This is a genomic window from Rhodoglobus sp. (genome assembly GCF_053580035.1).
The window spans coordinates 796,379-1,705,063 of record NZ_JBMDVL010000001.1 but is presented as its reverse complement, the minus strand read 5'-3'; the positions used below and the strand labels follow the sequence as shown (position 1 = coordinate 1,705,063).

At 59.8% G+C, this 908,685-nt stretch carries 873 protein-coding genes, 12 tRNA genes and 3 pseudogenes (2 of these 888 only partly in view); 542 read left to right on the top strand and 346 right to left on the bottom strand.

What is annotated here, in order from left to right; all coding sequences use genetic code 11:
- Together ACOH1Z_RS08360 and ACOH1Z_RS08355 are read right to left on the bottom strand one after the other, a co-directional pair.
- Nucleotides 1-961, bottom strand: the 5' portion of a protein-coding gene (locus tag ACOH1Z_RS08360) for an ATP-NAD kinase family protein (protein ID WP_449647981.1). 167 nt of this gene lie to the left of the window's left edge; the window shows 961 of its 1,128 coding nt (coding positions 1-961); its start codon is at nt 959-961; the stop codon falls past the left edge of the window.
- Nucleotides 954-2,345 (bottom strand): aminotransferase, encoded by a 1,392-nt coding sequence (locus ACOH1Z_RS08355; RefSeq protein WP_449647980.1) that lies wholly within the window; start codon nt 2,343-2,345, stop codon nt 954-956. Before ACOH1Z_RS08355 ends, ACOH1Z_RS08360 begins: the two co-directional genes overlap by 8 nt.
- Nucleotides 2,346-2,479: 134 nt before the next feature.
- On the opposite strand from ACOH1Z_RS08355, the gene ACOH1Z_RS08350 reads away from it, so the two are divergent.
- Nucleotides 2,480-3,238, top strand: a complete 759-nt coding sequence (locus tag ACOH1Z_RS08350) for an SDR family NAD(P)-dependent oxidoreductase (RefSeq protein WP_449647979.1) — start codon at nt 2,480-2,482, stop codon at nt 3,236-3,238.
- Nucleotides 3,235-4,305, top strand: coding sequence for an NADH:flavin oxidoreductase/NADH oxidase (locus tag ACOH1Z_RS08345; RefSeq protein ID WP_449647978.1), 1,071 nt, complete (start codon nt 3,235-3,237; stop codon nt 4,303-4,305). Before ACOH1Z_RS08350 ends, ACOH1Z_RS08345 begins: the two co-directional genes overlap by 4 nt.
- Nucleotides 4,306-4,391: 86 nt before the next feature.
- On the opposite strand, the gene ACOH1Z_RS08340 is transcribed toward ACOH1Z_RS08345, so the two are convergent.
- A complete protein-coding gene (locus ACOH1Z_RS08340) occupies nt 4,392-5,333 on the bottom strand; it encodes a transporter substrate-binding domain-containing protein (RefSeq protein ID WP_449647977.1) in 942 nt (313 codons plus the stop codon).
- A gap of 180 nt (nt 5,334-5,513) precedes the next feature.
- Between ACOH1Z_RS08340 and ACOH1Z_RS08335 the strand changes: the two genes are divergently transcribed.
- The gene (locus ACOH1Z_RS08335; protein ID WP_449647976.1) at nt 5,514-6,557 is read left to right on the top strand and encodes an amino acid ABC transporter permease; all 1,044 of its coding nucleotides are present in this window, start codon (nt 5,514-5,516) and stop codon (nt 6,555-6,557) included.
- Nucleotides 6,557-7,348 carry an amino acid ABC transporter ATP-binding protein gene (locus ACOH1Z_RS08330; protein WP_449647975.1) on the top strand — a complete coding sequence of 264 codons (792 nt, stop codon included), beginning with the start codon at nt 6,557-6,559 and terminating at the stop codon, nt 7,346-7,348. Before ACOH1Z_RS08335 ends, ACOH1Z_RS08330 begins: the two co-directional genes overlap by 1 nt.
- 44 nt (nt 7,349-7,392) lie before the next feature.
- Here the strand turns inward: ACOH1Z_RS08330 and ACOH1Z_RS08325 are convergent, their stop codons facing one another.
- Both ACOH1Z_RS08325 and ACOH1Z_RS08320 read right to left on the bottom strand, forming a co-directional pair.
- Nucleotides 7,393-8,376 carry a 3-hydroxyacyl-CoA dehydrogenase gene (locus ACOH1Z_RS08325; protein ID WP_449647974.1) on the bottom strand — a complete coding sequence of 328 codons (984 nt, stop codon included), beginning with the start codon at nt 8,374-8,376 and terminating at the stop codon, nt 7,393-7,395.
- Nucleotides 8,377-8,383: 7 nt separating this feature from the next.
- Nucleotides 8,384-9,334, bottom strand: coding sequence for a dihydrodipicolinate synthase family protein (locus tag ACOH1Z_RS08320; protein ID WP_449647973.1), 951 nt, complete (start codon nt 9,332-9,334; stop codon nt 8,384-8,386).
- A 171-nt stretch (nt 9,335-9,505) separates the two neighbouring features.
- Here ACOH1Z_RS08320 and ACOH1Z_RS08315 point away from each other — a divergent pair, with 171 nt between their 5' ends.
- Nucleotides 9,506-10,288: an IclR family transcriptional regulator domain-containing protein gene (locus tag ACOH1Z_RS08315; RefSeq protein WP_449647972.1), complete on the top strand. Its 783-nt coding sequence runs from the start codon at nt 9,506-9,508 to the stop codon at nt 10,286-10,288.
- A 74-nt stretch (nt 10,289-10,362) separates the two neighbouring features.
- Here ACOH1Z_RS08315 and ACOH1Z_RS08310 read toward each other — a convergent pair whose 3' ends face one another.
- Nucleotides 10,363-11,856, bottom strand: coding sequence for an NAD-dependent succinate-semialdehyde dehydrogenase (locus ACOH1Z_RS08310; protein WP_449647971.1), 1,494 nt, complete (start codon nt 11,854-11,856; stop codon nt 10,363-10,365).
- Between the two features lie 129 nt (nt 11,857-11,985).
- Between ACOH1Z_RS08310 and ACOH1Z_RS08305 the strand changes: the two genes are divergently transcribed.
- The 22 genes from ACOH1Z_RS08305 (at nt 11,986) to ACOH1Z_RS08200 (ending at nt 38,864) form a co-directional block, all read left to right on the top strand.
- Nucleotides 11,986-12,381, top strand: a complete 396-nt coding sequence (locus ACOH1Z_RS08305) for a nuclear transport factor 2 family protein (protein WP_449647970.1) — start codon at nt 11,986-11,988, stop codon at nt 12,379-12,381.
- A gap of 97 nt (nt 12,382-12,478) precedes the next feature.
- Complete coding sequence (locus ACOH1Z_RS08300; RefSeq protein ID WP_449647969.1) at nt 12,479-13,624, top strand: NAD(P)/FAD-dependent oxidoreductase; 1,146 nt, start codon at nt 12,479-12,481, stop codon at nt 13,622-13,624.
- A 331-nt stretch (nt 13,625-13,955) separates the two neighbouring features.
- Nucleotides 13,956-14,360 carry a DUF4440 domain-containing protein gene (locus ACOH1Z_RS08295; RefSeq protein WP_449647968.1) on the top strand — a complete coding sequence of 135 codons (405 nt, stop codon included), beginning with the start codon at nt 13,956-13,958 and terminating at the stop codon, nt 14,358-14,360.
- A gap of 61 nt (nt 14,361-14,421) precedes the next feature.
- Nucleotides 14,422-16,008 (top strand): ABC transporter substrate-binding protein, encoded by a 1,587-nt coding sequence (locus ACOH1Z_RS08290; protein ID WP_449647967.1) that lies wholly within the window; start codon nt 14,422-14,424, stop codon nt 16,006-16,008.
- A 93-nt stretch (nt 16,009-16,101) separates the two neighbouring features.
- Complete coding sequence (locus tag ACOH1Z_RS08285; RefSeq protein WP_449647966.1) at nt 16,102-17,118, top strand: ABC transporter permease; 1,017 nt, start codon at nt 16,102-16,104, stop codon at nt 17,116-17,118.
- Nucleotides 17,115-18,032: an ABC transporter permease gene (locus ACOH1Z_RS08280; RefSeq protein WP_449647965.1), complete on the top strand. Its 918-nt coding sequence runs from the start codon at nt 17,115-17,117 to the stop codon at nt 18,030-18,032. The genes ACOH1Z_RS08285 and ACOH1Z_RS08280 overlap by 4 nt, the downstream gene beginning before the upstream one ends.
- A gap of 10 nt (nt 18,033-18,042) precedes the next feature.
- Nucleotides 18,043-19,065: an ABC transporter ATP-binding protein gene (locus ACOH1Z_RS08275; protein ID WP_449647964.1), complete on the top strand. Its 1,023-nt coding sequence runs from the start codon at nt 18,043-18,045 to the stop codon at nt 19,063-19,065.
- Entirely contained in the window at nt 19,052-20,044 is a 993-nt protein-coding gene (locus ACOH1Z_RS08270; RefSeq protein ID WP_449647963.1) for an ABC transporter ATP-binding protein, read from the top strand. The genes ACOH1Z_RS08275 and ACOH1Z_RS08270 overlap by 14 nt, the downstream gene beginning before the upstream one ends.
- Before the next feature lie 103 nt (nt 20,045-20,147).
- The gene (locus tag ACOH1Z_RS08265) at nt 20,148-20,519 is read left to right on the top strand and encodes a PPOX class F420-dependent oxidoreductase (RefSeq protein WP_449647962.1); all 372 of its coding nucleotides are present in this window, start codon (nt 20,148-20,150) and stop codon (nt 20,517-20,519) included.
- 80 nt (nt 20,520-20,599) lie between these two features.
- The gene (locus ACOH1Z_RS08260) at nt 20,600-22,228 is read left to right on the top strand and encodes a DUF885 family protein (RefSeq protein WP_449647961.1); all 1,629 of its coding nucleotides are present in this window, start codon (nt 20,600-20,602) and stop codon (nt 22,226-22,228) included.
- A gap of 85 nt (nt 22,229-22,313) precedes the next feature.
- Nucleotides 22,314-22,556 (top strand): hypothetical protein, encoded by a 243-nt coding sequence (locus ACOH1Z_RS08255; protein WP_449647960.1) that lies wholly within the window; start codon nt 22,314-22,316, stop codon nt 22,554-22,556.
- A gap of 707 nt (nt 22,557-23,263) precedes the next feature.
- Nucleotides 23,264-24,478: a M24 family metallopeptidase gene (locus ACOH1Z_RS08250; RefSeq protein ID WP_449647959.1), complete on the top strand. Its 1,215-nt coding sequence runs from the start codon at nt 23,264-23,266 to the stop codon at nt 24,476-24,478.
- A gap of 70 nt (nt 24,479-24,548) precedes the next feature.
- Nucleotides 24,549-26,327 carry an ABC transporter substrate-binding protein gene (locus ACOH1Z_RS08245; protein ID WP_449647958.1) on the top strand — a complete coding sequence of 593 codons (1,779 nt, stop codon included), beginning with the start codon at nt 24,549-24,551 and terminating at the stop codon, nt 26,325-26,327.
- Nucleotides 26,328-26,388: 61 nt separating this feature from the next.
- Complete coding sequence (locus ACOH1Z_RS08240) at nt 26,389-28,245, top strand: dipeptide ABC transporter ATP-binding protein (RefSeq protein ID WP_449647957.1); 1,857 nt, start codon at nt 26,389-26,391, stop codon at nt 28,243-28,245.
- Nucleotides 28,245-29,258 (top strand): ABC transporter permease, encoded by a 1,014-nt coding sequence (locus ACOH1Z_RS08235; protein ID WP_449647956.1) that lies wholly within the window; start codon nt 28,245-28,247, stop codon nt 29,256-29,258. The genes ACOH1Z_RS08240 and ACOH1Z_RS08235 overlap by 1 nt, the downstream gene beginning before the upstream one ends.
- Entirely contained in the window at nt 29,255-30,214 is a 960-nt protein-coding gene (locus ACOH1Z_RS08230) for an ABC transporter permease (RefSeq protein ID WP_449647955.1), read from the top strand. The genes ACOH1Z_RS08235 and ACOH1Z_RS08230 overlap by 4 nt, the downstream gene beginning before the upstream one ends.
- A 12-nt stretch (nt 30,215-30,226) precedes the next feature.
- Nucleotides 30,227-30,598: a TIGR03618 family F420-dependent PPOX class oxidoreductase gene (locus tag ACOH1Z_RS08225; protein ID WP_449647954.1), complete on the top strand. Its 372-nt coding sequence runs from the start codon at nt 30,227-30,229 to the stop codon at nt 30,596-30,598.
- An 89-nt stretch (nt 30,599-30,687) separates the two neighbouring features.
- Nucleotides 30,688-33,885 carry a WD40/YVTN/BNR-like repeat-containing protein gene (locus ACOH1Z_RS08220; protein WP_449647953.1) on the top strand — a complete coding sequence of 1,066 codons (3,198 nt, stop codon included), beginning with the start codon at nt 30,688-30,690 and terminating at the stop codon, nt 33,883-33,885.
- Nucleotides 33,886-33,908: 23 nt separating this feature from the next.
- Nucleotides 33,909-34,925, top strand: a complete 1,017-nt coding sequence (locus ACOH1Z_RS08215) for an extracellular solute-binding protein (protein WP_449647952.1) — start codon at nt 33,909-33,911, stop codon at nt 34,923-34,925.
- Nucleotides 34,926-34,927: 2 nt separating this feature from the next.
- A complete protein-coding gene (locus ACOH1Z_RS08210) occupies nt 34,928-36,535 on the top strand; it encodes an ABC transporter permease (protein WP_449647951.1) in 1,608 nt (535 codons plus the stop codon).
- The gene (locus ACOH1Z_RS08205) at nt 36,532-37,578 is read left to right on the top strand and encodes an ABC transporter ATP-binding protein (RefSeq protein ID WP_449647950.1); all 1,047 of its coding nucleotides are present in this window, start codon (nt 36,532-36,534) and stop codon (nt 37,576-37,578) included. Before ACOH1Z_RS08210 ends, ACOH1Z_RS08205 begins: the two co-directional genes overlap by 4 nt.
- Before the next feature lie 32 nt (nt 37,579-37,610).
- Complete coding sequence (locus tag ACOH1Z_RS08200; protein WP_449647949.1) at nt 37,611-38,864, top strand: MFS transporter; 1,254 nt, start codon at nt 37,611-37,613, stop codon at nt 38,862-38,864.
- A 19-nt stretch (nt 38,865-38,883) separates the two neighbouring features.
- Here the strand turns inward: ACOH1Z_RS08200 and ACOH1Z_RS08195 are convergent, their stop codons facing one another.
- From ACOH1Z_RS08195 to ACOH1Z_RS08180, 4 genes are all read right to left on the bottom strand, one after another.
- The gene (locus ACOH1Z_RS08195) at nt 38,884-39,690 is read right to left on the bottom strand and encodes an IclR family transcriptional regulator domain-containing protein (protein ID WP_449647948.1); all 807 of its coding nucleotides are present in this window, start codon (nt 39,688-39,690) and stop codon (nt 38,884-38,886) included.
- Nucleotides 39,691-39,758: 68 nt separating this feature from the next.
- Nucleotides 39,759-40,925: a thiolase family protein gene (locus ACOH1Z_RS08190; RefSeq protein WP_449647947.1), complete on the bottom strand. Its 1,167-nt coding sequence runs from the start codon at nt 40,923-40,925 to the stop codon at nt 39,759-39,761.
- 17 nt (nt 40,926-40,942) lie between these two features.
- Nucleotides 40,943-41,605: a 3-oxoacid CoA-transferase subunit B gene (locus ACOH1Z_RS08185; RefSeq protein WP_449647946.1), complete on the bottom strand. Its 663-nt coding sequence runs from the start codon at nt 41,603-41,605 to the stop codon at nt 40,943-40,945.
- Nucleotides 41,602-42,363: a 3-oxoacid CoA-transferase subunit A gene (locus ACOH1Z_RS08180; protein ID WP_449647945.1), complete on the bottom strand. Its 762-nt coding sequence runs from the start codon at nt 42,361-42,363 to the stop codon at nt 41,602-41,604. The genes ACOH1Z_RS08185 and ACOH1Z_RS08180 overlap by 4 nt, the downstream gene beginning before the upstream one ends.
- 369 nt (nt 42,364-42,732) lie before the next feature.
- Between ACOH1Z_RS08180 and ACOH1Z_RS08175 the strand changes: the two genes are divergently transcribed.
- Nucleotides 42,733-42,957 (top strand): tautomerase family protein, encoded by a 225-nt coding sequence (locus tag ACOH1Z_RS08175; protein WP_449647944.1) that lies wholly within the window; start codon nt 42,733-42,735, stop codon nt 42,955-42,957.
- Between the two features lie 84 nt (nt 42,958-43,041).
- On the top strand, nt 43,042-44,670 hold the full coding sequence (locus ACOH1Z_RS08170; protein ID WP_449647943.1) for a LuxR C-terminal-related transcriptional regulator: 1,629 nt from the start codon (nt 43,042-43,044) through the stop codon (nt 44,668-44,670).
- A gap of 13 nt (nt 44,671-44,683) precedes the next feature.
- Here the strand turns inward: ACOH1Z_RS08170 and ACOH1Z_RS08165 are convergent, their stop codons facing one another.
- On the bottom strand, nt 44,684-45,790 hold the full coding sequence (locus tag ACOH1Z_RS08165) for a hypothetical protein (RefSeq protein WP_449647942.1): 1,107 nt from the start codon (nt 45,788-45,790) through the stop codon (nt 44,684-44,686).
- 147 nt (nt 45,791-45,937) lie between these two features.
- On the opposite strand from ACOH1Z_RS08165, the gene ACOH1Z_RS08160 reads away from it, so the two are divergent.
- The 4 genes from ACOH1Z_RS08160 (at nt 45,938) to ACOH1Z_RS08145 (ending at nt 48,631) form a co-directional block, all read left to right on the top strand.
- Entirely contained in the window at nt 45,938-46,849 is a 912-nt protein-coding gene (locus ACOH1Z_RS08160; protein ID WP_449647941.1) for an ATP-binding cassette domain-containing protein, read from the top strand.
- Entirely contained in the window at nt 46,846-47,730 is an 885-nt protein-coding gene (locus tag ACOH1Z_RS08155) for an ABC transporter permease (RefSeq protein WP_449647940.1), read from the top strand. The genes ACOH1Z_RS08160 and ACOH1Z_RS08155 overlap by 4 nt, the downstream gene beginning before the upstream one ends.
- A gap of 128 nt (nt 47,731-47,858) precedes the next feature.
- Nucleotides 47,859-48,170, top strand: a complete 312-nt coding sequence (locus ACOH1Z_RS08150) for a hypothetical protein (RefSeq protein ID WP_449647939.1) — start codon at nt 47,859-47,861, stop codon at nt 48,168-48,170.
- A gap of 65 nt (nt 48,171-48,235) precedes the next feature.
- A complete protein-coding gene (locus ACOH1Z_RS08145; protein WP_449647938.1) occupies nt 48,236-48,631 on the top strand; it encodes a GntR family transcriptional regulator in 396 nt (131 codons plus the stop codon).
- 41 nt (nt 48,632-48,672) lie between these two features.
- On the opposite strand, the gene ACOH1Z_RS08140 is transcribed toward ACOH1Z_RS08145, so the two are convergent.
- Both ACOH1Z_RS08140 and ACOH1Z_RS08135 read right to left on the bottom strand, forming a co-directional pair.
- Nucleotides 48,673-49,293 carry a response regulator transcription factor gene (locus ACOH1Z_RS08140; protein WP_449647937.1) on the bottom strand — a complete coding sequence of 207 codons (621 nt, stop codon included), beginning with the start codon at nt 49,291-49,293 and terminating at the stop codon, nt 48,673-48,675.
- Entirely contained in the window at nt 49,290-50,579 is a 1,290-nt protein-coding gene (locus ACOH1Z_RS08135; RefSeq protein ID WP_449647936.1) for a sensor histidine kinase, read from the bottom strand. The genes ACOH1Z_RS08140 and ACOH1Z_RS08135 overlap by 4 nt, the downstream gene beginning before the upstream one ends.
- A 162-nt stretch (nt 50,580-50,741) precedes the next feature.
- Between ACOH1Z_RS08135 and ACOH1Z_RS08130 the strand changes: the two genes are divergently transcribed.
- Nucleotides 50,742-51,815, top strand: coding sequence for an ABC transporter permease (locus ACOH1Z_RS08130; RefSeq protein WP_449647935.1), 1,074 nt, complete (start codon nt 50,742-50,744; stop codon nt 51,813-51,815).
- Nucleotides 51,812-52,519 (top strand): ABC transporter ATP-binding protein, encoded by a 708-nt coding sequence (locus ACOH1Z_RS08125; protein WP_449647934.1) that lies wholly within the window; start codon nt 51,812-51,814, stop codon nt 52,517-52,519. Before ACOH1Z_RS08130 ends, ACOH1Z_RS08125 begins: the two co-directional genes overlap by 4 nt.
- Here the strand turns inward: ACOH1Z_RS08125 and ACOH1Z_RS08120 are convergent.
- Nucleotides 52,516-53,328, bottom strand: coding sequence for an aldo/keto reductase (locus tag ACOH1Z_RS08120; protein WP_449647933.1), 813 nt, complete (start codon nt 53,326-53,328; stop codon nt 52,516-52,518). The genes ACOH1Z_RS08125 and ACOH1Z_RS08120 overlap by 4 nt on opposite strands.
- Nucleotides 53,329-53,381: 53 nt before the next feature.
- Complete coding sequence (locus ACOH1Z_RS08115; RefSeq protein WP_449647932.1) at nt 53,382-56,852, bottom strand: bifunctional proline dehydrogenase/L-glutamate gamma-semialdehyde dehydrogenase; 3,471 nt, start codon at nt 56,850-56,852, stop codon at nt 53,382-53,384.
- A gap of 127 nt (nt 56,853-56,979) precedes the next feature.
- On the opposite strand from ACOH1Z_RS08115, the gene ACOH1Z_RS08110 reads away from it, so the two are divergent.
- Nucleotides 56,980-57,873 carry a LysR family transcriptional regulator gene (locus ACOH1Z_RS08110; protein ID WP_449647931.1) on the top strand — a complete coding sequence of 298 codons (894 nt, stop codon included), beginning with the start codon at nt 56,980-56,982 and terminating at the stop codon, nt 57,871-57,873.
- A 72-nt stretch (nt 57,874-57,945) separates the two neighbouring features.
- Here ACOH1Z_RS08110 and ACOH1Z_RS08105 read toward each other — a convergent pair whose 3' ends face one another.
- The 5 genes from ACOH1Z_RS08105 to ACOH1Z_RS08085 all read right to left on the bottom strand — a co-directional run bounded on the left by ACOH1Z_RS08105 (nt 57,946) and on the right by ACOH1Z_RS08085 (nt 61,686).
- Entirely contained in the window at nt 57,946-58,287 is a 342-nt protein-coding gene (locus ACOH1Z_RS08105) for a hypothetical protein (RefSeq protein ID WP_449647930.1), read from the bottom strand.
- Nucleotides 58,288-58,388: 101 nt separating this feature from the next.
- Nucleotides 58,389-59,357, bottom strand: a complete 969-nt coding sequence (locus ACOH1Z_RS08100; RefSeq protein ID WP_449647929.1) for a sensor histidine kinase — start codon at nt 59,355-59,357, stop codon at nt 58,389-58,391.
- The gene (locus ACOH1Z_RS08095; RefSeq protein ID WP_449647928.1) at nt 59,354-60,079 is read right to left on the bottom strand and encodes a response regulator transcription factor; all 726 of its coding nucleotides are present in this window, start codon (nt 60,077-60,079) and stop codon (nt 59,354-59,356) included. The genes ACOH1Z_RS08100 and ACOH1Z_RS08095 overlap by 4 nt, the downstream gene beginning before the upstream one ends.
- An 81-nt stretch (nt 60,080-60,160) precedes the next feature.
- Nucleotides 60,161-60,709 carry an acyl-CoA thioesterase gene (locus ACOH1Z_RS08090; RefSeq protein WP_449647927.1) on the bottom strand — a complete coding sequence of 183 codons (549 nt, stop codon included), beginning with the start codon at nt 60,707-60,709 and terminating at the stop codon, nt 60,161-60,163.
- Nucleotides 60,710-60,777: 68 nt separating this feature from the next.
- Nucleotides 60,778-61,686: an endonuclease/exonuclease/phosphatase family protein gene (locus ACOH1Z_RS08085; protein WP_449647926.1), complete on the bottom strand. Its 909-nt coding sequence runs from the start codon at nt 61,684-61,686 to the stop codon at nt 60,778-60,780.
- Nucleotides 61,687-61,846: 160 nt separating this feature from the next.
- On the opposite strand from ACOH1Z_RS08085, the gene ACOH1Z_RS08080 reads away from it, so the two are divergent.
- Together ACOH1Z_RS08080 and ACOH1Z_RS08075 are read left to right on the top strand one after the other, a co-directional pair.
- On the top strand, nt 61,847-62,446 hold the full coding sequence (locus ACOH1Z_RS08080; RefSeq protein WP_449647925.1) for a helix-turn-helix domain-containing protein: 600 nt from the start codon (nt 61,847-61,849) through the stop codon (nt 62,444-62,446).
- A complete protein-coding gene (locus ACOH1Z_RS08075) occupies nt 62,443-62,595 on the top strand; it encodes a hypothetical protein (RefSeq protein WP_449647924.1) in 153 nt (50 codons plus the stop codon). Before ACOH1Z_RS08080 ends, ACOH1Z_RS08075 begins: the two co-directional genes overlap by 4 nt.
- Nucleotides 62,596-62,629: 34 nt before the next feature.
- Here the strand turns inward: ACOH1Z_RS08075 and ACOH1Z_RS08070 are convergent, their stop codons facing one another.
- The 6 genes from ACOH1Z_RS08070 to ACOH1Z_RS08045 all read right to left on the bottom strand — a co-directional run bounded on the left by ACOH1Z_RS08070 (nt 62,630) and on the right by ACOH1Z_RS08045 (nt 69,389).
- Nucleotides 62,630-63,565 (bottom strand): DNA-3-methyladenine glycosylase family protein, encoded by a 936-nt coding sequence (locus ACOH1Z_RS08070; protein WP_449647923.1) that lies wholly within the window; start codon nt 63,563-63,565, stop codon nt 62,630-62,632.
- Nucleotides 63,566-63,628: 63 nt separating this feature from the next.
- Nucleotides 63,629-64,657, bottom strand: a complete 1,029-nt coding sequence (locus ACOH1Z_RS08065) for a LacI family DNA-binding transcriptional regulator (protein WP_449647922.1) — start codon at nt 64,655-64,657, stop codon at nt 63,629-63,631.
- A 55-nt stretch (nt 64,658-64,712) separates the two neighbouring features.
- Entirely contained in the window at nt 64,713-66,128 is a 1,416-nt protein-coding gene (locus ACOH1Z_RS08060; protein ID WP_449647921.1) for a GH1 family beta-glucosidase, read from the bottom strand.
- Between the two features lie 38 nt (nt 66,129-66,166).
- Nucleotides 66,167-67,012, bottom strand: a complete 846-nt coding sequence (locus ACOH1Z_RS08055; protein ID WP_341953371.1) for a carbohydrate ABC transporter permease — start codon at nt 67,010-67,012, stop codon at nt 66,167-66,169.
- Complete coding sequence (locus ACOH1Z_RS08050) at nt 67,009-67,983, bottom strand: carbohydrate ABC transporter permease (protein WP_449647920.1); 975 nt, start codon at nt 67,981-67,983, stop codon at nt 67,009-67,011. The genes ACOH1Z_RS08055 and ACOH1Z_RS08050 overlap by 4 nt, the downstream gene beginning before the upstream one ends.
- A gap of 152 nt (nt 67,984-68,135) precedes the next feature.
- Nucleotides 68,136-69,389: an ABC transporter substrate-binding protein gene (locus tag ACOH1Z_RS08045; protein ID WP_449648214.1), complete on the bottom strand. Its 1,254-nt coding sequence runs from the start codon at nt 69,387-69,389 to the stop codon at nt 68,136-68,138.
- A 262-nt stretch (nt 69,390-69,651) separates the two neighbouring features.
- Here ACOH1Z_RS08045 and ACOH1Z_RS08040 point away from each other — a divergent pair, with 262 nt between their 5' ends.
- Genes ACOH1Z_RS08040 through ACOH1Z_RS08020 form a run of 5 tightly spaced genes read left to right on the top strand, consistent with a single transcriptional unit; the run spans nt 69,652 to nt 73,484 of the window.
- Nucleotides 69,652-70,023 (top strand): hypothetical protein, encoded by a 372-nt coding sequence (locus ACOH1Z_RS08040; RefSeq protein WP_449647919.1) that lies wholly within the window; start codon nt 69,652-69,654, stop codon nt 70,021-70,023.
- Nucleotides 70,024-70,032: 9 nt separating this feature from the next.
- Nucleotides 70,033-70,920, top strand: coding sequence for an oxygen-dependent tRNA uridine(34) hydroxylase TrhO (gene trhO / locus ACOH1Z_RS08035; protein WP_449647918.1), 888 nt, complete (start codon nt 70,033-70,035; stop codon nt 70,918-70,920).
- A 53-nt stretch (nt 70,921-70,973) separates the two neighbouring features.
- On the top strand, nt 70,974-71,999 hold the full coding sequence (locus tag ACOH1Z_RS08030; protein WP_449647917.1) for a 6-phosphofructokinase: 1,026 nt from the start codon (nt 70,974-70,976) through the stop codon (nt 71,997-71,999).
- A gap of 44 nt (nt 72,000-72,043) precedes the next feature.
- The gene (locus tag ACOH1Z_RS08025; protein WP_449647916.1) at nt 72,044-73,033 is read left to right on the top strand and encodes an MDR family oxidoreductase; all 990 of its coding nucleotides are present in this window, start codon (nt 72,044-72,046) and stop codon (nt 73,031-73,033) included.
- Nucleotides 73,034-73,076: 43 nt separating this feature from the next.
- Nucleotides 73,077-73,484, top strand: a complete 408-nt coding sequence (locus tag ACOH1Z_RS08020) for a DUF1304 domain-containing protein (RefSeq protein ID WP_449647915.1) — start codon at nt 73,077-73,079, stop codon at nt 73,482-73,484.
- Nucleotides 73,485-73,522: 38 nt separating this feature from the next.
- Here the strand turns inward: ACOH1Z_RS08020 and ACOH1Z_RS08015 are convergent, their stop codons facing one another.
- From ACOH1Z_RS08015 to hemE, 11 genes are all read right to left on the bottom strand, one after another.
- Nucleotides 73,523-74,275 carry a uroporphyrinogen-III synthase gene (locus tag ACOH1Z_RS08015; protein WP_449647914.1) on the bottom strand — a complete coding sequence of 251 codons (753 nt, stop codon included), beginning with the start codon at nt 74,273-74,275 and terminating at the stop codon, nt 73,523-73,525.
- A gap of 43 nt (nt 74,276-74,318) precedes the next feature.
- Entirely contained in the window at nt 74,319-74,546 is a 228-nt protein-coding gene (locus ACOH1Z_RS08010; RefSeq protein ID WP_449647913.1) for a DUF3618 domain-containing protein, read from the bottom strand.
- Nucleotides 74,546-74,974: a phage holin family protein gene (locus ACOH1Z_RS08005; RefSeq protein WP_449647912.1), complete on the bottom strand. Its 429-nt coding sequence runs from the start codon at nt 74,972-74,974 to the stop codon at nt 74,546-74,548. Before ACOH1Z_RS08005 ends, ACOH1Z_RS08010 begins: the two co-directional genes overlap by 1 nt.
- Before the next feature lie 7 nt (nt 74,975-74,981).
- Nucleotides 74,982-75,350 (bottom strand): YtxH domain-containing protein, encoded by a 369-nt coding sequence (locus tag ACOH1Z_RS08000; RefSeq protein WP_449647911.1) that lies wholly within the window; start codon nt 75,348-75,350, stop codon nt 74,982-74,984.
- Nucleotides 75,351-75,567: 217 nt separating this feature from the next.
- The gene (hemL, locus tag ACOH1Z_RS07995) at nt 75,568-76,977 is read right to left on the bottom strand and encodes a glutamate-1-semialdehyde 2,1-aminomutase (RefSeq protein WP_449647910.1); all 1,410 of its coding nucleotides are present in this window, start codon (nt 76,975-76,977) and stop codon (nt 75,568-75,570) included.
- Nucleotides 76,974-77,969: a porphobilinogen synthase gene (gene hemB / locus ACOH1Z_RS07990; protein WP_449647909.1), complete on the bottom strand. Its 996-nt coding sequence runs from the start codon at nt 77,967-77,969 to the stop codon at nt 76,974-76,976. Before hemB ends, hemL begins: the two co-directional genes overlap by 4 nt.
- On the bottom strand, nt 77,966-78,880 hold the full coding sequence (gene hemC / locus ACOH1Z_RS07985; RefSeq protein ID WP_449647908.1) for a hydroxymethylbilane synthase: 915 nt from the start codon (nt 78,878-78,880) through the stop codon (nt 77,966-77,968). Before hemC ends, hemB begins: the two co-directional genes overlap by 4 nt.
- Complete coding sequence (locus tag ACOH1Z_RS07980; RefSeq protein ID WP_449647907.1) at nt 78,877-80,046, bottom strand: ferrochelatase; 1,170 nt, start codon at nt 80,044-80,046, stop codon at nt 78,877-78,879. The genes hemC and ACOH1Z_RS07980 overlap by 4 nt, the downstream gene beginning before the upstream one ends.
- The gene (hemQ, locus tag ACOH1Z_RS07975; protein WP_449647906.1) at nt 80,043-80,723 is read right to left on the bottom strand and encodes a hydrogen peroxide-dependent heme synthase; all 681 of its coding nucleotides are present in this window, start codon (nt 80,721-80,723) and stop codon (nt 80,043-80,045) included. Before hemQ ends, ACOH1Z_RS07980 begins: the two co-directional genes overlap by 4 nt.
- Before the next feature lie 57 nt (nt 80,724-80,780).
- The gene (locus ACOH1Z_RS07970) at nt 80,781-82,058 is read right to left on the bottom strand and encodes a protoporphyrinogen/coproporphyrinogen oxidase (protein ID WP_449647905.1); all 1,278 of its coding nucleotides are present in this window, start codon (nt 82,056-82,058) and stop codon (nt 80,781-80,783) included.
- A gap of 4 nt (nt 82,059-82,062) precedes the next feature.
- Nucleotides 82,063-83,115, bottom strand: coding sequence for a uroporphyrinogen decarboxylase (gene hemE / locus ACOH1Z_RS07965; RefSeq protein ID WP_449647904.1), 1,053 nt, complete (start codon nt 83,113-83,115; stop codon nt 82,063-82,065).
- Between the two features lie 23 nt (nt 83,116-83,138).
- On the opposite strand from hemE, the gene ACOH1Z_RS07960 reads away from it, so the two are divergent.
- Both ACOH1Z_RS07960 and ACOH1Z_RS07955 read left to right on the top strand, forming a co-directional pair.
- On the top strand, nt 83,139-84,371 hold the full coding sequence (locus tag ACOH1Z_RS07960; RefSeq protein ID WP_449647903.1) for a glutamyl-tRNA reductase: 1,233 nt from the start codon (nt 83,139-83,141) through the stop codon (nt 84,369-84,371).
- Nucleotides 84,372-84,407: 36 nt separating this feature from the next.
- Complete coding sequence (locus tag ACOH1Z_RS07955) at nt 84,408-85,079, top strand: GNAT family N-acetyltransferase (RefSeq protein WP_449647902.1); 672 nt, start codon at nt 84,408-84,410, stop codon at nt 85,077-85,079.
- On the opposite strand, the gene ACOH1Z_RS07950 is transcribed toward ACOH1Z_RS07955, so the two are convergent.
- On the bottom strand, nt 85,076-85,990 hold the full coding sequence (locus ACOH1Z_RS07950) for a serine hydrolase (protein ID WP_449648213.1): 915 nt from the start codon (nt 85,988-85,990) through the stop codon (nt 85,076-85,078). The genes ACOH1Z_RS07955 and ACOH1Z_RS07950 overlap by 4 nt on opposite strands.
- Complete coding sequence (locus ACOH1Z_RS07945) at nt 85,984-87,951, bottom strand: M13 family metallopeptidase (RefSeq protein WP_449647901.1); 1,968 nt, start codon at nt 87,949-87,951, stop codon at nt 85,984-85,986. Before ACOH1Z_RS07945 ends, ACOH1Z_RS07950 begins: the two co-directional genes overlap by 7 nt.
- 75 nt (nt 87,952-88,026) lie before the next feature.
- Here ACOH1Z_RS07945 and ACOH1Z_RS07940 point away from each other — a divergent pair, with 75 nt between their 5' ends.
- Genes ACOH1Z_RS07940 through ACOH1Z_RS07930 form a run of 3 tightly spaced genes read left to right on the top strand, consistent with a single transcriptional unit; the run spans nt 88,027 to nt 90,844 of the window.
- Nucleotides 88,027-89,445, top strand: coding sequence for an MFS transporter (locus ACOH1Z_RS07940; RefSeq protein ID WP_449647900.1), 1,419 nt, complete (start codon nt 88,027-88,029; stop codon nt 89,443-89,445).
- A gap of 9 nt (nt 89,446-89,454) precedes the next feature.
- Nucleotides 89,455-90,150 (top strand): endonuclease NucS, encoded by a 696-nt coding sequence (gene nucS, locus ACOH1Z_RS07935; RefSeq protein WP_449647899.1) that lies wholly within the window; start codon nt 89,455-89,457, stop codon nt 90,148-90,150.
- Nucleotides 90,151-90,181: 31 nt separating this feature from the next.
- Nucleotides 90,182-90,844, top strand: coding sequence for an HAD hydrolase-like protein (locus ACOH1Z_RS07930; RefSeq protein ID WP_449647898.1), 663 nt, complete (start codon nt 90,182-90,184; stop codon nt 90,842-90,844).
- Here ACOH1Z_RS07930 and ACOH1Z_RS07925 read toward each other — a convergent pair.
- The 6 genes from ACOH1Z_RS07925 to ACOH1Z_RS07900 all read right to left on the bottom strand — a co-directional run bounded on the left by ACOH1Z_RS07925 (nt 90,841) and on the right by ACOH1Z_RS07900 (nt 95,889).
- Nucleotides 90,841-91,938 (bottom strand): NAD(P)/FAD-dependent oxidoreductase, encoded by a 1,098-nt coding sequence (locus tag ACOH1Z_RS07925; protein WP_449647897.1) that lies wholly within the window; start codon nt 91,936-91,938, stop codon nt 90,841-90,843. The two genes, ACOH1Z_RS07930 and ACOH1Z_RS07925, sit on opposite strands and share 4 nt — an antisense overlap.
- Nucleotides 91,935-92,465, bottom strand: a complete 531-nt coding sequence (locus ACOH1Z_RS07920) for an isoprenylcysteine carboxyl methyltransferase family protein (RefSeq protein WP_449647896.1) — start codon at nt 92,463-92,465, stop codon at nt 91,935-91,937. The genes ACOH1Z_RS07925 and ACOH1Z_RS07920 overlap by 4 nt, the downstream gene beginning before the upstream one ends.
- A 67-nt stretch (nt 92,466-92,532) precedes the next feature.
- Nucleotides 92,533-93,591: a type III polyketide synthase gene (locus tag ACOH1Z_RS07915; protein WP_449647895.1), complete on the bottom strand. Its 1,059-nt coding sequence runs from the start codon at nt 93,589-93,591 to the stop codon at nt 92,533-92,535.
- A 29-nt stretch (nt 93,592-93,620) separates the two neighbouring features.
- Complete coding sequence (locus tag ACOH1Z_RS07910) at nt 93,621-94,991, bottom strand: type II toxin-antitoxin system HipA family toxin (RefSeq protein ID WP_449647894.1); 1,371 nt, start codon at nt 94,989-94,991, stop codon at nt 93,621-93,623.
- Nucleotides 94,991-95,314 (bottom strand): helix-turn-helix domain-containing protein, encoded by a 324-nt coding sequence (locus tag ACOH1Z_RS07905; RefSeq protein WP_449647893.1) that lies wholly within the window; start codon nt 95,312-95,314, stop codon nt 94,991-94,993. The genes ACOH1Z_RS07910 and ACOH1Z_RS07905 overlap by 1 nt, the downstream gene beginning before the upstream one ends.
- Before the next feature lie 77 nt (nt 95,315-95,391).
- Nucleotides 95,392-95,889: a DoxX family protein gene (locus ACOH1Z_RS07900; RefSeq protein ID WP_449647892.1), complete on the bottom strand. Its 498-nt coding sequence runs from the start codon at nt 95,887-95,889 to the stop codon at nt 95,392-95,394.
- A 96-nt stretch (nt 95,890-95,985) separates the two neighbouring features.
- Between ACOH1Z_RS07900 and ACOH1Z_RS07895 the strand changes: the two genes are divergently transcribed.
- Nucleotides 95,986-96,420: a DUF2834 domain-containing protein gene (locus ACOH1Z_RS07895; protein ID WP_449647891.1), complete on the top strand. Its 435-nt coding sequence runs from the start codon at nt 95,986-95,988 to the stop codon at nt 96,418-96,420.
- 59 nt (nt 96,421-96,479) lie between these two features.
- Entirely contained in the window at nt 96,480-97,331 is an 852-nt protein-coding gene (pdxY, locus tag ACOH1Z_RS07890; RefSeq protein WP_449647890.1) for a pyridoxal kinase PdxY, read from the top strand.
- A gap of 72 nt (nt 97,332-97,403) precedes the next feature.
- On the opposite strand, the gene ACOH1Z_RS07885 is transcribed toward pdxY, so the two are convergent.
- The gene (locus ACOH1Z_RS07885) at nt 97,404-98,234 is read right to left on the bottom strand and encodes a hypothetical protein (protein WP_449647889.1); all 831 of its coding nucleotides are present in this window, start codon (nt 98,232-98,234) and stop codon (nt 97,404-97,406) included.
- Between the two features lie 226 nt (nt 98,235-98,460).
- Nucleotides 98,461-98,544 (bottom strand) — tRNA-Leu (locus ACOH1Z_RS07880).
- 208 nt (nt 98,545-98,752) lie between these two features.
- Here ACOH1Z_RS07880 and ACOH1Z_RS07875 point away from each other — a divergent pair.
- The 8 genes from ACOH1Z_RS07875 to pknB all read left to right on the top strand — a co-directional run bounded on the left by ACOH1Z_RS07875 (nt 98,753) and on the right by pknB (nt 108,382).
- Nucleotides 98,753-99,469 (top strand): M23 family metallopeptidase, encoded by a 717-nt coding sequence (locus tag ACOH1Z_RS07875; RefSeq protein WP_449647888.1) that lies wholly within the window; start codon nt 98,753-98,755, stop codon nt 99,467-99,469.
- A gap of 79 nt (nt 99,470-99,548) precedes the next feature.
- Nucleotides 99,549-100,265 (top strand): FHA domain-containing protein, encoded by a 717-nt coding sequence (locus ACOH1Z_RS07870; RefSeq protein WP_449647887.1) that lies wholly within the window; start codon nt 99,549-99,551, stop codon nt 100,263-100,265.
- Nucleotides 100,262-100,792, top strand: a complete 531-nt coding sequence (locus tag ACOH1Z_RS07865; RefSeq protein WP_449647886.1) for an FHA domain-containing protein FhaB/FipA — start codon at nt 100,262-100,264, stop codon at nt 100,790-100,792. Before ACOH1Z_RS07870 ends, ACOH1Z_RS07865 begins: the two co-directional genes overlap by 4 nt.
- A gap of 4 nt (nt 100,793-100,796) precedes the next feature.
- Entirely contained in the window at nt 100,797-102,041 is a 1,245-nt protein-coding gene (locus ACOH1Z_RS07860; protein WP_449647885.1) for a Stp1/IreP family PP2C-type Ser/Thr phosphatase, read from the top strand.
- Nucleotides 102,025-103,470, top strand: coding sequence for an FtsW/RodA/SpoVE family cell cycle protein (locus ACOH1Z_RS07855; protein WP_449647884.1), 1,446 nt, complete (start codon nt 102,025-102,027; stop codon nt 103,468-103,470). The genes ACOH1Z_RS07860 and ACOH1Z_RS07855 overlap by 17 nt, the downstream gene beginning before the upstream one ends.
- Nucleotides 103,467-104,921, top strand: a complete 1,455-nt coding sequence (locus tag ACOH1Z_RS07850) for a peptidoglycan D,D-transpeptidase FtsI family protein (RefSeq protein WP_449647883.1) — start codon at nt 103,467-103,469, stop codon at nt 104,919-104,921. Before ACOH1Z_RS07855 ends, ACOH1Z_RS07850 begins: the two co-directional genes overlap by 4 nt.
- Nucleotides 104,918-106,588 carry a protein kinase domain-containing protein gene (locus ACOH1Z_RS07845; RefSeq protein WP_449647882.1) on the top strand — a complete coding sequence of 557 codons (1,671 nt, stop codon included), beginning with the start codon at nt 104,918-104,920 and terminating at the stop codon, nt 106,586-106,588. Before ACOH1Z_RS07850 ends, ACOH1Z_RS07845 begins: the two co-directional genes overlap by 4 nt.
- Nucleotides 106,589-106,657: 69 nt before the next feature.
- The gene (gene pknB / locus ACOH1Z_RS07840; RefSeq protein ID WP_449647881.1) at nt 106,658-108,382 is read left to right on the top strand and encodes a Stk1 family PASTA domain-containing Ser/Thr kinase; all 1,725 of its coding nucleotides are present in this window, start codon (nt 106,658-106,660) and stop codon (nt 108,380-108,382) included.
- Between the two features lie 40 nt (nt 108,383-108,422).
- Here pknB and ACOH1Z_RS07835 read toward each other — a convergent pair whose 3' ends face one another.
- Genes ACOH1Z_RS07835 through ACOH1Z_RS07825 form a run of 3 tightly spaced genes read right to left on the bottom strand, consistent with a single transcriptional unit; the run spans nt 108,423 to nt 109,986 of the window.
- Nucleotides 108,423-109,058: an anthranilate synthase component II gene (locus ACOH1Z_RS07835; protein WP_449647880.1), complete on the bottom strand. Its 636-nt coding sequence runs from the start codon at nt 109,056-109,058 to the stop codon at nt 108,423-108,425.
- On the bottom strand, nt 109,055-109,213 hold the full coding sequence (locus ACOH1Z_RS07830) for a hypothetical protein (protein WP_449647879.1): 159 nt from the start codon (nt 109,211-109,213) through the stop codon (nt 109,055-109,057). The genes ACOH1Z_RS07835 and ACOH1Z_RS07830 overlap by 4 nt, the downstream gene beginning before the upstream one ends.
- A complete protein-coding gene (locus ACOH1Z_RS07825) occupies nt 109,213-109,986 on the bottom strand; it encodes a class E sortase (protein WP_449647878.1) in 774 nt (257 codons plus the stop codon). Before ACOH1Z_RS07825 ends, ACOH1Z_RS07830 begins: the two co-directional genes overlap by 1 nt.
- A gap of 81 nt (nt 109,987-110,067) precedes the next feature.
- Here ACOH1Z_RS07825 and ACOH1Z_RS07820 point away from each other — a divergent pair, with 81 nt between their 5' ends.
- On the top strand, nt 110,068-110,298 hold the full coding sequence (locus tag ACOH1Z_RS07820; RefSeq protein WP_449625563.1) for a cell division protein CrgA: 231 nt from the start codon (nt 110,068-110,070) through the stop codon (nt 110,296-110,298).
- Nucleotides 110,299-110,357: 59 nt separating this feature from the next.
- Here ACOH1Z_RS07820 and ACOH1Z_RS07815 read toward each other — a convergent pair whose 3' ends face one another.
- Both ACOH1Z_RS07815 and ACOH1Z_RS07810 read right to left on the bottom strand, forming a co-directional pair.
- The gene (locus ACOH1Z_RS07815) at nt 110,358-111,071 is read right to left on the bottom strand and encodes a rhomboid family intramembrane serine protease (RefSeq protein WP_449647877.1); all 714 of its coding nucleotides are present in this window, start codon (nt 111,069-111,071) and stop codon (nt 110,358-110,360) included.
- Nucleotides 111,072-111,196: 125 nt separating this feature from the next.
- Nucleotides 111,197-111,736 (bottom strand): peptidylprolyl isomerase, encoded by a 540-nt coding sequence (locus ACOH1Z_RS07810; protein WP_449647876.1) that lies wholly within the window; start codon nt 111,734-111,736, stop codon nt 111,197-111,199.
- Between the two features lie 133 nt (nt 111,737-111,869).
- Here ACOH1Z_RS07810 and ACOH1Z_RS07805 point away from each other — a divergent pair, with 133 nt between their 5' ends.
- Complete coding sequence (locus tag ACOH1Z_RS07805) at nt 111,870-112,415, top strand: hypothetical protein (protein ID WP_449647875.1); 546 nt, start codon at nt 111,870-111,872, stop codon at nt 112,413-112,415.
- A gap of 246 nt (nt 112,416-112,661) precedes the next feature.
- On the opposite strand, the gene ACOH1Z_RS07800 is transcribed toward ACOH1Z_RS07805, so the two are convergent.
- The 10 genes from ACOH1Z_RS07800 to dnaA all read right to left on the bottom strand — a co-directional run bounded on the left by ACOH1Z_RS07800 (nt 112,662) and on the right by dnaA (nt 123,541).
- A tRNA-Ala gene (locus ACOH1Z_RS07800) sits at nt 112,662-112,734 on the bottom strand.
- A gap of 29 nt (nt 112,735-112,763) precedes the next feature.
- A tRNA-Ile gene (locus ACOH1Z_RS07795) sits at nt 112,764-112,837 on the bottom strand.
- Nucleotides 112,838-112,885: 48 nt separating this feature from the next.
- Nucleotides 112,886-113,293 carry a DUF3566 domain-containing protein gene (locus ACOH1Z_RS07790; protein ID WP_449647874.1) on the bottom strand — a complete coding sequence of 136 codons (408 nt, stop codon included), beginning with the start codon at nt 113,291-113,293 and terminating at the stop codon, nt 112,886-112,888.
- Complete coding sequence (gene gyrA, locus ACOH1Z_RS07785; RefSeq protein ID WP_449647873.1) at nt 113,286-115,862, bottom strand: DNA gyrase subunit A; 2,577 nt, start codon at nt 115,860-115,862, stop codon at nt 113,286-113,288. Before gyrA ends, ACOH1Z_RS07790 begins: the two co-directional genes overlap by 8 nt.
- A gap of 59 nt (nt 115,863-115,921) precedes the next feature.
- Nucleotides 115,922-117,919: a DNA topoisomerase (ATP-hydrolyzing) subunit B gene (gyrB, locus tag ACOH1Z_RS07780; RefSeq protein ID WP_449647872.1), complete on the bottom strand. Its 1,998-nt coding sequence runs from the start codon at nt 117,917-117,919 to the stop codon at nt 115,922-115,924.
- Nucleotides 117,920-118,084: 165 nt separating this feature from the next.
- Nucleotides 118,085-118,585 carry a DciA family protein gene (locus ACOH1Z_RS07775; RefSeq protein WP_449647871.1) on the bottom strand — a complete coding sequence of 167 codons (501 nt, stop codon included), beginning with the start codon at nt 118,583-118,585 and terminating at the stop codon, nt 118,085-118,087.
- The gene (gene recF / locus ACOH1Z_RS07770) at nt 118,578-119,741 is read right to left on the bottom strand and encodes a DNA replication/repair protein RecF (protein WP_449647870.1); all 1,164 of its coding nucleotides are present in this window, start codon (nt 119,739-119,741) and stop codon (nt 118,578-118,580) included. Before recF ends, ACOH1Z_RS07775 begins: the two co-directional genes overlap by 8 nt.
- A 12-nt stretch (nt 119,742-119,753) precedes the next feature.
- Nucleotides 119,754-120,650 carry a phosphogluconate dehydrogenase (NAD(+)-dependent, decarboxylating) gene (gnd, locus tag ACOH1Z_RS07765; RefSeq protein ID WP_449647869.1) on the bottom strand — a complete coding sequence of 299 codons (897 nt, stop codon included), beginning with the start codon at nt 120,648-120,650 and terminating at the stop codon, nt 119,754-119,756.
- 3 nt (nt 120,651-120,653) lie between these two features.
- Nucleotides 120,654-121,799 (bottom strand): DNA polymerase III subunit beta, encoded by a 1,146-nt coding sequence (gene dnaN / locus ACOH1Z_RS07760; protein WP_449647868.1) that lies wholly within the window; start codon nt 121,797-121,799, stop codon nt 120,654-120,656.
- Between the two features lie 326 nt (nt 121,800-122,125).
- Nucleotides 122,126-123,541 carry a chromosomal replication initiator protein DnaA gene (gene dnaA, locus ACOH1Z_RS07755; RefSeq protein WP_449647867.1) on the bottom strand — a complete coding sequence of 472 codons (1,416 nt, stop codon included), beginning with the start codon at nt 123,539-123,541 and terminating at the stop codon, nt 122,126-122,128.
- A gap of 287 nt (nt 123,542-123,828) precedes the next feature.
- Here dnaA and rpmH point away from each other — a divergent pair, with 287 nt between their 5' ends.
- The 8 genes from rpmH to ACOH1Z_RS07715 all read left to right on the top strand — a co-directional run bounded on the left by rpmH (nt 123,829) and on the right by ACOH1Z_RS07715 (nt 128,726).
- Entirely contained in the window at nt 123,829-123,966 is a 138-nt protein-coding gene (gene rpmH / locus ACOH1Z_RS07750) for a 50S ribosomal protein L34 (RefSeq protein ID WP_010204566.1), read from the top strand.
- 9 nt (nt 123,967-123,975) lie between these two features.
- Entirely contained in the window at nt 123,976-124,317 is a 342-nt protein-coding gene (rnpA, locus tag ACOH1Z_RS07745) for a ribonuclease P protein component (RefSeq protein WP_449647866.1), read from the top strand.
- The gene (gene yidD / locus ACOH1Z_RS07740; protein WP_449647865.1) at nt 124,314-124,625 is read left to right on the top strand and encodes a membrane protein insertion efficiency factor YidD; all 312 of its coding nucleotides are present in this window, start codon (nt 124,314-124,316) and stop codon (nt 124,623-124,625) included. The genes rnpA and yidD overlap by 4 nt, the downstream gene beginning before the upstream one ends.
- A gap of 7 nt (nt 124,626-124,632) precedes the next feature.
- Complete coding sequence (gene yidC / locus ACOH1Z_RS07735) at nt 124,633-125,616, top strand: membrane protein insertase YidC (protein WP_449647864.1); 984 nt, start codon at nt 124,633-124,635, stop codon at nt 125,614-125,616.
- Nucleotides 125,613-126,143: a Jag family protein gene (locus ACOH1Z_RS07730; protein WP_449647863.1), complete on the top strand. Its 531-nt coding sequence runs from the start codon at nt 125,613-125,615 to the stop codon at nt 126,141-126,143. The genes yidC and ACOH1Z_RS07730 overlap by 4 nt, the downstream gene beginning before the upstream one ends.
- A gap of 14 nt (nt 126,144-126,157) precedes the next feature.
- Nucleotides 126,158-126,793 carry a 16S rRNA (guanine(527)-N(7))-methyltransferase RsmG gene (rsmG, locus tag ACOH1Z_RS07725; RefSeq protein ID WP_449647862.1) on the top strand — a complete coding sequence of 212 codons (636 nt, stop codon included), beginning with the start codon at nt 126,158-126,160 and terminating at the stop codon, nt 126,791-126,793.
- A gap of 65 nt (nt 126,794-126,858) precedes the next feature.
- Nucleotides 126,859-127,776: a ParA family protein gene (locus tag ACOH1Z_RS07720; protein WP_449647861.1), complete on the top strand. Its 918-nt coding sequence runs from the start codon at nt 126,859-126,861 to the stop codon at nt 127,774-127,776.
- A complete protein-coding gene (locus ACOH1Z_RS07715) occupies nt 127,776-128,726 on the top strand; it encodes a ParB/RepB/Spo0J family partition protein (protein WP_449647860.1) in 951 nt (316 codons plus the stop codon). The genes ACOH1Z_RS07720 and ACOH1Z_RS07715 overlap by 1 nt, the downstream gene beginning before the upstream one ends.
- Before the next feature lie 1,271 nt (nt 128,727-129,997).
- On the opposite strand, the gene ACOH1Z_RS07710 is transcribed toward ACOH1Z_RS07715, so the two are convergent.
- On the bottom strand, nt 129,998-130,951 hold the full coding sequence (locus tag ACOH1Z_RS07710; protein WP_449647859.1) for a D-alanine--D-alanine ligase family protein: 954 nt from the start codon (nt 130,949-130,951) through the stop codon (nt 129,998-130,000).
- Between the two features lie 6 nt (nt 130,952-130,957).
- Nucleotides 130,958-132,262: an aminotransferase-like domain-containing protein gene (locus ACOH1Z_RS07705; protein ID WP_449647858.1), complete on the bottom strand. Its 1,305-nt coding sequence runs from the start codon at nt 132,260-132,262 to the stop codon at nt 130,958-130,960.
- A 236-nt stretch (nt 132,263-132,498) separates the two neighbouring features.
- On the opposite strand from ACOH1Z_RS07705, the gene ACOH1Z_RS07700 reads away from it, so the two are divergent.
- Nucleotides 132,499-133,443: an oxidoreductase gene (locus ACOH1Z_RS07700; RefSeq protein ID WP_449647857.1), complete on the top strand. Its 945-nt coding sequence runs from the start codon at nt 132,499-132,501 to the stop codon at nt 133,441-133,443.
- 33 nt (nt 133,444-133,476) lie between these two features.
- Here ACOH1Z_RS07700 and trxA (ACOH1Z_RS07695) read toward each other — a convergent pair whose 3' ends face one another.
- The 4 genes from trxA (ACOH1Z_RS07695) to ACOH1Z_RS07680 all read right to left on the bottom strand — a co-directional run bounded on the left by trxA (ACOH1Z_RS07695) (nt 133,477) and on the right by ACOH1Z_RS07680 (nt 138,355).
- The gene (trxA, locus tag ACOH1Z_RS07695; protein WP_449647856.1) at nt 133,477-133,803 is read right to left on the bottom strand and encodes a thioredoxin; all 327 of its coding nucleotides are present in this window, start codon (nt 133,801-133,803) and stop codon (nt 133,477-133,479) included.
- Nucleotides 133,804-133,843: 40 nt separating this feature from the next.
- A complete protein-coding gene (gene trxB, locus ACOH1Z_RS07690) occupies nt 133,844-134,842 on the bottom strand; it encodes a thioredoxin-disulfide reductase (RefSeq protein ID WP_449647855.1) in 999 nt (332 codons plus the stop codon).
- A 158-nt stretch (nt 134,843-135,000) separates the two neighbouring features.
- Entirely contained in the window at nt 135,001-136,686 is a 1,686-nt protein-coding gene (murJ, locus tag ACOH1Z_RS07685; protein ID WP_449647854.1) for a murein biosynthesis integral membrane protein MurJ, read from the bottom strand.
- A complete protein-coding gene (locus tag ACOH1Z_RS07680; RefSeq protein ID WP_449647853.1) occupies nt 136,679-138,355 on the bottom strand; it encodes a DUF6049 family protein in 1,677 nt (558 codons plus the stop codon). Before ACOH1Z_RS07680 ends, murJ begins: the two co-directional genes overlap by 8 nt.
- A gap of 125 nt (nt 138,356-138,480) precedes the next feature.
- Between ACOH1Z_RS07680 and ACOH1Z_RS07675 the strand changes: the two genes are divergently transcribed.
- From ACOH1Z_RS07675 to ACOH1Z_RS07640, 8 genes and pseudogenes are all read left to right on the top strand, one after another.
- Complete coding sequence (locus ACOH1Z_RS07675; RefSeq protein ID WP_449647852.1) at nt 138,481-139,908, top strand: CCA tRNA nucleotidyltransferase; 1,428 nt, start codon at nt 138,481-138,483, stop codon at nt 139,906-139,908.
- 169 nt (nt 139,909-140,077) lie between these two features.
- Nucleotides 140,078-140,419 (top strand): annotated as a pseudogene (rpsF, locus tag ACOH1Z_RS07670) (30S ribosomal protein S6); the annotation flags it as partial.
- 128 nt (nt 140,420-140,547) lie between these two features.
- Nucleotides 140,548-141,066: a single-stranded DNA-binding protein gene (locus ACOH1Z_RS07665; RefSeq protein ID WP_449647851.1), complete on the top strand. Its 519-nt coding sequence runs from the start codon at nt 140,548-140,550 to the stop codon at nt 141,064-141,066.
- A gap of 42 nt (nt 141,067-141,108) precedes the next feature.
- Nucleotides 141,109-141,372, top strand: coding sequence for a 30S ribosomal protein S18 (gene rpsR / locus ACOH1Z_RS07660; RefSeq protein ID WP_009773575.1), 264 nt, complete (start codon nt 141,109-141,111; stop codon nt 141,370-141,372).
- A 12-nt stretch (nt 141,373-141,384) separates the two neighbouring features.
- On the top strand, nt 141,385-141,837 hold the full coding sequence (gene rplI / locus ACOH1Z_RS07655) for a 50S ribosomal protein L9 (protein ID WP_449647850.1): 453 nt from the start codon (nt 141,385-141,387) through the stop codon (nt 141,835-141,837).
- A 397-nt stretch (nt 141,838-142,234) separates the two neighbouring features.
- The gene (dnaB, locus tag ACOH1Z_RS07650) at nt 142,235-143,620 is read left to right on the top strand and encodes a replicative DNA helicase (protein ID WP_449647849.1); all 1,386 of its coding nucleotides are present in this window, start codon (nt 142,235-142,237) and stop codon (nt 143,618-143,620) included.
- Between the two features lie 111 nt (nt 143,621-143,731).
- Entirely contained in the window at nt 143,732-144,376 is a 645-nt protein-coding gene (locus ACOH1Z_RS07645; protein ID WP_449647848.1) for a hypothetical protein, read from the top strand.
- On the top strand, nt 144,377-144,622 hold the full coding sequence (locus ACOH1Z_RS07640; RefSeq protein ID WP_449647847.1) for a hypothetical protein: 246 nt from the start codon (nt 144,377-144,379) through the stop codon (nt 144,620-144,622).
- Nucleotides 144,623-145,025: 403 nt separating this feature from the next.
- On the opposite strand, the gene purB is transcribed toward ACOH1Z_RS07640, so the two are convergent.
- Together purB and ACOH1Z_RS07630 are read right to left on the bottom strand one after the other, a co-directional pair.
- Nucleotides 145,026-146,417: an adenylosuccinate lyase gene (gene purB / locus ACOH1Z_RS07635; RefSeq protein WP_449647846.1), complete on the bottom strand. Its 1,392-nt coding sequence runs from the start codon at nt 146,415-146,417 to the stop codon at nt 145,026-145,028.
- 8 nt (nt 146,418-146,425) lie between these two features.
- Nucleotides 146,426-146,956, bottom strand: a complete 531-nt coding sequence (locus ACOH1Z_RS07630) for a low molecular weight protein-tyrosine-phosphatase (protein WP_449647845.1) — start codon at nt 146,954-146,956, stop codon at nt 146,426-146,428.
- A gap of 125 nt (nt 146,957-147,081) precedes the next feature.
- Between ACOH1Z_RS07630 and ACOH1Z_RS07625 the strand changes: the two genes are divergently transcribed.
- Both ACOH1Z_RS07625 and ACOH1Z_RS07620 read left to right on the top strand, forming a co-directional pair.
- The gene (locus tag ACOH1Z_RS07625; protein ID WP_449647844.1) at nt 147,082-147,342 is read left to right on the top strand and encodes a hypothetical protein; all 261 of its coding nucleotides are present in this window, start codon (nt 147,082-147,084) and stop codon (nt 147,340-147,342) included.
- Entirely contained in the window at nt 147,332-148,759 is a 1,428-nt protein-coding gene (locus ACOH1Z_RS07620; protein WP_449647843.1) for a hypothetical protein, read from the top strand. Before ACOH1Z_RS07625 ends, ACOH1Z_RS07620 begins: the two co-directional genes overlap by 11 nt.
- A 51-nt stretch (nt 148,760-148,810) precedes the next feature.
- Here the strand turns inward: ACOH1Z_RS07620 and ACOH1Z_RS07615 are convergent, their stop codons facing one another.
- A complete protein-coding gene (locus ACOH1Z_RS07615; protein WP_449647842.1) occupies nt 148,811-149,206 on the bottom strand; it encodes a phage holin family protein in 396 nt (131 codons plus the stop codon).
- A gap of 127 nt (nt 149,207-149,333) precedes the next feature.
- Between ACOH1Z_RS07615 and ACOH1Z_RS07610 the strand changes: the two genes are divergently transcribed.
- The 14 genes from ACOH1Z_RS07610 to ACOH1Z_RS07545 all read left to right on the top strand — a co-directional run bounded on the left by ACOH1Z_RS07610 (nt 149,334) and on the right by ACOH1Z_RS07545 (nt 161,698).
- Nucleotides 149,334-150,425 carry a histidinol-phosphate transaminase gene (locus tag ACOH1Z_RS07610; RefSeq protein ID WP_449647841.1) on the top strand — a complete coding sequence of 364 codons (1,092 nt, stop codon included), beginning with the start codon at nt 149,334-149,336 and terminating at the stop codon, nt 150,423-150,425.
- A gap of 4 nt (nt 150,426-150,429) precedes the next feature.
- Nucleotides 150,430-151,545 (top strand): thiamine pyrophosphate-dependent dehydrogenase E1 component subunit alpha, encoded by a 1,116-nt coding sequence (locus tag ACOH1Z_RS07605; RefSeq protein WP_449647840.1) that lies wholly within the window; start codon nt 150,430-150,432, stop codon nt 151,543-151,545.
- A complete protein-coding gene (locus ACOH1Z_RS07600) occupies nt 151,545-152,519 on the top strand; it encodes an alpha-ketoacid dehydrogenase subunit beta (RefSeq protein WP_449647839.1) in 975 nt (324 codons plus the stop codon). The genes ACOH1Z_RS07605 and ACOH1Z_RS07600 overlap by 1 nt, the downstream gene beginning before the upstream one ends.
- Nucleotides 152,520-152,533: 14 nt before the next feature.
- Nucleotides 152,534-153,925, top strand: coding sequence for a dihydrolipoamide acetyltransferase family protein (locus tag ACOH1Z_RS07595; RefSeq protein ID WP_449647838.1), 1,392 nt, complete (start codon nt 152,534-152,536; stop codon nt 153,923-153,925).
- Between the two features lie 60 nt (nt 153,926-153,985).
- The gene (locus tag ACOH1Z_RS07590) at nt 153,986-155,134 is read left to right on the top strand and encodes an AI-2E family transporter (protein WP_449647837.1); all 1,149 of its coding nucleotides are present in this window, start codon (nt 153,986-153,988) and stop codon (nt 155,132-155,134) included.
- Nucleotides 155,135-155,267: 133 nt separating this feature from the next.
- Entirely contained in the window at nt 155,268-156,239 is a 972-nt protein-coding gene (locus tag ACOH1Z_RS07585) for a metal ABC transporter solute-binding protein, Zn/Mn family (protein ID WP_449647836.1), read from the top strand.
- Between the two features lie 31 nt (nt 156,240-156,270).
- Nucleotides 156,271-157,071, top strand: a complete 801-nt coding sequence (locus ACOH1Z_RS07580; protein ID WP_449647835.1) for a metal ABC transporter ATP-binding protein — start codon at nt 156,271-156,273, stop codon at nt 157,069-157,071.
- Nucleotides 157,068-157,973: a metal ABC transporter permease gene (locus ACOH1Z_RS07575; protein ID WP_449647834.1), complete on the top strand. Its 906-nt coding sequence runs from the start codon at nt 157,068-157,070 to the stop codon at nt 157,971-157,973. Before ACOH1Z_RS07580 ends, ACOH1Z_RS07575 begins: the two co-directional genes overlap by 4 nt.
- 10 nt (nt 157,974-157,983) lie before the next feature.
- Nucleotides 157,984-158,367, top strand: a complete 384-nt coding sequence (locus ACOH1Z_RS07570; protein ID WP_449647833.1) for a Fur family transcriptional regulator — start codon at nt 157,984-157,986, stop codon at nt 158,365-158,367.
- A gap of 169 nt (nt 158,368-158,536) precedes the next feature.
- Complete coding sequence (gene rpmB / locus ACOH1Z_RS07565) at nt 158,537-158,773, top strand: 50S ribosomal protein L28 (protein WP_010204490.1); 237 nt, start codon at nt 158,537-158,539, stop codon at nt 158,771-158,773.
- Entirely contained in the window at nt 158,773-158,940 is a 168-nt protein-coding gene (gene rpmG / locus ACOH1Z_RS07560; RefSeq protein WP_009773536.1) for a 50S ribosomal protein L33, read from the top strand. Before rpmB ends, rpmG begins: the two co-directional genes overlap by 1 nt.
- Nucleotides 158,941-158,942: 2 nt before the next feature.
- A complete protein-coding gene (gene rpsN / locus ACOH1Z_RS07555) occupies nt 158,943-159,248 on the top strand; it encodes a 30S ribosomal protein S14 (RefSeq protein WP_449647832.1) in 306 nt (101 codons plus the stop codon).
- Nucleotides 159,249-159,319: 71 nt separating this feature from the next.
- Nucleotides 159,320-159,610 (top strand): HU family DNA-binding protein, encoded by a 291-nt coding sequence (locus ACOH1Z_RS07550; protein WP_449647831.1) that lies wholly within the window; start codon nt 159,320-159,322, stop codon nt 159,608-159,610.
- A gap of 156 nt (nt 159,611-159,766) precedes the next feature.
- On the top strand, nt 159,767-161,698 hold the full coding sequence (locus tag ACOH1Z_RS07545; protein ID WP_449648212.1) for a bifunctional copper resistance protein CopD/cytochrome c oxidase assembly protein: 1,932 nt from the start codon (nt 159,767-159,769) through the stop codon (nt 161,696-161,698).
- Here the strand turns inward: ACOH1Z_RS07545 and ACOH1Z_RS07540 are convergent.
- On the bottom strand, nt 161,695-162,741 hold the full coding sequence (locus ACOH1Z_RS07540) for a hypothetical protein (protein ID WP_449647830.1): 1,047 nt from the start codon (nt 162,739-162,741) through the stop codon (nt 161,695-161,697). The genes ACOH1Z_RS07545 and ACOH1Z_RS07540 overlap by 4 nt on opposite strands.
- Nucleotides 162,742-162,836: 95 nt before the next feature.
- Here ACOH1Z_RS07540 and ACOH1Z_RS07535 point away from each other — a divergent pair, with 95 nt between their 5' ends.
- Nucleotides 162,837-164,135 (top strand): ATP-dependent DNA helicase, encoded by a 1,299-nt coding sequence (locus ACOH1Z_RS07535; RefSeq protein ID WP_449647829.1) that lies wholly within the window; start codon nt 162,837-162,839, stop codon nt 164,133-164,135.
- Between the two features lie 39 nt (nt 164,136-164,174).
- Here ACOH1Z_RS07535 and ACOH1Z_RS07530 read toward each other — a convergent pair whose 3' ends face one another.
- From ACOH1Z_RS07530 to ACOH1Z_RS07500, 7 genes are all read right to left on the bottom strand, one after another.
- On the bottom strand, nt 164,175-165,071 hold the full coding sequence (locus ACOH1Z_RS07530; protein ID WP_449647828.1) for a carbohydrate ABC transporter permease: 897 nt from the start codon (nt 165,069-165,071) through the stop codon (nt 164,175-164,177).
- The gene (locus ACOH1Z_RS07525; RefSeq protein WP_449647827.1) at nt 165,068-165,949 is read right to left on the bottom strand and encodes a carbohydrate ABC transporter permease; all 882 of its coding nucleotides are present in this window, start codon (nt 165,947-165,949) and stop codon (nt 165,068-165,070) included. The genes ACOH1Z_RS07530 and ACOH1Z_RS07525 overlap by 4 nt, the downstream gene beginning before the upstream one ends.
- A gap of 86 nt (nt 165,950-166,035) precedes the next feature.
- A complete protein-coding gene (locus ACOH1Z_RS07520) occupies nt 166,036-167,304 on the bottom strand; it encodes an ABC transporter substrate-binding protein (protein ID WP_449647826.1) in 1,269 nt (422 codons plus the stop codon).
- Between the two features lie 2 nt (nt 167,305-167,306).
- Nucleotides 167,307-168,710 carry a protein O-GlcNAcase gene (locus ACOH1Z_RS07515; protein WP_449647825.1) on the bottom strand — a complete coding sequence of 468 codons (1,404 nt, stop codon included), beginning with the start codon at nt 168,708-168,710 and terminating at the stop codon, nt 167,307-167,309.
- On the bottom strand, nt 168,707-169,456 hold the full coding sequence (locus ACOH1Z_RS07510) for an SIS domain-containing protein (protein WP_449647824.1): 750 nt from the start codon (nt 169,454-169,456) through the stop codon (nt 168,707-168,709). The genes ACOH1Z_RS07515 and ACOH1Z_RS07510 overlap by 4 nt, the downstream gene beginning before the upstream one ends.
- A complete protein-coding gene (locus ACOH1Z_RS07505) occupies nt 169,453-170,376 on the bottom strand; it encodes an N-acetylglucosamine kinase (RefSeq protein WP_449647823.1) in 924 nt (307 codons plus the stop codon). Before ACOH1Z_RS07505 ends, ACOH1Z_RS07510 begins: the two co-directional genes overlap by 4 nt.
- Nucleotides 170,376-171,134: a GntR family transcriptional regulator gene (locus tag ACOH1Z_RS07500; protein ID WP_449647822.1), complete on the bottom strand. Its 759-nt coding sequence runs from the start codon at nt 171,132-171,134 to the stop codon at nt 170,376-170,378. The genes ACOH1Z_RS07505 and ACOH1Z_RS07500 overlap by 1 nt, the downstream gene beginning before the upstream one ends.
- Before the next feature lie 191 nt (nt 171,135-171,325).
- Here ACOH1Z_RS07500 and ACOH1Z_RS07495 point away from each other — a divergent pair, with 191 nt between their 5' ends.
- Nucleotides 171,326-171,919, top strand: a complete 594-nt coding sequence (locus ACOH1Z_RS07495) for a GNAT family N-acetyltransferase (protein ID WP_449647821.1) — start codon at nt 171,326-171,328, stop codon at nt 171,917-171,919.
- Nucleotides 171,916-172,929 carry a Gfo/Idh/MocA family protein gene (locus tag ACOH1Z_RS07490; protein WP_449647820.1) on the top strand — a complete coding sequence of 338 codons (1,014 nt, stop codon included), beginning with the start codon at nt 171,916-171,918 and terminating at the stop codon, nt 172,927-172,929. Before ACOH1Z_RS07495 ends, ACOH1Z_RS07490 begins: the two co-directional genes overlap by 4 nt.
- Here the strand turns inward: ACOH1Z_RS07490 and ACOH1Z_RS07485 are convergent, their stop codons facing one another.
- The 4 genes from ACOH1Z_RS07485 to ACOH1Z_RS07470 all read right to left on the bottom strand — a co-directional run bounded on the left by ACOH1Z_RS07485 (nt 172,930) and on the right by ACOH1Z_RS07470 (nt 175,142).
- Nucleotides 172,930-173,577, bottom strand: coding sequence for a biliverdin-producing heme oxygenase (locus ACOH1Z_RS07485; protein ID WP_449647819.1), 648 nt, complete (start codon nt 173,575-173,577; stop codon nt 172,930-172,932).
- 99 nt (nt 173,578-173,676) lie between these two features.
- A complete protein-coding gene (locus ACOH1Z_RS07480; protein WP_449647818.1) occupies nt 173,677-174,264 on the bottom strand; it encodes a hypothetical protein in 588 nt (195 codons plus the stop codon).
- A 47-nt stretch (nt 174,265-174,311) separates the two neighbouring features.
- Nucleotides 174,312-174,719, bottom strand: a complete 408-nt coding sequence (locus ACOH1Z_RS07475) for a DUF4383 domain-containing protein (RefSeq protein ID WP_449647817.1) — start codon at nt 174,717-174,719, stop codon at nt 174,312-174,314.
- 120 nt (nt 174,720-174,839) lie between these two features.
- Nucleotides 174,840-175,142, bottom strand: a complete 303-nt coding sequence (locus ACOH1Z_RS07470) for a DUF2470 domain-containing protein (protein ID WP_449647816.1) — start codon at nt 175,140-175,142, stop codon at nt 174,840-174,842.
- Between the two features lie 80 nt (nt 175,143-175,222).
- On the opposite strand from ACOH1Z_RS07470, the gene ACOH1Z_RS07465 reads away from it, so the two are divergent.
- Nucleotides 175,223-177,310, top strand: coding sequence for a heavy metal translocating P-type ATPase (locus ACOH1Z_RS07465; RefSeq protein ID WP_449648211.1), 2,088 nt, complete (start codon nt 175,223-175,225; stop codon nt 177,308-177,310).
- 49 nt (nt 177,311-177,359) lie between these two features.
- On the opposite strand, the gene ACOH1Z_RS07460 is transcribed toward ACOH1Z_RS07465, so the two are convergent.
- A complete protein-coding gene (locus ACOH1Z_RS07460) occupies nt 177,360-177,869 on the bottom strand; it encodes a MarR family winged helix-turn-helix transcriptional regulator (RefSeq protein WP_449647815.1) in 510 nt (169 codons plus the stop codon).
- 91 nt (nt 177,870-177,960) lie between these two features.
- Between ACOH1Z_RS07460 and ACOH1Z_RS07455 the strand changes: the two genes are divergently transcribed.
- Both ACOH1Z_RS07455 and ACOH1Z_RS07450 read left to right on the top strand, forming a co-directional pair.
- On the top strand, nt 177,961-178,752 hold the full coding sequence (locus ACOH1Z_RS07455) for an SDR family NAD(P)-dependent oxidoreductase (protein WP_449647814.1): 792 nt from the start codon (nt 177,961-177,963) through the stop codon (nt 178,750-178,752).
- Between the two features lie 381 nt (nt 178,753-179,133).
- Nucleotides 179,134-179,352 (top strand): hypothetical protein, encoded by a 219-nt coding sequence (locus tag ACOH1Z_RS07450; RefSeq protein WP_449624961.1) that lies wholly within the window; start codon nt 179,134-179,136, stop codon nt 179,350-179,352.
- Between the two features lie 67 nt (nt 179,353-179,419).
- Here the strand turns inward: ACOH1Z_RS07450 and ACOH1Z_RS07445 are convergent, their stop codons facing one another.
- Nucleotides 179,420-180,271: a hypothetical protein gene (locus tag ACOH1Z_RS07445; RefSeq protein WP_449647813.1), complete on the bottom strand. Its 852-nt coding sequence runs from the start codon at nt 180,269-180,271 to the stop codon at nt 179,420-179,422.
- 1,017 nt (nt 180,272-181,288) lie between these two features.
- Between ACOH1Z_RS07445 and ACOH1Z_RS07440 the strand changes: the two genes are divergently transcribed.
- Nucleotides 181,289-182,377 (top strand): hypothetical protein, encoded by a 1,089-nt coding sequence (locus ACOH1Z_RS07440; protein WP_449647812.1) that lies wholly within the window; start codon nt 181,289-181,291, stop codon nt 182,375-182,377.
- A gap of 153 nt (nt 182,378-182,530) precedes the next feature.
- Nucleotides 182,531-182,887, top strand: a complete 357-nt coding sequence (locus ACOH1Z_RS07435) for a PASTA domain-containing protein (protein ID WP_449647811.1) — start codon at nt 182,531-182,533, stop codon at nt 182,885-182,887.
- A 92-nt stretch (nt 182,888-182,979) separates the two neighbouring features.
- Here ACOH1Z_RS07435 and ACOH1Z_RS07430 read toward each other — a convergent pair whose 3' ends face one another.
- Nucleotides 182,980-183,132: a hypothetical protein gene (locus ACOH1Z_RS07430; RefSeq protein WP_449647810.1), complete on the bottom strand. Its 153-nt coding sequence runs from the start codon at nt 183,130-183,132 to the stop codon at nt 182,980-182,982.
- Between the two features lie 358 nt (nt 183,133-183,490).
- Here ACOH1Z_RS07430 and ACOH1Z_RS07425 point away from each other — a divergent pair, with 358 nt between their 5' ends.
- The 3 genes from ACOH1Z_RS07425 to ACOH1Z_RS07415 all read left to right on the top strand — a co-directional run bounded on the left by ACOH1Z_RS07425 (nt 183,491) and on the right by ACOH1Z_RS07415 (nt 186,074).
- Nucleotides 183,491-184,093 carry a hypothetical protein gene (locus tag ACOH1Z_RS07425; RefSeq protein ID WP_449647809.1) on the top strand — a complete coding sequence of 201 codons (603 nt, stop codon included), beginning with the start codon at nt 183,491-183,493 and terminating at the stop codon, nt 184,091-184,093.
- The gene (locus ACOH1Z_RS07420; RefSeq protein WP_449647808.1) at nt 184,090-184,722 is read left to right on the top strand and encodes an RNA polymerase sigma factor; all 633 of its coding nucleotides are present in this window, start codon (nt 184,090-184,092) and stop codon (nt 184,720-184,722) included. Before ACOH1Z_RS07425 ends, ACOH1Z_RS07420 begins: the two co-directional genes overlap by 4 nt.
- Before the next feature lie 617 nt (nt 184,723-185,339).
- Nucleotides 185,340-186,074 carry a hypothetical protein gene (locus ACOH1Z_RS07415; protein WP_449647807.1) on the top strand — a complete coding sequence of 245 codons (735 nt, stop codon included), beginning with the start codon at nt 185,340-185,342 and terminating at the stop codon, nt 186,072-186,074.
- 261 nt (nt 186,075-186,335) lie between these two features.
- Here ACOH1Z_RS07415 and ACOH1Z_RS07410 read toward each other — a convergent pair whose 3' ends face one another.
- A complete protein-coding gene (locus tag ACOH1Z_RS07410; protein WP_449647806.1) occupies nt 186,336-187,094 on the bottom strand; it encodes an SDR family oxidoreductase in 759 nt (252 codons plus the stop codon).
- A 23-nt stretch (nt 187,095-187,117) separates the two neighbouring features.
- Nucleotides 187,118-188,140, bottom strand: a complete 1,023-nt coding sequence (locus tag ACOH1Z_RS07405) for a zinc-dependent alcohol dehydrogenase (protein WP_449647805.1) — start codon at nt 188,138-188,140, stop codon at nt 187,118-187,120.
- A 160-nt stretch (nt 188,141-188,300) separates the two neighbouring features.
- Between ACOH1Z_RS07405 and ACOH1Z_RS07400 the strand changes: the two genes are divergently transcribed.
- The 13 genes from ACOH1Z_RS07400 (at nt 188,301) to ACOH1Z_RS07340 (ending at nt 201,266) form a co-directional block, all read left to right on the top strand.
- On the top strand, nt 188,301-189,527 hold the full coding sequence (locus ACOH1Z_RS07400) for a CaiB/BaiF CoA transferase family protein (RefSeq protein ID WP_449647804.1): 1,227 nt from the start codon (nt 188,301-188,303) through the stop codon (nt 189,525-189,527).
- Complete coding sequence (locus ACOH1Z_RS07395; protein ID WP_449647803.1) at nt 189,524-190,657, top strand: type 2 periplasmic-binding domain-containing protein; 1,134 nt, start codon at nt 189,524-189,526, stop codon at nt 190,655-190,657. The genes ACOH1Z_RS07400 and ACOH1Z_RS07395 overlap by 4 nt, the downstream gene beginning before the upstream one ends.
- Nucleotides 190,642-191,112, top strand: a complete 471-nt coding sequence (locus ACOH1Z_RS07390) for a MaoC family dehydratase (protein WP_449647802.1) — start codon at nt 190,642-190,644, stop codon at nt 191,110-191,112. Before ACOH1Z_RS07395 ends, ACOH1Z_RS07390 begins: the two co-directional genes overlap by 16 nt.
- Nucleotides 191,113-191,134: 22 nt before the next feature.
- Entirely contained in the window at nt 191,135-192,148 is a 1,014-nt protein-coding gene (locus ACOH1Z_RS07385) for a LacI family DNA-binding transcriptional regulator (protein ID WP_449647801.1), read from the top strand.
- A gap of 21 nt (nt 192,149-192,169) precedes the next feature.
- A complete protein-coding gene (locus tag ACOH1Z_RS07380; protein WP_449647800.1) occupies nt 192,170-193,141 on the top strand; it encodes an aldo/keto reductase in 972 nt (323 codons plus the stop codon).
- A gap of 150 nt (nt 193,142-193,291) precedes the next feature.
- The gene (locus tag ACOH1Z_RS07375) at nt 193,292-194,461 is read left to right on the top strand and encodes a mandelate racemase/muconate lactonizing enzyme family protein (RefSeq protein ID WP_449647799.1); all 1,170 of its coding nucleotides are present in this window, start codon (nt 193,292-193,294) and stop codon (nt 194,459-194,461) included.
- Nucleotides 194,448-195,173: an RraA family protein gene (locus ACOH1Z_RS07370; protein ID WP_449647798.1), complete on the top strand. Its 726-nt coding sequence runs from the start codon at nt 194,448-194,450 to the stop codon at nt 195,171-195,173. Before ACOH1Z_RS07375 ends, ACOH1Z_RS07370 begins: the two co-directional genes overlap by 14 nt.
- Before the next feature lie 27 nt (nt 195,174-195,200).
- Nucleotides 195,201-196,067: an amidohydrolase family protein gene (locus ACOH1Z_RS07365; protein WP_449647797.1), complete on the top strand. Its 867-nt coding sequence runs from the start codon at nt 195,201-195,203 to the stop codon at nt 196,065-196,067.
- 162 nt (nt 196,068-196,229) lie between these two features.
- A complete protein-coding gene (locus ACOH1Z_RS07360) occupies nt 196,230-197,555 on the top strand; it encodes an ABC transporter substrate-binding protein (RefSeq protein WP_449647796.1) in 1,326 nt (441 codons plus the stop codon).
- 92 nt (nt 197,556-197,647) lie between these two features.
- Entirely contained in the window at nt 197,648-198,628 is a 981-nt protein-coding gene (locus tag ACOH1Z_RS07355; RefSeq protein WP_449647795.1) for a carbohydrate ABC transporter permease, read from the top strand.
- Nucleotides 198,625-199,554, top strand: coding sequence for a carbohydrate ABC transporter permease (locus ACOH1Z_RS07350; RefSeq protein ID WP_449647794.1), 930 nt, complete (start codon nt 198,625-198,627; stop codon nt 199,552-199,554). The genes ACOH1Z_RS07355 and ACOH1Z_RS07350 overlap by 4 nt, the downstream gene beginning before the upstream one ends.
- 2 nt (nt 199,555-199,556) lie before the next feature.
- Nucleotides 199,557-199,880 (top strand): L-rhamnose mutarotase, encoded by a 324-nt coding sequence (locus ACOH1Z_RS07345; RefSeq protein WP_449647793.1) that lies wholly within the window; start codon nt 199,557-199,559, stop codon nt 199,878-199,880.
- Between the two features lie 75 nt (nt 199,881-199,955).
- A complete protein-coding gene (locus ACOH1Z_RS07340; protein ID WP_449647792.1) occupies nt 199,956-201,266 on the top strand; it encodes an L-fuconate dehydratase in 1,311 nt (436 codons plus the stop codon).
- On the opposite strand, the gene ACOH1Z_RS07335 is transcribed toward ACOH1Z_RS07340, so the two are convergent.
- The 5 genes from ACOH1Z_RS07335 to ACOH1Z_RS07315 all read right to left on the bottom strand — a co-directional run bounded on the left by ACOH1Z_RS07335 (nt 201,236) and on the right by ACOH1Z_RS07315 (nt 203,738).
- Nucleotides 201,236-201,607 (bottom strand): hypothetical protein, encoded by a 372-nt coding sequence (locus ACOH1Z_RS07335; RefSeq protein WP_449647791.1) that lies wholly within the window; start codon nt 201,605-201,607, stop codon nt 201,236-201,238. The genes ACOH1Z_RS07340 and ACOH1Z_RS07335 overlap by 31 nt on opposite strands.
- On the bottom strand, nt 201,607-202,044 hold the full coding sequence (locus tag ACOH1Z_RS07330) for a hypothetical protein (protein ID WP_449647790.1): 438 nt from the start codon (nt 202,042-202,044) through the stop codon (nt 201,607-201,609). Before ACOH1Z_RS07330 ends, ACOH1Z_RS07335 begins: the two co-directional genes overlap by 1 nt.
- Nucleotides 202,041-202,550: a hypothetical protein gene (locus tag ACOH1Z_RS07325; protein WP_449647789.1), complete on the bottom strand. Its 510-nt coding sequence runs from the start codon at nt 202,548-202,550 to the stop codon at nt 202,041-202,043. The genes ACOH1Z_RS07330 and ACOH1Z_RS07325 overlap by 4 nt, the downstream gene beginning before the upstream one ends.
- The gene (locus tag ACOH1Z_RS07320; protein ID WP_449647788.1) at nt 202,550-203,119 is read right to left on the bottom strand and encodes a hypothetical protein; all 570 of its coding nucleotides are present in this window, start codon (nt 203,117-203,119) and stop codon (nt 202,550-202,552) included. The genes ACOH1Z_RS07325 and ACOH1Z_RS07320 overlap by 1 nt, the downstream gene beginning before the upstream one ends.
- 109 nt (nt 203,120-203,228) lie before the next feature.
- A complete protein-coding gene (locus tag ACOH1Z_RS07315) occupies nt 203,229-203,738 on the bottom strand; it encodes a hypothetical protein (protein ID WP_449647787.1) in 510 nt (169 codons plus the stop codon).
- Between the two features lie 824 nt (nt 203,739-204,562).
- On the opposite strand from ACOH1Z_RS07315, the gene ACOH1Z_RS07310 reads away from it, so the two are divergent.
- A complete protein-coding gene (locus ACOH1Z_RS07310; protein ID WP_449647786.1) occupies nt 204,563-206,101 on the top strand; it encodes a sugar transferase in 1,539 nt (512 codons plus the stop codon).
- A gap of 324 nt (nt 206,102-206,425) precedes the next feature.
- Here the strand turns inward: ACOH1Z_RS07310 and ACOH1Z_RS07305 are convergent, their stop codons facing one another.
- The gene (locus ACOH1Z_RS07305) at nt 206,426-207,493 is read right to left on the bottom strand and encodes a glycosyltransferase family 4 protein (RefSeq protein WP_449647785.1); all 1,068 of its coding nucleotides are present in this window, start codon (nt 207,491-207,493) and stop codon (nt 206,426-206,428) included.
- Between the two features lie 82 nt (nt 207,494-207,575).
- Between ACOH1Z_RS07305 and ACOH1Z_RS07300 the strand changes: the two genes are divergently transcribed.
- Nucleotides 207,576-208,340: a CDP-alcohol phosphatidyltransferase family protein gene (locus tag ACOH1Z_RS07300; protein WP_449647784.1), complete on the top strand. Its 765-nt coding sequence runs from the start codon at nt 207,576-207,578 to the stop codon at nt 208,338-208,340.
- Here ACOH1Z_RS07300 and ACOH1Z_RS07295 read toward each other — a convergent pair.
- Genes ACOH1Z_RS07295 through ACOH1Z_RS07285 form a run of 3 tightly spaced genes read right to left on the bottom strand, consistent with a single transcriptional unit; the run spans nt 208,337 to nt 211,532 of the window.
- Nucleotides 208,337-209,257, bottom strand: coding sequence for a hypothetical protein (locus ACOH1Z_RS07295; RefSeq protein WP_449647783.1), 921 nt, complete (start codon nt 209,255-209,257; stop codon nt 208,337-208,339). The genes ACOH1Z_RS07300 and ACOH1Z_RS07295 overlap by 4 nt on opposite strands.
- Nucleotides 209,254-210,357 (bottom strand): Gfo/Idh/MocA family protein, encoded by a 1,104-nt coding sequence (locus ACOH1Z_RS07290; RefSeq protein WP_449647782.1) that lies wholly within the window; start codon nt 210,355-210,357, stop codon nt 209,254-209,256. Before ACOH1Z_RS07290 ends, ACOH1Z_RS07295 begins: the two co-directional genes overlap by 4 nt.
- On the bottom strand, nt 210,354-211,532 hold the full coding sequence (locus ACOH1Z_RS07285; RefSeq protein WP_449647781.1) for a DUF1972 domain-containing protein: 1,179 nt from the start codon (nt 211,530-211,532) through the stop codon (nt 210,354-210,356). The genes ACOH1Z_RS07290 and ACOH1Z_RS07285 overlap by 4 nt, the downstream gene beginning before the upstream one ends.
- 172 nt (nt 211,533-211,704) lie before the next feature.
- Between ACOH1Z_RS07285 and ACOH1Z_RS07280 the strand changes: the two genes are divergently transcribed.
- The 3 genes from ACOH1Z_RS07280 to ACOH1Z_RS07270 all read left to right on the top strand — a co-directional run bounded on the left by ACOH1Z_RS07280 (nt 211,705) and on the right by ACOH1Z_RS07270 (nt 220,100).
- The gene (locus ACOH1Z_RS07280; protein ID WP_449647780.1) at nt 211,705-212,382 is read left to right on the top strand and encodes a hypothetical protein; all 678 of its coding nucleotides are present in this window, start codon (nt 211,705-211,707) and stop codon (nt 212,380-212,382) included.
- Between the two features lie 221 nt (nt 212,383-212,603).
- Nucleotides 212,604-218,888, top strand: coding sequence for a PKD domain-containing protein (locus ACOH1Z_RS07275; protein WP_449647779.1), 6,285 nt, complete (start codon nt 212,604-212,606; stop codon nt 218,886-218,888).
- 9 nt (nt 218,889-218,897) lie between these two features.
- Entirely contained in the window at nt 218,898-220,100 is a 1,203-nt protein-coding gene (locus ACOH1Z_RS07270; RefSeq protein ID WP_449647778.1) for an MATE family efflux transporter, read from the top strand.
- Here the strand turns inward: ACOH1Z_RS07270 and ACOH1Z_RS07265 are convergent.
- A complete protein-coding gene (locus ACOH1Z_RS07265) occupies nt 220,097-221,926 on the bottom strand; it encodes a right-handed parallel beta-helix repeat-containing protein (protein WP_449647777.1) in 1,830 nt (609 codons plus the stop codon). The genes ACOH1Z_RS07270 and ACOH1Z_RS07265 overlap by 4 nt on opposite strands.
- A 182-nt stretch (nt 221,927-222,108) precedes the next feature.
- Between ACOH1Z_RS07265 and ACOH1Z_RS07260 the strand changes: the two genes are divergently transcribed.
- The 6 genes from ACOH1Z_RS07260 (at nt 222,109) to ACOH1Z_RS07235 (ending at nt 227,167) form a co-directional block, all read left to right on the top strand.
- Nucleotides 222,109-223,548 carry a Wzz/FepE/Etk N-terminal domain-containing protein gene (locus ACOH1Z_RS07260; RefSeq protein WP_449647776.1) on the top strand — a complete coding sequence of 480 codons (1,440 nt, stop codon included), beginning with the start codon at nt 222,109-222,111 and terminating at the stop codon, nt 223,546-223,548.
- On the top strand, nt 223,548-224,879 hold the full coding sequence (locus tag ACOH1Z_RS07255) for an O-antigen ligase family protein (RefSeq protein WP_449647775.1): 1,332 nt from the start codon (nt 223,548-223,550) through the stop codon (nt 224,877-224,879). The genes ACOH1Z_RS07260 and ACOH1Z_RS07255 overlap by 1 nt, the downstream gene beginning before the upstream one ends.
- Nucleotides 224,880-224,885: 6 nt before the next feature.
- Nucleotides 224,886-225,362 carry an FAD synthase family protein gene (locus ACOH1Z_RS07250; RefSeq protein WP_449647774.1) on the top strand — a complete coding sequence of 159 codons (477 nt, stop codon included), beginning with the start codon at nt 224,886-224,888 and terminating at the stop codon, nt 225,360-225,362.
- Between the two features lie 111 nt (nt 225,363-225,473).
- Nucleotides 225,474-226,118 (top strand): peroxiredoxin-like family protein, encoded by a 645-nt coding sequence (locus tag ACOH1Z_RS07245; RefSeq protein ID WP_449647773.1) that lies wholly within the window; start codon nt 225,474-225,476, stop codon nt 226,116-226,118.
- A gap of 89 nt (nt 226,119-226,207) precedes the next feature.
- Nucleotides 226,208-226,396 carry a hypothetical protein gene (locus tag ACOH1Z_RS07240; RefSeq protein ID WP_449647772.1) on the top strand — a complete coding sequence of 63 codons (189 nt, stop codon included), beginning with the start codon at nt 226,208-226,210 and terminating at the stop codon, nt 226,394-226,396.
- Between the two features lie 6 nt (nt 226,397-226,402).
- Nucleotides 226,403-227,167, top strand: a complete 765-nt coding sequence (locus ACOH1Z_RS07235; protein WP_449647771.1) for an SGNH/GDSL hydrolase family protein — start codon at nt 226,403-226,405, stop codon at nt 227,165-227,167.
- A gap of 16 nt (nt 227,168-227,183) precedes the next feature.
- Here the strand turns inward: ACOH1Z_RS07235 and ACOH1Z_RS07230 are convergent, their stop codons facing one another.
- Together ACOH1Z_RS07230 and ACOH1Z_RS07225 are read right to left on the bottom strand one after the other, a co-directional pair.
- A complete protein-coding gene (locus ACOH1Z_RS07230; RefSeq protein WP_449647770.1) occupies nt 227,184-227,801 on the bottom strand; it encodes a bifunctional 4-hydroxy-2-oxoglutarate aldolase/2-dehydro-3-deoxy-phosphogluconate aldolase in 618 nt (205 codons plus the stop codon).
- Nucleotides 227,802-227,837: 36 nt separating this feature from the next.
- Nucleotides 227,838-228,728 (bottom strand): sugar kinase, encoded by an 891-nt coding sequence (locus ACOH1Z_RS07225; protein ID WP_449647769.1) that lies wholly within the window; start codon nt 228,726-228,728, stop codon nt 227,838-227,840.
- Nucleotides 228,729-228,835: 107 nt separating this feature from the next.
- Here ACOH1Z_RS07225 and ACOH1Z_RS07220 point away from each other — a divergent pair, with 107 nt between their 5' ends.
- Entirely contained in the window at nt 228,836-229,603 is a 768-nt protein-coding gene (locus ACOH1Z_RS07220) for an IclR family transcriptional regulator (protein WP_449647768.1), read from the top strand.
- Nucleotides 229,604-229,641: 38 nt separating this feature from the next.
- Nucleotides 229,642-229,848, top strand: coding sequence for a hypothetical protein (locus ACOH1Z_RS07215; RefSeq protein WP_449647767.1), 207 nt, complete (start codon nt 229,642-229,644; stop codon nt 229,846-229,848).
- Here ACOH1Z_RS07215 and mgrA read toward each other — a convergent pair.
- Nucleotides 229,845-230,873, bottom strand: a complete 1,029-nt coding sequence (mgrA, locus tag ACOH1Z_RS07210) for an L-glyceraldehyde 3-phosphate reductase (protein WP_449647766.1) — start codon at nt 230,871-230,873, stop codon at nt 229,845-229,847. The genes ACOH1Z_RS07215 and mgrA overlap by 4 nt on opposite strands.
- A gap of 63 nt (nt 230,874-230,936) precedes the next feature.
- On the opposite strand from mgrA, the gene ACOH1Z_RS07205 reads away from it, so the two are divergent.
- From ACOH1Z_RS07205 to ACOH1Z_RS07180, 6 genes are all read left to right on the top strand, one after another.
- On the top strand, nt 230,937-231,644 hold the full coding sequence (locus ACOH1Z_RS07205) for a TVP38/TMEM64 family protein (protein WP_449647765.1): 708 nt from the start codon (nt 230,937-230,939) through the stop codon (nt 231,642-231,644).
- A gap of 74 nt (nt 231,645-231,718) precedes the next feature.
- A complete protein-coding gene (locus ACOH1Z_RS07200; RefSeq protein ID WP_449647764.1) occupies nt 231,719-232,375 on the top strand; it encodes a hypothetical protein in 657 nt (218 codons plus the stop codon).
- Nucleotides 232,376-232,550: 175 nt separating this feature from the next.
- Complete coding sequence (locus ACOH1Z_RS07195; protein ID WP_449647763.1) at nt 232,551-233,654, top strand: ABC transporter substrate-binding protein; 1,104 nt, start codon at nt 232,551-232,553, stop codon at nt 233,652-233,654.
- A 73-nt stretch (nt 233,655-233,727) separates the two neighbouring features.
- Entirely contained in the window at nt 233,728-234,528 is an 801-nt protein-coding gene (locus tag ACOH1Z_RS07190) for an ABC transporter ATP-binding protein (protein WP_449647762.1), read from the top strand.
- Nucleotides 234,529-234,550: 22 nt separating this feature from the next.
- Nucleotides 234,551-235,408 carry an ABC transporter permease gene (locus ACOH1Z_RS07185; protein ID WP_449647761.1) on the top strand — a complete coding sequence of 286 codons (858 nt, stop codon included), beginning with the start codon at nt 234,551-234,553 and terminating at the stop codon, nt 235,406-235,408.
- Between the two features lie 86 nt (nt 235,409-235,494).
- Nucleotides 235,495-236,862, top strand: a complete 1,368-nt coding sequence (locus tag ACOH1Z_RS07180; RefSeq protein ID WP_449647760.1) for an NtaA/DmoA family FMN-dependent monooxygenase — start codon at nt 235,495-235,497, stop codon at nt 236,860-236,862.
- On the opposite strand, the gene ACOH1Z_RS07175 is transcribed toward ACOH1Z_RS07180, so the two are convergent.
- Nucleotides 236,859-237,458 carry a PadR family transcriptional regulator gene (locus ACOH1Z_RS07175; RefSeq protein ID WP_449647759.1) on the bottom strand — a complete coding sequence of 200 codons (600 nt, stop codon included), beginning with the start codon at nt 237,456-237,458 and terminating at the stop codon, nt 236,859-236,861. The two genes, ACOH1Z_RS07180 and ACOH1Z_RS07175, sit on opposite strands and share 4 nt — an antisense overlap.
- 143 nt (nt 237,459-237,601) lie before the next feature.
- Here ACOH1Z_RS07175 and ACOH1Z_RS07170 point away from each other — a divergent pair, with 143 nt between their 5' ends.
- The 3 genes from ACOH1Z_RS07170 to dcd all read left to right on the top strand — a co-directional run bounded on the left by ACOH1Z_RS07170 (nt 237,602) and on the right by dcd (nt 239,268).
- Complete coding sequence (locus tag ACOH1Z_RS07170; protein ID WP_449647758.1) at nt 237,602-238,096, top strand: flavin reductase family protein; 495 nt, start codon at nt 237,602-237,604, stop codon at nt 238,094-238,096.
- Nucleotides 238,097-238,157: 61 nt separating this feature from the next.
- A complete protein-coding gene (locus tag ACOH1Z_RS07165) occupies nt 238,158-238,565 on the top strand; it encodes a riboflavin kinase (RefSeq protein WP_449647757.1) in 408 nt (135 codons plus the stop codon).
- 97 nt (nt 238,566-238,662) lie between these two features.
- Nucleotides 238,663-239,268, top strand: coding sequence for a dCTP deaminase (gene dcd, locus ACOH1Z_RS07160; RefSeq protein ID WP_449647756.1), 606 nt, complete (start codon nt 238,663-238,665; stop codon nt 239,266-239,268).
- On the opposite strand, the gene idi is transcribed toward dcd, so the two are convergent.
- Nucleotides 239,265-239,789, bottom strand: coding sequence for an isopentenyl-diphosphate Delta-isomerase (idi, locus tag ACOH1Z_RS07155; protein WP_449647755.1), 525 nt, complete (start codon nt 239,787-239,789; stop codon nt 239,265-239,267). The genes dcd and idi overlap by 4 nt on opposite strands.
- 106 nt (nt 239,790-239,895) lie before the next feature.
- Between idi and ACOH1Z_RS07150 the strand changes: the two genes are divergently transcribed.
- Genes ACOH1Z_RS07150 through ACOH1Z_RS07130 form a run of 5 tightly spaced genes read left to right on the top strand, consistent with a single transcriptional unit; the run spans nt 239,896 to nt 243,853 of the window.
- Entirely contained in the window at nt 239,896-240,762 is an 867-nt protein-coding gene (locus ACOH1Z_RS07150) for a phytoene/squalene synthase family protein (protein ID WP_449647754.1), read from the top strand.
- A complete protein-coding gene (gene crtI, locus ACOH1Z_RS07145) occupies nt 240,759-242,318 on the top strand; it encodes a phytoene desaturase family protein (RefSeq protein ID WP_449647753.1) in 1,560 nt (519 codons plus the stop codon). Before ACOH1Z_RS07150 ends, crtI begins: the two co-directional genes overlap by 4 nt.
- A 2-nt stretch (nt 242,319-242,320) precedes the next feature.
- Nucleotides 242,321-242,638, top strand: coding sequence for a lycopene cyclase domain-containing protein (locus tag ACOH1Z_RS07140; RefSeq protein WP_449647752.1), 318 nt, complete (start codon nt 242,321-242,323; stop codon nt 242,636-242,638).
- On the top strand, nt 242,635-243,003 hold the full coding sequence (locus tag ACOH1Z_RS07135) for a lycopene cyclase domain-containing protein (protein WP_449647751.1): 369 nt from the start codon (nt 242,635-242,637) through the stop codon (nt 243,001-243,003). The genes ACOH1Z_RS07140 and ACOH1Z_RS07135 overlap by 4 nt, the downstream gene beginning before the upstream one ends.
- Nucleotides 242,996-243,853, top strand: coding sequence for a prenyltransferase (locus ACOH1Z_RS07130; protein WP_449647750.1), 858 nt, complete (start codon nt 242,996-242,998; stop codon nt 243,851-243,853). The genes ACOH1Z_RS07135 and ACOH1Z_RS07130 overlap by 8 nt, the downstream gene beginning before the upstream one ends.
- Nucleotides 243,854-243,888: 35 nt before the next feature.
- Here ACOH1Z_RS07130 and ACOH1Z_RS07125 read toward each other — a convergent pair whose 3' ends face one another.
- From ACOH1Z_RS07125 to ACOH1Z_RS07115, 3 genes are all read right to left on the bottom strand, one after another.
- A complete protein-coding gene (locus ACOH1Z_RS07125) occupies nt 243,889-244,359 on the bottom strand; it encodes a MarR family winged helix-turn-helix transcriptional regulator (RefSeq protein ID WP_449647749.1) in 471 nt (156 codons plus the stop codon).
- 95 nt (nt 244,360-244,454) lie between these two features.
- Nucleotides 244,455-245,255 (bottom strand): isocitrate lyase/PEP mutase family protein, encoded by an 801-nt coding sequence (locus tag ACOH1Z_RS07120; protein ID WP_449647748.1) that lies wholly within the window; start codon nt 245,253-245,255, stop codon nt 244,455-244,457.
- A gap of 85 nt (nt 245,256-245,340) precedes the next feature.
- Nucleotides 245,341-246,798 carry an MFS transporter gene (locus ACOH1Z_RS07115; RefSeq protein ID WP_449647747.1) on the bottom strand — a complete coding sequence of 486 codons (1,458 nt, stop codon included), beginning with the start codon at nt 246,796-246,798 and terminating at the stop codon, nt 245,341-245,343.
- A gap of 269 nt (nt 246,799-247,067) precedes the next feature.
- Between ACOH1Z_RS07115 and ACOH1Z_RS07110 the strand changes: the two genes are divergently transcribed.
- From ACOH1Z_RS07110 to ACOH1Z_RS07020, 19 genes are all read left to right on the top strand, one after another.
- Nucleotides 247,068-254,357: an SdrD B-like domain-containing protein gene (locus ACOH1Z_RS07110; protein ID WP_449647746.1), complete on the top strand. Its 7,290-nt coding sequence runs from the start codon at nt 247,068-247,070 to the stop codon at nt 254,355-254,357.
- Nucleotides 254,358-254,611: 254 nt separating this feature from the next.
- A complete protein-coding gene (gene dnaK / locus ACOH1Z_RS07105) occupies nt 254,612-256,477 on the top strand; it encodes a molecular chaperone DnaK (RefSeq protein WP_449647745.1) in 1,866 nt (621 codons plus the stop codon).
- Nucleotides 256,478-257,179 carry a nucleotide exchange factor GrpE gene (locus tag ACOH1Z_RS07100; RefSeq protein ID WP_449647744.1) on the top strand — a complete coding sequence of 234 codons (702 nt, stop codon included), beginning with the start codon at nt 256,478-256,480 and terminating at the stop codon, nt 257,177-257,179. It begins immediately after the preceding gene.
- Nucleotides 257,180-257,196: 17 nt separating this feature from the next.
- A complete protein-coding gene (locus tag ACOH1Z_RS07095; protein WP_449647743.1) occupies nt 257,197-258,177 on the top strand; it encodes a DnaJ C-terminal domain-containing protein in 981 nt (326 codons plus the stop codon).
- Nucleotides 258,178-258,182: 5 nt separating this feature from the next.
- Nucleotides 258,183-258,617, top strand: a complete 435-nt coding sequence (locus ACOH1Z_RS07090; RefSeq protein ID WP_449647742.1) for a heat shock protein transcriptional repressor HspR — start codon at nt 258,183-258,185, stop codon at nt 258,615-258,617.
- A gap of 24 nt (nt 258,618-258,641) precedes the next feature.
- Nucleotides 258,642-259,427 carry a YqjF family protein gene (locus tag ACOH1Z_RS07085; RefSeq protein WP_449647741.1) on the top strand — a complete coding sequence of 262 codons (786 nt, stop codon included), beginning with the start codon at nt 258,642-258,644 and terminating at the stop codon, nt 259,425-259,427.
- A gap of 241 nt (nt 259,428-259,668) precedes the next feature.
- Nucleotides 259,669-260,517, top strand: a complete 849-nt coding sequence (locus ACOH1Z_RS07080; RefSeq protein ID WP_449647740.1) for a nitrilase-related carbon-nitrogen hydrolase — start codon at nt 259,669-259,671, stop codon at nt 260,515-260,517.
- Between the two features lie 66 nt (nt 260,518-260,583).
- Nucleotides 260,584-262,047, top strand: coding sequence for a dihydropyrimidinase (gene hydA / locus ACOH1Z_RS07075; protein WP_449647739.1), 1,464 nt, complete (start codon nt 260,584-260,586; stop codon nt 262,045-262,047).
- Between the two features lie 52 nt (nt 262,048-262,099).
- The gene (locus tag ACOH1Z_RS07070; protein WP_449647738.1) at nt 262,100-263,116 is read left to right on the top strand and encodes a TIGR03842 family LLM class F420-dependent oxidoreductase; all 1,017 of its coding nucleotides are present in this window, start codon (nt 262,100-262,102) and stop codon (nt 263,114-263,116) included.
- Nucleotides 263,117-263,120: 4 nt separating this feature from the next.
- Complete coding sequence (locus ACOH1Z_RS07065) at nt 263,121-264,002, top strand: ABC transporter permease (protein WP_449647737.1); 882 nt, start codon at nt 263,121-263,123, stop codon at nt 264,000-264,002.
- Entirely contained in the window at nt 263,999-264,895 is an 897-nt protein-coding gene (locus ACOH1Z_RS07060) for an ABC transporter ATP-binding protein (RefSeq protein ID WP_449647736.1), read from the top strand. The genes ACOH1Z_RS07065 and ACOH1Z_RS07060 overlap by 4 nt, the downstream gene beginning before the upstream one ends.
- A gap of 98 nt (nt 264,896-264,993) precedes the next feature.
- Entirely contained in the window at nt 264,994-265,740 is a 747-nt protein-coding gene (locus tag ACOH1Z_RS07055) for an ABC transporter permease (protein WP_449647735.1), read from the top strand.
- A gap of 83 nt (nt 265,741-265,823) precedes the next feature.
- Nucleotides 265,824-266,966 (top strand): ABC transporter substrate-binding protein, encoded by a 1,143-nt coding sequence (locus ACOH1Z_RS07050; RefSeq protein WP_449647734.1) that lies wholly within the window; start codon nt 265,824-265,826, stop codon nt 266,964-266,966.
- A 459-nt stretch (nt 266,967-267,425) separates the two neighbouring features.
- Nucleotides 267,426-268,370: a hypothetical protein gene (locus ACOH1Z_RS07045; protein ID WP_449647733.1), complete on the top strand. Its 945-nt coding sequence runs from the start codon at nt 267,426-267,428 to the stop codon at nt 268,368-268,370.
- A gap of 98 nt (nt 268,371-268,468) precedes the next feature.
- Nucleotides 268,469-268,954 carry a DUF6153 family protein gene (locus tag ACOH1Z_RS07040; RefSeq protein ID WP_449647732.1) on the top strand — a complete coding sequence of 162 codons (486 nt, stop codon included), beginning with the start codon at nt 268,469-268,471 and terminating at the stop codon, nt 268,952-268,954.
- An 89-nt stretch (nt 268,955-269,043) separates the two neighbouring features.
- Nucleotides 269,044-269,634: a DUF305 domain-containing protein gene (locus tag ACOH1Z_RS07035; RefSeq protein WP_449647731.1), complete on the top strand. Its 591-nt coding sequence runs from the start codon at nt 269,044-269,046 to the stop codon at nt 269,632-269,634.
- 83 nt (nt 269,635-269,717) lie between these two features.
- Nucleotides 269,718-271,001, top strand: a complete 1,284-nt coding sequence (locus ACOH1Z_RS07030) for an APC family permease (RefSeq protein WP_449647730.1) — start codon at nt 269,718-269,720, stop codon at nt 270,999-271,001.
- A gap of 31 nt (nt 271,002-271,032) precedes the next feature.
- Nucleotides 271,033-271,377, top strand: coding sequence for an ArsR/SmtB family transcription factor (locus ACOH1Z_RS07025; RefSeq protein WP_449647729.1), 345 nt, complete (start codon nt 271,033-271,035; stop codon nt 271,375-271,377).
- Nucleotides 271,374-272,624: an MFS transporter gene (locus ACOH1Z_RS07020; protein WP_449647728.1), complete on the top strand. Its 1,251-nt coding sequence runs from the start codon at nt 271,374-271,376 to the stop codon at nt 272,622-272,624. Before ACOH1Z_RS07025 ends, ACOH1Z_RS07020 begins: the two co-directional genes overlap by 4 nt.
- On the opposite strand, the gene ACOH1Z_RS07015 is transcribed toward ACOH1Z_RS07020, so the two are convergent.
- The 5 genes from ACOH1Z_RS07015 to ACOH1Z_RS06995 form a co-directional block, all read right to left on the bottom strand.
- Entirely contained in the window at nt 272,601-273,164 is a 564-nt protein-coding gene (locus tag ACOH1Z_RS07015) for a GNAT family N-acetyltransferase (RefSeq protein WP_449647727.1), read from the bottom strand. The two genes, ACOH1Z_RS07020 and ACOH1Z_RS07015, sit on opposite strands and share 24 nt — an antisense overlap.
- A 75-nt stretch (nt 273,165-273,239) precedes the next feature.
- Nucleotides 273,240-273,563, bottom strand: a complete 324-nt coding sequence (locus ACOH1Z_RS07010; RefSeq protein WP_449647726.1) for a hypothetical protein — start codon at nt 273,561-273,563, stop codon at nt 273,240-273,242.
- The gene (locus ACOH1Z_RS07005) at nt 273,560-274,252 is read right to left on the bottom strand and encodes a hypothetical protein (protein WP_449647725.1); all 693 of its coding nucleotides are present in this window, start codon (nt 274,250-274,252) and stop codon (nt 273,560-273,562) included. The genes ACOH1Z_RS07010 and ACOH1Z_RS07005 overlap by 4 nt, the downstream gene beginning before the upstream one ends.
- Nucleotides 274,253-274,316: 64 nt before the next feature.
- On the bottom strand, nt 274,317-275,417 hold the full coding sequence (locus ACOH1Z_RS07000; RefSeq protein WP_449647724.1) for a CU044_5270 family protein: 1,101 nt from the start codon (nt 275,415-275,417) through the stop codon (nt 274,317-274,319).
- Nucleotides 275,383-275,964 (bottom strand): RNA polymerase sigma factor, encoded by a 582-nt coding sequence (locus tag ACOH1Z_RS06995; RefSeq protein ID WP_449647723.1) that lies wholly within the window; start codon nt 275,962-275,964, stop codon nt 275,383-275,385. Before ACOH1Z_RS06995 ends, ACOH1Z_RS07000 begins: the two co-directional genes overlap by 35 nt.
- Before the next feature lie 134 nt (nt 275,965-276,098).
- Here ACOH1Z_RS06995 and ACOH1Z_RS06990 point away from each other — a divergent pair, with 134 nt between their 5' ends.
- The 4 genes from ACOH1Z_RS06990 (at nt 276,099) to ACOH1Z_RS06975 (ending at nt 278,821) form a co-directional block, all read left to right on the top strand.
- The gene (locus ACOH1Z_RS06990) at nt 276,099-276,404 is read left to right on the top strand and encodes a helix-turn-helix domain-containing protein (protein ID WP_449647722.1); all 306 of its coding nucleotides are present in this window, start codon (nt 276,099-276,101) and stop codon (nt 276,402-276,404) included.
- Complete coding sequence (locus tag ACOH1Z_RS06985; RefSeq protein ID WP_449647721.1) at nt 276,401-277,750, top strand: type II toxin-antitoxin system HipA family toxin; 1,350 nt, start codon at nt 276,401-276,403, stop codon at nt 277,748-277,750. The genes ACOH1Z_RS06990 and ACOH1Z_RS06985 overlap by 4 nt, the downstream gene beginning before the upstream one ends.
- A gap of 133 nt (nt 277,751-277,883) precedes the next feature.
- Complete coding sequence (locus ACOH1Z_RS06980; RefSeq protein WP_449647720.1) at nt 277,884-278,177, top strand: hypothetical protein; 294 nt, start codon at nt 277,884-277,886, stop codon at nt 278,175-278,177.
- Between the two features lie 38 nt (nt 278,178-278,215).
- Entirely contained in the window at nt 278,216-278,821 is a 606-nt protein-coding gene (locus tag ACOH1Z_RS06975) for a dihydrofolate reductase family protein (protein ID WP_449647719.1), read from the top strand.
- Nucleotides 278,822-278,865: 44 nt separating this feature from the next.
- Here ACOH1Z_RS06975 and ACOH1Z_RS06970 read toward each other — a convergent pair whose 3' ends face one another.
- Complete coding sequence (locus ACOH1Z_RS06970) at nt 278,866-279,408, bottom strand: dihydrofolate reductase family protein (RefSeq protein WP_449647718.1); 543 nt, start codon at nt 279,406-279,408, stop codon at nt 278,866-278,868.
- A gap of 37 nt (nt 279,409-279,445) precedes the next feature.
- A complete protein-coding gene (locus tag ACOH1Z_RS06965) occupies nt 279,446-280,192 on the bottom strand; it encodes a dienelactone hydrolase family protein (RefSeq protein ID WP_449647717.1) in 747 nt (248 codons plus the stop codon).
- A gap of 338 nt (nt 280,193-280,530) precedes the next feature.
- On the opposite strand from ACOH1Z_RS06965, the gene ACOH1Z_RS06960 reads away from it, so the two are divergent.
- Genes ACOH1Z_RS06960 through ACOH1Z_RS06950 form a run of 3 tightly spaced genes read left to right on the top strand, consistent with a single transcriptional unit; the run spans nt 280,531 to nt 282,819 of the window.
- The gene (locus tag ACOH1Z_RS06960) at nt 280,531-280,860 is read left to right on the top strand and encodes a PadR family transcriptional regulator (RefSeq protein ID WP_449647716.1); all 330 of its coding nucleotides are present in this window, start codon (nt 280,531-280,533) and stop codon (nt 280,858-280,860) included.
- Nucleotides 280,857-281,999: a hypothetical protein gene (locus ACOH1Z_RS06955; RefSeq protein WP_449647715.1), complete on the top strand. Its 1,143-nt coding sequence runs from the start codon at nt 280,857-280,859 to the stop codon at nt 281,997-281,999. The genes ACOH1Z_RS06960 and ACOH1Z_RS06955 overlap by 4 nt, the downstream gene beginning before the upstream one ends.
- 7 nt (nt 282,000-282,006) lie before the next feature.
- Nucleotides 282,007-282,819, top strand: a complete 813-nt coding sequence (locus tag ACOH1Z_RS06950; protein WP_449647714.1) for a shikimate 5-dehydrogenase — start codon at nt 282,007-282,009, stop codon at nt 282,817-282,819.
- A 46-nt stretch (nt 282,820-282,865) separates the two neighbouring features.
- On the opposite strand, the gene ACOH1Z_RS06945 is transcribed toward ACOH1Z_RS06950, so the two are convergent.
- The gene (locus tag ACOH1Z_RS06945) at nt 282,866-283,432 is read right to left on the bottom strand and encodes a GrpB family protein (protein WP_449647713.1); all 567 of its coding nucleotides are present in this window, start codon (nt 283,430-283,432) and stop codon (nt 282,866-282,868) included.
- Between the two features lie 109 nt (nt 283,433-283,541).
- Between ACOH1Z_RS06945 and ACOH1Z_RS06940 the strand changes: the two genes are divergently transcribed.
- Together ACOH1Z_RS06940 and ACOH1Z_RS06935 are read left to right on the top strand one after the other, a co-directional pair.
- Nucleotides 283,542-283,901, top strand: a complete 360-nt coding sequence (locus ACOH1Z_RS06940) for an ArsR/SmtB family transcription factor (protein WP_449647712.1) — start codon at nt 283,542-283,544, stop codon at nt 283,899-283,901.
- Nucleotides 283,898-284,326 carry an SRPBCC family protein gene (locus ACOH1Z_RS06935; protein ID WP_449647711.1) on the top strand — a complete coding sequence of 143 codons (429 nt, stop codon included), beginning with the start codon at nt 283,898-283,900 and terminating at the stop codon, nt 284,324-284,326. The genes ACOH1Z_RS06940 and ACOH1Z_RS06935 overlap by 4 nt, the downstream gene beginning before the upstream one ends.
- A gap of 35 nt (nt 284,327-284,361) precedes the next feature.
- Here the strand turns inward: ACOH1Z_RS06935 and ACOH1Z_RS06930 are convergent, their stop codons facing one another.
- The 4 genes from ACOH1Z_RS06930 to gabT form a co-directional block, all read right to left on the bottom strand.
- Nucleotides 284,362-285,498 carry a class I SAM-dependent methyltransferase gene (locus ACOH1Z_RS06930; RefSeq protein ID WP_449647710.1) on the bottom strand — a complete coding sequence of 379 codons (1,137 nt, stop codon included), beginning with the start codon at nt 285,496-285,498 and terminating at the stop codon, nt 284,362-284,364.
- Nucleotides 285,491-285,670 carry a hypothetical protein gene (locus tag ACOH1Z_RS06925; protein WP_449647709.1) on the bottom strand — a complete coding sequence of 60 codons (180 nt, stop codon included), beginning with the start codon at nt 285,668-285,670 and terminating at the stop codon, nt 285,491-285,493. Before ACOH1Z_RS06925 ends, ACOH1Z_RS06930 begins: the two co-directional genes overlap by 8 nt.
- 97 nt (nt 285,671-285,767) lie before the next feature.
- On the bottom strand, nt 285,768-287,234 hold the full coding sequence (locus tag ACOH1Z_RS06920; protein WP_449647708.1) for an NAD-dependent succinate-semialdehyde dehydrogenase: 1,467 nt from the start codon (nt 287,232-287,234) through the stop codon (nt 285,768-285,770).
- Between the two features lie 33 nt (nt 287,235-287,267).
- Nucleotides 287,268-288,644 (bottom strand): 4-aminobutyrate--2-oxoglutarate transaminase, encoded by a 1,377-nt coding sequence (gene gabT / locus ACOH1Z_RS06915; protein WP_449647707.1) that lies wholly within the window; start codon nt 288,642-288,644, stop codon nt 287,268-287,270.
- A 160-nt stretch (nt 288,645-288,804) separates the two neighbouring features.
- Here gabT and ACOH1Z_RS06910 point away from each other — a divergent pair, with 160 nt between their 5' ends.
- From ACOH1Z_RS06910 to ACOH1Z_RS06900, 3 genes are all read left to right on the top strand, one after another.
- Nucleotides 288,805-290,364, top strand: coding sequence for a PucR family transcriptional regulator (locus ACOH1Z_RS06910; protein ID WP_449647706.1), 1,560 nt, complete (start codon nt 288,805-288,807; stop codon nt 290,362-290,364).
- A gap of 117 nt (nt 290,365-290,481) precedes the next feature.
- Nucleotides 290,482-291,846, top strand: coding sequence for an NAD-dependent succinate-semialdehyde dehydrogenase (locus tag ACOH1Z_RS06905; RefSeq protein WP_449647705.1), 1,365 nt, complete (start codon nt 290,482-290,484; stop codon nt 291,844-291,846).
- A gap of 145 nt (nt 291,847-291,991) precedes the next feature.
- On the top strand, nt 291,992-294,160 hold the full coding sequence (locus tag ACOH1Z_RS06900; RefSeq protein WP_449647704.1) for an ATP-dependent Clp protease ATP-binding subunit: 2,169 nt from the start codon (nt 291,992-291,994) through the stop codon (nt 294,158-294,160).
- A gap of 40 nt (nt 294,161-294,200) precedes the next feature.
- Here ACOH1Z_RS06900 and ACOH1Z_RS06895 read toward each other — a convergent pair whose 3' ends face one another.
- Entirely contained in the window at nt 294,201-295,037 is an 837-nt protein-coding gene (locus ACOH1Z_RS06895; protein ID WP_449647703.1) for an exodeoxyribonuclease III, read from the bottom strand.
- Nucleotides 295,038-295,157: 120 nt separating this feature from the next.
- Here ACOH1Z_RS06895 and pyrE point away from each other — a divergent pair, with 120 nt between their 5' ends.
- On the top strand, nt 295,158-295,709 hold the full coding sequence (gene pyrE, locus ACOH1Z_RS06890; RefSeq protein WP_449647702.1) for an orotate phosphoribosyltransferase: 552 nt from the start codon (nt 295,158-295,160) through the stop codon (nt 295,707-295,709).
- A complete protein-coding gene (locus tag ACOH1Z_RS06885) occupies nt 295,706-297,049 on the top strand; it encodes a septum formation family protein (protein ID WP_449647701.1) in 1,344 nt (447 codons plus the stop codon). The genes pyrE and ACOH1Z_RS06885 overlap by 4 nt, the downstream gene beginning before the upstream one ends.
- A gap of 51 nt (nt 297,050-297,100) precedes the next feature.
- Here ACOH1Z_RS06885 and ACOH1Z_RS06880 read toward each other — a convergent pair whose 3' ends face one another.
- Both ACOH1Z_RS06880 and ACOH1Z_RS06875 read right to left on the bottom strand, forming a co-directional pair.
- The gene (locus ACOH1Z_RS06880; RefSeq protein ID WP_449647700.1) at nt 297,101-297,877 is read right to left on the bottom strand and encodes an HAD-IIA family hydrolase; all 777 of its coding nucleotides are present in this window, start codon (nt 297,875-297,877) and stop codon (nt 297,101-297,103) included.
- Nucleotides 297,874-298,734, bottom strand: a complete 861-nt coding sequence (locus ACOH1Z_RS06875) for a DNA-methyltransferase (protein ID WP_449647699.1) — start codon at nt 298,732-298,734, stop codon at nt 297,874-297,876. The genes ACOH1Z_RS06880 and ACOH1Z_RS06875 overlap by 4 nt, the downstream gene beginning before the upstream one ends.
- A gap of 230 nt (nt 298,735-298,964) precedes the next feature.
- Here ACOH1Z_RS06875 and ACOH1Z_RS06870 point away from each other — a divergent pair, with 230 nt between their 5' ends.
- The 4 genes from ACOH1Z_RS06870 (at nt 298,965) to ACOH1Z_RS06855 (ending at nt 319,668) form a co-directional block, all read left to right on the top strand.
- Nucleotides 298,965-317,201: a CLIPPER-2 domain-containing protein gene (locus tag ACOH1Z_RS06870; protein ID WP_449647698.1), complete on the top strand. Its 18,237-nt coding sequence runs from the start codon at nt 298,965-298,967 to the stop codon at nt 317,199-317,201.
- The gene (locus ACOH1Z_RS06865) at nt 317,198-317,650 is read left to right on the top strand and encodes a hypothetical protein (RefSeq protein ID WP_449647697.1); all 453 of its coding nucleotides are present in this window, start codon (nt 317,198-317,200) and stop codon (nt 317,648-317,650) included. Before ACOH1Z_RS06870 ends, ACOH1Z_RS06865 begins: the two co-directional genes overlap by 4 nt.
- Nucleotides 317,651-317,707: 57 nt before the next feature.
- Nucleotides 317,708-318,343: a TrmH family RNA methyltransferase gene (locus ACOH1Z_RS06860; protein ID WP_449647696.1), complete on the top strand. Its 636-nt coding sequence runs from the start codon at nt 317,708-317,710 to the stop codon at nt 318,341-318,343.
- Between the two features lie 77 nt (nt 318,344-318,420).
- The gene (locus ACOH1Z_RS06855; RefSeq protein ID WP_449647695.1) at nt 318,421-319,668 is read left to right on the top strand and encodes an NAD(P)/FAD-dependent oxidoreductase; all 1,248 of its coding nucleotides are present in this window, start codon (nt 318,421-318,423) and stop codon (nt 319,666-319,668) included.
- A 19-nt stretch (nt 319,669-319,687) separates the two neighbouring features.
- Here the strand turns inward: ACOH1Z_RS06855 and ACOH1Z_RS06850 are convergent, their stop codons facing one another.
- The 3 genes from ACOH1Z_RS06850 to ACOH1Z_RS06840 all read right to left on the bottom strand — a co-directional run bounded on the left by ACOH1Z_RS06850 (nt 319,688) and on the right by ACOH1Z_RS06840 (nt 322,164).
- Nucleotides 319,688-320,050 (bottom strand): protealysin inhibitor emfourin, encoded by a 363-nt coding sequence (locus ACOH1Z_RS06850; RefSeq protein ID WP_449647694.1) that lies wholly within the window; start codon nt 320,048-320,050, stop codon nt 319,688-319,690.
- A gap of 40 nt (nt 320,051-320,090) precedes the next feature.
- On the bottom strand, nt 320,091-321,200 hold the full coding sequence (locus ACOH1Z_RS06845) for a M4 family metallopeptidase (RefSeq protein ID WP_449648210.1): 1,110 nt from the start codon (nt 321,198-321,200) through the stop codon (nt 320,091-320,093).
- A gap of 142 nt (nt 321,201-321,342) precedes the next feature.
- The gene (locus ACOH1Z_RS06840; protein WP_449647693.1) at nt 321,343-322,164 is read right to left on the bottom strand and encodes a bacteriorhodopsin; all 822 of its coding nucleotides are present in this window, start codon (nt 322,162-322,164) and stop codon (nt 321,343-321,345) included.
- Between the two features lie 116 nt (nt 322,165-322,280).
- On the opposite strand from ACOH1Z_RS06840, the gene ACOH1Z_RS06835 reads away from it, so the two are divergent.
- Nucleotides 322,281-322,733 carry a MarR family winged helix-turn-helix transcriptional regulator gene (locus tag ACOH1Z_RS06835; protein WP_449647692.1) on the top strand — a complete coding sequence of 151 codons (453 nt, stop codon included), beginning with the start codon at nt 322,281-322,283 and terminating at the stop codon, nt 322,731-322,733.
- A 462-nt stretch (nt 322,734-323,195) separates the two neighbouring features.
- Here ACOH1Z_RS06835 and ACOH1Z_RS06830 read toward each other — a convergent pair whose 3' ends face one another.
- Nucleotides 323,196-323,366: a hypothetical protein gene (locus tag ACOH1Z_RS06830; RefSeq protein ID WP_449647691.1), complete on the bottom strand. Its 171-nt coding sequence runs from the start codon at nt 323,364-323,366 to the stop codon at nt 323,196-323,198.
- A 179-nt stretch (nt 323,367-323,545) separates the two neighbouring features.
- Here ACOH1Z_RS06830 and ACOH1Z_RS06825 point away from each other — a divergent pair, with 179 nt between their 5' ends.
- The 5 genes from ACOH1Z_RS06825 to ACOH1Z_RS06805 all read left to right on the top strand — a co-directional run bounded on the left by ACOH1Z_RS06825 (nt 323,546) and on the right by ACOH1Z_RS06805 (nt 328,567).
- Nucleotides 323,546-324,202: a hypothetical protein gene (locus ACOH1Z_RS06825; RefSeq protein ID WP_449647690.1), complete on the top strand. Its 657-nt coding sequence runs from the start codon at nt 323,546-323,548 to the stop codon at nt 324,200-324,202.
- Between the two features lie 328 nt (nt 324,203-324,530).
- Nucleotides 324,531-325,817, top strand: a complete 1,287-nt coding sequence (locus ACOH1Z_RS06820; protein WP_449647689.1) for an adenylosuccinate synthase — start codon at nt 324,531-324,533, stop codon at nt 325,815-325,817.
- Nucleotides 325,818-325,990: 173 nt separating this feature from the next.
- Nucleotides 325,991-326,629 carry a GNAT family N-acetyltransferase gene (locus tag ACOH1Z_RS06815; protein ID WP_449647688.1) on the top strand — a complete coding sequence of 213 codons (639 nt, stop codon included), beginning with the start codon at nt 325,991-325,993 and terminating at the stop codon, nt 326,627-326,629.
- Nucleotides 326,626-327,591, top strand: coding sequence for a DMT family transporter (locus ACOH1Z_RS06810; protein ID WP_449647687.1), 966 nt, complete (start codon nt 326,626-326,628; stop codon nt 327,589-327,591). The genes ACOH1Z_RS06815 and ACOH1Z_RS06810 overlap by 4 nt, the downstream gene beginning before the upstream one ends.
- 73 nt (nt 327,592-327,664) lie before the next feature.
- A complete protein-coding gene (locus ACOH1Z_RS06805) occupies nt 327,665-328,567 on the top strand; it encodes an amidase domain-containing protein (RefSeq protein WP_449647686.1) in 903 nt (300 codons plus the stop codon).
- Nucleotides 328,568-328,579: 12 nt separating this feature from the next.
- Here the strand turns inward: ACOH1Z_RS06805 and pgm are convergent, their stop codons facing one another.
- Nucleotides 328,580-330,214, bottom strand: coding sequence for a phosphoglucomutase (alpha-D-glucose-1,6-bisphosphate-dependent) (pgm, locus tag ACOH1Z_RS06800; RefSeq protein ID WP_449647685.1), 1,635 nt, complete (start codon nt 330,212-330,214; stop codon nt 328,580-328,582).
- 82 nt (nt 330,215-330,296) lie between these two features.
- Between pgm and ACOH1Z_RS06795 the strand changes: the two genes are divergently transcribed.
- A complete protein-coding gene (locus tag ACOH1Z_RS06795) occupies nt 330,297-330,674 on the top strand; it encodes a chorismate mutase (RefSeq protein WP_449647684.1) in 378 nt (125 codons plus the stop codon).
- An 8-nt stretch (nt 330,675-330,682) separates the two neighbouring features.
- Here the strand turns inward: ACOH1Z_RS06795 and ACOH1Z_RS06790 are convergent, their stop codons facing one another.
- The 3 genes from ACOH1Z_RS06790 to ACOH1Z_RS06780 are packed head-to-tail and all read right to left on the bottom strand — an operon-like array spanning nt 330,683 to nt 333,476.
- Entirely contained in the window at nt 330,683-331,468 is a 786-nt protein-coding gene (locus ACOH1Z_RS06790) for a glucosamine-6-phosphate deaminase (RefSeq protein ID WP_449647683.1), read from the bottom strand.
- A gap of 53 nt (nt 331,469-331,521) precedes the next feature.
- Complete coding sequence (locus tag ACOH1Z_RS06785) at nt 331,522-332,292, bottom strand: SDR family NAD(P)-dependent oxidoreductase (protein ID WP_449647682.1); 771 nt, start codon at nt 332,290-332,292, stop codon at nt 331,522-331,524.
- Nucleotides 332,289-333,476, bottom strand: a complete 1,188-nt coding sequence (locus ACOH1Z_RS06780; RefSeq protein WP_449647681.1) for an ROK family transcriptional regulator — start codon at nt 333,474-333,476, stop codon at nt 332,289-332,291. The genes ACOH1Z_RS06785 and ACOH1Z_RS06780 overlap by 4 nt, the downstream gene beginning before the upstream one ends.
- A 177-nt stretch (nt 333,477-333,653) precedes the next feature.
- Here ACOH1Z_RS06780 and ACOH1Z_RS06775 point away from each other — a divergent pair, with 177 nt between their 5' ends.
- The 8 genes from ACOH1Z_RS06775 to ACOH1Z_RS06740 all read left to right on the top strand — a co-directional run bounded on the left by ACOH1Z_RS06775 (nt 333,654) and on the right by ACOH1Z_RS06740 (nt 340,776).
- A complete protein-coding gene (locus ACOH1Z_RS06775; RefSeq protein ID WP_449647680.1) occupies nt 333,654-334,427 on the top strand; it encodes an amino acid ABC transporter ATP-binding protein in 774 nt (257 codons plus the stop codon).
- Between the two features lie 72 nt (nt 334,428-334,499).
- On the top strand, nt 334,500-335,453 hold the full coding sequence (locus tag ACOH1Z_RS06770) for a glutamate ABC transporter substrate-binding protein (protein WP_449647679.1): 954 nt from the start codon (nt 334,500-334,502) through the stop codon (nt 335,451-335,453).
- Between the two features lie 30 nt (nt 335,454-335,483).
- The gene (locus ACOH1Z_RS06765; RefSeq protein ID WP_449647678.1) at nt 335,484-336,128 is read left to right on the top strand and encodes an amino acid ABC transporter permease; all 645 of its coding nucleotides are present in this window, start codon (nt 335,484-335,486) and stop codon (nt 336,126-336,128) included.
- Complete coding sequence (locus ACOH1Z_RS06760; protein WP_449647677.1) at nt 336,125-337,021, top strand: amino acid ABC transporter permease; 897 nt, start codon at nt 336,125-336,127, stop codon at nt 337,019-337,021. Before ACOH1Z_RS06765 ends, ACOH1Z_RS06760 begins: the two co-directional genes overlap by 4 nt.
- Nucleotides 337,014-338,006, top strand: a complete 993-nt coding sequence (locus tag ACOH1Z_RS06755; RefSeq protein WP_449647676.1) for an asparaginase — start codon at nt 337,014-337,016, stop codon at nt 338,004-338,006. Before ACOH1Z_RS06760 ends, ACOH1Z_RS06755 begins: the two co-directional genes overlap by 8 nt.
- Nucleotide 338,007: 1 nt before the next feature.
- The gene (locus tag ACOH1Z_RS06750; RefSeq protein ID WP_449647675.1) at nt 338,008-338,751 is read left to right on the top strand and encodes a copper homeostasis protein CutC; all 744 of its coding nucleotides are present in this window, start codon (nt 338,008-338,010) and stop codon (nt 338,749-338,751) included.
- Complete coding sequence (locus tag ACOH1Z_RS06745; protein WP_449647674.1) at nt 338,748-339,719, top strand: ROK family protein; 972 nt, start codon at nt 338,748-338,750, stop codon at nt 339,717-339,719. Before ACOH1Z_RS06750 ends, ACOH1Z_RS06745 begins: the two co-directional genes overlap by 4 nt.
- 61 nt (nt 339,720-339,780) lie before the next feature.
- Nucleotides 339,781-340,776 (top strand): Gfo/Idh/MocA family protein, encoded by a 996-nt coding sequence (locus tag ACOH1Z_RS06740; protein ID WP_449647673.1) that lies wholly within the window; start codon nt 339,781-339,783, stop codon nt 340,774-340,776.
- Here ACOH1Z_RS06740 and ACOH1Z_RS06735 read toward each other — a convergent pair.
- The 3 genes from ACOH1Z_RS06735 to ACOH1Z_RS06725 all read right to left on the bottom strand — a co-directional run bounded on the left by ACOH1Z_RS06735 (nt 340,773) and on the right by ACOH1Z_RS06725 (nt 344,399).
- A complete protein-coding gene (locus ACOH1Z_RS06735) occupies nt 340,773-341,603 on the bottom strand; it encodes a peroxiredoxin family protein (protein WP_449647672.1) in 831 nt (276 codons plus the stop codon). The genes ACOH1Z_RS06740 and ACOH1Z_RS06735 overlap by 4 nt on opposite strands.
- Before the next feature lies 1 nt (nt 341,604).
- Nucleotides 341,605-343,914 carry a phosphoribosylformylglycinamidine synthase subunit PurL gene (purL, locus tag ACOH1Z_RS06730; protein ID WP_449647671.1) on the bottom strand — a complete coding sequence of 770 codons (2,310 nt, stop codon included), beginning with the start codon at nt 343,912-343,914 and terminating at the stop codon, nt 341,605-341,607.
- An 89-nt stretch (nt 343,915-344,003) separates the two neighbouring features.
- On the bottom strand, nt 344,004-344,399 hold the full coding sequence (locus tag ACOH1Z_RS06725) for a hypothetical protein (protein WP_449647670.1): 396 nt from the start codon (nt 344,397-344,399) through the stop codon (nt 344,004-344,006).
- 148 nt (nt 344,400-344,547) lie between these two features.
- On the opposite strand from ACOH1Z_RS06725, the gene ACOH1Z_RS06720 reads away from it, so the two are divergent.
- Nucleotides 344,548-345,390 carry a phosphotransferase family protein gene (locus ACOH1Z_RS06720; protein ID WP_449647669.1) on the top strand — a complete coding sequence of 281 codons (843 nt, stop codon included), beginning with the start codon at nt 344,548-344,550 and terminating at the stop codon, nt 345,388-345,390.
- A 58-nt stretch (nt 345,391-345,448) separates the two neighbouring features.
- On the opposite strand, the gene ACOH1Z_RS06715 is transcribed toward ACOH1Z_RS06720, so the two are convergent.
- Nucleotides 345,449-346,723: a type II toxin-antitoxin system HipA family toxin gene (locus ACOH1Z_RS06715; RefSeq protein ID WP_449647668.1), complete on the bottom strand. Its 1,275-nt coding sequence runs from the start codon at nt 346,721-346,723 to the stop codon at nt 345,449-345,451.
- Complete coding sequence (locus ACOH1Z_RS06710) at nt 346,713-346,994, bottom strand: helix-turn-helix domain-containing protein (RefSeq protein ID WP_449647667.1); 282 nt, start codon at nt 346,992-346,994, stop codon at nt 346,713-346,715. The genes ACOH1Z_RS06715 and ACOH1Z_RS06710 overlap by 11 nt, the downstream gene beginning before the upstream one ends.
- 329 nt (nt 346,995-347,323) lie before the next feature.
- Here ACOH1Z_RS06710 and ACOH1Z_RS06705 point away from each other — a divergent pair, with 329 nt between their 5' ends.
- Nucleotides 347,324-347,785: a Fur family transcriptional regulator gene (locus tag ACOH1Z_RS06705; protein ID WP_449647666.1), complete on the top strand. Its 462-nt coding sequence runs from the start codon at nt 347,324-347,326 to the stop codon at nt 347,783-347,785.
- Nucleotides 347,782-349,281: a catalase gene (locus ACOH1Z_RS06700; protein WP_449647665.1), complete on the top strand. Its 1,500-nt coding sequence runs from the start codon at nt 347,782-347,784 to the stop codon at nt 349,279-349,281. Before ACOH1Z_RS06705 ends, ACOH1Z_RS06700 begins: the two co-directional genes overlap by 4 nt.
- A gap of 154 nt (nt 349,282-349,435) precedes the next feature.
- Here ACOH1Z_RS06700 and ACOH1Z_RS06695 read toward each other — a convergent pair whose 3' ends face one another.
- Together ACOH1Z_RS06695 and ACOH1Z_RS06690 are read right to left on the bottom strand one after the other, a co-directional pair.
- Nucleotides 349,436-350,176: a TSUP family transporter gene (locus tag ACOH1Z_RS06695; RefSeq protein WP_449647664.1), complete on the bottom strand. Its 741-nt coding sequence runs from the start codon at nt 350,174-350,176 to the stop codon at nt 349,436-349,438.
- A 61-nt stretch (nt 350,177-350,237) separates the two neighbouring features.
- Nucleotides 350,238-350,702, bottom strand: a complete 465-nt coding sequence (locus ACOH1Z_RS06690) for a GNAT family N-acetyltransferase (RefSeq protein ID WP_449647663.1) — start codon at nt 350,700-350,702, stop codon at nt 350,238-350,240.
- A 79-nt stretch (nt 350,703-350,781) separates the two neighbouring features.
- Between ACOH1Z_RS06690 and ACOH1Z_RS06685 the strand changes: the two genes are divergently transcribed.
- The gene (locus tag ACOH1Z_RS06685) at nt 350,782-353,010 is read left to right on the top strand and encodes a beta-glucosidase family protein (protein WP_449647662.1); all 2,229 of its coding nucleotides are present in this window, start codon (nt 350,782-350,784) and stop codon (nt 353,008-353,010) included.
- Between the two features lie 36 nt (nt 353,011-353,046).
- Here ACOH1Z_RS06685 and ACOH1Z_RS06680 read toward each other — a convergent pair whose 3' ends face one another.
- Together ACOH1Z_RS06680 and ACOH1Z_RS06675 are read right to left on the bottom strand one after the other, a co-directional pair.
- Nucleotides 353,047-354,507, bottom strand: coding sequence for an MGDG synthase family glycosyltransferase (locus tag ACOH1Z_RS06680; RefSeq protein WP_449647661.1), 1,461 nt, complete (start codon nt 354,505-354,507; stop codon nt 353,047-353,049).
- Nucleotides 354,508-354,555: 48 nt separating this feature from the next.
- Nucleotides 354,556-355,938 carry a DUF2254 domain-containing protein gene (locus tag ACOH1Z_RS06675; protein WP_449647660.1) on the bottom strand — a complete coding sequence of 461 codons (1,383 nt, stop codon included), beginning with the start codon at nt 355,936-355,938 and terminating at the stop codon, nt 354,556-354,558.
- 96 nt (nt 355,939-356,034) lie between these two features.
- Here ACOH1Z_RS06675 and ACOH1Z_RS06670 point away from each other — a divergent pair, with 96 nt between their 5' ends.
- Both ACOH1Z_RS06670 and ACOH1Z_RS06665 read left to right on the top strand, forming a co-directional pair.
- Nucleotides 356,035-357,270, top strand: coding sequence for a mechanosensitive ion channel family protein (locus tag ACOH1Z_RS06670; protein ID WP_449647659.1), 1,236 nt, complete (start codon nt 356,035-356,037; stop codon nt 357,268-357,270).
- A 12-nt stretch (nt 357,271-357,282) separates the two neighbouring features.
- Nucleotides 357,283-358,125 carry a CPBP family glutamic-type intramembrane protease gene (locus ACOH1Z_RS06665; protein ID WP_449647658.1) on the top strand — a complete coding sequence of 281 codons (843 nt, stop codon included), beginning with the start codon at nt 357,283-357,285 and terminating at the stop codon, nt 358,123-358,125.
- Between the two features lie 43 nt (nt 358,126-358,168).
- Here ACOH1Z_RS06665 and ACOH1Z_RS06660 read toward each other — a convergent pair whose 3' ends face one another.
- Genes ACOH1Z_RS06660 through purS form a run of 3 tightly spaced genes read right to left on the bottom strand, consistent with a single transcriptional unit; the run spans nt 358,169 to nt 359,623 of the window.
- Complete coding sequence (locus ACOH1Z_RS06660; RefSeq protein ID WP_449647657.1) at nt 358,169-358,633, bottom strand: DUF3817 domain-containing protein; 465 nt, start codon at nt 358,631-358,633, stop codon at nt 358,169-358,171.
- Between the two features lie 19 nt (nt 358,634-358,652).
- Nucleotides 358,653-359,351, bottom strand: coding sequence for a phosphoribosylformylglycinamidine synthase subunit PurQ (gene purQ, locus ACOH1Z_RS06655; RefSeq protein WP_449647656.1), 699 nt, complete (start codon nt 359,349-359,351; stop codon nt 358,653-358,655).
- A complete protein-coding gene (gene purS / locus ACOH1Z_RS06650) occupies nt 359,351-359,623 on the bottom strand; it encodes a phosphoribosylformylglycinamidine synthase subunit PurS (protein WP_449647655.1) in 273 nt (90 codons plus the stop codon). The genes purQ and purS overlap by 1 nt, the downstream gene beginning before the upstream one ends.
- A gap of 75 nt (nt 359,624-359,698) precedes the next feature.
- Between purS and ACOH1Z_RS06645 the strand changes: the two genes are divergently transcribed.
- Nucleotides 359,699-360,949, top strand: a complete 1,251-nt coding sequence (locus ACOH1Z_RS06645) for an MFS transporter (protein ID WP_449647654.1) — start codon at nt 359,699-359,701, stop codon at nt 360,947-360,949.
- Nucleotides 360,950-361,007: 58 nt separating this feature from the next.
- Here ACOH1Z_RS06645 and ACOH1Z_RS06640 read toward each other — a convergent pair whose 3' ends face one another.
- Nucleotides 361,008-361,565 carry a YceI family protein gene (locus tag ACOH1Z_RS06640; RefSeq protein ID WP_449647653.1) on the bottom strand — a complete coding sequence of 186 codons (558 nt, stop codon included), beginning with the start codon at nt 361,563-361,565 and terminating at the stop codon, nt 361,008-361,010.
- Between the two features lie 71 nt (nt 361,566-361,636).
- On the opposite strand from ACOH1Z_RS06640, the gene ACOH1Z_RS06635 reads away from it, so the two are divergent.
- The gene (locus ACOH1Z_RS06635; protein WP_449647652.1) at nt 361,637-362,647 is read left to right on the top strand and encodes a serine hydrolase domain-containing protein; all 1,011 of its coding nucleotides are present in this window, start codon (nt 361,637-361,639) and stop codon (nt 362,645-362,647) included.
- Between the two features lie 91 nt (nt 362,648-362,738).
- On the opposite strand, the gene ACOH1Z_RS06630 is transcribed toward ACOH1Z_RS06635, so the two are convergent.
- Together ACOH1Z_RS06630 and ACOH1Z_RS06625 are read right to left on the bottom strand one after the other, a co-directional pair.
- Complete coding sequence (locus ACOH1Z_RS06630) at nt 362,739-363,095, bottom strand: cupin domain-containing protein (RefSeq protein ID WP_449647651.1); 357 nt, start codon at nt 363,093-363,095, stop codon at nt 362,739-362,741.
- 63 nt (nt 363,096-363,158) lie between these two features.
- Nucleotides 363,159-364,022, bottom strand: coding sequence for a VOC family protein (locus tag ACOH1Z_RS06625; protein WP_449647650.1), 864 nt, complete (start codon nt 364,020-364,022; stop codon nt 363,159-363,161).
- 89 nt (nt 364,023-364,111) lie between these two features.
- Here ACOH1Z_RS06625 and ACOH1Z_RS06620 point away from each other — a divergent pair, with 89 nt between their 5' ends.
- Entirely contained in the window at nt 364,112-364,711 is a 600-nt protein-coding gene (locus ACOH1Z_RS06620) for a hypothetical protein (protein ID WP_449647649.1), read from the top strand.
- Between the two features lie 39 nt (nt 364,712-364,750).
- Here ACOH1Z_RS06620 and ACOH1Z_RS06615 read toward each other — a convergent pair whose 3' ends face one another.
- Genes ACOH1Z_RS06615 through ACOH1Z_RS06600 form a run of 4 tightly spaced genes read right to left on the bottom strand, consistent with a single transcriptional unit; the run spans nt 364,751 to nt 369,020 of the window.
- The gene (locus tag ACOH1Z_RS06615) at nt 364,751-365,953 is read right to left on the bottom strand and encodes a pyridoxal phosphate-dependent aminotransferase (RefSeq protein WP_449647648.1); all 1,203 of its coding nucleotides are present in this window, start codon (nt 365,951-365,953) and stop codon (nt 364,751-364,753) included.
- A 23-nt stretch (nt 365,954-365,976) separates the two neighbouring features.
- Nucleotides 365,977-366,516, bottom strand: coding sequence for an Lrp/AsnC family transcriptional regulator (locus ACOH1Z_RS06610; protein WP_449647647.1), 540 nt, complete (start codon nt 366,514-366,516; stop codon nt 365,977-365,979).
- Nucleotides 366,509-367,858: a M20/M25/M40 family metallo-hydrolase gene (locus tag ACOH1Z_RS06605; RefSeq protein WP_449647646.1), complete on the bottom strand. Its 1,350-nt coding sequence runs from the start codon at nt 367,856-367,858 to the stop codon at nt 366,509-366,511. The genes ACOH1Z_RS06610 and ACOH1Z_RS06605 overlap by 8 nt, the downstream gene beginning before the upstream one ends.
- A gap of 1 nt (nt 367,859) precedes the next feature.
- Complete coding sequence (locus ACOH1Z_RS06600) at nt 367,860-369,020, bottom strand: M24 family metallopeptidase (protein WP_449647645.1); 1,161 nt, start codon at nt 369,018-369,020, stop codon at nt 367,860-367,862.
- Nucleotides 369,021-369,274: 254 nt separating this feature from the next.
- Here ACOH1Z_RS06600 and ACOH1Z_RS06595 point away from each other — a divergent pair, with 254 nt between their 5' ends.
- Both ACOH1Z_RS06595 and ACOH1Z_RS06590 read left to right on the top strand, forming a co-directional pair.
- Nucleotides 369,275-370,885, top strand: coding sequence for a peptide ABC transporter substrate-binding protein (locus ACOH1Z_RS06595; RefSeq protein WP_449647644.1), 1,611 nt, complete (start codon nt 369,275-369,277; stop codon nt 370,883-370,885).
- 162 nt (nt 370,886-371,047) lie between these two features.
- Complete coding sequence (locus ACOH1Z_RS06590; RefSeq protein ID WP_449647643.1) at nt 371,048-372,031, top strand: oxidoreductase; 984 nt, start codon at nt 371,048-371,050, stop codon at nt 372,029-372,031.
- Between the two features lie 31 nt (nt 372,032-372,062).
- On the opposite strand, the gene ACOH1Z_RS06585 is transcribed toward ACOH1Z_RS06590, so the two are convergent.
- The 5 genes from ACOH1Z_RS06585 to ACOH1Z_RS06565 form a co-directional block, all read right to left on the bottom strand.
- Nucleotides 372,063-372,524: a Clp protease N-terminal domain-containing protein gene (locus ACOH1Z_RS06585; RefSeq protein ID WP_449647642.1), complete on the bottom strand. Its 462-nt coding sequence runs from the start codon at nt 372,522-372,524 to the stop codon at nt 372,063-372,065.
- Entirely contained in the window at nt 372,517-372,735 is a 219-nt protein-coding gene (locus tag ACOH1Z_RS06580) for a helix-turn-helix domain-containing protein (RefSeq protein ID WP_449648209.1), read from the bottom strand. The genes ACOH1Z_RS06585 and ACOH1Z_RS06580 overlap by 8 nt, the downstream gene beginning before the upstream one ends.
- 92 nt (nt 372,736-372,827) lie before the next feature.
- The gene (locus tag ACOH1Z_RS06575) at nt 372,828-373,193 is read right to left on the bottom strand and encodes a GntR family transcriptional regulator (RefSeq protein ID WP_449647641.1); all 366 of its coding nucleotides are present in this window, start codon (nt 373,191-373,193) and stop codon (nt 372,828-372,830) included.
- Nucleotides 373,190-374,116: a hypothetical protein gene (locus ACOH1Z_RS06570; RefSeq protein WP_449647640.1), complete on the bottom strand. Its 927-nt coding sequence runs from the start codon at nt 374,114-374,116 to the stop codon at nt 373,190-373,192. The genes ACOH1Z_RS06575 and ACOH1Z_RS06570 overlap by 4 nt, the downstream gene beginning before the upstream one ends.
- A gap of 147 nt (nt 374,117-374,263) precedes the next feature.
- Nucleotides 374,264-375,340: an alkene reductase gene (locus ACOH1Z_RS06565; RefSeq protein ID WP_449647639.1), complete on the bottom strand. Its 1,077-nt coding sequence runs from the start codon at nt 375,338-375,340 to the stop codon at nt 374,264-374,266.
- A gap of 365 nt (nt 375,341-375,705) precedes the next feature.
- Between ACOH1Z_RS06565 and ACOH1Z_RS06560 the strand changes: the two genes are divergently transcribed.
- Nucleotides 375,706-376,677 (top strand): GlxA family transcriptional regulator, encoded by a 972-nt coding sequence (locus ACOH1Z_RS06560; protein ID WP_449647638.1) that lies wholly within the window; start codon nt 375,706-375,708, stop codon nt 376,675-376,677.
- Nucleotides 376,678-376,761: 84 nt separating this feature from the next.
- Nucleotides 376,762-377,793: a hypothetical protein gene (locus ACOH1Z_RS06555; protein ID WP_449647637.1), complete on the top strand. Its 1,032-nt coding sequence runs from the start codon at nt 376,762-376,764 to the stop codon at nt 377,791-377,793.
- 24 nt (nt 377,794-377,817) lie between these two features.
- Here ACOH1Z_RS06555 and ACOH1Z_RS06550 read toward each other — a convergent pair whose 3' ends face one another.
- Nucleotides 377,818-378,261 (bottom strand): hypothetical protein, encoded by a 444-nt coding sequence (locus ACOH1Z_RS06550; protein ID WP_449647636.1) that lies wholly within the window; start codon nt 378,259-378,261, stop codon nt 377,818-377,820.
- 154 nt (nt 378,262-378,415) lie between these two features.
- On the opposite strand from ACOH1Z_RS06550, the gene ACOH1Z_RS06545 reads away from it, so the two are divergent.
- Nucleotides 378,416-379,030: a DUF4166 domain-containing protein gene (locus tag ACOH1Z_RS06545; protein WP_449647635.1), complete on the top strand. Its 615-nt coding sequence runs from the start codon at nt 378,416-378,418 to the stop codon at nt 379,028-379,030.
- A gap of 89 nt (nt 379,031-379,119) precedes the next feature.
- Here ACOH1Z_RS06545 and ACOH1Z_RS06540 read toward each other — a convergent pair whose 3' ends face one another.
- The 4 genes from ACOH1Z_RS06540 to purD all read right to left on the bottom strand — a co-directional run bounded on the left by ACOH1Z_RS06540 (nt 379,120) and on the right by purD (nt 382,592).
- Nucleotides 379,120-379,254 carry a hypothetical protein gene (locus ACOH1Z_RS06540; RefSeq protein WP_449647634.1) on the bottom strand — a complete coding sequence of 45 codons (135 nt, stop codon included), beginning with the start codon at nt 379,252-379,254 and terminating at the stop codon, nt 379,120-379,122.
- 16 nt (nt 379,255-379,270) lie between these two features.
- Complete coding sequence (locus ACOH1Z_RS06535; RefSeq protein WP_449647633.1) at nt 379,271-380,290, bottom strand: Abi family protein; 1,020 nt, start codon at nt 380,288-380,290, stop codon at nt 379,271-379,273.
- A 161-nt stretch (nt 380,291-380,451) separates the two neighbouring features.
- Nucleotides 380,452-381,345, bottom strand: coding sequence for a phosphoribosylaminoimidazolesuccinocarboxamide synthase (locus ACOH1Z_RS06530; protein ID WP_449647632.1), 894 nt, complete (start codon nt 381,343-381,345; stop codon nt 380,452-380,454).
- On the bottom strand, nt 381,342-382,592 hold the full coding sequence (purD, locus tag ACOH1Z_RS06525; protein WP_449647631.1) for a phosphoribosylamine--glycine ligase: 1,251 nt from the start codon (nt 382,590-382,592) through the stop codon (nt 381,342-381,344). Before purD ends, ACOH1Z_RS06530 begins: the two co-directional genes overlap by 4 nt.
- 47 nt (nt 382,593-382,639) lie before the next feature.
- Here purD and ACOH1Z_RS06520 point away from each other — a divergent pair, with 47 nt between their 5' ends.
- From ACOH1Z_RS06520 to ACOH1Z_RS06505, 4 genes are all read left to right on the top strand, one after another.
- Complete coding sequence (locus ACOH1Z_RS06520; protein WP_449647630.1) at nt 382,640-383,011, top strand: sterol carrier family protein; 372 nt, start codon at nt 382,640-382,642, stop codon at nt 383,009-383,011.
- On the top strand, nt 383,008-383,370 hold the full coding sequence (locus ACOH1Z_RS06515; RefSeq protein ID WP_449647629.1) for a hypothetical protein: 363 nt from the start codon (nt 383,008-383,010) through the stop codon (nt 383,368-383,370). Before ACOH1Z_RS06520 ends, ACOH1Z_RS06515 begins: the two co-directional genes overlap by 4 nt.
- Nucleotides 383,371-383,453: 83 nt before the next feature.
- Nucleotides 383,454-383,924, top strand: a complete 471-nt coding sequence (locus ACOH1Z_RS06510) for a hypothetical protein (RefSeq protein ID WP_449647628.1) — start codon at nt 383,454-383,456, stop codon at nt 383,922-383,924.
- 203 nt (nt 383,925-384,127) lie between these two features.
- On the top strand, nt 384,128-384,616 hold the full coding sequence (locus tag ACOH1Z_RS06505; RefSeq protein ID WP_449647627.1) for a hypothetical protein: 489 nt from the start codon (nt 384,128-384,130) through the stop codon (nt 384,614-384,616).
- A gap of 59 nt (nt 384,617-384,675) precedes the next feature.
- Here the strand turns inward: ACOH1Z_RS06505 and purF are convergent, their stop codons facing one another.
- Entirely contained in the window at nt 384,676-386,133 is a 1,458-nt protein-coding gene (gene purF / locus ACOH1Z_RS06500; RefSeq protein ID WP_449647626.1) for an amidophosphoribosyltransferase, read from the bottom strand.
- Between the two features lie 133 nt (nt 386,134-386,266).
- Between purF and purM the strand changes: the two genes are divergently transcribed.
- Nucleotides 386,267-387,373: a phosphoribosylformylglycinamidine cyclo-ligase gene (purM, locus tag ACOH1Z_RS06495; protein ID WP_449647625.1), complete on the top strand. Its 1,107-nt coding sequence runs from the start codon at nt 386,267-386,269 to the stop codon at nt 387,371-387,373.
- A gap of 7 nt (nt 387,374-387,380) precedes the next feature.
- Here purM and ACOH1Z_RS06490 read toward each other — a convergent pair whose 3' ends face one another.
- Nucleotides 387,381-388,289, bottom strand: a complete 909-nt coding sequence (locus tag ACOH1Z_RS06490; protein ID WP_449647624.1) for a LysR family transcriptional regulator — start codon at nt 388,287-388,289, stop codon at nt 387,381-387,383.
- A gap of 83 nt (nt 388,290-388,372) precedes the next feature.
- Between ACOH1Z_RS06490 and ACOH1Z_RS06485 the strand changes: the two genes are divergently transcribed.
- Nucleotides 388,373-389,275 (top strand): EamA family transporter, encoded by a 903-nt coding sequence (locus tag ACOH1Z_RS06485; RefSeq protein WP_449647623.1) that lies wholly within the window; start codon nt 388,373-388,375, stop codon nt 389,273-389,275.
- Nucleotides 389,276-389,306: 31 nt separating this feature from the next.
- A complete protein-coding gene (locus ACOH1Z_RS06480; protein WP_449647622.1) occupies nt 389,307-390,638 on the top strand; it encodes an aminotransferase class V-fold PLP-dependent enzyme in 1,332 nt (443 codons plus the stop codon).
- Between the two features lie 2 nt (nt 390,639-390,640).
- Here the strand turns inward: ACOH1Z_RS06480 and ACOH1Z_RS06475 are convergent, their stop codons facing one another.
- From ACOH1Z_RS06475 to ACOH1Z_RS06465, 3 genes are all read right to left on the bottom strand, one after another.
- Nucleotides 390,641-391,783 carry an enolase C-terminal domain-like protein gene (locus ACOH1Z_RS06475; protein ID WP_449647621.1) on the bottom strand — a complete coding sequence of 381 codons (1,143 nt, stop codon included), beginning with the start codon at nt 391,781-391,783 and terminating at the stop codon, nt 390,641-390,643.
- Entirely contained in the window at nt 391,780-392,829 is a 1,050-nt protein-coding gene (locus ACOH1Z_RS06470; protein WP_449647620.1) for a Gfo/Idh/MocA family protein, read from the bottom strand. The genes ACOH1Z_RS06475 and ACOH1Z_RS06470 overlap by 4 nt, the downstream gene beginning before the upstream one ends.
- A gap of 65 nt (nt 392,830-392,894) precedes the next feature.
- Nucleotides 392,895-395,357, bottom strand: coding sequence for a glucosidase family protein (locus tag ACOH1Z_RS06465; RefSeq protein WP_449647619.1), 2,463 nt, complete (start codon nt 395,355-395,357; stop codon nt 392,895-392,897).
- 98 nt (nt 395,358-395,455) lie between these two features.
- Here ACOH1Z_RS06465 and ACOH1Z_RS06460 point away from each other — a divergent pair, with 98 nt between their 5' ends.
- The 7 genes from ACOH1Z_RS06460 (at nt 395,456) to ACOH1Z_RS06430 (ending at nt 402,856) form a co-directional block, all read left to right on the top strand.
- A complete protein-coding gene (locus ACOH1Z_RS06460) occupies nt 395,456-396,349 on the top strand; it encodes a carbohydrate ABC transporter permease (RefSeq protein WP_009773313.1) in 894 nt (297 codons plus the stop codon).
- Between the two features lie 2 nt (nt 396,350-396,351).
- Nucleotides 396,352-397,170 (top strand): carbohydrate ABC transporter permease, encoded by an 819-nt coding sequence (locus tag ACOH1Z_RS06455; RefSeq protein WP_449647618.1) that lies wholly within the window; start codon nt 396,352-396,354, stop codon nt 397,168-397,170.
- A gap of 90 nt (nt 397,171-397,260) precedes the next feature.
- The gene (locus tag ACOH1Z_RS06450; RefSeq protein ID WP_449647617.1) at nt 397,261-398,565 is read left to right on the top strand and encodes an ABC transporter substrate-binding protein; all 1,305 of its coding nucleotides are present in this window, start codon (nt 397,261-397,263) and stop codon (nt 398,563-398,565) included.
- 73 nt (nt 398,566-398,638) lie between these two features.
- Complete coding sequence (locus tag ACOH1Z_RS06445; RefSeq protein WP_009773310.1) at nt 398,639-399,805, top strand: mandelate racemase/muconate lactonizing enzyme family protein; 1,167 nt, start codon at nt 398,639-398,641, stop codon at nt 399,803-399,805.
- A gap of 12 nt (nt 399,806-399,817) precedes the next feature.
- The gene (locus ACOH1Z_RS06440; RefSeq protein ID WP_449647616.1) at nt 399,818-400,879 is read left to right on the top strand and encodes a LacI family DNA-binding transcriptional regulator; all 1,062 of its coding nucleotides are present in this window, start codon (nt 399,818-399,820) and stop codon (nt 400,877-400,879) included.
- Between the two features lie 13 nt (nt 400,880-400,892).
- Nucleotides 400,893-401,876 carry a thiamine pyrophosphate-dependent dehydrogenase E1 component subunit alpha gene (locus ACOH1Z_RS06435; protein ID WP_449647615.1) on the top strand — a complete coding sequence of 328 codons (984 nt, stop codon included), beginning with the start codon at nt 400,893-400,895 and terminating at the stop codon, nt 401,874-401,876.
- On the top strand, nt 401,873-402,856 hold the full coding sequence (locus tag ACOH1Z_RS06430; protein WP_449647614.1) for an alpha-ketoacid dehydrogenase subunit beta: 984 nt from the start codon (nt 401,873-401,875) through the stop codon (nt 402,854-402,856). Before ACOH1Z_RS06435 ends, ACOH1Z_RS06430 begins: the two co-directional genes overlap by 4 nt.
- 112 nt (nt 402,857-402,968) lie before the next feature.
- On the opposite strand, the gene ACOH1Z_RS06425 is transcribed toward ACOH1Z_RS06430, so the two are convergent.
- A complete protein-coding gene (locus tag ACOH1Z_RS06425) occupies nt 402,969-403,199 on the bottom strand; it encodes a DUF3073 domain-containing protein (RefSeq protein ID WP_449647613.1) in 231 nt (76 codons plus the stop codon).
- A gap of 155 nt (nt 403,200-403,354) precedes the next feature.
- On the opposite strand from ACOH1Z_RS06425, the gene ACOH1Z_RS06420 reads away from it, so the two are divergent.
- The 4 genes from ACOH1Z_RS06420 to ACOH1Z_RS06405 all read left to right on the top strand — a co-directional run bounded on the left by ACOH1Z_RS06420 (nt 403,355) and on the right by ACOH1Z_RS06405 (nt 406,975).
- Nucleotides 403,355-404,476 (top strand): NAD(P)-binding domain-containing protein, encoded by a 1,122-nt coding sequence (locus ACOH1Z_RS06420; RefSeq protein ID WP_449647612.1) that lies wholly within the window; start codon nt 403,355-403,357, stop codon nt 404,474-404,476.
- 85 nt (nt 404,477-404,561) lie between these two features.
- On the top strand, nt 404,562-405,473 hold the full coding sequence (locus ACOH1Z_RS06415) for a pseudouridine-5'-phosphate glycosidase (protein ID WP_449647611.1): 912 nt from the start codon (nt 404,562-404,564) through the stop codon (nt 405,471-405,473).
- Between the two features lie 15 nt (nt 405,474-405,488).
- A complete protein-coding gene (locus ACOH1Z_RS06410) occupies nt 405,489-406,361 on the top strand; it encodes a carbohydrate kinase family protein (RefSeq protein WP_449647610.1) in 873 nt (290 codons plus the stop codon).
- Nucleotides 406,358-406,975 (top strand): phosphoribosylanthranilate isomerase, encoded by a 618-nt coding sequence (locus ACOH1Z_RS06405; protein ID WP_449647609.1) that lies wholly within the window; start codon nt 406,358-406,360, stop codon nt 406,973-406,975. The genes ACOH1Z_RS06410 and ACOH1Z_RS06405 overlap by 4 nt, the downstream gene beginning before the upstream one ends.
- A 28-nt stretch (nt 406,976-407,003) precedes the next feature.
- Here the strand turns inward: ACOH1Z_RS06405 and ACOH1Z_RS06400 are convergent, their stop codons facing one another.
- Entirely contained in the window at nt 407,004-407,387 is a 384-nt protein-coding gene (locus tag ACOH1Z_RS06400) for a fluoride efflux transporter FluC (protein ID WP_449647608.1), read from the bottom strand.
- Nucleotides 407,384-407,824: a fluoride efflux transporter FluC gene (locus ACOH1Z_RS06395; RefSeq protein ID WP_449647607.1), complete on the bottom strand. Its 441-nt coding sequence runs from the start codon at nt 407,822-407,824 to the stop codon at nt 407,384-407,386. Before ACOH1Z_RS06395 ends, ACOH1Z_RS06400 begins: the two co-directional genes overlap by 4 nt.
- A 98-nt stretch (nt 407,825-407,922) precedes the next feature.
- On the opposite strand from ACOH1Z_RS06395, the gene ACOH1Z_RS06390 reads away from it, so the two are divergent.
- Nucleotides 407,923-408,564: a hypothetical protein gene (locus ACOH1Z_RS06390; protein WP_449647606.1), complete on the top strand. Its 642-nt coding sequence runs from the start codon at nt 407,923-407,925 to the stop codon at nt 408,562-408,564.
- On the opposite strand, the gene yczE is transcribed toward ACOH1Z_RS06390, so the two are convergent.
- On the bottom strand, nt 408,554-409,192 hold the full coding sequence (yczE, locus tag ACOH1Z_RS06385) for a membrane protein YczE (protein WP_449647605.1): 639 nt from the start codon (nt 409,190-409,192) through the stop codon (nt 408,554-408,556). The genes ACOH1Z_RS06390 and yczE overlap by 11 nt on opposite strands.
- 61 nt (nt 409,193-409,253) lie before the next feature.
- Between yczE and yczR the strand changes: the two genes are divergently transcribed.
- From yczR to ACOH1Z_RS06355, 6 genes are all read left to right on the top strand, one after another.
- Complete coding sequence (gene yczR, locus ACOH1Z_RS06380; protein ID WP_449647604.1) at nt 409,254-410,675, top strand: MocR-like transcription factor YczR; 1,422 nt, start codon at nt 409,254-409,256, stop codon at nt 410,673-410,675.
- Between the two features lie 140 nt (nt 410,676-410,815).
- Nucleotides 410,816-413,971, top strand: coding sequence for an efflux RND transporter permease subunit (locus tag ACOH1Z_RS06375; protein ID WP_449647603.1), 3,156 nt, complete (start codon nt 410,816-410,818; stop codon nt 413,969-413,971).
- Between the two features lie 65 nt (nt 413,972-414,036).
- Nucleotides 414,037-415,185, top strand: a complete 1,149-nt coding sequence (locus ACOH1Z_RS06370; protein WP_449647602.1) for a baseplate J/gp47 family protein — start codon at nt 414,037-414,039, stop codon at nt 415,183-415,185.
- Between the two features lie 323 nt (nt 415,186-415,508).
- Nucleotides 415,509-417,770, top strand: coding sequence for a DEAD/DEAH box helicase (locus tag ACOH1Z_RS06365; RefSeq protein WP_449647601.1), 2,262 nt, complete (start codon nt 415,509-415,511; stop codon nt 417,768-417,770).
- Between the two features lie 381 nt (nt 417,771-418,151).
- Nucleotides 418,152-418,484 carry a type II toxin-antitoxin system HicB family antitoxin gene (locus tag ACOH1Z_RS06360; protein WP_449647600.1) on the top strand — a complete coding sequence of 111 codons (333 nt, stop codon included), beginning with the start codon at nt 418,152-418,154 and terminating at the stop codon, nt 418,482-418,484.
- 27 nt (nt 418,485-418,511) lie between these two features.
- Nucleotides 418,512-418,931 carry a PGPGW domain-containing protein gene (locus ACOH1Z_RS06355; protein WP_449647599.1) on the top strand — a complete coding sequence of 140 codons (420 nt, stop codon included), beginning with the start codon at nt 418,512-418,514 and terminating at the stop codon, nt 418,929-418,931.
- Here ACOH1Z_RS06355 and ACOH1Z_RS06350 read toward each other — a convergent pair.
- The gene (locus ACOH1Z_RS06350; RefSeq protein WP_449647598.1) at nt 418,903-419,358 is read right to left on the bottom strand and encodes a M24 family metallopeptidase; all 456 of its coding nucleotides are present in this window, start codon (nt 419,356-419,358) and stop codon (nt 418,903-418,905) included. The genes ACOH1Z_RS06355 and ACOH1Z_RS06350 overlap by 29 nt on opposite strands.
- 41 nt (nt 419,359-419,399) lie before the next feature.
- A complete protein-coding gene (locus ACOH1Z_RS06345) occupies nt 419,400-419,984 on the bottom strand; it encodes an NUDIX hydrolase (RefSeq protein ID WP_449647597.1) in 585 nt (194 codons plus the stop codon).
- A gap of 140 nt (nt 419,985-420,124) precedes the next feature.
- Here ACOH1Z_RS06345 and kynA point away from each other — a divergent pair, with 140 nt between their 5' ends.
- From kynA to ACOH1Z_RS06300, 9 genes are all read left to right on the top strand, one after another.
- Nucleotides 420,125-420,982, top strand: coding sequence for a tryptophan 2,3-dioxygenase (gene kynA / locus ACOH1Z_RS06340; RefSeq protein WP_449647596.1), 858 nt, complete (start codon nt 420,125-420,127; stop codon nt 420,980-420,982).
- On the top strand, nt 420,979-422,160 hold the full coding sequence (locus tag ACOH1Z_RS06335; RefSeq protein ID WP_449647595.1) for an amidohydrolase family protein: 1,182 nt from the start codon (nt 420,979-420,981) through the stop codon (nt 422,158-422,160). Before kynA ends, ACOH1Z_RS06335 begins: the two co-directional genes overlap by 4 nt.
- On the top strand, nt 422,157-423,374 hold the full coding sequence (locus ACOH1Z_RS06330) for a kynureninase (RefSeq protein WP_449647594.1): 1,218 nt from the start codon (nt 422,157-422,159) through the stop codon (nt 423,372-423,374). The genes ACOH1Z_RS06335 and ACOH1Z_RS06330 overlap by 4 nt, the downstream gene beginning before the upstream one ends.
- 6 nt (nt 423,375-423,380) lie before the next feature.
- The gene (locus ACOH1Z_RS06325; protein WP_449647593.1) at nt 423,381-424,199 is read left to right on the top strand and encodes a PaaX family transcriptional regulator; all 819 of its coding nucleotides are present in this window, start codon (nt 423,381-423,383) and stop codon (nt 424,197-424,199) included.
- A 236-nt stretch (nt 424,200-424,435) separates the two neighbouring features.
- Nucleotides 424,436-428,704 (top strand): ExeM/NucH family extracellular endonuclease, encoded by a 4,269-nt coding sequence (locus ACOH1Z_RS06320; protein ID WP_449647592.1) that lies wholly within the window; start codon nt 424,436-424,438, stop codon nt 428,702-428,704.
- A 165-nt stretch (nt 428,705-428,869) separates the two neighbouring features.
- Entirely contained in the window at nt 428,870-429,808 is a 939-nt protein-coding gene (gene cysK, locus ACOH1Z_RS06315; protein WP_449647591.1) for a cysteine synthase A, read from the top strand.
- Between the two features lie 53 nt (nt 429,809-429,861).
- Entirely contained in the window at nt 429,862-430,431 is a 570-nt protein-coding gene (gene cysE, locus ACOH1Z_RS06310) for a serine O-acetyltransferase (protein WP_449647590.1), read from the top strand.
- Nucleotides 430,432-430,490: 59 nt separating this feature from the next.
- Nucleotides 430,491-431,477 carry an ABC transporter ATP-binding protein gene (locus ACOH1Z_RS06305; RefSeq protein WP_449647589.1) on the top strand — a complete coding sequence of 329 codons (987 nt, stop codon included), beginning with the start codon at nt 430,491-430,493 and terminating at the stop codon, nt 431,475-431,477.
- On the top strand, nt 431,474-432,535 hold the full coding sequence (locus tag ACOH1Z_RS06300) for an ABC transporter permease (protein ID WP_449647588.1): 1,062 nt from the start codon (nt 431,474-431,476) through the stop codon (nt 432,533-432,535). The genes ACOH1Z_RS06305 and ACOH1Z_RS06300 overlap by 4 nt, the downstream gene beginning before the upstream one ends.
- A 16-nt stretch (nt 432,536-432,551) precedes the next feature.
- Here ACOH1Z_RS06300 and ACOH1Z_RS06295 read toward each other — a convergent pair whose 3' ends face one another.
- On the bottom strand, nt 432,552-433,265 hold the full coding sequence (locus ACOH1Z_RS06295; RefSeq protein WP_449647587.1) for a DUF981 domain-containing protein: 714 nt from the start codon (nt 433,263-433,265) through the stop codon (nt 432,552-432,554).
- 270 nt (nt 433,266-433,535) lie between these two features.
- Between ACOH1Z_RS06295 and ACOH1Z_RS06290 the strand changes: the two genes are divergently transcribed.
- From ACOH1Z_RS06290 to ACOH1Z_RS06280, 3 genes are all read left to right on the top strand, one after another.
- Nucleotides 433,536-434,867 (top strand): ABC transporter substrate-binding protein, encoded by a 1,332-nt coding sequence (locus ACOH1Z_RS06290; protein ID WP_449647586.1) that lies wholly within the window; start codon nt 433,536-433,538, stop codon nt 434,865-434,867.
- 147 nt (nt 434,868-435,014) lie between these two features.
- Nucleotides 435,015-436,148 (top strand): carbohydrate ABC transporter permease, encoded by a 1,134-nt coding sequence (locus ACOH1Z_RS06285; RefSeq protein ID WP_449647585.1) that lies wholly within the window; start codon nt 435,015-435,017, stop codon nt 436,146-436,148.
- Nucleotides 436,145-437,113 carry a carbohydrate ABC transporter permease gene (locus ACOH1Z_RS06280; RefSeq protein ID WP_449647584.1) on the top strand — a complete coding sequence of 323 codons (969 nt, stop codon included), beginning with the start codon at nt 436,145-436,147 and terminating at the stop codon, nt 437,111-437,113. The genes ACOH1Z_RS06285 and ACOH1Z_RS06280 overlap by 4 nt, the downstream gene beginning before the upstream one ends.
- A gap of 4 nt (nt 437,114-437,117) precedes the next feature.
- Here the strand turns inward: ACOH1Z_RS06280 and ACOH1Z_RS06275 are convergent, their stop codons facing one another.
- The gene (locus ACOH1Z_RS06275) at nt 437,118-437,996 is read right to left on the bottom strand and encodes an EamA family transporter (RefSeq protein WP_449647583.1); all 879 of its coding nucleotides are present in this window, start codon (nt 437,994-437,996) and stop codon (nt 437,118-437,120) included.
- A 62-nt stretch (nt 437,997-438,058) separates the two neighbouring features.
- On the opposite strand from ACOH1Z_RS06275, the gene recQ reads away from it, so the two are divergent.
- The 6 genes from recQ (at nt 438,059) to ACOH1Z_RS06245 (ending at nt 445,216) form a co-directional block, all read left to right on the top strand.
- A complete protein-coding gene (gene recQ / locus ACOH1Z_RS06270; protein WP_449647582.1) occupies nt 438,059-440,119 on the top strand; it encodes a DNA helicase RecQ in 2,061 nt (686 codons plus the stop codon).
- Between the two features lie 37 nt (nt 440,120-440,156).
- Nucleotides 440,157-441,110, top strand: a complete 954-nt coding sequence (locus ACOH1Z_RS06265; RefSeq protein ID WP_449647581.1) for a siderophore-interacting protein — start codon at nt 440,157-440,159, stop codon at nt 441,108-441,110.
- Nucleotides 441,111-441,136: 26 nt separating this feature from the next.
- Nucleotides 441,137-442,174: a FecCD family ABC transporter permease gene (locus ACOH1Z_RS06260; RefSeq protein WP_449647580.1), complete on the top strand. Its 1,038-nt coding sequence runs from the start codon at nt 441,137-441,139 to the stop codon at nt 442,172-442,174.
- Entirely contained in the window at nt 442,171-443,211 is a 1,041-nt protein-coding gene (locus ACOH1Z_RS06255; RefSeq protein ID WP_449647579.1) for a FecCD family ABC transporter permease, read from the top strand. The genes ACOH1Z_RS06260 and ACOH1Z_RS06255 overlap by 4 nt, the downstream gene beginning before the upstream one ends.
- 86 nt (nt 443,212-443,297) lie before the next feature.
- Nucleotides 443,298-444,056 (top strand): ABC transporter ATP-binding protein, encoded by a 759-nt coding sequence (locus tag ACOH1Z_RS06250; protein WP_449648208.1) that lies wholly within the window; start codon nt 443,298-443,300, stop codon nt 444,054-444,056.
- Nucleotides 444,057-444,205: 149 nt separating this feature from the next.
- Nucleotides 444,206-445,216, top strand: a complete 1,011-nt coding sequence (locus ACOH1Z_RS06245; protein WP_449647578.1) for an iron-siderophore ABC transporter substrate-binding protein — start codon at nt 444,206-444,208, stop codon at nt 445,214-445,216.
- Between the two features lie 104 nt (nt 445,217-445,320).
- Here ACOH1Z_RS06245 and trxA (ACOH1Z_RS06240) read toward each other — a convergent pair whose 3' ends face one another.
- Complete coding sequence (trxA, locus tag ACOH1Z_RS06240) at nt 445,321-445,722, bottom strand: thioredoxin (RefSeq protein ID WP_449647577.1); 402 nt, start codon at nt 445,720-445,722, stop codon at nt 445,321-445,323.
- 196 nt (nt 445,723-445,918) lie between these two features.
- Here trxA (ACOH1Z_RS06240) and ACOH1Z_RS06235 point away from each other — a divergent pair, with 196 nt between their 5' ends.
- Nucleotides 445,919-448,030: an acyl-CoA dehydrogenase family protein gene (locus ACOH1Z_RS06235; protein WP_449647576.1), complete on the top strand. Its 2,112-nt coding sequence runs from the start codon at nt 445,919-445,921 to the stop codon at nt 448,028-448,030.
- Nucleotides 448,031-448,117: 87 nt separating this feature from the next.
- On the opposite strand, the gene ACOH1Z_RS06230 is transcribed toward ACOH1Z_RS06235, so the two are convergent.
- The 6 genes from ACOH1Z_RS06230 to ACOH1Z_RS06205 all read right to left on the bottom strand — a co-directional run bounded on the left by ACOH1Z_RS06230 (nt 448,118) and on the right by ACOH1Z_RS06205 (nt 453,160).
- Entirely contained in the window at nt 448,118-449,761 is a 1,644-nt protein-coding gene (locus tag ACOH1Z_RS06230; RefSeq protein WP_449647575.1) for a DHA2 family efflux MFS transporter permease subunit, read from the bottom strand.
- Nucleotides 449,761-450,555, bottom strand: coding sequence for a TspO-related membrane protein (locus tag ACOH1Z_RS06225; RefSeq protein WP_449647574.1), 795 nt, complete (start codon nt 450,553-450,555; stop codon nt 449,761-449,763). Before ACOH1Z_RS06225 ends, ACOH1Z_RS06230 begins: the two co-directional genes overlap by 1 nt.
- Before the next feature lie 110 nt (nt 450,556-450,665).
- Nucleotides 450,666-450,800: a hypothetical protein gene (locus ACOH1Z_RS06220; RefSeq protein ID WP_449647573.1), complete on the bottom strand. Its 135-nt coding sequence runs from the start codon at nt 450,798-450,800 to the stop codon at nt 450,666-450,668.
- A 117-nt stretch (nt 450,801-450,917) separates the two neighbouring features.
- The gene (locus ACOH1Z_RS06215; RefSeq protein ID WP_449647572.1) at nt 450,918-451,421 is read right to left on the bottom strand and encodes a hypothetical protein; all 504 of its coding nucleotides are present in this window, start codon (nt 451,419-451,421) and stop codon (nt 450,918-450,920) included.
- A gap of 244 nt (nt 451,422-451,665) precedes the next feature.
- Nucleotides 451,666-452,265, bottom strand: coding sequence for an RNA polymerase sigma factor (locus tag ACOH1Z_RS06210; protein WP_449647571.1), 600 nt, complete (start codon nt 452,263-452,265; stop codon nt 451,666-451,668).
- The gene (locus ACOH1Z_RS06205; RefSeq protein ID WP_449647570.1) at nt 452,249-453,160 is read right to left on the bottom strand and encodes a DMT family transporter; all 912 of its coding nucleotides are present in this window, start codon (nt 453,158-453,160) and stop codon (nt 452,249-452,251) included. Before ACOH1Z_RS06205 ends, ACOH1Z_RS06210 begins: the two co-directional genes overlap by 17 nt.
- Before the next feature lie 61 nt (nt 453,161-453,221).
- On the opposite strand from ACOH1Z_RS06205, the gene ypfJ reads away from it, so the two are divergent.
- Nucleotides 453,222-454,088 carry a KPN_02809 family neutral zinc metallopeptidase gene (gene ypfJ, locus ACOH1Z_RS06200; RefSeq protein WP_449647569.1) on the top strand — a complete coding sequence of 289 codons (867 nt, stop codon included), beginning with the start codon at nt 453,222-453,224 and terminating at the stop codon, nt 454,086-454,088.
- Nucleotides 454,089-454,120: 32 nt separating this feature from the next.
- Here the strand turns inward: ypfJ and ACOH1Z_RS06195 are convergent, their stop codons facing one another.
- Nucleotides 454,121-454,507: a hypothetical protein gene (locus ACOH1Z_RS06195; protein ID WP_449647568.1), complete on the bottom strand. Its 387-nt coding sequence runs from the start codon at nt 454,505-454,507 to the stop codon at nt 454,121-454,123.
- Between the two features lie 41 nt (nt 454,508-454,548).
- A complete protein-coding gene (locus tag ACOH1Z_RS06190) occupies nt 454,549-454,980 on the bottom strand; it encodes a hypothetical protein (protein ID WP_449647567.1) in 432 nt (143 codons plus the stop codon).
- Between the two features lie 336 nt (nt 454,981-455,316).
- Here ACOH1Z_RS06190 and ACOH1Z_RS06185 point away from each other — a divergent pair, with 336 nt between their 5' ends.
- The 7 genes from ACOH1Z_RS06185 (at nt 455,317) to ACOH1Z_RS06155 (ending at nt 463,085) form a co-directional block, all read left to right on the top strand.
- On the top strand, nt 455,317-455,550 hold the full coding sequence (locus tag ACOH1Z_RS06185) for a hypothetical protein (RefSeq protein ID WP_449647566.1): 234 nt from the start codon (nt 455,317-455,319) through the stop codon (nt 455,548-455,550).
- 239 nt (nt 455,551-455,789) lie between these two features.
- On the top strand, nt 455,790-457,196 hold the full coding sequence (locus ACOH1Z_RS06180) for a GH1 family beta-glucosidase (protein ID WP_449647565.1): 1,407 nt from the start codon (nt 455,790-455,792) through the stop codon (nt 457,194-457,196).
- 77 nt (nt 457,197-457,273) lie between these two features.
- Complete coding sequence (locus ACOH1Z_RS06175; protein WP_449647564.1) at nt 457,274-458,515, top strand: extracellular solute-binding protein; 1,242 nt, start codon at nt 457,274-457,276, stop codon at nt 458,513-458,515.
- 64 nt (nt 458,516-458,579) lie between these two features.
- Nucleotides 458,580-459,458 (top strand): carbohydrate ABC transporter permease, encoded by an 879-nt coding sequence (locus ACOH1Z_RS06170; RefSeq protein ID WP_449647563.1) that lies wholly within the window; start codon nt 458,580-458,582, stop codon nt 459,456-459,458.
- On the top strand, nt 459,448-460,287 hold the full coding sequence (locus ACOH1Z_RS06165) for a carbohydrate ABC transporter permease (protein WP_009773249.1): 840 nt from the start codon (nt 459,448-459,450) through the stop codon (nt 460,285-460,287). Before ACOH1Z_RS06170 ends, ACOH1Z_RS06165 begins: the two co-directional genes overlap by 11 nt.
- 12 nt (nt 460,288-460,299) lie before the next feature.
- Nucleotides 460,300-461,856: a glycoside hydrolase family 5 protein gene (locus tag ACOH1Z_RS06160; RefSeq protein ID WP_449647562.1), complete on the top strand. Its 1,557-nt coding sequence runs from the start codon at nt 460,300-460,302 to the stop codon at nt 461,854-461,856.
- A gap of 11 nt (nt 461,857-461,867) precedes the next feature.
- Nucleotides 461,868-463,085, top strand: coding sequence for an ROK family transcriptional regulator (locus ACOH1Z_RS06155; protein WP_449647561.1), 1,218 nt, complete (start codon nt 461,868-461,870; stop codon nt 463,083-463,085).
- 173 nt (nt 463,086-463,258) lie between these two features.
- On the opposite strand, the gene ACOH1Z_RS06150 is transcribed toward ACOH1Z_RS06155, so the two are convergent.
- From ACOH1Z_RS06150 to ACOH1Z_RS06135, 4 genes are all read right to left on the bottom strand, one after another.
- Entirely contained in the window at nt 463,259-463,483 is a 225-nt protein-coding gene (locus tag ACOH1Z_RS06150; RefSeq protein WP_449647560.1) for a hypothetical protein, read from the bottom strand.
- Nucleotides 463,484-463,886: 403 nt separating this feature from the next.
- Nucleotides 463,887-463,959: transfer RNA gene (locus ACOH1Z_RS06145), tRNA-Phe, on the bottom strand.
- 79 nt (nt 463,960-464,038) lie between these two features.
- A tRNA-Asp gene (locus ACOH1Z_RS06140) sits at nt 464,039-464,112 on the bottom strand.
- A 25-nt stretch (nt 464,113-464,137) separates the two neighbouring features.
- A tRNA-Glu gene (locus ACOH1Z_RS06135) sits at nt 464,138-464,213 on the bottom strand.
- Nucleotides 464,214-464,471: 258 nt separating this feature from the next.
- Between ACOH1Z_RS06135 and ACOH1Z_RS06130 the strand changes: the two genes are divergently transcribed.
- Nucleotides 464,472-465,758 (top strand): M23 family metallopeptidase, encoded by a 1,287-nt coding sequence (locus tag ACOH1Z_RS06130; RefSeq protein WP_449647559.1) that lies wholly within the window; start codon nt 464,472-464,474, stop codon nt 465,756-465,758.
- Nucleotides 465,759-465,909: 151 nt separating this feature from the next.
- On the opposite strand, the gene ACOH1Z_RS06125 is transcribed toward ACOH1Z_RS06130, so the two are convergent.
- Nucleotides 465,910-466,401, bottom strand: a complete 492-nt coding sequence (locus ACOH1Z_RS06125) for an inorganic diphosphatase (protein ID WP_449647558.1) — start codon at nt 466,399-466,401, stop codon at nt 465,910-465,912.
- 48 nt (nt 466,402-466,449) lie between these two features.
- Between ACOH1Z_RS06125 and tilS the strand changes: the two genes are divergently transcribed.
- The 16 genes from tilS to ACOH1Z_RS06045 all read left to right on the top strand — a co-directional run bounded on the left by tilS (nt 466,450) and on the right by ACOH1Z_RS06045 (nt 480,269).
- Nucleotides 466,450-467,520, top strand: coding sequence for a tRNA lysidine(34) synthetase TilS (tilS, locus tag ACOH1Z_RS06120; RefSeq protein ID WP_449647557.1), 1,071 nt, complete (start codon nt 466,450-466,452; stop codon nt 467,518-467,520).
- A complete protein-coding gene (hpt, locus tag ACOH1Z_RS06115; RefSeq protein WP_449647556.1) occupies nt 467,510-468,061 on the top strand; it encodes a hypoxanthine phosphoribosyltransferase in 552 nt (183 codons plus the stop codon). Before tilS ends, hpt begins: the two co-directional genes overlap by 11 nt.
- A 10-nt stretch (nt 468,062-468,071) precedes the next feature.
- Complete coding sequence (locus ACOH1Z_RS06110; protein WP_449647555.1) at nt 468,072-469,505, top strand: serine hydrolase domain-containing protein; 1,434 nt, start codon at nt 468,072-468,074, stop codon at nt 469,503-469,505.
- Nucleotides 469,506-469,676: 171 nt separating this feature from the next.
- Complete coding sequence (gene ftsH / locus ACOH1Z_RS06105; protein ID WP_449647554.1) at nt 469,677-471,677, top strand: ATP-dependent zinc metalloprotease FtsH; 2,001 nt, start codon at nt 469,677-469,679, stop codon at nt 471,675-471,677.
- A gap of 7 nt (nt 471,678-471,684) precedes the next feature.
- Nucleotides 471,685-472,269 (top strand): GTP cyclohydrolase I FolE, encoded by a 585-nt coding sequence (gene folE, locus ACOH1Z_RS06100; RefSeq protein WP_449647553.1) that lies wholly within the window; start codon nt 471,685-471,687, stop codon nt 472,267-472,269.
- Between the two features lie 10 nt (nt 472,270-472,279).
- Nucleotides 472,280-473,086: a dihydropteroate synthase gene (gene folP / locus ACOH1Z_RS06095; RefSeq protein ID WP_449647552.1), complete on the top strand. Its 807-nt coding sequence runs from the start codon at nt 472,280-472,282 to the stop codon at nt 473,084-473,086.
- Complete coding sequence (gene folB, locus ACOH1Z_RS06090) at nt 473,086-473,505, top strand: dihydroneopterin aldolase (RefSeq protein WP_449647551.1); 420 nt, start codon at nt 473,086-473,088, stop codon at nt 473,503-473,505. The genes folP and folB overlap by 1 nt, the downstream gene beginning before the upstream one ends.
- The gene (gene folK, locus ACOH1Z_RS06085) at nt 473,502-474,032 is read left to right on the top strand and encodes a 2-amino-4-hydroxy-6-hydroxymethyldihydropteridine diphosphokinase (RefSeq protein ID WP_449647550.1); all 531 of its coding nucleotides are present in this window, start codon (nt 473,502-473,504) and stop codon (nt 474,030-474,032) included. Before folB ends, folK begins: the two co-directional genes overlap by 4 nt.
- Entirely contained in the window at nt 474,026-474,514 is a 489-nt protein-coding gene (locus ACOH1Z_RS06080; RefSeq protein ID WP_449647549.1) for a DUF3180 domain-containing protein, read from the top strand. The genes folK and ACOH1Z_RS06080 overlap by 7 nt, the downstream gene beginning before the upstream one ends.
- Nucleotides 474,511-474,996, top strand: a complete 486-nt coding sequence (locus ACOH1Z_RS06075; protein WP_449647548.1) for a PH domain-containing protein — start codon at nt 474,511-474,513, stop codon at nt 474,994-474,996. Before ACOH1Z_RS06080 ends, ACOH1Z_RS06075 begins: the two co-directional genes overlap by 4 nt.
- Nucleotides 474,993-476,669: a PH domain-containing protein gene (locus ACOH1Z_RS06070; protein WP_449647547.1), complete on the top strand. Its 1,677-nt coding sequence runs from the start codon at nt 474,993-474,995 to the stop codon at nt 476,667-476,669. The genes ACOH1Z_RS06075 and ACOH1Z_RS06070 overlap by 4 nt, the downstream gene beginning before the upstream one ends.
- Complete coding sequence (locus tag ACOH1Z_RS06065) at nt 476,669-477,418, top strand: DUF2520 domain-containing protein (RefSeq protein WP_449647546.1); 750 nt, start codon at nt 476,669-476,671, stop codon at nt 477,416-477,418. Before ACOH1Z_RS06070 ends, ACOH1Z_RS06065 begins: the two co-directional genes overlap by 1 nt.
- Nucleotides 477,415-478,278 (top strand): pantoate--beta-alanine ligase, encoded by an 864-nt coding sequence (gene panC, locus ACOH1Z_RS06060; RefSeq protein ID WP_449647545.1) that lies wholly within the window; start codon nt 477,415-477,417, stop codon nt 478,276-478,278. Before ACOH1Z_RS06065 ends, panC begins: the two co-directional genes overlap by 4 nt.
- 58 nt (nt 478,279-478,336) lie before the next feature.
- Nucleotides 478,337-479,836 (top strand): lysine--tRNA ligase, encoded by a 1,500-nt coding sequence (lysS, locus tag ACOH1Z_RS06055; protein ID WP_449647544.1) that lies wholly within the window; start codon nt 478,337-478,339, stop codon nt 479,834-479,836.
- Nucleotides 479,837-479,841: 5 nt separating this feature from the next.
- Complete coding sequence (locus ACOH1Z_RS06050) at nt 479,842-479,982, top strand: hypothetical protein (protein ID WP_449647543.1); 141 nt, start codon at nt 479,842-479,844, stop codon at nt 479,980-479,982.
- A gap of 98 nt (nt 479,983-480,080) precedes the next feature.
- A complete protein-coding gene (locus ACOH1Z_RS06045; RefSeq protein WP_449647542.1) occupies nt 480,081-480,269 on the top strand; it encodes a hypothetical protein in 189 nt (62 codons plus the stop codon).
- A gap of 53 nt (nt 480,270-480,322) precedes the next feature.
- Here the strand turns inward: ACOH1Z_RS06045 and ACOH1Z_RS06040 are convergent, their stop codons facing one another.
- On the bottom strand, nt 480,323-481,345 hold the full coding sequence (locus ACOH1Z_RS06040; RefSeq protein WP_449647541.1) for a LacI family DNA-binding transcriptional regulator: 1,023 nt from the start codon (nt 481,343-481,345) through the stop codon (nt 480,323-480,325).
- Between the two features lie 234 nt (nt 481,346-481,579).
- On the opposite strand from ACOH1Z_RS06040, the gene ACOH1Z_RS06035 reads away from it, so the two are divergent.
- From ACOH1Z_RS06035 to ACOH1Z_RS06015, 5 genes are all read left to right on the top strand, one after another.
- Nucleotides 481,580-483,619: a beta-galactosidase gene (locus tag ACOH1Z_RS06035; protein WP_449647540.1), complete on the top strand. Its 2,040-nt coding sequence runs from the start codon at nt 481,580-481,582 to the stop codon at nt 483,617-483,619.
- Nucleotides 483,616-484,548 carry a carbohydrate ABC transporter permease gene (locus tag ACOH1Z_RS06030; RefSeq protein ID WP_449647539.1) on the top strand — a complete coding sequence of 311 codons (933 nt, stop codon included), beginning with the start codon at nt 483,616-483,618 and terminating at the stop codon, nt 484,546-484,548. Before ACOH1Z_RS06035 ends, ACOH1Z_RS06030 begins: the two co-directional genes overlap by 4 nt.
- Complete coding sequence (locus ACOH1Z_RS06025) at nt 484,548-485,426, top strand: carbohydrate ABC transporter permease (protein WP_449647538.1); 879 nt, start codon at nt 484,548-484,550, stop codon at nt 485,424-485,426. Before ACOH1Z_RS06030 ends, ACOH1Z_RS06025 begins: the two co-directional genes overlap by 1 nt.
- 74 nt (nt 485,427-485,500) lie before the next feature.
- On the top strand, nt 485,501-486,832 hold the full coding sequence (locus tag ACOH1Z_RS06020; RefSeq protein WP_449647537.1) for an ABC transporter substrate-binding protein: 1,332 nt from the start codon (nt 485,501-485,503) through the stop codon (nt 486,830-486,832).
- Nucleotides 486,816-488,993: an alpha-galactosidase gene (locus ACOH1Z_RS06015; RefSeq protein ID WP_449647536.1), complete on the top strand. Its 2,178-nt coding sequence runs from the start codon at nt 486,816-486,818 to the stop codon at nt 488,991-488,993. The genes ACOH1Z_RS06020 and ACOH1Z_RS06015 overlap by 17 nt, the downstream gene beginning before the upstream one ends.
- A gap of 24 nt (nt 488,994-489,017) precedes the next feature.
- Here ACOH1Z_RS06015 and ACOH1Z_RS06010 read toward each other — a convergent pair whose 3' ends face one another.
- The 6 genes from ACOH1Z_RS06010 to ACOH1Z_RS05985 are packed head-to-tail and all read right to left on the bottom strand — an operon-like array spanning nt 489,018 to nt 497,351.
- Nucleotides 489,018-489,974 carry a pirin family protein gene (locus ACOH1Z_RS06010; RefSeq protein ID WP_449647535.1) on the bottom strand — a complete coding sequence of 319 codons (957 nt, stop codon included), beginning with the start codon at nt 489,972-489,974 and terminating at the stop codon, nt 489,018-489,020.
- Nucleotides 489,975-490,009: 35 nt separating this feature from the next.
- A complete protein-coding gene (locus ACOH1Z_RS06005) occupies nt 490,010-491,161 on the bottom strand; it encodes a peptidase C39 family protein (RefSeq protein ID WP_449647534.1) in 1,152 nt (383 codons plus the stop codon).
- Between the two features lie 42 nt (nt 491,162-491,203).
- A complete protein-coding gene (locus ACOH1Z_RS06000) occupies nt 491,204-492,835 on the bottom strand; it encodes a dipeptide ABC transporter ATP-binding protein (RefSeq protein ID WP_449647533.1) in 1,632 nt (543 codons plus the stop codon).
- Complete coding sequence (locus ACOH1Z_RS05995; protein WP_449647532.1) at nt 492,832-493,689, bottom strand: ABC transporter permease; 858 nt, start codon at nt 493,687-493,689, stop codon at nt 492,832-492,834. The genes ACOH1Z_RS06000 and ACOH1Z_RS05995 overlap by 4 nt, the downstream gene beginning before the upstream one ends.
- Nucleotides 493,686-494,675, bottom strand: a complete 990-nt coding sequence (locus ACOH1Z_RS05990; RefSeq protein WP_449647531.1) for an ABC transporter permease — start codon at nt 494,673-494,675, stop codon at nt 493,686-493,688. The genes ACOH1Z_RS05995 and ACOH1Z_RS05990 overlap by 4 nt, the downstream gene beginning before the upstream one ends.
- 3 nt (nt 494,676-494,678) lie before the next feature.
- Complete coding sequence (locus tag ACOH1Z_RS05985) at nt 494,679-497,351, bottom strand: ABC transporter substrate-binding protein (protein WP_449647530.1); 2,673 nt, start codon at nt 497,349-497,351, stop codon at nt 494,679-494,681.
- Nucleotides 497,352-497,529: 178 nt separating this feature from the next.
- Between ACOH1Z_RS05985 and ACOH1Z_RS05980 the strand changes: the two genes are divergently transcribed.
- The 6 genes from ACOH1Z_RS05980 (at nt 497,530) to ACOH1Z_RS05955 (ending at nt 504,257) form a co-directional block, all read left to right on the top strand.
- Nucleotides 497,530-498,642 (top strand): hypothetical protein, encoded by a 1,113-nt coding sequence (locus tag ACOH1Z_RS05980; RefSeq protein WP_449647529.1) that lies wholly within the window; start codon nt 497,530-497,532, stop codon nt 498,640-498,642.
- Between the two features lie 168 nt (nt 498,643-498,810).
- Complete coding sequence (locus ACOH1Z_RS05975; protein ID WP_449647528.1) at nt 498,811-501,288, top strand: ATP-dependent Clp protease ATP-binding subunit; 2,478 nt, start codon at nt 498,811-498,813, stop codon at nt 501,286-501,288.
- Between the two features lie 105 nt (nt 501,289-501,393).
- Nucleotides 501,394-501,897 carry an amino-acid N-acetyltransferase gene (locus ACOH1Z_RS05970; RefSeq protein ID WP_449647527.1) on the top strand — a complete coding sequence of 168 codons (504 nt, stop codon included), beginning with the start codon at nt 501,394-501,396 and terminating at the stop codon, nt 501,895-501,897.
- Nucleotides 501,898-501,923: 26 nt separating this feature from the next.
- Nucleotides 501,924-502,535, top strand: coding sequence for a hypothetical protein (locus tag ACOH1Z_RS05965; RefSeq protein ID WP_449647526.1), 612 nt, complete (start codon nt 501,924-501,926; stop codon nt 502,533-502,535).
- A 12-nt stretch (nt 502,536-502,547) separates the two neighbouring features.
- Nucleotides 502,548-502,952, top strand: a complete 405-nt coding sequence (locus ACOH1Z_RS05960; RefSeq protein WP_449647525.1) for an SseB family protein — start codon at nt 502,548-502,550, stop codon at nt 502,950-502,952.
- Between the two features lie 186 nt (nt 502,953-503,138).
- On the top strand, nt 503,139-504,257 hold the full coding sequence (locus tag ACOH1Z_RS05955) for a DUF2510 domain-containing protein (RefSeq protein ID WP_449647524.1): 1,119 nt from the start codon (nt 503,139-503,141) through the stop codon (nt 504,255-504,257).
- Between the two features lie 91 nt (nt 504,258-504,348).
- Here the strand turns inward: ACOH1Z_RS05955 and radA are convergent, their stop codons facing one another.
- The 4 genes from radA to ACOH1Z_RS05935 form a co-directional block, all read right to left on the bottom strand.
- Nucleotides 504,349-505,704: a DNA repair protein RadA gene (gene radA, locus ACOH1Z_RS05950; protein WP_449647523.1), complete on the bottom strand. Its 1,356-nt coding sequence runs from the start codon at nt 505,702-505,704 to the stop codon at nt 504,349-504,351.
- 79 nt (nt 505,705-505,783) lie between these two features.
- Complete coding sequence (locus ACOH1Z_RS05945; protein WP_449647522.1) at nt 505,784-506,098, bottom strand: metal-sensitive transcriptional regulator; 315 nt, start codon at nt 506,096-506,098, stop codon at nt 505,784-505,786.
- Between the two features lie 2 nt (nt 506,099-506,100).
- Complete coding sequence (locus tag ACOH1Z_RS05940; RefSeq protein WP_449647521.1) at nt 506,101-506,403, bottom strand: rhodanese-like domain-containing protein; 303 nt, start codon at nt 506,401-506,403, stop codon at nt 506,101-506,103.
- Nucleotides 506,404-506,444: 41 nt separating this feature from the next.
- A complete protein-coding gene (locus ACOH1Z_RS05935; RefSeq protein WP_449647520.1) occupies nt 506,445-508,100 on the bottom strand; it encodes an FAD-dependent oxidoreductase in 1,656 nt (551 codons plus the stop codon).
- Nucleotides 508,101-508,279: 179 nt separating this feature from the next.
- On the opposite strand from ACOH1Z_RS05935, the gene ACOH1Z_RS05930 reads away from it, so the two are divergent.
- From ACOH1Z_RS05930 to ACOH1Z_RS05920, 3 genes are all read left to right on the top strand, one after another.
- Nucleotides 508,280-508,891 carry a hypothetical protein gene (locus ACOH1Z_RS05930; protein ID WP_449647519.1) on the top strand — a complete coding sequence of 204 codons (612 nt, stop codon included), beginning with the start codon at nt 508,280-508,282 and terminating at the stop codon, nt 508,889-508,891.
- Nucleotides 508,892-508,927: 36 nt separating this feature from the next.
- Nucleotides 508,928-509,017 (top strand) — tRNA-Ser (locus ACOH1Z_RS05925).
- A 186-nt stretch (nt 509,018-509,203) separates the two neighbouring features.
- Entirely contained in the window at nt 509,204-509,659 is a 456-nt protein-coding gene (locus tag ACOH1Z_RS05920; protein WP_449647518.1) for a nuclear transport factor 2 family protein, read from the top strand.
- A gap of 71 nt (nt 509,660-509,730) precedes the next feature.
- Here ACOH1Z_RS05920 and ACOH1Z_RS05915 read toward each other — a convergent pair whose 3' ends face one another.
- Both ACOH1Z_RS05915 and ACOH1Z_RS05910 read right to left on the bottom strand, forming a co-directional pair.
- Nucleotides 509,731-510,753 carry a TerC family protein gene (locus ACOH1Z_RS05915; RefSeq protein ID WP_449647517.1) on the bottom strand — a complete coding sequence of 341 codons (1,023 nt, stop codon included), beginning with the start codon at nt 510,751-510,753 and terminating at the stop codon, nt 509,731-509,733.
- A gap of 209 nt (nt 510,754-510,962) precedes the next feature.
- Complete coding sequence (locus ACOH1Z_RS05910; RefSeq protein WP_449647516.1) at nt 510,963-511,565, bottom strand: TetR/AcrR family transcriptional regulator; 603 nt, start codon at nt 511,563-511,565, stop codon at nt 510,963-510,965.
- A 56-nt stretch (nt 511,566-511,621) separates the two neighbouring features.
- On the opposite strand from ACOH1Z_RS05910, the gene ACOH1Z_RS05905 reads away from it, so the two are divergent.
- The 3 genes from ACOH1Z_RS05905 to ACOH1Z_RS05895 are packed head-to-tail and all read left to right on the top strand — an operon-like array spanning nt 511,622 to nt 515,783.
- A complete protein-coding gene (locus ACOH1Z_RS05905) occupies nt 511,622-512,983 on the top strand; it encodes a flavin monoamine oxidase family protein (RefSeq protein WP_449647515.1) in 1,362 nt (453 codons plus the stop codon).
- A gap of 2 nt (nt 512,984-512,985) precedes the next feature.
- Nucleotides 512,986-514,074, top strand: a complete 1,089-nt coding sequence (locus tag ACOH1Z_RS05900; protein ID WP_449647514.1) for an agmatine deiminase family protein — start codon at nt 512,986-512,988, stop codon at nt 514,072-514,074.
- Nucleotides 514,071-515,783 (top strand): amidase, encoded by a 1,713-nt coding sequence (locus ACOH1Z_RS05895; protein ID WP_449647513.1) that lies wholly within the window; start codon nt 514,071-514,073, stop codon nt 515,781-515,783. The genes ACOH1Z_RS05900 and ACOH1Z_RS05895 overlap by 4 nt, the downstream gene beginning before the upstream one ends.
- A 29-nt stretch (nt 515,784-515,812) precedes the next feature.
- Here the strand turns inward: ACOH1Z_RS05895 and ACOH1Z_RS05890 are convergent, their stop codons facing one another.
- Nucleotides 515,813-516,322 carry a GNAT family N-acetyltransferase gene (locus ACOH1Z_RS05890; protein ID WP_449647512.1) on the bottom strand — a complete coding sequence of 170 codons (510 nt, stop codon included), beginning with the start codon at nt 516,320-516,322 and terminating at the stop codon, nt 515,813-515,815.
- Nucleotides 516,323-516,375: 53 nt separating this feature from the next.
- Nucleotides 516,376-517,266 carry a VOC family protein gene (locus tag ACOH1Z_RS05885; protein WP_449647511.1) on the bottom strand — a complete coding sequence of 297 codons (891 nt, stop codon included), beginning with the start codon at nt 517,264-517,266 and terminating at the stop codon, nt 516,376-516,378.
- Nucleotides 517,267-517,368: 102 nt separating this feature from the next.
- On the opposite strand from ACOH1Z_RS05885, the gene ACOH1Z_RS05880 reads away from it, so the two are divergent.
- The 4 genes from ACOH1Z_RS05880 to ACOH1Z_RS05865 all read left to right on the top strand — a co-directional run bounded on the left by ACOH1Z_RS05880 (nt 517,369) and on the right by ACOH1Z_RS05865 (nt 520,648).
- Nucleotides 517,369-518,415 (top strand): YihY/virulence factor BrkB family protein, encoded by a 1,047-nt coding sequence (locus ACOH1Z_RS05880; RefSeq protein WP_449647510.1) that lies wholly within the window; start codon nt 517,369-517,371, stop codon nt 518,413-518,415.
- Nucleotides 518,416-518,474: 59 nt separating this feature from the next.
- On the top strand, nt 518,475-518,903 hold the full coding sequence (locus ACOH1Z_RS05875; RefSeq protein ID WP_449647509.1) for a nuclear transport factor 2 family protein: 429 nt from the start codon (nt 518,475-518,477) through the stop codon (nt 518,901-518,903).
- Nucleotides 518,904-519,020: 117 nt separating this feature from the next.
- Entirely contained in the window at nt 519,021-519,725 is a 705-nt protein-coding gene (locus ACOH1Z_RS05870; RefSeq protein WP_449647508.1) for an SDR family NAD(P)-dependent oxidoreductase, read from the top strand.
- 53 nt (nt 519,726-519,778) lie between these two features.
- A complete protein-coding gene (locus ACOH1Z_RS05865; RefSeq protein ID WP_449647507.1) occupies nt 519,779-520,648 on the top strand; it encodes an amidohydrolase family protein in 870 nt (289 codons plus the stop codon).
- Between the two features lie 14 nt (nt 520,649-520,662).
- On the opposite strand, the gene ACOH1Z_RS05860 is transcribed toward ACOH1Z_RS05865, so the two are convergent.
- From ACOH1Z_RS05860 to ACOH1Z_RS05825, 8 genes are all read right to left on the bottom strand, one after another.
- The gene (locus ACOH1Z_RS05860; RefSeq protein WP_449648207.1) at nt 520,663-522,864 is read right to left on the bottom strand and encodes a heavy metal translocating P-type ATPase; all 2,202 of its coding nucleotides are present in this window, start codon (nt 522,862-522,864) and stop codon (nt 520,663-520,665) included.
- A 101-nt stretch (nt 522,865-522,965) separates the two neighbouring features.
- Complete coding sequence (locus tag ACOH1Z_RS05855; protein ID WP_449647506.1) at nt 522,966-523,190, bottom strand: heavy-metal-associated domain-containing protein; 225 nt, start codon at nt 523,188-523,190, stop codon at nt 522,966-522,968.
- A gap of 48 nt (nt 523,191-523,238) precedes the next feature.
- Nucleotides 523,239-523,520, bottom strand: a complete 282-nt coding sequence (locus ACOH1Z_RS05850) for a metal-sensitive transcriptional regulator (RefSeq protein ID WP_449647505.1) — start codon at nt 523,518-523,520, stop codon at nt 523,239-523,241.
- Nucleotides 523,521-523,584: 64 nt separating this feature from the next.
- Nucleotides 523,585-523,956, bottom strand: coding sequence for a hypothetical protein (locus ACOH1Z_RS05845; RefSeq protein WP_449647504.1), 372 nt, complete (start codon nt 523,954-523,956; stop codon nt 523,585-523,587).
- Nucleotides 523,957-524,064: 108 nt separating this feature from the next.
- The gene (locus ACOH1Z_RS05840; protein WP_449648206.1) at nt 524,065-524,640 is read right to left on the bottom strand and encodes a hypothetical protein; all 576 of its coding nucleotides are present in this window, start codon (nt 524,638-524,640) and stop codon (nt 524,065-524,067) included.
- A gap of 172 nt (nt 524,641-524,812) precedes the next feature.
- Nucleotides 524,813-525,520: a hypothetical protein gene (locus ACOH1Z_RS05835; protein ID WP_449647503.1), complete on the bottom strand. Its 708-nt coding sequence runs from the start codon at nt 525,518-525,520 to the stop codon at nt 524,813-524,815.
- A 514-nt stretch (nt 525,521-526,034) separates the two neighbouring features.
- Nucleotides 526,035-526,214 carry a hypothetical protein gene (locus ACOH1Z_RS05830; protein WP_449647502.1) on the bottom strand — a complete coding sequence of 60 codons (180 nt, stop codon included), beginning with the start codon at nt 526,212-526,214 and terminating at the stop codon, nt 526,035-526,037.
- A gap of 233 nt (nt 526,215-526,447) precedes the next feature.
- A complete protein-coding gene (locus ACOH1Z_RS05825; protein WP_449647501.1) occupies nt 526,448-526,657 on the bottom strand; it encodes a hypothetical protein in 210 nt (69 codons plus the stop codon).
- A 185-nt stretch (nt 526,658-526,842) separates the two neighbouring features.
- Between ACOH1Z_RS05825 and ACOH1Z_RS05820 the strand changes: the two genes are divergently transcribed.
- Nucleotides 526,843-527,100 (top strand): helix-turn-helix domain-containing protein, encoded by a 258-nt coding sequence (locus ACOH1Z_RS05820; RefSeq protein WP_449647500.1) that lies wholly within the window; start codon nt 526,843-526,845, stop codon nt 527,098-527,100.
- Nucleotides 527,081-528,367, top strand: coding sequence for a HipA domain-containing protein (locus ACOH1Z_RS05815; protein ID WP_449647499.1), 1,287 nt, complete (start codon nt 527,081-527,083; stop codon nt 528,365-528,367). The genes ACOH1Z_RS05820 and ACOH1Z_RS05815 overlap by 20 nt, the downstream gene beginning before the upstream one ends.
- A gap of 78 nt (nt 528,368-528,445) precedes the next feature.
- Here the strand turns inward: ACOH1Z_RS05815 and ACOH1Z_RS05810 are convergent, their stop codons facing one another.
- Both ACOH1Z_RS05810 and ACOH1Z_RS05805 read right to left on the bottom strand, forming a co-directional pair.
- Nucleotides 528,446-530,656 carry a RecQ family ATP-dependent DNA helicase gene (locus ACOH1Z_RS05810; RefSeq protein WP_449647498.1) on the bottom strand — a complete coding sequence of 737 codons (2,211 nt, stop codon included), beginning with the start codon at nt 530,654-530,656 and terminating at the stop codon, nt 528,446-528,448.
- Nucleotides 530,657-530,846: 190 nt separating this feature from the next.
- Nucleotides 530,847-531,938 (bottom strand): DNA cytosine methyltransferase, encoded by a 1,092-nt coding sequence (locus tag ACOH1Z_RS05805; protein WP_449647497.1) that lies wholly within the window; start codon nt 531,936-531,938, stop codon nt 530,847-530,849.
- Between the two features lie 107 nt (nt 531,939-532,045).
- On the opposite strand from ACOH1Z_RS05805, the gene ACOH1Z_RS05800 reads away from it, so the two are divergent.
- On the top strand, nt 532,046-532,915 hold the full coding sequence (locus tag ACOH1Z_RS05800) for an NgoMIV family type II restriction endonuclease (protein WP_449647496.1): 870 nt from the start codon (nt 532,046-532,048) through the stop codon (nt 532,913-532,915).
- An 80-nt stretch (nt 532,916-532,995) separates the two neighbouring features.
- The gene (locus ACOH1Z_RS05795; RefSeq protein ID WP_449647495.1) at nt 532,996-534,669 is read left to right on the top strand and encodes a TIGR02391 family protein; all 1,674 of its coding nucleotides are present in this window, start codon (nt 532,996-532,998) and stop codon (nt 534,667-534,669) included.
- Between the two features lie 9 nt (nt 534,670-534,678).
- Here the strand turns inward: ACOH1Z_RS05795 and ACOH1Z_RS05790 are convergent, their stop codons facing one another.
- From ACOH1Z_RS05790 to ACOH1Z_RS05770, 5 genes are all read right to left on the bottom strand, one after another.
- The gene (locus ACOH1Z_RS05790) at nt 534,679-535,137 is read right to left on the bottom strand and encodes a (deoxy)nucleoside triphosphate pyrophosphohydrolase (RefSeq protein ID WP_449647494.1); all 459 of its coding nucleotides are present in this window, start codon (nt 535,135-535,137) and stop codon (nt 534,679-534,681) included.
- Between the two features lie 206 nt (nt 535,138-535,343).
- A complete protein-coding gene (locus ACOH1Z_RS05785) occupies nt 535,344-537,089 on the bottom strand; it encodes a DUF262 domain-containing protein (protein WP_449647493.1) in 1,746 nt (581 codons plus the stop codon).
- 70 nt (nt 537,090-537,159) lie between these two features.
- Nucleotides 537,160-537,951 (bottom strand): DNA-formamidopyrimidine glycosylase family protein, encoded by a 792-nt coding sequence (locus ACOH1Z_RS05780; RefSeq protein WP_449647492.1) that lies wholly within the window; start codon nt 537,949-537,951, stop codon nt 537,160-537,162.
- Nucleotides 537,944-542,716 (bottom strand): ATP-dependent helicase, encoded by a 4,773-nt coding sequence (locus ACOH1Z_RS05775; protein ID WP_449647491.1) that lies wholly within the window; start codon nt 542,714-542,716, stop codon nt 537,944-537,946. Before ACOH1Z_RS05775 ends, ACOH1Z_RS05780 begins: the two co-directional genes overlap by 8 nt.
- Before the next feature lie 100 nt (nt 542,717-542,816).
- Nucleotides 542,817-543,440 (bottom strand): alpha/beta hydrolase, encoded by a 624-nt coding sequence (locus tag ACOH1Z_RS05770; RefSeq protein WP_449647490.1) that lies wholly within the window; start codon nt 543,438-543,440, stop codon nt 542,817-542,819.
- An 83-nt stretch (nt 543,441-543,523) separates the two neighbouring features.
- On the opposite strand from ACOH1Z_RS05770, the gene ACOH1Z_RS05765 reads away from it, so the two are divergent.
- On the top strand, nt 543,524-544,330 hold the full coding sequence (locus ACOH1Z_RS05765; protein WP_449647489.1) for an SDR family NAD(P)-dependent oxidoreductase: 807 nt from the start codon (nt 543,524-543,526) through the stop codon (nt 544,328-544,330).
- 83 nt (nt 544,331-544,413) lie between these two features.
- On the top strand, nt 544,414-544,953 hold the full coding sequence (locus ACOH1Z_RS05760; protein WP_449647488.1) for an NUDIX hydrolase family protein: 540 nt from the start codon (nt 544,414-544,416) through the stop codon (nt 544,951-544,953).
- Nucleotides 544,954-545,546: 593 nt separating this feature from the next.
- Here ACOH1Z_RS05760 and ACOH1Z_RS05755 read toward each other — a convergent pair.
- The 4 genes from ACOH1Z_RS05755 to ACOH1Z_RS05740 all read right to left on the bottom strand — a co-directional run bounded on the left by ACOH1Z_RS05755 (nt 545,547) and on the right by ACOH1Z_RS05740 (nt 549,763).
- Complete coding sequence (locus ACOH1Z_RS05755) at nt 545,547-547,199, bottom strand: DEAD/DEAH box helicase (RefSeq protein ID WP_449647487.1); 1,653 nt, start codon at nt 547,197-547,199, stop codon at nt 545,547-545,549.
- Between the two features lie 312 nt (nt 547,200-547,511).
- Nucleotides 547,512-548,114: a DUF1684 domain-containing protein gene (locus ACOH1Z_RS05750; RefSeq protein ID WP_449647486.1), complete on the bottom strand. Its 603-nt coding sequence runs from the start codon at nt 548,112-548,114 to the stop codon at nt 547,512-547,514.
- Nucleotides 548,115-548,199: 85 nt separating this feature from the next.
- On the bottom strand, nt 548,200-549,198 hold the full coding sequence (locus ACOH1Z_RS05745; RefSeq protein ID WP_449647485.1) for a DNA topoisomerase IB: 999 nt from the start codon (nt 549,196-549,198) through the stop codon (nt 548,200-548,202).
- Nucleotides 549,199-549,262: 64 nt separating this feature from the next.
- On the bottom strand, nt 549,263-549,763 hold the full coding sequence (locus ACOH1Z_RS05740) for a hypothetical protein (RefSeq protein ID WP_449647484.1): 501 nt from the start codon (nt 549,761-549,763) through the stop codon (nt 549,263-549,265).
- A 177-nt stretch (nt 549,764-549,940) separates the two neighbouring features.
- Between ACOH1Z_RS05740 and ACOH1Z_RS05735 the strand changes: the two genes are divergently transcribed.
- The 3 genes from ACOH1Z_RS05735 (at nt 549,941) to ACOH1Z_RS05725 (ending at nt 552,043) form a co-directional block, all read left to right on the top strand.
- A complete protein-coding gene (locus tag ACOH1Z_RS05735) occupies nt 549,941-551,059 on the top strand; it encodes an NAD(P)-dependent alcohol dehydrogenase (RefSeq protein ID WP_449647483.1) in 1,119 nt (372 codons plus the stop codon).
- Nucleotides 551,060-551,130: 71 nt separating this feature from the next.
- A complete protein-coding gene (locus ACOH1Z_RS05730; RefSeq protein WP_449647482.1) occupies nt 551,131-551,673 on the top strand; it encodes a 2-phosphosulfolactate phosphatase in 543 nt (180 codons plus the stop codon).
- A 67-nt stretch (nt 551,674-551,740) separates the two neighbouring features.
- Nucleotides 551,741-552,043: a DUF427 domain-containing protein gene (locus ACOH1Z_RS05725; RefSeq protein ID WP_449647481.1), complete on the top strand. Its 303-nt coding sequence runs from the start codon at nt 551,741-551,743 to the stop codon at nt 552,041-552,043.
- A gap of 87 nt (nt 552,044-552,130) precedes the next feature.
- On the opposite strand, the gene ACOH1Z_RS05720 is transcribed toward ACOH1Z_RS05725, so the two are convergent.
- From ACOH1Z_RS05720 to ACOH1Z_RS05685, 8 genes are all read right to left on the bottom strand, one after another.
- Nucleotides 552,131-552,778: a CGNR zinc finger domain-containing protein gene (locus ACOH1Z_RS05720; RefSeq protein WP_449647480.1), complete on the bottom strand. Its 648-nt coding sequence runs from the start codon at nt 552,776-552,778 to the stop codon at nt 552,131-552,133.
- A 7-nt stretch (nt 552,779-552,785) separates the two neighbouring features.
- Nucleotides 552,786-553,253, bottom strand: coding sequence for a SprT-like domain-containing protein (locus ACOH1Z_RS05715; RefSeq protein ID WP_449647479.1), 468 nt, complete (start codon nt 553,251-553,253; stop codon nt 552,786-552,788).
- Nucleotides 553,254-553,276: 23 nt separating this feature from the next.
- A complete protein-coding gene (locus tag ACOH1Z_RS05710) occupies nt 553,277-553,969 on the bottom strand; it encodes a signal peptidase I (RefSeq protein ID WP_449647478.1) in 693 nt (230 codons plus the stop codon).
- Complete coding sequence (locus tag ACOH1Z_RS05705) at nt 553,962-554,711, bottom strand: hypothetical protein (protein ID WP_449647477.1); 750 nt, start codon at nt 554,709-554,711, stop codon at nt 553,962-553,964. The genes ACOH1Z_RS05710 and ACOH1Z_RS05705 overlap by 8 nt, the downstream gene beginning before the upstream one ends.
- Before the next feature lie 89 nt (nt 554,712-554,800).
- Nucleotides 554,801-555,754, bottom strand: a complete 954-nt coding sequence (locus ACOH1Z_RS05700; protein ID WP_449647476.1) for a hypothetical protein — start codon at nt 555,752-555,754, stop codon at nt 554,801-554,803.
- Nucleotides 555,751-556,332, bottom strand: coding sequence for a TasA family protein (locus tag ACOH1Z_RS05695; protein WP_449647475.1), 582 nt, complete (start codon nt 556,330-556,332; stop codon nt 555,751-555,753). The genes ACOH1Z_RS05700 and ACOH1Z_RS05695 overlap by 4 nt, the downstream gene beginning before the upstream one ends.
- A 94-nt stretch (nt 556,333-556,426) precedes the next feature.
- On the bottom strand, nt 556,427-556,981 hold the full coding sequence (locus tag ACOH1Z_RS05690; RefSeq protein WP_449647474.1) for an alternate-type signal peptide domain-containing protein: 555 nt from the start codon (nt 556,979-556,981) through the stop codon (nt 556,427-556,429).
- Between the two features lie 338 nt (nt 556,982-557,319).
- A complete protein-coding gene (locus ACOH1Z_RS05685) occupies nt 557,320-558,186 on the bottom strand; it encodes a spermidine synthase (protein WP_449647473.1) in 867 nt (288 codons plus the stop codon).
- A gap of 78 nt (nt 558,187-558,264) precedes the next feature.
- Here ACOH1Z_RS05685 and speB point away from each other — a divergent pair, with 78 nt between their 5' ends.
- The 3 genes from speB (at nt 558,265) to ACOH1Z_RS05670 (ending at nt 566,940) form a co-directional block, all read left to right on the top strand.
- Nucleotides 558,265-559,278 (top strand): agmatinase, encoded by a 1,014-nt coding sequence (speB, locus tag ACOH1Z_RS05680; protein WP_449647472.1) that lies wholly within the window; start codon nt 558,265-558,267, stop codon nt 559,276-559,278.
- 211 nt (nt 559,279-559,489) lie between these two features.
- Nucleotides 559,490-563,014, top strand: a complete 3,525-nt coding sequence (rpoB, locus tag ACOH1Z_RS05675; protein ID WP_449647471.1) for a DNA-directed RNA polymerase subunit beta — start codon at nt 559,490-559,492, stop codon at nt 563,012-563,014.
- 44 nt (nt 563,015-563,058) lie between these two features.
- On the top strand, nt 563,059-566,940 hold the full coding sequence (locus tag ACOH1Z_RS05670; RefSeq protein ID WP_449647470.1) for a DNA-directed RNA polymerase subunit beta': 3,882 nt from the start codon (nt 563,059-563,061) through the stop codon (nt 566,938-566,940).
- A gap of 136 nt (nt 566,941-567,076) precedes the next feature.
- On the opposite strand, the gene ACOH1Z_RS05665 is transcribed toward ACOH1Z_RS05670, so the two are convergent.
- From ACOH1Z_RS05665 to ACOH1Z_RS05655, 3 genes are all read right to left on the bottom strand, one after another.
- Nucleotides 567,077-568,117, bottom strand: a complete 1,041-nt coding sequence (locus ACOH1Z_RS05665; RefSeq protein WP_449647469.1) for a DUF8320 family protein — start codon at nt 568,115-568,117, stop codon at nt 567,077-567,079.
- The gene (locus tag ACOH1Z_RS05660; protein ID WP_449647468.1) at nt 568,114-569,250 is read right to left on the bottom strand and encodes a sensor histidine kinase; all 1,137 of its coding nucleotides are present in this window, start codon (nt 569,248-569,250) and stop codon (nt 568,114-568,116) included. The genes ACOH1Z_RS05665 and ACOH1Z_RS05660 overlap by 4 nt, the downstream gene beginning before the upstream one ends.
- 73 nt (nt 569,251-569,323) lie before the next feature.
- A complete protein-coding gene (locus tag ACOH1Z_RS05655; protein ID WP_449647467.1) occupies nt 569,324-569,941 on the bottom strand; it encodes a LuxR C-terminal-related transcriptional regulator in 618 nt (205 codons plus the stop codon).
- A gap of 227 nt (nt 569,942-570,168) precedes the next feature.
- Here ACOH1Z_RS05655 and ACOH1Z_RS05650 point away from each other — a divergent pair, with 227 nt between their 5' ends.
- Nucleotides 570,169-570,615 carry a hypothetical protein gene (locus tag ACOH1Z_RS05650; RefSeq protein ID WP_449647466.1) on the top strand — a complete coding sequence of 149 codons (447 nt, stop codon included), beginning with the start codon at nt 570,169-570,171 and terminating at the stop codon, nt 570,613-570,615.
- Between the two features lie 92 nt (nt 570,616-570,707).
- Nucleotides 570,708-572,378 (top strand): GspE/PulE family protein, encoded by a 1,671-nt coding sequence (locus tag ACOH1Z_RS05645; protein WP_449647465.1) that lies wholly within the window; start codon nt 570,708-570,710, stop codon nt 572,376-572,378.
- Between the two features lie 35 nt (nt 572,379-572,413).
- Here the strand turns inward: ACOH1Z_RS05645 and ACOH1Z_RS05640 are convergent, their stop codons facing one another.
- Nucleotides 572,414-572,830, bottom strand: a complete 417-nt coding sequence (locus ACOH1Z_RS05640; protein ID WP_449647464.1) for a hypothetical protein — start codon at nt 572,828-572,830, stop codon at nt 572,414-572,416.
- Here ACOH1Z_RS05640 and ACOH1Z_RS05635 point away from each other — a divergent pair.
- The 15 genes from ACOH1Z_RS05635 to tuf all read left to right on the top strand — a co-directional run bounded on the left by ACOH1Z_RS05635 (nt 572,829) and on the right by tuf (nt 589,338).
- Nucleotides 572,829-574,412, top strand: a complete 1,584-nt coding sequence (locus ACOH1Z_RS05635; protein WP_449647463.1) for a type IV pilus twitching motility protein PilT — start codon at nt 572,829-572,831, stop codon at nt 574,410-574,412. The two genes, ACOH1Z_RS05640 and ACOH1Z_RS05635, sit on opposite strands and share 2 nt — an antisense overlap.
- On the top strand, nt 574,412-575,653 hold the full coding sequence (locus ACOH1Z_RS05630; protein WP_449647462.1) for a type II secretion system F family protein: 1,242 nt from the start codon (nt 574,412-574,414) through the stop codon (nt 575,651-575,653). Before ACOH1Z_RS05635 ends, ACOH1Z_RS05630 begins: the two co-directional genes overlap by 1 nt.
- Nucleotides 575,654-575,943: 290 nt before the next feature.
- Nucleotides 575,944-576,369, top strand: coding sequence for a prepilin-type N-terminal cleavage/methylation domain-containing protein (locus ACOH1Z_RS05625; protein WP_449647461.1), 426 nt, complete (start codon nt 575,944-575,946; stop codon nt 576,367-576,369).
- Between the two features lie 137 nt (nt 576,370-576,506).
- The gene (locus ACOH1Z_RS05620; RefSeq protein WP_449647460.1) at nt 576,507-577,886 is read left to right on the top strand and encodes a type IV pilus modification PilV family protein; all 1,380 of its coding nucleotides are present in this window, start codon (nt 576,507-576,509) and stop codon (nt 577,884-577,886) included.
- Nucleotides 577,886-578,590, top strand: a complete 705-nt coding sequence (locus ACOH1Z_RS05615) for a prepilin-type N-terminal cleavage/methylation domain-containing protein (RefSeq protein ID WP_449647459.1) — start codon at nt 577,886-577,888, stop codon at nt 578,588-578,590. The genes ACOH1Z_RS05620 and ACOH1Z_RS05615 overlap by 1 nt, the downstream gene beginning before the upstream one ends.
- A complete protein-coding gene (locus tag ACOH1Z_RS05610) occupies nt 578,587-580,320 on the top strand; it encodes a hypothetical protein (RefSeq protein WP_449647458.1) in 1,734 nt (577 codons plus the stop codon). Before ACOH1Z_RS05615 ends, ACOH1Z_RS05610 begins: the two co-directional genes overlap by 4 nt.
- Complete coding sequence (locus ACOH1Z_RS05605) at nt 580,320-581,123, top strand: prepilin peptidase (protein WP_449647457.1); 804 nt, start codon at nt 580,320-580,322, stop codon at nt 581,121-581,123. Before ACOH1Z_RS05610 ends, ACOH1Z_RS05605 begins: the two co-directional genes overlap by 1 nt.
- Before the next feature lie 18 nt (nt 581,124-581,141).
- A complete protein-coding gene (gene pilM, locus ACOH1Z_RS05600; protein WP_449647456.1) occupies nt 581,142-582,182 on the top strand; it encodes a type IV pilus assembly protein PilM in 1,041 nt (346 codons plus the stop codon).
- The gene (locus ACOH1Z_RS05595; protein ID WP_449647455.1) at nt 582,179-582,985 is read left to right on the top strand and encodes a PilN family protein; all 807 of its coding nucleotides are present in this window, start codon (nt 582,179-582,181) and stop codon (nt 582,983-582,985) included. The genes pilM and ACOH1Z_RS05595 overlap by 4 nt, the downstream gene beginning before the upstream one ends.
- A complete protein-coding gene (locus ACOH1Z_RS05590; protein ID WP_449647454.1) occupies nt 582,982-583,689 on the top strand; it encodes a hypothetical protein in 708 nt (235 codons plus the stop codon). The genes ACOH1Z_RS05595 and ACOH1Z_RS05590 overlap by 4 nt, the downstream gene beginning before the upstream one ends.
- 115 nt (nt 583,690-583,804) lie before the next feature.
- A complete protein-coding gene (locus tag ACOH1Z_RS05585) occupies nt 583,805-584,653 on the top strand; it encodes a hypothetical protein (RefSeq protein WP_449647453.1) in 849 nt (282 codons plus the stop codon).
- A 333-nt stretch (nt 584,654-584,986) separates the two neighbouring features.
- Complete coding sequence (gene rpsL, locus ACOH1Z_RS05580; RefSeq protein ID WP_097060154.1) at nt 584,987-585,361, top strand: 30S ribosomal protein S12; 375 nt, start codon at nt 584,987-584,989, stop codon at nt 585,359-585,361.
- On the top strand, nt 585,361-585,831 hold the full coding sequence (gene rpsG / locus ACOH1Z_RS05575) for a 30S ribosomal protein S7 (protein WP_010203848.1): 471 nt from the start codon (nt 585,361-585,363) through the stop codon (nt 585,829-585,831). The genes rpsL and rpsG overlap by 1 nt, the downstream gene beginning before the upstream one ends.
- Nucleotides 585,832-585,920: 89 nt before the next feature.
- Nucleotides 585,921-588,035, top strand: coding sequence for an elongation factor G (gene fusA, locus ACOH1Z_RS05570; RefSeq protein WP_449647452.1), 2,115 nt, complete (start codon nt 585,921-585,923; stop codon nt 588,033-588,035).
- A 109-nt stretch (nt 588,036-588,144) separates the two neighbouring features.
- The gene (gene tuf, locus ACOH1Z_RS05565) at nt 588,145-589,338 is read left to right on the top strand and encodes an elongation factor Tu (protein WP_449647451.1); all 1,194 of its coding nucleotides are present in this window, start codon (nt 588,145-588,147) and stop codon (nt 589,336-589,338) included.
- Nucleotides 589,339-589,416: 78 nt separating this feature from the next.
- On the opposite strand, the gene ACOH1Z_RS05560 is transcribed toward tuf, so the two are convergent.
- Nucleotides 589,417-590,184: an IclR family transcriptional regulator gene (locus tag ACOH1Z_RS05560; RefSeq protein WP_449647450.1), complete on the bottom strand. Its 768-nt coding sequence runs from the start codon at nt 590,182-590,184 to the stop codon at nt 589,417-589,419.
- 79 nt (nt 590,185-590,263) lie between these two features.
- Here ACOH1Z_RS05560 and hutH point away from each other — a divergent pair, with 79 nt between their 5' ends.
- From hutH to ACOH1Z_RS05430, 26 genes and pseudogenes are all read left to right on the top strand, one after another.
- Nucleotides 590,264-591,808, top strand: coding sequence for a histidine ammonia-lyase (gene hutH / locus ACOH1Z_RS05555; protein WP_449647449.1), 1,545 nt, complete (start codon nt 590,264-590,266; stop codon nt 591,806-591,808).
- Between the two features lie 24 nt (nt 591,809-591,832).
- Nucleotides 591,833-593,482, top strand: coding sequence for a urocanate hydratase (gene hutU, locus ACOH1Z_RS05550; RefSeq protein ID WP_449647448.1), 1,650 nt, complete (start codon nt 591,833-591,835; stop codon nt 593,480-593,482).
- The gene (locus ACOH1Z_RS05545) at nt 593,469-594,326 is read left to right on the top strand and encodes an arginase family protein (protein WP_449647447.1); all 858 of its coding nucleotides are present in this window, start codon (nt 593,469-593,471) and stop codon (nt 594,324-594,326) included. The genes hutU and ACOH1Z_RS05545 overlap by 14 nt, the downstream gene beginning before the upstream one ends.
- Nucleotides 594,323-595,531, top strand: a complete 1,209-nt coding sequence (gene hutI / locus ACOH1Z_RS05540) for an imidazolonepropionase (protein ID WP_449647446.1) — start codon at nt 594,323-594,325, stop codon at nt 595,529-595,531. The genes ACOH1Z_RS05545 and hutI overlap by 4 nt, the downstream gene beginning before the upstream one ends.
- Before the next feature lie 449 nt (nt 595,532-595,980).
- Nucleotides 595,981-596,289, top strand: coding sequence for a 30S ribosomal protein S10 (gene rpsJ / locus ACOH1Z_RS05535; protein WP_009773132.1), 309 nt, complete (start codon nt 595,981-595,983; stop codon nt 596,287-596,289).
- A gap of 40 nt (nt 596,290-596,329) precedes the next feature.
- Nucleotides 596,330-596,980 (top strand): 50S ribosomal protein L3, encoded by a 651-nt coding sequence (rplC, locus tag ACOH1Z_RS05530; RefSeq protein ID WP_343922599.1) that lies wholly within the window; start codon nt 596,330-596,332, stop codon nt 596,978-596,980.
- Nucleotides 596,981-596,985: 5 nt separating this feature from the next.
- Nucleotides 596,986-597,645 carry a 50S ribosomal protein L4 gene (rplD, locus tag ACOH1Z_RS05525; protein WP_449647445.1) on the top strand — a complete coding sequence of 220 codons (660 nt, stop codon included), beginning with the start codon at nt 596,986-596,988 and terminating at the stop codon, nt 597,643-597,645.
- Complete coding sequence (gene rplW, locus ACOH1Z_RS05520) at nt 597,642-597,941, top strand: 50S ribosomal protein L23 (protein WP_010203832.1); 300 nt, start codon at nt 597,642-597,644, stop codon at nt 597,939-597,941. The genes rplD and rplW overlap by 4 nt, the downstream gene beginning before the upstream one ends.
- 17 nt (nt 597,942-597,958) lie before the next feature.
- Entirely contained in the window at nt 597,959-598,798 is an 840-nt protein-coding gene (rplB, locus tag ACOH1Z_RS05515; RefSeq protein WP_449647444.1) for a 50S ribosomal protein L2, read from the top strand.
- Between the two features lie 15 nt (nt 598,799-598,813).
- Nucleotides 598,814-599,095: a 30S ribosomal protein S19 gene (gene rpsS / locus ACOH1Z_RS05510; protein WP_009773127.1), complete on the top strand. Its 282-nt coding sequence runs from the start codon at nt 598,814-598,816 to the stop codon at nt 599,093-599,095.
- Between the two features lie 24 nt (nt 599,096-599,119).
- Nucleotides 599,120-599,512: a 50S ribosomal protein L22 gene (rplV, locus tag ACOH1Z_RS05505; RefSeq protein ID WP_449647443.1), complete on the top strand. Its 393-nt coding sequence runs from the start codon at nt 599,120-599,122 to the stop codon at nt 599,510-599,512.
- The gene (rpsC, locus tag ACOH1Z_RS05500) at nt 599,512-600,327 is read left to right on the top strand and encodes a 30S ribosomal protein S3 (RefSeq protein ID WP_197106458.1); all 816 of its coding nucleotides are present in this window, start codon (nt 599,512-599,514) and stop codon (nt 600,325-600,327) included. The genes rplV and rpsC overlap by 1 nt, the downstream gene beginning before the upstream one ends.
- 2 nt (nt 600,328-600,329) lie before the next feature.
- Nucleotides 600,330-600,749, top strand: coding sequence for a 50S ribosomal protein L16 (gene rplP, locus ACOH1Z_RS05495; RefSeq protein ID WP_009773124.1), 420 nt, complete (start codon nt 600,330-600,332; stop codon nt 600,747-600,749).
- Nucleotides 600,749-601,081, top strand: coding sequence for a 50S ribosomal protein L29 (rpmC, locus tag ACOH1Z_RS05490; protein WP_449647442.1), 333 nt, complete (start codon nt 600,749-600,751; stop codon nt 601,079-601,081). The genes rplP and rpmC overlap by 1 nt, the downstream gene beginning before the upstream one ends.
- Nucleotides 601,082-601,083: 2 nt before the next feature.
- On the top strand, nt 601,084-601,380 hold the full coding sequence (rpsQ, locus tag ACOH1Z_RS05485) for a 30S ribosomal protein S17 (protein WP_449647441.1): 297 nt from the start codon (nt 601,084-601,086) through the stop codon (nt 601,378-601,380).
- Complete coding sequence (gene rplN, locus ACOH1Z_RS05480) at nt 601,380-601,751, top strand: 50S ribosomal protein L14 (protein ID WP_449647440.1); 372 nt, start codon at nt 601,380-601,382, stop codon at nt 601,749-601,751. The genes rpsQ and rplN overlap by 1 nt, the downstream gene beginning before the upstream one ends.
- Nucleotides 601,752-601,753: 2 nt before the next feature.
- A pseudogene (rplX, locus tag ACOH1Z_RS05475) lies at nt 601,754-602,089 on the top strand (50S ribosomal protein L24); the annotation flags it as partial.
- A 95-nt stretch (nt 602,090-602,184) separates the two neighbouring features.
- The gene (rplE, locus tag ACOH1Z_RS05470; protein WP_449647439.1) at nt 602,185-602,775 is read left to right on the top strand and encodes a 50S ribosomal protein L5; all 591 of its coding nucleotides are present in this window, start codon (nt 602,185-602,187) and stop codon (nt 602,773-602,775) included.
- Between the two features lie 74 nt (nt 602,776-602,849).
- On the top strand, nt 602,850-603,248 hold the full coding sequence (gene rpsH / locus ACOH1Z_RS05465) for a 30S ribosomal protein S8 (RefSeq protein ID WP_449624131.1): 399 nt from the start codon (nt 602,850-602,852) through the stop codon (nt 603,246-603,248).
- A gap of 6 nt (nt 603,249-603,254) precedes the next feature.
- Nucleotides 603,255-603,791 carry a 50S ribosomal protein L6 gene (gene rplF / locus ACOH1Z_RS05460; RefSeq protein ID WP_449647438.1) on the top strand — a complete coding sequence of 179 codons (537 nt, stop codon included), beginning with the start codon at nt 603,255-603,257 and terminating at the stop codon, nt 603,789-603,791.
- A 2-nt stretch (nt 603,792-603,793) separates the two neighbouring features.
- Nucleotides 603,794-604,165, top strand: a complete 372-nt coding sequence (gene rplR / locus ACOH1Z_RS05455; protein WP_449647437.1) for a 50S ribosomal protein L18 — start codon at nt 603,794-603,796, stop codon at nt 604,163-604,165.
- Nucleotides 604,162-604,887, top strand: a complete 726-nt coding sequence (gene rpsE, locus ACOH1Z_RS05450) for a 30S ribosomal protein S5 (protein WP_010203812.1) — start codon at nt 604,162-604,164, stop codon at nt 604,885-604,887. The genes rplR and rpsE overlap by 4 nt, the downstream gene beginning before the upstream one ends.
- The gene (rpmD, locus tag ACOH1Z_RS05445; protein WP_009773114.1) at nt 604,887-605,072 is read left to right on the top strand and encodes a 50S ribosomal protein L30; all 186 of its coding nucleotides are present in this window, start codon (nt 604,887-604,889) and stop codon (nt 605,070-605,072) included. The genes rpsE and rpmD overlap by 1 nt, the downstream gene beginning before the upstream one ends.
- Nucleotides 605,072-605,719: a 50S ribosomal protein L15 gene (gene rplO / locus ACOH1Z_RS05440; RefSeq protein ID WP_449647436.1), complete on the top strand. Its 648-nt coding sequence runs from the start codon at nt 605,072-605,074 to the stop codon at nt 605,717-605,719. The genes rpmD and rplO overlap by 1 nt, the downstream gene beginning before the upstream one ends.
- A 124-nt stretch (nt 605,720-605,843) precedes the next feature.
- Nucleotides 605,844-607,166 carry a preprotein translocase subunit SecY gene (gene secY / locus ACOH1Z_RS05435; RefSeq protein WP_449647435.1) on the top strand — a complete coding sequence of 441 codons (1,323 nt, stop codon included), beginning with the start codon at nt 605,844-605,846 and terminating at the stop codon, nt 607,164-607,166.
- The gene (locus ACOH1Z_RS05430) at nt 607,163-607,762 is read left to right on the top strand and encodes an adenylate kinase (RefSeq protein ID WP_449647434.1); all 600 of its coding nucleotides are present in this window, start codon (nt 607,163-607,165) and stop codon (nt 607,760-607,762) included. The genes secY and ACOH1Z_RS05430 overlap by 4 nt, the downstream gene beginning before the upstream one ends.
- A 30-nt stretch (nt 607,763-607,792) precedes the next feature.
- Here ACOH1Z_RS05430 and ACOH1Z_RS05425 read toward each other — a convergent pair whose 3' ends face one another.
- Nucleotides 607,793-609,679: a BglG family transcription antiterminator gene (locus ACOH1Z_RS05425; RefSeq protein ID WP_449647433.1), complete on the bottom strand. Its 1,887-nt coding sequence runs from the start codon at nt 609,677-609,679 to the stop codon at nt 607,793-607,795.
- Nucleotides 609,680-609,807: 128 nt separating this feature from the next.
- Here ACOH1Z_RS05425 and ACOH1Z_RS05420 point away from each other — a divergent pair, with 128 nt between their 5' ends.
- The 15 genes from ACOH1Z_RS05420 to glmM all read left to right on the top strand — a co-directional run bounded on the left by ACOH1Z_RS05420 (nt 609,808) and on the right by glmM (nt 620,380).
- Nucleotides 609,808-610,140 carry a PTS sugar transporter subunit IIB gene (locus ACOH1Z_RS05420; protein ID WP_449647432.1) on the top strand — a complete coding sequence of 111 codons (333 nt, stop codon included), beginning with the start codon at nt 609,808-609,810 and terminating at the stop codon, nt 610,138-610,140.
- Nucleotides 610,133-610,399, top strand: coding sequence for an HPr family phosphocarrier protein (locus ACOH1Z_RS05415; RefSeq protein WP_449647431.1), 267 nt, complete (start codon nt 610,133-610,135; stop codon nt 610,397-610,399). The genes ACOH1Z_RS05420 and ACOH1Z_RS05415 overlap by 8 nt, the downstream gene beginning before the upstream one ends.
- A 56-nt stretch (nt 610,400-610,455) precedes the next feature.
- Nucleotides 610,456-611,982: a PTS mannitol transporter subunit IIBC gene (locus ACOH1Z_RS05410; RefSeq protein ID WP_449647430.1), complete on the top strand. Its 1,527-nt coding sequence runs from the start codon at nt 610,456-610,458 to the stop codon at nt 611,980-611,982.
- Between the two features lie 11 nt (nt 611,983-611,993).
- Nucleotides 611,994-612,431: a PTS mannitol transporter subunit IIA gene (locus ACOH1Z_RS05405; RefSeq protein WP_449647429.1), complete on the top strand. Its 438-nt coding sequence runs from the start codon at nt 611,994-611,996 to the stop codon at nt 612,429-612,431.
- Nucleotides 612,428-613,561, top strand: coding sequence for a mannitol-1-phosphate 5-dehydrogenase (locus tag ACOH1Z_RS05400; RefSeq protein ID WP_449647428.1), 1,134 nt, complete (start codon nt 612,428-612,430; stop codon nt 613,559-613,561). Before ACOH1Z_RS05405 ends, ACOH1Z_RS05400 begins: the two co-directional genes overlap by 4 nt.
- A 144-nt stretch (nt 613,562-613,705) precedes the next feature.
- Entirely contained in the window at nt 613,706-613,927 is a 222-nt protein-coding gene (gene infA, locus ACOH1Z_RS05395) for a translation initiation factor IF-1 (protein ID WP_009773103.1), read from the top strand.
- Between the two features lie 76 nt (nt 613,928-614,003).
- Nucleotides 614,004-614,120: a 50S ribosomal protein L36 gene (gene rpmJ, locus ACOH1Z_RS05390; RefSeq protein ID WP_449647427.1), complete on the top strand. Its 117-nt coding sequence runs from the start codon at nt 614,004-614,006 to the stop codon at nt 614,118-614,120.
- Between the two features lie 179 nt (nt 614,121-614,299).
- On the top strand, nt 614,300-614,674 hold the full coding sequence (gene rpsM / locus ACOH1Z_RS05385) for a 30S ribosomal protein S13 (RefSeq protein ID WP_009773101.1): 375 nt from the start codon (nt 614,300-614,302) through the stop codon (nt 614,672-614,674).
- 51 nt (nt 614,675-614,725) lie between these two features.
- A complete protein-coding gene (gene rpsK / locus ACOH1Z_RS05380; RefSeq protein WP_009773100.1) occupies nt 614,726-615,124 on the top strand; it encodes a 30S ribosomal protein S11 in 399 nt (132 codons plus the stop codon).
- Nucleotides 615,125-615,288: 164 nt separating this feature from the next.
- On the top strand, nt 615,289-616,284 hold the full coding sequence (locus tag ACOH1Z_RS05375) for a DNA-directed RNA polymerase subunit alpha (RefSeq protein WP_219950252.1): 996 nt from the start codon (nt 615,289-615,291) through the stop codon (nt 616,282-616,284).
- Between the two features lie 38 nt (nt 616,285-616,322).
- Nucleotides 616,323-616,847: a 50S ribosomal protein L17 gene (rplQ, locus tag ACOH1Z_RS05370; protein ID WP_449647426.1), complete on the top strand. Its 525-nt coding sequence runs from the start codon at nt 616,323-616,325 to the stop codon at nt 616,845-616,847.
- Nucleotides 616,848-616,920: 73 nt separating this feature from the next.
- Nucleotides 616,921-617,841: a tRNA pseudouridine synthase A gene (locus ACOH1Z_RS05365; RefSeq protein ID WP_449647425.1), complete on the top strand. Its 921-nt coding sequence runs from the start codon at nt 616,921-616,923 to the stop codon at nt 617,839-617,841.
- A 174-nt stretch (nt 617,842-618,015) separates the two neighbouring features.
- On the top strand, nt 618,016-618,462 hold the full coding sequence (gene rplM / locus ACOH1Z_RS05360; protein WP_343922643.1) for a 50S ribosomal protein L13: 447 nt from the start codon (nt 618,016-618,018) through the stop codon (nt 618,460-618,462).
- A 41-nt stretch (nt 618,463-618,503) separates the two neighbouring features.
- Nucleotides 618,504-618,992: a 30S ribosomal protein S9 gene (gene rpsI, locus ACOH1Z_RS05355; protein ID WP_449647424.1), complete on the top strand. Its 489-nt coding sequence runs from the start codon at nt 618,504-618,506 to the stop codon at nt 618,990-618,992.
- 26 nt (nt 618,993-619,018) lie between these two features.
- On the top strand, nt 619,019-620,380 hold the full coding sequence (gene glmM, locus ACOH1Z_RS05350) for a phosphoglucosamine mutase (RefSeq protein ID WP_449647423.1): 1,362 nt from the start codon (nt 619,019-619,021) through the stop codon (nt 620,378-620,380).
- 73 nt (nt 620,381-620,453) lie between these two features.
- On the opposite strand, the gene coaA is transcribed toward glmM, so the two are convergent.
- Nucleotides 620,454-621,410, bottom strand: coding sequence for a type I pantothenate kinase (gene coaA, locus ACOH1Z_RS05345; RefSeq protein WP_449648205.1), 957 nt, complete (start codon nt 621,408-621,410; stop codon nt 620,454-620,456).
- Between the two features lie 46 nt (nt 621,411-621,456).
- On the opposite strand from coaA, the gene glmS reads away from it, so the two are divergent.
- From glmS to ACOH1Z_RS05300, 9 genes are all read left to right on the top strand, one after another.
- Entirely contained in the window at nt 621,457-623,307 is a 1,851-nt protein-coding gene (gene glmS / locus ACOH1Z_RS05340; RefSeq protein ID WP_449647422.1) for a glutamine--fructose-6-phosphate transaminase (isomerizing), read from the top strand.
- A gap of 8 nt (nt 623,308-623,315) precedes the next feature.
- A complete protein-coding gene (locus ACOH1Z_RS05335) occupies nt 623,316-623,690 on the top strand; it encodes a holo-ACP synthase (RefSeq protein ID WP_449647421.1) in 375 nt (124 codons plus the stop codon).
- Nucleotides 623,683-624,804, top strand: a complete 1,122-nt coding sequence (alr, locus tag ACOH1Z_RS05330) for an alanine racemase (protein WP_449647420.1) — start codon at nt 623,683-623,685, stop codon at nt 624,802-624,804. The genes ACOH1Z_RS05335 and alr overlap by 8 nt, the downstream gene beginning before the upstream one ends.
- Entirely contained in the window at nt 624,801-625,382 is a 582-nt protein-coding gene (tsaE, locus tag ACOH1Z_RS05325; protein ID WP_449647419.1) for a tRNA (adenosine(37)-N6)-threonylcarbamoyltransferase complex ATPase subunit type 1 TsaE, read from the top strand. The genes alr and tsaE overlap by 4 nt, the downstream gene beginning before the upstream one ends.
- Nucleotides 625,366-625,986, top strand: coding sequence for a tRNA (adenosine(37)-N6)-threonylcarbamoyltransferase complex dimerization subunit type 1 TsaB (gene tsaB, locus ACOH1Z_RS05320; RefSeq protein WP_449647418.1), 621 nt, complete (start codon nt 625,366-625,368; stop codon nt 625,984-625,986). The genes tsaE and tsaB overlap by 17 nt, the downstream gene beginning before the upstream one ends.
- Nucleotides 625,983-626,474, top strand: coding sequence for a ribosomal protein S18-alanine N-acetyltransferase (rimI, locus tag ACOH1Z_RS05315; protein ID WP_449647417.1), 492 nt, complete (start codon nt 625,983-625,985; stop codon nt 626,472-626,474). Before tsaB ends, rimI begins: the two co-directional genes overlap by 4 nt.
- A 68-nt stretch (nt 626,475-626,542) precedes the next feature.
- Nucleotides 626,543-627,598, top strand: a complete 1,056-nt coding sequence (tsaD, locus tag ACOH1Z_RS05310) for a tRNA (adenosine(37)-N6)-threonylcarbamoyltransferase complex transferase subunit TsaD (protein WP_449648204.1) — start codon at nt 626,543-626,545, stop codon at nt 627,596-627,598.
- 100 nt (nt 627,599-627,698) lie between these two features.
- The gene (locus ACOH1Z_RS05305) at nt 627,699-627,983 is read left to right on the top strand and encodes a DUF4190 domain-containing protein (protein ID WP_449647416.1); all 285 of its coding nucleotides are present in this window, start codon (nt 627,699-627,701) and stop codon (nt 627,981-627,983) included.
- Nucleotides 627,984-628,084: 101 nt separating this feature from the next.
- Nucleotides 628,085-629,011, top strand: coding sequence for a DUF4190 domain-containing protein (locus tag ACOH1Z_RS05300; RefSeq protein ID WP_449647415.1), 927 nt, complete (start codon nt 628,085-628,087; stop codon nt 629,009-629,011).
- A 14-nt stretch (nt 629,012-629,025) separates the two neighbouring features.
- On the opposite strand, the gene ACOH1Z_RS05295 is transcribed toward ACOH1Z_RS05300, so the two are convergent.
- Complete coding sequence (locus ACOH1Z_RS05295; protein WP_449647414.1) at nt 629,026-630,213, bottom strand: THUMP-like domain-containing protein; 1,188 nt, start codon at nt 630,211-630,213, stop codon at nt 629,026-629,028.
- A gap of 123 nt (nt 630,214-630,336) precedes the next feature.
- Between ACOH1Z_RS05295 and groES the strand changes: the two genes are divergently transcribed.
- The 5 genes from groES (at nt 630,337) to ACOH1Z_RS05270 (ending at nt 635,880) form a co-directional block, all read left to right on the top strand.
- Entirely contained in the window at nt 630,337-630,633 is a 297-nt protein-coding gene (gene groES, locus ACOH1Z_RS05290; protein WP_021809375.1) for a co-chaperone GroES, read from the top strand.
- A 123-nt stretch (nt 630,634-630,756) separates the two neighbouring features.
- Nucleotides 630,757-631,701: an EamA family transporter RarD gene (gene rarD / locus ACOH1Z_RS05285; protein WP_449647413.1), complete on the top strand. Its 945-nt coding sequence runs from the start codon at nt 630,757-630,759 to the stop codon at nt 631,699-631,701.
- Between the two features lie 57 nt (nt 631,702-631,758).
- Nucleotides 631,759-633,045: an ABC transporter substrate-binding protein gene (locus tag ACOH1Z_RS05280; protein ID WP_449647412.1), complete on the top strand. Its 1,287-nt coding sequence runs from the start codon at nt 631,759-631,761 to the stop codon at nt 633,043-633,045.
- Between the two features lie 129 nt (nt 633,046-633,174).
- On the top strand, nt 633,175-634,431 hold the full coding sequence (locus tag ACOH1Z_RS05275; RefSeq protein WP_449648203.1) for an ABC transporter substrate-binding protein: 1,257 nt from the start codon (nt 633,175-633,177) through the stop codon (nt 634,429-634,431).
- A 171-nt stretch (nt 634,432-634,602) separates the two neighbouring features.
- On the top strand, nt 634,603-635,880 hold the full coding sequence (locus ACOH1Z_RS05270; RefSeq protein WP_449647411.1) for an ABC transporter substrate-binding protein: 1,278 nt from the start codon (nt 634,603-634,605) through the stop codon (nt 635,878-635,880).
- A 381-nt stretch (nt 635,881-636,261) separates the two neighbouring features.
- Here the strand turns inward: ACOH1Z_RS05270 and ACOH1Z_RS05265 are convergent, their stop codons facing one another.
- From ACOH1Z_RS05265 to ACOH1Z_RS05250, 4 genes are read right to left on the bottom strand one after another with little or no spacing between them, the layout of a single operon-like run.
- Nucleotides 636,262-636,999, bottom strand: a complete 738-nt coding sequence (locus tag ACOH1Z_RS05265) for an ABC transporter ATP-binding protein (RefSeq protein ID WP_449647410.1) — start codon at nt 636,997-636,999, stop codon at nt 636,262-636,264.
- Entirely contained in the window at nt 636,996-637,970 is a 975-nt protein-coding gene (locus tag ACOH1Z_RS05260) for an ABC transporter ATP-binding protein (RefSeq protein ID WP_449647409.1), read from the bottom strand. Before ACOH1Z_RS05260 ends, ACOH1Z_RS05265 begins: the two co-directional genes overlap by 4 nt.
- Nucleotides 637,960-638,940, bottom strand: coding sequence for a branched-chain amino acid ABC transporter permease (locus tag ACOH1Z_RS05255; RefSeq protein WP_449647408.1), 981 nt, complete (start codon nt 638,938-638,940; stop codon nt 637,960-637,962). The genes ACOH1Z_RS05260 and ACOH1Z_RS05255 overlap by 11 nt, the downstream gene beginning before the upstream one ends.
- A 9-nt stretch (nt 638,941-638,949) precedes the next feature.
- A complete protein-coding gene (locus tag ACOH1Z_RS05250; protein ID WP_449648202.1) occupies nt 638,950-640,230 on the bottom strand; it encodes a branched-chain amino acid ABC transporter permease in 1,281 nt (426 codons plus the stop codon).
- 279 nt (nt 640,231-640,509) lie between these two features.
- Here ACOH1Z_RS05250 and guaB point away from each other — a divergent pair, with 279 nt between their 5' ends.
- Complete coding sequence (gene guaB / locus ACOH1Z_RS05245; RefSeq protein WP_449647407.1) at nt 640,510-642,012, top strand: IMP dehydrogenase; 1,503 nt, start codon at nt 640,510-640,512, stop codon at nt 642,010-642,012.
- Between the two features lie 17 nt (nt 642,013-642,029).
- Here the strand turns inward: guaB and ACOH1Z_RS05240 are convergent, their stop codons facing one another.
- The 3 genes from ACOH1Z_RS05240 to ACOH1Z_RS05230 are packed head-to-tail and all read right to left on the bottom strand — an operon-like array spanning nt 642,030 to nt 644,518.
- Nucleotides 642,030-642,848 carry an ABC transporter permease subunit gene (locus ACOH1Z_RS05240; protein ID WP_449647406.1) on the bottom strand — a complete coding sequence of 273 codons (819 nt, stop codon included), beginning with the start codon at nt 642,846-642,848 and terminating at the stop codon, nt 642,030-642,032.
- A complete protein-coding gene (locus tag ACOH1Z_RS05235; RefSeq protein ID WP_449647405.1) occupies nt 642,845-643,759 on the bottom strand; it encodes an ABC transporter ATP-binding protein in 915 nt (304 codons plus the stop codon). Before ACOH1Z_RS05235 ends, ACOH1Z_RS05240 begins: the two co-directional genes overlap by 4 nt.
- Before the next feature lie 24 nt (nt 643,760-643,783).
- Nucleotides 643,784-644,518, bottom strand: coding sequence for a TetR/AcrR family transcriptional regulator (locus tag ACOH1Z_RS05230; RefSeq protein WP_449647404.1), 735 nt, complete (start codon nt 644,516-644,518; stop codon nt 643,784-643,786).
- Between the two features lie 60 nt (nt 644,519-644,578).
- On the opposite strand from ACOH1Z_RS05230, the gene ACOH1Z_RS05225 reads away from it, so the two are divergent.
- The 5 genes from ACOH1Z_RS05225 to guaA all read left to right on the top strand — a co-directional run bounded on the left by ACOH1Z_RS05225 (nt 644,579) and on the right by guaA (nt 650,379).
- Entirely contained in the window at nt 644,579-645,700 is a 1,122-nt protein-coding gene (locus tag ACOH1Z_RS05225; protein WP_449647403.1) for a GuaB3 family IMP dehydrogenase-related protein, read from the top strand.
- Nucleotides 645,701-645,772: 72 nt separating this feature from the next.
- Nucleotides 645,773-647,500, top strand: a complete 1,728-nt coding sequence (locus ACOH1Z_RS05220) for a glycerol-3-phosphate dehydrogenase/oxidase (RefSeq protein ID WP_449647402.1) — start codon at nt 645,773-645,775, stop codon at nt 647,498-647,500.
- Entirely contained in the window at nt 647,497-648,324 is an 828-nt protein-coding gene (locus ACOH1Z_RS05215; RefSeq protein WP_449647401.1) for an SURF1 family protein, read from the top strand. Before ACOH1Z_RS05220 ends, ACOH1Z_RS05215 begins: the two co-directional genes overlap by 4 nt.
- A 4-nt stretch (nt 648,325-648,328) precedes the next feature.
- Complete coding sequence (locus tag ACOH1Z_RS05210; protein ID WP_449647400.1) at nt 648,329-648,787, top strand: DUF3817 domain-containing protein; 459 nt, start codon at nt 648,329-648,331, stop codon at nt 648,785-648,787.
- Nucleotides 648,784-650,379 (top strand): glutamine-hydrolyzing GMP synthase, encoded by a 1,596-nt coding sequence (guaA, locus tag ACOH1Z_RS05205; RefSeq protein WP_449647399.1) that lies wholly within the window; start codon nt 648,784-648,786, stop codon nt 650,377-650,379. Before ACOH1Z_RS05210 ends, guaA begins: the two co-directional genes overlap by 4 nt.
- A gap of 76 nt (nt 650,380-650,455) precedes the next feature.
- On the opposite strand, the gene ACOH1Z_RS05200 is transcribed toward guaA, so the two are convergent.
- The 3 genes from ACOH1Z_RS05200 to ACOH1Z_RS05190 all read right to left on the bottom strand — a co-directional run bounded on the left by ACOH1Z_RS05200 (nt 650,456) and on the right by ACOH1Z_RS05190 (nt 652,151).
- Nucleotides 650,456-651,253, bottom strand: coding sequence for a Bax inhibitor-1/YccA family protein (locus ACOH1Z_RS05200; protein ID WP_449647398.1), 798 nt, complete (start codon nt 651,251-651,253; stop codon nt 650,456-650,458).
- Nucleotides 651,254-651,331: 78 nt separating this feature from the next.
- The gene (locus ACOH1Z_RS05195; RefSeq protein ID WP_449647397.1) at nt 651,332-651,841 is read right to left on the bottom strand and encodes a hypothetical protein; all 510 of its coding nucleotides are present in this window, start codon (nt 651,839-651,841) and stop codon (nt 651,332-651,334) included.
- Nucleotides 651,831-652,151 (bottom strand): DUF4190 domain-containing protein, encoded by a 321-nt coding sequence (locus ACOH1Z_RS05190; RefSeq protein ID WP_449647396.1) that lies wholly within the window; start codon nt 652,149-652,151, stop codon nt 651,831-651,833. Before ACOH1Z_RS05190 ends, ACOH1Z_RS05195 begins: the two co-directional genes overlap by 11 nt.
- A gap of 45 nt (nt 652,152-652,196) precedes the next feature.
- Here ACOH1Z_RS05190 and ACOH1Z_RS05185 point away from each other — a divergent pair, with 45 nt between their 5' ends.
- Genes ACOH1Z_RS05185 through ACOH1Z_RS05175 form a run of 3 tightly spaced genes read left to right on the top strand, consistent with a single transcriptional unit; the run spans nt 652,197 to nt 657,087 of the window.
- On the top strand, nt 652,197-653,198 hold the full coding sequence (locus ACOH1Z_RS05185; protein ID WP_449647395.1) for a glycerophosphodiester phosphodiesterase family protein: 1,002 nt from the start codon (nt 652,197-652,199) through the stop codon (nt 653,196-653,198).
- Nucleotides 653,199-653,210: 12 nt separating this feature from the next.
- Nucleotides 653,211-655,622 carry an ATP-dependent helicase gene (locus ACOH1Z_RS05180; RefSeq protein WP_449647394.1) on the top strand — a complete coding sequence of 804 codons (2,412 nt, stop codon included), beginning with the start codon at nt 653,211-653,213 and terminating at the stop codon, nt 655,620-655,622.
- A gap of 28 nt (nt 655,623-655,650) precedes the next feature.
- Nucleotides 655,651-657,087, top strand: a complete 1,437-nt coding sequence (locus ACOH1Z_RS05175; RefSeq protein ID WP_449647393.1) for an RNB domain-containing ribonuclease — start codon at nt 655,651-655,653, stop codon at nt 657,085-657,087.
- On the opposite strand, the gene ACOH1Z_RS05170 is transcribed toward ACOH1Z_RS05175, so the two are convergent.
- The gene (locus tag ACOH1Z_RS05170) at nt 657,084-657,866 is read right to left on the bottom strand and encodes an oxygenase MpaB family protein (RefSeq protein ID WP_449647392.1); all 783 of its coding nucleotides are present in this window, start codon (nt 657,864-657,866) and stop codon (nt 657,084-657,086) included. The two genes, ACOH1Z_RS05175 and ACOH1Z_RS05170, sit on opposite strands and share 4 nt — an antisense overlap.
- A 189-nt stretch (nt 657,867-658,055) precedes the next feature.
- On the opposite strand from ACOH1Z_RS05170, the gene sucC reads away from it, so the two are divergent.
- Both sucC and sucD read left to right on the top strand, forming a co-directional pair.
- Nucleotides 658,056-659,225 carry an ADP-forming succinate--CoA ligase subunit beta gene (gene sucC, locus ACOH1Z_RS05165; protein WP_449648201.1) on the top strand — a complete coding sequence of 390 codons (1,170 nt, stop codon included), beginning with the start codon at nt 658,056-658,058 and terminating at the stop codon, nt 659,223-659,225.
- Between the two features lie 10 nt (nt 659,226-659,235).
- A complete protein-coding gene (gene sucD, locus ACOH1Z_RS05160; RefSeq protein WP_449647391.1) occupies nt 659,236-660,123 on the top strand; it encodes a succinate--CoA ligase subunit alpha in 888 nt (295 codons plus the stop codon).
- Between the two features lie 99 nt (nt 660,124-660,222).
- On the opposite strand, the gene ACOH1Z_RS05155 is transcribed toward sucD, so the two are convergent.
- Both ACOH1Z_RS05155 and ACOH1Z_RS05150 read right to left on the bottom strand, forming a co-directional pair.
- Nucleotides 660,223-660,888, bottom strand: a complete 666-nt coding sequence (locus ACOH1Z_RS05155) for a DUF4166 domain-containing protein (RefSeq protein ID WP_449648200.1) — start codon at nt 660,886-660,888, stop codon at nt 660,223-660,225.
- Between the two features lie 5 nt (nt 660,889-660,893).
- On the bottom strand, nt 660,894-661,487 hold the full coding sequence (locus tag ACOH1Z_RS05150; RefSeq protein ID WP_449647390.1) for an SRPBCC family protein: 594 nt from the start codon (nt 661,485-661,487) through the stop codon (nt 660,894-660,896).
- A gap of 253 nt (nt 661,488-661,740) precedes the next feature.
- Here ACOH1Z_RS05150 and ACOH1Z_RS05145 point away from each other — a divergent pair, with 253 nt between their 5' ends.
- From ACOH1Z_RS05145 to ACOH1Z_RS05115, 7 genes are all read left to right on the top strand, one after another.
- Nucleotides 661,741-665,340: a S8 family serine peptidase gene (locus ACOH1Z_RS05145; RefSeq protein ID WP_449647389.1), complete on the top strand. Its 3,600-nt coding sequence runs from the start codon at nt 661,741-661,743 to the stop codon at nt 665,338-665,340.
- A 216-nt stretch (nt 665,341-665,556) separates the two neighbouring features.
- Nucleotides 665,557-666,771: a cell division protein PerM gene (locus ACOH1Z_RS05140; RefSeq protein ID WP_449647388.1), complete on the top strand. Its 1,215-nt coding sequence runs from the start codon at nt 665,557-665,559 to the stop codon at nt 666,769-666,771.
- 9 nt (nt 666,772-666,780) lie between these two features.
- Nucleotides 666,781-667,365, top strand: a complete 585-nt coding sequence (gene purN / locus ACOH1Z_RS05135) for a phosphoribosylglycinamide formyltransferase (RefSeq protein ID WP_449647387.1) — start codon at nt 666,781-666,783, stop codon at nt 667,363-667,365.
- Between the two features lie 5 nt (nt 667,366-667,370).
- Nucleotides 667,371-668,972 carry a bifunctional phosphoribosylaminoimidazolecarboxamide formyltransferase/IMP cyclohydrolase gene (purH, locus tag ACOH1Z_RS05130; protein WP_449647386.1) on the top strand — a complete coding sequence of 534 codons (1,602 nt, stop codon included), beginning with the start codon at nt 667,371-667,373 and terminating at the stop codon, nt 668,970-668,972.
- A 57-nt stretch (nt 668,973-669,029) separates the two neighbouring features.
- The gene (gene ddaH / locus ACOH1Z_RS05125) at nt 669,030-670,229 is read left to right on the top strand and encodes a dimethylargininase (RefSeq protein ID WP_449647385.1); all 1,200 of its coding nucleotides are present in this window, start codon (nt 669,030-669,032) and stop codon (nt 670,227-670,229) included.
- A 272-nt stretch (nt 670,230-670,501) separates the two neighbouring features.
- A complete protein-coding gene (locus tag ACOH1Z_RS05120) occupies nt 670,502-672,208 on the top strand; it encodes an ABC transporter ATP-binding protein (RefSeq protein ID WP_449648199.1) in 1,707 nt (568 codons plus the stop codon).
- Nucleotides 672,205-674,010, top strand: a complete 1,806-nt coding sequence (locus ACOH1Z_RS05115; RefSeq protein ID WP_449647384.1) for an ABC transporter ATP-binding protein — start codon at nt 672,205-672,207, stop codon at nt 674,008-674,010. The genes ACOH1Z_RS05120 and ACOH1Z_RS05115 overlap by 4 nt, the downstream gene beginning before the upstream one ends.
- A 52-nt stretch (nt 674,011-674,062) precedes the next feature.
- Here the strand turns inward: ACOH1Z_RS05115 and ACOH1Z_RS05110 are convergent, their stop codons facing one another.
- The gene (locus tag ACOH1Z_RS05110; RefSeq protein WP_449647383.1) at nt 674,063-674,374 is read right to left on the bottom strand and encodes an MGMT family protein; all 312 of its coding nucleotides are present in this window, start codon (nt 674,372-674,374) and stop codon (nt 674,063-674,065) included.
- Between the two features lie 80 nt (nt 674,375-674,454).
- Complete coding sequence (locus ACOH1Z_RS05105) at nt 674,455-674,907, bottom strand: GNAT family N-acetyltransferase (RefSeq protein ID WP_449647382.1); 453 nt, start codon at nt 674,905-674,907, stop codon at nt 674,455-674,457.
- Between the two features lie 105 nt (nt 674,908-675,012).
- Between ACOH1Z_RS05105 and ACOH1Z_RS05100 the strand changes: the two genes are divergently transcribed.
- Nucleotides 675,013-676,227, top strand: coding sequence for an NADP-dependent isocitrate dehydrogenase (locus ACOH1Z_RS05100; RefSeq protein ID WP_197106378.1), 1,215 nt, complete (start codon nt 675,013-675,015; stop codon nt 676,225-676,227).
- Nucleotides 676,228-676,275: 48 nt separating this feature from the next.
- Here the strand turns inward: ACOH1Z_RS05100 and ACOH1Z_RS05095 are convergent, their stop codons facing one another.
- Nucleotides 676,276-677,031 carry a potassium channel family protein gene (locus tag ACOH1Z_RS05095; protein WP_449647381.1) on the bottom strand — a complete coding sequence of 252 codons (756 nt, stop codon included), beginning with the start codon at nt 677,029-677,031 and terminating at the stop codon, nt 676,276-676,278.
- A gap of 105 nt (nt 677,032-677,136) precedes the next feature.
- On the opposite strand from ACOH1Z_RS05095, the gene ACOH1Z_RS05090 reads away from it, so the two are divergent.
- From ACOH1Z_RS05090 to ACOH1Z_RS05080, 3 genes are all read left to right on the top strand, one after another.
- Nucleotides 677,137-678,438: a serine/threonine-protein kinase gene (locus ACOH1Z_RS05090; RefSeq protein WP_449647380.1), complete on the top strand. Its 1,302-nt coding sequence runs from the start codon at nt 677,137-677,139 to the stop codon at nt 678,436-678,438.
- The gene (locus tag ACOH1Z_RS05085; protein WP_449647379.1) at nt 678,435-678,854 is read left to right on the top strand and encodes a hypothetical protein; all 420 of its coding nucleotides are present in this window, start codon (nt 678,435-678,437) and stop codon (nt 678,852-678,854) included. The genes ACOH1Z_RS05090 and ACOH1Z_RS05085 overlap by 4 nt, the downstream gene beginning before the upstream one ends.
- A gap of 120 nt (nt 678,855-678,974) precedes the next feature.
- Nucleotides 678,975-680,813: a heavy metal translocating P-type ATPase gene (locus tag ACOH1Z_RS05080; RefSeq protein WP_449647378.1), complete on the top strand. Its 1,839-nt coding sequence runs from the start codon at nt 678,975-678,977 to the stop codon at nt 680,811-680,813.
- A 24-nt stretch (nt 680,814-680,837) separates the two neighbouring features.
- On the opposite strand, the gene ACOH1Z_RS05075 is transcribed toward ACOH1Z_RS05080, so the two are convergent.
- The 3 genes from ACOH1Z_RS05075 to ACOH1Z_RS05065 are packed head-to-tail and all read right to left on the bottom strand — an operon-like array spanning nt 680,838 to nt 683,786.
- A complete protein-coding gene (locus ACOH1Z_RS05075) occupies nt 680,838-682,346 on the bottom strand; it encodes an FAD-dependent oxidoreductase (protein WP_449647377.1) in 1,509 nt (502 codons plus the stop codon).
- Nucleotides 682,343-683,227 carry an FAD:protein FMN transferase gene (locus ACOH1Z_RS05070; RefSeq protein WP_449647376.1) on the bottom strand — a complete coding sequence of 295 codons (885 nt, stop codon included), beginning with the start codon at nt 683,225-683,227 and terminating at the stop codon, nt 682,343-682,345. Before ACOH1Z_RS05070 ends, ACOH1Z_RS05075 begins: the two co-directional genes overlap by 4 nt.
- Nucleotides 683,187-683,786, bottom strand: coding sequence for an FMN-binding protein (locus ACOH1Z_RS05065; RefSeq protein ID WP_449647375.1), 600 nt, complete (start codon nt 683,784-683,786; stop codon nt 683,187-683,189). Before ACOH1Z_RS05065 ends, ACOH1Z_RS05070 begins: the two co-directional genes overlap by 41 nt.
- A 4-nt stretch (nt 683,787-683,790) precedes the next feature.
- On the opposite strand from ACOH1Z_RS05065, the gene ACOH1Z_RS05060 reads away from it, so the two are divergent.
- From ACOH1Z_RS05060 to ACOH1Z_RS05030, 7 genes are all read left to right on the top strand, one after another.
- A complete protein-coding gene (locus ACOH1Z_RS05060; protein WP_449648198.1) occupies nt 683,791-684,924 on the top strand; it encodes an ROK family transcriptional regulator in 1,134 nt (377 codons plus the stop codon).
- 67 nt (nt 684,925-684,991) lie between these two features.
- Complete coding sequence (locus ACOH1Z_RS05055; RefSeq protein ID WP_449647374.1) at nt 684,992-686,257, top strand: extracellular solute-binding protein; 1,266 nt, start codon at nt 684,992-684,994, stop codon at nt 686,255-686,257.
- 139 nt (nt 686,258-686,396) lie between these two features.
- A complete protein-coding gene (locus ACOH1Z_RS05050) occupies nt 686,397-687,383 on the top strand; it encodes a carbohydrate ABC transporter permease (RefSeq protein ID WP_449647373.1) in 987 nt (328 codons plus the stop codon).
- Nucleotides 687,380-688,294 carry a carbohydrate ABC transporter permease gene (locus ACOH1Z_RS05045; RefSeq protein ID WP_449647372.1) on the top strand — a complete coding sequence of 305 codons (915 nt, stop codon included), beginning with the start codon at nt 687,380-687,382 and terminating at the stop codon, nt 688,292-688,294. The genes ACOH1Z_RS05050 and ACOH1Z_RS05045 overlap by 4 nt, the downstream gene beginning before the upstream one ends.
- The gene (locus ACOH1Z_RS05040) at nt 688,291-689,217 is read left to right on the top strand and encodes an ROK family protein (RefSeq protein WP_449647371.1); all 927 of its coding nucleotides are present in this window, start codon (nt 688,291-688,293) and stop codon (nt 689,215-689,217) included. The genes ACOH1Z_RS05045 and ACOH1Z_RS05040 overlap by 4 nt, the downstream gene beginning before the upstream one ends.
- Entirely contained in the window at nt 689,205-689,978 is a 774-nt protein-coding gene (locus ACOH1Z_RS05035) for a glucosamine-6-phosphate deaminase (RefSeq protein WP_449647370.1), read from the top strand. The genes ACOH1Z_RS05040 and ACOH1Z_RS05035 overlap by 13 nt, the downstream gene beginning before the upstream one ends.
- Before the next feature lie 61 nt (nt 689,979-690,039).
- Nucleotides 690,040-690,585 carry a DUF1697 domain-containing protein gene (locus ACOH1Z_RS05030; RefSeq protein ID WP_449647369.1) on the top strand — a complete coding sequence of 182 codons (546 nt, stop codon included), beginning with the start codon at nt 690,040-690,042 and terminating at the stop codon, nt 690,583-690,585.
- On the opposite strand, the gene purU is transcribed toward ACOH1Z_RS05030, so the two are convergent.
- Entirely contained in the window at nt 690,582-691,436 is an 855-nt protein-coding gene (gene purU, locus ACOH1Z_RS05025) for a formyltetrahydrofolate deformylase (protein ID WP_449647368.1), read from the bottom strand. The genes ACOH1Z_RS05030 and purU overlap by 4 nt on opposite strands.
- A 40-nt stretch (nt 691,437-691,476) precedes the next feature.
- On the opposite strand from purU, the gene ACOH1Z_RS05020 reads away from it, so the two are divergent.
- Nucleotides 691,477-692,733 (top strand): MFS transporter, encoded by a 1,257-nt coding sequence (locus tag ACOH1Z_RS05020; RefSeq protein ID WP_449647367.1) that lies wholly within the window; start codon nt 691,477-691,479, stop codon nt 692,731-692,733.
- Here the strand turns inward: ACOH1Z_RS05020 and nagA are convergent.
- Together nagA and ACOH1Z_RS05010 are read right to left on the bottom strand one after the other, a co-directional pair.
- Nucleotides 692,669-693,841 (bottom strand): N-acetylglucosamine-6-phosphate deacetylase, encoded by a 1,173-nt coding sequence (gene nagA, locus ACOH1Z_RS05015; protein ID WP_449647366.1) that lies wholly within the window; start codon nt 693,839-693,841, stop codon nt 692,669-692,671. The two genes, ACOH1Z_RS05020 and nagA, sit on opposite strands and share 65 nt — an antisense overlap.
- A 25-nt stretch (nt 693,842-693,866) precedes the next feature.
- A complete protein-coding gene (locus ACOH1Z_RS05010; protein WP_449647365.1) occupies nt 693,867-695,372 on the bottom strand; it encodes a beta-N-acetylhexosaminidase in 1,506 nt (501 codons plus the stop codon).
- A 128-nt stretch (nt 695,373-695,500) separates the two neighbouring features.
- Between ACOH1Z_RS05010 and glyA the strand changes: the two genes are divergently transcribed.
- Both glyA and ACOH1Z_RS05000 read left to right on the top strand, forming a co-directional pair.
- Nucleotides 695,501-696,784, top strand: coding sequence for a serine hydroxymethyltransferase (glyA, locus tag ACOH1Z_RS05005; RefSeq protein WP_449647364.1), 1,284 nt, complete (start codon nt 695,501-695,503; stop codon nt 696,782-696,784).
- A gap of 161 nt (nt 696,785-696,945) precedes the next feature.
- Nucleotides 696,946-697,821: a bifunctional methylenetetrahydrofolate dehydrogenase/methenyltetrahydrofolate cyclohydrolase gene (locus ACOH1Z_RS05000; RefSeq protein WP_449647363.1), complete on the top strand. Its 876-nt coding sequence runs from the start codon at nt 696,946-696,948 to the stop codon at nt 697,819-697,821.
- A gap of 148 nt (nt 697,822-697,969) precedes the next feature.
- Here the strand turns inward: ACOH1Z_RS05000 and ACOH1Z_RS04995 are convergent, their stop codons facing one another.
- Nucleotides 697,970-698,986 carry a galactokinase gene (locus ACOH1Z_RS04995; protein ID WP_449647362.1) on the bottom strand — a complete coding sequence of 339 codons (1,017 nt, stop codon included), beginning with the start codon at nt 698,984-698,986 and terminating at the stop codon, nt 697,970-697,972.
- Between the two features lie 43 nt (nt 698,987-699,029).
- Here ACOH1Z_RS04995 and ACOH1Z_RS04990 point away from each other — a divergent pair, with 43 nt between their 5' ends.
- Genes ACOH1Z_RS04990 through ACOH1Z_RS04980 form a run of 3 tightly spaced genes read left to right on the top strand, consistent with a single transcriptional unit; the run spans nt 699,030 to nt 701,605 of the window.
- The gene (locus ACOH1Z_RS04990) at nt 699,030-699,950 is read left to right on the top strand and encodes an aldose 1-epimerase family protein (protein WP_449647361.1); all 921 of its coding nucleotides are present in this window, start codon (nt 699,030-699,032) and stop codon (nt 699,948-699,950) included.
- Nucleotides 699,947-701,005 carry a VIT1/CCC1 transporter family protein gene (locus ACOH1Z_RS04985; protein WP_449647360.1) on the top strand — a complete coding sequence of 353 codons (1,059 nt, stop codon included), beginning with the start codon at nt 699,947-699,949 and terminating at the stop codon, nt 701,003-701,005. Before ACOH1Z_RS04990 ends, ACOH1Z_RS04985 begins: the two co-directional genes overlap by 4 nt.
- Nucleotides 701,006-701,038: 33 nt before the next feature.
- Nucleotides 701,039-701,605, top strand: coding sequence for a cysteine hydrolase family protein (locus ACOH1Z_RS04980; RefSeq protein ID WP_449647359.1), 567 nt, complete (start codon nt 701,039-701,041; stop codon nt 701,603-701,605).
- A gap of 19 nt (nt 701,606-701,624) precedes the next feature.
- On the opposite strand, the gene ACOH1Z_RS04975 is transcribed toward ACOH1Z_RS04980, so the two are convergent.
- On the bottom strand, nt 701,625-701,831 hold the full coding sequence (locus ACOH1Z_RS04975; RefSeq protein WP_449647358.1) for a PLDc N-terminal domain-containing protein: 207 nt from the start codon (nt 701,829-701,831) through the stop codon (nt 701,625-701,627).
- Between the two features lie 198 nt (nt 701,832-702,029).
- Between ACOH1Z_RS04975 and ACOH1Z_RS04970 the strand changes: the two genes are divergently transcribed.
- Entirely contained in the window at nt 702,030-703,592 is a 1,563-nt protein-coding gene (locus ACOH1Z_RS04970; RefSeq protein WP_449647357.1) for a stealth family protein, read from the top strand.
- Nucleotides 703,593-703,702: 110 nt separating this feature from the next.
- On the opposite strand, the gene ACOH1Z_RS04965 is transcribed toward ACOH1Z_RS04970, so the two are convergent.
- Nucleotides 703,703-704,632 carry a phosphodiesterase gene (locus ACOH1Z_RS04965; protein ID WP_449647356.1) on the bottom strand — a complete coding sequence of 310 codons (930 nt, stop codon included), beginning with the start codon at nt 704,630-704,632 and terminating at the stop codon, nt 703,703-703,705.
- Nucleotides 704,633-704,665: 33 nt separating this feature from the next.
- Between ACOH1Z_RS04965 and ACOH1Z_RS04960 the strand changes: the two genes are divergently transcribed.
- Nucleotides 704,666-704,857: a hypothetical protein gene (locus tag ACOH1Z_RS04960; protein WP_449647355.1), complete on the top strand. Its 192-nt coding sequence runs from the start codon at nt 704,666-704,668 to the stop codon at nt 704,855-704,857.
- Between the two features lie 29 nt (nt 704,858-704,886).
- Nucleotides 704,887-705,717: a nuclease-related domain-containing protein gene (locus tag ACOH1Z_RS04955; RefSeq protein WP_449647354.1), complete on the top strand. Its 831-nt coding sequence runs from the start codon at nt 704,887-704,889 to the stop codon at nt 705,715-705,717.
- 57 nt (nt 705,718-705,774) lie between these two features.
- Here the strand turns inward: ACOH1Z_RS04955 and ACOH1Z_RS04950 are convergent, their stop codons facing one another.
- Nucleotides 705,775-706,629: an NAD-dependent epimerase/dehydratase family protein gene (locus ACOH1Z_RS04950; protein WP_449647353.1), complete on the bottom strand. Its 855-nt coding sequence runs from the start codon at nt 706,627-706,629 to the stop codon at nt 705,775-705,777.
- Between the two features lie 137 nt (nt 706,630-706,766).
- Here ACOH1Z_RS04950 and ACOH1Z_RS04945 point away from each other — a divergent pair, with 137 nt between their 5' ends.
- Nucleotides 706,767-707,108, top strand: coding sequence for a YciI family protein (locus ACOH1Z_RS04945; RefSeq protein ID WP_449647352.1), 342 nt, complete (start codon nt 706,767-706,769; stop codon nt 707,106-707,108).
- A 40-nt stretch (nt 707,109-707,148) separates the two neighbouring features.
- On the opposite strand, the gene ACOH1Z_RS04940 is transcribed toward ACOH1Z_RS04945, so the two are convergent.
- Entirely contained in the window at nt 707,149-707,625 is a 477-nt protein-coding gene (locus ACOH1Z_RS04940; protein ID WP_449647351.1) for a WapI family immunity protein, read from the bottom strand.
- A gap of 78 nt (nt 707,626-707,703) precedes the next feature.
- Nucleotides 707,704-707,776 (bottom strand) — tRNA-Lys (locus ACOH1Z_RS04935).
- A gap of 25 nt (nt 707,777-707,801) precedes the next feature.
- On the opposite strand from ACOH1Z_RS04935, the gene ACOH1Z_RS04930 reads away from it, so the two are divergent.
- Nucleotides 707,802-708,431 carry a DNA-directed RNA polymerase subunit beta gene (locus tag ACOH1Z_RS04930; RefSeq protein WP_449647350.1) on the top strand — a complete coding sequence of 210 codons (630 nt, stop codon included), beginning with the start codon at nt 707,802-707,804 and terminating at the stop codon, nt 708,429-708,431.
- A 10-nt stretch (nt 708,432-708,441) separates the two neighbouring features.
- Here the strand turns inward: ACOH1Z_RS04930 and ACOH1Z_RS04925 are convergent, their stop codons facing one another.
- Genes ACOH1Z_RS04925 through ACOH1Z_RS04910 form a run of 4 tightly spaced genes read right to left on the bottom strand, consistent with a single transcriptional unit; the run spans nt 708,442 to nt 712,557 of the window.
- The gene (locus tag ACOH1Z_RS04925) at nt 708,442-709,248 is read right to left on the bottom strand and encodes an ABC transporter permease (protein ID WP_449647349.1); all 807 of its coding nucleotides are present in this window, start codon (nt 709,246-709,248) and stop codon (nt 708,442-708,444) included.
- A complete protein-coding gene (locus ACOH1Z_RS04920; protein WP_449647348.1) occupies nt 709,245-710,162 on the bottom strand; it encodes an ABC transporter permease in 918 nt (305 codons plus the stop codon). Before ACOH1Z_RS04920 ends, ACOH1Z_RS04925 begins: the two co-directional genes overlap by 4 nt.
- Nucleotides 710,163-710,164: 2 nt before the next feature.
- Complete coding sequence (locus tag ACOH1Z_RS04915; protein WP_449648197.1) at nt 710,165-711,346, bottom strand: ABC transporter ATP-binding protein; 1,182 nt, start codon at nt 711,344-711,346, stop codon at nt 710,165-710,167.
- Complete coding sequence (locus ACOH1Z_RS04910; protein WP_449647347.1) at nt 711,346-712,557, bottom strand: ABC transporter substrate-binding protein; 1,212 nt, start codon at nt 712,555-712,557, stop codon at nt 711,346-711,348. The genes ACOH1Z_RS04915 and ACOH1Z_RS04910 overlap by 1 nt, the downstream gene beginning before the upstream one ends.
- A gap of 603 nt (nt 712,558-713,160) precedes the next feature.
- On the opposite strand from ACOH1Z_RS04910, the gene ACOH1Z_RS04905 reads away from it, so the two are divergent.
- Nucleotides 713,161-713,769 (top strand): sigma-70 family RNA polymerase sigma factor, encoded by a 609-nt coding sequence (locus ACOH1Z_RS04905; protein ID WP_449647346.1) that lies wholly within the window; start codon nt 713,161-713,163, stop codon nt 713,767-713,769.
- On the top strand, nt 713,766-714,638 hold the full coding sequence (locus tag ACOH1Z_RS04900) for an anti-sigma factor (protein ID WP_449647345.1): 873 nt from the start codon (nt 713,766-713,768) through the stop codon (nt 714,636-714,638). The genes ACOH1Z_RS04905 and ACOH1Z_RS04900 overlap by 4 nt, the downstream gene beginning before the upstream one ends.
- A 90-nt stretch (nt 714,639-714,728) precedes the next feature.
- Here the strand turns inward: ACOH1Z_RS04900 and pstB are convergent, their stop codons facing one another.
- The 8 genes from pstB to ACOH1Z_RS04860 form a co-directional block, all read right to left on the bottom strand.
- Complete coding sequence (pstB, locus tag ACOH1Z_RS04895; protein ID WP_449647344.1) at nt 714,729-715,508, bottom strand: phosphate ABC transporter ATP-binding protein PstB; 780 nt, start codon at nt 715,506-715,508, stop codon at nt 714,729-714,731.
- A gap of 19 nt (nt 715,509-715,527) precedes the next feature.
- Nucleotides 715,528-716,610: a phosphate ABC transporter permease PstA gene (pstA, locus tag ACOH1Z_RS04890; RefSeq protein ID WP_449647343.1), complete on the bottom strand. Its 1,083-nt coding sequence runs from the start codon at nt 716,608-716,610 to the stop codon at nt 715,528-715,530.
- Nucleotides 716,610-717,554 carry a phosphate ABC transporter permease subunit PstC gene (gene pstC, locus ACOH1Z_RS04885; protein WP_449647342.1) on the bottom strand — a complete coding sequence of 315 codons (945 nt, stop codon included), beginning with the start codon at nt 717,552-717,554 and terminating at the stop codon, nt 716,610-716,612. The genes pstA and pstC overlap by 1 nt, the downstream gene beginning before the upstream one ends.
- 155 nt (nt 717,555-717,709) lie before the next feature.
- Nucleotides 717,710-718,804: a phosphate ABC transporter substrate-binding protein PstS gene (locus ACOH1Z_RS04880; protein WP_449647341.1), complete on the bottom strand. Its 1,095-nt coding sequence runs from the start codon at nt 718,802-718,804 to the stop codon at nt 717,710-717,712.
- Between the two features lie 144 nt (nt 718,805-718,948).
- Nucleotides 718,949-720,028: a phosphate ABC transporter substrate-binding protein PstS gene (locus ACOH1Z_RS04875; protein ID WP_449647340.1), complete on the bottom strand. Its 1,080-nt coding sequence runs from the start codon at nt 720,026-720,028 to the stop codon at nt 718,949-718,951.
- Between the two features lie 111 nt (nt 720,029-720,139).
- Nucleotides 720,140-721,078: an NUDIX hydrolase gene (locus ACOH1Z_RS04870; protein WP_449647339.1), complete on the bottom strand. Its 939-nt coding sequence runs from the start codon at nt 721,076-721,078 to the stop codon at nt 720,140-720,142.
- A complete protein-coding gene (locus ACOH1Z_RS04865) occupies nt 721,075-723,255 on the bottom strand; it encodes an RNA degradosome polyphosphate kinase (RefSeq protein ID WP_449647338.1) in 2,181 nt (726 codons plus the stop codon). Before ACOH1Z_RS04865 ends, ACOH1Z_RS04870 begins: the two co-directional genes overlap by 4 nt.
- 79 nt (nt 723,256-723,334) lie before the next feature.
- Nucleotides 723,335-724,096 carry a winged helix-turn-helix domain-containing protein gene (locus ACOH1Z_RS04860; RefSeq protein ID WP_449647337.1) on the bottom strand — a complete coding sequence of 254 codons (762 nt, stop codon included), beginning with the start codon at nt 724,094-724,096 and terminating at the stop codon, nt 723,335-723,337.
- A 94-nt stretch (nt 724,097-724,190) separates the two neighbouring features.
- Here ACOH1Z_RS04860 and ACOH1Z_RS04855 point away from each other — a divergent pair, with 94 nt between their 5' ends.
- The 4 genes from ACOH1Z_RS04855 (at nt 724,191) to ACOH1Z_RS04840 (ending at nt 727,034) form a co-directional block, all read left to right on the top strand.
- The gene (locus tag ACOH1Z_RS04855; protein ID WP_449647336.1) at nt 724,191-724,445 is read left to right on the top strand and encodes a hypothetical protein; all 255 of its coding nucleotides are present in this window, start codon (nt 724,191-724,193) and stop codon (nt 724,443-724,445) included.
- Between the two features lie 156 nt (nt 724,446-724,601).
- Nucleotides 724,602-725,198 (top strand): heme-binding beta-barrel domain-containing protein, encoded by a 597-nt coding sequence (locus ACOH1Z_RS04850; RefSeq protein WP_449647335.1) that lies wholly within the window; start codon nt 724,602-724,604, stop codon nt 725,196-725,198.
- On the top strand, nt 725,188-726,255 hold the full coding sequence (gene ygfZ, locus ACOH1Z_RS04845) for a CAF17-like 4Fe-4S cluster assembly/insertion protein YgfZ (RefSeq protein WP_449647334.1): 1,068 nt from the start codon (nt 725,188-725,190) through the stop codon (nt 726,253-726,255). The genes ACOH1Z_RS04850 and ygfZ overlap by 11 nt, the downstream gene beginning before the upstream one ends.
- Nucleotides 726,256-726,290: 35 nt before the next feature.
- Nucleotides 726,291-727,034, top strand: a complete 744-nt coding sequence (locus ACOH1Z_RS04840; RefSeq protein WP_449647333.1) for a phosphoglyceromutase — start codon at nt 726,291-726,293, stop codon at nt 727,032-727,034.
- A gap of 86 nt (nt 727,035-727,120) precedes the next feature.
- Here the strand turns inward: ACOH1Z_RS04840 and phoU are convergent, their stop codons facing one another.
- Nucleotides 727,121-727,774 (bottom strand): phosphate signaling complex protein PhoU, encoded by a 654-nt coding sequence (gene phoU, locus ACOH1Z_RS04835; protein WP_449647332.1) that lies wholly within the window; start codon nt 727,772-727,774, stop codon nt 727,121-727,123.
- Nucleotides 727,775-727,941: 167 nt separating this feature from the next.
- Between phoU and ACOH1Z_RS04830 the strand changes: the two genes are divergently transcribed.
- Together ACOH1Z_RS04830 and ACOH1Z_RS04825 are read left to right on the top strand one after the other, a co-directional pair.
- A complete protein-coding gene (locus ACOH1Z_RS04830) occupies nt 727,942-729,096 on the top strand; it encodes a sensor histidine kinase (RefSeq protein ID WP_449647331.1) in 1,155 nt (384 codons plus the stop codon).
- A complete protein-coding gene (locus ACOH1Z_RS04825; RefSeq protein WP_449647330.1) occupies nt 729,093-729,773 on the top strand; it encodes a response regulator in 681 nt (226 codons plus the stop codon). The genes ACOH1Z_RS04830 and ACOH1Z_RS04825 overlap by 4 nt, the downstream gene beginning before the upstream one ends.
- A 19-nt stretch (nt 729,774-729,792) precedes the next feature.
- On the opposite strand, the gene ACOH1Z_RS04820 is transcribed toward ACOH1Z_RS04825, so the two are convergent.
- A complete protein-coding gene (locus ACOH1Z_RS04820; RefSeq protein ID WP_449647329.1) occupies nt 729,793-730,302 on the bottom strand; it encodes a hypothetical protein in 510 nt (169 codons plus the stop codon).
- Between the two features lie 101 nt (nt 730,303-730,403).
- Between ACOH1Z_RS04820 and ACOH1Z_RS04815 the strand changes: the two genes are divergently transcribed.
- The 6 genes from ACOH1Z_RS04815 (at nt 730,404) to rlmB (ending at nt 736,023) form a co-directional block, all read left to right on the top strand.
- Nucleotides 730,404-730,886 carry a CarD family transcriptional regulator gene (locus ACOH1Z_RS04815; RefSeq protein WP_449625291.1) on the top strand — a complete coding sequence of 161 codons (483 nt, stop codon included), beginning with the start codon at nt 730,404-730,406 and terminating at the stop codon, nt 730,884-730,886.
- Between the two features lie 27 nt (nt 730,887-730,913).
- Nucleotides 730,914-732,092, top strand: a complete 1,179-nt coding sequence (gene ispD / locus ACOH1Z_RS04810) for a 2-C-methyl-D-erythritol 4-phosphate cytidylyltransferase (protein ID WP_449647328.1) — start codon at nt 730,914-730,916, stop codon at nt 732,090-732,092.
- Nucleotides 732,093-732,117: 25 nt separating this feature from the next.
- Nucleotides 732,118-732,375 (top strand): HPr family phosphocarrier protein, encoded by a 258-nt coding sequence (locus ACOH1Z_RS04805; RefSeq protein ID WP_449647327.1) that lies wholly within the window; start codon nt 732,118-732,120, stop codon nt 732,373-732,375.
- A gap of 207 nt (nt 732,376-732,582) precedes the next feature.
- Complete coding sequence (locus ACOH1Z_RS04800; protein WP_449647326.1) at nt 732,583-733,443, top strand: 3-hydroxyacyl-CoA dehydrogenase; 861 nt, start codon at nt 732,583-732,585, stop codon at nt 733,441-733,443.
- A gap of 80 nt (nt 733,444-733,523) precedes the next feature.
- Nucleotides 733,524-734,954, top strand: a complete 1,431-nt coding sequence (gene cysS, locus ACOH1Z_RS04795; protein WP_449647325.1) for a cysteine--tRNA ligase — start codon at nt 733,524-733,526, stop codon at nt 734,952-734,954.
- A 31-nt stretch (nt 734,955-734,985) separates the two neighbouring features.
- Nucleotides 734,986-736,023 carry a 23S rRNA (guanosine(2251)-2'-O)-methyltransferase RlmB gene (rlmB, locus tag ACOH1Z_RS04790; protein WP_449647324.1) on the top strand — a complete coding sequence of 346 codons (1,038 nt, stop codon included), beginning with the start codon at nt 734,986-734,988 and terminating at the stop codon, nt 736,021-736,023.
- Between the two features lie 77 nt (nt 736,024-736,100).
- Here the strand turns inward: rlmB and ACOH1Z_RS04785 are convergent, their stop codons facing one another.
- The gene (locus ACOH1Z_RS04785) at nt 736,101-737,285 is read right to left on the bottom strand and encodes a trans-sulfuration enzyme family protein (RefSeq protein WP_449647323.1); all 1,185 of its coding nucleotides are present in this window, start codon (nt 737,283-737,285) and stop codon (nt 736,101-736,103) included.
- 100 nt (nt 737,286-737,385) lie between these two features.
- Between ACOH1Z_RS04785 and ACOH1Z_RS04780 the strand changes: the two genes are divergently transcribed.
- Nucleotides 737,386-737,868 (top strand): Lrp/AsnC family transcriptional regulator, encoded by a 483-nt coding sequence (locus ACOH1Z_RS04780; RefSeq protein WP_449647322.1) that lies wholly within the window; start codon nt 737,386-737,388, stop codon nt 737,866-737,868.
- A gap of 16 nt (nt 737,869-737,884) precedes the next feature.
- Here ACOH1Z_RS04780 and ACOH1Z_RS04775 read toward each other — a convergent pair whose 3' ends face one another.
- Both ACOH1Z_RS04775 and ACOH1Z_RS04770 read right to left on the bottom strand, forming a co-directional pair.
- Complete coding sequence (locus ACOH1Z_RS04775; RefSeq protein WP_449647321.1) at nt 737,885-739,204, bottom strand: DUF4032 domain-containing protein; 1,320 nt, start codon at nt 739,202-739,204, stop codon at nt 737,885-737,887.
- Between the two features lie 81 nt (nt 739,205-739,285).
- On the bottom strand, nt 739,286-740,386 hold the full coding sequence (locus tag ACOH1Z_RS04770; RefSeq protein ID WP_449647320.1) for an ABC transporter ATP-binding protein: 1,101 nt from the start codon (nt 740,384-740,386) through the stop codon (nt 739,286-739,288).
- Nucleotides 740,387-740,632: 246 nt separating this feature from the next.
- Between ACOH1Z_RS04770 and ACOH1Z_RS04765 the strand changes: the two genes are divergently transcribed.
- From ACOH1Z_RS04765 to ACOH1Z_RS04735, 7 genes are all read left to right on the top strand, one after another.
- Entirely contained in the window at nt 740,633-741,553 is a 921-nt protein-coding gene (locus tag ACOH1Z_RS04765) for a DsbA family protein (RefSeq protein WP_449647319.1), read from the top strand.
- Between the two features lie 422 nt (nt 741,554-741,975).
- Complete coding sequence (locus tag ACOH1Z_RS04760) at nt 741,976-742,395, top strand: DUF1761 domain-containing protein (protein ID WP_449647318.1); 420 nt, start codon at nt 741,976-741,978, stop codon at nt 742,393-742,395.
- Nucleotides 742,396-742,405: 10 nt separating this feature from the next.
- Nucleotides 742,406-742,753, top strand: a complete 348-nt coding sequence (locus tag ACOH1Z_RS04755; protein ID WP_449647317.1) for a YciI family protein — start codon at nt 742,406-742,408, stop codon at nt 742,751-742,753.
- 1 nt (nt 742,754) lies between these two features.
- The gene (locus ACOH1Z_RS04750; protein ID WP_449647316.1) at nt 742,755-744,008 is read left to right on the top strand and encodes an RNA polymerase sigma factor; all 1,254 of its coding nucleotides are present in this window, start codon (nt 742,755-742,757) and stop codon (nt 744,006-744,008) included.
- Between the two features lie 92 nt (nt 744,009-744,100).
- Entirely contained in the window at nt 744,101-744,916 is an 816-nt protein-coding gene (locus ACOH1Z_RS04745; RefSeq protein ID WP_449647315.1) for a COG4705 family protein, read from the top strand.
- 34 nt (nt 744,917-744,950) lie between these two features.
- The gene (locus tag ACOH1Z_RS04740; RefSeq protein WP_449647314.1) at nt 744,951-745,631 is read left to right on the top strand and encodes a response regulator transcription factor; all 681 of its coding nucleotides are present in this window, start codon (nt 744,951-744,953) and stop codon (nt 745,629-745,631) included.
- Nucleotides 745,628-746,986: a sensor histidine kinase gene (locus tag ACOH1Z_RS04735; RefSeq protein WP_449647313.1), complete on the top strand. Its 1,359-nt coding sequence runs from the start codon at nt 745,628-745,630 to the stop codon at nt 746,984-746,986. The genes ACOH1Z_RS04740 and ACOH1Z_RS04735 overlap by 4 nt, the downstream gene beginning before the upstream one ends.
- Here the strand turns inward: ACOH1Z_RS04735 and ACOH1Z_RS04730 are convergent.
- From ACOH1Z_RS04730 to ACOH1Z_RS04720, 3 genes are all read right to left on the bottom strand, one after another.
- Nucleotides 746,983-747,609 carry a YdeI/OmpD-associated family protein gene (locus ACOH1Z_RS04730; protein ID WP_449647312.1) on the bottom strand — a complete coding sequence of 209 codons (627 nt, stop codon included), beginning with the start codon at nt 747,607-747,609 and terminating at the stop codon, nt 746,983-746,985. The genes ACOH1Z_RS04735 and ACOH1Z_RS04730 overlap by 4 nt on opposite strands.
- Nucleotides 747,610-747,646: 37 nt before the next feature.
- Nucleotides 747,647-748,495 carry a DUF4097 family beta strand repeat-containing protein gene (locus ACOH1Z_RS04725; protein WP_449647311.1) on the bottom strand — a complete coding sequence of 283 codons (849 nt, stop codon included), beginning with the start codon at nt 748,493-748,495 and terminating at the stop codon, nt 747,647-747,649.
- A 76-nt stretch (nt 748,496-748,571) separates the two neighbouring features.
- Entirely contained in the window at nt 748,572-749,096 is a 525-nt protein-coding gene (locus ACOH1Z_RS04720; protein WP_449647310.1) for a type II toxin-antitoxin system HicB family antitoxin, read from the bottom strand.
- 125 nt (nt 749,097-749,221) lie between these two features.
- On the opposite strand from ACOH1Z_RS04720, the gene ACOH1Z_RS04715 reads away from it, so the two are divergent.
- The 4 genes from ACOH1Z_RS04715 to lipA all read left to right on the top strand — a co-directional run bounded on the left by ACOH1Z_RS04715 (nt 749,222) and on the right by lipA (nt 752,237).
- Nucleotides 749,222-750,262 carry a zinc-binding dehydrogenase gene (locus ACOH1Z_RS04715; RefSeq protein ID WP_449647309.1) on the top strand — a complete coding sequence of 347 codons (1,041 nt, stop codon included), beginning with the start codon at nt 749,222-749,224 and terminating at the stop codon, nt 750,260-750,262.
- A 101-nt stretch (nt 750,263-750,363) separates the two neighbouring features.
- Entirely contained in the window at nt 750,364-750,501 is a 138-nt protein-coding gene (locus ACOH1Z_RS04710; RefSeq protein WP_449647308.1) for a VOC family protein, read from the top strand.
- A 111-nt stretch (nt 750,502-750,612) separates the two neighbouring features.
- On the top strand, nt 750,613-751,251 hold the full coding sequence (gene lipB / locus ACOH1Z_RS04705; RefSeq protein WP_449647307.1) for a lipoyl(octanoyl) transferase LipB: 639 nt from the start codon (nt 750,613-750,615) through the stop codon (nt 751,249-751,251).
- On the top strand, nt 751,248-752,237 hold the full coding sequence (gene lipA, locus ACOH1Z_RS04700; protein WP_449647306.1) for a lipoyl synthase: 990 nt from the start codon (nt 751,248-751,250) through the stop codon (nt 752,235-752,237). Before lipB ends, lipA begins: the two co-directional genes overlap by 4 nt.
- Before the next feature lie 193 nt (nt 752,238-752,430).
- On the opposite strand, the gene ACOH1Z_RS04695 is transcribed toward lipA, so the two are convergent.
- Nucleotides 752,431-752,504, bottom strand: a tRNA-Thr gene (locus ACOH1Z_RS04695).
- Between the two features lie 24 nt (nt 752,505-752,528).
- Between ACOH1Z_RS04695 and ACOH1Z_RS04690 the strand changes: the two genes are divergently transcribed.
- Complete coding sequence (locus tag ACOH1Z_RS04690; RefSeq protein WP_449647305.1) at nt 752,529-753,512, top strand: DMT family transporter; 984 nt, start codon at nt 752,529-752,531, stop codon at nt 753,510-753,512.
- Here the strand turns inward: ACOH1Z_RS04690 and msrB are convergent.
- The gene (msrB, locus tag ACOH1Z_RS04685) at nt 753,509-753,907 is read right to left on the bottom strand and encodes a peptide-methionine (R)-S-oxide reductase MsrB (protein WP_449647304.1); all 399 of its coding nucleotides are present in this window, start codon (nt 753,905-753,907) and stop codon (nt 753,509-753,511) included. The two genes, ACOH1Z_RS04690 and msrB, sit on opposite strands and share 4 nt — an antisense overlap.
- 54 nt (nt 753,908-753,961) lie before the next feature.
- Here msrB and ACOH1Z_RS04680 point away from each other — a divergent pair, with 54 nt between their 5' ends.
- A complete protein-coding gene (locus ACOH1Z_RS04680) occupies nt 753,962-754,420 on the top strand; it encodes a GNAT family N-acetyltransferase (protein ID WP_449647303.1) in 459 nt (152 codons plus the stop codon).
- The gene (locus tag ACOH1Z_RS04675) at nt 754,420-755,238 is read left to right on the top strand and encodes an HtaA domain-containing protein (protein WP_449647302.1); all 819 of its coding nucleotides are present in this window, start codon (nt 754,420-754,422) and stop codon (nt 755,236-755,238) included. Before ACOH1Z_RS04680 ends, ACOH1Z_RS04675 begins: the two co-directional genes overlap by 1 nt.
- Here ACOH1Z_RS04675 and ACOH1Z_RS04670 read toward each other — a convergent pair whose 3' ends face one another.
- A complete protein-coding gene (locus tag ACOH1Z_RS04670; RefSeq protein ID WP_449647301.1) occupies nt 755,239-756,345 on the bottom strand; it encodes a heme/hemin ABC transporter substrate-binding protein in 1,107 nt (368 codons plus the stop codon).
- Between the two features lie 132 nt (nt 756,346-756,477).
- Between ACOH1Z_RS04670 and ACOH1Z_RS04665 the strand changes: the two genes are divergently transcribed.
- The 3 genes from ACOH1Z_RS04665 (at nt 756,478) to groL (ending at nt 759,158) form a co-directional block, all read left to right on the top strand.
- A complete protein-coding gene (locus ACOH1Z_RS04665; protein ID WP_449647300.1) occupies nt 756,478-756,777 on the top strand; it encodes a DUF3263 domain-containing protein in 300 nt (99 codons plus the stop codon).
- A gap of 3 nt (nt 756,778-756,780) precedes the next feature.
- Nucleotides 756,781-757,353: a LytR C-terminal domain-containing protein gene (locus tag ACOH1Z_RS04660; RefSeq protein WP_449647299.1), complete on the top strand. Its 573-nt coding sequence runs from the start codon at nt 756,781-756,783 to the stop codon at nt 757,351-757,353.
- Nucleotides 757,354-757,529: 176 nt separating this feature from the next.
- Complete coding sequence (gene groL, locus ACOH1Z_RS04655) at nt 757,530-759,158, top strand: chaperonin GroEL (protein WP_449647298.1); 1,629 nt, start codon at nt 757,530-757,532, stop codon at nt 759,156-759,158.
- Nucleotides 759,159-759,332: 174 nt separating this feature from the next.
- On the opposite strand, the gene ACOH1Z_RS04650 is transcribed toward groL, so the two are convergent.
- The 3 genes from ACOH1Z_RS04650 to ACOH1Z_RS04640 all read right to left on the bottom strand — a co-directional run bounded on the left by ACOH1Z_RS04650 (nt 759,333) and on the right by ACOH1Z_RS04640 (nt 762,177).
- Nucleotides 759,333-759,623, bottom strand: a complete 291-nt coding sequence (locus ACOH1Z_RS04650) for a WXG100 family type VII secretion target (RefSeq protein ID WP_343924626.1) — start codon at nt 759,621-759,623, stop codon at nt 759,333-759,335.
- A 38-nt stretch (nt 759,624-759,661) separates the two neighbouring features.
- Entirely contained in the window at nt 759,662-761,392 is a 1,731-nt protein-coding gene (locus ACOH1Z_RS04645; RefSeq protein WP_449647297.1) for a sensor histidine kinase, read from the bottom strand.
- A 92-nt stretch (nt 761,393-761,484) separates the two neighbouring features.
- Nucleotides 761,485-762,177 carry a response regulator transcription factor gene (locus ACOH1Z_RS04640; RefSeq protein ID WP_449647296.1) on the bottom strand — a complete coding sequence of 231 codons (693 nt, stop codon included), beginning with the start codon at nt 762,175-762,177 and terminating at the stop codon, nt 761,485-761,487.
- 140 nt (nt 762,178-762,317) lie between these two features.
- On the opposite strand from ACOH1Z_RS04640, the gene ACOH1Z_RS04635 reads away from it, so the two are divergent.
- Nucleotides 762,318-762,578, top strand: coding sequence for a hypothetical protein (locus ACOH1Z_RS04635; protein ID WP_449647295.1), 261 nt, complete (start codon nt 762,318-762,320; stop codon nt 762,576-762,578).
- Nucleotides 762,579-762,586: 8 nt separating this feature from the next.
- On the opposite strand, the gene ACOH1Z_RS04630 is transcribed toward ACOH1Z_RS04635, so the two are convergent.
- Genes ACOH1Z_RS04630 through ACOH1Z_RS04620 form a run of 3 tightly spaced genes read right to left on the bottom strand, consistent with a single transcriptional unit; the run spans nt 762,587 to nt 766,367 of the window.
- Entirely contained in the window at nt 762,587-764,233 is a 1,647-nt protein-coding gene (locus tag ACOH1Z_RS04630; RefSeq protein ID WP_449647294.1) for a DNA repair helicase XPB, read from the bottom strand.
- 24 nt (nt 764,234-764,257) lie between these two features.
- A complete protein-coding gene (locus tag ACOH1Z_RS04625; RefSeq protein ID WP_449647293.1) occupies nt 764,258-766,114 on the bottom strand; it encodes a helicase-associated domain-containing protein in 1,857 nt (618 codons plus the stop codon).
- Nucleotides 766,101-766,367 (bottom strand): hypothetical protein, encoded by a 267-nt coding sequence (locus tag ACOH1Z_RS04620; RefSeq protein ID WP_449625716.1) that lies wholly within the window; start codon nt 766,365-766,367, stop codon nt 766,101-766,103. Before ACOH1Z_RS04620 ends, ACOH1Z_RS04625 begins: the two co-directional genes overlap by 14 nt.
- Nucleotides 766,368-766,430: 63 nt before the next feature.
- Here ACOH1Z_RS04620 and ACOH1Z_RS04615 point away from each other — a divergent pair, with 63 nt between their 5' ends.
- Both ACOH1Z_RS04615 and ACOH1Z_RS04610 read left to right on the top strand, forming a co-directional pair.
- Complete coding sequence (locus tag ACOH1Z_RS04615; protein ID WP_219950420.1) at nt 766,431-766,814, top strand: cold-shock protein; 384 nt, start codon at nt 766,431-766,433, stop codon at nt 766,812-766,814.
- Nucleotides 766,807-767,457, top strand: a complete 651-nt coding sequence (locus ACOH1Z_RS04610) for a DUF3027 domain-containing protein (RefSeq protein WP_449647292.1) — start codon at nt 766,807-766,809, stop codon at nt 767,455-767,457. The genes ACOH1Z_RS04615 and ACOH1Z_RS04610 overlap by 8 nt, the downstream gene beginning before the upstream one ends.
- Nucleotides 767,458-767,467: 10 nt before the next feature.
- Here ACOH1Z_RS04610 and ACOH1Z_RS04605 read toward each other — a convergent pair whose 3' ends face one another.
- Both ACOH1Z_RS04605 and serC read right to left on the bottom strand, forming a co-directional pair.
- The gene (locus ACOH1Z_RS04605; protein WP_449647291.1) at nt 767,468-767,713 is read right to left on the bottom strand and encodes a DUF2530 domain-containing protein; all 246 of its coding nucleotides are present in this window, start codon (nt 767,711-767,713) and stop codon (nt 767,468-767,470) included.
- A gap of 9 nt (nt 767,714-767,722) precedes the next feature.
- Nucleotides 767,723-768,835, bottom strand: coding sequence for a phosphoserine transaminase (gene serC / locus ACOH1Z_RS04600; RefSeq protein ID WP_449647290.1), 1,113 nt, complete (start codon nt 768,833-768,835; stop codon nt 767,723-767,725).
- A 40-nt stretch (nt 768,836-768,875) separates the two neighbouring features.
- Here serC and ACOH1Z_RS04595 point away from each other — a divergent pair, with 40 nt between their 5' ends.
- From ACOH1Z_RS04595 to ACOH1Z_RS04525, 15 genes are all read left to right on the top strand, one after another.
- On the top strand, nt 768,876-769,577 hold the full coding sequence (locus tag ACOH1Z_RS04595; protein WP_449647289.1) for an iron-dependent transcriptional repressor DtxR: 702 nt from the start codon (nt 768,876-768,878) through the stop codon (nt 769,575-769,577).
- A gap of 335 nt (nt 769,578-769,912) precedes the next feature.
- Nucleotides 769,913-770,410 (top strand): HNH endonuclease, encoded by a 498-nt coding sequence (locus tag ACOH1Z_RS04590; RefSeq protein ID WP_449647288.1) that lies wholly within the window; start codon nt 769,913-769,915, stop codon nt 770,408-770,410.
- 82 nt (nt 770,411-770,492) lie between these two features.
- Complete coding sequence (locus ACOH1Z_RS04585) at nt 770,493-771,533, top strand: CHAP domain-containing protein (protein ID WP_449647287.1); 1,041 nt, start codon at nt 770,493-770,495, stop codon at nt 771,531-771,533.
- Between the two features lie 33 nt (nt 771,534-771,566).
- Nucleotides 771,567-771,965 (top strand): hypothetical protein, encoded by a 399-nt coding sequence (locus ACOH1Z_RS04580; RefSeq protein ID WP_449647286.1) that lies wholly within the window; start codon nt 771,567-771,569, stop codon nt 771,963-771,965.
- Between the two features lie 58 nt (nt 771,966-772,023).
- Nucleotides 772,024-772,095, top strand: a tRNA-Arg gene (locus ACOH1Z_RS04575).
- Nucleotides 772,096-772,596: 501 nt separating this feature from the next.
- Nucleotides 772,597-773,262, top strand: coding sequence for a GntR family transcriptional regulator (locus ACOH1Z_RS04570; protein WP_449647285.1), 666 nt, complete (start codon nt 772,597-772,599; stop codon nt 773,260-773,262).
- 72 nt (nt 773,263-773,334) lie between these two features.
- Nucleotides 773,335-774,114, top strand: a complete 780-nt coding sequence (locus ACOH1Z_RS04565) for an MBL fold metallo-hydrolase (protein WP_449647284.1) — start codon at nt 773,335-773,337, stop codon at nt 774,112-774,114.
- Nucleotides 774,115-774,124: 10 nt separating this feature from the next.
- The gene (locus ACOH1Z_RS04560; RefSeq protein ID WP_449647283.1) at nt 774,125-774,910 is read left to right on the top strand and encodes an NAD-dependent epimerase/dehydratase family protein; all 786 of its coding nucleotides are present in this window, start codon (nt 774,125-774,127) and stop codon (nt 774,908-774,910) included.
- Nucleotides 774,907-775,899, top strand: a complete 993-nt coding sequence (locus ACOH1Z_RS04555; protein WP_449647282.1) for a phosphoglycerate dehydrogenase — start codon at nt 774,907-774,909, stop codon at nt 775,897-775,899. Before ACOH1Z_RS04560 ends, ACOH1Z_RS04555 begins: the two co-directional genes overlap by 4 nt.
- Entirely contained in the window at nt 775,896-776,702 is an 807-nt protein-coding gene (locus ACOH1Z_RS04550; protein ID WP_449647281.1) for a hydroxypyruvate isomerase family protein, read from the top strand. Before ACOH1Z_RS04555 ends, ACOH1Z_RS04550 begins: the two co-directional genes overlap by 4 nt.
- On the top strand, nt 776,699-777,367 hold the full coding sequence (locus ACOH1Z_RS04545; protein ID WP_449647280.1) for a hypothetical protein: 669 nt from the start codon (nt 776,699-776,701) through the stop codon (nt 777,365-777,367). Before ACOH1Z_RS04550 ends, ACOH1Z_RS04545 begins: the two co-directional genes overlap by 4 nt.
- Nucleotides 777,364-778,587, top strand: coding sequence for a 3-oxo-tetronate kinase (gene otnK / locus ACOH1Z_RS04540; RefSeq protein WP_449647279.1), 1,224 nt, complete (start codon nt 777,364-777,366; stop codon nt 778,585-778,587). The genes ACOH1Z_RS04545 and otnK overlap by 4 nt, the downstream gene beginning before the upstream one ends.
- Nucleotides 778,580-779,218 (top strand): class II aldolase/adducin family protein, encoded by a 639-nt coding sequence (locus ACOH1Z_RS04535; protein ID WP_449647278.1) that lies wholly within the window; start codon nt 778,580-778,582, stop codon nt 779,216-779,218. The genes otnK and ACOH1Z_RS04535 overlap by 8 nt, the downstream gene beginning before the upstream one ends.
- The gene (locus ACOH1Z_RS04530) at nt 779,215-779,889 is read left to right on the top strand and encodes a substrate-binding domain-containing protein (protein WP_449647277.1); all 675 of its coding nucleotides are present in this window, start codon (nt 779,215-779,217) and stop codon (nt 779,887-779,889) included. Before ACOH1Z_RS04535 ends, ACOH1Z_RS04530 begins: the two co-directional genes overlap by 4 nt.
- Nucleotides 779,890-779,939: 50 nt before the next feature.
- Nucleotides 779,940-780,932, top strand: coding sequence for a nucleoside hydrolase (locus tag ACOH1Z_RS04525; RefSeq protein ID WP_449647276.1), 993 nt, complete (start codon nt 779,940-779,942; stop codon nt 780,930-780,932).
- A 60-nt stretch (nt 780,933-780,992) separates the two neighbouring features.
- Here the strand turns inward: ACOH1Z_RS04525 and ACOH1Z_RS04520 are convergent, their stop codons facing one another.
- From ACOH1Z_RS04520 to ACOH1Z_RS04510, 3 genes are all read right to left on the bottom strand, one after another.
- Nucleotides 780,993-781,412, bottom strand: a complete 420-nt coding sequence (locus ACOH1Z_RS04520; protein WP_449647275.1) for a cytidine/deoxycytidylate deaminase family protein — start codon at nt 781,410-781,412, stop codon at nt 780,993-780,995.
- Nucleotides 781,413-781,526: 114 nt separating this feature from the next.
- Nucleotides 781,527-782,483, bottom strand: coding sequence for a nucleoside hydrolase (locus ACOH1Z_RS04515; protein ID WP_449647274.1), 957 nt, complete (start codon nt 782,481-782,483; stop codon nt 781,527-781,529).
- A gap of 89 nt (nt 782,484-782,572) precedes the next feature.
- The gene (locus ACOH1Z_RS04510) at nt 782,573-783,889 is read right to left on the bottom strand and encodes an MFS transporter (protein WP_449647273.1); all 1,317 of its coding nucleotides are present in this window, start codon (nt 783,887-783,889) and stop codon (nt 782,573-782,575) included.
- A 569-nt stretch (nt 783,890-784,458) separates the two neighbouring features.
- Between ACOH1Z_RS04510 and ACOH1Z_RS04505 the strand changes: the two genes are divergently transcribed.
- From ACOH1Z_RS04505 to ACOH1Z_RS04495, 3 genes are all read left to right on the top strand, one after another.
- On the top strand, nt 784,459-784,926 hold the full coding sequence (locus ACOH1Z_RS04505; RefSeq protein ID WP_449624221.1) for a cupredoxin domain-containing protein: 468 nt from the start codon (nt 784,459-784,461) through the stop codon (nt 784,924-784,926).
- A 43-nt stretch (nt 784,927-784,969) separates the two neighbouring features.
- Entirely contained in the window at nt 784,970-785,641 is a 672-nt protein-coding gene (locus ACOH1Z_RS04500) for a hypothetical protein (RefSeq protein WP_449647272.1), read from the top strand.
- A 92-nt stretch (nt 785,642-785,733) separates the two neighbouring features.
- Nucleotides 785,734-786,150 (top strand): hypothetical protein, encoded by a 417-nt coding sequence (locus ACOH1Z_RS04495; RefSeq protein ID WP_449647271.1) that lies wholly within the window; start codon nt 785,734-785,736, stop codon nt 786,148-786,150.
- A gap of 78 nt (nt 786,151-786,228) precedes the next feature.
- Here ACOH1Z_RS04495 and ACOH1Z_RS04490 read toward each other — a convergent pair whose 3' ends face one another.
- Nucleotides 786,229-787,620, bottom strand: coding sequence for an APC family permease (locus tag ACOH1Z_RS04490; protein ID WP_449647270.1), 1,392 nt, complete (start codon nt 787,618-787,620; stop codon nt 786,229-786,231).
- Nucleotides 787,621-787,822: 202 nt separating this feature from the next.
- Between ACOH1Z_RS04490 and ACOH1Z_RS04485 the strand changes: the two genes are divergently transcribed.
- Nucleotides 787,823-788,203: a hypothetical protein gene (locus ACOH1Z_RS04485; RefSeq protein WP_449647269.1), complete on the top strand. Its 381-nt coding sequence runs from the start codon at nt 787,823-787,825 to the stop codon at nt 788,201-788,203.
- A 63-nt stretch (nt 788,204-788,266) separates the two neighbouring features.
- Here the strand turns inward: ACOH1Z_RS04485 and ACOH1Z_RS04480 are convergent, their stop codons facing one another.
- Entirely contained in the window at nt 788,267-788,977 is a 711-nt protein-coding gene (locus ACOH1Z_RS04480) for an SDR family NAD(P)-dependent oxidoreductase (protein WP_449647268.1), read from the bottom strand.
- A gap of 24 nt (nt 788,978-789,001) precedes the next feature.
- On the opposite strand from ACOH1Z_RS04480, the gene ACOH1Z_RS04475 reads away from it, so the two are divergent.
- Nucleotides 789,002-789,385: a P-type ATPase actuator domain-containing protein gene (locus ACOH1Z_RS04475; protein ID WP_449647267.1), complete on the top strand. Its 384-nt coding sequence runs from the start codon at nt 789,002-789,004 to the stop codon at nt 789,383-789,385.
- Here ACOH1Z_RS04475 and ACOH1Z_RS04470 read toward each other — a convergent pair.
- Nucleotides 789,380-789,676 carry a hypothetical protein gene (locus ACOH1Z_RS04470; RefSeq protein WP_449647266.1) on the bottom strand — a complete coding sequence of 99 codons (297 nt, stop codon included), beginning with the start codon at nt 789,674-789,676 and terminating at the stop codon, nt 789,380-789,382. The two genes, ACOH1Z_RS04475 and ACOH1Z_RS04470, sit on opposite strands and share 6 nt — an antisense overlap.
- 307 nt (nt 789,677-789,983) lie before the next feature.
- Between ACOH1Z_RS04470 and ACOH1Z_RS04465 the strand changes: the two genes are divergently transcribed.
- Nucleotides 789,984-791,201, top strand: coding sequence for an ammonium transporter (locus ACOH1Z_RS04465; RefSeq protein ID WP_449647265.1), 1,218 nt, complete (start codon nt 789,984-789,986; stop codon nt 791,199-791,201).
- 155 nt (nt 791,202-791,356) lie between these two features.
- Here the strand turns inward: ACOH1Z_RS04465 and pdxH are convergent, their stop codons facing one another.
- Together pdxH and nhaA are read right to left on the bottom strand one after the other, a co-directional pair.
- A complete protein-coding gene (pdxH, locus tag ACOH1Z_RS04460; RefSeq protein WP_449647264.1) occupies nt 791,357-791,998 on the bottom strand; it encodes a pyridoxamine 5'-phosphate oxidase in 642 nt (213 codons plus the stop codon).
- 36 nt (nt 791,999-792,034) lie between these two features.
- Nucleotides 792,035-793,369 carry a Na+/H+ antiporter NhaA gene (nhaA, locus tag ACOH1Z_RS04455; RefSeq protein ID WP_449647263.1) on the bottom strand — a complete coding sequence of 445 codons (1,335 nt, stop codon included), beginning with the start codon at nt 793,367-793,369 and terminating at the stop codon, nt 792,035-792,037.
- Nucleotides 793,370-793,558: 189 nt separating this feature from the next.
- Here nhaA and ACOH1Z_RS04450 point away from each other — a divergent pair, with 189 nt between their 5' ends.
- Entirely contained in the window at nt 793,559-793,840 is a 282-nt protein-coding gene (locus ACOH1Z_RS04450; RefSeq protein WP_449647262.1) for an iron-sulfur cluster assembly accessory protein, read from the top strand.
- 83 nt (nt 793,841-793,923) lie between these two features.
- On the opposite strand, the gene ACOH1Z_RS04445 is transcribed toward ACOH1Z_RS04450, so the two are convergent.
- A complete protein-coding gene (locus ACOH1Z_RS04445) occupies nt 793,924-795,222 on the bottom strand; it encodes a coiled-coil domain-containing protein (protein ID WP_449647261.1) in 1,299 nt (432 codons plus the stop codon).
- Between the two features lie 115 nt (nt 795,223-795,337).
- Between ACOH1Z_RS04445 and ACOH1Z_RS04440 the strand changes: the two genes are divergently transcribed.
- Together ACOH1Z_RS04440 and ACOH1Z_RS04435 are read left to right on the top strand one after the other, a co-directional pair.
- Nucleotides 795,338-799,135, top strand: coding sequence for a DEAD/DEAH box helicase (locus tag ACOH1Z_RS04440; RefSeq protein WP_449647260.1), 3,798 nt, complete (start codon nt 795,338-795,340; stop codon nt 799,133-799,135).
- A 3-nt stretch (nt 799,136-799,138) separates the two neighbouring features.
- Nucleotides 799,139-799,378 carry a hypothetical protein gene (locus tag ACOH1Z_RS04435; protein WP_449647259.1) on the top strand — a complete coding sequence of 80 codons (240 nt, stop codon included), beginning with the start codon at nt 799,139-799,141 and terminating at the stop codon, nt 799,376-799,378.
- Between the two features lie 45 nt (nt 799,379-799,423).
- On the opposite strand, the gene mscL is transcribed toward ACOH1Z_RS04435, so the two are convergent.
- Nucleotides 799,424-799,837 carry a large conductance mechanosensitive channel protein MscL gene (gene mscL / locus ACOH1Z_RS04430; protein ID WP_449647258.1) on the bottom strand — a complete coding sequence of 138 codons (414 nt, stop codon included), beginning with the start codon at nt 799,835-799,837 and terminating at the stop codon, nt 799,424-799,426.
- A gap of 108 nt (nt 799,838-799,945) precedes the next feature.
- Here mscL and ACOH1Z_RS04425 point away from each other — a divergent pair, with 108 nt between their 5' ends.
- The gene (locus ACOH1Z_RS04425) at nt 799,946-800,113 is read left to right on the top strand and encodes a hypothetical protein (protein WP_449648222.1); all 168 of its coding nucleotides are present in this window, start codon (nt 799,946-799,948) and stop codon (nt 800,111-800,113) included.
- A gap of 14 nt (nt 800,114-800,127) precedes the next feature.
- Here the strand turns inward: ACOH1Z_RS04425 and ACOH1Z_RS04420 are convergent.
- Nucleotides 800,128-800,268, bottom strand: a pseudogene (locus ACOH1Z_RS04420) (FmdB family zinc ribbon protein); the annotation flags it as partial.
- Nucleotides 800,269-800,275: 7 nt separating this feature from the next.
- Nucleotides 800,276-800,866, bottom strand: coding sequence for a 5-formyltetrahydrofolate cyclo-ligase (locus ACOH1Z_RS04415; RefSeq protein ID WP_449647257.1), 591 nt, complete (start codon nt 800,864-800,866; stop codon nt 800,276-800,278).
- Between the two features lie 38 nt (nt 800,867-800,904).
- Here ACOH1Z_RS04415 and galU point away from each other — a divergent pair, with 38 nt between their 5' ends.
- The 4 genes from galU to ACOH1Z_RS04395 all read left to right on the top strand — a co-directional run bounded on the left by galU (nt 800,905) and on the right by ACOH1Z_RS04395 (nt 803,668).
- Nucleotides 800,905-801,795, top strand: a complete 891-nt coding sequence (gene galU, locus ACOH1Z_RS04410) for a UTP--glucose-1-phosphate uridylyltransferase GalU (protein ID WP_449647256.1) — start codon at nt 800,905-800,907, stop codon at nt 801,793-801,795.
- Nucleotides 801,796-801,798: 3 nt separating this feature from the next.
- The gene (locus ACOH1Z_RS04405) at nt 801,799-802,458 is read left to right on the top strand and encodes a GNAT family N-acetyltransferase (RefSeq protein ID WP_449647255.1); all 660 of its coding nucleotides are present in this window, start codon (nt 801,799-801,801) and stop codon (nt 802,456-802,458) included.
- 136 nt (nt 802,459-802,594) lie between these two features.
- Nucleotides 802,595-803,533 carry a hypothetical protein gene (locus ACOH1Z_RS04400; protein ID WP_449647254.1) on the top strand — a complete coding sequence of 313 codons (939 nt, stop codon included), beginning with the start codon at nt 802,595-802,597 and terminating at the stop codon, nt 803,531-803,533.
- Between the two features lie 59 nt (nt 803,534-803,592).
- A tRNA-Ala gene (locus tag ACOH1Z_RS04395) sits at nt 803,593-803,668 on the top strand.
- A gap of 10 nt (nt 803,669-803,678) precedes the next feature.
- Here ACOH1Z_RS04395 and ACOH1Z_RS04390 read toward each other — a convergent pair.
- Together ACOH1Z_RS04390 and ACOH1Z_RS04385 are read right to left on the bottom strand one after the other, a co-directional pair.
- A complete protein-coding gene (locus ACOH1Z_RS04390; RefSeq protein ID WP_449647253.1) occupies nt 803,679-805,433 on the bottom strand; it encodes an acetyl/propionyl/methylcrotonyl-CoA carboxylase subunit alpha in 1,755 nt (584 codons plus the stop codon).
- 78 nt (nt 805,434-805,511) lie between these two features.
- Nucleotides 805,512-806,156: a Maf family protein gene (locus ACOH1Z_RS04385; RefSeq protein WP_449647252.1), complete on the bottom strand. Its 645-nt coding sequence runs from the start codon at nt 806,154-806,156 to the stop codon at nt 805,512-805,514.
- A 20-nt stretch (nt 806,157-806,176) separates the two neighbouring features.
- Here ACOH1Z_RS04385 and ACOH1Z_RS04380 point away from each other — a divergent pair, with 20 nt between their 5' ends.
- From ACOH1Z_RS04380 to ACOH1Z_RS04365, 4 genes are all read left to right on the top strand, one after another.
- Nucleotides 806,177-807,409, top strand: a complete 1,233-nt coding sequence (locus ACOH1Z_RS04380) for a class I SAM-dependent RNA methyltransferase (protein ID WP_449647251.1) — start codon at nt 806,177-806,179, stop codon at nt 807,407-807,409.
- Between the two features lie 78 nt (nt 807,410-807,487).
- Complete coding sequence (locus ACOH1Z_RS04375) at nt 807,488-808,198, top strand: response regulator transcription factor (RefSeq protein WP_449647250.1); 711 nt, start codon at nt 807,488-807,490, stop codon at nt 808,196-808,198.
- Nucleotides 808,188-809,462 (top strand): sensor histidine kinase, encoded by a 1,275-nt coding sequence (locus tag ACOH1Z_RS04370; protein WP_449647249.1) that lies wholly within the window; start codon nt 808,188-808,190, stop codon nt 809,460-809,462. The genes ACOH1Z_RS04375 and ACOH1Z_RS04370 overlap by 11 nt, the downstream gene beginning before the upstream one ends.
- Nucleotides 809,459-810,535 (top strand): DUF8320 family protein, encoded by a 1,077-nt coding sequence (locus ACOH1Z_RS04365; protein ID WP_449647248.1) that lies wholly within the window; start codon nt 809,459-809,461, stop codon nt 810,533-810,535. Before ACOH1Z_RS04370 ends, ACOH1Z_RS04365 begins: the two co-directional genes overlap by 4 nt.
- Before the next feature lie 360 nt (nt 810,536-810,895).
- Here ACOH1Z_RS04365 and ACOH1Z_RS04360 read toward each other — a convergent pair whose 3' ends face one another.
- Together ACOH1Z_RS04360 and ACOH1Z_RS04355 are read right to left on the bottom strand one after the other, a co-directional pair.
- Nucleotides 810,896-811,129 carry an acyl-CoA carboxylase epsilon subunit gene (locus ACOH1Z_RS04360; protein WP_449648196.1) on the bottom strand — a complete coding sequence of 78 codons (234 nt, stop codon included), beginning with the start codon at nt 811,127-811,129 and terminating at the stop codon, nt 810,896-810,898.
- Entirely contained in the window at nt 811,129-812,700 is a 1,572-nt protein-coding gene (locus ACOH1Z_RS04355; RefSeq protein ID WP_449648195.1) for an acyl-CoA carboxylase subunit beta, read from the bottom strand. Before ACOH1Z_RS04355 ends, ACOH1Z_RS04360 begins: the two co-directional genes overlap by 1 nt.
- Nucleotides 812,701-812,840: 140 nt before the next feature.
- Here ACOH1Z_RS04355 and ACOH1Z_RS04350 point away from each other — a divergent pair, with 140 nt between their 5' ends.
- From ACOH1Z_RS04350 to ACOH1Z_RS04340, 3 genes are all read left to right on the top strand, one after another.
- The gene (locus ACOH1Z_RS04350; RefSeq protein ID WP_449647247.1) at nt 812,841-813,617 is read left to right on the top strand and encodes a biotin--[acetyl-CoA-carboxylase] ligase; all 777 of its coding nucleotides are present in this window, start codon (nt 812,841-812,843) and stop codon (nt 813,615-813,617) included.
- A gap of 3 nt (nt 813,618-813,620) precedes the next feature.
- A complete protein-coding gene (locus ACOH1Z_RS04345; RefSeq protein WP_449647246.1) occupies nt 813,621-814,163 on the top strand; it encodes a PH domain-containing protein in 543 nt (180 codons plus the stop codon).
- An 88-nt stretch (nt 814,164-814,251) separates the two neighbouring features.
- Nucleotides 814,252-815,553, top strand: a complete 1,302-nt coding sequence (locus tag ACOH1Z_RS04340) for a UDP-glucose dehydrogenase family protein (protein ID WP_449647245.1) — start codon at nt 814,252-814,254, stop codon at nt 815,551-815,553.
- Here the strand turns inward: ACOH1Z_RS04340 and ACOH1Z_RS04335 are convergent.
- Entirely contained in the window at nt 815,452-816,060 is a 609-nt protein-coding gene (locus tag ACOH1Z_RS04335) for a GtrA family protein (protein WP_449647244.1), read from the bottom strand. The two genes, ACOH1Z_RS04340 and ACOH1Z_RS04335, sit on opposite strands and share 102 nt — an antisense overlap.
- A gap of 103 nt (nt 816,061-816,163) precedes the next feature.
- Here ACOH1Z_RS04335 and ACOH1Z_RS04330 point away from each other — a divergent pair, with 103 nt between their 5' ends.
- From ACOH1Z_RS04330 to ACOH1Z_RS04320, 3 genes are read left to right on the top strand one after another with little or no spacing between them, the layout of a single operon-like run.
- A complete protein-coding gene (locus tag ACOH1Z_RS04330) occupies nt 816,164-817,282 on the top strand; it encodes a 5-(carboxyamino)imidazole ribonucleotide synthase (protein WP_449647243.1) in 1,119 nt (372 codons plus the stop codon).
- An 8-nt stretch (nt 817,283-817,290) separates the two neighbouring features.
- A complete protein-coding gene (gene purE, locus ACOH1Z_RS04325; RefSeq protein WP_449647242.1) occupies nt 817,291-817,794 on the top strand; it encodes a 5-(carboxyamino)imidazole ribonucleotide mutase in 504 nt (167 codons plus the stop codon).
- Entirely contained in the window at nt 817,791-819,149 is a 1,359-nt protein-coding gene (locus ACOH1Z_RS04320; RefSeq protein ID WP_449647241.1) for an LCP family protein, read from the top strand. The genes purE and ACOH1Z_RS04320 overlap by 4 nt, the downstream gene beginning before the upstream one ends.
- 75 nt (nt 819,150-819,224) lie before the next feature.
- Here the strand turns inward: ACOH1Z_RS04320 and ACOH1Z_RS04315 are convergent, their stop codons facing one another.
- From ACOH1Z_RS04315 to ACOH1Z_RS04295, 5 genes are read right to left on the bottom strand one after another with little or no spacing between them, the layout of a single operon-like run.
- Nucleotides 819,225-820,355, bottom strand: a complete 1,131-nt coding sequence (locus ACOH1Z_RS04315) for a glycosyltransferase family 4 protein (protein ID WP_449647240.1) — start codon at nt 820,353-820,355, stop codon at nt 819,225-819,227.
- Nucleotides 820,352-821,206: a dTDP-4-dehydrorhamnose reductase gene (gene rfbD, locus ACOH1Z_RS04310; protein ID WP_449647239.1), complete on the bottom strand. Its 855-nt coding sequence runs from the start codon at nt 821,204-821,206 to the stop codon at nt 820,352-820,354. The genes ACOH1Z_RS04315 and rfbD overlap by 4 nt, the downstream gene beginning before the upstream one ends.
- A complete protein-coding gene (gene rfbB / locus ACOH1Z_RS04305; RefSeq protein ID WP_449647238.1) occupies nt 821,203-822,186 on the bottom strand; it encodes a dTDP-glucose 4,6-dehydratase in 984 nt (327 codons plus the stop codon). The genes rfbD and rfbB overlap by 4 nt, the downstream gene beginning before the upstream one ends.
- Entirely contained in the window at nt 822,183-823,196 is a 1,014-nt protein-coding gene (locus tag ACOH1Z_RS04300; RefSeq protein ID WP_449647237.1) for an NAD-dependent epimerase/dehydratase family protein, read from the bottom strand. Before ACOH1Z_RS04300 ends, rfbB begins: the two co-directional genes overlap by 4 nt.
- Nucleotides 823,197-823,231: 35 nt before the next feature.
- A complete protein-coding gene (locus ACOH1Z_RS04295) occupies nt 823,232-824,170 on the bottom strand; it encodes a glycosyltransferase family 2 protein (protein ID WP_449647236.1) in 939 nt (312 codons plus the stop codon).
- A gap of 66 nt (nt 824,171-824,236) precedes the next feature.
- On the opposite strand from ACOH1Z_RS04295, the gene ACOH1Z_RS04290 reads away from it, so the two are divergent.
- From ACOH1Z_RS04290 to ACOH1Z_RS04265, 6 genes are all read left to right on the top strand, one after another.
- Complete coding sequence (locus tag ACOH1Z_RS04290) at nt 824,237-825,229, top strand: glycosyltransferase family 2 protein (protein WP_449647235.1); 993 nt, start codon at nt 824,237-824,239, stop codon at nt 825,227-825,229.
- Nucleotides 825,230-825,344: 115 nt separating this feature from the next.
- Entirely contained in the window at nt 825,345-825,956 is a 612-nt protein-coding gene (locus ACOH1Z_RS04285; protein WP_449647234.1) for a dTDP-4-dehydrorhamnose 3,5-epimerase family protein, read from the top strand.
- Complete coding sequence (gene rfbA, locus ACOH1Z_RS04280; protein ID WP_449647233.1) at nt 825,956-826,825, top strand: glucose-1-phosphate thymidylyltransferase RfbA; 870 nt, start codon at nt 825,956-825,958, stop codon at nt 826,823-826,825. The genes ACOH1Z_RS04285 and rfbA overlap by 1 nt, the downstream gene beginning before the upstream one ends.
- Nucleotides 826,822-828,177 carry a glycosyltransferase gene (locus ACOH1Z_RS04275; protein WP_449647232.1) on the top strand — a complete coding sequence of 452 codons (1,356 nt, stop codon included), beginning with the start codon at nt 826,822-826,824 and terminating at the stop codon, nt 828,175-828,177. Before rfbA ends, ACOH1Z_RS04275 begins: the two co-directional genes overlap by 4 nt.
- A 47-nt stretch (nt 828,178-828,224) precedes the next feature.
- Nucleotides 828,225-829,763 (top strand): DUF2142 domain-containing protein, encoded by a 1,539-nt coding sequence (locus ACOH1Z_RS04270; protein ID WP_449647231.1) that lies wholly within the window; start codon nt 828,225-828,227, stop codon nt 829,761-829,763.
- Between the two features lie 9 nt (nt 829,764-829,772).
- A complete protein-coding gene (locus tag ACOH1Z_RS04265) occupies nt 829,773-831,350 on the top strand; it encodes a DUF2142 domain-containing protein (protein WP_449647230.1) in 1,578 nt (525 codons plus the stop codon).
- Here ACOH1Z_RS04265 and ACOH1Z_RS04260 read toward each other — a convergent pair.
- Nucleotides 831,328-832,623, bottom strand: coding sequence for a nucleotide sugar dehydrogenase (locus tag ACOH1Z_RS04260; RefSeq protein WP_449647229.1), 1,296 nt, complete (start codon nt 832,621-832,623; stop codon nt 831,328-831,330). The genes ACOH1Z_RS04265 and ACOH1Z_RS04260 overlap by 23 nt on opposite strands.
- A 127-nt stretch (nt 832,624-832,750) precedes the next feature.
- On the opposite strand from ACOH1Z_RS04260, the gene ACOH1Z_RS04255 reads away from it, so the two are divergent.
- Entirely contained in the window at nt 832,751-833,950 is a 1,200-nt protein-coding gene (locus ACOH1Z_RS04255; RefSeq protein ID WP_449647228.1) for a glycosyltransferase, read from the top strand.
- On the opposite strand, the gene ACOH1Z_RS04250 is transcribed toward ACOH1Z_RS04255, so the two are convergent.
- On the bottom strand, nt 833,947-834,456 hold the full coding sequence (locus ACOH1Z_RS04250) for a hypothetical protein (protein WP_449647227.1): 510 nt from the start codon (nt 834,454-834,456) through the stop codon (nt 833,947-833,949). The two genes, ACOH1Z_RS04255 and ACOH1Z_RS04250, sit on opposite strands and share 4 nt — an antisense overlap.
- Entirely contained in the window at nt 834,453-835,802 is a 1,350-nt protein-coding gene (locus ACOH1Z_RS04245) for a glycosyltransferase (RefSeq protein ID WP_449647226.1), read from the bottom strand. The genes ACOH1Z_RS04250 and ACOH1Z_RS04245 overlap by 4 nt, the downstream gene beginning before the upstream one ends.
- A gap of 80 nt (nt 835,803-835,882) precedes the next feature.
- Between ACOH1Z_RS04245 and wecB the strand changes: the two genes are divergently transcribed.
- The gene (gene wecB / locus ACOH1Z_RS04240) at nt 835,883-836,947 is read left to right on the top strand and encodes a non-hydrolyzing UDP-N-acetylglucosamine 2-epimerase (protein ID WP_449647225.1); all 1,065 of its coding nucleotides are present in this window, start codon (nt 835,883-835,885) and stop codon (nt 836,945-836,947) included.
- Here wecB and ACOH1Z_RS04235 read toward each other — a convergent pair.
- Both ACOH1Z_RS04235 and ACOH1Z_RS04230 read right to left on the bottom strand, forming a co-directional pair.
- Nucleotides 836,944-838,731: an ABC transporter ATP-binding protein gene (locus tag ACOH1Z_RS04235; RefSeq protein WP_449647224.1), complete on the bottom strand. Its 1,788-nt coding sequence runs from the start codon at nt 838,729-838,731 to the stop codon at nt 836,944-836,946. The genes wecB and ACOH1Z_RS04235 overlap by 4 nt on opposite strands.
- A 39-nt stretch (nt 838,732-838,770) precedes the next feature.
- Nucleotides 838,771-839,937: a glycosyltransferase family 4 protein gene (locus ACOH1Z_RS04230; protein WP_449647223.1), complete on the bottom strand. Its 1,167-nt coding sequence runs from the start codon at nt 839,935-839,937 to the stop codon at nt 838,771-838,773.
- Between the two features lie 199 nt (nt 839,938-840,136).
- On the opposite strand from ACOH1Z_RS04230, the gene ACOH1Z_RS04225 reads away from it, so the two are divergent.
- Complete coding sequence (locus ACOH1Z_RS04225) at nt 840,137-840,802, top strand: glycosyltransferase family 2 protein (protein WP_449647222.1); 666 nt, start codon at nt 840,137-840,139, stop codon at nt 840,800-840,802.
- 4 nt (nt 840,803-840,806) lie between these two features.
- Entirely contained in the window at nt 840,807-841,154 is a 348-nt protein-coding gene (locus ACOH1Z_RS04220; RefSeq protein WP_449647221.1) for a DUF2304 domain-containing protein, read from the top strand.
- A gap of 85 nt (nt 841,155-841,239) precedes the next feature.
- On the opposite strand, the gene ACOH1Z_RS04215 is transcribed toward ACOH1Z_RS04220, so the two are convergent.
- Genes ACOH1Z_RS04215 through ACOH1Z_RS04205 form a run of 3 tightly spaced genes read right to left on the bottom strand, consistent with a single transcriptional unit; the run spans nt 841,240 to nt 843,902 of the window.
- Nucleotides 841,240-842,217 (bottom strand): Gfo/Idh/MocA family protein, encoded by a 978-nt coding sequence (locus tag ACOH1Z_RS04215; RefSeq protein WP_449647220.1) that lies wholly within the window; start codon nt 842,215-842,217, stop codon nt 841,240-841,242.
- Entirely contained in the window at nt 842,218-843,294 is a 1,077-nt protein-coding gene (locus tag ACOH1Z_RS04210; RefSeq protein ID WP_449647219.1) for a DegT/DnrJ/EryC1/StrS family aminotransferase, read from the bottom strand.
- On the bottom strand, nt 843,291-843,902 hold the full coding sequence (locus ACOH1Z_RS04205) for an acyltransferase (RefSeq protein WP_449647218.1): 612 nt from the start codon (nt 843,900-843,902) through the stop codon (nt 843,291-843,293). The genes ACOH1Z_RS04210 and ACOH1Z_RS04205 overlap by 4 nt, the downstream gene beginning before the upstream one ends.
- A 680-nt stretch (nt 843,903-844,582) precedes the next feature.
- Here ACOH1Z_RS04205 and ACOH1Z_RS04200 point away from each other — a divergent pair.
- Both ACOH1Z_RS04200 and galE read left to right on the top strand, forming a co-directional pair.
- Entirely contained in the window at nt 844,583-845,230 is a 648-nt protein-coding gene (locus ACOH1Z_RS04200) for a glycosyltransferase family protein (protein ID WP_449648194.1), read from the top strand.
- Between the two features lie 83 nt (nt 845,231-845,313).
- Nucleotides 845,314-846,291, top strand: a complete 978-nt coding sequence (gene galE, locus ACOH1Z_RS04195; protein ID WP_449647217.1) for a UDP-glucose 4-epimerase GalE — start codon at nt 845,314-845,316, stop codon at nt 846,289-846,291.
- Here galE and ACOH1Z_RS04190 read toward each other — a convergent pair whose 3' ends face one another.
- Genes ACOH1Z_RS04190 through ACOH1Z_RS04180 form a run of 3 tightly spaced genes read right to left on the bottom strand, consistent with a single transcriptional unit; the run spans nt 846,292 to nt 850,115 of the window.
- Complete coding sequence (locus ACOH1Z_RS04190) at nt 846,292-847,596, bottom strand: O-antigen ligase family protein (protein ID WP_449647216.1); 1,305 nt, start codon at nt 847,594-847,596, stop codon at nt 846,292-846,294.
- Nucleotides 847,593-848,921 (bottom strand): O-antigen ligase family protein, encoded by a 1,329-nt coding sequence (locus ACOH1Z_RS04185; protein ID WP_449647215.1) that lies wholly within the window; start codon nt 848,919-848,921, stop codon nt 847,593-847,595. Before ACOH1Z_RS04185 ends, ACOH1Z_RS04190 begins: the two co-directional genes overlap by 4 nt.
- Before the next feature lie 9 nt (nt 848,922-848,930).
- The gene (locus ACOH1Z_RS04180) at nt 848,931-850,115 is read right to left on the bottom strand and encodes an acyl-CoA dehydrogenase family protein (RefSeq protein WP_449647214.1); all 1,185 of its coding nucleotides are present in this window, start codon (nt 850,113-850,115) and stop codon (nt 848,931-848,933) included.
- A gap of 108 nt (nt 850,116-850,223) precedes the next feature.
- Between ACOH1Z_RS04180 and manA the strand changes: the two genes are divergently transcribed.
- The 8 genes from manA to ACOH1Z_RS04140 all read left to right on the top strand — a co-directional run bounded on the left by manA (nt 850,224) and on the right by ACOH1Z_RS04140 (nt 862,156).
- Nucleotides 850,224-851,402 (top strand): mannose-6-phosphate isomerase, class I, encoded by a 1,179-nt coding sequence (gene manA / locus ACOH1Z_RS04175; protein ID WP_449647213.1) that lies wholly within the window; start codon nt 850,224-850,226, stop codon nt 851,400-851,402.
- Between the two features lie 125 nt (nt 851,403-851,527).
- Nucleotides 851,528-853,873, top strand: a complete 2,346-nt coding sequence (locus ACOH1Z_RS04170) for an FG-GAP-like repeat-containing protein (RefSeq protein WP_449648193.1) — start codon at nt 851,528-851,530, stop codon at nt 853,871-853,873.
- A 21-nt stretch (nt 853,874-853,894) separates the two neighbouring features.
- Nucleotides 853,895-855,148, top strand: a complete 1,254-nt coding sequence (locus tag ACOH1Z_RS04165) for an MATE family efflux transporter (protein ID WP_449647212.1) — start codon at nt 853,895-853,897, stop codon at nt 855,146-855,148.
- 124 nt (nt 855,149-855,272) lie between these two features.
- The gene (locus ACOH1Z_RS04160; RefSeq protein WP_449647211.1) at nt 855,273-856,262 is read left to right on the top strand and encodes a GDP-mannose 4,6-dehydratase; all 990 of its coding nucleotides are present in this window, start codon (nt 855,273-855,275) and stop codon (nt 856,260-856,262) included.
- Entirely contained in the window at nt 856,259-857,206 is a 948-nt protein-coding gene (locus tag ACOH1Z_RS04155) for a GDP-mannose 4,6-dehydratase (protein WP_449647210.1), read from the top strand. The genes ACOH1Z_RS04160 and ACOH1Z_RS04155 overlap by 4 nt, the downstream gene beginning before the upstream one ends.
- 140 nt (nt 857,207-857,346) lie before the next feature.
- Nucleotides 857,347-857,673 (top strand): WhiB family transcriptional regulator, encoded by a 327-nt coding sequence (locus ACOH1Z_RS04150; protein WP_449648192.1) that lies wholly within the window; start codon nt 857,347-857,349, stop codon nt 857,671-857,673.
- 92 nt (nt 857,674-857,765) lie between these two features.
- Entirely contained in the window at nt 857,766-860,579 is a 2,814-nt protein-coding gene (locus ACOH1Z_RS04145) for a glycosyltransferase (protein ID WP_449647209.1), read from the top strand.
- Nucleotides 860,576-862,156 carry a DUF5719 family protein gene (locus ACOH1Z_RS04140; protein WP_449647208.1) on the top strand — a complete coding sequence of 527 codons (1,581 nt, stop codon included), beginning with the start codon at nt 860,576-860,578 and terminating at the stop codon, nt 862,154-862,156. Before ACOH1Z_RS04145 ends, ACOH1Z_RS04140 begins: the two co-directional genes overlap by 4 nt.
- A gap of 21 nt (nt 862,157-862,177) precedes the next feature.
- Here the strand turns inward: ACOH1Z_RS04140 and ACOH1Z_RS04135 are convergent, their stop codons facing one another.
- Nucleotides 862,178-862,621 carry a metallopeptidase family protein gene (locus tag ACOH1Z_RS04135; protein WP_449647207.1) on the bottom strand — a complete coding sequence of 148 codons (444 nt, stop codon included), beginning with the start codon at nt 862,619-862,621 and terminating at the stop codon, nt 862,178-862,180.
- A 63-nt stretch (nt 862,622-862,684) separates the two neighbouring features.
- Between ACOH1Z_RS04135 and ACOH1Z_RS04130 the strand changes: the two genes are divergently transcribed.
- The gene (locus tag ACOH1Z_RS04130) at nt 862,685-862,894 is read left to right on the top strand and encodes a DUF3499 family protein (RefSeq protein ID WP_449647206.1); all 210 of its coding nucleotides are present in this window, start codon (nt 862,685-862,687) and stop codon (nt 862,892-862,894) included.
- Nucleotides 862,887-864,311, top strand: a complete 1,425-nt coding sequence (locus ACOH1Z_RS04125; RefSeq protein ID WP_449647205.1) for a phosphomannomutase/phosphoglucomutase — start codon at nt 862,887-862,889, stop codon at nt 864,309-864,311. The genes ACOH1Z_RS04130 and ACOH1Z_RS04125 overlap by 8 nt, the downstream gene beginning before the upstream one ends.
- Here ACOH1Z_RS04125 and ACOH1Z_RS04120 read toward each other — a convergent pair.
- Nucleotides 864,308-865,168 carry an RDD family protein gene (locus ACOH1Z_RS04120; RefSeq protein WP_449647204.1) on the bottom strand — a complete coding sequence of 287 codons (861 nt, stop codon included), beginning with the start codon at nt 865,166-865,168 and terminating at the stop codon, nt 864,308-864,310. The two genes, ACOH1Z_RS04125 and ACOH1Z_RS04120, sit on opposite strands and share 4 nt — an antisense overlap.
- Nucleotides 865,169-865,184: 16 nt before the next feature.
- Between ACOH1Z_RS04120 and ACOH1Z_RS04115 the strand changes: the two genes are divergently transcribed.
- The gene (locus ACOH1Z_RS04115; protein ID WP_449648191.1) at nt 865,185-866,180 is read left to right on the top strand and encodes a stage II sporulation protein M; all 996 of its coding nucleotides are present in this window, start codon (nt 865,185-865,187) and stop codon (nt 866,178-866,180) included.
- Here the strand turns inward: ACOH1Z_RS04115 and ACOH1Z_RS04110 are convergent.
- The 5 genes from ACOH1Z_RS04110 to ACOH1Z_RS04090 are packed head-to-tail and all read right to left on the bottom strand — an operon-like array spanning nt 866,177 to nt 871,538.
- A complete protein-coding gene (locus ACOH1Z_RS04110) occupies nt 866,177-867,469 on the bottom strand; it encodes a DUF58 domain-containing protein (protein ID WP_449647203.1) in 1,293 nt (430 codons plus the stop codon). The two genes, ACOH1Z_RS04115 and ACOH1Z_RS04110, sit on opposite strands and share 4 nt — an antisense overlap.
- Nucleotides 867,470-867,471: 2 nt before the next feature.
- The gene (locus ACOH1Z_RS04105; RefSeq protein ID WP_449647202.1) at nt 867,472-868,428 is read right to left on the bottom strand and encodes an AAA family ATPase; all 957 of its coding nucleotides are present in this window, start codon (nt 868,426-868,428) and stop codon (nt 867,472-867,474) included.
- A gap of 58 nt (nt 868,429-868,486) precedes the next feature.
- Nucleotides 868,487-869,665 carry a DUF4350 domain-containing protein gene (locus ACOH1Z_RS04100; RefSeq protein ID WP_449647201.1) on the bottom strand — a complete coding sequence of 393 codons (1,179 nt, stop codon included), beginning with the start codon at nt 869,663-869,665 and terminating at the stop codon, nt 868,487-868,489.
- The gene (locus ACOH1Z_RS04095; RefSeq protein WP_449647200.1) at nt 869,662-870,360 is read right to left on the bottom strand and encodes a DUF4129 domain-containing protein; all 699 of its coding nucleotides are present in this window, start codon (nt 870,358-870,360) and stop codon (nt 869,662-869,664) included. The genes ACOH1Z_RS04100 and ACOH1Z_RS04095 overlap by 4 nt, the downstream gene beginning before the upstream one ends.
- Nucleotides 870,357-871,538 carry a glycerophosphodiester phosphodiesterase family protein gene (locus ACOH1Z_RS04090; protein WP_449647199.1) on the bottom strand — a complete coding sequence of 394 codons (1,182 nt, stop codon included), beginning with the start codon at nt 871,536-871,538 and terminating at the stop codon, nt 870,357-870,359. Before ACOH1Z_RS04090 ends, ACOH1Z_RS04095 begins: the two co-directional genes overlap by 4 nt.
- Before the next feature lie 120 nt (nt 871,539-871,658).
- Here ACOH1Z_RS04090 and mtrA point away from each other — a divergent pair, with 120 nt between their 5' ends.
- From mtrA to secA, 6 genes are all read left to right on the top strand, one after another.
- Nucleotides 871,659-872,339, top strand: a complete 681-nt coding sequence (gene mtrA / locus ACOH1Z_RS04085; RefSeq protein WP_449647198.1) for an MtrAB system response regulator MtrA — start codon at nt 871,659-871,661, stop codon at nt 872,337-872,339.
- 5 nt (nt 872,340-872,344) lie between these two features.
- Entirely contained in the window at nt 872,345-873,958 is a 1,614-nt protein-coding gene (mtrB, locus tag ACOH1Z_RS04080) for an MtrAB system histidine kinase MtrB (RefSeq protein ID WP_449647197.1), read from the top strand.
- Nucleotides 873,951-875,630, top strand: a complete 1,680-nt coding sequence (locus tag ACOH1Z_RS04075; RefSeq protein ID WP_449647196.1) for an LpqB family beta-propeller domain-containing protein — start codon at nt 873,951-873,953, stop codon at nt 875,628-875,630. The genes mtrB and ACOH1Z_RS04075 overlap by 8 nt, the downstream gene beginning before the upstream one ends.
- Before the next feature lie 63 nt (nt 875,631-875,693).
- A complete protein-coding gene (locus ACOH1Z_RS04070; protein WP_449647195.1) occupies nt 875,694-876,452 on the top strand; it encodes a ComF family protein in 759 nt (252 codons plus the stop codon).
- A 45-nt stretch (nt 876,453-876,497) separates the two neighbouring features.
- Nucleotides 876,498-877,196 (top strand): ribosome hibernation-promoting factor, HPF/YfiA family, encoded by a 699-nt coding sequence (hpf, locus tag ACOH1Z_RS04065; protein ID WP_449647194.1) that lies wholly within the window; start codon nt 876,498-876,500, stop codon nt 877,194-877,196.
- Nucleotides 877,197-877,358: 162 nt separating this feature from the next.
- Nucleotides 877,359-880,175, top strand: coding sequence for a preprotein translocase subunit SecA (gene secA, locus ACOH1Z_RS04060; RefSeq protein WP_449647193.1), 2,817 nt, complete (start codon nt 877,359-877,361; stop codon nt 880,173-880,175).
- Nucleotides 880,176-880,335: 160 nt separating this feature from the next.
- Here secA and ACOH1Z_RS04055 read toward each other — a convergent pair whose 3' ends face one another.
- On the bottom strand, nt 880,336-880,824 hold the full coding sequence (locus ACOH1Z_RS04055) for an Rv3235 family protein (protein WP_449647192.1): 489 nt from the start codon (nt 880,822-880,824) through the stop codon (nt 880,336-880,338).
- 150 nt (nt 880,825-880,974) lie between these two features.
- On the opposite strand from ACOH1Z_RS04055, the gene ACOH1Z_RS04050 reads away from it, so the two are divergent.
- Entirely contained in the window at nt 880,975-881,574 is a 600-nt protein-coding gene (locus ACOH1Z_RS04050; RefSeq protein ID WP_449647191.1) for a hypothetical protein, read from the top strand.
- Nucleotides 881,575-881,605: 31 nt separating this feature from the next.
- On the opposite strand, the gene ACOH1Z_RS04045 is transcribed toward ACOH1Z_RS04050, so the two are convergent.
- Entirely contained in the window at nt 881,606-881,887 is a 282-nt protein-coding gene (locus ACOH1Z_RS04045; RefSeq protein WP_009772813.1) for a helix-turn-helix domain-containing protein, read from the bottom strand.
- Between the two features lie 119 nt (nt 881,888-882,006).
- On the opposite strand from ACOH1Z_RS04045, the gene ACOH1Z_RS04040 reads away from it, so the two are divergent.
- The 3 genes from ACOH1Z_RS04040 to ACOH1Z_RS04030 are packed head-to-tail and all read left to right on the top strand — an operon-like array spanning nt 882,007 to nt 885,397.
- Nucleotides 882,007-882,654: a CpaB family protein gene (locus ACOH1Z_RS04040; RefSeq protein WP_449647190.1), complete on the top strand. Its 648-nt coding sequence runs from the start codon at nt 882,007-882,009 to the stop codon at nt 882,652-882,654.
- A gap of 1 nt (nt 882,655) precedes the next feature.
- On the top strand, nt 882,656-883,888 hold the full coding sequence (locus tag ACOH1Z_RS04035) for a CpaE/TadZ family protein (protein ID WP_449647189.1): 1,233 nt from the start codon (nt 882,656-882,658) through the stop codon (nt 883,886-883,888).
- 9 nt (nt 883,889-883,897) lie between these two features.
- Nucleotides 883,898-885,397, top strand: a complete 1,500-nt coding sequence (locus ACOH1Z_RS04030) for a sensor histidine kinase (RefSeq protein WP_449647188.1) — start codon at nt 883,898-883,900, stop codon at nt 885,395-885,397.
- Nucleotides 885,398-885,551: 154 nt separating this feature from the next.
- Here the strand turns inward: ACOH1Z_RS04030 and ACOH1Z_RS04025 are convergent, their stop codons facing one another.
- Nucleotides 885,552-885,800: a WhiB family transcriptional regulator gene (locus ACOH1Z_RS04025; RefSeq protein ID WP_009772809.1), complete on the bottom strand. Its 249-nt coding sequence runs from the start codon at nt 885,798-885,800 to the stop codon at nt 885,552-885,554.
- 234 nt (nt 885,801-886,034) lie between these two features.
- Here ACOH1Z_RS04025 and ACOH1Z_RS04020 point away from each other — a divergent pair, with 234 nt between their 5' ends.
- Complete coding sequence (locus tag ACOH1Z_RS04020) at nt 886,035-886,403, top strand: hypothetical protein (protein WP_449647187.1); 369 nt, start codon at nt 886,035-886,037, stop codon at nt 886,401-886,403.
- Here the strand turns inward: ACOH1Z_RS04020 and bcp are convergent.
- Nucleotides 886,400-886,879, bottom strand: a complete 480-nt coding sequence (gene bcp, locus ACOH1Z_RS04015; protein ID WP_449647186.1) for a thioredoxin-dependent thiol peroxidase — start codon at nt 886,877-886,879, stop codon at nt 886,400-886,402. The two genes, ACOH1Z_RS04020 and bcp, sit on opposite strands and share 4 nt — an antisense overlap.
- A 71-nt stretch (nt 886,880-886,950) precedes the next feature.
- Here bcp and ACOH1Z_RS04010 point away from each other — a divergent pair.
- Nucleotides 886,951-887,023, top strand: a tRNA-Lys gene (locus ACOH1Z_RS04010).
- A gap of 177 nt (nt 887,024-887,200) precedes the next feature.
- Here ACOH1Z_RS04010 and ACOH1Z_RS04005 read toward each other — a convergent pair.
- The 4 genes from ACOH1Z_RS04005 to ACOH1Z_RS03990 all read right to left on the bottom strand — a co-directional run bounded on the left by ACOH1Z_RS04005 (nt 887,201) and on the right by ACOH1Z_RS03990 (nt 890,363).
- Entirely contained in the window at nt 887,201-887,545 is a 345-nt protein-coding gene (locus ACOH1Z_RS04005) for a site-specific integrase (protein WP_449648190.1), read from the bottom strand.
- A complete protein-coding gene (locus ACOH1Z_RS04000; RefSeq protein WP_449647185.1) occupies nt 887,521-888,090 on the bottom strand; it encodes a site-specific integrase in 570 nt (189 codons plus the stop codon). Before ACOH1Z_RS04000 ends, ACOH1Z_RS04005 begins: the two co-directional genes overlap by 25 nt.
- A gap of 111 nt (nt 888,091-888,201) precedes the next feature.
- Complete coding sequence (locus ACOH1Z_RS03995) at nt 888,202-889,509, bottom strand: AlbA family DNA-binding domain-containing protein (RefSeq protein WP_449647184.1); 1,308 nt, start codon at nt 889,507-889,509, stop codon at nt 888,202-888,204.
- Complete coding sequence (locus tag ACOH1Z_RS03990) at nt 889,506-890,363, bottom strand: hypothetical protein (RefSeq protein ID WP_449647183.1); 858 nt, start codon at nt 890,361-890,363, stop codon at nt 889,506-889,508. The genes ACOH1Z_RS03995 and ACOH1Z_RS03990 overlap by 4 nt, the downstream gene beginning before the upstream one ends.
- Before the next feature lie 379 nt (nt 890,364-890,742).
- On the opposite strand from ACOH1Z_RS03990, the gene ACOH1Z_RS03985 reads away from it, so the two are divergent.
- A complete protein-coding gene (locus tag ACOH1Z_RS03985) occupies nt 890,743-891,102 on the top strand; it encodes a hypothetical protein (RefSeq protein WP_449647182.1) in 360 nt (119 codons plus the stop codon).
- Between the two features lie 405 nt (nt 891,103-891,507).
- The gene (locus ACOH1Z_RS03980) at nt 891,508-892,236 is read left to right on the top strand and encodes a hypothetical protein (RefSeq protein ID WP_449647181.1); all 729 of its coding nucleotides are present in this window, start codon (nt 891,508-891,510) and stop codon (nt 892,234-892,236) included.
- Between the two features lie 937 nt (nt 892,237-893,173).
- Here ACOH1Z_RS03980 and ACOH1Z_RS03975 read toward each other — a convergent pair.
- A complete protein-coding gene (locus ACOH1Z_RS03975; protein WP_449647180.1) occupies nt 893,174-894,421 on the bottom strand; it encodes a site-specific integrase in 1,248 nt (415 codons plus the stop codon).
- Entirely contained in the window at nt 894,422-894,682 is a 261-nt protein-coding gene (locus ACOH1Z_RS03970) for a helix-turn-helix domain-containing protein (protein WP_449647179.1), read from the bottom strand.
- A gap of 320 nt (nt 894,683-895,002) precedes the next feature.
- Here ACOH1Z_RS03970 and ACOH1Z_RS03965 point away from each other — a divergent pair, with 320 nt between their 5' ends.
- The 5 genes from ACOH1Z_RS03965 (at nt 895,003) to ACOH1Z_RS03945 (ending at nt 903,374) form a co-directional block, all read left to right on the top strand.
- Nucleotides 895,003-895,455 carry a hypothetical protein gene (locus ACOH1Z_RS03965; protein ID WP_449647178.1) on the top strand — a complete coding sequence of 151 codons (453 nt, stop codon included), beginning with the start codon at nt 895,003-895,005 and terminating at the stop codon, nt 895,453-895,455.
- Nucleotides 895,456-895,878: 423 nt separating this feature from the next.
- Nucleotides 895,879-898,314 carry a type I restriction-modification system subunit M gene (locus tag ACOH1Z_RS03960; RefSeq protein WP_449647177.1) on the top strand — a complete coding sequence of 812 codons (2,436 nt, stop codon included), beginning with the start codon at nt 895,879-895,881 and terminating at the stop codon, nt 898,312-898,314.
- On the top strand, nt 898,311-899,585 hold the full coding sequence (locus tag ACOH1Z_RS03955; RefSeq protein ID WP_449647176.1) for a restriction endonuclease subunit S: 1,275 nt from the start codon (nt 898,311-898,313) through the stop codon (nt 899,583-899,585). Before ACOH1Z_RS03960 ends, ACOH1Z_RS03955 begins: the two co-directional genes overlap by 4 nt.
- Entirely contained in the window at nt 899,582-902,665 is a 3,084-nt protein-coding gene (locus ACOH1Z_RS03950; RefSeq protein WP_449647175.1) for a type I restriction endonuclease subunit R, read from the top strand. Before ACOH1Z_RS03955 ends, ACOH1Z_RS03950 begins: the two co-directional genes overlap by 4 nt.
- Nucleotides 902,652-903,374 carry a M48 family metallopeptidase gene (locus tag ACOH1Z_RS03945; protein WP_449647174.1) on the top strand — a complete coding sequence of 241 codons (723 nt, stop codon included), beginning with the start codon at nt 902,652-902,654 and terminating at the stop codon, nt 903,372-903,374. The genes ACOH1Z_RS03950 and ACOH1Z_RS03945 overlap by 14 nt, the downstream gene beginning before the upstream one ends.
- A gap of 1,175 nt (nt 903,375-904,549) precedes the next feature.
- On the opposite strand, the gene ACOH1Z_RS03940 is transcribed toward ACOH1Z_RS03945, so the two are convergent.
- Nucleotides 904,550-904,975 (bottom strand): hypothetical protein, encoded by a 426-nt coding sequence (locus ACOH1Z_RS03940; RefSeq protein ID WP_449647173.1) that lies wholly within the window; start codon nt 904,973-904,975, stop codon nt 904,550-904,552.
- A gap of 341 nt (nt 904,976-905,316) precedes the next feature.
- Between ACOH1Z_RS03940 and ACOH1Z_RS03935 the strand changes: the two genes are divergently transcribed.
- A complete protein-coding gene (locus tag ACOH1Z_RS03935) occupies nt 905,317-907,089 on the top strand; it encodes a hypothetical protein (RefSeq protein WP_449647172.1) in 1,773 nt (590 codons plus the stop codon).
- A gap of 29 nt (nt 907,090-907,118) precedes the next feature.
- Here the strand turns inward: ACOH1Z_RS03935 and ACOH1Z_RS03930 are convergent, their stop codons facing one another.
- Entirely contained in the window at nt 907,119-907,766 is a 648-nt protein-coding gene (locus ACOH1Z_RS03930) for a M23 family metallopeptidase (RefSeq protein WP_449647171.1), read from the bottom strand.
- 277 nt (nt 907,767-908,043) lie between these two features.
- Between ACOH1Z_RS03930 and ACOH1Z_RS03925 the strand changes: the two genes are divergently transcribed.
- Nucleotides 908,044-908,685 carry the 5' portion of a gamma-glutamyl-gamma-aminobutyrate hydrolase family protein gene (locus tag ACOH1Z_RS03925; protein ID WP_449647170.1) on the top strand. 114 nt of this gene lie beyond the right edge of the window, so 642 of the gene's 756 nt are visible here — the first part of the coding sequence; its start codon is at nt 908,044-908,046; its stop codon lies beyond the right edge, outside the window.

Genomic DNA, 908,685 nt, shown 5'->3' with positions numbered 1-908,685 from the left:
CAATAAGAGCCAGAACTCGGGGACTGATTTGCTGATTGCCACGGCCAAGCAAGAACCCTTGACCACCGACAACCCCAAGAATCAATACGCTGCCAGGATGCGTGGAAACATGCTCCCACAGCGCGTTCTCCGAAGCATCGGCAACAACAACTGCTCCATCAGCGACGATGTCAAAACCGTTGCGAGTGCCCTCGAGTCCCAGCGCAACAAGGATGCTGCCGACGGTCGTTCCCGGGCCGAGAATGTAGCTCGTGCCTGCCGTCATACTGGCCGCGATTTGAGCACCGAGAGCCGGGATATCAGCATTCGTGCTGTCAGCGCGGGCCACCTTGGGGCCCTGCACTCCGGCGGTCGCGTGCGGCACTCGCGCCACCGCGATGTCGCTGACGTCCTGATCACCGGGGATGACATCCAGAACTTCGGTCTCGTGAGAGAGCCGACGCTCGCCCGCCGAAAGGTATTCGGCGGCAATTTCGCCCGCGCGCTCGGGCGTGTGAGCGAAGACTCCCGAGTGCATCTTTACTCCGCTGGGGGTGCCGAGCACGGTGATCGCGGTTCCAAGCTCAGCGACGATGTCGGCCGCTGTTCCATCTCCGCCAGCGAAGAGAAGCAGATCGACGTTGGCGTCTCGCATCGCGATTGCCGCAGCGTGAGTATCAGCAGCCGACGTTCTTTCGCTCGCGACTCCCACCGTGCGTGCCACTGTCAGTCCGCTGGCGCGCACACTGTTCTCGCCCATTGCACCGGCCGCCGCCACGATGTCGATTGCTGCCGGATGCTCGCGACGCAGCACAGCGAGTGCACGTTGCATCCGCTCCTCGGCTCCGGGCAAAGCTCCGAGAGCGCGTGCCTGTTCAGAAGCATCGCCATCGGTTCCGTGAATTGCGACCGCTCCACCCATACCGGCGATCGGGTTGACGATAACGCCAACCCGAACAACCGTGGAAAGGGCTTTAGCCAATCAGTCCTTCTTCTTTCACTACGTCGTCGAGAGCCCGTCGCGTTCCTGCCACCATGGCGTCGATTTCTTCTTCTGTGGTGGTGAACGGCGGGGAGAACGAAATGGTGTCTGCGGCCGGAAGGGCACGAGTCACAACGCCGTGCGCGAGGCTGCGCTTGGTTACCTTCGCGGCGAATCCCATCGCGGGGTCAAAGGCCTTCATGGGTGCCGTGCTCTGAACGAACTCGACAGCGCCCACGAGACCCTGACCGCGGATTTCGCCGACGTTCGGATGCCCGGCGAATTCTTCTTGCAATCGACGGTGCATGTGCGCGCCGACGGTAGCGGCGCGTTCCGTGAGGTTGTCGTTCTCGATGATGTCGAGGTTCGTCAGTGCTGCAGCTGCGGCAAGCGGATGCGCCGAGTAGGTGTAGCCGTGGCCGAATCCTCCGTAGAGGTCCTGCCCGGCCATCACGACATCCCACACCTTCGGGGTCACGAGGCACGCCGAGAGGGGAACGTAGGCCGAGGTGATGCCCTTGGCCACGGTGATGAGGTCAGGCTTCATGCCGAAGGCGGTCGTTCCGAAGTCGACGCCGAGTCGCCCGAAGCCACAGACAACCTCATCAGCGATCAGAAGGACGTCGTACTTGTTCAGCACTGCCTGGATCGCTTCGAAGTATCCAGCGGGAGGGATGATGACTCCGCCGGCAGCCTGCATGGGCTCGGCGATGAAGGCGGCGACAGTATCGGGGCCCTCGGCGAGAATGAGCTCTTCGAGTTCACGGGCAAGAACGGCGACGAAATCGGCATCAGTCATGCCGGGTTCTGCTTCCCACAGACGGTGCGGCGGGCGCACGTGGCGAATCATCGGCAGTGGCAGGTCGAAGCCATCGTGCAGGTTCGTGAGCCCGGTCAATCCCGCGCTCAGTACAGTCACGCCGTGGTAGCCGCGGGTGCGGGAGATGATCTTCTTCTTTTGCGGCAGCCCGCGCACGTTGTTGTAGTACCAGACCAGCTTGGCTTGAGTGTCGTTGGCGTCAGAACCACTGTTGCCAAAGAAGACGCGAGACACCGGAACCGGTGCCATATCGGTGAGACGCTTCGCAAGGCGGGCGGGAAGATCAGTGCCCATGCCGGAGAACGCGTGATAGTACGGCAGCGTATTCGCTTGGTGCGCGAGGGCTTCCGCCATCTCGGGGCGAGAGTAGCCGATATTGACGCACCACAACCCCGCCATTGCATCGAGGTAGGTTCCGCCGTTGGAGTCCGTCAGCGTTGATCCTGAACCGCTCACGATGGTCAACGAAGGGCCTGTCTCATTAAATGTCTTCAGCGCCGTGAACGGGTGAAACAGGTTGTGACGATCCATCTCCTGGAGGGAAGCCGAGGACTGGTGCGACATGGGGTGACTCCCTAGGGTTTGCTATGCTCGAAAGCAATAAAGTGCGTTCTAAGAACTTAAGTTCGTAATATGAACCTACCAAATCAACGACGGAATCGCGATAGTTGACGATTAAAGCTTCCGCGGAGGAAACCATGGATTATCTCTCAGGCAAGAATATTCTCGTGACGGGCGCCTCGCGCGGCATCGGGGCCAGCATTGCTCGCGAACTGAGCGAGCGCGGTGCGCACGTCATCGCCCAGTACAACACCTCTGCTGCCGGTGCAGAAGAGGCAACAGCAGCCGCTTCCGAAAGGCTTCTGGTGTCTGCAGACTTCTCTGACCCCGCAGCAGCAGCCCAACTCTGGAAGACCGCTGTCGACTGGCACGGCCGAGTAGACGCTGTCGTGTGCAACGCCGCCGTCATGCCCGAAGTTGACTTCGACGCCCCGGAAGCAGAGTGGAACGCCGCGTGGGACCTCGCTCTTCAGGTCAACACTCGCGCACCATCCGACCTCACTCGTCTTGCGACGCAACACCACCTAGAGAATGGCGGCGGCGTCATCGTCGGCATCTCCAGCTGGGCCGCCCAGCGCGGAGCATCCAGTTCGCGCCTCGTCGGCTACTCGGCATCGAAAGCGGCCTACGCGGCCATGCTCAAGACTGTCGCTCGCGCCTACGCCGCAGACAACGTGCTCGCGTACCTCATTGCTCCGGGCGTTGTTCAGACCGAGATGAGCCAGACCGCGGCATTGAGCTCCGGCGGGGTCGACCGCATCACCGAGAGCCTCGCCATGAAGGAATGGGTTCCCCCCACAGACATCGCGACGCTGGTGGGCATGCTGTGTGAGGGACGCTTGCGTCACCTCACTGGAGCCACCCTCGACGTCAACGGCGCGAGCTACGTTCGATGAGCGCGTCGCACCTTTTCAGCCCCCTCACCATCGGCGATGTCACCTTCGCCAACCGCGCGTGGGTCTCGCCCATGTGCCAGTACTCCGCAGGCTCGGATGGAGTGCCACTCAACTGGCACCTTGTGCATCTCGGCCAATTTGCGATGGGCGGAACCGGCCTCATCCTGACCGAGGCGACTTCAGTCAGCCCCGAAGGCCGACTCTCCCCCCAAGACACCGGTCTCTGGAACGATGAGCAAGCCGCCGGCTGGAAACCCATCGTCAATTTCGTTCACGAACAGGGAACCCACATCGGAGTGCAGCTCGTGCACTCCGGCCGCAAGGCATCCACCTCAACGCCATGGTCGGGCACGGGCTACATCGATCCCGCTGATGGCGGATGGTCGACCGTCGCTCCCTCACCCATCCCGTTCGCCGAGCTTCCTGAACCCCAAGAGCTCACGGTCACAGAGATCGAGCGCATCATCAGCGACTTCGTTGCAGCAGCTCGGCGCGCTATCCAGTGCGGATTCGACGTCATCGAACTCCATGCGGCCCACGGCTACCTGCTCAACCAGTTTCTCTCGCCGCTCTCAAACCAGCGCACAGATGGCTACGGAGGCGATTTCGACGGTCGCACGCGAATGCTCCGCGAAGTGGTGACTGCGGTCCGCGAAGTGTGGACAGCTGGTCGACCCCTGTTCGTGCGGGTCTCGGCGACCGATTGGGCTGAGGGTGGCTGGTCTATCGAGGACACCGTACGGCTCTCCGTCGTACTGAAGGACCTTGGCGTTGACCTCATCGACTGCTCGACTGGCGGCATCGTGCGCACGTCGATCCCCATCGGTTCCGGCTACCAAGTGCCTTTCGCGGCCCAAGTTAGAGCGGAGTCCGGCCTGGCCACCTCCGCGGTCGGACTAATCACCGACGCGGCCCAGGCTGAGACAATTATCCGCTCCGGTCAGGCAGACGCAGTCATGTTGGGCCGCGCAGTGTTGCGAGAGCCGCACTGGGTAAACATCGCTGCGGAAAAGTTGCGAGCCGAGCCTCGCTGGCCAAATCAGTACGGGGCGGCAGCGCGAGGCTAGTCGCTCGCTTTCCGGCAGGCTCAACGACAAAGGCCCCCGCGCTACGACAACTGTCGCGGCACGGGGGCCTCACGTAGTGGTAGTGCTTATGGCGCAGGGTTTGCTACAGCCTCATCAACAAGGCCAAAGTCGATATCCCAGTAGCCGAGAATTTTTTCGTATGAGCCGTCTTCAATCAGCTTGTTGACAGCGGCAGTGATTGCTTCGGTCATGCCTGACTTCTTGCTTACCGCAACACCTTCAAGGTTGGGCTGGTAATCGAGCGCTTGAATCTCGAATCCTTCAGCGCTTCCACCATCCCGGAGCAACCAAGAAAGCTGGCCTTTCGCCGTCATGAATGCGTCGATTCGATCCGAGGACACCGCGAGCAAGGCCGCACCCTGCTGCGGGAACGAGTCCACGGACGGCGCATCGGCGCCAGCGCTTTCACACGTCGCGATGATCTCATCGAGCTGGATGAGGAACGCGGAGCCCGCGAGTGCGCCAACGCGGAGGCCACAAAGGTCATCCGGGGCGCCAATGCTGAGGCCAGAGCCTTCTCGCGTAATGACGCCAGTCGTGCTCTCGTGCACGGCAACGATGTCGACGACCGCGAGACGTTCCTCGGTCACGATAATTGATGCCCAGGAGGTGTCATAGCGACCGTTCTCAATGCCTGGAATGAATGTGTCGAACGCGCCCGAGACCTCAGCGTCGTACTCAAGGCCGAGCACCGCAGCAGTGGCACGAGCAAGGTCGGGGCCCCAGCCGGCGAGTTCGTCGTTCTCGTCGAGGAAGGTGTCTGCGGGAGCGTTGTCGTATTGGATAGCCGTCAACTTGCCGGATTCCGCTACGGCATCAGGGAGAAGAGCGGCGAGTTCCGCGTCCTTCTTAATCATCACGCCGGCGACTTCGGTTCCGTCGGCACTGTTTCCGGCATCCGCATCAGATCCAGAATCGCTCGAGCAGGCGACGAGGGAAACCGCGAGCGCGGCGGATGCGGCGACAGCCACAATGCGGCGGTGCGCGTGGGGGGTGAGCTTCTTCATAACTGTGGGGCTCCTTCGCTCTAACAAATATTGTTCGCTTAGCGTGCAAGTGTTCACCACGCGCGCGGAGCTGTCAATAACTATCGACGCGCGTCAGGCCACGATTGTGTAAAGATTTCGAACACTTGGTCACTGAGCGCACAACGCCTATGATGGATAAATTGCCGGTCACTACGTCACGTGCGACCGAGAATCGATAAGACGGGACGCCCCATGGGAACGAAAGAGACCGTAGAGAAGGAACCCGAGCGGGGACCCCTCACCACTCAGCTCCAACTGGGCATCCTCCCGTCTGGCAAGAAAGTCAAGGCCGCTCGCAACGGGCGTTCCACGCTCTCCACCATCGGCGGCTGGGCACTGCGCATCTTCGTCGTGCTCGTGATTCTCGAGATCATTTCGAAATTCCTCACGGCCGATGCCATGCGGTGGGATGTCGTCTGGTCCTATCTCTTTAGCGAGAAAGTTCTCAGCGGAGTTGGCCTCACCCTCTTCCTCACATTCGTTGCGATGGTGCTCGGTTGCATCATCGGCCTGCTGCTCGCGCTCATGAAGATCTCCAACAGCCTGCTGCTGAACGTGACGGCCGACGGCTATATCTGGCTCTTCCGCGGCACACCACTGCTCGTGCAGTTGCTGTTCTGGTACAACCTCGCGAGCTTCCTCCCCCAGCTGACCTTCGGCATCCCCTTCGGCCCCCAGTTCCTCGAATTCGATACCAACTCCGTCGTCACGGCGATGGTTGCCGCGATGCTCGGCCTCGGGCTCAACGAAGGCGCATACATGTCGGAGATTTTCCGTGCGGGAATTCAGTCGGTAGATCATGGTCAGAGCGAAGCAGCCGCGGCGCTGGGCATGTCCCGCCGACGCGCCATGAACCGAATCGTGCTACCCCAAGCAATGCGCGTGATTGTGCCACCGACAGGCAACCAAGTCATCTCGATGCTCAAAGGAACCAGCCTCGTCAGCATCGTCGCCATCAGCGAGCTGCTCTATACCGTGCAGGTCATCTACGCCCGAACCTTCGAAACCATCCCACTGCTCGTTGTGGCCTGCATTTGGTACCTGTTCCTCACGACCGTTCTTTCGATCGGCCAGCATTACATCGAGAAGCACTACGCCAAGGGCGCCAACCGCAACGTGCCCGACACCTACCTCACCAAATTCAAGAAGCTGTTTGGCCCCTCTGCCCGTCAAGAATTTGCTACCCAGGAGACCGTGCGCTGATGAACACTGACACCGAACCCATCATTGAAATTCAGCGTCTTTCCAAGCACTACGGCAAGCTTCAGGTGCTGCGTGAAGTTGACCTCGACGTTTTTCCCGGCGAAGTCGTCTGCATCATCGGCCCCTCGGGCTCAGGCAAGAGCACACTGCTGCGCTGCGTGAACCACCTCGAGACGCCTGACGGTGGGGTCGTGCGTCTCGAGGGCGACCCCGTCGGTGTTCGCGAATCGCGTGGCCACCTCGTCGAGCTCTCCCCCGCTGAGCTTGCGAGCCAACGCGTCGACATCGGCATGGTGTTTCAGAGCTTCAACCTCTTTGGTCACATGACCGTGCTGGAGAACATCATCGAGGCACCCATGCAGGTACTCGGCACGAGCAGGGTCGAAGCCGAAAAACACGCCATGCAATTACTGGAATGGGTGCGGCTCGAAGGCAAAGAAAACACGTACCCCAGACAACTTTCCGGTGGCCAACAACAGCGCGCGGCGATTGCTCGCGCCTTGGCCATGCGCCCGAAGGTGATGCTTTTCGATGAGCCGACCTCTGCGCTCGACCCTGAGACCGTCGGAGAGGTTCTTTCGATCATGCGGCGGCTTGCGACCGAAGGCCTCACGATGATGGTCGTAACTCACGAGATCGACTTTGCCCACGATGTGGCAGACCGAGTCGTCTTCATGGACGGTGGGACGATTATCGAGATGGGTGTGCCAGCGGACGTTCTCAGCCATCCCAAGGAGGAACGCACCCAGCAGTTCCTCTCTCGCATCCTCAAGACGAACCCCGCTTCGTAGCGCCAACGCAGCGCCCTTGGCCTCGCCGTCACGGCGATGAGCGGCTACTTTTCGAGAATCACGTTCGGCACATCGCCCTGGTGGCGCAGGCCTTCGAGCTTGATCATGGCTAGCTCGCGACGCAGTACATTCTCTTCCCAATCATCGCCGGGAAGCAGCTCATTCATTTCGTCCATCACGTACGCAATTGTCTGTGGAATCCACGGGTCGCCGGCTCCGCGGGCGCTTCCGATACGGGCGTACACGGCACCGATCACTTCGGCATGCTGCGCCGTGCCTCCGCGAGTGTTGAGCTCTGAGGTCGCAAACGGCCCAGTAATCGACCAACGCCGACCGAGCCCTTCACGCACAAGCGTGTCGACATCGCGGGGAGTGACGACTCCTTCGCCCACAAGAAAGTAAGCCTCCCGCAACAACGCCCCCTGAAGGCGGTTGAAGACAAAACCTTCGATCTCGTTCTTCACGACGACCGGCGACATCCGCACTGAACTCAAGAGGGCACACGTCGTCGCAACGGTCGCATCGCTCGTATACACGGAGGGAACAACCTCGGCCACGCGTAAGAGATAGGGAGGATTTGCCGGATGCACGACGAGACAACGATCGCGCCCGGCAAGTTCCGCTGTGAACTGTGACGACGGAATCGTCGACGTCGAGCTTGCCAGCGTGACCCCGGGATCAGTCGCATCATCGAGCCAGGCAAAGAGATCCCTCTTGACCTCGACAGATTCTGTGACGCTCTCCTGGACGTGCACGGCACCTACGATGACATCCTCACGGGATGTAGCAATGACGATGCGTTCGAGAACCGTTGCGGGAGATTCGCTGATGAGTCCCGCCTCAGCAAGCTTGTTGAGGCGGAACTCCACAGCAGGGATAACGCGATCAAGCATCGCGATCTCATAGTCATACACGCGAACACGGCAGCCACTCGTTGCGAACACTACGGCCCAACCGATGCCGATTGTGCCGACACCGATGAGCGCTATGGTCGGCGCTTCGCTGTCGTGTTCGAGGCTGGTATTCACGCTCGAATCACAGGCCCAGACGAGTGGACTGCTGCGAGATCCGTTCCATGATGGGGAGGATGCGGCTCACGCGCTCTTCGCCCTCGTCGCCCAGTTGCGCGAAGGTAGTGAGGGGCGGGCGAACAGTGCCGACGGGGTAGCCTGCGCGAGCCGCCAACTCCTTCGAGTAGCACTGGTGACCGTAAGTGGGGTGACCCTCGGCGATAATCTCGTCGAGTTCATCGATGAGTCGCTGAATCGTGCGAGCCTCTTCGAAGCGACCGTCGGCGGCAAGCTGAACGAAGCCAGCGGATGCCCGGGGGATGTAGTTTCCGTAGGGGTTGACGTAGCCGACCGCGCCCAAAAGATAGGAGTCGACAACGCGCTCTCCCGCAAAGACGTTGATGAGGCCGTCGCTGGCTTCGAGCACATCGCGCACGCGACCGAGCTCTTGGCTCGATTCCTTGATGTAGCGCACGTTCTCAAAAGCGCGAGCGAGTCGAGCGACCAGTTTGGCACTCATGTCGACGTTTGATGTGACCGGGTTGTTGTACAACATGATCGGGATCTGCACGGCTTCACTGATCGCCTTGTAGTGGCGGAAGATCTCGTCATCCGTTGGCGTGTAGTAGAAGGGGGGAAGAATCATGAGTCCGTCTGCGCCCAACTCTTCTGCTTGTGCGCTACGTCGGACCGCTTCCTTGGTGCTCGCGGCCATCGAGCCGACAACAACAGGAATACGTCCGTTGATGTGCTTGACGGTCTCTTCGACAACCTGCTGACGCTCGTCATCGGTGATCGCGACGAACTCGCCGGTCGTACCGAGCATGATGATGCCGGGGACTTTCTCGTCGAGCTGCCAGTCAAGGAATCGCTTGAGCGCTGGTACGTCGATTGACGAGCCGTCGGCGGTGAATGGGGTTACGGCGACGGTATAACTACCTCGGAATTCGGCGACCACAATTTCCTCTCTGCGCACGAGTGTGCGTGTAATGAACATTTACAGCATACGGGAGTTGGACTCTGCTCGTCGAGAATTGGCACGAAGTATTTCACTATGCGGTCGATCTGTCCGTATAGCGAACACAAATGAGGTCTGCGCGCTATATGCTAGTTTTCTTGACGATCAAGATTCAGGTAGGGAAAATTAGTGAGCGATCCAGAACTCCCAGCGAATGGCGCGGCCGATTTCGTCCAGTCTCTCGATCGCGGACTCCGCGTTATTCGAGCGTTCAGCGATCGACATGATCGTCTATCCATGGCCGACGTCGCGCGTGCGACCAATCAGAGCCGTGCAGCGACCCGCCGCTTCCTCCTCACTTTGGAGTCACTGGGCTACCTGGGCGTCGATGACAAGCGATATTACCTTCGGCCCCGGGTTCTCGAACTCGGCTACGCCTACCTCTCCTCCTCCACCGCGATCGAAGTGACACAGCACTACCTTGAGGAACTCAGCAAGGAACTCAATGAATCTTGTTCGGCGTGCGCTTACGATCGTGGCGAAATTGTCTATGTCGCGCGGTCCGCTGCCGACCGGATCATGACAGTCAACATCGGTGTTGGCCGCCGACTCCCTGCTTTCGCCACGTCGACCGGACGGCTCATGCTGTCGTCCCTCTCCCCAGCGGAGCTCGATGACTTCTTCGCGACCTATCCCCGCCCTGCGCTGACAAACAAGACCATCACCGACGAAGGCGAACTCCGAGCCCTCATCGCAACAGCGGGCGAGCAGGGTTGGACCATCAACGACGAGGAATTCGAGCACGGGGTTCGCGCCGTCGCGGCCCCGGTTTATGACGCCGCCGGAAAGATGTGGGCGGCAGTCAACATCTCCGTGCCCGCCTCCCGCGCCTCGATGAAAGAACTCGAGTCAAAGTTCTTGCCCCGCTTGCTCGAAGTGACTCAACAGATTTCACGAGACATTAAGCGCTAACAACAAGATCCGCTATGAGTCAAGGGCCGAGAGATTATCTCGGCCCTTGACTGTTGCATCGCGAAGCGTACTTGTTACTCGAAGCTCGACTCGTCGACCGTAAGAGCGATGTACTTCGTCTCCAAGAAGTCCTCGAGACCCTCATGCCCGCCCTCACGGCCGAGTCCCGACGACTTCACTCCACCGAACGGGGCTGCAGGCTCCGCCATGATTCCGCGGTTGACGCCGACCATTCCGAAGTCGAGGCGCTCCGACAACGCAACTGCTCGCGAAATGTCACGGGTGAAGAGGTACGCCGCCAGCCCATAGTGGGTATCGTTGGCGAATTCCAGCGCCTCAGAAACAGAGTCGACGGTGTAGAGCGCAGCGACGGGCGCGAAGATTTCGTCGTTGCAGAAGTCGTGCTTCTTGTCGGGGAAACTCATCACGGTTGGCTCGAAGAAGAAGCCGTCGCGATCGATCGCCTTCCCGCCGAGCAGCAGCGTTGCTCCCGCGGCTTTTTGGAAGTCTTCGACGAGACGCCCGGTACGGTCGCGCTGACGAGCGTTGATGAGGGGCCCGACAACAACGTTCGAGTCAAAGCCATCGCCCACTTCAAGTTCGCCGGCCGCAGCCACGAACTTCTCCGTGAACTCCTGCGCGATGTCGCGGTGCAAAATGATTCGATTGGCGGCAACGCACGCCTGACCGGCGTTACGGAACTTGCAGTTGACCGCTTCACGCACAGCAAGATCAACGTCCGCGTCATCCAGCACCACAAACGGCCCGTCGCCACCCAGCTCCATCGACGTGTTGACGATATTGCGCGCAGCCTGTTCGAGCAACGTGCTTCCCACGGCTGTAGACCCGGTGAAGCTCACCTTGCGCAGCCGCGGGTCAGCAAGCAGCGGTGCCGAGATGGATGCCGAATTGCTGGTGTGGATGAGGTTAACGACGCCAGCGGGGAAACCTGCCTCCTCCAACGTCGCCACAAACAGTGCCGCCGTCAGCGGGGTCTCGCTTGCCGACTTGAACACCACGGTGCAGCCCGCGGCGAGCGCAGCCCCACCCTTGCGCGCGTTCATGAGCATAGGGAAGTTCCATGGGGTGATGAGCAAAGCAGGCCCGACGGGCTGCTTGGTGGTCATTACGCGAAATCCACCGTTGGATGACGAAGAATAGGTGCCGTGGATGTGCGCAATCTGCTCGGCGTACCACTGGAAGAATCCCATCGATAGAGCGAATTCGCCCACGGACTCCGCCCGGGGCTTTCCGCTCTCGAGCGTCATGACGTCGGCAAACGCATCTGCGCGGGATTCGAGCAGACGGTGGGCGGCGTGGAAGAGGTTGGCACGCGCACGAGGCGCCATCGTGCGCCAGCTATCTTGCGCGGCAACCGCCGCGTCGAGCGCGCGCACGGCGTCTGAAGCGTCACCGTCGCTTACGCTGGCAATGACGCTGCCGGTTGACGGGTTAACGACCGAGAACTCGCGGCCGGTTTCTTCCCAGGTGCCCCCGATGAAGATTCCCAGCGGAACCTTGTGGTCGCTGAGCAGTGTATGTGTTTGCGGGGTAAGTGGTTCGACCATGGCGGCGCCTTCCTGGAGCGTGGGTGGTGTTCACATCAATTCTGCCATCTATCCGCTTTGCGCACGAGAGGGCGAATAGCGGTTATTCTCATTCATGATTGCACACCATCTAAATGAGAGGCACAACAAATGTCGAACGAAACCGATGCCGCAGAGATTTGGGCGAACCAGCAAGACATGTACGTCGGATTTGAAACCGGCAACCGCGCTCGCACCGACCAGTACATTCATGCCGACTGCACGATCTGGGATTCAGGCAACTGGTCTATGGTGATCGGCCTCGACGGACTCAACGCCGTTCGCGCAGCACGCCCAGCCGACGACGACCAGCCCAAGGTCCTCTCGCTCACTGCACACGACCCCGTCACCGACGTCTGGGGCGACATCGCCGTGCTACGCCACTACGCCACCGTCGTATTCGAGGGAGACACCCCCGACGAGCTGCTGCGCAACACCGGCGTCTGGCAGCGCGAGCCCGAGGGATGGCGCCTCATTCACAACCAAGAACAACGCTCGTGGGAATAACTTCCCCTTCGCCTTCGTGGTGCTGCGTTCCCGTGAGCGCAGCACCAAGGCTGCATAGTAGATACAGAACTCACGGGTTAATCGGGGACAAGACACAGTGAAACAGAATGCGGAAGTCGCCGTAATCGGCGGCGGAATTACGGGCGCTGCAACCGCCTACGAACTGGCCAAGCGCGGCGTCGATGTCGTACTGGTCGACGGCAAGGATCTCAACACCGAGGCCTCCGGTCGCAACGCTGGCAGCCTTCACGGGATGATCCAGCATCCGTCCTTCATGGAACGCGGCGAGGACTGGGCGCGCAGCTTCCTTCCTGCCCTGCGCTTTCTCACTGATTCCCTTGAGCTGTGGGATGCGCTCTCTGCCGAGCTTGGCGTCGACCTCGAGGTCACTCGCAACGGCGGCATCCTCATCGGCGCCACCCAGGGACAGCTCGACGACATCGCGCGCAAGGTCGCGATTGAACAGGAGGCGGGCTACAGCTCCCGCATGCTCAGCCAGACGGAGCTGCGAGAACTCGCCCCGTGGGTATCGCCCGACATGCCCGGAGGGTCCTATATGCCGACCGAGGGCAAGGCCAATCCCCTCCTCGCCGCACCCGCCTTTGCCCGGGCCGCTGAAAAACACGGTGCTCGCTTTGCATTGGGCGCACCGGTGACGCGCATCACCCGCACGCTCAACGGCTACGACCTTGAAGTAGGGGCAACCATCATCAACACGCGTTCCATCGTGCTTGCCGCTGGTGATGGGCTGAATTCAATCGGTCGGATGCTTGACCTCGACATCCCCGTCACGAGCGAGCCGGTGCAGGTCAGCGCCACCGAACCTGTCAAGCCGCTCGTGAAGCACCTTGTTTACTACGCCGGCGACAAGCTCACCCTGAAGCAGGCACACACGGGCGCATTGTTGATCGGTGGCGGGTGGCCCGCGCGACGCAACTCTGAGGGTGAGTGGGTGGTCAACCCAGACTCATTGCGCGACAATCTCCGCGTCGCGATGAAGGTCGCGCCGGCGATCGCTAATGCTCACGTTGTTCGCACTTGGGCGGGGATCGGGAATGCGACGCCAGACCTGCTTCCCATCATCGGAGAATATGCTGCGGCTCCTGGCGTCTTTGTCGGGATTTATCCACACATGGGATTCACCGCTGGCCCGCTGATGGGACGCATTCTGGCGGACCTCGCCACAGGCACTCCCGTTGAGCGGGACCTTTCGTCTTTCGCGCCGGAGCGTTTCACTCCTTAGCTGGCTCAGGCACCGCAGGCAGCATGCGCCGATGTCGCGCCCGCAGGGCCGTCAGGGTCGTTTCGGGCAAATGTCCTTGCGATTTCCACAGTGTTATTCAAGCAAAAATCGAGATTTGTTCGCAACACGAACACTTGTTCAATTATGCAACATGCGTGTAGGCTCTCGATCCAAGAGGTCGACACCCGAGTCTTACCCTAGATCTGAACCGACATTCGCACGACGAAAGTCACGTTCGATCAAGCACCTCAGGCTTACCGACGCCTCTTGTTTTGCATCAAACGGCACTAACCACACCGCGGCAGACGCACATCTGGCGAAGGGGAACCGCATGACAATCGAAACCGACAAAGCCGAAATTTGGCATGGGCAGAGCGAGATGTATCGCGGATTCGAAACACAGGACCGTGCCCGCATCGACCGCCACATCCATCCCGACTGCACCATTTGGGATTCGGAGCATGAAGCACTTGTATTCGGCCTTGAGGGTTTAAACGCCGTGCGAGCCGCTAGACCAACCGGCAACGATCAACCACACGTGGCTTCGCTCGAAGCATTCGGCCACGTCATCGATGTCTGGGGCGATGTCGCTGTACTTCGCCACATGCTCGTCGTTCGCTTCGACGGTGAGACGCCCGACGAGCGCATCCGCAACACGGGTGTCTGGCGTCGCACACCAGAGGGCTGGCGCGTAGCCCACAACCACGAAGATGTGCTTGTGGCCGCCTCGGCGTAACAAAGAAACACAGACTGCACCACACACTGCAACACCAACGGAAATGAAAGGAATGACCCTGATGAGAATCTCACGTGGCGGCGCTTTTGTCGCCGCTGTCATCGCAGGCGCTCTCGTGCTTACCGGTTGTACTCCGGCAGACACAGCGGGCCCCGACACAGTAAAAGACACCTTGGTCGTCGGCAAGTCTTTTGACCTTGCCACTGCTGACCCCGCTCGCAGCTTCGAAACCACCGGCGGAATTTTCGGCCGCGCGGTTTACGACACCCTGCTGACTTTTGGTAAAGGCGATGCAACGACGCCCATCCCGATGATCGCGGAAAGCTACGAAGTAAACGACGGTGCCACCGAGTACACCTTCATGCTTCGCGACGACGTCGTTTTCTCCGACGGAACGCCGCTCACCTCGGCTGACGTGGTCTTCTCCTTCGACCGCGTTAAGAACATTCAGGGTAACGGCTCGTTCCTGATGGAGGGCCTGTCAGTGACGGCTCCCGATGAGACCACCGTGGTCATCACGTCCGAGAAGCCAAACACGGCCATCCCGGCAATCATCACCGCCCAGACGCTAGGTATCGTGAACTCTGAGGTCGTCAAGGCCAACGGTGGTACGGATGCCGCTGATGCAAGCACAACCGACACTGCAGAGGAATTCCTCAACACGACGTCAGCCGGTAGCGGTCCGTACATCATCGAGACGTTCAACACGGAGACAGAGACTGTCATCGTCGCAAACCCCAACTACTGGGGAGAGCCTGCAGCGTACGAAAAGATCGTCCTCAAGAACGCCACAGCTGAGAACCAGTTGATGGATGTTCAGAGCGGAACGATCGACATCGCTCTCGACCTCGGAGCAGACCAGCTTCCCGCAATCGAGTCCAACCCTGATCTCATGATCGAAAGTGGGATCTCCCCCACGATCTTCTTCTTGTTCTCTAACGCAAACCCGGAGATATCAAAGGTCACCTCGACTCAGGCTTTCCGTGACGCAGTCAAGTACGGTCTCGACTACGACGGTCTGCTCGAGATTGCAGGCGAAGGTTCCGAGCAGGTTGCCGGAGTCGTCCCCAGCGTCTTCTTCGGTGCACTCAAGCCAGCAGATGTCACCGTGCGCGACATTGACAAGGCAAAGGCTGCTGTCAAGGAACTCGGTGACATCGACCCGATTTCGCTTGAGTACCCGAGCGACTTCTCCGTTGCAGGAATCAGCTTCGGTGCTGTTGCCGAACGGATCCAGGCAAACCTGAAGGAAGTAGGACTCGAGATCACGCTCGCTCCCGCGCCTATCTCTACGGCACTCGACTCGTACCGTGCAGGCACCGAAGAAATGGGTCTGTGGCTCTGGAACCCGGATTACCCGGACCCGGCCGACTACCTCGTCTTTGCACCTGACAACATCGTTGGTCTCCGCGCCGGTTGGACCGGCGGCTCGCACCCTGAGCTCGTCGAGCTTTCTGAGCAGGCAGCTGTTGCAACTGAAGAAGCAGAGCGTGGAGACATTTTCCGCGAATACCAGCTGGCTATGAATGAGGTGGGGGTCTTCGCACCGCTGTTCCAGCCCGCAGCTTCTGTAGTCGCAGGCAAGGACATTGAGGGAGCAGTATTCTCGGCAGTGTTCGGAATTGACCTGACCTACATCGGCAAGTAATCGGGATCGTGCTGGTTGACGGTTCTTCACGAACCGTCAACCAGCATTCCATTAACCGCACGACGCATTCTGCGACGCGAGAGGGAGGCCCTCATGTTGTTTCGCTTCATCCTTAGCCGACTGGGTTCGGCCGCAATTCTCTCCGTCGGAATCATTTTCGTTTCCTTTATTCTTACCGCGCTTCTCCCCGGCGACGCCGCGACCTCGAGACTCGGCGAGCGCGCAGCCGCCGACCCTGAGATTGTTGCTGCAGTGCGCAGCCGCTACGGGCTCGACCAGCCGCTGTACATGCAGTTCTTCATCTACCTAGGCAATCTCTTTCGCGGCGATTTGGGTACGTCGATTCGCACGCAGAACCCGGTTCTGTCTGATCTAGCCCAGTTCGGCCCCGCATCCGCTGAGCTAGCGATTGCAGCTACCCTCATCGCAGTAGTGCTGGGCGTGGGCTTCGGAATCATCGCCTCGCTCCGCGCGAACGGCATAGTCGACCAAGTGCTTCGCGTCGTCAGCCTCGGCGGCGTCTCGATACCCATCTTCTGGCTCGCGCTCATCGCGGTCTACTTGTTCTCGACCGTCAACCGCATCTTCCCTTCTTCTGGTCGACTAAATCCGGGCGAGACTCCACCACCTCAGGTCACGGGCATGTATACCTTTGACGCCCTCGCGGCCGGCAACTGGCCACTATTCGTGAGCGCCTTCACTCACCTGATTCTGCCGGCCCTTGTACTTTCGGCCCCGATGATCGGGCTGCTGCTGCGCTTCACTCGATCGTCGATGCTCGAAGTTCTCGGCAACGAATATGTTCGTGCCGCCGAGGCTAAGGGCCTGCCCCGGCACACTGTCGTGCTTCGTCACGTGTTGCGCGGCGCCCTCGTGCCTGTAATCACCGTGCTGGGAACTGCATTCGCATCTCTCCTCGCCGGAACCGTGCTTGTCGAGCAGATTTTTGGCTGGCCGGGGATCGGCGCCTACGCCTTTAGAAGTGCCAGCAACCTCGATCTTCCCGCAATCGTCGGCGTCACTCTTTTCGTCGCCCTCGTGTACATCACCGTCAACCTGATCGTCGACTTCTTATATGGCGTCATCGACCCGAGGATCCGCAGAGCATGACAACGTCAACTACAGACCCCGCCCTCGCGCCCGACGGTATTCCGATCAAGCGCAGTCGCTGGCTACCCGCACGCAAGCGGCTTCCCGCCGCATGGCGCAGACCCCTCGCGGTTGTCGGCATCGTCGTCATTCTCTCGTGGACCGTCATCGCGATATTCGCGCCGTGGGTTGCACCCCACGACCCGCTTGCTCAAGACTTCGACCGCTACCTTCCGCCGTCGGGTGATCACCCGTTTGGCACCGATGTCGTAGGCCGAGACATCCTCTCGCGCGTCATCTACGGAGCTCGCGTCAGCTTGCCACTCGCCGTGCTACTGGTCACCCTCTCGGTGATCGTTGGCGCAACGGTGGGAGCGATCGCTGGCTACGTTGGTGGTGTCGTAGATGCGGCGCTCATGCGCGTCGTTGACCTCTTCTTCGCCTTCCCCGCGATCATTCTCGCGATGGCTGTTGCTGCTTCGCTCGGCCCATCACTCACGAATGCAGTGCTCGCAATCGTTGTCGTCTCGTGGCCGGCCTACGCCCGTGTGACTCGATCACTCGTGCTGAGCCTTCGCGAAACGAATTACTTGGCCGCGAGCCGACTGCTGGGTGATTCGAGCGCCAAAGCACTCGTCAAAGAAGTGATGCCCAACGTTGCGGGCCCCGTGCTCGTGCTTGCATCTCTCGAACTGGGTAACGCAGTCCTCCTCCTTTCGGGGCTTTCATTCTTGGGCCTCGGCGCTGTGCCGCCGTCGCCTGAGTGGGGCTCGATGGTCTCCTCCGGCGCTGCGGTCTTCTACAACTACTGGGTAGCACTGTTCCCCGGGCTTGCGATCTTTACCGTCGTTCTGGGATTCAACTTCCTCGGCGACGCCATGCGAGATGCCCTCGACCCCCGCTCGGCGCGTTCTGTCGCCACGAGTGAACTGTGAGGAATGACCGATGAGCCTTCTAGAAGTCGACAACCTTTCCATCCTGATCCGCGGTGGTCGCAACCTTGTTGACGGCGTGAGCATCACGGTAAATTCCGGTGAAATCGTCGGCATCGCCGGTGAAAGCGGTAGCGGCAAGACCGTGACCGCGATGACCGCGCTCGGCTTTCTTCCCGCTGGCGCGACGAGCGCCGGCGAAGTGCGCGTCAACGGCGTCGATGTGCTTTCCATGACCCCCAAGCAATTGCAGTCCGTGCGCGGTACTGAAATGGCCATGGTGTTCCAAGACCCCATGACCTCGCTGCACCCCATGCTCAATATCGGAACCCAGCTCACCGAGCACTTGCGAGTGCACAAGGGTCTTGGTCGCAAAGCAGCCTGGGCTCGCGCCGCCGAATTGCTCGAGATGGTGCGCATCCCTGACCCTAAGTCAGCGCTGACGGCATTCCCCCACCGGTTCTCAGGTGGAATGAGACAACGCATCGCTATCGCAATGGCGTTAGCGTGCGACCCGAAGCTGCTGATCGCCGACGAAATCACCACGGCGCTCGATGTCACCGTGCAAGCCGGCATCCTCGATCTGCTCGACCGGCTGCGCCGAGAGACAGGCATGGCCGTGGTATTCATTACCCACGACCTCGCCGTGATGAACGTCATCGCCGACCGCCTCTACGTCATGTACGGCGGTCGCGTGGCGGAGAGCGGCGCCATTGGCGAAGTGCTCAATGCCACTAGGCACCCGTACACCCGCGCTCTCATCGAGGCCCTCCCCGAGGGCGCCGCGCTCGGAAAAGCGCTCGTTCCCATTCCCGGAGAGCCATCAACGCCTGATCGTCGACCGGACGGCTGCGCGTTCAACCCGCGGTGTACGTTCGCCGTCGAGTCTTGCCGCACCGATGTGCCGGCACTTCGCGAGCTGGAGAAGGGACACTTCGCGGCGTGCGCAGTAGATCCGTTCGGCTCGCTGCCCGAGGGCGCTATCCCTCTTGATATCTCGCTCGCTCCCCGGAAGGATCAGCATGTCGCTTCTTGAAGTACGAGACGTCATCGTCGATTACAAGACCCCCGGCCGTCGCCCCGTTCGTGCAGTTGCCGGAGCCTCTCTCGAAGTGGGGCCCGGGGAAATTGTGGGACTCGTTGGAGAGTCAGGGTGCGGAAAGTCAACGCTGGGTCGCGGCATCGTTGGTCTGCAAAAACTGACCTCCGGTTCAGTAACGCTCAACGACGTTCCGGTAAGCCCTGTGGGGCGAGGCGCTCGCCCGAAGGCAGATCGCGGACTGCAAATGGTCTTCCAAGATCCCTACTCTTCGCTGAACCCTCGACGCCGCATCTGGCGTCAAATCGCCGATGGACTCACTGAGGTCTCGACCGAGTCATCGGCACGAGCCGCTGCTGTGGAGTTGCTCGAAGCAGTAGGGCTCTCTGCCGCGATCGCCGACCGCTTCCCTCACGAGTTCTCCGGTGGTCAACGCCAACGAATCGCCATTGCTCGAGCACTCGCACCCCAGCCATCGGTGATCGTCGCGGATGAGGCCGTGTCTGCCCTAGACGCCTCAACTCAAGCTCAGATCGCGAACCTCCTCGTGGGGCTCGTCAAAGAACGCGGGATGGGCTTGCTCTTCATCTCACACGACCTTTCGGTGGTACGCCACATCGCCGACAAGGTCGCAGTGATGTATCTCGGCCGGATCGTAGAGACTGCGCCAACTGATGAGCTGTGGGAGTCTCGGCTGCACCCGTATACGGACGCGCTGGTGCGAGCGATTCCCAGCCTCGAAGAGGATGCTACCGCTCCTATCGCACCGAAAGGTGAAGTTCCCGACCCCGCTGCACCGCCGACAGGCTGCCGGTTCCACCCGCGCTGCCCCGTCGCCATGGACCGCTGCTCGACCGAAGATCCGTCGCTCGTCATGATTGACGATTCACGTGCGGCCGCTTGCTGGCATCAGCCTGCCGGCGGCCCAGCTGTGCGGCTGGAGCTTCTCGCGACGAGAGTTGCCGAGCCGATCTAACCCTGTTGGGGCTGTGTCCCTCCTGGCAGGGCCCCAACAGTTCTACTCCGACCCTTCGTCGCCCGCGAAGCGAGGGTCACGCTTTAACGAAGGAAAGGCATAAATGCTTAGCGAGAAGACGCGCGAACTGGCTCAGGGCGGGCATTTTGCTTCCCTCACGACCCTCAAGGCCGATGGCCAACCGTGCGCTCAGGTCATGTGGGTGGATTGCGATGACGACCACATCCTCATCAACACAGAAGTTCATAGAGCGAAGTACAAGAATGTTCAGCGCGACCCCCAGGTCGCAGTGCTCATCATCCACAAAGACAACCCCTACGAGTACGCAGAAGTGCGCGGCACCGTCGTCGAAGAGATCCGCGGAGCCGAAGCTCGTGCTCACATCGATACCTTGGCGTGGCGCTACTTCAACCGTGCCTACATCCCCGAGCAGATTCAGTCTGAGCGGGTCATCCTCAAGATTAAGCCGCTGTAGGCGCTGCGCACTTCTTCACTTAAACACCATCACACACGCTCACAACGCTTCCCGCGGGTGAGCTCGTCAAAGGAGATCACATGGGACACGACGCCGTACAACAACTAGGCGCCGAAGTATGGAAGTGGCGCAACGCGACAGCATTCCACACGGGCGACGACATTCCGCGCGTCGACCGCGGCGCCGACTGGGTGCCGCAGTTCAGCATTGCCGCTATCGACGACATCCGCAGCCGGTACACGGATTTCCACGCGCGCTGGGCATCTCTCGACGTGAGCGCAGAGCCCATTCCTGTTCAGGTCGACTACCGTCTGGTCGGCTCGTCACTGGCTCGTGTGACATGGGATATTGACACCCTGCGCAACTGGGAAAAGGACGCCGTCTTCCTGACGAGCCAGATTCTCGGCCCTTTCTTTGATCGCTTGCTTCAGGTGCCGCCGTTTTCTGCCGAACGCCAGCAGGCATTGCTGACCGTTGCCAAGGCAATCCCCTCGCAGGTCGCCACCGCTCAAGAGAATCTCGCTCGCGCCGGTGTGAGCACCCTCGCCAAGGTTGCCGCAGAAATGCTTGCAGACGCCGGGGCTCAGTTTGCCGACACGGTAGAGAAGCTTGAGGGCTTTGTGGATGCCGCGGTGCTCGAGGAACTCCGCAGCGTAACCCCGGCCGCCGCCGAAGCACTCGGCGCCTTCCGGGAATGGCTTGAGGCCAACGCTGATTCCATGGCACCGGATCAGGCAGTGGGGCGCGACAAGTTCGTTTGGTTCTTGCGCAATGTCGCGCTCGTCGCCGCCGAGCCAGAAGACTTGGTTCGCGCTGCGCGCCAGGACTACCAGCGAGCTGTGGTTTCCGAAACGATCGTCACGAACCGCTACCGCAATCTGGCCGCCGACAAGCTGTCGGAGGACGTAGGCGCACAGGTCGCTCGCGAGGCAGAGCAAGAGCAGCAGGTTCGCGACTTCTACGAGTCCGAGAACCTCCTGAGCCAGCCGGATAGCTTGCGGCACTACCTCGTCGGCGCCCTGCCGGAGTACGTAAAGCCCTTGCGCTGGTTGGGCGTGACCGACGACCTCACGAGCGAGCAGCGGGTCGACATGGACGGCATTTCTTACTCGCCCGACCCGACTCCGGGACTGCCCTACTTCTACGCCGCGAACGCACGCGACCCTCGACTCGGCATTGTGCACGAGGGCGCGCACTACCAGCAGCTCGCGCTAGCATCGCGCCACGAGAACCCACTCCGTCGCCGGTACTACGACTCTGCGGCGAACGAGGGAATCGCGTTCTACAACGAAGAGATGATGATGTTGGCGGGGCTCTTCACCGATTCGCCGCACTCCGAAGAGGTCATTCACAACTTCAACCGTCTGCGCAGCCTGCGGGTCATCGCTGACGTGAGCCTGGCAACGGGTGAGTTTAGCGTTCACGACTCGACACAGTTCTTCGTTGATCTGGTTCCCATGGACCGCGAAACAGCACTCGACGAATCGTCGATGTACATCGCGACACCGGGACTTGCCATGTCGTACCACGTGGGCAAGATGCTCCTCATTCGAATGATGACGGATGCCATCAACCAGCAGAAAGACTCCTTCTCAACCCGCGAGTTTCACGACTACGTGTGGCTCAACGGAAACGTGCCGTTTTCGCTTCAGCGGTGGGAGTTGCTCGGCGACCGTTCGGACGTCGACATCCTTGACGCTTCTGCCTAACGGCGGCCAAGGAACGTGCCGAGGTTGGTACAGTCGGCGGTCTCGCACATGGTGTGTGTCATCGATGAGAAGAAAGTAGGAAATTATGATTAGGGCTCGCATAGAGGTCGTTGCTGCTCTTGTACTTGGCGCCCTCACCGTCGCTACGCTGGTCCAACCGACGTGGATCGAGATGCTCATCGGGCTGGAACCCGACGGCGGTAATGGTGAATCCGAGTGGCTCGTCGTTGCCGTCCTAGCTATCGCGACGGTCGCAGTCGCTGCTCTCGCAAACCGTGATTGGCGCTCGGCGCGTCGTCGCCAGCACGAGGCAAGCACGGCGTCCTAAACGTGCCAATTCAGCTGGCCCACATCCGCTGAATTACCACCCACCACGCACCAATCGGGGCGCGAGCCCAGTGTCGCGCCCCGATTGCCCGTAGATCACATCTCAGTGCTGTGCGCTCAACGCCGACTTCGCCTCTTCTCCGCAGTCCCGAGCTCACGATGTAGTCATCGTCGCGCCGTTACGCTTCCGCCCCGACCGGCGCGTGCTCTCTTCGCGCGCCGTGAAGCGCCAGAAGACCCCCGTAGTTACGCTGTTGCGTAGTTCAATTTGTTCGCTTTGCGAACTAGTGTTCAAATGGCGAATTTTCCGGTACAGTGAAAAATATGAACGAGTGATCGCTCAGTTTGGTGCCGAAATCCACGCCACCGAGAGCGCTGCGGCATCCGTCGGCGCGCCCTGACTGAGCATTGTCGCGCGCTCTCAACGCAGCACCTCGTGACCCAGCACGCACGCAGACCCCCCACAGCATTTCCAATGAAGGAGCAGCTCATGACGCTTGGCATACCCACCGCCAATCGTCGGGTCGCCGTGAGCGCCGCCGCCAGCGAGGCACGCCCACTTTTACCGCAGGCGTTAGCACTCCCCTCGCTGCCACGTCGCTGCCACCAAGCCCCGGTGAGAAGCCTGTCAACGACACTCAGGCTTCACCCTTCCTCCAGCACCCCAACCGCTGTGTCGTCAACCGAAAAGAAACGAGCGTTACGTCCATGATGGAAAAGATCGAATTCGACTACTCCCAACGCCTTTCCAAGCTCTGGACCAAGCTCGACGAGTCCAACATCGATGTCGTCTTCCTGCCTGCATCGCAGTCCGACCTTGAGTACTTCACTGGGCTTGGTCGCCGTCTTCCTTCGTTCGGAAACATTGGCTACACCAACCACTGGATCTCGGGAGCTTTCATCTCCCCCGGCAATGACCCGCTCTTCGTTCTCACTCGCCACTTCCAGGAGTTCGACCTCCCCGACGGCATTGCCGGCGAGGTCATGACCGCCAATGAAGAAGACGACGGAGGCGAGATCTTCCGCAAGGCGTTCGACAGCTACACGCGCAAAGCCAACACGGTAGCGATGGGCGCTCGCCCCGGGCAAGAGAGCTGCGGCCACGAAGAAGGCGCTGTCAACCGCATCGCCCTCAGTGGTCGAAGCTGGGCCGAAACCACCATCGAGCTGCGCAACCACAAGCCCGATGCCGATTTCGTTATCGCCGACACAATCATCAACCAGATCCGTCGCATCAAGGACGAGCAAGAGATCGCCCTCATGCGTCAGTCAGCCAAGATTGTTGATGACGTGTTCGCCGACGTCGAGAAGATGGTCGTCTCAGGCATCACCGAGCTCGAGCTCTCCTCCGAGATTGACCTTCGAATGCGTCAGCACGGCTCGATCGGAGCCTCGTTCGACACCGGCGTGTGGGCCATGGGTCCCGAACTGAGCCGCGATGCCAGCGTGCGCGTCTCCAACGATTCCCTCAAGTCGGGAGCAGGCGTGAGTTTCGACTTCGGTGCGATCACGCAGGGCTACTGCTCTGACTTCGGCCGCACCATCCACATCGGAACTCCCAACGAAGAATACGAGCGCGTGTACGACCTCGTTATTGCCGCGCAGGAAGCCGGCCGCCAAGCTGCGGTTCCCGGCGCAACAGGTGGCGACGTGCACCGCGCGACTCGTGCCGTGATCGAAGAGGGGGGCTACGGGGACTGGTTCCGCCACCGTACAGGGCACTGCATCGGCCTCGACGTGCACGAACTGCCGTACATCTCAGAGGAAGACAACACCCCCCTCGAACCAGGAATGCTCTTCACGATTGAGCCCTCAGTGTTTTGGCCAGGCCGCGTCGGTGTGCGCGTCGAAGACGTGTTCCTCATGACAGAAACCGGCACTACGAGTATCAACACCCACGCCAACGACCTCGTTGCCAACTAGGCACGCCTCCAGTCCAGCACCACAATCTCAACACTCGAGAACGCCTCATACAGGCAAGAGAGGAATCACAATGAAACAACACTTCAGCACAAAGGCGGTGGCGGTCCTCGCCATGGCTGTTCCGCTTGCGATGCTCGCGGGCTGCACTGCAGCCACGCCAGGATCGGGAAACGCGGACGCAACCGCCGGCGGCACGCTGCTCGTTGCAGGGAACGCCGATGTTCTCTACATGGACCCAGCATCGTCGTACAGCGCACAGGACTCGCAACTGCACCGCCTCATCACGCGTTCGCTTTTCGCGGACCTACCCGACGGAGACGCTGGTGCATCAAAGATCGTTCCTGACCTCGCTCTAGAAATTCCGACCATGGAGAATGGCGGAATCTCAGAAGACGGAATGACCTACACGATCAAGATTCAGGAAGGCGTCAACTTCGACGCACCCGACGGGGCTCGCGAGATTGTCGCGGACGACGTAGTCCGCGCCGTCAAGCGCATCTGCAACCCGGTATCGCCGTCCGTCGCGCTGTCGTACTACACCGCAACGATCGAAGGACTCGAAGCGTACTGCTCCGGATTCGCTGATGTTGCTGCTGACGTTGACGCTATCCGTGACTATGTCGAAGGCAACGACATCGCGGGCGTTCAAGCAACGGACGACAACACCGTGACCTTCATGCTGACGCAGCCGGCGACGGACTTCATCAGCATTCTCGCCCTCAGCGTTTTCATGGCACCGCAGCCAGTTGAGTACCTCGACTACCTGCCGGACTCCCCTGAGCTGCGCCAAAACATGATCTCCAGCGGCCCGTACCGGATCACGGAGTACACGCCGAACGAGAAGCTCGTGCTTGAGCGCAACCCAAACTGGGATGCCGAGCTCGACACCGTGCGCGAAGCATACGTCGATGCCGTGGAGATCTCGATGGGTCAGGAAGCTGCCGCCGTTCAGCAGCAGCTTGAAGCTGGCACCGTAGACATGCAGTGGGCTGACACCGTCACGCCGACCGCAGCAGTTCCTGCGTTGCTTGCCGCAAACGACGAGCGTCTTGTCATTGGTGGCAGCGGCGGAATTCGCCCCTACATCGTAATCAACACGCTTAGCCCGAACGCGGATGGCGCATTCGCCAACGTTGACGTTCGTCAGGCACTCAACTTCGCCGTGAACCGTGCTGCAATCCAGCAGACTCTCGGTGGACCGGGTCTTGCTGAGATCGCCACGCAGATCCTACCTCCCGAGGTTTTCGGTGACGCGCAGACGAACGCTTTGGATGTTCCCGAGGAGGGCGACCAGGCCAAGTCCAAGGAAATTCTTGAAGCAGCCGGCTACAGCACCGACGTTCCGGTTCGCGTTCTCTACCGCGAGACGGAACCCTACGCATCCATCGCAGCGATCCTCCAGCAGGATCTTCAGGCCGGTGGTTTCGAAGTTGACCTCCGCGTCACCACGCAGAACGCTTTCTACGGTGAGTTCCTCTTGAACGAAGACGTCACCCGTGCGGGCGAGTGGGACATCGCAATCGCCGCGTGGGGTGCTGACTACCTCGACGGTCGCGCCTACTTGGTCCCGATGCTCGACGGCCGCAACTACGAGGGTGGCTCAGCCAACTTCGGTGGCTGGAACAACGATGAATTCAACGTAGCCATCGACGATGCTCTCGCCGCGACCGATCCTGCTGAAGCCAGCAAGAGCTGGAAAGAAGCAGACGAGATTGCAACGACTGACGCAGCGTGGGTACCTGTTGCCTTCACGCGCACTCCGGTGTTCGCTTCGGAACGGGTTGGTGGTTTCGGCTTCTTGGCCTCGACCAAGAACGGCGACATGGCCAACGTGTGGCTCAAGCAGTAACTAGCTCCACCTCACCACATCAGTAGCAAATAAACACGAACAGTTTGGAGGGCGATGCCGCGTGCTGCTCACAGTAGAGAATCTCGATGTCACTTTTAACACCGGTGATGGTCCACTGCATGCGGTACGCGGCATCTCCTTCGAACTTGATCACGGCCAGACCCTCGGAGTAGTAGGAGAGTCTGGTTCTGGCAAGTCCGTTAGCACCCAAGCGATGGTCGGACTCGCCGCCGGCGCGCACGTTACGGGGCGCGCGTTGCTCAATGGTCGCGATCTTCTCTCGATGAATCCCACGGAGTTGTCCGCAATCCGCGGGCCGCAGATCGGCATGGTTTTCCAGGACCCCCTGTCGTCTTTGCACCCGCAGTTCCGAATTGGGTGGCAGATCGCAGAAGCTATTCAGCGCCACGAACGCAGTAGCGCCAAGAACGTGCGCGCCCGCGTGATCAAGCTGCTCGACGAAGTCGGCATTCCCGAGCCCGACAAGCGCATCGATGACTACCCCCACCAATTTTCAGGCGGTATGCGCCAACGAGTCATGATCGCTCTCGCGCTAGCGCTCAGACCAGCTCTCCTCGTAGCCGATGAGCCAACGACAGCACTCGACGTTACGGTGCAGGCTCAACTACTCGACCTCATGAAAGATCTTCAGCGTGAGCACGGCACTGCCATCCTGATGATCACCCACGACCTTGGGGTCGTCGCCGGGGTCGCAGACAACGTCATCACCATGTATGGCGGACGAATCGTTGAACGTGGAACCCGCACCGAAGTGCTCGGACACCCGCATCATCCGTACAGCAAGGGTCTGCTCGGATCGGTGCCGCGTGGGGGAAGTCAGCGCACGGAGCTGCAATCTATTCCTGGCCAGCCGATGAGCCTTTTGATAGATCAGCCCGGCTGTCCCTTCGCCGAACGCTGCGCTTTCGTTCAGGATGCGTGCTTAGAGAAATTCCCCGAAGCCCGCGTTATCTCCCCCAGTCAAAAATCCAACTGCATCCTCCCGACAGAATTTGCCGGCCCCGTGGTGCTGCCTGCTATGCCCGCCGCCGAGATCGAGTCCGCAAAGTCAGGCGCACTACTGGCCCGGATCTCTGACGTGCGCATCGAATTCGATGGTGCTCGAAAAGGTTTGCTCGGGCTCACTCGCAACAAGATCACCGCGGTAGATGGTGTGAGTCTCGACATCCGCGCCGGTGAAACACTGGGCATCGTTGGCGAATCGGGCAGCGGAAAGTCCACTTTGGCCCGCGCCCTCACAGGGCTGATCCCGCTCTCCAGCGGAACCATCGAGTTTGAGGGCAAAGACATTTCGACCTTTACCGCCGCGCAACGCCACACCCTGCGCCGCGATGTGCAAATGGTGTTCCAAGACCCGTTTGGGTCCCTCAACCAGCAACGTCGAGTCGGCTCGATCATCGCTGACCCGCTCGTCATCCACAAAATCGCGGATGGCAAAGCGCTGCGCGCGCGAGTGCAAGAACTCATGGAAATCGTCGGGCTTAACCCTGAGCACTTCAACCGGTTCCCTGCCGAGTTCTCCGGCGGTCAGCGACAGCGCATCGGAATCGCCCGCGCTCTCGCTTTGAATCCGAAGCTGATCGTGTGCGATGAACCAGTATCCGCTCTCGACGTCTCCATTCAGGCGCAGATTCTTAACCTGCTCAGCTCGCTCCAGCGCGAGCTGGGGCTCACCTATGTCTTCATCGCTCATGACCTCGCGGTCGTCGAACACATCGCCGCCCGTGTCGCAGTGATGTATCACGGCAAGATCGTTGAGACCGGGCCGGTTGAACAGATCTATGGCTCTCCCAGCCACGAATACACCCGCTCGCTCTTGGCAGCGGCACCCCACCTCGACGATGTCGCCGCAGAGGCTGCCGCATTGTCGACAATGCAGATTGACGAGGCCCACTGATGTCTGAGCCAACCGTGGATCCCCCAGGCGAGGAGACTCTCGCCGATCCCGCCGCAGCGAAAGCGGCAAGAAGCGGCAACGAAGTTGCTGCCCGCAGTCCGTTCCAGCTTGTGTGGACGAGGCTGCGCCGCGATCCCACCGCAATGGTGTCTGCCGCGGTCATCGTGCTCGTCATTATTTCCGCAATAGCGGCGCCGCTCATTGCTTCGTGGGTAGGTCACGGTCCTGACGAGCAATTCCGCAAAGAAGGCTTGACGCCGTCCGGGCTGCCCACCGCACCGAACGCAGATTTCTTGCTAGGCGCCGACAACCTCGGCCGTGACCTCTTCGTGCGGCTTATCTATGGCGCGCAACTCAGCCTCATCGTGGCGTTCGTTGCAACCGTAGGTGCGCTCGGCATAGGAACCCTTGTCGGCATGACCGCGGGCTTCATGCGCGGCAAGGTCGACACTGTTCTGACCTGGCTCATGGACACCACGCTCAGCCTGCCTCAGTTGCTCTTCGCGATCTCGCTCGTCTCCCTTGTAGGTCCGTCGTTCGGCACAACGGTGATCGTGATCATCCTCTTCTCGTGGGCCCCCATTGCGCGTGTCGTGCGCGGTCAGACGCTGTCGATTCGTGAGCGCGAATTTGTGGAAGCTGCGCGGTCTCTCGGCGCGTCCAACTGGCGAATCATGCGAGTGGATGTCCTTCCCAACCTTGTCGTGCCGATTCTCGTCTACGGCACTCTCCTTATCCCACAAGCGATCGTTTTTGAGGCGACACTCTCTTTCTTGGGACTTGGAGTACTGCCCCCTACTGCAACGTGGGGAAACATGCTTGCCGCGGCATCAACCGGCAGCATGTACACGATCGCCTGGTGGATGCTCGTGTTCCCGTCAGCCGCTCTACTCTCCGTGACCTTGGCTTTCAACCTGCTTGGCGACTCCGTGCGTGACGCACTTGACCCCCGCCAAACTCTCTTTGCGAAAAAGCGTCGCATAAAGAAGCTGAAGAAGGAGATCGCTAAGTGATCCGGTTCCTCTCTCGCCGAGTTCTCTCGGGAGTCCTCACGCTTTTCGCCATCAGTGGCGTTATGTTCCTATTGTTCTACGTTGCCCCGAATGACCCAGCGGCGACGATTGCCGGGCCTCAAGCAACCAACGAGCAAATCGATCAAGTGCGTGCGCGTTTGGGTCTCGACATGCCTATCTTTGAGCGTTACTGGCTATTCATTTCGGGTCTCTTCCAAGGCGACCTCGGCTACTCGTACTTCAACAAAGAGCCCGTTCTTGACTCACTCGTGCGGCGACTCCCTGCAACCGCGTCTCTCGCACTCGGTGGACTCGTTGTGGCGCTCGGTCTCGGTGTCACCATCGGCATCGGCGCAGCCCGCAAGCCAGGTTCGTGGCGCGACAAACTAGGAACGACTTTCGTTCTCACCGGCCTGAGTGTGCCGACGTTCGTCGCTGGTCTGCTCCTGCTGTACGTCTTCTTCTACTTACTGACGGTGATGGGAATTACGTTTTTCCCCGCCGCGGGCTACGTTCCCTTCACTGAGAATCCGCTCGAGTGGGCAAGGCACCTCATCCTGCCCTGGATCACGGTTGGCTTTGTCGCCGCTGCAACCTACGCGCGACTTGTTCGAAGTCAGCTTGTGAGCGTCATGGGCGAGGACTACATCCGCACGGCACGCAGCAAGGGAATCCGCGAAGGCCGCGTTGTCTACCGCCACGGAATGCGCAACGTGCTCACCCCCGTCGTCACGCAGATCAGCCTCGACTTCGCGGTGCTAATGGGCGGCCTCGTCGTGACCGAGCGTATTTTCGGCATCAACGGCATCGGCCGTCTCGCGATTGACTCCGTCAACCGAGGCGATCAGCCGGTAATCATCGGCGCAATGCTGCTCGCATCACTCTTTGTCGTCATTGCAAGCATCTTGGTTGACCTCGCTTACGCGATGCTCGACTCCCGAGTCCGAGTGAAGTAAGAAAGGGCTGAAATGCTTAGCGAGAAAACTCGTGGACTAGCCACTGGCGCAAACTTTGCCTCGTTCACCACGCTCAAGGCAGATGGCCAGCCGTGCGCCCAAGTCATGTGGGTCGACTGTGATGACGAGCACATCATCATCAACACTGAGGTTCATCGAGCGAAGTACGCAAACGTGAAGCGCGACCCCCGAGTCGTTGTGCTCATCATCAACAAGGACAACCCTTATGAGTACGCCGAAGTCCGCGGCACCGTAGTGGAGTTCGTGTACGGCGATGAGCCGCGAGCGCATGCCGACACCCTCGCGTGGCGCTATTTCAACCGGCCATACGTGCCCGAACAGATCAAATCAGAACGCGTAATCTTAAAGATCAAACCGCTGTAGAACGGCAACCGAGCACGTCGATGTTCCCGTTCACGCGTGCCAGATTTTCGCGTTCATCAGGCACCGACATCACGATATGAGGAGAAATGATGAGCCCATCCACGCAGGAACTTTCTAACACTCTCGGTGAGGTTCCCCAGCGCTGGCGCAACGTAGGCCCGGCCCGCGGTGGCCGGGTCGTTGCCGTATCTGGCGACCTTACCGACTACCGCCGTTTTTGGATGGGTGCGTGCTCCGGTGGAGTGTGGCGAACGGATGACGCTGGCCAAAACTGGCGCCCGATGACCGACGGCCAATTGGCCACCGCCTCTATCGGGGCGATCGCCGTTGCCGAATCCAACTCCAACGTTGTCTGGGTTGGCACGGGGGAGTCTTATGCTCGCAACAACGTGGTGCCCGGCGACGGTGTGTACCGCACTGTCGACGGCGGTCGCACCTGGGATCACCTTGGCCTCGAAGCAACCAAGCACATTGCCAAAGTACGAGTCAACCCCACCGACCCCGATGTTGCCTTCGTCGCGGCGACCGGCGATATCTTTGGCCCTAGCGCCGAGCGTGGCGTTTACCGCACCACCGATGGTGGGCGGTCGTGGGAGCACGTGCTGCACGTTTCTGACAAGGCAGGCGCCGCTGACCTCATCATCGACGCCCATAATCCGCGCATCATCTTCGCGTCAATTTGGGAAGCCGTTCGGCACCCGTGGGACATCGTCTCTGGTGGAGAAGACTCCGGGCTCTGGCGCTCGATCGACGGAGGTGACACATGGCAGGAGGTTTCCGCTAACTCCGGATTCGCCACTGGCTTGCTAGGCCGCATGGGTGTTGTCACTAGCCCGGCTAAAGAGGGTCGCGTCTGGGCACTCGTTGAAGCGCGAGACGACCAGGGTGGAATCTACCGCTCCGACGACTACGGCCTGAGCTGGGAACACATCTCCACTGAGCGCTCCGTTCAAGGCCGCCCTTGGTACTACAGCCACCTCATCGCCCACCCCACTGAAGCTGACACGCTCTGGAGTATGAACACGTGGGCTTGGCGGTCGCGTGACGGCGGTCGAACTTTCCAGCAGGTACAGACCCCACACGGCGACAACCATGATCTGTGGATCGACCCGAACGATGTGAACCGCATGATCAACGGCAACGACGGCGGGGCATGTGTCTCGTTCAATGCCGGGATGACGTGGTCCACCGTGTACAACCAGGCCACGGCCCAGCTCTACCGCTTCGACGTTGATCACCGATTCCCCTTCGACCTGTATGCGACGCAACAGGACAACTCGGGCATCCGCGTTCCCTCTCGTTCGTGGAAGGGCGCCATCCGCTGGGCGGACTCTCTCGAACTCGGCGAGGCGGAAGCCGGCGACGTCGCGCTCGACCGGTCGAACCCGCGCTACGTCATGCTCGGCGGTGCAGGATTCGGTCATCCAGGTCCTTTGTTGCGTTTCGATCAGGTGACAGAGCAAGCGCGCGATGTGGCAGTCTGGCCCGAATACTTCATGGGAGTCGGGGCTGCGGAGGCTAAGCATCGATTCGGGTGGACGTATCCCATCGAATTTTCGCCCCACAATCCCGGTGTTCTTTACGTCGCGGGCGAACGTGTGTTCCGGTCGCCCAACGGCGGGATCGATTGGGAACAGATCAGCCCCGACCTCACGCGCAACGATCCGAGCAAGCAGGTTCCCACCGGCGGTCCCATCTCGGGAGATAGCACCGGCGCCGAGGTGTATTGCACAATCTATTCCTTCGCCGAATCGCCCCTCACTCCCGGCGAACTGTGGGTCGGCACTGACGACGGACTGGTTCAGCTCTCCCGCGACGGCGGGACTTCGTGGAACGAAATCACGCCAGCGGGCCTTCCCGAGTGGGCAACGATTGCACGCATCGAGGTTTCTCAGCACACCGCGGGTACCGCTTATGTGGCTGTTCACGCATACCGCGTTCAAGACTCGCGCCCGTTCCTCTTCCGCACGCGCGACTTCGGCCAGACGTGGGAACCGATCACAACGGGGTTACCCGAGGGCGAGTGGGTTCGCACGGTACGTGAAGACCCGAAGGTCGCATCCTTGCTCTTCATGGGCACCGAACGCCGTGTGTGGTTCTCGACGGATAGCGGAGACTCGTGGGCAGAACTACGCGGCAACATGCCGTCGGTCCCCATCTACGACCTCAAGATCCGCGATCACGAACTCATTGCGTGCACCCACGGTCGTGGCTTCTGGATTCTGGATGACGTTGCCCCGTTCCGTGAGGCTGCGCGCATCAATGACACCGATTCCCTCGTGCTGTGCGAGCCACCGCTAACCCACCGCTACCCGACTCCAGACGGCTTCGATATGCCCGGAGAAGGTAGTTGGATGGGTGGCTTCCCCGGGGTCCCCTTGGGAGGAGCTACCTTCACGCGCGAGCGTCAGCCTGACGGACGCGTCGTCTCGGTCTGGCTCGATGGAGGAAAGAATCCTCCTAACGGCACCCAACTGCAGTACTTCGTGCCTGCGACTCTTGCCGATGCCTCGTCACCTCAACTCACCTTGACGATCCGCTCTGACACGGGCGAGACGCTCCGCACCTTTAGCTCGAAAAAGGATGATGCTCGAGAGATTCCGATCGAGGATGTACTCACCGTCTCGTCTGGAATCAATTCATTCGTCTGGGATCTGCGCACAGAGCCAGCCCTGGGCCTCCCCAATGAGCACGGTGTTCGCGGTCTCTACTCTCCAGGCCCCCGCGTAGCTCCAGGCCGCTACACGGCAGAACTCAGCGACGGAGAACACTCCGCGTCGCAGACGATCACCGTTGTTCGCGACCCACGCGGAGATGCCACGGATGCCGACCTCGGTCTGCAGTACGACATCCTGATTCGCATTCGTGACGTTTTGCAACGCATCACTACCGGTGTTGCCGTGTCGCGGTCGGTTCGGGAGCAGCTGACTATGGTGCGTTCGCGCATTGAAGAGTCGGCCGAGCTCACCAGCTCGATCGACTCTCTCGTCGCCGACCTCGATCGCATCGAGCGAGTGCTCACGAATCCCGATCTCAAGAACCACAACGATGCACTCAAAATGGCAGCTGGTCTCGACGAGAAAATCAAGCTGCTTCCAGAAATCGTCATCGAGCTCTCGGACACCGCGCCGACGCCGGGCACTTTTGATGTTCTGGGGCGGCTGTCAGACCAGGCCACCGTTGTTCTTGGCGAGCTTGATGAGATTGTCGACAGCCGCATCCCGAGCCTTGAAAAGACCTTAAGGGCGAGTGATTCTGTGCCATTCATCGTCGTGCCACTTCTGTGACGAGCTTCACGCAATCTCGGCAGGTGAAGCGCACAGCACTCGCTCTTGCAGCGGTGCTCGCGCTCACCGGCTGCGGTGTGGCCGCTGCCCAGAGCGATTCCTCCGACAGCGAGTCGACGCTTGTTGTCTATGTGGGACGCAATGAGGATCACGTGCGCCCGCTCGTGGAAGCATTTGAAGCCGAGACGGGGGTCAGTGTCGAGGCGCGCTATGGCAGCACGGGTGAGCTGGCGACGACAATCCTGCAGGAGGGCGACGCCTCTCCGGCAGATGTCTTCTTCGCTCAAGACCCGGTCTATATTGGCGCGCTCGTCGATGGAGGAATGCTCGCGAGCCTTCCCGCCGACATCCTTGACCGGGTTCCCGAAGGGATCTCGGGGGCCAATGACGAGTGGGTCGGGGTCACTGCCCGACGCCGTGTGATGGCCTACAACCCGACCTTTCTCAGCGAGAGTGAACTCCCCCGTTCCATCAACGAACTGACCGGCCCCGATTGGTCTGGTCGAGTCGGGCTTGCTCCGACACACAGTTCCTTCGTTTCCTTCGTCGCTTCGATGATTGCGACGGAAGGCGAAGAGACTACGCGGACGTGGTTGGAGGGCGTCGCCGCCAACGATCCCGTGCTGTTTAGCGGCAACCATGAGATTGTCGAAGCGATCGCGGCTGGCGACCTCGATCTCGGGCTCGTCAATCACTACTACGCGCTCCAAATGGCCGCTGAGCGCGGCTCAATCGACGCCGCGAACAGTTCCTTTGAAGCCGGGGACCCCGGCGACGTCCTCATGCCGACCACGATCGGGATGCTGGAATCCAGCACTCATCGCGAGGCCGCGCTCGACTTCATCCGCTTTCTCTTGCGCGATACTTCGCAACAGCATTTTCTCGACAACGTGAAGGAGTACCCACTCGTCGCGGGAGTCGGAACCCTCGATGGAGAGAACCCGCTCGACGCCGAATTGATTCGCGGTATGCACCTTGATGAAGTGGGAAACAACCTGACTGTGGCGACGACGCTCATCGCCCAAGCTGGTCTTATTTGAGCATGGCGGTGAAACGGAAGGGCATTGTTCACGGTGCGGGGCAGTTGCCTCGACACATCCCTTGGGTAGCCATCCTTGCCGTGACGATCGCCGCAGTCCTGTGCGTTCCGCCGTTGGTAGTTCTCCTAGTTGAAGCCCTGACGGCGGGCTCGGCAAGTGGAATTCCCGCAGCCCGATTGCTGGAGTTGCTCTCTGGAACAGGGCTGTTGATCGCGATTGTGACGGCGTGCACCGTTGTGCTTGGCACGGTCACCGCGGTCATAGTGACGCGCACGAACTTGCCGGGGCGACGTGTCTTCTCGTTTCTTGTCATGCTGCCACTCGCCCTGCCTGCCTACCTTCTCGCGCTGGCGTTCGTGGGCTTGGGCGGTGGTGGTGGGCTTGCCTCGCAGCTTTCAGCACTCATCGGTTGGGGTGCGGCACCCGTGGCGCAGGGGCTCTCGGCCGCGGCACTGTGCCTCACCATTTCGAGCTTGCCCATTGTGCATGCGCTCGTGGTCACAGCGCTCAATAGGCTCGATCCCGCTCTCGAGGAGAGCGCACGGCTCGTCGGCGACTCGCCTGCGCGCGTCTTCGTTCGGGTGATCCTTCCGCAGCTTCGCACACCACTGGCGACCGCCGCCTGCATCGTTTCTCTCTATACGCTGTCAGACTTCGGGGCGGTATCGGTGCTGCGCTACGACACCTTCACCCGCGCGGTCTATTCGCAATTCCGCGGCGGCGTCGACCTTGCCCCTGCCTTCGCGCTCTCGGGAGTGCTCATCTCGATGGCCGCGGTGTTCATCGTGTTGCAAGCGATCCTCAGCGGAGTTCCGATGCCGGTCGCCTCTCGCGGTCGCCCCCCTCTCACTCTCCGCCTGTCTGGGGTCACGAAAGCAGCGTCTTTCACTGTTCTCGGCAGCGTGGTGCTCCTCAGCTTGGTGGCCCCCTTGGGCACCCTGGGGTTCTGGGCAGTGCGGGGAATCATGGCGGGGGTCCGACCCGGGCCGATTCTCTCCGAAGCGTCGAACACTCTGCTGCTGGCGCTCACGGCGGCGGCAGTGACGACGGTGCTCGCGATTCCAATCGCGCTGAGTTCCTACCGCGGAGCGTCCCGGCTCGGGCGTATTGCCGAGACTCTTCCATGGTTCACCCACTCGCTCCCCCATCTCGCGATCGGGCTCGGGTTTCTTGTCGTGAGCTTGGCGCTGCCGCCGATCCTGTACCAATCAACGATGATGCTCATCCTCGTTTACGTCGCCATCTTCTTACCGATTGCCGTCGGGGCACAGCAAGTTGCCCTGCGTCAGATTGATCCGCGGCTTTTTGAAGTGTCTCGCACACTCGGTTACGGAAGGTGGTCAACAGGTTTGCGGGTAGGAGTTCCTCTCGTCTGGCGTGCGGCAATGACCGGAGCTCTGCTGGTGGCAGTGTTGGTGTCACAAGAGTTGCCTGCCACCCTGCTGCTGCGCCCCACCGGAACCGAAACCCTCGCGATCCGCGTCTGGGGTGCCGTGACAGAGGGCCAACTCACCACGGGAAGCATCGCCGCAATCCTGCTCGTCGTGCTCTCCGTTCCGTTGGTTGCCGCGCACCACCGGGCGACATTGCGGGTAAGGCAGCAGATATGACACAGCAGCAAGAACCACCAGCCCTCGTCGCGACGGGGCTTGTTCGCCGCTTCGGCGACAGACTCGCCATTGACGACGTGGACATCACGGTGCGCCCGGGAACGCTCACCGCAATTCTCGGCCCATCCGGCTGCGGCAAAACAACGGTGCTGCGCATCGTTGCCGGACTCGATCAACCGGATGCTGGAGTCGTCGCCCTGTCAGGCACTGTCGTGCAGGCACCCGGCCATCATGTGCCTCCCGAGCGCCGCGGCGTGGGGCTCGTTTTTCAAGACAACGTTCTATTTCCCCATCTCACGATCGCCGAGAACGTCGGATACGGCGTCGCCCGCAGCGAACGCGCAGCGACGACGGCCCGCCTTCTCGAACTGGTTGGCCTCAGCGATATCGGCCTCCATATGCCCCACGAAGTTTCCGGCGGTCAGCAGCAGCGCGCGTCGCTTGCTCGGACCCTTGCCACCAACCCCCGCATCATCCTGCTCGATGAACCTTTCTCCCAACTCGATGCGCATTTGAGGGAACGGGTGCGCAACGACATGGTCCGGGCCATCAAACGCACGAACACCACAGCGCTGCTCGTCACTCACGATCAGGAAGAAGCTTTCGCTCTCGCTGACGAAGTCATCGTCATGTCAGAGGGCCGCATCCACCAAGTCGGAAGTCCGCAACAGATTTACCAGAACCCTGCTGATCGCTTTGTTGCAGAGTTTGTCGGTGACGCGACTCTCGTGCCAGTGATTCACGCCTCACCGGGTCTCGTTAACACGCGGATCGGTCAGGTTGCCGTGTCGGAGCAGTCGCAAAGGGCGGGGTCTTTCGCTGTTGTGCGACCAGAAGCTGTCGTGATCGGCTCACCGGATGACGTAGCTCTCGACGCTCGTCCCGCTCGCATTGTGGGATTGCGCTTTCACGGCGTTAACCACGTTCTCAATCTCGAACTCGACGACGGGATGCACCTGCTTGCCCACGTTGCGGGGCACGTTCCCGTGGCCGTCGGCGACACCGTGTCATTCCGCGTGCAGGGTCCGGTCGCCACCGTATGACAGCGCGATCACCCCACACACCCTCCACCACCATGACCGAAGGTAACGCTATGCCGCACTCCCATCCCCTCCCGCTCTGGGCGGGGCGCACCATCGCACTTGGCGGCATCCTTCTTGTCGCTCTCAACCTGCGAACGGCCGTCTCGGCAATTTCTCCTATTACGCGAGAGATCGCCGTCGATATCCCGCTCGACAACGTGGCGCTTGGTCTGTTGGGGATGATCCCGCCGATGGCCTTTGCAATATCCGCAATTTTCAGCGCCCCGATCGCGCGCCGCCTTGGGCTGGAACGATTCTTGATCCTGGCGATTGGCTTCATGATTGTTGGCCACTTGCTCCGCGGCGCTGCCGGAGGCTATGCCATGCTGCTCGTCGGCAGCGCTCTCGCACTCATCGGAATGGGAATCGGCAACGTGTTGCTGCCGCCCCTCGTGAAGCGTTACTTCCCTGACCGCATCGGCATGGTGACGGCGCTCTACGCGACGTTGGCATCGGCGAGCGCTGCGGTGCCTGCCCTCGTTGCCGTGCCCGTGGCTCACGCTACCGACTGGCGTGTGTCTTTGGGTATTTGGTCGATCCTTGCGTTCGCAAGTCTGATTCCCTGGATGACGCTTCTTGTGCAGCGCTCCCGAGAGAAGCGAGACACGTCGGCAAACGACACCGCTGAACTCCCCCAAGCACTTCCCCTGCGCGGGCGCCCGATCTGGCAATCTCCCGTGGCCTGGACCATTGCAATCGTTTTCGCCGTCTCGTCGTTCAACGTCTACGGTGTGCTCACCTGGTTGCCCGACATCCTCGCTCAAACAACAGACACGACGGCGGCCGAGTCGGGAGCGTTGCTCGCGCTCTACGCCGCGATGGGATTGCCAGCGGCGCTTTTTATCCCGGTGTTGGCCGCCCGGCTCACAAACGTCGGCCCTCTTGTTCAGATGGGTGTCGTGTTCTTCATCGTCGGCGATCTGGGCCTCCTCCTCGCGCCGGGCTTCGCCACCGCCCTCTGGGTGTTGCTCATTGGCTTGGGAGCGTTACTATTCCCGGTGTGCTTGGTCCTTATCAATCTCCGGTCACGGACGATGCGGGGCTCGGTTGCGCTGAGCGGATTTGTGCAGGGCGTTGGTTACACCATTGCGTCGCTCGGCCCGCTTTTGGTCGGCGTGCTACGCGAAGTGACAGGTGGCTGGGTTGCTGTTTTCATCATGCTGATCGCTTCTGCGGTTCTTGCATCGGTCGGCGGTTTCTTGCTGCGCAAACCTGTATTTGTCGAAGACCAGCTTGAGCGTCGCTGAGCGCGCAGGCTATATCGGCTCAGAGTGAGAGACGGAGCAGATCGCGCTGGATGTCATCCGCGGTCGCGAGCACAAGCGGCAGGTGGTGCGAACGCAGGTACTCTACCGAGTCTCTGGTAGCGCTCGTCGAAATGTTGAGCGCGGCGGTGACGGTTCCGACGCCATCGCGGATGGGGACGGCAACCGAGAGCAACCCGGCCTCAAGCTCGCCATCGACGATCGACCATCCTTGAGCGTTGACTCGCTCGATTTCGGCCTCAAGCAGCCGGGCATCGGTGATAGTGGTTGGCGTGAGGGCAGGCATTGTTGCTCTGGCAAGCAGTTGCTTTCGCTCGATCGCAGGCAGCCCGGATAGGAGTACGCGCCCCATGCTTGTGGCGAAGGCCGGAAAGCGAGTGCCGATGGTGATGCGGACGTTCATGATGTGGCGTGTGGGAACACGAGCAACGTACACGATCTCTTCGTCGAGAAGCACCGCAACGGAAGCAGATTCTTTGGTGGCACGCGAGAGGGATTCGAGGTGGGGCTGCACTACATCGTGAAGCGACAGCGATGAAAGGTAGCCGAACCCGATTTCAAGAACCTTAGGAGTGAGCGCGAATTGACGTCCCGAACTACGCACATAGCCGAGAGATTCGAGGGTGCGAAGAAACCGACGCGCCGCGGCGGCAGGAATGCCAGCATTACGGGCGACTTCACTCAGAGTCTGCTGCGCATTGTCTGCGTCGAACACACGAAGCACGGCGATTCCGCGCGCGAGAGACTGGACGAAGTCTTCTGCAGGTGCATCCGCGTCTGACGTCGTGCTTATTTCGGTGTCCTTCATCGCGCCTCCTCCAGAACTCTACCGAGGAACCTCGCGCCGGTCGGAACCTCGAGGTTCATCGCGACCCGTTAGCGTTCGAGAACGACTGCCAATCCTTGTCCGACACCGATGCAGATAGCAACGACAGCCACTCCACCGCCGCGTCGCTTGAGTTCGTGTGCCGCGTGGCCGATGATGCGACCACCGGATGCACCGAGCGGGTGCCCCATAGCGATGGCACCGCCGTGGATATTGACTCGTTCGGGATCGAGCTCGGGCCAGAGCGCAATACAGGCCAACGATTGGGAGGCGAAGGCCTCGTTCAGTTCGACGATATCGACATCAGCCCAAGTGCGTCCTGCGCGCGCGAGTGCTCGGTTCGCGGCCTCGACAGGGGCGATTCCGAACACGTCTGGGTCATTGCCCGCGACGCCGCGCCCGGCTATTCGGGCAAGTGGTTCGATATCGAGTGCACCTTCTGCACCCAGAAGCACCGCGGATGCGCCATCATTCAGTGAGGATGAGTTGCCTGCTGTCACTGTGCCATCCTGAGCGAATGCCGGACGAAGAGTGGCGAGGGTTTCCACCGTCGTGTCGTCGCGGATCCCCTCATCGCGCATCAGTTCGTGGCCGGGTACGTGAACGATTTCTGCATCGTAGTGTCCGGCAGCCCACGCTTTGGCCGCCAGGCGGTGGCTGCGGGTGGCGAACTCATCCTGCTGCGTACGACTGAGATTGTGCATCCGAGCCAACTTTTCAGCGCTTTGCCCATTCGAAATTGTCCACTCGTCGGGTAATTCCGGATTGACCATGCGCCACCCAATCGACGAGTTCCAGACCGTCTGGTTGGCCACGGGGAAGGCGCGGGACGACTTTTCTACGATGAACGGTGCGCGGCTCATTGACTCAACCCCACCAGCGAGCACGATGTTGGCGTCACCGGCTTCGATCGCTCGGCTCCCCTGAATCACCGATTCCACGGCGGAGCCGCACAGCCGGTTGACGGTCACTCCGGGAACCGAGCTGGGGAATCCTGCAAGGAGCGCACCAAACCGCGCAACATTGCGGTTGTCTTCCCCGGCCTGGTTGGCATCCCCAAAAATGACGTCATCGACGCGCGCAGGGTCAATGTCAGTGCGGTGAACCGCAGCCTTCATGACGACAGCGGCAAGATCATCCGGCCGCACGTCGGCAAAGGCTTTACCGTGACGCGCGAACGGGGTGCGGACCGCGTCGTAAATGTAGCTACCAGTCATGATGAGTGTCTCTTTGCTTAGTCGGTGGCAGGGGTCGTTGTCGCGTCAATGAGCTCTAGCCCAGTGAGATTGGCGAGAAGTTCCATGGTGCTGTCACCATACAATTCCCGCACCGCAAACCCCTCAGGGGTGATGTCGAATACCGCGTAGTCGGTGTACACCCGCGACACACAACCAACACCGGTCAGCGGGTAGCTGCACGCAGCGACGAGCTTCGACTCATCGTGCTTGGTGAGCAGGTCGGTCATTACGTAAACCTCTTTGGCACCGATCGCGAGATCCATCGCTCCGCCAACAGCGGGGATGGCACCCGGCGCACCGGTTGACCAGTTTGCAAGATCACCTCTCTCCGACACTTGAAATGCTCCAAGCACGCAGACGTCGAGATGCCCGCCGCGCATCATGGCAAAGGAGTCGGCCTGATGAAAATAGGCCGCTCCGTCCAGAGCGGTAACAGCCTGTTTTCCCGCGTTTATGAGGTCGGGATCGACTCGCCCTTCCTCGGGCGCCGGACCCATTCCGAGCATTCCGTTCTCAGTGTGAAGAATGATTTCGAGCTCGACAGGCAGATAGTTCGCGACGAGAGTGGGCGCGCCGATTCCGAGGTTCACGATCGAGCCCTCAGGGATTGCTTTGGCGATCTTTTCTGCAAGCTCTGTGCGGCTTAGCGTGATGCTCATTTCTCTCCTCCCATCGCGAATCCGGCGATACCGTCGAGAGGACGCCCTTCTAGGTCGACGCCACCAACGAAGTCGTTGTAGTGCAGCCAGCGACGCTCACCGACCACCACAACCCGCTTGACGTAAATGCTCGGAGTCACAATGCTCTCTGGAGCGAGCGCGCCGAGCGGAACGACCTCATCTACTTGCACAATGCTCGTTGTCGCTGCCGTAGCCATGATTGGCCCAAAATTGCGGGCCGTCTGCCGGTACACCACGTTGCCCCAGCGGTCTGCTTTGAGCGCACTAATCAACGCGAAATCTGCACGGATAGGGTAATCAAGTAAATAGGTTCGTCCGTCTATTTCGCGGGTTTCTTTACCTTCGGCAAGTTGAGTACCAACGCCGGACGGGGTGAAGAATGCACCAATTCCTGCGCCTGCCGCGCGGATGCGTTCGGCAAGATTTCCTTGCGGCACCAGCTCGAGTTCAATCTTTCCCTCACGGTAGAGTCCGTCGAAAATCCATGAGTCCGACTGGCGAGGAAAGGAACACACGATTTTTCGCACTCGACCGGCCGCGAGCAAGGCCGCGAGTCCGCCGTCCCCGTTTCCCGCATTGTTGCTCACCACTGTGAGATCGGTCGCACCACGAGCGATGAGCGCGTCAATCAACTCCTGAGGCTGACCAGCATTGCCAAAGCCCCCAATCATCACTGTTGCCCCGTCTTCTATGCCTGAAACAGCATCCGACAGGTTCGGAACAACCTTGTTGATCATGGAATCTCCCTGCACGCGACTGACGGTGTCGCCCGCTTTTCTTATATTTCGTAGAACGAAGGAAGTTTCTCTACGCGAACATAGTATGGCACGTCACCAGTTGAAGACGCAAAGCATTTACGCTCCCGAGACTCCACGCAGTTGCTTCGTACTCTTCTCCCGCACTCACCTCGACACGTCGGTCATCACTTGGCTTCGCCCGAGTGGGTGTCAGAGACGCAGCACGATGCCCGCGAAGCCATGACCCGATCGGGCCACAAGCCCGACGACCACAAATGGCCTGTCTTGCCGACGCGCAGCAACCCTCAGAAGACGACAGTTGATGGAGAAGTCCCACACAGCGTGGGGCCGAGATACGAGGAGATTGAGATGCCATTCATCCAAGTCAAAGTCATTGAGAACGTCTTCAGCGACGAGCAGAAACAAGAAATGATTCGGACGCTTACCGACGCCATGGTGGGAATCGAGGGCGAGAACATGCGCCCCGTTACGTGGTGCGTTGTCGAAGAGGTGCGCAGCGGCAGCTGGGGCATTGCCGGCAACCCGCTTTCTACGGCAGATGTGAAAGCGCTAGCCGCTGGCGTGAACGCCTGAGTCACCCAAACTCGCCGGGCCAGATCGGGCACGGACACGGGCCCGGGCCCGACTGGCCGGCGAGCGAAGGACCATAATGAGGAGATGACGTCCCTTACGTCGGCACGCGAAGCATTAGCTGCCGGTTCGTGGCAAGTCGCACGAACCGAATTTCTCGCTGTCACAAAGGAAACTCGCGACCCTCTTGCCTATGAGGGATTGGCGCAAGCCGCCTGGTGGCTCGACGATGGTGAAACCTGTGTCGGATCACGCGAATCTGCCTACCGACGCCACCGCGAGCTCGGCGATTCACTCGGGGCAGCACGCACCGCCACCAGTCTGGCATGGGACTCGTTGCTGTTCGGGCACGGCGATGCGGTAGCGCTCGGATGGTGGACGCGGGCCGAGTCACTCCTTGAGGGGCTCGACGAGTCCCCAGAACATGGTTGGCATGCGGTGCGTGAAGCAGAACTGGCGATGGAAGTCGGCCATGACCCCGACCGCGCATTGGCTTCAGCAGTGCGAGCATCCGACATCGCACGGCGACTCGACGTTGGCGACCTTGACGTGGTCGGCATGGCCCTCCAGGGCGTAGCGATGACCAGCGCCGGAGATCTCGAGGGCGGAATGGCCAAATTGGATGCCGCGGTGGCCGCAGCGACATCGGGCGACGTGGTCGACCCCATGTGGATGGGGAAAGTGTGCTGTTGGTTGATCGCCGCCTGCAACCAAAATAAGGATGTGACGCGTGCCGCTGACTGGTGTCGCCGCGTGGAAGCGATCTGTGTTGAACGCGATCTCGCTCCCCTCTTCACTGTGTGCCGCATCCAATACGCTTCCGTTCAGGTAGCCCGCGGATCGTGGCGCGAAGCCGAAGACGAACTCGTCGGCGTCATGGAACGGCTCTCATCGTCTCAACGCACTTCACGACTTGAGGCTGTTGTGCAGTTGGGAGAACTCCGCCGCCGCCAAGGTCGTTTCGATGAAGCCGAAGCCCTCTTTGCGCAAGCCGAATTTCATCCCCTCGCGATCACCGGCATCGCCCAGCTACGTTTAGCCAGCGGCGATACCGCGAGCGCTTGGACTGCTATCCGGGGGCTTCTGGATTGGCTGCCGCACAACAGTCGCATTGTTCGCGCCGACGTTCTTTATCTCGCCGTCATCATTGCTCACGCTGCCGCCAAGACCGAGCAGGCGCAACTCTTCGCGAACGAACTTCGCCATACTGCTGAACTGACAGGAACCGACTCCCTCATGGCATCCGCAGCTGCTGCCGCTGCCGCTCTTGCCCCACCGGTCGCCGCAGTCCCGCTACTGATCGAGGCGGTGCGACGATTCAATGCTGCCGGACTTCGCTTCGACGAAGCCCATACTCGCCTCGCGCTCGCGAAGGTGCTCCTCACGACAGGCGACCCGGCCGCGGCCCAACGTCACCTCGCCATCGCTACAGAAGTACTTTCCGAACTATCGGCGTTCGACGATCTCACCCAAGCGCGACAACTCGCCGCTGTCGCTGGTGAAGCGTCCGGTGAACCAACCGATAAACTGCTCTCTGCCAGAGAACTCGAAGTACTCCGGTTGGTTTCGCGAGGACTGAGCAACCCCGAAATCGCTACGGAACTCGTGCTCAGTGAGCACACCGTGCACCGGCACGTTGCCAACATCCTCACCAAGCTCGACCAGACCTCGCGCACCGGTGCGGCCTCCTACGCTATTCACTCCGGGATGCTCTAGTCGGCCCCAGTTGTCACACTCCCGAATTAGTCGCGTGCCGTCGCCACCGCCGCGTTTGGACCTCTCGCATCCAAGTGGCATCAGAGACCGGATGCGTCACAACATCGGTAAACCAGTACGTTTCGTCGGGGTTCCACCCGGCGATGACACTCGCGAAGCCGTCGTCGAGCGGGATAGCGACGCCAGCGGCAGAAAGGTAGGCAGCGAGGGAAAGGTGCACCGCATCGAAATCGTGGGCCACTCGCGACCAATCAGGCATCATCCATTTACCGTTTCGGCCGGTGGCGCGGTACCAGTCGTGGCGCCGGGTAGCGGTGACCTCGCGCGGGTATCGCCGGCAAAGCTCGGCCCAAGACTCTGCCGAAACAATTTCACACACGCGCGGAGTGCCTTCGACGGGCACGGGATGGCTATTCACCAGTCCATCGTCAGAGCGATCTTCGATCAACCAGAGACCGACCGGGCCCAGCTCTGGTAGCGCCCGCGTCGTCGCGCTGAGTCCGAACGGTGGCCTCGACCACCAGTCGCCTGAAAAATTGGCGGCGGGATCTGTCGGGCGTTCCCGAACCGCCGTCTGCTCGTTTTCATCCATTGCGGCAGACCACAAGCGAAGAGTCTCCGCTGCAGGCGGCGCCCCAGGCATCTGAAAGCGGGGGTCCTGAAATTTGACCGCCCACTGCTCGGCGGCCATGGGCCCGCTCCACCATTCGATTGACGGCAACGCGACAACATGATCCGCGATGCGTTCGAGAGCGTGATCGAGGCGGAAATCCAGCAACAGTTCATCGGTACCATCGGGCTCTTGCCAGTAGCGCGCACTGTCTACACAAACAGCGATAGCGTCGAGAAGATCCGCGACGCCAAGCAACGACAACGGAATGTTTTCGAGCGCTACTGCGACTTCCTCCGCAGAGGGTTCGGGAAGGGGGTCAGGAATGTTCCAACCGAAAATCGTTCCGCCCTGACCCCGTGCAGTTTCCAGATGATGCGCAGCATAGACCAGCACACTCCACAGCTCCGCGACTTCCGGAATCGCCAGAAGCCGCTCGGGCATGGCAGCGGCAAGACACAAGCGACGGCCGCGTGGTCCCGAAAGTAGAGTGCGAGCATCCAGAGGCATGGGATCAGGCTAAGTTGCGGATGCCCCAAAGTGAAGAGAAGTCGCAGAACCGCACGCATGCCAGTAGTCCCCCAGGACTACCCCCAGCGCACAACCTCATCCGCTCGGGGGACGCCGCCAAGCGACGGGGCTTCTACACTGGAAGACATGATTGAAATTCAAGGTTTGACCAAAAGGTACGGTGCCAAAACCGCCGTCGACAACATCACCGCGACCATCCGTCCCGGTCTCGTTACCGGTTTCCTCGGCCCCAATGGCGCAGGCAAGTCCACCACTATGCGCACGATCATCGGGCTTGACCGCCCTGATTCTGGCACCGTTACCGTGAATGGAAAACGGTACGCCGAACACCACAACCCGATGCACGAAGTCGGAGCCCTCCTCGACGCGAAGGCAATCCACACCGGCCGCACCGCCTACAACCACCTCCTTGCCATGGCTGCCACCCACGGAATCGGTAAAGCGCGAGTGCATGAAGTCATCGCGATGACCGGCCTCGAATCCGTTGCCAAGAAACGTGTCGGAGGGTTCTCGCTCGGCATGGGCCAGCGCCTCGGAATTGCCGCCGCGCTCCTCGGCGACCCCCAAACACTCATCCTCGATGAACCTGTCAATGGTCTCGACCCCGAAGGTGTGATGTGGGTGCGCAAACTCACGAGGCACCTCGCCTCAGAGGGTCGCACAATCTTCCTCTCCTCGCACCTGATGAGCGAGATGTCCCTCACCGCAGACCACCTCATCGTGCTCGGGCGCGGCCGCATCATTGCGGATGCTCCCGTTGGCGAGATTTTGGCGCTCGCAACTGGAACCGCGGTGCGGGTTCGCACACCACAGGCCACGGAACTCGCCAATCGACTCGCGGGCAGTGACGTTACCGTCACCAGCGTCGAAGGTGACCTTCTGACTATCGCCGGTCTGGCATCCGCTCAGATCGGTGAGGCTGCAGCACAGGCAGGCATCGTGCTTCATGAACTCACACCGCTCTCTGCATCGCTTGAAGACGCCTACCTAGAGCTCACACAAGATGACGTCGAATACCACTCGGAGGTTTCCCGATGACCAGCACCGCCCTCGAGACCGCACCGGCTCCCACAGCCAACCGCGCGACGAAACTGACTTTCCCCCGCGTTGTGCGCTCCGAATGGATCAAGCTGCGCACGCTTCGCTCGACCCAGTGGTCGTTTGTGATCTTCGTACTGCTCACGGTCGGCTTTGGCCTGCTCATGACAGCCACTCTCGACACCTCAGCAGGCCGAGCCCTTGACGCCGAAACGCAGAAATCGTTCACGGTGATGGTGGCAACGCTTGGCGTGAACTTCACGCAGCTTGTCGCCGCCGTACTCGGTGTGCTCATTATTAGCGGCGAGTACACGACAGGGATGATTCGTTCCACCTTTGCGGCGGTACCCAAAAGATTGCCAGCCCTCTTTGCGAAAGCGTTAGTGCTTGCGGTAGCCACTTTCGTGGTCGGCCTCGTATCAATCGTCCTCACGGCACTCGTGACCGCGCCGATACTCGCGAGCAAGGGCGTTGAAGGACAGCTTCTGGATGGCGAAGTGATGCGAGCACTCGTCGGCGGCGCCGGCTACCTGACTCTCATCGCCCTGTTGGCGTTTGCGTTCGGTGCCATTCTGCGCAACAGCGCCGGTGGTATTGCTACCGCGCTCGGGCTGATTCTTGTGGTTCCGACCGTGCTCGCGATTCTCTCGAGCGTCGCTCAAGCCACGTGGATCTACAACCTCTCGGCTCTCCTGCCGTCTTCCGCTGGCAGCCAAATGTATGCCATCGGTAGCGACTCCGCTGCTGGAGGTCCGCCGCTCGGAGGCATCGCCGACGACGTACTCACCCTCGACCCCACCCAGGGCTTCCTCGTGCTGCTCACGTGGGTTGTCGTGCTGAACATTGCGGCCGCCACACTCACCAAGAGCCGCGACGCCTAGCCTCCCGAGCGCCAACAGCGCACAGAAGCCGCGGGTTCACTCATAACCACAACACGGCAGAGTGGCGACAGCACAGCTGTCGCCACTCCCCCCTTACGGTGGCTGACGCGCGTGGCTAATCTGAAGTCATGAACGAATACGAGCACACGAAAGGCAAGGATGAGACGTCTGGCCGTCGAGGCTACGTCGGATTCATCGATTGGCTCAACCTCAAACTGTTGCCGATTCTCGGCACTCCCGGTCTGGGGCCATACGACAACGTCATTCAGCAAGTTAGTGACGCGCTGTGTCCTGTGTGTGGACAGCCGATGTCGGAACACTTCATTGATCATTCAACGCCGAACACAATTCTCAACTGCCCTGTTGAGCACCCGCCTGTTCCCGTCGACAATTCGCCAGTGAACGAACTCGGAATGAATATCGCCCCCACCGAGAACTGAGACGGTCGATTAGAGCGATCTGACTGGCGCGAGCCCGCCCAAAACAGCGTGTGAGAGAATCAACCATGGCTGAATCGTGGCGTCGCACACCGACCGAAAGTCCCGTCACCTTCGAGATTGATACCTCGGCATCCGTTCCGCCCTTTGAGCAGATCAAAGCACAGGCCATCGCTCAGATCGCCAGCGGCGAACTCCTTGCCGGCACCAAACTTGCCACTGTTCGTCAACTGGCCAGCGACCTCGGCATTGCACCCAACACTGTTGCTCGCGCCTATCGCGAACTTGAAGCAGACGGCTTCCTGCTCTCCCGTGGCCGAAACGGCACCGTCGTGAAGGCACGCCCCGGTGATGCTGCAGCGCTGCTCCAACTCGATGCGAAAGCATACGCCGACCGCGCCGCCGAACTCGGTATCAGCGCAGAAGAAGCCCAACGCTTCGTTTCCACCGCACTCTCCCTCTAGCCGCTGGCTGCAGTGCCTAACCTCGGCGGCTGCGCTCTTCTTTAGCGCAAAATCCCCAACTCGCGTGCCTGCGAAACCGCAGCGGTGCGCGACGAGACAGTCAGTTTCGAAAAGATGTGAGCCAAGTGCGACTTCACCGTCGTGTTCGACACAAACAATTCCGAAGCAATCAGCGCATTCGACTTACCTTCGGCAACCATCCCTAACACCTCGATTTCTCGCCTACTGAGACTGATCTGGGGTGCTCGCATCCGATCAAGAAGTCGACCAGCAATCACCGGCGCCAACGCGCTTTCCCCCGCGGCGGCGGCGCGCACGGCTGCAACGAGCTCGGCAGGTGGGGCATCCTTCAGCAAGTAGCCACTGGCACCCGCCTCCACCGCGCTCAAAATGTCACCATCGGTGTCGTAGTTGGTGAGCACCAGTACATAGGGCGCAGCTTCCAACGCTCGGATGCGACGCGTGACATCCGCACCCGTCTCGGCCGTGCCGAACTGCAAATCCATCAAGACAACATTGGGCACCTCAGATTGCACCAACGCGAAGGCTTCAGCGGGCGTCGCCGCTTCAGCAACCACCATGAGATCCTCCTCATGGTCGAGCAACGCTCTCAGCCCCGCCCGCACCACGGGGTGGTCATCCGCGATGACCAGACGAATCACGAGGTTGCCTCTGCAGCATCGACGACACTCTCGGCAGCGCTCGCACTCGCGCTAGAAGCACTCGGATCGACACTCCCGACAGCGTTCGCAACATCCTCCAGCGCTAGTTCTACCGTCATTGTCGTTCCTTTTCCCGGCGCAGAATCGATAGTCAGCGTGCCGTCGAGCTGCTCAACGCGCTCGCGCGTGGCGGTCAACCCGAAGGAATCAGAGAAACCTGCCGCGGTCTCTCCAGCGACTGCGGTGGAGTCAAAACCACGCCCGTTGTCTGCCACGACTAAAGTCACGCCGTCGGCATCCCGAGCAATCGAGATCGTCGCCTGGGTTGCCCCAGAATGTTGAACCACGTTAGCCATCGCCCCCTGTGCGATACGCAACAGCGCTGTCTGCATAGGCATCGGAAGATCAAGCGCATCAGCTACCCGAACTCGCACCTCACGATCCGAACTCTGCCACTGAGTGGCGGCAAGGCGGCGCAATGCTGCCCCCAGGCCCTGCTCAATGAGCGCACTCGGAGCCAACTCACGAATGAACCGACGGGTGTCGGTGAGATTCGTAGCCGCCGTCTCGCGGGCAAGCCGCACATGCTCACGACCTGCAGCATCCGGGTCAGCGCGTTCTGCCGCATGCAGCAACATCTGGATGCTCGACAGTCCTTGCGCCACGGTGTCATGAATTTCGCGCGCGAGTCGTGCTCGTTCCGCAAGCACTCCCGCTTCGTGCTCGGTCTGCGCCAACTGGTCGCGCGTCTCGAGGAGTTGCTTCATCAGTAGCTCTCGTTCCGCCGCTTCGGTTGCCAATGACTTGTAGCCAAGGCCAATCACTATCGCGACGCCGGCACCAACAAGGGGTCCGACAACTCCGCCGATTGTCCACCCCGAATGCAGTCCGAGCGCCACGATCGCGAGCCCGGTAGAGGTCAACACGGCCAGGGTTCGCCAACCACGCGGGAGAAGGTGGAGGTAAAGGAAGAAGAGAGGAAACACCAGATAGGCGGCATCTGGAATCAACCAGACCAGAACGAGCCATTCGCCGGAGAAGACAAGCAACCAAAGGTAGCCGCTCAGCGAGCGAGTCGTTGATGGCGTCGTCATGGTGCGTTTGGCCAGCACACCGCCGAAGACATAGGTCACGATCATGAGAGCGGCTAGCGCTATGACGATGCCGCTGTTGGGGTTGTTGCTAACCAGGGCACGCACGATCACGACCGCGGTCAGCGCCGCAAAAAGGATGTGCAAACTGGTGCGCAACCCGATAAAAACCGGGGTCAACGCGGTGTGGCTCATTGTTCGACCCTACTCTCGGCAACGGTCACTCCCATCCATCAAAAGGGTGATTTTTTGTGCCGTCCTTTGCTGGTGAAACTGCGTTCTTGCGGCCGATGCCCCCACGGCGAGGAACGAGGAATCTGGTAACTGTCGAATTCGCTCGACGCCGAAAGGATTCCCATGTTTGTTGCCTGGCGCGATCTGCGCTTTGCTCGCGGACGATTCGTGCTCATCGGCACTGTCGTCGCCCTCATCACTTTGCTAGTCGGCTTCCTCAGCGGGCTGACGGGCGGTCTGGCTGCCCAAAACGTGTCAGCGGTGTTATCAATTCCGGCCGACCAGCTCGTGTTCTCGCCACCGAGCAGCAAGGGTGAGTCCGAAGCGAGTTTTTCTGATTCTGCGATCACGGAGCAGCAAGTGCGCACGTGGGCTTCCGCGCCAGGCGTTGAGTCTGCGAACCCGATCGGTGTCACTCAGACGAAAGCCGAGTCAGCCAACTCCAGTGCGTCCATCGCCCTCTTTGGTGTGGTCGCGGGCTTTGATGACACCGCTCCCACTAGGGACGGCACCATCGGGCTGTCCGAGGATGCCGCGACAACGCTTGCTGTCACGAGCGGCGACACCGTCACCATCGCAGGCATCGACTACACGGTCGAGACGGTCAGCGGCAACTGGTGGTACAGCCACACTCCTGTCGCACAAGTGACCCTGAGTGACTGGCAGGCCTACTCCGCTGCCACGGGAAACCCCGACGCCTACGCCACAACCATCGCCGTCACGGGCGATACCGATTGGGATGCCGTGAATGCTGAAGCAGACACCATCAGCAACAGTGCGCTACTTTCACTGACCGCGGTCGGTTCATTTCGCTCAGAAATCGGATCTCTCCTCCTCATGGTCGCGATGCTGTTTGGTATCTCCGCCCTCGTAATTGGTGCGTTTTTCACCGTCTGGACGATGCAGCGCCAAGCCGATATTGCCGTACTCAAAGCGCTCGGCGCCTCTACGCCGTCCCTCGTCCGAGATGCCCTGGGCCAAGCGCTCGTCGTACTGCTCATCGGTGTCGGCATCGGCATCGGTGTGACAGCACTGCTCGGGGCTCTCCTGGGTAACGCTCTGCCGTTCATCCTGAACCCCTTCACTACCGTGCTGCCGGGGATTGTCATGATCACCCTCGGCCTTGCGGGTGCCGCTTTTGCTCTACGTTCCGTCACCACCGCCGACCCCCTCACTGCCCTAGGGAGCACCCGATGATCCACCTTGATGACGTCACACTGAGCTTTCCCGATGGAGACGGTCGCATCACCGCGGTCAACCATGTCAATCTCACCGCACGCCCCGGCACCGTCACCGGCATCACCGGGCCGAGCGGTTCGGGCAAGTCGAGCCTGCTCGCCGTGGCCGCTACCCTCATCAGGCCCGATTCCGGTCGCGTGCTCATTGATGACGTGGATGCCGCGCAATTGTCCCCCACTGAAGCAACAGTGCTGCGTCGCGACGCTATCGGTATCGTTTTTCAGCAGCCGAACCTGCTGCCATCGTTGACGGCGCGCGAACAGCTCGCGGTCATGAACGAGTTAGGTGCTCCCCGTAGCCGCCGACAGCGCGCTGCTGTGAAAGAGCATGCCGCTGAGCTATTGGATGCTGTTGGCCTCGCCGATCAGGCGCACAAGCGTCCCCACCAACTTTCGGGCGGTCAGCGCCAGCGCATCAACATCGCGCGAGCGCTCATGAATGACCCCAAGGTTCTCCTCGTAGATGAACCAACGAGTGCTCTCGATCAGGAGCGTGGCGCAAGCATCATCGAACTGATTCTGCGCCTCACCGATGAACGCAACACGTCAACGCTGCTCGTCACCCACGATCTGGTTCACCTGCCGCGGATGCACGCCGTCGTGAATATGGTGGATGGCGCTCTCAGCACGGTGCGCGCCGAAACCTTGGTTGCCGCCGGCTAGTGCCCGACCTCATCGGAATCGACGCCTGACCCGGGAACATCGATCGCCGCAATGGCTTCGAGATCGCGAGAGTCGAGTTCGAAGTCGAAGATCGCAATGTTGTCGGCCAGCCTTTCGGGGTTGGCCGACTTGGGGATCGCTACAAGACCGTTCTGCAGGTGCCAGCGCAGCGAGATCTGCGCCACTGAGCGCTCATGCTTCTGGGCAATTTCGAGCAATACCGGCTGGTCGAGCACTCCCTTGATGGGGCTCCACGCTTCCGTGACGATTCCGCGAGAGTCGTGATAGGCGCGCTCGGCTAGGCGAGCGTTGGTCGGCGACAGGTCAACCTGGTTGACAGCAGGAACGGTGGTTCCGGCATCCGCCAGCACATCAAGGTGCGCTGGTTTGAAGTTCGAGACACCGATGGAGCGCACAAAGCCGTCGGCTTGCAGCTGCTCGAATGTGCGCCAGGTGGAAAGAAACTTATCGAGTTCTGGTCGTGGCCAGTGGATCAGCAGCAGGTCAACATACTCCAGATCGAGGCGTTCGAGGCTGCCACGCAGCCCATCGATCGCGAGGTCATCGCCCTGAAAATCGCCATCGAGCTTGGTCGTAATAAAGAGTTCATCGCGGTCAACACCACTGCGACGGATGCCCTCACCAACGCCCACTTCGTTGCCGTAGCGCACCGCGGTGTCGATATGGCGGTAGCCGAGTTCGATCGCTGTCGGTACGACAATAGCTACCTCAGCATCGCTGAGTGGCCAGGTACCAAGGCCGAGCTGGGGAATGCTGTGGCCGTCGTTGAGCGCTATCGAGGGAATCATCCTCTTAGGCTAAACGACGGCCGTCACATTTCGGCGGTACTCGCTAGAGCGAGTTAGACCTCGAGTGCTGCCATGGCCGGGTCGGGGTTTCCGAAGCGGTGGGCGGTGATTGACAGCGACTGCTCCTGCAGGAAGATCAACAGTTCGACGCGACCGGATGTGGTGACCGGTCCCGACCACACCGCCATGTCGGGGTTTCCGTCAACGGCTTCAGCAAGATCGACAGCTGAACCGCCGATGAGGCGCACCCGGTTGGTGTTGAGCTCGCCATTCGCTGCGCGTTCGTTCCAGCGGGCATCCGACTCGACAACGACATCGGCGACCAGCACTGTAGCGTTTGCCGACTCGAACGATTCGGCGAGCAGGGACGGCAACGGAACAGCCGAGCTGATGTGAATGGTTGAGCCAACACGAGCAGCACCGGCAATCATCCGCACGAGGTGTCCCATGGGCTCACCCTCAGACAGGCGAACGGTGACGGGCACCGGACGGTAACGGAACACGTTGCGCTCCACGCCGAGGTCCGAGACGTCACGGCTAATACCGAACTCTGTTTCCCAGGCTCGCTGGTCGCTCTCGGCGGCACGGCGAACACGGTCGAACTCGGCGAAGTCCATTCCCGACTGGGCCTTCTTGATTACCGAAGACACCTGGTCGCTGAGCCCACGAACCTGAATATCGCGAGCGGCAGGCTGTTCGACGGCCTTCCACTGCCCGAGTGTCATCAGGTAGTTGGGTCCGCCAGCCTTGGCGTGGCAGCCAACGGCAGAACGCTTCCACCCACCGAAGGGCTGGCGACGAACAATGGCGCCGGTGATTCCACGGTTGACGTAGGCGTTTCCGGCCTGAACTTCATCGAGCCAGCGAGCAACCTCTGTGGGGTCGAGCGAGTGGATGCCCGCAGTCAGACCGTAGTCCACGGCGTTCTGCATCGCGATTGCTTCGGTGAGGTTCTTGGCGCGCATGACGCCGAGAACGGGTCCGAAGTATTCGGTCATGTGAAACTCGCTGCCAGAGACAACGCCGGTGCGAACTCCGGGAGTCCACTGCTTGCCTTCGTCATCAAGCTGACGTGGCTTCACGAGCCAGCTCTCGCCGGGAGCAAGAGTGGTGAGGGCGTTAAGCAACTTGCCCTGAGCAGGCTCAACGATCGGACCCATCATGGTGAGGGGATCCTGAGGGAGGCCAACACGCAGAGTGCGCACCGAGTCGACCAGCTGACGCTCGAAACGTTCGCTCCGGCCGACTGAGCCAACCAAGATGACGAGGGATGCGGCCGAGCACTTTTGTCCGGCGTGTCCAAAGGCACTCTTGGTCACGTCGGCGACGGCGAGGTCGAGGTCTGCGCTCGGCGTCACGATGATCGCGTTCTTGCCGCTCGTCTCTGCGAGGATCGGCAAGTCGTTGCGCCAGGAACGGAACATTGCGGCAGTTTCCCACGCCCCCGTCAGGATGACGCGGTCGACCGCGGGGTCGGCAATCATGATGCGACCGAGTTCACGATCCTTCAGATCGACGAAGGCGAGCACTTCACGCGGCACGCCCGCTTCCCACAGCGCTTCGACCATTACTGCGGCGCTGCGCTGCGAAAGCTTCGCTGGCTTGATGATGACGCCACTGCCCGAGGCGAGTGCTGAAAGCACGCTGCCGGCGGGAATGGCAACCGGGAAGTTCCACGGCGGAGTAACGACGATGAGTTTCGACGGCACGAACGTGGCGTCGTCGATCGCTTCAAGGTCGAGAGAGCGCTCGGCGTAGTAGTGCGCGAAGTCAATCGCTTCGCTGACCTCTACGTCACCTTCTGCAATGGTCTTGCCTGCTTCGTTGGCCATGACCTCGATGAGGCGGGCACGCGAGGCTTCGATCGCGTCGCCGGCGCGGTGCAGGATCGCGGCGCGCTCAGCGGCGGGCATGCCGCCCCAGTTCGCTCCGGCAGCGGTGACGGAATCGAGGATGCTCTTCATCTGCTCGGGAGTGCTGACAGCGCCGGCCGTGACGGTGTCAACGCCGAGCTGGGAGTCGCCGCTGCGCGCCAAGATCGCGCGACCCCACGTGCGGTTTTCGCCAATGGCGGGGTCAGTATCTGCGACGTTGTTGAAGGGACGGTCGCCGATGATCGCAGCAGGCGTGGAGCGGTTCTGCACGCGATTGGTGGTCTGGGCTGGCGTGTTGAGGTTAGCGAGCGAAGCCAAGAAACGGTCTTGCTCGCGCACGAAGATGTGTTCGTTGCTGGAAAGCTCGAACAGTCCAGACATGAAGTTCTCGGTGCTGGCGTTCTCTTCGAGGCGGCGCACGAGGTAGCTGATGGCCGAGTCGAACTCGCTCGGCTGAACAACGGGCGTGTACAGCAGCAGGCTGCCGACATCCTTCCTGACTGCTTCGGCCTGACCGGTAGCCATTCCGAGGAGCATCTCGAACTCAATGCCCTCGGTGACGCCGCGCTCTTGAGCGAGGTGCCAGGCGAACGCGATGTCGAAGAGGTTGTGGCCGGCAACTCCGATACGAACAGCGTCGATGTGCTCGGGGGTGAATGCCCAATCAAGCACGCGCTTGTAGTGGGTGTCACTGTCTTGCTTGGTGCCCCAGGTAGCCATCGGCCAGTGGTGAGTTACCGCGTCGACGTGCTCCATGGCGAGGTTGGCGCCCTTAACGACGCGCACCTTGATGTTGGCGCCGCCGCGAGCGCGACGAGCCGTTGACCAGGCGGTGAGTTCCTTGATCGCGTCAAGCGCGTCTGGTAGGTAAGCCTGAAGAACGATACCGGCTTCGAGTTCGAGCAGTTCCGGCTGGTCGAGAAGCTTCTCGAAGACCGCGATGGTGAGGTCGAGGTCTTTGAACTCTTCCATGTCGAGGTTGATGAACTTCTTCTGCGGCGAGCGCAGCGCGAGCAGGTAGAGCGGGGTGAGGCGGTCAACAACACGGTCGACAGTCTCATCGAAGGCCCACATGGAAAGCTGCGACACAACCGACGACACCTTGATGGAGACGTAGTCAACGTCATCCCGGTTCAAGAGGGCACGGGTGCCGGCGAGACGGTTGTCTGCTTCGTCATCACCGAGCACGGCTTCACCGAGCAGGTTGAGGTTCAGGTTCACACCCTCGCGGCGAAGGTGAACGAGGGCTTTGTCGAGCTTGGCTGGGGTTGCATCGATGATGAGGTGACCGACCATGCCGCGGAGGACGCGACGCGCAATCGGAACGATGATCCACGGCAGAAGTGGCGCGAAGCCACCACCGACGAGGATGGCGAAGCGGAGGTACCACGGCAAGAAGGCCGGAATGATGTGGGTGAGGCGCTCAAGGTTGCGGCCAGCGACTCGCAAATCTTCGGGACGCACAACGGTGTCAATGAAGCCAAGAGTGAACTCGAGTCCGTTCGGGTCTTTCAGTACACCGGCGAGGCGCGTGGCACTCGCATCGGTGGGAAACTCTTCACTTTCAGCCAGCCAGCGACGAACGGTGGCTACCGTTTGGTCGGCGATCTGCTGGTGTGAAGCATCAAGGTTGTCGGTATGAGTTGACATGCTCACGAGAATAGGCCTCCGAACGGGGTTGTGGCTGGAACTCTCAGTGTGTGCCCCATGGTGCCTTTAGCAAAAGCGACGGAATTCGCACGATATCCCTTAGAATTAGTTAACTATTGGAGGAGAAATGCTCGACGTTCGACGACTACGACTTTTGCGCGAACTCAAACTGCGCGGAACCATCGCCGCCGTCGCAAGCGCGCTGAGTTATACGCCCTCCGCGGTGTCCCAACAACTGGCCCTTTTGGAGGAAGAAGCTCGCGTTCCTCTGCTGGTTAAAGCGGGTCGTCGCGTGCAATTAACTCCGGAAGCAGAACTCCTCGTCGAGCACACTGTTGCCCTCCTCGAGCGCCTCGAACTGATGGAAGCGGAGATCCACTCCTCTCTCACTGAAGTGCGCGGAACCGTGCGCCTCGCCGTGTTCCAGTCCGCAGCCCTCGGCATCATTCCGCAAGCTCTCAGCGTGATCGCCCGAGAATACCCCCAGCTCCGCATCGAGATGACTCAGCGCGAACCCGAAAGTGCGCTCTTCGAGACCTGGACGCGCGAGTTCGACCTCGTGATCGCTGAACAGTACCCCGGCCATGCTGCTCCCCGGCATCCTGACCTCGACATGATCCCCCTCTACGCCGACGAACTCTCCCTCGCTGTGCCCATCGCCAGCGGAATCACGACCCTCGCTGAAGCCGCCGGCAGTTCTTGGGTAATGGAGCCACGCGGCACCGCATCCCGCCACTGGGCAGAACAGCAGTGCCGGCGAGCGGGAATCGAACCCGACGTACGCTTCGAAACTGCCGACCTTCAGGCCCACATCCGTCTCGTCGAATCCGGTCATGCGACAGCAATCCTGCCTGGCCTCGTGTGGGGCAGCCGCACTCCGAGCGTTGAGTTGCACCCCATGCCGGGCCTCCCCCGCCGCACGGTCTTCACCTCGGTACGCGACTCGAGCGTCAGCCGGCCATCGATCATCGCGTGCCGCGAAGTGCTCGAAGAGGTCGTTCAGGCGCTAGCTCCGGAATAGCTCTCGCGTCACCGCACAACACAACGGGCCGCACCCGAAGGCGCGACCCGTCCGCGTGGGTGATCTAGCTGGCTAGTCGGCGGTGCCGTCTTCAACTTCGACGCCATTCACGTCATCAGTCGTGTCTTCGTGCTGAGCACCGGGACCGTCGTCGGCCGTCTCGCCGTCGTTAGTGCCATCCTCGACACCATCGTCAGCAATCTCGCCATCATTGATTCCGTCTTCAACCTCGACAGCATCGGTGTCATCCGCGGTCTCGCCGTCGTTGGTGCCATCCTCGATGCCGGTGTCTGCCTGTTGGACTTGGCTGCTGGGCTCGGGGGCTTGTGCCGCCGCGGTGAGCGTTGCTCCTCCGGCAAGCGCCAACACGATTGCGAGCCCCGCGCCACCAAGAGCCTTGGTCTTCTTCTCCATGAGTAGATCCTTTCGTCGGTGTGGGCAGCAGTGTCGCGGCCACATAACTACGGTACGAATCGGCCCGTGAGATCAGGATGAGAGTGGATAAGCCTGTGAAGTCACCGAAGAGGAATCCGCACAATCGCGACAGTGCCGACACCCAGCTCTGAACGGATAATTAGGCTGCCGCCGTGCGCGCGGACGATTTCGTCGACGAGAGCGAGCCCAAGACCATGCCCTGCACGGTTTCGGGCAGCGTCTGCCCGCCAGAAGCGATCGCGTGCGTGCGCGAGCTCGACGGTCGACATCCCAATTCCTTCATCACGGACCTCAATTTCCGCGTGCGTTCCGAGCGACCGGATGCTCACCTGCACCTCATCGTCGGCGGCACTGAATTTGCGCGCATTGTCGATGAGGTTGCTCACTGCGCGACCCAGCAGCTCTTCGCTCCCGCGGATGCGCCCAACACCACCGCCGCCCAGGTCAATTGCTGGCGAATCGACGACGACAGGCGCGAGCGCGGGTTGCCGAGCGGATGCTTCGGCTGCGGCATCCGACACCAGAGAAATGAGGTCAATCTCGGAGAACCCCAAGGCCAGCTCGTGCGATTCGCCTCGCGAGAGGAGCAGCAGGTCGTTTGTGAGCCGCACCAAACCTGCGGTCGCGTCGGCCGCCACGCGGATGGCGCGCTCGTATTCGGTTGGAGTTCGCGAACGCGTGAGGGCGAGTTCAAGCTCACCCTGAATGACGGCAAGCGGCGTGCGCATCTCGTGAGATGCCCCATCGACAAACCGTTGCTGGAGTTCGTAGCTGCGACGCACCGGGGCTAACGCCGCGCGGGCCATCAGCCAGCTCGTGAGCGGAACGACCAGCAGCAGGCCGGCGTAGATAACTACCAGTGCGTTCTTCAGTGTCGCGAAACTCTGTTCTGCACTCGCCAAACCTCCCTCGCCCTGGACTTCGGCGGTGTCAAAGTCGAAGGTGCCGGTGACATAGAAATAAACCGCGAGCGCGAACACTCCAAACAGCACCAACTGCACCGCTGTGTAGGTAAGCGTGAGGCGTCGAATCGCACGGCGGAAAATCATCGGTCAGCCCTCACCCCTTCGACTGACTCACTCTGTTCAATCACATAGCCCGACCCACGCCGCGTCTCGATCACATCTGGCTCTCCCCCAGCGGTGAGTTTCTGCCGCAGGTAGCGAATGTACGTCTGCACGACGTTGCTGAATCCCTCGAAATTGCTATCCCACGCGTGGTCAATGAGCTCGGTGCTGCTCACGATGCGTCCGGCATTGCGCATGAGGTACTCGAGCACGGCGAACTCCTTGGCCGTGAGCGGAATGCGCCGACCATTTCGCTCGGCGGTGCGAGTCGATGCATCAAGCGCAACGCCGCGCACTGAAATCACTGGGGGTTGCGCCTGCGGGGAGCGACGCAACAACGCGCGCACTCGTGCGAGCAACTCCACAAGATGGAAGGGCTTCACAAGGTAGTCATCTGCGCCAGCATCGAGTCCGTCGACTTTGGTGCGCATCCCGTCGAGGGCGGTGAGCATAAGTATCGGAACGTTGGTGTCGAGTTCGCGGATGCGGCGGCACACCGCCATGCCTGCGGGTTCGTCGGCGGCGACATTGAGCCCGGGAAGCATCAGATCGAGCACCACAAGGTCGTAGGTAGCATCCACCTCAAATGCTTCACTACCGCCAGGCGCATCGTGCACAACGTGGGTCGCATACCCGGCCTCGCCGAGGCTGCGACGGATCACATCAGCGAGGCGCACATCATCCTCAACGATCAATACCTTCATAGCCGCCCCTCTTTCGCCGAGGCTACCGCGGATTCAATGAGATCCACGTGAGAGTGGTCGTGCCGACCTGTGTGGCGGCGGCTACTCCCAGATGCTCGGCGCTTCTGCGCGACTGACGGGCAGCGCAACATGATCAGCCCACTCCTGAACCCACTCGGGAAGCACCGGCTGTTCGCCACCCCATCCGATGGTGTCGAGAAGTTCGGCAACACTGACGGTGCCGCCGGAGCGCTTCAGGAAGCGGGCGCGGGTCATTGCTTGGGCATAGATTTCGCCACCAACTACGAAACGTTGCTCCACGTAAACCGCTTTTTCGTCGTACCCGACGACGCGCGTTTCGAGGTCAAACTTTTTCCACAGGTCGAGTGATTTGCGAAAACTGATGGTCTCGTTCGCCATCACCGGGTAGTAGCCCTTGGCGGAGAGCTTCTGCCAGCCGCCGGCACGAATCAGGAGGTCCATGCGGCCGATGTCCATGATCGAGAAGTAGACACCGTTGTTCATGTGGCGGAGCACATCAATGTCGGTCGGCAGCACCCGGAAGGACATGCTTCCGACATCCCTGATGCCCAACGCTGAACGACGCGTGCTGAGGATGCGGTGGAGGATGGTGCGGAAGATCAGATTCACTCGCCCAGATTAGGTGAATCGTGATCGAGATTGTAAATCGTTTGTAGGGATGCTCTAGTGGGGGTGACCTATTTTGCCCCGGCAAAACGCACAACGGCCTGCACCGGTGCGTGATCCGACGGCCACCCGCCGGAATACCGGGTGACGTTGATGCCTGTCTGCATTACGGTCACGTCGGGCGTTGCCAGAACCCAGTCGATTCGCTTGCGGTTGCGCTTGGGCGGGCCGTAATCGGGGAACGTTCCCCACGCTTGAGTGAGACGCTCTTCGGCCGTGTTCCAGGTATCGACCAGCAGCCCGTTACCGGTGAGCTGGTCATAAGGGTGAGTGTCAGCATCCGTATTGAAATCGCCGGTCATGATGGTGGGATGCGGTGTCGACTGCACAATGTTTCTTAACGCTTCGGCCGAGCGAAGGCGTGAGGTGCGGGAACGGTGATCGAGATGCGTGTTCACGGCCTGAAAGTGGATGCCGGTGGCGAGGTCGCGGAAGATAGCTTCAACCACAACGCGCGGGGTGCGATTGCCCCACGAGGTCGAGCCCGGAACATTCGGAGTATCGGAGAGCGCGGACTGTCGCCATTCGACCACTTGCAGACGACGGGAGTCATAAAAAATGGGGCAGCCTTCGCCACCCGTGTTCTTTTCGCGACCGTGGCCGAGCGAACGATAGTGCTCGCCCAACGCCTTGTGCACAAACCGCGCCTGAGTGAAGAGGGCTTCTTGCACGCCGAGCAGCGCCGGTTGTTCGGCAAGGAGAAGGCGCCTCATCAGCGGCTGACGGTGCCGCCACTGGTCGGGGTTACGTGGAATAAGTTTGGGCAGGCGCCGGCGGATGTTGTAGGTCATGACATGCAGACCGGGGGCCTCAACGGGGCCGATCAGCGAGCTACCGCGCGGAGGGAACGCCAGTCGGGGCTCGCGCTCTGGGGCGAGCGCAGAAAAGTGCTTCGACCGTGGGGTGGTGATTCCCGCCATGGTTCTAGCCTAGGGCGTGGTCTGGCGTTTCGTTGGGGTCGCGCAACCTCGCGTATGGGGATCACCTACGCAGCATCCGGAATTTTGAATTCTATGCGTATACGCATACGTTCGGTATTACACTGAAACTCAGTACTCGTGACTCGAGATGGGAGAACCGATGACGCTCGCGGCCGAAACGATCCGTACCGCTCGCACTCGCGCGGGGATCAGCCAGGCCGCACTCGCGCGCCGAGCCGGTATCGCGCAGTCGACCATCAGCCGGATCGAGCACGAAGAAATTGATCCGACCTGGGCGACCATGCAAAGCCTGCTCGCTGCCACTGGATGGGCGATCAACCCGCAGCCCACAGGCACAGCTCAATTGCTCTCGCCGGAGACGGTATCCCGGGCGATGGCGCGAAGTCTGCGAAAAGGCGACTCGGAGTCGGCCATTAGAGATCTAACCGAAGGCGTCGGGCGCCTGATTCGCGCCGGCGAAACCGGTGAACACATCCCCGCCTGGGCCACAGAGCAACCGTCTCGACTGATCGGGATTCCCCTCTGGGACACCTTCCTCGCTACCGCCTTTGCGTACGGTCTTGAACGTGCGGGCCAAGCCCCACCCCAATGGATGCTCGATGCACCGTCATTGCCCCATGAAACCTCACCCGGCGACGAACCCGGTCCAGAATTTCGGGACTGGCTGCGAGCGCGAACACCTCCGGTGTTCCTTAACAAGAACATCCTCTCGCGGGCTGAAGACTGGGCGATCGCATGAGCGGCGGCTACCGTCAACTCAATGCGAGCGAGATCACAGAATTACTCGGCGAAGAGTCGTTGTCACTCACCACTGGTCGGGATGATCTGGTGATACTGGCCCCAGAGGCACTGGCAGGCGTGAAACGAGAAATGGAACTGCCGCACTGAACTCGCGGTAGCGTGGCGCGTCTCCCGAGTGCCTCTAGTGCCCCCGGTGATCCTGGATCGTCATCCGCGGCCCGAAAGCTGGCTTGCGAAACCCGGATGCCGTGATGAGCCGCACAACCCGCTGACGGTGGCCGCGCCAGGGCTCGAGCAGTTCGAGCATCCGCTCATCGTCAACGGGTTCGCCAATGAGGGCCCACCCGACGACCGCGGCAAGGTGGTAATCGCCGACGCTCGGGCTGTCGGGGTCAGCGTGCGAGCGCTGCGCGGTTTCGGCGGCTGTCCACACTCCGACGCCCACGACTGATCGCAGCGCGGCTTCGATGCGCGGGCCGCCGCGCCCCCAGTCGGCGGTGCGCTCGAGGGATGCCGCCACTTGCGTCGCGCGCATCACGGTCGCCGAGCGCTGGGGCCCGACTCCCGCGCGGTGCCACTCCCAGGACGGAATCCGCGCCCAACCCTGCGGCGGCGGCACGACGCGCATCCCGGCCGGGGCGGGACCGGGTGCCGGTGAACCATGCTTGGTGACGAGGATGCGCCAGCCCCGCTTCGCTTCAATGCCCGTGACTTTCTGCTCCAGAATTGCCATCACGAGTGCCTCAAACACGAGCTTCGTGCGAGTGAGCCGAAGCCCAGGGTTCTGGCGCTGAGCCTCAGCAGCAAACGGAAGCGCCGAGATATCGAAGTCGCTCCAGTCGTCGCCCTCCCCCAGCAACTCAGGGACACTGTCAATCGCCCACTCCGCTCCGGCACCCCACGCAGTGCACTCCACGTGCGATCGTTGTTGCACGAGGAGAAGCGTGGCCGGGCCAGCAGGCGTGAGCATAGTTCGCCACGTGCCCGCGGTATCCGTCTGCATCGTCGGATCACCAGCACCACGCTTGAGCGGTTGCAGGGTTGCGCGCACGTCAACCGGACGACCTGGTGCGTAACTCGTGCGCACAGGCTCGACGGCGGAGCGCGCGAAAGTCATAAAGCTAGGCTACGCGCCGCCACCGATAACGCTTCACGCGTCGGCCAACACGAATCAGCGAAACTACGCCGAGTCGCGCACCACAAGGTACGTCGGCATGATGGTGCGGTGCGGAACGGTCGTGTCTCCACTCAGCAGTCGCAGCAGAGTGTCCGCCATCGCGAAGCCCATCTCCTCAGACGGCTGACTCACCGTCGTGAGAGGCACAGCAGCGGATGCCGCAGCCGGGCTGTCATCAAACCCCACGATGGCAACATCCCTCGGTACGACCCTCCCCTGTTCGCGCAGCACGTCAAGCACCCCTGTTGCCATGAGATCGCTCGCAACAAAGAGGGCGTCGATGTCAGGGCAACGTTCGAGCAGTTTGCGGGTGGCCGCTGCGGCACCGGCGACCGAAAAGTCGGCGTGCTCGATTGCATCCGTGGCGATACCCGCACGCGTGAGAGTGCGGAGGAAACCATTGAACCGGTCAATCCCGGCAGACATATCGACCGGTCCGGTGATCGAGCCGATACGACGACGACCGATGTCGACAAGATGTTGGGTCCCCGTCTCGGCACCCTCGGCGTTGTCGACGTCGACGAAATAGGCATCCGTGTTGTCATCATCCTCAGGGCGCCCACCGAAGACAACCGGCATTGTTGTTTCGAGTTCGGCCACGAAGTCGTCACCGGTGTGGTGCGAGATAATTAGGGCTCCGTCAGCACTGCCCGAGCGCAGATAACGCATTGTTTTGTGTTGAGGGTCGCTTGATGCGACGAGCAAATTAAGCGTGTAGTCGCTCTCATCAAGGCGGCGAGTGATCCCTTGAACAATCGCCGCAAAGTACGGGTCTCCAAAGAATCGGGTCATATCCTCGGGGACAACGAGGGCAAGTGCCTGAGTTCGGCGGTTCGCGAGCGAGCGAGCGGCCCGATTAGGCAGGTAGTGAAGAAGTTCGACAGCAGCATTTACGGCGGCGACGATCTCCGGGTTCACCTTCGTCGATCCATTCACCACCCGACTCACGGTCGCCCGCGACACCCCTGCCTCCGCAGCCACCATTTCCAAGGTGGGCTGCGTAGGGCGCGTCTGGCGCACTGAGACTGTCATAACCCCAGTCTATTTGTGCACACGAGATGCCCTCTCCATAAGTGCGGACTCCCCCTTAGGAGAGAGCCCGGTCGCGAATGATCTTGGCGTACGCCAACCCGCTGTCCTTGATCGTGCGTTCTTGCGTTACGTAGTCGACCCGCACAATACCGAAGCGCTTTTCGTATCCCCACGCCCACTCAAAGTTGTCGAGCAGCGACCAATAGAAGTAGCCATGCACGTCAACGCCTTCAGCGATGGCGTCGAGGATGGCACCCAAGTGTGTCTGCAGGAACTCGGTTCGCTCGACATCCCGCACGCCACCATCTGCGTCAATGGTGTCGTCGTAGGCAGCACCATTTTCGGTGACGTAGAGCTTCGTGCCTGACGGCCGAGCGTATTCGCTGTCGACTCGAGCCAAGAGCTCGCGCAGTCCGTCAGGCTGAACTTCCCAGTTCATCGCGGTGAGCGGGAGTCCCTGCGGGTGGTTGTAGACACCATCGGCAGCGGGGAACGGAGAGCTCGTTGCCCGGTCGGTGGGGGCTTCCCCCAGAAGCGGATGCTCGGCTGGCCGGTCGCTGACCAACTCGCCGTGATAATAATTCACGCCCAAAGCGTCGATCGGTTGCGCGATCTGGGCGAGGTCGCCGTCGTGAATGACGTCGGTGAGACCAAGCCCAGCAACGTCCTGTAGCAGATCGTCAGGGTACGCACCGCGAAAAATGGGGTCAAGGAAGAACCGGTTGAACTGTCCATCGATGCGACGGGCAGCATCAACATCACCGGGGCTAGCGGGGTCGACGGGCTTCGCAACAGTCAGGTTGAGTGTGATGCCGAGCTCGAGCTTGGGGTTGCGTTCCCGCAGCGCTTCAACCGCAAGACCGTGACCCAGCAGGAGGTGGTGGCCGGCGGCGAGCCCGGCTTGCTTGCTTTGGCGTCCGGGGGCATGAACGCCGGCGGTGTAGCTGAGGAAGGAGGAGCACCACGGCTCATTGAGCGTCGTCCACACGTCAACACGGTCGCCGAGGGCATCGTGCACGTTGAGTGCATAGTCACGGAAAAGGTATGACGTGTCGCGATTAGCCCAGCCGCCCTTTTCCTCGAGCGCCTGCGGGAGGTCCCAGTGGTGCAGCGTCAGCCACGGCTTGATGCCCGCAGAAAGCAACTCATCGACGAGACGCGAATAGAAATCAATCCCCTTCGGATTGACCGGACCGCCGTCAGGTTGCACTCGCGACCACGACGTTGAGAAGCGATAGGTCTGCAGCCCCAAGTCCTTCATCAGAGCCACATCGTCGCGATAGCGGTGGTAGTGATCGCACGCGATCTCGCCACTTTCCCCATTGATCACGGCCCCGGGAACGCGACTGAAAGTATCCCAGATCGAATCTGTTCGACCATCCTCATGGGTCGCGCCCTCAATTTGGTAGGCAGCAGTCGCCGCACCAAAGAGGAATCCTGCGGGGAAGGCGCGGGGGTCTGAAATAGTCATGTCCTCATTCTTTGTCACTGTTGAAAACTCCTGCACGGTCATCCCTTGACCGCGCCCTGCATGATTCCGGCAACCAGTTGCTTGCCAAGGAAGATGAAGACGAGGACCAGCGGGATGATCGAGAGCACGACGCCGGAAAGTACAAGCGAGTAGTCGACGTAGTAGGCAGCCTGCAACTGCTGCAGCGCGACCGGCAACGTCGGGTTGCCAGGGTCGAGAACGATGAACGGCCAAAAGAAGTTCGTCCACGTTGCAATGAAGGTGAACAGCGCCAGCATTGCAGCGGCCGGGCGTGCGGCAGGGAGGCCGACGTACCAGAAGCTACCGATCATGGATGCCCCATCCATGCGCACCGCCTCAATGAGCTCGTCGGGCAGCGCATCGCGCAAGTACTGGGTCATCCAGAACACGCCGAATGCCGTAACCATCGCAGGAGCGATGACAGCCCAGAGGCTTCCCGTCCAACCCAGGCGGGACATGACGATGAACAGGGGAACGATGCCCAGTTGCGTCGGCACGGCCATCGTCGCGATGACGAAGATCAGCAGACCCTCCCTCCCGCGAAACTTCAGCTTCGCGAAGGCATAGCCTGCGAGGGTCGAGAACACCACGACACTGAGCGCGACGCTGGAAGAGACAATGATGCTGTTCATGAGCGCTGTCCAGAACGGGACAGTGTCGATCACCTTGGCGGCGTTGGCGAGGAAGTTGCCGCCCGGAATCCAGTTGATGCCGTTCTTGTTGATAGCGGCAGCATCTTGACTGCCGATCAAGAACGACCACCAGATCGGAAAAGCGGAGCCGAAGAGCACAGCAATCAGGATTCCGTAGACCCAGAACCCGGGGCGCCGATCGTGGCCGCCTGCCTGTTGCTTCTTTTTCATCGCTTGCCCTTCGTCCGGATACGTCGTTCAGTGGAGCCGGCAATTCTGCGGGTGATCACGAAGTTCAGAATGGCGATCACAATAATCACGAGAAAGAGCAGCCAGGCTACGGCCGAAGCACGGCCGAAGTTGCGCTGGCCCCACCCGAGCTCATAAATGTAGAGAGTGAGCGTCTGCCACTGTCGGTTGGCTCCGCCTTGGCCCGCTTGGTCAAACATCCGAGGCTCGTCAAAGATCTGCAGTCCGCCGATGGTGGAGGTGATGATGACGAAGATGATCACGGGGCGCAGTAGCGGAACAGTGATCGACCAGAAAGTGCGCAGTCGATTGGCACCATCGATGATCGCGGCCTCATAGTAGTCGCGGGGAATCGCCTGCATAGCGGCAAGGAAGATGAGAGTGGTGTAGCCGGTCCAACGAAAGTTGACCATGGTGGCGATCGCAAGGTGGCTCGGGATGACATCGACATGCCACCGGATTGCGTCGATGCCAATGCCACCGAGGAGTTCGTTGATCAGTCCGAATCGATCCCCAAAAAGGTTACTGAAGATGAGGGCGACCGCGACAGGGGCGACGACGTAGGGCAGGAGCACGCCCATGCGCCACAGAGTCTTCGCACGCAAGTTGTAGTCGAGGAAGGCGGCGATGCCCATCGCGATAAGTACCTGCGGAACGCTGGAGAAGAGGAAGATGCTGAAGGTGTTGCGCAGCGAGGTCCAGAAGTACGGCTGGCTGAGTACGGTGACGTAATTGTCAATGCCGACAAAGTCGCCTTGACCGCCGATCAGGTTCCAGTCGTGCACCGAGACCCAAGCCGTGTACAGCAGGGGGAAAAGACCGACCAGCGCAAACAGAATGAAGAAGGGCGAAATGTAGAGGTACGGGGAGAAGCGCACATCCCACCGGCTGAGACGGTGATTGCGGGCAATGCGGCGGAGGCTCCGGGCATCCACGTCGATCGCGGCGGTCATCGGTTGTCCTTACGTTTCGCGGTGGTGGGGCGCAGTAGTGGCCAGGTGCCGACGGCACGGAGGTTGAGCAGTGGTGGTTTGGCACGCTGTTCGAGAAGCGGTGGTCGAGCCATCGAGACTTGCCCGAAGCCCGACCACCGAGTTGTTTCTCGTTAGCCGAGCGACTTTACGTCGGTCTCGAACTGAGCCCACGACTCATCAGCCGACATCAGGCCATCTTCAACCCGAGTGATCGCCTGTTGCATGGCGTCGTTGATGGCGAAGTACTTCGCGCCCTTGAACGGTGTTACAGAGACGGCTGCGGCCCGGTTGGCGAGGATCTCACCAGTCGGCGCGTCGTTGAAGAACTCGTTGGTCGCTCCGAGGAGTTCGTCGCTCGCAAGAGCGTCGATCTGGCTCGGGAAGGTTCCCTTCGAAGCAAACGCACTGAGCTGCTGCTCAGGGGCAGTGAGCCACGCTGCAAGCTTCTGCGCTTCTTCTTGGTTCTTCGACTGAGTCGGAACGGTCAAGTACGAGCCGCCCCAGTTGCCGCCGCCACCGGGGAAGGTGTCTGCGATGTCCCATCCAGCGACGCCGTCGGCGTTTCCGGAGATTACGCCAAGCATCCAACCCGGGCAGAGCATGGTCGCGAAGCCGTCATTCTGGAAGCTTGCGGTCCAGTCGTCGCTCCACTGTGAGAGGTGCGCGGATAGGGTGCCGCTTGCGTTGAGAACATCGTCGTAGGCTTGGCGCACTTCGGGGTTCTCGGTGGCAATGACGGTACCGTCATTTTCTTCGTAGGCGTTTTCGAGCTGGTTGACGACACCCTGCCAGGTTGCTCCGGCCGAGTCGAACCACGGGACGTTCGTACCAGCTGATGCGAACTTCTCGCCGGCAGCGTAGTAGCTGTCCCAGCTTGTGCCGAGCAAGTCGGCAACTTCAGCGCGATCGGTCGGCAGTCCAGCTGCTTCGAAGAGGTCGGAACGGTAGCAGACGGCCTCAGGTCCGATGTCGGTGCCATAGCCGATGAGGCGGCCGTCGGCATCCGTTGCAGCCTTTTCTTTCCAGTCCAGCCAGCGACCGTCGACGTCTGCCGAAGCCAAGTCGATGAACTGGTCCGAGTACTGCAAGAGTTCGGGCAGCCAGTCGACTTCGATGGCTTCGACGTCACTGAGCCCACTACCTGCTGCGAGGCGGGTTGTGAGGTTGTCGCGCGCCTCGTTCGAGGTTGCGGCTTTCTTGTGCTTGATGGTCACGTTCGGGTTGGCTTCTTCGTACTTTGCGAAGAGGTCGTCGTACCCGAATTCGTTGAACGTGGCGACGGTCAGTGTGACGTCACCGCCGGCCGACGAACCTGAGTCGGTGCCTGCCGAACAGCCTGTGGTGATGAGGGCGATGGATGCTGCGCCGGCTACGACTGCAGCCATTTTGGTGCGCGGGAAACGCTTCACGGTCACTCCTTTGTGTGTACGTGCGGGTGGTGCCTAGATGGGATGTGGTGATCCTCGTATCGCTCTGCTGAAATTCTGTGAGAGCGCTCTCACGAGTGTGAGAGTTACCCTAAGCCACCGTTGATGCTGTTGTCAAGAGAGCGCTCTCACGCACGCTCAATCCGCACTGCTCTACGACGGTGAGCGCAAAGGTCGTAAGCCCTAGACCACAAAGCGCCCCTGAAGTAGAGTCAGGCTCATGATATGGATTCTCGGGATGCTCGTCATTGGTGCCAGCCTTGGCGTTCTCACGGCGAGCGCCTACGTGCCCCGTGTGCGAGTACTGCCCATGGTCGGCGTCTTCGTCTTGCTCGCTTGCGTCGCGATCTGGCCGGGGATTCAGCTGAACCAAGAACTCACACCCTGGCTGAGCTTCGCCGCAACGCTCTCGTTCATTCTCGCCATGGCCGGCGCCGGCAGCCTGTACGCAGCGTCGCTGTGGGTCGTCATCTTTCCTGAGGCACAACTCACCTACTGGCAGTTCGTGTCACGCGACCTCACCCGACCCAACTACCTGCGCCAGCAGTACGCCGCGATGCTTGCCGAAGCCACACCCAGCGAACAGCCGTAAACTTGCCCCGTGGCTGTTACTAAGATCCTTCTCTTCTATGTGTTCACGCCGCTGGCCGATCCGGAGGCTGTGCGGCTGTGGCAGCGCGACCTCTGTGAGTCCCTCGGGCTTGGCGGTCGCATCATCCTCTCCAAAGACGGCATGAATGGCACCGTCGGCGGCGAGCTGAAAGATGTGAAGCGCTACATTCGCAAAACGCGTGACTACCCCGCGTTCAAGAACATTGACTTCAAATGGAGCGAAGGCATCGGTGGCGACTTTCCGAAGCTCAGCGTGAAAGTGCGAGACGAGATCGTCAGCTTTGGTGCTCCAGGCGAACTGCGGGTCGACGAGAACGGTGTCGTGGGCGGCGGCACGAAGCTCAGCCCAGAAGAACTCCACGAGCTCGTTGCTCGCAAAGAGGTCACCTTCTTTGACGGTCGCAATCCCATCGAGGCCGCGATTGGCAAATTCACCAATGCGATAGTTCCGGATGTTGACACCACCCGTGACTTCGTCGCCGAACTCGACAGCGGCAAATACGACCACCTCAAAGACACACCGATCGTCACCTACTGCACTGGCGGCATCCGCTGTGAAGTGCTCTCCTCCCTTATGCGCAGCCGAGGATTCGGCGAGGTCTACCAACTCGATGGCGGCATCGTTCGCTACGGCGAAAAATTCGGCGACTCCGGCCTGTGGAACGGTTCGCTCTACGTTTTTGACAAGCGCATGGCCATCGACTTCACGGCAGACACGAAAGCAATCGGCGCCTGCTACCAGTGCGGTGCCGCCACCAAGCGCATCGAGAACTGCCACAACCCGGCCTGCCGCGAACAGTTCGTCGTGTGCGACGAGCATGCCGACAGTGTGGCGTGTGCCGCGCATCCGTTCACCGTCTCAGAGACTGTCGCCTAACCACCGAACACCCCGTGGCTCGCGTTGCGGCCAAGATGCGCCATGATAGTTCCATGAAGATTGGGATCCTGACCAGCGGTGGCGACTGCCCCGGACTGAACGCGGTCATTCGCGGCGTAGTGCTCAAAGGCACTCAGGTCTACAACAAGGAGTTCGTCGGCTTTCGCGACGGTTGGCGGGGAGTCGTCGAAGGCGACGCGATGCCCCTGGCTCGCAAAGACATCCAAGGCATCTCCAAACAGGGCGGCACCATTCTTGGCACCTCCCGCACCAACCCCTTCGAAGGCACCGACGGCGCAGAAACTGTGCGCGAAAACATGGAACGCCTCGGAGTTGACTCGCTCATCGCCATCGGCGGAGAAGGCACCCTCGCTGCCGCCAAACGGTTGACGGATGCCGGCATCAAGATCGTCGGAGTCCCCAAGACGGTAGACAACGACCTTTCCGCCACCGACTACACGTTCGGCTTTGACACTGCCACGCAGATCGCCACCGACGCCATGGACCGCCTCCGCACCACCGGTGACTCGCACGGTCGCTGCATGGTCGCCGAAGTCATGGGCCGCCACGTTGGCTGGATCGCCCTGCACTCGGGAATGGCTGCCGGCGCTCACGCCATCCTCATCCCCGAACAGAAAACCAGCATGGAACAGATCGTGGAATGGGTTTCCTCCGCCCGCGACCGTGGCCGTGCACCACTCGTCGTCGTTGCCGAAGGTTTCACCCTCGACACCATGGACGATGCACACTCCGAACGTGGCCTCGATGCGTTTGGGCGCCCCCGCCTTGGCGGAATCGGCGACATGCTTGCGCCAGAGATTGAAGCTCTCACCGGACTCGAAACTCGGTCGACGACTCTCGGTCACATCCAGCGTGGGGGAACACCAAGCGCCTACGACCGCGTGCTCGCCACTCGCTACGGCATGGCGGCAGTCGACGCCGTCATTCACGGCCGCTGGGGTCGCATGGTGTCGCTGCGGGGAACCGAGATCACCAACGTTGCCTTCGAGGATGCCCTCGGCAAACTCAACACCGTTCCGCAGTCACGCTACGACGAGGCATCGATCCTCTTCGGCTAGAAAGCACCGAGGCACAATACAGCCGGCCGTTCTAGGCTGGCGTTATGTGGCGTGGAATTGAAGTAACCAAAAACGAGTCCGACCCCAAAGCTCCAGCACACGTTGAGCTTTCTGAGCAACTGGATGACAGCATCCTGATGCCCGGCGACGTCACGATCGATGTCGAGTTCTCAAGCTTGAACTACAAAGACGGCATCGCACTCACGGGCAGGCCAGGCATCGTTCGCGAGCCACACCTGATCGCCGGGATCGACCTCGTCGGCGTCGTTTCGGCATCAGATGATTCACGTTTTTATACTGGTCAGCGGGTCCTTGTCAACGGCTGCGGCTTGAGTGAAACCCACCATGGTGGTTTCGCTGAACGCGCTCGTGTTCCCGGCGACTGGGTCATCCCCGTCCCTGAAGGAATCAGCAACAAACAAGCAGCGGCAATCGGCACTGCTGGGTTCACTGCAATGCTCTCCGTGCTCGCCATCGAACGCGGCGGCGTCACGGGAGACGTTCTCGTCACCGGGGCCGCTGGTGGTGTTGGTTCGATCGCGATCGCGCTGCTCAGCCGACTCGGATTCACCGTAACGGCATCCACCGGTCGGGAGAGCGAACACGAATACCTGCGCCGCCTAGGGGCGACAACGATCATCGATCGAGCCGAGCTCAGCGCCGAACCTCGAGCGCTCATGAAGCAGCGCTGGAACGGCGCCATTGATGCCGTCGGCGGCACCACCCTCGCCTCCGCAATCGCCGCCACCCAGTACGGCGGAACGGTGACCGCATGCGGCAATGCCCAATCGAGCGACCTGCACACGAGCGTGATGCCCTTCATCCTTCGCGGCGTGAGCCTCGTCGGCATCAACTCTGTTTTCACCCCGCGCGAGCTGCGACTCGAAGCGTGGAGTCGACTCGAACGTGATCTCGACCTCGGCATTCTCGAGGGAACAACATCCGTGATCGGACTGAGTGAAACCATCGCCGCTGGAGAAGACATCATCGCCGGGCGCACTCGTGGCCGCACCGTGGTTGACGTGCACGCTTAGAACCAGCACACACGCCCACCCGCCCTGTGCCAGACTTCCGGGTATGAACAGTGCCTTCGCCATCCTCGGCTCCACGTTTGTTTTTCTCGCCGCCCTCATCCACATCATGATCTTCTTCATGGAGAGCGTGCTGTGGCACAAAACGCGCGTGCAGAAAACCTTCGGTGTTCGCACGGCTGAGGAGGCCGCGATCATCAAGCCGTGGGCCTACAACCAAGGCTTCTACAACGCTTTTCTTGCTCTCGGAGCCGGAACTGGACTCGTCATGATGGGGTCACTCAACCTGTGGCCGGCGGGTATTGCTCTCGCAATGTTCGCGACTCTCAGCATGCTGCTCGCCGCGGTGGTGCTCATCACGTCTCAACCGAAGCTGGCACGCGCGGCAGCAATTCAGGGAGTTCCGCCGCTGCTGGGCATCATCTTCCTCGTTCTCGCCCTCACGGTGGCTTAGAAAGTCACCAAGCGAGTCGCGTAGCGAGCTCTACCGAACTAGCGGTTCAGATACTCCGCAAGAGCGTCAACGAGCGATTCACTCGATCGGGTTTCGGCGATCACGTGAACGGTGAGGCCCGCAGCACGAGCGTCAAAAGCTGTGCGGGGCCCGATGCACGCCACGATAGTGGTTTCGGGCAACGGGGCTAGTTGCTCGGCCACCTGGCGGGCAACTGAGCCAGAACTGACCAGCACCGCAGAGATGCGACCGGATGCAACATCCTCACGTACATGGTCGGTAACGGGCACGCCGACCGTGCTGTAAGCGGAGACGCTGACAACCTCGATGCCGAGCGCACCAAGGCCGTCGGGCAGTGTGGTGTCGGCAAGATTGGATTGCGGAGTCAAAACGCGAAGACCCGGAGTGCGATCCGGCCACTCTTTGACGAGACCGCGACCCGAGTTATCGAGTTCGGGAACGAAATCTACGCGATGGCCCGCAAGGCTCAAGGCCCCAGCAGTCGTCTCCCCCACGGCAGCAATTTTGGTGCGCTCGGGGATCTTCACACCGCTGACACTGAGTACATCGACGGTCGTTGCGCTGGTGACCGCGATCCAATCAAACTGTCCATCGTTGAGTTCGTGGAACGCGTTTGCGAGCGCCGGAACGTTCTCAGAGGGTGCGAAATTGATGAGCGGAGCGATCACCGGAATTGCTGAGTGATCCCTCAGTAATGCTGCGACGCTGTCGCCCCAATTGCCTCCGCGTGGAACGAGCACGCGCAAACCATCGAGTGCTTTGCTTGCCATGCTCTCTATACTCCACCTGTTGGGGAGTCAGACGCTAATCGAGTCAGTCGTCGTCGCTCAAAATAGCCCACGCAACGACGGCAACAACCGACACTGCTGCGGCCGCTGCACCAACAATCCACGGGATTGGGTTGCTCTCGTAGGAGCTGCGCACACGGGTTGCTACTTCGTCGACACGCTTGCCGACGTTGAACTTATCTTCGATGGCGTCGAGGGTGCGCTCAAGTTCAGCGCGGGCCTGCTCAATGTTATCGCTTGCTTTGTCAGACATTATGACCTCCGCTTTCGGGTGCCTTTGATGGCACGAACATCGCTCTTAATACTTTCGATCGTTTCGGTGGGTGCCGGTGGGGTGCCCTTTTTGACGAGAGAAACACCAATCAGCACGAGAATTGCCACGATGACCAGCAGGACGCCGGCGACAACCAAGGCGGCCGCCCACGCAGGCATGACCTCAGCAAAGCCGAGGACGGCTGCCGCGATGAGCACCATGAGCGCGAAGAGTGCAAAGAATGCGGCTCCCGCGAACAGGACAATGCCAATTCCGGCGTTCTTGAGCTTGCCAACTATTTCGTTCTTGAGCGACTCGATCTCTCCGCGAACGAGCTCGCCAAGGAGGCGAGGTACATCGGCGATGAGGGCCGCTAGCGAACGTTTCGGTTCGCGCTGCTGGTCTGTTTTCGGTGATTCACCGTACATGGCAGCCCTACTTCGAGTTTGTGGACTTCGTCGAAGATGCCGTTGACGAAGATTTCTTGGCGGCAGGCTTCTTTGCGGCAGGCTTAGTGGCAGCACTGCTGGTGGTTGTCGACTTGGCCGACGAAGTCTTGCTGTTGCTCTTGCTGCTCGCGACCTGCTTGACGACCTTCTTGGCACCGTCTGCGAGGAACTCCGCAACATCCGGGGCCTTGTCTTTCACAAAGTCTTCAGCATTGTGGCGCTGCTCCGCAATGCGGGGATCGTTCCACAGCTTGTTCGCCGTGGCCTTGATCTTTTCGTACTTTTCGCGGCCAGCGCGGGTGCCCAGCACGTAGCCGATGCCGAGTCCTACTACTAGGAGGATCTTGCCCTTCATGGTGAACTCCATTTCGTTGCCGGTTAGTTCTTCCAACATACTCGCGATAGCTGCAGGCCGTAATCAGGATTTGCTGCTAACGCAAGTAGCCATTCTGCGGCATATTCTCAGATTGGCATAGGGATGCACCCAGAACTCACACAGACTTTCCAGTTGAGCTGCGGCAAGTTTCGCGAGCAGTCAGCGTCTGTCGGTGCGGGGTCAGTGCGGAATCGGACTACTGCGGGGCGGATGCCGCGGCGGCAGCCTTCGCGGCGGCGGGCAGTGCTTCCACGATCTTCGAGACCACGCCATCGTCGTGGGCTGCCGAAACAAACCACGCCTCAAACACACTCGGAGGCAATGACACCCCCGACTCCAACATCGAGTGGAAGAAGGGCGCGTAGCGGTAGCCCTGCTGAGCTTTCACAGCCGCGAAGTTGAGTGGAGCATCCGCAGTGAACGCGAACGAGAACAGGTTGCCCGCGTGCTGCACAACATGCTCAACACCCTCGGCGGAGAGCGCGGCAGACGTTTCGGTCGAGAGGGTGTCGGCAACCTGGTTGAGCCGCGAATACACGGCGTCGTCTGCGAGCCGAAGCGTAGCGAGGCCAGCGGCGACGGCGACGGGGTTTCCGCTCAGGGTGCCTGCTTGGTAGACGGGGCCGAGAGGAGCCAGCAACTCCATGATGCGAGCCGACCCGCCCAGAGCGGCCAACGGCATCCCTCCACCGATGACTTTGCCAAAGGTGAAGAGGTCGGGAACCCAGCGGGCATCAGGGGCGTCGGGGTTTGCTGCGGCGGCGGCGCGAGCATCCAAGCCCCAGTAGCCGGCGGGGTCAACGCGGAAGCCCGTGAGAACTTCGTCGCTGATGGCGAGAGCGCCGTGTTCGTGGGCGATGCGCACGATGGTTTCGTTGAAGCCGGGCTGCGGGGCAAGAACGCCCATATTCGCGGCGGCGGCCTCAAAGATGATGCCAGCGATGTCGTGACCGTGTTCGGCAAAGACCTGCTCGAGGGCGGCAACGTTGTTGTATTCGATGACGAGCGTTTGGGCCGCGGTCTCGGCGGTGACTCCGGCTGAGCCGGGCATCGAGAGCGTGGCGAGACCAGAACCGGCTTCAGCCAGAAGCCCGTCGGAGTGACCGTGGTAGTGCCCGGCGAACTTCACGAGCAGGCGCCGACCGGTGGCACCGCGAGCCAAACGGATGGCCGTCATGGTCGCTTCGGTGCCGGTGGAAACGAGGCGCAAGCGTTCGATCGGGCTCACTCCCCCGACGCTGATGCGGGCGCGCACGAGCTCGGCGAGCTCGGTCTCGGCGGGAGTGGATGCTCCAAAGCCGAGCCCGCGCGACGCAGCCTGCTGAACGGCGTCGATCACTTCGGGATGAGCGTGGCCGAGGATGGCAGGGCCCCAGGAGTTGACGAGGTCGATGTAGGAGTGGCCCTCAACATCCGTCACGTACGAGCCGGACGCCTTCACATAGAAGCGAGGTGTTCCGCCGACCGAGCCGAAAGCGCGCACGGGAGAGTTGACTCCGCCGGGCAGCACGCCGCGAGCGCGGTCGAACGACTCCTGGTTGGTGGTCGGAGCGCCAGGCGCGGGGGATGTGGTCGGATTGCCAGTCGTGGACGTGCTCGTGCTCATCGGCGTAGCCATTCTGCAAGTTCTGTTGCGTAGTAGGTGAGCACCGCTTCGGCGCCGGCCCTCTGGATGCTGAGTACTGATTCTTCGATCGCGCGGCGGCGGTCGATCCAGCCGTGGGCTGCGGCCGCCTCGATCATCGAGTATTCGCCGGAGACTTGGTACGCCCACACGGGCACGCTGCTGACGGCGCTGGCGTCAGCGAGCACGTCAAGGAAGCTCATAGCCGGTTTGACCATCACAATGTCGGCACCCTCGTCGATGTCGAGTTCCACTTCGCGGATGCCTTCACGGCGGTTGGCTGGATTCTGTTGGTAGGCACGACGGTCACCCTCGAGCGAGGACTGCACGGCTTCACGGAACGGCCCGTAGAACGCTGAGGCGTACTTGGCGGCGTAACCGAGCAAGGGGGTGTCGGTGTGGCCGGCGTCGTCGAGCGCGTCGCGCACGGCAGCAACCTGACCATCCATCATTCCGCTGAGCCCCAGTAGTTGCGAACCGGCTTCGGCCTGAGCAACCCCCATCTCGCGGTAGCGCTCAAGTGAGGCATCATTATCGACGATGAGCTCGGTCACGCCCGTCGCGAGGTTGGTGCGCTTGCGCAGTACTCCGCAGTGACCGTGGTCGGTGAATTCGTCCAAGCAGAGATCGGTTTGCACCACGAGGGCGTCACCGGCTTCAGCGACAGCCGCGCGCGTGGCGACGTTGAGGATTCCGTGCGGGTCGATTGCTCCTGAACCCTCGGCATCCTTCTTCTCGGGAACGCCGAACAGCATGACGCCACCGATCCCCAGTTCGGCGGCTTCGGCAATGGCGCGACGCATCGAGTCGAGCGAGTGCTGCTGCACGCCGGGCATCGAGCTAATCGGCACCGGCTCGCTCAACCCTTCGCGCACAAACATCGGCAGAATGAGTTGGCTGGGGTGCGTGCGATTTTCGGCGACCAGTCGACGCATCGCCGGGCTTGACCGCAAACGGCGGGGGCGGATGATCACGCTCGTGCTCCCGTGAGATCCCCAGCGCCCTGTGCCAGCAGTTCGTCGGCGACTCGCTGTGCAACCTCGCGCGCTGGGTCTTCGACATCGTTGACGTACAGCGCGTGCGAGCTGGTGAGGTAGCGGGAGCCATCGAGGGCGTAGACCCGCGCATCCAGAAACAGGAGGCCATCGTCGATGACGGCGTGGGCTCCGAGGGGAGCCGAGCATCCGGCGTCGAGGAAAGCGAGAACGTAGCGTTCGGCGTTGGTCTTGGTGCGGCTCGGTTTGTGGTCGAGCACGGCGGCAAGTTTCTCTTCGCCGGTGCGGGTTTCGATGGCTAGGGCGCCCTGCCCGGGTGCGGTTGGCCAGCCTGCGATGCCTAGGTATTCGGTGATGGCGGCGGCGCGGCCAGCACGATCAAGTCCAGCGGCGGCAAGGATCACGGCATCGAGGTGCCCGTCGGTGACTTTGGCTAGGCGGGAATCGATGTTGCCTCGCAGGTCGACAACGTCAAGGTCAGGGAACCGCGAACGCAGCTGTGCTTGGCGGCGCGGCGAACCGGTTCCGACCCGAGCGCCAGCAGGAAGCGTCTCCAGGGTGAGCTCGTCGCGGGCACACAGCACGTCACGTTCGTCGGCGCGTTTCGGCACCGCGGCGATCGTGAGGCCGGGAACGTCAGTCGTCGGCAAGTCTTTCAACGAGTGGACAACGACGTCACACTCGCCAGCGAGGAGTGCGTCACGAAGAGCGTTCGCGAATACCCCTTGACCGCCAATCGTCGAGAGTGACTCCGTCGAGCGGTCACCCTGAGTCGAGATCGGGATGATTTCCGTCTCGACGCCGGTCTTGCTTTCGAGCGCGCGTGCCACCGTGGTGGTTTGAGCCATCGCGAGGGTGCTCCCCCGCGTTCCAATGCGAATAACGGTCACGGTGCTACCCCCGCGGCTGCCGGTTTGAAGCCGAGCCGCACATTCTCACAGCACCCGGGACGACAGACGTCATACCAAGGGCCGAGTGTGGTCAGTGCGGGGCGATCTGCCGCCGGCACTCCATCGCGACGTTCCAACACGAGGTCAACAAGACCCGTGACGAACGCCGGATGCACGCCAGGCGTCGGAACGCGGACGGCAAACATATTGTGGCCTCCCGCAGTTTCTAGCGCCTCCGTATCGAGATCCCACTTCACTTCCATGTGGTCGGAAATGAAGCCGACCGGCACAATAACGACCGCTTCACTACCACCGGCGGCGAGCGCATCAATCGCATCGTTGATGTCTGGCTCCAGCCACGGCATCGAGGGCGGGCCACTGCGCGACTGGTACACGAGACTGTGCGCTGGCTGCGGTGTGTCTGGCGAATCGGCCGCCTGCGCCGCCATGACAACTTCGGAGACAGCGAGGTGCTGCGCGGCATACGCGCCACCCTCGCCGAAGCCACGTGACTCTGGACCGCTCTTGGCGGCATCCGTCGACGGAATCGAGTGCGTGGCAAAGAGTACGTGCGTTTTGTCGGGCGCAATGCCCTGAGCGGCGACCTTCGCGAGACCATCACGAACACCATCAATGAATGGCTGCACAAAGCCGGGGTGGTCGAAGAACTGGCGAACCTTGTCAATTTGGATCGTGCCGAGCAGGCCGGTCTGTTCGAGGGCGATTGCGTAGTCTTCGCGGTACTGACGGCAGCTCGAATACGAGCTGTAGGCGCTCGTGCCGACGGCGATGAGCTTCTTATACCCGCGCTCATTGGCTTCAGTGAGGGCATCACTGAGATAGGGATTCCAGTTGCGGTTTCCCCACAGCACCGGCAGGTCAATTCCGCGGCGAGCGAGCTCAGCCTCAAGGGCCGCCTTCAGCTCACGGTTCTGGTCGTTGATAGGGCTCACTCCGCCAAACGCGCGGTAGTGGTGAGCAACCTCTTCGAGCCGTTCCTCGGGAATACCTCGTCCGCGCGTCACATTCCGCAGGAACGGGATGACATCGTCTTGACCCTCAGGCCCGCCAAAGCTCGCGAGGAGAATAGCGTCGTAGGCAACCGCTTCTTCGACGTGTTCAGGGCCGGATGCTGCGGCATCCGTTGCAGCAAGGATGCGGGTCATGCCAACACCTCCGCAATTTGCTCAAGCGCGATGCGGCGGCCCGTGTAGAACGGCACCTCTTCACGCACGTGCATGCGGGCATCCGTTTGACGCAAGTGACGCATGAGGTCGACCAAGTCAACGAGTTCTGGAGCTTCGAGCGCGAGCATCCACTCGTAGTCGCCGAGTGCAAAGCTCGCGACGGTGTTGGCGAGAACCTGAGGCATCTCGGAACCCTTGATGCCGTGGTCGCGCAACATCTTGCTGCGTTCGGCTTCGGGCAACAGGTACCACTCGTAACTGCGCACGAACGGGTACACGGTGAGCCACGCCTCTGGCTCCTTGCCCCGCATAAATGCCGGCATGTGACTCTTCGAGAACTCAGCGTCGCGGTGCACGCCCATCGCGTTCCACGTGGGAAGCAGGGTCGAGAGCTGCTCGCTGCGGCGCAACTCACGCAGAGCCCACTGAATGTTCTCCGGGTTGTTACCGTGCAGCCAAATCATGATGTCGGCGTCAGCCCGCATGCCAGACACATCATAGAAACCGCGAACGGTGACACCGCGCGCTTCAACAGCGGCAACGGCAGCAGCAAGGCCCCCGGTAGGAGCAGCACGGTGTGGGTCGCGACGGAACACCGCCCACAGGGTGTAGCCCAAAACTTCGGTGGCATTGTCGACGTCAGTCATGTCTTCCATTCTCTCCCGTGCCTTCTGGGCAAACTGGGAAAATACCTGTGTATTAGGCGAACCTAACTAGCTTATCTCTTCGGTTGCATCGTCAATCGCGGCATCCGCATCCGCGGCCAGTAGTCGGTCAACCGTGGCGTTGGCGTGCGACACAATGCCAGCCAACCCGGTTCCGCCGACGGTCTCGCCGACGACGACCACGCCATCCGTTCGCTCAGCTGCCGCGAGCGCGGTCGGCCGAATCCACTGTTGGCGAGCGAAATCAAGTACCGACTCTGGCGGCAACGAGACGCCCAGAAGAACTTCGGCATCCCGGCGCGCAGTTTCGGCCAGATCGTTTGGTTCCTCGTTGTACGAAAGCCGCACAATGTGACGAGCCTCGGCGTATTCCTTCAGCCACTCCCACTTTGAGGTTGAGTGCGTGAGGGCGCGGGCCGAAACGCTGGTGCAGCCGGGGGCGACGAGCACTCCAGAGCCTCGCGGTTCGGCATCCAACTCTGGCGCGTCGAGCACGAGAGTGGCGAGAGTCACGGTGCGACCACGAACGGGAGCGAGGATGCCCGGAGCAGCAACAATGACGATGCCATCGAGGCCGGCGAGTTCATCAATATTCTCGATCCGACGCTCGAACTCGACGATCACGCCATAGGTGGTGAGGTCGGCGGCAAGTTCGGTGACGAGACGATTGATGCCACCACGGATGCCCTGAACCGCTGTTCCGGCTGGCATTGCGTCACGCATCGAACGCACCGCTGCCGCGAGCGAACCGTGCAGGGCGAGGCGTTCCTTGAGGGTTGCAACTCGCTCGAGCGGAAGGTCGTCGGGGTGTAGAGAGTAGACACCGTGCACGACGGGGGCGACCAGTTTTTCGACGACGGCGTTGCCCATACGGCGACGCACAAGCGCCCCAAGAGATATGGCTGTGCGTTTGCCAAACCACGGAATCAGCGAATCAAGTTGAGCTCGCAGCGCGCCACCGAGCCCGAGCACAGCAATGGTTTGTGCGTCGAGCGGAGTCGCCGGGATTCCCAAGATGCCTGTGCTCGGCAATGGCAGGGCGTTGCCAGCCACCGGCTGCAGCCACGCGCCCTCGTCGCTGGGTGAAACTATCTCGTCGCCGAGCCCGAGTTCGCGGGCGAGATCGGCAACAGTGTTGCCGCGGGTCGCGAAGCTCTCGGCGCCAGCATCCAGGTTGATGCCACCAACGCGGTGGGATGCCACGGTGCCGCCCAGATGATCGCTTGCCTCAATGAGGCGCACGGTTCGGCCAGCCATCGCGAGCCGTCGCGCCGTGACAAGCCCAGCGATGCCGCCGCCGACGACGGTAAATTCTGTCGTGCTCACGGCACTAGCCTTCCTGGTGAACGAGCTCCACAATTCTGGTGAGCACATCCGGGTCGGTGTCGGGGCCGACGCCGTGGCCGAGGTTCACGACGTGGGCTGGAGCAACGCGGCCACGGTTCATGACGTCGCGCACGTGCGCTTCGAGCACATGCCATGGTGCACCGAGCAGTGCTGGGTCGATGTTGCCCTGAAGAGGAACGCCACCACCGAGGCGACGATCAGCCTCGTCGAGTGGGATGCGCCAGTCGACACCCATGACGTCGGCACCAATGCCGTGCATGGCCTGCAGCACTTCGCCGCTGCCGACACCGAAGTGAACCTTGGGAACCTCGTAGCCGCGCAAGTGCGAGAAAACACGCTTGGAGTGGGGAGCGACCCGGCGCACATACTGCTGCTCTGAGAGCGAACCAACCCAGGAGTCGAAGAGCTGAACGGCAGATGCCCCGGCTTCAACCTGGGCGATCAAGAACTCGCCAGCGACATCCGCACACCAGTTGAGCAGATTTGCCCACGTTTGCGGGTCGGAATACATGAGAGTGCGGGCACGCTGCTGGTCTTTGCTCGGGCCACCCTCAACCATGTACGAGGCGAGAGTGAATGGTGCTCCAGCGAAACCAATGAGCGGAGTGTTTCCCAGCTGGGCAACGGTTTGTGCGACAGCTTCGCGGATCGGCGCAAACGCTGCCGGGTCGATGGGGTTCAGCTTGGCGACATCCGCCGCCGTGCGAATCGGGTTAGCGAAAACGGGGCCACGGCCGGGAACGATCTCGACCTCAACACCGGCAAGCTTGGCCGGGATAACAATGTCGCTGAAGAAAATGGCGGCGTCGACATTGTGGCGACGCACCGGCTGCATGGTGATCTCGCTGGCGAGATCAGGTGTCAGGCACGCCTCGAGCATTTCATTGCCTTCGCGCAGTTTGCGGTACTCCGGCAGTGAACGACCGGCCTGGCGCATAAACCACACGGGGGTCGTTTCGGGGCGATCACCCCGATAGGCCCGGATGATAGGCGAGTTAGCTGTACGGCCGTCGAGAAGTGGGTGGTCAGAATTCATGGTCACAGGGTTAACATTAGGTTGTGCTCCTGTGTCTTAGCTCGAATCATCGCAACGCGAGCTTAGACGTACTCGAAAGTCTGTCTGAGGTTGCCCCGGCGGCCACCACCGACCTCGTTTCGCACAACGATTTCGTTGCCGGAGCCGTCGTCGTTGCCACCTGCAACCGCTTCGAGGCGTACCTCGATGTCGAAGAACCTCTCACCGCTGGTTCGGCAATCACGGTCTGCTCCCTGCTCGACTCGCTGAGCGAACGCACCGGCCTGAGCGTCGATACCTTGCGAGCATCCATCGCCGTTCATGAGGGTGCGGATGCCGCAGCTCACCTCTTTGCTGTGACCTCAGGTCTTGAGTCTGTCGTGATCGGTGAAGCCGAGATTTCGGGGCAGGTTAGCCGCGCTCTCGATCAGGCTCGAGCGGACGGCACAACAACTCGCGACCTCGAGCGCCTCTTTCAGCGCGCCACCCACACGAGCCGCGGCATTAAGAACAACACTGCCATTGGTGGTTCGGGGAAGTCTCTCGTGCGTCTCGCCCTTGAGTTGGCCTCGAGCCGCGTGGCCGACTGGTCGACTACGCGGGTGCTCGTGGTTGGCACTGGCCGTTACGCCGTCACGACCGTGAATGCTCTGCGAGACAAGGGTGCCCTCGACCTCCGCGTTTTCTCGCCGTCTGGCCGCGATGCCGCTTTCGCCCTCAAGCACGGTCTCACTCAGAGCGAAGACTTCGACGTTGATGTCATTGTCACGTGCACCGTGAGCGCTGTGCTCGGCACCAATCGGTTCTCGGCGGCCAGCAAGTGTCTCGTGCTTGACCTCGGGCTCCCCCGCAACGTTGACCCCGCCGTTGGCCAGCTCGACGGTGTTGATCTGCTCGATCTCGAAACCATTAGCCTCCATGCACCGCTCGAAGAACTTAATGCTCACGCGGATGCCCGTGATCTGGTTCGCACGGCCGCCCACGAATTCGCTGCCGAAAGCCAGGCGGAGCCAGCGATCGTTGCTCTCCGTAAGCATCACTTCGCTCTCCTTGAGGCCGAAATTGCTCGCGCTAAAGCGCGTGGCGCCGGCGAAGAGACCATTTCGGCACTGCGTCACCTCGGTGGCGTGCTGCTGCATGGCCCTTCCGTTCGCGCCCGTGAGTTTGCGGCCGACGGACGCATCGCCGAATTCGACGCGGCGCTCACTGCTCTCTACAACGTGCCAGTCGAGCGCTCTCCTAGTGCGGCTGACATCGCCCGACCGAATACCGCCTAAGCAGCTAGCTCCTCCCACACAAGCAGAGGGTCGCCAATGAAACCGTTTGAGTTCAGCACCCCGATTCGCACTGAGCGACTCGTCCTTCGCTCGCTCACGCTCAGCGATAACGATGTGGATGACATCCACGCCCAGCAATCGAACGCCGAGCTGACGACATACATGCTTTACGAGCCTCGCGACCGTGCGGCCGTCATCGAGAAGATCACCGAGTGGACCGCGAGTGAGAATCTTGCCGAGAGCGGCGACTACCTGCAGTTAGCGATCGAGCTGGCGGATGCCGTACCTCCTACTGCGACTGCGACAACTTCCGAGCCTGGCGCCGCTGCGAGCGCGTCCGGTACTCGCTCTTCTGAGAGCGCGTCCGATACTCGGCGGTCGGTCATCATCGGCACCCTCTATTTCAAGATCGAGAGCGCTGAGGATTCGAATGCTGAGATTGGGTGGGCGCTGCACCCCAACTTTCAGGGGAAGGGTTATGCCCGTGAAGCGGCATTCGTTCTGCTTGATCTCGCGTTCGATGAACTCAAGCTTCATCGGGTGTTTGCCAACCTCGATCCCCGCAATGATGACTCAGTACGGTTGTGCCTCACGCTCGGGATGCGGCACGAAGCTCATCATGTTGAGGACATGTGGTTCAAGGGAGCGTGGGCCGATACCGGAATCTACGCAATTCTCGATCGCGAGTGGGCTGGCCGCCAGCGTTAGTGCACGTACTCCAGCAGGTCGTAACCAAAGATGCGCATGGCTTCAATTGCACGCAGGCGGGCTTGCAGGCTGCTGTCGTTGAATTGGATGGATGCCGCATAGGCGACGGCACGCTTGTTGCCTCTGAGGGCGCCGGCTTCCGCTCGCACTCCACGATCGATGCCGGTTTTGTTGACCAGCAGGGTGCTGTGATCGGCTCCCCGGTGAGCGAGGGGGTCGAGCCCGAAGGCGCTGGCGACGAGTGATAGGTCGGTGTTGAGCGAGAGCCACCCAAGCACACGTTGGCTGGCAATGGAGTTGATGATTTCGCCGCGGGCGAGTGCGCCAAAGAGCCAGCTGAGTTCGAGGGTGGAGCCGACGGAAACTTGGGGTGCATCGTCGGGTCCGCGATTGTCACGTACGAGGTCGAGGAGGGCCGTTTTAGTGAGGCCGAGGGATTCTGTGCGCGCACGCACGGCATCCAGGCCAATGAGGCGCAACAGGATGTTGGTGGCGAGGTTGTCGCTGGTTGCGCCAACAAGAGCGGCAAGGTCAGCGACGGGAAGCGAGGGTGCTTGGAGGTGTTGCCAGAGGCCGGCGGCTCCTACCGACGATCCGGGAACTTTGTCGAGGATGCCGTATGGCGCGAATTCACGCTGGTCGAATCGTGCCGAGACTTCGATAAGCAGCAGGATTTTGCCGATACTCGCGGTGGGCAGTTCAACTCTGTCGTCAATGCTGAGCACGGTCTTGCCGGTGTTAATGTCGACGGCGCTGGCCGACACTCGCACTCCGGAGTCTCCGAGCTTGAGTTTTCCGAGCGCGGCAAAGGTACTCGTGAAGTTGGGTTCTTCACGAGTTCCGGCATGCTTCGGCACGCGGGGTGCGCGAATGCGTTGACGGCGTTCTCGGGTTTGCTCAATCTCTACCAAATAGTGACGCGATCTTTCGGGGATAGCCACAGCGAATCGGATTCAGTAACACCAAATGTCTCATAGAACGCATCGATGTTGCGAACAATTTGATTGCAGCGGAATTCGTTGGGCGAGTGGGGATCAATCGCGAGCAGGCGAATCACTTCCTCATCGCGGCCCTTTTGCTGCCACGCTTGCGCCCACGACATGAAGAACCGTTGCGCACCAGTGAGGCCGTCAATGACGGGAGCTTCGGCTCCGTCGAGAGAGATCTGGTAGGCCTTCCACGCAATCGCGAGCCCTCCAAGGTCACCAATGTTTTCGCCGATAGTGAGCGAACCGTTGACGTGATGTTCGGGAACTTGCGCGGGGGCAAGCGCGTTGTACTGGTCAATGAGCGACTTGGTGCGCTCTTCGAAGGCGGCCTTATCTTCTGGGGTCCACCAGTCGATGAGGCGACCGTCGCCGTCGTACTTCGCACCCTGGTCGTCGAAGCCGTGACCAATTTCGTGCCCGATGACGGCACCGATCGCGGCATAGTTAGCGGCGTCATCCCGGCCCTCGTCAAAGAAGGGGTACTGCAGGATGGCGGCGGGGAACACGATCTCGTTGAAGCCGGGGTTGTAATAGGCGTTGATGGTTTGCGGCGTCATGAACCATTCGTCGCGGTCGAGCGGCTTACCGATCTTGCCGAGTTCACGCTGGAACTCGAACTCATTAGCTGCACGCATGTTTCCCGCAAGGTCGTCGACACTGATTTCGAGAGTCGAGTAGTCGCGCCACTTCTCGGGGAAACCGATCTTGGGGGTGAACTTGTCGAGCTTGTTGAGGGCACGCTCACGGGTGGCGACGCTCATCCATTCAAGTTCGGTGATCGACTGACGGTAGGCCTCAACGAGGTTGGCTACGAGCACATCCATTGCCGACTTTGCGGTGGGAGGAAAGTGACGCTCAACATAAATCTTGCCGACAGCCTCGCCGAGCACGCCCTCTACGAGGGAAACACCCCGCTTCCAGCGCGCACGAAGCTGGGGCGTACCCGAAAGGGTGCGGCCATAGAAGTCGAAGTTCGCTTCCACAAAGTCGCCAGAAAGGTAAGCGGAATTGGTGCGGATGACTTGCCAAGCCAACCAGTCACGCCAGGCCTGCAGGTGGTCGTCGTTCAGTACCGAATCGAGTCCTTCGACGAAGCTCGGCTGGCGCACAACAACCTCATCGAGGGCGTGTTCGGGAACATCGATGGCGTCGAGCCAGACGTTGAGGTCAACGGCGCCGGTGAGGTCGTTGGCTGCCTGCCACGTCATCGGGTTGTAGGTTTTCTCGCTGTCGCGGTTGGCGACGTTATCCCAGTGCTTCGACGCGATCTCGGTTTCGAGGGCGACGATACGGGCGGCACGCTCGGCAGGCGCGTCGAGGCCGGCGAGCGTGAGCATCCGCTCAATGAAGGTCTCGTACTTGGTGAGAATTTCGGCAAACTTCTCTTCGCGATAGTACGACTCGTCTGGCAGGCCAAGACCGCCCTGTTCGATGAAGACGAGGTAACGCTCGGGGTTGCCAGGATCGTTGTCGACGAAGAGCTGGAAGAATCCGCTCGTGCCGCCACGTTCTAGGCGACCTAGCGTGCTGAGGAGAGTGGGGATGGAGTCAACGGCTGCCGCTTCAGCAAGCTGCGGGGCAATGGGGGTTGCTCCCAATTCGTCGGCGCGGGCCTCATCAAGAAAACTCGCGTAGAGGTCGCCAACCTTGCGCGCTTCAGTGCCGGGTTCAGCCGACTGCGACTCGATAATGATGTCGCGAACGGCCTCTTCTGCTTCTTCAGCAAGCACCATAAAGGAGCCATAGCGCGCCTTGTCTGAGGGAATTTCGGTGCGGTCAATCCACGCACCGTTCACGTGCCGATAGAGGTCGTCTTGAGGACGCACCTTGTCATCGAGATCGTTGACGGCAATTCCGGAAGGTAACGACGATTCGGCACTCATGCACCCCAGCCTAAGGCTTTCTTCTCATGGATTCGCTGCGAATCTGAGACCAGTGGAGAGCCCTACTATTAAGTGATGACCGCCCCTGACGCAGCCGCGGCAACACCCCAGCACCCCCACGGCCTGACGCACCGTCAAGTGCTCTCGTGGCGCAACGCGATCGCGACTCTGTTCACGCTTGCCGGGTTCTCGTTTGCTAGCTGGGTGGGGCGCATTCCCACCGTTCGCGACCTTTTCGATGCCAGCCATTCGGAGATTGGTGTTCTGCTTTTCGGGCTCGCCATCGGATCCATTGTGGGGTTGCTGGTTGCCGGGCGACTTGTCGAACGCTTTGGGGCTGTCGCCGTTGTGCGGGTGTGCATACTCGTCTTCGTCACTGCCCTCGCGGCCACCGCCATAATGATCGGCGTTCTCGGAAGCTTCTTGGGTGCAGTAATCACTCTCGCCATCATGGGCACCTCCTTCAGCGCCTACGACGTCGCCATCAACCTCTCGGGTGCCGCAAACGAACGACTGCTTGGCCGCTCAACCATGCCGACCCTTCACGGCTTCTACAGTCTGGGCACGATGGCAGGCGCCGGAATCGGGGCAGGGGCCGAAGCGCTCCATATCCCGCTCGCGCTGCACCTCTCTGTTGTCGCCATAATTGCTATCACTGCCGCGCTCACCGCCCTGCGCTTCATCCTGCCCGAATCGTTGGCGGATGCCCCACCCAATACTCAAGAGATCAAGATCGCGTCAGGAGAGCTGGCCGCCCCCAAATTGCGCAGTGTGTGGCTCGAACCCCGCACCGTCATCATCGGCATCATCGTCTTGGGAATGGCCTTTGCGGAGGGAACAGCAATCGACTGGCTCGCCCTCGCCATGGTCGACGGCTACGAACTCGACAATGCGTTTGGCACCCTCATCTTCGGTGTCTTTGTGACCGCAATGACAGCAACGCGCTTCTTGGGGGTTCGTGCCCTCGACCGCTTCGGGCGCGTGCCGGTGCTGCGAGCATCCGCCGGGTTCGCTGCTTTCGGCCTGTTGCTCGTCATTTTCTCGCCCGTAGTCTGGCTGGCCGTCATCGGAACCGTGTTCTGGGGTGCTGGCGCGGCCCTCGGCTTCCCCGTCGGAATTTCCGCCGCCGCCGACGATCCCAAACGCGCAACCGCCCGCGTCACCGCCGTTGCCACGATCGCCTATTCGGCCGCGCTCGTAGGGCCACCAATGATCGGCTTCATCAGCGACCAGGTCGGCATCCTCAATGCCCTGCTCGTGATTGTCGTACTCAGCGCACTTTCGGGCATCCTCTCCCCCGCCGCCCGCGAATTAGCAGGCCGCCACGCTCGTTCTGTCATCGACTTTGCGTCGCCGGGTACGACATCCGCAGCAGTCAGTCTTGCCACGACAGAGTTGCAGATCGTTTCGGCCACTGACATCGCTGAAGCACAAAGCGATGAACGCCGTGGCGACCGCGATAACGACGCACCGCCGCCTGCCGCACACCGTTAGGCTCGACAGGTGCGACTTGTCATAGCCAAATGCTCCGTTGATTACGCGGGACGTCTCAGTGCCCACCTTCCCCTCGCCACCCGGCTGTTGTTGTTGAAGTCGGATGGCTCAGTGCTCGTGCACTCCGATGCGCTCTCCTACAAGCCTCTCAACTGGATGAGCCCACCCTGCGTGCTCTCCACAATCGAGCCCGAAACTGAGCAGTCGGATGCCGGAGTCACCGAAATCTGGAAAGTCGCCCACACCAAGTCGGCCGACATGCTCATCGTTTCGATTCACGAAATCCTGCACGACTCCAGCCACGAACTGGGCGTCGACCCCGGACTGCAAAAGGATGGTGTCGAGGCTCACCTGCAGAAGCTGTTGGCTGAGCACATCGACATTTTGGGTGACGGCTACCGTCTTGTGCGCCGCGAATACATGACCGCCATTGGGCCGGTCGACATTCTCGCGACCGATGAGAACGGCGCGAGCGTTGCCGTGGAGCTTAAGCGCCGCGGCGACATTGATGGCGTCGAGCAGTTGACGCGCTACCTCGAGCTGATGAACCGCGACCCGCTACTGGCTCCGGTTGCTGGCGTGTTTGCGGCCCAGGAAATCAAACCACAGGCGCGCACTCTGGCTAAAGATCGCGGCATCCGCTGTGTGCTGTTGGACTATGACGAGATGCGCGGACTCGACGACCCCAACATGCGATTGTTCTAGTATTCAGGCTTGCCGCTTAGGCTTGATACAAATGGCTAATAACTGGACCTGCATCCTCGTCGACCTCGATGGCACGATCGCCGACTCGGCGCCCGGAATCACGACCTCCCTCGCATTCATGTTTGAGGAGATGGGCTACCCCGTTCCTTCGCAAGAAGAGCTTCGGGCGTATGTTGGCCCGCCGATTCTCGATTCGTTCCGCGACCGCGCCGACTTCACCCCCACCGAATCGGCTCAGGCGCTGGCCGTGTACCGCCGCCATTACATGGAGGGCAACAACGCCCACGGCAGTGACATCTTTCCCGGCATGGCCAAGGTTCTGAAGAAGCTGCACAAGAGCGGGATCCCGCTGTCCCTGGCCACCTCGAAGCCCGAGTTTCCCGCATCCGTCATTTTGGACCACGCAAACCTCACGCAGTACTTCCGGGTGATGTCGGGCGCATCGATCGATGAGATTCGAAGCGCGAAGAAGGATGTCATCGCCGAAGCCCTCACCCGTCTAAAGATGATCGGCGCTGATGTAAGCAACCCGGTCATGATCGGTGATCGCGACTACGACATCGAGGGTGCCCACGAGCATGGCATCCCCACCATCTATGTCGAGTGGGGTTACGGCAACGCCGGCGAATCCGAAGGGTCGCTCGCTGTCGTCTCGAAGGCAGAAGAGCTGCTTCCGCTGTTGCTGCCTAGCTAGCGAGCGAGGCGCTCCACAACACGACCGTAAAGCCGCGGCAATCGCGCGGCGAGCGGCACGATGGCTCGGCGCAATGGTGACTTGGCTGCGGCAACAAGCCCGGTCGTGAGCATCCGGAAGTCGCGGGTCACTCGGCGCCACTCGAGTTCGTACCGTTCGGGTTCACCGGCAACGATGCACTCAATAGCTGCGCGTGCCTCGGCCAAGCCCAACCGGATGCCCTCCCCCGTGATCGCATCGACATAGCCAGCGGCGTCGCCAACGAGCAACACTCGGCCCGCACGCTGCCCGGTGGTGTTTTGCAAGAGCGGGCCAGCACCCCGCACTGACGATGCGGGGGGCGCCCCGCGCAGTCGTTCGGCGAGCGCCGGCACACTCGCCAACGCGTCCTCGAATGACGTTCCGCGCGCGCCCAGCACCGCAACACCCACCTCGTTGTCACCAACCGGCGTGACATAAACCTCGGCCTTCGGCGCCCAGTGAACCTCAACGAGATCAGTCCACGGAGCAACCTCAAAGTGCTGCCGGATGCCGAACCGCCGAGAATCACGTCGCCTCACGCGGCGATGGCGCGCGGCCAGGCCAACCAGCTCGCGCACCGTGGAGTGCAGGCCATCACAGCCGAGCATCCACCGCCCCTCGATGGTGCGGCCGTCAGCGAGGTACGCGGATACCGCGTTCACTTTGGCACCAGCCTGCTGACCGTCGCCAGACTGCTCGATAGCCTCAACCTTGCCGTGCACAAACTCCACACCGAGCTCGACTGCGCGTTCGACGAGTGCCCGGTGCAGTTCGGTGCGCCGAACGCCGAGCGCAGCATCTGAGGTGAAGCGGTGTTCGGCGGTGTGGGTGCCGTCGTGGTAACTGATGCCCGCGATTCTGCGCCCGTGCGGGTGCACCCCGAGGGCGTCGAGTTCGATGACCGCACCGGGCATGACTCCTTCGCCGCACGCTTTGTCGATGGTTCCGGTGCGGGGTTCGATGACGAGGGCGGTGAGGCCGTGCATCCGCGCGTTGATGGCAGCGGCAAGACCAACAGGCCCGCCACCAACGACGATCACGTCAACGATGCCACTCTTGCTGAGCCCGGTCATGGCGTCAGTTCGCGCAGCGCCCGATTTTCGGTCGGGATGCGGAACGCCAGCAGCAGCACCGCATTCAGCACGGTGAAGACAATCGCGGTGACCCAGGCGGTGTGCACGAGCGGCAACGCGATGCCCTCGATCGCCACGACGAGGTAGTTCGGATGCGGCAGCCACGTCAGGCGGTAAGGGCCACGGTTCTGCACCCGGCCAGCTCCGGGAACAACGATCACGCGGGTGTTCCACTGAGCGCCGAGCGAGCTGATGATCCAGTAGCGCGCGGCCTGGCTTAGGAGCGTGATGACGAGCATCGGGATTCCGAGCCACAACAGGAACGGGCGATCGGCCACGATCACTTCGACGACGCACGCAATCAGTAGCCCGGTGTGCAGGGCGACCATCCACGGAAAATGCTTCTGGCCGTACTCGCGACCACCACGCTCGAATGCCGCGGCGGCATTGCGCTTCGAGATGCGCAGCTCATAGAGGCGTTCCATGCCCGTGCCGATAACTAGGGCGATGTAGGCGAGGACGGTCATGCGCGCGGCTCCTTCATATCGACCGCTCCCCCGTTGCGCCAACCCCGGTGTGCGGCGGCGGCGCGCATCACGACCACTCCAGGAGAACGAATTCGGCGCTCACGCCTGGGCCGAGAGCGAAAGCGAGAGCGTGACTACCGGGGGCTGGCGCTGGGTCGGCGTGCAGAGCATCCGCCAGCACATGCAGCACGGCAGCCGATGACAGGTTGCCGACGCGTGAAAGACAATCCCAACTGCTTTGCAGGTCGCTGCGCTTAAGCCCGAGCGAACTCTCGAACGCTTCAAGAACGCGAGGGCCGCCCGGATGCGCAAGCCAGGTATCGATATCTGCAATCGTCAGACCGTTGCGGCCTAGAAAATCGCTGACCTCGGCGGGGAAGCTGTTCTGAATGACGTCGGCGACTCCGGCGGTGAGCACGATCTCGAAGCCGGTTCCGCCAACATTCCACCCGATCACGTCGTGGCTGTCAGCGATGAACGTGCTGCGAGTATCGACGATGCGCGGGCCGGGCTCGCTGCGGTTCTCCCCCACCATGACGACGGCTGCTGCTCCATCGCCGAAGAGTCCGGTGGCCACAAAGTTGCCCATGGTTTGGTCGTCGCGCTGCAGGGTGAGCGAGCACAGTTCGACGCTCAACAAAACGCCGACCTCATCCGGATGCCCGACCAAATAGTCATGCACGCGGGCCAAGCCCGCGGCTCCCGCCACACAGCCCAACCCAAACGAGGGAACCCGTTTCACGTCGGGCCGTAGCCCCAGGCGTGGAACCAGCAGCGCGTCGACCGAGGGTGCCGAAACTCCCGTGACGGAGGTGAAGAAAACGAAGTCCACATCGCGCGGGGTGAGCCCGGCATCCGCGAGCGCTGTCGTGAGTGCTCGGTCAAGAAGGTCGGTGGCGACGCGAATGAACTCGTTGTTGCTTTCACGAAAGCTTCCGAGGTCGCGGTAGCGCTCGAGCGGGAGTGCTGTGTGCCGACGCTGGATTCCGCTGGCCCCGTGCATCCGCTCAATGACGGACTGATGCGAGGGAGTAGCCGACAGGAGCGGCCCAAGCTCGGCAGTGATTTCGGCCTGCGTGTAACTGTATTCGGGCACGACCGGGGCGACCGCCGCAACTCTGCTCATGCTGCGACTCCGCTCATGAAGTGAAGCTATCACGCGTCGAGATCATTGGCGTCGGTGTCACTTTTCGTTCGAGTCCACTGCCCTGAATTGCCGGGGATGCCAAGCTCTCCCCGCCGCTTTTGTGCAGAAACCTTAGCTTTCGAAGACTTTGTTGGGGCAGGCGGGTTCGCGGTCATTTCTAAAGCCCGGTCACGGTTGGGCCCGTCTATCGCACGTCGCGAGGCCTCTGCAGCGTCGAGTGAGATTCCGTAGCCCAGGGCTATCTGTATCCAGTCGCTAGTGCGCTCCGCAACGTCCCGCACAATCGCTGATGCCTCGTCGCGACTGAGCCGAAATGCATCGTGGGCGTCACGCAATTCGCGGATATCTCGGCCATACCGTTCGCCGCCCTCAACGATGGGCGTTGCTTCGACCTGCTCGGGGCGGCGGTTCGGTTCGAGGTCGAATACTGGCGACAACTTCCAGCCCGCGTAGTCGCGGAGAAACCCGTGATTGCGAAAATGATCGTCCACGTTGCCGATGAGCAGACTGAGCGCAATCCGACGGAATAGCTCCGCTTGGTCGTCCCGTGGCGCGGGACTGTATTGAGCAAGCGTGTCAGAAATGTCACTGTAGGACAGCGTCTGATTGTCACCTTTAGTTGTCAACGAATGTGCACTGATGTAGCCAATTCGTTGACCGTTGTCGCGATCAAACCGGCGACTGAGCAGTATCGACTGCGACTCCGAGAGCCGCACAAGATCGAACTCTGGGGTGTCGATACCGGCAGCTTTGGCAAGAGCGAGTGCCGTAGCTTCCCACGCCATCGGATCGTAAAACTCGGTTTCGCGAGCGAACTTCGCCATCCACAATTCGCCGCCATTCCTGACAGTTGCTTTGGGGCGCGCGCCTCCGGCGCTGGTGCCGGCTTCGACAAGGATCTGAAGTTCGGCATCCGTTTCTTCGCCTTCTTCAAAGGCACGGGCGGCAGCAACAATCCTTTCTAGGTCGTGCACTTCGGCAACAGGATGATTGCGAGCTCCCAGGTACGCACCGCGCGCATCCCGCAATCGGAGTGCCCCCTGCCGGGTAGCGTCGTTAACGTGCGTGAGAAAGTCGAAGGTCGTGCGGGCCGACGTTCCCGCACGGATGATTCGTTTGCCCCAATCGTCTGGCATGGAGTCACCAAGTGCACCGAGAGTTTCACGGCCAGACCACGTTCGAATAGGTCCCCCCGTGCGCGGCATGTCTGGGGAGAGCTCGTACCCACGCGGATCGGTAAGGTAGCCGTCGGCGTACCGAAAAACGAGCGAGGTAGCAGCAGAGCCCATTGCTGATTCGCTGGCGACAGTGCCCGCGAGAACTTCGTCGCCGTCGGGGAGAACAACGTGAACCTCAGCTGCGGTGAGCTGGTCAGTCATTACTCCTCCTCGGTTCGCTTGGATGAGCGGGGAATCCGCACGCGTTCTACGCTTGCGCGCGCAAGGTTGCGGGAACCGAAGTCGCTGGCAATCGGGTCAGAGGCATCAACAACTGCAGCAAGGATACCGACAGCCCGCATGACTGCGAGCAAATTCTCGGATGATGTAGAGCGGCCCGTTTCGATCGCGCGGAGCGTGTCGCGGGATACACCAGCACGTTCCGCCGTGATGTGCGCCGTGAGACCCGAAATTTTGCGCCACGACCTAATATTGCGGCCGAGACGTTCCATCTCCCTCACAAGAGTCGCGCTCTGTGACGCCATATCATCTCCCAATTAGTGCCGTAATATTCAGTCACTATATCATTTTGTGACTATATTTTCCGGCACTATGGTTTTATTTACGGGCGCCCGAACGCATCCCCGGTGCGGCGGTGGGCACGCCAGGCACGCCACGCTCCTGTCGACCAGAGGGCCCAGAGAACAAGCACGGGCTGGAACGGCATCCGGATCCACCGTTTGAGATCAGTGTCAAGGCCGAGCGAGTCGACCTGGTTCACCAGCTGGGAGATGTTGCCGGGATAAATCGCGATGAAGAATGCAGCCGCAACCCAGCCCACGTGCGGCCGGTACTTCTTGGCGAAGATGAGCGCGCTACCGAGGGCGATCTCGACGACGCCGGAGGCGACGACCACGAAGTCTTGGTCGAACGGCTGCCAGTCCGGCACTTGCGCCTGAAAGTCTTGGCGCGCAAAAGTGAGGTGACTGATGCCGGCGAAGACGAGAGATGCACCGAGCGCGATGCGGCCGACCCTGCGGCCGATGCGGCTCGCGCGGGATGGCTCTTCAATCGCATTCGTGGATGTCGCGGGGTCAGTGCGCTCTGGTGTCTGCTCCATCTCCTCATTCTGGTGGTGTGTGCTGCGCATCTGCCGAGTGCGGCCTGATCGGCACGCCGCGAGTGCAGCGCGGATGCTCGGGGCCACACTGGTCGCATGACTGAAGACTCTGCGTCATCCTCCGCCTCCGCACATGCCGCGCCTTCGCCTGATCTTGGCGTGACGTCGCCGTCAACAGCCCGCGAGCGCCCGACACTTCTCCGCCACTGGAACGCTACGGCGATCACCTTCGCAGTGCTCTCCATCGTCGGCTTGATCGGCACCTGGATCTTCAACGCCTTAGCGATCGTGCAAATGCGCGATTACCTCGGCGATTGGTTCGGTAGCGGCCCCGCCGTGAACTCGCTCGGCGTCGACCTTCTTGTTGTTGCCGTCGCGGGCAGCATCCTCATCATCATCGAAGCCCGCAGGCTCGGGATGAAGCGGGCCTGGCTCTACATCGTGCTCTCAGGCATCACGGCCTTCGCGTTCACCTTCCCCCTGTTCCTCGCAATGCGCGAGCGCAAGCTAGTGGAGCTCGGGCGCCGCTGACGACCTAAGCGGCAGCACACTTGCCCAAGCGACCTACAAGAAGGTGGAAGAATCGAGGGATGAAGATCCTCTCGATTCAGTCCGCAGTCGCGTTCGGCCATGTCGGCAACTCTGCCGCGGTGTTCCCGCTGCAGCGCATCGGCGTCGAGGTGTTGCCGGTTTATACGGTCAACTTCTCTAACCACACCGGCTACGGCGCGTGGCGCGGACCGATGATCGACCCGAGCGATGTGTCTGAGGTCATCGCGGGCATCGAAGATCGCGGAGTCTTCCCCCAGATCGACGTCATCCTCTCCGGCTACCAGGGCGGTGAGGGCATCGGCGATGTCATCATCGACACCGTTGCGCAAGTCAAGGCAGCCAACCCGAACGCGATTTACGCGTGCGATCCCGTGATGGGCAATGCGAAATCCGGATGCTTCGTCGCCCCCGCCATCCCGATCCTGCTGCGCGAGCGCGTGGTTCCTGTGGCCGACATCATCACCCCGAATCAATTCGAGCTTGGCTTCCTTACTAATACGGAGCCAGACACCATCGAGTCGACTCTCGCGTCTGCAGATCTCGCCCGCGCCCTAGGCCCGAGCACGATTTTGGTCACGAGCGTGGAGCGGCCCGACGCTGAAGCCGACACTATCGAAATGATGGTCGTGACGGATGCCGGAGCCTGGATCGTGCAAACCCCACGACTGCCGATGAAGGCCAACGGTTCCGGAGATGTGACCGCCGCCCTCTTCACCGCGCACTTCACGCGCACCGGCGATGCGGCGGATGCACTGGCTCGCACGGCATCCAGCGTCTTCGACCTACTCACCAAGACGCTCGAGTCTGGCGAACGCGAACTGCAACTCGTCGAGTCGCAGGAGTTCTACGCGAACCCCCAGATGCAGTTCTCGACTCGCCAAGTTCGCTAGCTACGGATCCAAATAGCAATAGGGGCACAGTGTCCGTGAAATCCACACGAGCCGAGTCGCTTTACGCTCTCGTTAGTCGTGGCCTTCGGCGAACAAACCCTTTCGGAGTTCCAGTTCGTCAATACAGAATGAAACGCTCAGCGCTACGCTACCGAAGCTATTCGCGGACCATAGTCGATCTGATATCGCGTCGACCGAGGCATCCAAGCTGCAGACTGAACGCGCGGTAATTACGGAGGACGGGACGATTTCGAGGGCACGCGGGTCGTCGATTACAAGATACGTCCACTCACTATCGCTACTCAGCACACGGGCTACATAGGGATCGCGGTCAGAAAACGAGACCACTTCGGAATGTGCCCAAGCCTGGTCCGACGGGATAAGTAGCCGTAAAATTGAATGACTTCCTAAGAGAATCCACGATGCGCCAACGACGGCGATGAGGATAAGGCCGCTCAGACCGAGGGTCTTCAAGCGTCCGTTCCTCGCATCCTTCAAGACTTTCCGGCCCCAGCCCGATAGTCGCGGACCGAAACCTATTACCGCGAACGACAACAGCCCGACCGTCAGCATTGCGATCAGAAGCACTACAGTCCCGAATGGTGACTGAAATATCGCTGCGATGAACAACGCAAAACTGAAACCCACGAACCACAGAAGACCCCGATACAGATTCCGTCGGTTGGGACTTTGCAGTGAAGCGGAGATCACTTTGATCGTGTGAACTTCCACTGCCAGCATCCCAAAGAGCGCCAGCGCCGGGGCCATCAGTAGGCCAGTCGAGAGAAGGATTTCCCCAAAGTTCGAAACGTGAACGAGCGCGAAAGCCAAATCGAGATCGCCGCGAGAAACCGCAGCAAGGCGGAGCAGCACCATTATGCTGCCGAGCAGCGTAAGCACCACAGAGAACTCTATGATTTTAGTCCCAGTCGACTTAGATTTCGTCACGCGTGAACTATATCGGCCAAGCCGTCCAGAGCATTCGCTCGTCACCACGTTTGAATCGCTCAGTTCAGCGGTACCAGCTGGCGGGTTGACTGTCAGTGTCATTTTGACGAACTAAGGCCAATAAGAAAAGGCCCACCAACCGGTGGGCCTTTTCTTGTACTTCTTGTGTGCGATTGCACTGTGCGCGAGGGGGGACTTGAACCCCCACGTCCTTTCGAACACACGGACCTGAACCGTGCGCGTCTACCAATTCCGCCACTCACGCGTGGATTGAGTTAACACTCAACTGAGTGAGATTATCACAGGGCCTGCCCCCTCAACGACTCGGACGAACACACCAATTCACTAACGATTCACAGTTTCGTCATATAGGGTCAATAGCTGCCCGTGTGTCCGAACGCCGGGTTCAACCAGACATGATCCAAAACTGCCGAAATTGGCAGTGCACAGACCACACCCCTGGGGGTTACCGCGTGAAACGATTGCTGACACTCAGCGCAATCATGGCTGTCGTCGTGAGCGTGACTGTTCCAGCCGCAGCACACATGGAGCCGTCTTCTCGCGACATTGTTTCCACTGCTTCCGCAGCTTCGGCATCCGCAGTTCTGCAACAGGCTTCAGCCGTCGCATCAGCTGAGGCCACCACCTCAATCCCCAGCCAGTCGTTCGCCTCATCGGCAGATGCCGAGATCAGCCCAGCAACTCGCGACGCCATCAAGGTAAAGAAGCTCGTTGTTGAGCCCGTCGCTCCCGTTTACACCCCCTCGGGCCCCTCTGGTTCCTTCGCAGGCTCCTACGGTGGCGCTTTCGCCGGCTTCCTCGCCGTCTGGCCCGCAAACGCCCCCGTCAATGACGGCTTCGGCTACCGCGGCGCCGGAGAATTCCACGGCGGAATCGACATCATGACCGGCAGCGGCGCCACTATCGTTTCTGCATCCCCCGGCGTCGTCACTCAGGTCACCTACGGCGGCGGCTGGGGTCAGTACATCAAAATCGATCACGGCAGCGGGGTTTCGACCCTCTACTCCCACATGATTCAGGGCTCACAGATGGTTTCCCCCGGCCAAACAGTTGCCGCAGGAACCCCCATCGGTTTGAGCGGAAGCACCGGTTATGTCACCGTCGCCCACCTCCACTTTGAGACCTACGTCAACGGCACACGCGTTGATCCGATGGGCCTCCTGCCCTAATTGCTCGGCGTCGGTAACGGGTTAGCCTCCCTTAACAGCTAACATCGACGTACTACAACGAGCTATCACGAGGAGAGCTTTGGGTCTTCTGGACAACTTTGAGCGAGGTCTCGAGCGTGCCGTAAACGGCGCATTCGCTAAGACCTTCAAAAGTGGTCTGCAACCCGTCGAAATCACCAGCGCTCTGCGCCGCGAACTCGACACGCAGGCCGCTGTAGTCTCGCGCGACCGTATCCTCGTGCCCAACAACTTCACGGTGCGCCTCAGCCAAACGGACTACCAACGGATGTCCGGGCTCGGGTCAACACTCATCTCAGAGCTCACCGAACTAGTGCAACGCCACGCCACAGCCCAGCACTACTCCTTCTCTGGCGGAATCGGCATCACCCTCGTTCCCGACGAGGCCCTCAGCCAAGGAATGATCGAAGTCGATTCGGTCAGCGTCAAAGGCACCGTCGCGTGGACTCCCGTGCTCGAAATCAACGGCACCCGGCATCCCCTCGTTCATTCACGCACCATCATTGGTCGAGGCAGTGAAGCTGACATCACCGTCGACGACAACGGCATCTCTCGCAAACATGTCGAAATCTTGTGGGACGGTTCCAAGGCCGAAGTCAACGACCTCAACTCCACAAACGGCTCCAAATTGAACGGATCTCCCGTCTCTCGCGCACCACTCGCGCCAGAATCCGTGATTGATATCGGTCGAACCCGTATCGTGTTCCGTGTGCTTGCCCAATCCGCAGATGTCGACCAGCCCGCTGACCGCCGCAACGACCGGGGGTTCACCCTATGAGTGAACTCACCCTCCTGCTGCTGCGCGTCGCCTTCCTCGCCATCATGTGGGGCTTCATCTTTGCCATCGTCTACGCGCTGCGCTCCGATCTCTTCGGAGAAAAAGTCCGACGGATGCCCGTGCAGAACACCGCCACGCCGTCCGCACCCGCAGCACCAACCACTCCCGCCGCTTCGCCCGTTGCAGCACAACCCACGCGCCCAGTAGCGCCTGCTCCCGCTTCCGGAAACTCCCTTGATGCCACACGACTCGTCATCGTGTCTGGCTCAAAAGAGGGACTCGAGATTTCTTTGCCGGATGAACAGCTCACGATCGGTCGTTCGAGCGAATCTGGTTTGGTCATCCGTGACGATTACACGTCAACTCACCACGCTCGATTGTTGCGCTGGGCTGACAGCTGGGTTGTTCAAGACCTCGATTCCACAAACGGCACCTTCTTGGCCGGCCAGCGCGTGAGCGTTCCGACGCCGATCCCGTTGAATACGCCGATCAAGATCGGTACAACCAGCTTCGAACTGCGACGGTAACTGGATGGCCAATTCGGGCAACAGTGCTGCCGCATCCCATGTGGGTAGGGTCCGCGCAAATAACCAGGACTCGGCCTACGCCGGCAGCCACCTGTTTATTGTCGCGGACGGCATGGGCGGTCACGCTGGTGGCGATGTAGCATCAGCGATCACCATCAAACACCTCGTTGAAGCCGACCGCGTTTTCGAGACCGCAGAAGAAGCAGCAGAAATTCTGCACGAGACTCTGCTTGCTGCCAACAACATCCTGTCTGAGACCGTAATTGAGCACAACGAGCTCACCGGAATGGGCACCACCGTCAGCGGCATGGTTCGCGTTGGCAACAAAATGGCCATGGCCCACATTGGTGACTCACGCATTTACTTGCTGCGTGACGGCACGATGACTCAAATCACGCACGATCACACCTTCGTTCAACGTTTGGTCGAGAGCGGGCGCATCACTCAAGAAGAGGCGGCCGTGCATCCACGTCGCTCAGTGTTGATGCGGGTATTGGGTGACGTTGATGCGTCTCCCGAAATTGATACTGATGTTCTTGAGACGAAGCCTGGCGACCGGTGGTTGCTGTGCTCCGATGGGCTGAGCAGTTTTGTCACAGAAGACAAGATCGCCGCAACGCTACGCCGAGTCACCGATGCGGATGCCGCAACCGAACGCCTCGTACAGGCCAGCCTCGACCAAGGGGCTCCAGACAACGTGACCGTGGTGCTCGTCGATATTGGTGATGACAATTCATCTGCCCACACCCCACCGATTACGGTCGGCTCGGCTGCGTCTCCGCTGTCGTTCGAGCCCTCAAGCTCTAAGAAGCCCGTTCGCCTCCCCAATTTGCTTCTGCACCCCCTCAAAGCAACGCAGCCTGACGATAGCCACTTCGAGCCTGAATCTGATGAGTACTACCAGGCGATCATCCGTGAAGATCGTCGTCGAGTTCGCCGTCGTCGTATCTCCTGGATCGCGTTCATCACGATCACTATTGCGGTGATCACTGGTGGGCTCGTTGGTGGTTACCAGTACACCCAATTGCAGTTTTACGTGGGTGCTGACGATGGCCAGGTTGCGATCTATCAGGGCGTGCAGCAAGACATCGGCCCCATTTCGATGTCGCACGTCTACCAAATCACTGACATTCGAGTGGTCGACCTTCCCCTGTACCGCCGCGCCAGCGTTGAAAACACAATCAACGCCCACGACCTTGAAGATGCCCGCCGCATAGTGAGATTGTTGTCTGATGCCCGCATCCCCTAGCCAAGACGTTCGCGCCTCGGCATCGGCCGGCCCGCGAGCGATCACCGAAAACATCCGCCTCAGGCTGCGGGTGCCCGCTCGGCTGCGCAATCTTGAACTGCTGCTCGTAATCATTGCGGTGGCAATCAATCTTGGGTCGATCGCTCTTGTTCAGTTGGGGGCAATCGGCCATCTCGGTTTCACCGTGCTTGGGCTCTCGGGTCTGCTTGGCGTGCTGGTGTTCGCGATGCACATCACTTTGCGGGTCACTGCACGGGATGCCGATCCTCTGATTCTGCCGATCATTACTGTGCTCAATGGGCTCGGTATCGCCATGATCTACCGCCTCGATTTGGCGGATGAGCTCACGGGCTGGAGCAGCGGCGGCGTTCGCCAGATTGTCTGGACGGGCATCGCGATCATCATTGCGATGGCGGTTCTGCTCATCATCAAGAACCACCGGGTGCTGCAGCGTTACCGGTACATTGCCATGTTCAGCGGTATCGCTCTGCTGCTCTTGCCGCTCGCTCCTGTCATTGGCGACACTCGTTTCGGTGCCCGCCTCTGGGTTCAGATTGGTGCGTTCTCGTTCCAACCGGGTGAGCTCGCCAAAATTGCTTTGGCGATTTTCTTCGCCGGTTACCTGGTCTCGGCTCGTGACTCGCTTTCGATGGTCGGTCGCAAAGTGTTGGGTATGACGTTCCCGCGTGCCCGCGACCTTGGGCCCATCATCGTCGTCTTCGTGGCGTCGATGCTCGTCTTGATCTTCCAGCGCGACATGGGTACTGCCCTGCTGTATTTCGGCCTCTTCTTGGTAATGATCTATGTCGCGACCGGCCGTTCTAGCTGGATTCTGCTCGGAATGGCCATGTTCTTGGGCGGCGCGTTCGTTGCTAGCCGCTTCCTCACCTACATTTCGGGTCGCATCGATGCGTGGCTCGATCCTTTCAACCCGGATGTCTACGACGCGACCGGTGGCAGTTACCAGCTAGTGCAGGGCTTGTTTGGCCTCGCAGACGGCGGGCTCATTGGCACCGGACTTGGACGCGGCAGCCCCCAGATCACTCCCCTCGCCGAGAGTGACTACATCATCTCGGCGCTCGGCGAAGAGTTGGGCCTTATCGGCATCTTCGCAATCTTGGCGCTGTACCTTCTGTTTGTGTCTCGTGGATTCCGGATCGGCTTTGCCGGTCAAGACGATTTCGGCCGCCTCCTCGGGGTCGGTCTCGCTTTCGTGATCGCGCTGCAAGTCTTTGTTGTCATTGGCGGGGTCACGCGCGTGATTCCTTTGACAGGACTTACGACACCCTTCCTCGCTGCTGGTGGTTCATCTCTGGTTGCCAACTGGATCATTGCCGCTCTCTTGCTGCGACTTTCTGACACCGTGCGCCACCAACCACAACTGGTTATTGAGCCATCCATCGAAAACCGATTGGTGGTGGGGCAGTGAACCGCGAACTCAAGCGTGTGAGCACTGTTGTGTTGCTCATGTTCGTGAGCTTGTTTATTTCAAGTTCCGTGATTCAGGTTGTCACTGCCGACAGCCTGCAGGCGGATGGTCGCAATGTGCGCACTCTGTATGCGAGCTACTCGGCCGAACGTGGTCCGATTCTCGTTGATGGTGAGCCGATCGCACTGTCCCAACCTGTCGACGACGAGTTCAAGTTCCTGCGGGTCTATCCGAAGGGCGAGCTCTACGCTCCCATCACCGGCTACCTCACGCTCAATCAGGGCAACACCGGACTTGAGAGTTCGCTCAATGACTACTTGAGTGGGTCATCCAACGATCAGTTCTTTGATCAGGTGAATGCAATTCTGACGGGTCAGAATCCGACGGGTGCTGCCGTCGAACTCACCATCGACCCTGTTGTTCAGCAGGCCGCTTGGGATGCTCTCGGCGACTACAAGGGCGCTGTTATCGCGATCAAACCCAAAACGGGGGAGATCTTGGCGATGGTGTCGAAGCCGACCTTCGACCCTAACGAGCTTGCCGTCCACAACACCTCAGCGGTGATTGAGGCCTATGAGAGACTCCTCAACGACCCGGACGCCCCCTTCTTCAATCGCACTCTCGCTGGTCCGTTGGATCCGCCCGGCTCCACCTTCAAACTTGTTGTCGCAGCGGCAGCCCTAGAGAGTGGCGACTATACGGGCGATAGCGACTTCCCGAATCCGGCAGAACTGCAACTGCCCGAGAGCACATTCAAGATCAGCAACGCAAACAGCGGAACTTGCGGCGCTGGCGCGTCAGCAACGATCGCTACCGCGATCCGACTCTCCTGCAATATTCCCTTCGCTCAGCTGGGTGATGCCCTCGGCGCCACTGCCATTCGCGACCAAGCAAACAAGTTCGGGTTCAACGAGAGCGTTTCTGTTCCTCTGGATTCGACCGAAAGTGTTTACCCGCGAGCCCTCGACCGTCCGCAGACAATGCTTTCGGCATTCGGACAGTCAAGTGTTCGCGCATCCCCGCTGCAGATGGCTATGGTTTCGATGGCCATAGCCAACAGTGGAACGCTGATGCAACCCAATCTTGTTGAGAGCATCATGGCATCTGATCTCACAACTATTCAGTCCTTCGAGCCGACCCTTTTTGGTCAAGCGATCAGCCCGCAAACCGCTGCGGCCCTCACCCAGATGATGGTTGATGGAGTCAACAGCGGTGCCGCGAGCAGTGCCAGAATAGACGGGGTCGACGTCGCAGGTAAGACCGGTACAGCAGAAAACGGAGTCGGTGAGCCATACACGCTATGGTTCACAGGGTTCGCGCCGGCAAATGATCCAGAGGTTGTAGTGGCGGTAGTAGTTCAGGATGGTGGTGGACTGGGACAGTCCGGCACCTCAAGCGGTATTTCCGCACCAATTGGGCGTCAAGTACTAGAGGCGGTGCTAAACAGATGAGACCGACCAGTGGGCTCACTTTCGGGGGCAGATACCAGCTTTCCAGTCGCGTAGCGATCGGTGGCATGGGCGAGGTATGGCAAGCAACAGACCTCGTGATTGGCCGAACCGTAGCCATCAAGATTCTTAAAGACGAATACCTGGGTGACCCCGGGTTCTTGGAACGGTTCCGCGCTGAGGCGCGCCACGCTGCCCTCGTCAACCATGAGGGCATCGCCAACGTCTTCGACTATGGCGAGGAAGAAGGCAGCGCCTACCTCGTGATGGAACTCGTTCCCGGTGAAGCACTCAGTGCCATCATCGAACGTGAGCGCGTACTCGACCCTGACCGCGTGCTCGATATGGTCGCCCAGACGGCAGCCGCACTTCAGGCCGCCCACGCTGCTGGCCTCGTTCACCGCGACATTAAGCCGGGAAACCTTCTCATCACGCCAGAAGGCCGTGTGAAGATCACCGACTTCGGTATCGCCAGAATTGCTGACCAAGTGCCACTTACGGCAACGGGTCAAGTCATGGGAACAGTGCAATATCTGTCTCCTGAGCAGGCAAGTGGCCACCCCGCTTCGCCAACCACCGACATTTACTCCCTCGGCATCGTCGCCTACGAAGCCCTCGCAGGACGTCGCCCCTTTACGGGTGAATCCCAAGTCGCAATCGCCATGGCTCAGATCAATGAGACTCCGCCTGAGTTGCCGATGTCGGTTTCCGAACCCGTGCGCAACCTTGTGTACGCCTGCTTGGCTAAATCGCCCGGCGATCGTCCGGCATCCGCATCGCATCTTTCTCGTGCAGCACAGTCATTGCGCCGCGGAGATATTGCAGCAGCGGCAGCAGCAGTGCCCGGAATTCTGGGAGACAACTCTCACGCGGCCACCGTTGGACTGAACTACGGCAACGCCACGCAAGCAACCCGCGTACTCAATACGGCGGGAGCGACCGGAGTCACCACGACGGCGGTCGTCGACGACGAACCCAAGAAACGCAACCCGTGGACCTGGCCCATCGTCGCGCTCATCTCCTTACTGGCCGTTGTGCTAATCGGCGCAATCATTGCCCTGCTGGCAAACCCTGAGGAACAAGCCCCGATCGAGACTTCCGGAACACCAACCTCGAGCTCGCCGACACCGTCGGCGACACCGACGGCAGAGAAGGTCGAGCTCACCGAAGCCGAACTTCTTGACCGCAAACAGGATGCCGTCGAGTCGATTCTCGCCGACAAGGGCCTCGTTCTCGCTGCCGAGACAGGAAGCGCGGCGCCGTCTGCTGAGAAGGTCGGTTTCTCCTACCGTGCCGCACCAACCGGGAACGTCAACAAGGGCGAAACCATCACGGTGTACTTCTACGACAAGGTCGCGGTCACGCCGACGCCGACCCAACCGTCGGCGAACACCCTCGACCCTCTCGGTCCCTATGCAGGGTCAGCAGAAGTGACCGTCAAATGGGCTGACTATCAAGGATGCCCAGCCGGGCATCCGCGTTCAGGGTTCAGCTTCCTCGTGCAGGGCGCCACTATCAATGAAGGCACCGCGAGTCGTGGCCCGAACGAGACTCAATTCACGATCACCCTTCCCCCCAATTCGGGAGACACGGCCACTATCTCGTACACCGCATTGTGCACAGATCTTGAGTCGCCATCGTCCGAGCCGGTCACCGTAACCATTCCGTGAGCCGCCGTCACGACAGGCAGCACATAGACTAGAGCGGTACTTTCTGCAGAGTGAAAAAGGAGCGAACTAGTGAGCGAAGGCGTTGCACAGGGCGTACGCCAGCTCGCTGGGCGATACCAAATTGGCGAGCTTCTCGGCCATGGTGGAATGGCCGATGTTCACCTCGGTATGGATTCACGCCTCGGGCGCCGAGTAGCGATCAAGCTACTCAAGCCTTCACTAGCTAACGATCCTGCCTTCCGCACTCGCTTTCGTCGCGAAGCTCACGATGCAGCAAAAATGGCTCACCCCACGATCGTGCGCATTTTTGATGCCGGCGAAGAGTCGGTCATCGACTCGACCGGACACGAGACGCTCATTCCGTTCATCATCATGGAATACGTCGACGGTCGATTGTTGAAAGACATCGTTGCCGAGGGTCCGCTTGCTCCCGCTGAAGCAACGCGAATTGTGGCGCAGGTGCTTACCGCTCTGGAATACTCCCACCGCGCTGGGGTCGTCCATCGCGACATCAAGCCAGGCAACATTATGGTCACCACGGGCGGCCAGGTGAAGGTCATGGACTTCGGCATCGCGCGTGCCGTCTCTGACTCTGCCGCCACGATTGCCGAGTCCAGTGCCATCGTTGGCACAGCTCAGTATTTCTCTCCCGAGCAAGCACGTGGCGAGAGTGTGGATGCCCGCTCCGACCTTTACTCCACCGGCGTCGTTCTGTTCGAACTTCTCACCGGGCAGCCACCATTTACCGGAGAAAATCCGGTCGCGGTCGCGTACCAGCACGTCAACTCCGAGGCGACGCCGCCAAGCACCTCAACCGCCGCAGTTTCTCCGGCCCTCGACGCAGTTGTGCTCCGTTCGCTCTCGAAGGATCGTTTCGATCGCTATCAGAGCGCTGCCGAGTTCCGTACCGATGTTGAGACTGCGGCTGCCGGTGCTGTTCCTGAGCGCAAGCAGCTGGCTTCCACAGACTTCAATGCCACGCTGTTTGGGGTAAACCCGAACGCCACTGCTGGCAGCGATGCCACTTTCCGCCAGCTCGCTGTTGATCAGAACGATCGCGCACCGCGCACTCAGAACCGCCCACCAGTGGCGTGGATCTGGGGCGGTATCGCGCTCATGACTGTTGTCATCATCGCGGTTGTTGTGTGGGCGTTTAGCTTAGACCCGGCACAACTCGGCGGCACGACCGCAGTGGATATGCCCGATGTTGCCGGCATGACCTACGAGGAGGGCGAGGCTCTTCTCACCGAGCTTGAGCTTGAGCCTAAGCGCGTCAATCAGACCAGTGAAACCATCGACGAGGGTGTCATCATCCGTACCGATCCGGGTCCTGGGCAAACTGTACCCATCGGGCTGCAAGTTGAAGTTGTTGTTTCACAGGGTCGCACTACCGTGACTGTTCCTGACGTCAGCAATATGCAGGAGGCTGCAGCAATTAAGCTGCTTGAGGCTGCAGGTCTCGTCTACGGCACGAGCTCTCAGACTTACTCGCCCAACCTCAAAAAGGGCACCGTCATTAGTTCCGATCCTCGCGGGGATGCCGAACGCACTTCCGATGGATCGATCATCCGCGAGGGTGAGACTGTAAACCTCGTTGTCTCAAATGGTTTGGTGCAGATTCCTTCGGTCACAGGGAAAGATATCGGCGAAGCGAACACGACGCTCACGGCGCTTCAGTTGAGCGTAAAGCTCACCGCAGACTTCAGCTGTTCAGGTAACACGGTCAGCTACCAGTCGATCATCGGCGACCAGCCGCAGAAATCAGAGATCACGCTCCAGTACTGCGCTGGCTAACTCAGCGATTCACGCTGGCACGCTCGTTGCCAGAGGCTTGCTAGTTGTGAACGAGAGGCGTCAACGTCTTGGCCAGTGCGGGAGCATCGGCCATGCCAACCTTCGATAGCCAGTTTCCGAGCATCAGGTATCCACCCTCGGTGAGAACTGACTCAGGGTGGAACTGCACACCATAGACCGGCTGCGATTCGTGCTGCACGCCCATGATCACTCCGCCGGGAGTGCGCGCGGTGATCTGGAGTTCATCAGGCAGCGTGCCATCAACAATCGCCAACGAGTGATAGCGGGTAGCCGTGAATGGTTGCGGCATATCCCGGAAGATCAGGCTGTCGTCATGCTCGATCAGCGAAGTCTTGCCGTGCATCAACTCATCAGCATGAGTAACGGTCGCCCCCAGTGCTTCAGCGATTGCCTGGTGGCCCAAGCACACTCCAAAGAGCGGCTGACCTGAAGCCAGAGCAGCGTGAACGATCGGGATGCTCACCCCGGCATCAGCCGGAGTGCCGGGACCCGGCGAAAGCAGCACGGCGTCGTAGTCAGCTATCGCTGCCGCCGCGTCATCCGCGCTAAAAGCATCGTTGCGCAACACTTCGGTAGTGGCGCCCAACTCAAGGAGATAACCGTTGAGCGTGTAAACAAAACTGTCGTAGTTGTCGATGACAAGAATGCGGGTCACTGTTGCACCGTCGCATCCAGTGAAGTCACGAACGGTAGTGCCCACGGGAATACCCAGGCAAAGAGCACGGCTACAATCACGGCGATCAGCACAAGCAGAATGAGAACGCGGACGAGGGCGGGTCCCGGGAGAACACGCCAGAGGGAAGCGTACATTAGCCAGCTCCTTCACGGTTTTGGGCGATTGCTGCGATCTCGCTTGGTGCGCCTTCCGAGCGCGGATACCACGTGTCATAAACGGCATAGGCGATGATGCGTTCATCAGCGGTGTGAATGGGATTGCAGCTGGTCATTGTCATGAGGCGATCGCTGGCGACAGCGCCATCGAACTGCGGAACAGGGTTGAGAACCCCAACGCCGGATGCCGGAACATACTCGAGCGAGCGGAAAACATAGCGATACCAGCCGGCTTCAGTCTCAACGTAGACGCTGTCACCGAGCTGAAGCTTATTGATGTCAAAGAAGGGGTCACCAAAACCGGTGCGATGGGCGGCGACCGCGAAATTGCCGATCTCGCCAGGCATCTGGGTTCCTACATAGTGCCCGACACCTTGAGTGTTGAGCACTTGCCTCAGGTTGACGCTCTCGGCGATGGGTCGCGCGTAGTCGGCACCGAATCGGGGAACGATGAGAGTTCCGAAGGCCACAGCCTGTGCTGGTGCCTCCGCAACGACGGGTACACCGGGGTCGGCTCTTTCGTCGGGAGCGAGCTTGACCGCTTCACCCTTGTTCCACTCTTGACTGAGCTCGAGGGCATCGTCACGTTGGGCGTTACTCACAACGATGTTGTTTACCCAGGTTTGCCAGACGAGAAAAAGTAGCACGATCACGCCGGCGGTAATGAAGAGTTCGCCAAGGATTCCGATCACGGAGACAGACCGAGATGGCTTCGCGCCGCGGCGCACTCGCCGTCCGTCTTCGAGAACCATACCCACAATTCTACGTGTTGTGACCGCCTGCTTTCCTCGCGGTTGTTCGGCACCCAGGGCGTTCGCGCTAGAATTTCCCTCATGGCCCGTAACTCTGCAGAAAACTCTCCATCACGTCCCGCTGAGGACGCCCCCAACGCGGTCTGGTTCAAGCCCGTCATGTTTGGCTTTATGCTGATCGGCCTCGCGTGGATCATTGTGTTCTACGTCAGCAACCAGCAATTGCCGATTGCGTCGCTCGGCAGTTGGAACATCCTGGTTGGCTTCGGCATCCTTTTCGTTGGATTCCTGATGACCACTCGGTGGCGCTAGAAATTACACGCGTGTAGTTATACCCAGTGTTAATAAACCTGTGGATAACTTTTAGTCACTTATAGAACGAAGATCCGCACGAGGGTCAGGGCCACTAATCCGGCGCCGACGAGTGCTACGAGAGCGATCTCGGGAATCGATGATGTCTTGTTGCGCTGGCGCAAGAAGACAAGGGCGAGAATCGCTCCAGTCACGAGACCACCGACGTGGGCTTCCCACGAAATATTAAGTCCGGGGATGAAGCCGGCGACGAGGTTGATCGCGAGCACGATCAGCAATACGCGGTTGTTCACACCCATTCGACGCTGAATGACGAAGAACGCAGCAACGATTCCGAAAATTGCTCCGGATGCTCCGAGCACGACTGACGCCGGTGCGATCAGTAGCACTGCCACTGATCCTCCCAGGGCGCTGATCAGGTAGAGAGCGAGGAATCGCGCGCGCCCAAGCGGGATCTCTAACGCCCTACCGAAGATGAATAGCGTGAACATGTTGAATCCAACATGGAAGATCGAGCTCGGCGAGTGAAGGAATGCCGACGTGATCATTCGCCACGGTTCTGAGGCGGTTAGCGGTGGGTAGTAGACCAGAGCTTGAGTCACGCCGCTGCCAGGGATGAGCTGAAGCAGGAAGATCGCTACGGTGAGTGCTATCAGCGTGTAGGTAACTACCGGCTTGCCCGTAGACGCACGAGCTGCTCTGACGAGAACGGGCTTGCGTTTTGGTCCGTTGGCACGGGCCTCTGCGATGCATTCGGGGCAATGTACGCCCACAGCCGCCTGTGTTTGGCAGCTGGGGCATACCGTGCGCCCGCATCGCTGGCATAGCGTATAGCTCTGCCGATCTGGATGCCGATAGCAATAGTTGCCGCTGGCATCCGGCGATGAGGTCACGAAGTTTAGACCTCGTCGATCGTGACACTCTCGATGACAACGTCGGTGAGTGGCTTATCGCCACCGTCGGTGTCGACGGCTTCAATCGCGTCGACGACCTTGCGTGAATCGTCATCGGCCACGGCGCCGAAGATGGTGTGCTTGCCCTGCAACCACGGGGTAGCAACGGTAGTGATGAAGAACTGCGAACCGTTGGTTCCCTTTCCTCCACGCGTGCCGGCGTTTGCCATAGCAAGAATGTAGGGGGCTGAGAAGTTGAGCTCGGGGTGGATCTCGTCGTCGAAGTTGTAGCCGGGGCCGCCGATGCCCTTTCCCAGTGGGTCGCCGCCCTGGAGCATGAACTGCTTGATGATGCGGTGGAAGATCACGCCATCGTAGAGAGGCGCTGTAGTCTTCTGACCGGTGGCGGGATGCGTCCATTCGATGTCGCCCTTGGCGAGACCAACGAAGTTTGCAACGGTCTTCGGCGCGTGGTTGCCGAAAAGGTTGAGACGGATTTCTCCGAGATTTGTCTTGATAGTGGCAACTGCGGTGTGTTGAGACATAAGGTCAATTCTTACATAGCCAACCTGTGCCTATGATCCGGGTTACTCAGGGTGCTCACAGCCAAAGCAGTGCGCACACAGAACCCGGCGTGGCAGTATGGAATAACTGTTCGACCATCTTTGGAGGTTTCCCGTGGCACTAACTCGCAAACGCCGGAAAGAACTCAAGCGCTTAAAGGGTCAAGCTGAAGACCTGTGGAGTGACCAGCGAGAATTGCTGGAGCATGCTTCCGCTGTCGTACGTGAGGCGAGCCATCAGGCCGCCAACTACGCTCGCGAAGAGGTCAGCCCCAAAATTCACGACACTCTCGACTCACGGGTGAAGCCTGCGGTGTCGTCGTCGATCGCTGGTGCCCGCTCAGCGGCCGAAAGCACCAAGAGCAAGATCAAGGGCGATGTTCTGCCTGCTGTGACGTCAGCGCTCGGCACAGCGCTTGCCGCACTTGAAGTAGCCAAGAACCAGCAGGTTCGGGATGCTTTTGCTCGCGTATCGGGCTTGGCAGTAACCGCTGGTGAAAAGACTGGCATCGTCAAGCCTCAACCCAAGTCAGCAGGCTTCGGTCGCTACATCCTGATCGGCATCGGAGTTGTCGCAGCGGTTGGCGTCGCCTACGCCGCTTGGCAAACTTTGCGCGCCGATGACGACCTATGGATCGACGACGAAGCAGAGGCTATCTAGCCTCCACTCCACCCGGCGAAGATTGCCGCTGGCTCACCCACGGTTGAGCCCAAACCTCTTAACGAGTTCAGGCCCGGTTCATTTCGAACCGGGCCTGAACTCGTTTCGGGCGAAAACCTAGGCGAGGCCGTCGTGAGCGAAGGAAACTCCGCGTTCATGACTTGTCCGTTCACCCACCGCGCGAGCCTTGGCAGAAACGCAAAAACCCCGGCCAGATGACTGGCCGGGGTTTTCGTTGTCGTGCTGTGGAGCCTAGGGGAATCGAACCCCTGACCTCCTGCTTGCAAAGCAGGCGCTCTACCAATTGAGCTAAGGCCCCAATTAAGGAATCTCTTGTGAAGATTCCAGTGGGGGTACGTGGACTTGAACCACGGACCTCTTCGTTATCAGCGAAGCGCTCTAACCGCCTGAGCTATACCCCCGTTGGGCAGATACGAGAGTATCGCATTCTGGCCGTTTGACGTAATCGACTAGTTGTTAGTGAAACCCACGAGGATTCCACCGGTCAGTCGCACGCTGAAGTTATAAAGCATACTCGCAATCGCACCCAACGCTGTACCAACCAAAACGTTCAGAATTGCGACGACGAAGGAGAATCCAGCAACCTGGGCGAGCGAGAAACTGGTCGCGACGCTAAAGCTCTCATCACTGAGGATGTCGCGGAAGATCTCGTCTACTTTTCCGAAAATTCCTGTGGAGTTCAGAACGATCCACACCAACATCGATGCGACAACAAGAACAATTCCGAGTGATACTGCCACCAAGAACGAGAACTTTACAGCCGACCAGAAGTCGACGTAAACCAGCTTGAGTCGTACTTGTTTAACCGATGTTTGACGTTGCGACTTGCGCTGCAACTTCTCTGCGACACTACTCATCTACCGACTCGTCCTTCCCAGCAGGGGCATCTTCGCTCAGAACGCTACCGTCTTGAGCTTCAAGTTCTTTATTTTCTAGATTTCGTTCGCTGTTTCGTGCGATCGCAATGATCTTGTCTTCGGCTGCGAATCGAGCGAAGACAACGCCCATAGTGTCACGGCCCTTGGCCGGAACCTCAGCGACAGAAGAGCGTACCACCTTGCCACTGGCAAGAACCACAAGAACTTCGTCGTGGTCTCCGACCATCAAAGCACCAGCCAAATCGCCTCGTGCGCCGTCGAGTTTGGCGACCTTGATACCCAAGCCACCACGACCCTGAACGCGGTATTGATCCGCTGAAGTGCGCTTCGCAAAGCCGCCCTCAGTAACGACAAAGACGTAGCCACTCTCGGGAACAACACTCGCACTCAGCAAGCGGTCATCCTCACGGAAGCTCATACCCATCACACCGGACGTCGATCGACCCATTGGTCGAAGTGCCTCATCGGATGCCGTGAAGCGAATCGACATTCCCTTGCGAGAAACCAGCAGAACATCGTCGCTGCTCTCAACGAGCATGGCCGAGACGAGTTCATCTCCCTCACGCAGGTTCACGGCGATGATTCCACCACTGCGGTTGGTGTCGTACTCGGCAAGAGCAGTCTTTTTGACGAGACCGTTGTGAGTAGCCAATACGAGATAGGTGGCTGTCTGGTAGTCGCGGATGTCGAGGATCTGTGCAATTTCTTCACCAGGCTGCAGTGCCAAGAAGTTGGCAACGTGCTGGCCCTTGGCATCCCGACCGCCCTCCTGCAGTTCGTACGCCTTTGCCCGATAGACGCGACCGGTGTTGGTGAAGAACAGCAACCAGTGGTGCGTCGTGGTGACGAACAGGTGGTCGACGATGTCATCCGCCCGAAGCTGGGCACCCTTGACTCCCTTGCCACCCCGGTGCTGGCTGCGGTAGTTGTCGCTGCGGGTGCGCTTGACGTACCCGCCGCGAGTAACGGTGACCACCATCTCCTCTTCGGGGATGAGATCTTCCATGCTCATGTCGCCGTCGAAGCCCATCATGATCTCGGTGCGGCGATCGTCACCATACTTCGCGAGCAGGTCAGTAAGTTCTTCACTAACGATGTCGCGCTGGCGTTGTTCGCTCGCAATGATCGCTTTGAACTCGACAATTTCGAGCTCAAGAGCATCATGCTCGTCGGTGATCTTTTGACGCTCAAGCGCGGCGAGTCGACGCAGTTGCATGTCGAGAATCGCGCGGGCCTGAATTTCATCAATCTCAAGAAGCTTGATGAGTCCCTCGCGGGCATCCTCTACTGTCGCCGAGCGACGAATCAACGCGATGACCTCGTCGAGGGCATCGAGAGCCTTGAGATAGCCGCGCAGAATGTGAGCTCGCTCTTCGGCCTTTCGCAGGCGGAAGGCTGTGCGGCGAACAATGACTTCGATTTGGTGAGTAGCCCACGCGGTAATAAAGCCATCGATCGATAGCGTGCGCGGAATGCCATCCACGATCGCGAGCATGTTCGCGCCAAAGTTTTCCTGCAGCTGCGTGTGCTTGTAGAGGTTATTGAGAACAACCTTCGCTACAGCATCTCGCTTCAGCACGATGACGAGTCGCTGGCCGGTGCGACCTGAGGTCTCATCCCGGATGTCGGCAATGCCGGCGAGCTTGCCGTCCTTGACGAGGTCGGCAATTTTCAGTGCCAGATTGTCAGGGTTTACCTGGTACGGAAGCTCGGTGACGACGAGGCAAGTGCGACCCTGGAGCTCTTCAACATTGACAACGGCACGCATCGTGACCGAACCACGGCCAGTGCGGTACGCATCCTGAATACCTTTGATGCCCAAGATCTGCGCACCGGTCGGAAAGTCTGGCCCCTTGATGCGCTGAATGAGCGCTTCAATGAGTTCCTCTTGTGAAGCCTCGGGGTGAGCCAAGTGCCAGAGAGCACCTTCGCCGACCTCACGAAGGTTGTGTGGCGGAATGTTTGTGGCCATACCGACCGCGATTCCCACTGAACCGTTGACGAGCAGGTTCGGGAAACGGCTCGGAAGAACCGTCGGCTCCTGAGTGCGGCCGTCATAGTTGTCTTGGAAGTCGACGGTGTCTTCTTCAATGTCCCGCACCATTTCCATAGCAAGCGGGGCCATCTTGGTTTCGGTATAACGGTGGGCAGCAGCGCCGTCGTTTCCGGGTGATCCAAAGTTTCCCTGGCCAAGGGCCAGTGGGTAGCGAAGACTCCACGGCTGCACCAAACGAACGAGGGCGTCGTAGACCGACGAGTCACCGTGCGGGTGGAACTGGCCCATGACATCACCGATAACACGGGTGCACTTGGAGAAGCCCTTATCTGGGCGGTAGCCACCGTCATACATCGCGTAAATAACGCGACGGTGCACAGGCTTCAATCCATCGCGCACTTCAGGAAGCGCACGGCCCACGATGACGCTCATTGCGTAGTCGAGGTAGGAGCGTTGCATCTCCAACTGGAGATCAACCTGATTGATCTTGTCGTGACGCGTGTCTACGGGTGCGTCTTCGAAGGTCTTCTTCGGAGTTTCTTCGTCAGCCATTAAGTTTCAGTTCCAGTCTGTGTCAGTCGCGAATGCGGGCGCCGTGTGCTCTGCTCGAGCTAGATGTCGAGGAAGCGGACGTCTTTGGCGTTGCGCTGGATGAAGTTTCGGCGAGACTCAACGTCTTCGCCCATGAGAGTCGAGAAGATTTCGTCAGCTGCTGCTGCGTCATCCAAGGTGACCTGAAGCAATGTGCGAGTAGCGGGATCCATCGTGGTTTCCCACAGTTCCTTGTAGTCCATCTCACCAAGACCCTTGTACCGCTGGATGCCGTTGTCTTTGGGCATGCGCTTTCCTGCCGAAAGGCCCATCTCGGTGAGAGCATCGCGCTCAGCATCGCTGTAGACGTATTCGTGCTGGGCGTTGCTCCACTTGAGTCGGTACAACGGCGGCTGTGCGAGATAGACGTAACCCAAATCGATGAGCGGGCGCATGTAGCGGAAGAGGAGAGTCAGCAGCAACGTGGTGATGTGTTGTCCATCAACATCAGCATCGGCCATCAAAACAATTTTGTGGTAGCGAGCCTTCTCGGGATCGAAGTCTTCACCAACACCGGCACCGAATGCCGTGATCATGGCTTGGACCTCGGCATTGCCGAGCGCGCGATCGAGACGAGCCTTTTCTACGTTGAGGATTTTGCCTCGCAGCGGGAGGATCGCCTGGAATTCTGGGTTGCGACCCTGAACGGCTGAACCACCTGCCGAGTCACCCTCGACCATGAAGATTTCAGAGAGTGACGGGTCTTTGCTCGAGCAGTCGCGCAGCTTTCCGGGCATTCCGCTCGATTCAAGCAGTCCCTTACGACGAGTCTGTTCGCGCGCCTTGCGGGCGGCAAGTCGTGCTTGGGATGCCTGAATGGCCTTGCGAATAACATCGCGGGCCTGCGTGGGGTTGCGATCAAACCAGTCCCCGAGCTGCTGGCCGGCGATGCGCTGAACGAACGCCTTCGCTTCGGTGTTGCCGAGCTTAGTTTTGGTCTGGCCTTCGAACTGCGGTTCGCCGAGTTTGATGGAGATAACTGCGGTCAGACCTTCACGAACATCGTCACCGGAGAGATTTTCATCCTTTTCCTTGATGATGTTCTTTTCGCGGGCGTAACGGTTAACCAGTGTGGTTAGTGCGGCGCGGAAGCCTTCTTCGTGGGTTCCGCCTTCGTGGGTGTTGATCGTGTTTGCGTAGGTGTGAACGCTTTCGGTGTAGCCGGCAGTCCACTGCATGGCCACCTCTAGCGAGATGCGCTTCTCGGTATCTTCCGATTCAAAGGCGATGACATCCGGATGAATGAGCTCGTTCTTCTTGGCTTTATTCAGGTATTCGACGTAGTCGACCAGACCGCGCTCGTACATGTAGCTCTCGACGACTTCTTCATCGTCGGGACGCTCGTCGGTGATCGTGATGCGCAGACCCTTGTTGAGGAAGGCCATCTGCTGAAAACGTGCACGTAGAGTTTCGAAATCAAACTCGACGGTCTCGAAAGTCTCTTTGCTCGGCCAGAACGTTTGCTGCGTTCCGGTTTCTTCAGTGCTCTCGCCCTGGGTTAGCGGTCCAACGGGAACACCATTGGCGAAACTCATTCGCCAGACATGTCCTTGACGGCGAACTTCAGTGTCAATCTCAGCCGACAATGCGTTCACAACAGAAATACCCACGCCGTGGAGTCCACCGGAAACTGCATAGCCGCCTCCACCGAATTTTCCGCCGGCGTGCAGCATTGTCATGACAACTTCGACCGTGGACTTCTGTTCCTGCTGGTTCAGATCAACAGGAATTCCTCGACCGTTGTCTCGCACTCGAATGGAGCCGTCTTTTCGGATCCACACGTTGATCGTGTCGCAGTAACCGGCCAGAGCCTCATCGACAGAGTTGTCGACAACTTCATAGACGAGGTGGTGTAATCCACGCGGGCCAGTGGAACCGATATACATTCCGGGGCGTTTGCGAACCGCTTCAAGACCCTCAAGGATCTGGATTTGATCGGCACCATAGCTATCAGCGGCAACATGACCGTTGGCAATGATCTGGCTCTCGGGCACGTCGTTTTCGGGCGTCGATGTCATCTGAAGTTAGGCTCCTGCCGCTAGTTCACACTCGCCATTCAGAGCTGGTACTCCAGAAGGAGGTGCGTCTGACGGCTTCAGATATTCTAACAAATTCCGAGAGCCTACGACGGTCAAATTGCGTTCTACGGGAGTTTCTTTAGTGACGTGACCTATTTTGCCTTGTTAGCCGTAAGTATCGCGCGGGCCCCGGCCTGGAATTGATCTGGGGCCTCTTTTCCAAGAAGGGGCGTTGGGGCCCTCAAAGCGCACGGTGTCTACACCTGCTTCTGGATACTGCTGCGCGATCGTCGTAGAGATCCGTGAACGCATCAACCTCAGCTGTGTTGCCCACGCAGTCGAATCACAGCGCACAGTCAGTACACCCTCTTCAATACCAACCGGTTCAGAATGCTCCGCTGTTTCTTCACCGACGATTTGTGGCCAACCTAACAACAATTCCGAACGGGCAAGCGGAGAACTCCACCCCATACTGTTCGTCAGGCTATCCATAACATCCCCAAGTCCGTGGGGATCACGTCCTGGTGCAAACGGAACACTTGTTCCCGGCTCTTTCTTGTCACGCTTGCGTGCCATGTACGAGCGTTTCGATGGGTCACCGAAAACCTCGCGAAATCTCAAATAGACCGCAACGTGTTCGTCAACGGCGGGATCGCGATCATTCATCTGTGACAACCTCACCAGCGCGGATCCGCACAACGTTCGCGGCAAGTTGCTCGGGAACATCACCAAAAACTGCTGCCGTGATGAGTACCTGCTCAAAATTTGAGATTGAGGCCGCAAGTCGTTCCCGACGCGATTGATCAAGCTCAGCAAAGACATCATCCAAAATCAGGACCGGATCGCCGGCAGATGATTCGCGGCGCAATAGTTCGGCTGAAGCAAGTTTCAGAGCAAGGGCAAAAGACCATGACTCACCGTGACTTGCGTAACCGCGTGCCGGCAGCCCGTTTAGCCCAAAGATCAGGTCATCACGATGTGGGCCGACGAGAGTAATCGCACGGTCTCTCTCTGCTTTTCTCACCGACTCCAGGGCTGCGGTGAATGCCGTCGTCGCGTCAGCGACCGAAATTATTTCTCCAACCTCATTAGTTGCCACGGCACTGTCTTGATCATCTTGACGCGAAATGATGCTGAGAGAATTCGCCAACGAGGCACCATGATCCGCACCAACAATTCGTTCGTAGGACTGCGAAACCTCAGGACTGAGATCAGCAACAAGCGCACTTCTGGCGCTGATAATTTCTGATCCAAATTCGATAAGGCGTTCATCCCACACATCAAGCGTGCTCAGCTGTGCGTCACGGATTCCTGACGCGCGAGCAGATTTCAACAGCATGTTTCGCTGCTTCACCACTCGCTCATAGTCCGACATCACTCCACTGAACCGTGGCGAACGCAAAACAAGTAGGTCATCAATAAACCTGCGACGGCCGGAAGGTTCCCCACGCACGAGAGCGAGATCTTCAGGCGCGAAGAGAACGCTGGAAAAATATCGAGGAAGCTCTCGCGTTCGAATGGCGGAGCGATTAATCTGTGCGCGATTGGCACCACTGCGATTGATCTGCACTTCAGCCAAGAATTTTCGTTCATTGTGTTCAAGGCGAACTCGAATGATCGCGGCATCCGTATTTTGACGAACCATGGCGTGGTCGGTTGAGACCCGATGGGAACCGAGAGTGCTGAGAAATCCCAGTGCCTCAACCAAATTGGTCTTTCCTTGACCATTCGAGCCGACAATGAGGGTTGGGCCAGAGGTGAGTTCTAGGCCAAGAGACTCGTAATTACGAAAGTCTTTGAGTTCAACGTGGGTAACAAGCATCGCCGTCGAAGCTTAACTCTTGCGGACGCTATGCCCACCGAACTGATTACGGAGAGCGGCAACAGCCTTCATCGACGGTGAATCCTCTTGACGTGAAACGAATCGAGCAAAAATTGCGGCGCTAATAGTCGGCACAGCAACAGCCTGATTGAGCGCTTCGTGCACGGTCCAGCGACCCTCCCCAGAGTCTTCGACATATCCGGCTATGTCGGCGAAATCAGGATCTTCTTCGAGTGCTTTCACGAGAAGTTCAAGCAACCACGAGCGAACGACGGTTCCGCGCTGCCACGCCTTGAACGAACCTGGCACGTCTTTCACGAGATCTTTGCGGCTATCGAGAAGTTCGAAACCTTCAGCCCAGGCCTGCATTAGGGCATATTCGATACCGTTGTGAACCATCTTGACGTAGTGTCCAGCTCCGACAGGACCGGCGTGAACAAATCCTTCATCACGGGGGCCTTCAGGGCGAAGGGCATCAAATATTGGCATTGCTCGTTCGATATCGGATGCTTCACCACCGGCCATGAGCCCGTATCCGTTTTCGAGGCCCCAAATTCCGCCTGACACCCCAACATCCACAAATGCGATGTTGCGGGTTGCAAGCTGCTCGCGATGAATTTCATCATCAGTAAATCGAGTGTTTCCACCATCGATCACTAGGTCTCCGGAATCGAGAAGACTTTCCACATCTGTAATTACAGAATCTGTGACCGGGCCAGAGGGAACCATTACCCAGATGATCCGCGGCGCTGGCAGCGCGTCCACCAGATCGGAAAGTGTCGCGACGTCGCTGACTTCAGGGTTGGGATCATATCCAGTGACGGTGAGCCCTTTGGCTCGCATACGCTCACGCATATTGCCGCCCATTTTTCCCAGGCCAATAATTCCAATGTGCGTGGTGTTGCTCATGTGTTACCTCAACAACAGGTTTGGCTGCAGCAAATACTTGTAGTTGTCACTCCCCGGTTGGTCTTTCGACGACTGGCTAGTGATGAGAACGGGGCCCGGCTTATTGGGGTTTTCCGTCTTCGTGAAGGAAATGCGCACAAATTCGGAGTGAACAGAACTGAGACCATCGATCAGGAATTGAGGCTTGAGTGAAACAACGGTGTCATCGCCGGTCAAGAATGCATCAATCGTTTCGGAGGCTTGAGCCTGCTCAGATCCGATGGCCTCAAGAGTGACACCTTCAGTCGTGAAAGTGAATCGGAGAGCTGCTTCACGCTCAAGTACCAGTGATACTCGGCGCACTGCTTCGATGAGTTCCGCGGTATTCATGACCGCAAAGTTGTCCACAGTTTCAGGGAACAAGCGACGCACCGGTGGGAAGTTCCCTTTGATGAGCAACGACGTCACAGTTTTCTTATCCGCCTGGAAAGCGATGAGCTCTCGCTCATCTGTGCTCGTGATGGCTACGGAAATTTCACCGCTGTTCGCGAAAGTCTTTCCGATCTCGACCAGCGTCTTCGCAGGAACAAGAGCCGTAGCAGATTCGACTCCGGATTCCCCGGCGTTCCACTCGATGTCCCGCACCGCAACGCGATAGCGGTCGGTGGCTACGAGCGAGATGTTGTTTTCAGATACTTCAAGTTGCACTCCGGTAATCACCGGGGTGACATCATCTCGTGACGCTGCAACTGCAACTTGAGCGATCGCTGCCGAAAAGAGATCTGCCTTGAGAGTTCCCACACGGTCAGATATTTGAGGAAGAGTCGGGTACTCCTCGACCGGCATGCTCGAGAGCGTGAAATGTCCTGTGCCGCAGGCAACGGTAATTTTGTTGTCTTCGGTGCTAAAACGCACTGGTGCATTGGGTAGTCGGCTGGCAATTTCTGCGAGAAGCTTGCCAGAAACCAGCACTCGACCTGGTTCATCAACATCAGCGGTGATCTGGGTTCGAGCAGAAACTTCGTAGTCGAAGGATGACAAAGTCAGACCCTCATCGGTCGCTTCAATCAGTACACCGCTCAAAATGGGCAGCGTCGTGCGCTGCGGCAGCAGTTTGACTGCAAACGAAACCGCCTCGCTGAAGACATCACGATTGACCTGAAACTTCATGAACCACCCCTAACCGGATCAAGCTCTGGCCGTTAATACTGGCACAGCCGATCCACTTGCGAACCACAGGTTATTTGGGATTCAAATTTCATTCTTTAAAGGTCACACTCTTAACCACTGTGGATTGTGTGAATAACTCATCAGATTTCTTGTAACTACTGGAAACTACATCCGTGTGACTTGTTGAGGAGACGGGGATAAATGTTCAGTTGGCAGGGGAAACTCGAATGACAAGAATTCGCAATTCCACAGAACGAGTCTGTAGTTCAACAATCTTTCCGGCGAGTTGAAAGAGTTATCCCCAAGTTATCCCCAAGTGGAATTAGCTAACTTTTTCCAAATCGATGGTTCTGTTTGATGCGACTGGTGAGTTCAGTGACCTGGTTGTAGATCGAGCGGCGTTCTTTCATGAGCTCAGTAATCTTCTTATTCGCGTACATCACGGTTGTGTGGTCGCGATTACCGAAGAGTTGCCCAATTTTCGGCAACGAGAGGTTAGTCATCTCCCGACACAGGTACATCGCGATCTGGCGAGCTGTTGCTACTGCTTGTGAGCGGGAGGAGCCATACAGGTCATCTACTGTGAGCTTGAAGTAGTCAGCGGTGTGATTGATTATGTCGACGGGTGCAATCACATTGTCGTCGTCGAGGGTGATGAGATCTTTCAACACGGTCTGAACGAGGGCCATATCAACCTCGGTGCGGTTGAGGCTAGCGAATGCGGTGACTCTAATCAGAGTTCCTTCGAGCTCGCGAATGTTTGACGAGACCTTCGATGCCATGAATTCGAGGATGTCGTTTCCGACCTGCATCTTCTCGCTCTGAGCTTTCTTGCGAAGAATGGCGATCCGAGTCTCAAGGTCTGGCGCTTGAACATCAGTGATCAGACCCCATTCAAAGCGTGACCGCATCCGGTCTTCGAATCCGGTGAGGTGTTTAGGAGGCAGGTCGCTCGTGATGACCACTTGCTTGTTGTGATCGTGCAACGTGTTAAAAGTGTGAAAGAACGCTTCTTGAGTGGAGTCTTTCCCTTGCAAAAACTGGATGTCGTCGATCAACAAAATGTCAATCTCTCGGTAGCGAGACTGAAATACCGACGCCCGGTTATTGGCAATCGAGTTGATGAAGTCGTTGGTGAATTCCTCTGAGCTCACATAACGTACGCGGATGCCCGGGTACAGGCTCTGGGCATAATGGCCGATTGCGTGGAGAAGGTGGGTCTTACCTAACCCCGATCCTCCGTAAATGAAGAGGGGGTTATACGCCTTAGCCGGCGCTTCGGCCACAGCGACCGCTGCAGCATGAGCGAATCGGTTTGATCCACCAATTACGAAGTTGTCGAAACTGTATTTCGGGTTTAGGCGAGAGTCACTTCGTCTCGGGGCCGACTGCTCGATCGGCTTTTGTGGTGTTGGCTCGATATAGGGCTGCTCGGTGTGAGGTATTTGTTGAGAAAGAGCATCCTGTTGGATATCTGGATTAACCACGGTGGCGAAGTTGTTGATGGCGTGTTCGTCACTGAGCAAACCGATAGCGTCGAGAAGAGGCTGGCGCAGTCGTTGTTCAAGCATCCCGCGGGTGAGTTCATTGGGAACTTCGAGATACAGAGTTCCTGCCATGACACCCTTGGGCTCAACCAGGCTGACGAATCCCTGAAGTTGTGGCGTAATTCGCTCATCTCCATCGAGATGTCCGAGAACCTCGTGCCACAGCTCGTTAGTCGGGTCGGGTGTTTCCGACATTTCTTCCCCATCCCTTGGTGCTATTTACTCACAGGCTTATCCACTGCTGAGTACAGCTATTCTCGCTGATTTACTGGACTTTATACGCCGTTGTGCACTGACTCTCACCTTAGTTGTCCACAGCATGTCGTTACCAATAACGATGTATTCTGTGTGGATAATGCGCCGTTGTACAAAGTGTGGTTTGACCGCATGGGTTTAACGCCGTAGTTTTAATCAGTTGACTTCCGGCCCTTGGGCCTTCTAATTCTTCCCGGCTGCCAGAGCTGGGCCTTGGAGATATAGCTATGAGCAAGAGAACTTTCCAGCCAAACAACCGTCGTCGTGCGAAGGTTCACGGTTTCCGTTTGCGTATGCGCACCCGTGCAGGCCGCGCGATCTTGGGCGCTCGTCGTCGCAAGGGACGCACCGAACTCTCCGCCTAGCCTCGTCCGGTGTTGTCTAAGACCAACCGCGTGACGCATCCGAGTGACTTTCGCTTGGCTGTTCGTCGGGGACGTCGTTATGCAGCACCGCACTTAGTTGTCCACATTGTGGATAACAAGCGATCCAACAGTGTGCGCTTTGGCTTTATCGTTTCCAAAGCTGTAGGCAACGCGGTAGTACGAAATCGTGTTCGTCGCAGACTTCGCGCGGCGGCCGCGCAACTTCTCCCGAACATTCCTAGAAGTTCGGACATCGTGGTTCGTGCGCTGGCAGGTTCTGAGCATACGGAGTGGACTACGCTACAGGCTGAGATCGCAGAAGGGATTGACCGCATCGTGGTGAAGGCATGAAGTCTCTCGTTACGTTTGCGCTGCTCCTTCCGCGGAACGTCTGTGTCTTCATTCTGCGTATTTACCGAGCTGTCATCTCACCTCTCTATGGTGATGTTTGCCGGTATTACCCGTCGTGCTCTCATTACACTCTTCAAGCCATCCAAGAGCACGGTGTTTTCCGTGGGGTGTGGCTTGGTTCCCGTCGTATTCTCCGCTGCCACCCGTGGGCTGAGGGCGGAATCGACGACATACCGGCTCGACGGCATGACCGTTATCAGATCACCAGGTTCGGCTTTGTGATAGCCGCAAGCCACGAAAGGGGCTAACCACCACATGGATCTTTTTGCATTCTTTGGCTCATTACTATGGCCAATCAAGTGGGTGATTGAGGCGATCCTCGTCGCATTCCATACCCTTCTCACGGCAGTGGGAATGGATGCCGATGCCGGCCTCACCTGGGTGCTCTCGATTGTTGGTCTGGTGCTCGTTGTTCGAGCTGCTCTGATTCCGGTCTTCGTCCGGCAGATTAAGAGCCAACGTCGGATGATGGAGGTTGCTCCTCAGCTCAAAAAGATCCAAGACAAATACAAGGGAAAGAAGGATCAATTCTCTCGCGAGGCGATGTCTCGCGAGACGATGGAGATGTACAAGAAGGCTGGTACCAACCCCTTCAGTTCCTGCCTCCCCTTACTTCTTCAGATGCCGATCTTCTTCGGTCTCTTCTCGGTGCTTCGTGAAGCTCAGCTTGAGGATCATGCAGCCGGAGTTGGACTCCTCAGCGCTGATCTTTCTGAGTCATTTGGCACTTCCTCACTCTTTGGCATCGCACCGCTGCACTTGGCAATCAGCACCGCTGAAGGCAACGTCGCTGTAATCGTCACCGCCGTGATCATGGTCATTCTGATGACTGGCTCGCAGTTCATTACCCAGCTTCAGATAATGTCGAAGAATCAGTCGGCTGAGATGAAGGCAAGCCCCATGTACCGCCAACAGCGGATCATGTTGTATCTACTCCCCCTTGTTTTCGCTTTCTCGGGTTTCACTTTCCCGCTGGGCGTCATGTTCTACTGGCTCGTTTCCAACTTCTGGACCATGGGTCAGCAGTTCCTCGTGATTCGCAATATGCCAACGCCGGGCAGTGAAGCAGCGCTCGCTCGTGAAGCACGATTGGCGAAGCGAAACCAACGCAAGGGAATCATTGAAGAGGCACCCGATTCAGAGTCAGGTACCGCTGTCATTGAAGAACCCAAGAACCCGCAGCGGGATCAACCCGTTAGCAAGAACCGTGCCAAGAAGAAGCAGGGAAAAAAGAAATGACGAACGTTTCTGACACTGACACCGCGGCAGTTGAGACTCCTCCTGTCGACGATCGTGAAGACCGCACTTCCGCCCAGCTTGAAGAAGAGGGCGACATCGCGGCTGATTACATCGAGGAACTGCTTGATATCGCCGACCTTGATGGCGACATTGAAATTGATGCTCGTGCTGGTCGCGCTTATGTTTCGGTCACGTCAAGTGAAGAAACCAATCTCCGACTGCTGTCGCGTCCAGACACAGTTACTGCACTTCAAGAGCTGACTCGAATCGCTGTACAGAACAAGACTGGTGCCTTCTCCCGTTTGATTCTCGACATCGGCGGATCGCGTGAGGCTCGCGCGGCTGAACTTTCAAAGCTTGTCGATACAGCGGTTGAGCGCATCGAAGCCGGTTCGGCTTCTGCTGCACTCCCTCCCATGTCGTCCTATGAGCGCAAACTTGTTCACGACGTGGTGGCTGAGCGTGGTTTCGTTTCGCAGTCGAGTGGTGAAGGCCGAGATCGCCACACTGTTATTACTCGCGCCTAGTTTCACGTGAAACATTGAGCGAAGAACTGGGGCTCGAACGCGAGCCCGAAGTTGCAGCGGAGCTGTTTGGCGATCGTATCCACTTAGCACGGCAATACACCGAGAGCCTTGCACTTCGGGGAGAAGAACTCGGCCTTATCGGACCGCTTGAGGTTCCGCGTCTATGGAGCCGGCACATTGTGAACTGTGCCTTGGTCGCTCCTCTGTTGAAGCCAGGCCTTGTCGGAGACATAGGCAGTGGTGCTGGGCTGCCGGGTTTAGTTCTCGCTATCGCGCGCCCTGATGTTGAGTTTGTATTGATTGAACCCATGGAACGTCGCACGGACTGGCTGTCTGCTGAGTCTGCTCGACTCGGATTAATGAACGTCGTTGTCGAACGTTCCCGGTCACAGGATGCCGCTTATGCCGAAGGTCTTTCTCAGATAACGGCGCGCGCAGTCACTGCTCTTTCGAAGCTGATTCCTTCCACTGAGCACCTCCTTGCCCCCGGCGGCGAGATGGTTTTTATGAAAGGTGCACGCATCGACGAGGAGATTGAAGCGGCAGCAAAGGCGATCCGCAAAGCACGTTTACATGACGTGGAGTCTCTCGTTCTTGGCGAAGGAATCACTCCAGAGATCACAAGGGTCTTTCGGGCTAGAGTGGACTGATTCGGCTGCAGGTTGGGCCGCCACCACACTTCACCTTTTTTGCAGTACCAGAGAGAAAGTTTCACGTGAAACATCCCGAGAGCGAAGTCAACGAACAGAGCAAATCGTTCGATGAGACCACGCCGCTTGCGCGGGAGATTGCGGATTTGACTCGTCGTCGCCAGGCCGTGGCCGCAGCGTCTCTTCCCCTCCCCGAGAAGGCTCGCGTCTTCACGGTGGCCAACCAAAAAGGCGGCGTAGGAAAAACGACTTCGACGGTCAACCTTGCGGCAGCGTTGGCTCGCACAGGCGCACGAGTGCTGGTCATTGACCTCGATCCTCAAGGGAATGCATCGACTGCGCTTGGCGTGGAGCACCGCTCAGAGACGCCTAGTGTCTATGACGTCATGATCAACGATGTCCCGATGATCGATGTTGTACAGAAGAGTCCAGAGTTCGCGGCGCTGTACTGCGTGCCCGCAACCATTCACCTTGCTGGAGCTGAGATCGAACTCGTTTCTCTGGTAGCTCGAGAGCAGCGGTTGCGCTCAGCCCTTGATCAGTTTCTTCAAGACTCCCCGGATTCGTACCACTATGTGTTCATTGATTGCCCGCCTTCGCTTGGTCTATTGACGATCAACGCGTTCGTTGCGGCACAGGAGGTTCTCATCCCGATCCAGTGTGAGTACTACGCACTAGAGGGATTGAGCCAGCTCCTCAACAACATCAAACTCATCGAACGTCATCTCAATCCGAAACTCAGGGTTTCGACGATTCTCATGACGATGTATGACTCCCGCACAAATCTCGCCAATCAGGTTGTTGATGATGTGCGTGAACACTTCCCCAACCAAGTGCTTACAACAGTGATTCCCCGTTCAGTGAGGATCTCGGAAGCACCCAGTTACGGGCAAACTGTTATTAGCTATGACCAGAACTCCCCAGGCTCGCTCTCCTACTTGGAAGCAGCAGCGGAGATTGCACATCGAGGAGCACCCCAATAATGGCCGCACCCAAACGCACAGGCCTAGGCCGCGGAATTGGCGCCCTTATCCCCGCATCTGACGAGAACGAACAGCGTCCCGTCGACGTATTCTTTCCCGGCGGAGAGATTTCTACCGACAAGCTTCGTTCGGTTCCGGGCGCGCGTTTGGCAAGCCTCTCCCCCCTCGACATTGTTCCGAACTCTCGGCAGCCTCGTACAGAATTTCGTGAGGAAGAGCTTTCAGAGCTGATCGTATCGATCCGTGAGATTGGCGTTCTTCAACCCATCGTTGTTCGTCCGCTTGCGGGCGCTCTCGAGGGCCAGCCGCAATACGAGCTCATCATGGGTGAGCGTCGTTTGCGCGCGAGCAAGCATTTGGGGCTTGCCACTATCCCCGCAGTCATTAAGAGCACCGCAGATGAGGACATGCTCCGCGATGCTCTGCTTGAGAACTTGCACCGCGCGAATCTCAACCCTCTTGAAGAAGCCTCCGCCTATCAACAGCTTTTGGCAGACTTTGGGATTACTCAGGAGCAGCTAGCCGAGCGAATTGGCCGCTCTCGACCTCAAATTACGAACACTTTGCGCCTTTTGCGCCTTCCAGAAAGCGTTCAGCGCCGTGTAGCGGCCGGAGTTCTGACCGCCGGGCACGCTCGAGCGCTCCTGTCGCTTCCTGACGCGCAAGGAATGGAGCGTTTGGCGGACAAAATCGTCAATGAAGCGCTTTCGGTTCGAGCTGCTGAAGCCGCAGCGGGATCTCTCTCGACTAAACCTGCTCGCGTGAAGCCTTCACGGGGCAAGAAGCAAGGTCCCCTAGATGAGATTGCCGAACGACTAGCGGACCGTCTGAATACTCGGGTCAAGGTGAATCTTGGCGCTAGCAAGGGACAGGTCATCATCGACTTCGCTACGGTGGGCGATCTCAACCGTATTCTCGAGGAACTCGGCGATACAGGTTTCAACCGCTAACACTCCCCCGCTGGTCGCGCCCTTCGGCGCGATTCGAAAGTGGACGTTAAGAGTGAAGTCGATTCTCGGTGTTAAACGGACTTCGGGTCAAAGTTCAGCCCCGTGAGAGCAGTTAAGGCTGCTCGGTGCGGATAGCTTTGCTAGCTCATGTTCGCGATTAGCAGAAACCCTGACGCCACAATGCGGCGGGACGGTGTGGGGCCGGCGGAATCCTGAGAACCTTGCTGACTGAGTGTCTTCGGCATTGTTTCACGTGAAACACTCCGGATTTTGACCCCGATACTGTGACGTTGACGGGTCGCTCAATCCTTTGCTTTCGGTTGCTTTGAGGAGCGCACGAACCCGGTGCCCGAGTGAAACAGCGGGAATCGGTCGTTTCTGGAGTACTTTCACGCTGCTTTCCCGGAGCTCGCGGAGCGTTCGTGGCCCCGGTTGCCGCTGAGGTGAAGTGCCGGGCAACGTCGAGCAATCGGAACCAGGAAAAGGGACGGTTCTTGCGGTTGCGGTTGCGGTTGCGGTTGCGGTTGCGGTGACGGTGACGGTGACGACCGAGACCGAGACCGAGACCGAGATCGAGGAGACGGTCAAGGTCGTGATCGTCGTCAGGTGTCTCGGCAGTGAAAGTTGCGAGGGTCAGTGTTGGGGTTGCGCTTGCTGACACCCGATTCTGATTCTCCTGATGCCGCGACCTCAAGCGCGGTGCTCGTGAACTGAGATCCCTTCTAAGAAGTCCGCTGGTTCCTCGAGCGACCCGCCCGTTGTGCGCAACCGGTTGATGGAGATTGGAAGTTGAACCAGCCCTCGGGATGAAAATTTCGGGAACTTCCCCGTCGTCAACCTTGCGACTCCCGATGTTTCACGTGAAACGGAGCTCGGGACCCCGTCCCTGGACCTTTTTGCTCGACCTTCGCCTGCCCACGCGTTCCTACTGCCCGTCGCGCGATTCGTTGGGAATGCAGCTCCGCGGAGTGAACGAAGCAACCGAAGCAGCTTAAGTAGCCGAAGCAATCGTTTCACGTGAAACATCGCAGCGGTGTTCCGCGCCGTGCAATCCTGGGGGGAACGCGATGCTCCATCCTCGCCCGCGAGAACTGGGATTGAAGCTCCGGGCTGCGCGCCGCGACAGATCGGGTGCAGAATCTGCCTGAGTCGACTAAGGCCCGACGGCCCGATGAACGAGACTCATAGTGCGCGAATGTTGAACGAGTGGTCGATCATCCGACCCCTCCCCTGTCTTCGACCTGTTTCAGCCAGGGGATTGAGCGGTGAAGTTAGGGACCTTCTATTGCGGCTTCTGCCAGCGCTGCATATACACGCCCGAGATCGTGCCCCGCAGCGACGATTGCTTGCGGCAAAATTGACGTTTCGGTGAGCCCGGGAAGCACATTTGCCTCGAGGAACCACGGTGTCCCTGCACCATCAACAATGATGTCGACGCGCGAAAGGTGGCGCAGTCCGAGCGCCGAATGTGCCGCTAAAGCTGCCTCTGCAGCACGGGCGGCATCCTTCTCAGAGATTCGTGCCGGAGTATAAAAGTCGGTCTGACCAGCATTATAACGAGCCTCAAAAGTATAGGCGCCTTCAAGAGGAACGATTTCAACGGCGGGTAGTGCGACAGGTCCCATGCCGGTGTCGAGAACGCCGATAGCGATCTCAACCCCCGTGATGCGCTGCTCGATGAGTGCGACATCACAATAGTTGTAGGCGTTCACCATTGCCCGAGGAAGATCACTTCGATCAGAAACTATGGATACTCCCTGTGCGGATCCGCCCTGAGCGGGCTTGACAACGAGGTCGCCCGAAAGTTCGTCGGCGAGTTCATCCAAAATGCTGTGTGCACCCAGTTCGCGAAAAGAATCGCGGGACAGAGCAATCGACAGCGGGGTGCGAACGCCAACGCGGGAAACGAGTGCCTTGGCCGTTGGCTTATCCCAGGCAAGGCGGGCGGCGTCTGCCCGCGACCCCACATAGGGAATGCCGATCAGGTCGAGCAATCCACGTAGGGCCCCGTCTTCCCCGCTCGCGCCGTGAAGCGCGGGCCACACTACATCTGGCTTGTTCTCGCGAAGATAGGGAAGCAAAGATGCATCGGGATCACGCAGCTCAACATCTTTGCCTTGGGCGAGTAGACCATCGGCAACTCGGCGTCCCGAGCGCAGAGATACATCGCGCTCATGGGAGATTCCGCCGGCAAGAACGAGTACGCGAGTGGGTGAAGCGTTCATGGTGTCCTAGCTGAGGTTGGCTGGAGGGTTGATCATCGATGGCGCGGGTGGCGCAATCGTCAAGGGGGCAGTCTGGGAGAAAGTATTGAGCAGCTCTATCTCCCCGTTGATCACCGTGGAAAGCCGTCGGATTCCCTCGCGGATGAAATCGGGAGTCGGGTAGCAGAATGAGAGCCTCATATTGCTTCGCCCGTTCCCATCGGCAAAGAAAGCAGTCCCTGGCGTATACGCCACGAGTTCCTTGACCGCTCGCGGCAGCATTGACTTGGAATCGAGGTTGTCAGGAAGCGTTACCCAGATATAGAAACCACCATTGGGCACAGTCCACTGCAGGTCGGGCAGGTAATCGTCGAGGGCATCCAACATTGCATCGCGACGCTCTCGGTACACGCCGCGGAAGGTGTCAATCTGGCCCTTCCAATCGGCAACGCTCATATATTCGCTGATGATGTTTTGAGTAAACGAGCTCGGGGAAAGGACCGCGGCCTCATTCGCCAAAATGAGTTTTTCTCTGATGGCGTGCGGTGCGAGCACCCAACCCACCCGGAAACCCGGGGCGAGAGTCTTAGAGAACGTGCCCAGATAGATCACACCATCCTCTTCCACCGACCGCATTGCGTGCGGAGGTGGACCATCGAAGTACAACAACCCATAAGGGTTGTCCTCGAGAACCAGAATGCCGTTCTCCCGTGCAATCTCGAGCACCTCAATGCGGCGCTCCCAACTAAGGGTTACCCCCGCTGGATTACTGAAAGTGGGAACCGTGTACAAAAACTTGATTGTCTTTCCCGCGGCACGAACTGAAGCGATGTGTGCGCGCAGAGAGTCAGGAACTAGCCCAAAGTCATCCATTTCAACGTGAGTTATTTCCGCTTGAAATGACTTGAAGACGACCATCGCGGTGACGTAGCTTGGGCCCTCAGCAATAACTACATCGCCAGGATTGATGAAAAGTTTTGTCACCAGTTCAAGCGCATGTTGTGAGCCGGTCGTGACGACAACGTCATCAACGCTCGCCCGAATTCCCTCGAGAGCCATCACTTCGAGGATCTGCTCCCGAAGAGCAGGCAAACCCTGGCCAGAACCGTACTGCAACGCCGCAGGTCCGCGATCGCGCATCACACGATCAATCGATTCTGTGATCAGGTCTTGAGGCAGCGCGGAGACATAGGGCATGCCGCCAGCCAGTGACACCACCTCGGGGCGAGAGGCGACGGCAAACAACGCTCGCACTTCGGACGCCGCAAGCCCTGAGGCGCGGTCCGCATAGTGATGGAACCACTGATCGAGGTTGTTTGGCTGTGTTGTCATGGGTAGTCCCGTTCGGTTGACTTTAAACAATAGGCGTTTGTCGGTTGCCACCTGAAACTGAGCAAGGATTACACCGAACCGATCAGCAATCTGACAGCCGCTCCGTTCCGAATCAACTTTGTGAGCCCGTGCAGAGAAACTCATGCTCAACTAGCAAGGTGCCAGTGCACGTTGGCGACAGAACCCCCAGACGTGGCCGTTAACGTCACCGTTTCAGCACGAAATTGAGGACACCAGTGAACGCTCGCACCGAATGGACCGAATCCGACATTGCAAGCGTCACTGGCAAGGTCGCGATCGTTACCGGGGCAAACTCAGGGCTCGGCTTCGAGACGGCCCGTGCTTTGCTCAAGGCTGGCGCGCTCGTTGTCATGACGATGAGAACTACTGAAAAGGCAGCAGCGGCGAAAACTGCCATCGTCGAGCAGCTCGGCGACGTCTCCGTTGAAACAATGCTCCTCGATCTCGCGGATCTTGAATCGATTCGTCGATTCAGTGAAGAGTTTCACGGGAAACATTCACGTCTAGATTTGCTGATCAACAATGCCGGGATCATGATGACGGATGCCCAGCTCACGATTGACGGATTCGAATCCCAACTCGGCACCAACCACCTCGGGCACTTCGCCCTCACCGGGCACCTCCTCGATCTCATCACTACTACTCCTGGTGCACGAGTTGTGAGCCTGTCGAGCCTGGCCCACCGCTGGGGATTCATGGAATTCGGCAACCTCATGTTCCAGAACGGCTCCTACACACCGCGTGCTGCCTACGGCCGCTCCAAACTGGCCAATCTTCTATTCACTTATGAGCTCCAACGCCGCTTCGCGCTGGCAGGAGTGGATGCAATGGCGGTAGCCGCGCATCCGGGCACCGCCGGAACAGGGCTCGCGGATCACCTGTTTGATCGCTGGTACCTGCGCCCACTGAAAAAACTCGTATTTCTGGGCATCCAAACCCCGAAGCAGGGCGCTCGTCCTTCTCTGCGGGCCGCAACAGACCCTCAGGCGAATGGAGGTGACTACTTCGGTCCATCGGGCCGCAAGGAGTACCGTGGTGCCCCTGTGTTGGTTGAATCAAGCCCGGCCTCGCACTCCGAAGTAGATGCAACAAAATTGTGGGCCGAATCAGAGCGACTCACGGGCGTTAAGTACGAAAGCCTCCGCACACCCACCAAGTAGTGGATGTCGGAGGCCTTCGACTACGAAGTTCCTTTAGGCCAAGAACTCTGCGAGGTCAGACTCAAGCGCTGGCTTCGGCTTTGCGCCGATGACGGTCTTGACAACCTCTCCACCGCGGAAGACCTTCATGGCGGGGATAGATGTGATCTGGTACTTCATCGCCATCTGGGGGTTGTCGTCGACGTTGAGCTTGACGATCTTGATCTTGTCGGAGTGCTCGCTGGCGATCTGGTCGAGGATCGGACCAACCTGGCGACATGGGCCGCACCATTCGGCCCAGAAATCCACCATGATGGTGTCCTCTGAGTTGAGGACGAGCTCTTCAAAGTTGGCGTCGGTTACTTCTGTTGCTGAAGACATTAAAGGTTCCTTTGTTCGTTGGGATGTCTGCGGTGAGCGACTAAGCCAGCGTGGGTACGCCGGCGGCTTCGGGAGCTTCTTGCTCCTTGGGCTGGACTGCGCCGGCGACAAGTTCGCGCGGCAGTGATGCGAGGTAGTGCTCCGCATCGAGGGCTGCAACGGTGCCGGAGCCGGCGGCCGTTACTGCTTGGCGGTAAGTGGGGTCGATGACGTCGCCGGCGGCGAAAACTCCGGTGATGTTCGTGCGTGAGGAACGACCATCCACTGCCACTGTTCCGTCGGCGTTGATATCGAGCTGGCCGTGCACGAGGTGTGTGCGGGGGTCTGCGCCTATAGCAATGAACAGGCCGCTGACGTCGAGGTGTGACGTGCTGCCATCAACGGTGTCTGTGAGATCGATACCGTCAACGAGGTCGGAACCGGTAATGCCGGTTACAGCCTTGTTCCAGACGAATTCGATCTTGGGATCGCTGAATGCACGCTCCTGCATTGCCTTGGACGCACGCAGTTCGTCCTTACGGTGAATCACATAAACCTTGTCAGCAAACTTCGTGAGGAACGTTGCCTCTTCCATCGCCGAATCGCCGCCGCCGACGACAGCGATCGTCTTTTTGCGGAAGAAGAAACCATCGCAGGTCGCGCACCATGAGACGCCGTAGCCGCTCAAGCGCTCTTCGTCAGGAAGTCCAAGCTTGCGGTAAGCAGAACCCGTTGCGAAAACTACCGCGAGAGCTTCGTGCACGTCGCCGTTGCCGAGAGTGACCTTCTTGACCTGTCCATCGAGCTGCAGGTCAGTGACGTCATCGAGAACGATCTCAGCGCCGAACCGCTCAGCCTGCTTCTGCATTTCGAGCATGAGGTCTGGGCCCTGAATTCCTTCAGCAAAACCAGGATAGTTTTCGATTTCGGTGGTCTTCATAAGCTCGCCACCAGCCTCTACCGAGCTAGCAATCACCAGCGGCGCGAGATTTGCGCGGGCAGCATAGATCGCAGCGGTGTAACCGGCGGGGCCGGATCCGATGATGATGAGTTGACGCACTTTTTCGTGTCTCCTTGGGATCGTTATTACCCGGTTCAACACATCCTAGCTATGGAGTATTCCAAGCGGCTGGGGCATGCGGGGCTAGCTGCAGATTGTTAGTAGCCCCGTCGTTGTGAGTTCCCTTTCGGGTAAACCGCGAGGGTATCGAGCGAAGGCTACCGGCGGCGCAAACGCGATGCGATGGGCTTGGCGAAAGCGAAGAACTCGTCATTCTTGGTGAGCGCGAGAGTTGCCGCATAGATGACCAACATTCCGGTACCTGCCAGCGCGATGGAAGCAAAGCCACCAGCAAAACCGGAAACAACAAAGGAATCTTCGCCAAATCCGCCAAGAAGCATCAGAATTCCGAAGCCGGCGGCGGCTGCAGGCAGCATTGCCGCAAAGAACCACAACGCACGCAAGATGAGCGGAAGAATGACAAACCCGGGAACTCTCTTGCGCAGAACGATAAGGGCAATAACGGTTTGAATCGTGCCGGCAATGCTAATCATCGCCGCCAATCCCATGGCGATGCGATCAACGGGGAACGTCGAGACGACAAGCGCTCCACAGACATACAGCACCACCTGGAGACTCTGCAGGATGAACGGGGTACGAGTGTCTTCGAACGCATAGAAGACCCGCTGCAACACGTACATAACGCTAAACGGGACTAGGCCGACAAGGTAAAGGATGAGCACGAAGGCCAGCGATAGTGTCTGGTCGTAACTAGTGGCGAATAGTGCGCTGAAGGGGAACGCAATCACCATCAGGCCGATCGCCGCAAACATGAGCAGCATCAGGATCGACCGCAGAGATGAAGAAACATCGTCGCGCATTGACGCGAGATCTCCGTCACGCGCGTGGCCGCTCATCCGGGTGAAGTAGGCCATACCGATCGATACCGCAATCACCGAGTGCGGGAGCATGAAAATGAGCCACGCGGTGGTGATGAGGAAGACGGATGCCCCACCAGACGCAATCGTCGCAACGCGCGTACCGATCACACCACCTATCTGTGTGACCAGGATCATGCCGAAGGTCCACGCTGCCGCTTTTCCTGCTGCGCCGAGACCTACCCCGCGCCAGCGGAATTCTGGGCGATACCGAAGACCGGCCCGGTGCCAGAAATACGCCAAGAGAGCTGCCTGAACGGCAACCCCAAGAGTGGCGCTCCCAGCGAGGACTGCGACCATCTGATCGGTCCAGTCCGCTGGCGGCACGCCGGAAACAGTGCCGAAAAGCAACTGGAACACGATCAGACCGGAAAGCATTACGACGTTGTTCGCGACGGGAGCCCAGGTAAATGGTCCGAACTTGCCGCGGGCATTGAGCACCTCGCCCAAAAGTGAATAGAGCGCGTAGAACAGAATCTGCGGCAGGCACCAGTAGGCGAAGGCGGTAGCGAGAGCAAACTCTGGCGGGCCGAATTTGTCGCTCGACTGTGCGTACACCTGAACGAGCCATGGGGCACTGACAGTCGCAATGGCGGTGATCACCAGAAAGACGACTACGCCGAGAGTCACCAGGCGATTAATGAATTTTTGGCCACCATCTTTGTGAAGCGCCGCTCTGACAATCTGCGGCACAATGACCGCACTAAGCATTCCCCCGGCGACGATCGCATAGATGCTCTTGGGCAACTGATTGGCGATCGCGTAGGCGTCACCGGACCCGAACAAGCCAAGAGTGCGGGCAAGAACGAGAGCGCTGAGGAAGCCAAGGATGCGCGAAACAAAGGTGCCCGACGCAAGCAGAGCACTCGCACGGCCGATTGTTGACGCTTTCTGGGCGGGAAGCGCCGTTGCGGCAGTGGGCACCCCCGGACCCGGTTGAGTTTCGGGTTCTCTCGGATTAGTCATCTACGGGCTTTCTGCGGCGCACGATACTCCGAACGAATCCGACTCCGAAGACCACCACCACGAGTGCAGCGAAGGCCAAAACAATGGGCGTTTCCCACCCAGCCTGAACATTGACTTCGCTGACGGTATTGCTGCCGATGGGGAGCCCAGTGCTGCTCGTGAGGCTGATATCAACGTCGACAACACCATTGGACAGCGCCTGCACAGGAATGTTGCCCTTCGCTTGCGAATTTGCTTCGATGTGAAGCTCGACGCGACCATTTCCTACGGCGAGAAGACCAGTTCGCGGGTCGACCGTAATGAAGACGGTCACTGCCTGATTGAGGTTGTTGTTCACGGAGATGGGCAAGAAGCTGTTGTCAGCTAAGAAGAGAAAGTTGCTGGATTCCACAACGCTAACCGCGGAGAGGATGTCTCGAGAGTCGGCCAAAAAGGTACTGACCTCACTGAGCCAGTCGGCGGGATCTTCGGTCGGGACAACGCTCGTTACGTCAAGAAGTTCGAGTCGACGCTGGGCAACCAGTGCTTCAGGGTCGTCGGCGATGGAGAAGAAAGTGTTCTCCTGTTCCGCAGCAGCCAGGAGACGACCGACATCGCCGATGCGCTCAGCGCTCTGAGGCGTATCAATGACTGTTGCGGGCGATGCTGCAGCAATCGCCGTCGCTGAGGCGAGCGAGGTAAGAGGAACAAGAGTGATTGATGGGCTCGCCGTGAGGCTGGCTAGTGCGGTATCAAGTCGGGCCGAACTGAGTTCAAGAGAATGATCGATCGCGACGAGCACAGTCGCGGTCGCGGCTGACTGGGCATTGCCCGCCGTGAGTACTGCAGAAGCAAGAGCTGTTTCTGCCGCAGTGACATCTCGGTCGAGAGTGGAGCCGAGGGCATCATCCATGGCCGCAGATGCTGTTGAATCGGCGATGAGGGCTGTCATGCCGTCGATCGTGACAACCGAGCCAGCGCTAGCCTCTCGTTCAACATTCGTTGACGACAGAACGACTGTGCTGAAGCCACTGGCGGCAAACGCGTCGAGATCACTCGTCACGACACTATTTGCTCGGGGGTGCACTAAACCGGGGAGTGAATAATCCCAGGCCAGAAGTTCTTCCGTTGTGGGATAGGTCGGAATGACGTCGGCGCCGACATCCATCGCGTCTGCGTTATCGGTTGATGCGGGAGCGTCAGCGTCTGCGAAGTTGGCGGGATCGAGCGCAAAATCGAAACTCACTGGAGCGAGCGTTGTCGCCTCACCAGCCTGCGTAGCCAACGTCGGGTCGGAGTTCGCGTAGGGCAGCGGAACAATTTCGTTGGAGATGAGCGAAAGGCGCTCGAGCCAATTGCGAGCAGACTCTGGCGCGCTAGTGCCCAGCGCGCGAATGGAGACCAAGATCATCGGATCGATGGCAACGGCGATGGGCTTTCCTGCCACAGCATCCAATTGCCGAGTCAGCAGCCCCAAGGAGTCGGTGTAGTCGGCAAGAGTTTCGGCATCGATGAGCCCACCGCTGCCGGAGGGGACAGTCAATGGCGCGATCACGGTGACCTCGGTGGCAGCGGATGCCGTCGTTAACGTCGGAGCGACACTGGCGCTCGGTGTAGCACTTGCTCCGCTCGCGGCAAGAGTGAGGCCTAGGCCGAGCACGATGGCGGCGCTGAATACTCTTATAGGCAAGGGTCTACCCCGTACTCTCGCTTGGCCAGCATGGTGTGAGTTTATTCGTCCTTCTCTGAATGATGGGTGCGTTGTGCACTCATCGGGCAAATTGCTCGCAATGGTCGTGCGAAACTAGTCGCATCATGGAGAGTGTTGCCGCCGCAATTGAGAGTCTCGGAAAGCTTGCCGACTCTAAACCCGTAGCCACCCTAGCCGCGCGATTCGCTGCTGAAGGCTTCGAACTCGCGCTTGTGGGTGGACCGGTGAGGGACGCCTTCCTGGGGCGCGTTGTTAGCGACCTCGATTTTGCGACAAATGCGAACCCCGACGACATCATGCGAATCGTTAAGCCGATCTCGGATGCGCAGTGGGACATCGGTCGAGACTTTGGCACGATCGCGGCCCGCATTGACGGGGAAACGGTCGAAATTACGACGTATCGTGCCGATAGCTATGACGGTGAAACGAGAAAGCCGGTTGTCGCTTTTGGTGATTCTCTGGAGAAAGACCTCGAACGTCGGGACTTCAGCGTCAATGCGATGGCTTTGCGTTTGCCTGAGCGGGTTCTTGTTGACCCGTGGAATGGTGTTGAGGACCTGCTGACCAAAACCCTCACAACACCTGGATCGCCTGAGGTGTCGTTCGGCGATGATCCGCTGCGGATGATGCGAGCCGCGCGTTTCACGTCGCAGCTGGGTTTCACGGTCTCGCCTGACACTGTTCGGGCGATGACAGAGCTCGCCCCGCGCATCGAGATCGTCAGCGTCGAGCGGGTGAGTGATGAGCTCACAAAACTGTTGAAGACGGATGACCCGGTTCCGGGCATCCGCCTTCTGGTCGAGACGGGGATTGCTGACCACGTGCTCCCCGAGATTCCGGCATTGAAGCTTGAGGTCGATGAGCACGCCCACCACAAGGATGTCTACGAGCATTCGCTGACAGTGTTGCGTCAAGCGATTGACCTCGAAAAGAGTCGCCCGGGAATCGAGGGCCCAGACCTTGTTCTGAGGATCGCTGCGCTACTGCACGACATCGGCAAGCCTTCGACGCGCAAAATCGAACGCGGCGGTGTCGTGACCTTCCACCATCACGACGTTGTTGGGGCAAAGCTTGCGACGAAGCGTTTGAGGGCTCTGCGTTTCGACAAGGACACAATCACCTCGGTAGCGCGGCTCGTTGAGCTTCACTTGCGCTTCTTCGGTTACACCGAGGGCGCGTGGACTGATTCGGCTGTGCGCCGCTACGTTCGGGATGCCGGAACTCAGCTTGAACGCCTACACATCATTACCCGGGCGGATGTCACTACGCGCAATGTGCGGAAGGCCGACCGTTTAGCTTTTGCCTACGACGACCTCGAAGATCGGATCGCGGCAATCGCTGAGGCAGAGGGAATTGCGGCAGTACGCCCCGATCTCGACGGCGAACAGATCATGGCCATTCTGGAACTTAAGCCGAGTCGTGAGGTTGGAGAGGCGTATTCGTTCTTGCTCGAGCTGCGACTCGACGAGGGGCCACTGGGTGAGCCTGAGGCAGAAAAGCGACTGCGCGCGTGGTGGGCTGAGCGTCAATAATGCCCACTAGTCTTCTCGCCTTGAGTATTGACCCGCCAAGCAACTACACTAGGCAGGTTGTCTAACTACCAATAGGTGGAAAGACGAACGTCAACACCCTCCTGTTACAGATCGTCTGTAACCGTTTAAGTCCGAAGGAGGTGGGTTTGTGACGCATCAGTACGAACTCATGGTCATCCTCGATCCAGAGATCGACGAACGCACCGTGGCTCCCAGTCTCGACAAGTTCCTCAATGTCATCCGTAATGACGGTGGCACCATCGATAACATCGATATTTGGGGTCGCCGTCGTTTGGCCTACGAGATCAACAAGAAGACCGAAGGCATCTACGCCGTCGTCAACTTCACCGCAGAGAGCAAGTCAACAGACGAGCTCGACCGCCAACTCTCACTCAGCGAAGCTGTCATGCGCACCAAGGTGCTGCGTGCAGAAGCTGGGTTCGCTCAGGTAGCTGCTGCCAAGAAGATTGCTGAAGAGAAGGCCGCCCGCAAGGCTGCTGCTCCAGCAAAGACTCCTGCAGCCGCAACCAAGGCTCCTGCCGCTGCGACTAAGGCTCCTGCCGAAGACGCCAAGGCTCCTGCTGCTCCTACCGAGGCTCCTGTCGAAGCAGCCAAGGCTGAAGCGGAAGCAGAGTAGTCGTGGCCGGCGAGACAGTCATTACGGTCGTGGGTAACCTCACGGCAGATCCAGAACTGCGGTACACGCAGGGTGGACTTGCTGTGGCTAACTTCACCATTGCCTCAACGCCGCGCACCTTCGATCGAGCATCGAACGAGTGGAAAGACGGAGAAGCACTGTTTCTCCGCGCTTCGTGCTGGCGTGAATTCGCCGAGCACGTTGCTGGAACCCTGACTAAGGGCAGCCGCGTTATTGCGCAGGGCCGCCTTCGTCAGCGCTCCTACGAAACCAAAGAGGGCGAAAAGCGCACGAGCATGGAACTGGAGATCGACGAAGTCGGCCCCAGCCTCCGTTATGCAACGGCGCAGGTAACCCGTGCACCCCGTGATAGCTCGGCCCCTCGTGGCGCCCAGCAAAACGGTGGCGGACAGCAAGGCGCAGGCCAGTCGAAAGACGAGCCGTGGGCCGCAAGTGCTCCCGCAGCATCTGGTGACGTATGGAACACGCCAGGCAACTACTCCGACGAGACGCCTTTCTAGGCACTCGACGCTCAGCCTTAATTACAGAAAGAAGTAACACTCATGGCAGGAAAGAGCAGCGGCGACCGCCGCAAGCCCATCCGCAAGGGCAAGGACGGCAAGAACGCCGCACCAGCCAAGTCGATTCGCGTTGGCGTAATCGACTACAAGGATGTCGCTACGCTTCGTAAATTCATCTCCGAGCGTGGAAAGATCCGCGCCCGTCGTATCACCGGTGTTTCCGTTCAGGAGCAGCGTCTCATCGCCACGGCCGTCAAGAACGCCCGTGAGATGGCATTGCTGCCCTACGCCGGCGCAGGCCGTTAAGGAGCCACCGACATGTCTAAGCTCATCCTCACTCACGAAGTGACCGGTCTCGGCACTCCCGGTGACGTCGTCGACGTAAAGAACGGCTTCGCTCGTAACTACCTCATCCCCCAGGGCTTTGCCGTGGCGTGGACTCGCGGTGGCGAAAAGCAGGTCGAGTCCATCAAGGCAGCACGCGTTTCACGCGAGCACGCCACTCTCGAAGAAGCGCAGGACCTCAAGGCTCGCCTCCAGGCGACCAAGGTCAAGCTCACCGTGACCGCTGGTCAGGGTGGACGTCTGTTCGGTTCGGTTAAGCCTTCACACGTGGCAGAAGCTGTCACCGCTGCTGGTCTTGGCGACATCGACAAGCGCAAGATCGAGATCACGAGCCCCATCAAGGTTGTTGGCGACCACGAAGCTACGATTCGTCTGCGTGACGACATCGTTGCGACGATCACCCTTCAGGTTGTTGCAGGCAAGTAACTGATTTACCGCAAGGACGACGGGCCAATTGGCCCGTCGTCCTTGTGTTTTAACCCGACTTGTCAAGTCCTTTATGCACAGGATTTCGAAAAGATACGGAACCCTCAAGCCTGACTTTAGACATGTTTCTACACACTGTGTGTGGATTGTAAAAGAGCAGGTCAGCGGTGCCTTACGCGAAATACTGGGGTGAGTTTCCACAGTTGTTTCCACAGGTTCCTCACAAGAGTTGCGGCGTTTCGCCGGAGTTCTGCACAGCCCTATCCACAGCCCCAGTTGTGGGTTGTTGACCATGCTTCGTATTGTGAAGGAGCCTTGAAGCAGGCACCAGTGAGGAGCCTGCCCGAGTGTCGGGGGTTACCCGTATAACTAGGGCTGCCCCACTAGGAGGAAACGTATGTCTATTGCGCACTTGGGCCTCGCCGGTGACGAACGTCAGTCCGGCGAATCCCGCGGCTCCCGCGGCGACCGCGTTCCCCCGCACGACCTTCTCGCCGAACAGAGCGCGATCGGTGGAATGCTGCTCAGCAAAGATGCCGTAGCCGACGTCATCGAGACAGTACGTGGTGGAGACTTCTACGTTCCCAAGCACGAAACGATCTTCAACGCAGTACTGACGCTCTACTCGCACGGTGAACCGACCGACGTGATCGCCGTTACCGATGAGCTCACCAAGACCGGTGAACTCTCGCGAGCTGGTGGTGTTGAGTACCTTCACACTCTTACCGGTGTCGTACCCACCGCGGCTAACGCCGGCTTTTACGCAAACATCGTCACCGAGAAAGCTGTTCTCCGCCGCCTCGTTGAAGCAGGCACCCGCATCGTTCAGATGGGTTACGCCAGCGAAGGCGAAGTGCTCGACCTCGTCAACAACGCCCAGGCGGAGATTTACTCTGTAACCGGTGGAGTCGAAACCGAAGACTACGTGCCCCTCACAACCGCAGTCGAGAGTGCGATCGACGAAATCGAAGCCGCCCGCGGCCGCGACGGTCAGATGATCGGTGTTCCCACCGGATTCGCTGAACTCGATGAACTCACCAACGGGTTGCACCCCGGCCAGCTGATCATTTTGGCCGCGCGACCAGCTATCGGTAAGTCAACGCTTGGTTTGGACTTCGCTCGCGCAGCATCCATTCACCATGATTTGCCGTCGATTGTTTTCTCGCTCGAAATGGGGCGCAGTGAGATCGCTATGCGACTGCTGTCTGCAGAAGCCAGCGTTCCCCTGCAGCACATGCGTAAGGGATCGGTGCACGCCAACGACTGGACCACAATCGCTCAGACTCGTGGCCGCATCAACGATGCCCCGCTGTACATCGATGACAGCCCCAACATGACTCTCGTCGAGATTCGTGCCAAGTGCCGCCGACTCAAACAAAAAGTCGGCCTGCGCATGGTCATCATCGACTACCTGCAGCTCATGACGAGCGGTAAGAAAGTCGAATCGCGACAGCAAGAGGTCAGCGAGTTCTCGCGTGCGCTCAAGTTGCTCGCCAAGGAACTCGAAGTTCCCGTTATTGCGATCTCTCAGCTGAACCGTGGACCTGAACAGCGTGCAGACAAGAAGCCTGCCCTCTCCGACCTTCGTGAATCAGGATCGCTCGAGCAAGACGCCGACATGGTTATCCTGCTGCACCGCGAAAGTGCGTACGAAGCAGACAGCCCCCGTGCCGGAGAAGCTGACCTGATCATTGCCAAGCACCGCAACGGACCAACCCGCACCGTGACCGTCGGCTTCCACGGCCACTTCTCGCGTTTCGTCGACCTTCCGCCCGGGTCATAGCGGCTCGACTGCCGCTGCGCTAGCCCAAGGCGCCTGAGAGCGCGCCGACGTAGCGGTACGCCAAGCGGCTTACACTAGAAGCAACCGCTCGTTCAGAAAGAAGGCGATCGCTTGACTAGTGCTCACACCGAGCCGCTGCCGGCATCCACCGCGTGGTACGTGCCGTTAGCCCGAGCAATTCCCGCGATTGCTGTCGCTATTGCCGTCACATTTTCGGCAGACCACTCCGCACGCCTGGGACTTGTTACTCTCGCGAGTTTCACCCTCGTCGCTGGCGCCGTGATCTTGACCGCCAGCGTGCTGTCACCGCACCGCGGCATCCAGCGCACCCTCTTGATTACTCAGGGTGTCGTTACGGTGATGACCGCAATTGCCGCATTCGTTGCCACCGGAGGCGGGCAGGCGTATTTCGTCTTCCTGCTCACCGCTTTCGCTGCAATCACCGGCTTTATCGAGCTCTACCTCGGACTACGAAGCCGCGGACGCGACGCATCATCGCGCGACTGGGTGTTCGTTGGATCACTGACCGCGATCCTCGCACTCGTCGTGCTGCTGGTTCCACCGGGATTTGCTCAGCCGTACACGGGACCTGACGGCGTCGATCGAGAATTGACGGCATCCATCGTGGTCGTCGGGCTTCTTGGAGCTTATTGGGCCATCCTTGGGGTGTATTTGGTGATTGCTGCGCTCTCACTCAAGTGGAGCAGCAACGATCACATCGCGGCCACCGCAGCCGTGCAACAGAAAGAGGACTAGGTGGATTCCCCCAACAAGCGTGACCGTACGCGCCCAGCCGAGATGCTCGGCCTTTCTGGAATCTTTGCGGTTTTCACGGGACTCGTCGTATTCATGTCCACTCGCGAATGGATGCTCGGCCTCATTTTCGCCGGAATCGCCTTCATCGTCTCGCTCGTGACTATCGCGATGCTCGTGCTCGCTATCCGGCCCGACAAAGACGAACTGCTCGATCTCGACGAGCAGGATCGCGACTCAGCGCACTAGCGGGCACCGGGCCACACCTGCCGCATCTGCCGCGGTTGTTGCCGTTATTGCCGTCGCGGGCGGCGTCCCCTGCACTGTCTCTGTAATTGCCGCTGCCACGTTTTCCGTGCCCTGCCCTGTGCCCCGTTTCCCCTTTCCCCCGTTTCCCCCTGCCCTTTCCCCCTTCGGAAATTCAGGAAAATCGGGCTCGCCAACGAATCGGCTTGCGGGACTTCCGCGCGATTCCCACGATCTCGCTGCACGCCTCAGTAGCTTTTCCTGAATTTCCGAAGGGCGCGGACGGGGGTGGCGTCCAGAGACGGTCGCGGCTTTAACGCAAAAAGCCAGCCTCCGTGAAGAGGCCGGCCTTGTGCCGCGCGCGAGTTACTAGATCGTGCGTGAGTAACGAGAACGCGCGCGTGAGTTACTTGCTGTCACCGAGGTAGTCGACGAGCGAACTTGCGAGCCCAACATAGGTGGCTGGAGTCAGCGTCTGCAGGCGTGCTTTGGCATCCGCACCAATGTCGAGCCCGGCGATGAACTCGCTGAGGTCGGTCGCGTTGATGCGCTTGCCGCGCGTGAGCTCCTTGAGGATCGCGTAGGGGTCGCTGATGGTGCTGCGACCAGCAGTGACCTCTGCGCGGATGACTGTCTGGATGGCCTCGCCGAGAATCTCCCAGTTGCTGTCGAGATCCGCATCGAGAGCAACAGGGTTGAGGGCGATCTCCTTGAGGCCGCGCTCGATGTTGTCGAGAGCGAGCAGCGAGTGGCCGTAGGCGACACCCACGTTGCGCTGCGTCGTGGAGTCGGTGAGGTCGCGCTGCAGGCGAGAAGTCACCAGGGTTTGAGCGAGCGACTCGAGAAGCGCGCTCGACAGCTCGAGGTTTGCTTCGGCGTTCTCAAAGCGGATGGGGTTGATCTTGTGCGGCATCGTCGATGAACCGGTCGCGCCCGCCTGCGGGATCTGGCGGAAGTAGCCCATCGAAATGTACGACCACACGTCGGTGCAAAGGTTGTGCAGCACACGGTTGGCGTGGCTCGTGGCCTGGTACAGCTCCACTTGCCAGTCGTGCGACTCGATCTGTGTGGTCAGTGGGTTCCAGTCAAGCCCCAGGGACTCCACGAACTCCTTCGACAGCGCCGGCCAGTTCTGCTCGGGGTCTGCAGCAAGGTGGGCGGCAAAGGTGCCGGTAGCTCCGCTGAACTTGCCGAGGTAGCTGATGCCCTCAATGCGAGTCAGGATGCGCTCCAGACGGTATACAAAGACCGCGAACTCCTTGCCCATGGTGGTCGGCGTCGCCGGCTGACCGTGGGTGTGAGCGAGCATCGCGTTGTCGCGCATGAGCTCGGACTGCGCCCGAAGCGCATCGAGCACGATACGAAACTTAGGCAGCCAGACCTCGCGCACGGCATCGGAGATGGTGAGCGCGTAGGAGAGGTTGTTGACGTCTTCGCTGGTGGCGGCGAAATGGGTGAGCTCGGCGATGGCGTTGAGGCCGAGTTCGTCAAGCTTGGCGCGCACGAGGTACTCGACGGCCTTCACGTCGTGGCGGGTCGTGGCTTCGAGGCGAGCAAGCTCATCGATCTGCTCTTGGCCGAAATCAGCAGCGAACGCGCGCAAGGCGCTGGTGTGCTCAACAGAAAGAGCAGTCGAACCGAACAAGCTCTTGTCGGTGAGGAAGATGAGCCACTCAACTTCGACGTGCACGCGGGCCCGATTCAGTCCTGCTTCAGAGAGGTGCTCGCCCAACGCCGAGACGGCAGGGCGGTAGCGGCCATCAAGAGGGCTTAGTGGTTGAACGGGCAACGGGCTCATGAGGCTCCCTAGTTGTTGGCGGAGTGTGCTGTGATTCCTGGCGTGATCTGACGAAATAGTGAGCCGCAGGCCCTCTCGATCATGCCGAGGACATGGTCGAAGAGTGCGGCATCCGAATAGTAGGGGTCTGGCACGTCTATGAGATGAGCGAGTTCGCTATCAAAGCCCAACATGGGCTGCACTTTTGACCGGTCTTGGTCGCTGGGTGCCCAGGTGCGCAGAATTCGTTCTTGTCCTCGATCAAACGCAACGATGAGGTCAAGCTTGTTGAACCATTCGGGGTCAAACTGGCGGGCTCGATGCCCAGAACCATTGTAGCCGCGCGCCGCGAGGGCGTTGATGGTGCGGTCGTCGGCCGGCTCGCCAACATGCCAATCGCCGGTGCCAGCGGAGGCAACGACAATGCGGTCTTCGAGGCCAGCCTTGGCGATTAGGTCCTTGAAAACAGCCTCTGCCATCGGGGAGCGGCAGATGTTGCCGGTGCAGACAAAACAGACTTTGAATGTCGTCGAGTCGGAGAGTGTACGCTCGAAGGTCATGCTTCATTGTCGCGCAGTTTCAACTCCCCAACAGCGGTGGTTCAGGGATTGGTCTTCCTGACTTCTCGCGGACACCTTAAGCAAGGGGAAAGTTTCAGCACAGTTGAGTCATCGGAAGGCGATAGATGACAAATCCCATGGATGTGACGGCCAGCGTCGCACTCGAGTTTCAGGCTCAACAACTCCGCATGATTAGCGAACGGCTCTCTTATGTGCGCTCGCTGCTGCCGAAACACGGCATCAATTGGCGTGGGCCAGCCCAGCAGGTGTTCGATTCCGGCGTGCAGGAGTTGCATCGGGATCTTGCGAGCGCGTGCACGATGATCGAGACGGCGGAACAGCGCACCATGAATGCTCTGAGTCAGATGAGTGCTCGTGTCGGATGAGCTCAGCATCTCGGGCGGTGGCAGTCATGCGATTGCCACTGACGAGATGCTCAGCAGCGCGACGGGCCTCGTGCGCGCAGCAGAAATGACTCGCAGCGTTGTTGGTGCCATAGACATGGTGGATGCTCGGCTCACCACGCGGCAGCTTGAGAGCTTGGGCATCCCGAGCGCAGCTGCTTTCGCTGAAGCTGATCTCGACAGTGCGCGCACCACGCTCGACCTCCTTGCTCAGCGAGCAGAGCTGATGAGCGGGCTCGTGCGAATCGCGGCAGAGACCTACGGCTGGGGTGAAAACATTGCGCAGAATCTCATTCGGCGTGCTGCGGCTGATGCAGCAGCCGGCTTCGGGTTCCTTTTTCCTGCGTGGGCGGGTCTCGTCCTGTTGACGACTCCCCTGCTCCCGTTTCTTACCGGTGCAGGGATCGCCGCCTTCCTTATCAGCAAAACCAATCCGGAGTTCGCCGACAAGGAATGGATGACAGCACAACTGACGGAACTCATCAGCGATCCCGCTTTTTTGCGTGCTCTCCGACACGGAGTTATGACCGTTGATGAGTTCACTGCTGGCGCTGGAGGTGTGCCACCCGCTGTCGTGTCGGCTTTGAGTGCGGCTGGCTTGATCGGTTTGGGTACATCTGCTGGGTTTATTCAGAAGGCAGGAGGAATTGTTGGCGTGCTGAAGGAGACCCCTGTTGTGTTGAAGAGCGCGACACAGCCTGAGCCAGTCGAGGCGGTGCAGACCTTCGAGGAGCGTGTCGCGCGCATCCCACAACCCACTCCCGAGCATCCCGAGCAGATTCGGATTGAGAAATTTGAGACCCCCGGAGAACCCGATCGATTTGAGGTCTATATCGCAGGAACCGTTGAATTTGCGATTTCAGATAGCGATCAGCCACTCGACGGTACGAGCAATCTTTCGCTTGCAGCCGGACAGCAATCTGGTGCAGTCTCGGCGGTGGCCGCAGCGATGCGTGAAGCGGGAATCACCAGCGAAACCCCGGTTACTTTCAGTGGTCACTCGCAAGGCGCCGCTACCGCAGCTCGGCTCGCTGAATCTGGTGAATACAACACCGTGGGCGTCTTCACGGTTGGGGGCAACCTGGGGCAAATTGACATTCCTGACGAGGTGCGCGCGGTTGTCGTAGAGCACACCGATGACCTTGTTGTCGCTGCCGGCGGGCTACAAGACAATAGCCAGGCGCTCGTCGTAGAACGGCAAGCGTTCGGAGAACGCGCGCTTCCGGAAGGTGTGCCCGTTCCGGCCCATCAGGTCACCGAATATCGAGAGACCGCTCGGCTCATGGACCAGTCGGGCAGTGACCAAATTCGAGAATCAGCCGAAGCGCTGGGTGAGTTTACTCGCGGCGCGACAACCTCCACCGTCACTAGCTACCACTATGAGCGAGTAGAGCCTTAGGCGGCGAAAAATAGCGGAACAATAACGGGGAAACCGCGGCGGTAATGCTGGCTAGCGCTGTTTGCCCACAATGGGTCGAACCAGGATTCCGATGAACCAGCTGATCATTCCCAAGACAAGCGCACCGAGGACTCCCCACCAGAAACCGTTGACGACGAGACCGAAACCGAAGAGGCTCGAGATCCAGCTGACCAAAAGCAACAGCAACCCGTTTACTACGAGCGCAAGAAGACCAAGAGTGAGAACGTAGAGCGGAAAAGCGACGATTCGAATCAGGTTTCCCAAAACACCGTTCACGATTCCGAACACTGCAGCAACGATCAAGAAGGTCAGTACAACCTCAAGCGTTCCGCCTGGCTCGAAGGGAACCAGCTCAACACCGGCAACAAGCACCGTCGTAAGCCACAGGGCAAGAGCATTGATCAGCAGGCGCACAACGATTCTCATGGTTCAACTATGCACCCCCGATTTGTTGGGCCGCAACGCCTGCGACCGGATCCACGCTCGCGACGGCGAATAAAGAATGTCGCGGCAGCACAACAACTACACGGGCTCACGCCTCTAGGCTGGGGCAGTGACCTCACAACGCGTGCAGCTTCGGCCAGAAATTGCGGCCATCGTCCCCTACCGTCAGGGTGCCCCCGCTGAAGCTGACGCGTTCAAACTGTCGTCAAACGAAAACCCCTTCGAGCCACTGCCCTCTGTGCGTGAAGCCCTCTCCACCCACAGCATCAACCGCTACCCGGATGCCTCGGCCTACGCCTTGCGCACCCACATTGCCTCCCGCTTCGGGATAACCGCAGAAAATGTGCAGGTCGGCGCAGGTTCCGTTGCCGTACTCGCACAACTCATCACCGCGGCTTCGGCCCCCGGTGATGAAGTCATCTACGCGTGGCGAAGCTTCGAGGCCTACCCCCTGCTGGTCTCCGCAAGCGGCGCCACAAGCGTGCAGATCGCGAACGGAGCCGACCACCGACACGACCTAGCGGCAATGCGCGATGCCATCACGGCATCCACTCGAGTTGTCATCGTGTGCAGTCCCAATAACCCTACGAGCACTGTTGTCACCGATTCCGAGTTCCGTGAATTCATGGCGGCCGTTCCAGAGAACGTGCTCGTCGTTCTTGATGAGGCCTACCGCGAATTCGTCACCGATCCCGAAGCGGTGCGCGGCGAAACGCTCCTCGGCGAGTATGCGAACCTCGTTCTGCTGCGCACATTCTCCAAGGCCTATGGCCTTGCTGGCCTGCGAATCGGCTACGCCGTGGGCCCCGAATATGTGATGGATGCGGCGCGAGCGGTAGCAATTCCGCTCTCCGTAACAGAATTAGCGCAGACGGCAGCTATCGCATCCCTCGAACATGAAGATGAATTGTTGGAGCGCGTGGCCCGAATAAATGCTGTTCGCGATCGCATCGTGGCTGGGCTGCGCGACCAAGGCTGGGATGTGCCTGCCCCGAGCGGAAACTTTGTTTGGCTGCCGACGGGGGCAGTAACCAATTGGGCTGCAGAGGTTTTTCGTACCAACGGAATCGTCGTTCGTGCGCTCGGTGATGGCCTCCGAATCAGTGTCGGTGAGGAAGAATCTGTGGAGAAACTCCTAAGGGCAGCGCAAGAGGTTGTGAGTTCTCGCGAAAACGAACCCGCGCGAGCCACGTTAGATTAGTCGAATGTCTTATACCGCCGCGACGGTTCAGCTGCTGTCTCCCGAGGGCACGCTCGTTCACAGCGATGCCAGCGAACAGTACCTCCCGTATGTAGACAAGCTCAGTGATGACGCTCTTCAGGAGCTTCACCGTCATATGGTCGTGATGCGCCGCTTCGATATTGAGGCCGCGAATCTTCAGCGCCAAGGTCAGCTTGCCCTCTGGGTGCCGAGCCACGGTCAGGAAGCCGCTCAGGTGGGTTCGGCTCTTGCCGCGAAGCCACAGGATCACCTTTTCCCGTCCTACCGCGAACATGTCATTGCGTTGACGCGCGGCGTTGACCCGATCACAATTTTGTCGATGTTCCGCGGGCTCAGTCATGGTGGTTGGGATCCGAAGGATCACGACAACTTCCATCTCTACACTCTGGTCATTGGCTCGCAGACGTTGCACGCCACCGGTTATGCCATGGGCCTTAATCTTCAAGGGTTGACGGCGACTGGAAACCCAGACAAAGATGCCGCCGTCATGGTGTACTTCGGCGATGGTTCAACGAGCCAGGGCGATGTCAGCGAAGCAATGGTGTTCGCTGCGAGTTACCAAACGCCTCAAGTGTTTTTCTTGCAGAACAACCACTGGGCAATTTCCGTTCCGGTGTCACGTCAGTCGCGCACGCCGCTCTATTTGCGCGGCGAGGGGTTCGGCATCCCGAGCGTTCAGATCGATGGCAACGACGTACTCGCAAGCTTCGCTGTCGCGACCGCCAATTTGGATGCTGCACGCTCCGGTCAGGGGCCCCGCTTCATTGAGGCGCTCACCTACCGCATGGGCGCCCACACTACGAGCGACGACCCCTCGAAATATCGGGATAACAGCGAGCTCGAGTTTTGGGCTCAGCGTGACCCGATCACTCGCTTCGATGCGTATCTGCGTGCTCGGGGAGCGAGTCAGTCGTTCTTTGACGAGATCGCCACCGAGGGTGATGATTTGGCGGCAGACATCCGCAAGCGCATTCTGGAATTGCCGGTTCCGGCAACGTCAACCCTTTTCGATCACGTGTATTCCGACCCGCACCCCGTAATGGATGCGCAGCGCCAGGCGCTCGCCGACTTCGAGGCATCGTTTGAGGAAGGTCACTAATGACTGAGACGATGACAATGGCGAAGGCCCTCAATGAGGGTTTGCGTGCGGCGATGGCCGACAGCACAGTGCTGCTGATGGGTGAAGACATTGGGCCGCTTGGCGGCGTTTTTCGGGTAACCGAGGGGCTTCAGGCCGAGTTTGGCGATAACCGAGTGATTGACACCCCGCTCGCGGAGTCAGGCATTGTCGGTACCGCGATCGGACTTGCCATGAGCGGATTCCGCCCCGTGTGCGAGATTCAGTTCGATGGTTTCATTTTTCCCGGCTTCGATCAGATCACCTCCCAACTGGCAAAGCTGACGGCCCGCCACGAAGGCACCCTGTCGATGCCGGTTGTGATTCGCGTTCCTTATGGCGGACACATTGGTGCGGTCGAGCACCACCAGGAGAGCCCGGAAGCGTACTTCGCTCATTCCGCTGGCCTTCGACTGTTGAGTCCCGCTACCCCTCATGATGCCTACTGGCTCATTCAGGAAGCCATTGCCAGCAATGACCCGGTCATGTTCTTTGAGCCCAAGTCGCGCTACTGGCAGAAGGGTGAGGTCGATCGCGAGTCGAGCGGCATCGCCACTCACGCGAGTCGCGTTGTGCGTGAAGGCACCGAAGTGACCCTTGTCGGTCACGGCGCCATTGTGTCAATGCTGTTGCAGGCAGCAGAGATCGCCGCTGAGGAGGGAACGAGTGTGGAGGTCGTTGACCTTCGATCGCTCTCCCCTATCGACTACGAACCTTTAGTGGCATCCGCTCAAAAGACGGGTCGCGTTGTTGTTGTTCAAGAGGCACCAGGGAATGTCAGTGTGGGCTCCGAGGTTGCCGCTACGGTATCTGAGCGCGCATTCTATTCACTTGAGGCCCCGGTGCTTCGGGTGAGCGGCTATGACACACCGTTCCCTCCCGCCAAGCTGGAATCCGTGTATTTGCCCAGTGTTGACCGCATCTTGGATGCTGTTGACCGGGCGTTGGCCTACTGACGAAGGAGGCCCTTGTGGCTGTATCTGAATTTCCTCTCCCCGATGTGGGCGAGGGGCTTACCGAAGCCGAGATCGTCTCCTGGAAGGTTGCGCCCGGTGATGAGATCACGGTCAACCAGGTTCTTGTCGAAATCGAGACGGCGAAGTCGCTCGTAGAGCTGCCATCGCCCTTTGCGGGCACGGTGCAGAAGTTGCTCGTCGAGGAGGGTGCGACGGTCGAAGTCGGCACCCCGATCATCAGCGTTCAGTCCGTTGGTGGTTCGGTTGAGCTCACCGCCCCCGGTTCTGGCGAAGATGAGAGCCACGGGATGATGTCCGATGTCGGCTCTGAGAGCAGTTCGGTTGATGACGCTGCCGCTGCTGTCGCTGACACGGCATCCACGATTGCCAACGAAGACGACAAGCCAGGCGCTGTGCTCGTGGGTTACGGCACAGGCGGGCACGTAAGTTCACGTCGCCGCAAGGGTGCGCAGCCGTCGAAGGATGACGCGGCGGCAACCGCTGCGTCGAAGCCGCGTCCGGCATCCGTTCCCGCTTCTTTCGCGAGCCCGATCATCGCGAAGCCGCCCATTCGCAAGCTGGCGAAGGATCTGGGGGTTGAGCTCTCGGAGGTCGACGCCACAGGTCTTGCCGGTGAAACCACGCGCGAGGATGTGATTCGTCATGCTTCGCAGGCGAGTGTCTTCCGCAACATCGAGACTCCGGAGTGGGGCGGCGACCGCGATGAGCGCATTCCTGTGAAGGGTGTGCGCAAGGCGATCGCTAAGGCAATGGTGCACAGCGCATTCACGGCGCCGCACGTGAGCGTCTTCACCGACGTGGATGCCACGCGAACCATGGAGTTCGTGAAGCGTCTCAAGAACTCGCCTGACTTTGCTGGGGTACGCGTTAGCCCGCTGCTGATTATGGCGAAGGCGGTGAACTGGGCGGTGCGCCGCAACCCGACCGTGAACTCGAGTTGGACTGACAAAGAGATCATCGTTCACCACTACGTGAACTTGGGTATCGCTGCAGCCACCCCGCGCGGACTCATCGTGCCGAACGTCAAGGATGCTCAGGACCTGAGCCTCTTCGACCTTGCGAAGGCGCTCGAACAGTTGACGTTGACGGCGCGCGATGGCAAGACGCAGCCCGCCGAAATGTCGAATGGAACGATCACGATCACCAACATCGGTTCCTATGGCATGGACACGGGTACGCCAATCATCAACCCGGGTGAGGCCGCGATTGTGGCGCTCGGTTCGATCAAGCAAAAGCCGTGGGTTGTCGATGGTGAAGTGCGCGCCCGCTATGTCACCACTGTGAGTGCGAGTTTCGACCACCGCATCGTTGACGGGGATGTCGCTAGCCGCTTTGTTGCTGACCTAGCGAGTGTGCTCGAAGAGCCTGCTCTCCTGCTCGACTAGTTCGTCAAACCGCTCGTGTTGCGCGGATGCTCGTGAGGGGCGTGCGACTATTCTGGCGGCATGAGCAAGTCGAAAAGTTTGTCAGGTTCCGAGCGCAACGCTGATTCTGAGCGCACTGGTCTGCACTCCATGTGGACGGACCGTCTTGGTGCGTGGTCAACGAGGGCGCTGCAGGTGTTGCTACTGCTCACGCTGGCGTCGGTGACCATCTTTGGATTGACCCAGCTGAAGCTCGTTGTTATTCCGGTGCTGATTGCGTTGATTCTTGCTGCGGCTGCGAGTCCGCTGGTGATGTGGATGCGGCGGCGTGGGGTTGGGCGGATGCTCTCCACCTGGATCACTTTGCTTGGCGGAATTCTGGTGCTCGGCGGTCTCATCACGGCTGTTGTGTTTGCCGTGCGTGACCAATGGTCTGAGCTTGCGACCTCTGCGACGGATGGGTTCGATCAGCTCAAGGAGTTTGCACTCCACGGGCCGTTCCCCATTGATCAAAATGCTCTTGACGAGGCGTGGAACGCAATTCTTGATTTCTTCACGAGCGCATCCTTTGGTCTCGGTGCGATTCAGGGGGTGTCTGCTGCAGCTCAGGTTGTGACCGGACTGCTTCTCGGCGTTGTCATCCTGTTCTTCTTCCTCAAAGATGGCGACAACATTTGGGAGTTCTTCTTGCGGCCCACGCACGGTGTACGCCGTGAGCGCGGGCACCGCATTGGACGCACAGCCGTAACCACTCTCGGCGGCTATGTTCGCGGAACCGCCATCATCGCCGCGGTAGACGCTGTAGGAATTGGTGCGGGATTGCTGATTCTGCAGGTGCCGCTGGCTCTCCCGCTTGCCGTGATCGTGTTTCTTGGTGCTTTCATCCCTCTGGTCGGCGCAACCGTTGCCGGCATTCTGGCCGCCCTCGTCGCGTTGGTGACGAATGGGTGGGTTGTTGCCCTGATAGTTCTCGGCATCGTGGTGCTCGTCAACCAGCTGGAGGGCAACCTGCTTCAGCCCATTGTCATGGCACAGTCTTTGAGCATCCACCCCTTGGTCATTTTGGTGGCATTGACGGTAGGAACCGTTCTCGGCGGGATCGTTGGTGCGGTGCTCTCGGTGCCGATTGCGGCCGTTGGTTGGTCGATCATCAAGACGTGGAATGAATCGGGTGATGTTCCGGCGGATGCGCTCGAAGAGTCGGAGGAGCCGGCCGTCGAGTCGTCCTAATGGGATGTGAATGATCTGAGCGCCAATTCTTGTGCGGGGCTGGGTTCGATTCGCGGTGGCAGACCGTGGCGTATATGCTATTGATAACGAATCTCATTACCGCTACTAGCTTCGGCTTTAGAAGGACACTCAGATGTCTCGCTTGACCTCTCCTCGATCGCTCACCCTCACCGCAAGTGCCGTGCTGGCGGTCTCCGCTCTCACTCTCTCCGCTTGCTCATCAACCACCCCCGTCGCCGACGATGGATTGATCGCCGTTGTGGCGTCAACCAGTGTTTACGGCAACCTCGTCGCTACGCTCGGCGGCGACGCCGTGTCTGTCACAAGCTTGGTCGACGGCGTAGCGCAAGATCCGCACAGTTACGAAGCCTCAGCCCGTGACCAGCTCGCAGTGTCTCGTGCGGAACTCGTCGTACTCAACGGTGGTGGCTACGACCCATTCGCTGAAGCGCTGTACGAAGCTGCCGGGGCATCCGCAATTCTGGTCACCGCCGTTGATGCTTCTGGACTCCTCGAAGATGATCCAGAACACGACGAATCGAAAGACCACTCCACCGATGACGGCCACGACCACATCGAGGGTTTCAACGAACACGTCTGGTACAGCTTCCACGCGATGGAGCACATCGCCGAGCACATCACCGAGGAATTGACCGCGATCGACCCGGCCTCCAGCGATCAATTCGACACCAACCTCGCGGCCTTCCTCGCCGAGCTTGCCAGTCTCGAAACGCAGACAGAACAAATCGCAGCGTTGGCCGCTGACCGCAGCGTCGTCGTCACGGAACCGGTAGCGGTGTACCTGCTCGAGGCGGCCGGGCTTCACAATGACACCCCAACGGAATTCACTGAAGCGATCGAAGAAGGCACAGACGTTCCACCAACCGCGTTGCGCGATGTGCTTGCTCTCCTCGAATCAGGCGACGTCGCCCTGCTGGCCTACAACGAACAAACAGCCAGCCCCGAAACCGAACGCGTGCAATTGTCTGCCGTTGAGGCTGGACTCCCGGTGGTGTCGTTTACCGAGACGCTGCCAGAAGGCTCAAACTATGTCGAATGGATGTCGTCAAACCTCGATGCGCTCGCAGCAGCACTTGCCGAATGACTCCGCTAATCTCCGCAACCCCCGTGCCAAAATGACAGCGGCGCCCGTTCTCAGCATCCGTGGTGGTGCACTCGGCTTCGGCGACCGCACGCTGTGGTCAGGACTCAATCTGGACGTTGCGCCTGGCGAGTTTGTGGCGGTGCTTGGGTCAAACGGTTCGGGAAAGTCGAGCCTGCTAAAGGCAATTCTGGGGCAGCAAAAACTTGATGCCGGCACGATAACGGTTGCCGGGCATCCGGCTCGCCGTGGTGATCGCTGTATTGGGTACATTCCGCAGCAGAAACTTGCGGCGCCGGGTACTCCCCTTCGCGGTCGCGACCTGGTGACACTCGGTGTTAATGGTCACCGCTTTGGGGTGCCGACCCTCCCCCGCAGTGTGCGGTCTCGAGTCGATGAGCTGATCGCGTCGGTTGGTGCCACTGATTATGCGAGCCAACCGATTGGTTCGCTGTCGGGTGGAGAGCAGCAACGTTTGCGAGTCGCGCAATCCCTCGCCGATGATCCGGTGTTGTTGTTGTGTGATGAACCTCTGCTGAGTCTTGATCTGCAGCATCAGCGTGGAGTTTCTGAGCTCATCGATGCTCGTCGTCGTGATCATGACACTGCGGTGATCTTTGTCACGCACGATGTGAATCCGGTGCTGGGCATGGTTGATCGGATCCTGTACTTGGCTGGTGGCAAATTTACGGTCGGCACCCCTGATGAGGTGCTGCGCAGCGATGTTTTGACTGAGCTTTATGGCACCCCCGTGGAGGTGGTTCGCATTAGTGGTCGCGTTGTCGTTGCTGGCATTCCTCAGGGCGATCACCACCACGATGAGGAGGTTGCATGACCTTCGACGATTTCTGGAGCCAGATTGCTGGCTTCACTGACTATTCAGAACTACTCTCCCTTGTTCGGTTTTCGCTGATCGCTGCGGCCGTGCTTGGTATTGCTGGTGGGCTCATCGGTGTGTTTGTGATGCAGCGTGACATGGCGTTTGCGGTGCACGGCATCAGTGAACTCTCGTTCGCGGGTGCAGCCGCTGCCCTACTGTTTGGGATCAATGTTGTTGCCGGGTCGATTGCAGGCTCGCTGATTGCCGCGATTCTGATCGGGATGCTCGGGGCGAAGGCTCGCGACCGAAACTCCATTATTGGTGTGCTCATGCCGTTCGGGATGGGTCTTGGCATCCTGTTCTTGGCGCTCTACCCTGGACGAAGCGCCAACAAGTTTGGCCTCCTCACCGGCCAAATCATTACGGTTGACGGCCCGCAACTTGGCTTGCTCATTGGGATCAGTGTTGTTGTCTTGGCTGCACTGTTTGTGGTGTGGCGCCCGCTCACCTTCGACAGCCTCGACCCCGAAGTTGCGGCAGCGCGTGGCGTTCCTTCGCGGATGCTCTCGCTGGGGTTCATGGTGCTGCTCGGTCTGATGGTTGCTGTTGCGGTGCAAATCATCGGTGCGTTGCTTGTGATGGCTTTGCTCGTGACGCCGGCGGCAGCCGCAATGCGCGTGTCGTCGTCGCCGCGCCTGGTTCCTGTGCTCAGCATGATTTTCGGATTCGTCTCTGCAACCGGCGGTGTTTTGTTGGCGATTGGCGGCTCGCTGCCGATCAGTCCGTACATCACGACTATCTCTTTTGTGATCTACCTGGTGTGTCGCGTTATTGGGGCTCGGCGGGGTCGTGGGCGCAGCGTGAGCCGGGCATCCAGAGCGCCGATTTTCGCTTTTGGCGGGGCAGGCAAAAGTTAGAATGGCAACCATGAAACGCAATACGTGGCAGCGAGAAGCGGTGCGGGATGCTCTGACCGAGTCAGAGGGTTTTGTGAGCGCTCAGTCGCTACACGGTGCGCTCCGCGATGCCGGTAGCTCGATCGGCCTGGCCACTGTCTACCGTGCGCTCGCTGACCTTGCCGGAGCCGGTGATGCTGACTCGCTTCAGCAAGACGGCGAAAGCCTCTTTCGGGCCTGCACGCCCGACTCTCACCACCACCACCTCATTTGTCGCGAGTGCGGAACAACCGTCGAAATCAAGGCGGATGCGGTGGAACAGTGGGCTAAGAATGTGGCCGCAGAGCATGGCTTTACCCAGCCGCATCACATCGTGGACGTCTTCGGGTTGTGCCCAGCGTGCTCTAGCACGTAACATATACCGTTGATCGAGTGGTTTCTTCCACTCTCGCACACACATCCCACCCTGATTAGAGCGGTGCTTTTTTACTAAAGCGCGGCTGTGAGCAGAATGCAGTGTGTGTGCCGACAAGTGATCTTGGGTAAGGCTTAGTCCTTACGGTAACTAGAACAGGAGTATGACCATGGCAGCAACCTGCCAAGTGACCGGCGCCATTCCCGGCTTCGGACACGCTATCTCGCACTCGCACCGTCGCACGAAGCGTCGTTTCGACCCGAACATCCAGAAGAAGACGTACTACGTACCGTCGCTTCGCCGCAAAGTAACCCTTCAGTTGTCCGCCAAGGGCATCAAGGTTATTGACGCTCGTGGCATCGAATCCGTTGTCAAGGACCTCCTTGCACGTGGGGAGAAAATCTAATGGCTAAGGCACAGGACGTACGTCCGATCATCAAGCTCCGTTCAACTGCTGGAACGGGCTACACCTATGTGACGCGCAAGAACCGTCGCAACAACCCCGACCGCCTCGTACTGAAGAAGTACGACCCAGTGGTTCGCAAGCACGTTGAATTCCGCGAGGAGCGCTAAACATGGCTAAGAAGAGCAAGATTGCAAAGAACGAACAGCGCAAGGTCATCGTTGCGCGTTACGCTACCCGTCGTCTCGAGCTGAAGAAGGCTCTCGTCGACCCAGCAGGAACTGACGAGTCACGCGAGGCTGCACGCCTCGGACTTCAGAAGCTTCCTCGCGATGCTTCGCCGATCCGCGTACGCGGTCGCGATGCCATTGATGGACGTCCCCGTGGATACCTCAAGCAGTTCGGTGTTTCCCGTGTTCGCTTCCGTGAAATGGCTCACCGGGGCGAGTTGCCCGGAATTACCAAGTCAAGCTGGTAGATTCCAAGCGGTTCCAACGTTTTCTAACGTTCGGGAACAACTAACTGCACAACGTCCCGAGGAGGACCACTATGGCTGACAAGTCGCTAAACCGTACTGAATTCGTAGCGGCGGTTGCCGCACAGTCTGGCCAGAGCCAGGCTGCCGTATCCGGCGTCGTTGACGCTTTCTTCGCTGTACTGTCCGAATCGGTCGGCAACGGAGTTAAGGTTTCGATCCCAGGTTGGATGGCTGCAGAGCAGACGTTCCGCGAGGCTCGTACCGGCCGCAACCCACAAACGGGTGAAGCAATCCAGATCAAGGCCAGCCACGGCGTAAAGCTCAGTGCAGGCAGCAAGCTCAAGGCAGCAGCCAAGGGCTAAGTAGCAAACTTAACAAGGGCGGCATCCTTCGGGGTGCCGCCCTTGTTGGTTAACGCCGCAATTGTTGGATAGCGTCCCAGCATCGTGGGCTGGCTCTCATTGTGCGCCGAGTACTCTTGACTAGTGCTTAGAATCAGCCGGATTGCCGGGCCCGCCATGCTGCTGCTGGTCGCCTTCGCCGCAGTTGTTGTCGGTCTCCGGTTCGGTGGTGGAGCTGAGGCACCAATCTTGCTCGATCCCGGTGCCGTCGTTCGGTGGGGACTCCCGATCTCCAAGCTTTTCGTCAATCTTGGTCTTGCGGCCACTATTGGTGGGCTCATGCTCGCGATTTTTGCCATGTCTCCGAAGCGCGATGAGTTCACGCTCACTCTTGACGTTGCCGCAGCGGGCGCAGCTCTGTGGGCCGTGGCATCCGCTTTCACGGGATTCTTCACGTTTCTGGCGGTGCGCAACCAACCCATCGACTTCACAAGCGCCTTTGGTGACGTTCTCGCGAGCTTTCTGACCGTAACCGAGTTAGGCCAAGCCTGGCTCGCAACCGTGCTGATAGGCGCTGCGGTGACAGTGTTGTGCTTTGCGGTGCGCAACCAGACCGTGCTTGCCTTCGTGTTGGTGCTCGCAGTTGCCGGGCTTGTGCCCATGGCGCTTCAGGGCCACAGTGGCGGAACAGCCGACCACGATGCCGCCACGAGTGCAATTTTCTTGCACCTCGTGTTCGCTGCACTCTGGCTTGGCGGCCTTCTCACGATCGCCATTGCGCAATCGAAGCTCACTAAGAATCGACTGACGCTTGTCTTGCGTCGCTATTCAACGGTTGCCCTCATCAGTTTCCTCGTCGTGGCAGTCTCCGGCTATGTGAGCGCCGAGATCCGCGTCGAGAACCTCGGCGACCTATTGACGCCCTACGGCCTCCTCGTTCTTGTCAAAGTCTTCGCCCTGATCATGCTCGGCCTGTTTGGTGCCGTCTATCGCAACTATGCGATTGGTCGACTCGAATCGAGTCAGACCAAGAGTCGCGGATGGTTCTGGTGGATTGTCTCCGCCGAGCTGGCGTTCATGGGACTTGCCTCCGGTGCGGCTGCCGCTCTAGCAGCGACGCCCACCCCGGTTCCCGAGATCGAGGCGTCGGATCTTCCCGACTCCTCCCCCGCCGCCTACCTCACTGGCTCTCCGTTGCCGCCGACGGTGTCTGCAAGCAACCTCTTCAGCCTCTGGAGCTTCGACCTCATTTGGGTGCTCATTTGTGCCTTCGCGGTCTTCTTCTACCTCGCGGGCGTCTGGCGACTCCACAAACGTGGTGACCGTTGGCCGATCTACCGCACCGTGTTCTGGATCATGGGCATGTCGTTGCTGTTTTACATCACCAACGGTGGTGTGAACGTCTACGAGGGCTACCTCTTCTCGATGCACATGCTCGGTCACATGACGTTGGGCATGATGATCCCCGTGCTTCTTGTTCCCGGCGCTCCCATCACCCTCGCGATGCGTGCCATTGCTCAACGCACCGATGGCAGTCGCGGCGCGCGCGAGTGGATTCTGCTCATCGTGCACTCCCGATATCTGGCTGTTATCGGGCATCCGGTGGTGGCAGCGGCCATTTTTGTGGTCTCACTGTGGGTCTTTTACTACACGCCGCTGTTCCGCTGGGCAACGACAGACCACGTGGGTCACGAGTGGATGATCATCCACTTCTTGGGATCTGGTTACCTATTCGTGCAGTCACTTATCGGCACAGACCCATCGCCCCATCGCCCCGCCTACCCCATTCGGCTTCTCATTCTGTTGGCCACTATGGCTTTCCACGCCTTCTTCGGGCTTGGCCTGATGACAGGAACCGGGCTTCTGCTGGCTGACTGGTATGGGGCCATGGGGTGGGATACGGGCGTTAGTGCGCTCCAAGACCAACGCATCGGCGGTGGCATTGCGTGGAGCGTCGGAGAGATCCCGACAATCTCGCTGGCAATCGCGGTGGCCATCATGTGGAGACGCAGCGACGGCCGAGCGTCTGTGCGCTATGACCGCAAAGCCGCACGTGATGGGGATGCCGAACTCGACGCCTACAACGAGATGCTGGCCAACCGACGCTAGTTCGGGTACTGGGCCGTGATCAGCAACTTGTCATCCGGCAAGAACGTCACGAGATAGCTCGCACTGAAGCTCACGTCTTGGTCGAAGGTCGAAACGGAGCCATCAAAAATCGAGCGCACATCGACGCGCAAGTGGGCTGCGGCATCCGTGGGAGGCATCAACCAGCTCGACGGCTCCGATCCGGGCGTGAGAGATACGGGCGGATATTCGGCGATGCTCCACTCCGGTGTGGTCACAATGCGGTTGGACATGGGCTGCCCGAATGGGCATCCGGTCGGAAGCAAGACTACTTGAGTCGCACACTCGTCGAGATATCCATCGACTTCGCGCTGAACCTGCGCAATCATCGCCTTGTTTGCCACGACATCCAGTCGAGCCCGCACGGTGCTGCCCGGCTCCGTGGCGGAAACAACGATCGATTCTGCCGTGAGGAATTTCGAGGTGTGGGTGATGTCGAAACTGCTCGGAGTCAACACAACGTAGGGAGACGGCGCATCCGGTGATGCTGCAACGAAGTCGGTGCCGTTGGCGGTGAACTCTTGAGAATTCAGAACCGTGAGCCGAACGATTGTGAGCGGAGGGGTAACGAAGTCCCACTCGGCGAAGACACCAAAGTTAGTTCCCGCCCGGGTCACAGTGAAAGTCGACTCTGCTGCTCGGCCGTCTAACTCAAAGCTGAAAGTGACCGTCTGGGTGCCGTCGGCGTTGGCCTTACTGTCAACCATCTCGATGTTTTCGAGAGTGCTGAGCGCTGAAGGACGCAGCAAATCGTGCGAACCAGCAAGCAACAGAGAGCCAGCACCGGTCGTATCAATGGGCGTTGCCCCAGAACCATCGTCGGATGCCGCACCATGCTCTTCAGGCACGTAGATGTCAGCAATGTCGAGTGCCGCGGTCATGTCATGGCGAGCGAGAGCGCCGAGATAACTGCGGACGAAACCCTGCGAACTGTAGATCGTCGAATTCAGGACGACAACGGTGATCGCGAAGGCAGTAATGATCAGCCCGAGAACGATCGACCAGGTAACAAGCTCGCGACGCATTAACACATCCTAAACGGCTCGGGAGAAAGATATCCGACCCCACCAAAGTGTTGCTGAAGGTGGGGAGCCGTCACCAGCAGCATTAGGGTGATTGCGTGTCAAAAATCACCCTGTCGCCAGAGCAAGCAGCCGTTTTCGCTGCAATCGAAACGACGAGCGAAAACCTCTTTGTTACGGGGCGCGCTGGCACCGGGAAATCGACCCTGCTCAATCATCTCTCAGAGAACACGTCGAAGCAGATCGTGATCTGTGCGCCGACCGGAGTTGCGGCGCTCAATGTTGGTGGCCAGACGATCCATTCGCTGTTCCGCTTACCCATTGGGGTTATCGCCGATCACGAGCTCGAGCAGAATCCTCAATTGCGCAAGCTACTCAACACGATAGAAACCCTCGTGATCGATGAGGTCTCGATGGTCAACGCAGACCTGCTAGACGCAATAGACCGCAGCCTGCGTCAGGCCCGCCAACGCAAAAATGAACCATTCGGTGGCGTGCAAGTCGTGCTTTTCGGGGATCCGTATCAGCTAGCGCCGGTTCCCGGTGATCCGGATGAGCGAGCCTACTTCGAAGATCGCTACCGATCGATGTGGTTCTTCGATGCCCTCGTGTGGGAACAGACCGATCTGACGATTTATGAACTGACGAGCATCCACCGCCAGCACGAAGGTGAATTCAAGTACATGTTGAACGCCGTGCGCCATAACGGCGTGACGGCAGAGATTGCTGAACGACTAAATACGGTCGGTGCGCGGCCTGCTCCGACCGACGGAACGATCACGCTTGCGACAACAAACAGTGCGGTCACCCGGATTAATGCCACAGAACTTGCACGCCTGCCCGGCAAAGTTCTCACGGCGAAAGCAGAGATCTCTGGCGAGTTTGGTGGACGTGCCTATCCCGCCGATGACGCGCTCGACCTCAAGGTTGGTGCTCAAGTGATGTTCTTGCGCAACGACACCAACGAGGGCGGAACCCAGCGTTGGGTGAACGGAAGCGTTGGCACAGTGACCAAGATTGCGTCAACGGTCTGGGTGGAGGTTGACGGTCGCGAGTACGAAGTGAAGCCGGCGATTTGGGAAAAGTTTAAGTACTCGTACTCTGCGAGAACGAAGGCGCTGCGCAAAGATGTCGTTGCCGAGTTCACCCAGTTTCCGCTGCGACTCGCGTGGGCCGTCACGATTCACAAATCACAGGGCAAAACCTATGACAGCGCCATCGTCGACCTCGGATCGCGCTCGTTTGCTCCGGGCCAAACCTACGTGGCGCTGAGTCGAATCAGCAGTCTAGAAGGCCTCTATTTGAGTCGACCGCTGCGACCGAGTGACATCATCGTTGACGACAACGTTGTGCGCTTCATGTCACGAACCCAACCCATTCCCGCTATCGAGGCCTAACGCTGCGGATGCTCCGCTGTCGTCGGGTGGTGGCGACGGCTACTTGACGCTTCCGGCCGTGATGCCTTCGACGATCTGCTTGTTGAAGACGATATAGATCACGATCATTGGCAGCGTCACTATCGAGAGTGCGGAAAACAGCAAACCGTAGTCGGTTACATACCGGCTGGAGAATGCCAGCAACCCGGTGGGGATTGTCTTGAGCGCATCGTCCTGGATATAGAGCAGGGCGAGGAGGAACTCGTTCCAGCTGGCGAGCGCAGAAAAGATGGCAACGGTGGCGAGTCCCGGACGCAACAGCGGCAACGCGATTGATCCGAAGACGCGAAGGTCGCTGGCACCATCGATGCGGGCAGCCTCAAAGAGTTCGTCGGGCACCGCATCGAGATAGACCTTGAGCAGGTAGACCGCGAGCGGGAGCCCCATGGCGGTGTAGGGGATGATGAGAGCCCAGCGGGTGTCGGTGATGGCGAGTTGGGTGAACATCGTTGACTGCGCGATGAAGTACGACTGCAACGGTAACAGCAACCCGAGTGCGAGTAACCCCATTAGAAGGTTACGACCGCGGAAGCGATAGCGGCTAAAAGCGAAGGCCGCCGCAGCACCAAACAGCAGGATGCCGAGCACTGATACTCCCGTGACTACTGCACTGTTGAGCGCGTACTGCCCGATGTGGCCGATCTGCCAAGCCTCGACCCAGCGGCCGAAGTCAATCTCCGTCGGGAGGGCAAAAGGGGTGGAGAAAATAGCCGAGTTCGACTTGAAGCTAGAGAACACCATCCAAAGCATGGGAAAGAAGAAGACAACGGCGATAACGATGAGCGACAGGGTGAAGAGCAGGTCGGGTACGCGCCCCAGCGGCTTCGGCCAGCGGGAGTCACGGACCCGCTTGGAGTTCTCCTGCCGTGCCTCAGTCACACGGATGTCGGTGCTCACGCGCTCACCCTTTCAGGCTTCTCGCGGTTGACCCTCGTAAAGACGAGCCCTAGCGCCACGACGACCGCGGTAAGAACGACAGCCATTGCGGATCCGTAGCCAACATTCCCGAAAGTGAATACAGACTTGACTAGATAGGTCGTCGGGATCTCCGTCGCACCGTAAGGGCCACCATTCGTCATGACATAGAAAAGATCGAAGCCCTGAAAACCACCCGTGATGCACAACAGAAGCGCCACGGTGATGGCGTTGCGGATCATCGGTACCTTGATGCGACGAAAGAGTTGCCACTCGTCGGCACCATCCAAGCGTGCCGCCTCGATCACTTCGGTCGGCACTTGGTTGAAGGCGGCATAAAAGATCGTCATATAGAAACCGGCATATACCCAGCCGGAGACGACGCTCACAGCGAGGAGAGCCGTTGCCGGGTCCCCAAGCCACACGCGTTGCAGGTCATCGAGGCCGAAATTCACGAGGGCCGCATTCAGCAGACCAAAGTCGTTGTTGTATACGAAAGCCCACAACACGGCGACAACCACCATAGGGAGCATGACAGGAGTAAAAATTGCGACCCGGAACCACAGCGATCCCCGCCGCTTCACGCTCACCAGGCCAGCGAGCACAAGCCCAACGATGACCTCGAGCACGATTGTTGCCGCAATGTAAATCAGGACGTGCACGAAAGAATCTCGAAAGACAGAATCATTCGCGGCCTTGATGTAGTTATCGATACCGACGAACACCATCGTGCCGTAGCCGTTCCACTCCGTGAAACTGTAGGCGAACGTCATCACCACAGGAAAGAGCACCGCGAAACCAAAGACAGCCATGGCGGGCACCAAGAACAGGTACGGGGTGACCCTGCGGTTGGGCTTCATGGACTCGGTGCCTCTCGGGAAGGATGCTGATCGCCCACCCTCGGGTTGGCGGGCGATCAGCGAAGTTGGCTAACTAAGGGGATGCGTTAGCCAATCTTCTGATCTATGCCGGCAACGGCATCCTCAGGGGAGCTCTGACCACCAAGCACTTCGGCAAGTGCCGCATAGAGGGCGTTTGCCGTTTCGAGGTCATAGCCAGTATCTGGCGGGAGCACGATAGCGGGAGCGGACTCCAACATGTTGATGAGGCCGGCGCTGCGCGAGTCAATGTCTTCGCCCGATGACGCCGAGAGGGCCATGGGTGTCAGCTCGGCACCGATGAAGGCCTGAACATTCTCATCGTTGTTGAGCAAAGCGAGGAACTCTGCCGCTAGGTCTTGTTTGCTGCTCTTCGCATTGACGACATAGCCGGTGACAACACCAATGACGCTCTCTTGGTTGCCATCTCCCGGCATTGCTGGCAAGTTCACGTAATCGAAGTTGAGATCGGGGGCCTCATCGATTGCCCAGCTTACGAGCCACGAACCGATAGCGTGCATCGCCGCTTTGCCCTGGAAGAAGAGTTGTGCTCCCTCGTTGTCGTCAACAGCGTTCGCGCTCTCGTTGACACAGTTGTGGTCGGCAAGTTCCTTGACGTAGCCGAAGGCTTCTACCCACTCGGGAGTGTTGAAGTCGGTCTCTCCAGAAAGCGCCGAGCTGTAGACGTCTTCGCCGACAACGCGCGAGGTGAGGTGGGCTAGCCAGTTTCCGGCAGCCCACAGATCCTTATTTCCCGACGCGATGGGAATGATGCCCTCGGCATCCAGAGCGTCACAGGTAGCCAGCAATTCATCCCACGTTGTGGGAGGCGTGAGTCCGGCATCCGCAAAAATGTCTTCGTTGTACCAGAGCACGTTTGCGACGTCGGCAGCGTGCGGAACCATCACTACAGCGTCATCGACGGTCAGTGAGGTGAAAACGTCTTCATCGAAAAGCCCGGCGATCGGCCCGGTCGTTACTGCCACAGTAAGATCCGCGGCGAAGCCGTCAGCGGCACGCTGCTCAAGGCGAGCACCCGCCCACTCAAAGTAGATATCGGGAGCATTGCGTCCGTTCAACAGATTGGGGAGGCCAATCGTTTGATACAGGTCATCGTCCTGGTAATTCATCTCGACCGTAACGTCGGGGTTTGCTGCTTCAAACTGAGCCGCAACGTCATCCCACACGCGAATTTGCGCTTCGCCGGGTGACCCCATCGCAATGCGCAAGACGTTGTCATCTGAGCTGCCGCCGCCGGCCGAACAACCAGTGAGAATGAGAGCAGTCGCGCTCAGCGCTGCAACGGCGCCGGTTATCGTCTTTCGCCTAATAGTCATGATCAGTCCTTTGCTGTAGGTGATGCAGTAACGGGTGATGCATTAGCAGGTGATGCGGGTGGTGAGCCCCCGGCGGCGACAAGCTCCGCCAAAGTCATATCGATCAGATCGCCAAACACTCGACGGTGTGCACTTCGCAGCCTATCGAGGAACGGGCGAAGAACTGCGGGACCGTCAGAATCAAGTCGATCATCAGCAGCAAGCGTCGCCACTTCAACGAGGGCAAGCGAGCCCACCCGGAACGACTCAAGCCACGGGCGAACCTCGGCGATAAGTTCAGGATTACTAACCGGGCCGTCGAGCAAACGATCCGCGGCCTGCACCATTAAGTTCGCACGCTGCAGTAGCTCAGTTGCGGCTCGGGCGCGATCGCCGTAGTCCACCTCGAACGTGAAGCGCTCAAGAGCCTCTGCGAGATCCGGAGCATCGTCGAGCGAGAGACACGAGGAACGAACCGTGTCAGCAAAGAGGCTGAAATCGGCTGCGTTCTCTGGGCCAACGACATCCAGAATCGCTTGCTTCCAGCTAGCTTCGGGGTCGTATCCCTCCGGGTCGCGCAGATAATCGGCAATGGTGGCAAACGGAATCTTGGATGACTCGAAGAGTTCCATGCCGTTGGCAATGATGCCGGTGGAGAAGCGGTACAGCTGGGGGTCGCGGCCTTGGTAGGGGCCGATGTGAAGTTCGTGGCCCATCGCAACATCGTTCACGGGGTAGTTATCCCAGTAGGTCGGCGGGCGGCCGGTCGATCGCGCGAACGCGGCGGCGTCAGTGAGGTCAAGGGTCGCGGAGCAAATCGCACGCCCCGTCCAGAACAGGTCAATTCGGGGATCAATCCCGGTGCCGAGGCGGGTGATGTATTCCTCGGTTCCATAGCCCCAGTACTGAGTCGGGCAGACAGTGAGGTGAGTGTCGCTACTGAATTGCGAGAACACAGTGCCGATCAGCGACTGTTGTGCGTCAACAAGATCAGCGAATGCAGCCTTATCCTCGGGATGCTGTAGCCGGGTGGGGATGTCGTCGAGCAGCAACCCAAAACTGGTGACGCCCAATTCGCGCACGGCGCCGAACTTGGCCAAGAGCATCTCGTGATCGGTGCTGCTGGAGTATTTGATGGTGAGGCCGGGGGAGAGGCAGTACAGGAACGTCATATTTAGCGCGGCACAGTGGTCGATGAGTTCGGCAAGGCGGGTGAGCTCCGCGCCGGCATAGGGTGTGCGCCATTCGTGGCGAACGAGGGGGTCATCTTTTGGCGAGTAGACGAAGGTATTCATTCCGCGCTCGGCGAGAAAGCTGATGAGGTCGAGTCGTTGTTCGTGACTCCAGGGCGGCCCGTAGAACCCCTCAATCACGCCTCGGATCGCGAAGGGCGATCCAGGATGTGTGGTGCGATCGGCGCTTGTCATACCGCAGTCACTTTGGTGGTGAACTTGTGATTGCCAGCATCACCGGTGCTCGTGTTGCTGCTCTCATAAATGTCGGGAATGACTCCCTCGTCAACGGTTAGTTGAATGGCTTCTGCCATGACCGCGTTGAGAATCGCTGCACCAACGACGGTGGAGGTTGCCGAAACTCGCTTGTCGATTCCGGTGATGTCGACGGCGGCGTCACCAACAGAGCCGCCGTTGTCGATCACGACCGTTGCCAGTTCATGAAGCTTGGGTAATAGCGTTGGCCGCGCGGCAGGCGAGGTCGCGTGGTTGAGGCTCGTCAGTGCAATCACGGGAATGCCTTGATCGAGCGCACGCTGAGCGAGCTCGGAGGTGACCGCGTTGCTTCCCGAATTCGAGGCAACGATCAGCACATCGCCTGGCGAAAGTGGGTGGTCAAGCAGCAGAGCATCGGCAAGACCGGGCAGGCGCTCAAGCGAGGTGCTGAGCGGTGCACTCGCGTGCAACATGAGGCCCTCGAAGAGAATCGGGTGCACGTTGACGAGACCGCCAGCCCGGTAGAAGAGTTCTTCGGCGAGCATGTGGGAGTGCCCCGTGCCAAATACATGAACGATCCGTTTGGCAATCAATGCGTCGGCAATCAGTCTGGATGCCGCAACAATGTTTTCGGCTTCGTCGGTGCGCAGCCGTTCGAGGAGTTCGATCGCGTGTGTGACGTAGCGCGAAGCGGGGGACTCGACGTTGAGTGCGGTTGGCGTCATGATGCTGACTCTTCTTTCCACACGTGAATGAGTTCTCGATAGATGTTGTCGGATTCGCCGGCGCCGAGAAGAAGTGCTCCGTCGAGGGATGAGGCATCAGCGGGCTGAAAAGAGAGCCCTTCCGCTGCGAGCAGTTCCACGAGTCTGGCGAATAGCACCGTGTTGGGGCCGAGTAGTTTGCCGCCTAGCGCGAGTGGGGCGTCTTGACCGACCCAGTGGAGGCCAACGCGAGCGGTTTCGAAGAGTTCTCGCGCGGCATCGTTGACGATTACGTTTGCTACGGCATCTCCTTCGACGGCAGCAGTGAGCACGTCGCGAGCGAACTGCGAAATGCGGTTCACTGGGCGGTGCACGCTGTGAAGGCGGGCGGCAAGGTTCTTGAGGCCCGCAAACTGGCTTTCGGCTCGTTCGGTGAGCAGCGTGGTTTCGCCGCGGCCATCGAGTTGTTTGAGCACAGCGGCTACTCCGCGGCTGCCGACCCAGAATCCGCCACCCGCGTCACCGAGGAGGTAGCCGTGGCCATCGATAACTCGAGATTCGCCGCTGTTCTTCAGGGCGAGACATCCGACACCGGTGCCGGTAATTAGTGAGACTCCGGCTTCGGCCGAGAGCGCTCCGGCGTGGGAGGTGACGGTGTCGTCGGCGATCCACACTTCGCGCGCCCCGGTTGTTGCTCCAATGAGGGAGCCCAGGCGTGCTGCGGAGGCAGAGTCAGGGGGGGACGTTGTCAGGCCAAGAACAACGCGGTCAACTGGCGCGAACCGACCATGTTTCCAGGCGCTGGCAATCGCATTGTGTACTGCTCGAACAGTGTCACCCTCAAGTCGGCTAACACCATCGACCTCGACGGTTCCTGGTTGGGCCGAGCTTTTGAGACGGATGCCGGACTGGCCGCCATCAACACCGAGAACACTGAGCATTAACTATTCCTTGCTTGTTCGGGAGTGAATGCTGCGCCAGACACTTGAGCGGTGAGTTGATATTTGTCACCGCGGTAGAAACAGTTGGCGATCATGATGATCGTGCCGCGCGAATCAGAATCGACCATGCGGATGCGCAGACAGGCTTGATCTGCGGGAATGGTGAGTAACTCGCGCACGCGTTGGTCGGGGAGTACCGGCTCAATAGACACGTTCGCGGCGCCGGGGATGATGCGGTAGCGGGTGCTGAGAAGCTCGTAGAGAGATCCTCCGAGTTCGCCACCGTTGATCCCGGGAACGAAGGCTTGGGGAATCCACACAGTTTCAACACCCATCGGCTCGCCACTGCCCAGCCGCAGGCGGGTAAAACTAACGACGGGGTCACCGGGGGCGATCTGTAGTTGAGCGGCGATTGCCGTGTCTGCTTCGGCCACGCGGTAGGCCAACAGCCGCGCGCTTGGCTCAAGGCCGCGGTCGCGCATGTCCTGAGAGAACGAGGTGAGTCCGAGGAGGCGAACGAAAGGCTGGGGGGTCACGTAGGTTCCGGAGCCGTGCCGACGCTCAACGAGTCCTTCAGCGACGAGGGCATCCACTGCTCGACGAATGGTCATTCTGGCGACACCACACTGTGCGCTGAGGTCGCGTTCGCTGGGCAGGCTCTTGCCAACCTCGGTCGACGCGACCAACTCTCGCAGGCGCGCCCTGAGTGTGTTTCGGGTTGATTCCATAACTACGGTCACCCTCACATTAGAGTCCATTTGGTTATCCCCGGTAAAGGGCACATTAGACCAATTTTCGAATTCTGCCAATGAAATTTTGGGGGTATATCCTCTAATTTTCGGGGTTAGTGCCCATCAACAGCCAGTTTCTTGTGCCCCGTCTAGACCACTCCGTGGCCAACGTGTGACGCGAAACCTAGACCAGTTGACGCACGTTATATGGTGAAGCCATGAGCGACATCCGGTTAGCAGGTCTGCAGGACTTTCCCGGCACCTACCGAGTGTGCTTATTGACAGCGGATGCCGGTGCTGATGGGAGCGCTCTCTACGACAATCCCGATCTCCTTGGCCACGTTTATGTGGGGCCATATCTCGTCGGGCAACCAGAGTTTGCTTTTGTCATTGCCGATGACAAGGGGATCGCTGGCTATGTACTCGGCGCTGCGGACACCCGTGAATTTGAGGCTTGGCAGGAGAAGGAATGGTGGCCAGCGCTGCGCTCGCAGTATCCTCTGGTCACGGGATCGACCCTCGATGATGGACTGATCGCTAACCTGCACTCACCGCAGCATGCGCCAGATAGCGTGATTGCGGGTCATCCCGCACACCTTCACATCGATCTACTGCCTCGAGCACAAGGGCACGGGTTCGGGCGGATCATGCTTGAGACACTCTTCGCTGCACTTCGCGCTCGCGGCGTGCCCGGCATCCACTTGGAGGTCGGCGAAGACAATCACAACGCGATCGCTTTTTACCGGCACCTCGGCTTTGTCGAGCTCGCCCGTGGAGCCGATTCGATCTTTTTAGGAAGGGAACTGTCGTGATTCTGCCAACTCCGACGGCAACACCGCTTCGAGGTGGGCCAACGCTGCGATGGGGAGTGCTCGCTCCCGGTGGGATCGCTACCGACTGGGTGGCCGCGATGCACGCCAATACCGATCAACGGGTTGTCGCGGTTGCCTCTCGTTCAGCTGAGCGTGCGGCAGAGTTTGCGCAACAGAATGGCATTGAGCGCAGCTATGGCAGCTACGAGCAACTGGTCGCCGACCCCGAGGTAGATATCGTCTACATCGCGGCGCCGAATACTTTTCACCGCCCCCTGGCGCTGCTGGCAATTGCCGCGGGGAAGCACGCGCTCATCGAGAAGCCGCTCGGCATCGATGCTGCCGACGCTCAGGTGATTGTGGACGCGGCCCGCGCTGCTGGAGTTTTCGCGATGGAGGCAATGTGGACTCGGTTCCTGCCTCAGACGACAATCATTTCCCGGATGCTCGGCTATGGCGACCTCGGTGACGTGACACTCGTCACTGCCGACTTCGGTGCCAACTTTGGTGAACCTCAGGGGCAGCCGGTATTCGACTCCGCACTGGGCGGCGGATCGTTGCGCGACATCGGCATCTATCCAGTGTGGTTCTCGCGCTTTGCGCTCGGCGCACCCACCTCGTTGATCGCAGCGGGACGGATGCTCGCCAGCGGCGTCGATGGGCAGGCTGCAATGATCCTCAACCATGCCACCGGGGCCCAGGCCGTGCTGCACACGACCATGCTCGCCGACACCCCGACGGAGGCCCGCATTTGTGGCACCCTTGCCCGCATCGAGGTTCGCACACCGTTCTACGCCCCCAATGGGTTTGCTTGGGTAAGCGGGGATGAGCGCACCGAGTTCACGGACGGAACAGGATTGCGTGGTCGCGAAGGACTCGCCTTCCAGACGACGGCGATCGCTCAACACATTGCGGATGGGCGAACCGAGGCCCCCGAGCATCCACTCGATGTGTCGGTATCAATTCTGGAAACGCTCGACTCGTTACGGGCCCAAGTTGAAGCGGGTTAGCTAGGCGGCAGCCTTTGCCCGGGACAGGTCGACGAACAGGTCAGTGTTGAACTTGTACGCGGCAAGAACTTCGCCGATGACGCGGTCGCGTTCGGCGTCATCCCACTCAACAGCGTCGAGTTGGTCGCGATAGGTGTTCTTGAACTCTTTTGGCTTTGCGATCTGGTCAAACAGGTAGAAGCCGACACCATTGGTTTCGAAACCAAACTGGCGCTGCATCAGGGTGCGAATGACTTGGCCACCAGAAAGGTCGCCGAGGTAGCGGGTGTAGTGGTGGGCGATGAACCCGCCAGCCCAGTCTTGGGCGGCAATCTCGCGGACGCGTGTTGCATAGGCGGCAGCGGTCGGCAGGGGAGTGATTTGCTCGCGCCAGTCGGCACCGATCAAAAACTCTAGGTCGGCTTCGATCGCAGGCAAGCGAGTGAGTTGCGAGGTGATGAATGGTGCGGCCACGGGGTTCGCGGCAAAGTGGGCCGCTGCGGCCTCGATGGCTTCGTAAATGAAGTAGTGCTGAGCGACGAGAGCGATGTAGTCATCGCGGCTGCCCTTGCCCGTCATCAGATCTTTCATAAAATCTGCACCCTCGCTATCGCCGTGGCTTGACCACGTGCGCTCACGGAGAGCCTGGGAGAACGGAATAACGGCCACTGAGGTCTCCTAGCGAGGTTAGTTAGGTGACCCTCACTCTAGTGGGATACGCGACCTTGGCGCATCGTCCGAAAGGGCAGTATTTGTTGTGCGATTCCGCTAGTGACCGTCGTGGTTGGGGAGATTGAAGAGATCGTTGTCGTTCCCACCCGTGCCCTCGTCTTGCTGAGGAACGAACGTTCCGTCGTGCTCACCATGCGGTTGGGCATAGATCCCTGCCTCCGTAGCGGCCAGAGCGGGAGTAGTGAGAGCAGACACCACGAGCGCACCAACCATGAGAGCGGTGAGGTAGCGTGCCGCTCCGGGCGCAGCGCTCTCGCCGCGCTTTCCCTCACGAACACGACGCTCGTGCAGCGACAGGGTGCCGGCCACAAAAAGTTGGAAGATTGCCGCAGCGCCCCAAGGAACGACATCCATTACTGAAGCTAGGGCAGGAATTTGCAGGCTGGATGCCGCAGCAACCATCAGCCCCCACGCCACAATGGGGACTACGGCGACGACCATTGCGGCACGGGGTGCCGGAAGCTCGTCGCGAGCGAAGGTCAGAATTCCCCAACCGAACTCGACAATGCCAAGCAGGCCGAGGGGAATCGCCAGAGCGAGAGGAGAACCGATCACGAGCGCAACATGGATGAGACCGGTGCCGATTGCGGCAAAGGCTATCCAGGTTCGGGTAATTGTGGACATGATTGTTCTCCTCTCAATTCTGGTCGTAGTAGGCGCAGGCTGTCGGGCTAGGCGCTTACGCCGGTAGCCCGCTTGTCTGCTCCGAGGCCAACGGCGAGGAGAACAACAGCGCTGGCGAAGTGAAGCACGTTGTCGGCAGCGTTGAGCGCCAAAATGTTCAGCGGGCTGCCAACGAGCAGCAGGCCAGCGAAACCAAGCACAAGGTAGGCAAACCCTACGGTTGAGTTCGTGGCGCGAGCGGCTCGCTTGTTCGAGATTCCGGCGAGAAGAAGAGCCGCGCCGATCAGAATGTGCGCGACGTTGTGAAAGATGTTGACCTCGAACAGACCGAGGAGCAAACCGCCCTCGGTCGCAAAGAAGCCGACACCATTGGTGACGGAAAAGCCGAGTATTCCGACAAGAACGTAAACCGCGCCAAAAATAACGCCCAGCAGTCGGTTAGGTGATGTAGTCATTGCAGTGCCCCCTCTGCTCAAACACGATGATTGAGCTGTTGACCCTTATTCGTACCCCTCGCCCATATGGTTTGGCTAGGGGCAGTATGAGGTGATTTTTCTTTGGGTGCCGATCGCGCCTTAGCTGTGCGGTCGGGCCTCAACCCCGAGCTTTGCGCATGCTTTGTCATAGAGGCGCACAATCTCGTGGCGGATCTCTGCGCGCTCGCTGATTACGGTGCTCCAGGGCACAGTGACGTGGTGCTCGATGCCGTTGACGTCGGAGTATTGCCACGTGCCTTCGGTGTCATCGAGCGCGACCATTGCGGCGGAGATCGCAGAGGATTCCGCAAACGCACGCACGATGAGCAAATTGTCACCGTTGTGGTCGCTATTCATGTGGGCGAGTACTGCGGACACGATTTCTGCGCTGAAAGTAGTCACGGCTCTACGCTAGCGCCGACCTGAGAAATGTGGGTTGCAAATATACCCTAGGGGGGTATAACATTGCGGCCATGGATGAGATGATGGCACAGGACTCAGACGCAGTTGACTCGCACTCGACCGGGACGACGGCGCACGCCGCGCACAATAAACACGGACAAGGGCACGAGAACCACGATGGCCATGGTGGTCATGGTGACCACGTCGCTCAGTTCCGACGACTTTTCTGGATCATGCTAGTGATAGCGGTTCCCGTCGTTGGCTTCAGCATGATGTTCTCCCAAATCTTGGGCTACACGTTGCCTGACCTGGCGATTATCAACTGGATCTCGCCGGTTCTCGGCACCGTCATGTACTTCTGGGGCGGCAAGCCATTCCTCACGGGCGGTTTCTCTGAGTTGAAAGCCCGTAAGCCGGGAATGATGCTGCTGATCTCGATGGCGATCTCGGTCGCCTTCGTCGCATCGTGGGCATCCACTCTTGGGCTGATTGCGCATGAACTCGACTTTTGGTGGGAGCTCGCGCTGCTGATTGTTGTGATGCTGCTCGGCCACTGGGTCGAGATGCGTTCGCTAGCGCAAACCTCCAGTGCTCTTGACTCGCTCGCCGCATTGCTTCCGGATGAGGCGGAGAAAGTTGAGGGGGATGACTTTGTCACCGTGCATCCGTCTGACCTCGTTGTTGGCGACGTCGTCATCGTGCGCCCCGGCGGACGCGTACCCGCCGACGGCGAAGTGATTGACGGTTCAGCCGAGGTGGATGAGTCGATGATCACCGGAGAGTCGCAGCCGGTTACCCGCGGCGAGGGCGACCGCGTCGTGGCGGGAACGGTGGCTACCGACAACTCGATCCGAGTGAAGGTCACGGCGATTGGCGATGACACGGCGCTCGCGGGCATCACGAAACTTGTCGAAACGGCGCAGAATTCGTCGTCGCCCGCCCAGCGCATTGCGGACACTGCTGCTGGCTGGTTGTTCTGGTTCGCGCTCGGTGCCGCTGCGATTACCGCTACAGTCTGGACCCTTGTTGGCAGCCCCGACGATGCCATCGTGCGCACCATCACCGTGCTCGTCATCGCCTGCCCGCACGCTCTCGGTCTCGCCATCCCGCTCGTCGTCTCGATCTCGACCGAGCGCGCGGCTCGTGCCGGAGTGCTCGTGAAAGACCGCCTTGCGCTCGAAACGATGCGCAAGGTCGACACCGTTCTCTTCGACAAGACGGGAACCCTCACGAAGGGCGAGCCAGCAGTCACGCACGTCGCGGCGGTCGGGGATGCGAGTGAAGATCTGGTGCTTCGGCTCGCAGCTGCTGCTGAGAACGACAGCGAGCATCCGCTGGCTAAGGCGATTGTGGCGGCAGCGCACGACCGTGAATTCGAACGAGTCACTGCCTCAAACTTCAGCTCGTCGAGCGGTGTTGGCGTTGAAGCTTATGTTGGTGGCGCGACGATCAGCGTTGGTGGGCCAAGCATGCTGCGTCAGCACGACCAGCAGCCCATCGATGTAACTACCGAGTGGGCGGATCAGGGCGCGATCATTCTGCACGTGCTCTCTGACGGTCACGTGATCGGCGCAATCGGCCTCGCGGATGAAGTGCGCGAAGATTCGCGTCAGGCAATTGATGCCCTGCACTCGAAGGGCATCACGGTTGTGATGATCACGGGAGATGCGGACGCTGTTGCCCAATCGGTGGCGGCAGAACTCGGCATCGACAAGGTGTTCTCGGGCGTGCATCCGGAAGACAAAGCAAGCAAGGTCGCCGAATTGCAAAAGGCCGGCGGCACTGTTGCCATGGTCGGCGACGGTGTGAACGATGCCCCGGCGCTTGCCCAGGCGGATGTAGGAATTGCAATCGGCGCCGGAACAGACGTGGCGATTGCCTCGGCCGGTGTTGTGCTCGCGAGCGACGACCCGCGCTCGGTGCTTGCCGTGTTCGAACTCTCGCGTCGTAGCTACGCCAAGATGCGCCAAAACCTGTGGTGGGCTGCCGGCTACAACCTGATCTCGGTTCCCCTCGCCGCTGGAGTGCTCGCCCCCATCGGCTTCGTCTTGCCGATCTCCGTCGGAGCGCTGCTCATGTCGGCCTCGACCGTCGTTGTTGCGGCGAACGCTCAGCTGTTGCGTCGCCTCGACTTGCGGCCCGAAGCGGTAATTGCGCGTAAGGACTAGCGACCCATCCACCCGCCATCCACGTTGAGGATGAGCCCGGCTTGGTTTGTTAGTCAGTGTCGGAGGAGAGTGATTTTGGCGGCTGCCATCCCTCCTGCTTCCGGATTGCTCGCTGGATACTCAGACTGATTTCTCGCAGCTGACTCTGTTGTGCCTTTGTGAGCGGATCGAGGACAAATTCCGTGACCGACAAAGTGTGCACCGGGGTGGCCTTGTCGAGCATCTCCAGCCCGGCCTCGGTCAGGCTGGTAAGCATCGATCGCCCATCCAGGGGGTCTCGAGTGCGCTGTGCCCAACCCCGTCCCTCAATACGCGACACTGCTCGAGACAACCGCGAAAGCGAGCTGTTCGCATAATCAGCCAGAACGGTCATCCTCAGCGTGTGGTCCGGCGCGTCAGCCAATGCGAACAGGATGCCGTACTCAAAGTGCGTGAGATCGAAACCGCGGATCAGAGGGGCGTCGAGGGCGGGCGGCAGCCATTCCAGTACCGTCGCAAGCGCCGCCCACGTCGCGAGGTCATTTCCTGTGAGACGGTTCGGGGCGCTGGAATCGGTCATGGTTACACGTTACAGGTTTACTTGACTGAGCAACCAAATGAGGTTAGTTTTTACTTGACTGAGCAAGTAAAAAACGAAAGGTCCCTCGACCATGGATATGCAGCTGGAAAACAAACGTGCCTTTGTAAGCGGTTCGTCGCAAGGGATCGGGTATTCGATCGCGAAGGCGCTTCTCCGGGAGGGCGTAGCGGTGGTCATCAACGGCCGTGACGACAGCCGGCTCCAGCAAGCGCTGAAGAACCTCCAAGCTGAAGTACCTGGTGGGAACGTGACCGGTATTGCGGCGGACTTTGCGGACGCCGCTGAAGTGCAGCGCCTTCTCGATTCGCTCGGCGGCGTCGACATCCTTGTTAACAACGTCGGACTCTTCGACTTGACGCCCTTCGCCGAAATACCCGACGATGACTGGTCGCGCTATTTCGACGTGAACGTGATGAGCGGAGTCCGACTGTCCCGAGAGTTGATGCCCAGGATGATCGACGCAGGATGGGGTCGGATCATCTTCATCGGGAGCGAATCAGGCGTAAACATACCCGCTGATATGACGCACTACGGCGTGACCAAGGCGGGAATGCTCGCTTTGAGTAACGGCCTAGCTAAGCTCACCCGCGGTACCGGCGTGACGGTTAACACAATTCTTGGCGGCCCGACCTACTCAGACGGTGTAGCCGATACCATCCGCGACATCGCCGAGGCGCAACGACTCTCGACGGATGATCTGAAGGCGACCATCATTGGAGGAAACCAGACCTCTCTCCTCGAGCGCTTCATCGAGCCCGCCGAAATCGCGAACCTTGCCGTCTATCTCTCGAGCCTGCTTTCATCTGCAACGAACGGAGCCGCCGTGCGCGCTGACGGCGGAGTACTGACCGCAATGCTTTGACCGGCGCAGGGGGCAGCGCCGCGCTCCGAAGTTGTCATGAACACCCACCGGCGCGTGAACACTTAGCCGCCCGTTCAGCGTCCGGCTTGTGGGACGTCAGATTTCAGGAGCGCGAGAACTGTCGCAGTGAAGGCCGGCGTCGGTCAGAACTCGTAGATCGTGGTGAGCTCATCCGACAGCAGCACTGTGTGCGGAAGATCGCGCAATGCCTCGACGTCAACCGAGATTCCCCTCAGCTGCGGAGCGTATCCAGGAGACGAACCTTGAGCCGCAGCACCTGCACGGCAGGAGTGCTACCCGCAGAGCCAGTTTCTCGGCGGGTAGCACTCCTCGAGGAATCAGGATCGTGCGTTATGCACTTCTCTCAGACTCGACATTTTGATGATCAAGAGACTGATTGCTACCGTCAAGGTTGCTACCAGCACGGCGGCAGCGACCCATGATCCGGTCATCGTCATGGCCGGCGAAGTTCCCCCCGCTGAGGATCCGTTGAACGATGCCACCAACGGGATTGTGATTGTCGATCCGCCTGTGAATGCGGCAGCTGCGCTGAGCATCCCCGCGATGAGGAGCAACCCGGTCGAGATCATGAACGCATGAATCGTGATCAACACGACACCGGCTCTTGTCCCGACTGAACTGCCGCCCAGGTTGCTCCCGGCGGTGGTCATCGCACGCACCGTGCGGTGAAGCCATTCTTCGTGGACAGCTCAGGGTATTTCCCCATCGCGCGGCAGGTGTTCCACCAGCCCAAGACGATGTAGGTCGCAACACCGAGCACGGCGACGGCGACGGCGACCATCGCGATTGTCGTCAAGACGAGAACGATGACCGGGATAGGATCGGCGACGACCGGGTAAGCGACGTCGGTGAGTCCCTTGTGGCTCACGATCTGGATCAACGTGTTGCCTTCCACGACGTATCGGGTGGGGACCGCCTTGTCGTTGGCGTCACGGGCCCATGCCGGTTCGAAGAACACCGTGGTGTTGCCCTGCGCGTCGACGACTTCCGCGCCACCGTCGGCCGTCGCCTCAAGCGTGTTTCCCGCAGGCATTGTCAGATCGTACGAGTACGACTCCGAAGCCTTCTCGCTGTCGATGATGGAGAGAAGCTGCACGCCGCCGTCTGTGGGAACAACTACGTTTGAACTCGCCCCCGTGGACGGGTACGCGACCGCACCATTGTCAAGCGGAGCAGCCAACTCCGACTTCGAGGCGTTCGGGAGCGAGATTCGGAGCGAGAAGTCTCCCGCTGTCATCGACACTCCTTCCCTCGCATTGGTCGGAACCTCTACTATGAGCTGATCCTCGCTGCCTCTGCTCATTGTGTCTGGCTGCGTGCTGACTGACTCCTTGAGAAGGCCTTCACCTAGGTTGTCGAGAGCGCTGGAAACCTCTTCGACTGTCACCCCCTCGCCACCCGGGCCTGAAGCCTCGTCAGCGAACGCTGGTGCCGCGGTGAGCATAGACACTGCCAGCGCCCCCGTGATAACGATCCCCAACGACTGGCGTGTATTCATCTGTTTCTTCAAAGGGTCCTCCTCGACTCGATGACCGAACGTAACTATTGGTCATGATCGTAAGCGGGGGTGCACTGCGCCGTCTGTAGGCCCTTTGGGGGACAAGAGACGTCGCTTCCCCCTGATCTTGGACACGCTGACTCGAGCACGGCGCTGGGGAAGCCAGAATCCAATAGAGGGCAAGCCAGAGCTACCCGGACGAGCAGGTCCCAACGGTCGCAGTGCACGAAGGCTCGCGAGATTCCCAAGACGACGTGCCACGCACCCTGGCCGTTCAGATCTTCGAGACCGCTGAACTCACCAGTACGGGCGACGCGGCCTCGTCCTTCACTGGGATACCCACAACGCAGCAAGTAGCGCTCCTCCGCGTCCTCATCGAAGTATCCATGGCACTCATCGTGCTTGGACAAGTCCACCTGACTCACCCGCCAACGACGCCAAACGTAGGATTTCGCGCTACTTCTGTCGCGACCCCTGTCGGGCCTTGTTCGTCAAAATTCTGAACCGGAAACGATCGTTTTTGACTGCGGGGCTGCAGGTGGTCAAACATAGCCATGCTGAGGGGCAAAATTCATCTGTGCGTGACCACTGCCGAAATCCTGCGTACTTGACATTTTCGACTATCGATACTGAATGACTGTTATTGACTATCCACGCGTATCGATGGTCGATCAGAATGTCGAGGCTCGAGGTGCCGCACTTCGTGCTGCACCTCGTTTTACCTTGCGGTAACCGTCTCAGGCGGGGACGCAACAGAGAATCAGTGGTGATCGAATGCTCGAAAAGCACACTGTTGCTGGAATCCAAATTCTCGTTCTTGCGGGAATTGTCATACCAGTCGTGACATTCGACGGGCCTCAACCTAAGCGTGGAAATAATAGCGAAAAGAACCTAACGAGCCTTACTCCTAGTCGGGCTTCGCTATGCGCTCGAGATGCGGAATCGCAAGCGTGCGCACGTTCGATGAGGTGTCGCCCGACGCCGCCATAATAGTGAGGAGCCCTTGGAGGGAACCCGATGCACCTACACCTGCGCGCCGAGAGCATTCATCTGAGCGAGAGCCATGCCAGGGCCCTCGATGACGAGTTCTTCCTTTCGCATCCGGCAGCGTACTTCGCCTCGCGGATCTCATCGTTACTTACCGCGGAGCGCAGTATGGTGGCCCCGACGCCGACTGACGAGCCGGAGTTTTTCGACGCTCTCGGCCTGACCAAGACGGACCCGTTGCTGGTGTTCGATGAGCAGGATCGTCGGCTACAGGTAGCGGTCGAGGCACTCAGTCTGCGCCACCAGGCCGCCGAGGCGTTGTTCCGGTTCATGTACGCAGTGACGGCGGCGAAGCCGAAGGAAGGTGACGCACCAAGCACGTGGCTGGCGATTGCGGATAGCCCCAACGCCCTCATTGAGGTAGTCCAGAAGGCCGTCGCTGCCCTGAGTGCCGACGAAGAGTTGTTCCTGCGATGCCTCTTCACGCCTGGGACGCGCGTCGACGAGAACGTGGCCGCTGCAGCAGAGACCGCCAGGGCATGGGTGAACCACGCGAGTTCGCTGCTGACGGGCGACGAGATGTCTGTGAACGCGGCTCACAACAAAGTGAAGCACGGCCTTGCGGTGAGCGCCCGCGGAGACGTCCGCATCGAATTCATAACCACGCCGCCGGACGAACTTGGGCAGATCCCGGTGAGTGCGTTCGGAGAAGGGAAGTCGGTGCCGATCTTCGATCGCCCTATGCTGACGTATCTCAGTCGCCCGCATGTGAAGCCCAAGCAAGGGCTGGAGGCCATCTCGCTGCGGGTCGATGTGCCGGTGGTTCTCGCCGAGGCTTGGATGATCGCGAACGTCTACGCCGCGATGTTCCACGCTCGAGCGAAGCGTCACTTCGGTGATGAGATGCCGGAAGGTGTAGCCCCGTATCCCACGCTCGCCATCGGACGACTCCCCGAGCACGTGATTGGCGGACGACCCCTCGGGTACCGGGAAGCGGTAACCCTCCCGCCCGATGGCACCACCGAACCTCGCAAGTCCGGTCTGTTCTTCCACAGCAGCTTCATCCCTATGGACATCGATTACGACAGCAAGGTCGACGGAGTTGTCGTCGACGGCTGAGCCGTGAACGCTTGAGGTTGGTTGCGCGACAAGATGAGTAGCCCTGTGGTGAGGCTTATCTGTCATCTCATGTGCCGTTAGCCGATCCCTTTGCGGCCTCGATGTGAGCTTGCGGCAGGAGTGTCTTTCGGTTTGCGCGTGTATGGTGCTGACATGGAAGAGCGGAGGGCGGATCGTGTAACGGCGCCGGACGTCGTCGGGCTTCCGTTCCACGTTGGCCGAGACATCGCCGCCGAGTTCGGCGTTGCCCTCGCTAGCCCCTACCCCGACGGACCCCCGATCTCAGGGCTGGCTTGGCCTGGCCTCTTTTACATCACTTCTCAGAACCCTTCTCCTGGAACTGAGCTTTACCGTGACGACTCAGTCATTGTTGAGATTGTTGATCATGGCGGTGCAGAGAACCGTGCACTCCGGAACCCTTCTGTCATACCTCCGGTGGATGTAACCCATGCGACGACAACCGATGCCGGCGATTTGGTCGACCTGACGCGGGACCTAATGAGCGACTAGAGGTTAACTCTAGGCATGCAATTTCGGGCTCGCGATCCTCTGCGGGGTTTGAATTGCGGGTGAGCGCTATTCGCGCGGGCTGGTAAGGAAAGCTAGTTTGAGGCCGTGTCTTTTCGGGTTTGCGCCTCCAACAGCGCCAACGTTTTTTCGCTGGCGTCGCGGATGCGGTGCAGCGCTCCGATGATGCTGATGCTCGCAAACAGCACAAGCAGGACTAGGGCCAAGAGTAAGAAATTTGGATCCATAAGAGACAGTGTTTCAGATTCCCTCACTTTCGTGCTGTTGCAAGTCTGGAATGCTCGAGGATGGGGTCGAAGTTAACAACTCGGGTCACGCAACTCTGGAGTTATCGGAATCCTCGGAGTCGCGCACAGCCGCACTAGCATCGAGTTCGCGCTAGTCAGCTAGAACCCCGGGGCGCCTGAGATCACTGGCTGGCGGCAATCAATGCGTGGTGCAGCGACCGTATAACTTGCGGTTGTCGGGAACCGAAACTGAATGCTCTTTCGACAACTTAACCTCTACGGCCAGTTTGTGGGGAGGTGCAACACGTTGACTCGTGCCGGCCATTACCTAAGTGAGAGCATCCTTTGGAGGAGAACAATGGACGATTCAGAACTTGACGAGATACTAGGCCGGGCGAACAAGCCGTGGGCGCCCAATGTCTCTAATGCGGTGGATAACCTGATCATCACTACACGTGATCGGACCCTGCCTGAGCGGACTATCCGAAAGAAATGGTCACGAAGTGCAGTGCTCGGCAGTATCGCGGTCGGCACGGTCCTACTAACGGCCGGAGCAAGCATCACCGCAGCCCAGCTCGGTATCGCTCCTTTCCAAACGATCGAGGCGGGAACCCAACGCACCACAACCGCAATCCCTATCGACTACGTCGACGAAGACGGCCAGACGGTTTACTGTCTCGCATTTATGGAGTTCCGTAACCTAGATAGTGCCTCAAGCGAGAAAATCGATCGGTTCATTACAGCGAACGATTGGTCAGGTTTCGGGCAGGACCTCTTCAACGCCGCGCAAGCGAAAGCTACTCCTACCAGCACAGCTACCGAGGTAGTGATGAATGCCGTCGATGGCGCCCTCTACGAAGAGGCGAGCCAAGTGTTCCCTAGCCTTCGTCACGGACCTGCGGACACTGCCGGCGTCATCTACAACGGTTCGTCCATGTCATGCAGAACTCAGAGCGAATGAGCGCCGACGCTAACAGGGGACCGGTTTCGAAACTGTTCACCAAAACCAATGCTGCGGTGCAGGCTGACCGCGACGTTCGGCTTCGAGTGGAGGAATTGGTGCAAAACGAGGCAGGTAACCTGCTCGGATACTTTTCACGTCGTGTCTCTTCACCAGCCGATGCAGCGGACCTCCTCGGCGACACGTTGCTGGTGCTGTGGCGGCGCGCAGGATCGATACCGAACAGCGCCGAAGAAGCGCGAATGTGGATGTTCGGGGTCGCCCGTAAAGTGCTCACGACTCATCGCCGCGGCTTATCGCGGCGACTCGCGCTTGCTGATCGTTTACGTGGCGAACTTGCTGCACAATCAAGCGCGACTGGCCTTGACGGCAGCACGCTCGCTGCCTCCACAGATGAGCGGATGGAAGCAGTGATGGCCTCTATGTCCGAACTGTCGGAATCCGACCGCGAGATAATCACGCTAATTCACGGTGATGGATTCACGGCAAAAGATGCGGCTCACCTCCTGCACATCCGGGCTGCCACCGCGCGAAGCCGGTATCATCGAGCCCGAAATCGCCTCAAGGAGCGAGTAGAAGCTGCCTTGGCGATGGAGCTTAAGCTTGCACGACGGACCCTCGATTCGTGATGACACCGCGACCGAGGCCGTGAATAGGCTGACTGAAAACTACCCGCAGCCTTTGAGTGTCGACCCCGCATTTATCGTCTTGGGAGATCAAAGTAAGTTGGGTGCCGCTAGCAAAGAACGTCCGGTAGAGGATCGTCCTACGGGACGCAATTCGACGAAGAGAACGTCTTGGCGCTAGTCCCCAACGAGTCGCGCTGAGAAGGGGGCGGGGTCTAGGCCCCGCCCCCTTGAGCTACCAGGGCTCGATTGTGATGGTGATTCCAGATACAGTCGTTTTGACAGTGATGCGGAAGCCTCTGCTCATCGGGTCCTCCCTTCTCTTCGCAATCCCCCTTTTGGTCTTGGCGGACAAGGGGGGAATCTGGCTCTGAGAACAGAGTCGCCTAGAAACACCCCAGCAGCAACCGAAGAAGCCCACGGGCTAGCCGGAGGGTACCGGCATATTGGGCCGGGTCGGAGGCCGTTTTTCCTGGGGCACCACGACGGCCTCAACGGAGACAGAATGCGATTCGAGCGGTACATTAAGAGGAAGTATCTCTGGTACCCCAAGTACCCATAGGTACCCCCGGACCCCACGTCTCTCCGCTGAGGTCGTCAACTTCTTCCTCGGAGCACCCATGGACGTCCCCTCAGAAGCCCTCGCGGCACTCGCACGCGCCACCGACAGGTCTAGGCGCGTCAGCAGCGTCAACTTCCCAATCACCTACGTAAAGCGAGGCGACACCACTCCGACCGCTGCGTGGCTCGTGCAATCGAACGAGCTGCGTCTGAAGATGCACATGACGCTCGTAATGCAGGCGGCGAAGGCTCCATACACGCTTCCGGATCGCCCAACCCAATCCTTGGCGCGCTGGCTCAACCTGCCACCAGACACCGGCCCGCGGCGAGCAAACGACGCGAAGAAGTGGCTTCAGAAGAAGAAGCTCATCACTCCGACTCTCCTACCCGACGGTAAGACCGGCCTTCTCTTGCTCCACCCCGACGGCTCAGGCGACGGCTGGGAGGGCAACGGCGCTCGATGGGTCGGTGTGCCGTTCGCCCTATGGACGAACGCCTGGATACTCCGCCTCAGCGGAAGAGCCATCGCTGTGCTAATGGCCCTTCTCGAACTCAACGGCGGCTCCAAGCATCCCGATGGGGAGTGGATGGATGGCCACCGCAAGAAGCAATACGGTCTCTCAGATGACACTTGGACGAGCGCGACCCGAGAGCTAGAGCATTTCGGGCTCCTTAGGACTACAAACGGCTACTGGGGAGACGACGACTACGAGATTCGTAAACGCAAGCGGTATTTCCTCATCCGCGAAGCACTCGACCTAGCACCCGATTGGACTATGCCGGACGCCCCATGAGCCTTTGATGTGTCCGATAGGCGTTCCGCAAACGGGATCATCTCTAGCCGATATCGGGAGATCGCTACGCCCCGCTTTTTGCGCTTCGGGAATCCCGTAAAACGTGTCCGCATCAGAATCTCGAAACGGTCCCGTAAACGGCGCTGCATGGCGGTGTTAGTAATTGCTGACTCTGCTTCTGTCCAACGTCTCGGTCATACCCGGAAAAAGCTGTTGGCACCCACCGAACGACGCTGAGTGCCAACAGTGTGCGGGTGAGGGCTAGCGGCCCATCCACCCGCCATCCACGTTGAGGATGGCGCCCGAGACGTAGTCGGAGGAGCGTGACGCGAGGAACACGGTGGCACCCGCGAGGTCGCTCCCGACACCCCAACGACCGGCCGGGATGCGGCCGAGGATTGCCTTCGAACGGTCGGGGTCGTCTTGCAAGGCCTGGGTGTTGTCGGTGGCGATGTAACCGGGGGCGATTGCGTTTACGGTGATGCCCTTGCTGGCCCACTCGTTGGAGAGTGCCTTGGTGAGGCCGGCGATGCCGGACTTCGCTGCCGTGTAACCGGGAACGTTGATGCCGCCCTGAAAGCTGAGCAGTGATGCCGTGAAGATGATCTTGCCGCGGCCACGCTCGATCATCGAGCGAGCGATGGCTTGCGTGAGCGTGAACTGGCTCGACAGGTTCACCTGAATGACGCGATCCCACAGTTCAGTGGGGTGCTCGGCGGCGGGGGCGCGCTCGATGGTTCCGGCGTTGTTGACGAGGATGTCCACGTTGCGGGTCGAGAGTGTCTCGCCCAACGCGGCTACGGCATCCGAGTCGGCAAAGTCGCACGCGATGCCCTCGAAAGTGCGGCCATACGAGGTGACCGCCTTCTCGATGGCACTGCCGGAGGACTCAATGGTGGCGCTCACGCCGATGATGTTCGCCCCGGCGGCGGCGAGTGCCTCGGCCATGGCGAAGCCGATTCCACGCCGTGCCCCCGTGACAACCGCGGTGGTTCCGGTGAGGTCAAACATGCCGTTCATGGGATTGCCCTTCTCATTCGTGCTCACTTCTGGCCCGCGACATCCACGAGAATTTTCATCGCTTTACCTGCGGCCAGGTCAGCAAAAGCTTCGCTGGTTTGCGACAGCGGCACAATGCGCGTGATCAGAAGGTCGGCCGGGATGACGCCCGTATTGAGCAGTTCGATCGCCTTCTCGAAGTCGGTGCGCTGGTACACGCGCGCTCCCATAATGGTGAGTTCGCGCCAGAAGACGCGCTGCAGGTTGATCTCGCGGGGCGTGGGGTGGATCGCGACCACCACGAGAGTTCCGCGCACCTTCGCGAGGTCGGTGGCGCCAAGCACGGCAGCCGCAGCACCCGAGACTTCGAAGACCACGTCGGCACCGGCATCCGTGGTCCACTCGTTGACCCAGGCAACCTGGTCGACCTCGAGCGGGCTGATGGTCGTGAAGCCCAGCGCGTCGATCTGCGCGCGACGACCGGCGTCGATCTCGATTACGGCTACTTCAGCGCCAAATTCACGGGCGACGGATGCGATGAGCACCCCAATCGGACCACCACCGATAATCACGGCCTTGTCCCCGGGAACCAATCCCGAACGGCGAACATCGTGCACCGCAACCGCAGCAGGCTCGACGAGCGCGGCGTGATCGAGACGCAGCTCAGGCGGGAGGGCGACAAGCGTCTCGGCGGGAACATTCCACTTGCCCTGAAGCGCGCCGGGGGAGTCGATGCCGATGAAGTCGAGGTTCTGGCAAATGTGCTGGTTGCCGGCGAGGCACGCGGGGCACGTGTTGTCCCACCAGAGCGGCATGACGGTGACGTGGTCGCCAACGTTCCAGCCTTCAACGCCATTGCCGAAGGCGGAAATGGTGCCGCTCATCTCGTGACCGAAAGTGAGTGGCATCTGCACCCGAGCATCCATGTTGCCGTGCAGGATGTGCATATCGGTGCCGCACAGTCCGTTGTAGGCGACGGCGATTTGAACCTCACCGGCGGCCGGAGGCTTCGGTTCGTACTCTTTGACCTCAAGGCGTTGCTCGCCTACATAACTCACGCTCAGCACTGGTGCGCTCCTTTGCGATTAGTGGACACGAAGGGCGGATGAGGGGCAACGACGGTGCTTGGCACCGGATGTCGCGGCCTGGCTCCCTTGCGTGTATTTCTGCGTCATACTAGCATGATCAAACGATTGTTCACGAGGATCAACAGAAGGCTGAACAGCAATGACTGACGACAACGGCGCACCAACGGAGTCTGCGCCAATGGACCGCCCCCTCGAGGGCATCTTGGTGCTCGACTTCAGCCAATTCTTGGCCGGACCAGTCGCCGCAATGCGTCTCGCAGACCTCGGCGCCCGCGTGATCAAGGTCGAACGACCCGGCACGGGAGATATCGGTCGCACCCTCGCGTTCGCCGGTCGAGAGTTCGACGGCGACACCGTTTCCTTCCACGCGATGAACCGCAACAAAGAATCAATCACTGCTGACCTCAAGGTGGCCGACGACCTCGCCTACGTCAAAGAACTTGTCGAGCGTGCCGACGTGATCATCCAGAACTTTCGGCCCGGCGTGATGGAACGCATCGGGCTCGACTTCGAATCGGTGCGCGCCATCAACCCCGGCATCGTCTACGCCAGCGCGACCGGCTATGGCGAAGAGGGCCCGTGGAAGGATCGCCCTGGGCAAGACCTGCTCGCTCAGTCGATGTCGGGCATCCCGTGGCTCAACGGCTCGAAGACTGACGGCCCTGTGCCTGTCGGGCTCTCGATTGCCGACCACCTTATGAGCTGCCACATCGCTCAAGGAGTGACCGCCCTTCTCGTGCGTAAGTTCCGCACCGGCAAGGGCGGGCTCGTGCAGACGAGCCTGCTCGAAGCAATGCTCGACCTGCAGTTCGAACTGCTCAGCACCAAGCTCAACGACGACAGCATCACGGTGCAACGTCATGGCGAGCACTCGGCTCACGCCTTCTTGGCGGCGCCCTACGGCACGTATCCCACCACTGATGGTTACATCGCGATGGCGATGAATCCGCTGCCGAAACTGGGCGACCTGCTCGGCATGCCCGAACTGAGTGAGATGCACGACCCTCAACTGGCGTGGGATCGCCAAGAGTACGTCGAAGACCTGCTCGCCGCGCGCTTTGCGACCGGCACCACCCAACAGTGGCTCGACATTCTCGATGCCGGCGACGTGTGGTGTGCTCCCGTGCTCACGCTCGACGAACTGCTGGCCTCGGGTGGGTTCGAAGCGATTCGGATGACGCAGCCGGTCAGCCGCGGAGGCAACGAGTTGCTCACCACCCGCAGCCCCATTCGCGTTGATGGCCAGATTCTCACGAGCACTAAAGCGGCCCCGACTCTCGGAGAGGACAACGCTCGAGTGCGTGCCGAGTTCCCCTCCCGCGCCGCCGCAACAAGCGCCCCCGCAACCCAGGAGGCCTCCGCATGAGCCCGACGATCATCAAGGGAATGACCTGGGAACACGAGCGCGGCTACGGCAGCGTCGTGAAGGCCGCCGAAGCGTATCGCTCGGTAGCTCCCGATGTTGAGGTGCAGTGGGAGTACCGCTCACTGCAGGCTTTTGCCGACCAAGACTTGGACAGCATGGTTGAGCAGTACGACCTGCTTGTGATCGATCATCCGCACATTCCGATTGCTGCAGAAGATGCCCTCTTCACTCCGCTGAACGGTCGCGGCTTTGACTCCGAGCTGGCCACGCTGGCAACGCAGTCGGTTGGTCGCTCGCACGAGTCGTACCAGCACCTCGGCCAGCAATGGGGCCTTGCGCTCGATGCTGCCGCGCAGGTTGCCGCGTTCCGCCCCGATATTCTCGAGTCGCCGCCGCGCAACTGGGATGAGGTGATCGCGCTCGCCGAAGAGGGTCGAGTGCTGTGGCCCTTCAAGCCCGTCGACGCGTATTCGAGCCTCATCACGATCGCGTCAGGGCTCGGCGAAGATGCCATGGCTGACCCCGGCGTCTTCCTCTCAGAAGACATGCTGACCCGCGCGATGGAATTGCTCACTCGCTTGGCGCGGCTGGTGCCAGCCGACAACGCCGGCTTCAATCCGATTCAGGTCGCGGATGTGCTCGCCGAGAGTGACACCTTCGCGTACGCGCCGCTGCTGTTTGGGTACACCAACTACTCGCGTGCGGGCTACCGGTCAAACCGCGTGCAGTACATCGACATCCCGAGCTCGACTCGTGGCGTTGCCGGCTCGCTGCTTGGCGGTGCGGGTATCGCCGTGTCGTCACGGAGCCAGGTGATGGATGCCGCGATCGCGCACGCCTTCTGGCTCGCGTCGGGCCCCGTGCAAGAGGGTTCGTACTATGACGGCGGCGGCCAGCCCGGCAACGCCGTCGCGTGGGAGAGTGCGCGCACCAACGCTGACAGCCTCGACTTCTTCACCGGCACGCGCGCCACGCTCGAAGGTGCCTACCTGCGCCCGCGGTTCGCCACCTACATCGAACTACAAAATGCGGTCTCCCCGCTCGTGACCTCAGCCCTGCTCGGCGAGATCACCCTTGACGAACTACGCGAACGTCTCGATGCAGGCGTCGCAGAATGGCTGGTGCGCTGATGCTCACGAAAGACCGCTGGTATGACGACCACGAGGTGGGGGAGCGCCGCGAAACCGTTGGCCGCACCATTACTGAAGCCGACATTGTGCTGCACGCTGGCCAGACCGGCGACTTCTTTCCGCACCACATGGATGCCGAATGGATGGCGAAGCAGCCGGCTGGTCAGCGCATTGCCCACGGCACCCTCATCCTCTCCGTCGCCGTGGGGATGACGGCGGGCGACATCAACCCGCAAGCGATGAGTTATGGCTACGACCGCATCCGCTTCATCCGCCCCGTCTTCATTGGGGACACCATTCGGGTAACCGCCGAGATCAACGAGATGTCGTTGCACGCGAAGCGACCGGAGGAGGCTGGCTACCTGCACGAACTGGTCACGGTAACCAACCAACATGGTGACACCGTGATGGTGCTGACTCATCTTTATCTGGTCAATCGACGTACCAGCGACTAGTTGCCCGAATACACTGGCAACTATGGCTACTTTGAGTGATGTTGCGACCCGCGCCGGAGTTTCGGTGTCGGCGGTTTCGCGGGTGCTGAGTGAAAAACCTGGCGTGCGAGTGAGTGTGGCGACCCGTCAGCGCATTCATGATGCAGCGAAAGAGCTTAACTACCGCCCCAACTTCACGGCTCGAGCCCTCAAGTCGTCGCGCACTCACGCCGTCGGCCTTGTGGTGCCCGGTGTGACCAACGCCATCTTTGCTGAGCTCATGCGCGGAGTGGAAGAAGAGGCCAGCAGCAAGGATTACATGGTGCTGATCGCCAGTACCGAACGTTTGCCCGAAGGTGAAGAGTCGATCCCGCGCCTCATGGGTGAGGGACGAGTCGACGGTGTTCTCGTGCAGTTCGGTGACCACCTAAGTGGTGACGATCTGCGCACGGTGACCGACAGCGGCTTGCCCGTGATCTCGATCAACACAATCAACCCTGGCAGCGGTGGTTCTGTTCGCCTCGAAGATGAGGCGGGGATGCGCCTGGCAACCGAGCACCTCATCGAGCTCGGCCACACCCGCATCGGGTACGCCGGCGGTGTGCCAACCTCGGAGTCAGGTCAGCGACGTCTCGCCGGATTCCTCGAGGCGATGGCGAACGCGAAACTCACGGTCGAACCCGAACTCGTCACCGACTTCGGCTACTACCCCAAGCAGGGTGCTCAAGCCCTCGATGCGATGGCCGAGTTGTCGACCCCACCCACAGCGGTGGTCGTGGCGAACATCAACGCCGCTCACGGTGTGCTTTCGGAGGCACGACGGTTGGGCATCCGCGTACCTGAAGACATGTCGATCGTGGCGATGCACGACACCTGGACCGCCGAAATTGCGTGGCCACCGCTGACCTGCGTGCGCCTGCCGCTCTATGAACTTGGCCGTGCTGCGATGGCCAGCCTGTGGGAGAACATCAACTCGGGAACGGCCGAAGACCGTGTCATCGCCGACCCAGCACCCGAGCTGATCGTGCGCGAATCTACTGCGCCACCGGCGCGCTAACACTCCCTGGAGGGGCCAACAGTGAAAACCAGATCAACTCAGCGTGGACTTGAACTGACAGAGATCGGCCTGGGGGCCGCGCAGTTGGGAAACCTCTACCGTGAAACCACGGACGCTGAAGTTGACGAGAGTGTTGCCGCCGCGTGGGATGCCGGAGTTCGCTACTTCGATACTGCGCCGCACTACGGGCTCGGCCTCTCGGAGCGTCGCCTCGGCGAGCAGCTGCGCACTCACCCCCGCGACAACTACGTGATCTCGAGCAAGGTCGGCAAGCTCCTCGTACCGAATCCCGGTGGAGAAGACCAGATGGATGACCAGGGCTTTGCCGTGCCCGCCGTCACCAAGCGTCAATGGGATTTCAGTCGCGACGGCATCCTTCGCTCAGTCGAAGATTCTCTCGCCCGCACCGGGCTCGACCACTTCGATGTGCTCTACATGCACGACCCCGACGACCACTTTGAGCAGGCCTCGACCGAGGGAATCGGCGCACTCATTGAGCTACGCGAGCAGGGCGTGGTGAAGGCGGTTGGTGCAGGAATGAACGCGTCGGCTCCGCTCGCCGAGTTGATCCGCCGCGCGGATGTTGATCTCGTAATGTGTGCAGGACGCTTCACCCTTGTCGACGATTCGGCGCTCGCAGACCTCATGCCCCTCGCTCTCGAACGCAACGTCGGCGTTGTCGTTGCCGGCGTCTACAACTCGGGATTGCTCGGCCGCAATCGACCGAGCCCCGATGCAACCTTTGATTACGGGCCGGTTCCGCCCGAGATTCTTGAGCGGGCCAATCGGGTTGCGGATGCGTGTGAAGCCCACGGCGTCACACTTCCCGAGGCCGCTATCGCGTACGTACTGCGGCATCCGGCGGTCGTTTCCGTTGTGGTCGGAGCGCGCGGGGGCGGACAGGTGCGGTCGAACATCGAACGCTATGCGTCCACGATGCCCGAGGGGCTCTGGGGCGACCTCGAAGCTGCCGGGCTGGTTGCTGCGCTCTAGATCACCGGGCTAATAGCGCCATGCCCACCTCAACAGCGCCCGCAGTCTGAAGTGCAATTGCGCGGATGCGGTCCCACATGCTTGTGATCAAACGATTGATCAGATACCGTAACCATTATCGCTCGCTACTAGAAATGAGGCGCCCTTCCCATGGGACTCACTGATACAGCTCTCACCATTACCGCCGTGCGCGCAGTGTTGCTTTCGCACCGGTACCAGCCCGGAGAAGAACTCACGTGGGTCGGAGGCACCATTTGGTCCTGGGATGCCGCTCTCGTCGAAGTAACCCTCTCTGATGGAACCACCGGAGTCGGGGAAGCGGGAGCCGGCATCATGGCAGCCGCCGCCGTGCCCGGAATCGTGGATGCCTTCCGCCCCTACGTTCTCGACCACGAATTCGCTCACCCCCTCGAAGTCGCCGACCACCTCCGCGCCTACACCGCTTTCTGGGCGCGTGGCGGAATGCTCAACGGCGTTGCCGGAGCAATCGAAACAGCCGCGGTGGATGCCGTAGCTAAGCGCCTCAGCGTGCCAGGCTACGAAGTGCTCGGTGGCCTCAAACGCGACTGGATCGAGTCGTACGCCAGCGGCGGACTCGGCACGACCTTCGGCGAAGTCTCCGACTGGGCTGCCGCCCAGATCGAAGCCGGCTTTGGCGCCGTGAAGTTCCGCGCCATGACCGACCCAGACACCACCATCAAGCTGCTCGACCATGTGACCGCGCTGCTACCCGAGGGCGTGCAGTTCGTCATTGACGCCGTGCAGGCCTGTGCCTCTGACCCGTGGCCCGTCGAGGAAGCAATTCGCGTTGGCCATAAGGCTGCCAAACTTGGTGCTCGCTGGTACGAAGAACCCTGCCAAGCGGATGACGTGGCTGGCTACGCCGCCGTGCGGGCCGCCGTGAACGTGCCGATCTCCGGTGTCGAATCCAACGGAACCGTTCGCGACTTCGCCCAGCTGCTCGACGCGAATGCGCTCGATGTTGCCCAGCCCGACGTCACCTTCGTCGGAGGTCCACAGGCTTTTGCGCAGGTCGCCGAACTTGCTCATGCCGCCGGCGTGAAGACGGTTCCCCACGTGTGGGGCAGTGGTGTCACCTTCGCCGCGAACCTGCACACCGTGCTCGCCAACCCCTACGTTGAACTCTTCGAGTACTGCACCCTGCCCAATCCACTGCGTGACGCGATGCGAGTGGAAGAGGTCGACTTCAAGGACGGCGGAATCGTCGCTCCGAAGGCTGCCGGCCTTGGCATCCAGCTCACTCCCGAAATTGAAGCCCAGTTCCCATTCAGCCCTGGAGGTGGCCATGTCATCCGCTAACCCCACGCCCGAAGCATCCGGAGCCGCAGCCGCAGCAGCTGTGGCAGCAACCGGCAAAGCAGGTTTCACGCCGTTGCCCGGCGACGAGCGTCTCACGACCGCGATTCTGAGTGACTCGTGCGACGAATCGGGCTTGCGCAACCAAGTGCTCGACCAGCGCCTCGCGCCGATAACGCCGGGGTCGCGAGCTTTCGGTCGCGCCCGCACGGTGCGGTTCGCTCCGGCACTCGAGTCAGATCTCGACGACCCCTACAAGGAGTCAATCGACTTCATCGACGGTATTGGCGCTGGCCAGATGATTGTGATCGCCACCGACAACAGCAACGATTCTGGCTTCTGGGGAGAACTCTTCAGTGCGGCAGCGCTTGGCGCGAAAGCCTCCGGCGTGATCACCGATGGCAACCTGCGCGACACTGACAAGATCGCCGAACTCGGCTTTCCGTCGTTCTCGCGCTCGCGCCGCCCCATCGACTTCCGGGCTCGCATGCGCGTCATCGCCTCCGATGTTGTCGTCGAGTTGGGCGGAGTGCTAATTGCGCCCGGCGATCTCGTGATGGCCGATGATGACGGTGCCGTCGTAATCCCCCAGGCGCACGAAGAAGAAGTGCTCACGCGAGCTCGCACCCGAGCATCCAATGAATCGACGGTTCTGGCAGAACTGCTTGCCGGAGATTCTCTGCGCACAGTGTGGGAACGACACGGCATTCTCTAAACTGGCAACCGGCGAAGGGACAACACAGTGGTTTTTCCAATCATTGACTCTCACCAGCATGTCTGGAACCCCAACAGGGCGCACTATGACTGGCTCGACGATTCGTTGGCCCCAATAAACCAGGTGATGACGCTCGACCAACTGATTCCTGAGCTGCGGGATGCCGGTATTGACTACACCGTTCAGGTTCAGTCTGCCGACAACTTCGATGACACACGGCTCATGGTTGAGTCAGCAGCGGCGCACCACGAGGTAGCGGCAATTGTCGGCTACGCCCCGATTGATCGCCCCGAGCAAGCGGCACGAACGCTTGAATCGTGGCAGGGCGATACGCGCATGGTCGGGGTTCGCACGCTCATTCATACCCAGGAAGACCCGGAGTGGTTGCTGCGACCTAACGTCGACGAGGGGCTCACTGTGCTGGAGCGCGCTGGGCTCACCTTCGACGTGGTCGCAGTTCTTCCGGAGCACCTCGCCCTGATTCCAGAACTCTCGAGGCGGCATCCCGAACTTCGCATGGTGATCGATCATTTGGCGAAACCGCCGATCGGGCTCGACGAGCGTGAACCGTGGTGGTCGGCGATTGAGATTGCTGCCGAGAACCCGAATGTTTACGCGAAGATCAGCGGGCTCTATTCGGCGGCTGGCGATCCACAGCAGTGGACCACCGAATACGTTCGCCCCTATTTCGAACGGGCCATCGAGGTCTTCGGGCCGAAGCGACTGATGTATGGCGGCGACTGGCCGATTTCGGTGCTCGCCGGCGGGTATACGCGGGTCTGGCAGGGCCTCCAACCGCTCTTCGACAGCGTGGATGCCGCAGACCGCGAACAACTGCTTGGCCGCACTGCCGCGGAGTTCTACCGCATCGATCCCCCGCGCATTGGCTATTGAGGTGCCGCGCACAAACCCGTAGATAACAGTTGAAAAACCTTTGATCAAACGTTTGCACAACTTACTGGGTTGGTATAACGTTTGAGCACCGGAGAAACCGAGCCGTTCCAGCGCCTCGCGTCTCTCCACTACGAAGCAGTAGTAACTCACCTAGGAGTGTCAATGAAGACGAAGAGGTTTCTTTCCGCCAGTGCAGGAGTGGCCATAATTTCCGCCGCTGCACTCGTTCTATCCGGCTGTTCAGCTGACGGAGGCGCAACCGCCCCCGAACAAACTGACTCGGGTGGAAAAATCACGGTGTGGGTTGACCCGCCCCGTGTTCCCGCAGCAGAAGCTTTCCAGGAAGCACACCCTGAGATCGAAATCGACGTTGTCCAGATCGATGGCACCGTCGGTGGGCAGACCGTGAAGCAGGCATTCGCCAACTTCGACTCTGCCGGATCAGGATGGCCTGACGCCATCTTCTTCCCCTCCAATGACGACATCGCGTGGGCGACTGGTGCAGCGAGCAACTACGCCGCAGACCTCACCGATCTGCTCCCCGATGTTATCGACGGCTACGACCCCGCAGTGCTCTCGTTCTGCGACATCGATGGTCAGATTCGTTGCCTCCGCAATGACGCTGCCCCTGACGTGTTCTGGTACAACAAGGCATTCTTCGACGAGAACGGCTACACGCTTCCCACCACGTGGGAAGAGTACGGCGACCTCGCTGTGGAAATTGCAGCAGCGCACCCTGACAAGATCAGCGGATTCTTGGGCGACGCTTATGCCGTCAACCGCTACCTTCAGGCAGCAGACTGCCCCACGAACGACCGCCTTTCCGAGTCGGAAGTTCACATCAACCTCGACGACCCGAACTGTGTTCGCGCTAACGAACTGCTCACGCAGATGTACGACGGTGGCGCACTCACAACTCAGGGCATCTTCGATGGTGACGCCGCAGCAGCTGGTGTCAACCTCGTGATGAGCCCCGGTGCCGTCTGGTGGGGCAACTACCTCTTCCGCGATACCTGGAAGATCCCTGCAGGCCAGATGAGTGCAAGTGCACCGTTGACGTGGGAAGGCGAATCAAGCCCGACCGCCGGTAACGAAGGTGGCGGCCTCTGGGGCGTCTCCTCACACATCACCGGAAAGCAGCTCGAAAACACGCTGACCTTCGCAACCTTCGTCGCAACCGACCCGGCGTGGCAGGTTGAGTTGTCAACCGGTCTCCCCGGTTACGGCCCGATTCAGGATGCTTGGCTCGCCAAGCTCGAAGCTGACGGCTACTTCGCCGATGTTGCCTCCGTGCAGCAAGCATTCAAGGATGCGGCAGCAGCAGTAGCGCCGTACTCCTACATGCTCTACGACACGGGTGCAGCGTGGACCGAGACAGTTAGCCCCACGCTGATCGCTAACGGTTCGATGAGTGATGCGCTCGGTACCTTCGGAGAAGAGCTCGTGAACCGCGCCAACTCAGTCGGCTACACGGTCACCGCCGAATAGCAGCAACCAGCTAGGCACAGCATGTGTGGGGGTTTCAGATCCTTGAGGCCCCCACACTCTGTTCCACTCCACAACTCATAGGCGAGGAATACATGAGCAGCTCAACGCTAGCCACGAAAGGTACGGAGCCACCGGCTACCGGCCCCCGTGCATCCACCACCCCTCGGCGTCACCGCACACGCCATGCAGAAGCCCGCGGCGCCTGGATTTTGCTTGCCCCCTACCTCGCCCTGCTTCTCGTTGCCGCAGCAATCCCCATCGGTTACGCCTTCTGGATCGCCCTGCAAAAAGCTCCAACACTCGTCGACCCCACCAGCGGATTCGGCGGCTTTGACTCGTTCATCACGGTAATTACCGATTATCGGTTCTCCGGAACGTTCATCAACATCTTCTCCGTCATGATCGTGTGGTTGCCGCTCATGATGGTCGGAATCGTCGGCCTAGCGCTGCTGGTACATGCCAGCCCCGGACGCTTTGGCGACACAATGCGTTTCTTCTACTTCATCCCGGGAGCGTTGAGCGGAATCGCGAACTTCGTGCTCTGGGTCTACCTCCTTCACCCCACCCAGTCACCGCTCGCGCCACTCTGGCAAGAAGTCGGGTTCGGGTCGCTCAAAGAGATCGTCACCGACGGCAACATGCCGATGATTCTCACCGGAATGCTGTTCTTCCAAGGCGTCGGAACGTGGATCATTGTCGTCAATGGCGGCCTCAACGGTATTCCAGACGAAATCTTTGAGGCAGCCAAGATCGACGGCGCACGCGCGTGGGATTTGGCGTGGCATATCAAGCTTCCGCTCATCCGCCCCTGGATCGGCTATGCAGCCCTAATGAACCTCGCCTACGGTTTCCAGCTCTTCCTCGAGCCGTACCTGCTGCGACAGATTTCCTCTGGCGCGATTGCGGGCGAGTGGGCACCAACCCAGCTGGGTTACGCCTTCGCGTTCACGAACCGAAACTTCCCCGCCGCAGCAGCGCTCTCCATCATTCTGCTCGTAATTACCCTCAGCATTGGAGTCGTCATCGTGATGAAGAGTGGACTCTTCGGCGACGAAAAGGAGAAGAAGCGATGAGCAACAGCGCTCCCGGCGTCGTCGGCGCCAAACACTGGACGGTTGGCCGGATTGCCCGCATCACCGTCATGGTGATCGTTGCTGCCGCCTTCATCCTGCCCATCATCGGCTTCATCGCGATGGCCTTCCGCAGCCAAGAAGGTGTGCTCGCGGGAACCGATGGTTTCCTTGGCCTCGGCGGAATCTCGTGGGACAACGTCGTGTTCAGTTGGAGCCAGATCAATGGCTTCGGCCCCGGTGATGGTGGCCTCTTCACCCGCTGGGTAGGAAACTCGCTCGTGATCGCCATCGTTGGCGGAGTGCTCGCCCTCGTTGCAGCGCTGCCAGCAGGGTATGCACTATCTCGACTGCGGTTCCGCGGCCGCAAGGTGCTGCTCTTCGCTACCCTGCTCGCCATGGTGATGCCCAACACTGTTCTCGTCATCCCGCTGTTCCTCGAAGTGAATGCCATCGGCGCCGTCGGCCAATTGTGGCCAGTGGCAGTAATCATGGGCTTCTTCCCCTTCGGCACGTACCTCGTCTATATCCACTTCATGACGACAATGCCGCAAGAGCTAGTAGAAGCAGCCCGGATCGATGGCCTCAGCGAGATCTCGACCTTCTTCTACGTGGCACTGCCCATTTCGAAGCAAGTCATCGCGCTCGTCGCGTTCTTCTCCTTCGTTGCCAACTGGACCAACTTCTTCCTCCCCTTGGCACTGTTGACCTCTAACCAGGAGAACAAGACCATCTCGATCGGCATCCAAGAGCTCATCGGTGCCAGCCCACTGTTCAACGCAACAGTGGCAGCAGGCCTCGACGTGAAGCTCTACATGCCCCAGCTCGCGCTCGCCACGTTCATCTCCATGATCCCCCTGCTGATCGTGTTCCTCACGGCCCAGCGCTTCTTGATGCGAGGACAAACGGTTGGTGCGGTGAAGGGATAACCATGAAACGAGTAGCCCAGGTCATCGGCCTCCCACCCGAGAACCGCGAAGAGTACGAGCGATACCATGCCGCCGTGTGGCCAACGATTCTCGAACGGTTAGCGGCCAGCAACATCCACAACTATTCGATCTATCGTCACGGCGACCTGCTGTTCTCGTACTTCGAGTACACGGGTGACGACTACGAAGCTGATCAGGCCGCTATCGCCGCAGATCCCGAAACCAAGCGGTGGTGGGCACTTCAAGAACCACTGCAACGACCACTGGATGATCGTGCCGACGGTGAGTGGTGGAAAGAGCTGCCCGAGGTCTTCCACAGTGACTAGTTAGACGAGCAAAGCCCGCGCACTACCAGCGCCCCATTTCTGTATTTCTGTTCTGAGCAAGGAGAACTCTTCAGCATGACTACTATCACCAGCGTTGACGTCTACGACGTGCGTTTTCCGACGTCGCTCACCGCCGCCGGCTCTGACGCGATGAACAAGGATGGCGACTACTCGGCCGCCTATGTTGTACTCCGCACTGACGAAAAGGGCGTCGCGGGCTACGGCTTCACCTTCACCATTGGCCGAGGCAATGACATCTGTGCGCTCACTGCTGAACAGCGAGCTGCACCGCTCGTTGGTCGGGATGTTGACGAGATCGTCGGCGACCTTGGTGGCATCTACCGCGAACTGAAGTCTGATTCGCAATTGCGTTGGCTTGGGCCAGAGAAGGGTGTCGAGCACTTGGCGATGGCCGCCGTGATGAATGCCGTGTGGGATCTTGCTGCTCGCCGCGCGGGTAAGCCCTTGTGGCGGTTGCTCGCCGACATGACTCCTAAGCAGCTTGTCGACACCGCAGACTTCCAGTACCTCACCGACGCTCTCACCAAAGACGAAGCGATCGCGATGCTGAGCGAACTTGCTCCCACCAAGGAGCAGCGCATTGCCGAACTCACCGAGTCGGGCTACCCCTGCTACACCACGAGTGCTGGCTGGTTGGGCTACTCCGACGAGAAGCTTCGCCGACTCTGCCAGGAGGCTGTGGATGCCGGCTACCGCCACATCAAGCTGAAGGTCGGTGCGAATCTTGACGATGACATCCGGCGCTGCGGTATTGCCCGCGAAGTCATCGGTGCCGACGCGAAGCTCATGATCGATGCGAACCAAGTCTGGGACGTCAATGAGGCTATTGATTGGGTAAAGGCGCTCGCGCAGTTCGACCCGTTGTGGGTTGAGGAGCCGACGAGTCCGGATGACGTGCTCGGTCACGCTGCTATCCGCAAGGCCGTTGCGCCCATTGGTGTTGCGACGGGAGAGCACGGTATGAACCGTGTGCTCTTCAAGCAGATGTTCCAGGCCGAAGCCATCGACTTCTGCCAGCTCGACTCGGCCCGCCTCGCCGGCCCGAACGAGATCATTGCCGTGTACCTGATGGCCAAGAAGTTTGGCGTTCCGGTCTGCCCGCACGCTGGTGGCGTTGGCCTCTGCGAGCTCGTGCAGCACCTCTCGATATTCGACTACGTCGCTGTGTCGGGCACTCTCGAGAACCGGGTAACCGAGTTCGTCGACCACCTGCACGAACACTTCGTTGACCCCTGCATCGTCGAGAACGGCGCCTACCGGGTGCCGATGGCACCGGGCTACTCGGCGCAGATGCACGAGTCGTCGGTCGCCGAGTTCTCGTTCCCCGATGGCAGCTACTGGGCGGGTGTGGCTGTCGCGTCGTAGTTGCGGGGAAGCCGCAGGATCACGCCGGTGACATCGTGCACGAGTGGGAGTTCGTACCGTCGGCTGCTGATCGTGTTGTAGCCCGCAGCAGCTTCACGCTGCTCGCGAGTCTCGACTCGGTTGTAGCCGAAGAACCGAATCCACCCGAGGGCGAGCCCGCTCGCTAGCGAGAGCGTGACCCCGGCCGGATACGCGACGGGAATGCCTTGCGTGCCGACGATAACCAGAGTGATCCCCACGATCTCGAGTATGACGCACAGGCCAATGAATTGACCGGCGAGGTGATGCAGGCGCCGTGCGCTTGATCCCGGCACGAGCGTCATTCTTTGTTCGAGAGGCATCACACCCACGCTTTCCACGTGCGGATCACACGGGAGGTGCGGCGCGCCATCCACTTGTCGAGCTCGGGGTCGGCGCCGGGCGCTCCAAGCAGCGTGGGGGAGAGGAAACCGAGAAAGGGGCGCGTCTGGAGTTTCACCACTCCGCACTGCCCGAAGGCTTCAATCTGCTCCGCAATCTCGGCTACCTGGGCGTCGATGTCGCCGGGTTCGGTGTTGCTCTCGAAGACGAGATCGGGGCCGGCCTCAAGAACGTAGCCGCCGTCAGAAACCACGGTCACAGAGATGTCGACAGCCCCGGGCGTGGGTGGAGTGAAGTCAACTGTCGCCGTAAATGTGTTGAGGAATTGCGGATGCACGACGACCTGAATCGCCGGAAAGTGGGCTGCGATCCGCTCGGCCACCTTCTCGGCAACGAGTGCGGCAATGTTCGCGGTCACTTCAGCTCCTCCGGTCCACGGACCAACTCGATTCGACCGCGACCCCGATGGCGGTTCCATGGAATCCACGTCGCTGAAATGCGAAAAACGTTCAGCCCACGATGAATCTCCCACCCGACGCGAGTCCGCAACCCGCGCAGGTTCAGTGTGCCGTAGCCCGCCGGACCGCCGACGCCATACTGGTACCTCATTAGGGCGTGCACGAGTTCTGGCAGTGTTGCATCGGCCGAAATTTCTATCCCGCTTTGCCTCACCCCGTCGTTGGTTAAGTAGTTGCGCAGTCGTTGTGCAAACTCGGCGGGTTCCGGCTCACCGTTGACGTTCACATCGATAGAGACGCGTTCTCCGTGAACCGAGATGATCAGCCTGCGGCCGAGTGCATCGAACCCCTCGTACTCTTCGTTAACAACGTCGACCGCTTCAACGGCAAGACAGGCAGCTTCGATGGTGAGGAACATCGAAAGATCACCGTTCTCATCCAGAACGATCGGGAGCGTTGCACCCATTACGACGTCTCCTTCTGTGGCTGCAGCAACTCAGACTTCTCAAAGTCCAGCGCGCGACCGAGGCTCGCCAGCGCGCGGCGCTGTGTGCGATCGAAATGGACGAGGTCGCTGAGTCGGGGTTCTGGGCTGCAATACTCCCCAAACTCCGCAGTACCGTCTTGCCAGGTAATTAAGAAGGACTGAAGTGACTCCTGTGGGTCATCCAGCTCATCCCACGCCGCGCGATAGAGACTCACGGTGAGGAAGCGACAGACTCGTGCTGCCTCGGGGAAGGCGCGCAAACTCACGCTAAGTAGCTCCACTCCGATCTCGCGTTCTTCCTCACGGAAGCTGAACGCGATGCGCTCCTCCCGCGGTGTCAGTGTCATTCCGTCTTCGAACCGTTGGAGCGTTATCCGCACCGCATCAGAAACCGAAAGCAATCCGACTCGGTAGCCAACGCTCAACACCTCTTCTGTGAGCAGGCTTACTGGCAGTAGTGATTCTGGAAGCGGGGTGCTTGAGCAAACCAACTCCACTGAGAGTCGCTGGTCTTTGAACCACTGCTCACGCGGCTGCAGATCCTTCACGTACCCTTCAGCCCCCTCGCGATTCCTGCGCAGCACAGGATAAATCGACGCTATCGGTTGGGGGAGGCAACCTGCTAGAGAAAATGAGTTTTAGTGGGCGCTTGTACCTCTATCTGGGTGGAGAGCGTCGGTCGCGGAGGGTGAGTGACGGCTGCACAAGACCCGAGGGCGCAGGCTTGGGCTCGAGCGGCAGGGCGAGCAGTCGCACTGATGAGTTGAAGAAGTAGCCAGTCACGAGAAGCGTTTGAAGTAGGGAAATGATGCTCGCTGCTAGCGCGAACGGTCCGTGAGGGGTCTCGACGACGAGAAGCCATACTTCGTTCAGGGCGAGGATTGTCGTCAGCATGCCGAGAATGAACCCGGCTGGAGGGCGGGCGGTCGCTCGCCACCAGGGGCGAGGCGCCGCAAGTGGCTCGGCTGCGCCGCGAAAAGTTCGCACCCCCACGACAAATGCCAACGAGCTGAATGCCACCCCACACACGAGGGAAGCAGCAGGTGGTGCCCCCGCGGAATCGAGAACGAAGAACAGAAGTCTCCCGCTAATGAGATAGGTGCAGTAGAACGCCAACTTTGCCCACCACGCAACAATCCGGAACGGTCGGATGTTGACATCACTCATAGTGGACCGGAAACCTTTCGTGGGGTGATAGCTGAGTTCTCTTCGAAAACTACACCACGACCGTGACCACGACCGTCCCGGTGCCCGTGTGGACGGAAGGGCGCCGTCGTGCGGTTACGTTACCGCTGGTGAATTCGTAGACCACTTGGACGAGGTCCAGTCGGATTCGTGATCCGTGAAGCATGGGGGCGAACTCATCCTGGGGTTGCTGCTGGCTCGGCTGGCCCGCGCTAAGGAGCACGCGCCGAGTGTCGGGTATCCGGTGCTAGCTGCGGCGCGGCCGTAGTGGGCGTCATGATCGTGTAGTTGACCGCGAAGCACTCAACATCCGCGGACTTGCAGGAAAAATGGAAGCTAAGGACCTCCATCGTGGCCCCAATACTCGGTCCAGAACTGTGAAGAATTCGCAGCTACACACCCGCTCATTTCTGAGGTCGGGCCTGCCCGTCGCGGCAGATGATGTTCGCATTTTTATACCCACATATGTCATTGTCATCTATTCGACACGCCGCGTGTCCCCCTAAAGGGGGGTATGCCCCATCGGGGCAACGGGAGTAGCTTCACTCACTACCCCCTTATTGGGGGTCAGTACCCGCAAGAGCAAGCACCACCTACCCGCCCCGCAGCGCGTGCCAACCAGCGCGCCTCCCCCAACGCCCGTCCCCCGACGGGCGCAAGTTCTAGTGCGCAAAAAACCGACACCCGAAATGTCGTGATCCCGATGCAAGAGCCGTTTTACCCATCCCCAAAATCACCCGCCCCCAACAAGAACCCGAGCCTTACCCGCTGCCTGAGTTCACTCATTTCTCCCCGAGAGCTGAGAAATGAGTGAACTCAGAAAATTACCTGCCCAGCCCGCTCCCGAGCGAGAGCGCGGCCACCTCCGGTTGGTAGATGCCACCGAATTCCATCCGCTATCAACAACCACGCGGCATCCAGAGTCAGGCTTGGCCTGGGCTCGCACGTACGAGACGAAACTACTGATTACGGATGCCGTAATCATTTGTTTCGCGATGATCGCGGCGCTCTCGACCAGAGCAGAATCGACCAGCATCCCCGTCTTTCTCGTCAGCGTGAACCCCCTCATGTGGCTTGGCCTAGCTGGTGTCGCGATGATTTGGCTCGCGTTGCTCCAGATTTTCCACACTCGAGATCGGCGAGTAATCGGTGCCGGCGCCAACGAGTACAAGAGCCTCATCACCGCCAGCATGACCATGTTTGGGCTGTTATCCATCACGCTTCTGATTGTCGAAGCCGGCTTCCCCGGCAAAGGCGCAGTGCTGGCGATGGCGATCGGAGTCATCGTTCTTCTCGCCAGTCGGTGGTCCTGGCGACGCTGGCTCACTAGGCAACGGCGCCTCGGCCGCGCACTTTCACGGGCCGTCGTTGTCGGTACGAGCAGCGAAGTCGACTACGTCGTATCGCGAATCAAAGGCAACCTGAGTGCGGCATTCGCCGTTGTTGGAGTCTTGACGGAACCGGATTCTCAAGACTCGCCGAAATCTGAATCCTCCACGAGGTATGAATTCGGTCCAGAACGGGTCGCTGCGACCGCCGCCGAGCTTGGCGCTGACGCTGTGATCGTTGCTGGTGATCATGGCTGCGGAAATGACTTCATCCGCAACCTTGCGTGGCAACTCGAGGGTACGGCCGCCGAGCTGATACTGGCTTCACGCCTAGCGAATGTGGCAGGGCCGCGCATCCACTTTCGGCCCGTTGAAGGCCTTCCTCTTATCCACGTTGAAATTCCCCAGTTCGAAGGGGGAAAGCACGTCGTCAAGCGTGGCCTCGACATCGTTGTCTCTGCCCTCGCACTTGCCATTCTTTCGCCGCTCTTTCTCCTCTTAACTGTGCTGATCCGTTTGGACAGTCCAGGGGGCGCTCTCTTCAGCCAAGTGCGGGTGGGGCGCAACCTTGAAATGTTCCGTATGTTCAAGTTTCGTTCGATGGTCACGGATGCCTCCGAGAAGTTGGCTGAGCTCACTCAGAAGAACGAGGGTTCGGGGGTGCTCTTCAAAATGAAGAACGATCCGCGAGTTACCAAAATCGGTCGATTCATCCGAAAGTATTCGCTTGATGAACTGCCACAAATCTGGAACGTGCTGAAAGGCGACATGAGCCTCGTCGGCCCACGTCCGCCGCTGCCCAACGAAGTGCGTGCGTATAAAGGGAAGGTCAACCGGCGCATGTACATCAAGCCTGGGCTTACCGGGATGTGGCAAATCAATGGACGGTCGGACCTGAATTGGGAAGACAGCATGCGCCTTGACCTCTACTACGTCGAGAACTGGTCGGTCGTCGGTGACCTCGTCATAATGTGGCGCACGTTCAAGGTACTCATCCATCCTGTCGGTGCGTACTAATGATGCGCGCACCAGGGGACGTTCGCGCGACCGCGATGAACGGCCCAGACAATTACCACCAGTGCACCCCCTCTCCGCCCCAAGCGCCCTCACAGTTGCCGTCGGGAGGTATGTGAGGGTAAACACCCGTCGCTGATGTGTGCCACGAGAGGTGGGACTTTCGTGCACGCGAACGCTGCCACGTTGAGCAGAAGGGTCGTAATGGAACCGGCGGCCATCTCGGGAGGCCGCGGTGCCCTGCGATCCTGCTCGCTGGTATCGGGCGCCAAGTTCGCCAGCATTGCGAAGCGAGCTGCGCCATCAGCGGCGGGCTAACCTCCGGAGTCAGTTACCGGTGGTGCCGGCCAGAATTGTTGCGCGCAGTGAGTGAACGGAGGCCTCCCACGAGTAACCGAGATCGCCTGGCGCCGTGACTGCAGCTCGAGCGGGGGCAGAGCGGATCGCCTCAGCAAAAGCGGGAACATTATCCGGATCCACATAGCTAGCATTCGCTCCCAAAATCTCGCGGAACACAGGGATATCGCTCACCACTACCGGTGCGCCAAAGTGGCGCGCTTCGAGGGCGGGAAGGCCGAACCCTTCGTCTCGGGTCACAAACAGGAGCAGCGCCGTGTTGCCATACAGCCACGCGAGTTCGTCATCGTCGATGAAACCAAGAAATCGAACCGCCCCACGTTCGACGGCCTCAGTAATATCGCCAGGAAGCTCAGCAGTGCGCCCTTGAGGCTCGCCAACGATCACGAGAGGCGAATCTGGAGTTGCCCGCCCTGACGAAAGCGCCGCTTGGATGGTGTTGGCGAGATTCTTGCGAGCGTTGAGTCTGCCTACGCAGAGCAAAAAATCTCCGGTGAATCCGTCGAGGCCTTGAGGCTTGCGGGGAACAGCATCCGCTAAGCCTCGCCCCACAGCAAGACCCACCGGAACGACAGTGCGGCCACGGCTCAGTCGACCAATGCGCTCGGCTTCGTTTCGTGATGACGTGAAGAGCCACGTGGCCCGGTGCGCCGTCAGCGGCATCAGGCTGAAGTAGAGGCGCTCGGTGAGAGTGAACCACTCCGGCGAGGTCAGAAACATGTAGTCGTGGATGAACACCGCTGTAGGCCCAAACGCTGGCGTGAAGTTGTGCGTGATGGTCACATCGGCGTGCAGCCGTTTCGCGACAAATGGCAATTCAAGAATCGCGCTCACGCCCTGTGGTTTCACTCGCGTGCCGACTACGGCGACCCGACTAGGCAGCTCTGAGGTGGCGACCTGAATGGATGCCCGGCGAACGGCGACGGTGATCTCGTCTTCAGGAAATTCGCGTTCCCAGGCCCAGATGAATTCGCGCAGAACCTGGCGATTCGAGGCAGGGCCTCGCGCCCACCAGAAGCCGTCGAAGAGAACGCGCATGCCCCCATGCTAGCCCCGCGGGTGTCATGCCCACCGGGGCATAACTCTCGACCAGTCGAGGGGCGTCGCGCTATGGTGAAACATGACCGCTACAGGGGAAAGCCCAGCAGCACCACTGGGATACCGTGCCATTGTCCGGCAGCTTGCGTCCGCCCAAAAATCAGGGCGGGGAGCGCCGCCGTACTCGCGCTGGATAAATCGCCGCCTTGGCCGTTTGCTCGCTGCCGGAGCATTCCTGATGGGCAGAACCCCCAATCAGGTCACCATGGCGAGTGCGACGTCGACGCTTGTGGCGCTGGTTCTTGTTTCCACCGTTCAGCCGGCGTGGTGGCTCGGTATTCTCGTTGCCGTCCTTCTGCTGCTCGGGTACGCCCTCGACTCGGCCGATGGACAGCTTGCCAGGCTGCGTGGGGGCGGAACCAAATCTGGTGAATGGCTTGATCACGTTGTTGATGCGTTCAAGATTGTAATTTTTCACGGCGTCATCCTCATTTCGTTTTATCGCTTCGGTGACGAGCTGCCGGATGCCGTGCTGCTGATCCCCCTCGGTTTCATTGTGGTGTCGTCGGTGTTCTTTTTCGCGATGATTCTCACTGACCAATTACGCCGGATTGCGTCGTCCGAGCGCGGGGAGGCGTATGCGAAGCCGAGTGGCGGCGGAGGCTGGTTGCAGACCATCGTTGCGATTCCGACGGACTATGCGGTGCTCTGCCTGTCGTTTGTGGTGTTCGGGTGGCTGAGCGGTTTTGTTGTCGTGTACGGGCTGCTGTTCGCCGCCAACGCTGTGATTCTCATCGCGGTACTCGCGCGCTGGTGGCGCGAACTGCGCACAATTGACGCTTCCTAGCTGGGGCGTTGCTCGAACTCGTGAACGAGCGCCATAGTGCTCTCGATGTGTCCGCGGCTGGAGGCTCCAAAAACGATCGATTCAATCCCGGGCTGGGCAAAAACCCACTCGAGGGCTTCGCGGGGGGCAATCGCGCCAGACGCAAATACTGACATCGCGACCGCTCTGAATGGGCGCTTGGCCAACGCATCCTGATAGGCCTCGGTTCCGCCAGACATGCGGAAGCCGATCTTGTTGATGTTCGAGCACACCAACGGGTTGTCGATCCCGGCGCTATCGAGGTGGTCGAGGAGCATGGGCAGGTTCATCGTGATGAACCCGGGTTCGGCTCCGTAGCGTGAGCGCACATGGTTGGCGAAGATCGCAAAAGCATCGGTGAAGCCAAGGCCGAGGAGTAGATCGACGACCACATTCTGCAGCCAGATCACGGGAGTATTGGCACCAGCGAAGCCGGCCATCTCAGCATCGACCAACAGTGTGATGATGCCCTCAATGTCTTTCTTCGCGAGCGAGCGCCCGCCGCGCATCATGGCATTCAGCAATCCTTCGTCTGGCAAGAATTTGCCGAGGGCTCCGAGGATGCCGTTCTCGGTGACGGCGTCGGCGTACTTGTGGGCGTAGGGCATGCAGGGGAAGAACGAAAAGCCGTCATATTTTTCGGGCTGCGATCGAACGCGGTCGACAACTTCGGAGATGCGGTCGTGAGTGGTGCACATGAGGGTGCGGATGCCGCTGTCGTAGGCATTGTCGACAACATCCATGATTGCGTCAATGCTGTGGAACCGCATCGCCTGCTCACGTGCTTTTTCTTCTGACCGATGGTTGATGCCAAAGAACTGATTGTCACCAAAAAGCACGCGGTCGAGTTTCGCCGGTGGCGATGCGAATGCCGAGGCCCGGTCTGTTGTTGTGGTCATGATCGTCTCCCCAGGAAGCTGCGACGTCGGGTCGGGACCGACGCCACAGACGGTGACGCACTCGGCACGGAGGTTGCAGCTGGACCGGCTGCGGCATCCTGAGTGAGTAGTTCGATGATTCGGTCAGTGACCGCAGCACTCGTGAAATCGTTCGTTGAGGGGAGGTCGGGGTCGTGAGTTCGCTGCACAAAGTGATCGAGTTGGGCGCTGTATTCTTCGCCGCGCAAGTAGAACCACACTTCGTCGGTGAGTTCGGTCGTGGACTTGATGTTCCAGCCCTGTTGGTAGCCCGCTGTTTCGGGGGCGGTGCTGCGCAAGTACACCTGAATCTCTTGGCGGTCGGCAATGATCTTGCCCTGGGTGCCGGAGATGCTCATGCGGGTTGTCATCTTGCGGTACGACTCGTCGGACCAGTTGACGGACAGTTGGCCGCTCACGCCGTCCGCAAAGTAAATCGTGCTGTATACCTCGTCTTCAGTATTCTCCGAGAAGATGCTGCCCAAAATTGTGCCGCCCACTCCGGTTGCGTCGCCGACAAACCACGTGGCGAGGTCGAGTGGATGCGCGGCGTAGTCATACAAGCACCCACCTCCCTCTGTGCGCTTGCTCCGCCACGTTGATCCCTTCGCCTTCAATACGACAGGGCCATACGATTCGGCTTGAACATGGGTAATGCGGCCGATGGCTCTAGCGTCGATCAGGCGCTTCGCCTCACGAAAGGTTGCGACGAATCGATTGTGATATCCCACCTGAGTGACGAGACCACGGGATGCCGCCAGCTCGGCCAACTCTGAAGACTCGGCCGAAGTGAGGGTGAGTGGCTTCTCGCAAAAGACGTGAAGTCCGTGTTCGAGCGCGGTGCGAACCATCGCGGCGTGAAAACGGGTGGGAGTCGCTATGAGCACCGCATCCAACTGAACGCTGTCGAGCATTTTGTCGAAGTCAGTGAACGTATTCAGTCCCGTGTACTTCGAGAGCACGCCAAGAATGTAGCCAGCCGAATCGACAACGGCATCAACAGAGACTTCGGGATGGGCTCGAATCATTGAGAGATGGGAGAGCCCCATTTTTCCTAAACCGACCACGCCAACACGAATCATGCGGACTCCTCCTGAGCTTGCTGGGGTTCGTGCATGTCGACATAGAGTGCCAACAAATCTTCGTACTGCCCGGCGACGTGCTCCCAGGTGAACTCCGTCAGATGTCGGCTGCGGCTTGCCGCCGCGAGAGCGCGACGCTGGTCGGGCGAACCGAGCAAAGTCGACATGTGATCGGCAGCGTCATCCACCCCGGTGAAGTAGAACGCTCCATCACCCGCCACCCAGCGGTTGTAGGGATTGTCGTGGGCAATGACCGCATTACCTGCCGCCATTGCTTCGACGAGGGAAGGATTGGTGCCGCCAACGGTATGCCCATGCAGGTATCCGAGGGAGTGGAATCGTAGAGCCGCTACCTCATCCGGTTCGTAGATGGGGCCGACGAACAGCACCTCGTCACTCGCTGCCTCTCGAACGGCGCGGGTGTAGGGGTCACTGTCGTCGTAGGTTCCAAAGACCGCGAGTTGATGACCCCGCTTTTCGCGGGAGAATGCGGTCACCAGTTCGAGAATCGAATTCTCTGGAATCGGGCGACAGATGAGCGTGAGATAGTTCCCCGGAGTGAGGCCGCGAGTCGTCACGGGGAGCGTATCTGCCTGCTCAACCGCATGAGCGCCATACGTGATCGTGACCAACTTGGAGCGGCGCGCACGGGTAGCGAGATAGGTTTCGATCACCGGATGATCGGCAATGAGTCGATTGCCCACCCAGCAGGCGATCCGCTCGTTGATCCACAGAATGGCTTGGCGGCCTTTGCCCCAGCGGGCCCTCGACCACTCGATGCCATCCATGTTGATGACGTTGGGGATGCGTTTGATGCGTTGGATGATGTTGAAGACGGCGGTGTTGTAGCCGAACGTCAGGCAGACATCCCGAAACCGTGATGCATGGCGGATGGAGGCGAGGTCGAAACTGGCGGTTCCCAGCCAACCTTCTCGATGCTGGGGGATCATCACCCGCTCGATGCCATTCCATGTGTCGTACGTTGTTGGACCGGTGCCTGGCACTTGGCAGTAGACGATAGCGCGCCACCCGCGGTCACGAAGAAAGAGGGCAACGTTCTCTGCGGCAGTTTCGAAACCACCGTAGGCGGCGGGGATTCCGTGGGTTCCCAAGATACGCACAGTAGGCTGGCGGGCGTTCGGAAGGCGGGCGTTGGCGGAAATGTGGTTTTTCAACTGTCCATCCTCCTGGCAGTGCCTCAAGAATTTCGAACAGACCCCCCACTGTCTGGACTCGAAAGTGTACGCCGCACGTCAATGAGCATTACTCCCCAGAACTGGGGGTTATGTCAATGGTGCTGCGGGTGTATGTTCCAACCCCGTACATTCCCGAAGTCACGGAGCTGCCATGACACAGTCGAAGCATCCCCGTGGCGAGGTCGAGCCCTACGAAGCTGGGGCCGCTCCGGCGTGGCTTGGCACACGTTCTGCGCGAATTCTTGCGGCGTCGATAGTGGTCGCCATTGTGGTGGCGCTTGGCGTGGTGTTGTTTCTTCAGTTCGCACCGAAGTCTGTAGTGGGAACGCTGCCCACTTCGTCGCCAACCTCTGGGGCCGGGGTTGAATCGCCGACCGCTTCGTCGTCGCCGGCGCCCACTGACGGCCCGGTAGTGCCTGACGTTGCTCCGATCGCTATCGACAAACCCGGTGTGATCACGACTGGTCTTACCGCTCAGATCAGCAAGGTCGAAGAGGTCGACGGAACAGCGCGGGGTCCCGGCGAAGTTGCGGGGCCATCGCTGCGGGTGACTGTCACGATCACGAATACATCGTCGGATGCCGCGACACTGCGCACCGCGGTTGTGAGCTGTTATTTCGGCGCCGACCGCACCCCCGCGCAGGAGCTTCGCGAACCAGGAGGTGTACCACTTCCGGAATCGGTCTCCGCAAATTCTGCGGTGGATGGCGTCTATGTGTTCACTGTCCCACCCGAAGAGCGCGACAACATCACAATCTTGGTTGACTACTCCGTTGATGTGTCTCCGCTGGTATTTCAAGGCGATGCCGCGGAATTGATCGAACGGTAGCTTGCTCGCAAGCTCCGCCGTTAGCGACGGAGCTTCTGCGCGCCCGTCGGCAGGTCTGAAAACGTGACCCCCTTTTGGGGGGCACCCGAAGAGGGGTAAAGGGAGTATGGTGTGCCTCCAAGTGGAACCCGAAATACCCACAAACCCCGAAAAGGCACCCCATGCGCGCAACTCGCCATATGCCACCGAACCCACTGAGACTGATTTCAGCCGCAGCAACGATGACATTAATCGCAGCCCTGCTTACCGTGATGCAGCCCATTGTGGCTGTAGCCGACACCGCAGCGAGTCCACCTTTGCCATCGACGGTTTCGTCGGATCCACTGCCAACGCCCCAGATCAATGGTGTGGTCTGGGATCAGGTCATCGTCGGCAATACCGTCTACGTCGCCGGTAACTTCACAAAAGCGCGCCCGTTCGGTTCTGCGGCGGGAGTCAACGAGGTCAACCGCCCGTACATGCTCTCGTACAACCTCACCACGGGAGCGCTGCTCCCGTGGGCGCCAACGTTTGACGCCCAGGTTCGAGCAATCTCCGCATCGCCGGACGGCACCCGCCTGTACGCCGTCGGTGACTTCACGACGGTCAACGGTACATCCAAGGCCCGCATCGTGGCGTTCAACACCGCAACGGGCGCGATCAACACTGCCTTCGATGCCCGAGCGAACTATCGTGTGTACGCGGTCGTCGCAACGAATACTGCCGTCTACTTCTCGGGACCATTCACTTCGGTTAGCGGAAGCACCCGCCTCGGTGGTGCAGCAGCCTTAGCCTCGAACGGTGCTGTGACGCCGTGGGCTCCTGAACTCGCTGGCGGCCGGGCATTCGGCATCGTAATTTCGCCCGACGAAACGAAAGTCGTGATTGGTGGAGACTTCACCACTGTCAACGGTTCCGGCAATCCCGGCTACGGGCTTGCGATGGTTGATGCCAGCGTTGGAGCGCTCATCACCCCGTTCGCCGCGAACAATTCTGTCCGCAATGCAGGGCTCGACGCTGCGATCTTCTCGCTCGCTTCCGACTCTGACAGCTTCTATGGTTCGGGCTATGTCTATGGTTCTGGCGGAAACCTTGAGGGCATGTTCCGTGCCAACTGGTCCGACGGAGCAATCGTGTGGATTAACGACTGCCACGGTGACACCTATTCCGTTTCGCCGGCGCCCAACGGCGCCATCTATGCGGCAGGCCATTCGCACTACTGCGGCAACGTTGAAGGCTTCCCGCAGACCGATCCCTGGTCATTCAGCCGCGGTATCGCGTTCAGCAAAGATGCTACCGGATCAATCTCTAACGACCCCTACGGCTACCCCAACTGGGCGGGCAACTCCAGTCCTTCACTTCTGAACTTCTTCCCCGACATCAACCTAGGAACCTTCACTGGTCAGTACCAGGGCCCGTGGGATGTCAGCTCAAACGCCGAATACACGGTCTACGGCGGCGAGTTCACGAGAGTGAACGGCCAATCTCAGCAAGGACTTCTCCGCTTCGCGGTGCCGTCGATTGCCCCCAACCTTGATGGCCCACGCCTGACCGGCAACGACCTCGTGCCGAAGATGACATCACCAGCGCCAGGAACAATCGCGCTGAGCTGGACCGCTGACTGGGATCGTGACAACGAGAACCTGACGTACCACCTCATCCGTGATGGCAAGAGTGCTTCGCCGATCTACGTGACAACTCAGGATGCTCGGTTCTACGACCGGCCAACCATGACGTACATCGACACCGGTCTCACCCCCGGCCAGACCTACACGTATCGACTGCGCGCCATCGACCCCTACGGCAACAATGGCTGGGGAACAACGGTCTCGTATACCGCGGGAACCACGGGTCAACTCAGCGACTATGCGAGCGCTGTCATGAACGACCAACCCACGAGCTACTGGCGTCTCGGCGAATCGGGAGGCAACACTGCGGTAGACAGCCTTGGCCGCGACAACTCGACAGCCAACAGCGGCGTCGGCTTCGGGGCATCCGGAGCAATCATTGGCGATAGCAACACGGCGGCCAACTTCACGGGTAGCTCGAACAGTTACACGGGATCGCAGGCGCTCGTCTGGCGCGACAATACCTTCTCGGTTGAAGCCTGGTTCAAGACCACGACGAACTCTGGCGGCAAGATTGTCGGATTCGGCAATCGTCAGTCCGGAAATTCCACCAACTACGACCGCCATATCTACATGGATTCATCCGGAAAAGTGAACTTCGGTGTTTACACCGGCAGCACTCGGATTGTGCAGAGTGCTAAGTCATACAACGACGGCCAGTGGCATCAGGTAGTCGGCAGTATGAGCGCCAGCGGAACGGAATTCTTCGTTGACGGCGTGCGCATCGGAGTGGAACCCAGCGTCATCTGGGGCCAAAACTACTGGGGCTACTGGCGTATCGGTGGCGACCGCAGCTGGAGTGGCTCTGACTACTTCAACGGTGCCATCGACGAAGTAGCCGTGTACCCGAAGCCCCTCACGGCAACACAGGTGCAAAACCACTTCCTGCTCTCGGGCCGCTCACTCTCCGGGCCTCCGGCACCAACCGACAGCTACGGTGCGGCAGTCTACGAGGCAAGTCCGCAACTGTACTGGCGTCTGGCTGAAGCCTCCGGGTCAGCGGTAAATGACGCTGGATTGCAGGGCATCAACGGAAACCTGAGCGGAACCTATACCCGCAATGTTCCTGGAGCTCTCGGCGGCACCACGAACAGTGCGACTCAATTCACCCAGGGTCTCGCCGCGACGGCGATTTCATTGCCCAACCCGTCAACGTTCTCGAGTGAAGTCTGGTTCAGAACCAGCAGCACGAGCGGTGGCAAGCTCGTCGAGTTCGGGTCATCCGCTACAGGTACCGCCAGCAGCTATGGCGATCACCTGATGATGCGCAACGACGGAACTCTCGTCTTTGGCACCGGAAGTAGCACCGTTTCGACTGTCGGCTCGTATAACGACGGCCAGTGGCATCAGGCGGTGTCGACGCAGGGATCAGCAGGATTGCGACTCTATGTCGACGGCGCGCTTGCGGGCACGAGTGCTGCGACACCGAGTCAGACGTTCTCGGGATACTGGAGGCTCGGACGAGGAAACACCGTTGGTGTTGCATCGTCGAACTACTTCAGCGGCGACCTCGATGAGTTTGCGGTTTACCAGACCGTATTGACCGCGAGCGAAGTAAGCCAGCACTACCTTCTTGGCACCGCCAATCAAGCACCAGTGGCACAGTTCACTCACTCCGAAGCCGATCTTGTCGCTAGTTTCGACGCCACAGGTTCGTCAGATCCAGACGGCACAATCGCATCGTACGAGTGGAACTTCGGCGACGGCGGTACAGGCAGTGGGGCGCTTATCGACCACACCTACGCCACGGCCGGAACCTACACCGTCACGGTGACCGTTACTGACAACAAGGGTGCCTCGGCAACCAGATCCGAATCAGTGACGGTTCTGGCGGCCAATGTTGCCCCCACCGCGGCATTCACCTTCGGTGTCACCGACAACGTTGTGAGTTTCGATGGGGCCGGCTCGTCAGATCCTGACGGCACCATCGGCTCCTACAGTTGGGACTTCGGCGACGGAGCGACCGCGAACGGTGTCAGCACGAGCCACGTGTATGCGGGCGCTGGCAACTACACGGTGGTGCTCACGGTCACCGACAATCAGGGCGCGACCGGCACGCTGTCGCAGCAAGTGACGGCGCTCGCACCGCCAGCAGTGACCGTGCTTGCTCGGGATGAGTTCTCGCGCACGCAAGCCTCTGGTTGGGGCACCGCGGCTGTAGGCGGGGACTGGTCGACCAACACCGACAGTAGCTTCTCCGTCGCATCCGATGTCGGCGTCGTGAACCACAGTTCCTCAGGAACAACCAGGCACGCGTGGCTTCCCTCGGTCTCGACCGACGATGTCACGGTGAGCACCAGCATCTCGATCGACAAGGCAATCACCGGTGGTGGAGCATATACCGGAGTGATCGTTCGCGAGGTCGGAAACAGCTTCTATCAAGCACGCGTGCGGTACTTTTCGAATGGCACCCTCGCGTTCCAGCTCCTGAACGGTGGATCGACAAGCATTGCCTACACGGATGTCCCCGGTCTGACCTTCACCGCGGGCGATGTGCTCCTGGTGAAGGCGCAAGCATTCGGAACTTCGCCGACCACCATCCGTGGCAAGGTCTGGAAGCAAGGCACCGCAGAGCCAACGGACTGGACGCTCGAAGCCACATCGTCAGTCGCAGCTCTGCAGAACCCGGGCGCGGTCGGACAGTACAGCTACGTTTCCGGCTCCGCGACCAATGCACCGGTGCATGTCAGCTACGACAGCTTCCTCGCTATTGCTGGACACGCTGATGGCGGTGGTGGCACTCCGGCCAACCAGGCTCCGACCGCATCCTTTACCAGTTCGGTAAGCACTCTGACTGCAAGCTTCGACTCGACTGCCTCTACTGACCCGGATGGCACTATCGCCTCGCGGTCATGGAACTTCGGCGATGGGCAGAGCAGCACTGCAACCAGTCCGGTCCATACCTACGCGACAGCGGGCACGTATCAAGTGGTCCTCACCGTCACGGACAATCAGGGAACGACGGGAACGGTGACGAAGCCGGTAACGGTCACTACCAACCCTGCGAACCAGCCACCAGTGGCAGCGTTCACGCTCGATCTGGCTGGACTTGCTGCATCCTTCAACGCAAGCGGCTCCAGCGATCCCGACGGCACCATTGCCAGTTATGCCTGGAACTTCGGTGACGGCCAGACCGGTACCGGAGCAACAGCGTCGCACAGCTACGCGACTGCAGGCTCGTACACGGCGACACTCACTGTCACGGACAATCAGGGCGCGACCACAGCTGTCACCCATCAAGTCGCCCCCAACATTGTGGCGGGCATCCCGGCGACCGCAAAAACCGTCGTGGTGATTATGGAAAACAAGTCCGACACCCAGGTCATTGGTAGTGCAGCGGCGCCGTATATCAACGCACTCGCGGCTGAAGGCGCGTTGATGACCGAGTCGTTCGCCGTGATCCGCCCGAGTCAGCCGAACTACCTTGCACTGTTTAGTGGCTCACTCAACGGAGTCACCACCAACGACTGCCCAAACACGTTCACGACAGCGAACCTGTACAACCAGTTGACGGCCAACGGCAAGAGTTTCGTAGGGTACTCGGAGAGCCTTCCGAGTGTCGGATTCACCGGCTGTGAGAGTGGAGCCTACGCGCGCAAACATAACCCTTGGGTGAACTGGCCGTCGATTCCCGCCGCCGTGAACCAACCATTTACGGCGTTCCCCACCGACTATTCGACTCTGCCCGATGTGTCATACGTGGTACCAAACCTTCAGCACGACATGCACGATGGCACGATCGCTGAAGCAGATATGTGGCTGCAGTCCGCCATCGGTGGCTACGTCAACTGGGCCAAAGCAAACAACAGTGTGCTGATCCTCACCTGGGATGAAGACGAAGGTGGCGGACCGAACAAGATCCCGACGATCTTTGTCGGCGAAAAGATCAAGACCGGTCAGTTCTCGCAAACCATCGATCACTACGACGTACTCCGCACAATCCAAGATACGTACTCGATACCATCTAACGATCTCAGCGCGGCAGCAGCGCCCATCACCAACATTTGGCTTGGAGCGAATCAGACACCCAACGCTGCGTTCACCTCTGCGGCCAGCGATCTCACCGCAACCTTCAACGGATCGACATCGAGCGACCCCGACGGAACGATCAGTTCGTACGCGTGGAACTTCGGCGACGGGCAAACCGGCACTGGGGTCACCGCAGCGCACAGCTACGCGACCGCCGGCAACTACACCGTCAGACTCACGGTCACCGACAATCAGGGTGCAACCGGAACGACGACTCAACAAATCACAGTCACTGCCCCCGGAGGCCCGATCGCACAGGATGACTTTGGGCGCACAGTAGCTGCCGGCTGGGGAACCGCCAACACCGGTGGTGCCTGGTCGACGAACGTGAACTCCAGCTTCAGCGTGTCGAGTGGGGCGGGCTTCGCTCGACACACCACCCCGGGATCGACACGTCGCGCCATGCTTTCCGATGTGAGTCAAACCGCCACCGAAGCTCAGGTCGAACTCTCGGCAGACAAGGTCGCCGAATCCGGACACATCGTGGTGGGAATCATTGGACGCCAGGTTGGCTCGGCCTTCTACCAGGCGCGGGCCCGGCTGCAACCCGGCGGAGTCGTTGGGCTCCAGATAATGTCTGGATCCTCATCTGTCCTTGCCAACATGACGGTACCCGGCCTCACCTACGTTGCCGGCGACACTCTAGTTCTTAAGACGAGCGTGAGCGGAACTAGCCCCACAACGATTACTGCGAAGCTATGGAAAGTCGGCGAAACGGAACCGGCAGGCTGGCAACTGAGTACAACCGATTCGACTGCCGCGCTGCAGGCGGCAGGCTCGATCGGATTTGAAAGCTACCTGTCGAGTTCAGCCCCCAACGCACCCGTCACTATCCGCTACGACAACTTCCTCGTTCGACTCCCTCAGTAGTCTGGCAGTGTGACTGGCAAACGCACCGCCCTGGGGGCAATCGGATCGCAGGGCATGCAAGCCCTGTCAAGTTTCACGATCCAGGTCATCGTTGCGCGTACTCTCGGCTTCGATGGTCTCGGGGCGTTTGCGATTGCCTACGGCGTGATGGTGCTCGTGGCCGGAGTCGCGAGTGGAATGGTCGGTGACTCTCTGGTGGTTGTGGAGCGTCGCGAACGCAGCATCCGCTCCGCTCTCGAACAGTATGCGGTCGGCATTGCGATACTGGCGGCTCTGGCTTCGTCAGCAGTCGCGTGGGCCTCTGGACTTCTGGATGCTCGAACCGCACTGGTATTTGGAGCGGCCGTCGCGCTCTTCGCTCTCGAAGAAATCATGCGCCGACTTCTCATGGCCGGCTTCGGCTTCTGGCGGGTGATGCTGATCGACTTCGCATCGTTCGCGGTCGCTCTCGCCGTGATTGGCGTCGCCGCCCTGACGGGGCCACTCAGCCTGTTCATCTTTCTCGGAGCTATTGCGATCGGCCAGTTCGCCGCCATCGCCTGTGGTGTCATCCTTCTGCCGACCGAGGAACGCTTCGTCGTTGGCTTCACTCGTGGGGGCATCGCCGCCGTATTCCGCTACGGCATCTGGCGCTCGGGGCAACAGTTTTTGCGCCCGGCCATGCTCACTGCTGTGCGCACGCTCATCACCCTGCTCGCCAGTCTGGCAGCGACAGGACTTCTCGAGGCCGGCCGCGTCTACGTAGCACCAGCGACTCTCGCCGTGAGCGGGCTCAGCTCGTACCTCTTCATCTCATTCGCGAACGATAAAAAGAAACCGCTCGGAGAAAAACTACGCCGGGCCGATCGCTCTGTTCTTGCTCTCGTCGGATTCACGGTGTTGGTCGGAGCAGTCTTGGTTGCCGCGCTGCCCTGGATAGGTGCAGTGCTCTTCGGGACAGCACCCGATCTATTGGCCGTGGTTGGTTGGATTGCCTACACGGCATCTATTGCTGCGGTAACTCCCTACGGCGCTCTTGCCGCCGTCGGTGGGCGGCAAGCCGCAGTGTTCGCGGTGCGCGCGATCGACACGATCGTTGCGATTGGATTCGTGTGGATTGTTCTCGCCGCTGGCGTCGGAGTGCAGTGGGTTCCCGCGGCGCTCGCTGTGGCATCCATTCTGGGCGGGCTTGCCATCAGGTGGTTGATCTTGGTGCCGTTGGTTCGCCGCTAATCCAACGCAGCGGCTACAGCAGGGAACGCCGCAAAGGTTGTGGCGACCCAGGAGGGGATCTCTGGTCGCGATGTCGGCGTACCGTCGTCACGGTCGACTTCTTCGGTTCCGCGAAACTCGACACCGCTGTTCTCTTGGCCCGTGCTGCGCGTGACATCGTCGAGTGAACTGAGCAGAGTCACATCGCCGGGTGCCATTGGCCACGCAATGATCGTTTGAGGATCCCCATCATTGTTGCGGGCAAACAGATTATTTTCGACCGTGATGCCGAAGTCGTCGGCGCTTCGAGTGCGTGAATAGTCTTCGATCCAGATCAGGGCGCGATCCCCGCCCCCAAGCAGAGTGTTCCCGACGATTGTCACGTCAGTTCCCAGCCACGTCATCTCGGGATCATCCATATAGCGTTCATCGTGACCGGGAACGCTCTCGTCACTCTTCACGCGGTGGTCTTGAAGCACCGCGATTGCATTCGTATTACCGACGACCAGATTGTTTCTGATCTCAACACTGCTCGTGTCGTTGATCTTCAGGCCGAGAATGCCATTGTCGGCGATGTAGTTGTCGGCGATCACAGCTCTCGCTGACAGCTCAAGGAACACACCGTGACCGCGGTTGCCGACGAGTTTGCTCCCCGTGACTGCAATGTCACGGCAGGATTGATCGAACCAGAGACCGGTCGCGTTATTGTTCGAGAATTCAGAATTGCTGACAACCACCGTGCGTGTGCGAGTGAGCTTCATCCCTCCCGCTACTGGCGCCCGGTTGAACCACTCGGTGTTGTTGTCGGATGCGTTGAGGCCATTCACGACAAGGCCATCGGCGTAGTTGGCTGCTACCCCGAGCATCCCATTTCTGGTTGACGTCACAGCGTTCAATGTCACCTGTGCCGCGGTGATAAAGATCCCAGTGGTTGCGGACTCCGAGACCACAACATTCTCGAGCGTCACGTTGGGGCGTTCGATCGTCACGGCTCCGTAGTCGGGGACCGAAGGAGAATAGCGACGGATGCCGATGCCTCGGATTACGGTTCCCTCAGCGCGAATGCTGACGGCGCGCTGCAGTTGGCTCGCAAGCACTACGTGACCAGTGGGATCAGCGCCAACGAAAAGCATCCCGCCATCCTCGTCATGAAAAAAGGAGGTCGACGATAGCTCGTCGAGGGTGCCGACCTGCGTAAGCGGTTTGTCATCCCACCACATTTGGTCAGGATGGGCGGCGAGTGGGTGCTTCTCGGTAACAAAGTTCCAGTGCTGTTCAGTATTGTCTTCGGCCCCGCGGGTATAGGTGGGGCTTGAGTCGAAGACGACATTCCACGGGGTCGACCAGTGTGCGCCATCCAGCATCCAGCCTTCGGTCACTTGGCTCCCGTCTAACCAGACGGCTTCTTCGGGGTAGGACTGCACGGTGAGTGGTGTGCCATCCGGGATAGTGACGGTCTCGGTGTACTGGCCTTCACGCAAAACAATTGTCGAGCCAGCGGCGGCTCGCGAGATCGCCGCCTTAATTGTGCGTAGCGGAGATTCTAGGCTGCCGTCACCGTCGTTGTCGCCGGTGGGAGACACATAGAGTGCATCGGCCGGAGGGCTATACGAAGTGGTGCCGATGGCGGCAGCTCCAGCGTCTGTTGCGTTCGACCCAGCATCTGGGTGCGCGCCAACTCCTGCAACGAACGGGATCGGCGGCAGGGGACTCTCGCCCTGCGGAGCAAACTGTGTTGCCGCAAGCGAACCCGCGATGATCGCGGTGGTGACCCCAACGATGATGGTCGCAGTAATGACGCGACGGCGCTGCGAAGACCGCGTGGTGGTCTCTTTCGCAGTGGGCACGGGCACTCCTCACAGTCCGCCGGGCATTGCGGCGCTTTGGCGCTCGCCGTGCTGCGGAACCTAAATCTATCCTCCCAGAATCGCTCGATACCTACTAGGGTAAGGAAAACCCTGATGTGCTTGGTCGGTTCTCTACCCTGACGCCGACTAGTTGTTTCCCCTCCCGACTGGTGGTTCAACTCATGGAAGATTTGAGTTATCTCGAAATTTTCCGGCAGCGATGGCTGGCTATATTTATTGCTGTCGCGGTTGGAGTGGTTTCCGCTGCGCTCATAGCGTTCAGTATCCCGCCGACCTACACCTCTACAGCAACGCTCTTTCTTGTTGTCAACGACGAGAATGCGACTCTCGCAGAGCGTTCCCAGTTCTCCCTGGCACGCGTCAATTCCTATACGGATCTTGTGCGCAGTTCAGACGTATTGCGCCCGGTCATCAACGACCTCGAACTCGATCTCAGCGTGCAAGAACTCTCGCGGATGGTGACAGCGACCAACCCGAACAGCACCGTCAACATCAACATCACGGCGCGCGCGAGTTCAGCGGAGGATGCTGCGACTATCGCCAACGCTGTCGCCGATAGCCTTTCACGGCTCGTCGCGAAGGTCGAAAATTTTGGTACGTTCTCGGTCTCACTTGATCGACTGATTCCTGCTCTCGCTCCGCTCTCGCCAAGCGCACCACAGAAGACGGTGATCCTGGGGCTCGGGCTCCTTTCGGGGCTGGCCGGTGGTGCGATCATTGCGTTGCTCCTCGCACGCTTCGATCGTCGCATTCGCTCTGTCGGCGATGTGCGCCGCACGACAGGGCTCGCAGTGCTCGGCGCGATTCCACGCAATCGGCGAAAGACCGATGTGGGCCATGAACAAACGCGCCTCGCGGAAGCTGCGGCTGAAACGATCGCCAGAATTACTCAGGCGAATGGTGGGGGAGCTCCGCGCATGCTGCTTCTCGTTCCTTCCGGGAAAAAAGCAGACGCTCCCCACGTGCGATTGGCGCTCACTGGCGCCCTAGCAGCGACAGGGCGTCAAACCCTTCTTGTGGAATCCGAGCCGACGACAGACGAATCAAGCCCGCTCGTCGAGTTCGCGGGCGAGCCAGGGCTCGCTGAATTGCTGAGCGAAACGGCAACCGTTACCGACGTCATCCGCATCATCGAATCGGCGGGAAGTTTTGTTGTTCCCGCCGGCAACACTTTGCCGACAGAAGTTCACGCCGGAGCAACGATTCGTGCGGTAGCGACCCAACTTCTTGCGGATGCGGATGTTGTCATTGCCCAGATTGCGCCAGCCGCAAGTCCGGTGAGTATATCGCTCGTGGCGCCCTACGCCGATGTTGCCGTCATCATCGCTCGCTATGACCACACAACCGAAGGCGAATTGACCCAGGCGGTGAGCCAATTGCGCATCACCGGGGTGCGTCCCATCGGTGTGGTGCTCGTCGATGTGCCGCACACTCACCGTCTTGATCTGATGGCGACATGGACCCCAGAAGATTTTGCGGCAAAACCAGCGAAGGCACTCATCACGCCGCGGCGCCGAACGTCGAAGGCTGCGGCCACGAAAGCTGAACCGCCGAAGACTGCACCGACCGCACCCACAACGACAGAGCCGCCGGCGGACTGATGTCTTCCCGGGAGGCTCAGGGCAACAGCGTCATCTCACGCTCCATCATCGGAACGTGGTTTCTCGTTGTCTTGAGTGTGGTCTCCTGGCGTCCGGATGCACTCTTCGATGGAGGGCTCGACGTCGTCGTTGTCGCGAAAGCACTCCTTGCTCTCACCGCCCTCGGCTGCGCCGCCCTGATCTACCGGCGTTCGCCAAACCGAGCACGCGTGGGAGTACGATCAACAATTCTGCTGGTGATTGTTGTGGGACTCTCCTGTCTGGGGGCGCTCGCAAGCGGCGATGTCATGCCGTCGCTCGTGCTGGCCGTGCGCATCCTGCTACTCGGGGCTACAGTCTTCGCGCTGGCCAGTTGTGGGGCGCCGATGGACGTGCTCACGGCACTGCTTATTGCCATGGGCATCCTGACTCTGATTGGGGCAGTAACAGGTATTCCGGGTTTTCTTGCTGAGGGCAGACTCGCTACAGGCATCCCCGCAATGAGGCCAAACGAGCTTGCGGGTCTTGCTGCCCCTCCACTGTTGGGCCTTGCCGTCACGATTGCCCGATCAGGGTTGACCACACGCCGGGCAACACTGCTCGTCACCTTTTCTTCGATTCTGTTGGCGACGGGCTCCCGAACCACTCTTATCGTCGTGGTGATTGCGATGGTTGTCGGAATTCTTTTGGCATGGCCCGTGCCCCATTCCACCGGGATCGCACTCATCTTGCTTGCACCCGTTTCTTATGCCGTTGTCGCGTTCACCAATATCGTCTCCGAGGTTGCGATCCGCGGTCAAGATGTCGAACAGTTGGCAACCCTGAGTTCTCGAACGATTGCTTGGGATGCGGTTTTCAGCATCCCAGTCGACACCTGGCATAAATGGATTGGCGCCGGGTTGGCGGTGAAAACTGTGGAAGTGGACCAACGCTGGTGGGACGTTCAGGTTCTCGATAGCAGTTGGATTTCGATCCTGTCTCAGGCAGGCATTGTTGGCCTGATCGCCGTGAGCGTGTGGGTGCTTCTCACTGTCAGAGACAGCCTGTTGTCTCATGATTTGCGAGTGCTCACCTTCCCATTGCTGGTGCTTTTGCTGTTGCGCAGCGCCCTCGAAAACGGGTTGATCGAATCCAGCGTGATCTTCACTCTTTTCTTTCTCACTTCGCTCGTGCTGGAACGCGGATACCGGTTTCCGTTTGAGCACGCGAGGCCACCGCGCAATGCGCTTGTTCGAGCGCCGCTTTCGCACTCATCTTCCACGGCGGCGCACGCTGCGCCTTCGCCTCCCACCGAGGCACCCTTCGCTGGCGACGGCGAAATCGCACCACCCACCCTGACCCCGACACGGTGAAAACTCATGACACAACGAATTGGATATGCCGCAGGCGCCTACGATCTCTTCCACGTTGGGCACCTCAACATTCTCAGACGAGCCAAAGAACAGTGCGACTACCTCATCGCCGGAGTTGTCTCTGACGAGATGCTCGAATTGACCAAGAACCTTCGCCCCACGATTCCGCTTGCCGAGCGATTGGAAATCGTTCAGAGCATCCGCTTTGTGGATGAAGCGGTGGCCGAGACTGTTCCTGACAAGTTGGAAACGTGGCGCAAAGTCGGCTTCACCACGTTCTTCAAGGGTGATGATTGGCGCGGCACTGAGAAGGGGGAACGCCTCGAACGCGAATTCGCTGCTGTCGGTGTAGAAGTTGTCTACTTTCCGTACACGACCAACACCTCGAGCACGGTGCTGCGGCATGCGCTTGAGATTATCTCGGGGATGTCGGCAAGCGCGGGGGTGTCGGCGAACGCGAGCGGGCACACCCCAAACGCTTAGCAGCCCGGAATAGTGTGGCTCGGTCAGTGGTTCGCCCCAGTGACGACGCGGCAGAGAAACTCCCTGCACGGCATGATGTTTGCCCGCGTCCCGCGACGATTCAGGAGTGACATGACTCTTACCCAGCAGCTCAAAGAACGTGCCGATAGCAGCGCAGCAACAAAGTCTGCCGAAGACAGCGCGACCCTCACCAATTCGGTGACCGAAGTCGAGAAGGCTGGCATCGTCAACAACGCGCTCAAGGTCGGCGACACCGCCCCTGACTTCGAACTGCCGGATGCCGAAGGCACTACGGTGCGCCTCAGCAAACTGCTCGAAAAGGGCCCGGTTACGATCGCGTTCTACCGCGGATCTTGGTGCCCCTACTGCAACCTCGAGCTGAAGGCGTTGCAGGAAATGTTGCCCGAGTTCCGCGCTGCCGGGGCAACCCTGGTCGCGATCTCGCCGCAAACCCCCGACGAATCACTCTCCACCGAAGAGAAGCACAACCTCGAATTTCCAGTGCTGTCCGACGGCGAGCTTGAAGCGATCAACGGCTTCGGACTCCTTCACCCCGTGGATGACCGCACCAAGGTTTACTACGAAAAGGCCGGCTTCGACCTCGTGAAGTCCAACGGTGCGACCGGATGGCAGCTGCCGCTTCCCGCCACCTACGTGATCAAGCAGGATGGCACCATCACGTTCGCGTTTGTGAACGCTGACTACAAGTTGCGCGCCGAGCCCGCGGATGTTGTTGAGGCGCTGAAGGCTCTTTAAGCTCCCGGCCACGCGCTGATTCTTGGCGCGTGGCTGGAGCGATGCTGCCACGTGCCTGCCGCCCTCCGGCTCAGGCGTAGGCTGGCGGGATGATTGAAACTCAAACACTTCTGGACGGCAGTTGGGCTTGGTTTTCTCTCGCCATTGTCACGGCCGGTCTCGCTGAAATGAAGCACCGTCGGCGCTGGGTCTGGTTTGTTCTCGCCCTCATTCTCGGGCCAATCGCGACCGCGCTTGTCGTGATCTGGCGCCGCCCCGATTCCCCCTTCGGAAGGTAACTCTCCATGACTCACCAGTTCTCCAGTTACGTCGCCATCGGAGACAGCTTCACTGAGGGCGTCGGAGATGAACTGCCGGATGGTCGAATTCGAGGTTGGGCAGATCAGGTTGCCCTTGGGCTTGCGCTCGCATCGCCTGAGCCGGTTACCTATGCGAACCTCGCCATCCGTGGACGCCTCCTCGCGCCCATCGCGGGAGGCCAGTTGCAGGCTGCGGTTGCCCTCCGACCTCAGCTGATGAGCCTCAATGGTGGCGGAAACGACATCATGCGCCCCAAGGTTTCGCTGGAATCGATCACCGACCAGCTGCTTGCCGCAGTGGACACGGCGACGGCCAGCGGCATCCATGTTCTGCTGCTGAGTGGTGGCAACCCGAGTAAACATTTGCCATTTGGCGCGGTCATGGCAACGCGTGGTGAGCGTTTGGCGCAGCAAGTCATGGCGCGGGCCTCGAAAGACAACGTGACGTTTGTGAACAATTGGGCCGACGAAGAACTCACCAAGCTGCAGTACTGGTCGGTCGACAAATTGCACCTCAACGCGCGCGGGCACGCTCGGGTTGCAAGCAACGTGTTGTCGGCGCTCGAGATTGCGGTGCCCGACTTTGGCGCTGATGAGGGGCCGGCGGATGACGCTCGCCCCCGCACCGCGGCCTACTGGCGTGAATACGTGCTCCCGTGGGTCGGCCGCCGTCTCACAGGTCGTTCCTCGGGCGACAACCGCGAGCCTAAGAGCGCGACCCTGCAGCCCGTGGAGATCGCGGGGCGCTAGGCAGTTTCGCAAGTCGTTAACTGCGCGCGGCGAGCAGCTCTGCGAGGCGCAGCAACTGGGTCTCGTCGGCGAGGGCCGAACCGACCGCAACAACCTTCGCACCCGCGGTGAGGTATTCGCCGGCGTTGCCGGCATCCATTCCGCCGGTCGCGACGAAACGCATCGCGGGGAACGGTCCGCGCATGGCGCCAAACCAGCTCGTGCCGAGAAGCGACGCGGGGAAGGCTTTCACCCAGGTGAGGCCAGCGGTTTGCGCTGTCTGAACTTCAGTGGCGGTCGCTACGCCCGGCAGCGGCGGCATGCCCGCTTCGAACGAGGCACGAACGACGTCGAGGTCAAAGCCGGGGCTCACGGTGAAGGCCGCTCCGGCATCCGCGGCTTGGCGAACGTGCTCGAGGGTGACGACGGTTCCGGCGCCGACTGACTTGCCGAGCTCCTTGCCGGCAGCAACAACGGCGCGCAGTGCTTCAACATCTTCGTCGCTCTGGATGGGCACTTCTACGGAGTCGATGCCGAGCTCCCACGCGGTGCGCGCGAGGGCAACACTGCGGTCGACGCCGAAGCCGCGAAGGATCGCCATGAGGGGCTGACCGTCAAAGAGTTGGTCGAGGGATTCGTTCGAGATCTGAGCCATGAGCGTGAGCCTTTCAGCGGTGTGGGGGGAGAAAAGTTAGAGCGTGGGGAGGTCGGTTGTGGACTGCAGAACGAGGGCAGCGCGGTCGTGACCAAGGCCCAAGCGCTGTTCCGGAGTGAGTCCGGTGAGGTAACCGCTGAGGTAGCCAGCAGCGAATGCGTCGCCGGCCCCGACTGCCTCGACGACGTCAACTTTGTGGGCGGGCACGAAGACGGTGCCTCCGGCGCTGAACTCTGTCGCGCCGACGTCGCCATCCTTGATGACGAGGATTCCGGGAGCGTCGAGCAGTGCTCGCACTTCTTCCGGCGTTGTCGTGCCCCACAGCACTTCGGCCTCATCGAGACCCACAAGTACGATGTTTGCGCGGCGAGCGAGAGCGAGAAGGGTGGGTGCAGCTTCCTCGACGGGCCAGAGGGCGGCACGGTAGTTGACGTCGAAGCTGACGACGGTGTCGCTCGGCTGCGCACGGTCGAGAACGGAGTCGATCAGCGCCGAGCAGCTTGTCGAGAGTGAAGGGGTGATTCCCGAAATGTGGGTGATGGCGGCCTGCTCGAAGGGAACATCCGAGAGATCGTCGGGCGTCATGGTCGAAGCGGCCGAACCGGCGCGGTGGTAGATGACACCGTTTCCGGGGTCTTTGAAATAGAAACCGGTTGGAGCATCCGTGCTGAATTTCACGAGGCTCGTGTCGACACCGCGCTCGCGGAGTTGGCGCTCTACTCGGCGGCCAAAAGGATCGGAACCGAGATGGCTTGCCCACGCAGCATGATGGCCGAGTGCGGAGAGGTGCACGGCCACATTTGATTCGGCGCCGCCGGTTTCGAGCCGAAACAGCTCGGCGGTTTCGAGGGGCTCGGCGACGGTGGGCGTGATGAGAACCATCGTCTCGCCGATCGCGATGACGTCAGGCTGTTTGTTGGGCTCCACGCCTCCACTATCGACCATATGCGCATTGTGTGCAACACTGTTGCAAATAGTGCAACACGCGCAATTGGTGATTCGGCCGACCTGCGCGGCAATCAGAGGGGCCCCGGATGTCGCAAAGCGTTCGCCGTGCAGCACGCATCATCGATTCGGTTGCCCTTCGCCCGGCAAGCGTCAGTGAGCTCGCCGAAGAGTTCGGGGTGCATCGCTCCACGATGTTCCGTGAGGTGCAATCCCTCGAAGAGGTCGGCTACCTGCGCAAGCGAAAGAGTGGCGAGTATGTGCTCGGCTTGCACCTTATTGCGCTCGCGCACCAGGCATCCGACAGTCTCGATCTTGCTGAAATTGCCCACGATCGACTGGTGAAGCTGCACCGTACTGTCGGCAACACTATCCATTTGGCTGCCGTGGTTGACCACAGCATTGTGTATGTCGACAAGGTCGAAGACACCAGCGGAGTGCGGATGTATTCGCGCATCGGTAGCCCGGTTCGCCCCTACTGCAGCGGTATCGGCAAAGTGATCCTGGCCGACATGCCTGCAGCCGAGCGGGATGCTGTCCTCGCTGGTGTGGTGTGGCAAAAGTTCACCGAAAAGACGCTGACCTCTCGCTCGGAGCTGGATGCCGAACTCTCCACCGTCGCGGCGCAAGGCTGGGCGGTCGACGACGGTGAATTCGAAGACTTCGTGAACTGCATCGCTGTGCCGATCCACGGCCCGGCCGGCGTCGTGGGTGCGCTATCGATCACGGCAATCCGCATGGCGGCTGACCTGAAGGCTCTCAAGGTTCAACTTCCGCTGCTGAACGCTGTCGCCCGCGAAATCTCGGGTGAACTCGGAGCGGCACTTGTTGTGCGGCAAAAGGGCCCCTCGAGTTGAGTGGATTTTTTCTCAGCTAGAGCCCGTAGGGTGAGGCCATGGCAAAGTTCACCCTGTACCTCCATCGTATTGGTGCGTTTGCGGCGAATGTCGCGCAGACATTCCTGCAAACCTATGGCGGAGGCAACGGCGATCCCCAGGCTTTCGACGAGACTGCGGCGCGCAAGCGCGGCTCAGAGTCTGCTGCCGCCCCGGAGTCCGGGGACGGCACAGATGCCGGCTCGGGAGTGCACCGAAAAATCTAGGAAACCGCGCTCGATGCTGCCCACAGGTTGATTCCGGCATCCTTGGCGTGCTCGTCGATCGCGGCCAACTCAGCAGGCTCGAACTCGAGGTTCTGCACGGCGGCCAAGTTCTGCTCGAGCTGAGCGACGCTTGAGGCGCCGATGAGTGCCGAGGTAACGCGGTCGTTGCGCAGCGCCCACGAGATGGCGAGCTGGGCGAGCGACTGTCCGCGTCCGGCAGCGATGTCGTTGAGCGCTTTTACGCGGCCGAGCGTTTCGTCGTTGATCATTCCTGACTTCAACGAGCCACCTTTGGCTGCGCGAGAGTCTGCAGGAATTTCACCGAGGTAGCGATCCGTGAGCAGCCCTTGGGCCAGAGGAGAGAAGGCGATAACGCCCAAGCCGAGCTCGTCCACGGTGTCGAGCAGCCCGTCTTCGATCCAACGGTTGAACATCGAGTAGGAAGGCTGGTGGATGACCAGAGGCGTTCCGAGGTCGTTCATGATTCGCACGGCTTTGCGCGTGAGCTCCGGCGAATAGCTGGAGATGCCCGCATACAGTGCCCGCCCCGAGGTCACCGCCGTGTGCAGGGCGCCCATGGTTTCTTCGAGCGGAGTCTCGGGGTCGGCGCGGTGCGAGTAGAAGATGTCGACGTAGTCGAGGCCAAGCCGATTGAGCGATTGGTCGAGGCTCGCGAGCAAGTACTTGCGCGACCCCATTACGCCGTACGGGCCTGGCCACATGTCGTAACCGGCTTTGCTGGAGATAATCATCTCGTCGCGGTACGGCTGGAAGTCTTCCCGCAGAATCTGGCCGAAGTTTGACTCCGCTGAGCCGGCAGGCGGGCCGTAGTTATTGGCGAGGTCGAAGTGCGTAACCCCAAGATCGAAAGCCCGGCGGATGATGGCGCGCTGAGTCGCGATCGGCTTGTCATCCCCAAAGTTCTGCCACAACCCCAGCGAAACAGCGGGCAGTTTCAGGCCACTGCGCCCAACTCGGCGGTAGGGCATTGGTTCGTAGCGGGATTCATCAGCGACATAGACCATGTGGTTATGTTGCCATAGCTTTCCTGATTACTGAGTTGTGTCGCACGCCTTAGCATTGGTCTAATGACAAAGACCCGCACGTCAACGCTGTGGCGCGGTGGCGTGCTGATTTTTCTTCTCGTGACAGCCGTCACGGTCGCGTTGACGGTGCAACTCCCATCGGTGGATGAAATCCACGAGTGGACCGGTGAAGCAGGAATCTTCGGAATAGCCCTCTTCGTTTCGGGCTATGCGCTTCTCACCCTGACTCCGGTGCCAAAAGGCATCCTCAGCATCGCGGGCGGGGTCGCTTGGGGGCTCTGGATCGGCGCACTTATTGTCTTGATCGGCGCCCTGTTGGGTGCGGCTCTCTCTTTCTGGTTGGGGCGCATCCTGGGTCGAGATGCGATCGAACAATATACGGGCGGTCGGGTGCACGCCCTCGATGAAATGTTGCAGCGCCGTGGCTTGGTGTCGGTAATCGTGCTTCGCCTCATCCCTATCCTGCCGTTCACGCTTATCAACTACGCTGCTGGGCTCACCGCGGTGCGGGTGCGGGACTACGCTCTGGGTACGGTCATCGGGATCATCCCGGGAACAGTCGCCTACGTCGCTGTCGGCGCCTACGGTGCCCAGTTTGACGACGGATTCTTTATTGCGGTTGGTGCCCTCGTTGTACTCACCATCGGCGGGATTGTTGCCGCGTATCGAATGCGCACCGGCAAGCCAACTCCCGAGCGCGAGACCGCTGGGGCCCCAACCGCTACGCAGGTCACGCCAGAAAACATCTGAACGTGATGGTAAACATTCATCACAATTCGAGCGCAGGTCTGTGCAAGAGATATCGGTGGGTCTAACCTGCTGGCATGAAGACACGCAAGAGCGTCGGCGCGGCAGTGACTCGTTCACGCACGCAAGCGGCCACCGCTGCGGCATCCGCAATTCTGCTCACACTCGCGCTAGCGGCCTGTGCGCCTTCTGCGCCGACCGCCACCTCACCAAGCCCGACCCCAGCAACGAGTGCACCTAGCTCGACCCCGCTGCCCACGCCGGAACCCCTCATCATCCCTGGCTGTGAAACTTTGTTGCCTCTGAGTACAGCCAAGAGCATCTTCTCCGATTCCACCGAAGTGCTGAACGACGATGACTCGGTGCCGATCTACGGCTACGAATTGCCTGAGGTCGCTGCGGCCTCGTCGAATGCGTCCATTGCCAAGCACTGCGTGTGGGGCGTTCCTAACTCTGATGGTGGTTTCGGGTTGACCGTCACAGACATCACTGAAGTTGATGCCGAGAACCTCACGACCGCCCTCCTCGCTGCTGGCTTCCTTGGCAGCACCGTCGACGGTGTCACTAAACTCGAACTCTCCGGCGAAAACCTCGTGGGCACCAACGTAGATACTCACTACTTCGTTGGCGACCTGTGGATTCACTCCTCAGGATCAAGCAGTGAACTCACGACGAGCATCGCAGATGGTGCACTCAACGAAGTGCGCGCAGCGAACCCCACTCGCACGTACTAGTTGCGACCGTCGCCGCGCGAACTGTCTACCCCTCCGCATCACGCGTGTTGAAACTCGCCTGCATTCCGCGGCCTCGAAAATTGGCTAGATAAAATTTGCACAGTCAATCTTGATCATGTACGTTTTGTCTAGCCATCCAATGACGGATACGGCCTAGGAAGGAACCTGGATCCAAGTGACTACACCTCTTGATTCCAAGAAATTGCGAGGCTTCGGCATCGCAGGACTCTTGGTAACAGCACTCACGCTCTCCGCCTGCACAGCCCCTGCAGAAGAATCCACGCCCGACGCCGGCGATCTCCTGATATCTCAGGAAGCCTGCGACCGCAATGCCGCGGTGGGCACCATCACCTACATCTCCGGATACGGATACTCGGCCAGCGCTGGTCAGCTCGATGTATTCCTCGCCGAAGAGCTCGGCTACTTCAAGGACCTGTGCCTCGACGTAGAAATCAACGCCTCCGGCGCGAACGGACAACAGCTCGTCTCCTCGGGACAAGCCGAATTCACCGCTCTCGGTTCGGCATCCGATGTCATGCTCGCCGCAGCAAACAGCAAGAACCTCACCGCGGTTGCGACCTACGGCAATACCCCGCCGTTTTCGATCTTCGCCAACGAAAAAATCACGAGCCTCAAGGACCTCGAAGGTGGTTCGCTCGGGTACTTCATCAACCTCACTCCGATCGCATCCGCCATGTTGGATGCCGCTGACGTCGATGTCAGCAAGGTCGAACTGATCAAGATGACCAACTACGACCCCACCGTGGTCACTCGCGGACAGGTCGATGCGATCGTCGGCTACGCCTCGAACCAGCCCGAGAACCTTCGCGCTCAAGGCCTGCCGTTCACTGAGTTCTTCCCGTCGGACGTGGGTGTTGAAGGCACCTACAACGTTATGGAAGTCAATTCTGAGTTCCTCGCAGAGAACCGCGAAGTCGCCGCCGACTTCATGCGCGCATCGCTGCACGCCCTGCAGTTCTGCCTCGACAGCTCCGACGAGTGCATCGACATGATCGCCCAGCTCGCCGAAGACAACGGTCAAGGTTCGGCCTTCCCCCGCGATCAACTCGAACGCACCTGGAATGTGGAATCTCAGTGGGTCAAGGACAGCAACAGCGGTCTCCCTGGATCCCAGACTGCTAATGACTGGGAAGCCGAATACGAACTCGTCAAGAAGTTCGGCAACGTCGACAATCTTCCCGCTATCACCGACATGATGGATGAAACGCTCGTCGCTGATCTCTATGCAGACGGCGAACTGATCTGGCCGGGCAACTAACCCGACCACCCCGCTCGGATGCCGCACCAACCCACCCGGTGCGGCATCCGGCTTCACAACTCAGGGAGTAACTGTGGAAACCGCACAGCCACACGCCGGCGTTCATATTGAGAACGTCTCTAAGAGCTTCGGGCCCGATGGGGCTCGAACGCTCGTGCTCAATAACGTGAGCCTCTCGATAAAGATGGGCGAATTCGTTTCCGTCATCGGCCCGAGTGGCTGTGGCAAGTCCACACTGCTGAAAGCTGTCGCGGGTCTTTTGCCCGTTGACGGCGGCACAGTGATGGTAGACGGGATGACAGTCGCTGCGGCCACGAAGAACAAAATGATTGGTCTTGTTCCTCAGTCGCCGGCGCTGCTCCCCTGGCGGACTGTGCTCGACAATGTGCGACTGCCGATGACGGTGAATCCGAAAGCGAATGCGAACCGCAACCTTCGCGACCCTCGCGAAATTCTGGAGTCGTTCGGGTTGGGTGCCGCGCTCGACAAGTACCCCGGCCAGCTCTCAGGGGGAATGCAGCAGCGCGTCGCCATTGCCCGTGCTTTCGTGTTCGACCCGAGCGTGCTGCTCATGGACGAACCTTTCTCGGCACTCGATGAGATGAACCGTGACGCTCAGCGGCTGGGGCTGCTCGATTTCTGGCAGTCCAACCGCAAGGCCGTCATGTTCGTCACCCACTCGGTGCCTGAGGCGATCATGCTCTCCGACCGCATCGTGGTGATGGGAGCGCATCCAGGCCACATTGCCGAAATCATCGATGTTCCCCTGGCGCGTCCCCGCACGATCGACGTGTACGCGACCGACGAGTTCCGCGACCTTGAAGGTCACGTGCGTCAAACACTCCGCGAAGTGATGGGGCAAAAGAGTGCCTAAGTCACGCAAAAACGAGGACACCATGTCAACGACAGAGACGTCAGCTCTCGCAGTTCAAGCGGCGACCAGTGCAAGCGGACGCCGCTTCTCGCCGCTCGCCACGGCAAAGCTCAAGCAAAATCTGAGCTGGGCCAACTGGGCCCCTGCTCTGATCACTTTTGTTATTGCTGCAGCGCTCTGGCAGGTCACTGCGATCGCCAATCCTTACGTGATTCCGACGATTGACCAAGTCTGGGTCAGCCTGATTAAAGACGCCGACACCTACTGGGCCAACATGCTCGTGACGGGCCTTGAGGTTCTGGTGGGTGCAAGCTCAGGCATCCTCGCCGGGTTCATCTTGGCGATCATCATGGCGGAGTTTCAGATCATGGAGCGCGCAATCATGCCGCTAGTGGTTGTTGTCATGGTGACCCCGATCGTGGCGATCGCTCCCGCTCTTGTCGTGGCGTTCGGCTTCGGTATGACCCCTAAATTCATCGTTACGGCGCTCGTTGTGTTCTTCCCCATGCTCGTTAATTCGCTTGCCGGGCTGCGAGATGTGGATGACCGCGCTCTCGACGTGATGAAGACACTGCATGCCAGCCGCTGGGAGATCTTCCGCGACCTGCGTTTCACCGGTTCAATGCCCTACGTGTTCGCGGGACTGCGCATTGCGCTTCCGCTCGCGATCGTTGGTGCAGCCGTTGCAGAGTTCGTCGCCGCCGGTCAACAGGCGGGGCTCGGATCCCTCGTCACGATCGCTGCTGCGCAAGCCAACCTGCCGGTCACCTGGGCCAGCATCGCGCTGCTCTGCCTCATGGGAGTCATCCTGATTTCTCTCCTCGCGCTCGTTCGCAAGCGAGTGCTCTGGTGGAGCGACGGAGCCGCCGTCGGCCGCTAGCTTTCGGCTCCACCCACCTTTTCCCGCTACCACTCTGACCTTTTTCACCACAATCAGACTTTTTCACCACCACGAAAGGTTTCACCATGAAGAAGCTTCGCTTCGGTCTATTCGAAAACCCCCAGGCCAACGACTCGGGAACGTCCACCTGGCGTCACCCCGACAACAAACGCGACATGTTCGACCGCCTTGACTACTGGCGTGAAATCACGACCATCTGCGAAGAGGCTGGCTTCGACTTCATGTTCTTGGCGGATGCTTGGGGTTGGGCCGATGTCAACGGTGAGCGTCCAGACGTGTGTACGGTCGAGGGCCTCGACCTGCCACGACTCGACCCCGCGATTCTGGCTGCTGCCCTGATCTCGACGACCACGAACCTCGGACTCGTGCTCACGGGATCCACTCTTCTTGAACAGCCCTACGCCTTTGCTCGCCGCATCGCGAGCCTCGACCACCTTTCGGGTGGCCGCATCGGGTGGAACGTCGTGACGACGGGAACCGCCGAGACGGCGTCGCAGGCGTTTGGTGTTCCGATGGTGGCGCACGACGAGCGTTACGACATGGCCGATGACTTCATGGAAGTCGTCTACAAGCTGTGGGAGGGAGCCTGGGAGCGCGATGCGCTCGAGCGCGACAAGAACGGTCGCTTCGCCGACCCCGCCAAGGTGCACCGCATCGAGCACGATGGCCCGTACTTCACGTCACACGGCTACGGAAACTCTTCGTACTCGCCGCAGGGCACCCCGGTGCTCTTTCAGGCGGGCACGTCGCCACGTGGCCGCGAGTTCGGCGGCAAGCACGGCGAAGCGGTGTTCCTCGGAGGCGGGTCGGTCGAGAAGATAGCTGAGCAGGTCGCCTCCATTCGTGAAGAAGCAGTGAAGAACGGTCGCGCTGCGGATTCGGTCAAGGTCATGTCGGCGTTCACCTGCGTAATCGGTGAGACTGCCGATGAAGCGCGCGCAAAGTACGACGCCGTGCGGGATACCGAAAGCCCGGACGTTGCCGTGGCCTCCTATGCCTGGTTTACGGGCCTAGACCTTTCGTCGTTCGACCCGGCGACGCCAATGAAAGAACTCCACACTGAGCTTTCGCAGACGCAAGTTACTCGCTTCGGAGACCAGACCGTTGGCGATGTTCTCGCGCAATGGCACGGCAACGGAGTGCGCAGCAAACCCTTCATTGGTACTGCGGAGCAGATTGCGGACGAAATGATCGCTCTCGCTGACGGCGCCGACCTCGATGGGTTCTTGTTGACTCCGATGATTCAGCCGACATCGACGATCGATTTCATTGAGCAGGTGCTACCGATTTTGCGGGAGCGTGGAGTCGCCGGCGAAGGATATGACGCGCCGACTCTGCGGGAACGGCTCTTGGGCACCGACGATTCGGTGCTTCGCGATGACCACCCGGGCGCCGCCTATCGCGCGACGGCCGTGGCCGAAGTAACGAGCTAGTCGGTAGTGGTTCGAGTGGGACGGTCGCCATCTTCGCCGGCGAAAATGTAGTCGCCGGAACGGATGCGACCGATCACGTCTCGAGCCCACTGCTGTTCGCCGCGCAATCGCGCGGTCGCGAGTTCAAAGATTTCGCGCACGTAGGCGGGAGTCGACGTCGAGGTCGCAACATCACCAATGTGGTACGCGTTGCTGGCAATGCGGGCGTCGATTTCGGTCACGCGGTGTTCGAGCCCATCAAGCACTTCGTCGCGCTGGAGGGCGTACATGAAGGAAGTGAGCACCATGACGGGTTTGGTGTCGAAGACTTCTACCGTCCACAGAGTGTCGCGCAGCATCCGCAACAGTTCGACTTCACCTTCTTCGGTCACCCGGTAGGTGGTTCGTTCGGGGCGATTGCCGGCGGTTTCGGTGCCGTTCTCGGCAAGGTAGCCGTCAGTTGTGAGCGATCGCAGTGCGTTGTAGATAGAGCCGGGTTGGATGTTGGCCCATTCGTCGATGTGCCAGGTCATGAGTTCACGGCGCAGAAAGTATCCGTGAACGGGCTGAAACTGGTGCACAGCGCCGAGCACGACCAAGCGAGTTGTCGTCGACATGACGCCAATCGTAAGCCACGGATTGCGGCCGTCGGGAAGGAACTCGCTTGTTTATATGATCAAAAATGAATAACATGTAGTCCTATGTTCAAACTTGACTAACTAGCCGGTTGGGTGAACATCTCAAGCAAAGGAGTCCGCTCATGTCCACAAAGACCGCCGCGGAAGAAGTCACGCCCCAAGTTGCGCTCCGCCGCGCACTCTCCCTCTTCCCGACAGGGGTCATCGCCCTCGCCGCTGTCGTGGATGGCCAACCCGTCGGCATCGCCGTCAACTCCTTCACCTCAGTTTCGCTCGAACCGCCGCTCGTCGCCGTCTGCCCCGCCCGCACCTCCGCCACCTGGCCGGTGCTGGCGCGAGCCACCAGAGTTGGGCTCAGCGTGCTTGGTGCCGATCAAGAACAGACCGCTCGAAACCTCGCTTCTCGTACCGGTGACCGTTTTACGGGCACGGACTGGAAAGCAACAGAGAGCGGAGCAATCCACATGAACGGCGCTGCACTGTGGCTCGAGTGTGAGATTCGCAACAGTTTCGATGGCGGAGACCACGAGATCGTTACGCTCGAAGTCATCCACTCCGAAGCATTCCCCGAAGTCGCTCCTTTGGTCTTTCACCTCAGCCAGTTCCGCGCACTCTGAGGGCCCCTTGTCTTCCGCGTCAGCGCTGCTTGCGCGATCAACCACCGATTGTGGGTTCCCCATGGAAGATTCCCCGCCGCTAACCTTTCGCGGCACAGTCGTCCATGGTGACAAACGGGGGCGCGAACTGGGGTTTCCCACCGCCAATGTGCAGGTCAACAGTCCGGGAACTCTTCCTGAGGATGGTGTCTACTCCTGCTGGGTCAGTTTTCCGCCGGCAACTACGCGCCATGGTGCGACCATCAGCATTGGAGCCAACCCCACTTTCGACGATGTCACTGATCGCCGAGTCGAAGCCTTCATCCACGATTTTGATGCCGACCTTTATGGATCCGAAATTGAGCTAACTGTGCACGCCTGGCTTCGCGCCATGGTTCGCTGCGACACTTTCCAAGAACTGATTGACAAGACGGCGGCGGATGTCGCGGCATCGCGCATCGCGCTCACTCGACCTGCACGACTCGAGTGACCTTCGCGGCGCCAGCTTGCGAGCGATCCCGAGTTTTCGGCCGTAAACATTTGCTCGTTTGAGCAATTATCGGGCCGGGTTTCGTTAGTCTTAGGCCATGCTTCTCAGTGATCGCGATATCCGGGCCGAACTTGCCTCTGGCCGTATTGGCCTCGACCCGCTCGATCTTGACATGGTTCAACCATCGAGTGTCGATGTGCGGCTCGATCGCTTCTTCCGCCTCTTCGATAACCATAAGTACCCCTTCATCGATCCGGCGGTCGACCAGCCAGACCTCACCCACTTGATGGAAGTGGATGCCGACCAGCCGTTCATTCTTCACCCCGGCGAGTTTGTGCTTGGTTCCACTTTCGAGCTCGTGACTCTGCCCGATGACGTCGCCGCTCGCCTTGAGGGCAAAAGCTCGCTTGGGCGACTCGGTTTGCTCACCCACTCCACGGCGGGTTTCGTTGATCCCGGATTCTCGGGTCACGTCACCCTCGAGCTCAGCAATGTGGCAACGCTGCCGATCAAGTTGTGGCCGGGCATGAAAATCGGGCAGTTGTGCTTCATCAAGACGAGCTCTCCCGTTGAATCGCCTTACGGTTCTGGCCAGTACGGTTCGCGCTACCAGGGCCAGCGTGGCCCGACGGCGAGCCGCAGTTTTCAGAACTTCCACCGCACCGATGTGCGGGCGAATGATGCGGGTTCTGTCGGGGGCTAGTTAGCGTCGAGCTGCTCCAACTGCCAGCCAAGCCAAGGGCTGAACGCGAAGGGTGTCGCTGCCACAGCAGTGTGCAGCGACTGGGGGTCAACCCAATCGAATTCGGCGACCTCTTCGGGGTTCGGGGCTGCGGCATCCGTGGTCACTGCACGGTAGACGGGGCAGATCTCGTTCTCGACGATGCCGGATGAGTCAACGGCGCGGTAACGAAAATCGGGCAGCACGAGCTGTACATCACTGACGGTGATTCCGAGTTCGTGCTGGGCGCGTCGGATGATCGCGTCAGTTATGTCTTCGCCGGGAGCGGGGTGTCCGCAAAAGGAATTGGTCCAGACTCCGGGCCAGGTGAGCTTTGACAGCGCGCGACGCGTCACAAGAACCTGACCAGTCGCGTTGTAGACGTGGCACGAAAACGCGAGGTGCAACGCGGTATCTGTCGTGTGCACGAGAGCTTTATCTGCCACACCGATGTGCTCACCTGTGTTTGAGAGAAGTACGACCTGCTCAGGGAATTGGCTCATGATCGCGATAGTCTGCCTAGGTGGATAGATTCGGAATGCCGCACGCACTGTGCCGCAGTGAATACAGCCTAACTGTCGTGTGCAGGGCGCTGGAAAGTCGGCGCGCGTGAGCACCAGACTCAAACTGTATGACCGCGTCGCTGAAGATGCTGCGAGCATCGTCATCCGCAGCTATTCCACGTCATTTTCTGCGGCTTCGCGGCTCTTGGGCGTTGATGTTCGCCAACATGTCGAGAACATTTATGCCTTGGTGCGCATTGCCGATGAGATCGTTGACGGCGGGGCAGAAGAAGCTGGCCTTGACCTGATTTCTACTTCGCGTCAGCTCACTGAACTTGAGCGCGAAACTGAACTGGCGATGGAGCAGGGGTTCAGTTCAAACCTCATCGTGCATGCTTTTGCTCTCACCGCACGCGAAGTGTCGTTTGGTGCAGAGCTCACCGCTCCATTCTTTGAGTCGATGCGCATGGATCTGAGTCAGAAAGTGCACGACCAGGCAAGTTTCGAGCGTTACGTCTACGGCTCAGCTGAGGTCGTTGGGCTCATGTGCTTGTGTGCGTTCTTGCACGGTCACGATGTCACCGATGACAAGCGGGCCAAGCTTGAACACGGTGCACGCGCTTTGGGCGCTGCCTTCCAGAAGGTCAACTTCTTGCGTGACCTTGCCGACGATTTCGAGACCCTCGGCAGAAGCTACTTTCCTGGCATCGATGTTGCGACTTTCACTGAAGAAGAAAAAGTTCGGCTTCTCGATGACCTCGATAACGATTTGCGGGATGCGGCGATCGGTTCTGAACTGCCGCCGAGCAGCAGGAAGGCTGTTGCGCTCGCGCATTCCCTTTTCGCTCAGCTATCGAAACGCATCCGGGCGACTCCGGCCAGCGAGTTAGTGCGCACCCGTGTGCGCGTTCCTGATGTTGTGAAACTGCGGTTGGCTGCGGCTGCCGCGATGGGGGTGAGTCCTCGAGTATGAGTGACGTTGTTGTAATCGGTGGCGGTATTGCGGGGCTCTCGAGCGCTGCGCTTCTCGCCAAGGAGGGGCACTCGGTCACGATTCTGGAGGGCTTGCCTGCTGTTGGCGGTCGTGCGGGGTCGTGGGAACACGATGGTTTCCGGTTCGACACCGGCCCTTCGTGGTACTTGATGCCTGAGGTGTTTGACCACTTCTACAAACTCATGGGAACCAGTGCAGAAGAGCAACTGTCACTTGTAACCCTCGACCCCGGTTACCGGGTGTATTTCGAGGGTGAAGCAGACCCCATCGACATCTCAACGGACCTCGACGAGAACCTTGCGCTGTTTGAGAGCATTGAGCCTGGCTCGCGCGTGCGCATGCAGAAGTACTTGAAGTCCGCAGAAGAAACGTATGAGTTAGCTAAGCAATATTTCTTATATACGTCATTTGCTGACCTGCGCACGAGCGCAACGAAAGAGGTATTGGCAAAGGCGGCCCGCTTCATCCGTCTGCTCATCGAACCGCTTTCGCGACTGGTCGCGCGCACGGTGAAGGATGATCGTCTGCGCAAAGTCTTGGGCTACCCAGCAGTGTTTTTGGGATCGTCGCCGTATCTGACGCCCAGCATGTATCACCTCATGAGTCACCTCGATCTGGCTGACGGAGTTCTCTACCCGATGGGTGGATTCACGCGCGTCATCGAGAGCATCGCCGACATTGCGCGCGCCGCCGGAGTCGATATTCGTACCAATGCGAAGGTCACCCGCATTACGACGGTTGACGGAGTCGCGACCGGTGTCGAATACGTCGATGCTGCAGGAACGTCACGCACCCTAACCGCCGATATTGTCGTCTCGGCCGCCGATCTCCACCACACCGAAACCACTCTGCTGGAGTCGAGCGAGCAGACCTATCCGGCCGAGTACTGGCAATCGAAGACGCCCGGGCCAAGTGCCCTGCTGTTGTACTTGGGAGTGAAGGGCGAACTGCCTGAGCTTGAACACCACACGCTGTTGTTCATGAAGGACTGGCAAGAGGGGTTTGAGGCGATTTTCGGTACTGAGCCGAAGGTGCCGGAACCGGCCTCGCTTTACATTTGCAAGCCGAGCGGTGTTGACCCCAACGTTGCCCCCGATGGCTTCGAGAATGTCTTTGTTCTTGTGCCTATTCCCGCCGATCCGTCGATCGGTCGGGGCGAGATTGGTGGCGATGGCGACCCTCGCATTGAGAAGCTTGCCGACACAGTGATTTCACAAATCGGCGATTGGACTGGCATCCCTGATTTCGCCGATCGCATCACTGTTCGCCGAACTGTAGGTCCTGGCGACTTTGCTGCCGACCTCAATGCGTGGCGAGGTACGGCACTCGGTCCCGCCCACACTCTCAAGCAGAGCGCATTCTTCCGCGCTGGCAACGTGAGCAAAAAGGTCACGGGCCTGTACTACGTTGGCGGCTCCACCATCCCCGGCATCGGACTGCCTATGTGTCTCATCAGTGCCGAGGTGCTTATCAAGCGACTGCGGGGAGACACCTCACCCGGTCCACTTCCTGAGCCCCTCTCCGCACAGGATTAGCCGTGATTGTTCTCTACCTTGTTGCGCTGCTGATTTCGCTGACCGGCATGGTGGTGCTTGATCGCCGTTTCACGCTGTTCTTTTGGCGGGATGCACGTCGGGCAACAGTGGTGTTGGTGGTGGGCGTGATCTTCTTCTTTGTGTGGGACCTGCTGGGGGTTAGCCTCGGCATCTTTTTCCGTGGTGAAACCGACTTCATGACGGGACTGCTGGTGGCTCCGGAGGTTCCTCTCGAGGAGATCTTCTTCCTCACGCTGCTCTGCTATCTCACTATGAACGTCTATGGCGCTCTCACCCGCACGAGAGTGGGTGCGGCGTGACTTATTGGCTGCTCAATGCAGTATTTCTTGCGATCGTCACGGCGCTCGCCGTCGTCACAGTCGCCACTCGACGTGCGCCGGGGTGGCGCGCGATCGCGGTCACAGCGGGCATCCTGCTCATCATGACCGCCATCTTCGACAACGTCATGATCTCCGTGGGCCTTGTCGGCTATAGCCCTGACGCCATCAGCGGTGCATTCATCGGTGTTGCTCCGCTCGAAGATTTCGCCTACACAATCGCGGCCGTCGTGGGGTTGCCGTGTCTGTGGATGCTGTTGGGGTCGCGCCGTGGTTCCGGTGCAACAACTACAGCGCCCGCGAAAACCGTAGACTCTCCCGCGAATCCGGAGGCCCACAATGGTTAAGGATCTGTTCCTCTCATCACGTCCCCTCAGCTGGGTCAACACGGCGTTCCCGTTCGCGGCTGCCTACTACCTCACGACCGGGGCGATCGACCTCACCTTCGTGCTGGGCACCATCTTCTTTCTCGTGCCTTACAACCTGGCGATGTATGGCATCAACGATGTGTTCGACTACGAATCTGACTTGCGTAATCCGCGAAAGGGAGGCGTAGAGGGTGCATTGCTTGACCCTCGGATGCACCGGCCAACGCTCATCGCTGCCGCCGTCTCGACGCTCCCGTTTATCGCCTATCTCGTCATTGTCGGCAACCCGCTGTCGTGGTTGGTGTTGCTTATCAGCATGTTCGCGGTTGTCGCGTATTCGGCGAAGGGGCTGCGGTTCAAGGAGAGGCCCTTCTTGGATTCGCTCACGTCGAGCACTCATTTTGTGTCGCCAGCGATTTACGCCCTCGTGCTTACCGGTGCCGCCGTCACTCCCCAACTGTGGGCAGTGCTGGGGGCGTTCTTCCTCTGGGGAATCGCCTCACACGCTTTCGGTGCTGTGCAGGATGTGCTCGCTGATCGCGCTGCCGAAATTTCGTCGATCGCGACGGTGATTGGGGCGCGCGCTACGACCCGGTTTGCGGTTGTCGCCTATCTTGCTGGTGGCATCCTGTTGCTCTTCGCTGCGTGGCCCGGCCCGCTCGGGGCAATCCTCGTGCTTCCCTATGCGGCAATGTGCGCGCCATTCTGGAACATCACGGATGCCACAGCCGAGTCAGCAAACCGTGGCTGGAAAAACTTCTTGGCCCTCAATTTCGTCACAGGGTTCTTCGTGACGATGCTGCTGATCTGGTGGGCCCTGATCCGCTAGCCCGCTCTGTAGGACCTCTCTGTTGACTGCTTTCGTTAGCTGGCTGGCGGGGCAGCGCCGTCGCGTTGAGTGCTCAGGTTTTTTGCCATCGTCTCGAGCACCGTAATGGCTGTTTCGTACTGCTCTGGTGTGACCCCCGCGGTCGCTTTGGTGCGCTCTTTGGCAATTACGGCGGCGAGCCGTTCGACAACTCCGCGGCCTCGTTCTGTGAGTTCGTAGAGGGAGCCGTCTGTGGTGAGCCATTCGCTTTCCACAAGTTCTTGCAGCGACTCAAGTGAGCTCGTGTGTGCATCTTGGGTCGGCGGAACCGCCGCTCGAGGAGAGTTGAGAAAAGGAGCGATCTCGATGTCGAGAAGGGCAACTCCGGCGGGCCCCTTGGATAACACCACGAGCAGTTGCCACTGCCGACGAGTGATGCCGTGCTCTTCGAGGGTGAGGGCAAATAGCTCGTCGATGATCCGGTCGACGTGCTTCACCCAGTAGCTGATGGGTTGTTGCGTGTCCATGAACTGACATTACTCCTGAGGACGCCGAGGCGGGCGAGGCAAAACACGAGTAGCGTGCTTCGCCCCACCAACTGGGGTCGTCCGTGTGCGATTTGTTAGTACGAGAAGCCGAGTTCGTCAGGATAGTCACCGAGAGCCGTCAATTGAGTTGCTGCCGCCTGCAGGTGCGACAGGGTGAGGCCGAGGGTGCGCGGACCGAAGCTGACGCGGGCGATTCCCAATTCGGCGAGGCGCTTCAACGAAACGTAGCCTGGTCCTCCGATTGCGGAAATCGGGCCAGAGATCTCGGCCAGTGCACGTTCAAGTTTTTCTTCATCGCTGAGCCCGAGCACGAAGATGCAGTCAGCTCCGGCGGCCAGGTAGGCGTTTGCTCGGGTGACCATGTCATCCCATTCACCGCCTCCAGCCAAGACGTCTACGCGGGCGTTGATTGCGATCGGTACGCCCGTTGCGTTTCCGGCGGCTCGGGCGGCAGCAACTCGAGCTGTCGCATGGGGGAGGTCGAAGAGTGGAGCCTTGGCTGGGCCCGAGCTGTCTTCGATGTTGATCCCGGATGCTCCGGCTGCGATCAATCGTTCGACGTTTGCTTGAACGCCGGCGGCATCCGCGGCGTAGCCTTTCTCAAAATCGACGGAGACGGGAATCTCAACGGCGTTGCAGATGACGGATGCCGCATTCAACGCTTGTTCGATGGTGAGTCCTTCGCCGTCTGGCACACCGTGCGCGAAACTCACCGCATGACTTGCGGTCGCGAGGGCGCGCACTCCTGGGGCTTCGGCGACGATGCGGGCGGTAATGGCGTCCCACACGTTGGAGACGATGAGGGGAGTCCCTGGCACGTGAAGGGAGCGCAACAGTTCTGCGCGGGCGGCGGGGGTGGTGGCATTTTCGGTCATGAGCCAAGCATCCCCCGACGCGATGTCGTGCGCCAGCGATTTTCGGACCCGACCGGCAAACTTTGTCGTAACGCTCAGCCCCGAGTTAGTCGATGACCGATTGCTTCGCTTTCACGGGGAGCATGAGCCCGAGCCCGGCGAGGAGAACGATCACGATTCCGATGATTCCGAAGCGTGTGTCGCCGGTCATGGTGACAAAGAGGGTGAAGAGGCCGGGTGCCAAGAAGCTGACGGCGCGACCGGTTGTGGCATAGAGGCCGAAGATTTCACCTTCGCGCCCCACCGGGGTGATGCGAGCGAGGAAGCTGCGGCTCGCTGCCTGCACCGGCCCGACGAAGAGAGTAAGAAAGAGGCCGGCGATCCAGAACCCGGTCCTGGCGTCTCCAACAAACAGCACGGCAAGGCCGGCGATCACGAGTCCAGCAAGTGAGCCAATGATCACGTTCTTGGCACCGAGTTTGTCATCGAGCCATCCGCCAATGAAGGTTCCAATTCCGGCGACAAGGTTGGCAGCGACAGCGAAGTAAATGACTTCGCTTGGGCTGAACCCGAAGACTTGCGCTGCGATGATGGCGCCAAAGGTGAAGACGGCGGCAAGGCCATCACGGAAGACTGCGCTGGCGAGAAGGAACATGAGCACTTGGGGGCTCTTCTTGGCGAGAGTCGTGATAGTGCCAAAGAGCTTGGCGTAGCTCGCGAAGAAACTCACTCGGTTTTCGCGTGCACCCGCAGGGATCTCGGGCACGGCGATCAGTACGGGGATCGCGAAGATGGCAAACCACGCGGCTGAGGCGAGCACGGCGTAGCGCACATCGAGGGCTCCACCATCCGCACCAAAAGGCACATTGAGCAGTCCGTTGCCGGTCTCGCTTCCAAAGTTTTGAATGAACAACACGAGCAGGATGATCAGCAGCACGATCCCGCCGATGTAGCCCATGCCCCAACCAAAGCCCGAGACGCGGCCAACTGTTTGTGGTGTCGAGACCTGCACGAGCATTGCGTTGTAGTTGACGCTCGCAAACTCGAAGAAGATGTTCCCAGCGGCGAGTAGTGCGGCACCGAGGTAAATGTAGGAGGGCACGGGGGCGACGAAGAACATCGCTCCCATTGCGAGCACGACGAGGCCGGTGTTGATGGCTAGCCATAGTTTGCGGCGACCAGAGCCATCCGAGCGCTGTCCGAGTATGGGAGCGAGAATCGCGACGAGCACACCGGCGATAGTGAGCGCACCCGAGATGACGGTCGTGTTGTTTGCCTTCGCGAGCACGAGGGCTGGGTTCTTGGTGTCATCTCCGGCTGCGGCGAGAACCTCCGGGTCGATGAACAATCCACTTGCGAGGTAGGTGCTGAAGACGAAGGTTGTGACGACAGCGTTGAACGCTGCGGAGCCCCAATCCCACAGTGCCCAGGCGCGAACCCGGCTCTTGGGGATTGGCGAGTCGTCGATGAGACCTTGCCCTACTGTGCCGATCGCCCGGGTATTTGCGACGCGAGGAACTGCAGGAACACTGGGGACCTCGTTGTCGGGAGTCTTGTCCGTCATGCGAACAGGCTAGTGGTGCGGGGTAAACAATTGCGTTAACTGGGCAATTTTTGGCCACATTCGTCCCGGTCCCGCTTAGTGAGGACAGCTCGGGGGACGGTAGACAAGTCTGTGTACCCCACTAGGTGGGCTTTTCGGGGGACGTTTGCCGTCTTATCGTTGCTAAAGATCTCTATATCTGGCCCCCGACATTGGCCAGTGTGCACCGATCAACCCGACACAGTGTGGATTCTCTCTGTTTCCACCGCGGAAAAATTAAGGCCTTACCCGTGAAGTTTTTGCTGCGCTCCCTACTTATTGCTGCCCTCCTAGCTGCGGGCATCACCGTCCCGGCGCAGGCTGCTACCGCCGCGCCCGCGGACATCACTGTCGACCTCAACCGGCAGGTGAGTGCGACTACGTTGTACGGCAGTGACGTGTCAGTGACGCTCACGGCACAGCAAACATCGGGTTCCAACGCCTACAACCTGACCTTCACCGACATTCTGCCCGCTGGGGCAACGCTGGAAACAAACTCTGCCTACGGCGAACCGCAAAAGATTGCGCTCGCGGGAGGCTCCACCAAGCTCATCTGGAACAACGTTGCCGACCTGTCGTCTGGCGCCGTCGTCTCATTGACCTACTCCTTCTCGTACGACATGCCCCGTTACGACGTCGGCGACACATTCACGGGTGTTGCTGAAGCGTTCGCTAACACCAATGAGCGCACTCTGGTGAAGTTCGACGCGCTCACTGGCGCGGTCATCGAGAGCTCGCGTGACGTGGGCGGAAGCGCGGAATCGAGCACCACGCTCGTTCCCTTCGTTCTTGACAAGGCAGAGACATCGAGCCCCGAGTCTGAGCTGCTTCGCGGTGTCCACGATCACCAGACGGTCTATGAGCTCACCGTCACCAACAACGGCGTCAACTCAAGCTCTGACTTCACCGTTACCGACTACCTCCCCGCTGGCCTTGAATTCCTCGGATGCGCGGCAGCAGACAACAGCGCAGTCGACACCGAAGAATATGACGGTTCCGGTCGCATCCTTCCGGCAAGTTTCCCGAGCGGCGTGGACTGTGCTGGCCTCGTTCCGACCACAAGCACCGTCGTCGTTGACCCAGACGGAGCTGGCCCTCTAGTTGAGGCCGTCTACACGAAGGTTGTGTGGACTATTCCTGGCGTGCTCGCCACCGATGGCGTCATCACGATTCGGTATGCGGCCGCAATACCGCTACGTGAGAACGTCGCGTTCGATGGCGAAGCTACGGCAAACCTCGACAACAACACGGGTGCCTTGACCTATGACGAGCAGCAACTCACTAATTACGCCGTAACGAGTGGTACCTATTCCGGCGACGCTGTGGTCTACACCGATGAAGCCACCGCCACTGTTTCCGCTGAAGACGTGTCAATTCAGAAAACTGTTGACGAGACTGGCATCACGCAGGGTTCAAACAGCGTCTGGACGCTCAAGTACCAGTCGTCTGAATATGCTCTTTCCACCGGCTCGATCGTGATCACTGACACGATTCCTGACGGGCTCAACTTCGAGGGCAGCATTCCTGATCCAACCTCTGGCCCTGCCGAGAATGCCGATGGAACCCTCACCGTGTCGTGGGATGCCGCAGCGTTTGACGGGGCGTCGAGCAGTGGAGAAATAACGGTCTTCACGTCGACGCGCGCCGCCTACCGCCTCGTAGGAGCCGGAGGCGTTGAGCGCCCGGTCAGCTCAAACGACTCGTGGACGAACACCGTCGACCTCGCGACATCCGCCACTGTCATCACCGACAACGACACCACGACCACAGAACTTGCCATCGTCGACACGTCAAGTGCCAGCCAGAAGGCTGAAGGCATCACGCTAACGAAGCGAGTTTCTGAGCCGAAGCCGATGGCAGACACCTGTGAGAACGTCAGCGGTCTTGAATTCAAGGATGACCTCGCCACGAACGCATTCCACCCGGGCGACTGGGTTTGCTACGAACTGACCGTCACGTTCCCGAGCCGCCTCGACACGCTCGACAACGTTGTGAATGACTTCTTGCCAGCAGGCTTCACTTTTATTGACTACGCTACGACCCCGCTAAACACAGTTGGCTCAACCTTCGTTGCCCAAGACCCCAACGACAAGTCGCGTTTGCTTACTTGGAATGTCGGAGATGTGGATGCCGGAACGGTCTTCCAGGTGCTGGTGACGGCCGAGATCACTGATCCTGCCGCGGTCACCGATGGCGACATCGTGTCGAACCTCATGAAAATGACGTACAAGAACACTGCTGGTGATGTTTTCCAGCTGCGGGACAGTGCAGACACGCTCGTCGAGAAGCCGGTGGTGACGCTCTCGAAGGGCATCATCGAACTCAACGAGACGCCGGTACCGAGTGCACCCGTCAACAGTCTCGCGGTGCAAGCAACCGATCGAGTGACCTATGCCGTTGTGGTGACCAATACGGGAGGCCAGACCGCCACCAACGTTTCGGTGCGAGACAACCTTCCGTCATTGCTCGAATGCACCGATGTGGAAAACATCACCGACGCCGGTGTCTGTGGAGCCGCGGCATCGCTTCCGCGCACGATTGAGTGGACCATCCCCACGATCGCTGCCGGTGGTTCCTACACCGTGACTTACGACGTCATCACTCCGGCCGATTCTGCTGCGGGAGACACTTTCGTCAACACCGCTGGCGTGCGCACCTACGATGCGGTCACCAACATGGGAGGTACGCAAGAATATTTCCCCGTCAACAACATCGACCCTGACCTCGAAGTCAAGGCCAACAGCGTCGAGGCTAAAGACACCGCGTCGGCAAACCTTCGCCTTCCCACCCTTGTGAAAGCTGCGACTACATCAATCAATGAAGCAAGCAATAATCGTGCAGGCCAGGCCACTATCGGAGAGACCATCACGTATACCGTGACGACGACGATCCCTGAGGGCTCCTCGGCGTACGTCAATCCGACGGTCACTGACGTGATTAGCAACCGCTTTACGATCGTCGGTACGCCCACCTTCACGGTGAACGGCGGCCCGAGCCAAAATGCGGTGGTCAGCGGACAAACGGTGAGGGCGCTCGTCGGGGCCAACTACGTGAACTCTCCAAACAGTGGCGATGACCCCGTCGTTCTCACGATCACCGTGCGTGTTCTCGATGCTGCCGGCCCCGTTCGCGGCAACCTGATTAACAACACCGCAAGCTTTAGCTGGCAGCCTGTCAGCGGATCCACCAAGACCGCAACGAGCAACAATGCGAGCATTCGCATTGTTGAGCCCAGCGTGTCGGTCTCGAAGACCAGCAACGCGGTATCGGGTCGAATCGTGGCTGGTCAGATCGTGCAGTACACGCTTGCGGTGCGCAATAGCAGCGCGGCGAATGTATCGATCGCTCACGACACCACTGTGATCGACCACGTGCCAACCACGATCCAGCCAGTCGATGTCGCAAACAATCCTGTGACGACAAGTCAAACGTTGCCCGGTGGCGGCGCGTGGGACCAAGCAGCACGCACGATCACATTCACGATTGCGAGCATGGCTCCCGGTTCCGGGCCCAACTTGACGTACAGCGCTCGCGTAGTAGACCCGCTCTTGAGCGGCGCGACCATCGTCAACTCGGTGGATGTCACGACGACCTCGATTGCCGGCAGTGACGCCAACGAACGCACTTCGACTTCAACGACGGGTTCGGCAAGCTATAAGGACAACGACGAACTCACACTGCGCGCCCCCGAAGTCGGCGTCAGCAAGAGTGCAACGCCATCGTCGCGCACCATCGGTGAAGTCATTACCTACTCTGTTGATGTCACGATCCCGAAGTCGGTAATCGCCTACGACGTGACCGCACTCGACACCATGCCGACCAACGTTCGGTTCGGCCAGTTCCTTGACTCCGCCTGCACTGTCGCTGGCGTCGATTGTGGCTCCGGTGATCAAGTGGATGCCGAACTTATCGGCACTCCGTCGACTACGGACCGCACGATTGGTTTTGCCCTCGGTGACATTGACCCCGCTTCGGCAAACGAACGTGTCGTCACGATTCGTTACACCGGCATCGTGACTACCGCTGCAGCATCCGGCAACACCCTGACAAACACGGTTCGTCCCTACTGGAACGACACCAATAAGCAGCTGGGAACGCCGTCAACCGTTCCAGGGCCGACCGATTTCGACCGCGTAGGGACGCCATCGACCGCGAATGTCGCCGTTCTCGAACCGCGCCTAACCATTGATAAGGATGTCGCCGGCCAGGTCGGTGACACCGACACTCGTCGTGCCAAGCCAGGCGAGTCTCTTGAGTACACGATTGTCGTTACCAACGCCGGCAACTCGCCCGCCTATGACGTGACGGTTACGGACACCCCGGATGCTCGAGTCACCGGCTTTACCTCCGCAGGGGTAGTTGGCGTCACGCCCACCGATATCACTCCGTCAGACGGAACGCTCGGTTGGAAAATCGCAGGCCCCATCGCTGCAGGCGCCAGCGTAACCATCAAGTACACGGTGACGATGCCGGTCGTTGACGAGACGAGCGAGATTGTTGCTTCGGCAGAAATCATCAATACTGCCGACGTGCCGCACTACTTCGGTGTTGCACCGAGTGATCAGGTTTCGACGATCGACTACAAGGACTACGACGACGTGACTCCGGATGTCGTGAGCGTTGAACTCGACCTTGCGTCCATCGGGGACTACCTCTGGTTCGACGTCAACAATGACGGCGTTCAGGGTGCAGGCGAGCCCGCCCTTGAGGGTGTAAAGGTGACCGTTGTTTACGCCGGGGCCGACGGAATATTTGGCAACACTGACGACGAGACATTCCCTCGCACGACAGACGAAAACGGTCTGTACCTTGTGAACCAACTGCCAGGTGGTCTCTACCGAGTGACCGTGGATGCTTCCACTCTTCCCGCGGGAATGACCCCCAGCTACGACCTCGATGGCACCACCGTGACGCCTAACGGCATCTGGCAGGGCACCCTCGCCGAGAACGACAGGAAGCGAGACGTCGACTTCGGCTACACGGGAACCGGTTCGATCGGTGACTTCGTCTGGTTCGATCAAAACAAGGATGGCGTTCACGACGCGAACGAGCCCGGCTTGCCTGGCGCGACCGTCACGGCTGTCTTCGGCGGACTCGATGGGGATCTCTCCACGACGGCCGACAACATCACCTACACGACATCCACGGATGACGATGGCAAGTACACGGTCGGCCTGCTTCCTGCCGGTCCCTACACTGTCACTGTCAGCGACCTGCCCACCGGATATGTCGTTGTCTCCGATCCCAATGGTGGAACCAGCGCGAGCTCAACGACGTCGCTGACCGCCGGCCAAAATCGCGTCAACCAGGACTTCGGCTACGCGGGAACCGCGGCCATCGGTGACTACGTCTGGATCGACCGCAACGGTGACGGTATTCAAGAGGGAACCGAGCCGGGAATCTACGGCGCTGACGTTGAACTCACCTGGTTCGGCGAAGACGGTGTGCTCGGCGGCGGTGACGACGGAGTATTCACAACCACGACCGACGGTAACGGTGCCTACAGTTTCCCGAACTTGCTGCCCGGAAACTTCTCGGTAGCCGTCACTGGCGGACTGCCAGCAGGCGCGACGAACAGCTTCGATCGTGATGGCGACAAGGACTCTCAAGCTCCCGTATCGCTAACGATCGGTCAAACCGTCACCGACGTTGACTTCGGCTACGACGTTACTTCCGTCATCGGAGACCGCGTGTGGTGGGATCGCAACCAGGATGGCGTGCAAGACAGCAACGAACCGGGACTGTCCGGAGTGGGCATCCGCATCACGTACCTGGGTACCGACGGTGTTCTTGGCGGAACCGGCGCTGCTGGTGATATCGAGTTCACAACAACGACGGACAGCAACGGCAACTGGACTGTGACAGATATTCCCGACGGCAACTACATTGTCGAGGTCGTCAGTGGAGTACCGGCTGGCTTCGGCCCGACCTTCGACAACGACAGTGGAACGACCGCGCCAGACGAAGAATCACGCGTGACACTGGTCGATTCTGATCTCCGTCAGGACTTCGGTTATGCCGGCGACTCGAGCATTGCTGACACGGTCTGGCTCGACCTCAATAAGGATGGCGTTCAGGATGTCGGCGAGCCCGGCCTTCCGGGAATTGATGTCACTCTTGTCTGGTTCGGTCCGGATGGCGTTGCTGGCGGAACCGACGATGTCACTTTCGTGGAGACAACTGACGCCAACGGCCACTACCTATTCGATGGACTGCCAGAGGGCAGCTACACCGTGACGGTAGACACCGACACTCTGCCGAGCGGCGTTGCGCCGACATTCGACGCGGATGCTGGCACCAACCAGCCGACGGCGGCGACAACACCGTCCGGCGTTGGCCCGAACTCGACCACAGCAGTTGTGCTTCCAGCGGCAACCGATCTTGACAACATCGACTTCGGTTACGTCGGAACCGGCAAGATCGGTGACACCGTCTGGCTCGACCAGAATGGCGACGGGATTGTCGACGCCAGCGAGTCAGGAATTGCTGAAGTTCTTGTGACGCTCACTTGGGCGGGGCTCGATGGCATCCTGGGCAACGCCGACGATGTGGTGTCGACCCAGCGCACCGACAGTGACGGCAACTACCTCTTCGAAGACCTCCCCTCTGGACTCTTCCGGATCGACTTGAGCGGACTGCCACGAGGCCTTACGGCAACGGCTGACCCGGATGCTGGCTTCGATGACACCTCTGAGGTCACCTTGCGGGGTGGCGAAGAAAACTTCGATCAGGACTTTGGCTACCGCGGTGACGCGGGCGTCGGCGACCTGCTCTGGCTCGACGTGAACAACGATGGGGTTCAGGGAACAAACGAACCTGGTCTTCCCGGAATCGTGATGACCGTGACGAGTCCCGGCGCTGACGGGCTGTTCGATACCGCTGACGATCTGATCGTGACCACCACGACGGACGTGAACGGAAACTACCTCGTAGAGGGACTTCCCGCCGGTGATGTTCGAGTGTCATACGACCCTGCGACGTTGACGGAGGGATTCGTTCCCAACGCTGACCTTGACGGTGATGTTCTCTTCGAAACGACAGCCGAATTGACTGCGGGTGAGACTCGACTCGATGTGGACTTCATTGTGGTCGGTAGTGCAACGCTCAACGGCATTGTGTTCGATGACCCGAATGGCAACGGTGTGCGTGACCGCGGTGATCGCGGCATCCCGAACGCGAAGGTCAACGTTGTTTGGGCCGGACCCAACGGCCCCGTAACGGTTGTGGTGACGACCGACGCTGATGGAGCGTGGGAACTGACTACACTTCCAGCGGGAACGTACACGGCAACGATCGACCTCAGTTCGGTCAGTGCGGACTACCGCCCATCAACAGGTACATCGTCAACGGTTGAGCTGCCGGCCTTCGGTACACGCTCGGTCATTCAAGGTCTCACAACGCTGATGCTCGCCTTCACGGGTTCGAACATTGCGTTGGGAGCATCGCTCGCCGGTCTGCTATTGCTTGGCGGATTGTTGCTTCTCCTGCCAGGACGTCGGGTCCGCGGTGGAAGGCAGTCCGCTCTAACTTCGGGTAAGTAGCAGGCACGACCAGCGAGTTGGCGCGGTGACTGCGCTAAGAGCCGAAAGCTCTTAGCGCAGTCACCGCGCTTTATCCGTTAACGGGCGGGATGGTGTGCAGCGCAACGCCCCGATCTCTCAAGACTGACCTCCACACTTGAGTCATACACACTCAACTTTCAGCTAGCCCGCTTGACTCTCGCTCCGCGGAGGTAGAAACTTGATACCAAGCGACTCAAGTTCGCACACTCAAACGCTTAAAGGAGTAAGAGCACATGGCTCGAGCAGTAGGTATTGACCTCGGAACCACAAACTCAGTGGTTGCCGTACTCGAAGGTGGAGAACCCACCGTCATCGCAAACGCCGAAGGAATGCGCACTACGCCATCCGTCGTCGCATTCACTAAGGATGGCGAAGTCCTCGTTGGTGAAACCGCCAAGCGCCAAGCCGTCACTAACGTTGACCGCACCATCGCATCCGTCAAGCGCCACATCGGCACTGACTGGAAGGTGGAGATCGACGACAAGAAGTACACCCCGCAGGAAATCTCCGCGCGAACGCTTGCCAAGCTCAAGCGCGACGCCGAGCAGTACCTGGGTGAAGACGTCACCGACGCCGTAATTACCGTTCCCGCCTACTTCAACGACGCTGAGCGTCAGGCAACGAAGGAAGCCGGTGAGATCGCTGGCCTCAATGTTCTGCGCATCATCAACGAGCCAACCGCTGCCGCACTCGCGTACGGCCTCGACAAGGGTAAAGAAGACGAACTCATTCTCGTCTTCGACCTTGGTGGCGGAACGTTCGACGTCTCGCTTCTCGAAGTGGGCAAGGACGACGACTTCTCGACCATTCAGGTTAAGTCCACTTCTGGCGACAACCGCCTTGGTGGAGACGACTGGGATGCCCGCGTCGTTGACTACCTGATCCAGCGCTTCAAGGACTCGACCGGTGTCGATGTTTCTGGCGACAAGATCGCGAAGCAGCGCCTCAAGGAAGCTGCCGAGCAGGCCAAGAAGGAACTCTCCTCGCAGATGTCGGCAAGCATTCAGCTTCCGTACCTCTCGCTCACTGAGAACGGCCCAGCCAACCTCGACGAGACCCTCTCTCGCGCCAAGTTCGAAGAACTGACCGCAGACCTCCTCGAGCGCGTGCAGAAGCCATTCAACGACGTCATCAAAGAAGCGGGCGTCAAGCTCGCTGACGTAGCGCACGTAGTGCTCGTTGGTGGATCGACTCGCATGCCCGCCGTTGTTGAGCTCGTCAAGAAGCTCACCGGTGGCAAGGAGCCAAACAAGGGTGTCAACCCTGACGAGGTCGTAGCCGTCGGTGCTGCACTCCAGGCTGGCGTTCTGAAGGGCGAGCGCAAGGACGTTCTGCTCATCGACGTCACTCCGCTGAGCCTCGGTATCGAAACCAAGGGCGGAATGATGACCAAGCTCATCGACCGCAACACTGCCATCCCGACCAAACGAAGCGAAACCTTCACCACGGCGGATGACAACCAGCCTTCCGTATCGATTCAGGTCTTCCAGGGTGAGCGCGAGTTCACTCGCGACAACAAGAACCTCGGAACGTTCGAGCTCACCGGCATTGCACCGGCGCCTCGTGGCATCCCCCAGGTTGAGGTCACGTTCGACATCGACGCTAACGGCATCGTGCACGTGTCCGCCAAGGACAAGGGCACTGGCAAGGAGCAGTCGATGACGATCACGGGTGGCTCAAGCCTCTCGAAGGAAGACATCGAGCGCATGGTTCGCGAGGGCGAAGAGCACGCTGCAGAAGACAAGGCTCGCCGTGAGGCAGCTGAAGTTCGCAACAACGCTGAGCAGCTCGCGTACTCCACCGGAAAGCTCATCACCGACAACGCTGAGAAGCTGCCAGAAGACGTCAAGACTGAGGTTCAGGCCGACGTCGATGCGCTCAACTCGGCACTGGCAAGCGATGACGAAGCGGCCGTAAAGACCGCCTTCGACAAGCTGACCGAAAGCCAGCAGAAGCTTGGCGAAGCAATCTACAAGCACCAGGAAGAAAACCCTGAGGCTGCAGAAGGCGAAGAGGCTCCCGCTGACGAGAACTCTGACGAGGACATCGTTGACGCTGAAGTGGTTGACGACGACGAAGCTGACGCGGACAAGAAGTAGATGTCTGACAAGAACAAAGACCACGACGAGAACCAGGAGCCGGTGATTCGCGATAAACGTCGCGTTGATCCGGAAACCGGTGACATTCGTGCGGCTGACTCGGCTGCTGCAGATTCTTCTGCAGCGGCCGGGGGGCAGTCCGCTGATGAAGCGGATGCTGCTGACGAGCCCGTCGAGACCGTTGACGCGTCGATTGACGCTGAAGCAGACGACGAGCCGGCAGCAGGTGCCGAGTCGCAATTGAGTGCTGAAGATCAGCGCCTGCTCGATGACGCTAGCCGCGATCTGGTTTCTGACATGCGCGATCAGATGTTGCGCGCACAGGCTGAGCTGGTGAACTTCCGCACGCGCGTTGAGCGCGACCGGGCAGCGAACCGCGAATCGGTTATCGCTGACGTCATCCGTTCAATGCTTCCTGCCCTGGACGATCTCGATCGTGCAGATAAGCACGGAGACATTATCGATGGCAGCCCGTTGGCGTTGGTTTCGCAGAAGCTTCACTCCAGTTTCGAGCGGTTCGGTCTTCGCAAGATTGGCGAGAAGGGTGAACTTTTTGACCCCGCTTTCCATGAGGCTGTAGTTCACTTGAACGACCCGGAGGCAACCGAAAACACGATTGCTGACGTGGTTGAGCCGGGCTACATTCTTGGTGAGCGCGTTGTTCGTGCCGCGAGGGTTGCTGTCTCCGGTCCTACTGAATAGGTCGGGGGTGGCGTGTAGTGGCTAGCCAAGATTGGTTCGACAAGGACTTCTACAAGGTGCTCGGGGTATCGAAAGATGTCTCAGCGGCCGACCTCAAAAAAACCTATCGCAAACTCGCGCGCCAGTTTCATCCGGATTCAAATCCGGGAGATCCGAAAGCGGAGTCTCGCTTCAAGGAGATCAGCGAAGCACATTCGGTGCTCTCCGATCCTGAACAGCGCCAAGAATATGATCAGGTTCGCGCTATGGGCTCTGGCGCTCGCTTTCAAGCGGGTGGCCAGTCCGGCGGCTTCGAGGATGTCTTTGGTGGCATGTTCGGTGCGGGTGGCGCGGGCGGTCAACGCTACGGCGGTGGCCAGTCTGGTGCCAGCTTCGAAGATCTTTTGGGTGGCATGTTTGGTGCTCAAGGCGGCCCTGGTGGCGGTGCGGGATTCCGTGGCGGCCCAGCAAAGGGTCGCGACCTAGCGGCAAACACAACGCTCGATTTCGTTACGGCCATTAATGGCGAAACGATTAAATTGCAGCCTGCTGGCGGTCGTCCGATGAACGTCAAGATTCCTGCGGGGGTCAGTGACGGGCAGAAGATCCGCCTCAAAGGCAAAGGCGAGCAGAGCATCAATGGTGGGGAGTCAGGCGATCTGGTTCTCACTGTGACGGTTCGCAAGCATCCGGTATTCGAACGTGAAGGCAACAATCTTCGGGTCGTTGTTCCTGTGACGTTCGCGGAAGCGGTGCTCGGCGCCACCATCGAGGTTCCCACTTTGAGCGGTACACCGGTCAAGTTGAAGGTTGCGGCGGGAACCCCGAGCGGACGAGTATTGCGAGTAAAAGGTCGCGGTGTCACGACGACAAAAGCGACCGGAGATTTGCTTGCCGAAGTGCAAGTGGCGGTTCCGAGCCACATCTCGGAAGCGGCACATGCGCACCTCGAAGCATTTACCCAAGCAATGCCCGCAGAAAACCCGCGGGATGACCTGATGGCTAAAGCCAGGAGGTAATGACAATGGATGAGTCCACGCCAGCTTTTGCGATCGCTGTTGCGGCAGAACTGGCTGGCATGCATCCGCAAACGCTGCGACAGTACGACCGTCTGGGGCTCGTCTCACCAACGAGAACCAGCGGTCGTTCGCGGCGTTATTCCCTGCGCGACGTGATGCAGTTGCGTGAGATCGGCGCCCTCAGTGCCGAAGGACTCAACCTTGAGGGAATCAAACGCATCCTCGATCTCGAAAACCGCGTAAGTGAGCTCACCTCCCGAGTGCACGAACTTGAAGCCGCACTCGCAGATGAACTCCTGGCGAAACCCGGGCGGCGAGTGTTCGCTGCCGGTGCTGCCGGAGAAGTGATCTCCCTCAAGGCAGGAACCAGAGGCGAACGCACTGACCAAGTCGTGCTGTGGCGGCCATTCACGCGACGCGACAATCAACTTCCGCGCTGATGTCATCCCGATGACCGTGTAGCGATGATCTCCTCAGAAGCCCCTCCGCTCGGCAGCGCTGCGATTCTGCGTCAACGCTGGAGTGAAGTCACATTTTTACACTGGCGGGTTGATCCCAGCACCGTCGAGCGCTTCATGCCGGCCGGATGCCGTCCAGACACCATGAACGGCAGCACGTGGGTGGGACTCATCGCGTTTCAGATGTCTCGCAGTTCGTTCTTTGGCGGGCCCCGCATTCCGTGGCTCGGTGACTTTCCCGAAGTCAACGTTCGGCTCTATTCGATTGACGAACAGGGCCGCCGCGGAGTGGTCTTCCTTTCGCTCGAAGCATCCCATCTCATCCCGGTGCTCACAGCGCAGGCCGCTTTTGGATTGCCCTACCGGTGGGCATCGATGCAGATCGGGCAGCGCGACGGAAAAGTTGCCTACACAACGAAACGCTACGGCCAACCGGATGCCGCATCCCACATCATCGTGCGCCCGATTGACGATCCGGCGGCGAGTGTTGCGCTCGCCGCTGACCCGGTTGCGACGTTCTTGACAGCGCGCTGGGGTTTTCACGAAACCCACCGCGGAGCAACCATCTACTGTCGCAATCACCACGAACGGTGGCCGTTACAGCCGGCAGAGCTCGTGCATCTCGACGATGGTTTGCTTGCGGTTGCTGGCTTCGAGGGGCTTGCGGATCGTGCGCCAGACTCGGTGATGTTTGCCACTGAAGTGTCGACTGTGTTTGCGTCTCCGCAGCAACCAATTCGTGTCCGCAAGCCTCGAGCGCGCACTGTATGGGCCACGGCGCGTTCATCATAGTCGTTCTGGTTTTCTGAATCCGGAATGCGTGGTACGGGCGTTCAACGTGGTCTCATCAGCACAAATGAGCATTGCCTCTTTGCGCCGACAGGGACATGATGAGTAACCACAACGTCATATATGCAACACACGATTGAAACGATGAAGCTGCAGAATGAGAGTGCGGGTGCAGTAGCCCGTGCGTAAATCATTTCTCGGCAAATAGCTCAAGGCAACGATGCCGAACAACGCAGGAGGCACCATGACGACGGTCCGCGCAGCAATCACTCAGACAACCTGGACAGGCGACAAGGAGTCGATGATTCAGAAGCATGAGCAGTTCGCTCGTGATGCAAAAGAGCAGGGCGCTCAAGTAATTTGCTTCCAAGAGTTGTTTTACGGCCCGTATTTCGGAATAACTGAAGACAAGAAGTATTACGCCTACGCTGAGCCTGCTGATGGCCCCATAGTGCAGCGTTTTCAGGCCTTGGCTAAAGAGCTAGATATGGTCATGATCCTGCCGATCTATGAAGAGGCGATGACCGGCGTGTATTACAACACCGCTGTCGTTGTTGATTCCGATGGCACCAACCTCGGTTCGTATCGTAAGCACCACATTCCTCACCTCGACCGGTTCTGGGAGAAGTTCTACTTCCGTCCAGGCAACATGGGGTACCCCGTTTTCAACACTGCCGTAGGCCCAATCGGGCTGTACATCTGTTACGACCGCCACTTCCCTGAGGGATGGCGCGAGCTCGGCCTCAACGGTGCCGAAATTGTGTTCAACCCAAACGCCACCAAGCCTGGTCTCTCCAACCGCCTGTGGGAGGTCGAAGGCCCCGCGGCTGCTGTAGCGAACGGCTACTTCGTGCTGCAGCCGAACCGTGTTGGTCGCGAAGACAACGAATACGGTGACCTCGCGGTCGACTTCTATGGAACCAGCCAAGTTATCGACCCGCGCGGCAACTTCGTGGGTGAACGCGGTTCGGGCACTGACGAGGAGATCATGATTCGCGATCTCGACATGGACCTTGTTCGCCAGATGCGTGACGACTGGCAGTTCTACCGTGACCGTCGTCCGGAGTCGTACACCTCGATCCCGAAGCCATAACGTCAGCCCCCGGGCTGTCTTAGCGCCCGGGGAACAGTAGGCACAAGACAAGCAGAGGAGCGAATCATGGCCACCACTCTCATTTCTGGCGGAACAGTCGTCAGCTCAACGGGCCGAGCCCCAGCAGACGTCCTTATCGACGGCGAAGTAATCAAGGCCGTGCTGTCACCGGGCAGCACGCTTTTTGGAACCGACATTGCGGCATCCGTCGATCACGTTATTGATGCCACGGGAAAGTACGTCATTCCTGGCGGCATCGATGCCCACACTCATATGGAGCTGCCGTTCGGCGGCACTGCGGCGATCGACACGTTTGAGACGGGCACTCGCGCTGCAGCGTGGGGTGGCACTACTTCGATCATCGACTTTGCGGTGCAGACCTATGGAACTCACATTCAGGATGCTCTCGCCGAGTGGCACCAGAAGGCGGCGGGCAATTGCGCCATCGACTATGGCTTTCACCAGATCGTCGGAGACGTGACGCCGGAGTCACTCAAAGCGATGGCAAAGCTGCCAGATGAGGGCATCACAAGCTTCAAAATGTTCATGGCCTATCCGGGAGTTTTCTACTCGGATGACGCGCAAATTCTGAAGGCGATGCAAGTGTCACGCGACACCGGCATGATGACGATGATGCACGCCGAGAATGGTCCCGTCATCGATGTTCTCGCCGAGCAGCTCGTGGCGCAGGGCAAGACTGACCCGTACTATCACGGTGTTGCTCGCGCCTGGGAGATGGAAGAGGAAGCTACTCACCGGGCAATCATGCTCGCGAAGCTCACCGGTGCCCCGCTCTATATTGTGCACGTGAGTGCGAAGCAAGCGGTCGAGCAGATCGCCGGCGCTCGTGACCGCGGCCAGAACGTGTTCGCGGAAACCTGCCCCCAGTACCTCTACTTGAGTCTCGAAGAACAACTCGGTGCTCAGAGCGAGCAGTACGGTCACTTCGAGGGCGCCAAGTGGGTGTGCTCAACTCCGCTTCGCTCGCGCGAAGAGGGACATCAGGATGCCATGTGGCAGTCGCTGCGTACGAACGATGTGCAAATGGTCTCTACCGATCACTGCCCGTTCTGCATGAAAGATCAGAAAGAGTTGGGCCTTGCGGATTTCCGCAAGATCCCGAACGGAATCGGCACTGTCGAACACCGCATGGACCTCATGTATCAGGGGGTTGTCACGGGAGAAATCACCCTCGAACGCTGGGTCGAACTGACGAGCACCACCCCCGCTCGCATGTTTGGTGTTTACGGACGCAAGGGCGTCATCCAGCCAGGAGCTGACGCCGACATCGTCGTCTATGACCCTCGTGGCCACACCTCGATCGGCATGCCGGTCGATGAAAACGGTAACCCCACGGGCAAGAAGCACCACATGAACATGGACCACGCGGCCTGGGAAGGCTTCGAGGTCGATGGTCACGTGGACACCGTCATCTCTCGCGGCAAGGTCATCGTCGATGGCGATCAGTACCTAGGAACGAAGGGTGATGGGCGTTTCATGAAGCGTGGTCTCACTCAGTACCTGACCTAGAGCGTTCTTCGCGGCATCCGACCTATCTTTCCCACCACGAATGAGGAGCCCCATGGACTTCGGAGCAGTACTACAGACCAACCCGCCAGCATCGCGAACGGTGCAACTTGCCAAGCTGGCTGAAGCACACGGCTTCAGTCACGTCTGGACGTTCGACTCGCACATTCTGTGGCAAGAGCCCTACGTGATCTATAGCCAGATTTTGGCCGAAACTCGCAAGATCAAGATCGGGCCGATGGTGACGAACCCGGCGACTCGCGACTGGACTGTTACGGCATCCACTTACGCGACCCTCAACGAGATGTACGGCAACCGCACGATCTGTGGGATCGGCCGCGGCGACTCGGCGGTGCGCGTGACCAACGGGAAGCCGACAACGCTGAAGGATCTGCGGGAATCGATTCATGTCATCCGCGAACTCGCGAACTCGCGCTCCGTTGAATATGGCGGGGCCCAGCTGCAGTTTCCGTGGAGCAAAGGCTCCGAACTTGAAGTATGGGTTGCCGCCTATGGCCCGCTCGCGCTCAAACTCACCGGTGAAGTCGGGGACGGGTTCATCCTGCAACTAGCCGACGTCGATATTGCCGAATGGATGATCAAGAAGGTGCGCGACGCTGCTGAGGCTGTCGGGCGTGACCCCATGTCGATCAAGTTCTGTGTCGCCGCCCCCATGTACATCGGCGATGACTGGGAACACATGCGCGACCAGTGTCGCTGGTTCGGTGGCATGGTCGGCAACCACGTTGCCGACATCGTCAAGAAGTACGGTGCGGATGGTGACGTGCCCAAGGCCCTCACCGACTACATCAAGGAACGCGAAGGCTACGACTATAACGAGCACGGGCGGGCGGGCAACACCCATGCCGCCTTCGTGCCCGATGAGATCGTTGACCGCTTCTGCGTGATGGGCACCGCCGAACAGCACATCGAGAAGCTCGAGAAACTGCGAGCACTCGGTGTCGATCAATTCGCTGGGTATCTGCAACACGACAACAAGGAAGAGACACTGCGGGTCTACGGCGAGACGGTGATTCCCGCCTTCGCTGATCACGTCGCTGCGAAGGCCTGAGCTGATGACAGCGCGCCCTCGCCTTGTCGGCGGTTTTATGTGGGGTTTGGCTGGAGCGCTGCTGATCGCTCTCGTGTGGGAGGGATACAAGTTCTTCGGGCCAGCCGATGGTCTATCAATCGGCGAGCTTCGTGTTCTCCCGCGAACCACCGACCTCGCGATGCCGCACCTGTGGGACATGATGGTGCGACTTGCCGAGCCCGTGACGCGAGCCGACGGTGCATTGCCGCTGTGGGCAGTGGTTGCGCTTGCCGCGCTCACGACGCTCGGCATTGCCGCGGCAGGGTGGGCAGTCGGGGTCGTCGTTGGCGTCGGTTTTGCTCTACTCATGCAGCGCTGGCGGCTGGCCGAATTCGGGCTGTTGCCGTGGATCGTGATCAGCCAAACCGTTCCCCTCATCGCGTTCGCTCCGGTCGTCAAAAGTTGGGGTTCGCGCGTGGAGATTGGCAGCTTCGAGTGGCAAGACTGGATGTCGGTCGCCCTGATTGCGAGCTACCTTGCGTTCTTTCCGATCACGGTCGGCGCGCTTAAGGGGTTGCAGTCTCCTGACCGCATCCATCTAGAACTTTTCGAAACCTATGCCTCGGGGTATTGGTCAACGCTCAAGCAGTTGCGTTTTCCGGCAGCAGTGCCCTTTCTCTTGCCTGCACTCCGACTCGGGGCTGCGAACGCGGTCATCGGCGCGGTGGTCGCCGAAGTATCAACGGGGCTTCAGGGTGGTATCGGCCGGCTGCTCATCCAATTCGCCGGGCAAGCCTCCGGCGACCCGGCGAAAGCGTGGGGACCAATATTCGGCGCAATCGTGCTTGGTCTTGTTGCGGCCGGCTCGGTCGCTCTGCTCAGCGTGATTCTCAAGGACTACCGACGAACAGAGGAGGCCGCGTGAGCGACCAGATCCTAAACAGCGCAGCGACTACTGATGCGCTACCTGCTGCAGGCGAGACGGATGCCGTGGCAGTTTCGGTACGCGGCGTCAACAAGCAGTTCCAGACAGCAACCGGGGTGGTTCACGCTCTCGAAGCAATCGATCTCACTGTTTCGGCTGGCGAGTTCGTCTCGCTGATCGGCCCTTCGGGTTGTGGCAAGTCAACGCTCATGAGACTCATTGCTGATCTTGACGATCCGACCTCGGGTGAGCTGATGGTGTTCGGTAAGACAACAACGCAGGCGCGCCTTGACCAGGACTACGGCATCGCGTTCCAACAGGCGGGGCTGCTGCCGTGGCGAACGGTGGCGGCGAACGTTGCGCTTCCGCTCGAACTGCACGGCGTGGCATCCGCTGATCGTCGCACTCGGGTTGCCGACCTTCTCGACATGGTCGGGCTCACCGAGTTCGCTGATCGTTTTCCTGACCAGCTCTCAGGCGGCATGCAGCAGCGGGTGGCGATAGCGCGCTCGTTGGCTGAGCAGCCACGACTGCTGCTGATGGATGAGCCGTTCGGTGCCCTCGATGAGATGACGCGCGAAAAGATGCAAACCGATCTCGTGCGCATTGCCGCCGATACCGGGGCAGCTGTTGTCTTCGTGACGCACTCGATTCCGGAGGCGGTGTTCCTTTCTGACCGCGTTGTCGTGATGTCGCCGCGGCCCGGACGTATTAGCCAGATCGTGCCCATGCAACTGAATGCTATTGATGGTCGACAAGAGCGCTCGGATGATCTTCGTGAAGAGTCATCGTTCTTCGAAATGGTGACAGAGGTGCGCGAAGCACTGCACGGTGGCGCCTCGGATTCTCCCGGGGACGAACCGCGCCAGGCGCGGGGAGTGGACACCCGATGACAGCCACATCAGCAAATGCAATCGTCAATGGCCGTTCCGGAACCGGGGCGCGCCGAAGCAAGGGGTGGAGCCCCAGAACAGAATCCACGCTGCGTATAGTGGCGCCGATCTCGTTCGGGCTGATCGTTCTCGGTATTTGGCAATTGCTCGTTACCGTGGGTGGGGTCGACGACTACCTGCTGCCGAGCCCCACGTCTATCGTGGCCGAGCTTGTCGAATTCTGGCCCTCCGTCGTTTCTGCAACGGCGCTCACAGGCAGCAATAGTTTGATCGGATTGCTGGTCGGTTCGCTGTTTGGCATCGTGTTTGCGGCAATCTCTGCGCGCTGGCGCATTGCCGACCAGATGAGTGCACCGATTGTCGCGGCGCTCGCTGTAGTTCCCATCGTTGCTCTCGCTCCTGTGCTCAACTCGATGTTCGGGGCGGACAGCCAGTTTGGTCGTCAGGCGATCGCGGCGATCGCGTCGTTTGTTCCGATCTTCATCAATACGTTGCGCGGGTTCCGGCAAACTAAGCCAGTGCACCGTGACCTGATGAAGGCGTATGCCGCGAATTCTGGCCAAATGCTGAAGTCGCTCACCCTGCCAACCGCACGACCGTTCATTCTGACGGGCATCCGCATCGCCTCATCGCTTGCCGTGATTTCGGCGCTCGTCGCCGAGTACTTCGGTGGGCCGCGCGGTGGGCTCGGCAGTCTGATTGCTACCTCGGCTGCCTCGAGCGCCTACTCCCGCGCGTGGGCCTATGTTGGGGCATCCATTGCTTTGGGTTTGCTTTTCTATCTTGCGACGCTCGCGCTTGAAAGACTTGTGTTGCGTCGTGTACCGACCGGGGGCTCCCGCTAACAGCAGAGAACGAGAAAGGAGAAGTTCGCACCACCAGCTCTACCAGCAGTATCCACTTGCACCGTGAATCTGGAAGGTCTGACATGAAGTTCACCAAACGCCGCGCACTCGCGGCCGGAGCGTTTGCCGTTACGGCAGCGTTCCTTCTCACAGCATGCTCACCGAGCGATGGGGGAGACAGCGGTTCCGCTGACGGCCTCACCGAAGTGAAGCTCCAACTTCAGTGGCTCCCGCAGGGCCAGTTCGCCGGCTACTTCGCGGCAGCCGATCAGGGCTTCTTCGAAGAAGAGGGCCTCGATGTCGAAATCATCCCCTCTGGCGGTGACATTGTGCCGCAGGATGCTCTCGCCAATGGCGACGTTGACTACGCCATCGCGTGGGTTCCTAAGGTGCTTGGCTCGATCGAGCAGGGTGCCAACCTCACTAACATCGCCCAAATTTTCCAGAAGTCAGGCACCCTCCAGGTGTCGTGGGCTGACTCGGGTATCGACTCGGTCGCCGACTTCGAGGGCAAGAAGATCGGTTCGTGGGGCTTCGGAAACGAGTGGGAAATCTTCGCGGCCATGGCTGCTGAGGGCCTCGACTCCTCGACCGTGCAGATCATCACGCAGGACTTCAACATGAACGCGTTCCTGCAGGGTGACATCGATGCAGCTCAGGCGATGACGTACAACGAGTACGCGCAGCTGCTTGAGTCAACCGACCCTGACACGGGAGAGCTGTACCAGCCCTCTGACTTCAACGTCATCAGCTACGAAGACACCGTTGGTGCGATGCTCCAGGATGCAATCTGGGCTGACACCGAACGTCTCGACAGTGACGAGGACTACCAAGACACGACAGTCAAGTTCTTGAAGGCTGTTGTTAAGGGCTGGATCTACGCCGCGGAGAACCCTGAAGCTGCTGCAGAAGGCACTGTTGCTGCCGGTTCCGGTTGGGGGCCAAGCCACGAACTGTGGATGGTCAACGAAACCAACAAGCTGATCTGGCCGGCCGCCAATGGAATCGGTGTCATCGATGAAGCCTCGTGGGACCGCACCGTTGAGGGCGCAATCAGTGCCGTCAACGAGACGGGCGCAAGCCCCATCACTACAGCGCCACCGGAATCCGCTTGGACAAACGACTGGATCCTCAAGGCGCTCGAAGAACTCGAGGCCGACGGTGTCGATACCACCGGCGGAGACTTCGCCCCGATCGACGTCACCCTTCTTGAGGGTGGCAACTAGTCGAACTGAATAGCCGCTAGTCGGATGCCGCCCTTACGCTTGTGAGGGCGGCATTCGTTTATCAGAAGCACTGTTTCATCGCTCAGGAAGGCCCGCGCCATGACCGACCACTACGACGATCTCGACGCGTATGCGCTCGAGCTTGACGAAGCGATGGTGATTGGCGGCGCGGGGCTGACGCTCGAAGTGGGGTGAGGCGAGGGCGATAAAGTGCGGCTCGCCTGCTCAGTCGATTCGTATACTTGGGTGAAACTCAATTCTTAAATTCGGTGAGGGGATGCACGTGGTCAGCATCAACGGTTGGCTGCAAGCGCGATGAGTTTCACGCCTAGAGACCTGAGCAGAGAACAAGCAGAGTTATATCTCGCGCACACGGAAGCCACCCGAGAACTCAGGCTCACTGAACTGGCTCATTGGATGGCGGCAAGCCGGGGGCCTATCGGTGAAATGGATGGGTCCGTGGCGAGTGTGCATACGCTGTGGGAATGGTCGATTAGGTTCATTGATTCACGCGCAGTGAAGATGATTCCTCGAGACCAGCTCACAGACCAAGACATCATGTTTGGCGAGTCTCCTGAAGTCGCCAACCGGCGAAGGTTCTCTGTTGCGCAGGCCGCGCCGATTTACATGCTCGAGGTCCTCCGCCGTTTAGATCCCACTACTCATCTCGGTATTCAGATGGAGGGGGACGCGACTCACGAGAACTTTCAGAAGCTCATCTATCGGTCGAAATTTCCGTTTGAGGCCACACCGCAGCTCTCTGACGTCGATTTGTGGTTCTCGCTGGGGAAGGTCTTCCGCGGGATACTTCCACCGGAGAAGATCTCGGGTTGGTTCGCGAACTCGTTCACGAATTGGGCGGAGTTGGCGGATGGTGATTCTGGCGGTGAGTCGATTCTTGCACCGATGGCGTCACGGCCACTGAGCGACTTTGACGATGTTCCGCGCCCTCCGGTGTTCTTCGAGCCCAAGCTTGGCGGCAAGCCGGGAAAGCCGGAGAAGCCGAAGAAGTCACCCAAGGACTACGCGGAGCTCGAAGAGTCAGAGTTCATGCTCGCCCCGCGCCGGTACGACCCCGACAACCTGGCCGCAGGAAAGAAGTTCAACGCAGCGAAACTGCACAAAGCTCTGCTCGCGATGGACGAGTCCCTCGGTGGTGGTGGCACGATCACTGACCCTGCAGAGTGGATCACCCAAGACACCACTGAGTTGGCGCTCGGCGATTTCGCCGGCGTGACGATCTTTGCCGAGGATGGAGCGGTGCGGGCAGTGGGAATTGAACTGGGATCGCCGACTAAGCAGCAGTGGCGCACCCTTTACCCGCAACTGCGCCGTCTTGCGAGAACTCTCTGGGTGCACTTCGCGCCGGCGGAGTCTGAAAGCTGGGCTTCGAACCGGGAGTAGCTATTCCTGGGGCACAGAGTCACGGTGATTGCACAGGGGAATGATCCAGAATCTGTGCAGAGCAACCGGAGATTTTCGCTTGTAGAACAGTGAGAGCTATGACCCCCATCGCCGCAAAACGAGCACATCGTCGCGTTGACGCTGCGCCCGCACAGCACGTGGGCGCTTCTTTCTCCCGCCTTCTGGGGGAGACGTGGCGGTTCGTCGCGATGGCCTGCCTCGCGCTGGCACTCATCACGGGCATTGTGGCGATGCACTCACTTGTGTCGCCCTCCTCTCATTCTGAGTCGGCGATGGCGGCCACTATGTCGATGGGGAGCGCCACCGTCGAGGAAGCTACGTTGATTACCTCAACGCTGACTGCAGTCGACTGCTCGGGATGTGGCGACGACGCATCAATGGTTCTCATGTGGTGTGTGCTTGCGCTTCTCACTGTCTCGCTTCTCTTCGCAGCGCCCAGGCTGGTGCCGGGGTGGGGCCAATACGTTGAGCAGAGGTTGATTCCTGCTGCGCGCTTCACCTGGCGGGCCCGCACGGCACCGCCGCGCCCTGATCTCGACAGTCTCTGCATCAGTCGCACCTAGGAGGCGCACTGTCGATTTAGTTCGACGCGCCTTACGCGGGACCGTTCTGGTCGCGCGCCTATCAGTGACTAATTTGGAGAACTTGAGAGATGAAAATTCGTTCCGCGGCTACGGCCGCAATTGCCCTGACTGCGCTGCTCGCGCTCTCGGGGTGCGCAAACGCTATGACCCAATCTGGTCAAAGCCCTGACTCATCGCCCACGGACTCAGCCACGATCGCTGATGCGAACAGCGCAGATGTCATGTTTACGGTCATGATGATTCCCCACCATGAGCAGGCCGTTGAGATGGCTGACATGGTGTTGGTGAAGGAGGGCATTGACGAGCGTGTAGTCACGCTCGCCCAAGAGATCAAGGCAGCTCAAGGCCCTGAAATCGAGCTCATGACCTCGTGGCTAGAAGGCTGGGGTGTCGGGGTGACAGACGGTATGGACGGTATGGGTCACGGCGATGGGATGATGAGTGACTCCGACATGGCCGACCTCGAAGCAGCAGACGGAAACGATGCGTCGCGCTTGTTCCTCGAGCAGATGATTGTGCATCACGAGGGCGCTATCGACATGGCCGAGTTGGAAATCGATTCGGGAGAAAACGCTGATGTCCTTGCTCTTGCCCAGAAGATCATGGCTGCGCAGACCGTTGAAATTTCGCTCATGCGGAGCATCATTAGTTCGCTGTAGCGACGTGGGGTCCGCCGTTCTCGGGCGGCGGGCCATTGCCCTCGCGTATTGCTCAATTGGCTCTGGAACGGAAAGGTATTCGTATGGCCACTCGCACAAATAAAATCTCGCTCATGGGCTCAGTGTCGTTGGGCACGGGGGTGATGATCGGCGCGGGAATCTTCGCTCTCGTTGGCCAGGTCGCAGAATTCGCCGGAGACTTCTTCCCGCTCGCGTTCTTGCTTGGCGCGATAGTGGCCGCTATTAGCTCGTATTCGTACGTGCGCTATTCGAGCGTGAATCCCTCCTCGGGCGGAATCGCGATGCTGTTGAAGGATGCCTATGGCCCAGGAGTGGTCGCCGGTTCATTCTCGCTATTCATGTACGTCTCGATGGTGGTGGCTGAGAGCCTGTTGGCGCGCACGTTCGGCACCTACCTGCTTCGCCCCTTCGGCTTGCAGGATTCTGTGATTCTGGTTCCCATCCTGGGCGTTGCCGCCATCGCCACAGCTGCGATTGTGAACTTCGTCGGCAATACCCTCGTCGAACGCTCGGCAACGATTACGGCAATCGCCAAGATCATCGGGATCGCCGTGCTCGCTATTGCCGGCCTTATCGGTGTCGCGGTTGGCGGTGACGGATTCTTGTCGAAGTCGTCGGGGGACTCGATCAGCATCGTTGGGGTTCTGGCCGGAACAACGTTGTGCGTTCTCGCCTATAAGGGCTTCACGACGATCACTAATCAGGGTGACGACATCCGTGACCCGAAGCGAAACATCGCTCGCTCCATCCTCATCTCTCTGGCGATCTGCACCTTCCTGTACCTGTTGATCACGGTGTCTGTGAGTTCGAGCATCGGTGCGAGCGGAGCGGTGGATGCTCGCAACTACGCTTTGGCGCAAGCGGCGGAACCGTTCTTCGGCGCGTGGGGTGTCGGTATTACCGTTGCGATCGCCGTGGTCGCGACGCTGTCTGGGCTGCTGGCGAGTCTGTACTCGGTGTCGCGGCTTTACGCGATGCTGCAAGAGATGAAGCAGGCTCCGTCGTTGCCAAAGTCGGTTCCTCATCAGCCCATGATCATCACCGCGGGGCTGGCCATTCTCGTCACCGTCTTTCTCGATCTCAGCCAGATCGCGTCGATGGGCGTCTTCCTCTATCTGACGATGGATATGGCGGTGCAGTGGGGGGTCATCCGCCGGCTGCGGGCGAAGATTGAAGCTCGGATTTGGCTGCCGGTGCTGACGATTGTGCTCGACCTTGCGATCCTGATTCCGTTCGCTGTTCTCAAGGTGCAGAGCGATCTCTTCACCGTGATCGTGGCCGTCGCGGTAGCAGCCGCCATTGTTGTGGCTCAGGTGGTGACGGTTCGAACGCGTTCGAATCACTAAAGGTAGAGGTCCCGGGAGCTAGTATCTAAGCATGCATGCGGATACGAAGATAGAAAGAATCCAGCCAGATAGCGACTACGTGGAGATCGCCGTCGAGGTGTTTCGACTGCTGGCGGATGCCACAAGGATTCGTATTGTGCTTGCGCTGCAAGATGACGAGCTGTCGGTGAACCATCTCGCCGACATCGTTGACCGGAGTCCGGCATCCGTGTCTCAACATTTGGCAAAGTTGCGCTGGGGCAAACTCGTGCTGGTGCGCAAGCACGCCAATCGCGTGTTTTACCGCCTCACCGATGAGCACGCGAAACGGCTAGTGGTCGAGGCTATTCTGCAGGCTGAACACACTGTGGATGAATCGCCAGCGCACCACGCATGATCGAGGTTCTGCGCAATAAGACGTACCGCGCACTGTTCAGCGCTCAAGTGATCGCTCTACTCGGAACAGGGTTGCTCACAGTCGCATTGGGGCTGCTGGCCTTCGACCTTGCCGGCGACGCTGCGGGGCGAGTGCTGGGTACGGCTCTCACGATCAAGATGGTCGCCTACGTGGGTGTCGCGCCTGTAGTCGCTGCGCTAGTTGACCGGATTCCCAAGAAGGCAGTGTTGGTGGGCGCTGACGCGGTGCGGTTCGCAATCGCGTTGATGCTGCCCTTCGTTACGGAAGCGTGGCACATCTATGTGCTGGTATTCGTTCTGCAATCTGCATCGGCAACCTTTACCCCTGCATTCCAATCGCTGATCCCCGCGGTGGTGCCAGAGGCACGCAACTACACGCAAGCTTTGTCGCTATCTAGGCTCGCTTACGATCTCGAGGCCCTGCTGAGTCCAACCATTGCCGCAGTACTCCTGATCGTTGTCAGTTACAACCACTTGTTCGTCGGAACGGCAATCGGTTTCGCTGGGTCTGCGGTACTGGTCTTGGCCACTGCACTGCCGCCGCATCTTTCAGGTGGAGATTCCGGCACATTCTGGCAGCGGCTTCCGGCCGGCGCGCTGGTGTTCTTTCGCACCCCAAGCTTGCGGTTCCTGCTGTTCACCAACGTGGTTGTGGCAGCGGGAACGGCGATCGTTCTCGTGAACTCAGTTGTTTATGCAAAGGGAATTTTCGAACTCAACGATGCCGCGTTGGCAATTGTTCTCGGCGCGTATGGAGTTGGTTCTCTCATTGTGGCGGTGAACGTACCGAGGCTTGTCGATCGCATCGGCGTGACGCGCACGATGCTCAGTGGCACTGTGCTTGTGGTTAGCGGTCTGACGGCTGCGATCGTCGTCACGGTTTTCGCTGTCACCACCTCGACCGGATGGTGGGCGCTTCTCGCGACCTGGCTGATACTCGGGATGGGAACTTCCCTCATCAGCACACCGTCGTCGAGGTTGCTTGCAGAGGCATCTAATCCTGACAACCGCAATCTCGTCTATACCGCCCAGTTCGCGCTGTCGCACGCGTGCTTCCTGGTCACCTATCCGCTGGCGGGATGGCTTGGGGCTATAAGCCTTCCGATCGCCACAGCCACGCTCGCCGTTGTTGCGCTGGTCGGCACTGTCGGCGCGTTCACGATTCGTCGCCGCGCTATAGGCCTCGCAAATTACTGGGAGAGCCTAGCGCCACGGCTTGTCGGCTAAGGCTGAGGCGACGAGTTCGAGCCTCTTCTCAAGAACTTCGAACTGGAGGTCGTCACGCCTCGGTGTGCCGACGCGTTCATCGCCGTAGGGGAACGGCTTCGTGATGCCGGTGCGCGCATAGCCGCGTCGCTCGTAGAACGCGATCAGCTCTGCGCGCGCATCGATCACCGTCATCTGCATAACGGTCACGCCCCACTCGCGGGCGGCGTAGTTCTCGGCCTCCGTGAGCACGAGGCTTCCTAGACCGGCGGACTGCTGGTTGGGGTCGACCGCGAACATCCCGAAGTAGCCGTGCTCATTCTCGTCGGCGACGTGGGCGCACGCTACAAGTTGATCGCCACGCTCCGCGAGCACGATCGTTGAACGTGGTCTGGCGAGGTCAGAGTGAAGGGCTTCCGCGTCAATGCGCTCGCCATCGATCAAGTCGGCCTCGCTCGTCCATCCGGTGCGGCTGGACTCGCCGCGGTAGGCCGCAGTGACAAGCTTCAGCAGCGCCGGGATGTCGTTGGTTGTGGCGGCGCGGAAACTCAGGGTTGTCATGCCAGCAGCCTAGGCGCGATCGGTGAGCGACCGTGAACACAGTACGGAGCCGATGGCGCGGGTCCCATGCTGGCCTTACGAAACAGGTCTCACGTTGAGCGTCTCGGTTTCGCTATTGGGGATGAAAAGCTCCTGATCCGAGCAGATCGGGCCCGCGATTCCGACGAACGCGCCCGACTCGAAATCTGCCCGCACTTCGTCCGGGATGCATCCAACGCCGAGGACGACGGTTGCGCCACGTGAGGGAACGATAAATGTGTCGTCTCCTGTTGTGATGCTTACATCGCTCGAGCTTTCGTTGGTGATGGTCACATCGCCACCACCCGTGCATGCTGTCAGCGCTGCCGTCATTGTCAGGAGAAGAAGCCCGCTATGAGCGAGTCTGTTGTGGTTACTCATGACTCTCCTTTCTGCTGGTTGCGAGTGGTGAACTCAAGTGTGACGAACGGGAGATACTCGCGTGCAACTACCGCGGTGAGTGTTCCGCCGCTCGCGAGCTTCGCACCCACCGCGTACACAAAAGGGTCAGTGTCAATCTCGACGCCTGGCATCATTTCTCCGTCGATCGTGACGTCAATGGGTCGCGTAGCCCTGCGCTCTGGCAAGTGTGTCGGCGCCTCCCCATCGTGCGCGCTGAGTCCGAGCTCTTCGCGAAACTGATTCATGAGGATGTAGTTGGCGTGTTGGTTGAGGAGGAATTCGACAGCACTCCACTCCGATTCCTCGCGGTGCCAATGCGTCTGGGCCACCTCCCACAGCGACGGATATCGCATCATTTCGACCCGCTCGATCAACCACGCCGGTCGCGGCGGCACCTCTTCGATCGCACGGCGAGCGCTGTCATCCAGCTCAGCAAGGTTTGCGGGGTCAGACTTGTCGTCAGGATTGCGCCACAGGGTGGCTGAGATGCTGGCGGACATGGACGAATAGCCCTCACTGTCGCTCGCAGAACTGACGCTGACATCCGTCTCGTCTACCGAGCTCTGAGCGGCGAACCCCATCACCGGGATGGGCATCTGGCGCAACAGTGCAGCATGGTGTGCCCGTGGGTCAGGCGCGTCTTCGGGAAGAACGCCGGTGAAATTCATGTTCTCATCGTGCGCTGCCGCGAGAAAAATGACAAGTGCTCGACACGAGGATTCCGGTGAAGGGTCAGTCGGTGCGCGGCCTATTGGGGTCAGTGCACTGCCCACTGCCGAGGCCGTTCAGTGGTTCGCCGCCATTACCGCACAGTGAGCCGCCCGCTGGGGCCTCATCGACAACAGTTGTGGTGACAGCTGTCCACCCGGTAACTTCTCCCGCAAACACCGGAACTAACTTGCTGTCGATAAGCTTCACAGTGCGCTCACCGATGAGGAGCCCCGTATCGGGATCGATGATGATTTCATGAAGAAAGCCGTCCTTCTCTTCGCGGCCGAAGGCGACTCCGGTTCGGCCGTTCAGTGTGGCTGCCTCATCGGTGATTTCAACGCCAGGAATCCCCGCCGCGGCTCGATAAAGCGCGGCACGAAGCTCGGCTGGAACCACTCCAGTACGCAGCGTTGTGGAAATAAAATCGAAGGCCTGTCCGTCGGCGCTAACCCCGTGGCCTGCGGTGACCCGATAGATGTAGTTGAGCAGCCGCTGGGGGTCGCGCGGCAGCTCATCCAATCTCCAGTCGCGTGGTTTCGAATTGTCGAAACCGCCGTACGGCGCCCGGCTGATTTCCTCCTTATCGAAGGTTGCCCGAGCAGCTTCCTGCGCCTCCTCTTCGAAGCCTTCACCAAAGACCTTGATCGCGGATCGCGGTTCAGTTACGAGAACCCAATCGTTTGTGTGGTCGGCAGGAATATACAGTTGTGAGTTTTGGGTTCCTAGATAGGCAAAGTGCTCCCAATCCGCATTCTGGACCTGGCCCATGAATACCGCCTCGGTGTCGACCTTCAAGTACTTCCCTGCCCCGACGACGGGATCGGAGTTCTGGATGGCCGCGGCAGCAGCATCGCTGAGCGCGGATGCGGCAGCAGCATCCGCCCCACCTCTCCAGCCAGCCAAGCCGAGCACGTCGGTGAATACGAGAGTGGCCACGAGTGCGCCAGCGGCGAGAGCGCTGGTGCCGCCGAAGAACGCAAAGCGCTTTTTAGAGCTGGGCTTAGCGATTGCTGGCTGTGATCCGATGTGTTCGACCAGACCTCGTCGACCGCGGCTCAGAGCCTCGGCAGACGGATCCGCGACATCCTTACCGAACGATCGGAGCTGTTGAAGTTCGTCCACGATCCACCTCCTGTGCCGGCGTGATGCCAGCAGATTGGCGCAGCACTCGCCGCGCGCGATTGAGACGTGACCGAACAGTCCCGACGGGAATGTTCAAGGCGAGTGCGACGCCCTCATAGTCGAGGTTGCCCCACGCATACAGCAGCAGTGCATCCCGGTCGCGAGCAGGCAGTTTGCGAATTGCCCCTGCCAGAGCCCGAATCGAGAGGTCGGCGTCGAGGCGATCGTCGTGATCCTCGATGACCGTCGCCGGAGGCCCCGAGGCGACGACCGCGCGCAAGAACCGCGCTTCCGACCCCCGCTGTTTGCGGATCAGCACTGTTGCGATCCCGAGCAGCCACGGCAGAGCACTCGCGAAGGCGCTATCGAAGCGGTTGCGCCGCTCAAAAGCGACCAAGAAAGTCTCGGCCATGATGTCATCCGCAGTGTCGACGCCCGCTCGCCGTGCCGCATACCGATAGACGGATGTCGCATGGCGGTCGTACATCTCGGCGAAGACCGCAGGGTTATCCCACGACCTCCGGATGATCTCGTTATCGCTAGTCACACTAGGTATTGCCCGATTGCTTGAATTAAGTTCACGATTGGCTCCTCAGGTGAGCGTAGCGCAGTGTCCATCTGAGGCACAGCCCGCTCCTAATGCCATAGAGATAGCTTTTAAAGTTGTTAAATGATACTCTTATGGCATTAGGGAGGATCCTCGTGGCGTACAACATCGACAAGCAGCAGGCGACGTTCGGCGAATCCCTGCGTTCGTGGCGGATGGTGCAGGGGCTCACTGCTCAGCAGGTGTGCGAACGCGCCGACATTTCTCTCGTGACTTTGCGCAAGTTGGAACGCGGTGATGGATCGGTTCGTCTTGAGGCTGCGTTTCAGGTTGCACGTGCGCTCGGCATCCTCGAGAGCATTGTTGAAGGTGTGGACCCGCTGCGCACTGATCTTGGTCGTGCGCGCGCTAATCTCGTGAATCGAAAGCGCGCGCGATGACTGACGTAGAAGTGCATCTGAATCGGGATGGCGTGCCGGTTCTTGCTGGCGTCGCGCACTTCACTCGCGAACGCCAGAGTGTCACGACGACATTCGCTTACGAAGCTAGCTACCTCGCCGATGGAAAAAATCGGGCGATAGATCCGGGACTTCCACTGTTCTCGGGCAACCAATATGTGCCGCGGATGCCGGGAGCATTTTCAGACAGCGCACCCGACAGGTGGGGTCGTAATCTTCTGACGCGTCGCGAGCGACAGCTAGCCGCGGAAGAAGGCAGAACTGCTCGAACCTTCGACACTGTCGACTTCCTGCTCGGCGTAAATGATGAGACGCGGCAGGGCGCTCTACAATTCTCGAAAATCGGTAGTTCTGAGATGCTCTCTTCTCGGGTTGACGTGCCGAGACTGGTTGAACTTCCGGCGCTGCTGCGGGCGAGTGACGATGTTGGCGCTGACGATGATGGCACTGACGCATACAAAATACTTCTAGCAGCAGGGACTGCGTCGCTGGGTGGTGCGCGTCCGAAAGCTTCTGTGCGCCTCGCAAACGGGGCGCTTGCGATTGCGAAGTTTCCACATGCTCACGACGAGTGGGATGCGATGGCTTGGGAAGCTCTCTCCCTTGAGCTAGCCGAGCGTGCCGGCATCCCCGTTCCCTCTCGTGAACTTGTGAAGGTCGGCGAGCGGCATGTGCTCTTGGTGCAAAGATTCGATCGCGCCGAAACCAACAGGGTCGGTTATGTGAGCGCGATGACAGTGTTGGAAGCGCAGGATGGAGAGTCGGGTGACTATGTGGAGTTGGCGGAGACGCTAGCTGACCACTCGGCATACCTCAATAAGGACCGGCGAGATCTGTTCGACCGCGCAGTGTTGAACGTTGCTCTCCACAACACCGACGATCACCTGCGAAATCATGGGCTTGTTGAGACGGTCAGAGGGTGGAGGCTGAGCCCGGTTTTTGACGTGAACCCGAACCCTGCATTCGGTGAGGAGCGAGCAACCTCCATCGCAGGAGCAACCTCTGCGGTTGATGAGTGGGCCGGTTTGGTTGAGCTCGCATCAGCGTGCGGCCTGAGCGCAGTCGAGAGCCGTGAGCGTATCGCTCGCATTGTGACGGCCGTCGAATCATGGCCCCAGGTTGCAAGCACGTACGATATTCCCTCTTCAGAGCAGCAGAAGATGGCGGGAGTGATTGATGAGCGCATCGTGATGCTTCGTGCCTCTTCGCGGCAGGCTGTCGCTGCGTCGAACAATGGCGATGGCGCGTCAGCCATAGTTTCGGCTGAACCACCCCGCGGAAAGACCACACCTCAATCCAACTCGGGGTCGTTCGCGCCCGGCGGCTAGCCCTTTCCCTCCGAAGACAAGGAATGCTCGACGACGGTGAGGGTCACTGTTACGGTGGAAGCATTCGAGCAGGGTGATGAAGCCCCATCGGCTCCCGGCCCAGCGCAAAACCAAGACACGCGAAGGCGGACGCATGAGTCAGGCGATGCAGGTCCTCAGCGAAAAGTCGACCGGTGCGCTGAAGCCCGCGTACGCTGCACTATTTCTGGGAATCGTGACCGCGGCACTGTTCCCGCTGCCCGTTTTCGCGACAATTCTGGGACTAGCCGGGCTGGCCACCGCGCTCTATGCGCGCCAGGCCATTCGGAAGACGAGTTTTAGTGCCGGGACCGTGCCATCGCTGCTCGGAGCTGTGCTGAGCTCGATAGGCATTGTGAGCTGCGTCCCGTGGCTCTTCGCGATCATCATGATGGCGTTCGCCCGCTGACTGCAAACCAATAGCAACATCCGCCGAAGGAGTCGTAAATGCCGGAAACCACCTGCCACATGTCTATCTCGCTCGACGGGTTCGTTGCCGGGCCTGAGCAGAGCCGCGACAACCCTCTAGGCAAGCGCGGGCTTGAGCTTCACGGTTGGCATATCGGAGATGAGCGCGCGAATGACGCCGACGCGATTGCGGCCGACTGGCTCATGCGTCCGCGCGGTGCGTATGTCATGGGCCGCAATATGTTCGGGCCGATCCGCGGCGAATGGGAGTCAGACTGGCGCGGCTGGTGGGGTGCCGAGCCGCCGTACCACGCCCCAGTTTTCGTACTGACGCATCATCTGCACGAGCCGATCGAGATGGATGGGGGAACGACCTTCTACTTTGTCACCGACGGGTTCGATGCCGCCTATGCGCAGGCGCGTGAGGTTGCCGACGGCAAGGGCATTGATATCGCAGGTGGGGCCTCCACAGCTAGGCAAGCACTTCTCGCCGGGGTCGTTGACGAGTTGACGCTCGACATTGCTCCGGTGTTGCTTGGCGCTGGCGAGCGACTCTTCGACGGGATTGACACTTTTGGCTTCGAACCCGTCGAGGTTCTGCAATCGCCGCTGGCCACCCACATCCGCTACCGCCGAACCAGCTAGCTACGGGATGCGGCGGTGATGCCCTGTCGCGTTGGCGAGAGCGGCTACGCCTTGCCGACAGGAACGTAGCGCTCGGCTCGCACCCCCGAGGCGAACTCGGTGGTGCCGACGAGTTCCAGGTTGAGCGGCGCAGCGAGACCCTCGAATAGTCGGGGCCCGTGGCCCACGAGCGTCGGGGACACGATGAACTCATACTCGTCGATGAGTCCGGCGTCGGCCAGAGCGAGGGGCAGAGTGACGCCGCCGACGTACAGCCCGTCGCCCGGTTGCTCCTTCAGTTTCCTTATTGCGTCCACGGGGTCACCGGTGAGCGCTTCGGTGTTCCAGCCGTCCGGTTTGCGCGTGCTCGACACCAGATACTTCTTAGCCGCGTTGATCGATTCCTGAAACGGACGCATCCACGGCGGCAGGTCTTTCGCGGTGCGCCAAAACTCCATCAACTCGTAGGTGGTGCGGCCGAGGACGATCGCGTCGGCACGCGCGATGATCTGCGCTGAGTAGTTGTGAGATTCCTCGTCCGGAGTGCCGGCCGCATGATCGACGCAGCCGTCGAGCGAGACATTGATTGAATATCGGAGAGGTCGCACGCACTTAATCTGGCACGGTTCCCGCGATTCCGCTAGATCAGGCAGTTGCTTTCAGGTGGCAGTCGAAGAATGTTAGCGCGCTGGCGTGTTCGTGCCGCGGAACATCTGCATGTTTCCCGGCGTTCGCGTGCAGCGATTTGTCGGGGGAGCCGATGGCTGAATAGAGCCGCAGGGCGCTGTCTCGATCAACCAGCTCGTCATCCCACTGCATGACGAACTGCACGGGCGCGGTGGCTGCGGGGGCGAACTCGATGAGGCTATCGCCGGCCAGTCCGAGGACGGCTGCGCTGATCCGTGACTCGGTTGCTAACAGCGCGAACCCGATGGCCGCGCCGAGCGAGAGCCCCCAGTAGCCGATGCCGACGTCGTTGTCGCGGACGCCTTGCTGTTCGAGATCGTCGAGCAGCAGCATCCATTCGGGAACGGCTCGTCGCACTAGTTCGCGGTTGAGGGCACCCACCGCCTCGGCGACAGCCTCGGTACCCTGCTCATGTGCCGAGCGCATCTGGGCGATGAGGGTCTCTTCGGCGGGCGACTTTGGCCGGCTGCCATGGCCTGGTGCATCGAGAGCAACCGAGTCATAGCCTCTCGCGGCAAGTAGCTCAGCGCGAGCATGCACGTTGGGCGCTTGTGAACTTTGTCCACCTCCGTGAGCGATGAGGATGAGGGGGCGGGGTTCGGCGGAAGGGGAGTCGTGCCAGAGAACGCCAGTGATGTCATCGTTCAGGGTGAGAGTGCGGGCGGTTCTCCCCGGAGTCGGGGACGAATCGTGAATGTGCAACATGAAGCGGCGCCTTTCAGGGGCATCCGGATGCTTCGCTCACGTCAATCGAGCGAACCGCCTTTGTGGCTCGCAGCGAGTGGAGCGAGCACCCGACTATCGACAGGGACAGAAAAAATCGGACTCACCCCCTTGCCTATGTGCGTAAGCGTAAAGACTGCGGACTTCGACATTAGCGCCGGCTGGAACCGCTCACAATGGTTCTCGGTGAAACTTTCCGCCCGAAGGGGAACCGCGTTCGCCGCGAACGTTTCGACGGCTGAAGCAACCCCAACGTGTGGTGATTACTGACCCTCGCACTGGGGCGGGAGAGACTATCTCTATATAGCTAGTTTTGAACCATGCAGCCATTGACTCGGGTTACCCCCGCCACCATCGACGTACTGCAAACGTTCGTCGAATCATCCGACGCTCTCTGGGGGCTGCGAGTAATTAAGGAAAGCGGTCGCCCCGCAGGGAGTGTGTACCCGATCCTTGAGCGGCTGGAATCTCTGGGATGGGTCGCTTCTCGCTGGGAGGAGGATGACTCGCGGTCAGGTCCGCGGCGTCGCTACTACGAGCTCACCGATGGTGGGGCGGTTGCTGCTCGTGCGGCGATTGCAGCATTCGTTGCGGCCCGACGTCCGAAAGCTGCTCCCAGTGTTATTGCCACTTCGGCGGTGACAGCATGAGCGCCTTCTCGACATTAATCGTGCGCGTCGCTGCAGCACTTCTGCCGCCGGAATCGCGCGCTAGGCACCGGGAGCAATGGCTCGCAGATTTGCGGGATGCGCCTGAAGTGGGCATTGGGACAGCGGAAATCGCGGCGGGTTCAATGGCATTCGCCATGGCTCATGGCCGCGCGCTCCCCAATCTAGGCTCGTCGCGCGGGTGGACCGTAACCACCCGAGCAAGGCTTGCAGTCGGGCTTTCCTTGAGCTTCGCCGTGTTGGCGATCAGTCAGGTATCCACTTTCAGCGCAGGTGGACTCACCGGCAACACGGCCTATGACTTCATCACGTTCACCGCGTCGATGCTCCTGCTCGCTTTCGGGATCGTCGCACCGATACTGGCTCTGATCTTGGCCTTCGGTACTGCAGGCATCACACGCCGGATACGTCTTGCCGTGGCTCTTCTCGTCATGGCGAGCACCGCTGCTGTCTTTTCGGGCGCGTACGGCGTGCAATTCTGGTGGATTTCCGTGCCGTGGCCCTTTACGCCGGGAAGCTTGATCTATCCACTGGCGATCGCTCTCGTTGCTGTTGCTTGCAGAGTGGCGTGGCGAGAACTTCGCCCGGCCGAACCGACTCCGTCACGGCGCATGCGACCCGAACTCTTGCTCGCTTCGGTCGCGGGCGGGCTCATCGTCGCGACAGCGGCCATCGTTGGTTTTCTTCACGCGAGTGCGCTCTGGGATGCCCGCACTCCGCTCATGTTTGGGCTCCCCTTTACTGAATCCAATCGAGCATTCTTTGAAGATTGGATGACGCACGAGGTGCAATTCGAAAGTCAGGTGACGACAGTTCTCAGAGTGTGGATCGTCATCGGAGTCGCCGGCGCGGTTGTCGTTGCTTTGTTCGGGCTCGGCCGGTGGGCGACGATCCGTCGGGTATTGGCGCTTTCTTTCGGAGCGCTGAGCCTCGTTCTCCTTTCCTACGGGTCAATTCTTGTTTTTCTGAACCTCGGGTCTTCAGATGTCGCGGTGACCCAGCCTGTTGAATTGCTGACGATCATCGCGCGGTGGACCCTTGTGCTCTTGATTGTGGCCATGGTCGGCGGCGAGCGGGACACCGAGAAGGCACGGCGCCAACTGCAATCTGCGCGGCCATAATGGGTCAATGCCGATCCTGAACAAAGACATGACGTTGTGCATCTCGCTGGCGGCGCGGCCCTCCAACCTCGGCACGCGCTTTCACAACTATCTGTACGAAGAGCTGGGTCTGAACTTCGTCTACAAAGCCTTCACGACGAGCAAGATTGAGGATGCCATCGCCGGAGTTCGCGGCCTGGGCATCCGGGGTTGTTCCGTTTCGATGCCGTTCAAAGAGGCAGTGCTTGAACTCGTGGATGTTGTCGAGCATTCGGCCGCGGCGATCGAGTCGGTGAACACGATCGTGAACAATGACGGCGTGCTCACGGCATCCAACACCGACTATGAAGCTGTCGCGGATCTGATCGCACGCCACCAGCTTGACCCGAGTGTGTCGGTGCTGGTCCGCGGATCGGGTGGCATGGCGAAAGCGGTCGTCGCCGCCTTCCACGGTGCCGGCTTCACTGATGTGACAGTGCTCGCTCGCAACGTCGAAGCGGGCAACGCGATCGCGACGAAGTATGGCTACCGCGCCGTGAGCGTCGACCCGCAGCCAGGCCACGCGGTGATCGTCAACGTCACCCCGCTCGGGATGGCAGGAGACGACGCCGACGAACTCGCGTTCACGCCCGATCACATCCGCGCCGCACAGACGGTGTTCGATGTGGTGGCGTTCCCGGCCGAGACTCCGCTCATTCGGGCCGCTCGGGCTGCCGGAAAGCTCGTCATCACGGGCGCCGAAGTCATCGCACTCCAGGCCGCGGCGCAGTTCGTTCGCTACACCGGTGTTACGCCGACGCCGGAGCAGATTGAGCGCGCATCGGCGTTCTCGCGAGAGTAGGAATCGGGGCGTAAGTACGGCGTCTGCCACGGGATCGCCGCGGGAATTAGTGGCCGCGTGTCGCCCGGGCTCGTGCTTTGATCGCCAGGATGACGTCAGTCTTGGCGTCGGCATAGTCGTTCATGTCATCCCACTGCTTGCTGAGCAAGTTCCTCTTGGTGCTCTCGTAGAGGGCGCGGTCTTTCGCATCGGAACGGAGATGATCGCGAAGGAGAAGGTAGTCGTCGACGGCAGGGTCGTCGTGTTCGAAGACGTGCACGTGCACATCGCGTGCTGTCGTGCGCACTAGGCGATGTCTCGGTTCGCGGACACGCAGTTCATACCCAGCGTCCAACAGGGCATCTAGGTGGTCCTCTTCGGTGGTGATGTCGTCTACCGTGACCACGATGTCGATGATCGGCTTCGCTGCCAGTCCGGGGACGGACGTGGAGCCGATGTGATGGATCCCGATCTCCCCGATTGTGGAAGCATCCATGATCTGCCGCCGGTGTTCTCGGTAGCGAGTTGCCCAGCGTTGGTCATAGCTGTGGAGTTTGAGCGTGAGCACTTCGACTCCGCCGACAAGTTCGACTGATGTGACATCGGGATGGCGCGGCTTACGCATTGTGCTCATAGAGTCATTCTCTCAACGGCGGTCAACGCGGGCCTTGACAGTGATCAGAGAACTGCTATATTCAACTAATCAGTTCTAAACCATACGGTTGAATAAATAATGGGATGTCATGGCCACCGACCAGCTCAGTCGCACATTTGCGGCTCTCGCCGACCCAACGCGGCGTGCGATTTTGGCGCGGTTGTCAGCGAACGAAATGACCGTCGGTCAGCTGGCGGAGCCGTTTTCGATGAGCTTCGCGGCTGTTTCCAAACACCTTCGAGTGCTCGAAACTGCTGGACTTATTGTTCGGAGTCGCGACGCGCAGTATCGTCCGGCGGCTCTCGACGCTAGACCGTTAGCAGAAGCCAACGCATGGATTGCCGATTACGCCCAGTTTTGGGCCGCAAGCTTCGATGCCCTAGGTGAGTACCTCACGGAAATCACCCGAGCTGAAAAAGAAACGAACGAAAGAGGAGAAAACTTATGAGTAGCCCGGTCAGCATCACGCGCACCTTCGACGCAACGCCTGAGCAAGTATTTGACGCTTGGACCACTCCTGCAGCGTTCGCAGTGTGGTTCGGCACAGCGGCGATCGCTGTCGACGACATAGAGATGGACGTTCACGTTGGTGGAGCATGGAAAGCAACAATGCACTTGCCAGATGGCAGCCTCAAACACTGGGTTGGTGAATATACCGAGGTAGATCGCCCAACTCGGCTCGCCCTCACACTGACAGACGAGCCATCCGAACCCGCTGGCGAACCGGTCACCGTCGACATCGTTGCCGTCGAGAACGGCACAGAGATGACGATGGTGCAGTCAGGCGAACATTTCGACGACGCCGGAAAGGCAGCAGTCACGGCCGGATATACAGCATTCTTCGACGACATGGAGAAACTGCTCGCCGGTTAGGTATTGGCGATTGGCTAGCAGCGCCGCCTATAGCCCTACTCCCGCACCGAAACTGTCACGGTGAACTTGCTGTTGCGTCCGGCCTGGCGGGTGGGGCCGACGGTGCGGTTCAGGTAGTCGCGATACCCGAGGTGCGTATTGAAAACGACCCACAGTTCGCCGCCGGGTTTGAGCACACGGCGGGCGTCAGCCAGCATCCGCAAAGCAACGCCGGCATGCACTGTGGCACCGCTGTGGAAAGGCGGATTGCACACAATCAGGTCAGCACTGGCTGTCGGCCGTTCGGTGAGGGCGTCTTCGCGCGCGGCCTCGACCCGCGCTCCAACACCGTTCGCGTCGGCCGTTTCTCGGGTCGATGCCACAGCAGCAATGGACTGGTCGATGGCGATGACCGAAAGTTCCGGGCGGGCAAGCGCAAGAGATGTCGCGAGAACACCGGTGCCGCTGCCGAGGTCGATCGCACTCGTCGCATCCGCCTTCATCTCGGGCAGGAACGTCAGCAGGAATCGGGTGCCGAGGTCAAGGGTGGCGCCAGCAAATGCTCCACCGTGGGCACTTACCGTAAGCTCATCGACCGGAATCTCGGGCTCGCGCAGCACCGACGTCGCCGGGTAGCGCAGATCATCCGCGGGGTGACGGGCGCCGACAGCGGTCAGGGTGCGCGATTTTTGGCGAGCGCGGCCCGCCGATACGTCGTTGAACGAACGAGCCAAGACCTCATTCATGCTCAACGTCATGTGCTTGAGGCGACCGCCCCCAATGACGGCCACATCGTGCGCGGCGAAGCGTGCAATCGCCTGTGCCCACTCGTCGAGCTCGGCAAGGCTGCGCGGCAACTGCATCAACACGAGTCGGGCCCCAGAAAGAAGCGACTCGTTAAGGGTGTGTGACTCGTAGCTGTCCGCAAGTTCGCCAGCATTCGACGCCAACGCGAGTTCGCCCACAAGAGAATCTTGGAAAACACGGATGCCGCGGCATCCGCTCAGCGCAGCTGCCCCCAGAGTGAGCGCCCCATAGTTGTCGCCCATAACCACGAGTTCACCGGCTTGAAGGTCGGAGAGTTCGCTTGCCGCTTCGTCGAGAATCAGCCGATCGCTCGCATCCACCGCAAACAGGTTCGGAGCTTCGAGGTCGGGCCAGCGTCGCAGAGTGTCGAAAAGGTGGTCAGACATGGAGAGCTCTTTCGGTGGCACGGCACCGCAGCAAGGCTGAGCGGCTGACGCCAATCGTAGCCGAGCGCTGTGCCGCGACCCGGCTCACGGCATCCGTCGACAGCGGCACGACCGCATCGGCGGTGCCACCGTTAACCCAGAAAGCGAGCAGCCCCGGCACTAGTGGGGCCACTCGCTCACGGGAATCTAGTTGTAGCCGCGTGTGATGTGGGGCTCGTCAACGCACAGAGGGCATTCCTCTAGATGTGTTGACGGCTGACAATCGCACATTAGCTGTTGGGGACGAGCGTGTACTTAGTAGAGAGGTACTCGTGGATGCCCTCCGAGCCGCCTTCGCGACCGATGCCGGACTGCTTCACTCCGCCGAAGGGTGCTGCTGCGTTGGAGAGCACGCCAACGTTGAGGCCCATCATTCCGGTGTCGAGAGCATCGATCATCCGGTTTCCGCGAGCCAGGCTCTCGGTGAACACATACGATACGAGACCATATTCGGTGTCGTTCGCAAGGCGCACGCCTTCCGCCTCATCGGTGAACTCCACAATCGAGACAACCGGCCCGAAGATTTCTTCGCGCAGGATCTCGCTGTCGGCAGGAACGCCCGAAACGATCGTGGGCTCATAGAAGCTCCCATCGCCTTCGACGCGCTTGCCGCCGGCCACGAGAGTCGCACCGCGCTTCACGGCATCCTGAACCAACTCGTCGGCCTTGTCGACAGCCTTGTCATTAATGAGCGGGCCGATGGTGACGCCATCTTCGGTTCCGCGACCGATCTTCATGTCGGCAACGCGGGCGGCGATCTTCTCTGCGAACTCGGCAGCTACCGAGCTGTGCACAATGAAGCGATTAGCTGCAGTGCAGGCCTGACCGATGTTGCGGAACTTGGCCGCCATCGCGCCGTCTACTGCCTTGTCGAGGTCAGCATCGTCGAAGATAACGAACGGGGCGTTGCCGCCGAGTTCCATCGAGGTGCGAAGAACGTTCTCTGACGCCTGCTTGATGAGCGCCTTGCCGACAGGAGTGGATCCGGTGAACGAGAGCTTGCGCAAACGCGAGTCCGCGATGATCGGCTCGGACACGGCGGACGAGCTCGAGGTCGTGACGACGTTGAGCACGCCAGCCGGCAGCCCTGCCTCTTCGAAGAGCTTCGCCAAGAACAAAGTGCTGAGGGGCGTGAGCGCTGCTGGCTTCACGACAACCGTGCAGCCAGCGGCCAGCGCGGGTGCAATCTTGCGCGTCGCCATAGCTAGCGGGAAGTTCCACGGCGTAATAAGGAAGCTCGGCCCGACCGGACGCTGCGACACGATCATGCGACCGGTGCCTTCAGGCGTGTTGCCGAAACGGCCCGAGATGCGCACAGCCTCTTCGCTGAACCAGCGCAAGAACTCGCCACCGTAGGTGACTTCACCATTGGCCTCGGCAAGCGGCTTGCCCATCTCGAGCGTCATCAGCAGGGCGATGTCGTCGCGGTGCTTCTGCACGAGGTCGAAAGTGCGACGCAGAATCTCGCCACGCTCGCGAGCGGGCGTCGCGGCCCACGAATCCTGAGCGGCAACCGCGGCGTCGAGTGCCCGCATGCCGTCTTTTGCCGAGGCATCCGCAATGGTGCGGATGACCTTTCCGGTAGCCGGGTCAGTCACGTCGAGCGTCTTGCTGCCTGTCGCGGCAACCCACTCACCGCCGATGAACAACTGGTTCGGCACTGCTTCAAGAAGCTGGGTTTCGGTGGAGTTCGTCATACGGTGTACACCTTTCGTGGTGGGAAGTTGAAGCTATGCCTTGGCGAGGGCGTCGCGGATGACGTCGAGTCCGTCGGCAATCAGTTCATCTGAGATCGACAGCGGGGGCAAGAAACGGATGACGTTGCCATAAGTTCCACAGGTAAGAACGACGACACCGGCAGCGTGCGCTGCAGCCGCAACCTTCGACGTGAGGGCCGCGTCGGGTTCTTTCGTGGTGGGGTCGACGAGTTCCATGGCGATCATGGCGCCACGGCCACGAACATCTCCGATGCGGGGGTCGCCGGCGCGGAGCCCGTTGAGGCGGCCGCGGAAGGTGGTTCCGATTTCGCGGGCACGGTCAACGGCGCCCGACTCTTCGAAGGTGCGGATCGTGGCGAGTGCTGCGGCACAGGCGATGGGGTTTCCCCCGTACGTTCCGCCGAGTCCGCCAACGTGGGCGGCATCCATGACATCGGCACGGCCGGTGACAGCCGAAAGTGGAAGTCCGCCGGCGATGCCCTTGGCGGTCACCATGATGTCGGGAACGAGGTTCTCATGGTTTGAGGCGAACATGTCTCCGGTGCGAGCGAAGCCGGTCTGCACTTCGTCAGCAATGAAGATCACGTTGTTGGCTGTGGCCCACTCGGCGAGTGCCGGGAGGAATCCGGGGGCTGGCTCAATGAAGCCACCCTCGCCCTGGATGGGCTCGATGATGATCGCAGCGAGGTTGCTGGCGCCAACCTGCTTCTCGATCTGCAGGATGGCGCGGGCTGCGGCATCCTCACCACTGATTCCGCCATCGCGGAACGGGTACGACATTGGCGCGCGGTAGATCTCGGAGGCGAACGGACCGAAGCCGCTCTTGTAGGGCATCGACTTGGCGGTGAGGCCCATCGTGAGGTTGGTGCGGCCGTGGTACGCGTGGTCGAAGGCAACAACGGCCTGCTTGCCGGTGAAGTAGCGGGCGATCTTGATCGCGTTCTCGACGGCTTCGGCACCCGAGTTGAAGAGTGCGGTGCGCTTCTCGTGCGTGCCGGGGGTGATCTCGTTGAGCTTCTCGGCAACCTCGATGTAGCTTTCGTAGCCGTTGATCATGAAGCAGGTGTGGGTGAACTGGGCGACCTGCGCGGTCACGGCTTCGACAACGGCGGGTGCCGAGTTGCCGACACCGGTCACGGCGATGCCGGAACCAAAGTCGATGAGGGTGTTGCCGTCAACGTCGCGAACGACGCCGCCGCCCGCTGCTTCGATGAAGACGGGGAGGGTGATTCCGATCGCTGCGGCGACGGACTGCTTTTTGCGCTCAAGCAGTTCGAGCGAGCGGGGACCAGGGATCGCGGTAACGAGGTCGCGCTTCTGCGGAAGCGAGGGGCCGCCAACCGGGGCCGTGGGAGCGAGGGCCGTGGGGGTGGGAGAAGAAGTAGACATGGCCACCGGTATCCAATCTGTGTAGACGATGTTTGATCGCGCAGGCGAGCTGCGGCGTGCAAACGTTTGGTTCAACTTAGTGCGCGGATGTCCGGCACAACAGGCACAAACTGGCACTCTTTGCAGCCAGAACTGACAGAATGGCAGAAGGAGGATTGCCATGCCCACACCCCTCGCCGACGTGATCGCGACCGAGCGACTTGCGCTGCGCCCACTCACCGCCGCTGACACCTTCGAGCGCACCGTCACGTGGGTGCATAACTCCGACCTCGACGATCCAACTCCCTTCGTCACCGAGGGCCAATTGCTGCTCACGACCGGACGCCAATTCGTCGATAACGCCGCCCCGAATGCCGTGCCCGACTTCGATTCCTACGTCGCCAGGCTCACGGGCGCTGGTGTCGCGGCGATCGGTTTCGGCACCGAAGTGATTACCCACGGAGTGCCAGCCGGCCTCGTCGCCGCGTGCTCTGCCGCCGGGCTCCCGCTCTTCGAAGTGCCGTACCGCATTCCATTCATCGCCATCAGCCGCCTCGTCGCCGACAACGAAGCCGAGCAAGCGCGCGCCGGCTTCGACCGCGCCCTCGCCGCCCAGAATGACATCGCCAGCGCCGCCGTCGGCAAAGGCCGCCTGCCCGCCGCGGCCGCCAGCGCCGCCGAGCACCTCGACTGTGGCGTGTGGATCTTCGACGCCGACGGCGAGCTCATCAGCGACAGTTCCGAACCCCAACGCGGGGCGAAAGCCAGCCGTGCCTCCGCCAGCCGACCAGCGGATGCCGCCCCCGCCATCCGAAGTTCGGTCACGACCCTGCTGGGTCGGGCCCGTCGCGCGCGCGTCGTTGAGCAGTTGCCAGGTGAGCACCGCGTGGTGCAAACGCTTGGCCCGAGCGGACGCTTGTGCGGGGCCATCGCGTGGTCCCGCGACACCGAATTTGGGGCACTCGACAATTCGGTGATGACGGTGTTGGCGGCGCTCGCCGAGGTGTCGCTCGAGCAGACCGAAAATTTGCGGGTGGGGCATCGGGCGATTTTGGAGCAGTTGTTTCAGCTGCTGAAGGATGGGCGGGTCGACAGCGTGCGGCGTGCGGTGCGGGTGGCGGGCATCGACTTGCCGGCTGAACGGTTCGCGGTCGCGGCGCTGGAATTGAGTCAGACCACGGCGAGTATTCGCGACGTGCTTGAGCGTCGGGCCGCGCGCGCCGAGAGCACGTTTTTTGCGGTCGCCGACGGGAGGCACCTGCTCGTACTGATCGATGCGAGCCAGTTGCGGGCCGAGAAACGATTCTTTGTGGCGAACGAACTCACGGTTGGGCTCTCGACGGTGCTCGGTTGGAGTGAACTGACCGTCGCGATCACCCAGGCGGTGCGTTCGCTCGAGGCGGCACCGGCCGGAGCGATTACCGAATTCGACAGCCTCGTCGGCGAGAGTTTTTTCGGCCTGTTGGCCTCCAGCTCGGTGGCCGATATTGCTCACGCCCGCCTCGCCAGCGTCATCGAATCGGCCGACGGGCTCGCGCTGCTGCGGGCCGCGCAAGTGTGGCTTCGGCACAACGGGCAGTGGGATCCCGCGGCACGGGAGTTGGGCATCCACCGGCACGGTCTAAAGTCGCGCATGCAGCGGCTCGCCGACCTCACCAATCTGGGTCTCGACACCTTCCAAGGTCGCGCCGAGTTGTGGGCGATGTTAGCGGCGATTGACCTTGGTGATGCTGGTTCGTAGCGCTGCCGAAAACCGCCGCCCAAAAAATCTCACTTCCAATTTTTAGGTTTTCGCATGTAGCCTACGAACAATTCACGGCGGCGTCGCCGGACCTTTTCGAGCAGCGAGGAACCTCTCATGAAGACTTTTCAAGTGATCAATCCCTACACCGGAGAAGAGGGTGCCGCGCACCCCGCTGCGAGCGACGAGGTCATCGAGCAGATCGTCGCCGCCGCACACTCCGAGTACAACGGCGGAATGAACCGTGATCAGGTAAAAGAGCGCGCAGCAATCGTGACTCGCATCGCCGATTTGTTGGCTGAACGAGCCGACGAATTCGGCGAAATTATCGTTCGCGAAATGGGCAAGCCACTAGCCCAAGCGGTGGGTGAAGTTGAGTTCTCGGCCGACATTTTCCGCTACTTCGCCGACAACGCCGAAACCTTCCTCGCCGATGAGCAAATCCCGGCCGGTTCGGGTACAGCGTGGATTCGCAAGAGCCCGATCGGTCCAGTTTTGGGCATCATGCCGTGGAACTTTCCCATCTACCAGATCGCCCGTTTTGCCGGTCCAAGCATCATTCTCGGCAACCCCGTTTTGGTGAAGCCGGCCCAGCAGTGCCCCGAGTCATCTGCAGCGCTTGAAGCCCTCATTCATGAAGCCGGTTTGCCGGTCGGTGGCTACCAAAATGTGCTCGCCGACAACGACCAAATTTCCGCGATGATCGACGACCCGCGTATCCAGGGCGTCTCACTCACGGGCTCCGAGCGTGCCGGCGCAATCGTCGGTGCCGCAGCCGGAACCAACCTCAAGAAGAGCGTGCTCGAACTGGGCGGCTCCGACCCGTTCATCCTCATGTCGACCGATGACATGGATGCCACGGTTGAGGCTGCAGTAGCGGCCCGCGTCGATAACAACGGCCAGGCCTGCAACGGCGCCAAGCGCTTCGTCATCATCGACTCGCTCTACGAAGAATTCGCCGAGAAGTTCAGTGCCGCGATGGGCGCCATCACGGTCGGTGACCCCATGGAAGAGGGCACCGAGCTTGGCCCGCTGTGCTCGGTAGCCGCAGCGAAGGGCCTCGAGGAGCAGGTTGCTGAAGCGGTCGCCGCTGGTGCGACCCTGCGCGTCGGAACCGGCAAGCGCGACGGCACCAAGTTTGCGCCAGCCGTGCTCGAAAACATCAGCCCTGAGAACCCTGCGTACATCACTGAGTTCTTCGGACCGGTTGCTCAACTGCACCGCGTGGCTAGCGAAGAAGAGGCCATCGTGCTCGCTAACGCGACGCCATTCGGTCTCGGTTCTTACGTCTTCACGACGGATGCCGACCAGGCTGACCGCATCGCTGACGGCATCGATGCTGGCATGGTTTACATCAACGAGGTCGGCGCGGATGCTCCCGAGCTGCCATTTGGTGGAGTCAAGAACTCCGGCACCGGTCGCGAGCTTGGCTCGCACGGCATCGACGAGTTCATGAACCGCAAGCTGGTCAAGCGCCCGTAGCGCCGGACGCTGCACGAGAGAACTACCCTCGCCGGTAATGAGGCGAGGGTAGTTCTCTGTGAGCACACTGCATCCACCTAGCCACGAGCGCCGTCGCCGGTATAAACTTGAGTCGTCTTAACTCAACTTTTGTGGAGGGTTTGCAATGGCAAACATGCAGGGTGCCCCTGATACTGACGAAGAGCAAGAAACTGCTCTTGAGAAGTACGGCGTCAATCTCACCGAGATCGCGCGAAGTGGCAAGCTCGACCCCGTAATCGGTCGCGATTCAGAAATTCGTCGCGTCAGCCAAGTGCTCACGCGACGTACCAAGAACAACCCTGTTCTCATTGGTGAGCCTGGCGTCGGAAAGACGGCAGTGGTCGAGGGGCTCGCACAGCGCATCGTTGCTGGCGACGTCGCCGACTCGCTCAAAGGCAAGCAGCTCATTTCGCTTGACCTCGCCGCTCTCGTTGCCGGCGCGAAGTACCGCGGTGAATTCGAAGAACGCCTGAAGGCAGTCCTCAAAGAGATTAAAGAGTCTGACGGTGAAGTCATCACTTTCATCGACGAGCTCCACACCCTCATGGGCGCGGGCGGCGGCGAAGGATCAGTGGCGGCATCCAACATGCTCAAGCCAATGCTTGCGCGTGGAGAGTTGCGCCTGATCGGCGCAACAACTCTCGACGAATACCGCCAGTACATCGAGAAAGATGCCGCACTCGAACGACGCTTTCAGCAAGTGTTCGTTGGCGAACCATCCGTAGAAGACACCGTCGCGATTTTGCGCGGACTGAAAGAGCGTTACGAAGCGCACCACAAAGTGGCCATCGCCGACTCCGCACTAGTTGCCGCTGCCACCCTCAGCAATCGCTACATTTCGGGTCGCAAGCTGCCAGACAAGGCCATAGACCTGATTGATGAGGCTGCAAGCCGACTCAAGATGGAAATCGACTCCTCGCCGGTCGAAATCGACCAGTTGAAGCGTGCCGTTGACCGGTTGCGCATTGAAGAACTCGCGCTCAAGAAAGAAAAAGACGAAGCCTCCAAGGCACGGCTGGCGAAATTGCGCGAAGATCTCGCGGTTCAAGGCAAGCACTTGAGCGAACTCGAAGCGCGTTGGAAGATCGAAAAAGCGAGCCTCACCGGTGTTGGTGAACTCAAGACCCGGCTCAACGATGCCCGTATCGAACTCGACCGCGCTATGCGCGATGGGGAATACCAGAAGGCTTCCAAGCTCAACTACGAGACGATCCCCTCGATCGAGCAAGCCATCACGACCGCAGAGAGCAACGAGCCAACAGGGCCACGGATGGTCAACGATCAGGTGGCCGAAGAAGACATCGCCGCGGTAGTGGCTGCGTGGACTGGCATCCCGGTCGATCGCCTCACCGAGGGTGAGACCGAAAAACTGCTGCACCTCGAAGCCGAACTTGGCAAGCGATTGATCGGCCAGAAGGAAGCGGTGCAAGCCGTGTCAGAGGCCGTGCGCCGAACACGTGCAGGAATCTCAGACCCCGACCGACCCACAGGATCGTTCCTGTTCCTCGGTCCTACCGGTGTCGGAAAAACGGAACTCGCGAAGGCCCTCGCGCAGTACCTCTTCAACGACGAAAAAGCCCTCGTGCGTATCGACATGAGCGAGTACGGAGAGAAGTTCTCTGTCTCGCGTCTCGTCGGTGCGCCTCCCGGCTACATCGGCTTTGAGCAGGGTGGGCAGCTGACCGAAGCTGTGCGACGTCGGCCGTATTCGGTGATTCTGCTCGATGAGGTTGAGAAAGCGCATCCTGAAGTCTTCGACGTGCTGTTGCAGGTGCTCGACGACGGTCGTTTGACTGACGGTCAGGGCCGTACAGTCGACTTCCGCAACGTGATTCTGATCTTGACGAGCAACTTGGGCAGCCAGTTCATCACTGAACAGGCGCTGCCGTGGGAAGCTCGCAAAGAAGCCGTGAACGACCTTGTACGCAAGTCGTTCAAGCCTGAGTTCATCAACCGTCTCGACGACATCGTCGTCTTCCAGCCGCTCTCAACCGACGACCTGAGCCAGATTGTCGAGCTCGATATTGATCGACTCGGCAAGCGTCTTGTCGATCGCCGGCTTCAGTTGGCTGTGACTCCGGATGCTCGGACGTGGCTTGCGGAACGCGGCTACGACCCCATCTATGGTGCACGTCCGCTCCGCAGGCTGATGCAACGCGAAATCGATGACAGGCTCGCTAAGTCGCTCCTCGCCGGCGACATTCGCGATGGAGACACCGTTCTTGTTTCGCTTGCTTCTGATGGCGACGCGCTAGTTGTAACGCGGATGCAGCCAGGCAGCACGCAGAGCTAGGCGGCACGCAGAGCTGGGCGGCGGCGAGAGCCGGCAACACCTAAAGGAACATGGGCCGATCGTCATCGTTTTCGGTGTCGATCGCCAGGTCAACGACCACGGGAACGTGGTCGCTTGGGCTGTCGCCCTTGCGCTCTTCGCGATGAATCGACGCGTCCGTTACTAGAGCGTCAAACGCAGGCGACCCCATGATGAAGTCAATTCGTAGACCCTCATTGCGGGGAAAACGCAGTTGCTGGTAGTCCCAATAGGTGTAGCCCTCGATGCCGCGACTGCGCAGCGCGTCAATGAGGCCGGCCGTTTCGAATGCCCGAAAAGCGTTGCGCTCGGGCTCGCTCACGTGAGTTTTCCCCTCGAAAGCGGCCATGTCCCACACATCGATATCGAACGGGGCAATGTTGAAATCGCCCATCAAGGCGAGGGGTTGCTCAGGATGATCGCGCATCCAGTTCGTCGTCTGCGTGGCCAGATTGGCAAGCCATTCAAGCTTGTACGGGTAGTGCGGATTGTCGAGTTCGCGCCCATTAGGAACATAGAGACTCCACAGTCGCGCACCTTCGACCGTCACTCCAATGGCTCGTGCCTCAATCGGAATGGTCCCATCGTCAAGCGGCTTGCCGAAACCAGGTTGCGTGTCGAAGCCGACAGTCACGTCTTCCATGGGAAGTCGGCTGGCAAAAGCAACGCCATTCCATTGGTTCAGGCCGTGAAGCTCGACCTCATAGCCCGCTTCGGTGAAGGCATCGTAGGGAAACTGTTCTGGCTTGCACTTGATTTCCTGCATCGCCAAAACATCAACGTCTTCGCGGAGCATCCAGTCGACGACACGGCTAACGCGGGTTCGGATGGAGTTCACGTTCCAGGTGGCAATACGCATAGCTCAACGGTAATAGGTCTACCTCTACTCGCGCGCCGTTCACGCGACAATTGCGCACATCACGGCGGCTCTCACCAGACTCTTCTCTGGCACTGCGCCTCACATGGGTATTCTGTACGAGTGACCGACGCCAAGCAGCAGCTCATTGACTACATTTCCGCCGATGCCGTCTTCCACGGCGACTTCACGCTGACCAGCGGCAAGCAGGCGAGCTACTACGTCGACCTGCGCCGCGTGAGTCTCGACCATCGGGTTGCGCCGCTCATCGGTCAGGTGATGCTTGATCTCATCGCTGATATCCCTGACATCGCTGCCGTCGGTGGGATGACGATGGGTGCCGATCCTGTTGCTGCTGCGATCTTGCATCAGGGTGCCGCGCGCGGTGCGACGTACGACGCGTTCGTTGTACGCAAGGAGCCCAAGGATCACGGCCGCGGTCGTCAAGTTGAGGGCCCTGAGCTTGAGGGCAAGCGAGTAATCGTTCTCGAAGACACCTCTACGACGGGCGGATCCCCGCTAGCCGCCATCGAGGCTCTCGAGAAGGTCGGCGCAATCATCGCTGGTGTTGCCGTGGTCGTTGATCGTGACACGGGAGCGAAAGAGCGCATCGAGGCAGCGGGCTACCCATACTTTTCTGCGATCGGGCTTGGTGATCTGGGGCTGACTTCGTGACACCTGACGATAGGTCGACCGGCTCGGATGACGAGCAGCAGCCCCCTGAGCCCGTATTCAGCTGGGGGCTGACGCCAACCGAGCCCGAAAAGCCGGTCGAGCCCGAAAAGCCGGTCGAGCCCGAAAAGCCGGTCGAGCCCGAAAAGCCGGCCGAGCCAGCCGCTCCTGTCACCCCAGCGGTTCCCGGACTTCTCGTGTTGCCACCCGAACCCACCGCGATACCGGGCAGCGATGGCGAGCTTCCCGAGCTTGTATTGCCTGAGCCCGTGCAGCCAGGCCCGGTGCAGCCAAACCTCGAGCCGCCTGCACGCACTGAGCCGCCTGCCACTGAGGCGCTCTCCGTAGCCGATCTTCCGACGGGGCTCATGGACGTCTCCGATTTGCCAACGGGGCTCATGGACGTGGCCGATCTCCCCGCAAGCAATGCCAACGCACGTGACCTGCCAACTCAAGCGATCAGTTCGGCTGATCTGCCGACAGCGGCAATCAGTTCTGCCGATCTCCCTACGGCAGCGATGAATGCGGTGACGCGACGAGAACTGCGGATGCCTGCAGCGGTCGACCCAGCGCTGGAAGGGGCAACCGAGGTTCTTGGTGCGCATCCTGTTTCGCCCGCAGGCCCAGAGGACGAGTCAGTTGAGCACGATGCTGTTGGCGCGCTGTTTGGCGAAGAGCAGTTTGTCGAATACCAAGAGGTCTCACGCGGAGCATTGGTTCCTGCCGCGCTCAGCGCACCTCGGGTTCCTCAAGAACCGCGGCCACCGATCCCGCGAGGGCAGCTGATTGCGATCTCTATCGCCGCTGGGCTGGTGGCGGCACTTGCGCTCACTGCGCTTTTCTTAGCTGGCACCAAAATTGGTGATTCGTTGCCACCGGCCGCGGTCGCGACGCCGGTGCCCACCGACACGGCAAGCGCAGCGCCGACGGTAGGGCCATTGCCGTCAGGAACGTATGCGTGGAGTGCGCTGCTCGGCGGAGAATGCCTTGAACCGTTTGAATCGGCCTGGCAAGACGAGTACACCGTTATTGATTGCGCGCAGCCGCACGCCGCTCAACTCTTGATGGTTGGCCAGTTTGACGACGCGGTTTCGGCACCCTTTCCCGAAGTTGATGATTTAGTGGCCCGAACCACGACGTCATGCTCAACGGACGCGGTCATCAATTTTGCTGCCGCCCAGTCCTTTGCCGACCTCGAATTGGTGACGAGTTTCGCCCCCAACGCCAGCGATTGGGATGCCGGTCTCCGTGACTATTACTGTTTCGCCACCCGAAGCGGTTCCGAGGCTCTCACCGAATCTGTTGCGCAACCCCAGACTGCTGCAGCAGCAGAGGGCGAGTAGGCGGAGCTTCGCTCGCCGCTCTCACGGGTTCAGCGTTGCAGGTGCCGCGGCTTATCTGTTGAGCAGGTCAGCCACACTATTGAGCACTTCGTGGGGGCGGAACGGGTAGCGGTTGATCTCTTTCTGATCGCTGATTCCGGTCAACACGAGCACCGTGTGGAGTCCCGCTTCGATGCCGGCGACGATGTCGGTGTCCATGCGGTCACCGATCATTCCCGTTGTCTCGCTGTGGGCGCCAATCTTGTTGAGCGCTGAGCGGAACATCATCGGGTTCGGCTTGCCGACGATGTAGGGCTGGCGACCGGTGGCTTTGGTGATGAGAGCGGCAACGGCCCCCGTTGCTGGCATCGGGCCCTCTGCGCTTGGCCCCGTGGCATCCGGGTTCGTTGCAATAAAGCGGCTGCCGTTGCCAATAAGGCGGATCGCTTTGGTGATCGATTCGAATGAGTAGTTGCGGGTCTCGCCGATGACGACATAGTCGGGATCGGTTTCAGTCATGATGAACCCGGCCTCGTGCAACGCTGTGGTGATTCCGGCCTCGCCAATGACGAATGCGCTACCGCCAGGGATTTGTTCTTTCAAGAAATCCGCCGTGGCAAGAGCTGAGGTCCAGATTGCGGATTCTGGCACATCGAGACCGGATGCCTTGAGCCGGGCGCTCAGATCTCGGGGTGTGAAAATCGAGTTGTTGGTGAGCACCAAGTAGGGCTTGTCTTCGTCTCGCCACTGCTGCAAAAGTTCTGCCGCCCCGGGAACGGGGTGGTTTTCATGAACGAGGACACCGTCCATGTCGGTGAGCCAGCATTCGATTTCGGCGCGATCTCTCATGCGCTCATGTTAGCGAATGCGGTATCGGTTGAAAGACGACGCGTGATGATTTCTATGGCAGCGGGGTTTTGTTCAATGAGGACGACCCGCCGTTTCAGTGCTTGGGCCACTGCTCCGGTTGTACCGCTGCCCGCGAAGAAGTCGAGCACCCAATCTCCAGGCTGACTGGATGCCTGAACGATTCGACGCAGAATGCCTTCCGGTTTTTGGGTGGCATAGCCGGTTTTCTCTTTACCGGTAGGGGACACAATCGTGTGCCACCAGACATCTGTCGGCAACTTGCCCCGAGCAGCCTTCTCAGCGGTGACGAGGCCGGGTGCCATGTACGGTTCGCGATCTACTTCTTCGTTGTTGAAGTAATAGTTTTTGGGATTCTTCACGTAGACGAGAATCGTGTCGTGTTTCGACGGCCACTTTTTGGTAGCACGGGCGCCGTAGTCGTAGGCCCAGATGATCTCGTTGAGAAAGCTCTCCCGACCGAAGAGGGCGTCGAGAGCAACTTTGGCGTAGTGAACTTCCCGATAATCGAGGTGCAGGTAGAGAGTGCCGCGGTCATCGAGCAGTCTCCATGCTTCCTGCAGGCGAGGTTCGAGAAACTCCCAATAGTCGGCAAACGTGTCGTCATAGGAGTAGAGAACACCCTTGATGGTGTCGTAGGTGTTTCCCCCAAAACCGGTACGAGCTCCCTCGGCAGATCGTTGGGTGGTGAGTGCTTGCCGGCGTTGGGTGCGCCCAGTGTTGAAAGGCGGATCGATGTAGATCAGCCGAAAACTTTCATCGGGAAGCGCGGCGATCGCGGGGAGATTATCGCCCTGCACCACAAGGTCAGGTCCATCGGGATTCCAGTGCGGCTGCATGCTCTGAGATTAACAGGCTGCGCTCGCCGTGACGTCGCATTGGTGTTTTGCAGCGCGAACACCTTGTCTAGCCTCCGCTATGGGGGTAGAAGTCCCTAACTATTTAGCGCGATTCTGGTGAGTTCTTTCAACTTCCGGTTTATGGTTGTAAGTGACTAGCTCACCCGAAGGGCAAACCGGCGACGATGTGACGACTCACAAAATCGCCAAATTACCCGGGGGAGAAAGCTGTGCACGACAAAGGTGTTCGCGTAACGCGATCCCACGGCCGCGCGCGGTTCGCTTGGATGCGCAACGTCGCCGCTGTTGTCACTTTTGGTTTGCTGGCCTCCGTTCTTACCGTGATGCCTTCGGCGCCCGCGGAAGCTGCCGTCGTGCAGTGGGGTACCAACGCCGGCACTTCGCCTAATTATCAAACCACCGTCAACGGTGACTTCTTGATGGCGGGAAACGGCGTTCTTGCCTGCGACCGACCGCTCTATGCGGCTTCGCAGGTCGGGACGTGTGCAGACCTTCACTCTGCCTCCGGGGGCAACAGTAATACGGCGAACGACAACTTTTACATGCAGAACTCGAACACGATTTCTGGATTCACCACCAACTCGAGCTCGGCCGCGCTAACCATCCCTAGTGGCGCGTCGGTCAAAAAGGCGTTTCTGAGTTGGAGCGCAAACACTGGTGCTTACACCGACACGACCGCTACGGCCTGTGCAGCGACGAACGCCACTCGCGGAACAGCGACGATGCCCGCAGGTTCAGCAACGGGATATCGTACGCAACCGGCAAAGCTGAAGGTTGGCTCTGGCGCCGTCACGACTGTCGCACCCGCGAGCGTGCTTGAAGATCGTGTGGGCACGCCGTCGTCGCTGTACTACAGCGCCAGCGCCGACGTCACTGCTGCTTTTGCAAACGCAGCGACGGGCGCGCCCCTCACGATTTCTGCCGGTGACCTGTGGACCCCTCAGGGCGCCGGTTGCTACGCGGGCTGGTCACTCACCGTCGTTTATGACTACGGCATCTACATCCCTAACAACGCGAACTCAAATCCTCACCGCATTATTTTCTACGAGGGCCACGTTCGCTTGACTGCAGCCGAAGCGCCTCTCACCGTTGGCTTCAACGGGTTCAGCGCGATCACCACAGGAACCCGTGCAGGCTACACGCTCTTCGAAGGCGACCGCATTCTCAGCGGGGACATCGCCGAGTACTCTCGCGGCAACGCGGCCTACAGCCAAATAACGAACAGCGCAGGCAATACAAACAACATCGGTATCGGACGCGGAGAAGGTTCCGTCCGCTATACAAGCCTCACCGATGCGGGCCCATTCACCAACCAGAGCGTGGATGTCTCATCGGCCAGCCTGCCCAACGTTCAAGCGGGTGACACGTCAGTCAACCTTCGGATGAGCACGAGCGGTGACTCCTATCTGCTTCGAAACGTGATCCTGTCGGTGCCAAGCGCTGGAATCAATGTCTCAAAAACATACGACGGAACGCTCGATCAGCAGTCCAGAACTGCGACGGAAACGGCGACATTCACGATTACGGTCACCAACTCCGGTGTTGGTGTTCTACAAAACATTTCAGTAGCTGATGATCAGACGAACTGTGCGCGCACGCTAACGGGCGTCACGTTGCAGCCACTCGAGTCATACACCTACACGTGTGTTGCGAATGGGGTAACAGCAGCAAGCTACGACACAACGGCAACCGCATCCGCGAGCACTGTTGTTGGTGGCAATACGGCAACGGGCAGCGACTCCACTCGCGTGCTGCTCTCGGCAATCGCACTGACCAAGACGAGCGCGCTTGCCGGTGGCGCTACCGGTCGCGCTGGCGACACCCTCAACTACACCTTCACTATTCGCAACAGTGGCGATTCGCCGCTGACTTCCGTTGCGGTCACTGACCCGCTGCCTGGCCTTTCGGCAATCACCTACACGTGGCCTACCGGCACCGCTGGTGCGCTTGCCGCAGGAGCTTCGGCCACAGGAACGGCCACCTACACCCTGACCCAGGCCGATGTGGATGCTGGTTCCATCGCGAACACCGCCACCGCCACCGGAACTGATGCGGATGGCGGCGTGAAGCCGACCTCGACAGCGAATCGCACGACCCCCATCCCCGTCAACGCACTCTTCGAAACCAAGAAGACGGCGACCTATGCCGGCGCTGGTGTTGGCAATGTTGGCGACACTGTCAATTACACATTCTCCGTGAAGAACACCGGAAACGTGACCCTCACGTCCGTAGCGCTCACCGACCCCCTCACCGGACTTTCCGCCATCGCGGTCACGTGGCCCGGAACTTCCGGAAGACTCACTCCCGGCCAGACCGCGACAGCGACCGCCACCTATACCGTGAAGCAGTCCGATGTGAACGCGGGCAAAATCGTCAATCAGGCAAGCGTCTCGGGAAGAACCCCCAAGAACGTTGCTGTTTCGGGCGTCAGCAATGAAGTGACACTCGCCACTGCACCAGCAGCCCCGGCGCTGACAACTACTAAATCGGGCACAGTGCCGAACCCCAAGGGGGTCGGCGACGTCATCACTTACAGCTTCACTGCGAAGAACACCGGAAACGTGACGCTCACCGGCGTCTCGATCTCCGATCCGCTCGCTGGGCTCTCTGCGCTCACCTACACGTGGCCAGGAACGGCAGGCACGCTTGCTCCGGGCCAGACCGTGACGGCAACAGCGACCTACACGGTGTTGCAGAAAGACGTTGACGCCGGGCTCGTGCGCAACACGGCTACAAGCACAGGAACATCGCCGGCGGGCACCGTCGTCACCGCGGCGTCCCCTCGAGTGGATACCGCACTCCAGACGCGCACCCCGGCTGTGTCGCTGTCGAAAACAGGAACCCTCGTTGGCGGTTCAACGGCGGGCAGCACCGTCAACTACTCGTTCGTTCTGACCAACTCCGGAAACGTCACGCTCACGAATGCCGGAATCACTGACCCGCTAACCGGCCTTTCAGCGATAACCTATGGCACCTGGCCGAGCGGCACCGTCGGAACGCTTACACCGGGACAGTCAGTAACCGCCACGGCAACGTACACGGTGAAGCAGTCGGATGTTGATGCCGGAGCAATCGCTAACAGTGCGACCGCGAAGGGCACGCCGCCGACCGGTGCCGATGTCACTCGCACTGCGCCGGCAACTGTGCCGATTACGGCTGACGCCAAGATGCTTGTCACCAAGTCTGGCTCCTACTCGACCGGGACTGGCGCTGTCGGCTCAGTAATTACCTACACCTTCAGTGTCAAGAACGACGGAAACGTCACGCTCAGCCAAGTTGTGCTCGCTGACCCCTTGTCTGGCCTTAGCCCGATCGTCGTAACCTGGCCAGGAGCAGCAGGGGTTCTCACTCCCGGTCAAACTGCCACCGGTACCGCAAGCTACACGGTGAAGCAGTCTGATGTGGATGCTGGTTCGGTCAAGAACACGGCAACCGCTACCGCGAAGACTCCGAGCGGCGCAACAGCGACGCAGCCGTCAGCGCAGTCGGTTGTGCCAACGATCGCTCAAATCCGCGCCATTGACACCACCAAATCTGCTGCCATCGCGGGTGCCGGAATCGGTGCCGTTGGCGATGTCATCAACTATTCGTTCCGTGCTCAGAACAATGGAAACGTGACGCTCACGGGCGTAACGATTGCTGACCCGCACGTTGGGCTTTCGGCGTTGACCTACACCTGGCCTGGCGCCGCGGGCGTTCTCGCTCCCGGTCAAGCGGTGACGGCGGTCGCGACGTACACGATCAAGCAGTCTGATGTGGATGCTGGCTCGGTCAAAAACATTGCAACCGGTAGCGGAACCCACGCCGGTATCACCGTGTCTAAGCCCTCGAGTGAAGTGACGGTCCCGACCGTTTCGGCGAACCCGGTCATCACGACCGTTAAGTCGGGCGCGCTCGCTGCCGGAGCAACCGGCCGAGCTGGCGACACCGTCAACTTCTCGGTGAAGCTCACCAACTCCGGCAATGTCACCCTCACTGCGGTGTCGGCGACCGATACCCTTCCCGGGCTCTCCGCTCTCAGCTACGGAACGTGGCCGTCTGGCGTGACCGGAACATTGAAACCGGGCGAGTCGGTTACGGCGACGGCTACGTACACGCTCAAACAAACGGACGTGGATGCTGGATCAGTGTCGAACACGGCAACGGGATCAGGTACACCTCCCACCGGCCCCGCCGTTTCGAGCACGAGTCCAGCGACTGTGCCGATTACTTCGGGACCGGCGCTGACCGTCTCCAAGTCTGGTGCCGTTACCTCAGGTAATGGCTCCGTCAATGACACCGTCACCTTCTCGTTCGTTGTGCGCAACACAGGTAACGTGACGCTTTCCAGCGTGGGAATCACTGACACTCTCGCTGGCTTGTCGCCCGTTACCTTCGGCACGTGGCCGAGTGGCACCACTGGCACACTTGCTCCGAACACTCAGGTCACCGCTACGGCGACCTACACAATCCTGCAGGGTGACGTGAACGCTGGTTCCGTAAAGAACACGGCTACGGCATCCGGAACACCTCCGATCGGCGCTGCGATTTCGGCGACGTCATCGCAAGCCGTTGTGCCTACTGTTGCCGCAGCGCCGGCAGTTACCACGACCAAATCGGCGAGCGTCTCGGGAACCGGCGCGGTCGGTGACGTCATCACTTACACGTTCGTCACCCGGAACACCGGTAACGTCTCGCTGACTGGCGTTGCGGTAACCGATCCGCTGGTCGGGCTGTCTTCCGTGACCTATGGCACATGGCCAGGCGGAGTTGCCGGAACCCTCGCTCCCGGCACGCAGGTAACTTCTACCGCGACCTACACAATCAAGCAGTCGGATGTTAACGCTGGCTCGGTCAAGAACACCGCGACCTCACAGGGCACGTATGGCGGCACGACCGTATCTGGTTCGTCACCTCAAGTCACGACACCGACAGTTGCGCCCATTCGCACAATCACTCTTACGAAGAGTGGCGCTCTTGCCATTGGCGCTATAGGAAAAGCTGGCGATACCGTCAACTACGATTTTGTCGTTCGTAATACTGGCAATGTGACGCTGACCGGTGTCGGAGTAACCGATCCGCTTTCGGGTATCTCGGCGATCACGTTCGGCAGCTGGCCGAGCGGAACCGCCGGTACGCTACAACCGAATACTCAGGTCACGGCCACCGCGACCTATGTTGTGAAGCAGTCGGATGTCGATGCTGGCTCAATCGCCAACACCGCGACAACGATTGGTACTCCTCCGACCGGTGCCGCAGTGTCAGCCACTTCTCCTGCCACTGTCGCACTCGCCTCACAGGCCGCTCTCGCGGTGGCGAAGGCTGGATCAGTTACGTCAGGAACGGGTGGCGTTGGCAGCACGATGACCTTCACGTTCAGCATCACCAACCCTGGCAACGTCACGATGACGAGTGTTGAGATTGCGGACTCCCTCGTTGGTCTTTCGGCTCCGGTTTACACGTGGCCGACGACTGTTGCCGGTCGAATCGCACCAAGTCAGACGGCGACGGCGACGGCGACGTACACGGTCAAGCAGGCCGATGTTGATGCGGGAACTGTTTCGAATACGGCGACAGTGTCGGGTAAGACTCCGACAAATGCCACGGTCACTTCACCGAGTTCTACGGCGGTTGTTCCGACTGCCGCAGCGGCACCGCAGCTCACCACAACGAAGTCGGCAAACCTGACTGCTGGCGCCAAAGTTGGCGACGTAATCACGTACTCGATCACGATCAATAACAGCGGAAACCAGACCCTCACGAGCGTTACCCTGACTGATTCTCTCGCTGGGCTCGCCACTCCGGTCATCACGTGGCCGGGAGTCACCGGGCGTTTGGCTCCAGGACAATCCGCGACGGCGACCGCGAACTACACGGTGAAGCAGGCGGATGTTGACTCCGGTTCGATCACGAACCGTGCGACAGCAGACGCAACAGCTCCTGGCGCCACTCCCGTCACTGACGACTCCGACGATGTTGTGACAACGACCGCGACCCCGGCTCCCACCCTCTCGCTTGCGAAGTCTGGCGCGCTGCCCTCGGGTTCTACGGCTCGCGCTGGTGAAGTCGTCACCTATAGCTTCGTGTTGCGCAACACGGGCAACGTGACGATCACGGGTGCTGCAATAACTGACCCACTTCCGGATCTTTCGACGATAACCTTCGGCACGTGGCCTTCTGGTGTGGCCGGAACGCTGGCGCCGGGCACCCAGGTGACGGCAACGGCAATGTACACGGTCAAGCAAGCTGATGTTAATGCGGGATCAATCGCAAACACCGCTAGTGCAACAGGCACTGGTGCTCGTGGCGGTTCGGCAGGGGCCACCAGTAATGCCACGGTTCCGCTCGTGTCGAGCGCCAAACTCACCGTCTCCAAATCGGGTGCCGTTACCGCGGGAACGGGGCGCGTTGGCGACACCGTCACCTTCTCGTTTGTTGTGCGGAACACCGGAAACGTCACGCTGACGTCCGTGGGAATCGCTGACACCCTGCCCGACCTCGGCACGGTGAATTTCGGAACGTGGCCTGACGGAACAACGGGCACTCTCGCTCCGAACGCCCAAGTCACGGCAACCGCAACGTACACAATCAAGCAATCCGATGTGAACGCGGGATCGGTGCGCAACACGGCCACGGCATCCGGTACGCCGCCATCGGGACCAGTAGCGACCGCCACCTCGACCGAAGCCCTTGTGCCGACGGTTGCTTCATCTCCCGCTCTGGAGACAACTAAGAGCGCCGTTGTTGGTGGCACCGGAACCGGTGCGATCGGCGACACGATCACTTACACCTTCACCGCGCGCAATACCGGTAACGTCACGCTCACCGGTGTCACTCTCACGGACCCCCTGCCCGGACTCTCGACACCCACCTACGTGTGGTCAGGTGGCGTCTCTGGTCAGCTGAACCCGAACGGAACCGTCACCGGAACCGCCACCTACACAATCAGTCAGGCGGATGTCGACGCCGGCTCGATCAAGAACATTGCGACCGCCTCGGGAACGCCTCCCACCGGCGCCGTCGTGACGACGCCGTCGTCGCAGCTCGTCACCCCGACTATCACGTCAACACCGAAAATCGCTGTGACAAAGTCTGGCGCACTCGCGCCCGGCGCGCAGGGCGTTGCGGGAGACATTGTGACGTGGAGCATCACGCTGACGAACTCGGGAAACGTGACGCTCACCTCCGTATCTGTCACCGACACCCTGCCCGACATTTCTGCTGTCAGCTATGGCACGTGGCCGTCGACGGCCGGTACGTTGGCTCCGGGCCAGAGCGTCTCGGCCACGGCCACGTACGTTCTCAAACAGGCTGATATAGACGCCGGCGCTGTATCGAATACGGCGAACGGTGCGGGAACCCCGCCGCGCGGATCACCCGCGACGGCGACAGCTCCGGCAACCCTTGCTCTTGCTTCTAACGCGAGCATCACGCTCGACAAGACCGCCGCCATCGTTTCCCCAGGAACTGGTGTCGTTGGCGACACGATTCGCTACACCTTCACGGCGCAAAACACCGGTAATGTCACGCTCACCAATGTCATCATTGCTGATCCGCGCCCCGGACTTAGCGCACTGACCTACGGCACCTGGACGAGCGGCACTGTTGGCCGCCTAGCACCGGGCCAAATCATCACAGCAACCGCTGACTATGTGATCCGTCAGACCGACCAGAACGCTGGGGTCGTAAATAACACGGCATCCGTCTCGGGCACGTCGCCAACTGGCGCGAACACGACGGCCTCATCGGCTGCGGTATCGACTCCGACGGCAACCAGAGCCCCGGGCATCCTGACAACAAAATCGTCGAGCGTTGCAGGAGCGGGTGCTGTCGGCGACGTCATCACCTACACGATCACCGTGCGCAACACGGGAAACACGACGCTCACCTCGGTCTCGGCGAGCGACCCGCTCTCGGGTTTGAGCGCGCTGACCTACGGTACTTGGCCGGGTGGCGTCACAGGAACGCTGCAGCCGAGCACGCAGGTTGTTGCGACGGCGAAGTACACGATCAAGCAGTCCGACGTGAACACTGGGTCGGTAACGAACACGGCAACAGGCCAGGGCACTTCACCCTCCGCCGGAGTCATCACTGACCCGTCTGATGAAGTCGTTACTCCGACAGTTGCTGCAAATCCGCTTGCGACGTTCGCGAAGACCGGTGCGCTCGCTCCCGGCTCGGTGGGCGTCGCTGGCGACACGATTCGGTACACGTTCACTGCAAAGAACACAGGAAACGTGACGCTCACGGGTGTGCTGGTCACGGATCCTTTGACCGGCCTCGGAGTGATCACCTATACGTGGCCAGGTGCCGATGGCACCCTCGCGCCCGGACAGACCGTAACCGCGACCGCAAACTACACGGTCAAGCAATCGGATGTTGATGCCGGAAGCGTCGCCAACGAAGCGACGCTCGCGGCCACACCCCCGTCGGGTACCGAGTTCACTCTCACAGATCCGGAGACCGTGGCGATCACAGCTGCCCCACGGATTGACGTTGAGAAGACAGCGACGGTTGGAGGCACCGGTCAAGCCGGCGATGAAATTACCTTCACGATGACAATTCGCAACACGGGAAATCAGACCTTGAGTGTTGTCACGCTCATCGATAGCCTTCCTGGGCTGTCAGAGCCGATCTTCACTTGGCCAGGAACGCCAAACACTCTTGCACCAGGCCAGACGGCGGTCGCGGTCGCGAAGTACACAATTTTGCAGGATGACGTCAACTTTGGCAGTGTGACCAACGAAGCTTCGGTCACAGCAAGCCCGCCAAATGGGGCCCCACAAATCTCTGACAGTTCGGGTGATGTCGTAGTCGCTACCGGTGCAAGCCGACCTGAACTCAAGGTTGTCAAGACGACTAGCGCGGTACCTAACCCCGCCATTGTTGGCTCGACGATCACCTACTCATTCGTTGTGACGAATACGGGAAACGTCACTATCGAGAACACCGTACTCAACGACCCCATGCTTGGCGCTCTTACGCCAGCGCTTCCGCTGACGACTCTCGATCCTGGAGACACAACGTCAGTAGCGGTCGATTATGCGATCACTCAAGCCGATGTGGATGCCGGCTCAGTAACGAACACTGCCAAAGCTGTCGGTCAGACCACGGCAGATCCCGCGGTCCCGGTTGAAAGCCCGATCTCATCAGTAACGACTCAGACAGAAGCTGCAGCCCCAGCCATCTCCGTGACAAAGTCGGGCACTGCCGCCAGTAAAGCTGACGACCTGATCGACTGGTCGTTTGCGGTAACCAACACAGGAAACGTCACGCTCAGTGGCGTGACCCTCAACGATGCTCTCGCGGGAGTTACTCCGGTCTTTGGCGCGTTCCCCAGTGGAATCTCCGGTCAGTTGAACCCGGGTGACACTGTCTTGGCAACAGCAGACGGCTACGTCGTCACCCAAGCCGATGTGGACTCCGGTTCAGTTGTGAACTCGGTAACGGCATCCGGAACTCCGTCCCGTGGTGCAGTAGCCCGGGCCACGACCGCGGCAACAGTGCCGCTCGTGCCTGCTCCGGCCATCACGATTGTGAAGTCGGAGAACGCGACTCCCGCAGCTCGCGGTGAGGGTGACACTGTGGGATTCACATTCACCGTGACCAACACGGGAAACGTCACGCTGAGCTCGATCAGCATCATCGATCCGCTCGATGGAGTCTCGACAATCAGCTACGGCACGTGGGAGAGCGGCACTGTCGGCACGCTCGCTCCGAATCAGACCGTTACGGCCACCGCTACCTATAACCTCACCCAGGGGGACATCGACCGGGGGCTCGTCGATAACGACTCCAGTGTGCTCGCCTCCACCCCTGCTGGCGCGATTCTCGACGAAGACTCCAACACCGTCACGGTCACGACGGAAGCTTCAGCACCCCTCCTCGTCACGACGAAGGACGCTGTGCTCAACGGGGCAGGCAACGTTGGCGACACGATCAGTTACACGATCACCCTCACTAACGGCGGAAACGTCACCGTGACGGATGCCGCGATCACCGACACTCTCGCAGGGCTCAGCGACCTCGTGTACGGCGAATGGCCATCCGGCGTTGCTGGCGAACTCGCCCCGACTGATTCTGTTTCGGCGACCGCGAATTACACGATTACCCAGGCGGATGTTGACGCTGGCTCCGTGAGTAACGTCGCTACCGGCGATGCTGTATCTGCTCGCGATAATGCCGCTGTCACTGATGACTCGCCCGCCGCGGTCACGCCACTCGTCCTGCAGTCCGCTGCCATCTCGGCAACGAAGACCGGAGCGCTGGAATCTGGTTCAGAGGGCGACGCCGGCGACACTGTTGAGTTCTCGTTCACGATCACCAACGATGGCAACGTCACGCTGACCGGTGTTACCTTGACTGACCCGCTTGTTGGTCTCTCCGCTATTGCCTATACGTGGCCGACCGCGACCGCCGGCGAGCTTGCTCCCGGTGCTACCGCCACTGCCGTAGCAACGTACATTCTGAAGCAGAGCGACGTTGACTCCGGATCGGTTGTCAACCTGGTGACGCCGTCTGCTCTCGATCCTGACGCCGGGGATGTCGATGGCGCCGAGGTCGCTGCGACGGTCATCGTTGAGCCAAACGCGAGCCTGAGCGCCACCAAGTTCGGCGAACTCCGAAGTGGCGGAATCGGTCAAGTCGGAGACATCATTGACTACACTCTCATCGCCACGAACACGGGTAACGTCACGCTCCACGACGGCAAGTTGCTTGACCCGCTTCCCGGCATTACCCCTCCCGTCATTACGTGGCCGAATCCAGCAGAACCCGGCGTTCTGAAGGTAGGCGAGTCCGTAACGGGAACCGCGTCCTATGCTCTCACTCAGGAAGATGTGGACCGTGGCTACCGCGACAACACCGCGCGTGTTCAGGCCCTGACCCCGAACAACGTTGTTGTCCCCGCGACCACAAACACGGTCATAATCCCGACGGTTCGTCCCGCTCCTATCCTTACCGTCGACAAGACGGCAGTGGTCGGTGGCTCCGGAGAGCTTGGCGACGAAATCGCCTACTCGTTCACGATCACCAACAACGGCAACATCAGCGTCTCGGGAATCACCCTCACCGACCCGCTGCCAGGCCTCACCGACCTCACCGTCAATTGGGATGCCGCAAACACCACTCGCACCCTCGCACCAACGGAGAGCGTCACGGCCACCGCGACCTACATCATCACTCAAGATGACGTAAACAACGGAGACGTCAGCAACACTGCGACGGCTAGCGGAACGGGTGCGCAAGACACGCCAGTCTCTGGCAGCTCCCCTGAGGTAGTGACAGCGGTCGTCGCTCCGAATTCATCGCTCAGCGCCACGAAAAGTGCGGCACTAGCTGTTGGCGCTACCGGAGTCGCGGGCGACACCGTCAACTACAGCTTCACCGTGACGAACGATGGAAACGTCTCTCTGACATCCGTCGGCATCGTCGACCAGCTCCCTGGCCTCTCGGCGCTGACCTTCGGAACGTGGCCGAGTGGCACGACCGGTCTGCTCAACCCCGGCGACGAAGTTACGGCAACCGCAACGTACACGCTTCTTCAGAGTGACATTGATGCTGGGGCGATCGCGAACAGCGTGAACGCTTCGGGGCTTCCGCCAGCGGGTTCCGCCGTGACTGAACCTGCATCGGCGACCCTGCCCCTCACTCCGGCGCCAAACTTTACCGTGACTAAGAGCGGATCGCTCGGTGCCCAGCTAGGCAATGTTGGCGACGTCATTGACTACTCATTCTCGATTGCGAACTCTGGCAACGTCACACTGTCGGGTGTTGTTCTGCTTGATTCCCTGGCTGGCGTGAGCACGCCAGTGATTACCTGGCCCGGCGCTGAAGGAGTGCTCGCTCCTGGCGAGGTTGCTACCGCCACCGCGAACTACACGATCACTCAAGACGATGTCGACGCGGGCACGGTCACCAACACCGCTCAGGCGCTTGGGGCAACACCAGACGGAGACTGGTACTTCGAATTCTCTGACGCGGCGACCAACCCGACAGTGGAACGCACGTCATCGGCAACGATCGACAAGGTTGGCTCCACCCCAGACGGCGCATCGCTTGGCGATCTGGTGAGATTCGATTTCACGATTGAGAACACGGGAAACACCACCCTGTCGGATGTCGCAATTTACGACCCGCTTGATGGCTTGACGACAATCGTTTACTCGTGGCCCGGAACCGCTGGTGAGCTGGCTCCTGCCGCAATCGCAACAGCGACAGCATGGTTTGCAATTACCCAGCCCGACCTTGACCGTGGATTCGTACGAAACACTGCAGAAGTCGATGCCACCTCGCCGATCGGCGCGGTGAATGATGCCGTTGGTCCCGTCGACGTTCCGACCGATGCTTCGACTCCCACCATTGTTGTCACTAAGAATGGAGCGCTTGAAGCGGGAGCAATAGGTTTCGCCGACGACATCGTTGACTACTCGTTCACCGTGCGCAATGCCGGAAACGTGACGTTGACCGCGGTAACACTGACCGACCTGCTGCCCAATCTCAGCGCGCTCACCTACACGTGGCCGACAGCCACTGATGGCACCCTTGCTCCAGGCCAGAGCGCCACGGCCGTTGCGACGTACTCCCTCACCCAAGCCGATGTAGATGCAGGGCAGGTCGACAACACGGTTACCGCCGCTGGCACCGCGCCCGACACGAGCACGGTGGGCGATACCGCCGACGAGACTGTCACGATCACGCCCGTCCCCGTTCTGACCCCCTTCAAGGAGGGCATCATCTTGAACGGCGGTATTGGCGCTGTTGGTGACACCGTTCAATACACGCTCACCGTCAAGAACGACGGAAACGTCACGCTCTACGATGGCAAGCTGCTCGATCCTCTTCCCGGATTGTCGGTGCCGGTTATTACTTGGCCGGATGAGAACAGGCCAGGGGTAATCCCGGTTGGCGAATCCGTTGTTGGGGTTGCGACGTACGTGATCACTCAGGCGGATGTCGACCTCGGCTACATCCCCAACACCGCAGACATGTCAGCAGAGACACCCAAGGGTGCGCTCATTGTCGAAGCGTCCAACGAAGTTATTGTGCCGATGGTGTTGCCTGCTCCGAACATCACCGTGACCAAGGCGGGAGACCCGCGCGGTTCTGGCGATGAGGGCGACACGATCGACTACACGTTCGAGATTCTCAACTCGGGAAACGTCACACTCAACACCGTCACGCTGAGCGACCCGCTGCCGAACCTCTCGGCGATCACTATTACGTGGCCAACGCCGACGACGCCTGGCGTTCTTGCTCCGGGTGAAGTCGCAACAGCAACCGCTACCTACCTTGTTACTCAAGACGATGTGGATGCTGGTGCCGTGGTGAATATCGCCACCGCCGATGGCATTGACCCCCACGACACCGCTGTCACGGATGATTCCGAAGCGAACACGGTTGCGACGGAATCAATTCGAGCCGTCGTTGACCTCACCAAGAGCGGCGTCCTCGCTGACCCAGCTCGCGCGGATGAGGGCGACACCGTTAACTGGTCATTCGAACTAACCAATACGGGAAACGTGTCGCTCACCGGTGTAGAAATCGTAGATACCCTTCCCGGGATATCGGCATTGACCTACACCTGGCCGGTAACCTCGGGGGAACTCGCTCCCGGTGGATCAGTTACAGCGACGGCAACCTCCGCTCTCACACAGGAGCAGATCGATGCCGGAACAGTCGCGAACACTGCGACCGGAGCTGGCACGCCCCCACGCGGGGACGCCGTAAGTGACCCGGCAACGGCATCCGTCGTTCTTGCTCCCCAAGCGGGCATGGCCGTAACCAAGGCCGGAACCGTTGATGGCGCAGGCAATGCCGGCGACACAATCGACTACAACTTCGGAATCACCAACACCGGTAACGTCACGCTTACGCTTGTCGACCTCGTTGATGCCCTTGTTGGAGTAAGCAATCCCGTATTCACGTGGCCAGGAACACCCGGAGAGCTGCAACCGGGCGAGACGGTTACGGCAACCGCTGATTACACGATCACGCAGAGTGACGTGGACCGTGGCACCGTGTCGAACGTCGCTACCGCAAGCGGAAAGCCCCCCATCGGCGACACGATCACTGTGGGCACGACAGTCACCGAGACAACTGTCGCGCCCTCAGCTCCCGTGCTCACTCTGACGAAGACGGGAAGCACTGGCGCAACGGCGGCTGTCGGCGACATCATCACCTACACCTTCGTCGTAACGAATGACGGAAACGTCACCGTTGACGGCATCGTCATCACTGACCCATTGCCCGGGCTCAGCACGCCCGTCGTGAACTGGCCAGGCGCTAACGGTGTTCTTGCTCCAACAGAGACGGCTACGGCAACGGCGACCTACGCCATTACGCAGGCTGACGTAAACGTTGGCCGCGTCGACAACTCGGCAATCGCCAATGGAACCTCCCCGACTGACGTGCCGGTACCGAGCAACACCGCGGAAGAATCAACGCCGACGGATGCTGCAGCTGCCGACATCCTCGTCACAAAGAGCGGAGCACTAGCTCCAGGTTCGACGGGATTCGAAGGCGACCTCGTCGAGTTCACCTTCTCGCTGACCAACAACGGAAACCAAACGTTGACTGCTGTTGAGCTGGTTGACGGCCTCACGGGAGTCTCGGCGCTGACCTACTCGTGGCCAACCGCGACGGAGGGCACCCTTGAGCCCGGCCAGACTGTTAGGGCAACGGCCACCTACGCTTTGACTCAAGCTGACATCGATTCTGGCTCGGTAATCAACACCGTGCGCGGTGACGCTACTCCGCCATCCGGCGTTGTCTTCAGCGAGACGGCCCCCGCAACCGTTCCGATCATTGCCGCAGGTGAGCTTGAGGCTCTCAAGTTCGGCCAGCTGCGCGCCGGCGGTATCGGTCTTGTAGGTGACTGGGTTGATTTCCGCCTTGAGGTCATCAACATCGGCAACGTCACATTGCACGATGGCGAGCTGCGTGACCCATTGCCGGGACTCAGTGTTCCCGTAATCACGTGGCCGAACCCTGCAGAGCCAGGCGTTGTGCGACCCGGTGAAATGGTGATCGGTGAAGCATCCGTTCAGCTCACTCAGGCTGACGTTGACCTCGGTTACATTGCCAACATCGCGGATGTCGGAGCAACCGACCCGAATGATAGCGACGTTGCGGCGACCTCCAACCAGGTCATTGTTTACACAGTCCAGCCGCAACCCAGCGTCACGATCGTGAAGACGGGGGCCGTCGCCACCGTCGGCGAAGAAGGCCTTGGCGACACCGTCAACTTCGAGTTCGAGATTCGCAATACCGGAAATGTGACGATCGGCTCAATCATCGTCACCGATCCGTTGCCGGGGATGACAACTCCAGTCGTGCAGTGGCCGGTCGACAATACGACAGAAACCCTTGCACCCAACGAGACCGTTGTGGCGACCGCCAGCTACGACATCCGTCAGTCGGATGTCGACCGTGGATTTGTGCAGAACACAGCGAACGTCGATGCGACTCCGGTTCGCGGCGACCCCGTTTCTGCCGTGTCCAACACGGCGCAGGTTCCCACTGAGGAACCCAACGTTGTCGTTGCCGTCACGAACTCTGGTGCCTTGACCAATGCCGGACCAGCGGTCGCCGGCGACACCGTTACGTGGAACTACAGCTTTACCAACAACAGCAACGTCACGCTTTCTGGTGTGGAGTTGAGCGACTTCATTGATTCACTCCCGGCTGGCGACTACACGTGGCCAGGCGAAGTTGGCGTACTGACCCCCGGCCAGACGGTGACCGCTGTGCGCGTTCAACCGCTGACGCAGGTCGACATTGATGCAGGAGCTGTCTCCAGTGTTGTCACCGGAGAAGGAACCCCCGCAGTGGGAGCCGCCGCAATTGCGAGCGCACCAGCCACTGTCACCTTGGCGGCGAATGGGTTGCTCACAGTGAGCAAATCCAGCGAGCTCGCAGTCGCGGGTGAAAACGGTCCTGGCGACACGGTCAACTACACAATCGTGGTGACGAACACGGGAAACGTGACTCTGCGGTCGGTCACGATCAGCGACAGTATCGACAACGTTTCGATCAATTCGATCGTCTGGCCCGCAAACAGCGGCGTGCTCGCTCCAGGGCAGACCGCCACAGCGAGTGCAACCTACATTCTCGAACAGGATGATGTTGACCGCGGCTACGTAGATAACACGGCCTCCGTTCGTGGCGAGACTCCGCAGCTTGAGGCTGTCACAGCTAACTCGAGCGTTGATCGCGAACTGACGGAGTCAGCCAACCCCAGCATTACGGCTCAGAAGTCGGGCGTGATGACGTCGGGTTCTGGCGGAGTGGGTTCAGAAATCACCTACAGCTTCATTGTGAAGAACACGGGCAACGTGACGCTGCGACTGGTCGGCGTGATTGATCCGCTTATCGACGTTGTGCCCTCCGACCTCACGTTCCCCTCGGCCACCGGTATTCTCGGCCCGGGAGAAGAGGCGGTTGGATCTGTTATTTACACGGTTACCCAGCAGAACGTTGATGACGGAACTGTTTTCAACACCGCTAAAGCCATCGGTACTTCGCCAGATGGCACCGAGGTGACTGGCGTTTCGAACACCGTCGAGAACCCGACTGAGTTGGCTGAGCCGTCGATCGTGACCACCCACACCGCCGCGCTCGCTCTCGGATCAGCCGGGGTGCTTGGCGACGGTATGAATTACAGCTTCCGTATCGCTAACAACGGAAACGTGACGCTCGACGGCGTTACGCTCTCGAACACGATTCCGGGTCTGACGAACTTCGTTTATACGTGGCCAACCCCGGCAACGCCCGGCGTTCTTGCACCAGGTGAAAGCGTCACCGTCACGGCTACTCGACTCGTTGATCAAGCGGATGTCGACGCTGGTGAAGTGCGCAATGTCGCGACCGGCGAGGGCAACTCTCCCGCCGCGACAGCGGTAGACGCCGATTCGGCAGTGACTGTTGTTCCTCTCGTCGCGGCAATCTCAAGTTTGGATATTGGCAAGGTTGGTTCGGTTCGCGATCCCGGTAACCCCGTGGTTGTTGGCTCGTGGATCGACTACACGTTTACGGTGCTCAACGATGGCGAAACCACTATTAGTGGTGTGACTGTTTCGGATCCCAAGGTCGGCACTACCGCTGTTGTGTATGGCACGTGGCCTGCCGCTGTTGGTGTTTTGGCTCCGGGCCAGTCGGTCACGGCGACGGCAAGCTATCCAGTGACGCAGGCTGAGTTTGATGCCGGTTCGGCGTCCAACACGGCAACTGTCGCAGGCACGAACCCGGGCGGCGGGGCAGTGAGCAGCGCGTCAAATACTGTCGTGACGCCGACTGCTTCGGGTGCTCCCAGCATCCAGATCACGAAAACTCAGGCGCTCGCTGCTGCGGCAACCGGTCGCGCTGGGGACACTGTGACGTTCAACTTCGAAGTGACAAACACTGGCGATGTCACCCTGAATGGTGTGACGATCGTCGATGACCAGATCGATCTGAGTTCGGTGACGATCACGTGGCCGGGAACACCGGGCGTTCTCGCTCCTGGCCAGATCGCGACTGCGACAGCCACCTATGTGCTCACTCAAGATGATGTGGATGCCGGCTCGATTAGTTCTGACGCCTCAACTTCTGGCACGCCCGTTGTTGGGTCTGTCGTGATCGACTCGACTCCCGGCTCGACCCCGATTGCGGAGAACCCGTCGATGACGATTGCGAAGACGAGTTCCTTCGCGACCTTCGCTCAGCAGGGCGCAATAGTGAACTACCGCATCGAAGTCGTGAACACCGGAAACGTGACCATCACTTCTGTGGCGATTGCCGACATCAAGGTGGGCCTCTCGGCTCTCAACTACACCTGGCCGGGCACCGCTGGCGAACTTGCCCCAGGGCAGAAGCTCGTCGCGACAGCAACCTACGTCATCACTCAGAGCGATGTGGATGCCGAGCAGACCGCGAACGAAGCAATCGTGAACGCGAACGCACCGTCGGGCCCCATCGCTCCGGAATCGGCAACGAACACTTTGGCAATCCCCAACCTCCCGAGCATCGCACTGCGGCTGTCTGGTGCGCTCGGAGCAGGGCAGAAGGGCTTCCCGGGAGACATTGTGACGTTTACGTATGTCGCGACGAATACCGGAACGCTGCCGCTGAGCAACGTCACGATTGCTGACCCGCGCTTGGGGCTCTCAGCGATGCGCTACGGCGTCTGGCCTGGCGGCATCGGTCAGCTCGCGCCTGGCGAATCGATCACGGCAACGGCAACGTATGTCATCCGCGAAAGTGATGCCGGAACGATGCTCTATGAGACAGCCACTGTCACAAGCACCGAGATCAACTCGGGTGATCCGGTATTCGCTACAGCGCAAACAAGTTTGCAGCTACCTACCAAGGCGCTCTCTTACACTGGGTCAGATCCGCGAGGAACGCTCGCCACCGGGCTCGGCGCACTGCTCGCCGGCCTCGCACTGATCCTGCTCGCACGCAGAAGACAACGACAGGAAACATCATGAACCTCCGCACACGACTGACAGCCACCGCCATACCTGTGGCGATTCTCGCACTCGCGCTCGCTGGCTGCACCAACAACGGAACGGATGCTCAACCCGAGCCCACCGAGAGTTCAGCCGCGGCAGAACAGACCCCAGGTATCACCGACATCACGGATGCTCCGGGAACCGGCGAGAACCTGCAGGGAGCGCTCGCAGACTCCACGGTTGACGAATGCAAGCGGGCTGGCGACGAATGGACCGTGTCCGGCAACGTAACCAACTCAACGGCGGCCAGCGTCACGTACCGCATCTACGTTTCGCTGCTCAATGGGGCAAACGACACCCGCGCGCTCACTCAGGTGGATGTTGAAGCCACCGAGCCTGGGGCCACCACCGAGTGGAGCACCACAATTCCTGTCGCCGAAGATGAGCTCAGCTGTGTACTGCGGGTCGAGCGCTACGAAGGCTAGCCTGCGTCAGCGCGAACGCGGTACCGGGGCTGGGCTCACGGCGAGTATCGTGGAACGGTGACTGAACCGAACCCCAGCGTCGAGCTGTCGACCAACGGGGTGGGGCCGTGGCGGGGCGAATTTCCCACCGATCCCCACTTTGATCCTGAACTTCTGGCGCGTGGCGATAGCCGCAATGTTATTGACCGGTATCGCTACTGGAATATGGAAGCGATCGTTGCCGATCTTGATGTGACGCGTCATCCATTCCACGTCGCTATCGAAAACTGGCAGCACGACATGAACATCGGCTCCATCGTGCGCAGTGCGAATGCGTTCGGTGCCGACACCGTGCACATCATTGGGCGGCGGCGCTGGAACAAACGCGGCGCCATGGTCACTGACCGCTACCAGCACGTGTTGCATCATCCGGATGTCGCAGCCTTCGTGGAGTGGACTGAAGCCAACGATCTGCCGATCATCGCGATCGACAACGTGCCCGGCAGCGTCATCATCGAAACCTTCGATATGCCCAAACGCTGCGTGCTGCTCTTCGGCCAAGAGGGCCCGGGCTTGTCGCCCGAAGCCATCGAAGCAGCGACGGATGTCGTGGAGATCAGCCAGTTCGGTTCCACCCGATCGATCAACGCTTCAGCCGCGGCTGCCGTTGCGATGCACAACTGGATCACCCAGCACGTCAGCTTCTCGAAGTAGGACTCTGGCGGCGGCGGAAACGCGCCGGTAACGCGGCGAGGGTTAGTCTGAAGGTTCGACCCGATGAGGAGTGAGCCATGTCGCAACCCACCCGTGTCACGATTATTGGTGCCGGAATGGTCGGGCTCTGCACCGCCTGGTTCCTTCAAGAACGCGGTGTTGACGTTACAGTTCTTGATCGCACGGGCATTGCTGCCGGATCATCGTGGGGCAACGCCGGGTGGATCGCTCCCGCGCTCACCTTGCCGTTGCCAGAGCCGTCGATATTCCGCTTCGGAGTGAAGGCGATTGTTAGCCCCTCCTCGCCGGTGTACGTTCCGCTTGCCGCCAATGCCACCCTGCTGCGTTTTCTCGCGGGCTTCGCCCGTCACTCACTCCCTGGCGCGTGGCGCAAGAACATGGCGACGTTTGCTGAGATCAACAAGTGGGGGCTTGATTCCTTCGACCGTATGGAAGACGGAGGCGTCGCGGCCTCGCTTACCCAAGCTGACCCGTTTCTCGCAGCATTTGTCAACGAACGCGACCAGCAAACAATCGTGCACGAGTTCGACGAAGTCGCCGCACGTGGAGGCCACGTCAGCTTCCAGAAAATTACCGGCGACGAGTTGCGCGAAATCGAGCCGAGCATCTCGGGCCTCGTGACTCATGGGCTGCGCATTGAAGGCCAACGTTTCATCAACCCGCCCCAGTTCATGCAGGTGCTCGCGGCATCCGTTCGGGCCAGAGGCGCTCGAATCATTGAGGGCGCCAACGTTACCGGCGTGCGCGATCTTGGTACCGAGGGTGTCGTCGTTGATGTTGAGGGCCAAGACTCTGTGAAGGGCGACCAGCTGGTCATCGCGACCGGAACGTGGCTTTCGTCGCTCGCCCGCCAGTTTGGGGTGCGGCAAGTCATTCAGGCCGGTCGGGGTTACAGCTTCAGCGTGAAACCGCCGGTGATCCCGACGCACCCCATCTACTTGGCCGCGCAGCGTGTTGCTTGCACCCCGCTTGGCGACCGACTGCGAGTGGGAGGCATGATGGAGTTCCGTCGCCCCGACGCTCCAGCAGACCCTCGCCGTATCCAAACCATCGTGAACGCAGCAAGCCCCATGTTTGACGGCGTGGACTGGGAAGCGCGCGAAGAAGAATGGGTCGGCTCACGACCCTGCACCGCCGACGGGCTTCCGCTGGTTGGTCGCACACGTTCGCCGCGCGTTCATGTTGCTGGCGGGCACGGCATGTGGGGCATTGCCCTTGGTCCCCTAACCGGGCGGATGCTCGCAGATTCCATCACCGGCAATGGCGAGCATCCCCTGCTCACTTCCTTCGACCCGCTGCGCTAGCAATCGCTGACGTGCGAGGTTAGCGCTCGCCGTCGAGTGCGTCGTGTTGGTTATGATTCGGCTCGCGGACGTGGTCGACAGGGCTGGGTTGCTGTGCGGCGTCGGGGCGCACTTCGGACTGCGCGTTGGCCTCGCGCACGCGGTCAACTAGTTCGCGCCACGGGCCAACTAGGTCTTGCTCGGGGATGACGACTTCGTGCGGATCGCAGTGGATCTCGTACGTGTACCGATCCGGCATCGGGTTTGTCGTTACTCGCTTCTCCCAGGGCAGCTCGGCAATGAGGAGGTACCACTGTTCGGGATCGGGTTGTTCGTCGACAATGACATCCCATTCGATGCGTCGACCGAGTAGGCCTCCGCTGCGCCACACCTGAACCTTCACACGTGCATGCTATCCCGCGCCCGCGCTTATTTGACAGTGCTTATTCGTCGGTGGTGATGCCGACCAGAGCCCAGCCGCCGACGACAGCTTCATGCTCAGGGGAGCTGAACCCGTATCGTGCCACAGTTGTCTCGACTGTTGCTGCCGCGAATTCGGCGAAGTTACTGCGGGGCGTAAGGGAGTTGCCGGTGAGGGTGTCGTACCAGATCTGCCCCGCGCGTTCCCACGCATTGCCGCCCAGGGTATTGGCGACGCTCCAGAACGCCCGATTGGGAATGCCTGAGTTCAGGTGCACGCCACCGTTGTCGTCGAGAGTTTCGATGTAGCCATCTAGATGGTCGGGCTGCGGGTCTTTTCCGAGCACATCGTCGTCATAGGCCGTTCCGGGTGCTTTCAGCGAGCGCAGCGCGTTTCCTTCGACTTGTTCGGTGAAGATGCCTTCTCCGACAAGCCAAGATGCAGTTGCTGCGTTCTGGCCGCGAGCATGCTGCTCGACTAATGATCCGAACACATCGGACAGGTGTTCATTGAGTGCGCCGCTCTGGCCTTGGTAGATCAGGCCGGCCGTGTATTCGGTCACGCCGTGGGCGAGTTCGTGGCCGATCACGCTGAGCGAGCGTGTAAATCCATCGAAGATCTCGCCGTCGCCGTCGCCGAACACCATGCGTGTGCCATCCCAGAACGCGTTGTCGTAGCGATTTCCGTAGTGCACGGTAGCTTCAAGTGGGGCAGAGCGATCGTTGATCGAGTCACGCGCGAACACTTCCCAAAAGAGGGCAAATGTGCTGCCCAGACCGTCATAGGCCTCGGAGACGGATGCATCGTCGGTCTCCGGTTCACCCTCGGTGCGCACTAACGTTCCGGGCAATGCTTCAGCACCGTGCGCGTCGTAGAGAGAACGACTGATCTGCCCACGCACGCTCGGCTCACCTGGGCGCAGCGACCGGCGGGGCAACACGTTGTGACTGCGGCCATGGTCGAGGTGATCGTGGACGACATCGGTCAGCGACCGCCGTGCGGCGTGTGCGGCCCGTTCGAAGCGGGGATCCTCCAGCGTCGCGATCCGCGCCAGAAGGAACGGGGGCACGATCGAGCAGATGGGTTGCGGAAGCGCAACAGGCGAAACGTGGTGCTGAGTAATCCGGAACATGCTCCATGCTGACACGGGCCGACGACACCGACAACACCGACAACACTGACTAAGCCATTTACGAGATCGGCCTGCACAAGGGTGAACGGACCCCGGCCCAGATGCCGGAGTCCGCTCACTAGTTTGTTGCTTGTTGGCCTAGCTACTTGCGGACGAACATTGCGGCGTCCTCAGGAGAGTTCTCTCGTGTGGCGAAATCTGGGTCATCATCGAACGACTTCATGCGGGCGACGTAGAAGATGATCAACGCGTAGACGGCCTTCGCCAGTATGTCGGCTATCGAGTATCCGATCTGTTTGCCCACCCAAGCATCCGCCCCACTTATGTCGAGCATCGGGAGGATGTAGGCAATGGGGTAAACGCCCCAGCTGAGCAGCAGGAGGAAGCGCAACTGACTGAGGGTGCGGCGCACCGAGACTGGCTGCTTGTTAAGTGACTTACCCAACTGCACGAAGAGCACGTACAGGATGTACGCGAAGGGGATTGTGGACAGCAGGCCGAAGATTCCGCGTACGGTGTTGTCGCCGCTGATCTCGCCGGGGTATCCGAGGATGATCATGAGCGCGGCAGCGGGCAGCAGACGAATGATCAGCCCGGTCTGCACCTTGCGGGCGAGAGCTAGTACAGCAATGAGCTCAAGCAGCAGAAGAGGCACGGTCAGAAGCCAGTCAACGTACCGGTATCCCTCATTGAAGGATGCCCCAACAGCTTGCGTATATACGCCCGCGCCACCGACAGAGTCCGACACGAAGGCCTCTTTGAATGAGTCGAAGATTCGGAAGTAGTGGTAGGCCGCAATTGCGCAGACAACAATCGCCACCGTGATTGCCTGCCGGTAGCGAGGCAAGACTCGCGGCAGAGCGATTGTCAGGAACACAGCGGTGAAGAGCTGCGAAGCGATGACGAGCGAAAGGAAGTTATAGACGGTGTCGTACTGCCCTTGGGTAAGGGTGTCAGGAATCATTAGAGCCTCCGGTAGAGAGTGGATTACGAACTCCCAGAATAGTACCTCAATTAGTAAGTAACTTACCTATTAAGTTATTTACTAATTTTCCTGATTCTGCAATAAAGTTGGGTGCTATGACTAGCGCGAACGAGAAGCATGCCCTCGAGGGTTTTCCGGCGGCGGCGGTGCGTTTCGTGCGCGCTCTCGAAAGGAATCGAGAGCAGATTGCCATCGACAACGGACTGTCCGCCAGCGATCTTCGCGCACTTTTTTGGATCGCCGAACACAGCAACGTGACGCCCAAAGCAGTCGCTGAACATATGGAGATGACGACGGGTGCGATAACCGCGATAACCAATCGGCTCTCGGACCGCGGGTTGTTGCAGCGGGTCGCGCATCCCTCAGATCGACGAAGCAACTTTCTGGAACTCACCGAAACTGGCCACGTTCTAATGCGAGAAATTCACACTGATTTCAATCACATGGTTTCGGAATCGACGTCATGTCTCGCACCGGAAGAACTCATCGTGTTCGAGTCAGCGCTCACCCGAGTTGCCGCCGAAGTGGCCGCGCGAACCGGGCGCTAGCTCGTCAGAGTGCCAGGCTCTCAGCCTCGTAATTGACTCACGGGGAACTCGTTGCCATCAGGATCAGGGAGTACCGCTTCGCGGAACTGTCTAAGTCCCGCACTGGGCAGGTTGTCCAGTGGGGTACACCTCACTCTGTCGCGCTGCTGGTATTGACCGAGAGACATGAACCGATTGAGGCGAGAACTGCCCGACCCTCATTTGGGACCGATTAACCGCCGCCTAGCGGCAACCGCGTACCTAGGCCATCTATACAGCGGAGCTGTACTACACACAGCTGATTATGCACCCGAGTTAGAGAGGTCAAGTTCGCACTTGAGATCGACAGGGGGGGATTGCGACATCGAACGCAGATCGGAAGCTGGATATCGAAGTTCTGATCCCTGATATTGCGCGAGCGAAATATTCGGCCTGTTGTAGCGCGTTGCTGCCGCTAAAAGTCCGCCATAGATAGGGTGCTGGTCAGTCTCGGTGAGCTGTGCTTGTGCCTGTCGTTCCCGCGTGCCCTAAGTACTTTCTCAATGCCTTTATCGAGAGCAGGAGTGCCCATATGGAGAGAATGATGAGGACAGCGATTGCGGCGAAGGAAAGCACGTTGATGACAATTCCAAGGATCCCAATTTGACTAAGCATCTGTCCACCCTACGTATGCAGGAAGACAATCTCCAATAGACCTGAGCATTACTCTCAACATTTACTCATGTCTGAGACCATTGCCGGGCAACAACACCTTATGAGTCAAAAATTCGAAAGGTTGGATATTCAAATTGTTGAAAAGTAAAGCGATCCTTGCGTTCGCAGGAGTAGGCCTCATGCTCTTAGGCGCTGCACCCGCGAGTGCCGCTGAGGCCAACGGTCTCAGCTCAGATGAACTAGCCCAGGTAGAACAAAACATCGAGAATGCCGACGTTGTCATTAGTGACGATGATCGAGAAAGCATTCTCGCGAAATTGGCCGCCGGAGGAACACTCGATTCGACTAGCCCCAACGCAGTCCCGGTCAGTGTCGACGAGTCGGAAGCGGACGGCTGGAAGGTCACCAAATACTCATTTAGCGATGGCAGCTATTCGCTCTCATCCGAAGAAGTTCCAACCGAAATTTCGGGCTCGGACCCCAATGCGCGTTCGATCACTGGATGCACTAACAGCCAGTCTGGCTCGAAGTACATCCGCACAAACTGCACAGTGAAATTCTCTGATGCGATTTCGATGGTCAAGTTCCGCCTGAGCTACTACTTCGTCGGCGGTGGTGGTGGCGGATATGGGCACATCACTTCGATCTCAGGAAAGAGCTATGACGCAATCGGCTACAACGCCGGTTCAGGATACGTGAACATCCTTACGCAAACAGGGAGCCCAGCGACGCTTGAGGCGGGACTCAGCTACACCACAGCGGTAGGTGGAGGCACCGCAGTAGGTTTCGGCTACGTCGGATCGGGTGGCTTTTCACAAACCGCTTGGCCCTACTAACAAATAGAGTTCAGGGGCAATTTAGGGTAGGTGGCCGCGACATGTCGGATTGTCGCGGCCACCTCATGTTCCATTCTCCGCATCTCCGACCTGCTTCGGCACTCCACTCTTTGCATGCTCGCCTCGAGCTCCTGCAAATCGCCAGTGAACACCGCGGGGCACCGCTTCGTGTGGACGAGAAGTTTTGTTGCAGGATGACCAGCTGGGGTACACCGTGGGGATATCCGTCTCGCTCGCTCAAGCAAGGACTCTTGCCTTCCCGCCCGCCAGGATGCCGCTCTCGGGTAGACTGAGGTGTAATCCCCCCACATTTTCGAAGGGATCCACTATGCCAGCAATCGTGATCATCGGCGCCCAATGGGGCGACGAGGGCAAGGGAAAAGCAACCGACCTCCTCGGTAGCCGCATCGACTACGTCGTGAAGTTCAATGGCGGAAACAACGCCGGACACACCGTAGTCATCGGCAGCGAAAAGTATGCGCTGCACCTACTGCCGTCTGGCATCCTCACAGAGGGTGTCACTCCGATCATTTCCAACGGAGTCGTTATCGACCCCGAGGTGCTCTTTGAGGAGCTCGACGCCCTCATCGCTCGCGGAGTCGACGTCTCCAAGCTGCTGGTGAGCGCCAACGCGCACATCATCACCAACTACCACCGCACCCTCGACAAGGTGACGGAACGCTTCCTCGGCAAGCGTCAGATCGGCACAACCGGTCGCGGAATTGGCCCGGCGTATGCCGACAAGATCAACCGGGTCGGCATCCGAGTTCAAGACCTCTTTGACGAAAACATTCTTCGCCAAAAGGTTGAGGGCGCTCTCGACCAGAAGAACCACCTGCTCGTGAAGGTCTACAACCGTCGCGCAATCGAGGTTGAAGAGATCGTCACCGAGCTGCTCAGCTATGCCGACCGTCTGCGCCCCATGGTCGCCGACACCGGTCTGCTGCTGAACCAGGCGCTCGATAAGGGCGAGATCGTACTCTTCGAGGGCGGCCAGGCCACGATGCTGGATGTTGACCACGGCACGTACCCGTTCGTCACGTCATCCAACTCCACTTCGGGTGGCGCGGCTACCGGTTCGGGTGTTGCTCCCAACCGTCTTGAACGCATCATCGGGATCGTCAAGGCCTACACAACACGTGTCGGAGCTGGCCCGTTCCCGACCGAACTGCACGACGAGTCCGGCGAGTTCTTGCGCTCCAACGGTTTCGAGTTCGGCACCACCACCGGCCGTCCGCGCCGCTGTGGTTGGTACGACGCCCCCATCGCCCGCTACACGGCGCGCGTCAACGGTGTCACCGACTTCGTGCTCACCAAGCTCGATGTGCTCACCGGTCTCAAGACGATTCCTGTCTGTGTGGCCTATGACGTTGATGGCACCCGCCACGATGAAATGCCCGTGTCGCAGTCCGACTTTCACCACGCTGTGCCGATCTACGAAGAGTTCCCCGGCTGGGAAGAAGACATCACGGGTGCTCGCGCCTTCGAAGACCTCCCCAAGAACGCGCAAGACTACGTGCTCGCCATCGAAAAGATGAGCGGCGCCCGCATGTCAGCGATCGGTGTTGGCCCCGGCCGCGACGAGATCATCGTTCGTCACGACCTCGTCGACTAAGCACTTCAGCAACTCGTTCGCACTCAAGCGGCACGCACCGGAGAGATTCGGGGCGTGCCGCTTGTGCGTGCGCGGGTAGCCAATCGGGAATTGCTGGACTCAACGTCAGTAATCGGTGGGTGAAAGTCCGAAATCCGCGCGTGGAGAGGGTGTGCCGGTGGGAGTATTTGTAGGTGACCCTAACGCGCCCGCAGCCCCGCATCCTTCTGGGAACTTTCGTTTCCGTTGAGCCCCTGACGGAAGCGCACCTCGCTGCGCTCTGGCCAGCCCTCAGTGTGCCAGAAGTCTTCGCGGGAGGCTATGGCGGAGGCCCAGCCGGGTTGCCGGCAGACGAGGCATCCTTTATGAAGTGGATGCGCGCCGGCTACCTCGGTTATGCCGACCGGATGCCGTTCGCCGTGCGCCTCCGTTCTGGTTCTGGGGCTGAGCCCGGCCCTGACGCTGGTCGGCTCATTGGCGTGAGCACCCTCGGCGACCTCGACGAAACCAACGCCAACGCCCACCTCGGCTGGACCGCCTACGACCCCACCGTGTGGGGAACCGCAGTGAACCCCGAGACGAAACTCCTGCTCCTCGGCTTCGCCTTCGAGAACGGCTACAACCGAGTGCGTCTCCAAGCGGACTCCATCAACGATCGTTCGCGCGCCGCGATCCTCAAGCTCGGAGCCACTTTCGAGGGGATTCATCGCAAACACCTCCTGCGGGCTGACGGCTCGTGGCGAGACACCGCCGTGTATTCCATCATCGACACCGAGTGGCCGGCCGTGAAAACGGGGCTGCTCGCGCGTCTCGGGCAGGAGCCGCGCTCGTGAGCGCCCCCGTCATCAAGCCGGGGCGTGAAGAAAAACACGACAACGCATCCCCGCTGGGAACCTGGCTACGGTTTGCGGGCGCCGGGCTTGTGTGGGGTTCAAGCTTTCTCTTCATGAAGGTGGCTTTGGATGGCGTGAGCTTTGGGCAGGTCGCCTGGAGTCGGGCCGTGCTGGGCGCAATCGCGCTGGTCGTCGTCTTCGCGGTCAGTCGCCGCAGGCTCCCACGCAAGCCCATCGTCTGGGCGCACTTCACCGTGCTCGCATTTCTCTTCGCCGTGTTCCCCTACCTACTGTTTGCGTGGGCAGAACAGTATGTGAGCTCGGGCCTCGCCAGCATCTACAACGCAACAACCCCCATCATGACGGCCATCTTTGCAACCCTCGTATTCCGGGTTGAGAAGCTGACGCGCTCGCAAATTGCCGGTGTCACCCTCGGCATCTTCGGGGTGTTCGTGATCATCGCACCCTGGCAAGCTGGCGACATCAGCGGCAGCCTCCTCGGGCAGCTCGCATGCTTGGGTGCCGCCCTCTGTTACGGCGCGGCGATGAGTTATCAGCGCAGATTTGTGGCGCCATACAAGGTTCCCGGCGTGACCTCCGCAACCATGAATATCGGCATTGCCGCTGTCATTTACATTCTGCTCACCCCACTCGTTGCAGTTGGCCCCGTGAACCTCACGCTTCCCGTGCTCGCAAGCCTGCTTGCGCTCGGTGTGCTCGGCACCGGCATGGCCTACGTCTGGAACTACCGGGTGCTCGCCGAATGGGGACCAACCCGCACGTCAACCGTCACCTACATCACGCCAGTGATCGGCGTCATCCTCGGCTTCGTCATCCTCAAAGAGACCATGTCGTGGCACGAACCCGTTGGAGCCGTTCTCGTCATCATTGGGGTACTCCTCGCGCAGGGGCGGCTGAAGTGGCCAGTCGGGGCGAAACAGTCGCGCGCGCCGCTCACGTAACTAATTCCTATGGATCAGTCGGAATAGACACTGTGAAGCAGCACAACCCACCATCTTCTGGGAAACTGTCTTAGTGCCTTCCACCTTTCTGATCCGCCGCCTGGGCGTTGCCGCTGCCGCTCTCGGTGTCGTGGCAGCCATCACCGCCTTTGTGATTCTGGCGGCTCCGGTTCCAGAAACCGCCGCACCGATAGGCGAAGATGTTGCAGAAGTAGCACCGCCAACACCCGAAGTTCTGGGGGCCAGTGCGCTGACAGGAACACTCGTCGGGGGCGAGTCGATCGAGATCACCGGCGTGGCTCTCGACGACGTTACCGCCGTCACTTTCGGCGGCATCCCCGCCACCAACATTGTTGTTACTGACAGCGAAACACTGACGGCCATCGTGCCCTCAGCTCTAGATTTCCAGCCAGCAACCGTAGCCATCGAAGTGATGGTGGATGCGGAAGTCCTCCCCTCTGAGACACCTCTCGAATACAGCTACGCCGCATCCACCCCGGTCGACAAACAGATGCAGTATCTGCTGGCTCACTGGCAGGACTACAACATCGCTGAATACGGTGACCTCAACCCTGTCGGCGGCGACTGCGCCAACTTCGCCAGCCAGTCACTGCTCATGCGCGGCTGGACAATGACCTCGGAATGGTTCAACCACAACGCCGCCGCAGACTGGAGCGGAGCCTGGGGCTACGTGCCAACCATGGAGAACTGGCTGCTCTCGAACCCCGAGCTCGGCGCAACCCAATTGAGCTTCGACCAGCGCGATCAAGCGAAAGTCGGCGACCTCGTAGTGTTCGACTGGAACGACAACAACTACCTCGACCACATTCAAGTGGTGTCGGCAGTATCAACCGTTGACGGCGTGACCACCATCAAAATGGTTGGCCACAATCTTGACACCAACTATCGCGATCTCGACACAACCATCACGGTCGATCACCCGGGCGCTACTGGGCACTTCTGGAGCATTCCGTAACGAGCGGCGAAACTACGCGTTCAGGGCCGCATCCACGATCGACTTCGCCTCGGCCTGCACTCGACGCAAGTGTTCAGCACCCTTGAACGATTCGCCGTAGATCTTGTAGACATCCTCGGTGCCGCTCGGGCGAGCAGCGAACCACGCAAACTCGGTCGTCACCTTCACCCCGCCGATTGATGCTCCATTGCCCGGTGCCTCCGAAAGCTTTGCTGTGATCGGATCACCCGCGAGCTCGGTGGCCGCGATTGCCGCACCGCTCAACTTGCCCAGCTTCGCTTTCTGCGCCTTCGTGGCTACGGCATCCACTCGTTCATAGGCGGGGTCGCCGAACTCTTCGACGAGTTCTGCGTAGAGCACTGACGGAGTCTTTCCGGTGACCGCAAGAATTTCGCTCGCCAGGAGAGCGAGCAGGATGCCGTCTTTGTCTGTCGTCCACGTCGATCCATCTTTTCGCAGAAAACTTGCACCCGCGCTCTCCTCGCCGCCGAACGCGACTGACCCGTCGACCAGACCGGGAACAAACCACTTGAAGCCGACCGGCACCTCCCAGAGGTCGCGGCCCAGTGCGGCCGCAACCCGGTCGATCATCGAGCTGGAGACCAGGGTTTTGCCGATCGCGGCATCCAGATTCCACCCCTCGCGGTGCGTGTAGAGGTAGTGGATCGCAACGGCTAAATAGTGGTTGGGGTTCATGAGGCCGCCGTCGGGAGTGACGATTCCGTGACGGTCGGCGTCGGCATCGTTGCCGGTGAGGATGTCGTACTCCTCACGGCGGGCAACGACGGAGGCCATTGCAGACTGTGACGACGGATCCATGCGGATCTTGCCATCCCAGTCGAGCGTCATGAACGACCACGTCGGGTCGACTGTGGGATTAACCACCGTCAGATCGAGGTTGTACTTCTCGGCGATGAGCTTCCAATAGTTGACGCTGGCACCACCGAGCGGATCAGCGCCGATGCGGATGCCGGCCGTGCGAATTGCGTCGATATCGATAATGTTTTCGAGATCGTCAACATAGCGTCCGCGAAAGTCGTAGCTGCCCGCTGGCGTGTATTCGGCCCCCGCGGCGACCGCGCGCTTCACATCGTGGTTGCCCGCGGCGATGATCGTGTTTGCCCGATCGGCGATCCATCCCGTGGCATCGCTGTCGGCTGGCCCACCGTGGGGCGGATTGTATTTGAAGCCGCCGTCACGAGGAGGATTGTGGCTGGGGGTGATGATGATGCCATCTGCCTGGTCAGTGTGACCCGCTGCGTTGTAGGCGATAATCGCGTGGCTGAGGGCCGGGGTAGGAACGTAGTCGTCGAACGTGTCTTTGAGCGCGTGCACATCGTTTGCGGCAAGCACTTCGAGGGCTGTGGTTTCGGCTGGTCGGGACAGCGCATGGGTGTCGCGGCCAATAAACAGTGGCCCTGAGATGCCTTGGGAGGCGCGATATTCCACGATCGCCTGCGTGATGGCCGCGATGTGCACTTCATTGAAAGCAGTATCGAGCGAGGAACCACGGTGGCCGCTCGTGCCGAACACAACGCGCTGCTCCGCGATCGACACATCCGGAACCAGCGCGTAATACGCCCCCACAAGTTCGTTCACATCAATGAGGTCGGATGCCTGGGCCGTTGTGCCTGCGCGATCATTCATGCGAACCAGTCTTCCACCTTCAACTGGCCGCAGGCACGTCATGTGGCAAACACGCAGCCCCCACACGCTCTAAAGTCGTTGTATGGCAGCAGGAGAGCAGGGCGCAGAAGACACCGGCATCGACAGCACCCCCACCGAGGTTGACCCCGAGGTTCGGGAGCAGCTGTTGGGTGCGCGACGCAGCATCGACAACATTGATGCAGCCCTCATCCATTTGCTTGCTGAGCGTTTCAAGTACACGCAGCAGGTTGGTCGGCTCAAAGCTACTAAGGGCTTGCCGGCATCTGACCCCACTCGTGAACGCACCCAGATTGCACGGCTACGGTCGCTCGCTGAGGAATCGCACCTCGACCCGGCGTTCGCCGAGAAGTGGTTCAACTTTGTGGTCGCCGAAGTTATTCATCACCACGAACAGTTCGCCTCGGGCGGCGAGCCAACGTCTGACGAACCCAGCAACTAGACCACGAACTAGATACTCTGCCAGGCGGGTCGATTTGCCCAGGTGTAGCGGTAGTAGTCAGCATTCTGAAGCTGGGATGCCGCGGCTTCGTCGACAAGCACAGTGACGTGGGGATGCAGCTGAATTGCACTCCCGGGTTGGCTCGCGGTCAGCGGCCCCTCAACAGCCGCCGCGATCGCATGTGCCTTGCCTTCGCCGAAAGCGAGCAGCACGAGGTGTCGCGCGCGCAGAATGGTGCCGAGACCTTGAGTGAGGCAGTGCCGCGGAACATCGTCGATGCTGTCAAAAAACCGCGCGTTGTCCTGACGTGTTCGCTCGGTCAGTGTCTTGATTCGTGTGAGCGAGGCGAATGATGAACCGGGTTCGTTGAAGCCGATGTGGCCTGTGCCGCCAATTCCGAGAATCTGAAGGTCGATTCCGCCAGCATCAACGATGTCACGTTCGTAGTCACTTCCTGCGGATTCGATGGATGCGCTGGTGTCTCCCGGCAGTCGCACCAGAGTGGGGTTAAGGCCGAGGGGTTCAACGACTTCGCGGGTGATGACCGCGCGGTAGCTCTCGGGGTGTCCTTCAGGAAGACCAACGTACTCGTCGAGGGCGAACCCTCTGACAGCGGAAACATCGAGTGGATGCTCGCGGAGGGAATGGGCCAGTGCGTGGTAAATGGGCAATGGCGTTGATCCTGTTGCGAGGCCGAGCACAGCATTCGGGCGCTGCGTGATGAGCGAACGGATGGCAGCTGAAGCGAGTGCACCTGCGTGCTCGCGGTTGTCGACAATGACGACTTCGGCCATAGGGGTACTCCTTAGAGGTGACGGTGACGAGGGGGAAACTTCGAGGCGAAGGGCTAAAACAGTGTGTAGCCGCCGTCGACCGTAACGATTGATCCGGTCATGAAACTCGACGCGTCACTGGCGAGGAGCACTGTTATTGGGCCCAGTTCTGAGGGCAGTCCGTAGCGTTTGAGCGCGGCCGGTTCAACGCACGTTGCCTGATATTCGGGTTGATCGACGGGGGATGCTTCGGTGAGGATGTAGCCCGGCGCGATCGCGTTCACGCGGATTCCGTGGGGTGCCCATTCGGCGGCGAGCGCTTTAGTGAGCTGGTGCACTCCGGCTTTTGACGCAAGGTAGGAGGCTTGCCAGCGCGGTTGGTTGACGATCTCCGCCGACATTGAACCGACGTTGACGATGGTGCCACCGCCGTGAGCGGCCATGTGGCGACCGGCAGCTCGACTGCAGTTCCACACGCCGTCAAGATTCGTAGACATCACTTCGCGCCACACCTCGTCAGCGACGTCAAACGCGGCTCCGCCAATACTGATGCCGGCATTGTTGACAAGGATGTCGAGGCTTCCGAGTTCCTGGATAACCCGCGAGATTGCCGTGTCGACAGAGCTCACATCAGTGACATCGAGGGCGATCCCGATAGCACGGATACCCAGCTGAGTTAGCTCTGCGGCAGCTGCATCCGCATCACTTTGGGCTCGCGCCGTGACGGCTACCGTAGCGCCTGCCTCACCGAGAGCCTGAGCTAGGGCGCGGCCGATGCCGCGGTTCGCTCCGGTCACGAGCGCAACCCGCCCGTCGAGGGCGAAGGAGTCGAGTACCCCGCTCATTCAGATACTCGCCGATTGACGGTTTCAGCATCGAGGAGCTTGTCGAGCACTACACGGGCGGCGCCGATGATTCCGCCGTTTTCTTTGGCCTGACTGACTTCGACTTCTAGTCCCTCGGTGGCAAGCGGGAGGCACTCTGTGTAGATTGCCGATTTCACGCCGCCGAGGAAGGCTCCAGCCTCACTCAAGGTTCCGCCAAGAACAATGCGCTGCGGGTTGGAGAAGTTGACGACTGTCGCCAGTACGGTGCCGGTGCGGATGCCCGCTTCTCGCAGCATTTGGGTGGCGAGTGGGTGTCCGTTTCGGGCGAGTTCGAGCACGTCGAGGGTGTCGCTGACGGTGACCGAAGCTGCCTGAAGGCTGGTGACGATTGCTGCCCCACCTGCGACGGCATCCAAGCATCCGTTCCTGCCGCACGAGCAGGGTGTTGCGGGTGCACCATGAACGGTGACGTGGCTGATATCGCCAGCCATTCCGTGGTGACCGTGGTGCAGCTCGCCGCCAACGATCACGCCCCCGCCGATGCTGGAGCCTGCCTTGATGAAAACAAAGTCGTCGACATCTTCGCCGCGGCTGATGTGTTCGCCCAGCGCCATGAGGTTGGCGTCGTTATCGACAACGGCAGGTACGCCAGAAAGTCGAGTGATTTCGGCGGCGACGTCGAGCCCGTCCCATCCGGGCATTCGCGATGGTGAGGTCAGAATGCCCTCTGGCTGGCTAACGGGCCCCGGGAGCCCCAGCCCGATACCGATAAGTCGTTGGCCGGACGGCGCGTTTTCGGTTACCAATCGTTGCGCGAGTGCCACAACCCACGGAAGGATCACATCCGGACCTTCCGCAATGTCAATGTCGACATGATGGTCAGCAATTCGCTGTGCTCGCATATCGAAGAGCCCGAATGACGCATGGCGAGCGCCGAGGTCGACGCCAATGATGAGGCCTCCGCTGGGATCGACTTCAAGTTGCCGGGGCCGTCGGCCTCCATGAGAATCGCCATTCCCCGCCTCCCGGAGGTACCCAGCCTCGATGAGGAGTTCGACTCTCGCAGCGACCGTTGTCGGGGAGAGTCCGGTTGCTCGAGCGACCTCGGCGCGAGAAGTAGCGCGGCCGTTTCTTACAAGGGTGAGGATGCCGCCCGGGGATCCAGCCGTCGTAGACGGTAGTGGTGTCGCAGGTTTCGGCATCGTGAACCAATCAGATCGGGTTGCGTACGAGTGTACTGAGTCATGTTAGTGCATTATTGGACTAAGTATCACCAAAATTGCACACAACACAAAAAGTTAGTACGCTCAACACCACCCGAAGGCGGGTCCAGCAATACCCCCGAAATAGATGCACCGGCGCATGCAAGGAGTGAACTGATGAGCGAGAGCGAAAAGCCCCAGACACAGGCGGCGACGCCCGCAATGGTGAGCCTGCGTGCCGTCGACAAGCACTACGGCCAACTGCACGTTCTGCAGAACATCAACCTTGAGGTCGCCGAGCGCGAAGTCGTTGTGGTCGTTGGTCCATCCGGTTCTGGCAAGTCCACCCTCTGCCGCACCATCAACCGACTCGAAACAATCGACTCCGGTCAGATCGCCCTCGATGGCAAACCACTGCCCGTTGAAGGCGCCCAACTGGCCCAGCTGCGCTCCGAAGTCGGAATGGTCTTCCAATCCTTCAACCTCTTCGCGCACCTCAGCATCCTCGAGAACATCACTCTCGCCCCGATCAACGTGCTCAAAACGACCAAGGCCGACGCCAAGCGCGAAGCACTTGAACTGCTCGCCCGGGTTGGTATTGCCGACAAAGCAGACCAGTTTCCCGCCCAACTTTCCGGCGGTCAGCAGCAGCGTGCGGCCATCGCCCGCGCCCTGGCGATGCACCCCAAAGTGATGCTCTTCGATGAGCCCACCTCGGCGCTCGACCCCGAAATGGTCGGTGAGGTTCTTGAAGTGATGACGTCGCTTGCCGCAGAAGGAATGACGATGGTTGTCGTCACCCACGAGATGGGTTTTGCCCGCAGAGCTGCCCATCGCGTCGTCTTCATGGATGCCGGTCAGATCGTCGAAGAGAACACGCCGGCCGAGTTCTTTGACCACCCCGAGTCTGAGCGAGCGCGCACGTTCCTGGCGTCGATCCTCGCCCACTAACTTCTATCCCGCACAAACGCACCACTGCATCACTGAACCACGCACCATCAACCACGAGAGAAAAGGAATCACATGTTCACATCAGGATCCTCACGCCGACGGGTTGCCGTCCTCGGCGCTGCTGTCGCCGTGACGGCGCTGGCCCTCAGCGCTTGCTCCACCGACTCGTCAAGCAACGTTCCCGGTGGCAACGACGCCGCAGACATGACCGACGTTCAGGCGATGCTCGCCGGTGCGCCCGTTGCCGATGACGCCCTCTTCACCCCCGGCTCGACCATGGAGAAGATCCGCGACCGCGGAACCCTCATCGTGGGCGAAGCTCTCGACGCACCCCTGCTTTCTCAGCAGGACCCCACCAACCCGGATGATGTTGCTGGCTTCGACGCGTACCTCGCGCAGCTGCTCTCGGTCTACATCTTCGGTGAGCCCAGCGTTGAGATCGTGCCACCGGCATCCGAGACTCGTGAAGCTCTGCTCCAGAACGGCACCGTCGACGTTGTCTTCAACACCTACACGATCACTGAAGAGCGTGCCGCGCAGATCAGCTTCGCTGGACCCTACTTCAGCTCGGGACTTGCCGTTGCCGTGAAGGCCGACAACGACGACATCACGGGAATCGACGACCTCGGCGGCAAGACCGTCATCGTTGGCGCCAACACTCCGGCCGTTCTTGCCGTACCAGAAGAGCAGCCAACGGCAGAGCTCGTTGACTTCGCAACCGACCCGCAGGCAGTTCAGGCGCTCCTCCAGGGCCGTGGCGATGCTTACGTTCAGGACTACACCCTGCTCGCCAGCAACGCAGCAGCGAACTCCGACCTCAAGGTTGTTGGACAGCCGTTCACGGCTGAGCCCTACGGCATTGGTCTCGGCTTCGGCGATGCTGAGTTCAAAGAGTTCATCAATAACTGGCTCCTCGAAATCCAAGAGGGTGGACAGTGGGGCCAAGCATGGACGTACAGCCTAGGAACCGTCGTCGAATCTGAAATCCCGACGCCGCCAACCATCGGATCGGTTCCCGGCTCCTAACGAGCACGGAGCAACGCCAGGAGATAACAGATGGAAATATTCACGGAGAACGCAGGGCTTCTCCTCGACGCAATCGGCACGACGCTCCTTATGGTGCTCGTCGCCGGCGTCGGGTCCCTGATTCTCGGAGTGCTTGTGACGGTGGCTCGAGTGAGCCCCATCCCAATCCTCCGGCGGGCAGCATTCCTGTACGTGCAATTCTTCATCAACGTTCCGCTCTTGGCGTTGCTCCTCCTCGCCGTCTTTGCTCTTCCGGATGCCGGCCTCATCCTTCCGCTACTGCCGACGGCGATCATCGTGCTCACTGTCTACGAAGCGGCCTATGTTGCCGAGGCAGTGCGCAGTGGAATCAATACGGTCTCGGTCGGACAGATCGAAGCAAGCCGTGCGCTCGGTCTTACGCTGTGGCAAAGCCTGCGGTTGATTGTTATTCCCCAGTCACTCCGCGCCGTTGTGCAACCCCTCGGAAACGTCATGATCGCGCTCGCCATGAACACCGCTCTTGCTGCAGTCGTCGGCGTCGTTGAGCTGACGTCTCGCGTCAACAAGATCAACCTTGTCTATGCACAGCCGATTGAAATCTTCACCGGCGCTGGTCTCGCGTACATGCTGATTGCTCTCGCCATCGGCCTCACGGCCGGCCGAATCGAACGCAAGGTGGCGATCCTCCGATGAGTACTTCCAACACCAACGTTGCCTCCTATCTCTATGAGGTTCCCGGCCCCCGCGGTCGTCGTCGAATCATCATCGGCTCGATCATCAGCGCCCTCGTTATTGGCGGCATTATTTTTGCCGGACTCTGGCAGTTTGGCAGCAGGGGCCAGCTCGACGCCGATAAGTGGGCCCCCTTCCTCGACCTCGCAATCTGGAAGTATCTGGGCGTCGGCCTCCTCGGCACCCTCCAAGCCGCAGCAATTGTCGCCATTCTTGGCGCTGCCTTCGGAACACTTCTCGCTCTTGGCCGGGTCAGCAAAGTTCGCTGGTTGAGCTGGCTCTGCGCTGGCTACATTGAGATCGCCCGCACCGTGCCGGTGCTGCTACTGATCTACCTGATGCTTTTTGGGCTGCCCCAGTTGGGCATCAACTTTCCGGTGCTCTGGAAACTTGCCATTCCTCTCACTCTGGCCAATGCCGCTGTCTTCGCCGAAATCGTTCGTGCGGGCATCCTGAGCTTGCCGCGTGGTCAAGCCGAAGCTGCCTTTAGCTTGGGCCTTCGCAGCAGCCAAGTCATGAGATTGGTCGTGTTGCCGCAGGCCGTGCGTAACGTCACCCCATCGCTGATCACGCAACTGGTCAGCCTGATGAAAGACACATCGCTCGGGTTTATCGTCGCGTTCACCGAACTTCTCTACCGCGGTCAAGTGCTGTCAAGCTTCAACCACTTGCTCATTCAGACTTACCTCGTAGTGACGATCATCTATTTGCTGGTCAACGGAAGCCTTTCGGGGCTAGCCTCTCGACTGCAGAAGAAGCCCGGTCGCACCCGCACCACTGTCGCCAGCGCCACGATGGCACTGCCCCTCCCCACTCCTGGTGGGTCATCACCACAGAAAGCACCCCATGTCTGATCTCACCGCTGGCGCCCTTGCCGAACTTGCCATCATCCGTCGTTCAGGCATGATCGAGAGCCGCCATTACGGTTCGCTTCTCGCTTTCAACGCCGACGGGAGTGTTGCCTGGGAACTTGGCGCGCCCGATGTCGAAGTGTTGCCGCGGTCGACTGTGAAGCCCTTGCAGGCGATGGCCTGTCTCGTTGCCGGTGCCGAACTTTCGGGGCCAGAGTTGGCGATCGCCGCCGGTAGCCACACCGGAGAAGATGCCCACGTCGCCATTGTCTCCGCCATTCTTAAGCGGGCTGGGCTCGATGAACATGCACTCGGATGCCCCATCGACCGCCCGGAAGATGAAGAAACTTTTGAGCGCATGATTCGTGAGGGCGAAGGCCGCAACCGTCTCCGGATGAACTGCTCGGGCAAGCACGCCGCGATGTTGCTCGCTTGCGCTGTGAACGGATGGTCAACCGACGACTACTTGGAGCCGTCGCACCCACTGCAGCAGCAAGTTCAGAAGACGATGGCCGAAATGACCGGTGTTGTCGCTACGCATACCGCGGTTGACGGATGCGGGGCTCCCCTCTTCGGAACGACCGTGCGCGGAGTCGCAGCGTCGTTCCGCGCGCTCGTGCTCGCCGACCCTGAGTCCCCCGCAGGTCGGGTCGCCGCAGCGATGCGTGAGAACCCGTTCTATGTGGGAGGCAGCGGTCACGCTAACAGCGAGCTCATGGTGAACATGCCCGGTGCGCTTTCTAAGGGTGGCGCTGAGGGTGTTATCGGAGTGGCTACGAGCGATGGTGCTGCTGTGTCAATGAAGATCATCGACGGTAGCCCGCGGGCCACTACCGTGATCGCGCTGGCAGTTCTTGATTCGCTCGGCTACGACACCGAAGCGGCCGCTCGGTTCGCTCAAGTGCCTGTGCTCGGCGGCGGAAAGCCAGTCGGTCAGATCGAAATCGGGGCCGACCTTCGTAGCGCCATCACAGCAGGGCGAGCATAACGTGACGATTCTCGAAGTATGCCTTGACGATATTGGCGGAGCACTTGATGCGGAGAAGGCCGGAGCTCAACGTATTGAGCTGTGCGCGGCTCTCGATACTGGCGGCATAACGCCCAGTCTCGGTACGGTGTCGTCGATACTTGCCTCGCTGACTTCGATGACCGTGATGGTGCTGATTCGTCAACGCGGGGGAGACTTCGTGTACTCCCCGGCCGAAGTTGATGCGATGGTTGCCGATATCCACTCGATGCGGGACCTGCCTCGCGGGGAGGGCGTCACTCTGGGCTTCGTCATCGGCGCCCTCACACCGGAGGGAACGGTGGACGTGACGGTGACGTCAGCACTTGTTGAGGTATGCCACGTGCATCCGGTCACCTTCCATAAAGCATTTGACCTTGTTGTTGACCAGCCTGCGGCCCTAGAAACGCTCATTTCTTTGGGCATTGCCCGAGTACTGACTTCCGGCGGAGCGTCAAGTGTTCTCGAGGGTGCCGATGTTATGGCCACCCTCGTGGCGCAGGCAGGCGAACGCATCACGATTCTCGCGGGCGGTGGCGTTCGGGCGCACAATGCTCAAGAGATCCTGAACCGCACGGGTGTCTCCGAACTCCACTTTCGGGCAGCCGTCGAGATCGCGAGCAACGGCTATCAGGGGGGAGCATCCGCCCTGTATGACAGCGGAAGCCGCACCGTGACGTCACCAGAACTGGTTCGCGCCATGCACGCTGCGGTGGCACCATTGTGAGTGCTGCGAGCGAGAGCGAGTTGTCCGATGTCGTTGTCGCCGTCGATCTTGGTGGCACCGCGCTAAAAGGTTCGCTGGTTTCGGCGAAGGGAGAGACGGTAGCGACGAGAACCCAACCGACCCCCGCCGAAGGAATCATCGAAGCACTGCTGTTGCTTATCGCAGAACTGCTGGATGACGCAGTGAGTCACTCGTGCCGGGTCGTTGCCGCCGGCGTTGTCACTCCTGGCATGGTCGACGAGCTTGCCGGGGTCGTTACATATGCCTCGAATCTGAACTGGCGAAACGTGCCGCTGCTCGCTGAGCTGCAAAGCAAACTCAGCATCCCCGTTGCTGTGGGGCACGACGTGCGCGCCGCGGGACTGGCCGAAAGCCGACTAGGGGCAGCTAGAGGCATTGAGGATTTCACCCTCATCCCCATCGGTACTGGAATGGCGGCGGCGCTGGTCTCCGCCACCGGCCCCATCCGTGGAGCTCTCGGAGCTGCCGGCGAGATCGGGCACATCCCGATCGTTCAAGGCGGAGAGTTGTGTGCCTGTGGCCAGCGCGGCTGCCTCGAAGTGTACGTCTCAGGTGCCGGCGTTGCTCGTCGCTATGCTGCCCGCTCAGGGCACAAACTGTCATCGCGCGAGATCGTCGCTCGGCTCGGAACTGATCCAGACGCCGATGCGGTGTGGGATGACGCTACCCGAGCGTTGGCTCAGGGGCTCGCGACGGTCACGTTGCTGCTCGATCCCGGCGTCATCGTTCTCGGGGGAGGCTTCTCGCAGGCCGGTTCTGCGTTGCTCGACCCCGTTACCCACCACCTTCGTGAAAACCTCGTCTGGCGCGATGCGCCAGAGGTCGTGCTCTCTAGCCTTGGCGGGGATGCGGGCCGAATCGGTGCCGCTCTCCTAGCGTTCGCGAAAGTAGGACGCCTCGAGGTGGCGGACAGCTGGGTGCGCGACGCGGAACGAGTGCCGCTCTAACCTGGTAGCCGCGCTGCTCTCGGGCGCGCGAAAGGCCAGGCAACGTGTTCGAGAGGAAACCATGACAGGGATCGCGATCGTTGGTCGTGGCGCGATGGGGTCAACCCATGTCCGCGCTCTGGCATCCCTCGGCCGGGCTGAGCAGATCAAGTATGTTGTTGCCCGTACGACAGGGGGTGTGGCGGAAGCGGCACCGGTGGCATCCGTCATCAGTGACTTCGGGGCTGTGCTCAACGATCCAGAGGTTGATGTGGTGTCAATTTGCACCCCAACCGGAACGCATCGCGAGCTGGCAGTGAGCGCATTGCGGGCAGGCAAAAACGTTCTGCTTGAGAAGCCGATCGCATTGACGATGGATGACGCCCGGGCTATCCGCGATGAGGCTCAACGCAGCGGAAAAGTGTTCATGGTCGCGCAGGTGGTGCGGTTCTTTGACGGGTACCGGCAGCTTGCCGACGATGTCGCCGCCGGAAAAATTGGTCGGCTCGTGTCAGCACGTGCCACCCGACTCAGCAGCAAACCCGACTGGGCGGACTGGTTGCGAGACTTTGCCGAAGCTGGCGGAATGCTCGTCGACTTTGGCATCCACGACTTCGACCAAATGAATCTGCTTCTCGGCGACCCCGTCGAGGTGTCCGCAATCGGCGAGGCAGTGACGGGCCCGGTGGAGACAACAATCACGTACCGTGACGGTGGAATTGGGCAAGTGTTGAGCTACGCCGACCTGCCCAGCGGTGCGCCGTTTCGCAGCTCTCTCGAGGTAGTGGGCACGGGAGGTTTCGCGCAGTACGAGTATGCGGCCGCATCGGTGAACTCTTCAGCGGTGTCGCGCTACTCGCTCTCGGCAGTGGCGTATGACTCTCGAGTAGTTTTGGGAGCCGATGATCCGTATGCGCGTCAGTTGGAGTACTTTCTTGACTGCGTCGCCCAGGGCACCGAACCCGGTTTCTGCCCGACACCGTCTGCTCTCACGGCGTTAGAGGTCGCTCTCGCAGCGACTACGTCGTTAGAGCTGGGCGCGCCAGTTCGAGTCGCCTCTGGGGCGATCGGTAGCTAGCGCGCGCGGATGCCGTGCTGATCGAACACGTCAAGGAACGTGGTCGGTTCAGGGCGCACACGATGGTTGTCGGTGTGTTCTGCCCAGAGGACTGTTCCGTCGCGGTCGGTGAGGATCACGGTGGGCACAACGGTGTCGAGGTCGGTGCCGGTGCTGAACATGACGGGGGTGCCGCCGGACTGCACGATGTCGAGTGCTTCGGCGGCCGCGCCATCCGCGTCGATGTAATAGGTCATCGGGATGTCGAAGCGCGTGGCGAGTTCGATGGTGTCTTGCGGCTTTTGGGGGCTAATTATTGCGATCGCGACTCCGCGTTTATCGAGTTCGCGGTATTGGGCGGCAATTGTGTTGACCTGGGCCATGCAGAAGGGGCACCAGTTGCCACGGATGAACATGATCACGTGTGGTTGGTGGGTGAGTACGCTGCTGTCGATTTGTTCGCCGGTGGTGGTGGTGAGCGGAAACAGGGGCAGTGGTTCATCGATGCGCACGGGGCCTGCGGAGAGGTGTTGCGCGGAGTACCAGTAGTTGTAGCCGAGGATCACGGCTAGCCCGAGAACGGCAACGAGCACGGCGAGTGGCCCGGCGATGATTGATGCGACTATGCCGATGAGCGAAACGGAGAGCTGCACCCATGGATGCCGGCGTGGCACAACAACGAGTCGTGTCATGAGCAGCGCCAAATAGAGCGCGTACGCGACCCACGGTAGGGCGGCGGCGAGCCACCACGGTTGTGATTCTACGAGGGCGCGTACGACGACGAGCGCGATCACCAAGAGGGAGAGCGTTGCCGTGGCCTCGCCGTAGACCGCCTTGATGAGTCGCATATTAGGCGCCGAATGCCTCCACGAGGGTTCCGCGGTGGGCGGTGAGCAGCTCTTCGAGGGTGAGGGTGAACTGGTCTTGCACTTCGAGGGCGGGTGCCGCGGCATCCGTTACTCCGATGCGCACGGCGGGGTAGTTGCGGCCTTCGCAGAGTCCGCGGAATTTCACGTCGTCTTCGCGGGGGATGGAGACGATCATGCGACCGGTTGATTCGCTGAAGAGTGCGGTGGCGGCGTCGATTCCGTCGCGTTCGAGCAGTTCGCCCAGCCAGACGCGAGCGCCAACGCCGAAGCGCATGACGGATTCGGCGAGGGTTTGGGCAAGCCCGCCGTCGGCGAGGTCGTGGGCGCTCGCGATGATGTTTTGCTCGTTGCCGGCTTTGATGAGGTCGGCGAGACGACGCTCGGCAGCAAGATCAACTGTGGGCGGGAGGCCACCGAGGTGGTCGTGGATGGTGCCGGCCCAGGCTGATCCGTCGAGTTCGAGCTTGGTGGTGCCGAGCAGGTAAATGTTGTTGCCTTCGTCTTGCCAGCCGCTCGGGATGCGCTCGGCAACGTCGCGGATCAGGCCGAGCACCGCAACCACGGGGGTGGGGTGGATGGGCACATCGCCGGTCTGGTTGTAGAAGGAGACGTTTCCGCCGGTGACGGGGATTTCCATCTCGAGGCAACCATCGGCGAGACCTTCAACAGCACGGCTGAACTGCCACATCACTTCGGGGTTCTCGGGGCTGCCGAAGTTGAGGCAGTCACTGACGGCAACGGGGTTGGCGCCGGTGGCGGCAACGTTGCGGAACGCTTCGGCGAGAGCGATTTGGGCTCCGGCGTAGGGGTCGAGTTGGCAGAAGCGACCATTGGCGTCGGTCGCGACAGAGAAGCCGAGGCCACTCTCTTCGTCGATGCGCACCATGCCGGCGTCATCCGGGAAGCTCAGGGCGGTGTTGCCGAGGACGTAGCGGTCGTACTGGCTGGTGATCCAGCTCTTGTCGGCCAGGTTGGGGCTCGCGAGCAACTGCAGCATCTGGTCGCGCAACTCGATGCCATCCTTGGGGCGGGCGAGTCCGGATGCGCTGTCGGCCTGAAGCTTGTCGATCCACTTGGGGTAGACGACGGGGCGGTCGTAGACGGGGCCATCGATCGCGACGGTGCGCGGCTCGACGTTGACGATTTCTTCGTCGTGCCAGTTGATGATGAGGCGGCCGGTGTCGGTGACTTCTCCGAGCACGCTGGTTTCGACATCCCACTTCTCGACGACCTTGAGGAAGCCTTCGAGCTTCTCCGGCTTCACGATTGCCATCATGCGTTCTTGGCTTTCGGACATCAGAATTTCTTCTGCCGTGAGGGTGGGGTCGCGCAGCAAGACCTTTTCGAGTTCGATGAACATGCCACCGTCACCGTTGGAGGCGAGCTCGCTCGTGGCACAGCTGATGCCGGCAGCGCCGAGGTCTTGGATGCCTTCAACAAGGTCACCTTGGAAGAGCTCGAGGCAGCACTCGATGAGTACCTTCTCGGCGAAGGGGTCGCCGACCTGAACGGCTGGACGCTTGGTTGGGCCGCCTTCTGAGAAGGAATCGGAAGCGAGGATGGATGCTCCGCCGATGCCATCGCCACCGGTGCGGGCACCGAACAGCACAACCTTGTTGCCAACGCCGCGAGCGTTCGCCAGGTGGAGGTCTTCGTGGCGCAGCACTCCAACGGCGAGTGCGTTGACGAGCGGGTTGGCTTGGTAGACGGAGTCGAAGTAGGTTTCGCCACCGATGTTGGGGAGGCCGAGGCAGTTGCCGTAGAAGCTGATGCCCGAGACGACACCTTTGGCGACGCGGGCGGTGTCGGGGTTGTCGATGGCGCCGAAGCGGAGCGCATCCATGACGGCGACGGGGCGAGCACCCATGGAGATGATGTCGCGAACAATTCCGCCGACACCGGTTGCTGCACCTTGGAAGGGTTCGATGTAGCTGGGGTGGTTGTGGCTTTCGATCTTGAAGGTCACAGCCCACCCTTCGCCAACGTCAATGACGCCGGCGTTTTCGCCCATGCCGACCATGAGGTTCTTGGTCATGTTCTCGCTGACCTTCTTGCCAAACTGGCGAAGGTAGTTCTTGGAGGACTTGTAGGAGCAGTGCTCGCTCCACATGACGGAGTACATGGCGAGCTCGCCGCTGGTGGGGCGGCGGCCGAGAATCTCACGAATTTTCGCGTACTCGTCGTCTTTCAAGCCAAGAGCGCCGTACGGCTGCTCTTTCTCGGGGGTTGCGGCGGCGTTCGACACCGTGTCGGCAACATGCTGGCGGGAATTGGTTGAGACGTCAGTCACGAGGGGCTTCTCCCAGAAGATTATGGATGCCGGGGTGCTCACGCCGGCTGGCTCCAGTCTACCTAGGTGCGCGAGCGCACTTCAGCGCGTCAGAACGCCATCAGAACGAATCCCGCAACGATGCTCAAGAGGCCGATTCCTGTGAGGATCGAGCCGATGAGGAGGCCACTGTTCGTGCGACGCGGCGGTGCAAGACGCCAGCGAGCGGGATGGCACTGGTCGTAGTACAGATCGACCTGGGCGCCGACATCCATGATGGGAACTTCTGACGGCTCGTGAAGGATGGAGTACTGCCTACCGTCGCCGTCAGACCAGCGGAAACCTTGAAAGCCACCGGCTTCGAAAACCTCGGCACTGGTCGCGACCCATTTGCATGCCCGCAGAGCGAGAATCCAGCCGAAAAGGAGCAGCGGGATGCCGGGAACGAGGCCGACCCACGACATCGTTTCGAGTACCGTTCCCCACGCGCTCTCAGGTTCGGTCATCCTCCGATATTATCGGCTGCCGGGGTTCTGGATGGTGCACCCGGTGGCGTTGAGGATGACGTTGCAGCGGGCCGCGCGGTCCAGCCGTCGGAGGGATCGCGAAGGATGGGCTTGGCCGCATTTCTAGCGACCCTCCACGCATGCGAGTATGAGTAATGTGACGGCTCTGGAGACGGATGGCATTATCGCGGCGGCGTCGGAAACGTTGCGGCGCACGGTCACGCTCGTGCGCCCGCTGGCTGGCGGACAGCACGCGAAGACGCTTGTGGTCGCGGACTCGACCACTGAGTACGTCGTCAGAGTGTTTCCGCCATTGGACGATGCGGTCGGGCACGAGCCACGGATCCTCGACCGGGTCGCCGCTCTGTGCGATCGCGTGCCGCGGCTCGTCGCTACGGGGCAGTTCGGCGAATGTTCGTTCATTGTCACTTCGGTGGTCGCTGGCGGACCGCCCTCACCCGACTTGCCGCTGCGCAGGGTTGCCGAGCAAATGGCGGCCGTGTTGGCGCAGATTCACCAACTCGACAGTGTCGGCCTTCGAACCCTGTCCTGGGAAACCCCGCGCGGTGACAGCACGATAGAGGCGCTCGGACGCAGAGCGTGGAAGCAACTTGATCTGGCCGACCACGTTCTCACTCACTACGATTTCTGGTGCGGAAACGCCATGTGGGAGGGTGACACGCTCACCGGTGTCGTCGATTGGTCGGGCGCTCGCAGCGCCCCACGCGGCTTGGATGTGTCATGGTGCCGCCTCGACCTCGTGCTCCTCGGGTCCAGCGATGCAGCAGATCATTTTCTCGCGGAATACGAGCGCGAATCGGGGCACCCTCTTCCCGATAGCCATGCTTGGGATCTGGTGGCTGCCGCGCGATCGGCCTCTCGTGTTGAAACCTGGGCCCCGAACTATCTCGGTGTCGGATACAGCGACCTCACTGAGAGCACCCTCCGCGAGCGGATGGACGACTGGACCTCACTCCTTTGCCTCAGCTGATCGTGCCCAGTCGGCATCCGCTTTGACGTCACCACAAATGCGGCGATGAGGGCGACCCTCAGCGCCGTGGTTCGCTGATCTCATCCCCAGCGATCAGGCGGCTGAGGTTCCATTCCATGCCGTCGAGAAGGCCGGGCGAAATGCCTGCGGGTGGCCGAGTGCTGTTGAGTGCTGAGCTGAACGCCGCGAAGGTTTCTGTCACCGTTTTTTCGATTGATCTCGGCGTCATGACTCCCCAACCTGTGGCTTCGTTGATGAGCCTTTCGGCGCTGATGCGGCGGTGGTCAAATTGCCCGTCGATCGCTAAGGCCATGGTCCAGTCGATACGGCCGTCCTGGTAGAGGTTGGGCACCGAGTCGTAGAGCTGGGTGAGGGTATCTTCGCCGGGGAGGTGAAGGATTCCGGTGTTCTTTGCGTGGCCATCGTTGTCGCCAACGAGCACCCGGTAGGTGAGCTGGCGCAACCACTCCGAGAGCGGGTTCTCTCCGTTTAAGCTTGCCGCAGCTTCAGCGATCCTCGCCGCACTGGGGCGTTGCGGGTTCGAGGGCCAGTTCTTGTCTTGAAACTTTGAGCTCGCGTTTACCCAGTCGAGCCCGAGGGCCTGCGCGCAGTCTTCTTGGTGAACGAGGGTGACAGTTTCGCCATGAACGGAGCGGTCAAAGCGTTCGATCGCCAGATAGGGGGTGCGGCCGACGGTGTGGAGTTCACTTTCGAAACGCGATAGCCCCATGGCGCGGGTGAGCTGGTGGCTGAAGTATTCGTCCGCGATCACATGAGGGCGCGACGACACTTGGGGTTTGATGATGTGGGTGGAATGAGCGCTGCCGTGCGGCTGAAGCCAGCCGGTTCCGAAGTTCGCCAACAGAAGTTTGGGCTGGAAGCCGGGGATCATCGAGCGACTGTCCTCCCGCTGGCCAAGGTCGTGATCCTCAACTGCCCTCTTCAGCATCCGGTTCAGTTCGGCGTCGCTCAGTGGTTCGTAGTATGGCGAGCTCGCGGGCTTGTCTCCGGCCGGGAGAAAGGTCAGGGCACCGGCGATCGATCCACCGAATTCGCGAAGGATGCCGAAAAGATCGTTCGGAAGTATCCCGCGCTCCGAAGTCATCGCTTCGCGCTGGTTGCCCTCGGGCCCGTAACCTCCGAGGAGCCTTGACACAAGGTTCACGTCGGTTCGAGCGCCGGGGACGGTGGTGAAGCTTTCGGTTAAACGCACTGCGCCTGGCTGGTAGTCCGCAGCCCACGTGAGTTGGACCTGCTCGGCAGACCCTCGTGCGGCCCGCGTTAGCGTTCCGATGCGCTGTTCATGAAGAAATACTGCGAGTTCACTCGCCATCGCGTGCTCCGGACTCGCTCTGTTCCTCGTCGAATTCTGAGCCCTGATGCGTCAGTTCGTACGTGACGGTGACGCGGATGCCGAGCTTATTGAGGGTGCGGAACAGCCTCGACGCGAAGAGGTTCGGTTTGCCGGATTCGATTTCGCGCAAGTAGTTGCGCGAGAACCCCAACGTTTCTGCGATGTCCTCTTGGCGGATGCCCTGTGCTTGGCGCGCGACCTTCACGACCGCGCCGAGGTCTTTGAAGTTAGTGATCCCAATGGTGGGCATCTGATGCTCCTGTCCCTCTTGTCTCTGCCTGGCTCGAAACTACGATGTACGGATAACAGTGCATAGCGCAATGCACGCTTATTCTAGCATCAATAAATGCACGGATAAGCAGTCATTTGTTTGGGGTGAAGGAGGGGATGCGTTGCTGCGCGCGGGCGTCCGCTCAGGGATCGTTTTGCGGGCACGGGAGTGCGTGCAGTTCGGTGCCGCAGAACGGCGACGCGCATCGGTGAGGCAACGGCATCCGTTGGGGCGTGTTGAGGCGACTGGGGTAAAAATTCACTGCAAGTTGTCTTGAATTATTCAAAACAACTGATACCGTCTTAACCATGGAAACAGTGACGGATGCGGCGCTCGCCGACACTCTGCGAGAGGCCGGTCTGAAAGTGACTGAGCCCCGCATCGCTGTGCTGAGCGCCCTCACCGATATCCCGCATTCCAATGCCGACACGGTGTTCAGCGCTGTGCTTCCGAGTGTGCCCGGCACCTCCCTCCAAGCGATGTACGGAGTGCTGGCGGCGCTGACGACGGCGGGCTTGCTGCGAAAGATCGAACCGGCAGGGTCATCCGCCCTTTATGAGCGTCGTATCGGCGACAACCATCACCACATCGTGTGCACCGAATGCAGCGCTGTGCGCGACGTGGACTGTGTTGTTGGCCACGCGCCGTGCCTCGCTCCCTCCGACGCGGGCGGCTTCGCCGTGCACACCGCCGAAGTGAACTTCTGGGGCGTCTGCCCCGATTGCCAGAACGTGCTGAATAATCCCACCCACACAAAGGAGACATCGTGACTGAACCCACGACAACCCAGGCCGGCGCACCCATTGCGAGCGACGAACATTCGCTCACCACGGGTCCCGATGGCGTAACCGCACTTCACGACCGCTTTCTGGTCGAGAAGCTTGCCTCGTTCAACCGTGAGCGTGTGCCGGAGCGCAACCCCCACGCCAAGGGTGGTGGAGCATTTGGAGAATTCGTCGTCACCGAAGACGTATCGAAGTACACCAAAGCTGCCGTCTTCCAGAAGGGCGCAACAAGCGAAACCATTCTGCGGTTCTCGTCCGTAGCCGGTGAGCAGGGTTCCCCAGATACCTGGCGCGACGTTCGTGGATTCGCACTGCGTTTCTACAGCACCGAGGGCAACTACGACATCGTCGGAAACAACACCCCCATCTTCTTCCTCCGCGACGCCATGAAGTTCCCCGACTTCATCCACTCGCAGAAGCGCATGGGCGACTCCGGCCTGCGCAACGGCGACATGCAGTGGGACTTCTGGACCCTCTCGCCCGAAAGCGCCCACCAGGTCACCTACCTCATGGGTGACCGTGGCCTCAGCAAGTCATGGCGCCACATCAATGGTTACGGATCGCACACCTACCAGTGGATCAACGCCGAAGGCGAACGCTTCTGGGTGCAGTACCACTTCCACTCGCGCCAGGGCGTCGAACTGATGGAAGCCGCGGATGCCGAGCGCATCGCTGGTGAGGACGCCGACTACTACCGTCGCGACCTCTTCGACTCCATCGCCAACGGCGACTACCCCACCTGGGACGTTTCCGTTCAGATCATGCCCTACGAAGAAGCAAAGACCTACCGCTTCAACCCGTTCGACATGACCAAGACCTGGTCGCACAAGGACTACCCGCTGATTCCGGTCGGCCACTTCACGCTCAACCGCAACCCGGAAAGCTTCTTCGCGCAGATCGAACAGTCAGCGTTCTCGCCGTCGAATATGGTTCCCGGCACCGACATCAGCCCAGACAAGATGCTGATGGCGCGTGTGTTCTCCTACCCGGATGCCCAGCGCAACCGCATCGGAGCCAACTACAACCAGCTCCCCGTCAACCAGCCGCACGCCTCCGAATCGCGCAACTACCAGCACGAAGGCGCCATGAACTACAAGATCGGTGATGCCGCCGATCGCACCTACACGCCCAACTCCTTCGGTGGTCCAGCAGCTCAGCCCGAGCTTGCCGGCGAAGGCGGCTGGGCAAGCGACGGCGAACTCATGCGCAGTGCCCAAACCCTGCACTCTGAAGATGACGACTTCGGCCAGGCAGGCACGCTCTACCGCGATGTCTTCTCCGCAGAGTCGAAGGCTCGCTTCATTGAAACCCTCACCGGCCAGGGCCGCGGCATCACCGTTCCCGAAATCCTCGAGCGTTTCTACTGGTACTGGGGCAGCGTGGATGCAGAACTCGGCGCCACCCTTCGCCAAACAGTTCCCAGCAATGGCGAAACCCCCAACGAAGAAGCCGACCCCGTCGGAGTTGGTCCAGCCAACTAGCACCGCTTAGCAAGAAGTAGAGCTGCTCGCGCTAGCGAACTGCCGAACTCCGGATGCCCGGTCCCCGAAAGTTGGGGGCCGGGCATCCGTTCGTTAGGGCTGCACCCACGGCGTGATGCCGAGCGCGAATCGCCGTTCGAGTGGTGTGCTCTGGCTAGGATGCGAGGCCGAGGGCCCCATCGATTACAGCAACCGTGCCGCCAACGTAGGCGACGATGATGACTGCGGTCCGCGCGACTCCGTGGCTCACATGGCGGTTGAGTACTTCGCCCAGGGCGAGCCCTACCAGCAATGCAGCCACGATGATGATCCAGCTCACAGCGTCCAAGTCAGGAAGTTGTCCGCCAGAGAAAACGGCTTTAGTCGCAAGCGACGCCGTGCCAACAATCACAAAATAGGGCTGTAGTGTCGCGGCAAAGTTCACTTGCGGCCACCGCATAATCACCGCATAGATACTGAGCGCTGGACCGCCAACGCCCGCAGCAGTGTTCATGAATCCGGATGCCGCTCCCGCCACAATTGCTGCTGGCCGCGCCGGAACAACATGTTCCGCGCGCCTGATGAGCAAAGTCGCCGTGAGGGCAACAATCACCAGCACCCCAACACCAAGCTGCATGACAGCGCCGGGAAGACGCGTCACCAAGAACGAACCAGGAACGATCGCGACCAATGCGGGGATCGCAAGCCACGCCAGCGTGCGCCACTCAATGTGTCGCCACACTCGCGGGATAATCAGTAGCGAAGAAACGACGCCACACAGGTTGACGACGAGCACGCCATCAAAAGGACCAAGCAGGATCACCACAAGGGGCGATGCGACAAGGGCAAAGCCCATTCCTGTTATTCGTTGTGAGAGTGCTCCGACCGCAACGGAGAGAGCAACGAGAGCGAGCACTGAATAAGCTTAGAGCGCGACGCGCGCGTAGCCCGGCGATCGACGTTCCGTATTCGGCGAGCTAGAGCGCCTTTGAGTAACAGACGCTGAGCGGCTCGCCCACGTAGGCATCGAAGTTCTCGACGCGGGTGTAGCCCTCGCGCTCATAAAAACGCATGGCGTCAGGCTGCGCGGTTCCCGTCTCGAGAACGAGTTCAGCGGCCGACTGAGCGCGAGCCCACTCCTCGAGCCCCTTGAGCACAGCGATCGCGATACCGGTGCCACGCTGAGCGGGAGTGACGTACATCCGCTTCACTTCGAAATTGCCGTTATCGAGCTCGCGGAGCCCGCCACAGCCGGCCGGAACACCATCAACGTAGGCGATCAAGAAGACGACAACCGAGTCCGAGTTGGGCTTGATGCCTGGCTCGCTGTCTTCTGTTCCGTAGCGAGCCGTGAGCTCAGCTCGTTGCGCAGAACGCAGCATCACCGAGTCAGCGTGCTCGAAAGGAACGCTACGGAGTTCGAGTTCGTAAGTGTCTTCCACGTCAGAAGCCTAGTCTGCGCGGCTGACTATGCCACTCAGATTTTGCGAGAGCACAGCTAGAGGGTGCAGACTTCGAATCATGGAGAATGCGAACGGCATCGTGCCGAGCGTCGGTGGTGGGGCGATCAGTGACCACGCCGTGCCGGTCGCGATGAAAGCCTCAGTTCACGCATTCGACGACGCGGTGCACGCTGTTCGCGTAGGTGAGATCGATGCGGATGCCGCCTCAGACCAACTCATTGGCCTGCTAACCGACAAAGAACTCCTCGGTTTGCTCGACGGAGACTCTCCGCGACGCCTCCTGCCCTTCATCCCCGCACTTCTCGGGCGACGACCCTTCGTGGCCGGTGCGGTGTCGCGGCTCGGCATCCCGGGCATCCGCTTCAGCGACGGTGCTCGTGGTGTCGTGATCGGTGCCGCTACAGCGTTCCCGGTGACGATGGCGCGAGCAGCAACCTGGGATCCGGCTCTGGAGGAGCGAGTCGGGGTGGTGATCGGTGCCGAGACCCGCGCGCGGGGCGCCAACTACTCTGCTTCGGTGTGTGTGAACTTGTTGCGGCATCCCGCTTGGGGTCGCGCGCAGGAGTGTTACGGCGAAGATCCGGTGCTGGTCGGGCAGATGGGCTCGGCCCTCACTCGCGGTGTTCGGGTCCATACGATGGCGTGTGTGAAACATTTCGCGCTCAACTCGATGGAGAACGAGCGTTTCGAGGTCGACGTCGCCGTCGATGACCACGCGCTGCATGAGGTGTATTTGCCCCATTTCAAAGCGGTGGTGGATGCCGGAGCCGACTCCGTGATGAGTGCCTATAACCAAGTGCGCGGCGAATATATGGATGTCAATCGTGCCCTGCTCACAGATGTGCTGCGAGACGAATGGGGTTTTACCGGGTTCGTGACAAGCGACTGGGTGTTCGGAACTCACGATGCGGTTGTGAGTCTGCAGGCCGGAATGGACGTCGAGATGCCGCTACGGATGTTGCGAGCGCGCGCGCTGCCTGCCGCACTGCGCCGTGGCGAGCTTGACCGTGCGACCGTGCTGCAGTCGGCGCACCGCATTCTGCGGACCAGCATCCTTCACGCGGCAACGCGCGAGCAGCAGGAGCCGAATGTGGCCGTCATCGCCTCTGCCGCACATCGAGCCCTTGCCCTCCAAGCCGCTGCAGAGTCGATCGTGCTGCTCAAGAACGATGCCGTCGGCGAGGCGCCGCTGCTTCCCTTGTCTTCCGGCACGCGGCGGCTTGCCGTCATCGGCCGCCTCGCTGACGAACCGAATCTCGGCGATCATGGCTCCTCTCGCGTTCGGCCACCATCCACCGTTTCGCCGCTGCAAGGATTGCGCGAAGCGTTCCCGGAGGCGCAGATCACGACTGACACAGGCAAGAACGAGAGCGCTGCTGCCGAGCTCGCGGCGCAGGCAGAATCTGTTGTCGTTGTCGTGGGCCTCGACCAGCACGACGAGGGTGAGTCGGTCGTTACAGGGGGAGTCGACGTCGGGATATTGGGCCGCGCGTTCAACTCCGGATTGTCTCGCCACCTCTTCATTGGGCTTGCGCACGTGGCGGCACGCTTCGTGCGTGGCGGCGATCGGAGCTCGCTCGAACTTCGTCCTTCCGATGTGAGTCTCATCCGTGCCGTTACCGCAGCGAATCCGCGCACCGTTGTGGTGCTGATCGGTGGCAGCGCGATCCTGACCGACGAGTGGCGGGATCGCGTTCCTGCGCTTGTCCTCGCCTGGTACGGCGGCATGGAGGGCGGGCATGCTCTCGCGAGCGTGCTCACGGGAGACACCGAACCCGGAGGGCGCTTGCCGTTTGTTATACCGAGCGATGCGGCACATTTGCCGCCGTTCGACAGCACAGCAAAGGCGGTTGTCTACGACGATAAGTGGGGCCAGCGACACCTTGATGGCCAGGGCTTTGCTCCCGCGTTCCCATTCGGTTTCGGGTTGGGCTACACGACGATGACCCACGAGCTACTGGACCACACGTTTGCTGACGTGGGCGGCACCGCTCGCGTTCTCGTGACCAATACGGGCGATCGCGACGGTTCTTCTGTCGTGCAGCTCTACGCCGCCGATCTGTCGGCCGGGCATCCCGTAGCCCAGCTAGTGGGTTTTCAGAAAGTGACTGTGCAGCGCGGGGCGAGCACGACCGTGCAGATTGCGTTGGATGCGAGGCCGACGTTTCAGCGTGATCCGAGCACCCGGCAGTGGCACCCGCGAGCGGGCGATTGGGCGCTGATCGCTGCTCAACACAGCCCCTCGCAGTGGACCGGAGCAGTGCCGTTGCGGCCCGCTGCAGCCTAGTGGATTACAGATTGCGGCTTGCGACTGCGGCTGCGATTACGCCCGCGACTGTGCCTGCCCCTGCGGAAGGGCGTCGATGCGAACACGCAGCGCATCGTCGTTGCGGAGCACTGCCCGAATGAGTCGGCGGCCCTCCCAGCGCACTGAGGCGAGCGTCTTGTCGGGTCTCAGCACTAGGTCTCCACCAGAAGACGCGTACCGCTTCTGCAGGTCTTCCAGCTCATCTGCTTTCAGGAGTGCCACCGTGCTGTTGTCTGTGAGATCAGTCAGTCGAACTAGGGCGGACGCTCCCCTGAGATCGCTCGCCACCATTTGTCGTTCGCTGGCGGCAAGAATAGATTTTTGAGCAGCGCGAGTCACGACGATCGGCCGGGCCGGGCCATCAAGCAGGCCAGTGAGAACGTCTGCCGCGGCATCCGGTCGGCCGGTGCTCTTCGCTGCAGCTTGCATCCGCTGGAGGCGATCAGGTTCGCGCAAGATCTGGTCGATCTTCCAGCCGAGGGTGGTGACGTCGTTGCAACGAACAGCAGCACCCTGTTCCATCAGGTAGTCACCGTTGCGAACTTCTTGGCCCGGGATGGGGTTCACCAGCACCATGGGCAAACCTGCCGCCATGCATTCGGACGCTGTTAATCCGCCCGGTTTTCCGACGAAGAGGTCAGCGCTCTGCAGCAATGATGGCATCTCTGTCGTAAACCCCAGCACACGGTAGCGATCGTCAGCCCCTACTAGTTGCTCGATGCTCGTGCGAGTCTCGTCGTTGTGCCCGCACACGACCGTGGCCGTGAACGGAGAGCGCAGATGAAGTGTCTGCCGCACTGCGGCGATGGCATAATCTCCGCCCGCTGCGCCAGCGGAAATCAAGATATTGGGGGTGTCGTGGGCGATACGGTCGGGCGCGACATCCGGGTGCGTTGCAATCGGGATGCCGGTGGCTGCGATGCGGTCTGGCGGTAAGCCGAGCGCTGTCAGTTCTACCCTTCCTTCCTCTCGAGCCACATTGAAAGAGTGAAACGCGCTGGTCATCCACAGGCCTTGGGGATCATAATCAGTCGTGACAACCGCTGTCTTGGCATCGATCACGCCACGCATCAGCAGTGTTGCCATCAGTTGGGCCGGAAGAAAGTGGGTGCTCACGATCGCGGTTGGCTGGAAGCGTTTGATCGCGCGGATCACGGGAAGAGAGTTTGCCTGCGTCCACGGGTCGATCGGTCCGCGGCGCCAAAACGGTGCGTCGCTGACGTCGTAAGCCCACTCGAGGAGCCAGGGCAAACCCTTCGCGAGTACAAAGTAGCCTTTCGCCAGCACGTCGCGGTAGAGAGCGCTGCTTATCTGTAACACGTCGAGCACCTCCACTTCAACGATATCGGTGCGTGTGGCACAGGCTTGGCGCACTGCCGCCGCCGCGCTGTTATGACCCGATCCCACCCCGGCTGACAAAATCAGTACCCGCTCTGCTCCGTAAGCATCGGGGCGTGAAGAGGAGGTCGGCGGCATGGGGAAATAATAGTCGAGGCGACTTCGGCACACCCGACCGTGAGCCTTTTACACCCAGCGGTGTTCCGTGGCCGCAGCGCGAGCGGCCTCGGCAAATCTGACGAATCGTTCGCGCTCCACCGCGTCATACGTTTCCGCAGCAACGGAGGCTTCGAGTCGCTCAATCTGTTGAAGCACGGCCGCCGTCTGGTCGGTTCGTTGCGCCCGGTAGCCCACCTCTTGCAGCAGCTGGAACAGGCGCTCCACTACTCCGGGGTCGCTCGCGCCATACCGGCGCGGTTGGGTCAGGGCGATGTCGAGCAGGCTCACGAAATCGTGGGGCTTGATGATGACCCGCACGAGATCGTCTTCATCGGTGAGTCCCATCGATTGGATGGGCAACTCAGCCAGCGAGCAGAGCGTCGCCGAAATGTGGCCAAGCGTGTGCACCGCGGTCGTCGGGTCATTGACCCCTGGCGACAGCGCGCGTGCAGTAATGTCGACGAGTTGCCGGATGCCAAAACCGATATCCTGGCTGGCCGTGCGCTCATAGGCGAGGTCAACAGCGCCCGCGATCGCACGGCTGATGGTATCGCGCTCTTCGTCATCCAGATGCTGCATCGGGTCACGCGGCCACCACCGAGCTACGGGAGTTTTGCTGACGACATGGTGCCCGACGGTGTGCTCTTCGCGCACCACAATGTCGTACTTGATCGCTGTCGTGAGCAGCCGCGAACGATCGGTGGAACGGATGAACCCCGACCGTGTAGCCAAGCTGAACTCGATGCGTTCATCTGGTGGCCACTGGGGAAGCTCTGTGCGACCGACCGCCATAGTGGACGCCACTAGGTTGATCGTGCTGCTGGTCTCCAAATAGACCTGACGCATCGTGGTTTCAATGCGCAGTTGCCGGGCGAGATGCGCTAAAAACAGTACGAGCATGACAACGCTGGCCAGAGTCAGTAAAGATGCAAGTGTGACGGCCAATCGGGGCACAATGGGATCGAAACTGTCAGAGCCATCCTGAATCGTGCGCAGCACCGTCAACGAGTAGGCGAAAGTTCCCACAAAGACCGCGAGAGTCCAATGCACCGTCGGATCTTTGAGGAAGGTCCGCAACACGCGTGGTGAGGCCTGGCTGCTGGCCAATTGGAGTGCAACAACCGTCAACGAGAATGTCAGCGAGGTTGCCGTGATGAGCGATCCAGCAACGGCAGAGAGCACCGCTCGGGCTGCCTCCGGCCCGCCAGCGAACAGTATGCGCTGAAATCCGGGAGCAAGAGACGAGTCAACGGCACGATCGATGAGGGGAAGAACAACCCCCAGGGCGACCGCGATGATGATGAAGAGAGTTGGCAGCGGCCACAACTCTGTGGCGATCGATTCGCGAAACGTTGCCGTCCACCGGCGCAGCGAGCTGCGTCGTGCACTCTGCGTTGCTGCCTCGCTCATAGCGCCCCTCTCGAATCGCCCTAGTTAATCACGGCAGGCGCCATGAAGGTAAGTGCCCGTAGGCTGGTGCGACGCCAATGAAAGGAAATCACTCGAGTGTTTGAATGGGTATCGTGGCTGGGTCTCGCCGTAGCTGTACTGATTGCGCTTGTCACGGTCGTCATTGCCGTCGGGGTGATCTCTCTCATTGTGCGAGGTATCGCACGGCTTCGGCCGGGGGTATATCAAACGCTCGCGCCGGTTCGGCAGCGTTTGCGCGTGCTCATGGCACTCCTCGCCGTGTGGGCGGCGATCTCGATCACTCTTCCCCTTGAGGGCCTGCGCGGCGTCATCGATGGGGTGATTCTCGTCGTGGTGATCGCCACGAGCGGTTGGTTGCTCATCGCCGTAATCAACCTGCTGCTCAATCGCACGCTTACCCGCTACCCCACCGACGTTCCGGATAACCGGGCCGCCCGCCGCATCCGCACTCAGGTTCAACTGATTCGTCGAGTGCTTGCCGCCGTCATCATCATCGTCACAATCGGGGCCATTCTGTTGACCCTGCCAGGTGCTGAAGCTCTCGGCGCGAGCGTTCTGGCCTCCGCTGGCCTCGTCAGCGTCGTTGCCGGCATCGCCGCTCAGTCGGCTCTCGCCAACGTTTTTGCCGGAATGCAGCTCGCCTTCAGCGACGCCATCCGAGTGGATGATGTTGTCATTGCCGACGGCGAATGGGGTCGCATCGAAGAGATCACCCTCACCTACATTGTGGTGAGCATTTGGGACCAGCGCCGCCTCGTGCTGCCATCCACCTACTTCACGACAACGCCGTTCCAGAACTGGACCCGCAATGCCACCGAACTTCTTGGTGAGATCAACTTCGATCTCGACTGGCACGTCAATATCGACCAAATGCGCGCGCAGCTCAAAAAGATCGTTGCCGACTCTGACCTGTGGGATGGCCGTACCGCCAACATCCAAGTCGTGGATGCCACGGGTGGTTTCGTGCGCGTGCGCGTACTGATCAGTGCCGCAGACTCTGGCGCGCAGTGGGATCTCCGCACTCTCGTTCGCGAAGAGATGGTCGGCTGGTTGCAGCAGAAGAACCCCGCAGCCCTGCCTCGCACGCGCGTGCTCATGGTGGAGAACGAAGCCCGACCGCGCGGTCGTGCCTCCATTGATCCTCAGGAGCGCGGGCTGTTCAGCGGAAGCGTTGAAGCAGAGGCCCGTCGCCAAGAGTTCACGGGAGCCATTCCCGTTCAGGAGAACATTCCCGAGAACTTGGTCGGGCCAGAAGAGACCGACGCCGAAGAGGCTCAGGCTTCCACCGACAAGCGCGTCATCAACGATTAGGAACCTTTCACGATGCCTGCCCTCGACAGCGCTGTCAGTTCGCCGCCCCTCAGCTCACGCAGTTGGGGTCTGATTCCCGCAGCGCTGCTGAGTGGATCAGCGGTGCTCATGTTCTCGCTGCGTTTGCCACTGCTCGGCTACGTCGTTGTGGCGGTCGCGCTCGCTGGCGCCTGGTTCACTGACAGTCGCAAGCTCAGCGAGGGTCTCGCAAAAGACCTGTTCCTTATCGCCACAGGCATGGTCATCGTCTCCACCATTTCGGTGGCCGCCGACATCAGCTGGGGCAACTTCTTTCTCATGGGGTTCGTGCTGTCGGCGGCCGTAGCCGTGCCCTACGCACTGTCACGCTTTGTGTTCAAGGATCGCGTCATCCGCTTTCCGTGGCGGGGCGGATGGCCGTGGAACCGTGTTCAGTGGGGCTACCTGTTCCTCGTGCTCTTCTTGGGCTGGCTCATCCTGCCGTTCTACTTCATCACGAGCGGCGTGTACCTCAACTGGCCTGCGGTCACCGCGGCAGATGAGATCGGTCGACTCTTCGTGGGCGTGAATGCTGTCGGCACGTGGGACGAGCTGTTCTTCATCCTCACCGTTTTCGTGCTCTTCCGGAGGCACTTCCCGGTCTGGCAGGCGAACCTGCTGCAGATGGTGATCTTCGTGTCGTTCCTGTGGGAACTCGGCTACCAGTCGTGGGGCCCTCTGCTGACAATCCCGTTCGCCCTGCTGCAGGGCTGGATCTTCTCGACCACGAAGTCGCTCGTGTATGTGCTGAGCGTGCACCTACTGTTTGATGCGGTTGTATTTCTGGTGATCGTGCACGCCCGCAACCCGGGAGTGATCGGGTTCTTCTTGCTGTAGTCGGGTGCTCCGAACCGGGGTGCCGCGCGCCGAGCGCGACTCGTTACTCGCCGCCGCCGGGAGGGCCGAGGGTGATCAGCACAACGTAAAGCACAACGACCGCCGCAACGATCACGCTGGCAAGCAGAACCGGGTGGTTGAGGGCCCAGCGCATCGTGCGGTCGACCCAGCCAGCGTCACGCGGGTGGTCGGAGGCTTCGGTGCGCCACTCGCCAGCAAGGCGATCCGTGCGGGCAAGCCACAACTCAACGGGGATCGTGGCATACGGAATAACAGCACTACCGATAGTGAGAACGGCGGCGCCGACGCTCCAGCGCTGGTTCACCGTCAACAACACGGCCGTGGCACCGTAGGCCAGGAAGACGAAACCGTGAATGGCTCCACCGATCGACACCGCGACATCCAGCCCCATTGTGGCGCGCAAAACGAGGCCGGTAATGAGCAACGTCCAGGTAACCGCTTCAGCAAAAGCGAGCACGCGGAAAAGTGACTTGGGGGTCGCAAACATTGTGAAGAAGCCGCCAGCCTTAGGCGTTGGCCATCAACGAGCTGATGGCGCTCGTGAAGAACGTGAGGCCGTCAGTGCCCGACCGCATCGCAGCACGAGTGTCTGGCCCAAAGCCAGGCTCGGTAGCGTGCTCGGGATGCGGCATCAAACCAACAACGTTGCCTCGCGCATTTGAGATGCCGGCAATGTCATTCGCCGAACCGTTGGGGTTGACCTCGAGGTAGCGGAACACCACCTGGCCTTCACCCTCAAGACGATCAAGAGTGTCTTGGTCGGCGATGTAGCCACCCTCGCCGTTCTTCAACGGGATGATGATCTCTTCGTCCTCTCTGAAGCCGTTGCTCCAGGCCGTGTTGACGTTTTCGACGCGCAGCTTCTGGTCGCGGCACACAAAGTCGCCGTGGTCGTTGCGCACAAGGCCACCGGGAAGAAGGTGGGACTCCACCAAGATCTGGAACCCGTTGCAGATGCCCAGAACGGGCATTCCGGCATTAGCGGCCGTGATGACTTCGCTCATGATGGGCGAGTGGGCTGCGATTGCGCCGGCACGGAGGTAGTCGCCGTAGCTGAACCCGCCGGGCAGAACGATGGCATCCACGTTTTTGAGGTCGTGGTCGCCGTGCCACAGGGCTACCGGCTCACCGCCACCCAGCTTGACCGCACGCTGCGCGTCACGGTCGTCGAGCGAGCCCGGAAAGGTGATGACTCCGACGCGCACTATGCGCCCTGAGCGTCGTTGGCGGGACGAGCCTCGCCGACATAAATAACATCTTCGATCACCGTGTTGGCCAGAAGATCGTTAGCGATCTCGCGGGCCTCAGCTAGCAACTCGTCAGTGATCGGTCCCTCAACGGTGAGCTCAAAACGCTTACCGATGCGCACCGCACTGAACTCGTTCTTGTCGAGACGGACGAGGGCGCCGGCTACAGCCTTGCCCTGAGGATCGAGGATTTCAGCCTTAGGCATTACCTCGACAACGATTATTGGCACCGAATCACTCCATGATTTCGCGCGGGCGGATTACTCCCAGTCTAGCGGAGGCCAGTGGTGCGCCAGACTGTACCCATGGACATTGACCGCGCAGTGCAATCTCGCATCGTCAGAACCCTGGTTGCCGGCCAAGTGCTTGCCGGGTTGGGGCTGGGCGCTACCGTCGCCGTTGGCGCAATTCTGGCCGCCGATTTGGGCGGCGAGACGCTCTCGGGGGCGGCTGCGACATCCAGCACGCTCGGTGCAGCGCTTGTTTCGATTCCGCTCGCTCGGCTCGCCGCCCGCTGGGGTCGCCGACCGGCACTGGCACTCGGTGCCGGTGTTGCGGCAGGCGGCTCGCTCATCACCGTGATCGCAATTGGTGTCGCATTCTTCCCGCTACTCATTCTTGGCTTTGCAATGCTCGGCGTCGGTACGGCGGTCGGCTTGCAGGCGCGCTTTGCGGCGACGGATGTTGCGGCTCCCGAACACCGCGGTCGTGACCTCTCACTCGTGGTCTGGTCAACGACTATCGGTGCTGTTGCCGGCCCGAACCTCATTGGACCAGGCGAGGCCGTTGCGCAGTGGTTGTCGCTGCCAACCAATACGGGATCGTTTGTGTTCGCGATTGCGGCGCAACTGGCCGCGATGGTGCTCTATCTTGTGGTGTTGCGGCCCGATCCGTTGACGCTCGCCGGCCAACGCCCGGTTGAACCTGCTGCTGCGGCGGATGCCGGAATAGTTCGCGGACGCGGCCCGATCGTCTTCGCTGTCGCTGCCATCGCGATCAGCCATGCGGTGATGGTCTCGATCATGGCCATGACGCCTGTTCACCTCAGCCACCAGGGAGCGAGCCTCACGATCATCGGCTTCACCATCAGTCTTCACATTGCGGGAATGTATGCGCTGTCGCCGGTCTTCGGATGGGCGAGCGACCATTTCGGTCGCATCCCGACGATCCTCATCGGTCAAGCGTTCTTTGCTGCCGCCGTTCTTGTGGTCGCACTGGGTCAACTGAGCAACGCGGCTGTCACTGTCGGACTCGTCTTACTGGGCCTCGGCTGGAGCGCGTCGACCGTTGGCGGGTCTGCACTCGTTGCTGACCTTGCGACGGGAAAAACTAAATTGCGCGTTCAGGGCCGCAGCGACACCATCATGAGTCTCGCCGGGGCACTCGGTGGAGGCTTTGCCGGGCCGATTCTGGCAATGGTCGGCTACGCGGGACTCGCGTGGGGTGCCGGAATTCTCGTTCTTATCGTTACAGCGGCCGCACTTGTGGTGTGGCGGAGCGCCGCCGTTGCCGCAGCCGAGAAAGTGTTGCTCGATACTGCGGCTGGCACGTCATGACAAAGGCCTCTCCGCGCGGTGCGCAGAGAGGCCTCATCAGTTGTTCGGGTGGTTTTGCTTACTGCTGAAGTGCAGCCTGAAGGTCGAAGTTGAGGGTGATGTTCTCGCCGAGAAGAACGCCGCCAGTTTCGAGTGCAGCGTTGTAATTGACGCCGAAGTCGGTGCGGTTGATGACGGTGCTGGCGCTTGCCGCGGCAATCGTCTGGCCGTAGGGGTTTGTAGCGATTCCGCCGAACTCGCCCTTCAGGGTTACGGGCTTGGTGACACCGCGCAACGTGAGGTCGCCCTCGATGGTGATGTCGTCGCCGACGATGGCCACCGAAGTTGAGGTGAACGTTGCAGTGGGGAACTGCTCCACGTTAAAGAAGTCGTTGGTGCGCAGGTGGCCATCGCGGTCAGCCTGGTTGGTGTTGATCGTCGACATGTCGATCTCTGCCGTCACCGAGTTGGCGGCGGGCGTTTCGGAAGTGACGATGGTGCCAGAGAAGCCATCGAAAGTTCCACGGACCTTGCTGATCATGAGGTGCTTGACGGTGAAGGAAACCGTCGAGTGAGCAGCATCGATCTGCCAAGTGCCGGTGGTGAAGCTGGGGTGTTCAAGAAGTGAAGTAGTCATGTCACTCAGCAACTAACCCCAGTCGATGTTTATTCCACGAATGACACAGAAGTTCTCGGTAGGCTCACCGTATGGACACCACCGAGCTCAATGAATTTCTTGAGCAAAACGACTTCTCTGGCACGGTCTTGATCAAGCGAGGCAATGCCACAATTTTTGAAGCCGTGATGGGCAAGGCAAGCCACCGGTGGGATGTGCCGAACACGGCAGACACCCGTTTCGATTCGAGCTCCATCACGAAGCTCTTCACCAGCATTGCCGTCCTACAGCAGGCGTCGAAGGGTGAGCTCGACCTCGAAACTTCCATCCATCACTATGTTGACCTGGCCGAATCGCAAATCGACCCAGCCGTCACGCTGCTGCATGTTCTCACCCACACGAGTGGTATCGCGGATGACGTGGATGAAGAAGAGGGTGAAACCTACGCCGAACTGTGGTCGGAGTTCCCCAGTTACACGATCATGGAACCGGCTGATCAGTTGCCGTTGTTCATCAACAAAGAATCGCTGGCCGCACCTGGAGTTGAGTGCGTGTACAGCAACGCCGGCTACGTGCTCGCCGGCCTCGCCCTCGAGAAGGTCACCGAAGAGAACTACCGTCAGCTGATTTTTGACGACGTCTTCACGCCGGCAGGCATGATCGATTCTGGTTTCTATGACCGTCGGGATGCCGCACCGCGAGTTGCTGAGGGCTGGGATTTCATCGACGGGCGCTGGGTTTCGAACGTGTACAGCATGCCCCCGATCGGTCTTCCCGATGGTGGGGCTCACGTGACGGCGGCCGATCTCATCCGCTTCATTCAGGCCGTTCGCGCTGGTGAGCTCCTCAACGCAGAATTCACGGAGGAGTTCCTCACCCCGCAAGTGCAGTACGACGAAGAGACCTGGTACGGCTTTGGTCTTGAGTTCGATATGAATGAAGACGGCACTGTGCGCAGCTACTTTGCTGATGGTGTGGGGCCGGGAGCATCCGGAATCGTTCGTCACTATCTTGAAGCGGATCTCGACGTTGTTGTGCTCTCCAACTCAGAAGAGTGCGCGTGGCCGATCATCCGCGAGATCGACGAACTTCTCGGAGGGTAGGGCGCGCACCTAGCGGAACGGCTGAACGGCTGAACGGCTGAGCGGCTGAGGCGAGGCCGAGCGGCTGAAAGGCCGAGCTGTTCCGGTGGTGTTAGGCCGGGCCGATCCATTCGCCTGGTTTTGCCTCGCTGGTTTCCTCGCTGCGAGGGCCGGCATCCTTCAGTTCCACAAACATTACGTGGGTGGGGGTGTCACCAATGTTTTCGCCGGCATGACGTTGCGCGGGGAGCCAGACGGCTGCTCCCGATGCCAACTCAACATCACGATGACCTTCGCCAGCGTGGAGGCGGCGGCGAAAGTCACTGAGGGTGATCATCAGGCTGTCAGGATGCTCGTGCGGTGTCGTCTTGTCGCCGGCCGCATCGGTGTACTCAAGCACTCGTACGCGGTCATTCTCGAACACCACTGAATAGTGTTCCGGATTCGTTGTTACAGGATCGGCGTCCATGGGAGATAGTGTGCGCCTCGATTCGGGCATTGGCAAGCACTATTTTTGGCGTGAGCCGTTGCCCTATTTCGCCGCGGTGCTCACGCGAATGGTGTTGGCCCAGGGGTCATCGAAACTGACGGTCTCGCCATCGTTTCGTAGCGGGATGCCGTGGTGCGTCATCCGTTCGCTCAGCGCGCCGAGGTCGTCGGCGCTCGGCACCGCAATGTCGACTTTGGCGAGTCCGAGTGCTGGCAACCGCGGACCAGCGCCGCTGGAGTTCCACGTGTTCATGGCCATGTGGTGGTGGTAGCCACCGGCGCTGACGAAGACGGCGCTTCCGGGGATTTCTGTGGTCGCTTCGAAACCGAGCTGGTTGACGTAGAACTCGCGGGCGGTGGTGATATCGCCAACTTGGAGGTGCACGTGGCCGACGCGGGCGCCGCCAATAACGGGCTGCTCGACGGCTGCCTCCGTGAGGTTCTCTTGGAGGAACCCGTTGGGGTCAAGAAAGAGGGTCCCCATTTCGACGGTGCCGTGAGTCCAGCTCCACTGGGTGCGGTCGCGATCCCAATACAGTTCGACACCGTTGCCTTCGGGATCGGTGAAGTAGAAGGCTTTGCTGACCAGGTGGTCGGCGCTGCCCGTGAACGTCTTCGGGTAGCGAGTCGCCACCGAGTACACGGATGCCGCCAGCGCCTCTTCAGTATCGAACAGGATGGCCGTGTGGAAGAGTCCGGCATCGCGCGGGCTCGCATGCTTGAGTGCAGGCGAATGCTTGAGGATCACGACGGGCGTGGTGCCGCGACCGAGAACGACTGTGTCGGAGGACTCGCTGAGCACCGTCAGAGCCACGGCATCCCGGTAATACGCTGTGAGGGCGTCGAGGTTCGCGACGCTGAGCGTCACAGCGCCCATGGCAGTGTCGGGAGCAAGCAGGTCGGTCATGTCCCGTACAACCTTGCAGGGTTTGCTGATATTCCTCCACGAAGCAAGCGCTTCGCGGGAGAATGGGCAGGTGAGGCTACACTAATGACATGAACTCACTATCCGTGATTCCCCGTCTCATTGTTGCGTCGTTGCTGGCTCTCACTCTCGCTGGATGTGGCCCCTCCGAAGCTCCGGCTAACAGTGAGGCTCCATCATCGGTTGCTGCGACTCCGACCGCAGATCCAGAGCCCTCCGAAGCTCCGGTTGAGCTCGCGACTGAGTGCAGTCAGCTTGTGGATGCGGACACTCTCGCTCAAATGGAGAGTGCTCTTCCATTGCAGGATGCGGAAAGCACTACGAGATACGTCGACAAAACTCGTAGCGAAGCGGAGATGTACGGGTCGTCCGTCGGAAACGCTATGTTTGTCGACAATGGCGGGCTCTTGTGCCTCACTTCGAATGGCTACGCCGTGGGGGAGCTCTTCGGCTACTCGCCCATCACGCCGGATCAGGCCGCTGCGCAGCAAGATCAGCTGCTTGAGCAGGGATACACCATTACTGCGTATCGTGGTGGCGACCTCTATAGTCAGTTGACGCAAAGCGACGGGGTTGTTTTCGAGTACCTCTTTGCTGGCGGTTATTGGTTCTGCGCCAAGACAATGGATCGCCTCGATGAAACCATCGCGAACTCAGGGGTGCCCCTCTAAGTAAAGGGCAACCCCCGCGTTGCAACGGGGGATGCGAGCCTAAACGGCTGCGCTCACACCTGTGAGTTCGGCGAACTCGCGGAGCCCAGCGGCCAAGCGCGCGACGCCTTCCCGGAAGACTTCATCACGACCGTTCGAGCCGTACATGACGCGGATGTAGCCTTCGCCGACGTTGCCGAACCAGTTTCCGGGCGAGACGCCGAGCTGCTGGGTATCCACGAGGTGCTTGACGACTTCGAGCGACGTGCCGAGCTCGGAGATGTTGACCCAGTGATAGAAACCACCGGCCGGCATCGTTACGCCTACGCCCGGGATGCCCTGGAGCGCATCGAAGATGGCGTGCCGGCGCTGGTCATAAATCGTGAACCACTCGTCGGTGTAGGCGGGGTTCTCGTAGGCTGCCGCAACGCCGTATTGAGCGAACGTATTGGTCGGGCCGACGTAGTTGAAGGTCGCGATCTTGAGTATCGGCATAATCTCGGCTGGAGCAACAAGGTAGCCCACGCGGAACCCGGTGAGCCCGAGGTCTTTCGAGGTGCCAAACACGGTGAGGGTGCGTTCGCGCATTCCGGGCAGAGTCGCGAAGTTCACGTACTCGGCTCCGTCGTACACCTGGCGCTCGAAGTCCTGGTCAACGATCACTCCGAGATCGAACTCTTCAGCCAGCGCTGCAAGCTCCATGAGGTTCTCGCGCGTGTAGACGGTTCCGGTGGGGTTGTTGGGGTTAGTGATCACGATGGCGCGAGTGCGGTCCGTGATGCGCGAGCGGAATTCATCCATCCGCAGGGCGAAGCCATCTTCTTCGTAGGTCGGAACCTGCACGCACACCGCACCCATCTGGTGGATGTCGTTAATGTTCTCGGCGAAGCCGGGGCTCGTCACGAGCACTTCGTCGCCCTGACCGGGTCGGATGCAGATGCGAATTGAGAGGAAGAGGGTGAAGGCTGAGCTTGGCCCAACCATCAACTCCGTTTCGGGGTCGATCTGCATCCCGTTGAAGTCGCGAAGTTTGTTGACGAGAGCGGTTTTGAGTCGGGGTTCGGCGTAGCCATTGTCGAGCGAGTAGTGAGTCTTGCCGTCATCGAGCGCTTGCTTGGTGGCGTCAATGACGTGGTCGGGCAGACACTTGTCTGGCGCAAAAGGGTCGGCACCCATCATCATGATTCGACGCTCGGGATCGAGCCCCGCGTAGAGGGAAAAATCGGGAGCGGCGAGTTCTCGCCACGAATCATCAATGCGCACGGAGTTACTTTCTGTAGAAGCGGTTATTCGTCAATGCCAAGAATGTGAGTGAGCGGCGAGGTGTCGTTGACCCGGCCGAGACTGATCATCGCTTCCACACGTTGGAGCCCAGGGACTGCGCCCAACTTCTCAAGCAGAAGGGTCTGCAGCTCGGCGTGATCCCTAAGGCGGAAGCGCGCCATCATGTCGTAGGTGCCACTGAGGATGAGGATTTCGGTGAGAGAGGGAATTGACTGCAGAGCCTCAATGACGGTGAGCATCTTGGCATCGGAGGTGATCTTAATCGGGATCACGACGAGCATCGGTCGGCCCATAGCCGACCAGTCCATCTCAATGCTGCGTCGGCGGATGACACCCGTGCGTTCGAGGCGGGCGACGCGCTCACCGACGCTGGGCGCCGACATCCCGACCATCGCCCCCAAGCTGCGAAGCGAAATGCTTGAGTCCTCGTGCAAGTGACGGATTAGCTGCAAGTCCACTCTGTCGAGTTCGACCTGTGGCGTGCTCTGCACGAGCAGATCGATGATTGTGGTTGCTTCGCTGTCTGGGGTCGACTCAGCCATGCTCTGCGAACCCATTCGCTTCGAGGTTCTGCAACAGTTCGAGCGTGAACTGGATGTGGGTGAGGTAGTCCTCGAGGTAGCCGTGTTCGTTGTAGCCGTGCATGTTTCCCTCCGGTCGCAAAGTTCCGGTGGGCGAGATCAGCGGAGCCCCAAGATGCTCAAGGAAAAATGCTCCGGGACCGGAACCAGTCATCACATCGTAGATGACGGGTTCTGCCTCGAAAGCTTTCGTTGCAGCCTCAAGAACAGACACGGCAAACGGAGTATCTACCGGTGAGAACGCTGGCTGCATCGTGCGGATGAGTTCGACCTGAATATCGGGCGCGGTGTCGCCGAGGAACGACTTCACTGTCTCGAAGCACGCGTGCGGATCCATGCCAGGAATGAGCCCGAAGCGTACCCGCGCTGCGGCATTCGCCGGAACGGTCTGCCGTACGCTCGGGTCAAGGTCAAAACCCGAGAGGCTCATCGAGGGAGCGAAGATGAAGCGCTCCTTGAGCTCTGCCTCCGGCAGGTCCTTGAGGGGGCTAATGCCGGGGAGGCTGATAGCGTCGCCGGGCAGCGAAAGCTCCTGCGTGCGCGCCTTCGCTGCGGCATCCGGACGCAACGCAGAATCCGTGAAACCGGGAACAGCGATGAGCCCGTCCTCGGTGACGAGAGACGTGATCGCCCGCATCAACTCGAGCGGTGCGGACCGCAGTATCTGCGAATACGAGGGGTGCTGATCGGAGGCCAAGATGTTCAGGCTCAGGCTGATCTCCATGCCGCCACGGCATCCGAAACCAACCGCAGGGCGCCCATCATCTTCGCGAAGGTAGCTTTCCCACAGCACGGCGTCGGAACTCAGTCGTTCGGCGTTCTCGGCCAACACTGTTTCGAGGCCGGGGCTACCGATCTCCTCACACGGGTCGGCGAGGTAGATCATGCTGTAGGGCAGACCGCCGGGGTGATCCTCGATGAAGAGTTCGAGCGCGCGGAGGCGACTCGTGACATCCGCTTTGTCATCGCAGGCACCACGGCCCCACATGGCACCGTCGCGAATTTCGGAGTCGAACGGGCCTGAAGTCCACTGCTCGAGGTCGCCGGCGGGTTGCACGTCATAGTGGTTGTAGAGCATGAGCGTTTTGGCGCTCGCTCCGGGGAAGTAGGCGACAACGACCGGCCCGTATTCGGGAATCTCGATGCGTTCGACGCGCTCGCTGAGGCGGCGGAGTTTCTGCTCCAACCAGTCGGCGGCAGCTTCGATTGCAACACGATCGCCAGCCACCGAGGGAAAGCGACAGAATTCCTGCCATTCGCGGATGCTCTGCTCGCGAGCGGCATCAATACGGGGGTCGCGCACTTTAGACTCCTCGCGAAATCGCGACGGGGGCGAGTTCGTAAGGGTAGTCGGTGATCAACTCGGCACCATCTTCGGTCACGAGAACGATGTCTTCGAGACGCACGCCGCCGAAACCCTGGCGGTAGCAGCCGGGCTCGATCGCGATGACGTCACCGGCAACGAGCACGGCGTCGTTCTGGCCGAGGCCGGGAGCTTCGTGAACTTCGAGGCCGATTCCGTGGCCGAGGCTGTGGAAGTAGCCCTCGGTGAGAACCTCACCGGGCTTCTTGGTGAGCTGCGTGGGGAAGCCAGCGTTGCTGATGGGCTCACACGAGATGCGGTGCAGTTCGGCGACCGGAAGGCCGGGGCGGATGGCTGCGAGCGTATTGTCGAATGCTTCCTTGACGATGCGCCAGTAGGTAGCGAGCTCGTCGTTGACTTCGCCCTTGACGAAGGTGCGCGTCATGTCTGAGTTTCCACCGGACTCGGTGTCGCGGGGGCAGATGTCGACCGTGACGGGCTCGCCCTCGAAGATCTGGCCCGAGCCAGCGTGATGGCCGATGCAGGTCTGCTCGCCGTGAGCCACGATGAGGCCGGCGTCTTCGCAGCCGTTGCGCAAGAAGGCGGCGCGGATGCCCGTCTTCAGGTCTTCGCAGGTGAGCGGCTTGCCGTCGATGAGCAATCCGCCATCGGCGCCGATCGTCGCGGCTTCCATCTGGGTAGCGACGTGGGCAACGCCTGCCTCGGCAGCGATCTGAGCGCGGCGCATGCCGGCCAGCTCGGCGGGTGACTTCACGCGGCGGCGCATTTCGAAGAGGTGGTTGTCGACGTTCAGTTCGATGCCAGCGGCACGGAGGTGATCGGCGACGCCGAGCGGGAAGGTGGACGGAACGCTGGCGCTCGTCGCGCCGGTGCGAACGCATGCCTCAACCAAACAGTTGAGCTCGGCGAGGTCGGGGCCCTGTCCAGCGGCGCGGAAGTCATCGAAACCGAGTTCTTCAAGCGGGAACACGGTCATGCTGTCGACGTCGCGCATCCGGGCCGCTTCGAGAGACTTGATGGCGGTGTACCGCTTTCCATCAACCTCAATGTAGAGGAATGGGTCGTGCACCTCGTGGGTGATTACGTGTCGCATGTCGGCGGACATCGTGCTCGAAAACATGAGGATTGGCGCGCTCGTCATCGTCTCTACTTCTTTCTGTGCTCAGTGTGGCTGAGTGCCTTTGTCGCGAATCTTTGCGGAATTTGTCTAAAAGTAATGGTAGGCCATGTGTCGGTTTTGTAAATTGTTTGTAAGGCAACTAGGTAATCTAACCTAACAACGAGATAACATTATTACACTTTACGTTAGGTCACAGTTTCAGGGCCCTAAAGTAATTCCAACGCCCGGAGCCGCTCACTGCCGGCACCGTAGGCGCTCACTGCACAGGAGGAAGCATGAAGACATCACGTTTCGGGCTGGGCGCTGTCGCGCTCGCCTCGGCGGTCTCGCTCACTCTCGCCGGCTGCGCTAGCAGCGATGGTGGAGACTCGGGCGACGTCAACCAGATCATCACCACCAACGGAAGCGAGCCGCTTGGTCCGCTGATCACCGTCGGCACCACCGAGACCGGTGGTGGAAAGATCCTGACGTCCATCTACGCGGGTCTGGTTTCGTATGAGGCAGACGGAAGCATCCGCAATGATGTTGCGAAGTCGATCGAATCGGAAGACGGCCAACACTGGACGGTCACGCTCAATGACGGGTGGACATTCACCAATGGTGAAGCAGTAACCGCGAACTCGTTCGTGGATGCGTGGACGTATGGCGCGACGTTCAGCAACGCGCAGGCATCGTCGTACTTCTTCGATGACATCGAGGGCTTCAGCTACGAAGCAGACTCGGAACTGACCGGACTCAGCGTCGTTGACGACCTGACGTTTGATGTCACTCTTGTTGCTCCTGAAGCTGACTGGCCGTTGCGTCTCGGCTATACGGCATTCATGCCGCTTCCGTCAGTCGCCTTTGATGACTTGGAAGCCTTCGGGGAGAACCCCATCGGCAACGGTCCGTACATGATGGACGGTGATGACGCGTGGCAGCACGACGAGCAGATCGCGCTCGTCACTAACCCCGACTACGAGGGTGTTCGTAAGCCGGCCAACGGTGGAGTCACGTTCAAGTTCTACACCTCACAGGATGCTGCCTATGCGGATGTGCTTGGTGGAAACCTTGATGTTCTCGATGCTGTCCCCGATAGTGCTTTCGGCATTTTCGAGGATGAGTTCGGTGACCGCGCTATCAACCAGCCGGCTGCCATCTTCCAGGCATTCAACATTCCTTACTACCTCGACCACTTCAGTGGCGAGGAAGGAAAGCTGCGTCGTGCGGCAATCTCGATGTCGATCAACCGTGACGAGATCACTGACGTGATCTTCCAGGGAACCCGCACACCGGCGACCGACTTCACTTCCCCGGTCATCGACGGCTACTCAAGCTCGCTTGAGGGTGCCGATGTACTGAGCTACAACCCTGACGAAGCGCAGAAGCTGTGGGCGGAAGCCGACGCAATCTCGCCGTTCGGCGACAGCACGTTCGACATCGCCTACAACGCAGACGGTGGCCACCAAGGATGGGTTGACGCTGTAGCTAACAGCATCAAGAACACCCTGGGTATTGAGGCGATTGGCAAGTCCTACCCCGACTTCAAGTCGTCGCTTGAAGATCGCGTCGCTGGCACCTTGACCGGTGCAACTCGCGCCGGATGGCAGGCGGACTACCCGTCGCTGTACAACTTCCTCGCACCGCTTTACCAGACCGGTGCTGGCTCCAACTATGAGGGCTACAGCAGCTCTGAGTTCGACGGCCTCCTCAAGGAGGGCGCTGCAGCTCAGACAGTTGATGACGCAACGGCGCTCTATCAGGACGCTCAGGAAGTTCTGTTGAAGGACCTGCCCAGCATCCCGCTGTGGTACTCCAACGCGACCGGTGTGTACGCAGAAACCGTTAGCAATGTGAAGTTCGGTTGGGACTCAGTCCCGCTGTATTACGAGGTCACCAAGGGCTAATAGCCTTCGCGTGAACTAGCACCAGGGATCGAGCCCGGGTCGACTTCGGTCGGCCCGGGCTTTCTCGCTTCCCGGACTCGTTTGGTGGTCGAGCGCATCGTTTTCTGGGAGTCCACCGCACGGCTTGACCTAGAGTGCACTCCAACTCTTAGAGTCCTAAGCATGATCTCCCTCGAAGAAATGACAGCCCGCCAACAGCCCCTCGAATCGAACTTCGGCTACCGCAGCACGGCATCCGAAGTGATCGCCGGATTCGACCTCGCCGGCAAGACCGCCGTTGTCACCGGTGGCTATTCAGGGCTTGGCTACGAGACCGTGAAGGCGCTCGCCGAAGCCGGTGTCTCCGTGATCGTTCCGGCCCGTCGCCCCGAGAAAGCCGCCGACGCGCTTGCCGGTATCGCCGGTGTTCAGATTGAGCCGATGGACCTTGGCGATCTTGATTCTGTTGCCGCCTTCACTGAACGGATGCGCGACGCTGGCACTGCCGTTGACCTGATGATCAACGCTGCCGGAGTCATGGCCACGCCAGAACAGCAGACCCCTCAGGGGTGGGAGATGCAGTTCGGAACCAACCTGCTCGGGCATTTTGCTCTCGTCGCTGGCCTCGAGCCGCTGCTTCAGGATGGTGCCCGTATCGTCTCGTACTCGTCGGTGGGTCACTGGCGTTCGCCCGTGCTCTTCGACGATGTGAACTTCGAGACCACCCCCTACGACCCTTGGGTTGCTTACGGTCAGTCAAAGTCAGCGGATGCCCTGCTCGCCGTTGCGCTGGACGCTCGTCTTGCCGGCCGCGGCATCCACGCGTTCTCGGTGCACCCCGGTGGCATCATGACTGAGCTGCAGCGGAATATGCCCCGCGAGGAGTTGCTAGCCCGCCAGTGGATCGATGAAGAGGGTAACCCCAACCCGATGTTCAAGACCCCGGCCCAAGGTGCATCAACCGGGCTCTGGGCGGCCACCGCTCTCGAGCTCGCCGACCGTGGTGGCGCGTACTGCGAAGACTGCTCCATCAAGGGCGTCGTTGCAGATGACCACGCCGACATGAGCGTCGGTGGGGCGAAAGGGTGGGCGATTGACCCTGCCGCGGCGGAACAACTGTGGGCGCTGTCGGTGAAGGCGACCGGCTTGGATCCGTTCAGCCGCTAGCACGCAACGTGAAGGCGTAGGCCTAGTCGAATTACCGAGCTTCGCTCAGGTTATCGCGCACTGCTTGTCGGTCAACGGAGAGTGCAGAAAAGAGTGCCGCGGCCGAATCGGGTTCTTCGCGGTCGAGGAGCGCGAGAAGCATGTGCCGCGAGGTGATCGTTCGCGCTTTTTCGGCGGCGGCGAATGCAAGAGTGTGCCGGAGCACGGTCTTAGCGCCGGCGGTCATCGGGATTCGTTGTGAGGATGCCGCTTCGGCAGCCGGCTGGAATGTGCCGAGCTCGACGCCGATCGAAAGTAAGGCGCTCCGGTCGAGGCGATCGGCTGCATCAGCGGCGGTTTCTGCGTCAACGCCAACTGCCTGAGCGAGATCCTTTTCGCGGAGAAGCGCGAGGAGGAGATGATCAGTGCCGATGCGTCGGTCGCCGCGGAGGGCGGCTTCACTCCGGGCATCCTCAACGCTGGTTCTCGCGGATTGCGCAAATTTCTCAAACATTGTTTCCCTGCTTTCCGTATTTCGTGTGGACGGATTGACGGGTTACGCCGAGAGCATCGCCGATCTGCTCCCAGGACCAGCCTTCACGCCTCGCCTGCGCAACATGCGTCGCCTCCACGCGTTCAGCGAGGCGGTGAAGCGCGCCGACTGCGCGTAGTCCGGTCGCGGCATCCGCGCTGCGGAGGTGATCGCCTAAGTTCCCTGATTCCATGTTGTCAGTTTCATTTGACATGGAACATTTGTCAAGTGAAACTGACAAATTCACGGCCTTGCGCCCGGCGCCCGCACGGTGACGAATGGGGCTTAGTCGCCTTTGCGCTGCGAGGCCCAGATAGCACGCAGTACTCGTGTGGTCTCTTCGAGGTCAACGCCGCCGCGAATGCTGGTGTCGGCAAGGATGCGGGCAGCTTCGACTACGGCGAGAGGGGTGGCCGCCGCCGTTGCGCTAACGCGGGTTCCACCTCCGGTGTGGGTGCGTAAGTGCCCCTCGGTTTCGAGAGCTTTGTAGGCTTTTGCGACGGTCCCTGGAGCAACGCCGAGATCTTTTGCGAGCTGACGAACTGAGGGGATCCGCTCGCCCGCTGCCAGAGTTCCGGCGGCTATGAGGCCTCGAATTTGGTCCCGAATTTGGTCGACGGCGGGGGATGACCCCGCCAGGCTAATCATCATGATCGAACCGTGGCGATGCTGGCGCGACGGCTGAAAAGCGCGGAAAGCAGCACGCCGAACCAGAATGCATAGCCGAGCGCGGAGATACCCAGGCCGAGCAGCAAGAGAGCTGGCTGTATAGCGGCAAAGGGGGTCGTCCAAGAGCCCCAGCCGCTATCGCCAATGGCTGCTCCTCCTCGCAGCGATGCTGTCGACGACAGCGACGTGAATATCGAACCGAGGTGGATCAGGAGTGCCCCGCTTGCGACCGCCAAGGTGTTTCGTGTTCTGAGCTGACGTATTCGCACATCATTGTCGTGGTCGATGGTGAGCGAAGGCCGGGCGATGAGCCAAAGAACGACGATCGTGACCGCAATGAGGGTGGTGAGCAGTATCAAGGCGGGAATCGAGTAATACCACCCGTAAATGGAAGTTCCGAATGAAATAGAGCTTCCGGCATCCACGGTGTAGTTCCGCCAATGGCCTTCTTCGTCTGGTTCGGATGCAATGCCCGCCAGCACAGAAATCGTGACGATCGCACCGACAATTGCGGTGAGGCCAGCGAACCACCTCCGCCGGCCGAAGCTGAACGGTGTTCGCCGCGTGAGGCTTGCGTGACCACGCGGGGCGTGAGCGCCGATAGGGATGGCGAGGAGTGCGACGGCGAGGGTTCCCACCGCGAGAGCCCACAGGATGCGCATCTCGAACACCCATGGCGGAAGTTGCTCCGACAGCGGAGGTCGGAGTACGGAAAATCCGATAGCCGCATTCAGGTAAAGGATGCAGGCCAGGGCCAGTGAAGCCGCTGTCGCCGTGACCGCAGCGGTGAGCCCGGTGGGTAGCTGGCTTTTGCGCCCCTGTGCCAGCCACCACACAACTGCCAGCGCCAGCCCGATGATTAAGGAGCGGAAACTGAACCAGATGAGAACGACGAAATCGGGCATTGAGGGGGCTCCATGAACAATAAATGTACTAGTGGTGAAGTACATTCAATGTAACACGCGGCTGGTACATTTGCGCGACTAGGTGTCATCCAGACTCCATTAACGTGATTCGCGGCCGGCCGCGCTGCCGGTCGCGCGGCCGCCGCGTTAGCTTGGCTCGAAGGTCGGGTAGTCGGTGTAGCCTTCGGGCCCTCCGCCGTAGAAAGTTGAAGCATCGGGGCTGTTCAGCGGTAGGTTTTCCTGCCAGCGATAGGCCAAGTCAGGGTTTGCGATAGCCGGACGGCCCACGACAACGCCCTCGGCGTGACCGTCGCGAACCAGGCTGAGGGCCTCATCACGAGTCGTCATCTGCGCGAAGCCACTGTTGAGCAGCACCGGTCCGCCGAAGCGGGCACGCAGCTCTTGAGCGAAAGAACCGGTGGGTTCGGCGTGCAACACGCTGAGGTAGGCAATGCCGAGCGGGGAGAGGGCGTCGACCAGGGCGCCGTAGGTTGCGAGCGCATCGGCGCTATCCGTTTCCAGTGCGTCTTGGATGTTGTGCTCAGGGGAAATGCGCAGGCCAACACGGCCGGCACCGATTGCATCCGCCACCGCCGTCACGACCTCGATCACGAAGCGAGCGCGATTCTCGGGGGAACCGCCGTACTGGTCGTCGCGCTGGTTGGAGGCGGGGGAGAGAAATTCGTGCAGAAGGTATCCGTTTGCGGAGTGAAGCTCCACGCCATCGAAGCCCGCCTCGATAGCGTTGCGTGAGGCTGTCACAAATTCGTCGACCACGCCTGCGAGTTCACTCTCGGTGAGTGCGTGCGGCACCGGGTAGGGCTGCTTGCCGTCGTAGGTGCGGGTTTGGCCGTTGATCGCGATCGCGCTGGGGCCGACCACGGTGTATCCGCCGTTGGTGCTCTCGTGGCTCACCCGCCCGGCGTGCATTACTTGCGCGACGATCTGGCCGCCTTCCGCGTGAACTCCGGCGGTAACGTGCTTCCACACCTCGAGCTGTTCGGGCGTGACCAGACCGGGCTGGCCGGGGAAACCCTGCCCGGCGTGGCTTGGGTAGGTGCCCTCGGACACAATCAGACCGAGCGAGGCTCGCTGGGCGTAGTGCTCGGCGACCATCGGGCCCGGAACGCCGGCTTTTCCTGATCGGGTGCGAGTGAGTGGCGCCATTACTAAGCGGTTGCTGAGGCGTAGCTCACCGAGGGTCGTGGGGGAAAACAAGTTCACAGCAGATCTCTTTCTGTTGGTCGTATCAAGTCCAACATCGGGAGGTGGGCACTATTCCTCCCTGAGAAAATGCGCGGTTCGGCGGGGGCAATCAGTGCGAGGGCGTGAAGGTGACCGAGTTGGATCAGTTCGCGCGCTAGGGCAGGCGTGTCCAGTCGGTAGGGATTCTGCGGTGACCTCCTTGAGGAAGTTCGCGGAGGGTTCCCACGATGGCGATAACGGAGACGGTGGCGATAATGATTGCACTGAACATGGCATAAACACTATGATCGAGTAAAACCTGCCAAAAGTGGCAGGTGTGCCACCTATCGAATGAATACTGCCAACTTTGAGAATGGTGGATTCAACGAAAAGTAGAGGACCTCATGGAACGCGTCGCGGTCATCGTGCAAGACGGATTCACCCCGTTTGAGTTCGGACTGGCCTGCGAAGCGTTCGGCCTTGACCGCACCGATGACGGCATCCAATCATTCGACTTTCGAGTGCTCACGCCCGAACCCGGTGCTATCCGCAGCAGCATCGGCTACACGATGAACGTCGAAGACGACCTCTCCTTCGCTGATGACGCCGACGTGATCGTGCTCACTCCCGTTCCGCGTGCCACGTGGGGCACGGTGGATGCCCGAATCTCCGCAGCGCTCGAACGGGCGGTCGCTCGCGGGGCCTGGGTGCTGGCCATCTGTAGCGGCTCGTTCACCCTGGCGGCATCCGGATTGCTCGATGGGCGCCGTGCAACGACGCACTGGATGTACGCGCAGACCTTTGCTGACATGTACCCCAAGATCGACGTCGACCCCGACGTGCTTTATGTGCAGGATGACCGCATCATCACGAGCGCGGGAACGGCAGCGGGGATCGACGCCTGCTTGCACCTCTTTCGGCAAGAGCTCGGGGCGGAAATCACGAATCGCATCGCACGCCGCATGGTGATCGCTCCGCAGCGCGACGGTGGCCAAGCGCAGTTCATCGACAAGCCGTTGCCGGTTGTTCAATCCGAATCATTCGCCGCTGTGACCGAATGGATGCTGCAGAACCTGCGCGATGAGCTTCCCGTCGAGGAGCTCGCGCGTCGGGCCCAGATGTCTCCTCGCACCTTCGCGCGGCGTTTCAAAACGGATCTCGGCACCACGCCCGCGGCCTGGCTTGGGCGGCAGCGACTGCTCCACGCGCAACGGCTTCTCGAAGAGACGTCACTCGGGCTTGAGCAAGTGGCGTGGGAGAGCGGGTTCGGTTCTGCGGCTGTTTTGCGTCAGAACTTCGCGCGCAAACTGGGGATGACTCCCAGCGCCTATCGCAGTCGCTTCAGCTGCGCAATGGACGCGAAAGCTTCGGCCTGAGGGCGATTAGGAGCCTAAAGCTGTGTCGAATATTTCTCACTGATACTCTTCCCTCTTGCGGCCCACGTTCATAGACTGGCCGCTGTGGACGACAACACGAGCGAGATTCCTGCCGAGCAGACCGACACAGTGACGAATGCTGCGGAGGTAGAGCATCCCGCGGAGCTGGCAGGCGAGGCATCCGCTCATCGTTCTGTGACCGTGTGGATGAGCGCCCTCCTCGGTGTGGGCGCGGCTGTGGTTGGGCTGCTGCCGTGGCTACTTCAGGGACTGCGATTGCCGTTGCAAAACCTGTGGGCGGTCGAGGTTGCGCCTGATGAAATGCCGCTCGTGCTGCTGCCATTTAGCCAATATGCGTTGACCACAGAGATCGGGCTGATGGTGGTTGGAGCTGCGGTCGCGGGGCTTCTCGCACGCCTGTTGCGATCCCGGATGCCGCGGCGCGGAGTTCTGGTGATGTTCCTTTCGCTCATCGTGGTGCAACTGGGCGCGATCGTTCAGGCCTACGTTGTCGTACAGGGCGGGCTTCAAGAGCGGCGCGAGGCGACGTTCTATCTTGCGGCTGTCACTGGCGTTGCCGTGCTTGCGATGCTGGTGGGAATTGCGGTGTTTTGGTTGATCGCCCGCGCTCCTCGCGCGGGCGCACTGATCGGCTACGCGATGGCCGCAGTTGCGTTGGCGCCGTGGTTGGGGGAGATCCTGCATCCGCTCACCAACCAGCAGTATGGGGCGATTGACGATTTCCGGCGCTGGGCGGCCAGCGTGCTGCGTTGGGTACCAGCGATACTGGTCGGGCTTGCGGTGGGATGGTGTGGCATCCGCTCGGTGGGGCGTGTAATTGCGGTGCTGGTGAGCTTCGGGTTGCTCTGGATCGTGCCGGCCGTGGCGACAGCGATCAGCTATGCCGCCGGGAGCCGGGTGTACGCGCATGATCTTCGGGAGATGGCCAGCGCCGGATTTGAAGTGTTTCGCCAAGCGGCGACGCTGCCAGAAATTGTGGTGCCGCCGCTAGCGGTCGCGGTCGTCGTTGCTGTGCTGGTTGGCGTGGTGCTGCACGTGTTTCACCGCCGCAGTAGTCGCCCGGCGGCAACTCTTTCCTCAGGCCAATTTTCCTAGGGTCGACGCCGTGGATGCTTGGCGCTAACGATCAGGGAACTCGCCCTCATAATCGTTCCAGGTCCCGGCCACGGCCTGCATCGCCCACAGCTGGTGCTCGACCGAGGCATCCTTGCCCTCAAAATCCATCACGATGAAGTTGATGACAAAGCCATCCTCGAGAGTGGCTCCGTATTCTTCAGCACCCTGTCGAGTGTCAAACCGAAAGTAGTCAGCCTCCGCGGTGCTGTACGCCTCCACGCAGTCGAGCCCGGAGCCGCAGGCCGTGTCCGTAATCTCGGCAACGTCAGTCGTGACATCAGGAGCATCGTATTGGGAGTCCATTACGTCGCCAAGGGTGAGGACGCTCTGGGGATCGAAGATCGCGCATCCGGAGAGCGATAGTGCGGCGACTGCGATGGTGATCGCACGCCAAGGAATCGGCGGTCGATTATTGCCCCGACTAGTCACATCCGTCGAATTGACCATAGGGCGAGAGTAGAGCATTAATCACTCAAGCGGCGTTGCCTTGTCGATCGTTGGCGAGGTGCCCGTTGACCGGGGTTTTCCCCAGAGCCTGAAAACTTGGTGCTCGGCCCCCAGTCTGAGGCTCGAGGGTGTGTGTCCATGTAATGATGAGCGGGTGGTCGAACCCCAGCCGTCAACAGGCGCAATCGTGAACGAGTCGGTCTACCGGCGCGTGCTCGGCGCTGAACTCGACCTGCTGGCCCCCGAGCTTCGCCCCTACTTCGACGGCGGGCAACGAGTCGGCGTTGGCAGCGGAGTCTTCGACGTGGCGGGGTCGCCGCTGCGCATCCTGAAACCGGTGCTGGCGTTTATGGCGTGGCAGCGCATCCTCTTCCCGGAGTACGCGCGCAACGTACCCTTCGATGTCGTCAACACCCCGACCGCGGATGGTGGTCTCGGCGCGGTGCGCACCTTCCACTTTCCGGGCCGCGATCGTCCGCTGCAGGACATGATGCGCGTTGTCGACGGTCACCTGCACGACTTCTTGGGGCGACGCGGTGGCTACGAAGTGCGCATGACACTCACCGTCACCGATGGCCGCATGCAGTTGCGCTCCGATCGCCAGTGGCTGCATCTGGCTGGCCTCCGCCTCCGCATTCCCGCGCTTGCCACCGTTACGGTCGACGAATCGTGGGCAGACGGACAGCAGCATGTGGATGTTCGGCTCCACACCCCGCTGTTGGGCGACTGGTTCCGCTACGCCGGGCTCTTCACCTACGGCTACAACTAGAGTCCCCGAGGTTGGGGGAATGGTCCGTTCACAACTCGTAATTCCGGGGGCACTATGGAGTGCACTAGTACGTTGACCCATCTCACAGGCTACGGCTGTCCTGTGCCTCGCGACCGTTCAGCAGTACGACGACTAAGGATCGCGCCGCCAATCAGCACAAAGCCTTCGATCCACGTTGCCCGGTTCATGATCCCCCGATCAGCGAGTCGGAGCAGCCGACCCATAGCTGAAGATTACTTCCTAATTGAGCGGCATGAGTGGCTCACCTTCAGGCTCCCAAAGTGACAGCGCAAACCAAGCTTCTGGGAATCCCATCGACTCAACCCCGAGCTGGTTCTCTGTTGGAAACGAATCGATCAAATTTACAAGGCGTTCGGCCCATCCGCTATTGGCATCCACGGTGCGCAGGAGATACGTCATGACTGCCAAGGCGTTGTAGATGCCGAAAGTCTGCTTGGCTGAATCTTGGTCTTTCATGTGCCCGAGCAACGGCACTTGAACGCGACTCGGGCGAGCGGGTGCCGCGACGAGTTTGCGATTGAAGAGCCGAGCATGGTGCGCCGACAGGTTGCGCACGTAGTTGAGGCTCGAAATCCAGCTGTGCATCATTTTCTTAGTTGGGACTTTGTAGTAGTCGGCTATCTCGGTGGCGATCGAATTGTTGAGGCCGTTGTATAGACGATTGACTTGCCCCAACTCGAGAATCTCCGTGAGCGCCCAGGTGGGCATTGTGTCGTTGTAGTTTTCACGGAAATGCGCCACGAACGCTTCGCGGGAGTCCGCGCGACGCTCGTCGACTTTTTCTAACCATTCTTGGTGCGGACTGAGCAAGGGCGCTCCCGCTGCCTGGTCAACCTTTGGTTCAGTGAATGAGCTTACGAAACAGGTGGGATCTAGATGGGCGAATGCGGAGTTGCGCCCGAGCGTATAAGCGAGACGGGTTCTCAGGGAGATTTCGATCCGTTCGATGCCGTCAAGCACCAGCATGCGAAGCTCGCGATCAAAGTTAATCAACTCAGCGGCGTACTCGAGTGTCGTGCCGGTCCGGTATTCGTTGAGAACGCGCACTCGTGGACGGCCGTGTTCATCCACGTAACTCTCGGATTCGCGAAGCGGATACAGATAGCCCGTGACGCGGTAATAGCCCACCGCGCTGAGCAACTGATACCCCGCCTGCCGATCCAGAATAGTGACACCATGAGACTCGAGTTTGTCGAGCTGACCGTCGATCGAGAGCCACTTCTTTGTGTATTTAGCCACGAGCTTCCCTAGTTAAAGAAAATCAGCCCGAGCCGAAAGGCGAGCGGGCTGATCGTGATAGACAAAACTTACCACGGACGGTAAACAGCTGGTAGGCGTTGTGGAAAACCTGTGAGGAGAGTCATTAAGGGCAGTGTCTTACATCTGCCGCGCTGAGTCGACTACGCCGTAAGCCGCTCAATCAGCTCGCGATACCGCGCAGCGGTCTGCTCCACGATGTCGGTGGGCAGCTCGGGCGGAACGCCCTGCTTGTCCCAGTGGGCGGAAAGCCAGTTGCGCACGATCTGCTTGTCAAAGCTCGCCAGACGACCAGGTCCTCCGGCGGCGTAGAGTTCGGCATCCCAGTAGCGACTTGAGTCGCTCGTCAGAACTTCGTCGGCCAGCACGAGAGCACCGGTCTCCGGGTCGGCCCCGAATTCGAACTTGGTGTCAGCGAGAATCACCCCACGCGTCTCAGCGATAGCTGAAGCCCGCGCAAAAATGTCGAGCGAAGCATCCCGAAGCGCAGTCGCAACCTCCGAACCCACGAGTTCAATGGTGCGCTCAAAGCTGATGTTCTCGTCGTGCTCACCCATCGGCGCTTTCCACGCCGGAGTGTAAATCGGTTCGGGCAAGCGGTCGCCATCGCTCAAACCAGCAGGCAGCGCAATGCCGCACACGCTTTGTGATTCCTGATACTCCAACCAGCCACTGCCCGACAGGTAGCCGCGAACGACACACTCCACCGGATACATCTCGAGCCGCTTCACAATCATCGACCGGTCAGCCAGTTCAGCGGGAGCCTCCACAGCAGCAGCATCCGCCAAATGGTTCGGCATATCAGCCAACTGCTCGAACCACCACTTGCTCAGTTGCGTCAGCAAAGCGCCCTTGCTCGGGATGCCCGGCTCCAGCACATGGTCAAACGCACTGACCCGATCACTGGCAACCATGAGCACAAGCTGTGGCTCGTCGGACCGCACATACAGGTCGCGGACTTTGCCGGAATACTTGAGCGTCCAGGCGCTCTCGGCAGCAGCATCCGCCCCAGCCGCATCGTTCACAGCGTCACTCACTTCGCGACGCGCAAAGCGATATCGCTGCGGAAGTGTGAGCCCTCGAGGTGAATGTGTCCGAGAGCTTCGTAGGCACGTTCGCGGGCGACGGCGAAGGTCTCGCCGGTCGCGACAACGCTGAGCACGCGTCCGCCGGTGGCGACAAACTCGTCACCCTTTTTGGCGGTCGCAGCGTGGGCGATGGTGATTCCGGGAACGGCGAGTGCGGCATCCAACCCGGTAATCGGGCGACCGATCTTGGGGTTCTCGGGGTAGCCCTCGCTCGCGAGCACAACCGTCACAGTAACGTCGTCGCTGAAGACGGGCGCTGCGTGGTCGGCAAGGCCGCCAGTTGCTGCGGCGTAAAGCAGCGAGCTGAGCGGGGTGACCAAACGGGGCAGAACAACCTGCGTCTCGGGGTCACCGAAGCGAGCGTTGAACTCAATAACGCGGATGCCGTCCTTGGTGACAATGAGGCCGCAGTAGAGCAGCCCGATGAAGGGTGTTTGCTCCTCAGCGAGCTGACGGATCGTGGGCAGTGCAATGGTGTCAATCACTTCATCAACGAAGCCCTCGGGGAGCCAGTTGAGCGGGGAATACGCGCCCATGCCGCCCGTATTTGGTCCGTCGTCGCCGTCATAGGCGCGCTTGTAATCCTGCGCGGGAGACAGCGGAACAACGCTGTGGCCATCGCTCAATAAGAAGAGGGAAACCTCTTCGCCAGCGAGATACTCCTCAACGAGCACGCTGCCATAGGTGAGCCAATGCTTGGCATGATCGACGGCCGCATTGCGCTCGCCGGTAACGAGAACGCCCTTGCCGGCAGCGAGGCCGTCAGCCTTCACGACATAAGGAGCACCGAATTCGTCGAGAGCCTCAATGGCTTCATCGATCGAGCCGGCGCGGTGGGCGCGGCCGGTAGGGACATTGGCGGCATCCATGATGCGCTTCGCAAAAGTCTTGCTGCCTTCAAGGGCTGCGGCAGCCTTGCCCGGGCCGAACACGGCAATGCCTCGGCGGCGAAGATCATCAGCGACGCCCTCAACGAGAGGAGCCTCTGGCCCGATGATGACGAGTTCGATGTCATTGTCGAGGGCGTATTCGGTAACAACGCTTCCCCGAGTGGGGTCAAGCGCGACAGTTTCAACAACAGACGCAATGCCGGCATTACCGGGCGCAGCCGTGATTTCGTGCGTCTCCTCCTCACTGAGAAGTGACGTCACAATGGCGTGCTCGCGGGCACCGGATCCAAGAACAAGAATTCGCACAAGCACAGCCTAACCAAGCGTTCAGTGTTCCTTGCTAGCGTTTAGGTATGGCACAGCTGAAGATTGCCGCAATTGCTGGCGAAGCAAGCATCCGAATGGTCAAAGACGGTAGAGCAGATCGCGATGCGACCGCCACCGCAGTGAGATATCTCCTGCAAGTTCTCGGGCGCGATGCCGAGGGCAACTCCGTCGAGGTGCGGGTTCCCCCATACGGCGCGGTTCAAGCGATCGAAGGCCCCAACCACACGCGTGGCACCCCGCCCAACGTGGTCGAAATGAATGCCGAAACCTGGATTGCCCTAGCCACGGGAACACGAGAGTGGGCCGAAGCCCTCGACTCCGGCGATATCAGTGCCTCGGGGTCGCGTGCCGACCTCAGCGAATACCTCCCAGTTGTGTGGGAGAGAATAGTGCCGTGAGTATTACGCCAGAACACGAGCCCGCGGCATCCGAACCGCAGCAGCCTGTGATCAAGACCACGGTTGAATCAACGGGTGTGAGCATCCGCCGCGCGCCCAAGTACGGCGCGTTCATGATCGTCGGCGGCGGACTCGGTGCCGTAGCCACGTTCATTCTCACGATGGCGTTCCCTGTTGATCCTTCGGTCGGATTCGGGGCGCTCTTTGGCTACTTCAGTCTCTTTGGTATTCCTGCCGGTGTCGCAGTCGGTGCTCTCGTTGCGCTGATCGCCGACCGTTCATCGCGCCGTCGCGCCAAGTCGGGAACAGCCGAGCACGAGATCTCAGAACCAGAAGCATACGAGGGCACGCTCGAATAACGGCGATTAGCCGGTTCTCGCTAAGTCGAAGATTTCTTAGCGAAGAGGATTAATGTTCTGCTTCAACTGGCATACTCCACTTTATGAAGCGCACGACGTTTGCTGCGGTGGGGAAGCGCGCGGTGGCCGCAGGAACGATTTTGCTCGTTGCCGGCTCGCTCAGCGGTTGCTATTTGTTCGACCCGAATGGGAAGCAAGATCGTCTGGACAATCTCGAGGGTGCTGTGGCTGATTTTGAGGCAGCGACCGTTGGTGATGTTATTTGTGAAGGGGCTGGCGGCGAACCAACTCCGAAGAATGGGTACACACATTACTTCGTCTTTGTGGGAGCCGATATTCCCGCAGCGGTCGGCGCCCGACTCGAAATGCTGGAGTACACCGGGTTCACTCGGCCAGATTCGCTGAGCTACACACGGTCCGACGGAATTGCGGCCGTTGGGTATGTGATGGACGACAGCGATGAAGCCGGCCGAATTGAAGTGTGGCTGGCCGAAGACGGTTGCGAGTTCCCGAGTACCGATGCGATGTGGGTGGAGTTTCAAGAGTCGCCCTAGGCGGAAGGCGCTCACCGGCAGGTGATTCGGACGAAGGCGCCGCTGCTTTCGAGCGAAACCGATGCAGTTAGTCTGGCTGCTTATGCACGAGCCATTCGAGGTTGTCGGGCGTGATATCACCCGCGACGCACCAGTCGTTACTAAGTCGAGGATCTTTTTAAAAACGGGCTCAATTCGGTATTTCGGCTGCGATACTTTTCTGCATGACACAGGCGAGTATGAAGATGATGGGGAAGCGCGCGGTGGCCGCAGGAACGATACTTCTCGTCTCCATTTCGCTCAGTGGCTGCTATTTGTTCGACCAGAGTTGGAGGCAAGATCGTCTGGACAATCTCGACGGTGCTGTGGCTGATTTTGAGGCAGCGACCGTTGGCGAAGTTATTTGCGAAGGAGCGGGCGGTGAGCCCACACCAAGGAACGGTTACACCCACTACTTCGTCTTCGTAGGAGCTGATGCTCTGGCTGAAGTAGGCACACGACTCGAACTGCTGGAGTACACCGGATCCACTCGGCCGGATTCTCTCAGCTACAGACGCGCGGGCGGAATCGGAGTCACCGGGCATGTCATGGACGACAGCGACGAAGCTGGCCGAATAGAAGTGTGGCTGGCAGAAGACGACTGCGACTTCCCGAGCTCCGGTGCGACGTGGGTTCAGCTTCAAGAGGCGCCCACGGAAACCGAGCCCGACTAACGTGCCGTTCGATTCGTCACGGCCAACGCTCTCCTACAGCGGTTTGTGCCGCAGCCTAACTAGCTCAGCTGGCTTTTCTCGAGCCAGTCGAGGTACTCGGGCGTGATGTTGCCGGAGATGTACTCACCGGTGAAGCAGCTCATTTCGAGCGCCGTCACGTCGGAGCCTTCGATGATCGCAGCCTGCATGTCGGCTACCTCTTGGTAGATGAGGGCGTCGGCGCCGAGTTCCATCGCGATTTCGGGAATCTTGCGGCCGTGACCGATGAGCTCGGCGCGGCTGGGCATGTTGATGCCATAGACGTGTGGGAAGCGCACGGGCGGTGCTGCTGACGTGAAAGTGACCTTGTTGGCGCCAGCTTCGCGAGCCATCTGAACGATCTCCTTGGAGGTCGTTCCGCGCACGATGGAGTCATCCACAATGAGGATGTTTTTGCCCTTGAACTCGCTGCTCATTGCGTTGAGCTTCTGCTTGACGCTCTTTTTGCGTTCGGCCTGGCCGGGCATGATGAAGGTGCGGCCAACGTAGCGGTTCTTGTAGAAACCTTCGCGGTATTCAACACCGAGCTTCTGCGCCACCTGCATGGCAGCCGGCCGTGAGGAGTCAGGAATCGGCATGACAACGTCGATGTCGCCCATCGGCGTGTACTTGGCAATAGTGTCGGCGAGCTTGTTGCCCAAACGCAGTCGAGCTTCATAAACGGAGATGCCGTTCATGATCGAGTCGGGGCGAGCAAGGTAAACGTATTCGAACGAGCACGGAATCAGCACCGGAGCTTTGGCGCACTGCTTGGAGAACATTTCGCCATCGGGCGTGATGAAGATTGCTTCACCAGGGGCAACATCCCGCACCAGTTCGTAGCCAGCACTCTCGAGTACGAGAGATTCGGATGCCACGATCCATTCGTTTCCGACAAGTCCGGTCTGGCGGCGACCCAAAACGAGCGGGCGGATGCCGTACGGGTCACGGAACGCGAGCAAGCCGTGACCAGCGATCAGGGCGATCGCGGCATAGGAGCCCTCGACGCGGTCGTGCACGCGGGAGATAGCGGTGAAGACCTGCTCGGGATCGAGGTCGTTGCCCGAAACCTGCTCTTGAAGTTCATTAGCCAACACGTTGACGAGCAGTTCAGTGTCACTCGTGGTGTTGAGGTGGCGGCGGTCAATGCGGAATAGTTCGTCAGTGAGCTGCTGCGTATTGGTGAGGTTGCCGTTGTGAACAAGGATGATGCCGTAGGGCGCGTTCACGTAGAACGGCTGGGCTTCATTCTCGTTAAAGGCATTGCCTTTGGTGGCGTAGCGCACGTGACCGAGGCCGGAGGTTCCGACAAGGTTGCGCATGTCGCGAGTGCGGTAGGCCTCACGAACTTGGCCGTTGGCTTTCTGCAAGTGCAGGGTGCTGCCGTCGGCAGTGGCTATCCCTGTGGAGTCTTGGCCGCGGTGTTGCAATAGCAACAGTGCGTCATAGACCTGCTGGTTGACGGGCTGAGAAGAGACGATACCGACAATGCCGCACATGCTTTCGCGTGGCTCCCTGAGGTCGAAGAGACCGTACCCGGTGTGAGTACGGTCTAGTTTCTCACACCCTAGAGAGACTGCTTTCAGCTGGGCGGGCGGGCGGGCGGGTGCGAGCTGCCGGTACGCTTGAGCCGTGACCGAGAACTCTTCCTCCAGTTATGCCGCAGCCGGTGTTGATACCGCCGCTGGTGACCGTGCCGTCGAACTCATGAAGGCGGCCGTCAGTGCCACTCATGGGCCCAATGTGGTCGGAGGATTCGGCGGATTCGCTGGTCTCTATGACGTTGCGTTCCTCAAGGATTACAAGCACCCCCTGATGGCGACATCAACGGATGGCGTTGGCACGAAGGTCGCAATCGCTCAGGCGATCGATAAGCACGACACCATCGGTCAGGACCTCGTGGGCATGGTCGTTGACGACATCATTGTTGTTGGTGCGAAGCCTCTTTTCATGACCGACTACATTGCGTGCGGCAAAGTTGTACCGTCTCGTATCGCCGACATCGTTGCCGGTATTGCGCGTGGATGCTCGGCTACCGGCACTGCGCTGGTGGGCGGCGAAACAGCAGAACACCCCGGCCTTCTTGGTCCAGACGACTACGACGTTGCCGGTGCTGCCACTGGCGTTGTTGAAGCGGATGCCCAGCTGGGCCCGCACCTTGTTGCGGATGGCGATGTCGTGATCGCGATGGAATCATCCGGCATCCACTCCAACGGTTTCTCTCTCGTGCGCCACATTTTGGCCAACAACAAGATCAGCTACACCGACCGTCTTGACGAGCTCGGTGGAGTCGTGGGTGAAGTGCTCCTCGAGCCCACCCGCCTCTACACAATGCCGCTGCTTAACCTGCTCGATGCGCAGCCGGGTGCCGTGCACTCGCTCAGTCATGTCACCGGTGGCGGAATCGCCGCCAACCTTGCTCGCGTGCTTCCTGTCGGTTCGTGGGTCGAAGTTGAACGTTCGACCTGGTCGCCGCCCGCCGTTTTCCGGGTGCTCTCTGACCTGGCTGGATCCAGCCTCGAGAGTGCTGAAGGAACCTGGAACCTCGGCATCGGCATGATCGCGATTGTGGCTGCAGACGCCGCCGACGCAACGATCGCCGCCCTGACCGCCGACGGCATCCCCTCGTGGGAAGTTGGTCGTGTTTCGATGGCCGCCCATGATCTTTCGGGCTTCGAACAGGGCGCCAAGGGTGTCAACGGTGGCGCTGTGCGACTGAGCGGAAGCTTCGCCCGCTAGCCGTTTGTTAGACGTTTTCCGCGATTGCGGGCGCCCTCAGTAGTGTGTGGATCGCGCGCACGGCAGGTGCCTCTGTCATCGTCGCTCGCCAGATGAGCGAGATCGGTCGAGTGGGCACAGGTTCGCGCAGCGGGATCGCCACAACACCATCAGGAAGGCGTCCGCGCCCGAGTCGAGGCACGAGAGCAACAGCGACGCCTGCCGCAACGAGTTCCACTTGAGAAGCGAACTCTAAGCAGCGATAGTCGATGCGTGGCGGGTGGGGATCACCGCGATACATGTGGCAAAACCACTCGTAACAAATGGTGCCATCCGGCGTACACGCCCAGGTGTGATCCCGCACATCCCCCGGTGTCACGAACGCGTTGAGAGTGAGCGGATCATCTTTGTGAACTAGAACGTCAGCGACGTCGCGAAACAATTCTTCGCTGCAGAGGCTCGGGGGAAGCGTCATCCCTACGCCTTCCCAATGGTGCACAAGCGCAAGGTCGAGGGTGCCAGCGGCAACGGCAGCGATCGCATCCCACGGTTCGAGTTCGGTTACAGTAACGCGAAGCTCCGGGTAGTCGGCGTTGACCTGCGCGAGGAGCGCCGGCAACATCCCACGTACCGCGGTAGAGAAGGCCCCAAGCTTGAGGGTTCCCGCAGGGCGCGCACCTGCGTCATGCAACCGCGAACGGAGCTCTTCGACACGTTCGCGGAGTGTCCCGCCTTCATCCACAACGCGGCGCCCCGCAGCGGTGAGTACGACCCCGCGACCCTCACGATCGAGCAATCGTGCGCCAAGGTCGCGCTCAAGGCGCTTGATTTGTTGTGACACCGCAGAGGGAGTAAAGCCAAGACCGGCGGCAGCCGCGTGCACCGTCCCCGTGCGGGAGACGGCAATCAGAGCGTCGACGGCAGCGAGATCGATCATTACGCCATTATGTAACAAACCCACTGGGTAACATGCAAAATCGTGCGCTGGTGTTACATGGTTGAGAGAAGCAGACTCGAACCATGCCCCTTCGTTCCGCGCTTGCTGCTGTTCTTGTCGCCATTATCTGGGGGCTGAACTTTGTGGTCATTGACCTCGGGCTTGAAGACATGCCGCCTGCACTCTTCGTCGCTATCCGTTTCGCCGCCGTCATTGTGCCCGCCATCTTCTTCGTGCCGCGACCAACAGCACGCTTTCGCGACGTTGTGCTCGTCGGACTCTTCATGAGCCTTGGCCAGTTTGGCCTTCTCTACACGGCGCTCGCGATCGGTATGCCTGCGGGCTTAGCCTCGCTCGTTCTACAAGCACAGGTCGTTCTCACCGTGGTATTTGCGGCGCTCGCACTGCACGAAATCCCCACTCGCAGCCAACTCGTCGGGGTGAGCCTCGGAGCATTCGGCCTCGTCGTCGTCGGTAGCGGGCGCGGGGTAGACACGCCAGCGCTGGCCTTTATGGTGACGATTGCCGCAGCCGCCTCTTGGGCAATCGGCAATGTCATTGCCCGTCGAATCGGGCGAGATGGCGCAACGCCGTCACGGCTGGCAGGACTGTCACTCACTGTCTGGTCGGCGCTTGTGGTTCCCGTGCCCATGGTGCTGCTCGCCCTTGCACTCAACGGTGCGAATGCTGTGGGCTTCGCCCTCACTCACCTCACAGTTCCGCAACTGCTGTCGACGGCGTATACGGCTTGGCTTGCGAGCCTCGTGGGTTACGGAATCTGGAATACCTTGCTCGCGCGTCATTCCGCATCTGCCGTAGTGCCGTTCACAATGCTCGTGCCAATCGTCGGGATGGTCACCGCGTGGATAGTTTTGGGCGAGGTCCCCACTCTTGCCGAGGCAGGCGGCGGCGTGATGCTGCTTCTCGGCGTCGCAATCACCACAGGATTGCTCCGTCGTCGCCGCGCCCGAACGCAAAGAGTGTGAATCGCTGGTGCCGTGGGGTTGAATGGGCACTATGGCACCTAAGAAGCCCGAAACTTCGGTTGACGTCGAAACCATCGCTGACGTCGAAACCACCGCTGACGTCGAAACCCCTATTGACGCTGAGCCCGTTGGATCCGCTGAGCCCGCGCAGCCGGAAGAGCTGAGCCGCCCCGAGCCACTAGAGGCGCGAGACGGGTCGCCGGCTGCCGCGCTCTGGAGCCTCAACACGCGCTGGCGCCACATCAACCACGGCTCTTTCGGTGCGGTGCCCGTTTTTGCTCAGCTGCGCCGCATGGCCTACCTGCAAGAGGCCGAAGGCGCCCCCCAACGCTGGTTCATGGCCGCCCCTGCGCGCGTTGCGCAGGCCCGAGCGGACCTAGCCGACTTCATTGGTGTGGATGCCGAGCACTTCGGTTTCGTGCCCAACGCCAGTGCCGGAATGACAGCATCCATTCGCGCTCTCGGGTTGAGTGCTGGCGACGAGATTCTCGTCACCGACCACACCTACGGTGCCGTCGCATTTTCGGCGAAGCGCGAAGCGCGCGAGCGCGGCGCAAAAGTGCGCACCGTGCCCATCGAACTGGATGCGTCAGCGGATGAGGTGCTCGCCAAGCTCGGCAAAGCCCTCGCCAAGAAACCAGCTGGTCTCGTCATTGACGCCTCAAGTTCCTCAACGGCACGCGAGTTTCCGGTGGCGCCCCTCGCAGAACTCGCCGCCAAGCACGGAGTTCCGCTGCTCGTGGATGCCGCCCACGCCCCCGGCGTGAAGAACCGCCCAGCAGAGGGTGTCGCGGCATCCGCGTGGGTGGGAAATTTGCACAAGTTTGCGTGCGGTTTTCGAGGAACCGCAGTGCTCGTTGCTGAGAAGGGGTTCGCTAAGAACCTGTATCCCGTGATCGATTCCTGGGGAATGGACGAGCCATTCCCTTCGCGCTTCGACCACCAAGGAACCCTCGACTACACGCCCTACCTCGCTACGGTAGATGCGATTACAGGTCTCGAAGATCGAATCGGTTGGGATGCCATCCGGGCCTACATTGAGTCGCTGCTCGACTACTCCACTGAGGTCGTGGCTGACGCGCTCGATGCGGCATCAGGCCAAGAGTCACGCGTAGCGGTCGGCACGCCCGCCCCCGGAATGCGACTGCTGCGCCTGCCAGGAACGCTAGGAGCAACCGGCCCGCAGGCGAACGACGTGCGTCAACGCATCACCGACGAACTCGGGTTCGAAACCCAGATCACCAACTGGCGCGACACCGGCTACCTGCGTCTCGCCGCGCACGCCTACAACTCAGCAGACGACTACGAACGATTCGCCGAAGATGTTGTGCCGACACTCGTGAGCTGGAGTCGCCAGGCCTAAGGTCATAACCCGGATGCCGCGCTCGCGGCGCGAACACGATCCCCATCGACAGCAATACCCAAACCGGGTTCGGTGAGGGAGGAGAGCCGCCCAACGCTCGAATGAAGTTCTGGCGCACCAACAAAGTCATACAGTTCGTTACGGGTCGGAGCAAGCTCGAACTCGGAGCACGCCTCACTCGCTAATGACAATGCGAGCGATGAGGCGTAGACCAAAGGTCCAGCAAAAGCATGAGCATTCGCCTTGACCCCGGCAGCGCCACACAGCGCGGCCGCAGCTCGAAAACCACTCACGCCATCGATGCGCCCCGGATCCATGCCGACGACATCCACCGTTCCTGTGCTCACTATCTCCTGCACCCCGGTGACATTCCACTCGCGCTCGCCGTAGGCAATGAGCACGCCGCGGGCATTGTCGTGAAGCTGACGGTACCCCTCAGGGTTTCGAGCCCCGAGCGGTTCCTCAAGCCACGCGAGACCAAGCGGGGCGAGGGTATCGATGCGTGCCTGAGCTTGCTCGACATTCCAGCCAACGCGGGGACCCACATCGATCATGACGGGGGTGTCATCGCCCAGCGCACCGCGAAGCGCAGTCATGAAGGCAATATCGCGTTCCAGTTCCACGCCCAAACGTGAGGCTCCCGTTTTGCCAAACGCAATTTTGATTCCGGATGCTCCGCGATGCGCCACCCACTCAGCCATCTCAGCAGTCATCTCGCCCAGATCTTCCACAGAGGCATGGCAGGTGATGATCGTGTCGAGGCTCGCATCGGAGACCGCCCCGAGAAGCACCGCCAGATTGGTTCCCTCACGACGGCCGACCAGATCCCACAGCGCCATATCAATCGCCGACACCGCAAAGCTCGCAATCCCCGCACCGCCGTGCCACCACGCATGAGCCGTCATCGTTGCGCTCGCCGACTCCGGGTTCGCCGGGGTGCCCGCGAGTGCGTCAGCAAAACCCCGAACCAGAACGGCAGTCGCGCTTGCAGCCTCGCGCACGATCGTGGCGGCCTCGCCCCAGCCGACAGTGCCAGCGGCATCCTCGACTCGCACAAGGCAGCTGTAGCGGGTGCTGTCGTGGTCGTTGGTTTCGCGGTACGGCAGGGGGTAGGCGTCGATGCGCGCAATTGTGGGGATGCTCATCGGGCGACGCTCCCGCCCTGGGCGGCACTTCGGTACACAAGTTCGAGCGCCTCTGCAGTGAGGGCGCCAAGCGTTCCGGGGGCGGGGTTGTCTCCGCGCCCGAGGGCTATCTCGATGAGCGCGTTGGCTGGACCTTCTGCCTGATACGCACCATCGCCCGGCGAAAGATCGAGGCGATGTTCTCCGCTGTCTGGCCGATAAATCCAGGCCTCTTCGCGCAGAACATCAACCATGGCCTGCCCCTCGCTGCCGACCGCGCGCACCTGCAAATCGTGCTTATCTTTCCACGCCCCCGCGTGAGCCGAAGCCCCCGAGAGCACTCCAATCGCCCCACTCTCAAAGTTCAGCACTGCCGCATCGTGCAGCTCGACCGGGGTCGTCGCGGCACCAAACATCTGGGCGGATGCCGCAACAATGCGGTCGGGAAACAAGGCGAGGGTCAGCCCGAGGGCATGACTCAATTGTGCTTGACCGTAGCCCCCACCCGAAACAAGCGGGTCAGTCCACGTCGCGGTCTGGGGCACAGAATCCGGGGCCGAATCGGGATAAGAGCCTGTGCCGCTCAGTAGTTCGCGAGTGCTCGACGACATGTGCACGGTGACATGCTCCAAGGTTCCGATGCCCACCCGGGCGATCATCTCCTTTGCGTTGCGGATCATCGCCATGAAGTTCCAACCAAACGCGATCAGCAGCTCGCGGTCGTGTTCACGGGCAATCTCCACCAGATCCCACGCCTCCGCCGACGCAATCGTCATCGGCTTCTCGCACAAAACATGCGCGCCAGACCGCAGCGCGGCAGCGGCATGCTCATGATGCAGCGATGACGGCGACGCGACAATAACGGCATCCACCCCCGGCGTGAGAACGTCGCGATAGTCGGCCGAGGCAAACTCGAAACCGAAAGTGTCTCGGATGCGTTCGGCGGCATCCAGATTCGACCGGCACACGCCAACCAGCTCAACATCGTCACGAGACTTCAGGGCGGGCAGGTGGGCAGCAAGGGCCCACGAGCCTGCACCAATTACTGAGACGCGGATCTTCTTCATTGAACTCCTCCGGATGCCTGACCGGTTGACGGGTTAGTAGGTGAGCAGGTTAGCGGGTGGGCCCGCTAGTTGGTGGCGCGATAGCGACTGAGTGCCGAAGCGAGAACGCTGAAGCCTTCAACAAGCTGGCCTTCATAACCGCTTGGCGTGCCGTCTTTCATTCGCCAGTCGTTACCGGAGCCAAGCCCGCCGAACGAGGTGTCATCAGCAATTGTTGTCGCGAGGTTTTCCAACACTTGGGCCGACTTCTCGGTGAGCCCGACACGATCGAGCGCATCGACAATGACGCGTGCTCCGTGGTGCGAATACCCACCCTGCTGGTAGCTGCCCATCGGCAGGCCGAACACAACCCCACCGATGTCGTATTCCGGAATGCGCCAGATGTTGAGAGGGATGCCGTTGCGAAAGTCATCGAGCCCGATTGATTCCCAGGCGGCGACGAGGGACTCCATCACGCCACGAGCCTTATCGACGGGCAACAGCTCTGTCATGCAGGCCATGCCGTTGAGTTGTGAGAATCCGTAGTCGTGCAGGGTGCCATCTTTCGAACGCCAGCCGGCAATAATTCCGGTTTCAGGGTTGTAGAAGGTGTCGAAGTACACACTCTGAAGTTTGCTGCGGCTTTCTGCGATTCGTGCCGCAAGCTCGTTCTCTCCCTGTGCTTCGAGCACCGGGATCCAGAGGGTCCACGTTTCGAAGACGACAGCGTTGGCCCACGCATCTTTCCAACCAAACGACAGCACGTCTGCCCAGCAAGTGCTCCACTGGTGGTCGCCACTATTGCCGATGCGCAGGGTTGACTCGACTAGGCCGTCACCGTCAACATCGCGGGCGAGCATCCCTTCAAGTTCACGGATGAGCACGGTGCGGTTGCGAGCAAACCAATCACCGGACTTTTCCCACGCCGCAAAGCGGGCGGCAGCACCGAGGGTGTTGCCGCTCATGTGCACGTACTCGTCGTCGAGGCGGTGGTCGCCGTGCGAGGTGGTGCCACTTCCGTAACTGGGTGCGCCGTCGAGCCAGCGCTGCAGGGAACGACCAACCCATTCCATTGCGGGCAGGGAGGTGGTCTCGACGAGCTGCTCGGCGATGACGGAGACATCGGCCAGGGATGTCGTGCAGTGCATCGAGGCACCATTGTTTGAGTAGGTGGCGGTGTCGCCGCGGAACGGTAACGCCGTGAGGGTGTGACGTTCGAGCATCCGGCGAATCGCATCAGGAGTGTCTTCGGCCAGCGTTGCGAGCGCAGGCGTCTCTACGATCAACTCAATGTCTGCCGTGTGCTTACCGGCCGGGAGAATGTAGTCGCCAAAGTCGGTGGCGATCTCGCCCACCTTGAGTTCAAGCGTGTTGGTGTCGAGGGGGCGCACCGAGTCGCTTCTCCACTGGGCACCGTCGCTCGCCGAAATATTGAGGGTGCCGTGGCGCGGAAAATGCCACGCGACAGCGCCGGTGAGGAGCCCGGTTTCGCCACGGTAGGCGAGCGGGCCGAGCGCGCACGATGGAGTCACGCGATTGTTCGTAGCGACGTGCCAAGCAGAGCTGGTCCAGGCGCGGCGTTCGGTGTCGCTGGTGCGTTCGACGTGCATCCGGATGCGGTCTGCTTCGACGGTGAACTCAAGAACGTAACGCTGAGATGCGGCGTCACTCACGAACTCATAGCGCACTGTTGACCCGTTCACCGTGGTGGTGCCGACGTAGTCAGTGTGCAGAAAACCGAGCGGCATGAGGCCGCCGATTGCCGTGAATCGCGGCCCCTGAGCAAGGTATTCGGCGTTTTGGTCGCGCAGCACTGGATAGACGCCGGAGGGGTAAACGCCGCTGCGCACGATGTCCATCGAGCGGGGCATCTGCAGCAGGTTGACGTGGGTCTTTCCGTCGCCATCAGCATCGAGAGCGAGGTACGACCAGGCGGGGGAGGTGAGGCGAAAGCCGACCTGCAGGTGGTCTGTCGTGAATCGCACTTCGGTCTGAGTTGTTCGCGCGCTGACGCCGGCCGATTGGCCGGTGAGGTCGATTGCAGCAACGGTGAGGCTGCCTTCGTTGTCAGGTTCCCACTGGTTGTTGGTTTCACCCTCGAGAATCATGCCGGTGGACGCAAGGTTCCAGCCCGGCCACCATTCATCGGTCGCTGCGCGCCGCACTTGAGCTACGAGGGAACTGGCTTCGAGCCCGCCGAGGTCAAGGCTGGCTCCATTCGCGAGAACCTCTTCGGCGGTGGACCGCAAGTGGCCTACTTCACGCCACTCGTTTTCGCCGTCGGCAGTGAAGACCACTACGTCGAGGGCAGCATCGATTTCTTGACCGCTCGCACACTTGTGATAGCCGGGAGCTTGGGCCACCGAGAGACGGTTAAAAGTCGCTGGTTTGTTCGTAAAAATCGCCCGCTGGTGAATGATTCGCTCAGCCGGGGCGCCTACTTCGTGCTCTGTCGGGACGCTCCACAGTGAGCGCGTATGGAGCCGCATCGGGGCAGCTTGTTCCATCTCCCACGACGGTGTGGCGAGAGGATGCGAGAAGAGGTTCATCAAAACCGGTAACCTTTCCAGAAACGTTGACAGGACGAATGTAACCAACTTACGCTCTCAACGAAAGCCCAATTGCGAACTCCCGAGGAAATCCACGAATGGCAGCAAAGACGCGCACCCGATCGAAAGTGACCAGCCCCGGTCAAGCTTTCGTCCTGCCCCAACTGCTGCTCATCTTGGCGTTCATCTTCTGGCCCCTTTGCGCTGTCCTCTATTACTCCACGACTCAATACGACGGCCTCTCCGAGCCCATCAACGTCGGGCTCGACAACTTCATCTTCTTGGCAACCTGGCCAGATTTCTACCGCATCCTCCTCAACAACCTCCTCCTCGTTGGCGGCGTCGTGGTTTGGGTGCTTGTGCCCTTCGTGATGGCCATCGCGGTCTTTCCTATGAAGGCTGCTTCAACCATTCGCGCGATCCTTTACATTCCCGCGATGCTCCCACCCATCATCGTCGGTGGTGTCTTTCGCATCGTTCTCGCCGACGAAGGCCCGGTCAACTCCGGCCTTCGCGCGGCGGGACTGGGATTTCTTGCTCCCGGCTGGTTCACCGACCCCAACTTTGTGCTCATCACCGTTGTGGTCGTGATCGGCTGGGCAACACTCGGAAGTGGAGTTCTGTTTTACTCCACCGGGCTCGCCGCAATCTCCCCAAGCTTCATTGAAGCCGCTCAACTCGACGGCGTGAACCGCTGGCAGATGATCTGGCACATCTACCGCCCGGCGCTTCGGCCCATCACGCGTTTCTGGATCCTGCTGCTCACGATCTCCACGGTCACCGGATTCTTCCCCTGGATCTATGGGCTCACCCAGGGCGGCCCCGGTGTGGCATCAACCACTCTCGACTATGCGATCTATGCCACGCTCAATCAGGGATCAACGCTGGGGCGCGGAGCCGCGATCGCCGTTGTCAGCCTCGTGTTTATCGCGCTTATTGTGCTCATCCAGGCGGGAATGCGACGCATCCGCAAGACGGAGGAGTGGAACTAGTCATGAAGAAAAACAACTGGTTCGAGACCGTTATTGTCGCCGTCGCTCTCGTCGTCGTACTTGGCCCGATCCTGTGGGTGGTGCGGGTAGCACTCAAGCCCACCGCGGAATACGTGGGTGAACCGGCCAACTTCGGCGGCACCTGGACCTTCGAGAACCTGACTACCGTGTGGGTCACCGGCGGGATGGCTCAAGCAATCCTGCACTCCACGATCACCGTCGGGGTCGGGGCAACACTCGCGGTCGCCCTCGCTACCTGCACCGGATTCGCCCTAGCGCGCTATCAATTCATGGGCCGCCGGCTCACCATTGCATTGACGACCGGGGCAATGTTCCTGCCTGCTGCAGCCCTCGTCATCCCCATGTTCGAACTCCTCCAAGTGTGGGGAATGCTCGACTCGCTCGTCTGGCTTGGAGTCGTTTACGGGGTCATGTTCTCGGCATGGGCAACCGTCTTCATGCGCTCGTTCTTCTCACAATTGCCGTCTGAAGTTTTCGAAGCGGGAGATGTGGATGGCGCTGGCCCGATCCGGCAATTCGTCTCCATTGCACTGCCCATGGCTCGTCCCGCTCTAGCAACCGCATTCATCCTCACGTGCTTCTTGCAGTGGAGTGAGCTGCTACTTGCTCTGCTGTTGCTTCCCTCAGGGGACACGCCAACTGTCGCTGTTGCGATCGCGCAGTTTTCGTCACAGTTCCGCACCGGGGGACCGCTCACGGCGGCCGCCATGCTCGTGGGCACTGCCCCGGTGTTATTGCTCTTTGTCGTAGGACAGAGATGGCTGCAAGCAGGGGCCATATCGGGGGCGGTCAAGGACTGAATCTCAGACCGCCCCCTACCCCATGGGTTGATCGCAAGACCATCCCCGCACGACCCCAAGGTGGGCAAGGAAGCACATCACAATCACACTATGGAGGTAAGACCAGTGTCACAGATATTTACGAAACGACGTGGGCTCTCGATTGCTGCGGCAATCGGTGTCGGCGCACTGCTCGCAGGCTGCGCCGGTGGCGACAGCACAGGGTCGGCCGACGGCCCCATCACCCTTCTCACCAGCGGAGACGCTGACACAACTCAGGGCCAAGGCAAGGCAATGAACGACATCATTGCGCTGTTCACAGAACAAAACGGAATCGAGGCAGAACAGGATCGAGTTCCCTTCGATCAGTTCTTGGCATCCGCAACAACAAAGGCTCGAGCAGGAAAACTGGGCGACGTTGTCGAAATGCTGCCCGGTGCCAACTTTGAGTCACTGTTCAGCTCGGTAGCCGACCTCAGCAAAGACCAATTCGCCGACGCTGATCTTCTCAGTGGATGGTCCGCCACCGTCAAGGATGTCGCCGACGACTCCGTATTCGCGGGCGTTCCGGTTGGCGCCCAGGGCGTCGTTTGGTACTACAACAAGGCGCTCTTTGAGCAGGTTGGGCTCGACCCCGAAACGCCACCGGCAACGTGGGACGACATGCTCGCAACGTGTGACGCCTTCAAGGCCGAAGGTATCTCCCCGATCGGAATGTCGGGAAGCGACTCGTTCATCCTCTGGTGGGCCTGGTCGTCACTCTCCCCGCAGTTCTTCTCCACCGACGACGTGAACGCTGTTCGCTCGGGAGACATCGCCCTCAACGACGACCGCTTCCTGGAATCGTTGCAGCCACTGCTCGACTCCTACAACGCTGACTGCTGGAACGACGACTACGCCGGCAAGAAGTTCACGGATGTCGAAGCAGACTTTGCTGCAGGCAAGGTCGCGATGGTCCCAGGGCTTGTTTCTAACGCAATCAACTGGAAGGTGTGGGACGACAAACTCGGTACCGACGCCTATGGAGTCTTCAACGCACCCAAGGTTGCCGGAACAACCCTTCAGGGTCAGTTCTTCAACCCGGTCTTGATGTACGGAGTTAGCGCAAAGTCGGCGAATCCCGAGGCTGCTCTGAAGCTCATCGAGACCATGGCATCCGCTGAGGGTCAAACCATTCTGCTGAAGGAAGCAAGCCAGTTTCCGAACCGCACCGACGTTGATGTTGTTGGCGTGACCGGGAGCACTGGCGCAGGCCAGATTCTCGACATCGTTGATGCCGTCGGCGGCGTCGATGTTGCTCAGAACCAGTTCAACGGTGCTGCGCAGTCTGCTTCTTGGACGAACCTCACCCAGACGATGATCTCGGGTGACCTGGCTGCCTTCCTCGACAACCTCGAAAAGCAGCAACGCGGCTAACTGCGATTGACGACGAGACCGAGCCATCACACTCACCACACGCGTGGTGGGCGAATAACGGAGTTCACAGAATATGCATGATCAACGAGTTCACGCTGAACGCGATCCGCTGGATCCACAAGCGCACGGCCTGACGATAACCCGCATCGAGACGATCCCCATGGTCGCACCGCTTGCCCGAGAGTTTCGCGGTAGCCACTACCACATGACTCATCGCGCAACCATTGTGACCAGGGTCCATACCGATGCGGGGATCATTGGAGAGGCCTATACCGGGGATGAACACGAGACGATGTTCGACATCGATCGCATCATTCACGAAGAACTTGCGCCAACGCTGATTGGCCAAGATGCAATGGCCATTGAACGCTTGTGGGATTCCGGGTACAAAGTGACCTTCGATATTCTCCGTGACCGCCGGCTCGGTCTCGTCGCCCTCGCCGCAGTAAACACCGCCATCTGGGATGCCGTAGGTAAAGCCCTAAAAATGCCCCTCTGGAAACTGTGGGGTGGGTATCGCAATGAGCTACCGATGATCGCCATCGGTGGTTACTACGGCGAACCCCTCGGAAGCATTGCCGACGAAATGCACAACTATCAGGAGCTCGGCCTCGCCGGCGTGAAATTCAAAGTTGGTGGGCTCAGCGCGGCAGAAGACGCGGCACGCATCACCGCAGCCCGCGAGGCCGCTGGCGATGACTTCATCATCTGCATCGACGCCAATCAGGGATACAAACCTGCCGTCGCTGTCGACCTGAGTCGTCGGATTGCTGACCTCAACATCCGCTGGTTCGAAGAGCCCGTGGAGTGGCACAACGATAAACGGTCGATGCGCGACGTGCGCTATCAGGGCTCAGTCCCAGTCTGTGCTGGCCAAACCGAATTCAGTGCAAGCGGATGCCGCGACCTCATGGAGACCGGAGCAATCGACGTGTGCAACTTTGACTCGTCGTGGTCAGGCGGACCGACCGCATGGTTGCGAACCGCCGCGATCGCCACCTCCTACGACGTGCAAATGGGGCACCATGAAGAACCGCAGGTGTCTACGCACTTGCTGGCGAGCCAGCCTCACGGCACAATCGCCGAGTGTTTCCACCCCGATCGCGACCCGTTCTGGTGGAACATGATCACTAACAGGCCAAAACTCAACAACGGCACCCTGACCCTGAGCGATCGCCCGGGGCTGGGCTGGGATCTGAACTGGGACTACATCGACCAGTATCGGGTCTCGAAAGACTAGGTGGACAAGAACATGAACGATCACTCTGGAAACCGGCGAGGCGCTAACGAGCGTCGGTCAACGCCGCCACTTCGCCGAGCAGGTATGCGTGAAGTGGCTGAGCGTGCTGGCGTCGCTATCTCGTCGGTTTCTCGAGTGATCTCCGATCATCCTGATGTCAGCGACAAGATGCGCGAACGCGTTCTCGCTGCGATCGAGGAGCTGGGTTTTCAGCCGGACGCGTTGGCGCAAAGCCTGCGCACTGGCGAGAGCTTCACGATCGGGTTCGTTGCCGCCGACATTGGCAACCCACTGTTGGCACAGATCGCGATGGGCGCTGAGCGGGTGCTTCGTCAGCGCGGATATTCGATGCTGGTCGCCAACTCATTCAACGAACCTGGTCTCGCGCTCGAACAATTGAGGTCGATGGAGCAACGGCGCATTGATGGGCTGCTGATTTCGGTCAGCGATGAGACTGATGAAGCGCTCAATAAGGCACTGGAATCGGCGCACTATCCCATCACGCTCATTGACCGTGAGATCGCAGCAACCTCAGCCGCTGCCGTGCTCAGCGACCATGCCACCGGCATCCGTGCTGCTGTCGAGCACCTGATTTCTCTGGGGCACCAATCCATTGCCCTCGTGAATGGCAGCTCGCAAGTGCGCCCGTCGCGGGAACGAGCCGAGACTCTCGCAAGAGTTGCTGGCGAGCATCCGAATATCACCTCAACGATTCGCATGGGTGACTTCAGCGCTGAGCACGGCTACAACGCCACTAAAGAACTCATGACAGCGTCGGATGCTCCTACCGCTCTCATCGCGGGAAGCAACCAGATTCTCGTGGGGGTACTCCGCGCGCTGCGCGAACTCTCGCTCAGCATCCCCGCGGATGTCAGCCTCGTGACGTGCGATGACGTTGCGCTGTCAGAGTTTCTTACCCCTGCAATCAGCACCATTTCGCGTGACCCGGCCTTGATTGGGCGCACAGCAGCTGAGCTTGTGCTTGCTCAACTTTCTGGCGATGCCGGTGCAGAAACCCATCTGCCCACAGGATTCCGAACCACAGACAGTTGCGGTCCGCCGCGACAGAAGTAGAAAGTTTAAACCCATGACCTATCATTCCGTGAGCCCCACGCTTGCCGATCCGATGCCCGCAGACGCCCTTGAGCTGTTGCGTTCCATGTATGAGATTCGTTTCTTCGAAGACGAAATCATGGGGCTATTCAGTCAGAATTTGGTGCGCGGAAGCACCCACCTGTGCCAGGGGCAGGAAGCGGTGACGGTGGGTGTGTGCAGTGCGCTGAGCCCAGGCGACACCATGACGTGCACCTATCGCGGCCACGGAGCCGTGCTCGCTATGGGCGCCCCTCTAGACCGCGCCTTTGGAGAAATTTTGGGGCGTGCGGGTGGGTTGTGTGGAGGCAAAGGCGGCTCCATGCATCTTGCCGACGTTTCCGTTGGTGCGCTGGGATCGAACGCGATCGTCGGCGGCCATCTCCCGACAACGGTGGGCGCAGCGCTGGCAGCGAGCTATCGCGGGACCTCCGAGGTGAGCGTCGCCTTCTTCGGTGACGGATCAACAAACATTGGCGCATTCCACGAGTCGCTCAACCTGGCATCCATTTGGAAGCTGCCCGCCATCTTCGTGATCGAGAACAATCAGTACGGCGAATACTCGACCGTGGCATCAACGACCCCCATTGATCGCTTGAGCGATCGTGCAGCGTCCTACGGAATGCCCGGCGTCTTCGTCGATGGCAACGACGTGATTGCCATGCGCTCGGCAACCAAGACCGCCGTCGAGCGTGCGCGTGCCGGCGAAGGCCCGACACTAATCGAGGCCGATACCTATCGCCACAGCGGACACTCGCGAAGCGACCCCGCGAAGTATCGCCCAGAAGACGAAGTGAAGTCGTGGTTCGCGCGCGACCCGATTGTGCAATTGCGAAATGCCATTGAAGCGACTGGTGGAGCGGATGCTGCTGCCGCAGTGGAGCGCACGGCTCACGCCGATGTCGAAGCTGCCCGCGATCTCGCCCTTACCTGGCCCGAACCCGAACTTTCTGCCGGAATGGAGCACATCTACTCATGAGCGACACCCTCAACTATCGCCAAGTCATCGCGCGCGCCATTGCTGACGAGATGCGCGAAGATCCCGACGTGTTCATGATCGGTGAAGACATCGGTGCGGCCGGTGGCGCGTTCAAAACCGCTGCTGGGCTGTTCGAAGAGTTCGGTCCGCGCCGCGTGCGCGATACCCCGATTTCAGAGCAGGCAATTGTCGGAGCGGCTCTTGGTGCTGCGATCATGGGACTTCGCCCGGTGGCCGAAATCATGTTCGCCGACTTTGCGGGGGTTTGCTACGACCAGATCGTTAATCAGGTCGCTAAGCACCGCTATATGACGGGTGGCCAAGTCACCGTGCCGCTGACCATCAGAATGGCAAACGGTGCCGGTACTGGTTTCGCGGCTCAACATTCTCAGGCTGGCGAGAACTGGTTCCTCAACGTTCCGGGCCTCAAGATCGTGGTTCCGGCCACAGTAGAAGACCTTTACGGACTGTTGCGTGGCTCTATTCGCGACAACGACCCGGTGCTCTTCTTCGAGCACAAGGGGCTCTTCTCACTGAAAGGCTCGGTGCCAACGGGAGACGCAGCGGTTCTTCCGCTGGGGGTGGCATCCGTCGTCCGTGCCGGTAGCGACATCACTATTGTTGCGACCCAGCAGATGCGGCACCGTTCTGTCGAGGCGGCCGAGGCGCTCGCCGCGGTTGGCATCGCGGCTGAAGTTATTGATCCTCGAACGCTGATTCCGTTCGATGATGACGCGGTTGCTCGTTCACTGGCGAAAACTTCGCGGCTATTGGTCGTTCAGGAATCCCCGCAAGACGGCAGTTGGGGCGCATCGTTGGTCTCCCGCATGACTACACAACATTTCACGCTTCTGGATGCTCCGCCGTCGCTGCTCTCCAGCCCCGACTCACCTGTGCCCTATGCCGGTGTGCTGGAAGAGGCATGGTTGCCCTCGGTTGAGGCGATTGTGGCGAAGGCAAAAGAATTGGTGGCGTTTTAGCCGAAAGCCCACGCACAAAAAGTCGAACGCCCGGCCCTCGAGGGGCTAGGCGTTCGACTTTTGTGGTGAAACTGCGTTTATCGTGAAGTTTCGTGTGTGGCAAAGGATGTTGTTAGGCGCTTCGAGTTTCCTCGTCGTCTTCGTCATCTTCGACATCGTATTCATCGCTGGAGGAAGCTCCAGCTGAATACTCAGGCCACTTTTCACTATCTTCGGAGACAGGAGCTGAACTCTCTGACCCACTTAATTCTCGGGCAAGCGCGCCATAGTTTGTGTCTGGGCTGAAGTACTTCAAATCCCGAGCAACCTTGGTGTGCTTTGCCTTCTGACGGCCGCGTCCCATGCGAGACCCCCTCATACTTCTGTCCCGGTGCACTGACGGTGGCCAGCGAACGAGCGAACAGGGATGGATGAAAACTAACCCACAGTTTAGCACGACGGTTACCTATCTCTTCGTGGCCTATGCACAGGTGGCCCGGTGGCGGGTAACGTTAGCGCGTGACATCCACTCTCGAAACCGACACTTCAGTCGTCGTCATCGGTGCAGGTCAGGCAGGCCTCTCTGTTGCCTACTACTTGCGTCGGCTCGGGCTAGACCCGGGTAACGACTTTGTGTTGCTCGACCGCGGCCCAAACACGGGTGGTGCGTGGCAGTTTCGGTGGGAAGCATTGCGCATTGGTTCGGCCCACCGCATCAACGATCTTCCGGGCTTTGACGAGTTGGGTTTGAGTTTCGAGACCGCTGACAAACACATGCCAGCAAAAAAGGTTGTCGCAGACTATTACCGCGAATACGAAAAGCACTACGACTTCCAAGTGGTTCGCGACGCTGACGTCATCTCTGTCGAAAACGAGGGCGAGCACTTGCGAGTCACCTTCGTCCTCGACGGCGAAGAAACGAAATCGGTCACGACCACGACCGTTGTGAACGCGACAGGCACGTGGGGTGCTCCGTTCATCCCCTGGTACCCGGGCCTCAAGTCATTCGACGGTCGCCACCTCCACACGAGCGAGTACAAGAGCGCCCGAGAGTTCACCGATCAGAGCGTTGTTGTTGTTGGAGGCGGAACCTCGGCAATCGGCTTCTTGCTTGAGCTCGAAAATGTTGCCAAGAACCTGACGTGGGTCAGTCGCCGCCCCATCGATTTTCTTGAAGACGGCGGGCTCAACCTTGAAGCTCGCAAAGAAGCAGTACAGATGCAAGACGAAGCGGCCCGGGCGGGACGAGCGCTTCCCAGCATTGTTAGTGGCACCGGCGTTCCGCGCACCCGTCGTATCCAAGCCGGTATCGAACGCGGTGTGCTGACCCCGCGCCCCATGTTCTCCAGCATCGAGCCAGACGGGGTGCGGTGGAAAGACGGCGCCTTCCAGCAAGCGGATGCCATCATCTGGTCGACAGGATTCCGCCCAGAATTGCGTCACCTCGCGCCCCTCAAGCTTCGCGAGAAAGAGGGCGGGGTCTCTGTCGGGCAAGGCGTTGCCTGGAAAGATCCTCGCGTCTTCTTTGCCGGGTACGGACCTCAAGCATCCACAATTGGGGCGAACCGGGCGGGGCGGATGATCGCCAGACAGGTCATCGCTACGCTCAGCAAAATTCAGGCAATGAAAAACGGCCGCTAAAACGCAATGACTCGTTACGGTGGGGAGTGAGGCGAGCCTCCATCCGTGCATCAGCGAAGAGCATCTGTGAAGAAAGTGATCGACTATGTCTGAACCCGTCATCCATGTCGCCCAAGAAGTTCAGGATGCGGTTCGTGAGAATCGTCCTGTTGTCGCTCTCGAGTCCACGATCTTCACTCACGGACTCCCTCGACCGCGCAATCTTGAGGTCGCGTTGGAAGCCGAAGCCAGCCTTCGCGCGCAGGGAGTCACTCCGGCGACGATTGGTGTCTATAACGGCGTACCAACGGTAGGACTCAGCACGGAGCAGATCACGACTCTGTCGAACTCGGATGACATTGCCAAAGTGAGCCTGCGCGACCTGCCAGTCGTGCGTGCACTCGGCAAACACGGCGGCACCACTGTGGCAGCGACGGCATTTCTCGCCCATCACGCGGGAGTGAAGGTGTTCTCGACCGGCGGCCTCGGCGGGGTGCATCACGGAGCCTCCGAGACTTTCGATGAGTCCGCGGACATGACGACACTGGCCCAGATTCCGATACTGGTCATCAGCGCCGGGGTGAAATCAATTCTTGATATCCCCGCAACGCTCGAACGCTTCGAGACCCTCAACATCCCCGTCATCGGCTATGGAACGACGAAGTATCCGGGCTTCTACGTCACTGACTCAGGATTCACGATCGGCTACTCGGTTGACACCCCCGAGGAGGCTGCTGCGATTGTCACGGCACGCGACGAACTCGGGCTGCCGCAGTCTGTGCTGCTGGCTAACCCCGTTGCCGCCGACAAGCAACTGCCGCCAGAGCAACTTGACGACATCCTTGCGCGGGCGTGGGCTGAGGCCGACAAGCAGGGCATTAGTGGCAATGCATCGACACCGTTCTTGCTCGACTTCATTCAGAGGGATACCCACGGCGTGAGCCTGGATGTCAATGTCGAGGTCTATCGAGGCAACGTTGCTCTCGGCGGGCTCGTTGCCGCGGCGCTGACCCGCTAGGGGCAGGGAGCAATCGTGTTGGGAATCCTCGGAGATCTCGTCGAAGACGTCGTTGTTTGGTTGTCGGAACCACTCAGGCATGGCACAGATACGGATGTCGAAATTTTTCACACTCGGGGCGGCAGCGGGGCGAATGTTGCCAGCTTTGCCGCACGGCTCGCCCCAACCCGATTCATCGGGTGCGTTGGTGATGACAATCTCGGGGACTCGCTGGTTCGCGACCTCGAGGCTGAGGGCGTTGATGTGCGTGTGCAGCGCGCAGGGGCTACCGGAACTATCGTCATTCTGATTGAACAGGATGGCGAGCGCAGCATGCTGCCGAACCGGGGAGCGGCGACGCTGCTCGATGAGGTGCCTGATGAGTGGCTTGATGGGCTTGAGCTTCTGCACGTCTCGGCGTACTCCTTCAACGGCAGTCCGGTTGGCGAGACCACAGTCGACGTGATCCGTCGTGCCAAGGCGAGGGGAATTCTGGTGTCCATCGATGTCGCTTCCACGGGGATGCTCGCCCAATTCGGGGTCGAACCGTTTCTTGAGTTGATGGCTGATCTTCGCCCTGACTTTCTTGTGGGAAATAGGAGCGAAACGGCGTTTCTGGGTTTGGTCGTTGACGGCGAGCTCGGCCCTCACGCCGCTCGGCTTCCGGACACCATCGTGGTCACCAAAGCGGGCGCCGATCCCACCGTCGTGCACCGACCCCACGGCGAGCGAGTTGAGGTTTCGGTGCCGATCGTGCAGGAGATTCGCGACCTCACGGGTGCCGGCGACGCCTTTGCTGCGGGATTTCTGATTGCCTATCTCGCGACTCGTGGCCTGCACGAAGCCTGCGTCGGCGGTCACGAGTCTGCCGCCCTCGTTCTCGCGTCCCCGGGAGCATCAATCAGATGAGTCAACTATTTGTAAAGATTTGCGGGATCTCTACCGAGGATGCCACCGCCGCGGTAGCTGAGAGCAGAGCCGACGCTATCGGCTTCGTATTTGCGCCAGGCAGCCCACGCTTCGTCACTGCCGAGCATGCACGTTCACTCGCCGCTGAGTTGCCGTCATCGATCGAAACCGTGGGAGTCTTTCGCAATCAGCCCATCGAAAGCGTGCTGCGCACCGCGAGCAGCGCTCGCCTCGCAACCGTGCAGCTGCACGGCGACGAGACCGTTGCCGATTTCGATCGTCTTCGTGCCGAGGGCTTTGGCACCATTCGGGCGATCTCGATCGATGACTACCGCAAGCTCAGCGGCACCGGCGAACTGCAGTCAGACGACCGGCTGCTGATCGATGCCGTCACGCCCGGAGGTGGAGCCACTTTCGACCCCGGCTTGCTTGAGGGCGGCGACCTGCCAAGATCGTGGGTCCTTGCGGGCGGATTGACGCCGATCAACGTCGTGGAATTGGTTCGAGCCGCGCATCCGACCGGTGTTGATGTCTCAAGCGGTGTCGAATCACGTCGTGGAGTGAAAGACCCTGCCCTGATTCGCGCTTTCGTTGACGCAGCGCGCAGGGTCTAAGTCGCGCAGGGTGTGAGCGGCGCAGAGCCTAGCGCTCGGTGGCGAGAGCGATGAGCCAAAAGTAGGTTGCTGCTGCAGCACCGATACCAACGATGAGGTTGGCCGCAATGCTGAGGAGTGCGGTGCGAACCCGCTTCATTGTGATGAATTGCACCGTCTCAACGCTGAGAGTGCTGAAGGTGGTGAGTCCGCCGCAAAGTCCAGTGAGGAGCACAACCTCAAGGTTTGGGTCGATGGTGCCGACGTGCGCGAGGCCGGCGAGAAGTCCACCGAGCGCCGAGCCAACTACGTTCACGGTGAGCACGGCCCAGGGGAAAGTTGTGTTCGAGGCGAAGGCGCGAGATGTGAGATAGCGCAAGACTGCCCCGGCGGCACCCGCGCCAAGGATTGCGACAACTACCCCGGAGGTCACTCGTTCACCAAGTCCGCCTGCATAGGTTCACTCACAACAGGCGCACGAGAGTCGTCATCGTTGAGGGGCGCTCGACGAGTGCCAAGCCACAGCCCGAAAGCTGCTGCGGCCAAACCGAGAACCATTGTCGCGGCGATGTAGATGACAGCAAGGATCCACTGGTCGACACCGAGGAGGTGCACTGCGGCGACAGCGAGCGCCGAGAACGTCGTGAATGAGCCAAGCATCCCGGCACCGAGCCCAGCGCGTGCCCATGACGGCGAAGGGCGCCACATCGCTGCCACGATGAAGGCAAGCACAAAGCTGCCAATGATGTTTGCGATGAGTGTAGACACCGGGAAAAGATCGTCACTCGTCATAAAGGCGAGATCGAGAGCGAAACGCATTCCCGTGCCGAGCGCGCCACCAATCGCAACAGCAACAAGGTCCCGAATCATCGCGTGCCCTTTCGGTGGTCCGTGGCGGTTGGCTCGCACTGTCACCTTATGACAAAACGGCACCTCGCCGTGGGGTGTTGCGGCCCTAGACTTGCTCCATGCCCCGCACTGCGTCACGTCGCCGCTTGTGGCCGTGGATCGTACTGGTTGTTGTTCTGGTGCTTCTCGTGCCGATCGCCATAATTGTGGTGCCGATCCTTACGCACGAGAGTGCTGGTCAATCGAATCAGCAGCAGACGGATGAGCAGTGGCCGCTCTCCGTAACGGCCAAGGGCGACGATGGGCGAACGCGCACTCTCAGCGTTGCCGGTGAGGACGGTGAGCCGATCGACACTGAGGCTCTCGTGCGCGGAGAACGGGTAGTCGTGACCGGTACCGGCTATGACGGTTCGCAGGGCATTTATGTTGCTGTGTGCGTCATCCCCGAAAGCGCCGCCGAAAAGCCGGGCCCCTGCATTGGCGGTGTACCCAGTCAGCAGCAAGAAGATGTTGCCGCAGGCACCGTGCAGTGGGCTCCCAGCAATTGGATCAACGCCGACTGGGCGTGGCGACTCTTCGGCGCTCGCAGTTTTGATGACAGTTCTGCCGGCACCTTCACCGCCTACCTGGAACTGGGCGACCCCCTCGGTGAGGATGCCGATTGCATCACTAATGCCTGCGGCATCTACACGCGCAATGACCACACGGCACTCAATGATCGTGTTCAGGATGTCTACGTTCCGGTGCAGTTCAGCGAATAGCGGCCTCGGCCGCCGTCTCCGCAGTGGGGCTGATCGCAGCAGGCACCATCAGCCGGGGGATCGTAAAGTGCACGATCGGGCCAATAAGCAGCGCGAATGCGAGCGTGCCCCAGCCCAGGTTTCCCCCTAGGACGGCACCGATGGTGAGCACCACTAGTTCGATGCTGCTGCGAACAACCCAAATCTTGCCACCATATTTGCGGTGGATGCCCGTCATGAGGCCATCGCGGGGCCCCGGCCCGAATCGCGCACCCAGATAGAGGCCGGTTGCGATGCCGAGGAGCAGCAAGCCAGCGACGAAGAGCAGGATGCGGGGGAGGAGCCCCTCAACATCGGGCAGTAACCAGAGCCCGATTTGAGCACTCGGCCCGACGAGGGCAACGTTGAAGACGGTGCCGATTCCGGGTTTCTGGCGAATCGGGATCCACAGCAGCAGCACGATTAGGCCAATGATGTTGGTGACGAAGCCAAAGGGAATGCCGGTGGTGAGCGAGACACCTTGGCCGAGAACATCCCAGGGGGCGACTCCGATTTCGGCGCGGATCATGAGCGCAATGGCGAAGCCGTACAAGAAGAGCCCGAAGGCGAGTTGGAGCACACGGCGAGCCATGATGAGGCGAGGAGTCATAAAGATATCCAATTACGCGATTGGACTCTGAACAAGAGGCCAATTCGGCTATTCTGGCCTCATGAATAGCCTTTCTGCGCGTGCATTGGTTGTGATGATGGGCGAATGGAGGTCCGCAGCATCCACTTCGGCTTATGTGGCTGTTGCCGACCGCATCCGTCTCCTTGTCATGGATGGCCGCATCCTGACCTCAACGCGACTTCCTGCTGAGCGGGAGTTGGCTCTCGCTCTCGGGGTGAGCCGCACCACGGTGACGGCGGCGTACTCGTCGCTGCGCGAGGGCGGTTACGTCGAGAGCACGCGTGGTTCAGGAAGTGTTGCGCAGCTACCGCACCGATCGTCGCTGATCCCCGATGCTGCAGCCCCGCAGATGCTCGATTTCAGCAAATCCACTATGTCGGCGGCGCCCGAAGTGATTGCCGCGTCTCGCCTCGCAGCCGAACAGCTTCCCGCCTATCTGGGCGAGTCGGGTTTCGATCCGGTGGGAATCCCGGTGTTGCGGGAGGCCATCGCGCAGCGCTATGCCGACCGCGGTCTGCCAACGAGTCCCGACCAGATCATGGTTACCCTTGGCGCCCAGCACGCGATCGCACTCATCTCCCGCACCCTCATGTCTCGCGGTGACCGCGCGCTCATGGAGAATCCGAGCTACCCGCACGCCCTCGATGCGCTCCGTGCTGCCGGTGCTCGTCTGGTTCCCGTTGGTGTCTCGACCGAGACGGGGTGGGATGCGCTCGCCGTCGAGCAGGCCATCCAGCGCACCAGTCCGTCGCTGGCCTACTTGATGCCCGACTTTCACAACCCCACCGGGCAATCGATGCCCGATGAACTTCGCGGAAAGCTGCTCTCGCTTGCCGCACGCCACGGCACTGCCGTGATTGCTGACGAGACGATGGCTGAGCTCAACCTCGATGGCACCGGCAACCGACTGCCATTCGCTGCTCATGGCAATGCGATCTCGGTGGGGTCGGTCGGCAAGACGGTGTGGGGTGGTTTGCGCACCGGCTGGATCCGCGCCGACCACGCCACCATTCGCCAACTCGTTCGCGCCCGCTCTGCTGGTGACCTCGGAACCCCACTGCTTGAGCAACTTGTCGTCACCAACGTTCTCAAAGATTTCCCGTCAATTCTGGATGCCCGACGCACATCACTGCGCGCCGGTCGCGAGCACCTCTCCTCCCTCCTCGCCGAGCAACTGCCGTCCTGGCAAGTGCCCCACACCCCGGGTGGAATGACCGCCTGGGTTGGGCTCGGCCAACCCGTGAGCTCTCAACTCGTTTTGGCGGCCCGCAACGAAGGGCTCGTGATTGCTGCCGGACCGCGCTTCGGCATGGACGGGGCCTTTGAGAGATTCCTGCGCATTCCTTTCAGCGGAAACTCTGCAGAACTGGAACAGGGTGTCTCGGCACTGGCCGCCGCCTGGTCGACAGTGATGCGGCATCCGTTCTCACCGGCAAGTAGCGAACTCGCCAACGTCGTTTAGTTCACAAGTAATCTCGCGAGAGTACGCGGAATACCAAACGTGCTGAGAGAATTGACTGAACCAGCATGTGGTTGCCCGTGAAAATGGTCGGCCGTGTGTGAACCGACGCGTCCGCGACCCACAGCAACGAAAGTCTCCTCGTGCATCTGCTCTCCGTATTCTCTTTGCGCAACCGAGCCCTCATTGCGCTCGTCACCATCGTCATCGGAATTTTCGGTGGGGTGGCGCTGACGTCGCTCAAGCAAGAACTCATCCCATCGCTCTCGCTGCCGCAGATCTTCATCATCTCGACCTACCCGGGTGCTTCACCCGCCGTCGTTGATAAGGATGTCTCCGCGCCCATCGAGGCCGCGATTCAGGGAGTGCCCGGTCTCGAATCAACCACGGCAACATCGAACTCCAACTTCTCGAACATCTCCGCGTCGTTCGACTACGGCACCAACATCGCCACCGCCGAGCAGAAAATCCAGCTCGCAATCAACCGCATCTCAGGCCAGTTACCTGACTCTGCCACCACTCAGGTCTTCACGTTCAACTTCACCGACCTGCCCGTCGTTCAGATTGCTGTCTCGAGCGACCTCGATGCCAAAGAACTTTCTCGCAAGCTCGAAGCATCAACGCTCGTTGAACTCAACAAGCTGGATGGCGTCAGTGATGCCAGCCTGCTTGGCACGTCGACGCAACGTGTGGTCATCACTCCCGATGCCGAGAAGCTGTTTGCGAATGGCCTAACCAACGCAGACATTCGCTCGGCCCTCGACGACAACGGTGTTCTCTTGCCGGCCGGTGAGATTACCGAAGACGGCCAGACCCTCACCGTTCAGGCCGGAAACCGCATCACTTCAACCGATGCGATCGCTGCTCTTCCGCTGCTCGGCGGTACGAACACCGAAGTCGTGACTCTCGCAGATGTTTCTACGGTCGAGGTGATCGATGATCCCCAGACTGGAATCTCGCGAGTCGATGGTCAAGATGCGCTCACGATCGCCATCACCAAGAGCCCGGCAGGCAACACGGTTGCGGTATCGCAAGCCGTAAACGACCTCATCCCCGAACTCGAAAGTGCTCTCGGGAGCAACACCACGTTCACGGTGGTCTTTGACCAGGCTCCCTTTATTCAGGAATCAATCAACAGCCTCACGACCGAAGGCCTCCTCGGGCTCGTCTTCGCCGTGATCATCATTTTGGTGTTCCTGCTGTCGATCCGCTCGACACTAGTTACCGCAATCTCGATCCCGGCATCCGTGCTCATCACCTTCATTGGAATGCAGGTCTCGGGCTACACGCTCAACATCATCACACTCGGTGCGCTCACCATCTCCATTGGTCGTGTGGTGGATGACTCGATTGTGGTCATTGAGAACATCAAGCGCCACGTGTCGATGGGCGAGCCAAAACTGCAAGCCATCCAGACTGCCGTCAAGGAAGTTGCGGGAGCCATCACGGCATCCACCGTGACCACAATCGCTGTGTTCTTGCCGCTCGCGCTCGTCGGAGACATCACGGGCGAACTGTTCCGCCCGTTCGCTCTGACGACGGCAATTGCTCTCGCGGCATCACTCTTCGTTTCACTCACGATCGTTCCGGTGCTCGCCTACTGGTTCCTCGGAAACAAGGTGGCACCGCGTCACACCGAGGAAGCCGTCGAGCACGCTCATGCCGTCAGCATGCCTCAGGCGGAGAAGATAACCGCGTTGCAGCGCGGGTACCTCCCCGTAATCAATTGGACGCTCAAGCGCCCCGTTGCGACTCTTCTTGTTGCCGTTCTCCTGCTGGGCGGAACCGTTGCCCTCATCCCTTTCATGAAGACCAACTTCATCGGTGACAGCGGCCAAAACACTCTCACCGTCAGCCAGACGTTGCCGCTCGGTGCAAGCCTTGAAGCGCGCGACGAAGCAGCGAAGAAGGTCGAAGAGGTGCTCATCGACCTCGACGGTGTCGAGACCGTGCAACTATCCATCGGTTCAAGTGGCGGATCGTTGCGGGCAGCATTCTCGAGCGGCGGTGCGAGCACCTTCTCACTCACCACAGACCCTGAAGTCGACCAGGTCGAGCTTCAAGCAGCTGTGCGTGATGCTGTCGCCAAAATCGACGACGCCGGCGAAGTAACCCTTGCTTCGGCATCCAGCGGATTCGCCTCGAGTGACATCGAGATCAACATCACCGCAACGAGCGATGCCGAACTGCGTGAAGCATCGGATGCCCTGCTCGAGCAGGTGCGCGACCTCGATGTCGTTGCCGAAGCAACAAGCAACCTCTCGGAACAGCAGCCCTTCATCTCGATCACGGTAGATCGTGACAAGGCTGCAGCCCTGGGACTTAGTGAAATTGCTGTCGGCGGAATTGTTGCCGGTGCGATGAACCCCAGCGCTGTCGGCAGCGCCGTCATCGACGAATCGACTCTGTCGATCTACATCCTGAACGAGATCGCGCCCGTCACGATTCAAGAGTTGCGCGACTTCCAGATTCCGAGTGCCGCCGGTCTTGTTCCGCTCACCGACGTTGCCACCGTCGACGTCGAAGACGGACCAGCGAGCATCACCTCGGTGAAGGGAGTGCGCAGTGCGACTCTCAGCGTGACACCGGGCAGCGACGACGTGGGTACGGCATCCGCTCTGGTTGCCGCAGCTGTTGATGAGGCTGACCTGCCTGCTGGTGCTTCGGCATCACTGGGTGGTGTGGCAACAGAGCAGTCGGATGCGTTCCAGCAACTCGGACTTGCCCTACTGATCGCGATTCTGATCGTCTACGTTGTGATGGTTGCGACCTTCAAGAGCTTGCGTCAACCACTGCTCTTGCTCGTCTCGGTGCCCTTCGCGGCGACCGGTGCGATTGCGCTCCAGGTCATCTCTGGCATCCCTCTCGGTGTTGCATCGTTGATTGGTGTGCTCATGCTGATCGGTATTGTCGTGACGAACGCGATCGTGCTTGTCGACCTCATCAACCAGTACCGAGTGAAGGGTATGCGCGCTCGCGAAGCCATCATTGAGGGCTCGTCTCGTCGACTTCGCCCGATCCTGATGACGGCCGCGGCGACAATTTTCGCTCTGCTACCTCTCGGCATTGGCCTCACGGGTGAAGGCGGATTCATTTCGCAGCCGCTCGCGATCATCGTGATCGGTGGCCTGGTCTCGTCGACACTCCTCACGTTGGTCGTGCTTCCGGTTCTCTACTACCTCGTTGAGGGTGCCAAGGAACGTCGCGAAGATCGCAAGGCCGCTGGTACGGATCGCAAGAGTCGTCGCGCCGCCAAAAAGGCTGGTCGCGAAACTAGCGCAGTGGGTGTCACCGGCTAAGGTTTCTAGCTAATCCATTTTCCTCAGATGGCCTAGGCTGATCTGGGGGAAATGGAGATTCTGTCATGAATTTTATTGGGGGAAATAGCACAATCGGGCGCTCGATTCCGGTGCCGAATGTGCGTGCCGAACAGTTCGATTGGGCTCAGAAACGATGGCCTGATCAGGCGACGGTCTGGCCGAAATCGCCACCCACCTTTGCGCCTCTCACGGTGATCACTCACGTGTTGTTTGCACTGTTCCTCGTTGTTGCTGTTGGCAGCGTCGCCATTTTCCTCGTCGAGTACCTTGGTGCTCCAGCCGCTGATGCAAATCGTCAGCTTGTGCTTGGGACGATTGTGGCCGACCTCGTTATCGTTCTTATTGCCATCACCCTCGCCCGACTCAATCTCGCGGTGGGTGTAGCCCGATTCATCTTCTTATTCTTCGCAGTGACGGCGATTCTTGGTCTGGTGTCTGCCGGACTGGCTGTCGTTCTGGATTCGGATTTGGCATCCGAATTTATGACTATCCCGCAGCTGGCCACTCTGCCGCTGCTGATCACTGGAGCGGTCTTTGTCGGACTTGCGATTGTCGTGTGGATGAAACTGAATACGCAAGTCAGTAGTTTTGCGCACTGGCGCGGCAACGTGGTCGCGGCCAGTAAGACAGTGTTTCCTCAGGGCCAGCGTGAACGTACGTTCGCTGGTGAGCCCGTAATGATCGATGAGAACTCGGGCGAACTGGAACGTCGCCTCGCCGTTGCCGAAAGCCTCAGCGCACCGCTACTCGAACAGCTTCTGCGGATGCCCGGCGTCACTATTGTTCAGGGCATTTCAATTCCTGGGTCGCGCACCGCGCACGTCGGGCATGCGGTTGTCGCCGGCAATCATGTCGCCTTCATTGACTCCCTACTGTGGGCGCCGGGTCAGTATGTTTTGGATGTGTGGGGTCGCGTTGTGCGCGACGGCAAGATCGACGAACACATCAACGTCACCACCGCGATTGCAGCCGAGCGTCATGCCGCCGATCGACCCCAGCTCACCATCCGTTCGTGGGCTGTTGTTCACCGACTTGCGGATGCTCCGCTCACGATCGCCACCGAACCCCAGAATGCCGTGCGGTTAGTGACCCCAGAAGAGCTGCTCCGCGAAGTTGGCGACTGGCTTGCCCCGGTCGGAGAGCAGATCGACACCTTCGCGTTGCAATTCGCGGTGAACTCGCGCCTCAAATAGCGCGGAGCCTCCAATCGATCCTCGCTATCGAGAGCGCAATGAAGTAATGTGGATAAGTCGGCTCAAGACAGCGCGAAATCTCGCGTATGGGTTTGTAAGTCTTGCGGGCCGGTTTGTCAGCCAATCCAGCTGATGACAATCACACGAATGTATGTGACGGCCTCGGTCAAAGACTGCCCGGGTTCAGAAGTGCAGTGCACGAATGCTCAAGCTAGTTGGAAGATGCCTAATCAGCGTCTACCTAATTAAATTGGTGAGCGTTAGCGTGCGCGCGTACTCCACGCACTAGATGTGTTCCATCTACGAATAACCCGGAAAGAACTATGCCTAATTTCAATAAACCTGCCACCGGCCGTGGCGGAAAAAACTTCAAGTCTGCCCCTAAGGGCGGCGGCGGAGCACGCAGCGAAGGCCACCGCGGATTCCGCCCAGACCAGGGCGAAGCGCCCAAGCGTCGCTGGAGTGCCGACGACCGCGCTGCACGTACCGGGGACCGCAACACGGGTGGAGCCCGTGGCGGCCGCGACGAACGTCGCCCCGACTGGACTCCCCGCGAAAAGCCTGCCCGTGGTGGACGCCCCGAAAACGGCGACCGCAACGATCGTCCCTCCTACGGTGACCGCCCGCAGCGCAACGAACGCGGAGCATATGGCGACCGCCCACAGCGCAGCAGCGATCGTCCTTCCTACGGTGACCGTCCCGAGCGTGGAGGCCGCCCGTCCCACGGCGACCGCAACGAGCGCCCCGAGCGTGGCGGCTACGCCGGTCGTTCAGAGCGTCCCCCGTACGGTGACCGTCCCGACCGCGGTGCATCTGCTGGTCGCAGCGCGCGTCCGTCCTACAACGATCGCAACAGCTCTGGCCGCAGCGAGCGTCCGTCTTACAACGACCGCAATGCCGGCGGCCGCAGCGAGCGTCCCCCGTACGGCGACCGCCCCGACCGCGGTGCATCCGCTGGTCGTTCAGAGCGCCCGTCTTACGGTGACCGTCCCGACCGCGGCTCGCGTCCCTCCTACAACGATCGCAACAACTCTGGCCGCACTGAGCGTCCGTCGTACAGCGACCGCAACGACCGCACTGAGCGTCCCCAGCGCAGCGAGCGCCCGTCTTACGGTAACCGTCCCGACCGTGGCGCCTCTGCTGGTCGCAGCGAACGTCCGTCGTACAACGATCGTGCCCAGCGCACTGAGCGCCCCGCCTACAACGAGCGCCCCCAGCGTTCAGAGCGTCCCTCCTACAGTGACCGTCCTGACCGTGGCTCGCGTCCGTCGTACAACGACCGCAACGACCGCCCGCAGCGTTCCGAGCCGCGCGAAAGCTCGTACTACCCGGCCCGCGATGGCAAGTCGTCCCACTCGCAGCAAGAAGATGTTGTTCTTGAGCGTCTCGTAGCCAAGACCGTTACCGCCAGCGATGTTGAAGGCAAGTCCTTCATCGACTTGGGTATCGGCTCGAACATTTCGCGTCAGCTCGCATCCATGGGTGCAGAGTCGCCGTTCCCCATTCAGGCAGCAACCATTCCAGACGTTCTCGCCGGCAAAGATGTTCTTGGCCGCGGAAAGACCGGATCGGGCAAAACCATCGCTTTCGGTGCGCCCCTCGTAGAGCGCCTTATGGAGAACAATGGTGGCAAGGACCGTCAGATGGGTCGCAAGCCGCGCGCCCTCATCCTGGCTCCGACCCGCGAGCTTGCTCAGCAGATCGACCGCACCATTCAGCCCATCGCTCGCAGCGTTGGCCTGTTCACCACGACCATCGTGGGTGGCGTTCCCCAGTACAAGCAGGTTGCAGCCCTCACCCGTGGCGTCGATGTCATCATCGCGACCCCCGGCCGTGTTGAAGACCTCATCGAGCAGGGTCGTCTCGACCTCAGCCAGGTGAAGGTCACTGTTCTCGACGAAGCAGACCACATGTGCGACCTCGGGTTCCTCGAGCCCGTTCAGCGCATCCTGCGTGAAACCAGCGAGGGCGGCCAGAAGCTGCTGTTCTCGGCAACCCTCGACAAGGGTGTTGCCACTCTCGTCAAGGAATTCCTTGTTGACCCGGCCGTGCACGAGGTTGCTGGCGAAGACCAGGCTTCTTCCACGATCGACCACAAGGTTCTGCTCATCGAACAGCGCGACAAGCGTGCGATCATCAAGCAGCTTTCCGCTGGTACGGGCAAGACTCTCGTGTTCACCCGCACGCGTGCGTTTGCTGAAGAGATGGCCGAATTCTTGAGCATGGGGGGAACCCCGGCGACGAGCCTTCACGGTGACCTCAACCAGTCGCGTCGTACCCGCAACCTGCAGATGCTTACGAGTGGCAAGGTCAACGTGCTCGTCGCGACAGACGTTGCAGCCCGCGGCATCCACGTGGATGACATCAGCCTCGTTATTCAGGCCGATGCTCCTGAGGAGTACAAGACGTACCTGCACCGCGCTGGCCGTACCGGTCGCGCAGGCAAGGCCGGAACCGTTGTCACGCTCATCCCCCGCAACCGTCGTCGCAAGATGGACGAACTCCTCGGCCGCGCCGAGATCGATGCAGAGTCGGTCGACGTAGCGCCTGGTGATTCGTTCGTCGACAAGCTGGCTGCGCTCTAACAAGCAGACCGCTCACTCGAGCACACGAAAGCCCCGGATGCCCCACTCATGTGGTCGGCAGCCGGGGTTTTCTGCATTCGTGGGGTGTGGAAAAGTTCCGTAGTCTGTAGTATCAATAGTGATATCAAGTGCTGTGACGAGTACAGAGAAGTTGTTAGCTCAAATGAGGCGCTCTCCGAAAGGGGTGCGGTTCGCAGATCTTGCAAAAGTCTGCGATCAGTACTTCGGCGAGGCACGGCAGGTCGGCACATCGCACCGCGTGTATCGGATGCTGTGGCACGGTGATCCGCGCGTCAATATTCAGAACGACCATGGCAAAGCAAAGCCATATCAGGTGAAGCAAGTCCTAGCCGCGATTGCGAAATTGGAGGGAGAAAAGCTGTGAACATTTCACGTGCGGAGCACTACACCTACCGCGTGCGATGGTCTCCAGAAGATGAAGCATTCGTAGGAACAGTGGCAGAAATGCCATCTCTGTCCTGGGTCGACGACCTCTCGGAGGGCGCCTTTGCAGGCATTAGAGACTTGGCCCAAAGCGTGATTGACGACATGCTCGAAACCGGTGAGATTCCACCCCCCGCGATTGCAGACCGCACGTACTCAGGCAAATTTATGGTGCGTGTCACCCCTGAGTCCCACCGACAGTTAGTGATCGAGGCCGCTGAGCAGAACGTTTCGCTCAATCGGCTCGCTGCGAGCCGTCTCGTTTCTTGAGCTACGGCACTCTCGTAGAATCGCATCATGAACGAGAAGCCATCGCCTGCTGCACGAGCGGGTTCAGTGCTGGGGCATGCAGCCAGTTCGGCTGCGCATGGAACGCGCGAAGCGATCCGCAAGAACCCCACGGTGAACCGCGTTTATCGCACCACCGTTGGCGTCGTGGGCGGAACAACCGTCGCGCTCGGTGTGGTGCTCATCCCACTGCCGGGCCCCGGTTCTCTGGTTGCTATCGGAGGGCTTGCGTTACTCGGCACCGAGTTTGAGCCTGCGAAGAAGGCTAGCGCCAAAGCAAATGCTCTCGCCCGCAAAGCTCTCTCGGCAGCGAACGAGAAGCGCAAGCGACGTGCGGCTCAACGTGCCGAAGCCGAAGCCGAAGCCGAAGCCGAAGCCGAAGCCGAAACCGACAGCGACGCTATAGCTCCACGAGCCGGTCGTTCGTGAAGTAGTAACTGTTCTCGTGCTTGAAGCCATCAGCACGTCCGGGGCGACGGATGTGAGGCGCGAACGTAAAGAGAGCAGTGTCGCCGATCCGTGCAGCGTTTCCCTTCTCTAGGTAAATGCGATCTGTGCTCCGCTGTTCGATCAAGTCGCTATGCAGCTGTGCTTCGGCGAGCACACCAGCCCTCCAATCGTCGCGCGCAGCAAGCCGCGCATCCTCGATGGCCGAACTGTTCTCGACGATGATCGTGCGTGCAAAGTCACCCCTGAAGCCGTCCCGCTCGGAGCTCAGGTCAATCGTGATGATCTCTTCGGCTCGGATGATGCCGTCGGCTGTGGTGTATTCGCGCCCGGATACCGAGCTGAAGGTGTCTTCGCCGCACAACACGAGGGTTTGGCTGGCGCGGATATTCTGGCGCGCGACATCCATCGTCTCTCGTGCGATCGACTACATTGCCCGGTTGTCAGTCATCACTTGATGTCGCTTTCAGTCACCGCGGCCACAGCTGTTGTCGGATCAGCCTGTCGTGTGGCTCGCAATGTCGTCACTGCGGCCAGGCGCGCCGGAAAGTTGTCGGGCACTGCGGCGGGCAGCGCGTTGGTGGGGAACCAGCGCACGTCTTCGCTTTCTTCACTGGCCGCGAAATCTACATCTGGCGCGGCGACGGCAACGAAGCCCACATCCCAATGAGCGGCGCACGCGAAGCCGCCGTGCAACTCGTGGCGGTCGAGATCGGCAATCACGTCAGAGCGGAGGGTGAGGTCAGTGATGCCCGACTCCTCACGAGCTTCGCGTAGTGCGGCATCCGCGACGGACGCATCCTGCGGCTCAATGTGGCCACCGAACTGCACCCAAAACTGTCCTTTGCGGTGAAAGCACAACAGCACGCGCTCGAAGTCAGGCGAGAAGACGAAACAGGATGCCGTCACATGCTCGGGCCCACCATCGCGCTTGAGCACATCCGACCCGCCCGCCGTAACAAAGGAGAGATAGGACTCGCGGACGGGTGAAGCCGGGAGTGCGGCAAGGCTGGTCAGGAAGTCGTCGATGATCACTTGGCCATTATCCGATACGAAGATCTCGGCGTCGGAGCGGCAACTGCGGGAGACTTCATATGCACTAGTGCAGAGTAGTTGCGCAGAAACACGCGAACAGAAGTGTGGCGGCCGTCGCAAAAGTGCAATAAGGTGTCGTCATGTCGGATACTCACAACGAACGCGCCCTTGAAGACGAGATAGTTACCGACTTTAGCGAGCGGATGTCGTACGGCTCATACCTAGAGCTCGATACGTTGCTGAGTGCGCAGACTCCGCAGAGCACCCCCGAGCACCACGACGAGATGTTGTTCATCATCCAGCATCAGACCACTGAGCTATGGCTCAAGCTCGTGATCCACGAACTCACTTCTGCCCGCGATCTGATCGCGAACGACAACCTCTCTATTGCGCTCAAGCGCATTGCCCGCGTCAAGCACATCCAACGCACCCTCACCGAGCAGTGGTCGGTGCTCGCGACTCTGACTCCGAGTGAGTATTCGCAGTTCCGTGACTACCTTGGTAGCTCCTCCGGATTCCAGTCATATCAGTACCGCGCGGTGGAATTTCTGCTTGGCAACAAAAACGCGGGAATGCTGAAAGTCTTCGAAGCGCATCCCGAAGCCCACGCTTTGCTGAGCAAGCTACTCGCGGAGCCGAGCGTTTACGACGAGTTCTTGCGCTACCTCAGTCGCCACGGCTATGACATTCCCGACGCGGTACTCAATCGCGACGTCACTCGTGGCTACGAGCAAAACGATGAACTGATCGATACCTTCCGCCACATCTACGACAACGAGAGCGAACACTGGCTCGCCTACGAAGCGTGCGAAGAGTTCGTCGACCTCGAAGACAACTTCCAACTCTGGCGCTTCCGTCACATGAAAACCGTCATGCGCATTATCGGCATGAAGCGCGGTACGGGCGGATCGAGCGGCGTCGGCTTTCTTCAGAAGGCCCTCGACCTCACCTTCTTTCCCGAACTCTTCGCCGTGCGCACCGAGATCGGCCGCTCGTGACCGAACAACCGAACCCAGCTCCAACCTCAGATGCGGGACCGGAATCAGCGCCCGACTCCGCCCTCACCGTCGATTACGCCGTCGATGGCTACTGGCTGCGTGAATGGCACGGTCCCGCAACAGTTCGTGTCAGCTCCCACGGCATCCGAGCAATAGCGGATGCCCCGATTCCCACCGCAGTCCGTCTTCCGGGAGTGCTGCTTCCGGGCTTTCGCGACTCGCACGTGCACCTCGGATTGACGGAGCCGCGCGCTCTCATCGCCGGCGGTCTCGCTGCTGTTGACGACTTGGGCGGGCACCCTGATCGGCTTCACGAGTGGTCCTCTGATGATGCGGTTCCTGCCCTCAACTATGCGGGGGCGTTCATTGCGGCGCCTCACGCTTACCCGGCGAACCGGGCGTGGGCTGCGACACTCGCTGTCGCTGAAGTCTCAACGGGCGAGGAAGCAATGCTCGCCGTCGCGCAACAGTTGGCGGCGGGGGCAACCCTCGTGAAGGTTGCGTTGAATGCGGAAGACGGCGCCGTCATTGACGATGACACTCTGCATGCCATGGTCGAATACGCTCACAGTCGGGCGGCAGAAGTTGTCGCCCATGTGCAGGGAGCTGGCCAAGCACAGCGAGCTTTTGCTGCCGGTGTTGACCGGCTGGCGCACACGCCGTGGACAGAGAAACTCAGTGACGCCCTCATCGACGAGATGGCGCAACCAAACTCCCGGTTTTTGGCCGGGCGCCACTCGTGGATCAGCACCCTCGACATCCACGGCTATGGTCAGCGCGGCCCAGACTTCGAGCGTGCGAGCGACAATCTGCACCGCTTCCACATCGCTGGCGGCACCGTGCGCTATGGAACAGACCTGGGCAATGGCGACTTGCCACCCGGTCTCAACCAGCGTGAATTGACAGCACTGCAGGATGCCGGGGTGCGCTACGACGCCCTGTTGCGTTCACTGTGTCTCCCCAGTTTCGGCAGCACCGTTAGTTACTTGCCGACGGTTCCTCTGGCCAACACTGATTTGGCGTCGTGGTTGATGACAGCCACCGTCGTCAGCGCTCACGAACTGCTCCACCCCAGCTTTGCGGAGAGTGCGACCCGCGCGCGCTCCGCTCGCGATGTCGACGATGCCGTCCCCACCGCAACGACCCCCATCCCGATCACGTGGAGGAACGACCTATGACCGACACCAGCATTCAGGCTGCCGAAGTACTCGATGCCGCTGACCCGCTGAAGGAGTACCCTGCGAAGTTTGTGCGGTCGGCTGAGGTGCGCGCGTACCTCGACGGCAACTCGCTTGGACGACCGACAACGGCGAGTGCGGCCCGTCTCGCCGAATTCGTCGACGAGCAGTGGGGCGGACGCCTCATCCGCGGCTGGGATGAGTCGTGGTACAACCTGCCCCTAACGCTCGGTGACCGCCTCGGCGCTGCCACTCTCGGTGCTGCGCCAGGCCAAACCTTCATCGGCGACTCAACGACAGTCGTGCTCTACAAACTGATCCGCGCTGGCCTCACGGCGCGCCCCGAGCGCAACGAGATCGTGATCGACACCGGCAACTTCCCGACCGACCGCTACCTGGTCGAAGGCATCGCCGCCGAACTCGGCAAGACGCTGCGCTGGATCGACCCTGCGAGTGACGGGGGAGTCACCGCCGACGAAGTGAAGGCCGCTCTCAACGAGAACACGGCCCTCGTCGTCATCAGTCACGTCGCCTACCGCTCCGGCTACCTCGCCGATATGCCCGGCATCACCGCCCTCGCCCACGAGGCGGGAGCACTTGTGCTCTGGGACCTCTGCCACTCCGCCGGCGTCGTCGAAACCGAACTGGACAAGTGGGGCGTCGATCTTGCCGCCGGATGCACCTACAAATACCTCAACGGAGGCCCGGGTTCACCAGCTTTCGGCTACGTGCGCGCCGAGCACATCGAGGCGATGACGCAACCGATCCAGGGCTGGATGGGCAGCAACAACCCCTTCGAAATGGGGCCGGGCTATGCGCCGCATCAGGGCATCCGTCGCTTCATCAGCGGCACGCCATCGGTCGTCGGTTCGCTCGCGATGCAAGACATGCTCGGGCTCATCGAAGAAGCGGGCATTCCGGCGATCCGTGCCAAGTCGATCGCTCTCACTGAGTACGCCCTCGCACTTGTCGACGAGCTACTCGTGCCCCTCGGCGTCACAGTGAGCTCCCCGCGCGACGCCGCCGAACGGGGCAGCCACGTCACAATTGACCACGAGAGCTTCGCGACCGTAAATGCCGAACTGTGGAAGCAGGGGATCATTCCTGACTTCCGGCGACCAAGCGGCATTCGTCTAGGGTTGTCGCCGCTCACTACGACTTTCGCCGAAGTGCAGCTGGGCATCGACGCCATTCACGCACAGCTCACCAAGTAGCCGCCCATGATTCTGGATGACTTCGACTCCCGCCCCGGAAGCGCCACCTCACTGCTGCGCACCTTTGTTGGCTCGCAGCTGCGTCAGCTCGGTGGCTGGATCTCGTCGGCGCAACTCGTGCACGTCCTCGAGGCGTTGGGAGTGCCTGCGAATGGCGCTCGCAGTGCCATCGCACGAGTGAAATCAAAGGGCCTTCTTGTGCCCGAAATGGTCAACGGCCAACAGGGTTATCGAGTCAATGCGGATGCCGTCCCCATGTTGGAAAGCGGCGACCGTCGCATCTTCAATTTCCGCCAGCAACGCGAGAACGACCCGTGGTGCCTGATCTCGTTTTCCATCCCTGAGTCGCGCCGAGATGCCCGCCACCAGCTGCGGCGTCGTCTCGGTTGGATTGGATGCGGAACGGTTGCTACCGGTCTCTGGATTTGCCCTTCCCACCTCAAGGATGAGGTGTCGGAGATCCTTAACGATCTTGAACTGAGCGAGTGCGCAACGCTGTTCATTGCGGGGGCTCCTGAAGCTGAGCGCTCATTGGCGGATGCCGCGGCTCAGTGGTGGGACTTGGATCGTTTGCGTGAGCTCCATGAACGTTTCCTTGCTCAACACTCGGCGCAGGTAGGTCCGGCCGCGAGTGATGCTGAGGCTTTCGCTCGCTACATTCAGGCGCTCGACCAGTGGCGAGTCGTCCCCTATTTGGATCCGGGATTGCCGGACTCGGCGTTGCCAGAAAACTGGCCGGGACAGGCGAGCCTTGACCTCTTTGGTCGCATCTCCCGTTCGCTGGCAGCGCGCGCTCATGCGTTCGCTCGGTCGACTGCGCACTGAGGCTGCTGACCTGCCGGTTGCACTTGGCGACCCCCAGTCGGGCTCGGCTGAGCGGCAAGAGACTGATCTGAAGTTCAGCAGGACGGTGTCTAAAAGTGCACAAGAACAACGGGTTACGCGCACATGAGCATTTGATTTAAACCCTTGGAATGGGCTGTGAGCAGGGCTATGGTCTCAGGTACCCCTGTTAAGGGGGTAGACCGCAGATTTCACAATTCTCGAGGGGACTGCCCGTTATGCACTATCAACGCAGCAGGTCAACGCGATTCTCGGTAGGGGCAATTGCCACCTCCTGCGCTATCGCTCTGGCCACGCTTACCGCTCCGGCCGCATTCGCAGCCGATGCAACGGCGACGATTGCCGATGTCCAAGGCACTTCAGCATCTAGCACAATGGTCGGCGTTTCCGTCACCGTTGAGGGTGTTGTCACAGCCGACTATCGCGGAGCTTCCGGCTACCGCGGAATTGTCATCCAGACTCCAGGATCGGGTGGGGCTAGCGACGCCACTCCCGGCGCGTCAGACGGAATCTTCCTCTACCTCAATAACCTCAACCCGGCAGTCGCTATTGGTGACAAGGTCACAGCAACCGGCCCCGTTGACGAACGTTTCGGTCAAACCCAGATCGGTGCCGGCTCAACGCCAGCAACCGTCGAATTGGTGACCGCAGCAGCTGACCTCGACCCCGCTGACCTGATTCAAGCAACGGCGCTTGACTCCAGTGTTGTCGGAGACAACCGTGAACCTCTTGAGTCGATGCTCGTCGCCCCTACCGGTGACTACCTCGTCAGCTCGAGCCACCAGCTCTACAACTTCGGTACCCTCTGGCTCAGCCCAGAAGAGCTTGCCGTCAAGAGCACCGAAACCACGGATGCCGGAGCTGCCGCCACCGCGATCGCTGCAGCAAACCGTGCCAGCCGAATCTTCCTCGATGACGGCTACAGCATCCAAATCTCGAACGGGTCGCACCCCGGTGAGCAGCCCTACTTCTCGGCTGACACTGTTGTACGCAACGGTGACACCGTTGAGTTCCCGGCAAACCCTTACATTCTGAGCTATGGCTTCGACGACTGGCGTTTGCAGCCGACTATCGCGATCAACGAAGCGAGCCCGGCGGAATACCGTCCAACGTTCACGTCGACGAACCCCCGCGAAGCGTCGGCTCCCGTAGTTGGCGGAGACTTCAAGGTTTCGGCCTTCAACGTCTACAACTACTTCACGACGCTGACGAGTGAAGACTCGGATGCTCGTGGCGCAGACACCGCTGAAGAGTTCGCTATCCAGCAGTCGAAGATTGTTGCCGCCATCAACTCGCTCGATGCTGATGTTGTTGGTCTCATGGAGATCGAGAACTCGGTCAAGCTCGGTGGAGACCTCGACGAAGCGCTCATGGATCTCGTCGGTGCGCTCAATGCGGCCGCCGGTGAGGGAACCTGGGATTACGTTCGTACGCCAGCAGCGCTCAACGATGCAGCGATCACTGACTTCATCACGAACGCGATCATCTTCAAGCCAGCAGCAGCCACTCCCGTTGGCGAAAGCTTCACTGCCGTTGATGAGACGGTGTGGGACATCGCGCGTGAGCCGATCGCTCAAACCTTTGAGTCGAACGGCGAACTCGTCACGGTGATCGCTAACCACTTCAAGTCGAAGGGTGGTTCGGGAACCGAGCCAAGCGATGGTCAGGGATTCTTCAACATTGAGCGTGTTGAGCAGGCTAACGCCGTCAAGGACCTCGTTGACTCGATCTCCGCTGACCCAGCCAAGAGCGACCAGGTAGTGCTCGTTGGCGACTTCAACGCCTACTCCGAAGAAGACCCCATTCAGGTCTTCACTTCGGCGGGTTATGTTGACACTCTCGCGGCCATGACCGATGACCAGTACACCTACACGTTCGACGGTGAACTGGGATCGCTTGACCATATCATCGTCTCGCCGTCGCTCGCCGACCACGTGACGGATGCTGCTGTCTGGAACATCAACTCGCCTGAATGGTCTGACCGCGGTTACGCCTATGCGGCTACCGAAGCGGGCACCGTGTTCCGTTCCAGTGACCACGACCCGATCAGCATTGGTCTCAGTACCGAGGCTGCACCGGTCGAGATCGAGATCCTCACGACGAACGACTTCCACGGCCGCATTGAAGCTGATCGCGGCATCCCTGGCGCAGCTCAGCTCGGTGGAATGGTGAACTACTGGGAAGCTCTGAACCCCAACACTACGTTTGTCGGTGCTGGTGACTTCATTGGTGCATCCACGTTCACGTCGTTCATTCAGAACGACCAGCCCACGATTGACGTGCTCAACGAAATCGGACTCGACACGAGCTCCTTCGGTAACCACGAATTCGATCAGGGTCGCGCAGATGTTGACGACCGCATCTTGGATGCCGCCGACTGGCCCTACCTTGCAGCGAACCTCTACGACCGGGCAACAAATGCTCCGGCCTATGACGAGTTCTTCCTGCAGGAGTTCGATGGAGTGACCGTTGGATTCATCGGTGCCGTTACCGAAGACCTCAACGAGTTGGTCAGCCCCGCTGGCATCGCTTCGCTTGAGGTTCGCGGAATCGTCAGCGAGGTGGATCGGGTAGCCGACTACCTCACCGACGGTAACGACGCCAATGGTGAAGCCGATGTTCTCGTTCTGCTTGTGCACGAGGGTGCCGCCACCACGGATATCTCGTCCTCGACCGACGACTCGGCCTTTGGTCAGATCGTCACGGACCTGAGCCCGAAGGTTGACGCGATCGTTTCCGGTCACACTCACCTCGCGTACGATCACGAGGTTGCAGTGGCAGGCATGGACCGCCCACGTTTGGTCGTTTCGGCTGGACAGTACGGTGCCAATTACGGTCACTTCGACCTGACGGTTGATCCGGCAACGCAGGAGATCATCTCCTTCAGCGCCGAGGTGCTTCCGATCGCGGGCTTCGAGCCAGACACAGCCGTGCAGGCGATCGTTGATGAGGCCGCTGCGCTCGCCAACGTTCTTGGCTCGGTCAAGGTTGGTGAAATCTCCGACAGCATGTTCCGTGCGGTGCAGAACCCTGCAGGCACAACAACGTTCCCGGAGAACCGCGGTGGAGAGTCAACACTTGGCAACTTTGTTGCTGATGTTCAGCTCTGGGCAGCATCCGAGTTGGGCGCAGAGGTTGCGTTCATGAACCCGGGTGGTTTGCGTACTGACCTCGTCTACGAGTCCTCAGGCGCTGGCGATCCGGACGGAAACGTGACGTACCGTGAGGCCGCGAACGTGCAGCCTTTCGCCAACACGCTCACGACCATGTCGCTGACAGGAGCCCAGATCAAAATGGTTCTTGAAGAGCAGTGGCAGCCGGCCGGTGCCCAGCGCCCGTTCCTCAAGCTTGGAGTTTCGGAAGGGTTGACCTACGCGTACGACCCCACCGCAGCGCAGGGTGAGCGGATAACGGCGATGTACCTCAACGGTGTCGCAGTGGATGCCGCAGCAAGCTACAAGATTGTTGCTAACTCCTTCCTCGCAGCGGGCGGCGACAACTTCGCCACTCTCGCAGCGGGAACGAACCGTGCCGACAGTGGACGCGTCGACCTGCAGGCCATGGTCGACTACTTCGAAGAGAACACGGTGGCTTCGCCTCCGCTCGAACAGCGTGCCATTGGTGTTGTTGTATCGGCTCCGGATGCTGACGGCTACAACCCCGGTGATGCCGTCACGCTCGATCTGTCGTCGCTCACCTTCAGCCGCGGCGGCTCAGGCGCCACCACGGTCGAGGTTTCGGTTGACGGCACTGTGCTCGGTTCGGCAACGATCGACCGCACCATCGTCGACACCACGGATGAGCAGGGTCGCGCCAGCGTGACTGTCACGATTCCGGCCGGCACACCAGCAGGCGCGCTCGCGCTCACCGTGATGATCCCCGGAACGGAAACCGCAATTGCGGTGCCGATCGAGGTCACCACGACTGCCGAGGCCATCGAGAACACGAAGGCTCCGAGCATCCGTGGAAAGGTCGAAGTTGGTAAGACAGTCAAGGCTGTTCACGGTAACTGGAGCGTGCGGTCTGTTGACTACAGCTACCAGTGGCTGCGAGATGGTGCACCAATCGCTGGTGCAACAGACAGCCGCTACCGCATCACCACTGAGGACATCGGCACCGAACTGAGCGTGCAAGTCACGGCCAGCAAAGACGGTTACTCGGATGGTGTGGCTGTCTCCGCCTCACAATCAGTAGAGAAGATCTCGTCGAAAGTCAGCGCGAGTCCGTCAAGCTGGTTGGTGTGGGGCAACCGTTCGATCACGGTCGACACGAAAGTGACGGTCGGCAAGGATGGCACTACGGCGGGCGACGTGACTGTGTATGACGGTCGCACCGCTGTGGCGACAACCGAGGTCGGCAACAAGGGCAAGAACTCGGTGAAGCTGCCGAAGTTGAGCCGTGGTGTTCACTTCATCTGGGTCGAATACTCCGGTAACGACACTGTGGAGTCCAGTTCAAGCTGGCCGCGACTGGTGCTCGTCTTCTAGAGAGCACCTCGCAACTAAGCGAATAACGCGAAGAGGGCCCCGCACTGCGGGGCCCTCTTTTCGTTGGTTACTCAGTTTGATGAAATAAATTTGGCCTGCTGAGTGCTAGTAACTATGGTGAGCAAGCTCCCATCGATCTCCTACCTGCGAAGGAACCCCTGAATCATGGCAAGTCGTATCTACAAAAACGTCACCGAACTCGTCGGGAACACCCCTCTGGTTCAACTCAACGCTGTAACAGAGGGAGCTGGCGCAACGGTGTTGGCCAAGCTCGAGTTCCAGAACCCTTCCGCCAGTGTGAAGGACCGTATCGGCGTTGCCATCATTGACGCTGCCGAGAAAGCCGGCGCACTGAAGCCAGGCGGAACTATCGTTGAGGGCACAAGCGGAAACACCGGAATTGCTTTGGCAATGGTTGGAGCGGCTCGCGGTTACCGCGTTGTGCTCACCATGCCAGAGAGCATGAGCAAGGAGCGCCGGATGCTGCTTCGCGCGTTCGGTGCAGAACTCGTCTTGACTCCAGCAGGGGAGGGCATGCGTGGCGCTGTAGAGAAGGCAGCCGAGATTGTGGCGAACACTGAGGGTGCCGTTGCGGCCCAGCAGTTCGCGAACGCGGCGAACCCCGCCATTCACCGCGCGACCACTGGCCCCGAGATTTGGGCTGACACCGATGGTGCAGTCGACATCTTCGTCGCTGGCATCGGAACCGGTGGAACAATCACTGGTGCTGGTGGCTACCTCAAGGAGCAGAACCCCGAAATCAAGGTTGTTGCTGTTGAGCCTGAAGAATCTGCCATCCTCAACGGCGGAGCACCTGGCCCCCACAAAATTCAGGGAATCGGCGCCAACTTTGTGCCCGAGATTCTCGACCGCGATGTGTACGACGAGGTTCTTGACGTCAACATCACCCAGTCAGTGACGATGGCTCGTCGCCTTGCCGCAGAAGAGGGTATCCTCGCTGGAATCTCCTCCGGAGCGACCGTTCACGCGGCCCTCGAATTGGCTAAGCGCCCCGAGAACGCGGGAAAGACGATTGTCGTGATCATCGCGAGCTTTGGTGAGCGCTACCTCTCGACTCTGCTGTACGAAGACCTCGTCGACTAATAGAGCGTCTCGCTAGCTCAATCACCGACCATCCCAACAGACGGATAGCCCTATTGTTTCCTCGAACCCGTGAAGATATTGCTGCTGTGCGCCAGCGCGACCCTGCAGCTCGGGGCTCTTTCGAGATTTGGCTAACCTACTCAGGGATGCATGCGATCTGGGGTTACCGCTTCACGCACTGGTTGTGGACCGCGCGGGCTTTTTTCCTTGCCCGCGTGGTTTCTCAGTTCGTTCGCTTCTTGACCGGTGTGGAAATTCACCCTGCGGCCCAAATCGGTCGCCGGGTAATCATTGACCACGGTTCCGGTGTTGTTATAGGAGAGACCGCGATCGTTGGCGATGACGTTTTGATTTATCACGGTGTCACTCTTGGCGGCACAAGCTCCCACGGAGGCAAACGGCATCCAACTCTGGGCAACGACATCGTTGTTGGGGCTGGTGCCGCAGTTCTCGGCGACATTACTGTCGGCTCAGGCTCAGTAGTGGGGGCTGGAGCAGTCGTAGTCTCGAGCGCACCCGCCGACTCCCTGCTCGTCGGTGCTCCTGCGGTAGCGCGCCCCAAGCGCGGCACGAAGGTCTCAAAAGACAACTTCAACTACACCGATCCCGCGATCTATATCTAGCCTGCCGCTCCCCCTTGGGGGTCGAGCGGGGTGCCTTTCTGTAAGTTATGCTCAGTTGCATGACGTCAGTTGAGGCATCACCTATCCCGCCAGGCCCTCGCGATCCTGCGCTCACAGAGTCAGCGCCGACCGGCATCGTTGTCGAAGGCGTTGGTCGCTCATTCGGCACGGTTCATGCCGTGCGTGACGCCAGCTTCATTGCCAAGCCGGGTACCGTAACGGGGCTGATCGGCCCCAACGGTTCGGGCAAGACAACGCTCATGCTCATGTTGGCGTCGCTCTTGCAACCGGATGCCGGCAGCATTCGCATCTCTGGTCATGATCCTGTGACCGAGACGGCAGCGGTACGCGCGCGACTGGGATGGATGCCCGACGTGCTCGGCTCGTGGCCTAGCCTCAGCGTTCGCGACACCCTCATCTACACGGCACGCATGTACGCGATGGATAAACCTGCCGCTGCAACGCGTGCGGCAGAGCTGATCACTCTGGTTGACCTTCCCGAGCTCGCAGATAGCCCCACCCGGGTGCTTTCGCGCGGGCAAAAGCAGCGACTCAGTTTGGCTCGCGCTCTTGTGCACGAACCCGATGTGTTGTTGCTTGATGAACCAGCATCGGGACTCGACCCGGTAGCGCGCGCCAGCCTACGAACCCTCGTGAGGCGCCTCGCTTCTGAAGGCAAGACGCTCCTAGTCTCCAGCCACGTGCTCTCCGAACTCGACGAGATGGCTGATGGCGCCGTCTATATCTCCCAAGGGGTGACGGCATCAGCCGAGGCGCTTGCGCGCAGTCGCGCCAGTGCTCGGCCGTGGCGTATCCGCTCGAGCGACGTCGTGGCCCTGCGTGCGGCGCTCATCGCCGACGGCATCGATGACGCCGCGATTGCGACCGATCGCACGGAACTCATCGTTGCCCTTGAGGGGGAAGCCGAGGCATCCGCTCTGCTAGCACGCTTGGTCGGCGCCGGTGTTGAGATCAGTACCTTCGCTCCCGCCGTTGGTGACCTCGAACATGCCTTTATCGACCTGAGCTCGGGAGAAACCACATGAGCGCATTCTTCTCCGGAGTCGGGGTAATTCTTTCGCTAGAACTGCGCCAGCGGGTGCGCACCGTGAGCTGGTACATCCTGCTCGCGGTATTTGTCGCACTGATTCTTGTCGTCACCGTGTTGCTCTCCTTCGCCCTCAACGGGTTCGGGAGCACGAGCGGCGGTGGCGGTGGCGTGTACTCCACGATCATCTACTTTGTGCTGCTGCTCGGCACGCTCGTGGCCCCAGCTCTCAGCGGCAATGCCATCAATGGCGACCGGGATGCCGGAACTCTTGCCACCACTCAAGTGACGCTCATCACGACCGGTCAACTGATCATGGGCAAATTTCTCTCCGCGTGGATTACCGCGCTCGCCTTCTTGGTCGCCGCGGTGCCGTTTCTGATCTACGCCGCGATTGTCGGGCAGCTCTCCGCAAATACAATTCTGGTCTCGATCATTGTTTTGGCGATTGAGCTCGGCGTCGTCGCTGCAGTTGGTGTTGGTCTTTCCGGACTCATGAATCGACCACTGTTTTCGATCGTCGTGACCTACCTTGTCGTTGCCGCCCTCAGCGTCGGCACGCTTATTGCCTTTACGCTTGGCGGTCTCGCACTACAAACCACCGTCACTACGGTGTCGAGCTACGCCCTCGAATACGACTCCAAGGGCGTTCCGACATCGTGTTCGACGCCAGAAGAGTACGAATACCAAACGCCCCGATTTGATCTCTTCTGGGGAGCACTCGCCGCCAACCCCTATGTGATCTTGGCGGATGCCGTGCCAACAACGTATGACTCGGACGATCAACCGACGGATCTCTTCGGCTACTTCAAGTTCTCGGTTCGACTGGCGCAGCTGTCTCAGGCTGACGGTTACGGGGGGTCCGAGTGCGTCGTAGGGCAGGTTGATCAGTCATCGCCGTACTCAAACCCGCGGACCGTTATCGAGTCCACGACTCCCGGTTGGGCAGTGGGGCTCGCGACTCACCTAGTGCTTGCCAGTGCACTGCTCGCGGGAGCGTTGGCGCGAACGCGAACTCCAGCAGCCAAGTTGAGCCGCGGCAGTCGCATCGCCTAAAGCGGCGACTTTCGTGTTAGCCCATCGTGTTGACGATAAGACCGATGTGGGTAAAGAAGTTGAGAGCGCCGAAGAGCAGGAATGCGACGCCGCCGAGGGCTAGTGCAACTCCTGCGACCCACTGCACCTTGGTGGGCGTACTGCGCACAGCAAAAACGCGGGTGGCGAAGGGGAAGAGCAGCGCTCCGACACCGACGAGGCCAAAGAGCCCTGACATGAAAATTGCCTCAACCCACGGCCATTCGGCGAAAGCGCCAGAGATGGGTTCCTCCGGCGGAGCAGCGAAGAGCTGGAAGATGATTCCCGCGAAGGCAATTGCGATAAGCGAAAGTCCGAGACCGAAGATGAGCACGCCGAGCGGTTGCGCGGTTTTGGCAACGGAGCGTGCGGCATCCGCTGATTCTTCAAATGCGTCGGCGCGACGCCAGAGCACGAAGCTGGCGGCCAGCAGGAGAACTCCAAACGCGAGGCTTGGCTCCCCGAAGATGATGTTGTCGAACGGGAAATACGCGGCGAACGGCCACGTGAGCGTCATATGGGCGCCGGTGATCGTCAGGATCAGACCAAGCACCCCAAAATTGACAGCGTAGCCGCGGAACTCAACCTCGGTCCCCGCCATGAGCCTTCGCGCGAACAAGACAAGGCTGATCAGGCCCGCTCCGGCAGCCACCGCCATGATGGTGTTGTAGGTCGGCATCTGAGTCCAGTCAATTACTAGTCCTTGTTCCATGAATCCAGTGAACACCCGCACTCGTGAATACTCAACTTTGCCTAGAAGAGGGCCCCAATTGCCGAGTCCGCATCGCCTAATGTCTCATTCCGGTTTCGGTCGATGAATCTGAACCGTAAGCGCTTGCAGAACCCTCTCGGGGTGGCCTAGCGTGATAAATGAACACGCTCTCTGGAGGTTTTGTCACTCTGATGGGGCAGGTTCAGAGCTGCAGTTGTTCCCCCGCATGCTGCTCGGCTTGCGGGCAAAACCTCGACGAGGAGGATTTGTATGATTTCCCACCACTATCGACGAGCCCTACTTCCGATTGCCACTCTCGGCATCGCAGGTATGGTTCTCACCGGTTGCGCATCAGGATCTGGTGGCACAGGTGGCCCTGGCGACTCGGGTGATGCGGATGGCGTCGTTACCATCTACGGCACGATCGCAGACACCGAAGCTGAACTTCTCGAAGAATCCTGGGCTGACTGGGAAGAAGCGAATGACATCGACATTCAGTACGAATCGAGCAAAGAGTTTGAAGCTCAGATCAGCATCCGTGCTCAGGGTGGCAACGCACCCGACCTAGCGATCTTCCCGCAGCCAGGTCTTCTCGCTGACCTCGCATCACGCGACTACATCCAACCGGCACCTGAAGGCGTCCAGGCCAATGTCGACGAATTCTGGTCAGCAGACTGGGCCGCGTATGCCACCACAGGCGACACCCTCTACGGTGCGCCCCTCATGGCCAGCGTCAAGGGCTTCGTCTGGTATTCGCCGTCAGACTTCACAGACTGGGGCGTAGAAGTGCCGGAGACGTGGGATGAACTTCTCGCGCTCACCCAGACCATCGCGGACAAGACCGGTACGGCACCGTGGTGTGCCGGATTCGGTTCGGATGCCGCAACAGGCTGGCCAGGAACCGACTGGGTAGAAGACCTCGTGCTTCGCGAGGCCGGACCAGAAACCTACGACAAGTGGGTTTCTCACGAGATCCCGTTCAGCGATCCTGCGATCGTTTCGGCGTTCGACTCCGTTGGCGACATCCTCTTGAACCCTGAATTCGTGAACGCGGGATTCGGCGACGTGAAGTCGATCAACTCCACGCCGTTTGGTGACCCCGCTCGCGCCCTCGGCGACGGCACGTGTGCACTCCACCACCAGGCATCCTTCTTCGATGGGTTCATTCAGGACCCCAAGAACGGAAACGCCTCGGTGGGACCGGATGCTGACATCTGGGCCTTCGTCACTCCTTCCGTTGAAGCCGGCGGCAATGCTGTCACCGGTGGTGGCGAAATCGTGGGTGCCTTCTCGAACGACGAAGACACGATCGCCGTGCAGGAATACCTGTCGAGCGCTGAGTGGGCTAACTCTCGAGTGAAGTTGGGTGGTGTCATTAGCGCTAACAATGGCCTTGACCCTGCCAGCGCAAGCAGCCCCATCCTGCAGCAGGCCATCACGATTCTGCAGGACCCCGACACTACGTTCCGCTTCGATGCATCCGACCTCATGCCGGGTGTTGTTGGTGCTGGATCGTTCTGGACCGGAATGGTCGACTGGGTCAACGGCAAGTCAACTGAAGAGGTGCTGTCGACTATCGATGCCTCATGGCCATCTGAGTAGCACCGTCTAACGATGAGCGTGGGCTGGAAATTTTAGCTTCCAGCCCACGCTCTCTTTTCTCCCGCTCGTGCCCACTCCTCGGTAGAGTCGAAACAGCAGTACTGCCTGTGAAGTGAAGAGTCCAGTGATGCACTCGAAAGGTCGCTAATGTCAGCTTTTCTTGCGTGGATTTCCACGCTCCCCGCGCTCGCTCAAATACCGCTTGTGCTTTTGGCATTCTTCGCGGTGATCGCCCTGCTGATTTTCTTCATTGAGATCGCCCCACGCAGTGGCCGTAGGTACACGATCATCCGTGCCGCCGCCTGCGTGCTGATCCCGACACTCATCTTCTTGGCCCTTGGGTCTGTGTACTGGGCGGCGGGAGCAGCAGCCGTTTTCGGCGGGCTCTTCTTCATCCTCGATTACCGCTCGAAGCAGGGCGCGGGCTACCTCTTCCAGCTCATTGGCTTCATGAGTCCGGCGTTTTTCTTGCTCGCGATTGGCCTCATCTACCCGACCATCCAGACCACGATTCAGGCCTTCATGAATAGCCGCGGAACGCGATTCGTGGGCCTCGAAAACTTCATCTGGATCTTCACTCAAGACACCGGCATCCGCACCGTTCTTAACACGGTCGTGTGGGTCTTGATCGTTCCCACGGTTTCGACCATTTTCGGTCTCGCCTATGCCGTCTTCATCGACAAGTCGCGCGGCGAGAAGATCTTCAAAGTGCTCGTCTTCATGCCGATGGCCATCTCGTTCGTCGGCGCGAGCATCATCTGGCGCTTCGTGTACGCGGTGCGCCCGGCCGACCAAGAGCAAATCGGGCTACTCAACCAGATTGTGGTCTGGATGGGCGGGCAACCGGTCGACTGGATCTCGAATTCCCCATGGAACACTTTCTTTCTCATCGTCGTGCTGATTTGGATTCAGACCGGTTTCGCCATGGTGATCCTGTCGGCCGCGATCAAGGGTGTTCCCGCCGAGCAACTGGAGGCCGCGGAGCTTGACGGAACGAACGCGTGGCAGAGTTTCATCAATGTGACAGTGCCGGGCATCCGCAGCTCCCTTGTTGTTGTGCTCACCACGATCTCGATTGCCTCACTGAAAGTCTTCGACATTGTGCGCACCATGACTGCCGGAGCGAACGAGACCAGCGTTATCGCCAACGAAATGTACTCGCAGTGGCAAGGCTTCGAGGTGGGCAGGTCTGCCGCCTTCGCGGTCGTGCTGTTCGTGATGGTGCTGCCGATTGTCGTGTATAACGCGAGACAGATTGCCAAGCAGAGGGAGATCCGATGACCGCGACAGTGCCCGCGAAGCTTCCACTCGGCAAGAAGACCGAGAAGCAACTGGCTCGTGGCGAAAAAATGGGAGCAGCCAAGCGCACCAAGAAGCGCCTCACGAGCCGAGGTGCCACGATCGCGGCTCTCGTGATCGCGGTGCTGTGGACAACTCCCACGTTCGGACTCTTCGTCTCCTCGCTGCGCCCGCCGGAGGAAATTCTGCGTAACGGCTGGTGGACGATCTTCCAAAACCCTGGCTTCACACTCAACAACTACACCGAGGTGTTGGCGGCCGGAAACAGCACGCTGAACCTTGCTGGCGCGTTTATCAACTCGATCGCCATCACGTTGCCAGCCACGATTTTCCCGCTCGTCATTGCGAGCCTGGCAGCCTACGCATTCGCTTGGATAAAATTTCCTGGTCGCAACTGGATGTTCATCGGAGTCTTCGCACTACAGATCGTTCCCCTGCAGATGGCGCTAGTTCCGCTGCTGAGTCTCTTCTCTCGTGGGCTATCGATCGGCGACATCGAGCTGTTCTCGAGCCTCAACGCCTCTAACTCGTATTCGCAGGTGTGGATTGCGCACACGATCTTTGCGCTGCCGTTGGCGATCTTCCTACTGCACAACTTCGTCTCCGAGATTCCTTCCGAGCTGATTGAAGCAGCCAGAGTGGATGGCGCGGGCCACGGTCAAGTCTTCTTCCGCATCGTTCTCCCGCTCACCATGCCGGCGATCGCCTCCTTTGCGATCTTCCAGTTCCTGTGGGTCTGGAACGACCTCCTCGTGGCGCTCGTGTTTGCCGATGGAAGAGTCGCGCCGATGACGAAACTCTTGGCAGAGATCACCGGTAGCCGCGGTCAAGACTGGAACCTGCTTACCGCAGGCGCCTTCATCTCGATCCTCGTGCCGCTCATCGTGTTCTTTGCGCTGCAGCGCTACTTCGTGCGCGGACTGCTCGCTGGTTCGACGAAGGGATAGTGCTCTAGCCGCCCACCACAAGCAATACGCTCGCGGTGATACCCAACGCAATACCGACATATTGCAGGGGCGCGATTCGCTCGCGCAACACGATCGCCGCAAGCAGCACAGTGCCTGCCGGGTAGAGCGCAGTCAGTACGGCAATGACCGAAAGGTCGCCGATGCGAACTCCCGTGATGATCGCCATGTTGGCGATTACGTCGAGAGTGCCGCCGACCATCGCGAAATAGATGCCGCGGCGCCAGAGTGACGAGCGGCCCGGAGCTGGCGCTCCGGCTCGGCGGCGCTTAGCCAACGCCGCCATCACAAAGAACAGCGTGAACATGACGAGCGCGTTGACGACGCGGTTGCCGAGAACCGGGATGATGCCAGAGTTGTCGGGGGCGGCATCCAGAATCACAAAAAACATCCCAATGGCGGTGCCCGCACCAACCGCCATGAGCAGTGCTTTGGTGCTCGGTCGCACGGCATCTTTTTCGGGAACGAATCCCACAAGCACGACGGCGATGAGCGCGACAGGAATCGCGACGAAACCAAACGCCCCGAGCGATTCTCCGCGCAGCAGACCGACGGTCACTGGCACGATTGCCGACATGACCGCGGTCACAGGAGACAGGATGCTCATGGGCCCGATCGCGAGGCAGGCATAGAGCAGACCGATCGCCACCGCGCTATTGACGCCGGCGATGGCGCCGTAGATCACGGCCTCTGTCGACCACACGTTCGAGACGAACGGGAAGATGAGGAGCAACACGGCAAGGCCCGCAACGGCTCCCACTGCAGTAGCCAGAATCGGGCTAATTCGCTTGGCTGCCATACCGCCGAAGAAGTCAGCGGCACCGAACGTGAGCGCGCTAGAAAGCCCGAGAAATACGGTGAACATGGTGCCTGTCGCTATGGGGACGAATCATGCCAATGGTAGTGGCTGCGCCTAGACTTCTCGGCATGGTGTCTGCCCAGTCTGTTCTTGAGTCCACGTTCGGTTACGACTCGTTCCGGGGGCAGCAAGGCGAAATCATCGACACCATCGTGCAGGGTCGTGATGCCCTCGTGCTCATGCCCACCGGTGGCGGCAAGTCGCTGTGCTACCAAATTCCTGCGCTTGTTCGCGAAGGCACCGGCGTTGTCATTTCGCCCCTGATTGCATTGATGCAAGACCAAGTGGATGCTCTCGCAGCCGTCGGCGCGCGTGCGGAGTTTCTCAACTCCACCCAGTCCGCCGACGAGCGCACGCGCGTCGAAAACGCGTACCGGGCTGGTGAGTTGGATCTGCTCTACCTCGCGCCCGAACGCCTCCGCGTCTCGTCCACTGTGTCACTCCTCAAGCAGGGTCAGATCGGGCTCTTCGCCATCGACGAGGCGCACTGTGTGTCGCAGTGGGGCCACGACTTTCGCCCCGACTACCTGCAGCTCGACGTGCTGCATGACCTATGGCCTGATGTTCCGCGAATTGCCCTGACCGCGACCGCGACCGAAGCCACTCGCAAAGAGATCGCCCAGCGACTCAAGCTCACTGACGCAACGCAGTACGTTTCTAGTTTTGACCGGCCCAACATCCAGTACCGCATTGAGGCGAAGGCGCAGCCGTTGCAGCAGTTGCTGACCCTGTTGAACACCGAGCACTCGGGCGACGCTGGAATTGTGTATTGCCTATCGCGGGCCTCGGTCGAGAAGACGGCGCAGTTCCTGGTCGAGAACGGCATCCCGGCGCTGCCGTATCACGCGGGTCTCGACTCCAAGATTCGGGCAAGCAACCAGAGTCGTTTCTTGCGCGAAGAGGGCATGGTGATGGTGGCCACGATCGCGTTCGGCATGGGCATCGACAAGCCCGACGTGCGTTTTGTCGCGCACCTCGACCTGCCCAAGAGCGTTGAGGGCTACTACCAAGAAACAGGTCGTGCCGGTCGTGATGGACTGCCTGCGACGGCATGGCTCGCTTACGGCTTGCAGGATGTCATGCAGCAGCGCCGCATGATCGATCAGTCGGGTGGCGACCTGGCCCACCGTCGCAACTTGAGCGCGCACCTCGATGCGATGCTCGCGCTCTGCGAAACCGTGGAGTGCCGCCGCGTGCAGTTGCTCGGCTACTTCGGTCAAGAATCGACGGCGTGCGGCAACTGCGACACGTGCCTGTCTCCGCCCGAGTCGTGGGATGGCACGGTCGCGGCCCAGAAGCTAATGTCCACCATCGTGCGACTGGAGCGCGAGCGCAACCAAAAGTTTGGGGCTGGGCACCTGGTCGACATCCTCATCGGCAAGACCACGCCGCGGGTTACGCAGCAACGTCACGACGATCTGGCCACCTTCGGTATTGGTTCGGATGTCTCGGAGCAAGACTGGCGTTCGGTAGTGCGGCAGCTGCTCGCGCAATCGTTGTTAGCGGTGCAGGGGGAGTACGGCACGCTCGCGATCACCCCCGAAAGCGCGTCGGTGCTGAGCGGCGGGCGCACCGTGAAACTGCGCAAGGAAGCGCCTCGCAAGGCTCGCGGTTCCGGTGCAGCGGGCGGTGCGGCGAAGCGCAAGGTTATGACCGATTTGCCCGACTCTGCCACCGACCTGTTCGAGAATCTGCGCACGTGGCGTTCGGGGGTTGCGCGCGATAACGGCGTGCCCGCCTACGTCGTGTTCGCGGATGCCACGCTGCGCGGCATTGCCGTGACCAGACCCGAGTCGTTGGCCGAGCTTTCGGAGATCAGCGGAGTCGGCGAGAAAAAGCTCGAGACCTATGGAGCTGCCGTACTCGCGGTTGTTTCGGGGGAGCCGGTTGAGACGCCTAGTGGCACTGCGACGGATGACGCGGCTCCAGCATTTGCGGCAGCGCCTGCTACGGCGACCGCTCGTCAATCGCGTCATGCTGCTTCTCGGCCTGCGCCGTCACGACCTGCTGCTTCACGCTCTGCTGCTCGTCCATCGGTAGCTCCGGCAGTGTCAGTTCCCGGCGACGAAAACGACATTCCGTTCTACTCGGACGACGATGCACCCTATGACGGACCGCCCGAGCACTAACCTTTTCGTCCGAGGTTAGGTGTGCCATACTTAGGCAATGCTTACCTTAGAACGTGACATTGCGAAGGACGCCCGCCCGGGCTATCGACCCTTCGCTGCACGAGTGGAAAGCATCCGTGAACTTTCGCCTCGCTTTAGGCGCGTCACCTTCACTGGCACTGAGTTTGAGACCTTCGGAACTGACGGTTTCGACCAGCGAATCAAGATCGTCTTCCCGCTTCCGGGCATCGGCCTGAGCGACATCGGTGCCAACGATGCGCAGACCATCGCCGAGGGCACGTGGTACGCCCGTTGGCGTGCGCTTCCTGATGAGGCCCGCAACCCGTTCCGCACCTACACGATTCGTGCTGTGCGACCCGCGCTCCGTGAGATCGATGTCGACATGGTCTTCCACGGTGCCAACGGCCCCGCTGGGCAGTGGCTAGCGAACGCAGCGGTGGGCGACGAAGTCATCATCGTCGGGCCCGACGCGGCGAGCATCCAATCAAGGATCGGCATCGACTGGCATCCCGGCCCCGCCCGCACCGTGCTCCTCGCCGGAGACGAAACGTCCGCGCCTGCCATCTGCAGCATCCTCGAGCGCCTCGACCCCAGCGTTGAGGCCCACGCCTTCATCGAGATTCCGGATGCCGCAGACCGGCCACCACTGAATCTGCCGAGCAATTGCCACGTCACCTGGCTTCCGCGGGGAGAGCAGGCCGCAGGCTCAGCGCTCGACCCCGCCGTCCGGGCGTGGACGCAAGCCAACGCCTCACTCGTGTTGCCCGCACTCACGCCAGCCTCGCAACCACTCGGTGATATCGACGTCGATACGGAACTGCTCTGGGATTCGCCGGGCGAAGCATCCGGAAAGCACTTCTATGCTTGGCTTGCCGCCGAAGCGTGCGTCATCAAACTGCTGCGCCGTTTTCTTGTGAGCGAGACCGGTGTTGACCGCAAGCAGGTCGCGTTCATGGGGTACTGGCGTCTTGGCAAGTCCGAAGCGCAGTAACCCACACCACTACACCCGCACCCGACATGACACAGACCGTTTCGGCTCCGCGCACGACGCTGAGCCTCCGCCCCCAGCGTTGGATCACCCTCGGCGCAGCCGTGGGGCTACTCGCAATTGTGCTCGTGCTGAGTCTCGCGCTTGGCGCTCGCGGTGTCGAGTTCTCCCAAATTTGGCAAGCGCTCTTCGATCCTGAGGTTGGCAACAACGACCAGCTCGTGATTCGTGAATTGCGATTGCCGCGGACCATCGTCGGCCTGCTCGCCGGGCTCTCGCTCGGAGTCGCCGGAGCGGTCATGCAGGGGGTGACCCGCAACCCGCTCGCCGACCCAGGCCTCCTCGGCGTCAACGCGGGCGCCTCACTCGCCGTCGTTTTTGCGATCAGCGTGCTGTCAATCAGAAACCCCACCGGGTATATCTGGTTTGCGTTCGCCGGCGCAGCAATTGCCGCGAGCACTGTTTACGCGATTGGCTCCTTGGGCCGAGAGGGCGCAACCCCGGTAAAGCTTGTGCTCGCGGGAACCGCCGTCACCGCTGGCATAACCTCCGTGATCTCGCTCATCCTCATTTCCGATACCGACACTCTCAACACCTTTCGGTTCTGGTCGGTCGGGTCGCTTGCCAGCCGCGACCTCGAAGCCGTGCGCCTCACGATTGGCTTTGTCATCGGAGGGCTCATTCTCGCCGCAATTTCGGGGCGGATGCTCAACCTCGTTGCCCTCGGAGATGACCTGGCCCGCGGCCTCGGTCAGCGCATCTATCTGTCGCGCGCCATCGCGGCAGGAGCGGTCGTCTTGCTTTGCGGATCTGCAACCGCTCTTGCCGGGCCTATCGTTTTCGTCGGGCTCGTTGTGCCTCATGTCGTGCGCCCATTCACGGGCCCCGACTACCGGTGGATCATTGCGGTCTCCGCCGTTCTCGGGCCTGCACTGTTGCTTATCGCAGACATCGTGGGTCGCCTCATCGTTGCTCCCGCTGAGCTTGAAGCCGGCTTGGTAGTTGCCGTGATCGGGGCTCCCGTAATGATCGCGCTTGTGCGCCGCGTGAAGTTGGCTGGGCTATGAGCGGCGTGCTGAAAGTCCGCTCCCCGATTGCCCTAGAGCTAATGCCGCCGCGCACCCTGCGCATCGTCATCGGCCTAGCCCTCGTCGCCGTCGCGCTTACCCTTGTGAGTATTGCGGTTGGGGCATATACGCTCTCGCTGCCAGACCTCCTGGCCACTCTCTTCGGTGGCGGCACGACGTCCGATCGCTTCATCGTCGTCAAGCTGCGTCTGCCGCGAGTGGTACTGGCCATTCTCGTGGGTGTCGCCTTCGGGCTTGCCGGTGCACTCTTTCAGAGCCTGCTCCGCAACGCCCTCGCCAGCCCTGACATCATCGGTATCAGCGGCGGGGCGAGCGTCGCCGCCGTGTTGAGCCTGCTCGTATTCGGGGCAACCGGCCTAGCAGTCTCGATGTCGGCCCTGGTTGGGGCCCTCGTCGTGGCATTCGCCATCTACCTCTTGTCGTGGCGCTCCGGTATGAACGGCATGCGCTTCGTTCTCATCGGCGTTGGCATTGCCTTCATGGCCCAGGCGGTGCTCGGATACCTCATCACCCGCGGCGACGTGCGCGACGCGCAGCAAGCTCTCGTGTGGATGGTGGGTGGGCTCGGCGGTGCAAGCTGGGGCGACATCGTCATCATGGCCGTCAGTCTCGTTGTGCTGTTGCCCGCCGTCGCTGGGCTTGCATCGAAGCTCCGGATGTTACAGCTCGGCGATGATCTTGCTGCAAGCCTTGGTGTCTCAGTGCAGCGATCGCGGCTCGCGCTCATCATCGTTGCCGTTGCCCTCGTCGCGATCGCCACCGCTCTAGTAGGGCCGCTCGCGTTTGTCGCGTTCGTCTCGGCCCCCATCGCCCGACGGATGATCGGCGGCGGCACTCTCGCCCTCGTGCCGAGTGCCCTCGTGGCCGTGGTACTTGTCCTCGGTGCTGACTTTGTCGCGCAACATGCCTTTGCTACCGGAACCCAAGTGCCGGCCGGTATCGTCACCGGTCTCATCGGTGCCCCTTACCTGCTGTGGCTTATCTCCACTACCAACCGTGAAGGACGTACATCGTGACCAACGCAGACGCCCCTGACCACGCTCACCTCCAACCCGGCGATTCTGATTCGAAGCGGCCTGCACACGAACTTCGCGCCGACAATGTGACTCTGAACTATGGCGGGCGCGACATTGTGTCGAACGTGAGCTTGGCGATTCCAGACGGGATGGTGACCGTGATTGTCGGTGCCAATGCGTGTGGCAAGTCGACACTGCTGCGCGGACTGTCACGACTGCTGCGACCGGCATCGGGGCGCGTATTGCTCGACGGGCGAGACATCCACTCGGTGCCGTCGAAGGAGGTCGCTCGTGTTGTAGGAATTCTGCCGCAGTCGCCGATCGCACCGGAAGGCATCACCGTTCGTGACCTAGTGGCGCGCGGGCGTTACCCGCATCAGGGCTGGTTTCAGCAATGGTCGGCTGCGGATGAAGTGGCAGTCGAGCAGGCGTTGACCGCAACCGACACAGCCCAGTTGGCGTCGCGGCGCATCGAGGAACTCTCGGGAGGACAGCGCCAGCGCGTCTGGATTGCGATGGCGTTGAGCCAAGATCCCGACATTCTGTTGCTCGACGAACCCACCACTTTCCTGGATGTGCGCCACCAGCTTGATGCGCTTGATGTGCTTGCAGGCCTCAACCGTGAACGCGGAACGACGATCGTGATGGTCCTGCACGAACTGAATCTGGCCGCGCGCTATGCCGATCACATGGTGCTGATGGGCGAGGGGCAAATTCTCGCCGAGGGGTCGCCCGACGAAGTCGTGACCGCCGAGCGGATGCGCCAAGCATTTGGGCTCGAGGCGCAAATCATTGCCGACCCGGTGTCGCACTCGCCGATGGTGATTCCTGTCGGTCGGGCCTAGCCGGATCGCATTGCAGCGCATCGGTTCGCCGTTGCTTCGCTCATTGCGACGGTCCCGTCTTGCGCAATTGGATAAGGCAAGCCTATCCTTACTAAGCGCCGGAAACGGCTGCACGAGTGTTTTCAACCCACGTCTTGCCTAGGAGATCAATGTCACGCCGTCCACGCCTCGCCGCCTTCGCTGCGGCCACCGCTGCCCTCATCGCGCTGAGTGGTTGCGCCGCCTCAACCCCCGAAGGCGACTCCGGTGCCCCCGCAGCATCCGATACTTTCCCCGTCACGATCGAACACGCTTTCGGCGAAACCGTCATCGAGAGCGAACCGCAGCGTGTTCTCACTCTGGGTTGGGGAAGTGGTGACGCTGTGCTCGCGCTTGGTGTCGTACCCGTCGGTATGGAGGCGCAGAACTACGGTGGCGACGAGAACGGCGTTCTGCCGTGGGCGGCGGATGCTCTCACCGAGCTGGGAGCAGAGACCCCACTGATCTTCCCCGCCACCACGGATGCTCCCGCCTACGAACAGATTGCCGAAGCTGCCCCCGATCTGATCCTCGCAACGTACTCGGGAATCACCGAGGAACAGTACGACCTGCTCAGCGAGATCGCGCCGGTTGTCGCTTACCCCGAACTGCCGTGGTCGACCCCGTGGCGTGACGTGATCAGCACCACGGGAACCGCTCTGGGAAAGACAGCTGCAGCGGATGAGGTTCTCACCAACATCGACGCTCTCGTCGCCGAGAAGGCAGCCGAGCATCCTGAGTTCGAAGGCAAGACCGTTGCGGCAACCTTCGACGTAGGCGGAACCTTCTACGTCTACAAGCCCGCCGACCCGCGGGTCGAGTTCCTCCTCGACCTCGGCCTAAAGAATGCCCCCGCCGTCGACGCTCTCTCCAACGGTGACTCCACGTTCTTCTACACGCTCAGCTACGAGAAGCTCGATGAGTTGGACAGCGATCTGCTCATCGCCTACGCCGAGACTCAAGAAGTGGGCGACGCTTTCGCCGCCCAGCCCTACGCGCAGAGCATCCCCGCCGTTGCCAATGGTGGACTCGTCGCCGTCAACGGCGCATCGCTCGTCGCCTCGGTCTCGCCGCCCACGGCACTCTCGCTGCCGTGGGGTATTGACAGCTTTGTGGAGGCAATCGCTGCCGCGCTGAAGTAATTCCTCGCCGCGCGAGCAAGCAGAGAGCGCACAGAAAAGGGCCCGCCGACGAATTCGTCGGCGGGCCCTTTGTGGTCTGCGGGAGTTGCTTGTCTGTCAGCTAACTAGCTAGCAGGGGTTGCTGGCGCTTCGCCAGCTTCTGCTGCAGCCTGCTGCTCAGCAACCTGCTTGTGAACCTCAACCATGTCGAGGTTCTTGACACCCTCGATGACCTGCTCGAGGGCGGGGGCAGGAAGTGCGCCGGGCTGGGAGAACACAAGCACGCCGTCACGAAATGCCATGAGGGTAGGGATCGAGGTGATTCCTGCCGCGCCAGCAAGTTCCTGCTGGGCTTCGGTATCTACTTTTCCGAACGTGATGTCGGGGTGGGTTTCGCTTGCGGTCTCAAAGATGGGCCCGAATTGCTTACAGGGGCCGCACCATTCGGCCCAAAAATCTACGAGCGTGATTCCTTCTTTGGTGACCGTCTGGCCAAAGTCTTCTGAGGTGAGAGTGATAGTCGACATAGTTACATCCTTTCACGGAGGCCAACAACGTCACCTGAACAATGATTCCCACAACGCAACCGCAGCTGTTTTGCGGTTTCTTACAAAGGGATGCGGCGGGTGCGGCATCCGCTTCGTTGACGATGCACGACCCACTTTGCGCCAACGCACACCGGTCGTAGCGTGTAATTACCGAACTTTAGGAATCGAGATAGCCATGACCCAGGTTCACAACACGGCCGCCGATACGGCGCCGAGCCACCCCATCGCTGCGCCCGACGATGCCACCACATCTTCCGAAACCTCCTCCGAGGTTCCCGCCATCAACGTTGAATGGTTGGGCGAATATTTGCTCGGAAAGTGGGCGAAGGCGCGCAAAGAGTCGCGCGCGCTCATGACTAACCCTGAGTTGCATCAGGTCAACGGACTCTCGATGGCCGACCACCGCGAGCGTGTGCTGAGCCAAATGTCGATCCTCGTCGACAACGGCGCCATCCAGCGCGCTTTTCCGGCAGAGCTCGGTGGCAACGACGACCACGGTGGAAACATTGCCGCCTTCGAAGAGGTAGTGCTTGCTGACCCTTCGCTGCAGATCAAGTCTGGCGTTCAGTGGGGCCTTTTCGGGGCCGCAGTTCTCCACCTCGGCACCAAGGAACACCACGACAAGTGGCTCCCAGACATCATGAACTTGACGACGCCCGGTGCCTTTGCGATGACCGAGATCGGTCACGGATCGGATGTCGCGAGCATCGCCACCACTGCGACCTACGACCCCGACACCGATGAGTTCGTCATCAACACCCCGTTCCGCGCGGCGTGGAAGGACTACCTGGGCAACGCTGCGCTTCACGGCAAAGCGGCTACGGTCTTCGCTCAGCTCATCACCAAGGATGTCAACCACGGCGTGCACGCGTTCTACGTTCCGCTGCGCGACGACAACGGTTTCCTCCCCGGTATTTCGGGTGAAGATGATGGCCTCAAGGGTGGTCTGAACGGTATCGACAACGGCCGACTCGCGTTCGACCACGTTCGTGTTCCCCGCATCAACCTGCTCAACCGCTACGGCAACGTTGACGAGAACGGCGACTACACCTCCGACATTGACAGCCCAGGCCGTCGCTTCTTCACGATGCTCGGAACGCTCGTTCAGGGCCGCGTTTCGCTCGATGGTGCCGCAGTGCTTGCGAGCAAACTGGCCCTCACGATCGCGATCAAGTACGGCTCGGAGCGTCGACAGTTCACGGCATCCAGCAACACGAACGAAGAAGTGATTCTGGACTACCAGCGTCACCAACGGCGCCTTTTGCCGCGGTTGGCTCAGACCTATGCAATGTCGTTTGCGCATGAGGAGTTCCTCGAGAAGTTCGATGGAGTGTTCTCGGGCCGCACCGATAGCGAGTCTGACCGCCAAGATCTCGAAACTATCGCCGCAGCGCTCAAGCCCCTCAGCACGTGGGCTGCGCTCGACACGCTGCAAGAGGCTCGCGAGGCCTGTGGCGGGTCTGGCTTCATGGCCGAGAACCGGCTCACCCAGATGCGCGCTGACATGGATGTGTACGCCACCTTCGAGGGCGACAACAACGTGCTGCTTCAGTTGGTCGCCAAACGACTGCTCACCGACTACTCCCGCAAGTTTGCTGGCGCGGATGCTGGTGCCATGGCCCATTTCGTGGTGGATCAGGTCAACGAGGCTGCCGTCAATCGCTCGGGTCTTCGCCGCTTCGCGCAGAACGTCGTGGACTTTGGCTCAACCGCTCGCTCGATCGGTTACGTGCGCGATACCGATTCGCAGCGTCAGCTGCTCACCGACCGTGTTGAAACGATGGTGGCGGATGTCGCGGGCAAGCTGCGCGCGGCAACCAAACTTCCGCAGGCTGAGGCCGCCGCTCTCTTCAACAGTCACCAGAATCAGCTCATCCTGACGGCCTACGCCCATGCTGAACTGCTCCAGTGGGAGGCGTTCACTCGAGCCCTCGAGAAGATCGAAGACAAAGACACTGCTCAGGTCATGACCTGGCTGCGTGACCTCTTCGGCTTCTCACTCATCGAGAAGAACCTCGCCTGGTACCTCATGCACGGTCGCATTTCCACGAACCGCGCTCAGGCCATCACCGACTACATCGATGATCGCCTGCTGCCGCGTTTGCGCCCGCAGGCACTGGATCTCGTGGCCGCGTTCGGCCTGACCGACGAGTTGGTGCGTGCGCCGATCGCGTCAGGTGCTGAGGCTGTTCGTCAGAATGAGGCTCGCGACTACTACGCCGAGCGTCGCGCTTCTGGCGAAGAGCCCGTACATGAGAAGGATCTGAAGCAGAAGAAGCGCCGCTAGCAGCGCTGCTCAAAAAAGCCTGCCGCCCCACGCTGTGTGGGGCGGCAGGCTTTTTGCGGCGTTGCGGCATTGCCGCTTTGCGTCGCGCTATTCGTGCACTGGACTGTCGGATGACTCTGCGGATTGGCTTTCGCCGGGGCGAGAACCCGAGCCCTCGGTGTCGTCATCGCCGCGGCGTGAGCCGTCGAGACGGAGGCTGGCGAGGAATCCGATCGCCAGAAAACCGGCAGCCGCGAAGGCGGCATACCGTGTCGAGTCGGTGAAGGCTTGGCGGGCGTCGGCTGCGACATCCGGAGACTGAGCATCGAGGGCACTAATGCCGGTGCCGGCGGAGTCGACAACGAGGTTCACGATTTGGGTTCGGGTTTCGGTGGGGATCTCGGCGCGGTCGGCGAGCTTGGCATCGAGGCCGGAGCCGAGGCTCGCGAAGAGAACCGTGCCGAGGATGGCAATACCGAGGGCTGAACCGATTTGGCGTGCAGTGCTCTGGGTTCCTGATCCTTGGCCGGACTGGCTGAGGGGAACATCCTTGAGCACAACGCTGGTGAGTTGGGCGGTGGCGAGGCCGACACCGAAACCATAAACGAAGAGGCCGGGGGCGATCTGCCACCAGGCGGCATCCGGACTGAGACCGAACGCGACGATGAGTACGCCAACGATTTCGGCGCCGATACCGAAACGCACAATAGTGACGGGGGTGACTTTGTTGCCGAAGGCTCCCGCGAATCCACTCGCGACGAACGAACCGATAGCAAGTGCGAGGATCACGAAACCGGTCTGCAGTGCGTCATATCCGAGCACATTCTGCAGCCACAGCGGCAGTGACAGGATGATGCCGAACTCGCCAAGCGAGACGATCATCGCGGCAATGTTTCCATTGCGGAAGGAAGCAATTCGCAGCAGACCGAAGGCCAGCATCGTGGACTTGCCTGCCCGTTCGCGCGCAAAACCCCAGCGTACGAAAATGATGCCCGAAATCACGGCAAGGGCGAACGCAAACGGGATGGGCGAGATATCTAGCGTCCAAAAATCGGGTGGTGTGTCGCTGAAGAACCAGCCGTAGCTACGGCCTTCGATGAGAGCGAAAACGAGCGACGCGAACAGCACGACGGAGAGCGCGGCGCCGACAACATCCACTCGCCGCTGTGCTGATGCCTCCTTAGATTCGATAGTGAAAATGAGGACGCCGATGACGATGATCACGCCGAGAGGAACGTTGATTCCAAAAGCCCAGCGCCAAGAATAGTAGGTGGTGAGCCAGCCGCCGAGCAGGGGGCCAACTGCCGCCATTCCCCCAATCGTGGAACCCCAGACGGCAAAGGCGATGGCGCGTTCACGCCCGCGGAAGGTTGCATTGATAGTGGAGAGGGAGGCTGGCAGGATCATTGCTCCACCGACGCCTTGCACCAGGCGCGATGCGATGAGTAGCTCGCCAGTCGCAGCAGTAGCGGCGAGGATGGAGGAGAGCGCGAAGATCGCGACACCGATAAGCAAAACGCGGCGGCGGCCGTAGCGGTCCGCAAGGGTACCAAATACGAGGAGCAGCGCAGCGAAGACGAGAGTGTAGCTTTCCTGAACCCACTGCACCTGTGTTGAGTTCAGGTCGAGATCTTCAACAACGGAAGGGATGGCGACGTTGACGATCGTGGAGTCGACGATAATCAGCGCGACCGCGATGCTGATGAAGAGGAGCCCTAACCAGCGTTTGCGTGAGGCGCGACTGTCGTTCACTATGCGGTCTGTTCAGTGCGCAGTCGGGCGATGGTGAAAACGGCGGCACTCGCGAGCACTGCAACAACAGCCACGATCGCGGCGGTGGCGGTGGGGCCCGAGATGAGGTCTCCCGTGAGGCGGCCAACGGCCACCCAGGCAAGGCCCCAGCTCAGCGAGAGGGCTGGCGAAAAGTGTGCCCGACCACGCGCGGCAAGCGCGATGCCCACGGCACCGGCGACGAAAACGATCGCAACGCCCCACACATCTTCGGGGATGCCGAAGCCAGTGAACCCGATAGCGACCAGCCACGCGGTGATGTTGGCTGCAGTCGCGACACACACCCAGCCGAGGTAGAGGCCAATCGTGCCGTCAGTGATGATCGCATCGATAGCGCCGGCAGCTGGCAGTTTGACGGTGATCAAGTACGCCTGAATGAGAACAATCAACAGCAGGATGATCACGGGAACGCTGAGGGCGAGTAGTCCGTACTGGATAGAGAGAATCCAGGCGGCATTGAGCACGAGGGATGCGGCGACCCAGTAACCAACGCGGCGATGCAATTCTGCGGTCGTCTGTTTGGGCAGCATTTGCCAGACGGCGTAGGCGACGAGTCCTAAATAGATGATGCTCCAGATGCCGAATGCTGAGCCGGCGGGAGCGATGACTGTGGCGTCCGCGCTGAGCGCACCGCCCGCAGCATCCTGAATCGGGGTTCCACCTGCAGCACCCGAACCTACGAATGCTCCGATGAGGGCAAAGGTCGCGCTCGCGGCAACCGTTATCTGCCTGACTACGTCTCTGGATTCTCGCATGACGTTCTCCTTGGGTTGGCTGTAAGCCTAGAACTCCTGAGGCGGAGTTGACCGAAGAATCGCTGAGATGTGGGAGTCGCTCAGCTAGCGCGCCCGAAGACGTGAAGTGTCTAGTGCGTGAAGCCGGCGAGCAGGCTCGGAGCGGCTAGGTTCACGAGCAGAATGATGCCCGTGAGTGCAACGATCGCACCCATCGCGACGAGCACTGCCTTGCCGAGAACGGTGATTACGGAGATGAAGGTCATACCTCAAGGTTAGCGGAGGAGCGGATGCCATAGAGCCCGGCTCTGAACTAAAAGTCGTCGACTACTTCTGGCTGGAGTCTGTACGCGACGGCATCCACTCGATCCCTGCAAGCGCGGCTACGGTTTCGACTTGCCGCCCTGCTTGTTTTCCGACTTGCCGTGGCTTCCACCCTCGCCGCTGTCACTGTCAGCCTCTTCTGACTCGTTGTGATCGCCGCTGGGTGAATCGGATTCGGACTTCTTACTCTTTTCGTGTGCTGCCTCGGACGTCTCAGCGCCGAAAGTGCGGCCGACCTTGTCTAGATCCTGAGCGCGCTCGGAGACCCATCCACCGAAGTTATCGGGGTGCTCAGTCGCTTCGGCTTCTTCAGGCCCCTCGACTTCTTCAGTCACTTCGGTTTCTTCCGCCGGTTCAGACTCTGGTGTCGTGGTGGAATCTTCGGTCGATTCGTCACCGTCGTTGGTTTCACTGACAACTGTGGATATCACTGAGTCAAACGCGTCTTGCGCTCCGCTTGGCAGAATTCCTCCCGCTCCGGCCCCCGCCGTTGCGGCAACTGCCACTGTCGCGCCGAGCGCGATTTTCGAGGCTATCCCCAAGCCTGCAATCCATGAAAACATTGTTCTCCCCCTCTTACTCGCCCCGATTATCAGTAGCGAATCATGGTGAGATGATCCAGACGGAGCTTTGGTGAGGCCTAGCCGCACCATCAACTCTTCAGACGGCCGGGCAGTCGATTCGTAGGCCGCTTCGCGAAACTCGGCGATCGAGTTTGCGAGCGATGTCAGATCGGACCGCGATTCCGGCGCGCGTCCAGACAGAACCGCCTGCGCGACCCTGTCGGAAATTCGTTTGTTTCTCATCTCACTTCACGCCATCGCTCGAGAGCCTCGCAGGGATACGGGTAGGGGAAACTTTCTTTCTCAATCGTTCAAGAGCGCGTCGTTGCAGTGCTTTGACAGCCCCGGGGCGTTTGCCGATCACAGTGGCAATCTGGGCCACTGTCAGGTCCGCGACTATGCGCAACACCATCACATCGCGCTGATCCGTGGGGAGCGAGTTGAGCAGTGAGAGTGTCGTCTCGTCTTGCAAGCGGCTAAGCACTTCTTCCTCCGCACTGGGTGCGCTATTCGAGTCGTGGTCCGCGTTCCACTCCACACTCTCTCCTCGCCGCGCACGTTTTCGAAATTCATCGACGAGACGTCGATACGCAACCGAAAATACGAAAGAACGGAATTGCGATTCGTTGCCAATGAACTGCGGCAACCGCTCGAATACGTCAAGAAACACCTCGCTAGTGAGGTCTTCTGGTTCGCGCGAGCCGCGCGCGGTGAGGAAGGCTGTCACGGCTGGCGAATACTCGATCCAGAGGGTCGTGGAGCCCCATCCGGCTCCGGCCTGCGCGGCAGCAAGCAGGGCAGCAAAGTGCTTTGCTCGTGGATCGTCGTCAGCGCCGTGAGTCACGAGCAGAGGTTAGCAGGGCACTCCGATCAAGACGGATGCGAACCGCGACTCCGGCGCAGAGAATTACGATAGCTCCTCCGATGACTGTTGGAATGGTGAGTTCTTCCCCCAGGATCAGGGCTGCCCAGGTGATGCTCAACACCGGTTGTACGAGTTGCACTTGGCTGACTTGCGCCATTGGCCCAATGGCGAGCCCGTGGTACCAAGCGAAGAAGCCGAGAAACATGCTCACTACGGCCAGATATCCAAACGCGGCCCACTCGATTGGCTCGGCAGTCGGCGGCTCTTGGATTGCTGAGAATACCGCGAGGGGAATCATAAATGGCGCCGCGACGACAAGCGCCCAAGACACCGTCTGCCAGGCACCGAGTTCACGCGCGAGGAGGCCGCCTTCGGCGTACCCAATTGCTGCTGCAACGACCGCGCCGAAGAGGAGTAGATCAGAAAGCCCGAGTTGACCGAACACGCCACCCTGAATCGAGGCGAATCCAAGAGCGGCCACGGCGCCGATTGCGGCAAGCATCCAGAAGGACAGTGGCGGTCGCTCTCCCACACGAATAACCGCCAGCACCGCTGTAGCGGCGGGCAACAGCGCAATGACGACCGCCCCGTGGCTCGCAGGTGCCGTGACCAAGGCATACGACGTGAGCAAAGGGAAGCCGACAACAATGCCGCCGGCGACGGCAAGCAAGCGGACCCACTGCCGCCCTGTTGGCAGCCGCTGATGGGTGATGGCGAGCGCGGCAATGGCTAGGAGGGCAGCGATCACCGCTCGGCCAGACCCGATAAGTAGGGGGGATAGGCCGCCAACGGCCACGCGGGTGAAGGGGAGAGTGAACGAGAACGCGATCACTCCCACTAGCCCCCACAGGAGTCCGGAGCGGCTGAGGGGCATTCTCTGACGTTACCTGCAAAAACTCAGGATACGACGTCGCGGCTGGTAGTAAATTCTCTCTATGACGTTCAACGACGACGCCCGCATCAACCCAAACAAGGTTTCGCGACGCGGGCGCAACACCGGAATTGCCGTAGGTGGCGGCGGCAGTTTGCTTGTTATTGGCCTGATTATTGCGTCTCAGTTACTCGGCGTTGATCTAACAGGGCTTGTGAGCGGCGGAACGACCGGTGGACAAGAGCAACCAGGACAGCCACTTTCCGAATGCACAACGGCTGAAGCGGCGAACAGCAGCATCGATTGCCGCATCGCCGGAGCGGCAGATTCGCTCGATACCTACTGGGAGGGGCAGATCGACGGGTACCGCACCACTAACGTCGTGCTCTTCACCGGTCAAGTGAACACCGGATGCGGCGGTGCAACGAGCGCGAGTGGTCCGTTCTATTGCCCACCAGATGAGACCATCTACGTTGATACTGCTTTCTACGATGACCTGCGCAGCCGCTTTGGTTCCACGGGTGGGCCACTCGCCGAGATGTATGTCATTGCGCATGAGTGGGGGCACCACATTCAGAACTCCACCGGAATCATGGATGGCCTCGACCGTCAGAACACGGGCCCGTCCTCGGATTCGGTGCGGCTTGAGCTGCAGGCGGACTGTTTCGCGGGCGCCTGGGTGGGTGCGGCATCCACGATCACTAACGACGACGGGGTGGTCTTTCTTGACCCTGTGACGGACGCCCAAATTGCAGATGCTCTGAGTGCAGCTTCGGCTGTTGGCGACGACCGCATCCAAGAGTCAACTCAGGGCCAGGTAACTCCAGAGACGTGGACGCATGGGTCAAGCGACAAACGTCAGCAGTGGTTTACGACCGGACTCAATGGTGGCCCCCAGGCGTGCAACACCTTCGAGGTGGCGACGCCGTAGTTTTCGCGCGGCGTGCGGCGTGCGGCGTGCGGCTACTCGGGTGCAGCGTGGGGGCGCGGCGGAACTTTGAGCACCGCATAAACGGCAATCACGGTAAGACAGATATTTGCCCAGTCGATCTGAAAGTCATCGTTCGGCAGATAGCGCATCACAAAAACTCCGAGCCCCCGGACGACGAGTCCCCAGATGCTGAGTGTGAGAAACGCTTTGCTCGCCCAGGTTTGTCCTCGCTTGAGCAGTAACAGAAGGCCGAGATTGAAGATGCTCGCAGCGACGAGGGAAGCTCCTGACGCCGCACCGGGCACGAGGCTCCACGCGACAGCAATCGCTTGAGTGACTATCGCGATCGTGAGCCACGGGATGCGCGTTTCGTCGTCGGCAAGCGAGTCGACGGTCGGCTCTGCCTCGTTGTCAGTCACCTTCGAATTTTCGCATACGGCATCAGCCATGGTGCCGACCACTAGTCGCTGTGTTGCCCGGTTATTTCAGCGTCAGGCAGGAGAAGGTTGAGTATGTCGTCGGTAATGTATTCCGGAAAAGCCCACGCCAAGTCTCCACCTTGCGTAGAAATGACAAAGTGTGCGGACGTGCCCCACGGCACAGTAACTCCGAAGCTTGGCCCGTCTGGAGAGGGCTGAAGTTCGTACACGGGAATGTCCCGATCTCCCACGATTCCGATGCTGGGGACGAACTTCAGGTGACGGTTGGTGATTTCGCACACACCGATGCTCCACTCGGTGCCGATGTTGAGAACGCGAGCATCCGCCGCCCTTATCGCGCAGCGCACTTTATTTTCGGCCAAGAGGCGACGGTCGCGCCCTCTGTCGTTGACCGGCTGCCCAAAGACAGTGGCGCCAATAAGCATTCCGAGCATTTCGAGGATGACGCTCATGGCGCTGACTCCTCCTGCTGCTCGCGGTGTGCGGCAGCGTGCGTGCTGCCGGTGGATTTGAGCTTACTCACGCACCTGCGCATAGTCGTTGACGTCCGCACCCCGCGTGCGTGCTGTTGCCGTTCTGCCAATTTCCTCAGCTTGAGCAGTGCCTCGTGTTCAGCCGTTCGCTGCCTGCACCCTTCGGAAACTCAGGAAAACCTCGTCTTGCAGCAATGCCAACCCTGACTACTAGGGCATCGCCGCACGGATCTTTGAGGATTTCCTGAATTTCCGTGACGTTCGTTGCTGGGGCCATCAGGGGGTGCCCACCACTCGGTTATCTCTCACTCGCTCATGTCCGGCCTGAGCGCTGCAGGCAGACTGCTTCAGGGGAGCGTGGTTGGGGCGGCATCCACCATTTCTAGTGACCGTGAAGTGGTCTTTCTTGGCCATGCGGCGGGTAGCCAAATTGCGGATGCTCTGAGTCAAGCTTCGGCTCGTGGTGACGACAGCATCCAGAAATTAACTCAGGGCCAAGTGACTCCTGAGCCGTGGACGAATCAGTCACGTTCCCAACGCCAGCGGTAATTGATGACTGGGCTCAACGTCGGGCCACGGGCGTGCAACAACTTTTCGGGTGGCGACGCGATAGCTGCAGTGCATGCTTGCGTCATGCAGGCGTGCGCGCGGGGAAGGTTAGTTGCTCTGGAGGTAATCAATTCGTCGCACTTCATCCGAAATTGCTCTTGACATAGTTTTGACACTGGTTATAGTAAGTATTGAAATAAGCCAGAGTCACTGAACCGTCAACCCGAATGCGATCACCGATGACCGAGACCTCTCCCTCCGCACGGCTCACGGCTGAGCCTTCCCTCGAGACCCTCGGCACCTTCCCAACAGACTTCCGATGGGGGCTCGCGACAGCGGCATACCAAATCGAGGGCGCTGCATTCGAAGGCGGTCGTGGACCGAGCATCTGGGACACCTTCTCGCACACGCCAGGCCTCAGTTTGCATGGGGATACGGGTGACATTGCGTGTGACCACTACCACCGTTGGCAAGCAGACCTCGACCTATTGAAGAGTCTCGGCGTTACCGACTATCGGCTCTCCGTTTCGTGGTCACGCCTCCAGCCAAGCGGATGCGGTGAGTTGAATGAAATCGCCGTCGCGTTCTACCGCGACGTTCTGAACGGGCTTGCGGAACGCGGCATCCGAGCGCTAGTTACTCTTTACCACTGGGACCTGCCTCAGCCTCTCGAGGATGAGGGCGGCTGGCCTGTACGTAGCACCGCGTACCGCTTCGCAGAGTTTGCTACAAGAACTGTCGAAGCGCTTGGCGACCTTGCTACTGACTGGTTGACGCTCAATGAGCCATGGTGCAGTGCCTTCCTCGGCTACGGAAATGGCGCGCACGCTCCCGGCCGCACCGACTATCGGGCTGCGATTCACGCCGCGCACCACCTCAACCTCGCCCATGGGCTCGCAGTCGCTGGGATCAGAGTGGCGATGCCCAGCGCATCCGTCGGCATCACCAATATCGTGACCGACATCATTCCCGCGAGCGATTCGCCGGATGACGCGGCAGCAGTCGTACGCCTTGACGCCTCGAGCAACCGCGTCTTCCTTGACCCCGTCTACCTTGGTGCTTACTCGGATGCCGTGTGGGACACCCTGGGCAGCCGGGGGCTGAGCGATGTAGTGCAGGAGGGCGATCTTGAGATCATCTCCACACCCACCGACTTCGCTGGCATCAATCACTACCAGCGAGTGATCGCGTCTCATGACGAAACGGCACCATTCGGCGTCGCCGAAATGCCAGCCGAACCGGCAACGACATCGTTCGGATGGTCGGTCATCCCCGAATCGCTCACCGCAGTCTTGACCAGGGTCTCGCGCGAGTTCACTAGCGTTCCGCTCTTCGTCACCGAGAACGGAGCGAGTTACGAAGACTATGTGGACCCCAACGGCGACGTCGTTGATACCGAGCGAATTGCCTACCTGCGCGGTTACCTCGGCGCGGCCGCCGAGGCGATCGCAGCTGGTGTTGATCTTCGCGGCTACTACGCGTGGTCGTTCCTCGACAATTTCGAGTGGGCGGAAGGCTATAGCAAACGTTTCGGCCTTGTATGGGTCGACTACCGCACCCAGGAGCGGATCCCGAAATTGAGCGCGCACTGGTATCGGCGCCTCATCACAGAGCATCAGGAAGTCGTGGCGTACACAACAGCCTGACGCGGATGGTGCGAGTCTGGATGACTCGCCCATGCACCACTGCACAGCACACCAAAATACGAGAAGAAGGAATCTCAATGAAGAGAACAGCAACCTCCGTTGTCGCCGCCGTTGCGGCAGTGGGGCTCACAATAGGCATGAGCGCGTGCTCGACAACATCCGCAGCCGGAAGCGGCGACGCTGAAGGTCCACTCACCGTCTGGGTAATGGGCGATTCGGGTGCAAACTTCGAGATGCTTGTCGCTGACAGCGGCATCGAGGTAGAGGTCGTAGCGATACCGTGGGATTCGATCGACGAAAAACTCACCACGGCTGTCGCGTCCGGGTCCGGGCCTGACATCCTCCAGATTGGACTTTCGAAGCTGCGAACCTTCGCGGATGCCGGAGCCCTCCTGCCCCTCGACGACGAAATCGCTAACCACCCCGGCATTGACCCCGCGAACTTCCCCGCAGGAGTGTCTGGCACAGCGACTTCGGTCGGCGGAGAGATCGTGAGCGTCCCTTGGACCAGCGATACCCGAGTGCTCTTCACTCGTACCGACATCCTCTCGGAAGCTGGCATTGACGCACCCCCGGCCACGTGGGACGAACTACGCGCTGACGCTAAGACTCTCGCGGCACGCGGCGACGACCAGTACGGCTACTACATTCCTCAGTGGGATGCACCGCTGCCGATCGAGATGACCTGGAGCATGGGCGGCGAGGTCATCGACGCTGACGGAAACGTCAACTTCGATACTCCTGAGTTCCAGAAAGCTGTCGACGTCTACACCGGGCTCTACGCAGACGGAAGTGTGCCAGTGAATGGCGACTTCGATCAGACTCAGGGCTTTATCTCCGGTGTTGCACCGATGCTCGTGAGTGGACCCTACCTCGGCAGAGGAATCGCGGATTCGGCTCCAGAGCTCGACGGCAAGTGGCAAGCAAGCCCGCTGCCTGCAGGCGACGGTGGCTCCATCTCGCTGTTCGCCGGCTCGAACCTCGGTGTGTGGTTCAACACCGATCAGAAGGAAACCTCGCTCGATCTTCTCGAGTACGTTTCGCAGCCAGAGCAGCAGCTGGAGTGGTACAGCATGACTGGTGAACTGCCGACCGTGTCATCCGCGCTTGAAGATGGGGACCTGAACAGCGACCCCAACGTGCAGGTCTACACCGACCAGCTCAAGACGGCCAAGGTTCTTCCGCTCGTCTCAAATTGGGATGGCGCAGTGGGAACCGAGCTGCTGAATGCTCTCAACGCGATCGCGCTCACGGGAGCGGACACGAAGTCGTCACTTGACGGCCTCTACTCCACAACCGCTGGTCTCACGATTAACTAGCAAGTAACACCCCTCACTAACAATCTCGGCGTCGCGACGCGACACGAACAGGAAGGACGGCACGGTGCGCAATCGCCTTACTCCCTACCTGTTCGTGTCGCCCGCAATGCTCCTCCTCATCACCTTCGGGATCTTCCCGATCCTTGTCGCCGCGGTTATCAGCACGACAAACATGAATATCTCGGCGTTTGCCGACTGGAACAACGTCGAGTTCATTGGCATCGACAACTACACAAAGCTTTTTGCAGACCCAGACTTCTGGCAGGCCATCGGCAACACTGGTCTGTTCGCAGTGTTCGGGGTGCCGGCCATCGTGATCCTGTCACTCGGTGTCGCGTTACTGCTGAACCACAGCCAGAGCAGATTTTTCCGATCGCTCCGTGCGTTCTATTTCATCCCAGCAATCACCGCCATCGTCGCGATTTCGCTTGTCTGGGGTTACCTCTACAACACGCAATTCGGACTCCTCAACTACCTGTTCTCACTCGTAGGAGTTCCCCAGGTGCAGTGGTTGTCAGACCCGATCTTGGCAAAGTTCTCTGTGGCACTTGTCGCAATCTGGCGCGGAACCGGGCTCAACATCATCATCTTCCTTGCCGCACTCCAGGGCGTACCGAAGGAGTACCTAGAAGCGGCATCGCTCGATGGGGCTGGAGAATGGAAGAAGACGTTCTCGATAGTGATCCCCCTCATGCGCTTTGCGATTTTCTTCGTGAGCGTCACCACCACTATTGCGTGGCTCCAGTTTTTCGACGAGCCTTTCGTGCTCACCGACGGTGGGCCGCTCGGTGCCACCACCTCTGCGTCGATTTTTCTCTACAAGGAGGGATTCCGGCTCAACCAGTTCGGGTATGCCAGCGCCGGTTCGATCGTGCTGTTCGCGATCATCGCCGTGATTACACTCATCCAATTGCGAGTGAGACGGGCCGACGATGACTACTGATCGCACTCACGCCAAGCGGAGACGCGCGCTCACCGTAACGATCGGTATCGCGCTGGGGATTGGCGCCCTGATAACGGCGTTCCCTTTTTTGTGGATGCTCACGACAGCGTTCAAACCGCAGCGAGAATCGGTGACGTTTCCACCAACGATCCTGCCTCAGGCGCCGACTCTTGAGTGGTTCCAGATGCTCTTCACTGAGCTGGATTTCGGACGCTACCTCGTCAACACCATCCTGGTCGTTCTGATCGGATTCATCGGTTTGATGTTCATGGCGATGGCCGGGTACGCGTTCGCAAAGTTCGATTTCCGAGGTCGCAAGTGGATGTTCTTTCTCGTCCTCGCGACGATGATGATCCCGATCCAAGTCACGATGATTCCGACCTATTTGATCCTCAACGGCATGAAGCTCACCAACACCCTGCTCGGCATAGCCCTCCCGACGTTGGTGAGCGGATTTGCGATCTTCCTGTTCCGACAATTCATGACCACGATTCCCACGGAGATGCTCGAGGCCGCGCGCCTCGACGGTGCTGGGGAGTTCCGCACGTTCTGGCAGATCGTGCTGCCCATGTCGAAGCCGATCCTCGCGGTGCAAATCGTTCTGACATTTATTTCGGGTTGGAACAGCTTCTTGTGGCCACTCATCATTGCGTCTGATCAGAAGCTGTACACGCTGTCTGTCGGATTAGCCCTCCTCAACCAGCAGCTCGCCGTGAACCCCTCGCTGCAAATGGCCGCGGCGTCGGTGATGGTCATACCGATCCTCATCGTCTTCATCGTCTTCCAGCGCTACGTCATCCAGGGCTTCGCCCTCTCCGGTCTTAAGTAACGAAAGAAACCCATGACTGATCTCACGCTCGCCACGTCGGCGTTCGAACCCCGTCCCGCATCCTTTGAAGGATTTGTACGTGCGAAGGATGCTCGGCTTGTCGATGGCTCAGGCCGCGAGTTGCTTCTTCGCGGGGTGGGGCTGGGCAACTGGATGCTGCCAGAGGGCTACATGTGGAAGTTCGGTCCTGGTGCGGAGTCTCCTCGGGAAATCGAGCGGCTAACAGAGCGCCTCCTGGGAGCTGCGGGAGCGGAGCGATTCTGGGAGGGCTTTCGGGCGAACTTTATTGCTGAGGCTGACATCGCGCTCATTGCGGCATCCGGTTTCGACCACGTGCGGTTGCCGATCAATTCGCGCGCGATTCAGGATGAGCACGGTCAACCGATCGAAGCTGGATACGCGATGATCGACCGGCTCATCGAGTGGTGCCGTAAACATAAGCTGTGGGTGATGCTCGATTTGCATGGTGCGCCGGGCGGTCAGACGGGCACCAACATTGATGATTCGCCGAACAATCTACCTGAGTTGTTCATGGAGCCGCGCTATCGAGAGCTCACGGTGCGGTTATGGCAAGATCTTGCGACACGCTATCGCCACGAGACGGTCGTGATGGGATACGACCTGCTCAACGAACCGCTGCCAAACGAGTGGCAGCACACCTACGCGGATGCACTCACTGACCTGTATCGCGACCTCACCCGCGAGATCCGCGCGATCGACCCCGACCATCTCATCGTTTATGAGGGTGCGCACTGGGCCACGAACTGGGACATTTTCACCGAGGTGTGGGACGACAATTCGCTGCTCCAATTTCATAAGTACTGGTCTTCGCCAGACACCGAATCAATCTCCGCGTTCCTTGAGGTTCGGGATCGTCTCGGGCTACCCATTTACATGGGCGAAGGAGGCGAGAACACCCTCGAGTGGTTGTATGCGGCATTCCGCCTCTACGAGTCGCACAGTATCGGCTGGAACTTTTGGCCCTGGAAAAAGATCGACACCCGCACTTCGGCTGCGTCGATTATTGCGCCAGAAGGCTGGGACCGTGTCGTTGCCAGCATTGGTGACCCTTCAGCAATAACCACTGCCGAAGCGAAGACTGTCTTTAGTGACTTGCTTGATGCGATGAGGATTGAGAACTGCCAGTGGCAGCCTGACGTTGTTTCCGCTCTTCTTGCGTCACGGCCGGTCGTTGTTCCCGTGTGGGGCTATGGCTATCGAGGATCTGGCGAGTCCTATTCGATTGCTGTGACAGGCGGTGTCGACGCGATCCGAAGTGATGACTCTGTGCCGTTGCGCTGGGCTATTGAGGGCGGCAATCCCGCAAATCCCTTTGAGCAGACGGATGGTCGTGCCTACGGAATCGCTGAAGAACTGGTCGTCGATCTCTCCGAGGGGGACTGGCTCGAGTACGAGATGGTGGGCTCCTCTGGCGCCCACGTGGTCGACGACGAAGGTCGGGATGCTGCCGTACGCGTCGAGCAGGCTGCCCGCGGCATCCGCATCATCGCCACCGCCGAAACAACCGTATCGAGGATCTACCCGTCGGGAGGCGACAAGACTTGGTAGGGTCTGGATTTATGACCGGGCGTATCGCACTCACAACTTCGGCGCCGGCAACGGTGAGTGATGTGCGTCAACGTAATCGCTCGCAGGCGCTGCGCAGTGTGATTCTCACGGGAGAGACGTCGCGTGCGGCCATCGCGCGCGAGTCTGGACTGTCGGTCGCTTCGGTCACCAATCTGATCTCCGAGCTCATTTCGGAGGGGCTCGTCATGGAGGCCGGCTCAGTAGCCTCGAGCGGTGGGCGACCTGTAACTTTGTTGGCCCCCAACCCAAGCGGGGCCTATTTTCTGGGCGCGGATGTTGGCGAGCGTGGTGTCGCGGTCGAATTGTTTGATCTATCGATGACGCGCATTGATCGTGAATTTCGCGGCGGCCGTGAGGGTGAGCCCATTGAGGCGATCGCTGCCGATCTTGATGAAGCGCTCAACGCTTTGCGTGAGCGGAATGCAGCGGCGTGGGACCGCATGGTCGGCATCGGGCTCGGGCTGCCAGGAATTGTGGAGTCGGATGCTGAGGGCCGCCAGGTTCTGTACGCCCAGAGCCTTGGTTGGTCGCCTATCCCTGTCGCTGATCTCGTCTCTCACGACATTCCAGTCTTTGCCGAGAACGGCGCTAAGACCCAAGCAATGGCCGAATTGTGGGATGGGGCGGCCCGTGGTGTGAATGAAGCACTTGTGGTGTTGCTTGGTCGCGGTGTCGGGCTCGCAATTGTGTCGAATGGTGAACTTGCCCGCGGCCTCAACAGCAGTGCTGGCGAGTGGGGTCACGTGAAGATTGTCCGCGACGGGCGCCTCTGTCGCTGCGGTGGCCGCGGATGTGTTGAGGCGTACCTCGGTGCGGATGCGATTCTCGAGTTATGGCGCGAAGCTGGTGGCATCTTTGAGGGGTCTGGCTGGCGCGCTGTCGGTCAACTTCTCGAATCGACCGATCCGATCGCCGTTGGGGTCGTCGACGAACTTATCGAGACGCTCGGCTCTGCGCTGGGCGGGCTCGTCAACCTCACCAATCCTGAGCGCGTGATTGTCGGAGGCTGGGTGGGCCTACGGCTCATGGAAAAGGTGGCCACTCGGGTTGAGGACGCAACGCGAGCTGAAGCCCTCGTGCGCCCGGGCGGACAATTCTCGCTTCACGCGTGTCATTTTGGCGGTGACACCGTCGCTCTCGGTGCCGCGATCATGCCGCTCGAAGCGCTCCTTGCTTCGCCCCGAAAAAGCTCCGCTTCTCTGGCTTAGAGGCGCGCCAAAGACAGCGGTGGTCCGCGAATCGCTCGCGCACCTTCGGAAACTCAGGAAAAACGTTCCCCGGGGCGATTCGACCCCCGCTAGTCGACGATTCGAGGCGCCCGTACGCTCGCATCTCCTGAATTTCCATCGAAAGACACGCTTGGCCTGGAGGCCAATTCGAGCTAGTGCTGCGCTCTGTCTTGGGAAGAGATCTGATCGGTTGCCGTTGCTGCCGGTGCCGACACTGAGTCACTTAGGAGTCGCTCGTAACCCCCATGCTGCGCTACTGCCGTCTCAATGATCGCCCCAGCGTCTGTGCCGGGTATCGCGCCGGCGATAAGGGCGAGATCGTTCACCGAAGTGGGCGCATTGCCCGACAGCTTTTTCTGAAGGGTAACCGGCGACATGCCCGCGAGTCCTGAGAGAAAAGCCTGGTTGATCTTTGACCCGTCCGGTGCTCTGGCGCCTTGGAAAGCACCCGTGAGCAGGTCGCCGACCTTGGGGCGGGACGGCGTGATTGCAGACGGTTTGGCCGTCCTGTCCTGCGGCAGGGAGCAAGGATAGCGGGCTGTCACCTCTGGAAATTCAGGAAAAGCCAATCAGATAGCGGCGTGATCCCAACTATTTGGCGGGTCAGGGCGCAGGGAGCGCTCGAATCTCCTGAGTTTCCGAAGGCGTGCTGCCTGTAACTGCTTAAGCGCGAGAGCGCGAGAGCGCGAGAGCGCCGAGAGGAGGACGCGAGCCGGAAGCAGGCCCCGGAAAGGGCAAAAAAATGACCCTCGCCCAGTAGAAGCCCGGGAAAGGGTCAAGTGGCTCCGACGGGCGTCGATCCCGTGACCTCACGATTTTCAGTCGTGCGCTCTACCAACTGAGCTACAGAGCCGTAAGAGTTTCCTCTTACTCGCAAGGGCTTCCCCCTACTACACAAAAAGCCCCTCCTTTCGAAGAGGCATTCTGTTTTGCGACCCTGACCGGACTTGAACCGGCGACCTCCGCCGTGACAGGGCGGCGCGCTAACCAACTGCGCTACAGGGCCTAGCTATTTAATTCTGTGTTTTGTCTGGTGACCCCAACGGGATTCGAACCCGTGCTGCCGCCGTGAAAGGGCGGTGTCCTAGGCCACTAAACGATGGGGCCGAGAAGTCACAGAACTTCTTAGCTACCGAGGGAAAAGCATACGGTGACTTTCGTGATTTACCAAACTGAGAAGCAAGCTATTTGATATCTCGCGAAAACCGCGTTTTTCCAACAGGCTTAAATGTACTCGACTCTGAGGTCAACAAATACTACATTCATGGAAAGGTTGAGACTTTTGAGCCGCCTGTTGTTAGTGTGGTCAATGTTATTGCTGTGACTAATGGCCATTAGTCCGCGCACAACATGTTGAGGGGAACAATGAACGCCACGCATGCGAGTCGGGGGACCGCAGCACAGCTCACGCTGCGCGCACTAGTTTTTCGAGTAGTCGGTTTCACTGCCGTTCTCAGTCTTGTACTCGGAGGCGCGCTCTATGGCGACCCCAGCAAGGCCACGGCAGCTACTGACTACCCAACATGGAGTGACGTCACCGACGCCCGCAACAACGAGGCTGCAACCAAGAAGGTCGTTGCCCGCATCAAGGCTGCGCTCGTTCAGCTGGAGTCACAAGCCGTCGCCGCCCAGAAAGATGCCGAAGAAAAGGGCAACATCTGGCAAGAGGCCGACACCAAGTACCAGGCCAAGGCAGCCCAAACAGAAGCTTTGCAACAGCAGGCGGATGCCGCAAGCACTGAAGCTGATGAAGCTGAGAAGCGAATCGGTGAGCTTGCCGCGCGGCTCGTGCGTGCCGGTGGTGGCGACGTAACCACCAACCTGCTCACGAATTCGCAGGATGCGGACGCACTGCTCTACAACTTAGGCATGTCGTCGAAAATTTCGCAGCAGACATCCGCTCTCTTTGATCGTGCCGTTCAGGCGCGAAACACGGCGCAGTCCCTGAGTGATGCGGCTGAGGTTGCGCGCACTGAGCTTGAAGTGCTGAAGATCGCTGCTGAGAAGGCTTTCGCTGAGGCCCAGGAGGCCGCTCTGGCCGCCGCGGCCGCTCTCGCTGAGCAGCAGGAGCGCAAGATCGAGTTTGACGCTCAGCTCGCCGCCCTGACTTCCGCGCGTCAAGCGACCGAAGCTAGTTACTTGGCTGGTGTGCGTGTGCGTGAAGCCGCACGTGCCGCGGCGCAGGCAGCAGCAGAGGCTGCAGCGCAAGTTCCGAACATCGATGCGGGCGAGATCAGCCTCAGCGGGTGGGTTCGCCCGGCCGGTGGCTACATCACTTCCACGTATGGCTATAGCGCAAACTATGGTTCCAGCTTCCACAAGGGCGTTGACCTCGGTGCCGGTTGTGGCGCCCCGATCTACTCGGCATCGAGTGGAACCGTCGTCTATGCGGGCTACGGCTGGAACGGTGGCTACGGAAACTACATCATCATCGAACACGCCAACGGATTGCGCACCGCCTACGGTCACATCGTCGCAGGCGGCATCCTCGTCTCCTACGGCCAAAATGTGGCAGTCGGTACGAAGATCGCCAAGGTGGGTTCCACCGGAAACTCCACCGGATGCCACCTCCACTTCGAGGTTCGCCCCGGCGGCTGGAACACTACAGATCCGGTCTCGTTCATGTCTGGTCAGGGCATCCGCCTCGGCTAACCTCAGCACGGTTCGGGCCCGCCCGCTTCACCGTTAAACGCCAATGGCGGATGCTCGAGAGCATCCGCCATTGAACGTTAACGGGCCGCGCACGCTCAGCGCTCGCGACCCGATGTGCCGCCGAAGCAGCGGTGAAACCGGGTTTCGAAACCTAGTGGCCTTCGGCCTTGAGCTTCTCGAAGCCGGCGAGAACGATCGCGTCAGCTTCTGCTGCGTCGCCCCAACCGTCGATCTTGACCCACTTGCCGGGCTCGAGGTCTTTGTAGTGCTCGAAGAAGTGCTCGATCTCTTTGCGCGTGAACTCTGGAACATCGCCCAGGTCCTGAATGTGCGACCAGCGCGGGTCTTTCGCCTGAACGCAGATGACCTTGGAGTCGATGCCGCCGTCGTCGCTCATGTTGAGCACGGCAACGGGGCGAACCGAGATGCCGACACCGGGGAACGTGGGAGCGTCGAGCAGAATCAGAGCATCTACGGGGTCACCGTCGAGGCCGAGAGTGTTCTCGAAGAAGCCGTAGTCGGTGGGGTAGGCGAAGGTGGTGAAGAGGTAGCGGTCGAGATAAACACGACCAGTTTCGTGGTCTACTTCGTACTTGTTCCGGCTTCCGCGCGGAATCTCAACGACAACGTCGTATGCGGCCATGTAGCTGCTCCTAAGAAAAATGTGGGGTTGCTGCAATAACGTTACTGGATGCACTCCGAACGTCGTCCCCGGCTTACCCCCGCAATTGCTGATGTTCGTCGTGCCGTGCGCACTGCGCTTGCCGCGCTGCCCGAACTGAAAGTTCTGCCGCGCAACAGTTCTGCGGTTGTCAGCGCCCCGGTTTCGCCCGGATCTCTGCCGCTCGTACTTGTTGCACTGAGTGGTGGCCCTGACTCGCTTGCGCTTGCGGCGGCGACGGCCTTCGAGGCGTCCAAGGCTGGCGTGCGAGCCGGTGCCGTGATCGTGAATCACAACCTTCAAGAAGGGTCAGCGGATGTCGCAGCCGCCGCCGCCCAGCAGGCACGCGACCTCGGGCTTGACCCCGTCGACATCCGCTCGGTTCTCGTCGGTGACGCCGGAGGCCCAGAGTCTGCCGCCCGTGACGCGCGCTACGCGGCGCTCGCCGATGCCGCCGCCGAGCATGGTGCGATCCGCGTGCTGCTCGGCCACACCCTCGACGATCAGGCCGAAACGGTGCTGCTCGGTCTCGCCCGCGGCAGTGGTGCCGGCAGCCTCAAAGGAATGGCCAGCGACACCGGTCAGTACTTGCGCCCGCTGCTGGCCGTGCCGCGAACCATGACCGTTCAGTTCTGCACAGATTCCGAAATTGTGGCGTGGAATGACCCGCACAACCTCGATACGTCCTACACGCGAGTGAGGGTTCGGCAGACAATATTGCCGCTGCTCGAAAGCGAACTGGGGCCCGGCATCCGCGAAGCATTGGCGCGAACGGCTGACCAGGCTCGTGAAGATGCGCAAGCTCTCGATCACTTTGCGGAAGAAATGGCCGAAGATTTGGCCGACATTTCGGAGGCCGGAATCTCACTACCTGTGCGCGCTCTCGCCGCGAATCCGGCTGCGCTCCGCCAGCGTTTAATTAGGTTGGCGGTCGCGAGCGAGTTCCATGTCTCGCTGAGTCGCACCCACACGCTGGAGATCGCGCGCCTCGTCACCGACTGGAGAGGGCAGGGACCGATAGACGTTCCCGGCGTTAGGGTTGAACGACGAGAGAACCTTCTCCACTTTTCGGCCCACAGTGAGGAACGCGATGCAGTTTAGCGATGTCGAAGGAGACCTCAGCGAGGTCCTTCTGACCCAGGAAGAGATCCACGAGAAGATCGCCGTGATGGCGCGTCAGATCGAGGAAGACTATGCGGGCGAAAAGCTGTTGCTTGTCGGTGTGCTGCGCGGCGCTGTCATGGTGATGGCTGACCTCGCGCGTGAACTCAGCCTGCCGCTCGAAATGGACTGGATGGCCGTCTCCTCGTATGGCGCCGGCACCCAGTCCTCGGGTGTCGTTCGTATTCTCAAAGACCTCGACAGCGACCTTGAGGGCCGCAAGGTGCTCATCGTTGAAGACATCATCGACTCGGGTCTTACCCTCTCGTGGTTGCTTGGCAACCTCCGCAGCCGTGGCGCTGCCTCGGTGGAGATCTGCACGCTGCTGCGTAAGCCGGATGCCGCCAAGGTTGAAGTAGATGTGCGTTACGTCGGTTTCGACATCCCCAACGCGTTCGTTGTGGGTTATGGACTCGACTATGCCGAGAAGTATCGCAACCTGCGCGGCGTTGCAGTGCTCGCACCCCACGTCTACGCGTAGGGCTCGCTGAATGAGGGCGAAGGCAGCAATCGATCAGGCGACCGACGAAATTGTTGGTCTGTTTGAGAATCGGGTGACCGAGCAGAAGGCTCCGGGATCGTTTTTTGCGGTCTTTGGTCCGGATGGCATCGTGTTGGAGGGCGGCTACGGCGAGAAGGTTCTCGGCGAGGACGCTGCTCCCGATCGTGACACGGTGTTCCGCATCGCGTCGTGCACTAAGAGCTTCACGTGCACGCTGCTGCTCATGTTGCGCGACCGCGGCCAGCTGAATCTGGATGCGCCGATCACTGATTTCGTTCCGGCCTTCACCGCGCTCGAGCCCGCAGCTGCTCCTGTCACTCCGAGCGTGCGTCAGCTCATGACGATGTCGGCGGGGTTCCCGACCGATAACCCGGTTGGCGACCGCCTGGAGGAGATGACGCGGGCCGAACTCGACGAGTTCATGGCGGCGGGCATCCGCTATTCGAGCACGCCAGGCACCCGCTTTGAGTACTCGAATCTCGGCTACGCCCTGCTCGGTGAAGTGATCGCCGAGATCACGGGTCGTTCATACATCGAGGCTGTCGCTGCCGAAATTCTCGAACCGCTTGGCCTCACCTCGACCCGCTTCGAAGAAGATCCGGATGCCGATGTCGCCCTCGGCTACCGGCTCGCGAATGGGCAGTGGCAAGTTCAGCCGTTCACCGGGCCCGGAGTCTTTTCTTCTATGGGTGGTTTGTTTTCTAACGCCACTGACCTTGTGCGTTGGTCGCTGTGGCTCGCTGGCGCCCTCGATCCAGAGGACATCTCAGCCGGACCCTTGTCTGCCGCCAGCCGCCGCGAACTTCAGCAGATTCAGCGTGCGGTGCCGGGCAACATGTCGAAGGTTGCCGAGTTCTCGGAGCCGACAGCTCACGGCTATGGCTACGGTCTGTTTATCGATGAGGGCACGACGAAGATCATTTCGCACTCTGGCGGCTACCCGGGTGCGAGCGCTCACATGCGTTGGCACGCGCCGACGGGGCTTGGCATTGTTGCGTTCGAGAATGGCACCTTTGCGGCATCCTCGATTCCGGCAACTCAGGCACTCCAGGCTGCACTGAATGCGTATGGCGAACTGAACACGCCAGCTCCGGCATGGCCGGAGACACTCGCGGCGCGCGACATTTTCGATCGCCTCGTGCGTGACGGTCGCACGTCGACTGCTGACCAGCTCGCCGCGGTGAATCTTGCCCTCGATGTTCCGTGGGAAGAGCGCATCGCCGGTATCGCTAAAGCCATTGCCGACGTTGGTCCGCTCACCGGGGCGCCGCTGAAGGAAGTGCCGCGCGAACTCAGCGACACTCCCGCGGTAACCAACTGGACCATCGACGGCGAACGAGGCCGAATCAAGTGCCACATTCTGATGGGCCCCGAGCTGCCGCCGCTCGTTCAAACCTTCACCGTGACCACTGAAAGCCACTGAGACTCACAGAGTCGGCGCTCGCGGCATCCACCGCTCGCTGGTTTTGCCTTCGCCGAACCTCGCAACGCATTACGCCGAGGGAAAACACGCAGTCGTCTTGCAGCGCAGTAACGGTAACCTTGCAGCACGTTTCTTCAGAGAGAGGTACTGGGTCTCACGGCCCGGAACATCATGGATTTTAAGCGCATTTTTCGCGGCCCGGTTCCGTACATCATCATCGGCATCGCCGCAGTCTCCATCGCAGCGAGCTTGCTGCTTGGTGAGGGCTACAAAGAGGTAACCACTCAAGAGGGCCTCAGCTTGCTCGAAGGTTCGACGGTCACGTCTGCCACGATCATTGACGGCGAACAACGCGTTGATCTTGAACTCTCGAAGGCCGCTGGCGACAACGGAACCAAGGTGCAGTTCTACTATGTAGCGCCCCGTGGCACCGAGATCGTTTCAGCCGTTAATGGCGCAGACGTCAAGAAGTTCAACGACCAGGTTCCGCAAGAAAACTTCTTCATGTCGTTCTTGTCGATCATGCTGCCATTCCTCATCATCGGCATCATCTTCTTCTTCATTTTCAGCCGCATGCAGGGCGGCGGCGGCAAGGTCATGCAGTTCGGCAAGTCGAAGGCGAAGCTTGTCGGTAAAGACACTCCACAGACCACCTTTGCGGATGTCGCTGGTGCTGACGAAGCGATCGAAGAGCTTGAAGAGATCAAAGATTTCTTGAAAGAGCCAGCCAAGTTCTTGGCTGTTGGTGCCCGCATCCCGAAGGGCGTACTGCTGTACGGCCCTCCCGGAACCGGTAAGACCCTGTTGGCCAAGGCCACCGCGGGCGAAGCTGGCGTGCCCTTCTACACGATCTCTGGTTCTGACTTCGTAGAAATGTTTGTGGGCGTCGGTGCAAGCCGCGTTCGCGACCTCTTCGATCAGGCCAAGCAGAACTCTCCAGCCATCATCTTCATCGATGAGATTGATGCTGTTGGTCGTCACCGTGGCGCCGGCATCGGTGGTGGTAACGACGAGCGCGAGCAGACCCTCAACCAACTGTTGGTTGAAATGGACGGCTTCGATGTGAAGACCAACGTCATTCTGATCGCTGCCACCAACCGCCCTGACGTTCTCGACCCCGCGCTCCTTCGCCCTGGTCGTTTCGACCGTCAGATTGGGGTGGATGCTCCTGACATGCAGGGCCGCAAGCAGATTCTTGAGGTGCACGGCAAGGGCAAGCCCATGGCGGAAGGCGTCGACCTTGAGGTTCTTGCTCGCAAGACTCCCGGATTCACCGGTGCTGACCTCGCAAACGTGCTCAACGAAGCGGCACTGCTGACGGCTCGCTCCAATGCACAGCTCATCGACAACCGCGCCCTCGACGAGGCCGTAGACCGTGTGATGGCCGGACCGCAGCGTCGTTCGCGCCTCATGAACGACAAAGAGAAGCTCATCACGGCGTACCACGAAGGTGGACACGCAGTGGCGGCAGCATCGATGCGCAACACCGACCCCGTGACGAAGATCACGATCCTCCCTCGCGGTCGGGCGCTCGGCTACACGATGGTGATGCCGCTCGAAGACAAGTACTCGGTCACGCGCAACGAATTGCTCGATCAACTCGCCTACGCGATGGGCGGCCGCGTTGCCGAAGAAATTGTCTTCCACGACCCGACCACCGGGGCATCCAATGACATTGAAAAAGCAACCTCGATTGCTCGTCGAATGGTCACCGAATATGGCATGAGTGCCAGAATCGGCTCCGTGAAGTTGGGCACCGGATCGAGCGAACCCTTCATGGGTCGCGACATGGGCGCTACGCGTGAATATTCCGATGAGCTTGCCAAGATTATTGATGAGGAAGTGCGCGTGCTCATTGATCAAGCGCACGATGAGGCTTGGCAGATGCTCAATGAAAACCGCAAGGTGCTCGACAAGCTCGCTCGGGAACTCCTCGAAAAAGAAACTCTCGACCATGTAGAACTCGAGAAGATCTTCAAGGGCATCGCGAAGCTTCCCGAGCGCCCACAGTGGCTCTCGAGCGACGCCCGCCCCGTCTCTCAACTGCCTCCCATCAAGGTGCCCAAGAAGCGCGCCGAGACCGCCGAAGCAGCAGAGGGCGACGACAGCACACCGTCACAGCCGGCACGCAAGCCACGGCCACGCAAGTCGCCGGGCGTCGCGACCGCCTAGGCGCACAATGTCAATCGACGTCGCACGCATCGAAGCTGCGGTAGCCGAAATTCTTGCTGCCGTCGGCGAGGACCCCTCGCGAGCTGGCCTTACCGCCACGCCTCGCCGGGTCGCCGAGGCGTACTCCGAGTTCTTCGCCGGCAACAAGGTCAACGCTGTCGATCATCTGGCTGGCAGCATTGAGTTCACGGCCAATGCTGACCAAACCGGTGAGCTTGTGGTGCTGCGAGACCTCGAGTTCCGGTCAATGTGCGAGCACCATTTGCTGCCGTTTCTCGGTGTAGCTCACATTGCCTACGTGCCCGATGAGCGAATCATCGGCCTCGGCAATCTGGCCCGCGTCGTGGAGACCATTTCGGCTCGCGCTCAACTTCAAGAGCGACTCACCGAAGAAATCGCTGACGCCATTGACGAAGGGCTATCGCCGCGCGGTGTTCTCGTCGTCATCGATGCCGCCCACGGTTGTGTTTCTGCCCGCGGATCACGCCAAACCGCCAGTACAACGGTCACCCTCGCCTCACGTGGAGTGCTGAGCGACCCGATCGAACGGGCAGAAGTAATGGCGCTCATCGGCCGAGGCGGCGATGCGTAGAAGGCCCCAAGTGCCCGTTCCTCGGGTAATGGGCATTCTCAATGTGACCCCAGACTCGTTTAGCGACGGCGGGCAGTTCGAACACGTTGATCGTGCCATAGAGCACGGCATAGAGCTTCGCGAGCAGGGTGCAGACATCGTGGATGTCGGCGGAGAATCGACACGACCTGGCGCTGATCGGGTGCCGCCAGCCCAAGAGCAACAGCGGGTAATTCCCGTGATCAAAGCGCTCGTGGCTGAAGGCGTGACGGTGAGCATTGACACCATGAACGCCGAAACTGCGATGGCCGCAGCGAAGGCGGGAGCATCCATCATCAACGACGTTTCTGGTGGACTTGCCGACCCCGAAATGTATCGCACCGTTGCCGCGACCGATCTGCTCTACATCGCCATGCATTGGCGGGGCCACAGCACCGAAATGGCGAACCTTGCGCACTACGACGATGTCGTCACCGATGTGCGCACCGAGCTCAAGGACCGTCTTGCCGAGATGATGGTGTGGGGCGTAAACCCCGACCGCGTAGTGCTCGATCCCGGGCTTGGCTTTGCGAAAACCGCGCGCCACAATTGGCAACTGCTGGCCAGACTCGATGAACTCTCGTCGCTCTGCTACCCACTACTGATTGGAGCATCGCGCAAACGATTTCTCGGCAAACTTCTCCCGAAAGACGCCACCATTAGCGATCGCGACCTCGCGACCGCAGTGATCAGTTCGGCAGCGGCGCAAGCTAACGCTTGGGGCGTTCGGGTGCACGATGTACCGTCAACACAGGTCGCACTCGCTGTCTATACGGCGATGCAGAAGGGCAAAAAATAATGAACCCCGCACTGGACGAAATCACCCTCACTGGGCTGCGCGCCACCGCCTTCCACGGCGTCTTTGACCATGAACGTCGCACCGGCCAGGTCTTTATTGTGGATGCGACGGTGTACCTAGACCTGTCGGTCGCTGCACGAACCGATGCCCTGAGCAAGACCATCCACTATGGCGAGCTGGCGGAGCAAATTGTCTCTGCCGTCGAAACCAACCCCGTCGATCTCATCGAGACGGTAGCGGAACGTGTTGCCACCATTGTGCTTGCCCACGATGCAGCGGTGAGTACCAAGATCACCATCCACAAGCCTTCAGCGCCAATCACCGTGCCATTCGATGATGTTTCGGTCACCATCACTCGGCACCGCGCAGCTCAAGCACACACCGCCGGCTTCAGCGCAGAGCCGCAACAACTCTCGTGATTCGGCAGCAACGACTTCGAGTCGAGTTGCCCCTCGTACTTGCCCTCGGCAGCAACTTGGGCAACCGCGAGTCGACTCTGCGCGATGCCGTTCATGCCATCTCTCGCATCGACGGCGTCTCAGTGGATGCCGCATCCAGCGTCGTGCAAACCCCGGCGCTGAAGGTAGCCGGCGTCGACCACTCGGCACCGCCGTACCTCAACGCTGTCGTGTTGGCGCGAAGCGCGCTGGAGCCCCATGCCTTGCTCGAACAGTTGCAGCGCATCGAAACCGAGCATGGTCGCGTGCGCGATGAGCGTTGGGGTGACCGCACTCTCGATATCGACATCGTGACGTTCGCCCACTTGCTGATCGACGACGAAGTGCTGACAATTCCGCATCCGCGCGCTGCGGAGCGCGCGTTTGTGCTTGTGCCGTGGCTGCAACTCGACCCCGAGGCCGCGCTGCCGGGTCTCGGTCGCGCTTCAGAGTTGCTCGCGGGGATTGAGAATGACGCGACAGAGTTTGAGGCGGAGCCGCTGTGGTGAGCCGCACTTCGCCACTGCATTTGATCATGCTGGCGGCGGTAGGAGCTGCTGCCGGATGGTTGCTTGAGGTGCTGTTGACGGCATCCGGTCGCCCGATTGTCATCCCATCACTCTCGCTGGCGATTTCCGTTGTTGTCATCGCCGTTGTTGTCGTCGTGCTCGCTGTTCCCATCTACCGTTCCTCTCGCGGATTGCGCCGCCAGCGGGTGAATCCCTTTTATGCTCTGCGCGTGGTGGTGTTGGCCAAGGCGTCGAGTTTCTCGGGCGCACTGCTCGGAGGTGGTGCTGTGGCGATTGCGGTGTACCTGCTGAGCCGCACAGTCTCGACGGGCGCGAGCTCTATTACCGTAAGTTTTGTCGTTTCTGGCGCCGCGATAGGGTTACTGATCGCGGGACTCGTTGCCGAACATTTGTGCACGCTCCCGCCCGATGACGAAGACTCGTCGTCGAAGAATCCGATGGATCCCCAAGGAGCAGCGTGACCGAGCGACTGGACCTACCTGACACTGAGTGGCGCGGAGTTTCGCGAAAGTACATCGTTGTTGAAGTTGTCGGACTCATCATTTTTGGGCTCATAGTGTCAGCAGCAACCTCGATCCCCACCTTTGTGACGGGCATCCAATGGTTTGCCGCGATCCCCATTTCGCTTGGCGTTATCTTCCTCATCAACATCCTTCTTACGCCACGACGCGTGCGCGCCATCGGCTACATGCTGCGTGATGATGACCTCGTATTTCGGCGCGGCTTGATGTTCAGACGTGTCGTTGCGGTTCCCTACGGCCGCATGCAGCTCGTTGATATCAACCGCGGCCCACTCGATCGCGCTGTTGGTTTGAGCGAACTCAAGTTTGTGACCGCTGCGGCATCCACCGGTGTTGTTATTCCTGGATTGCCCGAGCAGGACGCCGAGGAGTTGAGAGACACACTCGTTGCGCTGGCCGAGAGCCGCAGGGCCGGACTGTGACCGAGCTCAGCGACGACGAGTTTTCGGCCGACGCAGTGCCCAATGCCGGTCCCTACACCGGTCCCAAGGCACCTAGCGACGCAGTGCCTGCCTCAGGGCCCGTCGCGCAATTGCCGGTCGAAGTGCAGCGTCTCGCCGATGGTGAGTGGCACCGACTTCACCCGGCCACCCCGCTACTTCGCGGTGGCATTGCCCTCATTGCCGTCATTGGTGTGATCGTTGTCAACGCTCGCGATTTCTTCATTGACACCCTTTTCAACAGTCGCAATGAGTTCGACCCGTTCACCCGACTCGCCGATTCTGGTTTCTTGGTTCCGGCAGTGCTTATTGTTCTTGCCGTTCTCGTTCTCGCTGTGCTCGGGTTCTATTTGTCGTGGCGGATGAATACCTTCCGCATCACCGATGAGCTTGTTGAGGTGCGCAGCGGCATCCTGTTCCGCACGAACCGTCGAGGTCGGCTCGACCGTATTCAGGGCATCAATATTTCGCGCCCACTCTTTGCGCGCCTCTTCGGAGCGGCAAAGCTCGAAGTGAATGTTGCCGGTCAAGATGCGAATGTTGAGCTCGCCTACTTGAGTTCCCGTGGGGCCGATGACTTGCGCCGCGCCATCCTGCAACTTGCTTCAGGAACGCGTGCTGCCGAAGCTGCTGCTGCCCCTACAGCAGCGGGTGAGAACGCCAGCCACGGCGAGCATCGTGGTCTCATCGAGAAGCGTGTCAATGAGTTCATTGCCCCAGAACTTGACCCGGATGCCGCACCACCCGAGTCGATCGTGCGCATTCGGCTGCCGCGACTTATCGGTTCCGTTGTGCTGAGTGAAGCGACGATTATTGCGGTTCTTGTGGCGATCGGCATCATCGTGATGATCTCGATCACGGGGGAATACCTGTGGCTAATTGCGTTCCTTCCCGGTGTGCTTGGACTTGCCGGCTATCTGTTCTCTCGGATTACGAAGTCATTGCGGTATTCGATCGCATCGACGAGTGACGGCATCCGGGTCGGCTACGGTCTGCTGTCGACCACCAACGAAACCCTGCCGCCGGGGCGCATTCACGCTGTTGAGGTTTCGCAGCCGATCCTGTGGCGCCCGGCCGGGTGGTGGGAGATCAAGATCAATACGGCCTCGCAAGCGTCTAGTTCGAGCGGGGAAGTGGCAAAAACCACACTTCTGCCCGTTGGCGATATGGCTGATGTTCACCGCGTACTGCAGCTTGTGTTGCCGAGCCTCGCGGATGATGCGTCTCGCGAACTTCTTGAAGCGGGGCTTGCCGCTGGTGCCCACGACGATGCCTACGTCACCTCGCCCAAGCGGGCAGCGGTGTTGCGCTGGTTCTCGTGGCGTCGCAACGGCTTCACCATGATCTCGGATGCCGTAGCCCTGCGTAAGGGAGCAATCTGGCGTTCACTTGTGCTGGTTCCTCAAGCGCGTATGCAGAGCGTCAGCATGAGTGAGGGCCCACTGCTGCGCCGGATGGGGCTCGCAGAATTGCGCGTGCACACTGTCGCCGGACCCATCACGGCCACCATCGGTGCACTCGATCGCGCGGATGTCATCGAGTTCTTCGATGAAGTTTCCCGTGCGGCAGTGAACGCAGCCAATGTTGATACGAGCCATCGCTGGCGCAGCAATGACGGTATGGTCAGCGCACCCGCGTCTGGAGAAGAGAGCTAGTGGCTAAGGCAGCAGGTCGACTCGGTATCGGCATCATCGGTGCGGGTAAAGTCGGCCCGATCCTCGGCGCTGCCCTCGCGGGTGCTGGCCACGCCATCGTCGGAATTGCGGCGACCTCCGAACGTAACCTCGAACGCGCGAGCGCGATCTTGCCTGACGTTCCCGTGCTCGACATCCCCACTCTCGTCGAAAGAAGTGAGCTCGTCATCTTGGCGATTCCTGAGACGGAAATCGAACCATTTTCGCGGGGCCTTGCTGCTGCTGGAGTCTGGCAGCCAGGGCAACTTGTGCTGCATACGGCACCGGGGCTTGGCTACGGCGCGCTGTCGGCGGCATTGGCTGCCGGCGCAATTCCGTTGGCCGTGCATCCCGCAATGGTATTCACGGGAACCAGCCTTGACCTCACCCGCCTCCACGAAACGTATTGCGCCGTGAGTGCGCCAACCCCGGTGCTGCCGATTGCTCAGGCGCTCGTTGTTGAGATGGGCGCTGAGCCCATTGTCATTGCCGAAAGCGAGCGTGCAGCGTGGGCTGAAGCGGTCAGCACGGCAACAAGTTTTTCGGCAGCGATTGTGGGGCAGTCCCTCGATTTGTTGAAGGACGTTGGTGTGGAGAATCCCGCCCGCGTGCTCGGCCCGCTGTTGCGGTCATCAGTCGAAAGTGCGCTTGCCGGTGCAACTGCGACTACGATCGACCTTTCCTCGTTCGACCCCGATTCGAGGCCCCATTCACAGGAGGATCCCTCGTGAGCTCACACCCCCGCCCCCAAGTTATTGAGACCGTCGCCGGTATGCGCGATGTTGTCGCGCACGAACGTGCGGCTGGCCACACGATCGCGTTGACCCCGACTTTGGGTGCGCTTCATGCCGGTCATGTTGCTCATGTAGAGCGCGCGGCAGAGCTTGCGGATGTTCGGATTGTGTCGATTTTCGTAAACCCGACGCAGTTCGGTGCCAGCGAAGACCTCGACAAATATCCGCGCACCATGGATGAAGATCTCGACATCCTGGGCGAGCTTGGCGTGCCCTACGTCTTCGCGCCCAGTGTTGAGGAGATGTACCCGAAGGGGCCGACCTCCACGACGATTTCCGCAGGCCAGATCGGCACCATGTTCGAGGGCAAAACGCGCCCCGGCCATTTCGATGGCGTGCTTACCGTGGTAGCAAAGTTGCTCGCGATCACCGCACCGCAGTTTGCGACCTTCGGCCAGAAGGATGCCCAACAGCTGTTTCTGGTTCGCCGCATGATCACCGACCTCAACATCCCGGTTCGTCTCGAAATCATTGAGACTGTTCGTGAAGAAGATGGCCTTGCGCTGTCGAGCCGCAACCAGTTCTTGGATGCCAGCCAGCGTGAGGCAGCAACGATCCTGTCGACCGCGCTGAAGGCTGCGACCTCGGCCGCCGATAGCGGCCTTGATGCTGTCATCGCTGCAGCGCAGGGTGCACTCATGGGGGAGTCGCGGGCTGAGCTCGATTACTTCACGGTCGTCGACACTGAGACGTTCATGCCGGTGCCCGATGGCTTCCGCGGTCCAGCAACCGCAATCGTTGCGGCCCGCGTTGGTGACACTCGACTGATCGACAACTCAAGCCTCTACGTCGGCTAGTTTTCCGGCGGAGTTCGGGGCGCGGCGCCGCAGCCGCATCCCCGCTACGATTGAGGGCGTGAATGACGCCGCAAACGCTCCTGACCCTACCGAAGCCGAAGTTTCTGAACAGAAAGCTGTTCGGCTTGAGAAGCGTCAGCGACTCATCGATTCTGGGGCAGAGGCCTACCCCGTAGGTGTCGCAATCACCACAAGCATTCCCGCAGTGCGCGCAAAGTACCCCGACCTTGAAACGGATGCGACCACCGGTGACATTGTTGGTCTTGCTGGGCGCATTGTGCACCTGCGCAATACCGGCAAGCTGTGCTTCGCCTCGTTGCAGGCCGGCGATGGCCAGCGAATCCAGGTCATGGTCTCTCTCGGAGAAATTGGCGAAGAGTCGCTCGCGCAGTGGAAAGACCTTGTCGACCTCGGTGATCACCTCTTCGTCAACGGCGAGGTCATCTCCAGCCGTCGCGGTGAGTTGTCCGTCATGGTCAAGGAATGGAAGATCGCCGCCAAGGCCGTGCTTCCCCTGCCCAACCTTCACTCCGAGTTGAGCGACGAACAGCGCGTTCGTAGCCGCTACCTCGACCTCATTGTTCGCGACCAAGCCCGCTTCACGGTGCGCGCTCGTGCCAAGGTCAACGCGAGCCTGCGCGCAACATTCGCCGCGCACGACTACCTCGAAGTCGAAACGCCGATGCTGCAGACGATGCACGGTGGAGCATCCGCTCGCCCCTTCGTCACGCACTCCAACGCGTTCGACACCGAGCTGTACCTGCGCATCGCTCCCGAACTGTTCTTGAAGCGTGCCGTCGTTGGTGGCATCGAGCGCGCCTTCGAGATCAACCGCAACTTCCGCAACGAGGGTGCTGACTCCACGCACTCGCCCGAGTTCGCGATGGTCGAGGCCTACCAGGCCTACGGCGACTACAACCAGATGGCAGACCTCACGCAGGAGCTCGTTCAGAACTCCGCCCTTGCGGTCACCGGCTCGACACTCGTCACGCTCTCCGATGGCACCGAGTACGACCTCGGCGGCGAGTGGGCGCGCATCTCGATGTACGACTCCCTCAACGAAGCAGCCGGCCTCAGTGTCACGCCACAGACTCCCGCTGACGAACTGAAGGTGCTGGCGGATGCCGTCGGCATCGCGGTCACCCAGCCCACCCACGGCAAGTACATTGAAGAGCTGTGGGAGCACTACGTGAAGCCGGGCCTCGACCGCCCGACCTTCGTCATGGACTTCCCCGTCGACACGAGCCCGCTCGTGCGCGACCACCGCACCATCAAAGGTGTCGTCGAGAAGTGGGACCTCTACGTTCGTGGCTTCGAATTGGCGACCGGCTATTCCGAGCTCGTTGACCCCGTTATTCAGCGCGAACGTTTCGTGGAACAGGCACTCCTTGCCAGCCAGGGTGATGTTGAAGCCATGCGCCTCGACGAAGATTTCATTCGCGCGCTCGAGCACGGTATGCCGCCGACCGGTGGAATCGGTGTCGGCGTCGACCGCCTGCTGATGGCTATTACCGGCCTCGGCATCCGCGAAACCATCCTGTTCCCGTTGGTGAAGTAGCAGCGATGACTGATTCTGAGAAGCCTGAGAAGCCTGAGAAGTCGACGATCACACCGATGCGCATTGCGCTGTGGGTGCTGGTTGGTGGCGTCGGTATCTTTATGGTGGTCACAGGAATCGTCGGCGTTCTTGTGAAAGCGCAGTAGTGGACCGCAAATCCTCCCGCCTCATCATGACTGTGACTCTGGTGGGACTTGTGATCCTCATCGCCATCGTCACCTTCGTCAACGGTTAGGCTGAACAGGTGCCTCAAGAATTCTGGTCGAACGCGATCTTCTCCGTCATTCCGACGCTTGCCGTTGGCGGAATCTTTTGGATCGTCATGGCAGCGATCCTTCGTTCCGACCGCACAGAACGAAACAGCTACGCCAAGATCGAAGCAGAAGAGCGTGCCAAGGCCGCCGCTCGCGTCGACGCGTCGCCCCTGTCCTGAGCTTATGTAGCTTGACCCCGCTTGAGTCGAACGGTGTGTAGGCCGGGCCGCTCTTAGATCGAGCCGCGCAACTTGATTTCGGTTGGCAAGATACGCCCAACAGTTTCTGGTGTCACGCCATTGACGAGGTCGAGCACCATTGAGGCAGCCTCGCGGCCGAGGAGGTCGGCTGGCTGACGCACTGTCGACAATTGCGGCTGGCAGCGCATGGCCCAATCGCTGTCGTCAAAGCCCACGATCCCGACGTCGCCGGGCACCGTGCGGCCACTCTCGCGAAGCACATCCATTGCGCCAGCAGCGACGGCATCGGATGCCGCGAAGACACCATCAATGTCACCAGCGCGCTCAAGAAGAGCCTTCATTCCCTCAACGCCACTCGTGCGCGAGTAGAGCGGGAAGTCGACAACCAAACTTTCGTCGAAAGCGTCACCCATGGCATCCCGAAAGCCAGCGAGGCGTTCGCTGCCGGAGTCACGGTCGAGGGCGGCGGCGATCATGCCGACCCGCTTGCGGCCCGTTGCTAAGAGTTCTCGAGTGATATCTCGAGCTGCGCTGCGGTTGTCGATGCCGACGTAGTTCATGTCGGGGGCACTTTCGGGGTGGCCGACGAACACGGCGGGGAGGCCGATGTGCGCGATGGCATCGGCGATGGGATCGTGTTCGCGAGCGGAGACGATGACGGCGCCGTCAACGAAGCCGCCTCGAAGGTAGTCGGCGATGCGGGTGCTGTCGCGGTCGGAGCCGATTATGAGGCACACGAGTTGATAGTCCGCTTCGGAGAGTCGTTCGTTGGTGCCGAGCAGAATTGCACCGATGTTGGGGTCTTCGAGGAAGACGGAGTGGGGCTCGTGCACGATGAGCGCAATGGCTTTGGATCGTTGTGTTGCCAGGTTTCGTGCGGCCATGTTGCGCACATAACCAACTTTGGCGATGGCTTTCTCGATTGCTTCGCGAGCAGAATCTGAAACGTAGGGTTCCCCGTTGAGCATGCGGGAGACGGTGCCGCGTGAAACGTTCGCTTCCGCTGCGACATCGAAGATTGTCGCGCGACGCGGTCGGGTACCCAGTCTTGCCATGCCTCCATGCTAGCGCTCACTGGCGCCGGCGCTCGCCCGCCATTCCGGGGCTGTTCACGTTCACAGACACGCCGAAAGCTTGACACTTGGATCCGTCCTCGCTTAGTCTGTGCACGCTCCCAGAAAATCATCGAGATTTTTAGGGGTCGCGTTCTGTGCACGTTCACAGAGAGCGTCCGCAGTAAAAAAGACCCGCTGCACAAGCAGTCGAGTCAGAGGCCAAAGGAGGCACGAGTGACCACACCCCGCGCAGATCGCGTCGCGAGCTGGTCACCCGATTCCCTAGTGCTCGGTTGTGACTACAACCCCGAGCAGTGGTCAGAAGAAATCTGGCATCAGGACATCGCCCTCATGCAGGAGGCTGGGGTCACCCTCGTAGCGATCAACATCTTCGGCTGGGCCGAGATTGAGCCGCGACAGGGACAGTACAGTTTCGGTCGCCTCGACACAATCATGGATCTGCTGCACTCTGCCGGCATCCGCGTCAATTTGGGCACAGGAACCTCATCGCCTCCCGCGTGGCTCACCACCGCTCATCCCGATATTTTGCCCACCGCAGCCGACGGCACGCGACGCTGGCCGGGTGGCCGGCAAGGCTGGTGCCCCAGCTCACCCGAGTTTCGAACAGCAGCTCTCGGTCTCGTGGCCAAGGTGGCTGAACGGTATAGCTCGCACCCCGCACTCGCCCTCTGGCACGTTTCTAATGAACTCGGATGCCACAACGCCTACTGCTACTGCGATACTTCCGCGGCCGCGTTCCGCGAATGGCTTCAGGCCCGCTACTCAACGATTGAGGCGCTCAACGTCGCGTGGGGCACCGCATTTTGGAGCCAGCGCTACAGCGAGTGGCAACAGGTTCTGCCCCCGCGAGCAACACTCTCCTCCGCAAACCCAGCCCAACGAGTCGACTTTGCTCGCTTCAGTTCGGATGAACTGCTCGACTACTACCGGGGTGAAGCAGCGCTGCTCCGATCGGTCAGCACGATTCCCGTCACCACAAACTTTATGGTCACCGCTCACATCCGCAGCCAAAACTACTGGCAGTGGGCGAGCGACATGGATGTCATCGCTAACGACCACTACCTGGATCACCGACTGCCGCATCCGGTAAGTGAACTGTCGTTTGCAGCCGACCTCACTCGCGGACTCGCGCAGGGTGAGCCCTGGATTCTCATGGAGCAGGCCAGCAGCGCAGTGAGCTGGCAGCCCCACAACCTCGCCAAACAGCCGGGCGAGATGTTGCGCAATACGTTGACTCATGTTGCCAGGGGTGCAGACACTGTCTGTTTCTTCCAGTGGCGTGCGTCACGACACGGTGCCGAGAAATTTCACTCGGCGCTTTTTCCTCACGCCGGCACTGACACTTCGATTTGGCGTGAGACCCTCGACCTGGGTGCGAAACTCCACGCGCTCGAGTCTCTCGCGGGCACTCGGGTCGAGGCATCAGTCGCACTTGTTTTCAGTTGGGAAGCGTGGTGGGCCGCCGAAGGCGACTCGCAGCCCTCACAAGATGTGCGCTACCTCGATCAAGTGCACGCCGCCTACGAAGCGCTGCGCGCCAACGGAGTCACCGTTGATGTTGTCGCTCCCGGAGCTCCGCTTGACGGCTACAAACTTGTTGTTGTTCCTGCCCTGTATCTCGTCGACGACACCAGTGTCGACGTCATTACGGGATTCGTGGAGGCCGGTGGCGTGGCTGTCGTCACGTTCTTCTCTGGCATCGTTGATGAGACTGACGGCGTCCGACTCGATCCAACCGGCGAGACCCCTCCCGGTGCGTTCCCCGCCCTCATCGGTGCGTGGACCGAACAGTTCTTTCCCGTCACGCCCCACACCGAGCTTGTGCTCAACGACGGCGGCCGTGCGGCAACCTGGGCCGAACATGTGCGCCCAACCACAGCGGATGTCGTAGCCGAGTTTGCCAGCGGCCCGGTGCCCGGTGGGCCGGCCATCACTCGCAACAGCTTCGGCGCGGGAACTGCCTGGTATGTGGCTACCGCGCTCGACGAGCCCAGTTTTGCTGACCTGATGGGCCGCGCTCTCAACGAGGCTGGAGTCGAGCAGCTTGATCTTCCTGCCGGAGTCGAAGTGGTCACGCGATCGAACGATACGGATCGTTTCCGCTTTGTGATTAACCACAGCGCTCACGAGATCTCTTTCCCCGCCGACGGCACAGAATTGTTGACGGAAACTATGGTCACAGGTTCGGTGACCGTTCCCGCTGGTGGCGTTCGCGTCATCCGCCTGACTGTCGAAGAAGGAGCAACGCGATGACTACAGACATTGCCACGCCCGCACCATCAAAGAGGGCGGTGACGAAAAAGGTTCGCCGCGCCACCAAAGCCACGAAGAACCGTGGAGCGGTGCTGTTCTTTATCGCCCCGTTCTCGGTGCTGTTTGCCCTGTTCTACATCTTGCCGATCCTGGTTGCGATCTATCAGTCGCTGCTGACGGTTGAACGCGAAGGCACGTTCGGAAAGCCCACGGAGGTGTTTGGTGGCTTCGTGCAGTACGCCCGAGTGTTCCAGGATGACGCTTTCTGGTCATCCATTCTTCGAGTGCTCACCTTCGGTGTCGTGCAGGTGCCGATCATGCTCGGCCTCGCGTTGCTGCTCGCACTGCTGCTGGACTCCCCACTCGTCAGGGGCAAGCGCTTCTTCCGCCTCGCGTTCTTCGCACCGTATGCCGTTCCCGGTGTTATCGCGGCGGTCATGTGGGGCTTCCTTTACTCGCCCAAGCTGTCGCCGTTCACTGCGATCACGAGCGAAATCAACTTCCTCGGCGCCGACCTCGTGCTGTGGGCCATCGCTAACGTCGTGACGTGGGTGTTCGTGGGCTACAACATGATCATCATCTACTCGGCATTGCTCGCGATCCCCAGCGAAATCTATGAGGCCGCTCGCCTCGACGGAGCTTCTCAGGCGCGCATCGCCTGGTCGATCAAAATCCCGCTAATCACCCCGGCGATTACGCTCACCGCCATCTTCTCCATCATCGGAACACTGCAACTGCTCGCTGAACCTCAAGTGTTCAAGAGCTTCACCTCGGCCGTGACCAGCACCTTCACCCCCAACTTGCTTATCTACTCGACAGCATCGGTGCCGAATGTGAACCTCGCTGCCGCTTTCTCGGTCGTGCTCGCGCTCTTCACTTTCGCGCTCTCGTTCACCGTGCTCAAGTTCACCCAGCGAAAGGCTGACTGATGAGTACCACGACAACTTCCGTGAAGAAGCACAACGGTCCTCGCGAAAGCCTCTTCTCCCGCGCGGGCGCCATGCTCGTGATGGCCATCTGCACCTTCTATTTCTTGGTGCCGATCTGGTGGCTCTTTGTGGCCGCAACGAAAGACCGCGCTGACTTCACAACGAGCGCACCGCTCTGGTTCGCTGACTTCAACCTCATCGAGAACATCGGCAACTTGGCGGCCTACCGCGACGGCGTCTTCTTCCGCTGGATGCTCAACAGCGTGCTTTACGCCGGCGCGGGTGCTGCCATCGCAACACTCTTTGCAACGATGATGGGCTACGCGCTGGCGAAGTACAGCTTCCGTGGCCGCGAAACGCTCTTCAACGTTGTGCTCGGTGGCGTGCTGGTTCCCGCAACAGCCCTAGCGCTTCCGCTGTTCTTGGTCTTCAGCCAGGTCGGCGCAACCAACACGTTCTGGTCGGTGTTCCTGCCCAGCATCGTGAGCCCGTTCGGTGTTTACCTCGCTCGCATCTATGCGACCTCGAGCGTGCCGGATGAGCTTGTTGAAGCAGCCCGTATTGACGGCTCGGGCGAGGTCCGCACCTTCTTCACGGTTGCCACTCGACTGATGACGCCAGCAATGGTCACGATCTTCCTCTTCCAGTTCGTCACCATCTGGAACAACTTCTTCCTCCCGCTCATCATGCTGCGGGACGAGAAACTGTTCCCCGTCACGCTTGGCCTCTACATCTGGAATAGCCAAGTCAGCCAGATCCCCGAAATTCGGGCGTACGTGATCATCGGTGCACTGCTGTCGATCATCCCGCTCATCATCGCTTTCCTCAGTCTGCAGCGCTTCTGGCGCAGCGGACTAGGAACGGGCGCAATCAAGTAGTCGCCCTCTCGACCACTCGGCTTACCCCGAGGGAAACCCCGCACCACAATCACAATCACAAGGAAGGTAATCGCATGGCTAATCGCATAGCTCGCGCTGGAGGAGCATTGGTGCTCGTCTCCGCGCTCGCACTCTCAGCATGCTCAACCGGAGCAGGCACAGACGGCGGCACTGACGCCGCCGCGTGCGCCCCATCAGATGGACCCGTAACTCTGAGCTTCACCACTTGGTTGCCCGGCATGGAAGACGCCGTCGCTATCTGGAACGAGAAGAACCCCGACATCCAGGTTGAAGTTCAGACCGGACCAAACGGTAACGGCGGAACGTACAACAACTTCTTCAACCAGATTGAAGCAGGCAACGCTCCTGACCTCGGCCAGATCGAGTACGACGCACTGCCCAACTTCCGCGTGCAAGACGGCGTCGTCAACATCGCCGACTGTGCCGGAGTGCTGGATGCTCAAGACCAGTTCATCGACTGGACCTGGAGCCAGGTCACTTTCGGTGAAGAGAACGCTGTGTACGCAGTGCCGCAGGACACCGGCCCCGAGGGCCTGTTCTACCGCGCTGACCTGTTCAAGAACGCCGGAATTGCGATCCCGACCACCTGGGCAGAGTTCGAAGAGGCAGCCAAGGCTGTTCGCGCAGAGGGTGGCTACATCACCAACTTCTCGCAGAGCGACATCAACGCGTTCGCTGGTCTCGTCTGGCAGGCTGATGGCCAGTGGTTCGAGAACGACGGTGAAGCGTGGAATGTAACCCTCGACTCGCCCGAATCGATCAAGGTTGCCGAGTACTGGCAGAACCTGATCGACCAGGACCTCGTTGCTGTTCTCCCGCCGTGGACCGATGAGTGGAACAACGGCTACAACTCGGGCGACGTCTGGAGCTGGGTTTCCGCAGTCTGGGGAGCAAACACCATCACGAGTGGCGCTCCTGACACCGCAGGCAACTGGGCTGTAACTCAGATGCCGCAGTGGAACGAAGGCGAATCAGCTGCCGGCAACTGGGGCGGATCGAGCACAGCAGTTCTCAAGGGAAGTGAGCACCCCTACGAGGCTGCACAGTTCGCACTCTGGTTGAACACTGACCCTGAGGCACTGTCGAGCATGAACAAGACGGCAAACATCTACCCGGCAACGAAGACTGGTGGCGACCTGCCCGCATTCTCCGAAGGCCTGGACTTCTACGGCGGACAGAACATTTATGACGTGTTCGCTGCTGCCGGCGCCGAGGTCAACCCCAACTTCACGTGGGGCCCGACCATGACGCAGACCTACACGGATGTTGCTGACGGATTCTCCGCCGCAATCTCCGGTTCGGGCACCCTCTCGGAGGCCCTGACCAACGGTCAGCAGAAGACAATCGACGCCATGAAGGCTGCCGCGATTGCCGTCAACGAATAACACGAACGACATCGTTCACCTCCGTGCCGCGGGCACCAGCTTCGTGCTGGATGCTCGCGGCACGGGCGTGCCGTCGATCACGCACTGGGGTGCAGACCTCGGAGAACTTGACTCTGCCCAACTCGCAGCTCTCGCTGATTCACGCGAACGTGCCGTTGGGCCGAGTTCCATCGACGAACCCTTCCGGTTGAGCATCGTTCCCGTGCTCGCCGAAGGCTGGACCGGGTTGCCGGGGCTTGAAGGTCGCCACGACCAGCGGGCGGATGCCAGCCGTGCGCGAGTGCGTCGGCCTGCGCTGCGGACCGAGAGCATCGAGCATCCGGAGTCTGGGCGAATCACGGTCACGCTCGTTGACTCGAGCGATGTCGAGGCGGATGCTGTGGCCCTGCGTTTGACGATCACCTTTGAGTTGGCTGCCTCCGGAGTGCTGCGCAGCCGCTCGCACCTCACCAACATCGCCACCGAGACTTTCGAGCTCTCGTCGTTGGCCGCCATTCTTCCGCTCGCGCCCGTTGCGCGTGAGCGACTCGACTTCAGCGGAATCTGGGCGGCCGAACGCCAACCTCAGCGCTCCGCCATTGACTACGGAACCTGGTTGCGTGAGTCGCGTCACGGTCGCCGTGGTCACGACGACTCCTACCTCACGGTGACGGGCACACCCGGTTTCGGCTTTCGCCACGGCGAGGTCTGGGCGATGCACCTCGGCACGAGTGGCGACGCGAGCGTGTGGATTGACCGCACAGCGCTCGGCGTTACGACCGTGGGCGCCGCTGAGCTTCTTGCCCCCGGCGAAGTGCGGCTGGCAACCGGCGAAACCTACGAGTCACCGTGGGCCTACGCGGCCTGGTCGGATGCGGGACTCGACGGACTGAGCGACCGGTTCCACGAGTGGTTCCGTGCCCTGCCCGCGCACCCATCGTCACCGCGACCGCTCACCCTCAACACGTGGGAAGCCGTCTACTTTGACCACAACCTTGAGCAGTTGGCGGCGCTCGCCGATGCTGCTGCCGACGTTGGTGTTGAACGCTTCGTTCTCGATGATGGCTGGATGACCAACCGCACCGACGACAAGCGTGCCCTCGGCGACTGGACGGTGGACGCCACGGCATGGCCCGAGGGTCTCGCTCCACTCGTTGATCGGGTGACAGCCAGCGGGATGCAGTTTGGCCTCTGGGTCGAGCCCGAAATGGTGTCTCTCGACTCGGATCTTGCGCGCGAGCATCCAGAGTGGATCCTTCGCGACGACGACCGCCCGCTGCCGAAGTCGTGGCGCAACCAGTTCGTGCTCGACCTCGACAACCCTGCCGCCTTCGCCCACGTGCGCGACGCTATCAGCGCCCTTCTCGATGAGTATGCAATCAGCTACCTGAAGTGGGACATGAATCGCGACCTGCTCGGCGGCTCGGTGCACCGTCATGTTGCCGCGACCTATCGCCTGATGGACGATCTGCGCGAGCGGTACCCGCACGTCGAAATCGAGTCGTGCGCCTCGGGGGGTGCCCGGGTGGATGCCGGAGTGCTCGAGCGCGTGCAGCGCGTCTGGCCATCCGATACCAACGATGCGCACGACCGTTTCTCGATCATGCGCTGGACCAATCTGCTTGTGCCGTTCGAATACCTAGGCTCACACGTCGGCTCTTCGCCAGCGCACACCTCGGGGCGTTCGCTGTCTCTCGGCTTCCGTCTCGCGACCGCCCTCATGGGGCATTCGGGAATCGAGTGGGACCTCACCGCCACAACCGCTAAAGAGCGGGATGCCCTCCGAGTGTGGGCAGGCGCCTATCGTTCGCTACGCGATCTCATCCACTCGGGCCGGGTCGTTCGCGGTGAACTCGCAGTGGCCGAACCCGTTGTGACGGGCATCCTCGCGGAAGATGCCGCCGGTCACGTGACCGAAGCTGTTTATTGGATTACGTGCCTCACGACGCCCGCGGATGCCGTCCCGACCGCCCAGCGTCTGCCCGGTCTCGAAGCGCACCGCAGCTACCGCGTCAGTGCCGTTGATGTTGGCGCGGCGGCGGCAACCTACCCCGGTACCGTACCAGCGTGGTGGCCCGATGGCGAAGTCGTTCTGTCGGGTGCGGCACTCGCATCGGTGGGCCTCCCGCTGCCGATTCTGCACCCCGACGAAGCACTCGTCCTTCGAGTGACCGCGGTCTAATCGCCCAGAAGTAGTCGCCCAGAACTAGTCGCGCGGTTTCAGTCTGATCGTCGGTAGTTCTGGTGCCGGTAGCGGGTGCCCGTCAAAGTTCTCGACGGTGCCGAAACGTCCAGCGGGGTTGCCGCCAGCAATCACGTCAGCCTGCCACTGCGCACGGAAGTCGACGATCTCGTCGTGGCTGCGCCCGATGAAGTTCCACCACATGATGATGGCTTCGCCGAGCGGTTCGCCACCCAGAAGCAAGAGCCGGGCATCCGTCGCTGCAGTGATCGTTAACTTGGTGGGGCCGGGAGCGAGATAGGCGAGGTGATCGGTGGGGGTCTGCACGCTGGCGACAGTCACGTCTCCGGCATCCACGAGCACACCGTGTTCGAATCCCGCGTTGACGGAAAGCGTGATGGTGGTGCCAGCCGGGATGTTGAGCTGTGCGCCCAGCAGGGGAGAGAAGACGTGCGCCGGTGAGGAGACCCCGGCAAGTTCACCGATAAACACACTGACGCTGGCCCCCTGATGATCGAAGGGGGTTGGTGCGAAATTTTCAAAAGTGGGGGCGGTGTCGCGGTGCGCGTCGGGGAGTGCAACCCACAGCTGGGCCCCGTGCAGCAGGGTCGGCTCGGCGGGCGAGACCTCCGAATGCGAAATGCCGCGACCTGCCGTCATGAGATTCAACTCTCCCGGCCGAACGGTCGCGAGACTGCCGACGCTATCGCGGTGCTCGATGTCGCCGGCAAAAAGCCAACTCACGGTCTGCAATCCCGTGTGGGGATGCGGCGGCACGTGCATCCGCGTGGACTCTGGCCCATAGTGGTCGACGAAACACCAACCACCGATGAGCGAACGGGACCGTTGGGGAAGAGTGCGTCGCACATTCATGGCACGCGGACCGCCGAGCGGTACTTCGCGCGGCGCAAGCAGTTGCACGCCGACCCCGTGCTGCGTTTCACACACCACCTCGGCGGGGTTCTCTTCAGGGTTGCTCACGGCGACTCCTCACCCGATCGTCACGTCGCTGAGAGCTAGCGTGCCACAAAAATCACTCCGCGATAAGCCGGGTCACCAAACGCGATCATCTGGTCGAGCACCGCCAGCGACACCGGTAGATCGTGAGAATCGACCCATGTCTCGCCCTGCTCGGCAGTGATCCACGGATCATTGAGCAGCACGGTGTCGCCCTTTACCGAGTGGGCAACGACCCAGTGCGGGGTAGACGCATCGTGCATGGGCTCTTCTTCAATCAACAGGATTGCGAGTTCGCCGCCCGCCACCCGCGCAGTGATCTGCTCGATCGACAGCGGGGCGGTATGCTGCCGGATGCCGCGGCTCGCGGCCTCGGCGCGAGACTGTGCCTGCAACTGCTCCCGAAACGCGCGCTCTTCGCCCTCATACGTTTCGAGCAGCGTCGGTTCGGTCGTGTCGAGGTGCAGTTCGAGGGTGATGCCGGTCGCGGCCTGAGCGATCACATCGTGCACTGCAACAGCCAGACCGAGAGGTTCACAGGCCGGAAAATTGGTGGCCGCACGCCAGAAGGCAAGTTCGCGCTCGCGGGCATCCTCGTCTTCCGTGTCAGCAAACGGTTCAAGGCCGAGGTGGCTGAGGGCCGTCATCGCGGCGACAGCACCACACGTGAACATCGTCGTCTGGCCGTAATAGCGCAATTGATCGTGCGGCCACGCATCATGCCACAGCACAAAACCACGAACCCCCTGCGTGCCATCAGCAGAGGAAATAGGGTCGCGCAATTCGGTGAAGCCGAGATCGTGAGCGAAACCGGGAAAGTCGGAATCCGCGGGGAGCTGCCATTTGAGGCAAGCGTCACCGCGAGCAACCGAAGCAGCGATGACCTGGTCGAGGAGCGTGCGGCCGGGCGCGTGCACGTTCGCCGCGTGCCTGTCCGCCGCGTCAGCGGGAGCGGCGCCAACCCAGAGGTCAACGAGCTTCGTGTAGCGAGTATTCGGGCGACCCGAGGTGAGGGCGGCGGCACTGCCTGCAGGGGAGTCGAGCATCCACACTTGGGGGTTGTACGGTTCGCGGTCACGTTGCCACTGGGCGGCGCGGTCGGCGCCGAGAGCGTGGATGAGGTGCTTGGGCAGGTCGGCTGGCGCTAGCCGCTTAACGGTTTCAGAACTCGCAGCGGTTGGCGAATCAGGGGCGGAAGTGGAGAGTTCCACGGGATCCTTTCGAGACGATTTCGACAGCTTGTGGCATCGATATCAGTGAGTGGGTGCTTCGTGAATGGACGCGGCAACGAGCGCCTGAGTGTAGGGATGAGTCGGGGTGTTGAGCACTTCGTGGCACCGGCCGGACTCGACAACTTCGCCATTGCGCAGCACATAGACCCGGTCGGCAAGCTGACGTACGACAGCGAGATCGTGGGAAATGAACAGGATCGAGAGCCCGAGATCGGCGCGCAGCTTGGCCAGCAGATCGAGAATCTGTTTCTGCACCGAGACGTCGAGCGCCGACACTGATTCGTCACAAATCAGAAGTTGCGGTTGCACAGCGAGCGCGCGGGCAATCGCCACGCGCTGCCGTTGGCCTCCCGAAAGTTCGGCTGGGCGTTTGCTCGCAAAGTCGGCGGGCAGCTCAACCAACTGCAGAAGCCCATTGAGGTCGGATGCCGGACGCCCCGCCACCCGCAACGCCAACTTCAGCGACCGACCAACACTAATCATCGGGTTTAGCGACGAATACGGGTCTTGGAAGACGATCTGCATTTGCTGGGGTGTTCGTGAGTCACGGCCCGGTGCGAGAGCGACACCATCGAACTCGATCACACCGCTGGTTTCTCGTTCGAGTCCGGCAACACAGCGCGCGATGGTGGTCTTGCCCGAACCGCTCTCGCCGACAATGCCCACAGTCTCGCCGCGGCCCACGGTCACGCTCACCCCATGCAGCACGGCCTTATCGCCGAAGCTCTTGGTGATGTCAGTGGCAACAATGAGATCGGCCGTTTGCGCTGCATCGCCGCCAGCAGCCGCACCGGATGCCGCACGCACGACCCCAGCCGAGCGGTCGGTCAACGAGGGGTCGGCTTCGATCAGCGCCCGAGTGTACGGGTGGCTTGGCGCATTGAGCACGGAGCTCGTGACACCGCGCTCCACAATGTCGCCGTGGCGCATCACGAGCACGTGCTCCGCACGCCCGCGGACCATTCCGAGGTCGTGCGAGATGAGCAATGCGGCCATGCCGCGCTTCTCTTGCAGACCGCGAAGCAGGTCGAGAATCTCACCCTGGTTGCTCGCGTCGAGAGCCGTGGTCGGCTCGTCAGCAATGAGCAGTTCGGGGTCGGTAGCGAGGGCCGCTGCGATGGCAACCCGTTGACGCATTCCGCCGGAGAGTTCGTGCGGGTAGGCGCGGGCGACATCCGGGGGCAGGTTCACCTCGGCGAGGCTTTGCGTGATGCGGGCGGTGCGTTCTTCGCGGCTGAGACGGGTCGCGCTCGCGGCATCGATTGTCATCCCGATTTGGGTGCCGCAACGGTGCACCGGGCTCAGGCTCGTGAACGGATCTTGCAGCAGCAGTGAAATGCGGCGACCACGAGTGGCTCGCCAGACGGCATCCGTTGATGGCAGCTCAATCGTCGCACTCGACAGCGCAATGGTGCCGCGTGCAGTGAAGACGGCAGGTAAGAGCCCGGCGATAGCTTTGGCGGAAAGGGTCTTGCCCGAGCCGGATTCGCCGATGAGCGCAAGGGTTTCGCCTGGCGCGATGGAGAAATCGAAGGGCGCGACAACAACGCCAGCTGGCCCGTCGATCGTGAGCCCAGTGACGGTCACTTGGGCGGTGGTACTGGGGCTGTTCCTGGCTGCAGCGGCAGTGTCAGCTACGTCGGTGTCGGTCATGAGCGTCCCGTTCGAGTCAAGTTTTGGCCAAGCCAGTCACCGACAAGGTTTGCTGCTGAGGCAACGCCGATGATGAGCAGAGCGGGAATAAGAACAGCCGCCGGGTTGTCAATCATGATCGCGCGACCATCCGTGAGCTGACGGCCCCAATCGGCAGTGCCCGGCGCAACACCAACACCCAAGAACGACAGCGACGAGAAGGCGACAAGAGCAAACGCTACGTTGAGCATCGAGTTGGTGATGATCAACGACCACACGTTCGGCAGCACCTGCGTGAACATGATGCGCGTCTTCGAGAGCGACAGCATTTGGGCTGCCTCCACGAAGGGCCGCGCGGCCTGTTCCATAACCCCGGCGCGCACAATGCGGATGTCCGAGGGCGAGAACAGCAAGATCAGCAGCAGCACGGTCATCCAGTAGCCAGCGCCGAAGACGCCAGCAACCACGATCGCTGCCAGCAGCAGCGGAAGTGAGAAGAGAAGGTCGGTCCAGCGCCCGATGATGAAATCGATGGGGCCACGCAAGTAACCCGCAACCGTGCCGAGCAGAATGCCAAGAATCATCGACCCGAGTGCCACGCACACCGGACCAACGAGAGCGGATGCTGCTCCCGCGATCGTCAGAGCAAGCACGTCACGACCGAGTTCGTCGGTGCCGAGAAGGTGACCAGGGCTGCCAGGAGGCAGGAGCGAATCGAGGATCGACTGGGCTGTGGCATCCGGGGCAATCAGATTGCCGAAGAGCACCAAGAAGGCGGCGACTCCGAGTAGGGCGAGCGACAACCACACGGCGACCGGATGCCGGTGGCGCGACCGCGGAAGTTTCGCTAAGACGATAGCTTCGGTGCTGCTCACTGAGCACTCTCCTTGGCGCGGATGCGGGGGTCGAGGAAGATGTAGGCAAGGTCGGCCAGTAGCGCGATGATCGCAATCGTCACGGCCACCAACAGGGTGAGGGCTTGCACGACGGCGATGTCCTTGAACAGCACGGAGCCTTGCAACAGAGTGCCGAGTCCTGGCAGGGCGAAGGTCGTTTCGGCCAGCACTGTGCCGCCGACGAGGAACGTCAACACAAGGCTCGCGCCGGTCACGATGGGGATGGCGGCGTTGCGCAGCGCGATCATATGCACTTGGCGGTCGGGCAGGCCGCGCGCGCGACCAAAGGTTACATAGTCACTTTCGAGTTCGCGCAGCATGGCCGTGCGGGTGAGCTTGAGGATGATCGCGCCAAGTCCGAGCGCCAGAGTGATGGCGGGCAGCACGAGGTGCCAGAGAGTGTCGAGGCCACCGTCGCCCGACCCATAGACAGGAAAGATCGGCAGGTAGAAAGCGAACACATAGAGAAGGAGGAGGCCGATCGCGAAGGTGGGAGCACTGAGACCGATGATGCCGAAGCCGGTCGCGAAACGGTCGATCCAGCTTCCCGAACGAACAGCGCTTTGCACGCCGAGCGGAACGGCGACGATCACAGCAAGAAGGAAAGCGAGGCCACTGAGTGCCGCCGTGATGCCGAGGCGCGAACCAATCACATTCGACACCGAATCTTGCAGGCGAATGGACTGCCCGAAGTCACCGGTGAGGGTGTTGCCGAGCCAGATCAGGTACTGCATGTAGAGCGGTTGATCGAGATTGTATTGCGCCCGGATCGCGGCCACAGCATCCGGAGATGACGGCCGATTGCCGAGCAGGTTCTTGACGATGTCGCCGGGGGCGAGATGCAGCATCGAGAACACGATGATGGAGAGCACCAGAAGGATGCCGATGGTGCCGAGCACGCGCACCACAAGCATGCGGCCCAAGGACCGAGCGTGTGATGCGCGTGCAATCGGGGTGGTTGTCACAGATTATCCAGCGGGAGTGAGCAGGGTCGGCCACGACGAAATGAACGCGAATGAGCTGTAGTTGCTCATGTCGATGTCGTTCGAGAACGCGGTTGCGGATTGTCCCCACCAGAGCGGAACGCTGATGATGTCTTCGGCCTGCAGCGTTTCGGCCTCGATGAGGAGATCGATGCGGGCAGCCTGGTCGGTTTCGGCGCCGACACGTTCGAACAGCGAGAGAACTTCGGGGTTCTCGTAGTTCGAGATGTTGTAGTCGCCGAGCATGTAGGTCGAGACTTCGGCGGGGTCACCCAGCGTGGAGAAGTACCACATGAGGCCAACGCCGTAGCTGCTGTCTTGTTCGAGGCTCGCAAGCCATTCCTCGATCGGAACTTCGCGCACGTTCAGCGTGATGCCGATCTTGGAGAGGTTCTCGGCGAGCGACTGAGCGGCGGTGCCGAGTTGTGGCCCAGTGGAGGGGAACAGGATGTCGGTCTCGAAGCCATCCGGGTGATCGGAGCCCGCGAGTGCTGCGGCGGCCGCGTCGAGGTCGAACGGGTACTGCGGGATGGTCGAGAGTAGGTCGCGAGCATCGTCAGCGCTGTAGACGCTTCCGAGGGATTCGGGTGTAGCAATCGCGGTGGCTACTTCGCCATGACCGCGCAGCAACTTGTCGACGATCGTGGTGCGGTCAACACTGTGGGCGAACGCTTCGCGCACCTTCGGGTCGTTGAACGGCTCGAGAGCGGTGTTGAAGTACATGCCGACATAGGAGAGGTCGTTGACGTAGTCGACACGCATGTTGCTGAGGTCTTCCCACTGGGTCGACTGCGCGAGCGGAACATTGAAGGCCACGTCGATGTCGCCAGACTGGGCGGCAAGAAGGCGAGTTCCCTCATCCGGAATGAACTTCACGTTGATGTTCTTCACTTCGGGAAGGTCGCCCCACCAGGTGTCTACGCGTTCGAAGTTCACGTGGGAGTCGGGAACAAACTCGGTGACCTTGTATGGCCCTGAGCCGAGAAGCAGGGCGCTGCTGGTGCCGACTTCGCCGTTGTTCTCTTCCCAGAACTTTTGCGAGGTGATGAAGGCGGCGCCACCCGTGCTCATGTTGGCGGCGAATGCTGCGTCGGGGGCAGAGAGCGTGACGGTGACTTCGAGGTCGCCGGTCTTTTCGACGCTCTCAACGCCGCCCAAGTAGTACGAGAGGCCGGGCGAGCTGGTTTCGTCGCGCGCCTGCTCGAGGCTGAACACGACGTCATCGGCGGTCACCGGGGTGCCGTCTTGGAACATGGCATCGTCGCGCAGTTCGTAAACGTAGGTCACGTCATCCGGCTGGTCCCACGATTCGGCAAGGCCAGGCTGTAGGGCCCCGTCAGCGTCGATCGAGACCAGGCCTTCTTGAGTGATGGAGGCAATGTAGTAGTTGAGGATGCCGCTCTCGGCGCCAACGTAGAGGCTTGAGAGAGACCCAGGCAGGGCAACCGTGATGGTGTCAATGTTGCCATCGCCGGTGGGTGCGTTCGAGGTGGCGCAGCCCGCGAGCAAGAGGGCCGAGGCGGCGACGGCGACGGTGGAGGCCCGAGCCCCCTTGGCCAGGGTGGAGTTAGTAGATCTCATGCGAAGTTCGTGCCTTTCGGTGAGCGTTACAGGAGGGGTGAAGGGTGCGGATGAAAATTTCGCGCGTTGGAGGTGCGAGTGCTGTGACAGTGCCGCGCGATCACTGCTGGTTTTCCGGGCCACTTCTCGCATGGCGAGCAGCCGGAGTGCCACTGCGATGCTGGGAGTGTCGGCTGAGTCGTCGAGCGTTGTCGCATAGATGCGTCGACGAAGTTTGGGTTGTAAATCGAGGGCGACGACGCCGTCGGGCAGGGCTGTGGTGGCCAAGGCGAGTTCTGAGAGGAACGTCACGCCGATTCCGGATGCCACGAGCGCAAGCGCCGCGCCAGCTGTCGTGACATCGTGCCGCAGGGTGGGTTTCTCGCCGAGGGCGGTCGCGACGGTGACGAGTTGCGCGGTGCACGTTGCCGGGCCACCGATCCACGTAAACGGAAGAAGCGCTGCGACACTCGCTGACGCCCCGAGCTGATCGGCGGTGGCCCGAGGCACGATAGCGAGCACGTTCTCGGAGAGCAAGAAGCGCGAGCGCAGCCCTTCGGCGCTCGTGTGTGAGCTTGATGTGATGGTGTGGTCGCTCGCGTAGCGGTAGTCGAGGGCGATATCGGCGCGACCATCGGCAACAGCTTTGAGGGCGGCATCCGGTGCTGCTTCGCTGAATTCGACGTGGATGCCCGGAAACTCTCGATCGAGACGCGAGAGCAGTGGCGCGATGATGCTGGCGACGGCGGCGGGGAATGCGGCGAGGCGAACGGCGCCGCGGTCGAGACCGAGGTGCGCGGTGAGTTCGCTGGCGGCGGCAGTGATGGCGGCGTCGATGCGGGGCGCGTGGCGGGCAAGAAGGGCGCCGGCTTCGGTGAGTTCCATGCCGCGCGGGGTGCGAGCAACTAGGGCGATGTTCAGGCGGGCTTCGCTGCGCTTGAGCTGTTGGGTGATCGCGGGCTGGCTGAATCCGAGGCGACGGGCCGCGGCTGAAACGCTGCCGGTTTCGTGAATGGCAACGAGGATGCGCAGCATGTGGAGATCGAGCGCGCGCGTGAGTTCGTCAAGGGTGGCGGATTCGTGCGGTGCGTCCTGCATAACGACACCTTATGGCCAAACGCCCTCTATATAACGTTACAGAATGATTAACTTTGGCCAGGACCCAGAGAGCCATGTTTGGGGGAAGGCTGGGTTGCATCGCGAAACGTACTCTTAAACCGAGATCAGTCCTCGTGATTCGGAGCTATTTCGCGGGCCCGAAACGTAAGGTTGAATCATGACTTTTACTCGGCGGATCGTGAACGCTCTGGCCGCTGTCGCTCTGCTCGCACCAGTGCTAGGGGGATGCACCGTTGACGGTGGTGCAGAATCCGATCTCCGCATCGAAGGATTCTCGGAGTCGCAGCAGCGCGATTTCCTCCACAGTCTGGCTCAGATCAGAACGATTCCGGGAGTGGGCGAAGTGTCGTGGGTGGCAACCCCCGATAGCTTGTGGGAGAGCTACGCGACGATTGAGGTCGGAGTGAGCGAGGCATTCGCGGCTGATCGGCTGGGCACCGTCGCGGCGATGCTGAATCAGTTCGACGGCAACGGCAACGGGCCTGGGTTGCCAGTCTCGTTCAGCATTCGGCTTCCCGGTGACGATGACGGTGGCTTCACGGTGTCGGGCCTCGGCCTTCCTCGTGACACCGTCGTGGAGAACTATCGGTACTGGCGTGAAATCACCGCCGCTATGGAACTCGATGTGAGGATGGACCTCCAAGTGACCAACCTCGGCGATGTTGGCTACCTGCGGGTGCTCTCGGCTCCGTCCAATATGCATCCGCTTCAACTGCTGCACCACCTCTCTGACAATTACGACGCGCTCGCAGCACTTTCGCCCGTTGAGGGAAACCCGGGCGATGCGCTCTCGCGTGCCGGCAGGCAAAGTTTTGAGCTCTGGTCCTTCCCTGGACTGCAATCGTCAGGTTCGCTCCCACCGCGTGAAGTGGTGGACCTCAGCGAGGGGATCAGTAGGTTCTTCCCGTTGCTCATAAATGCGTGGCTCCCCTCCAACTCGAGTGGTGACACTAGCGACTTCGAGGGCGGAGGAGTGCGTTGGTCCGACGACGAAACGGCGCTGCAGGGTCGCGGGGTGGAGATTATCTCCAGCGAGTACCGCGAGGAGGATTGGCCTGCGATTGTCGCTGCTGCCGCACTCACTTCTCAGCTCGCGGGGATGGACTTCCGATACTTCTCATTCGACCGAGAGTTCTACTTCCACACCTCAACCTGCGAGGGAACCGTCCAGAAGACAGACGACGATCAAGCACTCTTTGACGCGGTGCAGGCGAGCGGCGTCACGCTGCTGGATGGCGCTGCCGCTGGACAGTGCATCCCTGACTTCTAAGTGAGTGCGAGTGATGTTCGTGGATCAGCCCCGGCCCCGGCGCGTGCATTCGTGAGCAGTAGCCCAGCACAGTCACGCCTAGGGCGAACACCGGACTATTTCACGATTTCACTGGTTAGTCTCTTTACATCGGTACCGAATTCGTAGCGGTATCAAAGGAGTGAAGAGATGTTTGAGAGATTTACCGACCGCGCCCGTCGTGTAGTCGTTTTGGCCCAAGAAGAGGCCAAGATGCTCAACCACAACTACATCGGCACAGAGCACATTTTGCTTGGCCTCATTCATGAGGGCGAGGGAGTTGCCGCTAAGGCACTCGAGTCGCTGGGTATTTCACTCGACTCCGTGCGCGAGCAGGTGCAAGACATTATTGGCCAGGGTCAGCAGCAGCCGACCGGTCACATCCCCTTCACGCCGCGTGCCAAGAAGGTACTCGAGCTGAGCCTGCGCGAAGCGCTGCAGCTCGGCCACAACTACATCGGCACAGAGCACATCCTGTTGGGCCTCATCCGTGAGGGCGAAGGCGTTGCTGCCCAGGTTCTCGTGAAGCTCGGCGCTGACCTCAACAAGGTTCGTCAGCAGGTCATCCAGCTCCTCGGAAGCTTCCAGGGCAAAGAGGCTGTCGCTGTTGGTGGCAACGATGCGACTCCCGATAAGGGTTCGCAGGTTCTTGACCAGTTCGGCCGCAACCTCACTCAGGCGGCTCGCGACGGCAAGCTCGACCCCGTAATCGGCCGCGAGAAGGAGATGGAACGTGTTATGCAGATCCTCTCCCGTCGCAGCAAGAACAACCCTGTCCTTATCGGTGAACCCGGCGTGGGTAAGACCGCGGTTGTTGAGGGACTCGCGATCGCCATCGTTAACGGTGACGTGCCGGAGACTCTGAAAGACAAGCAGCTTTACTCGCTCGACCTCGGTTCGCTCATCGCTGGTAGCCGCTACCGCGGTGACTTCGAAGAGCGCCTCAAGAAGGTCACCAAGGAGATCCGCACCCGCGGCGACATCATCGTCTTCATTGACGAAATCCACACCCTCGTTGGTGCTGGTGCCGCTGAGGGCGCAATCGACGCTGCCTCTATCCTCAAGCCGCTGCTTGCTCGGGGTGAGCTCCAGACGATCGGTGCAACGACTCTCGACGAGTACCGCAAGCACTTCGAGAAGGATGCCGCGCTTGAGCGTCGCTTCCAGTCGGTTCAGGTTCACGAACCTAACCTTCCGCACACCATCAACATCCTGAAGGGACTTCGCGACCGCTACGAGTCCTTCCACAAGGTGTCCATCACTGACGGCGCCATTGTTGCTGCAGCAAACCTTGCCGACCGTTATGTGTCTGACCGGTTCCTGCCAGACAAGGCAATCGACCTTCTGGATGAAGCGGGCGCACGTTTGCGTCTCTCCATCCTTTCCGCGCCCCCTGAGTTGCGTGAATTCGACGACAAGATCGCCGAAGTTCGTGGCCAAAAAGAGGGCGCAATCGAAGACCAAGACTTCGAGAAGGCCGCTAGCCTGCGCGACGAAGAGAAGAAGCTCCTGGGCGAGCGTCTTCGCCTTGAGAAGCAGTGGAAGTCTGGCGACGTCGGCGCAAGCGGAATTGTGGATGAAGGTCTGATTGCCGAAGTTCTGGCAGCAGCAACCGGCATCCCCGTGTTCAAGCTCACTGAAGAAGAGTCCAGCCGACTCATCTTCATGGAGAAGGCCCTGCACATGCGTGTCATTGGTCAAGAAGAAGCCATCTCGGTTCTCTCCAAGACCATTCGCCGCACGCGTGCTGGCCTCAAGGACCCCAACCGCCCAAGTGGTTCGTTCATCTTCGCCGGTCCGACCGGTGTCGGTAAGACCGAACTTGCTAAGGCCCTTGCCGAGTTCTTGTTCGACGACGAGTCGGCCATGATCTCGCTCGATATGAGTGAATACGGCGAAAAGCACACCGTTTCGCGCCTGTTCGGTGCGCCTCCCGGATTCGTAGGATTCGAAGAGGGTGGCCAGCTCACCGAGAAGGTGCGCCGCAAGCCATTCAGTGTTGTGCTCTTCGATGAGATCGAGAAAGCTCACCCCGACATCTTCAACTCGCTCCTGCAGATCCTCGAAGAGGGTCGCTTGACCGACGGCCAGGGTCGCGTGATCGACTTCAAGAACACTGTCATCATCATGACCACCAACCTGGGTACCAAGGACATCACCGCTGGCCCGATGGGCTTCCAGGTGGAGGGTGACTCGGCAACAAGCTACGACCGCATGCGTGGCAAGGTGGTTGAAGAGCTCAAGAAGCACTTCAAGCCAGAGTTCCTCAACCGTGTTGATGAGACGATCGTGTTCCCGCAGCTCAGCAAGCCAGAGCTGTTGCAGATCGTCGACCTCTTCATCAAGCGACTCTCCGAGCGCATGATGGATCGCGACCTCACCGTCGAGCTCACTGTTCCCGCCAAGGAGCGCCTCATCGAAGTCGGGTTCGACCCCGCCCTCGGTGCGCGACCGCTCCGCCGCGCAGTGCAGCACGAAGTTGAAGACGCTCTGAGTGAGAAAATCCTGCACGGCGAACTCAATGCCGGCGACCACGTGCACGTTGACTTCGTTGACAGCCAGTTCGTGTTCACTACCAGCCGCCAGCCTGGTCTCCCCGAAAAGGAACCAGCTGAGGTCGAGGCCTAAACCTCACCCCTAGCGAAAAGTGGCTGGGCCACACCGAAAGGTGTCGGCCCAGCCACTTCGTCGTTAACGCGGAGAATTGGTTGCCAGCAGCGGTACCTTTATTCCGTGACCACCTTCAGCGTTCGCCCCGCGACTACCGCCGACGTTCGGGCAATTCAGTCTCTCGTTGAACCGCTCGTCAACGAACGGATCCTGCTCGGCAAAGACCTCGTCGTCTTCTATGAAGCGGTGCAAGAGTTTCGCGTTGCAGTGACTCCTGAGGGCCAGGTGATCGGATGCGGGGCGCTGCACGTGATGTGGCAAGACTTAGCCGAAGTGCGAACGTTGGCTGTCGCATCCGAGTGGCTTGGTCGTGGGGTCGGCCACGCACTGCTCGATCAGATCGAGCGTGATGCTTACACTCTTGGCCTCGAACGGCTGTTCTGCCTGACGTTTGAGACCGCTTTCTTTACCCGCCACGGTTTTGAGCCCGTCATCGAAGAGCTTGTTGATCCGGCCGTTTTTGCCCAACTGTCGCTGTCTCCCGACGAGGGAGTTGCCGAATTCCTTGATCTTTCCCGTGTGAAACCCAATACCCTCGGCAACACGCGCATGCTGAAGCGCCTTTAGCGGCCCGAGACGTTTAGCCTTACCGTATGTCGACGTTTCGGAATCCGGTCGGCCCGCAGTCAAGCAGCGTCTACTGGCGCCGACGCTTGATCCTCGGGCTGGGGCTCCTTGCCGTGATCGTAATCATCTTGCTGATCGTCTTCGGCCCTAAGGCGTCAACTGATCCCGCCAACGGGCCAGGTGAGACTACAGCGGCAGAGTCGAACACTCCCGCCGCCACCGATTCCACTGGTTCAATGATTTGTGACCCAGCCAAGCTCACGCTTGAAGCGATCACCGATGCTACGAGCTATGCCGAGGGTCAAAAGCCTCAGTTGTCGTTCTCCCTCAAGAGCACCATGACGGAACCGTGCGTTGTTGACGCGGGCAGCGACATCCAAGAATTTGTTATCACTAGTGGCAGTGATGAAATTTGGAACTCCAAGCACTGCCAGACCGGTGGCGAAGCGACAACGGTTATCCTGCAACCGGGTGTTCCCGTTCAATCCAGCTCGATCGAATGGGATCGCACCCGGTCCGCCACCGACACGTGTGAGTCGGATCGTCCCGTGGTTTCGGCCGGCGGTGCGAGCTATCACCTCGAAGTCTCCGTTGGGGACATTTCTTCAGAAAGCACCAAGCAGTTCTTGTTGAACTAGCCAGGATTAGTCATGGATTCTTCATCCTCAACGGCGCAGAGCGCCGAATTCAGTTCGCCCATGCTCGCGCAGGCGCTAGAGACTGGCGACCCGCTCGCGGTCGCTTTGGCGCTCCGGAACGACCGCGTGATCGTGCCAATGCTCAGCGACCGCGAAGACGACGCAGCCCAAGTGCGTGTTTTCCGACGCGGGGAGGCCGACAAGTACATGCTGTTGCTGTTCTCGTCGGTAGAGACGTATGTCGCGATGCTTCCTGAAGAATCCGACCATCAGGTCGTTGCTTACCAAGCGGAGGACCTGCTGGGTTTCCTCGAGACCAATCGCGGCGTGATTGAATCTGTCTGGTTTGATGTTGCTGGGCCTCACACCATGCAGGCTTCGCCCGATGACATCGTGGATGCGCTAACACTTTCGTGATTGCCGACGCGACTGTGTCACAGCTGCGTTAACTTTCTGGTGTTTGCCGATCTGAGGTAGACGTCCCAGTTCAGGGGGCAATGGCCCCAAATTGGTCCATTTTGGGCCCATTTCGGCACTCTTTCGGGTTACATACAGCTAGGGCCGAACATCAATGTTATAAACAGGGCTTTCTATCAGTCGTCTGTGACGGTTACTCTGTTCAACGTGGAAGACAACAGTTTCGGTGTGCCAGCGGGATGGTACCCAGACCCCTTGGGTTTACCCCAGTTGCGCTGGTGGGATGCCCAAGCCTGGACTGAACACACCTCAGATGCTCGTGCCCCTATTGTCGTGCAGCCAAGCACCAAACTGGCCTTCGCCGATGACGACTACGACGACGACGCGGATGAACTTCCGTCGCGACGTGAACAGCGTGATCGGGAGCGCAACGTCAATGGTGAGTACCTCGTCACCGAGACTCGCAGCGAGCCGGAGCCAGAGACGGCACCAGTTCATGACGAACTGAGCGCTCAGCCTCTGCTCGCGATGACACTGCGCGAACTTGAAGCGCCTGTCGACGAGAACCGCACGGAAGAGCCTCAGCTGCTCCCCAAGTCGGCAACTGCCCACGCGAACACGATGCCTGGCGCATCCACCCTCAGCGCCTACGCTGAAGAAGAAGAAGCACCAGCGCGCGAGATTCGCCAACACCGCACCTACAACGCGGCTGTGTGGCTTATCGCAATCCTGCCTCTTGTGCAGCTTCTGACAAGCATGTTCTTGATCGCGTTTGCGGGCCTCGGCAATAACTTGCCGCTGCTGCTCGTCGTGTGGATCGCACCGTACGTAGTCGTTCTTGGTCTTGCCGCCTACGACAACCTCCTACTGCAGGTATGGGGTCACGAACGTCCAGCGAATGCTGCGTGGGCTTTCTTGACTGCACCGGTTTATCTGGTTATTCGCGGCATCCGCACGATGCGTGAGACCGGTAAGGGAATCGCTCCGATCGCTACCTGGTCGGGAACAGTGGTTTCGCTGGTAATCGGAATGCTGGTTCTTCCTGGACTGGTTATTTCCCTTATTCCTCAAACCTTCAGTACGCAGATCGAGAACTCGGTCCAGGCGCAGGCTGCAGCGTTGGGCGCAAACATTGAGCTTGACTGTCCAACCACTCCACCGGTACTGATCGGCGAGACATTCACGTGTCGCGCAGTGAAGCCATCTAACGGTCAGCGTGACTCGATTCTGGTGAGCTTGCAGCGCGAGAACGGCTGGATCAGCTGGCGCGTAGAGGACTGGGGTCTCTGGACCCTGTTCGGCTAACCAACAGTTCATCACCTAGCGTCGCAACGGCGGCTCATCCTCGGATGGGCCGCCGTTGCTGCGTGCTGGGGGAGTGGCGTGAATGGTTTTCTTAGAACTCGGGGATCTGCACGCGCTCTTCGGTCGCCCCGGCGAAGGCAAGGCGTAGGGCTTCGCGCACATGGAGAGCTTCAGAGTCGATCACGGTGCCGAAGCCAAGTCTGGCCGCTTCAGCAAGTCGTTGCTTAGCTGACGAGGCTGGCCGAATTTCACCGGCAAGGCTGATCTCGCCAACGACGGCCATTGCTGGAGCAAACGCTTTGTCTTTGTAGGCGCTGGCAATAGCTAACGCGATGGCGAGGTCGGCTCCCGGTTCTGTGACACGGATGCCGCCAACAGTGGAGACGTAGACGTCGAATCCGGAGAGGGGGATTCCCGCTCGCCGCTCGAGCACCGCGAGCAGCATCGCAACTCGTGAGGCATCGACTCCGTTGACGACGCGTCGTGGTTGCGGAGCTTGCGACTTCACGATGAGCGCTTGGACTTCGACGGGTAGGGCGCGTCTGCCCTCTAAGGCGATGGTGACGCAGGTGCCGCTCACGGGTTGGCGAGCGTGGGAAAGGAAGAGGCCACTGGGGTCGGAGACTTCGGCGATGCCTTCGCCGGTCATTTCGAAGCAACCCACTTCTTCGGTTGAGCCGAAACGGTTTTTGTGCGCGCGAACGAAGCGAAGGGCGGTCTGGCGGTCGCCTTCGAACTGCAGAACGACATCCACGAGGTGTTCCAGCAGGCGGGGGCCGGCGATGGTGCCGTCTTTGGTGACGTGGCCGACGAGGAGAACGGGCAGGTTGCGGTCTTTGCTGACCCGGATGAGGGTGGAGGCGACTTCGCGAACTTGCGAGGGGCCACCGGCAATGCCTTCGGTGGCGGCGGAGGCGACTGTTTGCACAGAGTCGACGATCACCAGTTGCGGTTTGACGTGATCGATCTGGCCGATGATGGTACCGAGGTCGGTTTCTGCGGCAAGGAACAGTGAGGGGTGAAGCGCGTTAGTGCGTTCGGCACGCAGACGGACTTGACTGACAGACTCTTCGGCCGTCACGTAGAGCACGCGTTGACCGGATGCTGCCGCCCGGGAGGCGACTTCGAGCAGAAGGGTAGATTTGCCGACGCCGGGTTCGCCGCTCAGCAGTATGGCAGCGCCGGGAACGACACCTCCGCCGAGCACGCGATCGAACTCGTTGATGCCGCTTGGCCAGTGCGCGACGGATTCGGCACCGATCTCGGTGATGGATCGTGCGCCGCTGGCGTCGGACACCGCAACGGTGGCCACTCGCTTGGTGATTCCGGTGGCGGCACCAGCTTCGACCACGGTGCCCCACTGCTGGCATTCACCGCAGCGGCCAACCCATTTGATGCTCGACCAGCCGCACTCAGTGCAGCGAAAATTACTTACAGCTCGGGCCATGCTTCAACCCTAGGCGCGGCGACTGACACCGCAGGGCACTCGCTCGGTTCTGTGAGTTCAGGAGCGCCGTGCCGTGCTGTTAGGCCAGGCTGAGAAAGAGTTTCTCGATGTCGTCTGAGGTCATTCCGTCGTGGCTGCCTTCGCCATCCTTATCGTCGACGACGCAGGATTGCAATGCGTTGGCGATGATCATGTACCCGGCACGGTCGAGCGCTTTACTCACGGCTGCCAGCTGGGTGACGACGTCTTTGCAGTTGGACTCTGGTCCCATTGATTCGATGAGGGCCCGCAGTTGTCCTTCGGCGCGCTTGAGTCGGTTCATGACTTTGCGCATCGCTTCGGGATCGTGTCCGGTTGGCGGCTCGACCTCGTCACGAGTGATGGTGCTTGTCATTGCTAGCTCTCTTTCTTGACGGGCAAGCCGGAGTTGCGCCAGGCCGAGGTGCCGCCCTCGACGTTGACGGCATCGAAGCCTTGAGTGCTGAGCCATTCGACGGCCTGCGCGCTGCGTCCACCACTTTCGCAGATGACGTAGACGGTGTCATCGCGGTCGAGTTCTTCAACGCGGGCAACAAGTTCTCCTAACGGAATACTTGCTGCTGTCGGTGCATGCCCTGAGACGTATTCGTAGGGTTCACGCACATCGATGATGACGGGGCTGGCAAGTTCGGAAAGTGTTTGGGTGGTAACGGTGTTCATGGTTCGATCCTTAAGGGTTACTCGGTTGGTTGTGGGGAAAACTAGGCGGTGGCGGCGGCCCAAGTGCGGTAGCCACCATCGAGGTTGACGGCGTCATAACCGTGCTGGGCGAGAATGCGCACGGCGGTGTGGCCGCGCTGTCCGACCTGGCAGTGCACGATCACGCGGTGATCGCCGAGCTCACTGAGGCGGCTGCGCAGATCGTCGAGAGGAATGTTCACGGCGTGAGGGATGGCGCCTCGCCCGAATTCGGCGGGGGTTCGAACATCCACCAGCAGGCTGCCTGCGTCAAGCTCGGCATCGATTTCGTGCCACTGGATTGAGGCACTCAGCCCGTCGCGCAGATTCTTGGCGACGTAGCCGAGGTGGTTGATCGGGTCTTTCGCTGAGCCGTACTGCGGCGCGTAGGCGAGCTCGAGGTCAGCGAGGGAGCTGGCGGTGAGCCCCGCGCTTGCGGCGGTGGCAAGAACATCCATTCGCTTATCAACGCCATCGCGTCCCACTGCTTGGGCCCCGAGGATGAGGTCGGTGTCTGCGTCAATGATGAGCTTGAGTGAGAGTGATTCTGCGCCGGGGTAGTAGCCAGCGTGCGACACCGGGTGGGTGTGGATGACGCGGATGTTGCGGTCTGCTGCGCGAAGTGCGCGCTCGGTGGAGCCGAGGCTTGCCGCGGTGAGATCGAAGACGCCGACAATGGCGGTGCCGAGAGCCGGCTTGGAGTGCACGTGATCGCCGGCGAGGGTGTCGGCAAGGTAGCGACCGTCTCGGTTTGCGGGGCCGGCAAGGGCGATGAGTTCATGTTCGCCGCTGATCGCACCGACCTTCTCTGCAACGTCGCCGACCGCATAAATGTGGGGTGCACTCGTCTGGTAGCCAGCAGTGACGCGGATGCCGCCAGCAGCGCCAACGGCGAGGCCGGCGTGAACGGCAAGCACGTTGTCCGGTCGCACACCGACGGCCGCGACGACAACGTCTGCCGCGACACTAGAGCCATCACTGAGTTGGACGCTTGAGTCATGCACCACAACTGCTTCGGTGCCGAGCCGGAGGTCGACGCCATTCTCACGCAAGTGGGTTTCCACCGGGGTGACCATTTCGGCGTCGAGGGTAGCGAGCACGTGGGCGGGGCGCTGCACAAGAGTGACCTTGAGGCCGCGCTTGGCGAGGTTTTCGGCCATCTCGATGCCGATGTAACCCGCACCCAAGACGACGACGTTCGCGGTCGTGGGGTCGAGCTCACCGAGGGAAGAGTGGAGGGCGTCAACATCTTCGATATTGCGGAGCACGAGCATCCGGTCGCTGCCGGGGATTGCGGGGAGAGTTGCACTGGCGCCTGTGGCGATGACGAGTTCATCGAAGTGCTCGGTAGTTGTGGTGTTGTCGGCGCTGTTGTGCACCGTGATGGTGTGGCCGGCGGGGTCGATTGCGGTGGCTTCGTGGTTCACGCGCACGTCGAGGCCGAAGCGGCTGCCGAGGCTCGCGGGGGTCTGCAGTAGCAGGTTGTCGCGTTCGGTGATGACACCACCGAGGTAGTAGGCGAGGCCGCAGTTGGCGAAAGAGACGTGACCGCTGCGTTCGAAGATGATGATTTCGGCGTGCTCGTCGCGACGGCGCATGCGGGTGGCGAAGGACATTCCGGCGGCAACTCCACCGATAACGAGGATGCGGCGGGGGTGGTGTGTGGTGGCGGTGCTCATTAGTCGAGCATACCCCCGGGGGTATGGCGCCGGCTAGTTGTTCTCTCGAAGCTGAACCTACGCTGGGCGAGCTGCATTAGCAACCGGCCATCCGATGCTCTAACACGGGGACATTGTATGAGGAATGCGCGACTTATTGGGGGTTCGTGCCTACGATGGAACACGAACAAGGGAGCACCGTGGCCACTGACAAGAAAATTGATCCTCGATTCGACCCAGCCTTCCAACGCGGTTACGCCGAAGGTGGCCAGGGAGCGCACGCCGACGCGGTGCGGGCTGCGCGCACCGTCGACTCCCTTCGCGACAATGTTGCCGATGTGCAATTTGCGCGCCCCGCCAGAACCGTGGCCGCTGGAGGCAACCAGGCATCGGCGCCAGAACGGGCAGCATCGCCAGCGGCAACAACTGCGCACCCCTCTGAGCAGCCAGCCAGCCCTCTTGGAGCTGGGCTCGGACTCGAACAGCAGTGGGGTCCAACTCCGCAATCGCACTATGTGGATGATGCGGGCGCGCTCGCCGAATCGACCCCGGTTACCCGCGGTAAAAGCCTCGCTCGCAGCCCTTGGATTTATGTGCTCTGGGTCATCGGTGGTGTCGGCATGGTGCTTGGCGGCGGAATCCAAGCCTGGGTGTATGCCGTCTACTACCGATTCGGTAGCTCCTCGTCCTCCGGCATTGACTGGGCACAAGTGGCGATCGCCATCGCTCCCGGGCTAATGCAGCTTGGCGCGATCTGTATCGGATTGGCGCTTCTGACCCACACGCTCAACTGGATGCGCAAAAACGCGTGAACGCACGCCCCCGTTATCTGTACTAAACTCTCTCCCGGTACCGTGTCCGAGCGGCCGAAGGTGCAACTCTCGAAAAGTTGTGTGCGTGAAAGCGCACCGTGGGTTCAAATCCCACCGGTACCGCCAAAGAAAAGCCCCGCATTCCTAGTGAATGCGGGGCTTTTTTGTGTGTGCGGAATGCTCAGAGGGATAGAACGATCACCAGTGTGAGTACGTTGATCGTGGCATTCACGCGTCGACCAAAACTCGGCTGCTAGGGTGCAAAAGTCCGAACAAGTTGCTGCTAAGCAAAAATCAAATGAAGGTGGTGCCGTGAGCTCCTTTGAGACTTTGCTCGACGAACTCGCCGTCCGAGATCTTTCCCATCGCTATGCGATGGCCCTCGACAAGAACGATGTTGAGGCCTGGCGATCACTCTTCTCCCGTGATGTAGTTTTCGAAAGCGGATCATCTCTCCCCCGGGGTTATGACGATGTGCTCCGCATTCCCGAGGATCAGCTCAAGCGCTACAAGAAGACATTGCACTCAGTAACGACCCAGCAGATAAACGTTGATGGCGATCGAGCATCAGGCGAGGTTTACTGCATTGCCCACCACATTTACGAAGACTTTCATCAGAATGAACGACTGCCGTTTGATCTCTCTCACAACTTCTTGATTCGATACGACGACGACTACGTTCGCGAAGACGGGCATTGGGTATTCGCCCGCCGCCGCATCCTCACCGAAGCTCGTTTCGTTCACCAGATCATCCCGACTCCGCTCTGATCGCTGTAGCGACCTTGTGACGGATGCCCGAGAACTGCGGGTTGTTGCCGGCGCACGATCACGCACGACCGCTAACTCACGCGAGTGCGCGACTGCGTTGACCGCGGCATATCGACCTCGGCGAGTTCGTCGTCGGTCGCCATCCGGAATCCGGCACCCGCGGGGGTCTCGATCGCGTGGCGTGGTTGTCCGCGGGTAACCCACAGGCTGGCACCGATGGAGGTTGCCAAGATGAGGAAGATCACGCCGAGCGACACGGTCGTGGAGATGTAGTACACGTCGAGGAGGAGCATCTTGATGCCGACCCAGACGAGCAAGAGAGCAAGCCCGATCTTCAGGTAGATGAAGCGGTGCATGAGGTCAGCGAGGAGGAAGTACATCGCGCGCAGACCTAGGATCGCGAATGCGTTGGCGGTGAACACGAGGAAGGCTTCGTCGGTTACGGCGAAGATGGCCGGGATCGAGTCGACGGCAAACACGATGTCAGTGATCTCGACGAGCACCAGCACGGCTAGCAGCGGGGTGGCAAGCAGTACGCCCGCCTTGCGCACGACAAGTTTCTGGCCGTAGAAGGCATCCGTCATGGGTACGCGGCGACGGAAGATCTTGAGCACAACAGATTTCTCCGGGTCGTAGTGCTCGTGGCGTTTGCGCAGCATCTGGACGCCTGTAAATACCAAGAAGGCACCGAACACGTAGAGCACCCACGCGAAGCTGCTGAGCAGTGCTGCGCCGGCCGCGATGAAAATGCCGCGGAAAACGAGAGCGCCGATAACTCCGAGAAACAGCACCCGGTGCTGAAACTGGGGCGGTACGGCGAAGGCCGTGAAAATGATGGCCCAGACAAACACGTTGTCGACGGCGAGAGACTTCTCGATGACGAAGCCCGCGAAGTACTGCTGGCCAAACTCGGCGCCAAATAGCCACCAGATGATGCCACCGAAGGTAATGCCGGAAGCTACCCAGACGACGGACCACGCTGCAGCTTCGCGAACGCCAATGACGTGGGCGGTGCGATGGGCGATCAGGTCGATGGCCAGCATCACGAGAATGACGCCAACAACGGCGAGCCAAGCCCAGAGGGGAACGTTCATGAAACAACTCCAGAATGTAGAAATTCTGGAGGTCTCGTCGAGCCTTTTCAGGCCCTAGCTGCACCGGGCCATGATGACACGACCGTAATGACGATGAGCTTCGCGGGGACTACTCCCCTCCGTTCCCCTAGCTTAAGCGAGACTCGGTATGGCCTACAAGGAATCTCTCGAGGCATTCGGCACTTTCGCAGCTAACGGGGTGCTCGCAATTACCCCAGCGACACGTCGAGCATGTCCTCCAGGGTTTCGCGTACGAGGGACTCGCGGGTCTCACGGCTGCGGAAGTTCACGAGTTGGTAGGCCGAAGTCGCATCCACGAGAGCGAAAAGCACGAGCGCTGCACGCTCGGGGCTCACGGTGGCGAACTGGCCGGCATTCTGACCCGCACGGATGATGCCGATCGCGAGCGCGTGCCAGGAATCCATCGACTGACGGGCAGCTTCGGCGAGCGGCTCGTTGCGACGGCCGAGACTCCACGCATCGGTCCAGACTTCGCCGACGTTATCCCGTGCGGGATCTGCGATGGCCTCAATGAGCGCGCGAATCTGATCGAGCGGTTCGGCGGGCGCGAGAGCGTGACGCTCGACTTCGGCAATTTCCTTCTCCGCAATCGACGCGAAGGTCGAGGCGACTAGGGATTCCATGCTGGGCTCGTAGTGCGTGATGAGGGGTGCGGTGACTCCGCAATAGGCGGCGAGGTTGCGCAGCGAGATTGCGGCGAGGCCACGAGTCAGGGCGATGGCCTGTGCCGCGTCGCGGATTTCGGATGCTCGCTCGGTGGCGTTTCGTCGTCGAGTTGTGCCGGCTGCCATCCTCGCAGTGTAGCCGTTCTTGACTCTTATTGAACAGGTGGTAAATAATGGAGCATATGAACACCATTACCCGAGACGTCGTCATCGTCGGAGCAGGCGCCACCGGGCTCACCGCAGCGCGAGCGCTCGTCCGCACCGGCAAGAGTGTCATCGTGCTCGAAGCACGCGACCGGATTGGCGGGCGACTCTGGACTGACTTCGTAGAAGGTCAAATGTTCGAGATCGGCGGTCAGTGGGTTTCCCCCGACCAGACAGCGCTCATCGAAACACTCGCCGAACTCGGCCTAGAAACCTACGAGCGGTATCGCGAAGGCGAAAGCGTTTACGTGTCGAGCGACGGCGTGGCTCGCCGCTTTACGGGAGACATCTTTCCGGCGGGGGCCGCGACCGAAGCCGAGATTACCCGATTGATTTCGGTGCTCGATGCCCTCGTGGCTGAGCTCGACCTTGAAGCTCCGTGGGAGCATCCGCGGGCCGCAGAATTCGACCGCATCTCATACCGCGCGTGGCTCGAAGGCCAGAGCACGGATGCCGAAGCGATCGACAATATTGCCCTGTTCGTTGCCGAGGCGATGCTCACCAAGCCCGCTCATTCGTTCTCGCTGTTGCAGGCGTTACTCATGGCGGCCAGCGCTGGCAGCTTCAGTAACCTGGTGGATGCTGACTTCATTCTCGACAAGCGCGTGGTGGGTGGCCTTCAGCAGGTTCCGCTGCGGATGGCCGAAGCTCTGGGCGCTGATGTGGTGCGGCTTTCGCAGCCCGTCCGCACGATCGAGTGGGATGCGACTGGCGCGATCGTCGCGAGTGACGATCTCACGGTGCGTGCCGACCACGTAATTGTTGCCGTGCCACCGAACCTCTACGACCGAATCGACTACGTTCCCGCGCTTCCACGCCTGCGTCAACAAATGCAGCAGCACTCGTCCCTCGGTCTCGTGATCAAGGTGCACGCGACCTATGCGACTCCGTTCTGGCGCGCGGCCGGGCTCTCCGGTACAGCCTTCAGCCCGTACCAAATCGTGCACGAGGCGTACGACAACACCAACCACGGCGAAGATCGCGGCACCCTCGTGGGGTTTGTGTCGGGGGAGAAGGCCGACGAACTGTTCACCCTCGACCCTGCCGAACGCAAGCAGCGCATCCTCGAATCGCTCGCCACCTACTACGGCGACGAAGCACTCACCCCGGCCGTGTATTACGAAAGCGACTGGGCCTCCGAAGAGTGGACTCGCGGTGCTTATGCGGCGAGCTTCGACCTCGGCGGCCTCACCCGGTATGGGGCGCTGCAGCTTGAGCCGGTCGGGCCGATTCAGTTCGGTTCAAGCGACCTTGCGGCTGAAGGGTACCAACACGTTGACGGGGCCATTCGTGTGGGGCAGCGGCTCGCGGCATCCATTATCGAATCCTCGAAAGGCTAGCCATGAGCTGGAGAATGCCATCCGAAACTGCCGAGCACGAGCGCACCTGGATGGCGTTCCCGCGCGTCGGCGAAACCCTCGGCGCGACCGACACCGAACGCGAACTCGGTTATGCCGCTTGGGCTGATGTGGCCAACGTCGTCGCCCAGTTCGAGCCGGTCTCGATGGTCGTCGACCCGACCGAAATGCTTCGTGCCGGACGGATGCTCGCCAGCAGCATTGAGCTGCTCGAAGCACCGCTCGACGAGTTCTGGATGCGCGACATCGGGCCCACCTTCGTGCTCGACGATGCGCGGCCGGGAGTGCTCGGCGCCGTTGACTGGATCTTCAACGGCTGGGGTGCTCCCGCTTGGGCTGAGTGGGAACAGTCGGCCAAGATCGCGCGGATCGTCGCGGAGGCTGCTGGTGCCGAGCTTGTCAGCTCGTTGCTCGTTGCGGAGGGCGGCGGACTGCACGTCGATGGCGAAGGAACCGTCTTGCTGACTGACACGGTGCAACTCGACCCGCGCCGTAACCCGCTCGCTGATCGCGCCCGCATTGAGAGTGAAATGCTGCGCACGATCGGGGCAACTCATGCTGTCTGGCTGCCGCGCGGTCTCACCCGCGACTACGACGACTTTGGCACCAACGGGCACGTCGATATCGTTGCGACTATTGCGTCGCCGGGGCGGATATTGCTGCACGCTCAACCCCACCCCGAGCATCCGGACCACGAGGTTATGGCCCAGATTCGAGAGGCTCTTGAAGGCCAACGCGATGCCGCCGGTCGAGCCTTCGAAATTGTCGAGCTACCTGCGCCCAGCATCCTGCGCGACGATCACGGCTTCGTCGACTACAGCTACGTCAATCACCTCGTCGTCAACGGTGGCGTTATCGGGTGCGGCTTTGCCGACGAGACGGCGGATGCTCGCGCTGCCGAAATTCTGGCCGAAGCCTATCCTGGCCGCACCGTGCAGATGGTCGACTCTCGCGAGATCTTCGCCCGCGGCGGTGGCATCCACTGCATCACGCAGCAGCAGCCGAAACTGTCGCTCACGGAGACAAGCTCACGCGTCGGTGTCGTTGCGAGTGCGGAAAGGTTGATCGTATGAGTGACTTCGAAGTCGTTGACGCCTCCATTGCCGAGCTGCAGGCGGCGCTCGCCGACGGAACCCTCACAAGCGAAGAACTCGTCACCGCCTACCTCGCGCGCATCGATCGCTACGACCGCAACGGGCCGCTGCTCAATGCCGTCGTTGTGCCGAATCCTGAAGCACTTGCCGAAGCGCGGGAATCGGATGCTCGGCGTTCAGCCGGCTCACTGCGAGGACCGCTCGACGGCATCCCGTACACGGCGAAGGACAGTTACCTGCATCGTGGACTTACAGCGGCGGCTGGCAGCCCAGCGTTTGCTGAGCTGAGGGCGATGCGAGATGCCGCCACTATTGGTGCACTGCGCCAAGCCGGTGCGATTTGCCTCGGCCTCACCAACATGCCGCCAATGGCCAATGGCGGAATGCAGCCTGGCGTCTACGGTCGCGCCGAGAGCCCCTATAACGCTGAGTTCCTCACGGCGGCGTATGGTTCGGGCTCATCGAACGGATCGGGCACCGCAACGGCCGCCAGTTTTGCCGCCTTCGGTCTCGCGGAAGAAACCTGGTCGAGCGGGCGGGCGCCGGCATCCAACAACGCCCTCTGTGCCTACACGCCCTCGCGAGGAGTCATCTCGGTGCGCGGCAACTGGCCCCTGGTTCCCACGATGGATGTCGTCGTGCCGCACACGCGCACCATGGCCGACCTTCTCGCCGTGCTTGACGTCATCGTGTTCGACGACGATGACACTCGGGGTGATTTTTGGCGCTCGCAGCCGTGGGTCGAGATTCCGGCGGCGTCGAGCCTGCGGCCGGAGACATACTTGTCATTGGCGGCTGAGGCAGTGGAGCTGCCGTTGGTGGGCAAGCGCTTCGGCGTTCCCCGGATGTACATCAACCGCGACACGGAGGCGGGCTCGGGCACGCGCGGAGTCGGCGGCCCGACAGGAACCGCGATCAACACCCGCCCGAGCATCCTCACCCTGTTTGAGCAAGCGCGTCGTGATCTCGAAGCCGCCGGTGCGACGGTGGTGGATGTCGACTTCCCGGCCGTCTCGAACTACGAAGCCGATCGCGCGGGGGCACCCACGATCGCAACCCGCGGTTTGGTGAGCCCAGAGTTTCTCAAGCGCGAGATCGTCGACCTCTCGGCGTGGGCGTGGGAAGATTTTTTGCAGGCCAACGGCGACCCGAACTTTGACACGATCGTCGGTATTGACGGCAGCACGATTTTCCCGAGTGTGCCCGGCGCCCCGCATGACCGCTACGACGGTTTCGAAGACGACATCGCCGTGTACCCGACCCAGGTTCGCGACCACCCGTACGACCACTTCACCGACATCCCCGAACTGGAAGCGGGCGTGCGCGGTCTCGAAGAAACGCGTCGCATCGACCTCGAAGAATGGATGCGCGCCAACGAGCTCGACGCGGTCGCCTTTCCCGCGGTCGCCGACGTGGGCGCCGCCGATATGGGCACGAACCCTGCCACGGCAGAAGCCGGCTGGCGAAACGGCGTCTGGGTCGCGAACGGCAACCTCGCGATTCGACACCTGGGTATACCGACCGTCACTGTTCCCATGGGGCTCATGGGCGACATCCGGATGCCCGTGGGAATCACCTTCGCCGGTGTCGCGTATTCCGACCTCGACCTGCTGCGCATCGGCGCCGCCTACGAGGCGGTGTCGCACCGTCGGGTCGCGCCACCGCGCACTCCGCCGCTCGCCGGCTAGCTGCTCGACGACAGGACCGGTATCGCGCGCTACAGCTGCTTGATCATCTCGAGTTCGCGCCGCGACTTGTCAAGAATGTACGGAACCGTGTGCCGTGTCAGGGTGAAGCCGCGATTTTCGTAGGCGGTACGAGCGCGAGCGTTGTCTTCGTGCACACCGAGCGTGAGGGTGCTGCCGTAGCGGGAAGCCCACTCTTCGATAGAGGCGAGCAGGGCATCCGTCACGCCAGCTTTCCGGCCGCGAAAATCGGGTGTGACGTACACCCCCACGAGAAGCGGGCCCGTTTTGGCGTCAGGGATATAGCAGCCCATCGTGCCGATCCACCTGCCGTCGGTGGTGATTGCTGCGACGGCGATGCTCAACGAGTTCTGTCCGCGAACAGCGCGCCGCTGCCACTCCGCTTCCGTAGCGCTGAGAGCATCCTCGAGGTGCTCGGCAAAACCAATGGGGGTATCGGCCAGCATCTCCAACCGCAGATCACGAACCTCGCGCCAGTCGGCAGCATCCGTTCGTCGTATCGAAAACCCTGGTTCACGCATGATGTGGAGTTTAGTTGTGGGGAGCATGCTCATCGCACGCTCGCTGCCGGAGCCTAAAATTTATCGATCTCGATCTTTTTCATCACCATCATGTGATCGAATGCATTCGGACGTTTCATGAGCTCGCCCATGTTGTCGGGGGTGATCTGCCAACTCACCCCAAACTGGTCTTTGCACCAACCGCACGCTTCCGCTTCGGGCACCGCCGAGAGCGCAGCCCAATAGCGGTCAATCTCGGTCTGATCTGAACACGGAACCACAAACGACACTGCCTCGGTGAAGGTGGATTCCTGTTCGCCGCCGGCATCCATCGCCACAAACCACTGATCTCGCAGACGAAAATCTGAGAAGTTCACTGAGCCGGGAGTTGCGGGCCCTGTCTGTTCGGTGTACCTCAAATCAGTGCCCATCTTCGCGTCGCCAAACACCGACAGGTAATACTCGGTAGCTTCGTGGGCGCGATTTTGGGCCAAACCGCCAAACAACAGCGAGGGGATGATCATGGGTCGCGGTTCGCCTGCAGGGTCGGTCATCATCAGTTGCCAGTTCACCCCAAACTTGTCTCGCAACCAGCCATACCGTGCGCTAAAGGGGTACTCAGCTAACGGCATGAGGGCACTACCGCCGTCAATGAGCTTCTCCCACAGCGCGTCAAGGTTGTCGCGTGCATCCGGATCACCTGACGGATCAAAGTTCACCATGAATGAGATTGCGGGGGTAAAAGTGAAGAGGTCGCCAGCGTTTAATGCCAACAAGAGTTGGCCCGCGATCTCGAAATCTACCGTCAGAACCTCCCCGGCTAACTCCTTCTGAAAGTCAGCAAGACCCTCAGTGGGGTAATACGTTGTGTTGTGGATAACGCCGCGAGGAAAGGCATCAAGGTAGAACGCCGCTGCCTCTTCGGCGGAATGATCGAACCACAGACAGGGAGTGATGGCGCTCATAGGGGGCTCCTGAAAACTCATGTCGTCGCGGAGCGCGGCGGCTACTGAAAAGATAGTAAGCCCGTCACGCGGCTATGAGAAGGTTTCGTTTAAGCTGGCGGGATGAACGTGAATGAGTCAGGTGCTGATGCGAAAGGTGTCACCCGCATAACTGGGTACCTCAGCACTCTCGCTCAGGTTCGCCGCGAATGGCGTTACGTGTTTCGGCGCGCGTATCACGGCTTTATGCGGCACCGGGGCATCGACTCCGCTGCGACCCTCGCGTTCTTTGCAGCTCTCGCGATCTTCCCGGCCGCGTTGACAGTGGTATCGGCATTCGCGCTGGGGCAGGGCAAAGAGCAGGCCGTGGATACGGTGCTGGATCTGGCGAGAGAGGTGCTGCAGCAGGACACCGTCGAGGCTCTCAATGAGCCGCTAATTCAGCTCTTTTCGATTGGCAGTCCCGGCTTTGCGTTAGGCATCGGTATCGCCCTCAGCGTGTGGTCGATGTCGAGTTATGCCACCGCCTTCGGTCGCGCATCGAACAGTGTGTATGAGGTGCAAGAGGGCCGCCGTTTCGTGAAGTTTCGTGGACTCATGCTGATCCTGTCTGGCTTTTTGCTCGTAGCATTTTCTGCGGTCGCGGTGCTCCTACTCACAACCACCAATGTGGCGACCGCCATCGGAGAGGAGTTCGGTGTTGGCGAACCCTGGGTTGCGATCTGGTCGTACGGGCGCTGGCCGGTGCTTGGCGGCATCCTCACTCTCATCATTGCGGTGCTCTACTACTACACCCCCAATATTCGTCACGAACGGATGCGGTGGGTCAGCACCGGCGCCGTGTTTGCGATCGCCACGTGGGGGCTCGCTACCGCAGCTTTCGGCTTCTATGTCTCGACGATTGCGAACTACGATCGCGTCTATGGGTGGCTCGGCGGAGCTCTCGCTCTCCTCATCTGGCTGTACATCAGCAACCTCGCGATTGTTGCGGGTGTTGAGGTGGATGCCGAATTCACTCGCCTGCGACAGTTGCTCGCCGGGGTGCCTGCCGAGGATACTGTGCAGTTGCCGCTTCGAGACACCGCCCGCAATCTGATTTTGGCGCGGCGCCTAGCGATCGATAAGGCGGCCGCGATTGCCATCCGAACGCGCAATGATGATGCTGAATAACTGAGGCGAATCGTGCAGTCGCCGTTGCGGGGGTCGTGCACCGGGAGTAGCGTGTGCCCATGAATTATGAGAGCGCTCAGCGTTGGCTCGACGACTATGTTGCCGCGTGGGTTTCCTATGATCCTGCGGATATTGGTGCTCTATTTAGTGACGATATCGCCTACCGTTACCACCCTCACGACGAGCCGATTCGGGGGCGGGATGCCGTTGTGGCGTCGTGGGTAGACGACGAGGCTGATGACGGTGCGGGCGATGGTTCCGAGGTCGAGTCATCTCGGGACGACCCGGGAACCTTTGATGCGCGCTATCACCCTGTTGCGGTTGACGGTGCTGTCGTTGTTGCGCGGGGAGCTTCGTCCTACCGTGACGTGGCTGGCGGGCCGATCGTGCGAATTTACGACAACGTTTTTCTTCTGCGTTTCGATAGTGAAGGCCGCTGTGAAGAGTTCACCGAGTTCTACACTCGTCGCCCATTTCCTGAGGCATAACCGCGCCGGGTTGCGCCGGCACGGCGGCAGAGGTCTCGCTCTATTGCAGCAGGTGAGGCTCTGGCGATAGGCTCGAGAGCGGAGTCTGGAATCGTTACCAAATTCCGGAAGGGTGTCATGCCGAGCAGAGTTGCCATCGTGACCGGCGCAGCGAGAGGTCTTGGCGCTGCAATCGCTGCGGCGCTCATCAGCGATGGCTACACCGTTGCGGCGTTCGATCTCACCGGAACCGGTGAGATCGCCAACGGTGCCCTCAGCATTGCTTGCGATGTGTCAGATGAAACAGCGGTCAACGATGCGGTAACCCGCGTTGAAGATGAACTGGGCACACCAACAGTGCTCGTCAACAACGCTGGTGTTCTGGCGCCCGGACGAATTGATGACACCAGCCTCGAAGTGTGGAATCGCACTCTCGCCGTCAACCTTACGAGCGCGTTTTTATTGAGCAAGCGAGTGCTGCCAGGAATGCGAGAAGCAGGCTTCGGTCGCATTATCAATGTGGGATCCTCGGCGGGAAAGAATGGCGGCTTCAGCACCGGTGGTGCCTATGCGGCCTCCAAGGCGGCCATGATGTGTCTCGCCAAGTCGATCGCTAACGCCGAACGAAGCAACGGCATCACCTCAAACGCGGTCGCACCTAGCATGATTGAAACCGACATGATGGGGGCTTTGCCCTCTAAAAGCATGATCGACCGAGTACCCGTCGGTCGCATGGGAACCCCGGATGAGGTCGCCCACGTCGTGCGCTTTCTCGCCTCCGATGGTGCCGCGTTTGTCAATGGCGAAGTCATCGACGTCGATGGCGGCCTCTTTATCGATTAGCTCGACCATCTACCCGTGCGGCGCACTGTCGCGCCGCGAATGGAGTTCAGCCTGTGACCGATTTAGCCTTCGTCGACACCCATGTGCATTTCTATGACCTGGGGCACCCCACGCTGGAGTATTCCTGGTTAGACCCCGAGCTCGATCATCCGGTGATTGGCAACATCGATGCGGTCAAGTCACGCCAGTATCGCCCCGAAGACTTTCTAGCCGAGTCTCGCTTCAACAACGTCAGCAAAGTCATCCATGTGCAGGCGGCGTTGGGAAGCAAAGACCCTGTCGTCGAGACCCAGTGGCTGAGTGAAGCGTTCGCCCGCACGGGTATTCCCCACGGCATCATCGCCCACGCTGATCTCAAGGCCGACGATCTTGACGAGCAGCTCGATCGCCATTCACAATTCGGGGGTTTTCGTGGCATACGCGACTTTTCTCACGGCGACTACTTGGTGGACGAGCGCTACCGTCACGGCATTCAGACGCTAGGTGTGCGCGGTCTCGTTGCGTCGATAGATTGTCTGCCAGAGACGTACGGCAGAGTTGCCGACCTTGCAGCAGCCGCCCCCGAGACGGTTCTCTGCATCGATCATTGCGGTTTTCCTCGCCAACGCGGCGACGACTACTTCGCGTTCTGGAAACGCGAGATGGCGGCGATTGCGGCTCAACCCAATACGTTCATCAAGATCTCTGGGCTGGGGATGGTTGACCAGCAGTGGACGATTGACTCAATTCGGCCCTGGGTCGAGACGTCGATTGAGCTTTTTGGTGTCGACCGCACCGTGTTTGGCTCCAACTGGCCGCTCGACCGCCTGTTCAGCTCGTACACCGACCTGATTCACGCCTACCGTTCGCTCATCGGAGGCTATGCGCCCCACGAGCAGGTGGCATTGTTCTCAGGCAACGCCGAGCGAATCTACGCCATTTGACCGGTCTCGGTCTCTTATACGCTGCCCTTGAAGCCACGCAAGCGCAGACTGTTCATCACGACGAACACTGACGAGAAGGCCATTGCTGCGCCCGCAATGAGCGGGTTGAGCAAACCGAGCATTGCGATCGGCAACGCTGCAACGTTGTAGGCGAATGCCCAAAACAGGTTGCCACGAATGATCCCGAGCGTGCGCTTTGCGAGGCGCACGGCGTCGGCGACGACGAGCAGGTCACCACTAACAACCGTGATGTCGCTCGCGGCAATTGCGGCATCCGTTCCGCCACCCATCGCGATTCCGAGGTCGGCGGCGGCAAGCGCGGCAGAGTCATTGACCCCGTCACCCACCATCGCTACGACACGTCCCTCGGCCTGCAACTGGCGGATGACCTCGAGCTTGCCCTGCGGAGTGATGCCCGCGTGCACATCGGTGATACCGACCGTGGCGGCGACGGATGCTGCGGCGCCAGCGTTGTCACCCGTGAGCAACACAGGGCGCAGGCCGAGGCGGATGAACTCGGATACGGCATCCGCACTGCTTGCCTTGATGGTGTCGCCGACAACCAGCACACCTCGCGACTGACCGCCCCACGCGATGACCATTGCGGTCGACCCGGCAGCTTCAGCATTCTTGACCAGGGTGAGGGCGGCATCCGACACTGTTTGTTCGTTGTCGATGGCGAGCCACGACGGCTTGCCGACGAACACCACAGTGTCGTCTACGGTGGCCTGAACGCCGGTGCCCGCATGGGCGGCGAAGTTGGTGGCGCTCGGCAGCGAGAGGCCGCGCTGGTGGGCGGCGGCAACAACCGCGCGGCCAACCGGATGCTCGGAGCCAGCCTCAACGGCGGCGGCCCGGGCTAGCACGAGCTCGTCGTTCTCGCCCTCGAGTACCTCGAGCGAGCTGAGGCGCATCTCGCCCGTCGTGACGGTTCCGGTCTTGTCGAGCACGATCGTGTCAACAGTGCGGGTGCGCTCGAGAACCTGGGGTCCGCTAATGAGGATGCCGAGTTGAGATCCGCGACCCGTTCCGACGAGAAGGGCGGTCGGGGTTGCGAGGCCGAGGGCGCACGGGCACGCGATGACGAGCGTGGTGACGGCAGCCGTGAAGGCGATTTCGATGGGCCCGCCGACGAGCATCCACCCGACGAAAGCAACGACGGCGAGGCCGAGAACGACCGGAACGAAGATTGCCGAAACACGGTCGGCGAGACGCTGGATGTCGGCTTTGCCGGTTTGGGCTTCTTCGACGAGGCGACCGAGGCGGGCCAGTTCGGTGTCGCGGCCGACGCGGGTGATTTCGATGAGGAGTCGTCCGCCGACGTTGAGGGTGGCACCGGTGACGCGATCGTCTGGGCCGACTTCGACGGGGACGGATTCGCCCGTGAGCATGCTCGCATCGACGGCAGAGTTGCCTTCGAGGACGAGCGCATCGCTGGCGATCTTTTCGCCGGGGCGCACGACAACCTGGTCGCCGACAGCGAGTGCAGAGACGGCGATGCGTTCTTCGATGCCGCCGCGCAGCACGGTGGCATCTTTCGCGCCAAGCTCCAGCAGGGCGCGCAAAGCGGCTCCTGATTCGCGGCTCGCACGGGCTTCAATGTACTTGCCCAGCAGGATGAACACGGTAACGGCGGCAGCAACCTCAAGGTAGATCTCGCTTGATCCACCATGCGGGGTTCCGAAGAACGTCATCGTCATGTGCATGCCGGCCTCGCCAGCACCACCGAAGAAGAGGGCGTAGAGCGACCAGCCGAAGGCGGCAATGATGCCCAGGCTGATGAGGGTGTCCATGGTCGCGGCACCGTGACGAGCGTTGACGGCGGCCGCACGGTGGAACGGCCACGCACCCCACACGGCAACCGGTGCGGCGAGGGTGAGCGCGAGCCACTGCCAGTAGGTGAACTGCAGGGCGGGGATCATCGACAGCAGCACGACGGGCACCGTGAGCGCGGTCGAGATGAGCAGGCGGTGCAGCAGCTGTTGAGCACGGTCATTGCCAGCTGGTGCGGTGTCGGCATCCGGTGTTTCAGAAATCGGGACGGGGATGACGGCGCTATACCCCGCAGCCTTCACCGTTTCGAGGAACTGTTGCGGGTCGGTGCCTTCTGGGGCGCGCACGCGAGCCTTTTCGGTCGCGTAGTTCACGGTCGCCTCGACGCCCGGGAGCTTGTTGAGCTTGCGCTCGATGCGGTTCGCGCAGGAGGAGCAGGTCATTCCGGTGATGTCGAGTTCGACATCCAGAAGGTTGACGGTGTTGATGGCCGAAGCCTCGCTGAGGGATTGCGCGTTGCTCGAGGTGAGCGGGTCGCTGGCCATCAGAGGCTCTTCACGAGCGTGTAGCCTGCCTCCTCGATTGCGGCGCCGACAGTTGCGTCGTCAAGGGGAGCATCGGAGGTGACCGAGACGGTGGAGGGGAGCCCAGAGACGAGGTCGACGGTGACTTCGGTCACGCCATCCACTTCGGTGAGTTCTTCGGTGACGCTAGAGACGCAGTGGTTGCAGGTCATTCCTTCGACCAGGTAGTCAGCGGTGTGAGACATGTTTCTCCTTCGGTTGTCGCAGGCGCGAGGCGCGGGCGAAAGTTGTTGTTAGAAACGAACGAGGCGCGCAATGGCGGCACTCGCTTCGCGAAGCTTTTCGTCGGCGACAGCTCCGCCTTCGCGGCTGGCTTCGGCAACGCAGTGATTGAGGTGGTCGTCGAGCAGGGCGAGCGCGACGGACTCGAGAGCCTTGGTTGCGGCCGACACCTGAGTGAGCACGTCGATGCAGTAGGTGTCTTCTTCGACCATGCGGTGGATGCCGCGAACTTGACCTTCAGCGCGGCGCAGCCGTTTCAGCAGCTGCTCTTTGTTGTCGTCGTAGCCGGGCATGGCGTTCCTTTCACGTGGATACCCCTAAGGGGTATCTCCATTACACGCTGTGGACGCCGGAAAGTCAACTGGTGGATGATGCCTTGGTTAGTGCTAACGCGAAATCGGCGACCGATCCGGCGACGGCATCCAGTTCGCTATCGGTAAGGACGGTGGCAATGCTGCCATCGTCGTGGTGGGCGAGCACAACGGGCAGCCCGGTGGTGGTGACGTGTTCGATTTCGGCCGGGGTGATTTCGTTGCGGTGTCGCACATCGAAGGGCACTCCGAGGCGGGTGACCATGGCATCCCATTCGGGTTTGCGGCGAATCGGCGAGTGGGTGATGTCGCAGAAGGAGCAGGCGGTGATGCCGAGGAGGTGTCCAATGACGTAGCGGGTTTCGCCCCAGATTCCCCCGTCGGCGTTGTAGATGCCGGTGTAGCGGATGATCGCCATGGTGTCTCCTGGGGTGAAGTGCGCTGGTGATGCGCGTCGGGTTCCTTCTTACTGTGTAGTTCGGAGACCTGACGAACCCCTGATGGGTGTGTGATCCAGTTCAGACAACTACGGCGTTGGCGTCGGCGTTGGCGTTGCTTGGGTGCGGGCGGCTCGTGCCCTTCTGAACACGATCACCGCAGCGACTACGGTCACGAGGGCTATGGGGATGATGATCTGTCCGGGGTTTTCATTGAGCCGTGTTGAGAGGTAGGTGACGAATGCTGGGCTCAGGATGCTTCCGGCTCCGTCCGCGTAAAGGTAGGAGAGGTACAGGCTATAGGGGTGGCTGATGATGATCGCGATGATGAACGTGATGGCACCGATTCCGGTTGCCGCAAGAAAGTCTCGCCCGGTGACGGGGGTGCGCCCGGATCCGTAGCCGAAGAGTCTGTAGGCGGCGATCATGGCGATGGGGGTGGTGGCTACGGCGGCGGCGGGGGAGTTGAGTCCGAAGGTGGCAACGAGTGCTGCAGCGATGGGAATGGTGAGTAGCGAGAATAGTATTCCGCGGGTGTAGCTGTAGGGGCGTTCTGGTCGGGGCAGGATGTTGCCGCCGATGTGGGCGCTCGCGGCTTGGGCTTGGGCTTCGAACATGCGCCCTTTGGCGGTCGCGTAGTTTCCGGGGCCGGGGTTTGTGTACATTCCTGACACGCTGATCACCTCTGCGGGTGCGGCGGGAATCTCTCACCGAGCACCTTTTCGATACTCCCTAGAATAGCTAAGTATTTCTCCGAATACACCTCTCGGTGCGAACTGCTGCTGACGGCAGGGTTCTGGCTTTTGGGCCAGCGTGCTGTGTTGTGCGGGGCTGTTCCTAACCCCGGATTGCTTTGTAGATCTTCTCGCGCAGGTCGCGCCACAGGTGTGTCTTGGATTGCAGTTGTTCGAGTGGTTTGCCGTTGAGCACGATGCCAGGGGACGAGGAATTGATGGTCATGACGTGGTTGGCGAATTGGTTCGCGGCGTTGGCTGAGTTCTTGGCGGATGATGTCAGCGCGGTTCGTGATGTCTCTAGGTGGCTGGTGGCTGTTCTTGTGACGGTGTTGGCTTTGGCCATGATGTTGTCGCGGTGAACAGCGAGGGCTTTGGCCGCATTCATGACGATCGCGAGTACGGCGAGGACAGCGGTGATGGTGAGGGGGACCGCAATCTCTTCTGGGCGGCTGGGGAAGGGGAGGTCGATGCGCCCGGCGAGTAGGTTTTCGAGGATGCCGCTGGTGCCGCCGCCGGCAACGTAGGAACTGTAGGCGTCAGTGAGTAGTCCCGAGAGGGCTCCGAGGGTGGTGGCGATGGCGCCAACGATGAGGGTGAAGAGAAAGTCGCTGCCTCGACTGACTGGGCCATGGGAGCCTAGGGCGAAGAGTTGAAATGCCGCAAACATCCCGACGGCGGCGACGGCGGCCGCGATGCCTGTTCCCAGCAGGCCGACGAAGGTTGCTGCGGCGATTGCGAGGGGTATTGCTAGCACGGAGAGGAACGCGCCGAGGGCGAAATTGTGGGGCTTGGTGTAGGAATCTGACACTGTGGCGACCTCCGATCGCGCTGCAACGGCAGCGTTGCGATAGCTTCCAGAGTAGCTTTTTGCCGGACAGGCGGCACAATTTATTGTGGGGAGCTAACAGCGAAGCGCGAGTGCGAAGGGGAGCACGGCTTCTGCACCTGCTTCGCGGCCATTAATTAATGACAGGTTGCGCAGATGAGCTCAGTGTGACTTCATCCAGATCCCAGCGTCTGGCTCCCACCAGCCGTTCGCAACTGTTTCGTCCAACATCGGGTTGAGCATCGCTTGGACTCGTTCCTCGGCGGCTGACGCGGTTGGGAAGTCATCCAACAGTCAGAGAGGCCAAGCGAGCATCCCGGGGCCGCCCTTGAGTACGAACTTGGGCGGCTGAACGGAAAACACTCTGTAGAGGAATCGGTCAAACGTCGCTTGTCGGATCAGATCACCGACACCGACCGTCTTGGCTCGCACGTCTCGCTTGGCGGCACTTTCTATTGCTGTCTGGACGCCGCGTCCGTTGGGGTGCGGAGAGTCTTCAGTCTGCATCGGGGGCCTGGCTCTGCGTCGCGAGACGCTGCAGCGAGTTGACATCTTTCACGAGTGCTTGCACGGATCGTATGTCGTCGTCGGATGTGAGGCGTTGCGAACTTTCGATCGCCTCTGCGAGTGCTTCGGATGGCGCTGTTACGTCGGCGGGGAGGTCGCTGAGAGCCACGCTGGGTTTGAAGCCATTCGCTTGATCTGGGATGCAACATCGACGTGACCGAGCTCTAGCAGTTTCCTCAGTAGCGCGAGTCCGTCGTCTTTGGGAAGTCCATTTCGTGCGGCGAAGGGGCTGAGTAGGACTGCAAGAAAATCCAGTTGAATGGTGCCGGAACGCAGCGCGTCACCAACGAGATCCCCGACTAGGCTCAGGTCTTCTTTGTCGTGCACCAGGTCTGCGATCGTTCACTCAACTCCAGTGGTCGGAATCCCGGCTACGAGAGTGATCTGGTCGGCGGCGAGGAGCCTTCGCTTGAATCGGATCTCGGGGCGTTGCGACTGTCGACGGGCGGGCGAAGTGAATACATAGGAGGTGGGGAGGAGGTCTCCGATTCCGTGCAGAGCCGCCGCTGTGTTTCCGCTCACCACGATTCCGTCTGCTCCGTCCCCATGCATTTCACGATGCAGCCATGTCGTTGCCAACGTGTGGCGCGTGAATTCCGTGCAGCACAAATGTCACCGTACGAGATCATTCTTTGATGTCTGTGTACGGTGACATTTAGCATTGACACCGTACGGTGACCCAGCAATAATAGAACCGTACGGTGACATACCCGCCGTGTGCTGGCAAGGGGCAATCAATGAAAAATGTACGGGCAATGGGCGCGCGCGTGAGGCAGCTCCGCGCCGAAAAGGGGCTAAGCCAGCAGCAGCTCGCCGAACGAGCATTCGTTTCTCGAAAATGGCTCGTGGACTTCGAGCGCGGCAAATCTACGGTTGAGGCGAGCAAAGTTCTCGATGTGCTTCAGGCCCTTGGCTACGAAGTGGAACTCCAGCCGCTAACGCGCTCGGAGACCCGAATGCGAAACGAGGGCGGCCGTGCCAAACCGACAGCTTGACGTCTATCTGGACGGCGACCTCGCCGGGACCGCTCAGATGACGTCCAATGGCGCACTAAAATTCTCATACGACGAGTCTTATGCGGCACGCGCCAATCCGACGCCACTCTCGATGTCAATGCCGGTCGAAGTAAAAGAGCACAAGAACCGCGTGGTTTTACCGTTTCTCCAAGGGCTGCTCCCCGACAATGCCCAAGCACTTGCAGCGATCGCAAGTACGTACTCTGTGTCGGCTGCGAGCCCCTTTGCGATGCTCGAACATGTCGGAAGGGATGTTGCCGGAGCGCTTCAGTTCATGCCCAAAGGAGCTAGTTCGCCTGATGCCGTAGGCACGCGGAACAGCGTTGCTGAGCTAAGTGACCAGCAAGTAGAAGAAAAACTGAACGAGACAATAAGTGAGTATCGCGACGGCAAGCCGATAAAGCGCGCGGATGGGCGATTCAGCTTGGCAGGGGCCCAACCAAAGATCGCGCTACACGAGCTGGCTCCCGGGCGGTGGGGATTGCCTGACGACGCGACTCCGACGACACACATCTTCAAGCCAAACGCTGGCGACATGAAAGACATCGATGTCATCGAACAGCTGACGATGACTGCAGCCCGAACATTAGGCCTGAATGTTTCGGAGAGCTATGTTCGGAACTTCGGGAACGTGAGCACCTTTGTATCCAAGCGATACGACAGAGCTATTTCTGGCGGACGATGGCGCCGACTCCATCAAGAGGACTTGTGCCAGGCACTGGGGGTTACTCCGGCCAAAAAATACCAGCGCACGGAGGGTGGGCCAGGAGTGGGAGATTTTGCCCGCCTGACGGAATTGTTCCCGATTGCCTCGGACCGGTATGAAGCCTCTGTGGAGTTCTTCAAAGCGTTTGTTTTTAACGTCGTCGTCGGCGGCACAGATGCTCATGCTAAGAACTACTCGCTCCTCCTGGAAAACGAAACTGTGGCGCTGGCTCCGCTTTATGACCTGGCCACGTACGCGCCATATCGTGCGGACGACGAAGTTGTTCTGCTTCCGATGAGCGTCAACGGCAAATATCGATCTGACACGGTGTCAACTGCCGACCTAGTGAAAGTGGGCCGCCGTCTGAAGGTGCCCACCGAACAAGCGGTTGCGATCGTTGAGCACACGCGGCATGGAGCAATAGCGGCATTTGCGGAGGCCAGAGAAGAGTTTGACGAGGATCGATCCGCAAGGGTTGTAGCATCAGCCGTCGTCGAGGCGATCCGCAAACTGCCCCGGTGTATCGATGGCAACATCTGATCGCGCTGCGGCGGCAGCGTTGCGATAGCTTCCAGAGTAGCTTTTTGCCGGCGCACCGACACGATTTTTTGCTGGGAGCTACCCGCGCAGGGCTAGCGCGAACGGCAGTACCGCATCCGCCCCGGCTTCGCGGAGTGCCTTCGCTGCGATCGTGAGGGTCCAGCGTGAGTCGACGAGGTCATCGACAAGCAGGATGGGGCCGTTGGGAAGCGGGTTGCCTGCGGCTGATGCGGTCCCCTCGGTGTAGCCCTCGGCGCTTCCGGCTGCACCGTTTCCACCGGCCCATTCGAATTGTCCCCACACGCTGGCCAGCCGGTAGGCACTGTTGCCGCCGGGTTCGCCGTGCGGTCCCGCCCCGGTGAGCGACAGCGAGCCAAGGTAGGGCAGTTTGCCGGCGCTGGCGAGGGCTTCGGCGACGGATGCCACGAGTTGTGGTCGGCGGCGTGACGGCATCGAGACGACGGCGACGGGGCGCTCTTCCCAGCCCCAGTCGGCGAGCACCCGGACGCAGGCAGCAACGAGCGCGGGGCTCGCTGGCGCATCGGGGGTGCCGGGAGCGAAGAGGGTGCGCAGGGTGCCGCCCCAGCCGAGGTCGGTGAGGCGGGCGAGGGCGCGGCCTTCGAGGGAGCGTTGGTCGGGGTTGATGCGTCCGCGCACGGGCACCCCGAGCTTGTCGGCTCCGGTGGGCCATTGGGCGCGGGGTTCGATGGGTACGCCGACTTTGTCGAGGGTGGCGGTGGCGCGGCTGATGGCATCCGTGCTGATGTCGGTGGGGTACCAGATTCCGGCGCAGTTGTCGCAGCGGCCGCAGGGGGTGGCGGTGTCGTCGTCGAGGGCACGTTGCAGGTATTCCATGCGGCAGCCGTCGGTGCCGGCGGGGAGTTGTTCGTAGTCGAGCATGTGTTGTTGTTCGGCGCGGCGGGCGGCGGTGACTCCGGCGTAGCGTTCGGCGTCGTAGCTCCAGGGTTGGCCGGTGGCTGTCCAGCCGCCTTGCACTCGCGCGACGGCGCCGTCGACATCCAACACTTTGAGCAGGAGTTCGAGGGGGCTGCGGCGCAGGTTCACGCGCGCTTCGAGCGCAGGGGTGGAGACGGGCCCAGCGCCGGAGTTGGCGGCGGCGGTGAGCTCGGAGATGACGAGTTCGGCGTTGGTCTGGTCGGGCATGGAGGAGGTGGCGAAGTATTCCCAGATGTCGCGGTCTTCGGGCCCGGGCATCAGCAGCACGTCGGCGTTGTCGGTGGCACGCCCGGCGCGCCCGACTTGTTGGTAGTAGGCCACGGGGGAGGAGGGGGCACCGAGGTGAATGACGAAGCCGAGGTCGGGCTTGTCGAAGCCCATGCCGAGGGCGCTGGTGGCGACGAGCGCTTTCACGGTGTTGTTCTTGAGGGCTTGTTCGGACTCTTCGCGTTCTTGGGGGTCGGTTTTGCCGGTGTAGGCGCGCACGTCCATGCCGCTGTCGCGCAGCAGCCGCGCGGTGTCTTCGGCGGCCGAAACGGTGAGCGTGTAGATGATGCCGCTGCCGGGCAGTTCGGCGAGATGGCTCATCAGCCAGCCGAGGCGGGCGCGGGCATCCGCCAGTTTGAGGACACCCAGGCGCAGGGATGCTCGTGCAAGGGGGCCGCGGATGGTGACGACTTCGGTGCCTGCCGCGGCTGTGTTGTCGGTGGTGCCGTGGCTCCCGGTTTCGAGTTGTGCGGCGATGTCGGCGACGACGCGGGAGTTGGCGGTGGCGGTGGTGGCGAGCACGGGTACGCCGTCGGGCATGGTGGCGATGAGTTCGCGCAGGCGGCGGTAGTCGGGGCGAAAGTCGTGGCCCCAGTCGCTGATGCAGTGCGCTTCGTCGACGACGAGCATCCCGATGCGGTTGATCAGGGCGGGCAGTTGGTTGTCGCGAAAGCTGGGGTTGTTGAGGCGTTCGGGCGAGACGAGCAGCACGTCGACTTCGTCGTTGGCGAGTTGCTGCTGAACTTCGGCCCATTCGTGCGGGTTGGTGGAGTTGATGGCGACGGCCCGAACTCCGGCGCGGGACGCTGCGGCAATCTGATCCCGCATGAGGGCGAGCAGTGGCGACACGAGCACGGTAGGGCCCGCACCTCGCCGACGCATGAGCAGTGTGGAGACGAAGTAGACGGCGGACTTTCCCCACCCGGTGCGCTGCACCACAAGCGCACGGCGGCGCCCATCGACGAGCGTCTCGATCGCCTCAAACTGTCCCTCATGAAAATCGGCAGTCTCATTGCCGACAAGCGTGCGGAGAACGGTCAGTGCCTCAGTGCGGGTATCTGTCACGTGGCTAGTGTGTCAGGGGGTGCTGACTTTTCGGTGGTGAGCGGTAGCGCGATAGCGCCGAAACGCTCCTAATCAGTCAAGTTCGTGCGGAAGTAATCGAAGAGGCCAACGGGGATCAGTTTCTCGAAGCGCAGGTGCATCCGAACGACTGAGAGGTCTTTGCCTAAAGACCGGAATCCCGAGGCTGGGCCTATGACGCGAGTGCTCCAGCAGTGGCGCTGGACTTCATCTGATCGCGTAAATGGCGCGCGATTGCTGCGCCGAGTTCCACTGGGACCGCATTCCCGATTTGGCGTGCAATGCTGATTTTCGTACCTTCGAAAACGAATGAGTCGGGGAAACCCTGCAGTCGCGCAGCTTCACGGTGTGTGATCGGTCGATGTGCCTCTGGATGAAGGTAGCGCCCCTTCTCGGGTTTAAAGAACTCCGTGCGGATGGTGGTAGATGGTCTCTCCCACCAAAGCCTCCCCATGACATCGGTCGTGCCAGTCGGTTTTTCTGCCCAACAACGCGGGAGGAGGTCAGGACGGTTTCGCGCTAGATCGAAGCGATTTCCACCCGCAGGAATGGCTCGGTAGCGCTCCATACTCATGGGCCGCGGATTCCTCTTGAGGTGCAGCTCCTGGACGATCCCATTCTCGTTCTCAGTTCGAATCGGCTCGGATTCGACAGGGTAGAACGGAAGGTCCCCGATCGCATCGCGAACGGTGACGAAAGGGCGGCCTTCTGCCGATTTCGGCCCGTGGGTTGTGGGCGGGGGCCAAGCTACCGAGTCGCTTCCTTTGATCGCCATGAATATTCCGCGGATTCTGCGCTGCGGGGCGCCGTATTCTGCGGCATTCAACACGCCATATGCGAAGGAGTATTGCTTCAAGATTGGATCTGTTTCCATTTGATGGAGCAGTTCAAGAAATTGTGACGATTTTTGAAACTCTGGAACGTTCTCGATCACAAACGCTGCTGGTTGAACTTGACGAACGGCCCGAAGGTATTGTTGCCAGAGCTCGTTAAGCTCAGAGCGCGACTCTTGGTTACGATTCTTTCCCAGCGGCGAGAATCCTTGGCAAGGGGGGCCGCCAACAATGACATCTGCGGCAGGAAATATGTCGATGGCGGCGATGGACCCAGTTTCAACTTCGCAATCGAAATGTCCGGCAAATGTCGCGGCTGCTGATGGGTCGATTTCGACTGCAAAAACTGGTTCGAAATCCAATGCCGAAGTCTCGAATCCGAGTGATAAACCACCGGCGCCTGCAAATAAGTCAAGGGTGCGTATTGCCACGACTGCCTTCCGTCTGAATAATCATATGCTGCCAGCACCCGCTGACTTTCTGTGCGCCCGGTGTGTTGGTCTGTAGCGTACGCACACGGAAGTGGGAGAGTTCTGAAATGCCAGCACCCTTTGCAGCACAGCTATGCGGATATCGCCCGAACGGAAATCCGAACACTTCTGATAACGGAGATAGCGGTTCCATCGCTTTGGGTCACGCTTTATTCGCCGAGCTGCAGGTCCCGCAGCAAAACTCTGCTGGAAAGGACCCAGGGGCTTTGCTGGAGACCGCGATTGTTGCCGATCTCAAGGCGCGCCGACCAGATCTTGTGATCGAGCGTTCACGATCGGCAACGGAATTCAATCAATATCAACACCTCGATGTGTATCCGAAATTCCGTAAGGTGCACGTTCCGGGCGGACCCATAATCCGGAATCTGGCTGAAATCGCAGCGTCGCTTCCTGACTCCCCCGAGGCTCGCAAGCTACGCGAGCGGCTACGGTTCGCAGAGTCGAGTTTCGAGACCCAGGACGAGTTCGTCGCGCTCTTGAAATCAAACATGCCGGAGGAGTCGTTTTTGAAAATCGATATCACGGCTGGCGAGCAAACTCTCGACAATGCACCATCGCTTCTATTGGGGCTTTCGGCAAAATGGTCGCTTCGCACAGATCGTGCTCAGGACTGTGTTTCCCAAGGGTCAAAGCTCGCTTCGCAAAGGAGGGGCTCGATGCCGCACTTTGCGGTTATCACGATGGAACCTAGGCCCGCAATGCTGCGAATACTCGCGGATGGCTCAGGGGCAATTGACTACGTCTATCACTTAGATTTACCCGCACTGGCGCGTGCGATAGAACGTGAGGGTAAGGATAAAGGCCCCAACTGGAGCCCCAGGGTGACATTTGACCGGTTAATGAAACAACGGCGTCTTCGCGACTACGACGAACTTGTCAGGGAGATGGTCGCGTTACCGTACTCCACTGTTTCATAAGTAATGGACAAGTCGCTTTTGCGTGTTGATCGCGACACCAGTGCTGGCGCTATCGCGACGAAGACCGATAGCTTACATTCATGCTTGAGAGAAAATCGCTAGTTCTGCATTTCGACCCTCAAACGGTCGACCACCTGGGCGCGAGGATGTACTCGAATCTCCCCAACGCTCTTGCCGAACTGATCGCGAACGCGTTCGATGCAGACGCCTCAAAAGTCGAGATCGTTGTAGGTGGCGATGGCACTATCGGCGTGGTCGATGATGGTCACGGAATGTCGAGAGATCAGGTCGCCAATGACTACCTGCATATCGGCAGAAATCGAAGGATCGCGCTAAACAGCAGATATACCGAAAGCGGCAAGCGGAAGGTCTCAGGGAAAAAGGGGCTAGGGAAGCTCGCCTTATTTGGTATCGGGAAAACCGTTCAGCTAGGCACCACGCGCAAGGGGGACAACCTTGTGACCGTCGTGACGCTTTCTTACGACGCAATGATGGCCGCCGATGGGGTCTACGAACCTTACGAATCGACGACCGACGGACGTGCCTCTGCGCAGGGCACTCGAGTTCTATTGAGTGACTTGAAGCGTACGACTCAGATCGATGCACCGGGCCTGGCGCGTAGTCTCTCCCGCTTGTTCAATTACGCGGACAGCTCATTCGCGGTGAGCGTGATCGATGTTGCGGGGGTCTCCCATCCCGTCTCACCCGAACTTAGGCTGGAAGCGGTGAAGCCCGAGTTCGATTGGAGATTTCCGGCAGACTTCGACGCGATAGACGATCAATTTCTTGTCGAAAGAGAGGTCACCGGCCACATAATCTCGACGGAGAAACCGCTGCCGTCTGGAATGCGCGGTGTCACGATCTACGTCAACGGCAGACTCGCGAACGAACCCGAGTTCTTCGGCTCGTCAGAATCCAGCTACGCGTATTCCTATTTGACTGGTTACCTAAATGTCGACTTCATCGACGGTCTGGATCCTGATGTAATCGCTACAGATCGCCGTGCGATCGACTGGGGTAGCGACGCTACCACCGAGCTGCGTCACGCGCTGGGTAGTCTGCTCATGCGGATCGGTCGAGAATGGCGCGATCGTCGATCGGATAAACGTAAGCGAGATCGCGACAAAGCTCTGCCAACGCCGATGGCAGAGTGGATTGATTCCATCAAGTCGGATGAAAGCGACGATGTTCGAGGTCTAGCAAACGCGATCATTTCAGAGGATCTCGATATCACTGCGGAGCAGCAGAACGAAATGCTACGAAGGTTGCAAGACGTAGCGCCGCCGAACGCCGAGTTTGTGTGGAGGCACTTGCATCCGCAGGTGCAAGATGCCGGGCGTGCGCAGTACGAAGCAGGAGACTACTTTGGCGCAGTTCAAGAGTCGCTCAAACGATACGTCAAGGTCCTAAAGGCCTCGCCCGGAGTCACGGCTCAGAGTGAAATGGACGTGCTCAATTCGGCTCTTGGTAAGGGCGGGAAACTAAGAGTATTTGGGCGATATCTGGCCGGAGCACAGTTCACTGCCAACACAGCCGACAACGTTGAGGAGGGGCAGAAGCAGATGTCGTTGGGCCTCCACGTAGGATTTCGCAATCCTCTTGCTCACGAAGAGATTGCCGAACTACACAAGGCGGGCGCTTTCAGTTATCAAGATTGTCTAGAGGCGCTGGGTCTTCTGTCTCACTTGTGGAGACGGCTTGACGGAGCGACGCCTATGCCAGTTCCTAAACCGGGGCCGTTGAAGAAGAACTAGCGGCTGTTGTCACCCGAGCTCTCGTCGAAGTATCGTGCGTTTGGGAAATGCGTCGGGCGGTAGATTCGGTTGAGAACTCGCCGCCATATTTATTAGCTTGGCCGCGGGGATGTCGGCAGGCGCCCATTCGAGCGAAATCAGCTCGGCAGGCGCGAGCCAGCGAACCTCAGAGTGCTCCGTCAGGACTGGTGTGCCGGAGAGTAGCTCGCAGTAGAACGTCGTCAGCACAACGATTCCGAAGTCGTACTCATGAGTCGTCGTGGTGATCAGCTCGCCCACGGCCACCTCGCACTCGAGTTCTTCCGTGATCTCGCGCGCGAGGGCATCGCGGGGAGTCTCGCCAGCTTCGATCTTGCCGCCGGGAAACTCCCACATCCCGGGCAAGGCTCCGCCGGGTCCGCGCTGGGCGCAGAGGATCAGACCGTCGCGCACGATGACCGCGCCGACAACGTTGATCTGTTTCTTCACGGATGATCTCTCTCGGGGGATGTCCACAGGGGCATCCGATCGGCTTTCGAAGCAGGCTCAACCTGCTCGCTTCAGCCTATTGGCGAGACCAGGCTGCGCGGAGTGCAACACTGCCCACGGCCGAGCGACGTCACTTCTAGCAGCTCGGGCACCAACACCTGAAACGTGCACCTGTGGCGCCGACAAGATCCGCCCGGCGATGCGAGTCAAGCGGAGTAGGCCCACCGCTTTATAAACCAGTCAGCAAGCAGCTCGGAGCGATTGTCGAGGTCAGACGGAGACCAAGTCTCGTATGCCTTTGAAAACTCTCGAGCTGTCTTGAACGCCGAGTCGTTGGCGTACCGATCGCGCTTTTTCTCGTACTTGGCGTTACCTAGCGAGCTATTCATGGCGGAGCTCAGCGGGATCAAGTTCGCGAGAAGGTCTTTCTTCTCATCGTGTTCCTTGTTAGTAAAGCTAGCCCAGGCTGCGGAATGAGAGTTCGGAAGGACGTGTTCGATCCATGGATCAGTATCGACCTTGTCCCCGCCGAGACTTTCCTCGTATTGAGCCAGCACGTACTTGGTTATAGAGGTGCCATATGCCGGGCGATTCATAACGCTGGCCTGTACGAGGGCGTCATCCGGCCAAGCTACAGTTTTGTGTTCCGAAATCTCCTTCGTGACCCTCGACGCCGTGATATCTCCCTCGCAGTCTTGCCAGAGCCGCTTGAACACCGCGTGTAGACCGGTTGGTTCGTGCCCACAGATCGCTCGACGGGTGAGGAATGCGTCTAGAACATCGAGTATCTCTATGGCATCGGAAATATCGATTTCCTCCTCCGCGGCAGCTCTTGTGAGTCGCATTACGAATGGGAACGTTGATCCGGGCATCTTTGCGAGCCGAAGCCGGTCTATTCGCCGACTGATCTCCACGGGCGACTTGGTGCGGTTCCCAGAGGTAACTAAATCGAGAAAGTCGTTCTGGTAGTTGTGGAGTTCATCGATTACTTCGATGGGATTCTTGCCATCCCACCGCTTCTTTAGCGTCGTATAAACCTCTGATTTCCGAAGGTTGGGCTCATGGATCAGGCCAAAAGGAAAGAAGTAGTCGTCGAAATAGTTTTTGTCCCCGAGCTTGAAACCTGCGTAAAACGGTTGCCAGTTATGAGTCTCAATCGTTGTAGCCTCTTCGGGATTCTCAATAGCGACTCGCGTAAAGACGTCATTTCGAACGAGGTCGCCGATTGTCATCGGTTCTTGTCGCGAGTTGAGGCTGTCAAAAATTTTCGGGCCATTAGTGGGGTCTTGGACGTCAATCTGGACGACACTCATTTTTTGCAGAAGACACGTGTAGAGCAATCTGATGCGCTCAACTCCGCCTTCTGCGATCTGAGCACGAAAGAACTTCTTCGCGAGCAAAAAGTTGGCAGCGATTCGGCCCTTTGTTTGAGTCGACTCGGGGAGAGGAACAAAGCTGAACCCTTGGAGGCTTTGATCGAAATTCTTGGTCCCCAGCACTTCTCGGATGACCGCATTTAGGTCGCCCTGATCTTCCTTACACGGGTGGAGGGTCAGGTTCGAACGTGCCCCAGTGCTGATACTTGTGACGAGATACTTCCGGAACAAATTCGCCGCTTCCGCGTGCTCGCCAAGATCAATGAGGCTGCGAACAACCGCGCACATATAGAGGTACATGGTGGTCAGCCGCTGCTGGCCATCGATTACTTCGTAGACGGACGCTTCGGCTGGCTTCCCTGACAATCCATGAATGATTATCGCGCCAAGAAAATGAACATCGGACTCTTCATCCACGAGGCTCAACAGGTCGACGTTGAGCTGGCTTAGCCGTGCAGGTTTCCATTTATATGGTCGCTGGAAAAACGGAATCGAGAAGATTGAGTCGTTTCCCATAAGGGACGAAATATCGGCTTCGTCGGCGTTGTTCGTGAGTTTTACTTTTGCTTTGGCCACGCTCGAAGCATATCGATTAGCTTGCCTTCAGCAGTAGGACCTATTCGGGGGCTGGACTGCCGCCCAAACGTCACTTCTGGCAGCTCGGGCACCACCACGTGAAGCGCGTATCGGTCGGGCTAGTGCCGAGCTGCGCCGACTCGATACGCGTACCGCACCGCAGGCACGCTTCCCCGCGCCGCCCGTGCACCCAGTAGCGCGGTTTTCCCCGCGGCAAGCCAGTGAGATTGCGGATGGGGCGATCCTTGTTCACCGTGATCGCCTTGTGCGCGAGCGCCACCAGACGTTTCGGGTCGGCGACCTCACCGATCGGCGTATCGGGGCGGAATCCGCGCAGAAAGCTCAACTCGTTCGCATACACATTGCCGAGGCCCGCCAGATTCCGCTGATCGAGCAGCGCGAGCGCGACCGGCCGCACGGGGTCTGACAGCAGGTTCGTTAGCGCGAGGTCGGCATCCCAATCAGGCCCCAGCAGGTCAGGCCCTAGGTGCCCCACAATGCTGTCTTCGGATGCCGTCGGCACCACCTCAAGCAGTCCAAGTTCGAAACCGACCGCCACTTTCGTTGCCGTGCTCAACACACCCCGCGCCAGATGCGCCGGCTTGCGCCAGCGCTCGCCGGCGCTGTAAATCTGCCAGACACCCTCCATCTTGAGGTGGCTGTGGATGGTGTGGCCGTCGCTGCCGTCGCCGACCCGAATCAGCAGGTGCTTGCCTCGCGGCACCACGCTTGTGACGGTCTGGCCGCTGAGGTCGAGCGTCGCAAAAGCGGGCACCCGAAAGTCGGTGCGAGTGAGAACCTCGCCGTCGAGCGCTGCCCGCAGTTTCGCGGCCGCCTTGTAGACGGAATCACCCTCAGGCACGCAGCCTCAACCCCTGCGGTGTCGCGACAAAACCAGCCTCCACGAGGGCTTTACCGACCGGGGTGCCGACCGCGAAGTCGCCATTCACCTTTTCGATGCGCAGCTTCGGCAGCGTTCCGCGCAGGGTGCTCGTCAGCGAGCGGGTCGCGGCATCCACGACGGCTGGTTCCAAATCGAAGGCCAGCAGCGACTTGCCGCCGCGCTCTAGGTAGAGCGCAAGATGCCCATCAACGATCACGACGATCGCACCCGCCTTGCGGCCGGGGCGATGCTTCTTGGGGGAGTCAGCGACGGGTTTCGCGGATGCGGCAGCGGATGCCGTTGCCGATGCCGAAGTTGCAGCCCACGCTTCCGAGCCATCGTCGCGAGCCGGCCCAGCGCCAGAACTCGCCGCGCCAGCAGCGTCACCACTCTCCGCCCCAGCATCCTCACCGCCGAGCCCCGGCCAGCCGAGAGCAGCCCCGTAGGGGTTCGCGGGATCTGTCGCGGCGAGAGTGATCGCGCGAAGCTCGGGCGCAGCATCCGGATCCCGAGTGAAACCACGAAGGCGATCGACGGTCGCGCCGGTCGCGAACTGGGCAGCGCCGAGCCCTTCGATGAAGTAGCCGCGGCGGGCGCGACCGGTCTCTTCGAAGCCGCTCAGCACCCGGTACGTCAGGGCGAAACCACCACGGATGCCCTCGCTCACGACCGCGCCGCGCGTGACGACAGCGTGCCGCTCCAGCATCAACTCAGCGGTGGACTTGGCGCGTACCGTCGTCTCGCCCTCGGCAGTTTCGAGCAGCGCCCACCGGCCGGACGCACTCGGCGGCCCCGCCTGCATGACCGTCGAGACCCGACCGCGATATGCCCGAGCTCGCGCCGGACGCGGTGCCCGAGTGGCCCGCACGGTTCCGCCAAGGTGCGCACGCAGGGGCGCAAAACTGTCATTCGTGATGAGCGACCGCCACACCAAATCCCACAATTCCTTCAGCAGCACCCTGTCATCCGTGCTGCCCACCTGATTCGACAGCTGCCTAAAGAAGAACGCACCGCCACCGGCCAACGCCTCCAGAATGTGCTGCTGCAGCTCGCTCAGCCCATCCCGATCAGGCTCGGGCAGAGTCAGCGCAGCCGTCGCCGCCGGGTGCAAACTGATCCAGCCATCACTGCCCGCCAGCGCACTCTGCCCCGCCCACACCACTTCGCCCGACGTCGTCAGCTCATCGAGCCAGGCGGGCGAATAGTCGCGCACGCGCGAACCCAGAATGAAGTTCTCCCACGCGGATGCCGGCGCCGAGTACCCAGCCAGCTGGTCGATCACTTGGGCCAGGCCATCAATTCCGCGCAGTGAGTCACCGGCAGCGGACACGTGTTGCCACGCGGGCAGGAACCGACCAAGCGTCGCGTGGGACACCGGCTCGACCTCTTGCCGCAGTGCCGCAAGCGAGCGACTGCGTAGGCGACGCAGCACATCGACCGAGCACCATTCGGTGCCGCTCGCGCCGGGGCGAAACTCGCCATCAACCACTCGACGGTCGGCCGCGAGGCGACGCAGGGTGTCCTGCACGACGGCGGTTCCGAGACCGAATCGGGCTGCGGCATCCGCCAGGGTGAAGGGTCCGTGGGTGCGGGCGTAGCGACTGACGAGGTCGCCGACCGGATCGTCGACGGGCTCGATGAACGCGGCGGGCACGCCAATGGGCAGGGGAACTCCGAGCGCATCGCGCAGTCGCGCCGAGTCTTCGATGCCGGCCCAGCGACGTTCGCCCGCGATGGTCACTTCGAGCACGCGGTTCGCTTTCGCGAGCCCGGTGAGGTCGGTCGTGAGGGCGGCGCCGGTCACGAGCGAGCGCGCTTCGATCTCGGCAACGGACTGCGGGCCGAGCACGCGCAACAGGTCGACGAGCCCTTCCGCATTCCGGGCATGACGGTCGGGCACGAGTCGCTGCAGCTCGTTCTCGGTCTGGGCGATCACGTCGGGGTCGAGCAATTCACGCAGTTCTGCGCGGCCCAGAAGTTCGGCGAGCAGCGCCGGGTCGAGGGAGAGCGCGGCCGCGCGACGCTCGGCCAGCGGCGAATCACCCTCGTATACGAAAGCAGCCATATAGCCGAACAGCAGGCTGCGGGCGAACGGCGACGGCACGTCCGTTTCGGTTTCCATCACGCGGATGCCGCGGCTCGCGATCCGCTTCGTCAGCGCCGTGAGCGCCGGCAGGTCGTACACGTCTTGCAGTACTTCGCGCACCGTCTCAAGCACGATCGGAAAGCTTGGGTACTTGCGCGCGACATCCAGCAGTTGCGAGGCACGCTGGCGTTGTTGCCACAGTGGCGAACGTTTGCCGGGGTCGCGGCGCGGCAGCAGCAGCGCGCGGGCGGCGCACTCCCGAAAGCGCGCGGCAAAGAGCGCGGAGCCGCCCACTTCTTCCGTGACAATCTGTTCGAGCTCGTCAGCGTCGAACACAAAGAGGTCGGCACCGGGCGGGGCGGCGTCGGTGTCTGGAATGCGCACGACGATGCCATCGTCACCGGCCATGGCTGCGCCATCCACTCCAAGCTGTTCCCGAATGCGCGCGGTAATCGCCAACGCCCAGGGCGCGTGCACGGGCATGCCGTACGGGGAATGCAAGATCACACGCCAGTCGCCGAGCTCGTCGCGGAACCGTTCCACCACGAGAGTCGTGTCGCTCGGAACGTGCCCCGTCGCCGACTTCTGCTCGGTGACGAGGGCGAGCAGGTTGCTCACGGCATGCTCGTCGAGCCCGATCGACTCGGCCCGAGCGCGCGCATCGTCAGCGGATGCCGTCGCAATTTCTTTCGTGAACGCCCCGATAGCTTCGCCCAGCTCGGCCGGGCGGCCTAGGCCATCGCCCTTCCAGAACGGCACGCGACCGGGTTGCCCGAAGGCGGGGGAGACGAGCACTTGATCGTGGGTGATGTCTTCGATGCGCCAGCTGGTAGTGCCGAGAGCGAAAACATCGCCGACACGGGATTCGTAGACCATCTCTTCGTCGAGTTCACCAACGCGGCGGCCGGGCGCTCCGGCTTCGCCGCCGATCATGAAGACACCGAAGAGGCCGCGGTCGGGAATGGTGCCGCCCGAGGTGACGGCGAGGCGTTGAGCGCCGGGGCGACCGCTGAGGGTTCCCGCGACGCGATCCCAGACCACGCGGGGCCGCAGTTCGGAAAACTCGTCGCTCGGGTAGAGGCCACTCAGTAGGTCGAGGGTCGCGTCGAAGGCACTGCGCGGCAGGGTCGAGAAGGGCGCGCTGCGACGCACGGTGTCGAACCAGTCCTCAATATCAATCTCGTCGAGGGCGACGGCGGCGACGGTTTGCTGCGCCAGCACGTCGAGCGGGTTTGTCGGAACGGAGAGGGCTTCGATCTGGCCGCTCCGCATCCGCTCCACCGCAACGGACGTGTGGATGAGGTCGGTGCGATGCTTCGGAAATAGCAGGCCTTTAGAGATTTCTCCGACCTGATGCCCGGCTCGCCCAATGCGCTGAAGCCCACTCGCAACCGACGGCGGCGACTCGACCTGGATCACGAGGTCGACGGCTCCCATATCGATGCCGAGTTCCAGCGAACTCGTGGCGACGACGCAGCGCAGCACTCCCGTCTTGAGGTCGTCTTCGATGATCGCGCGCTGGTCTTTGCTGACCGAACCGTGATGCGCACGGGCGAGCAGCGGGGCGGCTCCCAGCGTGGATCCGCCCTGCGCCATCATCTGGGCTGGCGGCTTCCACGGTTGCTGCGGTGCGGCGTAGGCGGCGGCATCCGCACTGGCTTGGGATCGCGTGATGGCCTCGACACCGTCAACCGTGCCGTCGCTCATCCGCTCGTCGTAGATCTCGTTGAGCCGTGCAGTGAGGCGTTCGGCAAGCCGCCGCGAGTTCGCAAAGACGATTGTCGAACGGTGGTCGAGAATCGCGTCGACGATGCGCTCCTCGACGTGCGGCCACAGGGAACCCGTCGACTCGGGGGTCGCCTCATCATCGTGGCCGGAGCCTCCCGCCGCGGTGTCGCGCGCCGACGCAACAGTGCCCGGAATCGTCATATCCGGCACCGGCACTATCACGCTCAACTCGAACGTTTTTGCCGACGGCGGGTGCACGATCGTCACGGGGGCGCGTCCGCCCAAGAACCGAGCAACCTCTTCAATGGGGCGCACGGTGGCGGAGAGGCCGATGCGCTGTACGGGTTTCGCGAGCAGAGCATCCAGCCGCTCCAGCGACAGCGCAAGGTGCGCGCCACGCTTGGTAGCGGCAACGGCGTGCACTTCATCGATGATGACCGTGTCGACGTTCTTGAGGGTCTCGCGGGCCGCCGAGGTGAGCATCAAATACAGCGACTCGGGAGTCGTGATGAGGATGTCGGGAGGAAGCCGGGCAAGCAGGCGGCGGTCTTGCGCAGTGGTGTCTCCCGAGCGCACTCCCACGGTGATGTCGGTCTCGCCGAGCCCGAGCCGCCGAGCGGTTTGGGTGACGCCGACGAGCGGTGCGCGAAGGTTGCGCTCAACGTCAACGCCGAGAGCTTTGAGTGGCGAAATGTAGAGAACGCGCGTGCGCTGTTTCGGGTTGGCCGGGGGAGGGCTCGACGCGAGTTGGTCGATCGCCCACAGGAAGGCGGCAAGAGTCTTGCCGGAACCGGTGGGGGCAACGACGAGCGCATTCGCTCCGGAGGAGACGGCATCCCACGCGCCGAGCTGCGCCGGAGTGGCAGCATCGAACGCGCCCTCAAACCACTCTCGGGTGGCGGGCGAAAACTTGCCGAGCACATCGCTCATTGTTCTATCTTCGTCGCAACCGCTGACAGCGCACCACGGGTTTCGCCGAAGGCGTCGGCAGAGTTCGCCGAAGGCATCGCGCCACACGCGTTCGGGCACACTACGCGTGAGTGTGCAGAAAACTCACCAGATCGTTCAACTCGTCAGTCGAGATCGAATGCGCGAGCCCCTCATAGATGTGCGACTCCGCGCGAGTGTGATCAACAAGCCACTCCTCGGTGCGCTCAATGTTCACCGCCGGAATAACCGCATCGTCGGTGCCGCGGCCCCAAAACACGGGCGGTCGGATGCTCGTGAGTGCCGCATCTCCGGAGTGCTCGGCACTCACCACAAAGCCAGAGAGTGCCACGGCGCAGGTGAAACGCTCCGGGGCGAGCCGCAAAAGTTGAAGCGCCATGGCGGCACCCTGCGAGAAACCGAGGAGGCTGACACTCGTGAATTGCTGATCATCGAGCCAGGAAAGCACTGCTTTGGCTGCGTCATCCACGAGTTCAACATTGTGGCGACCGTCACCACTGAGATTGATGGGGAACCACGAAAAGCCGCCGTTTTCGGGGATCGGCGCTCGCAACGAAGCAATCACCGGTTCGAGCGGAAGCCCGGGTGCCATTGCAAACAGATCGCCCTCGTGGGAGCCGTACCCGTGCAACAGCACGAGCAGCGGACGCCCGGCTCGTTCACGTTCAGGAGCCGACCAGAGCACTGCTGAGGAATCAATCTGCATGAAGCAAAGCCTACGGGGCGCCGCTGAGGCTGAGGTGGGTCCCTAGACTGCAGTTGACAGCCCGAAGGCGAAGGAGCCGAAGCATGCAGCTAGAAAACAAAGTTTTCGTAGTCACTGGTGGTGGCAATGGAATGGGTCGAGAGGTGGTGCTCGGACTCCTTGCCCGTGGTGCCCGAGTCGCGGCGGTCGACCTCAACGAGCCAGGGCTTGCTGAGACGGCGAAACTGGCAGGCGCAGCATCCGCCCAGCTCACAACCCACGCCCTCAATGTGACCGACCGCCAAGCGGTGCTCGCCCTGCCCGGCGAAGTTATCGCGGCCCACGGGCAGGTTGATGGTGTGCTGAACGTCGCGGGGATCATCCAGCCATTCGTGAAATTGGCTGAACTCGACTTCGACACCATGGAGCGGGTGTTCAACGTGAACTTTTGGGGAGTCGTGAACATGACGAAGGCATTCCTGCCCACCCTCATGAAGCGACCCGAGGCTGCCGTTCTGAACGTGTCGAGCATGGGTGGGTTCCTTCCGGTTCCCGGCCAAGCCGCCTATGGCGCCAGCAAGGCCGCAGTGAAGCTGTTCACCGAGGCTCTGTATTCAGAGAGCCTGGGAACGAACCTCGCCGTCACGATCGTCTTCCCTGGCGGTGTTGGCACCAACATCACGGCAAACTCCGGCGTAGAAATGCCGGAAATTCAGGGTGCTGATTCGGGCAAGGAATACACAACGACGAGCCCAGCGGATGCGGGCCAACAGATCATTGACGGCCTACAGAAGGGTGCTTTCCGGGTCGTCATCGGCGGTGACGCCAAGTTCATGGACCGTTTCTCGCGGTTCTCTCCCCGCCGCGCAACCGAGCTGATTGCCAAGAAAATGAAAGACCTGCTCGGCTAAGTTGACGTGCGACGGAGACACTGGTTGGCATCCAGTGTCCCGCCGCGCGCACGATAACCGCGCACTATGGGTGACAATGGAGCATGAGCTCCGTCGGCACACCAGACCCCAACTCTGCTTGGCTATCAGATGAGGAACTTGCGGAGACCCGCAGACGACTTCCGCTTCTCTATGTTGAGGCTGTTCCTGTGCGCGTGGATGGGCTCGGTCGCGTCACCGAGGTCGGCACACTCGTTCGCGGCAATGATGGCGAGATCACTCGCACCCTCGTCTCTGGCCGAGTGATGTTCGGCGAGAGCCTGCGCGACGCACTTTTCCGCCACCTCGAAAAAGACCTCGGCCCGATGGCCTTCCCGCTGCTCCCCGCAAGCCCGACACCATTCACCGTCGCCGAATATTTCCCGTGGCCAAGCGACAGTCAGTACACGGATGTTCGCCAGCACGCTGTCTCGATGGCCTACGTTGTCCCGGTCACCGGTACCTGCGAACCGCGCCAGGATGCTCTCGAACTGACCTGGCTCAGCCCAGCTGAAGCGGCATCCGAAGCGGTTACCGCCGACATGGAGGGCGGCCGCGGGTCACTACTGCGCGCAGCGCTCGCCTCGGTCGGCGTACTGCCGTAACTGCTCGCCCGCTCCCGCGGCGATCCCCAGGCGCGCAGCTGCTGCGTGCTGCTGCCGTTGGCTCGCGCTGTGTGCTGCTGGCGCCAGCCCCACCCGTGTTGCCGAGAGGCGTTGCCCCAAGGGTGACCCAAGGTGTGGCCCCAAGGTGTGGCCCAAGGTGACCCAAGGTGTGGCTCAAGGTGACCCAAGGTGTGGCCCCTTCGGAAACTCAGGAAAAATCGCCCAGCCAGAAACGCCGTCGAGCGCGGATGCCCGCAATGCCGGGCCTTTATCGGCGAGTAGCCAAGCGGCGATACGAAATCTCCTGAATTTCCGAAGGGGCGCCGTTGCGAAATCAAGTTGCGCCACTACACCTTGCGGCAGCGGCAGCGGCAGCGGCAGCCACGCAAGGACAGGTTGCGCCAGCACGAGCCGCGGAATCCGCACCGCGCACCCCGCGAAACCCGCAGCACCCCGCCGCAGGCGCCCCGTTAAACACCTCAGGGCGACGAGTCCCCGCCCAGCAGTGCTGGGGAAAACTCGCCGCCCTGAGACGGTAAAGCTGCGTTACTAGCGACTAGCGACTAGCGACTAGCGCCAAGTAGCGAGAGGAGTTAGCGTCCGCTGCTTGATGCACGACGGTTGGGTCGCACTACCTGGCCAACGCGAACGGGTCCGCCTCCGGCCTGGGCGCGGCCTTTGCCACCGCGCGGACGCGTGGGGGCATCGGATTGCTGCTGACGTGGCTGGTGAGTTGAACGCTGTTCTCCAGCACCGGCACCAGCTACGACTGCGCCGCGGCCTGAACCCTGGCGATCGTTGCGCTGTTGTCCGCCACGGCCGCCGTTGCCTGCGTTGCCGCCGCGCGACTGGCCATCACGAGCCTGGCCATCGCGACCCTGTCCGTCACGCGACTGTCCGCCACGAGCGCCACCACGGGCACCTTCGCGAGCGCCGTCACGGCCGCCATCGCGGCCGGCGCCTTCGCCATCACGACGAACACGCTTACGCTGGGCGTTTGCACCCTGCGAGCGTCCGCCCTGTGACTGGCCACGAACGGGTGCTGCTGCGCGGGGAGCGGGGGTCACGTATTCTGCGACCTCTCCGACAAGTGCGGTTACGGCATCCGACTTCGCGTTGACGTGCTGCGGGGTCACCGTGATGGCGGCCTTACGCAACAGCGTTGCGGTGTCTTTGCGCTGAGCCGGAAGAACGATCGTCACGACGTCGCCCTCTTCTCCTGCACGAGCGGTACGGCCACTGCGGTGCAGGTAGGCCTTGTGTTCTGCTGGCGGGTCAACGTGGATGACCAGCTCGATGTTGTCTACGTGCACGCCTCGCGCTGCAACGTCGGTGGCGACAAGCACCTTGACGTCGCCGGCGGAGAATGCGGCGAGGTTGCGGTCACGGGCAACCTGCGAGAGGTTTCCGTGAAGGTCAACGGCGGGGATTCCGGCGTCGATGAGCTGGCGCGCAAGCTTCTTGGCGTGGTGCTTGGTGCGCATGAAGAGGATGCGGCGGCCGGTACCCGAAGCGAGCTTCTCAACAAGAACGCGCTTCGATTCGACACTTTCGGTCTCGAAGACGTGGTGGGTCATGGCCGAGACGTGCGAGGTTGCTTCGTCAACCGAGTGCAGTACCTCGTTGTGGAGGAAGCGGCGAACCAGCTTGTCTACACCGTTGTCGAGGGTGGCACTGAACAGCAAACGCTGTCCATTGCTCGGGGTCTTGTCGAGGATGCGGGTCACAACGGGCAGGAAGCCAAGGTCGGCCATGTGGTCGGCCTCGTCAAGCACGGTGATCTCGATGGCGTCGAGGTTCACGAAGCCCTGCTTCATGAGGTCTTCGAGGCGACCGGGGCAGGCAACAACAATGTCGACGCCAGCCTTGAGGGCCGCAACCTGGCGGTTTTGGCTTACGCCACCGAAGATCGTGGTGGTGTTGAGGCCATACGCGGCAGCAAGAGGCTCGATAACAGCAGAGATCTGCGTTGCGAGTTCACGGGTTGGCGCAAGGACGAGTCCGAGTGGGCGACCCGGGCGGCGCTTGCCACCGGCGAGCTTGCCGCCGAGACGAGCAACCATGGGAAGAGCGAAAGCGAGGGTCTTGCCCGAGCCAGTCTTTCCACGGCCGAGCACGTCGCGACCACCGAGGGTGTCGGGAAGCGTGTCAACTTGAATGGGGAAGGGTGACGTCTTGCCGTCAGCCTCGAGTGCAGCAACAAGCGCGGCTGGTACGCCGAGCGAGCTAAAAGTGTGATCAGTCAAAGTAATGGTGCCTTTCAGGCATAAGTAACAGATGGGCGTTACACCGGAGGCGCACAGGTTCAGAAAGCTCAGTTGCAGTTCACGAGGAACGGCACTGAGCTGATCTACACCGACCCAATCAGGCGTTTCGCACGGGTGCGGCACACAGGTCAGATCTCGAACTTTCGTTCGGCGCGGATGACTCCAGTCCGCCGGAGAAAGTTATCTACGAGCCACACGTTTCTGATTGACGTGGACGAGAAGAGGGAAGCGTTCTACGACGCAGGGAAACATAATTGTTTCGCAAGTACTGCAACCCTAGCAGTTATGTCCCTAGTAGCGCTCACCTACCGGCACTTGCACAGCCAGAGTGTTCCCGGCCTGCGCGAGCGGGCACGCCCACGCGGGGTCGTAAGCGCATGACGGGTTGTAGGCAAAGTTGAAGTCGAGCACGAGTGACTCTGGCGTGCTGCCCGCTCCAAGGTCGGCACCCTTCACAGTGTCGAGGAGATAGCGGCCGCCGCCGTAGGTTCCACCCTTAACGCGAGAGAGCGCATCCTTCACGGGGATGAAAATGCCGCCGCCGTACGAGGCAAGACGCCACACATCGAGCGTGCCGACCTGGTCGATCTCGACCGTGCCGAGCAGGTCAAACGGCACTACGCCATCCGTTCCCGTCTCGACGTCCATGCGACGACCGTCGCCCGGAACGATGGATGCCTCGAAACGCCAGTCGGGATCGTACGCCTCAAACGGCAGCCCCTTAAAGTCGCGCAGGTCCTCAGGCAACAGCGGCGAAGCTGGATGCGTGGCAAACATCTCATCTCGTCCCGCACGCCAGTCGGCGTGGGCGCTCGCGGCATCCGGGTTCTCGCGGACGGCGGCGTAGAGAGCAAAGTTGCGGCGGCGCCAGTCGGCTACCTGAAGTGCGGTCATGGTTTCAGGTTATCTCGCGCAGCCGACAGCGAGCTTGGTGGTGATCTCCCTTGTGTTTTGGTCTCGCCATGCGTGGCCGTCTTGCCTAGGTCTTGCGGGTCAGCAGCTCGCGCACTTCACTTTCGGCAGAGGCGAGTCGCTGCGGGTCGATGGTCTCGCCCGCCGAGAAGAGGTCGACGATGCGGGGGTCGACGTAACTCTTCTTGGCGATCGCTGGGGTATTGCCGAGCACCTCAGCGGCTGCCTCCATTGCCTCCCGAATCGCCCGCGAGTGTGCCCGCTGGCTCTGCTTCGGGCCGCCTTCTGCAGTGCTTGCCGCTAGGCTCACCGCCAAACTTGATGCCGCAGCAACAGTGCCACGAAGCGTGCGAAAGTCCTTTGCCGTGAAGTCGCCGCCTGTGCGCTCGCGAACATAGTCGTTGATGTCAGCCGCGGTTAGCGACCGGCGCTCGCGGCCTTCTCGCCATGAGAGCACCGAAGCATCTGGAGCGCTGCGCAGGCGCCGCCGGATGAACTCGGCGAGGTCGGCATCCACAATTTCGCTCTCCCACTGTTGGCCGCTTTTGGCGGGAAAGCAGAGTTGCACGCGGTCGCCAACCACGGTGACGTGATCGCACAGCAAAGTGGAGAGGCCGTGGCTGCCGTGCTCTTCGGCGTAGCGTTCGCTGCCGACACGCAATGAGCCGGTGTCGAGCATCCGAAATGCTGCCGCAAGAGTGCGAAGGTGAGGGTCTTCGCTTGAGCGCAGCGTGCGAGTAACAACACCGCGAGCGGCGGGAAGCACGGCCGCAAGCTCAAGGGCACGATCGAACTTCACACGATCTTGGCGCTCACGCCAGACCGGGTGATAGATGTACTGCCGGCGGCCAGCTTCATCGAAACCGGTGGCCAGCACGTGACCATTCTCGTAGGGGCAGATCCACACATCAGTCCACGCTGGCGGGATACCCAACGCCCCGAAGCGCGCCTTGAGGGCGGCTTCGGTAACCGTTGCACCATCCGGGTCGCGATAGCTGAAGCCTCGCCCTGATCGCACGCGCGAATAACCGCGCCCTGTTGTATTGCTCCGCCGCAGTCGAGGCACCGCGTTGTCCTTTCGCGCCCACGATTCGGCTCACGAGCCGACGGCTGAAGCCACAACGGCCAACCTAAAGACTCAGATTAGTTCGCCTTGTTGTGCCCGAACCCCATGTCGGAGCAAGACGCTGAAGCGCTGCCCCACGCCACTGCCAAAACGCCCAATAGAGCGGCCACAGCAGGGGAGTAAGCACGCCAGCGCTAAAGCTCAGTTGATCGCGATAGAGAGTTTTGCCCCCGGGAGCGTGACTGATCGCCATGGAATGTTCCCACTGATCGACGAGAGCGAGAGGACCACTGAGGCCTCGCCCACTGTCGCGCATCACGCGAACGCCATCAGGCATCTGCGGGTACGACACGTCAATCACTTGCTGACCAACGGGGCACAACCCGAAAGCAGACATGCGCACCGGATGCTCGCCCGGCTGCCACAGCTCAGGAAACCCGCCAACCTCAAGCGACGTGAACTGGGTGAGAGGGGCAGAAACCTCGCGAAAGACGTGGGGGCTGCGGATAGCGCGCCACGCATCATCGGGGTCGCAATCGAGTACGAGCTTCAGGAGAACACGCATGCTCCTATTTTGCGCTCGTCTGAGTCAGGAATCCACTGCTCTCACGAATCCACTGGTCTCACTAGTCCACTGGTGTCGCCTATCCAGTGGCCCACCAATCCCGCCCCGGTGTCGCCTGCCTGTTGTGCCGGTGGGCCCTGAAAGTACACTGAACGCATCGATTCGGCAGGAGCCATGATGTCTATTTCTCAGCCCGCAAGCCCAGATTCGAATGATTCCTCGCACAACTCGGGCAACGCGCATCCGGTGCCAACGACCGCGCCGTCACCCGCGCCGTCAACCTCGTCGTCAACCGTTCCAGCGACCATGACTGCTGTTATGGCGCGGCAGTACGGCGGTACAGATGTTCTCTCGATCGAGACGATACCGACGCCCTCGGCGGCACCAGGCAAGTTTCTTGTGCGGGTGCTTGGGTCTTCTGCCAACGCCCTTGATTGGCGCATCCTCAGTGGCACGCCGCTGTTTGTGCGTTTGGTGATGGGGTTGCGCACCCCGAAGCGACAGACCCCGGGGGCGGATGTTGCGGGCGTTGTCGTTGCGGTCGGTGACGGTGTCGCAGATTTTGCGGTCGGCGATGCCGTTTTCGGTGAAGCTTCGGGTGGGGCTTTTGCAGAATTTGCCATTGGCACAGCCAAGAATTTCGTGAAACTGCCGAAGGGGGTCGACTTTGTGGCGGCGGGCGCGACTCCGGTGGCCGGGCTGACGGCACTGCAGGGCTTACGCACCCACGGGGCAGTGAAGCCTGGCGACCGCGTGCTCATCAATGGGGCAGCGGGCGGAGTGGGCACTTTCGCGGTCCAGATCGCGCGAGTACTCGGGGCGGCGGAGGTTACCGCTGTGTGTAGCGGCCGCAACGCCGAGCAAGCGCAAGCGCTCGGAGCAACGCGCGTCATCAACTACGAGACCGAAGATTACAGTGCTGACGACAGTCAGTACGACGTTGTCTTCGACATCATGGGCAACCGGAGTGCCGCCGAAGTGCGCAGCATTTTGGCGCCAGGTGCCCGCTTCGTTGGGGTCAGCGGTCCGATGAAAAATCGGTGGGTTGGCCCGGTATTCCATCTCATGCGCATGGGTTTTGCGTTTAAGCGAGCGGATGCCACTTTCCACCAGTTCACGGCCAGCCCAACGCCAGAGGATCTCACCTTCCTCGCGCAGCTCCTCGCTTCGGGGCAGATCACTCCCGCCATCGAGCGCGTCGTGGGCCTCGATGGCGTTGCTGCGGCCATCGACCAGATCGCCTCGGCCCACGGGGCGGGCAAGATCGCTGTAGTCCCGGGCCGCTCTGCCGCGTAGCAACGGTGTTTCTGGTGTCACATTCGGTAACCAAACATGCTTGCCGCCCGCTCTGGCTTTAACCTCGTTGAGTGAACGATCCCCGCACCCAACCCCAGTATCAGGTCCGTTTTGGCTTTGGCCGCCGTCAGGCGCTCGAGCTGAGTGCCGGCGCCGATGTTGTGGTGTGGGCGGATGCTCTTGCCGACGGCTCGACGCCCGTTCCCGAGCTGCCCGAATCGTTCTCGATTCTCCGCGCCGGAACCGGGGCAGCAACAGCTGTCGCCGACTGGGTCATTGCGCAACAAGAACTCAAAGGTGACCGGTTCACCGTCGCTGTCATCGCCGCTGGCGACGCCGATGGAGGCTTCACCGTCGACGACCTCCTGGCCGCCGGAGCGATCATCGATGCCCTCGCCGACGCTGGCATTGATTACATTTCTCCGGAAGCAGCATCCGCCGTCGCTGCCTTTACGACCTTGAAGCCTGCCCACAATCACCTCTTGTCGGCGAGCACCGCTGGCCAGCAGCTCATTCAGGATGCCGGACGCGAATTACTGGATGCCGCAATTGTCAGCAACGCTGCAGCTAGTTTTGCCATCATTCGGCACAGTGGGGAACTGGTTCGGGAATGACGCTTGTTCCTCGAGCGTTGGATTCACCAGACACTGAATCACCAACACCGACTCAATGGAGGACAGTATGAAGGCAGTAATTGGCGGCACCGTCATCGCAGAAGCACCGAAGGAAGATCTCCTCAAGATTGAGGGCAACTGGTACTTTCCGCCGGCCAGTGTGAACCATGAACTGTTGGAAAAGAGCCCAACCCCGTACCACTGCCCGTGGAAGGGTGACTGCCAGTACTTCACCGTTAGCGCCAACGGCCAGAAGTTCCAGGATCGCGCCTTCAGCTACCCCGATATTCTTCCGGGTGCTGCCGAGCGGGTTGGCAAGGACTTCTCCAACTACGTCACGTTCTGGAAAGAGGTTCAGTTCGTCGACTAATCGACAACTGACCGTATCCCGTTAGCGACCCTGCGTTCGATCGTGAACGTGAACCGTCGTTAGGCCGGAACCTCGCATTGTGCGCAGTTAGCGTGCCGCATTTCGGGCACGGTGGCTGCGCACTTTTGCGCGGTTGCCGCAGCGTTGCATCGAGCACCAGCGGCGGTTATTGGAACGCGATTCGTCGTAGAAGACGAGAGCGCAATCGTCGGCTGCGCATTCACGAATTCGTTCATGTTGTTCTTTACCGAACAGGAAGACGGCTTCGCGGGCCATTGTCGAGAGTGCTTGCCCGGTGCGAACAGTGGTTCGGCCAGCCTTCATTCCACCTCCCGCAAGTCGCGGCGGAACATCCGGTGTCGCGGCAAAGAGATTGATGACGTCGATCTGTTGAGGATCAGGAGTCTCGTTCACGCTTAACGCGGTAGCAATAGTTGCGATTGCGTGACGCAGTCCGGTGGCGTCGGTCAGGTCGCGCTCGCTGACGGTGCCATCCGAAGCGTCAAAACGTTCGTCAAGCCAGGTGGCAAGGTCACTGGGGGTGTGCAACTTTTCCCAGTCCGGGTTGTTGCCCATTGCGCCAGTGTAGGCAAAGTCGAGGGCTCGCGAGCCCGAGTCGAACCACCACTGTCGTGACGTGCTTGACGTGAACCATTGGCCAGTAGCGCCAGCGGGGGTGGAGGTGCCGGTGGTGCGTGTGCCGCCGGCGAGAGCAGAAGTATCGGGATGTTGCACCTAACCATTATCGCCGGTTACGGGAGACGGTGCGGTGCACCCATTCGATGCGGTTGGCGCTAGAGAATTTGCGTGCGCAGAGACCACACGCGAGCACCCGCGTGGGTTGGCGGTACCGGTAATGCTGGTGGCCCGCGGGGCATGAACCTACCCATGGTGCGAACTCGTCGGCTATCGCTCCGCTGTGAAGTCGTTTTCCTTCGTAGCCGAGTTCCTTGGCTACAGCCTTCCAGCGGGCTCCGTGGCCGGCTCCCGACCCTGCCATGGCATGAGCAATCTCGTGAAGCAAGACCTGGTGGATCTCATCATCCTCATAGCGGGCGGCCAAGTATTTTGAGACCGAAATGCGCTTGTGGGTGTAGTTGCAGAGGCCGGCACGCGTTTTGGCGTTATCGAAGGTGAACTGCCACTCGTCAGTCAGATGAAGTCGGATGAGCGCGTCAGCCCACACGCGCACTCGGGAAAGATCGGCCACCTATTGAGGCTAATCGACGTGGGTCAGCCCAACCGCACACGATTGTCGACAGGCTCTACGGCATCCGCTGCAGTCACAGCGTCGATGGATGCTTCGCGCTCGGCTTCGCGTTCGGCACGAGCACGGCGGCGCTTGCGCTTGCGGATGCTAGAGATCGATCCGCTCATGATCATGAATCCGGCGTAGATAAAGAGTGCAACCGCGATGAGGGGAACGAGCCACGTTTTGCCTTCGCCATTCACAAAGTTACTCACGTTTCCGATCCACGGAACGCTGTACCAGAGCTTGCCCTGCACTTGAATGGGCAGCACTTGAAGTTCGTCGGCGACGTCATTGTTGTCGCCCTTGAGGGTAAAGGTGCGGCCTCCATCGCTTGAATTTGTGATGCCGGAGACGCGGTGAGTGATGACACCTGGCTTGCCAGACTCGATTTGGTAGGTGATGACATCACCCATCTCAATGTCATTGGTGTCGATGGGCTTGACGACGATGAGTGTTCCCGGAGGAAGACCCGGTTCCATCGAGCTCGTAAGCACGGTAAGTGGAAGGGCCCCGGCGAGATTCGGAATCACTATGACGAGTGCTCCAACCAACAGCACGAGTCCGAAGAGGCCAGCACTGATGCCAACACCGAGGTAGTAGAGCAAGCTTTTTGGCTTCTCATCTTCTGCCCGTTGTGTCTTACGAGCGTTGGCACGCGCGGTGAGCTCAGGCATCTTCCGTGTCCTTTCGTGAGCGCCGACCGACGAACCATGAGATCCCGGCACCGATCATTGCTGCCAGCACCAGAATCAGTACAAGGTACTCCTCGTAGAGCCGCCACGTATTGGGGTCGAGACTAAAAGTTGACGGCACGGCGGGCAGTGCTCCGCCATCCGTTGCTCCGTCGGGTTGTGTGGCAGGCGTTGGGCTTTGACTCGGAGCCGGGACGATGAGAGCGCCAGATAGCGTGCCTGTCGGTGCGCTGGGGTCTGATGCGCCAGGGCTCGTCGGGGTCAGCGGAACCGTTGTGCCTGTGCTGTCGCACTGAGTGAGGGGCAAGGCGCCCGGAGTTGTGTCTGAGAGGGCAAATCGCAGTGAGAGGGATGCGGTTGCGCCTTGACCGTCGGTGCCGCTGAGGTTTCCCAAAGCCAGCGTTGCCGTAACCGGGACGATTTTGCCCGGCGCAAGAACGGTGCCCTCGTGAACAACCTGGCACGGATTCGCTGAACTGATCGCTTTCGCTGTGCCGGCTATCGCTGGAGTGCTCGTGGTCAGGTTCAGCGCGTTTCCGTAGTGCTGGTCGGAGAAGTTCACCTCGCGCATGGTGATGCGCAAGTAGCCGTCGACAGTGCCCGTGTTGCGAACGTAGATCGTCTCGGACTGACTATCGCCTGGGCTCAGCCGGGCAATGTTGTCAAAGACTGCGGCCGAGTAGATGCGTGAAAAGTTGACGCCGTCATCGCTAACTTCAACCACCCCGGCACCACTGGCAGCACTTGCAGGTGTGGCACCAAGCATCGCGCTTAGTGCCACCAGAATCGCTAGTCCGGATGTCCGGCGGGTTGCTATCCGCATGAGAGCCCCGAGCCCTGTCCCCACCAGTTATATGAACGAGGTTCAACGGGGATATTGGCTGAGTCCGCGGACTCCGTTCCGTCTGATGCGACTGCTCGAACCGTGAGGTTTCCCGTTACACCGCTACCCTGCAGACCCATGGAGTTCGATGAGGTGTTCGCGAGGTAGCTGCCCTGCCAATAGACGTTGTAGCCGCCGTTGGGTGTCGTAAACCCGCTCGGGGTGCTCCACGAGATCGTAATCACGTTCTGGTCCCGCTCGTTAACACACTGGGTGTTGGTCGGCGCGTTAGGAACGGTAGTGATAAAGATAACCTGCGCGAAGGTGCGGCTTGCTGCGGCGAGGGAGTCGGTCGCATTCCAGTTGGTTCCGGCGGTGGTGTTAACCGCAAATGTTGCGCTCGTCGACTTTCCGGCCTGGGTAGTCATGCTGCCGGTGAAGCTGGTGGAGGCGCACAAGAATGCTGATCCGGTAGAAGCCACCGTCATGTTCAAGGTTGTCAGCGATACTGTTCCGCCACTGAGCGTCGTTGAGACGACCGGGGTCGTTGCGGCGCAGGCGGCGCTCGTGCCAGCCCAGAACTTGACGGCGATCTGGTTGCCGGCAAGCGTGCCCGAACGGGTGATCGTGATGCTGCTCACCGACGCTTCAACCGAGCCGGTGTTGCGCACGGTTATTGGCTTGGTCACGGTTTGATTCGTTGAGGTGTAGGTAAAAGGGCCGAAGGCGGTAATCGTGGCGGCGCCTGAAGCAACTGCTGTCGTCACCGAGACCGCACCGGCCGTCGCTGTTGCATTTTTTGAGGACGAGGCTGTCCAGGCCGCAAAGCTCACGCCAGAGACCAGAGTGAGGAACACCGCAACGCCGGCAATCAACGACATGCGAGTTGAACGCTTCATGCCACGGCCTTCGGCGGATGCTGTGCCCGCTGTGTGGCGAATCATGGCTGAACTCCGGCGATCGTTGCCACGATTGCTGCACTTGCGGACTGTGCTGTCGCGGGTGCGTTCGCAGGAAGAGTCACCACGAGACACGCGCTCGTTGTCGCGCCAGCGGCGATCGTGCTGTTGAGAGTTCCGGAAGGAGCAACCGAGGCGGGGCAGGCGCCGTTGGCCACCGTGATGGTGAAGGGATTTGCGGTCGCAGCGGGAGTCATGGTTGCTGCGATTGTCGCAGAAAGTGTGAGGGGAACGTCACCGGTGTTGGTGATTGTGAAAGTTCCGGTAACTGACTTGCCAGGGGCAAGTGCAGTCCAGTTGAGGGTTTGTGAGCCGACGGTCAGGGCGGCGGTGCCTGCGCTGATGGTCGATCCGGGGGCTGCTGTTACTGAGGAGTTCAAGTAGGCGTAGGTGCCGCCGGTGCCGACGAGGCCCAAGGAGACGGTAATCGCAAGAATTGCTGCCGCTTTGATGACGCCGAATGCGCCAGCGCCCAGTCGGGTGAGCGGCGAAGTGGAGCGGCTCTTCTTGCGGCCGTTAATCACGTCAAGACGGCGCAATCCGCGAACTGGTGAAGAGTTCATGGTGCACCGCCTTTCAGGTGAAATCTAGATGAGAGTGAAGCAAGGAAAACTGCTGGGTGTGCGTCCCTCAGGGCGCACACCCAGCCGGGTAAAACTAGTTCTGTGTGAGCGTGATGCTGAAGTTGCTGAGCGAAACAGCGCCGGTCTTCGAGCCATTCTCGGCACCAGCGGTTGTGCTCTTCGGGTACGTGATCGTGACGGTCACAACTACCGGCTGTGTACCAGCGGCCGGGCTGATGCTCGTCGCGGTCGCACCATTGACGGTGAAGGTTGCCGACTTGGTGAGCGCTGCTGCAAGGGCGGTGTCTGCAGCGGTTGCCGAGTTGACCGGTGCGATTGCGAGCGTGCCGAGGGCGATTCCTGCGGTGAGGTTGTCGCCGGTTGCGGTGACGTTGAAGGTCTTCGTGTAGGTGACGGTGTCGCCGGGAACGATCTTGAAGCCAGCAGGTGAGGCAACGGTTGCTGCGGAGCCGAGCTTCCAGCCGTCCGTCGCACCTGTTGCTGCGACGATGTCGAGCGTTCCTGCGGTGATGCTGCCCGGTGCGCTGACCGTTACTGCGGAGTTCCAGGTTGCGAGTGTTCCCGCGCCACCGAGGAGCAATGCGATTCCTGCTGCGCCTGCGATGGAGCCTTTAACGAGCTTGTTCATGATTTCCTTTCGCGGCGCAGCGATGCTGACCGGGAGTGATTGAGGTTCGGGTTATCGGGATTCAAGAAGCTGTGTGCTGGTTTCGGGTTCCTGCGCAAGCTTCGGGGCTCGCGTTCAACTTCTGAATCGAATCTACCTGTCCTCACTATGGAGGACAGTCCCCAGTAATGGGGGGCAATTCTAGTCCGCATGATGGGGGACTAGCCATTTCTATTTGGGGTACGAAATACCCCGATTTTGCGCGAAAGTTGTCGGAAATAGGCAATTGGGGGGACAGATTTGTACCCCGAAAGTCTTAAATAAACTGGGGTACAAGATCCTTAGAGGGGTGGAACGGTCTACCTACGGCCGGGCTTGACCTGAAAAATACTTTTTGCCGGAGGGGGTGATTTGACCGCAGTTTGGTCGGTTACGACCGGAGAACTGCCAATAAAGTCGAGCAGCTCAACCCCCGCAATCACCTTTGAGGGGTGCGGTCCGCCGGCCAAGAGCCGCGGCATCCAATTCAGGGGGAGTGCAGAAGGTGAACCCATGAGCACGATATTGCCGAAACGTCGGCCTTTGAGAATTTGAGTCTCAGCGAGCGCAGCCACATGACCAACGGTGTGCTTGAGGGTCGCCGCCTGGCTTCGCGCAAACGCAAGCCCTGGGCCGTCGGCGACATTCACAACGATCACTCCCTCGGGTGCAAGCAAAGTCGTGGCTTCTGTGTAGAACTCGAGACTGGTGACATGGGCCGGGGTGCGGGCGCCACTAAAGATATCGACCACGAGCAGGTCGACGGCACCGCGCAAGCCAGGCGGGAACTTCGCGAGCACTTCACGCGCATCACCATGGCGCACACGGATGGATGCCTGCTTTGACCAGGGAAGTTCCGTGCGCACAAAGTCGACGAGATCCGATTCCAACTCAACGACCTGTTGGCGTGAGCCGGGGCGGGTGGCCTCAACATAGCGGGGGAGCGTCAATGCGCCGCCGCCGAGGTGCACCGCGGTGATGGGGGCCCCTGATTCGGTGAGTTGGTCAATGACGTGCCCCATGCGCTGCACGTATTCAAAGAACAGCTGGGTGGGGTCGTCCATGTTCACGTGTGACTGCGGGGTGCCATCAACGGTAAGTGTGTAGGAGCCGTCAATCCACCGGTCGGGGGCAATCTCGGCAAGGTGGCCGCTGAGTTTCAAGGTGATTGTCGGATGCTCGGCCATGTCATTGACTTTGCCACAGTCTTGTTGTCGTCGGTGCCGCCTCTTCGTGAGGCTCGGCGGTGAACGCTACGGTGAAGCATGGCCGATAAGAACCGTGAGCTTCCTCCTCACCTGCAAGCACAGCTGAACGCCCAGTCCTATGTTGGCCCCGCAACTTTTGGCATGCGGCCGATGCTGAGCGAGCCTGAAGAGCTCGATGCGTGGATGCCCGATGTCGCCGTGGTGGGTGCACCGTGGGATGACAGCACCACTAACCGCCCTGGTGCACGCTTCGGGCCACGGGCGTTGCGGGCTAGCGCCTATGACCCCGGCACCTATCATCTCGATCTCGGTGTTGAGATCTTCGACCATCTCGATGTTGTCGACTATGGGGATGCCATTACGAGTCACGGTATGTGGGAGCTATCGAAGGCGGCCATCCACGAGCGCGTCTCGCAAGTGGCGAGTCGAGGCATCGTGCCGTTCATCATCGGAGGGGATCACTCAATCACCTGGCCGGCAGCGACTGCGGTCGCCGAGCATCACGGTTTCGGCAATGTCGTGATGATCCATTTCGACGCGCACGCCGACACCGCAAACATTCTTGAGGGCAACCTCGCCAGCCACGGAACGCCCATGCGCCGACTCATTGAGTCTGGTGCGATTCCTGGCCCCAACTTTTTGCAGGTCGGGCTGCGTGGCTATTGGCCTGGCGAAGAAGATCAGAAGTGGATGCGCGACAACGGTCTCAAGCACTTCATGATGCAAGAGTTTTGGGAGCGCGGCGTCAAGGCCGTCATTCCCGACATCATTGCTGCGGCGAAGGCTCGGGCATCCAAGGTTTATATTTCGATCGACATCGATGTACTCGACCCTGGTTTCGCGCCGGCAACAGGAACGCCAGAGCCCGGTGGCTTCGCTCCCATTGATCTACTGCGTATCATCCGCCAAATTGTGCTCGAAATGGATGTCGTTGGTTTCGATGTCATGGAGGTCGCCCCGGCCTATGACCACGCCGATATCACGGTGAATAATGCCCACCGTTTGATCTGGGAAGCATTCGGAGCGCTGGCCGCCAAGAAGCGTAATTCGGGACTCACAGCAAACCCCTAGCCGAAATCGTGAATTTGGTCAAGAATCGGGTGGACACGGCGCGGCAAACCGGCTTATAGTAGATCCTTGCGCTCCCAGACAAATTAAGCAGTCATATTGCGGACAGCTGGGTGCCCCGAGTATAGCGGCGGGGTGTTTCTGGTGAGCATTTCATTACCGACCGTCAATTATCTTGACAGACGAACCCGACGGGGTTCACGGAGGTTGTTCCTTGGCTGCTGCGCGCGATGCGTCCACCAATAAGTCCCCGAAAAACGGCCGCTCAGCTTCGCGGCTTTCTTTCGCAAAAATCACTGACACGCTAACGGTTCCCGATCTGCTCGCATTGCAGACCGAGAGCTTTGATTGGCTGGTCGGAAACGACATCTGGAAGAACCGTGTAACTGACGGTGTTGCCGCTGGTCGTACCGATCTGCCAACTCGTAGTGGTCTCGATGAAATCTTTGAAGAGATTTCACCGATCGAAGACCTCGGCGAGACGATGCAGTTGTCGTTTACGGAGCCTGAGCTCGAAGAGCCCAAGTACTCCATCGATGAGTGCAAGGAGCGCGGCAAGACTTTTGCTGCTCCCCTGTATGTCAACGCCGAGTTCATGAACCACCTCACCGGTGAGATCAAGACTCAGACCGTGTTCATGGGCGACTTCCCGCTCATGACCGCTCGCGGTACCTTCATCATCAACGGAACCGAGCGCGTAGTAGTTTCGCAGCTCGTCCGTTCGCCTGGTGTGTACTTCGACCGCCAGCCCGAGAAGCTGTCCGACAAGGACATCTACTCGGCTCGCATCATCCCGAGCCGTGGTGCTTGGCTTGAATTCGAGATCGACAAGCGCGACCAGGTCGGCGTTCGCATCGACCGCAAGCGCAAGCAGTCGGTCACGGTCTTCCTGAAGGCCCTCGGCCTCTCGAGCGAAGAAATCCTTGAAGAATTCAAGGGCTTCCCATCGATCGAAGCCACCTTGGAGAAAGACAACATCCTCACCAAGGAAGAAGCGCTCAAGGACATCTACCGCAAGCTTCGTCCAGGCGAGCAGGTTGCTGCTGAAGCCGCACGCGCGCTTCTTGACAACTTCTACTTCAACTCCAAGCGCTACGACCTCGCGAAGGTTGGTCGTTACAAGATCAACCGCAAGCTCGGTCTCGACACTGACATTAAAGAGTCGGTGCTCACCGTTGAAGACATCATCGCGACCATCAAGTACATGGTTTCTCTTCACGACAACTCGGCACCCAGTGTCTCGGTTAGTGACAGCGGAGTAGCCAGTGTCAAGGGCGTCCGCGATGGCAAGAAGGTCAACGTTCGTCTCGACATTGACGACATCGACCACTTCGGCAACCGTCGCATCCGCGCTGTTGGTGAGCTCATCCAGAACCAGGTTCGTACCGGCCTCAGCCGTATGGAGCGTGTTGTTCGCGAGCGCATGACAACGCAGGACATCGAAGCGATCACCCCGCAGACCCTGATCAACGTGCGCCCCGTCGTCGCTGCGATCAAGGAGTTCTTCGGTACTTCGCAGCTCTCGCAGTTCATGGACCAAAACAACCCGCTCGCGGGCCTGACCCACAAGCGTCGCCTTTCGGCGCTGGGCCCGGGTGGTTTGAGCCGTGAACGCGCTGGTGTTGAAGTTCGAGACGTTCACCCCTCTCACTACGGCCGTATGTGCCCGATTGAGACTCCTGAAGGCCCCAACATTGGTCTGATTGGTTCGCTCGCATCGTTCGCACGTATTAACGCCTTCGGTTTCATCGAGACCCCGTACCGTCGCCTCATTGACGGTGTTGTTTCGACCACGATCGATTACCTCACTGCCAGCGATGAAGATGACTACATCGTCGCGCAGGCAAACGCACCGCTCACGAAGGACATGAGGTTCGCTGAGCCTCGCGTGCTTGCGCGTAAGAAGGGTGGCGAGGTTGACCTCGTTCCCGTTGAAGACATTGCCTACATGGATGTCTCGCCGCGCCAGATGGTGTCGGTAGCGACCTCGATCATCCCCTTCCTCGAGCACGACGATGCAAACCGCGCACTCATGGGTGCCAACATGCAGCGTCAGGCTGTCCCGCTGCTGCGCAGCGAGAGCCCGCTTGTCGGAACCGGTATGGAAGCCTTCGCCGCCATTGACTCCGGTGACGTTGTCACTGCCCTCAAGCCCGGTGTTGTCTCTGAGGTTTCTGCAGACATCGTTGTTGTTCAGCTTGATGAGGGTGGAACGCAGGATTACTTCCTGCGCAAGTTCAACCGCTCTAACCAGGGCACGAGCTACAACCACCGCGTTATCGTCAGTGCTGGAGAGCGCGTCGAAGTCGGTCAGGTCATCGCTGATGGTCCCGCAACCGAAAACGGCGAGCTTGCCCTCGGAAAGAACCTCCTCGTGGCATTCATGCCGTGGGAGGGTCACAACTTCGAGGACGCCATCATCTTGAGCCAGAACTTGGTCAAGGATGACGTACTGTCGTCGATCCACATCGAAGAATACGAAGTGGATGCTCGCGACACCAAGCTCGGTAAAGAAGAGATCACGCGCGATCTGCCGAACGTCAGCCCAGAACTCTTGGCTGACCTCGACGAGCGTGGAATCATCCGTATCGGTGCTGAGGTTCGCCCAGGCGACATCCTCGTCGGCAAGGTCACGCCTAAGGGTGAGACTGAGCTTTCGGCTGAAGAGCGACTGCTCCGTGCCATCTTCAACGAGAAGAGCCGCGAAGTTCGCGACACCTCGCTGAAGGTTCCCCACGGTGAGCAGGGAACGATCATCGCTGTCAAGGAATTCTCCGCAGACAACGATGACGAGCTTGGCTCTGGCGTCAACCAGCGTGTTGTTGTGTACATCGCCCAGAAGCGCAAGATCACCGAAGGTGACAAGCTCGCTGGTCGTCACGGCAACAAGGGTGTTATCTCCAAGATTCTGCCTGTCGAAGACATGCCGTTCTTGGCTGATGGAACCCCGGTTGACATCATCCTGAACCCGCTTGGTATCCCCGGCCGAATGAACTTCGGTCAGGTACTCGAAACTCACCTCGGTTGGGTTGCGAAGCAGGGTTGGGAAGTTGAAGGCAACCCGGAGTGGGCTAAGAACCTGCCAGCGGAGGCCTACAAGGCTGAGCCAGGCACCAAGGTTGCTACCCCCGTATTCGACGGTGCTTACGAAGAGGAAATCGCGGGTCTTCTTGACTCAACGACTCCTACTCGTGACGGCGTTCGTCTCATCGACTCTTCGGGTAAGACCCCGTTGTTCGATGGTCGTTCTGGCGAGCCGTTCCCGGCTCCCGTTTCGGTCGGTTACATGTACATCCTCAAGCTGCACCACCTCGTTGACGACAAGATCCACGCTCGTTCAACCGGTCCGTACTCCATGATTACTCAGCAGCCACTCGGTGGTAAGGCTCAGTTCGGTGGACAGCGCTTCGGTGAGATGGAAGTGTGGGCGCTCGAGGCTTACGGTGCCGCCTACGCGTTGCAGGAGCTTCTGACGATCAAGTCGGACGACATCCTCGGTCGCGTCAAGGTGTACGAAGCCATCGTTAAGGGCGAGAACATTCAGGAGCCCGGTATCCCCGAGAGCTTCAAGGTTCTTATCAAGGAAATGCAGTCGCTGTGCCTCAACGTCGAAGTTCTTTCGGCCGACGGCTCAACGGTCAACCTTCGCGACACGGATGACGAAGCCTTCCGCGCCGCCGAAGAGTTGGGCATCAATATTTCAGCCCGGTTCGAGTCCTCGTCTGTTGACGAGATTTAACCAGACCGAAACCGACTGCAGAACTTTCGAAGAGAGAAGATAAATTGCTCGACGTTCACGCGTTTGATGAAATCAAAATCGGTCTCGCTACCGCCGACGACATTCGTCGCTGGTCGCATGGTGAGGTTAAAAAGCCAGAGACCATTAACTACCGCACACTTAAGCCGGAGAAGGATGGTCTGTTCGGCGAACAGATCTTCGGTCCTTCCCGTGACTGGGAGTGCTCCTGTGGCAAGTACAAGCGTGTCCGCTTTAAGGGCATCGTTTGTGAGCGCTGTGGTGTTGAAGTAACCAAGTCGGCTGTGCGCCGCGAGCGCATGGGTCACATTGAGCTTGCTGCTCCGGTTACTCACATCTGGTACTTCAAGGGTGTTCCGAGCCGTCTCGGTTACCTGCTTGACATGGCACCGAAGGACCTCGAAAAGGTCATCTACTTCGCTGCCTACATGATCATTTCGGTCGACGAAGAGGGCCGTCACGCTGACATGCCTGCGCTTGAGAACGAGATCCGTCTCGAAATCAAGACGCTTGAAGGTCAGCGCGATTCCCGCATTGCCGAGCGCTTGACCAAGTTCGAGGAAGACCTCGCCGCCCTAGAAGAAGAGGGTGCCAAGGCCGACCAGAAGCGTCGCGTCAAGGATGCAGCTGAGAAAGAGATGTCTCAGTTGCGCAAGTCGATCGACGAGCAGATCTCACAGCTCGAGCGTGTCTGGGATGACTTCCGCAGCCTCAAGATTGGTGACCTCAAGCCTGAGGATTCCGTCTTCCAGGAACTGCAGGATCGTTTCGGAAGCTACTTCGAGGCATTCATGGGAGCCGAGGCAATCAAGAAGCGCCTTCAGGCATTCGACCTTGCACTCGAGAGCGTTGAACTGCACGACCAGATCGCTAACGGCAAGGGTCAGAAGAAGATCCGCGCCATCAAGCGCCTGCGTGTAGTCAACTCGTTCCTGCAGACCGGCAACTCGCCGGCCGCAATGGTGCTCGACGTTGTTCCGGTTATTCCTCCGGAGCTTCGCCCGATGGTCCAGTTGGATGGTGGCCGCTTCGCGACCTCTGACCTCAACGACCTCTACCGTCGTGTGATCAACCGCAACAACCGTCTGCGTCGCCTCCTTGACCTCGGTGCTCCCGAGATCATCGTCAACAACGAGAAGCGCATGCTTCAGGAAGCCGTTGACGCACTGTTCGACAACGGTCGTCGTGGCCGCCCCGTCACCGGTACTGGTAACCGTGCCCTCAAGTCCTTGAGCGACATGCTCAAGGGTAAGCAGGGTCGTTTCCGCCAGAACCTGCTCGGAAAGCGCGTTGACTACTCCGGTCGTTCGGTGATTATTGTTGGACCGCAGCTCAAGCTGCACCAGTGTGGTCTCCCGAAGCAGATGGCTCTCGAGCTGTTCAAGCCGTTTGTTATCAAGCGCCTTATCGACTTGAGCCACGCGCAGAACATCAAGAGCGCTAAGCGCATGGTTGAGCGTGCACGTCCGCAGGTCTGGGACGTACTCGAAGAGATCATCCGCGAGCGTCCAGTTCTGCTGAACCGTGCACCAACCCTGCACCGTTTGGGCATCCAGGCATTCGAACCTCAGCTCGTTGAAGGTAAAGCTATCCAGCTTCACCCCCTCGTCTGTGCTGCATTCAACGCTGACTTCGACGGTGACCAGATGGCTGTTCACCTCCCGCTGTCGGTGGAAGCGCAAGCTGAAGCTCGCATCCTCATGCTCGCAAGCAACAACATCCTCAAGCCGTCTGACGGTCGCCCGGTGACCCTGCCAACACAGGACATGATCATCGGACTGCACCACCTGACCACGCTCAAGGAAGGCGTTGCTGGGGAAGGCCGTGCGTTCTCGTCGGTTGCTGAAGCGATCTTCGCGTTCGATCAGCACTCGCTTGATCTCAACGCCAAGGTGCGTCTGCGTCTCGACAACGTGTACCTCTCTGAAGAAGATGCCCCTGAGGGCTTCGTACAGGGTCAGTCCAAGCTCATGGAGACGACCCTCGGTCGTGCCCTCTTCAACGAGGCGCTTCCGAAGGACTACCCGTACATTGAGGCACTCGCTGACAAGGGCCAGATTTCGGCCATCGTCAACGACCTCGCTGAGCGGTACGTGAAGGTAGATGTAGCTGCGGCTCTAGACGCGATCAAGGATGCTGGTTTCCACTGGGCTACTCGTTCCGGTGTAACCGTTGCGCTGTCTGACATCGTGACCCCGCCGAACAAGCCCGAGATCATCGGTCGCTACGAGAAGTTGGCTTCCAAGGTTCAGGGCCAGTTCGAGAAGGGACTCACGACCGACGCTGAGCGTCGTCAGGAGCTCATCGAGATCTGGAACAAGGCAACCGCAGAAGTGGCAACTGCCATGCAGTCAAACTTCCGCACTGACAACAACATCAACCGCATGGTGTCGTCTGGTGCTCGTGGTAACTGGATGCAGGTTCGTCAGATCGCCGGTATGCGTGGACTGGTATCGAACCCGAAGGGTGAGATCATTCCTCGCCCGATCGTTCACTCCTACAAGGAAGGCCTGACCGTAGCCGAGTACTTCATCTCGACTCACGGTGCCCGTAAGGGACTGGCTGACACCGCACTGCGCACCGCAGACTCGGGATACCTCACGCGTCGACTCGTTGACGTGTCGCAGGATGTCATCATTCGTGAAAACGACTGTGGCACCGGCAAGGGACTCGACATGCCGATCGCAGCTCAGAACGCTGATGGCAAGTGGATCCTCGACGACAACGTTGAGAACTCGGTCTACGCACGCAGCCTCGCTGCTGACGCCACCAACGACAAGGGCGTAGTTGTAGCCTCGGCTGGCGCCGACGTCGGAGACGTTCTGCTCGAGAAGCTGGTTGCTGCTGGAGTTCACAGCATCAAGGTTCGCTCGGTGCTCACGTGTGAGTCCGCTGTTGGTGTGTGTGCAGTCTGCTACGGCCGCTCGCTCGCAACTGGTCTCCTCGTTGACATCGGTGAGGCTGTCGGAATTATCGCCGCACAGTCGATCGGTGAGCCCGGTACCCAGCTGACCATGCGTACCTTCCACACCGGTGGTGTTGCTTCGGCAGACGACATTACGCAGGGTCTTCCCCGCGTTACGGAACTCTTCGAAGCTCGTACCCCTAAGGGTGCAAGCCCCATCGCAGAAGCCGCTGGTCGCGTCACGATTGAAGACACCGACCGCAGTCGCAAGCTGATCCTCACGCCAGACAATGGCGACGAGCCCATCGCTTACCCGATCCTGCGTCGCGCAACCCTCCTCATCGAGGATGGCGAGCACGTAGAACTCGGCAAGCAGCTGCACGTCGGAAACGTTGACCCGAAGGAAGTTCTTCGAGTCCGCGGTGTCCGTGCCGTTCAGCAGCACCTTGTTGATGGTGTTCAGGGCGTTTACCGTTCGCAGGGTGTACCGATTCACGACAAGCACATTGAGGTCATCGTTCGTCAGATGCTCCGCAAGGTGACTGTTGTTGACCACGGTGACACCGGTCTGCTTCCTGGTGAGCTTGTTGATCGTTCGAAGTACAACGACCTCAACCGGTCGGTACTCACCGAGGGCAAGGCAACGGCATCCGCGCGTCAGGAGATCTTGGGTATCACCAAGGCTTCACTGGCAACCGAGTCGTGGCTGTCGGCCGCGTCGTTCCAGGAGACCACCCGCGTTCTTACGCAGGCGGCCATGGAAGGCAAGTCTGACCCGCTCATGGGACTCAAGGAGAACGTCATCATCGGTAAGCTCATCCCGGCTGGTACGGGATTGCCGCGCTACCGCGATGTATCGGTCGAGGCAACGGAAGAGGCGAAAGCCGAACGTTACCCCAACCGCATCTTCGCTGATGACGCAAGCCTCAGCGAGAGCGACTTGAGCTTCGTCGACTTCGACAGCTTCAGCTCAAATGACTCAACACCGGGAACCTACAACTAAGTAGTCTCGGAGTCACCTGCGGGTGATACCACCGAAGGGCCCCTCGTCATCGCGACGAGGGGCCCTTCGTCGTTTTCGGTGTTGTAGCGGTTTCGCGCTTCCCGCTCTTGGCTACCCGCTACCGCTACCGCTATCGCTACCAGTTGCGGGTTACTGGCTCTGAGGCGTCGGTATCTGCGAGAGCGCTTGGCAGTTCGGCTCTGGAATACTCATGGCCGTCAGCCACGAGAGTTGCGAGAAGTTGCCGGCCGGCGGGAAGCAGGCGAATGGTGACTGTGCCGTCGCTCGCATTGTCGAGCATCCGAACCGACGCATCGATGACGCGCGATAGTGCCCCGGCGGGGAGTGCCAGAGGGTAACGATCGTCGAGCAGTAGCACGACAACACCACGTCGTCGAGCGCGTTGAACGGCCGCAACGATTTCCGGTAAGTCCAGCTGGCGGGCACGCAGGCTGTCACGGAGTCGTGCTTCTGCGACGAGGAGTTCCTGCCGGTCGTCATCGCTCAGCGGGGAACCATCAGCGATGCGTTGCAAGTGAGGACCAACCGCCGCATCGAGCGCTGCGAGACGACGTGAACGTTCTGCGGTTCGGGCGAGGGCCGCAGCCTCGGCCGCTACCCGAGCGGTGTCGGCGTCGTGCACGTTTTCTAGCCTCTTACTGGTTCTCTTCATGCCGTAGGCAAAGAGGGAGCCGACCAGAACGATCGGCGCTTGGCGGGCTACCAAGAGAATTGATTCAAGCAAACGATCATCGGTGGTCAGGCCCCAGATGATAGCGGCCGCTCCAATAGCGGCGAAACCGGCCCACGCGAGCAAATCACGACCGCGAAGACTGAGATAGAACATGACGAGCGCCCCCGCACCGACATACCACTGCGAGAAACCGCCGTTGATCGCATTCCACGACGAGAGCACCGTGGTGAAGACGCTGGCCGAGATAACGAACACGCACACTCGAACACTGACTCGTTCGCTCGTGTCTTGAGTGAGTGCGAACCAGATCGCGCCGAAGACGACCACGGAAAGATAGACGATTGTGGGGGAGTGCACATCGTCGAGAGAGAGCACGGCGAGCGTCGACATTGTGGCGTAGTAGATCCAAATCAGCAGATGGGCTCCACGACCGGTCAGTTCGGGTAGTTCTAGCCGTTGCGGAATGCCCGCATAGGGCTTCATCCGTGCCACCCGACGCTCACTCGAGTACCTTCGCCCGGCTGCGACCACACTGTTGCACTTGCACCAGGTAGCGCATTGACTCTGCCCAAGATGCTCACCATAATGCCGAGGCGATTCTTCGGCACCTGGGTAGCATCAAATCCACGCCCGTCATCGGTGATCGAGACGTCAACGCGGTCATCGCTCAGCTGAAGCGCGACGGTGCGAGTGACGAGTGCCGAGCCAAGTGCAGCATGCACGACACTATTGCGCAGTGCCTCGACTGTCGCTTCAATGAGCGCGCTGGCAATTGACGACGGGATCGGGGGATGTCGCACGCCGGTCACGGTAAATTCTGCGGCATCCGTCGTCTCTGCGATGGAGGTTGCCAGCCCCTGCACGAGGTGGTCAGAGTGGATGAGTTCGGGAACGTTGGCTGTGGCCTCGTGAAGCTCGCTCAGTCGTTCGATCGTGCGCGCGGCCTGTGTCCGCGTCGACTCCGAATCGCTTCTCCCGGCGCCTGCCGCAGCGAAGATGGTGGCAATTACTTCGTCATGAACGAGCGCATCGAGATGAGCTTGTTCTTCGGCGCGTGCGGTCAACGCTGCGGCACGCATTGATGATGCCCGCGCCGCAGCGGTTGCCACGTCCACGTCTCGGCCGGCGCGAATCGCGACAGTGGCTACCGCGGTGAACACCGCGCACACCGTAATGGTGAAGAACGCGAACTGAAAGGCGAGAGAAACGTCGGCACCACCGTCAGCGATGATTCGAATGGGGGCAATGACGAGCGAGCTTGCAATGAGAAAGGTCCACGTGATCGTCGGGCGCCAAGCGATTGCAGCGGGAACAGTCGCGAGAGCAGTCATGCCTACGGTCCAGGGTGCCATCTCGGCGGGCATGGGGCCGTTGATGAAGGCGGGGATCCAGCTCAGCACAACGGCGGTAAAGAGAAGCGCATAAGTGCCGTGCATCGCACGGAGAACGCGGAGTGAACTCCATGGTGACGCTGCCGCCATCAACACCGGCAACCCAAAAACTGTCATCGCGGCCACGGTCTGCCAGTGCTCAACGACGAACGGTTTCTGATCCGTGAGCGAACCAACCGTCAATGCGAGAAAAAGCATCGTGGTTGCGGCCAGTACCGCGCTCATAACGCGAACCACACCGAGTTCTGCGCTGGCAGTTATCGGCTGGCGTGACAATGGCGACTTCACGAGACGTAAGTCACGAGTTCGGTGGGGGAAGGATGCCGTCTTCGACGGCGCGTTTGTAGAGGTCAACCTTGGTGTGGGCCGGGCGACCGACCATGGCGTACTTGTGGCGGATGCGGCGCACATATTCTGCGACCGTGCTCGACGAGAGACCAGCGCGATGAGCGACAGCGATCGATTTGTCCCCAGAGGCGTAGTGAGCCAGTACTTCTTGTTCTTTGGGACTCAGTCCGGCAGCTGCGAGTTCAGGGTCGGAGTCAAGGGCTGCAGCCCAGTCGGTGGTGACTACCGGGTTGCCGCGGGCGGCTTCACGCACTGCATCCACAATCACGTCTCGGGATTCAGACTTTCGCATGATGCCCAAGACCCCGGCCCGGGATGCCGCCCGCACCTCACCAGCATTGTCTGCTGCGGTGAAAACGAGAACGTTGACTCCCTGCTCGCGTAGCCACGCGACGTTCGACTCAACAGTGCTGCCGTCAGAGAGGCGTATGTCGAGCACGACCAAGTCGAGGCCATCAGCGAGTGAACTGAGCTCGCTCACGCGTGAAACTGATTCAACGAGAGTGATGTCCGGGCACTGCGAAAGTAGGGAGGCGAAGCCCAGTTGCACTGTCTCGTGGTCATCCACGTGTCCTACGCGATAAGTGCGCTGAACATTATCCTGCGTTGTCAATCAGGTCCCCGTTCGGATCAGGGTGAACTAGCTAGTGTCACAGATTCGCACCTGCCTACGACAACCGTACCGGAACTTTCTGTCTGTCCCCCAAACGGGTGTCATTCATAGTGACGACTGCCACAATGAGCCCCGCGGTGCGACCATCGACTAGTCGTAACTATCAAGGGGGCGAAGGGCTTGTGAATCGTCACGCGGTTAACGATCTCATTGAGTGTTCACTTCAGCGCTGGTACCGCCTGGTTTCCGAATGGCGCAGCCCCGAGGCGGGCACTGCCGCGGGATGCGTGAACTGCCGGGCATCCGAATTCGCCGCGTTCGATCGGCGTGGACACTGGCCGCACGACCTTGTACATTCCCTCGTTGAGACGCTCGAGCTTGTATCGATGCAGCTCGCTGTTGCTCTCCATGAAGATCGTCACTGCACTGGAGTAGGCGGACGTGCCACTCTGCCGTGCCGTTCGTGCATCGACGAAGCGCGTTCGACCGTCAGCGAACGCGCTCACCGCCAGAGTCAAGACATCGCCGACGTGATCAACGAGTGTGCGTTGCCTCGATTGGCTGCTTACGTCGAAAAAAACACGAATTTGGTAATCAATGCTGCGACTCGCGGCGAATGGGCTTCCTGAAACGTCTTGACTACCCCTCGCATGTGGGACTAGTGGTGCTGATGTGTCTCGATTAGCGTGGGACTCTGCTAGGACCTTGGGGGGAGGCACGCGTGACAACACTTGCTGAAGTATTGATTCTTCGTGGAATGATGCCGATTGAGAGCATCGATTCTGTGGGCACTTCACATTCTGATGAAGAAGCACTCGTCAGAAATCTACTCGACAGCGGAACAATTTCGCCGGCGCAACTCGCATCGGCGCGTGCTGCGCAAGCAGGAGTTCCGTTTGTCGAGCTTGTTGACTTCGCTGTAGACCACCAAGCGGTCGCTCTCGCACCGGCGGCAATCTGCCGTCGCCATGAGGTTCTGCCCATTGCGTTCTCCGAGGGATACCTCGTGTTGGCCATGGTCGACCCTGGCAACATTTTCGCCCTAGATGACATCCGTTCGGCTACCGGACGCCAAATCCGTGTCGTGGTTGCTGAGCGCAGCGACCTTCAGACAGCTCTCGATCGTTTCCACCGTGCCGATGGCGAGCTTTCGAGCCTCAGTAGCGAGCTTGAGCAAGAGGCAACGTCCACAGATGTTGCCCTCGCTTCGAACAACGAGCCGACAGAAGACGACGCCCCCATTGTTCGTTTTGTGAACCTGCTGATTAGCCAGGGCATCCAAGACAAGGCATCCGATATTCACATCGAACCCGGCGAGCACGACCTTGGTGTTCGCTACCGCATCGATGGTGTTCTGCACGAAATGCAGCGTGCACCCCGCCAGATCCAGAACGGCGTGATCTCGCGCCTCAAGATTATGGCCGAAATGGACATTGCTGAGCGTCGCAAGCCTCAAGACGGCCGCATCTCGGTCATCCACGGTCAAAAGAAGATTGACCTTCGCGTGGCAACGTTGCCGACCGTCTACGGCGAAAAAGTCGTTATGCGAATCCTCGACAACTCGAACACGACACTCGACCTGAGCCAGCTCTACCTGCTTGAGCACAACGCCAAGATTTACAAAGAGGCGTACACGAAGCCCTACGGAATGATCCTCGTTACCGGGCCAACGGGTTCTGGTAAGTCGACGACGCTTTACACAACGCTTAACGCTGTTGCGCGTCCCGAGATCAACGTCATCACGGTTGAAGACCCGGTGGAGTACCGCATGGCTGGCATCAACCAGGTGCAGGTCAACCCTAAAGCTGGGCTCACATTCGCTAGTGCGCTGCGCTCAATTCTGCGTTCTGACCCGGATGTTGTTCTCATCGGTGAGATCCGAGACCAAGAGACGGCGCAGATTGCGATCGAAGCCGCACTCACCGGTCACCTTGTGTTGAGCACGCTTCACACCAACGGCGCACCAGCCGCTATCACGCGACTGATTGAGATGGACATTGAGCCATTCTTGGTTGGTTCCGCAATTGACTGTGTTGTCGCTCAGCGACTTGCCCGACGCCTTTGCGATCGGTGCAAGCAGCCTGCAGCTCACAACCCGCAGGATCTCGTTAACTTGAAGGTCGGCTTCAACCCAGAAGGTCCGATGCCGACTTTGTACGCACCTGTCGGGTGCACTGTGTGTTCCAAGACGGGATACCGCGGTCGAATTGCACTGCACGAAGTGATGGCAGTGTCTGAAGAGATTGAACGTCTCGCCGTTGCTCGTTCATCTAGCGCGGAGATCAGCCGCGTCGCGATCGAGCAGGGGATGCGCACTCTGCGCATGGATGGTTGGGCTAAGGCTCAACTGGGCTTGACGTCCATCGAAGAGATTTTGCGCGTCGTCGCATAAGACGAAGTATCTGGGGGAATTATGGCTAAGCGGATTTACGACATCCCGTCGCAATCGGTAGACGAAAGTTTGTTCACACCGAAGGGGAAGAGTGCGCCTTCTGGGCAGAGTGTTCCCACGAACTCTCCACCTCCGGCTGCGGGAACGAGTGTTCCCGGGCCGAGCAACCCGCAGGCGTCGTCGACTCCGTTCCCGGAGTGGGCGCAGACTGGCGCTGCACCCGCGGCTTCGGCAGCGACCGTGCCGGCCTCACCGCTTCCGACAATTCCACCGCCTTCTGGCTCGATCAACAGCAATGAGCCAGCGAGTGTGCCAGGACCGACTCCAGCATCCGCCCCACCGGCGGCTCCGGCAGCTGCCGCTCCAACACCGCCACCTGCAGCTCCGGCCGAGCCAGCAGCATCCGCACCCTCTGCGGACGCCGCTGAGGGTGGGCGTCGCGCGCGCCGCATGGCATCTGAGCCCGTGACGTCAATCGATTCTCTTGATGAGCTGTTCCGTCAGGCTGCAGCAGGAGCAATGTCTCAGACCTCTGCCGCTACGTCAGCAGCGGGTGCTTCCATTCCCACTCCGCCTCCAGCGCCGTCGGCTACGGCCGCCGAAGTTCCGTATTTTTCTGACGCATCAGATTCTGAAGCATCGGATGCTCCGGCAGCCGCCGCTCAAACATTCGCCGCGCCCCCGGCCGCCGAGAAGCCAGCGCCAGCCGCTGCGCCTGCGGAAGATGCGGCAACGCGACTCCTCGATGTGTCGAGCTCTGATGCGCCGACGGAAGATTTCACTAGTTTCCCGCCTCCCGGCGTGACCGAGGGTCTTTTGACCTTCACGAGCGGCTTCGGTGCCGAGCAAGCGGCGGCTCCGCGTGAGTCTCAGCTGCTCTCGGTTCCGAAGATCGTTGAGCAAGAGCGCGATCTGCGCCCCGAGATGGAGTTGACCGCGAAGGAAGGGTCAAACCCAGAACTTCTCGACGCGCTAAAGGAGGTCGTCTACACGGGCGCCTCTGACCTCCACATTGCTTCCGGTGCGGTGCCGATGATTCGCGTTGATGGTGGCCTTCAGCAGCTTGAGGGTTCAGCCGAGTGGGACAAGGATCGCACCCGAAACGCACTCTTCAGCATTCTCGATGAGAAGCAGGAGGCCCAGTTCCTTGAGGCTCTCGAGCTTGACTTCGCATTTGAGCTTTCTGAGGCTGCCCGTTTCCGGGTGAACTTCTACATGGACCGCGGCAACATGGGCGCTGCTTTCCGAATCATTCCGACTGAGATCAAGCAGTTGAAGGATTTGGGTATCCAGGAGTCCGTTTCGCAGTTCGCGACTCTTCCTCGTGGCCTTGTACTCGTGACGGGTCCAACCGGTTCTGGCAAGTCGACAACGCTCGCTGCTCTCATCGATTTGGTGAACCGCACTCGCGCTGACCACATCGTGACGGTGGAAGATCCGATTGAGTTCTTGCACGGCAACCAGAAGTCGCTGGTCAACCAGCGTGAGGTCGGCCGCGACACGCACTCGTTCACGGCGGCGCTCAAGCACGTTCTTCGTCAAGACCCCGACGTCATCCTGATCGGTGAGCTTCGGGACCTAGAAACGATCTCGATTGCACTGACCGCCGCAGAGACTGGCCACCTTGTGTTTGCCACACTGCACACTCAGGATGCCGCGCAAACTGTTGACCGCATCATTGACGTCTTCCCGCCGCACCAACAGGGGCAAGTTCGCACTCAGCTCGCGGCTGTACTGCAGGGCATTATCTGCCAGACGCTAGTTAGGCGCGCAAGTGGCAAGGGTCGTGTGGTGGCCACTGAGGTGCTCACGATGACTCCTGCTATCGGAAACCTCATCCGTGAGGGAAAGATCTACCAGATTCCGTCGGCGATGCAGGCCGGCCGTAGCGGCGGTATGCACACCATGGACCAGCACCTTGCTGGCCTCGCGAAGTCTGGCGCCATTACTGAAGAAGCAGCAATGGCTAAGGCTCACGATCCTGAGGGAATGAACCGATTGATGGGCGATAGCGCAACAGGAGTACCGAACTAATGGCTTCTACTGCTGCGACGACGAAGTCCTTTGAGTACAAGGCCCGCGATCAGTCGGGCAAGGTCGTTAAGGGTCGCATTGATGCTCTGAATGAGAATCAGGTTCTGATGCGGCTTCGCTCGATGGAGATCAGCCCGATCTCTGTCACCGAGGCGGGTTCTGGCACCGGTCTCAACATGGAGATCAACCTCGGCTTTCTGCAGAAGGGTGTTGGTCTCGATGACCTCGCCGTGATGAGCCGGCAGATGTCGACGATGATCTCGTCGGGCCTCTCCCTCATTCGCGCTCTCGTAATCCTCTCGGAGCAGACGGAAAACCCGACTCTCGCGAAGGCTCTGAGCGAGATTCGTCAGGACGTCGAGACTGGTGGAACGCTCTCCGACGCGTTTGCCAAGCACGGCACAGTCTTTCCGCCGATCATGATTCATTTGGTTCGCGCTGGTGAGACTGGCGGATTCCTTGACAACGCTCTCGAGTCAATCGCGAACAACTTTGAGGGAGAAGTAAAGCTTCGCGGAACGATTAAGTCCGCGCTCACCTATCCTGTTGTCGTTTTGATCATGGCGATCGCCGCTGTCGTTGGCATGCTTATCTTCATCGTTCCGGTGTTCCAGCAAATGTTCGCTGACCTCGGTGGCGAACTTCCTTTGCTGACCCAGATCTTGGTGTGGATGTCAGATGGAATGAAGTTTGTGGCGCCGATTCTTGTCGTTGCTGGAGTAATTTTTGCCGCATGGTGGCGCAAGAATAAGCACACTGAGCGTGTGCGCAAGTTCCTCGACCCCTGGAAGCTTCGGATGCCCGTGTTCGGGCCATTGTTCCGCAAGGTTTCGATTTCACGATTCACTCGTAACTTCGGAACAATGTTGGGCGCCGGCGTACCTATTCTTCAAGCGCTGTCGATCGTTGGAGAAACCTCCGGCAACTACGTGATTGAAGAAGCGCTTAAGCGTGTAGCGGACTCCGTGCGTTCAGGTCAGTCGGTGTCAGCTCCGCTAGCCCGCGAAAGTGTCTTCCCCTCGATGGTGACGCAGATGGTCGCGGTCGGTGAAGATGCCGGTTCGATGGAAGTCATGCTTTCTAAGATTGCTGATTTCTACGACGACGAAGTACAAAAGACCACTGAGCAGCTCACGGCTCTCATTGAGCCCCTTATGATCGGCGTTATCGGCGCGATCGTTGGCGTGATGGTGATCGCGCTGTACCTCCCTATCTTCGCCATCTTCGACCAGATCAAGTAACACCTAGCAGCCCCAGGCGGGGACGATGTGGCCCGAGCCGCAGCGTCCCCGTCTGGCTTTAGCGCGGGTGGCAGGGGCGCACCATGCCCTGCAATATCACGTCTGATGACTGACTATTCCGGCACGACTCGCGTTTACCCCCTCGCACTGGGGTCGTAATTCCGCCAGTTCACCCCCGTTTGTGGGATTCTCAGCCGGTGCACATGTTGAGAGTATTTCTGTGGGGGGCTGAGAAGCTCATTTTTCTGGGGGCCCCTGTCCAAGATCCGAACCACAGACAGGAAATCCAAATGATTACTCGTATGCATGAAGCACTGCGCACCAAGCGCAACGACCTCGAGAACGACCAGAAGGGCTTCACTCTTGTTGAGCTCCTCGTTGTTGTTCTGATCATCGGCATCCTTGCCGCGATCGCCATCCCGTTCTTCCTCAACCAGCGCCAGGGCGCTTGGGAATCGCAGGTTAAGTCAGATATCGCTAACTCGGTTATCGCGGCTGAGACCTTCGCGGTGAGCAACAACGGTTCGTTTACTGGTCTTGACGAAACTGGTCTCAAGGACAACGGCTACAAGCCAACTCCGCGAGTTGTGCTCGACAGCGTCACGCCCACTGCCACCTCGTACATTCTCGTATTCTCGCACTTGGACTACGTCGATGAAACCTGGACGTACACCAGCTCGAACGGTACGACCGTTTTCTCGGGTGACACACCGTAACCCGTAGCTAGACCGTGAACGGGGCGTCGCCAAGCGGCGGCGCCCCGTTTTCACACCTCGGGAGTGATCGCTCTCACGAGAGAACCCTTCTCTCCCGTTTCACCCGAAACCCTTAAACCCGTACGAAAGGGCTCATCATGCATCAGGTTCTACAGCGTCTTCGTAGCTCCGACGCAGGAATGAGCCTTCTAGAAGTACTCGTCGCGATGATGATCTTCGCAATTGTTTCGCTTGGCGTGCTTCACACACTCACCACGGTTCTCAGCGTTACCCGCGATAACCGTTCTCGCGTCGTTGCAGCAAACCTCGCCTCTCAAGAAATTGACTTGGCTCGAGATGCTGGCGACGTTTTCACACTCTTTGATGACACCTACACGAAGACTCTCAACGGCGATGTCTTCACCGTGACCCGTTCCACGCAGTGGGTGTCGTCGAGCAACACTTCGGCATCGTGTGGCACCGGCGGCGGAACCCTTCAGTACAAGCGCATCAACATCGCCGTGACGTGGCCGAACATGCGCCAGGGCACTCAGCCCGTTCGCTTTGACACCCTCCTAGCTCCGGATGATCGAATTAACGACCCGGCGCTCGGAACCATTCTGGTTTCGGTAATTAGTGGCTCCGGTGGAGGTGCTGCGGGAGTGCAAGTGACTGCCACTCCGGCGTCCCCCGCCAACGGTGCCCAAAACCTTTCCGTGTCGCCACCGGCAACTGATGCTCAGGGATGCAGCTACATCCTGAAGGTGGCGCCGGGTAATTACAACGTCAAAGTTTCACGCTCCGGGTACATCACGGATGCCGGTCAGATTACTGCGCCAACCAAGCTCACGCAGGTCGTCGCCGGCACCGCCAGCTCAGTCTCTTTCAACTACGACAAAGCAGCGAAGTTCCGAGTGAAGTACATTTCTGACCCGGTTCCTGCCAAGATCCAGATTCCTAAGGACTTGACCACCTCCTTTAGTAGTTCCTATGGGGTTCATTTGAGCAGCGCCAGCAACGCGAACCTTTCTCGCGATGTTGACCTGTTCCCGTGGCGATCGGGCTACATCGGCTATGCCGGAAAATATGTCGCGAAACCCGAAGACACGACGAGCACTGCGCCGTATTGCGCATCACCGAACCCCGTACTGTGGCCAGAGGTCGACGTGGCAGGGACCATCTATCGCTCGCCAACCCCTGTTCCGGTCGCAGCGAATCCGGGGGACACCGTCGATCTGACTGTTCCGATGGGGCTCGTAGCTGTGAACGGCCTATCGGGGAAGGTTCTTCGGGCGATTTCAACCAACCCGGTATTGGGGAGTGCCGATCCTGGCTGCACCACGAGCAATGTATTGACCTTCGACTCGCTGGCTTCTGACACAACTCACATCGCACTTCCGTACGGCACGTGGCAGATGCAAAAAGCCAGCGGCAGCGGCTGGACGAATCTTGGGTCTAGTGAGGCCAATTCTCCCGTTGTTGGTGGCACCGCCGCCATTCCGGGAATAGTGACTGTTGATCCCCGGGTGGCACCATAATGAACAAATTTCGCACAGCGCTGCTCGCTCATGTTTCGCGAGTCCGTCGTGAAGACGCCGGAGTCACCCTGAGTGAGCTCATCGTCACGATCGCTCTCATGGGAATGCTCTTGGCCATGGTGATGACCATCTTCATCACGTTTACTACCACCTTTGCGAGCGAGCGTTCCGCGACGTCGAACACTGCTGGCGCGACTATCGCGATGAATGAGCTCACGCGAGTCATTCGTTCGGGAACTGAAAACCCTGTGGCTAGTTCAACGCTCAACGATCCCGTGTTTAGCTACGCAGGCGCAGAACACGTCGTGCTGCAGGCCTACCTGGATACGGATGCGGCGAACCCCCAGCCCGTCAAGGTCGAGTTCGTGATTACTGCCGACCGCACCCTCGTTGAGCGGCGTTGGAGTGCCCGCCTCTTGACGTCTGGCTATTTCACTTTTGAGCCAACAGTGGCATCCGAACGGACAGTAGTTCGCCAAATTGCGGTCGGAACGACCCCGGTCTTCCGATTCTTTAATGACCAAAACGTCGAACTTGTCCCTTCTGGCGGAACTCTCACCCTGGCGCAGCGTCGACAGGTGGCGGCTGTCAAGGTGTCGATGACCGTACAAACTGACCCGACCGGACGTGCGAAAACAGCAAGTCTGGAAAATACCGTAGGTATCCCGAACCTCGGTCTCTCTAGGATTGGAATCAACCGATGATCCGATTATTGCGCGCTCGCATCGCCGGAGAACGCGGTGCCGCTCTGCCCATGGTGATCGGCATTACCGTGGTGCTGGGACTGCTCGTCACTAGCGCCGTGGCCTTCGCCACTGGAGGGTTCCGGCAGGCTGCTTCGACGCAACAATGGTCGGCATCGCTCGCTGCGGCATACGCGGGCGTAGAGGATTACCAGAGCCGGCTCTCAGAAGACACCTCCTATGTGCAATACGGAAACCCGGCAGCGACATTTTCTGCCGGTAGTGACGTGCGACTGCCGACCGGGGCGAATGCAAATCCTGCTTTCAATGTCGCAGCGGGTCAGCCCTGGGTGCCCATTCCTGGCGGAGCCGGAGCTTCATCATTCCGCTACGAAGTTGACAACTCCGACTATGCGGGCAGCGGCGTCATTCGTGTGCGTTCGACAGGAAAAGTCGGCGCAGAAACTCGCACCATCGTGGCCGACCTTCGGCAGTCTGGCTTCATCGACTTCCTCTACTTCACTGACTACGAAATTCAGGATCCGGCATTCTCGGGCGAATCAAGCTCGTGCGTTAAATACTGGTGGGATGGCCGCAGCGGCATCTCAGGAAACTGCGGCGAGATTGCCTTCGGTAGCAACGACGTCGTCGACGGTCCAGCCCACTCCAACGACACCATCCGGATCTGTAACGCGACGTTCCTCGGTGCTGTAACGACGAGCTACGCGCCGTCAAGTGGGCTTCGGTACAACCCCCGAGACTCGCGCGGCTACAGCTGCAGCGGACAAACTTTTGGCGTACCGAATTCACCGGCTTTCAGCCCGGTAATTGGAATGCCTGCTACGAACTCTCAGCACCTTCGGGAAACGCGATCAGATCTAGTCACCAACGGTGTTCCTCGTCCTGGTTGCCTCTACACCGGGCCAACCGAGATCACCCTGAACTCGAACGGAACCATCACGGTTCACTCGCCGTGGACAAAGAAAACTCGGATCACGGGCTCGCCCGCGACAGGCGGAAGCGCCCCGTCAGAGTGCGGCAACGTTTCCCGAATCACTGGCAGCTCCGGCGACACATTCACATTGCCGCCGAGCAACGTCATCTACGTGCAAGATGTTCCCGCGGTCTCCACCGACCCCAACTACTCGGGAACCAAAAACAATGATCGTCCCTCCGGTCTTAAGTGTGAGGGTGCAGACGGCCAGAGCAACGGAAATGGCATTGGCTACCCGACTCACAATGAGTCCGCATCCAGCAGCTCATACGGATGTCGGTCTGGTGACCTCTTCGTGAAGGGCACGCTCAGTGGGCAGACAACTCTCTCCGCCGAGCACTACGTGTATATAACGGGAAACATTCGGTACAACGACCCGCAAGAGGATGTTTTGGGTCTCGTCGGAAACGACGCTGTGTGGGTTTGGAACCCGGCTCGTAGCAGCTACCAGACCGTGCTCAACGACAGCAGTCGTCACATCGATGCCGCGATCCTGTCCGTCGGGCACACGTTCGCCGTGCAGAACCCCGGTGTGGGTAACGGGCGAGGAACGCTGACGGTAAACGGAGCAATTGCGCAGAAGTTCCGTGGAATCGTGCGCTCGGGAAGCGGCGGATACTCGAAGGACTACGTCTATGACACGCGACTGCGTTACACAGCGCCTCCGAAGTTCTTGTCCCCGGTGACCACAACGTATGGCGTCAACGTGTGGATTGAAGTTTCGCCAGCGTTCGCCTCAACGGGTGCCAAGCTCTGATGACCGCAACTTTTTTACTCGTTATCTTTGCGGTGCTTCTTGGATTAGCCGTCGGCTCGTTCGTGAACGTCGTAGTGTGGCGCGTGCCACGGGGCGAAAAGATTTCGACACCGCCGAGCGCGTGCCCGAAATGCGAGCACGCTATTCGCTGGTACGACAACATTCCCGTCTGGGGATGGCTGTTGCTGCGCGGAAAGTGCCGAGACTGCGGTGAGCCTATCTCTGCTCGCTATCCGCTCGTCGAAGCGAGCACGGCAATTACTTTTGGTGTCATCGCGGCAGTAGTTGGCGCTGAGACGAACCTGATCTGGACCTTGCCGGCCTTTCTCTATTTGGCGGCGATCTCGATCGCCTTGACGCTGATCGATCTCGATACTCAAACACTGCCAAACAAGATCGTGCTGCCGTCGATTCTGGTCGGAGTTGCGCTCTTGGCTCTCGCGAGCGTAGGTACCGGCAATTGGGGTGCTCTCCTCGGTGCCCTAGCCGGTGCGGCAGCGCTCTTCGTCTTCTACTTCATTGTGGCGCTTATCTCTCCACGGGGGATGGGAATGGGCGATGTGAAGTTGTCCGCCGTTCTTGGCCTCTACTTGGGTTGGCTCGGTTGGGGTGTGCTTGCGGTTGGCGCATTCGCCGCATTCTTGTTTGGCGGCGTCTTCGCTGTTGTGCTGCTGCTGATCGGACGGGCGCGTCGTCGCACCGCAATTCCGTTCGGGCCGTGGATGATAGCGGGAGCATGGTTGGGAATTGCTTTCGGATCACAAATTTGGAACGGATATATGGTGGCGAGCGGTCTTAGCTGATCGTCACCGGGGGGATATATGGGAAAGAAACTAGTAGGGCTGGACATCGGCACGACAGCCATTCGTGCTGTCGAGGTCGAGAATCCACAACAACCACGACCAACGATTCTTCGCTTTGGTGAAGTCCCGCTGCCCGAAGGTGCCGTGCGTGCCGGAGAGGTAATTGACTCTGCGACCGTAACCGCAGCCATCCGCAAACTGTGGACACAGACTGGCATCCGTACGAAGGAAGTCGTTTTGGGAGTCGGCAACTCCAAGGTGCTCGCGCGTGACATCAAAGTTCCCCGACTACCACTCAACCAGGTGCGCGAATCGCTTCCGTTCCAAGTGCAGGATCTTCTTCCCGTGCCAGCGACCGAGGCCCTCCTCGACTTCTACCCCGCCGCAGAGGCAGAGGGCGAAAACGGCCCGATGCTCTCGGGAATGCTCGTCGCTGCGATCAAGGCTCCTGTCCTAGTGAACGTGAACGCGGCGGTTGCTGCTGGCGTCCACCCGGAGAACGTCGATCTCTCACCCTTCGCGCTCACGAGACTTTTCTCGGGGCCGGAGTCAGCGAACCTCACAACTCTTTTGGTTCACATCGGTGCCGCTACCACTACGCTCGTCGCCCTCGATGGCCACGTACCTCACTTTGTGCGTCTTCTCCCCAGCGGAGGAGCCGACATCACCAAGGGAATTTCGCAGCGCATGGACATCTCGACGCGTGATGCCGAAGCGATCAAACGCTCGGTTGGTGTTGTTGCCGCGCGCGCAACGCCAGAGCAGCGCCCAGCACTCGAAGTATCATTCGAACTCGTCAACGAAACACTCTTGGCCATTCGTGCCACGATGCAGTACTTCCAGAACGCGAGAAGTAACCGCGCAATCGATCGCATCGTTATGAGCGGGGGCGGTTCACGCTTGCTCGGTCTTGTTGAGACAGTCTCCGAATTCACCAAAGTACCGGCGACGCAGCCTGATCCGTTCTCGCTGGTGACTGTGGCTCGTGGCCTTCGTGGCACGGGTGACGCTCAAGATATGTCTCTCGCACTTGGATTGGTTACGGGGGTCTCAGCATGAGCGACAAGAAACCAGCAGCACGTCGTGAGGTAAAGGTCGCAATTGCGTACCCACCCCATGTCAGGCTTTTGCCACCAGAAGTCGGCCAACGTAAGGCAGCCAATCGTGCCAGAGGGCGAGCAATTTTTGTCGCCATCATCGCGCTAGGAGTCGCCATTCTTGCGGCGGGTGGCGCGAACCTGGTCTCTCTGCAACGTGTTCTCGCCCTAGATAACGCTCGAGCGACCACCCTCTCACTCACCCAACAACAGGGCGAGTACACCGAGGTACGCACGGCGAACCAGAAGCTCCAATCGAGCACGAGTGCTCGAATATTCGCGACATCTACCGAGATTTCGGTCAGAACTATTGTGAGTGGTCTGGGCGGCAAGCTTTCTTCCGGCATGGCGATTGGTGCCTACGATTTTGAAACCGCCACTCCGCTTCTGGGATACGGGGAGTCTGTCTCACCGCTAGACCCGGAACGTATGGCAATGTTCAACATCCGAATTCTCGCCCCGACGCTCGCGCAACTTGATGTTTGGGTTCGCTCAGGAGTTGACGTTCCCGGCGTTGCTGACATTTCGGTTGTCTCGGCAGAATGGGACGAGGCGGGGTATTACACCGGTCAAGTAGCAGTTTTGATTAGTCGCGACGCGCTCCTTCATCGCTTCGACGGTTTCGTGCCAGAAGGCGAAGAAGCCGAGTCAGAGGAAGAGGCTGCTCCGGCGCCGACAGAAACACCCGCACCCAGCGAAACTCCCGCACCCAGCGAAACTCCCGCTCCGGAGGTTGGCACGAATGAAGAGGAGAACGGCTCATGACATTGACACGAATGTGGAGTCTGATCGGTGCCGTCGCGGTCATTGTGATCCTGCTGGCGGGCTATGCCGCCGGAGTAGCGCCCGCGCTCGCGGCTGCCGATAGCGCAAACGAAGAGATCGCCAGCGTTGAGCTGCAGAACTCGCTAAAGAAGAACGAGCTTGCTGATTTGAAAGAACTGTCCGAGAACTCGGACACGTTGTTTGCAGACTTGGCAGAAGTGCAACGGTCAATTCCGACCGGCCACGAAACGTCGGTCTTCGCAAGCAAACTCGGCTCCCTAGCCGCAGCAGCTGGCGTTACGCTGGTGAAAATCAGCTATGTCAGCGCTGCGGATGCGCTAGCACCCGAGGAGGAAGCTGCGCCGGTCGTGCCTGCTGAAGGCGACGAAGCTGGCACTGCTGAAACGGATGCCGCGACCCCTGCTCCCGCTCCTGATGTAGCATCCGCTTCACAGTCGGTGCCCTCAGTGCCGGGTCTAGTAGCTATTGGTGTTGACATCCAGATCGCTGGCTCCTACTCCGCCATTCACACATTCCTCGAGAGTGTCCAGTCTGCCGATAGATCATTTTCCGTCGCGAATGTTTCGGTCGAGGCTGACAGCACCCTGACGACGTGGGAGATGACAATTAGCGGCGCCGTCTATGTGCTGCTTGATGGCCCGACCACGATTGTTTCCACCGGTGAAGGAACCAACGTCAACTAGACGCAGATGAGACTCGAGAACGCCACGATGCACTCAGTCGTGGCGTTCTCCTCATTTTTGAACCTTCGCTCAGTAGACTAGGCTCATCAGTCGCTGGCACGAGGAGGCAACAGTCATGACCGATCCATCTGTAGAGCGTGGTTCTTCCGATCTGAACCACGACAACATTGAGGATGCCGTAGTCGTTGACGAGACGGCCACCGACGAAGCAACAGCAACGACGGCCACGCCGCTTGTAGAGCCTGCTGTCGACTCATCTGCTGCATCTGCTGACCCTGTCTACGACGACGCGACGGTCGAGGCCGAAGCCGAACCGTTAGCAGAACCAGTGGTTGAGTATGAGCCCGAGATCGTCACCGAGGCTGAGCCCAACGTTACGAGTGCCGCTGGCGCCACGAGCACTTCGGCATCCGGCGAACCGCGCGTTGTTTACGTAACCGCGCCGACACCGCCCAAGGCGGCAGGCAACCGCGGCTTTGGTGTGTTCATCGCCCTCGTTTCCACCCTGGTTTTCGCCATCGTCTTCGCGATCGCCGTTGCGATTGTTAACGCCGTACAGGCAGGTCGAGTGGATATCGGGTTCGTGCAGCAACCTGCGTTTTACGTGCCCATTGCGTTCTTCGCTCTCGGGTCGATCATTATTGCCCTCCTCGTGAACCGTGCGGGCTGGGCAGCTCACGTGTTCGCCAGCATCATTGTTGGACTAGTCGTCTATTTCGGCACGGTTGGAGTGCTTCTACTCGCTAACGGCGTCATCCAGAACACTCCAGAGCAGGCTCAGTTGCTCTTCGCCCTCGCACTCATTGATCCGCGAGTGATTGCTGGCGGATTGATCGCACGCGAAGTCGCATTGTGGACCGGTGCACTAGTCGCCAAGCGCGGCCGCAAGGTGACCGAGCGCAACCGTGAAACCCGCGCGCAGTGGGAAGCAGAGGTCGCAGAGAAATCTGCAGCTCAGCACTAGTCGCGATTGCGCAGTCATCAGGAAGTTTTGCTTGCTGCGTGCGCGCTGTGACCATTTGACCCCGGCCGGTCCGGGGGGCTATTCTTTCTGAGGTGTGCGCTTTGTCGTGCGCTTGAACCGTGCCATCGGCCCAAACCGCTATTGCGGGGTTCATGCGTGAGTCACTTCACACCACAGGGTTCAGTCTTCTGGCTGACCCCCACGGCATATTCGCAAACCATCCGATCAGTTCGGCTGGGGCGTGGGTCCAGATGAACTCGAAGTTCTGAGAAGAGCTTCGAATGCTAACCATCATGACGCTGTCACCGTGCAGCAAAATCAAGGAGTAATTTAGTGCCCACCATTCAGCAGTTGGTGCGTAAGGGACGCTCGCCGAAGGTCGTTAAGACCAAGGCTCCCGCCCTTAAGTCCAACCCGCAGCAGCGCGGCGTTTGCACGCGTGTCTACACAACAACCCCGAAGAAGCCGAACTCGGCTCTCCGCAAGGTTGCTCGTGTCAAGCTTTCCAACGGCACCGAGGTCACCGCGTACATTCCCGGAGAAGGTCACAACCTTCAAGAGCACTCGATGGTGCTCATCCGTGGTGGTCGTGTAAAGGACCTCCCCGGTGTTCGCTACAAGATCGTTCGCGGAGCGCTCGACACCCAAGCCGTTAAGAACCGTAAGCAGGCTCGTAGCCTCTACGGCGCGAAGAAGGATAAGAAGTAATGCCTCGTAAAGGACCAGCACCAAAGCGTCCCGTAGTCGCGGATCCGGTTTACGGCGCCCCCATTGTCAGCCAGCTTGTCAACAAGATCCTTCTTGATGGCAAGAAGGGCCTCGCAGAGCGCATCGTTTACGGCGCACTCGCAGGCGTTACAGAGAAGACCGGCCAAGACGCCGTTGTCACGCTCAAGAAGGCACTCGATAACGTGCGTCCGACCCTTGAGGTCAAGTCGCGTCGTGTCGGTGGCTCGACCTACCAGGTTCCTGTTGAGGTCAAGTCGCACCGAGCAAACACTCTTGCATTGCGTTGGCTCACGAGCTACGCAAAGGGTCGTCGTGAAAAGACGATGACTGAGCGTCTCACCAATGAAATTCTGGACGCATCGAATGGACTCGGCGCCGCTGTAAAGCGTCGTGAAGACACCCACAAGATGGCCGAATCGAACAAGGCATTCGCTCACTACCGCTGGTAGTAGCTGCTCGTAGTGAAGCGAGTCAGGCTTTGTCTGACTCGCTTCACTATTGAGATTCTTTCTTTTCAATCAAACTTTCGGAGGAACCTGTGGCACAGGACGTGCTCACCGACCTGACTAAGGTCCGCAACATTGGCATCATGGCTCACATCGATGCTGGCAAGACCACAACGACTGAGCGCATCCTTTACTACACGGGTGTAAACCACAAAATTGGTGAAACTCACGATGGTGCGTCGACTACTGACTGGATGGAGCAGGAGCAAGAGCGTGGCATCACGATCACGTCTGCTGCTGTTACCTGTTTCTGGAACAAGAACCAGATCAACATCATCGACACCCCCGGCCACGTTGACTTCACGGTTGAGGTGGAGCGTTCGCTCCGCGTTCTCGACGGTGCCGTTGCCGTGTTCGACGGTAAAGAGGGTGTAGAACCGCAGTCGGAGACTGTTTGGCGCCAGGCCGACAAGTACGACGTTCCCCGCATCTGCTTCGTCAACAAGATGGACAAGATGGGCGCGGACTTCTACTACACCGTAGACACCATCGTGAAGCGCCTCGGCGCTCGCCCCCTCGTTCTTCAGCTCCCTATCGGACTCGAATCTGCGTTCGAGGGTGTTGTTGACCTCGTTGAAATGCGCGCACTGACGTGGCGTGGAGACTCCAAGGGTGACGTCGAGATGGGCTCAAAGTACGCCATCGAAGAGATCCCAGAAGACCTCAAGGAGAAGGCTGCGGAATACCGCACCGCTCTCCTCGAGGTTGTTGCTGAGACTGATGACGCCATCATGGAGCGCTACTTCGCCGGCGAAGAGATCACTGTTCCTGAGATCAAGGCTGCGATTCGCAAGCTGACAGTCAACAGCGAGATCTACCCCGTTCTCTGTGGTTCTGCATTCAAGAACCGTGGCGTTCAGCCCATGCTTGACGCCGTTATCGACTACCTTCCTTCGCCGGTTGACGTGCCTCCCATGGAAGCACGCGACCCCCGCGATGAAGACAAGATCGTCATCCGCAAGCCTGACTCCTCGGAGCCGTTCTCGGCTCTGGCCTTCAAGGTTGCAGTGCACCCCTTCTTCGGTCGCCTCACGTACATTCGCGTGTACTCGGGACACCTTGACTCTGGTGGAGCTGTTGCTAACTCCACCAAGGGCAAGAAGGAGCGCATCGGGAAGATCTTCCAGATGGCTGCCAACAAGGAAATCCCTGTCGACAGCGTTACCGCTGGACACATCTACGCCGTTATCGGCCTCAAGGACACGACGACCGGTGACACCCTGTGTGACCTGAACGACCAAGTTGTTCTTGAGTCGATGACGTTCCCGGAGCCCGTTATTGAGGTTGCGATCGAGCCGAAGACGAAGGCTGACCAAGAAAAGCTTGGTCTCGCCATTCAGAAGCTTGCTGAAGAAGACCCCACGTTCCGTACCGAACAGAACCAGGAAACTGGCCAGACGGTTATCAAGGGAATGGGTGAACTTCACCTCGACATCCTCGTAGACCGCATGAAGCGCGAATTCAACGTTGAAGCCAACGTTGGTAAGCCGCAGGTTGCGTACCGCGAAACGATCCGTCGCATTGTGGACAAGCACGACTACACCCACAAGAAGCAGACGGGTGGATCGGGTCAGTTCGCAAAGGTCCAGATTTCGCTCGAGCCGATGGAAGTTTCCGGCGACACCGTTTACGAATTCGTGAACAAGGTCACCGGTGGCCGTATTCCTCGTGAATACATCGGATCGATCGATCAGGGCTTCCAGGCGTCAATGGGTGTCGGAGTCCTCGCAGGATTCCCGATGGTCGGCGTCAAGGGAATTATCCTCGATGGTGCTGCTCACGATGTTGACTCGTCAGAAATGGCGTTCAAGATCGCGGGAACGATGGCATTCAAAGAGGCAGCGCGCAAGGCTGACCCAGTTCTCCTCGAGCCGCTCATGGCGGTCGAGGTTCGTACTCCCGAGGAGTACATGGGAGACGTCATCGGTGACCTAAACAGTCGCCGCGGACAGATCCAGTCCATGGAGGACGCGACCGGCGTAAAGGTTGTTCGCGCCCACGTACCGCTGTCGGAAATGTTCGGTTACGTCGGTGACTTGAGGTCGAAGACCTCGGGTCGCGCGGTGTACTCGATGACGTTCGACAGTTACTCTGAGGTTCCCCGTGCGGTAGCTGACGAGATTATTCAAAAGAACAAGGGCGAGTAATCGCCGCACTACCAGCGCGCAACTAACATAGATACACACCAACTTGCGAAACATTCGGCAGTGAAAAGTCGTCGAGTGCAGAGCAACCGAGTCCTGAGGAGGACCCACAGTGGCTAAGGCCAAGTTCGAGCGGACCAAGCCGCACGTAAACATCGGAACCATCGGTCACGTCGACCACGGAAAGACCACGCTCACCGCAGCGATCTCGAAGGTACTTGCAGACAAGTTCCCTTCGGCGACCAACGTTCAGCGTGACTTCTCGTCGATTGACTCGGCTCCGGAAGAGCGTCAGCGCGGCATCACGATCAACATCTCGCACGTTGAGTACGAGACCACCAAGCGCCACTACGCACACGTAGACGCTCCGGGCCACGCTGACTACATCAAGAACATGATCACCGGTGCAGCTCAGATGGACGGTGCAATCCTCGTGGTTGCAGCGACCGACGGACCGATGGCTCAGACTCGCGAGCACGTACTGCTCGCCAAGCAGGTCGGCGTGCCGTACCTGATGGTCGCACTCAACAAGTCCGACATGGTTGATGACGAAGAGATCCTTGAGCTCGTTGAGCTCGAGGTTCGTGAACTTCTCTCCAGCCAGGGATTCGATGGCGACAACGCTCCTGTTGTTCGCGTATCGGGCCTCAAGGCACTTGAGGGTGACGAGAAGTGGACCCAGTCCATCCTCGACCTCATGGACGCTGTTGACGAGAATGTTCCTGACCCCATCCGCGACAAGGACAAGCCGTTCTTGATGCCGGTTGAGGACGTCTTCACGATCACTGGTCGTGGAACCGTTGTTACGGGCCGCGCCGAGCGTGGAACGCTGTCGATCAACTCTGACGTTGAGATTGTTGGAATCCGTCCGACCCAGAAGACCACGGTCACTGGTATCGAGATGTTCCACAAGCAGCTCGATGAAGCATGGGCTGGCGAGAACTGTGGTCTGCTTCTTCGTGGAACCAAGCGTGAAGATGTAGAGCGTGGACAGGTTGTTGTTAAGCCTGGTTCCGTTACACCTCACACGAACTTCGAGGGAACCGCATACATCCTGTCAAAGGATGAGGGTGGGCGTCACAACCCGTTCTACGCGAACTACCGCCCGCAGTTCTACTTCCGCACCACCGACGTCACCGGCGTCATCACGTTGCCTGAGGGCACCGAGATGGTTATGCCTGGCGACACCACTGACATGACCGTTGAGCTTATTCAGCCCATCGCCATGGAAGAGGGCCTCGGCTTCGCCATCCGTGAGGGTGGACGTACCGTAGGTGCCGGTAAGGTAACCAAGGTTCTGGCGTAACTCCAGCACTAATTGCGACTGAGGGTCGAGCCGAAAGGCTCGGCCCTTCGTCGTTTAACGAGTGACTAGTGCCGTCGTTTAGCCAGTTCGGCCCGTAAGACGCGCGGTGAGTGCGCGCGCAGTTGCCACGGTTGCAGCACCGAGTTCGTCCCAGCGCTCGTCGACGGCATCCGCTCTGAAGGTGAGTCCAATGGCCGCTGAGGGGTAGCCGTTTCGGTCAAAGGCTGCGGCACCGACGGATGCGTAGTCGACAGCAACGTCACCGACTTCTACTGCCCAGCCACGCTCGCGAGTTGTCGTTAGCAGTTGGCTGAGCTCAGCCAGAGTTTGGGGCCCCACAGCTTGGCGTCGTGTCAGCGACGCGCGTGAAGGGTAAATTGCGCGCACCTGAGATGACGTGAGTTGGGCGAGCATTGCGCGACCGGTTGCGGTGAGGTGCGCTGGGAGTCGGACTCCTACGGAAGATACGGTCGTTGGTGCGCGAGACCCCTGCACTCGAGCCGCATAGCTGACTTCGGCGCCGCTGAGAACGGCGAGGTGGGCGACGACGGGGATCGGCGCTTGGTTTGCGAGGCTCTGCATGAGTGCGGTGGCCAAACGCGACAGGCGTTCGCTGCGCAATGCCGAAGTGCCTATGTCGGAGACGAGGGCGCTGAGACCGTAGGTGCGATCCTCGGGATAGTGAACGACGAAGCCTTCGTCGATCATGACGGCGAGCAACTGATACACGGATGAGCGGGGCAGCTCTAGTTCGCGCGCGAGGCTCGATGCCTGGACGGGGCCCGGTCGGGATGCGAGGTATTTCAGTACGGCCATAGTGTTTCGGGCTGCAGGGATTTCGGGCACAACGCTCCTGTCTGAGATCTCAGACACCATATCGCGTTTTGCTCTCGCGGTGGATGGTCGATAGGCGTTCACTGGGAGCATGATTCTTGACCCAGACATGGCCATCACCATCGGCGTAGGACCTTTGAGCATCGAGGATGTTGTTGCGGTGGCCCGACACGGGTCAACCGTGCAGCTAGATCCCGCTGCCTACGAGGCAATTACTGCATCCCGCGCTGTGATTGACGCGCTGGCTGACGACGTGAGACCCCATTACGGTGTCTCGACGGGCTTTGGGGCTCTTGCGACAAAACACATCGCGCCAGAGCAGCGCCTGCAGTTGCAGAGATCACTGGTTCGCAGTCATGCAGCAAGCTCCGGTGCAGAAATTGACGCCGAGATCGTACGCGGAACAATGCTGCTGCGCCTCTCGACGATGGCGACCGGCCGCACAGGAGTCCGACCAGTGGTGGCCGAAACCTATGCTGCGATACTCAATGCCGGCATCACGCCAATTGTGGGGGAGTACGGCAGTCTCGGTTGTTCCGGGGACCTTGCGCCGCTCGCGCACTGTGCGCTGGCTGCCATGGGCGAAGGAGACGTGCGGGTGGCTGGCGAACTCCTGCCGGCATCGGCAGCGTTGCGCGCCGCAGGCATTGAGCCAGTTGTCTTGCACGAGAAAGAGGGGCTTGCGCTCATCAACGGCACCGATGGGATGCTCGGGATGCTCTCTCTCGCGATCACGGATCTGCAGGCTTTGCTGACGACCGCCGACCTTGCTGCAGCACTCAGCGTTGAGGGACTTGCTGGCACCGATCGCGTGTTTGCCGAGGATCTTCAACAACTGCGACCACACCCGGGCCAAGCGCTGTCCGCAGCCAACATGCGTTCCGTGCTCGCGGGTTCCGGAACTATTGCAGCGCACGCCAGCACCGGCTTCACGAGAGTGCAAGATGCGTATTCGCTGCGGTGCGCACCCCAAGTTCACGGTGCAGCCCGCGACACCGTCGAGCACACCACGGTGGTCGCGAATCGTGAACTAGCAAGCGCAATAGACAACCCTGTAGTCACTCTCGATGGCCGGCTGGAATCCAACGGAAACTTCCATGGTGCCCCTGTCGGCTACGCCCTAGATTTTCTTGCGATCGTGACCGCGGATGTCGCGAGCATGAGCGAACGTCGCACCGACCGCTTTCTCGACAGCAACCGTAATGGCGGACTCAACGCCTTCCTCGCTGGCGACCCCGGTGTTGATTCCGGCCACATGATTGCGCAGTACACCCAGGCGGGAATCGTGAGTGAGTTGAAGAGGCTGGCGGCACCGGCATCCGTCGATTCGATTCCGACGAGTGCGATGCAGGAAGATCACGTGTCGATGGGCTGGAGTGCTGGTCTCAAGTTGCGCCGAAGCATTGACGGTCTCTCGCGAGTCATTGCCATCGAGCTCCTCACCGCCGCCCGCGGAATTGAGATGCGGGGAGAGACACCATCGCCAGTTTCGGCGTCAGTGATTGCTGCGATTCGCGAGCACGTTCCCGGTGCTGGGCCAGACCGGTATTTGGCGCCGGATATCGCCGCGAGCGTTGAGCTTGTTCAGTCCGGCGCGCTGCTGGAAGCCGCCAGATCCGTCACCACGCTTCACTAGCCTCGACCGTCATTAGGAGCAGTCATGATTACCGCACACCGTGGAAGCACTCTCAATACTTTGGGTTGGCAGCAGGAGGGCGCATTGCGCATGCTGCAGAACAATCTCGATCCTGAGGTTGCCGAGCATCCTGAAGATCTCGTTGTGTATGGGGGCACCGGTAAGGCGGCGCGCGACTGGCCAAGCTATCACGCCATCATTCGTTCGCTCACGACCCTCAAAGGCGATGAGACTCTGCTCGTTCAGTCGGGAAAGCCGGTTGGCGTCATGCAGACGCATGAGTGGGCGCCTCGAGTTCTTCTCGCTAACTCGAATCTGGTTGGCGATTGGGCGAACTGGGATGAGTTCCGCCGCCTTGAGCAGTTGGGGCTCACAATGTACGGCCAGATGACGGCGGGGTCTTGGATCTACATCGGCACGCAAGGCATCCTGCAGGGAACTTATGAAACGTTCTCGGCGGTCGCGGCGAAACGATTCGGTGGAACTTTGGCTGGCACGATTACTCTCACTGCTGGCCTCGGAGGCATGGGTGGCGCTCAGCCCCTCGCGGTAACCATGAACGATGGTGTTGCTATCTGTATCGATGTTGATCAGAGCCGCATCACGCGTCGCATTGATCATGGATACCTCGATGTGGAGGCGAAGTCACTCGCTCACGCGGTGGAGCTGGCGGTTGCTGCCCGCGATGCCAAGAAACCGTTGTCGATCGGTGTTCTCGCGAATGCGGCGGCGGCGGTGCCCGAGCTCCTTGCCATGGGTGCGCCCATCGATATCGTGACCGACCAGACGAGCGCTCACGACCCACTCGCCTATCTTCCGCTCGGCGTCGATTTCACTGACTGGGAGGATGCTCGCCGTGATCCGGGCTTCGCGCAGCGCTCGCGGGAGTCAATGGCCATCCATGTCGAGGGAATGGTCGGCTTCCAGCAGCAAGGAGCCGAAGTGTTCGACTACGGCAACAATCTCCGCACTGAAGCGCTCGCGGCGGGTTACGCGAACGCGTTTGCCTTTCCAGGTTTTGTGCCTGCCTATATTCGTCCCCTCTTCGCTGAGGGCAAGGGCCCGTTCCGTTGGGCGGCGCTCAGTGGCGAAGCCAGTGACATCCACAAGACGGATCAGGCGATTCTCAAGCTCTTCCCGGAAAACGAATCGTTGGCTCGCTGGATCAAGCTGGCGGGGGAGAGGGTGAAATTCCAGGGACTCCCTGCGCGTATCTGCTGGTTGGGTTATGGCGAGCGAGACAAGGCGGGACTTCTGTTTAACGAGATGGTGTCTTCTGGTGAATTGGCGGCGCCTCTCGCTATCGGGCGTGACCACCTCGATAGTGGTTCGGTCGCGTCGCCGTATCGCGAGACGGAAGCTATGAAGGACGGCTCGGATGCGATTGCCGACTGGCCGTTATTGAACGCGCTTGTTAACACCTCGTCTGGTGCCACGTGGGTGTCGATCCATCACGGAGGTGGAGTCGGTATTGGTCGATCGATTCACGCTGGCCAGGTGACGGTTGCTGACGGGACAGAACTCGCAGCACAGAAACTCGAAAGAGTGCTGACGAACGATCCGGGAATGGGCGTTATCCGTCACGTCGATGCTGGCTACGATGAAGCCATTGCTGTCGCTGACAATCTTGGCGTGCGCATCCCGATGACGGAAGGTGACAATGCTCAACTCTGATCCGCTCTGGCCGCGTGCGGGGGGCTGGCCTTCGCCGGTTGATGAAGAGTGGGCGGATGTCGCGCTCATTGGTATGCCGACGTCGCGCACGTCACTCTCGCCGACGCAGGCGCATACGACTCCTGCTGCGGTGCGTGAACTGTTGTGTCGCTATGCAGCGCTGACTGAGCTCCGCATCGTGGATGTGGGTAATGTGCGCGAGCCGGATCTCAACGAGCAGGGGGCGATCGATGCGGTCGCGGCGTTGCGGGCAGACTTCGTAATCGCGTTGGGGGGCGACAATGCGACGACTGTGCCGACGGCGCTGGGGCGGTGGGGTGATGCTGTTGATACTGCTGGTCTCATCACTCTTGACGCTCACTATGATTTGCGCGATGGCACCACCAATGGTTCTCCTGTGCGGCGTTTGCTGGAGGCTGGCCTTGATGGGCGTCGTGTTGTTCAAATCGGCATCGAGCCTTTGGCGAACTCGCTCGCGTATGCCGAGCGTGCTCGCGATGCCGGTATTGCGGTAATCACGCGTGATGAACTGCGGGTGCGGTCTATGGAAGATGTGATGGCTCAGGCGCTAGAAATTGCTGGGGCCGGTGGTGGCCCGATCCATGTGGACTTTGATGTGGATGTGTGCGATCGCGCTGTAGCTCCGGCGTGCCCAGCATCGGTTCCTGGGGGTATTTCGGCGATTGAGTTGCGCGCTGCGGCTCGAATCGCGGGCGCTCACTCTGCGGTCTCATCGATTGACCTCGTTGAAGTGGATGCCGCTTCCGACTCGGCAGATGAACGAACGGTGCGTTTGGTCGCGCTCTGTGTTCTTGAGGCGATTTCGGGCGTTGCGTTGCGATGACCGCGACCACCGGCATCCCGCTCCCTAACGCTGCACCGCGCAGCACAGTGATTGACAACATTGGCGTTCTGCTGACTCATGACGTTGAGCGGCCAGAGTTGACCGATGCTGCGATCGTTTTTGAGAATGGTCGCGTTGCGTGGTGGGGTGCGTCTGCAGCGGCACCAACTGCGGATGTCCGGGTCGATGCCGGGGGCGGGTGCGTGCTGCCTGGTTTCGTCGATAGTCATAGTCACTTGATGTTTGCCGGGGATCGTTCGGACGAGTTTGAGGCGCGGATGGCGGGGCGCCGGTATGAGGCTGGCGGGATTCGTCGCACTGTTGCACTTTCCCGTGACGCCAGTGACGCCGAGCTTCTCGCGAATGCGGCGAAGTTGGTTGCAGAGATGCGCCGTCAGGGGACAACGACGGCAGAGATCAAGAGTGGTTATGGTTTGAGCGTGCACGATGAGGCGCGGATGTTGCGTCTCGCCTCTACGCTCACGTCGGAGACAACGTTCTTGGGAGCTCACGTTGTGCCTACGGAGTTTGCTGATGATCGTGCCGCTTACGTGCGGCTGGTCGTTGGGGAGATGCTCAATGCTTGTGCGCCGTATTCACGTTGGATCGACGTGTTCTGTGACAACGGGGCCTTCACTGAAGAAGAGACGCGCACCATCATCGGCGCTGGGCAGGCGCGTGGGCTTGGTGCACGACTTCATGGCGCACAGCTTGGTGAGTCCGGCGCTGTGCAGCTTGCCGTTGAGTTGGGGGCGGCAAGTGTCGACCACTGCACGTATCTCAGCGATGCTGATGTTGATGCGCTCGCTGGCAGCAACACAGTGGCTGGAGTGCTGCCCGGGGTGGAGTTCTCAACGAAGCACCCCTTTGTGGATGCGCGGCGTCTCCTTGACGCCGGAGTGACGGTTGCTCTGGCCAGTGATTGCAATCCGGGTTCCAGTTTCACGTCATCCATCCCGTTCTGTATAGCGCTCGCGGTGCGAGACATGGGGATGACATCTCTCGAGGCGGTTACGGCGGCCACGATGGGAGGTGCCCGTTCTTTGCGCCTCGACGATGTCGGGCATTTGGCGTTGGGTGCCCGCGCAAATGCTCAAATTCTGGATGCTCCGAACTATCGTCATTTAGCCTATCGTCCCGGTGTTCCGCTGGTCGCGAGCATCTTTGTGGATGGCGTGCACGAGCTGGTGAAGCGCCCTCACTAAATAGGTGCACAATTCCGACACGCCCGGGTTGCAGCAAATGCCCGGATGTGACAGACTCTTCTAGTTCAACATTTCGCCACCTCGTGTGTGCGAATCACTCCCAGGCAGTGCATAGTTCCACAAGGTGTGCCTTACGCAGAGCGTGAGTCATGCAAGGTGTAGTAGCTAGGCCGCGGGGAGCAGAACCAAGCTTAACCAACTCCCCACAACCTCTCGAAAGAGAACATCGTCTTGAGAAAGATGATTTGCGGGGAAAGTGTGTGCCGGCTAGCCAGCACATTCTCCTCGCATTTACGCGAGTTGGTACTACGAGCAGCGACAGCAAGAACTTGACAGATAAATAGTGGTGCGAAAGCAGAAGTGCTGAGCGTCTTCGGGTGGCAACATCCGGCGTCGAACAGCCCAGGTGCACGCAGTGCAGCCAAAGTACTAAGGGAAGAGAGCCAGTCATGGCGGGACAAAAGATCCGCATTCGACTTAAGTCGTACGACCACGAGGTCATCGACTCGTCGGCACGCAAAATTGTTGACACGGTTACCCGCGCGGGTGCCACGGTAGTAGGCCCAGTGCCTCTGCCCACCGAGAAGAACGTGATTGCGGTCATCCGTTCTCCCCACAAGTACAAGGACAGCCGCGAGCACTTCGAGAAGCGCACCCACAAGCGGCTCATCGACATCATCGACCCGACGCCCAAGGCTGTGGATTCGCTTATGCGTCTCGACCTGCCGGCCGACGTCAACATCGAGATCAAGCTTTAGCTCGCGCAGTTATTGAGCGACAGAGCCGATAAGGAAAATAATGTCTATAACTAAGACGACTAAGGGTCTGCTGGGCAAGAAGCTCGGTATGACTCAGGTTTGGGACGAGAACAACAAGCTCGTTCCCGTGACTGTTGTCGAAATCACCCCGAACGTTGTTACGCAGCTGCGTACGCCCGAGGTTGATGGATACAGTGCAGTTCAGATCGCGTACGGCCAGATTGACCCTCGTAAGGTCAACAAGCCGCTCACCGGTCACTTCGACAAGGCTGGCGTTACGCCTCGCCGTCACATCACCGAGATTCGCACCCCTGACGCCGCGGAGTACACCGTTGGTCAGGAGCTCGCGGTCGACATCTTCACCCCAGGCTCGAAGGTCGACGTTGTCGGCACGAGCAAGGGTAAGGGTTTCGCCGGTGTTATGAAGCGTCACAACTTCAAGGGTGTATCTGCGAGCCACGGTTCGCACCGCAACCACCGCAAGCCTGGTTCCATTGGTGCCTCGTCGACCCCCAGCCGTGTCTTCAAGGGCATGCGCATGGCCGGTCGTATGGGTGGTGACCGTGTAACGGTTATGAACCTCGCCGTCCACGCGATCGACCTTGAGAAGGGACTCGTGCTCATCAAGGGCGCCGTTCCCGGAGCTCGCGGTCGCATCGTCTTCGTCCGCAACGCAGTGAAGGGGGCGTAGTACACATGGCTACCTCCATCGACGTCATCGACGCCAAGGGCAAGAAGGTCGACTCTGTTGAGCTTCCCGCCGAAATCTTCGACGTGCAGACCAACGTTCCCCTCATCCACCAAGTTGTTGTCGCTCAGCGCGCAGCAGCACGTCAGGGTACGCACAACACCCTGCGTCGCGGTGAAGTTTCGGGTTCAGGTCGCAAGCCGTTCAAGCAGAAGGGAACCGGTCGCGCTCGTCAGGGCTCGATCCGTGCTCCTCAGATGAAGGGTGGTGGAATCGTTCACGGTCCACACCCGCGTGATTACTCACAGCGCACCCCCAAGAAGATGATTGCTGCAGCACTCCGCGGCACATTGTCCGACCGGGCTCGCGGTGAGCGCATTCACGTCATCGACGCTCTGTCCGTAGACAACAAGCCTTCGACGAAGACTGTTTCGGCACTGCTCACGAGCATCGCTCCGAGCAAGAACGTTCTCGTCGTGCTTCAGCGCGAAGATGCGATCAGCCTCAAGAGCATTCGTAACCTCGACTCGGTTCACGTTTTGTCCTACGACCAGCTCAACGCCTACGACGTCGTCGTCAGCGACGACATCGTGTTCAGCAAGGGCGCTTTCGACGCGTTCGTTGCGTTCAACACCAAGTCTTCGAACAAGGAAGAGGTCAGCGCATGACCGTCACGTACAAGGACCCACGCGACATCATCATCGCTCCCGTGGTTTCCGAGAAGAGCTACAACCTGATCGACATGGGTAAGTACACCTTCGAGGTAGACCCCCGTGCGAACAAGACCGAGATCAAGCTCGCTATTGAGAAGATCTTCAGCGTCAAGGTCGATTCGGTCAACACGTTGAACCGCACGGGCAAGACCCGTCGTACCCGTTTCGGTATGGGCAAGCGCAAGGACACCAAGCGCGCCATCGTCACGCTCAAGTCCGGTTCCATCGACATCTTCACCGCTGTCGGCTAGGGACCAAGGAGAAACTAATGGCTATTCGCAAGTACAAGCCCACGACGCCTGGTCGTCGTGGATCCTCGGTTGCAGACTTTGCTGAGATCACCCGTTCGACCCCAGAGAAGTCGCTTCTGCGCCCTCTGCCGAAGACTGGTGGCCGCAACAACGCAGGTCGCATCACGAGCCGTCACGTTGGTGGTGGCCACAAGCGCCAGTACCGCGTCATCGACTTCAAGCGCAACGACAAAGACGGCGTAAACGCCCGCGTTGCTGAGATCGAGTACGACCCCAACCGCACCGCACGTATCGCACTGCTTCACTTTGTTGATGGCACAAAGCGCTACATCATTGCGCCTAACAAGCTCAAGCAGGGCGACATCATCGAGTCGGGTGCCGGTGCTGACATCAAGCCAGGCAACAACCTGCCGATGAAGAACATCCCCGTGGGTACGGTCATTCACATGATCGAGCTTCGCCCCGGTGGTGGCGCCAAGATGGCCCGCTCCGCTGGTGCATCTGTTCGACTCGTTGCAAAAGAAGGCCCCTACGCGCAGCTGCGTTTGCCTTCCGGAGAAATCCGCAACGTTGACGTTCGTTGCCGTGCAACGATCGGCGAGGTCGGCAATGCCGAGCAGTCGAACATCAACTGGGGTAAGGCCGGCCGTATGCGCTGGAAGGGTGTCCGCCCAACAGTGCGTGGTGTCGCCATGAACCCCGTCGACCACCCCCACGGTGGTGGTGAGGGTAAGACGTCCGGTGGACGTCACCCCGTTTCCCCTTGGGGCCAGGCAGAGGGGCGCACTCGTAAGCGCAAACTGCCCAGTGACAAGCTCATCGTTCGCCGCCGCAATGTCGGCAAGAAGCGCAAGTAGTAGGAGAGTCAGAAGATGCCACGCAGTCTGAAGAAGGGCCCCTTCGTCGACGACCACCTCCTACAAAAGGTTGTCAAGGCGAACGAAGCCAAGAGCAAGAACGTAATCAAGACCTGGTCGCGCCGCTCAATGATCGTTCCAGCAATGCTGGGTCACACGATCGCGGTTCACGATGGTCGCAAGCACATTCCGGTATTCATCACGGAAACCATGGTTGGTCACAAGCTCGGCGAGTTCTCGCCGACACGTACCTTCCGCGGACACGTGAAGGACGACAAGAAGGGTCGTCGCCGCTAACGCGGTGGCGTAGGAGGTAGAGAAATGGTGGAGTCGATCGCACGTGTGCGTCACATCCGCGTGACCCCTATGAAGGCTCGTCGCGTTGTCAACATGATCCGCGGCAAGCAAGCACAGGAAGCATTGGCTATTTTGAAGTTCGCACCTCAGGGTGCTAGCGAGCCGGTGTACAAGCTTGTTGCGTCTGCAATCGCCAACGCGCGAGTCAAGGCAGATGCAGCAAACAGCTACTTGGACGAGCAGGATCTGATCATCTCGAAGGCGTTTGTCGATGATGGAGCCACGTTGAAGCGTTTCCAGCCGCGTGCCCAGGGCCGTGCGTTCCAGATTTTGAAGCGCACCAGCCACATCACGATTGTTCTGGCCACGCCAGACCACGTCGTTGAAGCCAAGGCCGACAAGGCAGGGAAGAAGTAATGGGACAGAAGGTAAACCCCTACGGTTTCCGTCTAGGAATCACCACCGACCACGTGTCGCGTTGGTTCTCTGACAGCACCAAGCCGGGTCAGCGTTACAGCGACTACGTGGCAGAGGATGTAAAAATCCGCAATCTGCTCAAGTCGAACCTCGACCGCGCAGGTGTTGCTCGCATTGAAATCGAGCGCACCCGTGACCGCGTTCGCGTAGACATTCACACTGCCCGTCCGGGCATTGTGATCGGTCGCCGCGGCGCCGAGGCAGAGCGTATTCGTGGAGAGCTCGAAAAGCTCTCCGGTAAGCAGATTCAGCTAAACATCCTCGAGGTCAAGAACCCCGAGGCTGAAGCTCAGCTCGTTGCACAGGGAATCGCCGAGCAGCTCGCTGCTCGTGTCGCTTTCCGTCGTGCAATGCGCAAGGGTCTTCAGGGCGCCCAGCGCGTTGGTTCGGTCAAGGGTGTTCGCATCCAGGTATCGGGTCGTTTGGGTGGCGCAGAAATGAGCCGCTCAGAGTACTACCGCGAAGGACGCGTTCCGCTGCACACGCTGCGCGCAAACATCGACTACGGCTTCTACGAGGCTAAGACCACGTTCGGTCGTATCGGTGTCAAGGTGTGGGTCTACAAGGGCGACATCACCAACAAGGAGCTCGCTCGCGAGCAGGCTAACCAGAAGTCGTCGCGTCCAGAGCGTCGCGATGGTGGCGACCGTGGCGGTCGTCGCACCGGTGGCCCTTCGTCCGCACCGAAAGCTGAAGCACCCAAGGCAGAAGCCCCCAAGGCCGACGCACCGGTTGCAGCAGGAGTTGAGGCATAACAATGTTGATTCCGCGTAAGGTCAAGTACCGCAAGCAGCACCACCCCTCCCGTAGCGGCCACGCTACCGGTGGAACCACGGTGTCGTTCGGCGAGTACGGAATTCAGGCTCTGACGCCGGCATACGTAACGAACCGCCAAATTGAGGCAGCTCGTATCGCTATGACGCGTCACATCAAGCGTGGTGGAAAGGTGTGGATTAACATCTACCCCGACCGCCCGCTCACCAAAAAGCCCGCCGAAACCCGCATGGGTTCCGGTAAGGGTTCGCCCGAGTGGTGGGTCGCCAACGTCAAGCCAGGTCGCGTGCTCTTCGAGCTCAGCGGCGTGGACGAGACGACTGCGCGCGAAGCACTCACTCGTGCTATTCACAAGCTGCCCCTCAAGGCACGCATCATCAAGCGCGAGGAGGGCGACGCATAATGGCGATCGGATCCAAGGAGCTAGCCCCAGTCGAGCTAGACACTTTTGAAGACGAACGATTGATTGACGAGCTGAAGAAGGCGAAGGAAGAACTTTTCAACCTTCGTTTCCAGGCCGCAACCGGTCAACTGGAAAGCCACGGACGTATTCGCGCTGTCAAGCGCGACATCGCTCGCATCTACACGGTTATCCGTGAGCGCGAGCTGGGCATCCGTGCAACTCCTGCTGCTATCGAGGCTCCTGCCAAGGAGACCAAGAAGCGTAGCACCAAGAAGGCAGTCGCAGCGGATGAAACCGCAGCAGACGCCACTGACGAGACGAAGGAGGCGTAGTCATGGCCAAAGTTGAAGACAAGAAGACCGCGGAGACCGCCGAGGTCGCTCGTGGGTACCGTAAGACCCGTCGCGGAATCGTAACGAGCGACAAGATGGACAAGACCATCGTTGTCATCGTTGAAGACCGCGTAAAGCACCCGTTGTACGGCAAGGTCATCCGCCGTAACTCCAAGGTGAAGGTTCACGACGAGGCCAATGTGGCCGGCGTCGGTGACTCCGTTCTAATCAGCGAGACCCGTCCGCTCAGCGCCACGAAGCGCTGGCGTCTGGTCGAGATCCTCGAAAAGGCTAAGTAATGCTTCAGCAGGAATCCCGAGTAAAGGTTGCCGATAACACCGGCGCCAAGGAGCTCCTCACGATTCGCGTTCTCGGTGGCTCAGGCCGTCGTTACGCAGGTCTCGGCGATGTCATTGTGGCAACCGTAAAAGACGCGATTCCTGGCGGAAACGTCAAGAAGGGTGAGGTCGTCAAGGCCGTCATCGTTCGCGTCATCAAGCAGACTCGTCGTTCAGACGGTTCATACATCAAGTTTGATGAGAACGCAGCCGTAATCCTTAAGTCTGAGGGTGGAGACCCCCGCGGTACTCGTATCTTCGGACCGGTCGGCCGTGAACTTCGTGACAAGAAGTTCATGAAGATCATCTCTCTCGCACCGGAGGTGCTGTAGTTATGGCAAAGATTCGCAAGGGTGACCTCGTACAGGTCATCAGCGGCCCGACCGAAGAACGTGGCGGAAGCCGCGGCAAGCAGGGTCGCGTTATCCGTGTAATCGCTGGAAAAGACCGCGTCGTCGTGGAGGGTGTCAACTTCGTCACCAAGCACGTCAAGGTTGGTCAGACTCAGCGTGGCACCAAGACCGGTGGTATCGAGACGATGGAGGCACCGATTCACGTGTCCAACATTGCTCTCGTTGACCCCGAGACCAAGCTCCCGGCTCGTGTTGGCTTCACTGTTGGCACCGATGACCGTGGAAAGACCACACGCGAGCGCTTCTTCAAGAAGTCGCGCCGCGTAGAGACCAAGAAGTCGAAGGCAGCTAAGGCTGAGCCCAAGGCTTCGACGAAGGATGCCGAGAAGGCAACCGAGAAGGACGCAGACTAATGACGACGACTGCACCTGCAGCTGGCAAAATCCAGCCGCGCCTTAAGCAGAAGTACCGCACTGAAATTGCGGCGCAGCTCAAGAAGGATCTTGGATTCACCAACGTGCACCAGATTCCGGGGATCGTTAAGGTCGTCGTGAACACTGGTGTCGGTGAAGCTGCTCGCGATGGAAAGATCATCGATGGGGCCGTCAAGGACCTCACTGCGATCACCGGTCAGAAGCCGTATGTAACTAGCGCACGCAAGTCGATCGCTCAGTTCAAGCTTCGTGAAGGACAGCCCATTGGCGCACACGTTACCCTTCGTGGTGACCGCGCTTGGGAGTTCCTTGACCGCCTGATCTCGCTTGCTCTTCCCCGTATCCGCGACTTCCGCGGCCTCTCGGACAAGCAGTTCGATGGCAACGGTAACTACACGTTCGGCCTCACGGAGCAGTCAATGTTCCACGAGATCGATCAGGACAAGATTGACCGCGTTCGTGGTTTCGACATCACAATCGTTACCACTGCAAAGAACAACGAAGAGGGCCGTGCGCTGTTGAAGGCACTCGGATTCCCGTTCCGTTCAGCAGAGAACGCATCTAACTAACCACGTATCACCAATCGACCAGGTCGGCCTTCGTGTAACGGATGCCGAAACCAGTTGAGACAGGAAACAACATAATGACAATGACAGATCCGGTCGCTGACATGCTGACCAGACTGCGCAACGCCAATTCGGCGCACCACGACAGCGTTTCAATGCCTAACAGCAAGCTGAAGTCGCGCCTGGCTGAAATGCTCAAAGCAGAGGGATACATCCTCAGCTTCAGCACCGAGGACGCCCGCGTGGGCCAGACCCTCACGATCGAACTCAAGTACAGCCCCACTCGCGAGCGTTCCATCAAGGGAATCAAGCGCGTTTCGAAGCCTGGCCTTCGTGTATACGCTCGCTCAACCGAAATCCCCAAGGTTCTTGGCGGACTCGGCGTGGCAATTTTGTCCACCTCCTCTGGTCTTCTGACCGACAAAGAGGCGACTAAGAAGGGCGTAGGTGGGGAAGTCCTCGCTTACGTGTGGTAACTCAAAATGTCACGAATCGGAAGACTTCCTATTGATGTCCCCGCTGGTGTCACAATCACCATCGATGGACAAAACGTCGCGGTAAAGGGCCCGAAGGGTGAGCTTGCGCTCACCGTCAAGGCTCCCATCGCTGTAGCGCTTGAAGAGGGCCAGGTTCTCGTAACCCGTCCCAACGACGAGCGCGAATCGCGTTCGCTTCACGGCCTCACCCGTACGCTGATCGCTAACCAGATCGTTGGTGTCACCGACGGTTACACCAAGGGCCTTGAGGTTGTTGGTACTGGTTACCGTGTTACGGCAAAGGGCAGCTCAGTTGAGTTTGCTCTCGGGTACTCGCACTCGATCACCGTTGACCCGCCCGCAGGCATTAGCTTCGCGGTCGAGGGAAACAACAAACTAGTTGTCAGCGGCATCGACAAGCAGGCGGTTGGCGAAGTAGCAGCCAACATTCGTAAATTGCGCAAGCCAGAGCCTTACAAGGGCAAGGGTGTGCGCTACGCCGGCGAAGTTGTTCGTCGCAAGGCCGGAAAGAGTGGTAAGTAGACATGGCTCTCGGAACCAGAGGTAAGAGCAAGTCGGCCGCTAAGGGCCGCAGGCACGCACGTCTCCGCAAGAAGGTCGTGGGCACTGAGGTGCGCCCCCGTCTCGTGGTTACGCGTTCAGCGCGTCACGTATTCGTTCAGGTTGTGGATGACTCCAAGGGAGTCACCGTAGCCTCAGCTTCGACCATGGAGTCGGACATGCGTACGTTTGACGGCGACAAGACCGCTAAGGCACGCAAGATCGGTGAAATGGTCGCCGCGCGCGCCAAGGATGCCGGCGTTGACGCTGTCGTATTTGATCGTGGTGGAAGCCGCTACGCAGGTCGCGTTGCAGCTGTCGCCGACGGAGCGCGAGAGGGTGGATTGAACCTGTGAGCGACAACGTGGACAACAAGACAACTAACAAGGAGCAGGCCGTGGCCGCTGAGGCGACTAGCGCCATCTCCGTACCTGAGGTCGTCGTAGACGCCCCAGCAACCGACGTCACAAGCGAGCCTCGCGAGGCTCGTCGTGGCGGCCGTGAGCGTGGCCCCGACCGTGGTGGTCGTGGCGGAAACAACAGCCGCGACAACGACAAGAACCAGTTCCTGGAGCGCGTCGTCACCATCAACCGTGTATCGAAGGTCGTCAAGGGTGGTCGTCGCTTTAGCTTCACCGCGCTCGTCGTCGTCGGTGACGGAAATGGCATGGTTGGTGTCGGTTACGGCAAGGCTCGCGAGGTTCCTCTCGCGATTTCTAAGGGCGTTGAAGAGGCGAAGAAGAACTTCTTCCGCGTTCCTCGCGTCGCCGCATCGATTCCTCACTCGGTCCAGGGAGAGGCTGCTGCAGGCGTAGTTCTGCTGCGTCCCGCATCCGCTGGTACCGGTGTTATCGCCGGTGGTCCCGTTCGCGCCGTACTCGAGTGCGCCGGAATTCACGACGTTCTCAGCAAGTCGCTCGGTTCCTCGAACACGATCAACATCGTTCACGCTACGGTCGCAGCACTCAAGCAGCTCGAAGAGCCTCGCTCGGTAGCCGCTCGTCGTGGCCTCGATGCAGAACACGTTATCCCGGCACGCTTGCTGCGCGCCGAGGCTGAAGCTAAGGCAGGTGTCTGATGGCTGGTCGCCTGAAGGTAACCCAGATCAAGTCCAAAATTAGTGAGAAGCAGAACCAACGCGACACGCTGCGCAGCCTCGGGCTCAAGCGCATCGGATCCGTTGTTGTGCGCGAGGACAACTCGCAGAACCGTGGTTACGTCAACACGGTTGCTCACCTTGTCAAGGTCGAGGAGATTGACTAATGGCTGACGAGAAAGAAACTCCAAAGAAGGCCGCAGCCCCCAAGGCTGCTGCCACCAAGAAGGCTGCACCTGCGAAGGCAACGACAGCTAAGGCTGCACCTGCCAAGGCAACGACAGCTAAGGCTGCACCTGCGAAGGCTGCAACCAAGGCTCCTGCTGCAAAGTCCTCGACCGCTAAGACGACGTCGAGTGACAATGTGGCAAGTCGCCCGCAGGTTCTGAAGATGCACCACCTCCGTCCCGCTGCCGGTGCTAAGAAAGACCGCATGCGAGTCGGCCGTGGTGAAGGCTCCAAGGGTAAGACCGCGGGCCGTGGAACCAAGGGAACCAAGGCGCGCTACAACATGCGTGTTGGTTTCGAAGGTGGAAACATCAACTTCGTAATGCGTGCACCTAAGCTGCGCGGATTCAAGAACCCGTTCCGCGTTGAATACCAGGTTGTAAACCTTGAGAAGCTCGCGGAACTTTACCCCAAGGGTGGCGATGTAACCATCGCTGATCTCGTGTCCAAGGGCGCCGTTCGCAAGAACGAAAAGGTCAAGGTTCTTGGTCAGGGTGATATTGCGGTTAAGCTGAATGTTGCAGTTGACAAAGTCTCCGGCTCAGCAGAGCAGAAGATTGTTGCGGCCGGCGGTTCGGTTCAGTAACTGTCACTGCGCGAGACGTTAGTGTCGCGCTGGTCACACCGGTGACCAAAGCAGACAGGATGGGTGGGGAATCCCGCATAGGGGTTCCCCATTCGCCCGCAGTACATAGATAATCGGAGGCCTTGTGTTTAAAGCTGTCGCGCGGATTGTTCGCACGCCTGACCTTCGCAGGAAGATCGGGTTCACACTAGGCATCATTGCGCTGTTTAGGCTTGGCTCCTTCATCCCAGCGCCGTTCGTCGACTTTGGCAATGTTCAGCTGTGTCTTGCAGCTAACTCGTCCAGTGGCGGACTGTATGACCTCATCAACCTCTTCAGTGGTGGGGCGCTCCTTCAACTTTCCGTATTTGCGCTCGGAATCATGCCGTACATCACGGCATCGATCATCGTGCAACTACTGCGTGTGGTAATCCCACACTTCGAGACTCTTCACAAAGAGGGTCAGTCTGGCCAGTCAACACTGACCCAGTACACGCGTTACCTCACCATTGCTCTCGCAATCCTTCAGTCAACGACGCTGATCACGGTTGCCAGAAGTGGCGCACTCTTCCAGTCAGCCGGTGTTGCTGAATGTAGCCAACTGATCACCAACGACGCGTGGTACGCCATCCTGCTCATGGTCATCACGATGACCGCCGGCACCGGCCTCATTATGTGGATGGGTGAATTGGTCACCGAACGTGGAATCGGTAACGGAATGTCGTTGCTGATCTTCACCTCGATCGCTGCAACCTTCCCGAGCGCGCTCTGGGGCATCTACGTCAGCAGCGGAATCGAAATCTTCGTTCTCGTGCTGCTGATGGGCATTCTCATCATGGGCGCAGTCGTGTTTGTTGAACAATCGCAGCGACGCATTCCCGTTCAGTATGCAAAGCGCATGGTCGGCCGACGCACCTACGGCGGCAACAACACGTACATTCCGATCAAGGTCAACATGGCCGGCGTGATCCCCGTGATCTTCGCCTCCTCGCTGTTGTACCTGCCAGCATTGATCGCAAACTTCAACCAGCCACAAGCTGGTGAGACCTCTGCAGCATGGGTCGTCTGGATCCAGAACAACCTGGTATCCGGCGATAGCCCGATCTACATGGTCGGTTACTTCCTGCTGATCGTAGGCTTTACCTACTTCTACGTTGCTATTACATTCAACCCCGAAGAAGTTGCCGACAACATGAAGAAGTACGGCGGCTTCATCCCCGGTATTCGCGCTGGTCGACCGACCGCAGAATACCTCGACTACGTTTTGACTCGCGTTACTTTGCCTGGCTCGCTCTACTTGGGCCTAGTGGCAATGATTCCGTTGATCGCGTTCGTCGTCATCGGGGCCAACCAAAATTTCCCATTCGGCGGAGCAAGCATCCTGATTATCGTTGGTGTCGGTCTTGAGACCGTCAAGCAAATCGATTCGCAGTTGCAGCAGCGCCATTACGAAGGTTTGTTGCGTTGACACGACTCCTATTGATTGGCCCACCCGGCGCGGGCAAGGGCACGCAAGCAGCGCGTCTCGCTGAAATTTATGGAATCCCTGCAATTTCCACCGGTGACATTTTTCGCAGCAATGTGAAGAATGGCACCGAACTGGGAACCAAAGCGAAGGCATTCATGGATGCCGGCGATAACGTCCCTGATTCCCTCACAAACGAGCTCATCCGTAGCCGACTCGAAGAGGCCGATGCGCAAGACGGTTTCTTGCTCGATGGCTACCCGCGAACGACCGACCAGGTCCGTGAGCTTGACGCATTCTTGGCTAGCCATGGTGCTGCCCTCGACGTCGTCGTTGAGCTTGAAGCAGACCCAGAGGTCGTTGTCGATCGACTGCGTAAACGTGCGCTTGAACAGGGCCGCAGCGACGATACCGAAGCTGTCGTTCGTCATCGTCTTGAGGTCTACAGCGAGCAGACCGCGCCGCTGATCAAGGTATATGCCGCTCGCGACGTGCTCGTCACGATCGATGCACTTGGTGAGATCGATGCCGTCACTGCACGCATCACCGACGCTCTCATTGAGCGCGGAATCGTCGCGACAGACTCCTCGTCTCTCTAGTTCTCGAAACCGCCTAGTTCTCGAAACCGCCTAGTTCTCGATACCGCGCACTAGTTCGTCAATAAACGTTGGAAAGTCGACGGCCTTTCTGACGAGCTGCTGCACATAATCGCGATCCGAAAATACTGTCACGAACTGGTCGAACACTGTTTGGAAAGTTGTTCGGCCGGCGGCGCTAAACGCGATCAACGCGATCACATTCACGCGGTTCTCGCCCCACTGCATTGGTGTCTCGTTGATGACGATACTGATTGCGGTTCGATGGGCGTTCATCGTCATCGCGTGCGGAACCGCGAGAGCGTCCGTGAATGCAGTTGACGACATCCGTTCTCGTTCGATGGCTCCCGTGATGTAGTCGCGTTCTATGACGCCAGCTTCGATCATCCGGTTTCCGAGCGCTTCGATCATGGCCTCTTCGCTTGGGGCACTGAAATTTCGCAGGAATAGCGCCGGATCAAAGAAACGGAGAAGCTCATCGGTGAGGGCGCGACGACGACGCAACCTGCGCACCCGCCCGATGGTCTTTCGGATGCTGTCGACATCCGTTTCTGTCAGGAACGGCTGAATGAGCACAACGTTGTCGGCGAACGAGCGGAGGTCGATAGTCGTGAGCACGAGATCGGTAGACAGCTCGGCGAGATCCACGTCGGTGCGAGTGATCACGATGCGGAGTTGAAGCTCGTCTCCAAGAACAGTCTCGATTCGTTCACGAAGGATGACGTGAAGGTCGTGATAGTTGGGGCAGACGAGCGCCGCCGTCAGTCGGACCTCGCGCTTGGCCTGTCGCTCCAAATGTGATCCGACGTGAAGGGCGATATACGAGATCTCGTCATCGTGGATCGTGATTCGCTCGCTGCGTTGGACTTCCGCCGCGATAAAGACCGCCAACTCGTAAATCATGGGATAACTGGTCTTGATCGACCGAGTCATTGGATTTCGCGAATACGAGAGGTCTTGAGCGCGCAAGATTAGGTTGCGAACGTGAAGTGACAATCGCATGATGAAGTCGTCGTCGTCGAGGTCGACAAGGTACTCCTCGCCCACATGGTGCACGGTTCGGCGAATCCGAGTGATGAGTTCTTCGAGATCGACATCGGAAGTTGAGCTTGCATCCGTGCCGCGGGTAATCACCCGCGTAGTGAGAAGGATCTCTATTTCGTTGAGTTCATCACGAGCGAGATTCACGGAGAAATGTGCCGCGATCAGGGCTCCGAGCTCGTTGGTGAACTCAGGTGCCGCATCGGCAAGTGCCGGGCTCGCTGGTGAGGTTCGATCTGCGGCAATGGCTACGTGAAGCAGCACATGATTAATGCCGTACTCATTTACGAAATAGCCGTGGGCGTCGAGAAGGTCGAGCAGTGAGGTTTTGAAGGCACGAAGGTCTGATGACTCAAATTCGCGCTGAATACTTGCAAGCTCTAAGAAACCTTGAGTGTCTTCGTGGCGGAACATCTTGCTCAGAAGTCGTCTCAGATTTGGCTCAGTGCCCGACAACACTACTAAGGCACCGCGTCGGATGAGCGAGAGACCCTCTTCGGTAACGACCGTCTTGATCTTGCGGAGATCCGCCTCGATCGTCGACTCACTCACAAAGAAACTATCTGCCAGAGCATGGATGTCGATGCCCTCAGGGGCATCACCAAGCCGTCGAACGAGGTGGTATTGGCGATCTCGAGGTCGTTCGGTGTCCCGATTGGATGCACTCTTGAGAAATTCCGCATAGTTATCGCGGTGCAGACGGTAGCCGGCTGTCGATGACTCGATGACTTCGAGGGGGAGCGCCGACGACTTAACCGCGGTGACGTAGCTGCGAACGCTGCGGGTGGTCACGCCGAGCTTGTCTGCGAGTTCGGCCGCAGTCACCCAACCCTCGGCCTGGGCGAGGTGTTCGATTAGTCGTGCATGGTTATCGAGCATCAGGTAACCATTCTCCCGTATGAACGCTTCCGCGGGTGCGGAATGTTCTCTATTGGAGCTGTCCTACGTCTTCACGCCACCATAGAGACTGGAAAGAGTTCGAGTGGTGCTCGCAAGGAGGCGACAACATGTCATCAGTGCTGGTTGTGTGCGGTGCAGGTGCATCAAGTACTTTCTTGGCGCATGCTCTTCGCAATCAAGCGGCCGTCCGCGGCATCAAACACACTTTCATTCCGGCTAGCGTCTCGGCTTTGAGCATGCCGTTGACTTCGGTGGATGTCGTCTTGGTGAGTGCGCACGTCACTGACTTCTTTGAGCAAGCGAAAGCCGCAGCAGAACTAATCGGCGCGACTGCGCTGCAGCTACCCATGCTGAGTTTCACTGCCGCGGGCGCTGACATTGCGCTCGACCTGCTCGATTCTCTCCCTCACGCAACAACAGAAAGCAGAAATCATGGCTGAAAATACTCTTCAGGTTGCGTCATCGCATGGGCTTCACGCCCGTCCGGCGTCGCTCTTTGCGCAAGCGGCCGCAGCATCCGGGATTGCCGTCACCATTTCAAAGGGTGACAAGTCAGTCAACGCTGCCAGCATTTTGAGCGTCATTTCGCTCGGCGTCAGCCACGGTGACGAAGTCACAATTGCGGCAGACGGCGAAGGCGCCGACGCGATCATTGCGGAACTCACCGAAATTCTCAGTACCGATCACGACGAAAGCTAGTCGTGTTCGGTCGCTTCCCTCGCAGTATCCCAACATCACAGATATCGGAGTAAAAAATGACAACGTCGTCTACGACCGCCTCGACAGGCGGTGCACGCGTAGGAGTCCAGAAGTTTGGAACCTTCGTCAGTGGAATGGTGATGCCCAATATTGCGGCATTCATCGCCTGGGGCTTCATCACCGCACTATTCATTCAGACTGGTTGGCTGCCGCTGCTCGGCATCGACCCGGTTTGGGTTCAACAGCTCGGTGGTTGGAGTCTCGATCCTGAAGTAACGAACACCGGTCTTGTCGGGCCGATGATCGTCTACTTACTCCCTCTGTTGATCGCTAACACCGGTGGACGCATGGTCTACGGCACCCGAGGTGGAGTTGTCGCAACGATCGCTACCGTCGGCGTCATCGTCGGTGCCGGCATTCCGATGTTCCTCGGTGCGATGCTGGTTGGTCCCAGCTCGGCTTGGGTCATGAAGAAGATTGACGCGCTGTGGGCGGGAAAGATTCGTCCCGGCTTCGAAATGCTCGTCGACAATTTCTCCGCCGGGATTGTGGCTATGTTGCTTGCGATTGCCTCGTTCTTCCTGATTGCGCCGATCGTTACCGCGATTAGCAAGGGGCTCGAAGGCATCATTGGCTTCCTCGTTGACAACAGCCTGCTGCCGCTCGCGAGCATCTTCGTTGAGCCGGGTAAGATCCTCTTCCTCAACAACGCGATCAACCACGGTGTCTTTACGCCGCTCGGTACCGCTGAGTCGCTGGACAAGGGACAGTCGATCCTCTTCCTCATCGAAGCAAACCCTGGCCCCGGCCTCGGGATCCTGCTTGCCTTCGTTGTTTTCGGTGTCGGTCTGCTGCGCGCGAGCGCTCCCGGCGCGATCCTGATTCAGTTCGTTGGCGGTATTCACGAGATCTACTTCCCCTACGTACTGGCTAAGCCGCTTCTCGTTGTTGCGGCGATCGCTGGTGGAGCTACTGGTGTTCTTACGAACGTCATCTTCCAGTCCGGTCTGCGTGCTCCGGCATCCCCGGGATCGATCATCGCGGTCATTGCACAGACGCCTCCGGGAAGCATCGTTGGCGTTCTGCTGTCGGTTGTCTTCTCGGCTGCAGTGTCGTTTGCCGTCGCTGCCGTCATCATCCGTGCCGGTCGCAAGCGTGACCTCGAGGCAATGGCTAACGGCGACGATGCACTTGCTGCAGCCGTTGCTAAGAACGCTGCCAACAAGGGTCGCGACAGCTCGGTAGGCGACCTGCTCGGAACCGGCGCAGCTGCTGGTGCCGCTGCCGGAACGGCTACCGCTACGAAGATCCAGAATGTGGTCTTCGCTTGCGACGCCGGTATGGGTTCGAGCGCCATGGGCGCGACAGTTCTGCGCAACAAGTTCGCTAAGGCTGGCATCGAAGGCGTCAACGTCACGAATAAGGCGATCGCGAACCTTGATGGCACTGAGGACCTCGTCATCACTCAGGACAAGCTCACGGAACGCGCTCAGCAGAAGGTTCCCGGCGCAATCCATGTTTCTGTTGATAACTTCATGAACAGTCCGAAATACGATGAAGTCGTAAACATGGTTGGCAAGTAACAGGAGACATCATGAGCAAGGTACTCGAGCTAGACCAGATCACAGCGGCTGGCACCGCCCGCACTAAAGAGGAAGCGATCGCTGAGGCGGCCGAGATTCTCATCGCTGCTGGTGCGGTAACGCCCGAGTACCTTGGCTTCATGAAGGCCCGTGAAGAGTTGACTTCAACCTTCATGGGCAACTTCCTAGCCATTCCGCACGGCACGAACGAGGGCAAGGACACGATCTTGTCGTCTGCGCTCTCGTTCGTGCGGTACGCGGATCCCATCGATTGGGATGGCAACGAGGTTCGCTTCGTTGTCGGCATCGCTGGAAAAGACGGTGGCCACATGGACACCCTCGCCGCTGTTGCCACAATCTTTAGCGACAACGATGAAGTGCAGAAGCTCATCGACGCCTCGAGCAAAGAAGAGCTCCTCTCGCTGCTCAGCGAATTGAACAACGCATGAAGGCCGTTCACTTTGGAGCAGGAAACATCGGTCGCGGCTTTGTCGGATTGATTTTGCACAAAGCGGGCTACGAGATTGTGTTCGCGGATGTCGCGGCAGAACTCATCGACCGCCTCGCCTCGGCTGACAGCTATCAAGTCCACGAAGTTGGCGCAGAGCCCCACACGTGGACCGTCGATAACTTTCGGGCACTCAACAGTGCAACCCATGAAGCAGCCGTGGTCGAGGAGATCGCCACAGCCGACATGGTCACCACGGCTGTTGGTCCCAACATTCTCAAGTTCGTAGCGCCGCTCATCGCACAAGCAATCGAGGCGCGATCGGCAGACCGAGCGCCATTGCACGTGTTGGCATGTGAGAACGCGCTCTATGCAACAAACATCCTGCGGGCTGAAATTGCTGTTTCTGTCAACGCGGAGATCTTGGCCGCCAAGGCAATCTTCGCCAACACTGCTGTCGACCGCATCGTGCCAGCGCAGGACCCCGCGGCAGGGCTTGACGTAACCGTTGAAGACTTCTTTGAGTGGGCCATCGAAAGCGGACCATTCGGCGACAGTGTTCCGGAGATTGCCGACGTTCATTTCGTGACCGATCTTGAGCCGTACATCGAGCGGAAACTCTTCACGGTGAATACGGGTCATGCGACGCTCGCCTACCATGGCCATGTCCGAGGGGCGGAAACCCTGGTTGCGGCGATGGCGATCGCTGAGGTCGCTGCCGAAGTCGACGCCGTTCTGGCTGAGACCAGCCAAATGCTTATCGCAAAGCATCGGTTCGATGCCGCCGACCATGCGGCGTACGTGAGCACCTGCATCCGACGGTTCGGTAATCAATACTTGCCGGATACTCCAGAGCGAGTTGGGCGTAGCCCACTACGAAAGCTTTCGCGCAACGAACGCTTCATCAGCCCCGCGGCAGTGCTTGCCGCAGCGGGCACCAGGCCAAGTGCATTATTGCGTGCCGTGGGTGCAGCGCTTCAGTTTGATGTCGCCGGCGATCCTGAGAGCGTGAGGATGCTGGAGCTGCGCGCATCGCTTTCCGCCGAGGATTTCGTGGCGAAGGTTATGGACTTGCACGAGGGGGATCCGCTTTATGGGGATGCCGTTGAAACTGTGAAGGCGCAATCTTAGCCCCAGCTTGGCGAAACGCCCGGGATTAGCGTAGGCTTGATCTTTGGTGTTTCAGGCCGATTTTTTCGTGCCTAGATTTTTTCGAAAGTCACTCACCACAATCCACGCAGACCAGCGAACTCCACTTATAGCGACGAAGAGGCTATGGCCAAAAAAGACGGTGTCATTGAGATTGAAGGAGCAGTAGTTGAAGCTCTGCCCAACGCGATGTTTCGCGTTGAGCTAAGTAACGGCCACGTAGTGCTTGCTCATATCTCCGGCAAAATGCGACAGAACTACATTCGAATCCTTCCGGAAGACCGTGTGGTTGTCGAGTTGAGCCCGTATGACCTGACTCGCGGCCGGATCACCTACCGCTACAAGTAACGAGCGCTGGAAAGTAACGTCCACTGTTCCTTTGCAGGACAAGTGGAACGACGACAGCGATTCACAAGGAAAAACTATGAAGGTAGCACCCAGCGTCAAGCCCATGTGTGACCACTGCCGCGTTATTCGCCGCAACGGTCGCGTCATGATCATCTGCAAGTCGAACCCGCGTCACAAGCAACGCCAGGGCTAAGGTTCCGCGAACAGATCGCACCGCGCGCGACGAGAAATCGTCGCGGCACACAACTAAATACAGCTAAATAGCAACACCAGATCTGCAACTTGCGAGAGCGAGAAGCAGGGACACCACCGGTTGGAGGCCGGCGCACAGGTGCTGCTACAGACCTCCACTCACTAACAGGAGAAGCCACTATGGCACGTCTAGCCGGCGTCGACATCCCACGCGACAAGCGTGTAGAGGTCGCACTGACTTACATTTACGGTGTTGGCCGCACGAGGGCACTCAAAACCCTCGCCGACACACAAATCAGCGGAGAAATCCGCGTTCACGATCTCACCGATGACCAGCTCATCGCCCTTCGTGACTACATCGAAGGAAACTTCCAAGTAGAAGGTGACCTCCGCCGTGAGGTCGCAGCAGACATCCGCCGCAAGGTTGAAATCGGCAGCTACCAGGGTATCCGTCACCGCAAGGGACTGCCCGTTCACGGACAGCGCACGAAGACCAACGCTCGTACCCGCAAGGGCCCGAAGCGCACCGTAGCCGGCAAGAAGAAGGCCCGATAGACCCTGGGTTCATTCCCAGCGTCGTCGCCATCAAAGTTTTAGGAGAAAACAATGGCAGCACCAAAATCGGCCGCTCGTAAGCCGCGTCGTAAAGAAAAGAAGAATGTTGCAGTGGGCCAGGCTCACATCAAGTCAACGTTCAACAACACCATCGTCACCATCACTGACCCCACCGGTGCAGTACTTGCCTGGTCATCGTCAGGTGTCGTCGGCTTCAAGGGCTCGCGCAAGTCGACCCCTTATGCAGCACAGATGTCCGCTGAGTCGGCTGCGCGCCAGGCTCAGGAGCACGGTGTCAAGAAGGTAGACGTTTTCGTCAAGGGACCGGGTTCAGGTCGCGAAACTGCGATCCGTTCGCTGCAGGCTGCTGGCCTCGAAGTGGGTTCGATCAACGACGTAACACCGCAGACGCACAACGGTTGCCGTCCGCCCAAGCGTCGTCGCGTTTAGTTTCACGCCGTACTAGCTAGGTAACTAGCTAGTGCTGGCGTCGTGGCGAGGGCCCGTTGTGGCCCTCGCTCACCGCTCCAGCGCACAACTCAATACAACGTCGGGCCAGCCACCCGTCGCCCACAAGTGTCATATAGCGGACACTTTGCCGAAAGGAATCACCAGTGCTCATTGCACAGCGTCCCACCCTTGCTGAGGAGAACATCTCCGAATTCCGTTCACGGTTCGTTATCGAACCGCTTGAGCCCGGTTTCGGTTACACCCTCGGAAACTCCATCCGTCGTACCCTTCTTTCGTCGATCCCCGGAGCAGCTGTCACCAGCATCCGTATCGACGGCGTACTCCACGAGTTCAGCACCGTCGCCGGTGTTAAAGAAGATGTCACCGAGGTCATCCTCAACATCAAGAACCTCGTCGTTTCAAGCGAGCACGACGAACCCATCACCGCTTACCTGCGCAAGCAGGGCGCTGGTGAGGTCACGGCTGCTGACATTTCTGCACCTGCCGGTGTAGAGATTCACAACCCTGAACTCGTCATCGCAACGCTCAATGACAAGGCCAAGTTTGAACTTGAGCTGACGATCGAGCGTGGCCGTGGTTACGTCACCGCAACGCAGAACCGCAGCGAATTTAGCGAAGCCGGCCAAATTCCGGTCGACTCGATTTACTCGCCAGTACTCAAGGTCACTTACCGTGTCGAGGCAACTCGTGCCGGTGAGCGCACTGACTTTGACCGTCTCGTTGTTGATGTCGAAACTAAGTCGGCAATCACCCCACGTGACGCCATCGCGTCAGCCGGTCGTACCTTGACCGAGCTGTTTGGACTCGCCCGCGAGCTCAACACTGCAGCTGAGGGTATCGAGATTGGTCCAGCACCGGTTGACGCCGTGCTTTCGACCGAGCTCAGCATGCCGATCGAAGATCTTGATCTTTCGGTGCGCAGCTACAACTGTCTCAAGCGCGAAGGCATCAACACCGTAAGTGAACTGGTGGCTCTGTCGGAGACCCAGCTCATGAACATCCGCAACTTCGGTCAGAAGTCGGTTGACGAAGTACGCGACAAGCTTGTCGAAATGGGACTGTCGTTGAAAGACAGCGTTCCCGGATTCGACAGCGCGCACTTCTACGGCGGATACGCCGACGACGAGACCAACGCTTGAGCCACTGGCTCGAACCTTTGACACTGGAGAATTAGAAAATGCCTACACCTACTAAGGGCCCGCGTCTCGGCGGTGGACCGGCGCACGAGCGCCACATGCTCGCCAACTTGGCAGCAGCCCTGTTCACTCACAAGAGCATCAAGACAACGGAAATGCGTGCCAAGCGCCTGCGTCCCGTTGCTGAGCGCCTGATCACGTTCGCGAAGAAGGGTGACCTCCACAACCGTCGCCGCGCGCTCGGAATCATCGGCGACAAGACTGTCATCCACGAACTCTTCACGGTCATTGCACCGCAGGTTGAGAACCGCGATGGTGGCTACACCCGCATCACGAAGCTTGGTTTCCGCAAGGGAGACAACGCATCGATGGTTCAGATGGAGCTCGTTCTTGAGCCCGTTACACCGAAGAAGAAGTCGCCGAAGGCCGCCGCTAAGGCTGAGCCCAAGGCTGCTGCAGAAGAGCCCGCCGTTGAGGAAGCTCCCGTCGAAGAAGTCGCAACCGAAGACGTAGCCGTTGAGGCTCCTGCTGAGGACGTTGCTGCAGAGACTGCAGAAGAGAAGTAACTTTCTTCGTTAGAGAAAACCCCGGTTCCGCCTCGTGCGGGCCGGGGTTTTCTTCGTGAAATAGGATTGAATAATGGATCAGCCGATTGCTCACACCGACAATGGTGACGTTCTTGATCCTCAGATGACCCGTCTGCGACTCGATATTTCGTATGACGGCACAAACTTTTTTGGGTGGGGAAAGCAGCCAGTTCTCCGCACCGTTCAGGGCACAATTGAAGACGCACTCGGCGTGATCTTTCGCCGCTTCGGGGTGATCCCCTCCCTCGTCGTTGCCGGTCGAACGGATGCCGGGGTGCACGCGAGCGGGCAGGTCGCTCACCTTGATCTGACTGATGCCCAGCTCCGCAGTCTTGATCGGCCACGTCGGGGGAATATGGGCGGAAAGCGTTATGACGGGCCAGCATCGTTGGCCCGGCGTATCAACGGAATCGCCGGGCTCGAAGCTGATATCCATGTCTCGAGCTCTGAGATTGCCGCTGAAGGCTTCGACGCACGTTTTTCTCCGCTGTGGCGTCGGTACGAGTACCGCATCGCTGACAATGAGTCGCCGCGGGACCCGCGCTATCGAAACCACACGGTGTGGTATCCCGCGACGCTCGATGTCGATGCCATGAACACTGCGGCAAAGGAACTACTGGGGCTCCACGACTGGGCGGCATATTGTAAGCCGCGCGAGGGTGCGTCAACGGTCCGGTGGCTTGAACATTTCAGTTGGCGACGCAATGAAGAAGGAATTATCGTTGCCGAGGTGCGTGCTGACGCGTTTTGCCACAGCATGGTGCGATCGCTTGTTGGTGCTGGCGTTTTCGTTGGCCAGGGCAAGCTTGATGTTGCTCGTCCGTTCGAGATTCGTGATGAACGATCGAAGGGGAGCGAGTACAAGGTCATGCCGGCGAAAGGACTCACGCTCGTCGAGGTCGGCTATCCACCGGACGAGGGTCTGGCGGCACGCGCAGAACTCACCCGATCGCACCGTGATCCGATGGACTAGCGTCAGCGGAGTGTTTGCTGCGTAGCCAAAGTTCCGCTACTGTTGACCCTTGGTGTCTGCGCTATAAGAGCGCGGCATCCGATCATGAGCCCTCCACCTGAATTGTTTCTTCTGAAACAACCATCGGAGCGGGATTCACGAACACCTCACTCGATCAATGAAAGCAGCACTATTGTGACGCGTACATATTCGCCCAAGCCCGACGACGTCAAGCGGGAATGGGTCATCATCGACGCCGCCGACATCGTTCTCGGCCGTCTCGCCAGCCACGCAGCCATCTTGCTCCGTGGAAAGCACAAGGCAACCTTTGCTCCTCACATGGACATGGGTGACTTTGTCATCATCATCAACGCTGAGAAGGTTGCCCTCACCGGCTCCAAGCTCGCAAAGAAGAAGGCCTACCGCCACTCCGGTTACCCGGGCGGACTCACGGCCACCACGTACTCCGAGATGCTGGAGAAGCACCCTACGCGCGCCGTCGAAAAGGCAGTCCGTGGAATGCTCCCCAAGAACTCCCTCGGTCGCGCTCAGCTCTCCAAGCTGAAGGTCTACGCAGGCACTGAGCACCCTCACGCTGCTCAGCAGCCAACTCCGTACACCCTCACCCAGGTCGCTCAGTAGCGCCCGCGCTTTACGTAGCCAAGACTTAAGGACTTATTACTGTGGCCAAGATCGAAGATTCAATCACCGAGGGTGCTCCCGAGTCGTACACGACTGAATCGGCAGCAACCGAGGCGCCTGCTGCGCCTCGCCCCGTACTCACCGTTCCCGGTGCAGCCGTTGGACGTCGCAAGCAGGCAATTGCCCGCGTGCGCCTCGTTCCCGGTTCGGGCACCATCACGGTCAACGGCCGTGAGCTCGCCGAGTACTTCCCCAACAAGCTTCACCAGCAGCTCATCAACGACCCGTTCAAGGTCCTTGACCTGCTCGGTGGTTACGACGTAATCGCACGCATCACCGGTGGTGGCCCTTCCGGCCAGGCCGGCGCGCTGCGTTTGGGTATCTCTCGTTCGCTCAACTTGATCGACGAAGAGAACAACCGTGCGATCCTCAAGAAGGCTGGCTTCCTTACCCGTGACGCTCGCGTCAAGGAGCGTAAGAAGGCTGGACTCAAGAAGGCCCGCAAGGCTCCGCAGTTCTCGAAGCGTTAATCCGCTTTCCCTGCTAGCGGCAACGTATGGCACGTCTTTTTGGTACAGATGGCGTTCGCGGACTCGCGAATAGCGATCTTACTGTCGAGCTTGCGCTCGGCTTGGCTCAGTCGGCAGCAGTCGTTCTGGGCCAAGGCCGGGTTGCTGATGGTCGGCGCGCTTCAGGCCGCCGACCGGTTGCAGTTGTTGCACGCGACCCCCGCGTATCCGGCGAATTCATTTCTGCCGCAGTATCCGCGGGGCTCGCGAGCTCAGGTGTCGATGTCTTCGACGCCGGAGTAATTCCCACCCCGGCAGCAGCGTTCCTCGTTGCCGATTTCAAAGCCGACCTCGGAGTCATGATCTCCGCGTCGCATAATCCCGCCCCAGACAACGGAATCAAATTCTTTGGTCAGGGCGGCACAAAACTTCCCGACGAGGTCGAAGACCGAATCGAAGCAGCGCTTGCAGCCCCGAGCCTCGCGCCCACAGGCATAGAAGTGGGTCGCATCCGAAGGTTCGCCGATGCTGAAGACCGCTATGTCGTGCACCTGCTGTCGACACTCCCCAACCAACTCGGCGGCATCCATGTAGTGCTCGACTGCGCTCATGGTGCGGCATCAGGAGTTTCGCCACAGGTATTCACGGATGCCGGTGCCAAAGTCACCGTCATTGGTGCTGACCCCGATGGCATCAATATCAATGACGGAGTTGGGTCAACTCACCTAGACAATCTTGCTGCAGCGGTGCTCTCACACGGTGCCGATATCGGAATCGCTCACGACGGCGACGCCGACCGTTGCCTCGCCGTCGACAAAGATGGCAAGGTCGTCGATGGCGATCAGATCATGGCGATTCTGGCCGTATCGATGGCTGAGCGCGGTGTTCTTCATGACCGCACACTGGTTGCGACAGTGATGAGCAATTTGGGGCTTCGTCGTGCCATGGCCGAGCACAATATCACGATGCTCGAAACTAAGGTCGGCGATCGCTATGTGCTTGAAGCACTCGGTGAGCACGGCCTATCGCTTGGTGGTGAACAATCTGGGCACGTCATCATGACTAAGTTTGCGACGACCGGTGACGGCATCCTAACCGGATTGCACCTTGTTGCTGAGATGGAGCGAACGGGTAAGACGCTTGCCGAATTGGCTTCGGTGATGACCGTTTACCCTCAGGTGCTCGAAAATGTTCGAGGCGTTGATCATCATTCGCTGGGATCAGACACCGTAATCGCCGACGCCGTTGCTGAGGTTGAGGCCGAGTTGGGCGATACCGGCCGAGTCTTGCTTCGCGCTTCGGGAACCGAACCGATGGTTCGTGTGATGGTAGAAGCAGAGCACCAAGAGATCGCTCAACAAATGGCGGAGCGGCTTGCCGCGGTCGTGCGTGCTCAACTCGGCGCCTAGTCACGATTGACCTGCGAAATACTGCGAGTTGCCGCGCTAGCGCAATGATGTTCGTAGTTACCGCGCGGCCTTATTAGGTCTTGCGCAGCAGCACTTTCGACACCGCGTGATTCGCATCCTTGCGCAAAATCAGTGATGCGCGCGGCCGGGTAGGCAAAACGTTCTGGATAAGGTTTGGCTCGTTTGTGAGCTTCCATACCTGTTGCGCGCGTGCCCGGGCTGCGCTTTCGCTGAGGTCCGCGAAGCGGTGAAAGTACGAGCGCGGATTGCTGAACGCTCCGCGCTGGAGACGAAGGAAGCGCTCCTCGTACCAGCGGGCGATGTCGCTCGTGCGGGCATCCACATAGATCGTGAAGTCGAAGAGGTCGCTGACGGCGAGTTTTTTGCCCGGTGTTGGGGGTTGTAGGACGTTGAGCCCCTCGACGATGAGTACGTCTGGTTTGCGGACTACGACACCCGCATCGGGGATGATGTCGTAGGCGAGGTGGGAGTAAAACGGTGCTCGTACTTCTGGCTCGCCCGCTTTGATCTTGCTGACGAAGCGAAGCAGGGCACGGCGGTCGTAGCTTTCGGGAAACCCTTTTCGCTCCAAGATGCCGCGGCGTTCGAGCTCGGCGTTCGGATGAAGGAAGCCATCGGTTGTGATCAGTTCGACCCTGGGCGTTCCATCCCAACGGGAGAGCAGTTCGCGCAACAGTCGGGCAATGGTGGATTTTCCCACGGCTACTGATCCGGCAACGCCGATCACGAAGGGCGTTCGGGTGGTGGATGCGCCCAAGAACTGAGTGGTTGCGGCGTGGAGCCTCTGAGCATTTTCTGCATAAAGATTGAGCAGACGGCTAAGGGGGAGGTAGACCTCCGAGACCTCGGTGAGGTCGAGTTCATCTCCGAGCCCGCGGAGCTCAATGAGTTCCGTTTGTGTGAGGGGCACTTTCATTTTTGGCGCGAGCTCGCTCCAATCGCTCCGATCGATTTCGAGAAAAGGAGAGATTTGACCGTGTGCGGAGCTATGTTCGTGCATCGGGTTCATCCTATCTGCGCGCGGATACCCAGCTTGGGCAACTAAACTCGTTTCCATGTGTGGAATTGTCGGTTACGTCGGTAACGAAAAAAGCCTTGAGGTTCTCCTCGGCGGTCTCAAACGTCTCGAATATCGGGGCTATGACTCCGCAGGTGTCGCCATTATTGACGACGCGGGGGTGCTGGGTACGCGCAAGCGTGCTGGCAAGCTTCAGATGCTGCTGGATGACCTAGCCGAAGCCCCTCTCGGCAACGGTGCCACGGGCATCGGGCACACCCGGTGGGCTACCCACGGTGGCCCGACGGACGTCAATGCGCACCCGCATTTGAGCCGCGATTCGAAGCTCGCGCTTATTCACAACGGCATCATCGAAAACTTCTCTGAGCTGAAGAACGAGCTGCTTGCCGAGGGTGAAACCTTTGCCAGCGAAACTGACACTGAGGTTGCAGCAATTCTCGTCGGTCGCGAATACGAGAAGACTGGCGATCTCACTGAGGCGCTGCGTGGGGTTGTTGCTCGCCTAGAGGGAGCATTCACTCTTCTCGCCGTTCATGAGGACCAGCCTGGCGTTGTTGTCGGCGCTCGTCGCAACTCACCGTTGGTCATCGGCTTGGGTGATGGTGAAAACTTCCTCGGCTCAGACGTTGCAGCGTTCGTTGAGTTCACGCGTCGTGCCGTCGCTATTGGCCAGGACCAGATTGTTACGATTCGTCCGGACTCTGTTGACGTTATCGACTTCGATGGCAACCGTGTTGAGGTCGAAGAGTTCGATATCGCTTGGGATGCTTCGGCATCAGAGAAGGGCGGCTGGTCTAGCTTCATGGCTAAGGAAATCAGCGAAGAGCCTGATGCCGTAGCCAACACAATTCTGGGCCGTGTTCAGGATGGGCTTGTTAAGCTCACCGAATTTGAGCCGCTTGGTGATGACGTTATCGCCAACATCGACCGCATTGTTGTTATCGCATGCGGAACCGCTGCCTATGCCGGAATGCTCGGCAAGTACGCCATTGAGGCGTGGTCGCGCGTTCCCGTCGACGTTGAGCTCGCGCACGAGTTCCGCTACCGAAACCCGATTCTCACCGATCGCACGTTGGTTATCTCGATCAGCCAGTCTGGCGAGACCATGGACACCCTCATGGCAGTGAAGTTCGCCATGGAATCCGGGGCAAAAGTCGTTTCGGTGTGCAACACGCACGGCGCAACGATTCCCCGCGAGTCGCATGCTGTCGTCTACACGCATGCTGGCCCCGAGGTCGCTGTGGCATCCACAAAGGCGTTCGTCGCTCAGGTGACGGCGCTGTACCTCATTGGACTGCACATCGCGGGTGTTCGCGGAACGCTCAGCGAGGAAGCGATTCGTGAAAATGTTGCCGAGTTGCAGGCCGTACCAGACAAGATCTCTGAGGTTTTGGTCACTTCACAGTCGATCAAGCAGTTGGCACACTGGATGACAGACACTCAGTCGGTTCTTTTCCTCGGCCGCCACGTGGGTTATCCGATCGCGCTCGAGGGTGCCCTCAAGCTCAAGGAACTGGCCTACATTCACGCCGAGGGCTTCGCTGCTGGAGAGTTGAAGCACGGTCCGATCGCGCTCATCGAGCCCGGTCAGGTTGTCTTCGTAATTGTTCCGAGCCCGCGTGACCCCAATTCGCTGCACAAGAAGGTTGTCTCCAACATTCAGGAGATCCGTGCTCGTGGTGCCCGCGTTATTGCTATCGCTGAAAAGGGTGACGCCGCGGTGTTGCCGTTCGCCGATGAGGTCATCCCGATTCCGCTAGCGGGTTCGTTCTTTGAGCCGTTGCTAGCCGTCATCCCGTTGCACATTTTTGGTATGGAGCTTTCAGCAGCGAAGGGACTCGACGTCGACCAGCCTCGCAACCTCGCGAAGTCTGTCACCGTCGAATAGGTCTCACCGTGATTGTGGGGATCGGTGTGGACATCGTTGACATCGCACGCTTCGAGCGTGCTTTGCAGCGCACGCCGACCCTCACCTCTCGCCTGTTCTCTGAGAGCGAACAGCTCAAGGATGGCGTGGCTCGCCCGCTGCGCTCGCTAGCCGGCCGCTTCGCCGCCAAGGAAGCGCTCATAAAGGCGTTGGGCGATTCAACCGGTGTCACCTGGCACGACATGCGTGTCGTCTCAGATCACCTAGGGAATCCGTCCTTTGAACTGCTCAACTCCACAAAGACAATTGCCGAGCGCCGAGGAATCACTTCCGTGCACCTCTCGATGAGCCACGATGCCGGCATCGCGATCGCCTACGTTGTCGCGGAGGCGCACCATGACTGATCTACGCCTCGCAACCATCAGTGCCGCCGCGATCAGCCACAACATGCAAGTCCTACGCGCGCTCGTTGCCCCCGCCAAAGTCATGGCAGTAGTGAAGGCGAATGGGTACGGCCATGGCGCCGTTGAGAGCGCACGAGCAGCGCTCGCCGGCGGTGCAGACTGGCTCGGGGTAGCGGACCTGACCGAAGCGTTCGCTCTCCGAGACGCCGGTATTGATGCCCCGCTCCTTGCATGGTTGCATCAGCCTGGGGCCGCTTTCAGCGAAGCGATCCGCAAGAACATCGAACTCGGGATCAGTAGCACCGCACAGCTCACAGAAGTTGCCTCGGCATCCGGAACAGCCAACGTGCACCTCAAAGTCGATACCGGTTTGCATCGCAATGGTGCGGCTCTCGGCGACTGGCAGCAATTTTTTGAGGAGGCGGTTGCCCACGAGCTGGCCGGTCGCATCCAAGTCCGGGGCATCTGGAGCCATCTTGCGAACGCGGGCACCGCAAACGACACCAAACAGATAGAACATTTTTCCGCCGCCATTGCCCTAGCAGAATCGGTTGGATTACGACCCGAATTTCATCACTTGGCGGCATCTGAGGGCGCAATCAAGTACCCGCACGCCCGCTTCACTCTTGTGAGGTTCGGAATCAGCACGTACGGACTGACCCCAGCCAACGACGTGGATGCCGCAGCTCTCGGTCTGGTGCCAGCGATGACCCTCAGCGCCCCTGTCGTGTCGGTGAAACGGGCTGCCGCAGGTGAAGGTGTCTCGTATGGATTCGATTTCCGCTGCGAGACCGATACCAACTTGGCCCTAGTGCCCCTGGGCTATGGCGATGGCATTCCGCGCCAGGCATCCAATCGCGGCCCCGTCTCCATCAATGGGGTAACCGGCCACATCGCTGGGCGAGTAGCGATGGATCAAATCGTGGTCAATATGGGAGACACCCCGGTTGCCGTCGGCGATCGGGCCGTGGTGTTCGGTAGCTCCATCTCGAGTTCGGACGGAGCGCCGACTACGGTGCCCAGCGCCGAGGACTGGGCGACAGCGGCTGGCACCATTAATTACGAAATTGTGACGCGCATCGGGCAGCGTGTGGTGCGCAGGTACGAGCAGTGACAACGCTAACAATTGATTCCCCCGAACGGATGGCTGAACTAGGGGCAGCGATCGCCGGGCAACTGAGAGCCGGAGACCTTGTTCTCCTCAACGGCGAACTCGGTGCTGGAAAGACGACCCTCACTCGAGCGATAGGTGAGACGTTAGGCATCCGCGGCACCGTAACGAGCCCCACTTTTGTTCTTGCACGCACGCACCCGAGGCTCGAAGCAGGCGAAGTGGCCTCTAATCCTGATGCAGCAGCCGACCTAGCGCCGCTCGTACACGTTGATGCCTACCGACTGGGTAGTGCGGTCGAGCTCGATGACCTCGACATTGATTTTGAAGCATCCATTGTCGTCGTCGAATGGGGCGCAGGGTTGCTCGATGGGGTCAGCCCATCGTGGTTGAACGTAGACATTGTTCGCCCAACCGGTGCAGGTACCGAGCCCACAGCAGGCACCGCGCCCACAGCCAGTCGTGAACGCGACGCTGGCGACGACTTTTCCGAAGAAGCTGTTGAACCACGCACCGTCACCGTGACCGGTCATGGTGCCAAGTGGGCAGAAATGGGGTGGCTTGATGTTCTTAGCAATTGATACATCAGCGGGCACCAGCGTTGCCATCGTCGATGCGACCGGCGTGGTCCGGTCCGCGTGCGACTCTGCAGACACCCGCAAACACGCCGAAGTCATCGGCGATTTTGTTTATAGTTGCCTCGCCGATGCCGGGCTCTCGGTAACCGACCTAACCGGTGTCGTCGCGGGGATGGGCCCCGGTCCTTTCACGGGGCTCCGCGTGGGAATCGTCGCAGCCCGCGCTTTCGCGTTTGGGGCCGGTCTCCCGCTTTACCCGGTGGTCACCCACGATGCCATCGCGCTCGGCGAAACCGCACCAACTCTCATCGCCACTGACGCGAGGCGCAAAGAGTTCTACTGGTCGACCTATGCGGGAACGGATGACGCGGGGTTGCCGATCCGCGTCGCTGGCCCAGCGCTGGCCCCTGCCGCCGAATTGGCCGATCATGTGCCGCACTATGAACGTTATGCCGTGCACGAAGCAGCACCAGTACACGCAGCACAACTGGCTCAACTGGCGCAACTACTGAAGGCAAACGGACGCGAGTTCGCCGGCCACGAAGCGCTCTACTTGCGCTCGCCTGACATCAGTCTTTCCGCAGGACCGAAACGAGTAACCGCATGAGCTGGCAATTGCGCCGCGCTACCCCAGACGACCTTGACGCCATCATGATTATCGAGTCGAGCGAGTTCGCCAATGACGCGTGGTCGAGAGACATGATGGCGGCAGAGATTGTCGACAACCACGGCTATTACCTTGTCGCACACTCGGTAGGGGATCCCACGCAAGTGACGGCCTATGCAGGATTGCGTGCGCCGTTCCGTTCCGGGCAGGCGGACATCCAAACTATTGCTGTCGCACCGGATGCTCGACGCCACGGTATCGGTCGTGCCCTGATGCACGCGCTCATGGTTGAGGCTCGCGATCGCGGGGCAAGTGAGCTCTTCTTGGAGGTGCGTGACGACAACCCTGCCGCCCAACGCCTTTATGATTCGCTCGGTTTTGAACGGATCGCTGTGCGGCCTCACTACTACCAGCCTGATGGCGTTGATGCGATCGTGATGCGACTGACTATTCCTGAGCCGAAACTTTCCCCGGCGGTCGGCAGATGACTGAGTTGTCTGGAGGGGATAGCTCCCGCTCGGAGTATCGCGAGGCTCCGAGCACGCGCAGCCTGCCGATGAACACGACGGAACCGCTCGTGCTGGGAATCGAAACCAGTTGTGATGAGACCGGTATTGGCATTGTTCGAGGAAATCGGTTGCTGGCCAATGTGATTTCTTCCTCCATGGACGAGCACGCACGCTATGGCGGCGTCGTTCCCGAAGTTGCTGCACGCGCGCACCTTGAGGCGATGCAGCCAGCGCTCGAGCAGGCGCTCGCCGCCGCGGGAGTGGAGCTCCACGAAGTCGACGCCATTGCCGTCACGAGCGGTCCAGGGTTGGCGGGTGCGCTCATGGTCGGAGTTGCTGCAGCGAAGGCACTTGCGGTCGCGACCGACAAGCCGCTCTATGCCGTCAACCATCTCGTCGGTCATGTCGGAGCGGATGTGCTGCGTGATGACGGAACCGAGATCGACCTTCCGACAATTGCGCTACTCGTTTCGGGTGGACACACCTCGTTGCTGCATGTGCGTGATCTCGTTTCCGATGTCGAACTGCTCGGCGAGACAATCGATGATGCGGCAGGCGAAGCCTTTGACAAAGTAGCGAGACTGCTGGGATTGCCGTATCCGGGCGGGCCACAGATTGACCGGGTTGCTGCCGGGGGAGATCCCCGTGCGATTCGCTTTCCTCGAGGCCTCAGTCATGCCAAGGATCTGGAGCGGCATCGCTACGACTTCTCCTTTTCGGGTCTCAAGACCGCTGTTGCCCGGTGGGTGGAGCGCGAGCAAGATGCGGGAACAGAATTCTCGATCGCGGATGTTGCCGCTAGCTTTCGAGAGGCAGTCGTTGACGTCCTGCTGACCAAGGCAGTCGCGGCGTGCGTTGATCGAGGGGTGCCTCGCCTGCTTCTCGGTGGCGGGGTTGTTGCGAATGCCCGGGTGCGGGAACTCGCTCAGGAGCGGTGCGACGCTGCCAACATCCAACTCAGGATTCCGCCGCTGTCGTTGTGCACCGACAACGGCGCGATGATCGCAGCGTTAGGTGCCCAATTGGTAATGGCAGGTAAACAACCGTCGACGCTGAGCTTCAGTGCGGACTCGACTCTTCCTGTCACCCAAATTCAGGCGTAGTTTCGCGCTAGGCTCGAACCCAGACACATTGACAGCGTTCTTTCAGGCTGACAATATGGTCGCGCCGCTTTCGGTTTCATCTACTAAGGAGCATTCCGTCATGTCAGAACCCACGCCTTACGCCTCGACGCCAACAGGCGCGCCGGTTGCCAAGTGGAACGTACTCTCCATCGTGTCCCTCGTGACCTCGATTCTGTGGCTTAGCCTCATCGGCATCATCACTGGTCACATCGCACTAAGCCAGATCAAAAAGACTGGCGAACAGGGCAACGTGCTCGCCATCATCGGACTTGTCCTGGGCTACCTCGGTCTACTGGGAGCCATTATTTTTGGCGCGATCATCATCGGATCGTTGGCACTCGGCGGAGCCGTAACCTCGTACTAGATTTTTCCTGTTCGAAGGGCCTGCACAGGTGTGCGGGCCCTTCGGCGTTAACGCGAATTGTTAACGGGAAAATGTTGATGTTCGCTTGCTAAAGTGGCCGAATGGCTACTAACAACTCAGACGGCTCGACGCCGTCGATCCCCACTCCCGCTATTCCTGCGGCATCAAGCGCGCCCAAGGCAAAGGCGACTCCGTCAGCCAAGAAGCCTGCGGCAACGAAGAAGACGACCGCCTCGCCGGCCGCAGCGAAGTCCACACCTGCAGCGAAGGCTTCCCCCACTAAGACTTCAGTTGCCAAGGCTTCAGTTGCCAAGGCTTCCACCACCAAGACTTCCCCTGCCAAGGCTTCCCCCACCAAGACTGCCGCGGCTAAGACTTCCACCACCAAGACTGCCGCGGCTAAGGGCACTGCGCCAAAGGCCACCCCCACAGCGAAGATGGATGCTGCGAAACCCGCAACGGAGAAGGCTGCCGTTCCAGCGCCAGTCGCCCCCACCAGCGCAGCACCGAAGTCAGCAGCGGCACCGGCACCGGCAAAGTCCGCAGTGTCGGCGACAAGTGCTGCTGCGGCCACTCCGGCATCGGCGACGTCAGCTCCCTCGACCCCGCCGGTGCCTCCCGTCACGCCCAACGACACTCCCGCGACGTCGAACGATCCGTACTCCGCGCCAAGCGGTACCCCGATCCCCGGCTACGAGAGTGCAGCTACTCCGGGTCAGGCACCATTCACCCCGGTTCCGGCCGGTCCCCCACAGGGGCTCTCCATCGCCTCGATGGTTACCGGAATCTCGGGCATCCTGCTGTCGTTCGTCGCTTTTGGTTTCTTGCCGGGCGTTGCAGCGGTAGTCATGGGCCACATGGCGCAGAAGAAGCAACCTCAGTCGCGTCCTTTCTGGCTCACGGGCTTGATCACCGGATACATTAGCGTCGCGATCGGCTTGATCACCGGAATCATTATTATTGGCGCATTCCTGCTATTTACTGCAGGCATCAGCCAGATGGGTCCCAGCTTCCGCCGCGATTTCTAGCAGCCACCAGCCCGCTACGCAGGCGAAACAACGCGCCGAGCTAGTAGCGCCCGACGCTTGCCTGCCACGCGCGTAAGAATCAGCGTTGCACTGTGCTCACCCTTCAGTGAGAGCGATGTTCGGAAAGTCGCGGGGTCGATATCGACCCCGCGCTTTTTGATTTCTAGAGTGCCAATCTTGCGGGAAGCGAGTTCCTTCTTGAGTGAGCGCTTATCGAGTGCGAAGTCAGCGACAATCTCGAAACAGGTTGCGAATGGCGAGGCCACTGCTGCGTCTGCACTGAAGTACGCAATCGACGTGTCGAGCATCCGTCCGTTCAGCTGTCTGGTGAGATCTCCGATAAGCCTCGCCCGGATGACTGCCCCATCTGGTTCATAAAGAAACTGCCCTAATTCTCCCGTGGCTTCATCTGCGCTGTCGGAGGCTGCCGTCATTTCGGCGGTGCCGTGTTCACCGATGACCAGTGCGGAGCGACGGATGCCGTCGCGAGCGACTGCACCGAACCACAGCCCGAGCTCTACGACTTCACGGCCGACTGAGATCCACTGGGCTTCAGCATTTTCGGGAATGAGATCGCGATCGATGCCGGGGCCGAGCTTGATTCCGGTGGGATAGCGCTCGGCAAGACTGAAAGCGAAATCGAGTGATGGTGTCCAGTCCGCCGGATTGGTCAGGCGAACGCGAGCATCCCGCCGCGCTGGGTCGAGGTAGATGCCGTCGATCCCTGAGAGATCTGCCGATTCTGCATCGCCGTGAACGACGTGAGCGTTGCTCCAGGGAGCTAGATTGAAGCTCGCGAGCGCTGCGGTGGTTTCGTCCAACTCGACAGCCGTGACGGTGAGGCCGAGGCCTGCGAGCGCGAGGGCGTCTGCGCCGATTCCGCAGCCGAGATCGGCGACCCACTTCACATTGGCGTTACTGAAGCGGCCGGCGTGGAGCGCCGCAACAGGAAGTCGAGTTGCTTGTTCGAGGCCGGCTTCGGTAAAGAGCATCCGTTCGGCAAATGGGCCGAACTTGTTCGCCGCTTTTGCCCGCAATTTGGACTGGCTGAGCACGGCGGCGACGAGGCCGGCGCTGTGGCCAGCTTTTCGCAGTTCGCCGACAGTGCGTACAATTTCGTCGCTCGATTGCCAAGCGGGAAGTGAGTCGAGCAGGCGGAGGCCTTCGGCTGAAAGTAGCTCGCGCAATTCGCTCTGATTCATTCTCTAACCGTATCCGCATCTGTATTGGCACTCACGTTGATCGAGTGCCAACCAAGCCGTATAGTTGATCTGGCACTCCCACAGGGAGTGTGCCAACCCAAGAACTTGAGAAAGAGGTCACACGTGTCGGTGTCCATTAAGCCGCTCGAAGATCGCATTGTTATCAAGCAGGTCGATGCAGAACAGACCACCGCGTCTGGGCTCGTCATTCCTGACACTGCGAAAGAGAAGCCCCAAGAGGGTGAAGTAGTCGCCGTAGGTCCCGGTCGTATCGACGACAACGGAAACCGCGTGCCGCTTGACATCGCCGTAGGCGACAAGGTTATTTACTCCAAGTACGGCGGGACCGAAGTGAAGTACGGCGGAGACGACCTGCTCGTGCTGTCGGCTCGCGACGTTCTTGCTGTGGTCGTTCGCTAAGGCGAAGCGCAAATCATCGCCGAACTTCGCTGTTCGGCATCACTCAAGCCCAAGGCAATTGCCTTGGGCTTTTGTGTTGGGCGGATGTCAGTGGTGCAGCCGGCGCAGCCCTAGACTTTAACGGTGCCCCCGACTTCTCACGCTACTGACCGCGTATCACCGAGCGGCCTCGGTTTTGCGGTATCCGCCTACATCCTGTGGGGCGCGATGCCCATCGCGTTTTTCTTCCTCAAGGACTCAGGCGCCATCGAGATTGTGGCCTGGCGGATTGTTCTCTCACTCGTTTTCTGTGCTGCACTTTTGCTCGTCACGCGTGGCTATGCGCGGGTGATGGTGATTGTGCGCGATCGTCGAACTTTCTGGACTCTGGGTTTGGGCGGCGCTTTCGTTGTCGTGAACTGGCTTGTCTACGTTTATGCAAGCCTCAACGGCCACATCGTTGAAGCATCGCTTGGCTACTTCACGAACCCCATCGTGACCGTATTGCTTGGCGTCATCATTCTTCGAGAACGACTCCGCCCTCTACAGTGGGTCGCGATTGGCATCAGTGCGCTCGCTGTTCTTGTGCTGGCGATCGGTTACGGAAAATTCCCCTGGATCGCTTTGGCTCTGGCCTTCAGCTTCGGTCTCTATGGACTCGTAAAGAAGAGCGTTGGACCGAAGGCGGATGCGCTGGGTGGACTAGCAGTCGAAACAGCATTCTTGACGCCAATCGCCATAATAGTTCTGTTTGTATTGGGCGCCAATGGCACTCTTTCGCTTGGCTCCGTTAGCACTAGCCACACGGTTTTGACGCTGTGTCTTGGCGCCATCACCGCGATCCCCTTGATCCTTTTTGCTGCCGCCGCCCGCCGTCTGCCGCTCACCTACATGGGCCTCGCCCAGTACTTGGCACCAATACTGCAGCTTGTGGTTGGCGTCTTCATCTTCCATGAGGCTATGCCGCCGGAACGCTGGTTAGGATTTGCCATTGTGTGGGTGGCGTTGGCTATCCTCACCTTCGATCTCTTCCGTCACTCGTCTCGTACTCGGCTTGGTTCGCCAGCCGAAGCTCCTGGCGCACCGTAGTATTCCTGTGAAGGTGCGTGATCGCCCGAAGGTTGCGGTGCCGAGAGAGGTAAGTCAATGACGAGGTTTCGTGCAAGTCGACGTCTAATCGTTGCGGCATCCGTTGCCGTCGCTCTTGCAGCGTGCAGTTCACCGGCACCGACGCCCACTCCGGTGGTTTCGGCAGCAGCGTCACCTACTCCGACCCCGGTTGTAACTCCTGCGGGTGATGGCGTGCTGCGAGTGGGCACCATCTTTCCGACGAGTGGAACATTCTCCTTTCTCGCTGCTGCGCAAGCGGCGGGGGTGGCTGCTGCAGTCAAGGAGATCAACGCGGCTGGCGGAGTAAACGGTGCCCCCGTTGAGATTGTGAGTGCAGACTCGGGTGAGGCAAAGACCACAAAGCTCGAGTCATCGTTTAAGGCACTGGTGTCTAAGAAGGTTGATGTGGTCATCGGACCGTCGTCGTCGGCTCTCGCGCAAAGGGCTATCCCTCTCGCAATCGAAGCCAAGATTCCGGTAATTTCTCCTGCTGCCACCTTCTCGACCCTGGGCGATGTTTTCGACGATGGCTACTTCTTCCGCACGATACCGGCCTACGACCAGCAGGGTTATGCGCTCGCAGAAGCCCTTGCGGGCGGGGAAACAACTCAGCGCATCGCATTTGTTTATGTCGCGGATGACGAGGGTATTGCGCTTCATGACACGTTCGTCACTGCCCTCGCCGAGTACGGCAATGAACTCGTAGCCGACGAAGTTTTCACCAGCACAACCACCAACTTTGATTCGATCGTTGCCAACCTTAAGAAAGCGAAGCCCGATTTTGTTGTTGTCGGGTCGACGTATGACGCCGTCAAGGCAACTAAGGCCGCTATCGCAAAACTTGTGGCCGCTGGGTATAAGGGTTCGAAGCTCTGGCTTACGTCACTGAACACTGGTGACTATTCGCAATCGTTCACGAACGGCACGCTGAAAGGGGTGCGGGGGGTCATTGAGGGTGCGCAGCCATCGAAGACGTTCATCGCGACGCTTAAGGCAACCAATTCGAAACTCACGAGCTACCGCTATGCAATGGAGTCCTATGACGCCACTATGTTGGCTGCTCTCGCGGCGATCGTTGCCCAGGATGACGCGGGGGAGCAGGTTGCTGGTTCCCTCTATGACGTCTCAAAGGGCGGAGTGAAGTGCCTGAGTTTCGCTGAGTGTTTAGAGGTCCTGAAAACAACAAATGACATCGACTATGACGGTGTCTCGGGAACAGTCAACTTCACGCCAGACGGAAACATTGAGCCCGGATACTGGGGAAAGTACACCTACAACGGCGAAAATAAGTTCGTGTTCACGGCGGGATCGATCGTCGGATAGAACGAGTGCCGCCCGGATTGGGGGCACTTTTTGGCCGCGAATTGGCTTTGCTGAGTTCGTGTTTCGCGATTTGCCCACTACCGTAACAATGCCGCTTTCTGTTTCGAGCGGTAGATAGGAGCGACTGTGATGACATCCATAGACCGTGGATCACGCGTATCGCTGCGGACCCGTCGCGGGTTCACAGCAGTTGCTGGCGTTCTCGCCGCAGTTCTTGTTCTCAGCGGATGCTCGGCTGAAGAAGCCCCACCGGAGCCCATCGCGCCCAAAGATTTGACCCTCACCATTGGTGCTCTCGTTCCCGAGACCGGGTCACTCAAAAAGTTTGCCCCCGCCGTTTCGGCTGCGATTGCGTTGGCGGCCCAGGACGTCAATGATGCCAATGCCAACCTCACGGTGACGGTCGAGACTCAGGACTCAGGCGACTCAACAGGCACGACTGCAGAAGATGCTGCCACTGAGTTGCTTGCGGCAAGAGCAACCGTGATTATTGGTGGCCTGTCGAATGGTGTCTCCAAAAAGGTGATCGACAAGATCACTGGCGCGGGCGTCGTCGAGATTTCGCCAGCGAACGATTCTCCTGATTTCTCGAATTATGACGACAGCATGTTGTACTGGCGAACATCGCCATCGTGCGCGCTCGAAGGTTCTGCTCTCGGCGCCGAAATGGCTGACCGCGTTGACGGCTCGATCGCGATTCTCTCCGAAGATGCGTTGTGCGGCCCCCTCCTGCCTCGCGCAGTCGGTGAAACCTTCCAGCGCGGTGGTGGCGAAGTCATTGTCGAAGAGACTATCGACGACAAGGCAACGGGCCTCGACGATCAAATCGCTGATGCCATTGCCGCAAAGCCTGATGCCGTTGCAATTCTGGGAACCACTCAGGCCGAGAAGATTGCCAAGGCGTTCATCGCGGCCGGCTACTCGGGCGATCAACTCTTCTTTAGCGGACTGTCGTTGGGGGAGCGCGGCTCGGGATTTGCTGCAGGAAGTCTGACGGGGTCGATCGTCACTCATCCCGGACTAGAAATTTCGACGATTTCTGATTTCACTGACAGGCTCCTGGAGATCAACCCGAGCTTGAAAGACTTCAGCTACGCCGCGGAGAGCTATGACGCGGTGATCTTGGCGAGCCTCGCCGCTTTGGCGGCGCAGAAGACAAGCGGAAAAGCGATCTCGAGCAAAATGCAAGAAGTCTCGGGTGGTGTTGGTGACGGTGAGGTCGTGACCAATTTTGCGGATGCCGCAAAGATTATCCTCGATGGCGGAACCGTAGATTACGACGGTGTTTCGGGCCCGATAACCCTCAGTGACAATGGCGATCCTCAGGACGCGATCATTGGTATTTACCAGTACGGTAGCGACAACGTGTACACCCGGATTAACTGAGTAACATCTGCGTTTCTGAAGAGTCTACGTATGGTAACGATTCTTAAGAGTGTTACAAGGCTGTAGTACAGACGTATTGTGCATACGTCCCGAGTGGGCATAGCTTGACTGTGTGGCGACACCGCAGTGCCACATTTGATTCCTGAACACATTCGAAACGCAAGGAGCAACATGAGCGTATTCGCGAAGGCTACGGCCTCCCCATCACGGTCCAAGCGGACCCTGTTGAGCGGTCTCGCAATCGTCGGTGCAAGCGCACTGGTATTGGCTGGCTGTGCAACTGACGGAGGGGAAACTCCTTCTGGCAACGGTGGTGGCGACCTCAGCTTGAAACTCGGAACGGCACTCCCGGTAACCGGTAACCTCGCATTCCTCGGCCCGCCCGAGATCGCAGGAACCGAGTACGCAGCTGCTCAGGTTAACGAGGCAGATGCAGGCATCCAGATCGACCTGATCCAGGGCGACTCCGGTGACACCGACAACAAGGCATACGAGACTGAAATCCCTCGTCTGCTCAATGAAGATGTTTCCGCAATTCTTGGTGCAGCATCCTCGGGTGTTTCACTTCAGTTCATTGACCAGGTTGTTGGCGCTGGAGTTATTCAGTTCTCGCCGGCAAACACCTCGGCCGCATTCACGACGTACGACGACAAGGGCCTGTACTTCCGTACCGCTCCTTCCGACGTGCTTCAGGGTGAGGTTCTCGGTAACCTGATCGCTGCTGACGGTCACGAGACCCTCGGCATGATCGTTCTCAACGACTCCTACGGAACTGGCCTTGCCAAGTTCACGCAGGAAGCGTTCGAAGCCGCCGGTGGTGAAGTTGTTTCACAGCCCACTTACAACACCGGTGACACCACGTTCGATGCTCAGATCTCAGAAGTTCTTGCTTCTGACCCTGACGCAATCGCACTGATCACCTTCGAAGAAGTTTCGACCATGCTTCCGAGCATTGTCAGCAGCTTCCCGGCCGAGAACCTCTACTTCGTAGACGGTAACCTCGCCAACTTCGGTGACGAGCTGGCTCCTGGTACCCTCACGGGCGCCAAGGGAACCTTGCCCGGCCTGAGCGTCGACACGATTGCTGACTTCACGTCGGCAGTCAACGACTTCTGGGTTGAGTCTGGCCAGCCCGAGCTTTCAGAATTCAGCTATGCAGCTGAGTCCTACGACTCGGTCATCTTGCTCGCTCTCGCATCGCTCGCAGCCGGTTCAACCGACTCCGCAGCAATCGCAGAGAAGCTGCAGGAAGTATCAGGCGGTTCAGGTAACGGCGAGAAGTGCACCACCTTCGCCGACTGTGCAGAAATCATCAACGGTGGCGGCGTAGCTGACTACGACGGCATCTCTGGTCCGATCTCCTTCGATGAACTCGGTGACCCCACCGAGGCCAAGGTTGGTATCTACCAGTACGGTGACGACAACACGTACAGCGCATACAACGGCTAATACCCGCTAAGCATCGCTAAGAGAAAGGCCCCAACCCGTTTAGGGTTGGGGCCTTTTTCGTGCGCCTACGCCTCGGCTAACACGCCTGACGGCTGCCGGGGCCGTTCTACCCCGAGCGATGCTGAAGCAGATTCACGGATGGCCCTGGTTCTGTAGGGAACCTGAAACGCCATCAGTTCGCGCTCTCAACGCCTAACGAGTCACGCGGGTGCCTCTGGATGGTTTGGGCCGAAACGACCCCTCACAGCGGCATCCAGCGCTGTGACGAGTTACTTTCTTGGTGAGTGGCATGATTCGTCGGTGCCAAGTCTCTGCGCGGACGCAGAAAAGGGCCCCGCTCAGACGAATCTGAGCGGGGCCCTTTTGTGCGAGCGAGAGTGCTTAGGTGCCGAGCGTACCGAGGTACAGCCCGATCACTTTGGGATCGTTCAAGAGTTCACGCCCGGTGCCTTCGTAAGCATCCTTGCCCTGGTCAAGAACGTAGCCGCGATCACAGATCTGGAGACAGCGTCGTGCATTCTGCTCCACCATGATCGTCGTAACGCCAGCCTTGTTGATTTCTGAAACCCGGATGAACGCTTCGTCTTGCTTCACGGGCGAGAGGCCAGCGGATGGCTCATCGAGCAGAAGCACGTGCGGGTCCATCATGAGGGCGCGAGACATTGCGACCATCTGACGCTCACCACCCGACAACGAACCAGCGCGCTGTTTGAGGCGCGATTTCAGTTCGCTGAAGATGCTGGTGACGAACTCGAGACGCTCGTCATAGATCTTCGGGTTTTGGTAGAGCCCCATCTGGAGGTTCTCTTCGATCGTCAGGCTGGGGAACACGTTGTTGTTCTGTGGAACAAAACCAACACCGCGCGACACGAGCTTGTTCGCCTTGAGTCCAGTGATGTCATCGCCGTTGAGCGTGATTGAACCACCACGCACCTGCACTTGACCAAAAATGGACTTGAGCAGCGTTGACTTACCGGCACCGTTTGGTCCGATGATTCCAATGAGCTCGCCCGGGTTAGCGACCAGGTTGCAGTCGTTGAGAATGTTGACTCCGGGAAGGTAGCCCGCGGTGAGGTCCTTGACATGGACTACCGCATTCTCGGTGGGAATTGCGTTCACTTGCGGGGCTCCTTGCGCTTGGCGATCTTGGAGTCGAGTTCTTCAACCTCTGCTGCCATATCGATTGCTGCCGTGTTGAGCTCGCCTTCGATGCGACCGGTGACAACACCGAGGTCCACATCTTGGTGCGATCCCAAGTAAGCGTCGATGACGGCCTGATTCTTCATAACCTCGTCTGGCGGGCCTTCAGCAACAACCCGACCTTCCGCCATCACGATGACCCAGTCGGCAATGTGCCGAACCATGTGCATGTCGTGCTCGACGAAGAGCACAGTCATGCCCTCTTCTTTCAAGTCGAGGATGTGATCAAGCAGTGACTCGGTCAGAGCGGGGTTCACCCCAGCCATCGGCTCATCGAGCATCACGAGAGTCGGTTCACTCATCAGGGCGCGAGCCATTTCGAGTAGCTTGCGCTGCCCGCCTGACAGGCTGGCCGCGAAGTCTGATGACTTTGCATCGAGCTTAAATTTCTTGAGCAGCACCTCAGCGCGTGCCTCGATTTCAGCTTCTTGCTTGCGCCAGAGCCGAGGAATCATGCCGCGGAAAATGTTTTCCCCGATCTGATCCTTCGCGCCGAGCTTCATGTTCTCGAGAACGGTCAAGAGCCCGAGAGCTTTCGTGAGTTGGAACGTGCGCACTTGGCCGAGTCGAGCAACCCTGTGCGCGCCCATTCCGGCGAGAGCGTGACCGTTGAACGTCCACTTGCCTTCGTCTGGCTTGTCGAATCCCGTCAAGAGGTTGAAGAGTGTCGTTTTGCCGGCACCGTTTGGACCGATCAAGGCCGTAATCGCGTTGCGGGGGATCTCAATGTGGTCAACGTTGACCGCGGTGAGGCCACCGAATGTGCGACGCACTCCATCGGCAATGATGATCGGATCGACCTTGGCAACTCCGGGAGCGATATCGCCCTTGTGGAGCCCCGTCGTCTTTGCGCGTTGTACCGGTGCAGCCGGTGTGTCGTTATTTGACAAAGGTCAGCTCCTTCTTATTGCCGAGGATGCCCTGTGGTCGATAGATCACGAGCAACATCAGCGCCACACCCACAAGGATGAAACGCACCGTCTGCGACTGCGTTGTGGTCATGAACGGCAGCACGCCGATGTTGACCAGAGCGGGAAGCAGGTTGCTGAGCAGGGTTTGAACGCCCCAGAAGATCACCGAACCAATAATTGGTCCGAAGATTGTGGCAGCACCACCGAGCAGTAGTGCGGTGTAAACGAAGAACGTCAGCGACGTCACATAAACACCGGGGTTCACCGAGGCAGGGAGGGCGTAAATGATTCCACCCATTGCACCGAAGACACCACCGAGCATGAGCGACTGCAGCTTGTAGGAGAACACGTTCTTTCCGAGGGCGCGCACGGCGTCTTCATCTTCACGGATTCCCTTAATGACGCGGCCCCAGGGGCTGCGCATGACTGACCACAGGATGAGTGCTGCGAGAGCAAGGATGACGATTCCGAAGATGCGCACCCACCAGCCGTTCGCGTTGTACACCCACGGGCCGAAGCCGTAGGTGCCATCGGGGATCGGGTTGAACGCTCGGAAACTGGCGTGGTAACCGCTGAGTCCATCGGCCGAGCCGGTGTACTTGTCGAACGTTGTGGTCAGGAACAACAGACGCACAACTTCAGCAGCAGCAATCGTCACGATCGCGAGGTAGTCACCGCGCAAACGCAGCGTGGGGATTCCGAGGATGAGGGCGAAAATGAGCGAGCCACCGACACCGACGAGCATGCCTCCCCACCACGGGAAACCAAAGGTGAGGATTGAGATCGCGTAGCCATAGGCGCCGATGGCCATGAAGGCCGCCATACCCATGTTGAGCAGTCCGGTGAAACCGAAGTGCATAGCAAGACCGAGTGCCGCGAGGGCGTATCCGATGGTTGCTGGTGCAATCAGTGATGACCCGGTGTTGGAGAGAATTTGCAGAATATCCATGAGCGGCCCCTAACCTATTCTCTCTTTTCGACCCAGGATGCCCTGAGGTCTGAACAACAAGATGACGATGAGCACGACTAGGGCACCCACATACTTCAGGTCGGATGGAATGAAGAGGCTCGAGGTCTCAACGAGGATTCCGACGATGATCGAACCAACCAGGGCACCGAACGCTGTGCCAAGTCCACCGAGGGTGACCGCCGCGAATACGAGCAGCAGGATCTGCGCACCCATGTCCCAGCGGATTCCTGGTCGGAAGTAAGCCCACAGCACGCCAGCGAGACCGGCCATTGCTGCTGCCAAGATCCACACGACCCGAACAACCTGGTCGACATCGATACCGGATGCGGCGGCCAATGACGGGTTGTCGGAGACGGCCCGAGTAGCTTTACCAATCTTGGTCTTCACCAACCACCACGCGAAGATGCAGATCACGACGATGCTGACAACCATGCTGATCATGTTGGTCTGGCTGAGCGACACCGATCCGAAGAGGGGGATGTCTGGGGAGTCAGAGCCGGGCAGTTGCTCGGTTCCGCCACCGCGGAAGTACTGGAAGGTGTAGCGAAGTGCCAGCGAGAGGCCGATGGAGACAATCATCAGCTGGACGATTCCTACGCCCTTCTTGCGCAACGGTTTCCAGAGACCCGCGTCGAGCGCCCAGCCAAAGCCGGCGCTCAATAACACCGCTATCGGTATGGCAAACCAGACGGGTTGACCAAGGTCGACCGACACAATCAGTGCCATCACCGCGCCAAATGTCACCATTTCTGCGTGAGCGAAGTTGGAGAGACCTGTAGTTCCGTAGACGAGCGAGATGCCAATTGCGGCAAGTCCGAGCATGAGCCCGAAGTTGAGGCCATTGACAATGCGCTCGACGAACTGGTCGAAGAAGCTGGTGACGTTGCGTTCACCGCGCCCGATAAAGAAGTTCATGACTGTCGAGCCACTCGGGCCGATCATCGCTTCTTTAACGTTTGGGGTGTCGTCTGCACCAGTCTCATCTATCACTGCGATGCCGTCTGGCAGTGTCGATTCATCTAGCGTGACGCTGAACTCGTCACCGTCGGGTACGCCAACTTTCCATTGACCATCAGCATCAGTCTCAACTTCAACCTCGTAGCCACCACCAGAGATGGTGAGCAGCACACCTTCGAGAGGCACACTTTCGAGTTTGACGTTACCGATGATGCTGTTGTCGTATTCGTCGACATTAACCTCGTCGGCCATGGCGGGCATGGCCATCAGAGAGAAGGCAGCGGAAAGAGCAACGATGAGTGCGACGAGCACTCCCCGTCGATTTTTCCGCCGCGTGCGGCGATATTCCGCTGTGTTCACAGGACCTCCAGGAAGGGACCCAGCCGGGATCAAGAATCCCGCGGGTTCTGACGTGTCTACGGCATTGAAGACACCGGCCGATTGTGTCTGACATACAAATGCTTGTCAGGTACAAAGCGGTGAAGCCATTATGCGGGGGAATGTTCTCGCAGGAAACCCGTTAATATTGATTGGCCGCAGATTTAACACAAGATCGCCGGTTTCACGCTCCTGGTGCAAGGAAGATTTAACATGGAACAGCCTGACCCCTTCGGCTTTGTCGGACTCACCTACGACGACGTGATGCTCTTACCCGGTCACACCGATGTGATTCCGAGCGATGCTGACACCAGTTCACGTCTTACCCGCAGGATTCGGCTGTCTTCGCCCCTCATTTCGTCGGCAATGGACACCGTCACCGAGGCCAGAATGGCGATCGCGATGGCCCGAAATGGTGGCCTCGGAGTGCTTCACCGCAACCTCTCGATCGACGATCAGGCCGCCTTCGTTGACAAGGTCAAGCGCAGCGAATCCGGCATGATTACCAATCCGGTAACAACTACGCAACAAGCCACCCTTGCGGAAGTTGATGCTTTGTGCGGTCAGTTCCGAATTTCGGGAGTACCCGTAATCGAGGAGGACGGAACCCTCGTGGGAATCGTCACCAACCGCGACATGCGTTTCATCGAACCAGAGGACATGGACTCAACGCTGGTGCGCGATGTTATGACGGTGATGCCCCTCATTACCGCCCCGGTCGGTATCGACCGCGACGGCGCTATTGCACTCCTCAATCAGCACAAGATTGAGAAGCTGCCGCTCGTTGACGACAGCGGCAAGCTCATCGGCCTCATTACTGTCAAAGACTTTGAGAAGACCGACCAGTACCCCAACGCGACAAAAGATGACGAAGGTCGACTCCGAGTTGGCGCAGCCATCGGTTTCTTCGGTGATGCGTGGGAACGTGCTGAGCGACTCCGCGATGCCGGCGTCGATGTGATTGTCGTTGACACCGCAAATGGTGAGTCAGCTGGAGTCATCGACATCGTCCGACGGATGAAAGCTGATTCCTCCTTCGACGCTATTGACGTGATCGGCGGCAACGTCGCTACACGTTCCGGAGCGCAGGCACTTATCGACGCGGGTGTCGATGCCGTGAAGGTTGGTGTCGGGCCCGGCTCGATCTGCACTACCCGCGTTGTTGCTGGTGTCGGGGTTCCACAGGTTACGGCCGTCTACGAGGCATCGTTGGCCGCTCGACCAGCCGGAATCCCGGTGATCGCCGACGGTGGCCTTCAGTACTCCGGAGATATTGCCAAGGCACTCGTAGCCGGGGCAGACACTGTCATGCTTGGTTCTCTGCTTGCTGGTACCGATGAGAGCCCTGGTGATCTCATCTTCCTTAATGGAAAACAGTTCAAGAGCTATCGCGGCATGGGTTCACTCGGTGCGATGCAAACACGAGGCAAGAAGACCTCGTACTCGCGTGACCGTTACTTCCAAGCGGATGTTCCTTCCGACGACCAGCTGATCCCCGAGGGCATCGAAGGCCAGGTCCCCTATCGCGGCCCCGTCTCCACGGTGATGTACCAGTTGCTCGGCGGCCTCCGCCAGTCGATGTTCTACACGGGTGCCCGCACTATCGATCAGCTGCAAACGAAGGGCAAGTTCGTGCGGATCACTGCCGCCGGGCTGAAAGAATCGCATCCCCACGACATCCAGATGGTTGTTGAGGCACCGAACTACCGTCGCTAGAACCTCAGCGCGCGCCGCTAGGCGGAGACGTCGCGACGGTTGAAGACGACTCCGCCGAGCACGAGCACGACGGCGGAGATGCCGAAGATGAGCCCGAGGGAGCCCCAGTCGGCTCCCTCGCTCAGTGGAGAGTTGCCGAACGCCCAGTGGTACGGCGAGAGGTTGTGCAGCCATTCGACGTCTGCGCTTTGGTTGCCGAGTGAGTTGAGGATGTACCCGAGCAGGGCGATTCCGGCTGCCGCCGCAGAGGCAAAACTCCGACGGCCCGTGATGGCGCCAACGGCGAGCCCACAGCTGGCCGCGAGCACTCCCAAGCCGAACAGCGCCAAGCATCCGCCGATCACACGGGCAGGCTCAAGGTCGATCCCGGAGGAGTCGTTGAGCGCGAGAATTAGTAGCGCCGAAACGACACTGAGCCACAGCAGTCGCAGGATGACACCGAGACTGCGCTCGACCATGATCTGCACACGGGAGACACTGTGGGCAAGGGTGAGTTCGAGCGAACCGGATTCTTCGTCGCCCGCAATCGCCGCCGAGCTCCAGAGCGTGGCGGCGATGGTGAAGAGGACGAATCCGATCAGGCCAAGGAATGTCGCCTGCACGTAGCCAGCTCCGCTTGTGAGGTCTTCGAAGCCGAGAGTGCTCGCTAGGCCTTCGGGGAGGGATTTGATTACTTCGTCAAAGCCCGCGTTGTCGCCCGAGAATGAGGAGTAGAGCGGCACGTAAAGAAATATGGCTCCCGTGATTCCTGCCGTCCAGCCCAGTAGCCCTCGCCACGAGTCCGCAAGGTTGCGGCGCGTGAGGGGCAAAATACTGCGGGTCATGTTCTCGCTCATTTGTTTGCCTCATTCGAGTAGAGGTCGATAACCGACGATTCGAGATCTTGCTCTTCCACCCGCAGGTCGACCACGTGGAAGGGGGCGATGGTCTTGACGAGAGCGTCGATGTGTCCCTCGACGGTGCCAGTGACCTGAATCAGCTCGCCATCAGCGACGGTGAGGTTGTCGAGTTGCGGCAGGGCAAGCAAGGCGGTGCGGATGTCGTCGGCTGCGGCATCCGTGAAGTCGATGACGACACGACGGATGGCGCTCGCTCGCAGGCTGGCGACGTCACCAACTTTCACCACGGTGCCGTTGCGGAGCACCGCGACTTGATCGGCAGCGTTCTGGATTTCGCTCAAGACGTGAGAGCTGAGGAACACGGTTTGGCCTTTGTGTTGGGCTTCGCGCACCATCGAGAGGAATTCTTGTTGCACGAGCGGATCGAGACCGCTCGTTGGTTCGTCGAGTACGAGCAGCTTGGGCTCATGCATGAACGCCTGCACGAGGCCGAGCTTCTGCTTGTTGCCTTTGGAGAGGGTCCGCACGTGGCGGGTGAGGTCGAGCCCCAGCCGTTCAGCGAGCGAGTCGATGCGGCCTGGCGCAACGCGGCCGCTGATTTCGGCGTAGTGCTTGAGCAGTGAGCGACCAGTGACGCGGCCCTCGAGGAGAAGTTCGCCCGGGAGGAATCCGATGTCGCGGCGCAATGCAGCACCACCAGCGATGGGGGACTGGCCGAGCACGGTTGCGCTGCCGGAGGTGGGGCGAATGATGTCGAGCAGTAGCCGCATCGCGGTCGTCTTGCCGGCACCATTGGGGCCGATCATGCCGAACACGCTGCCGGTTTCTACGGCGAGATCCACACCGTCGAGGGCAGTGTTTTTGCCGTAACGCTTGGTGAGCGCCTGAGTTTCTATGGCGTAGGTCATGGGTGGGGCGGAGCCCGGTCCTTCCTAGGAGGGAGTCGTTGAGGGGGTGTGCGTGCTGGAGGGAGCCTCGCTGGCCGGAGGATCCGCATCCGGGTCATGCACGTGTCGCGGTGGCGGTGATGCGGCTTGCGAGGCGGCGTGCGAAGCGGCGCGGGACGCATCAAGGGCCGTGCTGTCGGTGTAGATGCCGTGGGTATAGAGCTCGAGGGCAGCATTGCCCATGCGGCTGAGACTGTCGAGACTGAGTTGCCCGCTGCCGAGACTGCGGGCGATGTGACTTTGCAGCGTGAGAGTCGACAGGCTGTGGGTGACGAGCAGTATGGCGCGGGCGTGTTCGTCGGCGCTTGGCGTGACGGCTCCGCTGGCAACTCCCTCAAGGAGCATGGTGTGGGACATGGCGACGAAGCGGTCGAAAAGGTCTGCCCCGGCGACAGAATCGTCGGTGAAGAGGCGGCCTAGATAGTTGAGCCACGGCTCGAATTTGGGGAGGTCGGCGTACCACTCGCTGACTGCCGCACTGATGTCTCCTTCGCCGAGACCGGCTTTGCGGTGGGTGACCTCGCTGATGATGAAGTCATCGCACGCGGCTTTGAGCTCGCGCATGCTTCCAAAGTGGTGGATGACGAGGCCGGCGCTCACTCCTGCTTCAGTCGCGACAGCGCGGGCGCTTGTCGCGGCGAACCCGTTCTGCCCGATGAGTCGAATCGCGGCGTCGCGGATGCGCGCTTTGGTGGTGGAATCATCGACTCTTGAACGCATGTTTAATAAACTAAACGTTTGTTCAATGGCTGTCAATCGCTGGCCGGGTAGGCTAGAGCAGTGAATGATTTCGAGATTGGCCGCGCCAAGCGCGCTCGCCGCGTCTACTCCTTTGATGACATCGCTATCGTGCCGTCGCGCCGAACGCGTGATCCTCGTGATGTGTCGGTGAGCTGGACGATTGACGCCTACACCTTTGATATCCCCGTTATCGCGGCTCCCATGGACTCCGTTGTATCACCAGCGACCGCGATCACGATGGGCAAGCTCGGCGGGCTTGGAGTGCTCGACCTCGAAGGTCTCTGGACCCGTTATGAGAACCCCGAGCCAGTGCTCGAAGAGATCCGTCACCTGCCGGCCGATCAGGCAACGGCGCGCATGCAGCAGCTCTATGCCGAGCCGATCAAACCAGAACTCGTCACTCAGCGTCTCGCCGAAATCCGTGAAGCCGGAGTGCCCGTCGCTGGAGCACTCAGCCCACAGCGCACGAAAGAACTCCACCAGACAGTTCTTGATGCTGGCGTCGACCTGTTCGTCATCCGCGGCACGACCGTGAGCGCTGAGCACGTATCTAAGTCAAGCGAACCCCTCAACCTTAAAGAGTTCATTTACGAACTCGATGTTCCCGTCATCGTCGGTGGTGCTGCTAGTTACACCGCAGCACTCCACCTCATGCGCACCGGTGCTGCCGGAGTGCTCGTCGGCTTCGGCGGCGGTGCGGCAAGCACCACACGCTCGAGCCTGGGCATCCACGCTCCCATGGCAACCGCAGTCGCCGACGTTGCTGGTGCACGCCGTGACTACATGGATGAGTCCGGCGGCCGCTACGTTCACGTGATCGCCGATGGCGGACTCGGCACAAGCGGCGACATTGTGAAAGCAATTGCGGTCGGTGCCGATGCCGTCATGCTTGGCAGCACACTTGCGCGCGCTACGGATGCCCCGGGCGGCGGATACCACTGGGGTCAAGAAGCGCACCACTCCGAGCTCCCTCGCGGCAATCGTGTCGAGGTTGGCCAGCTCGCGCCTCTCGCCGAAATCCTCAACGGACCGTCGTCGCACCCGAATGGCCAGTCCAACCTGATTGGTGCCCTGCGTCGCTCAATGGCAACAACTGGCTACTCCGACCTGAAAGAGTTCCAGCGGGTCGACGTCGTTGTGGCTCCCTACAACACCCTGTAACGCGCAGTCACGGTGAGCGCTGCGGCAACACGTTCACAGCCAGAGATCAGCCGCACGCAAGAGGATTTATGAATGGCTAAACCCCAAGCGAAATCCCAGACAGCAGCACTGAGCGCAGAACAGCGCGCGAGTGCAATCGCCGCGCTTCGTGAAAACGAACTCGACATTCTCGTGATCGGTGGCGGCATCGTCGGCACGGGCAGTGCGCTGGATGCTGCGACGCGCGGGTTGAACGTCGGCATGGTTGAGGCCCGCGACTGGGCTTCTGGCACGTCAAGTCGATCGTCGAAGTTAGTGCACGGCGGCATCCGCTATTTGGAGCAGCTCGACTTTCGACTCGTTCGCGAAGCTCTCAAGGAACGCGGATTGCTCTTGCAACGGATTGCACCTCATCTCGTGCGCCCGGTGCGTTTTCTCTATCCCGTGACGAAGCCGATCTTCGAGCGGCTATATATCGGTGCGGGAATGTTGCTGTACGACATCCTCAGTTACTCCGGGGGACGACCTCCCGGCGTTCCGCATCACCGGCACCTGACACGACAGCAAATGTTACGAGCGGCACCGAGCCTGCGCTCGGATGCCTTCCGCGGCGGGCTCACTTATTACGATGCCCAAGTCGACGACGCACGATATGTCTCAACGCTCGCGCGCACCGCAAGCTTCTATGGCGCCCACGTGGCGAACCGAGTTCGGGTCGAGAATTTCGTGAAAGTCGGCGAGCGCGTAGTCGGAGTCATGGCGCACGATCTTGAGACCGGCGAGAAGTTCGAGATCCGCGCTAAGCAGGTGGTGAATGCGACCGGCGTGTGGACTGATGACACTCAAGCAATGGTCGGTGAGCGTGGACAGTTCAGAGTGAGGGCGTCTAAAGGCGTTCACTTGGTCGTGCCTCGCGATCGGTTCCAGTCGAAACTCGGCCTACTGCTGCGCACGGAAAAGAGCGTTCTTTTCGTCATTCCGTGGGGCCGGCACTGGCTCATCGGAACGACAGACACCGACTGGGATCTTGACAAAGCGCACCCGGCGGCTACCGCAGCCGACATCGACTATTTACTTGAACGCGTCAACAAAGTGCTCGCCGTGCCGCTGACTCGCGACGACGTCGAGGGTGTATTTGCCGGATTGCGGCCTCTGCTCGCGGGAGAGTCAGACCTGACCTCCAAGCTCAGCCGCGAGCACATTGTGACTCACAGCGTTCCAGGGCTCGTTGTTGTCGCTGGCGGTAAATGGACGACCTATCGAATCATGGCGAAGGATGCCGTGGATGCCGCGGTGGATGCGCTCGATGGCAGGATCTCCCCGAGCATCACCGAAGATGTCGCGCTGCTCGGCGCTGAAGGGTATCGGGCTGCGTGGAACAAACGCTCCACTCTCGCCCGCACCTTTGGTCTTCACCGCTCTCGCGTTGAGCACCTTCTCAATCGGTACGGAGTGCTCGCCACTGAAGTGCTCGAACTTGTTCGTAGCAACCCGAAACTGGCAGAGGCACTCCCGGGCGCCGATGACTACATTGCGGCCGAAGTTGTTTATGCGGCCAGCCACGAGGGTGCGCTCCACCTCGACGACGTGTTGGCTCGTCGCACTCGTATATCGATTGAGGCATGGGACCGTGGCGTGTCGGCGGCCCCGGTCGCGGCAGAGCTCATGGCGAATGTATTGGGGTGGGACTCCGCGAAGACAACGGTTGAAGTCGAGCGCTATCTCCAGCGGGTTGAGGCGGAACTTGCGAGCCAGAAGCAGCCAGATGATGAGTCGGCTGATCGGGTGAGGCTCGAAGCACCAGATATCGTTAGCGAGTGAGTACGACGGATTCTGCGCCAGGAGCACAAGGCACGACACCAGTGGCGGCTGCGCCGGTAGCGCCAGCAACGATGTGGCAGATTGCACGTCGCCCGCGCTGGATTGGTGCTCTCGTGCTCGCGCTGGTCATAGCGTCTAGTTTCGCCGCGCTTGGCCAGTGGCAGCTCAGCCGGAGCCTTGAAGGCGGCGAGATCACCGAGCAACAGAGTGAGAGCCTTGTCGCCCTCGATTCAGTGGCGAAGGCTCAAGATCCTTTGGCGTCGGCCACGACCGGTCAATCGGTGAGCTTCAGTGCAGAGCTCGTGGCTGGCGACTACGTGGTGCTTTCGGAACGGCGCAACACCGCCGGTATGGGTTACTGGGTCGTAGGTCATGGCGTTGAGCAGAGTGGGGCAAGCATCGCTATCGCGCTCGGGTGGGCTCCTTCTCTGGATGCTGCGGCATCCGCCATTGCTCAACTGGAGGCTTCGTCGCCTCAGTCGACGTTCACCGGCCGTCTGCTGCCAACCGAGTCACCGCAACAGTCCGATTTCGAGTCGGGAGTGCGCAGCGCCCTCGCGGTGTCGGAGCTGGTCAATCTGTGGGAGGACGTTCCGGCGGGAACCTATGGTGGCTACGTCGTCAGTTTTGACGCACCCGCCGGGCTCGAGGCCATCGATTCACCGCCACCGTCGACAGAGGTTTCCCTCAATCTGCTCAACGTGTTCTATGCCGTCGAGTGGGTTGTCTTCGCTGGCTTCGCCGTCTTCCTGTGGTACCGCCTCGTGCGAGATGTGTGGGAAGAAGAGCGCGAAGAGTTGGAGCCCGACGCGGCCGTAGACTAGAGCTATGGCTCTTGGTCCCCGGCTTTCTGATTTTCCGCGCATTCGTCGCACCCTGTCTTTCTACAAGGTCTCGTCGATCATTACTGGCAGCTTCTTGCTTGTGCTCTGCCTCATGATGGTGTTCCGTTATGGGCTCGGTGGAGACATCGAGCTGAACGGCCCGGCAGGGTTTGTCACACTCACGCCGAAAGAGTTGGTGCAGGGCATCAACGTGTCGACGATCATCCTGATTGTTCACGGCTGGCTTTACGTCTTTTATGTTGCCGCTGACTTTGTGCTCTGGCGCCTGTCGCGTTTCTCGTTCTTGCGGTTCTTGTACATCGCCCTTGGTGGTGTTATTCCGCTTCTGTCGTTCTTTCTTGAGCGCCAGGTTCCTCGTTTCGTTGAAGCGAAACTTGCCCGTATTGAATCCGCTGCAGCCGTGAAAGCGGCGGGCGCTGACTCCGCAAAGGCTTCCGCATGACCGATTCCTCGGCCACTTCCGCAGACACGAACGCTCGCCCCGTTCTCGTTGTTGACTTCGGCGCGCAGTACGCCCAGCTGATCGCACGTCGCGTGCGCGAGGCGAACGTGTATAGCGAGATTGTTCCTCACACCATCACTGCGGCAGAGATCGCCGCCAAGAATCCGGCCGGCATCGTGCTGAGCGGTGGACCGTCGAGTGTCTATGAGCCGGGTTCGCCCGACCTCGACCCGGGCATCCTGCAGCTCGGCATTCCTGTCTTCGGTATTTGCTATGGCTTTCAGGTTATGGCCCGTCAGCTCGGCGGCACCGTCGCCAAGACCGGGTTGCGTGAATATGGCGCCACCGACATGACGGTTCAGGGCGACGGCGGTTCACTCTTGGGCGAGCAGCCGAACAAGCAGACGGTCTGGATGAGCCACGGCGACGCTGTGACGGAAGCGCCAGCCGGTTTTGATGTTCTTGCCAGTAGCGAAGCGACCCCGGTTGCCGCGTTCGCGAGCAAGGAGCGCGGACTTTATGGAGTGCAGTGGCACCCTGAGGTGAAGCATTCCGAATTCGGCCAGAGCGTGCTTGAGAACTTCTTGCACGATGCTGCGGGGATCCCTGCTGACTGGAACAGCGGAAATGTGATCGCTGAGCAGGTCGCGCGCATCCGTGAGCAGGTAGGTTCGGCACGCGTCATTTGTGGCCTTTCGGGTGGAGTTGACTCTGCTGTCGCTGCCGCGATTGTGCACGAGGCTGTTGGCGATCAACTTGTCTGCATCTTCGTTGACCACGGCTTGCTGCGTCAGGATGAGCGCCGCCAAGTCGAAGAGGACTACGTCGCCTCGACCGGTGTGCGCCTTGTCACCGTCGATGCTGTTGACCAGTTCATGGATGCTCTCGCCGGAGTCACTGACCCCGAGACGAAGCGCAAGATCATCGGCCGCGAGTTCATTCGCAGCTTCGAGAATGCTGCTGAGGCACTCGTGCTCGAAACACAGGGCAGCGACGAGACCGTGAAGTTCCTCGTGCAGGGAACTCTGTACCCGGATGTCGTCGAAAGTGGCGGAGGAACCGGAACCGCCAACATTAAGAGCCACCACAACGTTGGTGGGCTCCCCGAAGATTTGCAGTTCGACCTGGTCGAGCCACTGCGCACACTGTTCAAGGATGAGGTCCGCGCGATCGGTCGCGAGCTGGGATTGCCGGAGGTCATTGTTGGCCGCCAGCCATTCCCTGGCCCCGGTCTCGGCATCCGCATTATCGGTGAAGTCACTTTCGAGCGTCTTGAACTACTGCGCAAGGCCGACGCGATTGCGCGCGCCGAGCTGACCGCTGCTGGCCTCGATGACACGATCTGGCAGTGCCCGGTCGTGCTTCTCGCCGATGTTCGTTCGGTGGGAGTGCAGGGCGATGGTCGCACCTACGGTCACCCAATCGTGTTGCGCCCGGTCTCATCTGAGGATGCGATGACCGCCGACTGGACTCGGTTGCCGTATGACGTGCTCGCGAAGATTTCTAACCGCATCACCAATGAGGTGGATGGCGTGAACCGCGTGGTTCTCGACGTCACGTCGAAGCCCCCAGGAACGATTGAGTGGGAATAGCCCGCTAACGACAAAGCCCCCGTCACCCGGCTAATGCCGAGGTGACGGGGGCTTTGTCGTTGCTCTACGGCTATTGCTAGTCGCGAGTGAGCGCGAACATGCGCAGCAATTCGAGGTACAGCCAGATTACGGTGACCATGATGCCGAAGGCACCCTTCCAGCCGAAGACGCGGGGTGCACCATTGGCGGCACCCTTCTGGATGAAGTCGAAGTCGAGAACGAGAGAATATGCCGCCATGATTACGACGAGCACACCCAGAATGAGGCCGAAAGGGATGCCGAAAATTTCAGCACTGCGAAGCCCGAAGGCGTTATCGGTGGCACCGGTGAGCATCATCACAACGTTCACGAGCGAGAAGACGACATAGCCGATCATCGCAATCATGAAGACCTTCGTGGCCTTCTTCGATGCTCGGATCTTGCCGCTAGCGAAGAGTGCGAGCGTGACGCCGACAACAACGATTGTCGCAATCACAGCCTGCGTGACGACGCCGTCAAAAGCATTTTCGTAGAACCGCGAGATGCCGCCGACGAAGACACCCTCAACCGCGGAGTACGCGAGCACGAGTGCGCCAGATGGCTGCTTCTTAAAGATGTTGATGAGGGCGAGTACGAAGCCCACGAGCCCGGCGCCGATCCAGAGCAGCGGCATGTCGGCGATCCAGCCGATAGCTGCACCGACGAGCAGGAGCGCGAAGGCTCCAACGGTCTTGGCAATCGTGTCTTCAACGGTCATGACATCACTGGAGGCGGGGGCCGACTCCTGGTTGTACATGTCGTTGAGCTGCTGGTTGGATACCTGGTTCGCTACGGCGACTCCGCCGCGCGAGCTAAACGCAGCATCGCGGGAGAAAGCGGGGTTATTGAGTGCCATGATTCCTCTGTTTGGTGTGGCGTCACACGTTAGTGACACACGATAAAACTACCGGAATTTGCTGAGAAATGCCGGGTTTCAACGCCGCGATGCTGCGCTGTGAGCGATCGCTCGGGCGAGCCACGCGGCAGCAACGACGACCACCGCCGAGATTGCGAGCGCCTCAGGCATGGAGGAGTACTCCTGATAGAACCGAGGAAGGATGATGCCGTTGGCAATGGGGAGAGCCAGAGCCAGATACGACACAAGGGGCCGATGCCGAACGATCAACCAACACAGCACAGGGATCGTGAGTGTCCACATCGACATCGGGCCAGTAAGCATGAGCCAGATTTGGGTAATCGTGGGCAGCACCACGATCATCCGTCGCCATCCTCTCGACGGCATAATCGACCAGCCCACCGCCGTTGACGTTGTGCCGATGAGCAGGATGATCAGGGTGTAGTTGTTGGCTCCCTGGAGGTGCAGTGCGCCGGCAATGATCAACACGAGGCCAACAAAGTAGCGGTCGTTATAGCGACCCCACTTCAGTGGGAGGCGCCTGGCGGGTTCCCAACCCTCCGTTGCTCCCGAAACGCTAGCGGCCATTGGTGAGCAGGGAGTACAACACGATGCCCCAGACGACAAGCCAGACGTAACCGAGAACGGTAGCGATGCGAGCGATCAGCAGTCCACGCTCGCCGGTCTCACGAATCTGCCGGATCGCCACGTGCCCAAAGATTAGGGCCGGAGCCCCACCAATCACTGCCAGGGCGAGAGCGAGGATCGCGACGGGATTAGTGCGAGGGGCCACAATCGGGGCAGGGCGCACTGCATCTGCCGAGGTGGGTTCACCGCAATAGACACAGAACTTCCACTCCGGCCGCACTGGTGCAGAGCACGACGCGCATTCGGGCATACCTAAATATTAGTCGCAGGTGCACTTCGGCATATTCTTGACTCGATGAGCACCACCACCAGCCCCCTTGTGATCGGGCATCGCGGAGCCAGCGGCTACCGCCCAGAACACACCAGAGCCGCCTACGATCTCGCATTCACCCTGGGAGCGGATGCCGTAGAGCCTGACATTGTCGCGACCCGTGACGGCGTGCTGGTGTTGCGGCACGAGAACGAGATCTCGGGAACGACCAACGTCGCTGATCATCCGGAGTTTGCGGATCGCCGAACGTCAAAGACGATCGATGGCACAGTGATGACGGGCTGGTTTACCGAGGATTTCACGTGGGCCGAACTCGCCACCCTGCGCGCCCGCGAACGCCTGCCGGAGATTCGCCCAGCGAACGTCGCGTACAACGACACCGAACCGATCCTGCGGCTGAGCGATCTGCTGGAAATTGTGAAACAGCACCCCGAAGCACAGCGACGCCAACTGCGAGTCGTGGCCGAGATCAAGCATGCGAGCTACTTTGAGTCGATTGGCCTGCCGCTCGACGAACTCTTCGCCAGAGAGGTGAGCGAGTGGGCGACAGCAGACAACCTGATCATCGAATCATTCGAACAGAGCGTTCTGCACCGCATCCGCGATCGAGGCATTCCCGGCAAGCTCGTGTTCTTGCTCGAAAGTAGTGGAGCGCCATCGGACTTGATTGCGCGTTTTGGAGCTCAAGCGCGCAACTATGCCGAGCACTTGACTGCTGACGGGCTAGCCCAGCTGGCGAGCGAGGTTGACGGAATCAGTGTCGACAAGAAGATGCTCATGACCAAGGACCTCACCGGAAACCTCACCGGGACTAATGACTTAGTTTCGCGAGCTCACAGCGCGGGGCTCCTCGTATTTTGTTGGACTCTGCGAGCCGAGAACCGTTTTCTGCCGAAGAACTATCGCTCAAGCAAACAGCCCGAGAAGTTTGGCGACTGGCGCGGCGAGTTCCGCACCCTCATGGATTCCGGTCTCGACGGAGTATTCGCCGACCAACCCGACCTCGCCGTCACCGCGCGCGGGTAGAGTCGAGGAGCCATGACGACAGTTTTTGACCCCTCTGACCCTGGCCGTTCTGCAGACGGCGATTCCGTTCGTGACCCGCTGCTTGATGGGCTCAACCCTCGTCAGCGTGAAGCGGTCGAATATCGTGGCCCCTCGTTGCTGATTGTTGCCGGCGCCGGCTCGGGAAAAACGAGCGTTCTCACTCGCCGAATTGCGGGGCTGCTGCGCTCGAGAGAGGCCTGGCCGAGCCAGATTCTGGCGATCACCTTTACCAACAAGGCTGCGGCCGAGATGCGCGAACGTGTCGCGGCAATTGTGGGCAACACCGCCGAGGGAATGTGGATTTCCACCTTCCACTCCGCCTGCGTGCGCATTTTGCGTCGGGAAGCTGAAGCATTCGGGTTCTCCAAAAACTTCACCATTTACGACTCTGCCGACAGCAAGGCCCTACTCAAGCGGATCCTCAAAGAGCTCGACGCCGACATGTATGGGTTGACGGTCAGCAAGGCGGCGAACCGCATCTCTCAGCTCAAAAATGAGCTAACCGACGTTGACGGTTTTGCTCGCGATGCCAACATGAGCGACCCGGCGGAGAAGAAGTTCCTTGAAGTCTTCCGGCGCTACACGCGTGGACTCAGCGACGCCAACGCTTTCGACTTTGACGACCTCATTGGCCAAACCGTGTACCTGTTTAGGGCGTTTCCGCACATCGCGGCCACCTACCAGCGCCGCTTCAAGCACATCCTGGTCGACGAATATCAGGACACCAACCACGCTCAGTACTCGCTGATTCGCGAGCTCACGAGACCACCAGCCCCTGAACAGTTTGAATCGTCGCAGGGCATGCTCGTGCAGGGCAGCAGCACCGGCGCTGAAGCGGAGGCCGCGTCGCTGACCGTGGTCGGCGACAGCGACCAGTCCATTTATGCGTTCCGCGGAGCCGACATCCGCAACATTGTTGAATTCGAGCGAGACTTTCCCCGCTCGACAGTGATTCTGCTTGAACAGAACTATCGCTCGACGCAGACGATTTTGGATGCCGCCAATGCGGTGATCTCGAACAACTTCGATCGCAAAGACAAGAAGCTCTTCACGACGATCGGTGAGGGCGACAAGATTGTCGGCTTCACCGGTTATTCGGGTCATGATGAAGCGCAATTCATTGCGGATGAGATTCAGAAGCTGCACGACGAAGGCGTTGCGTACAAAGACGTCGCGGTCTTCTATCGCACCAACTCGCAGACGCGTGCCCTTGAAGAGATCTTCATCCGGGCAGCTCTGCCGTACCGGGTGCTCGGCGGAACGAAGTTCTATGAGCGTGCGGAAATCAAAGATGCGTTTGGTTACCTGATTGCGGTCGCGAACCCGGCAGATCCGCTGGCGCTGCGTCGAATCATGAATACCCCGAAGCGCGGCATTGGTCCGGCGACCGAAGCCGCGCTGCAGGCGTGGGCGGATGACCGGGGCGTAACCCTGCGGGATGCGATGCGCAATGCCGCCGAACTAGGGCTCGGCCCGAAGGTAACGAAAGCAATTATTGACCTTGCCCGACTTCTTGATGACGTTATGGCGAAGGTCGAAACGGCTAAGCCTGCCGACATCCTTAATGAACTTTTGGATCGTTCAGGCTATGTTCGCGCGTTGCGCGCATCGCTTGACCCGCAGGATGAGGCTCGCGCCGAGAACGTCGATGAGTTGATCGCGGTCACGAAGGAGTTCGGAAAGAACAATCCCGACGGAACTCTTCTGGACTTCCTCACCGAGGTCTCACTTGTCGCCGCGGCCGATGACCTCGACGATTCCAGCGGAACCGTTTCCCTCATGACGCTGCACACCGCAAAGGGACTCGAATACGACGCCGTATTCTTGACCGGCGTTGAAGAAGATCTCCTCCCGCACCGCATGTCGGCGAATGAGCCAGGCGGCCCAGCAGAGGAACGTCGACTTTTCTATGTCGGAATTACACGAGCGCGCAAGAGGCTCTTCCTTTCGCTTGCGATGACCCGCGCCCAGTTTGGCGAGGTCAACGTTGCGATGCCGAGTCGCTTCCTGCAAGAAATTCCGGCCGACCTTATCGAGTGGAAACAGTCTCCGGGCATGTCGAACTCACGAGGCGGACCCCAATCTCGGGCGCTCAACGCGCGGCGTGGCAACGGCGGCGGCGGAGGCTCATGGTCCAGCTCGCTTCGCGAAGCGGCGTCTGGTGGATTGCCTCCGGCACCGCCGCGCGCAAAGACCGAGTGGGCCAATGCGATTACAGCAACGGTTCGCGACAATGGTGATCTCACTCTGGCGGCTGGCGACCGCATCCGTCACACTGATTTCGGTGATGGCACGGTAAATCAGGTGACCGGCAACGGCCCGAAGAGCATCGCCGATGTTCAATTCGATACCGCCGGACGGAAGCGTCTGCTGATCAAGATTGCTCCCATTGAGAAACTTTGATTCCGAAAGTCACGACTATTCGGGCACCATGGCGCACGGAGAAGTGCGGCTTGTCGTTCCGCGCGTTCGACCGCACGACACCGATGACGCGCTTGCCGCAGCGCTCGTGCAGGTTCGGGTAGAACTCACACTGCCGACCGGGTTCAGTGCTGAAGTCGAAGAAGCGGCTGAGGCTGCCGTCGCAGCGTATGAGCCACCAGAACTTGATCTGACCGACATTCCCTTCGCCACGATCGATCCAGAGGGTGCGACCGATCTTGATCAGGCGCTCTATCTCGAGCGCACGGGCGAGACACTGCGGGTGCTGTATGCGATTGCCGAGGTCCCCGCTTTTGTGTGGCCGGGTTCGGCGGTGGATGCGGAGGCTCGAAAGCGTGGACAAACCCTGTATGCGCCGGATGGCCGGATTCCGCTGCATCCCACAGTGATCAGCGAAAACGCTGCGTCGTTGCTCGCCGGTGCCACACGACCAGCATTCGTCTGGACCTTTGACTTGGATGCTAGGGGTGAGGTCACCGCGACAACTCTGGTGCGTGCCCGCGTACGAAACCGTCGCCAATACAACTATGACGAAGTACAAGATCTGCTCGACAATGAACTCGCTGATGAGTCACTATCGTTGCTGCCCGAATTCGGCCGGCTGCGCGCCGAGCTCGAGCGTGAGCGGGGCGGGGCAAGTCTCAACCGTCCAGACGAAGAAGTAATGCTCGTTGATGGCACGTATGTTCTTGAGCGGCGCAGCCCGCTGCCCGTCGAGCAGTACAACGCTCACGTGTCCCTCATGACGGGCATGGAAGCCGCGCGCATCATGCTCGAAGGCAACGTGGGAATCTTGCGCACAATGCCAGCACCCGACACTGAAACGCTCGACCAGTTTCGCCGCCAAGTTGCCAGTCTTGGATGCCCATGGCCCGAGAACCAGAACTATGGCGAGTATCTGCGCGCCCTTGACCACAGCGATCCCCGTGCGCTCGCCGCGATTCATGCCGCCACATCACTCTTCAGGGGAGCCGGGTACACGGTATTCGACGGCGAACACCCCGAAGAAACCATTCAAGCTGCGGTCGCCGCACCGTATGCCCACGCGACGGCACCGCTACGCCGCCTCGTCGATCGTTTCGTGCTCGTCGCCTGTGAAGCCATCATCTCTGACCGCCGTGTGCCCAAGTGGGTGCGCAAAGCTCTCCCAGAACTACCCAAGATCATGGCGCGCACAAGCTCACTAGCCTCGCAATTGGATCGTTCCTCGGTCAATGCCATAGAGGCAGCACTCTTGAGCGCGCGAGTGGGAGACGAGTTTGATGCAACGGTCGTTTCGGAGCGCGCTGGTGGCGGCATCATCCAGATCGCAGATCCGGTTATTACCGCCCGCATTGAGGGCACAGTCTCGGCCGGCTCGACGGTGCGAGCACGGCTCGTGACCGCCGACATCGCTAGCGGAACGGTGGAGTTCGTTCTCGCCTAGAGTGCGGCAGCACCGTTAGCGGTTGAACGCCGGAACTGAGCGAGGTAGCGCCGTTGCGCCGCGAACCTCACCCACTGCGGGAGACGCGGATACACGGTACGGGAGACCCGCATGATCCGGTCGAAACGTTTCTGGCTGTGGGGGAGCGCATAGGCATCGCGCAGCTCGGCACTGAGAAACCCGGCCGTGAGTACGCGCACGAGGGGCATCGATGACCGTAACCACCACGGCCCACCAGTCGGATGCAGCAACTGTTCGGCGACTCCTCGGCTCGCGTCCGTGACGCTCAACGAGGCCAGGCTCTCGTTCCAGTAGCGGGCGAATGCCGGCCGGTCGGCAGGCCACAGCGCACGCGGAACCCCGAGCGCAGTCGCAATCACCGCGTAGTCAGCGAGTAGAGCTTCGGCATCTTCCTCGCGCAGCGGACCAAAAACGGCTTCACGAACCCGCATTGCCGTGTCATAGAGCGTGGCAGCTACCCAGAGTTGCAGAGCGGGATCGCGGGCATCGTAACTCTCCGACCGCACCGGACGATGAGCCGCACCCACCCGCCGCGCAACCTCGGCAGCCTCCTCCGGCGTGCCATACACCGTGACATAGAGATACGTGAGGGTGCCGTTGAGGCGATCCAAGGGGCGCCGCGCAAAGTCGCTGTGCTCAGCCACCGCACGACCAACAGCAGGGTGCGCGATTTGCAACAGAATGGCCGTGCCGCCACCGGCCAACAGGGCGACGTCGGCAGAGACATCCGCAATTCTGAGGGGGTCGGATGTGGGCACACGGCCAGTTTAGGAGTGCCGAACCACAATATTCGCCGATCTTTCGCTCTCTACAGCCCGCTATCGGAAAACGTACAACCTTAGGCACGGTAAGCTTTTCCATTGGCGTGCGACTCATGGAGCCGACCAATTTGGCACCGATTCGCCGCCTTCCCCACTCACCATTACGCGCGGATTGGAATGAGCAGCGTGGATCTATTTGAGTACCAGGCCAGAGACGTATTTGAGTCCTATGGCGTACCAGTACTTGCCGGCCTGATTGCCGACACCCCAGAAGAAGCCAAAGCAGCAGCCGAAAAAATCGGTGGAACCGTTGTCGTCAAGGCTCAAGTCAAGACCGGCGGTCGCGGCAAAGCAGGTGGTGTCAAGGTTGTTCACAACGCTGATGATGCTTTCGCTGCAGCCGAGCAGATCCTTGGTCTCGACATCAACGGCCACACGGTCAAGCGAGTCATGGTTGCCGCTGGCGCCCGCATCGCGCAGGAGTTCTACTTCTCTGTGCTGCTCGACCGAGCAAACCGCTCGTACCTTTCGCTGTGCAGCGTAGAGGGCGGTGTGGAGATTGAGGTTCTTGCTGTTGAGCGTCCAGAAGCTCTCGCCAAGATCGAGATCAACCCGCTCACGGGCATTGACCTCGCTAAGGCCACCGAAATCGCGAAGGCTGCGAACTTCCCGGCCGAGCTCGTTGACAAGGTCGCCCCTGTCTTCGTGAAGCTCTACGACGTGTACAAGGGCGAAGACGCAACTCTCGTTGAGGTCAACCCCCTCGTCATCACCGAAGACGGCGACATCGTTGCTCTCGACGGCAAGGTATCGCTCGACGAGAACGCTGACTTCCGTCACCCCAAGCACGCATCGCTCGAAGATGCAGCGGCAGCCAACCCCCTCGAGGCGAAGGCGAAGGCTAACGGCCTCAACTACGTCAAGCTCGATGGTGAAGTTGGTGTCATCGGTAACGGTGCCGGCCTCGTCATGTCGACGCTGGATGTTGTTGCCTACGCTGGCGAAAACCACGGAAATGTGAAGCCAGCCAACTTCCTCGACATCGGTGGCGGAGCATCCGCAGAAGTTATGGCTGCCGGGCTCGACGTTATCCTCAACGACCCTCAGGTCAAGAGCGTGTTCGTCAACGTCTTCGGTGGAATCACCGCCTGTGACGCTGTTGCTAAGGGAATCGTGGGCGCGCTCGCAGAACTCGGCAGCTCAGCAAACAAGCCTCTCGTTGTCCGTCTCGACGGAAACAAGGTCGAGGAAGGTCGCGCCATTCTCGCTGAAGCGAACCACCCCCTCGTGACACTAGCCGCCTCTATGGACGAGGGCGCCGCCAAGGCTGCCGAACTCGCCAACGCCGCGAAGTAAGGAACCGAGCATGTCAATTTTCCTCAACAAGGATTCCAAAGTCATCGTCCAGGGCATCACCGGCGGTGAGGGCACCAAGCACACCGCTCTCATGCTCGCCGCTGGCACCCAGGTCGTTGGCGGTGTCAACGCCCGCAAGGCTGGCACCACAGTCGTTCATGGTGACGTTGAGCTGCCCGTATTCGGCACTGTTGCTGAAGCAATGGAGAAGACGGGAGCGGATGTTTCGATCGCTTTTGTTCCTCCGGCCTTCACCAAAGATGCCGTTGTCGAAGCTATCGACGCTGAGATCCCACTGCTCGTCATCATCACCGAGGGTGTTCCCGTCGGTGACTCGGCCGAGTTCTGGGCGTACGCGCAGGAGAAGGGCAACAAGACCCGCATCATTGGTCCGAACTGCCCCGGAATCATCACACCAGGTGAAGCACTCGTCGGCATCACGCCAGCGAACATCACCGGCAAGGGCCCGATCGGTCTCGTCTCCAAGTCGGGAACGCTCACGTACCAAATGATGTACGAACTCCGTGATCTCGGATTCTCGACCGCAATCGGTATCGGTGGCGACCCCATCATCGGCACCACGCACATCGACGCTCTTGAAGCGTTCGAGGCTGACCCCGAGACCAAGGCCATCGTCATGATTGGTGAGATCGGTGGAGACGCTGAAGAGCGTGCCGCTGAGTACATCAAGGCTCACGTCACGAAGCCCGTAGTCGGCTACGTTGCTGGCTTCACAGCCCCCGAAGGTAAGACCATGGGCCACGCCGGTGCGATCGTTTCTGGCTCAGCCGGAACCGCTCAGGCAAAGCAAGAAGCTCTTGAAGCTGCCGGTGTGAAGGTCGGCAAGACGCCGTCTGAAGCTGCCAAGCTCATGCGCGAAATTCTCGAAACTCTGTAGATTTCAGAAGCTGTAGATTTCAGAAGCTGTAGCAAGCACTCTTCGCTACGATCAAGCGCCGCTCGTCTTCGTGACGAGCGGCGCTTGTCGTTTTTGGCGCTACTCGCGGTGTTCGTGCCTCACGGGCTTGAGCCGCTGCGGGGCGTCAGCGGCCTCCGGAAACTCGCACGTGAAGCGACCCGAGTAGCCGAAGAGGAACCCCCACAGGCGGTTGCGCACTTCGAGAGAGATCACGAACTCGTTAGTCTCATCGTCGAATGACTCCGTCAGGTCGGCGCGACCGCTGAAGAGCATGGGAAAGCGGAACGCGAACGGGCCCTCATAGAAGCGTTGGGCATCCGACCTCAAATGCAGGGAACCATTTTCAGTGACAGCAAGGTCGAGATCGACGGCCAAGTGTTGATGCGTGCCCAAGTAGTCAACTATGCGGTCGCCGGCGGTGTTGAGGACCATTGTCGCGTCGAAACGCGTTGGCTTCCTCCGCACCGAGTACTCGCGCACGAAAGTGACAGTTTCGCGGCCAAACGGGTCACGGTAGGGATAGTTCTCGATGCGAAAGGCAACGTTGTCGCCGATATCTGGCGTCAGGATGTTGCGAAACCACCCGATCCACAAGAACGGAACCGTCCACCACGGTCCACGACGGATGCTCGACATGGTGCCCGTGCCCACAACCCCGTAGCTCGCCTCAAGTCCGACTCCAAAGCGCTTCTGGAGCATCGGGTGCAGCCGATCAAAGTCATCGCCAAGAACGGTTGCGAACATCGAAGTCACGGTGTCTCCAAAGTGTTGAGGGTCGCGGGGGCATCATCCATGGCGTGACCGCGTCGTGGGCTGCGGCGACAGTGCCGAGCCTGTGGACGACCGGGCTTCCAGAAGGCAAAGGGTGAGTGCGGTTCGATGTCGCTTTCGGCCCACAGGCGCAGGCTGTCGAAGCTCCACGCGGTGAGCCAGCCAACGACGGGCCTGATGAGGATGCGGTCGAAAAAGCTGCCCCAGGCCGGTTGGTAGTCGTAGCCTGTGATGAAGCGCGTGCCGCCGGGGATGGGCACATAGCGCCAGTATCCGCGGCCGTCGCCAAGCGGCGAGAGGCGATCCGTGGTGGTGAATTTCAGAGCGGAGGTGCGCGTGCCGTCTGGTCTGGTGATCTCACCTCGTGTGGTGCCCGCGCCCACGATCGTATGGAAGGGCATCCGGCGTTCGTAGCGAAAACGGTAGCCATCACTATCCAGCGTTTCGGTAGGGGCGATGCGGCTGAAGCGCAAATCCCAGCGAGCATGAGCGTCGGTGTCTTGGGTGAGTTGCCAGACGGTGTCGATGTCTGCGGCGATATCGATTTCAACGTAAATCGGCGCGGACTTCATAATCCCATTATGAGTCATCCTCGATGGATGATGGCGGTTTTCTGCGACAGCATTCTTTCGCCTCAATTACCAGAGACGACTCGTTCCTCGTCCCCCAAAGAGTGGACAATGTGTCACGTTTTGATAACGATGGGGTAACAGGGGCCCCCTATAAAGGGGTAGACCGCCCCTATAGTGGCAATTGGCGAGTGCCCGACCGCCGACAACGCATGACCAAATTAGTAGTCCCATTCAGCGAAGAATAGGAACATTCGTGAGCATTCGAAGAGTCATATCGGCGGTGGCCGCGACAACACTCGTCGCCACTTCCCTGGTTACGGGCGCCGCACTCGGCGCCACAGCTGCACCAGCATCCATTGGTGGCGGCGGCCAAACTGAATTCACCCCCGGACGTTACATCGTCACCATGGTGGATCAGGCTGCAGCAACCTACGACGGCGGGGTTCGCGGTTTTGACGCGACAACTCCACCCGACGGTGAGCAGCTCAATCCCCGCCGACAAGTCGTGCAGGACTACACCGAATACTTGCAAGAGACACAGGACGATGTCGCAGCCTCAGTCGGTGCCGACATCGAATACTCCTACACGCTTGCCACTAACGGCTTCGCTGCAGACCTCACAGCCGCTCAGGCTGTCGAGCTCTCATCAAACAAGCTTGTAGCCTCGATCGTGCCCGATGAACTCAAGAAGATCACGGCAGCGCAGCGCTCCACTGAATTCCTCGGGCTGGAAGGCGCCGACGGGCTGTGGGCATCCATCGGCGGCGCAGAAACTGCGGGAGAAGGCATCGTTGTTGGTGTTCTCGACACCGGCTTCGCCCCTGAGAACCCCGCGTTCGCTGGCGACCCGCTCGGAACCTCACCGGGGGCGGCGCCCTACCGCGACGGTGACGCAACCGTCTTTGCGAAGGCCGATGGCCAAACCTTTGTCGGAGCGTGCATCGAAGGCGAACAATTCACCGCCGATGACTGCACCACAAAAGTAATCAGCGCGCGTTACTTCGTCGATGGTTTCGGCGCGGGCAACCTCGGTGACGCCAGCGTTGGAGAATACGTGTCTCCTCGAGACGGAGATGGCCACGGATCCCACACGGCGAGCACCGCAGCAGGAAACCTCGAAGTTGACGCCACCGTTGGCGGAAACGCGCTTGGATACTTCTCCGGCGTCGCTCCGGCAGCCAAAATCGCCGCCTACAAAGTTTGCTGGAGCGGACCAGACCCGGTCGCAACGACCGACGACGGTTGTGCATCCACTGACCTACTGGCCGCAATTGACCAGGCTGTTGCCGATGGCGTTGACGTGATCAACTACTCAATCGGTGGAGGAGCTGCCAGCAGCACCGTATCGCCGACCGACCAAGCATTCTTGGGTGCTGCCGCTGCCGGTGTCTTTGTTGCTGCTTCTGCAGGCAACGACGGCCCAGGCGCCTCAACACTCGACAACGCAGCGCCGTGGATCACCACGGTTGCTGCCAGCACCATCCCCAACTACGAAGCCACCGTCACCCTCGGCGATGGCCAAGAATTTGCGGGTGCCTCCATCACGGTCGACCTCGACCCTGCAGCTGAACCGTTGACGGGTGAACTCGTCAATGCGGCGGCTGTCGCTCTCGCCGGTGCGGTTGATCCCAATCTCTGCATGCCAGACACCCTCGACCCGGCGCTCGTCACCGGAAAAATCGTAGTCTGCGAACGCGGCGTAATTGCCCGCGTCGATAAGTCAGCAGAGGTTGCACGCGCCGGCGGTATTGGCGCGATCCTGGTAAACGTCACGCCGAGCTCGACAGATCTCGACACCCACGTGATCCCCACAGTGCACTTGGATGCTCGCTACCACGATCAAGTGATCGCCTATGCGGCAACTGAGGGTGCAACGGCAACCTTCACGCCGGGCAACGAAACGGCGTACCAGCCGCCGACACCACAGGTCGCTGGCTTCTCGTCACGCGGACCGGTCGAGGCTGACGGCAGCGACATCGTCAAGCCAGACATCTCGGCACCCGGCGTGGGAATCCTCGCCGCCGGTGCTAATGCTGAAGGTGCAGAACCGACCTTCCAGCTCCTGTCTGGTACGTCGATGTCATCACCCCATGTGGCCGGTCTCGCCGCGCTCTACCTCGGCGAGCGTCCCAACGCGACACCAGCGGAAATCAAGTCAGCGTTCATGACTACCGCCTACGACACGGTTGATGGGGACGGCAACCCCGTCACCGATCCGTTCACTCAGGGCGCTGGCCACATTGATCCGACCAAGTTCTTTGAACCTGGCCTGCTCTACCTGAACGGAATCGGCGATTGGCTGTCCTACATCGAGGGCGCCGGCTACGACGTGCTCGACCCCTCGGTCGTCGCGATTGATCCCAGCAATCTCAACCTGGCATCGATTGGTATCGGTTCATTGACGGCACCAGAGACGATTACTCGTACCGTGACCTCCACTCAGGCGGGCACCTTCGAAGCATCAATCTCAGTACCGGGAATCGACGCAACCGTCTCACCATCAACACTGACCTTCGGTGCTGCCGGTGAAACTCAGAGCTACGAAGTGACATTCAGCCGAACGGATGCTCCGCTCGACCAGTTCACCACTGGCTCGCTTACGTGGACCAGCGGCGACACAGTCGCGCACAGCCCCATCGCAGTGCGCCCCGTCACGATCGAGGCACCGTCGTCAGCTAGCGGAACCGGAACGTACGGCGCCGTTGACATCACCGTCACTCCTGGTGGAACCGGCGACATCCCGCTGACCTCGACCGGGCTGACTGCTGGAGTCTTCTATGAAGACCCAACGGGAGTCGAAACCGAGCACTCGGGTTCGGGTTCCAGCGGTGATGAGTTCGAGTACACAATGATCGTGCCGGAGGGTACGACCTATGCGCGCTTCGATCTCGACTCCATCGATGACACGGCCGACCTCGACCTAATCGTGTACCTGCTCAACGATGCGGGAACACCGATCGCGGGCTGGCAGTCGGCCACAGGCGATGCGGATGAGCGAGTGAACCTTGCTGATCCGACCCCGGGAAACTACCTGGTGATCGCTTCGGTCTATGCCGCGAACCCATCGACAGCGTTCGACGTCCGGACCTTCGCGGTGGTCCCTGGAGCTGGTGCGCCACTCGGATTGACCCCGGCAGTGCTCTCGGGCGTGCAGGGTGAACCGGCGACGTACACGGCATCGTGGGAAGGCCTCGCGCCCTTCACGAGCTACCTCGGTCTCATCAGCTACGGCGACACCGGTGCGGTGACAGCACTTGAGGTAGTTACTCAAGAGGATGTTGTTCCCGGTACTCCGGTAAACACCGTGCTGCCGTCGATCACCGGCAAGCCCATCGTTGGCAAAAAGCTCACCGCGAATCCGGGCGAGTGGGATGTTGACGGACTGAAGTTCAGCTACCAGTGGCAGGCAGACGGTACCGCAATTGCTGGTGCTGACAAGCGCAAGTACACGGTCACGAAAGCGGATGAGGGCAAGGCGATCACTGTCGTTGTCACCACGAGCAAGAAGGATGTGCCGAGTGCCAGTGCGACCTCTGAAGCTGTGATGATCAATTACAGCTCGAGCGTTAGCCTGTCGGTGAGCCGTCACATCGCATTCTCGTGGAACACGGTCAGTGCGAGCATCCGAGTAGCAACAGGTGAGGAGGCGGCTCCCACTGGAACCGTCAAGATCACTGTTGACGGCAAGAAGGTCGACACTGTCACGCTGGGGGAAGCCGACAACGGAAAGGTGACGGTGAAGCTACCGAAACTCGATCGCGGGCTGCACCAAGTGAAGGCCGACTTTATGCCAGCCGGTGACAATGTGACTGGCTCGACGAGTCGCAACGATTGGGTGTGGATCGTCTTCTAGGCGCACACACCTCACGCACTACAACAACGGCTAGCCGTCCCCACAGGCGGCTGGCCGTTGTTGGTTGTGCGAGCCGTTCCGAGTCGTGAGTCTGGTTGCCAGCCGCGAGCTGCCCTTAGTCGTCAGTGGGGCGAGACAATTGCTCCCTGACAGATCGCGTATTTGCGGTAGGCCGCAACCACGGCCGCGGAGAGTGCGGGTACGCTCACGTTCGACATGAATCGCCAGCTCACACTCCTTTTCGCCGCCTTTGAGGCGCTCTTGGTGGCCGCCATTGGTATTGCGATACCGCTGGTTCCGCTGACGCTCCTGTGGGGCATCCACTACGGTCTTTCAATCGACTGGACTGTGTTCTGGCGTGGAGCCGTCGACATCTGGCTGGTTGGCCACGGAGTCGATATCACAGTGGTCTTGGACCCGACAGTGTCGCAATCGCTGGGTTTCGCCGAAGCTAGTACCCCCGTCACAATCACGATGGCGTTGTTAGGTTTTTCGCTGCTCACCGTACTTTTGGGAGTTCGTGCCGGTCGCCGCGTTGCGGAGACCTCGCACGCACTACTCGGCACTCTTTCGTCCCTCGTCACGTTTGGGCTTGCGTCGCTCGTGGTCACCCTCTCGGCGCAGCATCCCGTTGCCAATCCTTCGCTCTGGCAGGGCACGCTGCTGCCAACACTGGTGTTCGCGGTTGGACTCTTCATCGGCAGCCAGGTCGTTACTACTAAGAGCCGCGCCGTCGGCCCCTTACGCCGTTGGGTTCTTGGCTGGCCCATAACTGTTCGCACCGTGTTGGCTACTTCGCTGCGAGGTGGGGCGATCGCAGCGGCCGGGCTACTGACTCTTGCCTCCATCGCGACCATGCTGGCGATCATCACGTCGTATGCCGAAATCATCAGTCTGTATGAAGCCCTGCATACCGAAGTGCTTGGTGGAGTTGCGGTGACTCTGGGGCAAATCGCGCTGCTACCCAACATTGTGCTTTGGGCTACGTCATGGCTCGTAGGTCCCGGCTTCGCGATCGGCGCAGGCTCAACCGTCTCGCCACTGGCGACTGCTCTGGGGCCGATTCCGGCAATCCCGGTGTTCGGCGCATTACCTACGGGAGATTTCTCCTTTGGTTACGTAGGGCTGCTCGCTCCCGTCGTCGTCGGTTTCTTGGTGGCAGCTGTTCTCGGCCCCCGCATCGCTGGCGAACTTCGTCGACGCGAGCTGGCGATTGTTGCGCTCGGTATCGGGGCAACAGCCGCGACGATCATCGGGCTACTCGTGTGGGCTTCGGCAGGTTCTGCCGGGCCGGGGCGACTCATCGAGGTCGGCCCTCAGCCGTGGATCGTCTCGGCGTGGGCCTTCGTGGAGTTCTCGGTGGCTGCCGGTCTCGGATTGTTGACTTCTGCTCGCCCGGAGCGGGCAGATGACGGCTTCACGCAACGCTAGGCTGGGTCTGTGCTCACACTCGTTGTCTTGATCTCAGGGGGCGGGTCTAACCTCGCAGCCCTGCTCGAAGCGGCCGAAAGCGCCGATTTTCCCGCCCGCGTCCTCGCGGTGGGCGCCGACCGCGCAGCCGACGGTCTCGATCATGCCGAGCATTACGGCATCCCCACCTTTACCGTGCCCATGTCGAGCTTCGCTAGTCGCGAAGAGTGGGGCGATGAACTGCTCGAGCAGATCCAATTGTGGAATGCCGACCTTGTGGTGCTGAGCGGTTTCATGAAGCTGCTTCCGCCGCGCGTTGTCGAGGCGCTGTCGCCAAACATCATCAACACGCACCCGGCCTATCTGCCCGAGTTCCCTGGCGCTCATGCGGTTCGGGATGCTCTCACTGCCGGGGCTACTCAGACTGGTGCCAGCGTTATCAAGGTCGACAACGGTGTCGATAGCGGTCCGATCATCGTGCAAGAGCGCGTAGCAATCGAACCGGGAGACACCGAAGAGCACCTGCACGCGCGGATTAAGCCGGTCGAGCGCCGCCTCCTCGTGCAGACGATCGAAGACATTGCTCACAATCGCATCAACCTAAAGGAACTCTGAATCCTATGAGCGGCCCAAGCCACAACCCAGCCGATTTCCGCGAACGAGACATCGTTCCGATCCGACGTGCCCTCATTTCGGTGAGCGACAAGTCAGGGCTCCTTGAGCTTGCTGGTGCGCTCGCAGCCGCCGGCGTAGAGCTGGTCTCGACCGGGTCGACCGCCAAGACGATCGCCGCTGCTGGCCACGAAGTCACCGAGGTCTCGAGTGTCACCGGATTTCCCGAGTCGCTCGATGGCCGCGTAAAAACCCTGCACCCTGCCGTGCATGCCGGCATCCTTGCTGACCTCCGACTTGAGTCGCACGAAGCTCAACTCGAAGAACTCGGCATCAAGGCATTCGACCTCGTCGTCGTGAACCTGTACCCCTTCGTCGAGACCGTCGCCTCGGGGGCCGCTCCCGCCGACATTGTCGAGCAGATCGACATCGGCGGCCCTGCCATGGTGCGTGCCTCGGCCAAAAACCACGCCAATGTTGCCATCGTCACGAGCCCAGACAGTTACAACGAAATCATTGCGGCCGCTGCTGGCGACGGCACGACTTTTGCACAGCGATATGCACTCGCATCGCAGGCCTTCGCCCACACTGCTGCCTATGACACCGCCGTTTCGCAGTGGTTCCTGACCGGCGCACTGCTCGGCGAATCGGATGCCGCGGCATCCGCCCCTACCTTCCCGACGCACATCGATGTTGCTGCCGACCAGCTCGCGGTACTGCGCTACGGCGAAAATTCGCACCAGCAGGCGGGCCTCTATGGCATTGCTCGCTCCAGCGGAATCGCCCAGGCTACCCAGCTTGGTGGCAAAGAAATGTCATACAACAACTACGTGGATGCCGACGCCGCTCTGCGCGCCGCCTACGACCACGAGACTCCCGCCGTCGCGGTCATCAAGCACGCTAACCCGTGTGGAATCGCCACTGCGGCGACCATCGCAGAAGCTCACGTTTTGGCGCACGCCTGCGACCCCATCTCGGCCTATGGCGGAGTTATTGCCGCAAATGGCATCATCACGAAGGCGGCCGCAGAATCGATTTCGCCGATTTTCACCGAGGTTGTTGTTGCTCCTGGTTTCGAACCTGAAGCGTTAGAGATCTTGCAGGCGAAGAAGAATCTGCGCTTGCTGCAATTGCCTGAGGGTTATGCGCGTGAGGGCAGTGAGCTTCGCCAGATTTCGGGCGGAATGCTTGTGCAAGAACTCGATAACCACTTCGCTGCGCCTTCGACGTGGACGCTTGCGGCAGGCGACCCCGCTGATGCCGCGACCATCGCCGATCTTGAGTTTGCGTGGCGAGCGGTGCGTGCTGTGAAATCGAACGCGATTTTGTTGGCTGATGGCGGAGCATCCGTTGGTGTGGGTATGGGCCAGGTTAACCGGGTTGACTCGTGCCAGTTGGCAATTTCGCGTGCCGGTGATCGTGCCAAGGGTTCGGTTGCGGCGAGTGACGCGTTCTTCCCTTTTGCCGACGGTTTGCAGTTGCTTCTTGATGCTGGTGTTCGTGCGGTTGTTCAGCCGGGCGGATCGATTCGGGACGAAGAAGTGATTGCTGCTGCGATCGAAGCTGGCGTCACGATGTACTTCACGGGTGAGCGTCACTTCTTCCACTAAGCGGGGCGAACTTCGCGTAGGGCAAATCCATATAATTTCACCGATATGTTGGGGACCATGATTAGTGTTGGTCGGCGCTTCGGCGCAGCTTTTGTTTCAGGAATTGCCGTCGCTGGCACCGTCTACTTGGCAACAGGTTTGGCGTTCTTCACGGCGAATGGGGCATCGGCAACGAATCTGCCAGCTATTGCTGAGTACTTCTTGCCGATGGCACTGGTGCTTTTCGTGTTGTATTCGCTTGTTTCAGCCTTGGCGATTCACCGTTATTGGTTCACGGCAGCCGTTGTTGGCCTCGTGCTTGGTGTCGTCTCGGCGGTTGCTGGCACTGCCCTCGGCATCATTGCGACGGGAGCAGAACTGAATGCTGAAGCATTTACGTTCATTCTCGCGACGTTGATCGGCACGAACCTGATCTTCGTTGTCGTCACTATCATTGCCGCGATCACGGTGGGCCGCCGGGTCTGGAACGCCTTCACTGTGACTGCCGTTCAGCCGACTCAGTTGATCGCTCTGGTTCGCGCACCGTCTTCGCGCATGGCCGAGGGCGAACTGACGCACCTTGACCGGGTTCCGGTCGATGCTGACCTCGCTGACACCCAGTGGGAGGGCTATGTTGAGGCTCTTCGGGCCAACGGTTTCGAGACAATCGAGGTAGCCGCTGCCGATGAGCTCGCCGATTCTGTCTTCATTGAAGACACTGTGGTGATCTTCGGAGATGTCGCAGTGCTCACAAGCCCCGGCGCTGAAAGCCGTCAGGCCGAGATTGACGCAGTGCGGGCAAGCGTTTCCGCTTTGCCTCTCGAACTGCACGAGATCACTTCGCCTGGCACGCTCGATGGTGGTGACGTGCTCAAGGTCGGATCTACCGTGTACGTCGGTCGCGGTGGGCGAACGAATGCTGAGGGCATCCGTCAGCTTCGTGCTCTTGTTACTCCTCTTGGCTACACGGTGATCGCTGTTCCCGTGGAGAAGGTTCTTCATCTGAAGAGTGGTGTCACTGCTCTGCCTGATGGAACGGTGATCGGTTTCCCCGCCCTGGTCGACAATGTTGACCTTTACGATCGCTTCTTGGCAGTTCCCGAAGCTGAAGGTGCCGCTGTTGTTGTGCTGTCGGATGATGCTGTGCTCATGTCGTCGTCAGCACCCAAGACTGCGGCACTCATCGAAAGTCTCGGGTACCGCGTTGTCACGGTTGACGTTTCTGAGTTTGAGAAAATGGAAGGCTGCGTCACGTGCCTGTCGGTGCGCATTCGCTGATTTGAGCCAATTTCAGAAAATCGTGGTTTGACGATTGTGAATACGCTGCGGCAGGCATATCCTAAAAAGCTGTCTGCTTAGCGTCGACCCCGACAATCGCAGCGGTTCACGGTCGCAACCGACGCGACCCGCAGTAATCATGATCGCCCTGCGCGGCGATCCCTTCTCGTCAAGGAACCACGGTGTCACAACAGTCAGTCAAGCCCGAGCGCTCACAAGGCGTCGGCACCTTTGCGGCAATCCGCCGACTTTACCCCTATGTCAAACCGGCGATGCCGCACATTTATTTGGGGATGAGTGCTGCTCTTGCTGCGGGCATTGTCGCGTTGCTCATTCCCCAGGTGTTGCGTTCGCTCGTTGACGGTCCGCTGCAATCGGGGGACTCTTCGCAGATTTGGCCCGCGTTCCTCATTGTCTTGGGGCTGGGAATTGTCGAAGCGATCATGATCGCCCTGCGTCGATTCTTCGTGCTTACGCCGGGAACGCACGTTGAAGCCCGAATGCGCAACACTCTCTACATGACGCTGCAGCATCTGCCGGTGAGCTTCCACGACCGGTGGCCGAGTGGACAGCTGCTGTCGCGCGCTGTGAGCGATCTCAACCTCATCCGTCGGTGGCTTTCGTTCGGACTCGTGCTGCTCGTGGTTAACGTGCTCACGATCATCGTCGGGCTTATCTTCCTCGTCAACATTTCGTGGGTGCTTGGCGTGATCTTCATTGTCACGTCAATTCCGCTGTGGATTTACGGCTACGTCTTCGAAAAGAAGTACTCGATCGTGGCTCGCCGTAGTCAAGACCAAACCGGTGACTTGGCTACCGCTGTGGAGGAGTCAGTGCACGGCATCCGTGTATTGAAGGCCTTTGGGCGGGGCAATCACGCGCTGACTGGTTTCTCGGCGCAGGCCGAGAGTCTGCGGGGCACCGAGATTGAAAAGGCGCGCGCGATCGCGGGAATCTGGCTGTGGTTGCTTCTTGTTCCCGACGTGATGTTTGCGCTTGGTTTGCTTGGCGGCGTGTGGCTTGTCGTGCAGGGCAACATCTCTGCCGGCGACTTGGTCGCTTTCTTTGCCACAGCGACCGTCTTGCGTTTTCCTGTGGAGTCGATCGGCTTCCTGCTGTCAATGACCTTCGATACTCGCACGGCTGCCGACCGCTTCTTCGAAGTGATGGACTCGGAGAATCCCATCACCGACCCCGAGAATCCCGAAACGATCACGGAGAGCACGGGATTGCTCGAATTCACGAACGTGCACTTCCGGTACCCCGATTCGCCAGCGAACGTTCCCGACCTCATCAACGGAATCAATCTCCGTATCGAACCGGGGGAGACGATGGCCCTCGTTGGGCTCACTGGTTCAGGCAAGTCGACCATTACGGCGTTGACCACTCGTCTCTACGATGTCACCGAGGGCGCAATTACCATCGACGGAGTCGACATCCGAAACCTCACCCTCGTTGAGCTTCGCCGCCACCTAGCGATGGCTTTCGAAGACGCAACACTCTTCTCATCGAGTGTGCGAGAAAACGTACTGATGGGCCGCCCTGACTCGACAGAAGAAGAATTGCGGTCTGCACTCGACATTGCGCAGGCAGACTTCGTCTACAACCTGCCAGCAGGGCTAGACACGCTGGTCGGCGAGGAAGGGCTGAGTCTCTCGGGAGGTCAACGTCAACGCCTCGCACTGGCCAGAGCTGTGGCCGCGCAACCAGCAGTGCTTGTGCTCGACGATCCGCTATCGGCACTCGACGTCGATACCGAAGCGCTCGTCGAAGCGGCACTCCGCCGCGTATTGAGCTCAACAACCGGACTCATTGTTGCCCACCGGCCGTCAACCGTCATGCTCGCCGACCGCGTCGCTCTTCTCGAAGACGGCAAAGTCACCGCGGTCGGAAAACACTCAGACCTGCTGGCGACCAGCAGTCACTATCGGTACGTCATATCCAGTCTTGAAGAGGAAGAGCAGGAGGTGCGCTCATGAGTGTTCTCGGTACCTCTGGAGAAGAGCGCAACGACTACACGAAAGACGAGAGCCGCCAGATTCGGCAGCGCTCACTTCGACTACTCGGATCGTTGATCTCGCCGCTGCGCGCCCGCGTTATTCTGACGATGGCTGTTGTCGTCGTCAGCACGGCAGCGCAGGTAGCTGGCCCGGCGCTCATCGCTTTCGGTATTGACCGTGCCCTTCCGGCGCTCATCAATGGCAACAGCGTGCCGCTGGTTCTCACCGTTGCGGCTTACTTGATAACGGGTATCGCCGGCGCGACGATGATCGCCTGGTACACCGTGTTGAGTGCACGCGTGAGCCAAGCGATCCTTTTCGACCTGCGCAAGCGAGTGTTCCTGCACACTCAGCGATTGAGCCTTGAGTTTCACGAAAGCTACACCTCTGGGCGCATCATTGCGCGACAGACGAGCGACCTCGATGCGATTCGCGAACTGCTCGATTCGGGAATCAATCAGCTCGTGCAGGGTGCGCTGTACATGGTGTTCATTGCGATTGCGATGTTCTCCCTCGACTGGGTGAGTGGTGTGGTGTTGTTCTGCGCGCTCATCCCGCTCGCCTTCCTCACCCGCTGGTTCCAGTTGCGTTCGCAATTGCACTTCCGCGAAACCCGTACGGCCTCAGCCAAACTCATCGTGCAGTTTGTCGAGACGATGACGGGCATTCGTGCGGTGAAGGCCTTCCGCAAGGAGGAGCGCAACCGGGAACACTTCGGTGGGTTGGTGGAGAACTATCGGGATGCCAATGCCCGCGTCATCCAACTGTTCGGAATTTTCGATCCGGGTCTGGTTCTCATCGGAAACGTTGCTCTGGCGATGATCCTGCTGATCGGTGGCTTGCGCGTCTCGACGGGTGAGCTCGCGATTGGTGCCCTGCTTGGGGCGTTGCTCTATGCCCGGCAATTCTTTGCCCCGGCCCAAGAGATGGCGATGTTCTACAACTCGTACCAGTCGGCCGCGGCCGCGCTCGAAAAGATCTCTGGTGTTCTTGAAGAGCAGCCGAGCGTTGCTGACCCCACGACTCCGATTGATTTGCGCAAGGCAAGCGGAACCGTGAAGTTCGACGGTGTTGAGTTTGCCTATAACTCCGACAAGGTGATTCTGCCCAAGTTCGATCTTGAGCTGCCCGCCGGTCAAACGGTGGCCATGGTGGGAACCACTGGTGCCGGAAAGTCGACCCTTGCCAAGCTGATTTCACGTTTCTACGACCCCAGCGAGGGCACCGTTTCTCTCGACGGTGTTGATCTGCGCAAGCTGCACCCCAAAGATCTGCGCCGCGCGATCGTGATGGTCACGCAAGAGGCGTATCTGTTCTCGGGAAACGTCGCAGACAATATTGCCCTCGGCAAGCCCGATGCCACTCGAGAAGAGATCATCAAGGCCGCTAAAGCGGTTGGTGCTCACGAGTTCATCGAAGCGCTACCCAACGGTTATGAAACTGACGTGAATAAGCGTGGTGGGCGAGTGAGCGCCGGGCAACGACAACTGTTGTCGTTCGCGCGAGCGTTCATTGCTGACCCGGTGGTGTTGATTCTGGATGAGGCAACGGCTTCACTTGATATTCCGAGTGAACGTCTCGTGCAGGCTGGCCTCCAGACGCTGCTCTCCGATCGCACGGCCATCATCATCGCCCACCGCCTCTCGACGGTGGCGATCGCTGACCGTGTTCTCGTCATGGAGCACGGCCGCATCGTCGAAGATGGCACTCCACAGGATCTGATCTCCGGAACTGGGCGCTTCGCGCAGTTGCACGCGGCCTGGCGTGACTCGCTCGTGTAGAGCGCTTTCGCAGTGAGCCCTAGTCGCCGCACCCCAGAGGGGAGGGCGGCGGCTAGGGCCGGAAGCGTGCCAGCCGCAGGTCAATGCGATAGCTGCCGTCTGGCATCCAGCTGAGCGGTGTTGATTCGGACTCATAGTGTTCGAGCGCGCGGTCCTCATGAGCGATCAGCGGATGCCCGCCCGAACGAATCACGCGCCACCACGCCACGTTTGAACCGTAGCGGGCCATCACGGTGCCAACGCCGCGCGCCGCGCGGGAGCCGATTGTCGCCGCAACATCGCCATAGGTCATCACGCGACCCTCAGGAATTGCCTCGACTACCGCAAGCACACGGCTCACGAAGTCGTCGTTGAGGGTGTTCACGAGATCGCTTCCTGATGTTGGGCGCTGCCGACTATGCGGTGCCACGTCCGCGAAAGCACTACGCGGGCACTACGAGGGGTCTAGAGGGTGTACTCGCCCAGCTTTTCGCCATATTGGGTTTCTCCAACGACCGTAAAGCCGACCTTGAGGAAGAACTTTTCGGGGCCGTCATCGCCCTCTTCCCAAATTGCCGTGACTCGATCGAAGCCACGACTGCGAGCCTCTTCGGCGAGAGCCTTCACCGCAAACCGGCCAACGCCTTCGCCCTGAGCATCACCGGAGACGCTAACCCGCCAGATGCAGCTGCGAAATTCTTCTTGCGAAGCGTTGGGGTCGAAGTTGCCGCGAATGAACCCAACGACCTTGTCTCCGTCAAGAACGACTCGGGGCCACGACGTCAGCGGATCGATGAAAGCATCCGCAATCGCGTACGAGGGCGGCGTGACGAATTGCTCTTGACCGCGACGTAGCGAGAGATTGTTGGCGGCAACAATGGTGTTTGCCGATAATTCTTCAAGTCGTAGCTCACCCATAGATACAGGCTAACCCGCGGTAGACAGATGCGCCAAGGTATCTCGATGTCGAGATACTTAAGAAAAAGAGTAAGCTGGTAGAGGCCACTAACTAAGGAGCAAAGCTTGTCCAAGATCAAGGTAGAAGGCACCGTCGTTGAACTCGACGGCGACGAAATGACGCGCATTATTTGGCACCGGATCAAGGAAACCCTGATCCATCCCTACGTTGACGTCAACCTCGAGTACTACGACCTCGGCATTGAAAGCCGCGACGCCACCGACGACCAGATCACCATTGATGCGGCTCACGCCATCCAAAAGCATGGTGTTGGCGTCAAGTGCGCAACCATTACCCCCGACGAAGCCCGCGTTGAAGAATTCGGCCTCAAGAAGATGTGGCGCAGCCCTAACGGCACCATCCGCAACATCCTTGGTGGCGTTATCTTCCGCGAGCCCATCATCATCTCGAACATCCCGCGTCTCGTTCCGGGCTGGAACAAGCCGATCATCATCGGCCGTCACGCCTTCGGCGACCAGTACCGTGCCACTGACTTCCGCTTCAAGGGCAAGGGAAAGCTGACCGTCGAGTTCGCTCCCGAAGATGGTTCAGAGCCCATGAAGTTTGAGGTCTACGACTCCCCGGGCGATGGAATCGCTCAGGTTCAGTACAACCTCGATGACTCGATCGTTGACTTCGCTCGTGCCAGCCTCAACTACGGCCTCACGCGCAACTACCCCGTGTACCTCTCGACGAAGAACACGATCCTCAAGGCCTACGACGGTCGCTTCAAGGACATCTTCGAGGAGATCTTCCAGACCGAGTTCAAGGACAAGTTCGAAGCTGCCGGCCTCACCTATGAGCACCGCCTCATCGACGACATGGTCGCTTCGGCCATGAAGTGGGAGGGCGGCTACGTCTGGGCCTGCAAGAACTATGACGGCGACGTACAGTCCGACACCGTAGCTCAAGGCTTCGGCTCGCTCGGCCTCATGACGTCCGTTCTGGCTACGCCAGACGGAAAGGTTGTTGAAGCAGAGGCAGCTCACGGAACAGTGACTCGTCATTACCGCCAGCACCAGCAGGGCAAGCCCACCTCCACGAACCCGATCGCTTCGATCTACGCGTGGACCCGTGGACTGGCTCACCGCGGTGTGCTCGACAACAACCAGGAGCTCATCGAGTTCGCTTCGACCCTGGAAGACGTTGTCATCAAGTCGGTAGAGGGCGGTCACATGACCAAGGACCTCGCACTGCTCGTCGGACCGGACCAGAAGTGGGAAACCACCGAAGAGTTCCTCGACACGCTCGACAAGAACTTGGCAGCACGTTTGGCCTAGGTACTGCGCTTGGCGTAGCGCCGGCGACAACGTGAAGGGCTCGGAAGCTTAGGCTTCCGAGCCTTTCTTGTGCGTTCCGCCAGCGTCGGCCATCTCGGCGGCGTGAGCCATGAGTACATGTTTGAGTTCGGTAACTTGCTCGGTGAGTTCGGTCACTTCGCGTCGAGTGGCGACATGAGAAAGCTCGTCTTGAGCAGCAACCCGCTCCACGATCCAGGAGGCGAGAGTTGCCGTAACAACACCCAGCAGAGCGATTCCGGCGATCATGACGCCGGCGGCGATCACCCGCCCGAGGGTCGTCGCGGGATAAATGTCGCCATAGCCGACTGTGGTGATGGTGACAAAGGCCCACCAGATTCCATCGCCAAGGTTCGCGATTTGAGAGCTCGCGGCACTGCGTTCGGTATCAAGAATTGCGAGTCCTGCGACGAAGACCAGCAGCAGGGATGAGCCGACAGCATAGGTGAGAACGCTGCCGCGAACGGCGCTCCCTGCTCTCCGCTGCAAAACATTCAACAGGGTGACCAATCGCAGGAGGCGTAGAGGGCGCAGCATGGGAAGCACAACCACGGCGAAATCGAACAGGTGGTGGGAGAACCAATTCCAGCGGCGTTCGGCGAGTACTAGATTCACCACGTAGTCCGCGACAAACACCACCCAGGTAATTGCGATGATCACTTCGGCAATCAGCATCGCTGTACCGCTGAGGTTTGCGATCACTTCCCACGCATACGCGATCAAAAAAATTGCTGCGGCAATGGTCAGAGGGATATCCATGATGTGTTGCCAGCGCCGTTGAGTCATGGGTTCGAGCCTAACGAACGAGGTTCCGCGGCGCGGCACGGCGCCTGTCTGGGCAGACTCAGCCAACTCGCCTACAATACTTCGCGCAGCCCTAAGGAGGTACGTGTGTCAGATGACAAACTCGATCGAGCATCCACTAAATCGGATGACGATCTCATCGACAGCGTGATCGGTGACCGCTACCGCATCACCAGCCTCATCGGTCGTGGAGGAATGGCCTCGGTGTATCGCGCCATCGATCAGTCCTTGCCGCGTGAAGTCGCGGTCAAACTGATGTTGCCCGGGATGGCTGACCCGGATGAAATTCGTCGACAGCACAACGAGATCGACACCCTTGCCGCGCTCAATCATCATGCGCTTGTTAGCCTCATCGACGCGGGTACGGAAAAGACAGCCACCGCTGATCGGGTGTTTCTCGTCATGGAGTTCGTCGACGGCCCTAATCTGCGGGAGGTGATGACCGCGCCGCTACCACCCGGACTGGTCGCGCATCTTGGTGCAGACATTGCGGAGGCGCTGCATTACATGCATGGCCGAGGCATCGTGCACCGAGACGTCAAACCCGCCAACATCCTGCTGGCCCATTCAGAACTCCCCAACCGGCAATTCCATGCGAAACTCGCGGACTTCGGCATCGCCCGCCTTGTCGATGGCAGCAGGCTCACCTCGACAGGCATGATTATCGGCAGTGCGAGCTACCTCAGCCCGGAACAGGCACGCGGGAGCGAGACGGTAGGGGCATCCGATGTCTACTCACTCGGTTTGGTGTTGCTGGAAGCCCTCACCGGCGAGGACGCTTTTCCCGGAAACGCCATCGAGACAATCAGCGTTCGGTTGAACCACACCCCGACTGTGCCGGACACCCTTGATAGCGTCTGGGCCGAGCTTCTCACCACCATGACCGCACTCGAGGCTGAGCACCGCCCGCCGCCCATGGAAATCGCTGTCACGCTGCGAGAGCTCGCCAACTCGCACGAATACGCCGATTCGCCCCGAATCGCCCCGATCGAAGTTGACGACGCGCGCGAGCGAACCAGTGGAGAAGAAACCGAGCTCCAAGCAACCAAGAGTTACACCGCGGGCGTGACTCAAGCAACCGAGGTATTGAAGCGGACTGAAGCAGCGCCCCGCGTCGCAACTCGCGTCGAAACTTCGGCCGCTGCACGATCACAGCCATCGGTCGTCGCGCCGGATCTATCGACACGCGCCAAGCGCCAGCCCGTAGCGACGCGCAGAGCGCTCAAACCTTTCGTCATCGCTGCCGTCGTTCTTGTTGCTGCAGCGGTTGGTGTCGTCGCGTGGTCGAATCTCCCTACTCCAGCAGGCTCACCCGCACCAATCTATCCGGCGGTATCAGGCACACTCGGAACACACCTCACCGAACTCCAAGAAAGCGTGACCCCATGACCGCGAGACGAGTGAGTGCCGGCAGATTCATTGCGGCCGTGAGCGCGATGGTATTGGTCGCCGCAACAATTACCGGATGTTCGCAGGAAACCCCCGTAATCAACGCCGACGCCGCCTCACGAATGCAGGCGTCCGTCGCTGCCATTACACAGGCAGCTGCCGTGGGAGACCCCGAAGGTGCCCTCGTTGCTCTTGACGCCCTCGAGGCACAATTGACGCTGGACACCGAATCTGGAGCAATTAATGCCGAACGGAGTGCCCGAATCCAGTCGATTATCGACCTCGTCCGTGCCGACCTGACTGCTGCGCTTCCTGAACCTGCGCCGTCGCCGACCCCGACTCAGGACGAGAAAGGCGGCAAGGGCAACAAGAAGGATGACGAAGATAAGGGCAACAAGAACGGCAAAGATGACTAGCGCAGCTCGCTAAAGCTCAGCACGAACCACCTTGGCCCTCAGGGACAAGCGCCTAGCCGCCGGCGTAAGGCGAGGCTGCGCTAGCTGGCCGGATGCCGCGAAGCAGAGTAGAACAAGAGTATGACTCTTGTCGCCGCCGTGCGCCGCTATCCGCTCGTTGCGCTGACAGTGGTCGTCGGAGCGGTTGGCCTCGCTCTGAACTGGACCCCGGCATCCGCTGTCGTCCCGTGGTTGCTGTCTCTCTATGCGTTGGCTGTCGCAGCCCGCGAAGCAGTGTCGATGGTGCGCAAGCTTCTGCGCCGCGAATTCGGGCTCGACGTGCTTGCGGTTACTGCGATTATTGCAACGGTGGTGGTTGGCGAGTTTTGGGCGAGCATCGTCATTGTGCTGATGCTCACGGGAGGCGAGGCCCTCGAGGACTTCGCAGCCGGTCGCGCTAAACGAGAGCTCAATGCCCTGCTCAGTCGTGTACCGCAGTCCGCTCATCGGCTGAGTGCTGCCGGTGATTTGAGTGACGTGCCTGCCACCGAGATCGAGGTGGGGGATCGGCTTGTTGTGCGGCCATCGGAGATCGTTCCGGTTGATGCCGTGCTGGTTTCGGCATCCACTGCGGTCGATGAATCTTCGCTGACGGGGGAGAGCATGCCCGTCGAGAAGGTTGCGGGCGATGTGTTGCTGAGTGGTTCGGTCAATGGGCCTGCAGCGGTGACGGTGCGTGCGAGCGCTCGGGCCGCTGACAGCCAGTATCAGCGCATTGTGGAGTTAGTTACCGAGGCGGCGGAGAGCAAAGCTCCCATCGTGCGGTTAGCCGATCGCTACGCGGTGCCATTCACTCTGGTGTCGATCACGCTCGCGGCGATTGCGTGGATCGTGTCTGGCGATCCTGTGCGCTTCGCTGAAGTGCTCGTCGTGGCCACTCCGTGCCCGTTGCTCATCGCCGCGCCTGTCGCGTTCATGGCCGGAATGTCGAGCGCATCCACTTACGGTGTTGTTGTCAAGAATGCTGGAACGCTTGAGGTGTTGGCTCGCGCCAAAACTGTGGTCTTCGACAAGACAGGAACCCTCACGAGTGGACGTCCCGTTGTCGTCGACATCCGGCCAGAGGGTGAACTAACCCCTGATGAGCTGCTCGCGTTAGTGGCGGCAGCCGAGCAGTACTCCTCGCACGTGCTTGCCGCATCCCTTGTTGAGGCAGCACAGCAGCGTTCGCTGAGCTTGCCCCCGGTGACGGATGCCCGCGAAGTAGCCACCCACGGGGTGCAAGCCCGAGTGGGAGGGCAACTCGTCAGCGTAGGCAAGCCAGCATTTGTGGCAGAGCAGGTGCCAACGCTCACCCGAATCGAACTCTCAAGCGGTGAGGCGGCGGTGTATGTCGCTGTCGACAATCGTTATGCCGGGGCGATCGTATTGCGCGATGCCGTGCGGAAAGAAGCGAGCCGTACTCTGGCCGATTTGCGGGCGTTGGGCATCCAGAACACTCTGATGCTCACCGGCGACGTTGCCGAGACAGCGCGCAAAGTTGCCGACGACTTGAAGATCAGTGAAGTGTACGCCGAATGTCTCCCGGAAGACAAAGTTCGCCTGGTTCATGCCACAACTCCTCGACCCGTAGTGATGGTGGGCGACGGAGTAAATGATGCACCCGTTTTGGGCGCAGCCGATATCGGTATCGCGATGGGCGCCAAGGGATCAACGGCTGCGAGCGAATCAGCTGATGTCGTGATCTTGATTGACGATCTTCACCGGGTGGTCTCTGCGGTAGAAATCAGTCAACGCACCGTTTTCATCGCCCTGCAGAGTATTTGGATCGGTATCGCCATCAGTATCGGTCTCATGCTCTTTGCGATGACGGGAGCATTGCCCGCCGTGGTGGGTGCTGGCCTTCAAGAGCTCGTCGACCTCATCACTATTCTCAATGCCTTGCGGGCGCTCAGGCTCCGCCGTCAGGTTGGCGCTTAGCTGCGCGCAACTCGGTTGGTTCGACTAGTACCCGGAGAAATAGTCAGTGTGGATGCGCCGGGCGGCGTTGCCGCGCAACGCAGCCTTGAGATCATTCACGAGGGCTGGCGGGCCGGAAAGGTAGACGCGGCGATCGCTCAAATCGGGAACAAGTTTTGCGAGGGTCGCGCCGTTGACGCGTCCGGGCCCGCCGTGCTCCCACCCGGTGGGAAGTGCAGTGGCTGCTTGGGGTCCAAAGACCAGAACACGCACTCCCACCTCGGTCAGCAATTGCGCAAACGGCAGTTGCCCGATCTGTGACGAGGCATACACGACGACGACATCACGGCCTTCGTCGTGACGATGAGCGTGGGCAAGCTGGCTCGCGAAGGGAGTTATTCCTATGCCGCCAGCGACGAGAAGGAGGGGTTCGGCAGTATCCCGGGGCAAGACAAAGTCTCCCCAAATTCCGGTTGCGTTGATTTGTGATCCCCGCGGGAGGCCGAGGAGTGCAGCCTTGAAGCTGCTCGCATTTTCTGGTGCGGTGAAAGTGACAGACAGCGTCGCCCCGGCATCCGGAGCAGACGAAATAGTGAAGTAGCGGCGAACCCCACGGAAATCTGCTCTGGCGTGCGGAAGAGACAACTCGATGTATTGACCGGCACGGAACGTAATGGGGCGGTGCGGGGCAAAGGTGAGTTCCCACGTGCCTGGGGCGATCTGTTCGGTCTCAGTGAGCGTCATCCGGATGGTGCGGCGCTGGGTGAAGAAAAACGCAACGAGATTGCCGATGAGGAGGGCAAGCAGCGGGTCGCTGTAGAGCGGGCCGATCGAGAACGGGATGGCGAAAAGCAGGGCCACGAGCACGGCAAGGCTGAGTCGTTGCCACCGTCGTGGCGGCAGGGTGAGGGGTTCGCTCAGCATGAATCCGACAAAGAAAATGAGTTGAGACGACGCGAAGGTGAAGCTGAGCGCGTCAATGATTGTTCCGCCGCCCGCGAGCGTGAGGCCTATGCGAATACTTGCCGCGATGACGACGAACACGAGTCCCAAATCAAGCCGCTGAGTGCGATACAGAATCAGAAACGCGGCAACAACGATGAGAGGTTGAAGCAGTGGTGTGCCGACCCACCAGGTGGGGAATCCCAGTGGGGCAAAGATGAAAACGTAGGCGCCAATCGCTGCGGGGTTAAAGATATGGCGCCCACGGAATGCGATGAGAAATTTGGATGCGCCGGCGATGGTCGACGCGAGCGCTATTCCCACCAGACCAGCCGGTTCAAGACTCGGCGCCATGATGAAGAAGACAAGTAACCCGGTGATTAGCGACGATTCGATATGAGCTCGTTGCCGCACGATTCTGGCGCCAATCCAGCTCGCGCCGTAGCTGAAGGCGACGGCGACGGGCAGGCTGGCAAGCAGAGCGAACGGGTCAGGGGAGACAAGATCGAAGAACGACAGCGCGATAGCGGCCACTGCGATGACCACGAGGGACATGACCACGATTTTGTACATCGCAATGGCGCCGAGAGTGTGATCGAGCCAACGTTTCATAAGAACAATTCTCCGTTGAGGTTTGGCGAGTAATCTACTCGTCCGTTTGACAACATCCGCACCCAGTGGAAGTCGAACTCGTGGGCCAAAGTTTTCGGTTCGGCGAAGAACAGTGCGGTTGCAAGCCCGTCGGCCTCTAGCGCTGTGGCGGCAATGGCCCACGTAGCAATAACCCGATCGGTCGGCTGGCCTGTGCGGGCATCAAGGATGTGGTGGAGCCCCGCCCACGCTCGCCGGTTCGGGGCTGACGCGCAAATTGCTTGATTCTGTATCGACACTACGCCGATGGCTTTGCTGGTGTCGAGTGGATGCTCAAGCGCGACCCGGAGTGGCGTCTCGCCGCGGTGCAGGATGTCTCCACTCGCATCCACCGTCGAGGCGCTGATGCCGTGTTCGCGCAGTTCAGCGGCGACGAGATCCACGAGATAGCCCTTGCCTGCCGCGCCGACGTCAAGCACGGCGGGGGTGAGGGTAGTGAGTTCGGTGCCGTTCCAGTTGAGGGCTTCGTTCCATTCGGGAATGCGGGTGCGTGTTGCGGTGGGTCGTAGGGAGTAGGTGCGGTCGTAGCCGAGTTCTTCGAGCGCCCGTCCGACGAGGGGACTCATTGCCCCGTTGGTGGCGTCGTAAAGCCGACGGTAGAGCTCAAACAGCGGTGGTGCATCCGCGGGAAAAGGGTAGTTGCCGGGAGTGCGCGCGATTGTGCTGACGAGAGAATCGTCACGAAAGCGCGAATAGGTGCGGTCGAAGCGGTCGATGCGTGCGTGCACGGCCGTTTCGACCTCAGCGTTCAGCGGCTGGGTCGTATCGATCTGCCAGGGCGCGCCGATGGCATCGAACTGTTTACTCGGCGAGGGCGTCTGCCTTGATTGCCTCGACCGCATTGTTGAAGCCACCGCTCGTAAGCGACGACCCCGCTACTTTATCTACGGAGAGTTCGTCGATGTTTTTGCCGACAACTTCATCTGCGATGCCCCCGATGAATTCGCCCTGGAATTGCTTGGAGTTGGGGCTCTCGCCGAATCCGACAACGGTTACGTCGGTGATGACGTTGCTGGCAAGCGTGAGGGTGACCTCGACTTGCTCGGCACCATTCGGTGAAGTGTAGTCGCCGGTTTCGGTGTAGGTGCCGTCGGCGTAGTCACCGTTGGTCGCGGGGGTTGCGCCTTCGGTAACGGAAGCGTCTGTTCCTGTGGCGGGGGAGGAGCACGCGGAGAGCGCTCCCACCAGCGTGACACCGGCAAAGAGTGCGGCGGCGGTCTTGTTGTCGGTGAGGCTTCGCATGGGGCTCCCAGAGATCGTCGAGAGTTCAGTATGCCCGAGCAAGCCTGTTGAGAGGCTGGTGTTCTTCTGAGAGGTGTGTTCGCGTTCGCGCGAGCGATTGATAACAATTCTGTCGCGAGGGTTGCGGATCTTTAGTTCGTAAAGTTTACTAACAAACATGACAATGGGGTTCACGAACGGAAAAGCACTACGGCCAACGGCAAAAGTGCTGCCGGAGCACGCGCGAAATCACAACCGATCGCTCGTGATCCAGACCCTCTACCGGCAAGGTGAACTCAGCCGCGCAGACATCTCTCGCGAGACCGGACTCACTCGTGTGACCATCTCCGACCTAGTCGCCGAACTCATCGTCGACGGGCTCATCATCGAAACTGGGCAACGTGAAGGCAGCCGACCAGGCAAGCCAGCAACAATGCTCGAGCTCAACTCTGAAGCATTCGACATCGTCGGCATAGACCTCAGCGACTACAGCACCTTCCGTGGTGCCGTCATGGACCTCCACGGCGCCATCCTGCACCGTCACGAAATTCCCCTCGCCGACAGCAGCGGGGCGGATGCCACGGCCAAAGTTATTTCGCTCGTTGAGGCATTGCTCGCCCACGTTACGCGCCCCGTGCTCGGTATCGGTGTCGGATCACCCGGAATAGTCGACCTCGCCGGTGTTGTGCTGAGCGCCCCCAACCTCGGCTGGAACGACCTGCCGTTGCAAAGCATGCTCACCGAACAATTCGGTCTCCCCGTCGTCGTTGCCAACGACGCCAACGTCGCGGCGCTCGCCGAACACAGCTTCGGCAGTGCAGCAAGCGACATGATGCTCGTCAAAGTCGGCCACGGTGTCGGCGCCGGGCTGCTGCTCGGCGGCATCCCTCTCTTTGGGAGCACTTTCGCTGCCGGCGAGATCGGGCACGTTGTTGTCGGCACCGATGACGGCATGGAATGTGCGTGTGGCAAGACCGGGTGTTTGGAGACGTGGTTGGCGGCACCGCGACTCGATGCGGCTCTGGAGACGGCATCCGGTGACGAAGCTCGGAACACAGTTTTGGCAGAAGCAGGGCAACGCCTCGGCATTGCGCTCGCCCCTGTCGTCGGCGCTCTCAATCTCTCGGAGATTGTGTTGAGCGGACCGACCTCACTGCTTGAGGGTGCGCTTAAAGAAGCCACCGTCGAGACACTCCGCGCGCGAACGATGGCCAAATTCCACGGCGATCTCACCGTACGGATGACAGCGCTCGGAGAGAACATTGTCATGCGCGGCGCAGCCGTCATGGTTCTCTCCGCGCAACTCGGAGTCTCATAGTTGGACTCTATGCACCACGAGGTGTCCAGTTGTCCGCTGGCACCATCGCCCTAGGAAAGGAAACATAGTGAGGAAACTCAGCATCGCGGCGCTTGGCGTCGTGGCAGCGTTGACGCTGGCAAGTTGTTCAGCGGGTGACAGCGGCAGCGGCGAAGACGCCACCGCCGATTTGCGCGTGTGGTTGGTGGGAACGGATACGCCCCAAGAGGCCCGTGACTACTTGATTGATACTTTCGAGTCGGAGAATCCCGGTTCTACTCTCACTATCGAAGAACAGGCGTGGGGCGGTCTCGTTGACCTTCTCACGACGAATCTTTCTGGCAGTGATAGCCCCGACCTCGTTGAGGTCGGCAACACTCAAGCAGCAGCATTCACGTCGGCGGGCGCATTCCTCGACATCACGGGTGACTATGACGCTTTCGGCGGCGACGATCTCCTTCCCGGTTTCGTTGAGGCCGGTTCGTACGATGGCAAGTTCTACGCTGCTCCGCTCTACTCGGGGTCGCGACTTGTCTTCTATAAGAAGGATGCTCTGGCTGCAGCCGGTCTCAGCGTTCCGACAACACTCGACGAGTACGTCAGCAATGGTGAAGCACTGGCCGAAGCCAATCCGGGTGCATCCGGAATCTGGTGGCCAGGTCAAGACTGGTACAACGCTCTTCCCTTCATCTGGGAGAACGGCGGCGAAGTTGCCACGTTCGATGGCGGCAACTGGAAGTCGCAGTTCTCGTCGGCCGAATCCATCGCTGGCCTTGAGCAGGTTCAAGAGGTTATGACGAAGGCGTCGCGCGCTCCCAAGGACGCCAATGAAACCAACCCGCAGGTTGGTTTCTGTGAGGGAACGACGTTGCAGCTGTCGGCTCCGAGCTGGGTGAAGTGGTCGATTTTGGCTCCGCTCGACGCCGAGACCCCCGGTTGCCCCGATGAGGAAACAAACCTTGGCGTCTATGCAATGCCAGGTAAAGACGGTGGCGCAGCGCAGGTCTTTGCCGGTGGATCGAACATTGCCGTTTCGGCGAATTCAGCGCACCCCGAACTCGCCAAGAAGGCTTTGGCGATCATTCTGAGCGACGAGTTCCAGTCAATCTACGGCGCCAATGGGCTCGTGCCAGCAAAGCTATCGCTGGCAGACACCCTCGGAACGGATGAGGTAGCTGTGGCAATCTCTGAAGCCGCCGGTGCCGCCCGATTGACACCAGCATCGCCCAAGTGGGCAGACGTTGAAGCTTCGGGTGCACTCACCGACTTCTTTGTTCAGATTGCTCAGGGTGGCGATGTGTCATCACTCGCAAAGGATCTCGACGCGAAGATTGACAGCATTCTCAACGGTTAGTCAGCCCGGCCGGAAACGGCACAGGCTCCAGCAAAAGGGTGCTCGGCTCGGTCGCGCATGATCGGGTCGAGCACCCATTTCGTTGCCATCGCCCTAGGAAAAGGTTCGAGGCACAGTCCAATAATATCCGGGAGCTCTTATGTCACCGAACCCCACCCTTGATGTCGCTCCGGGCGATGTCGACGGTGATCGCCTCGTTGCTCCATCGCAGCCGGGCAGTCAGCGTGCGGTAAAGAAGCCACGCGCGCAGTTCACCCCCTACTCTTTGCTCATTCCGGCGACGGCCGTTCTCGCTGCCGTGATCGGCTGGCCGCTGATCCAACTCGTGATCATGTCGTTTCAGGAGTTCGGGCGCGCGCAGGTGTTTGGCGCACCGTCACCATTCATAGGATTCGACAACTACGTTGAGGTCCTGACCGATCAGGCATTTTGGTTGGTCATGTTCCGCAGCTTTGCCTTTGCTGCGGTGTGTGTTGTCAGCACCATGGTCATGGGCACGCTCATTGCCCTATTGATGTCGGCCCTCGGCAAGGTCATGCGGCTTATTCTCTCCATCGGGCTGCTTCTGGCCTGGGCGATGCCAGCCTTGACCGCCACCATTGTGTGGGGGTGGATGTTCGACACCGGTTATGGAGTGGTGAATTACGTTCTCACTCACTGGTTTGGTCTTGACTACATCGGTCATTCGTGGCTGATTGAGCCACTCAGTTTCTTTTTCGTGGCGGCGCTCATCGTGATCTGGGGAGCAATCCCGTTCGTAGTGTTCACGGTGTATGCCGGACTAACGCAGGTGCCCGACGAAGTTCTTGAGGCCTCACAGTTGGATGGCGCGGGGCCTGTGCAGCGCTTCAGGCTAATCATTTTCCCGTACCTGCGTTCCATCTTCCTTGTGGTTTTCATCCTGCAAATCATTTGGGATCTTCGAGTCTTCACTCAGATTTTCGCTCTGCAGGGAATCGGCGGCATCAAAGAACAGACGTCCACTTTGGGCGTCTACATCTACCAAAACTCGCTCGGAACTGGGGAGTACGGCACCGGTGGTGCGATTGCGGTCATCACCGTAATCGTCATTACCGCGATTTCGTTCTACTACGTCCGCCAGAGCATCAAGGAGGAAGAGCTGTGAGTGTCTCAACAGCATCACGGGCGACGCCAGCAGCGAAGCCACGGGCGAAAGCCCCCGTTCGCGCAGGTTTGGTCTCGCGGCGAGTCACCAAGGTTGTCTTGAGCGCCATTGCGGCGGTCGTCACCGCATTCTCGATCTTTCCCGTCTATTGGATGGTGCAAACCTCATTTCAGCCCAATAACGAGATCCTCGGCTCTGAGGTTAACTTTTGGCCAGAGAATTTCACGCTGCGCAACTACGAAACGGTGTTGTTTGATACGACGCGTTCGCAGTTCATGCCGGCTCTGGGCAATTCTGTTGTCGTAACGGTGTCGACTGTGATCATTGCGCTCGTTTTCGCGTTCTTGGCGTCGCTTGCGGTCACTCGGTTTCGGTTCAAAAGTCGTAAGGGCTTCATCCTGACAATCTTGATCGTGCAGATGATTCCGGCAGAGGCGATGATCGTGTCGACCTATCGAGTTCTTGATAGCTGGTCGCTCCTCAACACGATCATGGGCCTCACGATTGTGTATGTTGCTACGGTCTTGCCCTTCACTATCTGGACTTTGCGAGGCTTCGTAAACGGGGTTCCTGTCGAGCTTGAAGAGGCAGCAATGATCGATGGGCTGTCCAGGTCGGGGGCTTTTTGGAGAATCACTCTGCCGTTGCTCGCGCCGGGCCTCGTTGCTACCGGTGTCTTCGGATTCATCCAGGCGTGGAACGAGTTCTTGCTCGCCCTTGTCGTGAACTCTCGACCAGAGATGATGACCCTTCCGGTGTGGTTGCGCACGTTCCAAATCGCAAACGGCACCACTAACTGGGCGGCGATCATGGCCGGCTCAACCTTGATGGCAATCCCCGTCATCATCTTTTTCTTGATCGTTCAGGGTCGGATGACGAGCGGTCTCGTTTCGGGGGCGGTGAAGGGGTGACTGGGCTCTACAAAGTCGGTGTCGATATCGGCGGAACCAAAACGGATGCCGTCGCGATCGACGAACAGGGAGCGATTGCCGGGCAAGTTCGGGTTCGTTCCGGTATCGGGCCTGACGCGCTCGTCGCATCCACTGTTCTGGCGCTCGAGGAGTTGGCCAGTCGTGTGGGGGTGAGCATGATTGATTTCACGAGCATTGGAATTGGCATTCCGGGAACCGTGGTGGATGGTCGTGTCTCGCACGCGGTGAATCTGGCCATTGATGGTCTCGACCTTGGAGCAGAACTGGATTCGCGACTTGGACGCAGTGTGAGCATCGATAACGATGTCAACGCTGCAGCGCTCGGCGCATTTCATCTCTTGGAGACTGATTCGAGTCACTCAATGGCGTTCCTCAACTTGGGTACCGGTCTCGCCGCTGGACTCGTGCTTGGCGGAAAATTGTGGCGTGGTTCTCGCGGTGCTGCGGGCGAGATCGGGCATGTGCCGATCGATCCGAATGGGCTTGAGTGTCGGTGTGGTCAGCGTGGGTGCCTCGAAACTGCAGCCTCAGGGTCGGGCGTGGCGCGCATGTGGCCCACTGACTCTGATCAGCCGACAACGGCTCTCTTTGAGGCTGCGGCATCCGGGGACTCTGCAGCGATCGCTGTTCGCACTCGACTGGTCGAGAGCGTGGCTTCCGCCGTGCGCATGCTCGTTTTGACGATTGATGTGGATTCGGTTGTGCTTGGCGGCGGGGTGAGTACGCTCACCGACTTGCTTGATGATGTGCGTGCAGTGCTTGCGCGTTGGGAGAAAAGTTCGCCGTTCCTCGCCTCCATCGGGTTGGGTGGACGGGTGCACGGGTTGCCGCAGGGGTTCCCTGCCGCGGCGGTCGGTGCTGCAATGGTGAGTAGCGAGAAGGTAGCGAATTGGCAGAAGTAGTAATTGTTGACTCGAAGCAGGCGGCAGGCGAGGTTGCCGCAGATCTGATTGAGGCGCTCGTGCGCCGGGTTCCGGATGCCGTCCTCGGCTTAGCGACGGGATCGACGCCCTTGACGACGTGGTCTGCTCTCGCGGCTCGCGGTCTTGATCTGTCTGCTGTGCGGGGGTTTGCTCTCGATGAATATGTTGGATTGCCTGCTGGGCATCCCGAAAGCTACCGCTCGGTAATCACGCGCGAAGTGGTTGAGCCGCTCGGGTTGACGCCCGCGCTCGTGCAGGTGCCGGCCGAGAGCGGGCCTATCGAGACTGCGGGTGACGATTATGAGCGGGCGATTGTGGCAGCGGGTGGTGTCGATTTGCAGATTTTGGGCATCGGTTCGACGGGCCATATTGGGTTCAACGAGCCGGGGTCGTCCTTTGCCTCGCTTACCCGTGTGAAGACGCTGACGATACAGACCCGTCTCGATAACGCGCGCTTTTTCGATTCTCCAGATGATGTTCCTACACACTGTGTCACTCAGGGGCTCGGTACGATCCAGCGCGCTAGGCACCTGGTGTTGTTGGCGTTTGGTGAGGCGAAGGCTGCAGCGCTCGCGGGGGCTGTTGAGGGTCCGGTAACGGCGAGCCTTCCGGGGTCGGCAATTCAGTTGCACTCCACTGTCACCGTGATTGTGGATGAGGCTGCGGCATCCGAGTTGAAGTTTGCTGAGTATTATCGCTATTCGTGGGACAACCGACTCGATTGGGAACGGCTGCACTAGAGCACTCGGGTTTTCCCGCCGGGCGATGGCTCGTGTCGGTACTCCGTGCCATCGTTAGCTCATGACGAATTACGTGGCGCTGCTTCGCGGGATCAATGTTGGCGGTTCGAACGTGATCAGCATGTCGGCGCTGAAGGAATGTTTCAGCGCTGCCGGATTCGGCGATGTGCGCACCTACATTCAGAGTGGCAACGTTGTGTTCTCCTCTGCCGTCCCCAGCAGTGCCGAGCTTGAGGTCGAGATCGAGCTGATGCTGCGCGAGCTGGTGGGAACAGAAATCCTTGCCGTCGTGCGTTCACGCGACGAGTTCGCGGCTACGGTAGCGGCGGCCCCGAGCGATCACGGGTCGGCAGAGCTGCTCAGCGATGTGCTGTTTCTCAAGAGACCATTTACCGCTGCCGAAGCAATGGACCAGTTGCCAGAACTCAACGACGAAGTCGATTCGATTTCACCGGGGCCGGATGCGCTCTACTTCTCGCGCACGGTCGTCGATTCTTCGAAGTCTCGAATTGCTCGTCTTCGGAGCAAGCGACTGTCTCAGCGAATGACGGTGCGCAACTGGCGCACGACTAATCGACTGCTTGAAATGCTCGACGCGGCAGATTAGCGGAAGATGATTGTGCGCGCCCCGTCGAGCAGTACGCGGTCTTCGGCAAACCATTTCACGGCTTGCGTGAGGGTGCGGCTCTCTTCGTCTTGACCGATCGAGACCAGTTCGCTTGAGGTGCTGGCGTGATCGACGCGCACCACGTTCTGCTCAATGATGGGTCCCTCGTCGAGGTCACTCGTCACGAAGTGGGCGGTGGCGCCGATGAGCTTCACGCCGCGAGCGTGCGCTTGTTTGTAAGGGTTTGCGCCCTTGAAGCCGGGCAGGAACGAGTGGTGGATGTTGATGATCTTGCCGCTCAACTGTTCGCACAGCTCGGGGGAGAGGATCTGCATGTAGCGGGCAAGCACCACGAGTTCGATGTCGTGCTGTTCGACTACCTCGAGGATGCGATCTTCGAACGCCAACTTCTGGCCGGGCGTCGTCACTGCGTGTGACTCGAACGGCACTTTGTAAAACTCGGCAAGAGAACCCAGATCAGGGTGGTTGCTCATTATCAGCGGAAGATCGACCGCTAGTTGACCTGCACGCTGACGGTAAAGAAGGTCATTGACGCAGTGTCCAGCCTTGGATGCCAGAACAAGAGTGCGCAGGGGGCGCCCCACAACATCGAGTTGCCATTCCATCGCGTACCGCTCGGTCACGGGTGCGAGGGCTGTCTCGAAATCGTGGCGCGAAGCATCCGATTCCACTTGGAGTCTCATGAAGAAGCGGCCGGTGTCGCCGCTGGAGAATTGCTGGGATTCGGTGATGTTGCCACCGGCGTCAACAATGGCCCCACTGATGGCGTGAACGATGCCGGGCTTGTCGTCACAAGTGAGAGTTACTATCCAGTGCGTTGAGGTGGTCACAGAATTAGCGTACCGGTGCCAGCGATAGGCTTAGGCAGATATGAGCACGCCACGCACGTCACCAGCATCCGCCACTTCTCAAGCGTTTCCGTGGGCGGGTCTCTTTACCCTCTCAGCGCTGATCTTTACCTCGGTCACTAGCGAGTGGTTGCCGACCGGTTTGTTGCCGGAGATTGCTTCTGAGCTCTCGGTTTCTGAGTCGCAAGTCGGGTTGCTCATCACGATCTTTGCGGCCACTGTCGTGATCTCCACCGCACCGCTTGCCGCGCTCACTCGAAATCAGCCCCGCAAGAAGCTTGTCATTGTGGTGTTGTTGGTTTTTGTAGTCGGAAACCTTCTGGCAGCTGCCGCCCCGAACTATGCCGTTCTGGTTATCGCCCGAATTATCGGCGGGCTGTCGCACGGACTGTTCTGGGCCGTCGTAGGGGCCTACTCGGCACACCTCGTTCCCCCGCATCAGGTCGGGCGAGCTGTTGCCGTCACGAGCGCCGGAGCCACCGCAGCCTTCGTGCTCGGTGTGCCTGTGGGAACCGCTCTCGGCCATGCCCTCGGCTGGAGACTCGCCTTCGTCGTAATCGCGATCATCATTTTGGCGCTCACGATCATGGTCGTGCGGATTCTGCCTCCCGTTGATCACCAGCAGCCTCTCGCCACTGGCGAAATTTCGATTCCCTTGCGCAAAGACCGCTCAGTGCCCGGCGTGATCTACGTGTGCATTTTGGTTGCTCTGGCAATGCTCGGCCACAACCTCTTCTACACCTACATCGTTCCCTATCTGATTGGTCCCGCCGGGATCGAGGGCGGCGCTGTCGCCGGTGTGCTGCTCATTTTTGGTGCCTCTGGTGCTGTCGGTCTTGCACTAGCCGGGCTGCTCGTTGATCGCTTCCCACGCAGCATCATCCCCGTCACCGTTGCGCTCGTCGCGATCTGCGCAGCACTGCTCGGAATGTTCCCGGCGCAACCCGCAATCATGTTCACCGTCATTGCCGTCTGGGGCATCGCCTTCGGCGGAGTCCCCGCCATGATGCAGACCCGACTCCTGCAATTGGCCTCACCCCGCATGCGCGACGTCGGCTCGGCCTACCTCACCACCTCGTTCAACATCGGCATCGGCGGCGGCGCACTGCTCGGCGGAATCCTGCTCGATCAGTACGGCGTAATCTCGCTACCCTACGTCGACGCCGCCATTCTCGGCGTTGCCGTGGTGTTCGCGATCGTCGGAGGAGAACTCCTTAGGCGTCGGAGTGCTCGGACTGCGGCAGTTCGTGACCAGCAGCCCACACCGCCTGCACCCTAAGGTCGGCATCGAGCAGCACGGCGTCGGCGGCAAATCCGGGAGCCAGAGTGCCCAGATCGCCGGAGCGCCCAATAGCCCTCGCCGGCACAGCGGAAGCCGCGGCAGCAGCCTGCGGCAGAGTTAGCCCAACTTCGTTTACAGCTCGACGCACCGCGGCATCCATCGTCAGCGTAGATCCAGCGATTGAGCCGCCACTGCTGAGTCGAGCGACCCCATTCGTGACGGTGACGTCGAGCGACCCCAGCCGGTACTGCCCGTCCTGGGAACACGCCGCAGCCATGGCGTCGGTAACAAGCGCGACGCGCCCTGGTGCCGACGCAAACAACATCTTTACGACATCGGGATGCACGTGCACGCCGTCATTGATGACCTCAAGAACCACGGATTCTCGACTGATCGCCGCCGTAATGGGCCCAGGCTCGCGGTGGTGGATGCCATGCATGGCGTTGAACGTGTGGGTGAGCAGTCGCGCCCCGGCATCGATCGCGGCGAGCGTCTGGTCGTAATCGGCTGAGGTGTGGCCGATCGCAACGGTTACACCGGCGGCGCTCAGCTGGGAGATGGCCTCCATTGCCCCGTCGAGTTCGGGGGCGAGAGTGATTTGTCGCAGCGTGCCATTGGCGGCAGCAAGCAGTTCGTCAATCTCGCTGGCGGTGGGGTTGCGCAGCGCGTCAGGGCTGTGGGCTCCCTTGAACGAGTGGTTGAGGAATGGGCCCTCCAAGTGACTGCCCAGTACCAGAGGATCGCTGGCGGCAAGTTCCGCGATTGTCGCCAGGTTTCGAACGAGGCTCGCATGGTCTCCGCTCACGAGTGAGATTACGGAGCGGGTTGTGCCCTTGGCCCGGTGCGCACGGAGAGCGGTGCGAATGGCGTCTGGGCCAGCATCGAACGCTGCGCCGTTGCCGCCGTGACAGTGAATGTCAACGAAACCGGCAGTGAGAAAGTTGCCGGCGGCATCCGTAACTGTTGTCTCGTTTGTCGTGTTGGCTCGCCATTCATCGCCAGCGCCAATCGCGACTATCGTGTCGTTCTGCCACGCCACCCAACCATCGTCGACGATCTCGCTGCCGGTAACCAGTTGCGCCGAATGGATGACGTGGTCGTTCACGATGTGCTGCTCATTCCAGGCCAGCTCACTGCGGCCAGCTCACTTCATTGACGCGGTTGTAGGTGATCTCTGCGGCATCGAGCCGCGGCGACCAGTCTGCCAGACGGCGGGTGAAATCGGCCCAGTCGTGCGCGGAGCGTGGCGACCACGCAATTTCGGCGGCGGCGATAATGCGCGGAAAGACCATATATTCCAGATCGCGCACATTGTCGATTGTCTCGGTCCAGAGTGGTGCTTCGATGCCGAGGATGTGCTCATCTGTCACCCCGCTGGTGATGGCTGCTGGGTCCCAGTTGTAGGCATTGTGGAGAGTGGTCGGCCCGTCAGCCCATTCCAAGCCCAGCTTTTCGTCACTCGCATATTTCATATCGAGGTAGATGGCATCTGCGGGGGACATGATTATCTGGCCGCCCTGCTCGATGAAGGAGGCCACCCGTTTGTCGGCATCATCGCGAGGGGTGACGTAGCTCCAATACTGACCAACGGTTCCGGCGGGCAAATCGCGGCTGCGCCCCATCTCGTGCCAGCCGATCAGAGTCTTGCCATGGCTTGCCGCAATCGCCGTCGCGCGCTGGATGAACTCGAGATAGTCTTCGTCGCTTGTCGCGAGTGATTCGTCACCACCGAGGTGAAGGTACCGGCCCGGGGTTAGCTCGCTAATCTCACGAAATACGTCATCCAGAAATTGATACGTCAGTTCCTTCTCAATGCACAAGGAGCTGAATCCCACTTCGATACCGCTGTACGGCGCAGGCGCAACATCGTCGCAATTAAGTTCGGGGTAGGCAGACAGGGCCGCATTGGTGTGGCCGGGCACATCAATTTCGGGCACGACAGTGATGTAGCGGGATGCCGCATACTCAACAATCTCGGTGTAGTCGGCCTTGGTATAGAAACCGCCAACCCCGCCGCCGACGGCCGTGGTTGCGCCGAGGCCTGTCAGATTCGGCCACGAGTCGATGTGGATGCGCCAGCCCTGATCATCGGTCAGATGCAAGTGCAGCACGTTAAGCTTGAGCAGCGCCATCCGGTCGAGGTAGCGCTTGACGGCGGTCACATCGAAGAAGTGTCTCGCAACGTCGAGCATCGCGCCGCGATAGGAGAAGCGAGGGTAATCACTAATGTCGACGCACGGCACGAGCCAGGCGACATCCTGCACCGTGTGGTGTTCGATCGCGTGCGGAAGCAACTGGCGCAGCGACTGAACTCCTGCAAAAAGTTGAGCCGCGTCATCCGCTCGCAATTCGATTCGAGTTTCGGTGACGCTGAGGAGGTAACCCGGTGTCGGCTGCGCGGTGTCGCCGACGGTGAGCTCGATGGTTGGGGAGTCCGGAGTTGCTGCGGTGGCTGCGGTTGCTGCGGTGGCAACGGGAAGGCGGAATCCTGTTGCCGGACGAAGCAGTTCGGCCAAGTATTCGGCGACGCGCTGTGCACTGCCGGTGGCATGGATGACCGTGGTGTCAGTGAGGGCACAGTGGCCTGTTCCGGCGCTGAAGTGTACGGGGGCGGGCATCACGGGGGCAGTCGTCATTGAGTTCCGATCGGCGAGGGGTTTGTCAGGGATCCTAACTAACTAAGACTAATTCTTGCAGGTTCTCGCTACGTTGACCAGCACCCGGTAGATTTGACGTATCCACCCAAGTCGCAAGGAGCTCATCTGTGTCAACATTCCTTTCTCCTCTGTCTGAGGTAGACCCCGAGATCGCTGCAGTGCTCGCTCAAGAGCTCGGTCGCCAGCGCAACACCCTCGAGATGATTGCGAGCGAGAACTTTGTTCCGCGTGCCGTTCTTGAAGCACAGGGCTCGGTTCTCACCAACAAGTACGCAGAGGGTTATCCGGGACGCCGCTACTACGGCGGTTGCGAATTTGTGGATATTGCCGAAAAACTCGCCATCGAGCGCGCTAAGAGCCTGTTCGGTTCTGCATTCGCCAACGTTCAGCCGCACTCGGGAGCATCGGCCAACGCCGCAGTGCTCTCCGCTATTGCTAAGCCCGGCGACCGCATTCTCGGGCTCTCTCTCGACCATGGCGGGCACCTCACGCACGGTATGCGCCTCAACTTCTCTGGCAAGCTCTACGAAGCGCACGCCTATGGAGTAAACGAAGAGACCGGCGTTCTCGACATGGCCGACGTTCGCGCCAAGGCCATCGAAGTTCAGCCGCACGTGATCATCGCTGGCTGGTCGGCCTACTCGCGTCAGCTCGACTTTGCCGAGTTTCGTTCGATCGCCGATGAGGTCGGAGCAGTGCTCTGGGTCGACATGGCTCACTTCGCTGGGCTCGTTGCTGCCGGACTGCACCCGAATCCCGTTCCTTTTGCGGATGTCGTCTCGTCGACAGTGCACAAGACGATCGGTGGGCCACGTTCGGGCTTCATCCTCACGAACAACGTCGACATCGCTAAGAAGGTCAACTCCAATGTGTTCCCCGGACAACAGGGTGGACCCCTCATGCACGTCATCGCCGCCAAGGCGACAGCGTTCATGCTCGCGGCAACGCCCGAGTTCAAGGATCGCCAAGAGCGCACCCTTCGTGGAGCCAAGCTTCTCGCTGAGCGTCTAGTTCGCGACGACATGACAGAGCTCGGCATCGACGTGCTCACGGGAGGCACCGACGTGCACCTCGTGCTCGTCGACCTGCGCAAGTCAGAGCTCAACGGTCAAGAAGCCGAAGATCTGCTGCACTCCGTCGACATCACCGTCAACCGCAACGCTGTTCCCGCTGACCCGCGCCCACCGATGGTGACTTCAGGGCTCCGCATCGGAACGCCAGCGCTTGCTACCCGCGGATTCGGTGACGCCGAATTCACCGAGGTAGCCGACATCATTGCCGAAACTCTCAAGCCCGGAGCCGACATCGCCGCACTGCAGGTTCGCGCCCGCGCGCTCGCCGATGCCTTCCCGCTCTATGAAGGACTCGAAAGCCCAGGCAGCTGGGCATAAGCAGCACCACCAGCACCAACCGGGCCCGAACAGACCCGAGCAGGAACAACTAGAGAGCTCGTTGCCGAGTGAACCTGGCGACGAGCTCTTTAGCGTTTAATAGACAGAGCAGTGTGTAGAAGCGGCCACTCGAGCGTGTGGCCCAACGTGAATGGAAAATGATGACCGCAGTGAAACTTGATGGTGTTGCCACGGCAACCGCAGTGAAAAACGAACTGCGTGTTCGCGTCGACGCCCTCAAAGCCCGTGGCATCACCCCGGGCCTCGGCACCCTGCTCGTTGGTGACGACCCGGGATCCCGTTCCTACGTTGCCGGTAAGCACCGCGACTGCGCCGAAATTGGCATCGAATCTATTCGGGTCGATCTGCCAGCCACGGCATCCGCTGATGAAGTTCGGGATGCCATCATTGCCCTGAACGAAAACCCTGCCGTCACTGGTTACATTATTCAGTTGCCGCTGCCTGCCGGTCTCGATGAGAACGCGATGCTCGAACTCATGGACCCGGCCAAAGATGCGGATGGACTGCACCCGACAAACCTGGGTCGCCTCGTTCTAGGTGTCGGCACGAAACTCGACTCCCCGCTGCCATGCACCCCAGCCGGGATTGTCGAAATGTTGGAGCGGTACAACGTGCCCATCTCCGGCAAGCACGTCGTTGTTGTCGGTAGAGGTCTCACGGTCGGGCGGCCCCTTGGTCTCGTTCTCACCCGCAAGGGTCTGGATGCCACTGTCACCCTCACCCATTCCCGCACGACCCAACTCGAAACCCACGTTCGCCAAGGCGACATCGTGATCGCTGCTGTCGGCTCTGCTGGGCTTATCCGCCCCGAGTGGATCAAGCCAGGGGCGGCAGTGCTCGACGTCGGAATCACTCGCGTCATCAACGATGAAACAGGCAAGGGCCGACTCGTTGGAGATGTTGATCCCGGCGTGGCAGAGGTCGCAGGATTCCTCTCACCAATGCCAGGCGGGGTTGGTCCGATGACTCGCGCGATGCTCGTCAAGAACGTCGTCGACGCGGCTGAACGGCTGTAGCGGTGACCGCAGAACGGCCGCCGAGGCCACAGCGAGTGACCCCCCGCACTCCACGTAAGCGCCGTTTTCCTTGGGCTCAAGTGTGGGTCTGGGCCGGCACGATTGTCGCGATCGGCCTCGCGATCGCCGTTGTATTCAAGATCAACGGCTAACGATCGCGCAGGGCACCCTGCGACGGCGAGAACGCCTCCACGGTGGGTTGCCCCATTGCGTGCTCGGCGAAAGCTCCATCGAGAGCTACTCGCACCCGGGATGCCGTATCGGTGTCGACGAGGGCGACAGCAACTCCGCTGAACGGACGACCGAGCATCCGCGCGCCCAAAGCACCGGCGGTGAGAGCTGTTTCGACGGCGAGGTCAACTTCGGTGGTTGAGATGCCGTAGTCGTCGCGCAGGCTCGCGTGCGAGGCGTCGAGCAGAGCGCCAAGAAGCCGCGGTGTTTCATCGCGAATGGCGAGCGCTGCGTCACGAACCCGCTGATTCTCTGTGATGGTGTGCAAGGTTCGGCGTACCTCGTCATCCGCTGTCACCGTCTCGAGGGCGTCCGCCGTTGGGGCATCAGTGTCGATGACGAGTAGTTCGAGCCCGGCCGTCGTCCAGTCGAGGGGGAGGAGCTCTGGCCGAGTCTCGCGCTCTAACCGCACGAGGGCGTGGTCGTCGAGCGCAAACACGCACGCCGCAATTTCGGGGTGCTCTGGCAAGTGGGAGACGTCTTTGCTCAGGTTCCACAGGTCAGTCAGGGCCAGCGCGATCGCGGCCTCCAGCGCGGCCGAGGAACCCAATCCGGCGCCAATGGGCACCGTGGTGTCGATGAACACGTCCACGCCGCTCAATGAATCAGCGTCCGCGGATGCCGTCAGTGCCTCCTGCACGATACCCAGCGCGATACGACTCCAGCCCTGAACCTCGGTCGAGGCCAACTCGTCGAGCTCGATCGTGACGAGCTCATCAACGAGGGCGCTCGCGATGCGTACGGTACGGTCGGAGCGAAGCCCGGCGGCGAGCACGGTGCGGCGATTGATCGCGATGGCCAGTTCGGCATCCGTCTCTGGACTATCGGCGGTGCCGAGGAGGGTGAGGCGACCGGGGGCTGACCACACGCCAGTGGCGGGGTGGCCGAAGACGGCCTCGAAGTCGTAAAGTACGTCGTCGCGAATATCTGACATGGGTGCTTCTTTCGTGAGTGCATTGCGCCGGTAGGCTAGTGCGGTGATTGCGCCTACCGGAACCCAGTACATCATCACTCGCGCCACTGAGCAGGGAGAGGCGCGGGCGACCATCACCGAACTAGCGGCATCGTTGCGGGAGTTCAGCATCGGTGACGTTGAACTGGTGGAATCGTACGCCGAATCGGCGATGCCTCCCTTCGCTGATGGCATCGTGTTGGTTCCGTGGCCGAACCGCGTTGAAGATGGTCGCTGGATGCTCGACGGTGAGGTTCAGCAACTCGATATCACTGAGGGCGACCGCAACAACGCCATTCATGGTCTGCTCCGCAACACCGGTTACACGCTTGTCGAACGCACACCAGAGTCGGTCACTTTGGCCGCGACCGTATTCCCGCAGCACGGGTACCCGTTTCACGTCCGGACGACGGTGCGCTACGAACTGGTCGAGAAGGGCTTGCGCGTCACTCACACCGCCACAAACCTCTCAGATGCCGCAGCGCCGTATGCGCTCGGTGCTCATCCGTTCTTCAAGCTCGGTGAGACCCCGATCGCGCAGCTCACACTCACAATGAGCGCCGCCACTCGCTTCGAGTCGAATGAGCGCCTCATCCCCACCGCTGAAGTTGCTGTGGCGGGTACCGAATTTGACCTGAGCGGTGGACGCCTGATTGGCGAACTAGATCTGGATACTGCGTTCGCCGGTATCGAGGTTGTTGACGGTGTCGCAGCTCGTCTCACCGCACCGGATGGCCGCGAGCTTCGGGTCACTGTCGATGAGAAGTTCGATTTCGTGCAGCTCTTCACTCCTCGCAATTTTCCGACGCTTGCGGGTGTCGGCCAGGTTGTCGCGATTGAGCCGATGACGGCAGCGCCGAACGCGTTCAACACTGGCCGTGGGCTCCTCTGGCTTGAGCCGGGGGTCGAGTTCTCGGCTACCTGGGGAATCGAGTACTCCGCATGACGCGCACCCCCACCCCTCGCGAGGTTCGGCGCTGGCGACGCTATCTTGCGGCCGAACGTGCCGAAGCCGCCGTCTACCGTGATCTTGCATCCCGTCGCACCGGCGAAGAGCGCGAGATTCTGTTGGCACTTGCTGCGGCAGAAAAACGTCACGAAGATCACTGGCTAACCTTGCTTGGCGAGCATGCTGGTCGTCCACTGGCGACAGACCCGCGCACCCGACTGCTTGGCCTCTTGGCTCGGCGATTTGGTTCAGTCTTTGTGCTCGCGCTTGCGCAGCGGGCAGAATCCCGATCGCCGTATATGGATGATGCTGACGCAACAGACTCGATGGCCGCCGACGAAGCGGTGCACGAGGAAGTGGTGCGCGCTCTCGCGACGCGTGGCCGCCAACGTCTCTCGGGTACGTTCCGCGCCGCCGTGTTCGGAGCCAACGATGGGCTCGTCTCCAACCTCGCCCTCGTGCTCGGTATGAGTGCGGCAGGATTGCCCAACTCGATCGTGTTGCTTTCTGGTGTTGCCGGGCTCCTCGCCGGTGCGCTCTCAATGGCGGCAGGCGAATACGTCTCTGTTCGGTCGCAACTCGAACTCGAGAATGCTGCCACCCATGGACCCATTGCGACCGATTCGGTTTCTCACCTCGACGTCGACGAAAACGAGTTGGCCCTCGTTTACCGCGCTCGCGGAATGAGCGAGCAAGACGCTGACGTGCACGCTGCTGAAGTGTTAGCCGGCCCAGAAAAGCAGGCCGAGCGCGATACTTCTGCGCACAATCCCATCGGGTCGGCCGTCGGAGCATCCGCATCCAGCTTCATGTTCTTTGCCTCTGGTGCGGTCATCCCAGTGCTGCCGTACCTCTTTGGTGCTGAAGGGCTCACTGCTGTCTTCATCGCCAGCGGCCTCGTCGGTATCGCGCTTCTCATTACTGGCGCTATCGTCGGGCTGCTCTCGGGTGCTTCGCCGCTGAAGCGGGCGCTGCGCCAACTAGCGATTGGTTATGGTGCCGCTGCGGCAACCTATCTCCTAGGTTTACTATTTGGAGTAAGCGTCGGCTAGTTCGGTAGCGACGGTTACGGCGAGGAGGCCGCGATGGCTACAGCACTGATAGTGGTGGATGTTCAACGAGGCTTCGACGATTCCGACTATTGGGGCGATCGCAACAACCCCGACTGCGAATCAAATATTGGCATGCTGATTGGTCACTGGCGTCGCGAAGGCTGGCCCATTGTGTATGTTCGCCACGATTCCGCCGATCCTGAATCACCCCTGCATCCGAGCTCGCAGGGTAATGAGTTCAAGGATGTACTGTCGGGCACTCCCGACCTGATTGTGTCGAAATCAGTGAACTCTAGCTTTCATGGCAGCCCTGATCTCGACTCGTGGCTGCAAGCATCCGGAATCAACTCGATCGCAATCTGCGGCATCACCACAAACCACTGTTGCGAAACCACTGCGAGGGTCGGTGGCAATCTCGGTTATGAGGTGACGTTCGTGTTGGATGCCACCCATACTTTCGATCGCGTCGGACCGTATGGCGAAGAAGTCACCGCCGATGAACTCTCCCGCATAACCGGAGTGAACCTTCATGACGAGTTCGCTCACATCGTGCACACGAGAGAACTGTTGGGCGCAGCTCCCGAGGGATTCATTGTCTAGAGCGGCATTTCTGGTAGCGCTAGAGCAGTGCCGAGTTTCGCCCGATAGCGAACCAGATGAGTGATCCGATAAATGGTGCGACGAGAATGACGATCAACCAGAGCAGTTTGGTATTAGTCGGCATTGTCGAGTTGAAGACTTGCATGAGCGCAATGACAATCAGTGCGAGATACGCAACGACCGCGAGAATCGGAATGATTCCCCAGAGAAGGGAGAAGTCGGTCATGGTGCCTCCTTGGTGGGTAGCTCAACTCTACCGAGTATGACTCAATAAAACAGTGTGTGTTTCATGGAGGGATGCCGCTCTTGAGCTAGCACGCGGGGCGCAATCCGGCCGATTCTCAGTGGGTCAGGCTATTCTGAGAAAAGCTAACGGCACTTCGGTCGCTGGGCAGCTCACTCACGCTTTCACGAAGGGGCCCCCATGATTGATCATGTTTCTTCTCCCGCGGTTGTTGACCGCGATGATGTTGTTTTGCACGACGGGCTTTTGGCTCTGAGTAATGACACTTTGACACCGCGGGAAGCGGTGCGCCACGATCTCCTGTTTCTTCGCGGTGTGCTCGATGATGCGGGCATCAAGTTTTTGTTGGTGCGCGGTGACGGCGAAACACCTGTGTTGGCAGTCGATTGGAAAGACCGCAAAGCGCTCGGATTTGCTTTAGTTTCCGCGTGCCAAAATGAACCATTTTATGTGAAGCCGGCCCGCATTAAAGAGAATGGCAAGCCGGTGGCATCGGATGCCCGTGACAGTCCTGTTCTCGTGGCGGATGGCGTTCTGGTGTCTGCCATTAAGGCGAAAGCGATGATGCTGTTTCGTCCGAGGGTTGAGCCTGCGGGCCGTCTCCGTTTCGATGCGCCATTCGGTGTGCGCCTTGAACTGTGGGAATACGTTCGTGACGAAGTAGTAGCCCCTAACCCGAATGCGTTGATGCGTCGGTGGGTGCCGCGCAGCGAAGCGATTGACGACACTGTCGAATTTTACGGCCAGTCGTGGCCGACGCTGCGGGGAATGTTCGATCCGCTTGCCAGCGATATTCAATTTGATATCGACATTGTGTTCTCGTGGGTTGACGGCGCCGAGCTGGAGTGGCAAAAAGCTCGCGCTGCCCGTATGGCGAACTTTGTTGTTGGTGAGGGTGACGACTCCGAGGCACGCTTTAGGCAGTTGGATGAGCTGAAATACGCTCTGCGTTCGGTGCACTTGTTCGCACCGTGGATTCGCAATATCTATATTGCGACTGACTCGCCCCGTCCGGCATGGTTGGCCGAGCATCCGCGGGTCACGTTGATGCGCAGCGAAGACTTTTTCGCTAACCACGACGATCTGCCTACCCACAATTCGCATGCCGTGGAGAGTCAGCTACACAACATCCCGGGCCTCAGCGAGCACTTCTTGTATTCGAATGACGACATGTTCTTTGGTCGTTCGGTGAGCCCGTCGGCTTTCTTCACGCCCGGTGGGGTGTCGAAGTTTATTGAGGCGCGCACCCGTATTGGTCTGGGGGAGAGCAGTGTCGAGCGTTCCGGCTTTGAGAATGCGGCGCGGGTGAATCGTCGACTATTGCAGCAGAAGTTTGGCGCGACCATAACGCGCCATCTCGAGCATGCTGCAACGCCCCTGCGGGTTTCGGTTTTGAAGGAGTTGGAGCAGGAATTCCCTGAGGATTTCAAGCGCACCAGTGCGAGTGCTTTCCGCCAAGCCACTGACGTTTCAGTGACCAATTCGCTGTACCACTACTACGCGCTGTTGAGCGGCAAGGCGATGATTCAGGCGGATGCCAAGGTCAAGTATGTTGATACGACATCGCTTGAGGGTTTACGCAAGATGCGGTCGCTGCTGCGCAAACGGTCGAGTGACTTCTTCTGCCTGAATGATGGCAGCTTTCCGGAGGTGTCAGCGGAAGACCGTGCGGCTGCTGTGCGCACGTTCCTTGACGAGTATTACCCCATTGCGGCGCCCTGGGAGCTTCCCGAAGCGGAGTAGCGTTACCGCTGGCCCGCAATAGGTTTGCGCGTGCGCGTGCGCGTGCGCCTGCGCCTGCGCCTGCGCCTGCGCCTCGTGCAAGCGTGCGGCACGGCTGGGTGCGATGTCCGCTAGGCAGAGACGGCAGCAGCGATGGCGACCGGTTTGACGTGCTCGTTGACCGCCGGGCCAATGGTGATGTTCTCTTTCTCAAGAATCGCTGCAGTCTCTTCGGCTGTGACGTGTGAGAGGCTGCCGTAATCACCGAGCGGCACCACCGAGTGCATGACGGTGTCGTCATAGACGTGCACAAGGTTGAACGATTGGGCGCCATCGCGGCCGCGGGTTCCGCCCGTGGGCACATTGAGGTCTTGCGTGTAGCAGGTAGCTGACGCGACCGACACGGGAATGCCCGCAAACATGGCCGTGGTCGAGTAATGCAAGTGGCCAGCAATGATGCTGCGGATGTCGCTGCCGCGAATCACTGCGGCGAGTTCCTTTTGGGCACGAAGCTCAACGGTGACCGACAGATCCAGCACGGTGGGAACCGGCGGGTGGTGCATCGCGAGGATCGTTCCGTGGGGTGCCGGAGTGGCAAGCACATTGTGCAGCCACAGCAGTTGGGCATCCGTCACTTGACCGTAGTGGTGGCCGATGACGGTGGAGTCGAGAGAGATGATGCGCAGCCCGTTTACGTTGATGACGCTGTCGATCGGGTCAGTGGTGGCGACATCGTCAAGGAGGGCGGTACTGAAGGTCGCGCGATCATCGTGGTTGCCCATCACCCAAATGACTTGCGCGCCGAGACGCTCAGCGGCAGGCTCAACAATGTCGCGCAGGGCGCGGTAGGCGCCCGCTTCGCCCTTGTCGGCGAGGTCGCCAGTAAAGACGATTGCTTCGGGTCGAGAACCGGATGCTTCCAACTCAGCGAACAGCTGACGAAGCTTAGCTTCACTGTCGAGGATGTCGTAGAGTCGCCCATCGCCCGCCAAGAAGTGAGTGTCGCTGAGATGCAACACGAAATGGTCGGGTCGAGGGTATTGCGACACGTAGCCGGTCATAGGTCTAGTCCAACACTTGAACATGGATGCAAGGTGAACATCCTGCGGCAAGTTGCGGCCCGATACAAGGGTTTCGGCAGGTCGCACCGCGGTTTGTGGCCCGGTTTGGGGGTCTCCGTGCGTGCTGGGGTACACGGTCTCGCTGTGGGAACGGCGGATGCTTCGGCTCGCGTAGCCCTTGTTGGGGGAGGCGTCAGCCCTCGCAAGCGAGATACTCTCGACTAGTGCGCTTGGGGAGCGTGCCTTGGGGAAGAATGACTGAAGAAGTTCACACTGTGCCGCTCGTTTCACCGCTCGAGGAGGCAGATGATTTGATCGATCGCCCGGCGGCGTACTCGGTTATCGAAGAACTGTTTCGCGTTCAGGCCACGATGGAGCCGCGCAGCACGCTTCGGCGAGTTTTTGGCACCCGACCCGTTCACGAGGATGCCCAGAGCTGGTTCGCCGGGGCGCTCGGGGAGCTGAAAGTCGGCGAGCTTCTTTCGCGACTTGGGCCGGAGTGGACTGTGTTGCATGCGGTCCCGGTGGGTACGGGCGCGAGCGATATTGATCACGTGGTCATCGGCCCGGCCGGAGTTTTCACGATCAACACCAAACGCCATCGGGGTAAAAAGATCTGGGTAGGGGAGCGGATGCTTATGGTGGCCGGTCAGAAAACGGACCACCTTCGTAACTCCCGCCACGAGGCTAAACGGGCAGCGAAGCTATTGACGCGAGCCACCGGATTTCCTGTTGATGTGTATCCGGTGTTGGCGATTGTCGAACCGGCATCGTTCACATTTCGGCAGCGTCCTGCAGACGTGACCATCATGGATGCCCGCCGATTGCCGCGTTGGCTGAAGCGCCGCAGGACCGTGCTCGATCCGGACGCGCTTGCGCGAATTATCGATGCAGCGACGGAAATTCGAAGGTGGCACCCGACCGCAGACCTCTCGATCGATCCCACTTACCTCGATCGCTTCTTCGAGCTCGAGCGGAAAGACAACCAAGCCTACTTAGTCCGATTGGCGTGGTCACTCGGTATCGCTATCGCGGCAGGGGCCACCGCGATTTCATTCCTCACGTCGTTAACTGCTGGCTTCTGATTGCAGAGCAGCGTCCGCTTCTAGTGGTGCACGCCCGCGCGACTTGCGATCTCTGAGCTAGTCTCGCCAGCTATGCTGCGGCACCCAGCCGAGTAACCGCTCGGCCTTGGCGATCGACGTCAACGACGTGTTGACGCCGAGCTCGCCGCGGATCTCAACGTCAGGGAATACCTCGGCAACGAGCTCGGCGTTGGAACGCGTCATGACGGTGTCGCTCGCAAAGATATTGAAGACCTCGTAGCCGGGGCGGGAGGTTTCCAGCGCCAAACGGATGGCGTTGGCGCCGTCGCGGGCATCGATGTAGCCCCACAGGTTCCAGGACCGCTGCCGGGCATCCGCATCGAAGCTAGGGAACTTCTCGTAGTCGGCCGGGTTCATCACATTCGAAAAGCGCAGCGCTGTGATGCTCAGTGTGGGATCCCAGCGCACAAATTTTTGCGCCATCTGCTCTTCGAGGTGCTTGACCATCGAATAGGTCGACTCCGGACGAGTTTCGCACTCCTCATCGAGCGGGATATAGGGAGGGGGAGTCTCGAACGGCAAACCCAGTACTGTCTCACTCGACGCGTACGCAATTGTCTTGATGCCGAGGCGCTTGCACGCCTGAAATACGTTGAACGTTGCATTCATGTTGTTGTGGAAAGTGGCAGCGTCAGACCAGAGGCCGGGCGCGGGGATCGCACCGAGGTGAGCAACAGCATCCAGACCCTCGTGACGATCGTTGATGCCGGCGAGAGCATCCACTACCTGGCCGTAGTCGGTGAGGTCAACGTAGGTGAACTCGTTGCGGTCAGGGCCAGCCATATCGAGCACCGTCACTGTGTGGCCGGCAGCACGCAGACCGGCAACAGTGGCGCGGCCGAGCTTGCCGTTTCCGCCAGTGACAGCGATACGAAGGGGAGTGGATGACATGGTGGGCTCCTTTGCTTGGTGCGACTACACAACTTTCTCGGCAGCCACGAGCAACTCTAACTCGCGCTTTCGGTCGGATGCTGAGCGGCGTACGCTCGGCTCACAGCACACGCCAGACCATGCGAAGGAGCCGCGCAATGACGAAATTTCTGATCTCTTTTCCCAGCGAGGCAATGATCGTCTCCGATGACGACTTGCCCCAAGTGGCGGATGACGCGCGAGCGGTCGTTCAAGAGGCAAAGGACGCCGGCGTCTACGTTTTCGGCGGTGGTATCAATGAGGATGTCGCAGCGGTCAGCGTGACTGGTGGCGGCGAAGTGCGCGCTGAGCTCTATCCGCAGTCGAAGAACCTCAAGGGAGGGTTCACCGTGCTCGAACTGGCAAGCCGCGACGACGCCGTCGCGTGGGCGGCAAAAATTGCGACCGCCTGCCGGTGCGCTCAAGAGCTACGGGAATTTCAGTACGATCCGATGTCGTGAACGAGGTTGTTTCAATCTCGGGTGTATCTCGCTGCAACAGCTACGAACGCGACGGAAACTCCGCGAGTTCCGACGCCCACGCTGCAACCGCGCGCTTAAGCTCACTCGGCGAGAGTGTGAGGTCCATAAAGAATTCCATGTCGCTCGTCACGCTCGGAGGTTGTGACTCAAGCCAGAGGAACACGCGCAGCACGACGGCAGAGGGGGCGAAGCTCACGAGGCCGAATCCGAGGTTTGGTTCGACGTGAGAAATGGTGGGCTCTAGCGCGCTTGCGCCGACTAGCTCGATCGGCGCAACAAGCCCGTTAGCGGCACGCGTAAACCACGTGCCCAGGTTGCGTGCCTCATCCACGAGCAAGCAGGGCTCGAGAAAGTTCCACTCCTCGGAACCCCAACGCGCGCGCCCGTCGATCAGCAGCCAGTTGGCGTCGTAAGGATCAACACGTACGTCCTCGAACTGGTACGCCATCGGCTCGATGCTGAGATAGTTCGTTCCGTCGGCGTCCCACAATTCCATGCTCAGGAGCCTAATCGCGGCATGCTCTCGAGGACGGAGAACAATCGCAACACGCTGCCTCGAAGGCGAAGAAAAATGTGGGCCCGCCGGGACTCGAACCCGGGACCCGCGGATTAAAAGTCCGATGCTCTACCAACTGAGCTACAGGCCCTACATGTTAAGCGTACCGTGAGGTTATGGCAGAAAATTTCCATAAGCCCACGCAGTACTCGACAGATAAGTTTGACACATTTGAGGGCGGACAAGATCCCGCCCAAATAATGCGCGCAGCCCACGATACAGCCCACGCGCTGGTTGATGGTGCACGCGACACGGATGATCCTGCCGTGCTCGACCGAATTATCGCCTACACCGACGAACATGGCATCGATGCGCTCGCCGAGTTGTGGTCTCGCTCAAGCCCCGGCAGTCTCCCTGGCGCTCTTTGGCGTATCTACCTCTTGCGGGCCGTCATCCAGCAGGATGCTGTGGGAACGAGCCTTCTCTTTCAGCGCGGCATTGACACGCTCCCCACCATTGATGCTGCTGTAACTGGCGCAGTGAATCCCACAGGGCCGAAAGAGATTAAAGACTTAGCCGACCAAATCTTGCGCGGAGTCTTTCGCGGAGATTTTGGTGTTGCTCTCGATCGGGCTGCATCCTTCAGCCGCATTTTGGCATCCGGGGCCGGCAGCATCGCAGATGACCAAGAATTACTGAACCCTGAACGCGCAAGCGAGCTCACGACTCGGGCCCACCGCTACTCGCTCACAGCGGAGGAGTTCGCGACCTGCGCCAAACTGTTTCGGGCAGCAACCCTCGACTAGCTTGCGAGACCTAGTTCATCTTGGCGAGACGTTTGGCGCGGGCAGCGCCAGACACCTGCACGGTCACCACAATGACCAGCGCCAGAATGAACACGGCTGAAGCAACGACATTTGCCTCAGCGGGAATGCCTCGAGCCGCTGAAACCCAGATGTACTTCGGGAACGTGGTCACATTGCCTGAGTTGAAGTTCGTGATGATGAAGTCATCGAATGACAACGCGAACGACAGCAAGGCTGCAGCAAGGATTCCGGGAAGTAACAACGGGAACGTGATGCGCATAAATACTTGAAGCGCTGACCCGTAAAGGTCTCGACCGGCCTCTTCAAGAGCCGGATCCAAGGTTGCGACGCGGGCCTTCACGGCAACCACCACAAAGCTGATGCTGAACATCGTGTGGGCGAGGATGATCGTCGTCATGTCCTTGGGAACACCGATCGACAGAAACTGCGCCGCGAGTCCCGCGCCCAGTACGACCTCTGGCGTAGCCATCGGCAGAAAGAGGAATAAGCTCAACTGCGAGCGGAACTTGAACCGGTAACGCACCATCGCGATGGCGATCATCGTGCCGAGCGTGGTTGCCACCACCGTCGACACCACCGCGATGAAGATGCTGTTGCCGAAGGCCTCACAAACAGCACCATTCTGCACATTGCAGACGTTGAGCCATTTGTCGAAGGTGAAACCACGCCACGTGATGTTCGATTTCAGTGAATCGTTGAAGCTATAGACGAAGGTGTAGCCGATCGGAATCATCAAAATCAGCAGCGCAAGCGCTGTGTAAACGGGGAGTACCCATTTGCCGATGGAGAGTTTCACAGAAGCTCCTCCGTTCCGGATTTCTTCACATAGATGCTGACGATTACCAGAATTGCTGTCATCAGAATGATGGAGAGAGCTGCTCCCGCGGGGTAGTTCTGCAGCACCAGAAAGTTCGCCTCGATCACATTGCCGATCATCTGGGTGCCGGTGCCACCAAGAAACTCTCGACTCGCGTTAATGTAGTCACCCGCGGCCGGGATGAACGTCAGCAAGGTTCCCGCCACGATGCCTGGCATGGAGAGCGGAATAGTTACCTTGCGAAATACGTGGAATGGGCTGGCGTAAAGATCACTACCAGCTTCGAGGTAGCGCACATCGAGCCTCTCCAGCGTCGTGTACAGCGGCAGTGTCATGAACGGGATGAAATTATAGGTGAGGCCGAAAATTACCGAGAATGCGGTTCCGGTGACGTGGGCGTCTGGCGCAAGCAGCGACATGGCTTTGAGGGACGTTACGAGGAATGACTCGTCGGAGAAAAGCTGCTTCCAAGCTAGGGTACGCAGCAGAAAGCTGATAAAAAATGGCGCGATAATCAACACCAGAGCGAGGCTCTGCAACAGAGGCCAGCGCCTAGCTTTAACTCCAATAAAGTACGCCAGCGGGTAGCTGATAATCAGAGCGAAGAACGTGGCGGTTATTGCATAGCCGAACGAACGAATAATGTGCGGCCAGTAAGTGGTGACGACGTCAACGTAGTTCTCCCAGCGGAATGCGTAACTAAATTCACCGAAGTCGCCGAACTCTGCCGGCGCTTTTAACGACGTCAGCAGAAGCGATAACAGTGGCGTCAGAAAGAAGAGAACAAGATAGAGGATGCCGGGGAGCAGGAGTAGCAGCGCTATCGGGCTCTTCTTGCGAGAAGTATCAGCTGCGGCGGGAGCAGTCGATGAAGAGAACGCCGCGAAAGCCATCGCTATGCGCCTTCTAGTCGGTGCTGCGCAGCGATCGTGCGAGTGTCGAGATCGGGGGCGAATCGCGGCGCATCCGCCGGTTCGTCATCGAGACCGAAACCGTGGCCGATGGCCCAACTGACCCACACCTTGTCGTCTTCCCGAACATCCGAACCGAATGTTGTGTTCTGCGCGAAAACGATGAGGTTGCCCGCGCCCGGAATATCGACCAAGTATTGCGTGCTCACACCGCTGAACGAGACATCAATCACTCGACCGGGGCCCATCACATTAACATCGGCGTTGTGGGCGGGTTCTCTGCTGTGCAGCGTCAACTTCTCGGGGCGAACACCGATCGTGATCTCGCCCGTGGTGCGATGCGCGCGGTCGATGGGCACGATGACCGTCTGCCCAGCTACGTCGACCGAGAGACTGGTGCTGGTTGTGCCGACGACAGGGCCAGTGAGCAGGTTCGACTGGCCAAGAAAGTTTGCGACAAACGAAGTTCTCGGCAGTTCATAGAGCTCCTGCGGGGCGCCCATTTGCTCAATACGACCCTTGTTCATCACCGCGATAGTGTCGGCCATCGTCATAGCCTCCTCCTGATCGTGAGTGACATGCAGGAAGGTGAGGCCGACATCCTCTTGAATAGTTTTGAGTTCGAGTTGCATCTGGCGACGCAGTTTGAGGTCGAGAGCACCCAGCGGTTCATCAAGAAGAAGCAACGCCGGACGGTTGACGATAGCGCGAGCCAGCGCAACCCGCTGCTGCTGCCCACCCGAAAGTTGCTGGGGTCGGCGACTCGCTAGATGATCAAGTTCCACGAGACGTAGTACCTCGTGCGCCTTGTCCAGCGGGTCAGTCATCTTGCGGCGACGCAGCCCGAAAGCGACGTTCTCCAACACGGTCATATGCGGGAACAGGGCATAGCTTTGAAACACGGTGTTGACCGGGCGTTGGAACGACTTCTGGTTGGTCACATCTTTGCCACCGATAAGGATTCGACCAGCGCTCGGGGCCTCAAGACCGGCCACGAGCCGCAAAGTTGTCGTCTTGCCGCAACCGGATGGGCCGAGCAGGGCAAAGAATGACCCGGCGGGGATAGTCAGATTGAGGTCGTCGATTGCGGTAAAGCCAGGGAAGCGTTTGTGAATCCCCACCAATTCAAGGTCTGCACCGCTCTCGGCGAAAGTATCTATCCCCATCACGCTGCGCCGAGGAGCACGCTCTGGAATGCGGTGTTGTACTTCTGTTCTTCTGAGTTATCGAGCCCGCGGAACACAAAAGCCTTCGAAAGCGTTTCCTCATCCGGGAAAATGAGATTGTTGTTAGCAAGTTCAGGATCAATGGCTGCTGCTGCTTCTTTAGCACCGACTACAGGAGTGATGTAGTTCACGTACGCTGCGACTTCCGCTGCGACTGCGGGGTCGTAGTAGTAGTTGATCATCTCTTCGACGTTTGACTTCGCGCCACTACCGATCGGCACCATGAAATTGTCGTTCCACAGGGTTCCGCCAGCATCAGGAACGATGAAGTCCCACTTGTCACCGTTTTCGGCATTCAGCTGAACAATGTCACCCGACCACACGATCGCGGCGAGCGTGTCCTCGTTGACGAGATCCTCTTTGTAGGCGTTGCCCTTAATATTGCGAATCTGACCGTCAGACACCTGCTTTGTAAACTCATCGATTGCGGCGTTGAACTCCTCATCGCCCCACTTTCCAGAGATATCAACACCCTGATCGAGCATGATCAGGCCCATCGTGTCGCGCATCTCGGATAACACACCGACGCGACCCTTAAGCTCAGGTTTCCAGAGGTCCTGAACGGATTTGATCCCGTTGGGCAGTTGTTCCTTGTTCCACGCGATGCCGGCGAAACCGCCCTGCCAAGGCACGCTGTGTTCGCGGCCGGGATCGAAGTCGACGTCCTGCAGTGACGGTATGAGGTTGGCCACATTCGGCATATTCGCGCGGTCGAGCTTCTGGGTGTAGCCAAAGCGGATTAACCGAGCGACCATCCAGTCGGTAAGACAGACAGCATCTGCCCCAATGTCTTTGCCGAGTGAGAGTTGGTCTTTCACCTTGGCGTAGTAGGTGTTGTTGTCGTCGACCGCTTCGGTGTATTCGACATTGATGCCGGTCTGGGCTTCAAAGGCTTCGATCGTGGGATAGCCGCCAGCGTCATCGACGTCTACATACAGCGCCCAGTTGTCCCAGCGAATCTTCTTGTTAGTGGCACTCGTGTCGGGAGCTGCGGTGAGTTCCTCAGATCCGGTCGAACAGGCCGCGAGGGCGAGACCGGTCGCGCCGACAGCGGCGCCAGAAAGCAAAGTGCGTCGATTCATAGTGGAATTCTGCGCACGGCGAACCAGCTCACGAATCATAGGGTCGGCGGGTAGCGGCTTGGGCTTCATCAGAGGTTCTCCTAGCATTCTCGACACTCACGCGGTCGGTCCCGCTACGCTGCGGGGATGACTGATAGTTGCACAAATGGCCCGTAAAATCACTAAAAAATGCTGAAAACGTTGGTATTGCAATCTATTTGTCACGGAATCCGCACAAGCCGGAAACAAGCATGCGGCTACCTCAGCGCTAAGACCTCGTTCCGGGCGGCGGTGAGACGCGCCGCACGGCTTGGCGGATAGCGTGATTATCGCCAAAATCTGTCGCGGGCTGAGAGCGCACACAGGAAGCACTTTGCTAAACTTTATCTGCCGGGCCACAGTAACCCCGGGCTCCAATATTAGCCGCTTAGAGCGGCCTCGCGTCGTGAGGCGTTTTCTGTGGCTCGGCTTTTTCGCGCCCCGAGACAGTTCTTCGCCGCCACTAGGCACTCCGGCTGCCTAATTGCGGCCAGCGCTCATCCAGTTTCTGCACCGACCAATCCACTTGGCAGACGGCGCCGAATCACTCACCAGTGAAAGCAATCAACGAAAACCATCGTTGATTGCGCATCCACTGCCTGAAATTTCGCGCTGAACCTATCAAACTGCGATGAAGGAGCAGAGGAACCTGTCATGCTGGTAGTTATGTCTCGTGAAGCTGATGTCAGCGCGTTTCCTGAAGACCCGGGAGCTTCTGTCTCGACCCCGCAAGACTTGCTCGAGCGTGTTGCCACTGGTGACCAAGCCGCATTTAGTGAGCTCTACGACCAGCTGGCCCCCCGAGTCTTTGGACTCGTCAAGAGGCTCCTGCGCGACCACTCGCAGTCTGAAGAAGTGACGCAAGAAATTTTCTTGGAGATTTGGCAAACCGCAACCCGATTCGATTCGAATAAGGGCGCAGCGGTGAGCTGGATTCTCACGATGGCTCACCGCCGAACTGTTGACCGTGTGCGTGCGTCGCAGTCGTCCCGCGACCGTGACGTTCGCATCGGCATCCGTGATCACAACCCGGACTACGATCACGTCTCAGAAACCATAGAAGTCCGACTCGAACACGAAAGGGTAGAGAAGGCCATGTCCCGACTGACTGAACTCCAGCGCCAAGCTGTTTCCCTTGCGTATTACGGCGGCTATAGCCACAGTGAGGTGGCGACCATGCTTAGGGTTCCTGTCGGCACAGTCAAAACCCGACTACGTGATGGAATGATCCGCTTGCGCGACGAAATGGGGGTGGCATCATGAACGACCGCAACGACGATCTCGCGGCCCAGTCTGGCGCCTACGCCCTCAACGCGCTGAGCCCAGAAGAGCGCGAAGCCTTCGAGAAGCACCTCGCTGCTTCCGACGAAACCCGCACCGAAACTACAGAACTCTCGGACACCGCAGTGGCTCTCGGCATGGCTATCGACCCTGTTACGCCGCCTCCTGCCCTCAAGTCGAGTCTCATGGCAATGATTGCCCAGACGTCGCAGCTGCCTCGTGAGATCGACACGGTGGATGCCGCAGCGGATACTTCTGCGCCGGTCACGCCGCTAGCATCCGTTGCCACCGTCGCGGCGCCAGCCACTACTGACGCTGACGTGATGGGCACCACGCCTGCGGCAACTCGCGCTGAGACGAAAGCTCAGGCACGGTGGTTCACACGGCCAGCAACGGCTCTAGCGGCCGTTGCTGCCGCGGTCGCGCTCATCGTTGCCGGGGGTGTTGTTGCGGACTCCATCAATCGCGGAACCCTCCAAGAAACGAGCTTTGCGGCCCAACAGGCTGACCAGCTTGCCGCTATCAATGCGGCGAGTGATTCGCAACGTCTGGTTTCTACGGTCACCGGTGGGGCTACTGCCACTTTTGTGTGGTCGACAGAGCTGGCGTCGTCGGCAGTCATCGTAGATGGCCTAGAGACGCTCCCTGCTGACCAGGTTTATGAACTCTGGTACATCGACAGTGTTGGTGCCCGTCCGGCAGGCCTCATGGATGCTGCCGAAAGCGGGACAACGTGGCGTGTTCTTGACGGCGAGATGGCTCCCGGCGATGTCGTCGGTGTGACGATCGAGCCCAAGGGCGGATCGGATGCCCCGACTACCCAGCCCATCGTCGTCTTCGAGAGCGCGTAGCAACCACCACCTTTTGCGTCAACGCGAAAAGCCCCCGGCCATCAGGCGCGGGGGCTTTTCTGCGAAGCGAACTTGCGGTCAGGCGGCTCGTTAGCCGAACTTGCCCGAAACGTAATCTTCAGTCGACTGGATGCTGGGGTTCGAGAAGATTGTGGTGGTGTCGTCGTATTCGATGAGCTTGCCCGGGTGGCCGGTTCCCGCAATGTTGAAGAAAGCTGTGCGGTCGGAGACGCGTGATGCCTGCTGCATGTTGTGCGTCACGATCACGATCGTGTAATCCTGTTTGAGTTCTTCGATGAGGTCCTCAATGGCCAGGGTGGAGATGGGGTCGAGGGCCGAGCACGGCTCATCCATCAGAACAACATCGGGCTTCACTGCGATAGCGCGAGCGATGCAGAGTCGCTGCTGCTGTCCACCCGAGAGTGACGAACCGGGCTTGTCTAGTCGCTCTTTGACTTCCTGCCACAGGTTCGCGCCGATCAGTGATTGTTCGGCGAGGTCATCAGCGTCGCTCTTGCTGATGCGGGTGTTGTTGAGCTTGACACCGGCAAGCACGTTGTCGCGAATCGACATCGTGGGGAAGGGGTTGGGGCGCTGGAATACCATGCCAACTTGACGGCGCACGCTTACCGGGTCGACGCCAGGGGCATAGAGGTTGTTGCCATCGATCAGCACTTCACCGTCAACGTAGGCGCCAGGAATAACCTCGTGCATTCGGTTTAGGGTGCGCAGAAAGGTGGACTTGCCGCAACCGGATGGGCCGATCAGGGCGGTCACGGTGCGGGGCTCGATCGTGAGCGAGACCCCTTCCACAGCGCGAAACTTGCTGTAGTAGACGTCGAGATCATTGACTTCGATGCGCTTAGACACGAATTAGGGTTTCCTTCGGTTATCGACCGGTCTTGGGGGCGAAGATCTTGGCGATGATGCGTGCCAGGAGGTTGAGTGCCATCACGATCAGGATGAGGGTGAGCGCTCCGGCCCACGCCCGATCGATGTAGGCCTGGGCGTCTGTACCCTGCGAAATGTAGGAACTGTAGACGAATACGGGCAGGCTCTGCATGCGGTCGCTGAATAGTGAGTAGTTGAAGTTGTTGGTGAAGCCCGCAGCAATCAGAAGCGGTGCGGTTTCGCCGATCACGCGGGCGATGGAGAGCATCACACCGGTCGTAATTCCCGCAATGGATGTCGGCAGCACAACTTTCATGACCGTCAGCCACTTAGGGACACCGAGTGCAAAAGCGGCTTCGCGCAGTTCGTTGGGAACAAGTCGCAGCATTTCTTCGCTCGAGCGCACGACGACTGGGATCATCAGCACAGAGAGGGCAACGGCTCCGGCTATTCCGACGCGAACGCCAGGGCCGAAGAACAACACGATGAGCGAGTAGGCGAAGAGGCCGGCAACGATCGAGGGGATGCCAGTCATGACATCCACGAAGAATGTAATGGCTTGCGCGAGGCGGCCACGACCGTACTCGACGAGGTAGATGGAGGCCATCAGGCCGATCGGCACGGAGATGATTGTTGCGGCGAGGGTCATCTGTAGGGTGCCGATGATGGCGTGGAGTGCACCGCCACCTTCACCAACAACGTTACGCAGCGAGAGCGTGAAGAAGTCGATGTCGAACCGCGCCGAACCGTTCACGACAACGGTGAAGATCAGCGAAATCAGCGGCAACAGTGCGATGACGAAGGCGAGCGTCACGAGGGTGGTTACAAGCCGGTCGGTCGCGCGACGGTGGCCTTCTACGAGTCGTGAGACGGTGGTGAGCACAATCGCGTAGAGCAGCACACCGAAGAGCAGGGCACCAACGATGTTGAATTCGCTCGCAGGTTGTCCTGCCTGCACAAACATGAAGATGATGACGAAGGTGGCGAGGCTGCTGATGAGCATCACTATGGGCGCCCAGCGGGGTAGCTGACCTGCAGAGTAGGCGTTCTCGATGGGGCGCGCTGGCGTTGTTGTGGTCATCAGTTCGCTCCCGAGAATTCCTTGCGGCGGTTGACGATGTAGCGCGCGATTGTGTTGACGATCAAGGTGATAGCGAAGAGGATGAGGCCGGTTGCGATGAGCACGTTGACGTTGAGTCCGTAGGCCTCAGGGAAGCTCAGCGCGATGTTGGCGGCAATCGTTGAGGGGTTGATGGAGCTGATCACATCGAACGTGATCACGTTCGATGCCGAGAGCACCATGGCGACAGCCATTGTTTCGCCGAGTGCGCGGCCGAGACCGAGCATGGCACCAGAGACGATGCCGGCGCGGCCGAAGGGGAGTACTGCTACTTTGATCATTTCCCAGCGCGTGGCACCGAGGGCGAGCGCCGCTTCTTCATGCAGCACTGGAGTTTGCAGGAAGACTTCGCGGCAGATTGCGGTGATGATCGGCAACACCATGACGGCGAGCACGATTGATGCGGTGAGGAGGGTGCGGCCCGTTCCTGAGGCGGGCCCAGCGAAGAGGGGGATCCAGCTGAAGTTTTCGGCGAGCCACGCGTAAAACGGCTGAACTCCGACGGCAAGAACGTTGGCACCCCACAGGCCGAAAACCACTGAGGGTACTGCGGCAAGCAAGTCGATGATGTAGCCGAGGGTTGCCGCGAGCGGGCGGGGCGCATAGTGCGAGATGAACAGCGCGATGCCGATTGCGATGGGAACAGCCATGATCAGCGCAAGGGCAGCAGACCACAGGGTTCCGAAGACTAAGGGGCCAACGTAGGCCCAGAAGTTGGTGCCCTCAAGCAGGGTGGTTTCTTCGGGGTCAGCGACAATACCCGGGATTCCCTGAATTACGAGGAAGGCAGCGACGGCTGCGAGGATCGCGAGGATGAGCGCGCCAGCGGTGAGTGAGGTGCCCGAGAAGAGGCGATCTCCTGGGCGCTGCTTCGCGCGGATACGAGAGGCCGCGGTCGAGGTCATGTGTCGAGTATCCCTTATCCCTGGCTTGGTGTGCTGCGTTGTGACTGGTTGGTGCTGGATCATGCTGGATTCTGGGCGGCATAACTACACCGCCCAGAGGAAAGTCTGCCCGACCCCGCTGCCAGTAGCAACGGGGTCGAAGCAGACTCAGAGTGTTACTTGATTGCGTCTACCGCAGCCTGTGCTTTTTCAAACAAGCTGGCGGAGATTGGGGCCGAGCCAGCAGCGTCTGCTGCGGTGCTCTGTCCCTCGTCGCTGATGATGTAGGACAGGTAGCCCTTGACTAGGTCGACGCTGTCGCTCGAGGTGTATTCGTTGCACGCGATCAGGTAGCTAATGAGGACTACCGGGTAGACACCAGAGGCGTCGGATGCGCGGTCGAGGTTTACAGCGAGGTCAGTGTCTCCACGACCTTCTGCGAACGGCGAGGCGTCAACGATTGCTGCTGCCGCTTCTGGCGAGTACGGAACGTACTCGTCGCCAACCTTGACGGCAACGGTTCCCAGGTCTCCGGCGCGCGATGCGTCGGCGTAGCCGATGGTTCCGGTTCCGTTGGTTACTGCGTCAACGAGCCCTGAGGTCTGTGGTGCACCCTCGCCACCGAACTCGGTAGGCCAGGTCTCGATCGAACCGACGGTCCAGACCGAGGGAGCAGCAGCCGATAGGTAGTCGGTGAAGTTCGCGGTCGTTCCCGAGTCGTCTGCACGGTGCACGGCAGTGATGCCGAGGTCGGGCAGCTCTACGCCGTCGTTCTGCGAAACGATTGCTGCATCGTTCCAGTTGGTGATCGAGCCGTTGAAGATGCCGGCGATCGTGTCAGCGTCGAGGTTGAGCGAGTCAACACCGTCGAGGTTGAAGATGATCGCAATGGGCGAGATGTAGGCCGGGATCTCAAGGATGCCGGTGCCGGGGACGCAGGATGCGAAGTTGTCTTCGGAGATTTCCTCGTCCTTGAATGCACGGTCGGATCCAGCGAACTGGCTTCCGCCACCGATGAACGTGTCGCGTCCACCGCCGGAACCGATGGGATCGTACTCAACAGTGACGTTTTGGTTTGCCGTCTGGAAGCCAGCAACCCAGGCCTCTTGGGCTGACTGCTGCGACGATGCGCCGGCGCCAACGAGGGTGCCGGTGAGGTCTGATGCGGTTCCTTCATCGGTGCCGCTGTCTGTTGCAGCTGCACATGAGGAGAGGAGGATGGTTCCTGCGATAGCAATGGCACCGATGGTGCCAAGACGCTTGAAGTTCACAGTTTTCCCTTCGGGATGTTGATTACAGGTTTCAGGTCGGTGCGACCCAAATAGAAAACCTAAGCAGCGCAAGTGACCACCATTACCTTGTTAGGTAAACAGCAGGTAAACGCGGCTTCAACACGAAACCGAAACGCTGGGTTGCTAGCTGATTGCTGCCACCGCAGCGTTGGCCTTATCGAAGAGTCGTTGCGAGATCGGTGCCGAACCTGCACCGGCTGCTGCTGCTTGCTGACCTTCTGGGCTTATGACGTATTCGAGGTAGCCCCGAATGACATCAACGTCTTCATCGTTGATGTATTCGTTGCAGGCGATCAGGTAGCTGATGAGCACGACAGGATAGACGCCGGCAGCAGTGGATGCTCGATCAATTTCTACCGCGAAGTCGGTGGCACCACGGCCTTCGCCGAATGGCGAGACGTCAACGATGGCTGCTGCGGCTTCGGGGGAATAGGGCACGTACTCGTCGCCAACCTTGACGGCAACGGTTCCGAGGTCTCCGGCGCGTGAGGCGTCGGCGTAGCCGATCGTTCCGGTTCCATTGGTGACGGCATCCACGACACCGGATGTCTGCGGTGCGGCTTCTCCACCGAACTCAAGTGGCCACTTTTCGATCGATCCAACCTCCCAAGTGTCTGGTGCTGCTTCGGCCAGATAGCTTGTGAAGTTCGCTGTCGTGCCAGAGTCGTCGGCGCGGTGAACCGCCGTGATCCGCTGGTTCGGTAGCTCAGCGTTCGGGTTTTGGTTGGCGATTGCCGGGTCATCCCAGCGATCAATTTCTTGCGTGAAGATAGCGGCGATCGTGGCCGCGTCAAGGTCGAGAGATTCGACACCATCGAGGTTGAAGATGATGGCAATTGGCGAGATATAGGCAGGAATTTCGAGGATGCCCGTGCCGGGAACACACGAAACGAACTCTTCTTCTTCAATTTCATCGATCGTGAATGCGCGATCGGAGGCAGCAAATACGGCGCCACCACCAACGAAGGTGTCTCGCCCGCCACCCGAGCCAATGGGGTCATATTCGATCGTGGCGTGCACATTGGCGAGCTGGAATCCGCGAACCCACGCCTCTTGCGCCGACTGCTGTGAGGAAGCTCCAGCCCCGATGATGGTGCCAGACAGCTCCGATGGGTCGATAGATGCAGCGGGAACGCACGCGGTAAGCGTGAGTGCACTGGCCATCGCGATGATGCTGGCGGTACCGAGGCGGCTGAACTTCACAGGGGTCCCTTCAAGAAACTGGCGTGCACGCCATTCTCTCGCGAATTGGGATCGAATTTACCGTCAGTTCACCTGACTTGGTGTTCTCGCCTCGAAATTAGGGTGTGAGCGTCAGGATTGGTGGGTTTCTACGGCTACGAGCCGCAGCTTTTTGCTATCTCGAGCAAAGTGCAGCACTGAGAAGTCGCCAGTGCTCAGCATGGCGGCGGCGCGCAGTCCCGCATCCGGTTTCGTATTTGAGGCATTGGCTAGTGCACTGACAATTTGCGGCAGCACGGGGCCGTGGCTGCACAGCACCGTAGTCTGCTGCTTCTTGAGCCGCTTGTCGACGAGAGCCGTGACGGCCTGTCCGTTGCCAGCGTAGGAATCCTGGCTGAGGTCGTCTGTGGACTTGATCGCAAGTTCGGTGCGTTCGGCAAGCGGAGTAATCGTCGCGAGACACCGGGCCGCTGTGCTGCTCAGGATGCGTTCCGGGGCGAAGGCCGCGATTCCACCAGCGATGATGGCGGCCTGATCGATTCCGCGGTGCATGAGCGGGCGGGTGGCATCCGGCCCGTCCCAGGTCTCTCCGGGCACGGCTTTACCGTGGCGAACCGCAATCATCGCGAACGTGCGCGCACTACCCGCTTCATAGCGGGCGGCAAAGCGATCGAGCACATCCACATCGTGGGTGTAGCTGACCTTCTTGCGGGCCTTCGAGAGCGATAGCCATTCGAGTGACGAGATCTCGTCGTTCGCGGTGAACTTGGCGCGTTCAAGGTCGTGGTCGTTCACTTCGGCCGACCAATAGTGCACGTACTTGTCGCGTCCGTTGCCGAGCTTGTAGTGAACGTGACCGAGGGGTGCACCCAGATCTACGCGAAGGCCGGTCTCTTCAAAAATTTCGCGAACCGCAGTCTCAGGCAGCGTCTCACCGGGATCAAGCTTGCCTTTGGGTAGCGAAACATCTTTGTGCACCGTGCGGTGCACGAGCAGCACACGGGGCTTACCGTCGACTACTCGCCAGCACACAATGCCTGCGGCGAGGACTGGTGTTGTCGCCGCGGTCACCGGCGAGCTCCGCCTCGTTTGCGCTGCGTGATTCGCTTCATAAGAACATTCTGTAGGTCGTTGAGGGGTTCACCGTTCTCCGACCGGCCGTGACGCACCCAATTTCCTTCAGAATCGAGCCACCATGATGCCGTTGTTTCGTCGACAGCGAGGTCAAAGATGTCTTCGAGTTCTACGATGTGTTCTGGCTCAACGATGCGCACCAGCGCTTCGACGCGGCGGTCGAGGTTGCGGTGCATCATGTCTGAACTGCCAATGTAGACCTGTGGATCACCGGCGTTATGGAACAAGAAAACGCGCGAGTGCTCAAGGTAGCGCCCCAATACTGAACGCACTCGAATGTTCTCGCTGAGCCCGGGAACGCCGGCGCGAAGCGAGCAAATGCCGCGCACGACGATATCGATCGGAACCCCAGCATTACTTGCCCGGTAGAGAGCGTCGATGATCGCTTCATCCACCATCGAATTCAGCTTGATTCGGATGCCAGACGGCAGTCCAGCTCGTGCGTTCGACGCTTCGGCCTCAATTTGCTTGATCAGTCCCTTGCGCAAGTGACGCGGGGCTACGAGTAAACGCTTGAACTTCTTCTCGATCGCGTAGCCGGACAGCTCGTTGAAGAGTCTCGTGAGGTCTTTGCCGACTTGATCATCGGCAGTCAGTAGCCCGAGGTCTTCATAGAGGCGGCTGGTTTTGGGGTTGTAGTTTCCGGTGCCGATGTGGGCGTAATGACGCAGCTTGCCTTCTTCTTGACGCACGACAAGCGCGAGCTTGCAGTGGGTCTTGAGGCCGACAAGGCCGTAGACGACGTGCACTCCCGCTTTTTCGAGCTTGCGCGCCCACGAGATGTTGGCGGTCTCATCGAAGCGAGCTTTGATCTCGACAAGAGCGAGAACAGCTTTGCCTGCTTCGGCGGCATCAATCAGTGCTTCAACGATCGGGCTATCACCGCTCGTGCGATACAGCGTCTGCTTGATGGCCAGAACATCAGGGTCGGCTGCCGCTTGCTCCAAGAACGCTTGAACACTCGTGGAGAACGACTCATAGGGGTGGTGGAGCAGGATGTCCTTGCGAGCGATCGCACGGAAAATGTCTGCGCTCTCGTTGCCCTCCGTCGGCATCAGGCTTGGGCTCGTAATGGGCACATGGCGTGGATACTTCAACGCAGGGCGGTCGATACGGGTCAGCTGGAAGAGGCCGCTCAGGTTCAAGGGCGCTGGCAGTCGATACACCTCTTGCTCGGTGATCTTGAGTTCGCGCACGAGCAGACCAAGCGTGACGTCATCCATGTCGTCGGTAATTTCCAGGCGAATGGGCGGGCCAAAGCGACGATTCAAAATTTGCTTCTCGAGCGACTTGATCAGGTTCTCTGACTCATCTTCGTCAACGTTCACGTCTTCGTTGCGCGTCACCCGAAATTCGTGGTGCGCCAAAATCTCCATGCCGGGGAATAGCGCGCCCAAGTGATTGGAGATCAAATCTTCAAGAGGGATGTAACGCAGCTGATCGCTGCCGTCATCCGGCAATTGAATAAAGCGTGGCAGAACGCTTGGAACCTTCAGGCGTGCGAATTCTTCTTTTTGCGTCTTGGGATTCCGTACCCGGATAGACAGGTTCAGAGAGAGCCCAGAAATGTAGGGGAAGGGATGCGCGGGGTCGACAGCCAGCGGCATAAGCACGGGGAAAATCTGGTTGGAGAAGATCTCGTGAACGCGCTCGCGATCTTCTGGGTCCAGATCGGCCCACGTTTCGATATGAATGCCCTCGGCATCGAGTGCAGGCTTCACGCTAGTGAGAAATTCGGCGGCGTGACGTTCTTGCAGTGCGTGCGCGGCGAGGCTGAGTTCGTCGAGCACCTCGACGGGAGCGCGACCCGTATTTGTGGGAACGGCAAGCCCCGTCACGATGCGGCGTTTGAGGCCAGCAACCCGAACCATGAAGAACTCGTCAAGATTGCTCGCGAAGATGGCTAAGAAGTTAGCGCGCTCGAGCAGGGGCAGGGTTTCGTCTTCTGCCAGTTCGAGTACGCGCTGGTTGAACGCGAGCCAGCTCAGTTCGCGATCTAGGTAGCGGTCGGGGATCAGCGTGCCGTCGTCGACGCTCGACGATTCGTCGTCATCGTATTCGTCGAGCGAATCGGTAGCAGAGCTTGGGTCGGCTATCGCACTGTCGTTTTCCATTGGATCATCCTGCCACGCAGTCATGAACAACTGATTAACTCGCCGCCCGTGTTCCTCAGTCTGCTGGAGCGCGGAGGCCCTAGACGGCGATCGAGTGCTGTTCGCTGGTTTCCACCGTTGCGTCTGAAGCGTCGCTCGCCACTGTTGCTACCGCTGCAGCGACCGTGTTGGTTGGCTTCTCGGTTTCTTCAGCAATGTTGAAGCAATAGCCGACGTTCCGCACGGTGCCGATGAGCGATTCGAGGTCGCCGAGCTTGGCGCGCAAGCGACGCACGTGCACATCAACTGTTCGGGTTCCTCCGAAGTAGTCGTAGCCCCAGACTTCGCTCAAGAGCTGTTCACGTGTGAAAACGTGCGAGGGGTGCGAGGCGAGAAAACGCAGAAGCTCGAACTCTTTGAAAGTGAGGTCGAGGGAGCGGTCTTTGGCTTTGGCCGAGTAACTGGCCTCGTCAATGACGATTCCGGATGCTCGGATCTTTGATGCCGAACTCTCTCCTTCTCGGCGGGCCATTGCCAGACGGATGCGCGCATCCACTTCAGCTGGTCCAGCGCCGACAACGAAGAGGTCATCGATGTGCCACTGGCTGTTGACGGCGGCAATGCCACCATCGGTAACGACAACGAACAACGGGCACGCGATTCCGCCGGAGTACAACACGTTGCAGAGGCCTTTGGCTGCGGCAAGATTGGTGGTCGCGTCGACGATGATCACATCAGTTGTCGGAGCCGCGACGAGAGTTGCGGGCGCAGCGACTACTACTTCGACCGTATGGCTGAGCAAACCCAGGGCGGGTAATGGTTCAGCATCGGGCGCAGAGCTAAGCATCAAGATGTGTGCCATATATGGCCTCCCCACTGCGTAAAAAGTATTCTACCCACCGATCTACCTGCCGCTGAACGCGTGCCGGCCGGCGCGAGCTAGATACGATAGAGGTATGAGTTGGCTAAAGTGGAGCGTAGTTCCGGTGTGGGTATTGAGCCTTACCGGTGCGATCATCATCGGCGCTGTTGCTGCGCCACACATGCGGATCACTTGGTTGGCAATCACTCTGGCCGGTGCCGTTGTGCTGACGTTTGTGATTCAGATCGCCATTCAGCGCAAAGAACGTTTCGTTGCCCGGGCAACGGCCAGCATGGTCGGCGCGCTGGCAATAGTCGCCGCCGCTACAGCAATTTTCGCCCTCATTTAGTGCGGATGCGCTGCACAGAGATAGGATTAGTACATGCTTCTCGCACTTGAGCTCTTCTTCGTCGGACTTCTCGGTCTCGCGACGCTGTCGATCGGCTACGTGTCGGTCGTCGTGGTCTACAACCTGTTTCGCGGCCAGCGCTAGCCGCGCCGAATTGTGATCGAGCTAGACACCTCCGGCGCAGCCGAACTTGCCCCACTTTCCTGGCTTATTGGCCTGTGGGAGGGCACTGGTGTCGTCGATTACGCTATTGGGGATGAGACGCGCAGCGTCGAGTTTGGCCAGCGCATCAGCTTTACGCAGGATGGCCTTCCCCATCTCAACTACAACTCCTACACGTGGTTGCTTGATGAGAGTCACACTCCCTTCGTAACCGAAACTGGTTATTGGCGATTGCGTCGCGGTGCGACAGACGGTGATCCGGGCCCGGGTCTCCTCCCGGCTGTCGGCACGCAGCCGTTCACAACAGCTGAGCAAGTCGAAACCTTGCGCACCCCGACAGGCGGCTTCGAGATCGAAGTGTCGATCGTGCATCCCAGCGGCATTAGCGAGATTTATATTGGCGAAGTCGCTGGTCCGCGCATCGATTTGGCGACAGATGCGGTCATGCGAACCGAGAGCGCCAAGGAATACACGGCAGCGACGCGCCTCTATGGGCTCGTGGATGCTCACCTACTATGGGCGTGGGATATCGCAGCCCACGGTCAAGACCTTCGCAACCACGCATCAGGACGGCTCACTCGTGTCGAATAGTACTTTCACTTCCCGGCCCGGTGCTGTGGGAGAACCACCTGAGCACTATGGCAATCCGTTTGGCGAGCAGCGTGCGCTCGCCGCTGGTGAGTCTGTTGTCGAGTTAGCCGATCGCGCCGTTATCACGATCACCGGTCCAGACCGGCTGACTTGGCTCGATTCCCTCACTACTCAATCTCTCACCGGCCTTGCCGCGGGGGAGAGTGCCGAAACACTGCTACTGAACCCCAACGGCCGCATCGAACACGCTATGCGGGTCGTCGATGATTCGGAAACTCTGTGGTTACTCGTCGACGGGTCTGAAGGTGAAGCACTCGCCAAGTGGCTCGACCGTATGCGTTTCATGCTTCGTGTCGAGATCGCCGACCGCAGCGCTGACTTTATGACCATCGGAAGTTTCGGCGAGCTCGCCATTCCCGTTGCGGAGTCGAATGGCATCAGCTTGGTGTGGAACGACCCGTGGGCGAGCGTTTCTCGTGGAGGTCACCAATACTCTCGGGCCGAGAATCATCCTGCAGCCCAGTGGAATTACCGCGAATCCCTCGTTGCCGCCGGCACCGATTTGGGCCAGTTCGCTGCCGCCGGTTCTCTCGCATTGGAAGCCCTGCGCATCGCTGCCTGGCGACCACGATTCAGCACAGACGTCGACGAGCGCAGCATTCCGCACGAACTTGATTGGATGCGCTCTGCAGTGCACCTCAATAAGGGGTGCTATCGGGGCCAAGAGACCGTCGCCAAGGTGCACAATCTTGGTCATCCTCCTCGCCGCCTTGTCATGCTGCACCTTGACGGTTCAGAGGGTGCGTTGCCCGAAGCTGGCGCCGATGTCATGCTTGGCGAGAAGACTGTAGGCACCGTCACCGCAGCTGCCCGCCACTTTGAGCTCGGCCCCATTGCACTCGCCACGATCAAACGGGGAGTGGATGCCGCAGAAACGCTCGCTGTAGCCTCCGACGTCGGCGAAATTTCGGCAGCGCAAGAAGTAATCGTGCCTTCTGACGCTGGAGCCGAAGCCAACGTTCCGCGCCTTCCCCGCCTCGGAGCGGTCAAGCGCTAGCAGCGGCATCCCTCGATTCTCGGTACGCTTGACGCATGACTCACACCCTGATTTTGTTGCGCCACGGCAACTCCGAATGGAACCAGAAGAACCTTTTCACCGGATGGGTGGATGTCGGGCTCACCGATCAAGGTCGAGGCGAAGCTAACCGCGCCGGCGAAATGATTGCCGCGTTCGACAAGCAGCCAGACGTGCTCTACACATCGCTGTTGAAGCGAGCGATCCACACCGCAAACATTGCCCTTGAGGTTGCAGACCTCGACTGGCTTCCCGTTAAGCGCTCATGGCGACTCAACGAGCGCCACTACGGCGCGCTTCAGGGCAAAGACAAAGCCCAGACCCTTGAAGAGTTTGGCGAAGAAAAGTTCATGACCTGGCGCCGCAGCTTTGACGTACCGCCACCCGAGCTCGCAGACGACGCTGAATACAGCCAAGTGCACGAGCGTCGCTACGAGGGCATCGATGGTGAGGTTCCTCGCACCGAAAGCCTCAAGATCGTTATCGACCGCATGCTGCCCTACTGGGAATCCGACATCACCAAGGATCTCGCAGCAGGCAAGACAGTGCTCGTTACCGCCCACGGCAACTCGCTGCGCGCGCTAGTGAAGCACCTCGACGGCATCTCGGATGACGACATCGCTAGCCTCAACATTCCCACCGGAATTCCGTTGGTTTACGAACTCGACGACAACTTCATGCCAATCAAACCCGCCTACTATCTCGACCCGGAGGCGGCGGCTGCCGGAGCGGCAGCTGTTGCGTCGCAGGGCAAGAAGTAGCCAAGTAATTCACTGCCACTAGCTCCTACGCAAGAAGCCCCGACGAGATCGAATCTCGTCGGGGCTTCTTGCGTTGTGAGGCGACGTTAGTCGTCTGTCGGCACCCAGTCGCCTGTGGCGAGGTACTGCACCTTTTTGGCAATCGAGACCGCGTGGTCTGCGAAACGCTCGTGGTAACGCGAAGCCAGAGTGGCATCAACGGTATCGACCGCTGCGCCCTTCCAGGTCTCGCCGAGCACCTTGTCGAACACGCTCAAGTGCAGAGCGTCGATCTTGTCGTCGTCATTGCGAATCTCTTCGGCAATGCGCACATCTTCATGCTTGAGCAGCTCGACGAGTTTTTTGGCAACCGCAACGTCGAGTGCACCGAGTTCGGCGAATGTGCCACGCAAAGACTTGGGCACCACCTTGTCGGGGAATCGGTACCGCGCTAGCTGAGCGATGTGCTCGGCCATGTCACCCATGCGCTCAAGTGATGCGCTGATGCGCAAAGCGCTCACCACAATTCTCAAGTCGCGGGCGACTGGTTGTTGACGAGCGAGGATGTTAATCGCCAGCTCGTCGAGTTCTGCCGCTGCAACATCAATTTCATCGTCATCTGCGATCACCGTTTCGGCGAGTGAGACATCTGATTCATTAAATGCTTTAGTGGCGTTCTCAATTGAGACAGCCACCAGGCTGGCAATTTCGACAAGGCGGTCTTGCACCTCGCGTAGTTCTTGCTGAAATACTTCGCGCACGCTATCTACGTCCCTTCGATACGGGCATGACGAAGCCCGCACGGCTTAGGCCACCCTGCCCGCGTTAGGTTAACAACAGGTGTTGGCGGCCTGAACTTTATCTGAAGTGAGCACTCGTCGCGAACTCGCGGCAAGTGAATGCTCCAGATGTAACTAATCTAGTCGCTATGGACTCTGCGTGGCTCGTGCCGGCCGCCCTCGCTTTTGGGGTATTTCTCGGCGGAGGTATGTCCTTCATCATTTATGCGGCCGCGCGACGCGGTCAGCGGGCTGCCCACGTGGTGTCTTCCGCGGTGCCGGATGGCGTCGATCAGGTCATTGATGCGCTGGAATCCGCGGGAATCGTGCTCGACCCGTCAAACAACATCATGAAGGCATCGCACGCCGCGCTGACCTACGGTTTGGTGTGGAACCACGCGCTCGTGCATCCAGAGCTTGTTGAATATGTTGATCAAGTGCGGCGCACCGGTGAGCCAATTGCTCAAGAAGTGCACCTATCGCGGGGTCCATTTGGTGATGCAAACATTTATCTCTTTGTTCGTGTTGCTCGGCTCGGCACGCGGTACGTCCTCTTGCTGGCCGAAGACCGCACCGAGTCGTACCGCCTCGATAATGTGCGGCGAGACTTTGTGGCGAACATCAGCCACGAGCTCAAAACGCCGATCGGTGCCGTCGGATTGCTCGCAGAGGCTCTCGTCAGCGCATCAGACGAGCCGGAGCAGGTCACTCGTTTTGCCAAGAGGCTCACGAAGGAATCTCAGCGGCTTGCACGCATCACGCAAGAGATCATTGAGCTCTCGCGATTGCAGTCCGCTGACGGGCTTGCAGAGGCCGAGTCCGTAGACATCGATCACGTCGTCTCGGTCGCGATCGATCAGAATCGTGTTGTCGCCGACCTCAGCCGCGTTTCTCTTATCAGTGGCGGAGAAAGCGGCGTCGAAGTATTTGGTGACGAAACCCTCCTCGTTCTTGCCCTCGACAACCTCATCTCGAATGCCGTGCAGTACTCGCCGGAGAACACTCGAGTCGGGATCGGGGTGCGCCGCAAAGAGGGTGCCATCGAGATTTCAGTCACCGACCAAGGTCTGGGGATTCCCGAAGATGAGCTCGACAGAGTGTTTGAACGTTTCTATCGCAGCGATCCAGCACGCAGCAGGCACACGGGTGGCAGCGGGCTCGGGCTCAGTATTGCCAAACATGTTGTCCAAAACCACGGTGGAGACATCCGCGTGTGGTCACAAGTCGGCCAAGGTTCAACTTTCACTATTCGATTGCCCGAAATCGACCACGACGTAGTTCACTCAACAGGAGAAAAATCATGACCCGAATTCTGATTGTCGAAGATGAGTCATCGCTCAGCGAACCCCTAGCGTTTCTCCTGGAGCGTGAAGGCTACGAAACGACAATTGCTGAGGACGGGCTAGCTGCCCTCACCGAGTTCGACCGCAACGGTGCAGACGTTGTGCTTCTTGACTTGATGCTCCCTGCTCTCTCGGGAACGGAAGTGTGTCGAGAAATCCGCACCCGCTCTAATGTGCCCATCATCATGCTCACGGCAAAAGACAGCGAAGTGGACATCGTGGTCGGCCTCGAACTCGGAGCGGACGACTACGTCACGAAGCCTTATTCCACCCGCGAGCTTTTGGCTCGCATCCGCGCCGTGCTTCGCCGTCGCACCGAAGACGTTGATGAGCACGAATCCATTCTCGAAGCCGGGGGAGTGCGGATGGATGTGGAACGTCACACGGTCACTGTCGACGGACACGACGTCAGCATGCCGCTAAAGGAGTTTGAGCTTCTTGAACTGTTACTGCGCAATGGCGGTCGAGTGCTTACTCGAGGTCAGCTGATCGATCGTGTGTGGGGCGCGGACTATTTCGGCGACACCAAGACACTCGACGTGCACATTAAGCGCATCCGTTCGAAGATCGAGAAAACTCCGTCGGCGCCCACAATGCTGGTTACTGTTCGTGGGCTCGGTTACCGCTTCGAGGACTAGGCGAGCGACGTCGGTTGATCTATTCGCCGAGTGAGCTTGCGGGGGCGAGGTCGGAATAGATCTCGTTGTCCCCAGCGATCACGGGAATGAGAAGCTGAGTTCCGCTGTCGTTGCCGTACTGAAAGTAGATCGGCATGAGCTGGCCGGCCATGACGCCAGCATCGGTGATGATGATCGTGTCGCCGTCAACCTCGGTGCCGTAGCTCTTGACCTCGTTGCCTGAGAGCGGCTTGGAAATATCGGCGAGTTCGCCGTCGGCTGTTTCGTACTGCAGGTGGAGGCTGCCGCTTGATGAGCTCGTGTTGATGATGGTCACCATGATGCTCACGGCGGAGTTGTCATCATTACTGATCGCCAACACGTTGCGCACTTTGAGCTCGCCAACGGAGGCACCGATGCCGTCGCTGGGGTCGTAGTGATTGAGCGTGGCGGTTGGCGTAATGAACGAACAACCTGCGGTGCCCACAAGGAGAGCGCCGGCGATAAGGGCGGATGCTGCGGCGCGTGCTGCGCGAGTGCGTACTGTCACACAGACATACTATCGATAGCTGCGCTGAGTGGTTTAGTTAGGCCACCCTTACCATGTGTTTACTGTGATAAACTGGGTTTTCTTCGAGAGGACCACTATTCATGTTGTTTGAGGTCGGCGAGACTGTCGTTTATCCCCATCACGGTGCTGCAACCATCACCGAGGTGAAGAAGCGCACCATTAAGGGCGAAGAGAAGGTTTATCTCAAGCTCAACGTAACGCAGGGTGATCTCACCATCGAAGTGCCCGCTGAGAATGTTGATCTCGTGGGCGTTCGCGACGTAATTGGTCGCGAGGGTCTTGACGCTGTCTTCGAGGTGCTTCGCGCACCGTTCACTGAAGAGCCGACCAACTGGTCGCGCCGCTACAAGGCAAACCTTGAGAAGCTCGCTTCCGGCGACGTCATCAAGGTTTCTGAGGTTGTTCGCGACCTGTGGCGCCGTGACCAAGATCGTGGTCTCTCTGCAGGAGAGAAGCGCATGCTTGCTAAGGCCCGCCAGATTCTCATCTCAGAGCTTGCTCTTGCTGAGAAGACTGACGAAGAAAAGGCTTCGCTTGTGCTCGACGAGGTTCTTGCTTCCTAAGTTTTTAGGGCGCTTGCTGTCTCGCATATGAGCACAACTATTGAACCCCGCATTGCTGTAATTGTCGTAGGGGCTGGGAGTGGCACTCGCCTCGGTCGAAGCGAACCTAAAGCGTTCGTTCCGCTCGCTGGCCGCCCTAATCTCAGCCGCGCGCTTGACGCTGTCTTTGCCATGGCAGAGCTAGCTCAAGTGATCGTGACAGTGCCCTCGTCGTTCGTTGAAGTTGCCGAGAAGCTATTGAGAGACGTTCCCGGATTCGATGGCCGCGCATCCACCGTCATTGTCGGCGGCGCCACCCGCCAAGCGTCAGTCGTCGCTGCTCTGACGCACCTGCAGCCTTCCGTGGATGTCGTGCTCGTGCATGATGCAGCGCGCCCGTTGACCCCCAGCGCCATTTTCGATTCGGTTGTTGCCGCTGTGCGCAGTTCGGGTGCCGGTGTAGTGCCCGGGCTTCCCGTCACCGACACCATTAAACGTATCGACGGTATTGGCCAAATTGTCGAAACTGTTGACCGCTCTGAACTCACCGCAGTTCAAACACCGCAAGGGTTCCCGAGAGAGCAACTCGTCGCTGCACATAATGCGGCAACTGGAGAGTTCACTGACGACGCAGCCGTATTCGCGGCCGCAGGGCATTCAGTATCCGTTATTGCAGGAGATCATTTGTCGTTTAAGATCACGACGGCGTGGGAACTGCGTCGGGCCGAGCAACTGTTCATGACGCCGGCTTCAACAGACATTCGTGTCGGTACCGGCACTGACGTGCATGCCTATGACGAAACCAAGCCGCTCTGGCTCGCCGGTTTGCACTGGCCAGATCAGGTCGGCCTGCGTGGGCACAGTGATGGAGATGTTGTCTCTCATGCCATGTGTGATGCGCTCCTCTCCGCTGCCAACCTTGGTGACCTCGGCAGCGTTTTCGGTACTAGCGATCCCCAATTTGCTGAGGCGCACGGAGAAGTTTTCTTGCGCGAAGCACTGCGCTTGCTGCACGATGCTGGCTTCGAAGTGGTCAATGTGTCGGTTCAGATCATCGGTAATCACCCCATAGTGTCTCGTCGCCGAGTTGAGGCTGAGGCTCTTTTGAGCGGTATTCTTGGCGCGACCGTCAGCGTTGCCGGCACAACAACCGATGCACTTGGTTTCACAGGGCGCGGCGAGGGTGTGGCGGCAATCGCAACTGCTCTCGTGCGTGCCCGCAACTAGTCACCACGTTTCGAAAGAGGACACCATGCCAGAACGCACAACCACCATCGTTTCGCCCTCCGGGTTGCATGCCCGCCCCGCTGCGCTCTTCACCCAGGCGGTCAGCAAGAGCGGCTTCGCCATTACTGTTGCTAAGGGCGACAAGGCCGTAAACGCGGCCAGCATCCTTGCAGTAATCTCGCTCGGCGTAGCTCAGGGCGAGTCAGTGACGATCGCGTCGGATGATGAAGGCGCGGATGCCGTGCTCGACGAGTTAGTAGAGCTGCTCACTACAGTCGAATAATCGATTTCGAAGAAGGGTCGCGCCATTATGGTGCGGCCCTTTTTGCGTTTCGTGGGGACTAGTGTTCGCGGTGTAGGTGGCGACGGATCGTGGTAACTCGAACGAAAGTGCACTAAGCCAACGCTAAGAACCGAAGCGTATGGTTTGGTTTAGACGCAGTTGCGGGCCTGAACGGTTCAGACCGACGGACTGGAGAAAAAGGACACAATGACAAGCATTAAGAGCGTGACGATTCTCGGCACGGGTGTGCTCGGTTCACAGATCGCATTCCAGACCGCCTTCAGCGGTTTCACCGTCGTTGCCTACGACATCAATGACGAGACATTGGAGAAGGCGCGCTCCCGCTTCGCTGGCCTCGTTGATGCCTATGTTGAGGACAAGGTCACTGGGGCTGAAGACGGTAAGGCACAAGAAGCGTTGGGGCGAGTACGGTTCTCTTCGGATCTCGCGGACGCGGTCAAGGACGCCGATCTCGTCATTGAAGCGATTCCCGAAATTCTTGAGCTGAAAAAGTCAACCTATTCCGAGCTGGGAAAGCTCGCTCCCGAGCACACGATTTTTGCGACAAACTCTTCCACCCTGCTGCCAAGCGATATGAAGGACTCCACCGGTCGTCCTGGCAAGTTCTTGGCCCTGCACTTTGCCAACCAGATTTGGAAGTTCAACACCGCAGAGGTCATGGGTACCAGCGACACCGATCCGGCAGTTTTTGACACCATCGTCGAATTCGCTTCCGAGATCGGGATGGTGCCGATTCCCATCCACAAGGAGAAGGCCGGTTACGTCCTCAACTCGCTGCTCGTTCCTTTCCTCAACGCTGCCGCAGAACTTGCGGCAGACGGCTACGCCGAGCCGGCAGACGTCGACAATACCTGGCGCATTGCGACCGGTGCGCCGATGGGGCCGTTCCAGATCTTTGACGTCATCGGGCTCATGACTCCGTACAACATCATGTCTAACGGCGATGACAAAACGAAGAAATTCGCCGAGTGGCTCAAGACCGAGTACATCGACAAGGGATACCTCGGAGTCGCATCGGGGCGCGGTTTCTACACCTACACAAAGTAATTGTCTGCAGCGCGGGGCTCTCTCGCCCCGCGCTAGCCGCTAACCGTGTAATACCCAGCAGTGGTCGCTAAACTTGGTCAGTGACTATTCGCCTGTATGACACTCGGAGTGCCAGCCTCGTCGACCTCGAACCCCGTGAGCCGGGCAAAGTAGGTATCTACGTGTGCGGCCCTACCGTTCAGGCTGCCCCGCACATCGGTCACCTTCGTTCCGCGCTCGTCTACGACATCTGGCGCCGCTGGCTCACTTACCGCGGCCTCGACGTCACCCTGGTGCGCAATGTCACCGACATCGATGACAAGATTTTGAATCAGGCAGTGGATGCCTCAACAGCTGGCTCGACCGAACAGTGGTGGGCCCTGGCTTACCGCATTGAGCTCGAGTTCACCGCTGGTTACAACGAACTCGGCATTCTGCCACCAACCTATGAGCCTCGTGCCACCGCCAACATCTCGGAAATGCGCGAGTTGATCAACACCCTCATTGAGCGCGGCCATGCGTACGCCGCCGCGGATGACTCAGGGGATGTCTACTTTGACACCCAGTCGTGGCCTACTTACGGTGAGTTGACGCGTCAGAAACTCGACGACATGGTTGCCGCCGCCGACGCTGATCCTCGTTCCAAGCGTGATCCTCGTGACTTCGCGCTCTGGAAGGGCAGCAAACCAACCGAGCCAGAGTCTGCCTCATGGTCGTCACCCTGGGGCAACGGGCGCCCGGGTTGGCACATCGAGTGCTCTGCCATGTCTCGCCGCTATTTGGGCGGTGCGTTCGACATCCATGGCGGTGGGCTTGATTTGCGCTTCCCCCATCATGAAAACGAACTTGCGCAGTCAACCGCTGCTGGCGATGACTTTGCCAAGCACTGGGTGCACAACGGCATGGTCAACGTGAACGGCCAGAAGATGTCGAAGTCTCTTGGCAACTCCGTTTTTGCACGTGATCTCTTGGATGCGGCACGACCGATTGTGGTCCGCTACCTTCTTGGGGCTGCCCACTACCGCTCGACAATTGATTACACAGATGGTTCGCTCGATGAGGCCGAAGCGGCATTCGAGCGCCTTGAAGTATTCATCGAACGCGCGGCACGTCGACTGCGAGACACGCGATTCGATGTTGCTAATACCAATGAGGTACCCGACGCCTTTGGCGAAGCTATGGATGACGATCTTGCTGTGCCGCAGGCACTTGCCGTTGTTCACGATACAATTCGAGCAGGCAATGCCGCGCTCGACGATGGAGATCTCGCGGCAGTCGCCACCGCGCGATCACAAGTGGTCGCTATGGCACAGGTCTTGGGTATCAACCCACTAGATCCACGATGGGGTTCTGATCGTTCAGAACCAGCCGTTGCTGCACTGTCAGCACTGGTTGAGAAGCTCATCGAGGATCGCAATACGGCCCGCTCGGCAAAGGATTTTGCTGTAGCGGACCGAATCCGTGATGAACTATCAGCGGCGGGAATCACTGTAGAGGATGACTCGACCGGATCGCATTGGAGCTTGCCGTGAATAATCGGCGCTTCCGACAGGAGCAACACTCGTGAAAAACCCAGCTAACACACCCCGCGCAGGAGCGGTACGCAAGGGCCGCAAAGGCCCCCAAGTCGGCTCGGGAGGCCAGGGACGTCAAGCTCTCGAAGGTCGCAAGCCCACCCCCAAAGCAGAAGATCGTCCGTACCACCCCGCAGGCAAGCGCAAGGCTGCGGCCGAGCGCTACGAGGCCGCTGGCGGAACTCGCCGCAATGGTGGCAAGCCCTCTGAGGGCGGCCAACAGCGTCCGAGTCAACCCGGCCGGTCGCGGGTAGCAAAGTCTGCGGACGAATCTGAGATGGTTACCGGCCGCAACTCGGTGCTCGAAGCACTGCGAGCCAAGATCCCTGCACACACTCTCTACATGGCAGCGCGCATCGAATACGATGACCGCGTCAAAGAGATTCTGAAGTTGGCAACAGCACGCAACCTCGCCGTGCTCGAAGTGATGCGTCCAGAACTCGACCGCCTCGCGGGTTTCGATGCAGTGCACCAGGGCTTCGCCCTCAAAGTGCCACCGTACGAGTACGCGCACCCCATGGAACTGCTCGACAAGGTTGAGTCGCGCGGGCAAGTTCCGCTACTCGTTGCCTTGGACGGAATTACCGACCCGCGCAACCTCGGCGCGATCGTGCGATCGGTTGCCGCGTTTGGTGGCCAAGGTGTCATCGTTCCTCAGCGTCGTTCCGTGGGAATGACAGCATCCGCCTGGAAGACGTCAGCGGGGGCTGCTGCTCGCACCCCTGTCGCCATGGCAAACAACCTCACGCAAATGATCAAGGAATACAAGAAGCGCGGCGTCTTCGTGCTCGGCCTCGACGGTGATGGCGACGTTTCACTTCCGTCATTGCCACTGGCCAAAGAGCCCGTGCTGATCGTTGTTGGTAGCGAAGGCAAGGGCCTGTCGCGCCTCGTCACCGAAAACTGCGATGCGATCGTTTCGATCCCGATTAGCGCAGCGACCGAGTCGCTCAACGCGGGTATCGCGGCAAGTGTCACGCTCTACGAAATCTCGAAACTGCGCGCAGCGGCACGCAAGAAAAAGTAGTTCAGCCCCCACGCAGAAGAGCCGCTGTTCCCTCGGGAACAGCGGCTCTTCGCGTTGCGCGAGGCGAGTGTGCCTGGCTACTTGCCTGTCACAGCGTCGAGGGCGGCGGTGATGTCGTTCATGAGATCCTCGATGTGTTCAAGGCCGATCGAGATGCGCACAATCCCCGCACCCGGCTTCGCTTCAGAAGCGACCGGGCGGTGGGTGAGCGATGCCGGATGCTGCACGAGAGTATCGATTCCCCCAAGCGACACCGCGTGGGTGATGAGCTTCACCGACTCCGTGAACTTAGCGGCAGCATCGTAACCGCCAGCGAGATCAAGAGCGATGAGCGAGCCAGCGCCTGCCGACTGAGTCCCGATGAGGCCGGCAGGATCTTGACCGGGGAGTCCGGGGTAGAGAACGCGGGCGAGAGCCGGATGTCCGTCTAGACGACGAGCGAGTTCTCCGGCAGTCTCCTGCTGCGCGCGAACGCGAAGTGGGAGGGTGCGAAGTCCCCGGTGAAGAAGGTATGCGGCGAAGGGGTGGAGCACACCGCCGGTGAGGGCGCGAACGTTGCGCAAGCTCTTGGCATGTTCCTCGCTTGTTGCGATAACGCCACCCATGACGTCACCGTGGCCACCGAGGTACTTGGTGGCGCTGTGAAGCACCATTGCGGCACCGAGCTCGAGGGGACGCTGGAGCACTGGAGTCGCGAACGTATTGTCAACGAGCACAGGAACGGTGCCGGCTGCCGCAACAATCTTCTTGATGTCGACCAACTCAAGCGTGGGGTTGGCGGGGGACTCGATAACAACAAGTCCGGTGTCGGCCTGGATGGCATCCGCTATAGAGTCAGCATCAGCCCAAGTGACGGTCGTTCCGAGTAGCCCATTGTCGAGCACGTGGTCGGTTCCGCCGTACAGGGGGCGAACTCCAACAACGTGGGGGCGGCCAGCGGAGGCAATGGAGATGAGTACTGCAGCGAGTGCAGCCATTCCGCTGGCATACGCCACGGCGGCCTCCGCGCCCTCCAATGCAGCAAGGCTGTCTTCGAAGCGCGCAACCCCCGGCTGCCACAGGCGCTGGTAGACAGCGGAATGACCATCGATGATGGGGTTTCCGGTGGCGAGGTTCTCATAGGAATCTCCGCCGACCTCAACGCTGGGTAGCGGGTTGGTGGTCGAGAGGTCGATGGAGGGAACGTGTTGGCCACTTTCGTGTACGCCCTCCAGTCCCGCGTGAACAGCAAGGGTTTCGAGACGAATGTCGTGAGGCAGCATCCTCTGATATCAGCAGAAAATTCGACACAAATCAACTACCGATGCAGCTTCTTCACGGATTGTGACGTTATTCGCATAAGCTGCGGTCAAGGAGGACACCGTGACTGAGCAAAAATCTTTGCCGATCGACTCGATAGATCGGGCGATTTTGGCCAGCTTGGCCACCAACGCCCGCATGTCGGGCTCGGCACTCGCGGCACGGGTCGGCGTTGCTGAATCCACAGTGTCGCAGCGACTGCGCCGACTGCACGAGGACGGATACTTGCGTGGCTTTCACGCCGATATTGATGTCGCCAAGCTCGGAATGAGTGTGCAGGCGCTCATCTCGATCAAGCTCGTCAAGCACGTGCGAGAAGATGTGGACGCATTTCGCAGCGCGGCGCCCTACTGGCCAGGTGTGCTCGCCTTCTTCCACACGGGCGGCGCGGACGATTACCTGCTGCACGTTGCCGCTCACAGCGCAGCCGAGTTGCGTGACTTTATGCTCACCTATCTGGCGAGTCATCCGGCTGTTTCTCACACCGAAACGAACCTTGTCTTTGAACACGTGACAGGGCGCGGTCTTGAGCAGCTACTTTCGTAGTCGTGGTTAAGCCCGGCTAGACCTTGAGGCGCCAATCCTCGCTATCGCCTTCGTCGTCATCATCGTCCTCATCGGCCCCTGTGGTGACGGCAATGGAGATGGGCGAAGTGAATGCCCCCGTTGGAGGGTTGATCATCGTTGCTTCGTCACGTCGGAACTGCAGCACGTTTTCGACGTAGCTACCCACAGCTTCAGCCAGTGGGATGTCGTGACCTGAATCTTGGGCGAGCTGACGACGGTGATCGAGCAGTTGGTGAAAAATTTCAGCAGGTTCGAGCTTTCCCCGTAGGGACTTAGGAATAGCACGGATCACGGGCTCAAAGACTCGCGCGGCCCACTCATGCGCCAGCATCTCTTCGTCCATGTCCTGCTTATCGAATGCTGCACGGTACGAATCCATATCGTTCAGCAAACGGCGCGCTTGGTTTTCTTGGGCATCAAGACCCGTCAGACGCAAGAGACGACGTGAATGGTGACCGGCGTCCACAACCTTGGGCTGGATGCGCACTCGAGTTCCCGAATCTTCGGTTTTGATGGCAAGTTCTTCGATATCGAAGCCCAGCGCGTTGAGTCGTTCGACGCGCTGGTTGATGCGCCAACGCTCAGAGTGGTCGAATCGCTCCGAGCCAGTGAGCTCCTGCCACAGTGTGCGGTACTGCGCGACAATTCCGTTGCTGATCTCGATCGGATCAATGTCTTCCTCGAGCCGACCACCTGCCTGCAAATCGAAGAGTTCGCCCGCGATATTCACTCGACCGATCTCGAGGTCGTTCTCACGTTGACCGTTCGAAAGCCGGTCGTACAGCTGACCGGTTTCAGCATCCACGAGGTAGGCGGCGAAGGCGCCGGCATCCCGACGGAAGAGCGTGTTGGAGAGTGAGACATCGCCCCAGAAGAAACCGACGATGTGAAGACGAACCAGCAGCACTGCCAGCGCATCAACCAAACGACGAGCGGTCTCAGGGCGCAGACTCTGGGAGTAAACGGCACGGTAGGGGAGCGAAAAGCGCAAGTGGCGAGTGACAAGCACCGACTTGAGTTCTTCGCCGTCGCTTGCCGTGCGGTTGGTGATGATCGCAAGGGGGTCAACGCACGGAACATCGAGCTTCTGCAGAGTGCGCAACATGTCGTACTCGCGTTTGGCCAGCTCGCTCGATGTCTCTTTGATAGCAACGATGTACCCCGAGAGGTTCGCGAACCGCACCAAGTGTCGAGAGATGCCCTTGGGGAGGGTGGCGATTGCATCATCCGGCCATAGCTCTAGCGGCAACTCCCACGGAAGATCGAGCAGAGCGGGATCGGCGGTGGCCGAGGTGATGTTGACTGAACCAGACATTCACGTTTCCTTAAGCTGAAACGAGCCCGTCAACGCATCCGAACACAGTTCGACGTTGACGGGCTCGATCGTAAAGCGGAACTAGCTCGCTACCACAGGCTTCTTAGTCAAGCGCAGGCCTGACTCGGTGTCGAAGACGTGAACGTGGTGCGGCTCAGGGGTCAGGAAGACCTTGTCGCCGGCGTTCGGGTGTGAACGGCCGTCAACGCGAGCAACGATGTCGACTCGCTCACCCTTGATCTCTGCGTGACCATAGAGGTAACCGTCGGCGCCGAGTTCTTCAACGAGGTCAACATCAACCGGAAGGCCGCTGCCTGTCGTCGAAACAATGACGTCTTCTGGCCGGACGCCGATGGTGACGGTCTTAGCGTCAGTCTCGCCGAGGGTCTCGCTGTCAACGTGTACAACTGCATCGCCGAACTGAAGGCCACCATCGACGATGTCGACGCTGAACAGGTTCATCGCGGGGCTGCCGATGAAGCCAGCAACGAAAATGTTCTGTGGTGCTTCATAGAGGTCACGAGGAGTACCAACCTGCTGGAGGAGGCCATCCTTGAGAACTGCGATGCGATCACCCATGGTGAGTGCTTCAGTCTGGTCGTGAGTCACGTAAACCGTGGTGACTCCGAGTCGACGCTGAAGGCTAGCGATCTGCGTACGAGTCTGAACGCGCAACTTGGCGTCCAAGTTCGAGAGCGGTTCGTCCATGAGGAACACCTGAGGCTGGCGAACGATAGCGCGACCCATAGCAACACGTTGGCGCTGACCACCCGAGAGTGCCTTGGGCTTGCGGCTCAGGTAAGGCTCAAGGTCAAGCAACTTTGCTGCCTCAAGTACGCGGGCTGCACGCTCTTCCTTATTGATGCCGGCGATCTTGAGCGCGAAGCCCATGTTCTCGGCAACCGTCATGTGCGGGTAGAGAGCGTAGTTCTGGAAGACCATGGCGATGTCACGGTCCTTCGGAGGAACATCAGTGACGTCACGGTCTCCGATGAGGATGCTGCCGTCATTAACCTCTTCGAGGCCGGCGAGCATGCGAAGGCTAGTGGACTTACCGCAACCCGATGGGCCGACAAGTACGAGGAATTCGCCATCTTCAACATGAAGATTGAGCTTGTCTACAGCCGGGACTGTTGATCCGGGGTAGAGGCGGGTTGCGTTGTCAAAAGTTACAGACGCCATTGTTGTATTTTTCTCCTTCACCGGCAGGTACGTGCCGGACGATCCTTAGTGAATGGACGGTGGTCGAAACCACGTTGGGTCATTATTGCACTCTTTTGGGGGTCGCGTTACCGGGTTATGTGGGCGCTCACAGGGTGAGTCTCAGGATCCAGTTGGGCAATTCCCAGAGATTTCTCCTAGAATTCGACGGGTGCGCCGCCATTTCTGGCGCTCGCCACAGCGAAATACACGGCAGATGAGGTTCGATTGAGCAACGGCAATTCCGGCGACGGCCGACTCAGCAAGAATGAGCGACGCGAAGCAGCACGTGAAAAGGCTCGCGTTCAGCGCGACGAACAAAAGAAGAAGGATCGCCGCACTCGGCTGTTCCTTCAGGGCGGTGTAGGCCTCGCACTCATCGCGATCGTTGCCGTTATCGCCCTCGTGCTCGTGAACTCGAACCAGCCCGCTGGTCCTGGCCCCAAGAACTTTGCCAGCGACGGTATCCAACTCAATCAAGGCTTCATTGCTACCCCGACTGATGCCCTCGACGCGGATGCTGAGCCCATCGCTAGCGTTCCCGATGAAGGTTCAGGCGTGCTCGATATCCAGATGTATGTCGACTACCTGTGCCCGATTTGTGGCTCGTTTGAGCAGACAAACGCAGAGTACATCGAAGGTCTTGTCGACAACGGCGCGGCAACTCTTGAAGTCCACCCCATCACGATTCTTGACCGATTCTCTCAGGGGCAGCGGTACTCATCCCGTGCAGTAAATGCTGTCGCGTGTGTTGCCGATTCTTCGCCAAACGACTTCTACGCGTACCACAAGCTGCTGCTTTCTGAGGAAGTCCAACCAGCAGAGAACACCTCCGGCCTGAGCGACGACGACCTGATCGCGTTGCTCGACACAGTAGGAGCTGACAGCGTTCCAGCGATTAGCGAGTGCATTCAAGATGAGACGTTCAAGTCGTGGGTAAAGAACTCAACGGCTCGCGCTCTGTCGGGTCCGCTTCCTAACACTGACGTGCCTCAGGTCACGGGAACCCCAACGGTTCTTGTCAACGGGCTCAAGTATGAGGGTGCAGTAAACGACCTCGCTGCTTTCCAGGCCTTCGTTATTCAGGCGGCGGGCGATGACTTCAACGCCAACTCGACTCCGACCCCGACGCCGACACCTACCCCGTAGGTTCTTCTAGCGCACAACAAAAGGTGCCCCCGGTCATACGACCGGGGGCACCTTTTGCGTCGTGCAGAGGAGTGTCGTGCAGAGGAGTGTTGGTTAGCCAAAGGTGTACGAGCAGGCCTCAATGCTTTCGCTTGCGGTAGCAGCGTTGAACAATTCGCTGCTGACCATCGTCAACGGTGCAACCGTGTACCTCAGCGAGGCTGTTCTCACGTCTCCTGCCTCGTAATTCCTTAGTAACTTTTACGGGTCCCCTTTTTTGTGTGCCCGGATGCCCGTAGTAGAGGGGTTCGGATGCGCGGAGGTCGAGGAAGAGGAAGTCCTGACGATTGCAGAAAGTTTTTCCAGCGCAGGTGTCGATTCGGCACGTGCGCTGCGTCATGTCAGTGAAGGGCAAGAAATTCCGGCCCCGAAAGGACATGATGATGCTGAATGTGCTGGCGTTCGCAATCGCCACCGTCGCGGGAATGCTCGTTGGGTGGGCCTGGTTTTCACCAGCGCTTTTCGGCAAGCCGTGGGCGGCGCGAGCCGGTATAGATCTGGCTGCGAAAACTCCCGGGTCGGCGTATCTGTTGGCGTTTGTGGCCACGGCCATCACGGCAACGGCGCTGGCGCTTGCGGCCGCGATCGCACACGACCAGTTGGGTGGCTCGTTCCTGACCGTCACGCTGGCTGTGGCATCCGTTAGCTGGCTCGGGTTTACCGCGTCGCGTAATGCTGTCGAGTATCTTTTTGAGAAGAAGTCCCCGACGCTGTTTGCGATCAATATGGGTCATCAGCTTGCAGTTCTCATCGTCATGTCCGTCGTTATTGGCCTTTTTGGCCACACTTCACAGATCGGTTAGGGAGAAAAACATGCAGTACATGATCCTGATTCATTCAGAACCGTTTGATGGCCCAGAACCGGGTACAGACGCCTTCGACGCAATGATGGCGCCGTGGATGGCCTACAACCAGAAGCTCATTGATGGCGGCCACTATATCGCCGCCGATCAGCTGCAGGGTGTTGAGACCGCGACCACTATTCGTCGGGCGTATGGTGCCGGCGACACAATCGTCGATGGCCCGTTTGCTGAAACCAAGGAGCACTTCGGCGGCTTCTACATTGTGGAAGCCGAAGACCTGGATGAGGCGCTTGCGCTCGCTGCCGAGGTTCCGATTCCGGCCGGCTCGCTCGAGGTTCGCCCGGTGGTGCCCTCCTAGCGTGCCTGATAACTCAGAGGCGGTCACCCGCCTGGCGCGTGAGGAGAGTGGGCACGTGCTCGCTCTTCTCACGCATCGCTTTGGCCTCGATGTGGCCGATGAAGCTGTGCAGGATGCGCTCGTTGAAGCGCTGAACTGGGGCAGCGTTCCTGACAACCCTGCTGCGTGGCTCTACACGGTGGCGCGTAATCGCGCGGTCGACCGTGTGCGGCGTGACGCTGCGACAGCGCGACGGCTAGCTCGGGCAGCCCCCGATTTGGTGCGCTCTAACCACAGCACCGGCTACGGCGGTAACGACAGCGAGGAGGTGCCACCCGAGATGATTGATGACGCTCACTATTCGGGCGACGAACATCTGCGACTGCTGTTGCTCTGTTGCCACCCGGCGCTCAGTCGCGAGGCTCAAGTGGCGTTGACTCTGCGCCTTACTGGCGGGCTCACGACCGCCGAGATCGCGGCCGCATTCTTGGTGCCCGAGCAGACTCTTGCTCAGCGAATCGTGCGGGCGAAACGCAAGATTCGCGACGCCGGCATCCCGCTGACGATCCCCGAAGACCTCACGCTGCGAGTGGATGCGCTGCTCACCGTTCTCTACCTGATTTTCAACGAGGGCTACCTCTCGCGGGGGAGTGCAACCGGTGGCCGCGTTGACCTCGTGGAAGAAGCGATTCGCCTCACGATCACCACTCGCGAACTCCTCCCCGGCAACGCTGAAGTAGAAGGCCTGTTTGCGCTAGAGCTCTACGCTCGCGCCCGCCACGACACCCGCTTTCGCGGCGACGAACTCATCCTGCTCGAACAGCAAGATCGCACCCGCTGGGACGGCGAGCTGATTGAGCAAGCCAACGGGCTCCTGCACAGTGCCCTCGGTCGGCTGAAGCCAGGGCCCTTCCAAACCCAAGCGGTCATCGCGCGCCACCATGCCACCGCGCGCATCGCCGCCGATACCGACTGGGCGGCCATCGCATCCGCCTATTCTGTGCTGCTGACCATGACCGGCAGTTCTCCCGTTGTTGCGCTCAATCGGGCGGTCGCCGTGTCGATGGCTGATGGCCCGGATGCCGGACTGCGGCTTCTCGACACCGTGACCGGTCTCGAGAATTATCACTTGTACTGGTCAACGAAAGCGGAGCTGCTGTTGCGTGCGGGTGATGTGGATGCCGCGGCTCCGGCTTTCGCGCGTGCCCGCGAACTTGCCACCAACGGTGCCGAACAGCAGCACCTCGATCGGCAGATTGCGCAACTGAGGCAGTAGGTCTCCGCGAGATTCGCTTTCTGAAAGAACGCTCACAGAAAAGAGTTGGATTCGAGGGCGAACCTTCAGCGGCGAACGAAATTCTAGGGCTCATGACTGAGACCCTTTCCCACCACACCCGCACCATCCTGTTGAACAGGGTGCCTGAGATCACGTTCGCCTTTTGGGTGATCAAAATTCTTTCGACCACGACTGGCGAAACTTTCGCCGACTATCTCAACGTTGATGTTGGGCTTGGCCTGACCTTTACCACCTGGATTATGGGGGCGTTGCTGGTTGCCGCTCTCATCGGGCAGTTCATGACGAAGCGCTACACCTCCGGGATTTACTGGACTGCAGTGGTGCTCATCAGCGTTGTCGGCACGCTCGTCACTGACACCCTCACTGATGTCTTCGGCGTTGAGCTTTGGGCGAGCACGCTGTTCTTCAGCGTCCTCCTCGCGGTGACTTTCGGAATCTGGTTTACACGGGAGCGCACGCTCTCCATCCACACCATCTTTACGCGCCGCCGTGAAGCGTTCTATTGGATAGCGATCCTGTTCACATTCGCACTGGGTACTGCCGCTGGCGACCTCATCACGGAAGGATTTGGGCTTGGCTACCTCGTTGGCGTGATCCTGTTCGCAGCACTCATCGGCGTGATCGTGATTGCCCGCTATGCCTTCAACGTGAATGTAGTGTTCTGCTTCTGGGCGGCGTACATCCTTACCCGCCCGCTTGGGGCGTCGATTGGTGACCTGTTGTCGCAGAGCCCGCAAGACGGCGGATTAGGCATTGGAACGACTGCGACGAGTGTCGCCTTCTTGGCGATCATCGTTGCGGTCGCGGCCTACCTCGGCGTGAAGATTGGTCGTCAGCGCCGCGAGGCCGAAGCTCTTTCTGCGCACGTCGTTACTGTGGCGGCATAGTTCCAACTATCCGATGCACCGTACTGTTGACCGCGTGGTCCCACGCATCCTGATTGTCGACGATGAGCCTGAACTTGCGGCGCTGCTGGCGCGCGGCCTTCAGTCGGAGGGTTACGCGGTCAACGTCGCCTCTAATGGCATCGAGGCGATCACATTGAGCCGTGACATCCGCTTCGACGCGGCTGTTCTCGACATCATGCTTCCGGGGATGTCGGGCTTTGAATTGTGTCGTCGGCTTCGCGAAGAAGCCACCGGTGTCGCCATTCTGTTGCTCACCGCACGGGATGCTCTTGACGATCGTGTGCGGGGCCTCGACTCTGGGGCGGATGACTACCTCACCAAGCCGTTTGAGTTCGCTGAACTGGCTGCCCGCTTGCGTGCTCTGCTGCGTCGCGATCAACTGGGATCGTCGCGACTCGACATCGGAGGCTTACGCATAGATTTCACGCGTCACGAGATTAACGCTGGAGGCGCTCCTCTGCGGTTGAGTCGCACTGAGTTTGACCTGCTGCGGCTCTTAGCCGTCAATCGCGACCGGGTGCTGTCTCGCGCTGAGATCATCGACGTGGTGTGGGGTTCCGCCGCCTACATCGACCCGAATATCGTTGACCAATACGTTCGCTATGTACGCAAGAAGTTGGATGCCGTGGAGTCGCCAGTCCGAATTGTCGCAATGCGGGGGCTAGGTTTTCAACTCAGCGAAGCCGTCTCGTGAATTTCTCGCGACTCACTATTCGCGCCCGGATCACGGGCGGAAGTTTGATAATTGCGATCCTTATTTCCCTAGTCGCTGGCATTGTCATTTTTGCCCAAGTGCATCGCATAGTCACCGATGGGCAGCAGCGAGTGCTCGACAATGTAGAAGCACCCTATCTGGTGGCGTTGGGGGAGGATCCCGCCGAAGACATCGACCCTCCCGGTGCTGACCAACTGGTCGCGATTGTGGCTCCCGGCGGAGAAACCGTGCTCGATACTTTGCCAAGCTCGCTCAGTGTGCTGCTCCCGTCAGTGCTCGAGGGCTCAAGCGAGACAACGCCGCTTACCATCGGAAGCGAATCTTTTTTGGTGCGCGTAAGTCCTGTCGAAACCACTTCGGGAACGTTCAGCGTCGTGAGTGCGACCCGCAATGATGCGCAAGCGAGCGTGCTCAATCAGGTGGCGCTGCTCCTCGTCGCGAGCATCGCGGGTATCAATATTGCGTTCGGAGCAGCCTCGTGGCTGATCGGATCCGCAGCGCTCGCACCAGTCGCACGTCTCCGACGCAGCGCGGCTGAACTCGTGCACTTACGTAGTGACGAGCTGCTGCCGGTTGGCCTGGCACAAGACGAGATATCCGAACTAGCCAACACCCTCAACGAGTTGATTGTCCAGTTGCGCGCTTCGGCCGAGCGCGAACGAAATATTGTGTCGGATGCGAGCCACGAGTTTCGAACACCACTTGCTATCGTTCACACCCAACTTGAACTGGCGCAGCGCGAGGCATCCTCGTTGCCTCAGATGCAGGCGGATGTAGCGGCAGCCCAACGCACTCTCGCGCGCCTGACTGCTCTCGCGACGTCAATGCTTGAGCTGTCTCGTATTGATGCTCAGGTTGTTCCGGGTAGTTCACATGTGGGGGCGCTTTCGGAGGAATTGGCGGATGCCGCTGACCGAGGTCGCGTGCGTGTGGCAGGGCGCAACATCCGAGTTGAATACGATGTCGAGGGCCTTGTTGATGCAGAACTGGTTTCGGTGAGTGTCGCCGACTTCGGGCGCGTGTGTGACAACCTCATCGGAAACTCGCTCGCGGCGATGGGAGAGGTGGGGCTGATTGAGATCTCTCTTGCCCGGAGTGCAGCCCACGTAGTGCTTCGAGTCAGCGACAACGCTGGAGGCATGGACGAAGTGTTTGTGTCGAACGCGTTCCACCGTTTTTCGCGCGCGGAAGAATCCCTGGGAGGCTCAGGCGCCGGGCTTGGGCTCTCGATTGTTGCGGGGATCGTTGCAGTGGCTGGGGGCGAGATACGTCTCAACAACCAGTCCGGTATCGGGCTCGCAGTCGAGGTCGTTCTGCCGACGCTATCGGCCTAGTTCGACTGCGGAGCAGAAGGTGAGTTTGGTGGTGATTTCCGTGGCTTGGGCTGCGCGTACTGATGCTCGCCCCGAGCGCCCTTCTCGACAATGTCGCGGATGCGCGCGGCTCGCACAGCGGGTGTCTTGACCGCAGTCACGCGCGCGTAGATCTGAAAGCGCACGCTCCTCGTGAGGCTGGCGTGGAACTCCGCCGACGCGGGGTTAGCGTCGAGCGCAGCTTGCAGGTCTGGGGGAGTCATCATGTTCTTCTGGCTGTAGGCGGCATCCCAGCGTCCATCGGCTTTGGCCCGTTCGATCTCTGCGAGACCACCGGGGCGCATCTGGCCGGCATCAATGAGACGAGCGACGTGGTCGCGATTGATTTGCGACCAGGGGCTGTTCTTGCGGCGCGGAGTGAAAGCTTGCAGCGTGAAGTCGTCGTCGAGACGTGCGCTTTGGCCGTCGATCCAGCCGAAGCAGAGGGCGACATCGAGCGCTTCTGACCAGGTCATCCCTGTGGCTTTAGAGAGTTTCTTGCGCAACTTGAGCCGCACTCCGTCTGGCGAGGGCGCTCCTTCGAGAAAGTTCGTCCACTCAGCGATTGTCACATCGAGGATGGGCTTGTCGGCGAAGCTGACCATGGGTTGATGCTAGTAAAGGCCACTGACGTTCGGTCGACTACATCGTGGCCCGCCGAATCCGGATATCGCCAACCTGGGCTCGTGCGCGCACGGAGACCGACTGCTCGTAGTCTTCCGGCCCGCTGCCGGGCTCGAGCTCGTTATGCACTCGGCCTGTTTTGGAGACGAGGTCGAGCCACGCGGCGACGCCTTTCTCGATTCCGATTCGGATTTGCCCGAGGGAGCTGCTGGCATCGATGGTGCCGCTCGATACTTCGTCGAGGGTGATGCTGCCGTATGCCGTTTTTGCCGTTACGGAGGCGAGGGCTTTGTTGATCTCGAGATCGCCGTAGGAGAGTTTGGCTTCGAGGGCGCCACTGATTTCTCCCAGGCGGATGTTGCCGTGTGAGGCTTTGAGCGTGGCATCTCCGGTGATGGTTCCGATGCGCATCTGGCCGTTGTCGACGGTGAGTTCGGCATCACCTTCGACGGTTCCGATGGTGGTGCCGCCGTGGGACAAGCGAAGCCATAGGTCACCGGTGGTATCGAGGTTGACTGCGCCCATCGCGCTCTTGATGCGCGTTGCACCGAGGCGTCCGACGGTGTGCACGTTGCCGAGCGCGATTTCTCCAGTGAACCGCGAATCTACCGGCAACTCAACTTTCACATCTACGGACTCGCTTGGCCCAACGAGGCTGAATCGGGGGCGTGGAGTGGTGATAGTGACGCGGTTGTTGTCGAAGTCCACAGTGGTATTTTCTGCGGCCCGTCGATCGCTTTCTCTACCTGCATCGGTGGGAGTGATCGTCACGATGGTGTCTTCGCGCTCGCTTGCGACAATGTCGATGGTGCCGACTTTTGCGTTAATCGCGAGATCGATGGGGATCGGGGTGGTGAAGGTGGGCATGCTGGCACCTTTCTGTGGGCGTGGTGGAGAGACCTCGCGGTTGCGCGGGGTTGATGGATGTGCTGGGGTGGGCGGCTTAGCGCACCCAGCCAGCGAAGGAGTCGCCTATTGCGGAGGGTCGTTGCGGCGTCTTCGGCCGCTGCGGTTGCCCGGGCGGCTGCGGTGGCGTCTGATGGATGGGTTGAGCGGCGGCCGCGATAGCGCGGACCAACCAGGTGTTGACGGAGACTCCGTCAATAGCAGCAGCTTCGTCTACTCGTGCTTTGAGGGCATCGGGGAGGCGAAGTGTGGTGCGTGAAGTGCTCGCGTCATCAAAGTCGATTGCGGCGGCGGTGATGCCGTGGTCATCGTCTTCGGTGGGCGCGTGGGCGACGACGAAGTCGACCTCGCGACCGCGCAGGCGAACGTCAACCGAGCTGGGGGCGAGATCGCGCGTGATTTCGCCGGCAGCGGCAGACAGTACGTCGAGCAGAACGAGCCGTGCAGCGGAGTCCAGCTTGGTGACGAGGCGTTCGGCGACGACGCGAGTTTCGTCGCTGCCGTTCTCTGCGGCATCCACGAGCTGACGCTGAAGGTCGTTAATGTACTGTCCCAGTTCCATAGCATCAGAGTGACACCACTATGGTGTCATGTCAATACTTTTTGGTGTCAAGAATCTCAGCTACTCCTCGTCGCTGAATAAACCCTGATTCGTTGCTGGGCGCGACTCGGGCGTTGAATAGACCCATGCGAGCTACTTACATTTATGGCGCGGGCGATGTCCGCGTAATCACCGCCCCCGACCCCAGGCTCATCGAGAGCACTGACGCCGTTGTGCGCATCACGCGCGCGTGCGTCTGCGGCAGTGACCTCCACCCCTTCCATTCCATGCCGGCGGATGTGGATGCTCTGCCGATCGGCCACGAATTCATCGGCGTTATCGAAGAAGTCGGTAAAGAAGTGGCTACTCTCTCGGTTGGCGACTTTGTCATCGCCCCATTCGCGTACTCCGATGGAACCTGCGAGTTCTGTCTCGAGGGGCTGCAGACCTCGTGCATCCACGGTGGCTACTGGGGCAACGGTGGAATCACGGGTGGCCAGGCTGAAGCAGTGCGCGTGCCCTACGCCGACGGCACTCTCGTGAAGGTGCCTGGCACCATTGATGAGTCGCAGTATGCCGGTCTCCTCACGCTCTCCGACGTCTACGCCACGGGGTGGCACGCCGCCTACAAGGCACGCGTTTCGCCTGGTCAGACCGTCACAGTGATCGGCGACGGGGCGGTCGGTCTCCTCGCCGTTCTCTCGGCCAAGCAAATGGGTGCCGAGCGCATCATCCTGATGGGCCGCCACAAGGCACGCACCGATCTCGGCATCCAGTTTGGTGCGACGGATGTCGTGGCTGAGCGAGGCGAGGAGGGAATCGCTCAGGTGCGCGAACTCACTGGCGGCACAGGAAGCCACGCTGTACTCGAGGCTGTCGGATTCATGCCCGCCTACAAGCAGGCCCTCGGCGTCGTTCGTGCTGGCGGAGTGATCAGTCGAGTGGGGGTTCCTCAGTATGAGGAAGCCCCCGTTGGCCGCCGCAGTCTCTTCGGCAAGAACGTCACTCTCACCGGTGGTGTTGCTCCCGCCCGCGCCTACATCGAACAACTGCTGCCCGCCGTGCTCGAAGGAACGGTGAACCCCGGCCTTGTCTTCGACCAGACCGTGAAGCTCGAACAGACCCCTGATGGCTACACCGCCATGGATGAGCGCACGGCCCTCAAAGTGATGGTCGATCCCACGTAGCTCTCACATCGGGTCGCCCTCTGGAGCTATTCTCTTCGCATGACCGCCAGGATCTCTAACATTTCCGTTCATGCTGAGAATCCGGATGCCCTCGCCGAGTTTTGGTCGAGGTCGAGTGCGCACGCCTCGTGTCTCTCGGTGCCTCAGTAGAGCAGGTACTCGAGGGAGCGTGGGGGCCGTTTAACGAATTCGCAATCATGATGAGAGACCCCGAAGGCAACGAGTTTTGCCTGCAATGAGGATGGCCGGGATGGCCGGGATGGCGGGCATGGCCGTGAGGCCGAAGCCTGGAACCGGGCGATGTGGATGGTTGCGTCCGAGTTCTGAACGTCGACGCCTATACTTCTGACGTGGTCGACTTTGTCGTCGCGGGGCTAAGCGCCAACTCCGTGCCGTATTTGACGGCCCTAGACCTGCAACGTGCCGTGCACGCCGCTGTTGTCTCGGGCCAGCGCACCGATACTCTCATTCTGCTTGAGCACCCGTCCGTGTATACGGCGGGCAAACGCACAGAGCTAAGTGAACGCCCCGATGACGGCACTCCCGTCATCGACACTGACCGTGGGGGAAAAATCACCTGGCACGGTCCCGGGCAACTGGTCGGCTACCCGATCCTGCGATTGCCCGATCCGGTCGACGTCGTCGCCTATGTTCGACGGCTCGAAGGCTTTCTCATCGAGGTGCTCGCCGAACTCGGTGTTGCCGGGCATCAGGTGCAGCACCGCTCGGGGGTGTGGGTGACCAATGGCGCAATCGAAGACAAAATCGCTGCCATCGGCATCCGCGTTGCCGACGGAGTGACCATGCACGGATTTGCCCTGAACTGTTCCAATGAGTTCGATGCCTACGAACACATCGTCGCGTGCGGCATCCGCGATGCTGGCGTCACCTCGATCTCTCGAGAATTGGGGCGCACAGTGCAACCGGGAGACATCGTTGAGCTCATTCAAGCCAAGTTTTCTGACATGTGGGAGCTGGTGCAATCGTGAGCGCCGCACCGTCCGGCCGCAAGATGCTTCGCCTCGAAGTCCGCAACGCTGAGACTCCGATCGAGCGCAAGCCCGAGTGGATCAAAACGACAGCCAGAATGGGTCCCGAGTATCGGCAGCTTCAAGAACTGGTGAAAAGTGAAAACCTCCACACGGTCTGCCAAGAAGCAGCCTGCCCCAACATTTTCGAGTGCTGGGAAGACCGGGAGGCAACCTTCTTGATCGGCGGTGCACAGTGCACTCGGCGATGCGATTTTTGCCAGATCGACACGGGAAAACCCGCCGACTACGACACAGATGAACCTCGTCGCGTCGCCGAATCTGTCGTCGAAATGAAGCTTCGCTACGCGACTGTGACCGGGGTGGCTCGAGACGATCTCCCGGATGAGGGCGCGTGGCTGCACGCCGAGACCGTCCGACAGATCCATACCCGTGCTCCCGGAACTGGCGTAGAAATTCTCGCTACCGACTTTTCGGGAAATCCGGACTATCTCGGCGAAATCTTCTCGGCAAGCCCGGAAGTCTTTGCCCACAATGTAGAAACCGTGCCGCGGATCTTTAAGCGCATCCGCCCAGCATTTCGCTACGAACGATCGCTGGACGTTCTCACCCAAGCTCGTAATGCGGGAATGATTACCAAGTCAAACCTCATCTTGGGGATGGGCGAAGAGCGAGCAGAGATCAGTCAAGCCCTGCATGATCTTCATGACGCGGGCACCGACATCATCACCGTCACCCAATATTTACGACCAACAGCTCGCCATTTGCCAGTAGCCCGCTGGGTGCGACCAGAAGAATTCATCGATATCAAGGCAGAAGCAGAAGATATCGGATTCCTCGGAGTGCTCGCCGGCCCGCTCGTGCGATCCTCGTACCGTGCCGGGAGGCTCTGGGCGCAGTCGATGAAGGCTAAGGGCCGTGAAATTCCCGAACATCTGCGATCTCTTGCCGATGCAGCAGCGGTATTCAAACAAGCAGTGTCGTAGAGCGCTGAGCGGATCCCGCCCTTCGTGTGCCCTGGCGCCGGCACTGTTCCCGTCGTAACCGCGAAACAGGGTCGCGGCGAAACAAGAGTTGCTACGAGACAAGAGTTGCTGTGGAACAAGAGTCGCCGTTAAACAGCGATGTCGAAGGCCGCTAGGGTTTAAATAACCCCGACGGCCTTCGACATCTTTGCTGGGCCTCCTGTCGGATTCGAACCGACGACCCCCGCTTTACAAGAGCGGTGCTCTAGCCAGCTGAGCTAAGGAGGCTTGGACCAACGTCCTATTTTAGACATGACTACACCTATGCTCCCAACCAATCCGCAAAGTCGGCGTCGTGCACTGGCCGGAATTTTCGCTGCAGTCGCTGCTGGCGCCCTCGTTTCGGCCCAAAGTCGCATCAATGGAGAACTTGCGGTTGAACTTCACGACTCGACCCTCGCAGCCCTGATTTCTTTCGGATCGGGCCTCATCATCCTCACGCTCATCGTGCCGTTCGTGCCAACCGCCCGCGCTGGATTTCGCACCCTCCGTACCGAAGTTTCCAGCAAAAGACTGCCCTGGTGGTACCTCACCGGTGGTGCGTTTGGAGCATTCTTCGTCCTGACTCAGGGCCTCGCGGCGACCGCCCTCGGCGTTGCGCTCTTCACTGTTGCGGTCGTGGCTAGCCAAACAATTAGTTCCGCCGTCATCGACCGAGTGGGGATCGGCAGCCTACAAAAGAGACCAGTCACCGCATTGCGAGTCGCGGCATCCGCCCTCGCAGTTGGTGCCGTAATTTTTTCTGGGCTCTCTGATTTGCGACTCGACGGACCCTTCTTGCTCGTGTTTCTGCCGCTTGTTGCCGGATTCGGCATCGGCTGGCAACAAGCCATCAACGGTCATGTGCGTCACGTGACCCGTTCGCCACTCACCGCCACCTACGTCAACTTTGTCGTCGGAACCTCAACCCTCGCCATCGCGACAATCACGTTCGGATTCTTTGGTGGGTGGCAACACGAGTTTCCGACCGACCCAACGCTCTACATCGGGGGAGCAATCGGCGTGATCTTCATTGCCGTCGCTGCAGTGCTCGTACCTATCACCGGAGTGCTGTTCTTCGCACTCGGATCCATCGCGGGGCAGTTGATGGGAGCACTAGCACTAGAAATCTTCGTGCCAACAGACAGCGATGGGGTGGCACCGACCACCGTAATCGGTGTGGTGCTCACCCTCATCGCCGTAGCGATCGCTTCACTTTCGAGTCAGCAACCGCCAAAAAAGAAGCTGTATAGCTAGTTGTCTTCTTCGAATTCCAGTGAGCTCGAGTTCAAGCAGAAACGGTCACCCGTTGGGGTTTGGTGCGCGTCATCAAAGAGATGACCCAAGTGTGAACCACAGGTTGCGCACACGACCTCGGTGCGAACCATGCCCAAGGAGCGATCTTCGCGCAGTTCAACAGCATCCGGGTTGATCGCCTCATAGAAACTGGGCCACCCCGAACCGGAGTCAAACTTGGTGCCACTCTTAAAGAGCTCAGCGCTGCAGGCGCCACAGCGGTAGGTGCCCTCACGCTTTTCGTCAAGAAGAGCACCAGACCACGGACGATCAGTGCCGGCTTCACGCAACACCGAGTACTTGAGGCCGAGCTCTTCGCGCCACTGTTCTTCTGTCTTATTCACCTTGTAGGTCATGGTGGTCTCCTTAGTTCGTCAGCTTTCGCTGCCCAGTACATTAAACTCGTGGTTGTGCCTAATGATTCCGTGATCGCCAAGTCTTGGGGCGAATTAACAACAACCGAGCTCTACTCGATCATGAAACTGCGCACAGACGTGTTTTTTGTTGAGCAAAAAGTCGACGAAGAAGAACTCGACAACCGCGACCAAGAAGACGCAACCGCTCATTACTGGATCGCCGACGACCACGGTGTCGCTGCCTACATCCGTGTTCTCTACAACCAGACCGCAGAATACCTCGATGGCCACCGCGTCATTGGGCGTGTTGTAGTACGCGAAGATCGTCGGGGTGAAGGCTTAGCGCAGATCATCATGAAGCGGATCATTGGCGACTTCAGCGGCGAAGCAATGCTGCTCCACGCCCAGGAATACATCGTGCCGCTCTACGCCAAATTTGGTTTCGAATCATTCGGTGAGCTCTATGAAGAAGCCACCATCATGCATCAATCGATGTACCGCACAGCCCAGTAATGCGTGGCCTCAACGTCTGCGTGCTCGGCCCTGCAGCACTCATCATCACTGCCGTCGCTATTGCCATTACCCCCATGACAAGCAACGCCACAGAATTGGATGCGCCAGATACCCGCACCGGCACACGGTCGGCGACAACTGACGTGAACCTCGCCGCCGACGACTCCACCTGCCAAATATCGGATGCCGCCATCACCTGGGGTGTCAAAGAGTCGCTTCGGTCATACATCAGCGGCACCATCGCGAACGGCGAATGGGCGGTGAGCGACGGTGCCACCTATGACACCCCCAACTTTGGTTGGAGCGAAGGTGCAGGCCAACTCGACGCGGGCCGTGGCACCCTCGCCTTTGACGGCACCCTGCGATTCACCGGCCACGACGGAATTCTCGACACCACGCTCGACGCGCTCGAACTGCAGTTCGACGGCACCACCAGCGCAAAGCTCGTCTTCGACGTTAGTGGAACCACTCAAGACGGGACGCCCGTCGACCAGTCCGGCGTGGAATTCGCAACCATTGACACATCCACCGTCGCAGTCGATAACGGCACCGCACAATTAGCCGCCGCATCCGTGACGCTCACAGAGGCAGGATCTGCCGCGTTCGGCACCTACCCCGCTGGTGAAAAACTCGACCCCATCACGGTTACGTTTAGCGCGACGACCAACTGCATGCCAACGCCCCAAGCGAGCGTCACCCCGCGAGAACGGAACACCGTCGTGGCATTGGCGGTCGTCGCTGCCGCGGCAGCTGCAGGCCTCGTCTTTTTCGTCACCCGGTGGCGCGGAACCAAACGTTCGCCGCGCCAACGCCCCTAACTACGAACCAGAGCCAGGTGCATAAATGGCACGCGCGAGCGCATCAAGCACCATGACCGTGCGTGGGCCGAAGCTCAAAATCTCGCCATCATCCATCTCGACAAAGCGCTGATTTTTGCCAGCCTCCGTCAGCGCGACCGCCGGGCGAGCCTCAAGTAAGCCGCTTACGCCGCCAACACTGTCGAGGCCATTGGTCATCACCAGAATGAGATCCGGATTCGCCGCAACCATCGCCTCATCCGTCATCGGACGCATACCTTCGAGACCGATCTCGGCAGCAACATCCACCCCGCCAAGAGCATTGATCAAGACATCTGAACCAGACTCCTGACCAAACAGGTAATAAACACCTGACGTTCCCCGCAAATAAAGAAACACCATGCGCAAGCGATCACCGCGCGGAACAATGCCCGCAATCTCCGTAATCTTCGCCTGAATTTCCGCAGCCAACTGCTCACCGAGCGCCACTCCCGCAGCCGGAACCCCCAACGTGGCTGCAGTTTGACGCGCCAACTCAGCAACCCCATTCACCGAGGGATCAGTCTCCACAAACACCACAGCAATGCCAGCATCCCGCAACTGCAACACCACATCGATCGGACCAATCGAACCATCCGTCACAATCAGATCTGGACGCATCGCCAAAATCGCTTCGCTATTGACCGTATGGGCACTCGACGTGATTACCGGCAACGCAGCAGCCTCATCAAACGTCGTAGAAATATCGCGCGCCACCAAAGAATCAAGCAAACCCAAACCGGCAACCGTCGCCGCAATCGACCCCGAAATATCCATCGCAATAACGCGGTCGGCCGACGAAACCGTCACCGAGACATCACCACTCAGATCATGTGACATCACGGTCGTCGGCAAGGACTGCTCCGGCGCAGAATCAGGAGCAGAAATACCCGCCGTCGGAAGAGCCGCGCGCACCAACCCGCTGTAATCCTTCGCATCATCCAACACCGTTAACTGAGACAAAGGAGAACTCGCATCAGCAGTGACCGTAACCATCGGCTGCTCCGCAACCGTCGAGATCGAACAACCGCTCACCACAAGCGCAACACAAGACACCACCACAGCAGTGGCGAAAAGTCGTAAGCGCATGAAGACCAATCGGAGACATCGGGTACTAAGGACATCCTAACCTCGACCGCCCCTGATTGACCGAGCAAGCCGCGTCGTTAGGCAATCCCAAAGGTTGCGCGCCCTAGAATTGCCACAATATTGGAGGTCGTCATGTCAGAACCCGAAACAACAACACACGCCTCCAACGGGCTACCCGAAAATGCGACCCAGATTCTCGACTTCGAACGCGAATGGACCCGCCACGTCGGGGCAAAAGAAGAAGCCATCAGCAGCCTGTTCCACGTATCAAGCGCGCGCTACTATCAAATGCTCAACGCCGTAATCGACGCACCAGCAGCCGTCACCTACGACCCCATGCTCGTCTCGCGACTACGACGCAACCGAGACAACCGGATGCGCAACCGCACAGTGCGCACAACACACCACCACAACGAAGAATTGACAGACTAATCAATGGCTAGTTACCCGAAAGATCGATTCGACGAACAGCCCGACGACATCGAACGCGTAGGCGCACACCGCGGACCCAAACGACGCGGAGGCGGCTGGATCGGGCTCGCCTGGGCCCTACTCGCAACCGGAATCCTCGTCTTCGGCGGCCTCTTCGCCCTCAGTCAATACCTCGACGACGACCTCGGAATCCCCCTCTTCGCCTCACCAGAAGAACCCGCAGCCACCCCAGAACCCATAGAAACAGTCGAACCCCTCACCGACCCCACAACCATCGACCCCGCACGAGCACTCACCATCGACATCCTCAACGGAACCCCCGAAACCGGAGTACAAACCAGCCTCCTCGACGAACTCACCGCCGTCGGCTGGCCCATGGGCAGCGCCGCACCAGCCTCCCAACGCGACATCGAAGACACCTACGTCTACTACAGCAACCCCGACGACGAAGACGTAGCCGCCGGCCTCATCAACGCCCTCGGAATCGGCGAAATACGACTCATCGAAGCCGACGTCTTCCCCGCAGCACAACTCACCATCGTGCTCGGAACCGACTACCTCACCGCCGGACAATAAGCAGCCAACCCCCACACCACACGACCACACCCGGAACACGCGCACTCGCCCCTGTCGAGTGCGCTGGGCTGTCTTGCACTCGCCCCTGTCGAGTGCTAATTTTGACCTTGGCACTCGCATAGTTCGAGTGCCAACTTATTCGCTTGTACGACGTCCGGGAGGGACGAGAAACACACATGGCAAAGATCATTGCTTTTAACGAAGAGGCCCGTCGCGGCCTTGAGCGCGGCCTGAACATTCTCGCTGACGCCGTAAAGGTCACACTCGGCCCGCGCGGTCGCAACGTTGTTCTCGAGAAGAAGTGGGGCGCTCCCACCATCACGAACGACGGTGTATCCATCGCCAAGGAGATCGAGCTCGACGACCCGTTCGAGAAGATCGGTGCTGAGCTCGTCAAAGAGGTAGCAAAGAAGACGGATGACGTTGCCGGAGACGGTACGACTACTTCTGTTGTTCTTGCACAGGCACTCGTACGCGAAGGCCTCCGCAACGTTGCTGCGGGTGCAGACCCCATCAGCCTCAAGCGCGGAATCGAAAAGGCCACCAACTCGGTCATTGAGGCACTCATTGCGAGCGCCAAGGAGATCGAAACCAAGGAAGAGATCGCGGCTACCGCATCAATTTCTGCTGGTGACCCCGAGATCGGTGCACTTATCGCTGAGGCGATCGACAAGGTCGGCAAGGAAGGTGTTGTCACCGTTGAGGAGTCGAACACGTTCGGCACCGAGCTTGAGCTCACCGAAGGCATGCGCTTCGACAAGGGATTCCTGTCGGCATACTTCGTCACTGACCAGGAGCGCCAGGAAGCGGTCTTCGAAGACCCCTACGTTCTTATCGTCAACGGCAAGATCTCGAACATCAAGGATCTGCTCCCCATCGTCGACAAGGTAATCCAGAGCGGCAAGCAGTTGCTCATCATTGCTGAAGACGTTGACGGAGAAGCACTCGCAACTCTCGTCGTGAACAAGATCCGCGGCATCTTCAAGTCGGTTGCCGTCAAGGCTCCCGGTTTCGGTGACCGTCGCAAGGCTCAGCTCGCTGACATTGCAATCCTCACCGGTGGACAGGTCATCTCAGAAGAGGTTGGCCTCAAGCTCGAGAACGCAACGCTCGAACTCCTCGGTCGCGCCCGCAAGGTCGTTATCACCAAGGACGAGACCACGATCATCGAAGGTGCGGGTGACGAAGAGGCGATCGCAGGTCGCGTCAAGCAGATCCGTGCCGAGATCGACAACACCGACAGCGACTACGACCGTGAGAAGCTCCAGGAGCGTCTCGCCAAGCTCGCCGGTGGCGTTGCAGTAATCAAGGCAGGTGCCGCAACTGAGGTTGAACTCAAGGAGCGCAAGCACCGCATTGAGGACGCAGTCCGTAACGCAAAGGCAGCGGTTGAAGAGGGAATCGTCGCCGGTGGTGGCGTTGCCCTGATTCAGGCTGGCAAGATCGCGTTCGACAGCCAGGCAATGGCTGACTTGGTCGGCGACGAAGCAACCGGAGCGAACATCGTTCGCGTTGCTATCGACGCACCGCTCAAGCAGATCGCACTCAACGCAGGCATGGAGCCAGGTGTTGTTGCTGACAAGGTCCGCAACCTCCCCATTGGTCACGGCCTCAACGCGGCAACCGGCGAATACGTCGACATGCTCGCTGCAGGTATCAACGACCCGGTAAAGGTAACCCGCTCGGCTCTGCTCAACGCATCGTCGATCGCTGGACTCTTCCTTACGACTGAAGCTGTTGTTGCTGACAAGCCAGAGAAGAACCCCGCTCCGATGGGCGACCCGTCAGGTGGCATGGACTTCTAAGTCCCGCCGCTAAACGTAGTCCCACCGCAGTAAACAGAATGGGCGTCTCCTGCGGGAGGCGCCCATTCTGGCGTTAACGCCCGCCACTCAGCCGCAACACGGCCGCAACTCGCCCGCACAGGGGCGTCAGCGCGGCCGAGCGGGCTTCTTCAGCCTCCCTTATGCCCTCACGCGCTAGCGTGCAAAGAGGCGAGCATTAGCTGCCTCGATCTCCGCATACTGCTGGCCAGCCTGAGTGAGCGCGTGATTGATCGCAGCGAGGTTCTCTTCAACCCGCTGCTGAGTTGCCTTCCAATCAGTAACGACGGTAGAGAAGGCAGTCGCTGCCTGCCCGGTCCAGGAACCCTGAAGGTTGGTGAGTTGGCCATGCAGTCCAGAAACTTCGGCCTGAATTCTGCTGATGGAGTTCTGTACCGCTCCAGTTGCGCTGAGAACGGCATCGCTATCTACTTGGTATCGAGTCATGGCTCAACCGTAGATTTCGATACCGATGCTCGCGCAGCCTAATCCTCTTCGGTTGCCTCAGGCGCGTCAGGTTCGCTGGGGAGGAGAGGAAGTTCAACGCGGAAGGTTGCGCCTCCTCCGGGGGTCTCAAGCGCTTGCACGGTGCCTTTGTGGGCGTGCACGATTGCCGAGACGATGGCGAGGCCAAGGCCGCTGCCGCCAGTGTCACGGTTTCGTGAGCTGTCGGCGCGCCAGAACCGTTCAAAAACTTTGTCGCGAATCTGTTCGGGGATGCCCTCACCGTGGTCGATGACGGAAAGCACCGCGAGCTGTCGTTCGCGGTCAACCCCGACACCGATCTCGACGGGAGTATCGGGAGAAGCGAAACGCAGGGCGTTGGTCACAAGGTTGGTGAGCACTTGGCGAATCTTGTTTTCTTCAGCCATGACAACGGCGTGAAGATCCTTCGCTGGCGGTGCAGAGATTTGGGTGATTCGAGCCGCAGCTTTGGCCACCGCAACTGATTTTTTGCGTGAGGCAAGGCGGGAGAGCCGTGCACCGGCGGCGGCGATGGGACCTGTTGCCAGTGCAGCAACCCCGCGCGGTGGCGTACTCGGTTGCGGGTGGGAGCTCTCAGGCAACGTAATCGCCTTGGTTGCTGTGTCGGCGTCAGCGGCTGAATCTGGGTCTGGCTTAACGACGGGGTGAGCGCTAATGGTGGGGTGAGTGTTGATGACATTCACGACACGGCCAGCGGAGGCACGAGCATCCAATGCAGCGTCGTTTGCGAGCGGCAAAAGATCGACCTCGGTGAGTTGCAGCGGCTTGGTTTCATCGATGCGGGCCAACTCGAGCAGGTCTTCTACGAGCCCACCCATGCGGATGGCTTCCTTTTCGATGCGTTCCATTGCCTGCAGAACATCGTCGGGCTTGGTGATCGCGCCCATGCGGTACAGCTCCGCATAGCCGCGCACTGTCACAAGGGGAGTGCGCAGTTCATGGCTGGCGTCGCCGACAAAGCGGCGCATCTGGTCGATGGTCCGCGCGCGATCAGCAAAGGCACGATCGATTCGACCAAGCATCGAGTTGAGGGAACGATTGAGCCGCCCCACTTCAGTATTGGGAGTCGCGCCGGATAGTCGTTGGTCGAAGTCTCCGTCGGCAAAACGGGCAGCGGTCGCTTCCACTTCGCGCAGAGGGGAAAACGTGGAGGTAACAAGAAGACGTGTCAGGGCGCCACCGACAATCACCACTGTCAGTCCGAAGAACAGAAAGATCGCGGCATAGCGGGCGACGATGGCGTTTGAGTCGCCCAAATCTCGGGCGATCACGATGGTCACAAAATCGATGCCGATAGTGCTGGCAGCGGGGTAGGCAATGACTCGCCACTGCCCTCCGATAGAGGTGCTTGGCAGGGTAAATGCCGACGTTTGCTGGCTGGCGACAGCAATCGTGAGACCCTCAAGAACGGGGCGGGCGGCATCCTCTTCACGACTGTTGCAGCGCATGCTGCCGTCATGATTGAGCACTGCAAAGTAGAGATCGTTTGGCAGTCGAGAGACACTGCACTGGGGGTCGCGTGCTGTTCCGGTGTACTGGATGCGGCCATCAAGTCCGTCGGCTGCTGCGCTAATTTTTTCGTCAGTTTGCTGCAGCAGGTAGTCGCGTAATACGGCGGCAGTGCCGACGCCGGCGACGAGGAGCCCCATGGTCAACAGAAGAACCGTCACTCCGGTGACTTTCGTGCGAAGCGAGATGCGGCTCCACGCGTCTGGGATGTTCTCCTGCATGATTGTGAACGCTACCTCGCGTGGCTGGGAATCGGGAAACAGTTATGGCCAGCTCGACAACGTTTTCGTATCGAACCGGCCACCTGACTCGGTCAGACCTTTGCAGCCTTCAGCATGTAACCAAAGCCACGCTTCGTCTGGATGAGCGGCTCTTCGGTGTGAATGTCGAGCTTGCGACGGAGGTAGGAAATGTAGCTCTCAACAATGCCGGCGTCGCCGTTGAAGTCGTATTCCCAGACGTGGTCGAGAATTTGAGCCTTCGAGAGCACGCGGTTGGGGTTCAGCATGAGATAGCGCAACAGCTTGAACTCGGTGGGGCTGAGTTCGATCTGCTCGCTGCCGATGCTTACTTCGTGGGTGTCCTGGTCCATGGTGAGGTCACCGGCACGGATGATGGTCTCTTCATCGTCTGCCATGGTGCGGCGAAGAATCGCTTTGATGCGGGCAACGATCTCGTCGAGACTGAATGGCTTGGTGACATAGTCATCGCCACCGACGGTGAGGCCGGTGATCTTGTCTTCTGTGTCATCTTTCGCCGTGAGAAAGAGGATGGGGGAGGTGTACCCGGAGGCGCGCAAGCGCTTGGTCACCCCGAACCCGTTCATGTCGGGCAACATCACGTCGAGGATGATGAGGTCGGGTTCTTCTTCAAGAACCGCCGAGATCGTTTGTGCCCCACTCCCTACCGCACGCACCGCAAATCCTGCGAAGCGCAGGCTCGTAGTGAGTAGGTCGCGAATGTTGGGTTCGTCGTCAACAATCAGAATCTTGGGTCCGTCAGCCATGCCCTTAGTATCTGCGTGTTTCCTGAACGTTGGCTGATGAGCATAGGCGTGTCGGCACGTTGTTCACTCAAACTTTCCTTGAGTATTAATTAATTTTAAGCATAGGGTGGGTATACGGGATTTCGGGTGAGGGGAGACGCGTGATGACACGACTAGTTCGGTGCACACTAATCGCATTTGGTATTGGGGCATTGTCGTTTCTCGCAACCGCGTTCATCGCAAATTATGCGCACTCGAACGGCACCGGGTGGGGAAGCGTTGACGGGATGACCCCGATGTGGCCCGTGAGCGTCGGCCTAGCGGCCATGTCCCTTATGGCGCTGAGTGTTGTGGCGTTGCTCCTCTGTGTGAGCGTTGGGCTCATCCGCGAATCGCTCACGACTCGCCAAGCAAAAGTCTGAAGCGTGGCTTACGTCAGGTCGGCGGCATCTAGAATCGTGTAGCTGTAACCCTGCTCGGCGAGGAACCGCTGGCGGTTCTGTGCGAAGTCCTGGTCAACAGTGTCGCGCGCAACGAGCGTGTAGAAGTTGGCGGGCAGGCCACTCTCCTTGGGGCGCAAGAGGCGGCCAAGGCGCTGGGCTTCTTCTTGCCGGGAGCCAAAGGAGCCACTGACTTGGATGGCAACAGTCGCTTCGGGTAGATCAACAGAGAAGTTGGCGACTTTGGAGACGACCAATATCTTCGTGATGCCTTCGCGAAATTCTTGGTAGAGGCGTTCACGTTCCACAACGGACGTAGCGCCAGTCAGTTGCGGCGCATTCAGCTGTTCGGCGAGATCATCAATCTGATCGAGGTATTGCCCGATCACGAGAATCCGTTCGCCGGCGTGCTTCTTTACCAGCGCTCGCACAACCTCGGTCTTTGCTGGGGCCGTTGCAGCAAGTCGGTATCGCTCGTCGTCAGCGGATGCCGCATATTCAAGACGCTGGTTCTCCGGAAGATCTACCCGAACCTCGAAGCAACTCGCGGGAGAGATGAAGCCTTGAGCCTCGATCTCTTTCCACGGCGCATCAAAGCGCTTGGGACCGATGAGGGAGAACACGTCACCTTCGCGACCGTCTTCGCGCACGAGAGTGGCGGTGAGGCCGAGGCGGCGTCGTGCCTGCAGGTCGGCCGTCAGCTTGAAGACGGGGGCGGGAAGCAAATGCACCTCGTCATAAATGACAAGACCCCAGTCGAGAGCATCCAACAGCGCAAGGTGGGCATACTCACCCTTACGCTTCGCGGTGAGAATTTGGTAAGTCGCAATCGTCACAGGCAAAATCTCTTTCACCTGGCCCGAATACTCACCAACTTCCTCTTCTGTGAGAGTCGTTCGCTTCAAAATTTCGGCACGCCACTGTCGCGCCGAAACCGTATTTGTGACCAAAATCAGGGTTGTGGTCTTGCTTTGGGCCATGGCGCCCAAACCCACGAGCGTTTTGCCGGCACCACAGGGCAAGACAACAACGCCAGAACCGTGGTGGAAGAAATTGTCGATGGCGTGCTGCTGGTACTCGCGCAGACCCCAGCCCGCAGCATCCAACTCCATCTCGTGGGGAGTGCCCGGCGTGTAGCCAGCGTTGTCTTCTGCTGGCCAGCCCAACTTCAAAAGTTCTTGCTTGAGCTGACCACGAGCCCACGACTGCACGACAAAAGTGTGCTCGCCGCGACGCTCGAACAAGAGACTCGCAACCTTTTTTCCGCGCGTAATTTCGCGCAAAACAGCGGGATCAATTGCCGTCAGAGTGAGAGCGCCGTCATCGTCGCGGTTGATGACCAGGCGACCATAGCGCCCAACAGTCTCAGCGATATCAACGCTGACACTCTGCGGAATCGGAAACTTCGAATACTTCTCGAGGGTCTCCAACATGGCATCAGCATCATGGCCAGCGGCGCGCGCATTCCACAGCCCCAATCGCGTAATGCGATAGGTATGGATGTGTTCTGGCGCACGCTCTAGCTCAGCAAAGACAGCCAAATCGTGACGTGCGTCTTCTGCAAGAGGGTGCGCTACCTCAAGCAAAACCGTGCGGTCAGACTGCACGATGAGAGGTCCGTCGGGTGCTGTGTTCATCCGACCTAGCCTACGCCCGCAAGCCTAGCGTTCGGTCGTTGCCTCAACCCCGATGATGCTCGACAGCGGCAGGGTGCGTTCGATGTCTGCCCCACGGTCGAGACCGCGCATCCGCCCCGCTGCCACCGTTGACGGTTCGAGCGTGTACACAACCTCTCGACCGTCCGGCATTTTCACTGTGACCTTGAGCAACAGCTTGTTGCGAATAGCGACCTCGATCTGTCGAGACAGCCAGGCCTGATCCTCATCGCCCGTAGCGCCACCTTGGCCGTTGCGAAGCTTCGCCAACAATTGCTGCGGCTGCGGATCCTGAGCTTCTGCCTCGTTCACATCGCTCACCTGATCACGCCGAAGCGACAAAATCTTGCCAGTGCTGTCTTCTGCCGCGACCGGATACCGGGCGTCGCTGAGAGCCCAAAACAGCTGCTCGACACCAAAACGCGCGACCAAACGGTCGGCCTCATGTCGCAACCCAAACGGACCAAAGTTGGGGTCAACAGCGATCGACTGCAGCAACAACCTGTCTGGTGAGGTGACGTAGCTGCCGACAGACCCGTGAACACCAACCCGAACCAGCCCATGCCGTGACGCTGCCTCAGCAAGCAAGTATTCGACCGGTTGCGGAACACCAGTCAACGAAATCTCGGCCAAGAATTCGCGCATTCCTTCGAGCGTTTCGCCCAGAGTCATCGCGTGATGAAGGCTTGACGGCGAAATCCGATACGTGGATGCCAAAGCTCGAGTTTCGACATCGGCAATAGTGCGCAAGCGCGCATCGAGCTGTGGCGCAAGAGGTCCCGGCGAAATAACAGTGAGATCGGGCTGCACATACACGTGGTGCACTTCGTTCGGAAACAGTGCAGCCATCGCGGCTGCAGCATCGGCCGGGGTTTGAGTGAGAAGCGCAATGCCTGCCGTGCTCGGGAGCCTCTCCGCCGTCACGCCAAGCAATTGTGCGTCACGGCTGTAGCGCCGCACTTTTTCGAGCATCCACTCCACGCCGGCAGGAAACAACCAGCGAACATACGCTTCAACTCCGTCACCCCAGAAGCTGTGAGTGCGGTCGGCCAAGATGGTGCGGATCTCCTCTGGCACACCCTGATGCCACGCTTCAGCAAGCTGTAGCCAGCGCTGATCTGCCGAGCGCGACATCCACTCGGTGGCGTTAGCGGTGGGCATCCATTGAGCGTTGGTTGTTGCGACCAGACCGGCACGCTCGGCAATATCGACTAGCCCGGCAACTTTCTCAAGCGGCACAGACATTGATACGGCGAGGCGCTTTGAGTCAGGCAGCGATACTCCGCCGCGGGCAAGATCACGCACAGGAGAACTGCGAAGCTGGTTGAGAAGCTCGGTTACCTCATTGGTGGTCGAGAACGCATTCTCGGCCGCAATGCGATCGAGGGAGGCACGCTCAGACGGTTCAACAGAAGTGAGCGTCGACGGGGGAGCTGTATCGAGCAACTCGCCAGTAGAAGGCAGATCATCGAACGGCCACCCAGCGAGATGGTCGATAACGCCGTCTGGGGCGCTGTAGCGACCGCCACGGAAAATCAGCAACGCATGCTCAACTAGGCGATCCAGGCGTGACTGCACAGCAACGGGGTCGGTGCCGAAGCTGCCGAGGGCAGCCGCAACATCTTCCGCCGTCAGCGAAGTCGTATCGGCAATAACTGCGATTGTCGCCAAGGTTGGGCGGTCAAGAGTGCGAAGAACCCGCTCTAGTGACGTCGTTTGCTGTAGGGCATCCGCGAGGTCAAAGAAGTCGCTGACTGTGTTGCTGCGAACAACGCGCGAGCGCAGCAAGTGAAGGAGTTGACTATCGTCTAGTGCGCGCAGTTGAGCAGCGAGCAGAAGAGCAGCGTCGCTAATTGTGGCCATTCCGATATTCGCGTTGGCGGCGGCGCCCATTCAGCACCAGGAGGGTGATGATGAAAACCACGCCCAACGGGAGAGCAAAGTAGGGCATAGTGATGACTGCGGGCCACGCACCTGTGTCGAAATCGCTGAGACCAGCTGCGGTGGCAACAACTACGGCGACAAAGCTAATCACGGCGAGTGCGATCGAGATGGCGACGAGGTAGGCGAGCACACGCTCGATACGAAGGTCGCGTTCAGTTGAATGATTTGTCACGTTGACAAGGATACGCGCCCGTTTACGTTCTAAGCTTGAGTCACGATACGAAGGAGCATGCCCATGCCCACCGGCAAGGTTAAGTTTTACGATGACGAGAAGGGTTTTGGCTTCATCATGAGTGATGAAGGCCAAGAGGTCTTCTTGCATGCCTCTGCGCTGCCTGCGGGCACGACAGGGGTAAAGGCGGGTACGCGCCTCGAGTTCGGCATTGCTGACGGCAAGAAGGGTGCTCAGGCGCTCTCCGTGCGCGTCATGGATGCTCCTGCGAGCATGAGCAAGCTCAATCGCAAACCAGCCGATGATATGGCCGTGATCATTGAAGATTTGGTCAAGCTCATGGACGGCATCGGTTCTGGTCTCAAGCGGGGTCGTTACCCAGACAAGGCGCACGGCGCCAAAATTGCTTCAATGCTGCGAAAGGTAGCGGACGAACTAGATGCCTAATAGCCAGTACGAAAAGCTTGCTCGAGGGGCACTCCTCGAGATCACTAACGATGCGTCGATTGGTGCACTCGTCGGTGAGCAGGTCGAAAGCGAAGGCACCGTCTCGGTGATCTTTGCCTCGGCCATGCCAGGCTATCCGGGCTGGAATTGGACCGTCAGCATCGCCCACGTAGAGGGCGCTGAGCCAACGGTTCTCGAAGCAGAGCTCATGCCGGCCGAAGGCGCACTGCTTTCGCCAGACTGGGTTCCGTGGTCTGAACGACTTGCTGACTACAAGGCTGCGCAAGCAGCAACGGATGCCGCAGGTGCAGAGAAGGCGGAGTCGGACGAAGTCGTCGGTGACGACGACCTTGACGACGACGAAGACGAAGACGACGATTTTGACTCCGCCGTCTTACACGGTGGCGATCTAGATGGTGTCGATATCGACGATGTGGCTGACGACGAAGACGACGACGATTACGACACTGGTGCACTTCGTGGCGGAGACCACGACGGCGTGAGCGTCGACGACCTCGACGATTCGAGCGATGATGACGACGACGAATCGGACAATGATGACGACGACGATTCGGATGATGACGAAGAGTCTGACGACGACGACGCCCTCGATGACGACGACGATCTAGACGATGACGAGTAGCACTTCGCGCCTAGCGTGAACCCTTGCCACGCCTGACGTGCGTGTAGACGAGTCCGATTAGCCCAAGCACGAGTCCTGCGACCGCTGTCCACAACCACCACAGGTTACCGGCAGCATTCAATGGCTCGATAAAGAGCAACAAAACGGCAAGAGCAATGACCCACGCGACAATGCCAACGAGCATCGCCTTGCGGTCGTCAGTCTCGACCGGCTGGGGGTCGGGCCGTCGTTCCGAGTCTTTGAGCCAGATACGCACGGTTTCAGGCTAGTGGCTATTGGCGATCACAAAGTCGATCGATGAGACCAACTTGCGTACGTCATCCGGTTCGATCGCAACGAAGGTGGCAACGCGCAGCTGGTTGCGACCGAGTTTGCGATACGGGTTGGTGTCAACAATGCCGTTGGCTCGCAGCGTCTTGTCGATTGCCGAAGCATCGATGGCATCATCGAAATCGATCGTGACAACAACCTGCGAGCGGTGCTCCGGGTTGATGACGAAGGGCGTGGCAACGTCGCTTGCCGAAGCCCAGTCATAGAGAACTGACGAGGATTCACGGGTGCGAGCATCTGCCCATGCAAGGCCGCCGTTGCCGTTGATCCAATCGATCTGGTTCTCGAGGAGCAGCAAAGTACTGAGTGCCGGGGTGTTCAGCGTCTGGTTGAGGCGTGAATTGTCGACCGCATTCTTGAGCGACAAGAACTCGGGGATGTAGCGACCCGAAGCAGCGATACGCTCGACGCGTTCGATCGCAGCGGGCGAGAAGAGCGCAAACCATAGCCCGCCGTCCGACGCAAAGTTTTTTTGCGGTGCGAAGTAATAGACATCAGCCTGACTGGCATCAAACTGGATGCCGCCTGCAGCGCTTGTGGCATCAACAACGGTGAGCACGCTGCTGTCATCAAAGCGGCGAACAGGAGCCATAACGCCGGTTGAGGTCTCGTTGTGGGGATACGCGAACACATCGGCGCCATTGATTTCGTCGAGTTCAGCGAACGACCCGCCCGGGGCGTTCACGACATGAGGCGATTCGAGGTGGGGTGCTGCGGCCGCTTTCGCAAACTTTGACCCGAACTCTCCGAAGGAAAGGTGGGCGCTGCGACGTTCGATGAGGGCGAAGGCTGCGGCATCCCAGAAGGCGGTCGAGCCACCATTTCCGAGGACAACTTCGTAGCCGTCAGGAATCTGGAACAGGTCGCCAAGCCCCGCACGTACGCGGCCGACGAGGTCGCGAACGGGTGCCTGACGGTGAGAGGTGCCGAGGATTGTGTGGGCGGCTGACGCAAGATATTCGATCTGTTCTGGGCGCACCTTGGATGGGCCGCATCCGAATCGTCCATCGGCGGGAAGGAGGTCATTGGGAATCGTCAGGCTTGCCATGCGTCCGATTCTATTGGCCCATTCGGGCTAGTCTTATTTCATGACCGATCTCGTTGACACCACCGAGATGTACCTGCGCACGATTCTTGACCTTGAAGAAGAGAACATCGTTCCGTTGCGGGCACGCATCTCTGAACGGCTCGGCCACTCTGGGCCAACCGTTTCGCAAACTATCGGCCGCATGGAACGTGACGGCCTCGTCGTTGTTGAAGGCGACCGTCACCTCGAATTTACTGCGGAAGGCCGCCGCCGTGCCACGCACGTGATGCGCAAGCACCGTCTCGCTGAGCGACTGCTCGCTGACGTTATTGGGCTCGATTGGGCTCTGGTTCACGATGAGGCGTGCCGCTGGGAACATGTGATGAGCGAGCAGGTTGAGCGCAAGCTCATCGAAATGCTTGATCACCCCACTGAGTCGCCCTACGGCAATCCGATCCCTGGCCTTGAAGAGTTGGGTGGCGTCGCTGCTCCCTCCTTCAGCGCGGGAATGGTGAACATCGTTGATTTGGTTGCGGAGACAACTGCACCAGTTTCGGGGCTCATCCGTCGACTCGGAGAGCCTGTGCAGTTCGAACCAGAACTGTTGCAGCAACTGTTCAATGCCGGCGTGATGCCAGGCAAGACGGCAACGTTCTCTGCCGCCGACTCCTATGTTGCGGTCACCGTCGAAGGATTTGGTGAGGGGCTCGAACTTCCAAACGAGGTTGCCGTTCACATTTTCGTTGAGAAGCCGCGCGTCTAGTTCTCTGAATCTCGTGTTTACCAAGACGTAACCGTCTTGTCATTCTGTGCGGCGCGCCTCCGTGCAAAAGGTGCCAAAAATTGGGTTAGCCTGTAGCTCTTGGAGTTCACGAATGAACCGGAGAATCGCATGTTGAGTAGGTGCAGCGTTCAAACCGTGGACGCGCGTGCCCACTTCTACATACGACACAGCAGTATTGTGCGCGGCAGTTTTCGCGCGCTGAATCACTAGGCATCGTCTTTCGACGGTGCCTTTTTGTTTTCTGCCTCCCATTCGCTGAGCCTCAAGGAAGTCGATTGCCTGCAAGCCGTGCAGGCTCTTTCGAGAGGATGACAATGCGTACTTTGGTACTGAACGCCGGCTACGAACCGCTCGCGGTCGTGTCTTTCAAGCGAGCGATTGTGCTCGTTTTGAATCAGAAGGCGACGATCATTGCTGCCGATTCGGAGCATCCGGTGTGGGGTTCAAGCGGATCGTGGGATCGCCCGTCGGTGATCATCCTGCGAAATTATGTGCGCATTCCTTCTGCGAGAAGACTGCCAGTGTCCCGTCGGGGAGTTTTGCGCCGAGATGGCCACCGCTGTGGCTATTGCGGCGGCTCGGCGAACACCATTGACCACATAATGCCGCGGTCGCGAGGGGGCGAAGACTCGTGGGAAAACTTGGTGGCGTGTTGCCTGCGCTGCAATAACATCAAGAGCAATCGCACCCCTGCTGAGATGAAGTGGCGCCTGCTGATTAAGCCGCGCCCACCACACACGAGCGCGTGGCTTGTGAGGGGAATTGAAAGGGCACTCCCAGATTGGGAAGAATATTTGGCTCCAGCCGCATAACTGTTATGCTGTTGTGATTATTCCCGTAGCCCGAGACTTTCCCTAGATCTGTCTCGATTTCTCTTAACTGTTAGGTTTTCGTTTGTCGCGCTTGCCCTCTGATAGCTCGGATGCTCTCGGCGTCCCCGCGGGAGAAGCCGACAGCAATGCACCAGTATTTCTTTCGCGACGCGAAGCGCGTGCTGCCCGTGACGCGGCTGCCGCGAAGCACACGGCGGTAGCAAAATCTCCGAGTGCACAGCCAACAGTGGAAAAGGCGCCGCAGATTTCGGCAGTCATCCAGGCGCCAGCGGTCGTGCCCGAGATTCCGATTGCTCCCGATGCTGTGGTGCGCTCAAACGTTGCTGCGTCCAGCCCCGTAGCGAAAGCTGCGAATCGTGCGGTGGCGCGACCACGTACCGGTTCGCCAAAGCGCGCTCGCCGCAACCCCGTGCGAGCTATGGCGTCAATGGTTGTCATCGGCGGGCTTTTTGCGGTCGCAGGGTTGCCGGCTTACGCAGAGAGTGGCCTCTTTGCTGATGAGGGTTCGGTTGTCGCTTCTGCCGAGGTTTCAGATGCTGCCACGGTAAGCGTCCAGTCGCTTACTGTCAGCGCAGACCTCACTCTTCCTGAGCTGAAGCGCGACCAATTCGAGGCGACCTCGCCTGAAGATTTGGCTCTCATCCGTCAGCAAACCGCACTTGCTTCGGCCAACGCGGTTTACGCAGCATCGGGCGCTCGAGCGTTGGGCGACGATTACCCGTGGGCGACAGCGGGCTACAACCTGTCTCCTCTCAACTACTACTACCGCCAGTGCACCGACTTTGTGGCGTGGCGTCTGAACCGCGATGTCGGTTCGTTCTCGGCACCCTTCCGTTGGGCGTGGGCTGACCTGACTCCGAACGGCGGAAACGCATCGCAGTGGAAGGCCGCTTGGGATGCCCACGGCTGGACAGTCAGCGCCACCCCCGTGGTCGGTTCTGTTGCCTGGTTCGGTTGGGATAACCACGTCGCTTACGTCAAGGCAGTAAATGCCGACGGCACTGTTTTGCTCGAAGAGTACAACTACGTGAACCGCGTCTACAGCCAGCGCACGCTTGCTTCTGTTGATGTTGAGGCGTTCCTTTACCCACCTGGGCAGTAGCATCCGCTTGGAGTGCGCGGTGAATGTGCGCCTATGAACAACACCGAACTCGTTGCCGCCTTTGAGGCTGGCAAGATTTCTCCCGCAGAGTTTTCTCATGAAAACCATGTCCGTGTAGCGTGGGGCCTCGCTCGCCACTACGGCAAGGCTGATGGGCTTGAACTGCTCACTATCGGGATAAAGGCGCTCGCTGTTCGGGCTGGCAAGCCGGATGCGTTCCACGTCACCCTCACGCGAGCCTGGTTCGAGCTCATCTCCTCGGTAGGAGATGTTGATGCGGCGCCTGAGCTGTTCGGTAAGTCGATCATCAAGCATTTCTATTCTGCCGGGCGGATTGCTTCGGGTCGCGAGCAGTGGCTCGAACCAGACCTCAATCCGCTGAAGTGGCCGATCCCTGAGCTCGCTGGCGAGCCGACCAGCGAATCGCACTGAGTCCGGGCCGGTCGCCTTCGGCATCCGAGTGCCTGACTCGACTACACTCGTAGCGCCAGCCTCTGTAGCTCAACGGAAGAGCAACTCCGTCCTAAGGAGCAGGTTGGGGGTTCGAATCCCTCCAGGGGCACAGCCTTTTTTGCCTTCTGACCAGGTATTTGTTCTGTGGTCAGACCATGAAAAATCCGTTTTTGCCCACCTTTTGCCCACTCTTAGAAAACTCTGACGGCAAACTCGAGCCAGATTTTATGGCGTCCATTGCGCTTCGTTCGTCGTCTCAGAACGCCGAAATCGAGCGTTTCGAAACTCTCTTGGCTCGATAAAGAACTGAGCATTCTGCTCTCTGAGTCCCTGGCGCGAAGGTTGTCAGACGTTGACGAAGTTCCTGGACGGCCGCGTTCTCAGCAAGCTTCGGGCCCAACCCGGTGCGAGGACCGAGGCGGCGCAAAGGAGTCGGTCGACACGTAAAGCCCGCAAACGCCGAGGAGCGTGTCCACACGGCTACTGGTCGATAGATTCGGCGCGTGGACTTTGAACACATCGCCGTCGTGTTGGACCGTTAGTCAGGGGGCCGCAGCGCGCGGGCGGTAGGCTCAAACCTGATTGAGGGTGTCGACGCAAGGGAGAGCTAATGGCCGAGCGCAAGTCAGCGAGAAAACCGATCGCAGATCAAATGTACGACGTGTTGCTACATCAGTTCATGTCGGGGGAGCGCGGAGCGGGCGAGAGTCTGAACATTGGCGCACTCTCTCGCGAGCTCGATGTCAGTCAGACGCCGCTGCGTGAGGCGCTCGCGCGCTTGGAGTACACGGGCCTTGTTCAGCGTGAGGCGCTTCGTGGGTACCGCGTCGCACCAATGATGACGCGCGCCGAAGTCGAGCAGCTGAAGGAAGCGCGTCTTGTGCTGGAGCCCCGTCTCGCCTACTGCGCCGCGTTGCGAATCACGCCTGAGTTTCTTGCCGCGTTGCGTGAGAGCCTGAACGAGTTCGAACAGTCAGCGGATGCGGCTGACATGGAGACCGAAGGTTTTGACCTGTATTGGCGCTCGGATAACCAGTTTCACACGCTGATCGCGGAACAGTCGGGTAACCAGTTCTTGGCACTCGCGTACGCGGCGCTCAGCGGCCAGATTCAGCGGTTCCGACTCTTTTCCAAGTTTGGTCGCACGGGAGCACGTCAGGCAGCGCCCGAGCACGGTGCGATCTTCGATGCGATCGTGGCGGGCGATGCGGACAGTGCGGCAGAAGCGATGCGCCTGCACGTTCTCGGTGCTACGGAGCGACTTTTGGGGAGCTAAGTCGGCGGCAGCGCTCATGGACAAACCAGTGAGAATCCAATACTATAGTCAATAGTATTGGAAGGAGATGCGATGGAGCAGATGAAGCAGGCCGCGGCGCGGTATACCGCTCACCCTCTCGTTGAAGGGTTTCCCGGCAAGTCCAGCTCGCACGGCGCCTTTGGCTGGAGCAGCCTCTGGCTCCTAGACGATGGCACACGCCGTGTACTGGTCGATGCGGGGCAGCCCGCCTACATTCCTCTGATTCACGAGTCACTTGAACGTCTGGGGCTGACTTCGGCAGACATCACGGACGTATTGCTGACCCACATGCACTGGGATCACGTCGCAAATTTTACGATGTTCCAGAACGCCGTCACCTGGGTGGGCGAGCAGGAACTGGCATGGGCGGCAGAGCAGCCAGCAGGAACCAAGTTCATCCCTGACCTGCATGTGCAAGAGCTCATGCGCCGCACCGAGCGTGTCGAACGGATGCGGCCGGGGCAAGAGGTGCTGCCAGGAATCCACGCGATTGCCGCCCCGGGTCACACGCCTCATCACCTGGCATTCTTCACTGAGTGCGCTGAGCAGTCCCTCATTTTTGCGGGGGACTCAGTGAAAAACATTCATGAGCTGGCCACCGCGCACGTTGACTCCACCATGGACGAAGACGCGAGCGTTCGCACGATCGATCGCTTGCGTTCGCTTCTGACCGACACGAGCGCGACTCTGCTGCCCGGCCATGATGTCGGCCTCAGCATTGTCGATGGTGAGGTGCAGCGCCTGCGAGAACAGCGCGCCCAGATCAGTTTCTTTGCCGACGCACTGAGCGCCGAGGTGGACCGCAGCATCGGCTGCGCCGACGCCGGATGAAAGGACAATCATGACTTCCGTCCTCTATACAGGAGGCGCTGGCCGCATGGGCCGCGTGATTCGCGAAGGACTCGCGGGGAACTATGAACGCGTGGTCCTATACGTGCGCAGCGAACCGGTCGAACACCTCTTCGCACACGAAGAGGTCGTCGTCGGTGACCTCAGCGACATGCAAGCCCTGACCGCGGCTGCCCAAGGCATCGACGTGATCGTGCACCTTGGAGCTGTCGCAGACGAAGCGTCATTCGAACGCATCCGCGAAGCCAACATTGACGGCACATACAACGTCTACGAGGCAGCGCGCCGCGCGGGAGTGCGCCGTATCGTGTTTGCCAGTTCCAACCACATCATCGGGTTTCACCCTGCCTCCGAACGTCTCGACGAGAGCGCTTCGATTCGCCCAGACTCCTACTACGGCGTTTCGAAAGCGTTTGGCGAGGCACTGGCGAGCCTGTACTACGACAAGTGGGGAGTGGAATCGGTGTTATTGCGCATCGGAACGTTCCGTCCCGAGCCCGAAGATGTGCGCCAACTTGCGCTGTGGTTGAGCTGGCGAGATGGCATTGAGCTGACTCGCTGCGCGATTGAAAACGGTCCTGTGGGATGCCAAGTTGTTTATGGTGTCTCGGCAAACGCCGATGGCTGGTGGGATGCGCGGGCCGGTTGGGCTGCTATCGGATTCACCCCGCAAGACAATGCGGCGGAGCACGCGCAGGACGTCGACTTTGATGTTCCTGCCCCCCAGTATCACGGCGGTGCATTCACCGCCTCTGAGTATCAAGGAGGAATCTGGTGAGCGAAAACACCACGTCCCACGATGTCATAATCACTACCGCGTTCCTCAACCCGGGCGACGAGGTAGACAAACTGCTGCGTGGTGCCGGTCTGTCGACGCGCCACGAGCCGAACCTTGCTGCCTATTCTGAGGTAGACCGTCGTGCGATCTTGGCCTCAACGCGCGCCATCATCGCGGGAACTCAGCCGCTGACAGCGAACGATCTTGCCAGCGCTCCGAACTTGCAGATCGTCGTACGAACGGGTGTCGGGTACGACAGCGTTGACGTGGAAGCAGCAACGATTCAGGGTGTTCCAGTCTGTGTCACGGCGGGCGCTAATCGTCAGGCCGTTGCCGAACACGTTTTCGCACTCATGTTGGGTGTTGCCCGTCGTGTTCCCGAGAACGTCACCAACCTGAGAGCAGGGACCTGGCAGCAGCTCACGGGCCGCGAGCTCCGTGGCGCGACGTTGGGAGTGTTGGGTCTCGGATCCATCGGCAAGGCCGTGGCCACGATTGCCGCGGGTTTCGGCATGAAGGTCATCGCCTATGACCCGTACTTCGACGACGAATTCGCTTCAGCACACAATATTGCCCGTGCGGAGCTTGACGACGTTCTTTCGCAGGCCGATTTCGTGACGCTGCATCTGTTCCTCGATGACTCGACGCGAAACCTCATCAATGCGGAGCGCTTGCGTTCCATGAAGAACGACGCGGTTCTGGTTAACACGGCTCGTGGCGGCATTGTTGATGAAGCGGCCGTTGTCGACGCTGTTCGCGCCGGTGTGATTGGCGGCGCAGCTCTGGACGTGTTCGAGCAGGAACCCCTGCCTGCAGACAGTGGGCTTCTGCACACGCCTGGCATCCTCGCCACGACCCACGTCGCGGGCGCAACCCGTGAAGCGCGTGGCGAGTCTGGTCGTATGGCCGCAGCCAACGTGATCAGCGTTCTGGCTGGGGGCGATGCACAGTTCGTTGTGAATCCGGCATACCGAGAAGACGTAGCATGATCATCCAGACATCGGGCGGCCAGCTCCGGCTGGCAGCCAACCTCAAATGGATGTACACCGAGCTGCCCTTCGAAGCACGTTTTGACGCGGCTGCGGCTGCAGGTTTCACGGGGGTTGAATTTGCATCCCCCTACGAGCTCCCTGCTGCGCGCGTGCGAGAGTTGCTCGATAACGCCGGCCTCACGCAGGCGCTGATCAACACCCCCGGTGGTCCTGCGGGTTCCGCTACCGCCATGGGCACAGCGTATGTGCCATCCGCTCAGACCGTATTTCGTGAGGGCGTCGAGCGGGCACTCCACTACGCAGATGTGCTCGGCAACCCCATCGTCCACGTGATGGCTGGCCTGCATCCCGCGGAAGTGGACCCGGAGTTCGCCTTTGCGGCATACGTCACCAACATTGGCTGGGCTGCAGCGCAGGCTCGCGCGGCTGGCGTTCACATCGTGCTCGAAGCGATCAACAAGCGCGAGCAGCCAACCTATGGCTTGGCTTCGATGGAGACGGCGGCCGCGGTAGCTGAAGCCGTTGACCCTGGCACCGTGGGCGTGCTGTTCGACGTCTATCACGCACAGGCCGACCGCGGCAACGTGATCGAGCGATTCGAGCGGCTTGCCCCACTGGTCAAGCACGTACAGATTGCGGATAATCCCGGCCGAGGCGAGCCCGGAACAGGGGAAATTGCGTACGAGCAGGTGCTTGCACGGATTGCCGCCAGCGGCTACTCCGGATGGGTTGGTTGCGAGTATGGTCCCGTCGGCGACACTGACGAAGGCCTCAACTGGATCGAAAGGATTACCCAGTGAACGCCGTGAAAATCGCCCTGATTAGTGCGACAACGCTGGCCATTGCACCGGCAGCAGCCGCGGTGAGCGCGGCAATTCCGAACAGCACGGTGTGGAATCTTCTTGACGACCATCTGCTTTCCGATCTGAAGCAGCAAGGGGAGATGACCGCACCACTCGCTGCTCGCATGGACGTTCTGATCGAGTCCGCCCTCGCTGGCGGGGCGGACGGTATCTTGCTGACGTGCTCCCAATACGGCGTGCGCGCCGACTACCGTGACCCCGCAACCGACGGTGTTGCCGTGTTTTCCGCGGACGGACCGCTTTTCGAAGACACTGTAGCGCTCTCACCCGCGAGCGTTCTCCTCGTCGCGTCTCTGGAGTCAGCGGCTGAAGACAGCACCGCGCGCCTTAAGGCTGCCTTTGCAGCTGCAGGCGCGGCGACCTCCATCCATCCCATCGTGGTGCCCGCCGCGGCCAAACCTCTCGCCGTTGCCGAGCTAGCCGCCCACCTGGGCGCCGCTATTTCTGCGGCGAGCGAGCCCTACGACGTGGTCGTGCTCGCTCAGTATTCACTCGCTCCCGCGGCCGAGGTGCTGCGTGACCATATCACCGTGCCTGTCCTCGACGGTCCGAGTGTTGCCGCTTCGCGCTTGCGCGCCGTGATCGAGGGATCACCACGATGATTGGCGTCATTGCTGATGATGTGACGGGTGCAACCGATGTGGCTGCGGCCCTCAGCCGCGAGGGCCTGCGAACGCTGCTTACCCTCAATGCAGAAACTCCCGTCACGGGAGATGCTGACGCCATCGTGACTGGCCTGAAGACCCGCTCGATCCCGGTGGCTGACGCCGTAGCGACGAGCCTGGTGGCGCTACGTACGTTGCAGGACGCTGGCGCCACGCGCTTTTACTTCAAGTACTGCTCGACGTTCGATTCAACGGATGAGGGGAACATCGGGCCCGTCACTGAGGCGCTCGCCCAGGCTCTGGGAGTGTCGACGGTGGTGACGACCCCTGCGGCCCCCATCCACGGGCGCACCGTGAGTGACGGAAATCTGTACGTCTTTAACGTTCCGTTGCATGAGACGCACATGGCGCACCATCCGATCACGCCGATGCGAGACTCGAACCTCGTGAGCCTGCTCACTCCGCAGGTGCAGGGCACTGTCACAACGCTGCCGCTTTCTGCAGTGCATGCTGGAGCGGCTGTAGCACGCGCCACGATCACCGCAGCCGAGAGCGCAGGTATTGCACACGTGATCGCAGATGCCGTTGACGCCGCCGATCTCGCGGCAATCGCCGAAGCTGTAGACACCGCAGTGCTGACCGCCGGGTCTGCCGGTCTCATCGGTGCAATTGCCGGACGTCAGTTCGCATCCGGCCGCACAATTTCCGCACCGCCCGCCGGACGCACCGCGATCATCGCTGGAAGTTGTTCGCGACGGACTCTTGAGCAGATTGCCGCGTTTCAGACATCTGGTGGACCCTCGCACCGCGTCATTGCAGAACCAGGCCAGACGGCATTGGAACTGGCTGAGGCAGCGTTGACGTGGTGGGATAAACAGCCCGCAGAAATCTCCGCGCTGATTTACTCGTCAAGCTCGGACGAAGAACGCAATGACGAACTGCCAGAGGCCGGTGAGCTGTACGAACAAGTGGCAGGAATCGTCGCCCACGGACTGGCGTGCCGTGGGGTTCAGCGCATGCTCGTCGCAGGTGGTGAGACGTCGGGCGCAGTGATCCGTGAACTCGGAACCACGGTTGCTGTTGTGGGGGATGAGGCTGCCGTAGGTGCGCCCTGGATTCATGACGTGACCCATGGCGTGCACCTCGTGCTGAAGTCAGGAAACTTTGGTGACATCGACATGTTCACCTCCGTTGTGGGAGATGCAAGCGATGACTGACCTACGTAAAACTGTCGAACGCGTGGCACACTCTATCCACAGGCGCGGGCTCACTCATGGTCGTACGGGCAATCTGGCGGTACGCGAAGGAGATCGCATTTTGGTGACCCCAACAGGTGTGAGCCTGGCCGATGTCTCGAGCACCGATCTATCTGTGCTCGATGGTGAGGGTCGTCATCTCGAAGGTCCTCCACCGACAAAAGAGGCGTTTTTGCACGTTGCCGTTCTTCGGGCTCGACCGTCGGCGCACGCAATCGTGCATACGCACTCGGTGCACGCTGCTGCGCTATCCTGCCTGGCTGATCTTGACCAAGATGACGCGCTGCCACCGCTCACCGCGTACTACGGAATGCGCGTTGCGCCACTGCAGGTCCTACCGTACTTTGCGCCAGGCGATAAGGCAGCGACCCGTGCCGTCCAGCGAGCTGCCACGCGCTCGCACGCGCTGTTGTTGCGCAACCACGGGCCAGTGATTGCCGGCGCTGACCTCGACTCGGCGTTGGATGCGCTCGAAGAACTCGAACACACCGCGCAAATCTTCTTCCTCACATCAGGGATGCGCACCGCACCCCTAACGACGCAACACCTCGCTGCCCTGCAGCCTCAGCCCCCTCAGGAGCCCAAAGCATGATCACGCTATACAGCGGACTCGTCGTTCGACAGCCGCTCGTTGAAGAACTTATTCCAGCGTTCGAAGCCGCTACGGGTGATCGCGTCGTGGCAACGTTTGAGCCGACCACTGTGCTGCTCGACAAGATCGCTGGCGGCGAGCGTCCTGATTTGTTTCTGGGCGTTTCGGCTTCCGCGCATGACCTAGCAGCTCAGGGCATTCTCGATGAGGAAACCGTTTCTGACATCGCAGTCTCGGCCGTCGGGTTCGCGCGGCTAACTGACACACGGGCGCCTGCTTCAGATACCGAAGAGGAATTTCTTCAGTATCTTTGCGACTTTCGAGTCGCGTACACGCTCTCTGGCGCCAGCGGTATTCATTTCATGAAAGTGCTGCGCGAACGTAACCTGCTCGACATTATCGACGAGCGTGCCGTGCACTTTCCCGCAGGTCTCACCGCTGAAGCCGTGGTCGACGGTCGTGCAGATATTGCCATCCAGCAGGTATCCGAGTTGCGCTCCGTGACAGGTGCGCACGTGGTGGCTCCGATTCCGCACGCGCTGCAGTCATACGGTCGCTTCGCGATCGGCGTTGGCGTTTCTGCACCTGCATCTGCCCTGGCATTCGCGGCGACGCTCACCGAAGCGCGCGCGCAAGCGGCATTCGCGAGCGTTGGACTCAGCGCACCGTAAGGCCCCACGCTCACAACCTGCTGCGCAGACGCAGCGGAAAGTTAGGAATCATGACGAAGAGAAAAGTGATTATCGACACCGATACGGGTGTAGACGACGCACTGGCGATCATGCTGCTTGCAGCGGAACCCGACGTGGAGATCCTTGCGGTGGTCAGCGTCTTCGGAAACTGCACGGGCGAACGTGCGGCAGACAATGCGCGATACGTGCTCGACACCTGCGGGCGCAGTGACGTTCCGGTCTACCGCGGAAGCGATGTTCCCGTTAAGCAGGAGCTGCGCCTGAACCCGGGCATTCACGGCGAAGACGGGTTCGGGAACACCGGTTTGCGCCCCGCGGTCTCCGTTGCGACCGAGCCCAGCGGTGTTGACGTAGTGCTCGAACTTGTGCGCCAGCATCCCGGTGAGATCGACTATCTCGCCATTGGCCCGCAGACGAACCTTGCTCGCGCGTTAGAGAGTGAACCTGATCTGCTGAAGATGCTACGCAGCACCGTGATCGTTGGCACGCTGGGGCCCGCGCTTTACCGCGACACCGAACCGTGGGCTGATCGCCGCTTCCGAGTGTCGCGTGATCCCAACGTGACGTTTGACATCGACGCCGCTGAATCTGTCGCCGCTCACGAGGGTGATGTGACATGGTGCGGCCCCTATGTCACGCGCCAGGCTCTCGTTCCCGAGAACTTCTTCCTCGAGATCGCAGAGTCGACGGGCTACGCACCCGCCAACCTGATCACGAAGATCAGTGCGGACTACGCAGGATTTTACAGCCGCTCGTACCCACAACCAGGGGACGAGCGCGTCATGGGTATCAACGACAGCATGGCCGTCGCTGCCCTCCTGCGACCTGATCTGATCACGGCATCCGTGCAGCGCCCGTTGCAGACGTTCCAAGATCCAGCGACGGGGGACCGCTACCTGGCCGGTGTACACCCCGTCGAGGATGAGACGCGACCCCTGCACCGCGTTGTGGTGGACATGAACTTTGACGGCGTTCTGCGAATGATCGGCGAAGCCCTGCGCAGCCCCCTTCCTTGGCGCTAGAAAACAACGAGAAGGCCCCCTGAACTCGAGCTGAGTTCAGGGGGCCTTCTTATTGCTTCTTTAATCGTCGTAGGAGCGAGCGCGTATCCACGGCATGGGCAGGAGTTCGATGGGTTCCGCTGCGGCGACGACACCGTCCCCAGTGTCGACGAGGACGCGTAGATCCTGACCAAATTTCGGGATCAGTTCACGGCACACCCCGCACGGATTGATGACGTGCGGAACATCGTCACCCCTGAGTCCGACAGAAACGATCGTGGTGATGGCTTCCTCGCCGCCAATTTTCGCGTTGGCGACCGCGCTGCTTTCTGCGCACACCTTGACGCGCGGGGTGGCGAGACTCACGCCGAGATACACGGCTCCCGAGACGCCACGTGCAGCGGCGGCAACTCGAACCGCGCCAGGATCATGCACCCGTGACAGGAGTGCGGCGGCGGCATCGATGAGTTCCGCGTCTGAAGCAAGAAGTTCTTGAGTCACAGTCGTACCTTTCTAAGTGTCCGGGAGAAAGACGAAGCCTTCGACCGTGTCTAAAATCCACGGCCGAAGGCTTGTGCTGCTGGCTGCGCTCAGAGTGTGCAGCCGTCCGTCGCTCTAGTGCTTGGTTCCGAAAGCGGTGACGGACTCGACGAGCGCGTCTGCAACAGCTGCCGCGTCAATGTCCAGCAACACATCGACATTGGGGACTCCGCCCCAGCGGTCAACCATCTGGACGACCGTCTGTCCGCGGGTGTGCTTGCCGTCGAGTTCGACATCGACGCGCAGATGGCGCATTTGGAACCAGTCCGGGTTGATGGCGTATGCAACACACGGAACATCGTTCAGGTGCATGCCTTCGATCTTCCACTCGGGCATCTCAGTGGTGTCCTGGTGGCGGTCAGGATAGCCGATCATCTCGCACAGGGCCCGGCCCATGGGCGAACCCGATGTCCAGAGCTTCTCGACCCGTTCAGGAGTAACCGAGAATTTGCGGCACACGTCGAGACCGACCTGTGTGAGCTTCGCTCCAGATTGGATGACGATTTCGGCAGCTTCGGGATCGTTGAAGATGTTCGCGCTGGCAACAGGAGAGGCATTTCCCCATGTGAGAGCTGCTCCACCCATATAGATGATCCGGCGAACGTTCTCAGCAAACTTCGGCTCCAACGAGATCGCGAGAGCGACGTTCGTGAGCGGTGCGAGCGCCATGATGCTGATCTCGCCCGGGTTCGACATGACGAGCTCGATCATCTTCTGCACGGCCTCGGTGGGGCCATCAGCGCCGGGAGCTGGATCGGGGTATTCCCAGTACCCAACTCCGCTGGGGCGGTGAATGTGCTCGGCGAAATTTGGCTCGCCTACGAGAGGGCGGGGAGCACCAACCCAAATCGGCAGGTCCGGGCGACCCGACAGGTGCGTGATCTTACGTGCGTTGGCGGTTGCCTTCTGAACGTTCACGTTCCCGAAGACGGTGGTGAGCGCCTCGACATGGAACTCGTCCGTTGCGAGTGCCCAGAAAAGTGCGCCGGCGTCGTCGATGCCGGGATCAGTGTCGATGATGAAGCGTTCCATGGTTCCGTTCTTTCTAGGGTGCCTGTATCGGTGGGGAACCTCTGCGCGGTACCGCCGACGTCGCCGACGGTACCGCGCAGAGAGTTCGCCTACTTACCGACGAAGATGCCGTTGCGCTTCTTCGCTGCGAGGTACAGAACCACGCTAATGGCGCACAGGGTGGCGATGTATATCGGGAACATCCAGAACGTGCCCTCGCCCTGCGTCCACAGCAAAAGATACGAAGCGGTGCCACCAAATAGCGCAACGCCTACGCCGTAACCGAGGCCGAGGCCCGTGCCGCGAATGTGTTGGGGCAGTAGCGAGTTCGAGACCGTGACGAAGATCGTCATGTTGAGAAGCAACACGATTGCGCCGCCGAACATAACCCCTGCGAAAGTTCCGATGCCGGGCTGTGTGTAGAGCAATGACAGGAAGATCGTCGGAATTGCCAGGACGCGAGCAACGACGAATACCTTCGACATCGGGAAGCGGTCAAGATACTTGCTGAGGAACAGTGCGCCAAGAGTCATGAAGACTCCGAAGCCGGTGGTGATACCGAAAACAGCGGCGGGGTCTTCCTGGAAAGCAGCGCGCGCGAGGTTGGGCAGACCGGCGATCCACGTGTAGTTATAGGCCTGAATGGCACCGACGATGAAGACGGTCGCCAAAACGCTCAGCCAGTACTTGCGCACGTCGCCCCATACCGAGGGGAGCTGCTTCTTCACAACCTTCGCTTCGCGTGCGCCGTCGATGTTGAGCGTCTCAGGCAGCGTGGTGCGCAGCCACAACACGATGAGACCGAAGAGACCGCCGATGATGAACGGAATGCGCCAGCCCCACTCTGCGAGGTTGTCACCCACGAGCAGCTGCGTGAGGAAAAAGATCGACAGTGGTGCGAGCAAGTTTCCGAGGTTGTTGAAGAATCCGAAGAAGCCGGAGACATAACCGGGACGGTTCGGAACCAGTTCGAGTGCGTAGGCGGTGCCAAGGGGTGCCTCAACGCCGGCAGACAGACCCTGCAGCAGACGCATGGCGACGACTATGACCGGCGCGGCGACACCGATGGTCTCATACCCCGGCAAGACGCCGATGACAAAGCTGCCAAAGGCAACGGCTGTGATGGCGAAGATCATGATCTTGCGACGGCCGGCTCTGTCGGCGATAGACCCGAAGATGACGCCGCCAATGGGGCGAGCGATGAATCCAACGGCGAAGACGGCGAGTGCATTCAGCGTCGATGCGAGCGCGCTGTCTGCGGGGAAGAAAGCGGCCCCAAGGTACGAAGAGAGTAGCCCGAAGATCGCCCAGTCGTACCATTCGAGGGCGTGGCCCCAGCTGAGGGCGCGAAGGTGCTTACGCTCGGTTTTGCTGGCTTTGCCTGTCAGCTGTGCTGACGAGGGCGCCGCGACGTCTTGTACGTGCATGGAGCTCCTTTGCTCAACTCTCCCGGAGGATAGTCCTTTATATCTGCGAACGCCTCGGATCGGGCGGCAGGTCTCATCCCACTATAGTATAGCGCAAGCTATTTTGCGCATTCGGGTTTCGTTACGGGGGGGCGACGGTGAAAATTCCCGTAGTTTCGCCCGAAGAAGGTAATCTCCTTCAGCCACATCGGCGCCCCGATTGGACTTCGCGTCACCGAAACGATGCCGGACGTCCGCCGGTAGGACGAGCGCCTGACCTTCCACTGGTTGCTGCCAGCGAGCACAATGAACCAGTATCAGACGAACGACGCCGACCTGCCCGAGGCCGCAGCTTCGGCCTCGGATCGGGACCAGTCATCGATCCGGACCCGATCCCGGGTCAAACGTGCGTCGCAGAACCCTTAGTGCCTAACGTCGTCGGCCAGCCCGTGCGGCGAATTCGTACAGCGGCGTGGGCCTGAGCAGCGCGCCGAGCGGCGTTGTGCCTTCGGGCACCCCTCTCGAGGTCAGTTTTTCTGCGCCCAAAAATTGATACCAAACCACTTCGCGCAGGGCGCCGAATCATCTACATGTCACTCACCAGAACACTTCGGGCACCGAAAGCCACCCTCGCAGGTGCGCTCATCTTGCCAGCACTTCTCGTCGCGCTTTCAGGATGCGCAGGTTCGCAACCGTCCCCAACGATGCCGTCAGCGACAAGTGGCACCGAGCAGTCTGCCGAAGCCGGCGAAAACGTCGTTACGACTATCGGCCTGAAGTTCATGCCGAAAGACCTCACCGTCAAGGTTGGCACCACGGTTACCTGGCAGAACGGCGAGACGATCGGCCACACCGTGACCTCCGGAGCCTGGGGCGATGTAAACGAATCAACGGGTCTCCGCGGTACGCAGACACCCGACGGCCTCTTTGACCACGATCTAGCGCCGAAGGGTCAGGAGGGCGACACGTTCTCTTACACCTTCGACGAACCCGGCGAGTACTTCTACTACTGCCAACCGCACTTGACCATGAACGCAAGCGTCACGGTCGAACCGTAACAATCCGTACGACACAACACACCATCATCAAGGAGAAGAAACAATGCGTAAAATCACAGCAATCACCGGTCTCGGACTCGCCGCGGTACTAGCACTCTCGGGCTGCTCAGCTGCAGCAGAGTCGCCCGCCACTACCGACGACATGACCTCTTCAGCGGTCACTGACACGGTAAACAGCGACGGCTCGACGTTGCGTGCAACGCTAACCGCACTGCTCGCCGACCACGTCTACCTCGCCGGTGCAGCCATTGACCAGGCACTAGCCGATGGTGGCGACCTCACGACGGCAGACGTCGCTGCAGCAGTTGAAACCCTCGACAGCAACTCGGTTGAGATCGCAGCCCTCGTAGGCTCGGCCTACCCGGACGCTGAGCAGCCTTTCCTTGATTCATGGCGCTCGCACATCCCGTTCTTCGTGAACTACGCGGTCGCAAAGGCAACGGGAGACGAGGCTGGCATCGAACAGGCCATGTCAGACCTGGGTGGCTACGCGGTATCGTTCGGCCAGCTGATCAACTCTGTTGTTCCTGAACTGCCGGCCGAAGCCGTACAGGCTGAGCTTGAGATGCACGCCACGTCGCTCGTTGCAGCGATTGACGCGAACATCGCCGGTGACCCTGCCTACTTCTCGCTGTTGAAGGAAGCTGCAGGCCACATGCCGATGACGGCAACGGCACTCGCTGGCGGAATCGCAGCCAACAAGGGTATTCAGTAAAACCACTCTGTGAATGACGCCGGCGGGGAGCGAACGAATCGCTCCCCGCCGGCTTCAGCATTTCCAGAAAGTTATCGAGAGAGAGCAAGGACATGAAAATTTTCATCATTGCGGCACGAATCTGGATTGCACTAGCGCTTTTGGTTAACGCCTACGTGCACTTCGTCCTCGCGTCTCCCTTCGATGCCATCGTCGGCTCACTAGTCAGTCAGGGTGCCCTGTTCCGCATCCAAGGTGTAGTGAACATCCTCGCGGCCGTCCTGATTCTGGTGGTATATCGGTGGTGGACTGGGCTGGTCGTGGCAGTGATTGCGGCGGGCGGCCTCGCACTACTGGTGGCATCGGTATATGTTCCATTGGATTTGAGCGCAATCGGGTTCCCGGTGATCTACGAACCCGTGTGGTATCCCGACAAGGTAATAGCAGTTGTCGCACAGGGCCTCGCGCTAATTGGCGGGCTGGCGCTGGCGGTTGTGACTCGTCCTCGTGCAGCTCAGAAACAAACTTGACCTGATCAAACTCTCGCAACGACTGTGTGCTGGCGCCAACGACATCACGGTCTGCTCGGCGGTCTTCAGATATCGGCGTTAGAGTTCCGATGCATCGCGACCATCCCCATCCTGTTTTCGAAGGGATTCGATCGATCGGATGCCCTCTGGGCGGCCCGCGCGCACCCATAGCGCCCACAGTGTGGCTGCTATGAGAGCTGCAGCCGCGAGGCTCACGAGGGGCCACCCGCGGGCAAGGTTGACGATAAGCGTGAACGCCACAATGGCCGCGCCGATCACGTTGAGGACGAAGCGTTTGTGCTGGCGGGCCAGATGTGTGAACCGAGCCATCGCTAGCAAGCCGGAGAGGAAGCTCAAAAATACAGCCACCGCGTAGAACAGTACGAGCCGCTGGTCGTCAGCGCCGGTGGCAGCGAGGACGACCATCGAGAGAGCGGTGAAGAGTACGAGACCCCAATATGGGGTGTGGCGCCGATTCACACTCCCCAATGCCGCAGGCAGAATGCCCACGGCGTTCGTGCCCGAAGGATGCACCGCGAGCGCTTTCAGTAGCCCCGGGCCCGCCTGAAAGGAAGAACTTGCCGCGGCGAGCAGTAGCAGCGCGGTCATGAGCTGGAAGAGTCCAAACAGCGGGGCCGGGGCGACGTGCCGGGCAAAGTCGGCAATGAGAGTCGACCCCTCGTCGGGGATGCTGATGCCAAGCCGTGTCGCTTGCACTGCGAAGGTGAGCGTGAGTACGCCAACGATGCCGAGAGTGAGCCACAGTGTGAGTTGCCCGAACCAGCGGCGACCATCAGAATCGAGTCCGCCGAGCTGCGCAATCGCCGTCGAGGGAGCCTCGACACCGGTCGCGAGCGCCATCGCGACGGGAAAAGCCAGTATGACGGCGACAGCGCCCGCAAGCGCGTTCGGGTCGGCAGCTGCCGAATCGTCGAGGACTGCCGAATCGAGTGGCGCGGCAACAACACTGAACAGGAGCACCGACGCTGCCACCGCGACGAAGCTCACCGTCATCAGCGCGAACAGGATTCGCCCAAGATTTCCGAACAGGGACAACCCGCCAACAACGGCCACAAGCGCGAGGGCAATCAGCAAGCGCCACGGCGCAAGCACGGGAAAGTAGGCAATGACGGCCGATGCGGCTGCCGAGACGCTAATCGCGATGGTCAGTACGAAGTCGACCACGAGCGAGCCAACTGGCAGAAACGACCAGCCGTCACCGAAGGCTTCACCGATGGCAGCCGATGCTCCACCGCCATCCGGATAGCGGGCGATCAGAGCCCGGTAGTTCAGGACAACGAGCGCGATGATCGACACCACGAGCCCCATCGTCGCGACGAGCAGGTCGAGCCGACCATCCAGCGCCCGGAGCGCCGCTTCGACCGCGTAGGCGACCGAGGATACAGGGTCAGCCATGAGCGTGAACGCGAACGCAAGAAACAGAACGACGCGAGAGCGTAGGAAGGGCACGCGGCGACCCTACTCCGGTAGCAACCTAGTCCGTCGCGCGCCGCGGCGTGGCTGGGGGAAATTCGGGTGCTAGCCTCACGCGCGGGCTGAGGTGCGGAACACGCTCACCAGGTCGAGACCACGCCCGCAACGGAGCCGGTTGGGACCATGGCAGCGTGCGGGATGCCGGGCCGACTGCTTTCGCTTAGGTATAGTCGAGAGGGTGAATGAAAAAGATCTGCTCGGCCTCTGGTCGGGAGCACGGTTGCACATCGTAATGGCGCAATTTGCGCCAACCTTCCTGCTTACTGTTGTCATTACCGCGCTTGCTCTAGACGGATTCGATGGCAGCCCGGTGGCCGTGCGAATAGCGGCGGCGGGAATCCTACTCGCCTCGGGAATTCTTGGCTCCATCGCTCAGTACACGGCCGCCAGCGAAGCGAAAGCCGTGGCGGTCGATCTGGCGCAGATCGAGAGTCCGTCCCGGCTCGTGCAGCAGATCATCCAGACCGCATGGTGGACGACGATCGTGAAGTTCGTCACCCCGGCGATCTTCACCGTGATCTTCCTAGCGATCCTCTGGGAGCTGTTCATCGCAGGTTAGGTGACCGCCAGGCAGCGATCTATGACGAGCGCATCCCGATCGACTAGTGAGCTTCGCAGCAGATCAGGCTGCGGACTGCGGTGTGAAAGCTCCGCTCGGTAGGTCCTTCTCTCCGGCAACGATTGCGTCAACGATGCGGCGAGCAACATCGGCGGGGTCGAAGCCGGTGGGCATGGTGGGCGCGGTGCCAGCGACCGGCCTAGTGGCGAGCCCCGTCTCGGTGTGGCCGGGTCGGGCGTCAAGGAGCCGGATGCCGTCGCGGCGCAGTTCGCGGCCCGCTGCCTGCCCGAACGCGGCGAGTGCCGCTTTGGATGCGGAGTAGGCGGCCATGTTCGCTGTAGGGGATTCGCTGACGATGCCGCTCAGGGTAAGAAAGAATGGGTCGCGCTTCGCTGCCGCTGACTCGAGCAGGGCGGGGCGTGCTGCACGGAGCAGGCGCATCGGCCCAAGCGCGTTTACGGTGAAGAGCGCATCCATTGTCTCGTCGTCGGCGTGAGATGCCGGACCAAAGGCTACTACTCCGGCCGCGTTGATGACACCATCGAGCTGCCCATGGGCGCCTAGGGCGGCACTGATAAGTTCGACGCCAGAGCCGGAATCGCGAAGATCAGATTTCACGAATGTTCCTGGCACGGCCCGGGCGCGCACTTTTTCTTCTGATCGCCCGTGGAGGGTCAGGATGGCGCCTTCAGCAGCCAAAATTCGAGCGATCGCGGAGCCAAGGCCCCCTGAGGCGCCAACGACAAGAATGGATGATCCTGCGAGCGAAGTCATACGCAAACGGTACTGTTTGCGGCTGTGGAAAACCCCTACCGCGGTAGCGTGGTGGCAGCGCGACACTTTCGGTCGCCACTTATCGTATTTCTGTTGGTTGCGGCGACGGTTACCCCGTTGCTGCAGGACCGGGTTGACGCGACGGCGATTCTGCTCGTGCTCGTGCTCGTGCTGAACGCGTCGATTGGGTTCTGGGAAGAGACGCACGCCGAACGCGAGATGCGAGTCCTTGCCTCGCTTTCGGTACCTGCGGCACGCGCCGTGCTGGACGGCCACGTCATCCGTTTTCCCGCGCTCGACCTCGTGCCTGGTGATGTTGTCGCGCTCGAGAGCGGCGAGCAAATAGCCGCCGACGTGCGTGTCATCAATGCTCATGCGCGGCAGCGGCAGCACCAGCGACAGCTATAGCTTCAGCTTTGCCTTGCGTTTCTGCTCGGCAGAGCGTTCCATTCGTTCGATGCGCAGCACATCCACCAGTAGCAGCGCGATCGGGATCACGGAAGCCACGCCCCACCACTCTTCGGTACCGCCGGTGGTGACATAGATCACGTTGAAGACCACAGCCCAGATAAGACCGCCGATGAGCCAGACCAGCCGCCACCACGGTGTCGTTAGCTGGCGGATGCGAGTCTTGACCGCCGAAGGCTGCTTTGGTGGCGTCGCTGGCTCGGGCGCATTCGTGGGCGTAGTTTCGGGCATGCGCCAACTCTACGTTCTCTCGGTAGGGGCTGGGAAAGTTGGTCCGCGAACGGCGAAATTCTCAACACCGAAGCGCACCAGAGCCAAATCTGACACCGGATTCACCGAACACCTCAGGGTGCGCGAAACGTTTCTGTAACACCCGCACCACACGTTTTACGTGCGCGAAACATAACTGTGGGCCAGACGAAACGCTAAGACGGAATGCTTTGTCGTGCGGGACGGTGGGCGTGGAATGACCCGACACCCATCGACATCCGCCACAGCATTACGTGTGCACAGGGCGCACAAAGCGAAAGAGGTTGAGATGGATACAGTCGTATGGGTACTCATTAGCACTGCATTAGTACTGCTCATGACCCCCGGTTTGGCATTCTTTTACGGTGGACTCGTAAAAGAGAAGTCAGTAGTCAGCATGATGATGATGAGCTTCGGAGCTCTCGGCCTCGTGGCCGTTCTCTGGATCCTCATCGGCGCGAACATGAGCTCGATCGATGGTTCGATCTGGTCATTCTCGGGCAACCCCTTCAGCAACTTTGGGCAAGAGGGTGTCGCTGGCGCTGACCTCCTGTTTGTTGCATTCGGTGGAACCTTCGCCATCATCACCACCGCACTGATCTCGGGTGCCATCGCCGACCGTGCACGCTTCGGACCGTGGATGATCTACACCGGTGTGTGGGCAACGCTCGTCTACTTCCCCGTCGCCGCGTGGGTATGGGGCGGTGGCTGGATCCAGAACCTCGGAGACACGCTCGGTGGTCTGCCAGCAGTGATCGACTTCGCGGGTGGTACTGCGGTCCACATCAACGCTGGTGCTGCCGCTCTTGGTCTCGCCCTGGTTCTCGGCAAGCGCGTTGGTTTCAACAAGAACATCACCCAGCCTCACAACGTTCCTCTGGTTCTTATCGGTGCAGCACTGCTCTGGTTCGGCTGGTTCGGATTCAACGCTGGCGCCGCCGGTACGCCTGACGAAGCGGGACTGATCGTCTTCAACACTCTTGCAGCACCTGCCGCCGCAATTCTCGGTTGGATCGTTGTCGAGAAGCTCCGCACCGGTAAGGCCACAGCAGTGGGCGCCGTTTCGGGTGCTGTTGCTGGACTCGTTGCCATCACCCCGGCCTGTGCAAACCTGACACCGGGTTGGGCGCTGGTTCTCGGTGCTGTCGCCGGTGCCGTGTGTGCTCTCGCTATTGAACTCAAGTACAACTTGGGCTTCGACGACTCGCTCGACGTTGTTGGACTCCACCTTGTTGCTGGAGTCATCGGAACCGTCTACCTCGGCTTCTTCGCAACCGATACTGGACTCTTCGTCGGTGGAGATGCCGGACAGCTTGTCGTTCAGACGATCAGCGTGCTCGCCGTAGCAATCTTCTCCTTCGGAATGTCCTGGTTGATCGGAACCGCCATTCAGAAGACCATTGGATTCCGCGTTACTTCTGAAGAAGAAATCGCCGGCATCGACCTCGCTGTCCACGGCGAGTCGGGCTACGCAATGTCGGCACGGGGATCCGTACCGGCTGAGTAAAGCCCACAACCTCGGGAGGGGCACGACTGTTATCGCAGTGGTGTCCCTCTTTTGGCGTTTAAAACGGGACGATGACCGGATGCCTGCAGCACCGCACGAGCCGCAACTGTCGCAGGGTTTCGCACGGTGCCTAGGGCGTTGCGGTTCTGGCGACGCTACGGCTGGAGCCGCATCCGCTCCCATTCGCCAGACTCTGCACGCACGAATCGAACGCGATCGTGCAACCGCGAACTGCGGCCCTGCCAGAACTCGATCGTGTGAGGTTCTACAACAAAGCCGCCCCAGTCATCCGGGCGTGGCACCTCGCTGCCGTCAAACTCGGCCTCAAGCTCGGTAACGCGCTGTTCAAGCAGCGCTCGGGATGCGATGGGTTGCGATTGTTCGCTGGCGTGCGCCGCGATTTGACTGCCTCGCGGTCGCGTGGCGAAGTATTCGTCTGATAGCGCTGCGGAAATGGGCCGAGCAGTTCCTTGCACGAGCACTTGCCGGTGGATCGAATACCACGGGAAGACAAGAGCTGCGGCAGCGTTTGCCAGCAGCGCGCGGCCCTTGATGGAGCTGTAGTTCGTGAAAAACTCAAACCCGGCATCGTCGATGGCGCGCAGCAGTACGGTGCGGGCGCTGGGGGAGCCGTCGGCATCCACAGTTGAAAGCACCATTGCGTTGGGCTCGTAGACGTTCGATTCACTCGCGTTCGATAGCCACAACCGGAACTGGTCGAGGGGGTTGTCGAGCACGTCGGTGTCGTTGAGCGGCAACTGGCCGTAGTCGGTGTGTTGGCTCAGTGGGTCGGACACGGTGATTCCTCTCGACGGTGCGGTGTAGCTTTCTCGCTAGTCTGCATCCTCGATGAGTTTTTTGTTCTTGTCGGGGATGCCGTCTTCGTTCATGTCGCGTTTGCGGGCGAGGCGAGAGTCCCAGCGCAGGCTGATGGCGGCAAGGATCGCGGCAATGCCTGTGCCGATGAGGATCGCGAGTTTGGCACCGGTGGTGTGCTCACTATCGGGGAACGAGAGCTCGGAGATGAGCAAGGACACGGTGAAGCCGATACCGGTCAGGAAGCCAATCGGCAGCAGGTCACGAAGTCCGATCGAGTCAGCCAAGCGGAACTTGGTGACCTTGGTGATGAGGGCGGTTGTTCCCAACACTCCAATGATCTTTCCTGCAACCAGACCGATAATAATCGCTGGGACAACGGGCTGCACGAGCACGTCTGTGACGCTTTCGTCGCCTCCCAAAGAAACACCGGCAGCAAAGAAGGCGAAGACAGGAAGCGCGATTCCGGATGAGGTGGGGCGAACCGCATCGTCGAACGCGTGTGTTCGCGTTTCCTTCTCGCCGTGTACGAGTTTGGCAGGAACGGTGAAACCGAGCACAACGCCGGCAATTGTCGCGTGCACGCCAGAGTCGTGCATGAAGGCCCAGGCCACGAGCGCGAGAGGAATCAGCAGCCACCAGCGCGGCTTGCGTGAGCGAACTACGAGTCCGAATAGCACGATCGCGATGAGGGAGAACATGAGCGACAGCAGGTCGATGCTCTCGGTGTAGAACAGGGCGATGATGATGATCGCGAGGAGGTCATCGACAACGGCCATTGTGAGCAGGAAGGTGCGGAGCGCGCGCGGGAGCCCGCGACCAAAGATTGCCAGAACGGCGAGCGCAAATGCGATGTCTGTCGCTGTCGGAATCGCCCAGCCGCCGAGTGCGGATGAGTCACCCATGGTGAGAACCACGAGCGTGAAGAGCAACGCGGGGAAGAGCATCCCGCCGATTGCAGCGAAGACGGGAACGGCAGCTTCGCGAGGTTTGCGCAGGCTGCCAGCAATAAGTTCTTGCTTGAGCTCAACACCCACTACGAAGAAGAAGATGGCGAGCAGGCCATCAGCGGCCCACGTAGCAAGAGAGAGGTCGAGGTGTAGGGCAGCAGGTCCGACAACGGTCTCGGCAAGTGCTGCGTAGCCTTCGCGCCAGGGGGAGTTCGCCCAGATGAGGGCGATCGCGGCGGCAACCATCAGCAGAATTCCACTGGTGGTCTCCATAGTCACCCACCGACGTACTCGCGTGCGGGGGCTCGGCTTCTTCGTGGATGTGGTCACAAAATTCCAGACGTTGAGGTTCGTCAGCGGGGTCGCCGACACAATCGCCGACCAGACTTCCCGGCACTCCACTAGTAATTCTACCGGGTGCAACAGCCAGCGTCGCACGCGATACACGGGCGACTGTCGAATCGAGGCGCACCTGACTGCGCCATCCACGGGGTATGGGAGTTGCCTCAGAATCGGCGCTCACGGTTGATGTGTGCTGCTGACTAGAGGATCGTGGATTGTTCAATTCGCTGAACCTGGAAGGACGAACATATGCTCACCCTCACCGAAACAGCCACCACGGTCGTCAAGACGATTGTTGAACAAGATCCCAACACTGAGGCCTCTGGTCTCCGTATCAATGGGGAGCCTGGTGCCCCCAACCTCACCGTTGCTGTAGTTGCTGCCCCTGAGGCTGGCGATGCGGTCGTAGAGGCCGAAGGCGCGAAGGTTTTCCTGGAAGAAAACGCGGCTATCGCTCTCAGTGACAAGACACTTGATGCTGAGGTTGGCGAGAATGGCGCGGTAAGTTTCGCCATCGTCGACAACGCGTAGTCACGCTCACCACGTGTAGCTACTAGCTAGCAGCTGGTAGCTAGTTCAGGGTTTGTCGGCGCACGGTCGACTAATCCCTGTCACTAGTAGCGGGCGAGAGCGTCAGCATCTCGAGCATGAGTTACCGATCTACGGATGGCATCTAAGGCCTCCACAGGATCTGTCTCGGCTTCAGCGATCATCAGCTGGCGCTCTGCCTCCGCTAGTCGGGTGCGTGCACTCGCGCTTGCTCCACCCCGGCCGATCAGGTCTCGTACGACGCTGATCTGGCTCTTCGCCGCGACGAGCGTCCCTTGATATGCGGCGCGCGCGTGATCAAGCCTTTGTTGCTGATTGCGCGCTGTCGCCAGTGCAGCATCTAACTGCTCCGCATCATCACTCAACACCGCAAGTTGGCGGAATGGATCGCACGCGACACCGTGCTCGTCCGCCGTTACCGCTAACGAGCGCTCGACGACGGCAATCGCCGCAAGAATGATGGCACCCGAGTCTGGATCCGGGGCGAGTTCTCGCGCCGCTCGCGCCTCGCTTAGGTCATTAGAGTTCGTTTCTCGCAGTTGTTTGACCACAGCATCCGCAGCGCCGAGTTCGTTCAATGAGAATTCGGATGCCGTCAGGTGTTGGCCGGCACGGTGCAGGCCGGCCGCTACTGCCTGCAGCAGGTCCGCGACGGCATTTACGCCGGTCGGGCTGATCTCTGCTGACACCTCCTCCAACTCGCGCTCGGCGTGAGTCAGTAGTGCGTCAGCGCGAGCGAGCTGCTCCTGTGGTGCGGCAAGAACTGCCGCCACGTAGTGCTCAGCGGCCTCAGTGAGTTTCTGCTGATCGTGCGAGAGGCGATCGCGCAGTGCCCTCAATTGCGCTCTTAGCTCTTGGGCGGTGTGTCCCGCATCCACTTCGGTGCGTCGTCGTTGCGCGAACGCGTTCTCGAAGCGGTCGAGACTTGTGAGGGCGCGATCGCACAGCGCGATCATCTGCAGCGTGTTTCGGCGGCGCAGCTGTTCGGCATCTTTCGCTGCGGTGTCTCGTTGTTGTCCAAGCCGAAAAGCTTCAGTCAGAGTGAGCCGCGCTTCCGTGAGGGCAGTGCCGAACTCGTGGGTATCGGCGACACCAAACTGGGCAATGGCAAAACCGACTTCGTTTTCGGCGTCGCGAACCCGGTCATCCAACGTGACGAGAAGTGCGGCAGCTCGGGCATCCAACTCCGATTGTGAAGTCGAACCGCGGATGCCGCGATCGCCGCCGCGGCGGAACAAGACAATGAATGCGCCAATTCCCAACCCCAGCACAAGAACGAGCAGTGCGACGACAGCGATCGTGGTTCCGCGCGCAAGTTCGGAGGCAGCAGTGAGGGCCACCAGGGGGAGGGCTACGGGCACCATGGCTCGTATTCTACGGCTGTGTGCCGCGAGAACTGGGGGCACGGGCGGGCAGTGAGTCTGACGAAACTCGTGGTTGTTGCACCATTTATTGCAGTTAGACGCTTAAGGTGGCGGTGTGTGGCGTGCAGATAAAGTTTCAGATGATTTCTCGATCGACCCAGATTCGGTTGACGAGTCCGTTGACGACGCGCAAAATGAGCACTCACATCCCCACATTCAGGTAACAGCGCCTCATACGCTGAGTTTTGGTGAGCCGAACATCATGGCCGGAAACGTTGCAGAGCCCACGTGGACGCACTGGCGTTCGCAATTGTCAGAGTTAGGCGGTCAGTCACCGCTCCTGCATTTTGTGGATTCCCCTCGCACTCGAGTTGAGTTGTCTACGACTCACCCGGGTGGGCTCGCCCAGTTCATTACCGGCAAGCGCACTCTGCTGTCGAGCCTTATTCGTGATGATGTTGCGTTGCGCTCCGCCAAGGTCGCCGCTGGCGCGGTGGCTGCGAAGGGTCTTGAGCTGGCTACGGCCCGCGGAATCGACTCCGTTCATTTGGGAATCGGAATTGCTCGCTGGAACCACGACGACGTTGAGTATTGCGCCCCCGTACTGCTTCGACCGCTCGCTATTCGTCGTCACGGTCGTGACTTTGAGTTGAAGCTGCGTGGTGCCGCCTATCTCAATCCTGAGCTTGCGCGCGCCCTTGATGACCAGTTCCACTTGCGTCTGGATGCTGAATCTTTTGTTGCTCTGACGGATGCTGACGGTACGTTCAAACCGAACCCGGTGATCGATCGACTGCGCGGCCTCACTTCGCACTTGCCAAACTTCGGGGTGAGTCCTCGCCTCGTTGTGTCGTCCTTTGCGGATGTTGCGCCGGGCCTTGCTGACGATGCCGCCGAGCTGCAGCATCCGATTCTCGATGCCCTTGCAGGAAACACCGCAGCAGCGTGGACCATCAAGGAGGGTTACGCTCCGGTTCCTGCTCTGTCGGCAGATGAGCGCTCGCCGCAGACCGATAACTTGCTGCTCGACGCCGATGCTGAACAAGAGAACGTGATTGCTCAGATCGAAGCTGGCAACTCTGTTGTCGTTCGCACGCTTCCCGGCACAGGGGGAACCCAAACGATTGTCAACGCTGTTGGCGCACTTGTTGCCCAAAACAAGCGAGTGCTCGTCGTCACGCCGCGGCGCGCTTCGCTGCACTCCATAGCTGACCGTTTCGGTGACATTGGCTTGCCGGGACTCGCTGTCGCCCCGCGCACGCTGCGCCGCGACATCATCCGCTCTATCTCACGCAGTGAAAAGGCGTCACGACCACAAATTGAAGATGTGGATGATGCGCTGCTGCGTCTTCGCAAGATCATGCTCGACTACCGCGGGTCAATGTCGATCGCCGATGACGTACTCGGTGTCTCCGTTCTCGATTGCGTCGCAGAGCTGAGCCGCCTCGCGCTGCTACCCAACCCGCCATCGACGACCGCTCGACTCTCGCGAGAAGCCGTCGAGAAGCTCGCGAAGGATCGCAGTTCGGCCACCGGCGTGATCATTGCCGCAGCCAAGCTGGGTGAGTTCAAATATGGGCCAGGCGATTCGCCTTGGTACGGCGCACAGTTCGCCAATGGCGGGGAAGCGCTCAAGGCCCACGAGGTTGCCAAGCGCGTCGATTCTCAGTTGTCAGAACTGCTCGGGGTCGCGAACCGACTTGTGTCGAATACACGGATGCGACCGTTCCAGAGCATCGAAGAGTTGGGCGTCTACCTGCGTCTTCTCGTCGATCTGAGGGAAACCCTCGACCGTTTTGTGCCGACAGTATTTGATCGCGCGATCACCGAACTTATCGCCGCAACAGCACCGCGCCGCGATTTCCCCGACATGACGAGTGCCAACCGTCGCCGCCTCAAGAAGCTCGCCCTCGAATATGTTCGCCCGGGCGTTCGTGTGAATGACATGCATGCCGCGCTCATTCGCATCCAAAAGCAGCGTGTGCTGTGGCACCGTTTTGTCGCGGAAGGCGCAAGCCCCGCCGTTCCGGTGGGCATTGGCGAAGTTCAGCGCTCATACCAGCAGGTGTCAGAAGATCTGGCGACCCTCGACATCCCGCTCGGAATCGCCGACTCTCACGTGAATCTGGCGAGCTTGCCCATTCCCTTCCTCATCGACAAGGTTGCGTCGCTCGCCGCTGAGTCTGATGTGCTCAACAATCTGCAAGAGCGCACTGTGCTCATGGGAAGCCTTCGCGAGCTGAAGCTCAACCCCCTCATCGATGACCTGGCCAAGCGCCACGTTCCTGAGGACCAAGTAGCGGCTGAACTTGAACTGTCGTGGTGGAAATCTGCACTCGACTCCATGCTCGAAGCCGACCGTGCGCTGCTCAATGCCAACACGTCGGTTGTTGACCGTCTCGAAGCTGACTTCCGCCTCGTCGATGAAGCACACGCCTCCGCAAACGCCAAGCAACTCTCTTGGCAGATTGCCGAAAACTGGAAAATCGGGCTCGTCGACTGGCCAGACGAAGCAAGTGCTCTCAAGCGCGCGCTTTCCAAAGAGCGGCTCACCTCGTTCGACGTTCAAACGTCGGCACCGCACCTTTCACGCACCATTGCCCCCGTCTGGCTTGCTTCACCTTACGAGATCGACTCCGTCGTCGACACGATGCCCTTCGACACCGTGTTTCTGGTTGACGCCGGCGCGATGACGGTTGCCGAAGCGGCAGGCGGAATCCGCCGCTCGAAGCAGGTTGTCGTTGTTGGCGACCCTGTCATCCAGTCGCCGACACCGTTTGAGATCGCCGTTCGCGATGTCACCGCTGACGCACCGCCACCCGTCGATGATGAGGTGCGAGAAGCCTTGGTTGAAGACTCGGCTTTCGCTCGCTTGAGCGTACTGTTGCCGACTCTCACCTTGACTCGCAGCTACCGTCCTGGCGGTGAAGAACTCGCCGAGCTCGTCAACCGTCGTTTCTACGGCGGCCAGATTGAGTCGTTGCCGTGGGCCGGAAGCTTCTTGGGGCACGGCAGTCTTGCTGTTAGCTACGTCAAGGATGGTGTCGGTATGCCCGACCCTGATTCTGGCGCAGTCGAAAGCCCTGACGCCGAAGTTTCGCGCGTAGTCGAACTCGTCCTTGACCACGCCACGAAGCGGCCACAAGAGTCGCTCATGGTCATCACAGCAAGCCCGTTGCACTCAGTGCGGGTCATGCAGTCAGTGTTGGATGCCGTGAGCCGGCGTCGACCGGAACTGCTCGACGTCATCATCGGCGATCGGGCAGAACCGTTTACTGTCACCACAATCGACCAGGCTGTGGCCCAAAGCCGCGACCGGGTTATTTTCTCTATCGGATACGGCCGCACGCCACACGGTCGCGTTCTCTCTGATTTCGGTTCGCTCGGCGAGCCCGGGGGAGAGCGCTTGCTTGCAGTCGCCATGACTCGTGCTCGTCGCTCGCTCGAAATCGTGACGTCGTTCCGTTCGGAAGATCTCGATGATGGCCGCATGAAACATGGTGCCGTCGCTCTGGCCGAAGTGCTCGACGAAGTGGATGCCCGCTACGCCGAAGTTCCTGTGCCAGACGACAGCGATCCGATGCTCGTTGATCTTGCTCGCCGGCTCGAGGCGCGCGGTCTCCGTGTTGCACTCGGCCACCGCGCCAAGCTCGGACTCGTCGCTTCGCGTGGAGGTCGCTGCGGAACCATCGAGACCGATGCCATGGTGCACGAGTCGAGCCTGCGAGAGTCGCTGCGGTTGCGCCCTGAACTCTTGCGCCGCCTCGGCTGGCACTACTTGCGAGTACACGCCTTTGAGCTCTTCAGTGACCCCGATCAGGTAGCAGACAAGGTGGCCCGGATGCTCGGGGCTGAGCCTGCTCCCACAACTGAGCCCATCACGATCATCCCCACGATACGTCCCCAGCAGTAGCTCGTGGGTGGTACTGATAGCTCACGTCGGAGCGAGCAGCACGACGACCCCGACGTCGAGTCTGATGTTGAGCTCACAAGTGATCCTGCGCCTGCGCAAGGGCGGATTCCGAAGAAACGTCGCCGTGTGATGACCACTCCGCCGGAGGGCTCCGATCCGCATCCGACGTCAGAACCCGAGCGTCATCTGGCTCACGAAAACGACGAGCGGCTCAAGGGCGACAAACCTCCGCATTGGGGGTAGTGCCTTGCCGCCCGTCGAAAACTCGCGGGCTACTCGAGGTGGGTGTTAGCTGTTGTTCTGCTTCGCAAGAAGGTCGCGAATCTGAAGAAGTAGCTCTGCCTCGGTGGGGCCAGCTTCTGGTTCGATGACCACCGGCTTGCGAGCGGCAGCCAGCTTGTTGGCATAGTTCATGGGGGCAACAATCGCGAAGTACACGACGACCGCCACGAGCAAGAACTGGATGAGCGCTGCGATTACCGCACCGAAGTAGATGACGGCACCTTCGCCGCCAGCGGTCGGAATCGCAACGGGGAGTGCCGTGGAGAGTGTCGCAGCATTGAAGAGTGCGCCGATCAGCGGGTTAAAGACGGCCTCGACGATGGTGTTGACGACTGCGGTGAACGCGGCGCCAATGACCACCGCGACTGCGAGATCGATGACATTGCCACGCAAAATGAATGTTTTGAATCCGCTTAACATTGTTGCTCCTTCTCGTGGGGATACGTCAACTATGACGCTGTGGAGGCCTGAGCAGAAGAAGATGACGAGGAAGAGGAGTTCGACGAACCTGACGTCGAAGAACTCGAGGTGGATGTTCCTGCGGCCGCAGAGCCCAATTTCTTGGACTCGGATGACGAACTCGTCGACGAGCCAACCGAGCCAACCGAGCCAGACGAGCCAGCCGAGCCAGACGAGCCAGATGAGCTCGAGCTGGAGTCGCTTGAACTCTTCGTGGCTCGCGAATCGTTGCGGTAAAAGCCTGAGCCGTTAAATGTCACGCCGATTGCGGAGAATACTTTGCGCAGCTTGCCTTGGCAGGTGGGGCACACCGTGAGGGACTCGTCAGTGAACGACTGCTGAATATCGAAAGCGTTGTCGCACTCGGTACAGCGGTATGAATAGGTAGGCACTAGATCCTTAGTTGTGATCGGTAATGGTCACAATTCCCGAGGGAGTAACTATGCCATTGACTGGTTGGTCGTGAAGTTCCGTGGGGACGGCGTCGACATATTCGCTCTCGAAGATCACGGCATAGATGGGAGGTTTGGTCTCCATGGAGCCGAGAGTTTTATCGAAGTAGCCGCGGCCCCAGCCCATGCGCATCCCAGTGCGATCCACGGATGCAGCGGGCACGATGATGAGGTCGACATCGTTGATAGCAATCGGGCCCAGTACTTCGCTGGTGGGCGCTGGCATGCCGATGAGGTCTTCGTCTTCTTCTTCACCGTCATAGGGTGCCCAATCGAGGAGGCCGTCAGCGCGGGAAATGGGGAGCAGAACGCGAATGTCGTGTTCGCAGGCCCAACGGAGAAATCCGCGAGTTTGGGGTTCGTCTGTCGTAGACAGGTAGGCGGCGACCGAGGTTGAGCCGAGACGTGTTGCGAGTTCGATAAGGTTCGCGGTCACACCCGCTTCAGATTCTTCCCGCTCTTTGGCGGTACAGATGCGGCGGCGTTCGCGTAATTCGGCCCTAAGTGCACGTTTATCGTGACTGACGTCGTCGGTCATGCAACCATTCTACGAGACTGTCCCAGTACGCTGTACCTATGGCTAAGAAGATTACTAAAGCGGTTATTCCTGCTGCAGGTCTGGGCACACGATTTCTTCCGGCGACTAAGGCTATGCCGAAGGAGATGCTGCCGGTTGTTGATAAGCCGGCTATCCAATATGTCGTCGAGGAAGCTGTCGCAGCTGGCCTGACTGACGTACTGATGATCACGGGGCGAAACAAGAATGCCCTGGAGAATCACTTCGACCGGATGACGGAGCTTGAGGCAACTCTTGAGCAGAAGGGCGACACCGATCGTCTTTCCAAAGTTGAGTTCTCAAATGACCTCGCTGACATGCACTATGTGCGTCAGGGTGATCCGCGCGGTCTTGGCCACGCCATCCTTCGGGCAAAAATGCATGTCGGGAACGAGCCATTCGCTGTGCTCCTCGGTGACGACCTCATTGATGAGCGCGACGTTCTTCTCTCCCGAATGCTGGAAGAGCAAGACGGTCGCAACGCGACAGTAATCGCCCTCATGGAAGTCGACCCGGCACAGAGCCACATGTACGGCATCGCCACGGTCGAGCCGACAGACGACGACGACGTTGTGCGCATTACAGGCCTCGTAGAAAAGCCAGTCCAGGGTTCCGCTCTCTCGAACCTCGCCATCATTGGTCGTTACGTTCTTCGCCCCGAAATCTTTGACATCCTTGAGCGCACTGACCCCGGCAAGGGCGGGGAAATTCAGTTGACGGATGCTCTGCAAGAGATGGCCGAAAGCGACATTGCCGGAGGCGTCTATGGTGTCGTGTTCCGCGGACGTCGTTACGACACCGGTGACCGCCTCGACTACATCAAGGCAATTGTGCAACTCGCTGTTGAGCGCGAAGACCTAGGCCCTGATCTGCGCCCGTGGCTCAAACAGTTCAGCGCGACCCTGGACTAGTTCATGGCGTTTGGCATTCCGACGCTCAGCGACGGAGAGATCAGCATTCGGCCTATCAGGGTTCGAGATGCACGCGCGTTGGAGAGAGAGCTCCGCGATAACCGGGGGTGGCTTCGCCAGTGGGAGGCGACCAGTCCCGTTGGGCCGGTCAGCTTTGATGTGAAGTCGAGCATCCGGGGTCTGCTTCAGCAGTCTCGTTCTGGCGCAGGCTTGCCATTTGTGATTGAGCAAGCGGGTGAGGTTGCTGGTCAACTGAACGTGTCATCGATCACTTATGGTTCTCTCGCGTCGGCAACGATCGGCTATTGGGTTTCTGAGCGCTTTGCGGGCAAAGGGCTCACGCCGACCGCGGTGGCATTGGCTACTGACTACTGTTTCTTCCAACTTGGCCTGCACCGCATGGAGATCTGCATTCGGCCCGAAAATGCGCCGAGTCTACGTGTCGTGGAGAAGCTCGGTTTTCGCTACGAAGGACTGCGGCGACGCTTCATCCATATCGATGGAGATTGGCGCGATCACTTCTGTTTCGCGCTCACTGTCGAAGAGGTGCCGCAGGGAGTCTTGCGTCGCTGGCGGGCAGGCGATGCTCCTGAACAGGATGCACATATTCCCACCGCGGATCGCACGCGCGCTGCCAACCCGCTGTTGCCTCCGCGCCGCTAACGGCAGCGATTTTGGGGTCCCGCCGAACGTGCCTGCTACGGATCTCCGCGCCCAGCGAGGGTGATTCTCAGCATCTTTTGATTTCACTGCCGCGTGCCGACAGCGAGTCTTGCTCGGATGCTCGTAGCGTATAGCCATGGAATTCACCAGCATCGGCGGCGGCGTGATGATCGCGCTCGCAGCAGGGCTCTGGCTGGTGTACTTGATTCCCAATTGGTTTAAGAACCGTGAGTACCTCGCGACCGAGCGCAATGCGGTTCGCCTTCAGCAGACGATTCGCGTGCTTGCTCAGACCGCTGAGGTGCCAGAAGAGGTGCGTGCCGAGGCTGTCGCCCGTCGTGCTGCTGAACTCTCTAGGGTTCGTGCGCTCCAAGGTCCGGTAGCTGTGGGTCGCGCAGTAAAGCCACCGACTCGAGAAGAAGCACTCGCCCTGTCGACGAGACGACTTCGCCGTACTCGCGCATTTACCGCACTCGTGCTTCTCGCAAGCATTGTTGTGGCGGCTGTGCAGCTCCTGATGATTGTGACGGCTGGCGGTGCGATCGTCTCTGGTGCGTGGCTGGTGCTCGCTACCGCGACTGTCTCAGGTATCAGCGCAAGCGCGATGCTTTCGCGACTCGCAGAACGCTCACGCGCTCGCCGCGAAAATGCGGCTCCGGCTGCCCGCGCTGCGGCTCCGCGGCGTCGTATCGTGCTCTCGTCGGATGCCCCCATTGAACAGCCAGCATCAAAAGTTAGCTGGACTCCGGTTCCGGTTCCCAAGCCGATGTACTTGACGCGAAGCAATGCCCCAGCAGCAGCGTTGGCTGCGGCACGTCACGCTGCTGATATTGATACTGAGTTGCGCAAGGCCGCAGAGTCGGCCGAACATGCATTGCGCGCTAATTCTGCTGCGATGGCGGCAGCGACTCGAGAGACAGAGCTCGCGAGGGATGCCACGCGGCTAGCTGAGAAGCCAACCGATATTGCTGCAGCGCCGGCCCCGAGCCGTTTCGCGGGCATGGGAATCGTCGACATCGATGGGAGCGCGCCCGATCTGGACGCCGCACTCGCGCGTCGCCGTCGAGCTAGCTAGCGCAACTCACTTCCGTCTCTCGCGCCTGACGCTGAGTGATATTGTTGCTTCAGCAGTACGGGCCCTTGGCGCAGTTGGTAGCGCGCCTCGTTCGCATCGAGGAGGTCAGGAGTTCAAATCTCCTAGGGTCCACCACTCGTTTTGCTTAGTCAGCAATGTTCAGCAGCAAGTGGCCAGACGATACCGTCAGGCCAACGCTCGCGTTGACAGAAGTAACGACGCCATCCTTGTGTGCGACAAGCGGCTGTTCCATCTTCATCGCTTCAAGCACCAAGATCAGGTCGCCCTTGACGACCTTGTCTCCTTCAGCAACCGCAACCTTCACGATGGTTGCCTGCATCGGCGCCTTCACCGAGTCACCGGTGATGGTGTTCACGGCAGAGGCAGCGCGACGTTTGGGTGCGGCGGAGAGTGTGGCACCCGTCGTGGTGCTGGGAACTAGTTTCGAGGGTAAATTCACTTCGATGCGCTTGCCTGCAACTTCAACGACAACGTTGTGGCGTGCCGCAGCAACAGTTGGTTCACCGAGTGAGCCAGTCCACGGTTCGATGTCGTTGTCGAATTCGGTTTCGATCCACCGGGTGTAAATCGTGAACGGGTTGCTGGTAAACGCCGGATCGCGAACGATCTTGCGGTGGAACGGCAGCACCGTGGGAAGCCCGGCAACCTCAAACTCGTCAAGGGCTCGACGTGAGCGCTCGAGGGCATCCTCGCGGCTGGAACCGGTGACGATGAGCTTGGCGAGCAACGAGTCAAATGCACCACTGATCTCATCGCCGGTCGTGACACCGCTATCGACACGGATGCCGGGGCCGCCAGGGACTCGGAGAACGTGCACGGGGCCGGGTGAGGGCATGAAGTTGAGTCCGGCATCCTCACCGTTGATGCGGAACTCGAAAGAGTGGCCGCGAGGGATGGGGTCGTCGTAATCGAGTACGCCGCCCTCAGCGATGCGGAACTGTTCACGCACGAGGTCGATGCCCGTGACTTCTTCAGAAACGGGGTGCTCGACCTGAAGACGGGTGTTGACCTCAAGGAACGAGATGGTGCCGTCCTTGGCGACCAAGAATTCACACGTGCCGGCACCGAGGTAGCCGACTTCGCGCAGAATGGCCTTAGAGGACTCATAGAGAGCCTTGTTTTGCTCGTCGCTCAAGAATGGCGCCGGGGCCTCTTCTACGAGCTTCTGGTGACGGCGCTGCAACGAGCAGTCACGGGTGGAAATTACGACGACGTTGCCGTGAGCGTCCGCCAAGCACTGCGTTTCAACGTGGCGGGGCTGGTCGAGATACTTCTCAACGAAGCACTCACCGCGACCAAACGCGGCAACAGCCTCGCGGGTGGCGGAATCGAAAAGCTCGGGGATTTCCTCGCGAGTGCGCGCAACCTTGAGGCCACGGCCACCGCCGCCGAAAGCAGCTTTGATCGCAACCGGAAGACCGTGAAGATCAACGAAATCCAGCACTTCGGCTGCACCAGAAACCGGGTTGAGCGTTCCGGGAGCCAGTGGAGCTCCGACCTTCTCAGCGATGTGGCGAGCAGAAACTTTGTCGCCAAGCTTCTCGATGGCTTCGGGTGATGGGCCGATCCACATAATGCCGGCATCGATCACGGCGCGAGCGAATTCGGCGTTCTCAGCCAAAAAGCCATAACCGGGGTGAATCGCATCAGCACCCGAGCGGCGGGCGATCGACAAAATCTTGTCAATTACGAGATACGTCTCCGCGCTCGTCGCGCCATCGAGTGCATACGCCTCATCGGCGAGCTTGACGTGCCGAGCATCCCGATCTTGGTCTGCATAGACCGCAACCGAAGCGATGCCGCTGTCTTTAGCTGCGCGGATAACGCGAACGGCGATCTCCCCGCGGTTGGCGATGAGTACCTTCGTAATTCGAGCCATAGTTACCTAGCTTAAGGGGGTTACGGCCGAAGCCTTGAGGTATTGCACACAAAAATAGGACGCAAGCACTGTGGATGCCTACAGACCGGGGCGCTCCATGTTCCAGAGATCGGTCCATTGCGCATCAAATTCGCGCAAGAGCTGACGGAGAAGAGAAACCGAGAGCCCAACAACCGCATGAGGATCGCCCTCAATGCTGGTGATAAATGCTGCGCCCAGGCTATCGATCGTGAATGCTCCAGCGACCTTCAACGGTTCGCCTGTAGCGACGTAGGCATCAATCTCAGCGTCGCTGATATTGGAAGCAAAGGTGACGCGCGCGCTCGAGACGGCGCCGGTTGCGCCGCGAATTTCGCCACCGCGGTGATCAATGAGCCAATGCCCCGAGTGCAAGGTTCCGGTCTTTCCCCGTTGAGCGAGCCACCGTTGCTTAGCGATTTCAGGCTCGTGCGGCTTTCCAAATAATTCGCCATCTAATTCAAACGCAGAATCTCCACCAAGAATGAAGCCATCAATCGGTTCACCATTGATGCGCGAATCGGTGACTGCCTCAGCCTTCGCTCTCGCCAACAAGTCAACAAGGGCGGGGCCATCGAGGGGGCCAGGCGCCGCAGCCGCAACTGCTTCTTCATCTACTCCGGAAGCCAAAAGTACCGGGTCAACACCGGCGGCGCGCAGTGTTGCGAGCCGTGCTGGAGAGGTAGACGCAAGATAAAGGCGCACAAGGCTCCTATGCTCAAGGGATGGGTGAATGGCTTGGCCGAATGATCGAAGTAGACGTTACCAACATTGCGCACGGGGGTGTCGGTGTTGCGCGTCACGATGGTCGTGTCGTTTTTGTTTCCGACGCGATCCCCGGTGAACGCGTACTTGTGCGTGTGACCGACGACAAGAAGAAGTCGTTTTGGCGCGCCGAAACGGTGAAGGTTGTCACCGCGAGTGAACACCGCAGAGAACACGTGTGGTCGGCGGCCAGTGTTGACCGCGATCCAGACAACCGCGCCGGTGGCGCCGAATTTGGGCATATAGAGCTCAGCCACCAGCGCGCCCTCAAGGCTCAAATTCTTGGCGAATCACTCGAACGGATGGCCAAGCTCACGCTGGCGCCCATCGTCGAAGCAGTGTCAGGCGACGACGAACGCAACGGGCTCGGATGGCGCACCCGCGTGAGCCTTCACGTTGACGAACACGGCAATGTTGGCCCGTTCGCGGCGCGCTCTCATCGCGTCGTTTCCGTTGCCGACCTTCCGCTAGCAACCCCCGAACTCTCCGCAGGGGCCCCGCTCAGCCAAAACTTTTCGGGCTTCGATCGCGTTGATGTGCTCAACCCGAGTAGCGGTGGAGTGCGCCTCATCATGGGCAAGCAAAAGCCACAAGTCATTACCGAGATCGTGGGAGAGCGCGAATTCACGCTGCTCGACTCCGGCTTCTGGCAAGTGCACCATTGTGCAGCCCAAGTGTTGACCGCTGCCGTGCAAGACGCCATTGACTCAGAACTGTTTGACCCAGCGGCATCCAACTTGGATCTCTATGGTGGTGTTGGTTTGTTCGCAGCTGCGGTCGGAGTCAAGTTTGGTTCCGCGACCAAGATCACCACGGTTGAGGCTGAGTCCGCTGCTACCGATCACGCCGCAAAGAATCTCTCGGAATGGTTGGGCGCTCACGCCGAGACGGGACGCGTCGATCGTTGGCTTCGTCAGCTGGTCAGGAACGCGACCAGTAGTGAGCAATCGCGGCTTGAGCGAGCCACGATTATTCTTGACCCCCCGCGCTCTGGCGCCGGACGCGAAGTGGTTGAGTTAGTTGGAGCAGCCAAGCCCGCTCAAGTGGTCTACGTGGCGTGTGACCCCGTTGCGTTCGCTCGGGATGTTGCATTCTTTGCCGAGCAGGGCTACAGCCTCAGCACCGTGCGGGCGTTCGATCTCTTCCCCCATACGCACCACGTCGAAGCCGTCGGAACGTTTACTCGCGACTGAACGCGTGTTGGCGCCGTTCACGCATGATTTCGTCGTAACCCGACTACTATGGGGGACAGAAACTCAGGAGGACGCCACATGGCCCAGACCGAACCATCCGGGACCGAAGCGCCCAATGACAGCGCCAAACGCAATATTGCCGTCGCTGTAGTCGACGACCACGAATCCGTTCGGCTCGGGCTTAAAGCTGCATTCATCGACGACGGTTATGACTTTGTTCTTGCCGCCGCCACGGTGAGGGAACTCGTTGACGGCCTCAATGGTCGCGAAGTCGACGTTGTCGTGCTCGACCTGTCGCTCGGCGATGGATCGACTGTCACCGATAACGTCAAGAACGTTCAAGCTACCGGCTCTGCCGTGCTCGTGCACAGCATTGCTGACCGCGTCGCAAGCGTTCGTGAGGCACTTGCCGCTGGCGCCGCCGGAGTTATCCCGAAATCCTCCGCCACCAAGACAGTGCTCGCCGCGGCAGCAACCGTTGCGCGCGGCGAAGTATTGAACAACCTTGAGTGGGCAACTGCCATTGACGCAGACCGCGACTTCTCGAAGGCCCAACTAGGTCGCCGCGAACGCGAAATTCTCCACCTCTACGCCTCGGGCCTACCTCTCAAGCTCGCCGCACAGCAGCTCGGAATTGGCTACTCGACTGCGCGCGAATATCTTGACCGCATCCGCGTCAAGTACGTCGAAGTCGGTCGCCCAGCTCCCACCAAGGTCGACCTTTTGCGTCGTGCAGTCGAAGACGGAATCCTGCCAGGTCTGGATTCCGAAGGCGGCGATGGCCACTAGCCTCTCCACTGCACGCCAACCACCGTCGGCAAAGCAGCCACGTAATCCGATCAGCCGCAAGCAGGTTGAGCGGGTAATTTCGCGCTCGGTTGCCGTGATCGGGCTAGTTTTCGGCGCGCAAACTGTGCCCTGGCTATTGAGTCAGGCGCGGGAGGCGCAACCGTGGTGGTTGTCGATCGTTGTTCCCGCACTGTTCGGCTTGTTGATCATTGTGGTCATCTTGTCATTCGCCAATCGTTGGGTTCGCCAAGCGCACGGAACATTCGCGGTGGTGTACTTCCTTGCCCTGCTGAGTTGGCCATTTACCGTGCTTCCGGGCGTCGAGATTTTTAGTGGCATTCACTGGCTCAACTACCTCATCACCGTCGCGACCGCCATGGCAGCGATTGCGTTTGGCCGTGTGCTCGCTACCGTCTATCTTTTCGCTGCACCGTTCGTCTACCTTGTCGTTCGTATTCTTCCCGTCGGTGGCGCAGCTCCATGGCAGTTGGCAGTACTTGAAGCGTTCTATGCACTCATTTTGGGTAGCGCAATCATGATCATCGTCACGATGCTGCGCCAGGCGGCATCCAACGTCGACAACGCGCAAGCGACAGCTCTGTCCCGCTATGGAAACGCGGTGCGGCAACACGCTACTGAGGTCGAACGAGTTCAGGTCGATTCGATCGTGCACGATAGCGTACTGACCACACTGATCTCAGCTGCCCGGGCATACGTGCCAGAGGCTCAACGCCTTGGCGCGGTCATGGCCGGCAATGCCATCGGCCATTTGAAAGAGGCAGCGTCGACGTCTCCCGATGATGTATCGACAGTGCAGGCGACGGAGCTTGCTCAACGAGTCGTCACCTCGGCTGAATTGCTCGCGTCGAACTTCCAATTCTCGATTCGAAGCGTTGGTGCCAGATCGTTGCCGGCTGTGGCAGCAGAAGCCGTCCATTCCGCAGCGGTCCAAGCAATGGTCAACAGTCTGCAGCACGCTGGTGGCGCAGATGTCCAGCGCAGTGTTGAAGTTCGTGGGCTTGAGGGTAATGGTATTCAGGTTGTCGTCACAGACACTGGCCGAGGGTTCGACCTCGATCATGTGCCTCAAGAGCGCCTAGGGGTGCGCGTCTCCATAGTGGAGCGCGTCGCGAACGCTGGCGGTCGCACGGCGATAGCGTCGGTGCCTGGTGCTGGCACCGAAGTCTGTATTCAGTGGCCGCATGGCAACGAAAGCGACGAAATCCTTACCCCGGACGACATCGGCGAAGAGGGTGTCCTGTGAACATTGGAGTACCGCGTTACTTGATCGTCGGTATGGCGGGGCTTTTTTCCGCGTACCACATCCTGTTGGCGCTCTACACGATCGACATTCCTGATCGACCCGGCCCCATCTTTGTCGCGATGGCACTGTATGGCGCCGCAACGATCATCAGTCTTCTTCCCTTTGGTCCGCTTCGGATGCCCATTTGGATGGCGACATTCAACTTTGCGATCGTCGTCGCCATCACTCTTCTTGTCGCCAACGAGCTCGATTTCGCTCGTGAGGGCGGCACCGGGTATGCAACCTGGTACGTAGCAGCGAGCGGAACATTGCTGACGATTACCTCCACGCGAGGCCGTCACACTTTCGCTTGGTTGGGGATCGGATTCTTAGTCGCGCACACCTTTAGCCTTGGTCCCGTTGGGCCGGCAGGGTTGTTCAGCCTCGGAATCGTCGGAAGCGCCTCGTGGGTTGCCGTCTCGCACGTGCTGAGCAGTGGCCTCGCTAAGGCATCCAAAGATGCTCAACGTTTTGTCCTTGCCGAACAGGAAGCAACTGATTGGCAGGCCGCTCAAGACGCGCACGTTCATGAGCGGCAGTTCCGGCTGGAACAGACCGGCAGTATGGCATTGGCAATGTTGGAACGAATCCAGGAGACCAACGGAAATCTCTCTGAGGAGGAACGCCGCGAGTGCCTCAATCTTGAGGGTGCCATTCGCGATGAGATCCGCGGTCGCAAGCTTCTGAACGACGCTGTGCGCGATCAGGTGATGATTGCGCGCCGTCGCGGGGCCACTGTGACGTTGCTCGATGAGGGCGGCATCGACGATCTCTCTGACGCCGATCTTGATCGGGTTCTCAATAGGCTCGCTCTGGCTATCCAATCCACGAGCGCGGACAAAGTCATTGCCCGCACGGTTCCTGAGGGTTCGGACGTCGCGGTGACGGTCGTCGGACTGCACAGCAGCGGCGATGGAGAGTCGAGCGCCCTTGGCCAAGACTCCCTCGAAGAAGACGTCGTCGACATTTGGCTCGAGATTCCTCGCGTCGACGCTGCCAATGCGGGCGCTGCTCACGCAGACGCTGCTGGCTGACTCAAACCACCGTTAAAGGCGGAAGAGCCGGAGTGGCTATCAGAAGCACTTCTCCGGCTCTTCGCTAGAACCCGGGTCAGGACGATAACCCGAATACCGTCCTGACCCGCCCCCAAAGAATTAGCCCGCTTACCCTAGTCGGCTAACCTTTGGCGGTGTAACTCCTATGGAGAGACACCTAGCACTTAATATTCTGCATCAAGAAAGTGACGAGCAAAGTCGGTTCTTTGGGGGACCCTCGGGGGACAATATTTTCAGAATCGTGTGGAAATCACTGTATTTCTGTGGTTTTCAGCGAATTCCGCATCGTGCAATTGGGGTACGACCGCGAAAAGTCCTGTTGTGCCATCCGCAAAAGATTTAACGTCGAGCGCTTGCGTTCCACACACCGGGGCCCGGATGAAGCGGGGCGCGAATGGGGCGTTGGCTACGCGCCCACGCTGAAATGGGAGCTGTCTCATCCCCACCGGCGTGCTCGGCAGACTCAACCAGTGCTGCGCGTACAACCGCAGTGACCGCAGCGACTTCTTCTGGTGTGACGTTGGTCGAGACGATGCGGATGTCGGCGGGCTCGTCTTGCGCGTGCCTCCCCATCACAGTGGAATGTTTCCGTGTTTCTTGGGGGGCATGCTTGCGCGCTTCGTGCGGAGAGCGCGGAGCGCCTTCACGACTTGCACTCGAGTTGCAGCAGGCTCAATGACTCCATCGAGCTCGCCCCTCTCAGCAGCCAAGAACGGGCTTGCCACGTTGTAGGTGTACTCGTTTGCCAAGCGGGTACGAACTGCGGCGACATCCTCGCCAGCGGCCTCTGCTGCTTTGATCTCGCCGCGGTAAAGGATATTGACGGCGCCTTGGCCGCCCATGACGGCGATCTCAGCGGTCGGCCACGCGTAGTTGAGGTCAGCGCCCAACTGCTTGGATCCCATGACGATGTAGGCCCCGCCATAGGCCTTACGCGTGATGACGGTCACGAGGGGCACGGTTGCTTCGGCGTAAGCGTAGAGAAGCTTGGCGCCACGACGAATGACACCGGTCCATTCCTGATCAGTGCCCGGTAGGTAGCCGGGAACATCGACGAGGGTGAGGATCGGAATGCTGAACGAATCGCAGAAGCGCACGAAACGTGCTGCTTTCTCGCCAGCCTCAATGTTGAGGGTTCCTGCCATCGCCTGTGGCTGGTTAGCGACGATACCGACCGAGCGGCCCTCGACGCGACCGAAGCCGACAACGATGTTTGGCGCGAACAGCGGCTGAGTTTCGAGAAAATCGCCGTTGTCAACGATGTGCTCAATGATCGTTTTCACGTCATACGGCTGGTTAGGGCTGTCGGGGATGATCGTGTTGAGCTTGCGATCCTCATCCGTAATCTCCAACTCCACTTCGCTCTCGTAAAGGGGAGCGTCAGACATGTTGTTGTCTGGCAAGAAGCCGATGAGAGTGCGAGCGTAATCGAGAGCATCCTCTTCGTCGCTCGCGAGGTAGTGAGCAACGCCCGAAACCTTGTTGTGCGTGAGTGCGCCGCCCAGCTCTTCCATTCCGACGTCTTCGCCGGTGACTGTCTTGATGACGTCGGGGCCGGTGACGAACATTTGGCTTGTCTTGTCGACCATGATCACAAAATCGGTAAGCGCGGGGGAGTAGACCGCTCCACCAGCCGCCGGGCCCATGATGATGGAGATCTGCGGGATGACACCAGAAGCTTGAGTGTTACGGCGGAAAATCTCGCCATACTTGCCCAGGGCTACGACGCCCTCCTGAATGCGGGCTCCGCCAGAATCGAGCATGCCGATGATCGGAACACCCGTCTTCATGGCGTGATCCATCACTTTGATGATCTTCTCGCCAGCAACCTCGCCGAGCGAGCCACCAAAGATGGTGAAGTCTTGCGCGTAAACAGCAACCTGGCGACCGTGAATCGTGCCGGTACCGGTCACAACAGCGTCGCCATACGGGCGCTTCTTTTCCATACCGAAGGCGTGAGTGCGGTGGCGAACAAACTCATCGAGTTCGACAAACGAACCGTGATCGAGCAACTGTTCGATGCGCTCGCGGGCGGTCATCTTGCCCTTAGCGTGCTGCTTTTCGATTGCCGCGTCACCGCTGGCGGTCACGGCTTCGTGATAGCGGTTCTTGAGATCGGCGATCCGGCCGGCGGTCGTGAACATGTCTGGAGTCGTATTGTCTTCGGTCACTGTGTCACTTTACCCACCCATCCACCGCTTGTGTGGTTGGCGGAACCCACAAGTTTGAGGCCCGTTTCATTGAGGAAACACTAGAGACAGAGCGCTGCCTCTACGCTGAAGCGATGCAACTCCCTCTAAGCTCCGCCGTTCTCCCGCTGCTTGAGCACCTCGATGAGGTCGGATCAACCAACCACGAATTGATGGCGCGGGCCGCTAACTCCACCGCACAGCACTTTTCTGCGCTGGTCACGACGAACCAGACCGCGGGCCGCGGCCGGTTGGGACGGGAATGGATCGCGCCACCGGGAAAAACATTGGCCGTCTCCGTGCTATTCGCTCCAGAACGAGCCTCCATCGAATCATTAGCGTGGATGCCGCTCATTGGCGGCCTGGCCATGGCGCGGGCAGTACGCAGCCTCGTCAACGATCGCAAAGTCACCCTTAAATGGCCTAACGACGTTCAGATTGAGTCACTGAAGGTGTCTGGCCTGCTCTCTGAACTTGTCGCGGGAGGCTCAGGTGTGATCGTTGGGGCAGGGCTGAACCTCACGATTGAGCCCGCTGAGCTGCCGACATCCGTCTCGACATCGTTGCTGATCGAGGGCGTTGATCCCGGAGTTGATCTGGCGCTCAGTAGCTATCTCAGAGAACTTGTCGAACTCTACAAACGATTTAGCGATGGTGGTCTCGATGCGGTTCGAAGCGGAATTGCGGATGCGGCGCGGGCAGAGTGCGGAACCATTGGGCGTCGAGTGAGAGTGGAGCTTCCCGGTGGTGAGCGCATTTTCGGAACGGCCGAGACGATCGATGACCACGGACAATTGGTCGTGATGGATGATGCGAACGGCCGCTTGCAGCACGTCGCGGCTGGGGACATCACCCACCTGCGGTATGAATGACCTATGCCTAATGAGACTGTGAGCGTTCAACGCGAGGCAATTGTTGCCCGTGTGCGTTCTCACGCGCGAGCGCTCATCTTTCCCGGCATTGTTTTGGTGGCCACGGCGGGAGCACTCGGCTACTTTTTCGGCAGTTTCGCCGAGGATTGGCAGAATCTTGCCTTGCTCACGGCCGGCCTGTTGCTGATTGTTGTCGCGTGGTTTTTGCCATTCTTTGGGTGGCTAGCGCGAAACTACACAATCACGACGCGACGAGTAGTGCTCTCAAGTGGAGTATTCGTTCGCGTCAGGCAAGAGCTTCTTCATAGCCGTGGTTATGACGTGACAGTGCGCCAAAATTGGGTGCAGCGGATGTTCGGCAGCGGTGATCTTCTGATCAACGCCGGTCATGACTATCCGGTCACCCTGCGCGACATCCCGTCGGTAGCGATCACCCAAGCGGCGCTGCACGACCTTATGGAGAACAACCAGAATGTTGTCTCGATGCGGCGCCAGCGAGACGAATCTCACGCTTCAGACGAAACGACAGTGTGGGGCACTCGCTAGCTTGCACGTCCACTGACAACGCACATTATCGATCGTGTTTCCGCACCGCGCTACTTTCTGTCAACTCTGATCAGATAGGGTGCGCAACGTGAAGATCTCAGTAATCGGATGCGGCTACCTCGGAGCCGTTCATGCATCCTCCCTCGCAAAACTTGGCCACGATGTTATGGGAATTGATATCGACCAGGCGAAAGTCGATCTCTTGGCATCGGCACAGGCGCCGTTCTACGAACCCGGCTTGCCAGAACTTTTGGGCGAAACCCTCGCAACGGGCAAGCTCGCATTCACGACTGATCTGAGCCGTGCGAATGGAGCACGGGTGCACTTCATCGCGGTGGGTACCCCTCAACAGGAAGATTCCAATGCGGTCGATCTCACCGCGGTGGAGTCGGCCTTCGATGCGATCATCGCCCATCTTTCTCCTGGCGATGTCGTTGTCGGAAAGTCGACGGTGCCGGTAGGAACCGCTGAGCGTCTTGCTGCTCGTGTCGAGGCCGTAGGCGCCCACTTGGCCTGGAACCCAGAGTTTCTGCGGGAGGGCTACGCCGTGAAAGACACCATTAGCCCCGACCGCCTTGTTTACGGGATTCGCCCAGGGGACGACCATTCTGTCGCCATTCTTGACGAGGTTTACGCGACGGTGCTCGCTCAAGACATCCCTCGCGTGGTAACTGACTTCGCCACTTCCGAGCTCGTGAAGGTCGCGGCCAATGCCTTTTTGGCAACCAAGATCTCCTTCATCAACGCGATGGCGGAGGTAGCGGAAGTCACGGGAGCTGACGTCACTCAGCTCGCGGATGCGATTGGTTATGACCAGCGCATCGGTCGTCGTTTCTTGAATGCCGGTCTCGGTTTCGGTGGAGGCTGCCTTCCCAAAGATATTCGTGGATTCATGGCGCGCGCTTCCGAACTCGGTGCGGGTGATGCTTTGAACTTTCTCGGCGAAGTCGATGCGATCAACCTTCGTCGACGAGAGCGCATGGTCGATCTGTGTCGTGAGGTGCTTGGCGGAACCATCGAAGGCGCAAAAATCGCGGTCCTTGGTCTTGCGTTTAAGCCCGACTCCGATGACGTGAGAGATTCCCCAGCCCTCGATGTTGCTGCGCGTCTCGCGGAGTTAGGTGCGCACGTTCGGGCAACAGACCCGCAGGCCATTGAAACCTCACGGCGTCTGCGCCCGGAGCTCGACTATGTCTCTACCGCAGCTGAAGCAGCGCGAGACGCGGATGTCGTTCTTGTGCTCACCGAATGGCGCGAGTACCGCGACATCGATCCAAACGAGCTCGGCTCAGTCGTTTCGGTGCGTGCGATCCTCGACGGTCGAAACTGTCTGAACCCGGTGCAGTGGCGTGAAGCCGGCTGGACCTATCGTGCGCTCGGTCGCCCCTAGCGCAGCGTCTGCCGCGGCATCCGCAGTCCTAGTGGCGGCGTGAACGGCAGCAGTGACAGCGGTGTGCTCGGCAGTCAGTACGCCACGACTGGGGCTAAAGACCCACAAACGGTACAGCGCAAATCGGAAGAAAGCGCCGAGCGCGAGCCCGACGACATTCGTGGAGATGTTGTCGGCGAGTAGCGAGGTGTATCCGAGGACATAGTGGGAGACCCAGAGACAGAGCACACCGATTGCCATACCGGCGACGCTGACAAGGGCAAACTCGACGCCCTCACGTGCTGCGCCAGTTCGACCAGCAGTGGCGAAAGTCCAGCGTCGATTGCCGACCCAGTTGGCCCCGATCGCGAGGGTCGTGGAGATCACCTTGGCGATCACGGGTCCCTCGTGAAGCACATCGGGTGAGAGAATTGTGAGCCGCAACAGATTGAATACTGCGACATCGATCACAAGCCCGCCGAGCCCCACTACGCCGAAACGTAGGAATTGGCCGAGCAGCTTTCGCATGTGATCTCCGCAGTAGACAAGAATGGGGCAGGGCGGTTGGAAGTCTAACCTGCCAAGCTAGGCCCAAAGCTGGGCATCATCTTAGACAGTGCAGGAGTCACTAGTGCCACCGATCGTGGGCGTAATTGGCGGAGGCCAACTGGCCAGAATGATGATCCCGCGCGCAATCGAGCTCGGTATCGAGCTCCGCGTGCTCGCTGAGAGCGACGGAATGTCAGCCAAGTTGGCGGCAACTGCTGTCGGTGACTACACGGATGCTGAGACCGTTCTCGCATTTGCACGAGACGTTGACGTCATTACTTTCGATCACGAGCACGTGCCCCAGGATGTGCTGGCCCAGCTTATTGAGGCCGGAATCGCCGTGCATCCGGGACCAGCACCACTCGCGGTTGCGCAAGACAAAATTCTGATGCGCCAAGAACTGACCCGACTTGGACTTCCCGTTCCCGAGTGGGCGAGCGTAGCGACACCGGCTGAACTCGACGAGTTTCTGAGAAACAACGGCGGGCGGGTGATCGTTAAGACTCCTCGAGGCGGCTACGACGGCAAAGGCGTTCGTGTCGTTTCAGCTTCGAGCGATGTTGCTGATTGGTTCGCGGCGGGCAATCCACTCTTGGCCGAAGAACTCGTGTCCTTTACGCGAGAGCTTGCGCAATTGGCGGCGAGGAGCCCGAGCGGTGAAATCGCACTGTGGCCGTTGGTCGAGTCGATTCAGCAAGACGGCGTCTGTGCCGAAGTCATTGCGCCGGCACCGTCGCTCGCCGCGCCGCTCTCTGCGGAGGCGGCAACCATCGCTCGCACCGTCGCCGACGAACTGGGCGTAACGGGAGTGCTCGCGGTTGAACTCTTCGAAACGTCTGACGGTCGCCTCTTGATCAATGAACTTGCGATGCGGCCCCACAACAGCGGGCATTGGACGATGGATGGTGCGGTCACGAGCCAATTCGAACAACACTTGCGTGCAGTGCTCGATCTGCCTCTCGGTGCGACCGATGCGCGCTCGCCGTGGACCGTCATGATCAACGTGCTCGGGGGACCGACATCCGGAACCATTGCGGAGCGCTACCCCGCAGCATTCGCGAATCAACCGACAGCCAAGTTTCACGAATATGGCAAAGCGCCTCGCCCTGGGCGCAAGGTTAGTCACGTGAATGTGAGCGGTGACGACCTCGATGACGTGGTGTACCGTGCGCGTGCCGCAGCAGCAATTCTGAAGGATTGACACCTACCATGGGTTCCGTGACTCAACCGCAAGTAGCCGTCGTAATGGGATCAGACTCTGACTGGAACGTCATGGTCGAAGCATCCGTTGCGCTGAACGATTTTGGAATCGACCACGAAGTTAGTGTGGTTTCAGCGCATCGCAGCCCCGAGAAGATGATCGCTTTCGGCAAAGAAGCAGCTGGTCGCGGAATTCGAGTCATCATTGCTGGCGCGGGCGGCGCAGCACATTTGCCCGGAATGCTTGCCTCCGTAACAACTCTTCCCGTTATTGGGGTTCCTGTTCCGCTTTCACGACTCGATGGCATGGATTCGCTGTTGTCGATCGTGCAAATGCCTGCGGGTATTCCTGTGGCTACCGTATCGATCGGCGGAGCTCGCAATGCGGGAATTTTGGCTGCACGGATTCTCGGTTCGGGTGATGCTGAACTCACCACGAAGCTTGCCGACTACGCCGCACAGCTCGAAGCCCTTGTTGACGACAAGAACGCTGCACTGAACGCGAGCCTGTGAGCGCAGCAAGCTCCCTCCGTCAACCGGCCGACGGTTCGCCGGAGACGATGACAAAGCGAGCATGGTGGCTGCTCGGGCTCAACGTGCTCATCCCCGGTTCTGCTCAACTTCTTGCCGGAAACCGAAAGCTCGGTCGCTTCGGCGTCGTCGCTAGTTTCGTTTTCCTGCTCCTCGTCGTCATCGGTGTGGTGCTCTCGCTCGTTGCACCGGCCGTCATATTCACCGTGGGTAGCAGCACGCTCGGTCTCTGGGCGATCGCGCTCATTCTGGCGTTCTATGCAGTGCTGTGGCTCATCCTCACCGTCAACGCGTGGTCTCTCGCGAACCTTGGTCGGGCTACACCCGGTGGTCGCTCCGCTGTTGCGGCATTCAGCGCCATTGTTTTAGTCGTCGTGGCTGGCACGGCAGGATACGGCGCCTACGTAGCGACTACCGCTAACTCGTTCCTCAGCGACGTGTTCATCGCAGCACCAACCAAAGAACCTATTGACGGGCGCTACAACATTTTGCTCCTTGGTGGAGACGCCGGAGTTGATCGTGATGGATTGCGCCCCGACAGCATCAGCGTTGCCAGTATTGATGCCGAAACCGGAGAAGCCATAATAATTGGCCTGCCCCGCAACATGGAACTCACCCCTTTTGCTGCCGGATCTCCGCTCGCTGACAAGTATCCCGATGGCTATGGCGCCTACGGCTGTGACGTCGACGTTTGTCTTCTCAATTCGATCTACACCGAAGTCGAGCTGAACACCCCCGATCTTTACCCGGATGCTGCGGCAAACGGCAGCTCGCCGGGAATCGAAGCCATGCGTGACGCGGTTGAAGGAATCACCGGACTCGGCATCCAGTACTACGCCCTCATCGATATGCAGGGCTTCTCAGATCTCATTGACTCGCTCGGCGGTGTGACGATCAATGCCGAAGAGGCTGTGCCAATTCACGCGGATGCTGAATTTACGATTGTCGCAGAGTGGATTCCGGCTGGCGTGCAAGTAATGGATGGCTATCACGCACTCTGGTATGCACGATCGAGGCACGACACTACTGATTACGACCGCATGGAACGGCAGCGCCAACTTCAGCAGGCCGTTATCGAGCAGTTCACCCCCGCGAACGTGCTGACGAAGGTGCAAGCGATAGCCGCGGCAAGCTCGAAAGTTGTGACGACAGACATACCGCAGGGGAGCTTGGGCTACTTCGTCAATCTTGCGTCGAAGACACGAGCGCTTCCCATCGGATCGCTGGAGTTGGTGCCAGCGAACGATATCGTCCCGGAGAACCCGGACTTTGACTACGTCCGTGAGCTCGTTGCTGCGGCGACAGTATCCACGGTCGTCGACGAGAACACCGAATAGCTCGCACGCGCACTGATCGGCGCTCGCAAGCGGCGCAACGGGAACCTAACGGCGCTAGTGACACCGAGCGGGCGGTTAGAGGTCAGCGTGGAGCTGCCACACCTTCTCAGCAGACATACGCCAGTTGAAGGCGCGAGCACGATCCTGACCGGCGTAAAACAAGCGTTCGGCGAAGGCAGCATCGTTCAGCACTCGACCGATACCTTCGGCGAGTGCTTCGCCGTAACCCTCGGCCGGTTCACGTTCGACGACAACTCCAGCATCGGCCGCGATTTCTACCAGCGCGGGCGCATCGGAGTGCACAACAGGAATTCCGAACGAGAGTGCTTCAAGCACAGGCATTCCGAACCCGACATCAAGGTTCGGATACACAAATACGGACGCGTGGTCGAAGGCAACGGAAAGATCCTCGTTGCTGAGAGTGCCTAGGCAGCGAACGCGCTCCGCGCTGACGCCCTCTGCCTCGACGAAGGCCGCGACAGCCTCATCCTCGGGCTCTGGCCCCACCATCAGCAGGACGACGTCGTCATCGAGGTCGCGAAGGGCGCGGATCAGGTGATCCATTCCCCGATGCGGTTCGAGGCCGCCGATGGCGAGCAAGAATCGCTCTGGAAGTTCAAGCTCTGCTGCGCGTTCTTCGACGTTATCTGGCACCCGGAGGCTAGTGCTTGCGGCGCCGCTAATGACCCGTACGCGGTCGCCAAAATTGGCGATGCCCTCGAGTTGTTGCGCAACCGTGTGGCTGGGGACAACGATCGCATCGGCATACTTTTCTGCGCGCTTGAGCATCGCGCGACTCCAGCCGGCCTGACGGCTCCCGATCGACTCTGGCCGCGTCCAGGCCACCGTGTCATGCACGGTAACGACGATCTGATCACCGCGATTGAGGCGATCATGACGACGAAGCGGTGCAAGCAAGCTTGGCGCATGAAGCATGCCGCTGCCCGGGACCTTCGTGAACCCGTGTTGCCACGATGCGCGAAGTTCGCGACGGCTCAGGGCACTCTTGTGAAGCTTCGCAAGGTTGGGCAGACGCGCCTCGATGAGGGCATATTCCTCTTCGGTCGAGGCAGAGACGAAGCCCTCAACAAAGCAATTGCTCGGTGCGCTGGCAATAAGTCCCCGCGTCAACTCTTCTGAATATCGGGCGACACTGCCATGAGTAGGCGAGAGCATCTCGTCGATGATGACGCGGAGAGTGGTCATTCTGCAGTCAATGCTCCTGAATCAAAGGCGGCTTGAAGAGCCTGTTTCCAATCGCGCATCGGCTCAATCCCCGCGTCGAGCCATGCCTGGTGGCCAAGAACAGAAAAGCTTGGTCGCGGCGCAGGCCGTTGGAAAGCTGAACTGTCGGTCGGCTTGACCCTATCAGGATCAAGCCCGGCACAAACGAAAACTGCCTGCGCAAGATCGAACCACGAAGCGCGACCAGAGTTGGTGCCGTGGAAGATGCCAGCAGGCGTTCCGGCATCGATGAGGGTCACAAGCTGAGCGGCGAGATCGCCGGTCCACGTCGGCTGACCATGCTGATCATTCACGACGTCGAGTGTCTCGCGATCCGCTGCCAGCTTCAGCATCGTTCGGGGAAAGCTTGAGCCCTTCGTTCCATACAGCCAGGCGGTGCGCACAATGGTGGTTCGCCCAGGATTGTGCTCAAGGGCCAGCAGCTCACCAGCCGCCTTTGTGCGGCCATACGCTGACACTGGATGCCGCGGCGAATCTTCTGCATAAGGCTCAGTAGCGGTGCCGTCGAAGACGTAGTCCGTCGAGAGCTGCACAAGTCGTGACCCGTGCTGTGCGGCGGCGATGGCGAGGTTATGAGGGCCAACCGCGTTCACGGCGTTGGCGTTCTCTTCGTCGGTTTCTGCATCATCCACTCGGGTGTAAGCAGAGGTGTTGACGATCACGTCGTAACCGCTCAGAACTTCGAGGGCGGCTTCGCGGTCGGTAATGTCGAGCTCATTGCGCGTCAGAGCAGTGGCGTCGCGGCCACTCAGAGCGTGCATGAGGTCAGTGCCGAGCATCCCGCCGGCACCGACAACGGCAATCCGGGTCACAGGGCGGCCTTTTCCTTGAGCGGTTCCCACCACTCGCGGTTGTCCCGGTACCACTGCACTACGTCTGCGAGGCCCTTCTCGAACGGAACCTGAGGGGCATAACCGAGCTCAGCGCTGATCTTGGAAATGTCGACGCTGTAGCGGAGGTCGTGACCGAGCCGGTCCTCGACGCGGTCGACAGACGACCAGTCGGTTCCGGTGTGATCGAGGAGCATTTGGGTGAGTTCTTTATTGGTGAGCTCGGTGCCGCCGCCGATATTGTAGATCTCTCCTGCGCGGCCACCCGTGACTACGAGCGCGATTCCGCGGCAGTGGTCGTCAACGTGGAGCCAGTCGCGGATGTTGTTGCCTTCGCCATAGAGGGGAACGTGCTTGCCGTCAATGAGATTGGTGACGAACAGCGGAATCAGTTTCTCGGGAAAGTGATAGGGCCCATAGTTGTTCGAGCATCGTGTGATCGAGAGGTTCATTCCGTGAGTGCGGAAGTAGCTGCGCGCGAGAAGATCGCTACCTGCCTTCGACGCGGAGTATGGCGAGTTGGGCTCGAGCGGCCGCTGTTCATCCCACGAGCCCTCGGCAATCGACCCGTAAACCTCATCAGTGGAGACGTGAACGAAACGGGGAGTTTTGGCTCGTAGTGCTGCATCGAGCAGTCGTTGGGTGCCAAGAACGTTGGTTTCGACGAAAGCGCTCGCATCGCGTACCGAACGGTCAACATGGGATTCGGCGGCGAAATGCACAATCGCATCGATGTCGCCAAGGATCCCGTCGAGCAGGTCAGCATCGCGGATGTCGCCTTCGACGAACGTGAAGCGAGGGGAATCAGCAACAGGAGCGAGATTCGCACGGTTGCCCGAGTAGGTCAAAGCATCGAGAACGACAACATCGGCACCCTCGAGACCGGGGTAGGCATCTTCGATTGTGCGACGAACAAAATTGGAGCCGATGAATCCGGCACCGCCGGTCACGAGAATTTTCATGAGGGGTTCCTGTCGTTGTTACGCGGTGAGCTGGAGTTGTGAGTCGAGGCGCCGGTGGCCGGAAACTCAGACGCGAGGGTTCGTTTGAGAGCTTCCTGCAAGCTATAGGTAGCCGTGTAGCCGGAGTCGCGTAGTCGGTCAGTATTCACGGTTGTATCCGCGGCAAACTTGCGAATGCGCACCGCACTAATCGGAAAAGTGCGTCGGGTGATTTTAGCGGCAGCATCGAAAACGTAGCCAGCCGCTATCCCCAGCCCCAATGGCAACCGCAGACCGCTAGCAGCATGAACATTCATCTCATCGCGAAGAATCGAGATGAGATCCTTGGTCGAGAGGTCAGGTTTGTCAGCAAAGTTACGGATCTCGATTCCGGCGGGGGCATCAAGGCGACTCGCAATGTACCCAACGATGTTGCCGACGTAGGCCATCGACTTTTTGTTCTCGCCCTTGCCGACCATGATGAATCGTCCAGAAGAAACCTGCTTGGCGAGATTGTAGACGTTGCCGCGGTTGCCTTCTCCGAACACCACAGACGGGCGAACAATTGCCAACGAACGTGAGGCATCCGCGTTCGCCCAAGCGCTAAAGACGACTTCGGCGGCTAACTTGGAGCGGCCGTATTCGTTGAACGGCTCCGGCACGGAATCTTCGGCAGCATTGTTCTTGTCGAGTCCGTACAGCGCGACCGTGCTCGTAAAAACGATGCGATTGATGCCATTGGCTTCTGCTGCGGCGACGAGAGCATGTGCGCCACCGACATTTACCTCGGTGTAGAGGCTCAACGGGGTCACATCGTCACGGTGTTCGGCAGCAAGGTTGATGATTGCGTCGTGACCGGCGCTCGCTGCGGTGAGCTCTTCTGCCGAGCGAACATCGCCGGCAATGGACTGTTCTGGAAAGCGAGTCGAAATGTGGCGGTCGAAGTTCGTGAACTTGTGACCCTGTTCGCTCAAGGTTTCAAGAAGGCGAGTGCCGATAAAGCCACTACCGCCGACGACGAGAATCTTCATAGAGTTACTTTCGTTGTGTGCGACAGACAGTTTGTTCACCAGACACCAGCGCCGATCAACAGCGCAATTATCCACTGATCTCTTGGGCGTCGCCTGAGTTGTGACGCGCGGCGAGCCAGAGCGAATCGGGCTCGGAGGTTTCGGTGTTCGACGAGGTCGCGCATCCGGAGCAATTCGGGGCGGTGTTCATCGTCGGCAACGCTGAGCGCGACGCGCGTCAAGAGCCGTGCTTGACCGCGGTGCCACTGTTCGCGAACCAACGAGAGCCGTGACAGGGCGGAGCGTGCCCCCACATTGGCGCCCATGACATTGGCGTCGTGTTGACGGTATTCGACGGTCGGCACCGCATCGATGTGCCACGTCCAGCCGTGTGCCCTCGCCAAGACATAGAGCAACCAGTCGTGATACTGAGGTGGTTTCGTCGTTTCTGGAGAGTCCAAATAGTCCCGCGCCAAGGCCACAAGACGATTGGACATGAGGAAAGTCGAGCCAGGACCCGGGCTCTCAAGCAAATAATCGAAGCGGCGCTGGGGAAAGTCTTTCTTCACCAGACTCTGTCCGCCGTCTGGCGTGAATGACGTCACGTTTGACGAGACACCATCGACCCCCAAAGCGGCGCTCAGCCGTACATGGGAAGCAAGTTTGGTCGGTACCCAAATGTCATCCTGATCAGAGAATGCGTAATACTCGCGATCAGCGGGAACGAGCTGAATGAGGCGGTAAAAGTTGGCGGCGGCACTGCCAGAAGCGCCGTCGCTGGGGATGATTGTGAGGCGTGGCTCTGAGGCGGCACATTCGGCAAGCCATTCGGCAGTGCCATCCGTTGATGCGTCGTCTCGCGCGAACACTTCGACATCCACGCCCTGCTGAGCAAACACACTCTCGAGCTGTTCGGGAAGCCAGCGGCGACCGTTGTGGGTCGCCAGCAGCACTGCGACGCGGGGGAGCACCCCTGGGGTGGAATCGGCAGGCATAACTCCACAATGATAGTTGGCTTGGCGTTGCGCAATACCGCCGGGTGCGAGCCGTAGGCTGGAGCAATGAGCGCAACAGAGCCCACCCCGTCCATCTCGGTGGCCCTCTGCACTCACAACGGCGCAACCTACATCCGGGAACAACTTGTCAGCATCCTTGAGCAAGTGCCGGCGCCGACGCAACTTGTCGTGTCGGATGACGCCTCTAGCGACGACACGATCGCCCACGTTCGCGAAGTTGCGGCCCGCTATCCCGCCGTTGAACTCACGGTGTTCGAAAACATTCCGCCACTGGGCGTAACCAAGAACTTTGAGCAGGCTATTCGGGCTTGCACCGGTGACTTCATCGCCTTGAGCGATCAGGATGACCTCTGGCATGCGGGGCGCCTCGCGCTCTTTGGGGAGCAGTTCGCAGCGCATCCGACTGTCGCCCTTCTGCACAGTGATGCTCGACTCGTTGATGCCGCGGGGGAGCCGCTCGGTCACACTCTCGCCGAGGCGCTGGGAGTGAACGCAGTCGAGGCGGCGAGCATCCATGCCGGTGACGCATTTTCGGTATTACTTCGCCGCAATCTGGTTACGGGCGCCTGCACAGTCTTTCGTCGCAGCCTCGTGGAATATGCCGCGCCATTTCCTCCGTCGTGGGTGCACGATGAATGGCTTGGCGTGATTGCGGCCGCTGTCGCCTCGACCGACTTCATTGAGCAGCCAACCATTGACTACCGTCAGCACGGAGCGAACCAAATCGGCGCGACGAAATTGACGCTTGCCGGCAAATTTGGGCGAATGATGGAACCGCGTCGCGCGAGAAACGCTCGTCTCGAGACCAACATCTCGGTACTGGTCGATCGGCTACAGCGACTCGGCTCCCGGGTGAGCGACGACAAAGTGAACCGCGCGCTCGCCAAGTTGGAGCATGAACGTATGCGAAATGCCCTACCCGAGAAGCGGATGCGACGGATTCCTGCAGTGACGCGTGCCCTCTTCGCCGGTAGCTACGGTCGGTACTCTCGTGGCCCGCTCGATGCTGTGCGCGACGTTCTGCAACCCGTGGACTGAGTCGGCGCGGATATCACGCGGGTTCGACAGATCCGTGTCTAGCTCATACGTCACCGGATTGCCCGCAGCGGAACGCTGAACTGAGTTCCAAGCCTCGCCGGGTAGGATTCCGGGTGTGCAGATACGTGAACTCTCGGTGCCTGATTCCTACGAAATCACCCCTAAACAATTCGCTGACGACCGCGGCGTTTTCTTGGAGTGGTACCGCTTCGACAAGCTCGAAGAGGTAGTGGGGCACCCGCTCGACCTTCGGCAGGCCAATACGTCGGTTTCGCAGCGCGGCGTTGTGCGGGGCATCCACTATGCGGATGTTCCTCCAGGGCAAGGCAAATATGTCACGGTCACGCACGGCCGCGGCATCGACTTCGTGGTCGACATCCGTGAGGGTTCGCCGACGTTTGGCCAGTGGGACTCTGTCATTCTCGACACCGTCGACCGTCGTGCCGTTTATGTCGCTGAGGGTCTTGGCCATGCCTTCATTGCGCTCACCGATGACGCCACCCTCACTTACTTGGTGAGCGACGTGTACAAGCCCGGTGCTGAACACGACATCAACGTGCTCGACCCTGAGATCGGTTTGGTGTTCCCTCCCGAACTTGGCGACCTAGTTCTTTCGCCCAAAGACAAAATTGCGCCCACTCTTTCCGAGCGCCTCGCCGATGGCTCCCTGCCGTCGTACGCTGCCGTGAAGGAGTACTACGAGGCGAACCGAAAGGAACGCAACTAATGCGCGGAATCATTCTGGCCGGCGGCAGCGGAACGCGGCTCTGGCCCATCACCAAGGGCATCTCCAAGCAGCTCATGCCCATCTACGACAAGCCCATGGTCTACTACCCCTTGTCGACTCTCATGAGCGCGGGCATCCGCGAAATATTGATCATTACGACACCGGATGACCAGCCGCAGTTCCAGCGTCTGCTTGGCGATGGCAGTGAACTCGGCATCGAGCTCACGTATGCCGTGCAGCCGTCACCGGATGGACTCGCGCAGGCGTTCATCATTGGTGAAGAGTTCATCGGTGACGAGAAGGTCGCTCTCGTTCTTGGCGACAACATTTTTCACGGTGTGGGGCTCGGATCGAACCTGCGCAAGCACAATGACGTCGATGGTTCGCTCATTTTCGCGTACCACGTGCGCAATCCGCGGGCCTACGGCGTTGTCGAGTTTGACGAGAATTTCATCGCCCAGTCGATCGAAGAGAAGCCCCTCGAGCCGAAGAGCAACTACGCCGTTCCCGGACTCTACTTCTACGACAACTCGGTCATTGAGATTGCCAAGTCGATCACGCCGAGCGCGCGTGGCGAACTCGAAATCTCGACCATCAACGAGCACTACCTTAATCGTGGTCAGCTCCAGGTCAACGTACTCGACCGTGGCACCGCCTGGCTCGACACGGGAACGTTTGAGTCCATGGTGCAGGCCACCGAGTTTGTGCGCGTCATCGAAGACCGCCAGGGCTACAAGATCGGCTGCATCGAAGAGATCGCGTGGCGTGCCGGCTGGATATCGGATGACCAGCTCGCCACCCTCGCAGCACCTCTCGTCAAGAGCGGCTATGGCGTCTACCTCGAAGGACTGTTGGCGGCGGCGAAGTGACTCGAGTACTGATCATCACGGGAGACCCGATTGGTCCCCGGATGGCCGGGCCCGCGATTCGCTCGTGGAATATGGCTCTCGCGCTCGCCGAAGCGGGCAACGAGGTCACGCTCATGACGACCACCAAGCTGCAGACGGTGGATGCTCCTTTTGAGCTCACGCTTGTGACGCCGGGGGAGAACGACGCCTTTGCGAAGCTTGAGCAGTGGTGCGATGTCGTTGTCTTCCAAGGGCACGCGATGCGTCAGTTCGAGGTGTTGCGCACGACAGACAAGATCACCGTGGTCGACATTTATGACCCCATGCACCTCGAGATGCTTGAGCAGGGCCGCGAGCTCGCGAGGGCCACGTGGGAGCTTCGCGTCACGACGGCCACTGAGGTGCTCAACGAGCAACTCGCGCTCGGTGACTTCTTCATGTGCGCCTCCGAACGGCAGCGCCTCTTTTACTTCGGCCAGATGGCCGCCCTGGGGCGCCTCAGTCCCACCACCTACGAAAACGATCCGCATCTCGAAGGTCTCCTGAGTGTCGTGCCATTCGGGCTCGAGCACACACCACCCGCCCACGAGCGCGACACCCTCAAGGCTGTTCTGCCTGGCATCAACGCCGACGACAAGCTCATGATTTGGGGCGGCGGCGTCTACAGCTGGTTCGACCCTAAGACTCTGATCCGCGCCGTTGCGAAACTGGCTGAAACTCGCGATACGGCCAAGCTCTACTTTCTCGGCACCCGGCATCCGGGAGTCGACCAGATGGGTATCGTGCGCGAATCGCACGATCTTGCGAGCGAACTTGGTGCCCTCAACACCTCGGTGTTCTTCAACGAGGAGTGGGTCGACTATGCCGACCGCCAGAACTACCTGACCGAAGCGGATGCCGGCGTGAGCACTCACATGTCGCATATCGAGACGACGTTCTCGTTCCGCACGCGCATCCTCGACTACCTGTGGGCTGGCTTGCCGATGGTGGTTACCGAGGGTGACAGCTTTGCTGACCTGATTGAAACCGAGGGGTTGGGGCTCACCGTGCCTGCCCAAGACGCGGATGCTCTCGCCGCAGCCCTCGACCGTGTTCTCTACGACGAAGCGTTCATTGCCGAGTGCAAGCAGAACGTCGCTCGGGTTCGTGAGGACTTCTACTGGGAGCGCACGCTCGCGCCCTTGGTGAATTTTGTTGCCAACCCGCAGCACGCCGCAGACCACGCTGCAACGCGTCGTCGTGGCGTCACGCTTGGCCGAAAAGTGCGCAAACCTTATGGTCTGCGCCATGATCTCCGGATGGCCTGGCATCACTTGCGCCATACGGGTGTGAAGGCGACGGTAGACAAAGCGGTCGCCCGGGTGCGGCGATAGCTCTCGTTCACAGCAATCTCAAAGTTTACTGCCGTTAGCTTTGAGCAATGTTGACTGGCCTGCGTTCCGTTCTCTCACGGTCAGACCGTCGAATCGGGCTGCTTGTGGCGCCCTTATTGGTGTTCGTTGCTCTTGCGGCGTGGGCGCTGTCTTCGCCCGTTGGCTCAAGTCCCGATGACGATTTTCACCTGACCAGTATTTGGTGCGCGACCGGTAACGCCGACTACTGTGCGTCCAGCGGAGACTCGGGCACAAGACTTGTTCCCCCTGCAGTGGGCGATCCTGCCTGCTTCGCCTACGACGCCGACAAGAGCGCCGGCTGTCAAGACCGCATCGATTTCGCGGCGGGTCCCACCAAAGAGACTGCGCGGGGCAATTTTGCTGGCGGCTACCCTGTTGTCTATTACGGTGCCATGAGCGTCTTTGTTGGGCCGGATGTTCATGCTTCCGTTCTGATAATGCGCCTCATCAATATCGCACTATTCGTGGGACTGGGCGTCGCGCTCTACCTGCTTCTGCCAGTCAACCGTCGGCAAATTGTGGTCTGGCAATGGGCGCTCACGACAGTCCCCCTCGGACTATTCGTGCTCTCGTCAACCAACCCAAGCTCGTGGGCTCTTATGGGCGTCGGCTACGGGTGGCTCGCCCTGCTTGGCTTCTACGAAGCGAACGGGCGAAAGCGGATAGCTCTTGGCGCACTCTTCCTGCTTTCGGCGGTCATGGCATCCGGTTCTCGTAGTGATGCGACTGTCCTCTTCGTGGTTGCGGTCTTTGCTGCTGTGTTCCTTGTGGCACGCAACACTCGACGTTTCTGGCTTTCATCGCTGCTGCCGGTTGCCGGGTTTGTCATTTGTGCACTCTTGTTCCGTGCTTCACGATCAGCGGACGCCGTAACGAGCGGAGTGGATGAGCAGCTGGGGCTGGGCGTCATCCTGCCCCGAATCGCTTATAACCTCACGGAGGTTCCATCGATTTGGACGGGCATCTTTGGGCAGTCGTGGGGACTGGGATGGCTCGATACGTCGATGCCCGCGATCGTGTGGGTGAGCGGTGTTGCCGCGCTTATCGGGGCAGGTTTTGTTGCTGCGCGCGCATCTTCGGGGAGAAAGACTCTCGTTGTGGCGCTGGGGGCTGCAGCGCTTGCCATGATTCCCGTTGCGCTTCTCGTGCTCGCCGGAAAAGACGTCGGTGATGACTATCAGCCCCGATACTTGTTGCCTTTGATCATTGTCTTCGTGGGCGCGGTGTTTTTCACCGCACGAGGCCAGTTTGTGCACATCTCCCGTGTGCAAGTGTGGGCAATTGTTGCCGCACTGTCTGGCGCTCAGTTCATCGCGCTGTACCTCAACATCCGCCGCTACGTCACCGGAATCGATGCGCTAAGTCCGAACCTTGATGCGGGCCGCGAGTGGTGGTGGGCGTTGGCTATCACGCCCAATGTGGTGTGGCTGGTTGGCTCGCTCTGCTTTACTGCGGCGCTCGTCGTGTTGCTTCCCTTACACCGAACGACAGCTCCAGCCTTGACTGATGCTCTCGGGGCAGACCATTCTGCACGGCGACCCCAGCGTTCGCGCTCTCTGAGATAGCCTGTACGGATGCTACCCGGCCGCTCTGAATCTGTTGTCGCGTCCGCGCGTACTCGATTTCTCCACCGTTTTCGCGTCATTTACTTAGCTCCGGTTTTGGCGTTGCTTGCCCTTTCCTCTTGGGCGTTCGCATCTCCGATGGGTGCAGCGCCCGATGATGACTATCACTTGGTCAGTATTTGGTGCGCGACGGGCGATGACGCTTACTGTGCGCCAGGTTCAGCGGACTCGACTCGGATGGTGCCGCAGGCGGTTCTGAGTTCTCCTTGTTACGCGTTCTACAGCGAGGAGAGCGCAGCGTGTCAAAATCGTCTCGATTTCGACAGCGAAACTCTCGTCGAGACAAAGCGCGGAAACTTTGTGGGGGCTTACCCGCCGGTTTACTACGCCGTTATGAGTATTTTCGTGGGGCCCGACGAGCACTTCTCGGTGATGGCGATGCGACTATTTAACGTTGCTTTGTTCGTCGGGATCACGTCGGCACTCTATGTACTATTGCCCCGCAATCGCAGGCCGGCTCTCGTATGGGGCTGGCTCATCAGCACTCTGCCGTTAGGCATCTTCTTAGTGGCATCAAACAACCCAAGCGGGTGGGCAGTTACGGGCGTCGGGTCGGCGTGGCTGGCAATGTTGAGCTTTTATGACGCGCGCACGAAAGCGCGCCGCTGGGCTTCCGCAGCACTTGTGGTGGTTTCAGTTTTGATGGCGGCGGGGTCGCGGGGTGATGCCGCGCTCTACGTCGTTGGTGCTCTCGGGGTCGCGGCGATTCTCGCATTTGAGAACACCAAACGATTCTGGCTGTTGACGCTTTTGCCCGTCGCGATGACCTTGGTGGCCGCTGTTTTTTTCCTAGGTGCTCGGCAGACCGCTGCTGGAGTCAATGGTTTTGGCGGCGCAGAAGCTGGACCTGCAGCTCAACAGACCGCTACCGCAGCGGACAGCTTGGGCGGTTTTGGGCTGCTCGCCTACAACCTTCTTAATGTTCCGTCGTTGTGGATCGGATCGTTTGGCGGTTGGGCTCTCGGCTGGCTCGATACGCCCATTCCAGCCTCCGTCACTTTCCTCGCTCTCGCGGCGTTCGTCGGTGTCGGCTTTGTGGGGCTCTCTGTGCTGAACGTCCGCAAGGCGATCGCTGTCGCGGGGGTAGGTTTCGTGCTGTGGGTGCTTCCGACCTACGTGCTCACTCAGGGCGGGGACAAAGTAGGCGAGCAGGTGCAACCGCGTTACATTCTGCCGCTCATCGTGCTCATGGGCGGGCTTTTGGTGATTCAAGCAGGACGCAACAGATTCGCTCTCGGACGAGTGCAGACTATTGGCGTCGTGATAGCGCTGAGCGCCGCAAACCTTGTTGCACTCCACATGAATATGCGTCGTTATGTGACCGGCAACGATGTTCCTGGCTGGAACCTGAATGCTGGCGCAGAATGGTTCTGGTCGGGAGTGCCCGGTCCCATGGTCGTCTGGGGTATTGGATCGCTCGCTTTTGCTGGACTAATACTCGTCCTTGTGCGGGAGATGTCTATCTCGAATGCCAAAGCACTCGAGATAGACCGCGAGAACGAAGCTACGCTGTCGGCTTCCCGATAACGCGGTAGGTGACCCCGGGCCACTGCTCGGCGCTGCTCACACGACGTCCATCAACGAACGTACGGATTCCGGGCAGTTGCTCCGCGCTCAGGCTGCGGTACTCCTGGTGGTCAGCCTGGACCACGGCTGCGTCAAGCGGCTCACCGTAGTGGTAGGGCGTGAAACCGAGTTTGGTGAGTTCGTCATCGGTGTAGAGCGGGTCGTGCACGAGCACGGTAGCTCCCCGTGAGGTGAGCGCATCCACGGCAGCGAATACACCGGAGAATGCAGTCTCTTTGACCTCGCCGCGGTACGCAGCACCGAGAACGACGACGCGCGCTCCAGTGAGGTCGCCGTGAGCGCCTTCCAGCAAGCCGATCGTGTAGTCCGGCATTCCCGCGTTAGCTTCCCGCGCAGCACGCACGATGGTGGCCTCGGGGTCGTTCCACAGGTACAAGCGAGGGTAAACCGGAATACAGTGTCCACCCACGGCGATTCCTGGCTGGTGGATGTGGCTGAACGGCTGAGAGTTCGTAGCCTGAATGACGGCGTAAACATCGATACCATTGTTGCCAGCAAATCGTGCGAACTGGTTTGCGAGGCCGATGTTGACATCACGGTAGGTGGTTTCGGCCAGCTTGGCCAGTTCGGAGGCTTCGGCCGAACCGAGATCCCAGACGCCGTTTTCTCGGGCGAGGTCGGGGCGTTCGTCAAAGTCGAGAACAGCGTTGTAGAAGTCAGTAGCCATCGCAGCGCCCTCGGCCGAAAGCCCACCAACAAGCTTCGGGTACTTCCGCAAGTCTTCAAATACGCGGCCGGTGAGCACACGTTCGGGGGAGAAGACAAGGTGAAAGTCTTTGCCCTCGGTGAGGCCCGATACCTCTTCGAGCAGCGGTTTCCAACGGTTGCGAGTGGTTCCAACCGGGAGCGTCGTCTCGTAGGACACGAGAGTGCCAGCGGTGAGGTGCTCGCCGAGGGAGCGAGTCGCGACATCCATCCACCCGAAATCAGGCTTCGCATCTTTGTCGACGAACAACGGCACAACGAGTACCACAGCGTCAGCGCCGGGGATAGCGTCCGCATAGTCGGTGGTTGCACGGAGCTTGCCCGCGGGTACTAGTTCGCTCAGGTGTTCTTGCAGGTGCGCTTCACCAGGGAAGGGTTCGATGCCCTTATTGATAAGGTCGACGAACTCGGCGTTGATATCAACGCCTACAACGTCGTGTCCCTTTGAGGCGAACTGAACGGCCAAGGGGAGGCCGATTTTACCGAGAGCAACAACTGCGATCTTCACGAAATAGCGTCCTTTGTGTTGAGGGAGTTCACTCCCACGACGAAGAGTCCCAGTCTATGCGGCCGTGCGAGCGGGCGCCCCATTGTGGCTGTGCAGCCTATCTCGTTGCAAACGCTAATCTTGAGGTGTGAGTGCATTGAAATCGCGATTGCGGTACGGATCTAAGTGGGCGGCTGCGCGGATACTTCGCATGCTGCCCGAAGCGATTCGGGCACGGGTACTTCCGACCCCATTTCGGTATGACGCCTCTATGTCTCTTCCGCTGCCGCCACAGTTGAAAGGGGCAGCGCGGCTTTTGGTGCTGCCAGTTAACTACGCAGGCCAAGGACAACGCTGGGCTCAGGCTGTTTCGACTCATGTGCCTGACGCGGCGGCGGTCAACTTGGTGGTCCGTACCAGTTCCGACTTTAGTCATCCAGCGGATGTGGTGGTTCCTCTAGGAATGTACGTTGCGTCAACTCGGTGGCAGCGGGCGATGCGCCAAGTCGTCAATGAGCACTTCAGTCACGTGATGGTCGAGGCAGAGAAGCAACCATTCGGAGCGCTGCTCGACGAGTCCGTTCAGCTTCAAATAGACGAGCTGCGGAGCGCGGGGCTCAAAGTTCTCATGCTCTGTCATGGCACAGACATCCGACTGCCGAGTCGTCACGCGGCGGACCACCCCGACTCGCCATTTGGAGAGGGCGGTGCCAACCACTACTCCGGCCTGGAAGCGGTCGCTGCGGGCAACCAAGCGCTGCTCAAACGTCTCAGGTTGCCCGTCCTAGTTTCAACACCCGGACTCTTGAGCGACGTGCCAAGTGCGACGTGGTTGCCCGTTGTCGTCGACACAGAGCTGTGGGCGAATGATATGCAACCTTTCCTGCGCAGTGTCCCCGTCGTCGCTCATGCGCCAAGCAGCGCCGCGCTCAAAGGATCGGCGTTCATAGACCCCGTACTTGAGCGTCTTCAGTCAGAAGGCCTTATCGAATACCGGCGTGTGAGTGGAGTGCCTTTTGATCAGGTACCCGCCCTATATCGAGATGCGGACATTGTCGTTGACCAGCTGCTGCTCGGAGACTACGGGGTGGCCGCCTGCGAAGCGATGGCCGCAGGTCGAGTGGTCGTTGCGCACGTCGACGCTGGAGTCCGCTCGCATATTGAGTCTGCCAGTGGTGTATCTCTGCCGATTGTCGAAGCTACTGCCAGTACTCTCGAGGAGGTCCTGCGCACGCTACTCAGCGACTTTGATTCCGCGAGGGCACACGCAAAGGCTGGAATCGAATTTGTCAATGAGGTTCACGATGGCCGGTTTGCTGCCGAGGTGTTGAAGCCGTTCTTGACCTAACGGGTGGGGAGCTGGAACGCCACGCCGACTGAGGCCGCTCGATGATCGTAATGAGCCTCAGCAGTGCGGTATCGGCGCTGCGCGATCCAAGCAGTCTTCACGGCGGCGAGATCCGCGGCGATGACGACATCAGCGTTGCGTAGCAATGCTCGGGCTTCGGGACTTCTCTTTACTGCCCGCCAAAAAACTCGGCTGGGGTCGAGCGGCCCCATATTGTTGAGCAGGCGCCCGAGCGAGATATCCGCCAACCTATTTCGTAGTTTCTGAGCTCCACTTGCCGTAAGAAATCTGTCGAATCGGCTTCGGCGATTCTTCGTGAGATCGACATGGTTGACTATTCCGTCGATGTGGCGGTCGAAACCCATTGAGATCAACGAGTATTCAGTCGGTTTATCGCTCTGAGCAATGAGCCGTTGTAGAACGGATTTCTCGCCCGCTACTGACGAATGCTGTGCAGCATCGAAACCGGATCCGAAAACAATTACTACCGAGCGTGCTTCGCTCATACGGAAGCTCCTTTTACTATGTTGCGGAGCGCCTCTATGCGCGGCAGCAATTGTTCATCTCGCGCGAGATGCTGTGCCCAGGTTCTCGCTTCTTCTCGATCTTCTGGCGTCATTGACACGGCTCGTTCTCCGGTCGCAATGAGAGCGGTTGCAATCTCTTCTGGCGTGACCTCGTTTACTGAAAAACGTGCGGGGTGACCAGCGAGAACACCTGTCGCGGCAGTTTCCGGATGGTGAAGCGCAGCGATCGGCAACCCCGAGCCTGCATACTCGAAAACTTTGCCGCTCGTCACGAATTTGCTGCGGCTGATAATCAGAAGCACGGCATCGAACGAGGCATATACTTCGGTGACTTGTGTTTTGCTCACTGGGCCTTCATAGCTGACGTTGTCACCGGCAAATTCTTGGAGAAGTGCAGCAGCTTCAGCGTCTGGCTCTGCGAAATGTCCCAGTCGGCCCCTAAAAACCAGCTTCGCGTTGCTCACGAGCTCAGAGCGAGCCCGGGCAAGCCTCCAACCTTCTAGCGCCTCTCGAAGAGGAATCGGGCCGTAGATGGTGCCTAGGTAGCCGAACACTAGCTGCGCTGGGTCAGGAGCTCGCTCGGCTGTGCCGTCGAGGAAGATCGGATCGAAGCCATTTGCGACGACATGGTAATCATCAGCTCGATCCGGGTACTCTTCAGCGTGCCAATCGAGGATAGCTTTGTTGACGAACCAGGCTTCAGCCGCATCGGCGAGCATCGCACGCTCGAGGCGGTTGGAACGGCCCATTGGCGTGCCCACACGTTTGCCCGTATAGACGTTCATGTTCCATGCATCGCGGTGGTCCATAACGTAGGGGACACCGTACTTGAGAAAAAGAAACCGGCCAGGCGCAAAGTCCACGTTGGGGTTTGCAGAACCCACGACGAGGTCAATCGGGGTGGCGCCATGAATCTTCTTTGCTGCGGCAACTAGCGGCTGCTGCCACGAGGCGTAACCGGCCTCAGGAAAGCCAAATCGGGCTCGAACCGAGCGAAGATAATTCCACAACAGTGGCGAGAAGACGCGAGCGCGTGACCATGCAGCGAGGTTGGACTCGCCCCGCTGAGGGTCGAAGGGCACGCGCACGACGTTGATGGCTGAATCTATAGCGCGTTCAGCTTCTGGATCACTCCCCGTCAGCCGTTCAAAAGTATCGCGCGTCGCGGTGAGTACAGTCACGCGCCAGCCATTGCGCGCGAAAGCGTTTGCGGTTGCCAGAGCTCGATACATCCCGGCGCCGCGTGAGGGGGGATATCCCCATGCGACGTAAAGCAGATGTGGCTGTGAATCGGCAGGATCGTTTTCGCTAGCTGTTGAACTCATCCCCTTCATTCTATGAGTCTTGCGCTGCCCTATGGGTATCGAAGCCGCGGAACGTGTGTGGTCCGTACTAGATTGGACTAATGCGAATTCTGAGTGTCGTGGGTGCGCGCCCACAGTTTGTGAAACTTGCGCCGATTGCCCACGCTTTGAAAAGTCGTGCTGACCACGTTGTGGTGCATACCGGGCAACACTACGACGCGATGATGTCCGACGTATTCTTCACCGATCTCGGCATCCCTGAACCTGATGTTAACCTCGCTGTAGGGTCAGGTAAGCACGGAGCGCAGACGGGAACGATGCTAGCTGGGCTCGAGACTGTTTTTGAGACTCACCAACCAGACTGCGTTCTGGTCTACGGAGACACGAACTCGACGCTCGCAGCTGCGATTGCCGCGGTCAAGATGCACATTCCTGTAGCTCACCTCGAAGCAGGCTTGCGCTCCTTCAATCGACGGATGCCGGAGGAGCACAATCGGGTGCTTACAGACCATGCCTCAGACTTGCTTTTAGCTCCGACCGCTGTAGCAATGGGGCACCTTGAGACCGAAGGATTAGCAGAACGCAGTGTTCTCGTTGGTGACGTCATGACGGACGTTCTCTACACTGTTCGCGATCAGATCAGCGCAAATGGGCTAACGCCGCCTGCGGAAATGCGAGCAGGCAACTATTACGTAGCGACGCTGCACCGACCGGACAACACGGATGATCCTCAGCGTCTGGCATCCATCATCAGTCAGCTAGCAGCGCTTGACCTACCCGTTCTGCTTCTCGTCCATCCTCGCCTAGCCTCGCTGGCGGAATCGTACGGAATTTCGCTACAGCAGGGAAACATCCACCCGATTTCTCCGCTCGGTTATCCGCAACTGGTCGCCGCTGTTATGCAGAGTGCCGGCGTAATCACCGACTCCGGGGGGCTTCAGAAGGAAGCTTTCTTGCTCCGCGTACCATGCACGACGATTCGTCCGGAAACAGAATGGGTAGAGACCGTCGAACTGGGGTGGAACGTTCTCGTTGACCGAGACCTGTCTGCGCTCAAAGCCCATGTCGCCCGCCCTCGGCCGGCGAGCACCGATGAGACTCCCTACGGCGTGGGCAACGCAGCCAAAAACGTTGCGGACTCACTGCTCAACGCGTTCAGCGGTTAGTCTGCGTCGGCTAGCCCGGCCAACCGCGCTTGCACTGCGAACCCTGGGACATTTTTTACTAGCTCATCAAAGGTTCCGTGGGCAGAAACGTCCCCATCTTCCATATAAAAGATAGTGTCCGACTCTTTGACTGTCGAAAGCCTGTGGGCAACCGTGATGATCGTCATTGATCCGCGAAGATTGCGAATTGCTTCTGTTACAGCAGCTTCTGTCGCGGAGTCGAGAGCACTCGTAGCTTCGTCCATCACAAGAACGAGCGGGTCGGCATAGAGGGCGCGTGCTATTCCTAGACGCTGACGCTGGCCACCCGATAGAGCTAGACCGCGTTCGCCGATCACGGCGTTGATTCCTCCCGGGCGAGACTCGATGGTTTCCAGCATTTGTGCTTGGGCCAAAGCCCGCCTTACACGTTCGGAATCGAAGTCGTTGGTCCAGGTTAGTGCCACGTTTTGTGCCACTGATGCGTCAAACAGCGAGACATCCTGCGGGACGTAGCCTAAGCGCGAGCGCCAGGCATGAGTGAGTTCTCGTAGCGGAACTCCGTCGACGGCAATTTCACCACTGGTCGGCTCGACAAGGCCGAGCATGAGGTCGATGATTGTGGATTTTCCGGCGCCCGATGAACCTACAAATGCCGCGGTAGTGCCAAACGGAATAGTGAGAGAGACATTGGTCACGGCATCCGAGGCAGTCGGGTCGTAGCGAAATGTGACGTTCCGCAGTTCCAGATTGGATGGTTCTTCAGGCAATTCACGGTTCGGGCGCGTCGCGAGGTGTTTCGTTCCCAGTTCCGACCGCTCGATCTCGTCAACGACGCGCTGTGCGTGCGGGGTGCTGACGGTAATCTGATTGGTAACTGACTGAAAGCGGACAATTGATGGGGCCATCCTGAAACCCGCCAACCCAAATAGTGCGACCGCGGTTGTCGCCGTTTCGATCCCGCCGATGAGATACCCGACCCCGCCAACAAGGGCGAAGCCGCCGATAATCCCGGCCTCAAGCACGTAGCGCGGAACCTGAGCCAAGAACTGTGCGTTCGAGCGGGCGCGAGTTGTGTGCACGCGATTTTCGCGTACGACGGAGCCTGCAACGGCGGCTTTGTCCCGAAGCGTAACTTCCTTGAGGGCACCGACCATTTCGGTGATCAATCGGGAACTTCGCAATGAATAGCGCAACGAAACCTGGCCGGCGACTCGTGCTCGTTTTGTAACCCAGAAAAACAGTGCGGCGCCCAAGAGGCCGAGGTAGACAACCGTGATTGCTGCGACGAATGGTTGAGCGACGGTGAGGACAACGATGATGGTCGAAAAGCTCAACACTTCACCAACGAGAGTAGTCGCGGGAAGAATGAAGCTAGCAATGGTCAGAGACACGCTCCCGTCAGTCAATCGCACGACATCGGATGAGTTGCGCTTTAGTCTGTCGACCCAGCTCGAGTTGAGGTAGCTATCGAACAAGCGTGAACCCAATTCGAGCTCGTAACCGGCGAATATGCGGGTCGCCCGCCAATTGAGACCGAGAGCCATCGCGCTTTTCGCAACGATCAGCAAGCAAACTAACCCGAGCACGTAAATAAGCGAGTCATTCGGGATCGAGCCGATTACAGGAAGCGCGAGCGGCGCATTCGTGATTATTGGAGTCAAGACAATGGCGAGGAGTCCTAAGGCGGCAGCATCTAGCACCGCGAGTAGCGCGAGCGCCGCTGCATAACCAACTAAGAAACGCGTCGCGCGCGAGGGAAGAATTTCAAGAACGGCGCGATAGAGTCGCCAAGTTTTTTTCACGCGGAAAGCTCCGTTTTCGAGGTCAGCTGCCTGAGCAGTCTAGCGCGGCCGATGTCGAGCTGACTGGGTGTCCACTACCACTGAAATTGCGCTAGCGGCCCGCTCCGCCATTGCCCGCAGCGAGTAGTTCTTGTCGACCCACGAGACGAGCCTCAAGTTCGGTGATGCCGTTGATGCAGCAAGAGCCTCGAGCATCGCAGCAGCCACGTCGTCCGTGGACCACGGTGTAGCCCACCCGAGCTCGTTGTCCGGAATCAAGGCGGCAAGTGGGCCAGGTCCGGCGTAGATCACAGGAACGCCACAACTAATGCTGGCCAGCGCCTTTGTGGGAAACGCGAAATCGTAACCTTGGCCTGGGCGGATTGACGCCAAGCTTGCTGTTGCTGACCTCATCCATTCGGCGACTTCCGCAGGAGGCACGCTGCCGAGGAACTCGATTTGGCCGTTGCTGAAATTGGCACGCATTTTGAGGTCGTCGACATCGACGCCGCCTCCGAACATGACCAGTCGCGCTTCAGGTTTCACTTGTTGAACGATCTTGAAAGCATCGACGAAAACGTGCGCTCCCTGGAACTCAGACATCATCCCGGCATAGACGAAGTAGGGGGTCTCAGCGCCCACCTTGGGCCCATTCGGGGTAAAGATATCAGTATCAATTCCTGTGCCGACGACGGTCACTTTGCGGACGTCGGCGCCCAGTTTCACCACCTCGTCACGAATCTGATCAGAAATCGCCAAGATGGCATCCGCACCACGTAGTGAGAACTTCTCGAGAGCGGTAACAAGCTCGACTATCGCTCGCGGAACTCCTATACCTCTTACCGCTGCAGACGTTACATCAGCAGAGAAATATACGTATGGTGTGCGGCGGACCCAACAGGCTATTCGCGAAACGAAGCCCGTTGTCGGCGGTGGCTCGACGACTACTACGTCGGCGCGAGGCGCAAAGAGTAAGCGGAAAAATAGCGGAACGTCAAAGCTGGCGTACTGGAGATAGCCACGAACCGCTCCCATGCTGTCGCGTAATACTGGCCAGCGCCGCACCGTCCGGGTGCTCCGTGTGGCGTCCGGGGCCTTCGTCGTGAGAACGAGAACTTCGAAGCCAGCTCGTTCAAGACCGCGGGCGAGGTTCGCTAGTCGAAAAGCCGCGGCTGTACCTTCGGGGGCGTAAACACGGGTTGCAATGATCGCACGACGTGATTTCACTGTCGAACGCCGCGACGCGCACCGCGCCATGTTGTCGCGTGTAGGCGATTAACCAGCATTCGAAGAGCGGTCGCGGAATCCGAAACGCGAGGCAACGGTCCTCGATTTGAAGGGCTTTGTTCACATTTCATTGCTTGACCAGCTTAGCTCGGGATCGGAAGGCACGCACAAGCACATTCCTTGTGCGAAACTTGCACGTATGGGCCGAATCTGGGTTGTTGTTCCGATGTACAACGAGGGAACCATGATCGGCACCGTGATCGCTGGTCTGCTTCCGACATTTCCGCATGTCGTTTGTGTCGATGATGGCTCTTCTGATGATTCCGTTGCTCACGCTCGCGCCGCAGGGGCCGCAGTTGTGGAGCACCCCATTAACTTGGGGCAGGGAGCAAGTTTGCAGACTGGTTTCGATTTCGCGCTGAGCGACCCTGAAATGTCGGCAGTCGTGACCTTTGACGCGGATGGCCAACATCTCGTCTCGGACGCTCTTGAGATGGTTAAACGTCTCGAAAGTGAAGAGCTGGACATCGTGATCGGATCGAGGTTTCTTGACGACCGCACGAAACTTAGTCCGATGAAAAAAACTGTGCTTCGCATGGCCGCGTTGTACACCCGAATAACTACAGGCATGGGCCTTACCGATGCGCACAACGGTTTGCGCGTGATCGGCCGAGACTTGCTCGAGTCGATTCATCTCGAACAGAATCGCATGGCACACGCGTCGGAGCTCATCGATCAGGTGAGTGCTCGCAAGGCTCGTTGGGCAGAGCACCCGACCCATATCGTGTACACCGATTATTCGCGCGCAAAAGGTCAATCCTTGCTCAACTCGGTCAATATTCTTGTAGAACTCTTATTTAGGTGATCCCATGACAATTATTTTCCAACTCGTCGCTCTCGTTGCGATTTCAGTGGCGGGGTTCTTCATGTTCCGAGGTGGAGGAGCGCGGCATCAGGCGATTCGTCGGATCGTAATGCTGCTTTTCATTCTTGCCGCCGCCTCGTCTGTCTTCTTTCCGCAAATTTGGACGGTTGCCGCACGCTTCTTTGGAATCGGTCGCGGTACTGACTTGTTGCTCTACCTGCTGGTGCTTATTTTTGTCGGTTTCGTCTCCACGACATACCGCCGATTCCGCCAGCTGGAAGCGCAACAAACCCAACTGGCACGGAAGCTTGCACTTCTAAGCGAGACGGAAGAGTCGCCCGGCAATATGTAGTCGGTGGGCTCGGCTTCCAATCAGATGCTTGCCGCATCTCTTTGTGAGCATCTTTGTGAGCGCGCTTTCGCTTAGGTACTCTGGCTTAGAGTCGGTAGTTCTGTCCGTCGAGAGCCATGTCTTCGGCGATCTTCACAACGTTTGTACCCTCGGCGAGAGTAACGATTCCTTCGACATTGCCGGTGATGACGGCGTCGCGGAAGGCTTCGTGTTCCGCCCGAAGCGGTTCCTTCTTGTCGAGCGCGAAACGGGTGACGTCTCCTTCGCTGACACCGCGGAAACGAGAAATGTCATCCCACGTGTTTTGAATCACACCGTTTTGGTAATGAGTCAGATCTGCAGTGAGAGTGTCGGCAACGAGCGCGCCCTTCTCACCGGTGATGATCGTTGTGCGTTCCTTAAACGGCGTTAACCAGTTCACCGTGTGACTCGTGATCGTGCCATCGCTGAGGGTGCCGACAGCGACGAGCATGTCCTCGTGTTCGCGTCCACTGCGGAATGCCGTGCGGGCGTTGACAGTAACGAACTCTTGCTGAGTTACCCAAGCGGTGAGGTCGATGTCGTGGCTCGCGAGATCCTTGATCACGCCAACATCCGCGATGCGACCAGGGAACGGGCCTTGACGGCGCGTAGCGACCTGATAGATCTCGCCGATCAGTCCGTCTTCGATTCGCTGCCGGGCTGACTGCAGTGCGGGATTGTAACGCTCGATGTGGCCTACGCCGCCAATGAGTCCCGCATTAGCAAAGAGATCGCGCAGAGCGATTGCATCCGCTGTTGTCGACGCCACAGGCTTTTCGATCAGCGCGTGGATGCCTCGCTCGGCAAGCGTGCGGCCGATGTCGAGGTGATAAATGGTTGGCGCTGCAACAACGCAGTAGTCGAAACCCATGTCGAGGAATTTCTCGAGATCACGGACAACAGGCTTTCCTTCTATCTGGTCGGCCACTGCCGGTGATGGGTCATAGACTCCCTGAAACTCAACGCCTTCTAGTTCGTTCAGAACCCGGCTGTGGTGGCGGCCCATTACTCCGAGGCCGAGAACGCCTGCGCGTAATGTCATTTAGCTGCCTGCCTTTGCGACGTCGTTTACTGCCTCAACGATGGTGTCACGTTCCTGCTGAGTGAGCGAGGGGTAGACGGGCAACGAGAGCGCTTGAGTAGCGACCTCTTCAGTAACAGGAAGGTCGAGTTCGAGCTTGAACGACGGCAGACGGTGGATCGGTGTTGGGTAGTACACGCCTGTGCCAATTCCGCGAGCGGCGAGTGCTTCCGCGAATGCATCGCGGTCGTGATCGACGACACGGATCGTGTACTGGTGGTAGACGTGGACTGAGCCATCGGCGGTTGGGGGAGTGACAACACCGGAGAGGTTCTCGTTGAAGAACTGCGCGTTATCTTGACGCTGCTTGGTCCAGCCGGCAAGTTTTCTGAGCTGGACTCGCCCAATCGCGGCGTGAATATCCGTCATGCGGGTGTTGAAGCCGACGACCTCATTCTCATAACGACGTTCCATGCCCTGGTTGCGCAGAACGCGCGCCATGCGAGCCAGCTCGTCGGACGAGGTCGTGATCATCCCACCCTCGCCTGAAGTCATGTTCTTGGTGGGGTAGAACGAGAAAGAACCGGCGATTCCCCAGTTGCCGACAGGTATTCCATTGACCGATGCGGCGTGTGCTTGGGCGGCATCCTCAAAGACGAGCAGATCGTGCTTCTTCGCGATAGCCGTGAGCTCGACCATGAGGGCCGGATGCCCGTAAAGGTGGACAGGCATGATTGCCCGGGTCTGTGGCGTGATCGCGGCTTCAACTGCGGCGGGATCAATGGAGAAGTAGTCCTTCTCGATGTCGACGAAGACGGGGGTCGCACCGGCAAGCGCAACGGCGTTCGCGGTCGCGGCGAAACTGAACGAGGGAACGATAACTTCGTCGCCTCGACCAATTCCGGCAGCGACGAACGCCATATGAAGCGCGGAAGTTCCCGAGTTGACGGCGACGGAGTGTGCGCCGCCGACGATTGCCGAGAACTCAGTCTCGAACGCGGCAACCTCTGGGCCTTGCGCAAGCATTCCTGAACGCATTACGCGGTCAACGGCATCGCGTTCTTCTTGGCCGATTTCTGGCCTGGCTGCGGGAATCACTTACTCTGCACCTCAATCAATTGGTCGGTAGCTATTTCGCGATATTTCGCGTCGGTTATCGGGCAAGTCCATTCCCCAGGAGCTGTCTCTTTTAGCGGATGCCCGGCAGTGCCGACCCAGCCGACTCGTTTAGCGGGGCTGCCAACGACGAGCGCGAATTCGGGCACGTCCTTGACGACGACGGAACCGGCACCTACTAGCGACCAACGCCCGATTACCAACGGCGCGATGCACGTTGCGTTAGCGCCGATGGATGCTCCCTCGCGGATGTCGACCCCGACAGGGTGCCAATCATCCGCCAACTTGGGGGTGCCATCCGCGTTGATAGCGCGCGGAAAGTGGTCGTTGGTCAGAACGACTGCTGGGCCGATGAACACGCCAGCGGCGAGCTTGGCCGGCTCATAGACGAGAGCGTAGTTCTGGATTTTGCAGTTGGGGCCAACTTCGACCCCGGTGCCGACGTATGCGCCTCGACCTACGATGCAATTCTCGCCGAGTTGGGCGTGCTCGCGGACTTGTGCGTAGTGCCAAACTTTGGATCCCTCTGAGATGAGCGCGCTGTCGGCGACATCTGCGGTGTCGTGTACAAAGCCGCGGGGCACAGTCATAGATCTCCAAGTAACAAAGTGGTTGGGCACTGCTCAGAATCCTACCTCTTGGTGCTTGAGTTAGCAGGGCGACCGCTCAGGCTCGCGAACTTCGCCGTTTTCAACGCCGGAGCCTCAGAACGCAACCGCAGTCTCTGTGATAATTGGTGAGTATGAAGCAGACTATGCTCCGAGCCCTAATCTATTTGCGCGATTCCCTCCCCGAAGTGATCGGGTCGCATTTGCGACCGCGTAAACACCGTTATAAGTGGACTGAAGTACCGCCTGTGCCGAGTTTCGTGCCTGCGCGCCGAATCCTTTACATTGCGCCGGCAAATTTCGCGGGCCAAGGATTCCGTTGGGCTCGCGCCGCGGAGTTGAATGAGGGTGTGAGTGCTTCCAACCTGGAAGTGGCCGCTGTGCCCAGCAAGTACGAATCTGACTTCCGCGTGGGACGTGTTGTCGCAAAAAGCTCACGGCGTTGGCAGAGAAAGCACTTCGCGAGCGTGTCTCGATCAGCGTCTCATTTGCTCGTCGAAGCAAGTAGGCCCGTATTTGGGTCTTTGTTTGGGGGTGACGTTTCCCTAGAAGCCGCGTCGCTCAAGAACGCGGGAATCGCGGTCGGAATGTTATGTCACGGCAGCGAGATTAGACTGCCATCTCGACATGCCGCCAATCATCCATTTTCTCCATTCAACGTGATGAACGCTGTCGATGTGACCGCGATGGAAAATGTCGCTAGTGCTAACCAGCGATTGCTCGGTGAGCTGGATCTTCCGGTTTTTGTTTCCACGCCCGCGTTGCTTTTGGAAGTCCCGGGCGCTACGTGGCTGCCAGTGGTTGTAGACGTCAATCGCTGGTCGAACGAGCGAGTGCCTTTGGAACGTCGGGTTCCGGTTGTTGTGCATGCTCCCAGTCGAGAAGTTATCAAGCGGACTGATCTTGTAGATAATGCGCTCGTAGAACTCCACGACGCAGGCGAGATTGACTATCGACGTGTAACGGGGGTCCCAAACAAAGAACTTCCAGCGGTATTCGCGGATGCGGACATACTCGTCGACGCGCTCGGAACCGGAAACTATGGCGTAGCAGCATGCGAAGGTATGGCAGCTGGATGCTTGGTTGTCTCGTACATTACGGACCAAGTCTCCGGATTCATACAATCGTCTCTTGGGGTAGAACTCCCCATTGTAAATTCAGCGCCCGATCGACTTGCAGAGACGATTAGATCGGTGCTTGGTGAGCGCGAACGCTATCAGGAGATCGCGGCAGCGGGTTACGAGTTTGTCTCTAAGAATCATGACGGACGGCTTTCGGCTGCCGTTCTCAAAGATTTTCTCGAAAGTTGAGTTCAGTGCGTCAACCTAGGACGCGGGTAGTACTTTCATTCTTTCGCAACTGCACAGCTGGCGCTGTCTCGTAAGATTGACGGATGCGAGTTCTTGTCACCGGAGGAACCGGCTACATCGGCGCCCACACAGTCCGATTGCTCGAGGCACGTGGAGATTTCGTAGTGGTCGTCGATGATGTCGTTACCGGCGATCGGGATCGCGTCCCCGGAACACCAATAGTCGAGTTAAACTTAGTTTCCGATTGCGTTCCTGAGCTTGTGGACATTTTGCGCAATTATCGAATTGATGCAGTCATCCATTTTGCGGGACACAAGCAAGTGGGTGAATCCGTCGTGAAGCCAGCGTGGTATTACCTGCAGAACGTGGCCGGAATCGCACAAGTTCTTTTGGCAATGGAATCAGCGGGAGTCCACAAACTCGTGTTCTCATCGTCTGCGGCAGTGTATGGCGACGCCTCAGGTGAAATCGACGAGAACGCGCCGACGACTCCTATAAACCCGTATGGTGCTACGAAGCTGATCGGCGAGCAGCTCATCACTTCGGCAGCACGCGCGTGGCCTCTGCGTGCTGCGAGCCTGCGCTACTTTAACGTCGGCGGCGCTGGCAGCCCTGAGCTCGGTGACACCCAATCGCTCAACTTGATCCCCATCTGCTTCGAGAATCTTGCTGCCGGAGAGCCACCCGTGATCTTCGGTGATGACTATGACACCAATGATGGAACATGCGTGCGTGACTATGTGCACGTTAGTGACGTTGCTGAGGCCCATCTCGCAGTCCTCGACGCGCTTCCAGCACGACAAGGTAATCAAGTGTTGAACGTGGGAACGGGGGTCGGAACGTCAGTGCGAGCAATGGTCGACTCGATTATTTTGGTTTCAGGGAGCGATATTTCAGCGAAAGTCGCTTGCCGTCGTGATGGGGATCCTGCCGCGGTCGTTGGCCTCGTCGACGAGATCCGCAAACTCACAGGTTGGACGGCTCGTTATTCGGTAGCCGACATTGTCGCATCTGCGTGGGAGTCTCGACAGTACTTCGAAGAACTTGCCGGTCGTCGCTAGTTAGCGAAAAGTTGCACTACCTCTAGTGTCAAGAGCGTTGCGCCAACTGAGTTCGCGCGCAGCCTTCACGCAGCACACGACAAAGGTCAGCCATCCAAACTCGATCAGTAACGAGCTTTCGGCGCTCGCACTGAGGATGAGCGTCAAGAGAACCAAAGCGGGCCACGCGTAAACGACACTGCGGCGACGTGACGCCAGCAGCCACGAGCGCATAAAGGCGAGCCCCAGGAGTCCAATAAAAATTAGGAAGCCAACCAAGCCCAGTTGGAACCAGACGTCGAGGTAAGCGTTGTGTGCCGAGCCAGGGACGCGACTCCCGAAGTTTCCGAACGCTGTAAACGGTGCAAGATCAGCATTCCACGCGCCGATCCAGCCCCACCCTTCGAGGCGATGTACCTCACCGAGGTCCCAGAGTTGACGCCACACCCGCAAGCGATAGGTGAGATCGCCGCTCGCATCAAATGAGGCAACGATGGCGACTCGTGATAGCCAACTGATGATCGCACCAGCGGCAACGAATCCGATCAAAACGAACTGCCAATACCGGCGTCGCCCGGAAGGAACCCGGCGCAGTGCATAGAGAGCGGCGCTAGCGGCCAAGACGACCAATGCAGTACCAAAGGCAAGGGGAGATTGGGAGAGAGCAAGCACAACACCGGCGAGCACAAGTGAGCCGATAGCGTAGCCGCGCTGGAGGGACTTGGTGCGCAGCTCGGTTGCGAACGTGATTAGGGCAATGACAGCGATGACGCCCAGTTGGTTTCGTGAGCCAAAGATGCCCTGGATTGGCTCCGCAATGCCGAGGTTGCCAGCGATTGCCAGGGCCTTGAATGAGGTATCAAAGACAAGTCCCGTCAAGATCTCTAAAGCAATCGATACGACCAAAACGAACCGCATCACATCCCCAAAAGTGCGAACAATCTGGATGGTGTCGCGCACCAGAGCGATATAGATCCCCAGCACTGTGAATACAAGCAGGTAGCTCAGCGCTGCTAGGGATGCCCACTGGTATTGGCTCCAGAAGATCGTGAGCCAGGACCACAGCGTGAATACCATCAACGAAATCGGAACGAGTGCGCGCCAACCGATGTTGCCCCACTGCGCTGCTAGCGATGCGCCGACGAACAAGACAAGAACGACCAGAATGGCGAGCAGCCCTGGCCCGCCAATTGTGTTGCGAAGAGCAAACGCGCACAGTGCTGTACCAACTGTCGCCGTTGAGAGAACCGAAGACACTCGAGCGGAACCGAGCACTGTTGCGCCCGTGTCGATGATCGCTCGGTAGCGGGGCGGAGGCTGAATCATGTGATGCTGACCGTCCAGTCGGGCCGTTTCGTCTTGACCGCAATGATCACGAGCATCGCGAGAGCGTATTCGCCGATCAGCCGGCTCTCGGGGATGCTTTGCACGACCAGAGCGACCATTATCAAAATGGGCAAGAAAGTGAGCGCAGAATATGGATCTGTTACTCCGGGCATCGTGCGTGGGCGATCCACGGCAAGAAGCCAAGCTCGCAGCAAGGCTGAAGCCACGAGCGCGCCGAAGACCACGACACCCACAATTCCTAGTTGAAGCCAGACATCAAGCCACGTGTCATGAGCTTGAACCTGAACAACACCGTTGCGAATAACAAGCCCCTTGAATGGCTCGGTCCAGGGCATCCAAAAGCTGATCCAGCCCCAACCAAACACTGGACGTTGCTCGGCAAGCCCGATGACCGTTTGCCAGATCTCGGAGCGGCCGGTGAGGTCGCTGCTCTTGCCGAGCAACTCGAAAATGGTGCCCCGCAGTGCGAAGCCAACCGCGGCGCCGACGCCAGCAACAGCCACAAACCCCACAGCGCTCCAGCGGCGTCCACGCTCACTGCCACGGCTACGGATGACGAATAACCCCACTGCAGTGATGGCGACAGCGGCTAGCGCCACCGTCACCGTCGCGGAACGCGTAAAGAAGAGAGTGACTGCGGCCAGCACGATCCACGAAATTGACCACCGCCTGCTCACGCTCCCGGTGGCCCATTGGATCGCAAAAGCAATCAGGCCAAGAAGAGCCAAAAATCCGAGATGGTTGGCATTGCCAACGATGCCCTGAATGCGCCCCTGATCGAAAGTCTCGAAGAGCTCGTTGCGCGACCAGTAGAGCATTTTCGGAATAGTGTCGTAGCCGGGCACCGCGACTTCTGGTTGAGCAGTCCACGGCAGGATCGGACCGCGAACTATTGTCGCAATGATCAGTTCGAAAACGAGTGATGCGGCGATCAAGATGCGCAGTACTCGAGCGAGCCCGTCGAGCAACTGTTGCCACGTGAAGCTAATCGCCAGCGCTAGTGCGCCCAGAACCGTGAGCCAAGTCGTCAGCAGACCGAGGGCGCTCGCGGCCGGATACTGCGACCAGGCCAGTGACACTGTCGCCAACGCCATGAACACAACAAAGGGGTAGGGCAGCCCGCCAATACTCCAGCGGTGCCGAGCCTGAACCAGAATCACTGCGGATGCCGTGGCAATCGCAATTGCCACGGCACCGAAAACCACCCAGCCGACAGAGAATCGCCAAGCATCTCCGCCGAACAGAATCAAGAGCGAGAGAACGAGGTACCAGGGCCGCGCCCGTGGGTGCTCAATCAGTCGCATTACGCAAGATTAGACGAATGCTGCCTTACCTGTGATCGCACGGCCCACGATGAGCGTATTCATTTCACGAGTTCCTTCATACGAATAGATCGCTTCGGCATCCGCGAAGTGACGCATTACGCCGTAATCGAGAACGATGCCATTGCCGCCGAGCACTTCACGGCACCAAGCGACGGTCTCGCGCATCCGGCTGGCCGTGTATTCCTTAGCCAACGCGGCGTGCTCATCTTTTTGGGTGCCCTCATCGAGCATCTCAGAAACTCGGGTAACCATGCCGATGGATGCCGTGATGTTGCCGAGGCTCTTGGCGAGGTGTTCTTGAACAAGCTGGTGGCTACTGATGGGCTTGCCGAATTGGATGCGCTCCCCGGTGTACTTGACGGCGGCTTCGTAAGCGCCGATCGAGTTTCCGACGGCGGCCCAGGCGACTTCGGCCCGAGTGAGTCGAAGCACGGCGGCAGTGTCGCGGAATGATGTGGACTTCTGCAGACGGTTAGCTTCGGGAACAACAACGTTCTCGAGCACAATGTCAGCATTCTGCACGATGCGCAGAGCTTGCTTGTTCTCGATCCGCGTCGCTGAATAGCCGGGGGTGCTCGTGGGAACGATGAATCCCTTGACCTGGTTGTCGGCTTCGTCGCGAGCCCAAATGATGGTGACGTCGCTGATGGAGCCGTTGCCGATCCAGCGCTTCGCACCGTTGATGATCCAGTTGTCACCGTCACGCTTGGCGACGGTCTGGAGTCCTTGGGCAGTGTCGGAACCCGAGAGTGGTTCGGTGAGTCCGAAGGCGCCGAGCAACTCCCCGGAAGCGAACTTGGGCAGCCACTCGTCGCGCTGCTCTTGTGAACCAGCGACCCCGATGGAGCCCATGACAAGGCCGTTCTGCATGCCAACGAGCGTCGCAGCGCTGGCATCGACGCGGGCCAGTTCGAGGGCGACCCAGCCGCGGAACACGGCAGAGTTCGGGAACTGCTGGGTTTCAGCCCAGGGGAGTCCGAAGAGCCCGAGGTCAGCGAGTCCCTTGACGACTACGTCGCGGTCGAAGAACTCGGCCTTTGCCCACAGATCGTTCGCAATCGGGCGCACCTCTTTATCGAGAAATGCGCGCAGCTTCAGGATGGTGTCTTTTTCCTGATCGGTCAGCGCATTCTCATAACCGTAGAAGTCGCTGCTGAGGGTCTCAAATGACATAGTCGTCGCTCCATTGCTTATCGAAATCACTGTGATCCTAAAGCGTGAGTACACGTCGCTTCTAGACGGTTGGTACTTTGGGCTAATGCTGAGAGAAGAGTGGACTGAATGTTTGTAGGCATCACTAACACGCCCCGTGATTACGCGTGGGGTTCAGCTGGCGAAATATCCGCGCTATTGGGCACGGAACCGACAGGAAAGCCTGAGGCTGAACTCTGGTTTGGTGCGCATCCGGGGAGCCCGAGCGTCATCGTCGATCCAACTCAGACAGATGGAGCGACAGATCTCAATGAGTGGATCCAGCAGGACGCTGCCCGCATCCTTGGTTACGGTCACAGTCGGCTCCCGTTCCTTCTGAAAGTGCTTGCCGCTGGAGCGCCGCTCTCCCTGCAGGCACACCCCACCCCTGAGCAAGCCGTCGAGGGGTTCGCCAGGGAGAACGCTGAGGGCATTCCCCTCACAGCGGGGCACCGCAACTACAAAGATGCTTCCGCTAAGCCAGAACTCATCGTCGCAGTAAGCGATACCTTCGAGGCGCTGTGCGGCTTTCGATCAATGGCCGACACCCGAGCATCCATTGAACGACTAGCTGAGTTGGATGCCGCAACCGCCAACCCCAGGCCGGCTCTGTTTACCGAGTGGTTGGCTTTCGCTCGCGACGACACCGATATGCGCGCGATGTTCGAGTGGCTGATCTCGGCGGGGGACCCTTTGCCGGAGCTCGTGAAACTGGTGAGCGCGCTCGCCGATGATGCCGGGGAAGAATTTGCGCTTGTCCGCACCCTCGCTGGGCATTACCCCGGGGATGCAGGGGTACTTATCGCGTTGATGCTCAACCATGTCACTCTGGCGAAGGGCGAGGCCCTGTTTTTGGCGGCTGGCAACATCCACGCCTATCTAGGGGGCTTGGGAATCGAATTGATGGCATCCTCCGACAACGTATTGCGCGGCGGTCTCACTCCGAAGCACGTCGATGTGCGCGAGTTGCTGAGCGTGCTTGATTTCTCGGCGAGCCCGGTGCCCTATTTGCCCGCACGAGCGTTGGGGTCGACCGCTCAGGTCTTCCAGCCACCGGTGCGTGATTTCCAATTGCTCGTACTCACGGGTGATCAGACTGTGGAATTGGTTGGCGCCGCAATCGCTGTTTGTGTGGATGGGGACTTCACCCTTGACGGTGAAGAGAACGCCACGGTGCTCAAGCGCGGAGAGGCTACGTTCATCACTGAGCATGAGCGGAGGGTGCGTTTTCGTGGCGAAGGAACCCTCTATGTGGCGACAATCCAGTAGTTTTCGCGCCCAAAACGGGGGTGGAGATTGCCAATCCTGATGCGGAGGAGCGTCAGGGAACGTAGTGTTTAGAGATACGTCTAGTGTTTCTTAGCACTGGGCAGTTCAGTAGGGGGACAATCGTGATGGGCAACAGCCGCACCAGATTGAAAATGCTTGCCGCAGCTCTTGCAGGTTTTGCGCTAGCTGGCACACTCATTGTCGCGCCATCTCCCGCTCCGGCGAGTGCCGTTACGGGTTCTGAATTCAGCGCCGGAAACATTATCAGCGACGCCCTGTTTTATGACGGTCAAGCGATGACCAAAAACGAGATTCAGGCTTTCCTGAATTCCAAAATTGGCACGTGCATCAACGGTCGCTGTTTGAATGTCCTTACTGCTCCGGTAAGCAGCCGCGCGAAGGATGTATCGCAGACGACGGGAAACCTCATCTGTGAAGCGTTCACCGGGGGAACCCTCAGTGCTGCTGACATCATTTATCGCGCACAGGTAGCTTGTGGAATTAGCGCGAAAGTAATTCTCGTTACTTTACAAAAGGAACAGGGCTTGGTCTCCAGCCGGGCGCCGGGTGAAGCGGCCCTTGACCGGGCAATGGGCATGGCATGCCCCGATACTGCACCGTGCGCCGAATATGCTCTCGGGTTCGGCAACCAAGTTTATTTAGGGGCACGACAGCTGAAGGCCTACAAGGCCGCGGCATTTGCGAAGCAGCCCGGAGTGCACCAGATTCAGTACCACCCGAATACCTCGTGTGGCAGCAGCTCAGTAAATATTGTCAACTATGCAACAGCGGCGTTGTACAACTACACCCCATATCGCCCCAACGCCGCAGCGCTGGCCAACTTGGGTGGAGTTGGTGACTCCTGCTCGTCCTACGGGAACCGAAATTTCTGGTGGTACTACTCCAACTGGTTCGGCAGTTCACTAGTGCCAGAAGTTACAGCGACTGATCATCTGAGTCATATCTTGGCTCGTACTCCAGACGGCAAGTTGTCAATATTTCAACCGAACTCGCGCGGTCAGATCGCGTCAGAGCTTAACATCAGTTCGGGATGGGAAACCTACGAGTCATTGATTCCCGCGGGCGATGTCGACGGTGACGGACATCGGGACATTCTCGGCCGCGATAGCGACGGTGCGCTCTGGCTTCATGCCACGGATGGGCTGACGGGCATTCAAAGCGGAACCCTGCTTGCAGGCGATTGGACCCAGTACGTTTCCATCTTTAGCGTTGGGCGATTTGACGCTGGAAGCGCAGTCGATCTTATGGCGATTAGCGCGGATGGGCGTCTTTGGCTGTTCCCCGGAAACGGGCGAGGCACATTCGGCCCAGCGCGACTAATTGGAAACGGTTGGGGTGTGCTCGATCAGGTTTTCTCACCGGGCGATTTTGATGGTGACGGAAAAGCTGACGTTGTGGGCCGCGACTCTCTCGGGCAACTGCGTCTTTACCGAGGAAACGGCGCCGGGGGCTGGCTGGGATCCAAAATTATTGGAAACGGCTGGTTGAGCATGCGTGCAGTATTTGGCGCTGGCGACTACACATTCGATAGTCGTGCTGACATCTTCGCCCAAGATGCTGCAGGACGCCTTTGGGTCTATCCAGGCAACGGCAAAGGCGGTTGGCTAGCTAAGCGTCTGGTTCCGGGGGACTGGACAAGTTTTGACCTGCTAGTCGGGCCTGGCCCGGTCGCTGGTGCAGCCTACTTCGCGCAACCTGGGCTAGGCGACTTCAACGCTGATTCAGCCGGAGACGTAGCAGCTCGTACCGCTAGTGGTGACGTAGTCCTCTATCCGACTACGGGGGCCGGCCGGTGGAAAGTTCCCGTAAAAACGGGAAGTAATCTCGCCGACGTCACCGCGGTGCTAGCAGCTGGTGATCTTGCGGGTGATGGGCAACCTGACCTGCTGGCACGAACCGCAGAAGGGACGTTGGTTCGCATCCCCATCTCGACCGCGGGCGAGCTGGGGGAACGGGCAGAGATAGGGCATGGCTGGAACATCATGAAGTCGATACTGGCTGCAGGTGACCTCGATGGTGATGGTTACCACGACATCTTGGCCATCGACGACACCGGAACAATGTGGGCCTACCTAGGTAAAGCAGACGGAACTTTTGGAGTCAAATCCCAAGTGGGCGTCGGATGGGGAGCCATGACCGCAGTGTTTAACGTTGGAGACTTCGATGGCGATGCGATCACTGACCTACTCGCAAGGGACGCTTCAGGAAGGTTGCTTTTGTACAGCGGCACGGGCACCGCATCGTGGAAAGCGCCCAGGGTCGTTGGTTACGGATGGAACATTGCAACCGCATTCGTGGCCCCTGGCGATTTCAACGGAGATGGCACCTCGGATGTTCTCGCGCGCATGGCTGATGGATCGCTGCGCCTCTACCCAACGACCGGCACTGGCGGATGGGGCAAGCCGGCAGTCGTGGGTGTGGGTTGGGGCAGTATGAGCTGGATCGGCTAGTCAACGCAGTAACCTCGACGTATGTTCGTCAAACGCATCCTCGGCTTTGCGGGGCTGCCGTTCCTGTCGCTGATTACCCCTTTTTTGTTCTTGCCGATTCTGGCGAGGGTCGCTGGGGCTGATGCGTGGCTTGCGATAGCCGTTGGGCAGTCCAGCGGTGGCTTCTTCGCGCTCATTGTTGCGCTCGGATTCAACACGGTAGGGCCTCCGCTGATTGCGCTTGCTGAGCCGAGCATCCGGCCCCGAATTTTAGCGACGAGTGTGCAGGCGCGATTGCTTGTGTGGTTGCCCAGTGCCGTACTCGCGGGCGCTATCGCTGCCGCTGTATCCCCAAGCGACTATCGGGTGGATGCCGCGGTGATGGCGGTCGCGATGAGCTTGACCGGATTATCGAGTGCCTGGTTCATGATCGGGCTCGGGCGCGCAAGTTTGATCGCGATCTATGAGATCTCGCCTCGCATCGTTGCCACGATCATCGCTGCCGTGATTGTGTTGAACGCTGGCGATGTGCTCTGGTATCCGGTTCTCCTTGTTCTTGCGTCTGTCGTCAGTGTTGGCCTTTTTGCTCTGCGCACGGCAGGGATAGCTGAACTGCGCCGTCGAGATGGCGCCGCCATTCGCGAAGTGTTTCGTGCCAATCGCTCGGCTGTAACCACCGAGGTTGCCGGGGGAGCGTACAACTCTCTTGCCGTCACCTTCGTCGGAGCTACCGCGGCAAGCGCCCAGGCTGCTGCGTATGTTTCGGGCGACAAGTTGTATCGCATAGGACAGTATTCCGTTTCGGCGTTAGGCAATGCGCTTCAAGGGTGGGTTGTTGAAGAGGGTGATGCAGAGTTTGGTCGCCGCATCCGCCGTTCATTCATCGTGCATGCTGGCCTTGGGCTTTCTGGCCTCACCGCCTTTGCTCTTCTTGGTCCTTGGCTCTCTGAGGTGCTTTTCGGTGCGGAAGTTGCAATCAATGAGGCCACTGCCCTCGGTCTTGGGGTAGCAACCCTGGGTATCGCACTCGGCACGTCGCTTGGTCGCATCACACTTGTCGGAATGGGCGCACGACGACAATTCATGCTGAGCGTGCTGCTCGCTGCAGCAGTCGGCGTTCCCGCCATTCTCGTGCTTAGCGCAACCTATGGAGCCGCCGGCGGCGCTTGGGGGTTAGCTATCGGCGAAACCGTGTCGGTGTGTACTCAAGCGCTCTTCGTCTGGCGGTTAAGGGTCAAGGCGGGCTCCTTTGTCGTGGCAACGACGAGGACGAAAGACAGCCAGACTGAGTCCTAGGCTGCACTGCCGCGGACGCAATCGGGCTCTGCACAGATGTTCAAGTTCCAGTAGCGTTGCATCCGCCGAGGTATCGGCTCAGAACCCGGGAATAGCCGGCCGCTAGCAAGCAAGAGAGACAACTATGAAGCGCGCATTCGTCACAGGTATCACCGGCCAAGATGGGCTCTATCTTGCAGAGTTGCTTCTCTCGAAAGGGTACAAAGTTTTCGGTCTTATGCGGGGGCAGAACAACCCGAAGCGCGAATTGCTTGAGCAGCTCATCCCGGATGTCGAAATTTTGACCGGTGACCTCACCGACTTGTCGAGCCTCATGCGTGCGATGAGCGTCGCCAAGCCCGATGAGTTCTACAATTTGGGCGCGATCTCCTTCGTCGCCTACTCGTGGGAGAACGCACACCTCACCAGTGAAGTTACGGGCATGGGAGTGCTCAATGCTCTCGAGGCAGTGCGGCTTCACATGGCGGCCACTGGTCAAGATGTGCGGTTCTACCAGGCATCGAGCTCCGAAATGTTTGGCAAGGTTCAAACCGTGCCGCAAAACGAAGACACGCTCCTGTGGCCGCGCTCGCCCTACGGCGTTGCCAAGGTCTACGGCCACTACATGACCATCAACTACCGCGAGTCGTACGGGATGCACGCCTCGTCTGGTGTGCTCTTCAACCACGAGTCGCCGCGCCGTGGCCCAGAATTTGTCACTCGCAAAGTCAGCCGCGCCGTTGCCCGCATTTCGTTGGGTCTGCAAGACAAGATCACCCTCGGCAACCTTGACGCCCAGCGCGACTGGGGGTTCGCGGGAGATTATGTCGAAGCAATGTGGTTGATGCTTCAGCAGGATGAGCCAGACGACTATGTCATTTCGACTGGCGAAACTCAGAGCATCCGTGCGCTTCTCGACCACGCCTTTGCCGCTGTAGGAATCGATGACTGGACAAACTATGTCGAGCTGGATGCGCGATTCATGCGCCCCGCCGAGGTCGATCTGCTCGTTGGCGACTCAGCAAAAGCCAAAGCCAAATTGGGTTGGGAGCCTACGGTCAAGTTTCCGGAGCTCATCGCGATGATGGTTGACGCTGACGTAGCGGAGCAGAAAGCGCTTGCCGGACTCAAATGACACTGGCACTGATCACGGGAGTCACTGGCCAGGATGGTTCGTACCTTGCCGAGCTCCTGCTTGCGCAAGGCTACGAGGTGCACGGCGTCACACGTGATGCCGATGAGGTCGTCACCAGCGGAGTTGTTGCTCACGAACTGGATCTCGGCACTGACAGCGCCATTGCTCAACTCATTGCGGACATCGAACCGCACGAGATTTACAACCTTGCTGCCCTGAGTTCGGTATATCAGTCGTGGCAGAATCCGGCGCTTACTGCGCGATTGAATGGTTCGGTGGTCGCCGAAATGTTGGCGGCGGTGAAGCTAATTCACGATCGCGGCAATACCGACATCCGTTTCGTTCAGGCGTCGAGTGCTGAGATCTTCGGTGCGCCAACAGAATCGCCTCAAAACGAACAGACGGCAATACGCCCCACAAGTCCCTATGGGGCGGCTAAGGCGTACTCACACGGCCTTGTGGGCGCCTATCGCACCGCTGGCGTGGCTGCTTCCTCAGTGATCCTGTACAACCATGAATCTCCGCGTCGCCCTGAGGCGTTTGTCACCCGCAAGATAACGGCTGCCGCGGCCCGAATTTCGGCGGGACTGCAAGAGACGTTAGAACTCGGAAACATGGATGCACAACGGGATTGGGGTTGGGCTCCCGACTATGCGGATGCGCTAATGAGAGCAGCGCAACATCCTGAACCGGATGACTTTGTGATCGCGACCGGTGTTTCTCATTCCGTTCGTGACTTCGTGATTGCTGCGTTCGATCGTGCTGGTGTCGATAATTGGCAAGACCGAGTTAGTGTTTCTGGCACACTGCTGCGTTCGGGGGATGCCGCCCTCCAACTGGGGGATGCGAGCAAGGCTCGGAAGATTCTAGGTTGGTCTCCAACGGTGAAGTTTGAGGAAATCGTGGCGACTATGGTCGATCACGATCTCGCTTTGCTGAGTTAACTGAACTCACGGCGCGCCATAACCCTTAAGTTCTGGTCGAGGCAATTATGATCTGCGACTTGACTCTCGGGAACTACACCGGTGTAATTATGTAACGCGATTTGATGCGAAGCATTGAAAGCGGAGGGGAGAGAGACCAGATGGGCAACAGCGGATACCGCTCGGGAGTTCCTGACGACTGGTTCGTTGACCCCGTTCGACTCGGGGTCCCTGGTGTGCGGCAACCGCTCACCGACGAAGACGGCAATGCACTTTCGTGGCAGACAGACTCGCTCTGTGCTCAAACTGATCCTGAAGCGTTCTTCCCGGAAAAGGGTGGGTCCACGCGGGACGCGAAGAAGATCTGTTCTTCCTGCGAAGTACGCACTCAGTGCTTGGAATATGCTCTCGAAAATGACGAGCGTTTCGGTATTTGGGGCGGGCTTTCCGAGCGCGAACGTCGCAAACTGCGCAAACGCGCCAGTTAATTACGCAGCTTTCGTTGAGGGCAACTCTCAGACTCGCTCGAGCGCAGCGAGTCGAGTCGGATTGAGTGCCCTCGACGCATAGTCTCAAACAAATGCAGCCGAGAGTCACAGCAGTCATCGTCGCCAGAAACGGCGCCAAATATCTGCCACGAACGCTAGCCGCGATTGCGGCGCAAACTCGGCGACCCGATTCGGTCATTGCGGTTGATGCAGACTCCAGCGACGAGTCGTTGTCGATCATGGTTGAGTCTGCACCAGCGCAGATCGCAGACGCTCACGGTAGGCGCACCTTTGGCGGAGCAATCGCCCAAGCGCTGCAATCTGCTGCACCTCAATCAGCAGAAAACGAGTGGCTCTGGTTGCTGAGCCATGACAGTGCTCCAGAACCCAATGCTCTCCGCGCCCTCCTTGGCGCTGTTGAAATTGCCCCATCGGTAGCCGTGGCCGGGCCAAAACTCGTTCGCTGGGACGATCCTGCGGTCATCTCAAACTTCGGCGAATCGCTTACACCGCTCGGACGTTCGCTCGGCCTCGTCAGTGATGAGCTCGACCAAGCTCAGCACGATGTGCAAACAGATACTTTGGGCGTAGCAGCCGCCGGAATGCTTGTCCGGCGGCAAGTCTGGACAGCGCTTGGCGGCTTCGACCCCCAACTGCCATCGGTGGATGCCGCGCTCGATTTTTGTGTTCGCGCTCGACTGGCCGGTCATCGGGTAATCGCCGTCGCTGATGCCCGCGTCGCCAGCGCCGGAGGCCCCGAGCTTTTCGGAAAACGGTCAGTTTCGGCCGCTGCCCACAATCGGGTTCAGCGCTTCGCCCAACTGCACCGCCGTTTGGTTTATGCCCCAGGATTCGCGGTGCCATTGCACTGGCTCACCCTCCTGCCGTTGGCAATCATGCGCTCGCTCGGGCACCTTGTCGGAAAACGGCCCACTGCGGTTGCCGGTGAATTGGCTGCCGCATTTGCGGCAATCTTTGATGGTGGTGGTGTTGTCGCCGCCAGACGCAACCTCAAGCGCAATAAGCGTCTCAGTTTTGGCGCGGTCGATCCGCTCCGAATCACGTGGGCCGAGCTTCGCGAGCTGCGCGCTCACGAACGCAGCGGCGATGCGCCAGATGCCGCTTTCGAAGTCGCTCGCCCCAAATTCTTCGGTAATGGAGGCGCCTGGGTTGTTTTGCTCGCTGCTGTCGCGGGCGTCATTAGCTTTTCCCGCTTTGTCGACGTTCCGGCTCTGACCGGGGGAGGGCTGCTTCCGCTCTCATCAAGCCCGGCAGAACTCTGGTCCCATGTCGGTTACGGCTGGAACGATTTGGCGCAGCAGGTTGTTGCGGCTGATCCCTTTGCCGTTGTTCTCGCCGTGATGGGGTCACTGACTTTTTGGAATCCATCCTTCAGCATCGTTGTGCTGTATCTAGTGGCGCTCCCGCTTGCTGCCCTTGCTGCGTGGCTCTGTGCTGCATCCATTTCGGAACGAACGTGGGCACCGACCCTTGCGGCCGTGGCCTGGACGCTGGCGCCCAGTTTCTTGATCTCTCTCGGCGAGGGGCAACTGGGGGCCGTCCTCGTGCACTTGCTGCTTCCGTGGCTTGTGCTCACCGTGCTTCGAGCCGCGCACAATTGGGCGATGTCGGCGATCGCCGCGCTTCTGTTCGCTGTGATCGCTGCGTCGGCACCTAGCCTCATCCCTGCACTACTGATCGCCCTCGTGGCGTGGATCATTGCCCGGCCCAAGGCATCGCACCGCCTGTTGTGGATTGTGATTCCTGCCGCCGCGCTGTTTGCTCCGCTCGTCGTCCAGCAGGTTGCGCGGGGCACACTGTTGGCGATTTTTGCGGATCCTGGCGTACCCGTGGCTCGCGTGGCATCCACCGGCTGGCAGCTGGCGCTTGGCAGCGTCGTTCCCGGCGCTAACGGCTGGAGCCCGTTACTCGAGATGCTTGGGCTTAATGGCCAGTATGGTCCGGTGCTCGTTGCGGCACTGTTGTCACCGTTCGCGGTGCTCGCGATAATGAGTTTGTTTGTTCCGGGAAGTCGTCGAGCGATTCCGGCCCTCTCATTGGCGCTCTTAGGTTTTGTGACTGCCGTCGCCGTCTCTCACGTTTCCGTGAGTTCGACGGGTGAATCGTCGGTTGTGGTGTGGGCGGGTGCGGCCCTCAGCCTTTACTGGTTGGGATTGTGTGGTGCCGTCGTGGTTGCCGTTGAAAGCCTCGAACGCCATGCGGCGCTCCCGGCGTTGGTTGCCTTGGTCGGGGTCTTCGTGCTTGCAGCAGCACCGTTGTGGGTTTTGGCATCCGGAGCCGCGACTGTCTCGGTAAGCAACGGCCGCCTCCTCCCCGCATTCGTTGCGGCAGAGTCGACTCAGCACGATGGGCTGGGAACACTCCAGATCACAGTCACCTCCGATTCAACGATCGCGGTAGATGTCCATCGTGGTCGCGGTTCCGGTCTTGATGAGCAGTCGACGGTCGCAGCGACGAGCACCGCGCTTTCCGCTGAAGCGAAGCAGACCGCGACTCTGGCGGGCAATATCGCCTCACGCAGCGGCTTTGATGTGGCGGGCGAGCTCACGGATCTTCAGATTGCGTTCATTGTGCTCACTCCTGAGTCCAGTCAGGATGATGCGCCAACTCGTCAACGCATTATTGAAGCCCTCGACGGCAACAGTCTTCTCAACCCCATCGGTAGTACCGACCAGGGCTATCTCTGGCACTATCCGGACGTAAGCGACGTGACGAGCGCCATCGGGCCGAGCAACGTCGGCACTCAACTTGGGCAAGCGATTCTTGCCGGCCAGGCAGTGATTTTCACGCTCACTTTGCTGTTGGCAATCCCGACAACGCGTCGTCGACGGCTGCGTGCGGCGAAGGCAGAGAGCGCTGTGACCGTGATTGAGGCGAGCGAATGACCGGCACAGATCCCACCCACGACGAGGCAGCAGCCCTGCCTGAGCAGCCCACGGGCAGCGAGTTTGACGATGATTCGGAGCTGACGGGAGCTGCCGAACCGGAGTCGAGCACGCGGCGACCGGTATCGGCAAAAGCTGCAGCTCTTGTCGGAGCGCGCGTAATTGTGGGCATTGTCGGTATCGCTACGGCAGCTGCTGTCGTGCTTGGGGCGACCTTCATCGACCTTCCAACAGTGAGTACCTCTCCGCCGAGTGCTCGAGTAGTTCCCGTTCCTACTGCACAGCAGCTCACGTGTCCTGGCCCGCTTTTGCGGTTGTCTGACGAGTCTGGCGCCGCGGCATCGTCAGTGTTCACTCTTGGTCAGGCTGTCACGCGATTCTCATCGAGTTCTGGCGCAGTGGACCAAGCACGCATCACCGCTTCGGATGCGGAAACAGGCGAAGCAATTGCTGCACCGCTAGTTCTCAGTGCTGCCCCTGATGCGCAGGATCCGCAAAGTTTGGTGCGGCTGAGTGGCGCGCAGTCTCAGTACGTGAACGTCGGTGACTATGTCGGTTTTGCTGCCGCAGGGTGCCGCGCGGTCGGTGGAGATAGCTGGCTTGTCGGTGGAGCGACAACGACAGGTCGCACCACTCTGATTGCGCTCACAAACCCGACCGAAGTTGCTGCAACGGTTACCTTGGAAATTTTCGACGAGCGTGGGCTTGTTTCTGCGGCGGGAACTGCCGGAATTGTGGTTCCTCCCAACGGGCAGCGCGTGCTTTCTTTGGCGGGTTTTGCTCCCGGTGTTTTGTCCCCGGTAGTTCATGTCACAAGCACGGGCGGCCAAATAACGGCGGAACTTCAACAGTCGATCGTTCGCGGGCTTGATCCGGGCGGCGTAGACATTCTGGGCCCGACGCAGCCGCCGTCGCGATCCGTAGTCGTGCCGGGAATTGTCATCACAGATCTTGAGGCAGTTCAGGCGTTGCTTGGCACAGTCGCGCAGGGTGACGATGTCATCGCCGCCGTTCGAGTTTTCGTTCCCGGTGAAGAACCTGCAACTATTTCCGCGACGTTGACGCCGGCAGATGACGCCCGAGACCCCATTAATTTCAGCCTCGATCTGAGCGCGGGCGTTGTCACGGATATTCCGCTTGAAGAGCTCGAAACGGGGTCCTATTCGTTGCAGATTGAGTCTGACGTTCCGGTTGTGGCCTCTGCGCGAACCACTTCTGCTGTGTTGTCTGGCGGGGCCGTCACGGCAACAGATTTTGCTTGGTTCTCAGCGAGCCCGGCCCTCGATGATGACACTCAGTTCACGGTTGCTGCAGGGGTGGATGCGCTGCTCAACATTGTGAATCCTGGCGACGATGTGGTGAACCTGACGCTCACCTCCGCTGACGGTGTTGCTAAGGAACTCGCGATTGAGGCCGGACTAACGTTGCGCGTTCCCGTGTCCAACGGAACGACGTACACGCTTGAACACAGCTCTCCGGTTCATGTCAGCGTTACGCAAGCGGAGGACGGGTTCATCGCGGCGTATGCGATTGACCCGCAAACTCCGGGATCCTCCCCACTGACCGTATTCCCGTAGGGGCTTCTCAGCGGTCGACGGCTAGAAGTGTCGAAAACGGTTGGGCGCTAGTTCCCATGGTTCTTTGCCGAGGTATTCAGCTACGGCACGGAATACGCAACTTTCGATCAGCATCCGTCGGTGTAGCTCGTCGTCACGGTGCAAGCGCACCATGCGCTCAATGGGGAGACGAAACAGAATAATGCGGTGCTCATCGGCAACCACTTTCCAACGTGCGACCTTTGTGCCCTCTGGGCTGGTGCCGGGCATGAGGCCAACTTCGAAGCGCGCATTGGCGAGTTCTTCTGGCCACATTTCTTTCAAAAACTGAGCGGCAGAAGCGACCGTGAGCTCGAAGTTGCCGTGGCGACTGCGCAACAGCGGTAGGTGTGGCCCGGTGACGGCAGCGCGGATGCCGCGGCCATGGCGATCTCGCCAGTTGCCACGCACAGAGCGCGTTTGCTCTCGCTTCGATGATCTAGCCACGAGACCATTCTACGGGCCGCAGTTGCCCTCCTGTGGGTGCACAGTCGTAGGCTAGGGACCACAATGATTCAGCGCCCGTGTAGCAAGGTCTCCTGCAATGAAGAAGCCGAGGCCACTCTCACGTATGTCTATGCGGATTCAATGGCGGTGCTTGGACCGCTCAGTTACACAGCAGAGCCACACAGCTACGATTTGTGCGCTCGTCATGGCGATCGACTCTCTGTGCCGCAGGGCTGGCAGGTCGTTCGCCATGTAGTTTTAGGGCATGAGTAAAGCTAGTCCGATTGACCTCACCCCTTTCATCAAGGCCTACGACGTTCGCGGTCTTGTTGGCTCGCAACTCACCGACGACGTAGTCGAAGCGCTCGGCGCTGCATTTGTCGATGAAGTGGATGCTGCAGGCAGCGAAATTATCGTCGGCCACGACATGCGAGATTCCTCGCCAGGGTTCGCGGCGGCCTTCTCGGCGGGCGCTCGCGCTCGCGGAGGCAATGTTGTGCTGATCGGGCTCTGCTCGACGGACGAAACCTATTTCGCATCCGGTTCGTTAAATGCGCCTGCCGCAATGTTCACCGCTAGCCACAATCCGGCAACTTACAACGGCATCAAATTCAGTCGGGCGGGTGCTCAGGGCATCAGTTTCAATACGGGGCTCAAAGCGATTCGTGATCGCGCGCAGTCCTACCTTGAATCAGGAATCGATGCGGTCGCGGTCCTAGGTTCTCAGCGTGAGGTTGATGTTCTGGGCGGCTATGCAGGCTATTTGCGGGAGCTTGTCGATCTGCGCAGCATTCGGCCCATCCGCGTTGTCGTAGATGCCGGCAACGGCATGGGCGGAATGACGGTGCCTGCGGTGCTCTCAACGGCGGCGGGACTCCCGGAACTTCCGATTGAGATCATCCCGATGTATTTCGAACTCGATGGCACCTTTCCTAACCATGAGGCGAACCCGCTTGAGCCGGCGAACATTGTCGATCTCCAGAAAGCCGTAATCGAACACGGCGCAGATGTGGGGCTTGCCTTCGATGGCGACGCTGACCGATGCTTCGTGGTCGACGAGCGCGGCGAGGCTATGAGCCCGAGCGCAGTAGCGGCAGTGGTTGCTCTGCGCGAAATTCAGCGGGTGCGGGCCTCGCAGCCCGACGGTGACATTTTTGTGATCCACAACCTCATCACTTCGAACATCGTCCCGGAGACAATCACTGCGGCGGGTGCTATCCCGGTGCGCACCAATGTCGGTCACTCGCTCATCAAGGATCAGATGGCGGCGACGGGGGCGATTTTCGGCGGCGAACATTCTGCCCATTACTATTTCCGCGATTTCTGGGGCGCCGATAACGGGATGCTCGCCGCAATGCACTTACTCGCAGAATTTGGTTCGCAACCGCAGCCCCTTTCGGTGCTCTCGGAGCGCTATTCTCCCTATGCCAACAGTGGTGAGATCAACTCGGTTGTCGCTGATGTTCCCGCGGCTACGGCACGTATCCGTGCTGCGTTTGCTAGCGAGGCAGAGTTTGATGAGCTTGATGGCCTCACAGTGACGGGAGTCACGAAGGGTGCAGAGCCGTTCTGGTGGTTCAACGTGCGCGCCTCGAATACGGAGCCTTTGCTGCGATTAAATGTTGAAGCCGCATCGAAAGAGCAGCTCGAAAATATTCGCGATCGAGCTCTCGCGATCATTCGCGCCTAACCCCGGTTGCTCGGAAATCCACGCGGCACGCTCGTGAGCGCTGGCTCAAGTGTGGTGAGCCGATCCTTTTCACCGGCAAGCGCTACCGATTCACGCTCACGCCGCAGAGCGCTGACAGCTGAGAGAAAGGGTTCAGCTTCAACCGATGGCAGCGGTGACACGAACGCTGCAGCCTCGTTGGCAAGGTTGGTGGCGTGCCGCTGTCGAGTTGCCGCGGTGTAGCCGTCTGCGGCGACAAGGAAGTGCGAGATTCGTCTGGCGAGTCCATCCGGCATCTTGGCCACATCGGCCGTGCGCGCCCACTCAGCGAGTTGCCCAGGAAGTTGCACGACAGGATTGGCAAACTTTTTCACTCGCTCGTACTGGCTGTAGGTGCCAGCAACGAGATCTCCGAGGCGCTGCGCTCGAGTATTGAGCAAACCGACGACAGCGGCGAGGCCGCCAGCGGTCATGAAGATTTCAAGAAAACCGATGAGAGCGCGGATGAAGGCGTGGCGAAACCCGATCGCTCCACCATCGTTGCGAACAATGCGTGCGCCGATCGCGAGTTTGCCCAAGGATTTTCCTCGGCTAAGAGTCTCAACGGCGGTGGGAAGAACAACAAGACAAATCACTAGCGAACTTACTGTGAGCGCTTGACCGATCGCGGTGTCGAGGCCGGCATTCGTCGCGAACGCAAAGGTTCCGAGGAGCAACCCAATGAGCGCAAGTCCGTAGGCCAAGAAATCGATGATCGACCCGGCAGCACGCAACACAAAACTTGCTGAACGAAGCTCCAACGCCACCGCTTCACCGGTGATCAACTCGTCGGGTTCATCCTCATAGGCGAGAGTGTTGCTCATTTGTGTGCCGGACATGACATCATTTAAGCAGATGGATCTCGACTCGTACTCAGCCGCGCACCGCGAAGACTGGGATCGCCTTGCCCAATTGGGCTCACAGCGCCGACTTTCGGGCGCGGAAGTCGATGAACTCATCGACCTGTACCAGTCGGGCGCCACGAATCTTTCGGCGATGAAGACGAGTACCGGCCAGTCTGCGCAGGCAGATCGCTTGTCGCTGACGTTGAGCCGTGCCCGCCTGCGCTTCACGGGAGCTTCGGCGAACCTCCTCAGCCAATTGCCGCAGTTCTTTGTCGTGCAGCTTCCGGCTGCGCTCTATCGAGTGCGGTGGATGTCACTGCTGCTCGCCGCTGCCACATTCCTTGTGGGGTTTCTCTTTGCGTGGTGGGCAATTTCGAACCCCCAAGTGCTCGCCAATTTTGGCAGCCCGGCCGAACGCGAGGCCCTCGCCCGCGATGACTTCGTCGGCTACTACTCGGAGTTCTCTGGTGGGTCATTCACGGGATTCGTGTGGACCAACAACGCGTGGATCGCGGCGCAGTCGATTGCCTTCGGAATTGTGGGGGTCTACGTCCCCTATTTGTTGTTCAACACCGCCCAGCAACTCGGATTCACCGCGGCGATCATGAATGAATTCGACCGCCTCGATGTATTTTTTCTCTACATCGCACCGCACGGACAACTAGAGCTCTACGCGATCTTCGTCGCTGGCGCCACGGGGGTAATGATCTTCTGGTCGTGGGTCGCCCCCGGTGCCCGCACGCGAGCTCAAGCTCTCGCGCAAGACGGGCGTGCGCTATTTACCATCGTCGTCGGACTAATCCTTGCCCTACTTGTCTCGGGCATCATCGAGGGATACGTCACGCGTCAGGACTGGCCGTGGCCGATCAAGATCGGTATCGGCACTATCGCACTCGGTGGATTCTTGGCATACCAGTGGATTCTCGGTGGGCGCAGTGCACGTGCAGGAAACACGGGCGACCTCAGCGAATTCGACGCTGGCGCCACCCACATCGTCGCAAACTAGAGCTTTCCAGCAGCCTTCAAAGCGATGTAGTGGTCGGCAAGCGCCAGTGGCAAATCAGAGGGGCGTTGTGAGACGACGGATGCTCCGAGTTGGGTGATCGCAGTGGCCACTCGTGACTGGTCGAGGAGCGCGCGCTCTGCAGCAGCGGCCTGATAAACAGCGTCACGGTTCGAACGGTCGCGCGTAGCATCCAGAATCGTGGGGTCAGCAACGGATGCCACCACAACGGTGTGCTTGGTGGTGAGCTGGGGGAGCATCGCGAGCAATCCGCGGCTCGCGCCGGGGGACTCTGCTGTGGTGGCGAGCACAACGAGAGCGCGCTGAGAGGTAGCTTGGCGCACGAGGCCTGGCACCGAGTTCCAGTCCATTTCGATGAGTTCCGGTTGCACCGGTGCCATACCGGTGACCATTTTTGACAGCAGGTCGGGGCCGGTGGCTCCCTGAACGCGGGCGCGTACTCGGCGGTCATAGATGATGAAGTCGACGTGGTCGCCGGCGCTAGAAGCGAGAGCTGCTAGCAGCAGGGCAGATTCGAACGCGGTGTCGATGCGTGGCTCGTCATCGATGCGAGCAGCAGAGGTGCGGCCGCTGTCGACCACGATGACTACTCGACGGTCACGCTCGGGGCGCCAGGTTCTGACTACCAGTTCGGATCGCCTCGCGGTGGCACGCCAGTCGATGGAGCGCACATCGTCTCCCCGAACGTAGTCACGCAGACTGTCGAACTCGGTGCCCTGGCCACGAATCATGACACTCGTGGCACCGTCGAGTTCGCGCAAGCGTGCCAAGCGCGACGGCAGGTGTTTGCGGGAATTGAATGGCGGCAGCACGGTGAATGAACCGGGCACAATGACCGTTGTCTGGCGCGCGATGAGGCGGAGCGGTCCGTAGGAACGCACGGTCACGTGCGCCGCCTCTCGGGTTCCGCGGCGCAGTGGAGTGAGCACGGTCGTGAGTTCGCGACGCTCACGCCCCGGCACTGACAAGCGTGCACGGTTGCTCTGTGCTCCGGCGGATGGCTGCCAGCCGTCACGAACTACTGCGCGAAGTCGCCGACGAGAGGGGTTGGTGATTCGCAGGGTTGCGCTTGTCGTTTCGCCGAGGCGAAGTCGATCCGGAGATGTGCGGTCGAATCGCAGCGAGCGCACCGATACGGCAAACGCCATGTCGATGAGGCCGACAGCGATCGCAAACACGAGCCACAGCACTAACACGACGGGTTCGCCAGTGATGACGATCGGTACGATACCGAGCGCCACAAGGGCAACGAACCATCCAGAAAGAGCCATCGTTAGATCGGTACCTGCACTTGCTGCACGATCGACCGCAGGATGACATCGGCGGAGACGCCTTCAAGTTCGGCTTCTGGGCGAAGCTGGATGCGGTGGCGGAGTACCGGAAGCACCATGCTCTGGATGTGGTCTGGCGTGATTGCGTCTGCGCCGGTCAGCCAGGCCCACGCTTTCGCGGCGGAGATCAGTGCGATTGCGCCACGCGGACTCACTCCGAGCTTCACTGAGGGGCTTTGTCGTGTGGCGCGGGCAAGGTCGACGGCGTACGCGATGACGTCGGGGCTCGCGCCAACCTGAGAGACGGCAGCTTGGGCAGCAGCAAGCATCGCAGCATCGAGCACCGGAGTGACACCAGCCGCAGCAAGGTCACGAGGGTTGAATCCCGCAGCGTGGCGCGTGAGTACCTCAATTTCGGTATCTCGTTCTGGGAGGTCGAGCACGAGCTTGAGCAGGAAGCGGTCGAGTTGCGCTTCGGGAAGCGTGTAGGTGCCTTCGTACTCAATGGGGTTCATGGTTGCGGCAACCATGAACGGCACTGGCAGCTTCAGAGTTTGGCCGTCTACAGAAACTTGCCGTTCTTCCATTGCTTCAAGCAGGGAAGATTGTGTCTTGGGTGGCGTTCGGTTGATCTCGTCTGCCAGGAGGATGTTGGTGAACACTGGCCCCTTGCGAAACTCAAATTCACCAGACTTGGAGTCATAAACGAGTGAGCCGGTGACATCACCAGGCATGAGATCTGGGGTGAACTGCACGCGCTTGGTGTCGAGCTGGAGCGCACGACTAAGCGTACGAACCAGCAGAGTCTTGGCGACACCGGGCACGCCCTCGAGCAGCACATGACCGCCAGTCAGTAGAGCAATCGTGAGCCCGGTCACCGCGGCATCTTGGCCGACTACAGCCTTGCCCACTTCCGTGCGGAGTTGAGTGAATGCGTGCCGCAGTTGCTCGTCAGTCATATCTCGATTCTTCTCTATCTTTGGCTTGATGGTGCTGAGTGTTCGGAGTGGAAGGGTGCTAAGTGGGGCGGACGGCAGACTCGACGCGCTGTTCGAGCGCGAGCAGTTCATCCGATAGGTCAAGTAGGTCGCTGTCGTTGGTGGGGGCAATGTCGATAAGGAGCCCTCGCAGTGGGGCAGCGGGCTGGTCGATAAGTGTCGCGACTCGATTGATGACGTCATCGACGGATGCGGTGCTCGCCATTCCGCACAGCGAAGCAAGTCGGCGGATGGAGCCGATGCGCAGCGCGTCGAGGGTATGGAGCCGTGCCGCCGTTTTTTCGTAGAGGCGAGCCCTGCCCTGCATGGTTTCGCTAGAGCGCACGGTGACGGGCAATTTTTCGATGACGAGCGGACCGAATCTGCGTCCTCGCCACAGTGCAGCCGTGAGGAGCGTCACCGCCGTGAGCCACACGACGGGCAGCACCCAGTCTGGGGCGAGTTCGTCAAAGGTTTTGGCACCGCTCGTGGAGGAAAGATCCGCGAAGCTGGGCGTGTACCAAACGAGGGTGTCGTGTTGGCCGAGAAGTCGCAGCGCGAAAGCGGCGTTATCTGCCGCTGTGATGCCACCGTTGGTCAGCGCTGTGGTTGCACCGAGCAGCACCAATTGGGTGTTTCCTCGGTCAACAGAGATGAGTCCGTAGCCGCGGTCGTCGTTCCCGTAGCAGCCCGTCGCTTTGGCCTCAGGCTCGATGACACGAAGACTAGATGGGCCGGCCGTAATCTCGGGGGCTTTCGAGGCAATCGGTAGCGCGCACTCTGCCGATACTGTGCCAACTCGGGTTCCAGCGTTGGCAACTTCGGGTGCGATAGCGAGCAGTGCAGCAACTCCGGGCTCGGCCAGAATGACGGTCGTTGCAATCGTAGATGCCTCGACGGTCTGCGCGTCGGTGAGGTATCCCTCAAAGTTGGAGAAGAAGAGAGTGCTCTCGTCGGTGGTGGCGAGCGCGTCACGAGTGTCGTCGAGGCTTTCGGTGACGATGACGTCGACTCCCTGTTGCCGCAGGACTTCGGTAAGCGCTTGGGTTCCTGATTCGCGAGGACTGGTGGGGTCGAGCTGAGGCCCTTCGGCTGCTGTGCCTGCCAAGTTCAGGCTAATGACCGCCACGCTCAGGAGAAATAGCGCTGCGATGATCCAAAAAAGGGCACGCCTCACAGTGGTGCGAAGGCGCGGTGTCACGATCGTGGGGGCGCTCACAGTGCCGCCTCGCTGAGCAGGGGCTTTGCGGCGCGCACTCGAAGCTCGAGGTCGCGAAGTTGTACGTATTGTTCTCGCGTTGCTGGCTTACGCATGTAACGGACTAGGTCAAAAATGTTGGCACAGCTGGCAAGTTCGTTAGCGCAATCGGGGAGAACTTTCGCGGCCCGGATCGCAAAACCATGAGCGGTGGTGCCTGGTGTCATCGTGACGAGGGTGCGTTCTGAGAGTCCGCGCGCAATGGCGCGAAACATATCGGCAATCGCACTCTCAAAATCTTCGCGTGCTGCAGCCTTTTCGGCCGCATCCCGAAGCTGAGCTGCTGTTCGTCGATCGGTTTCACCGAACAGGATGTCATGGTGTTGACTCTTGCGGTTGAGCCGGGGAAGACCGTAGACGATTACCGCTGCCACTATCGCGATTGTGACCAACGCAATGAGCACAACGAACACGACGATGGGGATTCCATCGCCACTACCGATCGTCAGTGAAGCAAGCCAGTCGCTAAAAGCTTTAGAGATGCGGTCGAACAGCGTTGGCTTGGCGGCCTGATATGGCGCCTTCGATAGCTCATTGATGAGCCACTCGGTTGCCTGTTCCGAGTCGGGGTTGACCGGAACCTCACTAAAGACCGCGCGCGCAAGCCACTCTGGCAGCGCTGCGGGCGCGGTTGACGAGAGTGTCGCTAGCGTCATGGAGCCGTGTGCGGTGACGGCTCAGTTGAGTGCGCTGCTGTGCTGTCGAAGGTGAGGTAAGGGTCTGGCACGGAATTGTCCCCTGTCTGACGAGCTTCGACGAAGCGAGTGAGTTCCAAGTCGAACCCCTCTTTGCGCATCCGCAAATCAATGTAGAGCAGTGCAGGTGCCGCCGACTGGATGATGATCGTGACGGCGCCGATAGCAACGGAGAGAATCATGGTCACGACATAGAGGCCGATAAACGACGCCATTGCGGCCTCTTCATTGCCGGTGGGGTTGAGGAGACTTACGCCAAGTCCACCGATAAAGCTCAGCGGTGCTGTCACGACGCTCGACACCGTTTGCACAATCACCAGAATGAGGGCGAGGATGCCGAAGGTGCGCCAGAAGCTGCCAGACACGAGCGACCACGAGCGGCGTATCGCGCGACCGAGAGTCAGGCGTTCGATCATGAGGGCGCTGGGGACGAGCGCGAGAGAAGTGCCAAGCCAGGCCATGACGATAAGACCGATAACTATTCCGCCAATCACGGCGAGCACCCCGAATATGGTTCCGGCAGTGCCGCCGATGGCGAAGAAGAGTGCGGCGACAAGAGCAAGCGCGACGATGCCGATGAAGGTCGCTACGGCGACTAGGGCAGACCAGCCAATGAGTGCCCACAGGCGCCCCTTCGCCGCAGCCCAGAGTCCGCGCAACCGCAATTTCTCGCCGACGGCACCGCGAGCAACCTCGACGGAGACGATGCCCTGAAGTATCGAACCGCCGATGAGTGACAGCGCGACGGCGAAAAGCGCGGCGAGGATAACGCTCGCTGTTGCCCCGGCTTCGATGGTTGCCGCATCCACGTCGCTTGCGCTGAGGGTTCGTTCTAGGCCGGAGAAAGTAATGATCCCCACCAGAATGAGGGAAGCGACAGTGACGATGCCCATGATGGCCAACGACAGACCGAAGATGGGGCGCGGGTTGCGACGCAACACCATCAGGGATGCCGAGAGGACTGTGCCAAGCGTCATGGGCCGCAGTGGGATGAGGCCGGGCTTCGGCGGGGGAGTCCACCCAGGCGCGGGAGTGCCGTACTGCGGAGGTGTCGCGGCAGGTTCTGGTGGGGCGTAGAGACCGGACTCGCTGTTATTTGCGCTGCTATCTGGCGATTGCCACGGACTGTTATTGCTCACGTCTCACCTTTGATTAACCAACTGTGCCAATTGAATCGCACTCATGCTTTCACACTCGACTACTCTTATGCGAAAGCTTCTCACTCTGTTAGCCCGAGAGCTAGAAAGTACCGAGGACACGTGAACCCGCGAATTCTTGTAGTCGATGACGACACTGCCCTGGCAGAAATGATCGGAATCGTTCTACGCACCGAAGGTTATGAACCATTTTTTTGTCAAGATGGCGCCTTAGCTCTCGATGCATTTAAATCAGCAGCCCCTGATCTTGTCTTGCTCGACTTAATGTTGCCAGGCATGGACGGCATCGAGATTTGCGCGCGCATCCGTGAAGAATCGGGTGTTCCGATCATCATGCTTACAGCAAAGAGCGACACTGCTGATGTGGTGAAGGGGCTCGAGAGCGGTGCAGACGACTATGTCGTCAAGCCGTTTAACCCGAAGGAGCTTGTTGCTCGGGTACGCACTCGGTTGCGTCCCGCGAGCGATGCGGCCACCGGCACTCTGACGGTCGGTGACCTTGAGCTGGATGTCACGGGTCACGAGGTTCGCCGTGGTGACACCAAAATCAATCTCACACCGCTCGAATTTGAGTTGCTCCTTGCCTTGGCGATGAAGCCGGAGCAGGTATTCACTCGCGAAATGCTGCTTGAGCAAGTGTGGGGCTACCACTACAAGGCAGACACTCGTCTTGTCAACGTTCACGTGCAGCGATTGCGCGCGAAGGTTGAAGAAGATCCTGACAACCCCAAGATTGTTATGACGGTTCGCGGCGTTGGTTACCGCGCCGGCAGCAGCGCGTAACAAGGATGCGCTATTTCGACTGGCGCGAGTTAGTGCAGCGGCTCGCTGCACTCTGGCGCTCGTCGCTCCAGTTGCGCACTGTTGCGATTACAGTGCTGCTTTCTTCGGTTGCGGTTGCGGTCATTGCTGGCTACATGTCGTTGAGTGTTGGCGCGAACCTGTTTGATGCGAGCCGTGAGCAACTCACCCGAACCTCTGCCAATGCCACGCTGGCCGGTCAGCAGGTTTTTGATGCGGCAGATGACGGTCTTGGTCTCGAAGACCTCGACGGAATGATGGGGGACGCGGCTCGAGTCATCGAGAGTGTTGCCTCGAGCACGGGAGGCACGAGCTATGCAATCCTGCGCAGCCCGAACCAAGATGGCGCTCGCGTGCCAACAGACGTTCAGTCGCAGGGATTGGCCTCGTACGTCGAAATTTCCGAAGAACTTCGCGACACCGTTGCTGAGTCGACCGAACAGCGCACGTATTGGCAGTCTGTTGCTCTCACCCAGCCGACGGATGGCACGATTCACCCTGGCCTCATTGTCGGCTCGACCCTCGACATTCGCGGTGCGCAATACGAGCTGTACCTCGTCTATGACATCAGCGACACTCAAGAGACTCTCGTTGTCGTTCAGCGCACTCTTGGGCTGGGTGGTTTCGCCCTGCTCGCCCTTATCGGAGCGGTAACTTATCTCGTGGTCCGTCTTGTGGTTGCGCCGGTGAGGTTGGCGGCCGAAACCAGCCAACGGTTGGCAGCAGGCGAGCTTGAGGTGCGAATTCCGGTGCACGGCGACGATGTGATCGCCACTTTGGCGCGTTCCTTCAATGGCATGGCAACGAGCATGCAAAAGCAGATCACCCGGCTGGCAGCGCTGTCTCAAGTGCAGCAACGATTTGTGTCGGATGTTTCGCATGAGTTGCGCACTCCGCTCACCACAATCCGGCTCGCTGGTGATGTTCTCTACGATCAGCGCGAAAGCTTTCCCCCCGCAACGGCACGCACTGCGGAATTGCTGCACACTCAGGTCGAGCGATTCGAACTCCTGCTGGCTGACCTTCTTGAGATGAGCCGCTATGACGCGGGTGCTGTCGATATGGAGACCGAGCCAACGAACCTCGTGAGGCTCGCAGAGGACGCGATTGAGAGTCTCACTTCGCTAGCAGCCAGCAAGGGCTCAGAGCTGCGTCTGGTGGCGCCGGGTGGCTATTTTGAGGCAGACGTTGATCCTCGTCGCATCCGTCGCATCCTTCAGAATCTCGTCAGCAACGCCATTGACCACGGTGATGGTCTGCCGATTGTCATTTGGGTCGACAGTGATCAGGACGCCGTTGCGATTGCGGTGCGTGACTATGGCGTCGGGATGAGCGCTGCAGCGCTTGAGCGCGTGTTCGACCGCTTCTGGCGTGCGGACCCTTCGCGGCAGCGGACCACCGGCGGAACAGGGCTCGGTCTAGCAATCGCTCTCGAGGATGCGGTGTTGCACGATGGTTGGCTCGAGGTGTGGTCGGATGGAGACAACGGCTCATGCTTCCGGCTGACTCTGCCGCGCGCTCGAGGCGCCGAACTGCGTTCGTCGCCTCTTGAGCTTCCCCCAAGCGACGATGTACCAAGTTTGGAGGCTACGGATGGTTAACACATCGCGACTGAACCTCCTCATTATTGCGAGCGTAGCTATCGCCGTGCTGAGTGGCTGTGTTGGCGTGCCTACGTCGAGCGAGGTCGAAGCTGGCCCGCTCATCGATGAGCAGATTGATGGACGATTCGAAATCGTGGCCGAAGGTCCCGTTGCGGGTTCGACGCAAGAGCAAATCCTTACCGACTTCATGAATGCGGTTCGCGCTCCCAGTCGTGACTATTCGGTTGCGCGAGAATTCTTGACTAGCGAAATGAGTGATGCCTGGAATCCTGCGGCGAGCGCTACCATCCGCGAGCGTGACAAGCTTCCGACAATCGCGCCAGCACTCGAAGAGAATGCGCTCACGTATTCCTTCTCTGCTCAAGCAGTGATTGACGAGCGAGGTGTGTTCGCAGAGTTGCGCTCGCCGGCAGCACAGACGTTGACTTTTGACTTTGAGCGCCGAAATGGCGAATGGCGCATCGCGTCGGCACCCCCAGGCATTGTGCTCTCAAGCAATGGCTTTGAAGTCAGTTTTGAGCAGCAAGTGCTCTACTACTTCGATCCCAGTTTTGCTTATCTGATTCCTGATTCGCGCTGGTTTGCGGTGCGCCAGTCTTCGCAGGCGCGCGCAATCCAAGCTCTTCTCGCGGCTGATTCTCCGTGGTTGCAACAGGGTGTTGTGCTGACGGCGTTCCCGGCAGCAACGACCCTGAGCACAACGAGTAGTCTCACGAGCGGTCGCTCCGTCGTCGACCTCAGTTCAGAAGTACTTTCTGCTGACACGGTTTCGCGCGAACGTATGCGACAGCAATTGGCGGCGACGCTTCACACACCGATTGTGGTGCTCACTGTTGATGGCCGAGAACTGCAAAGTACGAGTTCTGGCCAGAATGCTGCCGTCATCGAACCAGGATCCGCTGGACCGCTTGTGGTCGGAACCGCCACCGAGTTTGGGTTCAATACGAGTGACGGCTTGACAGAAATAAATGAGCTGAGCGCTGTTGTTGCTGACTCGGGGGCAACGGCTGCAGCACTGTCGGCAGACCGTCTGTCCGTTGCGTACCGCGCGGGAGACGGTGCGGCCTACTTCGCTTCGGTTGGAGTCTCTCCCCGCATTGTTGACAGTCGTTCGGGGCTGGCCGCACCATCGCTCGACCCGTTCCGGTTCATTTGGTCGGCGCAGCGCTCAAACGCCGCATCGCTGTCGACTTTCGAGGTAGACGGCACCGAGCATCCGATTCAGTCATCATTGCCATCAGATTCAGAAATAGTGTCGCTGGATGTTTCCCGCGACGGCGCGCGACTCCTGGTGTACCTCTCCTCGCCATCTGGGCCCCAGTTGCTCGTGTACGGGATCGTGAGGCAGCAGGGCAATGTGCCCGTCCAACTCGTGGAACCTACCGTGTTGCCGGCTCGGTCGGGCACGCCGATTGATGCGAGCTGGGTGGGTTCGAGCTCAGTGGCAACGCTTTCGACACACGACGATTCTGTTGCCATTACCGCGTTCAGCCTTGGCGGGCCGACTGAGAGCCTCGGGGATGTCGACGGCGCTCGACAACTCGTGAGCAGCGGAACCAACACCGACGCGCTCAGGCTCATTGCTGACGGGGAGGTGTGGCGCCCTCAGGGCAGCCAAGAATGGGTGCGCACTGGACTCGACGCCTCCTTCATGGCTGTACAGCAGTAGCGTCTCTCCACCAACACCACGGGGTGCTCTGCGTTCGGGACGGTGCGGCTGCAAGCTCGGAGAATGACGTCCTCAGACAACAACATCGAAAAAACGCTGCGCAAGATGGTGGCGAGTGCACGCGAATCAGTCAGAGACGCCTGGGCTGTGCTCATGCCAGTCGAGTGCGCCGGATGCCAGAGCTATGACCGCGCACTGTGTGCGGAGTGCGCTCGCAGCCTTATCGCTGCCCCCACAATTCAGTCGACCCCGCAACACGTTCGTGTCTATGCAGCGCTGCGCTATGAGGGCACGGTTCGCCGAGTGTTGCTTGCCTTCAAGAATCATCACCGCACTGACCAAGCGCGTCCACTTTCTCGGGCCCTCCTTGTCGCGCTTCGGATGGCGCTTGACGATCTCAGCGCGGTGAACGAGAAAGCTGGCGGTCCGATTCAGATCGTTGCGGTACCCACGAGTAAGCGCGCCTTTCGAACGCGGGGCTACCACCCGATAGCAGCGGTCCTTCGGGCGTCGGGAATAAGTCATGTGCGAGCACTGAGAGTCGCGAAGGAAACTGGCAGCCAAAAGCTTCTTAACGCGTCTCAGCGGGCCATCAATGTACATGGTGTTTTCGCGGCGACACGCTGGCTTGGAGCAACGAGAGTCATCATCGTGGATGACGTACTAACGACAGGCGCCACGATTGACGAGGCAATGCGGGCAATTTCCGCGGCCGGAGGAACGGTCATTGCAGCCGTAACCATCGGGTTCACTCCAAGAACCGGTGCGGCTCGTGACATTGCCAGCAGCGAGGGCTACGGTAAGGAAAAGGGCGCACAATAAAAGCTGCCTCACGGGGTGGCCGCGCATGATGGCTAGGAGGTCGCCGTGGAAATCACCGTCAACGGACGCAATGTAGGAGTCACGGATCGTTTCCGTGAGTATGCGATCGAAAAGTCTGAGAAGGTAGATCATCTCGCTGATAAGGCGATTGCTTTCGAGATCAAGGTAAGCCGCCACCACGAAACTAATGGGTCTAGTGGCGACGATCGTGTTGAGTTGACGTTGATCGGACCAGGACCGCTTGTTCGAGCGGAATCTGCTGGTTCGGATAAATATGTTGCCTTCGATCTGGCGATGTCAAAGCTCATTGAGCGCATCCGCCAATCTCGCGACCGCAAGAAAGTGCATCGGGGGAATCACCGCCCTACGTCTCTGCGTGAGGCAAGTGCTGGTGGGTTCGCCGTTGTTGATATCACTCCAGCAAGCCCCGAAGTAATTGAGAGCGTTTCCACTGGATCAGTGCCGGTACAGACGGCCGAACCGGAACCTGGCGACGACGATTACTCGCCCGTTGTTATCCGACGCAAGGTGTTCCCTTCTAGTCACATGACTGTTGAAGAGGCACTTGACCACATGGAGTTGGTCGGTCACGACTTCTTCCTCTTTGTGGATAGCCAGACGGATCGCCCCAGCGTTGTTTACCGTCGTAAGGGGTGGGACTACGGTGTTATTGGTCTTGAAGAGCAGGCCGATGAGGTCGCCGATGGGGGTCGTTCGCGCAAGCGTAAGGTCGCCAACGGCTAAGCACACCAAGTTCTTGGTGTGAACTTGATACGATTACGAACCGGTAACGCGGCCGTGCGCTGAATGCACGCACCGCGTTACCGTGACGTAAGCGTCTAAAAAGATTGCGCTTCGTCGAGCAGGGCCAGTGTCGGACCCGTCCGACAAGAATGGGAGTATTCGGTGGCGAATGTTTTAGAACGCGCACTTCGTGTGGGCGAGGGTCGGCTTCTTCGACGCTTGAAAGGCTATGCGCACGCGGTTGATCACCTTGAAGAAGACTTCAAGACGCTGACTGACGATGAGCTCAAGCACGAGACCACGGAGTTGCGCGAGCGCTATGCCGCAGGGGAGTCACTTGACGACCTCCTCCCGGAGGCCTTCGCTGCGGTTCGAGAAGCAGCGAGCCGCACGCTTGGCATGCGTCACTTTGAGGTTCAACTCATGGGCGGTGCTGCACTGCATCTCGGCAACATTGCTGAGATGAAGACCGGTGAGGGCAAGACCCTAGTCGCGACGCTCGCGGCATACCTGAACGCGATCGCCGCGCAAGGTGTGCACGTCATTACGGTCAACGACTACTTGGCTAGCTACCAGTCAGAGCTGATGGGCCGCGTATTCCGCGCCCTCGGGATGACCACCGGATGCATTGTCTCCGGTCAGACTCCAGTGGAACGTCGCGAGCAGTATGCCGCGGACATCACCTATGGAACGAACAACGAATTTGGTTTTGACTACCTGCGCGACAACATGGCGTGGCAGGCAAGCGACATGGTCCAGCGTGGCCACTACTTTGCTGTCGTTGACGAAGTTGACTCGATTCTGATTGACGAGGCTCGCACGCCGCTCATCATTTCGGGCCCATCATCGGGTGAGGCGAACCGTTGGTTTACCGAATTCGCTAGCCTTGCCAAAAAGCTCATCCCCGAGGTCGATTTCGAGGTTGATGAGAAGAAGCGCACCGTTGGTGTGCTGGAGCCCGGTATCGAAAAGGTTGAAGATTACCTCGGTATCGACAACCTGTACGAGTCGGCGAATACGCCGCTGATTTCGTTCTTGAACAACTCCATCAAGGCCCGTGCACTCTTCAAGAAAGACAAGGACTACGTCGTCATGAACGGCGAAGTCTTGATCGTCGACGAGCACACCGGTCGTATTCTTCAGGGCCGTCGCTACAACGAAGGAATTCACCAGGCGATTGAGGCCAAGGAGGGTGTTGCTGTTAAGGCAGAAAACCAGACTCTCGCTACGGTGACGTTGCAGAACTATTTCCGTCTCTACAACAAGCTGTCAGGAATGACCGGTACTGCTGAAACTGAAGCAGCCGAGTTCATGTCCACCTACAAACTTGGTGTTGTCGCGATCCCGACCAACAAGCCAATGCAGCGCATTGACCAGTCCGACCTGATCTACAAAAACGAGCAGTCAAAGTTCGAACAGGTTGTTGCCGATATCGCCAAGCGGCACGAACTGGGTCAGCCCGTTCTGGTGGGAACAACAAGCGTTGAGAAGAGCGAACTTCTTTCGCGCATGCTCGCCAAGAAGGGCGTAAAGCACGAGGTTTTGAACGCTAAGAACCACGCTCGCGAAGCAGCGATTGTTGCTCAGGCAGGACGCCTCGGTTCCGTTACCGTCGCTACGAACATGGCCGGCCGTGGAACTGACGTCATGCTCGGTGGAAACGCCGAGTTCTTGGCCGTCGCTGAGATGAACAGCCGCGGCCTCAACCCGACCGAAACTCCTGACGACTATGAAGCCGCGTGGGACGAAGTTTTTGCCGAGGTAAAAGCCGGGGTTGAAAAGGAAGCCAAGAAGGTCGTCGATGTTGGTGGCCTCTACGTCTTGGGTACAGAACGTCACGAGTCTCGCCGTATCGACAACCAGCTGCGTGGTCGTTCAGGTCGCCAAGGTGATCCAGGTGAGAGCCGCTTCTACCTGTCGCTTCAGGATGATCTGATGCGCCTGTTCAACAGTGGCGCAGCCGAAGCACTCATGGGGCGCTCGACAGTTCCCGACGATCTCGCGATCGAATCCAAGGTAGTTAGCCGCGCCATCCGCAGTGCTCAATCACAGGTGGAGTCGCGCAACGCTGAAATCCGCAAGAACGTGCTGAAGTACGACGATGTATTGAACCGCCAGCGTGAAGCTATCTATAGCGATCGGCGCCACATTCTTGAGGGAGATGACCTGAAGGATCGCGTTCAGCGATTCCTGAGCGATGTCGTCACCGAAGTTGTCGACGTACACACGGCAGAAGGTCACTCTGAGGACTGGGACTTTGACGGTCTCTGGACCGAAATCAAGACGATGTACCCGATCGGTATTACCGTCGATGAGGTTCTGACCGAGGGCGGATCACGCGGCAAACTCACCAGTGCATTCATCGCCAAGGAAATTCATTCTGACGCCGTGATTGCGTATGAGCGTCGTGAGCAGCAGCTTGGCGAGACCGCGATGCGCGAGCTTGAGCGTCGTGTGGTGCTCAGCGTTATCGATCGCCGCTGGCGAGACCACCTCTACGAGATGGACTACCTGAAAGACGGAATCGGTCTGCGCGCAATGGCTCAGCGCGACCCCCTCATCGAGTACCAGCGCGAAGGTTTCGCTCTCTTCCAGACGATGATGGGACAGATTCGCGAAGAGTCTGTCGGCTTCCTGTTCAACCTTGATGTCGAAGTGAGCGGCGGTGGCGAGTCCACGACCGTCCAGGCGCGAGGTTTGGAAGCGGCAAGTGCACCATCCGCAGCGCTCAGCTACTCGGCGCCGAGCGCAGACGCTGCCGGCGAGGTCGAAGTTCGCAATGAGCGCGGCCAGGTCGAACGCACTGCGACTGCCAATGCGCAAAAGCGACAGACGCAGCAGCCGGCACCGCAGCAACCGCAGCCGGCTCGAGGCGGTGACCGTGGTGCATTCGGTCAACGCGCAGAGGGTTCGGACGGTGCGGCGGAAGCTCCGCTCAACCGTTCACAGCGTCGCGCGCAGGAGAAGCGCAAGAAGTAGAAATCATCAGTAAGGTATGCCCCCATCGCTCGGTCGGTGGGGGCATATCTCGTTAAGCCGGGGTCGTGTTGGACCCGGGACGGGTGAGAGCCGCATGGCATTGGATCCGCGTTGGACCAGCATTGCCTTAGAGGCGTTGCGGGTCGGTGCGCCCGACGCGCTAGAGGACGTTGATGGCTGTCGCGCGCCAGCGCCGGTCGAGCCCTTCGAGGCGTACTGCTACAGCGCGAGTGCGCGCTCGACCGCGAACGATCACCACAGCCTCTATCGCGCCATCGCGAGGCTCGCACAGTCGGATTGAACCCATGGTGAAGCTTGGGCGCGTGACTGGCTGCCCCTTTGCGCGACGGGCACGCGCCGAGAGGACGGTGCGCTTGAGTAGATGACGGTAGACGTCGTCAGTAACCCATCGTGCAATCTGCTCCAGGTCGCGGGCGCCAGCAAGAATTTCGATGACGCAGCGGGTGAGGTTTTCCACCAGGGGTGCCGGATCGGGTAGTTCGGCGCTTGGGGTGGGCTGGTGGCCAAAAAACTCGTCGGGCACGAAGCGCGGGCGAATGATTTTGGAGGGAAGGGTTCCGGTGCGTTGTCGCGGAGGGCGAGGGGGTTCCTCGCTCGGCGAAAGCTTTCGGAGTGGCTCGGTACTCATGATCTCCCGGGTAAAAGGTCAAGACGGCGATGTATACCCCCTTTAGGGGGTAGACCACACTCAACCAGTACTGAGACCAATTGTCTATGACTAATTTTCAACTGTGGATAACCTTGCTGAGTTGTGTCACCTCACCAGTACCGTCAGCCCATGCGCTGGGACAAACTTTTTGATGACCTCGAAAGTCAGCTTGAGAACGAAATCACGGCCGATGACCTCGAAGTCGATGCCGAAGAGGAACGGTTGCGGCTCGGCCGGCTCAGCATGCGGGATCGTATTGTGTCGCTTCATGCCCGCAGCTCTGACCAATCACCTCTCACGATGTCGCTTGTGCTCATCACGGGAACGCGACTCATTGTGAGGCCAGCGATTATCGGTCGCGATTGGATGTCCGCCGATCTTGTCGACGAGAGTGGACGCCCAGCGCAATGCATCGTTCCATTCGCGGCGGTGGCGGGAATCTCACTAGGGGCAGCGCACATCACGCCGAGCCTTGCCACGATGCCGTCGAGTGGGCATCCGAGTCTTTCGCAGCGTTTGGGGCTGAGCTATGTTCTGCGAGATCTCTGTCGTCGTCGCCGAGCGGTCTCGCTGTTGCTGGTCGCGGGCGAAGTGCATGGCACGATCGACCGCGTAGGGCGCGACCATCTTGATATTGCAGTGCACGAACGTGGGGCGGCTCGACGCGAGACCGCGGTAACCGAGTATCGCTTGGTCCCGTTCGCGAGTCTGGTGGTCGTGCGGCCGTAGCCGTCACAGCCCCGTACCGGGTCGTTCTGCGCTATCGCTTACGCTGTTCGCCGAAGTTCACTTCGGTCACTGTGGCAATATCTGACTGATTCCAGAGGCTCATGCGTCGAGTCTCTTCGTACAGAGCTTCGATATAGGACTCAAGAACCGAGTTCTCGATTCGCCATTGGCCTTTGCTGCCGACCTTGATCGCGGGCAGTTCGCCGGAGCGCACCAAGTCGAGAACTTCGTGTGGTGAGACGCTGAGCACTTCAGCAGTATCGGCCAGGGTGAGAAATCGCCCGAGGCCTTCTGCAGGATTGATCGCGTTCATGGTTCGATTATGCTCCCGTGCACCTGTGAATGGGGCTGATGTGGATAACTCTCGCGCCACTTATGAGCAGTAACCAACGATGGTGCCATGATCAACACCCGACCTCTGGGGCGCGCGCTGTGAGCCGCCGTTCCGGTCGTACCCAGTCTCAAGCTCGCGCGCGAGCCCTCGCTCTTGATCCGCGACTTGCAATTGGCATCGTGCTCGTTGTGGCATCCATCATTGGCGTTGTTTCGCTTGTCGCTAGCGCCGATGACTCAATCGAGGTCTATGCGGCCGCCGCCCCTCTCAATCCGGGTGATCGTGTGCTGAGCGGCGATCTCGTAGTGCGGAGCGTGAAGCTCAACGAGTCGAGTGAGTTCTATATCGGGCGGGGTGAACTACCCGCGGAAGGCTTTATCGCTACACGACCGATCGGCGCAGGGGAGTTGATCCCGAGCTCTTCTTTAGGTAGCCACGAGGGGCTCTCATTGACTGCGGTAGTCGTATCGCCACAGGGCGGTCTCGCGGAGTCGGTGTCGACGGGGGCATCCGTCGATGTTTGGGCCAGCGCGGAGACGGAAGACGGTGAGCATGGGGCTCCGGGCGTGATTATTTCGGGTGCCATTGTTGTGCGACTTATCGACAATGACTCGCTCGTCTCATCGGCTGGTAATAGCGCACTAGAGTTGCTCGTTCCTCGATCGCGCGTTGCCCGCTTGCTTGAAGCAATGGCCAGCGGTGACGTGCTTTCGGTCCTCCCGGCCAACCTCCCGGCGAAGGGCTGACGTGGCGAATTTCGCGTTGGCCATGCCGGTCACCCTAGAAGATCAATTCGCGTTTGATGCTGCGCAACACGGGCACGAGATCGTTGTTCGAGCGGTAAGTGCGCCAGAACTAGCGTCTCGGGTCGCAGGCGCACACGCAGATATCGCACTAGTTGCTGCAGAGGCACGCTACCTCACAGACCGACTCATCACTGCGTGCGATCACGCAGGCGTTCGGCTCATTGCGGTTGCCAGCAGCGAGCGCGAGCAGCGCTATGCCAGTGATCTCGGCCTCTTTGACATTATCGATGGTGCCTCGGGGTGGCCAGCGGTACACGCGTTGCTTGAGCAGTCGCAGTGGAATTCAGAGCCCGAGACTTCGCCGCGAAGCACTCTGGGCCAAGTGATAGCGGTGTGGGGTCCTGGAGGTGCTCCAGGGCGCACATCCATAGCTATTGCGGTTGCCGCCGAATTGGCGGCACTCGGCCACAGCGTCGCACTTGCAGATGTGGACACTCACGGTGCTTCGGTGGCGCCGGCCCTGGGAATGCTTGACGAGGCGCCGGGATTTGCCGCTGCCTGCCGTCTTGCAGGTACCGACACGCTCACGACGGACGAACTAGTCCGCATCGGGCAGCGTTATGACTCGCCAGTCGGTGGTTTTTGGGTGCTTACGGGTATAGGAAGGCCGAGTCGTTGGCCAGAGCTTTCCGCCGAGAGGGTCGGAACCACCATCGCGCAGTGCCGTCAGTGGGTCGATTACACCGTGCTCGACACCAGCTCCAGTCTGGAAAACGATGAAGAGATTACGAGTGACCTGTTCGCGCCTCGACGCAATGCCGCTGCGGTTACTGCGGTGCGAGCTGCCGACCATGTGATTGCCGTCGGGGGAGCAGATCCGGTAGGGCTCTCACGGTTCTTGCGAGCACACGTAGACCTCCTCGAAACGGTCTCGACGCGAAGTGTGAGCGTAGTGATGAACAAGGTGAGGGTGAGCGCCAGCGGATTGAACCCGCACGGGCAGGTAACCCAAACTTTGTCGAGATTCGGCGGCATCGAGCATCCGATACTTGTACCTCACGACCTTGCAGGCTTCGACGGCGCTGTTCTGAGCGGCAAGACACTCGTGGACGCCGCACCGCGTTCACCTGCGAGACTCGCCGTGCGCGATCTGGTCACATCCCGCCTCGTGCCCGAAATCGACGAACCAGCGCCTCGACGCTCTCTGTTCAACAGGGTGCTGGTGCGCAGGTAATCTGTAGGGGTGTCGACACTCAGTGATCTAGTCCAAGAGCAGGGCCATTCGAGCGAGGCCGATATCGAATGGCTGCACATGCTCGTCGGCGACTGGCAGTTGCTCGCCGATCTTGCGTTCGCCGACATCGTGTTGTGGGTGCCGAGTGACGATGAGCAGTTTGTTGCGGTTGCCCACGCCCGCCCCAGCAGCTCAGCGACCCTGTTCTACCGCGACTTTGTCGGGCAAAATGTGAAGCCCGAGTGGAAAGCGCAAGTCACCGAAGCGTTCGCAACGGCTCGAATTGTTGATGCTGCTGCCCCTTCTTGGTACGAGGAAACTCCCACTCGGGTGCGTGCTGTTCCCGTGATGCGCAGGCTCAACGTCAGCGGCAATGCCACGGCGGAGACCCCCATCGCTGTCATCACGCGACACACCAATCTGGGGGATGCCCGCACGCCTTCCCGGCAAGAGCTCACCTTCAACGGTTGCGCAAACGATCTGTTCGCCATGATTGCTGCAGGCGACTTCCCGGATATGGGGGCCCCTGCGGCCCCGCGCCGCGGAGCACCCCGAGCATCCGACGGACTGATTCGTCTGGATGTTGACGGCCTCGTCACATTCGCGAGTCCAAACGCGTTGTCAGCGTTCAACCGCATCGGTTTCTCTGGCGAACTGGAAGCGGAATCTCTCGCCGACGTCACAACGACGCTCATTGCCGGGCAGCCGGAGGTAGACGAATCTCTGCCGCTGGTCGTCACTGGTCGAGCCCCCTGGCGCACAGACATTGAAGCTCGCGGAGTCACGGTCTCGCTGCGGACCATTCCGATCCGTGATCGTGGCGAACGTGTCGGAGCAATTGTTCTGTGTCGCGATGTCACCGAGGTGCGCCATCAAGAGCGTGAGCTCATCACAAAGGATGCGACGATTCGTGAGATTCACCATCGAGTGAAGAACAACTTGCAGACCGTGGCATCGTTGCTCAGAATTCAGGCGCGCAGAACGCACAGTGAGGTTGCACGAGAAGCGCTCGGGCATGCGATGCGTCGAGTTGCCGCTATCGCTGTGGTTCACGACACACTTTCTGAGGGACTCAGCCAGAGCGTAGATTTCGATGTTGTCTTCGATCGAGTGCTGAAGCTGATCGCGGAGGTTGCGTCGAGTCACAACACGACAGTGCATCCCACCTCGGTGGGAAGCTTTGGTGCACTGCCCAGTGAGTACGCCACACCGTTGGCTTTGGCCCTGACCGAGTTGGTGACGAATGCTGTAGAGCACGGTCTTGCTGGTCGCGCGGACGGCACGGTGGAGATTGACGCCAGACGCACCGAAGACAAGCTAACCGTGCAGGTTCGCGACAACGGCGTTGGCCTAGCTGAGGGCCGAGTTGGCGAAGGCCTCGGCACACAAATCGTCCGTACCCTGATTCAGGGTGAGTTGAGCGGAACCATTGACTGGCACACGCTCATGGGCAGCGGCACCGAAGTAACAATCGATATTCCGCTGACCTGGTTGACGCGCACCAAGTAATTTAGCGCGCGAGAGCCAGAATCGGTCTCAATCGAGACCCGTGCGGGCTACGAACTTTGCATTCTTGCAACGCTGTTCAGTCCTGTGACGCTGTGCAGTCCTGTGACGCTGCGCCGTCTTGTGACGCTGCGCCGTCTTGTGACGCTGTGCAGCGTTAGGATGCGCGGCGTGCGCGTGCAGCGCGACGCTTGAGAGCGCGGCGCTCGTCTTCACTGAGGCCACCCCAGACGCCGGAGTCTTGGTTTGTTTCGAGGGCGTACTGGAGGCACATTTCAGTTACCGAGCAGCGACCGCAAACGGCTTTTGCTTTTTCGATTTGGTCAACGGCCGGACCGGTGTTTCCTACCGGGAAGAAAAGTTCCGGGTCAGCAGTGAGGCATGCAGCGTTATCGCGCCAGTCCATGGTGTTGCTCCTTACAGCGTGTTGCGTTGCTCGAGCGCACAAAAAATACGCCTAAATCGGCGTCGAGCTTGAGAAAGTTTGTGGGTCTCGCTCGCAACACTGGGAGCCAGAAATCAACCTCAACTAGAATCGCATATCGACCAATGCAAAGCAATGGTCTTTCAGCGATTTAACGGGGAGCGAATGGTAGACGAACTTGTCCCAGAAGAAAAACCGAGTGGTAAACATCCGTATGTGGTTGTTCTCGCAGTCGTAATCTTTCTGGAAAGTGCTCTTCTGTTCGGTGCCCTTGGTTACCTGATCTTCGAACTTGCGAGCGAGACTCCTCAGTCGTATGCAAGTGCAATCGCCTTGAGCGTTCTGACGGCACTGGCCGCAATTTGGGTAGCGATAATTGCGATTAGCGTGCTGCGAGGTCAGGCGTGGATTCGTGGAGCAGCCGTCGTCTGGCAGGTTCTGCAAATCTCCGTTGCGATCGGCAGCTTCCAGGGCGCCTTCTCGCGACCCGACATTGGCTGGCTGTTGTTGATGCCAGCCATCGTCGTGCTTGTCCTGTTATTCACCAAGCCGGTATTGGCGGCGACAACGCGGCGTGAGGGTTAGTCGAGCCCGAGCTTCTTGCGCAGCGACGCAACGTGGCCGGTAGCCTTCACCGCGTAGAGCGGGAGAGTGATTGTGCCGGCTTCATCGATGACGAAAGTCGAGCGAATGACCCCTGTTACTTGCTTGCCATATAGGTTCTTCTCGCCCCAGGCGCCATACGCTTCATGAACTTCGTGCTCTGGGTCGGACAGCAGCGGGAATGTGAGTGACTCTTGCTCGCGGAACTTGGTCAGCTTTTCGGGAGTATCGCGCGAAACACCCAACACGACATAGCCCTCCGATTGCAGCGAGCCGAGCTGGTCACGAAAGTCACAAGCCTGCTTCGTGCATCCGGGAGTCATCGCTGCTGGGTAGAAATACAGGATCACTTTCTTGCCAGAAAAGTCGCTAAGAGACACCAGTTTTCCGTCGTGATCAAGCAGGGAAAAGCTTGGTGCGGGGGTGCCTGCGGCAAGTCGAGTGGATTCCGTGGTCATTGTGCTCCTTAGTCGCTTTAACTCATGGTAACGTTGTTCCTCGGTTGCCCCGTGAGGGAAAACCAAGCCACGCACCTCTAGCTCAATTGGCAGAGCAACTGACTCTTAATCAGTGGGTTCCCGGTTCAAGTCCGGGGAGGTGCACTTTTTATGCCAGAAGAACCCCGGATTTCCGGGGTTTTTCTGCGTTACGGGCACTGCCACACTGAGGCGATATGGGGCCAACTGCACTTTTGCTGCGGTTTTCAATCCGTGGAGGCGTGGAATCCGGGCACAGAAAAGCCCCGCTTTTGAATGAAGGCGGGGCTGCAACTGAAACGGCTACTGGGATGCTTCGGGTGGGGCTTCAATGTCCATGGCGCCAAGGTCGATATCGTCGAAGAACTCGCGCCGGAGCAGGTAGTGGTTGAACAGCGTTGCCGTACCGCGATGTCCGAGCTGGCGAGCAGCCTTATCAGGCCCGATGGCATAGGTCAACGAACTTGCCATCGTTGCCCGAAGTGCATGCGGTTTGAGTTTTTCCAGTCCGGGTAGATCGCCACGAACGTCCCGCCAAGTGCGGCGAACATTGTTCATGGACACCGGAGCGCCGTGGACTGTTTGAAGCAGCAGTTCATCAGGTGAGGTTAGGCCTCGTGCATCTAGCGCCGCCAGCAATCCGTCGATTGCCTCGGCTGCGTTATCGGTAATGGGGATGTTGCGCCGAGAGGTTGATGTCTTCGGTTCGGGGCTGCGGTAGACAGGGGTCCAGTGCGAACAATGATGGTGCCGTCAATGAGAATGCTGGCGGGCTTGCCATCGACGGCTGCCGTGTAATCCGGTCGACGCAATGCCAATACCTCGCCGATGCGAGCGCCAGATCCGAGCTGGATACGCAGGTACTTGCCTAGCCGCCCGTAGTTGTGCGCGTGGAGGTCTGCGCGAGCGAACATCGCTTCAACGCGGTCAACAGGAACGATGACGGCATCTTTACGCGGTACTTGGGGAAGCCGCAGCTTCATACCATTCATAGGATTCTCTGAAACGGCATGATATTCCTCGGCTAACTCCAGCACCCCATGTAGTACCGAGCGCGCGCGTTTCGCGCTTGCAGGACTTCCGGGCTGCTGCGGGGTGCCGACATGGAGGGCGGTGAGCCAGTCCTTAATTCGGCGAGTAGTGAGCTGCTCAACGCGATGCGGGCCCAACGCAGGGATGAGGTGAAGGGTCATAGCGTGCGCTTAGGCGCTTAGTCTCGTCGGTGCGAGCTTTGCCTCAACGGCTTTTATGCGCAGCCACATGTTCGCAAAATCTTCGACGGTGACGGCTACATCGACGAGGAGTTAGTCGCGATGCGGAAAAAGGTCGAGGCGGCCCACGCCAAATTGCGATTCGATATCGAGCGCCGCGGATCTGGCGCCGCGTTCGAGGCCCGCTGGACCGGTGTCGGGCTCATACGTCATGGAAATCGGGCGGAGCCGGTCGATTCTCACGGATCGACGGACCGTGTCGATCCGCCTGTGCGAATCTTCCCATCCGGCGCTCTCAATGAGCTCAAGCCGCCTGTCCACCGGAGAGGGAATATGGACCAACGCTTGAGCCCGAACATCGACGGTTCCGAGCCCGCCGAGCGCCTGGCTGTAGCAATCGACCACAGCGAAGAAGTCTGCCGAAAGCGACTCGACATCGTGAACGTTGAGGGGTGTCGTCTTCCCCTCCCACGCAGTTCCATAGTCGCATTCCAGCGCCAGAAGAACGCTCCCGTCCTCAGCCAACATTAGACACGAGCCGCTTGTCATTCCGGGTTCATCTAGCGGACCCCAACCGCCGTGCGTAATCCACGATCGAGGTCCCCGGTGTTGGTTAGATCCATCGGGTTCGAGCCGACTGATGATCGGTGTGCGCTGGCGACCATGAGGCAGGAGCGCGGACGAGCGGTTGCTCGCCAACTTGGTGAGTTCCTGGCGATCGTTGAATCCGAGCGAGCGCGTCAGCTCGGTCGGAATCGGCGACTCAGGCACCGCCGACATCAAGAGCCACAGCCTGCCGATTTTTCTCGGCGTGCGGTTCGTCAGGTCTTCGAGCAGCTCGGAGTGGCGCACGGCGAGGCTGCTCCGCGCAGCTCCACGAGTTGCGTACGCGCGACCGAGCTCGCCTTCTTCCATGTAACTAGTCGATGCGCCGCGGCGGATCGGAGCGCGCCACCAGGGCTCCCCGCGCTTCTCGATGAGGTGAGGCGCGCTCGCGCTCGCGGGAACGACAATCAGGACTACACCTTCCGACTCACCTTCTTCGAGCGGAAGCCCGATCACGTCGACGCCGGCTACTGTCGGACGCATCGATGCGTTGATCGACTGCCGCAGATTTCGGCGAGCCTGATCCGTGATCGAGGTCGGGCGGACGGCACTCGCAGCAGAAGTGGCGCTGTCTTCCTCTACTCCGATGCAGATGAGCCCGCCTCGCGCATTTGCGAGGGCCGCAACGTCGCCGGCGAGGTCCTCTCGTCGCTCCGCGCTAGGCGGCTCGCGTTTCCACTCAAGTTCGTCTGTCTCTTGCACTCTCCGAATGATCGCTTCGTGGATGTCCTCGATCGTGAGCGGTCGCGCATCTAGCCCGAGGGATCTATGAAGCGCCGTCCAATGCGTTGTCACCTTCCGGCCGCCGTCCCACGAGTAATCGCTCCGGTTGCGAGCCAAGCAACCAGCGTCGCAGCGAGATGAACGTGGGTTTGAGCTTGAAGGGTAGTTGGGGCTGCCGCGTCCTTGTGAACGTGGCGGTATTGCTGACCCGCCCACAGCGTCTGGAGCATGTCGTAAATCGTCTCCTGGGCAGGGGCTTTGCCGTCGAGCTCGCGAAGTCCGTGAGTCCACGTCCCCTGAGCCTTCATCGTGCCGATCGCGTCACCGAGACTCGCGCTCGACTTATTCGGGACGAATTTTTCGATCGCCAACGTTTCCACCGCTCGCACTGCTGCATCCATTGCTTGGGTCGGCTGCTGCTCCACACCAAACGCGAAGTTCCAGGCTGCTGTGAGTAGCGCGCCGGCCTGAACATCCAGAGCGATCGCGGACTGAACTGACTCAATCACTCCAGCAGGAAGGCGGCGGGCGAGCCTCCAATTACCGCCCACCAACGCGGCGTGCATCGCCGAACTATTTGCTTCGAGGATCCCGTTCAGGGTCTCTGCACTGTAGTCCTCATAGGGCGCGCGAAGTCGTGAAAGCAGGAAGTCGGTTGTGCGCAGAATCTCACGGTCGTCGGCTTTGAAGAGCTGACCTAGAAGGGAGTCGACCTTCATAAAGCCTGTCGCAGGAGCACCTAGCGTCTTGCGCAGCGCACTCTGGATCTCGTGGGCGAGTGTCAAGGAAACGTATCCACGGTCTCGGTCGAGTAGCTGGTACATCCACGCCCAGAGAGGTGCGCGCAGTTGCGCACTCACTCCGTCCTGAAGTGCGTGCAGCGCCTCAATCTCTGCGTCGTCGGCGTCCCACGGAATGAAGACCATACACGCATGATGACAGGCTCTCAACAGAATTGGGCGCAGCCACGGCATTGAGTTGTCTCTCAACGATATTGGGTCGGTGGAAGAAACGCCTGAAACAGCAACTCTGTTTGCAGGATGTCAATCCACCGGCCGTTGATTCGCTTTCGTTGAGAAAAGAGAACTCGGCGGGGCGCCATATCAATCACCCCAGCAGAACCCGGGGAAACCTAGGCGACTCGAAAAAGCACATACGCCAAGCTCGTCCCCGCAACGTACCGTAGGCAAATCAGGATCAGCGTCCCAAGGCGCTTGTGAAGCCATCGGGCTCAGATGGGCACGGAGAGTAGGTGCCGCTCACCCCCCACCCCCCCCCCCGTAAGAGCACGATGGGATCAAGCCGATGAGCTTGTTCGCCCCGAACGGCCTGAGGATGGTTGGCGCGATCGCCGACCCGCGAGGCCGGCCTGCCATTGACCCCACAAATCTTTCCTTCGAAATTCTCATCGACATGAAAATCGCGAACTCTTGGTGGACGCAAGATGGTGTCACCCTCATGATGATGATGATCCCGCCTGGATATATGTATGTCAGCATCTCCGAGAACACCTTGAGAGTCGACCCCGCCAACCTCTACGGCGAAACGACGCTGGTCGTACTCCGGCCAACCACGTTCCGCATCGTGTCGAGCGCCCGCCGTCGCCATCTCGCGGACGGCTTCGCCGCCCGCGAGACCGTAGCATCCCCTGGAAATCGCGCCTGACTTTTTCTCGACTGATTTCCAAGCACTACTTTGAAACTCAGAAATTTCTAGGCAGGTTGCAGGTGCTAGATTCGCAGAACTATTGAAAGGGCACGATGCCGCTTATCGCGATGCAAGACGTCGTTGCAATCTAATCCCTCGGAGGAGCCCCTCAAACGGCTGTGGAGCAACCCAAGAAATGTATCGAAACTTATCCCAGCTTGCGGATCATCTCGATTGCATTCAAGCAATCAAGAGTGGGAGCCGGAACCGACCTTGTAGCCGCAATTGCGGCCGTTCCAAACTACGGAAAATAGGAATACGCAGCGCAGTCGCCGCGAGTTCGTCTGCAAGAGAATGCAATAATCTCGATCCGAAACGCGGATTGAATAACTTGGTACAAAAACAGGAAATGGCCGCTGAACAATGACTGAAGACGACGATATTCGATCCAACGGCCAACGGTTCCTTGACGCATTCAACGGAATTGAGCGAACACTTCGGGCGCGCGATGCGGGAAAGGGTCGGCCGGGGTTCATGGACCTCGTAAGGAACTCCAAGGACCTGGTTGAACGCCAGCGCACCTTGCTTCAGGAATATGCGCATTTGCGGAACGTGATAGTCCATACTCCAACGCTTAGTGGTCAGCTAATCGCAGATCCTCGGAGTGACGTCGTCCGAATAATCGAGGAGCAGATGGAAGTCATAGAGAGGCCTCCAAAGGTTCTGAGTGCATTGGGCCTCGTTCCCCCGCGTGTGTTCCAGCATTCAGATAGCATCATAGATTTTCTAAACATCGTGAAGCCGCCAACATTCTTCTCTCAAGCGCCGGTTGCGGCTGCTGACGGGAGGATCGGTCTTATTACAACGAATTGCGTGGCAAGGTGGGTTGCGGAATCTTGGGAATCAACTCACGGCGTTGTTCTGGAGGAATCGCGAATGTCTCAGATCCTAGAGTTTGGCGAGCCGAGCGATAAGGTCGCCATCAGAGCTCGCGACTTGAAGGTCGCGGAAGCCTGGCGAATATTCAGCGGAGAGACGGGTGATCCACCTGCTGCAATTCTCATTACGCACAGCGGAAAGGACACGGAGACTCCCTTGGGGCTCTGCGTCCGCGCGGATCTGCCTGACATGCTCAAAGCGTTGAAAGTCTGACTGCTCGCCCTAAGCATGGACTAGTGCTTGCATTTTGCGGCGGAAGTTAGTTCATGTCCGGGTCGTCTTACCCGAGTATGAGGATCGCGGTTCTTGCGGGAGGGCTGGCGGCCGTAGTTCGTGTTTATGCGCATCTATTCGTCCGAATATAGGGCACAAGGGGCACTCGACACGACGGGCATAGGTGCCGCGCATCCGGTCGAACCCTTAGTCATATCGGTAAAAATTTTCGCGATTCGACGAAGTTTTTCGGTAGACGTCAATGTTATTCGCTCAGCGATCACTCATGTCTTCCGCTTTCCCTTTGCGCTACGGATTTGCATGGCTGTGGCAAATCGCGGCTGCCAAGACTAGGGAGTTCCGTCGCAGATTCGAGTGGTGAACTGATCGTTGGCGCGTGACCGGCCGGGGTTCGGAAATCTGTGCTCATCGCGGGTGTGAGCCGCGTGCGCAGTGTGTTGCGACCTGTATGGTCGAGATCGCACATGCTTGGCGAGATCCGGAGTAATCTGCCCTGCCGCTCTACCTCTTGGCTCATCGCATCGAAAACTCGCTTGGAAGGCCCCAACTGCACCTTTGATGCAGTTTAGCCTCGGGGTGAGCGGGTTTTTGGCAGGAAACTGAGGGAATGGACGCGGTTTTAGGCTTTCAGCCTCCATGCTCAAACTGCCGGTCAGCAGGTCTTCAGACTCGGAAAATCAAGGGTTTTTTCGACGGCGATTGTTAGCAGTGGATTCCCGGTTCAAGTCCGGGGACGTGCACAGATAGGCCATAAAAACCCCGGTTTTCCGGAGTTTTTCTGCGTCACGGGCACTGCCGCACTGAGGCGATATGGGGCCAACTGCACTTTTGTTGCGGTTTTCAATTCGCAGTGGCGTGAAATCCGGGCTCAGAAAAGCCCCGCCCTTCGGTGAAGGCGGGGCTGCATCTGAAACGGCTACTGGGATGCTTCGGGCGACGACACTATGTTCATAGAACTAATGTCGACATCGTCGACGAACTCACGCCGGAGCAGGTAGTAGTTGAACAGTGTTGCCGTGCCGAGGTGCCCGAGCTGGCGAGCTGCCTTATCGGGCCCGATTGCATAGGTTAGCGAACTTGCCATCGTTGCCCGAAGTGCATGCGGTTTGAGTTTTTCCAGTCCGGGTAGATCGCCACGAACATCCCGCCAAGTGCGGCGAATATTGTTCATAGACACCGGAGCGCCGTGGACTGTTTGGAAAAGCAGTTCATCAGGTGAGGTTAGGCCTCGCGCATCTAGCGCCGCCAGCAATCCGTCGATTGCCTCGGCTGCGTAATCGGTGATGGGAATGTTGCGCCTGGAAGTTGATGTCTTCGGTTTGGGGCTACGGTAAACCGGGGTGCCAACGGCAGCAATGATGGTCCCATCAATGAGAATTCGAGCCGGTTTCTCGTCGATGGCTGCCATGTAATCCCGTCGGCGCAAAGCCAATATCTCTCCAATGCGAGCGCCAGATCCGAGCTGAATACGCAGGTACATGCCTAGCCGCCCGTTGTTATTCGTGTGGAGGTCTGCGCGAGCGAACATCGCTTCAACACGGTCGGCAGGAACGATGACGGCATCTTTGCGGGGCTCTTGGGGAAGTAGCAACTTCATACCGTTCATAGGATTCTCTGCAACGGCATGATGTTCCTCGGCGAGGTCCAACACCCCATGTAGTACCGAGCGCGCCTGTCTCGCGCATGCAGGACTTCCGGGCTGCCTCAGCGTGCCGACATGGAGGGCGGTGAGCCAGTCCTTGATTGGGCGAGTAGTGAGCTGTCCTACACGGTACGAGCCCAGTGCAGGGATGAGGTGGACGGTGATGGCGTGCTCGTAGGCGCTAAGGCTCGTCGGTGCGAGCTTCGCCTCAACAATTTTCATGCGCAGCCACATACTTGCGAAGTCCTCGACAGTGACTGCTGCACCGACGCCGGACGTTTTCTTGACGTCGTGCTGCAGGTTTCGCCGAAGTTTAGTCTCAGCTTCGGCTTTGGTGGGCGCGATCGCGCTGCGACGTTCGACTTTCTTGGATTCGGTCGCCCTTCGGTTTGCTCGGGCGGTCCAGACTGTTTCGTTGCGGGTCACAGGCTTGCCGTAGCGGTCCGTGGTTTTGTATTCGCGCACTTCGGCGGAACTTCTGATGGGACCGCTCTCGCCAGGCTGGAGCGCTCTGCGACCCATTTATTCGCCTACCTTCTGAGCGGCAGCCCAGTCGTAGACCTCGGTGATGGAGTATCGTGCTGCTCCGCCGAACCGATATTGGGGCGGGCCCAAGCGAAGGCTTGCCCAGTTGCGCACTGTCTTTTCAGCGATGCCGAGAATCGAGGCTACGCCCGCGGCGTCAATGTAAGCCGCAGGCGGTGTCGATTGCTGCCTCCTATTGAGGCACGAGCTGTGCGGCAGGGTGGGGTCTGTTTGTGGAGAAGTGTTTTCTGTCGTCATGCATCGTCTATGCGCGGCAATACAGGTCGGGTGTAGAAACTATCTCGGGCGCGACCTACCGAGCATCGATTTCCGATGAATGGGTACAGGATCGCCCTTGCGGGGGAGGAGCATCGTGCTTGGGTGTGGGCATCGGCGGTGGAGGTAGAGCGGGATGAATGGATCTTTTAGTGTGTTTGGGTTTGCGCTAGTGAGTAACAAGTGCCGGCGTCGGAAAATGGGCGCCTGGTGCTCAGCGCGGTCCGCCCAAGCAGCCGATAGTTTCTGCCGCGCATAGGGATAACAGAGGCCGTCAAGTAGGCGGCCGGAAACGGATTCCAATGCCCACCCTGACTCCCAGCTACGGGTTCACCCCGATGTCCGAAGCGGATGTCCTCGCCGAGTACGGCCCATGCTTGAGAATGGCGCGGCTGTTTGAATATTGCGATAAGCAGGCATCGAGAACCGAGAAGATTGGCGCTTACAGCTTCTTCCTCCTCCACTACATTTCCGATGCGGAAGTTCAGGTCATCGAGGGGGAGTTCGTTGCGAGTGACGACGTTGCGGAGAAGTGGAGCGACGAGGATTACGCGACCGCAGTCCACAACGCAAATTACTGCATGAACGAGGAATACGCCAAGGGCAGTCTCCACCCGTGGCTGGTCAAAGCGTGCGAGGCGTCCCGCGGTTGGAACTGGCATACTCACACCCATCGTGTGCAAACTCGACCGACAGTCAGAGCAATTCTCGCTGCCGAGATTCGCAAGTACACACGCTTACTTTCGCGACGATAAGTGGTTTGGTCGGCCGGTTCTGATCGATTGGGGTCGGCCAATTGGGCGCTCGTATCTAAGGCTAAGTCAGGTGACATTGATGGCTAAACCGGGGTTCCACCGGTGGTGGTGGCTCGCGGGCGGCTTCCGAATCTGGGTGACCTTGCTGCGTCACTGGCGCTTCGGGCGAATTGGGCCCCTTGGGTTGGCAACCCATTTGCTGGCTCTCAAAGTCTAAACAGCGGATACGGATTCGTCGAAAAGAATCAACTCGAAAGAGGACGCCATGCCTGCCAACTCATCGTCAGCCGCTACCCTGAGAGAACGCTTTGTGGGCAACAAACACGACCACCTCGGCGTAGGGGAGCAGAGGCACTACATGACCGATCGAATGAAGAGCAAAATTAATACGATGTACGTGTTCTCGAAGGTGGTGGCGTCGTAGTGGCTCTCAAGAAGTCGGACCTATACAGCTCTCTTTGGAAAGGCGCGGATGAGCTTCGTGGAGGCATGGATGCCTCGCAGTACAAGGATTATGTTCTGACCCTGCTCTTCGTTAAGTACGTCACGGACAAGGCGAAGTCTGACAAGAACAGTTTGATCGATGTGCCTGCTGGCGGATCTTTTGACGATCTCGTGACCTTCAAGGGCGACAAGGAGATCGGCGACAAGATCAACAAGGCGATCAGCAAGCTCGCCGAAGCTAACGACCTTCAAAAGGTCATCGACCTGGCGGACTTCAACGATGAAGAGAAGCTCGGCAAAGGGAAAGAGATGCAGGATCGTCTGACGAACCTGATCTCAATTTTCCAAGACCTCGACTTCCGTGGTTCTCGGGCTGAGGGCGACGACCTTTTGGGAGACGCCTACGAGTACTTGATGCGCCACTTCGCAACGGAGGCTGGCAAGTCGAAAGGGCAGTTCTACACGCCCGCCGAGGTCTCGCGCGTCATGGCTCAGCTAATTGGGATCAAGCCCACCACTTCGTATTCGGCAACCGTTTACGACCCAACCTGCGGATCAGGGTCGCTACTTCTCAAGGTTGCGGATGCTGCACCGAACGGCCTGACTATTTACGGGCAAGAGAAGGACAACGCAACCTGGGCTCTCGCCAAGATGAATATGATCTTGCACGGCAATGAGATCGCAGACATCCGCAAGGGTGACACGATCGCGAGTCCGCAGTTCACGACGAGTGATCGTCTGGACACGTTCGACTTCCTCGTCGCCAACCCACCGTTCTCGGTAAAATCATGGGCGAACGGACTGGAGAACGAGTACGGCCGTTTCGACGGCTATGGTCGTCCTCCAGAGAAGAACGGTGACTTCGCCTTCTTGCTCCATATGCTCAAGTCACTTAAGAGCACCGGCAAGGGTGCCGTGATTCTGCCCCATGGTGTTCTGTTCCGTGGCAATTCTGAAGCGGCGATTCGCAAGGAGATTATTAAGCGCGGGTATATCAAGGGCATCATCGGCCTGCCAGCAAACCTCTTCTACGGCACTGGAATCCCGGCCTGCATCCTCGTCATCGACAAGGAGAACGCCCAAGCACGCACCGGCATCTTCATGATCGACGCCTCCAGGGGCTTCGACAAAGACGGATCGAAGAATCGCCTACGACCACGCGACATGCACAAGATTGTCGATGCCTTCAACAAGCAGGCAGAGGTGCCGGGGTACTCACGGATGGTGCCGCTGAGTGAGATAGAGAACGCTGCCAACGACTTCAATCTCAACATCCCGCGCTACATCGACTCGTCCGAACCAGAAGACATCCAAGATCTTCACGCGCACATACATGGCGGCATCCCGAACCGTGACATCGACGCGCTCCAGACCTACTGGGCAGCCTTCCCCTCGCTGAGATTCGACCTCTTTCGACCGCTGCGAGAGGGATACTCGGAGCTCGCTGTCGACAAGAGTGGCGTTCACGCGACGATCACTAACTCGCCCGAATACCAGACTTTCAACTCGACAGTCGGAAGCCTCGTATCGGAATGGTGGAGCGGGCATCAAGAACAGCTTGCCGGGATAACGAGCACGATGAAACCTGCTGAACTCATCGGCGACTTGTCGGAGAGCCTGCTCGACATTTTCCATCCCCGGCCTCTCGTGGATGAGTACGCGGTTTACGAACAGCTCATGAGCTACTGGAACCAGACCATGCACGACGACGTCGCGCTCATCATGAGTGATGGATGGGATGGCGCAGCCAAGCCGCGCAAGGCGATCGAAGACGAGGAGCGCAAGCTCTCTGAAACGCCAGACCTGGTCATAGGTACCGGGCGTAACGCACTGAAGTACAAGATGGACCTTGTTCCTCCGGTTCTTGTTGTGGCGCGCTACTTTGCCAGTGAGCGGGCGAAGGTCGACGAACTAAACGCCAAAGCGGAGAGCGCTGCACAGACGATCGAAGAGTTTGTCGAAGAGAACGCGGGTGAGGACGGTCTCCTTGCTGATGCGATAGATGACGGAAAGATAAGCAAGGCACTGGCAGGCGCTCGGCTACGCGAGGCCAAGCGCGAAGACCCTCGAAGTGGCGAAGTCGCGACCCTCTCGAAGCTCGTTGCTCTCTATGATGCAGAAACTGCTGCCAAGAAGTCGGCCAAGGAATCGGGGACGCAGCTCGATCAAGCCACGCTTGCTCAGTATGGGAAGCTGTCGATCGCCGACATCCAACAGTTGGTGATCGACGACAAATGGCAGGCGACTACCGATGGGCGGATTCGCGCTGAGATTTCTGGCCTTATTCACAGACTGATCACACGAATCAGCGAGCTCGGTCAACGTTACGACTCAACACTGGGTGATATCGCAGCCGAGGTCGAGAGGCTAGAGACCCGTGTTGCGCAGCACTTAGCGGATATGGGAATCGCATGATGACCCGAGATGCTGAGCCCAGTTACAGGCGAACTGAGGCCGGAGTTATCCCGACAGACTGGGAAGTCGCTCGTCTTCGAGAGCTAGTAAGCATGATGACCAACGGGTTCGTAGGTCTATCAAAGATGCATTATGTGGATGATCGACATGGTGTTATCTACATTCAGGGATTCAACGTGACCGATGGTGGCTTCAATTTCTCTGGAATTAAACATGTATCGCACTCGTTTCACTCTCAACATCAGAAGTCGAGCTTGAGAGCCGGGGACATGCTTACGATCCAAACTGGAGACGTTGGGCTCTCCACAGTTGTCGCACCAAAACTGGCAGGGGCCAACTGTCATGCTTTGATCATCACGCGATTCAAGGCCGTGCGCGCAAACCCGAACTTCTACATGCGCCTGTTCAACTCCGATGCTGGACGACAATCCCTTCGCGCCATCGAAACAGGAACGACCATGAAGCACTTGAACGTCGGCGACATGCTTGAGTTCTTTGTACCGGTCCCTCCAATCGCCGAACAATCGGCGATCGTCGAGGCTGTAGATGACGTGTCAGACCTCATTGGCTCCATCGAGCGAAAGATCGCGAAGAAGCAGGCGATCAAACAGGGCATGATGCAGCAGCTCATTACCGGCAGGACCCGGCTCCCTGGTTTCGCAGACCCTTGGAAGGCGCGGAGGATCAGTGATTTTGCTGAAGTGAGAGCTGGAGGTACTCCGTCTACCTCCATAGCTCGCTACTGGGGTGGAACTGTCCGGTGGATGAGTTCAGGCGAGATTCACTCCAAACGCGTTGACGAAGTTCAGGGGCGAATCACCGCTGAGGGACTTCGAGAATCGTCCGCGCAGCTCCTTCCAGTTGGGACCGTTCTGATGGCTTTGGCGGGTCAGGGAAAGACGCGTGGGACGGTTGCTGTTTCGAGAATCGAATTGTCAACCAATCAGTCGATCGCCGGAATCCTGCCCGGTGGCGAACACAATCCCAGTTTCCTTTATTACAACCTCGATACTCGGTACCTCGAGTTGCGAGGAGAATCAGCCGGCGAGGGCGGGCGAGGTGGGCTGAACCTAACTATTATCAAAAAGCTTGAGGTTTTGATGCCGAACGTGGTTGAGCAACAAGCAATTGCGAAAGTGCTGACCGCCATCGACGACGAGATCGACGCCCTTGAACGTCGCTTGGTCTCGACCCGCAGAATTAAGCAGGGCATGATGCAAGAGTTGCTCTCTGGTCGCACCCGCTTAAAACCCGCGGAGGTTGCAGCATGAGTGTCGTCGGACAAATCGAGCGCGAGACTCAAGATCGAGTTGTTGTGCTGTTCCGGGAGCGGCTCAACTATGAATACGCGGGTAGTTGGGAGTACCGCGACAACACCTCACACGTCGAGGTAGACCTGCTCACACAGAACTTGCTTGCCCGTGGTTACGATGCTGTGCTTGCGGATAAGGCGGTTGCCGAACTCAAGAAGGCCGCATCCCTCGGGGGTGGTCGCACGCTCTACGAAGCCAACCACGAAGTCTATGACCTCCTCCGATACGGCTTAAAGGTCAAACGTGGAATCGGCGAGCAGTTTGAGACGGTCTGGCTCGTGGATTGGTCGAGCCCCGAAGCCAATCACTTCGTGGTTGCCGAAGAGGTGTCGATCAAGGGAGAGCATACAAAGCGCCCGGATGTTGTGATCTACGTCAACGGGATCGCGCTCGGTGTCATCGAACTCAAACGCTCCAAGGTCGGCGTCTCAGAAGGCATCCGCCAGAACATCGGGAACCAGAAGAAGGACTTTATTCGCCCCTTCTTCACGACGGTCCAACTTCTCTTCGCGGGCAATGATGTCGAGGGTCTTCGTTACGGCGTGATTGAGACTCCCGAGAAATACTGGCTCGAGTGGAAAGAGCAGTCAGACGTATCGGAGCCGCTGGATCGCGGCCTCCTTCAGATGTTCGCAAAGGAACGCTTCCTCGAACTCATCCATGACTTCATCGTGTTCGATGCAGGCATTAAGAAGACCGCTCGACACAATCAGTATTTTGGTGTCAAGGCGAGCCAGACGCGTATCGCGAAGCGTGAAGGCGGAATCATTTGGCATACCCAGGGGTCAGGCAAGAGTCTGACGATGGTGTGGTTGGCGAAGTGGATCAAGGAGCATCAACCTCAGTCGCGCGTGCTGATCATCACCGACCGCACCGAGCTTGACGAGCAGATCGAAAAGGTTTTCGGCGGCGTAAACGAGCAGATCTATCGCACCGCCAGCGGCTCGGATCTCATCACAGCCTTGAACAATCACCAGCCGCAACTGATCGCCTCGCTCGTCCATAAGTTCCGCAGTGACGACGGTAGCGAAGCTGACGGCTCAGAGGATTCGTACATTGCCGAACTGAACTCCAAAATCCCCGCAGGTTTCACCGCAAAGGGCAATTTCTTTGTATTTGTCGACGAGGCGCACCGTACCCAGTCTGGAAAGATGCACACCGCGATGAAGAAACTTCTTCCGGGAGCGATGTTCATCGGTTTCACCGGCACTCCGCTGCTGAAAGCGGACAAGACGACCAGTATCGAGACGTTCGGTAGCTTCATCCATACCTATAAGTTCGACGAGGCCGTCAAAGATGGTGTTGTGCTCGACCTTCGCTATGAGGCGCGCAACATCGATCAGGAACTAACGAGCCACGATCAGGTCGACAAGTGGTTCGATGCCAAGACCAAGGGTATGACTGACCTATCGAAAGCGGAGCTGAAGAAGCGATGGGGCACCATGCAGAAGGTGGTCAGCGCCGAACCCCGCTCGAAGCGAATCGTGCAAGACATCCTGCTCGATATGGAACTTCGGCCACGCTTGATGGACGGTCGCGGCAACGCCATGCTCGTCGGATCGAGTATTTACCAGGCCTGCAAGTTCTACGAGATGTTCGTTCAGGCCGGCTTCAAAGGCAAGGTCGCGATCGTCACAAGTTATGTGCCAACGGCCAGCGATATTTCCAAAGAAGATGGCGGCCACGGTTCAACTGAGAAGTTGCGTCAGTACGACATCTATCGCCAGATGCTCTCGGACTACTTCGATGAACCTGCCGACCAAGCAGTGCTGAAGATCGAACAGTTCGAGAAGGATGTCAAGCGTCGGTTTATTGAAGAGCCCGGCCAAATGCGCCTGCTCATCGTCGTCGATAAACTGCTTACCGGCTTCGACGCACCTTCAGCGACCTACCTCTATATCGACAAGAAGATGCGTGACCACGGTCTCTTCCAAGCGATCTCCCGTGTCAACCGGCTGGACGGCGACGACAAGGAATACGGTTACATCGTCGACTACCAAGATCTCTTCAACTCCCTCGAAGATGCCATCGTGGATTACACCTCCGGCGCGCTCGATGGCTACGAGAAGACCGATATCGAAGGGCTGCTGAAGGACCGTAGCGAGCAGGAACGCAAAGATCTTGACGAGGCACTTGAGCGAATTCGCGCATTGTGCGAACCCGTCGTACCGCCGAAGGAGACCCTGCAGTACCAGCACTACTTCTGTACGGGTGAGCCGGGAAACGCAGACCGGCTCAAGGCTAACGAGCCGAAGCGCGTGGAGCTGTATAAATCGGTGAGCGGTTTGGTCCGTGCATACGCGGTGCTCGCCAACGACATGGACGCGGCGGGATACAGCGCAGAGCAAGCTGCGGCGATCAAGAAGGAAGTCGCTCACTACGTCGCAGTGCGCGACGAGGTGAAGCTCGGTGCGAACGAGAACGTCGACTTCAAGCAGTTCGAAGCAGGCATGCGCTTCCTGCTGGATACCTACATTCAGGCGGGCAACTCCGAAACCGTCGCCGAATTCGAGGACACGGGCCTTGTCGACCTGATCGTGCAACGCGGCGCAGGTGCCATCGACGCGCTGCCTCCCGGCATCAAGAAGAACAAGGATGCCGTCGCCGAGACGATTGTCAACAACGTGCGCAAGACCATCATCGACGAGCACGCCATGAACCCGAAGTACTACGAAACGATGTCATCCCTACTTGACGCGCTCATCGAACAACGACGCCAAGAGGCCATCGACTACAAGCAATACCTCGTAGAACTGATTGCCCTTGCGACCAAGGTTGGCAGGAAGGAGTCTGACATCGTCTACCCCGATTGGGCAAAGAACGGCGCACAAAAGGCGTTGGTCGATTTCGGCTGGACCGACAAAACGATCGCGATTCAGCTAGACGCGGTTATCGGGGTCGCGAAGCCGCACAACTGGGTCGGCAACAAGATGAAAGAGAAAATCGTCGCCAACGCGATCAAGAAGGTCCTGCCGGCCGACTTCGACCGCTTCAACGAACTCTTCGATCTCGTGAGGGCGCGTGATGAATACCGCTAGCGCCTATCTCACCGTGGCGGGCATCGGTGTCGACGTCGTATACAAGAACATCAAGAACATGCACATCTCGGTGTATCCACCGATCGGCCGAGTCCGCGTGGCCGCACCTGACCGTCTCGACGAAGACGCCATCCGGCTTGCGGTTATTCAGCGCCTCCCGTGGATTAAGAAGCAGCGGACACAACTCCAGAGTGCGGAACGGCAGTCCGAGCGCGAAATGGTGGCGGGCGAATCGCACTACGTCTGGGGCCAACGGCTGCGGCTCAAACTCATCGATACCACCGGGCGCGCACACGTCAACATTTCGGAATCAAAGCTTCAACTTGCGTCGTCAGTCGGGGCGGACACCGCACAGCGTCGAAAGCTCCTAGAGTCTTGGTACCGCAAACAGCTCAAAGCAGCAATCCCACCTCTTATTGAGAAGTGGGAACCGATTGTCGGCCACATGGTGAATGGTTGGACCGTCCGGCGAATGAAGACCAAGTGGGGCTCATGCAATCCCGATTCCTCGTCTCTCTGGTTCAACATTGAGCTCGCCAAGAAGCACCCGCGTTGCTTGGAGTACATCGTCGTCCATGAGATGACCCATTTTCACGAGCGCACACACAATGACCACTTCGTCGAACTGATGGATAAGTACCTACCGAATTGGCGCGCAACTCGGGATGAGTTGAATGGTGCTCCTTTGGCCGAGGAACACTGGTCATGATGTAGCCAGCAACGTCAGTGAAACATCGCCTTCGGGGAGGATGGTTGCTGCTTCGCTTATATTCAGTGCTGTAGGACTCAAATTTGGACGGCCTTGCTCAAGTTCCGCGGCTTAGAGACGACTGTGGTCGTGCGAGATAAAGAAGGGGAGGCGTCACGTGACGCTTGCATGGGAAGCCGTAAGCATTTCAGCCTTAGTGGTGGCGGTGATAAGTGCGGGAATAAGTGTGTGGGCGGTATCCCGGAACATAAAGCACAAGTCGATTATCGAAGAGCGACAAAAGTGGCGGGATAGGCTTCGCGCTCTAATTCCAGACTTTGTGAATACGGGAGACCCTGCGTCCCGAGAGACAGCTCGCGATTCGATAGTGCTGAGTATGAACCCATACCGAGACGAACGGACCGTTGAATTGTTGGACTTGTTCATTCAAGAACCGACTAAATCTCGTGGTCGGACGGTTGTGGATCACTTTCAGGACATGCTGAAGCGCGATTGGGAGCGTGCCAAAATTGAGGCGAGCCTCTGGCCGTTTCGTGCGACCAAGCGCGCGAACAAAAGGGTGGACGGGCAAAGAGACGCAGCCTAGGCGGATCGCGGCCCCTAAAACGATGAGGAGTTCGTCACGGGTTTCAGTGGCCCACTGGCCGCCGGCGGGCAGGCATGTGGGCGAAGGGGAGCCTTGTGTTGATCTCGCGGACGGGGTCGTAGGCAGAGTGGGCTCCGCCCTCTATCGTTGGCTTAGCGTCGAGCTTGTGAAGGACAGTGTGATCTGCTCTTCCGCCCTACATGCTGGCTCGCTGTACCCAAAGCCGCTACGTACGCCCCCCAACTGCACCTTTGCTGCACTTTATCCGTGGGAAGCGAGGGTTCGAGGCAGGTATTTAAGGGAACGGTCGGGGTTCTGGTCGCTCTCGCTCCGCGCGTAATTGCTGGTCAGACCCTTTTTAGCCCCGGAAACTCAAGGCTGTCGGCAATGCCGCGCACTATCAGTGGGTTCCCGGTTCAAGTCCGGGGGGGTGCACAAGCGGCAGAAGCCCGGTACAGCGCGTAGAGCGTAGTGCCGGGCTTTTCCATTGCCACTGCACTCTTTTGCCGCTAACGAACTCCCTGAAGCTGGGGGCTGTAGCACTACCTAAAATCTGGCGCGCACTCCACGCCGCCTGCCGTTCTTCCACCTAATGATCACTTTTCCTCTGGGCTCGATCAGTCATACGCAACTCAAACTGGTGGCGTTTCGTCTCGTCGGTGGCGACTGAGCCCAATTCGTGAATCAGGAGCTTTCGTGAGCGAGGCTTAACCGACACCATGACGTCGAGTGCGAGACCTTCGCCTCTATTGAGCACACTCACATTCAGTAGATACGCAGGGGACTCGCTAGTGGGGGCGCCGACCGTCGTGTCGAGCAAGGAATATACCGTCAGGCGCATATCAGGTTTCGGCGTCAACGCAATTGAACGAATCAGAGCGACCGTGGCGATGATGAGCGCAATCACCGCAATTGCGGTGGGAACAGCGTCGTTCGGGCTGCCCGCGAAAGCTCCGAATGGCGATGCCCAAAAGTCGTCGAACCAACGAGGCCAAGAGTTCGGGAGCAACCACACGCGGTCGAGTGTAGGCGGACCGTGGAATCGCGCGTGGAATCAATGCACAGGACCATTGAGCGCAAGCACGGGTCGACGGGTGTGAAATAGCGCTAGACCAGACTGAACTGTCTACTGCCCCCTTCATGGGGGTCATGCTATTTTGTGCACAGCACTAGACCGAGTCACTTCGGTTACCCCGACGGTGCTGAAGAAGGTGATGCCCGAATTTCACCCCAGCGGCGCGTTTTTACCCCCGTGAATGCGCTCGCGCTCCCTTTCGTGCGCCAATGGCGGCCACGACTCTGCAGCTGCGTGCCGATGCGCCGAAAGTGCAATCCCCCTGCAGAAAGCTGCCCATCATGTTAATGAAGAAACTGCTGGCGACCCTCGCCAGTATTGCCCTCACGAGTGGTGCACTCCTTGGAGTCTCCGCCCCAGCATTTGCTGATGATGCTGCTGCGCCCGCAAGCGCTCCCGACGTTTCTATTGCAGACGGAGAAAGCGAGACTCCAGCATCACCACCCGCACCGCAGTCAACTTCGCTGGTCGAGGTTGAGGCAATTGCCAAACCAGTAGACCCGAAACCGGCACCCGCGCCCACGAAGGTTGCGCCAGTTCCTAACGCCGCTGCGGCTGTAGTTGACGAGCCCGCGAGCGAAGAAACCGCCGCGCCTTCATCTCAATCACGCGCGAACAACAACGATGACAAGAAGGTCTGGGTGTGCAAGTTCGTCTCAAGCGACAACTCTCCCTCGGGCTACCGGCTCAAAGAAGGCAAACAACCGATTCACGTGAGCATTAATGCCCTCGGTGATGATGTGAACGAGACCGGGAACTTTGCAGACAACCAGCCGTCATTCGTTGTTGAGGAAGACGACGAGAGCCTGTGCTCACGAACCGAAGTTACTGTTGACGAAGAAGTCCAGTGCCCCACCTATCAATATGGCGGACTGGTCTCCATCGCGACAGCAACGAAGCTGTTTTACGGAACCGTTCAAGTTGACTTCACATTCACGCAAACAACTCGCGCGCTTACCGCAGAAGAAATCCGAGCTTGCGATCCTCCAGAAGAAGTGTTCGTGTGCCAATTTGAGGCGAGCAAGAATCATCCAAGCGGTTGGGTGCTCAAGTCGGGTGTGCAACCAGTGCTAATGCTGTCAACCGATCTCGGAGATAGCGTAAACACCACTGGTGATTACGATGTCACCACACCGTCGTTCATCGTCACCAGCAACGACAGCTCGTTGTGTAGTTCAGAAAAAGTGGAGCGCTCAACAGAAGTCACATGCCCCACCTTTGACAGTCAGGGTTACGCCACGATCACGACTGTGAACACATTCTTCTATGGTTCGGTCTCGGTGAAGCAGAGCACTGAAATCACTGAGCGAGCGCTGAAGGATGGCGAGCTGAGCTACTGCCCGGATGTCGAACTTCTTGAGGCGACCGCTGAAGCCATTCTGCTGGATGCTGGTTGTAATGCTGGGCAGCAGTTGATTCTCGGCCCGATCGCGAACGCGACTTGGGGAGAAGTAACCGACCCTGAGGGCCCTCTTGACTACAGCGTTACGGCGACAGCAAACCCCGGTGCGCAGTTCGTCACCGTGGCGCCAGGGTTGCGAGTTGCGCTTGCTGCGACAGGATCAACGACACTGACGTTCACGGGCACGCTACAGCCGCAGCTTGACCCGTCTAACCCCGAGTGCAATTTGGATACCCTCGGCCTAGTGATGCCCGCTGTTAGCTTCACCCAGACCAGTTGCACGGTTGCCGGAAGCTACCGGTTGGGAGTGGCGCCTGGCTATGATCCGGCTCACGTCACATTCACCGTGAACGGTGTTTCTGGTGTTGTTGCCGGAACGTATTCAGCAGATGGCCCTGGTCCGGTTACGGTGACCGCTCAGGTTGTTGCCCCCAATGGGCTCGAGTTCGACTGGATTGATCCGCCGACGTTCACATTCGTCACTCCAGCTGACACTGTGTGCGATCCAGGGTTGCCAACCCTCGCGCTGCCGACTCTCGCCTTCACTGGTAGTGGGGGAATTGGCGGCCTGTGGTGGCTTATGCCGTCAGGCATGATCCTGCTTGGTGCAGCCGCCATCTATGTGCGACGTCGAATGGATGCGGTGAGCTAGACATCCTCCGCGCCCGGTGCTCTGGTTGGTTATGGCAACCAGGGTGCCGGGTCTACGCGGGTGTCAAAAACGTAGACTTCGAAGTGAAGGTGCGGGAAGGTCGAATAGCCGGTGTTGCCAACCGACCCGAGTGGGGTGCCCGCTGCGACCCACTGTCCGGCAGTCACGAGTTGCGACCCTTCGATCATGTGTGCGTAAAGGGTCTTAATCCCGTTGCCATGATCAATAATTACGTGACGACCCCAGCCGCCTCCAGAGGTCACACTCTCAACGGTGCCGGGGGAGGCCGCGATGATGGTGGATCCCTCGGCTGCCATGATGTCGATGCCGCCGTGGAATTCGGTGCCACGGTAACCGAAGCCATCATTGATGGGGCCATTCGCGGGGAATACCTCAAGGGTGCCGCTGATGCCAGCCGCGCTGATCACAACCTGCTGCTGAACCTTCTCAATTTGGTAGGAGTCCCTAACGACAGGAGAAGTCGCGCCAGTAGCAGGCGAAGCAAAAGTTTGAATGTCGTCTTCTGGTGCCGCGCTAATCGTTCCTTCGCCTGCGGAGGCTAGGGTGCTGGCATCCGCGACATAGATCTCACTATTGGGGGCCGGCAAGATTGCTGCGGGGACTGTGCCGCCAATGAGCAACGCCCCAATGGCGAGCATAGTAATAGGTCGTTTCAACAGCGTTCCTTGGTTTGGGTCAGGGTTAACGGGCTGCGCAGCGAAGAACAATCTGGTTGTGGCTCACGCTCACGGGTAGGTGAGCAACGGAAGGAGCCGGATTGGTGCTAACGGCAGCGCTCTGGCCGAAACCGCATCAATGCGGCTAGACAGGCGAGTAAGTCGTCGAATTTAGCGAAAGTTCCTGAGAACCACTCTCAGGAAGACGCAATTCTGTTCGTGCGACCTATATCCTTTGGTAACAAACGTTCTATTTCTTCGACGGAGAGGAGTCCGCATGGGCACCACTAAGCGGCCACTAATCGGGCTCACCTCGTATCTTGAGCAAGCGCAAACAGGTGTGTGGGATCTCCCCGCCTCTTTCCTGCCGAAGATCTACTTCGAAGCAGTGACGGATGCCGGTGGCATCGCCGTACTGCTGCCGCCACAGCCGGTAGATTCCGAAATTGCGGCGTCGATCATCCAGAGTCTCGACGGCCTGATCCTTACGGGCGGCAAAGACGTTGATGCTGCGCGGTACGGCCAAGAAGCGCATCCGACAGCTGATGTTCCTCGCAAAGACCGCGATGCCTTCGAAGATGCCCTCTTGCGCGCAGCCATTGAACAGAACGTGCCATTCTTGGGAATTTGCCGTGGAGCTCAAATGCTCAACGTGACGTTGGGCGGAACCATCATTCAGCACTTGCCTGACGTGATCGGCACGTCTCGCTACAGCGCCGGTGGTGGAGTTTTCCTAGTGAACGATGTTGCGGTTGAACACGACACAATTCTCTCTTCGCTGCTCGGCGGCGATGACAGCGTGGCAGTGAAGTCGTATCACCACCAGGCGATCGACACTCTCGCTGACGGCCTCATCGTTTCTGGTCGCGGCGACGATGGTGTCATTCAGGCTGTCGAATTGCCGAGCGTCGATTTTGGG

Bases quoted from the DNA above. Each gene is read 5' to 3' on its own strand.
- ACOH1Z_RS08070 (WP_449647923.1), bottom strand. From the start codon at position 63,565: ATGACTTTCGCGCGCTCCGCCGTCGAGCCTGTGCGCACGAGTTACGCA.
- rpsC (WP_197106458.1), top strand. From the start codon at position 599,512: ATGGGACAGAAGGTAAACCCCTACGGTTTCCGTCTAGGAATCACCACC.
- ACOH1Z_RS03945 (WP_449647174.1), top strand. From the start codon at position 902,652: ATGAATACCGCTAGCGCCTATCTCACCGTGGCGGGCATCGGTGTCGAC.
- ACOH1Z_RS07170 (WP_449647758.1), top strand. From the start codon at position 237,602: ATGTCCACAAAGACCGCCGCGGAAGAAGTCACGCCCCAAGTTGCGCTC.
- rpsM (WP_009773101.1), top strand. From the start codon at position 614,300: ATGGCACGTCTAGCCGGCGTCGACATCCCACGCGACAAGCGTGTAGAG.
- ACOH1Z_RS04145 (WP_449647209.1), top strand. From the start codon at position 857,766: ATGCAGCCGAGAGTCACAGCAGTCATCGTCGCCAGAAACGGCGCCAAA.
- galE (WP_449647217.1), top strand. From the start codon at position 845,314: ATGCGAGTTCTTGTCACCGGAGGAACCGGCTACATCGGCGCCCACACA.
- ACOH1Z_RS05615 (WP_449647459.1), top strand. From the start codon at position 577,886: ATGAACAAATTTCGCACAGCGCTGCTCGCTCATGTTTCGCGAGTCCGT.
- ACOH1Z_RS08110 (WP_449647931.1), top strand. From the start codon at position 56,980: ATGCTCGACGTTCGACGACTACGACTTTTGCGCGAACTCAAACTGCGC.
- rplN (WP_449647440.1), top strand. From the start codon at position 601,380: ATGCTTCAGCAGGAATCCCGAGTAAAGGTTGCCGATAACACCGGCGCC.
- ACOH1Z_RS07460 (WP_449647815.1), bottom strand. From the start codon at position 177,869: ATGACCGATTCCAGCGCCCCGAACCGTCTCACAGGAAATGACCTCGCG.
- ACOH1Z_RS07005 (WP_449647725.1), bottom strand. From the start codon at position 274,252: ATGAATTTCACCGGCGTTCTTCCCGAAGACGCGCCTGACCCACGGGCA.
- guaA (WP_449647399.1), top strand. From the start codon at position 648,784: ATGACCGATTCCTCGGCCACTTCCGCAGACACGAACGCTCGCCCCGTT.
- ACOH1Z_RS04380 (WP_449647251.1), top strand. From the start codon at position 806,177: ATGGGTGAATGGCTTGGCCGAATGATCGAAGTAGACGTTACCAACATT.
- ACOH1Z_RS05980 (WP_449647529.1), top strand. From the start codon at position 497,530: ATGACTTTTACTCGGCGGATCGTGAACGCTCTGGCCGCTGTCGCTCTG.
- ACOH1Z_RS06150 (WP_449647560.1), bottom strand. From the start codon at position 463,483: ATGTCGCCGGTTACCCTTCAGAAAAAGCTGTCGGGCAATGCGCCCACT.
- ACOH1Z_RS07340 (WP_449647792.1), top strand. From the start codon at position 199,956: ATGACTACTATCACCAGCGTTGACGTCTACGACGTGCGTTTTCCGACG.
- ACOH1Z_RS07820 (WP_449625563.1), top strand. From the start codon at position 110,068: ATGGCCCGTAACTCTGCAGAAAACTCTCCATCACGTCCCGCTGAGGAC.
- ACOH1Z_RS08255 (WP_449647960.1), top strand. From the start codon at position 22,314: ATGATTAGGGCTCGCATAGAGGTCGTTGCTGCTCTTGTACTTGGCGCC.
- rplC (WP_343922599.1), top strand. From the start codon at position 596,330: ATGTCTATAACTAAGACGACTAAGGGTCTGCTGGGCAAGAAGCTCGGT.
- ACOH1Z_RS08075 (WP_449647924.1), top strand. From the start codon at position 62,443: ATGAGCGGCGGCTACCGTCAACTCAATGCGAGCGAGATCACAGAATTA.
- yidD (WP_449647865.1), top strand. From the start codon at position 124,314: ATGAAGTCTCTCGTTACGTTTGCGCTGCTCCTTCCGCGGAACGTCTGT.
- dnaK (WP_449647745.1), top strand. From the start codon at position 254,612: ATGGCTCGAGCAGTAGGTATTGACCTCGGAACCACAAACTCAGTGGTT.
- ACOH1Z_RS07035 (WP_449647731.1), top strand. From the start codon at position 269,044: ATGAAAATTCGTTCCGCGGCTACGGCCGCAATTGCCCTGACTGCGCTG.
- ACOH1Z_RS07910 (WP_449647894.1), bottom strand. From the start codon at position 94,991: ATGACTGACCAGCTCACCGCAGCTGAGGTTCACGTTGTTCTCCCCGAC.
- ACOH1Z_RS07120 (WP_449647748.1), bottom strand. From the start codon at position 245,255: ATGACCGAAAATGCCACCACCCCCGCCGCCCGCGCAGAACTGTTGCGC.
- ACOH1Z_RS04025 (WP_009772809.1), bottom strand. From the start codon at position 885,800: ATGGACTGGCGCGATAACGCTGCATGCCTCACTGCTGACCCGGAACTT.
- ACOH1Z_RS04930 (WP_449647350.1), top strand. From the start codon at position 707,802: ATGGCAGAAAATTTCCATAAGCCCACGCAGTACTCGACAGATAAGTTT.
- ACOH1Z_RS07050 (WP_449647734.1), top strand. From the start codon at position 265,824: ATGAAGTTCACCAAACGCCGCGCACTCGCGGCCGGAGCGTTTGCCGTT.
- ACOH1Z_RS05150 (WP_449647390.1), bottom strand. From the start codon at position 661,487: ATGAAGTCCGCGCCGATTTACGTTGAAATCGATATCGCCGCAGACATC.
- serC (WP_449647290.1), bottom strand. From the start codon at position 768,835: ATGGCAAGCCTGACGATTCCCAATGACCTCCTTCCCGCCGATGGACGA.
- ACOH1Z_RS05305 (WP_449647416.1), top strand. From the start codon at position 627,699: ATGTCAGAACCCACGCCTTACGCCTCGACGCCAACAGGCGCGCCGGTT.
- ACOH1Z_RS06930 (WP_449647710.1), bottom strand. From the start codon at position 285,498: ATGTCTGACCACCTTTTCGACACTCTGCGACGCTGGCCCGACCTCGAA.
- ACOH1Z_RS05625 (WP_449647461.1), top strand. From the start codon at position 575,944: ATGATTACTCGTATGCATGAAGCACTGCGCACCAAGCGCAACGACCTC.
- ACOH1Z_RS06990 (WP_449647722.1), top strand. From the start codon at position 276,099: ATGGCATTAGGGAGGATCCTCGTGGCGTACAACATCGACAAGCAGCAG.
- ACOH1Z_RS05155 (WP_449648200.1), bottom strand. From the start codon at position 660,888: ATGTTCGCAACCGTTCTTGGCGATGACTTTGATCGGCTGCACCCGATG.
- ACOH1Z_RS07325 (WP_449647789.1), bottom strand. From the start codon at position 202,550: ATGGGTGCAACGCTCCCGATCGTTCTGGATGAGAACGGTGATCTTTCG.
- idi (WP_449647755.1), bottom strand. From the start codon at position 239,789: ATGAGCCAATTCCCTGAGCAGGTCGTACTTCTCTCAAACACAGGTGAG.
- ACOH1Z_RS04070 (WP_449647195.1), top strand. From the start codon at position 875,694: ATGACGTCCTCAGACAACAACATCGAAAAAACGCTGCGCAAGATGGTG.
- rpmH (WP_010204566.1), top strand. From the start codon at position 123,829: ATGAGCAAGAGAACTTTCCAGCCAAACAACCGTCGTCGTGCGAAGGTT.
- ACOH1Z_RS04515 (WP_449647274.1), bottom strand. From the start codon at position 782,483: ATGGAACGCTTCATCATCGACACTGATCCCGGCATCGACGACGCCGGC.
- hemQ (WP_449647906.1), bottom strand. From the start codon at position 80,723: ATGGAAGACATGACTGACGTCGACAATGCCACCGAAGTTTTGGGCTAC.
- otnK (WP_449647279.1), top strand. From the start codon at position 777,364: ATGATTGGCGTCATTGCTGATGATGTGACGGGTGCAACCGATGTGGCT.
- ACOH1Z_RS04295 (WP_449647236.1), bottom strand. From the start codon at position 824,170: ATGCCTGCCGATTCCACCCCAGGGGTGCTCCCCCGCGTCGCAGTGCTG.
- ACOH1Z_RS04915 (WP_449648197.1), bottom strand. From the start codon at position 711,346: ATGGGGATAGATACTTTCGCCGAGAGCGGTGCAGACCTTGAATTGGTG.
- ACOH1Z_RS04075 (WP_449647196.1), top strand. From the start codon at position 873,951: ATGGTTAACACATCGCGACTGAACCTCCTCATTATTGCGAGCGTAGCT.
- ACOH1Z_RS05795 (WP_449647495.1), top strand. From the start codon at position 532,996: ATGCTTGAGAGAAAATCGCTAGTTCTGCATTTCGACCCTCAAACGGTC.
- ACOH1Z_RS06220 (WP_449647573.1), bottom strand. From the start codon at position 450,800: ATGACCTTCATCTCCGTAATCACCGTTCTCGGCAAGGCAGTGCTCGTC.
- ACOH1Z_RS05030 (WP_449647369.1), top strand. From the start codon at position 690,040: ATGACGAATTACGTGGCGCTGCTTCGCGGGATCAATGTTGGCGGTTCG.
- ACOH1Z_RS04150 (WP_449648192.1), top strand. From the start codon at position 857,347: ATGGGCAACAGCGGATACCGCTCGGGAGTTCCTGACGACTGGTTCGTT.
- ACOH1Z_RS05845 (WP_449647504.1), bottom strand. From the start codon at position 523,956: ATGGCGATCATCCGCTACACCGGCATCTACAACGCCGACGGGGGAATC.
- ACOH1Z_RS06290 (WP_449647586.1), top strand. From the start codon at position 433,536: ATGATTTCCCACCACTATCGACGAGCCCTACTTCCGATTGCCACTCTC.
- ACOH1Z_RS05240 (WP_449647406.1), bottom strand. From the start codon at position 642,848: ATGAGCGAGAACATGACCCGCAGTATTTTGCCCCTCACGCGCCGCAAC.
- ACOH1Z_RS06585 (WP_449647642.1), bottom strand. From the start codon at position 372,524: ATGTTTGAGAAATTTGCGCAATCCGCGAGAACCAGCGTTGAGGATGCC.
- ACOH1Z_RS04125 (WP_449647205.1), top strand. From the start codon at position 862,887: ATGAGTAAAGCTAGTCCGATTGACCTCACCCCTTTCATCAAGGCCTAC.
- ACOH1Z_RS04190 (WP_449647216.1), bottom strand. From the start codon at position 847,596: ATGATTCAGCCTCCGCCCCGCTACCGAGCGATCATCGACACGGGCGCA.
- ACOH1Z_RS08015 (WP_449647914.1), bottom strand. From the start codon at position 74,275: ATGGCAAGCAAAGCACTCGATGGTTTGCGCGTGCTCGTTCCACGCGGA.
- rpmG (WP_009773536.1), top strand. From the start codon at position 158,773: ATGGCTAAGGCACAGGACGTACGTCCGATCATCAAGCTCCGTTCAACT.
- ACOH1Z_RS06580 (WP_449648209.1), bottom strand. From the start codon at position 372,735: ATGGAATCAGGGAACTTAGGCGATCACCTCCGCAGCGCGGATGCCGCG.
- ACOH1Z_RS06295 (WP_449647587.1), bottom strand. From the start codon at position 433,265: ATGGAACAAGGACTAGTAATTGACTGGACTCAGATGCCGACCTACAAC.
- ACOH1Z_RS05690 (WP_449647474.1), bottom strand. From the start codon at position 556,981: ATGAACAAGCTCGTTAAAGGCTCCATCGCAGGCGCAGCAGGAATCGCA.
- ACOH1Z_RS04590 (WP_449647288.1), top strand. From the start codon at position 769,913: ATGCGTACTTTGGTACTGAACGCCGGCTACGAACCGCTCGCGGTCGTG.
- ACOH1Z_RS08305 (WP_449647970.1), top strand. From the start codon at position 11,986: ATGTCGAACGAAACCGATGCCGCAGAGATTTGGGCGAACCAGCAAGAC.
- murJ (WP_449647854.1), bottom strand. From the start codon at position 136,686: ATGACTAATCCGAGAGAACCCGAAACTCAACCGGGTCCGGGGGTGCCC.
- ACOH1Z_RS07180 (WP_449647760.1), top strand. From the start codon at position 235,495: ATGAAGAAGCTTCGCTTCGGTCTATTCGAAAACCCCCAGGCCAACGAC.
- ACOH1Z_RS05060 (WP_449648198.1), top strand. From the start codon at position 683,791: ATGGGGTTCACGAACGGAAAAGCACTACGGCCAACGGCAAAAGTGCTG.
- ACOH1Z_RS04400 (WP_449647254.1), top strand. From the start codon at position 802,595: ATGGAATTCACCAGCATCGGCGGCGGCGTGATGATCGCGCTCGCAGCA.
- ACOH1Z_RS05880 (WP_449647510.1), top strand. From the start codon at position 517,369: ATGAACGTGAATGAGTCAGGTGCTGATGCGAAAGGTGTCACCCGCATA.
- ACOH1Z_RS04825 (WP_449647330.1), top strand. From the start codon at position 729,093: ATGACCCGAATTCTGATTGTCGAAGATGAGTCATCGCTCAGCGAACCC.
- ACOH1Z_RS07465 (WP_449648211.1), top strand. From the start codon at position 175,223: ATGATGGCACAGGACTCAGACGCAGTTGACTCGCACTCGACCGGGACG.
- ACOH1Z_RS08020 (WP_449647915.1), top strand. From the start codon at position 73,077: ATGAACAGTGCCTTCGCCATCCTCGGCTCCACGTTTGTTTTTCTCGCC.
- ACOH1Z_RS05275 (WP_449648203.1), top strand. From the start codon at position 633,175: ATGACATCCATAGACCGTGGATCACGCGTATCGCTGCGGACCCGTCGC.
- rplI (WP_449647850.1), top strand. From the start codon at position 141,385: ATGTCTAAGCTCATCCTCACTCACGAAGTGACCGGTCTCGGCACTCCC.
- ACOH1Z_RS06830 (WP_449647691.1), bottom strand. From the start codon at position 323,366: ATGCTTAGTCAAATTGGGATCCTTGGAATTGTCATCAACGTGCTTTCC.
- ACOH1Z_RS06920 (WP_449647708.1), bottom strand. From the start codon at position 287,234: ATGACGAACTCCACCGAAACCCAGCTTCTTGAAGCAGTGCCGAACCAG.
- ACOH1Z_RS04200 (WP_449648194.1), top strand. From the start codon at position 844,583: ATGAACGCTGTCGATGTGACCGCGATGGAAAATGTCGCTAGTGCTAAC.
- mgrA (WP_449647766.1), bottom strand. From the start codon at position 230,873: ATGGTCTATGTCGCTGATGAATCCCGCTACGAACCAATGCCCTACCGC.
- ACOH1Z_RS05080 (WP_449647378.1), top strand. From the start codon at position 678,975: ATGACTCTTGTCGCCGCCGTGCGCCGCTATCCGCTCGTTGCGCTGACA.
- ACOH1Z_RS05855 (WP_449647506.1), bottom strand. From the start codon at position 523,190: ATGTCTCACACCGCTGACTACCTGGTCGAAGGAATGACCTGCAACCAC.
- ACOH1Z_RS07705 (WP_449647858.1), bottom strand. From the start codon at position 132,262: ATGACAACACAGCCAAACAACCTCGATCAGTGGTTCCATCACTATGCG.
- ACOH1Z_RS07275 (WP_449647779.1), top strand. From the start codon at position 212,604: ATGACATTAATCGCAGCCCTGCTTACCGTGATGCAGCCCATTGTGGCT.
- ACOH1Z_RS03985 (WP_449647182.1), top strand. From the start codon at position 890,743: ATGAGCTTGTTCGCCCCGAACGGCCTGAGGATGGTTGGCGCGATCGCC.
- ACOH1Z_RS08155 (WP_449647940.1), top strand. From the start codon at position 46,846: ATGACCAGCACCGCCCTCGAGACCGCACCGGCTCCCACAGCCAACCGC.
- purF (WP_449647626.1), bottom strand. From the start codon at position 386,133: ATGTGCGGCATTGTCGGTATCGTCTCTTCTCAGCCCGTCAACCAGCAG.
- ACOH1Z_RS04815 (WP_449625291.1), top strand. From the start codon at position 730,404: ATGTTGTTTGAGGTCGGCGAGACTGTCGTTTATCCCCATCACGGTGCT.
- ACOH1Z_RS07675 (WP_449647852.1), top strand. From the start codon at position 138,481: ATGGAGAGTGTTGCCGCCGCAATTGAGAGTCTCGGAAAGCTTGCCGAC.
- ACOH1Z_RS07845 (WP_449647882.1), top strand. From the start codon at position 104,918: ATGAGACCGACCAGTGGGCTCACTTTCGGGGGCAGATACCAGCTTTCC.
- ACOH1Z_RS07410 (WP_449647806.1), bottom strand. From the start codon at position 187,094: ATGAACGGCATGTTTGACCTCACCGGAACCACCGCGGTTGTCACGGGG.
- guaB (WP_449647407.1), top strand. From the start codon at position 640,510: ATGGAACAGCCTGACCCCTTCGGCTTTGTCGGACTCACCTACGACGAC.
- ACOH1Z_RS08190 (WP_449647947.1), bottom strand. From the start codon at position 40,925: ATGACTGGTAGCTACATTTACGACGCGGTCCGCACCCCGTTCGCGCGT.
- ACOH1Z_RS06610 (WP_449647647.1), bottom strand. From the start codon at position 366,516: ATGGCTGAGTCGACCCCAGACAGCGAAGCAACCACAATCATCGATCTG.
- ACOH1Z_RS06590 (WP_449647643.1), top strand. From the start codon at position 371,048: ATGATCTCCCTCGAAGAAATGACAGCCCGCCAACAGCCCCTCGAATCG.
- ACOH1Z_RS05915 (WP_449647517.1), bottom strand. From the start codon at position 510,753: ATGAACGTTCCCCTCTGGGCTTGGCTCGCCGTTGTTGGCGTCATTCTC.
- ACOH1Z_RS06415 (WP_449647611.1), top strand. From the start codon at position 404,562: ATGTCTGAACCCGTCATCCATGTCGCCCAAGAAGTTCAGGATGCGGTT.
- ACOH1Z_RS06780 (WP_449647681.1), bottom strand. From the start codon at position 333,476: ATGCCGAAACCTGCGACACCACTACCGTCTACGACGGCTGGATCCCCG.
- ACOH1Z_RS06130 (WP_449647559.1), top strand. From the start codon at position 464,472: ATGAACGCCACGCATGCGAGTCGGGGGACCGCAGCACAGCTCACGCTG.
- ACOH1Z_RS04445 (WP_449647261.1), bottom strand. From the start codon at position 795,222: ATGGTGCCCGTAGCCCTCCCCCTGGTGGCCCTCACTGCTGCCTCCGAA.
- pgm (WP_449647685.1), bottom strand. From the start codon at position 330,214: ATGAATGATCGCGCAGGCACAACGGCCCAGGCATCCGACCTCATTGAT.
- pilM (WP_449647456.1), top strand. From the start codon at position 581,142: ATGGGAAAGAAACTAGTAGGGCTGGACATCGGCACGACAGCCATTCGT.
- hpt (WP_449647556.1), top strand. From the start codon at position 467,510: ATGCAGTTTAGCGATGTCGAAGGAGACCTCAGCGAGGTCCTTCTGACC.
- ACOH1Z_RS04720 (WP_449647310.1), bottom strand. From the start codon at position 749,096: ATGGAACTGGGACAGTACATTAACGACCTTCAGCGTCAGCTCGTGGAT.
- ACOH1Z_RS06595 (WP_449647644.1), top strand. From the start codon at position 369,275: ATGAAGACATCACGTTTCGGGCTGGGCGCTGTCGCGCTCGCCTCGGCG.
- ACOH1Z_RS03955 (WP_449647176.1), top strand. From the start codon at position 898,311: ATGATGACCCGAGATGCTGAGCCCAGTTACAGGCGAACTGAGGCCGGA.
- ACOH1Z_RS06110 (WP_449647555.1), top strand. From the start codon at position 468,072: ATGAGGGCGAAGGCAGCAATCGATCAGGCGACCGACGAAATTGTTGGT.
- ACOH1Z_RS08060 (WP_449647921.1), bottom strand. From the start codon at position 66,128: ATGACTATTTCAGACCCCCGCGCCTTCCCCGCAGGATTCCTCTTTGGT.
- ACOH1Z_RS07495 (WP_449647821.1), top strand. From the start codon at position 171,326: ATGAGCGACATCCGGTTAGCAGGTCTGCAGGACTTTCCCGGCACCTAC.
- ACOH1Z_RS07515 (WP_449647825.1), bottom strand. From the start codon at position 168,710: ATGACAAGCGCCGATCGCACCACACATCCTGGATCGCCCTTCGCGATC.
- ACOH1Z_RS05095 (WP_449647381.1), bottom strand. From the start codon at position 677,031: ATGACTCAACGGCGCTGGCAACACATCATGGATATCCCTCTGACCATT.
- ACOH1Z_RS07215 (WP_449647767.1), top strand. From the start codon at position 229,642: ATGGCAAAGTTCACCCTGTACCTCCATCGTATTGGTGCGTTTGCGGCG.
- ACOH1Z_RS07540 (WP_449647830.1), bottom strand. From the start codon at position 162,741: ATGCGTCGCGAGCTTGTTACCTGGTCGATCGTTCTCGGGCTGATCATT.
- ACOH1Z_RS06645 (WP_449647654.1), top strand. From the start codon at position 359,699: ATGGACATTGACCGCGCAGTGCAATCTCGCATCGTCAGAACCCTGGTT.
- ACOH1Z_RS06935 (WP_449647711.1), top strand. From the start codon at position 283,898: ATGAGTAGCCCGGTCAGCATCACGCGCACCTTCGACGCAACGCCTGAG.
- ACOH1Z_RS04905 (WP_449647346.1), top strand. From the start codon at position 713,161: ATGCTGGTAGTTATGTCTCGTGAAGCTGATGTCAGCGCGTTTCCTGAA.
- ACOH1Z_RS08310 (WP_449647971.1), bottom strand. From the start codon at position 11,856: ATGGTCGAACCACTTACCCCGCAAACACATACACTGCTCAGCGACCAC.
- ACOH1Z_RS07550 (WP_449647831.1), top strand. From the start codon at position 159,320: ATGGCTGACAAGTCGCTAAACCGTACTGAATTCGTAGCGGCGGTTGCC.
- ACOH1Z_RS04665 (WP_449647300.1), top strand. From the start codon at position 756,478: ATGTCAGAACCCGAAACAACAACACACGCCTCCAACGGGCTACCCGAA.
- ACOH1Z_RS03980 (WP_449647181.1), top strand. From the start codon at position 891,508: ATGACTGAAGACGACGATATTCGATCCAACGGCCAACGGTTCCTTGAC.
- ACOH1Z_RS04170 (WP_449648193.1), top strand. From the start codon at position 851,528: ATGGGCAACAGCCGCACCAGATTGAAAATGCTTGCCGCAGCTCTTGCA.
- ACOH1Z_RS05295 (WP_449647414.1), bottom strand. From the start codon at position 630,213: ATGAATCAGAGCGAATTGCGCGAGCTACTTTCAGCCGAAGGCCTCCGC.
- ACOH1Z_RS06960 (WP_449647716.1), top strand. From the start codon at position 280,531: ATGCAGCCATTGACTCGGGTTACCCCCGCCACCATCGACGTACTGCAA.
- ACOH1Z_RS08175 (WP_449647944.1), top strand. From the start codon at position 42,733: ATGCCATTCATCCAAGTCAAAGTCATTGAGAACGTCTTCAGCGACGAG.
- ACOH1Z_RS07630 (WP_449647845.1), bottom strand. From the start codon at position 146,956: ATGACCTTCGAGCGTACACTCTCCGACTCGACGACATTCAAAGTCTGT.
- ACOH1Z_RS08220 (WP_449647953.1), top strand. From the start codon at position 30,688: ATGAGCCCATCCACGCAGGAACTTTCTAACACTCTCGGTGAGGTTCCC.
- ACOH1Z_RS07250 (WP_449647774.1), top strand. From the start codon at position 224,886: ATGACACAACGAATTGGATATGCCGCAGGCGCCTACGATCTCTTCCAC.
- ACOH1Z_RS04940 (WP_449647351.1), bottom strand. From the start codon at position 707,625: ATGGAATTGTGGGACGCCGACGGAACGAACTATCTCAGCATCGAGCCG.
- rplB (WP_449647444.1), top strand. From the start codon at position 597,959: ATGGCTATTCGCAAGTACAAGCCCACGACGCCTGGTCGTCGTGGATCC.
- ACOH1Z_RS08125 (WP_449647934.1), top strand. From the start codon at position 51,812: ATGATCCACCTTGATGACGTCACACTGAGCTTTCCCGATGGAGACGGT.
- rpsS (WP_009773127.1), top strand. From the start codon at position 598,814: ATGCCACGCAGTCTGAAGAAGGGCCCCTTCGTCGACGACCACCTCCTA.
- rpsQ (WP_449647441.1), top strand. From the start codon at position 601,084: ATGGCCAAAGTTGAAGACAAGAAGACCGCGGAGACCGCCGAGGTCGCT.
- ACOH1Z_RS04050 (WP_449647191.1), top strand. From the start codon at position 880,975: ATGCGCTGGGACAAACTTTTTGATGACCTCGAAAGTCAGCTTGAGAAC.
- ACOH1Z_RS04560 (WP_449647283.1), top strand. From the start codon at position 774,125: ATGACTTCCGTCCTCTATACAGGAGGCGCTGGCCGCATGGGCCGCGTG.
- ACOH1Z_RS08095 (WP_449647928.1), bottom strand. From the start codon at position 60,079: ATGAAGGTATTGATCGTTGAGGATGATGTGCGCCTCGCTGATGTGATC.
- ACOH1Z_RS08185 (WP_449647946.1), bottom strand. From the start codon at position 41,605: ATGAGCATCACGCTAAGCCGCACAGAGCTTGCAGAAAAGATCGCCAAA.
- ddaH (WP_449647385.1), top strand. From the start codon at position 669,030: ATGATTAGTGTTGGTCGGCGCTTCGGCGCAGCTTTTGTTTCAGGAATT.
- ACOH1Z_RS04975 (WP_449647358.1), bottom strand. From the start codon at position 701,831: ATGACCGACTTCTCCCTTCTCTGGGGAATCATTCCGATTCTCGCGGTC.
- ACOH1Z_RS04450 (WP_449647262.1), top strand. From the start codon at position 793,559: ATGCTCACCCTCACCGAAACAGCCACCACGGTCGTCAAGACGATTGTT.
- ACOH1Z_RS08050 (WP_449647920.1), bottom strand. From the start codon at position 67,983: ATGACCGCCGCGATCGACGTGGATGCCCGGAGCCTCCGCCGCATTGCC.
- ACOH1Z_RS08105 (WP_449647930.1), bottom strand. From the start codon at position 58,287: ATGGAGAAGAAGACCAAGGCTCTTGGTGGCGCGGGGCTCGCAATCGTG.
- ACOH1Z_RS06390 (WP_449647606.1), top strand. From the start codon at position 407,923: ATGCCCCGCACTGCGTCACGTCGCCGCTTGTGGCCGTGGATCGTACTG.
- ACOH1Z_RS04785 (WP_449647323.1), bottom strand. From the start codon at position 737,285: ATGCTGCCTCACGACATTCGTCTCGAAACCCTTGCTGTTCACGCGGGA.
- hemE (WP_449647904.1), bottom strand. From the start codon at position 83,115: ATGAATTCTGACCACCCACTTCTCGACGGCCGTACAGCTAACTCGCCT.
- ACOH1Z_RS06215 (WP_449647572.1), bottom strand. From the start codon at position 451,421: ATGTTTTCATGGATTGCAGGCTTGGGGATAGCCTCGAAAATCGCGCTC.
- ACOH1Z_RS07450 (WP_449624961.1), top strand. From the start codon at position 179,134: ATGATCAAGAGACTGATTGCTACCGTCAAGGTTGCTACCAGCACGGCG.
- ACOH1Z_RS06910 (WP_449647706.1), top strand. From the start codon at position 288,805: ATGCCCACACCCCTCGCCGACGTGATCGCGACCGAGCGACTTGCGCTG.
- ACOH1Z_RS07415 (WP_449647807.1), top strand. From the start codon at position 185,340: ATGGACGTCCCCTCAGAAGCCCTCGCGGCACTCGCACGCGCCACCGAC.
- ACOH1Z_RS07260 (WP_449647776.1), top strand. From the start codon at position 222,109: ATGGAAGATTTGAGTTATCTCGAAATTTTCCGGCAGCGATGGCTGGCT.
- ACOH1Z_RS06490 (WP_449647624.1), bottom strand. From the start codon at position 388,289: ATGATCGATCTCGCTGCCGTCGACGCTCTGATTGCCGTCTCCCGCACG.
- ACOH1Z_RS05050 (WP_449647373.1), top strand. From the start codon at position 686,397: ATGTCACCGAACCCCACCCTTGATGTCGCTCCGGGCGATGTCGACGGT.
- ACOH1Z_RS07945 (WP_449647901.1), bottom strand. From the start codon at position 87,951: ATGAGTGCCGAATCGTCGTTACCTTCCGGAATTGCCGTCAACGATCTC.
- ACOH1Z_RS08080 (WP_449647925.1), top strand. From the start codon at position 61,847: ATGACGCTCGCGGCCGAAACGATCCGTACCGCTCGCACTCGCGCGGGG.
- ACOH1Z_RS06680 (WP_449647661.1), bottom strand. From the start codon at position 354,507: ATGCCGCCGACCTCCTCTTCACGCCCCGATGCTTACGGAGCAGAGCGG.
- glmM (WP_449647423.1), top strand. From the start codon at position 619,019: ATGGCACGTCTTTTTGGTACAGATGGCGTTCGCGGACTCGCGAATAGC.
- ACOH1Z_RS07230 (WP_449647770.1), bottom strand. From the start codon at position 227,801: ATGGCTCAGATCTCGAACGAATCCCTCGACCAACTCTTTGACGGTCAG.
- ACOH1Z_RS04220 (WP_449647221.1), top strand. From the start codon at position 840,807: ATGACAATTATTTTCCAACTCGTCGCTCTCGTTGCGATTTCAGTGGCG.
- ACOH1Z_RS07040 (WP_449647732.1), top strand. From the start codon at position 268,469: ATGACCCCCATCGCCGCAAAACGAGCACATCGTCGCGTTGACGCTGCG.
- ACOH1Z_RS04745 (WP_449647315.1), top strand. From the start codon at position 744,101: ATGACTGAGACCCTTTCCCACCACACCCGCACCATCCTGTTGAACAGG.
- ACOH1Z_RS07520 (WP_449647826.1), bottom strand. From the start codon at position 167,304: ATGACTATTAGGCGAAAGACGATAACCGGCGCCGTTGCAGCGCTGAGC.
- ACOH1Z_RS06425 (WP_449647613.1), bottom strand. From the start codon at position 403,199: ATGGGACGCGGCCGTCAGAAGGCAAAGCACACCAAGGTTGCTCGGGAT.
- ACOH1Z_RS07860 (WP_449647885.1), top strand. From the start codon at position 100,797: ATGGCCAATTCGGGCAACAGTGCTGCCGCATCCCATGTGGGTAGGGTC.
- ACOH1Z_RS04215 (WP_449647220.1), bottom strand. From the start codon at position 842,217: ATGACATTACGCGCAGGCGTTCTCGGCCTCGGAGTAATGGGCCGCCAC.
- dnaN (WP_449647868.1), bottom strand. From the start codon at position 121,799: ATGAAGTTTCAGGTCAATCGTGATGTCTTCAGCGAGGCGGTTTCGTTT.
- ACOH1Z_RS05280 (WP_449647412.1), top strand. From the start codon at position 631,759: ATGACGAGGTTTCGTGCAAGTCGACGTCTAATCGTTGCGGCATCCGTT.
- ACOH1Z_RS07440 (WP_449647812.1), top strand. From the start codon at position 181,289: ATGCACCTACACCTGCGCGCCGAGAGCATTCATCTGAGCGAGAGCCAT.
- ACOH1Z_RS06630 (WP_449647651.1), bottom strand. From the start codon at position 363,095: ATGGACGCCGATCCTGTAACAACGAATCCGGAACACTATTCAGTGGTG.
- ACOH1Z_RS06755 (WP_449647676.1), top strand. From the start codon at position 337,014: ATGTCTGATCTCACCGCTGGCGCCCTTGCCGAACTTGCCATCATCCGT.
- ACOH1Z_RS08195 (WP_449647948.1), bottom strand. From the start codon at position 39,690: ATGAAGGACACCGAAATAAGCACGACGTCAGACGCGGATGCACCTGCA.
- ACOH1Z_RS07600 (WP_449647839.1), top strand. From the start codon at position 151,545: ATGACTGAGACGATGACAATGGCGAAGGCCCTCAATGAGGGTTTGCGT.
- ACOH1Z_RS07300 (WP_449647784.1), top strand. From the start codon at position 207,576: ATGACCGCTACAGGGGAAAGCCCAGCAGCACCACTGGGATACCGTGCC.
- ACOH1Z_RS04840 (WP_449647333.1), top strand. From the start codon at position 726,291: ATGACTCACACCCTGATTTTGTTGCGCCACGGCAACTCCGAATGGAAC.
- ACOH1Z_RS07715 (WP_449647860.1), top strand. From the start codon at position 127,776: ATGGCCGCACCCAAACGCACAGGCCTAGGCCGCGGAATTGGCGCCCTT.
- ACOH1Z_RS04755 (WP_449647317.1), top strand. From the start codon at position 742,406: ATGCAGTACATGATCCTGATTCATTCAGAACCGTTTGATGGCCCAGAA.
- ACOH1Z_RS08100 (WP_449647929.1), bottom strand. From the start codon at position 59,357: ATGATTTTCCGCCGTGCGATTCGACGCCTCACGCTTACCTACACAGCG.
- rpsH (WP_449624131.1), top strand. From the start codon at position 602,850: ATGACAATGACAGATCCGGTCGCTGACATGCTGACCAGACTGCGCAAC.
- ACOH1Z_RS05985 (WP_449647530.1), bottom strand. From the start codon at position 497,351: ATGCAGGACGCACCGCACGAATCCGCCACCCTTGACGAACTCACGCGC.
- tsaD (WP_449648204.1), top strand. From the start codon at position 626,543: ATGAACACGACGGAACCGCTCGTGCTGGGAATCGAAACCAGTTGTGAT.
- ACOH1Z_RS04110 (WP_449647203.1), bottom strand. From the start codon at position 867,469: ATGGCTCTTTCTGGATGGTTCGTTGCCCTTGTGGCGCTCGGTATCGTA.
- ACOH1Z_RS06635 (WP_449647652.1), top strand. From the start codon at position 361,637: ATGGACACCACCGAGCTCAATGAATTTCTTGAGCAAAACGACTTCTCT.
- ACOH1Z_RS05105 (WP_449647382.1), bottom strand. From the start codon at position 674,907: ATGGGTGAGCTACGACTTGAAGAATTATCGGCAAACACCATTGTTGCC.
- purE (WP_449647242.1), top strand. From the start codon at position 817,291: ATGGGTTCCGTGACTCAACCGCAAGTAGCCGTCGTAATGGGATCAGAC.
- ACOH1Z_RS06305 (WP_449647589.1), top strand. From the start codon at position 430,491: ATGACGTCAGTTGAGGCATCACCTATCCCGCCAGGCCCTCGCGATCCT.
- ACOH1Z_RS04805 (WP_449647327.1), top strand. From the start codon at position 732,118: ATGCCAGAACGCACAACCACCATCGTTTCGCCCTCCGGGTTGCATGCC.
- ACOH1Z_RS06280 (WP_449647584.1), top strand. From the start codon at position 436,145: ATGACCGCGACAGTGCCCGCGAAGCTTCCACTCGGCAAGAAGACCGAG.
- ACOH1Z_RS08045 (WP_449648214.1), bottom strand. From the start codon at position 69,389: ATGGCTGCAGTCGTAGCCGGCGCAGCATCCATCGCCCTCATCACCACA.
- ACOH1Z_RS06905 (WP_449647705.1), top strand. From the start codon at position 290,482: ATGAAGACTTTTCAAGTGATCAATCCCTACACCGGAGAAGAGGGTGCC.
- ACOH1Z_RS06465 (WP_449647619.1), bottom strand. From the start codon at position 395,357: ATGAACCTCTTCTCGCATCCTCTCGCCACACCGTCGTGGGAGATGGAA.
- ACOH1Z_RS06450 (WP_449647617.1), top strand. From the start codon at position 397,261: ATGGAGGTAAGACCAGTGTCACAGATATTTACGAAACGACGTGGGCTC.
- ACOH1Z_RS06945 (WP_449647713.1), bottom strand. From the start codon at position 283,432: ATGAGCACAATGCGTAAGCCGCGCCATCCCGATGTCACATCAGTCGAA.
- ACOH1Z_RS04690 (WP_449647305.1), top strand. From the start codon at position 752,529: ATGACTACACCTATGCTCCCAACCAATCCGCAAAGTCGGCGTCGTGCA.
- ACOH1Z_RS06350 (WP_449647598.1), bottom strand. From the start codon at position 419,358: ATGGATGTCGCGCGCCAGAATATCCGCGCCAGCCAAACCCTCGTGTTG.
- ACOH1Z_RS05400 (WP_449647428.1), top strand. From the start codon at position 612,428: ATGAAGGCCGTTCACTTTGGAGCAGGAAACATCGGTCGCGGCTTTGTC.
- ACOH1Z_RS05740 (WP_449647484.1), bottom strand. From the start codon at position 549,763: ATGCGTGTTCTCCTGAAGCTCGTACTCGATTGCGACCCCGATGATGCG.
- ACOH1Z_RS04670 (WP_449647301.1), bottom strand. From the start codon at position 756,345: ATGCGCTTACGACTTTTCGCCACTGCTGTGGTGGTGTCTTGTGTTGCG.
- ACOH1Z_RS04160 (WP_449647211.1), top strand. From the start codon at position 855,273: ATGAAGCGCGCATTCGTCACAGGTATCACCGGCCAAGATGGGCTCTAT.
- ACOH1Z_RS04570 (WP_449647285.1), top strand. From the start codon at position 772,597: ATGGCCGAGCGCAAGTCAGCGAGAAAACCGATCGCAGATCAAATGTAC.
- ACOH1Z_RS07355 (WP_449647795.1), top strand. From the start codon at position 197,648: ATGAGCAGCTCAACGCTAGCCACGAAAGGTACGGAGCCACCGGCTACC.
- ACOH1Z_RS05585 (WP_449647453.1), top strand. From the start codon at position 583,805: ATGACCGATCCATCTGTAGAGCGTGGTTCTTCCGATCTGAACCACGAC.
- ACOH1Z_RS04955 (WP_449647354.1), top strand. From the start codon at position 704,887: ATGACTGAAGAAGTTCACACTGTGCCGCTCGTTTCACCGCTCGAGGAG.
- ACOH1Z_RS07100 (WP_449647744.1), top strand. From the start codon at position 256,478: ATGTCTGACAAGAACAAAGACCACGACGAGAACCAGGAGCCGGTGATT.
- ACOH1Z_RS04045 (WP_009772813.1), bottom strand. From the start codon at position 881,887: ATGAACGCGATCAATCCTGCAGAAGGCCTCGGGCGATTTCTCACCCTG.
- ACOH1Z_RS05075 (WP_449647377.1), bottom strand. From the start codon at position 682,346: ATGAAACGTTGGCTCGATCACACTCTCGGCGCCATTGCGATGTACAAA.
- ACOH1Z_RS05420 (WP_449647432.1), top strand. From the start codon at position 609,808: ATGTCATCAGTGCTGGTTGTGTGCGGTGCAGGTGCATCAAGTACTTTC.
- ACOH1Z_RS07730 (WP_449647863.1), top strand. From the start codon at position 125,613: ATGACGAACGTTTCTGACACTGACACCGCGGCAGTTGAGACTCCTCCT.
- ACOH1Z_RS04480 (WP_449647268.1), bottom strand. From the start codon at position 788,977: ATGACTTCGCTCGCAGGATCATCCATTCTTGTCGTTGGCGCCTCAGGG.
- kynA (WP_449647596.1), top strand. From the start codon at position 420,125: ATGTCGGATACTCACAACGAACGCGCCCTTGAAGACGAGATAGTTACC.
- ACOH1Z_RS07400 (WP_449647804.1), top strand. From the start codon at position 188,301: ATGACTGACGACAACGGCGCACCAACGGAGTCTGCGCCAATGGACCGC.
- ACOH1Z_RS07240 (WP_449647772.1), top strand. From the start codon at position 226,208: ATGATTGAAACTCAAACACTTCTGGACGGCAGTTGGGCTTGGTTTTCT.
- ACOH1Z_RS08120 (WP_449647933.1), bottom strand. From the start codon at position 53,328: ATGATTCCCTCGATAGCGCTCAACGACGGCCACAGCATTCCCCAGCTC.
- ACOH1Z_RS05945 (WP_449647522.1), bottom strand. From the start codon at position 506,098: ATGACAAGCACCATCACTCGTGACGAGGTCGAGCCGCCAACCGGACAC.
- rplF (WP_449647438.1), top strand. From the start codon at position 603,255: ATGTCACGAATCGGAAGACTTCCTATTGATGTCCCCGCTGGTGTCACA.
- ACOH1Z_RS06560 (WP_449647638.1), top strand. From the start codon at position 375,706: ATGGAACGCGTCGCGGTCATCGTGCAAGACGGATTCACCCCGTTTGAG.
- ACOH1Z_RS04360 (WP_449648196.1), bottom strand. From the start codon at position 811,129: ATGGGGAGGCACGCGCAAGACGAGCCCGCCGACATCCGCATCGTCTCG.
- ACOH1Z_RS06325 (WP_449647593.1), top strand. From the start codon at position 423,381: ATGATTCTGGATGACTTCGACTCCCGCCCCGGAAGCGCCACCTCACTG.
- ACOH1Z_RS05085 (WP_449647379.1), top strand. From the start codon at position 678,435: ATGACCGCGAGACGAGTGAGTGCCGGCAGATTCATTGCGGCCGTGAGC.
- ACOH1Z_RS08235 (WP_449647956.1), top strand. From the start codon at position 28,245: ATGTCTGAGCCAACCGTGGATCCCCCAGGCGAGGAGACTCTCGCCGAT.
- ACOH1Z_RS07025 (WP_449647729.1), top strand. From the start codon at position 271,033: ATGCATGCGGATACGAAGATAGAAAGAATCCAGCCAGATAGCGACTAC.
- ACOH1Z_RS04120 (WP_449647204.1), bottom strand. From the start codon at position 865,168: ATGTCCGGCACACAAATGAGCAACACTCTCGCCTATGAGGATGAACCC.
- ACOH1Z_RS07510 (WP_449647824.1), bottom strand. From the start codon at position 169,456: ATGACGCCAACCGCACTCAACGTCGAGTCCCCCGCTTCGCGCTACGTC.
- purH (WP_449647386.1), top strand. From the start codon at position 667,371: ATGAGCGGCCCAAGCCACAACCCAGCCGATTTCCGCGAACGAGACATC.
- ACOH1Z_RS04345 (WP_449647246.1), top strand. From the start codon at position 813,621: ATGCCTAATGAGACTGTGAGCGTTCAACGCGAGGCAATTGTTGCCCGT.
- ACOH1Z_RS06820 (WP_449647689.1), top strand. From the start codon at position 324,531: ATGCCAGCAATCGTGATCATCGGCGCCCAATGGGGCGACGAGGGCAAG.
- ACOH1Z_RS04205 (WP_449647218.1), bottom strand. From the start codon at position 843,902: ATGACTGTGCCCCGCGGCTTTGTACACGACACCGCAGATGTCGCCGAC.
- ACOH1Z_RS08340 (WP_449647977.1), bottom strand. From the start codon at position 5,333: ATGAAGAAGCTCACCCCCCACGCGCACCGCCGCATTGTGGCTGTCGCC.
- ACOH1Z_RS05115 (WP_449647384.1), top strand. From the start codon at position 672,205: ATGAGTGTTCTCGGTACCTCTGGAGAAGAGCGCAACGACTACACGAAA.
- ACOH1Z_RS05665 (WP_449647469.1), bottom strand. From the start codon at position 568,117: ATGAAGCCCTATGCGGGCATTCCGCAACGGCTAGAACTACCCGAACTG.
- rplR (WP_449647437.1), top strand. From the start codon at position 603,794: ATGGCTCTCGGAACCAGAGGTAAGAGCAAGTCGGCCGCTAAGGGCCGC.
- ACOH1Z_RS06165 (WP_009773249.1), top strand. From the start codon at position 459,448: ATGACTACTGATCGCACTCACGCCAAGCGGAGACGCGCGCTCACCGTA.
- ACOH1Z_RS05695 (WP_449647475.1), bottom strand. From the start codon at position 556,332: ATGAACTCTTCACCAGTTCGCGGATTGCGCCGTCTTGACGTGATTAAC.
- ACOH1Z_RS05635 (WP_449647463.1), top strand. From the start codon at position 572,829: ATGGCATCTGAGCCCGTGACGTCAATCGATTCTCTTGATGAGCTGTTC.
- ACOH1Z_RS07710 (WP_449647859.1), bottom strand. From the start codon at position 130,951: ATGAACGCTTCACCCACTCGCGTACTCGTTCTTGCCGGCGGAATCTCC.
- tilS (WP_449647557.1), top strand. From the start codon at position 466,450: ATGCACTCCGAACGTCGTCCCCGGCTTACCCCCGCAATTGCTGATGTT.
- ACOH1Z_RS06330 (WP_449647594.1), top strand. From the start codon at position 422,157: ATGACCGACACCAGCATTCAGGCTGCCGAAGTACTCGATGCCGCTGAC.
- ACOH1Z_RS06245 (WP_449647578.1), top strand. From the start codon at position 444,206: ATGTCACGCCGTCCACGCCTCGCCGCCTTCGCTGCGGCCACCGCTGCC.
- ACOH1Z_RS06020 (WP_449647537.1), top strand. From the start codon at position 485,501: ATGGCTAATCGCATAGCTCGCGCTGGAGGAGCATTGGTGCTCGTCTCC.
- ACOH1Z_RS07065 (WP_449647737.1), top strand. From the start codon at position 263,121: ATGACAGCGCGCCCTCGCCTTGTCGGCGGTTTTATGTGGGGTTTGGCT.
- ACOH1Z_RS08345 (WP_449647978.1), top strand. From the start codon at position 3,235: ATGAGCGCGTCGCACCTTTTCAGCCCCCTCACCATCGGCGATGTCACC.
- ACOH1Z_RS07185 (WP_449647761.1), top strand. From the start codon at position 234,551: ATGTCAACGACAGAGACGTCAGCTCTCGCAGTTCAAGCGGCGACCAGT.
- ACOH1Z_RS07220 (WP_449647768.1), top strand. From the start codon at position 228,836: ATGTCGCAAAGCGTTCGCCGTGCAGCACGCATCATCGATTCGGTTGCC.
- dcd (WP_449647756.1), top strand. From the start codon at position 238,663: ATGCTTCTCAGTGATCGCGATATCCGGGCCGAACTTGCCTCTGGCCGT.
- ACOH1Z_RS05840 (WP_449648206.1), bottom strand. From the start codon at position 524,640: ATGTACACAAACCCCGGCCCCGGAAACTACGCGACCGCCAAAGGGCGC.
- ACOH1Z_RS04355 (WP_449648195.1), bottom strand. From the start codon at position 812,700: ATGTTCACGACCGCCGGCCGGATCGCCGATCTCAAGAACCGCTATCAC.
- ACOH1Z_RS07435 (WP_449647811.1), top strand. From the start codon at position 182,531: ATGGAAGAGCGGAGGGCGGATCGTGTAACGGCGCCGGACGTCGTCGGG.
- ACOH1Z_RS04130 (WP_449647206.1), top strand. From the start codon at position 862,685: ATGATTCAGCGCCCGTGTAGCAAGGTCTCCTGCAATGAAGAAGCCGAG.
- ACOH1Z_RS05910 (WP_449647516.1), bottom strand. From the start codon at position 511,565: ATGGCAGCCGGCACAACTCGACGACGAAACGCCACCGAGCGAGCATCC.
- ACOH1Z_RS07085 (WP_449647741.1), top strand. From the start codon at position 258,642: ATGATCTCCTCAGAAGCCCCTCCGCTCGGCAGCGCTGCGATTCTGCGT.
- ACOH1Z_RS06235 (WP_449647576.1), top strand. From the start codon at position 445,919: ATGACCCAGGTTCACAACACGGCCGCCGATACGGCGCCGAGCCACCCC.
- ACOH1Z_RS06825 (WP_449647690.1), top strand. From the start codon at position 323,546: ATGCTCTTAGGCGCTGCACCCGCGAGTGCCGCTGAGGCCAACGGTCTC.
- ispD (WP_449647328.1), top strand. From the start codon at position 730,914: ATGAGCACAACTATTGAACCCCGCATTGCTGTAATTGTCGTAGGGGCT.
- trxA (WP_449647856.1), bottom strand. From the start codon at position 133,803: ATGTCTTCAGCAACAGAAGTAACCGACGCCAACTTTGAAGAGCTCGTC.
- ACOH1Z_RS08180 (WP_449647945.1), bottom strand. From the start codon at position 42,363: ATGATCAACAAGGTTGTTCCGAACCTGTCGGATGCTGTTTCAGGCATA.
- ACOH1Z_RS07605 (WP_449647840.1), top strand. From the start codon at position 150,430: ATGTCTTATACCGCCGCGACGGTTCAGCTGCTGTCTCCCGAGGGCACG.
- hutI (WP_449647446.1), top strand. From the start codon at position 594,323: ATGACCGCGACCACCGGCATCCCGCTCCCTAACGCTGCACCGCGCAGC.
- ACOH1Z_RS06685 (WP_449647662.1), top strand. From the start codon at position 350,782: ATGGAGAATGCGAACGGCATCGTGCCGAGCGTCGGTGGTGGGGCGATC.
- ACOH1Z_RS04270 (WP_449647231.1), top strand. From the start codon at position 828,225: ATGTTGACTGGCCTGCGTTCCGTTCTCTCACGGTCAGACCGTCGAATC.
- rpsG (WP_010203848.1), top strand. From the start codon at position 585,361: ATGCCTCGTAAAGGACCAGCACCAAAGCGTCCCGTAGTCGCGGATCCG.
- ACOH1Z_RS04225 (WP_449647222.1), top strand. From the start codon at position 840,137: ATGGGCCGAATCTGGGTTGTTGTTCCGATGTACAACGAGGGAACCATG.
- ACOH1Z_RS08005 (WP_449647912.1), bottom strand. From the start codon at position 74,974: ATGTACGGTGAATCACCGAAAACAGACCAGCAGCGCGAACCGAAACGT.
- ACOH1Z_RS04965 (WP_449647356.1), bottom strand. From the start codon at position 704,632: ATGACCGGCTACGTGTCGCAATACCCTCGACCCGACCATTTCGTGTTG.
- ACOH1Z_RS06675 (WP_449647660.1), bottom strand. From the start codon at position 355,938: ATGAGCGAGGCAGCAACGCAGAGTGCACGACGCAGCTCGCTGCGCCGG.
- ACOH1Z_RS08205 (WP_449647950.1), top strand. From the start codon at position 36,532: ATGACACAGCAGCAAGAACCACCAGCCCTCGTCGCGACGGGGCTTGTT.
- ACOH1Z_RS04510 (WP_449647273.1), bottom strand. From the start codon at position 783,889: ATGCACGTACAAGACGTCGCGGCGCCCTCGTCAGCACAGCTGACAGGC.
- ACOH1Z_RS08285 (WP_449647966.1), top strand. From the start codon at position 16,102: ATGTTGTTTCGCTTCATCCTTAGCCGACTGGGTTCGGCCGCAATTCTC.
- yidC (WP_449647864.1), top strand. From the start codon at position 124,633: ATGGATCTTTTTGCATTCTTTGGCTCATTACTATGGCCAATCAAGTGG.
- ACOH1Z_RS07385 (WP_449647801.1), top strand. From the start codon at position 191,135: ATGGCTACTTTGAGTGATGTTGCGACCCGCGCCGGAGTTTCGGTGTCG.
- ACOH1Z_RS08165 (WP_449647942.1), bottom strand. From the start codon at position 45,790: ATGCCTCTGGATGCTCGCACTCTACTTTCGGGACCACGCGGCCGTCGC.
- ACOH1Z_RS06640 (WP_449647653.1), bottom strand. From the start codon at position 361,565: ATGACTACTTCACTTCTTGAACACCCCAGCTTCACCACCGGCACTTGG.
- ACOH1Z_RS04245 (WP_449647226.1), bottom strand. From the start codon at position 835,802: ATGAGTTCAACAGCTAGCGAAAACGATCCTGCCGATTCACAGCCACAT.
- ACOH1Z_RS08010 (WP_449647913.1), bottom strand. From the start codon at position 74,546: ATGTCTGACAAAGCAAGCGATAACATTGAGCAGGCCCGCGCTGAACTT.
- ACOH1Z_RS06975 (WP_449647719.1), top strand. From the start codon at position 278,216: ATGCCGGAAACCACCTGCCACATGTCTATCTCGCTCGACGGGTTCGTT.
- ACOH1Z_RS06405 (WP_449647609.1), top strand. From the start codon at position 406,358: ATGAGTCAACTATTTGTAAAGATTTGCGGGATCTCTACCGAGGATGCC.
- ACOH1Z_RS04470 (WP_449647266.1), bottom strand. From the start codon at position 789,676: ATGCCCGAAACTACGCCCACGAATGCGCCCGAGCCAGCGACGCCACCA.
- ACOH1Z_RS06320 (WP_449647592.1), top strand. From the start codon at position 424,436: ATGCACTATCAACGCAGCAGGTCAACGCGATTCTCGGTAGGGGCAATT.
- ACOH1Z_RS04775 (WP_449647321.1), bottom strand. From the start codon at position 739,204: ATGTCTGGTTCAGTCAACATCACCTCGGCCACCGCCGATCCCGCTCTG.
- ACOH1Z_RS05900 (WP_449647514.1), top strand. From the start codon at position 512,986: ATGAGCTGGAGAATGCCATCCGAAACTGCCGAGCACGAGCGCACCTGG.
- ACOH1Z_RS07930 (WP_449647898.1), top strand. From the start codon at position 90,182: ATGGCTAATAACTGGACCTGCATCCTCGTCGACCTCGATGGCACGATC.
- ACOH1Z_RS05965 (WP_449647526.1), top strand. From the start codon at position 501,924: ATGTCGACGTTTCGGAATCCGGTCGGCCCGCAGTCAAGCAGCGTCTAC.
- ACOH1Z_RS07915 (WP_449647895.1), bottom strand. From the start codon at position 93,591: ATGAGCAGAGTTGCGGCGGTCGCCCCGGTCGTGCCCGAATACAGTTAC.
- ACOH1Z_RS05200 (WP_449647398.1), bottom strand. From the start codon at position 651,253: ATGGCACTCAATAACCCCGCTTTCTCCCGCGATGCTGCGTTTAGCTCG.
- ACOH1Z_RS05010 (WP_449647365.1), bottom strand. From the start codon at position 695,372: ATGACGACTGCCCCCGTGATGCCCGCCCCCGTACACTTCAGCGCCGGA.
- ACOH1Z_RS05220 (WP_449647402.1), top strand. From the start codon at position 645,773: ATGGCTAAACCCCAAGCGAAATCCCAGACAGCAGCACTGAGCGCAGAA.
- ACOH1Z_RS04650 (WP_343924626.1), bottom strand. From the start codon at position 759,623: ATGACTCGATACCAAGTAGATAGCGATGCCGTTCTCAGCGCAACTGGA.
- ACOH1Z_RS06845 (WP_449648210.1), bottom strand. From the start codon at position 321,200: ATGTTCCGGATTACTCAGCACCACGTTTCGCCTGTTGCGCTTCCGCAA.
- ACOH1Z_RS07905 (WP_449647893.1), bottom strand. From the start codon at position 95,314: ATGGCGTCACAGAGCGCGACTCTTGTGAGGGAGATGGAACGTCTCGGC.
- rplO (WP_449647436.1), top strand. From the start codon at position 605,072: ATGGCTGACGAGAAAGAAACTCCAAAGAAGGCCGCAGCCCCCAAGGCT.
- ACOH1Z_RS07315 (WP_449647787.1), bottom strand. From the start codon at position 203,738: ATGAGTGATGTCAACATCCGACCGTTCCGGATTGTTGCGTGGTGGGCA.
- ACOH1Z_RS04830 (WP_449647331.1), top strand. From the start codon at position 727,942: ATGGACTCTGCGTGGCTCGTGCCGGCCGCCCTCGCTTTTGGGGTATTT.
- ACOH1Z_RS06705 (WP_449647666.1), top strand. From the start codon at position 347,324: ATGGAAACAGTGACGGATGCGGCGCTCGCCGACACTCTGCGAGAGGCC.
- ACOH1Z_RS06550 (WP_449647636.1), bottom strand. From the start codon at position 378,261: ATGGTCAATTCGACGGATGTGACTAGTCGGGGCAATAATCGACCGCCG.
- ypfJ (WP_449647569.1), top strand. From the start codon at position 453,222: ATGACGTTCAACGACGACGCCCGCATCAACCCAAACAAGGTTTCGCGA.
- ACOH1Z_RS08290 (WP_449647967.1), top strand. From the start codon at position 14,422: ATGAGAATCTCACGTGGCGGCGCTTTTGTCGCCGCTGTCATCGCAGGC.
- ACOH1Z_RS08210 (WP_449647951.1), top strand. From the start codon at position 34,928: ATGGCGGTGAAACGGAAGGGCATTGTTCACGGTGCGGGGCAGTTGCCT.
- ACOH1Z_RS07090 (WP_449647742.1), top strand. From the start codon at position 258,183: ATGGATGAGTCCACGCCAGCTTTTGCGATCGCTGTTGCGGCAGAACTG.
- ACOH1Z_RS04105 (WP_449647202.1), bottom strand. From the start codon at position 868,428: ATGACTGACGAGCAACTGCGGCACGCATTCACTCAACTCCGCACGGAA.
- ACOH1Z_RS06965 (WP_449647717.1), bottom strand. From the start codon at position 280,192: ATGTTGCACATTCACGATTCGTCCCCGACTCCGGGGAGAACCGCCCGC.
- ACOH1Z_RS04675 (WP_449647302.1), top strand. From the start codon at position 754,420: ATGCGTGGCCTCAACGTCTGCGTGCTCGGCCCTGCAGCACTCATCATC.
- ACOH1Z_RS05120 (WP_449648199.1), top strand. From the start codon at position 670,502: ATGCCGCACATTTATTTGGGGATGAGTGCTGCTCTTGCTGCGGGCATT.
- ACOH1Z_RS06160 (WP_449647562.1), top strand. From the start codon at position 460,300: ATGACTGATCTCACGCTCGCCACGTCGGCGTTCGAACCCCGTCCCGCA.
- ACOH1Z_RS04185 (WP_449647215.1), bottom strand. From the start codon at position 848,921: ATGCGACTGATTGAGCACCCACGGGCGCGGCCCTGGTACCTCGTTCTC.
- ACOH1Z_RS06480 (WP_449647622.1), top strand. From the start codon at position 389,307: ATGGCACCTAAGAAGCCCGAAACTTCGGTTGACGTCGAAACCATCGCT.
- ACOH1Z_RS04625 (WP_449647293.1), bottom strand. From the start codon at position 766,114: ATGGCCACAATTAGCGACGCTGCTCTTCTGCTCGCTGCTCAACTGCGC.
- ACOH1Z_RS06940 (WP_449647712.1), top strand. From the start codon at position 283,542: ATGGCCACCGACCAGCTCAGTCGCACATTTGCGGCTCTCGCCGACCCA.
- ACOH1Z_RS04920 (WP_449647348.1), bottom strand. From the start codon at position 710,162: ATGGCTTTCGCGGCGTTCTCTTCATCGACTGCTCCCGCCGCAGCTGAT.
- ACOH1Z_RS05660 (WP_449647468.1), bottom strand. From the start codon at position 569,250: ATGAGCGCGGTACTGGCCGCAACCACGATGCTTTTTCTCGCATTGACG.
- rfbA (WP_449647233.1), top strand. From the start codon at position 825,956: ATGCGCGGAATCATTCTGGCCGGCGGCAGCGGAACGCGGCTCTGGCCC.
- ACOH1Z_RS03990 (WP_449647183.1), bottom strand. From the start codon at position 890,363: ATGGTCTTCATTCCGTGGGACGCCGACGACGCAGAGATTGAGGCGCTG.
- ACOH1Z_RS05765 (WP_449647489.1), top strand. From the start codon at position 543,524: ATGCAGCTAGAAAACAAAGTTTTCGTAGTCACTGGTGGTGGCAATGGA.
- ACOH1Z_RS07345 (WP_449647793.1), top strand. From the start codon at position 199,557: ATGAAACGAGTAGCCCAGGTCATCGGCCTCCCACCCGAGAACCGCGAA.
- ACOH1Z_RS05685 (WP_449647473.1), bottom strand. From the start codon at position 558,186: ATGGCCGAGCATCCGACAATCACCTTGAAACTCAGCGGCCACCTTGCC.
- gnd (WP_449647869.1), bottom strand. From the start codon at position 120,650: ATGAGCAACACCACGCACATTGGAATTATTGGCCTGGGAAAAATGGGC.
- ACOH1Z_RS04495 (WP_449647271.1), top strand. From the start codon at position 785,734: ATGAAAATTTTCATCATTGCGGCACGAATCTGGATTGCACTAGCGCTT.
- ACOH1Z_RS06760 (WP_449647677.1), top strand. From the start codon at position 336,125: ATGAGTACTTCCAACACCAACGTTGCCTCCTATCTCTATGAGGTTCCC.
- ACOH1Z_RS06735 (WP_449647672.1), bottom strand. From the start codon at position 341,603: ATGCGACTCATCAAGGCGGTCTACGGCGAGGCCACGGCAACGCTCTCC.
- ftsH (WP_449647554.1), top strand. From the start codon at position 469,677: ATGGATTTTAAGCGCATTTTTCGCGGCCCGGTTCCGTACATCATCATC.
- ACOH1Z_RS04950 (WP_449647353.1), bottom strand. From the start codon at position 706,629: ATGTCATCCACTCCCCTTCGTATCGCTGTCACTGGCGGAAACGGCAAG.
- ACOH1Z_RS07420 (WP_449647808.1), top strand. From the start codon at position 184,090: ATGAGCGCCGACGCTAACAGGGGACCGGTTTCGAAACTGTTCACCAAA.
- ACOH1Z_RS07625 (WP_449647844.1), top strand. From the start codon at position 147,082: ATGACAAATCCCATGGATGTGACGGCCAGCGTCGCACTCGAGTTTCAG.
- ACOH1Z_RS08265 (WP_449647962.1), top strand. From the start codon at position 20,148: ATGCTTAGCGAGAAGACGCGCGAACTGGCTCAGGGCGGGCATTTTGCT.
- rpmB (WP_010204490.1), top strand. From the start codon at position 158,537: ATGGCAGCAACCTGCCAAGTGACCGGCGCCATTCCCGGCTTCGGACAC.
- ACOH1Z_RS08225 (WP_449647954.1), top strand. From the start codon at position 30,227: ATGCTTAGCGAGAAAACTCGTGGACTAGCCACTGGCGCAAACTTTGCC.
- ACOH1Z_RS04580 (WP_449647286.1), top strand. From the start codon at position 771,567: ATGAACAACACCGAACTCGTTGCCGCCTTTGAGGCTGGCAAGATTTCT.
- gyrB (WP_449647872.1), bottom strand. From the start codon at position 117,919: ATGACATCGACGCCCGAAAACGACGTGCCCGAGAGCCAGATCATTGCC.
- rpmC (WP_449647442.1), top strand. From the start codon at position 600,749: ATGGCGATCGGATCCAAGGAGCTAGCCCCAGTCGAGCTAGACACTTTT.
- ACOH1Z_RS07175 (WP_449647759.1), bottom strand. From the start codon at position 237,458: ATGTCGACGACAACTCGCTTGGTCGTGCTCGGCGCTGTGCACCAGTTT.
- ACOH1Z_RS05750 (WP_449647486.1), bottom strand. From the start codon at position 548,114: ATGACCGCACTTCAGGTAGCCGACTGGCGCCGCCGCAACTTTGCTCTC.
- dnaA (WP_449647867.1), bottom strand. From the start codon at position 123,541: ATGTCGGAAACACCCGACCCGACTAACGAGCTGTGGCACGAGGTTCTC.
- ACOH1Z_RS05725 (WP_449647481.1), top strand. From the start codon at position 551,741: ATGAAGGCAGTAATTGGCGGCACCGTCATCGCAGAAGCACCGAAGGAA.
- ACOH1Z_RS05760 (WP_449647488.1), top strand. From the start codon at position 544,414: ATGAGCTCCGTCGGCACACCAGACCCCAACTCTGCTTGGCTATCAGAT.
- ACOH1Z_RS06900 (WP_449647704.1), top strand. From the start codon at position 291,992: ATGGCAAACATGCAGGGTGCCCCTGATACTGACGAAGAGCAAGAAACT.
- recQ (WP_449647582.1), top strand. From the start codon at position 438,059: ATGGTGTCTGCCCAGTCTGTTCTTGAGTCCACGTTCGGTTACGACTCG.
- ACOH1Z_RS05860 (WP_449648207.1), bottom strand. From the start codon at position 522,864: ATGACCTGCTCCTCCTGCGCGAACCGCATCGAGCGCAAGCTCAACAAG.
- ACOH1Z_RS06665 (WP_449647658.1), top strand. From the start codon at position 357,283: ATGCCTGCCCTCGACAGCGCTGTCAGTTCGCCGCCCCTCAGCTCACGC.
- sucD (WP_449647391.1), top strand. From the start codon at position 659,236: ATGTCAATTTTCCTCAACAAGGATTCCAAAGTCATCGTCCAGGGCATC.
- ACOH1Z_RS08055 (WP_341953371.1), bottom strand. From the start codon at position 67,012: ATGAAAAAGAAGCAACAGGCAGGCGGCCACGATCGGCGCCCCGGGTTC.
- radA (WP_449647523.1), bottom strand. From the start codon at position 505,704: ATGGCCCGAGCTGTAAGTAATTTTCGCTGCACTGAGTGCGGCTGGTCG.
- ACOH1Z_RS06255 (WP_449647579.1), top strand. From the start codon at position 442,171: ATGAGCGGCGTGCTGAAAGTCCGCTCCCCGATTGCCCTAGAGCTAATG.
- ACOH1Z_RS08150 (WP_449647939.1), top strand. From the start codon at position 47,859: ATGAACGAATACGAGCACACGAAAGGCAAGGATGAGACGTCTGGCCGT.
- ACOH1Z_RS04350 (WP_449647247.1), top strand. From the start codon at position 812,841: ATGCAACTCCCTCTAAGCTCCGCCGTTCTCCCGCTGCTTGAGCACCTC.
- ACOH1Z_RS05800 (WP_449647496.1), top strand. From the start codon at position 532,046: ATGCCAGCACCCTTTGCAGCACAGCTATGCGGATATCGCCCGAACGGA.
- ACOH1Z_RS06205 (WP_449647570.1), bottom strand. From the start codon at position 453,160: ATGCCCCTCAGCCGCTCCGGACTCCTGTGGGGGCTAGTGGGAGTGATC.
- rpsR (WP_009773575.1), top strand. From the start codon at position 141,109: ATGGCAGGAAAGAGCAGCGGCGACCGCCGCAAGCCCATCCGCAAGGGC.
- ACOH1Z_RS07580 (WP_449647835.1), top strand. From the start codon at position 156,271: ATGACAGCGGCGCCCGTTCTCAGCATCCGTGGTGGTGCACTCGGCTTC.
- rplV (WP_449647443.1), top strand. From the start codon at position 599,120: ATGGTGGAGTCGATCGCACGTGTGCGTCACATCCGCGTGACCCCTATG.
- ACOH1Z_RS05065 (WP_449647375.1), bottom strand. From the start codon at position 683,786: ATGTTTGTTAGTAAACTTTACGAACTAAAGATCCGCAACCCTCGCGAC.
- ACOH1Z_RS07980 (WP_449647907.1), bottom strand. From the start codon at position 80,046: ATGACCCGCATCCTTGCTGCAACGGATGCCGCAGCATCCGGCCCTGAA.
- ACOH1Z_RS05875 (WP_449647509.1), top strand. From the start codon at position 518,475: ATGAATTATGAGAGCGCTCAGCGTTGGCTCGACGACTATGTTGCCGCG.
- ACOH1Z_RS08330 (WP_449647975.1), top strand. From the start codon at position 6,557: ATGAACACTGACACCGAACCCATCATTGAAATTCAGCGTCTTTCCAAG.
- ACOH1Z_RS05190 (WP_449647396.1), bottom strand. From the start codon at position 652,151: ATGCCCGAATGCGCGTCGTGCTCTGCACCAGTGCGGCCGGAGTGGAAG.
- manA (WP_449647213.1), top strand. From the start codon at position 850,224: ATGTTTGTAGGCATCACTAACACGCCCCGTGATTACGCGTGGGGTTCA.
- ACOH1Z_RS07015 (WP_449647727.1), bottom strand. From the start codon at position 273,164: ATGACAACCCTGAGTTTCCGCGCCGCCACAACCAACGACATCCCGGCG.
- ACOH1Z_RS07290 (WP_449647782.1), bottom strand. From the start codon at position 210,357: ATGATTCGTGTTGGCGTGGTCGGTTTAGGAAAAATGGGGCTCTCCCAT.
- ACOH1Z_RS04505 (WP_449624221.1), top strand. From the start codon at position 784,459: ATGTCACTCACCAGAACACTTCGGGCACCGAAAGCCACCCTCGCAGGT.
- ACOH1Z_RS07585 (WP_449647836.1), top strand. From the start codon at position 155,268: ATGTCTCGCTTGACCTCTCCTCGATCGCTCACCCTCACCGCAAGTGCC.
- rpsJ (WP_009773132.1), top strand. From the start codon at position 595,981: ATGGCGGGACAAAAGATCCGCATTCGACTTAAGTCGTACGACCACGAG.
- ACOH1Z_RS04155 (WP_449647210.1), top strand. From the start codon at position 856,259: ATGACACTGGCACTGATCACGGGAGTCACTGGCCAGGATGGTTCGTAC.
- ACOH1Z_RS04300 (WP_449647237.1), bottom strand. From the start codon at position 823,196: ATGAAGATTCTCGTCGTCGGCGGTAGTGGCTTTATCGGCACTCGCCTT.
- gyrA (WP_449647873.1), bottom strand. From the start codon at position 115,862: ATGGCTGACGAAGAAACTCCGAAGAAGACCTTCGAAGACGCACCCGTA.
- pstA (WP_449647343.1), bottom strand. From the start codon at position 716,610: ATGACCACAACAACGCCAGCGCGCCCCATCGAGAACGCCTACTCTGCA.
- ACOH1Z_RS07335 (WP_449647791.1), bottom strand. From the start codon at position 201,607: ATGCCTCTCGAACAAAGAATGACGCTCGTGCCGGGATCAAGCGCACGG.
- ACOH1Z_RS04640 (WP_449647296.1), bottom strand. From the start codon at position 762,177: ATGGCTGACGGACCCAAGATTCTGATTGTTGACGACGAACCCAACATT.
- ACOH1Z_RS07830 (WP_449647879.1), bottom strand. From the start codon at position 109,213: ATGTACGCTTCCCTCTGGCGTGTTCTCCCGGGACCCGCCCTCGTCCGC.
- ACOH1Z_RS07825 (WP_449647878.1), bottom strand. From the start codon at position 109,986: ATGGTTCTCGAAGACGGACGGCGAGTGCGCCGCGGCGCGAAGCCATCT.
- ACOH1Z_RS08130 (WP_449647935.1), top strand. From the start codon at position 50,742: ATGTTTGTTGCCTGGCGCGATCTGCGCTTTGCTCGCGGACGATTCGTG.
- ACOH1Z_RS06265 (WP_449647581.1), top strand. From the start codon at position 440,157: ATGCTTACCTTAGAACGTGACATTGCGAAGGACGCCCGCCCGGGCTAT.
- ACOH1Z_RS04715 (WP_449647309.1), top strand. From the start codon at position 749,222: ATGCGAGCTACTTACATTTATGGCGCGGGCGATGTCCGCGTAATCACC.
- ACOH1Z_RS06050 (WP_449647543.1), top strand. From the start codon at position 479,842: ATGACTGATTCTGAGAAGCCTGAGAAGCCTGAGAAGTCGACGATCACA.
- ACOH1Z_RS07360 (WP_449647796.1), top strand. From the start codon at position 196,230: ATGAAGACGAAGAGGTTTCTTTCCGCCAGTGCAGGAGTGGCCATAATT.
- yczE (WP_449647605.1), bottom strand. From the start codon at position 409,192: ATGACTCCTCGCCTCATCATGGCTCGCCGTGTGCTCCAACTCGCCTTC.
- ACOH1Z_RS08160 (WP_449647941.1), top strand. From the start codon at position 45,938: ATGATTGAAATTCAAGGTTTGACCAAAAGGTACGGTGCCAAAACCGCC.
- yczR (WP_449647604.1), top strand. From the start codon at position 409,254: ATGAATAGCCTTTCTGCGCGTGCATTGGTTGTGATGATGGGCGAATGG.
- ACOH1Z_RS04530 (WP_449647277.1), top strand. From the start codon at position 779,215: ATGATCACGCTATACAGCGGACTCGTCGTTCGACAGCCGCTCGTTGAA.
- tsaB (WP_449647418.1), top strand. From the start codon at position 625,366: ATGTTCTTAGCAATTGATACATCAGCGGGCACCAGCGTTGCCATCGTC.
- ACOH1Z_RS05140 (WP_449647388.1), top strand. From the start codon at position 665,557: ATGAATCGCCAGCTCACACTCCTTTTCGCCGCCTTTGAGGCGCTCTTG.
- ACOH1Z_RS07445 (WP_449647813.1), bottom strand. From the start codon at position 180,271: ATGAATACACGCCAGTCGTTGGGGATCGTTATCACGGGGGCGCTGGCA.
- ACOH1Z_RS04980 (WP_449647359.1), top strand. From the start codon at position 701,039: ATGGCTACAGCACTGATAGTGGTGGATGTTCAACGAGGCTTCGACGAT.
- ACOH1Z_RS06125 (WP_449647558.1), bottom strand. From the start codon at position 466,401: ATGGCCGCATACGACGTTGTCGTTGAGATTCCGCGCGGAAGCCGGAAC.
- ACOH1Z_RS06625 (WP_449647650.1), bottom strand. From the start codon at position 364,022: ATGACCGACCTGCTTGCTCCCGACACTGCCATGGGCGCTGTGACGCTC.
- ACOH1Z_RS08250 (WP_449647959.1), top strand. From the start codon at position 23,264: ATGATGGAAAAGATCGAATTCGACTACTCCCAACGCCTTTCCAAGCTC.
- speB (WP_449647472.1), top strand. From the start codon at position 558,265: ATGGCCGATAAGAACCGTGAGCTTCCTCCTCACCTGCAAGCACAGCTG.
- ACOH1Z_RS04995 (WP_449647362.1), bottom strand. From the start codon at position 698,986: ATGTCAGATATTCGCGACGACGTACTTTACGACTTCGAGGCCGTCTTC.
- ACOH1Z_RS06510 (WP_449647628.1), top strand. From the start codon at position 383,454: ATGAAGCGCACGACGTTTGCTGCGGTGGGGAAGCGCGCGGTGGCCGCA.
- ACOH1Z_RS08275 (WP_449647964.1), top strand. From the start codon at position 18,043: ATGAGCCTTCTAGAAGTCGACAACCTTTCCATCCTGATCCGCGGTGGT.
- rpmJ (WP_449647427.1), top strand. From the start codon at position 614,004: ATGAAGGTAGCACCCAGCGTCAAGCCCATGTGTGACCACTGCCGCGTT.
- ACOH1Z_RS06880 (WP_449647700.1), bottom strand. From the start codon at position 297,877: ATGAGAGATCGCGCCGAAATCGAATGCTGGCTCACCGACATGGACGGT.
- hutH (WP_449647449.1), top strand. From the start codon at position 590,264: ATGATTCTTGACCCAGACATGGCCATCACCATCGGCGTAGGACCTTTG.
- rplQ (WP_449647426.1), top strand. From the start codon at position 616,323: ATGCCTACACCTACTAAGGGCCCGCGTCTCGGCGGTGGACCGGCGCAC.
- ACOH1Z_RS04165 (WP_449647212.1), top strand. From the start codon at position 853,895: ATGTTCGTCAAACGCATCCTCGGCTTTGCGGGGCTGCCGTTCCTGTCG.
- ACOH1Z_RS05545 (WP_449647447.1), top strand. From the start codon at position 593,469: ATGCTCAACTCTGATCCGCTCTGGCCGCGTGCGGGGGGCTGGCCTTCG.
- ACOH1Z_RS06570 (WP_449647640.1), bottom strand. From the start codon at position 374,116: ATGCCCGATTTCGTCGTTCTCATCTGGTTCAGTTTCCGCTCCTTAATC.
- ACOH1Z_RS06445 (WP_009773310.1), top strand. From the start codon at position 398,639: ATGCATGATCAACGAGTTCACGCTGAACGCGATCCGCTGGATCCACAA.
- ACOH1Z_RS07920 (WP_449647896.1), bottom strand. From the start codon at position 92,465: ATGACCGTCCTCGCCTACATCGCCCTAGTTATCGGCACGGGCATGGAA.
- rpmD (WP_009773114.1), top strand. From the start codon at position 604,887: ATGGCTGGTCGCCTGAAGGTAACCCAGATCAAGTCCAAAATTAGTGAG.
- ACOH1Z_RS08030 (WP_449647917.1), top strand. From the start codon at position 70,974: ATGAAGATTGGGATCCTGACCAGCGGTGGCGACTGCCCCGGACTGAAC.
- infA (WP_009773103.1), top strand. From the start codon at position 613,706: ATGGCCAAAAAAGACGGTGTCATTGAGATTGAAGGAGCAGTAGTTGAA.
- ACOH1Z_RS03950 (WP_449647175.1), top strand. From the start codon at position 899,582: ATGAGTGTCGTCGGACAAATCGAGCGCGAGACTCAAGATCGAGTTGTT.
- ACOH1Z_RS04630 (WP_449647294.1), bottom strand. From the start codon at position 764,233: ATGAACACAGCACCCGACGGACCTCTCATCGTGCAGTCTGACCGCACG.
- mtrB (WP_449647197.1), top strand. From the start codon at position 872,345: ATGCGCTATTTCGACTGGCGCGAGTTAGTGCAGCGGCTCGCTGCACTC.
- ACOH1Z_RS04265 (WP_449647230.1), top strand. From the start codon at position 829,773: ATGCTACCCGGCCGCTCTGAATCTGTTGTCGCGTCCGCGCGTACTCGA.
- ACOH1Z_RS06505 (WP_449647627.1), top strand. From the start codon at position 384,128: ATGACACAGGCGAGTATGAAGATGATGGGGAAGCGCGCGGTGGCCGCA.
- ACOH1Z_RS05895 (WP_449647513.1), top strand. From the start codon at position 514,071: ATGAGTGACTTCGAAGTCGTTGACGCCTCCATTGCCGAGCTGCAGGCG.
- ACOH1Z_RS08350 (WP_449647979.1), top strand. From the start codon at position 2,480: ATGGATTATCTCTCAGGCAAGAATATTCTCGTGACGGGCGCCTCGCGC.
- ACOH1Z_RS06155 (WP_449647561.1), top strand. From the start codon at position 461,868: ATGACCGGGCGTATCGCACTCACAACTTCGGCGCCGGCAACGGTGAGT.
- ACOH1Z_RS05775 (WP_449647491.1), bottom strand. From the start codon at position 542,716: ATGAGCGATGTGCTCGGCAAGTTTTCGCCCGCCACCCGAGAGTGGTTT.
- ACOH1Z_RS07900 (WP_449647892.1), bottom strand. From the start codon at position 95,889: ATGGAGCAGACACCAGAGCGCACTGACCCCGCGACATCCACGAATGCG.
- ACOH1Z_RS07525 (WP_449647827.1), bottom strand. From the start codon at position 165,949: ATGAAGCCCAACCGCAGGGTCACCCCGTACCTGTTCTTGGTGCCCGCC.
- ACOH1Z_RS07080 (WP_449647740.1), top strand. From the start codon at position 259,669: ATGACGACGGTCCGCGCAGCAATCACTCAGACAACCTGGACAGGCGAC.
- ACOH1Z_RS04335 (WP_449647244.1), bottom strand. From the start codon at position 816,060: ATGCGAAAGCTGCTCGGCCAATTCCTACGTTTCGGCGTAGTGGGGCTC.
- ACOH1Z_RS05640 (WP_449647464.1), bottom strand. From the start codon at position 572,830: ATGCGGCGCGCGCGACGCCCACCCTCAGCGGCGTCCGCAGAGGGTGCG.
- ACOH1Z_RS05885 (WP_449647511.1), bottom strand. From the start codon at position 517,266: ATGAGCGCCATCACTCCCTGTCTGTGGTTCGATCATTCCGCCGAAGAG.
- ACOH1Z_RS04055 (WP_449647192.1), bottom strand. From the start codon at position 880,824: ATGAGTACCGAGCCACTCCGAAAGCTTTCGCCGAGCGAGGAACCCCCT.
- ACOH1Z_RS05605 (WP_449647457.1), top strand. From the start codon at position 580,320: ATGACCGCAACTTTTTTACTCGTTATCTTTGCGGTGCTTCTTGGATTA.
- ACOH1Z_RS07245 (WP_449647773.1), top strand. From the start codon at position 225,474: ATGACTCTTACCCAGCAGCTCAAAGAACGTGCCGATAGCAGCGCAGCA.
- ACOH1Z_RS06660 (WP_449647657.1), bottom strand. From the start codon at position 358,633: ATGTTTGCGACCCCCAAGTCACTTTTCCGCGTGCTCGCTTTTGCTGAA.
- ACOH1Z_RS05185 (WP_449647395.1), top strand. From the start codon at position 652,197: ATGAGCACCACCACCAGCCCCCTTGTGATCGGGCATCGCGGAGCCAGC.
- gabT (WP_449647707.1), bottom strand. From the start codon at position 288,644: ATGTCTACTTCTTCTCCCACCCCCACGGCCCTCGCTCCCACGGCCCCG.
- ACOH1Z_RS08145 (WP_449647938.1), top strand. From the start codon at position 48,236: ATGGCTGAATCGTGGCGTCGCACACCGACCGAAAGTCCCGTCACCTTC.
- ACOH1Z_RS07205 (WP_449647765.1), top strand. From the start codon at position 230,937: ATGACAAAGACCCGCACGTCAACGCTGTGGCGCGGTGGCGTGCTGATT.
- ACOH1Z_RS04970 (WP_449647357.1), top strand. From the start codon at position 702,030: ATGATTGATCATGTTTCTTCTCCCGCGGTTGTTGACCGCGATGATGTT.
- rplD (WP_449647445.1), top strand. From the start codon at position 596,986: ATGGCTACCTCCATCGACGTCATCGACGCCAAGGGCAAGAAGGTCGAC.
- ACOH1Z_RS07575 (WP_449647834.1), top strand. From the start codon at position 157,068: ATGACCTTCGACGATTTCTGGAGCCAGATTGCTGGCTTCACTGACTAT.
- ACOH1Z_RS05365 (WP_449647425.1), top strand. From the start codon at position 616,921: ATGGATCAGCCGATTGCTCACACCGACAATGGTGACGTTCTTGATCCT.
- ACOH1Z_RS04865 (WP_449647338.1), bottom strand. From the start codon at position 723,255: ATGGAAAACGACAGTGCGATAGCCGACCCAAGCTCTGCTACCGATTCG.
- ACOH1Z_RS04250 (WP_449647227.1), bottom strand. From the start codon at position 834,456: ATGAGCGAAGCACGCTCGGTAGTAATTGTTTTCGGATCCGGTTTCGAT.
- ACOH1Z_RS07480 (WP_449647818.1), bottom strand. From the start codon at position 174,264: ATGTCCACAATTACCCGAACCTGGATAGCCTTTGCCGCAATCGGCACC.
- ACOH1Z_RS07305 (WP_449647785.1), bottom strand. From the start codon at position 207,493: ATGCGCGTTCTCTTCGACGGCTTCTGGTGGGCGCGAGGCCCTGCCTCG.
- ACOH1Z_RS07895 (WP_449647891.1), top strand. From the start codon at position 95,986: ATGACTGAAGACTCTGCGTCATCCTCCGCCTCCGCACATGCCGCGCCT.
- ACOH1Z_RS04180 (WP_449647214.1), bottom strand. From the start codon at position 850,115: ATGTCATTTGAGACCCTCAGCAGCGACTTCTACGGTTATGAGAATGCG.
- ACOH1Z_RS05870 (WP_449647508.1), top strand. From the start codon at position 519,021: ATGCCGAGCAGAGTTGCCATCGTGACCGGCGCAGCGAGAGGTCTTGGC.
- ACOH1Z_RS05700 (WP_449647476.1), bottom strand. From the start codon at position 555,754: ATGATTCGCCACACAGCGGGCACAGCATCCGCCGAAGGCCGTGGCATG.
- ACOH1Z_RS08260 (WP_449647961.1), top strand. From the start codon at position 20,600: ATGGGACACGACGCCGTACAACAACTAGGCGCCGAAGTATGGAAGTGG.
- ACOH1Z_RS05255 (WP_449647408.1), bottom strand. From the start codon at position 638,940: ATGGATATTCTGCAAATTCTCTCCAACACCGGGTCATCACTGATTGCA.
- ACOH1Z_RS08295 (WP_449647968.1), top strand. From the start codon at position 13,956: ATGACAATCGAAACCGACAAAGCCGAAATTTGGCATGGGCAGAGCGAG.
- bcp (WP_449647186.1), bottom strand. From the start codon at position 886,879: ATGACCACGGAATCCACTCGACTTGCCGCAGGCACCCCCGCACCAAGC.
- ACOH1Z_RS05850 (WP_449647505.1), bottom strand. From the start codon at position 523,520: ATGCCCGGCTACGACGACAACAAAGAGCAGCTGCTGAAACGGCTGCGC.
- ACOH1Z_RS04645 (WP_449647297.1), bottom strand. From the start codon at position 761,392: ATGCAGGAGAACATCCCAGACGCGTGGAGCCGCATCTCGCTTCGCACG.
- ACOH1Z_RS07615 (WP_449647842.1), bottom strand. From the start codon at position 149,206: ATGAGAATCGTTGTGCGCCTGCTGATCAATGCTCTTGCCCTGTGGCTT.
- ACOH1Z_RS06620 (WP_449647649.1), top strand. From the start codon at position 364,112: ATGAACTCACTATCCGTGATTCCCCGTCTCATTGTTGCGTCGTTGCTG.
- ACOH1Z_RS07130 (WP_449647750.1), top strand. From the start codon at position 242,996: ATGGTTAAGGATCTGTTCCTCTCATCACGTCCCCTCAGCTGGGTCAAC.
- ACOH1Z_RS06285 (WP_449647585.1), top strand. From the start codon at position 435,015: ATGTCAGCTTTTCTTGCGTGGATTTCCACGCTCCCCGCGCTCGCTCAA.
- ACOH1Z_RS07020 (WP_449647728.1), top strand. From the start codon at position 271,374: ATGATCGAGGTTCTGCGCAATAAGACGTACCGCGCACTGTTCAGCGCT.
- ACOH1Z_RS03965 (WP_449647178.1), top strand. From the start codon at position 895,003: ATGCCCACCCTGACTCCCAGCTACGGGTTCACCCCGATGTCCGAAGCG.
- ACOH1Z_RS06025 (WP_449647538.1), top strand. From the start codon at position 484,548: ATGAGTACCACGACAACTTCCGTGAAGAAGCACAACGGTCCTCGCGAA.
- ACOH1Z_RS07810 (WP_449647876.1), bottom strand. From the start codon at position 111,736: ATGTCTCAACACACCGCAGTTGCCACTATCAAGACAAATCTCGGAGAA.
- ACOH1Z_RS06430 (WP_449647614.1), top strand. From the start codon at position 401,873: ATGAGCGACACCCTCAACTATCGCCAAGTCATCGCGCGCGCCATTGCT.
- hydA (WP_449647739.1), top strand. From the start codon at position 260,584: ATGGCCACCACTCTCATTTCTGGCGGAACAGTCGTCAGCTCAACGGGC.
- ACOH1Z_RS06835 (WP_449647692.1), top strand. From the start codon at position 322,281: ATGACTAGCGCGAACGAGAAGCATGCCCTCGAGGGTTTTCCGGCGGCG.
- ACOH1Z_RS07590 (WP_449647837.1), top strand. From the start codon at position 153,986: ATGAGCAAGTCGAAAAGTTTGTCAGGTTCCGAGCGCAACGCTGATTCT.
- ACOH1Z_RS05825 (WP_449647501.1), bottom strand. From the start codon at position 526,657: ATGCATGGGGACGGAGCAGACGGAATCGTGGTGAGCGGAAACACAGCG.
- ACOH1Z_RS06855 (WP_449647695.1), top strand. From the start codon at position 318,421: ATGTCGCAACCCACCCGTGTCACGATTATTGGTGCCGGAATGGTCGGG.
- ACOH1Z_RS07125 (WP_449647749.1), bottom strand. From the start codon at position 244,359: ATGGACACGCAACAACCCATCAGCTACTGGGTGAAGCACGTCGACCGG.
- ACOH1Z_RS05300 (WP_449647415.1), top strand. From the start codon at position 628,085: ATGGCTACTAACAACTCAGACGGCTCGACGCCGTCGATCCCCACTCCC.
- ACOH1Z_RS05975 (WP_449647528.1), top strand. From the start codon at position 498,811: ATGTTTGAGAGATTTACCGACCGCGCCCGTCGTGTAGTCGTTTTGGCC.
- ACOH1Z_RS06300 (WP_449647588.1), top strand. From the start codon at position 431,474: ATGAGCGCATTCTTCTCCGGAGTCGGGGTAATTCTTTCGCTAGAACTG.
- ACOH1Z_RS06365 (WP_449647601.1), top strand. From the start codon at position 415,509: ATGCCTAATTTCAATAAACCTGCCACCGGCCGTGGCGGAAAAAACTTC.
- ACOH1Z_RS07955 (WP_449647902.1), top strand. From the start codon at position 84,408: ATGAAACCGTTTGAGTTCAGCACCCCGATTCGCACTGAGCGACTCGTC.
- rimI (WP_449647417.1), top strand. From the start codon at position 625,983: ATGAGCTGGCAATTGCGCCGCGCTACCCCAGACGACCTTGACGCCATC.
- ACOH1Z_RS06475 (WP_449647621.1), bottom strand. From the start codon at position 391,783: ATGAGCATCCCCACAATTGCGCGCATCGACGCCTACCCCCTGCCGTAC.
- ACOH1Z_RS07925 (WP_449647897.1), bottom strand. From the start codon at position 91,938: ATGACCGGGCTCAGCAAGAGTGGCATCGTTGACGTGATCGTCGTTGGT.
- ACOH1Z_RS07070 (WP_449647738.1), top strand. From the start codon at position 262,100: ATGGACTTCGGAGCAGTACTACAGACCAACCCGCCAGCATCGCGAACG.
- ACOH1Z_RS08040 (WP_449647919.1), top strand. From the start codon at position 69,652: ATGATATGGATTCTCGGGATGCTCGTCATTGGTGCCAGCCTTGGCGTT.
- glmS (WP_449647422.1), top strand. From the start codon at position 621,457: ATGTGTGGAATTGTCGGTTACGTCGGTAACGAAAAAAGCCTTGAGGTT.
- ACOH1Z_RS07855 (WP_449647884.1), top strand. From the start codon at position 102,025: ATGCCCGCATCCCCTAGCCAAGACGTTCGCGCCTCGGCATCGGCCGGC.
- ACOH1Z_RS05935 (WP_449647520.1), bottom strand. From the start codon at position 508,100: ATGAGCACCGCCACCACACACCACCCCCGCCGCATCCTCGTTATCGGT.
- ACOH1Z_RS08085 (WP_449647926.1), bottom strand. From the start codon at position 61,686: ATGGCGGGAATCACCACCCCACGGTCGAAGCACTTTTCTGCGCTCGCC.
- ACOH1Z_RS07505 (WP_449647823.1), bottom strand. From the start codon at position 170,376: ATGCTCAGTGTTCTCGGTGTTGATGGCGGCCAGTCCGGCATCCGTCTC.
- ACOH1Z_RS07350 (WP_449647794.1), top strand. From the start codon at position 198,625: ATGAGCAACAGCGCTCCCGGCGTCGTCGGCGCCAAACACTGGACGGTT.
- ACOH1Z_RS07790 (WP_449647874.1), bottom strand. From the start codon at position 113,293: ATGAGTAGTGTCGCAGAGAAGTTGCAGCGCAAGTCGCAACGTCAAACA.
- ACOH1Z_RS06260 (WP_449647580.1), top strand. From the start codon at position 441,137: ATGACACAGACCGTTTCGGCTCCGCGCACGACGCTGAGCCTCCGCCCC.
- ACOH1Z_RS06950 (WP_449647714.1), top strand. From the start codon at position 282,007: ATGCCGATCCTGAACAAAGACATGACGTTGTGCATCTCGCTGGCGGCG.
- ACOH1Z_RS08170 (WP_449647943.1), top strand. From the start codon at position 43,042: ATGACGTCCCTTACGTCGGCACGCGAAGCATTAGCTGCCGGTTCGTGG.
- rplW (WP_010203832.1), top strand. From the start codon at position 597,642: ATGACCGTCACGTACAAGGACCCACGCGACATCATCATCGCTCCCGTG.
- ACOH1Z_RS08245 (WP_449647958.1), top strand. From the start codon at position 24,549: ATGAAACAACACTTCAGCACAAAGGCGGTGGCGGTCCTCGCCATGGCT.
- ACOH1Z_RS08115 (WP_449647932.1), bottom strand. From the start codon at position 56,852: ATGTCAACTCATACCGACAACCTTGATGCTTCACACCAGCAGATCGCC.
- ACOH1Z_RS07375 (WP_449647799.1), top strand. From the start codon at position 193,292: ATGGGACTCACTGATACAGCTCTCACCATTACCGCCGTGCGCGCAGTG.
- ACOH1Z_RS08355 (WP_449647980.1), bottom strand. From the start codon at position 2,345: ATGTCGCACCAGTCCTCGGCTTCCCTCCAGGAGATGGATCGTCACAAC.
- ACOH1Z_RS04615 (WP_219950420.1), top strand. From the start codon at position 766,431: ATGCCCACCGGCAAGGTTAAGTTTTACGATGACGAGAAGGGTTTTGGC.
- groL (WP_449647298.1), top strand. From the start codon at position 757,530: ATGGCAAAGATCATTGCTTTTAACGAAGAGGCCCGTCGCGGCCTTGAG.
- ACOH1Z_RS06395 (WP_449647607.1), bottom strand. From the start codon at position 407,824: ATGATTCGGGACCTTGTTGCTGTTGCGATTGGTGGCGCGCTCGGCACG.
- wecB (WP_449647225.1), top strand. From the start codon at position 835,883: ATGCGAATTCTGAGTGTCGTGGGTGCGCGCCCACAGTTTGTGAAACTT.
- rplE (WP_449647439.1), top strand. From the start codon at position 602,185: ATGACGACGACTGCACCTGCAGCTGGCAAAATCCAGCCGCGCCTTAAG.
- ACOH1Z_RS07115 (WP_449647747.1), bottom strand. From the start codon at position 246,798: ATGACGGACAAGACTCCCGACAACGAGGTCCCCAGTGTTCCTGCAGTT.
- ACOH1Z_RS05020 (WP_449647367.1), top strand. From the start codon at position 691,477: ATGAGCACGCCACGCACGTCACCAGCATCCGCCACTTCTCAAGCGTTT.
- ACOH1Z_RS05960 (WP_449647525.1), top strand. From the start codon at position 502,548: ATGGATTCTTCATCCTCAACGGCGCAGAGCGCCGAATTCAGTTCGCCC.
- ACOH1Z_RS05235 (WP_449647405.1), bottom strand. From the start codon at position 643,759: ATGACCTACGCCATAGAAACTCAGGCGCTCACCAAGCGTTACGGCAAA.
- coaA (WP_449648205.1), bottom strand. From the start codon at position 621,410: ATGAACCCGATGCACGAACATAGCTCCGCACACGGTCAAATCTCTCCT.
- ACOH1Z_RS06575 (WP_449647641.1), bottom strand. From the start codon at position 373,193: ATGATGATTAGCCTGGCGGGGTCATCCCCCGCCGTCGACCAAATTCGG.
- ACOH1Z_RS06840 (WP_449647693.1), bottom strand. From the start codon at position 322,164: ATGATTCCTGACACCCTTACCCAAGGGCAGTACGACACCGTCTATAAC.
- ACOH1Z_RS05905 (WP_449647515.1), top strand. From the start codon at position 511,622: ATGAACACCATTACCCGAGACGTCGTCATCGTCGGAGCAGGCGCCACC.
- ACOH1Z_RS04730 (WP_449647312.1), bottom strand. From the start codon at position 747,609: ATGGTCAGCTTCGCCGACAAGCCCATCCTCGATGTGACAATCGCTGAG.
- ACOH1Z_RS06520 (WP_449647630.1), top strand. From the start codon at position 382,640: ATGGCACAGCTGAAGATTGCCGCAATTGCTGGCGAAGCAAGCATCCGA.
- ACOH1Z_RS06275 (WP_449647583.1), bottom strand. From the start codon at position 437,996: ATGTTCACCGTATTTCTCGGGCTTTCTAGCGCGCTCACGTTCGGTGCC.
- ACOH1Z_RS05590 (WP_449647454.1), top strand. From the start codon at position 582,982: ATGACATTGACACGAATGTGGAGTCTGATCGGTGCCGTCGCGGTCATT.
- ACOH1Z_RS04370 (WP_449647249.1), top strand. From the start codon at position 808,188: ATGGCCACTAGCCTCTCCACTGCACGCCAACCACCGTCGGCAAAGCAG.
- ACOH1Z_RS03935 (WP_449647172.1), top strand. From the start codon at position 905,317: ATGTTAATGAAGAAACTGCTGGCGACCCTCGCCAGTATTGCCCTCACG.
- ACOH1Z_RS06955 (WP_449647715.1), top strand. From the start codon at position 280,857: ATGAGCGCCTTCTCGACATTAATCGTGCGCGTCGCTGCAGCACTTCTG.
- ACOH1Z_RS05410 (WP_449647430.1), top strand. From the start codon at position 610,456: ATGACAACGTCGTCTACGACCGCCTCGACAGGCGGTGCACGCGTAGGA.
- ACOH1Z_RS07255 (WP_449647775.1), top strand. From the start codon at position 223,548: ATGTCTTCCCGGGAGGCTCAGGGCAACAGCGTCATCTCACGCTCCATC.
- ACOH1Z_RS05405 (WP_449647429.1), top strand. From the start codon at position 611,994: ATGAGCAAGGTACTCGAGCTAGACCAGATCACAGCGGCTGGCACCGCC.
- ACOH1Z_RS06790 (WP_449647683.1), bottom strand. From the start codon at position 331,468: ATGGCCGAAGTCGTCATTGTCGACAACCGCGAGCACGCAGGTGCACTC.
- folE (WP_449647553.1), top strand. From the start codon at position 471,685: ATGTCAATCGACGTCGCACGCATCGAAGCTGCGGTAGCCGAAATTCTT.
- ACOH1Z_RS06175 (WP_449647564.1), top strand. From the start codon at position 457,274: ATGAAGAGAACAGCAACCTCCGTTGTCGCCGCCGTTGCGGCAGTGGGG.
- trxA (WP_449647577.1), bottom strand. From the start codon at position 445,722: ATGTCGACTATCACTCTCACCTCAGAAGACTTTGGCCAGACGGTCACC.
- ACOH1Z_RS04945 (WP_449647352.1), top strand. From the start codon at position 706,767: ATGACGAAATTTCTGATCTCTTTTCCCAGCGAGGCAATGATCGTCTCC.
- ACOH1Z_RS03975 (WP_449647180.1), bottom strand. From the start codon at position 894,421: ATGGGTCGCAGAGCGCTCCAGCCTGGCGAGAGCGGTCCCATCAGAAGT.
- ACOH1Z_RS04550 (WP_449647281.1), top strand. From the start codon at position 775,896: ATGATCATCCAGACATCGGGCGGCCAGCTCCGGCTGGCAGCCAACCTC.
- ACOH1Z_RS05000 (WP_449647363.1), top strand. From the start codon at position 696,946: ATGACCGCAGTGAAACTTGATGGTGTTGCCACGGCAACCGCAGTGAAA.
- ACOH1Z_RS07200 (WP_449647764.1), top strand. From the start codon at position 231,719: ATGAAGACACGCAAGAGCGTCGGCGCGGCAGTGACTCGTTCACGCACG.
- ACOH1Z_RS05175 (WP_449647393.1), top strand. From the start codon at position 655,651: ATGGCGCACGGAGAAGTGCGGCTTGTCGTTCCGCGCGTTCGACCGCAC.
- ACOH1Z_RS04535 (WP_449647278.1), top strand. From the start codon at position 778,580: ATGACTGACCTACGTAAAACTGTCGAACGCGTGGCACACTCTATCCAC.
- ACOH1Z_RS06370 (WP_449647602.1), top strand. From the start codon at position 414,037: ATGAATTTTATTGGGGGAAATAGCACAATCGGGCGCTCGATTCCGGTG.
- ACOH1Z_RS03970 (WP_449647179.1), bottom strand. From the start codon at position 894,682: ATGACGACAGAAAACACTTCTCCACAAACAGACCCCACCCTGCCGCAC.
- ACOH1Z_RS04095 (WP_449647200.1), bottom strand. From the start codon at position 870,360: ATGACGCTAGCGACACTCTCGTCAACCGCGCCCGCAGCGCTGCCAGAG.
- ACOH1Z_RS04985 (WP_449647360.1), top strand. From the start codon at position 699,947: ATGACGCGCACCCCCACCCCTCGCGAGGTTCGGCGCTGGCGACGCTAT.
- ACOH1Z_RS06040 (WP_449647541.1), bottom strand. From the start codon at position 481,345: ATGGCAAGACTGGGTACCCGACCGCGTCGCGCGACAATCTTCGATGTC.
- ACOH1Z_RS07030 (WP_449647730.1), top strand. From the start codon at position 269,718: ATGGCCACTCGCACAAATAAAATCTCGCTCATGGGCTCAGTGTCGTTG.
- ACOH1Z_RS04800 (WP_449647326.1), top strand. From the start codon at position 732,583: ATGACAAGCATTAAGAGCGTGACGATTCTCGGCACGGGTGTGCTCGGT.
- ACOH1Z_RS04405 (WP_449647255.1), top strand. From the start codon at position 801,799: ATGGCGTTTGGCATTCCGACGCTCAGCGACGGAGAGATCAGCATTCGG.
- ACOH1Z_RS04000 (WP_449647185.1), bottom strand. From the start codon at position 888,090: ATGACCCTTCACCTCATCCCTGCGTTGGGCCCGCATCGCGTTGAGCAG.
- ACOH1Z_RS04290 (WP_449647235.1), top strand. From the start codon at position 824,237: ATGAGCGCAACAGAGCCCACCCCGTCCATCTCGGTGGCCCTCTGCACT.
- rpsK (WP_009773100.1), top strand. From the start codon at position 614,726: ATGGCAGCACCAAAATCGGCCGCTCGTAAGCCGCGTCGTAAAGAAAAG.
- ACOH1Z_RS04610 (WP_449647292.1), top strand. From the start codon at position 766,807: ATGCCTAATAGCCAGTACGAAAAGCTTGCTCGAGGGGCACTCCTCGAG.
- rfbB (WP_449647238.1), bottom strand. From the start codon at position 822,186: ATGAAAATTCTCGTGACCGGCGGTGCCGGATTCATCGGCTCCAATTTT.
- ACOH1Z_RS05595 (WP_449647455.1), top strand. From the start codon at position 582,179: ATGAGCGACAAGAAACCAGCAGCACGTCGTGAGGTAAAGGTCGCAATT.
- ACOH1Z_RS06785 (WP_449647682.1), bottom strand. From the start codon at position 332,292: ATGAGCGGGGTACTCGACTCCTTCGCCCTCGACGGGCGGGTTGCGCTC.
- rpsN (WP_449647832.1), top strand. From the start codon at position 158,943: ATGGCTAAGAAGAGCAAGATTGCAAAGAACGAACAGCGCAAGGTCATC.
- ACOH1Z_RS06185 (WP_449647566.1), top strand. From the start codon at position 455,317: ATGTCCGGCCTGAGCGCTGCAGGCAGACTGCTTCAGGGGAGCGTGGTT.
- ACOH1Z_RS05770 (WP_449647490.1), bottom strand. From the start codon at position 543,440: ATGCAGATTGATTCCTCAGCAGTGCTCTGGTCGGCTCCTGAACGTGAA.
- ACOH1Z_RS04315 (WP_449647240.1), bottom strand. From the start codon at position 820,355: ATGACCACTCTCCGCGTCATCATCGACGAGATGCTCTCGCCTACTCAT.
- ACOH1Z_RS05630 (WP_449647462.1), top strand. From the start codon at position 574,412: ATGGCTTCTACTGCTGCGACGACGAAGTCCTTTGAGTACAAGGCCCGC.
- ACOH1Z_RS07390 (WP_449647802.1), top strand. From the start codon at position 190,642: ATGGCTGGTGCGCTGATGCTCACGAAAGACCGCTGGTATGACGACCAC.
- ACOH1Z_RS04860 (WP_449647337.1), bottom strand. From the start codon at position 724,096: ATGGCACACATCTTGATGCTTAGCTCTGCGCCCGATGCTGAACCATTA.
- ACOH1Z_RS06770 (WP_449647679.1), top strand. From the start codon at position 334,500: ATGTTCACATCAGGATCCTCACGCCGACGGGTTGCCGTCCTCGGCGCT.
- ACOH1Z_RS06865 (WP_449647697.1), top strand. From the start codon at position 317,198: ATGAACCTCCGCACACGACTGACAGCCACCGCCATACCTGTGGCGATT.
- ACOH1Z_RS06000 (WP_449647533.1), bottom strand. From the start codon at position 492,835: ATGACCGACACCGACGTAGCTGACACTGCCGCTGCAGCCAGGAACAGC.
- ACOH1Z_RS07010 (WP_449647726.1), bottom strand. From the start codon at position 273,563: ATGAGTAACCACAACAGACTCGCTCATAGCGGGCTTCTTCTCCTGACA.
- ACOH1Z_RS05940 (WP_449647521.1), bottom strand. From the start codon at position 506,403: ATGAACACCGTTACCACCCAAACACTTTCCGAACTTGCCAGCCCCGTC.
- ACOH1Z_RS05230 (WP_449647404.1), bottom strand. From the start codon at position 644,518: ATGCGTTCAAGAGTCGATGATTCCACCACCAAAGCGCGCATCCGCGAC.
- ACOH1Z_RS07570 (WP_449647833.1), top strand. From the start codon at position 157,984: ATGAAACGCAATACGTGGCAGCGAGAAGCGGTGCGGGATGCTCTGACC.
- ACOH1Z_RS06435 (WP_449647615.1), top strand. From the start codon at position 400,893: ATGACCTATCATTCCGTGAGCCCCACGCTTGCCGATCCGATGCCCGCA.
- pstC (WP_449647342.1), bottom strand. From the start codon at position 717,554: ATGACCTCGACCGCGGCCTCTCGTATCCGCGCGAAGCAGCGCCCAGGA.
- ACOH1Z_RS06725 (WP_449647670.1), bottom strand. From the start codon at position 344,399: ATGACCGAACCTGAGAGCGCGTGGGGAACGGTACTCGAAACGATGTCG.
- ACOH1Z_RS04525 (WP_449647276.1), top strand. From the start codon at position 779,940: ATGACGAAGAGAAAAGTGATTATCGACACCGATACGGGTGTAGACGAC.
- ACOH1Z_RS04770 (WP_449647320.1), bottom strand. From the start codon at position 740,386: ATGGCGTCTGTAACTTTTGACAACGCAACCCGCCTCTACCCCGGATCA.
- ACOH1Z_RS06985 (WP_449647721.1), top strand. From the start codon at position 276,401: ATGACTGACGTAGAAGTGCATCTGAATCGGGATGGCGTGCCGGTTCTT.
- ACOH1Z_RS05735 (WP_449647483.1), top strand. From the start codon at position 549,941: ATGTCTATTTCTCAGCCCGCAAGCCCAGATTCGAATGATTCCTCGCAC.
- crtI (WP_449647753.1), top strand. From the start codon at position 240,759: ATGAGTGACGTTGTTGTAATCGGTGGCGGTATTGCGGGGCTCTCGAGC.
- ACOH1Z_RS04465 (WP_449647265.1), top strand. From the start codon at position 789,984: ATGGATACAGTCGTATGGGTACTCATTAGCACTGCATTAGTACTGCTC.
- ACOH1Z_RS04140 (WP_449647208.1), top strand. From the start codon at position 860,576: ATGACCGGCACAGATCCCACCCACGACGAGGCAGCAGCCCTGCCTGAG.
- ACOH1Z_RS04855 (WP_449647336.1), top strand. From the start codon at position 724,191: ATGAGTTGGCTAAAGTGGAGCGTAGTTCCGGTGTGGGTATTGAGCCTT.
- ACOH1Z_RS05620 (WP_449647460.1), top strand. From the start codon at position 576,507: ATGCATCAGGTTCTACAGCGTCTTCGTAGCTCCGACGCAGGAATGAGC.
- ACOH1Z_RS04900 (WP_449647345.1), top strand. From the start codon at position 713,766: ATGAACGACCGCAACGACGATCTCGCGGCCCAGTCTGGCGCCTACGCC.
- galU (WP_449647256.1), top strand. From the start codon at position 800,905: ATGGCTAAGAAGATTACTAAAGCGGTTATTCCTGCTGCAGGTCTGGGC.
- ACOH1Z_RS05195 (WP_449647397.1), bottom strand. From the start codon at position 651,841: ATGGCCGCTAGCGTTTCGGGAGCAACGGAGGGTTGGGAACCCGCCAGG.
- ACOH1Z_RS08270 (WP_449647963.1), top strand. From the start codon at position 19,052: ATGTCGCTTCTTGAAGTACGAGACGTCATCGTCGATTACAAGACCCCC.
- ACOH1Z_RS07310 (WP_449647786.1), top strand. From the start codon at position 204,563: ATGAGTGAACTCAGAAAATTACCTGCCCAGCCCGCTCCCGAGCGAGAG.
- ACOH1Z_RS07235 (WP_449647771.1), top strand. From the start codon at position 226,403: ATGACTCACCAGTTCTCCAGTTACGTCGCCATCGGAGACAGCTTCACT.
- ACOH1Z_RS05425 (WP_449647433.1), bottom strand. From the start codon at position 609,679: ATGCTCGATAACCATGCACGACTAATCGAACACCTCGCCCAGGCCGAG.
- ACOH1Z_RS04115 (WP_449648191.1), top strand. From the start codon at position 865,185: ATGGATCTCGACTCGTACTCAGCCGCGCACCGCGAAGACTGGGATCGC.
- ACOH1Z_RS07475 (WP_449647817.1), bottom strand. From the start codon at position 174,719: ATGACTACATCACCTAACCGACTGCTGGGCGTTATTTTTGGCGCGGTT.
- ACOH1Z_RS06715 (WP_449647668.1), bottom strand. From the start codon at position 346,723: ATGGCGAGTGAACTCGCAGTATTTCTTCATGAACAGCGCATCGGAACG.
- ACOH1Z_RS06540 (WP_449647634.1), bottom strand. From the start codon at position 379,254: ATGGGTCGGCTGCTCCGACTCGCTGATCGGGGGATCATGAACCGGGCA.
- msrB (WP_449647304.1), bottom strand. From the start codon at position 753,907: ATGACCTACAAGGTGAATAAGACAGAAGAACAGTGGCGCGAAGAGCTC.
- ACOH1Z_RS08200 (WP_449647949.1), top strand. From the start codon at position 37,611: ATGACCGAAGGTAACGCTATGCCGCACTCCCATCCCCTCCCGCTCTGG.
- ACOH1Z_RS04565 (WP_449647284.1), top strand. From the start codon at position 773,335: ATGGAGCAGATGAAGCAGGCCGCGGCGCGGTATACCGCTCACCCTCTC.
- ACOH1Z_RS06600 (WP_449647645.1), bottom strand. From the start codon at position 369,020: ATGACGAGCGCGCCAATCCTCATGTTTTCGAGCACGATGTCCGCCGAC.
- ACOH1Z_RS08000 (WP_449647911.1), bottom strand. From the start codon at position 75,350: ATGAAGGGCAAGATCCTCCTAGTAGTAGGACTCGGCATCGGCTACGTG.
- rplP (WP_009773124.1), top strand. From the start codon at position 600,330: ATGTTGATTCCGCGTAAGGTCAAGTACCGCAAGCAGCACCACCCCTCC.
- ACOH1Z_RS06720 (WP_449647669.1), top strand. From the start codon at position 344,548: ATGAGTAATGTGACGGCTCTGGAGACGGATGGCATTATCGCGGCGGCG.
- ACOH1Z_RS06980 (WP_449647720.1), top strand. From the start codon at position 277,884: ATGAGTCAGGCGATGCAGGTCCTCAGCGAAAAGTCGACCGGTGCGCTG.
- mscL (WP_449647258.1), bottom strand. From the start codon at position 799,837: ATGTTAAGCGGATTCAAAACATTCATTTTGCGTGGCAATGTCATCGAT.
- purB (WP_449647846.1), bottom strand. From the start codon at position 146,417: ATGAGCCCGTTGCCCGTTCAACCACTAAGCCCTCTTGATGGCCGCTAC.
- ACOH1Z_RS06775 (WP_449647680.1), top strand. From the start codon at position 333,654: ATGAGCGAGAGCGAAAAGCCCCAGACACAGGCGGCGACGCCCGCAATG.
- ACOH1Z_RS05270 (WP_449647411.1), top strand. From the start codon at position 634,603: ATGAGCGTATTCGCGAAGGCTACGGCCTCCCCATCACGGTCCAAGCGG.
- ACOH1Z_RS07775 (WP_449647871.1), bottom strand. From the start codon at position 118,585: ATGAATGATCGCGATCCCGCCGTTGACGAACACGTTGCGGTCTATTTG.
- ACOH1Z_RS07430 (WP_449647810.1), bottom strand. From the start codon at position 183,132: ATGGATCCAAATTTCTTACTCTTGGCCCTAGTCCTGCTTGTGCTGTTT.
- ACOH1Z_RS07295 (WP_449647783.1), bottom strand. From the start codon at position 209,257: ATGACCACAACAACAGACCGGGCCTCGGCATTCGCATCGCCACCGGCG.
- ACOH1Z_RS04725 (WP_449647311.1), bottom strand. From the start codon at position 748,495: ATGCCCACCTTCACCACCCCGATCCCCATCGATCTCGCGATTAACGCA.
- ACOH1Z_RS06795 (WP_449647684.1), top strand. From the start codon at position 330,297: ATGGCAGCAGGAGAGCAGGGCGCAGAAGACACCGGCATCGACAGCACC.
- ACOH1Z_RS06190 (WP_449647567.1), bottom strand. From the start codon at position 454,980: ATGAGCGTCATCCTCGAAATGCTCGGAATGCTTATTGGCGCCACTGTC.
- ACOH1Z_RS06895 (WP_449647703.1), bottom strand. From the start codon at position 295,037: ATGCGTATTGCCACCTGGAACGTGAACTCCATCCGAACCCGCGTTAGC.
- ACOH1Z_RS08135 (WP_449647936.1), bottom strand. From the start codon at position 50,579: ATGAGCCACACCGCGTTGACCCCGGTTTTTATCGGGTTGCGCACCAGT.
- ACOH1Z_RS07395 (WP_449647803.1), top strand. From the start codon at position 189,524: ATGAGCCCGACGATCATCAAGGGAATGACCTGGGAACACGAGCGCGGC.
- cysK (WP_449647591.1), top strand. From the start codon at position 428,870: ATGGCAAGTCGTATCTACAAAAACGTCACCGAACTCGTCGGGAACACC.
- folB (WP_449647551.1), top strand. From the start codon at position 473,086: ATGAACCCCGCACTGGACGAAATCACCCTCACTGGGCTGCGCGCCACC.
- ACOH1Z_RS07455 (WP_449647814.1), top strand. From the start codon at position 177,961: ATGGATATGCAGCTGGAAAACAAACGTGCCTTTGTAAGCGGTTCGTCG.
- ACOH1Z_RS07280 (WP_449647780.1), top strand. From the start codon at position 211,705: ATGACACAGTCGAAGCATCCCCGTGGCGAGGTCGAGCCCTACGAAGCT.
- ACOH1Z_RS04660 (WP_449647299.1), top strand. From the start codon at position 756,781: ATGGCTAGTTACCCGAAAGATCGATTCGACGAACAGCCCGACGACATC.
- ACOH1Z_RS04595 (WP_449647289.1), top strand. From the start codon at position 768,876: ATGACCGATCTCGTTGACACCACCGAGATGTACCTGCGCACGATTCTT.
- ACOH1Z_RS06875 (WP_449647699.1), bottom strand. From the start codon at position 298,734: ATGCAGCCGCACTGGAATCCCGATGGACCTGACCTTGTGGTGCAGGGC.
- ACOH1Z_RS06455 (WP_449647618.1), top strand. From the start codon at position 396,352: ATGAAGAAAAACAACTGGTTCGAGACCGTTATTGTCGCCGTCGCTCTC.
- ACOH1Z_RS07940 (WP_449647900.1), top strand. From the start codon at position 88,027: ATGACCGCCCCTGACGCAGCCGCGGCAACACCCCAGCACCCCCACGGC.
- ACOH1Z_RS08025 (WP_449647916.1), top strand. From the start codon at position 72,044: ATGTGGCGTGGAATTGAAGTAACCAAAAACGAGTCCGACCCCAAAGCT.
- ACOH1Z_RS04910 (WP_449647347.1), bottom strand. From the start codon at position 712,557: ATGAAGCCCAAGCCGCTACCCGCCGACCCTATGATTCGTGAGCTGGTT.
- ACOH1Z_RS07545 (WP_449648212.1), top strand. From the start codon at position 159,767: ATGCTGCTGCTGGTCGCCTTCGCCGCAGTTGTTGTCGGTCTCCGGTTC.
- ACOH1Z_RS06485 (WP_449647623.1), top strand. From the start codon at position 388,373: ATGCCCCTTCGTTCCGCGCTTGCTGCTGTTCTTGTCGCCATTATCTGG.
- ACOH1Z_RS04390 (WP_449647253.1), bottom strand. From the start codon at position 805,433: ATGGCTCGAATTACGAAGGTACTCATCGCCAACCGCGGGGAGATCGCC.
- ACOH1Z_RS07500 (WP_449647822.1), bottom strand. From the start codon at position 171,134: ATGGACTCTAATGTGAGGGTGACCGTAGTTATGGAATCAACCCGAAAC.
- ACOH1Z_RS05890 (WP_449647512.1), bottom strand. From the start codon at position 516,322: ATGCGTGAACCAGGGTTTTCGATACGACGAACGGATGCTGCCGACTGG.
- pdxY (WP_449647890.1), top strand. From the start codon at position 96,480: ATGAAGATCCTCTCGATTCAGTCCGCAGTCGCGTTCGGCCATGTCGGC.
- ACOH1Z_RS05180 (WP_449647394.1), top strand. From the start codon at position 653,211: ATGACGACAGTTTTTGACCCCTCTGACCCTGGCCGTTCTGCAGACGGC.
- ACOH1Z_RS07165 (WP_449647757.1), top strand. From the start codon at position 238,158: ATGGAAGATTCCCCGCCGCTAACCTTTCGCGGCACAGTCGTCCATGGT.
- ACOH1Z_RS06460 (WP_009773313.1), top strand. From the start codon at position 395,456: ATGGCAGCAAAGACGCGCACCCGATCGAAAGTGACCAGCCCCGGTCAA.
- ACOH1Z_RS08280 (WP_449647965.1), top strand. From the start codon at position 17,115: ATGACAACGTCAACTACAGACCCCGCCCTCGCGCCCGACGGTATTCCG.
- ACOH1Z_RS07865 (WP_449647886.1), top strand. From the start codon at position 100,262: ATGAGTGAACTCACCCTCCTGCTGCTGCGCGTCGCCTTCCTCGCCATC.
- ACOH1Z_RS04375 (WP_449647250.1), top strand. From the start codon at position 807,488: ATGGCCCAGACCGAACCATCCGGGACCGAAGCGCCCAATGACAGCGCC.
- ACOH1Z_RS06030 (WP_449647539.1), top strand. From the start codon at position 483,616: ATGACTACAGACATTGCCACGCCCGCACCATCAAAGAGGGCGGTGACG.
- ACOH1Z_RS05820 (WP_449647500.1), top strand. From the start codon at position 526,843: ATGAAAAATGTACGGGCAATGGGCGCGCGCGTGAGGCAGCTCCGCGCC.
- ACOH1Z_RS07425 (WP_449647809.1), top strand. From the start codon at position 183,491: ATGGACGATTCAGAACTTGACGAGATACTAGGCCGGGCGAACAAGCCG.
- ACOH1Z_RS06440 (WP_449647616.1), top strand. From the start codon at position 399,818: ATGAACGATCACTCTGGAAACCGGCGAGGCGCTAACGAGCGTCGGTCA.
- ACOH1Z_RS07370 (WP_449647798.1), top strand. From the start codon at position 194,448: ATGTCATCCGCTAACCCCACGCCCGAAGCATCCGGAGCCGCAGCCGCA.
- ACOH1Z_RS06740 (WP_449647673.1), top strand. From the start codon at position 339,781: ATGACAGGGATCGCGATCGTTGGTCGTGGCGCGATGGGGTCAACCCAT.
- hutU (WP_449647448.1), top strand. From the start codon at position 591,833: ATGATTACCGCACACCGTGGAAGCACTCTCAATACTTTGGGTTGGCAG.
- ACOH1Z_RS06225 (WP_449647574.1), bottom strand. From the start codon at position 450,555: ATGCGAGAATCCAGAGACGTAGTCAGGCAGATAACGGTTGCCGCGAGC.
- ACOH1Z_RS05415 (WP_449647431.1), top strand. From the start codon at position 610,133: ATGGCTGAAAATACTCTTCAGGTTGCGTCATCGCATGGGCTTCACGCC.
- ACOH1Z_RS06355 (WP_449647599.1), top strand. From the start codon at position 418,512: ATGAACGAGAAGCCATCGCCTGCTGCACGAGCGGGTTCAGTGCTGGGG.
- ACOH1Z_RS04500 (WP_449647272.1), top strand. From the start codon at position 784,970: ATGCGTAAAATCACAGCAATCACCGGTCTCGGACTCGCCGCGGTACTA.
- ACOH1Z_RS05070 (WP_449647376.1), bottom strand. From the start codon at position 683,227: ATGCGGTCGAGGCAATCAAGGCAGACGCCCTCGCCGAGTAAACAGTTC.
- ACOH1Z_RS06710 (WP_449647667.1), bottom strand. From the start codon at position 346,994: ATGCCCACCATTGGGATCACTAACTTCAAAGACCTCGGCGCGGTCGTG.
- hemL (WP_449647910.1), bottom strand. From the start codon at position 76,977: ATGAGCACGAGCACGTCCACGACTGGCAATCCGACCACATCCCCCGCG.
- ACOH1Z_RS06765 (WP_449647678.1), top strand. From the start codon at position 335,484: ATGGAAATATTCACGGAGAACGCAGGGCTTCTCCTCGACGCAATCGGC.
- dnaB (WP_449647849.1), top strand. From the start codon at position 142,235: ATGTCTATTGCGCACTTGGGCCTCGCCGGTGACGAACGTCAGTCCGGC.
- recF (WP_449647870.1), bottom strand. From the start codon at position 119,741: ATGCTTGTTACCCACGTTGAACTCAAAGACTTTCGTAATTACGAGTCT.
- ACOH1Z_RS05210 (WP_449647400.1), top strand. From the start codon at position 648,329: ATGGCTCTTGGTCCCCGGCTTTCTGATTTTCCGCGCATTCGTCGCACC.
- ACOH1Z_RS06470 (WP_449647620.1), bottom strand. From the start codon at position 392,829: ATGAAGAAGATCCGCGTCTCAGTAATTGGTGCAGGCTCGTGGGCCCTT.
- ACOH1Z_RS05710 (WP_449647478.1), bottom strand. From the start codon at position 553,969: ATGCCTGAGCTCACCGCGCGTGCCAACGCTCGTAAGACACAACGGGCA.
- ACOH1Z_RS05610 (WP_449647458.1), top strand. From the start codon at position 578,587: ATGATCCGATTATTGCGCGCTCGCATCGCCGGAGAACGCGGTGCCGCT.
- ACOH1Z_RS04760 (WP_449647318.1), top strand. From the start codon at position 741,976: ATGCTGAATGTGCTGGCGTTCGCAATCGCCACCGTCGCGGGAATGCTC.
- ACOH1Z_RS04415 (WP_449647257.1), bottom strand. From the start codon at position 800,866: ATGACCGACGACGTCAGTCACGATAAACGTGCACTTAGGGCCGAATTA.
- ACOH1Z_RS08065 (WP_449647922.1), bottom strand. From the start codon at position 64,657: ATGACAGTCTCAGTGCGCCAGACGCGCCCTACGCAGCCCACCTTGGAA.
- ACOH1Z_RS06180 (WP_449647565.1), top strand. From the start codon at position 455,790: ATGACCGAGACCTCTCCCTCCGCACGGCTCACGGCTGAGCCTTCCCTC.
- alr (WP_449647420.1), top strand. From the start codon at position 623,683: ATGACTGATCTACGCCTCGCAACCATCAGTGCCGCCGCGATCAGCCAC.